Here is an 816,005-nt window from a genome sequence, read left to right as displayed (position 1 = left end):
AACAGCGAGCGGGCTTTTTCTTTTTCAGGCGCGAGATCGGCATGCAGCCGCGCGATCAACGACAGAAGAACGCCGCTTGCTTCGAGTTCTCCCGTCGGAACGCCGTTCGACCATAGGGCGGCGATCCGGCTGAACAGGGCGTCGATTTCCACGGCCGTTTCGCCGGAAAAAGCCGACCGATGAGGCAGTTCCAGCGTCGCGACGGGAGAAGGATCGGGCCAACGACCGTCGCTGCCGGACAGATGCGCGGCGTCGAACAGAATCATGAACATATCGAGTCCGCGGCCGCCGCGCGCGGCCATCGTCATGTTCAGACCGGGCTTTAAATAAAAAAGACTGCTGCTTTCCGCCGTATAGGAGCCTTGGTCCGACACGAATTTTCCCGTTCCCGAGCGCACCCAGTACAGGCTGTGGATCGCCGTCGTATGACGGATATCGTTCCAATCGGGCGGCGTTTTTTTCGGGGAGGCCCACTGGATTTTGACCGCGATTCCGGATAGGCGCTGCATGCGTTTCCCTCCGTTTCCGTTATGCTGTTTCTTTTTCCGCGAACGACCGCGAATAAACCGATTTTGACATGAAACGAACCTGATTGTCTATGGAGAGAATCTTGATGCCGCTCTAAAGTAAAGGAGGAGAAGAGATCGTCAGGGGAAAAGCGCGGTCTCGTCAAAACGAAAAAGACATGGAGGGACGCGAAATGATTCGTTTGTTCGAAACGCACGAGATTCGTCCGTCAAGGGAATTGGAAGGATTATGGGAATTTCATCCGGTCGGGCGCGAAGGAGAGATCCCCGAGCGCATGGACTATCGTCTGCCTGTTCCCGGCTGCTGGGAGACTCATCCCGATCTCGGGACTTACCGCGGCGTGGGGCTCTATCGCACGACGGTAAATCTCGACCGCAAAACGAATCTTCGATTGGAATTCAAAGGAGTCAGCCATACGGCCGACGTCTACGTGGACGGAAGCCGAATTGCGCATCATTATAACGCGTATACGTCTTTCGAGGCTGTGGTGCCGAACGTCGAACCGGGCGAGCACGAGATTCGGCTGTATGCGGACAATTCGTTCAGTGAGCGGTCGGCGCTGCATATCGCGAACGATTACTACACGTACGGAGGTCCTATCCGACCGATCGTGCTGGAAGAAGTCGGGGACGTGCACATCGATCGGGTATCGTTTACCCCCGAATGGCATAACGGGCTGTGGCAAGGGAAATGGCGCGCGATCGTCCGAAATATCGGCAGCGAGGCACGCGAAACGCAGTTGATCCTGGGCTTGGACGGTCTGCATAGCGTACGGGAAAAGCTGTTCGTCGAGCCGGGTGCGAGCGTCTTGTTCGAGCGTACGGAAACTTACGGCGGGGCCCGGGAATGGAGTCCGGAGAGGCCGACGCTGTATAAGCTGCGGGCGGAACTGGCGGAAGGAGAGCGGAAATGCGACGATTGGATCGATCGAGTCGGCTTCCGCAGGGTGGACACGGAGGGTGGCAGACTGCGGATCAACGGGCAGCCCGTGCTGCTCAAAGGCGTAAACCGCCACGAAGACCATGCGATCTGCGGCGCGAGCTTTTCTTTTGCCGACCTGCTTCGGGATATTGAGCTGATTCGCGATCTCGGCTGCAATTCGGTCCGAACCAGCCACTATCCGAGCGACGAGAGATTCCTTGATCTTTGCGACGAGTTCGGGCTGCTGGTCTGGGAAGAAAATCATGCGAGAGGGCTGACGGAAGAAGAAATGCGGAATCCCCGCTTCAAGCCGCAGAGCGAACAGGTCACCCGGGAGATGGTCGAACAGCACGGCAACCGTCCGTCGATCGTCATCTGGGCGGTGCTGAACGAATGTGCCAGCCATACGGCTTACGGGCGGACCGTTTACGAGAGCGAGCTTGCCCTGATTCGCGATCTGGATCCGTCCAGGCCGAGATCGTTCGCTTCCATGCACCGCGACCGGGATCTTTGCTTCGATCTTGTCGACATCGTGTCGTTCAACGTCTATCCGGGTTGGTATACCGACGAAGAGCCTGCCGAGCTGCTCCAGCAGGCCAAGCAATGGGCGGATCGTCTCGGTGGAGCGGGCAAACCCGTCATTTTCAGCGAATTCGGAGCGGACGGGTATTACGGCTTCCGCAGCCGGGACCGGGTCAAAGGCTCCGAAGAACGTCAAAGCGACATTCTGGACGCCAATCTGAAGGCGTACTTGAGCGGCGATTCGCCGCTGGCGGGCGTCTATGTGTGGCAGTTCGGCGACTGCCGAGTCTCCGAAGCGACGAACTGGCTGATGAGCCGGGGCTGCACGCGCAACAGCAAAGGCCTGGTGGACGGGTACCGGAGGCCGAAGCTGGCCTACGATACGGTCAAGGCGCATTTTCGCGGAGAAAAGGGCGGAGCGGCAAGTCCGGCTCCGACGGTTCCCGGAGCCGCCCCTGAACGGACCGGCCGCTGAACCGGGCCGGAACGGATCGAAAGCACCGGCTGACGCGGTAGGCGCATAACAAAGTTTCGGCGTCGAAATCGGCTTCCCGCCCAAAAGAAACGCCGCCCGCCCCGAGGATCGTCTGGGGAGGCGGCGTTTTATTCTGTTTGCGGTGCGGTAGGCGGCGGTCAATCCGTGAAAGTAACCCGGTTTTTGCCCCTTTTTTTCGACAGGTATAGACGTTCGTCGGCTTTCCGAATGACTTCGGTCACGTTTCGGTGATCCTCCGCGTAGAAAGCTGCGCCGATACTGCAGCCGATCGAGAGCTGATCGATGCCGACGACGAAGGGATTTCCGATCGATTTCAGCACTCGGGACGCCAATCTTTCCGCACTTTCCTTTGCGCTTGCGCGCGAAGTGCGGGAGATAAGCAGGAATTCGTCACCGCCGAGACGGACTACGATGCCGTTCGCTTCGAGCATCGCGACCCGAAGGCGCTGGGCGACTTTTTTAAGCAGAATGTCGCCGACCTGGTGTCCCATCGTATCGTTGATCTTTTTAAATCCGTCCAGATCCAGATATAAAAAGGCAAGTTTTTCGGAAGCCGGATCGAAGTTTTCGATCGTTTCTTCCAGGTAACGCTCCAGAGCCAGCCGGTTCGGCAGTTCCGTCAACTGGTCGTGCAGCGCCACGTTTTGCATATGTCCGAGCTCGTTTTCCGTGCGCAGCAGGGAATCAAGCAGCGTCTGCAGCGAATGCGATAAGCTGCGAATATCTTTGAAGCCTTTCGTATCCGGAATTTCCGCGGCGCCGCCATGCCGGATGCGATCGGCTGCCAGGGTCAGTCTGCGAATGGGTCGGGAAATGAATTCCGCCGTCGCCAGTCCGAAGCCCGCGAACAGGACGGCGGCGATCGCGACGATCCACACGAAATCGCGCTGGATTTCGGCGGCGGACGCGTACGCGACGGATTCGGGCTGCCGGACCAGCACGGTCCAACCCAATCCCGGATAGTCGAGATATCCGTCGCCGTAAGCGGATCCGGTCAAGTAATTTTTGCCGTCGGGCCAGCGCTCCAGCATCCAGGACCGCTGAGGCGCCTGCTCGCCGCCGAGGCCGGACAGAGCGAGCGTATCGCCTCTCCAGTCGCCGGGACCGAGCAGCACGGCGTTGTCTTTTTTGCTGACGATGAACAACTCGAATTTCTGGATTTGATCGCCCTGCGCTTCGAGCAGGCTTCGCTCCACTTCTTTGGCCCATTCCCAGCTCAAGTGCGCGCCCAGCACGCCGACGGTCTCGCCCCCGTCGTTTTTGACGGCAAAGCTGATATCGACGAACTCCAGCGGTTCTTCGCTCGGATTCGGCAGCAGTTTGGCGAGAAGCACGGCCTCGTGAACGTCGCCGAGAAACGATCCTTTGATCCCTTCCGCGAATACCGGGCGCTCGGCGATATTTTTCCCTACCAGGATTCCGCCCGTACCCGCCAGCACGTCGCCTTCCGTATTCATGAAGCCGATCCACGAGAAAGCGGGGAAATTCGCCTGCAGCTGATCGATCAGATTTTGGATAGCCTGCGGATCTTTCGCCTGCTTCAGCGGTTGAAGTTCCGTCAGCAGCTTGATTTCGCCCGAGCGCGACCACATGAAGTTGTCCAGCTTGTCCGACATTTGATGGGCCGTTTCGGCCAGCGAAGAGCCGATTTCTTTTTTGATCGCCTCGGCGGAACGCACGCTCATCAATGAACCGAGCGTTACGCTCAGCACGAGAACGAACGATACGAATATTAAAGCCAAAAAAGTTCTTATTTTAATCATGCGTGCCCTCCGTACCGAATAGTTCGCTTTCTTTACTTTCCCTTTATCGTTGCAACTCGGAGTGAAATGAATAGGGTGGACAGAATTTGTGATTTTTTTCGACAAAAAGTGCGGTAATTCTCGAAAGCCGTTCGGTGCAGAGCGCGAAGCCGACGAAAGTCCCTCGATTTTTTGTTAACCTATTATCAGAAAATCTGATAAATATCATAAAAGGAATCGAATTGACCGCTTTTTGTGCATATGATAGGGTCAAGAGAGCAAAATAAATTCTGATCGATTAACTAGGATTTTAATGAAATTCCGATTCGATGAATCGTGAAGCGATAACAATCGAAACGAGAACGATGCCGTGCGAGGTGGATATTTTGGAATTGAACGTAACCAACAGCCCATTTAACGAACAGCAGGCGGAACTGCTGAACCGCCTGCTCCCGACCTTGAACGAACACCAGCGAATCTGGCTGACCGGCTTCCTGGCCGCCGGCTCGGCTGCCGCGGCTCTTCAAGCTCCGGTCGCGAGCGCGCCGCAGGCCGCCGCAGCCGCGCCGCAGGCTCCGGCCGTTCCGGCGGCGCCGCGCGAAGCGACCATCCTGTTCGGTTCGCAGACCGGCAACGGCAGCGGACTCGCCAAGAAGCTGGCCAAGCGGCTCGAAGAGCAGCAGGTCAAAGCGGAAGCGCTATCCATGGCGGACTTTAAGCCCGCCAACCTGAAGAAGATCGACAATCTGCTGATCGTCGTCAGCACTCACGGCGAAGGCGAACCGCCGGACAACGCGCTTGCCTTCCACGAATTTTTGCACAGCAAGCGTGCGCCCAAGCTCGAACAGCTTCGCTACTCCGTGCTCGCGCTCGGCGACACGTCGTACGAATTCTTCTGCCAGACCGGCAAAGACTTCGATGCGCGCCTCGCCGAATTGGGAGCGACCCGCCTGGCGGAGCGGGTCGACTGCGACGTCGATTTCGACGAATCGGCCGGCGAATGGATGAAAGCCGTGGCGGAAGCACTCAGCGCTTCGCCGTCCGCTGCCGCTTCGGCGGCGGATTCCGCCGCGCCGCTCAGCGCCGATCCGGAGTCCGAATATTCGCGCAGCAATCCTTTCCGCGCCGAAGTTCTGGAGAATTTGAACTTGAACGGCCGCGGCTCCGCCCGCGAGACGCGGCATCTGGAGCTTTCGCTCGAAGGCTCGGGCCTGACTTACGAACCGGGCGACAGCTTGGGCGTCTATCCGGAAAATCATCCGCGCTTGGTCGACGAGATCATCGAAGAAATGGGCTGGAATCCGGACGAGATCGTTCCGACCGGCAAGAACGCTTCGGCGGCGCTGCGCGAAGCGCTGCATCGCTATTACGAGATTACCGTGCTGACCAAGCCTCTGCTGGAGCAGGCGGCGAAGCTGAGCGGCAGCGAAGCGTTGGCTAAGCTGACGGCGCCGGAAGCGGCGGCCGAGCTGCGCGCTTACATCGGCGAACGCGACCTGCTCGACCTGATCCGAGATTTCGGCCTCAAAGGCCGGACGGCCGCCGAAGTGACGGGCATTCTGCGAAAGTTGCCGGCCCGCCTGTATTCGATCGCCAGCAGCGCGAAAGCGACGCCGGACGAGGTGCATCTGACCGTTCGCACCGTCCGCTACGCCTGCGGCGGCCGCGACCGCTACGGCGTCTGCTCCGTGCAGATGGCCGAACGCTTGGAACCCGGCGATCAGCTTCCGGTCTTCATTCAGCACAATCCGAACTTCAAGCTTCCGGCGAACCCCGATACGCCGATCATCATGATCGGTCCGGGCACCGGCGTCGCTCCGTTCCGCTCGTTCCTGGCGGAACGCGAAGAGACGGACGCGCGCGGCAGGACATGGCTGTTTTTCGGCGATCAGCACTTTTCGACCGACTTCCTGTATCAGACGGAATGGCAGCGCTGGATCAAGGACGGGGTGCTGACGAAAATGGACGTTGCTTTTTCCCGCGACACGGACGAGAAAGTGTACGTGCAGCACCGGATGCTGGAGAAAAGCAAGGAATTGTACGAATGGATCGACGGCGGCGCCGCGGTATACGTCTGCGGCGACGAGAAAAATATGGCCCACGACGTGCATACGACGCTGGAAACGATTATCGCGCAGGGCGGCGGCTTCAGCCCCGAACAGGCATCCGAGTATCTGCTGCGGATGCAGCAGGAAAAGCGCTACCAAAGGGACGTATATTGATGCCGGAATCCGTACCGGACTATCGACAGTGGCCGTTTGAACGGAAAGGAGAAGCTTGATCATGACGCAGCAAACCGAATGGAAAAAGTATCCGCCCCACGACCGGCCGCACAGTGACGTGGAAGATATCAAGCGCAACAGCGATTATCTGCGGGGCAGCCTGGTAGAGACGCTCAGAGACCCGCTGACGGGCTCTATCCCGGAGGACGACAACCGGCTGATGAAGCACCACGGCAGCTATATGCAGGACGACCGCGATCTTCGCAACGAACGCAGCAAGTCGAAACTCGAGCCGGCTTATCAGTTCATGCTCCGGGTGCGCGCCTCCGGCGGCGTGGTGACGCCCGAGCAGTGGCTGATGATGGACCGGATTTCGCATAAATACGGGAACGATACGATCCGCTTGACGACGCGCCAATCGTTCCAACTGCACGGCGTGCTCAAATGGAACCTGAAAAATACGATCCGGGAAGTCAACGAGGCGCTGCTCAGCACGCTGGCGGCCTGCGGCGACGTGAACCGGAACGTGATGTGCAACCCCAATCCGTACCAGTCCGACGTGCATGCCGAAGTATACGAATGGGCGGACAAGATCAGCCGGCATCTCGACCCGCGTACGCGGGCTTATCACGAGATCTGGCTGGACGAAGAGAAAGTGATCGACAGCCGCGATTTCGAAGCGGAGCAGGAACCGATCTACGGACCGGTGTACCTGCCGCGCAAGTTCAAGATCGGCATCGCCGTTCCGCCTTCCAACGATGTCGACGTTTACTCCCAGGACCTGGGATTGATCGCGATCGTGGAGAACGGCAAACTGGCGGGCTTCAATGTCACGGTGGGCGGCGGCATGGGCATGTCGCACGGCGACGCGAAGACGTATCCGCAGCTGGGCAAGCCGATCGGCTTCGTTACGCCGGAGCAGTCGATCGATTTGGCGGAAAAAATCGTGACCATTCAGCGCGACTACGGCGATCGAGCCGTACGCAAGCACGCCCGCTTCAAGTACACGATCGACGACCGCGGGCTCGATTGGCTCGTGAACGAGCTGCACGGCCGTCTCGGCTGGGAGCTTCAGCCGGCGCGCGAGTTCCGTTTCGATCATAACGGCGACCGCTACGGCTGGATCAAAGGCAGCAGCGGCAAATGGCATCTTACGCTGTTTATCCAAAACGGCCGCATTGCCGATTTCGACGGTTACCCGCTGATGACGGGCCTGCGCGAGATCGCCAAAGAACACGACGGCGATTTTCGTCTTACCGCGAATCAAAATCTGATCATCGGCAATGTCAGTCCGCAGAAGAAGCGTAAAATCGACCGTCTGATTCAGCAGTACAATTTGACGGACGGCGCCCACTACTCGGCGCTGCGCCGCAGTTCGATGGCCTGCGTGGCGCTGCCGACCTGCGGTCTGGCGATGGCCGAATCGGAACGCTATCTGCCGGGCCTGATCGACAAGATCGAGCCGATGCTGGAAGAGGCGGGACTGCGCGACAAAGAAATCGTGATTCGCATGACGGGCTGCCCGAACGGCTGCGCGCGTCCGATGCTGGCCGAGCTGGCCTTTATCGGCAAGGGGCCGGGCAAATACAATATGTATCTCGGAGGCGCCCACGACGGAACACGGCTCAATAAACTGTATAAAGAAAATATCGGAGAAGAAGAGATTCTGTCTTCGCTCAAGCCGATGATTCAACGCTATGCGAAGGAACGCCTGGAAGGCGAACACTTCGGCGATTTCGCGGTACGTTCGGGTTACGTGGAAGCCGTTCACGACGGTCGGCAGTTCCACGCTTAAGCCGATTCAAGGCATACTCGAGGCAAAGAAAGGATCGGTCAGCCCATGCTGACCGATCCTTTCTTTTTTGTTTTTAATTGAACTTAACAGGTAAATATGGGTAATGGAAATTAATAAAGGGGTAGATCGACTTTGCTGCCTGCCGCAAAAAGATGTTTGCTCGCTTTTTATCCGGGTTATATATACTCAGGTTGACTTCTTGTATATACAGGGATACAATCAATTCGTAGGCATACTTGTATATACAGGAAGGGTATGGGCTGCGGATATTCGTCATCTGCGTACGGGATTCCGAAAAGTCTGCGGCTTCTGAAATACCCGAAGGAGGTACGCAGCAGTGACAACGATGAACTCGAACAGCAAGACGGAATGGTGGCGCCGATCGGTCGTTTACCAAGTCTATCCGCGCAGCTTTAACGATACGACCGGCAACGGCGTGGGCGACATTCGCGGATTGACGGAAAAGCTCGATTATCTCCACGATCTCGGCGTCGATATCGTCTGGCTGCAGCCGGTGTACGTGTCGCCGCAGAACGACAACGGGTACGATGTCGCCGATTACCGTTCGATCGATCCGATGTACGGAACGATGGACGACTTCGACGAGCTGATGTCCGAGCTGCGCAAGCGGAACATGCACTTGATGCTGGACATTGTGGTCAACCATTCGTCGACGGATCATTTCTGGTTCCGCGAATCGCGCAAGTCGAAGGACAATCCGTATCGCGATTATTACATTTGGCGCGACCCGGCTCCGGAAGGCGGAGTGCCGAACAACTGGCAGTCCAAGTTCGGAGGCTCGGCCTGGCAGTACGACGAGGCAACGGGACAGTATTATTTGGCGCTGTACGACAAGACGCAGGCCGATTTGAACTGGGAGAACGAGAAGGTACGGCAGGAAGCGGCGGATCTGATGCGGTTTTGGGCCGATAAGGGCGTGGACGGCTTCCGAATGGACGTCATCAATCTGATCTCGAAAGATCAGAGCTTCCCCGACGACGACGGCAGCATTATGACGGGCGACGGCCGGAGATATTACACGGACGGACCGCGGGTGCATGAGTATATCAAGGAACTGTACGAGCGAGTATACGGTCCGTACAACTTGGTCACGGTCGGGGAGATGTCGTCCACGACGCTGCAGCACTGCATCCGCTACTCGAATCCGCAGGAGCGAGAGTTTTCGATGACGTTCAATTTCCACCATCTCAAGGTCGATTATCCGCAGGGCAAGAAGTGGGAACTGATGCCCTACGACTTCGAGGCTTTGAAAGGACTGCTGTCCTCCTGGCAGATCGGCATGCACGACGGCGGAGGCTGGAACGCGCTGTTCTGGAACAACCACGATCAGCCTCGCGCGCTGTCCCGCTTTGCCGACGACGGACGGTGCCGCGCCGCGAGCGCGAAAATGCTGGCGACGACGCTGCACGGGCTTCAGGGCACGCCTTACGTATTCCAGGGCGAAGAGATCGGGATGCCGAATCCGAACTGGTACGACATTTCCGAGTTTCGGGATATCGAGTCCAAGAATATGTACCGCATCATGGTCGAAATGGGCAAAAGTCCCGACGAAGCGTTCGACGTTATCGCCAAGAGATCGCGGGACAACGCCCGCACGCCGATGCAGTGGAACTACGGTCCTCAGGCCGGATTCACGGACGGCACGCCGTGGATCAAAGTGGACGAACGTTATCCCGAGATCAACGTCAAGATGCAGCGCGAAGATCCGAATTCCGTGTTCAGTCATTACAAGCGGCTGATCGCCCTGCGCAAAACGGAGGATGTGCTGACGGACGGGCGTTACGTTCGCCTGGACGAGACTCATCCGCAGGTGTACGCCTATATGCGCACGAATGACCGCGACACGTTGATCGTGATCTCGAACTTTACAGGCGAAGAAGCGGAGTTCGCGCTGCCGGAGGTTCACCGGGGGCTCTGCGATTCGAAAGCAGAACTTCTGATCGGCAACATGAAGGACGAGCCGGCGTGGGGCGCCGTTCTCAAGCTCGAGCCTTACGCTTCGTTCATGTGGGTTATCCGGGGGTAACTCCCCCGGCATTTTATAAGAAAGAATGGAGATGAGCAGATGTCGGTAAGAAGAGAGGATGTCGAGAAGATTGTCGAAGCCATCGGCGGCAAAGACAATATCGAAGTCGCGACGCACTGTGTTACGCGGCTCCGCTTCTCGCTCGTGGACGAAAGCAAGGTCGATAAGAAAGCGCTTGACGACAACGAATTGGCGAAGGGCTACTTCTCCACCCAAGGTCAGTTCCAGGTCATTATCGGACCGGGTATCGTCGACAAAGCTTACGAGGAAATGATAGCGATTACCGGAGGCCAGCGGGCCAGCAAAGAGGACGTCAAAGCGGCGGCCATCAAGCACAAGAGCCCCGTTCAGCAGGTCATCAAGACGCTGTCCGATATCTTTATCCCGCTGCTTCCGGCGCTCGTTACGGCCGGTCTGCTGCTGGGCATCAACAACCTGCTGACCGGTAGAGACATCTTCTTCGCGGGACAGTCGCTTGTTCAGGTCTATCCGCAGTGGGCGGATTTCGCGGCGATCGTCAACACAATTGCGAGCACGGCGTTCACCTTCCTGCCGGCGCTCGTCGGATGGTCGGCGGCGACGAGATTCGGCGGCAGTCCGCTGCTCGGGGTTATCCTCGGTCTGATCCTCGTCAATCCGGCGCTGCTGAGCGCCTACGATTATGCCAGCGCGGTTAACGAAGGCACGGTACCGACATGGAACCTGTTCGGCCTGCAGATCAATGCGGTCGGTTATCAGGGACAAGTCCTTCCGATGCTCGCCGCGGCTTATGTGCTGGTCGTGATCGAGAAATGGCTGAACCGAAAAGTTCCGGATTCGTTCAAGCTGCTGGTTGTGGCGCCGGTGGCGCTGCTCGTTACCGGCTTCCTGGCCTTCGTGGTCATCGGACCTGTGACGTTCACGCTGGGCAACTGGCTGACGGACGGAGTCGTCTGGCTGTTCGATACCGTGCCTTGGCTCGGCGGCCTGCTGTACGGCGGCCTGTATGCGCCTCTGGTCATCACGGGGATGCACCATACGTTCCTCGCGGTCGATCTGCAGCTGATCAACTCGACCGGCGGGACGTTCCTGTGGCCGATGCTGGCGCTGTCGAATATCGCGCAGGGCGCCGCGGCGCTGGCCATGATGTTCGTCATCCGCACGCAGAAAATGAAGAGTCTGTCGGCCACCACTTCCGTGACGGCGTTCCTGGGCGTTACCGAGCCGGCCGTATTCGGGGTCAACGTTCGCTATAAATACCCGCTGTTCATGGGTATGCTCGGTTCCGCGATCGGCGGCGTGCTGCTGACGATGAACAACGTGCGCGCCTTTGCCGTCGGCGTCGGCGGTCTGCCGGGATTCCTGGCCATTAACGTCGGCGATTGGAGCATCTTCTTTATCGGCATGGCGATCTGTCTGATCCTGCCGTTTGTCGGAACGATCGTATACGGCAAAGTCGTGACCCGCAAACAGGGCGAAAACGGCGAAGCGCTTGAAGAAGATCTGGCGGACCGCGACGTGAAAACGGTCGAAAACGCGAAAAGCCCGATTCCGGATGCCGGAAACGCGGTGGTCTCGCATGCTTCGACGGCAGGTTCCGACCGGACCGCGGGCGCGCTTGCGGCGGACAAAGACGCGCTTAACGTCTTGGAGCTGCTCGCTCCGATTCAGGGCAGAGCCGTTTCGCTCGATAACGTGCCCGACCCGGCTTTCGCAGAGAAACAAATGGGCGACGGGATCGCGATCGAACCGTCCGAAGGGCGGGTCGTGGCACCGTTCGACGGAACCGTGGCGCATGTGATCGACAAGAGCAAGCACGCGGTCATTCTGGAACATGCGACCGGCGTTCAGGTGCTGATCCACGTCGGAATCGATACGGTCGGCCTCAAAGGCAGCGGCTTCAAAGCCCATGTCGCGACCGGAGACGCCGTGAAAGCCGGTCAGCTGCTGCTCGAATTCGATCGCGAAGTGATCACGGCGGGCGGGTATGCGACCATCTCCCCGGTCATCATTCCGGTCGGACAAGATATCGTCGCCGGCATCGAAGAATTGACGGGCGAGACGGAAGCGGGCAAAACGCCGGTTCTGCGCCTCCGTCTGACGGGTGCCGAAGATTGATTTTTGTTTCGCGGCGTACGGTTTTGCACGAATGAGATTGACGGTTCGCCGCCCGGCTTTTTTCCGGGAAGCGGACCGTTTTTTTATCGCAGCTTCCGATCGGACGGACGTGACGGACTTCTTTGCTTTTTGACAAAATACTCCGTAAAATGGGTCACGGTGATTATGATGAATAAAAACATATTTTCGCAAATCTACAGCGATTACACGCAGCGTATCGAGTCGGGCCTGCTCAAGACGGGAATCAAGCTGCCTTCCGAAAACGAGATTTCGGAGGAATACGGCACGTCGCGGGAGACGGTGCGCAAAGCGCTGCATTTGCTGTCGCAGAACGGCTATATTCACAAGATCAGAGGGAAAGGCTCGTTCGTGCTCGACATGAACCGGATGGAGTTCCCGATCTCGGGCCTCGTCAGCTTCAAAGAAGTGTCGGAACGCCTCGGACGTACGGTTCGGACTCTCGTGCACGAAGTGTCCAGGATTCCTTGTCCGAGCGGCGTGGCGCGGCAGCTGCAGGTCGCGGAGAAAGAGCCCGTTTGGAAAGTCGTCCGCGCGCGGGAGATCGAAGGGGAGAAAGTGATTCTGGACAAGGATTATTTTTTGGCTTCCCTCATCCCTTCGCTGACGGAAGAGATCGCGAACGATTCGATTTACGCTTACCTCGAAGGAGAGCTGTCGCTCAAAATCGCGTACGCCAAAAAAGAGATCTCCGTGGAAAACGTATCCGAAGAGGATAAGCGTCTGCTCGATCTGGCGAAAGATACGCATATCGTCGTCGTGCGCAATTACGTGCATCTCGAAGATACGACGCTGTTCCAGTACACGGAATCCCGGCACCGGCTGGACAAGTTTCAGTTCGTGGACTTTGCGCGCCGGGGACCGGGAGAAGATTAGACGGATCGTCGCGAAGCAGTCGCGCGGGTCGAAGAAGCCGAGTGTCGGCGAAAGAGACAGAGGAGCGGAAGACATGAGGCAGCGAACTACGGGATGGATTTTTGCGGCGCTTGCGCGGCTGTCCGTTTACCGCAAAATCTACGACGACGAGGAGAGGATACATCGTTACATCGCGTACAGAGGCAGGCAAAACGCCAGGCCGTACAAACCGAGAGGCAGGTTGAAGACGGCGTCGGACGTGGACTTTATCCGCAGAGGCGGCATGGACGGATTGCTGCTGCGGCGTCCGGACCGCATTCCGGGCCGGCATATTCTGTATCTGCACGGAAGCGCCTATGTGATGCAGCCTAACGTGTTTCAGCGAAGATTCTTTCTGAAGCTCGGTCGCATCTTTAAAGCGGAAGTTCTGATGCCGATCTATCCGAAAGCGCCCGGCACCTTGTTCGAAGAAGCGACGGAAAAGTTTGTTCGAATCTATGAGGAACTGCTGGCCGAGATCGAGCCGGAACAAATCGTGATCGCGGGCGACTCGTCGGGCGGAGCTTCGGCGTTGGTGCTGGCGCAGGCGCTATACGAACGGGGGCTGCCGCAGCCCGGCCGCCTGCTGATGGTTTCGCCGGTGCTGGATTCGACGATGACGAATCCCGGTATCGCGGCGCTCGAGCCGGACGATCCGCTCCAGACGGTGCTGGCCCTGCGCGAACTGGGCCGGGCCTGGGCGGGGAAAGAGAACCTCGACCATCCGGGAGTCAGCCCGATCTACGGACCGCTGGGCGGATTGGCGGACATGATTCTGGTCGTCGGAACGTCCGACATTCTGATGCCCGACGCGCGCCGGCTGAAGGAAGCCGCGGAAGCCGCGGGCAACGGGATTCGCTATTTCGAATATGAAGGCATGATGCACGACTTTCCGCTGCTGCCCATTCCGGAAGCCCGGCGCGTGCTGGAGGAGATCGAGGCGCTCTTATACCGCTGAGACGGAAACGGAAATTTCTTGATAACCGATGCGATGCAAAAAAGCCGGCCCGGTTTGCGGGTCGGCTTTTTTGCATCTTTTTTATGCCGAAATGCGTCTTTCATAAGCCTGCGAACGAAACCGACGCTCTCACAGCTGCGAACAAAAGGTTGACAGCCGAGGATTACAAATGTAGTATTCAATTCAAGGATTACTTTTGTAGTCAAAATTTGCAGAAGGACGGAGGCTTGCGATGAAACGATCGATTCCCCGCATCTCGGATGCGGAGTGGGAAGTGATGAAAGTGCTGTGGAACGGCTCGCCCAAGACGGCCAGCGAGATTATCGGAGAACTGGAGGGAAGCCGGGACTGGAATCCGAAAACGGTGCGAACTTTGATCAAGCGTCTGACGGAGAAAGAAGCCGTCGGTTATACGCAGGAAGGTCGCGTTTATTCGTATTATCCCAAGGTGCAGGAAGAAGAATGCGTCAAGTCGGAGACGACTTCGTTCATGCAGCGCGTATACGGCGGAACGCTGCGCCCGATGCTGGCCCATTTCCTGAAAGACGAACAGCTGACAAAAGAAGACATCGAGGAACTGCGCAAAATACTGGACGAGCGAAAGGACTGAGCGTCTTGCTGAACGCTTTGCTGAACGCGTCGGGAAGCCTGCTGGGACAGGTGCTTGCGCTTTCCGCGGCGGCCAGCGCGGCGGCGCTGATCATCCTGCTGCTGCGGATTCCGCTCAAAAACCGTCTGCACCCCCGTTGGATGTACGTGCTGTGGGGTTTGCTGCTTCTGAGGTTAATGCTGCCTTGGACTCCGGAAAGTTCATTCAGCGTGTATAACTGGCTTCCGGGCGGCGCGGCATTAAGCGGCCAGTCTGCGAAAGAGGCGGATATGAGCCGCTTAACGGCCGAAGAAGCGGGCGAAGTGCCGAATTTCTCGCCGACGGCCGGCGGCACCTTCCTGCAAAAGGCCGGCACGGAGGAAGCTTACGGCGGCGCCGCTGCTGCCTCGCAGGCCGGCGGAGGGCCGGCCGGATTCGCCGAAAGCCCGGAAAGCGCCGCGGAAGATCGGAAGCCGTCCGTTTCGGCGTCGGAAAGCCCGGTCGGCGAAAGGATGCCCGATACGAAGGCGGCCAACAAAGACTTGATTGTCGATCGGCTGAACGGCGAAGGCGCGGCCGTGCCGGAAATCCAAGTCTCTCCGCTCCTGAAAGGGCTGTCCGTGCTCTGGCTGTTCGGCATCGCAGCGGTGCTTGCCGCCGGAATCGGCGCCCATATGCGCTTCACTCGGCGTCTGCGGCGGGATTCCGCCGCTCCGCCGCTGCGGGCGGAACTTCTGCTGCGCTCATGCCTGCGCGAAATGCGCTTGCGCCGGCCGGTTGCGCTCGTCGTGACCCGGCAGGTCGGCATGCCGACGCTGTTGGGCGCCGTGCGCCCCCGGCTGCTCCTGCCGCCGGAAGTGCTGACGGAACTGGACGAATCCGGGCTGCGCCATGTACTGCTGCACGAATTGGCCCACGTCAAGCGCTTTGACATAGCGGTCAACATGTTGGCCGCTGTATTGACCGCGCTGCATTGGTTCAATCCGCTGTTGATTTACGCGTTTCGCCGAATGCGAGAAGATCAGGAAGTGGCCTGCGACGCCATGGCGATCGGCAGGCTCGAGCCCGAAGAACGTACGGCATACGGCCATACGATCCTCAAATTGCTGGAATCGTCGGCGCGGCAGGTTCGCCTGCCCGGCGCCGCAGGTTTGTCGGGCGGAAGATCCGAAATCAGAAGGAGATTAACGATGATCAAAAAAACGCAAGCCCGATCTTTTCGAAATACCGTGCTTGGCGCGGCTGCGCTGCTTTTGCTAGGCGGATGTACGCTTACCGGAGCGAAAAGTCCTACGGAACCGGCGGAAACGGCGCAGCAGGCCGAACGGACAAGCGTGTCGGCCGGAGTCCAGACGACGCGTCAGGGCGAAGCTTCGCGAACGGCCGACGGCGGCGGGGCGGAAACGCTCCTGACCGAAGAGAACAGTCTGCGCGTCACTTCGCGCGAAACGTCGGAAGGCGCGCCGTTGTACTTGATTTATGTGGAAATCGTAAACGGCGATAACGGTCCCGGCCGTTCCTATTTGTGGCGCGCGGCTGTCGATTCTGACCGCCCGGCACGGGCCGACTGGGCCGACGTGAACGGCGACGGCGTCAAGGAGATCGTGATCCGACTGGACGCGGGTTCGGAAGCCAGCATGCGTTTGAGCGAGATCCACGTCCTCGATCCGTATACGATGGAAGAACTGCAAGTTGCCGATTATTTGGATTTCGAACATAACCGATATCCGGCCGATCCGATCCGGGCTTACGGCGGAAAGGTTTACGTGAACGCGGGCTTGAACGACCGTTATATCGCGCGCGTTTACGACGATAAGGGCGAAGACTGGGACGATATTCTTCATTATTGGGGAGTTGCCCGCTACGAGTTGGTAAACGATCGGATCGTCGCGCATGCTTACGGAAGGGGATCGGCATCCGAGACTCCCGTCGAACTCACGGTGACTTACGGCACCGATCTGAAACCGGCCGCGTCTTCGCTGTATCCGTCCGGCGAATATGCGCCGCCGTTCTCGCAAAAGGAAGTGCGTCAATTCATGGACGATTGGAAGAAAACGGCGGGTTGGAACATGACGGAATCCAAAGGCTTATACCGTTTCGCGCCGGCCGAAGATTCTTCGCCGCGGAGCGGAGAGGCTGCGGGTTATGCGGTCAATCCCGATACCGGCACGGTTTTCGATCCGGTATCCGGCGCCCCTCTGCATACCATGGTCCGAATCGGCGGCGCCGAGCAGAACACGAATCTGTCGGGTCTTCAGGGCCGCGAGTATGAAAAAAGGGCGGAGCAGCTGCTTCAGCCGATTCTGACCGCCGCCAGACTGAAGAAAAACGGAGAAAATTGGATCGCGGGCTTCGAAGGAGACGGCTATGTACGCGCGAACGTGCTTCGGGCAGGCGAGCCGATGACGCTCAAAGCCGATTTGTTCACGGGCATGTGGGAGTGGATCGTCCCGCAAGAAAAACAATAAACGACGAAAGGATCGAAAGGAGGAAACAAACATGAATGGCATGTTCCACGTTCTGCCGGAACTGCTGAAGACGGGATTCCGGGAAGTTCTGCTGCTGTCGGCGATGGGCAGCGTGCTGGCCGTGCTGATTCTGGGTCTTCGTCGGCTGCTGGGGAAAAGGTTAAGGCCGGGCTGGCTGTACCTGCTCTGGATTCCGCTGCTGCTGAGGCTGATCATCCCGTGGTCGCCTGAAAGCCCGGTCAATCTGTACGGCTGGATGCCGCAGGCATGGACCGGAATCTGGACCGGCACGCAAACGGAAGCGCGGCAGGAAGCGGGAGGAGCCGTTTCGGCGGCGCTGCCTGTCGAAGGAAATCCGTTCACGGCCGGCGCGGACGGGTTTTCGCCGCTTTACGGGGCGGAACAAGCCGCACCGCCGGCGGACGGGCCTCAGGAAAAGGCCGCTCCGGCCGCCTCGGCTTCGGAAAGAAACGGCTCTACCGCCGGATTCGATGGGTGGAGCTGGGCCGCGCTGGTCTGGTTGACGGGCATGCTGGCGCTGCTGCTCGCGGGCACCGTCTCGGGAATCCGGTTCGGCCGCCGCGTACGCCTGGCCGTCGAAGACGGAGCGCAGGCCGCGCAGGCGACTGAGGCGGCTCAGGCCGAAGCGCTGCTCGAGAGCTGCCGCCGCGAACTCGGCCTTCGCCGCGCGCCGCGCCTGATCGTTACGGATCTGGTATCCGTCCCGACCGTAGTCGGGCCAATGTCTCCGCGGCTGCTGCTTCCGACTTCGCTGCTGTCTTCCCTGGAAGACAAGCGGCTGCGCCACGTGCTGCTGCATGAGCTGGCGCATATCAAACGGCGCGACATCGCGGTCAACGTGCTCGCCTTCCTGCTGACGGCCGTCCATTGGTTCAATCCGCTGCTGGCCTACGCTTTCCGCAAACTGCGGGAAGATCAGGAGACGGCCTGCGACGAACTGGCGCTCGGACGGCTGCCCGGCTCGGAAAGGCTGGAGTACGGTCTGACCTTGATCGCCCTGCTGGAGCGGAATGCGGTTCCGGTCAAGCTGCCGGCCGCATCCGGATTGTGGAGCGGCCGAAAAGAGCGCAAAAGGAGAATGTCCATGATCGCTTCTTATCGAAAAAACACCTGGAAAAGCATAATGGCCGGCACCGCCGCGGTGCTGCTGCTCGGCGGCTGCGCGCTGACGGGACCGGCTTCGCGGGCGGAAGAGCCGCCGAGCGCCGAAACGGCGGAAAATCCGGCGGCCGATGCCGCGAACAATCAGGCGAAAGCGCCGGGAAATACAGAGCCGGCGGGTTCGGAAAATTCGGCCGCCGGGACGATTCCGTCGACGAAGGCGAAAACGCCGCCGGCAGGCGAAGAAGGCACCAAGATCGCGGCCTTCGGCGGCGTATCGGTGTACGTGTCGGACCGAGTCGAAGACCCGCGGAAGCCGCTTCTTCGCCGGTTCACGATCCGCAGCGGAGACGGCAAAGCCGCGTCGTATTTATGGAACTACGATGCGGGAGGCGGCAATCGTTCCGTCTTGATCTCCGAGAGCGATCTGAACGGGGACGGGCAGAACGAGATCGTGCTGATCGTTCCGACCGGAAACGGGACGGAACTCAGCCTTCAGGAAGCGCATGTTCTCAAGGCAAGCGGCTTGGAAGAGATTCCCGCCGAAGATCCCGTCGCGAAGTTGAACGGGATGATGCGTTCGTCCATCGTGCGGAAGGACGGGAACGCCGTCTTGAACGCGGAACTGAACGGAGTGCACGTCACGAAGCGTTACGAAGATATCGGGCAGGCCGGATTCATTTTCGATAAGGCGGAGTTCGGCGCGATCGTCGGTTATACGCTCGCCGGGAATACGCTGAACGCGACCTTGGCCGGCCGCGCTTCCGCTGCCGAGTTTCCGATTCAGGTCGTCGCCAAATACGACCGCGATCTGTCGGTCTCGGACGTCAAACTGTACCCGGATACCGGTCTGTCCTACGATCAGGGCATGCTGCCCGAGGCGGTCGGCAAAAAGCTCGGGCTCGGGAACGCCGCCGCGACCCGGGACTGGAAAGTACGCGCGGAGAACGAACTTTATTGGATCGACGTTCCCGGCGGAGACGACAATCCGGGACAGGACTCGGCGTACGGAGTCAATGCGGTAACGGGCACGATATTCGACGGCACGTCGGGCAGCCCGCTCGCTTCGTTGAACCGACAGCTCCCGAACGAAGCGGATTTCGAAGATTTGCGCTCTTCCGACGGTTCGGTCTATCAGGCCGCGCTGGATAAGCGGGTTCGCGAACTGGCGGATGACGCCGGATGGAAGCTGGCGGCGGGAGACGGCTGGTTCGAAGGCTTCGAAGGCGACGGAAGCGTCCTGTGCAGCGTGGAATGGGACGGCCGGAAAACGACGGTCAAAGCCGATCTCTTTACCGGCTTTTGGTCGGAGACGAAGTAACCGTCAGGAAGCGATCGCCGGATCGTCGGCCGGAAGCGATGCGGGCGGCCGCGCAAAGCAGGCCAAGCCCGCGGCGTCCGAACGGACGCGATGCGGCTGCCCGAAGTCGGGACCGCACCGAAAGCCGGCGTACGCCGCCTATCGCTCTTAAAAGCAAAAGCCCGCCATTCCGCGTTCAAGCGGAAAGACGGGCTTTTTGGACTTTTTGGCGGTTTACGGGGCATCCTGCCCTTGCGCGAGGTTTGCGGCTGCTGCAAATTTCGCGGCGGCTTCTATTCCTTGATCGCGTCTTTGAGTTTCGGGAATACGTCCAGCGCGTTTTGGTAAAACACGTGATGCCAGTAGTTTTCCGGCACGATATGCTTCACGAAACGAATATACGAGTCGATCGGGATCAGCGGCCAATCGGTGCCGAAGACAAGCCGGTCGTAGCGCTCGGCGAACACCATCGCGCGTTTGAAATGGTCGACGTACGTCTGTTCTTTCAGCACGCGGGCGACTTTATCGTCGTCGCCGACGAACCAGCCTGAGAGGTCCGCGTACAGATTCGGATTTTTTTCCAGCATGGCCGCCGTATCCATGACCCACGGATCGCCGAGATGGCAGATCATGAAGGTCAGGTCCCGGTGCGCGAGCAGCGCTTCTTCCATGGACAGCGGATGCGAATACTTCAGCAGCCCGCGATCGGAATAGGTCAGGCCGCCGTGAATAACGATCGGCAGCTTGTATTTCGATGCCAGCTCATACACCGGGTCGTAGACGGGATCGCTCACGTTGAAATGGTAATAGCCCGCATAGAGCTTGATGCCGACCGTCTTCGGATGCTGCAGCGATTTCTCCAGCGCTTCCAGCTGCCCGGGCATCCGCAGCGTATGGGGATTAATGCCGGCGCATTCGAACACGCTGCCCGGCAGCGTGTCCAGACTGCCTCCGCCGAGATCCAAGCCCATCGGATTGGAGGCCGCGTTGTCGGGAAATCCTCCCGGAACGGTCTCGGTCACGCCCATGCCGACGGCGGCCACCACGCCCGCGCGGCGGAACTCGTCCGCCAATCCTTCGGGCGTGTAGCTTAAGCGCGAAACTTCGCTGGCCGTCTGATGGAAGCTTTCGATCTCGGAATAGTGAATATGGGCGTCGATGATTTTCATGGCTGCTGTTCCTCCCGTTCGAAGCGAATGCGGCGCAGGTCGGTCAATTCGTCGTCCTGCGGATCGAGATCGGTCAATACGTAGAAGTAAGGACGGGTGAAGCCGACCGCGCCGTCCCGTCCGTCGAATCGGTCGTTGTACAGCATGCCGGCCAATTCGTTGACCAGAACGGCATACTGCTGAAGAGCGTCTTCTTCGCCCGGCACGACCAGCAGCCGTTCGTCCCGCTCATCCGAATGCAGACGCAGCACGCCGCCGAATTCCAGGTCGGTATCGTAGCGTCCCGTTTTGTAGACGATGCTGTCGCCGCGCGAATCGCGAACTTCGAACCGGCCGTCGCGCAGATCGGCGGAGCTTTTGAAAAAAGCGTTTTTCTGCAAGGCCGCGTTCGCGATCGGCAGGCCGGTGCGCTGTTCGATCATCGTGACGCAGGCCATGACCGGCGATCCCGGACGAAGCAGGAAATACTGATGATAGCGCAGTCCTTTGAAAGATTCGTGCCGGACGACGTCGACCGTCACGCGGATGCCGCTCCAGAGATTGCCCGCGCTGTCGGTCAGCTCGGCGAATCCGGCGGAGACTTCTTCTTCCTGCACGGAGCGAAGGGTCAAGCCGGCCGGATTGGAGGAAATCCCGCCGAACCAGGGGTTCCAAAACGACTTCGGCCCGGCCTGCGGGAACGAAGCGTCCAGCCATTCGCGGCCTTGATACTGCAGCGAATAGAGGGCGGGGCCGAATGCCGGGGCGGCGCGCAGCGTCAAAAGGCCGTTGCCGGCTTCGAAAATGTCCAAGCCGTTTTCCGCGAAAGTTTCGGTACGAACGGCATTTTGCTCCGCTCCGGCGGCCGGGAAGACGAGACGCCGGCGGCACAAGGAGAACGCGTCCATATCGAAATCGAACGTGACGATATCGCATTCCGGGCGGGCATCCAGCGTCAATTTTTCCGCCACCCGGCGAAGCTCGAGCGACGGATCGGCATGCAGCTCCGCAGGAAGAATCGCTCCCCGTTCGGAGGAGAGGCGAAGCGTTCCGTTCAGCGCGACGTCCTTGCGTTCGAGCAGCAGAGCTTCGAACGCTTCCGGCAGGAACGGATTGCCGCCGTTCAGCGTGCCCGCGAGATGTTCGTCTGTTCGCGCTTCGCCGTGCGCCGCGCGTTCGGCAGGAGACAGGGGCCATGACGGGTGCGGCGCCAGCCTGCCGTTCTCCAGCGCATGGGCGCGAAGTTCCCGCCAATCGGCAAACGTGCCGACGAACACGCTCAGCGGAGCGGTCGAGACCGATTCGCCGGCTTGCAGCGCGCCGATCGGCTGGACAAAAGCGTAGCGCCAGTGATTTCGCTCCGGCTGCAGTTCTTTCGGCCATACGACGCCGCAGGCCGCGGACGGCCAGCGGAAGAACATCCAGTTTTCGGTCAGCTTATCCGGCTTCCAATAATCCATGTGGATGGAATCCGCGCCCGTTCCCAAGTCGAGGAAAGTGCCGTCGTAAGGCAGCACCGCGTTCAGGAACGAGACGGGCATCGGCTGCTTGAGCTCCGTGTTTTCCGGCAGCGGGGCGCCTTCGGTGCGCAGCAGACGGTGCGACAGCTGCATGGCACCGTTAGGAAGCAGGCGGGCGACCAGCGTCAGCCGGATGCCTTCCGGCTCCAGCCAGTCGTAGTCCGCTTCGAGCCGAATCGCTTCGCCGTCCCGCTCGAAGCGCACGTCCGAAGGCTTGCGCTCGGCGAAACGGTCGCTGTAAGAAGGACCGAGCTTCGGCAGATCGAACCAGAACGGCGGATGGGACTGCCCGGCGATCCGCAGGCTGAGCTGATTGTCGGACTTTCTGAGGCGGAGCGAGGCAGAGCCGCTGCCGGCGATCCATTCCCGGGGCGTCTCGCCCCAGAAAGTGCCGGAAGCCGACGGGAAGCAGATCTCCAGCTCGCCGCGTACGGCGAACTTTTCCCCGCCCGACGTGACTTCGATTGAGGCGCCGCTCGCCGCGACGCCCGGACGGCGAACCAGGGCACGGACCGAAGCCGAAGCTTTTCCTTCCGCGGGAAGGCGCAGCTTAAGCTTTGCGGGACGGAACGAGGCGGCTTCCGTCTCCGGCAGCGTCACTTCGATCTCCGTTTCTTCCGCGAAGCGGCTTTCGAACCCGATCTGAATCTCGCTCTCCTGCCTCGGGACGAAGGTGGAAGCGGCGGCGGCCGTCGTCATTTTGATCGGGAATACGGGCGCCAGGCCGGTCTTGAACGAGGCCCCGCGCCCGTTGATCGTCAGCTGCGCTTCAACGCCGGGATGCGTCCGCCGGTCGTTCGGCTCCTCGGGCATTTCGGCCAATTCGAAAAAGCCTTCGATCTCGCGGACGCCGCCGGCTTCGTTCAGCTGCGCGGAAGCGTCCAGCGCGAACTTGACGCCTTTGCCGTCCCGCCCCTGAATCCGCACGTCCAGCGGCGAGCCGCTTTTGTTGACGATCCGGTACGTGACCGGATAGCGCCGGCCGAACGGCAGGCGATGACGGGCGACGACGGCTTCCACCGAGTAGTCGTCCGTCTCGATTTTGCGCAGTCCCCGTCCCGTACGTTCGAACTGCATGAGCAGCGATCGGCCGTCTTTTTCCCATAAATAAGTGAAAAAGTCGAAGCCGTTTTCCTGCTCGCCGTCCGGACGGATCGACAGATCGCGTTTGCCGTCCACGTACCAGTCCGCCTGTTCGAAAAAGGGCGCGGCGGCTTCGGTGGCGAGCACGGTCGGGATAAAGTTCATCAGATGCGTCGTGTCGTCGCGTTTTTCCCAGAAAAATCCGCATTTTTTGTAAGCCGGAACGGCTTTGGTGTTGCCGGGCCACGTATAGAGGTCCAGCCGGGGCCAGCCCATCTCGATCGTGCGGCGCACGGCATGGAGCACCAGCGCTTTGCCGACTTTGCGTCCGTGGTAATCCGGGCGGACGTTGAGCAGCGGAATGTACATGGCGCCTTCGTCTTCCTGGTAATAGGAAAAGCTGCAAAAACCGACGGCCGTCTCGCCGTCCAGGGCGAGAAACGTCTGCAGGTCCGTGCTGCGTCCGCGTTTTTCCCGCATGCTGTCTTCGGTATGTACGTAAGCGTCGCCGCCCCAGCTGTCGCTGCTGCGATTCCACATTTCCGCGAGCGAAGCCGCATACTTGGGCTCGTACTCGACGATGGAGATTTCTGCCGTATCAAGGATACTCATGTTTGGCCTCCCTTGCCTGACATCGGGCGAAGTATAAGATGAAACAAAACAAGTATAAACTTAAACAGGACGAGATTCCAGAAAAGACCATGTCGGCGTTCGGCTGTATCCGGTCTGTCTGACTTCCGGTCGCAACCCGAGCGGATACGCTTTTGCGGCGGCTCCCGAAAGAGTGCCTGCCCGATCGCCGTTTTTCCTGTTGTTCCGCTTTGTTCGGGCGGTTCGCATCGTTTACCTGAAGGAGGGTCCGGGTATGTGAAGGTAAGGACGAAACCTGAAATTTATCAAATATCTCCACGGGAAAGGGTGAGGCGAATGGAATATCGGAACGACAATCCGGGCGGCGGAGGCCGGCGGCCGAAAAGAAGCAGCAGTTTGGGTTATTTTCTGTCGAGCCTGATCGGACTTGTGGTCGGTGCGCTGCTGGTGGCGCTGATTCTGCCGAGAATCGGGCTCATGGATAACGGGAACGACGCGGCCGATCCGAACGCCGGAACGCAAGCGCAGGAACAGACGGCGGCTCAGCCGGTCTCCGACAAGACGGATGATCCGGGAGGGACCCAGGCGCAGACGGCTTCCCTGGCCAATGGGGGAGCTATGGACGTATCGGCTGTCGTGGACGAGATCGGAAGCGCGGTGGTCGGCATTACCAACATTCAGACCCAGCAGGGTGGCGGCATGTTCGGCGTCCCGCGAAATACGGACGGCGTTCCGGTCGGAACGGGTTCGGGCGTCATCTATAAAAAAGAAGGCGATCTCGCCTATATCGTCACGAACAATCATGTGGTAGCGGGCGCCAATCAGCTTGAGATTACGCTGGCGGACGGAACCGACGTGGAAGGCGATCTGGTGGGAACCGACATTTGGACGGACCTTGCGGTCGTGACGATGGATGCGGCCGCCGCCGATACGGTCGTCGAATTCGGCGATTCTTCGTCGCTGAAGACGGGCCAGCCGGTAATCGCGATCGGCAACCCGCTGGGATTGGAATTTGCCGGCTCGGTTACGACAGGAGTCGTGTCCGGGCTTGAGCGTATCGTTCCGGTAGACGTAAACGAAGACGGAACGCCGGACTTTCAGTCCGAAGCGATTCAGACCGATGCCGCGATCAACCCCGGCAACAGCGGCGGAGCGCTGCTGGACATGCAAGGCAAACTGATCGGCATCAACTCGATGAAGATCAGCACCGAGACGGTCGAAGGTATCGGCCTGGCGATTCCGATCAACGTCGCCGTCCCCATTATCGAGCAGATCGAAGCGAACGGCGAAGTGCACCGGCCGACGCTGGGAGTGACGCTGATGGATCTGGCCGCGATTCCTTCGGCTTATTACCAATCGAGGCTGCGTCTTCCGGACGACGTGAAAGCCGGCGCGATCGTGGAGCGGGTCATGGAGAATTCGGCCGCCGCGAAAGCCGGACTTCGGTCGCTTGACGTCATTACGGCGGCCGACGACCAAAAAATCGAATCCACCGGCGACCTGCGGCAGTATCTGTTTACGGACAAGCAGGTCGGCGACGAGATTCGGCTGACTTTTTACCGCAACGGACAGCAGCAGGAAGTTACGCTGTCGCTGACGGACAATTTGCAAATTTGAAGCGGGCCGGGAGGGTTAACGCCTTCCCGGCTTTTTTGCGCTGCTTGTCTAAGAAAGCGTTTACTCATCCGCCGAGTAAGAGTAAAATGAACGTATAACCCGAAAGGGCTGTATTTCATCTTAGAAGACAGAAAGAGGGAGAAGAAGATGAAGGTACGGGATTTCATGATCAGGGACGTGCACACGGTAAATCAAAACGCGCCGGTGTCCGACGTGCTTCAGCTGTTCGTCTCGAAACGGGTTAACGGCGCTCCCGTCGTCGACGGGGACGGCAGACTTGTGGGAATGGTGAGCGACGGCGATATTTTGCGTTATATCAATCCGCAGCGCCAGACCGTTTACGACATGTTCAGCTACGTGTTTGTCAGTCAGCCGGAAGAACTGGCCGAAGCCCTATCGTACAAAGTGGGCACGCCGGCCAAAAAAATCATGAAAAAAAACGTGCAGTCGGTCCTGCCGGATCAAGATCTCGAGGAAGCGCTGTCGCTGCTCGCCAAGCATCATTTCAAAAAACTTCCGGTCGTGAACGATAAAAAAGAAGTCGTCGGCGTCATCAGCCGCGGCGACCTGCTGAAGCAGATTGCCGAACGCCTGAACGAGCTGAACGCGAATTCGGTCGGAGGCTGAACGCAAACTGTGCCGGGCCGTATATGACCGCAGACCGATTTGAAGCCGAGAAGACGGAAAATAAAAGCCCGGCCCGCTTCGCGCGCACGGAACGCGGAGGCGAGCCGGGCTTTTAAGCTTGCGACAAAACTCGACTGAATCCGGCGACATATGACGAAAGAACCGGCATTTACGCGAATTTTACACTCTGTTGACGCTTGCTTGGTTCCCGGGTGGTACGATAGACGCATAGAGACGCTCGAATCCAACTTCCAGCCTCGATTCCAAAGACACAAGGTGAACGAATATGAAATCCCCGCTTTTTATGCCCGGAATCATTGCCGCTTGGAGCGACCTGCTCGAGAGCGTTCAATCTTCGGCGCGGGCATACGGAAAGTCCAGAGAGCTGCACCGGATCGTTCAGGGACGCAAGCTTTCTACGTTTTTTCAGCCGATTCTGAATCTGCAGAACGAGAGCTGCCTCGGTTACGAAGTGCTGAACCGCCCGCCGGTTTCCCGCCACTTTCCGAATACCGAACTCTTTTACGATTACATCGGGCGTACCAATCGGGTGTTCGCATTCGAGCGTTACTGCCGGGAGACTTCCCTCGAAAGATTCGAGGAGGCGCGCAGCCGCATTCGCGTTCCGGAACGGGATCCGGGCAGCGTCGTCTTTATCAACGTGCATCCGCTGGTGCTTACCGATTCGGCTTACCGAAGCGGAGAAACGGCTCGCCTGCTGAAGCGGTACGGCCTTCCGCCGGAGCAGGTCGTGTTCGAGCTGACCGAGAAGCAGGCCGTGACCGATTACGGAGAATTCGAACGGGTGCTGTCCCATTATCGGGATCAAGGATTCCGGATTGCCGTGGACGACGCCGGATCGGGTTACAGCAGCCTGAAGACGATCGTCAGCCTGAAGCCGGAATTCATCAAGCTGGACAAGTCGTTGATTCGCGACCTGCACCTGCACGAAGACAGGCGGCGAATGGTCAAGCTGCTGCAGGAATTCGCGGAAGGCTCCGGCACGGCTATTATAGCGGAGGGGATCGAAACTTCCGAGGAAGCGGAATTTCTTAGGCGCGAAGGAATCGAATACGGGCAGGGCTATGCGCTCGGCCGTCCGGATCCCGAACTTAAGCCGGCTTGTTTTCCCGAAGAAGAGCGGCCCGTTCAGGCCGAGTCGTACCCGGTGCCCGCGGCGGCGGCGGAAATCAAGCCCAGAGGCCGCTTTGCTTGAAGGAGCCTTGAGCCGTTTCGTTAAACGAAGAACAGAAGGGGGACGCAGCGGTTGCTAACAAAAATCGGAGAGATTATGGAGGCGATTCCGGTCGTCGATGCGCGCACGAAATGCGAAGCGGTGGACGAGCTGTTTAAACGGAACCCGAAGCTCGAAGGTCTGGCGATCGCCTGCGAAGACGGCAGCGTCGCACTGATGATGCGGGTGCAGTTCTATCAGCAGATCGGCACGCGATACGGATTCACGCTGTTTATGAACCGGCCTGTCGGCGTCATGTCGAATTCGCGCACGCTGCTTGTGGACGAGGGAGAGTCGATTACCGACGTCAGCATCAGAGCGATGAACCGGCCCGAAGAAGAACTGTACGATCTGGTACTGGTCAGCGGCGGGGACGGACTTCGCGGCGCGGTCAGCGTACGCAATCTGCTTCTGTCCGTGGCCGACATTCGGACGCAGGTGGCGACGTTCATGAACCCGTTGACCGGGCTGCCCGGCAACCGGATCATCGAGGACCGGCTGCAGCAGACACTGGGATTGGAGAAGTTCAGCGTGCTTTACCTCGACTTGGATCAGTTCAAATCTTACAACGACGGATACGGATTCAAGCAGGGCGATCTGCTGCTTCAGGCGACGGCGAATTTGCTGAGCGGAATCTTCGGTCAACCGGACAGCTTTTTCGGGCATATCGGGGGCGACGATTATATTGCCATTTTGCATCACCACGATTACGAAGAGTGCTGCAGCCGGGCGATCGAAGAGTTCGAACGGCTCAAGCGGGATTTTTATCGGAACGAAGATCTGGTCAAGGGCGCCGTATCGGGAGAGAATCGTTTCGGCAGCCGCGGATTGATTCCGCTCGTCTCGCTGTCAATCGCCGTCGTGACGAACCGGAGCCGTCATTACGAAACGATCGACGAGATTGTGGAAGAGTCGGCGCGAATCAAGAAACGCTGCAAAGCCGTGCAGGGCAGCATCGTAGTCGCGGACGGTCAGCCGGCGGCACGCCTGGGCTGCTGAACGCAGTAGACCGGTACGCGGAAAAACGGACGGATGTTTTAAGGGCAAAAAGGTCGGGCGCTTTCGGGTCCGGCCTTTTTGACGTATGCCGATAAGCGGCGGAAATTCGGGCCTTCTTTCGAATTTCTTTCGTTTTTCCCCGGGAGTCCGTTTAGAACCGTTACGTACAATGAAGGCGTAACGTCGATAAAGAAAGGAGTCCGAAAACAGGATGCCGCGGTGCTGCGTTCGCAGGCCGCGAATGCCGAACCGTACATAGGAAAAAGCGGATATTCGCCGATCGGGGGAAGGGGCAATCATGACGTATCGCATATTGGTCGTGGAAGACGACAAAGAAATTTTGGAAGGCGTGAGCATTTATTTGCGCAATCAGGGTTACGACGTCCTTCAGGCCGAAGACGGCTTGGAAGGATTGGAGAAGCTCGAACAAGAAGAGGTGCATCTGGCGGTGGTCGACGTCATGATGCCGCGGATGGACGGAATCGCCATGACGATGCGGCTGCGGGAAAAGCATGATTTTCCGGTCATTTTTCTCAGCGCCAAATCGGAAGAGATCGACAAGATCGCGGGCTTGAACATCGGCGGGGACGATTACGTCGCCAAGCCGTTCGCCCCGATGGAACTGCTGGCCCGGGTCAATTCGCAGCTGCGGCGGTATGCCCGCTATTTGTCCGTGCTGTCGACCCGCGAAGAAAGGTGGGGACGCTATGCGGTAGGGGGATTGGAGCTGGACGAAGAAGCGGTGGAAGTGTACGTGGACGAAGTCCCCGTACGGTTGACGCCGCTGGAATTCAAAATTTTGAACCTGCTGATCCGGCATCCGGGCCGCGTATTTTCGGCGGACGAGATCTACGAGCGGGTATGGAACGACCGCGCCGTCTCCACGGAGACGATCATGGTGCATATCCGCAATATCCGCGAGAAGATCGAAATCAATCCGAAAAATCCGAAGTATTTGAAAGTGGTATGGGGGGTCGGGTACAAAATTGAAAAACAATGAAGAGAGTTTATCGGAACAATTGACGGAAAAGGAGCCGCCGAAGGCGAAGAAATCCTCCAAAGAAGGGTCGGGAAAATTCAAGCTGGGCCTTCCGGTCGTTCCTCTGATCGCGATACGCGTCGCGCTGCTTCTCGTCGTCGCATTGCTGGCGACCGTATCCGTACAGGGAGCGGCAGGCAAGGCGGCAAGGTGGATCAAGCAGGAAACGACGGACATTTCGTTAGCCGGCGTATCGCCGAAATCTTGGTTGAGCGTGATGGAGAAAGGGAATTATGTGCTGCCGCTTACGCTCGCGCAGCAAAACAACAAGCAGGACGAAAAAAACTTCGCTCCGTCCGAGATCTTTTTTCCCGGCAATCAAAACACGTATAATTCGTCCATGCAGAACCGTGCCCTGCCGCAAGACTTTGAAAGCCCGTTCAACGAGCTGATCGAAAAGTGGCAGGACGGCTTCGCAAGCGGAAGCGAAAATCCGTTTCCGATGGATTATTATGCGGAGTATAAGCCGGTAGAAGGGGGGGCTTGGATCGGCAATTCCGAATTGCTTGGGGTGCTGAACCAGTATCGTTCGTTATCGGGTTTCGACGAAGCGGAACTGCTGCGGAAGTATGCTTTTTATGCGCGGATCGAATTCGATGCGGAAGGCAACCTGTCGATTCCCGATTGGTACGGTCTCGAAACGCAGTGGAGAGACAGACTGCTGTTCGATCAGCTGCATCACCGGGCGCTGTCGCAGTCGGCGGACGGAATCTTGACGAAAGCCTCGGGCCTTTTCCGATCGAGCCCTTACACCGAGCAAATCCGGCAGCCGAAAAATTTCACGCTCGTTTACGCCCTTCCGCGTTCTTATTCATTTGCGCTCCCGAGCATCGATCATTATCGGACTGCCGCCATGAAAGAAGCCGGCTTCGGCTGGATCTGCCTGTTCGCCGTGATCGGCGCCCTGCTGATCGGTCTGCTGCCTTTGAACCGAAAGCCGCGCCTGCCGCTCGAGTTCTGGCTTCTGGGCTGCGCGATTCCGCCGATATTCTACGTCGAATTCGCGACCTGGTCCTACGACAGCGGATTGTTGGGATACGACTTCAGCGAATGGATGAAAGCCGCATCGGCTTTGGGCATATGGTTGGCGATTCTTTCCTTCTGGTGCGGGCTTTCTTGGTTCCTGTCCGAGGCCGTCCGCGAAGGGTTCGGAAGCGCGATGAGCCGGGGCAGCCTGACCGTCCGCTTTGTCCGCTGGCTGCATGCGTTCGATCTCGCGGATCGCGGAGACCGGTCGCTGATCCGGGCGGCATTCGCTCACTTCGCGGTGCTGGCTGCCCTTGTAGCGTCGGCCGTGTTTATTCGGTATTACGCGCTGATTCCGCTTGCCGTTTATCTGCTTGCGCTGGTCTACGTCGCCAAAAAGCGCAAAGACCGGTTTCGCTACGCGTACGATCGCTTCTACGGTTCCGTGCAAGAGATTGCGGGAGGAAACTTCGAGATCGGACTCGACGATCGTCTAGGCCCTTTCGATCCGCTCAAAAACGAACTCCGGCGCATCCGCGAAGGATTCAAACGCGCGGTCGACGAAGAAACGAAAAGCCAGAAGATGAAAAGCGAACTGGTGACCAACGTTTCGCACGATCTGAAAACGCCGGTAACGGCGATTCTGACCTACGTCAATCTGCTGCAGCAGGCCGATCTGACGGAGGAGGAACGCCGTGCGTACATCGACGTGCTGAGCGGGAAATCGCAGCGGTTGAGCCGCCTGATCGAGGATCTGTTCGAATATACGCGGGCGTCGAGCGGCAGCGCGGAGGTGGCGCCGGTCAGCGTCGATCTGGTGGAGCTGCTGAAGCAGGCGCATATCGAATTGGAAGACAGAATGGCGGAGTCGAACGTGCAGCTGCGATTCGTGCTGCCCGAGCACAAAGTTATCCTGCCGCTCGACAGCGAGAAAACGTTCCGCATTTTCGAAAATCTCTACTTGAACATCGCCAAATATTCGATGCCGGGCTCCCGGGCGTACGTCGAGCTGACGGAGGACGCGAGCGGAGCGACGGTTTCGTTCAAAAACGTCTCCGCCGCGGAACTCGATTTCAAGCCGGAAGAAATTACCGAACGCTTCGTGCGCGGCGACCGTTCCCGTCATACGGAAGGCTCCGGACTGGGACTGGCGATCGTCAAAAGCTTGGTCGAGCTGCAGGGCGGCGCGTTTGCCGTCGAACTCGACGGCGATCTGTTCAAAGCCGTGATTCGCTGGCCTAAGCCTGCCGGGGCGGAAGGAGCGGGAGATCTCGCCGCTGCCTCCGGCAGCGAAAGCTGAGCTCGGGAACCAAGCTTCGTATTCTTCGAATAACTGCGAAGCGACACTTATTATTTTGCCTCCATCGCGTTCAGCCGTTCCTGCACCCGTTCGGCGTCTTCGCCGGTCAGCAGGCCGATCAGCGTCAGCATCATCTGCGACATCCACTTTTTCGGATGCAGCAGCAGCTGCAGGTGGAAGCGCAGATCGGGATGGACGAAAGGAACGCTCGCCAGGCTGCCCCGCTGAAGTTCCTCTTCGACGGCGATTCGCGGCAGCAGAGCGATGCCCAGGCCGTTCATGACGCAGTGCTTGATCGCTTCCAGGCTGCCCAGTTCGAAGCCGATCCGATAGGACACGCCGTGTTCGCGGAGCACTTTCTCGAACGTGCTGCGGTACAGGCAGCTGCCTTCGGAAACGATCAGTTCGCAGCCGCCCAAGTCGTTCAGGCGAACCTGTTCGCCGACGGTCAGCGGATGACCGGGAGGCGCCACAAGCACCAGCGGCTCTTCTCGCACCGTGATGCAGCGCAGCGACGGATCGGCGGGCTTTCGGTCGAGCAGCAGCGCCAGATCGTATTCGCCTTCTTTGAGTTTATGCACCAGATTGCTTTCGCTGTCGGGCAGCATTTGGATGCCGATGCCGGGATGCTTGAGGCGAAGCTGCTGGAGATGGGGAGGCAGATAATAGGCGGCCAGCGAATCGATCGTGCCGATCGTGACGGATCCGTCCAGCTGCTTGCCGATCGCTTCTTTCGACTCGTCGTACAGCTCCAGCATCTGTACCGCCAGTTTGAGCAGCGCTTCGCCGGGCGGCGTCAGCCGAAGCTGACGGCCGTAGCGCTCGAATAAGGCTACGCCGTATTCGCGCTCCAATTTTTGCATCTGCATCGTAACGCTGGATTGGGCATAGCCGAGTTCCTCGGCTGCTTTCGTAAAACTCTGGCGCCGTGCCACTTCCCGAAATGTCCGAAGATATGTCAATTCCACCGTATCCGCTCCCGTATTTTTCGATTCATCAAAAACTTTGATGCGATGTATCATTTATTATAGCTAACGCTGATGGGATTTTCCATGATAAAGTAGAGCTAACAAAAGTCTGCTGGGAGGAAACCCAATGTTAACCGAACAACAGCTGCATGGTATTTATATGCCCGTCATCACGCCGTTTTTGCCGAGCGGAGAGCTCGACTTGGCATCTTTCCATAAGCTGTCGGCTTCGCTTGTCGAGCAGGGCATCCACGGTCTGGTCGTCAACGGAACGACCGGCGAATCGCCGACCGTAAGCCATGAAGAGCTGAGCCTGCTGTCCGCCGCCGCCAAGTCCGCGATCGGAGCCGCCGAGATCCCCCTTGTGCTCGGAACGGGAACGAACGACACGCGCGCTTCGGTCAAAAAGACCGAACTTGCCGGGAAGCTGGGCGCCGATGCCGTGCTGGCTGTTGTTCCTTATTATAATAAGCCTTCGCAGCGGGGGATCATCGAACATTTTCGCAAAATCGCCGAAGTGGGTCTTCCGGTCATCGTCTATGAAATTCCGGGCCGGACGGGTGTCCGCATGGAAGTCGACACGGCGCGCGCCATCATGGAAATGGACGGCATCGCCGGCATGAAAGACTGCTCGGGCAGCACGGAGCTTCTGCGGGCGCTGCAGGCTTCCGGTCACGCCAAGCCGGTGCTGAGCGGAGACGACGCGCGGCTGCTGGAGTTCCTGGATGCCGGAGCGGCGGGCGGCATGCTGGCGTCGGCGCATGTGCGCACGGAAGACTTCCTGAGCATTTACCGGAACTTCCGGGCGGGCCGCCGGGAAGAAGCGCTGGCCGTTTTCGAGCAGCTGATGCCGCTTATGCGGCTGCTGTTCGAAGAACCGAATCCGGCTCCGATCAAGTGGCTGCTTGCGGAGCTCGGACACATCTCGCACGGCACGCTGCGCCTTCCGATGGTGGAGATCGGCGCGGAACTGAAGGGCAAGCTGCTTCAGACGGGCGTGCTTCCGGGAGACGCGCTGGCTCTGTAAGCGGCGGGCTTGAACACCTAATGGCAGTACGAAAAAACCTTCGGTATCCCGCACTTTCGCGGGATACCGAAGGTTTTTTGCCGTGCGCGGCCGTCTGCCGTTCATGTTCAAAGATCGGGCATGCGTGCCGGCGCGGAACGGGAATTTCTCCTGCCGCTCCTCGCATTGCGTCCGGCGCCTCCCGTCAGCCATTTTCCGCCCGGCAGTCGGGAAAGGCCCGCGCACAGCAGCAGCGCGCACGGCGCGACGATCAGAGCCGTCAATAAGGCGGCCGTCACATGCCAGCCGGGGAAAAGCCAGTGCCGGGTCAAGATGGAGATCCAGGTCAGAATCATGGCGTGGCTCAAGTAAGCGCCGAACGAATACTTGCCGCACAGCGTGAGCAGCCTGCCGAGCCGGCCGCCGTGTTTTTGCAGCAGAAGCGCCCAGCCGTACAGCATGAAAATTTGAGCGGTCACGAAGAGGAAGCTGCTCGGCTTCAAGTAAGTGGAATAGTTCAAGTTGATCTGCTCGCCGGAACTGCGCAGCAGATCGTGCGTCATCCACACATACATAGCCACGGAAGCGAGCGTGCTCCACGGCAGCAGCTTCAGCACCAGCGTGCGCCACTGCCGAAGATGAGCGCCGCAGATGCCGCCCAGCACGAAGTAAAAAGCGTAATACGGAAACTCGAAAGTCCGGTAGTCGAGCAGCGTTTTCCACCATCCCGAAGTTTGCCATTCCGGCATCCGGTAGTAGGAAAGGTACATCAGCCAGCCGTAGGCGGCGGCGAGCAGCAGCGTCAGCAAGCCGATTCGCGTAAAGCGCGCTTTTTCGGTGTCTCCGGCTCCGGTCCAGCGGCCGAGACGGGAAGCGGACGAGCGGAACAGCGGGAAAAACAAATAAAACTGAAAGATCATCACGACGAACCACAGATGGTAGCCCACCGTCGGCGCGATGAACTGCCGGAGCAGGATCGGCAGGTCGCCGTCCTGCAGCAGAGGCTGCTTGGAAGCGATTTTGGTGCTGATCCAGTAAAGCAGCGTCCAGACGGCGAACGGAACGTAGATGTCCCCGATCCTTTTGCGGAGTACGGGCGCATAGCGCTTTTCGCTCTGCCCGTATCGGTAAAACAAGATCGCTCCGGCCAGAAACACGAACGTCAGCGTCCCGTATCGGACCAGATGATACAGCAGGGCGAGCGCGGCCGCGTCGGGATACAGAATATCGGCGCGGTAGACGTATTCGCCCAGGCTGTGCTGAATCACGATCGCGAAAAAAGACAGTCCGCGCAGCAGTCCCCATTCGTCGACCCGTTCAAGGGCGGCGCGCGGAGCGCCTGCGGCTGCCGGTATAGGCGTGTCCGGCATGAAAAGCTTCCTCCTTCGAATCGATTCCTTTTTTTGCTTGGTGTGTATCTCCTCATCTATAATAAGCGAAACGGATCGTTTAAGAATCAATTTGGCGGCAAATTTTAACGGAACGCGCTTTCAGGCCGAGAGAAAGGCGAGAGAGCGAATAGGAGGCGGAATGATGGAAAGAGCCGATTTTGCGGAAAAACCGCTTTTGTTGGGGCAAAAAACGATATTGAGGCCGTTCGGGCCCGGAGACGCCGAACGGATGATGCGCATCCTGGCGGAAAGCGAGGTCCGGCGCTTGACCGGCTCGGCCGCGAACGACGAAGAAGCTTCGGCGCCGATGTCTGCGGATGAGGAAGAACGCATCAAATCCTGGTATGCCGGCCGCAACGATCAATCCGATCGGCTGGATCTGGCTGTCGCGGACCGGGAAAGCGGGGAGCTGGTCGGCGAAGTCGTCTTTAACGAATACGACGAGAACGCGGGCAGCGTCAACTTCCGCATTCTCATCGGATCCGCGGGGCGCGGCAAAGGACTGGGCACGGAAGCCGTGCCGCTGTTTCTGAAATACGGATTCGAGAAGCTGGGACTGCACCGGATAACGCTTGAGGTGTTCAGTTTCAATCCGAGAGCGGAACGGGTGTACGTCAAAAGCGGCTTCGTGCTCGAAGGCGTCAAGCGGGAAGATTTCCGTTACAACGGCGAGTATGTCGATACGAAGATATACGGCATGCTGCGGTCGGACTACGAGCGGATCGCGGGTTCGGAGTAGAAGTTCCGCTTCCTGTTGAGCCGTTCATCGAAAAAAAGCCGCCGCTTCATCCGGAGATGAAACGGCGGCTTTCTATGCGTTTTTTTGTTGTCGGCCTTAAGCCGTTTTTAAGCGCCGGTTCCGCTGCCCGCATCGACGGTCCGCACGCGTTCCGAAGATCGCCGCGAGCGTCCCGGCAGTCTCGGCGGCCGCGGCAGAGCGCGGGAAGGGGACGGCTTGAGCCCCGATACCAGCACGCCGCCGAGAATCAGCAGAGCGCCCAGATAGCCCTGTATGCCCAGCATCTCGCCGAGAAACAAAAAGCCGAACAGCGCGGCGAAGACCGGTTCGAGCGAGAACAGCACGCCGATCCGTTCGGGCGTCGTATACTTCTGCGCTACGGTCTGCATAATGAAGCCGAAAGCGCTGCAGATCACGGCGAGTCCGACGACGGCGGTCCATCCGGAAGCGCCGCGGGGCATCGACGGCGTCTCGAGGAGGAAGCCGAAGATCAATCCGAACAATCCGATGAAGCCGATCTGCAGCACGCCGAGCGTGAGGCCGTCGGAACGACGGGCGAACCGGTTGGTAAGCAGAATATGCACCGCGTATACAAAAGCGCCGAGCAGGCACAGCACCGATCCGAATTCGAACGTCAGCGAATGCCGAAGCGTAAGCAGGGCGATCCCGCCCATCGTCAGCACGATGCCGCAGACGGTCGCCAGGTTCGGCTTGCGGCGCGTGATCGCGAACTGCAGCAGCGGCACGAAAACGACCATCGCGCTGGTCAAGAAGCCGGCAGAGGATGCGGTCGTCGTTTGAAGTCCCGTAATAAGCAGCGACAGCATGACGAACATGACGAAGCCGAGAAGCGCGCTCTGCCCGATCGTTTTGAGGTCGGCCGATCGCGCTCGGCGCCAGAAGAGCGGAGCCGTCAGGGCGAAGGCCAGCAGGAATCGCCAGGCGAGCAGCGTGAACGGCCCCATGCCGTCCAGTCCCATTTTCATCAGCAAATAGGAAGATCCCCAGCCGACCGACACCAGGGCAATCGCCAGGTCGGCCGTTTTTTTTGTCATACGAAGTTTCATTTTGTTCTCGTCATCCTCTTTCGGTCGTAAGGTAAAGGGAGCTGCATAAAAATCCGTTGATTTTTCGCCTCACCCAGTATAAGTTGAAGAAAAGCATGAGAAAAGCGAATGTTTTTCATGGTTATCATGAACAATTTTAATGATGGAATGAGGCGCAAGATGACCACCCATAAGTACGAAGCTTTCCTCAAAACGCTTGAAGCCGGCAGCTTGACCAAGGCCGCCGCCGCGCTCGGTTACACGCAGTCGAGCATCAGCCATATGCTGAACGCGCTGGAAAAGGAATGGAGGCTGACACTGCTGATCCGCGACCGTTCCGGTATCCGCCTCACCTCCGACGGCCAGCGCCTGCTGCCCTATATTCGAAACGTGGTCCAGGCCCATCGGGAGCTGATCGACGAGACGGCCAATTTGCGTGGGCTCCGTTCGGGCCTGATCCGGCTGGCGACTTTCACCAGCGCGGCCGTCAACTGGCTGCCGGGGTTGATTCAGACTTTTCAGCAGGAGCATCCCGGCGTCGATTTCGAGCTGCTGCACGGCCATTACACGGATATCGAGAACTGGCTGGATACCGGCCAGGCGGACTGCGGATTTCAGCGACTGCCGGTCCGATCCGATTTCGAGAGCCGATTTCTGGCCCAGGACCGGCTGCTGGTCATTTTGCCCGAGCATCATCCGCTGGCGGGAGAAGATCGCTTTCCGATCGAGGCGCTGGGCGAAGAGCCTTTTTTGCTGCTGGAAGAAGGAACGGTCAACGAAATCACGGAAATCTTCGAGCTGCACGGCATCCACCCGAAAGTGCGGTTTACCGCCAGAGACGATTATGCGATCATCTCCATGGTGGAAAGCGGATTAGGGATCAGCATTTTGCCGGAACTGGTGCTGAACCGGACTCCTTATCGGGTCGTGCAGAAGGAATTGAGCGTGCCCGCCTACCGTCGGCTCGGGATCTGTCTGCGCGGCGGCGAACACGCTTCGCCCGCGCTGCGGAAGTTTTTGGAACATGTGGAGAGCTACCCGGCCTTTCGGGAGACGCGGATGTCGGCGGCAAGGTAGACTCTTTTTGCAAAAAGCAGGAAGAGGCAGCCGGAAGCGCGAAGTTTTTTTCATATGGGAGACAAGAATCAGGGGTTCTCGAAAAATACAGTCCGCGCAGGCGGGGAGGTAGCATATGCCGATTTTCGAAGCAAAAGGCAGCCGCTTTTACTATGGGAACGAATCGATTCAGCTGCGCTCCGGCGCGATCCATTATTTCCGGGTGGTGCCCGAGTATTGGGAACATCGGCTGCGCAGCCTGATCGCCTGCGGCTTCAATACGGTGGAGACGTATATCGCCTGGAACGTGCACGAACCGAAGGAAGGCGAATTCGTCTTCGACGGAATCGCCGATGTGGAGGCTTTCGTCCGGTTGGCCGGATTGCTCGGTCTGCATGTGATCGTGCGTCCGAGTCCTTATATCTGCGCGGAGTGGGAGTTCGGCGGCCTGCCGGCCTGGCTGCTGCAAGACGGCGATATCCGGCTGCGCTGCTCGGATCCCGCTTACCTCGCCAAAGTCGACGCTTATTTCGACGAGCTGCTGCCGAGGCTGGAGCCGCTGCTGTGCACGAACGGCGGTCCGATTATCGCGCTGCAGATCGAGAACGAATACGGCAGCTTCGGTTCGGATAAGGCGTATTTGCGGCATCTGCGCGACGGCATGATCCGCCGCGGCATGAACGTGCTGCTGTTCACTTCGGACGGGCCGGAAGATTTCATGCTGCGCGCCGGTTCCGTCGAAGGCGCGCTGGCGACGGTAAACTTCGGTTCCGGCACGCAAAAAGCGTTCGAGACGCTGCGGGGGCATCAGCCGCAAGGTCCGCTCATGGTCATGGAGTTCTGGGACGGTTGGTTCGACCGCTGGCAGGGGCCGCACCATACCCGTCCTTCGTCCGAGATCATCGCGGAACTGGGGCGGATGCTGGACTTGGAAGCTTCGTTCAACTTCTACATGTTCCACGGCGGAACCAACTTCGGTTTCATGAACGGCGCCAATCACGTCAACTTTTACGAGCCCACGGTGACGAGTTACGATTACGGCGCGCCGTTGACCGAGAACGGCGCGCCGACCGAGACTTACTTCGCGGTGCGCGAGCTGCTGTCGAAGCGGCTTGGTCTGACTCCGCCGGAACCGCCGCCGCTTCCGCCGACAAAAGCTTACGGACGCGTGGAACTGCGCGAACGCGCGGAGCTGTTCGGGCATGCGGATCTTCTGTCCGGCGGGGCGATCCGCTCCGCTTCGACCGAACCGATGGAACGGCTCGGCCAGGCATACGGCTTCATTCTCTATTCGACCCGCGTCGGAGCGGAGCATGACGGAGGCAGGCTGTTCCTGCAGGAGCCGCGCGACCGGGCGCTCGTATTCGCGGGCGGCGAGCAGATCGGCCTGGTCAGCCGTTGGGAGGAGCAGCCCGGTCTCGAATTGAGCGTGCCGGAAGAGGGCATCCGGCTGGACATTCTGGTCGAGAACATGGGCCGGATCAATTACGGGCCGCTGATGCGCGACCGCAAAGGCATTACCGAAGGGGTGCGCATCGGCAATCAATTTCTGCACGGCTGGGATATCCGAGCGCTGCCGCTGGACGATCTGACGGAGCTGGAATTCGCGTCTTCGGAAGCCGCGAACGCGCCGCGCACCGGCGAAGAAACGGATTTGCCGAGCGCTTCGAAGGAGCCGGCGGATCATCGCGGAGCGCGTCCGGCCTTCTACCGGGGGACGTTCGTCGCGAAAGAAGCGGCCGATACGTTCGTCCGCACGGACGGCTGGCACAAAGGCGCCGTGTGGGTCAACGGTTTCCTTCTCGGCCGCTACTGGAAGACGGGCCCGACGAAGACGCTTTACGTGCCGGCGCCGCTGCTGAGAAGCGGCGACAACGAGATCGTTCTGTTCGAGCTGCACGGATTCGGCTGCGGGCTTTCCGGCGAAGCGTCCGGACAAACGCGGCCGTTCGTGGAATTGACGGACCGGGCGGAGCTCGGCTGAGGAACCGAAGCCGATCATTCAAAAAGGAGGCAGAGCCATGTCCTGGACTTCCGAAGCCGGAGGAGGAAGAGAATTCAATATCGGACAGAACGCGCTGCCCGATCTGCGCTTCTCGTTCCAGATGTGCGGCGCGCACTGGCGCCAGGTCACGACCGGCTGGTCTTATCCCGAACACGGTCACGAGCTGTTCGAATTGAATTACGTGATGGAAGGCGAGCAGATCACCCGGATCGAAGAAGAGCGGCATGTCCAGCGGGCGGGCGAGCTGCTGCTGCTGTCTCCCGGCCGTAGGCACGGGAGCCGAATCGGAAATTCGCCGTCGATGACGTATTTCTGCATCCATTTCGATATCGACGACGACGTCATGTACCGGCGGATCGCTTCGCTAGGCAGCGTTCTGTTCGCTGCCGACGCGGAACCGACGCTTACGCTGAAGCCCGAGCTGGAAAGGCTGGCCAGGCTGTGCGGCGAAGAGGCCGACGGCGCTTCGGAGGCTATCGCGCTTCGGGCTTCGCTGCTTCGCCTGCTGCTGGGGCTCTGCATGCACGCCCCTGAGCTGCCGCATCCGGAGGGCGCGGCGGACGCCGCGCTCGGAGGACAGCCGGAAGCGGCACGCCTGCTGCGCGAGCGATACGCGCTGGAGAAGAAAATTCAAGACTTTCTCGGCGACCCGAACGCGGGGGAAATATGGAGCGACCGCTCGCTGTTTCCTCCGTTTAATTGGGTCTGCTTGTTTACCGTCATGGTTCCGGATCGCGAATTTTGGGGAAAACCGGACCGTTTTCTGGCGAAAATGCTGCTTGACGACGCTTTGTCCGGATTCGGCATCGCCGTCGTAGCCGCCGGCGAACAGCTTCTGACCGCCGTCCTGTTCACGGACGGGTACAGCGTGCCGCCGCTGGAAGAATATGCGGCGGACTGCAAGAGGCTGCTGGAGCGGCGGTTGAACGAACCGGTCCGTCTGGGCCTGGGCGGCGTCGCCGCTTCGCCGGGCGAGCTGAAGTTTTTGTATCGGCAGAGCTTAGGCAGGCTCGGTCTGCACGAAACTTACGGCTCGATGCCGAATTTCGATTTTGTGAACCGTACGGTTCGGCTGGCGCTCATGGCCGCCGAGTCCGGATATGCCGACCCCGACTTGACGCTCGGAAGGCTTGCGGCCAAGCTCAAGCTGACGCCCAATTACTTGAGCGGGCTGTTTACCGCGGAGACCGGGCATCCTTTTACGTGGCATTTGATGCGAATTCGGATCGACCGGGCCCGGCGGCTTCTCAAAGAAACGTCTTTGAAGGTGCATCAGATCGCGCGCCAGGTCGGTTACGCGGATCAGGCATACTTCAGCCGCTGCTTCAAATCGGTCGTCGGCGTCAGTCCGGCCTCTTATCGTGCCAACCGGAGCAAAGAATAAAGAATGCGCTTACAATTTATCGTAGAATCGTCCAAAAAAGCGTAGATGCGTACATTGTCTGACCCTGCCGCCGATGACATACTGGAATCAAAGCGAACGGCGGGAGGGAAGGATATGTACAAAGTGATCGTGGCGGACGACGAGCCGCTGATGCTGGAAGGCTGGAAGACCATGGTCGATTGGGCAGGATGCGGTTATGAATTGTGCGGGTCCGCTTCCGACGGGGAAGAAGCGTTGGAGCTGTTCGGCGCAGTCGAACCGGATCTCGTCATGACGGATATTCGCATGCCGGGATTGGACGGGCTGGGGCTGATTCGGGCGATCAAGAACAGGCCCGGTTCCCATGCCAGAAGCGTGATCGTCAGCGGTTATGCCGAATTCGGTTACGCCCAGCAGGCGCTGCGCTGCGGCGTGGATCGCTACGTGCTGAAGCCTATCGTGACGGAAGAGATCCATTCCGTGCTCTGCGGCCTGCTGCCGCTGCTGGACAGCGGACGCAGGGAGCGGGAATCGGCTGCGGCTCTTCGCGAAGCGGAAGAGAGCGCTTCGGTCCTTCGTCTGCTGCAGGGCGGCTGTTCGGCCGAGCAGGCGTCGCTGCTGCTCGGAGGCTCCGCGGGCTCCCGCCTCTGCATGCTGCTTGCCGAAGCGTGCGGACAATCGGCTTCGCTTTGTGCCGGGCGGACTGCCGCTCTTGACGCGATGCGCCGGCTCGCGGATGAACTCGTCGCGGCAGGAACGCGGGCCTGGGCGTTCGAGGAGGGCGCAGAAAGAGCCGGACTGCTGTGTGCCTGCGATGCGCGGACCCTGGAACGCCGACTGGAACGGCTGCGGGAATCGGCCGCGGGCCTTGCCCTGTATGCCGGCGGCGAAGGGCAGGGATACGAGGCTCTTCCGGCGCTTTACGGACAAGCGCTGTCCGTCCGCGGGCGGGTGCTTCCGTTCGGCCGTCCCGGTCTGTACCGCCATGCCGATTTCGAGCGAATCGGCAGCGCCGGCTTCTCGGAAGCGCTGGTCTCGGCCGAGCGCGTGCTGAAGCACGCGGAAGCCGGCGATCCGGAGTCGGCAGCGCGGGCCGTGTCGGAATTGTTCCGGCTGTTCGATCGGCTTCGCGCGCCGGCGGGATGGATGGAAGGGGTCGTTCGCCACATCGCCGGCGAACTGCTGCGCCGCCGTTCAGATTCGGAGCCGGGAGATAATCGCGCGCCCGAAGAGGAGTCCGGCCTGAAAGATGCCTTTTGCATGCCCTGCACCGAAGCCGAGCTGCTGCGGCGCTGCACCGAAGAAGCGGAACGCCTCCGTCGGAGCCGCTCGGGACCGGAAGCTTCGGAAGGCGCGAGGCTGGCGGAAGCCGTCGAGCATGTACGCCGGCATTACCGGGACACGCTGCAGCTGAGGGAGCTTGCCGCCCGATTCGATCTGAATCCGGTCTGCTTCGGCCAGCAATTCAAACGCGCGACGGGGTACGGCTTCAACGACTACATACACCGCCTTCGCGCCGAAGAGGCGCGAAGGCTGCTGCGCCGTACCGACATGAAAGTGTCCGAGATCGGCTGCGAGCTCGGCTACCACGATACGGAATACTTTACGGCCAAGTTCAAGGCGGCGACGGGCGAGCTTCCTTCGCTTTATCGGGCCAGGGAACGGGTGAAAGGGCGATGAAGCGCCGGCGGACTTTCCGACTGCGGCTCGACGACCTGTCGCTTAAACGCAAATTTCTGCTGATCTATCTGCTGTGCGTGCTGCTGCCGATCATGTCGATCAATCTTTTTTTCTACTACCGGACTTCGGCGGACATTCAGGCGCGGGAGCAGGAAAATCTGCGCCGTTCCGTCGAACGGGCGGGCGGAGAACTGCTCGGCATGATCGACGAGAGCATCGCGCTGGGACGCTCGATCGCGGCCGACGACGCGCTGTACGCGGCGCTCGACCGGACGTACGCTTCGCCGTCCGATTATTATGCCGTATATGACGGGTTTTTAAGGGACAAACTCACCCGCTACATGTCCGCCAATATTTTGGACGTCCGCGTGTATACCGATAATCCTACCGTTCAGAACGGCTCCAATTACCGGGCGCTGAAGGCGTACGACCGACAGCCGGCATGGGTTCGGGCTCTGGAAGGGACGTCGTCCACCATCGCCGTGACCGCGTATCTGGACGAAGATTCGTATAAGCCGGGCCGGCGCATCAGCATCGCGGGAAAAATGGACGTCTTTCCTTCCTATTCGACTTATGCCAAATACTCGCGCATCGACCTGGATCTCGGGCGGGTGTCCGCGATTTTGAACCGGGAGCGGGGAAGCGTAAAGTTCAGGCTGGTGGACGATCGCAATCGCGTGGTGGCGGACGGGCTGGGCGGACGCGACGGGGAAGGTTCTTTTTACGCGAATCCTTCTCTTACTTCCGAACAAAAGAACTCCGGTTTCGTGCTGGAACGCCCCCTGGGCAGCCTCAATTACATAAAAGGCTGGAAGGTGGTCGGCGTCGCGGATACCCGATATATCGACGGGCTCATGCACGATTCCCTGCGCTCCATCCTGACTTTGGCCGTCATCAGCATCATCGTGCCTTCGCTGCTCATCCTGCTGATCTTCCGTTCCTATCACGTGCGAATCAAGCGGCTGTCAAGGCACATGGAGCAGGTTCGGAGCGAACGCTTCGAGCTGATCGACATTCGGGAAGGCAAAGACGAAGTCGGCGGGTTGATTCGCGCCTTCAATTTGATGACCGGGCGGATTCGTTCATTGATCAATGACGTGTATAAGTTGGAAATCCGTCAAAAAAATCTGGAATTGGACCGGGTGAGAACCGAGCTCGCCATGCTGCAAAGCCAGGTCAATCCGCATTTCTTGTTCAATACGCTGAATGCGGTGCTGGTCGTCTGTACCAAAAACGGCTACCGGGAAGTCACGGAGATCGTCAAAAATCTGTCTCTGTTGATGCGTCAGCTGCTCAGCAGGCCGGACGATCGGGTCCCTCTAGGCGAAGAGCTGCAGTTCACTCGCATGTACCTCGAGATCGAAAAATTCCGCTTCGGCGACCGGTTCGATTATCGGTTCGACATCGAGAACGGGACGGAGGAACACCGCATTCCCCGCATGAGCATCCAGCCCCTCGTCGAAAATGCGTGCAAGCACGGCCTTCAAGGGCGCAAGGAAGGGCGCTTGATCGTCGTCTCGGCTCGAATGGCCGGCGAAGGGCTGCAGCTCTCGGTCCGCGACAACGGAGTCGGCATGGGAGAAGAGCGGCTGCGGGAAGTCGAGGAGCGGATGCGCTCGGAATGCCCTTCCGGCGAAGGCAGCGTCGGGCTGCGCAACGTGCACCGCAGATTGGAACTGTTTTACCGGGGAGACGTCAGACTGCAGCTCCGCAGCCGGGACGGAGAAGGAACGGAAGCCGGGTTTTTGATTCCCGCATTCCGGTTGAGCCGCGGAGAAATCGGAAATTATCGATGGAACAAGGAGGCATGACGATGTACAACGTGCTGCTTGTCGACGACGAGCCGTTGGCGATCGAAGGGCTGAAGCTGATGGTCGACTGGGAAAAATACGGATTTCGTATCGGCGGAACTTGCGAAAACGGGGAGGAGGCGATCCGCCAGATCCGCCGCGACTCGCCGGATCTGGTCGTCACCGATATCCGCATGCCTGTCATGGACGGTCTGCAGCTGATTGAGCATGCGCGGGAAGCCTGCGAAACTTCGGCCCTGTTCGTCATCACGAGCGGTTATGACGATTTCGATTACGCGCGCCGGGCCATGCAGCTGGGCGTGTCGAACTATCTGACCAAGCCGGTCATGGGTGACGAAGCGGAAGAGATGCTGCGGACTTTGAGCAGGCGGCTCGAAGCGCGAGCGAGAGAATCCGCGTCAAACCGAAGCCGCGCGGCCCAGATCGAGCGCAGGGCGCTTGCTTTCGCTTTATTCGGAAGCGAAGAACAGCGGCGCGAAGCCCGGCCCGAATTGGAGCGGCTGTCCTCCGCGGCGAACAGCTGGATTTACGTTCGGCTGCAGGCGGAAGCGGAATGGATGCCCGAGGTGCGGACGGCTGTCGCGGCGGCCGGGGAAGGCATGGTTCGCTGCCGGTCGATCGAAGCCGGGAACTTTGCGCTGGGCATCGTGATCGGCGCGGAGGAGGCGGACGCGACCGAAGCGGCGCGGCTGTTCGCGGGACGGCTGATCGGAGCGCTTCCGCCCGAATCGGGAGGCAAAGTGCGGCTGTCCGCCGGACGGAGCGTGAAACGTCTAGATGCGCTGAGGACGTCGTTTCAAAGCGCGGAGGAAGCTTCGCGGTTCTGGTATTTCGGCGGCGAACCCGTCGTCGCTTTCGCCGACGTTCGGTCGAAGGAGCTCTGCTGCAACGCGTCCGTGCTGGGCGACGCCGATCGGATCGCCGCGCTTACGGAAACGGGAGACGACGGCGAGATTAAGGAAGCCGTCGCGGAAGCTTTTGCGCGTTTCGAAGCGCGGCCGACCCTGCCCGAACTCGTCGAAACGTTCGCGACTCGCGTCATCGTGCGCTGCGCCTCGATCTGCGGGGAGCTGGGCGGCGATTCCGAGGAGACGCTCCGCCGCTCGCCGCTCGGCGGTGCGGGCGCGCGCGGCCTGAAAGAAACAAAGCGGCTGCTTGAACGGTTCTGCCTGGACTTTCGTTCGGAAGCGGCGCGCTTGAGGGAACGAAGCAGCGGCGGCGTTCAGGCTCAGGTGGCGGACTTTCTGCGGGAGCGCTATACGGAGACGTTCACGATCCGTGAGCTGGCGGAAAAATTTTACGTGCATCCCGTTTACCTGGGCCAATCGTTCAGCCGCAGATATGGAACGGGCATCGCGGAATTCGTGCATGAACTGCGCATCGAGGAAGCATGCAGGCTTTTGCGGGAAAGCTCCCTGTCTTCCTGCGCGATCTCGGAAAAGCTCGGTTATAAGACGTATCAGCACTTTTTGAAGCAGTTCGAGAAGAACACAGGCGAGAAGCCGGCAGAGTACAGAGCGCGCGCCTCGCGGTGATCGCTCTTTTTTTATGCTCGGGCAGCAAGCCGTGAAATCCGGGGGGGAAGGACCTTAAATCCGGCTATGATGTAAGCGTATACATTCATTCATAATAAAGGAGCAAGAACAATTCGCATTCATTGAGGAGGCCAACCTATGGGGGGATACAAGATGAAAAAGCTGTGGGGCGGAGCATCGTTGGTACTGGCGGCGGCCCTGACGCTGTCAGGCTGCGGAGGCGAAGATTCGAACGCGGCCGACGACGGTTCCGGCACGACGACGATTTCCGCGTTTATCAGCACGCCGAACCAGGCGCCGACGGAAGATAATCGAATTTACAAAAAAATCCAGGACGAGCTCGGCGTCAAGCTGAACATGGAATTCCTGGTCGGCGACCTGCAGCAGAAGCTGGGCGTCATGATCGCCGGCGGCGATTATCCGGACCTTATCACAGCGGACACCAAGCTGGTCGCGGCCGGAGCGGTCATTCCGCTCGAAGACCTGATCGAGGAGCACGCGCCGAATTTGAAAAAGCACTATGAAAAATACTGGAACCGGATGAAGGATTCCAGCGACGGCCACATTTATTGGCTGCCGAACTACGGCGCTTATTCCGGCGAGTTCCACAGCAACGCGTATAACGGCCCGGCGTTCTGGATCCAGAAAGCGGTGCTGGAAGACGCGGGTTATCCGACCCCGAAAACGCTGGACGATTTCACGAAGCTGATTCGCGATTACGCCGCGAAAAATCCGACGATCGACGGACAGCCGACCATCGGCTTCACGTCGCTCGCGTCCGACTGGCGGACGTTCCCGCTGCTCAATCCGCCGGAGCATCTCACCGGTCATCCGAATGACGGCGGCGTCGTGGTCGACAACGACGTAGCCACCGTATTCGCGGACAAAGACATCTCCAAGCAGTATTACAAGGAACTGAACGACCTTTACAACGAAGGATTGTTCGACAAGGAAGCGTTCGTGCAGAATTACGACCAGTATCTGGCCAAGCTGTCGTCCGGACGCGTGCTCGGCATGTTCGATCAGCACTGGAACTTCCAGCAGGCCGAAGACACGCTGATTTCGCAGGGCAAGATCGACCGGACTTACGTCGGCTTCCCGCTCGTTTACGACGAGTCCATTCAGGATCATTATCTCGATCGCCCGGTCATCAATCTCAACAACGGCTTCGGCATCAGCAAAAACGCCAAAGATCCGGTCAAGATCATCAAGTTCCTCGACGCCCTGATGGACGAAAAATACCAGAAGCTGCTTAGCTGGGGCGAAGAAGGCGTCGATTACATGGTCGACGACAAAGGCCGCTTCTATCGTACGCCGGAACAGCGCAAGGAGCAGGAAGACCCGTCCTGGAAGCTCGCGAACCGGGCCGACGGATTCTACGGGGCCGCTCCCAAAACGCAGGGTACGTTCAGCGACGGCAACGCGACGGGGCCGGGAGATCAGCCGGAAGAGTTCTACGCGAGTTTGAAAGACGAAGACAAAAAGCTTCTCGATACTTACGGATTCAAGACGTGGAGCGATTTCTTCTCGCCGGCTCCGGAAAACGAAGTCTATTATCCGGCTTGGCAGATCGATCTGATCGAAGGCTCGGATGCTTCCGTCGCCAATAAGCAGATGACCGATACTTCGCTGAAATTCCTGCCTCAGGCGGTCATGGCGGGGGACGGCAAGTTCGATTCGGTATGGAACGATTACGTGCAGGCGTTCAGCAAAATCAATGTCAAAGCTTACGAGGACCGTATCAACGAACAAATCCAGTGGCGGATCGAAAACTGGGCCACGGAGAAGTGACCGAGGCGTAACGATTCGGGGAAAGCGGCTGCCGTTTTCCCCGATCTTAATCAGCCGACGCAGGCCGCAGGGCCGGTTAGGGGGAGAGCACCATGGCAAAAGCGATTTCGCGCAAGTCCGCGTCCGCGGATATACCCAAGTCTTCGTTAATGAAAAAGCTGCGCAGTCAAAAGCAGCTGATGTTCATGTCGCTTCCGATCGTCGTTTACATCCTGGTGTTTTCGTATTATCCGATCTGGGGTTGGACGATGGCTTTTCAGAATTACAGTCCCGCCAAAGCCCTTTCGGAGCAACAATGGGTCGGATTCAAGCATTTTGCGTTTTTATTTACCGATGAAGCGTTTCTGCGGGTGCTGCGCAACACGGTCGCGATGAGTTTGATCAACATGATTCTCGGCTTTGTGACCGCGATTTTGTTCGCCCTGCTGCTCAACGAGATCAAAGGACGTTTTTTCAAACGAACGATTCAAACCGTCTCCTATCTGCCGCACTTCCTGTCCTGGATCATCGTGACGGGCATTGTGGCCAGCTCGCTGTCCGTGGACGGCGGGATCATAAACGTGGCGCTGTTGAAGCTCGGGCTGATCAGCGAACCGATTATGTGGCTCAGCATTCCCGAATACTTCTGGGGCATCGTCGGCGGCGCCCACGTCTGGAAAGAACTCGGCTGGAACGCCATCATCTACTTGGCCGCCATCACGTCGATCGATCCTTCGCAGTACGAAGCGGCCGAGATCGACGGAGCCAACCGCTATCAGAAAATGCTGTTCATCACGCTGCCGGGCATCAAATCGATCGTCGTCATCCTGCTGATCATGAATATGGGCTGGATGCTGGAAGCCGGTTTCGAAGTCCAATACCTGCTGGGCAACGGCGTCGTCGTGGATTGGTCGCAGACCATCGATATTTTCGTGCTGAAATACGGCCTGCAGATCGGCAACTACTCGCTCGCCACAGCGGCCGGCATTTTCAAAACGATCGTCAGCATCACGTTAATCTTCGCCGCCAACTCGATCGCCAAGCGCTTGGGCGAAGACCGGCTGATCTAGTGACTTGCCTCGCTTAAATAATCGGATGCCGTTCATCCGATCGAGACAAGACATAAGCATGAGGGAGGACACTGAACGATGAATACGAAAAAGGTGCGGCTGGAGCCGCTTGTATTCCATACGCTGAACGGCCTGCTGATGATCGCCATAGCCGTGATCACGCTGTATCCGTTCCTCAATACCTTCGCCGTATCGCTGAACGCGGGCAACGACACGATTCGCGGCGGAATTTATCTTTTGCCCCGCGTCTGGACCGATCAAAACTATCGCGCCGTATTCGCGAACGGGCATATCCTGCACGCGTTTTGGATCTCGGTGGCCCGGACCGTCATCGCGACGGTGCTCAGCCTGTTCCTGACTGCGATGCTGGCGTATACGCTCAGCCGCAAAGATTATGTGCTGCGCAAACCGATCACCATCCTGGTCGTGCTGACCATGTATTTCAGCGCCGGCCTGATCCCGACCTACTTCCTGATGAAAGACCTGCATCTGCTCAACAGTTTCCTCGTATACGTTGTGCCGGGACTGGTCAGCGCGTTCAACATGATCGTCATTCGGACGTATATTCAGACGCTGCCGGAAGGATTGATCGAATCGGCCAAGATCGACGGCGCGGGCGACTTCCGCACGTTCATTTCGATCATTCTGCCTCTCTGCCAGCCCGTGCTTGCCACGGTCGCGCTGTTCGTGGCCGTCGGCCAATGGAATTCCTGGTTCGACACGTTCCTGTACGCTTCTTCCAAGCAGAATCTCAGCACGCTGCAGTTCGAGCTGATGAAGCTTCTGTCTTCTTCCATGAACCTGAACAGCAGCGCCGCCGTATCGAGCGGGGCCGATCCGGCCGCCGCCGCGCAAAATATGGTCACGCCGGTGTCGATCCGCGCCGCCATCACGATCGTGGCTTCGCTGCCGATCCTGGTCGTGTATCCGTTTTTGCAGAAGTACTTCGTGCACGGTCTGCAGCTCGGCAGCGTCAAGGAATAGCCGGCGGGCCCGGCGCGATCCGCAGGATCGACATCATCAACATCATTGCCATCATCGAAGGGGGAATCTTGCATGGACACGAAAACGCCGTCCCTGCACGGGGCGTACGCGGGTATATTTAACATAGGCGCCGCGGTAAGCACGCGCACGATCCGGCGAGAAGGGGGTTTTATCGCCGCACATTACAACAGCCTGACCGCCGAGAATCAGATGAAATTCGAAGAGATCCATCCCGAGGAGAACCGATACGATTTCGCGGCGGCCGACGAAATCGCGGAATTCGCCGAGAAACACGGGATGGCACTTCGCGGCCACACGCTCGTCTGGCACAACCAGACGCCCGATTGGGTATTCGAAGAAAAAGACGGGAGCCCGGCTTCGCGCGAAAAAGTGCTGGAACGTCTTCGCGATCACGCCGGCACGGTGATGGGACGCTATAAAGGCCGCATTTCCGCCTGGGACGTCGTCAACGAAGCGATCGAAGACAAGAGCGGCGCTTATCTGCGCGAAACGAAATGGCTGGAGACCGTAGGCGAGGACTATCTGGAGCAGGCTTTCCGGATCGCCCACGAGATCGATCCGTCCGCGCAGCTCTTTTACAACGATTATAACGAGACCGATCCGGCGAAGCGCGACAAGATCCACCGCCTGGTCCGTTCGCTGCTGGACGCGGGGACGCCCGTCCACGGCATCGGCATGCAGGGTCACTGGAACCTCTACGGCCCGCCGATCGAAGAAATACGCGAAGCGATCGAGCTGTACGCTTCGCTCGGCGTTCGGCTGCATATCACGGAACTGGATATTTCCGCATTCCGCTTCGACGATCGGCGTACCGATCTGCTCGCGCCGACGAATGAAATGGAGGAGCTGCTGACCCGGCGTTATGAAGAGATTTTCCGGCTGTTCCGCGAATACCGCTCGGCGATCGACTCGGTCACGTTCTGGGGAGCGGCCGACAGCGGCACCTGGTTGGACGGCTTCCCGGTTCGCGGACGCCTTAACTGGCCGCTGCCGTTCGACCGCGAATTGAAGCCGAAGCCGGCGTTCTGGAGCATTCTCGATCAGGCGCGCGTCTAACGCCGCACGCGGCCCATCAAATTTGTCCATAAAGGAGCATAACGATGACTACCGAATTCAATCAGCCGATCGTCACTCATATCTATACGGCCGATCCGTCCGCGCACGTCTTCGAAGGAAAATTGTACGTCTACCCTTCCCATGATCTCGACCATGACGGTCCCAGCAACGACAACGGCGACCAGTATAAAATGGAAGACTACCATGTTCTGTCGCTGGACGGTATCGGCGCCGAAGCGGTCGACCACGGCGAAGCGCTGCATCTGCGAGACGTGCCGTGGGCTTCGTCCCAAATGTGGGCGCCTGACGCCGCATACAAGAACGGCAAGTATTATTTGTTCTTCCCCGCCCGCGATCGCGAAGGCGTCTTCCGGATCGGCGCCGCCACGTCGGAGTCGCCGGCCGGACCGTTCAAAGCGGAGCCGGATTACATTCCGGGCAGCTTCAGTATCGATCCCGCCGTGCTGGTCGACGAAGACGGCGAGGCCTATATGTATTTCGGCGGGTTATGGGGAGGGCAGCTCGAGAAGTGGCAGAGCGGCGAATACGAGCCGGAACGGACGGAAGGGCCGGCGGCCGGCGAGCCGGCGCTGGGACCTCGGGTGGCGAAGCTGAGCGAAGATATGCTGTCGCTGGCCGAAGAAGCGAGCGAAATCTCCGTCGTCGATGAGGAGGGAAGCCCGATTCTCGCCGGAGACGAAGACCGCCGTTATTTCGAAGGACCCTGGGTGCATAAGTACCGCGGTCTCTATTATTTGTCGTATTCGACGGGCACGACCCATAAGTTGGTCTATGCGACGAGCCCCGATCCGAAAGGGCCGTTCGTGTACAGAGGGGTTATTCTGACTCCGGTCGTCGGCTGGACCACGCACCATTCCATCGTGGAGTTCGAAGGGAAATGGTATCTGTTCTACCACGACAGTTCCTTGTCGGGCGGCGTCAATCATAAGCGGTGTGTCAAATACGCCGAACTGCATTACCGCGAGGACGGGACGATCGAGACGATTCATCCTTATGAGGCAATCGAAGCGGAAGCTTGAAGCCGTAAATTTCGATGACGCGAACGAAGGGTCCGCCGCACACCTCGCGGCGGACTATTTATGATCTTGGTCAATCCTTACGAAAGCAGGAGGTTCCGATGACCGAACGTTACGGGGCTCCCGATTCTCGGGGCGCCGCTTATGCCAATCCGATCCTTGCCGGCTGTTATCCCGATCCGAGCATTACGCGGGCGGGCGATCATTATTACTTGGTGACCAGCTCGTTCGAATATTTTCCCGGCGTGCCGACCTTCCGAAGCCGCGACTTATTTCGCTGGGAACAGATCGGTCATGTGTTGACGCGCCGCTCGCAGGTCGATCTGCGCGAACGGGCGAGCTCGAGCGGCATTTACGCGTCCACGATCCGCCACCATGCGGGCCGGTTCTATATGATCACGACCGATGTTCGGGGAATCGGCAATTTTTACGTCACGGCGGAACGCGCGGAAGGCCCGTGGTCCGATCCCATCCTGCTTCCTTACGGAAATATCGATCCGTCGTTGTTCTTCGACGACGACGGGCGGACTTACGTAACGGCGCAGAACGGAGCCGATGACGAATCGCATATCATCCAATACGAGATCGACCCGTCCGACGGGAGGGTCCTGTCGGAGCCGGCCGTCATTTGGCGGGGCGACGGAGGACCGTGGCTGGAAGGACCGCATCTGTATAAGATTCGCGGCCGCTATTATTTGATGGCCGCTTCGGGCGGCACTTCTGCCGAACATCGGGAAATTATCGCCAGAAGCGACAGTCCGTACGGTCCGTTCGAAGACAAGCCGGAGCCGATCCTTACGCATCGCGAATTGAAAAAGCATCCGGTGCAATGCCTCGGTCACGCGGACTTGATCCAAGACGACAGCGGCGATTGGTGGGCGGTATTTCTCGGCATGCGCCCGATCGGCGGCCGTTATTCGCCGCTCGGACGGGAGACGTTTCTTGCGCCCGTGCGCTGGACGGAGGACGGGTGGCCGGATATCGACAATAACGAAGGGAGCGTCGAGGCGTGCGCCTTCGACGCTGCCGGAACCTTACTGCCGTCCGGCGTCAGGCCGGCAGACCCGGCCGGGGAGGAAGTCGTTTCGCTCGACGCCGGGGAGGGCTTCGGACCCCGCTGGGCTTTCCTGCGCGATTACGAGGCCGAGCGGTATGTCTGGGGCGAAAACGCCGAAGGCGTTACGATCGTCGGCAGCGCCTATTCGCTGGATGACGAAGCCCCCGCCACGTTTGCCTGTCTTCGACAGCGGCATGTGGACATGGAGCTGTCGGCCGATCTGGATTATGTGCCCAAAGCCGAAGGGGAACGGGCGGGTCTGGCCGCCCGACTGAACAATCGCGGACATTTCTTCGCGGGCATCGCCCGGTCGGATAACCGCCGGGTACTGCTGACCGAGCTGCGAAACGGCGAGCGGTTTGAACGCCGGATCGGCGGGGACCTCCCGGCCGAAGGGAAGATACGGCTGAAACTCCGTGCCGACGAATCGGGATACTTCGCTTCCTATTCGGAAGACGGCATTCATTGGACCGATGCGGGGCTGTTCGCTCCGGTCGCCGCCTTATCGCCCGAAGCGAACGGAGGCTTTACCGGAGTATGCGTGGGGCTTCATGCCTGCGGCGCCGGCCAAGAAACGCAGCCGGCTTCTTACAGCCGGGTCGTCTACTCGCCCCGAAGTTAGAAGGTTCGACAGAAGCGAATGGATCATACGGAACGCCCGCGGCCGCGCCGGGCGTTTTTGTTTTGTCCGATTTAAGTCGGCGGTTTTAGCGAACGGACAAGCAAACAAGCAGCTTTTCGGATTTGCCCCCGATATTTTACACTCTTTTTACAAAACAAAGGTTTTGCGTTAATTTTCGAATCCTACAATGGGTACTGTAAAGCGGCACGGACAACTCGGACAGAGAGAAGACGGCCGCAATCGTATGAATCCACTAGGAGGGTCTAACCAGACATGAAATCGAAAAAAACGTTATTCGGTACTTTAACACTTTCCGCAATGCTCGCACTTACCGCTTGCGGCGGCAACTCGGGCAGCACGGCGGCACCGGCGACTGAACCGACGACGGGCAGCACAGCGACTCCGGCAGCTAACGAACAGCCGGCGGACGCGACGGTATCGGGCGAAATCCTGGCAGTCGGATCGACGGCACTGCAGCCGCTGGTCGACCAAGTGGGACAGAAGTTCATGACCGAAAATGCTGAAGTTACGGTTCAAGTACAAGGCGGGGGCAGCGGTACTGGCCTGACGCAGGTATCCGAAGGCGCTGCGAACATCGGTAACTCCGACGTGTTCGCCGAAGAGAAACTGGAAGCCGACAAAGCGGCTGAACTGGTCGACCATCAAGTAGCGGTTGTCGCAATGGCAACTGTAGTTAACAAAGATACGGGCGTAACCAACCTGACGAAACAACAGCTTCTGGACGTGTTCAGCGGCAAAGTAACGAACTGGAAAGACGTAGGCGGCGCGGATCAGAAGATCACGATCGTTAACCGTCCGAGCAGCTCCGGTACTCGCGCGACGTTCGAGAAGTACGCGCTGGGCGAAAAAGTGGAAAACGTTGCGGGTTCGATCGAACAGGATTCCTCGGGTACGGTTAAACAAATCGTTGCCGACACGAAGGGCGCTGTAGGCTACCTGGCCTTCTCGTACCTGGACGACACCGTTACCGCTCTGAGCTACGACGGCGTAGAGCCGACGGAAGAAAACGTGCAAAGCGGCGACTACCCAATCTGGGCTTACGAGCACATGTACACGAAGGGCGAGCCTGACGGCGCAACGAAAGCTTTCCTGGATTACTTCATGACTGAAGAAGTTCAGAACGCCGACGTTACCGAGCTGGGTTACATCCCGGTATCCAGCATGAAAGTAACTCGCGATGCCGAAGGCAAAGTAAGCAAGTAATCGATTCGGCGCACCGGCAAAAAAAGAGGCGGTCTCTCCGCCTCTATTTGCGCGTTTATCAACCAATGGAGAGGGTAACCACTTATGGAAAATACTAAGGCTGCCGCGGGCAAAAAAAAGCGCGGCTTTGCCAGGCATCATCGTGAAGATCTGATCGGCAAAATCTATACGTACGTGTGCGTATTGATGCTGATCGTCGTCATCGTGGCAATCGTTTACTTCGTCGCGTCAAAGGGATTGACCACCTTTTTCAGAGACGGAGTCAGCCCGATCGAATTCCTGTTCGGCACGCATTGGAGCCCCGACGCCGACACGGCTGCGTTCGGCGCTCTTCCGTTCATCGCGGGTTCCTTCGTCGTATCGCTGCTGGCGGCTCTCGTAGCGGGGCCGCTGAGCATCTGCGCGGCTTTGTTCATGACGGAGATCGTGCCGGGCAAGGGCAAGCGCATTCTGCAGCCGGTTATCGAACTGCTGTCGGGTATTCCTTCCGTCGTATACGGCTTTATCGGTCTGACGGTTCTCGTGCCGTTCATTTCCGCGCTTACGGGCGGCAATTCGCTCGGTTACGGCGTAGGCGCCGGCGCTCTCGTGCTGTCGGTCATGATCCTGCCGACCATCACGAGCATCGCCGCGGACGCGCTGGCTTCGCTGCCCCGCGGTCTGCGTGAGGCTTCCTATGCGCTCGGAGCGACGCGCTGGCAGACCATTTACCGGGTCATTCTGCCGACGCTGGCTCCTTCGCTCTGGACGGGCGTCATCCTCGGCATCGCGCGCGCCTTCGGCGAAGCGCTGGCCGTTCAGATGGTTATCGGCAACGCGCCGTTCCTGCCGAATTCGCTGCTGACGTCGGCTTCCACGCTGACCAGCGTCATTACGCTCAACATGACCAACACGTCGACCGGTTCTGTACAGAACAACGTCCTTTGGAGCATGGCGCTCATGCTGCTCTTCATGACCTTCGTGTTTATCATCATCGTACGGTTGCTCCAAAGGAGGAATAAGCTGTGAACGCAAAAACCGCGGACAAACTCGCCACCGGCGTCATTATATTTTTTGCCGTTCTGATCGTGGCCATTCTGGGCGGACTGCTTGGCTTTATCTTGATTCGCGGCATCTCCCATATCGACTGGCATTTCCTGACTTCGCCGTCGCAAAACTTCAAAGCGGGTGGCGGGATCGGACCTCAGCTGTTCAACTCGTTGTTCCTGCTCGTGCTGACGATGATCATTACGGTTCCGCTCGGACTGGGCGGCGGCATTTACATGGCCGAGTACGCCAAGGAAAACAAATTGACCGGTTTCATTCGACTCGTCGTCGAAGTGCTGTCGTCGTTCCCGTCGATCGTGGTCGGTTTGTTCGGCCTCCTGCTCTTCGTCAACACGTTCGGATTCGGCTACTCGCTGCTGTCCGGCGCGATCGCGCTGGCGATCTTCAACCTGCCTCTGATGGTTCGGATCACGGAGCAGGCGTTCCGCGCCGTACCGAGAGAACAGAAGGAAGCGGGCCTGGCGCTCGGTCTGTCCAAATGGAAGATTATCACGTCGATTCTTCTGCCGGTCGCGCTGCCGAGCTTGATCACGGGCACGATCCTTGCTGCGGGCCGCGTCTTCGGCGAAGCGGCAGCGCTGCTGTTCACGTCGGGCATGACGACGCCTCCGCTGGACTTCACGGACTGGAACCCGCTTCACGCGCGTTCTCCGATCAACCCGATGCGCTCGGCAGAGACGCTCGCCGTGCACATTTGGAAAGTCAACAGTGAAGCGCGCATCCCGGATGCCAGAGACGTATCGGCAGGAGCTTCGGCCGTGCTCGTCATCATGGTATTGGTGTTCAACCTGGCGGCCCGTTGGTTCGGCCGCTTCGTCTATCGCAAAATTACCGCTTCCAAGCAAATCAACTAGGAGGGCTTCCGTTATGCAGACCAGTACGCAACCCCGCTTCGGTACGGAAGAGCTGAGCGTATTTTACGGCACGAACGAGGCCGTCAAAAAAATCAATATGGAATTTCCCGATAAGAGCGTCACGGCTCTGATCGGACCGTCGGGGTGCGGGAAATCGACTTTCCTGCGCTCCTTGAATCGGATGAACGACGAGATTGCTTCGGCACGCGTAACCGGTCGCATCTGGATGGACGGTCAGGACTTGAACGACAAAGAGACGGATGCGGTCACGCTTCGCCAGAAGATCGGAATGGTCTGGCAGCGTCCGAATCCTTTCTATAAGTCGATTTACGAAAATATTGCCTTCGGTCCGAGATACCACGGCACCCGAAGCAAAAAGGAGCTTGACGACATCGTCGAGCAGAGCCTTCGCCGCGCCGCGCTGTGGGACGAAGTCAAGGATCGTCTGAAGGAGTCCGCCCTGGCGCTCTCCGGCGGCCAACAGCAGCGCTTGTGCATCGCTCGCGCTTTGTCGGTCAGCCCGCAGATCCTGCTGCTCGACGAGCCGGCCTCGGCGCTCGACCCGGTATCGACGGGCAAAGTCGAAGAGCTGATTATCGAATTGAAAAAAGAACTTCGCATCGTAATCGTGACGCACAACATGCAGCAGGCCGCCCGAGTGTCCGATTATACCGCCTACTTCTATCTGGGCAATCTGATCGAACATGACGACACGACCAAGCTGTTCTCCAATCCTTCCAACCAGATGACCCAGGAATATATCATGGGCCGCTTCGGTTGATCAGGCGATCCGGAGCAGCCTGCGGGCTATACTCCGGCCGCCGCTTCGACAGCATTCATACGATACGGACTTGGGCCGCTTCCTTCGATTTGAAGGAGGCGGCCTTTTTTCTTCGGCTCGATGATTGAAAGGTTAACAATAAGCGTTGAAGTGCGGCGTGCAATCCAGTACGATAGACCAATGAGAAACATTCCCGATACGGAAAGGATGAAGCGACCATGTCCGAAGTTCCCAACTTCCAAGCCGACGAAAACGGAAAATCCGAAACGAAAACGCGGGATTCCGTTCTCGATACCGAACTGCTGCCCCAGTTTTACATGAGCGGCGAACCGAGCCCCGGAGCCGAAGCCGAGGGGACTCTGGCCGAACTGTCGACGCCGGAAGGAGCGGAAGCGTTTCTGCGGGTGTTCGCGGATATTTTGCAGGCACCGGATCTGCAGGCAGCGGTCACCTACTTTTGCAGCTGGTTCAGCGGAACCGTATCGGCTTCGGTGTACTTCCCGGCCGCGGCGGCCGTTCGCCCGGATTTTTCCGCCGACAATCTCGTCGCCCAGCTTTTCCGCCTCGACAACGGCGGGCATGCGATGCGGATCGTGCTCGGCAGCCGGTCGGCCGAACCCGCGCCTCAAGCGGAAGAAGCGTTTGACGAGTGGACCCTGGACGGCTTCCGTTCCTTCTACGGGCGGACATGCCGTGAACTGTTCGAAAATTTCTCGCGTCTGGCCGGTCTGCCGGTCGGCATGATCTGGGCGCAGCTGCCCGGACGGCTGTACTACTTCGCCGGGACCTGGCGCAGCCCAACGGAGAACGGATCGACGCTGGAACCGCATCGGGAGCGGTTGGAACGGGCTTACGGGCTGTTAAAGACTTTGGAGCCGGAGACGTTCGGACGCAAAAAAAATCCGTTCGATCTGCGCTTTCGCTGTGTCGAGCATCCGACCGACCCGTCGCAGACGATGCAGCTGCGTCCGAGCTGCTGCTTGTATCATACTCTTCCGGGTGCGGACTTCTGCTATAACTGCCCGAAGCTGAATGAACGGGATCGGGCGGAGCGGCGAGAAAGGATGAGAGCGCAATGAACCGAAACGAAGGGCGGACGGAACCCGTTTTGAGAAAAACGGGAAGTTCCGCGGACGGACAAAGCCTTGAAGCCGCCGAAGCTGCAGACGCGATCAAGATCGTCGCGGTGTCCGATACCCATATGCCCCGCATGGCCAAAGCGCTTCCGCCGGATCTTGTGCAGGAACTGCAGGATGCCGATCTGATTCTGCACGCCGGCGATTGGACTTCGCCGGACGTGTACGACATGCTGGCGGCCTATGCGCCGGTTCAAGGCGTAGCCGGCAACAATGACGGTCCGGCAATCGTCGAACGCTGGGGGTATCGCCGTATTGTCGAAGTCGGCAGCCGGCGAATCGGGCTGACTCACGGACATTTGGGACGAGGGAATGCCGCCGCCAATGCCTTGGCGGCATTCGAAGGCGAAGAGCTGCCCGGCATTATCGTGTTCGGACATTCCCACGTTCCGCTTCTTTCCCAAGAGGCCGGCCTCCCCGATTCGCCGAATGTCAGTCTGTTCAATCCCGGTTCTCCGACCGACAAGCGGCGCTTGAAGCGTTATTCGTTCGGCATCATTACGCTGATTGGAGAATCCGCCTCATTTCGGCACTGCTATTCCGATTCCAAGATTTGATTCGCTTCCCCAAAAAGCGCTCCGGGACTTTCGAGTCCCGGGGCGCTTTCTTTTTTGCGTAATTCGGCTCGAAGCAGCCTGACTTTTGGGGTTTTGTAAAGCCAATGTTTTGACCATGTAAAGAGAGTGTTTTATAATGAGTTGTTGAATCCACTTTTTAGTCAAAGAAGGTATATCATTCATGAAACTGATTTCGAAGCAAATTCAAACAAGCCGCAAGCCCGATCGTTTTTTTCTGACCTCGGCCTGCCTCTTGTTCGTCAAGCTGCTTCTGCTGCGTTGGTTTTTCTTCTCCGAGTTTGAACTCGGCGGTATCTTTATCGATCTGCTGACGGCGCTCGGATTGACCTGCCTGCTGGAGCTGTTGATTCCCCGCCGCTGGAAGAAGCGGGTCGCCTGGCCCGTCAATCTACTTCTGTCTGTCATGTTTTTTTCGGCGGCCGTCTATCATTCTTATTTCGGCTCCGTTCCGACTTATATCGTCCTGGGATCGCTGGGGCAGGTTCCCGAAGTGGGCAACGTGCTCGGAGGGTTGATTAAGCCTGTATATTTCCTGTTCTTCGCCGATCTGGCCGTCATGCTTGTCCGGGCCGCTTTTGTCCGAATCGGCCGGCGCAGATCGCGAAAAACTTTGTCCTTCGGCGGAGGAGCGAATCCGCGCGTTTGGAACGAAGCCGCTACCCGGATGAGCCGGGTCGTCGTGTCCGCGCTGCTGATCGTCTGCCTGCTGCTGTCGGGCGTATGGATCAACCGCGGCTCGGCGATCAGCAACGAAATCGTACGTGCGGAAAACATCGGCTTTTTGAACTACCAGGTCAGTACGGCGATCGAAAATCGCAAAGAGCGCGACTTTATCGCCTCGACTTCGCCTGAAGAGATCGCGACGCAGGTCAAAAAGCTGCAGCAGACCTTCCCTTACGTCGACCACAAAGCCGACACTTCCGCCGCGGCGGGGACGTCCGGCCAATCGCCCGCCCATTTCGGCGCAGCCAAAGGGAAAAACGTTATTGTCGTTCAAATGGAGTCGTTTCAGACTTTCCCGATCGGCTATAAGCTGGACGGAACCGAAGTAACGCCCAATTTGAACAAGCTGGTAGAAGAAAGCTTTTACTTCCCGCATATTTACCAGCAGATCGGACAGGGGAACACGTCGGACGCCGAATTCATCTCGAACACGTCCATTTATCCGACGGCGCAGATCGCGATGTCGACCGGCTACGGCGACCGCGTGATTCCGAGTTCGCCCCGCCTGCTGGAAGAGAAGGGTTACAAAACGGCGACTTTCCAGGTTAACAGCGCGACGTTCTGGCATCGGAACCAGCTGTACCCGGCGCTCGGTTTCCAGCATTATTATGACAAACCGAGCTATAACAACGATCATTTCAACAATTTCGGAGCTTCCGATGAAGAAATGTACCGGGTAGGATTGGAGAAAATCGACGAAATGACGGCGGACGGCTCTCCGTTTTATGTCCAATTCGTCACGACGGCCAGCCATGCGCCGTTCGACGTGCCCGAAGAGTTCCCGCAGATCGATATTCCCGACCGGCTTCAGGGCACCCAGCTCGGCAGATATATGAATGCCCAGCATTATACGGACTACGCGCTCGGGAAGCTGATCGACAGCTTGAAGGCCAAGGGACTGTGGGAAGATACGCTGCTGTTCGTCTACGGCGATCACGGCGGGTTGTCCACGGCGGAGAACGACCCGGAATGGGTATCTTCGATGCTCGGCATTTCTTACGAGGCCAATGCCAGCCGCTTCAATATTCCGCTGCTTATTCATGTTCCCGGAGCGGAGAAGGGGCAGAAGATCGAACTGGCGGGAGGCCAGATGGATTTCGTGCCGACGATGATGAATTTGCTGGGCATTTCCTTGGATAAGGAACGGTACACGGCATTCGGCCGGGATCTGCTCAATACGGACCGCAACGTGATCGGAATCCGGTATTACCTGCCGACCGGCTCTTTTGTGGGAGACGGCGTGCTCTTTGTGCCGGGAGAAGGGTTCGACGACGGAAAAGCCGTTTATCTGGACACGCACGAGCCGGTCAAGGATCTCGAGCCTTACCGCGAAGATTACGAATATGTTCTGAAGCTGATGAAGCTGTCCGACGATTATGTCAAAGTTCTGCCCAAACGCGGGCTAGGCGAATCGAAATGATCGAATTTCTTTACGGAAAAAGGAGCGGGTCGGGATGTCGGAGCTTCCGGTAAGATGCCGCTGGGTCAACGAAGACCCGCTGTATATCCGTTATCATGACGAAGAATGGGGAGTCCCCGTGCACGACGACCGAAAATGGTTCGAACTGCTGATCCTCGAAGGCGCGCAGGCGGGGCTGAGCTGGTACACCGTGTTGAAAAAGAGGGAGAGGTACCGCGAAGTCATGAACGGCTTCGATCCCGAAGCGGTGGCGGGGTTCGACCAGCGGAAAATCGACGAATGGATGGCGGATCCGGGTATTATTCGCAACCGTTTGAAGCTTGAAGCAGCCGTCAAAAACGCCAAAGCTTTTTTGCGGGTGCAGGAAGAATTCGGTACGTTCGACGCTTATATGTGGAAGTTCGTGGACGGAGTTCCGATTCCGGGACGGCGAATCCGTCCAGAGGACGTTCCCGCTCGAACGGAAATTTCGGACCGGCTGAGCAAGGATTTGAAAAAGCGCGGGTTCGGTTTCGTGGGGAGCACGATCTGCTATGCGCTGATGCAGGCCTCGGGCATGGTCGACGACCATCTGGCAGACTGTTTTCGGTTCGGAGAGAGCTGCGGCATGCCGGCTTCGGCGCAGCCGCGTCACGCAGGCGAGTCGGGACCGCACCGCATCGGGTAATGGCACGGTAGAGGACGGCCTCGGCCGTGCCGAAGCGAAAGGAGCGGAAATCGATGAAAATCATGATTACCCAGCAGGAAGCGATGCAGCGGAAGATCTGGGATCAAATTATCGACATGTTCGGCTTGGACAAGGACAAGGATTACTGGGAAAGCGAACAGTTTATTTTGACCGAAGAGCAGGCCCGCAAAGTAGGATTGATTCGTTAAGCCGGACGGGATCGCCCGGAAATGGAGAACGATACGGCGGATCGAAAAAAAGCTGTTCCGGCATCGCGTTTTGCGGTGTCCGGAGCAGCTTTTTTTGTCGTGCAGCCTCCAAGGCGCCGATCCCGGATTCGCCTGCTCACGGCCTGACCGGCAAATTTGCGGTAACGGGCTTTACACGACATGGCTTTGGAGATCGGGGAATCCGACGTCGGGCAGATCCTCGATGCCCATCGGACGGCAGATCAGATAGCCTTGAATGCTCGGACAACCCATATCGACGAGCCGAAGCAGTTGATCGCGGTCTTCGACGCCTTCGGCGACGACATCCAGATCCATCGCGCGCGCCATGACGAGCAGGGCGGAGATGACCGCGGGATTCATCTGCACAATGAACGAGCGGTCGATCTTGAACTTGTCGATCGGGATTTGCGCCAGAATGCCGAGCGACGAATAACCGGTGCCGAAGTCGTCGAGCGAGATCATGTAACCCTGTTCTCTGAGCCGTTTCAACGTCGCGCAGATTTCCTCGAGATTGCGCATGACGAGCGTTTCCGTCACTTCCAGGTCGAACTGGGCGGGGGTCAATCCTTCCTCCGCGATGATCGCGTTCAACCGTTCGACAAAATGCTCTTCCTCGAATTGGGCGCGGGAAATATTGACGGCGATACGCACGTCCGGGCCGAACTTTTCGCTGATCTTCGGAAAGTCTCTGCAAACCTGACGAATGACCCATTCGCCGATCGGAACGATCAAGCCGGTTTCTTCCGCGACCGGAATGAAGTCGGCGGGAGACACGAGACCGGCATGACCGAGGTTCCAGCGCAGCAGCGCCTCTACCTCGACCACTTTGCTGCGGGAAGCATTGAAGATCGGTTGATAATGCAGCAGCAGCTCTTCGCGTTCGATGCACTGGTTGAGGGCGATCTCGTAATCGAATTTGACCACTTGATCGTAGCGGAACGCTTCGTTGTACAAATGGTAGCGGCTTCGTCCTCTGCTTTTGGCATAGTACAGGGCGATATCCGCCTGGCGGAGCAGCGTGGACAGGTCGGTCCGTTCGGGAGACGAAGAGATACCGACGCTCGCGCTGACGCGAATCATGCGATCGTTGAGCAGGAACGGCCTGTCGAGCGCTTCGAGGATAAGTTTTGCTTTTTCTTCGGGATACGGAGTCGGCTTGTCGCAGGCAATGATAAATTCGTCCGCGCCCTGTCTCGCGATCACGTAAGGGGCGCCGAACGACTGCCTGAAACGCTCGGCTACTTCGATCAACAGCGTATCGCCCGTTTCGTGTCCCAGCGCATCGTTGATGTTCTTGAAGTTATCCAGATCGATCAAGAACAGGCTGAACGGCTTGTTCGTGAATTCGTATAAGAAGCGCCTGTTAAACAATTGGGTCAGTTCGTCGTGATAGGCGTAATGATGCGGATTCCGCGCGCGCTCCGGGCCGGCGGCCATATCCCGCGTCATACAAACGACCGCCTCGATCTCCTCGCGGGGACCGAATATCGGGGAGAGGATGCTTTCGCCGCTCAGCGCGCCGCTCGGCAGCAGCGTTCCGTCCGCAAAGCGAATGCTTCGGCGTTCGTCGATAACTTTCATATATTTGTGATGCAGATACCTGCCCATTTCCGGTTCGTGTCCGAATACTTCGAAAAAAGTTTGTCCCATATGTTCGGATCCGATTCCGCTGAGCTCCGCCGCCGCTCGGTTGACGTAACGGTAGCGAAAATGCTCGCCGTCCCAGTCCATGACGTAAATGCAGTCTTCAAGCGCATGAAGGAACCGGGCCAAGTCATGTTCCTGTTGATTCCTGTCTTCCATCGTGCAGATGCCCTCCCTTATTCGCGCAAATCCGTGATACCAAAATCTCATAGTCCTATAATACTATCTCGAAGTCCGGACGCCAAGAGAAGAAAGGGGGATAAGGCCTAGAAAAGAGGGTGAGTCATTTCCCATTTTTAAGCAAAGTTTGACGGCAACCTGGATCGGGTAAAATGGGATAAGCAGAAAATACGGGGAGGAACAGACCATGATCAAAAAAATTTCGGCGACTTTTGAACATGAAGAGCAGGCGGTACAAGCGATCCGAGATCTCCAACAATCCGGATACAGCCGCGACGACATTTCCGTCGTAGCCAAGGATACGAAAGAATCCGAAGAAATTCGCAATGAAACAGGGACTAAAGCCCCGGAAGGGATGACAACCGGAGCTTTGACTGGCGGAGCGCTCGGCGGAGCGGCAGGGGTAATCGCAAGCCTCGGCGCGCTTGCGATTCCCGGAATCGGACCGCTGTTGGCTGCGGGACCGATAGCGGCAGGTTTGGCGGGCGCGACGTTGGGCGCCGGAATCGGCGGACTGGCCGGCGGATTAATCGGATTGGGCATTCCGGAGAAGGAGGCCAAGTATTACGATGAGCGCGTCCACCAAGGCGACGTGCTGGTGATGGTCGATGCGGACGAAGCGATGCGCAGCCAGATTTACGAAATTTTCGAGCGCAGCGGAGCGAACAACACGTCGTATTTCGATCCGGACGGTACGGAGCGCACATCGAACATGGCGCCGGTGGACGAGAGAGTGCCGCCTGCCGGGGTGAACGAAGCCGGACTTCGCGACGCGCCGGAACATTCCGGACATCGCGTCCGGGACCGCGAGGACGACATCGATTTGCGGGATACGACCGATCCGACGCGGCAGTCGTCGAATCTGATTATCGGACGCGACGACCGGCCTTACACGGACGGGAAGTAAGCCGTCCGCGTCGTAAGAAGCGGGATTCGCCGGAACGAACAAATCCGGCAAGAGCCGGAGTGTTATCGACAAAAAGCGAATTGAGAAAGGACCGGAGCTTAAGCTCCGGTCCTTTCCGCATGCGACTTAAATTGAAGCTTTGCGCGCCTGCACCTCGGTCTGTACGCGACCGGGCGCTTTGCGCCGCTGCGAACGGTGATGCAGACCGTAATAAGCGGCCAGAGCCAGCAGAGCGGCGATGCCGCCCGTCAAGTACATCACCGAATAACCGGCCGAAGAAGCGACAAGGCCAAGCGCGTAAGAGCCCAGTCCGTAACCGAGATCGAACAAGACGAAATACGTACCGGTCGCGAGTCCGCTTCGGTGCGCGGGCGAAGACTGGATGGCCAGCGTTTGGAAGCTTGGAATGATAGCCCCGTAGCCGAGACCGATCACCGCGGCCGTCAACAGGAAGAAAAATGCGGAGCCGGCTTGACTCAGCGCGATCATGCCGAGCGCAAACAGCGCAATGCCGGGATAAACGAGCACGTTCGCTCCGCGCCTGTCGAACAACCGGCCCGTGAAGGGGCGCGACAGCAGCACGACGGCGGCAAAAACGACGAAGAAATAGCTGGCCGTGCTTTTCAAGCCGAGCGAAACGGCATATACGGAAATGAAAGTCGAGATGGCCCCGTAAGCAAAAGCGATCAGAAATCCCGCCGCTGCGATCGGAACGGCGCGGAATTCCAGAAACCGGTTGACGTTCCAGGCGCCAAGCTCGCTCGGACGGCGTTCATGCTGCGGGCTCGGCGTTACGATGCCGCAAACGCAGGCAAGCACCGCGAACAGAGCGATCAATACGAACAGCGCCGGGTAGCCGGCGTTTGCGGAGACGGATAATCCGACGAACGGACCGAATACCATGGCCAGGCTCATGAAAAGAGTGAAATAACCGATGCCTTCGCCTTTGCGTTCCTTCGGAATGACATCCAAAACGACGGTCGAAGTCGTGGTCGCCGCAATCCCGAAAGAGATTCCGTGAATGAAACGCAGCACGAGCAGCAGCGAGTAGCTCGGTACCCACAAATAGAAAAAGCTGCAGCCCGCGAACATGACGACCGAGAACACGAGCAATTTTTTTCGATCGATCTCATCCAGCCATTTGCCCGTCAGCGGACGGAACAAAACGGCGGCGATCACAAAGACCGTCGTGACCAAGCCGATGCCGTCCGGACTGCCGCCCAGATGCGTCAGCGCATACTCAGGCAGCGTCACGGCCAAAATATAAAAATTGATAAAAATAAAAAAACTGCTGAAACTTATCGTGAGAAAATCGCGGCTCCATAAACGCTCTTGTTGCAAAAAAATCGTCCTCCTACAATGATGGGTTCGCTCAAAGCGGCAAAAATAACGCGCATAATTAGTTGTCTTAACAACTATATAAGCATTCCCAACTCCTTGTCAATGGATTGGGAAGCGGTTCGATCGATTTTCTTCAAATTTGATAGAAAAAGAGCAAAACCTAACGCCGAGAAGCCGAAAGGGGCTTCTTTTTTCTCGTTTTCGCACGGATTATGATATGCTTGAGACATGCGGTCAAGTAACCGATGAACGAACGGAGGAGAATCCTATGTCGGACGAAGTCAGCCGGGTACACCGCATTCCATTCAGCCGAATTTGCGGGGTGCTGGGAATCAGGCAGAAGATCATCAACGTCTATCCGGACCATGTCAGCAAAGAGGTCGTGGTCGAAACGGACAAAAATGTACGCAATCCCAGCACGATCATCGAGGTGAAAAATACGTATCTGGACGTGCGGACGATCAGCGCCGAGGAATACAACCGGATGCCGTACACGCCGAACGTGACGGACAAGCTGAAAGGGCTGCTGGACGAAGCCGAGCGCGAGGCGCTCAGGGAGAGCCTGCATCTTGCGATCGCCGAAGCGGAGCATGTTTTGCGGGGCGAACTTTCGGAGGAAGACCGGAAGCGTCGGCAGGTCTTTTTGCAAAATGCGCGCCGGGCGTTCAACAAGCTGAGCGGCGATACGTAAGGTAGGCAGCCGAAGACGTATCCGGTAGGGTTAAAACAGGTAGAGACTTGTTCCTCTCCTTATTTCACGCTACAATAAACGGGTGTGAAAATTAGGACATAACCAATCAATGGAAAGCGAGCGGGATAGATATGGGTCGTAAATGGAATAATATCAAGGAAAAGAAAGCTTCCAAAGACGCCAATACCAGCCGAGTATATGCCAAGTTCGGCGTTGAAATTTATGTGGCGGCCAAAAAGGGCGAGCCGGATCCGGAATCGAACCGTGCGCTGAAAGTCGTACTGGAACGCGCCAAAACGTATAACGTGCCGAAAGCGATCATTGACCGCGCGCTCGACAAAGCGAAGGGCAGCGGCGACGAGACGTATACGGAGCTGCGCTACGAAGGCTTTGGACCGAACGGGGCCATGGTGATCGTTGACGCTCTGACGAACAATGTAAACCGTACGGCTTCCGACGTGCGCGCCGCATTCAGCAAAAACGGCGGCAATCTCGGCGTCAGCGGTTCGGTCGCTTACATGTTCGACGAAACGGCGGTCATCGGGCTTGAGGGCAAAAACGAAGAAGAAGTGCTGGAACTGCTCATGGAAGCGGACGTAGACGCCCGCGACATCGTGACCGAAGACGAATCGGTCATCATTTACGCCGAACCGGATCAGTTCCATGCCGTGCAGGAGGCGCTTCGCGCCGCGGGGATCGAAGACTTCACGGTGGCCGAAATCACGATGCTGCCGCAGACGTTCGTATCGCTGTCCGGAGATTCGGAAAAACAGTTCGACAAAATGATCGACGCGCTCGAAGACCTGGAAGACGTCCAGCAGGTCTACCATAACGTCGATTCGGAAGAAGAATAAGCGGCAGACCTTCGCTTTTCGGTCAACCAAGCGGCTTCGCAGCCGAACGGAAGAGTTCCGTTCAAGGCTGCGAGGCTTTTTGCCGTCCGCGGTTAGAGTTCACCGGCTCCGGGTAAAGGTGGATAGACTAAACTTGCAGACAGGGAGGAATCGAACATGAATAACGAAAAGCAAACGACGCCGAACGATCCCGATATGAATGTCGTGAACCCGGACGAAAATTCTTCGGAAGTGAATGTCAATCAGGAACAGGCCGCCTCCGAATCGAAGTCCGAATCGGACTCCGACTCGGAAGATGCCGACGGGAAAGCGAAACCTGCGGAAATCGTCAACGATTCTGTGCTTTCTTCCCCAGAGCAGACAGGTTCCGGGGCCGAACCGGAAGAACCCAAGAAGTTCAAGTTGAAGTTAAAGCCGCTTTCCGAGCAGGTCATCGTCATTACCGGAGCTTCCAGCGGCATCGGCCTGGTCACGGCCCGTATGGCTGCGGCAGCGGGCGCGAAAGTCGTCGCCGCTGCTCGTAACGAAGAAGCGCTCAAAGAGTTGATCGTCGAGCTGGAAGGGAAAGGACAAACCGCGGTTTACGTCGTCGCCGATGTGGGGCGCGAAGAAGAGATCGAGCGGGTGGCCGAAACGGCGATCCGGGAATTCGGAACGTTCGATACCTGGGTCAACAACGCCGGCGTCTCGATCTTCGGCAAAGCGACGGAAGTGACGACGGAAGACATGAAGCGGATGTTCGATACGGTGTATTGGAGCGTCGTATACGGTTCGAGAGCGGCGGTACGCCACTTCAAGGAGCGCGGCGTACCGGGAGCGCTGATCAACGTCGGCAGCATCTTCGGCGATCGGGGCGTCGTGATTCAATCCACGTATTCGTCCGCCAAATTCGCCGTCCACGGCTGGACGGAGAATCTGCGCATGGAGCTGGAAAAAGAAAAAGCGCCGGTATCCGTGACGCTGATCCACCCCGGCCGGATCGATACGCCTTACAACGAGCATGCCCAGAGCTATCTGGACAAGCAGCCGGTGCACCGCGGCATGATCTATCCGCCGGAAGCGGTAGCCGAAGCGATTCTCTTCACGGCGCAGCATCCGAAGCGGGATATGTTCGTCGGTTCCCAGGCCAGGCTCGGAGCGCTGTTCGGCAATATCGTGCCCCGCTTGACGGACAAAGCTTTCGAATTGATCATGTTCCGCGGTCAGCAGTCGCACGATCGTCCGTCGCATCCGCGGCAGGCCGGCGCGCTGTACGAGCCCGGCTACGGCATGCACGAGCGCGGCACGAACGAAGGGTTCGTGCGAGGCGGGAGCCTATACGTCAAAGCGACCAAGCATCCCGTTGCTTCTACGGCGGCGGTAGCGGGCTTGGGCGCGTTGGTGTGGGCGCTCGCCAAGCGCAGACGATAACACGCAGCAAAAAGCAGATTCCTTCCGGAATCTGCTTTTTGTTTACCTAAAAACAGAATAAACAAAGAAAAACAACATTAAATATGTACATATATGTTGACTTGGAAGAAAGAGGCGGTTACGATAAGCGTGCAGGGAAGTTTGGTTTCAGCGGAGGAATGCACATGGGACATGCGATCGCGGTCGATATCGGCGCTTCCAGCGGCCGTTTGGTAGAGGGAACGCTGATCGAAGGCAGGCTGGAAATGACGGAGATTTATCGTTTTGATAACGCTTTTACGGAGAAGGACGGGCACGATTATTGGGATATTGATCGGCTGACCGAAGAAATCCTGGTCGGACTTCGAAAAGCGAAAGCCGCGGGTATCGATTCCTGTACGCTGGGCATCGACACGTGGGGCGTTGATTATGTGCTGTTGGACCGATTCGGGCAGCGACTGCATGAGGTATATGCTTATCGCGACGTCCGTACGGCGGGGGCGGCCGATCGTTTTCATCGAAACTCGCTTGACCGGAGTGCCCTATACGCGAAGACGGGCATTCAAGAACTGAGCTTCAATACGCTGTATCAGCTGCATGTTCACGATCGGCGGCAGTTGGAACAGGCGGACCGAATTTTACTTGTGCCGGATTACTTCTATTATCGTTTGACCGGCAAATTCATTAATGAAGAAACCAATGCTTCGACGACCCAACTGCTGAATCTGCGGACACGCGATTTCGATGCCGAACTGCTCGGAGCGCTGGGATTGAAAAGAGATCAATTCGCGGCCTTGACTGCGCCCGGAACGCGGCTCGGCGGACTGAGGCCCGAGTTTGCGGATACGGGGGATTACCCGAACTGCTCGGTTATCGCGGTACCGACTCACGATACCGCGTCCGCAGTCGCCGGCGTACCGGCCGCGGCGGAACGCAGCTGGGCGTACCTCAGCAGCGGAACCTGGTCGCTGCTCGGCGCCGAACTGGACAAGCCGCTGACCGGAGAGGCAGCGCGCAGAGCGAATTACACGAACGAATGGGGCGCTTACGGAACCTTCCGTTTTCTCAAAAATATTATGGGACTGTGGATGATCCAAGAAGTCCGCCGCGAGGACGGCGCTCGGCACAGCTTCGCCGAACTCGCGGAGGCGGCCGGACGGGAAGAAGCGTTTCGCAGCCTCGTGCCGTGCAACGCCGAACGTTTTTTGAATCCAAAGAGCATGACGGAAGAAATTCGCGCGTTTTGCCGGGAAAGCGGACAGGCGCTGCCTGATACGTCGGGCCGGTTGGCCCGATGCGTGTTCGACAGCCTGGCGCTGACTTATCTCGATGCGATGCGGGAGTTGGAACGATTAACCGAAAGCGCTTACGAGGTGCTGCATATCGTCGGCGGAGGCGCGAACAATCGATTGCTGTCGCAGCTGACTTCGGATCTGCTCGGCATCGAAGTCCGAACGGGACCGTCCGAAGCGACGGCAATCGGCAATATCGCGGTACAGATGATCTCGTCGGGCGAGCTTGCGGACTTGAACGCGGCGCGCCGCATGATCGCCGAGTCGTTCCCGCCCCAAACGTACCGGCCGAATCCGGCTGCGGCGAGACCCGAGATATTGGATCGCTGGCGTCATATCCATTCCATTCCCTTAAAGGAGACTTTACGATGAGCGAAGCAAACGAACAGGCGTATCGGGAAGCGAAAAAACTGTATGCCAAACACGGCGTCGACGTCGATGCGGCGCTCGAAAAGCTGGCCGGCATCAAAATCTCCCTGCACTGCTGGCAGGGAGACGACGTGAAGGGCTTCCTGTTCCGCGACAAGACGCTGAGCGGCGGAATCGCCGTTACGGGCAGCTATCCGGGCCGGGCCTCGACGCCCGGCGAGCTGCGGGCCGATCTCGACAAAGCATTGTCCCTTATTCCCGGCAAGCACAAAGTCAATCTGCATGCCATCTATGCGGATACCGACGAGAATGTGGATCTGGATCGGCTGGAGCCGCGCCACTTCCGGGGCTGGATCGATTGGGCGAAAGAACGCGGACTCGGGCTTGATTTCAATCCGACGCTGTTCTCGCATCCGAAAGCCGAAGACGGGTTTACGCTGAGCCATACGGATCCCGAAATTCGCAAGTTTTGGATCGATCATTGCAAAGCCTCCCGCCGTATCGCGGAGACGTTCGGCCGCGAATTGGGCCAGCCGTGCGTGACCAATCACTGGATGCCGGACGGCTTCAAAGATACGCCGGTCGATCGCTGGTCGCCGCGCGCCCGGCTGCGCGACTCCCTCGACGAGATTTTCGCCGAGCCGATCGACGAAGCCTGCAATATCGACGCGGTCGAAAGCAAGCTGTTCGGCATCGGCTCGGAGAGCTACGTCGTCGGATCGCATGAATTTTATATGGGTTACGCGATGAGCCGGGGAAAAGCGATCTGTCTGGACGCGGGACATTTCCATCCGACGGAAGTGATCTCAAATAAGTTGTCGTCCATCCTGATGTTCACGGATCAGCTCCTTCTCCACGTCAGCCGCCCGGTACGTTGGGACAGCGATCACGTCGTCACGATGGACGACGAACTGCTGGAGATCGCCCGCGAACTCGTCCGCGGCGACCTGCTGCCGCGCACCCATATCGGGCTCGATTTTTTCGACGGCAGCATCAACCATATCGCCGCTTGGGTCATCGGCGTACGCAACACCCAGAAAGCGCTGCTGCGCGCGCTCCTGGAGCCGATCGAACAGCTCAAGCAGATCGAGGCGGAGAAGGATTACACGTCCCGGCTTGCCCTCGTGGAAGAATTCAAATCGTATCCTTTCGGCGCCGTCTGGGACTACTTCTGCGAACAGTCCGGCGTCCCGGTCCGCGAAGACTGGCTGAACGAAGTGAAGACGTACGAAAAAGAAGTGCTGCAAAAACGCGGTCAGGAAAGCGGCGTTTTGCAGTAAGCCGAGCGCCTGGGCACCTTGCTTTGGATTGTTCGCTTTGCTGTCTATAGGTTGCACCGGCGAAAAGTATTTTTCGCCAGCTTTATTTACCCAATAAAATTCCGGCACGCACCAAGCGGAGGAGAGAAGGAACCGGAGAAGCGGAGCGGTCGCATTTGGAATTTCGATTTCACCTTTACCCCTTCCATCAAAAAAATCGAAATCCAGCGGCGATCGAAGGTCCTTCTCTCCGGAGCGCCGCACCCGCAAGCATGCCGCAAAAGGAGCCCGACATGAGCACAATCGAAAAATCCGCCAAAGCGCTCGAAATCCCGTTCGTTCGCGAAATGTCCGAAATCACCCAGCATATGTGGCGCAACGGCTGGGACGAGCGCAACGGAGGCAACGTCAGTTACATGCTGAACGAGGCCGAAGTTGCCGAGTACCTCGATATCAACCAGGTCGTTCGCGAGATCGAGCCGGCGTTTCCGGTACACGAGCTGGCCGGCAAATACTTTATTGTCACCGGCTCCGGCAAATACTTCAAAAACGTTATTCACGACCCGGCCGGCAATTTGGGCGTGCTTCGCGTCTCAAAAGACGGAACGAAGCTTGAACTGCTCTGGGGGCTGGAGAACGAGGCTAAACCGACCAGCGAGCTGGCTTCGCACTTTATGAGCCATATCGAGCGTCTGAAAGCCGATCCGAATCATCGCGTCGTCATCCACAACCATGCAACGAACGTGCTGGCCATGACGTTTATCCATGATCTGGATGAAGCGAAATTTACCAAGACGCTGTGGGAAATGTGTACCGAATGCATCGTCGTTTTCCCGGACGGCATCGGCATCATTCCTTGGATGGTTCCGGGCTCGAGCGAAATCGGCCGCGCCACGGCGGAGAAAATGAAGGAGTATCACTCCGTCATTTGGCCGCAGCACGGCATCTTCGGGACGGGCACGTCGATCGACGAAGCGTTCGGGCTGATCGAGACGATCGAGAAGGCGGCCCAGATTTACATGCTGATCTCGCATCACGAGATCAAGCAGCGGATTACGGAGCAAGAGCTGTCCGACTTGGCTGCCGCTTTCGGCGTAACGCCGAGGCCCGGCATTCTGAGCGTATAACTGCCGATTAACTGAAATCTTTTTTCCAAAGGCCGCCTTGGGGCGGTCTTTGCGTTTTATGCGGAACCGCGCAATAAAGTTTGCGTCCTTCCCCGCTCTTTTTTCGTTTCTGCAACCAGTCGGCCTACCTATAATGAAAGCAAAGCAGGAAACAAACAGGGGGAATAAAAATGACAACGGTAATGATCGTGGACGATGCGGCTTTTATGCGAATGGTATTAAAAGAAATGTTGGGCAAAATGGGGTACGAGGTAGTGGGGGAAGCGGGCAACGGCTTGGAAGCCGTTCGCGAATATGAACGATTGAAGCCGGATATCGTTACGATGGATATTACGATGCCCGAAATGGACGGCATTACGGCGGTCAAAAAGATTAAGGAAATCGACCCGGATGTCCGAATCGTCATGTGTTCGGCTATGGGGCAGCAGGGCATGATCGTCGAAGCCATTCAAGCCGGGGCACGCGACTTTATCGTAAAACCTTTTCAACCGGATCGGGTGGAGCAGGCGTTTCGAAAATTGGCAGGCGCCTGACTTCGTGCTCGTTTGGCGCTAGTAAGTTTTTCTTATTCTCGGACCGATATCTAAAAAGATATTATTCGGTTCCGATATCAAAACTAGGGGGACAACATGATCATTCAAGATATCGCATCGCGCGAGCCTTTCAAAGCCGCTTCTCACAATGTCATCGAAGTTCTTCGCCGTTCCGTCGATGTAGACTCTCTTTTCATTGCGGTAAACGACAAAGTGGAAAACTTTATTTTGACCGCCGTCAACAAACGCGAGCAGCTGATCGAGGCGGGAACATCTCTTCCTTTCGAAGAAACCTACTGCAAGCTCGTATGCGGAGGCGGAAAGATGGCGACCGTCATTCCGGATACCAAGCGCGACCGGTTGACCGCCGCTCTGGACGTTACGGGCAAGCTGGGCCGTAGTTCTTTTGTGGGCGTGCCTCTCCTGCTCGGGAACGGAGAAGCGTTCGGTACGATTTGCGCGCTCGACAAACGGGCGCGAATTTTCACGACACAGGAGTTGGAGCTGTTTCAGTCCATGGCAGAGCTGCTCTCGCATGTCTTGACTATAGAATACGATCGGTACAAGGATACGATCACGGATGCCTTCAATCGTAAATTTCTCGAAGCGATTCAACGTTCGCACGACATGACCCGCCATCGATTGAGCGCTTTGTACGTCGATCTGAACGGATTCAAAGACATCAATCTCAATTACGGTCATGCTTACGGGGACGGACTGCTCGCCAAAAGCGCCCGCATCCTCATCAAGCTGTGCGGAGAAAATGCGGCGCTTATAAGGCTTCAGGCAGATCAGTTTGTCGCGCTTATTCCCGAGACCCACCCGATCCGGGTGACCGAGCAGGCACAAGCAGCTTTGACGGCTTTGGGGAAAATTCAGCTGCCCTGCGGCGGTTACTTAACGGCCAGCATCGGAGCGGCGCTTTCCGATCCCTGGACAGCCAGCATCAACGACTTGATTCATTGCGCCGACACCAAAATGCTTTCCGTAAAGTCAAGGTCGGGTCACGGCATCGCTTATTGAGCGGTAACCTGCTTTGCGGAGAGCCGGGAGTGAATATCGACCTTGTACATTCAGACTCAATTGGAAATCATGTTGATCATCGTTCTTGCCTTTTCGCTGCTGTCCGTATTTCTGCTGCAGTACGCAAAAAAAACAAAGAGCCGGCTGATCGAAAGCGAAAATCGGTACACCTATTACCGTTCCTTGTTCGAGCAGCATCGCAACGCCATTATAGAAGTCGGACTCGACGGCATCATTACGGGGCTCAATCCCTATGCGGAACGTCTGGTAAGAGACGCGAACGTTCCTTGCATCGGAGAACCGCTGGTTAAATTCGCTTTTCCTGAATATAGGGAGCAGGTGGAATGCGCGTTCCGTCGTGCAGCCCAAGGGGAGACGAACGTCATCGATCCGCTTTCCATATTTTTGTCTCCCGATCATACCCATTGGCATGTCACGTACAGTCCGGCTTATCGAAAAGGGAAGATCAGCGGGGTGTTCGTTACCGCGGTCAATCGCACCGACAAACATAATCTGCAGCTGGAACTCGAGCGCAGACAGCACAACTACGAACAGGTCGCGGAAAGCATTATGGATGTTATTTTTATACTTGACAGCCGTATGGTTCCGCTATACGTATCCCCCTCTTTTGAAAAAAGGCTTGGCTACGAAAGAGGCCCTTATTTGTTCACCCATCCTGTTACCGATTACGTTTCGGAGGAGGAAGCCGCGAGAATTCGACAAAAGCGCGATCAACTGGCAAGCGGCGAGCCCGTTGCCAACTTTGATCTGAAATTTCCGCGCAGCGACGGACGGATCGCCGACTTGGAATGCAACACGACTCCTCTCCTGAACGAGGAGGGTCAGCTCGATAAGCTTATCGTCGTGCTGCGGGACGTGACGCTGCGCAAGAGCGCCGAGCAGGCGCTGCTGGAAGGCGAATCCTTGTATTTGAAACTTCAGCATAGTCTGGACTGCTTCTCGGAAGACGCCGCCAGGATGATGAAGGCAGCCGAATTGGAGCGTCGCTTGAGCGGCGAATTGAAAAAAAATTTGCGTACGGACCGGATTTCGATTCTGGAAACGGCCGGTTTTCGGCACTTTGCCTGTCGACAAGGCGATACGCCGGGAGAAGAACAGCTGAGCATGCTGCGTAACTATCGGGAAATTCGTCTTCCCGTCGGCCAAGTGTTCAAACTGGATGCTTCCGCTTTCTTCGTGATCGGAAATCGCCGCGGTATGGCGCAGTTAGTCTGGCTGGACAAGTACCCTGCCGAGCTGGAGAAGGCTCCTGTGCGAATCTGGCTGCAAACGTTATCCCGCTATGTCGATTCTTTTTATGAAAATCTGCTCAAAATCAAGGACCTTACCGACGAACTTGAATCCTTGGCCCAGAGGCAGCGTACGCCGGCTTGGCTGCTTCGCCTTATGTACGCCGTCTCGGAGAAGGAACGAAGGGGCGTTTCCCAAGATCTGCACGACGCGGCGCTGCAGGAACAAATTATTTGGTACCGCAAGCTGGAAAATCTGCAATATGCGGACGACGTCGGCGAGAAAGCGAAAGAAGAAATCTATCGGGTATGCGAGGGACTGCTGGACGTGATTCATCAGATCCGGACGACTTGCCACGAGCTGAGGCCACCTTTTTTGAAAGAATGGGGGATCGGACAAGCGCTGGAAGCCTTGTATGATCAGGTACAGCTGCGCGCCGACTACCGGATCCGATTCGAGTCAAGCGGCTTTACCGTCAAGCTTGAAGACGAGCAGATGATCGCTTTGTACCGCATCAATCAAGAACTGCTGAACAATGCGATCAAGCATTCGGAAGCGACGGAAGTCTGCCTCTCGTTGACCGATTACGCGGGCGGCGTGCTCATGAGCTATCAGGATAACGGCATAGGCATTCCGGAGAGCAAGCTGCAGAATTTGCTTTCCACCATGGGACTGTACGGCATGAAAGAAAGAATAAGAAGCCTGGAGGGAGACATGCAGATCGATTCCGCTCCGGGACGGGGTCTTACCGTTCATGTGCATCTGCCCCGCATTCAGGCTCCCGCGATGTCGACTGCCGGATAAAAATCGAATCTCGTTTACTTTAATGCCGAATACGGAGGATTATATGCTGAATATACTTTTACTGGACGATCATCCCGCCGTTACGGAAGGAACCAAGCTGATCTTGGAAAAGGAGCAGGAATTCCGGGTGACCGCGCTCAATACGTTCGAAGGCCTGATCGAGCTTGTTCGCGGGCAGCATTTCGACGTGATGCTGTTCGATCTGTTCATGCCGCCTTTCAACGGGATCGATCTGGCTGCGGAAGTCATCAAGTACGTCCCCGAGGCCTGCATTCTTATCTATACGGGATTCGATATCGCGCCGCATTTGAATCGCTTGATCGACTGCGGGCTGGCCGGCTTCGTGCCGAAAACGGCGACGCGCGAGCAGTTGGTCGGAGCGCTTCGCTGCGCGGTCCGCAAAGAAGTCGTGCTGCCGCTCGACGTATTTCGCGCCATGCGGAAAAACCTGCAGGAAACTCCCGAAGAGCGGCCGGTTTCGGCCAGACCGGCGCTGCTCGAGCGGGATATCGAGATTCTCCAGCAGATCGCGCAGGGCAAAGGCAACCGGCTGATCGCGGAACAAATGTGCATGAGCCAGCGTTCTTTGGAATACCAGCTGACCCATCTGTTTCAGAAACTCGGCGTAAAATCGAGAATCGAAGCGGTCGGCTAAGCCAAGGATATCGGAATTCTCGATCATATGGTTGTATAACGAACCGCTTTTGCTGCGGAAGCAAGCCCGGAATCCTTACGGATTCCGGGTTTTTGGCGTTTAGGTGCAGATCGGCGCATTTCCGGTTGCGCAAGCGCGCAAAAAGGTTTGCGTGCTTACGAATGCTTTTTTTCGGTTACCAAATCGCATTGCGGGGATATGATAGAAGCATAGGAACTAGGAAAGAAAAATAATTATGGGTTTTAATCCCAAACGAAAGGCGAGATCCGCATGGAAGAATCCGGTCAACAATTCATTGCGATCGAACTGGGCAGCGAGCGGTATGCGCTCCCTATTGCTCATATTTACGAAATCATCAAGATGCAAAAAATCACGGTCGTGCCGAACAGCCGCTTCTTTATGGAAGGCGTAACGAATCTGAGAGGCAAAATCGTGCCCATTATAAATTTGCGCAAACGTTTCGGAATGGAGGAAATTGCGGCGTCCCGCACGACGCGGATCGTCGTAGTCAATCATGAGGAAGAAATCGTGGGAATGGTCGTCGATCGGGTGCGGCAGGTGATCCAATTCTCTTCCATCGAAGATTCGGGGGAAAGCACCTCGGGCATTGACAGCCACTATTTTTCGGGAATCGGTTACTTGGACGACGATTTTATCACCATTTTGAATATCGGAAGTACGCTGCGATGAAGGGAGGAAGCAGAACGTGAACCGCAACGAATTGATGAAGTTTTTTCTTGAAGAAGCCGACGAACAGCTCCAGCTGCTCGAACAGGAAGTTTTGAAGCTGGAGCAGGACGGCGGATCGGAAGCGACGATTCAGTGCATTTTTCGGGCCGCTCATACTTTGAAAGGTTCTTCGGCCGCAATGGGTTTCGAAACGATGAAGAGTCTTACGCACGAAATGGAAAATGTGCTGGATCAAATCCGCGGCGGCAAACTGGCGGTGAGCGAAGCGATCATCAATGTGCTCTTCCTCTGTCTCGATCGGCTGAACGATTTCAAAAAGCAGATTGAAGAGCATGGGGTTTGCGAAGGCGAGACGGGGCCGCTGGTGGAAGAGCTGCGCAAGCTGATCAACGGAGAAAACCAAGCGAAAGCCTCGCCTGCGAAGGAGTCAATCGAAGATCCTTTCGGCACGGAAGCAAGAGAGCTGCTGGGAGAAGCGAAATCGGAAGGATTCAGGGGCTGGACGATTCGGCTCCGAATTTCCGAAGGCTGCGAAATGAAGATGGCGAGAGCTTTCATCTTAAGAAACCGGATCGAAGAATGCTCGAAAGTAATCGCGATGCGCCCCGGTCTGGAGCAGATCGACGAGGACGCCAAGGGAGCGCTGGAAGTCACTTATTTGATCGCCTGCCTCAAGGAAAAGGAAGACATCGAGGCCTATCTCGCTTCGGTCATGAACGGCGAGCCGGTAGAAGGCTTCGAGCTGCTGGACGAGCATTTGAATCCGCCCGGAACAACGGAGGATTTCGAACGGAACGCGGATAGCCGCTCGGAAGAGAGCGAAGCGCTGTCCGGGAAAGAAAACGAATCTCCCGCCGTGCCGGCCGCTCCTGTTCATTCCGCAGCTCCTTCCGTCAGGACGGAAGGGGAGGAACCGCGCAGAGTAACCGGTCAAAGCGTCAGGGTCGATGTCGACCGGCTGGAAAATTTGATGAATCTGGTCGGAGAACTGGTGATCGACCAGACGCGAATCGCTCAAGTAGGAGGACTGCTGAGGGGTCTGGTCAGCGCAGATGCCGACGATACGATGGACGAGTTCGACAGCATCGCCAACCATATTTCGAGAGTCGTGGGCGAGCTTCAGGAGAGCGTCATGAAAACGCGGATGCTCCCGATCGAGCAGCTCTTCAACCGCTTCCCGCGCATGATTCGGGATCTGGCGCAAAAAATCGGCAAGCCGATCAATCTGCTGCTCGAGGGCAAGGAAACGGAGCTGGACCGCACGGTCATCGAGGAGATCGGCGATCCGCTGATCCATCTGCTGCGCAACAGCGCGGATCACGGCATCGAAGATCCGGAGAAACGTCTGGCGTCCGGCAAGCCGGAGGTCGGCACTATCCGGTTAAAGGCGCTCCATCAGGAAAATCAGGTCGTATTGACGATCGAAGACGACGGGGCAGGAATCGACGCGGAAAAAATCAAGCGCTCGGCGCTGAACAAAAAGCTGATTACCGAAGCCCAGGCGGATCAAATGTCCGAGCAGGAGCTGATCTACCTCATTTTCGCGCCGGGATTTTCGACCGCGAAGGAGATCAGCGACATTTCGGGACGCGGTGTCGGAATGGACATCGTCCGCAGCCATATCGAGAAGCTTAACGGCATCATCGACGTGGAGACGAAGCCGGGCGAAGGGACGAAGTTCACGATCAAGCTTCCGCTGACCTTGGCAATCATGCGGGGACTGCTGATCCGGATTCATCATTCGACTTATGCGCTGCCGATCAGCAGCATTATCGAAATTATGCGGCTTCCGCGCCGGGAAATCCACACGATCAAAGGTCAGATGGCTGTCCGAATAAGGGAGCAGGTGCTTCCGTTGGTATGGATCCACGATCATTTCAATGTACCGCGGCCTGCGGTACGCAGTGACGACAATGTTTTCATTGTCATTGTCGGCGCGGCGGAAAAGAGAATTGCGCTCGTGGTCGATGAATTGGTGGGCAACCAGGAAATCGTTGTCAAGTCGATGGGAGCTTATGTAGGAAAAGTAGACGGAATTTCCGGAGCGACCATACTGGGAGACGGCGGAGTGGCGCTGATTCTCGACATCACCGGCATTTTTAACCTGTCAGGCAGGGAAAAGGGACTTCCGCCGGACACGCTGGCCGTATAAAACGCCCGATAAATCGGGAAAACCGCGACAAAATATTCGCATTTACTATATTCAGGGGGAATTAACATGGGATTCACATCGAAAATTGCGGCAAAACGGATCAATGAACTGGGAATCGAGCGTCACGTCGTTCAAGCGGTGCAGGAAGCGCAAACGCTGGATCGCAGTCTGAGCGATGCAGCGGGCAGAGCGGCGCAGCTGGCGGAGGGTACGCATGTCCAAGCGAATACGGCGGAAATCCATGCACGCAGCGCGAAAGAACTGGCCGAGTCGCTTGAAGAGCTGTCGGGACAGTCGGACAAAGCGAAGCGCACTCTTCAAGAGGCTTCGGAAACTTCGGGCAAGCTCCAGCGCTCGCTCGAGCAGCAGGCGGAGACGGACCGCAAGTCGGACCGTCTGATCGACGAAGCGGCCGAAAGCCTCCGGTTTGTCGGCATCGGCGCTTCCGATTTGGCCAAACAGGCGGATGAAGCGGCCGAGTTCGCTTCGGAAACAGTCGAGTCCGTTCGCGATCTGGACCAGTCAAGCGAAACGGACGAACATGCGGCAGGGCAGGCTTCCCGCGCCGCAAACGAGGCATCTCAAGCTTCCGGCGAGTTAAAAAGAAAGGCGGAAGCGCTGCGGGAAGAAATTTCCCTCGCCGGGGAATCGGCTTCGGCAGCACTTGCCAAGTTCCGCGAAGTCGGCAGCGAAAGAGCATCGCTGCAGCATCATGCGGAGAGCACGGCGGACTCCGTCGAGGACATCTCCGTCCAAGTCGAGAGTATGGATGCCTCCATCAAAGAAACCGCCGACAGTGCAGGAAGTTTGACCGCTTCGGCAGAAGAAACGGCCGCGGCTATCCAGGAAATGGCGGCGTCCATTCAACAGGTCGCCGGCAATGCCGAGAGTACGGCGGGATCGGTCGAACAGATTTCCGCTTCTATCGAGGAAATGGCCGGTTCGATCAAGGGAGTGGCAGCCAATGCGGAAAGCCTGACCGCATCCTCTCAGGAAACGACGGCGGCCGTTCAGGAGATGATCGTCTCCATCGAACAGGTAGCGGGCAATGCGGAAAATACGGTTGGTTCGGTGGAACAGATCTCGGCTTCGATCGAAGAAATGAGCGCGTCGATCAAAGGAGTAGCGGTCAACGCGGAGAGCCTGACGGGATCCGCCGAAGAGACGTCGGCTGCCATTCAAGAAATGGCGGCTTCGATTCAACAGGTTGCCGGCAATGCCGAGAGCACGGCCGGTTCGGTGGAGCAGATCTCGGCTTCGATCGAAGAAATGAGCGGCTCGGTCAAGGGCGTGACCGCCAATGCCGAAAGCCTGACCGCTTCCGCATCTGAAATGACGGACGCCGTCCAGGAAATGGTCGTTTCGATCGAGCAGGTTGCCGGCAATGCGCGGAGCACGGCCGAATCGGTCGAAGAAATTTCCGCTTCGATCGAAGAAATGGGCAGTTCGATTCAAGGAGTGGCCGGCAACGCCGAAAGCCTGACGGCTTCCGCGGAGGAGACGGCGGCGGCTATTCAAGAAATGGCGGCTTCCGTGCAGCAGGTTGCGGGCAACAGCCAGAGTACCGCCAGCTCGGTAGAGCAGATTTCGGCTTCGATCGAACAGATGAGCCGCTCCATTCAGGGCGTGGCCGATAATGCGGAAAGTTTGAGCTCTTCCGCGCAGGAGACGACAGATGCGGTTCAGGAGATGGTCGCCTCGATTCAGCAGGTCGCGGGCAATGCCGAGAGCACGGCCAGTTCCGTGGAGCAAATCTCGGCTTCGATCGAACAAATGAGCAGCTCGGTCAAGGGAGTCGCCCGCAATGCGGAAGAACTGCAGCGGTATACCGGAGACACTTCGGCTTCCGTAGAGCAGATGGCGGCTTCGGTCGAACAGGTCGCCCGGAACGCGCAAACGGTCAACGGACTGGCCGAAGAAGTGCGTACGGATGCCAGAGACGGAGAGACATCGGTCGTACAGTCCGTAAAAGGCATGAAGGAAATCGCGGACGTCGTGACCCAGGCTTCCCGCGTCATGCTTAATCTGGGCAAAAGCTCCGAGGAGATCGGCAGCATCATCGAAGTGATCGACGATATCGCGGAACAGACGAACCTGCTGGCTCTTAACGCGGCAATCGAAGCGGCTCGGGCCGGAGAACACGGCAAAGGCTTTGCGGTCGTCGCGGAAGAAGTGCGAAAACTCGCCGAGCGCAGCGCCAAGGCGACCAAGGAGATCGCGCAGCTGATCAAGGGAATTCAATCCGAGACGTCGGATGCGATCAAAGCGATCGACCTGGGCACGGAGAAAGTTCAGGAAGGGACAGTGTTGGCCGACGAAGCCGGAGTCGCGATCCGCAAGATCGTGGACGGAATCGACCGGATTACGGGCGAAGTTTCCCAGATTACGACAGCTACCGTCGAGCAGGCCAAAGGAGCCGAGAATGTCGTCGAATCCATTGCGCGGCTGGTCGAGCAGTCGGAGATGGTAACGCTGGCAACGAAGGAGCAGGCATCCGGCGTAGAAGAAATCGTGAAGGGCATTTCCAATGCCCGCGAACAGGTGCGTCAGGTGACCGGCGCTACCCGCGAGCAGGCCAAGCAGGGGCAGAACATTGCCCGCGCCGTCGAAAATGTAACGAAGCAGGCCGAAATGGTATCGAGCGCGGTCAAAGAGCAGGCGATGGGCGTCAGCGAAATCATTACGGGAATCGTGAATGCCCGCGAACAGGTCGGACAAATCAGCAGCGCGACGTTGGAACAGGCCAAACAGAGCCGAGAACTGGTCGGCGCGGTCGAAAATGTGACCAGACAAGCGGAAATGGTAACCACGGCCGTGACCGAACAGGCAGCCGGCGTAAAAGACATTATTCGCGGCATCACCAATGCCCGCGAGCAGGTGCGTCAAGTGTCGGCGGCAATGGTCGAGCAGGCCGCGCAGGGCAAAATGCTGTCCGACGCCGCGATCAGCGTGACCAAGCAGGCCGATATGGTGACGTCGGCGGTCAAAGAACAAGCCCAGTCGGTCGAAGAGGTTGTGGCAGGCATCGTCAATGCACGCGAGCAGGTCGGTCAGGTCACTTATGCAGTGGTAGAAATGGCGAAGCAAAGCCGCGAAATCGTATCCGCCGTCGAGAATGTCACGAAGCAGGCGGAAATGGTCACAAGCGCTACATTGGAGCAGGCGGGTTCCGCGGAAGAAGTAGCGAAAGGCATTGTCGATGCCCGCGAACAGGTCAGACAGATCACTTCCGCGACGATCGAACAGGCCAAGCAGGGGCGCGATATCGCGTCGGCTGTAGCCAATGTGGCCGATCAGGCGGAGATGGTGACGACAGCCGTCAAGGAGCAGGCTGCCGGTGTACAGGAAATCGTGCAGGGAATCGTCAACGCCCGCGAGCAGGTCGGCCAGATTACTTCGGCGGCCGTCGAGCAGGCCCAACAAAGCCGTGAAATCGTAAGGGCCGTAGAGAATGTCACGAAACAGGCGGAAATCGTCGCGACGTCCGCGCGCGAACAAGCCGCAGTTTCGGAAGCGGTCGTCTCCGGCATCCGGAACGCGCGGGAGAAACTCGTGCTGATTCGGACGACGCTCTCGGATCAAGTCGGCAGCGGAGCGGGAGTCATCGAACAGTTTGAAGAAGCGGCTTCCCGTGCCAAGCAGGCTTCCGATACTGCAGGACATCTGACCCGAGAGGCCGCTGCGGCTTCGGAGCGGTCTGCGGAAGCGGGCAAGGCGGCGCAAGAGCTGGAAAGATCGATCGCGGATCGACGGAAATCCCTTCGCAAGCTCGAGGAGCAGAGCCGTAAAGCTTCCGACACGGCGTTTGAAATCCGGAACGGCATCCATGAACGGTCCAAACAGATTCGGACGCTGGAGCAAGCTTTCGCGGACGTTCGAGCAGCGCGCAAACAATCGGGATTCGAAGCGCAGATTCAATGGAGCAAAACGCTCGGAGAACGTGCCGAAGATGCTTTCCGTTCCGTCAACGGTTCTTCCGATATGCTGCGGCTTGCCGGAGATCAAGGAAGAAAACTGGCTCGCGAAGCGAAAGAAGCGGGAGAATTCACGATGCGTTTCGCGGATGAGCTGCGCCGCATGAGCCAAAGCTTTGCGGAAGCGACGGAACGCGCCCAGACGGTCCGACACTCCTTGAACAGCGTAAGATTCAACTGAACAGCTTAGAATGTCCGCAGTCTGCGCAGAGAGTCTCGTTGAGACTTTCTGCGCCCTCATTTTAAAAGAAAGGAATGCGAATCTTTATGTCCGAACTGCCGAAGAGCATTAACGCCTTAGATGTTCAAGACCCTATGCCGCTGGAACGGCTTGCCGACAAGATTTATCGCCACAGCGGTTTGAATTATCAAAACAATTTGTTTACGCTGGAACCCAAGGCGGCCAAACGTTTCAAGGAACTTGGACTCGACTGTGCTTCATACCTTGACTTCCTGGAGCGGAATCCGCTGGAGTGGGAAGTGCTGATGCAATACGTAACCATCAACGAAACGTACTTTTTCCGGGAGGAAGCCCAGCTGAACGAGCTGGTCAAGATTGCGCAGCGTACTTCGCCGGGAAGCGAGATCCGTATTTGGAGCTCGGCCTGCTCGACGGGAGAAGAACCTTACAGCATCGGCATGGTGCTGGAGAAGAACGGAATCACGAAACGCAACACGGTCAGCATTATCGGCTCCGACATTAACTTGCGGGTCATTAAAACGGCTTCCGAGGCCTTTTATCCTTCGTCGTCGCTTTGTTTTCGCCGAACGGACGACGAGCAGAAAAAAAACTTTTTTACGGAAGAGAACGGAGGATATCGCGTCAATTCTTCCATTCGCGAGCGGGTCGAATTTCGCCGAATCAATCTGCTCAATGCCGGCCAAGTGGATTCGATCGGTGCGGTGGACGCCATTTTCTGCCGCAACGTCATGATTTACTTCGATATGCAGACCATTCGCGCGATCATCGATCGTTTTTACCGTTTGCTCAAGCCTGGAGGTTATCTGTTTTTGGGACATGCGGAGACGCTGCGGGGGCTGGACTGCGGTTTTGAAACAATCAAAGAGAATGACACGTTCTTTTACAGAAAGGGGTGAATCGGCATGGGCAAGTACGGTGTGCTGATCGTCGACGATTCCGCTTTTATGCGGCGGGCGATTTCGCTGCTGTTCGAGTCGGATTCCGATTTCTTTATCGCGGGTATCGCGCGAAACGGCCTGGAAGCGCTCGAGAAGATTCAAAGGCTTAAGCCGGACCTTGTCACGATGGACGTGGAAATGCCGGAAATGGACGGCATTACCGCGCTGGCCCAAATTATGGAGCGCCATCCCGTTCCGGTCGTCATGCTCAGCGTTCAGACCGACGAGGGGACGGAAGCCACCATTCGCGCGCTTCAATTGGGAGCCGTGGACTTCTTTTTGAAAGATCGGCTGGTCCATGAGCCTGACCGATCCGAAGTGGTGCTCGACTTTTTGGAGCGGGTTAAAGCGGCGGCCGGCGCCAAAGTTCCCCGTCCGGGCACAGGCGAAGAAGCGGCCGCTTCAAAAGAGGAAAAAAAACCTGAAACCGACCGTCCCCGTACCGCGGATCTTCTTGTGATCGGCTGTTCGACCGGCGGCCCCTCCGCGCTGCAGTCGATTCTGCCGCGTTTTCCGGAGAACTTTCCGATTCCGGTCGTTGTCGTCCAGCATATGCCTCCCGGATTTACGAAGCCGCTGGCGGATCGCTTTGATAACCTCTGTGCGCTTAACGTTCGGGAAGCCGAAGACGGAGACGTTTTGACGCCGGGAACCGCTTATGTCGCGCGTGCCGGATTTCAAACGATTTTGGAGCGAAAGTCGGACGGAAGCACGCAGCTGCGAATTCGCTCCGACCTTGCGCCGAACGCCCTCTATAAACCTTCGATCGACGTTTTGCTGACTTCGGCCGCTCCCTTGTTCGGTTCGAGGCTGTTAACGGCTATTTTGACCGGAATGGGAGTGGACGGAACGGCCGGCTGCCGCGACGTGAAGAATTTAAAAGGGCGGGTTGTTGCGGAGGCTGAGGAAAGCTGCGTCGTGTATGGCATGCCGAAATCGGTATATGAAGCGGGCCTCGCCGACCGGCAGGTTCCTTTATCTCAAATTTACGCCAATCTGGTCGATCTGGCTTTCGATTAAGCGGAAGCTTCCTTATAATGAACACATAAGTCAATACAAAGAGGAGGCTGCGCCATATGTTCCGGGACTATGCCGAGCAGTATGTCGTTTTTAAGATCGAAGGGGAAGAGTACGGGCTGCCGATCGAACATGTGGTGCAAATCGTAAATGTGCCGGAAGATGTCCCGGCGTCGGAATATTATTCGGCCGTTCGGGGAATGATGAAAATTCGGGGAAAGATCATGCCGGTATTCGATGTCCGCTTCGCGTTCGGATTTGACGAGGAGCTGTCTGATCCCAGGCAGCGGCTGCTGATTATCGAAATCGGCCGACTGACGGCGGGATTGATCGTCGACGAGGTGACCGAAGTCCTTAAAGTCGGGGAAGAGGCGCCGCAGATTGCGGACGGACGGAGCCGCGGCAAGCGCAAAGGTTCTTTCTTTACGGGAATGTACAAGACGCCGGAGAGAATCGTGATGCTGTTCGACCTGCAGGAGATGTTGGAAGAGGAAGGGCTTTACGTCGAATAATCAACAATAGCGATCGGCGCACACAAATACCCCCGCATCCTTGAATTAACAAGACTGCGGGGGATTATTCGTTGAGTTTGCTATTCAATTTTGTTAGTTCCTCCTGATGATCCAATCCACATGCTTGACATGGTGAACAAGTTGCCTGTGTTTCCAGTCTTGCCGATTGGCGTATGCTTCGCAGCTTTCGTCAACCGTTTAGCGGTTTGATTCTTGATTCTTGATTTTTGTCCTGCTTTGGATATTGCGTTCTTGCATCCGTACTCCGTCTTATCGGAGCTATCCGCATCTTCGCGGAAGTACCATGTCTTATTGCATATGGGGGTGAGTTCCCGCATACATCGATTTCGCGAAAAGTGTTTTCACGGACACTTTCCCTCTGCGTAAATCGGGCTAGTATGCTTCGCTATCGCTATTGCATTGGAATCCTGCTCCTTTCTACGCAAGGCCTAATCCTGCTCGAAACGGCTTCTTCCTCTGAACAATAGTTTCCCTTTGGTTTGACACCCGAATGTTCCGCATGAGGCGTCTTCTGGACTTACGGGTCCAGTATGCGTAAACAACGGCCTGCCTGCCTAACCTATTGCATTGGAATCATGCTCCTCTCTTGCAAGGCTCGTTTCCCCGCTCGAAATCGCTTCTTCCTGCTACAATGGTCGTGTTCAATTTCGCACCTTAACCTTCTTTTCAATTTCGACTGATCCGTCTTGGGGCTCTGAGTTTCCCACATACCTGATTTCACAGAAAGTGCTGTCACGAACGCTTTCTGAACGTGAAACCACTCAGTATGCTTCGCTGACCTGTTTCATCGGAATCTTCTCCCTTCGCAGAAATCGAATTCTGCTATCGGCCTGCTTCCAAATCCTGCAAGTAAAAGCTTCTGAGTTCCCCGCGTATCCTCGATCTCACGAAAAACGTTGTCACGGCCGTTTTTCATGCGTGAAAATCGGTCATTGATACGCTTCGCTAACCTGTTTCATCGGAATCCTGCTCCCTTCGCACAAGATGAACATCTCGTTCGACCGGTCTTCATTCTTCCGTCCCTGTCAATGGTCTACGGTGAGTACTCTGAAGTTCCCGCATACCTCGTCTCTCGAAAGATGTTTTCACGGGCATCTTTCTTTCAATCTAAGAGCCGTTCGATATGCTTCGCTTACCCTAGTCCATTGGACTTGTCCCTCCTTCGTAAGAATGATGGAAAGTCTTGGGTAACACCTGCGGCTGCTTGGGTGTGAAGCTTTGAAGCATCGCTGGTGTTGTTCATATCTTACCCCCGGAGCGCCAAAAGTAAAACGTTTGTAAAAACATCGAGATGTTTGTAAAAGAGGGTCTGGAGAAACCAGCTCATTCGCGCTTCTTCGGACGTTAAATTCCGCTTTATTTTTCGTTTTTGCTCATTTTCGGGACCCGGCAAGCTCATAAAAGGCTTCGATCTGGGTAATAAGCGACAAAGGAGGCGGAAACAGATGGCTATGCTGAAAACGATCAAAACAAGTATTAACGATACGAAGGAAGCTCTGGACGGGATCAAGCAGTCCATGAACGGAGTAAAGGAAGAGCTGGATACGTTGAAAGGCAACCTGGCAAAAGTGCAGGAGCAGGCGAAAGACAAGCCGGCCAAGTTGAAATCTTCGCTGTCCTATCTGAAGCTGGGCATCGCCGATGCGAAAGCGACCGTATCCGAGACGAAGCAGGGAGTTGCGGAAGTGAAGGACGCGGGCAAGGACAGGGAGCCGGCCGGTTCCTTAATCGCGGGTGCCGAGTTCATCCGGGAAAAGTCGGGATTCAAATTGAAAAGAGCGGGCGAAGTCATCGGCGAAATCACGTACGCGGAAGGGCCGGAAGCGGACATGTGGATGGCGAACCATACGTACGTGAAACCCGAGCATCGCGGCGGAAGCGTCGCCAAGCTGCTGCTCGACCGGCTCGTGGAAGAAGCGCGAATGGAAGGGAAAATGATTTTCCCCGTATGTTCGTACGTGCGCGCCCAGTTCAAACGCCATGACGAATACCGGGATGTGTGGCACGAATATTGATCGGAATCGAGTGCGGGCCTTGCGGCGATTTTCGTCAAGGTTCGTACTTTTTTTTAGGGGCAAAATCGGGTATTCTTAAAGCAGAAACGCTTGTGGTAAAGAAAGTTGTTTGTAAGTTGTTTGTAGAACGTATCAATTTTTCAATATTTATTAACCGACAAAGTTCGTGCGGAAAGCGGCGGCTGGAAAGGCTGCCGCTTCGTTTTTCGGCGCGGCGGCAAGGAGAGAACAAAGATGACCGCAAATATTTTGGAACGCCTGAGAAACGAAAGCGCGCCTTATCACGATCGGGTGGAAGCCAATCCCTACGCTACCGCGATCATGGACGGAACGATCGGATTGGAAGAGTACAAGCATTATCTGGAACGGTTTTACGGCTTTCTTTTCCCGCTGGAAAGGTTGGCCGAATCTTCGGAAGCGCTGTCCGCTTCCGGCTACGATCTTGAAGCGCGCCGCAAAACGCCGATGCTCGAAAAAGATCTGGATAAGTTGGGGGTATCGGCTCATGATCGCGGCAGCCTTCCGCTTTGCGAAGAACTGCCCGATTTGTCCACGCCCGCGAAGCTGCTGGGCTGTTTCTACGTGATCGAAGGTTCGACCATGGGCGGACAAATGATTACCAAAAAGCTCTCGCAAACGCTGCCGGTCACGCCCGAAGCGGGGCTGTCCTATTTCAATGCGTACGGCGGCGAGACCCGGTCCCGCTGGACGGCTTTCCGCGAACGTCTGCTTGAAGCCGATCGCAGCGAAGAACTTCGCGAGGAAATGACGTCTTCGGCTATCGAAACGTTCAGTCTGCTGGAACGCTGGCTTGGCGGTTCCCCTCGACCATAGCATCTATTCCCTACAACAAAGAGAGTAACAGGAGGTTAATGTCCATTCATGTCCCACATCAATCCCAATTCCGAAAACGAGCCGCTGAACCGTTCCCTGCTGACCGGAGGCGACTTTGTCACGAACGAACCGATCGACCTGACCAACTGCGACAAAGAACCGATCCACATTCCGGGCATGATCCAGCCGAACGGCGTACTGCTTGCGGCACGCCGCACCCCTACGGGGAAAATCGTTCAGTGCAGCCGCAATTCCGGCGACCTGCTCGGGCGGACGCCGGACGAACTGCTCGGCACGCCGCTGGTCGATTTGATCGGCCAGGAAGTCATGATGGATCTCGTCAAGCGCGATCTGAACGCCGTCGCTTCGTCGGATCTGCAGTATTTGAAACTGCTTATCGAAGTGGACGGGCTGCCCGTTCGCTTTACGGCCGTCGCGCACGAGAGCGAAGGGCTGCTGATTCTCGAACTGGAACTGGAAACCGACGATAACGCGGAAGGCAGCGAAGATTTCCACTGGATCCGGAACTTTTTCGTCAAGCTCAAGCAGACTTCCAACCGCTACGCGGCCAGCCAGGTGGCGGCGGAGCAGGTCAAAGAAATTCTCGGCTACGACCGCGTCATGATCTACGAATTCGACAAGGAATGGAACGGCAAAGTTGTGGCCGAAGCGAAAAAGCCTGAGCTGGAGCCGTTTCTGGGCCATCACTATCCGGCCTCGGACATTCCGAAGCAGGCGCGGGCGCTGTATCTTCGCAACTGGTTGAGAACGATCGTCGACGTCGATTATACGCCGGTCGAGATCGTGCCGACGGTGCAGCCGCTTACCGGCAGACCGCTCAACTTGAGTCTTTCCGTGCTGCGAAGCGTCTCGCCGATGCATATCGAGTATTTGAAAAACATGGGCGTATACGCGACCGTCACCATTTCGCTGATCCACGACGGCCGGCTGTGGGGCATGATCACCTGCCACCACTATTCGCCGAAGTACGTCACGCACCGGATCCGCAATTTGTGCAACTTCCTCGGGGCCTTTTTCTCGAACGAATTGTATCAGCGGCAGCAGCTGGACGAATATCAGGCCGAGCTGCGGCTGCGGACCGAAGCTTCGCGGATCGCGAAAATCTTCACGGCAAACTCCAGCCCGTTCCACGTCGTGGAAGATCTGTACGCATCCGAAAACCGGCTGCTGCAGATGATGAGCGCTTCGGGCGCCGCGGTCAGCTACAACGATAAACTGCTGCTGTTCGGCGATACGCCGGCGCCCGGACAGGTGCGCGAACTTGCCGGTTGGATGGGCGGCAAAGCGAAAAATTACGCGCATCAGACTTCCCGGCTGAGCCTGGAATTTTCGCCGGCGGCCGCCTATAAGGCTAAAGCTTCGGGCGCGCTCTATGTGGCGCTGTCTCCGGGTCAGCAGAACTATATCATCTGGTTCCGGCCGGAAGTGCTGCAGGTCGTGGACTGGGCCGGCGATCCAGCCAAGGCGGTAATCCAGGAAGACGACGGTATTCGCCTGTCGCCGCGCAAATCGTTCGAAAAATGGCGCCAAGTCGTGCAGGGAACCGCGCTGGAGTGGAAGACGGAAGAGCTGAACGCTTTGATCGAACTGCGCGCAGTCGTCGATAACCAGACCAAAAGCGATCTGCAGCGCGCGGAAGAGCAGGCGCTGCAAAATTCCCGCATGCTGCGGCAGAACGAACAGCGCTATTTGCAGCTGATGGAATATTCGCCGGTCGCTTTCTTCACGATTACCGACCGCCATATCGTCTACTGCAACGAACAGGCGGCGAAGCTGCTCGGCGAAGCGGACAAGGAAGAACTGATCGGTCTCGATTTTCTTCCGTTTGTGCTGGAAGAATCGCGCGAGCCGATGCGCCGGCTGCTGCTTCAGCTGGAAAAAGACGCTTCGGCGCTCGTATCGGGAAGCCAGGCTTTCGTGAACGTCAACTGCGAGCAGCTGCAGCTCGATATTACGCTGGCTGCCGTTTCGCACAGCGGAAGGCCTTCAATCATGCTGATCGCGCGGCAGGCGGCAGGGACGGAAGAACAGCAGACCGAATATATCAGCATTACCGATCAGCTGAGCAGCTACATGACGACCGATCCTCTGACGGACCTGCCGAACCGCCGGGCTTTCGAAGAGCGGATCGAACAGGACTGGCTGGCGGCTCCGGAGAACGGAGCATCGCCGATCGCGCTGCTTGAAATCGATATCGACGATTTCCGCGCTTACAACGCGGTTCACGGCCTGCAGGGCGGCGACCTGTGCATCCAGAGCGTGGCCCAGGTGTTGGATCTGTTCGGAAGACAGTACGAAGCCAGTGTTTCGCGCTTCGGCGGCGGTACCTTTATGCTACGGCTGGACGGCGAGCACGCCGAACGCGCGGAGGACCTGGCCGAACAACTGCGCGAAGGCGTGCTGGGTCTGCAGATGAGCCGGGACGAAGGAAGAGGCGGGGACTATGTCACGGTCAGCATCGGGGGAACGGTCATGCGTCCGACGCCGGAACATCGCTTTACGCATTTCATTGCCCAAGCCGACCGGGCCATGATGAAAGCCAAGCGCGAAGGCAAGAACCGGGTCGTTTTCCTGAAAGAATAAGAGAAATCGCACATGAGAAAAGCCGCCTTCCCGAACGGGAAAAGCGGCTTTTCAACGTTTCTAGGTTTCGTTACAGCGATAACGGAATCTCCTTGACGCCGCGGACGATCATGCCCGGCCGCCATTCCAGTTCGCCCGCGTCTTCGCGCAGGCGGATATTCGGGAATCTGCGCAGCAGCGTATTGACCGCGATCTCGCCTTCGAGCCGCGCCAAAGGGGCACCGAGGCACATATGGATGCCATGGCCGAACGCCAGATGGCGGCTGCGTTCGCGGGTGATGTCGAACAGATCCGGATCGGCGAACTGCTCGCCGTCGCGGTCCGCGGAATCGAGCGCCACGACGACGAGGTCGCCGCGCTTCATCTGGTGGCCGCGGAATTCCAGGTCTTCGCCCGCCCATCTGGACGTGCTGAACTCGACCGGACCGTTATAGCGCAGCATTTCTTCGATCGCGCCCTTGACGAGAGAGGGGTCTTCCTGCAGCTTGCGCAGCTGGTCGGGATGCTGCAGCAGCGAGATCATGCCGTTGCCGATCAGATTGACCGTCGTCTCGTGTCCGGCGATGATCAGCAGCGCCACGACCCCGTAGATCTCCTGCTCGGACAGCTTCTCGCCGGCTTCTTCGGCCATGATCAGCTGGCTGATCAGATCGTCGCCGGGCTCCTGCCGAACTTTCTCGAACCATTGGCCGAGATAGGCGGTGAATTCCTGCATATGCTGATAGACCTGAGGGCCTTCTTCGGAGTTCGAAGCCCCGATGATCGAATTCGACCAGACGCGGAATTTGTCCTGGTCCTCGATCGGCACGCCGAGGATCTCGCTGATGACGATAATCGGCAGCGGGAAAGCGAAATCGTCGATCAGCGACATTTCGCTGCGCCCTTCGACGGCATCCAGCAGGCCGTCCGCGATCTGTTGGATATGCTCGCGCATGCTTTCGACCAGCTTCGGCGTGAAACCCTGTTGGACGAGTCCGCGCAGCCGGCGGTGGTCCGGCGGATCGGAGAACAGCATGTTGCTCGTGAAAATGCTTTGATAGCCGTTTCCGAATATTTTGGTCATATCTTTGATGAAGCGGTTGTCTTTGAGCACGTCGACGGCATCTTCGTAGCGGGTGATCATCCAACCGAACTGTCCGTCGGGGAACATGAGTTTCGCGATCGGTTCTTCTTCTCTCATCCGGGCGTATACCGGATAAGGGTCTTGAGCAAATCCCGGCGTGAACAAAGCGTTTTTCGCGGATTCGTTTGAAGAATTCAAGCGGCAGGCTCCTTTCGGATTGCAATCAGGTTCTACTCCCCATAAAGGCATCCGCCGGCAAAGTGAAACAACCGATTTTACAATCGGCGCATTGCTCCGGGAAAAAGCCGCGTTGTATACTTAAAAAGCGAGTTTGAAAAAGAATGGACCAAAAATCCGCCGCCGCAGCGTGTTAAGATGCTGCGCCGCGTTGCATGGAGGGACAAAATGACTGACGTTTACGTATTCAAACTGATGGACAGGGTGCAGGGAGTAATTTTGAAATATGCGGAGAACGTCTCCGAAGAAGCGCGCACGGTCGTGCCCGAAGGATTCAACAACAATCTGCACTGGCAGCTGGGGCATATTATTACGGTCAGCGACCGGGTGGTCAACGGGCTGTCCGGGCGGCAGCCGCTGCTGCCCGCGGCCTATACGACCTTTTTCGCGCCCGGCACGAAGCCGGCCGACTGGCAGGGCGAGCCGCCGGCCTGGGAGGAACTGATCGAAGCGATCCGCGAACTGCCTCAGCGCTTCCGCGACGCTTATGCCGACAAACTGGACGAGCCGCTCGCGAATACCGACAATTTCGCCAAAGCCGAAACCCTCGGCGATCTGGTGATGCTGAACGTGGGCCACATGAACCAGCATGCAGGCATGATCAATGCGATGACGCGCGTCGTCCGAGTCTGAGTTTGCGGCCGGGACGAAGCCCGGCTTCGCCAAAAAAAGGAGAGAACCCGCATGAAAAAATCCAAAGCGCTGCTGACCGCGCTGGGCATCGCCGCCGTTCCGGCGGCGGCCGTCGTCGCAGGCAGCTTCTATTTCTATAAACTGGCCGTTGCCCGCGCGCCGAAAACGTTTCTCGATGCCGACCCGGGCCTTCAGCCGAATCCCGACGTGCAGACGGAGACGACCGCCAGCCGCAATTGGTGGGCGCTCCAGTCATTCGAAGAACGCACGCTGCTGTCCGGCGACGGGCTGAAACTGCACGCGTATTACTTGCCTGCGCAGCAGCCGACGACACGCACGGCCATCTTGGCGCACGGCTATTCCGGCGATGCTTCGATCATGAGCGGAGTGGCAAAATTCTATTACGAGGATATGGGCATGAACGTACTTGTACCCGACGCGCGGGGACACGGGCGCAGCGAAGGCGATTATATCGGCTACGGCTGGCCGGAGCGCGTCGATTATCTGGGATGGATCCGCCAGATCATCGCGCAGGACGGCCCGGGAGCGGAGATCGTGCTGCACGGCATTTCCATGGGCGGCGCGACCGTCATGATGACGAGCGGAGAAGATCTGCCGCCGCATGTCAAAGCGATCGTCGAAGACTGCGGCTATACCTCGGTGCGCGACGAGCTGGCGTATCAGATGAAGCGCATGTACAAAATTCCGGCGTTTCCGATGCTGCCGGCGACCGAGGCGCTGACCCGCTTCAAGGCCGGCTACTCCTTCACGGAAGCTTCCGCGCTGGAACAGGTACGCCGATGCCGGACTCCGATGCTGTTCATTCACGGATCGAACGACGAATTCGTGCCGACTTCGATGGTGCACGAATTGTATGCCGCTTGTCCGTCGGACAAAGAGCTGCTTATCGTCGAAGGCGCGGGACACGGCGATTCGTTCCTGGTCAACAAGCCGCTGTACACCGGAAAAGTGACCGAATTTTTGCGCGGCCGACTGAGCGAGCCGGCAGCTGCGGATTGAATGCAATAACGACGATCCTTTCGAGCTTTTCTCCGTCCCAGGGCGGGGAAAAGCTTTTTCTGATGCGAATTTCGAAATTTGGGACATATGTCCTTCCCTGTTCCCGCCGCTCTATCCGTATAATGGGGAAGGAAATCGGCAGGGCTTTTCGAGAAGGAAGCGCCGAAGAAGGAAACGGAGGCAAAAAAGGTGTTCAGAGGCATACTATTCGCTTTTGCGGGCGGCGCCTGCATTACGCTGCAGGGCGTCGCCAATTCCCGGATCAGCGACGATATCGGGACTTGGCAGGCGGCGACCATCACGCAGCTGACCGGATTTATCATGGCGCTGGCGATCTATCTGTTTGTCAGGGACGGCGATCTGGGCGGATTCCGGCGGGTCAAGCCGCTGTATCTGGCCGGGGGCGCGTTCGGTTCGGTCATCATTTTCAGCGAAGTGACGGCCATTCAGACCATCGGAGTCACGTTCACGATCTCCGCGCTGCTTATCGCCCAGCTGTGCGTCACGTTCCTGATCGATACGTTCGGCTGGTTCGGCACGTCGAAGAGCAAAATGGGCGTTCCGCAGTTTATCGGATTGGCGATGATGATCGGCGGCGTACTTATTATGAAAATGTGACCGATTACGAACAAGTGACGGATTACGAGGCTGTAAGTTAAGGAGTTTTGGCATGAGAGAGATCAGGGAACCCGGACGGTTGGACGCTTATTTGGCGCAGCATCATTTGGAAGAAGCGTTTCACGAACCGCTCCGTCCGCATCTCAGGCTGTACGCGTTCGATCCGGGCGAGGAGCTGTGCAGCCAGGGAGCGCCGGCGGAGACGGTATACATGCTCGTAAAAGGCAAAATCAAAATCCATACGACGTCGCCGGAAGGGCGCACGCTCGTCATTTCGTTCAAGAATCCGCCCGAAGTCATCGGAGACATCGAATACGTCCGGGGATTAGATATCATCAATACGGTCGAAGCGGTCTCGCCGGCCGAGGTGATCGGCATATCGGGAAAAATGCTGAAGAAATACGGGGACGATCATGCGCCGCTGCTGCGGTTCATGCTGGATATCATCACGAAAAAATTTTACATCAAATCGGACTTCCTCAGCTTCAACCTGATGGTTCCGGTGGAGGTGCGCCTGGCGAGCTATCTGCTGTCGGTCTGTTACGACGAGAGCGACGCGGGCTTCGAAGGCCGGTTGGCCATTTCTCGGCTGACCGACACGGCCAATCTGATCGGTACGAGCTACCGCCACCTTAACCGCGTCATCCGCAAACTGTCGGAAGAGGGACTGGTCGAGCGAAGCGGCGGCTATCTGCATGTGCGGAACCGGCCTGGGCTGGAACGGCTGGCGGGACGGAATTTGTACGAACATTGAAGGAGGCAATCAGTTATGGCATTCGGACTGCTCCTGGCGGCATTCGCCGGAGCGATGGTCGCGCTGCAGACGATCTTTAACAACCGGACGGACATTCATATGGGCTCTTGGGCGACGACGACCTGGGTACTGGGAATGGGCTTTCTCGCTTCGCTGGCGTGCAGCCTGATTTTCGAAGGAGGACGAACGTTCCAGCTTCAGCATATGCAGCCGTGGTACTGGTTCAGCGGCATGATCGGCGTGGGCGTCGTCATCTGCCTGGTGCTCGGCGTCAAGATTCTCGGCCCGACGTTTTCCGTATCGGTGACGCTGACCGCCCAGCTCGGCTTTGCGCTGCTGTTCGATTCGATGGGCTGGCTGGGACTCGAGAAGGTGGACTTCGATTGGAAACAAATCGCCGGCGTCGCGGTTCTGATCGGCGGCATCTATGTATTCAAATTCGGCGGGAAAAAGAAAACGGAAGCGTCGGAGCGTTCGGCTTCCCCGCTGGGCGATACGCCGTAAAGGCTCGGTCCGCGGAAGGAACGCCTGCAGAGGAGAAATCAGGAAACAAAACCAAGGAAAACGCATAAAAACGAAACGAACGGATCGGAGAGGACAGAGATATGGAACAGCGCGAAAACGGACAAGCGGCGGAGAACAAAAAGCCGACGACGATCGATAAAATCGCCTGGATTCGGGTGGAGCGGGGCCGAGTGCTGAGCGCCCGCTCCAAAGGCAAAGAGATCTATTACTTTCCCGGCGGCAAACGCGAACCCGGAGAAAGCGACGTCGAGACGCTGGCGCGCGAGATCGAAGAAGAGCTGAGCGTGCGGATCAAACCGGAAACGGCCAAGCTCTTCGGCGTCTTCGAAGCTCCGGCGGACGGCAAAGCGGACGGCATCACGGTGCGCATGACATGCTATTGCGCCGATTACGAAGGAGAGCTGACGCCCGCGGCGGAGATCGAAGAGCTGGCCTGGCTGGAGAACGGCGATCGCGGGCGCATTTCGGCGGCGAGCCGGCTCGTGTTCGACGCCATATACGGCAGCAATGAAGGCTGAACCGAAGCGGTACGCCGAACGGACCTGCGCAAATAAGCGGCGTTCGTCCGAGGCGGGCAAGTTCGGCGCGGATCGAAAAAAGAAGCGGCACGCCGGACGGCGGCGCCGCTTTTTGCCATGCCGGGCGACGGAAAACGGGAGGCGGGGACTTGCCTTGCCCGGACGTTCCTGTGTATGCTCGATAGAGCGAACCAAGCAAAGGCTTAAGGGCATCAGAGATCGAGGAGGCAGCGAAGAGTGGAAATCAGAGAGATACGTACGGAAGACAACGCGGCCATCGAACGGGTCATCCGGGAGTGCCTGATCGAATTCGGCGGCAACCGGGAAGGACTGGCTTGGGCGGATCCCGGCTTGAGCGATTTGTACCATGAGTACAATGCCCGGGAAGGCGAGGAACCTTACGCGAACCGGGCTTATTGGGTCGTGGAGGAAGCGGGGCGGATCATCGGCGGCTGCGGCATCGCGCCTTATGCCGGCTCGGACGACGTATGCGAGCTGCAGAAAATGTATCTGTACGAAGAAGCCCGCGGCACGGGAATCGCGGGGAAGCTGCTGCGCATCGCGCTGGGCTTTGCGGGGAAGCATTACGGCCGCTGCTATCTGGAGACGCTGAGCAATATGCACGCCGCCAACCGCTTTTACCGCAAGCACGGCTTCCGCGAACTGGACGCCCCGCTGGAAGGTTCGGAGCATTTCGCGTGCGATGCCTGGTACATCATGGAGCTGGACAGCATACGAGGCGGCGGCGCGGGCAGGAAAAAGCGTTCGTGGAAAGCCGACAAACTCGGCTCCATGGGCTCGTCGATCTTCTCCGAAGCGGCGGGGTGGAGAGAAGAAGCGGAGCAGGCCGGCAAAGAGATCATTAATCTGGGGATCGGAGCGCCGGACGAGCCGCCTTCGGAAGAGATCCGGCGCAGGCTGAGCGAGGCGGTTCTGCGGAAGGATGCCTACACCTATCCGGGGACGAGGGGAACGGCCGCTTTTCGCGAACGGTGCGCGGATTGGATGAAGTTCCGTTTCGGAGCGGAATTGGACCCGGGAACGGAAATTTTGCCGCTGCTCGGTTCCCAGGACGGCCTGGCGCATCTGGCCCAGGCGGTCTGCAATCCCGGAGACCTGGCGATCCTGCCGGACCCCGGCTATCCGATTTATGCCGGATCGCTGGCGATTGCCGGCGTAACGCCGTGGCTGCTGCCGCTTCGGGAGGAGAACGATTTCCTGCCCGATCTGGACGCAATCCCGGCGGAAGTCTGGGAACGGGCGACGTTCATTCTGCTGAATTTCCCGGGCAACCCGGTCGCGGCTTTGGCCGATTACGCGTTCTTCGAGAAGCTGGTCTCGCTGGCGAAAAAGCGGAACGTGCTGATCGTGCACGATCTGGCCTATTCGGAGATGGGCTTCGACGGCCATCATCCCATCAGCGTGCTGGAAGTTCCGGGAGCGAAGGAGACGGCGGTGGAACTGCATTCCTTCTCGAAAAGCTTCAATATGGCCGGCTGCCGGATCGGATTTGCGGCGGGTAATGCGGAAGCCGTCGGCGCGCTGCGCGAGCTCAAAGGCCATATCGACTTCGGCGCGTTCGAGCCGATTCAGGAAACGGCCGTCTTCGCGCTGGAGCAGGCCATGGCGGCGCCGGAGGGCGACCGGGGCGTGGCTCCGCTGTACGAGAGCAGGCGCGATGCGTTCGTCGATGCGCTGGCCGGCGAGGGTTGGAGCGTGCGCAGTCCCGGCGCGACCATGTTCGTCTGGACGAAGCTGCCGCGGAAGCTGACGGAAGGCGAAGCCCGCTGGACGTCCAAAGAGTTCTCTCGGGAGCTGATGCTGCGGGAGGGCGTCGGCTCGATTCCGGGCAGCGCGTTCGGGGCCGAAGGAGAAGGCTATGTCCGCTTCTCGCTCGTGCGCGAAGAAGCGGCGCTGCTCGAAGCCGCCCGGAGGATCGGACGGTTCGTGCGAAGCATCGAGCGCTGAAGATCCCTACGGGATTGACCTTCACGCAGATTACGATGGCGAATACGGTCACGCGGACGCTGAGCGGCCCGCAAACGGGCGTCGGCATGGTCGTCTACATGATGGCCAGCTTTATCGCCGGAGCCGTGGGCACGTCCGTGCTCGGAGCGGTTCTGGACGGCAGAGCGGGCGATTCCGGCACGTTCGGCTCCGTCTTCGGATGGTTCGCGGTCTGGATCTTCGCGGCCGCCCTGCTGTATTTCGCGGTGTTTGCGAGGAAGTCCGGCTCCCGTTCCGCCGTCTGAAGCGGAAGCGCAATGCCGGTCGAAAAAGCAAATAAGCCAAAAAGACGCGATCCCGGCCTCGGTCGGGATCGCGTCTTTGGATTTTTTCGGTTTATTGCTGCCGATCAAGCGGCGGCCGCCTGAGACTCGGAAGCATGCGGCGGGAATATTTTCAAGAAAACGGCACGCGTCAGCGGACCAACGACCGCCAGCTGAAGCGGAAGCGCACAGATGAAGTTGAGCCACAGATTGCGGACGTAAGCCTCTCCGAGTTCCGGCCCGAAGCCGACGTGCGTTACGGCGCCGTAGAAGGACATCAGCAGCACCATGCCGATGACCATGAAGCAGGAGATCGTCAGCACTTTTTGAATCATCGGGCTGCCCGGTTTGAGAAGTCGTCCGGCGATTCCTTTTGCCACCGCGCCGACGATGAAAATATCGAGAATCAGCGCGACCAGGAACGCCGGCACGTAGCCGATGGCCATCGTTTTAAACGCTTCTCCCGTAAATCCTTCCAGCAGCAGTACATTATACACCGTCATGCCCAGCACCATCAGCGCGCACATCATCGTCGTGAAAATCAGATTTTCCTTTTTCGTCTTGCCCATGACTCCGACTCCTTATCCCCGTTCGGGGTTTATTTTTATTGTCCACCTGGTTTACAATATCATTAAGAAAACTTGAATGTCAACCTGGTTTACGATTATAGCGCATAGAAGACGAATCCGAAGGAGCACTGAACCGATGACGAATGCGGCCAACTTGATTGACTTAATGAGCGAAAAGCACCTTGAACTGCGCAGAAAGGTGGCGGAGATGGACGGCGAGGTGCTGAACCGGACGGAAACGCATATTTTGGTGGTCGTCGAGGCGGCGGGACGGATCTCGATCTCGGAGATCGGCCGAGCGGTCAGCCTGACCCGGCAGGGCACCCACAAAAGCGTTCAGGGGCTGCTCGAAGGCGGATATTTGGAGGAGTCGGAAGATTCGCCCAGTCGGCGCGAGCGCTGCATGAGATTGACGGAGCGGGGACAGAAAGCCTGCGACAAGCAGCTGGCGATCAAGGGAAAACTGGAGAAGCGTATCGAACTGAAGCTGGGGGCGGAACAGGTCCGACTGCTCAAAAGGCTGCTGGAAGAAGAGTGGACGGACTAAAGCGAAGCGGGAGGCGCTAAGTCTTTTTCCGGCAAAATGAAGAGGCGTTTCAGCGGTTTTGGCGGAACGCCTCTTTTGGTTTGTCCGCTCGGTTGTCCGCTTTTTGACATCATGCGCCGGCGGGTTCATAATTTTACCGATGAAGGTGAATTTGGTTGCGATGGAATCTGCAGGAATAGAAGATTAGGATTCATAAACGCGCCGGAAGCGGATCGGAAACAGGGAGGGCTCTCAATGATCGATGCGGCCGTCAAAACGCTGCGAAAATTCAAGGACCATGACGCTCGCGTTCGACTGAACGCTTATCGGAGCCGAGCGGAGCTTATCCGAACACGGGATCTGAAAGACTGGAGCGACGGACAGCTTCGAGCGGAATCTTCAAGGCTGCAAGCCGCGGCGGGATCGGGCGCGTCTTTGGACGAGCTGCTTGTCGACGCGTACGCGCTGGTCGGCGAGGCGGCGAAGAGAACGATCGGATTGCGGCCTTACGAGGTGCAGATCATGGCGGCGATCGCGCTGCACGAAGGATTTCTGATCGAGCAGCATACCGGAGAAGGGAAGACGCTTTCCGCCGTCATGCCCGCTTACCTGAACGCGCTGACCGGCGAAAGCGTCCATGTGCTGACCTTCAACGATTATTTGGCGAAACGGGATGCGGAGTGGATGGGACCGGTTTATCGCTTTCTCGGGTTGACGGCGGGATCGGTTCAAGCGGGCATGAGTCTGACGGATAAAAAGGAAGCTTATGCGCAGGACATTACTTACGTAACGGCAAAAGAAGCGGGTTTCGACTATCTGCGCGACACGATCGCGCTGAACGAGGCCGATACCGTGCACCGTCCTTTCCGTTACGTCATCGTCGACGAAGCGGATTCGCTGCTGCTCGACGAAGCCCGCGTTCCGCTGGTCGTCACCGGCGAGTCGGAAAATAGGGCAGACGACATCGTCCGTTTCGCGGAAGCGGCCCGGCTGCTGGATGATGCGGAGAACTGCGACTTCGACGAATTCCGCCGAAATGTGTATTTGAACGACGCAGGTTCCGCGAAAGCGGAAGCGCTGCTGGGGTGCGGCAGCTTGTACGACAGCGCCAACAGCGATCTGCTGACGGCGCTGAACTGCGCGCTGCACGCGGAACTGCTGCTGAAAAAAGACGTCGATTACATCGTGCGCGGCGACGGCATCGAACTGATCGAAGCCCATACCGGCCGCGTGGCGGAGAACCGCTATCTCCCGGACGGGCTGCAGGCGGCGCTTGCGGCCAAAGAAGGGCTTCGGCAGCAGGCCGGCGGGAAAATCCTCGGAACGATCACGCTTCAGCATTTCATCAGCTTGTATCCGAAAATCTGCGGCATGACGGCTACCGCTCACGTATCCGCGCTGGAGTTCGAAGATATTTATTGCCTTCAGATCGTGCGGATTCCGCCGAACCGTCCAAACGTCCGGATCGACCGTCCGCATCGAATGTATACGCATAGCGAAGCCAAATTCAAAGCCGTCGTTCAAGAAATTTCGTCCGTGCATCGGACCGGACGTCCGATTCTGATCGGCACGCCCAGCGTGGAGGCGTCCGACCGGCTGGCGCGGGCTTTGTCGGACGCCGGCGTGCCCTGCCGGGTTCTGAACGCGAAAAACGACAGGGAGGAAGCCGCCGTGATCGCCAAAGCCGGAGAGATCGGCGCCGTGACGGTGTCTACGAACATGGCGGGACGCGGCGTCGATATTCGGCTGGGCGGCGGCAGCCCCGAGCAGGCGGAAGCTGCCGCCCGATTGGGCGGATTGTACGTGGTGGGCACGCACGTGAACGAGAGCATGCGGATCGACGATCAGCTGCGGGGGCGCGCCGGCCGCCAAGGCGACCCCGGAGCCTCTATGTTTTTTGTAAGCCTGGAAGACGAGCTGATGGTCCGATTCGGTCTGCACAAAGCGGTTCGCGCCCCCCGGCAGGACGCTCCGCTGGAGGATCCGGCGCTGCTCCGCCATATCGAGCACGTCCAGCGGGCGATCGTGGGCCAGCATTTCGAAATCCACCGGGAACTGAATGCCTATTCGGACATGGTGGAGGATCAGCGGCGGCTCTTATACGGGAAGCGGCTCCGCATTTTGCGGGGCGAGGAGCCGATGAGTCCGGCGGAACGGCGGGTGCGGCTTTTTTACATCGACGAGTTTTGGGCCGAGCATCTGCTCTATGTTTCGTATCTGCGGGAGGGCATCCATTTGGAAGGGCTGGTCAACCGCAGTCCCATCGACGAGTTCCATCAGGAGATCACCCGGGCTTACGATCAGATTCCGGACAAAATCGAGCGGGAGACGGCAGGCATGCTGGCCAAGCTGGACGGCTCGAACGACCCGGCGAAGTGGGAAGAGTTCGGGTTGAAGAGTCCCGCCTCCACCCGGACGTATATCATCGACGATCAATTTGTTCAAAATAAACGCAGTTCGTGGACGGGAACGACCGTGTTCGCCTACTGGCTGCGCAAGTTTTTTAATCCGGTTATCAAGGTTATCAAGCGTTGAAAATCAGCGGAAGCCGCAAGCGTGCGCGAAACATAAGCCTAAATGGGGGATACGGAAATGACGGTAAAAGTCGGCGTGATTCGGGAAATCAACCGGTATCCGGTGAAGTCGTTCGGGGGAGAACAGTTGGAGGCATGCCGGATCGAGCCTTACGGTCTGGAAGGCGACCGTTTCTGCTCTTTTTACGACGAAAGCAAGGAAGGCTGGGCGCGTTACGTGACCGCCCGCAAGATTCCCGAAATGTTGACGTATCGGGCCCGCTACCGGGACGGAGAGATCGAAGTGACGGCGGAAGACGGCCGGAAGTTCGGCTGGGACGAATCGCTGCTGGCGGAGATTCAGGCGTTAAGCCGGGTACCGGTGGCGATGTCGAAGCCGAAGGACCCTCATCCGGAGCATCCGGGTCTGCTGTCGGTGGACGGAGCCGCCATCCTGCTGGTGACGGACGCCGGCTTGAAGCGATTGGCGGAGCTGCGGGGACACGAGCTGGATCAGCGGCGGTTCCGCGGGAACTTCGTCGTCGCGCTGTCCGACCCGGCGTCGTTCGAAGGCGATTGGATCGGGCGCAGGCTGCGGCTCGGGGATGTCGAACTGCAGGTGGACGAATTTTGCGAACGCTGCGTCATGACGACGATGGACCCCGATACGGCGGCCAAAGATCCTGCCGTGCTCAAGATCGTCCATCGGGAGATGAATCTCAAATTCGGCGTTTACGCTTCGGTCGTGCGCACGGGGGAGGTTTCGCTCGGAGACGAAGTCGTGCTCGCCGATTAAGGGACCGATTCGATGGTGGGTAAAAAGGAAAGCAGGCGCTGGCCGGGGATCGTTTACCGGTCGGCGCTTTTTCGCGTTTAGAGCGAAGGCTCTTCGCCCCGGAAACATTCGATGAACTTCCGCGCCAGCGCGGACAAGTATTTGTCTTTCATCCAAACGGCGGCGACGCGGGTTCGCAGCGCTTCCGAACGGATCTCTTTGCAGACGAGGTTGTCGCTGCGCAGCAGGCCGAACGCCGACTCCGGCACGATCCCGATGCCCAGACCCGCGTTGGCCCAGAGCAAAGTGGTGCGGGCGTCGTCGTTCATGCAGAAGAAGTCCGGTTCGAAGCCGTGTTCCAGGCAGGTCTCGCGGATCAGCGGCTCGAAGCGGCGGTACAGGATCAGCGGCCTGCCCCGCAGTTCTTCGAGAGCGATGGAATCGGCGCCGCCCGTCCAGTCATGCTGCGCGCTCATGACGGCGACCATCGGCTCGTCGGACGTGTATACGCATTCCAACCCGGCGCCGTTGAACGGCATGCGGATGATGCCGATCTCGACGATGCCTTTGGCCAGCAGGTCGAGGACGCGGAACGTATTGCCTTCATGCAGTTCGAAGCGGGCTCCGGCATGCAGCCGGTGGAACAGCATCAAGCGTTCTTCCAGCAGCGCGGCGGCCGACGAAGAGACGGTCCCGATGCTCAGCGTGCCCTGCACGCCGCGGGCGTAATCGCCGAGCTCGCGGGCGGTCGAGTCGGCCAGCTCGACGATCTGCTCCGCTCGGTCGCGAAGCAGCATGCCGGCTTCGGTCAGCCGGATGCTTCGCGGGCCGCGCTCGACGAGCTTCAAGCCCAATTCGTCCTCCAGCAGCTTCAACTGCTGACTGAGCGGCGGCTGCGCCATGTTCAGCCTGCGCGCCGCTGACGTGATTTGTCCTTCCTCGGCAATCGCCAAAAAATACTTGAGCCTGCGAATATCCATGAATCATTCCTCCTGAACTGACATATCTATTTCGTATGGAAAGAAGATGAAACCAATATTATTAATATAATAACAGATATGTCATAATCGAAAAGGGTCCGGCTCCGGGAAGCCGGAACATTCTATACAGAACTCGGGGGAAATCAAGGTGTTGAAACTTGCCGTTTACTTAAAGCCTTACCGAAAAGAGGTCATTCTCGGGCCGCTTTTCAAACTGCTCGAGGCGGTTCTGGAACTGCTGCTGCCGACGATCGTCGCCTTGATCGTCAATCACGGCATCGGCGAACGCGACAGCGGATACGTCTACCGCATGGGCGGATTGATGGTTCTGATGGCGCTGCTCGGCTTCGGCGCGTCGATGATCTGCCAGTATTACGCCGCCCGCGCGTCGCAGGGGTTCGGCACGCTGCTGCGCAACAAGCTGTTCCGGCATATCGGGAAGCTGTCGTACGCCGAAGTCGACAGCTTCGGCACGCCGTCCTTGATCAACCGGCTGACCAATGACGTCAATCAGCTGCAGCTCGCCGTGGCGATGCTGATTCGCCTGGTGATCCGTGCGCCCTTCATCTGCATCGGCGCGATCATCATGTCGCTGTTCCTCGATTGGCGCCTGGCGCTGATCCTGCTGGCGGCCACGCCGGTATTCGGCGTAACCCTGTATTTCATCATCGCCAAAAGCTCGCCGCTTTACCGAAGCTATCAGCGGAAATTGGACCGCCTCGGCAAAGTGCTGAGCGAGAACCTGACCGGGCTGCGCGTCATTCGCGCCTTCGCCGAAAGCCGCCGGGAGCAGCGCCGATTCCGCGAAGCTTCGGAAGACTTGACCGAGACCGCCGTTCGCGTCGGCCGGATTTCCGCGCTGCTCAGTCCGGTCACGACGTTGGTCGTCAACGCGGCGATCATCGCCGTACTGTGGGCCGGCGGCATCCGGATCGACTACGGGAACTTGTCGCAGGGCGAGATCATCGCGTTCATCAATTACGTGACGCAGATTCTGCTCGCGCTGGTCGTCGTCTCCAATCTGGTGATCATTTTCACCAAAGCTTCTTCGTCGGCCGCGCGGGTCAGCGAACTGCTGGCGGCGGAGCCGTCGATCCGAAGCGCCGGCGAAGCGGCCGCTCCGGCGCCGGCAAGCCCCGGCACAGCGGCCGAAGCGGCAAAATCGGACGATCCGGCGATCGTGTTCGACGGGGTCTCTTTCGCTTACAGCGCAACCGGCGAACCGGCTTTGCAGAATATTTCGGTCGCCGTCCGCCGCGGGGAAACCGTCGGCGTCATCGGCAGCACCGGATCGGGCAAAACGACGTTCGCCAATCTGATCCCGCGGTTTTACGAGGTGTCCGAAGGAAGCGTCCGGGTCGACGGCAGGGACGTGAAGGATTACGCGCTGGAAGAACTGCGGCGCAAGATCGGGATCGTGCCGCAAAAAGCGCTGCTGTTCAGCGGCACGATCGCCGAAAACATCGCGTTCGGACGGCCTGACGCGACGACCGAAGAAATCGCCGCCGCCGCGGAAGCGGCGCAGGCCTCGGAATTCATCGCCAAGCTGCCGGAAGGCCTGGATACCCGGGTGGCGCGGGGCGGCCAGAACTTGTCCGGCGGTCAGAAGCAGCGCTTGACGATCGCCCGCGCGCTGGCGCTTCATCCGGAAATCCTGATCCTGGACGATTCTTCGAGCGCGCTCGATTTCGCGACGGATGCCGCGCTGCGCAGGGCGCTGCGCGCTTACAGCCGCGATCTGACCGTGCTCATGATTTCGCAGCGGGTCAGCACGGTCCGGCAGTCGGACCGGATTATCGTCATGGACGACGGCCGGATCGTCGGCACGGGCAGCCACGAAGAGCTGCTGCGCGATTGCGCGGTATACCGCGACATCTGCGATTCCCAATTATCCGGCGAGGAGGCACGGCGATGAATACAAGACAAACATGGAGCCGAATTCTCGGATTTGCCCATCGGTACCGGAGATTGGTTTGGATCGCGGCGGCGGCCGCGCTGATCAGCGTATCCGCCAGCCTTGCGGGACCGCTTCTGATCGGGCAGGGCATCGACACGATGACGGGCGCGGGGCGCGTGGACTTCGATCGCCTGCGGCTGCTGCTGCTGGCGCTGGGCGGCGTGTACGCCGTCGGCGGCTTGTTCGGTTGGCTGCTGAGTTATACCACGAACCAAGTCGCGTACCGCACCGTTTTTTCGCTGCGGGAGACGCTGTTCGGCAAGTTTGACCGCCTGCCGCTCAAATATCACGACAACCAGCCGCAGGGCGACAGCATCAGCCGGTTCGTCAACGATATGGATGCCGTGTCGGACGGGCTGCTGCAGGGCTTCAACACGCTGCTGACCGGGATCGTCACGATCGTCGGCTCGATCGCTTTGATGCTCTACATCAGCCCGGCGATGACCTTGGTCGTGCTGCTGTCCGCGCCGGCGGCTTACTACGTGGCGCGCTTCATCACGATGCGTTCCCAGCAGACTTTCCGCGAACAGGCGAAGGTGCTGGGAAGCTTGAATGGCTATGCCGAAGAAATGATCGGCGGGCAGCGCGTCGTGCAGGCGTTCGGGTACGAAGATCGCGCTTTCGCCGAATTCAAAGGGCATAACGAGCAGCTCTACCGCACGGGCATGAGATCACAGTTCTACGGCTCGCTCGCGAATCCGACGACCCGCTTGGTCAATAACGTCACGTTTTCCGTCATTGCGGTCATCGGCAGCGTGCTGGTCATCGCGGGCAGATTGACCGTCGGCGATCTGTCGAGTTTCCTCATCTTCTCGAACCTGTTCGCCAAGCCGTTCAACGAGATTACCGGCGTGCTTACGCAGCTGCAGTCGGCCACGGCATCGGGCCAGCGGATCTTCGCAGTTCTCGATTTGCCCGAAGAAACGCCGGACGCGCCGGATGCGCGGAAGCTCGGCGGAGGGCAGGGCACCATCACGTTCGATCGGATCGGATTCGCGTACTCGCCCGAGCGTCCGTTGATCCGGAACTTCAGCCTGGAAGTGAAGCCGGGAACGCGCGTGGCGATCGTAGGCCAGACCGGCGCGGGCAAGACGACGCTGGTGAATCTGCTGATGCGGTTCTACGACGTGGACAGCGGAGAGATCCGCATAGACGGCACGAATATTCGGAATATCGCCCGGGACAGCCTGCGCCGCAGCTTCGGGATGGTGCTGCAGGAGACTTGGCTGTTCGGAGGCAGTATCCGCGACAATATCGCTTACGGCAAGCCGGACGCGACCGATGCGGAAGTGATCGCCGCCGCCAAGGCGGCCAACGCGCACGCATTTATCAAACGGCTGCCGGAAGGATACGACACGATCGTCGCGGGCGCGGGCGACAATCTGTCCCAGGGTCAGCGGCAGCTGCTCACGATCGCCCGCGTGATGCTGGTCGATCCGCCGATGCTGATTCTGGACGAAGCGACCAGCAGCATCGACACGCTGACCGAAATCCGCATCCAGCAGGCATTTCTGAAGATGATCGAAGGACGAACCAGCTTCGTCATCGCCCACCGCCTGTCGACGATTCAGGGATCGGATCTCATCTTGTTCATGAAAGACGGGGATATCGTGGAGCACGGCACGCACGAAGCGCTGCTGGAGCAGGACGGCTATTACGCCCGGCTGTACAACAGCCAATTCGACGTCGTCTCTTAACGAGATCGGCAGAACCAACGCCTATCACCCGAGCAGTTCCGAAAGCCTCGATCCGATCCGGATCGAGGCTTTTCGGCGTTCTTCCGTTTTCCCGTTGACAAAAACGGTCGGAACGGGCAAACTGTACGGGAATGCTTTTTAAAGGATATTTAGAAAGTGGGAAGGAGGACGAAAATGAAACGCGCCGATACGACGCTGATGAAAGAACTCAATCTGAACGCGGTCCGCCGGGCGCTGCGAAAAACAGGATCGGCGACCAAGACGCGGCTTGCCGCCGATACGGGATTGAGCGTGGTCACGGTGGCGGCGTTAGTACGCGAGCTGGAAGAGCGCGGCGAATTGACCGAAGAAGCGGACGTTACGCCGACGGGAGGACGCCCGGCCAGCGTGTACCGATTCGATTACGGACATCGTTTGGCGTTGGTCATGCATCTGCACGAACGCCGGAGCGCCGATACCGTATTCGCCGCGGTCGTCGATCTGAGCGGCAGGGCGCTGACGCAGGAGACGCGTCCGTTCGAATCGCTGGATCGGGAAGCGTTCCTCGATTGGATCGAGAGCCTGCTGCTGGCTTTTCCGCGCATTCGGGTCGTCGGCTTGGGCATTCCGGGGCAGGCGGTCGGAGGGCGGATCGAAGTCAGCAGCCATGAACGGCTCCGGGGGCAGAATCCGGCGGAACTGATCGGCGAACGCTTCGGGCTGCCGGTACTGCTGGAGAACGACGTCAACGCGGCGCTGCGCGGGTATTTGGCGGCAGCCGGCGCGGACCGTGAAGCCCGCGCGGAAGAAGACGACACGGGCACGGTGCTCGGGTTGTATCTTCCGGACAAGTACCCGCCCGGCATGGCGATCTCGATAAACGGCGAATTGATCGCGGGCAAACGGGGCATGGCGGGGGAAATCAAATATTTGCCGCTGGGCATCGATTGGGAGCGTTCGCCTGAAGGCGCTTTGTGGAGCGAAGCCGTCTGCAAGATCGTTCATACCGCTTCCGCCTTGCTGGCGCCGCATCGGATCGTGCTGTACGGGGATCGAAAAGACGGGGGCTCGTGGAGCGAGGATTGGCGGCGATACGTGCGTCGGCATCCGCTGCCGTCCGAACCGGACATCGAATGGTGCGATCGGTTCGCGGAGCATTTCGCTTCGGGCATTCGGGAATGGGCTTTGCAGGCGTTGGAACCCAGCCTCATATCAATCGGCAAAAGAGGGGAAGAATAGGATGGCAACTTGGTTTCTGATCGTGATTTATTTGGCTTTTATCAGTCTCGGCCTGCCCGATTCGCTGCTGGGATCGGCTTGGCCGGTCATGCGTCCGGATCTCGGCGCGCCGCTGGAAGCGGCGGGCATGCTGGCGATGATCGTCGCGGGCGGCACCATCGTCTCGAGTCTGGCCAGCGGACGCCTGATCGCGAAGCTCGGCACGGGGATGATCACGATGGTCAGCTGTCTGATGACTGCCGCGGCGCTGCTGGGCTTCTCGTTCGCGCCGTCGGTCCTGTGGCTCGCGCTGCTCGCGATTCCGCTCGGTCTCGGCGCGGGAGCGGTCGACGCGGCGTTGAACCATTACGTCGCGACCCACTACGAAGCGCATCATATGAGCTGGCTGCACTGCTTCTGGGGCGTCGGCGCGACCGGCGGACCGCTGCTGATGTCTTATTTCATCAAGGAGCATGATTCCTGGAGAGCCGGATACACGGCCGTGGCGGTCGTGCAGTTCAGTCTGGTCATCATCCTGCTGGCGACTCTGCCGATGTGGAAAAAGGTCGCGGCGCTGCGAACGGCTTCCCGCTCACTGCAGAGCGCTGCCGATCCTGCGGGGCCGGCGGCGGAGACGCTTGCCGCGCCGGCCGGGGAATCCGCCGAGGAGAAGCCGGCCAAGCAGCCGCTGCGCATTCCCGGCGTCAAAATGTCGATGCTGGCGTTCCTGTTCTACTGCGGCGTCGAAACGACGGTCGGGCTGTGGGGCGCCAGCTATCTCGTAGGAGCGCGCGGAGTCGTGGCGGAAACGGCGGCCTGGTGGATCTCGCTCTATTACGGCGGCATCACGATCGGACGCCTGATTACCGGCTTTATCACGCTGAAAGTCAGCAATCGCGTCCTGATTCTGGCCGGCCAGTTCATCTCGGCCGCTGGAGCGCTTCTGCTGATGCTTCCGCTGCCCGACGTTACCGTGCTGGTCGGTTTCGTCCTGATCGGCCTGGGCTTCGCGCCGGTCTACCCGGGACTGATCCACGAGACGCCGCTCCGCTTCGGCCGGGCCAACTCGGCGAAGCTGATCGGCTACCAGATGGCCGTAGCCTATACCGGGACGACTTTCCTGCCGCCGCTGTTCGGCGTGCTCGCGTCATGGGCCGGCATCGGGCTGTTCCCGATCGTCACGCTGCTGCTCGTCGTGTTCATGCTGCTCAGTTCGGAGCAGGTGAACCGGGCGCTGAAGCGTTCGCGGACGGCTTGAGAAGCGTCAAGGCAATCTTCGGTCACTCAGCAAGCCCGATCCGGGAGACGGAAAGTTCGTCTGTCGGATCGGGCTTTTTAGATTACCGCGACAAATGCAGCACCTCGTACACCGTAACCCCATACCCATTCCCGTCTAACCGCCGATCCCGCTCAGCCTTATCTCCCCAACCCTCCGGCAGCGTCTCGTAAAAAGCGAATCGGCGGAACCCCCATTTATCCGGGTTGTACACCAGCGCTTCGCCCGCCGCGTTTCCGGCATCCGGCAGCTGCGCCGACAACCGTGCTCCGAACCCGGCGAGCGACCGTTCGCGCGGAATGCTGCCCGACACCTCGACGGTCCAGCGCGCGCGCGGGAAATCTTCGCCGGTCCGCACGGACAGCGGCACGCCGATGTTTACCTGCTGCCAGCCGAACGAGTCCAGAATGGCGTCGTAAGGACCGCCGAACAGAAATCGATTCATCCCTTCATGCTCGTTCCATAGATAGAAAGGCGCGTAGCGGTTGGCTTCGTTTCCGAATTTTCCTTTTTCCGAAATCAGATACGCTTTGAACGCCAAGCCGCGGAAGCCGTCGGTCTTGTATCCGTTCTGCTCCGCTCTCGTTCGAATGATCCGCATGTTATAATCGTCGGGAAGCGAAATGATGTACTGCATGGCAATCATGATGGATCTTCCTTTCCGCTGTCGATTTCTTCCGTTCTCAGCTTACAAGAGAAACGGCGGCGGCGGGTAACGATCGGAAATGAGAAGGGCATCATCGAAAGTGAGGGGAACACAATGGAATTGAACGATCTTCGCATCTTCCGCAGCGTGGCGAAGCACGGCTCGATGTCGAAAGCGGCGGCGGAGCTCGGCTACGTCCAATCGAACGTCACTTCGCGCATCCGGGCGCTGGAAGAAGAATTCGGCGTTCGGCTGCTGGATCGTTCGCCGCGCGGCGTGAGCTTGAGGCCCGAAGGAAAGCGTCTGCTGGATTACGCCCGCCGCATCGATGAATTGTTCGAACAGGCGAAGGCCGACCTGTCTTCCTCGGGACGGCGTCCGCTGCGGATCGGCGCTTCGCAGACGCTGACGGCCGCTTACCTGCAGCCTTTCCTGCGCGATCCGGACAGCGGAGCGGAGGTGTTCACCCGGCCGTTGGAACAGCTGTCGGTCATGCTGGACGGCGGCGAACTGGATCTGATTCTGGTCAACCGGGAACCGGAAGGAACGGGGCGGCGGGTAAAAATATTCGAGGCTGCCGAGCCGATCGGTTGGGCGGCCGCGGCGGCTGTCGGCAGAGCGGAAAACGGGAACGCGGCGCTTCCGCCAGGCCTTCCGGTGCTGGCGGCCCGCGATCCCCTCTGCCCGTACCGGCGGCAGACGCTGAACTGGCTCGCGGCAGAGGGTTCGCGGCGCCGGTTGATCGAAGCGGATACGCTGGACAGCCTGGCCGGCCTCGTCGAGAGCGGGCACGGCATCGCGCTGCTGCCGCGGAAACTGCATACGGCGCGCATGCGCGAAGCGGACATGCCGGGCTTCCGCGAAGAGCCGGTGTTCGTCGGCTGCTTCGCCGCGGCAGGGCTGCCGGCGTTCTGTCGGTCCGATATCGAAGAAGTCGCCCGAACGCTGAAGCGGCTGATTGAATCCGGCGCGAACGGTCCAATAACAACGGGGGGGAACCGCGTAAACAACGGCCAACGGCTTGCCCTCTTTTTGCTTGCTTCGTTTCGGCGAAGCGGCTAATCTATAAGAGTTTATTTCGATGCGAGAAGGCGGCCTTGCAGGCCGTCTTTATTACTGGAGGTTGACGTGTGTACGCTGCGCTGTGGGCTGTATTTATTTTTGTTCTGACGCTGTTTCTGGTCATTCGCCGTCCTTACGGCCTGCCGATCGGCTGGTCCGCCTGCGGGGGCGCGGCGCTCGCGCTGCTGACGGGCGTCGTCGGCCTGCAGGACGTTCGCGACGTGACCGACGTCGTCTGGAACGCGACGCTGGCCTTCGTGGCGATCATCCTGATCTCGCTCGTGCTCGACCGGGTCGGATTGTTCGAATGGGCGGCGCTGCACGTCGCGGGCGCGGCGAGAGGCAGCGGAATCCGGATGTTCGTTTATCTGATTCTGCTCGGAGCGGTCGTCGCGGCGCTGTTCGCCAACGACGGAGCCGCGCTGATCCTGACCCCGATCGTGCTGGCGATGGTGCGGGCGCTGAAGCTGGACGAGAAGCAGGTGTTTCCGTTCATCATCGCGGGCGGCTTCATCGCCGACACGACCTCGCTGCCGCTCCTGATCAGCAATTTGGTCAATATCGTGTCGGCGGATTATTTCGGCATCGGCTTCATGCGGTACGCGGCGGTCATGCTCGTGCCGAATCTGTTCGCGCTGGCGGCGAGCCTGGGCGTGCTGTATTTCTTTTTCCGCAAAAGCATTCCCCGAACCTTCGACGCCGCCGGGATCAAAGCGCCGTCCACGGCGATCCATGATCCCAAGCTGTTTCGCGTCTCGTGGGTCGTCGTCGTGCTGCTGCTGATCGGATATTTCGCGGGCGAGCTGGCGGGAATTCCGCTGTCGCTGACCGCAGGGGTCATCGCGATTCTGTTTCTGATCATGGCCCGGCGCAGTCCCGCGATCTCGGTTGCGGCGGTGATCAAGGAATCGCCGTGGTCGATCGTCTTTTTCTCCGTCGGCATGTACGTGGTAGTCTACGGCCTGCGCAACGCGGGACTGACCGACCTGCTGGCGGAAGGCATCCGGAGCTTCTCGCAGCACGGCTTGTTCGCGGCGACGATGGGAATGGGCTTCCTGAGCGCCGTGCTGTCGTCGGTCATGAACAACCTGCCGACGGTGCTGATCGGGGCGCTGGCGATCGATACGGCGGACGTCGGCGGCAGAATCCACGAAGCGCTGGTCTACGCGAACGTCATCGGCGCGGATCTCGGACCGAAGCTGACGCCGATCGGCTCGCTGGCGACGCTGCTGTGGCTGCACGTGCTGAACAACAAAGGCATTCGCGTCACGTGGGGCACGTATTTCAAGATCGGGGTCGTGCTGACGATTCCGACGCTGTTCATCACGCTGTTCGGACTTTATTTATGGCTGCTGATTCTCTGATCGATATAGGCAGAAACGGAAGGAAAGCGGCCGGAAGATCCTCGATTCCATAAGAATCGGGGATTTTTTCATATAAGAATATGGAATTGTACAGCGCTTCCGAAAGCGTTATAGTATTACAGGGAGACCGGAACGGACCGGCGAAGAAATTCAGGCGCGCTCCGTTTCCGGATATTAACGAAAACGCATTCAATAATCGGGAGTGATGACCATGTTGAACAAAATAGATCTGTCCGGAGTCTGGAAGCTGAGTCTGGACGAGGAGCAAAAAGGGCGTCCGAGCGCGTTCGAGGATACGATGGAACTGCCGGGTACCACGTCGCACGCACGCAAAGGCAAGCGCAGCGAAGAGAAGCTGACCGGCTCGCTGACGGACGAATACAAGTTCGAAGGTTCCGCCTGGTTCGCCAGAGAGATCGAGGTGACGAACGAACTTGCGGAGCGCGCCGTATTCCTGCATCTGGAACGTACGCGGATGACGACGGTCTGGCTGAACGGCGAAGAGATCGGCAGCCGCGACAGCCTGAACGCGCCGCATGTCTACGACCTGACGGGCAGGCTGCGTCCGGGCACGGCAGAGCTGACGATTCGCGTCGATAACGTCGGCTATCCGACGAAGGGCGGGCATATGACGTCGCCGGATACGCAGACCAACTGGAACGGCATCACGGGAGCCGTCGAGCTGCGGGTGTACGGAGAGTCCCGCCTTGAAGAGCTGCGCACGTATCCGAACGTCGGGGAGAAAAGCGTCCGGATTACCGCCGGCGTGGAAGGCGCCGCGGCCGCGAAACTGCGCGTCTCCGCGGAGAGCTTCAACGGCGAAGGATTCCATGCGCCGGAGCCGGCCGAGTTCGCGCTGAACGGATCGAACGTCGACGTGACGTATCCGCTCGGCGAAGAAGCCCGTCCGTGGAGCGAATGGTCGCCGGAACTGTACCGGTTGAAGCTGGAACTGCTGGACGCGGACGGCGAAGCGGTCGATACGACCGAGAGCGTATTCGGTCTGCGCGAGTTCCGGCCGGCCGGCGACAAGTTCGAGATCAACGGGCAGCGGACGTTCCTGCGCGGCAAGCACGACGGACTCATTTTCCCGCTGACCGGCTATGCGCCGACAAGCGTCGACGAATGGGTGAGAGTGCTGAACATCTCCAAATCGTACGGCATGAACCATTACCGTTTCCATACCGCCTGCCCGCCGGAAGCGGCGTTCGCCGCGGCGGACATGCTGGGGATCTACATGGAGCCGGAGCTGCCGTTCTGGGGCACCGTGACGGTACCGGGCGACGAGAACCATGATCAGGCGGAGCAGGATTATCTGATCTCGGAAGGTTATGAGATTCTGAAGGCTTTCGGCAATCATCCGTCGTTCGTCATGTTCTCGCTCGGCAACGAGCTGTGGGGCAGCCGGGAGAAGATCGACTCCATCCTGAAAGGATACAAAGAGTTCGACGATCGTCCGCTGTACACGCAGGGTTCGAACAATCACCAATGGGTGCCGGAACTGCTGGAGCACGACGACTTCTTCTGCGGCGTGCGCTTTACGCGCGAACGCCGGTTCCGCGGCTCGTACGCGATGTGCGACGCGCCGCAGGGCCATATCCAGGTCGATCCGCCGAGCACGCTGACCGATTACGACGAAGCGATCTACCCTTCGCAGGTTCAAGCGGGAGACGGGGAAGAAGGCGGCACGAAGCAGATCCAGATCCAGTACGGCACGGAGATGAAAACGGTGGAAGGAGACGGCGGGGGAGATTGGGTATCGCCGCTTCCGGTTCTGTCGCACGAGATCGGACAATACGCGACATACCCGGATTTCCGCGAGATCGACAAATACACCGGTTCGCTGAAAGCGGAGAATTTCAAGATTTTCAAGCAGCGTCTGGAGGAAAAAGGACTCGGCCATCTGGCGCGGGCCTACTTCGAAAATTCGGGCAAGCTGGCGATGGAGAACTATAAAGAAGAACTGGAAGCGGCGCTGCGTTCGCGCAAATTGGCGGGCTTTCAACTCCTCGATCTGCAGGACTTCAGCGGGCAGGGTACGGCTCTTGTCGGCGCGCTCGACGCGTTCATGGATTCCAAAGGCTTGATTACGGAGGAAGACTGGCGTTCGTTCTGCGACAATGCGGTGCTGCTGGCGAGATTCCCGTCGTATAACCTCGTCGGCGGGGATACGTTCCGGGCGGCCGTCGAGCTAAGCTGGTTCCGGCAGGAAGCGCCGGGCGCGCTGGAAGTAAGCTGGTCGCTGCGTTCCGGCAGCGAAAAAATGGGCGAAGGCGTCATTGCGGCCGAAGTGACGGCGAACGGCGATCTGTTCGAACTGGGCGGCATCGAGCTGGCGCTGCCGAACGTCGACGCGATGCAAAAAGTCGAACTGACGCTTCGTTTGAACGGCACGGACGTGTACAAGAATTACGATCTGTGGATCTATCCGGCGAACGCGGCCGCCGACTTCGGCGGCGTGCAGGTGTTCGAGAGCCTGACGGACGAAGCGAAAGCGCTGCTGGCACAAGGGGGCAAAGTGCTGCTGATGCCGAACGTCTCCGCGCTGGAAAATTCGATCGAAGGCACTTACGCGGCGGACTTCTGGTGCTTCCCGATGTTCCGTTCGATCTCGGAAAGCATGGACCGCAAAATTCCGGTCGGCACGCACGGCCTGCTGATCCGCCCCGAGCATCCGGCGCTGAGCGAATTCCCGAGCGAAACGCATTCGACGTACGCCTGGTGGAACGTCGTCATGAATTCGCGTTCGATCATTCTCGACGGCACGCCGTCCGAATGGGAGCCGATCGTGCAGACGATCGACAACTTCGAGCGCAACCACAAGCTGGGCCTGCTGTTCGAATGCAGGACGGGCGGCGGCAGCCTGCTTGTCTGCGCCGTCGACGCGGACGCGGCCGGAGAGTCGCCGGACGGCCGCCAGTTCCTGAGCAGCGTGCTGAACTATGCGCGGTCGGAGAAATTCGCGCCGACGTTCGAGATCGCGCTGGAGCAGCTGGAGCGGATGATCCGCTAATTATTTATTGAAAATCTCTAAAAATCTCTAAAAAGCGTTAAGAAGCGCGGGAAGCGGAAGGTTAAATGCGCGGACGCGGCCTGACGCCGGGAAGATTCCTAAAGGAACTTCCCGGCGTCTTTTTTGCGCATCCGCAAAAAAAGGCTGCGAATCGGGACAGGGGCTGTCACAAAACGACGGGGCGGTTTGTCTCATGGACAGCGGCGCTCGACGCGCCCATCTGCTCCTGAGGAGGAATTAAAATGAATGCCGTACATGCTCAGCCTCATCTTCGTTTGAATCATCGCAAGGCGAATCCCGAAGCGTTCCGCACTATGCTGGCGCTGGAGAAGTTTATCGGCGGAAGCGGCCTGGACAAGTCCTTGGTCGAACTGCTCAAGACGCGCGTCTCGCAGCTCAACGGCTGCGCCTACTGCGTCGCCGCCCATGCGGCGGACCTGCGCGCTCTCGGCGATTACGAGGAACAGCTGCTGCTGCTCGCCGTCTGGCGCGATTCGCCGGTGTTCACGAAACGCGAACGCGCGGCGCTGGAGCTTGCGGAGTGTCTGGTCGACATCGGCGAGCGCGGCGTGCCGGACCCTGTATACGAAGGGGCGCGCCAATACTTCGGCGAAGCGGAGTATGTCGATCTGGTTATGGTCGTCAACACGATCAATGCCTGGAACCGGATCTCGATCTCGACAGGGATGTATCCCGGCGTTAAGCTGGAGTAAAAAAAGGAGGACTGCCTATGCGAACGGAGACAGGCCGGGAAGAAACGCGGGCACCGGATATACCGGGCACGGAAGATTCCGACGACATCGGCAGGCTTTACCGCCGTTATCGCAAATATGCGTTCGCGATCGCTTACCGGATGCTGGGATCGGCGGCGGACGCGGAAGATATCGTGCAGGACGTGTTCGCCGAGCTGTCGCGCAGAATGCCGGCGATGCCGGATCATCCCAAGTCTGACATCGCCCGCTCCGCCGTCAATCGCAGCCTCAATCTGCTGAACTCCGCGCGCGGCCGGCGCGAACGGTATGTCGGGGATTGGCTGCCGGAGCCGGTCGGAGAGGCGGCCCTCGGCCCCGAAGAGTCGGCGGTACGCGGCGACGCGCTTTCGTTCGCTTACATGGTCATGCTGGAACGGTTGACTCCCGCCGAACGCGCGGTTTTCGTTTTGCGGGAAGCGTTCGGCTTCGGATACGATGAGATCGCCGGCATGGTCGGCAGGTCGGAGAGCGCCTTAAGGCAGAACTTAAGCCGCGCGAAACGCAAGCTTAAGCCTGCGGAAGGGGAGACGCGGCTTGCGCCGATTCAAGCGGAGGAAGAAACGGCGAAGGAGCGGACGGAGCTGCTGCGCCGCTTCGAACGGGCATTCGCCGCGTACGATATCGACGGCGTGCTGAATCTGCTCGGCGACCGTCCGGTGCTGACCGCCGACGGCGGGGGAGCGCGCATTCGCACGATCGTTCGGCCGATGGAAGGCAGAAAAGGCGTATGCGCGCTGCTGACTTCCCGCCGGATTTTCAAGGAAGCGCGAAGCTGGGCCGCCTCCGTCGAATCCGTGAACGGCGAACCGCAGCTGGTGTACCGTGAGGGCGGAGAAGCCCGGATGGCGATCATGCCGTATACGGAGCCGGATTCGGCATTGATCGACCGGATTTATGTGGTGATCGGGCCGGAGAAGCTGGGCCGAATTTAACGGCAGGCGGCTATGCGAGGCGGAAAACGAGCAGCAGTGACGACAAAACCGAAGCAAAAGCCAAATCCGAAGCAAAAGCCAAATCCGAAGCAAAAGCCAAATCCAAAGCTGGATCCAAAGCCAAAAGCCCGCGACCTTTCGAGAAAGGTCGCGGGCTTTTTGTGCGGCGTCATTCGGGCGGCGCGAAGGCTTGTTCCTCCCCCGCCGCCTCCTTGAGAACGGTCGATCTTAGGGCTTATTGTTCGTCTTTCTCCTCGATCGGCGTCTTTTTGAAATCCGTTCGCTGCGGCGTATACGGTTGGATCGGCGCGTTCATGACCGAGATCGGCACTTCGAGCTGCTGCCCGATCTGGATGCCGTAAGGGGTCTCCATACGGTTGACTTTCAACAGGTCGTCCACGCTCATGCTGTACTGCTCGGCGATATAGCCGAGCGTTTCGCCGCTGGCGACGAGATGCTGGCGGCGCAGCTTCTCGATCCGGCAGGCCGACTGCTTGAACGTCGGCTGCTTGGACAGCGGATCGACGAAGTCCGCCGTCAGGTCGTTGGCGGCCTGGTTGCTCTCCCAGCTGCCGAAGTGGAACGGCACGAAGATCAGTCCGCGCTGCACGGCGTCGCCGATCTTCGCCGGCACTTCGATCCAGCCGCGCGGCGACGTGATGCGGATAACTTCGCCTTCGACGATCCCGTGTTCGCGGGCGTCGTCTTCGTGCAGCTCCGCGTAGCCGTGCGGAGCGGCGGCCTGCAGATAGGGCGAGCGCCCCGTCTTGGTGCGCGTATGCCAGTGCCAGACGAGCCGGCCGGTCGTCAGCCACATCGGGAAGTCGCCGCCGGGCTGCTCGGACGGCGGGTTGTAGCGGGTCGCGTGCAGAATCGCGCGTCCGTCGGCTTTTTTGTCCGCGTATTCGTCGTGCGTCAGGGCGCGGCCCGTGAATTGGTCTTTCGAATAGCTCTGGGCGTAGTCCGCGGAGGTATGGAACTTCAGATCCTCGTAGAGGCGGACCGTGCCTTCCGGCCGCTCGGCCGTAACCGGCCAGCGAAGGCCGTTATGGGCTTCCAGCTTGTCGTAGGTGATGCCGGTCATGTCGCACGGACGGCCGCGCGACACTTCTTTCCATTCTTCGAACGCTTCCTCGGGCGCAGAGTAGCGAATCAGCGGATTCCCGTCCTTGTCCCGGAAGTCCATCCGCTTGGCGAAGTCGAGCAGAATGTCCAGGTCCGTGCGCACGCCCTCCGGCGGCTCGACCGCTTTGCGCAGCAGATTGATCGTCCGGTCGGCATTTTCCATCGTGCCCGTTTTTTCTCCCCACATGGCGGCGGGGAGGACCACGTCGGCGACTTTGGACGTCTCCGTCAGGAAATGGTCCTGCATGATGAAAAATACTTTTTTGAGAGCCGATTCGGCCCGCTTGCGGTTCGGAAGGGAAACGAGCGGATTGGTGCCGATATTCCAGAACACGTCGATTTGATCCTGCTCGATCATTTCCAGCTGCTCCTCGATGCCTTTCTCGGGACCGGCGGGCAGCATTGAGACGTCGACGTTCCACAGCTTCGCCATTTCTTCGAGATGCTGCGGATTCATCGGGTTGCGGTGCGCGGGATAGGTGCCGACGCCGCCTGCCGTCCGGTTGGCCGAGGAGCTCGGCTGGCCCGCCATATGCAGCGGTCCGGAACCGGGCTTGCCGATCAATCCGCGCACGAGGTGGATGTTGTTGATCGCTACGCAGGCGGTCGTCGCGTCCGCGCTCTGGAAAGCGCCCTGCAGCGTCGTCGAAACGAGCGAAGGGGTCTCAGACAAGATGCGCGCGGCCTCCTTCAACGTCTCGTCAGGGATGCCGGTGACTTCCGAAGTGCGTTCCGCCGTCCATTCCTCCAGAGCGCCGGACATTTCTTCGAAGCCGATCGTATGCTGACGGATGAAATCCTCGTCCGCGGCGCCGTTTTGCAAAATCATGTTCAAAAGGCCGTTCAGCAGCGGCACGTTGGTGCCCGGGCGCAGCTGCAGATGCAGATCGGCGCCGCGCACGGTCAGCGTTTTGCGCGGGTCGACGGCGATGATGTAAGGTTTGCCCGTACGCGCTTTGCGGTCCATGATGCGCTCGTGCAGCACCGTGCCCGTTTCCGCGACGTTATGTCCGAACAGCATGAGCGTCTCGGTCTCGTCGACGTCGTCATAGGAAGCCGGCGTGCCGTCCGCTCCGAACGACTGCAGCAGGCAGAATTCGGTCGTGGCGGTGCAGAGCCGGGTATTGGCGTCGAGCAGATGCGTGCCGAGTCCGGCTCTGCCGATCTTAGCGATCGTATAATAGTCTTCAAGGAAGGCCTGCCCGGTCGAATAAACGGAGATGCTGTTCGGGCCTTTGTCGTTCAGCGCTTCTTTCATTTTGGACACGATCAGATTCATCGCTTCGTCCCAGGAAGCCGGGACCAGTTCGCCGAGCTCGTTGCGGATCAGAGGGGAGAGAAGGCGGTCGGGGCTGTTGTTCGCCTGCCACTGGTTTTCGCCTTTCGGGCCGAGCCGTCCGCGGTTGATCGGATGCTTGCCGTTGCCGCGGATGCCGACGATTTTTTCGTCCTTGACGGCAATCTCGCAGCCGCATCCGATCGAGCAGAGGTTGCAGGTGCTGTAGACCCAGCGGTCGACTTCGCCCTGGCTGTAGACGTTCATGTCGATGCGTTCGTTTTGCCAGCTCATCGTACGCCTCCTTTTTGCGGCCGGTACAGCGCGGGTACGACGTATTTGCTCGATTCCTCGCCGTACGTTTCTTCGATTTCGACCGCCGCTTTTTTCAGCGTTTCTTTGATTCCCGGGAAACGGTTCTCCAGCTTGGCCGCTTCCTCCGAATCCTGGTGGTCCATCCAGTCGACCGCGCGCATCCAGGCCCGGAACGTCGATTCGACGATTTCGTCGTTCAAATAAACGATCGAACAGTCTTTTTTGAAATCGGCCAGGTCCGGATTGTCCTGTTTCAATACCGGGAGCAGCCGGTTCAGCGCTTCCTTCTCATCCTGCAGCGACGTACGGAACAGAACGACGAGCGGATGACTCATGTTTTCCGTTTCATCCAGAGTTGCTTCGACTTCGCCGAGCACATCGGCAAATAAGTCATGCAGCCTGCTCATAGAATGCCTCCTCTTTATGGGTCTGCGGTTATGCTCAAGGTTACATACCCGTTGAGGGCTTTTCGTTAACACGCGAAAAGATCGGGAAAACAATCGACCGCTCCCCATTGCTTTCGGCATACGTATGCGATATATTGCATGTAAACAATTTGCATGTGGGCCAAGAAGGAGGTCAGCCGTTGCCGATTCCCCAAAATTTCGTGAAACCTGCAAGAATTTCGGCCAAAGAGAGGGCATTCGATCAAATTCAGCGCTGGATTATCGACGGGACGCTGCAGCCGGGCGAAAAGCTGCTCGAAGCGGAACTGAGCGAATCGCTCGGAGTCAGCCGGACGCCGATCCGCGAAGCTTTTCAACTGCTGGAGGTGAGAGGGCTTGTGGCCGCTTACCCGGGACGCGAGACGAGGGTGACGATGATCGGGAAAGAAGATATTTTCAAGCTGTATTCGACCCTGGCGGCGCTGCATGCGCTGGCGGCGGAAGTGGCGGCTCCGATCGTCAGCGCGGAACAGATCGAACGCTTGAAAGATTTGAACGCCGAATTCGAGCGGGCGGTCGGAAGCGGCCAACCTTACCGGGCGATGGAGGCGGACGAGCAGTTTCACAATTTGATCGTCGAGCTGTCGGACAACCCGTATACGGCAAGCTTCAGCGATTCGCTCCAAGTGCATATCCGGCGCTTCAAATACGTATTTTTGAAGCAGCCGATCGAGTCGACGCAGGCCTCGGTCGACGAACATCTGCAAATTATCGAAGCCTTCCAAGATCGAAACGCCGAACGTGCGCGCGAAGCGATGAAGAGCAATCTGATACGCCCGATGCGCGAGCTGGAACATCTGCTTTAACACTCCAACATGATGGGAGCAATCGGAAATGGACCAGACCAACGGAAACCGGAAAGACTTGAGAATTCGCAGCAAGGTGATCAGCGAGGGAGCCAACCGGGTACCGAACCGGGCGATGCTTCGGGCGGTGGGGTTCACCGACGAAGATTTCAAAAAGCCGATGATCGGCGTGGCCAGCACGTGGAGCGAGGTGACGCCCTGCAACATGCACATCAACGACCTGGCGTTCCGCGCGAAAAAAGGCGTGAAAGACAGCGGCGGCGCGCCGCTCGTATTCAATACGATCACCGTATCGGACGGTATTTCGATGGGGCACGAAGGCATGCTGTTCTCGCTGCCGAGCCGCGAAGCGATCGCCGATTCCATCGAGATCGTCACCGGAGCGGAACGCTTCGACGCCTTGGTGGCGGTCGGCGGCTGCGACAAGAACACGCCCGCCTGCCTGATGGCGATGGGGCGCTTGAACGTTCCGTCCGTGTACGTCTACGGGGGTACGATCCAACCGGGGATTTTGGACGGCAAAAAAATCGATATCGTATCCGCGTTCGAGGCGGTCGGCCAGTATCAGGACGGTCGGATGAGCGACGAAGAACTGCACAAAGTCGAGTGCAGCGCTTGTCCGGGTCCCGGCGCGTGCGGAGGCATGTACACGGCCAATACGATGGCCGCTTCCGCCGAAGCGATGGGCATGAGCCTGCCGGGTTCGTCGTCGACGCCGGCGATTTCGCCGGGCAAAGCGGAAGAGTGCGAAAGAGCCGGCGCGGCGGTTCTCAACCTGCTGGAAAAAGGCATTTATCCGCGCGACATCATGACCAAAGAGGCGTTCGAGAACGCGATTACGGTCGTCATGGCGCTCGGCGGTTCGACGAACGCTTTCCTGCATCTGCTGGCGATGGCCCATTCGGTCGACGTCGATCTGACGCTGGACGATTTCGAACGCATCCGCCTGAAGGTGCCGCATCTGGCCGACCTGAAGCCGAGCGGCGCGCATGTCATGCAGGACTTGAACGATATCGGCGGCGTGCCGGGCGTGATGAAAATGCTGCTGGAGCAGGGACTGCTGCACGGCGATTGCATGACCGTCACCGGACGGACGCTGGCGGAAAATCTGGCCGACATGCCTTCCCTGCAGGAAGGTCAGGACGTTATCCGTCCGTTCGACAAGCCTCTTAAGCCCAACGGGCCGCTGGTTGTGCTGAAAGGCAATTTGGCGCCCGACGGCGCGGTAGCCAAAATGTCCGGCATGAAAAAGATGCGCTTCACGGGCCCGGCCAAAGTGTACGACAGCGAGGACGAGGCCACCGCGGCCATCGAAAGGGACGAAATCCAAAAAGGCGACGTGCTGGTCATCCGCTACTGCGGACCGAAGGGCGGACCGGGCATGCCGGAAATGCTGTCGGTGACCGCGATGATCGTCGGCAGAGGACTGGGCGGCGAAGTTGCGCTGATGACGGACGGACGCTTTTCCGGCGGCTCGCACGGTTTCGTCGTGGGACACGTTTCGCCGGAAGCCCAGGTGGGAGGACCGATCGCGCTGCTGCAAACGGGCGATCTGGTGACTTTCGACAGCGAAAGCCGGGAAGTGACGATGGAGGTAAGCGAAGAGGAACTGGCAGCCCGTGCGCAAGCCTGGGTACAGCCTCCGCTCAAAGTGTCTTCGGGCGTGCTCGCCAAGTATGCCCGCCTCGTTTCTTCCGCTTCGAAAGGCGCGGTTACGGATTTATTTGAAGACTGAGGAGGAAAGTCGATGACCGAGCAGCGAACCATGACGGAAAAAGAAAAAGCGGCCGCGGGGCTGCTGTACGACAGCAACAACGATCCCCAGATCGTGCGGGAGCGTACGTACTGCAAATCGCTGTGCTTCGAGCACAATCAACTCAATCCGCTGAAGCTGAGCGAGCGGGAAGAGATGATCCGCAAGATCGTGGCGAAGGCGGAAGGACCGTTCCTGATCGAACAGCCTTTTTACTGCGACCTGGGATACAACATCGAATTGGGCCGGAATTTTTACGCCAATCATAACTTGATCATCTTGGACGAAGCCCGAGTGAAATTCGGGGACAACGTGTTTATCGCGCCGAACTGCGGCTTTTATACGGCCGGTCATCCGCTCGACGCCGAGCAGCGCAATCAGGGCCTGGAATTCGCCTACCCGATCACGGTCGAAGACAACGTCTGGATCGGCGGCGGCGTATCCGTGCTTCCGGGAGTCACGATCGGAGCCGGCAGCGTGATCGGCGCGGGCAGCGTCGTGAACCGCGACATTCCGCCGGGCGTGATCGCGGCGGGCAATCCGTGCCGGGTCATTCGCGAGATCACGGAAGAAGACCGGAACAAATATCCGCGGGCCTGACCGCAGCACATGAAGGGCGTGCGCCGACTCCTGTCGGACGCGCGCTTTTTGTGCTGCGGCCGAACCGAAGCCGGTTTATGACGGAACGCTTGTTTGCTATACTGGGGACGGAGATTGTTCAAGCGGAAAGGGAGGAACGGACATGGACAAACAGCAGCTGATCGAGCACTGCCTGACGTATCCGGGAGCGTACGAGGATTATCCGTTCGACGAGAGCTGGACGGTCATGCGGCACGGCGCCAACAAGAAGTCGTTTGCTTTTATTTACGTTCGCGACGGCCATGCATGCGCCAATCTCAAATGCGATCCGATTAGAGCCGCCATGCTGCGCGACCTGCACGAGGAGATTAAGCCGGGCTATCACATGAACAAAGAACATTGGAACACGGTGATTCTGGACGGCGCCTTGGATAACGAAGATATTTTCGACCTGGTCCGGCACAGCTTCGAGCTGACCCGGCCGAAGATCAAAAAGAAGCGGGCGGAAGCCGACTTTTGAAGCAGTTTCGGCTGCGCAGCGGAGCGGCATCGACGATGCCGCTCCTTTTGGCGCGCCCGCAGCATTCAGAATCGCTGTACGCGGGTTATTCTATAGTAGCGAAACGAAGCGAAGGCAGGGAAGGAGGAATCAAAATGAAAAAAGCATGGGGCGTTCTGCTCGGCATCGGCCTGCTGTCGATGGTCGTAGGCTGCGGTTCGGGCGACGACGATCACGACGGCATGGACATGGACGATGCGGAGCATCAACAGATGGAAAACGATGATAATGACGGAGATTGAGCAGCGCATCGGCCGGACCGATATGCGAAAGGGGGGAGCGCCTGTTTAAGCGGACGCTCTCTTTTTGCTGCTGCGCCGATCCGACAGTCTCTCTAACGGAACGCATGTCCGTTAGAGAGGATTTTTTGGCTGCTTCGGGATTTTAACGGAACGCAGCGACCCTTAGGCATCTCGATTCGGCTTAAAGCGCTGGAAAAAGCGGTTTTTTTGTCGTTAAGCGCCGCCTCGTTCCGTTAAAAATTCGGAATGCCTCGATTCCGCTTCTAAGCGTCATGTCGTTCCGTTAGCACGGAAGGCGGCCCGGAGGTCGGCCGGCTCAGCGTAGGGCATGAAGAGGGAGCAGACAACGACATGAAAAAACCCGCTCATTGGAGAGCGGGCTGAACCTAGCCTAAAAACTCTATAGCAAGCTGCCGCTTAAACCTCGGCCGTCTTGCCCTTTTCCGCGTGCACGATAATCGTTTCGTCCGAACCGCGTTTGACGTTGCGGATGAAAAGCGACAGCAGCAGGCCGACGATGCCGATCCCGACGATAACCAAGTACGCGTCGTTGATGCCCGCAATCTGCGCTTGGGTCGCGATCTGCGCCGGGTTCGTGCCGTTTTGCATCAGGTCGGCCGCGTGCGTCTTGGCCCGGTCGGACATGATCGTAATGAGCAGCGAGGTGCCGATCGCGCCGGCCACCTGGCGGGTCGTGTTGCTGATCGCCGTGCCGTGGGCGTTCAGGCGAGGCGGCAGCTGATTCAAGCCGGCCGTCTGAAGCGGCATCATCATGAACGCCATGCCGATCCGGCGGGCGGTCGACATGAATACCAGATACGTGTAGCTGGTGGAATCGGTCAAGTTGATAAAGCCCAGCGTCGTGCCGATCACGATCACCATGCCGATGATCGTCAGCCATTTGGCTCCGAATTTGTCGAACAGACGTCCGGTCACCGGCATGAGCAGACCCATGATCAATGCGCCCGGCAGCAGCAGCAGGCCGGATTCGATCGCGGTATAGCCGCGGGCGTTTTGTAGATACAGCGGCAGCAGCATCATATCCGCGTACATGATCATCGTGACCGCGACGCTGATCACGATCGTCAGGGAGAACATGTTGAATTTGAAGGCGCGAAGGTCGAGCAGCGGCGCCTTCATTTTGAGCTGTCTCAAAGAGAAGACGACCAGGCCCACCAGGCCGATCGCGATCATGATCAATACTTCGCTGCTGGACCAGCCCAAGCTGCCCGCGCGGCTGAAGCCGTACAGCAGCGCGCCGAATCCGATCGTGGACAAGAGCACGCTCAGCGCATCGAACTTGACGTTCACGCGTTCGCCGACGTTGCGCAGGTAAACGAAACCGAGCACGATGACCAGTACGGCCAGCGGGATCATGACATAGAACATCGTTTCCCACGAGTAGTGTTCCAGCGTGTAACCGGCCAGCGTCGGTCCGATCGCCGGCGCCACGATGATCGCCAGCCCGACGAGCCCCATGGCGGAACCGCGTTTTTCCGGCGGGAACAGGGCCAGAATCACGTTCATCAGCAGCGGCATGATGATGCCCGCGCCGGCTGCCTGAATCAAGCGTCCGGTCAGCAGAACCGGAAATCCGCTCGCCATCGCCGATACGACCGTACCGGCCAGGAAGATCGTCATGGCGGCCTGGAACAGCTGGCGCGTCGAAAATTTCTGCATCAGATAGGCGGTGATCGGGATCAGCACGCCGTTAACCAGCAGGTAGCCGGTCGTCAGCCACTGGGCCGTCGCGGCCGTAATGCTGAAATCTTTCATCAATTCGGGAGTGGCTACGCTCATTATGGTTTGGTTCAGGGTGGCCAGGAAGGCGCCGAGAATCATGATGAACATGATCGGACCTTTTTTCGCGGATCCCAATTCCGTCTTAGGGGTACTGCTCAATTTCTCTTCATCCTCTCATCACGGGTCTAGACTTTTTTTACAAAGTGTCGGATAATCGACAATGCATAAATCAGATTATAGCGGCGAAAATAGATTGCGCACAAGCGACATTTTTTCTGAAAATGTAAACTAATTTTCACTATCCGGCAAAACGTTGTTTAAAATTTGAATAATCGACAGAAAAGACGGAAATGTAAATCAAACGCCAACAGGAGGAGCCGAATGAGCGAACACGAAAAAAGCAAAACCGATCCGAGAGTGCTGCGAACGCGTCAGCTGCTGAAAGGCGCTTTGATCGAGCTGCTGAAAGAGACGGATATCGACAAGATCACGGTTAACCGAATCGCTGCGTATGCCACGATCAATCGGGTCACGTTCTATTTGCATTACCGCGATATTCCCGACATGTTGGAGAAAATGGCCGAAGAGATGGCGGAAGATATCGAGCGCGCGATGAGCCGGACGATGCAGGAAAAGCAGGGCAAGACCGGAGACGTCGTGCTGCTCGGTCTGCTGGAACATATCGCGGCCAATGCCGACTTTTATAAGACTATTATCGGCTCGCGCCGGATTCCCGTTTTTCACGAGCGGCTGCGAAACGTGTTCATCCAAAAGATCGGGGACGGGATGACCGACGATATGCTGGTCAAGCGCGGCATCCAAAAAGACGTGGCCGTGTGGTTCAGTTCCGCGGCGCTGCTCGGGACGATCGCTTCCTGGCTTCGCAGCGACATGCCGTATTCGCCGCAGTTTCTGGCCCGGCAGTTCGCGCTGCTGCTTCGGACGGAGGAACTGCAAACGGAAGACTGAAGGGAAGAGGAAGACCGGATTTTTCGGGGAATAAAGTGCTTGGAATCACAAGGCGCTTTCTTCCTCCCGCCTATACTGAAGAAGAACTCGGCGACGGATAACAGACCGACATTACTTTTTCATATGCGGGAGGAAATCATCATGACGACGATCGACAAAACCTTTACGGAAGACACCTGGGTATCGCAAATTGTCAGCGAGCAGCCGCGTACCGGCGACCTGTTCCGCGAACTGCGGATCGACTTCTGCTGCGGCGGCAAAATGCCGATCAAGCAGGCCGCCGAAGAACGGGGACTCGACACGGCCGAAGTGCTGAGCCGAATCGAAGCGATCACGCGGGAAGAAGCGCAGCGCAAAGAAATGAAGCCTTCTTCGCTGGAACCGAAGGAACTGATCGCGCACATTCAGCAGCTGTATCATGCCCGTCTCCGCGAAGAACTGCCGGCGCTCACGCCTTACGTGACCAAGCTGGCTCGCGTGCACGGAGGAAACCGTCCGTATCTGCTGCGCGTCCAGGAAATCTTCTCGCTGCTCAAAAAAGAACTGCTGGAGCATACCGAAGACGAGGACGCCAACGTGTTCCCGCTGCTGGAGGCTTACTTTGACGCTCCTTCCGCCGACACGGCCGAAGCGCTCAAGCCTCATCTGACCGAACTGGAAAACGAGCACGAACAGGCCGGAGAGCTGCTGAAAGAACTGCGCGAGATCACAAGCGATTTCGTGCCGCCGATGGATGCCTGCGGGACGCACCGCCTCGTGCTGAACCGTCTCGAAGCGCTGGAAAAAGACACGTTCGAGCATATTCACTTGGAAAACAACGTGCTGTTCGACCGGGCTCGCAAAGCGGTATAAAAAGAAAGCGGCGCAAGGGAAAGCCGCATGCCGCCTCCCTTCGTGCCGCTGTTTCGTTTCAAACCGAAGAAAGGCCCTGCGCAGATGCGCGGGGCCTTTTTCGCAAGAACGGAAGCGGAATGCGGAAGAACGGAAACCGTCGATCCGATTTTTATCGCTTGCCGCTCTGCAGGTCGATTCGGATGTCCAGATCTTCCAAATATGTTTTGGAGTCGCGGAACCCTTCGCTTTTTTGGATATACGGTTTGACGACAATGTACTTCGCTTCGCTCAGATCGGCGCCGAAGTTGGAAACGTACGTCAGACTTCCGCCGTCCAGCATGCCTTCGCCGCCCACGACGTCCAGCGCGCGCCCTTGATCGTCGACAATCTCGAAAGCGGTATCCAGCAGCGCCGCTTCGCGCTTTTCGGCGGAGGCTTGACGATCTTTCAGCGCAAGCGTGGTGCCCAGCCGAACGGTCGAAGCCGTCACGTCGAGCGTATCGATGCTCAGCGCATACGTATCGTCGTCGGCGGAAGGTCCCGGTTTCAAATGAAGCTCTTGAACCGCCTTGATCCGCTCGAACGGTACCGTCACGGTCAGCGGTCGGTCTGCGTTCGCCATTTTGAGCGAGATAATGCCGTCGAAACGATCGCCCAATCCTTTCGCGTCGGAAGCTTGAAGAGGAAGGTTCATCAAGAGAGTGTACGTGCCGCCGCCCTGATCTTCCGGTTCGGTATAGTAGAAGCCGTTCAGTTCGGTCCTGCCGTCGACGCTCAAGCTGACGTTTTGCAGCTTTTCCTCCAACTTGGAAGCGTTCGGAATGCTCGGCACGGTCAGATCGACGGCGAAAGCGACTCGGGTGCCGTCGAAGATCGTTTCCCGCACTTTCATGCTCGCGTCGCCCGATTCGGCCGCTGCTTCGACAAGCGAACCCTGGTTCCGCTCGCCGGCTGTTTGAAGTCCCGCGTCGCCTTTGATTTTGCTGAAGAGGCTGCCGAGAACCGGAATGTCGCGGATCGTGTCGGCCATCGCCGGGGAAGCGAAGCCCGAAGCGAGCAGTCCGGTCGACAGTACGAACGCGGCCGCGGCGGCGGCGGCCGTGCGGCGCATCGCCCGGGAGCGCTTGCGCGCTCTGGGCGCTTCCTGCTGCGGAACCTGCATCGCTGCGGGCGATTCCGGGAGAGAAGCGTAAGCGTCGTCAAGGCGGGAACGGACCAGCGGGGAGATCGGCCTGCGGGAATGTCCCGCGTTTTTGAGGTTTAGATCCAGCTGCTGCTCGGCGTTAGATCGATTCATAATTCATACTCCCTTTCGCGTTCGATTGAAATTTTTTCATCAAGGCCGTGCGGGCTCTCATCAGTCTCGTCTTGACCGCGCTCTCCGTTACTTGCAAAGTCTGTGCCATCTGCGCGACGCTCAGATCTTCGAAGTAATGCAGAATAATCACGGTTCGCTGCTTGGATTCCAGCCGGTCGACGGCGTCTCTCATGTCCACTTCGTCGTAAGCGGCGCTTTGCGCAGCCGCGACCGGGAAGTCCGCGACCGCTACCGTGCGGCTTCGTCCGCGCAGCAGCGAGTTGCATTCGTTGATGAGAATTCGGAAGATCCAGGTTCGGAAAAACTGCGCTTCCCGCAGCGAGGCGACGGAGCGGTAAGCTTTGAACACCGTCTCCTGCATCGCGTCCGCCACGTCCTCCTCTTTTCTCAGCATCGACCAGGCCATATTGTGCAAAGCCTCTTCATGGCGCCGCATCAATTCCACGAACGCGTCGCGATCCCCGTCCCTTGCCCGCAGGACCAGCTCTTCGTCTGTCAAAGCGCATCTTCCTTTCTTCTTTTTAAGATGAACATTAGACCGGCATCCGGCCGTTTCGGTTACATCGAATAATAAAATGGACGAAAAAATTTTCGGAGCCCCTTCGAATCCGCGAAAAGGCGCAAAAAAGCGGCCTTTCGCAGGGAGCGAAAGACCGCAGGGAGAGAAAAGGCGAGGAGGATTAGGGGATAAGCGCGGGAAAGCGCTTAGGAACTCGGAGCGAAGCGGAAAATCAGACCGTGCGCACCAGCATCGATTTGTGATGGGAGAACGTCTCGAAGCTTTGACGGCCGTGGTACGAGCCCATGCCGCTCTCGCCGACGCCGCCGAACGGCAGCTCGTGCGAGCTCATATGCAGCAGCGTCTCGTTGACGCAGCCTCCGCCGAAGGAGACGGTGTTCAGCACCGTATGTTGCACTTTTTCGTCCCGGGTGAACAGGTACAGCGCCAGCGGCTTCGGCCGGTCGACGACCTTTTCCAGCACCGGATCAAGATCGCTGTAAGCCATGACCGGCAGAATCGGTCCGAAGATCTCTTCCTGCATCACCGGCGATTCCCAGTCGATGCCCTGCAGCAGCGTCGGTTCGATCAGCAGCTGTTCGCGGATCGCGCGGCCTCCCAGCAGCGCTTCGCCGTCGTTCAGGAAGCGGCTCAGCCGGTCGAAGTTGCGTTCGTTGACGATATGCGGGAAGTCGGGATTCTGCGTGACGTCCTCGCCGTATTTGTCCGCGACCTCAAGCTCGATCTCCCGCAGCAGTTCTTCGCGCACGTCTTCATGGACCAACAGATAGTCCGGCGCCACGCACGTCTGGCCGGCGTTCAGGAACTTGCCGCGCACGAGGCTCTGGGCCGCGCGCTTCAAGTCGGCATCCCGATGCACGATCGCCGGGCTTTTGCCGCCGAGTTCGAGCGTCGTCGGAGTCAGATGCTCGGCCGCGGCCCGCATGACGACTTTGCCGACCGGCGTGCTGCCGGTGAAGAAGATGTAATCGAACTTCTCGCGCAGCAGTTCCGTGCTCGTCTGCACTTCGCCTTCCATAACGGCCACGAATTGTTCGGGGAAGCAGTCGCGGATCAGGTCGGCGGTCAGCTTGGACACGGACGGCGTCAGCTCGGACGGCTTAAGCACCGCGGTGTTGCCGGCGGAAATCGCTCCGATCAGCGGGGAGAAGGCGAGCTGGAACGGATAGTTCCACGGCGCGATGATCAGCGTGACGCCGTACGGTTCGGGATGGATGGTGCTCGTTCCGCCCGGAATCTGCTCGGACGTCGGCACGACGCGCGGCGCGGCCCATTCTTCCAAATGCTCCAGCGTATAATCGAGCTCGCCGAGCACCAGCCGGATCTCCGAGCTGTACGCTTCGGCTTCGGATTTATTGAGGTCGGCCCGCAGCGCGTCCAGAATCCGCTGATGATAGTCTTCGATGCCCTGCCGCAGGCGTTTGAGAGCTGCGGTCCGGTAAGCCAAGCTTTTCGTCTGCCCCGTGCGGAAAAAGCGGCGCTGCAGCGAGACGAGTTCATGGGCGTTCATAGTCGATGTCGTCATAAGAAATCCTCCCGTACATTTATATTTCGAAACATTAAATTGTAATCAATTCATGATAAAAGTATAGACGATAACCAATTGTGCTACAATAGCCATCAGTTGCACGATTGAGGTTTATGCCTCTTTTTTAATAAAAGTGGGGTATAAATAAGGAGATTTGGAATATCAAACGGACAAAGAGGGGAACAGGGATGCCGACAAATGCCGGAAAAGAAAGCGAGCGTCTCGATCCGAGAGTCGTGCGCACGAGAAAGCTGCTGCGGGAAGCGTTCATGGCTCTGCTGAAAGAAAAGCCGTACGACCGGATCACGATCGCCGATATCACGCAGCGGGCGACGGTGAACCGCAAAACGTTCTATCTGCATCACGAGACGAAGGACCATCTGCTGCAAAGCGTGACGGACGATATTCTGGACGATTTGTTCGGCGAAGCGAAGGAAGCGCAGCCGGGCGATCTGTCGATCGACGAGCAGCAGGCGTACATTGCCGGCCGAATATTCGCGTATGTGAAAAAGCATCGGGCGTTCTTCGAAATCATGTTCGAACGCAAAGCGATGACGGACTTCGTGCAGTATATGAAGCGGTACTTCGCGCGGTTTTACGAGGAGAAGTTCGCGAACCTCGACGAAAGCCGCCTGCCGGTACAAAAAGACGTGATCGCCAGCTACATCGGCTCGGCATACGTCGGCGTCATCCACGGCTGGCTGAACGACGGCATGCGCCAAACGCCGGAAGAGATGACGCGGCAGATGATCCTGCTGAATCTTCAAGGCCCGATTCAAACGGTGAAAAATTCACAATAGAAAGCAAAGATCAAGAAAAAAAGCTGATAATGCGGAAGCGGATTCATGAGGGAGAGCATAAACTTGTTTCTCTATATTCCCTCCTCGTCTTTTGTACAAAAAATTCAACAAACTAAATGCTTAAAAGCGCGTTTTAATATAAAGGGGGAAATCGTTTTTACGCTTAATGATTGAATACTATAATCAATTACTGCTTTATCAAAAAAACATTAGCGGATAAAGAAATTTATAGGCGGTTTTTTAGGTGAGTTAAATGATATCTGCGTAATAGCCAACGATTGGAACTGAGATTACTAAGAAGGAGCGATCCTGATGAAAAAAAGTATTTAATCGGTTTTTTCGGTGCAGCGCTTATAACCCTGCTGCTTATTTTAATTTTTTCTCCTGGAAACAAATCGAAGACAGAAGATCTAAGCGCAGAGCTGCAAAAGAATTTGAATGAATACGAAGTGGCGCAGGGAATTACTATTTTACAAAGAACGGTAGTTACTGAAAATGAACCTTATATCTTAGTCGTTTACAAAAATTCGGACTCTTCGAAATTCGGCGTTATGGAATGGAGAAAAAATGGGTTATCGAAAGAAACAGCCTTTTTAGGAGACCCTGCTGAGTTGATTCGTCTTGACGGTCAATACGGAACCTATATAGGCGCTCTCTTAACGAAACAACCTAACGCGAAAAGTATATCGATATTAGATGTAAACGATCAATTGATAGAGAAATATGATCTGCTGGACGATAGAATATTCTTTTATTCTGTACCGGAAGATTTAAAGAGTGATGTTGGTTTCATTCAAATGCAAAACAAAAACGGTAATGTAATCCGAGAATTTAAGTACGATGATATTTAATAGAATGGAGGGAGCTGATCAAATAGGGAAAATTGACGTTTTGAGCGAAGTCGTGATGGAACTTTGTTACTTTACGTTCATGATGAGAAGAATAGGACTGTTAGCTGTTTCGGAAGATGAAGCAGAAGAACATCTGCAAAAAACCACTTCTTCGGAAGTCGCCCGCTTTATTAAGGATGGCATTAAAATCCTGAAAGAGAGTTATGTATTTTCTCCAACGCTGAAGATGTTTTTTGAAGCGAGGATGCTTGAATGTATTCGCAATCCAAATATCAGTGCGGAAGAATTAAAAGCAATCCATTATAGCGTTTATCTTTTTGAATATTGTCAACAAGGAGATTTGAAAGAGGTGATCCGTTATTCCGAAGTCATATTGGACTTCGAATATTCCGAAGAAGAACCCTTTTGCTGTTCTTCTGAAGACGCAGTGAAGAGGGTGCGTGGAACGCTGGTTTTCCTTAAAAATAGGGATTACGATAATATAGCCGTCGATCGAAAGGAATTCGAACATTATAAAAGTGAAGGTTGGGAGTATGATACTCGCAATTGGAATATTTTAAGCAAAGAAGATATCGATAAGCTTTTAGACGGGAATCGTCAAAGTTAAGTCCAATCCAAGGAGGACCCTTATGCGGCTAAAAGAGCTGAAGGACATGATGCTGATTCCCGACCGTGAAATCCTGCTCAACCGTCTGGTCAAGATCAACAATACCGATATCCTTCTTATTTCTGTCACCTCGGAGAACGGGAGCCATAAATTGTGGACGCTGCGCAGATTTCCGGATTACTTGTATGAAAAACAACCGGTTCCTGAACCTCAAGAACCCTTGTCGAACCGTGAGCGCATACAGCAGCATTTGCAAGGGGATACGATTTTCGACGATCAGGAAGATTATATCTCCAAAATGATCATTCAAGGCCGGCTCATGACATTCAATGGCATGGAGGCACGTTTTTTCACGGAGCAGAACCACGACAGTTATATGTGGCTTCAGCATTTTATCGAAAAAGGGTTGGACATCTCCGGTTTTGCGGAAGCCGAGTTGAACCGTTTACTTCTGACTTTTTACATTCAAGATACCTCCGAACCTTTTCCGGATCTTGATTTGGACAAAGAGCTGGATATCACCTTGAAGTTCAATCGTACTTTTCGCAGAATTCCTACACAAATTGAACCGATGATGCTGGAATTCGGCAGTTCGCAAAAAGAAATCCGACGGTCTTTTTACGATCCTATTCACGAAGAAAATCGGTTCTTTTATATTCGCGGATGGACTCATTACGATATCTGGGAAGAATCCAAAGAACTCTTAGCCAGGCCTTCCTCGCCGGGATTTACGGATGAAGAATGGCAGCAGGTCAAAGATCAACATCTCAAGAGCATTCAGGCGCTTTGTCCCAAAGGAATGAATCTGGCTCTTATCGAGTATGAAGCGGAAGGCGATATCCGTTTGGATTTTTATGCGAAACCTTATTTGGATGCAAAATATTTGTCGTCCTCATACGAATCGGGTATGTCCATGTCTTTCGGAACCGATCATGAAGGATCTCACGGATTAAGGAGTCGAAAAGACGTGATCGCTGCGGTAGAAAAAACGTTTACCGGAAGTCTCGTTGTCGAACTGCTGTCGTATAACGCGGAGTTCCCTGAAATAACGCTCCCGCTTTAAACGAAAAACGCAGAAAACAAGCCGCCTCCCCGGTATCGCGGCTTCATTTTGTTTATCCAAGGAGAAACTTTATGCGATTAAAAGAACTGAAAGACACGATGCTGCTTCCCGACCGCGAAATTCTGCTCAACCGTCTGGTCAACGTTGAAGATATCAAGCTGCTGCTGATGTCCAGCACATCGGAGAACGGGACTCATAAATTGTGGACGCTTAGCCCACTGCCGGAACGGTCGTCGGAAGAAAAAGTTATTCGCGAATCCGAGGAATCCCTTTCCAATCGGGAGCTCATGCAGCGGGATCTGAAAAGAGAGACGATTATCGGCGATCAGGAACGATTTATCTCTCAAATGATCATTCAAGGTCGGTCCATGACTTTTAGTTCGTCGCAGTCGACTTACTTCATGGAACCGGACTACCGGACCTATATGGAGTTACAGCATTTTATCGAAAAAGGACTGGATCTCGCCGGCTTTGAGGACATGGAATTGGAGCGTTTGGTTCTGACCTGTTACGAGCAGGATTCTTCCGAAGCTTTCCCGGATCTCGATTTGGATCAAGAGCTGGATATCACGTTGAAATTCGCTGGTACGGTTCGCACAATCCCTGTACATACCGAGCCGATTATGCTGAACTTCGGAGATTCGTCTAACGAAATCAAACATTACTATTACGATCCTGTTCACGAGAAAAACCGCTTTTTTTACGTTCATGCATGGACACGCTACGATATTTGGGGAGAAACCCAAAAGAGGTTCGAAAATCCTGCCGAGGAAGGTTTTACGGAAGAAGAATGGCAGCGGTTCAAGGAGCAGAGTATGAAGAGTAACGAGTCGGTTTGTTCGAAAGATCAGGTGATAGCGCTTGTCGAATACGAATCCGAAGATAATCTTCAGCTGAATTTTTATGCCCAAGATTATTTGGACGCCAAGCCTATACGTTCATCCGGCATGAGCAGCACGGTTTTGTTTTTTGCGTCGGATCACGAATTAGGCCCCCATGGATTGAAGAGTCGAGTAGACTCGATAGGTCCGATCGATAAAACGGTTGAAGGAGATATTATTGTCGAACTAATGTCTTATTACAAGGAACTTCCGGAGAAAACCGTCAAACTTTAATACAAGGCGTGTTTTAAAAAAATATTTAAAACAATGAAAAATTCACAATAGAAAACAAAAGGAGTACACCAAAAACAATGGAAAAAACGAAAACGATAGGCATACTCGGCGTCGTGCACAATAACGAACTGCGAATGCAAACCGGCTTGACGATTGAGCTGATCCGCGAGCTGATTACGGAGTTCGATCCGGACGTAATCTGCGGCGAGGTGCTGCCCGTGAGTTGGGATAGGTACAAGCGGGAACCGGCGGAGCGCGGATACTGGGGCGAGCCGCCGAGCGAATATTACGATCTGATCTTCCCGCTGTGCGAAGAGAAAGGAATAGACTTCGTGCCGATCGACTGGATCGAGCTCGACGTCTGGAACGACTTCGATCCTTTGCGAAAATACGAAGGAGAAGCACGCGCGCGGCTGGAGCAGGAAGACGAAAAGTGGTGGCAGCGCCAGCTGGAAGGAGCGGGGCAGGGGAACATTCCGTTTAACACGGCGGCATTCGACGAGGCGACCCGGCTCAAATACAAGCGGATGGCCGAACTCGATCCGGAAGCCTATGCTTTGCGCTGGACGCATCGTCATCTGATCATGGTACAGCGAATCCGAAACGCGATCAAGCGGAATCCGGATAAGCGAATTCTGTGCATCGTCGGAGCCGACCATAACCATTTGCTGAACGAAGAGCTAAGGAGGGCAGAGGGGAGCAAGGTCATCTATCCGCTGCGCTAAAAGGGCAACTATTGAAATTAAAATAAATATTTAAGGCAATGAAAAATTCACAATAATAAAACCAAAATCAAAAGCAGAAAAAATTCAACCGCCCAACCCGCGAATTCCAGCCCCTTAACCCATATCCATATCATCATCCCCCGCATCAAAAAGCGCCGGCTCGCAGCAGCGAGAACCGGCGCTTGATCTATCTTTCGGATTCGACGGCGCTTACGCGCCCAAGAACATCTTCATATCGTCTTCGACGTTGGTGATTCCGCCGATGCCGAAGTTTTCGACCAGCACGTTCACCACGTTGGGCGACAGGAAAGCCGGCAGCGTTGGGCCGAGATGGATATTTTTCACCCCCAGATGCAGCAGAGCGAGCAGTACGATCACGGCTTTCTGTTCGTACCAGGCGATATTGTAGGAAATCGGCAGGTCGTTGATATCGTCGAGGCCGAATACTTCTTTCAGCTTCATCGCGATCACGACGAGCGAATAGGAGTCGTTGCACTGGCCGGCGTCGAGCACGCGCGGAATGCCTCCGATATCGCCCAGGTCGAGCTTGTTGTATTTGTATTTGGCGCAGCCGGCGGTCATGATGACCGTATCCTGCGGCAGCTCGCGGGCGAAATCCGTGTAATAGTTCCGGGACTTCATTCGGCCGTCGCAGCCCGCCATCACGAAGAAGCGGCGGATGGCGCCCGTCTTCACGGCATCGACGACCTGATCGGCGACGCTCAGCACGGCGTTGTGCGCGAATCCGCCCACGATCTCGCCGCTTTCGATCTCCGTCGGCGGCGCACAGGTCAGCGCCTGCTCGATCAGCGCGGAGAAGTCTTTCGTTGCTCCGTCTTTGCCGTCCGGAATATGCGCGACGCCCGGATATCCGGTATTGCCTGTCGTATAGAGGCGGCCGATATAGCTGTCCTTCGGCGGAACGATGCAGTTGGTCGTCATCAGAATCGGGCCGTTGAACGATTCGAATTCTTTATTTTGCTTCCACCACGCATTGCCGTAATTGCCGTAGAAGTGTTCGTACTTCTTGAACGCCGGATAGTAGTGGGCGGGCAGCATCTCGCTGTGCGTGTAGACGTCGATGCCTTTGCCTTCGGTCTGCTCCAGCAGCTCTTCGAGGTCTTTCAAGTCGTGGCCGCTGATCAGGATGCCCGGACGGCTGCCCGCCCCGATCTTGACCTTCGTCACTTCCGGATTGCCGTATGTTCCGGTATTCGCGCGGTCCAGCATCGCCATGGCATCGACGCCGTATTTGCCGGCTTCGAGATTCAGCGCGACCAGGTCCCCGGCTTCCAGCGTATCGTCGAGCGTGGCGGCCAGCGCGCGGCGCACGAAGGCGTCGAGCGCCGGGTCGATTTCGTTCAGCTGACCGGCGTGGTAGCTGTAAGCAGCCATGCCTTTAAGGCCGTACGTGAGCAGTTCGCGCAGAGAACGAATATCTTCGTTCTCCGTGCGCAGCACGCCGACGGTCCACGCTTTGCCGTCGAATTCGCTCTCGTCGCCCGTCCAGACGGCGGCGTCCGGAAGGCTGTCTGCCGCGCCGGGGAATTGTACGTCGCGCAGCGAGCGCACTTCGGCGCGCAGTTCGAGCGCTTCGCGGTTTTTGTTCAGGAAATAATCCCGATCGAAGTTCGCGTTGGTAATCGTGGCGAACAGCGAGTCCATGATGAACAGCGATACGCGGCGCTCCATTTCAGTCGGCATATCGAGGTCCAGGCTGAGGAAAGAAATCCCTTTCAGCGTGTAAATGAGCAGGTCCATCAGATTGGCTACATCGTGAGGCTTGCCGCAGACGCCGACGATCGTGCAGCCGGTTCCTTTCGACGCTTCCTGGCATTGAAAACAGAACATCGAGGGCTGATTAGCGGATTGGGTCATGATTTCGGTCTCCTTCGGCACATAAATTTTTCCCGCTCGGCGGCTTAACCAAACAGGCTCTGATCGAATAAAGGGTAAAAATCGGAAGAGCGATCATCAAGCAGTCGCGCTGTCGCATATGTTTTCATTGTAAAACGTTCAAATTTAAAACTTGTGATTTCGCACACACCAAACGAGACAGCTTTGCGAACGGTTTGGATAACCGCAGCTGCTAATCGCCCTTTTTTTCTACAAATCGAATGCAAAGGAGCTGCAGATCATGAGCGAACGTTCAACATTGACCCGGTTCCAGGCACCCGATTACGCCGACATGCCGTATCATCACGAATCTGCGGCGCAGAAGCTGGATATCTACCTGCCCCGGCAAAGGAGAAGCGAAGGGGCCGCGCCCGTCATCGTATCCATCCACGGAGGAGCCTTCAAAGAAGGCGATAAAGCCGATTCCCAGGTGTATCCTGTGCTGAAGAGCTTGGAACGCGGGTATGCCGTCGTATCAATCAACTACAGATTAAGCGGCGAAGCGAAATTCCCGGCGCAGATCCACGATGTGAAGACCGCGATCCGCTGGGTAAAATCGAACGCGGACAAGTACGGCTTCGATAAAAAGAAAATCGCCGTATGGGGCGCTTCCGCCGGCGGCCATCTGGCGGCGCTGGCCGGAACGTCGGGCCGAAACCGGGTGCTCGAAGACACCTCGACGGGGGAAGAAAACGTAGATCCGTGCGTCCAAGCTGTCGTGGACTGGTTCGGTCCGACGGATTTCTTGTCTATGGACCAGCTGTTCATGGAGAGCGAAGTCCGTTCTCTGCAGAACCATGCGGCTCCGGATTCGCCCGAGTCGCTGCTGCTGGGCAGGCCGATCGGGGAAGCGCCGCATCTTGCCCGGGCCGCGAATCCGGAAATGCATATTACGCCCGGCGCGCCGCCCTTCTATATCCAGCACGGAACGCTCGATCCGCTCATTCCGGTGCGGCAGTCCGTCCTGCTGGCCGACAAGCTCGAGGTGGCGATCGGCGGCGGAAACGTGCGGCTGGAACTGCTGGAAGGAGCCGGACACGGCGGACCCGAGTTCGAGTCTTCCGAGAACGTGGAGAAGATTCTGGATTTCCTCGACGAAGTGCTGCACAATTAGAGAACGGTCAGACCCGGCAAACGACGTGAAAAAGCGGCGGGAAGAATAACGACTTTCTCTCCCGCCGCGTTCTTTTTATGCGTGCATTTTAACGTTATGCGAAAAGGCGGTGGCCCATGGGCGGCAGGTACGAAGCGGTAAAGGAACTTGAGCCGGTGATCCGGCGTCTCATTGCGATACGAGCGGGGAGCGGAGCGATGAACTTATATGCGGAGCTGCTGAGCATAAGGACGGAATTGAACGAATTGGCCGAACGCTCGAGGAAGCTGCACGAAGATTACAACCGGGATGCGGCGCGCGCATTCGCGGAAGAGCTGGAAGTATTCAGCCGCCCGCAGCTTATCCTGATCCGCTCATGCGGAATCATCGGAGACACGGGGCTGGGCAAACAATTCGACGCGCGGGAACAGGAAAGTTTCGTTTCCCTCTCCTATCACCTGATCATTCGCGAATCCGGCAACCGGCTGCTTGAGCGTTACGCAGCGTTCTCGGCGTTCTGGAGCCGCGACTCTTTGATCCGTTTCATCGTGCGGAACATCGGGTTCGGGGACGAACTGCAGGCGGGATTGTACGTACTGGCCCTGGCAGAGCGTCTGAACGGGAAGAGGGCCGCGGGGCATCATGCCGAAATCGGAAACGAAGCCGCGGCCGATTCCGATTCTGCCGAATATTCCGTGCTTGCAGAAAAACCGCCTTCCTTCACCGATCAAAACACGCTTCTTGTCGGCATGGACAACAGCGACGGCGTTTATTTCTTTTTCGAGTTTCGCGAAGACGCGGCCGGCTGCATCGAATGGCTGCGTGATCGGTTTTACGATTGGATGTACGGCCAGAAAGGCATCCATCCGTTCCGCTGGCATCATCGTCCGTCGGACGCGCTGAAAAAAAGCATGTTCGAAGGATGGCTGTACATACAGAATCATCAAGATTTTGTGGATTGGGTCAATACGAGAGTGTACGGCTGTCCGGTAGGAAGAGAAGTTTCTTATTGTCCGCTTCAAGAGCCGGCAGCCAAGCTTTCTTTCTGAGCAGCTTCGCGTGCGCGCAATCACAAGCCTCCGCCTTCAAGTCTCCTATACTGAAAAAAGAATGCAGACGAGGAGGAGTAGCAAGTGGCGCATCATTATACAAGAGTGGATAAAGACACCTGCATCGCCTGCGGCGCATGCGGGGCGACGGCACCGGATATTTTCGACTATGACGACGAAGGGTTGGCCGAGAACATCATCGAGGGAGACGGCAACCGAGGCATCGTTCCCGTTCCGGCGGAATGGGAGGGGGACCTCGAAGATGCGGCGGACGGCTGCCCGACGGACTCGATCCGGGTGTCGGACGTTCCTTTCGGAGAGGGCGATGCGTGAGGCGGCGAACGAAAGGATGCGCGACTTCCGGCAGTCGGACGCTCGGGACGCGGCGTTTTCGAGCGAGCGGGGACTTCGAATCAAAAGAGTGTACGAATCCCCTTCCGAAGACGACGGCTATCGCGTATTGATCGACCGTCTCTGGCCGCGCGGGTTGTCCCGGGAGCGCGTCCGAATGGACGATTGGATGCGCGAACTGTCGCCGTCCCCGTCGCTTCGCCGCTGGTTCAGCCACGCCCCCGAACGTTTCGATTATTTTCGCGAACGTTACCTGGCCCAACTGGACGACGGAGAAGGGAATTGCCAACGGGCCGCCGAACTGCTTCGCCGCGCGGAACAGGGACGGGTCACGCTGCTGTATGCCGCCAAAGACCCCGTGCATAACCATGCGGTCGTGCTGGAGGAGTGGCTGAAGCGGCAGAAGGAGAAGGACTCCGCGGAATAACCTTTTTTTGAACGCCTCGCAAAGTCGGCCTATCCGACTCCAATTATAAAAAGCCTGACTCATGCGCGGCGCGCACGGTCAGGCTTTTTTGATAACGGAACAGCGGTCAACCGGGCTCAGCCGATTCGGCTGGGGCGCGCTGCTCGCCTTTAACCTTTTTCAAGGTCGCCACGATGAGGAAGCTGACGATGACCAGCAGCAGCCAGGAGCTGACTTTGCCCAAGTGGACGAGGCTCCATGCCTGCGTCTGATTGGGATAGGTCCAGGCGCCGAAGAAGGTCGCGATATTTTCCGCGATCCAGATAAAGAAGCCGATCAGCACGAACGACAAAACGAGCGGCATGCGGTATCGGGATTCGCCGACCCGGTAATTGACTCGGGCGCGCCGGAACACGATCACGACCAGCAGACACAGCCACCAGCGAACGTCGATCCAGTAATGATGGGTAAAAAAGTTCAGGTAGATCGCCGCGGCAAGAAGTGTCACGACGGGGAAAGGCGGCCATGCGACCAGCCGTACGTCCAGCCTCCGCCAGGCCTGACACAGATAGCTGGCCACGCTGGCATACATGAATCCGCTGTACAGCGGCACGCCGAAAATTTTCGAATATCCTTCTCCCGGATACGACCAGGAGCCCATATGTACTTTGAACAGTTCCAGCGCCAGACCGATCAAGTGAAACAGCGTAATGACCTTCAGCTCGTCCCGCGTCTCCAGACCCGAACGGACCATGATCACCTGCATCAGCAGACAGAGGATCAGCAGCCAGTCGTAGCGGGGAAGGAGCGGCAGCTCGATCATCCGGGTCAAAGCCAGCGCGGCGAAAATAACGACAGGAAACAGGCAGGACAGCGCCTGCTCCCGCCCGAAGCGAAGAAGTTGGCCGAATGCGCGAAGCATAGCGGTCGGGCGGGGAGAAGCGGAATTCGATCCGGTATTCATAAAAAGGCCTCCGATTCAAGGAATTCGCCCTCAGTGTATCATTTTATTTATCGTAAAACAATATATTTTTATTGATAAATACTTCGATATCTTTCTGACAGGAAGAATAGCTGCTCCGTACCATGTGAAAACGCCAAAAACCCTGGTAAAAGCCGATCGGCGTTTACTAGGGTTTTCGTTATTGCGGAGAAAGGCTCGCGGGCTACACTTCTTTGGCGTACGCTTCGCTGGGCGTATTGATCAGCAGAACCGACAGGCTGGAACGGGAATCGTCCGCGCTGCGGTAGGCAAAAGCTTCGCGGCCTTCGACCTGCACCAGGTCGCCGGCTTCGACGAACGTCTCCGCACCGTCGGCAATCATGAAGCCCCGGCCTTCCAGCACGGTCAGATAGACGGTCGCGCCCGGATGGTTATGCGTAGGCAGCTGCTGGCCCGGCCCGAAGTTCAGCACGAAAGCCACATGACCTTCTTTTTTGAATACGATCTTTTTGGTGAATTTATCTTCCCGATATTCTTGAAAAGAGCTTAAAGTTTGTTTGTCCATTTCGCTTCACTCCTCGGTTGTATGAACTTGCCGGAAGGATGGCTTCCCGCTTCTCCTTCATTATAAATCGCTGACCGACGCGTCTCGTGATTTCGATCACAAAGTTCTCGCGACTTCGGCGTCCTGTCCTTCACGCGAACGAAAAAACGACCTGCCGGGCGCTCGGCGGGTCGTTCTTCGTTCAAACTTTTTGCAGATCCACGAATCCTTTGCCGAACACGTCCTGCAAATGGTGAATCGTGATGAACGCTTCGGGGTCGGCTGCTTTCACGATGCTTTTCAGCAGCGAAAGCTCTTTCTTGCTTACGACGATGTAGAGAATGTCCACCGAATTCTGCGTGTAATAGCCCTGGCCGCTCATGACGGTCACGCCGCGATTCATCAAGGCATTGACCTGGCGGGCGATTTCGTCTTTTTGCTTGGAGATGATCATGACGGACTTTTGCGGATTGAGCCCCGTCGTGACCAGATCGATGATTTTGGTCGCCACGACAAGCATAATGACGGTAAACATCAACTTTTCCGCGCCGATAATAAAGTACGAAGACGCCGCCACCAGCACGTCGCAGACCAGCAGCGCGGAGCTGATCTTCCAGCCCCAGAACTTGTTCATCAGTCGGGCGATAATGACCGTTCCGGCCGTCGTGCCTTCCGCGCGGATAATCAGCCCGATGCCGAATCCGATCATCGCTCCGCCGAAAATGGCGTTGACCATGAGATCGTGGGACGCCACCTGCCAGCCTTCCGTGACATGAAGGAACAGGGAGTGCAGCGCCACCGCGACAATCGTATACGCCACGGTCTTCTTCGGCAGCAGCCGATACCCGATCGCCAGCAGCGCCAAATTGATAACGAGGCTGCTCCAGCCCGGCGGCCACTGCAGCAAATAATACAAAATGATGGTAATTCCGACCACGCCGCCTTCTCCCAGCTCGTGCGGAATGACGAACACATTGATGCCCAGCGCAAAGGCGAAGGCGCCGATCGCGATGACCAGCAGATCCGATCCTATCTTTTTCACTCCGGCCTTCTTCCTCCCCGTCGCTTAATCGCGTTAAACCGTATGGATTCATTTAAGCACGGGACTTCGGCTTTTCTCAAGAACTTGGACTACCAAGATAACAAACTGCCAAGATGCCATGCTAATTCATTAGCGGGGTAAAGACGGCCGGGGATACATTCGGTTTATAAAAATGTTTTAAATTCTCGTTTCCCATATTCAATATAATAATATTTTTTCCGATATACTTAGTTAGCAAAAATGCTTAACCGGTAACTGAGTATATCGGATTGCATCACGATCTGCAGAGGAGAGAGAGACAGATGACAAAAAAGAAATTCACAACATGGTTGGTCGCAACCGGCATGGCAGCGGCGACGATCGTACCTTCAGGTTCCGCGTTCGGAGCTTCGAACCCTTTGGCAGGGTCTGCATCTTCTTTCAGCGACTCTGGACAAACGGCCGCGAATTTTCAGAAAGCCGTTCAGCAGGCGGCAGAGTTGGGATTGATCAGCGGGGACCCTTCCGGTCGTTTCCGTCCCTTGGATACGCTTACAAGACAGGAACTCGCGGTGCTGTTGACCAGAGCTTTGCGCATCGAGCCGGTTCGAACAGACTCATCTTCTTTTCAGGATGTCCCGACCGATACTTGGTCATATCCATATATTGAAGCCGTAAAAAAAGCGGGCGTCATGCTCGGCGACGGCAAAAAATTCAGACCGGGCGCGCGCGTTACCCGCGAGGAATTGGCGGCGGCGCTGATGCAGACCGTTCGCGAAGCGTCGGTACCGAACAATCCGGCAGAATACGCGGACCAATCGCAGGTCAGCGGCTGGGCTAAACCGGCGGTAAGGAGCGCCTTGGCGCTGGGCATGATGGAGCTGAAAGGCAATCGCTTCGCGCCGCGGCAGGATGTGCAGCGCCAGGAAGCCGCAGAAGCGCTGGTGCGGATTGTCCGCAGCAGCGAATACGCAGCGGCAATCGATTGGACGGACGGTCGGACCGTCTCCGTCGACGGCCGAACTTATGTCATCGGAGATTCGCTAAAAGGGCTCCTGAATGCCGAAAACAATCTGATTTTGAAAGGAGCGAAAATCCGATTCGGCGCGGCGGGCGGCACGATAAACGAAATCCGCTCGTTGGAAATCGTGCAAAGCGGGGAAAACGCGGCTGCGGGAGAAGCGGAGTTTTCGCGCAACGTGGTTCTTGACGCACGCGGCGACCGAATCGAAGGGGACGTCACGATTTCCGGAGATTACGTATCCGTGAAAAACGTAACGGTGTCCGGTTCTTTCGAGGTATCGCAAGCCTTATACCATGACTTCTACGGTTACGACATCACGGTTCAAGGCAGCACGTTTATCAACGGCGGCGATACCAACACTGTCGTTTTTGAAAATTCCAGACTGCAGACCGTCGACATCAACAAAAAGGACGTGCGGGTCGACGCGGCCGGCAGCACGACGGTCAAAGACTTTTTGATCTATTCCAACACGACGCTGATCGGGGAGGCCGGTACGACGATCGATCGAGTCACGCTGAAAGACGGCGCGGAGCAGGTCGACATTTCGGCTTCGGTCGGTTACCTGGTCGTGAGTTCGGGCGCGAAAGTGAATTTGTCGGCAGGCAGCAGCATTCGCCAGCTCGAAGTTGCCGACCCGGCGGCTGTACTCAACATTCGGGCCGGAGCTAAAATAACCGACCTCAAGCTGCCGGCCAACGCCGACGCTTCCAAAATCATCGCGAATTACGAGCAGGTCCAAGACCGGATCGGCAGCGTTAACGGAACGAAGCCGGCGCCGACCGTTCAACCTGTGCCGACACTCCCAACTTTGCCGGTCACGCCGCCGGACACTGCGCCGACTCCGAATGCGCCGGTCACGCCGCCGAATACTGCGCCGACTCCGAATGCGCCGGTCACGCCGCCGGACACTGCGCCGACTCCGGATGCACCGGTGACGCCGCCGGACGCCGCGCCGACTCCGGATGCGCCGGTCACCCCGCCGGACGCCGCACCGATCCCGGATGCGCCGGTCACGCCGCCGGACACTGCGCCGACTCCGGATGCGCCGGTGACGCCGCCGGACACCGCGCCGACTCCGGATGCGCCGACTACTCCGCCTGCCGAGAATCACGCGCCGACGGTCGCGAATCCTATCGGCGATCAGACGGTACAAGAAGGGCAGCCGGGACAAGAGATCGATCTGAACGGCGTCTTCGCGGACGAGGACGGAGATATGCTGACCCTTTCGGCCGAATCTTCGAACACGAGCGCAGCGACGGTCAGCGTCTCGCCGGACCATAAGCTTCAGATCACGCCGGTCGGCGGCGGATCGACGGTAATCGCCGTAACCGCGAATGACGGCAGAGGCGCTTCGCAGACTGCGACCTTTACGCTTACGGTAAACCGCGCGCCGTATACGGCCAACGCTATTGCCGATCAGCAGGCAAGAGTGGGCGAAGCCGACGTTACGGTCGATTTGTCCGGCGTCTTTGCGGATGCGGACGCGGAGGAACTGACCGTCTCCGCCGTATCGGAAGATCCGAGCGTGGCGGCAGTCAAAAAATCCGAGGACGGCAGCCGCTTGATCGTTACGCCGATGTCCGCAGGCTCCGTTAAGATTACGGTTACCGCAGCGGATAAGAGCGGAGCGAAAGCGACGAACGAATTCCAGGTCGTCGTGGCTCCGGCTTATCACAAAACGCCGTTCTTCTCCGAAGTCGACTGGGGCAGCGATGCCAACCAATATTTCGAAATTTACAATCCGACGAACAGCCCGATCGCTTTGGAGCGGGTCAAAATCGCTTGGGGAGAAGGGAAAGAGATGTCGCTTGCCGATGCGGAATCGGGCAACAGCGGAGTGACCAGCCTGCCGGCCGGAAGCGCGATCTCGATTTCGGATTTCCTTTCCGAAGATTTAATCGATCCTCAGCTTCAATATTTCTTTGAAATCGGTTTTGATTATGACCGTCCGATCGAGGTCAAGCTGCTGGTGGACAACGTTGTCACCGACAGCCTAATCTTTACGCCGAATGTATCCGCTATTCGCAAAGGCGGCATTTGGTCGGGCAGCGGCGCTTACGATGCTTCCGAATGGAACGCGCTGCCATACGATAGCTCCCTGCCGGATCTCGGCATGTATGCCAGCGATCAGGCGCCGGTCGTCGCGCAGCCGATCATGGATGTTCGGTGGGAAGGCGGAGCGGACTCTTACGAGTTTTACCTTGACTCTGTCTTCTCAAGCGGAAACAAAGGAGCCGAACTGACCTACACGGCAGATTCTTCGGACCCCGGCGTCGCCCGTGTATCGATAGCCGGCAACAGCTTGACCGTGGTCCCGTTAAACGATGGAGAAACGACCGTTACCGTCACCGCCGTGCAGAGCGGAGGCAAGCAGGTGCGGACGACCTTCAAAGTAATCGTGAGTGCGAACGGCGGAATGTCGGGCTGAACAGGAATGCGATAGCCCGAATGTACTCTTTGCATAAAACAACCAAGAAGATAGACACGAGGAGAGATGCAAGTGAAGAGCCGTTTATCCAAATTGGCAGTGGCAACGAGCGTTTTTGCCGCCGCGCTCGGACCGAACACCGGACATGTTTTTGCGGAAAAAGAGGATGCGGCCGTACGGTCGGGATCGCCCTTTATCGATCTCGCTCAGCTATCTGCCGAACAGCGGCAGACCATTCTGGAAGCCGCTGAGCTCGGTCTGATGACCGGAGGGAAGGACGGTCGGTTTCGTCCGCAGTCCACGCTGACCCGTCAAGAGCTGGCGGTTCTGCTGACGAGAATTCTCGATCTCAAAGTCGAGGAGAAAGGCGTTTATTCTTTCAAAGACGTTACGGATAAGACGTGGGGCCGCGGTTATATCGAAGCAGCGGCCAAAGCGGGTTTGATGAAAGGCGACAAACAGAAGCGTTTCCGTGCCGACGCTCCCGTCACCCGTCAAGAGCTGGCCGCCGTCCTGGTTCAAGCCGCCAAAAATGCTCAAACGGAAGCGGCCGTGCCGACCGAAGTCGCCGATGAGAAGACGGTCGGGACATGGGCGAAAAAGGCCGTACAGACCGTGCTTGCCCATGGATGGATGGAGACCGACAACGGCTCTTTCCTTCCCAAACAGACGCTGAAAAGGCAGGAGATCGCCGGCATTTTGATGGAAACTTTTTACCCGGATAAACGAACAGGCGTGACCCGGACCATCCAGAACGTCTCCGACCGCGGCGTGACGATCAACGGGTACACGTATGCCGTTTCGGAACGGACGAAGGGGATCCTGAGCGGATCGAACAAAGCGATTTTGCAGGGGGCGAAAATCCGGTTTACGGCGTCTGGGCGCAGTCTGGAGAAAATTACGTATCTGGAACTGCGAAACGGCGGAACGGCGGCGAAAAAAGGAGCCAAAGAATTCAGCGCGAACCTGCTGCTCGACGGAAAGCTGGGCGTCGTGGACGGAAACGTCAAAGTCGCGGACGACTACGTCTCCCTGGCCAACGTGACGGTTACGGGCGATCTGGAGATCGGCAAAGAGCTGGAGAACGACTTTTACGGCAGCAGCATCGAAGTGCGGGGCAAAACGATTGTGAACGGCGGAGATTCGAACACCGTCGTGTTCGAAGGGTCCAACCTGGCGGCGGTCGATGTGAACAAGAGCGAGGTACGGGTCGAGGCGCTCGGGCAAACTTTCGTACAGTCGATGAACGTCACGGCCGATGCTTCCATCGTAGGCGCTCCCACGGCAGCGATCGACCGGATCCATATAACGGGAGCGGCCCGTCAGGTCGATCTGCAGGGATCGCTTTCTTCCGTAAACGTCAGCACGGGCTCGACGATTACCGGAACGGCGAATATCGGGCAGTTGACGGTGCAGACGTCTTCGCCCGTCACGCTTAATACGACGGGGACCATATCCAATCTGAACGTCGCTTCGTCTTCCGCGGCAGTCACTTTAGGCGCCAAACTGGCTGTGGGCAGCCTTTCGACGCCGGCAGGGGTGGCGGCCGGCTCGGTCATCAGCAATTACCCGACGGCCCAGACGCAGATCGGCAGCGGCGGAGCTGCGACTCCTACCGTTTCGGGGCCTGCTAACAGCACGCCGGTCGTCCGAAATCCGATCAAAGACTTTACGATGACGATCGGCGAAAAATCGACAATCGATCTTTCCAAAGTCTTTTACGATGTCGACGGAAACCTATCGTATTACAAAGCGCTGTTGGTAAAGGCCGCTTCCGCCCCCGAGTTGGTCACCGTTGCGATAGACGGCAATCAGCTGACGATCGAAGCGAAGCAGGCGGGCAAAATCACGGTTCGTACCCAGGCCTACGATTCCAACAATGCGAGAGTCAACCATGACTTTGCGATAACGGTGAACCGGAATCCCGAGGTATCGGACATTCCTGAACAGTTCGTAACGCTGAATGCGGCTGCAAACACCTTGGACTTGAACACCTACTTTACGGACCCGGACGGCGACGCGCTGACTTACGAGAGCGTATCCGGCGATCCGGCGATCGTGAAGGACGCCTTGTCGGGCAGTCAGCTGCAGATGCAGGCGCTTGATCTGGGGAAAACTTCCATAACCGTCACGGCCAAGGACGGCAGAGGCGGAAAGGCCGTCAAAGAAATCATCGTCCGCGTCAACCGCTCGCCGGAGAAGCTGGACGGCTTGACGGATCGTAAAGCTTCCGTCGGAACGGACGTTCAGGTCGATCTGTCGAACGCTTTCCGCGATCCGGACGGCGATGAGCTGGCATTCGAAGCCGCCGCGCAGAATGCGTCTTCGGCATCGGCGAGTGTCAACGGCAGCGTTCTGACCCTTGTGCCTCTGGCGGAAGGTCCGGTGTCCGTGACCGTGACCGCCAAAGACGGCAAGGGCGGAACGGCAAGCCAGACCTTTACGCTGAACGTCAACCGGAGTCCGAAGGCCGATCAGCCTGTCGACGCTCAGGAAGCGATGGTCGGAAAAGGAGACATTTTCGTGGAATTGGCGGGAATGTTCAGCGACGAGGACGGAGATCCCCTGACGTATGACGTACGATCCGCGGCCCCCGCTATCGCGAGCGCCGGCCTGACCGCAGACGATCGGATTCGCGTGTCCCCGCTGGCCGGAGGAGAAACGACCGTAACGGTCACCGCCGACGACGGGCGGGGCGGCAAAAAGAGCGCCGATTTCAAGGTACGCGTCAACGAAGCTCCTACCGTTTTAAAACCGGTCGGGGCACGTTTTATCCAACTGACGGGCGGAGCGGTCACCGTCGACTTGTCGGGCATTTTCCACGATATGAACGACGATAAGTTGACCCTGACCGCAAAATCCGCCGATCCGGCACTCGCCAAGGCGGAAGCGAGCGGAACGCAGCTGACGCTGACGCCGATCGCCGCAGGCAGCACGAGCGTCGAATTAACGGCCGACGACGGCCGGGGCGGACAGGTAAGCGATACGTTTAACGTGCGGATCAATCAGGCTCCGAAGTCGCTGACTTCGTTTGCCGACCAGCTGCTTACGCTCGGAACCGGAGAGAAGACAATCAGCCTGAACGGCGCGTTTTCCGACCTGGACGGCGACGCGCTGACGTACAAAGCGGTATCCGCCGATCCTTCCGTCGCCGCGGTATCTCTTTCGGGCAGCGAAATCAAAGTCGATCCTCTGGCCGCAGGAACGACGACCGTCACGGTAACGGCCAGCGACGGCTACGAAGGCGAAACGAGCAAAACGTTCGAGGTTACCGTCAACCGGCCGCCGATTGTCGCAGAGGGCGTGCAGGATCGTTTGGTTACGCTCGGCACGGGCGACGACGTGGTCGATTTGAGCCGGACGTTCCGCGACGAGGACGGCGATTCGTTGACGCTGACCGCTTCTTCGCTCTCCGAGAGTCTGGCATCCGTCGCCTTGAATAACGCAACCGGCGAACTTACGATCCGTCCGCTCGCCGGAGGTACGGCTTCGATCCGTATTCAAGCGGATGACGGCCGCGGCGGGGTGACGGCCCGGACATTTAACGTCGAGATCAACCGGGCGCCTCAAGCGGGCATCTTGGCCGATCAGACGCTGTCCCTGGGCAGCTTGGACAAGACGATCGATCTGAGCGGCGTATTTACGGACGCCGACGGGGATAATCTGATCTTGAGTGTCGTATCGGCCGATCCGTCCGTCGCGGACGCGGTAGTAAACGGCAGTCAGCTGACGCTGACGGCGTCGGCGCTCGGAAACACGAACGTGACCGTTACCGCGTCCGATTCGCGCGGCGGCAAGGCCTCGAAGACGATCGCGGTCGGCGTGCAGCCGAACCGGGCGCCGGTCGTCGATCGAAATATCGCCCGGCAAATGCTCCAACCGGGCAAAGCAATCGAGCTTGACCTCGCCGGCGTGTTCAGCGATCCCGACGGAGACGCTTTGAGTTATCAAGCCGTATCCGCCGACGGCACCTACGCGTCGGCATCGGTAACGGGTCATCGCTTGACCGTAAACGGAATCGCGGACGGAGCGTCCGTGATCACGGTGACGGCCGAGGACCGGGCGGGCAACCGGACCGATACTTCGTTCCAAGTCGACGTATCGTCGAACCAAGCGCCGGAAGTCGTCGGTTCCGCGCCGGAACAGATCGTCGTGCCGGGATTCCCGACTCAAATCGCGGTCGATTCGCTCTTCCGGGATAGCGACGGCGATTCGCTGACGTACAGCGCGGAAGCGGCTGCCGGCGGAGTGGTAGCTTCGGGCGTCAGCGGAAATATGCTGAAGCTGGCTGCGGGAACGGGCAGCGGCAAAACGCAGGTGACCGTAACGGCCGACGACGGCCGGGGCGGTAAGGCAAGCACGACGATCCAGGTGACATCGGTCGAGATAGTGCATCAGAAGACGATTGCCACCAAGATCGGCGTCGCGAACGTTGCTTACGATCTGACGCCTTACTTCCCGGGGCAGCAGACGCTGACCCTCTATCGCGCGGATAGCGGGGCTCTGATCAAAGAAAACGCGCCGGTACTGAGCGGCAGCGTATTGAATATGAGCCCGGGCGCTTCGGCCGGCACGATTCCTTACTTCGTGGTCTCGGCCGACGGCAAAGCCGCTTCCGTTCAGCTGAACGTGCAGCAGCAGTTGGGCGCCGCGGCGTTCTTCTCGGAATATTCGCGGGAGAACGCCACGAATATCGTGCTCGAAACGTACAACTTCAATGAAGAAACCATTAACTATCAGATTATCGGATACCGTTACAACCTGAAGACCGGGCAGATGGAGAAAATGCTCGATCGGGACTACAAACCGGATTCGTACGCAAGGGTCAATCAGATTTACAAAAAAAATATCGGCCTCGTCATCAATAACGTGTTCTATGAATTCATGGATCGTACTCAGGTTCCGCATTATCACGACGAACTTGTCATGAATCTGGACTGGAATTACAAATTCGACGGCTATGTCGTCAGCGCATTCGAACTGATCAAAGACGGCCAGGTCATCGACGTGATCGGCGACAAGAACTGGACGCCGGCTTCGGGTTCGGAACCGCTGCCGACGAACGGCACGATGATCCGGAAAAAAGGCGTCACTACCGGATCGAACGCGTTCAGCCTGCACGGCGAATGGGATCTCCTCCCGTTCACGCTCGACAGCGTCAACAAGCACACGCCTTAATTCAACGCAAAACAAACGAAAAAACCTGCCCCGGCGCACGCGCAGAGCGATGTGCCGGGGCAGGTTTTTTTATTCGTAGACGGTCCGCAATAGCTCGATCACTTCTTCCAGGCGCAGTCCGAACGATCGATAGTAGGCGATATCGCTCTCCATCTGCTTCAGAACCGTTTCGTGGCGTTTTTGGATCATTTCTTCCGCGGAAAGTTCCGTGATAAAGCAGCCTTTGCCCGTTACGGTATAGATCAGGCCGGAGCGTTCGAGTTCTTCCCAGGCTTTTTTTACCGTAATGATGCTCACCTGCAGTTCGACGGCGGCCTGTCGGATCGGAGGGAGGGAATAACCGCCCTGCAGCTCGCCCTTGAGGATTTGAGCGCTGATTTGTTCGAAGATTTGCTGATAGATGGGCTTCTCTGAGGTGTTGGAGATCAGAATGTTCATTGCGTTAAATTTCCACTTTCTTGAATCGTTTGCAGGCTGCCCGATACGCGATAATCGTCAGAGCGGCAAAGACGAGCGCTCCGGCAAGCAGGACCGAAAGTTGAATGCCCCAGTCGTCGGCGCCGCTGCCTTTGAACAAATCGCGCACGAACGCGTTCGAAATACCCAGCCATTCGGCCCCGGCGGCGAACAGGAAAGCGGCCGCGATGGACACGATGGAGGCGGAGCCGTATTTGTACGCCGTTTTATAATGCATCGGGATGAAGCAAACGTTGAAGATGCCAAGCATAATCAGTGTCAGTCCCCAAAATCCCGCCGTAGGTTTGAAAAAAATATATTCGATATTCGGATAAAGGGCAAGGCTGACCGCTCCGAATACGACCGCCACGATCACATGCAGCAGCTCCAGGAAAACGATGATTCCGACCTTGGATTTGACGATGTCTTTTTTGCTGACGGGCAGCATGTTGGTGAACATCAGGTCGTTCTGGCTTTTGTAACCCGCGAATATGTTCGGGATCGTAATCATGCAGACGTACAGCGTGACGACGAAGTATACCCAGCCGGGAATGAGCATCAAGGCGCCGGTTACGAAGGGCAGAGCATAAAACCAGGGGCTGACGCCGAGTCTCAATTCTTTCATCAGCAGATTATACATGGGCGGCCTCCTTCTTGGAATAATAGACCATGATTTCTTCGAGATTCGGAATCGCGACGTTGACGGCCGCAGACGGAGGAAGTTCATCGGCGCGAATCAATCCGGTAAAGCCGAACGAGTTGACCCGATGCGAAATCAAACGCTCTTTGATTCCTTCCAGCTCTTCGACCTTCCCGTTGACCAATCGGTAGGTATCGATAAATTCGTCCTTTTCCGCGCTGCCGACGATTCGGCCTTCGTGTATGTACGTAATATAGTCGGCGCATTTCTCCAAATCGGACGTAATATGCGTCGAGAACAGGATGCTGATCTCTCCGTCTTGAACCAATTCCCGGAAAATGTCCAGCAGATCGTCGCGCGCCGCCGGATCGAGGCCGCTTGTCGGCTCGTCCAGGATCAGCAGCTTGGCGCCGTGCGACAAAGCGATGGCCAGGCTGTATTTGACTTTCATGCCCGTGGACAGCTCGGCGATTCTTTTGTCCTCGATCAGTTTGAACTTTCGGACGTACCGCCGATAAGCTTCGTCGTCCCAGTTGTCGTAGAACGTTTTGACGACCTTGGTCAAAGTCCTGATCCTGCTGCGCGTATAAAAATCGACATTGCCGAAAGCGTATCCGATGGACTGCTTCAGCTCGGCCTCGTGAATCGCGACGTTTTTGCCCATGATCTGGATTTCTCCGCTGTCGACGGTGATTAAGTTCAGAATCGATTTGATCGTCGTCGTCTTGCCCGCCCCGTTGATCCCGATAAATCCCATAATATAGCCCTGAGGCACTTGAAAAGATACGTTATCCAGTTGAAAATGTTCGAACTTTTTGCTCACGTTTTTGACGTCCAGCATGATCATGCGCTCATCCCCTTCACCGCGTGTATATCGTGCATGCACAATGTATCATCGCTCCGCATCGCTGTCAATCCCGAGTTTTTCGCTTTACCGGATAGGCCTCGGCACGCAGCAAAAAAAGCAGGGCGCGAAATCGCGTCCTGCCCGGGTTTGCCGCACGGCTCCGCGTAAAGAGACGATACACGGCTACTCGTAATAAATGGCGTCGTACGGGTATTCCAGCTTGTTCAGGCGATATTCCGTCGGTGACATGGACATATACTGCCGGAATACTTTGCCGAAGTAGCTGGGACTTTCGAAGCCGCATTTTTGACCGATCCGGGAAACGGGCAGCTCGGTCGTGCGCAGCATCGTCAGCGCGGCTTCGATCCGTCTGTCTTTGAGATAAGCGAGCGGGGTGGTCTGTTCGGATCGCTGAAACAAGCGGCATAGATAGTGCTTGTTGATCCCGCAGTGCTCGGCGAGCAGATCCAGCGTGAGCGGCGAGGCGTAATGCTCCCGGATGAATCGTTTGCATTTCTCGATCGTCGTGACCGACAAGGCGCCGATGTCCTTTTCCGCATCCCGGCTGCTCTGCATCAACGTCAGCAGCCACCGATACGCCTGCACGGACAGCCGATACCGATCCGTCACCTTCTCTTGATCGATCAGGCGGATAATGTCCCACAGTTCCTGGATCAAGGGCGAGTCCGGGGCGCGCCGGATCACATGCCCTTCTTTTTCGAGAATCAGGTCCCAGATCCGATTGGCTTCGTCCCCCCGAATGTTGATCCATACGAATTCCCACGGTTCCGCGCTGCCTTCCCGGTAGTAATAGCAGTGTTCTTCGGAGACTTTCACCATGAGCGCATGACCCTTCGGCAGCGCAAAGGTCCGCCCGCCGATATCCAGATAACCCCGGCCGCTGAGCGTGTATTGAAAGACGACATGCCCGCAGTCCGGCCTGGCGCTGCTCAAACAGCGGTACTTGGGATGAGACACGTTCTGCCATCCGACGGAGTCGACCGTCATGATCGACACGTCATCGCTGCGAAACGCATAAGAGACCGTATGATACATCGCTTCAGCTCCCCGAAAAGTCAATTTTGTTATAGTATAAGTCACGTTTTTTAGATTGTGTGGCTTTTTTTAGGCTTGTAAAATAATTGTAAACGTTACCAAGAAAGGGGGATTCGTGACTGAACCGCAGAATTTTCTGTCCGAAATCCAAAAAACGATATTCACAAACAGGAGGGATTCATTCGATGAACCGCAAACCGGGTTCCGCTCGGAAGTCCGTATTCGCTGCGTTTTTAGCGTTCCTTATGGTCATTACGTTGGTCATTCCCCCCGCGCCGGCGCATGCGGAGAACACAGATGCGCTTCCGGCCCGCCAAGCCGAATACCTGGATCGCGGATTGGTCGCGGTACTCGTGGACGACGGCGTGTTTTTGAGTTGGAAATACTTAAGTACGGACTCGGATGATACCGCTTTCAATATCTATAAAAACGGCGTAAAAGTCAATGCCGCGCCGATCGAAGACGGAACCAACTATGTCGACAAGACGGGCTTCGACAGCTCGCAGTATCAGATTTCGACCGTCGTAGCGGGCAAAGAACAGATGCAGCCCGACGTCGCTTCGGTCTGGCATCGACAATATCTGCCGATTCCGCTGGATAAGCCGGCCGACGGGCGAACCAAAGACGGCGGGACGTATTCGTATTATGCGGGCGACGCCTCCGTCGCGGATCTGGACGGCGACGGCGAATACGAAATCGTCTTCTTATGGAGCCCGAGCAATTCCCGCGACAATTCGCAGGCCGGCTATACCGGCAATGTTTATATCGACGCGGTCAAGATGGACGGCACGAAGCTGTGGCGGATCGATCTGGGCGTCAATATCCGGGCCGGCACCCATTACACCCAATTGATGGTGTACGACCTGGACGGAAACGGCAAAGCTGAAGTCGTGGTCAAAACCGCGGACGGCACGAAAGACGGTCAAGGCAAGATCATCGGCGACGGGACCAAAGACTACCGCAACGAAAGCGGATATATTTTGTCGGGACCGGAATATTTGACGCTGTTCGACGGCGAGACCGGAGCGGCCGTCTCGACGGTGAATTACGATCCGCCCAGAGGCAATGTCGGCGATTGGGGCGACGGCTACGGCAACCGCGTGGACCGCTTCCTCGGCGGCATCGCTTACTTGGACGGCTCGAAGCCGAGCGTCGTCATGACCCGAGGCTATTACACGCGCTCGGTTATCGCCGCCTATGATTATGTCGGCGGACAGCTCGCCAAGCGCTGGATATTCGACACGAACGAAGCCGGCAGGAAGTACGAGTCGCAGGGCAATCATAACTTGAGCGTGCTCGACGTCGACGGGGACGGCCGGGACGAGATCATGTTCGGCGCGCTCGCGATCGACGACGACGGCTCGCTGCTCTACAGCACCGGTCTGGGACACGGGGACGCGATCCATGCGGGCAAACTGGATCCGAACCGGGCGGGTTATCAGGTCGTAAGCGTGCATGAACATGCCGATGCCGCATACGGGCTGGAGATGCGGGACGCGGGTACGGGCGAGATTCTCTGGGGAGAGTATACCGGAAAAGATACCGGCCGGGGCATGTCGGCGGACATCGATCCGAATTATCCGGGCTACGAATCCTGGGCCACGACCATCGCGGACGGAAAAAGCGTTCCGGTCACCCGCACCTACTCGGCCGACGGAAAAGCCGTGTATGCGCCGGAACAGTCGCCGAAAAGCGCGAACTTCGCGATCTGGTGGGACGGAGACCTGCAGCGCGAGCTGTTCGACCACCAGTGGGACGCGAGCACGGCCAAAGGCACCCCGGTCGTGTACAAATGGGATTACGAGAATAAAAAGCTGAACGAAATTTTCCGGGCGACCGGCGCCCTGACCAACAACCATACAAAAGGGAATCCGGCGCTTCAAGCGGACATCCTGGGCGATTGGCGCGAAGAAATTCTCGTGCGGAGCGAAGACAGTTCGGAATATCGGCTGTATACGACGACCGTTCCGACCGAATACCGGATCCCGACGCTGATGCACGACCCGGTCTACCGGATGGGCGTTGCATGGCAGAACGTTTCGTACAACCAGCCGCCGCACACGGGGTTTTATCTCGGAGCGGAAGCGACCGAGTTTCCGAAAGCGAAACTGAAGCTGACCGGCGGAGCGAGGCAGACGGAAGCGGTCTATCGGTTCGACTTCGGAACGGAGACGACGGCGGGAAATACGGGCGTGCAGGATACGCGCTATACCGAGCAAAGAGGCTACGGGTTTACCGATACGGGCGGCGTGACGGTCGGGAAAAACGAAGTATCCGCCGCGCCCGGCACGACGTTCGCGGTAGACCTGCCGAACGCCGATTACAAAGTGACGCTTAAGCTGGGCAGCGATTCGCGCGACTCCGACGTGGGCGTCAAGTCGGAATACGTGCAAAAAATGGCGGTTCGTTCGGTAACGAAAGGAACGCCGCTGGAATATGCGTATGACGTCGCTTTGGTGGACGGGCAGCTCGATTTCCTGTTTACGGGCGCGGCGAACGACATTCAAGAGATCCTGATCGAGAAGAAGCCGGAAAAAGAAGCCGGCGGCGCCGCCGCGATCTACATGGCCGGCGATTCGACCATGCAGTCGTACAGCGAAGCGCAGGCGCCGCAGCAGGGCTGGGGCCAACAGCTGGGACGCTACTTCGCGAACGGCGCCGTAGTCGTCAACGAAGCGATCGGCGGGCGGAGCAGCAAGTCGTTTATGGTCGACGGCCGCTTGGACAGCATTCTGCAGCGCATCAAGCCGGGCGATTACTTCTTCGTCTCTTTCGGGCATAACGACACCAGCGCGGGCATCCCGGACCGGTATGCTTCCCCGGCGGATTATAAGAAGTATCTGGCGCGTTACGTGAACGGCGCCAAGCAGCGCGGCGCGACGCCGGTTCTGCTGACTCCGGTGGGACGCCGGGACTTCAATACGGTCACTCAACAGTTCAACGTCAGCTTCCCGGAATATGTCCAGGCGGCCAAGGAAGCCGCGGCGGAGCTTGACGTGCCGCTGATCGACCTCAGCCGATTGAGCGTGGCGTATTACGACTCGATCGGGAACGCGGCGGCGGAGAAGCTGTTCCTGTACGCGAACCCGGGCGAATATCCGAAGTATCCGAACGGGGTCGGCGACAATACCCATTTCAGCAGCTACGGAGCGGGCAAGATTGCCGGGCTGGTCGCGAACGCGGTCAAAAGCATGGGTCTCGGCATCTCGCCGCTGGTCATCGATCCGGATATGGAAGAACCGGAGCCCGAACCGGAAGCCCAGCTCTATGAAGAGGACTTCGAAGGCGATCCGGCCGCTTACCGCCATGCCTTGATCAATGCGACCGGGATCGGAGGAACGATGTCGGGAACCGTGATCGAGCAGGACGGAAGCAAGGTGCTGTCCTTCGCCGGCAGCGGTTCCGGCCATCGGGCGAAGACGTTCCGCCTGTTCGACGCCGTGAACGGGGACAAGGTCCACGTGAATTTCGATTGGCAGTCCGGCAGCGTGGGCGCTTATCCGTCGGAAGGCCATCTGACCGTTCAGGACGCCAATGAAAACGCGCTGTTCACGTTAGCCGCCAAAAACAGCGACGCGAACCTTCATTACTTCGTCGGGCCGTACGCACCCGATTACGGCACGGGCAGCACCGCGCTCCCCGAAGGCGGCATCGCGACGACGATTCCGAAAAATCAGTGGATCCACGTCGACGCCGCGATCAACTTCGCGAACAAGACGATGGATCTGACGTTGACGAGCCGGAGCAATCCGGCGGTTAAGCAGACCTTCGAAGGCTTGAAGCTGAGTCCGGGCGCTTATGCCGACAATGTCCGATCCATCCGTTTCCTGGGGACGAGAAAAGGCGGTTCGGGCACGTTGAACTGGACGACGGCGCTCGACAACGTCCGCATCGAAGGCACGGAGCTTCCTCCTGAATCCGGCGATCAGGCGGCGCTGATCGCGCTGTACGAAGAGATTCAAAAGCTGGATCTGTCGCCGTACACGGCAGCTTCGCGCGAAGTGATGAACCGGGCTTTGACCGCTGCCGAAGCGATTATCGATAAAGAGGCGACTCCGGCTCAAGTGAAGCATGCGCTGAATATGCTGAAGGTCGCCAAAGACTCGCTGACAAGCGAAGCCGCCGAACCGGTGACCGCCTACAAGTTCGATTTCGGTTCCGGCCGCGCCGCCGAGGGATATATCCCGGTGACGGCCGATCACGCCTATATCGAAGGCGGCGGCTACGGATTCGCGGATACGTCGCTGACCGAAGACGAGAACCGGGAGACAGGTGACGCCTTGACGGGAGACTTCACCCGGGTCAACGCGACCTCCTTCCTGGCGGAGATGGAACCGGGGAACTACCGGGTCACGATGACCGTCGGCGACGCCGAGGAATCGACGAGCACCGGCGTGGTCGCCGAACAGATGACCAAGCTTCCGCTGTCGTCGATCGCCAAAGGCGAGTTCAAGGAAGCGACCTACGACGTGGCGCTGATCGACGGCGTCTTCAATTTCGAATTCTCCGGCAATTCGCCGAAGATCAACGCTCTGACGATCGAACGCCTGCCGGATAACGGAACGGGCGAACGACCGGTCATCTATCTGGCGAGCGATTCGACCGTGGCCAATTACACGGAGAGCTACCGTCCGCAGGCGGGCTGGGGCGAAACGCTGGGGCAGTATTTCGATCTTGAAAAAGTGAGCGTCGACAATCGCGCCGTCGGCGGCCTGAGCAGCAAGACGTTCCTCACCGGCGGGTATCTGAACGATCTTCTGCTCGATGTGCATGAAGGCGATTATCTGTTCATGCAGTGGTCGCATAACGATTCCACGCCTTCCCGTCCGGAACGCTATCTGACGCCGGAGCAGTTCAAGGTCTATCTGAAGACGTATATCGACGGCGCGCGTCAGCGCGGGGCCGTTCCGGTTCTGGTGACGCCGGTGAACCGGCGCGACTACACGGGAGACGTCCTGAACAAGAGCTTCCCGGAATACGTCCGGGCGATGAAAGAAACGGCCGAAGAAACCGGCACTTCGCTGGTCGACCTGAATCAGGCGAGCTGGGAATATTTCAACGAGCTCGGTCCGGAAGGCACCAAATCGATCTTCATGTGGGTCGACGGCAAGGAAGACAATACGCATCTGCAGATGAACGGCGCGATCGAAGTGTCCAAACTCGTGGCGGGTCTGGTCAAAGAACTGAATATCCCGCTGTCGGCCTTCGTGAAGTCGGGCGACGAACCGGGCGAGGAGCCCGGAGAAGAAGCGACCGACGTGCCGGGAATGCCGGTGCTGTCCGACAATAACGGGCACGATACCGGCTTAAGAGACGGCGATTACACGATCACGATGAATATGTGGTGGGGAGTCAACGGCCGTTCGTTCAAGCTGTACGAGAACGGCGAGCTGATCAAGGAAGTGCCGCTCACCGCCCAGTCGCCTTCCGCGCAGTCGGTGCAGATCGACATCGCGGGCAAGCCTAACGGCACTTACGTCTATACGGGCGAGCTGATCAATTCGCTCGGCGCGACGGCAAGCGCTCCGCTGAGCGTGACGGTCGCCGACGCTTCCCCGGGGCAGGCCGTCTTGTCGCACGACAACTGGGACGAAGACGGAAGCTATAAGATCGACATGAATATGTGGTGGGGCACCAATGCCACCGAGTACCGGTTGTACGAGAACGGCGAGCTTATCGATACCCAGAGCCTGCAGGCCCGGACGCCGGGCGCGCAGTCGGCAGTCACGCGCGTCTCCGATCGGGCGCCGGGAACGTATGAATACGAAGGCGTGCTGAGCAGCGCGGCCGGCGAGACCCGGACGTCCAAGATCGCGGTCACGGTGCGAGCCGAATCGGCCGTCCCGACCCCGTAGTCCCTTTAGATTTCACGCTTGAATCAAACAACCGGCTTCCGCGCGCATCGGGAACAAGCGCGGAAGCCGGTTGTTTCTGCGCGGCTCTTGCCCGATCGTCAAAGTTTCCGTCGGCATCGCGGCGGGATTCGTCCAGACTCTTTTTCTCTTTTTGTACATTCACTTCCAGCCGAAAAAAGAGTACTATTTAGGGAGGATATGGTCATTTTGACCTAAGGGAGGAACCAGCATGGGAGCCAGCAGCTATCGCAGTTCGTATCAATCGTACTTAACCCGGCAGGGCGTGGACACGGATAAGATGAACGTCATGTTGATCGTCAACACGGCCGAAGGGCTGCAAAAATACATGAAGCGGGCCAACATGCAGACGGTGTTCAACAAGCTGTCTCCGCTGACGCTCGGAGGACCGGTCAAGACGGTGGCTCAAGCCAACGGTTCTTTTTACCGGCTGCCGCCGTTTGTGTCCGACAATACCCATACGTACATGAAAGACGAGATCTACGGCAAAGACCCCGGGCGCGGCGAGAAGATCGATCTGTTTTCCCGGCTGTTCACGACGAGCGAGCTGACCCATATTATCTGGTTTACGGACGAGGAGATTACGCCTTATCTGAATCCGATCGCTTCGATGAACGCCCCGCATCTGTTTTGGAATTTCATTTCGATCAAGGGCTACCCGCTGCGCTGCACGGAGAAGACGCCCAAGAACGTCACGCTGACCCATGCGCCGAAGATCTCGAGCCTGGCGACGTCGGTGCTGTACCGCAAAATCTTCAATAAGTTCACCCAATACGTCAACAAGACGGATCTGCCGATGAGCGGCCGCGTGCGCGCGATGCGTACCGAAGACCGTTCGGAATCGCAGCAAGTGGTGAAGGGCTCCAAGACGCCGGTCGGGCAGAATAACCTGAAGATCGGCATCGGCTGGAAAACGGGGGAAGGCGAATGCCTGACGGCGGCCATGCTGCTGAAGGAAGGACGGCTGCCGGACGCGGAGAGCATCGCCTTTTTCGGGAATAAATCGACGATCGGCATGACGCACGTGGACGGAAGAGAGCTGCCGACGGAAGATATGGAGCAGTATACGGTCAATCTGCCGGCGATCGGGGAAGCCGGGCTCGACAAGATCCTGTTTACCCTTGTCATGCCCGGCGGCTCGCCGGAAGAGCTGTATATCCGCGTCATGACTTACGACAACCGGGAGCTGCTGCGCTATGAGGTCGACATGAACGAATGCGCCGGCAACACCGCTCTCGAACTCGGCACGCTGTACGCGTATAAGGAAGAATGGCGCTTCAACGCGATCGGCAACGGCTATAACGCGGGCATGGAGAAGATCGGGGCGAATTACGGCATTCCGGATCTGACGACGACCTATTCGTTTACCCCGGCGGTGCTGGAAGAGATCGTGCTGGACGGCAGAACGTTCGAATACCATATGCAGGATCTGTTTACGAAGCTCGGCTATGAGGTCGAAGTGCCGACGAGCGATCCTTATGCGCCGGACTACGGTGTCGATCTGATCGCGATCAAAGGCGGAGTCCGGCGGGCGGTGCAGCTCAAGTGCTTCAGCAACGTCGTGCCGGTAAGGGCGGTGCAGGAAGTATACGCGGGGGCGAAAATGTACGACTGCGACAGTTATATGGTCGTGGCGACCAGCTATTTCAGCCGCGCGGCGCTTCAGATGGCGGAGCAGCTCGGCGTGGAGGTGTGGGATAAGACGCAGCTGGACAAGACGGAAGAACGGCTGCGCTCGCGCATCGGCGTTTCGCCGGACAGCGAATTGAAATTGAAGCTGACCAAGCTCGATTCGGAAGACGAAGTGGATATCGATCTGTCGGCTTTCCTGGTGAACGAATACGACGTCTGCGCGGGCGAAGAAGACTTTATTTTTTATAATCAACCGGATCATCCGAGCGAATGCGTGCGATTGATCAACGACAACGTCTGGGAAAAGCTGCTGATCCTCGATCTGGCGAAGCTGCCGGCGCACTGCACGCGAATCGTGATCGTAGGCTCGCTGGATACGTATAAGCAGAGGGTGGAGCTGACGATCGACAACGAGCGGGATCTGTACCATACGTTCGAATATATGCCGAGCGCGGTGTGCGATACGCTGGTACTCGGACAGTTTCGGAAAATCGACGGGGAATGGGCGTTCACGACGTCGGAGACGTTTTTCGCGGGCGGGTTGGAAGAGGCTTGTCGGGCTTACGGGTTGGAAGTCGGTTAGGCGGTTCAATATAAAATTTACATTTTACTGGAAAACTCCGATATATTCTGTAAATGCGTTTGCAGCATGAACAGAATAGGGAGGAACACATATTGAATCGGTACAAAAACATGAAAGTGAACATGAAGTTCATTATGCTCGCGTCTTTGATCATGATTGCGGCTTTTTCGATCCTGATCGCTTGGAATTTGCATGATCTAAAAAGGGAAAGCCAAACGGCGGGAACTTTACTTGCTCAACAAGCAGGCAATGAGTATGTCAATGAAAACGCGAAAATCCTGCATAGCGCGGTCACTTCATTCGGGAACCTTGCCACCGAACTGCCGGGTCAGCTGGCCCTGGGAGACGCGGACCGCGCCCGGTTGCAGCTGTCCTTGGACAACCTTCTTCAAAACAATCCTGCCTTGTCCGCCGCTTTTACGGTATGGGAACCGAATGCGTACGATAACGACGCCGGTTACAGGTCGGATCCCGTCTATGGATCGAACGGCGGGCGTCTTGCGTCGCTTACCGTCAGGGACGAAACCGGCAAGCCCATGACGATTCCTTTCGCCAATTTCGAACAGGACGCCGCTTACAATAAAGCCAAAGAAACTCGAAAAGCCGTTGTGGTAGATCCTTACGACATTTCGAAAGACCCGGCAAAACCTTCGTTGATCTCGACCATCGCGATGCCGGTTTTGAACGAGCAGGGAGACTTCCTCGGCGTTGTCGGCGCGACCTTCATGCTGGATGTCCTGCAGCAGAACGCCGAAGCCTATCAGCCGCTCGGCGGTTACGTCACGCTGCTCAGCGGAAGCGGTACCTACATCGTCAATCCCGAGCAGCCCGAAGAAGTCGGCAAGCCTTCCGGTTTCGCGAATGAATATCCGGATCTTTTTGCAGGCATGCAGCAGGGCAAGCGGGTACAGGAAATCGGCGAAGAAATTCGGGCGTTCGTTCCGCTCCCTATTACGGAGAACGATTCGTGGTATATTCAGACCGTTATGCCGAAATCCGCGATCATGAAAAGCTATACGGAAAGCCGGAACACATCGCTGTGGGTCAGCGTGTCCGCGCTGCTGCTTTTGGGTCTTGCCGTCTGGGCTCTGACGCGCTGGATTATCGGAAGACCGATCAAGCGTATGACGGCGGGAATTCGGGCGCTGGCAAACGGAGACTTTACCCAGACGATTCCGATCTCGTCAAAGGACGAGTTCGGATTGATGGCGGCGGATCTGAACGAAGCCACGGCAACGCTTCGGGGAATGCTGAAACAGACGGCCGATATCGGCCAGACGGTCAATCTGACTTCCGAAGATCTGAAGTCCAGCGCGGAGCAGACGTCGCTGGCCGCTCAATTGATCTCGGAGTCGATCGAACACGTGGCGGAAGGAATGAGCGGTCAGAGCCGAGAGGCGGTCGAAGCCGCTCGCATGATGGAAGAAATGACGGTCGGAGTACGCCGTATCGCCGCATCGTCGAGCGCGATGTCGCAGTCGGCCGAAAGCGTGATCAAGCAGACCGAACAGGGGGACCAGCTGGTGCAAAATACCGCCGGTCAAATGAATGCGGTCTACGGCTCCATGCGGCAGTCGGGAGACGCGATGAGACGGCTCGGCGAGCGATCGCTTGAGATCGAAGGGTTTACGGGACTTATTGCAAGCATTTCGGGACAAACGAATATTTTGGCGCTGAATGCTTCGATCGAAGCGGCACGCGCAGGCGAGCAGGGCAAAGGCTTTGCCGTAGTCGCGACCGAAATTCGCCATCTGGCGGAGCAAACCCGCAAAGCGACCGAGCAGGTGCAGGCCGGCATCGAAGAGATCGCTTCCGAAGCCCGGCAGGCCGTTCAGCTTATGGGAACGACGGCGAACGAAGTGGAAAAGGGCGTGAACAGCGTGACCGAAAGCGGCGTGCTGTTCGAGACCATCATGCAGGAAATGCGGCAGGTCGGCTTACAGGCCCAGGAAGTATCAAGCGCCGTCAAGCAGCTGGCAGCCGGTGCCGAACAAGTATCTGATACGGTGGCGCTCGTATCGGACATCGCGCGCAAGTCGACCGACGAAACGGTGCATGTCGCGGCGGCTTCCGAACAGCAGCAGGCGACGATGCAAGAAATTTCCGCATCAACCCTGCATTTGAGCGCACAAATCCAAGATCTTATGGAACGCATGGTGAAATTCAAACTTTAACGGTCAAAAAAGCCCTTATCCCGGCGATAGGGGCTTTTTCACGCGCCGACGGCTTAAGCTTAATCGATCAGGTCGATACCGGCGCCTATGTACATGAACGGAAAAATTAGTTAAAATCTTTTATACGTATGAGCAGCCGAGGCCGTTCATGATTTTGCTTCGTCAAGGAGGATAAGACATGGTAATTCCAAGCTTGGAAAGAATCAACGAGTTATCGAAGAAAGAAAAAGAACACGGTTTGACCGCTGAGGAAAAACAAGAACAAGCGCAGCTTCGCAAAGAGTATCTTCGAGCATTTCGCGGATCCGTTAACGATATCCTGCTGAATTCGACGATTATCGATCCTTTGGGCGACGATGTGACGCCGGAAAAACTGAAGGCCAAACAGAATGAAATCGCAAAAAACAAACCATCGGAACAGTAATTTTGAACTCGTCGATTCGGCAGCAACGGATTGACGAGTTTTTTGTAAAGAAATGATAAGAGATGTGTGATTTTATCCATGCGAAATGAAATGAAATGCGGGTTAGTAAAATTGCTAAGTCATAATTGTCCATGTATTAAGAGGATTTGCTTTTCTATATACATATGTACAAAATACGGATTTTGTGAAGAAGTATATAAGGAAATAAGCAGAATGTCCGGTCCGGCCGCCAAATCAGCCGATTACGCTTGATTCGCTTTGACTCGGCTCAATCGATGCGCGTCTGCACAATTCACGAACTCGGCGCTTAATCGCAAAGTTCGTCGCTTGGACCGATTGATTCCAAGCGACCCTGTCGCGCGTCGATCGCTTTGTCAGACTTGCAGATCGATCGACGCACGACTTGAGCGGTTTACGGCTGCCCGAGCCGGCAATCCGGTCGATCCGTGCCTGTGTCGGAGTTTTCGCGACTATGCGACCGGCTGCTTGCCGCGGCTGCTGCTGGTTCATTCGTTTACGCTGCCGCTGTTTTACTTCTTTTCCCACACGCCGCCCGATCCTACCCGAAATCCGCATCTCTCGTAAAAAGAAGCATGCCGCTCCGCAAACGTCAGCGTCACGATCTCCAAGCCGTAAGCCTGCGCTTCTTCCAACAGCCGCTTCACCAACCGCTCTCCGATGCCGCGTCCCCGGTAATCGGGATGCACCATGATGTCTTCCATGTAGCCGTGCTGCAGTCCCATGCCGGCCACATAACCGAAAGCGACCAGATTGCCCTGCTCGTCCTTCGCGCCCGCCCAGAAATTGCAGCGTTCGAACAGCGCGGGATAATCGCTTTCGCGTCCGTCCCATCCGATTGCTTTTCGCAGATTGGGCACTTCCTCATTGCTTAACGCCGGATTGATACATATTTGCATCATAATCGTCTCCTTAATTGTTTTTAAGCGGCATAAGAATCCGAAGAAACCATAACGGTCAGCCCTTGCGGAATCACGTTAATTTCAAATTGCGAGCTGCTATGAATTTCACCGTCTATTCCTACGTTGGCGATATCTTCTCCATACTGCTTGATGATTAGACGCCGCGTTTTAAAATACAACACGTCCGGATGATTAAGATGCGTTCTGTTTCGGATCTCCAACAACAGCTGAAGCGTACTCAGCAGCGAGTTTTTCTTAATGACCAGAACATGCAGATGTCCGTCATCCATCTTCGCATTCGGAACCATTCCTTTAATCCCGCCTACAATCGGAGAATTCGTAATCAAATACAGCAGCGCTTCATGATCTTCTTGCAGTCCGTCGCATTCAATCTGAATACGCGTTCCCGATAAGAGCTTGGCAAGCCTAGGTACAGCCGATAAATAATAAGCCTTATCCCCCATGACGTTTTTTAAGGTCTGATTGGTCGTATAGCTAAGCGAATTCATGGCTCCGCCCGCTACCAGATAATGAAAGTACTCTTCGCCTGCCAAGCCGATATCGATCTTTTGGGTCAGCCCGTTTTCCAGCATACTGCAAAAAGCGTCGCAGGTTCGAGGCAATTTTAAGCTGTTCCCGAAATCGTTCACTGTGCCCGTCGGCAGATAAGCCAAAGGAATGTCTATGCCGAGACGTTTGACCGTGTTGACGGCGTAATGAAGCGTTCCGTCCCCTCCCGCAACGACGAGCGAATCGCAATTTTCGAAAAACGAAGTCTCTAAGCCCCTATTCTCTTTGTTTGTATAGAAAATATCCGCGTCATTTAAACCGTATCTTTGTTTTAAACGTTGGATGACCGAATCCTTGATGGTATGAGCGCTATGCTGTCCCGAAACCGGGTTAATGATCATTTTTAATTTCATGACGGAAGGCTCCTTTTTTAAATGGATCTGTGTTTCTAGAATGTGTCCGTGCTTCTATATTCCAATCTTATCGTCTGATCGAAACGACAGCATCGTACGAACGGGCCGCTGTTTTTTTCCCTTTCGGGAAGAGTGAAATTATTCACAAAAAATGATCTTTAGTTCCCGAAAAGGCAGTACGTGATGCCCTTTTGTACGATGCCGCAGAGTTTATGGACCGGTACGCTAAGTCATATCTTAAATTTTGAAATTTGAAAGGAGAATGATCATGAAAAAAAACGGCATTAAGACGCTCGCGGTGAGTATGACAACTATGGCTCTTCTCCTATCCGGCGTGGGATGCGAAGCGAAAACGGATACGGATACGGCCACACACATTACGAAAGAAGAAACCGCTACCGACTCCGTTGAAACCGCGGCCGCCGAACCTGCAGGGACTGAACCTGCGGTAAATATCTCCGATTCCTACGATAACACGGAAGAACTGGCGGCCCGTTTCCCCGTCGTCAACCCGACTCCGATCGACACTCAAATGGAGAAAAATATTCAGAATAGGCTGCTGAACGGATTCGAAAATTGGAACAGAGGCTATGAGACGTGGGAAGCTTGGGGCGACATTCTGTATACGCCGGATTCCCTTTATAACGTTCATGGCGTGAAGCTCACGCTGAAGGAATATCAGTCTTCGATGAACGCGCAGCTGAAGTCCAGCGACATACAGATGGGGAATTTCCATAATATGATCATTTCCGGCGACTGGGCCGCCATTCGGTATGACATCTCGACGACCGACAGACAGAGCGAAAAGTCATCGGACGGAAGCGTAATGGAATTCGTGCACTTCAAAGACTATGGGGATGAGCGGGGTACTCGAGTCGTGGAAGGCTGGGCCGGAACGAAAGGCGAAGATTTTGAACAGGTGTCGAGCTTCCAAAATGACAACGAGAAAGCCGCGCAGCAGGAGTCGCTCGATGCCATCGTCCATAAAGAGATTCCTGATACGACGGATCTCGAAGCCAAGTATCCCGTCACCTCCCCTACGCCGATCGACAGCGATATGGGCAAGAAGATAAAAGACGTGATCTTGAACGATTTCGAAAAATGGAACCAGGGGTTCGATTCTTGGGAAAAATGGGCAGATACCTATTACGACAGCAGCCTGCAGTATCATACGAGCAAAGATACTTTGAACCTCTCCGAATACAAAGCTGCTATGAAGGAATCTGCCGATTCGACCGACACCAAGCGTATTCAATTCGACAATATGCTGATCAGCGGAGATTGGGCGGCCATTCATTACAGAATCACCAATGAAGACAAAACGACCGGAGAAAAGACGGCCGGCGATGTCATGCAGTTCCTGCATTTCGCGCAGGACGGCGATCAATTAAAAGTAATCGAGAGTTGGACAAAATAAGCCGAGTATGTGAAATTCCAAAATAACGACCCACTTGACGAGCATAGAAACGGATTAGGGGAAGTATCCAATGATGGATACTTCCCCTAACTCTGCTCATTCTTCGGCTGAATCATAATCCCCGACCCACAAACAACCCGGATGCTGCTTTTCGAATGCAGTATCCCATGCAATCTCCAACCGCTCCCAGCGATCCTGCCCCGAAGGCAATCTGTACAGGCCGAAGTTGTTGAGCGCATAAAACACGCCCTTCTCGACAGGATCTGCAGCCAAAACGGCAATAAAAGCCCCTTCGCGCGGCAGGCCTTCTCCGATCTCCTGCCAAGGGTATTCGCCGGTTTTTCTGTAAAGGGTCGAATACAGCGAAGAATGATGAGCCGCGGAAGCACTCTCGGCGGCGGAAACCAAACGAATTTCCGGATCGGCCGGGTGAAGCGTCATTCCGTACAGGTAAGGATGACGTTCCAACCCTTCGCTTTTAAACGTCCAAGTCCTCCCTTCATCATGGCTCTCCGCATAAGCATGCTCTTTGGCAAACAGTCCGTCTCCGCAGGCCGCATACAGCCGTCCCGGCGCTTTGGGATGAGCCAGCAGCGTATGCGTATCCAGCGGGCTTGCAGAAGAACGATCGTTCCAATGCTCTCCGTCGTCTGACGTATTCAAAAAAGCCCCGGCTTCGATCGACACGCCGATCCGCTCTTCTTTTGCATAGCTCGGCGTAATCCAGCGTACATGGCTTGTATACGGACGCGGCGGAAACTGCCAATGAGGCTTCGACGGCAGCTCCTGGATTCCCCGGAATTCCGACCAATGCTCTCCATAGTCTCGGGAAACGTATAGGGCGCTGGGCTCCGTTCCCGCATACACCCAGCCTTTACGAGTCGGATGAACGGCCAGGGCCGTGATCTGCGCGGAGCGCATTCCCTTTTCCGTATTTCGCTCGTGATAAAGCCCGGGCTTACCGATCGCGCTCCAGCTGTCTCCGCCGTCTTCGCTTTTCCAAAGTCCGCTGCCGTACGTCGCGCAGTACAGCCGATCGGATGCATACGGATCCGCGGCCAGGGCCAGCGGCTGCGTCCCGTGCAGACGATAGGAGACGATACGGCCTTCCGAAGAAGGACGGACGATCATAAGCCGGTCCTGCATGCCGAGCAGAAACTGTTTCATTTTCCCTGCCTCCTGCTTCATGATTGGGGTTCGTTATATTCCGGGCGGCCGCTGGACCACGATGCCCGGCGGATCGGCTTCAAAATATCCAGCACTTCGCGCAGCAGCTCCTCATCGATCGGTTCGTCGGTCCAGGAAGCGTTTTTGACGATAGTGGCAGGCGCGGCGGTGCTGACAAGCGTTGTAGGGATGTCCTCGCGGCGGGTCGAATACTGGATCGCCAGCTTGGCAATATCGCTCCCTCTCGCTTCGCAGTGCCGCGCGGCCTTCCGGCAGAGCGCTTTGATTTCTTCGCTTGCGGGATGCCAGTCTGCCGTTTTCCGCGTACTGAGCAGTCCCATCGACAGCGGCGAAGCGTTGACGACACCGATTCCTTTTTCGTGCAGCATCGGCAGCAGGTCCAGCAGCGAGTCGTCGTTCAGCGAATAATGGCAGTAGGACAAGACGGCGTCGATCTCAATCTGCGGAACGAGTTTCTCGAACAGACGAATCGGGAGTCCGCTGATGCCGCAGAATCGGATTTTTCCCTGTCTTTTCAATTCGTGCATGGCCGGAACGGCTTCCTGTACGATCATGCCCGCCGGGGCGAATTCGACATCGTGCAAAAAGAGAAGATCGAGGTAGTCCGTTTGCAGCCGTTCCAGACTTTCTTCGACGCTGCGGAAAATGCGATCCGCCGAAAAATCGAAGTCCGACTCTCCGTAGCGCCCCGCTTTCGAGGAAAGCAGGAATTTATCGCGCGGGATTTCCCGGATCGCCTGTCCCAGTACACGCTCGGCTTTGGTCAGACCGTAATAGGGCGACACGTCGATATAGTTGATGCCGGAATCGATCGCGGTATGCACGGTGCGGATACTTTCTTGGTCGTCCGTCTCGCGGAATACCGATCCCAGCGAAGAAGCGCCGAAGCTTAATGCCGATACTTCGAGCCCCGTACGGCCCAATACGCGGGTTTTCATCTGTTTTGTCCTCCGTTCCGCCATCGCGGGTCATTCTGCAGAAATCCCTTCCCCGATTTACCCCGAGCCGCCGAGAGCCAAACCGTCTGATTCCACAGGACTGCGCCAGTAGCGTTAACACCGGTCCGAATCGCCGCGCTCCGGCCGCGATTTTAAGTCCGGACGACCTGGCCCTTTTCTTTTAACCTGAACTGACCCTGTATTACCTGTCCGCCGGCTGTTTATAATAAACGGGACAGAAAGCTGACCGAAAAGGAGCGTATCGCTTATGTTTACCGGTTTGTCCGCCTTTCCCCTGACTCCGTTCCGAGGCGAGAAGATCGACGAAAAAGCGTTCGGCGGAATCATCCGCCGCCTCGCGCAAGCCCAAGTCGATTCGATCGGCGTGCTCGGGTCCACGGGCAGCTATATGTATCTGGATCGCGAGGAACGCCGGCGCGCGGTCGAACTGGCTTCGGCGCATGCCGGAAGCACCCCGGTCATCGCGGGAATCGGCGCGCTGCGTACCCGGGACGTGCTGGCTTTGGCCGAAGACGCCCAGGCGGCAGGGGCATCGGGCGTGCTGCTCGCTCCCGTGTCGTATCAGCCGCTGACGGAAGACGAAACATTCTCCCTGTACGAGCAGGTCTCGCGCGAGCTGTCCGTACCGCTGTGCGTCTACGACAATCCCCGCACGACCAAGTTTACGTTTACCGACGAACTGCACGGACGGATCGCCGCCCTGCCGAATGTGGGCTCCATTAAGATCCCGGGCGTTCCGGACGATCCGGCAAAAGCGAGGCAGCGAATCCAGCGGCTGCGCTCGCAAATTCCCGGTCATGTGACGATCGGGGTCAGCGGCGACCGGTTTGCCGCGGCAGGGATAAACGCGGGCTGCGACGGCTGGTATTCGGTGCTGGGCGGGCTGTTCCCGCGGACATGCCGCGAAATCGTGCAGGCCGCCTCTTCGGGACGCTATCCGGAAGCCGCAGCGCTGTCGGACAGGTTGGAACCTCTCTGGTCGCTGTTCGACCGCTTCGGGAGTCTGCGTCCGGCGGCTGCCATCGCGATCCAACTGGGACTTATGGAAGGGCCGGGACTTCCGCTGCCGCTCGCGCCGCTTCCGCCTTCCGAGCTGAAGGAAATCGCCGATCTGCTGGATAGTCTGGAGTGACCGTCGTCGCCCAAGAGGAGGCGCTTTATGAGAAGGACGCTCTTTATCCGCCGTGCAGGAATCGCCGCCCTTGAAGGCGAATGAGGCATAAGACATCTGCAGCAGATGAACTTTCACGCTTCCTTGAGGATTCAAAGGAAGTTCCGATCAAGGAGGTTGGGCAAGTCCCATGTGGTTTCTATTCGCCGCCTGCGCCGCACTTTGCTTCGGCATACGGGGCATTTTGTATCAATGGACGTCTCAGCGGCCCGTCGACCGCAATCTGCTGTTCGTGGGCGTCTATCTGTCCGGCGCCCTGATCTCGGTCCTGCTCAATGTTCGGGCGGGACAGCCCTGGAACGGCGGCATCGTCTTCGGCGTGCTGATGGGACTGTTCTCGTTCGCCGCCAACGCTTCGCTGTACAAGGGATACGAAGTGGGCCGCGCTTCCGTCGTCGCGTTCTTTTCGGGACTGACTCCGATTGTCGTCGTCTTGGCCGCTTATCTGCTCTGGCGCGAGACGCTCGGTTCCGTGCAGCTGCTCGGCTTTTGCATCGTCGTGCTCGCGCTGATCGTCGTCCGCTACCGCAGCGATCTGCAGAGCGGACAGCTGTCGGGCTGGCAGTGGGGGCTTCTGGCCATGCTGCTGTACGGCTTCACGGACCTCAGCTCCAAGCAGTCCGTCCTCTCGGGCGGCTCCATGTTTCCCGTGCTGACGATGATGTTCGCGACGGGGACGCTGCTGTTTTTCCTGATGTATGCCGCAGGGCGAATGCGGACCCGAAGCGCCGCGGCCGGGCCCTCGTATTCGCAGGATATCCCGATTGCCGCTTCGCCGGAACGAGAGACGCCCGGCACGAATGTCCCGAACGGCGAAAACGCAAGTTCCGCGCGTCCCGCCGTCTGGTCGGGCAAACGAACGCTGCTCTGGGGCATGACCGTCGGTCTGACGAACATCGTCGGCATGGTGCTCATGCTCAGCGCCTACGAGGACGGCATTACCGGCATCGTGTCCGCGATCGCGGCGCTGAACGTCGTGATCGTGCTGCTGTACGCGCGCTTTTACCTGAAAGACGCGATGAGCCGGCAGGAAACGATAGGGATCGTACTGGCTATGGCGGGCATTCTGGTGCTGCGGCTCGCTTCCTGACCGCCATAACCCGCCTCGTCGGCAGCCGCTTAAGCGAAAAAAAGCATCCGGGTTCTCCGGATGCTTTTTTTCGTATGCCGTCCGTCCGTTAAGGAAGTTAAGGCCGGCCGCTCCGCCTTACGCTTAACGGACTTCAATCGCGAATACCGACGAAGTGCTCCCTTTCGAATACTCGCCGTCTTCCGTTTTCCACCAGGCCGAGGCGTAATAATAAAATATGCCGGGTTCTTCGGGAGCATTAAAGCGGCCTTCGTCAAGCGGAACGGACCTCATTTCGCCGGGCTTATCGCCGATCTGCTGCACGTACAGCTCGGACGGCGCGGGATCGACCAAGTAGCGCACTTCGATCTCCGCTCCCGCGGAAACCGGAGCCGGATCGCGTCCTTCCATCATTTCGCGGCCGCCGATATAATCGGCGCAGCCGAGCCGGCCCCAGCAGTAGCTGCTCTGCACGGTCGGGATTGCCCCGTCGGGCGAAGACACGGACAGCTCCGGCAGATAATCGTCGTTCATCGGGGGAAGCTCCTGCGCGGCGGGCGGAGGCGGCTCGGCCGCTTCTTTTGTCGGCGGCGAACATGCGGACAGGGCGCACAGCCAAACAGAACAAAGGACGATATGCACAAACCGGCGGATTCTCGTCATTCGGGTCACGTCTCCTTTTGAGTACGGCGCATTCCAGATTCTGCTTATTAAACGTTTTCTTCCGCGTTAAAGTTGCCGACTTCAAAAGAAAAGGTCAGCCGCCGATCAAGCCGCAAACGGCGGATATCCCAGCCGTTCCGCGACAAAGATCGCCAGCAGCATCGCCAGCAAAGCCGCCGCGGACTGCCAATCCCGGCGCCGCAGCTTCAGCGGCCGATAAGCCGTCCGCCCCCGGCCGTCTCCGTAAGCCCGGGCCTCGATCGCCATCGTCAGGTTTTCCGCGCGGCGCACGGTCGTGGCGAGCAGCGGCACGAGCACGGGCACGAACGCCGCCAGCCGTCCGAGCGGACCGCGCTTGGACGGCTCGAAGCCTCTGGCCCGACGCGCCTGCTGAATGCGGTCCAGCTCCTCGAGAATCGTCGGGATGAAGCGGATCGCGATGACGATCATCAGGGCGAACTGCTCCACCGGCACGCGCAGTTTCGACAGCGGCTTCAGCAGGGTTTCCAACCCCTGCGCCAGCGTCAGCGGCCGCGTGGTTCCGGTCAGCAGCGAGGCCAGCAGAATCATCAGCAGGATGCGCCATACGATCCGGACGCCTTCCGCCGTACCTTCTTCGGTAACGGATAGAAGACCGTACGAGAAGATCGCCCGATCGCCTTTTCCGAACGCCATATGATACAGCAGCGTAAACAGCAGAATAGGCAGAATGGGCAGCACGCCGCGCGCATAGAAACGAACAGGAATGCGCGATAAAGCCAGCAGCATTCCTACGGCGATCGAGGCCGCCGCGTATCCGCTCCACTCCCCGACCGTCAGCAGGGCGATCATGAGCGCCAGCATGCCCAGCAGCTTCGTGCGGGGATCAAGGCGGTGCAGAATCGAATCCCGTTCGAGAAATTGGCCGACCGTCAGTTTATTTTCCATGCCCGCCTTCTCCTCCCCGCGTCCGCCAGGCTTCCCGCACGGCCTGCAAAATATCCGCTTCGCGGCAGCTGCGGGGAGTCAGCGGGTGCCCCGACAGCTCTTCGGTAAGCTTCAGCAGCTCCGCCGTTTCCGGCAGATCAAGTCCGGCGAGCTCGAGCTTTTCGTGTCCGCGCAAAAAAAGCTCGTCCGCCGCTTCGTGCGCCAGCAGTTCGCCTTCGCGAAGCAGCAGCACGCGGTCCGAATACTCGGCGACGTCTTCCATCCGGTGCGAAATGAACAGCATGGCGCGCCCTTCTTCCCGCTGCCAGTCCCGGAGCCGGTCCAGCAGCCTGCGCCGGCTCAGCGGATCGAGCGCGGCCGTCGGCTCGTCGAGAATGAGCAGCTTCGGTTCCGCGATGAGGACGGAAGCGATCGCCAGTCGCCGTTTCTGCCCGCCGCTGAGCAGCAGCGGCGATTGCCCCAGCAAATCTTCCTCCAGGCCGAACATCTCCAGCATGCGGCGGACCGCCCGGTCGATCTCGCGGGCCGAAGCCCCTCCCGTCCGCAGCGCAAAGCTCAGTTCGCGCTCGACCGTCGTCTCGAAGATCTGATGCTCGGGGTATTGGAACACGAAGCCGATCTCCGGCACGATCTTCGCCCGGCCTCTGCGGTCCCGCGGAGCCGGACTTCCTCCGATGAGGCAGCCGCCCGCATAATCGGGCACCAGCCCTTTGACCAGCCGGGCAAGCGTCGACTTGCCCGCTCCGGTGCGGCCGATCAGCGAAGTCCAGCTGCCCGGCTCCAGCTTGAACGAAATGTTTTTCAGCACGGCGCGTCCGCCCAGATTCACCGATACGCCGCTCAGTTCATATTCGGCTGCATTTGCCGGATTCACGATCGTTTCCATTGCGCGGCCGCACGCTCCTTCCAGTCGGCACCGGGAATTCCCGTCCAGCCGAGTTCTTCGTGCACGCGGACGGCAAACGGTTTTTCCAATCCGTAACGCTCAAGCGGAACGCCTCGGAAAAAGGCTTCCGGTCGGCCGTCGAAGGCGACCGTGCCGCGATCCAGCAGCAGCACCCGCTCCGAGTCCAGCACTTCGTCCATATGATGGGTAATCTGCACGATTCCGATGCCTCCTTCATGAAGTTTCCGCATCAGCGTTTTCATGTCCGCCCGCGCGCCGGGGTCCAGCATCGAAGTCGCTTCGTCGAATACAAGGATCCGCGGCCGCATGGCCAGCACGGCGGCGACGGCCGCCCGCTGCTTCTGTCCGCCGGACAGCTCGTGCGGCGCGGATTCCGCGTAAGCTTCCAGCCCTACCGCCGCCAATGCCAGGCGAATCCGCTTCCCGATCTCCCCGGCGGGCACCCGGACGTTTTCCAGGCCGAAGACGATCTCGTCCGTTACATTCGTCGTGATAAACTGATCGTCGGGATTCTGGAAGATCAGGCCGATGCTCTCGCGAATGAAGCGAAGGTGCCGCGGATCGGACGTAGTCCGTCCCTGTACGGCAACGGTTCCGCTTTTGGGAAGCAGCAGCCCGTTCATCAGCTTGGCCAGCGTCGATTTGCCGCTGCCGTTGCCGCCGACGATCGAGACATATTCCCCTTCCCCGATCGAGAAGCTGACGCCCCGCAGCACTTCCTGTCCCCGTCGATAATAGAACCCGACATTTTCGAAGACCGGCATCTCAGGCGCCCAGCACTTTCTCTTCCACGGGGCTGATTGCCCGCGCCTGCATAATGACGACGGCGGCCAGCACCGCTTTGATCAGGTCGCCCGGCAGGAATACGAGCGATCCGGTCAGTCCCGCCCAGATCGGCGTATTCGTAATCAGCGACATGACCGGCGCGCCGATCAGATTGACCAGGATCACGCCGAAGACGACGTTGACGGCGATCAGCTTCCATGTTTTCAGCGACGGCCATACTTTCTCCGCACCCCAGCCGATCAGGAAAGCGGCGATCGGCCAGCTGAAAATATATCCGGCCGTCGGTCCGACCAGCGGCGCGAGTCCGCCGTAACCGCCCGACAGGATCGGCAGACCGAGCGCTACCAGCACGATAAACAAAATCAGGCTGATCGCGCCCGTTTTTTTGCCCAGAAACCCGCCGGCCAGCATGACGCCGAGCGTCTGCAGCGTGATCGGCACGGGGATAAAGCCGATCGGGATCGGCGGAATCATGCCCAGCACCGCGATCAGCGCGGCGAACAGGGCGGCATAGACCATTTCTTTCGTTTTCATTGCCTGTTAACCTCCGATTTTTCTTCGTCGATAAGAGGACCGGCAGCCAAGAGGCTGTATCCGGCGCATTTGCATTATAGCCTGCCCTCTCGCTATTGTAAACCTTATCGAAAAATTGGGGTTGACGATAAAACATTCAGTCTTCGGCGCGCAGATGTTCGGCGGTTACGCTTTGTCCGGAAATGATCATTTCCGCCGGCGATCCGCAGAATAAGATTTCTCCTCCGCGGACGCCGCCTTCCGGCCCCAGATCGATGATCCAATCCGCTTCCGCGATCCCCGCAGCGGCTATCGGCTTTTCGGTCCGCGCGAGCTGCGCCGCACCGTCTACTTTATCGAAAATATGAAGCGGCTGTTGGAGGATCTGGACACGCAAAATGCCGCCTCGGCGGAAAAGTCGTTTCGAATCGCGCTGGACAAGCTGGATCGTCAGCTGACGCTGCAGTACCATGCGATCGCCGAGCTGATGAAGTATATCGAGGAACTGGGTTAGCCGGACCGGTTGGATGCGCGAAGAATCAGTCTTTTGCCACAAAAAAAGCCTTCGCCGAAGCGAAGGCTTTTCCCGATTTAACATATTGGTTCGGATGATGTTGGCTTGGTTCGCGCCGCCGTCTATCTTGGTGCCGTCGTCTGCAGGAAGCTCTGCGTTTGAGGCTCCCGAGGGTTTGCAAAAAACTCTTCGGCAGGCGCTTTTTCGATGATGTTTCCGTCGTGCAGGAAGATCACCGTGTCGGCCACATCGCGCGCAAAATTCATTTCATGCGTCACGACGACCATCGTCATGCCTTCTTCCGCCAGCTCCCGCATCGTTCTCAGCACTTCCTCGACGAGTTCGGGATCGAGCGCGGAGGTCGCTTCGTCGAACAGCATGATGTCCGGCTTCATGGCCAGGGCGCGGGCGATCGCGACGCGCTGCTTCTGGCCGCCCGACAATTTGCCGGGATACACATCCGCTTTCTCTTCCAGCCCCACCTTCGCCAGCAGTTCTTTCGCTTCCCGGATCGCCTGCTGCTTCGGTACCTTTTTGACCATGACGGGCGCCTCGATCACGTTCTCCAGCACGGTCATATGCGGAAACAGATTGAACTGCTGGAACACCATGCCGACCTTTTCGCGAATTTTGTTCAGATCGTCGTTTTTCGGATCGACGGCCTGCCCTTCGATATAAATCTTCCCGCCGTTGTTCTCCTCCAAAAAGTTAAGGCAGCGCAGCAGCGTGCTTTTGCCCGAACCGCTGGCGCCGACCAGGCAGACCACTTCGCTTTCTTCCACGACCAGATCGATGCCCTTCAGTACTTGAAGATCGCCGAACGATTTGGTCAGCCCTTCCAGGCGAATCATTTCTTTCATCGCTGTTTCCCCGCTTTCTTCCGATCTGAAAGTTCCTGCCGATCAGCGTTCGCTGACGGCCATCCGGCGCTCTATCGCGCGTACGACGAGCGTCAGCACGCCGACCAGGATGAGATAGTAGATCGCTACGATCAATAAGTACGTCATCTCGTCGAAGTTGTTCGAACCGAGCGTCGTCGCCACGTTGAACAGCTCGTTCATGGAGATGAAAGCCGCGAGCGACGAGTCTTTCAGCCCGATAATGAACTGGTTGCCCAGCGGCGGAAGCGCTCTGCGGAACGCCTGCGGCAGAATGATGCGGCGCATGGCCAGCGAACGTTTCATGCCGAGCGAAGTCGCGCCCTCCATCTGGCCCTTGTCGATCGATTGGATCGAGCCGCGGAAGATTTCCGCGATATAAGCGCCGTTATGCAGAGCCAGCGCCAGCGAAGCCGCCCAGAAGTCCGGGATCAGGAACAGTCCGCTGAGACCGAAGTACAGAATGAAGATCTGCACAATCAGCGGCGTTCCTCGGATTAAATAAATATAAGCGTCGGAGATCCAGGCCAAGCCTTTGAGCCGCGACAATTTCAGCAGCGCGAAGAACAGACCGACCACGATCCCGAGCAGGATCGATACGGCGGTCAGTTCCAGCGTCAGCAGCATGGCGCGGGTCAGAAGTCCGCTGCTGCTGGCAAACGTTTCGAAAAACTGGGCAATTCCGTTCATGCAGGCACGTCCCTTCTGTCAGATATGGGGGCTACTCCGTTTCGGCAGCCTCGGGCTTGGTCGTAATGTCTTCCCCGAAGTATTCTTCGCTGATTTTTTTCAACGTGCCGTCCTGCCGCAGATTTTCCAGCGCTTCGTTGATCCGTTTCAGCAGAACCGGGTTGTCCATCGGGACTACGACGGCCTGTTCGCTTCGTTCGATCAGCTGGCGTTCTTCCACGGCAAAGCCTTCTTGAATGGTGGTCCGGCCGGTGACGAAGTCCGTGATGACCGCGTCGTGCCGTCCGTCGGCCAAAGCCTGCAGCGCCGTGATATCGCTGTCGTACGTCTTGACGTTGCCGGTGTATCGTTTGGCGATGTCCAGGTAACTCGTTCCTTTAGCGACCGCCACTTCTTTGCCCTTCAGATCGTCCGTCGTCTGGATCGGGCTGTCGGGACGGGTGAAAATCTGAGGTCCCGAGTAATAGTACGGCGTGGAAAACAGGACATGTTGAGCGCGGAGATCGTTGATCGTCAAGCTGGCGACCGCGGCGTCCGCCCGTCCGTTCTTGACGCCTTCCACCAAGCCGACCATTTTCATCCGTTTGGCTACCGGTTCGACGCCGAGCTCCGCGGCAATCGCGTTGCCGACCTCGACATCGAAGCCCGACATGGTCAAATCATCGTTCAGGTAGCTAAACGGGCGAAATTCGCCGGACGCCGTAAACACGAACTCGTCGTTGTGCAGCAGTCCGGTGCCTCCTTCGGCCCGCTCGCTTCTGCCGCAGCCCGACAATGCCGAAGCGATCAGCAGGGCCGCGAGCAGAAGGCTTCCGATTCTTCTTCCCCGGATGAACATGTGCGTATCTCCTTTCTTCGCTGAGTCAAAACTTACTTACCCAAACTTTGGAAACAAACTCACTTTGCATGCGAACACCGATCGGCGAATCGTTTTAAGCGGTCTAAACAAACCCAAAAAGCCGCATCGACGACGATGCGGCTCTTTCGTGTTGCACTATCGATTGTCTTCCTTCCCATCGGTCGGAAAGATGAAGTCAAAAAATCAGGCGCTGCTCCAACAGCGAAGAAAGCGGCGGAGACTCTTCATTTTCGAGCCATTCTTCGATCGTCACCCGAAGAGCGGTCATATGCAGGGCGACGAGAAACCGCAGCTCGCTGCGGTCGGGTTCCGGTTCCAGCCTCGCGGCAAGCGCTGCGCAGAGTTCCGGTTCCGTCTCCAGCATGGCGTACAGAAACAACGACGCCAGGGCGGACGACTGTTTGGCGATTCGGTAGCGCGCGAGCAGGCCGTCACGCTGCTGCTGATAAAGCTCGGCAAGATGCAAAAAGACCCGGCGCAGCGCAATCTTCAAAGGCTCGTTCGATTCGCATTCCGCAGCCAAGCGCAGACCTTCCCGTTGAACGGCGCGGATCGCTCCCGAAAGAATATCCTCCTTGGAATCGAAATATCGGAAAAAGGTGCGCGAAGACATCATGACGGCATCCGCAATCTCTTGAATCGAAGTCTCGTAATATCCTTTTTCCGCGAAAAGCCGCAGAGCGGCATCCGTAATCGCCTGTTCCGCCAGCCTTTTTTTGCGCTCGCGGAGCCCTTCTCTTCCCGCCTTGGGCGCTATTGTGTCGTTCATGATCCGCTCCCCTTCCTCTTTCGCTCGTCTATCGTCATTTTATGTCCTAAATTGACTTTTGTCATTCAATGACAATATAATTTTTTTAATCGCTTCATTCACAGTCTCGCTCAAGAGAAGAAGCGTTTCGTTTCACGGGATGATGCCGGTTTTCTGAAGCCTCGAGTTTTGTAAAAAATGGTGCTTGGAGAAAGGATGATCCGAATGAACGAAGATCGCGCAGTGACGGCAGAGCAGGCGGCTTCCGGGATTTTTAACGGAGAGAACGGACTCGATCCGTTCGCCGTATTCGCGCAGATGCGCCAGGCGGGGCCGATTCTGTCGGTGCCGGTCGAAATGGGCGGAGTCAAATTCAAGGCCTGGATGGTGACCCGCTTCGACGAAGCGATGCAGGTACTCAAAGATCACGGACGCTTTACGGTCGACCGCAGCGCGCTTGAAAGCGGCAGTTCGGGCGGCGAAAGCTTTATGCGGCAGGACGAATCGTCTCCGGCCACCTTTTTCACTGGAAAGTCCATGCTGACGGTCGACGAGCCGGATCACCGGCGCTTGAGAGGGCTGGTGTCCAAAGCGTTCACGCCGAAGTATATGGAAAGCCTGCGTCCGCGCGTGCAGGGACTCGCCGACAGCCTGCTGGACCGGGTGCAAAGCGGCGGAGAGATGGATCTGGTGCGGGATTACGCTTATCCGCTGCCGATCAACGTGATCTGCGATATGCTCGGCATTCCGGAAGAGGACCATGCGGACATTCGTCTCTGGTCCGGCGCGATCGCCCACGGGCTAGGTCTGGGACGTCAGGAACCGGAAGTCGCGGAACATCTGCGCGCCTTCGGCGAATACACGGCGAGATTGGTGCATAATAAGCGCAGCCGCCCCGGCGACGATCTGATCAGCCAACTGATCGCCCTCGAAGAAGAAGGCGACCGTTTGAGCGAACAGGAGCTGTACTCGATGATCACGCTGCTTGTTTTTGCCGGGCACGAGACGACGTCGAACCTGATCGCGACCGGATGCCTTATGCTGCTCGACCATCCGGACGAGCTCGCGAAACTGAAAGCGGATCTCTCGCTCGTCCCTTCCGCCGTCGAAGAGCTGCTTCGTTTCAACGGACCGTCCACTATCGCGGGACCGCGCTACGCGCTGGAAGACACGGAGATCGCCGGACAGCCGATCCGCCGGGGCGAGATGATCTTCCCCGTGCTGAAGTCGGCGAATCGCGACGAGTTGAAATTCGATGCGTCGGAAGAGCTGGACCTGACGCGCAGTATCAGCCGGCATCTGGCTTTCGGGAACGGCATTCACATGTGCCTCGGCGCTCCGCTGGCGCGAATCGAAGCCGACGTCGCGTTTTCCACGCTGCTGCGCCGCATGCCCGAGCTTCGCCTGGCGATTCCGCGCGAAGACGTGGCCTGGAGCTTTGCGCTCAGTTCCCAGGGACTGGCCGCGCTGCCGGTCAAGTTCTGACAGCGGGTTCAATTCCCGAACGGTTCGGGTAATGCGTAGAAAGACCGATATCGAACCGAGGAGGAATGCGACATGGCAAACGAAGGCAGACCGGAAGATACGGAATTCATGACGAAAGAAGAACGGGAAGAAGCCGGACGCCGCACCAATGCGGATTTTGCGCGGCATGAACGGACGGAATCGGAGAAGAGCGGGGCGAACGACGTGTCGAAAGGGCCGATTCTCAAGCGGCTGGCGGAAGACGACATTCGCCGCCGGGTAGGCGACGGAAACTTCGATGCGTCGAAGGGCGACGATCAGACGCCTTCGATCAACAGCTGACCGTTCGGAGCATTCGTGCCCCAAACGGGAATCTCTCGCATAAGCAAGAGCGCCGATCTATGATCGGCGCTCTTTTTCGTTTCGTCAACCGCCGATATACGACATGTTGATCTTTTTTCGGTTTTTGGCCGTTTGTTCGGTGCGTTCGTCGGAGTATCGGTCGCTTCTGCTTTCCCACACGTCGACGATCGCGCCGAGAATCTCTTCGTCGCCCGCTCCGCCTCGCAGCATGGCCCGCAGATCGAAGCCGCTCGAGGCGAACAGGCAGGTATAAAAAATGCCGTTGGAGGAGAGCCGGGCTCTCGTGCAGGAGGAGCAAAACGACTCCGATACCGACGTAATGAAGCCGACTTCCGTATCCGTTCCCTTGTACCGATAGCGCGAAGCGACTTCGCCGAAATAATCGGGATCGACGGGCTCCAGTTCGTGAACGGCCTGCAGCCGATCGAAAATTTCTTTTTTCGTGACGACGCGCTTGAAGCTCCAGCCGTTGTCGTTGCCGACGTCCATGAATTCGATAAAACGAAGAGTGATGCCGCGTTCCTTGAAGTAAGCCGCCATCGGCAGAATTTCGCCGTCGTTGGCGCCTTTTTGCACGACCATATTGACCTTGACTTCGAAGCCGACCTGCCGGGCCTGGTCGATCTGACGCAGAATCTGCGCCGAATCGATGCCGCGTCCGTTCAACCGTCCGAACAATTCGGGGTCGAGCGCGTCCAGACTGACGTTCAGCCGCCGCAGCCCCGCATCGTGCAGCGGCTGCGCATTGGCGCCCAGCAGCAGACCGTTGGTCGTCAAGCCGACGTCTTCCACGCCGTCCACCTTCATTATGCGGGACACGAGATCGGGCATTCCCCGGCGCAGCAGCGGTTCGCCTCCCGTAAGCCGAATCTTCTTGACGCCGATCGAAGCGAACAGCCGGGTGAGCCGCTCGATTTCTTCGAAGGTCAGCAGCTCGCTCTTGGGCATGAAGGCGTAATCGTCGCCGAAAATTTCTTTGGGCATGCAGTAGGTGCAGCGGAAATTGCAGCGGTCGGTGACCGAAATGCGCAGATCGCGGATCGGCCGGCGAAGCCGGTCTGTCGGCGCGGGATGATTCGTATTCATGGCTTTCGCTCCTCTCCTGTCGCCTCCGCTTCAGTCCGCGTCCGGCGTGTTAAAATTGTGAAAAATGCGGGGGTCTTCATGCAGCTGCGAAGCGTCCAGCCAGACGGTATCCAGCTCCGCCAGCAGTTTCATGACGGCAAGCCGCCCTTCGCGAATCCGAGTCTCCAGCAGACCGTCCAGGCCGCCCTTCCAGACGCTCAGCAGCGGCAGATGCGCGCTCGCCGTTCGAACGGCGACGACGTCCGCTTGCGCATGCGTTCGGGCAAGACTCTCCAGCCTCCGGATTTCTTCCGGCCCGATGCGGGGCATATCGCAGGGAAGCGTAATATAACGGCCTGCTGGCACGCTCCTCATGACGGTGCAAATGCCGGCGAGCGGTCCCTGTCCGGCAAGTTCCGGCAGATCGGTTCGGACATCGCAGGACGGCGAAAACCGCTCCGAGAGCGCTATGCTGGCCGAGACGACGACCGGGTCGCAGACGACAGACAGCGCTTCGCGAGCCCGTTCATGGAAAAGCCGGCCGCCGTATTCGGCGAAAGCTTTCGGTGAGCCGTAGCGTCTGGACAAGCCGCCCGCGAGCAGAATGCCGACCGGCCGTTCGGACGGATAAGCCTGCCGGACAGCCTCGCTCTTCTCAGCAGGCTTCACCCTCCGCTTACCGGCGGGATCAGCGCCGCGGTATCGCCTTCCTGCAGCACGTCTTCCTGCAGCGCGTATTCTTCGTTGACGGCCACCCGAACGCCGTCCAGCGGCAGATGCGGATATTTGCCGCTTACCCAGGCGGTCAGTTCAGCTACCGTCCGGCCCGCAAGGTCGGCGTCTTCCTGCGCTTTCCCCGCCGCTTCTCGCAGCCCGGCAAAATAATACAGCGTAATCATGGCTTCTCTCCTTCTCCGTTCGGACGTTTATTCCGGTGCGGGCTCGGTCTCCGGCTTTTTGCGCTGGTCGCCGATCCATTCCGTGCCGTCTTCCCAAATTTCTTTTTTCCAGACCGGCACCGATTCCTTGATCCGTTCGATCGCGTATTCGTTCGCTTCGTAGGCATCACGGCGGTGCGGCGACGATACCGCGATCACGACCGCGATTTCTCCGATCTGCAGTTCGCCGATCCGGTGGGCGATCGCCGTCTTCGTGCCCGGCCATTTCTCTTCGATCTCTCCGCCGATCCGCGCAAGCATTTTTTCGGCCATCGGCACGTAAGCCTCGTAAGCGAGAAACAGCGTGCGGATGCCGCGCGTCCATTCGCGCACATGCCCGGTGAACAGCGTGACCGCTCCCGCTTCCGGACGAAGCACGTAATCGGCGTATCGCTGCGGATCGATCGGTTCCGTTACGATTTCATAAGGTTTCATTGGCGTCTCCTTTCAGCCATTCGTCGAACCAGGCTTCGATCTGTTCGTTCTCTTCCCGAAGCAGCAGGGGCGGATACCGCCTTCTTCCGTCCTCTGCCGCTCCTCTCGCGAAGCGGCCGTCCAGCGCGGTCTTCAGCTTGTCGTCCGGCGCAAGGATCAGCCTGACGTTCCGCAGCCCGCTCAGCGCCTCCGCGTCCGCTTCCGAGCGCAGCAGCGCGATTTTGTCGTATTCGGCTCCCTTGAATCCTTCGATCAGGATCAAATCCGGGTGCGCGCTCGCTTCGGTCAGCCGGATCAGCGAATCCAGTCCGGCGCCCGGGTCCGCTTCCGGCTGCCGGCTCTGCAGAACGATCACGCCGCCGCCCGCGACGATCGAGCTGGCCGCCCCCGCTTCGAAAAAGCGCGAAGCGTCCGTGCCCGCCGGCGGCGGTTCCGGCGGTCCGCCGTGCCCGTGGTGCTTGATCGCCGACGCTCGCAGCCCGCGTCCTGCGGCAAGCCGCAGCAGCCTCTCCGTCAGCGTCGTTTTGCCGCTGTTTTTGAAGCCCACGATCTGAAGCCGCTTCACAGCTCCCATACCGCGGAACCTTCCTCCATGCCGGGCAGCAGCACGTCGACGATATCGCCCGCGGCGAATCCCCGGGTACCGCCCGGCAGCACGATTAAGGCGTTGCCCCGTCCGATCGAGGAGACCGCGTTCGACTTGTTGAAGCCCGCCGGGCGAACCGACCGTCCGTCGTAGACGGCGCGAATGAAGCGGGCGAACGGATTCGCTTTCGCGAAGTCTTCTTCCAGACGCGCCTTCGTGCGCAGCGGATAGAGGCGTTCGGCCCCCATCATCTTCAGCAGGGCGGGACGGGCGAACAGTTCGAATCCGGTGTAACAGGCCGAAGGATTGCCGGACAGACCGAACAAGAAACGCCCTTCCAGCACGGCCACGGTCGTGACACTGCCCGGTCTCATGGCGACCTTGTTGAACAGAACGTCCGCTCCGAGCCGCTCGTACACAGCCGGCAGCAGATCGTAATCCCCGACGGACACGCCTCCTGTCGTAATCAGGCAGTCGCATTCCGACAGAGCGCGCCGCACCGTATCCAGCATGTCTTCCAGCCGGTCGACCGCCGCGTCGTACATGCGGCTCGGCACGCCCATGCGCCGCAGCTGGGCGGCGATCATGGGGCCGTTGCTGTTGCGGATCTTGCCCGGCTCCAGCGCCGCTCCGGCTTCCAGCAGCTCCGTTCCCGTCGACAGGATGCCGACGATCGGCCGCTTCGCGGCCTGCACCTCCGTATGTCCGAAGGTGGCCAAGAGCGCGACCGTGCCGGGGTGGATCAAGCTGCCGGCCGGCAGAATTTCTTCGCCCTCTCTCATATCTTCGCCGCGAAACGAAATGTTTTCGCCGGGCGAGAACGCCTTGCGGATGGTGAAGGCATTCGGCACGGCGCTTTCTCCGGCCTTCGATCCGCGCTCGCCCGCGGAGACGGTCTCCGCCTCCTGCGTCTGTTCCAGCATGACGACCGCGTCCGCGCCCGCCGGCAGCTGCGCGCCGGTCATGATGCGAACCGCTTCGCCCTGTCCCAGCGTCTTCGACGAGACGGCGCCGGCGCCGATATGATCGACGACGCGAAAAACGGCACGCTCGCCGCCGGATGCGCCGGCCGAGTCTTCGGCGCGAATCGCGTAGCCGTCGTACGGCGAGCGGTCGAACGACGGAACGTCGTGCGCGGCGATCAGCGGCCGAGCCAGAATGCGGCCGTACGCTGCTTCGAGCGGAACCGTCTCTTCGTCCAATCTACGGGCTTCGTTCGTGACCCGGGCGACCGCTTCGCCGACCGGAATCGGCTTTCTCATTTCCATCATCAGCGCTTCCGCTCCTTTCTCCATGTTATACTATACCCAACTTGATCTTAACGAAGGGATGATTGCAGTGTCCGAACTTACCCATTTTAACGAACAGGGACGCGCCCGCATGGTCGACGTTTCGGAGAAAAACGAGACGGTCCGCACGGCGCGCGCCGCGACTTCCGTTCGGCTGAACGAAACGATTTACCGCCAGATCCGCGAGGGAAGCAGCAAAAAAGGCGACGTGCTCGCCGTAGCCCAGGTCGCGGGAATCATGGCCGCCAAAAATACGGCGCAGATCATTCCGATGTGCCATCCGCTCATGCTGAGCGGCGTCGATATCGAATTCGAATGGAAGGTGGACGAAGCGGCTTCTTCGTACGAAGTTCTGCTGTACGCCACCGTCCGCACCAAGGGGCCGACCGGCGTCGAGATGGAAGCTCTGACGGCGGCCAGCGCCGCGGCGCTGACCATCTACGACATGTGCAAAGCCGCGGGCAAGGATATGGTCATCGGTCCGACGATGCTGCTGGAGAAGACCGGCGGCAAATCGGGCGATTATTCGAGGGAGAGCTGAGGCTCTCTCTTTTTTGTCTTTATTCGGACCGATGCTTGGTCAGCTCGTGCAGAATATGCCGAATTTCCGGCAGAATGATCCGGCGCATGGCGAGCGTGACCGCGCCGGTGGAACCGGGCAGGAGAAAGATCGCTTTCTCCTTCGCCGTGCCGGCCGCGGCCCGGCTGAGCACCGCTCTCGTGCCGATGTCCTCGGCGAAGCTCAAATAGCGGAACAGCTCGCCGAAGCCGTCGATTTCTTTTTCGAACAGCGGACGTACCGCTTCGATCGTGACGTCGCGAAGCGCGATGCCCGTACCGCCGGTCACGACGACGGCATCGATGTCCGGCGGCAGCAGCCAGCCGGCGACGATCGAATGAATGGCTTCCGCATCGTCCGTGCACAGCGTATATTCCGCGATTTCGATGCCGGCTTCCCGGGCCAGTTCGATAATGCGCCGTCCGCTCTTATCGGTATCCTTCGTGCGCGTATCGCTGACGGTCAGCACCGCCAATCGGATATCCGGTGCGCTCTTCCCTTCTTTGACGGGTGGAGCTTCGCTCATTTGTCTCTCTCCTCTCGTGTTCTGCGTTCCGGCTGCCGAATTCCCTTAAGGCTGTTCCCTAACCGAACAATTTGCGGTGCAGCGTCCGTCCTTCTTCCACGCTGCCGGTTCCGTGAATCAGCAGCCTTCCGTTGCCGAACAAGATAAACCGCGCCCCGAAAGCATGAAACTGTACAAAATGCGGGGTACGGCGAAGACTTTCGCCCACCCGCCGGCCGATCCGTTCGGCGTCGTCCAGCGTCATCGGGCGATTCGGATCGGGGAGCACCTGCACGGTGTCCCTTCCGCACAGCGCCGCGTAAGCCGGCCTTGCCGTCCGAACAAGCGCGGGGAATGCGGGATCCGGTCCGCATGAAGGACAGTCCTCGCGGCGAATGCGGGAAATCCCCGTATTCATCTGTTCGCCGGACCACAGATCGAAATGATGCACCTTCGTCCGCATCGCTTCGCTGTTTCCGCTCAGCCATTTCATCGCTTCCGCGCATTGGAGCGCGGCTGTCGTCTGCACGGCGGGCGCGATGATGCCGGCGGTATCGCAGGTGTCGTTGGCGGAAGGCAGCGCGGGAAGCAGGCAGCGGAAGCAGGCCGAACGCCCGGGGACGAACGGGAACACCGTGCCCGAAGAACCGACGCAGGCGCCGTAGATCCAGGGAATTCCCGCTTCCAGCGCCGCGTCGTTGATCAGAAGGCGGGTTTCGAAATTATCCGTCGCGTCCATGATCAGCGAGCATTCCGAGGCCAAGCTGCGAATCAGCGCGACGTCCAGGTCGTCCAGATACGTATGCAGCTTCAGATCGGAGCGGATTTCGAGCAGCCTGCGCTCCGCTGCCGCCACCTTGGGACTCATATGTTCCGCGTCGCTCTCGCCGAACAGCTGCTGGCGCTGCAGATTGGACCATTCCACATAGTCGCGGTCGACCAGATGCAGTTCTCGCACGCCCGCCCGGGTCAGCGTTTCGGCGATGGCCGAGCCCAGCGCTCCGCAGCCGATCACGGCGACCGAAGCCTGCTCCAGTCCCGTTTGCCCTTCCCTGCCGATCGGCCCGAACAAGATTTGACGGGAATAACGGTCTTCTCGCGGCGTGCTCATTCTCTTTTGTCCTCCTTTGCATAGGAAGCCGCCCGGATATCCGGACGGCTCTTCGTTCGCTTCAGCCGGTCATTTATCCGCCGGCGAATTTCGGTTATTTGCGCATCGTGTTCGATTGGGCTTTGGAGGCCGTTTCTCCTCCCACCGCGGAAGTCATCATCTTATCCTGATAATGCAGCCAGAACACCAGCACCATGCTCGCCAGCGCGACCTGCGACAGCAGCATGAATCCGATCGAATACTGCCCGGTCGCGCCGTGGATGGCAGCGAGCATGATCGGCGGGAAGAAGCCTCCCAGACCGCCCATCATGGACACGATGCCGTTCGCGATGCCCGCCTGCTGTTGGAAATAAAACGGAACCAGCTTGAAAATGATGCCGTTGCCGAGGCCTGCGCTGAACGCGATGGCCAGGCAGCCTACCGTGTAAGGGCCGAGCGAAGGCGAGAACGCCAGCAGAATCGCGGCGATCGTGTAGACGGCGAAGGTGCCGGCCAGCAGCAGCAGCGGCTTGAAGCGGTCGGCGAGCCAGCCGCCCACGGGACGGAAGAACGTCGCGATCGCGATGAAGCCGGCCGTACGCATCCCCGCATCCACTTTATCCAAGCCGAAGTTCGAAACGAGGAAGTTCGGCAGGTAAACGGTGAACGCGACGAACGAACCGAACGTGATGAAGTAGAACAGCGAGATCATCCACAGTTTTTCGTTTTTGTAAATGCCTTTGATTTGCTCGACGATCGGCGTCTTCACCTTGACTTCCCGGCGGTCGCCCAACAGGAAATTCAGCACGATGAAGACGGCCAGCAGGACCAGATACCACTTGACCGCGGACTGCCATCCCAGCTGCGTCGCCAGCACCGGGGCCGCGAAGGTCGTAAGCGCCGTCCCGATATTGCCCATGCCGTAAATGCCGTTGACGAAGCCGTGCTTGGACGCCGGGTAATACTTCGGCAGCGAGGTAACGCCGACGGAGAATACGGCTCCCCCGATCCCCAGGAACAACCCGCCGATGATGAGCGCCGTCATCGATTGGGCTACGCTGATATAATACACGGGAAACAGCAGAAGCACAAAGCTGAGCAGAAAAACGAGACGCGCGCCAATGATATTGGCATAATACCCGAGCGGAATACGCAGAACCGAACCCAATACGACCGGAATGGCCGTTACGATCGCCAGACGGTCCGCCGGAATGGCGATATCTTCCTTGATGAAAGGCATCAGCGAAGAGATGATGACCCATACCATGAAGCCGACCGTCAGATTCAGCGTTTGGAGCGGAAGCTGTACTTTTTTGATCATGTTACACGCACCTTTTCGACAGTTATTCGTCCGGCCGCGATCCGATTTTCACAAGCGGCGGCGCGCCGCAGATCAGGGTTCGAGCCGGTCTACTGTCCCCATTTTAGCGGGAGCTTTCCGTAAGGCATATAGGGGAGCACCCTGTCCCCTGCAGGGGAAACCCTATAAAACCCTTCACAGTGGGAAAACGTTCCGGAAGTGGAATCTCGGAATACAAGTCAACAGCAAAAAGGCCTTGCCTTTCGCGGTTGCGAAGAGTAAGGCCTTTTTGCTGGTAATGTTTCGGCAGGCTCCCTTATGAACGCTGCCCCTTGGCGTAAGCACTCAAACGATCATCGTATTCATTCTCTCGTACAGCTTCAGCATTTGCTTGGGCAGAATCCGGGCTTCGGCCATCGGAAACAGCACCGATTCTTCTTTGACCCTATTGACGGTCAGCGCCTCGAACGCTTCGCAGGCATCCCGCGCTGCGGCCGCTATTTGTTCCGCGTTCAGCGTTTCGGGATCTTCTTGTGTCCGGTGCAGGAAATGTTCCAGATAGGCCTCGATTTCCCTATGTTCCTCCTGAATCCCTACCAGAGGTCCCTGCTCGAATCCGATATAACCTCCGAGAACCGGAAAAAAATGCTCTTCTTCCTTATCCGTATGTCTTTTGAGAGGTTCACGGAACCGTTCTAGCTTCTCCCGCAGCGTGCCCAGCAGAACTCTCGCGGTATGAAGGTCCCTTTCTTCCTCCAGCCTCAGCGCGATCGGATGCCATTCCTCCGCCAGATAGGTCAGATAGCGATGCTCGTTTTCCAACAAACGCATCGCCGGTTTTTCGAACGTCAGCTCCACGGCGGCGCTCCTTTCTTATTCTTCCCTTGATATTCACGCCCTGCGCGCCGGCTTTTAAAAATCCAGCAGCTTTTTGCGCAGCGCGTATTCCACCAGCTCCGGACGGCTTTTTAATTGGAGCTTTTCCATGATTTTCGCTTTATGCGCTTCGACCGTTTTGACGGAAATGAACAGCTTCTCCGCCACTTCCTTGTTGCCGTAACCTTTGGCGATCAGCGGCAGAATTTCCAGCTCCCGCTTCGACAGCAGCTCGAACGGATCTTCCGTATTCGGCGACGACTTGTCGTTTTTGATGAATTCCCGCACGAGCGAAGTCGCCATTTTCGGATGGATGTATGTACCGCCGGCATGAATCGTCCGGATCGCGAGCAGCAGTTCTTCGTCGGGAGCGTTTTTGAGCACGTAGCCCGAAGCGCCGCTTTTCAAAATGTGAAACAGATATTCTTCGTCGTCGTGCATAGTCAGAATGAGAATCTTCGTGTCCGGATAATCCTCCTTGATCTTGCCCGTGGCGATCAGCCCGCTCTCGCCCGGCGGCATGCTGAGGTCCATCACGAGGATGTCCGGACGGCTTTTGGCGACCGCCGCATACGCTTCGATGCCGTCGGCCGCCGTTCCGATCACTTCCATATCCGGCTGAAAATTCAGGATCATCGAGAAGCCGCTGCGTACAATGGCATGGTCGTCCGCTATCACAATTTTCATCCGTCGTTACTCCTTTTCCTGAAATTCCGGCATCGGGATCTGCACGAGCACTTTCGTGCCGATGCCCGGCTCGGATCTCACGCTCAGCGTGCCTCCGGCCAGTTCGGCACGCTCACGCATGCCGTACAATCCGAGCCCCGTGCCGATCGGATCCGAGCCGGCTTCGAAGCCTTCGCCTTCGTCTTCCACTTCGAGCCTGATCATGCCGCCGCGCTCGAACAGATGCACGCTGACCGTGTCGACCTGCGCATACTTCAACGCGTTCAGCACCGCTTCCTGGCAGATCCGGTAAATGACCGTCTCGATATCGCTCGGATAGCGTTTGCGGGCCAAACCCGAAGAGAATTCGACCACGAGGCCGTAGCTTTCTTCGACCCTTTTGAAATGCGAGCGAAAAGCCGCTTCAAGCCCGAAATCGTCGAGCGCGGCCGGTCTCAGTTCCACGGACAGGTTGCGGATATCGTCCAGCAGCCGCGTCATCGACGCTTCCGTCTGCTTGACCTTTTTCAGCACCGTTTCGTCGTCCGTCATGTACTTGAGCACCCGCAGATCGATAACGGCGCTCATCAGTTCCTGGGCGACGCTGTCGTGCAGCTCCCGGGATAGACGCTTGCGCTCGTTCTCCTGCGCTTCGATCACGTGCCGCATCATTTTATTTTGATACAGCCGTTCCTGTACGCGCAGCTGCGGGGTCAGATCGCGCAGCATAAAGACGCGCGTCCCGTCTTCCGGATCGACGACGTGAAAAGATCCGGCATACGGAACGACGCCTTTGTTTCTCGTTTCCAAGTACACTTGGAATGACGTATGCCCTTCCGAATCCGGCATTTTCATGTAGCAGTCCAGGCAGGTCCGCTGCTCCGTGTCGCTCGTGTATCCGCGGCAGGTGCCGCACAGCGCGTTTTCGCTGCCCTGATACAGCTTCATCATCACGTCTTCGGAGACGATCTCTTCCGCCGCGGGATTCATCGCCAGCGCGCGCCCGGTCCGGTCGAAAAAGAAGATGGCTTCCCGGCTGTTCTCGAACAGCTTCATCATGAGCGGGCTCATGCGGCTAAATTCGGCAGGCGTGCTCAAGACGAAGCCACCTCCCTGCCGTCAAGGTCGCCGATGCCCGCGCGCGCCGAGCGTTCAAGGTCTCGCATCAACTCGGGCGTCATCCGGTTTTCCTCGCGGAATCCTCCCAGCAGCACGCCGACGACCCTGGCTTCGTTCCAGAGCGGAACCGCGCCGAGGCTCTCGAGCTTTTCGGATTGAACGATCGGATAATTGAACAGGCTGTCGGCGCCCACATATTCGCGAACGGACGGAATGAAGACCGATTTGCCGGTCTTGAATACGATGCCCGCGATCCCTTTGCCGGATTTGAGCACGATGCGGCGAAAGCGCTCGTTGCGGTTGCCCGCCGCATGCTTCCAGCGGATCACGTACTGCTCTTCGGCCGGCTCGACGAGAGCCAGCGCCAGAAAATCGTAGCCGCGCGAATGGCGGATAGCGTCGAGTTCCCTTTGATAATCTGCGTGAGTTCCCATCATCATGCATCTCCCAGCGAAAGCGGAAAAGCGGGCGTCGCCCGCTTCCTTAATTGGATTTGTGTCTTCTGTACAGGATATAACTTCTGCCTACATAATTCAACGGAACGCTCCATACGTGGACGAGCCGGGTGAACGGCCAGAACGCGAAAATCGCGAATCCCGTCAGCGCGTGGATCTTGAACGACATCGGCACGCCGTGCATCAGGGAAGCGTCCGGACGCAGCGTGAACAGTCCGCGGAACCAGATCGAGATCGATTCGCGGTAATCGAATTCCGGCTGCACGGCGTTGGTGAACAGCGTCGCGTACATGCCCATGAATACGATGAACAGCAGCAGCACGTTGACGATCAGATCGGACGCGGAGCTGAGACGCCGCACGTTGCGGATCGTGAAGCGGCGCGCGGTCAAGAGCAGCATGCCGATCAGCGTCATCGCGCCGAAAATGCCTCCGATATAAACGGCGCCGATATGGTAGACATGCTCGCTGACGCCCATGGCGCTCATCCAACTTTTCGGAATCAGCAGACCCGAGACATGGCCGAAGAATACCGGAATAACGCCCAGGTGGAACAGCAGGCTGCCGAACATCAGCTGTTTTTTTTCGATGAATTCGCTCGACTTCGCGGTCCAGTTGAATTGGTCGTGCCGATAGCGAAAAATGTGCCCGACGACGAAGATCATCATGCAGGCATACGGGAAAATGACCCAAAGAAATTGATCGAACATGTTCATGGATTCACGGTCTCCTGTTCTATGCAGGCTTTGAGCGTCAGACGAAGTCCCTGCACCAGATGACGGTAAGGACTGTCCAGCTTCTCGAGGGCCTGCAGCAAATGATACGTTCCGTCCTCGAAAATGGCGAAGAGCAGCCGGAAGTTTTCCGGCGCTTTGCGTTCCTTCATCCATTCGGCGGCATACAGGAATTCGCACATCAAGGGCAGGTAATCGGGAAGTTCGCCTTCCGGCATTTCCAGTCCGAACATCTCGTACAGCACTTTCAGCCGCAGCAGCATTTGACCGCGTTCTTTGGCGTCTTCGAACTTGAAATACGTCATGTACAGCGCGCAGTCTTTTTGAAAATCGAACGTTTCCGTGTACTGCTCGCGAATCTCGTCCAGACTCAGCTCGTGCATGCGCGCCCAGTACGTCTGAGCGGCTTCCCGCGCCGGATGATCCGGGGCGAACGATTCTTCCAGAAAAGCCGGATGGAAATCCAGCTTTTCCGGATACATGAGCTGACGGGAGAAAAATCCGAAGGAGGCTTTGTAGTCGTACAGCTTCGCGATATCAATCACGCCAGATCCCCCCGTAGAAGTTCTCTTCGTACATTTCCCTGCCCGTCTTGGACGGCGCTTCCGCATTGGGGTCGATCGACGAAGTGGCCGGACCGCAGCCGTCGCAGCCCGTGTTTGCGCCCATCGCGCCCAGCATATCGCCGAAGCCGGCAGCGCCTTGAGCCCGGTACGGATTCACGTAGCCTTCGCGGTGCGAAGTCGGAACGACGAAGCGGTCTTCGTATTTGGCGATCGCCAGCAGCCGGTACATGCTCTCCGTCTGGCGGGCGGTCAGGCCCACGCGCGCCAGGCGGCTTTCGTCGAAATCCTGCCCCGTCGTCTTGGCCCGCATATACGAACGCATCATGGCCATTCTTTGCAGCGATTCCTTGACCGTCGCCGTATCGCCGGCCGTCAGCATGTTCGCCAGGTATTGGATCGGCGTGCGCATCTCCTCGATCGCCGGGAAGATCATGTCCGGATTCTCGATGGAGTCCCGGCCTTCGAAATAGTTCATGATCGGGCTGAGCGGCGGCACGTACCAGACCATCGGCAGCGTGCGGTATTCCGGGTGGAGCGGGAACGCCAGTTTATGCTCGATCGCGAGCTTGTATACCGGCGAATTCTGCGCAGCTTCGATCCAGTCTTCCGAGATGCCGTCTTTGCGGGCCTGCTTGATGATTTCCGGGTCGTTCGGATTCAGGAACAAATCGCACTGCGCTTTGTACAAATCCTGTTCGTCCGTCACGGACGCCGCTTCCTGCACCCGGTCCGCGTCGTAGAGCAGCACGCCGAGATAGCGGATGCGTCCCGTGCATGTCTCGGAGCATACCGTCGGCAGGCCGGCTTCGATCCGAGGGAAGCAGAACGTGCACTTTTCCGCTTTGTTCGTCTGCCAGTTGAAGTAGACTTTTTTGTACGGGCAGCCCGTCATGCAGTAACGCCAGCCGCGGCAGGCTTCCTGGTCGACCAGCACGATGCCGTCTTCCTCCCGCTTGTACATCGCGCCCGACGGGCACGACGCGACGCAGCTCGGATTGAGGCAGTGTTCGCACAGCCGGGGCAGATACACCATGAACGACTGCTCGAAATTGAACTTGATCTCTTCTTCGATTTTTTGGATATTGGGATCGATCGGTCCGGTAATATGCGCGCCGGCCAGATCGTCTTCCCAGTTCGGACCCCATTCAAGGTCCATTTTTTCGCCGGTTACGGCCGAATGGGCGCGGGCGACCGGGGAGTGTTTTTGATCCTTGGCATTGGTCAGATCTTCGTAGTTGTACGTCCACGGTTCGTAGTAGTCTTTCATCTCCGGCATATCCGGGTTGTAAAAAATTTTGCCCAGCGCGATCTTGGACAGCTTGGTGCCGGATTTCAGCTCCAGCTTGCCTTTGCGCAGCTGCCAGCCGCCTTTGTACAGTTCCTGGTCTTCCCAGCGCTTCGGATAACCGATGCCCGGTTTGGTTTCGACGTTGTTGAACCACATGTATTCCGCGCCTTTGCGGTTGGTCCAGGTCGTCTTGCATGTCACGCTGCACGTATGGCAGCCGATGCATTTGTCGAGGTTCATGACCATTGCGATTTGCGCTTTAATTTTCAAGCCAATTAACCTCCTTCATTTTACGAACGGCGACGTAGACGTCGCGCTGGTTGCCGATCGGACCGTAGTAATTGAAGCCGTAGCTGAGCTGCGCGTAGCCGCCTACCATCTGGGTAGGCTTCAAGTGGATGCGCGTCGGCGCGTTGTGGCTGCCGCCCCGCGTGTCGGTGATCTCCGAGCCCGGCACCTGAATGTGCTTGTCCTGCGCATGGTACATGAACATCGTGCCCCGAGGCATCCGGTGGCTGACGACGGCGCGGGCCGTCACGACGCCGTTGCGGTTGTACACTTCGAGCCAATCGTTATCGTCGATGTCGTGAGCCAGCGCGTCTTCGTTGTTGATCCAGACCGTAGGACCGCCGCGGAACAGGGTCAGCATGTGCTGGTTGTCCTGATAAGTCGAGTGGATATTCCATTTGCCGTGCGGCGTCAGATAGCGCAGCACCAGCGTGTCCACGCCGCCTTTCACTTCGCGGTCGCGCGGTCCGAACACCATCGGCGGCAGCGTCGGTTTGTATACGGGCAGCGCCTCTCCGTACTGCAGGAACACTTCATGGTCGAGATAGAAATGCTGGCGGCCCGTCAACGTTCGGAACGGAACCAGTCTCTCGATATTTGTCGTAAACGGCGAGTAGCGGCGGCCTTTCTTGTTCGAGCCGCTGAATACCGGCGTCGGAATGACTTCGCGCGGCTGAGACGTAATGCTCTGGAACGTGATCCGCTCCGCGGCGCGGTCGGCGGAAATGTCTTTCAATTCGACGCCGTGATCTTCTTCGGCCTGAGCGTACGCTTTTTGCGAGACGCGTCCGTTGGTCGCCGACGACAAATGCAAAATGACGTCCGCCGCCTGTCGGGCCGTATGCAGTTTCGGAAGTCCGTTCTTGATCGATTCTTCGTCGTACACGCCGTTCAGCAGCTTCAGTTCTTCGTACTCTTCGGCGACGGAGAACGTCACGCCGTGCGCGCCGGTCTTGCCGATCGCCAGATTCGGACCGAGCGAGACGTATTTATCGTAAATTTTGGTATAGTCGCGTTCCACGATGCTGAAATTCGGCATCGTCTTGCCCGGCACGGCTTCGATCTCCCCTTTGGACCAGTCTTTGATCAGGCCCATCGGCTGCGAGATTTCTCCCTTGGAATCGTGGCCGAGCGGCGCGGTAACCAGGTCTTTGTATACGCCGGGCAGATGATTTTTGGCCATACCGGAGAACACCTCCGCCAAGCGGCGGTAAATGTCCCAGTCCGAACGCGATTCCCACAGCGGATTGACCGCCGGATTGAACGGATGCACGAACGGGTGCATGTCGGTCGAACTCAAGTCGGTCTTCTCGTACCACGTCGCCGCCGGCAGCACGATGTCCGCGTACAGCGGCGTCGTCGTCATGCGGAAATCCAGCGCGACCAGCAGATCCAGCTTGCCTTCGACGTCTTCCCGCCACACGATCTCTTCCGGCTTCTGCTCTTCGTTCGGCGTGGCGAGCAGCGCGTCGGACGCGCCGAGCAGATGCTTCATGAAGTATTCCTGCCCCTTCGCGGAACTGGAGATCAGGTTGGAGCGCCAGACGAACAGCGACCGCGGGTAGTTCTCCGGCGCGCCGGGATCTTCGACGGCGAAGCGGGCCTCTCCGCTGCGCACTTGATCTGCGGCATGCTTCACGATCTCCTCGTTGCTCTTCTTGCCTTCGCGGCCCGCTTCTTCGGCGAACAGCAGACTGTTTTTATTGAACTGCGGATATGAAGGCAGCCAGCCCAGACGGGCGGCCAGTACGTTGTAATCGGCCGGGTGACGGTACGTGACGTCGCCGCCGGTCGGCGATTTCAGCGAGTCCGTGCCGCTTTCTTCGTATCGCCACTGTTCCGTCGCGAAGTAGAAGAACGACGTCGCGTTCTGCAGCCGGGCCGCTCCCTGCCAGTCTTTGGCGAAAGCTACCGTCGACCACCCTTCGATCGGACGGCATTTCTCCTGACCGACGTAATGCGCCCATCCGCCGCCGTTGACGCCCTGCGACGCCGTCAGCACGACAAGATTCAGGATCGAGCGGTAGATCGTATCGCTGTTGAACCAGTGGTTGATGCCCGCTCCCATGATAATCATGGACCGACCTCCCGTATCGAGCGAATTCTGTGCGAATTCGCGGGCGATCTGGGTCACGACCGACGCTTTGACGCTCGTGATCTTCTCCTGCCAGGCCGGCGTATAGAACGATTCCGCATCGTCGTAGCCCGAAGCGTTGTACGGGCTATCGGTGCGGGCGACGCCGTACTGGCTCATCATCAGATCGTAGACCGTGGCGGCGTAGCGTTCGCTGCCGTCGGCCAGCGTGATCTTTTTGGCCGGAATGACGCGCTTGAACGTGCCGTTGCCGCCGTTGTCGAAGAACGGGAACGCGATCTCCAACCATTCGCCGCCGTGGCTCTCCACGGACAGCGCCGGCTCCACTCTCGCGCCGTCTTCGCGTTCCAGAATCAGGTTCCATTTCTTGCCCTGCTCCCAGCGCTGGCCCAGCGTGCCGTTCGGCACGAGCATTTCGCCCGCCGCTTCGTCGTAGATGACCGGCTTCCAGTCCGCGTTCTCCTCCGCCGCGCCGAGATCGCTCGAACGCAGGAACCGCCCGCCTTTCCAGACGTCTTCATGGGGATCGAGCAGGATCAGGAACGGCATATCCGTGTACTGCTTGGCATAGTTCAGGAACATCGGCTCCTGCCGCTTTCGGTAAAATTCGTCCAGGATGACGTGCGTCATCGCCTGCGCCACCGCGGCGTCCGTGCCGGGATGCGGCGCAAGCCAGTTGTCGGCGAACTTGACGTTTTCGGCCAGGTCCGGCGCGACGGACACGACTTTGGTGCCTTTGTAGCGCACTTCGGTCATGAAATGCGCGTCCGGCGTCCGGGTCAGCGGCACGTTGGAACCCCACATCATCAAATAACCGGCATTGTACCAGTCGGACGATTCCGGCACGTCGGTCTGCTCGCCCCAGATTTGCGGCGAAGCCGGCGGCAGATCGGCGTACCAGTCGTAGAAGCTCAGCATCTCTCCGCCGAGCAGGGAGATGAAGCGCGCGCCGGCGGCGTAGCTGACCATCGACATGGCGGGGATCGGCGTAAAGCCGGCGATGCGGTCGGGACCGTATTTGCGGATCGTATAGATGAGTTGGGCCGAGATCAGTCTCAGCGCGTCGTCCCAGGCGACGCGGATATGGCCGCCTTTGCCGCGGGCTTTCTTGTATTCCATCGCTTTGGACGGATTCTCCACGATGCTCGCCCAGGCTTCGATCGGATCGGCATGCTCCTGAAGGGCCGCTTCCCATAACCGCCAGAGTTTGCCGCGCATATACGGGTATTTCACGCGCAGCGGACTGTATTCGTACCAGGAAAACGTCGCGCCCCGAGGACAGCCGCGCGGTTCGAATTCCGGCATGTCGGCGCCGCAGGACGGATAGTCGATCTGCTGGTTCTCCCAGGTGATAATGCCGTTTTTAACGAATACTTTCCAACTGCAGGAGCCGGTGCAGTTGACGCCGTGCGTGGTGCGGACGACTTTGTCGTGGGACCAGCGCTGGCGGTACACGTTTTCCCACTCTCTATTTTTCTCTTCGAGGACCGACCAATTGTCGGAATAGCTCTCGACGGGTTTAAAAAAGTTCAGGCTGAATTTTCTTTGCAGCGTACTTTTTTTCATCGGATGATCCACACTCCTTTTCGGTTACTTTTCATTATGAAAGACCGGGAGCCGGCAGCCCATTAGGGAATGTCCTATAGCGGGAGGGGAAAACCCTAAACGGGAAAAAGCCCTTCTCGGGAGAGAAGGGCTTTTGTAGCGGCTTGTTCAAAAACCTTTATTTGCTTATGTAATCCGCTCCAACAGTTCGAACGTCAGGCGTTCGTTCACCGCATCGGCCAAGTTCGGCACTTTGGCGGCCAACCAACGGTGCAGCGGTCCGTCGATAAAGCCTTTCAACTCGGCCGCGGCCTGTTCGACGCCTCGCAGCAGTTCGTCGTAAGGATAGACGATCGGCGGCTCCGGCGGTTGCTGCCCGTTTGGTTCCGGCGCCCCGCCCTCTTTCGCAAACTGAGCTTGAGCGTTATCCGGCCACACGTAAGCTCGATCGTCTTCGTAAGTGACCGTCGGCCACGGATCATGCCCCATCCAGGGGCTGCGTTTGCCGCGAACGTCGAGCACGATCTCGGGGATTTGTTCGATGCCGCCGCAGCAGCCGGGAACCGCGCGCCGAACGTCGTTTTCGTAAAAAGCGATTCCGCCTCCGACCGCGATTCCGTCGTCGGGGTCCAGCTCCAACAGCGCTTCGAAAGCCTTTTGCGGCGTCGATCGGTCCTCGATCCCGTCGTTGTTCAGCAGCGCGGCCGCGAACAGTTCGACTTCGCGCTCGCCGGACTGCGGGCCCAACGCGACAAAATCCGTTTCCTCGATCCGGTGTGCGATCCATTCCGGGCGTTCAAGATGCGATTCCGCGAGCAAAACAGCACGTATATGCCGCATGGCAAAACCTCCTATTCCTCGTAAGATCAAATCCGTCCGTGCGATTCCGCGTTTTCGTCTCGCGTGCCTATTCGTTCAACACGCCGCTCAGCCAAAAAGCTCCCTGAATAATGCCGTTGACCGCAGGTTCGGTGTCCAACAGCTCCGGGTCGGCCGCGAGCCGCGCCCGCAGCAGCGAACCCGAACGCTATCGCGTCCGGGCGCTTTCGCGTTCCGCTTCTTCCATCCGCCGAAAAAATTCGATCTTGTCGTCGATCTTGTTCAGGGAGTCCTGCAGCTCCTTCATCTGCTCCACGACTCGCTCGCGGTACGTCTCCATGAACTCACGACGAGCGGCCGCGCTCGAACCGCTTCCGTCTCTCGGGACATTGAAGCGTTTGATCTCTTGAACCGATAAGCCGATCCGCCGGAAATACGTGATGACATGAAACCAGACGACGTCGGAAGCCGAATACATCCGGTATCCGTTCGCGTCCCGCTGTATGCCGTCGATCAATCCTTCCTGCTCGTAATAGCGCAGCGTGTGCACGCTGAGCCCCGTCTCTTCGGCCACTTGCTTGCTCGTGAATGTCGTTGTCATGACGGCATCATACCACGAAAAAACGGGGCTTGCTATAGAGCGCGCTCTATAGTTTATGCTTCGATCGTGAAGGCGAATCAACCGAATTTTCGGACATGGAGGAATGAAAAATGAAAGTATTCGTAACGGGAGCAACGGGATTCATCGGAACGGCGGTCGTACGCGAGCTGCTGGACGCAAGACACGAAGTCGTCGGGCTGGCGCGGTCCGATAAAGGCGCGGAAGCTTTGAAGACGGCCGGTGCACGGCCCCGCCGGGGTTCGCTAGAAGACCTGGACGGCCTGCGCGAAGGGGCGCGGGAAGCCGACGGCGTTATTCACCTGGCCTATGTCCATGATTTTTCGGATATGGAAGGTGCAGGGCGCGCCGACCGGCTGGCGACGGACGCGATGGGCGAAGCCCTCGAAGGCACGGGCAAGCCGTTCGTGCTGACGTCCGGCGCCCTGGTGCTGGAGCCGGGACGCCTGAACACGGAGGAAGACCCGACGGTCGGTACCGGCCGCTACGCCGAAGCGGCGGTGAGCGAACTTGCCGCGCGCGGCATTCGCTCTTCGGTCGTTCGTCTCTCGCCGACGGTGCACGGCGAACACGATCAGGGCTTTGTCCGCGCGCTTGTCCAGATCGCGCGAAGCCGGGGCTTCTCCGCCTATATCGGCGAAGGCGCCAACCGTTGGCCGGCTGTCCATCGGCTGGACGCGGCCCGTTTGTTCCGCCTGGCGCTGGAATCCGCGCCTGCGGGCTCCAGACTGCACGGCGTCGCCGAAGAAGGCGTGCCTTTCCGCAAGATCGCCGAGTCGATCGGCCGCGGACTTAACCTTCCGGTCCGAGCGATCCCGCCCGAAGAAGCGCACGCGCACTTCGGCTGGATGAATTTCGCCGTCTCCGGCGACAGCCGCGCATCGAGCGCGCTCACGCGCCGAACGCTGGGTTGGGAGCCTGTCCATCCCGATCTGGCCGAAGACCTGAATGCGGGATACTATTTCCAAAACTGACGCTTTCGCGCGATCCTGCCGCGGAGAGAAGTCGGAAGAGAGGCGCGCTTGCCGCGCTGATTGTCGCATCCTAACGAAAAGGCTGGCAGAGCTGTCCGAAGACGGCTCTGCCAGCCTTTTCGCGAAATCCGGGAATCAGAAGCGGCTATCCCGCCGTCCCGTCAGCAGCAGGAGCACGAACGAGATCGCCACGATGGCGATCGTCCAGGCCCAGGCCGACGGAAGATGGCCGGAGTCTACGGCGACGTAGATCGCCGTCGGCACGGTCTGCGTCCGGCCCGGAATATTTCCGGCAATCATCAGGGTCGCCCCGAATTCGCCGAGGCTGCGGGCGAAGCCGAGCACGTAAGCCGTCTTGAGCGACGGCGCGATCAGCGGCAGCGTGATATGCCGGAACACCTGCCATTCCCCGGCGCCGATCGAGCGTCCGGCGTCTTCGAGATCCCGGTCGACGGCCTCAAATCCGACGACCGCCGTCCGGTAAACGAGCGGAAAAGCGACGACGACGGCCGCGATGACCGCCGCCCACCAGGAGAAGATGACCGGCGAGTGAAAGACGCGCTCGATCAGCTGCCCCAACCAACTGCGCCGCCCGAGCAGCATAAGCAGCAGGAAGCCGACGACGGTCGGCGGCAGCACGAGAGGCAGCATGAATACCGTCTCCAGCACCGTCTTGCCGCGAAAACGTTCCCGCCTGGACATGCACCAGGCGACGGCTGTTCCGAGCACGGTGGCGATGACGCTCGCCAGCAGCGCGACTTGGAGCGACAGGCGGATCGGCGACCAGTAATCGCTCCAGCCGAGTTCAGCCGGGAGCATCATTGCGGAGCGGAGAAGCCGTATTTCGTCAGGACGTCCAACGCTTCCCTCGTTTGCAGATAATCGTAGAAAGCCTGAGCTGCTTCCGGATGCTTGGTCGCCTTGACGATACCGATCGGGTAGCGGATCGGCGAGTAGGTGCCGGGTTCGACCTCGAACGCCGTCTTGACACGGTCGGAGGTCAACGCGTCGGTCTTGTATACGAAGCCTGCTTCCGCGTTGCCCGTCTCCACATATTGCAGTACCTGCCGAACGTCTTTGCCCTGCACCAGCTTGTTCCCAAGAGCATCCCATACGCCGGCGTTCGTCAGCGCCTCCTGCGCATACTTGCCGGCGGGCACGCTGTCCGGAATGCCGATCGCCACGTGCGTCGCCGCTTCTCCCGACAGATCTTCGATCTTCGCCGCGGCCCGCTCCGAATCCGCGGGAACGACGACGACCAGCGTGTTGCTCAGCCAGTCCTTTTCCTGATCCGCTTCGATGAATCCTCCGTCCACAAGCGCCTGCATATTTTTGCTCGAAGCCGACAAGAACAGATCGGCCGGAGCGCCCTGCTCGATCTGCTGCTGAAGCGCGCCCGAAGCGCCGAAATTGAATTCGAGCTTCACGTTCGGATGGGCTTCTTCGTATGCGGCTTGAATGTCCGCCAGCGCGTCGGTCAAGCTGGCCGCCGCCGATACGGTCAGCGTCACGGCAGCAGCGGAACCGGCTTCGCTCTCGCCAGGTCCTGCCCCCGTGCGGTTTGACGCAGAATCGGCGGGCTTCGCTCCGCAGGCGGACAAGATCAACAGCAAAGCCAGAAGCAGCGAAAACAAACCGAAGGTTTCCCGCCGCATTCTTGCCGTCTGCCGGCCGATTTTTTGCTCGTTGGATTTGTTCATGATTCGTCTCCTTTGCCCTCGCTCCGCCGCTTTGATCGGCGAATTGACGAGTCTTTCAAAGCAGCGGGCGCGAAGTAGTTCAAATTTACAATACACAATCTTCCCTAGTCAGTCTACGCTTGTCCGTTTTCAAATGAGATTAGGGAAAACCCGTTTATCGGTTCGGGGGATGCCGAGCTGGATCGACGGCTTCCGGAATTTCAGCGACGGACCTCTCCGTAAGCTTTGCAAGCAGCTTCTCCGATGCTTCGAGCCCGCCCGCGATGCAGTCGGGAATGCCGACGCCGCCGTATCCGGCTCCGCACAGCAGAACGCCCGGCAGCCTGTCCGCCAATTCCGAACGAACTTCGGCCATCGTCCCGGCGTGCCCGACCGGGTACTGCGGCATGGCCGACAGGCACCGGCTGACTTCCGCCCATTCCGGTTCCGCGTCGAGTCCGGTCAGTTCCCGCAGATCTCGCCGGGCGGCTTCGATCAGCGCTTCGTCGCTCATGGACGTCCATTCCTGCGAACCCGAGCGACCGATATAGGTGCGCAGCAGCGTTCGGTCTTCGGGCGCGACATGCTTCCACTTGGTCGACGACCAGGTGCAGGCGGTGATCAGCCTTCCCTCTTTGCGCGGCACGAGAAAGCCCGAACGTTCAAAGACGATATTGAGATCCGAGGTCCGGTAAGCCAGCGCGATGTTGGCGACCGACACGTAGTCGATCCCGCGCAGGCGGGCGGCCGCCGGACTCTCTCCTTCCAGCAGACGCGCGGCTTCGAACGCCGGAACGGCGCAAAGGACGCCGTCGGCGATCAATCGTTCGCCGCTGCCCAGCGCGACGTCGTACTTTCCGTCCGTGCGCCGCGACAGCGCCGATGCGCCGCTTCCTGTTATTATCCGAACGCCCGTACCTTGCAGACGAGTTTCCAAACGTTCGATCAGCGCGGACAAGCCTCCTTTGTACGATAAAAACATACTCCGTTGAACGGCAGCCGGAAGTTTGCGAGGCACGGCCGCTCCCGGCGCGTTTGTCTTCGTTCGTCCGCTTCCGCGCGCCATGCCTTTGATCAAGCTGCCTTCGCGCCGCTCCATCTCCTTGAACTGCGGGAAAGTCGCTTCCAGACTGAGCGAACGCGTATCTCCGGCATAAATGCCGGCCAGCAGAGGCTCGGTGATCCGCTCCAGCACTTCGCGGCCGAGCCGTCGTTCGATAAATTGCCCGAGCGCTTCGTCTCCTTCGTCCTGACGTTTGGGCAGAACCAGATCGAGCGCCGCGCGCAGCTTCCCCAGCGGGGAAATCAACCCTGTGCGGATAAACGGCGACAGCTTGGTCGGAATGCCTAAAATAAAGCCCATCGGCATCGGATGCATGCGGCCTTTGTGCAGGATGTAGCTGGTCTTGGCATCCGGATTGGTCGGAACGAGCTCCGCCGTCAGGCCGAGCTCTTCCGTCAACCGAAGAATCGCGGGCTTGCGGGCGATAAAGGAATCGGGACCTTTTTCGATCAAAAATGCGCCGCGACGCTCCGTGTGCAGCCGCCCGCCGAGCCTGTCTTGCGCTTCGACGACCGTAATTTCGAGCGGAAGTCCCCGCTCCGCCGCCTGCCGTTTCAAATAAAAAGCCGCCGCCAGTCCGCTGATGCCTCCGCCGAGCACGACGGCGCGGGCAGCAGGCGAATCCGCCGCTTTGTTCGAACCGTTTTGTCCGTTCGCGGCAGCCGGCTGCTCAACGGGCTTCGTCTGTTTTGTTTTTGCAGGTCTCACGGTCGAATCCCCTCTCTTAACGCAGCAGGAATGTAGGCGCAGCAGGGATCGCTCTCCAGCATGTCGCCGGTCACGGCGAACGCTCGGGCTCTCGACCCGCCGCATAGGCGTTTAAACTCGCAGGCGCCGCATTTGCCTTTGAGCCGCGACTTGTCCCGCAGGCTCCGCATGATCGGCGAGCCGCGGTAAATGTCCTCGAGCGCCTCTTCGCGGACGCTGCCGCATTTTACGGGGAGAAAGCCGCTCGGATAGACGTCGCCGGTATGGCCGATAAACAAAAAGCCGTCTCCGTCGTTCACGCCTTTAGGGGCGCGTCCGAGCACGTCGGCGCGTTTGAATCCAGGCGCCGAACCGGGGTCTCCCGAAGATCCGTCCGCCGCATCGACCGCAGGCGCCGTCCCGGGACGCTGCGCCGACAGCTGCACCGCCACTCTCCGGTAATGCGGCGCTTCCGTCGCTTTGACGCCGTACGGCATCCGCTGTCCCGCCTCGTACAACCAACGCATCACCGCCTCGTGTTCTTCCGCGTCGATCATATCTTTTTGCGCGGCGCGGCCGGTCGGAACGAGGAAAAAAAGGCTCCACAGCACGGCACCCATTTCCCGCACCCTCTCCGCTATGTTCGCGAGATCGTGCAGATTGTATCGCGATACCGTCGTATTGACCTGAATCGGAATGCCCAATTCACGCAGATAGCCGATGCCGCGCATCGTCGTATCGAACGAACCGACGGTGCCGCGGAAACGATCGTGAATTTCGGCACAAGATCCGTCAAGACTGAACGCCCAGCGCGACAATCCGACTTCTTTGGCCTTTTCGACGGCGGAGCGGGTCACTCTGGGCGTAGCGCTGGGCGTCATGGAGACGGACAGCCCTTTTTCCTCGATCGCGTAGCGCGCAAGTTCGAACAGATCGGGTCTCATCAGCGGGTCGCCGCCGGTAAACACCAGCAGGGGACGATTCATGGAGGCGATGCGATCGATCAGCGCAAGGCCTTCTTCGTGCGTCAGCTGATTCGGATCGGCGCGGTACTGGGCTTCGGCCCGGCAGTGCAGGCATTTCAGCGCGCAGGCGCGGGTCACCTCCCAGATCACGATAAAAGGGTCGGTCGCATAATCGCGCGCGGCCGGTGCAGGTCGGGTCATGAGCAGAACTCCTTTGTTTTCACGAATAAAAGAACAGAACGCATACATAGAGCATCACGGCAAACAGGATCTCGGCGATTCCCGTCTGCTTGATCGCCATTTTCCGCTTGGGCAGCGCGATGGCGCGCAGCAGCAAAACGGCGAACGGAATGCTCAGCGGCAGGCTCAAGGCAGCGGCGAACGGAATCAGCAGCGCATGATAAGCGACCGAAGCCCGGTAATAACGCGGATTCTTTTTCTCGCGGATAACGGTCTTGACGTACAGCGCGGTTCCGACGAAATAAAGGCCGAGCAGAACGAACAGCAGCGTGGTCCGCGCCCAGTCCGCTTCGCTGCCCGCGCCGACGTACACGACGGGATAAATGAACGAGCAGAACAGCAAAATGGCGACGACGTCGTTGAGCAGCGCCCGTTCGTTTTTGTTCTTCGCATAATGGACGGGCACGAGGAACGCCGCGAGCAGGAGCGCTCCGTAGCCGATCAGTTTCGGCTGGGAAGCGGCGACGATGACGGCCAGCGGGATCAGGACGATCCCGTAAATCACGGACGGCTTGAAATAACGGTCCGTTTTCCGGGTCTTGATCCACTGCAGAACGGGGAAGCTGAACAAATACATGAACAGCCAGCACAGGAAGAGCGGAACATGCGCGGGCGCCGCCCCGGAGACGGACAAACCGAGCAGGAACGGAAGAATCAGCATGGCCCAGGCACCGTGCTGATTGGGGATATAACGGTTCATGACGATGTCCTCCTTTTCGGATTTCATTTTATAGAAGAGGCGCGCATGCCACCAATCAGGGACTTCCCTGTTTCGCTCCGGGAAATGCCTAACCGGCCCGCCGCGCCTCCGTTCGCATGCTATACTGGACGCGCCTGAACAAGAACGATTAGGAAAGGTGGATGACTTATGGGAGGCCCTTCTCTGCGCCAGGCTCATGCCCATCATGCGATTCATGAAGGAGCTTTGAGCGGCGCCATCGCCAAAACGGAAGAACTGGAAGAACTTATTCGGACAAACGATCCGGAGGCGGCCCGTCTGGCGGCGGACCAGCTGCTCGGTTATTGGGTGACGCGGGTGCTCAGCCATGCGGACGCCGAGGAAGAAGGATTTTACGAGGAAATGGCGGGAAACGACGACGAACGCCGGCTTGACGTGCTCCGGCTGACGCGCGATCACGATCTGATGCGCATGCTTGCGGCGGATATTGCTTCCGCGCTTCCGTCGGAGGGGCCGACGCCCGAGATCATGCGCAAATTTCAAGCGTTGATCGAGCTCAATGCCCTTCACAGCCGAGAGGAAGAACGTCTGCTGTTCGGGGAGCGTCCGGAATGAACCGGATCGCTCCTTTTTTTTGCGCCGAAACGGAATCGCGCGCTTCCCTTCCCGGCCGCAGCGACCGAATTTCTTTTCCGGAAAAATGCAGGTTGTTTTTTGGGCACTGCTGTTGATATACTTACACTTGATATTGAGAATCATTATCTTTTGAAGTTTGCCTAATATGAGGGAGGCCATCAAGCATGGGGAACCACGAAGTATGGGACGTCACGATTATCGGCGGAGGACCGGCAGGATTGTTTTCCGCTTTTTATAGCGGTTTGCGCGAGATGAAGACGAAAATTATCGAATTCCAGCCGTTTCTGGGCGGCAAGGTTCACGTTTACCCCGAGAAAATGATCTGGGACGTCGGAGGCTTGACCCCGGTTCCGGGCGCCAAGCTGATCGAACAGATGGTGGCGCAGGGCCAGACTTTCAAACCCGACGTCGTGCTGAACGAAAAAGTCACTTCCCTTTCCCGTTCGGAGGACGACGACCATTTTGTTCTACATACGCTGTCGGGCGAACTCCATCGGAGCAAAACGATCATTCTCGCGGTCGGCGGAGGCATCCTCAAGCCCATCAAGCTGGAAATCGAAGGGGCCGAACGTTTCGAGGTAACAAACCTGCATTATACCGTCAAGTCGATCTCCCGCTTCAAGGACAAGACGGTTCTGATCTCCGGCGGCGGTCATTCCGCGGTCGACTGGGCGAACGAACTCGCTCCTTTCGCGAAAAAGGTATATCTCACTTACCGCAAAGAAGAGCTTAAAGGCCATGAAGCGGACGTGACCAAGATGCGCGCCCACGGCGTAGAGCTGCTGCTGAGCGCTTCCATCAAGACGCTTGTCGCCGGCGACGACCATTCGCAGATCCGGACCGTGCTGCTCGAGAAGAATGGCGGCAGGGAACAATTCAAGCTGGAAGTCGACGACGTAATCATCAGCCACGGATACGAACGGGACACGGAGCTGCTGAAGCAGAGCGACATCAAGATGGAAATGAACGAATACCAGATCCTCGGTTCTTCGGCGAGCGAGACGTCCGTTCCGGGCATCTTCGCGGCGGGAGATATCCTGCACCACGAAGGCAAGCTGCATCTGATCGCGGGCGCGTTCCAGGATGCGGCCAACGCGGTCAACAAAGCGAAGCAGTTCCTCAAGCCGGACGCGCCGGGATACGGCATGGTGTCCTCCCACAACGAGCTGTTCAAGGAAAAAAATCGCGAGATCATCAAAGAATTGTACAACCCATAATTCCGCGGACGCCCGATAAAGCGGAGCATCGAAAAGCCGAGTGCGCGCAAGGCGCCTCGGCTTTTTTTCGTCCATGCGCCAGCGGATTTCGATCGGCTCCGTCCCGCAGGCCTTTCGGGATCAATCCGCGCCTGTCCGATCTTTTTTCTGTGCGCTTCCCTTGCCGCCCGTCGATTTGCGCGTTCCGGAGGAAGGCCCTTCTCCGCCGCGGTCGGTCTGCAGCGACGGCTTGAACAGCTCCAGGCTGCCCCGCAGCGCTTCCAACAGGTCTTCGGGCGCCTGCTGCTGCGACTGGGCCTTCGGAGCTTCCGGCTGCCCGCCGTCGATCTTCTTGCGAATGGCGTCCGTCAGCCGAATATACGACTGATCTTCGAATTGCCCCGGATCGAAATCGGCGGTCAGCTGCCCGATCAGCAGCTTGGCCGTTTCGACTTCCGCTCGCCCGGCTTCCGGAACGGCGCTTAATCCCGGAATCTCCGCCGGAGGCACGATCTCTTCTTCGTAGCTCATCGTCGTAAGCGACAGAGCTCCGTTCAGCGAACGGATCAGCGCGGGTCTCGTCTTGGTGCGGATGGTCACGACGGCCAATCCCGCCTTGTCCGTCTCCTCAAGCGCCCGCGCGAGCAGCGCATACGCCCGCTCTCCTCCTTCTTCCGGCGACAAATAGTAAGTTTTGCGCAAATAGAGCGGGTCGATCTCTTCCATGCGGACGAACTCCGTGATGCGAAAATCCCGGGTCAGGTCGGCGGTGAGGCTCTCCAGCTCTTCTTTTTCGAACGTAACGTACTGCCCTTCCTCATATTCGTAACCGCGCACGATCTCGTCCCAGCCCAGTTCGTCCGGACATCCTTCGCAGGTACGGATATAGCGGATCGGCCGGAGCGTGTCCCGATGCAGCAATCTCAGCGGAACCTCGTGTTCATGCGAAGCGCTGTACATTTTCACCGGAACGCTGACCAGGCCGAAGCCGACGACCCCTTTCCATACGGCGTTCATGACAACTACCTCCTCTTCACGGTTCGGAATATTCGCGGCTCTTCTCGCCGAGTTAACGCTTATTTAACCGAAAAGCCGTTTATTAATCGAAATCCGCCTTTTCCGCCGCTTTTTCCCGCCTTCTCGCCTTCTAATTAACCGATGTTAGATTTTCTTTCTCGCGGCGATCTTGTACAATAAAAGCCAGAGCTTTTATTCCAATGAAGCAAGTATCGAAACGGAGGCCTATCATGTCAGATTTTCAAGCCAACCTTAACAAATATGCCGAACTCGCGGTAAAAGTCGGTGTAAACGTGCAGCCCGGACAAATTCTGATGATCGACGCGGGCGTCGAATCGCTCGAATACGTGCGTCTCGTCGTCAAGCATGCTTACGCGGCCGGAGCGAAACTGGTCAAAGTCAATCTGTCGGACGAAGCGATCACGCGCATGCGCTACGATCTTGCGCCGGACGACTCGTTCGAGATCGCGCCGAAATGGACCGCGGCGGAACGCGAAGAACTGGCCGAAAACGGCGGCGCCATGCTGGCCGTCGTGTCGAATAATCCGGATTTGCTGAAAGGCGTCGATTCTTCCCGCATTTCCGCCATGCAAAAAGTATCCGGCGAAGCGTTCAGCAAGTACCGCGAGTATGCCCAGTCCAACAAGCTGGCCTGGTCGATCGTGGCCGTGCCTTCGGCCGCATGGGCCGCGAAGGTCTTCCCCGACCTGCCGGAAAACGAACAGGTGCCGGCGATGTGGGAGGCGATCTTCAAAGCGGTTCGCGTCGATCTGCCTGATCCGGTCGCCGCTTGGCAGCAGCATATCGATACGCTGAACGCCAAAGCCGCATACCTGAACGAGAAAAAATACAAAGCCCTCCATTATACGGCTCCGGGAACCGATCTGACGATCGAACTGCCGAAGACGCATCTGTGGGTCGCGGCAGACAGCGAAAGCGAACGCGGCACGGCGTTCGTCGCCAATATGCCGACGGAAGAAGTGTTCACCGCGGCGCTCAAGACCGGCGTCAGCGGCACCGTATCCAGCACGAAGCCTTTGAGCTACGGCGGTACCATCATCGACAACTTTACGCTGACGTTCGAAAAAGGACGCATCGTGGACGTGAAGGCCGAGCAGGGCGAAGATACCTTGAAACGCCTCGTCGAAATGGACGAAGGTTCGCATTACATCGGCGAAGTGGCGCTTGTGCCGCATAAATCCCCGATCTCCGAATCCGGCATCCTGTATTACAATACGCTGTTCGACGAGAACGCTTCGAACCACCTCGCGATCGGCAGCGCGTACGCGTTCAACATCGAAGGCGGCACGACGATGTCCCGCGAAGAACTGGCCGAAGCCGGCATTAACCAGAGCCTCGCGCACGTCGACTTCATGATCGGATCCGCCGACATGAATATCGACGGCATCGCGGAAGACGGCACGGCCGAGCCGGTATTCCGCGGCGGAAGCTGGGCGTTCTAAGCGGCGCTTCCCAGCTTGCGCAAGCCGTGTATCGCCAAAATTAAAAAAAGAAAAGGACCTCCCTTCCGGCGAAGGCGAGGTCCTTTTTTCGTCGATCGGAAAATCTTTTTGCCTGCTCTGCAGGCTTTAAGGCTTCAGGATAACCTTGATGCAGTCTTCCTTCTTGCTGTCGAAAATATCGTACGCATGCTCCGCTTCGTCCAGCGGCAGACTGTGCGTAATGATGTCGGTCGGATCGAGCTGCCCGGTCTTGATCTGGTTGAACAGCTCCGGCATGTAATGAATCACCGGCGCCTGCCCCGTCTTGATCGTCACGTTGCGCTCGAAAATATGGCCGAACGGGAAGTTGTTATAACGCAGCCCGTACACGCCCGTCACCTGGATCGTGCCGAACTTGCGCACGACGTTGGACGCCATGTGGAAAGCGCCGAGCCCCCCGCCCTGCAGCTTGAGCTTCGTTTCTACCTTTTCCATGAACGTCTTCTCCGAGTCCAGGCCTACGCAGTCGATGACCACGTCCGCTCCGCCGCCCGTAATCTCCAGCAGGTGGTTGTCGAGATCGTCGTTTTCCATAAAGTTGAACGTCTCGACCTTGTTCGTGCGGCGCGCGTGCTCCAGACGATACTCCACATGGTCGACGGCGATGACGCGCGAAGCGCCTTTCTGCCAGGCGAATTTCTGCACCATAAGGCCGATCGGGCCGCAGCCGAGCACGATGACGGTATCGCCCTTTTTGACGCCGGCGTTATCCACGCTCCAGTAAGCGGTCGGAATAACGTCGGACAGGAACAGGACCTGTTCGTCGGTCACTTCCGCGTCGGGGGGAATGACGAGAGGTCCGAAGTTGCCGTAAGGCACTCTCAGCAGCTCGGCTTGTCCGCCTGCGAAACCGCCGTACGTATGCGAATAACCCAGCATCGCGCCCGTATCCTTCAGCGGATTTTCATTGGCGTTGTCGCACTGGCTTTCCATCTGGTTTTGACAAAAGAAGCATTGACCGCACGAGACGTTGAACGGGATGATGACCCGGTCGCCTTTTTTGACATGCGTCACGTCGGGCCCGATCTCTTCGACGATCCCCATCGGTTCGTGGCCGATGATATAGTCGTCGTTTATGCCCGGAATTTCTCCGTTGAACAAATGCAGATCGGATCCGCAGATCGAAGTCGAAGTGACCCGGATCAAGATATCGTCGCGTTTTTCGAGCTTCGGCGTCGCCACGTCCTTGACCTTTACCTTGCGCTTGCCCTGATAAGTGAGTGCTTTCATATCGAGAATCGCTCCTTTATGGGGGAATGGATGCGGGTCTTTCGCTTGGCTTTCTTTTCTTCATTAACCCGGTTTGCGATCCGTGCTAACATTTTTATGGTTCTGCAGTCCCTGTCCCGCTTCCTTCTCTCCACCGATTGGTTTGCCTGGCGTTCGGGTATAGAAAAGAAAGAAGCGCGGCTTCCGGTACAGCCGGATACGCCTGCGACACAGAGAATACGAATGGAGGACTACATGATGAAACATCTTAACGATTCCCAAATAGATACACTGAAAAACCTGCTGTTGGAGCAAAAAAGCGAACTGGAGCAGCATTTCGACAATTCGGAATACACGCCCGAAGGATTCGAGACTTCGCTGCGCGTATCGACGGGCGAATTGACGGCGGTGGACAACCACCCCGCCGACCTGGCGACCGAAACGTTCGAACGCGGCCGGGACATGGCGATCGACGCCGACCTCTCCGAGCGTCTGGATGCCGTGAACGCGGCTTTGAAGCGCATCGAGGAAGGCACTTACGGAGTCGACGTCGAGACCGGAAAAGACATTCCGTTCGAGCGTTTGGAAGCCGTTCCGTATACGGCGCATAACGTCGATACGACGCCGGAAAACAATCCGCTGCTCGACTATCGTCCGGTTGAGGAAGACGTCATGACGACTCCGCCGACCGGCGCCGGCGAGAACCGGCAGGAATATTCCGGCAAGTTCGACGATGCCAATGCCTGGCAGGCCGTCGAAAGCTACGGCAACGCCGATTCGCCGGCCATGTCGACCAAACGCGACGTCGAGAGCTACGACGAGATGTCGAGCGAGAACGACCTGAACGAGAACACGGTCGAAGGTTATGAGAAATTCACGGGCAACGATATGACCGGGGGCAACCGCAGCGTGGAGATGACCCGGGAAGAACGGAAATACGTCGAAGCCGGCGAAGGCGACCCGATCGCGGAAGTCGACGAATCGGCCGACGACGAGGAACAGCTGGCCCGGGCCGCCGAACAGGACGGCACGCAGACCGGCAAAAGAAGCAGCGACGAGTAAGGAATAAGGACTGTTCCGCCCACTTTCAACAAAACATTTCGAAGCTCGGCCGTTTATGCGGCCGGGCTTTTTTGCGCAGAGAAGACCGCCCTTCCGGCTGAGCGGATAGCGGTTACCGAACGATAGCAAGTATATAATAAAAAAAGCCCACCTTCTTCCTTATTTCGTGTAGAATATGGAGAATGACAGAGTATTTTCTTACATTAGACGAAACGGCGGATCGCGCCTAAGAACCGGTTCGCACGGAGAGGAACAAACCGAGGAAGGAGCGCATATGGCTCAGCATCTGCAGATGCTCCTCACCCATGATTTCGACGAACTGGACGAAGTCATGCAGGAGCTGATTTATAACGAATATTACGATCTGGCCTACGGAGCGGTATTTTATATCGTCAGAGATCATGCGGCCGCCGAGGACGTGATTCAGGAAGCGTTTTTGAAGCTGATCGGCAAACGGCCGGAATTCGAGAACGAGTCGAAGTTTTTCGCTTGGCTTAAGGTCGTGACCCGTAACAGCGCGATCAATGATTTAAGAAAAAATAAAAGACACCGTAACCATGTGGAAGCGGACAGCGTTCTTAATCATATAGAAGCCAGACAGGACACCGGCGCCTCGCTCGAGAAGACGGTCGAGGTACGGATGATGGAAGAAGCGATCCTGCGGCATCTGGAAGGGATGAAGCCGGAATACCGGTCCATTATCATCTATCGCTGGAAATACGGCATGTCGTACAAAGAAATCGCCGATTCGCTGGGCACGAGCGAGGACATTATCAGGCAGAGACTGTTCCGGGCGAGGGAGAATATGCGCAAAGTGCTGCGCAAGGAATGGGAGGGCAGCGATGAAAGACGAAAAATTTGACGAACTATTCGAGGAAGCTTTCGAGCGCGCGGTGAGCTCTGCGTCCCCGGTGGATCCGGAATCCCGGCGGGCGTCCTGGCAGCGCGTGCAAAAACATCGCCAGCAAGCGACGAACCGAAGACGGCGCAAACGGACCATTCGGCTGACCGGCGCGGCCGCCGGGTTGATTCTGTTCGGTTCCGTCGCTTTCTCGGAACCGATTCGAACCGGTGCGCTGACCCCGCTTTATCAAAGGCTCCACACATGGAGCAGCGGGGAGACCGTTCTGCTGACCGGAGACGACAAGCCGCTCGAGACGGAAGGCGCGCTGACGCCTCCTCCTCCGGAGGACATCGAAAAACCGAGCGGTTCTGTATCGGAATTCCCGGAAGACTCCGAAGAACCGATCGTCGTACGCTACGAGAATATCCTTTCCAGCATGGAAGAAGCCAAAGAGCGCCTGCCCTTCCCCATGCCGGAATTCCCGAGGGTACCCTCCAGATTCGTAATGAAGGATGTGTACCTGAGCACGCCTGACGACGGGGCGGCACCGAACGGCTTTATCCTGGAATATCATTCGAAGGAGAACCGGATCTTCCAGATTATCGTCACGCACATTCCTTACGGACCGGGAACCCACGCTTTCGGCGGCCCGGTAACGGAAATGCAGCTCGATAACGGATTGACCGGCTACTTCATCGATATGGACGGCGACGACGATTATTTCAAGGTCTTCCGCGGAGACCTCGATATCTCGCTTTCCGGCCCGCTTACGCAGGACGAAATGGCCGAAGTGGCCGGCCATATCGTGGACGGCAAGCTCGGGGACAAGCAGTAGCAAGCATCCGATCGACAAAAAGAAAAAGGCTTCTCTTCTTTCGAAGAGAAGCCTTTTATTTGGGAAAGGGCCCCCCGTTCTTATCGACTTTCGGCGTGCCGTAAATGTCCGTCAGGTCGGCGGCGCGCTTGAAGCCGAAATCGATATTGCGAAGCCTTTTAATTGGCGAGCGCCGTGCCGCTGAACAGGGTGCTGATCTCGCGGCTTCCCCCGCCGGTTGCCCAATGCTCGGATTTGACCCGATAGTAATAACCTTTCGTGACGCTCTTCGTAAAACCGACGCTGCTGGTGGACGTAACCGAACTGTTCGGCACCGGAGAAGGGATATCGACCCATGCGTTGCCCGTCCAGCGTTGGACGGTCGCCGTTACGCCGACCTGCGTGGCAGCAGGTGAACCGGAAGAAGTCGCCGTGACATAGACGGAAGAATTCCCGACCGCCGTAATCGCGCTGGATACGTCTTTTAAGTATTTATTGTTGGCCAGCGTCTGCGAGAAGTTCTGCGCAGGCGGCAGAGGCGGCGGCGAAGTAAGCGCGCCCGGCGCCTTCGGCAGACCGATAAGCGCCGGATCCGAGATTTGAAGAGGCGGGAGCACGGTCACGTTGTCCGCGTCGGAAGCCAGTCCGTTTCCCGGAGCCGCGACGGAAGCCACGACGAGCGCCGCGGCGACCGTGCCGAAAAACTTGATCAACGAATTTTTCTTGTTCATTTCAATTCCCCTTTTCCTATGTAAATGAAAGATACAGTTATATAACGAAACAGGAACCGAAACGGTTCCTGTTTTCTCCATTTTTTATGAATTTATTTTTAAAGATACGGTCTTCCCGCTTTTTCGCTCCCTGCTGTACCATTCGTAAATCCGCTCGGCATCGTCTCTTTCCAATCTCGATACGCTAAACGAAGCTCCTCCGGAACCGCCCAGCAGATGGGCCCGGAGCGTCAACATGTCCCTCCGGCGTTGGAATCGACTGCCTACGGTTCCGAAAGCGACGATATGGCGCCTCAGCGTGCAGTGCGTCTGCTTGGCGATCCCGCGGTTCACGAACGTCAGCCGATCCCCGTGCAGCGAAGCTCCGCTGGTACGGAAGCTCCAATAATCCAGGCCTGCGCTGACCGGAATCAGCAGCAGCGCCCATAACCCGCCGCTGTGAGGGAAGAAATAAATCAGCACGGCCGCTATGGCCGTCGCCACGATCAAGCCGGTCCGCATGTATCCAAGCAGCGCGCGCTTTGGCGGCTTGAATTCCGCGCCGGCCAACTCGAACTGCGGAACCGTCCGCTCGAGCAGCGCGGGGATTTCCGAACGACGGATAAACGGATGCAGAGCCGGCGTTTCTTTTTCATCCGATGACGATACGACGTTCACTTCGACATGAGCGTAACCGAGCAGTTGGCGCAGCCAGCCTTCTTTCACGGTCACCGCCTGAACGCGCATGGGATCGAACAGGAATTGTTTGCGCTCCAGCAGGCCGTAGCGGATCGACAATCTCTCGCCTTCCCTGTACAGGGAAAATCCCGAAAACTTCACGATAAACAGAACAAGCGACAGCAGCCACGCGGCGATGAGCGCGGCCGAGCCGAGAATCAGAACGGCTTTGAGCCCGGTCATGTAGGATTGGGCGTTCGTGACCAGACGGTTCATCCATTCGTCCGGCATCAGATCGTCGGCGAAAGAGAACAAACCGGCCACAAATGCGATAGCCAGACCGAGATTCATCTCGGTCAGCGCCGCCTGAAGCAGGCGGCCGGGACCGAGCCGGTAAAGCAGCACCGGCTCTTGGTTTCGCGGCCGACCGGAAGCGGCGGCCCGGCGATCCGGCCCTGCCGTCTCGCCGCCGGCAGGATGCGCGAGAGACGCGGCCGCTTCCTCGCCGGAAGCGACCTGCAAAGCGGCGTGCGCTCCGCCTTCCTCTTCCGATCCTGCGCTGCCGGACCGCGGCTCGTCCGCGGTCTGTCCGGCAAGGCCGGCTTCGCTCGTCCCTGCCGCGCAGGAAGGGTCGTCTCCGGCACGCTCGTTCAGTGCGCGCTGCAGGCGCTCCGCCTCCCGGCGCCGCAGAACGGGCAGAACGCCATCGCCTTCCTTAATGCCGCCGGGCGTCTCGATCTTGAGCTGTACGACGCCGAGCAGCCGCTGAAGCAGAGGCTGTTCCATGCTGACGGAGTGAATGCGGGAATAATAAATGATTTTCTCCTTGCGCTGAATCAGTCCTCGGCGAATCGTAATGCGGTCGCTTTGCTCCTCGTATGTAAAACGTCTCCAACCTATCATCTCTGTCAGGCCGGCCAACAAAATCAAGAACAGCGCGGCGCCCAAGATCCAGGAAACCGCCGGCGGGAACTCCCCTTCCGACAAAGCCCGAACGCCGAACAAAATAAAGATCGGCAGCAGCGCGCGTACCATCTTCAGCATCGAGAACGCGATGTACAGCGGGGACATCCGCTTCGGCCCGCTCATTCTTCTGTCCTCCTGGCCAGCTCTCCGATCGTTCGTTTCAAGCTTTCGGCTTCCGAAGACTTGAGTCCCGCAATGGAATGCGTGGTTGCCGCCGTGACGATTTTCAGTTCCGCCAGATCGTACTTGCGCAGGATCGGCCCGCTCTCGAGTTCCACATGCTGCACCTTGGTCATCGGCACCAACGTCTCGGTGATAAAAAAGAGACCTTTCCGAATCTCCACTTCTTCTTCGTACACGACGAACCCGAAGCGGTTATAAATGAGGATCGGCACCCGAAACACCGCGAACGCGAACAGCAGCGCGAAGCCCAGCGTAACGGCTCCTCCTGCCCATATAGGAAGCCAATTCCAGTTTAGCAGTGCCCCCAATACCGTCAATGCGGCGGCCGCGAGCAGAGGAATCGCGTAGAAATACGCGCTGCCAAGTCTCGAAGCGGCGATCCAGTCGGGATGCAGCCGTCTGAACCGTTCTTCTTTTCTTGTTTCGACCGTTTCTGTCGTTTCCATACATCACCCTCCATCGTTCAAGCGTATCGGGATTTTTTAATGAAGTCAACAGCGGTCCTTCCGCTGCCTTACTGAGTTTATTCTCTCCGGCGCGCCGTCGGACGGCCCCATCTTGAAGGTGTTCTCTTCGCCAACCAAAAAGCCCTCGGGATAAATCCCGAGGGCCGAGTGCGGAGGTCAGGCTCCGGCTTCCGCCCGCTTCGCAGGCATCGCCGTTACCGTCTCCGATTCGTAATCAGACTCCTCCGGCATCACAGCGGCATCTTCCGGATACGGTTCCGTCAGCCGCTCTTCTTCGGGAAGAGGTTTTAAAATGCGAACGCGCGAAATACGCTTTTGTTCGGTCTCGTCGACAATGAACGTACATCCTTCGTGATCGACCGACTGACCCTTCTGGGGAGGCAGCGCGTCGATTCTGGCGTACAACCAGCCGCCGATCGTATCGTAATCGTCGAAATCCAGCTCGAAGCCGAATTGATCGTTCACGTCTTCGATCAGCATCATGCCGTCGACCGAATAACTGAACTCGCCGGCCTGTTCGAATTCGGGACGTTCTTCTTCGTCGAATTCGTCTTGAATCTCGCCGACGATCTCTTCCATGATATCCTCGAGCGTCACCAGCCCCGCGGTGCCGCCGTATTCGTCGACGAGCATCGCGATCTGCGTCCGGCTGCGCTGCATCAGCTTCATCAATTCGCTGATGCGGATCGATTCCGGTACCGCGATAATCGGGCGAATCAGCTGATCATAGTCGGTATCCGGCGAGCGCATGAGGTCTTTGATATGAATAAATCCGATAATATGGTCCTTGTCCTGCTCGCAGACCGGATAACGGGTCCGCATGCCTTCGTAGGCGATCTCGAGATTTTCTTCGCGCGACAGATTCGTGTACAGACAGATCATCTCCGTCCGGGGAATCATGACTTCTCGCCCCGTCGTATCGGCAAATTCGAAAATATTGTCGACGAGCGCCATCTCGGTATTGTCGATCAGCCCGTTCTTGTTGCTTTCCTTCACCAGAATCCGGATTTCTTCCTCGGTGTGCGCGGAGTCGAGCTCAGATGCCGGTTCGATTCGAAGCAGCTTGAGCAGTCCGTTCGCCATTCCGTTCAACGCCCAGATAAACGGATACATCGTTTTGTAGAAAAAGACCATCGGAGCGGCTGCTACCATGACTACGGATTCGGGTTTGCGAATCGCCATCGATTTCGGCGCGAGTTCCCCGATCACGATGTGCAGGACGGTAATCAGGACGAAAGCGATCACGACCGCCGTCCCGTGGATGGCAACTTCGTTGGTCCAGCCGAGCCCGTGGAACAGGGGCCGCAGGAACGACGCCACCGCCGGTTCTCCGATCCAGCCGAGTCCGAGCGAGGCCAGCGTAATCCCGAGCTGGCATGCGGAGAGATAAGCATCCAGATTATTCACCATGCTCTTGGCGAAGCGGGCGCGCTTGCTCCCGGCGTCGGCCAACGTCGCGATCCGGCTCTCGCGGATACGCACCATCGCAAATTCAGCCGCTACAAAAAATCCATTCAATCCGACGAGCAGCACAACCAATAAAATACTTAACCAACCTGGCAAGGGGTCACTAGTCAATATAAATCCCGTGTTCCGTGCCGCTTAAACGAAGCGTGACGCTTCCGGAAAACGGGTCCACCTCCTTCGTTTTCCTAAATAATTTGGACTTTCCGCCTTGGACGACTTTCTTCCTGTAGGTCTCTTGACCGAAGCTAGCAACTTCCCAATTTCGTTCACTCCGTTTCTTTTTCAGCTCTAACTATTATTATAATTCTTACTTACCCTCAGCAAAATAGGAATGGACGGCCAAAAAAGCCCTAAAACCACCGAAAAGGCGGTTTTAGGGGCACCTCTTAATCCATTATCGCAGCTGTCGTTCCCGGACGGCGCCGCACACGCTTTTACGCCGATTTCTCTTAATATTTATGCGAAATTAAGGTAAAAGTTTTGGGAATTCCCTTATCGAAGCTGTCTCCGGACAGATTCGGTTCCTCGGCGAGGCTGGAAATCGTCAGTCCAGCCTGCGCGGCTGCCGTTACGATTTCGCCCAGATTCCACCGGCGCAGCAGCACTTTCGGCGGCTCTCCTTCCGCATACTTGGCAAACGAGGCTTCCTGCTCCTCCAGAGAAGTATCAAAGTAATCGCCGTCGACCTTATGCTTGCGGATCTTGGCCGTCGTGCCGCGCGAAGAGATCAGCTTCGTGGAGACCGGATGGAAGTCGCGCAGCACAAAACGTCCGCCCTGCACGAGAAGTCCGCGCGCCAAGTTCATAAACGGCGCCAGATCCGTAAAATAGTGCAGAATGCCCATCTCGGCAACCACCACGTCGAAGCTGTTGTCCAGCGTCCGCGTATCTAACGTCAGCACGTCGGACACGATATATTCGAGCGGCACCCCCGCCGCTTCCGCCAGGTCCAGCGCATAGCGGCGGTTGCCCGGCGAGAAATCGACAACCGTGACGGAAGCGCCCAGCAGAGCCAGGGCGACCGCCTTGCTTCCGTTCGAACCCATCAGGTTCATGATGCGTTTGCCTTCCGGGCTTCCGATCGCCTCGCCCAGCACCGACAGCGGCTTCCAAGGTTGTTTGGCGACTTTTTCCGCTGCGGTTTCGGGCGCGCCGAAGCGCTGTACCCAGGCCTCGTAAGTCTCGCGGTTCCAAGCTTCCTCATTAAAAGGATGTGCGACGTTCGCGCTGACGGCCGCCTTCGGCTCGCGTTCTTCGCTCGACTCGCTTTCTTTATTCATGATGCATGTCCTTTCCCGCACGTTGATCGTCATTAGCGTGTTAGTCCTGAACCAAAATAATGCTGCGGTCGATCGCCGGCGCCGGATCGGCCTTAAGCAGGCGAATCGCCTGAAGAACGCGCAAATTCGGCAGATGCTTCAAATCCTCCAGCGAGTGCACGTCAAAATAGCCGTCTTCGCCGTTCCAGAACGGAATGATCTGCAGCTGTACCTGCTGACCGCCGCCGATCACAAGCTTCGTGACCTGCGACAAATCTTTCTTCGTCAGGACGAGGCGTTCGAAGTATTCCCGCACTTCCGGAATGGGACGATCCCCTTCTTCCGCAATCGAGATTTCGCGAAGCGCGTATTCCTGAACGAATACGCCGATATCGAACCGGGGCTTCAGCACCTGCTGCTTATACATCAGCTCTTCGATGACAGCCAATTTAAAATTGAAATCGGCGAACTTTACGCCGCCTTTGCCGCTCGGCATGCTCTCGGCTTCAATCTGCGCGATGATCGTTTTGGCTTCGCGAAGCATTTCCGAAGCTTTCTTCGTTTGCGGAGTTTTCCGTTTCTGGGAAACGACCAGCTCGAGCACTTCGCGCCGGTCTTTCGACCGTGCGATCTGCAGCAGAGGTTGGCGCTGCAGCGGGTAGTAGATGAACGTTTCGATGAATTCGTCGATCTGCGCGTTCGTCCAAGTTTCCATATACGGCGCCAGCTTGTCCAGTACAGGCTGAATGCCGCGTTCCAATACGGGCGCATCTTCGCCGATAAACGAAGACGCGAGACTGTAATAAGCTTTTCCTTTTATTTCCTTCGGCAGATCGAGCTTCAAATAAAAATCAATCAGTCCGGCCATTTGGGCGGCATAATCCTCATGGTAACCGAGCATATAGATATGAACGTGATTGCAATCCGGGTAAAAAGTCCGGATCAGATTCGGGAGCAGCTCCGCCGCTTCCGAGCGAAGATCGTCGTCGTCCATGTAATGAGGATGATTGAAATAAATTTCGAACAGCGATGCGGCGGTGCGCGAAAGCCCGCGGTAAACCGGGTTTTCCAGATCTTTTCCCGTCCCCTCGGAAATCCACCCACCAAGCAAATGCAATACCCGTTCGTGTTTGAAGCGAAGCTCTTCCCTAAGCGCGTAGGAGCTTTCGAGAGAAGCTTTGCGCATCGCGAACAGTTCCGCCAGTTTGGCGGTTTTTCGAGTCGAAGCCGCGTCGGTAAACGGTTCTTTTTCCAAAGTCCCCAGCAGCGTATCATAAAACCAGGCGCGTTCCTCGTCGGTTAGCAGGGCGAACTCCGACCAAGCTTCGTTGATCCGTTCGCCCACGCGCTTCTGTGTTTCTTCCTCAAGCTCGAAGTCGTCCACCCATTCCAGAGAAGCTTCAATCAACGCACGGCCTTCCGATTGGGGAATAAATCCCTGCAGCCGGTTCAATAGTTGGTGCGAGATTTCCGCGGGCTCCTCGTCGGGGTTCGCCCGAAGCAGGGCATGGAGCTTGGTCATCATATTTCCTCCCAGTACATATGTCCATTACTTGCGGCGCGTGCGTAAAATGCAAGTCGTCAATTCGATCTGTCGATGACTTTTCGCACACTCCGTAACCATTTTCCTTCCTACTATAGTAGCATTTTGTTCACTCCCTGCACCAGTCCAGCTTTTTGGAATCCTTGCAAAATCCAAATCAATCTCTCGTAGGAATTTCCAGTATGTACGGCAGAAACGTGTCAGGCTTTGAAGCCTCTATCTATCATACGGACTTTACACCCATTTTTCAAAGCGGCCCGTAATCGACAAATTCGGCAGAGTTCATACGTATGAACGCATGAATACCGCTTTTTGTTTTTCCCTCTGTAAAAATAACCGTCAGCCGCCCGACAACTTGTTAAGCCTCAAGTAAGACAGGGTCGGAAACTCGCGGTAACCGGTAAACGTAATCCGAATCCTGGTCGTCGCAACCGGAGCGAAACTCAAAATCTTCCCGTATCCCACGGCGCCGCCTGCCGCAACCGGTTCCCATTCCCCCCCTTTCGCCCGTTCGCTCCAGACTTCAACTTCAAACGATTCGATCCGCTGGCCGTACGGCAAATATTCGCCCAGCGAGAGCGTATCGATTCGTTCCGCCTGCGCAAAAACGGCTTCCACCCAAGGAATGCGATCGTCCGGCCTCGGCCGCCAAAAACTTGCAGGCTCTTCGTCCGTTCCCCCTTCGCTGCAGGCAAGATGCTGCGGTTCTGCGGTCCCGTGCGCCCGACTGGATGCCGTCATCGTAATTTTTCGCGTCAGCCGGCGATCCTTCAGCCTGGCGATCCGTTCTCCCAGGTCTTTCAGCGCTTGGCGGTCCGGCTCGGCAATTCGTCCTTCCGCATTCGGAGGAACATTGAGCAGGAAGGTTGCATTGCCGCCCACCGCATTCAGATAAATGCCGAACAGCTCTTCGCCGCTCCGCACCTGCCCGTCTTCCTCCGGATGATAGAACCAGCCCGGACGGATCGACGTGTTCACTTCGGCCGGGTACCAGATCCATTCGCCGTCATACGCTTCTATCGCTTTCCGGCTGCCCAGATCTTCTTCCATGGAATTGAAGGAGCGCGAAAAAGCGGCGTCTTCGCTCCGCTGCGACTTTGCCGCGGTCTTCTCCGCATCGCGCAGCGGCGCGGGCACCACACTCCATTCCTCGGCCCGGGTATGCCCCGCTTCGTTGCCGACCCAGCGAATATCGGGGCCGCAGACGCTGATCACGCAGTTCGGCTGTAAACGGCGGACGACCTCGTAATAGCGATCCCAGTCGTACGACTGCTTTTTTCCGCCGCCTCCTTCCCCGTTTGCCCCATCCAGCCAGACACAACCGATCTCGCCGTACTGCGTAAGCAGCTCGGAAAGCTGGTTTACGTAAAAATCGTCGTACGCCGCGCCTTCTCCGTAACTGGATTCCGTTCGGTCCCAGGGAGACAGATAGACGCCGAATTTCAATCCGTGTCTGCGGCAGGCGTCCGAGACTTCGCGCACCAGGTCGCCTTTTCCGTCCCGCCATGGCGCTCGCGCTACCGTATGCGCGGAATAGCGGCTCGGCCATAGGCAGAAGCCGTCATGATGCTTGCAGGTCAGAATGACCGCGCGCATGCCGGAGCTCTTGAGCGTATCGATCCAATCGTCCGCGTCCAACGACTTCGGAGCGAATAGCGCGGGATCTTCATGTCCTTCTCCCCATTCCCGTCCGGTCATGGTATTCATGCCGAAGTGAATGAATCCGTAGAACTCCAACCGCTGCCAGGACAGCTGCCGCGGCGACGGAGCGATTCCGGCGATTTCTTGCAGATTCATGAAAGCACGTCCTTCCTTTTCGGGTTGTCGCGACAAGACGGCCGACCGGACTTGCGCAAACTCAAAAGACCTTTTCGCGCGCTCAAGCGCAGGAAAAGGTCCTCATGTCTTACCGTTCATAAAGGTTCAAACCTCGATTCTTGGATTCGTGGATTTGTCCTTCCGATTCTCCTTGTACAGCAGGTTATTGTCCGGCCAACAGCGCTTCGTTGCCGGAATAAAAGTATCCGGTCGTATCGTTGAAGACGACGTAGTCGATGCAGCTCAGAGGGAGCACCATGTGCTCGCCGTAACCGCCGCTCAGCACGACGTGGTCGCTGCCGGCTGCGTCAAGACGTCCCTCGATCGAACCGCCTGCCGGTCCCTTACCCGTGTTCATGCCCGGAATAAGGTAAAAGATTCCGGTGCGTCCCAGATTGTTCTGCAGCATGGAAATTACGTTAGGCTGCTCGTAATTGGTCTGCGGAATCGAAGCTTCCAACATCGGCGCTCCCGATCTGGCCATCGGATTCCGGAACCCCGAACCGCCTCTGCCCGCAATCCCGTTCAACCCGCTGCTGATCCGGTATGTTACAGGCGAATATGAATATTCCATAGTGAATCCCTCCTCGTATTTTTGCGCGGATGTCCGCGAATGGATGATGCCGCGTTCACGTCCGACCGTCCGTGTGTGCAACTTAGGAGAAGGAAAACTGCGATTTGAGCACAGCTGCTGCTTCATGTCCTTTTTATTACCCGCATAATAACCCTTCAAACCCTATTTTTATATTGTATATGACAAAAATTTGAACAAAATACGCCGTATGTAAATAAAAAGGAAGACGCGCAGCGCGTCTTCCTTCCAATCGCTCCGCTCATTCCGCGTAAATCATCTTTCGGGTCATGCCTCCGTCGAGTACCAGCTCCGCGCCGGTCAGGAATGTGTTATCCGGATGGGTTACGTACAGGCACGCCCGGGCTACGTCATCCGTCGTCCCTACCCGGCCGATCGGATGCTGCTTATGATCTTCTTCCCGCAGCTGATCGTAATCTTTCGTTTCGATCCAGCCCGGGCTGATGCAGTTGACGCGAATTCCGTCGTCTCCAAGTGAAATGGCGAGCGAATGCGTCAGCGACAAGATCGCGCCTTTGGAAGCCGCGTAAGCTTCGAAATTGGGTTCCGACATATGGGCTCGCGTCGAGCAGAGATTCACGACGGAGCCTTTGCCGTTTTTGCGCATATGCAGGGCCGCTTCCCGCGTCGCGAGGAAAGTGCCCCGAACGTTCGTGTTCAATACGTCGTCCCATTCCTTGACGCTCAATTCGTAAGGCGATTTCCAAATGCCGAATCCCGCGTTGTTGACGAGAATGTCGATCCGGCCGTACGCCTCGATCGTCTCGCGCATCAAATGCGTAATGTCCGCCTCCTGGGACACGTCGCAAGGCACGAAGATGGCTTCGCCCCCCGCGTTCCGGATTTCGGCAGCCGCCGCTGCGCCTTCGGCTTCCTGCGTGTCGGCAAGCACCAGCCGCGCACCTTGTTCCGCATAGCGTTTGGCCACGGTGCGTCCGATTCCTTGAGCGGCGCCGGTGACGATGACGGTCATCGATTCAAAGTCCATGTGGCTGTCAGCTCCCTTCCTATTCCACGTTTTAATATTTACCACAGGCCGCGCTTCGGTAAACCGCCGCTCTGCGGTTCGCCGATTCGAAACGGCAAAAAGTCCTTCGCGGGGTATTGGCGAAAGACTTCAAGGCCGAAAGAGGGATAGTTTTGTGATTTTTTTCACTTAGTAAGGCGTAATATGCGGCTGTGCGGATGAGAGTTTTGAAAGAACGATCGTTAAGCGTAATACATGTTGAGCAGTCTGCCCGTTTCGACGGCTTCCGCTTCTTCTTCGTTCAGCAGACCTTGATCCGCCCAGCAGGCCAAGCATTGTTCTTCGGTATCGCAGAGATGAGCGTCCTGGCAGTTATAGCAAAGGGTCAGGTAGTTGCGAGTCAGTTGGTTGGTTGCGGTGGTCATATGGATCACTCCTCGGTTAGGGTTAAATGTCGTTTTGTTTTGTTGCATTCTTTATATTTAAAAAATAACAGATTTTTCGGCTGCGGTATGTGATATTTTTCACATTTAAAAAAGAAATTAAAAGACGCTCCCTTTGCAGAGAACGTCTTAGAACGGCTTACCGAGTCAAATCAAATGACATGCCAGGTGACGCCGCCGTCGAGCGTTTGAAGCAGCAGAGAACGCCTCAGTTCCGTTTTGCCGATCAGAATCCACCCGACCTTCTCGGAAACGAACTGTACCCGGAAAATTTCGGGATACTTTTCCATGTTCTCACCCAATTTGGCGCTCTCCGGCAGAGGTTTCCAATTTTTCCCGCCGTCTGTCGTCCGGTAAAATTTCGCTCCGCGAACCATCCACCCGTTCAACCGGTCGAAGAACACGGGAGCGATCGGCAGATTAAGCGATTCTTGAGCGGGCAGATCGAAGGCGGCATGCTTCCAGCCGGCTCCTCCGGCCTGCATGAAGTAGCCGCCGTATTTTACCGTATCGCGCTGTTTGCAGCCGACCGGAATCCAGAACCCTTTGCCCTTCTCGAAGGGCTGAGGTCTGCCGCTCACATAAGCGTCGCATGTTCCGATAGGATTCTCGCCGGCGAAGAAGGACGTCTCCTTGCTCCAATTTCGGCCGCCGTCTTCCGTACGGTACAGCGAAGGACGGCCGAGTTCCAGCAGCGTGGCATAACCGCGGCCGTTGGAATCGAAATACATCCCCGACAAATAGCCGATCTCCGGAAGCGGATCGTAAGAACCGTTCGGCTGCGTTCCGCCCAGCGTACGCATGACCGGCGTCCAGCTTTCTCCGCCGTCGAACGTCCGGTAAAGGGTTTTGTTTTCGCGCCCGGCACCGTCCGCCGATCGGGTCGTCATCAACCAACCTCTTTCATTGTCGGTAAAGTAGAACGACGCGGGTAATTCGTCCGTTCTCCCCAACGTGGCGAGGGCCCAACTTCCCCCTCCGTCCGCGGTGCGAAGAACCAGCGTCTCTTCGGCAATTCCGGCGCTGCGAACGATCCAGCCGTGCTTCGAATCCGTAAAGTAAATGTCTCTTCCGTATTCGGGCACGTCCGAGAACGTGATCTGCTCCGAAGGAGACAGCGGCGTCCAATTCTTGCCGTTGTTCCCCGTCAGATATATGCGCAGCGCGCTTCGGGTCAATCCCCACGCCATCCCCGTCGATTCATCGAACAAATGAAGTTCGGTCAGCCGGGTCTGAACCACGTATTCATCATATTTTTTGGTACTGCCGTCCTCTTCCGGTTTGACCAGCGTAATAGCCTGGCCTCCGTCGTCATCGGCCTTATGGGTCTGCGCGACCGGTTCCGGGGCCTCCTTCTCTTGGGAGGAATCTCCGTTGCATCCGGTCAGAACGATCAGCAGGGCCAGCAGGGGCAGCAGCGCCCTTCGCCCGATTCGCATTGCAGCCGCCCCCTTTGCTTCGAAATCATATTGCGCGGAGCGCAAGTCCTTCGTCATTATAGCACAAAAGATCCGAAGCGTCCCAAGCAGGCGAGCCGTCTCTTAACCGAGCCAGAAATAAATCGGCACGAAGAGCAGCGAAGTCACGATGCCCGTGAGTCCCATAGCCAATGCGCTGAAGCTGCCGGCCGTTTCGGATTCCTGCAAACTTCGGGCCGTACCGAAACCGTGAGCCGCTCCGCCCATCGCCAGACCGAGCGAAACGGGATCGCGGAGACCGGCTTTATAGAGGAACGCCGGTCCCAGCACCCCGCCGAGCACGCCCGTAACGACGCTGAACATGACCGACAATTCGGGATTGCCGCCGAGCTGCCTGGAAATTTCGATGCCGATCGGCGAGCTGACCGATTTCGGCAGAATGCTCAGCAGCACTTCGTGCGATCCCCGCGCAGCGTAGACAAGCAGTCCTGCGCTGACGATGCCGGTGACCGATCCTGCCAGCACGGAGAGCAGCACCGCAGCCAGCCGCTCGCGGATCAAGCGCCTGTGCTTATAAATCGGTACGCCCAGGGCGACAGTCGCCGGCCCGAGCAGCGCCGTCAGCAGCTCGACCTCGCCCTGGAATTCCTTGATCGGAAAGCGCAGAAGCGCCAGCAGAACCAAAATGATGGCGCTGCTGCTCAAGATCGGATGCAGCCAGGGCAGGCGCGAATGAATGCCGCGGGCGACGGCGTAGGCGCCGACCGTGATCGCAAGGCCGAACAGAGGATCATGCAGAAAGACGTTCATCCTGCGTCTCCTCCTCTCCGCGCGGCGCCGTTTTCTTGGCGACCGTTCCCGTTACCCATAGGACGGCGAACGTGCTGCCGACGATGCCGACCGCGATCGATACGGCATTGCTGCCGAGAAACGGAATCAGGGCGGCCGCCCCGATCACGTAAGGAATAAAAAAGAGGAGCAGATGGCTCGTCAGCAGGTTGGCCGACTGCTCCACCCACTCCAACTTGACGATTTTGCCGAACAGGGCGGCCAAAAATAGCAGCAGGCCCGTCACGTTGCCCGGCAGCGGAAGATGCAGCGCGTCGTGCAGCAGCACGCCGGCCAAGCTGAATCCCAGCAGAATCGCAAAACCGCGCATGATCGTTTACCTCTTTTCCGCCGGAATAGCCCGGATACTTGTCGAAACATTTTTTCATTATACCAAAAGTCGCCCTCATCCGCGCAAAGACATTTCATACATTTTCGTGACAGGCTGCTTGTTACCGTGTAAACTGGTTACAAAGTTGAGAGGGACTTTTTCCCTCTCATCCCATAAGCCGAAGAAATGGAGTGAACTGGACATGACTACCCCATCCTCGCGTTCCCGCCGTGTCGTCGTAATTGGCACGGGCGACGTAGGAGCAACCACCGCTTATACCCTGCTGCTGAGGCAGCGCATGACCGAACTCGTTTTGATCGACGTCAACAAAGAGCTCGCGCTCGGACAGGCCCTCGACATGAACCACGGGCTTCCGTTCGTGGGCGGCGTGAAAGTCTGGGCCGGCGATTACTCGGACTGCAAAGACGCGGCCGTTATCATCATCGCCGCAGGCGCGGCGCAGCGTCCGGGAGAGACCCGCATCGACCTGCTGAACCGCAACGCGGGCATTTTCGACCAGATCATCGGCAATATCGTCAAGTACAACGACAATGGGATTATCCTTGTCGCGACGAATCCGGTCGACATCCTCTCGTACGTCTCGTACAAGAAGAGCGGATGGCCGGCTCATCGCGTCATCGGTTCCGGCACGCTGCTCGACAGCGCGCGCTTCCGTTACCTGATCGGCAAGCACAAGCATCTCGATCCGCGCAGTATCCACGCCCATATCATCGGCGAGCACGGCGATTCCGAACTGCCGGTATGGAGTATGGCGAATGTCGCGGGCGCCGCGCTGAATCTGCCGGAAAGCGATCAGGAGCAAATCTTCGACAATACGAAAAACGCCGCTTACGAAATCATCAACGCCAAGGGATCGACGTATTACGCGATCGCGCTGGCGCTGGACCGGATCGTGACGGCCATTCTGCAGAACGAAAGCTCCGTGCTGAACGTTTCGACGCTGCTCGACAACTACCACGGCATCTCCGACGTTTATCTCGGCCTGCCTTGCGTCGTGGACAGCACGGGCGTGCGCGAACACCTGGAAATTCCGATGAACGACAAAGAGCTGGAGCTGCTCAACGCTTCGGCGAACAAGTTGAAGTCGGAAATCTCCAAAGTGAATCTGTAAGTTCGTTCGCTGCCGAGTTTGCCTGCGCATAGCGGAAGCCCCCGTTCTCTTACGAGAGAGACCGGGGGCTTCTTTTCGTTTATTCGGTTTTTGCCGCCGAAGCCGGGACGATTGCTGCGCGCTCGGATGCGGCAGCGTCCGGCGTCAGGGCCGCACGATCTCCTCGCGCAGCAGCCGGCCCGTGGAAGCGTCGCATACGAATTCGCTCTCTTCGATCCAGACCAGCGAAGCCTGCGGATTCCCCTGCGCATTGCTGCCGTTCAGCGCGTAATAAGGAAGCGTGCGAATCTGCCCGCTCAACTTCTGCCAGGCTTCCGCTTCGGAGCAGGCAGGCTTGACCAGCGCTTCGGCGAAGCGGTCGCGGCGTACCCGCCGAAAATGCAGCTCGTCGGAGACGGCCGCCAGGCGGCCGCTTCTGCGCTCGACGTACAGATCGAGGCAGGCGCCGAGCACGGGAAGGCCGTTCGCCAGCCGGTAGACGCGGATATGGATGAACCCGCCGCTGGCCGCGCGGAACGACGAATATTCTTTTCCGGCCAGAAAAGCCCAACGGTAGGCGTGCGGACGGGCGCAGCGAAGCAGGTAATCGAGAGCGGCGGAACGGGCACGCCGCAGTTCTTCGCGCTCCAGCGGATCAGGTCGGCGCGAATCGGAGACCGGCAGGCGTCCCTGCAGCGGCCGAATAGGACCCGGGTGGCTACGCTTGGCGGGTCCGCCTCCCCCTCGCAGGTCGATCCATTCCCACGGGCCCAGCTTTTCGCCCCGGGAAATTTCTACGCCCGCCCGATCGTACATCCGCGGCGGAAACACATAAAACGGACGAGCCGCCGATACGTCCAGCGCATAGACGCAGCGCAGGCGGGAAAAATCGCCTTCCGGTCCGATCCGCCCGGGAGGGCCGCCTTCCGGCCCCGGTTCGAACCGGCAGGGCTTCCAGTCCGTCCGCAGGGCTAGCAGCTCGCCGGAAGCATCCATTCGGATAAAAAGACGCGGTCCCCGGTACAGCGGAATGCCTTGGCGATGCCGGGCGTATTCCAGCAGCATCTCGTCGCCGTCCAGCTCTACCGCCCGGACCGGCAGCAGTTCGGCCTGCTCGATGTCCGGACGGGTGTCGGCGATATGCCGCCGCGCGATTGCCGCATAACGGGCGCTTTCCTCGTCGGACAGAAAGCGCAGACCGCCGGACCATTCGGTTCGAATGCCCGACAGCGATTCTCGATTGCCGCGTTTCGTCAAAGGCGTCTCCCCCTCCGCGTTCGAATAGAACGAATGTTGGTACGTATGAACCCGTCAGTAAGGCAGTCCGTCGTCTCCCGGCTCATCCCGACGTTCCAGCAGCCGCTTCGCCACCGTCTCGAAGTCTTCGGGCTGCAGCAGTTCGATCGGCGAATGTCCTTTGTCGAACACGAACGATTCGCCTTCCAAGATAACCGCGTAGCGCCCGTTAAGTCGGGTAATGTGCACGCCGTAACCGAAATCGGCCAGCAGCCCTTTGACCTGCGCATTGCCCAGTTTGAAGCGTACTTCGATCTCCGGCTGGAATTCCGTGATGCGCTCGGCCGCTTCCATCACCTGCTCGGGCTCCCATTTTTGCTGAAGGTCTCTTTTATCGCTCGCCGTCCAAAGTTCCAGATCGTGTTCTTCGCGCTGGCGTTCTTCGCTGGTCTCGTCCGGCCACTTTTCTTCCACATAGCTGTGCACGAATTCCATCACCCGCTCCGTCACGATCTCCGGCACGGACTGTTCGTAGACGACGAACTTCAGAAAGTCTTCGAAGTATCGCGCATGCGACGGCTGATGGATCTTCAGTTCCCATTCCTCGGTCATGCCCGCTTCCGGCATATGCGGATACATGATCGATTTGATGCTTTTCGTGCTGATCGCCATCTCGACTTCGTCGATCAGGCTGCTCTCGTCGGAAATGCGCGCGATCTTGTTCTCGAAGTCGCATTTCATGACGAAGATGAACGGATCGTCCGAGTGCGTCGTCATTTTCGCCCGGGAGAGAATCAAAGCGCCTCCGCGAACGGAACCCGTGTCGAGGTAATTGCGCACGAGATCGTCGCAGGCGTTTTTGAAGTCCTCTTTGCCGTCGGCGGTGCGCATCCGGTTGAACATATTGAAATTCGGGTTGCTGTCCAGCTCGTAACCGGGCTCGACGATGAACGTCCCGATCTTGGTCGGCGCCTGCTCGGTCAGCGGATTTTTCTCGACTTTGCGCTTGGCGATCCGCGAAAATTCCCCGTCCAGAAACTTCTTCACCGGACTGTCTTCGTAATCGTAGTCGTCCATGGTCTGGTAATGCTTGTATCCTCTCGCCCCTTGGCCTTCGCGACCTTCGACCTGGATGACGAAAAACGATAAGTATTCGATATCGAAACGCATTCTTCATTAAACTCCTTCTGCCTCCGATACGCGCTCGCGTGTCGGAAAGCGGTGATGGCTGCCGTTCATGCCCGGCAAACGCGCGAAAAACTGCCCGTCTGCCTACGATAGCACGAGAGACGGGGAATGGACAATGCGGCAGGCCGAAAAATCGTTTTCCCGGGAACCGCTAATTCGGAAACATAAAAAAACGCGGCCGCCGCTAAGGGCATGACCGCGATCCTCACTTCCGTTATTTGCCCTGGCGCTGCTGCATGAACTCCAGTCCTTTTTGCAGCATTTCCTGCATCGAGCCAAACTGCGTGTGCGTATTGACCTTCTCGTCGAGCTCCTGCGGCGGCACGTTCTGCAGCTGGTTGGGATCGTTTCCCCCGATGCCGAATTTTTGCAGCATTTCCGCGGCAGACTTGAACGGGGTATACTTCTGCAGAAACTCCGAGTTAAGCAGCTGTTCGAGCGGAAGCTTTTGCAGCAGCTCGCCCATCGGCAGCTTGTTCAGCAGATCGGACAGGCCGCCTCCGGCTCCCCCGCTTCCGCCTCCCTGCAGTTTGCCCAGCATATCGCCCAGTCCTCCGAGATTGAATCCCATGATGTACAGCCTCCCTTGTCAGTATAAGTTAGGAGTCTTTACCCGCAATCGGGGGCAGCTTAACATCGAGGCGGCTCATCGCTTCTTCCTTCTCCCGGTTCGAGACGTGCGTGTAGACGGTCGTCGTCTGAATCGAGGAGTGCCCCAGCATCTCCTGCACCGTGCGCAGATCCGCGCCGCGGCGCAGCAGCATGGTCGCGAACGAATGGCGCAGTTTGTGGCTCGAATACGGGATGCGCTGGTGCGGTTCCAAGTCCTGTTGAAAACGATCGAACGTGTCCGCGGCCAACTGCTGAATGGCGCGGATGGACATCCGGCGCCCCTTTTGCGAGACGAACAAGGCTTCTTCCCGTTCCGTCCACGGCGTCAGGCGCTGCGCGATCGCTTCTTCCAGCACGCCGGCCACCGCTTCCGGTACGGGCAGGGTGCGCCATTTGCGCCCTTTGCCGAATACCTGGAGCGAGCGCCGCTCGGCATTATAGTGGGAGACGTTGAGCGCATGGACTTCCCCGACCCGCAGTCCCATATACGCCATCAGCAGGAAAATCGCCAGATTGCGTCCCCGGTATTTGCCGTCCACGGACTTCAGGAATTCGCCGATCTCCCGTTCGTCCATGTAGACGGGCGCGCGGTTTTTTTCGGTTTTGGCTTTTTTGATGCCGACGGCCGGGTTCTGCTCCAGCAGCTCCAGTTCGATCAGCGCTTTGAAAAAGCAGTGTACGGCGGCATGTTTGCGGTTCCGCGTCGCGTCGCCCGAGCCTTCGCGCCTTGCGCTTGAAAGAAACGACATGACGTGGATTTTCTTCACGGACTCCAGCTCGCGCCCGCTCAGTCCGATCAAAAACTGCCTTACGTCGCTCAAGTAATTTTTTTGCGTGTAATCGGTATATCCGGCGTCCTGCATCCACATGAGAAAAGCTTCCAAGTATTCGATATAATTCTCGCATGCTTCGTCGCCGGGGATTCGAATGGTAGCCATTGTGCGTATCGCTCCGTTCTGCTGTCGAAAGTTTCCATCTTCATATTGTGACCTAAAGGAGGGGCTCGGCGCAAGGTTTCTTCAAGCGGGACGGCTCTTCATTCCGGTCTCTTCCCTGTCGATAAATAAACATAAAGTCTGCTATCTTGCTTGAGATCGTCAACCTGAAGGAAAATCGACTGGGGGTACTTATGAAAACGATACGAATCACGGCCGCCGCCGCGGCACTGCTGCTGACTGCGGGAATCGCGGTAGACGCGCACGCGGCGCTGGCGAAGAACGATAACAAAAGCGAGGTTCAAACTCAATTTAAGCCGAATAAACAGAAGGAGAACGAGCAGCCGAAAAACGGAAACAAGCCGTTCAAAAAAGCCGCTGCGCGCGCCGCGGCTTCATTGAAAGCTTCTTGGGAGATTCCGGATATTTCGTTCCCGGATCATCCGTCGGCGCTGCCGGCTGCGGCAGGTCTCGTTTTCTACGAAGCGGACGGCTGGCTGCGGGCCGCGGACGCTTCGACGGGTCTCCTGAAATGGACGTACAAAGCGAGCGCCGTGCCGGCGGCCGAATCGGCGAACGCCGTTTTCCTGATCGGCGAAGACGGACGCCTCGTCCGTATCGACGCCCAAAAAGGCAAAGCGGCATGGACGGTCAAAAAAGCCGCGGCTAGCCCGGAGAACGCATCGGCGAAGCTCGTGCAGGGAACGCTGTACGTCTCGGACCCTTCGATGGGAATCAAAGCTTTCAACGCGGCCAACGGGAAACGGAAATGGACGTCCCCGGAGGCGGAACTTCAATCTCTGAAAACGATCGAACGTTATGACGGCGTGCTTGTCGCGACGGGGGTAACCGAGCAGGACACGCAGACCGTGTTGGGCATCGACGCGGAAAACGGAGACCTGCTGTGGCAGCTTGACGGCGCGTACGACGTTCTGACTCAAAAAGACGGCAAACTGCTGCTCCGCGACAAATCCGGCTTCGAACCGGTCCTCGGCGAAGCGGACGAACCGAAAGAAAACGCCGATATCGAGAACTCGGACGACGGCGCCGAAAAAGACACGGACGAAATCGAAGTGGAGCCGCAGGACGACAGCGCCGAAGAAGCGTCCGCGTACCTGGTCGAGCTGGTGTACGCCGACCTGGAAAGCGGCAGGCTTTCGTCGGCCGGCCGCTACGTGCCGCTGGACGGCGAAGCGCCGGATCTTGCAAACAGCTCGACCTTCCTCTCGGGCGGATACGCGTATACGGCTGACGAAACGGAGAACGGATTCGCTCTGACCGCTTTCCGCATGAACGAAGGCTCTTCGAAACATTCCCTGAAAAGCTACGCGGACGAGGGCGGCTGGCTCGGAGGACCGTCCGGAGGTCTGCTGTTCTTCCAAAAAGGAACGGTATTGAACGCCGTCAAAATGGCCGGCGGAACTTCGCTTTCTTTCGGCGACCTCGGCGCCAAAGCCTCTTACGGCCCGATCGCCGCCGGGCGGAACGTCTATGTCGGGCTCGAGAACGGCGAGGTGCTCGTATTCGACGCCAAAACTTCCGCCGCTCTCGGAAAATGGTCCGTCGGCAGCAAAAACGCCTCGTTCGTTTCCGGTCCGAAAAATTCGGTCATCATTCGTACGGAAGACAAGTTGATCGGATTGTCTGCCCGGTAGAATGCGTAAGCATCCGCATATGGCTTTGTTAAAGGCGGAAGTCCCTATTGAAAACGAAGAAAAGCCGTTCCCTGTTTCGGGGAGCGGCTTTTTGCTTTCTGCAGCGGGCGCGCGGCTCGGAAGAACTTTCTTCCTCCCCGCCGCGTCTATTTGAGTTGAAGCTTCGTTCGAACCAAGAAAGGGGAATTTTTGTGAAAATCGTTAAAGTCCCGTTCGCCGCCCTGCTGGCCGGAAGCCTTGCCGTTTCGGCGGTGCCTGCGGCATATGCCGCTCCGGTTACTTCTTATACGGGGGATTTCATGCCGACGTCTTCCGATACTTCGCCCGTACTGAAGCCTCTCTGGACCGCCGACGCCAAAGTCGGTCTTGCGCGGAATATCGACGCGTTCCAAGCCAAAACGTTAGGCGGATTCGTGTTCTATCCGGGCAAAGACAAGCTGTCGGCCGTCGACGCCGCGTCCGGACGTCAAAAATGGAGCATTCGCGCCAAGCTGAATTCGGATCTCGTCGCGGACGGAAACGCGCTTTATTACGTCGACCGGACGGGCAGCCTAATCAAGACGGACGCGAAAACCGGCCGTACCGTCTGGAAGAACAAAGCCGGACTCAAAAGCCAGTTCGGCGGCTTCAGCGCCGCCATGGCCGGAGGCCGTCTGTACGTCAGCGGCTCGGAAAGCCTGCAGGCGTTCGATCCGGCAACGGGCAAGCGAATCTGGAAACAGAGCAGCGAAAGCGATCTGGCCGGCACGGTTCACGGCGTATACGACGGCGTGCTGATCGCTTCCTTCGTCGTCAGCGGAGCGATCACGATCGACCAGTACGTCGGCTTCGATCCGAAGACGGGAAAGAAGCTGTGGCAGCTCGGCGACAGCCACGGTCCGATCCTGGACGTTCAAGGCGGCAGCCTGTATCTGCAGAACACGTCCCAATGGGGAAACGAAGAAAATTATGCCGCGGTGCTCGACAAAATATCGCTTAAGACCGGCAAGAAAGTCTCATCCTTCGGCTACATCCCGGTCGAGGATGCCCTGTTCCAACAGGCAAGCCGCTTGATCGTCGACGGCAAGTTCGTCTACGTCTCCGTGCGCAAGTATACGCCCGGCACGCTCGGTGGCGGGCCGGAAACGGTGTATCGCTTCAATGCGAATCAGGAACCTTCAGCCCAGAAGCCCGTCATGTATGAGGGATACGGCGATCTGCTGGCCGGCCCCTACATGGATCGGTTGTTTTTCCAAAACGGTCTCCAGCTGACTTACATGAAATTCGCGGGGCAGGCTTCTTCTTCCTATCCCGATATTTACAACCCGATTTCGCGGCTGGATCTGCACGGATCGGGGGCCTACGTCGGTCTCAGCGACGGCAATTTCTATACGGTGGACCTCCCTTCGGCCAAAACGGTCGGACGGATCGATACCGGAGCGCGAGTCTACGGCGAGACGCTGTTCTCAGACAGCATCGTCATCGTTCAGGCGGAAAACAAATTGATCGCGTTCAAGCGTCCGTCAGCCTTGAAAGATTGACGGCGAAAGTATGAGTCGAGTATATCGGGTATTTATGTTTCACAAAATTAAATTTTGTGGTATATAAGCGGAGGCGGCCATTGCCCATAACCTTTTACATACTGCCCGCCGAGCCGGAACGAGCTTTTCCAATTTGACGAGGTGCCTCAAGGCGCCCGAAAGGAGCCGCAATTCCATGACAGATGCCAAGAAACCCGTACTCGAGCCCGCAGCGCAGCAATTCGCCGACGACAACGCCAAGCCGCCGTTCCTGCCCGATCTCGGACCGGAAAAAGGCCGCGAAACGGTCGATCAGGTGCAGTCCGGAGACGTATACAAGCCGGAAGTCGACGTAGAGGACAAGACGATCTCCGGCGGCCCGTCCGGCGAAGTATCGATCCGCGTCATGCGGCCGACAGGCGCGACAGGCCCGCTGCCGGTCCTCCTCTATGTCCACGGAGCAGGCTGGGTATTCGGCAACGCGCATACGCATGACCGGCTGATTCGCGAACTGACGGTCGGCGCGGAAGTCGCGGTCGTGTTCCCGAATTACAGCCTCTCTCCGGAAAACAAATATCCGACCGCAATCGAGGAAATCTACGCGGTGCTGGAATGGATCTCGTCCCGGGGCGAAGCGGAAGGCTTCGACACGTCGAAACTGTTCGTCGGCGGAGACAGCGTCGGGGGCAACATGACCGCAGCGATCACGCTGATGGCCAAAGAGCGCGGCGGCCCGAAAATCGCGAAACAGCTCCTGTTCTATCCCGTCACGGACGCTTCGTTCGAAACGGAATCGTACAACCGGTTCGCGGAAGGCTACTTCCTGATGAAGGAAGGCATGAAGTGGTTCTGGGATCAATATACGACCGACCCGGAGGAACGCGCGCAGATCACCGCTTCCCCGCTAAGAGCGACGACGGAGCAGCTGCGGGGACTTCCCGAAGCGCTTGTCATCACCGGGGAAGCGGACGTGCTGCGCGACGAAGGCGAAGCGTATGCCAACAAGCTGCGCGAAGCCGGCGTGCCGGTCACCGCGGCCCGCTTCCAGGGCATCATCCACGACTTCGTGATGCTGAACGTGATGGCGGAAACGAATGCGAAAAAAGGCGCGATGCTGCTGGCCAACGCCTGGCTGAAAGCTTAAGCCGCCTGTCCGAAGCGTTAAAAATCCGTTCCCGAAACCGGGAACGGACTTTTTTGCCGAATTCGGCGGCTGCCGCCTCTTTTTGCCCCGTGCCGGGTTCGCTTTTTTCGCTTCGCCGGCGGCGCTCGAATCCCAACTGTTTTTCGAGGCTTGCAACTTTCCGTTTGATGCAGGGGTCATTTAATAGGTACGATATCGAAGATCAAAAGGAGAGTGTGATTTATGCCCGTTATATCCCGTTTTCGCTTTATGGCCGGAATCTGCTTGAGCGCCGCGCTGCTGGCCCCTTCTTTCGGCGCGCCTGGCGCAGAAGCTTCCGCAGCCAAGCCTGCCGGCGCCGCGTCCGAAAAAACGCCGGCCTTTCAAACGCTTCGATCGACATGGAAAGCCGATAACAACGGGGAGAGTTTGTATGCACGGCAGCTCCCGGTTTCGAACGGCCTCGTCTTCTACACGGATTCCCGCCGCACGCTGCATGCCGCCGACGTTTCCGGGGGAAAGACCGAATGGTCGATTCCGCATGCCGGTTCGCCGCAGGCGATTGCCGCAAACGGCGTCGTTTTTCTGGATGCGTCGGGACGGCTGGTCAAAGCGGACTCCTCGTCCGGAAAAGTGCTGTGGCGGACGCCGGCCGTTAAGCTTCCGGACGTAATGGGCGCCCGTGTGAACGAGGTCGGCGGCCTGCTTCTGGTCATCGACGAAAATTCGGGCGGCGGCCTGTCGGCCTTCGATCCGGCCAGCGGCAAACGCAAATGGAAAAATGCCGACCTCTCTATGTATGCCGGGAATGTGGTCGGGCAATTCGGAAAAACGCTTGTCGTATCAAGTACGGTGGACAACATGCGTACGCAGTTCTTCGGCATCGACCTTTCCACGGGCAAAAAGCTTTGGCGCAAGGCCGGCCTATATGATGCCGTCGGCCAAGAGCAGGGAAAGCTCGTGCTACGCGAAGTCACGGAACAGGCAAATCGCCTGACGCAAAGCGAAAAACCTTTCCGCGGCTATATGCTGCGTTTGGCCCTGCTTGATCCGGCCACCGGCAAAATCGTCAAAACCGAAAAGTACGGATTGTCGCAGGATGCTCGCTTGTCGACCGATTCGCGGTCTTACATCGTCGGCAGCCGCGTGTTCGGCGTGGAAACGTCGTGGTCGCCGGATCTTTCGACATTGGTCCGGTACGAACGCGGCCGATCCGCTCCCGTCAAAAGCTATGCCGAATACGGGGATCTCGTGTCCGACCTGCAGGAAGGCTATTTCTTTTTCCAAAAAAACGGAGAGCTGACCGCGCTGCGCGCCGAAAACGACAAAACGATTTCCTTCGGAAAACTTCCGGCGCACGTCGCGGTTACGGGAGTTCGCGTATCGAACGGTTTCGCTTTCGCGGGACTCGATAACGGCGATTATTACATCCTGGATATGAAGAGCGGCAAAACGGCGGGCGTGCTTCCGACGAAATCCGATATGTTCGGAGATCCGTTCGTCCAAGACGGCCGTCTGCTGATTCAGACGCAGCCCGATTTGCTTTCCGTCAAGCTGCCTTGAGAATTTGTTTACCGTATTATAATTATGTAAACTTAATTTTAAAGCTTTTGATCCGCAAGCAAAAAAAAGCCGGGACCCCGGCCTGTTTCCGGTCATCGGAACCCAGGCGGTTTCCCGGCTTTTTATTTGCAGCCGTTCAGTCGAAAGTCACGAATCCCATCGCTTTTTTGGCCGCGAGCAGCGTTTTGCCCGCTTCTTCGTTCGCCTTCCGCGCGCCGCGCTTCAGAATCTCGTCCAGCTCGGACGAATTCACGATTTCGTGGAAGCGCTGCTGGATCGGTTCGAGCTTCGCGATCACGACTTCCGCGAGCTCTTTTTTGAACGCGCCGTAGCCCTGTCCTTCGAACCGCTTCTCTACCGCTTCGGTCGTCTCGCCCGCGAATACGGAATAGATTTCGATTAGGTTGCTGACGGCCGGCTTCTCTTCCCAGTCGTAGCGCACCTGTCCGTCGGAGTCCGTTACGGCGCGGGAGAACTTTTTGCGGATCACGGCCGGCTCGTCCAGCATCAGAATGTAGCTGCCTTTGTTCGGATTGCTCTTGCTCATCTTTTTCTGCGGATCGTCGAGACCCATGACGCGGGCGCCGATATCCTGGACGACCGCTTCCGGCACCGTAAAGGTACGGCCGAAGCGCGTATTGAAACGGTTGGCCAGGTCGCGGGTCAGCTCCAGGTGCTGCGTCTGATCTTCGCCCACCGGCACGTGCGTCGCCTGATACAGCAAAATGTCCGAGGCCATGAGCGCCGGGTACGTAAAGAGCGCCGAGCTGACGCCTTCTTTGCCGTCGGATTTTTCCTTGAACTGCGTCATCCGGTTGAGTTCGCCGAAATGCGCCTGCGTCTCCATGATCCATCCGAGTTCCGCATGCGCCGAAACCTGGGACTGCAGGAAAATAGTCGATTGTTCGGGATCGATCCCGGCCGCCACGTAAAAGGCCGCGATCTCTCTCGAACGCTGATGCAGCTCCTTCGGGTCTTGAGCGACCGTGATCGCGTGCAGATCGGGTACGAAGAAGAAGCTTTCATACTCGTGCTGGTACTTGACGAACTGGCTGAGCGCGCCCAGATAACCTCCGATGTTCAAGTCTCCGCTCGGCTTGATGCCGGACAAGATGCGTTTTTTGCCGTTTGTTTCTGTCATGTTTGTCTCTCCTTTTCGAAATGAATGTCGCCGCATGAATCAAACAAGCATCCGCCGCCGAAGAACGCAAAAAAGCACTTCATCCCTGTCTGTCTAGGGACGAAGTGCTGTTCTCCGCGGTACCACCCGAATTCGGCCGTAAGGCCGCCTCTTAGACCCGTCAATACGACTAACGGGGTTCCCCGAGATAACGGAGGGATGCCGTCGGCGCCTACCGGCTGCCGGGCAGCGTTCGGACCGAAGCGAATGGACCCATTCGCCGAACGTCGTCGTACCGGACCTCTCACCAATCGCCGGCTCGCTTGAACGACTCCCGTTTCGGTTACTCTTTCCATTCCTTGCTTTTTCGTATGGGCAGATGTTTGTAGTTAGTCTAAAACAATGCCGGCTAAAAAGCAAGTTTCGTTCACCGACTATTTTGTTAACATAATATAAGTGATGTAAACCGCGCTGCGGATGTTTGAATTTTCGTTTTAATGCAGAGTGATTTTTTTGCTCCATGTCTTCTGTTCCCCGGCTTCGTTCGAGAACAAGAAGGATACTTCACCTTCCTCCCCTTTCATGGAGTCCGGGTAGAAGAAGCCCGAAAACTGACCGTTTCCGCTGATATAGAAGCCGTCACCGCCCGTTCGGCCTTTTTCGATCGCTTCCTCCAGGGTGCTGACCGTTCGATTTTCGCCCGATTCCCAGCGCATTTCCCGAAGGCTGTAGCCTTCGGGCAGCTGCTTGATCGAAAAGTCAAAGCTGTTGCCCTCGATCGGCTTCTCCGTCTGATCGATGATCACGAGAATCTGCGCCTCTTCTTGAGCGCCTTCGGGTGGCTTCGTTTCCTCGTTTTCCGATTGTTCGGAAGCCGGAACTTTTTGTTCGGAGCCAGTCGGCACGACTTCCGAATCCGCCGCCGAAGCTCCGGACTCCTTCGCCTCCGAATTTCCTTCCGCGTTGTTTCCGCCGCATGCCGCGAGCAGCAGCGATAACAGCAGCAGCGTTCCGACCGCAAAGCGGTTTTTATTCCTCTTCATTCGATTCTCTCTCCTCTTCCTGCAGTGCCGCCTTTTGCAACGTAAAGCGAAAAACGACGCCTTTCTCCGTATTTTCCGCACCGTATTCGCTCCCGTGCAGTTCCAAAATATGCCGGACGATCGCCAGGCCGAGTCCGGTTCTGCCCGATTTACGATCTCTCGAGCGCTCTGCCCGGTAGAACTGCTCCCAGATCCGGTCCAGTTCGGGTTCGGGAATCGGAGCGCCGTCATTCTCGATCCGGATTTCCGCCCGGTCGTCTCCGCGGCCGCGGAGGCCGATCCGGATTGTCCCGTTTTCCCGGGCATGACGTACCGCATTGCTGATCAGATTCAACAATACCTGCTCGATGCGCCGGGGATCGGCGTTTACCGCCAATGCGTCGTCTCCCTCGAATACGATATGCAGCCCGCGGCTTTCCAGCCGTTCGGCAAACGATTCCGTCAGCCGGCGCGCCTGCCGGACGATGTCGTAAGCCTGCGGCTTCAGCTTGATCGCCTTGGCTTCGAACCGCGATAGCTGCAGCATATCCAAAATCAGCGCATTCATCCGGTCCGTCTCGCCGACGATAAGCTGCAGATAACGCTCCCGTTTGTCTGCGGCCACATCATCCTGCAGCCCTTCGGCAAACCCTTTGACGATTCCCAGCGGAGTCTTAAGCTCGTGGGAAATGTTGGCGATCAGCTCTTTGCGCAGCGCTTCCGACCGATCTTTCTCTTCCACCTCCCGGCTTAGTCCGGCGTTCGCTGCGGACAGCTGCCGCAGCGCGCCGGCAAGATTGCGGCCGAGCGTATCCAGATTGCGCGCCAGCTCCCCAAGCTCGTCTCGCGAACGGATCTCCGGCTCTCTGCCGGGGGAAAAATCCAGTTTCGCCATCCGCGCGGAAGTCCGGCTGAGCCGCACGAGCGGACGGGACAGAAGGCGCGAATACAGCAGCGAGAGCAGCAGCAGTACGGCAGCGGCGGCAGGCGCCAGGTAAATAAGGTAACGGCGCAGCATCTCGACCGCTTCGCCGACGGGCTGCAGCGAAGCCAGCGCCAGAACGTAGCGGCCTTCCGCACCCGGGACGGGCGCGACGATCACCGCATACGTCAGACCGCTCCATTTGTCGGTCCACTCCGTCCGAAGCGTCTCGCCCCGAGACAGCTCATCCGTCCGTCCCGCACGGTTTCGCACGGCTTCGGCCAACGCTTCGTCCACCAGGGAACTGCTGTAGAACGGGTCGAGCGACTGGTCGGCCGGCAGCAGCAGCTCCGTCACCGTCCCTCGCACGCGCGTCAATCCGCTTTCCGGTTCGGCCGAATTCGGCTGCATGACCGAGGGCTGCATCAATGTCTCTTTTTCGTCCATATAAATGCCGTCAACGGTCAGCGGTTCGCCTGTTTGCAGTCCTTCCGGAATGTCCCGCATCGCGGTCCCGGCGGAAGCGAGCAGCAGCGAAACGCTCTTCCCTTCCGCGGTTCGCAGCGTGATCAGATACGGGTCGAGAGTGCGACGGTTCAAATCGGCGTCCAGCAGAGCCAATGCGGCCCTGTTGTCGTTCATGAACCGCCCCGACAGGCGGGCCGAAGATACCGGATCGTTCGCCGTCTGCGCATAATTCGAAGCGACGTTATGCAGGCTGCGTCCGACGTCTTCGGTTCGCGCCTTTTCATAGAAACGTTCGAAAAAAAGCGACTGCGCGAACAAAATGGCGGACAGCGTACCGAGCATGACGACGGAAGTCGCAAAGAACAGCTTAACCGCGATCCGCCCTCTCATGCTTCGGCCTCGAATTTATAACCGGCTCCGATCACCGTGCGAATATGCCGCCCCTCTTCCTGCAGCTTCGCCCGAAGCTTCTTGATGTGCGTGTCCACCGCGCGGGGATCGCCGAAATAATCGATGCCCCATACGGCATTCAGAATCTCGTCCCGCTCCAGCACGATCCCCTCGTTTTTGATCAGCAGAATCAGGAGATCGTACTCTTTCGGCGACAGGGCGATCGTCCGGCCGTCTACCTGAACTTTGTGCCCCTGCTTGTCGATCTCCAACTTCCCGTAAACGACAAGATGACCTTTGCGTCCCATCAGTCCTTCCGCCCTCTTGAGCAAAGACGCGGCGCGCGCCACAAGCACTTTCGGGCTGAACGGCTTCGTTACGTATTCGTCCGCCCCCAGCTCGAAACCCATAATTTGATCGTCGTCTTCCGCCCTGGCGGTAATGATAATGATCGGCACGCCGGAATTTTTGCGTACGCGCCGGCAGACCGACCATCCGTCGATCTCCGGCATCATAATATCGAGAACGATAAGGTCCACTGCATGCAGCTCGAACAGTTCCAAAGCTTCGCGTCCGTTGTCGGCTTCCAGGACGGTCCAGCCGTCTTTTTTGAAATAATCGGTCATGAATTCGCGCATCAGCACGTCGTCCTCGACCAACAGAATCGTTTTCTTCATTATATACACTCCGTCTGTTCCCGATTTGCCGCCTTTATCATGCTAACCGGAGACCGATGTGCTGTCAAAAGACGGTTACTTATTTATTCACCGCATACACGCCGAGCTTTCCGCCGAACAGACCGATCCAGAGCGTTCCGCTGCCGACCGACACGCCTCTCCAGTTGACGAACAGATCGTCTTCGACCGCATAACCGAGCGTTTTGCGGACTTGAGGCGTCATGATCGAATCGTATTTGGCGATAAAACGGGCGGAAGATTGAAACCTCAGCGTCTTGCCTTTGTAGTTGACGTTCAGCGGATAATGCATCATGGAAGCGACGGCTTTCTTATCGTTATTTTTTACCGCTTTTTGCAGTTTCGCAAAGAAAGCATGAAACGCCTTCGGATCGTCGATTCCCGCCGCCTCGTAAGGATTGCCGGACTCGGCCGCCTTCGGGGCCGCAACCGGGCTCGAAGCGGCTGCGGCATCGACGGACGCGGGCGCCCAGGAAGAACCGGTTACGGCTGCGGCTGCTAGAGTGAGACTTAGAATAAGTTTGGATGTTTTCATGCGGAATTCCTCCTATTTGGTTGGGATGCCTTCAGTATAAAAAAGCAATGTGCAGTCTATGTGTACACGAGATGAATTTTTCGTCGAACCCATTTTTTTGAGCGGATTTTGGAACTTTTTGACGATTCGGAGAGTCTAGGGAAGAAGAAGTCGTTCTTATCATTCTGTCAGGAGGTCTTTCCATGAACCGAAACATCTTGCGTTCTTCCCGAACCAACCGCCGCTTGGCCGCCTTGACGGCCGCTCTGCTGCTGACCGCCCCTTTCGGAGCTTATGCCGGAACTTCGCCCGCCGCAGCCGCTTCCTCTGCACCGGTTGCCGAATCTACAGCAGCCACGCGTTTATCCCAACCTGCCTGGAGTAAAACGGCGGAACGAATCCAAGCCGTCGCACACGGAAACACGATCTATTATCAATCAGGCTCTATGCTGACTGCCGCGGACGCGAAGACGGGCAAGACCAAATGGACCTACTCCGCCCGATTGGCCGCTCCCGTACAGACGCTGAATAATTCGCTCTACGCGGTCACGAAAAAGGGAGTCATCGTCAAACTGGATGCACGCAGCGGAAAAGCGCTGTGGACAAAAAAAGCTCCCGGGAAGCCGTCCAAATCTTCCGACGAATACAGCCCGGAAAGCTTTCGTTTATCCGGCACCACGCTGTATCTCGCGGACAGCAAAGGATTGACCCAGATCAGCGCCGCGACCGGCAAGCAGACCCGCAGTTTCCCGAAGTTCACGGGCTTTATTCGCGATATTCGCGGCGGCATGGTCTTCTCCTTGTCGGTCGAGTCGGGCGCCTACTTGCGAGAAATCCTTCAAGCCTACGACGGGAAAGGCGGCAAAAAGATTTGGGAAGCGCAAGGCGATCACAACGGCATTCTCGGTTACCGAGGAAAGTATTTGTATTCGCGCAATATTCCGTTAAGCCTCGATCAAGGGCACGCGGCGGTCATTGACAAGATCGACGCGAAAACGGGGAAAATCGCCGAAAGCTTCGAATACGTTCCCGTCGACTTCATGGGCGGCATGTCGGCGCAGTTCCTCGTCATGTCGGACGGTTTCTTCTATTTTGTTCAACAAGGCGCAAACAGCGATAAGCTTCAGCGAATTCCGGTCGACGCCCCTTCGGAAACAAAACCCGAGACGCTGATCGAAGCGGGTAAGCCGATCGTCAATCTCGCCGTTCAAGGGAACCGGATCGCGCTGCTCACGAACGACGGCATACTGTCCGTGTTCGACAAAGACACCGGGAATCTGAGAGTGTCTGTCAAAACGAAAGCGACCGGCGATTCTTCGCTGCTTCTTCAGGACGATAAAGCGTTCATTCAATCGGCGGCAGGGCTTTCTTGCATTCCCATTCCGCTGGGCGGAAATAATTAATGTTATGTTAACAAAAGTCAAGACAAACGAAAATATTCCTTTATTTGGATGTGGATTAAGGCGGATAAGCGGCTGTCTTCAGTGCTTTTAATCGATTTAAACGAAAACAGCGTATAATTTATATTATACGCTGTTTTTTTGCGAGTACTTTCTCCTCCTTTTGCAACCTTTTTGCTGTAAACTCGTCTAACGAGATATAGAAACGACTTGGATTACCCATAAGATATACAGGAGGACACGCGAATGTTCAAAAAAGCCGGCACGGCGCTTATCGCCGCCGTTATGCTTGCCGCAGCCTTACAGACCGACCTCGTTTCCGCTGCGCGTCCGGCATGGATTTCGGGCGCGATTTTCGAGAATAAGCGAACCTTAGTCCCCCTGCGTCCGGTCGCCGAATTTTTCGAAGCCGAAGTTGCCTGGAGCGCGCGGACCCAGGATATTACGATCGAACATGGAGAGACCCGTATCCTTCTAAAAAGCGGAAGCAATCAAGCTGTCATTAACGGAAAACCTATCGCCTTGGACGTGCCGGTTACCGTCGCGCACGGGACGACCTACGTTCCGCTTCGCTTCGTCGCCGAATCGCTGGGCGCGCAGATCGACAACTGGAATTCTTATGCGCAGATCGTCACTTTATCGCTAGGAGACAAAAAGTTGGAGGTCGGCCCGCGTAAGCTCGAGGTGCCCAACGAGCGCCGAGCCACGTTAGCTTATCAGCGTATTTTATCTTCTAAACTCAACGAAGCGGCCGACCTATCCCGAATAAAACAAGTTCGAACGCATTTCCGTCCGTATTTCACCGATCGCTTCATCAACAAGCTTATTCAGGAAAAAGGCCTGGACTTTGATTATCCTTATAAAGACATCGGTTCGTGGTCGCTGTCGTACCGCACGCTCTCGACCGCGCGACTTTCCGAGTATTACAGCCTGCCCGCCGATTTGAAGCGCAACGTGGACCCGACCTCTTACCGAGATGCTTCGCTCGTATTTACGGACGGCCGTTGGAAGGTCGATGACGTAAGTTTCGAGATTGTGGAACATATCCTTTTCCCTTAGAAAGAGCCGGCACTCCCTTCTGTTCTTCGTTTCCGCTGGGCTTAATCGTTCCCGATACGCAAAAAAAGAGCAGACGGAACCCATCGTTCCGTCTGCTCTTTTTCAATTGATGCGTTAAAGCTTCCCGCCATTATTCGCTCCGGCCGATTTACTTCTGACTCGAAATCCACTCCTCGGCATCTTTCTGAGCCTTGTCCAGCGCATCCTGCGAGGACGCCGAATCCAGCAGCGCTTTCTCTACGTTCTCGGACAGGATGTAGCGAGGCTGTCCGGAACGGTAAGGATAACGCGGCGCCCAAAGGCGGCCCATCGCATCCAGCACCACGCTCATCTGCGGAATCTCTTTCACGCTGGCCCATTCCGTGGAAGCTTTCACGACCGGCGTGCTTTCGATTTTGTAATTGTCCCACATGAACTGCTGGTAGAAGTCGCTGGCGCTGAATTTCAACCATTCCCAAGCCAGATCTTTTTGTTCGCTCGACTTTCCGATCGAGAACGGGCTGCCGGCGAACATGCCGCCCATTTTTTCTTCCGGATTGACGAACAGAAGCGCGGCGTCATAACGATCTTCGGTGCCGTTCGTCTTGATGTCGGTCACAAACCCGGGAGCCGAGCGAAGATTGATGGCGACATTGTTTTTATCGGTCAGGAAGTTTTCCGCCCCCTGCCCGGCCATCACGCCTTCCGGCGCGTATTCTTTCGCTTTTTTCATCAGATCCAGCGCTTCGACCATCGTCGGAGAATTGAATTCCAGCTTCATGTCTTTCCACAGGAAGCCTGTCCCCCACTTGCCGCCTTTGGACTCGTTGATATTCATGACCGTATCCGCGGCATCCGACTTGTTGAAAGTCAAACCGTAGTTCTGCTCGCCGGTTTTCGGGTTTTTCCCCGTCATTTTCGCGGCCTTTTCCAAAATTTCTTCGATTGTCGGCTCCTTGGACAGATAAGGGACGCCCCACTCGTCGAAAATCTTTTTGTCGTACACGATTACGCGAGTATCCCCGATAAAAGGCAGACCGTAAATTTGCAGATCCTTGTCTTCGGGGCCCATTGCTTTCCAACCGTCCACCTGGCCGTCGAAATACTGATTCAGATCAAAATCGTCCCGGTCGATGTAAGGCTGCAGCGGTTCCAAAAGCCCCTGTTCCGCGAAAGTCGCGATACCGGGAAGCTGGTAGACGTCCGCGGCACTAGATTGCAGCATCGTTTGGGTCTTCTCGTTGTAGCTGTCCCAGCCCATCAGGACGAAGTTTACTTCCGCGCCCGGATAGCGTTTTTCGAACTCTTCTTTCAGGGCGCCGACCCCTTTCGTTTTCAAGCCCGTTTTCGGATCGGTCTTGTCTTCTTCCGTGAAGCCGCCGATCAACTGGACCTTCAGCGTTCCGGTAAGCCCCGTCGTCTCTGCCGAAGCGGCTTCTGCGGTCGAGCCTCCCTTTTCCTCGGAAGGTTGACTCGCGTTCGCCGCGTTCGATGACGGATTTCCGCCGCCGCATGCGCTCAGCAGCATGCCGAGCAGCATAAGAAGAGTCAATGCCAATGTGCCGTTTTTCTTTTTCATGATCAGAGCCTCCATGTATGGTTTTATTCCCACTCCTGCACGATCGTCTCTCACGCTGTAGAATGAATCGGCTTCCGGCTCGGCTGCAAAACGGTCAGTTCGGTATTGGGTGCGATCAACCCGCGATCCCTATGTACGCCCCCTTCACTCTCCTTTCAGTCCGCTTAGCGCGATACTTTGGATGATGTATTTTTGCATAATCAGAAAAACGACCATGACCGGGATAATGCTGACCGCGGCTGTCGCCATGGTTACCCCCATCAGAGGAGTGCCGCTTTCCTGGGAAAACTGGGACAACAGGAGCGGAACGGTCTTCAAATCCTGACTGTTGATCACGACCAGCGGCCAGACGAAAGAGTTCCAGCTCCCCTGAAAAGAAAGAATCGCAAGGGTCGCCGTGATCGGCCCTGCCAAAGGCAGAAAAATGTGAAAGAAAATTTTGAATTCTCCCGCTCCGTCGATCTTGGCGGATTCCCGCAGCCCTTCCGGAAGCTGATCGAAAAACTGCTTGCACAGCAGAATTCCCATGGCATTAATGATGCTCGGCAGAATGATCGGATAACGGGTATCGATCAAATGGAATTCGTTGAACATGATGAACATCGGAATCAAGGTCGTTTCGAAAGGGATCATCATCGTCGCGAGGACGAGGATAAAGAGCAGCTTCTTTCCTTTAAAACGACCTCGCGAGAAAGCATATCCGCCCAAAAGCGCCGAGGAAACGCTGAGAATCACGCTGAAGAAAGCATTCACCCCGGAGTTCCAGTAAGCCGTTAAGAGATGGCCGTTTTCGAATACGAGCTCGAAGTTGAACAGGCTGAAGTCGTACGGAATAAGTCGCGGCGGAAAAGGCGCGTTCACATTGGCCGTCCGTTCGAATCCGACGCTGACCATCCACAGAAAAGGATAGATCAGAATCGTTCCGAGCAGCAGAAGCAAAATCGCGACCAGGCCGTCCGCCCATCTTCTCCGCGCATTGGCGCTCATGGTCTTCATTCTCAGGTACCTCCCCGTCTATATTTTCATTCGGAAGAACTTGATATTGATAAAGGTGAACGCAAGAATCAGGATAAGCAGCAGATAGGAAGCCGCCGAAGCGACGCCGTACTCCAATCCGCCGAAGCCCCGTTCATAAATGAATCCGACCAGCGTATACAGGGAACGCGCCGGACTGCCGGTATGACCTCCGAGCATAAAAGCTTCCGTAAACCTTTGCAGCCCGTCGATCCACCCCAAAATGATCAAAATGGTGAGGCTGCCGAGCATATTCGGAATCGTGATATACAGCCACTGCTTGAAGCGGGAAGCTCCGTCTATGGAAGCCGCTTCGTAATAGTCCGGCGAGATCGCCTGCAGATTGGCCAGGTTGATAATGATGCCGAAGCCCAGCGCATGCCAGCTCGCCAACAGAATTACGCTCCAGCGGGCGGAGTTAGGATTCGCCAGCCAGATGGTCTCCGGAATGCCGAATGCGCTTAATGCGTAGTTCAGCAGCCCATGAGGATGGAGAACGACCAGGAAGACGGTAGCGGCTGCGACCATGGAAGTAATGTTGGGAATGTAAAAAAGAACTTTGAAAAAATTTCGGCCTCTGCGAAGGGAGTTGATGAGGCAGGCGATGACGAACCCCAGAGGAATGACAATCAGCAGCTGGAAAAAGGCGATGTAGAAGGTGTTGAACAGCGCTTGATGAAACGAACCCGATCCCAGCACATGCCGATAATTCTCGAATCCGACATACTGCTCCTGGGCTCCTTTGGTAAAGCTCAGGCGAAAAGATTCGATCATCGGGTATACCGTAAACAGAGCAATTCCCAGCAAGGTCGGCAGCAGGAAGATGAACCAAACCCAGGTGCCCGAAACGGCTTTTTTGGTTCGTCTTTTCTTTCTTCCGATGGTTTCGCGGATCACCAGTTCACTCATTTTGATCGGACAAAGCTGTCCCTCGGCCTCCTTTTGCAACAGTTGGTATCGATACCAATTCGGTCAATACCTCCTATCGATAATAAAAACCTTCCGCCTATTACTCTATCCGCCTTTTGTGAAGGGAAGCGATAACTTGTATAAATGGAGCATTAAATATTTTCTTGTTTTAACAGTCTTTACAACTCTCCTTTTCCACCAAACGGTGAGGAATATACAGGATCGAGCCGGACTGATCGTCCTGGCGGCTGTCCTTGCCCTGCCCGATTCGTTCAAACAGCAGATCGGTAATCGCGCGGGTAATTCGGTCGACAGGCTGATGAATGGCGGTCAGTCTCGGTCTTACGATGTCCGACAGCGGACCTCCGTCGATGCCGATCACGGAAATGTCATCCGGAACGCGCAGTCCCCGGTCATGGAAGCAGTTGATCGCGCCGACCGCCATGTCGTCGCTTGCCGCGAACAGCGCGGTAAACGCGCCCCCGCGATCCGCAAGCAGCTCCTCCGCCAGCCTGTAGCCCGTGTCCAACTTATAGTCGCCGCAGCGAACAAGCGATTCGTCCGCAGTCAGGCCGTATCGCTCGCAGGCCGCCGCATACCCGTCGTAACGCCGCTGTCCTTCGCTGATATCCCTCATGTCTCCGGCCAGCATGGCGATCCGCCGATGCCCTCTGCGGATCAAATATTCGACGGCATCGTACGCGGCCTGGAAGTTGTCGATAATCACCGCGGGGAGATCGAATCCCACGTCCGCATGGGCGACGATCGGAATATTGGTTCGCTTGATAAAATTCCGGATTTCTTCCGTCATTTTTCCGTGCATCAATACGATTCCGTCGACCCGCATTTCCTGGAACACGTACAAATAATCCAACACTTTTCGCGTGTTTTCTTTGATATTCGAAACGAGCAGATGATACCCGTTCGACGCGCATTCTTCTTCGATCCCGCTCAGAACGGAAGCCTGATAGCCGGAAGTGACGTCCGCGATAATGACGCCGATTAAATTGGTTTTGTTCCGCTTCAGATTTTTGGCGATCATGCTGGGGGTATAATTCAATTGTTCGATCGCCTGCCGGACTTTCTTTTCCAGCTTCTCGCTGACATGCGGGCTGTTGTTCAGAACCCGGGATACGCTCGTAGGAGATACGCCGGCGGCACGGGCCACGTCTTTTATTTTGGAGTCCATTCTTATTCATCCTTATCTGTCCGTCTGATTTGGTATCGATACCAATGGCTTATGCTTTTCCAGAATAACGTGGATATATCAAGGGGAAGGAAGGATTTCGTCAAATCAAAATAAAATGCACCCCCTAAAATGAACATTTCAGGAGGTGCATACCGTCAAAGGTTCCCGGCGCGAACGGCAAAGGGCTTCCGTAATCTGCCGCTTGCTCGCCGGACCTTGTTCTTATTCGAAGAAGCGGCCGATCTCCACAATCATAGCGCCCATTCGTTCCACTTCGGGAACCGCCATACGCTCGACCCCTCTGCCGCGGAGGGCGTCCGCCGTCACTTTTCCGACAGCCGCAGCCAAAACATGATGTTCGAACGCTTCTTTCAATTCCGCTTCGCGGCCGGTCTCCTGGGCATAATCGAACAAATAGTTCACCTGAAGCTGCGTCGTGAAGCAGACGGCATCCACCTGCCTTTGAAACAGTTCTTCGGTCAATTGGGCCAGCGTTTCTCTCTCCGGCGCTTGATAACGGTAGGGGAGCATCGCCTGCGTCTTCATGCCCGGCTGGCTTTCGATGAATTGGTGGATTTGCGCGGTCAATTCGCCGTGCAGCTGCAGCCAGACGCGGCAGCCGTCGAAATCGAACAGCTGAAGCTTATCGATCATGTTGGCGATGGTGCCGTCGTCGGCGCTGACCGCGGGATGAATGCCGGATTTTTTCAATAAAGCGTTGGTCCGGTAGCCGCGGCAGGCCACTTTGGCCCCCTTCAGCTTCTCCACGAACTCCCCGGCCAATCCCAGCCGCTCCGCCGCCGCATAGACGGCTTCGTAACCGATACCCGTGGTAAAGATCACCCAATCGAACTCCTGCTCCGCAAACTGCCGGACATCGCGCTCGATCTCCGACGGATCCGCCGGCGTCAGGCCCTGCAGCGAGCGCACCAATGCGGTACCGCCCCGCCGTTCGATCACCTCCGCCATATCCTGCGGGATTTTGGAGCCGGCGATCACGATTGTTTTTCCTTCCAGTCCTTTAGCCATTGTCTTTGCCTCCTCCGTCTTTCGGGATACCGATGCGCACGTCGTTTCCTTCGATTTGTACCGGATACGTGCGAACCTGCCCCGTATCCGGGTCCAGGACCTGTCCGTCAGACAGGCGGATACGCCAGTCGCAGATAGGATCGTAAAGGACCGTTCCGGAAACAATGCCTTCGGCCAGCGTGCCGCCTTTCGGGCCGGGGCTTTTATTTTCGAGCGCATACCATTCGCCTTCCGACGTTTTGAACACGGCAACGTTCGACTGCTCGATCATGACTTTTCTGCCGATCCGCTCCATAAAGTCGTCGACCGTGCCGACCCGATAATACGTATAATCCTGCTCCGGTTTCGGTAATGACATCATCCGGCCCTCCTATTCTTTGACGGTCGAAACGCTAAGATCGTCGAACATCTTTTCGCGCAAATTCGAATTTTCCAGAATTTCGTTCCACGGCTCTTGGACCTGACCGAGCGCCTGCTCGATCCGTTCGACCAATGCCCGGCGATTATCCAGATCATTGACGACCGTATCGGCAATCGACTGCAGGCCGACACGCTCCACCCAGTCCGAAGTTCGTTCGAGATACTTGCCGGTCTCCCGGTAATGCTGAATGAACGCCGCAATAATTTCCAACAGTTCTTCGTCCGTTCTTACTTTGCACAGCAGTTCGGCCAGCCGAGCCTTAATCCCGCCGTTGCCGCCCACGTAGATTTCCCAGGCGCCTTCGTTGCCCACGATTCCGATGTCTTTCGTAGCCGATTCGGCGCAGTTGCGCGGGCAGCCGTTAACCGCCATTTTAAACTTAGCCGGCATATCCAACCGTTCGAATTTTTTCTCGATCAGAATGCCCATCCCCATCGAATCTTTGGTGCCGAAGCGGCAGAACTGGGACCCGACGCACGTTTTTACGGTACGCAGCGCTTTGGCGTAAGCGTAGCCGGACGGCATGCCGAGGTCTTTCCAGATGTTCGGCAGATCTTCCTTTTTGATTCCGAGCAGATCCAGGCGCTGTCCGCCTGTTACCTTGACCATTTTGACATTGTATTTCACGGCAATATCGGCGATCAGGCGCAGGTCTTCCGGTGTCGTGACGCCTCCGTACATCCGCGGCACGACGCCGAAGGTGCCATCCTTCTGGATGTTGGCATGCATCCGCTCGTTGACGAGGCGAGAATCCCGCTCGTCGACATGCTCCTGCGGCCAGATCATGCCCAGGTAATAGTTCAAAGCAGGGCGACATTTGGAACAGCCCTCCTTGTTGTTCCACTCCAACGCATACCGGACTTCTTTCGAGGTGATCAGACCTTTCTCTTTGATCTCCCGGACGACTTCGTCGCGGCTGAGCGTCGTGCAGGCGCAGATCGCTTCTTTTTTGGCAGCCGCCGAGTCGTATTGGTCGCCGAGCACATGCTGCAAAATCTGCTCGACGACAGGGCGGCAGCCGCCGCAGGAACGGCAGGCGCTTGTGGTCGCTTTAATTTCCTCCACTGTGGTTAGGCCGTTCTCGGAGATGGCATCCACTATGTTTTTCTTGCTTACGCCGTTACAGCCGCATACGATCTCGTCGTCGGCCAATTCCGCTACCGTGTTCGCGGTATCCGGCGCTCCTTGTCCGACGATTGCCGTATGGATCGCTTCCGTCATGACCGTACCGGTCCGAATCCACTGCTGCAGCCGGGACATCTCGCGTCCGTCGCCGATCAGAATACCGCCGACGATTCGGCCGCCCCGCATCAGCACTTTTTTGTAAATGCGCCGCCAGTCGTCATGCATGCGAACGATCGACAAATCTTCCGCATCCATGAATTCTCCGGCCGAGAACACGTCGACCCCGGAAATTTTAAGCTGGGTCGATACGGTCGATCCTTCGTACGGCTCCGTGTCCACGCCGCAAAGATGCTTGGCCAGCACGGCGCCCTGCTCGAACAAAGGCGCGACCAATCCGTACGACACGCCGCGGTGTTCGTTGCATTCCCCGATCGCATAGACGTCCGGTGCCGACGTCCGCATATAATCGTCGACCATAATCCCTCGATTGACTTCGATACCGCTCGCTTTGGCGAGCTCGATATTCGGCTTGATGCCCGCCGCCATCACGACGAACTCGGTCTCCAGCTCCGTACCGTCCGCAAAACGGATGCCGCTGACCCGCTCGCTGCCGAGAAACTCGGCCGTCTGCTTGCCGGTGGCGAACTTCAGTCCTTGGCTCTCGAGTTCGGTCTGCAGCATGCGGGCCGCCGTGGCATCCAGCTGCCGCTCCATCAGTTCTTTGAACAGATGAACGACCGTGACGTCCATGCCGAGCTTCGACAGCCCTTTGGCGGCTTCGAGTCCCAGCAGGCCTCCGCCGATTACCGCCGCTTTTTTATACACGTCCGCGGTTCGGAGCATTTGCTCGCAATCCGCGATATCCCGAAAGCCGATAATTCCCTGCTTGTCCGCTCCGGGAACGGGCAGCATAAAGGGCCTGGAACCTGTGGCGATAATAAGTTGGTCGTAGGTAACCTTCACTCCGTTATTCGCTTCCACCGTTTTTTGCTCCGTATCGATTGCCGTGACTTCGGTTCCCGTGTATAAGTCGATCCCGTTTTCTTCGTACCAGGCGTAGTCGTTCAGAATGATTTCTTCAATGGCCTTGCTCTTCTCCAGCACGTACGATAACTGAATGCGGTTATAGTTCGGATAAGGTTCGCCGCCGAAAATCGTAATATGATAGCTGTTCGGTGCCAGCTTTAAAATGTGTTCTACCGTGTTGATGCCCGCCATGCCGTTGCCCACCACAACCAATCGCCTGCGCTGTTGAATTTCTTCCATATTGGACCTCCTTTTTCTGACAGCAGACTGCCTTCACCCCTTCGCTTCCTACTATTTACTAACCAATGTCTTGGATAAAAAACCTTATTTTACAATAAGCCTGGTTTTTTTTTCCCCGGAAAACATAAAAAAGCGAAGAGCCGCAGCTCTCCGCTTTCCGTTTAGAGGTTTTGTAGACCGATCAGCCTTTCAAAAATCCGGGCTCCGTGTAGCTCGGATTCGGATATTTGTAAAATCCTTCGCCGGTCGCTTTGCCCAGTTTGCCTTGATCGACGTAGTCTCTTTTCAGTACGTCCGCTACCGCCTGATAAGCCGCGTCTCCGGTATGTTCCGCTCTTGTGCGGGCGATATGATAAGCGGTATTGATGCCGACGATATCGAGCATGCCGAACGGCCCGACGGGAGCGCCGGTCGCTACCATCCACGTCTTGTCGATCGTTTCGACATCCGCGATGCCGGTCACGAGCAGTTTCTGAGCCGAGCTCAGCAGCGGAACGAGCAGCGAATTCACGATGTAACCGGCCTGCTCTTTTTGCAAAGGAAGAGCGACCATGCCGATGGCTTTGGCGAACTCGACAACGTCGGCAAATACCTGTTCGTCCGTCGTGGCATGCTTCATGATCTCCGCCGTATTGTTTTTCCAGATTTCGTTGGCGAAGTGCAGCGCCAAAAACTTCTCCGGACGTCCTGTCGCTTCCGCGAACTGACTCGGCAGCAGCGTCGAAGAGTTCGTGGCGAAAATGGTTTTTTCGGGGGCGACCGCGGCCAGCTTTTGATAAAACTCGATCTTGATCGGAAGGGATTCCGGTACCGATTCGATCACCAGATCGGCATCGGCGGCTGCTTGAGCAAGGTCGCTTTGGAAGGTCATGCGCGCCAAAGCCGCTTCCGCCTGCTCCTCCGTCGTGCCCAGGTCGGCCCGGTAACGCGGTTTAAGATCCTGAATTCTGGCTTTGGCCCGGTTCAGGGCTTCGTCGTTGATATCGTAAACGGTAACCGCAAAGCCGTGAAGAGCGGTTTGAAAAGCGATCTGGCTGCCCAGCACGCCGCTTCCGGCGATCAAAATAGTCTTGTAACCCATTTTTAAAGCATCCCCTTTATTTTAAGTTAGTAAATATAAAATTGTTCGTAATTATATTGTATCCTAAATTTAAATTAAAGCAACTTAAATTGTTCATATTCGATCATTTTTTTGATTTCGCGTTCAGGGCCGATAACCGCGATCCGTTACCCTTGAGCCGTAGGCCGGATCACGATTTCGCCCACATCGACTTCGTCCGGCTGTTCGATCGCGAACGCGATCGCCCGGGCTACCGCGGCGGGCGGCATCGCGATCCGGTCTCGCATCCCTTCGAGCTCCGCTCTCGTCTCCGTATTGGATATGCTCTCGGCGAAATTCGTCTGCGTGATGCCGGGAGAGATGATCGTAACCCTAAGCTTGTCGCCCGCTTCCTGCCGCAGTCCTTCCGAAATGGCCCGGACGGCAAATTTGGTTCCCGAGTAAACGGCCTGCCGAGGGACCGTTTTATGTCCCGCCGTCGAAGCGACGTTGACGAAATGGCCGAAGCCCTGCTTTTGAAAGATCGGAAGCGCTTCGGCGATCCCGTACAGCAGCCCTTTGATATTGACGTCGATCATCGCTTCCCATTCCTCGACCCGAAGCTCGTCGAGACGCGAGATCGGCATCACGCCGGCGTTGCCGACGAAGGCATCCAATTTTCCGTAACGTTCCGAAGCCAAGCGGACCAATGCGGCTACGTCTTCGCGTTTTCTCACGTCCGTCGCCGCATATACGGCTTCCCCGCCCGCTTCGGCAATCCGAAGCGCGAGGCTTTCCAGCCGTTCCGGCCTTCTTGCCCCGAGCACCAGCTTGGCCCCGCGTTCCGCCAGCAGAAGCGACGCCGCTTCCCCGATACCGCTGCTCGCGCCTGTCACGATCACGACTTTGTTTTCGATATTCATCCGAAAATCCCTGCTTTCCGTCAGATGGATTCGGTCGTTTGCTTAACGGTTCGACAGCAAACGGCCTGCTTTCAGCATAGACGGGAAAGGAGGAACGGCGGTATCATATTCGAAAACGATTCTTGCCCATTTCTCTTCGCGCCGGTTATAATGATCGGATAATCTTACGAAAGAGGAGACTAGGCGATGAATACAGACGTCCGCCGCATTAACGGAAACGCTCGATTATCCCGGTCGGAAGAGCTGATGCAAATGATCTGTCGGCATGCCCCGTCGGACGGCACCTATGATTCGGCCGTGCCTTCGCTTCGATTCCGCCATGCGGTCCGGCCCATGAAGCCCGAGCTTTCTTTTGCCCATTCCTCTCTGTACATTATTGCGCAGGGCTCCAAGACGGTCACGTTAAGCGGACAAGATTATCGCTACAACCCGCTTTACTGCTTGGTGAACCCGATTCATCTGCCGGTGACGGGAAGCATTGACGAAGCGTCCCCGGAACTTCCTTATCTCAGCGTGCAGCTGGAATTTTCCGTGGACGATATCCAAAACCTGCTCCAAGATTTCGTTCTAATCCCGGCTGCCGAATCGCAATCCGCTCTATTCGTGAACGCGGTCACGTCCGAACTTCTCGACGCGATGCTGAGGTTGATTCGCCTGCTGGATTGTCCTGAGGATATCCCGGTACTGGCGCCGCTTGCGATTCGCGAAATCCTTTATCGGGTGCTTCAAAGCGAACAGGGACCGCTAATTGCGCGCTTCGCCCTGGATTCGAGCCGACCGAACCGAATTGCTCAGGCTGCGGATCGGATCAAACGCGATTATGCGCTTTCCTTAAACGTACGGCAGTTGGCGGATGAAGCGCATATGAGCCCGGCCTCGCTGCACAAGCATTTCAAACGGCTGACCGGCATGAGTCCCATTCAATACCAGAAGACGCTTCGCCTTCAAGCGGCGCGGCATCTTATGTTCGTCTCGGACCTGGAGGCGGCGGAGGCGGCTTTTCGAGTGGGCTACGAGAGCCCTTCCCAATTCAGTCGCGAATATGCCCGCATGTTCGGCCTGCCGCCAAAAAAGGAAATCAAACGGCGGTTAGACGGAAATGTCGATTGATGCGAAATACAGATTCGAAGCTCAAACTCAGTTTTATCGCATTTTGGTTACATAATTTTTATTATGTAACCAAAATGATTTTCGCTTAAATCGCGTCCGAAACTTACGTTTTTTAACGGAACCGCATCATGCAAATCACCCGATCGAAAAATCGAATTTTCGAATCTTCTTGCTGAGTTTGTAAAATAAATTTTTTAATCTTTTTAGTTTACATAATATAAATTAAGTTAATATACAGTTTCTCCAAAAAATTTTCTCTCTTTAAACGCAATCGGTAAAAAGAATACTACTCAAAGGGCGAAGAATAATCCTCCCCCTTGTTCCGCGTCCCCCGTTTTCGCTGCTCAGCGTCGCTGCTCGGTCTCTTCGATCAACTGCGCCCGCTCGTTGAAAAACAGCTTATATCCCAACTGCACGAACAAAATGACCGACAGCGACACGCTCCCCACCATGCTCAGCATAATGGCAATCTGGTATTCGATCGCCTGCAGCGGCGAAGCGCCGCCGAGAATCTGACCGGTCATCATTCCCGGCAGGAACACGATGCCCATCCCGATCATGGAATTCAGCGTCGGCAGCATGGCCGCGTCGAACGCGTCGTTGACGACGGAGCGGCAGGCCGTTTTCGGCGTCGCGCCGAACATCAGCGCCGCTTCGATCAGCGGCCTGCGGCTCTTCATGCCGCCCGTCAGCGTATTGACCCCGAGCGCGATCCCCGTCATGGAGTTGCCCACGATCATGCCTGCGATGGGAATGACGTAGCGAGGCTCGTACCACGGCCGCAGACCGAGCACGATAAACAGGAATACGCACAGGCTGACGGCAAAACCGCTGCACATGGACAGCGCGATCAGACGCTTCATTCGGTTCGAAAGCGGATTTTTGGATCGTTTGATGATCGTATGTACGGCAAAAACAAGCATGATTCCGACCAACAGCAGCGTATAGTACGGGTTCGCATGACCGAATACGTATTCCAAAATATAACCTACCGCGATCAACTGCACCGTCATGCGAATCGAGGCGATTACGATTTCCCGCTCCCGTCGAATGCCCTTGATCCTTACGATAACCATCAGAACCAGCACGAACACATAAGCGGCGCCCAGCTGCCACCAGACGATATCGATGATTCCGTTCATCGTCTCACCTCTTCGTATCCCGCAACGCGGCCGCCGGCGACCGTAATCACGCGATCGCCGTAGAGGCGGATCAATTCCGGCGAGTGGCTGATCAGGATAATCGTCCTCCCGGTTCGTCCCGCTTCGCGGACAATCGTTCCCAGGACCCTCTCGGCCGTCCCTTCGTCCAGCGAAGAGGTCGGCTCGTCGAGCAGCAGAACCGGGGGTTCCAGCAGCAAAATCCGGGCGATCGCCAGCCGCTGCTTCTCCCCTCCGGACAGCGAGGATGCATCCTGATCCAGCGACACGCTCAGCTCCGCGGATTCGAGCGCCGTTTTTAACCGGGATTCCGCCGCGTCGGGCCGCTCCGTATATCGCAGGCCCAACTGCAGGTTCTCCCGCACGTCGCCTTCGAAAACGGCCGGCGTCTGCGTCGCCGTAACGACTTCGCGCCGATGCCGGACGGGGTCGATTTGAGACAGCGGCGTCCCCCGATAAAAGATTTCGCCGCTGTCCGGGCTGATCATGCCGCTGAGCAGACGCAGCAGCGTGCTTTTCCCGCTCCCGCTGTCACCCGAGATACAGGTCGTTCCTCCTTGAGGAATCGTCAGACGCTCTATGTCCAGAATATGTTTCCACCTGACGCTGTTCAGCTCAAACACGCTATCGTTCCTCTCCCTCCATGCCCCGGCTTGAGGCGGTTCTTCCCAATTATATAAGACCCGGGCGCTTTCGCCTACGGATTGGAGAATGCTGTACGCAAAAAAGCCGCAGGCTTAAGCCCGCAGCTTCTCATGATGCGTATTCAATAAATAATAGCGCTTACATACGTGATTTTGCTAAACGGCGCTTGCGTTGAATCCCTCGATCGCCGCAGACACTTCGCCCGGATACAGAGCGGTAAAGTCCGGCGAGAAACGCTTCATCAGCTCGAACGAATCGTAGCCCCAGCCTGCCGCGATCATCTTGATGCCCGAGCGCCGCCCGGCCTGTATGTCGCGCAGCTCGTCGCCGATGTACAGCGCTTCGTGCGGATTCAGATTATTGTCCCGCAAAAACGAATGGATCGCGCGATGCTTGCCGAACAGGCTGAAACACGAGCGCACCTGCACGAATTGGTTGATCTCGTTATGCCGCAGAAAAGAGCGGATATTGCTCTCCAGGTTGGACGAGATAATGCTGAGCTGATAGCCCTGCGCGTTCAAATCCCGGATCAGGTCCCCTACGCCGTCTTTGAGTTCCAGCGTTTTGACTTTGCGCCGGTACGTGGAGAACAGCTGGAACCCGAGAAACGGAAGACGGTACAGAGGAATGCCCAATTCTTTGGAGCGTTCGCGTATGGACCGGCCGGCAAAAGGTTCCGTTTCGTCTTCGCCGATCGTTTGATATCCGTGCTTGGCTGCCAAATCGTTATACAGCTCGACAATAAGCGGGCGGGAGTTGACAATCGTTCCGTCGAAATCGAAGATCACATGCCGAATCATGGTCCATACCTCCTCGAAATAAGTTCTTGTTCTTTTTATTAACCGGTTTGCATGCTGCCCGTACCTTAAATTTTACTAAATTTTGGTGGGGAACAGTCTTCTTCTATCTATTATAACGGATTTGAGGGGCAAAAAATGAAGAAGATTTTAATTTTGAACAATTTATTCGTTCGGCGTTCGAATCTGCTTCGTCAAGTGATCGGTAAATCGCCCCAGCAGCGCCGATCGGTAGCGCTGTCGGTTGGTCACCATATAGATATGACGGTTCAGCCTCCCGCCCGGAATCGGGCGCATCTGCAGCAGTCCGCGCTCGATCTCTTCCCGGACGGCCAGCCGCGAGACGAACGAAACATGCTCGCCGAGCATGACCGTCTGCTTGATCGCCTCCAACGAATCGAACTCCAAGTAGGAAGGCAGCCGGCGGGAATGGGCATCCAGCCAATTTTCGGTCAATCTTCGCGTGCTCGATTCCATGCCGTGCATGACGAAATAAGACGAAACGATCTGGTCGGCCGTCGGTTCGGCGATCGAAGCCAGACGGTGCGAAGGCGCGAAAATGAGTACAAGCTCGTCCTTCCCGATCGGCTCGGCGAGCAGTTCCGGCGATTCGAAAGAATCCGTCGAAGCGAAGCCCAGGTCGATCTCGTGCTTCTCCAGCATTTCTTTGACGGCGGGAGCGGTCTTGACCGACAGCGAAAGCTGCACCCCCGGATAGAGAGCGGAAAAACGATGCAAAACGCCCGGAAGCAGATACGTGGCCGGCACGTAGCTGGCGCCGATGCGCAGCCTGCCTTTGCGCAGCGTATCGAACTCGCTTACGGCGCGTTCCGCTTCCGCGGCCAACGCCCCGATCTTGACGGCATAATGCTGCAGAGCGCGCCCGGCATCCGTCAGCACGATTTTCCCCATTTTCGTCTCGAATAATTTGACCCCGAAATCCTTCTCCATATTTTTCATGTGAAAAGTGACCGTCGGCTGCTTCAGATCCAGCATCTCCGCCACGGTCGTAATCTTGTTATGCTGCTCGAGCAGCTCTACGATCTTCAGCTTGGTCAAGTTCAAATTCATCATGACTTGATCTTCCTTCCTGTTTTGCCCGCCGTGCAGGCTCTACTATCAGTAAAATCTATGAATGTTAACAGGATTCATTGGAAAAATTAATTTTGTTTTGACATTCCACTGACATGGGCTTTGAACTGGACCGTTAGACTGAAGTTGTGAGCGGCAGACCGCTGACCAGTTAACTGAAGCAGGGAAGGATATTACATGGACTTACATATTCAAAAGCTTAGCAAAACGTTCGGGCAAACGGTCGCTCTTCATCCTACCGATCTCCTCGTCCGTTCGGGAACGTTCACGACGCTGCTGGGACCGTCGGGCTGCGGCAAGACGACGCTGCTGCGCATGATTGCCGGATTGGAAACGCCGGATACGGGGGCGATCTCCATCGGCGGCGATACGCTGTACGATGCCGGGCGCAAACGGGATACGCCGGCGCATAAGCGCGGCTTCGGCATGGTGTTTCAGGACTTTGCGCTGTGGCCCCATATGACGGTGTTCGAAAACGTCGCTTTCGGTCTGCGCACCGCCTGCCGGACCCGCGATCTGCGGGAAAACGTGATGAAAGCGCTGGATAAGGTGCGGCTGGCTCCGATGGCCGACCGTTATCCCCACCAGCTGTCCGGAGGCCAGCAGCAGCGGGTTGCTTTTGCTCGGGCCGTCGCCGTTCAGCCGCGTCTCGTGCTGTTCGACGAACCGCTCAGCGCGCTGGACGCCTCGCTGCGCGAAGAAATGCGGGTCGAGATGCTCTCGCTTGTCCGGGATCTCGGTCTGACCGCCCTGTATGTCACGCACGACCAGACCGAGGCCATGTCCATGTCCGACGAAATCGTCGTCATGCAGACGGGACGGGTGCTTCAAGCGGGAACGCCGGAAGAGATTTACGACCGGCCCGCCGATCCTTTCGTCGCCCGCTTTATCGGCCGTTCCAACTGGCTGGCGCCTCGGGGAGCTTCGGACGGGCAGGGGGAAACGGCCATGTTTCGCCCCGAGCATCTGCGCTGGGAGCCGGTCAACGGCGCAAAATGCGCCTCCTACGAAGCCGAGGTGCTGCAGTCCAGTTATATGGGAGACCGCTACGAAGTGCATCTGCAGGCGGACGGACAGCCGGATCGCTGGACGGCGTATTCCGCCAGCCGCATTCCTCCGGGAAACCGAATAACCGTGTATTTGCCGGAGAATCGAATTCGCGTCGTCAAGCTTCATCATTCCAATTAAACTTTTATCCAATGGGGGACTTTTACAATGTGGAATCCAAAATTCGTTCATTCATCCAAACTCGCCAAGGGAGCTCCGCTCGCGCTGGCACTCGCTTTCGGCATGGCCCTTTCGGGCTGCGGCAGTACGGGCGGTTCGAGCACCGCGGCCGCCGATCCGTCGGCTTCCGATACCTCGAAGACGGAACAATCGCAGCCTGCGGACAATAAGCTTGTCGTCTATACGGCCGGTCCGGAAGGCTTGGCGAACAAGCTGATCGAAGGGTATGAAGCGCAGTCCGGCGTAGAGGTGGACGTATTCCAGGGAACGACCGGCAAGATCCTCGCCCGCATGGAAGCGGAAAAATCGAACCCGGCCGCCGACGTGGTCATTCTGGCTTCCCTGCCCGCGGCGCAGGGGTTGAAGAAGGACGGCTTGACCCTGCCTTACCCGGAAGCGAAAAACGCCGATAAGCTGAATCCCGACTGGTCGGACGCCGAAGGCAACTACTTCAGCTCCAGCGCCTCCGCGCTCGGCATCGCGTATAATACGAACCTCGTTTCCGCCCCGCCGACCTCTTGGGCCGATCTGAGCAAACCGGAATACAAAGATCAGGTCAACATCCCCGATCCTTCGCTGTCCGGTTCGGCGCTCGACTTCATGACCGGATACCTGAACGCGAACGGCGAAGGCGGTTGGGATCTGTTCCAGAGCTACAAAGATAACGGAGCCGTTCTGGCCGGCGCCAACAAAGAAGCGCTCGATCCGGTCATCACGGGCGCCAAAGGCATCGTTGCCTCCGCGGTCGACTACATGACGTACAGCGCCAAAGCCAAAGGAGAGCCGATCGATATCGTGTATCCGAGCGAAGGCACGATCATCAGTCCGAGACCGGCCGCCATCCTGAAGTCGACGCAGCATGAGACAAACGCCAAAGCGTTTATCGATTACCTGCTCTCCGACGAGGCGCAGAAGATGGTCACCGACGCGTACCTGATGCCGGGACGCACGGACATCAAAGCCGATAACCGCGCCAATCTGGACGAAATTCCGCAGCTCAAAGCCGACTGGACCTGGATGAGCGACAACGGCGCCGAAGTTACGGAACGTTTCCTGAAGCTGTTCAAGTAAGCACATGATCAAATCGTTGACCCTCAAACCGATTCGCGGACTGTCGATCCTGCTGGCGCTGCTTGTGCTGGCCGGCCTGATCGTGGTCCCGCTTGCCGAAATTTTCATTCAAAGCGTGTACCGGGACGGGGAGCTGCAGTGGGCAGCTCCCTTCCGCACGATTGCGGACTCCGACTCCGCCAAAGTTATGCTCAATACCGTATGGCTCGGACTCTGCGTCATCGCGGGCACGACGCTGCTTGCTCTGCCGCTGGCTTGGATCATGGCCAATACCGCGATCGGACGCAGCCGCTGGCTCGATATCGTCCTGCTGATCCCTTTTATGACGCCGCCTTATATCGGCTCGATGGGCTGGATTCTGTTCATGCAGAAAAACGGTTATCTGGCGCAGCTTCTTCCGGGGCTCTCGGGTCTGACTCCCGCTTTTTTCAGCTTCGCCGGGATGGTCGCCATCATGAGCCTGCATTTGTTTCCGTTCTTGTATCTGCTGCTGCGCGGCGCGCTGGAGCGGATCGGCGGCAGTCTGGAAGAAGCGGGCGCGGTCATGGGCGCGACCCCGCTTTACCGTTTCCGCCGCATTATCGTCCCTCTGCTGCTCTCTTCCTTCGGCATGGGCGCCATGCTCGTCTTCGTCAAGACGATCGCGGAATTCGGAACGCCGGCGACTTTCGGCAGACAGATCGGCTACGACGTCATGACTTCGGAGATTCACCGGTACATTTCGAGCTGGCCGATCAGCTTCGGCAGCGCCACTTCGCTGTCCTCCCTGCTGCTGACCGCCTGCCTGCTGATGTGGTATATGCAGTCCGTATTGAGCCGCCGGTTCACGTACAGCTTGGTCGGCGGCAAAGGCTCCAGACGCGCTTCTCTGCGCAGCGGCGGACCGGTGCTCGGAATCAGCCTGGTATTCGTGGCGCTGCTGCTGCTCTTCTCGATCGGCATTCCTTATTTCTCCATTATTGCCGCATCGACGATGAAGCTGCGCGGAGCCGGGCTGTCCTGGGACAATTTGACGCTGGATGCTTACCGCGAACTGCTGCGCTGGGGGAATCCCGGCATGAAGGCGCTGATGAGCAGCATCTGGCTGTCGCTCGCCGCTTCCACGGTCGCGGTCGTGCTCGGGACTTGGTGCGCCCTGCTGATCCGTCGTTCGAATACCGCAGGGCAGCGCGCCGTCGATCTGATCAGCCTGATGCCCAATACGGTGCCCGGCATCGTCATGGTCGTGGGCTTGATCCTGCTCTGGAATTCGCCCTGGATGCCGATTCCGCTGTATAACACGTACGGGATGGTCATATTGACTTACGTCATATTGTTCCTGCCCTACACGGTGCAGTACGTCAAAAGCGCAGCCGGACAAATCGACGGTTCCCTCATGCAGGCCGGTCAAGTATTCGGCGGCCGACCGCTGTATCTGCTGCGTCGAATCACCCTGCCGTTGATCCTCCCGGGCATGCTCGCCGGGTGGATGATGACCTTCACGATCTCGGCGCGGGAATTGGTCGCTTCCCTGCTGATTCTGCCGCCTTCGGTACAGACTTCCGCGACCTTCATTTTCGCGCAGTTCGAGCAGGGCGAAGTGTCGCTTGGCATGGCGATGGCGGTCGTATCCGTCGGCTTCACGACTTTGATTCTGATTATTATGGAGAGCCTGGGCTCGAGAAGAAAGTGGAATGGATGATGATGAATTTGCAGGTATGGGGAGGTTCCGGCGAGCATGGACGTTCCTGCTACCGGATCGCCGGCGCTTCCCGCCGCATCCTGCTGGACTGCGGCATCAAAAAAGAAGAGCACGGGCAGTATCCGCTGCTGGATATCCGGGAAATCCCCCGGTTGACGACGGTATTTCTCTCCCATGCGCATGAGGACCATGCCATGGCGCTGCCTTTGCTGTACAAGCACGGCTACAAAGGCGAAATTTGGACGACTCGGGCAACGGCGCGGCAGCTGGAGGCGGGGTTTCGCAGCTGGCGGAAATTCGTGGAGTCGCGCGGCGATCGCCTTCCTTATGAACGGGCCCATATCGACGCGATGCGGTTTCGTTATTTGGAAGACCACGCGCCTCCGCTGGGCCGGTTCGAACTGCCCGGAGAGCCGATAAGCGTCCAATGGGGCCGCAGCGGACATTTGGCCGGTTCCGTCTGGCTCAGGCTCGAAATGGAGGGGAAGCGTATTTTCTTTTCCGGCGATTACAGCCGGGAATCCGAGCTTCTGGCCTCCGATCCGCCGGGCGGGATCGCGCTCGAAGAACAGACGCTCGAGAATGCGGCGGCAGCCACAGCGGCAGCCGGAAGCGGCGGACGGCTCCCCGTTTTTCCTGACCGGACAGCAAAAGCGCAGTCCGACGCGCGGTCCGACGATCTCGCGATCGTCGACAACGCCTACGGTCCCGACGACGAACCCCAAAGCGAGAAGATCGAAGCTCTGTTCCGTGAAATTTCGGACTCTCTGTCCGCCGGCGGGCAGGTGCTTCTGCCGCTGCCGGCCTTCGGACGAAGTCAGGATCTGCTGGTCTGGGCGTGCGAACGATTCCCGGATTATCCGGTTATCGCGGAGAACGGCATCCGGAAAGGGCTCGAGAACCTGCTTCGCGATCCGGTCTGGCTGCGTCCGGGCGCGGCGGAACGAATCCGCAGGACGCTTGCGCATCAAGCGGATCGCCTCGCGACGGTCGAGACCGATGCGCAGCGGCACGCGGCTTTGCCGCAAAGCGGTCCCTGCCTGATCCTCTCCAACGACGGCATGTTGGAGTCGCCGGCTTCCCGCTGGTACGCCGAGCAATTGGCCGGGAACCCGGACAATCTGATCCTGCTGACCGGCCACGTCTACCGGGGAACGTACGCCAGCCGTCTGCTGACCGGGCGGCGCGAAGAGATCCGCTGCCGGGTTATGAACCTTTGTTACAAGGTTCATCAGGGCGCAGGCGACGTGCGCCGGATGCTGAGCGAATCTCCTGCCGCCAAGGCCGCGTTGGTGCATGCGCCGGAGCGTTCCGCGCTTGCGTCTCTCCGCCGGTTGGAGAAACAAGGCTTGTCGGGGCTGCACGTGCTTCGGCCCGGCACGGAGATTCCGATCTGAACGCGCATTCCGATCGTTCGGAGTACATCTCCGATTGTCCGACAAAAAACAGCGCGCGAACCGATTCCGATCGGTTCGCGCGCTGTTTGGTTTTTGATCCGATTATTTCTTTTAAGGCCAGAGCAGTCCGTGTTCCCACTGCCCGCTTCCGCTTAATCGGTATTGGACGCGCGTATGCTTCCGTCCGGCGTCCGCCTGCCAGAATTCCGCCTCCTCGATCTCAAGCGCGTACAGCCTCCATAGAGGCGCCGCCGCTTCGGGGTCCCGCTCCAACTCTGCCCGATGCGCAGCCAGCGTCTCTTCCAGCCGCGCTTCGCTGTCCAGCCGTTCGCTCTGCCGCCCGGTCATGGCGACCGCCCTCGCTTCAAGCGGCCGGCGCCGGAAATCCGCCGCGCCTTCTTCCGCTCCCGTATCCGTGACCGCGCCCCGGAGCCGAATCTGCCGGCCGAGCGGCGGCCAGTAGAAGGTCAGCGCCGCATGCGGATTATGCTGCAGCTGCCGCCCCTTTCGGCTCTCCATCCCGGAAGCGAAATAGAATGTTTCGCCTTGCACGTCCTTTAAGATCAGCACCCGGGCATCGGGGCGCCCGTCCCGGTCCGCCGTGGACAGCACAGCCGCATGCGGCTCCGAGATTTTTTCCCGAAGCGCGCCCGCAAACCATTCGAGAAACAATTCGCCCGGCCGATCTGGCAGGCCGGAAACGTCGAACCGTCCGAACGGACCGCTCAGCGACTTCAAGCCGCGAAACAGCGGATGGCGGCTGTCCGCACGCTCTTTGTTCATGCCGTTTTCGTTCATACGATCAGGCCAGCTTGCTCAGCGTTTCGAAATCTTCCGCGCTCAGTTCGAGGCCGGCTGCCGCAATGTTTTCCTCCAGATGGGAGAGCGTCGACGTGCCCGGAATCGGGAGCATGACCGGAGAACGGCTCAGCAGCCAGGCGAGCGCGATCTGGGCCGGCTTGGCGTCCAGCCGTTTGGCGATGTCGTCCAGCGGACCGCCTTCTTTGGCCAGTTCCCCCGTCGCGAGCGGGAACCACGGAATGAAGGCGATGCCGCCCGATTCCGCTTCCTCCAGCACGTCTTCCGCTTTGCGGTTGGACAGATTGTACAAGTTCTGCACCGAGACGATCTCCGTGATCTCGCGCGCTTCGCGCAGCTCCTCCACGCTGACCTCGCTCAGCCCGATATGCCGGATCTTTCCTTCTTTGCGCAGCAGCTCCAGTTCGCCCAACTGTTCCGCCAGCGGAACTTTGGGATCGATCCGGTGCAGTTGGAACAAATCGATCCGCTCCAGGCCCAGCAGCCGCAGGCTCATTTCCGCCTGCTGACGCAAATATTCCGGCCGTCCGACCGGCCGCCAATCGTTGGGACCCGAACGGGTCAAACCCGCTTTGGTCGCGATAATCAGGTCGTCGCGGTACGGATGCAGCGCTTTGCGGATCAGCGGCTCCGCTACGGCGGGACCGTACGAATCGGCCGTGTCGATAAAGTTCACGCCGAGCTCTACCGAGCGGCGAAGCACCCGAACGGCCTCCTCGGGATCTTTCGGATCCCCCCATACGCCGGGTCCGGTCAGCTGCATCGTGCCGTAACCGAGCCGGTTGACCGTCATGTCGCCTCCGATCGTGAACGTGCCGGAATCGGCGGCGGTTGTGTGCCCTGCAGTCATGTCAATCGCTCCTTTCGCGAAGAAAGCTCGTATTTAAACACTCCTTCACTCATTACCCGAAGCCCGCTTCCCGCAATCCGGCATCCGCCTGCGCATCTGCGCGGAACGGCTTATCTTTTTGGGAACCCTTTTACGCCCGCACTTCCCTTTCCGCGCACCGTTCGAACACGTCAGGCGGACGGTTCCCCGAAATAAGGCCGTACTTGACGAAAGCGTCATGCAGCCCGTCTTCTTCCAGCGTGCCGGTCACGTGATCCGCCTCCGCTTTCAACTCGTCCCGTGCATCCCCCATAGCAATGCCGACGGCGCAGTACCGCAGCATCTCCAGGTCGTTCAATCCGTCGCCGATCGCCACCGTGTCGCATACCGACCTGCCCAGGTGCACCAGCAAGTCGGCAATGGCGACCGCTTTGTGCACGCCGGGCACGGTCAGTTCTCCGCTGCCTCGGCCGAACATCGGCACGGTGCACGGAATCGCTTCGAATTTCCCCGCGAATTCGGCCCGAATGCTCTCGAACGGCATATCGCTCTCCAGGAAGCACACTTTGTTGACGTCGCTTTTGTACAGATTGCTTTCCCCGTAAGTGAGCGCCTCCAAAAAAGGATGCGGCGCATGTTCCAGCCGTTCGCGCGCCGCCGGATCGTTGTCCACGTCTCCGTATATAAGACCGATCAGACGCTCGCGCAGATTGCGGCTGGCATACAGCCCTGCATTGGACTCCAGATAGAAGTCGATACCGTTCTTTTCGAAAAAATCCACCAGATGCACGACGTCTTCCGGAGAGACCTGCTTATGGTACAGGATGTCGCTGCCGCATTCGACATAGCCTCCGCCGGCTCCGATCAGGCCGTCGAAGCCGATCTCCCAGATGGAGTCGTAAATTTCGGGTTTGGAACGTCCCGTGCACAGATACAGCAGATGCCCGTTCGCTCGGGCTTCGCGGCAAGCGCGCGCGGCGGATTCCGGCACCCCGCCGTCGTCGGCGACCAGCGTCCCGTCGATGTCGATGAAGACGATTTTGGAAGATTCCGTGGAAGATGGATACATAAGCGCAAAACCTCCGGTTCTGAAATCGGATCGTTCGACTGCTCGATTCCGTATTTCCACCGTACAGGCTGAAACGCGTTTCACGTCAAGCGTTCTTTGCGCTTTTTGCCGAAGTTCGGTCAGTCCGCTTTCTCTCCCCGCAGCGTGCTGAAGAACTCCACGATATCTCCCGCCAGCAGCTTGGGCTGCTCCATCGCCGCAAAATGCCCGCCGCGGTCGAATTCCGTCCAATGCGCGATATTGTACTTTTCTTCGGCCAGCGCGCGGATCGGGGCGGACACGTCTTTCGGGAAAACGGCGACGCCGATCGGGGGCCCTTGCTCCGCCGCGTTCTCGTCGGGAAGCGGCGAGCCGTCCATATGCATCGTTTCGTAATACAGACGGGCCGAAGAACCGGCCGTGGCGGTGAGCCAATAAATCGAAATGTTGGTCAGCAGCCAATCGCGGTCGATCGCTTCTTCCGGCAGGTTCTTTTTGTCCGTCCACTCGTAAAATTTCTCGATGATCCATGCCAGCTGCCCGGACGGCGAATCCGTCAGCGCGTACGAGAGCGTCTGCGGGCGGGTGCCCTGCTGCACGGAGTAACCCGACTGCTCCTTCGCGTAATAGTTCATCTTCTCCAGTTCTTCCCGGTCTTTCGGCTTCAGCTTGGCCAGCTGTTTCGGATTTTCCGGCGGCGGAGTGACCAACATGTTCACGTGGACGCCGACGACGGATTCCGGATGCTTATGGCCGATCTCCAGCGAGATAAAAGAACCCCAATCGCCGCCCTGCGCCGCATACCGCTCGTACCCCAGCCGCTGCATCAGCACCGCGAACATGCCGGCGATCCGTTTGTAATCCATGCCCGGCTGCTTCGTCGGTCCCGAGAAACCGTAACCCGGCAGCGACGGAATGACGAGATGGAAAGCTTCCGACGGCGCCCGCCCGTATTCGCGCGGACGGGTCAGCGGACCGATCATCTCGAGAAATTCCACGAAAGAGCCGGGCCAACCGTGGATCAGCAGCAGCGGCAGCGCATCCGGCTCGGGAGAGCGGACATGCAGGAAATGCACGTTCTCTCCGCCGATTTCCGTCGTGAACTGCGGATATTCGTTCAGCCTCGCTTCATGCTTGCGCCAATCGTACCGGGTGCCCCAGTACTCGGCCAATTCTTTCTGATAGGACAGCGGGACGCCGTAGCTCCAGCCGCCTCTCGGCTCTTCGTCCGGCCATCTTGTACGGGCCAAGCGTTCGCGCAGATCGTCGAGATCGGATTGGGGAATGTCGATTCGAAAAGGCTGCACGATGGCGTTTTCGGTATTCATGGTGAAAAGCCTCCTTCTGAGTTCGGGATTGGGACATTCTTTCTTTTTTACCCGTTTATTCGTCGCCCGGCCGAACAAAAAGCAAAAGCGGCCGGAAAATTTCCGCGCCGCCCGCTTTATCCCTTCTCCGCTCTTTACAGCCACGCCCCGAAAAAGCGCAGCAGCGCTTCCCGGGAATATCCGTCGTCGCCCTGCCAGCCTTCCACCGCCATGAAGTCGGTATCTCCGCGTCTTCCGAGGCGAGGCGTATCTTTTTCGGCCAAAATGCCCGCGTAAGCCCAGATCTCCATGATCGTATCCCGTTCCGCCCGGTTCGAAGGCAGCCGGTCTTTCCACCTTGTTTCCAGCTTTCGGGCATGCTCGTGCGGTTCGCAGTCGTCGACGGCCTGAAGCATGGCGCGCAGGATGTCCACGTCCTCTTTCGCCGGCTCCCCGATCTCCGACTTGGCCAGCAAATCGAGATCCATCCAGCAGTAAGGCAGCCAATTATGGCGTACGCCGCCCCATTTGACCCGCTCGAAATTCAGGACGTTAAGGTCGAAGTTCGCGTAATCCCGGCTGGACTGCAGCCCGGCGCCGTCGCATTCGGGACAAGCGCTTGTGCGGCGCGCAGCCTGGGGAAGATGTTCCGTATAGCCGTGCACGGGCAGGTCGGCGGTCAGCGCATAGCTGGACAGGGCGCTTCGCAGCTCGACGCGGCGGGTCGACAGACTGTGCAAAAAAGCCGCGGCCGCCTTTTCCTTCGTGACTTCGCCGCTCTCGTGAAGGCCGCGAATCCGCGCGACCAGCTCGTCATGCGTCACGGTCAGCGGATCGAACATGACGCCCCGGGCTTTGGCGTATTCGAAGTCTTCTCCCGAGTAGGCCGCAGGCGCGTTTTTCCATCCTTTGGACGACCAGAAGGTGGCATTCAAAATCTTTTTCGCTTTTTTATCCATGGGAATCGATGCTCCTTTTCTCTCTTCTCTTCCCTATTGTATTACAAAGAGAGCGCGACTCCGATCCCCAAAAAGACGACGCCCAGTACGATCGGCGCGGCTTCGCGGCGCGCGGCGTCGCTTCCGCTGAGCAGTTCGAACGCGGAAGGATCTTCCGGGTCGTAGTGGACGTCCACTTTGGCGCCGGACGGTTGGGGACGAGCGGAGCTTCCGCTGCGCGACACATGCTCCACGGTGCCGTTTTTCGTCTCGAAGCGGACGACCGGATAATATTTCACTCCGGCCCCGCTTCTTTCCAAAGGCGTCTCCGCCAGTTCTTCGTACCGAACGATTTCGCCGGGTACGGTATGCTCGCTCTGCGACAGCTTACGCCGCCGCATGACCGAGTACAGACCGAAGACGATAAACGCGGCTCCGAGTATCCAAAAAATCGTTTCGCTGCCTGCTCCGTTCATGTGCGAACCTCCCTGTTTTCGTCGTTTACCGATTGCCTACCGTATCTTTTTACCTCGCTGACCGATTATCCAACCAAACGACTATTTTTTCAAATTTACTTAAAACGTTTTCGGTCCGTGCCGATATAAACTTCCGAAGAACCGCCTATGCGCGCAAAAGGGAGAGAATGCATTGAAACTGCTAAAAAATTTGTCCGTGTCCCGGAAGTTGACCTTGTTGATCGTGGTCAGCGCGCTGGCGCTCGGATCGGTCGGCTTTATCGGATTGAATTATATTCGGTTGATGGCCAAAGATTCGGAAATCATGTACAACGAGAACTTGATTCCGCTCAGCAAAGTGATGCAGGTTCGCATCAACGCGCGGGCAAGCGACGCTTATACGCTGGAGTTGATGAACACCGCCGATAAGGACAGAAACCAGAAGCTGCGCGGGGAGATCGATTCCGCTTGGGAGGAGATCGATTCGACGATCGACGAGCTTGATGCTTCGAAGCTGACCGAGAACCAACAGCAAATCCTGGACAAATATCGCACGGAGGCTCAGGAACTGCAGGACGCGCGCAATCAGGTGCTCGATCTCATCGGGACCGATCGCCGAGAGCAGGCCTATCGGGCTTACTCGCTGCAGGTCGAACCCGCCCGCCAAGCGGTGAACGACGCCTTAAAAGCCCTGCAAACGTCCAATGTGGAATACGCAGGCGCGATCGACGCGAAAAACCAGGCCAATCTCGACGATATCATGATTCTCGTGTGTTCCCTGATCGGTGCGGCTCTACTGCTGCTGATCGGGCTCGGTATCCTGATCGCCCGATCGATCGTGCGTCCGGTGAAAGAAGTAGCCTCGCTGCTTGCCCAGGCGGAAAACGGGGACTTTACGGTTAAAGGTACATATGTCTCGAAAGACGAGATCGGCGAGCTCTCCTCTTCCTTTAATCGGATGACCGGCAAGCTGCAAACGGTGTTCGGCACGGTGCGTGACTCGGCTCATCTCGTAGCTTCTTCTTCCGAAGAACTGAGCGCCGGCGCCGAGCAGAACAGCAAGGCAAGCGAACATATCACGATCATCGCGCAGGATCTTGCGGCAGGCGCGGATACGCAGTCGGCAAAAGTCGATCACAGCTCGCGAATCGTCTCCGAGATCACCGGCCATACTCGGGAAATTACCGAGTACACGGAAGAAATGCGCCGCGACGTACTGAACGCTTCCGAAGCATCCGCGGAAGGCGGCAGGGCGATCGGGGAAGTCGGCCGCCAGATGGGCACCATTTCGTCGAACGTCGACAGTTTGGCCGAAGCCGTGCAGAGCCTCGGCCGGCGTTCCGAAGAGATCGAACAGATCACTCAGGTTATCTCCGGCATTTCGGGCCAGACGAATCTGCTTGCGCTGAATGCCGCCATCGAAGCGGCCCGCGCCGCCGAACACGGCCGAGGCTTTGCCGTCGTTGCCGACGAGGTCCGCAAGCTGGCCGAAGAATCGAACAATTCCACCAAGCGGATCTCCGATTTGATCGAAATGATTCGCCGGGATACCGAGATCACGCTGCGCACGATGGAAAACACGTCCGAAGAAGTGAGCTCCGGCTTGGCCGTCGTCGACGGCGCGGGACGTTCGTTCGGCAGAATCGAGCAGACGGTCGGCGAAGTCGTCGGGCATATCGAAAAAGTCACCTTCATCTTGCAGCGTTTAAGCGCGGGAACGGAGCAGGTCAACGCTGCGATAACCGACGTGCACGGCGTGGCGCGCGAATCGGCGCTCAATACGCAGAACATTTCCGCCGCGACCCAGCAGCAGCTGGCTTCGATGGAAGAAATCTCTTCTTCCTCCCAGTCGCTCGCAAGCTTGGCGGACGATCTGCAGGACGTGATCAGACAGTTCAAAATTTAACCGCGGCTTTTCGCAAGCGGCGGCAGTCCAAAAAGAAGAGGCCCGAACCTGGGGCCTCTTCTTTTTGGACGCTGCCGGACGAAAACCGGAACAATCAGCCGAATCTTCTTGCTTCCGGCCATACGCCTTGAAGCTTGCTCAGCAGCACAATCTGTCCGATATGATACGCATCGTGCATCGCCAGACTGCGAATCGATTCCGCCAGCGTGCCTTCCTGCGGAATGGGCCGGTCCAGCTCATGCGAATCGGCTTCCGCCAAGAGGGCGGAGAGCTGTCGGTGCACGTCGAACAGTTCCCGCTTGTCCGCTTCCCAGCTTTCGCGCGAGCCGTCCCGTTCCTTGAACGTGGCATCGTTGTTTTCCGCTTCCGGAACGCCTTCCGTCTCGCCCTTTGCGCGAAGCAGCAGACGCTTTTTGTAAAAGGTCAGATGCCGCACAAGTTCGCGAATCGAATTCGAAGCGCCTTCGGCAGGCTTCCAGGCCGCTTGTTCGGCCGTTAAGTCCCGCAGCGCGTCTTCAAGCGGCGGAAACCAGCCCTCGCGGTCCAGGCAGCTGTCCCACAAATGTACGAGCAGTGCTTTGCTTTCCATCGACGATCCCTCCGTTTTGGTCTATTCTTCCCTAGCATTCACCAAAAAAAGAGGAACTCAAGCACGGAAAGCGGTTCGAAATCCGTCATACATATTCGGCAAGAATAACGTCCGTCCGATACGGGGTGAGACCTTCCTCCAACCCGAATACCGTATCGGCCTCGTCCGGGCTGCCGACTATCGTCCCGCGCGCTTTCGCATGCAGGGTATACAGTTCGGAGAGCGTCGTTTTGCGCAGGTCGGCGAAAGCATGACCGAGCAGCTGCAGCCCGCTCATATTGTCATGGGCGGTAATGCGGAAGCTGCGGTTTTTGAGCGCCGCGTCCATCCAGATCAGCTCGCGTTCTCTCAAGTCCACCGCAAACGGCACCGCCTGCTGCGCCTCGATCGTGAGATCGAATTTGGTTTCGACGGTGCGCGGATCGTAAATCGCCCCGCTTCGGCCGTCCGTCCGCATCATGAATCCCGCAAAGCATTCCGGCAGCTGGGAGAACGGTTGGCCGGTAAAGCAGGCGACCTGTACCATGGCATAGCGGATTTTTCGGTTTTTCAATACGGCGCTCAGATTAAGGTCGATGAACTCCGAAGCGCCCTTGGGTGCATCCGTGATGTCGCCGCTGTGGACGCCGTACGCTTTTTTGAGATTATAAAAAGAGAGCGTGTCGACATGCTTCCAATTCGCGTCCAGCAGAACCAGCGAGAGATCGACGTCGACTCTCCGCGTCTCGGGGTCTCCTGTGCGTATGTTGGTCCACCAGCAGAACAAGCGCAGCACCTCGCCTTCCGGTATGGAGACCCGGCTGCTCCGCGGAAGAGGCCGAAGCGCCCGGCTGGCGGAACGCTGCGTGAACGGAACCGGTATCCCGCTCAGACGATGATCGATGTAAACTCGTCCCAAAGGCTTCCGATCGGCGAAGCGGGAGACGAGCTCCGCTTCGATCATCCGTACCAGACGTTCGCATAGTTCCGCTTCAAGCGGGGGCAGCTCGTTATACACGGCTACGACTTTACCGATATTGCCTTTCGGGAAAAAGACCCGGTACGTTCTGCGTTCGTTCCGATGCTTAAAATGCGCCAGCAGTTGGAGCAGCAGCGGAACGGCCATACGGCCGGATACGCGCCCGAACGCTTCAAACGCGGCTTCGGCGCTCTCGGGCTGCGAACGCAGCAGAAGGTCCATTCGCCGCGCCAGTTCCCCGGGACGCTCCGACAGCTTTTCGATGACGCGCGGATCGCGGGCTTTCAGCCCTTCTTCGACGTCGCGGCGGAAGTTGGGAATCGACTTCTCCCGGCGCAGCCGGGTAAAAGAATCGAACGCTTTCGGATAGCGCGAACGCAGTTCGCCCGGATGCAAAATTTCGCCAAGGCGCTTCCACAGCTCCCGGTAAAGCAGCATGTCTTCGAGGGAAGCCCCCGACTTTTCGAGCAGCCCCAGCAGCAGGCGGCGCTCGGCGCGCTTGAATTTGCGGAAGCGGTACGAACCGCCTCGCGCAGACTCGGCGGCAAGAACGGCCGAGTGGTCGTCGGCAAGCCGCATGCCCTGCAGCAGGTTGTAAGGATTGGCGAAAGGCTGCGTTTGCCGTTTGATTTTTCTGGCCCAAGCAAGGCTTGTATCGAGACCGGACAAGCCGGCAGCCAGGCGAAGCACGTCCGTAGCCGTACGGAAATGCGGAGCCAGTCTCGCCGGGTCGGCCATTCCCCGTTCAAGCAGCACGGCAGCCGCGAAGGCCGCGTTTTCCTTATAAGGGATTTCGTCCGGCAGCAAAAAGAGCGGTTCGTCCGCGATATTCAGCGCGGTCTTCAAATCCTGTTTGTCCTCCTCGGAAAGCGCTCCATTGGAAGCGGCAAGGTTCCGGATCATTTGGACAAATTCCTCTTCGCTGCCGAGATCGATCGGCCGCAGGTTCGGGCGGATCTTAATGGCCGGTCGTTCCTGCTTTTCCGACTCCGGCAGAATCCCCGTCAAGTAATGCAGCAGAGCGTTCAGGTAGAGCTCCGCTTCGTCCATCGCCATCACCTGATCGGGAAAATTCGGATACATCGGCTTGTAGGGCACATGGTCTCCCCGCATTTTCCGCAGTGTCGCTATCGTGGTCTTATGGAGTTCAACCAGCTGTTTGCGTCCGAGAACCGATGCCGCCTTCAGCAGCCCCGGCGAGAACGTACAGCCGAGCCGCTCCGTATTTTTAAGCAGCGCAGCCAGAAGGCCGGGTTCCGCGGACGAATCGTCCGGAATCGGAAGCGTCAGCTTGCCGATGCGCCGCAGCATAATTTCGTTCAAAGTTCGGCGCGCCTGCTGCGCGTCGGTATATTGAAATGTCATCGGAGAATGCCTCCTTATCGTAAAAAAAGGCCGCAGGAGAGCCGGAACGCTGATTGGCTTTTGATCGAGAGAAGGAAGCGTTCCTATAGCCTGCGGCTTCGTTATGGCATAAGTTTAGCGAATTCCGTTCGGCGCCAACAGGGCGAAAGTATGGCGATTGCAAAATCCTACGTTTTCGAGCATAAAAAAAGAGCAAGCGTATCCTACGCCTGCTCATTCAACAGTTCGATTCCGCGAACCAGCCGACTGCGCCGTCCCAGAGTAAGCTCGACCGGCCGTCCTTCGGCAAAGCTTTCCGGTTTTTGCTCGGCGGCGATCACGCAGCTTTTGAGCTTGCCGCTGTCGAGCTTCACCCAGACCTGATTGCGATTACGGCTCAACACCGCTCCGCGAACCTTGGTGAAGTCTTTGCGGGTTAAGTCCATGACAAGCATGAAGAAGACGGCAAAAGACGCGATTCCCACAACCAGAAACAAGATTCGCAGGATTGAATAATGGTCCCCGTTCCAATTGGAGAATACTTGTCCCGCCGCCAAGGCGAACAGCAGCGCCGTAATGACCAGCGTCGATTTCATTTGCACAGCGGATCTTTCCCTTCTTTTGCAATATGTTTCCAAGCCTTTCGGCCGAGTGCCCGATCGAACCTCCGCTCAAGCTGTTCCTTTTGCCGGGCATCCATGTCCAGCCTTATCGCTTTCGCCGTGATCTTGGCTGCGGAAATATGCCGACCCCCGCTGCCGCCCGATTTGCTTTTTAGCGGAATCCGAGCCCTCATCCATTCATCGAAGCTCGCCCAATCTCCCCAGCTCATTCGCACGCCTCGAAGGAAATCGATCGCGTACAGCGTAATCGTTCGGGAATCTCCCTCTCGGCTTGAAACGAGCAGCCAGCTCGAGGGCACACGATCTTGGAGCGCTGACGACGGTTCATGCTTCATTCGCTCCTTTCGGTTCGCTTGATGGAACAGACAAAACCGCAGGAGAGCCGGAACGCTGATACATACCGGTCCGTGGGGCTTGCGCCCCCGGTTTCCGGTTCCCAAGTAGAAGGAAGCATTCCGATAGCCTGCGGTTTTGTTGTTGGTTCTATTTTACATCCTGACGATTCGGCGAGCAAGGCTAAAGTATGGCGGCTTCCTCAGCTTTCCGTTCCCAATCGAGATCGAGCAGTTCGAAATTGATGCCGGCGCCCGCTGCCGAGCCGGCGGCGACAGCCGCGGCGACCTGGTATTTCTGCGACGCTCCGTCGCCGGCTCCGAAGACTCCGGGCACGTTGGAACGTCCCGTTTCGTCGACGATCATGGCTCCCGACTCCATGACCGCGCAGCCGAATTGTGCGGGCAGTTCGGAACCCGGAGCAAGACGGGGCGCGAAAAAGACAGCCGTTCGGGCAATCTTCGTTCCGTCGCTCAGCACGATGGCGCTGGTCTCCCCTTTTTCCGACTCGATTCGGGCAATCGGTTTTTCGTAAATCGGGATGCCCCGGCTTTGAATCTGGGCTCTGTCCTCTTCCGGCAAATCCGTTCCGTTCATGAATACGGCGACGTCGTCCGTCCACCCTGCGACGGTACGCGTCAAATGCAGCGTATGCTTTCCCGCGATTACGGCGATCGGACGATCCTGCATTTCCCATCCGTCGCAGTACGGGCAGACATAAGCGCTTTTGCCGTAGACGTCTTCCAGTCCTTCGAGATCCATCGGGAGATCTTTCATTCCCGCGGCGAACAGGAGCTTGCGGCTTCGGTAAATCGTTCCTCCGGCCGTCGTCACCCGAAAGTCTCCGTCGACTCCTTCCGCTTCTACGGCCGAATCTTCGATAAACGCCACGCCCGGATACGCCGCGATTTGTTCGCGTGCCGCTTTGCGCAGTTCGGCCGGCGCGACCCCGTCACGGGTAAGGAAGCCGTGCGATTCGCGCGTAACCCGGTGCCTGGGCAGCGCTTCGTCGATAACGAGCACGCTTCGGCGCGCCCTTCCCAATACGAGAGCCGCGCTCATTCCTGCCGGCCCTCCCCCGATAATGATCACGTCCGTCACTGAGGCGAAAACAGCGGAATCGGTTGACATGATAATTCCCTCCTTTTATGACTATAAAAGATTCTTTATATCCCTAATTGAAGTAAAAGGAAAGCTGTTTTCTTTGTCGTCTGTACTCGATCCAAGGCTTGCAGACCAGAAAACTGCCGCTTTAATTAAGGATTATATGTATCTATAATATTCGTAATGATTCCAATTTGTCAACTTGCGCAAATTAAAAAGTTAAAAAAAGACCGTCGCAAAAAATTTTATATCATAATATGCTTTTCTTAGACATCGATGGACTTATATTTAAAGGGAGAAAAAGCATGAATAAAAGAATGGCGGATTTCGAAAGTCTTATCAAAAGCGATTATAAGAATACTGCCGGTATTGTTGTGATGCAGGATGGAGAGCAGGTATACGAAAGCTATTTTGACGGTTACACCTTCGATGATTCCCTTCATGTTGCATCGGTAACAAAGAGCGTTGTTTCTGCGCTGATCGGCATTGCCCTGGATAAAGGCCATATTAAAAGCAGGGATCAGAAAGTATTGGAATTTTTCCCCGGCTACACGATCAAACGCGGCGAAAAAACGATACAGAACGTCACAATAAAAAATATGCTGACAATGACTGCGCCTTATAAGTACAAGTCGGAGCCGTATACGAAGGTTTATGCAAGCGAGGATTGGACGAAAGCCGCGCTGGACTTGATGGGCGGTAAGAACGGTGTTGGAGAGTTCAAATATTCCACCGTCGGCGCACAAATTTTATCTGGAGTTCTCGCAAATGCAACAGGTCGATCCGTGCTTGATTTTGCCGCGGAAAACTTGTTTAAACCGCTTGGGATCAAAGCTCCGCGTAATGCGGCTATACATTCCAAAGAGGAGTATTCGGCCTTCCTAAAGGATAAGTATGTTCATGGTTGGGTAACGGATCCCAAAGGCACGAACACCGCCGGTTGGGGACTGGCCTTAACGCCGCGGGATATGGCGAAAATCGGTCAGTTGTACTTAAATGGAGGGGCGTGGAACGGAAGGCAGCTTCTATCGTCAAAATGGATCGAGGACAGCACCCAAGAAAACAGCCGGTGGGGGGAGCTGTCGTATGGATATTTATGGTGGATTGTCGGCGATAAGGAACATGGTTGCTATGCAGCTTTGGGCGACGGCGGAAACGCGATTTTCGTAAATCCGGAACGAAAAATGGTAGTTGCCATCGCTTCCCGTTTTATGCCGCGCGCGAAGAACAGAATTGAATTGATTGAAAAGCATATTGTACCGTTATTTGAAGGCAAACCATGAGACGAAGTCCCATTTATCGATGAGATTTTGAAGGTTTGACGCAATGAAAAGCAGAGTCGGCCGTACTCGTTCGCCAATGTGAAATGAACGCTGCTGCGCCACACATAAGACAAGTCTGTCCGGTTCTGTTTTTATAGTACGTAAAGGGAACGAAAGAGTTCTTCTGCTCTCGCTCCCTTTACATGGTAAGCAGCCGCGACTTAAAGGCACAAAACCTTTTGCCGTATATATTTTTAGCGTAAAAGTTTTGCGAGCTGCAATAAGATTGGTTTTGGTTGGCGAGGGTCCTTTTTTCCTGATTTTTTGGTTTTTCTATTGTGAATTTTTCATGTATTGATTTTTTTATTTATAATTCCATTAAATCCAAATCGAAACGGCTCGTTTCGTGCACTCTCGAAAACTTACTGACCACATAAGCTTTATCCGAGCCGGTATAATGCGCGAATACGGACACCGGATGCAGCTGAGGCACCTTGCTTTCGATCATCCCTTTAAGCTGATCTCCGCTTTCCAGATATACCTGCAGATACGAATCGACCATACGGAAGCCCACGTTCGCGTACCAATTCCTCACCCACTGATCATCCCGCGTCCACGCTTCCAGGTACTGCATACCGGAGGTTCTGGCCCGTCCCAACGCTTCAAGCAGCAGCAGACGGCCGATCCCCTGCCGACGCTTGTCCGGATGTACGGCCAGATGCCGGATCAAGCCGCCGCGGCGTTCGGAATCGGAACAGACTTCGCCGGGACGGGTATCCAGCTCGATATCGATCAAGCCGACGATCTCTTCGCCCTCCGTCGCAACCAGCTCGATCGCAGGATTGCCGTAGCGCTCTTTTTCCTTCAACACGTTATCGTAATAAGCGGTATCGAGCATCGCCAGCACCCGGCATCTCAACCAGCTTTTCTCGTCGTATTCTTCATAAGGCCTGATAATCATGAGCAGGTCTCCTTTGCGTTTCATCGTTTTGATTACTGTAACATAATCGTCCGCCGAGCCGCTAAGTCATTTCTCATAATATTCAATGCGAAAAGAGCACGCCCCCTTCGCTGGAGCGTGCTCTTTTCGGGCATCGGATCAAGTTTCGTGCGGCTGCAGCCAAGCCTTTTATTTTGCGGACAGCAGGCTGTCCGTAATAAACTCGAGCTGTCCTTCCAACGACACCGGATCGTTATACGTATCCGACGTCGCATCCAACCGGAATACATGTCCGGCTTTGACGGCAGGAAGGTTTTTCCAAAGGCTGTTGCCGTATACCGTCTCGGGATCGCTGTCGTCGCCCGACCAAGGGCTTGTAAAGACGATATCTCCCGCATATTCCGGGAGCAGCTCCAGCGAGATCGAAGCCCAGCCTGTCCCGCTGTCGATCGCTTCGGCCTGCGCCTTGGCCGGAGCCTTCAAACCGAACTCGCCGTAGATGATCTCTCCTCCGCGGCCGTAATTATTCCCGAATACGTAAAGTCCTTTGGCGTACGGATTGAGAATAGATACTTTGCGATCGCCTACCGCTGCCTCAACTTGAGGTTTCAATTCGGCAATCCGGGCTTCCCACTTTTCGACCCATGCTTTCGCCGCTTCCTCGCGGTTGGTCAGCTTGCCCATTTCCAGCATCAGGTCCTTGTAGCTGCGCTTCCCGTACTCCAGCTGTACCACGGGAGCAATCGCGGAAAGCTTATCGATGCCCTCCGCGCCTTTGTACGCAATGATCAAATCCGGCTTAAGTCCGAGAATCGGTTCCGCCGTAGGCGTATCGCCCAAATTCGTCGTGCCTTGGGCCGCTAACTGCTCTTTGATGTATTTGTTATTCATCGCTCCCTGCATCGCGCCGACCACCGGAGCGTCGAGCGCGACGAAATAGCCGGTCGTGAAAGCCGTCAAATCGACGATCCGCTGCGGATTTTTCGGAACCTGCACCTCGCCGACATCCGATTGGTAAGCGACCGTTTCCGCGTCCGTCCCGGAAGCCGGCTCGGCAGCGCTGCCCGTTTTCGTCTCGGCTGCCGTTTTCGGCACTGTCTCCGTCCCGGCTTTCGCATCCGCCGTTTGATTCGTCGCAGCTTGCCCGCAGGCGCTCAGAACCAGCAAAAGCGCAAGCGCAAATACCCAAAAAATCAAATTGGACCGTCTGATCAAAGTAAACCCACCCTTTTATTTTTGATATTGATAATCATTATCAAAAATAACATGCCCTTTGCCCTTTTACAAGCCATTCTCGAAAAATCGGCTGCCAAGCGGGCCTATTCTGCTTTAGCAGTTAACCAAACGCGTAAACCGCCTTAAGATTCAACAATCCGAATAGACAGCGCATAACTTGCATAATCGTCGTTTTTCCATACGCCCTTCACCTGCAGCGCATAATATCCCGGTTCTTTCGGCAGCGTCAGCGTTGTTCCGTCTACCCCTACGGGAATCGCGGCTCCCTGAGGGTTTTCCATATCGATCAGGCCCGCCGAGATTTGAAAAGGCTCCTCGCCTTCAAATTCAAGCCGCAGGCCGCCCTTCGGCACGAAATCATGCACCTTTTCGCTGCGAATCAGCTCGGGCGGGGCCTCGGAATCGGCTTCGACTCCTCCCCACGAATAAGTGCCGGTTACCGTCGACATCCGTTCTCCGTCCAGGCTTTCCGCTTCCGCCCGCGGAGGTTCTCCGGCTTCGCCGCAGGCGGACAGAACGGCCGCGGTCAGCAGAAGGGCTGCAAAGCCTGTCTGCCGTAAGAACGCAAATAGCGCGAATTTCGATTTGAGCACGGTACGTCCCCTCCTTTTTGTCAGAAAATCAGAATATAAAAGCCGACCAGCAGAGAAAAAATGCCCGTTCCGATTAAGATCGGCCAATAAGCGTTCCGCTGCTTTTCCCGCTCGTCGAACGCCATCGCAATCACCATGAGTCCCAGCGCGATTGTCATATAAGGCGATCCTGAATAATCTCCCGTGATAAGTGCATACCCGGCCAAGATCACCACGACTATCGCCAATCCCATTTTGAGCAAGCTCCAGGTTCCGTTTTTGATCAACGATCTCCCGCCTCCTCTCCATCGCAAATTGAGCTTTCATATATTAAACGTGCTCCGGCACCGTTTAGTCTTCTTCAAAAAGATCCGGGCCTCCGGCGTAGAGATCCAAATCCAGTTCCAGCCCCAGCGCGGCCAGCCTGGACATAAGGGCTGTCGACAGATGGACGCCTCCCATTTGCTCCTTATAGCCGTAATACGCAATCTGCACATGGGCGGTCGAATCCCCGGACAGCGGGAAAGCGGATGCGCGGGTCTCCAGAACTTCGAGCAGCCGTTCCAGCTTGCGCTCGGCCTCGATGTAAAGCCTCCGGTCCGGTTCGATCGCCATCCCGCTGAAGCTCCGCAGCGCCTCGCTCCGTTCCGATACGCGAGTGCCTTTTTGCCACGTCTTGTTCGGTTCCAGCGGAATCAGTCTGAGCAGTTCGGGGAGATCGAGCGTCTCGGACACGATTCGGCAGTATACCCGGGACCCCGAATCCATACCCGCGAAGCGCAGGGAAACCTCGGGTTCCGTATCCACGTACACGACGAAAAAGTAACGCTCCTCTTTGACGGGAAAATAGACGGCGGCGACCCGCTCTCCCGGTTCTTCCAAAATGCCGGCAATGACCGGCACGCCGTTCTCCCGCTCCAACTCCTGATGGCCGAGCAGCTGACGGCTGACCGCCAGGCTTTGCTCGGATGCTTCGCGAAGCGCCGCTTTCCTGATCGCTTCCATTCGTTTTTCGTTTTCCAAGCTCATCGATCTCTCCGCTCCCTTCTCCTCTTCATCGTCATCATCGCCAGGCTGCGCCCCGTCTGTCGGAATGTTCGCATTCGGTTTTGCGTTCAGTATATCAACCGGCCGCCTCCTTGAAAAACAAGAACGTTCTCAACCGTGCGGGCAGTCCGCGCGTACGACAAAGAACGGTCTTTTCGCTGTTAGCGAAAAGACCGTTCTTCGTTCGCCGAAACGGACATTCGGACGGTTGTTTATGCTTGTGCCTTGCCTCGGATATCTTTCGGGCGAGCCGGCAGATGCGGCTCAGCCGAACGCTCCGGCGTTAGGAGTCCGGCGTGTTAGCGGGCTTCTTCCCGCTCGGCGCCCTCGCCGGACTCGCGGCTGCGGCGCATTCTTCGTTCCGCAGCCGATTCTTCGGAGCCGCGCAGACCGTCTCGGGCGAAGATCAGTTCCAGCTCCAGCAGGCGATCCGCCAGGCGAAGCGGAATCGCTTCGCGCAGCTCTCTCCAAGGCAGAAACTGTTCGGACAGCAGACGGCACTCCGTATATTCCAGCGCCGGCTTAAAGGCAAAAGATCGCAGGTAACGCCGCACCCGGGCGTGAATCTCTTCGACTTCGTCGCCGGTCGGCACCAGGCAGGCAAGTTCCCCTCCGGCATACAGACCGTCGGAGCCCGCTCTCGGTCCGGCGGCCAAATACAAGTCCGGCAGCAGCTCGAACATTTCCGGCATCGGCGACAGCGCATGCTTGCCCGGCTGCACGAACAAGCGGACATGCGTGCCGTCGCTGAGATTACTGCGGTTTCTGAGCAGCCCTTTCAATATTTTTCCGTGAAATGTCGCTTCGCAGTCGAGCACTTCTCCGTTGGGTCCCACATAAACCCACACCTGTTCGAGCTGGTACAGATGCCCGATTTCGTAATCCCACCAAATCGCGTATTCCAAAATAAAATCGGTACGCGGATCGGCGTTCTCGAACGACCGGGGATACGACGGCGATTCATCATTCGTCTCCAGACGCGTAAAACCGACCAGGTTGGGCAGGAAAGGCTCGCGCAGGTCGAACATAAGATAAGGAGCATACCGCTCGCACAGCATGCTTTCCTCTTCACCGGCATTTGTTGTCCGATCGTTCAGCCCTTCCCATCCGTGCGCCGTCGACTCGCTCATCTTCTCAACTCCTTAACATTTTGCTGCATCCGCGCCGTTAATTTTCGTCGGAATGCGGATTCATTTTCCCATATCTCTATTTTGAGGGAAAAATGTTCGGTGAATGTTAAGGCGGGTTGAAGGATGCGTTAAGTTTGCCGCGAATGCAGGACGGCCCCGCCGGAACCGAGAATCGCCAGATGCCTGCCCGAAGGAGAAAAGCCGCAGAGCAGGGGACCGTCCAGTCGATCATTCTCGAGCAGGCATGCCTGTTCAAGATAAGTATGTCCCGGAGCAAAGACTTGATCCAGGACGACGGAAGCTCGCGGCCACCACGGGTAGATGACTTCGAGGCTCCAGCCGTCGCTCGTCAACCGGATGCCTCCTCCCGCTTCGAAGCCGAACAAGCCGCACGGCGATCCGCCCTGCGGTGGCGTAAAGGTCAGCCCATCCCGCGATAGACCGGCTTCCATGCGGCGAACGTCGCGTTCCCTCATCAGGACTTCTCCCGTTTCGGGCAGGATAAGACTGAAGCCCGAGCCGCCGAGCAGCAGCAGGCGTTCTTGTTCGTCCCAGCCGCAGGCGTAAGCGCCGGCGGCTGGAACCGTAACCGCCGGATTCCAGGGCGGAGGGGGAGGACCGGGGCGCAGATTTTGCGCCTTGCGCAGCAGCTCCAGCTCGAATGCCGTGCGAATTTCAGTTTGAGGCTTCTTCATCGGCCGCCCTCCCCCGCATAAGCTTCCAATCCGTAAGCCGTCCCTTCTTCGTCGCCTTCATCCGATCCGTACAGCGCTTCTCGCAGCGGAAGCAGCTTCGCGTAGAGTCGGGCGCGTTCTTCGAGCGGACCGTTTGCGCCGTACCGGTTCAAACATTTCGCAAAAAAGGACGGACCGTAAGCGGCCAGCAGTCCGGCCAAATCGACCGCCGGATCGTCCGCACGCGACGAGCCGAATCCGATCACGCCCGAAACCTCCCTTGCCTGCGAATCCCACAGCAGATGCGCGGGGCCGAATGCTCCATGAACGAGCGAACGCTCCGCCGTCTCCGTCTTATCGATCAGCGTCTCAAAATCGCTTTCGGCGCGACGCCGCAGATCGGCACCCATTCGGGGGAACACGCTTTCGCGCACGCGAGCGTACAGCCGCCGCGGAGACAGCCGCAGCACATCGTCCCGTTCCGGAAGGCGAGGCGGCTCGCCGGAGAACCCTGGAGGAATTTCCGCCGCATGCAGATCGCGCAGAAATCCCGCGACCGCGGCGGCGGCGCGATCTTCGACGGCTCCCTCCAATGCTTCAAGCGTTCCGGGCCATAAAGGTTCCCCGTCGATCCGTTCGTAGCCTGCGAAAGCGAAGCCCGGCTCAGGATGACCGAACGAGTGCCAGCGCGGGACGGGCACGGCCAACTTCACGGCACGCGACACGGCAGGAAGAAGCCGCTCCGTTTCGCGGCGCAGTTCTTCGGTTCCCTTTTCGTCGCGGGCAAAGCGAAAAACATAATGATGATTGACGGTAAATACGATATAATGCTGCGCAGCATGCTCGGTCTGCACATCGATGATCGGCATCTCCGGATAAACCTCCTGAAGACGCCGAGCAAACGGATTACTCATTGCGTCGAACTCCTTTTTCGCGGCTCTTTTCCGGCCTACTCCGTTGAGCTACAGCTTATTCAGCATGCCGAACAGCAGGCTGTAGTAGTCTGCCGTATTGTCGGTAAAGTCGTCCAAGCCGACGATCCGGCGTTCCTGCACCGGCCGCAGCTTCTCGTCGTAGGTAACGCCTTCGGCGGCTGTTTCTTCGCGTTCCCCGCGTACCAACTCGTCGAATTCGTTCGCCCGCACCCAAAACAGGCCCGAGACTTCGCTGTGCTGCACCCCGTAATCCTCCAAAGCCTGATCCGACCGGTACAGATGGACATGCGTAAATTCCCGGTCCATGTAATGCTCGGAAATCCGGTACTCCTCGCGATGCAGCCCGCAGTAAACCAAATCCTCGCGGCGAACCGACAATCCCAACTCTTCTTCCAGTTCGCGCAGCCCGTCTTCGGGCGTCTCGCCGGCAAGCAGATGTCCCGCGCTCGACGTGTCGAGTTTGTCCGGAAACGTTTCCTTATCGGGGTGGCGAAGTTGGAACAGCAGATCCCAGCCTTCCTCCCGGGAACCGCGAACGACCCAGCAGTGGAAAACTTGATGCCATAACCCCCGTTCATGCACTTCGCCGCGCGAGGCGGTTCCGGTATGCTCGCGGCGCTCGTTGAATACGTCCAATATTTCGGTTGCGGCCATAAACTCGGTACGGCTCCTTTCATTGCGGCCGAATCGGTTCGAGCTCATTCGGCCGCCTTCTCTAATCATGTTCTTTTTACAGCGTGCAGCGATCGTCGCCGTGCATCACGAGTCCGGTTCCCCGCTCGTCGACGAGCAGATCCAGCGTCACCGTGTCCACGAAGCTTACCGCGTGCGGTTCGTAAAAGACTTCGAGTCCGTTCACGCTGAGGCTGCGATCGTTCATTTCCGCCCGTCCCAGCTTCACGAGAAAGCCGGGACCGCAGCAGCTGCAGCTCCGGCCGCTGGACAGCACGCGCAGCGACGGAATGCCTGTTTTTTTCATTTCCTGTTCGATAAAAGCTTTGGCTCCGTCGGTAATGATCATGAATTCCCGTCCTCCCCGGCCTGTCCGTATTCCCCTTCTTCAGCCGTGTCTTTCGGATTCAAAATCGCCAGCAGCACATGATCGCGCCAACGTCCGTCGATCTTTACGCTGCTTCGCGTCAGCCCTTCGCGCTGAAAACCCGCCTTCTCCAACACACGCAGCGAGCCTTCGTTATGGGGCATGACGCCGGCCTCGATCCGGTGCAGCGCCAGCACTTCGAACGCATGGCGCACGACGAATCGGATCGCCTCCGTCATATAACCTTTGCCGTTATGTTCTTTGTCCATGAAATAACCGATCCAGGCGCTCTGCAGGCTGCCTCGGCTGACGTCCATCAGGTCGACGGAGCCGATCAACTTGCCGGTTGCCCGCTCGCGCACCAGGAACAGATAACGCTGGTCGACAGCCGACGCCTCGATTGCCCGGCGAACCCGTTCCGTCTGTCCGGACCGCGTGTAAAATAATTCTTCCCGCGTCGCCGCGAATCCGCGGAAGAACTCTTTGTTTTTCGCTTCGAGTTCAAATAGATCGTCGATGTCTTCTTCTCCGACCGGCTCTATATTCAGACGCTGCGTTCCGTCGTGATAAAGGCCGAGAGCGGACGTCCCGTCTTCCCACTGGGGCCGTTCGGACAGCCGGTCTCCGAACGCGTCAGCCGGATTTTCGGACGGATATTCGTTTCTTTCCCCGACCATCGCCGCCTCCCCCGCTGCCTCTTCCGGAATGTCTGCCGTGCGGCCGAACGTCCGACTTTCGGCATCGGATCGCTTCGCGCCGCTTTGATCCGTCTCCGCATCCGTTTCTTCTCCGGCTTCTTCCCTCTTCCGGGCATGTCGGCCCGAAGCCGTATGTTCCAAAAACCACCGATACAGCGCCTCGTTCGAATAAACTTTTTTCCAACAATCGTGGCCGCTTCCGGGATACAGCGTCAATTCCACTTCGGCTCCCGCTTCCCGCATCGCCTCGGCGATTTTCTCCGATTCCGACGCATGGATAATTTCGTCGTCCGTCCCGTGAAAGATCCAGGCCGGCATGGTCCGCAGCTCTTTCGCATAAGCCGGATCTCCGCCTCCGGAGACCGGCGCGATCGCGGCGAAACGCTTCGGATGATGGACGGCCAGATGCCATACGCCGTATGCGCCCATGCTGTATCCGGTCAAATAGACGCGTTCGGGGTCGATATTCCAACGTTCTTCCACTTCGTCAAGAATCGCCAACACTTCGTCTTCCTGCGTATTCCAGAAGACGCCGATCGGGCATTGGGGCGCAGCGATCACGAAAGGAAGAGACGCGCCCGATTCCGCTCTCGCCGGCAGCCCTTCCCTGCGCACGAGTTCCGGTTCCGCGCCGCTTCCTCCCGCTCCGTGCAGGTATACGATCAGCGGGGCTTTCGGAGAAACTCCTTTTTCATAACCGGAAGGAAGATAGAGCTGATAGTCCATGCGGACCGTTTTTACGATTTCTTTTTCGAGCCGAAGATCCTGCCGCTTCATTGCCATTCGCCTCCTTGCCCGCTGCGCTTGCCGCGGCGGATTTACAAATTTCGGTTATCGCCCGCGACGCGATATACTTCGTATCGGCGAAAGCGCGGAGGTTTCGGCAAAATGCCGAAGCTTTTCTCCAGCGCTCCGCTCACGGCGCCTTTGGCGAAGGCGGCCAGCACCTCCGGCCGACCGAGGGCGGACTCCAAAGAAGCACTGTCGGTAAACTGCCCTACGTTCGCGGCATAGACGCCGTCGAGGCTGAAATGAACGTTCGCGGAAACGTATCCGTCCTTCTTGGACACATGCGGCATAATCGACGCAAACTGCTCCAGCATTCGCTTTCTCTCGCCGGGCGCCACTTCGAACACGTTGACGAAATGCGCCATCGGCGATCCTTCTTCGAGATCGGAAAAATTTTGCTCCGGGATATGACCCACCATTTCGACGGCGAACAAATCGGTATCCATGTTGGAGTCCGCGGGAAGACGGAGGCGTTCCACCTTCCGTCGTTCTCCGGGAACGCCGCTCAGATGCGCAAGCACCGCGGCGTCCCTGCCGTCCGTTCCGCGCAGAACCGCGCCGGCATGAACGATCCCCGTTCGCAGCGCCTGCTCCAGCTCGACAACCGTTTCGTCCAACACGTGCTGCAGTTCGTCCGGGTTCACCGTCATGACGGCAAGCTGAAACATCCGACCGGCGCCGTCTCCCGCCTGCAGACGAAGAACTCCTCGTTTTTCCGGCATCGTTTCGTTCACTGTTCTCATCCTCTCGGGCTGTAATCGATTCTTACCCTATTCATTAATCGATTATGCCTTGTCGGAATCTATCGAACGGCGCCCAGCACTTCGAGCAGCAGGCTTTTGAACCTCGGACGGTCGATACCTTCGCACACGCGGACGTTCGGCCGTCGGCCCAGACGCCCATTGACGTCGACCACGCTGTATCCTCTCGTCCATTCGCCTTTCGTTTCCACGTCCACGAAATAGTCGTTCGACTTCGTCATGATCGATTCGTCGGCGGCGACGGCCATCAGCAGCGTATCGGGATGGGTCGTTCCGTTTAAGCGGTGAACCGTCTTGTTGAAGCGCATGACTACCTTGTTCACGTCCGCGAAGAAGCGGGCGCCGGACGTGCCGAGCGCCGCGATCTCCGCATGATCGTCGTCGTCCATCAGCGAATAGGCCGTACACATTTCCCAGCCGACCATAGTGGTCGGGATGCCCGAATTCAATACGAGGCTGGCCGCTTCCGGATCGGTATAGAAGTTGTATTCCGCCGCCGGCGTAATGTTGCCGAGCGCGTTGTTGGTGCCGCCCATGACGTACAGATGCGCGATTTCGGGCACGATCGTCGGGTCCTTCTGAACGGCCATCGCGATGTTGGTCAGCGGAGCGATGGCGAGCAGCGTCACCTCGCCCGGATATTTATGTACCGTTTCGATCAAAAAATCGACCGCATGTCCTTCCGCGGGACGCTGCGCGGCCTTCGGAAAATTCGCTCCGCCCATGCCGTCGCTGCCGTGCACGTCCTCGACCGTCAGATGCTGCGCCGAGTTCCACGGGGACAGCAGCGGACGTTCGCAGCCTTTATAGACCGGGATTTTGCCGTCCTCTCCGCCTTTGCCCGCAACCTGGATCGTGTACAGCGCGTTTTCGACCTCCTGGTCGAACCGCACGTTGCCTCCCGTCATCATAATGCCCAATACGTCAAAATGATGCAGGGCGGTCAGAATAGCGATCGTGTCGTCCCCTGCCGTATCCGTATCGATAATAACTTTGCGCCGTCCGTTGGCGGTTTCTTCATAGCTCTTCACTCGTCTCAGCCTCTCTTTCGCATGCGCGGCATCAGGCCGCTTTCCTCTACAAGTATAAAATCGAACGCATCCCGGTTCAATGCTTGCCCGGCGCGTCGCAGCCGCAGTCTTCGCCTCTGACCCAGAGCCGGGACAGATTCGGAAAACCGAGCGATCCCATGCGAAGCCCGTACAAGCTTCGGTTGAAATACGCGCGGTGGCTCGTATGCGCGCCGTACAGCAGCCAATTGTTCGCCGCGAGCAGCCGCTGCGCGCGCGCGAAAATTTCCGCACGGCCGGCCTCGTTCTCGGTCATGAATCCTTCGAACAGCGCAAGCAGCTCGCCGCGCTGTTCGTCCAGCAGCATCCGGCCCAAATAATTGATGCCGTTCAGGAAAAAGTTCAGCAGGTCGAGTTCCCAGTCGTCTTCCAGCACTTCCGAAGCGATCGCCAGGTCGCCTTCTTCGGCCTGCGGATAACCGAGCGCGGGCTTCTGAGGACACGGTTCGAGGCGCAGCCCGATATCTTCCGCGCGGCGGCGCAGCCAGTTGGCTTCGATCCATTCTTCCTTTTTGTCGGTGAACACGAGCCGCACCGTTTCCCCGGCGTAACCGCTCGAAAGCAGCAGGTCCCGGGCTTCGTCCAGCGTGCCCGGCGCGATATCGGCCGAGGAACTGAAGCGGGGCAGGAAACCGGAAGCCGGCGCCAGCCGGTCTCCGCCCAATTCCCGCACCAGAAGCTCGCGGTCGTACAGAATGCGCATCGCTTTGCGGAAATCGTCGTGGTGATGCGGACCTGGACGGCGGAAATTGAAAATGAGATAACGGCAGCCCTGTGCGGGCGAATCGACCTGCCGGCTGCCTTCCACCTCGTCGTCCTCCGACAAATGATAAGTATGGCCGCTTACGTCGCCGCTCGGCATGAACCAGACGTCTACCCGATCCAGCAGCGGCCGATAGCCGTAATAGCCGTCGAACGCGCTCAGCGACAGCCGGTGTTCGCTCAACTCGGATATCCGGAACGGCCCGCTCCCGACCGGCAGCTCCCCGTCGTCGGACTCCGCCGGAACGACGGCCATGTACAGACTTCCCGCCAGATGCAGAAAAAAAGCGTTGGGACGCGAAAGGCGGAACGTCACCGTATATTCGCCCGGCGTTTCCGCTTCTTCGATGTCCCGCAGCAGACTGAGCGCCGGCGAGTCTTTGCGGCGCAGCCGAAGCAGCGTCTCGCGCACGTCCGCGGACGTCATCAGGCGCCCGTTGTGGAACCGCACGCCCTTGCGCAAATAAAAGGTCCAGCGGTCCCCGCGCTCATTGCTTTCCCATCGGTGCGCCAACCTCGGTTGAAATTTGTCCGCAGAAGCGTCGTACTTGATCAGCGTATCGTGGATTTGCCCCAAAATGTAGACTTCGAATGCCGTATAAACGGCGGAAGTGTCAAGCTTCTCCATTTTCCGGTAGCGGATCATGCGCAGCACGTCGCAGTCCGAGCTGTCGGCGGGTTCGCTGTGCAGGCCGAGATACAGACTGAACTGCGACCACAGCCTTGCTTTCAGCACTTCGTCGACGCCCGACTGGGCAACCAGATCGAGCGCGTCGCTCGCCCGTCCCTGTTCCAACAGGCTGCGCACCCGAAGCTCCAGCACTTCCTCCGCGGAGCGCAAAAAGCGCAGCTTCGATCCGTTGCCCCGTCCGCGTCCCGGAATCCAGTGAATCCAGCCCGATTCTTCCAATTTGCGCAGCACGAACTTTACGTTGCGCGGCGTGCAGTACAGCAGCTCCGCCAGCTGCGCGACCGTCACCGAGGCTTCTTCTTCGCCGCCGGAACGTCCGTCCTTCAAATGATCGTAAATCCGCAGGTACTGCATCATTCCGTTATCCATCTTCCCGCTCCTTTCCGCGTGCGGCCCCCGTTGAACCTTCCCGTTTATTGCATCATATAAAAGGGGAAAAAAGCAAACGAATTCTTGCCCTTTTTCTTCCCCTTTTACCGGGCGTACAATGACGGAAGCTGTTAACAAGGAGTGAAAGGCCATGATTCCGCAAGCGCTTAAACAGATTCACCCTCTTGCCTGGACGATCATCGTCGGCACCATGTTCGGCCGCCTCGTCACGTCGATGAGCATCCCTTTTCTCGCCATCTATTTGACCGGAACGATGGGGGTTCCGGCGACGCTGACCGGATTGATCGTCGCCGCCAGCTCGCTGGCCGGCGTCTCGGTCAGCTTCTACGGCGGCTATATCTCCGACCGGATCGGACGCAAAAAGGTCATGCTCGTCTCCGTGTTCTGCTGGGCGGCCGTCTTCTTCGGCTTTGCCGCGGCGAGCGAAATCTGGATGTTTTTCGTCGTGAACGTCCTGAACGGGCTGTGCCGCTCGGTGTTCGAACCGGCCTCCCGCGCCCTGCTGTCCGATACGACGCCGCCGGAGCATAAGCTGCTCGCGTTCAATCTTCGTTACGCCGCGATCAATATCGGGGTCGTGTTCGGCCCGATTCTCGGCCTGCGTCTCGGTTCGGCGGAATCGACCTTTCCGTTTCTCGTCGCGGGCGTCGTCTACGTCCTTTACGGACTCGTGCTGATCGCGCAGTTCTCCGCGCACCGTAGCGCGCTGCCGGCGAGGAGCGAAGCCGCCGCGCCGAAGATCCGGGAAGCGTTCGCGGTGACGAGGCGCGACCGGATCTTCCTGCCGGTGCTGATCGGCACAACCTTCTGCGTGCTCGGCTACGGACATTTCAGCTCCACGCTGGCGCAGTATCTGTCGCTTGCCCCGGGGCTTGCGAACGGCAGGGAGCTGTTCTCCTACATGCTGGCGATGAACGCCGCGGTCGTGCTGATCGTTCAGTATCCGATCGTCAAGACGGTCAGCCGGTTCCGTCCGGTCGTCCCGCTGATCCTCGGCAACGCGCTCGTTTCGCTGTCGCTGCTGATGTTCGGAATGGGACACGGCCTGGTCCTGCTGCTGGCCGGCGTATTCGTCTTCACCGTCGGCGAAGTGCTGCTGTTCACGATGATGGACATGCTGATCGACCGGATTGCCAAGCCCGAATGGAAAGGGACCTACTTCGGCACCATCGGCTTCAACAACGTCGGGAACGTCGCCGCCCCGATCGTCGGCGGGCTGCTGCTCGACCGCTTCGCCCTGCAGAGCGGATTGGCCGTGTTCGCGCCGCTGGCGCTGCTGACCGCCTGCGGCCTGCCTTTCCTGCTTGCGGCGCACAAGCGCCTGACGGCAAGGGACGCGGCGGAAGCGGTTCGAGCGAAGGCGGCGGAACCTTCCGGTTGATTCGCGGGTCGGCGGCTAGGGAGTTCGATTTTCGCGAAATTTTTGCACGCCGAAAAAGCTGCGCGATGCCCCGGGGCATACGCGCAGCTTTTTCTTGTTAGGGTTGGGATCGTCCGCGTCGGAGGGGTGCGGCAGCGTTCAGTCTGCGCTCAGCAAAGCGCCGTTCGCGGCGATGACTTCCTTGAGGCAAGAAAAAGTTTTGTCCGATGCCGAAAAGTTTACAGTTAAAGAGTGAGCAATCGAGAATTTACGGATTCACAAGGAGGTACGTATGCCGCCCAAAATTCATCAAACCCCGGAAGAACGGTATGTCGAACAGTTGGCCGAAGAAGTTCGCCGCCTGCTCGAACGGCAGGACTTCTCGGAGTTTCAGCCTTTCACCCGCGATCTGCACCCTTACGATCTGTCGCAAATTTATCGGGAGCTCGCTCCGGAAGAGCGGAGCCATTTCCTGATTCGGCTGCACACGCAGCAGCTTGCCGACATGGCCGAAACGATGACCAACCGCGAACAGGCCGGAATTTTCGAGAACCTGGGACCCGACCGCTCCATTGACGTCATGCGGCATATGGAAGATTCAGATCTGGCTCGATTCCTGCACGATCTGCCGCCCGGAAAGCGCGAAGAGCTGCTGTCGTACATGCATCTGAGCGATTCGTCCGCGCTGCGCACGCTGCTCGGTTATCCGCCGGAAAGCGCGGGCCGCCTCATGACGGACCGCTTTATTTCGCTCTCGGCCGACGATACGGCGCGGGAGGCGGTCGAGCACATTCGCCGTTCGGCTTCCATGTCCGATACGATCGGTTATCTGTACGTCGTCGACGGAAACCGCAAATTGGCGGGCGTCGTCTCTTACCATGATTTGTTTTTTGCCGAGGACGATCAAAAAATCGAAACGCTGATGAAAAAACGCGTCGTCTTCGCCACGGTCGCGATGGATCAAGAAGAAGCCGCCCGCTTGATTCAGCGTTATGAACTTCTCGCCCTTCCCGTCATTGACGAAGAATCGAGATTATGCGGCATCATTACGGTCGACGACATTCTTGACATTGTCGTGTCCGAAGCCGACGAGGACGTCGCCAAGATGGGCGGCGGCGGCAAAGATATCGACTTCGATACGCCGCCGCTGATCGCGGTAAGGCGGCGGCTTCCCTGGTTGATTCTGCTGCTGTTCATCGGTCTGGTCTCGGGCAGTATCGTCGATTACTTCGAAGACACGTTGAAGCAGATCGTCGCGCTGGCCTTCTTCATGCCGATGATCGCCGGCATGACGGGCAACACCGGCACCCAATCGCTGGCCGTCGTCGTCCGCGGCTTGAACGGACGCAAGCTGACCGCCTCCACGGTCTGGAAGCTGCTGCGCCGCGAGCTGCTTGTCGGCCTTATGATCGGCGTCTCCTGCGGCCTGCTCATTACCGTGATCGCGTATTTTTGGCAGGGCAGCCTGCTGCTCGGCGGAATTATCGGCGTATCGCTGCTGGCCACGCTCATTATCGGCACGCTGACGGGTACCTGCATTCCGCTCGTTTTGAGCCGATTCAAGGTCGACCCGGCCGTCGCTTCCGGTCCCCTGATCACGACGCTCAACGACATTCTCTCGCTGTTCATTTATTTCGGCATCGCCAGCCGCTTTCTCGGCATGCTGTAAGCTTTGACGCAGGGTTCCCCGCGACGAAACGTCGAACCGCCGAAAAAGCCGGCTCGCTAACGAGCCGGCTTTTTCGTGCATTCCGCGCGGGACGGAAGCGCAGCGGTCGATCCGCCCTCCGTTCTCCCGAAGCGCTCCTCCCGGACGCGCGCCGGACTCAGCGGCAGCCCGGCGCGGTATCCCAAGCCGTCGCGATTTCCGCTTTTCTCTCCTCCAGCAGCTTCTCCTTATCGTCCCGGTAAAACATGTTGTACGTGTCGAAAGGAATGATCCGGCCGTCGGGATGCGCGATATGCACGCACGATTTCTTCACCGAACGCACGTCGAAATTGTACGCGTCGAGGAACTGCATGATAATGATCCGGAACACGTTATCGTACACGATCTCTTCCGGCACCGCCGCGAGCGGCAGGCAGCAGAGCAGGCTTTTGAGCGACAGCGCCGAGGAGACCGGGGAGTGGCCCGTCGACAGCAGCTCGAACAGCTTGCCTTTCACGACGGGATCATGTTCGAACACGATCGTGTTGCTGTCCCCTTCCAGCAGCGTTTCTTTGTCGATCATCCGGGTCAGCGGCAGCACTTCTCCCCCGAGCTTGAGCGCGTAGCCCATCGCCAGACAGTCGGGATGGCAGGGAACGGGCAGAATGTCGTCCGGCTCGAATACGCCCGATTGGTCGATGATCATCTGCCGTACCTCGCTTACCGTCAGCCGGTCGGTCGCCGGGTCGTATCCCTGCAGGCGGCCCGCCGCCTGAATCGGCTGAATCGTCACGCCTCGCACCGCGCGCTGCTGCAGCCCGTATTGAATGATTTTTCCGACCTCCGAGTCGTTCAAGCCCTTTTTCAGCGTCACGACCAGCGTCGTGGACAGATTGAATTCGTTCAGATGCCGAATGGCGTCTTCGCGGATGCGGCGCACGTCGGCGCCGCGCAGTTCCTTCAGCACGTGAGGCTCGAAGCTGTCGAACTGCAGATAGATTTCGAAGCCCGGCATGTACGAAGCAAGCCGCTCCGTAAAGGCCCGGTCTTGCGCGATGCGCACGCCGTTCGTATTGACCATGATATGCTTGATCGGCCGTTCGCGGCACAGATCGAGAATTTCGAAAAACTGCGGATGGGTCGTCGGCTCCCCGCCGCTGATCTGCACGATGTCGGCTTCGCCTTCGTTTTCGATGATCCGATCCAGCATGAATTCGATCTGTTCGAGCGAGCGGTGCGTCGTCCGCTGCGGCGAAGATTCCGCGAAGCAGATCGGGCACTTCATGTTGCAGTGGTCCGTCACTTCCAGCAGCGTCAGGCAGCTGTGCTGTTCGTGGTCCGGACAGAGGCCGCAGTCGTAGGGACAGCCGTATTTGATCGGCGTGTTCCACTTCAGCGGCATCTCGGACGCTTTGACGAACTCGCGCGTTTTTTTGTAATAATCGACGTCGGTCGAGATCAGCACCTTTTCGGGCCCGTGCACCAGGCAGCGTTTGACCATGTACATCCGGCCGTTTTCCTCGATGATCTTGGCTTCGACTTTGCGGTAGCACGTCGAGCAGATGCTGTTGGTCAATTCATGGTACAAGTAAGGGCGATTGGGCATGCGAATGACGCTCCTTTTCACAAAAGTAGGCAAACGGGCTCCGAGGAAAACGCGCGTTCAGCCGGCATGCGCCGCTTCCGCGGCAGGCTCGGCCTCGCGCTTTCCGCGCCGGGTCATCAGCCATGCGTAGTAAATCAATCCGGCGATGCAGGCGAGCTGAATATTGTTCAGTCCCAGGTACGGATGGGGAGTCGGTTTGATAAACTCGATAACAAAACGGAAAGCCAGATATCCGGCCATGAACCATTGAAACATCCGTCCCTGCACGTACCCCGTTTCGGCGGAGGCGGGATCCCGGCTTTTTCGGTAGAGCGGAAACAGCAGCAGGCCGAGTCCCAGCAAAAAGGCGATCTCGTACAGCTGGGCCGGATGGCGCGAAACGCCGTCGCCGAAATCGACGCCGGTGATCCAGTTCGTCGCGACGCCGTATGTATGATCTTCCAGACCGGTCAGGAAGCAGCCGATTCGGCCGAGCACCATTCCGACAATGAGCGGATAGACGAAATCATCGCCGGTCGACGGCTTCCATCCCGCCAATTTTTTGGACAATTCGACCCCGATCAGGCCGCCGAGCAGTCCGCCCACGATCGTTTTGCCTCCCCAGAGAAAGTGTCCCCGGCTCAGCTGCTCCCAAGTGGCGGCGGGGTCTTCCAGCCAGTACAGCAGCTTGGCTCCGAGCGCCGCGCCCAGAATGGTGCCCGCCAAAATCTGCAGACTGGTCAGCTTCGGCATTCCGCTCGATCTTCGCGTCCACAGATAGACCCTGAACCCGATAAAATAAGAAAGCGTCTCGAACAGTACGTGCGGATGAATCCTCCACGGTCCGAGCGGGATATAGACGGGAAATTCCACGCTTGGCCTCCTTTCGCGCATTCAGGTCAGTAATTCAAAAAGATCATCCCGCCGCAGATGGCAAGCAGCAGCAGAAACAATCCGCCGATGATCGCGAAAATGGCGACGACGATCCGGCAGCCGGTGTTCGCGGACCAATCGCCTTGATTCGGCCTGTTCCGGTGCTGCGTTCCTCTCTCTTCCGCCCTCCCCCCGGCTCCGGCCGAGTCTTTGATATGACAGTCGGCAAATCTGCAGGTCTTCGATTCCGGGTCGTAACATTCGTCGCAAATCATTCTTCCGCAGCGGGTACACTGATGGCGGGCTTCCCGCTCGGGATGGTAAGCGCAGTACGGTTGTAGCATCTTTTTCACCCCCATGACGGATTAAAGCGGTTCCAGGAAAGGCTTTATGCCTATAAACGCGGTACGACGGGAGAAAGTATCGCTACCGCGGAAAATATCGCGGAAGAGAATCCAAGCTTTCCCTCTTCGAGCACGTTATGGATAGTTTAACGGTATGCTCGCTCGAAATCCAGCCGCTGACCTGCGAACGCAAAAAAGAACCGCCTTTCGGCGGTTCGATGCGGCTGCGATTCTGTTTTTTCGGCATCGGTGCGACTTCGCCGCTTACCGCGCTTCGGCCGATCGGACCGTGCCGACCTCTTCTGCCGCGGAAGCTCCGCTTCCCGTTCGAAGCACCCGCATGGCGTTCAACACCGCGATCAGGGTGACGCCGACGTCCGAGAACACCGCTTCCCACATGGTCGCGATGCCGAAAGCGCCGAGGATCAGGAACACCGCTTTGACTCCGAGCGCGAAAACGATGTTCTGCCATACGATCCGTCTCGTCCGTCTGGCGATGCCAATCGCCGTGACCAGCTTCGACGGCTCGTCGGTCATGATGACGACGTCGGCGGCTTCGATGGCGGCATCGGAACCCAGTCCGCCCATCGCTGCGCCGATATCGGCCCTTGCCAGCACCGGCGTATCGTTAATGCCGTCGCCCACGAACAATATTTTCTCTTTCGGCCTTTTCGCGCGATCCAGCTTCTCGATCTCTTCCACCTTATTCTCCGGCAGCAGCTCGGCATGGACTTCGTCGATGCCCAGCCGTCTTCCGACTTCCTCGCCCACGCTTTTCGCGTCGCCGGTCAGCATGACCGTTTTGCGGATGCCGAGGTTCTTCAGGCCGCGAATCGCTTCGCCGGAGTCTTCCTTGATCTCGTCGGCGATCACGATGCGGCCGGCCCAGCGTCCGTCCACGGCGACATGCACGACGGTGCCGGCATCCGCCGCTTCGGCGAAAGCGATTCCCTCGGCACGCATCAGCTTGGCGTTTCCGGCCAGTACGGCGCGGCCGTCCAATTCGGCGCGAATGCCGTGCCCGGACACTTCTTCATAATCGCCGATTCTCGCCCCGTCGAGCCTGCGGCCGAACGCTTCGCGGATCGAATCCGCGATCGGATGGCCCGAATGCAGCTCGGCATAAGCGGCCGTTTCCAGCAGCTCCTGGCGCTCGAAGCCGTCCGCCGCGTGCACTTCGGTCACCTGGAAGCTGCCCCGGGTGAGCGTGCCGGTCTTGTCGAATACGACGACCCCTACCTGATTCAGCGCTTCGAGATAGTTCCCGCCTTTTACAAGAATTCCCTGCTTGGACGCCGCGCCGATTCCTCCGAAAAAGCCGAGCGGAATGGAGACGACGAGCGCGCACGGACAGGAGATGACGAGGAAGATCAGCGCCCGGTAAATCCAGTCGGAGAATTCCGCGCCGGGCACGATCAGCGGAGGCAGCACGGCCAGCAGCAGCGCCGTGACGACGACGATCGGCGTATAGCGGCGCGCAAACTTGTTGATGAACGTCTCTGTAGGCGCTTTGCGTCCCGAGGCGTTTTCGACCAGTTCCAGTATTTTGGCGACCGACGATTCGCCGAACGTCCGCGTGACTTCCACGGTCAGCACGCCGTTTTTGTTAATGAATCCGCCGAGCACGTCATCCCCCGTCTTCACGCCGCGCGGCACGGATTCGCCCGTCAACGCGGAAGTGTCGACGAGCGAGGAACCTTCGACGATCCGTCCGTCAAGCGGCACTTTCTCTCCGGGACGGACCACGATATGCGCGCCGACCGCGACCGCTTCGGGTCTGACCCGTTTCACGCCGCCGTCCGCTTTCAAGTTGGCGTAATCGGGGCGAATGTTAAGGAGCGAAGTGATCGATTTGCGCGACCGGTTGACCGCCAGGCTTTGAAACAGCTCGCCGACCTGGTAGAACAGCATGACCGCGACTCCCTCCGGATACTGTCCGACCGCAAAAGCGCCGACCGTCGCCACGGACATCAGAAAATACTCGTCGAACACCTGCCCGCGGAATAGGTTCCGGACCGCCTGCAGAAGAACGTCGCCGCCGACGATCAGATAGGCCGTCAGGAACAATCCGAGCTCCCATCCTCCGCCAAGCGGAAGCAGCAGCGCGCCCGCCATCAATGCGGCGCCAGCCGCCAGTCTGCCGATGAGCGTCTTCTGGCCGCCTTCGTGCTCGTGCGAATGTCCGTGTCCCGAATGCTCATGCGTATGCTCCCCTGGAGAGTCCGCCTGAAGGACGGCTATGTCCGTTACCGTCGGCGAACCGGGAGACGGCTGCGGCGCAAGGCGACCCGAAGCGTCGATCTGCTGCCGCGTGCCCTTGACCGTAATTCGCACATGGGGTTCCAACTTTTTGATCGTGCCCGCGGCCTTGGAGGCCACTTCTTCCTCGCGATCCGGGTCGCTTATGAAAGTCAGCGTTTTGTTGACGAAGTTCAGCGAACAGTCCGATACGCCTTCCATCTTCTGCACGCTGTTTTCGATCTTCATCGCGCAGTTGGCGCAGTCCAATCCTTCCAGTACCCATTCGCGCTTTACCGTGCCTGCAGCCGTTCCCATGATGATCCCTCCCGGTCGATCTGCGTTCTCTTTCTTTGTTCACCTTGTCCGAAAAGCTATTCAAAAAGATTACGAATTATATATGAGCATATGTTCATGTGTTATTTCGATTATAGCTCCGCCGATGAGCCAAGTCAAAATTTCCGGCGAAAAAAAAGCCTATTCGTAATCCCAACGATTTTTGTTATAATGGAAACACGACGCATACGGGAAGGTGATGAAGCGTGACACAGGAAGCGCTACGCGAGGACATGACGGACGAATGCGGCCACGACGGCGCGGACAGCGCGGCTCCCCGAGACACGCTGGTCCGGATCAAGGAAAATTTCGTGGACGATTCCACCGCTATCGATATGGCCGAACTGTTCAAGGCGCTCGGCGATCCTACGCGTGTAAGGCTCATTTATGCCCTGCTGCAAAAAGAACTCTGCGTGCACGATCTGTGCATCGTACTCGATATGACGCAGTCCGCCGTTTCCCATCAGCTGCGTTATCTGCGCAATACCCGCATCGTAAAGCGGCGCAAAGTGGGCAAAACCGTCTTCTACTCTCTTGACGACCGGCATGTCGAAGAGATTTTCTCCCAGACGCTTCAGCACTTGAAGCACGGCTAGACGGCTGCTTCGCGGGGACTCGATCCACCTAAAAATCGCTGCGTGTTTGTCTCTATGAAAAAAGGAAGCCCGATCCGGGCTTCCTTTTTTGCTGTCCGCTTGTTCTTCCGGAGATCCGCTCAGCTCAAGCGAATGTTCCGACCGGCCACACTTGCTTCAATGCTCTCCATGTCCCGCTTCGTCGCGCACGCCGCAGACGGCGCCGGGCGGATCGAGCTGGATCGTGATATGCCCGATGCCGAACCGCTCCGTCAGCAGACGCCGGGCCTGGTCCATCGCCGCTTCGCCGTCTTCCGGGCGGTCCAGCACCAAATGCGCGCTGAGCAGCGGAAGATCGGACGACAGCGACCAGAGATGCAGATCGTGCACGCCCCGGACGCCCGGAATGCCGGCGAGCGCCCGGCGAATTCCGTCCGTGTCATAGCCTGCCGGCGCGCCCTCCATCAAAATATGCGCCGAATCCCGCGTTATCCGGTAAGCGCTGATCAGCACCAAGACGGCTACGACGACGCTTGCGATCGGATCGGCAATGTTCCATCCGAACGCCATCATCGCAATCGCCGCGGCGATCGCTCCCACGGACCCGAGCAGATCGCCGATCACGTGCAGAAAGGCGCTCCGAATATTCAAATTTTCCGACGTATCGCCTTTCATCAAAATAAATGCGGCGGCCACGTTGACGAGCAGGCCGATCACCGCAATCGTCAGCATGCCCGAACTCATGACGCCCGGAGGATCGGAGAAACGGCGGGACGCTTCGTAGAAAATATACAGCGAGATGCCGAGCAGCGCCAATCCGTTCACAAAAGCGGCCAACACTTCGAGACGCTTGTAGCCGTAGGTTTTGGATGAGCTGGCGCGGCGTTCTCCCCAGATCATGGCCAGCAGGCTGAATCCGAGCGCGGCCGCGTCGCTGAGCATGTGACCGGCATCCGACAGCAGGGCCAAGCTGTTCGTCGCCAGTCCGCCGATGACCTCGACGATCATATAGGAAGCGATCAGGAAAAAGGAAAGCTTCAGCGCTTTCTTGTTCGCGCCGTGGGCGTGGGAATGACCGCCGTGACCGTGTTGATGACCTTGGGCGCCATGGTTATGGGCGTGATGATCGAAGCCGCGTTCTTCTTTCCGTCGACTCATACTCTCAACTCCTTTATCTAAACATATGAGCAACTGTTCATATGTTTATTGTAGACTTCTTTTTTCCAGAACGCAAGCGTTTCGCTTCTTGTCCGGGCAAAAAAGAACACTGCGCGCTTACCCGCCATTGACAACCGCCCCGGCGACCCGGTATCATTTGCCATAAGTCCGGAGAGCCGGACACCCGCGGAGGAGTCCGCATGCAAGACCGAGCTTATTTTCAAGAGAAGCAGAGCCTGAGCAGAGACAAGAGCAGAGACAAGTTGAGCGGAGCCGAGTCCCCTTTTCAATCGCATATCCATCACTTTCTTTCTCTTTTCTCTCCAACCCTTGCTACAACCGAAGGAGGAGAAAAAGTGAAATTTGAAGCCACCCTTTCCCCGCAGCGGGCAGTTTACGCCACACGGGGCCGTCTTGAAGTCACCCGCACCCTAACCCCTCTCGATGCGTCGGAGGCGGTAACTCCCATTCTTGCCGATATCGACAGCCGTCGCGGCGCCCTTTTTACGAGCGGTTACGAATTCCCGGGCCGTTATTCGAGATGGGATGTCGGATTTTTGAATCCGCCCATCGAGCTGCGCTCTTCGCGCGGCCGTTTTGAGATTCAGGCCCTTAATGAACGCGGCGACCTGCTGCTCGATTTTCTGCACCTGACCCTGTCCGCCGACCCGGCGTTCGAACTTGGCCGCGAAGGCCGTTTGATCACCGGCTCCGTGCTGCAGCGCGAGGACGAAGACGAGCTGATGTCCGAAGAAGACCGCACGCGCCGTCCTTCCATCTTCACGCTGATCCGCCGCATCAAAGAGGCGCTGGAAGCGCCCGAAGACTCGCAGCTCGGCCTGTACGGCGCGTTCGGTTACGATCTGGTGTTTCAGTTCGAACCGATGCCCCTGAAGCACGAGCGCACGCTGGAACGGCCCGACGTCGTGCTGTATCTGCCGGACGAGATCGTCATGGTCGACCGTCAGCTGGGCCAGGCCTACAAGCTGAGCTACGACTTCGCGCTTGCGGACGGACGTTCGACGGCCGGACTGCCGCGCGTCACGCCCCCGACCGCCAATGCGGCGGGCGCGCAGGGCGTTCTTCCGAAGCTGCCCGACTATGTGCCGGGACGCTACGCAAGCCTCGTCGATACGGCGATCGAGGAATTCAAAGTCGGCAACCTGTTCGAAGTGGTGCCGACGCAGACGCTGTACGAGCCGTGCCCGGAAGCGCCGTCCGCCGTATTCCGCCGCTTGAGCGAGATCAATCCGAGCCCTTACGGCTTTATCGTCAACCTGGGCACGGAGCATCTGGTCGGTTCGTCGCCGGAAATGTACGTCCGCGTCGAAGGCAAGCGCATGGAGACCTGCCCGATCTCGGGCACGATCAAGCGCGGCGCCTCGCCGATCGAGGACGCGGAGCAGATCCGCAAACTGCTGAATTCGCGCAAAGACGAAGCGGAATTGAACATGTGCACGGACGTCGACCGCAACGACAAGTCGCGCGTGTGCGAACCGGGTTCCGTCAACGTGATCGGCCATCGGCAGATCGAAACGTATTCGCATTTGTTCCATACCGTCGACCATGTGGAAGGCACGCTGCGCGAAGGCTGCGACGCGCTCGACGCGTTTATGACGCATATGTGGGCCGTAACGGTAACGGGCGCGCCGAAAAAAGCGGCGATCCGCTGGATCGAGGATCACGAGGATTCTCCCCGCGACTGGTACGGCGGCGCGGTCGGCTTCTACAGCTTCGACGGCGGGCTGAATACGGGACTGACGCTGCGCACGATCCGTATTCGCGGAGGCGTGGCGGAAATCCGCGTCGGCGCTACCCTGCTCTACGATTCGATCCCGGCCGAAGAGGAAGAAGAAACGCTGACCAAAGGAGCCGCGCTGGTCAAAGCGGTACGCGGCAGCCGCGCGCCGGCAAACGCCGCGCCGGCCGGAACCGACGCCGATCGGCTGCCGGGGCTCGGCAAACGCCTCCTGTTCGTCGACCACGAGGATTCGTTCGTGCATACGCTGGCCGGCTATTTCAAGGAAACCGGCGCCGAAGTACGGGTGCTGCGCACCCCGGCCGCTCTTCGCGTTCTGCGCGGCGGCGAAACGTTCGACGGCATCGTGCTCTCGCCCGGACCCGGTCGCCCGGACGACTTCCGCATGCGGGAAGTTCTGGATCTCGCCGCGGGCCGCGAAGTGCCGATGTTCGGCGTCTGCCTCGGCCTGCAGGGCATCGTCGAATATTACGGCGGCCGTCTCGGCGTGCTGGACGTTCCGCAGCACGGCAAACCGGCGCTCGTCAGCGCTTCGGCGGAATGTCCGCTGTTCGACGGCATCGACGGTCCGTTCAAGGTCGGCCGTTATCACTCGCTGCATGCCGAAAATATGCCCGACTGCCTGGAAGTGACGGCCCGTTCCGAAGACGGCGTCGTGATGGGAATTCGCCACCGCGAGCTTCCGGTGTACGCGGTGCAGTTCCATCCCGAATCGCTGCTGACCGCCGGAGGCCGAATCGGGCATCGGATTATCGGCAACTTCATGCGCGCCGCGAACTTGAGCCGATCTTCGGCGCGGTAACTCTCCTGCATTCCCATAGCCCTGACAGGGCCCCACTGAACGCCCCTCCTCTTCATCAAGAAGCGGAAGGGGCGTTTTTTAGGTGTGGTCGATCGGCTTCGCCTCCGCAGAAAAAAAGCCCCGCCGCGGCAAGTTTGGCTTGCGCGGCGAGGCTTCATCCATATACCCGAGTTTCTCTCAGGCCTTCGCGGGCTTCTTGACGGATTTTCCCGACTTACTGCCGGACGTCTTCGGCCTTCCGCCCTGTTTGGCGGATGCCGCCGAAGCCTTGACCGGCTTGCTGGCATCTGCCGCCTTGGAGGTCTTCATGGTACCGCCCTGCGGTGTGCCCGATTTTCCGCCGCCGGGTTGATCCGGTTTGTCGGACTTTGCTTCGAGCGCCGCGATCGCTTCCGGATTCGTCGGATACATTTTGCGGAACAGCAGCGTCTGCAGCAGAAGGAACGTACCGCTCGCCATCCAGTAGAGCGGCATGGCCGCCGGCGCGCTGAACGAGAAGAACAGCATCATCAGCGGAGAAATATAGCTCATGACGGCCATCTGCTTGCGCTGTTCCGGGGTCATGTTAAACTGCGACACTTTTGCCTGCGCCAGATACAAGACCGCGACCAGAACCGCCATGATCCAGTCGGGCTGTCCCAATTTGAACCACCAGAACGAATGCGTGGACAGTTCGGGGGTCAGACGGATCGCCGTGTACAGCCCCGACAGAATCGGAAGCTGAATCAGAATCGGCAGACAGCCGATGTTCAGCGGGTTGAAGCTGTGCTTTTGGTAGATGGCCATCATCTCCTGCTGCATCAGCTTCTGCTGCTCGGCATCCTTCTTGTTCTCGTACTTTTTCTTCAACGCGTCCAGTTCCGGCTGCATGACGCTCATTTTGGCTTTCATCTGCTGCTGCGAGCGCGCTTGACGCATCATCAGCGGGAACAATGCCGTCCGGACGATCAAAGTAATAAGAATAATGCCGATCCCGTAACTGCCGCCGAACCATCCCGCCAAATGCTGAATCAAATAAGAAATCGGAAATACGATGTAATGATTGAAAAATCCCGGCGTCGAACTCGTGATTTCCCCGCTCTGCGGACCGCATCCGGACAGCAGCGCCACCATGCCGAGCAGCATCGCTAAAACGAAAAACTTACCCCTTTTTGTGCTGAAAATGAATCCTTTTGCTTCTTCCATCTTCCTGTTCCTCCTCGTTCGCTCGAATAAACGTCATCGAACGAGGAGCGGCAGTCGCCGCCGTCTTCATCGGGAGCCTCTCGGCGCCGGACCATCCGGCTGAGCCTTGAACAAGAGTCGCATCCGCGAGAGGCCGGAATCGGATTGAAATAATTGCGGTAATCGTAATTCTCGGCTTCGATCCACGTGATTCGCAATCCGCCATACAGGAACAGCAGATAGAAGTAACGCAGAACAAGCAGCAGGCTGACCGAAAACAAATAAGGGAGCAAATCCTGCAGATCGAGCAAAGGATTCACCTCCTTTCGCCGTTCAAATTAATAATTCTTTAATTGTGAATATTATAACATACACATTTCTCCTTGTATATCTCCCCGTTCTTTCGCCGAGGACCCGACCATCCGCCTGCTTTTTACCGCTGCTTCAACGCTGCTGCTTTAAGGTAAAACAACCTTAGAGAGTCCACTCACGTCGGATCAGAAAGCAGGAAGGCTTATGATAAGTTATCGAAAAAAACAGCTGCTCGGCTTCGGCACCATTTTGTTCGCTCTGATGATTTTGTTGGTCATTTTGGCCGCCATGCTTGATGGAGTTCGCCAAAATTTATCGGAAATCATGGACGAACGTTACGACAAAGTCAGCCGCTCTGCGGCGTTTCGCAACAACTTCTCCTATCTCGACAGCGAGGTGGGTTATTTGGTCAACGAGACCGATTCGCAGCAGTCCATCATGCATATGTCTCAAATCGAAAGACGCAGCCAGTCCGCTTACACCCACCTCACTTATCTTCAGCTTCACATCGGACATGACGCCAACGGCAATCTGCTTTCTTCCATCCAACAGGGATTGGACCGTTATATGAACGTTGTGGGCCGCATCAACAACGCGTTGGACCGGGGCGACTCGGATCGGGCGGCGATCTTATACGTGGAAGAAGCACAGGGCATTCGAACCAACCTTCTCCGCAATCTCGGCGAATACACCCGTATGCAGGAAGAAAAAATGCAGAAAGCTCAGCAGGAAGCCGACAAACGATTCAACTCGATTCTGGTCGTGAGCGCCGTCTCCGCGCTGGCGATTATTCTGATCGGAGTGGCGTCCGCCCTGTGGGTTATTCGGGGAACGGGCCGCAGCCTCAGACGCATTACCGATATGATGGACCGATTCGATCCCGGCGCCGTCGAACAGATGTCACGCCTCGAAGTCGGAACCGACGACGAGATCGGCAATATCGCGAAAGGTTACAATCATATGCTCGACGCGCTGGAAGATCACAATCGGCGGGTACGCGAATTCAATCAACGAATCGAAGACAACAACTGGCTGCAGACCCGGCTGAACGAGCTGGTTATGCTGTATCACCAGGTTTCGGGACAGGATGTGCTGGCTCGCATGTTCCTGTCCGTCGTGGCTCCCGCCGTGAACGCAGCTTCGGGTTTTTTCTACATCCGGGAAACAAAAGACGGACGCGTTCGTTTCGTGCGCATCGCTTCCTATGCCGGCGACTCCAAAAATACGTCCGAATCTTTTTTGTCCGGTGAAGGATGGGTCGGGCAAGCGGGACTCGACGGACAGGAGATTCTGATCGACGTGCCGGACGACTATGCCGGACGGGTTCCGACAGGCTCCGGCGGCTTCCGTCCCAAACAGATCTGGGTGGTGCCGATCGAAGCGGAAGAGCGAATCGAGGCAGTGGTCGAACTCACTTCGCTCCAGCCTTTCACCCTGCTGCACCGTCAGTTGATCGAACAGCTTCGTTTCACGCTGGGCATCGCGCTGCAGAACGTTTCCGGCCGCGCCGAGGTTGAGCGTCTGCTTCAGGAATCCCGGTCGCTGACCGAGGAACTGCAAAATCAGCAGGAAGAACTTCGCTCGGTCAACGCCCGTCTTCAACAGCAGTATGCCCAGGCCGAAGAAAGCCGGCGCGAACTGCTGGCAGCCCAGCTCGAATTGGAATCGACGGCAGAAGAACTGCGGCGCTCTTCCCAATATAAATCCCAATTTTTAGCTAACATGTCGCATGAATTGAGAACGCCGCTGAACAGTATTTTGATTTTGTCGCAGCTCATCGCCGAGAATCCGGAAGATGACGAGGCGGAAAACAAAAGCTATGCGGAAATTATTCACCGATCGGGTCAGGAACTGCTCGATATCGTTAACGACGTGCTCGATTTGTCGAAAGTCGAAGCCGGCATGCTCGATATCAATAGGGAAGCCGTATCGCTGCGCGACTTTCCCGAAATGCTTCACTACGGATTCGAAATGGTCGCCTCCCAGAAAAATCTCGAGTTCGAAGTTGTCGTGGCCGACGACGTGCCCGACTTTTTTTATACCGACGGCAAAAGGCTGCAGCAAATCGTCAAAAATTTGCTTTCCAACGCTTTCAAGTTCACTTCGTCGGGCAAAGTCTCCCTTAGATTGAAGACGCACGATTCCGGCGCTCTGCCGTGCGAAGCCGCCGGTGCTTTTCCGGGCGTTCCCGCTATCGCGGTCACGGTATCCGACACGGGAATCGGAATCGCGGAAGACAAACGAGAGATCATCTTCGAAGCTTTTCACCAGGCGGACGGCAGCACGGAGCGGATGTACGGCGGCACCGGACTCGGCCTGTCGATTTGCCGGGAGTTCACCCGCCTTCTCGGCGGCTGCATGACGCTCGACAGCGTCGAAGGCCGGGGCAGCACGTTCACGCTGTATTTGCCGGAAATGAAGGAAGAAAACCGCGAAGCTTCTTAAGCGCAACCGGGCGGGATGCGTCGGGCAGCATAATGCCCCGCTTCATGCAGAGCTTGAGAGAACGAACAAAAGAGCCTGTCCCCCAAGGAGGACAGGCTCTTTCTCTAGCTCTGCGAATTATTGGCGAATCTTCCGCTCGCCGTCGTAGGTCGCGAGGACGCCGTAAAGCTCCGGTCTGCGGTCGCGGAACACGCCCCATTCGATCCGGTCGATCTCGAGCTGGTCGAGGTCGAATTCGGCCGTCAGCACTTCTTCGCGATCGCGGCTCGCTTCGACGATCTTGCTGCCGCGGGGACCCGCGATGAACGAAGAGCCGTAGAAGTTGATCGACGAATCTTCGTCGCTTTCCGCGCCGATGCGGTTGGACGCGATGACCGGAATCAGGTTCGAACCGGCATGCCCCAGCATGCAGGCCTGCCAGTGGTCTTTGGAATCGATGGAGCTGTCCTGCGGCTCCGAGCCGATCGCGGTCGGATACAGCAAAATTTCCGCGCCCATCAGCGCCATCGCGCGCGCGGCTTCCGGGTACCACTGGTCCCAGCAGATGCCGACGCCGATTTTGCCGTAGCGGGTGTTCCACACTTTGAAGCCGGTATCGCCCGGGTTGAAGTAGAACTTCTCTTCGTAGCCCGGACCGTCCGGGATATGGCTTTTGCGGTACGTGCCGAGCACTTCGCCGTCCGCGTCGATCATCGCGAGCGCGTTGTAGCGGGCATAGTTTTTCTTTTCGTAGAAGCTGATCGGCAGGACCACTTCCAGTTCCTTCGCGACCTGCTTGAAGTGATGGATCGCTTTGTTGCTCTCCAGCTCCGTCGCGTACTGGTAATACTCCGCTTTTTCTTTCTGGCAGAAGTAAGGGGTCTCGAACAGCTCCTGCAGCAGGATCACCTGCGCGCCTTCCGCCGCCGCTTTGCGCACGAGCGCTTCGGCTTTGCGGATGTTATCGTCGATGTCCCAGGTGCAGCTCATCTGCGTCGCGGCTACTTTTACTTTTCTCATGGGATCTTTCCAGCTCCTCTCGAATTTGTCTGCACGGTATTTGTTTATCGGTTCTTTCCTTGTTGTTTTACCCGTTCGGCGGAAATGTTCCTCCGCCCGACGAACGTCGTTCAGCGTCCGGCAGGAATCTGCTGCGTCGTGCAGTGGACGTTGCCGCCTTCGCGGATCACGGCCATGCCGTCGATCGTGCGGATGCGATAATCCGGGAACGTGCGCTGCAGCACTTCTACCGCCAGACGGTCGGTCTCCGCCGCCGCTCCGCCGAATACCGGCAGGATGATGCCTCCGTTGACGAAGTAGAAGTTCAGGTAGCTGAGCGTCAGACGGCTGCCTTCGTATTCCGCATGCGGCGGCTGCTGGATCTTGACGATCTCGAGCTTGCGTCCCTTGGCGTCGGTCGCTTCTTCCAGAATGCGCAGATTCTCCTGCGTAATGGCGTAATTGTCGTCCGACGGATCTTCGCATACCTGGATAATGACTTTGCCCGGCGCGGCGAAGCAGGCGGCGTTATCGACGTGGCCGTCCGTTTCGTCGCCGGCCAAGCCTCGATTCAGCCAGATGATCTTGTCGACGTTAGTGAAATTCTTGACGTGCTCCTCGATCTCCTCGCGGCTGAGCGAAGGATTCCGATTCTCGTTCAGCAGGCATTCTTCGGTCGTCAGCAGCGTGCCTTCGCCGTCGACATGGATCGAGCCGCCTTCGAGCACGAGCGGCGCGTCGAATTGACGCAGACCCAGATGCTTCAGCACCGCCGGAGCGACCGCGTCGTCCAGATCCCACGGGGAGTATTTGCCGCCCCACGCATTGAAGCCCCAATTGATTCCGGCGCGCTCGCCTTCTTCGTTCACGACGATCGTCGGGCCGTTGTCGCGCAGCCAGGCATCGTTGTGCGGAATCTCCAGCAGTTCGACCGGATGGCCGGCAAAAATCGGCCGCAGGCGGTCGGCGTCTTCCGGATTCACGACCAGCGTGACCGGTTCGAATTCCGCGATGGCTTTGACCAGTTCGGCATAGCCGCCGCAGACTTCTTCGTAATTGTCCGGATAGACCATCGAGGACTGTACCGGCCAGGAGAGCATCGTGCGTTCGTGCGGCGCCCATTCGGCGGGCATTTTATATTGAAGAGTTTTCGGATTCATCGGCAGTCGTCCCCTTGCTTGAAAAATGAAGTTCGCTACTGAAAGATTATCGCGCAAAAAAGGCGGCTTAAAAAACCCGTCACCTGTTCGCGAACACCATCATACAATAAGTTCAGCCTTTATTCAAAGGTTGTTTGCGCGCAGGCAGCACAAGCAGCAGATAAGATGCCAAAGCCAGCGTTTCGGCGCAGCCGATGACGAGTCCCATCGGGAACGCGGTCCCGCCGCCGCCGAGCCCCACCAGCGAACCCGCGGCCGCTCCGAGCAGCAGCGGCATCAGGCCGATCAGCGCCGAAGCGCTGCCCGCGGTTCTCGGTTCCTGACTCTGCATCGCCAATGCGGTAGTTGTCGAAGCAACCATGCCGACGCTCGACACGATCAGGAACATCAGCGGAGCCAAGACGACGAGTCCGCCTCCGAACCAAGCCGCGGCGGTCAGCGAAAGGCCCGCGCAGAAAGCGATCAGCAGCCCCGTCACCAGCAGCCTGGTCTCTCCGGTCCGCTGTACCAGACGTCCCGTGATCTGCGAGAACAGCACGATGCCCAGCCCGTTTACGGCAAAGAACAAGCTGAATCCTTGCGGAGACACTCCGAACAGATCCTGGATAACGAACGGCGAGCCGGAAATGTAAGCGAACATGCCCGCCGTGACGAAAGCCTGCGAAAAAGCATAACCGACGAACGAACGGTTGCGAAGCAGCTGTCCGAACGTGCCGATCGTCTGTCCGAGTCCGCCCGACGAACGCCGCTTTTTCTCCAGCGTTTCCGGCAGGGCGAGCGCGACGGCGATCAGCATCAGTCCGCCGATCGCGCATAATACGGAGAAGATGCCGCGCCAGGATACGTACTTCAGGATAAAACCGCCCAATACGGGAGCCAGAATCGGCGCAAGGCCGTTAACCAGCATCAGCAGGGTGAAAAACCGGGTCAGCTCCGTGCCGGAAAACAAATCGCGAACCACGGCGCGCGAAATCACGATTCCGGCGGCACCGGCCGCTCCTTGAATAAATCGGAACAAGATCAAAAACCAGGCCGACGGAGCGAAAACGCAGGCGAGCGAAGCCAGCGTATACAAGACCAACGCGGCGATCAGCGGACCGCGGCGGCCGCGAACGTCGCTGAGCGGGCCGGCGACCAATTGACCGAGCGCCAACCCGAACAGGCAGGCCGTAAGGCTGAGCTGGGCGAGCGATTGGGTCGTACCGAGATTCTGCGCAAGCGTGGGCAGCGCGGGCAGGTACATATCGATCGACAGCGGTCCGAACGCCGACAAAGCGCCCAAAATCAGAACGAACTTCAGGCGCTGAGCGGGTCCGAGAGACATTTTTGCGGAAACGGGATTAGACATGGCAGAAGCAGCTTCCTTTCTTCGATACGGATTGTCGAAATCGACGCTAATCTTCGATTATCGTTCCTTGCTGCTTTTCCGTCAATGCCCGTCGGCCGGTTTCGGCCGCCTTTTTCGATTTTCGGTTTATGTTTTTCTGTTATGAATTTTTCATATGATGATTTAAGTTTATCGCTAAATGGTCGGCAATCGCCGATTCCGCCGCCTCTGACGCCGGTTCGACGCGCGTGCGGAAATTATTCGAAAAAGGGAAGAAACCGATGGACCGGCATGTACGTAAAACAAGAGGGAATTGGTTGGGATGGCGGATCGCGCGAGAGCGCCTTGATGTTCCGGCCGAAACGAAGAAGCACCGGATGATTTTGCCCGAGGCTTACGACCTTTCGGGTCCCTCCCGCCAACGCGCAGGGGCAAAACGTTTCTTAGCCGTCTGTGCATGGACTTGCTTCCGATTTGCCCGTTTTGTATGCTTGAACACAGAAAGACACCAGAAAAGATTAAGCCAAGAATGGAGAAGTGCAGAATGATGAATCAACCGAGGGCTTGGTCAGGACGATTCCGAAGATTGTTCCTGAACAACAAATTTGTGCTGTTTTTGTTTATCGCGCTGCTGGTCGGCGTCAACGTTCTTGTCTTTTCCAAAATATCGTTCATCTTCAATCCCCTCTGGGTGCTGATCAAAACGATCGTCCTGCCGATTATTTTGACCGGGGTCGTCTACTATCTGCTTAATCCGATCGTCGATTTCATGGAGAAGAAAAAGGTGAAGCGCGTACATACCATTTTGTTTCTCTACGTTTTGATCATCGGCATCCTGGTCACGGTCATTACGTTGATTGTACCGGTCATTCGCGAGCAGCTGCTCGGCTTCTTCGAGAACTTTCCGGCTTACAGCCAGACGATTCAGACGGAATTCGAACGATGGATCGGCAGCGATCTCGTCGCCCAGTTCCAGACCGCGACCAATCTGAACACGCAGGAGATCGTCAGCACGGTCTCGGAACGCGCCACGACCATCCTGAACCATACCTGGTCGGGCATCGGCGGATTCATCGGCGTGCTCAAAGATCTGGTGCTCGCCGTCGTGACGCTTCCGTTCATCCTGTTCTACCTGCTCAAAGACGGACACAAGCTGCCGGACTACATTCTGAGCTTTATCCCGACCAAGCTGCGTCCGGGCACGCTGACCGTCCTGCAGGAGACGAATCATCAGATCAGCTCGTACATCCGCGGACAGATCATCGTCAGCATGTGCATCGGCGTGCTGCTCTACATCGGCTACCGGATCATCGGCCTCGAGTACTCGCTCGTGCTGGCGATCGTCGCCGCATGCACGGCTATCGTGCCTTATCTCGGCCCGGCGATCGCCATCACGCCCGCGATCATCGTCGCCGCCGTCACTTCGCCGATCATGCTGCTGAAAATGGTCGTCGTCTGGACGGTCGTGCAGCTGGTGGAAGGCAAGTTCATCTCGCCGCAGATTATGGGCAAGTCGCTCAAGATCCATCCGATTACGATCATCTTCGTCATTCTGACGGCCGGCAACCTGTTCGGCGTCGTGGGCATCCTGCTCGCCGTGCCGGGTTACGCCGTACTTAAAGTATTGGCGACGCATATGTTCGACTGGTTCAAAATGCGCTCGCAGCTGTATCTGTAACTCCGGCGAACGCTTCGCCGGTCTATGGCGCTTCGCCGCATGCCGAAAGCCCCCTGCTCCCGCGTTTGCGGAGCCAGGGGGCTTCTTGTGCGAATGCCGCTGTTATGCGAGATGCGGCTGTCAGGTTCTTCCCGTCCAGTCGGCCGGCGCAATCTCCTTCCAGCGGCGGCGAATTTCTTCGTACCGTTCCGCCTCGAGCGGCCCCGCTTTCAGCAGTTCCGCATTCTGGTGCCAGCGATCCGGTTTTTGCGTGCCGACGATGGCCGTATGCACGCCCGGCGTCGACAGCGTAAACCGCAGCGCCGTACCGATCGAATCGTCTTCCGATTGGAAGCCGTAATTCAAGTCGCGCAGCCGGTTCCAATAGACGTAGGCATAATCGTTCGGCTCGACCGTATCGAACAACCAGGCGGCGTTGGCGATCGGACGCTTGACCGTGACGCCCATATCCCGTTTGATCGCCTCCGGCAGCGTCAATTCGATCGCTTCCTGATCGGCCACATTGAGCGAGGTCTCCAGGCTGTCGAAGACGTCCGTGCGGACGGCGTACAGCGCGTCCGTCGTATCGCCGCTGTAGCCGATAAAGCGGGTTTTGCCTTCCTGCTTCGCCCGCTGCAGCACTTCGATTACGGCGCCCTGGCGGAGCACCTCCTCCGAACAGCTGTGCAGGTGGATCATGTCCACGTGATCGACCTTAAGCCGCTTCAGACTGCGGTCGATCGTTTCGGCCAGCGTGCGAGGATCCCAATCCGGGCCGTCGACGCCGGCGGCGTGTCCGCATTTTGTAAACAGGTAAAAGTCGTCGCGTCGGTGCGAAATCGCCCGGCCGATCAGCTCTTCGCTGTCTCCGTAGCATTCGGCCGTATCGATGATATTCAATCCTTCGTCGATCGCGCTTCCCAGCAGCTTGTCCACATCGGACTGCGAGACTCCGCTTCCGATCTCCGAGCCCCCGAAGCCGAGCACGCTCACTTCCATTCCCGTCTTCCCGTACGTTCTTTTTTCCATGCTGCATCCTCCTCTTCGCGGTTGTCCTGGTCCTGGTGCCCACTGACCATTTACCCAACGACAGCCGTTAAGAAAGCGCATTCTTTAACTCTTTTCGGCAAAACCTTATGCGGGAGTCCGTTAACTTTCTTTCAGCTCTCGAAATATTGGCTGGGATGTCCTTGAAAAGGGTGACTGCGTTCTTTGTAGCTGCCGACCGTGTAGGTTCCGATGACCTGCCTCCAAAAACGCTGCGCGGGCTCGTTATTTTTAAGCTGCGTCACTTTCCAGCGTCCCTTGAAGCGATCGAACAGCATGACCGCCGCGCGGGCACCGACGCCGCGCCGACGAAATTTATGCAGCACGAAAAACTCGACCATGTAGTACGAAGGTTTTCTGCCGTTTTCGTCGTTGCGTTCGACCAGCGCCAGTCCGGCCGGTTCCCCGTTCGCGCGGATCAAAAAGGGAAACTTGCAGTCCGGCCGGCTCCAAAACTCGTCCAGATCCGGGTAGTCCGGAAATTTCCCGTTTTCGTCCGCGGCAATGTCGAGATACAGCGTGAAATCGTACAGATAAAACTGAAGCAAATTTTCGATCACCGCCCGGCGCTGCTCCGGCACAAGTTCCAACTCCACATTCGGTTCCATTCTTTTCGGCTCCTTTTCCCGGCGTGGTCCTTACTCTCCTGTTCATCGTAACCGACCCGCCCTATTCCCGGCAACTGCGTCACGCCGAATCGGCGAACGACCGTTTGTCTCCCCGCCCCTGTCCTATGGTACACTGAACACAGCAGCCGGCTTTCGCCGGCAACACCGTTCATTTTCACGAAAAGAGGTTCCGCCATGAGCATTCAAAAAACGATCGACCGCGCGCGCCTCGGCGAAAAATTGCCCGAGATGCCCTGGTACGTCCAGCAATTTATCGATTACAAGCTGCCCGACCTGTCTCCTTCCACGCTGCTCGAATATGTTCGGGATTACGAATCGTTCTTCAACTGGCTGCGCGCCGAAGGTCTGTCCGCCGCTCCGGCCTTGAAAGACGTCACGCTCGAAGAGCTGGAGTCGCTGCGCATGGAGAACGTCACCGGCTACCGACTGCATCTGACGACGCGCACGGAAGGCACCAACTCGCGGATTACCGTAACCCGCAAGCTGTCGGCGCTGCGTTCGTTGTTTCATTACTTGAGCCAAATCGCGGAAGACGAGCATTTTTACCCGCTGCTCAAACGCAACGTCATGGCGAAGATCGAGATCAAGCGGACCAACAAACCGAAAGATACCGCCGCCAAGCTGAAAGGCAAAATTTTGGAGGAAGACGAGCTGACCGACTTTATCGATTATATCCGCGAAGGCTACGCCGCCGACGTCGCGGACAATAAGCAGGCGCTGTACGCCCATGCGAAAAACAAAGAACGGGACGCTTCCGTCGCCAGCCTGATTCTCAACTCGGGGCTGCGCGTGTCGGAAGTCGTCAACCTGAACGTGTCGGACCTCGATCTGGGCAACAAAATGCTGCATGTCATGCGCAAAGGCAACAACGACGAAACGTTCAAGACGCCCGTCTATTTCCGCGATCAGGCCCGTCTCGATCTCGAACGGTACTTGTCGCTCCGGGATACGGAATACGCCGCGCCCAAGCGGGAAAAGGCGCTTTTTCTCGCCGTTCCGAACGGGCAAAAAGAGGGCAAACGGATGACCAAACGCGCCATCCAGGCGATGATCATCAAATATGCCAAGCGATTCGGCAAGCCTTCCCTGACCGTGCATAAGCTGCGCCATTCGTTCGCGACGGATTATTATTTGCAGAACGACATCTACAAAACGAAAGAGCAGCTCGGCCATGCTTCTACCGAAACGACGGAGATTTACGCCCATCTGACGGATAAAACGATGTCCGAAGCGATCGAGCGGCGAAGCGACGAGTAAGCCGGGCGCGAGCCGCGTCCCTATCATCCGCCATACCGCGCCGCACAAAAAAAGGGAGAATCGGCCCGCTGCCGACTCTCCCTTTTTCGCGCCGCCTCTGCCGGGCGCGCGTTCGCTTATATCGACAGCGCCGCCGTAATGATCAGCGCTCCCACCACATGCAGCGTGCCGGCGAACAGCCCGTGCGCCACATTGCCCCGTTCCGTGCCTTCGTTGAGGTTGAGTCCGCCCCATTTTCTCAACATGAATTCCACCGCGCTTTCGAGCGCAAGCAGAATGACAAACGAAATGAACGAGACGACCCAGGCATTCACGATGCTCAACGAGCCTTCCAATACGTAGGTCAGGATAAAGCCCTGCGCAAAAATCTTCATCACCAGGCGAATGGTGACGGCCAGGTTCCCTCTCTTCAATTCCTGAAAATCTTTATACTTCGTAAAAAAAGAATCGATGACCATCAACAAAGTCAGCAGCACCGCTCCGGAAAGCGTCCATACCGCAAGTCTTGCCAAATCCGAAAATTCCACTTCCCGTCCTCCTCACGCGCCGATTATGTATCGCATCCCGCCGCTTTCAAAGTCGGCAGCCGCCAAACCATGAAAAAGCGAAGGGAGCCGCCGCGTACACGCGTTCCCCTTCGCCGGGCTCCGTTTGCCTTGCGGCGCTCGCAGCCTGTTATTCTTTTTTGTCGTACTGCTGCATCAGCGCGGCAAGTTCGCTCTCGACGGCGCTGTTCTTGCCGAGTTCGGCGAACTCGTCGTCGAGCGATTTGCCTTTGGAAGACATTTCGTTGCTCGCTTCGGCGCGCGCTTCCATGTTGAGCATTTTTTCTTCCATGCGCTTCAAGCCGGATGTCGCGCTGTCGGAGTTGAAGCCGGACATCGTTTTGTTGATTTCCGTCTGCGCTTTGGCCGCGCTGTAGCGGGCGACCAGCGTATCGCGCTTGTTTTTCATCTCGTTCAGCTGCTTGCGCATTTCTTCCAGCTTGCCGCGCAGGTTGTCGGCAGCCGCTTTGTTCTGGTCGAAGCTGTTTTTGTACTCGTTCATCTTCTGCTCGGCCGCGTTTTTCTCTTCGAGCGCGCGGCGGGCCAGATCGACGTTCTGCGCTTTGGCCGCCATATGCGCCTGCTCGGTGCGACGGTTTACCAGTTCCTGCTGCTCTTCGTACAGCTGCTTGAATTTCTTCTCGATCGCGATCTGCGCGGCTACGGCCTTCTCGGCGTCCGCCAGGTCTTCCTGCATGTCGCGAATGTATTGATCCGTCAGCTTCACCGGATCTTCGGCTTTCTCGATCAGTGCGTAAACGTTGGACAGGGTAAGATCTCGCAGTCTTTTAAAAACGGACATCCTATTGGCCTCCTTGGAATTGTGCTGTCTGTAGAGTGATTTGAACCATTACCCTTTCTTTTACGAAGAAGAACGCCAACGGTTTCATGAGTAGATACAAATTTTTAAATATTTTTTTACGTCTCGCGGATCGCTTCCTCGATCTTTCGGTTGACGATCTCCGACAGTTCTTCGATCTGCGCGCGCGAAAGACCGTCGTAATGGATGCCCATCACGACGGTAACGGTGCGCTTGAGCACCCGGGCGGCATGCAGGGCGGCCGGTTCGCTCAGCAGATGCTCCTTATGTCCCGGAACGGCGGACGTGCCGGCCCGCAGCCCGCCGTCTTCCGCATAAGCCGTCGAGGACGCTCCGATATGCGCGGCGCCGCCCGTGACGATCAGAAGCGTGTCGCGGCCGACGTCGCGGCGCTCTACCCGAATATCCGACGGGTTATATACGTATTTCACGCCGCTCCTCCTTTGCGCGTATTCTATAAAATTCCCCGAATCTCGTCGAGGCTGCGAATGCCTTCTTCGGCCATGAAGCGTTCCACGCCCGCGGCAAGCTCCGCCCCCGCCTGCCAATTGACGAAATTGTAAGTGCCGACCTGCACCGCTTCGGCGCCGGCCATAATGAACTCGATGATATCTTCCGCGCAGGAAATTCCGCCCATGCCGACGACGGGGATGCCGACCCGCTTGCAGACCTGATGCACCATGCGCAGCGCCACGGGCTTGACCGCGGGGCCGGATAGACCGGCATACAGATTGTCGAAGACGCTGCGGCGCCTGCGAACGTCGATCTTCATGCCCGAGAGCGTGTTGATCAGCGAGACGGCTTCCGCTCCTTCCTCCTCGCACATCTGGGCCATGTCGGCAATATCTTCGGCGTTCGGAGACAGCTTGACCATAAGCGGGAGAGACGTCGCGGCGCGCACCTCGCGAACGACTTCGCGCGCGACGCTCGTCTTGATGCCGTAAGCCATTCCCCCGGCTTTGACGTTCGGGCAGGAAATATTCAGCTCGATCATATCGACCGCCTGCCGTCCTTCGCGCTCGCGAACAGTCGAATCTTCGTCGATCAGGCGCGCGCCTTCCACGTAATCCTGCACCGTGCCTCCGCCCAGATTGACGATTCGGACGGTATCGAGCCGCTCCCAGAAGGCGCATTCTTCGTCCAAAAAAGCGCGGATCCCCGGGTTTTCCAGTCCTACGCTGTTCAGCATGCCCGACGGAGTCTCATAAACCCGGATACCCGGATTGCCCGGACGCGGATGCAGGGTAACGCCTTTGCCCGAGATGCCGCCGAGCTTCGACAGATCGTAGAGCTTGCCGTATTCTTTGCCGAATCCGAAGGTGCCCGAAGCCATCACGACCGGATTTTTGAACGCGACTTTTCCGATGCGGCAGACCGTGTCCAACGTCGTTTCGATCATGCCAGCACCACCTCCTCGGCGCGGAATACGGGGCCGTCGCTGCATGCCTTTTTCCGCCCGTTCTCGCACCCCACGCTGCACACGAGGCACGCTCCGATTCCGCACGCCATGCGGTTTTCCAGCGATACGTATACGTTGGCCCGTCCGGACGACATGGCGCTTTTCATCTGGGCCGCGCGCAGCATCGGTTCGGGCCCGCAGACGAAAATCGTATCGTACGCGTCGAAGTCGACCCGATCGAGCACGATTCCGCCCAAGTCGATCTCGACAGGATGGCGGAGCGAACGGAATTCGTGTTCTTCATAGACTTCCGCGCTGAAGCCCAGATACAGATCCGCCTGTTCCAGCTGCCTCGCCGTATAGTAAAGAGGCGCGATGCCGATCCCTCCCCCGACAAGCGCCGTACGCCCATGAACCGCAGGGAAGCCGTTGCCGAGCGGACCGAGCAGCGTCACTTCGTCGCCCGCTTTCATGCGCGCCAGCCGTTCCGTCCCTTCTCCCGCCACTTTATACAGAAACTTCACGCCCTGTTCGTCCTGGTCGTAGACGCTGAGCGGGCGGGACAGCAGCGGGTAATTCTCCCAGCCGCGCACCATGAAAAACTGTCCCGCTTTCGCCTCGAAACGCCCTTTCGCATGCATCACGTAAATACCTTCCGCCACGCGCCGGTTGGAAATGATTGTCGCCATGTGACCCTCCCCAGATTGCTGATTTGCGCATATCTTGTCTATGATGCCCCGGGGAGCGAGCAAACGCTATGATATGAATCACGCGAAAGCCCGGACCTAAAAGGTCCGGGCTTTTTTCGTTTTTATAAAACCTTGCTCAAAAAGTCCTGGGTCCGCGCGTTTTTCGGGGCGCCGAACACTTCTTCCGGCGTGCCTTCCTCGACGATCACGCCGCCGTCCATAAAGACGATGCGGTCGCCGACTTCGCGGGCGAAGCCCATTTCGTGCGTGACGATGACCATCGTCATGCCGTCTTCGGCCAGCTTTTTCATGACGTCGAGCACTTCGCCGACCATCTCCGGATCAAGCGCCGACGTCGGTTCGTCGAACAGCATGACGTGCGGCTGCATCGCCAGCGCCCGCACGATGGCGATGCGCTGCTTCTGACCGCCCGACAGCTGCGCCGGGTAGGCGTTTTTCTTGTCCGCGAGTCCCACGGACTGCAGCAGCGTCTCGGCGCGCTTGTCCGCGTCGGACTTGGACAGGCCGAGCAGCTTGGTCGGCGCCAGCGTGATGTTGTCCAGCACCGTCTTATGCGGGAACAGATTGAACTGCTGGAACACCATGCCCATTTTCTCTCGGGTCTTGTCGATATTGTGCTTCTTGTCCGTGATCGGCTGGCCTTCGAACAGAATTTCCCCGCCCGTCACGTCTTCCAGCCGGTTCAGGCAGCGCAGGAACGTGCTTTTGCCCGAGCCGCTCGGCCCGATGACGACCACGACTTCGCCCTGTTTGATTTCGGCGTCGATCCCGCGCAGGACCTGATTTTTGCCGAACGACTTTTGTAAATTTTTAACGGTTATCACCGGCGCTCAACCTCCGTTCGAATACATTCAGCAGCTTGGACAGAATCAGCGTCATCACCAGATAGATCGCGGCCGCGATCACGAGCGGATACAGACCGGAATAGGTCAGCGTGCGCACCGCGTTGGCCTGGAACATCAGATCGGCGACCCCGATGAACGATACGATCGACGATTCCTTGATGATCACGACGAATTCGTTGCCGATCGCCGGCAGGACGCTTTTGATCGCCTGCGGAATCACGATGGTGCGCATCGCCATGCCGCGCGGCATGCCGAGCGAGCGGGCCGCTTCCATCTGGCCTTTGTCGACGCCCTGGATGCCCGCGCGGAAGATTTCCGCCAGATACGCCGAGCTGTTGATCGACAAGGTGATGATGCCGGACTGCAGCACCGTGAACCGGATATCGAATGCGCTGGCCAAGCCGAAGTGGATGATCAGGAGCTGCACCAGCATCGGCGTTCCCCGCAGCACTTCGGTGTAGGCGACCGCGATCCACTTCAGGATTTTGACGCCGGACAATCTCAGCAGCGCGACGATCAGCCCGATCAAGAAGCCGAACAGGACGCCGAGCGCGGACAGCAGAAGCGTGTACTTCACGCCGTCCGCGTAGAATCCGCGGTATTTCCAGAAGAACGAAAAGATATTGGTCGGCGCTTTTTCGCCCGAATTCAGCTCGTTGGCCTGTTGGATAAATCCGTCGACCGCGTTGGTCGCGCGCAGACGCTCGAGCGTTCCGTTAATTTGGTTCACCAATTCGGTGTTGCCTTTTTGAACGGCGATCGCCATCGGCGTGTCGCTGTCTTCCGGCACGGCGTCGGCGATCGCGATTCCCGGCCGGTTCTTGACCTGGGCTTCCGCCACCGGTCCTTCGAACACCGCGGCGTTGACGCGGTCGGACGTCAGCAGGCTGATCACGTCGGAAATGCTTTTGACCGCCGTGACTTTCGCGTTCGGAATGCCGTTCGCGATTTCTTCCTGGATGGACCCCGTCTGAACGCCGATCTCTTCGCCTTCGAGGGCATCCATCGTTTTGTATTTGTCGACGTCGTCGGCGCGGGTCAGAATGACCTGACGCGACGTATAGTACAGGTCCGAAAAATCGACATTCTGGCGTCTTTCGTCGGTCGGGGTCATGCCCGAAATGATCATATCGATCCGGCCGCTCTGCAGCGCCGGAATCAGGCTGTCGAACGACATATCCGAAATGACCAGCTCCGCGCCCATGTCTTTGGCGATTTCTTCCGCGATCATGACGTCGGAACCGACGATTTTGCTCTTCCCGTCGACCGTCATCAGGAACTCGTAAGGCGCGAAGTCCGGGCTCAGCCCGACAACAATGGTCTTCTTCTCGCTGTTACCCGCCGCGGCCTGCTCCTGCGCCTGTCCGTGTCCGGGATACACGGCCAGCGTCAGCATCAACAGAGCCAGCAGCATAGGAATTATTCTCTTAAGTCTCAACATGCCCTCTCTCCACTCTAATTAAAATAGACAAGTCATTATAAAATAATATTTATATTTATACAACACTTCGGCATAAAAGTCGCGTACTTTTTTTACGTTCGCAAACTTGCCCGAATCGCTATAAAGCCGCGTCCGCATTGAAAACGCTTCGTTCCCGTGCTAGACTTGGTCTCTAAGTCCATCTGAACAAGGAGCGTTTTAACGATGAATAATAAACAACGGATAACGGCTTCGGTCGATGCCTGCGCCGACGAGCTCAAAGAAATCGCCGCCTATATCGCCCGGAACCCGGAATTGGGCAACGAAGAATTCAAAGCGTCCGCGAGGCTGAGACAAGCACTGACCGGACACGGTTTCGACGTGGAAGCGCCCGTACTGGGCATCGAGACGGCTTTTATCGGCACGTTCGCCTCGGACAAGCCGGGACCGACGGTCGCGCTGCTGTGCGAATACGACGCCTTGCCGGAGATCGGGCACGCCTGCGGTCATCATCTGATCTGCACCATGAGCCTCGGAGCGGCGATCGGTCTGAAAGACGTCATCGCGGAGCTCGGCGGAACGCTGCGGGTATACGGCACGCCTGCCGAAGAAACTCGCGGCGCCAAGGTCACTATGGCCGACGCCGGATTGTTCGACGACTGCGACTTCGCGCTGATGGCGCATCCCTATTACGCGTTCCAAAAATCGGGCAGCTCGCTGGCGATGGACGCGATCCAGTACGAGTTTTACGGCAAGTCGTCGCATGCGGCGGCAAGTCCCGAAGCCGGCATCAATGCGCTGGACGCGGTGCTGCAGCTGTTCAACGGCATCAACGCGCTGCGGCAGCAGACCCGTTCCGACGCGCGCATTCACGGCATCATCAATCACGGAGGCGTGGCGGCGAACGTGATTCCCGATTATGCGTCGGCTCAGTTCTACGTCCGCTCGGCGGACCGTCCGTATACCGACGAGCTCGTCGGCAAAGTCCGCCGGATTGCCGAAGGAGCGGCGATGCAGACGGGCTGCGAAGTGAAAATCTCGAACTACGAATATTCGTACGACGAGCTGATCACCAACGAGGCGCTGTCGGAGACGTTCACCCGCAATCTGGTCGAAGCCGGCGTGGAACCGGGCGTCATCCTGGAGCCGGAAAACGGAGGTTCCGCCGATGTCGGCAACGTCTCGACCCGCTGTCCGGCGATCCATCCGTACGTTCAAGTCGTATACGAGCGCCACGAGCTGCACAGCATCGGCTTCCGGGATCTCGCCCAGAAGGACGAAGCTTACGACGCGATGATCTTCGGCGCCAAAATGCTGGCGGGCACCGCCTACGATGTCCTGACCGTACCGGGTCTGCTGGAGCGGGTACGCGCAGAGTTCGCCCGCTCGGCCGGCGCTTCCGCGGCGGCCGAGCGGCCTTAAGCTTTTCTTCGGCAACGCCGACGAACAGGGGCCTGCTCCCGCGAATCCGCAAGCAAAAAAGCCGTCTGCTTCTGCCGACCTTCCATATCCGAAAAAAGGACGACGGCCCCGCGCCGTCGTCCTTTTTTCGGCTGCGCCGCATCCGGTCAAGACCTCGTTTCATCGTTTGTTTTTTCGGGGTAATAAAATCCATTCTTCAAAGCTGTCGATGTCGGTTCCCCTCTTTGCGAGCGGCGCTGCGGAACCTTTCCTTTCTTCCTCCTCCGTTCCGCATGGCCGCGTAATTTCCGCTATCCGCCAATATCCACTCGATTCGTGAAAAAGGAGCGATTACTCGATGTTTCGGGAAGCCATGTATCACGTGCCGCGCGACAAGTGGGCCTATTCTTACGACCTGCACACCATCCATCTTCGCTTTCGCACCAAGAAGAACGACGTTGACCGCGTGACCGCGCTGACCGGCGATAAATACGATTGGAGCCGCACTTATTTCGAAGTCGAACTGGAAAAGGCGGCTACCGACGAGTATTTCGACTACTGGGAAGGTCCCGTAAGGCCGAAATTCAAGCGGGTCGCTTATATTTTCCGACTGATTTCCGGCAGCGAGACGCTGTTCAAGTCCGACAATGAATTCCACGACGGCTTTCCGAATCCGACGGGAGGATTTTACGAATTCCCCTATATCCATGCCGTCGATCTGTTCGCCGCGCCGGATTGGGCCAAGAAGGCGATCTTTTATCAGATTATGCCCGACCGATTCGCCAAAGGCGACCCTTCGATCGATTCGCCCGGCACCCTGCCCTGGGGCAGCCAGCCGAATTTGACCGATCGTTTCGGCGGCGACCTTCAAGGCGTGCTTGATCATGTCGATTATTTGGTGGAACTGGGAATCAACGCGATTTATTTCACGCCCGTGTTCACCGCCCATTCTTACCACAAATACGATACTGTCGATTACAAAACGGTCGATCCGCATCTCGGCGACAGCGCGGTGCTCAAAAAGCTCGTCGACACTTGTCACGGCAAGGGCATACGCGTCATTCTCGATGCCGTATTCAATCACTGCAGCGACCAATTCCCTCCTTTCCGAGACGTGATGGCCAAAGGACCCTACTCGCCTTACGCGGATTGGTTCCACGTTAACGAATTTCCGCTCGGGGTCAAAGACGGCATTCCGACTTACGATACGTTCGGCTTCTATTCCAATATGCCCAAGTTCAATACCGCCAATGAAGAAGTGCGCAAATACCTGCTCGGCGTAGCCAAATACTGGATCAAGGAAATCGGCGTCGACGGTTGGAGGCTGGATGTCGCGGACGAGGTGGACCATCATTTTTGGCGCGAATTCCGGGACGTGGTCAAGGCGGCCAAACCGGATGCTTATCTGGTCGGCGAAGTATGGAGCGATTCGCTGTCCTGGCTGATGGGCGACCAGTTCGACTCCGTCATGAATTATCCGTTCTCCGACAAGGTGTTGGCGTTTTTCGGCGGCGGCATGGACGGTTACCAGTTTTCGAGCCATATGAGCAGCCTGCTGATGCGCTATCCGCAGCAGACGAACGAAGTCGTGTTCAATATGCTGTGCAGCCACGACACGCCGCGCCTGCTTACCCGTTTGGGCGGAGACAAACGCAAATTGAAGCTGGCGATCGTCTTTTTGTTCACGTATATGGGCACGCCCTGCATCTTTTACGGCGACGAGATCGGCCTGCAGGGCGGAGCGGATCCGGACTGCCGGAAATGCATGGAGTGGACTCCGTCCCGGCAGGACCGCGAGCTGTACGAATTTTATCGGCTGATGATCGTGCTGCGAAAAAACAATCCTGCGCTGCGCGGCGGCCGCTTCCGCTTCCTGATGGCGGCTTCCGGCAATCCGTGCATCATTTACGAACGGATCGACGATCTCATTCATTTCACTGTCTGGATGAACAATACCGATCAGCCGGCTACGCTGTCGCATCCGATGGAAACGGACGACTGGCGCGATGCCTTTACTGGCGAAAGCGTCCCGACGGCCGACAAAAAACTGTCCATTCCGCTCGACCCTTACGGTTATCGGATCATGTACCGAAATTTGGATAATTAAAGCGTTTTAAATCCTTCTTTTTGGTTATTTTCCCTTAAGTGGTTCGTGGAAACAACCGGAATAAGTAAGGAGGAGAAGCCGCTATGTTCTTTGTCGTATCGATGACCGCGATTGTAATCTCGGTGCTGGCGGTATTGAGAAAACTGGACGGCGCGTCGGGCGGAACCGGGTTAAAGACGGCGCTGTTTATGTTGTTTTACTATTTCAGTCCGTTTTGAGGGGGATGGGCGGGGACGCTCCGGGGCGGAAGGGAGCTGCGATCGCTGTTGAAATCCGATTTCTTCGTTTGGAACCCTGGTCGGGGTGGAAATCGGATTTCAAAGGCGAACACTCTGTTTCTCCGCTTCCCTTCCGCCCCTCCGCTCGGCCCATCGGCGTTCCCCGCACTGCAATAGTGCGGGGAAGGGGGATGAAGAAGACCCGCAGCTCTCTGAGAGAGCTGCGGGTCTTCTTCTTGAGGGAATGACTCAGTGCGGCTTCGCCGGGCACTGGAAGGGCGTTGAGTGCGGCTTCGCCGGCACCGGAAGGCATTGAGCGCGGCTTCGCCGGCACTAAGAGCCGAGAGGCGAAAATACTTGCTTTGCGTTACTTTCGCCAGAACGTTTGGCAATCGGTTTTATCTTCGATATTGAATGCGACGATATCCCGCAGCAGCTCGTAATCTACGGACGCCTTCCAAGGAATGCGAAACAGTTGATTGGTATGCGAGTAGCCCGCCTGCACGATTCTTGCGGCGAAGCGTTCGATCGCCGCTGTCTCCGGCGCGACGGACATATGGGCTTTGGCGGTGCTGAACGCGATGATGAACGTCTCATGGTCGGTGAACATCGGCTGATTCCATGCGACTTTTCTGCCCAAGCCAGGAAAGGTTTCGTGCACCCAGTTCAACACCGTTTCGGTACGTTCCTTTTGCAGCGGGTCATCGATTTTGTCCAAATACTCCGCAAAGTTTTCCATTTCGTCGCCTCCTTATTTTTGCAGCCGTCCGTATCGAACGTTTGTACCCCTCATTTTGAAGGCTTTCGGGAAGAATCGCAAGCCGTTTTTTCATAAAAAAAAGGATCGAGCGGCCGCTCGATCCTTTCCTGATTCCATGCGAGGATTCTGCGTTTAACGAGCGTTCGCCTCGGAAACTTGCAACTAAGCTCTCAACTGCTCGTAAATGCCCAAGTATTCTTTCGCCGAAGCCAGCCAGCTGAAGTCCGCGCCCATGCCGTTTTGGACAATCTTCTTCCAGGTCGGCTCGTCGCGGTAGAAAGCCAGCGCCCGGCGTATCGTATGCAGCATGTCGTGCGCGTTATAGGATGCGAAGCTGAATCCGTTGCCTTCCCCCGTATATTCGTTGTAGGCATGAACCGTATCGTTCAAGCCGCCGGTCTCGCGCACGATCGGCACGCTGCCGTAGCGCATGGCGAGCAGTTGGCTGATACCGCACGGCTCGAACATCGACGGCATCAGGAACATGTCGCTGGCCGCGTAAATGTTGCGCGACAGCGCTTCGCTGAAACGGATCTGAGCCGAGAGCTGATCGGGATGGCGGTATGCCGCCTGGCGGAACCAGTCCTCGTAACCCGCTTCTCCCGTGCCGAGCACGACAACCTGCACGTCGTCGCCATAGAGCAGCTCGTCAAGCACGCGAACGACCAGATCCAGACCTTTCGGCTCGACGAGACGGGATACAATGCCGATCATCGGCGTTTTGACGCTGACCGGCAGTCCCAATTCCGTCTGCAGCGCCGTTTTGTTTTCGCGCTTTTTCGCGAGACTGCTCTTGTAGCGGGTATGCAGCGTTTTATCGGTGTTCGGATTGTAGCTTTTCGTGTCGATGCCGTTAACGATACCCGTCAGTTTGTCGCCGATCGAGGAGAGCAGGCCGTCCAGGCCGTAACCGTAGTAGGCCGTACGGATTTCCTGGGCATACGTCGGGCTGACCGTCGTCACTTTGCCGGCATAGACGATTCCCGCCTTCATGAAGTTGACGTTGCCGTAATACTCCGCGCCGTCCGCCGTAAAATGCCGATTGTCCAGCCCCAGCAGCTCGCCGTACACCGCATACGGGAACACGCCTTGATACAGCAGGTTGTGAATCGTGTACACCGTCTGAATATTGTCGTAAAAAGGGTCGTGCGCATAAGTGTCCTGCAGCAGCAGGGGCACCATGCCCGTATGCCAGTCGTGGCAGTGGATCACATCCGGCTTGAATCCGACTTCCGGCAAAATGTCGAGAACCGCTTTGTTGAAGAAGGCAAAACGCTCGCCGTCGTCGCCGTATCCGTACACCCCTTCGCGTCCGAAATAAAATTCGTTGTCGATAAAATAAATCGGGATGCCGTTATCTTCGTATTCTTCGATCCCGCAGTACTGGCTGCGCCAGCCCATTTTGACGTGGGTCACGCCTTTGTGCGTCATCCGCTCTTTGTAGGAATCCGGAATGCCTTTGTATTTGGGCAGGACAACCCGGATATCCGCTCCCGCTTCTTTCAACGCTCTCGGAAGGGCGCCGATCACGTCGGCCAAGCCGCCCGTTTTGATAAAAGGCGCCGCTTCCGCGGCTGCAAACAGCAATTTCATTTCCCGTTCCCCTTTCTAATTCGCTTCCGCTTCGTCCGACTTCGGCTGCAGGGCCGATTCGGACGCGGTTTTCTTTTTGACGGACGATTTCTTCGTCGCTGCGGCGGTTTCGTCGGTCTTCGCTTTTTTCGCAGTCGTTTTTTTCTTCGGAGTTTCTTCTTTCTTAGCGGCAGCCGTTTTTTTCGCGGCGGCTTTTCGCTTCGGCGCCGGCTCTGCCGGTTCGATCTCGATCGCGCTGTTCGGCGTGTCGCCGGAACGGCCGCCTTTTTTCAACACTACCATGCCGAGCGCCGGAAGCTTTACGGGAATATTGTATTCGCGGCCGTGCCATTCCGCTTTTTCCGCACGGATCGTCCCGCTGTTCAGCATGCCTCCGCCGCCGAAACGCGGATCGTCGCTGTTGAACACCTCTTTGTAAGTGCCTGGTTTATCCACTCCGATTCGGTAATCTTCATAGGCGATCGGCCGGAAGTTGATCAGCACATACAGAGTATCGCCGGACTTTTTGCCTTTTCGCATGAAAGTAATGACGCTCTGGCCCGCATCCGACGCGCTGATCCAATCGTAGCCTTCCCACTCGTGGTCGATTTCCCAAAGCGCTTTTTCTTCCAGATAGAAATGGTTCAATGCTGCCGTGTACGTCCGCATCTGGCGATGCGCTTCGTAATCGAGCAGAAGCCAGTCGAGCTGTTCCTCGTCCTTCCATTCGATAAACTGGCCGAACTCTCCTCCCATGAACAGCAGCTTTTTGCCCGGATGCGTGATCTGGTAGCCGAGCAGAAGACGAAGTCCCGCGAATTTTTCTTCGTATAATCCCGGCATCTTGTCGAGCAGCGACTTCTTCCCGTGCACCACTTCGTCGTGGGATAGCGGCAGCATAAAGTTTTCGGAATGGGCGTAGACAAGCGGGAACGTGAGCAGGTTATGCAGCGACGGCCGCTCGTCGAACCAAGTCTCCATGTATTTGAGCGTGTCGTTCATCCAGCCCATGTTCCATTTGTAATTGAAGCCCAGTCCGCCTTCGTGCGCCGGCGCCGTCACATTCGGCCAAGCGCTCGACTCTTCCGCCGCCATAATCGCGTTCGGATAATAAGCGAAAATCGTACGGTTCAGCTTGCGCAAAAATTCGATCGCATCGACATTCTCGACTCCGCCGTGCTCGTTCGGTCTCCATTGATGGGGCTTCTTTTCGAAGTCGAGCCGCAGCATGCTCGTCACCGCATCGATGCGCAGACCGTCGAAGTGGAAGACATCCATCCAGTACAGCGCGCTCGAGATCAGGAACGATTGAACTTCCGGCTTGCCGAAGTCGAACGACAGCGTGCCCCAGCCCGGCTTCTCGGCCAGCATCGGATCGGCGTACTCGTACTGCGGCGTTCCGTCGAATTGGCGCAGTCCGTGCGCGTCCTTGGCAAAGTGTCCGGGAACCCAATCCAGCAGGACGCCGATGTCAGCTTGGTGACAGCGATCGATCAGGTACATGAGATCTTTGGCTTCGCCGTATCGGCTGGTCGGAGCAAAATATCCCGTTGCCTGGTAACCCCATGACAGATCGTAAGGGTACTCGGTAAGCGGCATAAATTCCAAATGCGTATAACCCATTTCCTTTACGTAGGGAATCAGCACGTCCGCGAGTTCCCGGTATGTATAAAAGGTGCCGTCGTCCTTCTGCCGCCAGGTGCCCAACTGCATCTCGTAAATGTTCATCGGCTTTGCGTAAGGCGCGCGCCGTTTCCGCCGCCAGGCTTGGTCGCCCCACTCGTAACCGTCGACCGATCCGACGCGGGAAGCCGTGTTCGGCCGAATTTCCGCATATGCGCCGTACGGGTCCGCTTTAAGCAGGCGCTCTCCGGTTATCGATTCGATAGCATACTTATAAAGGTCTCCGTAACCGATCCCTTCTATAAATGCGCTCCAAATCCCGCCCGAATCCGGTACCGCTTCGAGCGGATCGGCACTTCCGTCCCAACCGTTGCGATCCGTCGCGACTCCGACCGATACGGCATTGGGCGCCCACACGGTAAATCTTACGCCTTCCCTGCCGTTTTCCGCGGTCAGATGGGCCCCGAACATCCGGTAGCTGTGAAAAAAGTTACCTTCATGAAATAAATAAATGTCTTCCCGCGATAAAGACTGCGATTCAGCCGCCGGCTGCTTGGCCATCTTCTTCACTCTCCCTTATTCCAGGCTCATACAAATAACTGAATCAAATTTTAAACACATCAATATCTTTATTACCCTCCCCGGCCATCGCTGAATAAGCCGATACTAAAAAAATATTTTACCGAAAACTGCAACATATTTCCTTTTTTCATGGTTTCAAAGCTTGCTGCTTCCGTTTAATCATATAGCACGTTGAATTACACCAGGGGAGGAAAATTAACATGATTAAGAAAGATTGCATCGCTATGCTGCTTGCCGGAGGAGAGGGTCGAAGACTTGCACCGCTGACGTCTACGCTCGCTAAACCCGCCGTGCCGTTTGGCGGTCATTATCGCATCGTCGATTTTCCTCTTAGCAACTGCCTCAATTCGGGCATCGACACGGTCGGCGTATTGACGCAGTATGCCGCGGAGTCGCTGCATGATCATATCGGAGAGGGTGCGCCGTGGAAAAACGCTTCTGCCGACGGCGACATCGTCCTGCTGCCTCCGGGCGAACAGGGAGAATATCGCGGAACGGCGGATGCCATCACCAAAAACATCGAGTTTATCGACCAATATGACCCGGAAAACGTGCTGATTCTGTCCGGCGATCATATTTACCATATGGATTACGCCGACATGCTCGAAGCGCATAACCGGTCGGGCGCGAACGCGACGCTTTCCGTCATGGAAGTTCCGCTCAACGAAGCGCACCGCTTCGGCATCGTCACAACCGACGCCAATCTGCGGGTCGTCGACTTTACGGAAAAGCCGGCCAAGCCGATGAGCAGCCTCGCTTCCATGGGCATCTACGTATTCAAGTGGTCGTATTTGCGTAGCTACCTGCTGAACGACCTCGACAACGAAGCTTCCGGCCACGACTTCGGCAAAGATCTGCTTCCTCTGATGCTGAACGACGGATCGCAGCTGAACGCTTATCCGTTTGCCGGATACTGGAGAGACGTCGGCACGGCAAACAGCCTGTGGGAAGCGCATATGGATCTGCTGGGCGATAACTCCGAGTTCCAACTGAACAAGTCGGAATGGCCGATGTATACGAACCGCCAAGTCAGCCGCCCCTCCCTGTTCCGTCGTACCCTGGCTCCTTCCCCGATTTCTTCGATGGTCCACGAGACCTGCACCATCGAAGGGACGGTCAAGCATTCCGTGCTGTTCCGCGGCGTTCAAGTAGGCAAAGGTTCGATGATCGCGGACAGCGTCATCATGCCGGAGGCCCACATCGGTCGCAACGTCAAGATCGAATACGCGATTATCGGCGAAAATGCCGTTATTCGTGACGGAGCGGAGATCAAGGGTACGCCTGGCGAAATCCTGATTATCGGCCCGAGCGAAACGGTGTATGCAAAACCGGTCATTCGTTCCCAGTCGGTACGTTCGATGCAGGAACCTTTCGAGCCGGCTTCCATGCGCCGCACAGGCGGATTGTCTTCCTGAGCGGACCGCTGAACGCTGAACCGATAGAAACGCATTCCGCTCCTTCTCCTCCTGCCGCAAGCGGCGGGAGGTTCACCAAAAAAGCCGCTTCCGAAATTGCAGAACAATTTCGGAAGCGGCTTTTTGTCGGCGGCGGACCGGCATCAAACGGACGAAAGCTTTTCATACAAGTTCACGTAACGGCCGCCTACTTCGCGTTTCATATCGCGTTCGGCGACAAAGCGGAAACCGTTGCGCAGGTAATAAGCATTCAATTTGGGCAGATGCGCCACGCAATCGAGCCTTAGCCCCTGTTTGCCTTGACGCACGGCTTCTTCCTCCGCATAACGCAGCATGATTCCTCCGTAATCGAGCCCCCGGTAGAGGGGCCGGACCGTCAAACGGTGCAAATACAAATAACTGTCGTCATTCAATTCCTGCCAGTACGCCGGGTCGCCGGCTTGGAGCGTAAACAGACCGGCCGGACGCTCGTCCGAACTCAGCATAAATACCCGCCGGCTTTCGAAATAGCTGAGCACCGTTTCGGCCGTGAACATTTCCGGTTTCCACTGCTCGACGCCCGCTTGCACCATGACTTCGGCGGCTTCTTTCATCATCCCCGCCAGCATTTCCGATTGTTCCGGTGCCGCTTCGCGGATCGTCAAGTTCCGTTCGAGCTCCCGGCTCGGATCGCGCTCCGGCTGTTTTTCGGATAAGCTCATTGTTCTCCCCCCGCTTCCGTTTGAGATTCCCGGACAGCCGGCCCTTCTTCGAAGAAAGGCAGCTTGACGCTCACCGTCGTACCGACGCCGAGCTCGCTCGTCATGTCCAGTTCGCCCTCGTGCAGTTCGACCAGCTGCTGGGTGATGGCCAGACCGAGCCCGGTTCCGCCTCCCTGCGTGTTCACCTGGAAGAACCGGTCTTTGACCCGCTTCAGGTTTTGTTCGTCGATGCCGATGCCGTGATCCTGCACCGAAGTCCGAACCCAACCGTCTTCTTGCACAAGATGAAGCACGATGACCGAGCTCTCATGCGAAAATTTGATCGCGTTATCGACGATATTCAGAAACACCTGTTTCAAGCGGTTGGCATCGCCGTATACCGCGAACGATTCTCCTTCCGCTTCGAGACGAAGCTGAACTTTTTTCAGCTCGGCTTTGGCCCAAACGTTCAAGACGATCTCTTTAAGCAGTTCTTTCAGTTCGACGCGTCCCATCGTCAGCTTCATTTCGTTCTGCTGAAGCTTGGAGAAATCCAGCAGTTCTTCGACCAGCCCGATCAGACGCTCCGTTTCTTTCGAAATAATGCCCATGCCGATCCGGGTTTCGTCGGGATCGTAACCGCCCGAGTCCAGCGTCTCGCTCCAACCTTTGATCGAGGTCAGCGGCGTGCGCAGTTCGTGCGAGATCGACGAGATGAAATCATCCTTGATCTGATTGCTCCGCACGATTTCTTCCGCCATATAATTGAGCGTCGATCCCATCTCTCCGAGTTCGTAACGGTAATCCCCTTCGACCCTCACATCGAATCTTCCTTTGGCCATTTGGGCCGACACGGCGATAATATTGTTGATCGGCCTCACGATGGAATTGGCTAATCCGATGCTGACGATCAGCACGATGAACAGAATCACGGCTATGATCGCCAGCGAAACAAGCGTGATTTCCGTCAGCCGCTGGTTAACCTTTTCGATCGAAGTGACGAATCGGGCGAGATAGACTTGACCGCCGCTCTGCTGCAGCGTTGTCGTCACCGCCATAACCGGTTCTCCGGTCGTCGCCTGGCGTCCGATCCACTTGGCCGTGCCGCCGGAAGCCAGCGCCTGCGGGATATCGCTGGTCTGCACCGGCTTATCCGACTCGAAGCCCGAAGAGCTGATCAGCACTTCTCCCTTGCCGTCCAGGATCTGCAGTTCCGCTTCGGGAAGTTTGAGCAGACCTAAGATTTGGTTCAGATACTCCGTCTCGGTATAATCGCCGGCACTGGTCGAAATCAGCGCGCTCCTTGCGGTGGCGCCGATATGGTTCGAAACCATGTTATAAATCGTATCGTAATAATAGGCCCGGATCGCAAACAGGAACACCACTTCCACGAGCATCAGCGCCAGGAAGATGACGATGAAATAGTGCAGGACGATCTGTCTGCCGATCCCTTTCTTGATCATTGACCCTGGCCTTTCCATTTGTAACCGTGTCCCCATACCGTCTGCAGATATTCGGGTTCGGACGGGTTATCCTCGATTTTCTGGCGCAGACGGCGGATGTTGACGTCCACAATCTTCGGATCGCCCATGTATTCTTTGCCCCAGACATGATCGAGCAGCACGTCGCGGCTGAGCGGCGTATTTTCTTTTTCCAGGAAAAACTGGATCAGCGAAAACTCCGTCGGCGTCAGCTCGATCGCCTGTCCGTTCTTCTTGAACTGCTTGGAGATCAGATCGAGCTTGAACGGTCCCGAATCGAACGTGACTTTGGCCGCCGTCTCCCGATGCACGTTGACCCGGCGCAGCAGCGAATGAATGCGCGCGATCAGTTCCGTCGGACTGAAGGGTTTGCTGACATGATCGTCGGCACCCACGGACAGCGCGTACACTTTATCCTGTTCCTGAACTTTCGCCGTCAGGAATATAATTCCCATCCGTTCGTTCGTCTCGCGAATTCTCCGGCACACTTCGAAACCGTCTATTCCCGGAACCATTACGTCGAGCAGCGCGATATCGATTCCCGGCTCCGTTTGCAAAATATGCAGCGCTTCGTTTCCTTCCCCCGCCTCGAGCACTTCAAAGCCGTTTCGCTTCAAATTGATCACGATAAAGCTGCGAATCGATTCCTCGTCCTCCAAAATCAATACTTTACTCATGAGACTCCCCTTCCCGGACTGCTCCGTCGTTTAATCGTATGGCTGCAATCAGCTCGACGGAATGCCCGTCTTTTTCTCGCGCATCTCCCCGTCGGGATTGACCCGATAGGCGATGACCTGGCTGCTTGTGCTGTATAATTTGATCCAATCTTTGCCGGAGGCTTCATTCTGCCATTGCGCCGGAGTGAAAAACCGCACTTCTTCGATCCACTCTCGATTATCGATGCGAACGAACTTCAAATACTTATCGACCATCGATACCGTGCTCAGCGTCACGTTGCCCAGCAGCTCTTTCGGGAAAGGCTGCAGCACGAAGCGCCCGTTCGGATCGCGGTACTGTTCCCTGACCGGCGTAAGTCCTTTTGCCCCGTCCCACTGCCTGTACATGGTCAGACTCGGGATGTCTTCTTTGTTTTCGAAGTAGCTCCATCCTTCCGGAACCGTAGTCAAGGTGCCCACCTCGATAATGCCGTCGCCGTTCACGTCTTCGCTTTTGACCATTCCGTCTTTAAAAGTCGAATCTTCGCTAAGCACCGGCTCAAGCACCCCGTTTTTCATGACCACAATCTGCGTATATACGCTCGTACCCATCAGGATATCGAGAACCAGGCCGTTCTGGTTCTCGAAGACTTTGCCCGACGTCACGTTGTAATAACCGGTAACCGTCTTGTTCGGCAGCACGAGCGAAGACAACTCCTGGAAAGCTTTATCCTTGTACTCATAAAGCCGGATGTCCGTTCCGATGTCCGGCTTCATGTTGATCATCGCCAGCTCCTTACGGTTGTCCCCGTCCATGTCGACCAACTCGAAATTCGCGTAAGGCAGTTTGCTTTGGAGCGCCTCGAGGGTGTGATTGTCAATATAGGAATAGACCATCAGAATGTTGCTCGAGACGCTCGCGGGATCTTCGCCGTTCACTCCGTAACCGGCCAGTATGTCGACAAAGCCGTCTCCGGTAATATCGGCGAATTCGAGTTTGTCCAAAACCGGGCCTTCGCCCGCGATATCCAGCACTTTCACCCAGTTCTCGCCCTGTTCCTGCAGGATCATCATATGCAAATTCCCGTCGCTGTCGGCAGGCTTATAGAACACGACCGCCGTTTCGCGCCTGCCGTCGCCGTCCAGATCCGCATAATGGACAGTCGTCGTATCTTTGGCGTCGCGCGCGCGCACCTGGGTCGCTCCCGTCGGAAGCTGCCGGACGATCGCGCTTTTCAGCATTTCTTTGTCCGCCGGAAGACGCGGCGGCCGGATCAGGGACGTAGGGTCCGGCAGCGACAGCGTATCGCTGCACCCCGACAGAAGCAGCAGGCACGCCGCGCCTACCAGGCTTAACCACAGTTTTCTCATTCCTTTGCTCACTCTCTTCCGCGTATGCCTGCCCGGCATCATCGCCGGATCTTAAATCTGTATTTTTCCGCACGGATCGCCGAAACCCGGATCCGAGCGTTATAAGCGGCTTTTTTCCGCAGTCGTCAACCGCCTTCCGCGGATGTCCAATACGATCTTCCCGTCTTCCATGCCCCAAATCCGGTGGGCATGCTTCTCGGCAAGCTCGATCGGAAGCACGGCGACGACGGTCGTCTCCTGCGTTTCGCACAAATTTTTCAGCATGCCGAGCACATTGTCCGCGGTTTGCGGGTCCAACCCGATGACCGGCTCGTCGGCGAGCAGAACGTTGGCGCCGTGCGCCAGCGCCCTCGCGGTGGCGATACGCTGCTTTTCGCCGCCGCTCAGGCTGCCCGCTTTGAGCTTCGCTTTGTCCAGCAAACCGAACGATTCGATCATGTCCATCGCGCCCATATAATCGTCCGTCCGTACCATCCCGGTTACCCTGCGCCAGGCGGGCGTTTGGCCGACCTGGCCGATCAGCACGTTTTTCAGCGCGGTCCGGTTCGGATCGAGATCGGGGTTCTGCTGCAAATACGCCCATTCCCTGCGAATCCGCCGCTTGCCCGGCCATCCGGCCTTGAACACGTCCAGGTCGTCCACGACGAACGACCCGCCGTCCCAATTTTCGCGCAGCGCCAAACATTTCAACAGCATGCTTTTTCCGCTGCCGCTCGGTCCGACGATCGCCACGAATTCGCCGCGTACAAGATCGAAGTCTATGCCTTTAAGTACGGGTATTTTGTCGCTGCTTACGGTCTTTCTCAAGCTTCTCACCTTGATCATTCGCCATCCGACTCCCCTGACTTGGTAAACTCCACTTCTCTAGTGTACCCCGAAACGATTGCCGATTGCCACGTCACGCGGATTTTTTCTCGAACTTTTTCGCCGCCTCGCCCCGGAAAAAGAAGCCCATCACGCCGAACAGCATATAGGCCCCGCCCATGATCCAGAACAGCAGGAACGGAGAGCCGTGCTGCATGCCGTAGCCTCCGATACCCGGTCCCGCCATGCTGCCGATGCTGAAATGGAACGAAGCGACCACGTTGGCCGACGGGATCAATCCTTTCGGAAGCAGGTCCGCCGCATAGGCCATGCCGAGGGAGTAGAACGAACCGACGAAACCGCCGGCCGCCAGGAACAGCGCGATGTTGATCCACAGATTCGTTCCGGCCATCGGGACGAGCGCGAACAGCAGTCCGCCGCAGATGCCGGCCGAGATCAGGATCGGGCGCCGGCCGAATCGGTCGCTGAGCATGCCGAGCGGCAGCTGCAGGATCAGACCGCCGATGCCGATGCACAGAAGCAGCAGCGCGATGTCTTCCTTCGTCAGCCCGATGCGCAGCCCGTAGACCGGGAAGTTGCCGTTGAGCGAAGCTTCCATATAGCCGTACAGGAAAGCCGGAATCAGCGCGAACCAGGCGTAGCGATAAATTTTCGGAAAGCGCGCGAAGCCGGTCGCATGGTGGCTTTCGCGTTCCGGCCGGTATTCCGGAAGAAAGCGCATGACCAGAATCAGCACAAGCAAAAAGAGAAACGCCAGGAGCGCGAACGGCACATAATCGCCGTAATCGACCAGTCCGATTCCGAGCGGGCCTACGCTGAAGCCGATCCCGTAGGACATGCCGTACAAGGACAGGTTCCGTCCCCGGTTTTCCGAAGGCGTCACGAGCAGCACCCACAGCTGCGCCACATAGTTCAGCGCGCTGTCGCCGGCCCCGACGATCAGCCGCAGCACGAACCATATCCCGATGCCCGGAATCAGCGGGAACAGCGGCAGCGCGATCATGACCATCAAGAGGCCGCCGATCAGCAGCTTTTTGAACCCGACGACGCCGACCAGCCGTTCCGCCGCCAGCGTCATCGCGAACGAGCCGATGTACAGAGCCGCCGAGTTTAATCCGTTAACCGATGCCGAAATCCCCTGCTGCTCGAGCAGGATGGACAGCAGCGGCAGCAGCAGTCCCTGGCTCAGACCCGCCATGACGACGACGCCAAGAAGAATGTAATAGGAATACTTGGAACTTGCAGACAACGGTAATTCCCTTCCTCTCCCGGGCGGACGCTCCGAACGGAGCGCCGCGCCCTCACATAATAGTGGACAAGCTCATGCGCTAACCTACATAATAAGTTCAAACGGCAGGACGATGTTTGGCATAGGAGGTCATGGTTTGAACAATTACGAAATAAAAATCGACGTGTCCGAAATTTACGAGCTTCTCGGCAGCTTCATGGTGCATATTACGAAAAAGTGGCTCCCGAACCTTGATATCGGAACAGAATGGTCTTCCGAAGCGGAAGCCGGAATGCCGCCCGAAATGCGTATGCGCTTCGTCGAAGCGGCCCAGTGGCCTTTTCTCGATTTCGACGCGCTTTATGCGCTGGTCATCGAACGCGAAGCGGACGAAGACATCCCCGCTTTTTTGGACCGGCTTCTCTCCGAACCGGCGGAGCGCCTGCTGGAACGGATCTCGCCGCAGCTTCCGCTGCTGACGCGGGAAGATATGTACCGCATTCAGCGCGATTATACGCCGCTGCTGAAATCGTGGTATACTTATTACTTCAAAAATATCCGGGATTCCGTCCTGCCGCTGATCGAAGAAGACGCCGCCGAAAAGCGGGAACTGCTGCTTAAAATGGACGCCAGCGCCCTCGTCGAATACGCGTCGGGCGGCCTGGTCATCGAAACGCCTCTGGATTTGAAGACGGTAATCCTGTTCCCGACGGTACACAACCGGCCGATGAACACGTACTGCTTCTACCAGAACGTCCTGCTGATCCAATACCCGGTCGATGTGCCGGAGCCGGAAGAAGACGAACCGCCGACCGTGCTGCTGCGCATGACGCGGGCGCTCGCGGTTCCCGACCGGCTTAAGCTGCTGCGTTACGTCGCCGATCAGCCGCGCTCCCTGCTTGAAATGGAACGGGATCTCGGGCAGCCCGCCGAGGCGCTCAAACATCATATGGTGCTGCTGCGCACCGCCGGACTGCTGCGTACGCATATCGGCGAACAATCGAACGAAAAATTCAGCATACGTCCCGACGGGGCATCGGAACTGCAAATGTTTCTGGAATCGTATTTGCGTCTTTGACCGAATTCTCCGAACCGCCGTACCGAGCTCCGCGGGCATATTCGAAGGAGTGAACATCCCGTGACGGGCACCTGCAAACAACATCTGATTTTCGATCTGGACGATACGCTTGTGTACTGCAACAAATATTTCGATTTGATTCTGGACCAATTTGTCGGGCGGATGACGGAATGGTTTTCGGATTACGGCCTTACGGCCGAGGAAATCCGAAAAAAACAGCTGGAGATCGATATTGCCGGCGTGCATGTCGTAGGCTTCGCCAGCCATCATTTCCCCGAATCGCTGATCGCGACTTATCGCCACTTCTCTGCCGTTTACGAACGAATCGTCAGCAGCGCGGAAGAAGCTCTGCTGATGAAGCTGGGAATGAGCGTATACGATCAGGAGACCGAAGCTTATCCCGGCATGGTCGAAACGCTGGAGCGTCTTCGAAGCGACGGGCACGGCCTATATCTGTATACGGGCGGCGAAGATAAGATTCAACAGCGCAAAATCGATCAAATGAAGCTCACCACCTACTTCGGCTCCGATATCTTTATCCGCCAGCACAAAAACGTAACGGCGCTTGAAGGCATTCTTCGGGCCAAATCGCTTCCGCGCGAATCGACCTGGATGATCGGCAATTCGCTGCGAACCGATATCGCGCCGGCGCTTAGCGCCGATATTCACGCCGTTTATCTGCGGCAGGAACGCGAATGGGCTTATAACATGGTCGAGCTGAACCCTTCTTCCAAGGGAACTCTTCATACGATTTCGAAGCTGCCCGAAGTCACCGATATTATCGGTCGTTTCACCGAAGACTGTTTTCAAAAACGGACCCTTTAAACGGGGTCCGTTTTTTTACGAAAACGTCTCGGCAGAAACCATTCACGAACGCTGTTTGTCCCGCTGCGGCTTTTCCGTCCGGTCCGCGAACAGGAAATCGAGCTTTTTCTGTTCCCCGTTCCAGGCCAGCGCCGCGTCGAACGTCTTTTCTCCCTTTTTGAAGCCTTTCAGCGTCAGCGTCTGTCCCTTGTCGAGCAGCCGCTTCACCTGAGTATCGGAGATCGCTTTGCCGAGAATTTTTTTGGACAAAGTGAAGGTGCAGGCCGGATATCCGGTGCATCCGTACATTTTTTTCTTGTCGACGACCGGCCTGCCGCAGATCGGACACGCACCGAGTTCGGGAGATCCGCCTCCGCCTTCGCGCGCTCCCGGTCCGCCTTTTTGACCGCCTGCTCCTCCGTACGCCGGACGATCTTCCCCGCTCGGCATCTCGACGGTAAACGACCAACTTTTCTCCGCGGCTATGGCGTCGGACACGATCTTTTGCGCCAGACGCTGGGCCTGCTCCATAAATGCTTTCGGCGACTCCTGTCCTTGTCCGATCTCGCCGAGCCGCTGCTCCCATTTGGCGGTCATTTCGGCCGAAGCGAGCACGCTTTCGCCCAGCGCTTCGATCAGCACGGTGCCTTTGTTCGTCGCGTAAACCATGTTTTTCCGAACTTCGATATATTTGCGGTCTTTCAACCCGCCGATGATGCCGGCCCGCGTCGCCTCGGTACCTAGCCCTTCCGTCCGCTGCAGCACTTTTTCCAGCTCCGCATTGTCCAGATGCTTGCCGGCCGTCTTCATAAGGGTGATCAGCTGGCCTTCCGTGTACCGTTTGGGCGGCTGGGTCTTGCCTTCCTTGACCTGCACGTCCGCGACCTGTCCGGCATCGCCTTCCTTGACGGGCGGCAGCACCGACAGATCGTCCTCTTCTTCCTCTTTGTCGCCTTTGTCTTCTTCCCGGCCGCCGCTTTTCGCCTTTTTTTTCGGCGTGCTGTCGTACAGCACTTTGCGCCAGCCTTCCTGCACGATCACTTTGCCCTTGGTCATAAAAGGATCGCGGCCGTCGACGAGCGTTACCAAATTCGTATAATCGATAATCGCCTTCTCCTCGTGCGCCGCAATCAAGCGTTTGGCGATGAGCAGATACAGATTGAGATGCATTCCCTGAAGCCGGCCCGGCGCAGGCACCTGCTCCGTCGGGATGATAGCGTAGTGGTCTCCGACTTTGGAAGCGTTGACGTAGCGTTTGTTGCCGATCAGCGTCGACTTGGGAGCGGGAAGAAAAGGCTTCAGTTCGTTGAATCCCTCAAGCTTTTTCAAAATGTCCGGAAACTGCTTCGCTTCCTCGTCGGTCACGTACGACGAGTCGGAACGCGGATACGAAATATAGCCGTCCAGATACAGCTGCTGCAGCGCACTGAGCGTATCCTGCGGGGAGTATTTGAAAATCTGGTTGGCCGCCGCCTGAAGCGACGAGAGCGAAAACAGCTGCGGCGGCTGGAACTCTTTCCGCTCCGTCTCGATCGAATCGACCACGGCGTCTTTCCCTTCGCAGCGGGCACGAATTTCTTCCGCTACTTCGGACGTTTTGAGCCGCGTCTCCTCTCCCTTGAACCAGGTCCCTTCGTATTCCGCTCCGCCGATCGCAAATTTCGCCTTCACTTCCCAGAACGGTTCGGGCTTAAAATTGGCGATCTCTTTTTCCCGGTTGACGATCAGCGCAAGCGTCGGGCTTTGCACTCGGCCGGTCGAAAAAACGCCCTGTACGCCTCTTCGCTGGAAGAGCAGCGAATATACGCGCGAACCGTTCATGCCGACCAGCCAGTCCGCGCAGGAGCGGCTTACCGCCTCGTAATACAGGTTCCGCGTTTCGCTCTCTTCCTTCAAATTGGCAAATCCCTGCTCGACCGCGCGCGGCGTAAGCGACGAAATCCACAACCGCTTCATCGGCTTCTTCACGCCGCTGAGCTGAATAATGATGCGTACGATATACTCCCCTTCCCGCCCGGCGTCGCTCGCGATAATGATTTCGTTCACTTCGGGACGTTTGAGCAGATCTTTTAACAGATTGAACTGCTTGGCCTTCGAGGGGGTGATGCGGTGCTTGAACTTGCCCGGCAAGATCGGCAGGCTGTCCAGACTCCAGCGCTTATAGGCCGGATCGTACTCCTCCGGCGGCACAAGTTCGCAAATATGTCCGACGGCCCAACTGACGTAAGCGCCGTCCGGAAAAGCGGGGCACTTGGCGATTTCGATATAGCCCTGCGTCTTTTTGTGTTTGAACGGCGCGGCCAGCTTCGCTCCCTGATCGGGTTTCTCCGCAATAATAAGCTGCAAGTTGATCTCCTCCTGTGGAATAAGCAAGCAAAAGGCCGAGAGTTCCCCTCCCGGCCTGCCTGGCCACGTTTCTTTCTTCGAACCGATATCCGAATATTCATTTTAGCACGAGGCCGCTTTTTTCGCCACAGGGCGAAGAGTACGCATAATCGAAACATCAAAAAAGGCCGTACGCGAAGTACGGCCTCCGATCATTTCCTGCTTGGCTTTGCCATGGTTAAGCGGTTGACGATCAGGCGAGAACGGTAGCTCCCATCAAAAACTTGTCGACCTCGCGCGCCGCTTCGCGGCCTTCGTTGATCGCCCAGACGACCAAACTTTGTCCGCGGCGCATATCGCCGGCAGCGAATACTTTGTCGACGTTCGTTTTGTAATCGCCGTATTTCGCTTTGACGTTCGTCCAGCGGTCCGTCTGCAGCCCGAGCTGCTGGGCAAGCGTCTGTTCCGGTCCGTCGAAGCCGATCGCGATCAACGCCATTTGAGCCGGGAACACGCGCTCCGTTCCTTCGATCGGCGCATAAATCTTTCGGCCGGTCTCGTCGACGATCCGCTGAATCTGCACGGTGTGCAGTTCTTTCAGGTTGCCCTCTTCGTCGCCGACGAATTTGGTCGTCATGATCGAGAACTCGCGGGGATCGTCGCCGAAGATCGCTTTCGCTTCTTCCTGCGCATAATCCAGCGTGTAGACGTTCGGGAACTGCGGCCAAGGGTTCGCGATCGGATCGCGCTCGAGCGGCGCCTTTTTATGCGTGCCGAACTGGGTGACGCTGCTGCAGCCGTGACGCAGGGAAGTCGCCACGCAGTCGGAGCCCGTATCGCCGCCTCCGATGACGATGACGTCTTTGCCGGCCGCGGAAATGTAGCTTCCGTCTTCCAGCCCGGAATCGAGATAGCTCTTGATCGTGCCGTTCAGGAAGTCCATCGCATACGTCACGCCCTTGAGATCGCTTCCTTCGATGTTGAATTCACGCGGTTTCGTTGCACCGCCGCAAAGTACGACTGCGTCGAATTCGTCGACCAGCTGCTGAGCCGGAATGTCCTTGCCGATCTCCGTCGAAGTTACAAAGGTGATGCCTTCCGCCGCGAGCAGATCGACCCGGCGCTGCACGATGCTTTTTTCGAGCTTCATGGAAGGAATACCGTAAGTCAGCAGGCCGCCGATACGGTCGGAACGTTCGTATACGGTCACATAGTGGCCGGCTTTGTTCAGCTGAGCCGCGCAGGCGAGTCCCGCTGGACCCGAACCGATAACGGCTACCTTTTTGCCTGTACGGTTTTTCGGAGGCTCCGGCTGCACCCAACCTTCCGCAAAGCCTTTTTCGATAATCGCTTCTTCGATCGTTTTGATCGTTACCGGCTGTCCGATCAGGCCGACGGTACACGAACCCTCGCACGGAGCCGGACAGATTCTGCCGGTAAACTCCGGAAAGTTGTTCGTCTTATGCAGACGGTCGAGCGCTTCTCTCCACAACCCCCGGTAAACGAGGTTGTTCCACTCCGGAATCAGGTTATGCACCGGGCAACCCGAAGTGCCGCCGGTCATGTTAATGCCCACATGGCAGTATGGCGTTCCGCAGTCCATGCATCTCGCGCCCTGCGTACGCAGCTCTTCTTCCGACATATGTTTATGGAATTCTTCCCAATCTTTCACGCGCTCCAGCGGACTGCGGTCCGCTGGCAGCTGGCGTTTGTATTCCATAAATCCAGTAGGTGTAGACATCGAACGTTTCCCCCATCCGCATAAGTTCTCATTTTTTTTATTCTCTATTCTATCACAAGCAAGATATTTCAACCATAATATCATTTTTCGTTCGCAATTTGAAATAGATTATGCGGAATTTTATTTGCATTTTCTGAATGGCACTTGCAAGATTCATCAGGAACGTTCGTAAATTTCAAAGACGTAGCGATAAACGTTCTTCTCGTCACGTATGCCTTCTTCGGATCCGACAAGCTTCCATGGAGACCAATCCAATGCCGGGAAATGCGCGTCTCCTTCGAAAGCGTCATGCACGCGGGTCACGCGCAAACGGTCGGCCAGCGGAAGAAACAATTCGTAAATCTGCGTCCCTCCGATGATCATGACTTCTTCGCCCTCGGCGGCTTTTAACGCTTCATCGACCGAATGCACGGTCTGCGCGCCTTCCGCCGCGAAAGAAGCGTCCCGCGTCAGCACGAGGTTCTGCCGATCTTTTAGCGGCTTGGAGCCGAACGATTCCCACGTCTTGCGTCCCATCACGACCGGCTTGCCCAACGTTTCGCGCTTGAAGTAGGCCATATCGGCGGGAATGCGCCAAGGCAGCGCATTGTCCCGACCGATCAGCCCGTTTTGGTCCTGTGCCCAGATCAGCGTAATGGTTGGCATAAGTCCTCCTCCTTATACGGCAATCGGCGCTTTGATGCCCGGCTGCGGATCGTAACCGACGAATTCGAAGTCTTCATAGCGATAATCGAAAATAGAATCGGGCTTGCGCAGAATTCGCAGCTGCGGAAGCTCTCCCGGTTCGCGCTTCAACTGCGTTTTGACCTGTTCGATATGGTTCGAATAAATATGGACGTCCCCGCCCGACCAGATGAATTCGCCGACTTCAAGCCCGCACTGCTGCGCGATCATATGGGTCAGCAGCGAATAGCTCGCGATATTGAAAGGCAGGCCGAGGAAGGTATCGACCGAACGCATCGTCAGCATGCAAGACAGCTTGCCGTCCGCTACGTAAAACTGGAACAGCAGATGGCAAGGCGGCAGCTTCATGTTGTCGATCTCGGCCACGTTCCAGGCGCTGACGATATGCCGGCGGGAATCCGGATTGTTCCGGATCGAATCGATTACCTGCGCGATCTGATCGATCCGACGGCCGTCCGGCGTTTCCCAGGCGCGCCACTGCGAGCCGTAGACCGGGCCCAGTTCTCCGTTTTCGTCCGCCCATTCGTTCCAGATGCGCACGCCGTTTTCCTGCAGATAACGCACGTTCGTGTCGCCTTTCAGAAACCAGAGCAGCTCGTGCACGATCGATTTCAAGTGCAGCTTTTTCGTCGTCAGCAGAGGAAAGCCCTCCGAGAGATCGAAGCGAAGCTGACGGCCGAATACCGAGACGGTGCCGGTACCCGTGCGATCGCCTCTTTCGGTGCCGTTATCCAAAATATCCTGCAGCAAATCCAAATATTTACGCAAAAAAGTCACCTCGTTAAATGTCTGCTGATAGTCGTTTTAATTCATTATTGTAGCATAGGGAAGCCTGTCACGAACAGTCGAAACACGGTGTTTTATGTACAAAAAAAGGACAGGCGTTTGACCGCCTGCCCTTTTTCTATCATTAGATTACAGTTTAACGCTTTTTCGGAGCCAATGCGTGGATCGGGTTGCCCAGAACCAGCTCGGCGGCTTCCATCACGATCTCGCCCAGTGTCGGGTGAGCGTGAATGGTCAGCGCCAGATCTTCGAGAGTCGCGCCCATTTCGACGGCCAGACCCATTTCGGCGATCATGTTCGTCGCTTCCAGACCGACGATTTGGCTGCCCAGCACGGTGCCGGTGCCTTCTTCGGCTACGATCTTGACGAAGCCTTCCGGATGGTTCAGCGATACCGCGCGGCCGTTGCCGCCGTAGCTGAATTTGCCCGCCACGACGTTGAAGCCTTTTTCTTTGGCTTCTTTTTCGGTCAAGCCGACGCTTGCGCATTCCGGATCCGTGAAGACCACGGCAGGCATGCACTTGTAGTCGACGACGGACGGATGTCCGGCGATTGCTTCCGCAGCGACTTTGCCTTCGTACGAAGCTTTGTGCGCCAGCGCCAGGCCGGGCACGATGTCGCCGATCGCGAAGATGTGCGGAATGTTCGTACGGCCCTGGTGATCGACTTTGATCAGGCCGCGCTCGTCGAGCTCGATGCCGATCAGGTCAAGACCCAGTTCGCCGTCGGTATTCGGACGACGTCCTACCGTTACGAGCAGGTAATCCGCCGTGATTTCTTTGCTTTCTCCGCCGACGGAGAATTTCACCGTAACGTCTTTGTCCGTTTGCGTAGCGCTCTCGGCTTTGGCGTTCGCGTGAATTTCGATGCCGTCTTTTTTCATCGTCTTGGACACGAGGTTCGTCATGTCTTTGTCGAAACCAGGCAGAACGGTATCCAGACCTTCGATGATCGTCACTTTCGTGCCGAATTTCGCGTACATCTGGCCCAGCTCGGCGCCGATGTAGCCGCCGCCGATTACGACGAGGCTTTTCGGAATCTCAGGCAGGTTCAGCGCTTCGGTCGACGACAGGATACGTCCGCCGAACGGGAAAGGCTTCAGTTCGATCGGGCGGGAACCCGTCGCGATGATGCAGTTCTTGAAGCGGTAGCGCGGCGATTCGTGATCGTTGAACACGCGCGCTTCGTTTTCGTTGATGAACATGCACTCGCCGTTGAATACTTCAACGTTGTTGCCTTTGAGCAGTCCCGTTACGCCGCTCGTCATTTTTTTGACGACGCCGTTTTTGAACTCTTGAGTCTTGGCGAAGTCGACTTTGACGTCGCTCGCCGTGATGCCGAAAGCATCGCCGTGTTTCGCGTTCTCGTAGCTGTGCGCAGCCGAGATCAGCGCTTTGGAAGGGATACAGCCGCGGTTCAGGCAGACGCCGCCGAGCTCGGCTTTGTCTACGATCAGAACTTGTTGTCCCAGCTGAGCGGCGCGGATGGCGGCTACATAGCCGCCGGGTCCCGCACCGATTACCAATGTGTCAATATCCAGGGAAGCGTCTCCTACTACCATATGTTTATACCTCCATTACCATCAGCTCGGGATTAGCGAGCAGGGATTTAAGATAGTTCATGCAGTTTTGTGCAGTAGCGCCGTCGATGAGACGGTGGTCGAAGCTCAGGGACAGAGCCATCATCGGAGCAGCCACGATTTCGCCGTTTCTTACGATGGCTTTTTCGCTGATGCGGCCCGTTCCGAGGATTGCCACTTCCGGATAGTTAATGATCGGCGTGAAGAACATGCCGCCTGCGGAACCGATGTTCGTGATGGAGATCGTGCTGCCTCTCATCTCGTTCGGAGCAAGCTTGCCGTCGCGGCCGCGTTTTGCCAGATCGCTGATCGATTCCGCGATCTTGAACACGCTCTTGCGGTCGGCGTCTTTGATGACCGGAACGATCAGGCCGTTTTCCGTGTCCGTCGCGATACCGATGTCATAGTGTTTCTTGTAGACGATTTCGTTGGCTTCTTCGTCGATCGAAGCGTTCAGGGCCGGGAACTCGCGTACCGCGGCAACCAGAGCCTTGACGATGAACGGCAGGTAAGTAACCTTGATGCCTTTCTTCTCGGCCAGCGGTTTCATGCGGGTACGGAAAGCGACCAACTCGGTTACGTCGACTTCGTCCATAATCGTAACGTGCGGAGCCGTGTAAGCCGATTTGACCATCGCGTTCGAGATCGCTTTGCGGATGCCCTTGAACGGCACGCGCTCTTCGTCTGCGGCTGCGGCCGATGCGGCAGGAGCCGAGGCTGCGGCTTTTGCCGGAGCTTCCGATTTCGCGGCTGCAGGAGCGGCCGATGCGGCTGCGGCAGGAGCCGGTGCAGCGGCAGCCGGAGCTTGTCCGCCGTTTTTCTTGAAGTTCTCGACATCTTCGCGAGTGATTTTGCCGTTCTTGCCCGAACCTTGAACCTGTCCGATTTCCACGCCTTCTTCGCGGGCGAATTTACGCACGCTAGGAGTCGCGAGAACTTCGCGGTTCGGAGCAGCGGAAGTCGAAGCCGCCGCAGGAGCGGACACCGGAGCCTTCGCTTCGGCTGCAGGAGCGGATTCTTCGATCGCTTCCGAACCTTCCGGCAGTTCGCCTTCCACTTCGATAATCGCCACGATGTCGCCTACATGGCGAGTTTCGCCGTCGGCAACGCGAACTTCGAGCACCGTGCCGTTAACCGGACAAGGCACTTCGACGACCGCTTTGTCGTTTTGCACTTCCATGATGATATCGTCGTCGGTAACTTTGTCTCCGGCTTTGATATGCATTTTGACGATTTCGCCTTCATGCAGGCCTTCGCCCAGTTCCGGGAACTTGTAGGCAAACTTGTTGCTGCCCGAAGCCTGCGAAGATCCTTGCGAAGCCGAAGGGTCGGCCGTTGCCGGCGAAGACGAGGCGCTTGTGTCCGCTCCGCCGACTGCAGCGTTCGACTCTTGAGCCGCGTCCGCTTCCGGACCCGGAGCCGTTTCCGTTCCTTCCGGCAGTTCGCCTTCGGCTTCGATGATTGCGACGATATCGCCTACATGGCGGGTTTCGCCGTCGGCAACGCGAACTTCGAGTACCGTGCCGTTGACCGGGCAAGGAACTTCGACGACCGCTTTGTCGTTTTGAACCTCCATGATGATATCGTCGTCGGTGACTTTGTCTCCGGCTTTAATGTGCATTTTGACGATTTCGCCTTCGTGCAGGCCTTCGCCGAGTTCAGGGAATTTATATTCAAACTTTGCCACGTTGCACTACCTCCTTCTGGATATCTGCTAATTAGAATTCAAGGACTTTCTTCACGCTTGTTGCGATGCGCTCAGGAGTCGGCAGCCATGCGTCTTCGATTTGCGCGAATGCGTAAACCGTATCCGGAGGAGTCACGCGCAGTACCGGAGCTTCGAGGTGCAGGATCGCTTTTTCGTTGATCTGCGCGATAACCTCTGCCGCTACGCCGGCTGTTTTTTGAGCTTCTTGTACGACGATGGCGCGGTTCGTTTTCTTGATCGAAGCCACGATCGTGTCGATATCGAGCGGGTTGAGCGTACGCAGGTCGATAACTTCGGCTTTGATGCCTTCTTTTTCGAGCTGATCGGCCGCTTTTACGGAAGTGTGCACGCACATGCCGTAAGTGATGATCGTAACGTCCGAACCTTCGCGCACGACGTTCGCTTTGCCAAGTTCGACCGTGTATTCGCCTTCCGGCACTTCGGCGCGGAACGCATGGTACAGGTTCAGGTGCTCCATGAAGAAGACCGGATCGTTGTCGCGGATCGCGGAGATCAGCAGGCCTTTGGCGTCGTAAGGGTTCGAAGGAACGACCACTTTGATGCCCGGGCTCTGTACGAGCAGACCTTCCAATGCGTCGGTGTGCAGCTCGGCCGCTTTAACGCCGCCGCCGAAAGGCGTGCGGAATACGATCGGCGAGTTGTAACGGCCGCCCGAACGGTAGCGCATGCGCGCCGCTTGAACGATCATTTGGTCGAGCGCTTCGAAGATGAAGCCGACGAACTGGATTTCGGCGATCGGGCGGAAGCCCTGTACGCCCAGACCGACAGCCATGCCGCCGATCGCGGATTCCGCCAGCGGCGTATCGAATACGCGATCCTCGCCGAATTCTTTTTGCAGACCTTCCGTTACCCGGAATACGCCGCCGACGTTACCTACGTCTTCGCCGAAGATCAGCACGTTAGGGTCACGCTTGAGTTCCACGCGCATCGCGTCGCGGATTGCTTCTTTCATATTCATTTGTGCCATTGCTACATTTCCTCCTTAACGTTACGTTCAATGGAATACTGCTCTATATGCGTTCGTTCATTATGCGCAGATCAAAGAGTTCGGAGGAGCGGCCTGCAGCAGGCGCTCCGCCGAATCGTTTATTATTGGAAATCGGCCTTTTGCTCTTCCAGATGCTTAGGCGTCGTTTCGAACATCGAGTCGATCAGTCCGGAAACGGTCATTTTCTCCGTTTTCTCGGCTTTTTTGATCTGCTCGGCTACGGTTTCTTTGGCTTCCGCTCTTACGCGTTCCGTATCTTCGGCCGTCCAAAGCCCTTTTTTCTCCAGGTACTTCTGCAGACGATGGATCGGATCTTTTTCGCTCCATTGTCCTTCCTCTTCTTTCGTCCGGTACTTGGAAGTATCGTCGGACAGGGAGTGCGGCTTGAAGCGGTAAGTCAAAGCTTCGATCAGCGTCGCGCCTTCGCCGTTGCGGCCGCGCTCTGCAGCGTCCTGAACCGCTTTGATAACGGCCAGAACGTCCATGCCGTCGATTTTCACGCCTTTGATGCCTGCGGCAACCGCTTTGTGGGCGATCGACAGGGCAGCCGTCTGTTTCGCGAACGGAGTCGTGATGGCGTAGCCGTTGTTTTGTACGAAGAAGATAACCGGGAGTTTGAATACGCCCGCGTAGTTCAGACCTTCGTAGAAGTCGCCTTCGGACGAACCGCCGTCACCCGTGTAAGTGATCGCGACTTGTTTTTGTTTTTTCAGTTTGAAGCCCATGGCGATCCCCATCGCGTGCAGGATCTGCGCGCCGATGATGATCTGAGGCATCAGAACGTTAACGCCTTCCGGAATCTGTCCGCCGTGCTGATGACCGCGGGAGTACAGGAAAGCTTGGTACAGCGGAAGGCCGTGCCATACGAGCTGCGGCATGTCGCGATAGCCCGGGCATACGAAGTCTTCTTTTTGCAGGGCGAATTCGCTGCCGACCATCGTCGCTTCTTGGCCGGATACCGGCGCGTAGAAACCGAGACGGCCCTGACGGCCCAGATTGATCGCTCTTTCGTCCCATGTACGGGTAAATACCATACGACGCATAACTTCTTTCAGTTGGTCGTCGGTCAATGTTGGCATCAACGCTTCGTTAACAATTTCGCCATCCGGCGAAAGAACGGAAAGAGCCTCGACTTCTTCCGTATATACTTCATAAGGAACCTTGCTCATTAGTTTCACCTCTATAAAAAATTTGAATATCATGTCCCTCTGTTATATCATTATTATACACCTGTTCTATACATTCGTCAAAGAAAATAAGCACTTTTATTATAACGCTTCTTTCTTTGTATGTATAACAGATTTATAATATTTGTGTAACAACAGAAAGAATCCCGAACGTTTTAGGTCTTTTCGTCCGCACCATCCCAATCTTACCCCATTCCCGGCCGCCCTGTAAAGCGCATGCAAAACGGGCGTCCGCTTAAAAAAAGGAGAGAAGTCGCATGACCGATTCCCGCTATTTGAAACGCACAATTGTGAAAGAAGTCATTGCAAGCCGCTTTTTAAATGAAGAAAGAGCGCTTCGCATCTATCTGCCGCCGGGCTACAACGAGGTGCTGAGCTATCCCGTCGTCTATTGCCAGGACGGCGAAGAATTTTTCAATTTCGGACGCATTGCGACCTACGCCAATCAGCTCATTCTCGACGAAGGAGTCGAGCCGTTCATCGTGGTCGGAATCGAGGTCGACGTAAAAAAAAGAACCTCCGAGTACGCTCCTTTCGGAGAACGGCATCAAAACTATGTCCGCTGCATAATGGAAGAGATTATTCCGTTCGTCGAGCAGAAGTACCGCGCGCGCGACGACGACCGCGTTTTGGCCGGCGATTCGCTCGGCGGTTCGATGTCGCTGCATCTCTCCCTTCTCTACCCGCGCGAATTCCCGCGCGTGATCAGCCTTTCCGGCGCCTATTACGGGGAGTCGCAGGAGATCGTGGCCCGCGAAACCGATTTGGAATGGCTCGACATTTACATGATCGTAGGCCTTCAGGAGAATGAATATCAGACGGATCACGGCACGTTCGATTTCGTCGATCTCAACCGCCGTACCCGCGACCTGCTGCTGGATCGGGGAGCGACGGTACGTTATGCCGAAAAAGAAGGCAAACACCTTTGGGGATTTTGGCAAAAGGAACTTCCGGACGCACTCACGTATTTTTTAACCCATTAACCCTTCCCTAACGCGCGTTTTTTTGTCGATCCTGCAAACTGTACGCAGCAAACGCGCCAAATGCCGCCAATTCGGACGAATATGCAAAATACTTGCCGGAAATCATATTGTAAGCACGGCTTCGCGTCCGTTATACTTAAGAGACAGCAGCAAGCTCAACTTGTCTCGAACCGGTCCGTGATCAGGGCCCGCCGCAGGATCGCGTATCCGATCGCCGGGGCCTTCGGACCCTTCCTGATCAATCCCAAAACAGAAAGGAGATGCTTATGAACGCCAAACGCGTCATTATTGTCTCGGGCGGATTGTGGAGCGACGAGTACTTGGATTACATCCGTCCGGGCGACCTGTTGATCGGAGCCGACCGCGGCGCCCTTATGCTGATCGATCGCGGTCTCCGCCCGGATATCGCCGTAGGCGATTTCGATTCGGTCTCTCCGGGCGATATCGAGCGCATCCGTTCCGGCAGCGGCCGAATCGATTCATGCGACCCCGTGGATAAAAACTATACGGACACCGAGCTCGCTTTCGAACTGGCTCTCAATGAGCGGCCCGCGGAAATCGTCATGCTCGGCGTTACGGGCGGCCGCATGGACCATACGCTCGCCAACGTTCAATTGTTGATGCGAGCCCTTCGCCATCAGGTCGTCTGCAGCATTCGGGACTACAATAACTACATTCAGCTGACGGGAAGCCAATTGACCGTCGAAGATCAAGGATTTACATACGTTTCTTTGATTCCGGCTACGATGGAAGTCAGCGGCGTCACATTGGAAGGGTTCGAATATCCGCTGCAAAACGCCACGCTGCGACAGGGCCAGTCGCTGGCGGTCAGCAACAAACTGACCGGCCTCACGGGCACCGTCTCCATCGAAAGCGGGCTCCTGTTCGTCATTCAAAGCCGCGATTGAATCAAGTCCGAACTTACATAAACGACCGTAAATCCAAGCAGGTTCTTTGAATCTGACGGGAATCCGGACATTTTCAAAAAGCGCAGAGTTTTCGCCGCCATGCCGCGGCCGAAACTCTGCGCTTTTTGGGTTCGCTTTTTTACCGGACTTTGGTTTTTGCTAAAAAATACGTAGATTTTGCCCTCTTATTCGGTATATAGTCTAGTTGCGGGCAATCTTTTTTAGCGAAACGCAAATGCCCGTCCGAAAGCCTCGACATTTATCTCTTCTTAGAGAAAGGCGGTTTTTTATGGACATCGGAAGCAAACTTCGCTACTTGCGTAAGGCGCGCCATCTGTCTTCAGTCGAACTCGCCCAACGGGCCAACGTTTCTCAATCCTCGATCAGCGATATCGAATGCAATCGGCGTTCGCCGAGACTCAATACACTCAGCAGTCTCAGCCGCGCGCTGGGAATTCCGCTTTCGGAGCTGCTTCCGGTCGACGACCTGCTGGAGCATCCTTTGAAAAAAGAAGAACGCGAGCTCCTCGAACTGTTTGACCGGATGGACGGAAATCAGCAGCAGCATCTGTTGGAATTTTTAAAAAGCTTAGCCGCGGTCAAAGGGTGAACCCCGTTTTTTCACGCTGCGCCGTTCCCCCGCCCGCATTCGTTCGACCCATGACGACCGCCCGCATACGCGGAAACGCAAGCTCCTTCGGCTTCGCTCCGGCGGCAAATCCGGCTTAAACTCTAGCTTTCGGATCGCCGAATCGGAAAGTATCCCGAGCTCGCCGCTTCTTTTTCGCTCTCGAACGTCTCTTCGATTCCAGCCGGCAGTTCGGCAGGTTCCCGTGAATAATAACGGATGCCGCTGACCGGATCGACCGCCCCGTATACCGTTTTGGACCTGACCAGCCTGCCGCTCCCGAAAGCATAATTGTTATAAGACCGGTCCCCTACCGGAATTCCCTGCAAAAACACCGCGATCCCGATATCGTCGATACCGTTGTCCCAATCCTCTTTCGACACTTGGGGAAGCGTAAATACGTAATCGATGCCGTAACGGGTCGCATATTGATTGTGCCGGTTAATGGCATAAGCCAAGTCGTCTTGAACGGCATTCACGATCGCGCGTCTCCGCACGTTTTCGAACGTTTCCGCGTTCTGCAGCAGCTTAATCGTCGTACGGCTCGCGATTTCCTCGCGAAAACCTTGAATCCAGGTCGCTGTCTCTTTGTCGTAACTTTTGACGAAGCTGTCCAGCGTAAACTGAATCGTATTCCCCTCCGCGTCCGAATAGGCATACGGTTTCTTCGGCGACCATACGGCTTTCAACCGGGTCTGCCCCGAAGAATCGACGAACGATTCCGTGGCGTAAATGAAGTACCCGTCATAGTCGATCACCGCGATTGCGGGAATATAACCGGCCAGCGCGCCCAGCGCGACCGGATCGTCCTCCGCTCCGAAATTCAAAGCCAGCGAACGATAAAAGGTATCGACGGCGCGTTCTTTGTTGGCGCGAAAAAACTTTTTTGATCCGTAGCCCGGCTGGTAATCCTGCTCTGCCGTGTCGTTCAGCACATATCCGGCGTCCCGGACCGCTTCTTTCAGAATCGCATTGTAACGACCGCTTAGACGCAGAGCTTCATCCTGATCGTCCAAGTGCATGGAAGCGATTCGAAAGATCGGAAAGAAAATCATCACGAAAATGATCGAGAAGCTAGTAATCTTCATTAAGAACCATTCCTTCGTAATTCATCAAAATCGCCGCATTTTCTTCCGTATTGTCGTTCATCAGGAAATCCCAAAGCTGTACCGCCGCGGTACGGTTCACATTTTTCAACCGGATGCCGATATAATCGCCGACCTGCATCGTATAGCGCCGCGACGGATCGTCCGAAGACCTGCCGTTATCCGGAAACAGAACGGGCAGAATCTGCTCATTATAAAATCCGTCGTAAAAAGTAGTGAAGCTCCCCCGGAAAGTCGCGGGATCGGCAGGATCGCTGTAATCCGGACTGTATCTCTTATGCAAATGCTCCAGTTCCACGTCATACTGATTGCCTGTCGCGGCAAGCTGCGCATTGAACTCTTCGTAAATTCGCGGCGTGATGTATCCCTTTGTCCGCACATTGTCGACAAAGCGGACTGCAGCCCCCTGGACCACCGCATTGGCCAATTTGTCCTGGCTTCTGGCCTGCTCGTAGAGCGGATACATGAACAGCAGCAGAACGGCCAGCAGAGCGGCGAAAATGCCGGTTACGTATTTCATGTCTTAGCCCCTAAACACGATTTTGTTCAAGTTTCCGTAAGCGTCCCTTTGATAGCTGGCCCGGTACTTATGCTGCAGGCCGATCTGCGCCGGATCCAACGTTTCGTAATCCATTGTGCATACATACAATCTACCTTCGACTTCGATATCGGCTCCGCCTTCGGCGATGTTTCGAATCATATGCACGACCTGCGCGCCGGAATACACTTCTTCTCCGGGCGCGTCAAGCACGGTTTTGACCTTTCGCACTTCTTCCGCGTTCAAGCCGTAAACGAGAGAAGTCCCTTCGTCGATCGTACGCGCGACTTCTGCCGCATAGGTGCATGCTCCGATAAACAGCAAAAAGACGGCCGCCAGCATCATAAAGCTTTTTGCGTTGTCCATGTCGGCCTCCCGAACGGTCAGCCGCCTCCCCCGGACATGCCGGGAGAGCGAACTGCCGCGCATAATAGAACTACTTGGCCTGCGTAAATACGATGCCTCGAACCATATTGTTGGCGTCCCGGACAATCGAAGATTTGAATTTGCCCGAAGGGTTGATAAAGTTGTTGTCCGCTTCGTTCAAAGCCGGGCTCAAGTTCGTGTTCTTGCCCTCTCCGGTAATGACGCCGGTCGTCTGATTGAATTGGCTGCCGTAATAAGTCGCGCCGCCTTTGCCGGTCTGCACATATACGCCGAACTGTTCGTCGTTATTGTACTGGCGAACGGCGTTCATGACCTGGCTGCCCGACAGCGTCGTGTTTTCATAAATATTGAACCTTGTCTGCGACAGCTGCGTCTGAATGGTGGAAAACTGCGTTTGCCCTTCCTTTGCCGCGTCCTGCGAGGAAATGAAAATGACGACGACCGTCGTAATCAAAGCAAGCGTAAGGAAAATCCCCGCCGCCAGTTTCAGACCCGAAGTTGCATTGCTTCCCATAATAAACAGTCTCCTTTAAATTGAATTTGCGTTGAATTCAAATTTGGCCCAGCTGCGAAATCAGATCTTTCATCTGCATAAACGACACGTAGAGGAACGGAACGATAATGTAGGCGCCGAGCATGAACATGACGGGCGCGAAGCCGATATCCCGCCCCCAGTTCGATTTGCTTTCGATCAGCCGATCCATCGTTTCCTTTTTTTGTTCCCGGTAATATTCTTGTTCCATTTCCAGATCGTCGAACGCTTCCTGAATCGAAATGCGTTCCAGCGCGTTTTCGAGGCGCTCGACCATCCGCACGAACGGCGGGAACGGCGCTTCGTTTTTCAGTACGGCCATGGCGCCGGCGGCTCCGCCGTCGTAATCGAGCAGACAGCGCTGCAGCGCAGGCTTGAAGATGATCGCAAAGCGTTCCATCCACTCCAAGATCACCTGCACGCTCATCCGGTCGAATTGACTGAGGATGGAAATCAGCATGCGGAACTGGTCCACTTCGTTTTGCATATCCATACCGCGAATCCGGCGCTGGAACATCATGACTCCGAGCGGAACGAAGTAAGCACCGAAACCGGCGGCGAAAGCGATCAACAGTTCCCACCATCTTAAATACTCGCTATCCGCGCGGCCGAGTTTCTCCACGATCCGGGCGGCGGTTTCGTTCTGCCGGATCTCGTTGACCGCCGTCCCGGACGATTCCCGAACAAGATTTCGCACCGTGTCTTCCCAGCCTTTCCGGTCGGTATCGATCTCCCTCATGATGCGTCCGTCAAGCTCCGTCCGCAGTTCCGCCTCCTTTCTCTCGGCTCCGTCGATCCGGCCGATCATCAGTCCTCCTTTGACGTAGGTCGGCGCGTTCCAGATCCGGTTCACCTGATTGATGTGGGCGGAGACGAACATGCCGGTTACGAATACGGCCGTCAGCAGCGCGTACAGCAGGCGTCTCAGGGTCAACCATTCGATCATCAGCGGAGAATTCGATTCTTTGATGAGCCTGGACAAACGATAATGCGTCTTCGTATGTTTTTGCGGCACGAAACGATCCACGACAAAACGGACGAAGCGGAAGTGATACAGCTTCTTTTCCCAGCGGATGCCTCCGGACTTCGGGGTATACCGCGATTCCTCCGTTTCCGCCAACTTGCGAATCAGGACGTAAGCCCCGACGGCCACCGCGTACAGCATCAGCTTGAACGCCGAACCGATTCTCCCCTCATAAAATTCGCCCATGACCGGAAAGTATTTCTCCGCCCAGCGCTGCAGCGGAAACGACAGCAAAATCGGCGCCAGCGCGATAAGAGTCAAGCTGTTCAGCTGATAGCTCAAACGGCTTCTGCGGAGCAGATCGAAGTTGATGTCCTGGACGAATTTTCCGATCGCGTGAAGATAAAGCGAACCCTTGGCCGTCGTCTTGTCTCCGTATTCCATAATCATGCGCGCGATCCCGGTAAAGACTTTCAGATAACGGTTCGGCGCGACTTCATAGTAGGCTGCAAGGCTTCGATCCGGGTCTTTGGAGGTAAGCACTTCGTGAATCCGTTCGCCGTGCAGCTTCATATCGTGATCGGCAAGCTGCGCGGCTTCGTAAATGGCTTCATCCGTCATCCTCGTCGCTTGAAATTGATGCCGATTATCTTCAAGGAAGTCGCGAAAATCTCTGAGGAGACGGTTCTCCACGCGATGAACGAACACGTCGATCAGCATGCCGTTCAGGACGAGGCAGCCGATCATTCCCAGCAGCACGACCGGAAGGCTCCGGCCGAGGAGAGCCAGCGCCAGAATCAATCCGACGACGATCAGCAGAACGGCATACGTAATTTTCATCGTTTCCTTGCGCAGAGTCAGTTCGTCGTAAGGGCTGACGACAGCCAGCCGCTGGCGAATTCGCTTTACCTGACCCCGAAAAAGGGGCACTTGGGCAGAACGGACGTATGAGCGCTGATAGAAGCGGTTGAGCGCGGGATTTTCCTTTCTTGAACCCGGCTGCCGGCTCATCCAGTTCATCACCGACTCTTCTTCGGCTGCCGTCTGCTTTTTCCGCAGCTTCAACACGATCCAAAGTACCAGGGGCACGGCATACAGCAGCAGCGCCAGAACGATCAACAGCTTTACGTTCATGCCGTTTCACTCCCCCAATACCGGTCCAGAAAGGCGCGGAAAGCCGCTTCGTCTTCCTTCGACATATTGCCCGCCATCAATTCCACTTTTCTCGGCGTCGGCCGGTTTACCGGAACATAAGCGCCGTCGCGGAATTCGATAATGCTGCGAGCTTCGAAAGTCCGTCCGGTCAAACGCCGATAATAATCGAGGTTGGCGCGGGCCAACACCTTGAGAGCCGCATTCTCGTCGGCGCCGTTCTCCAGCAGCCGGGCAAGCTCGGCAAAAGATTCCTCGTCCGGATCGATCACCACGCACTCCGTCAGCCGCTGGATATAACGCGTACCGTCCCGTTCTTTTTCCAGATGCACGTCGAAAGCGATTACGCTCGCCACCTGCTCCTCCGCGATCCGTTCGTTTTGGAACGTTCCCGTCTTGAGCAGCGAGTTGCGCAGCGACCAGATCAAATCTTTCATCGTTTTGGCATGGTGGCTGAATACGGTGAACTTACTGGCGACCTGGGACATCTGTACCGCCCAGGCCGCTACCGGATCGGTGGCCACTTCGCCGAGAATATTGACCGTCCCGTCCGTTTTTTTCTGCAAATCGAGCCCTTCCTGCCCGCTGATCTTGTCCGTTTCGCGAAAAGCCAGCGTATTGCGCTCCGGGTAAAGCCTGCGCAGATGGAGTTCGAAGGCAAGTTCCTGGATCCGTAAATTGAACGTTCCGTAAATGCTTTTGACCATCGCCATCAGCAGGGTCGTTTTGCCCGACCCCTGCTCGCCCGTCACTGCCGTGACCTGTGCTCCTTTCATCAAGTAATCAAGCATTTGCATGGGCAGCTCGGCGCCGGTCACCCGATCGGAAGCCAGCAGGCGTTCCAAGCTCAGGTTGGGCAGATCGAATTTGCGGACGAAAAAAGCCCAACTTTCGGAAAAGGGAGGTCTTACGACTACGACCCGCGAGCCGTCCTGCATCTCGTTGACCATATACGCTTTCGCTTCCGACAGCTGTCCGGGACTGCCGAACTTATATATGTTCTGGCACACCCGTTTGAGCTCCAGGTCGCTGCCGAAGCCGAGGAAGGCCAGCCGGATGGACTTCCCCCGATAGAAGATCCAAACGCTGTCGCATCCTCTGGGCCCCGGCTCGCGCATCGAACGCATCAACTCGACTTCATCTTCCATCTCCCGCATCTCCCCCGGAAGTCCCGAGACACCGCCCGACACCCCGTCGATCGTCTGATCGCGCAGCTCGTCGATCGCTCCGAAGCCTTTGTACTGCTGATAGATGCGCTGTACGACGATCTGCAGTTTGTCCTCGAACGACAGTCTCGGCGCTTCCCGCTCGTAAATCTCCCGAATTTCCTCGGCCGTGATGATGTACGATTCGGTACTGCCGTTTTCGATCACCGATTTGAGCTCGGCCAAGGAATACCTTTCGATCAACGCGCTCAGTGCCTGCATGCCGTGTTCGAGCTTATAAACGTGCAGAAGAATATCGAATTTATCCTGGTCGCTCAGCAGCCGCGCGTCGCCGAAAGGCAGGATGCGATCGATCGTCGTTTCGCTGACGGCCGCTCCCCGCAGAAGCAGGTCCGCGATGAAGGATTTAACGTAGGTCTTGTCCGCCAGGCTGCCGGAATTGCAAGTTTTGAGCGAACTTTTCAATTCGGCCACAACGTTCCTTCGGCGTTCGAACTCTTCCGCCGACAGACCGAGATCAAGCAGGTTCGCATTGGTAAATTCGTTGATGGCAGCCGTTGCGTAAGATTGAAGCGCCTCGATCGTAAGCAGCTCCGCTTCCGCTTCGCGCGCATCCCGCAGCGAAGGATTTTTGCGCAGCATGAGCAGCAGCCACAGCAAAACCCCGGCCAGAATGACGAAGATCAGCAGCAGATTTATCCAGTCCATGCCTTACGAGGCTCCCTTCGCCGCATCCGCATGCTTCAGATTGATGTCAACGCCGATCTCTTCCAGCAGTTTCTCCGCAGCCCTGCGTACCTCGGCGATAAACGGATAGTTGTCGTGCCCGCGATCAAGCATGCGGCTGCGGGCGATAAAGCTTTTGATCTCTCCGTCGTTGACGGCGTCCCGGAAATCGGAGTTGTACGGCACGGTCAGCGTCGGCTCGCGTCTGCCGTATTTACGCAAAATATTGACAGCTTTATACTTGGAACGCCGATCGTATCCCGAGAACAGCAGCATCTGCTTTTTGCCGTGAAGCTCTTCCGGCCATCCGCTCCGGTCGAAATAACGCTGCAGCATCCCCGCGTTCTGATTGAGGCAGACGACGACCAGATCCGCGTTCGCCAGCATTTCGCGGGCTGCCGGGCTGCCGGTACCCGACTGCACGTCAAGCAGAATGCAGTCGTAATAACTCCGCGCCCGGGCATAAATACCGCTGATCAGCCCGCCGGCATTTTCGAACTGCAAACGATTCATCCGCTCCGACCCGCTGAGCAGGTCGAGACGGCCGCGCTCGATCATCAGCGCGTTGTTCTTCACCGTCTCCCGTTCCAGCTTGCCGCTTCGCGCCAGGCGAACCAAAGCGTCGAGCCCGGTTCCGGCATCCGTTCCCAGGTCCCGGCTGTATGTATTGATCGAACGGGAGAATCCCCGTTCCAGCGTATCCTCCTCTCCCTGAGGCTGCGAGACCAGCGTTCGAATGCGATATTCGCTGCCGATCAGCGAGGCAATGGCCGCGACGGAGGAAGTCACGCCCGTTCCGTGCCCCACGCTCCAAAATGCGATTTGTCCCATTCTATTTGCTCCTTTCGGCTTTTTTCCACAGCTTGCGCGTTTCGCGTCCTTCGCTTTCGAGCAGCACGGCGGCAATCCCTTGAATCGCCTTTTTCATTTCCGAGGAAATCCCCTTCATTTTTAGCCGGCCCGCATATTGGTTTCCGATTTTGACGGCCAGATCGCGTTCGTCCGGATAGTAAACGAACGTCTCTTTCCAATCGATGGGAAAGACTTCGAATTGTTCGTTGATGTAAGCTTCGCCCGGCTCCCTCGCTCCCTCGATCAACAGCTTGCGGAACGGGCAGAGCTCGGAAAGAGGCCGTTCCGCGAAAAAGCTTTCCATCAGCCTAACGCTCCGGCGCACCGAAGTGTGCTCGCAGCCGAGCGCCAGGAACCGAAAATCGGCTTCCGGAAGCCGGGGCAGCAGACGAGGATCGTCGGTGTCGTACAAGACGAAGTCGTATTCGGCGTATTCGCCCGGCACTATGCCCTCCGAGGGAATCCACACTTCAAATCCGTCGTATTCCTGCGGAACGCCGGGAACTTCCAACGCCGGATAAGCGAACTCATAACTTTTTCCGGCCGTCGCGTCCACGATCAGCACTTTTCGCTCCGCACCCGCCAGCGTCTTCGCCAGATAGAACAGCAGGTCCGTTTTGTCGCGATCTCCGATGAAGATAGCTTTTTTCACTTTGATTCCTCCTCAATCGCCAGCATACGAACCGTCGGTAAAGCCCTGTTCTTCTTCCTTGACGGCGGAAGACTGTTCGGCCGCGTTACCGTTACCGTCGTTCCCCGTATTCGATTGCGAGAGAAGCGAGTTGTCCTGCGTCCCCGGATTGATTACGGTCATATTCGCCTTATTGTTCAAATACTTCTGAATCTCTTCCGGCGTCAGCAGATCCAGCCCGCTTTCCAGCTTCTCGCGCATGCGGCGTTCCAGTTCGGTCTTCGCCCGTTCGACGATGTTCGGATCGGTCTCGATCAGATCGAGCACGCTCTCGTTGGCCGGGTAGGTAACCGCCGCAGCCTGTTGAAGCCCCGGTTCGACGTATGTCACCGCATAGATCGAAGCGTCGTTCAGATAAGCGTCGACGATCGCCGAAGACATCGTCAAAATTTCGCGCTCGTTCATCCGCACCCAGACCGTGCCGGAAGCCAGGTCCTCGGCCCGTTTTTTCGAAAGCACGATGAAGTCTTCACCTGTCGGGAACTTGACGCGAACATCCATATATTCGCCGGTCTGCAGACGGGTCGGCAGCTCGATCAGCCGGAATTCCTGATTCCGCAGGTCTCCCGGCGTCGCCTCGCCTTCGTAAAGCACGGATTCGCTGACCGGCGTATTTTTCGCGAGGGCGACTTTTGCGTAACGTCCGACCGCTTCTTCCCTCGTCGGCATATTTTCGGGGACCGCCGCCTTGACGGCTTCGACCTCCGTCAGGTCCTTTTCTCCGATCTCCTCGCCGGCGCGGATATCCCGCGTCAGGGTAAAGACCCGGACTCTCTCGGCATCCATTTCCGCGATCCGCCGCTCGTAACCGCTTCGGTCCGCCTCGTATTTATGTTCGATATGGCGGACATAGACGATTCCCGCCGCCGTGCAGAGCAGCAGCACTGCCGCCGCTCCGGCCGCCGCAGCCAGAAGACGCTGCCTCTGACGAAATTTGATTCTTGCCATGATTGTTCTCCCTTCGTTTCCTGCCGGGCCTGCCGTATCCGATCGATCCTTCCGATTCGGCTCCGCCCGAAATCTCGACTAACGAAAACCGAGCTTCATAAACGATCGTCTTGCCTGCCGCCCGTATAAAGCGCCGAGAATCGGCTCGAAAGCTTCGCGCGCATTTCCGCCGAACGGATCCGGCAGCGCCGGCAGCGCATAAACTTTCTTATGCCCGAGCCTTCTCCGCATGTCTTTGACGGCATTGTCGGCCGCGAACGGCAGCGCATAAATCCATTTCGGACGCGCCCTCAAGCTCTCGCGGTGGGCGAACGCGATCAAATCGCCGCTTCTCCACTCGCTTGCCGAGCCCACGATCAGCGGAATGTCCGCCCGAAGAAACTCTTCGAAGTCGCGGGCATTGCCGCAAGTCCCCAGATCCAGCACGATATGCCGATATCCCCGTCCGAAAATATCTCCGAGCCGCTCCCGGTCCGCCGCCGGCCAATAATCGACGTCACGGATGCTGAACGTCCGCTTTCCCTTGAGCGGCTCTCCTTCCCACTCCATCGCGATCCGTTCGAACGTTCCGCTCGCTCGGCCGAGTTCGACCAAGGCCGTTCGCCCTCCCTCCCTCGCCAGCGTATGCGCTGCCGCAATCGCGGTATGCGTCGAACCGCAGCCGGGATAATTTCCGAGTACGGCCACGGTGGTAGTCCCTCCCCCTGAGCTTCCGGCGGATGCGGCGTGCTCTTCATCGGTCCCATCCGGCCGAATCAGTCTTTTGACCTCCGCGACGCTTTCGAATCTTTCTTCCCGGCGATAGCTCAGCATCCTGCGGATCGCGGGAACCAGCGTCGGCGGCATGTCCGGCCGAAGCGCGCGCTGCGCATCGGGCGTCCATTCGCTGAACGCTCCGCCCGTACACAGATAAAGCAGGAGCGCTCCCAATGCATACTGGTCGCTTGACGGATCGCTGCGCCCTTCGTACTGCTCGGGAGCCGCAAAGCCGATCGTACCCAGCTTGACCGTATCGGCGTTCTTCTCGGGTGCCGCGCTCCTCGCGATCCCGAAATCGATCAGGCGGACCGTACCGTCCCCGCCGATCATGACGTTCCCCGGCTTGAGATCCCGGAAAACGATCGGAGGACTCTGACCGTGCAAATATTCGAGCACCTCGCAGATCCGCAGCGCCAATTCCAGCACGAACGGAATGCTCGGCCTCCCCTCCGTATGCGCCATGTATTCGCCCAGGTTCGATCCTTCGATGTACTCCATCACAAGGAACACCCGGCCTTCGGCGTCCGGCGCGAAAAAGTCCGCCACCTGCGGCAGGGAGCGGTGACGCAGCCGCGTCAGCATCCTCGCCTCATTTTCGATGCGCTCGTAATCCGCCGTATCGGCCATCGTTTCCTTGACGGCCCACCATTTGCCCGGAAGCTTGGCGTCGGAGGCCAGATAGACCCGGCCCATTCCGCCGCTCCCGAGTACGCGCTCCACCCGGTATCGCTCTCCTATGACGGCTCCTCGCTCCAACTGCGGCGGGTACGGCATGAACTTCACCCCTCTCCGGACAAAAAAAGAAAGCACCCCTCGCGACCGGCCGTAATGCCGGATCGTGAGGGATGCTTTCCCTTTATTGTCGTTCGTATGATTTTGAGGTCATTATAAACCTATTGCTTGCCTGCTGTAAAGACCTATTCTTAATATTTGATCATATAAAGCGTAATTTCTTCGCGATTGTGGAACAGCTGCTTGGCCCTTTGCACCTGAAGGCGCGAATCTTCGAACGAGGCGATGACCTCTTTGATCAGCGCCATCGGCTTTTTGTGCATCAGCTTGATCGTAACAATCGCCGTGCCTCCGGGAGCCAACGCATGCAGCAGTCCCGTTACGAGCTGTACCATCAATTTCGGGCTCCAGCTCATATCGCAAACGAGCAGATCGAACTCGTTGTCCCGGAACTTGACTTCGCCCGCGTTTTTTCGGATGTAGGTCAAGTTCGGCAGCTTCAGCAGCGAAGGATGCAGCTTGGCCGGATCGACCGCGGTAACTTTGAGGCCGCGTTCGAGCAGCAGGGACGTCCAACCTCCGGGAGCCGCCCCGATATCGACCGCGGCGCGGTAAGCGGACAGATCCAGGCCGAACTCGCGTTCCGCCTCCAGCAGCTTGAACTTGGCTCTGGACAGCTGGCCTTCCTCGCGCCGGAAGCGGACCGCTCCGCCGCTCCAGTCGGACAAGTTGTCTTCGGGACGCGAAATGCCGGCATAGATACCCGAAGCGGTCAGGTAGACGGAGACGATCCAATCGGCTCCCGCCGACACGAATTCCGCTTCCGACGCGCGAAGCAGCTCCTCCAGCCATTCCTTCAGCTGCGGAGCGCTCTCTCCGCCGGCATCGGCGCTTTTACGCACCTGGAGCGCCGCCTTGACGCCCGCGCCGATGCGGCCTGCGCCGAGCACGAACGCGGCCGCTTCTCCCAGCAGCTCTCCGGCATTTTCGCCTTCGCGTTCGAATTGGACGGGCTGGATATGGCGCAAAAAAATCGGACGGCTGTCCGCGATTTTACGCGCCGCGGCCTCTTCCGTCTCGTTCAACTTGACCAGCAGCACCTCGCGGTCGCTCAGCACGCTGCTTTTGACCGATCCGAACAGCCGGCGCAGCTCTTCCTGCGCATAAGCGGCGAAATCGCGGTTGGCCGTGCAGATAAAGACGCTTTCTGCCTGTTCCCGATCCTGTTTCTCTTGTTCGTGTTCCGTTTCATACTCGTTCAAAATACGTTAACCTCCACGGGCAGAGGCGCGCCGGCCGAAGCACCGGCGCGCCTTCTCCCTCTCTTGTTCGCTGCCTTTTGTAGCGGGCGCAGCTTGTTTATCCCCTGCCGCTTCCGATAAACTCGAGCAGATGCGGCACCGACTGCATGGCGTAAATCGTGCGCGGGCTTTTCCGTGTCCCGGGTTCGAAAATGCTGAGCGAAGGCGTGCTGCTGATCCGGTAGGCTTGAATAAAAGCGGGAGCAAAATTCAGATCCAGCGCGTAAATGTCGACTTCCGCGTCCATCTGCTCCACCACTTCCAACATGCGCCTGGCCGCCTTGCACGTTCCGCAAAAAGGCGTGTGCCCGAATACGACGACCCGCCGCTCTCCCGACTCGATCCAGCCCGCCAGCTCTTTCTCCGTCGTTTCCCTCATCGTTCCGCTTCGCTTGCGACGCGTTTTCGCACATCTTCCGGCATCGGCCCGCGATGCAGGACCACATGGTCCGGCTTGCCGGCATAGAGCGTCTGATACATGCTTCTGCGCCCGTATTCGCTCGACGTGTGCAGATAAATTTCCCGCGGAAACGTTCCGTTCGCCACGATCAACGCCGCCACTTCGCTTCCGCTGAGTTCTCCGGGACCCATCTCGTGATCGAGCGACAAAATATCGACTTCGCATTCCTTGAGCATCACCAGACATTCTTCGCCCGTCCGGGCCAGCGCAAAACCTTCCGGACAAGGGCGCCAGTCGTCCATATACAGATGGATTTTCGGTTTGCTTTCCGTAGTTGTCACGTCCTCACCCTTTCATCGAAAAACCGTTTCTCTTCAGGAGAAAACGGGCGTCTGTTCGTATTGGCACTGCGGGCAGTAATACGCCTTTTTGCCGGATACGTCCATCTTTTCCACGAGCGCGCCGCTGTCCGTGCACGGCTGGCCTTCGCGTTCGTAAACGCGGCATTGCTCCAAATATCCGCCCGTCACGGTGTCCTCCGCGCTGAGCGGAATCGAAAGGCATCCGCCCGAGTCGATCGCCGCGTTCAAGACGCTCTCAAGCGCTTCGTACAGCCGCGCCGCGCTCTCTCCGTTCAAATCCTGCACTTTGACCGAAGGCAGCAGTCCGGCCGCAAACGCGATCTCGTCGGCGTAACGCGGCCCGATTCCGGCGACCAATTTTTGCCCGGTCAACGTGCTGCGCAGCGCTCCCCGGCGTTTTTTGAGCTGATTGACAAAGTATTCCGGCGTCGCCTGACGGGAAAACGGGTCCGGACCGAGCGTTTTCAGCACATCGTCAAGCCCTCGCACCGTCATCAACCGCAGTACGCTGCCTTTCCCCGCAATGTACAGCGTCCGTTCTCCGAAGCCGATTTCCGCTTGGGCGGCGAACGGCGGCTCTTCTTCCCCTTCTCCGCAGTACAGTGCTCCGTCTTTTGCCAGAGCGATCAGAAGGCGATGTCCGTTGTCCAGGTGAAAAATGAGAAAAGTCCCCCGCCGTTCCAAAAAGAGCAAACTTCTGCCCTCCAGCGCTCCGGCGAATTCTTCGGGCGACACGTCGGTGCTTCTTTCGTTGGACAAGCGTACCCGTTCGATCGGGCGATCGAGTATCCATTGGCCCAATTGTCTGCGATAATGTTCGATTTCCGGCAGTTCCGGCATGGCTCATCGTTCCTTTCCGTATCGTAATCTATAAGTGTAGTACCCATTCCCGCAGTTCATGCAGATTCGCTTTGACCAGATCCGGTTCGGTGCCGGCCAATTTTTTGTGCCGTTCCAGGTTAGAGGGCGTGGTGACTCCTTCTTCCGTCAGCACCAGCAGGGAACGGCAGCCCGATTCCGCGCCGGCCTTGATGTCGGTCATCATATTGTCGCCGATCACAGTGACCTGGGCGGCTCCGACCCCAAGCAGATTGAAAGCAAAATTCATCAATACGGGCGACGGCTTTCCGATCACCGCGGGCTTGACCCCGGTCATCGACTCCAAGGCCGCTCCCAACGTGCCCGCTCCCGGCATCAATCCGCTTTCGGAAGGCAGCAGCAGATCCGGATTGGTAAGCACAAACTCCGCGCCGGCCAATATCAAGCGCCCTGCCCGGGCCAGTTTTTCGTAGGTGAACTGCCGGTCGATTCCCTGCAGCACGTAGTCCGGCGTTCCGTCCGCTTCGTCAAACAGGGTCAACCCGGCAGCCTCCACCGCGTTTTTTAACCCCGCTTCTCCGAATACGGCCGCGGAAGCGCCTGGCTTGCGTCCTGCCATGTAAGCCGCGGCCGCCATCGAAGACGTGCAGACCTGTTCGGCACGGGCAGGAATTCCCATCTTATTCAATCGCAAAGCTACCGCTTCCGGGGCGGCGGAAGAATTGTTCGTCAAGAACAAAAACGGGATTCCGCGTTCGTTCAGCGTTTCGATCAGCTTGTCCGCGCCGGGAACCATGCGCTCGCCGTGGTACAGCGTGCCGTCCAGGTCGATCAAAAAGGCGTCGTCACTTGGCATTTGTCTTCATTCCTTTTCTCGTTCTTGCGCAGAAGGGCGAATCGGAAACGTCTGATGTTCGATCGCCAACTGCGTATTCGGAAACACGGACCGGGCTTCCTGCAGCAGCGGTCGAAGCTGATCCTGATCTTTGTAACGCGAGCTGAAGTGCGTCAGGATCAGTTCTCCGACTCCCGCCTTTTTGGCCGCTTCCGCAGCCTGAACGGCGGTGCTGTGATAATATTTATGCGCCAGATCCGCAAATTCGTCGGTGAAAGTCGCTTCGTGGACGAGCACATCCGCCCCGTCCGCCAACGGATGAATGCCCGGCGTCGGACGCGTATCGCCGAGGATCGTCACGATCCGGCCCCGCTTCGGCGCGCCCAGCACCTGGTCGGACGTAATGAGACGTCCGTTCACCGTAATGCTCTCTCCATTCTTAAGCTTACCGTATTCCGGACCGGGACGCACGCCCCATTCCTGAAGAAGCTCCATATTAAGACTGCCCGGCCGGTCTTTTTCCGTCATCCGGTAGCCGTAGCTTTCGATCCGGTGCTCCAGCGCTCTTGCTTCCACCTTGATCTGCGAGTCTTCAAAAATCACTCCGCCCGAATGTTCGACGATCTCCAGTCCGAAATCGATTCGGCTTTGGGTCGCGTTCAGCGTCGCTTCGAGGAAAGCTTTTAGCCCGGCCGGACCGTAAACGGTGAGCGGCGGCGATCCCTCCTGCGAAGCCCGGCTGGATAACAATCCCGGCAGGCCGAAGACGTGATCGCCGTGCATATGCGTAATAAAAATCTTTTCCAAGCGGCTCAGCTTGAGCGGCGAATGCAAAATTTGATGCTGCGTCGCTTCGCCGCAGTCGAACAGCCAGGAACTGCGCCGTTCTTCCAGCATGCGGAGCGCGACGGACGTAACATTGCGCTGCGTGGTCGGCAGTCCCGCGTTGGTGCCGAGAAAATAAAGTTCCACAGCCGCACTCCTCCTTCTTTGGCTGACCGTGCCCGCCAGTTTGCCGAGCACGAAAAGCCCCTAAATGGTAGTTCAATACCCGAATTCGTATCGGAATAACCTTGCCGTCCTTAGGCATAAGCGCCTCGGAAGCGAAAAAAAGTCCGCCCGCCGCAGCGGGCGGACGGAAAACCGTATCGCCGATTTCTCAGGAAATGCGGATTCCCGCCAATTCGGGCAGGTCGCGCAGGGAATCGATCTCATACACGGGAACGATGCCGGAATGCGGAGGACGTCCCCCGCGGTTGATCCAAACGGAAGGAATTCCCGTATCGAGAGCTCCGCGAATGTCCGTGCTTTGTTTGTCGCCGACCATCAGCGCTTCCTCCGGCGAAACGCCGAGCAGGCCGAGCGCATGACGGAAGATCGACGTATCCGGCTTGCCTTTGCCGAACGTTCCCGAAATGACGATATGATCGAAATAGGAGACCAGCTGCGGCACGGCGTCAAGCTTCTCCTGCTGGAGCGAAGGACAGCCGTTCGTCAGCAGCAGCAGCTTTACGCGCCCTTGAAGCTCGCCCAGTACCTCGTAGGTCTCATCGTATACGTAAGGACGCTTGCGGCGTTCGGCGGCAAAAAGGTCGGACAGCTCCAGCGCGAGCTCCGGGTCTTCGATACCCGTGTCTTCCAGGCCGAGGCGCCAGGCTTCTTTGCGGTAGAGCGGCGCGATCTCCTGCAGTTTCCGGAATTCGGGCTGTTCGCCTTTATCGAATCGCGCCCAGAGCCCTTCGAACGGGTTAATGCCGATCATCTGGGTGAACGGAAACGTCTCGTAAGTCGCATACAGTTCGCGCGCGCGTTTGCGCACCGCGGATTCCAGCTCTTCCGCGTCTACGCCCTTACGGCGAGCCGCTTCTTCGGAAGCCGCTCCAAACGCTTCTTTGACGCTGCGCTCATCCCAGAGCAGCGTATCGTCCAGATCAAAAATTACCGCTTTAACGTTCGTCTCCACCGTCATTCGCGTCCCCTCGCTCTTCCGTTATAATCGTTTCGCCTGCTGTACCTTTGCCCAAATACGCTTTATTTTCTTTCGATCGGAATTTGATGCTGCGCCGCGAATTCCGTTACTCGCTGCGCGATCTCTTCCGTTTTGAACATCTTCAGGAAACGCGAGAAAATCCAGTTGGCTCCTTTGCCTTTCGTTTCTACCGTCACGAATCCCTTCTCGATGCGGAACTTGGCGATATCGCCGGCCATCAGCGTCCGCTCCCGATTGAACCGGATGGTCGTCAGACGATCTTTGCCTACGCGAAGAAACGGCCGGCGCAAGAACATAATCACCGCCAAAATGAGATACATCACGATGATGAACCAGTACGACGTGCCGGACGCCTCTTCGACGCCTGACGTCTGCGCGGCAATCGTGATAATCGTCAGGAAAATCGCGATAATAAGCAGAAACGTCGGAAACATGTAATTTCTGCCCTTGAACGTATCGTAAGCCTGAGCGCCGGCGGCGCCGACCCGATCCTGACCCGTTTTCTGCCGAAGATTATTCACCTTCTGCTGATTTTTGCGCACCTGTCTCTCCCAAGAACGGGACATTCCTTTTCCCCCTTAACGAATGGTTGGATCTTGAATCAAGAAAGACCCGCCAGAACGCGGCACTCCCTTTCCGCGAACCGGCGAGCCGTTTCCGTTCAGGTAAAGCGCTTGCCCGAATGCGTTCCGCGTTTCCCCTGCAGGAAATGTCGGAGCACGAAATCCATACGATCAATGAGGCTTGGAGCCGCTGCCGGGCTCTTCGTCGACCCACTTGATCATATCGAGTTCCTGGCGGAAATTGCGCCGCACATTGCCGAGGTAAATTTCGCGAAGCTTCGCACGTTCTTTATGCTCTTCCTCGGTCAAGCCTTCGGCTTTATGTTTACGGGCAAGCTCGTTAATCCGGCTTACCAAAGTATCGATATCCATTGCACCCTCCTTGTGACCATACTTCCCTATACTTTCACATGAAAAAAAGAGCTTGTCAAGGCGATTGCCCTGCAAGCTCTTCTCCTCATCCATGCCGCTTCCCCTGCGAGTTCGTACCCGTCACAAACCGTTCCGCGCGGCATTTAAAAATTCGGAAGAATCAATTCATCCCCCGCATAAATCTCGCTGCCGCTCAACCCGTTCTTCTGCTTGATGCCGGCAATAAAAATGCGGGTGTCCGCGTCTTCGGGCTTGTTGCGTTCCGCGATGGACCAGAGCGTGTCGCCCGGAGAAACGACAACGCTGCGTACTTCGGGAGCGGGTTCGCTGCTCTGGAACGCATGAACGACTCCGGTTCCCGCGAATAAACCGATGACCACGAACAGCAGCAGGCGCGCTCTGGTCGCGCCCGACCGGGTCCACCGGTACTTCGGCATCCCTAACATATGTAAAAACGATGCAAAAGAAAAAGTCCGGCTCTCACGCGAATTTTCGTTTATGTCAGCCGCTTCGTAAATGCTCTTATAAGTCGTATACTTTGGCATGTTCAACACTCTCCCAAACGTTTGTTCTGCCTTCTGCGAATAATATAGCACGAACATACGTTCAGATCAATAGGTTTTGGAACGTTTGTTCGGGAAAATTTGTTCCCCTTTTTTTGTCCTCTGCGCTTCTCACTTGCTTCGGAGGGGATTCGGCCTTCATGCCTTGTTCGGCAACGTTCGCGTTTTTGCCGTTTTCTCAGAACTTACGTTTGTACGAACGGAAGTTCTGTGATATACTCTTTCCATATAGCATTCATTTTTTTGTTGATCTCTTCCGAATGCTCTCAAGCTCAATAACCAAATGATTAATGGATGGGGTTGATACGATATGTCGAAGATTTCCGTACGCCAACAGGCCATTCTGGAATTTATCCGCACCGAAGTCAAATCCAAAGGGTACCCGCCGTCCGTTCGCGAGATCGGCGAAGCCGTGGGACTGGCGTCCAGCTCCACCGTTCACGGACATCTGGACCGTCTGGAGAAGAAAGGCTTGATCCGCCGCGATCCGACGAAGCCGCGCGCGATCGAACTTCTCGGTATGGAAGAATCGGAGAGCAGCAACCTGTTCGCCTCCACGATCCGTCGTGTGCCGGTTGTCGGCAAAGTTACCGCGGGCGTTCCGATCACGGCCACCGAGAACATCGAAGATTATTTCCCGCTTCCGCAGACCATGGTCGGCGAAGATCAGGTATTCATGCTTTCCGTCGTAGGCGACAGCATGATCGAAGCCGGCATCAACAGCGGCGATTATGTCGTCGTTCGTCAGCAGCAGACCGCCAATAACGGCGATATCGTCGTGGCGATGACCGAAGAAGACGAAGCGACGGTCAAAACGTTCTACAAGGAGAAGGATCATATCCGCCTCCAGCCGGAAAACCCGACGTACGAGCCTCTTCGTCTGACTCACGTCACGATTCTCGGCAAGGTTGTAGGCTTGTTCCGCAACTTCCATTGAGGAAAACAGCCGAGATTGTTCACGAGAGTCCCCATTAAAAAAACTCCCCCGATCAAACGGAGGAGTTTTTTTAATGGGGACGGCGATTCGGCGTTTTCCGATCGGAGAACGCCCTGCGTTCGCCCGTCCTGATTTTTTGGTACACTGAACATCGGGCGTCGAACGGATTCGCGATCGCCGTCCATTTTCTTGTTCAAGGAGGATCGTAATGGCCGATTTGATGATTGTTTCGTTTATCGTATGCGCAGTTACGGGAATGCTGGGCTCTGCGGCCCTGTTCCGACGCAACAAAAAACAGACCCGTCTTTACTTCGGGATCGCGCTGCTCAGCCTGCTGCTCGTCGCTGTCGCTATGATTGCTTTGGCACGGTCCGGCGCCGCTTAATCCGAAGATTTCTTCGTCCGGTAACCGTTTCTTCCTTCGGCGAATCGCCTTGCGGCATATCCTCTGAAGCCGGGCGCCCCATAACCGGCAGCATCGCTCTCCGGCTGTAAGCGCGGCGGAGCAGCACGATATGCCTCAACGACGATTTGTCCGGCCAGCGAATACAGCCGTATTGTTCCAGATTAATCAGCGCGATCGCCACTTCGCGAAAAGCGCCTCCCGTACGGTCCAGCAGTCTGGCCATCGTCAGAAAACGATACGCGCTCCATCGATGACGGCGCAGCATAACCAGTATTTTTCGCTCCAACCTGCTCATCTCCACAAGCACACCCTCCCGAACGGAACGTATGTTTGTATTATAAGCGAACGGGCGTTCTTTTTCCAGCTTATTTTCGGATCTTCGGATAAACCTTTAACGCATCCAAAATGTGATACGGTTTGCTCCACGGATTCCCGTCCGCATCCGCCGTCACGAGAATATATTCCCGGCCGTCCTTAACCGCAAGCGACGCCAAACATAGTCCTGCGGCCCGCGTATATCCCGTCTTCCCTCCCAGGATTCGCCCTCCCTTGAAGTTCAACGTCGGCGCGCTCTCGGACAGCGTGCTGCGTACGGTCATTCCTTTCGGGTGACTGTTGGTCGGCGACATCGTATATCGATGAGTCGTAATCAGTTTGCGGAACGTCGGATTTTTGAGCGCGGACCGCATCAGAATCGACATATCTTTGACCGTCGTATAATGCGCCGCATCGGGCAATCCCGTTACATTCGCGAAATTCGTATGCTTCATACCAAGCTTTTTCGCTTTCTGATTCATTTTTTTCACGAATGCCGCTTCCGAGCCCGATACCGCGTAAGCAAGCCCCATCGAAGCATCCGCGCCGGAAGGCAGCATGGAACCGTAGAGCAGGTCGATCGCCTTTACTTTCTCTCCCGCCAGAAAGCCGGCCATGGATGCCCCTTCCTTATTCAACGGAGCGAACATGGATGCCGGCAGCGTCGTTTTCTTCTGCAGATCGGGAATGTTCTCCAATGCCACCAACACGGTCATCATCTTGGTCATCGACGCCGGATACACCTTCTGGTTGATATTTTTCTTCATCAGCACTTTCCCGTCGTTCACGGAAATCAGGATGCCGTTGGCGCTGTACATCCCCGAGGAGAGGTTCGCCGAAGAGGCGGAAAGCGCCGTCGTTTCGTAAGCGTAAGCCGCCTTCTGCGGCAAAGCCGACGCTTGGCCGGGCAGGCCCAGTACGCCCGCCGTGCCGAGCATCAGAGCGAGCGCCAATGGCACCGTCCTCGCCGTGCTCCGCCGGGCGGCCGGCGTTCTTCCGAGATTAAACCGTTGTCGCTTCATGCTGCTGCACTCCTTTTTCTTATAAAATTCAAATTTCCCGCAGATAGACTTGATGAATCTGATGATCGCGCCCTTTTCTCAGGATCAGGTCCGCCCGCCGGCGGGTCGGCAAAATGTTTTCGTTCAAATTCAGCAGGTTGATCGTCTCCCAAATGTCGGAAGCGCGTTCGACGGCCTCGGTTTCGGTCAGATCCGCGTAGCGATGGAAATAAGACAACGGCTCGCGGAACGCGGTTTGCTGCAGAAGCAGGAACCGGTCGACGTACCAACTGCGGATATCTTCGGCATCGGCATCGATATAGAGCGAAAAGTCGAAGTAGTCGCTGACGAATACGGGCTGTCTTTTGCTCACCTGCAGCACGTTGATGCCTTCCACGATCAGGATGTCGGGGCAGTCGATCGTTTCGAACTTATCCGGCAGCACGTCGTAAGTAACATGCGAATAAAGGGGGGCCTGCACGTTTCGTTCGCCGGCTCTCACCTTTGCCAAAAAGTCGATCAGTCTTTTCGTATCGTAGCTCTCCGGAAAACCCTTTCTCCCCATAAGTCCTTTTTCTTCCAGCACGCGCGTCGGGTAGAGAAAACCGTCGGTCGTCACCAGGTCGACCTTGGGATGATGCTCCCAGCGCGACAGCAGCGTTTTCAGCAAACGGGCGACCGTACTCTTCCCTACCGCCACGCTGCCCGCGATCCCGATGATAAAAGGTTTGTTAACCGGCTCGCAGCCCAAAAAAGCACCGGTTACTTCCCCTAAATACTGCGCCGCTCTCACCTTAAGATTAATCAATCGCGTCAGCGGAATATAAATATCTTCAACTTCGCGAAGCGAAATTTTATCGTTCAGCCCCTTGATTCGTTCCAGTTCTTCTTCCGACAGCAGCAGCGGCGTCCGACTTCTCAGTCCCGCCCATCTTGCCCGGTCGAACTCGTTGAAATTCCCATACGCATTCATCTGTAGACGATCCCTCACTCCGGCATAGTATCTCCAGTCTAGCAAATTACGTCAGGTTTGAACACGCAGCCGCAAAAAATGACAAACAAACAGCCCCCGATTCGGGTGACGAACCGGAGGCTGTACGACAATCGTAACTATAAAAAAACAAAAAGAGTCCGGGCTAGGGCGTGTACGCAAACTTCGAAGGCGGCTAAAGATGCGCGGCGCCCAAGTTTGCGTACAGGCCCCAGCGCAGGGTGTCCCCTAATTTGTTACCCCGATACTTTGAAAGTATGCGTATGCCGCGGATAACAAGCACCGCCGATCCATACGCTGAAGTCCGTGTATTTCTGCACCGGCCCGCCTTCGCCGATCGGCGACTCGTCCAACGCGTCATTCACGAACACTTGAACCTGCATGAGAGCGGCGGCAAAAAATTCTTCGTTGCTGATCAGTTCTCTATATGTGTTCACGGTAATTCTCCTCGATTACAAAGTCGGCTCCGTATTAGCGCGAAAGCCGAGTCCGGATTGTCCCTATTCTACTTGCTGACAGGATCGGTGTAAACCCTTGGGGCATTCCGGCATAAAAAACCCAGTAAAAACTTTGTGGGCATTTTGTGGGCATGCAGGTAATCGAGAGTGTTTTATAAGGGATGCCCATAAAAAGAAAAACCCTCGACGCTTGGAGCGCCAAGGGTTTGAAGTCCTAGTAGAGCGTCATGTACTGGTCGCGTTCCCACTGGTGGACCTGCGTGCGGTACATGTCCCACTCGATTTCTTTCAGTTCGTAGAAGTGCGTCAGGGCGTGTTCGCCCATCGCCTGTACCACGACTTCGTCGCGGATCAGTTCGTTCAGCGCTTCCTTCAGATCGGCCGGCAGGCTCGGGATGCCTTCTTCGATCCGCTCTTCTTCGGACATGACGTAAATGTTGCGGTCGATCGGAGCCGGCAGCGTCAGCTGTCTGCGGATGCCGTCGAGACCGGATTTGAGCATTACGGCCAGAGCCAGGTAAGGGTTGGCCGCCGGGTCCGGGTTGCGGACTTCGATCCGCGTGCTCAGACCGCGCGACGCCGGAATCCGGATCATCGGGCTGCGGTTGCTGGCGGACCAGGCCACGTAGCAAGGCGCTTCATAACCCGGTACGAGACGCTTGTACGAATTGACGGTCGGATTCGTAATCGCGGCGAACGCGCGGGCGTGCTTCAGGATGCCGGCCATGTAATAACGCGCCGTATCGCTGAGGCCGAGCGTGTCGCTCTCGTCGTAGAACGCGTTCTCTCCGCCGCGGAACAGCGACTGGTGGCAGTGCATGCCGGAACCGTTCATGCCGAACAGAGGTTTCGGCATGAACGTGGCATGCAGACCGTGCTGACGCGCAATGGTTTTGACGACCAGCTTGAACGTCTGGATCTGGTCGGCCGCCTTCAACGCATTCTCGTATTTGAAGTCGATTTCGTGCTGTCCCGGCGCCACTTCGTGGTGGGAAGCTTCGATCTCGAAGCCCATTTCCTCAAGCGTGATCACGATTTCGCGGCGGCAGTTCTCGCCGAGATCCGTCGGAGCCAGGTCGAAGTAACCGCCCTGATCGTTCAGCTCGTCCGTCGGGTTGCCCTTCTCGTCCGTGCGGAACAGGAAAAATTCCGGCTCCGGTCCCACGTTCATTGCGGTGAAGCCCATTTCTTCGGCTTCTTCCAGCGCGCGTCGCAGTACGGCGCGAGGATCGCCCGGGAAAGGCGTGCCGTCCGGCATATAGATGTCGCAGATCAGACGGGCAACGCGGTTTTCTGTAACCCAAGGAAAAACGACCCAGGTATCCAGATCCGGATAAAGGTACATATCGGATTCTTCGATGCGCACGTAACCTTCGATGGAAGAGCCGTCAAACATCATTTTGTTGTCGAGCGCCTTTTCCAACTGGCTGACCGGAATTTCGACGTTTTTGATCGCGCCGAGCAGGTCGGTAAACTGAAGACGGATGAAACGAACGTTCTCTTCTTTGGCGACGCGCAAAATATCTTCTTTAGTGTAACTCAAGATACCCTCTCCTCTTCGTCTCTTTTCTTCGATCAAACGTAAGTATTTCTCCCCGGCGCGCAGGACGCGTTCAATGAAAGCGGCTGCTCATCGGGTTGAGCCAAGCTTATTTTATTTTCTATTAAAGAATCGGGACAGCTCGCCTTGAATCAGCGAGACTTGTCCCGGCTTCTTGCCGGAAACCAGCTGCTGCTTGAGCATGCGGTGAAGCTGCGAATCGGAAAGCTCCTTGCGCTTTTCTTCGGTCGCCGCGTTCAGAACCGTCGCTTCTTCGGATTCTTTGGTGACCGGGTTCATGACCTGCTTGATCCCCGCGATGTTGACGCCTTTTTCGATCAGCGCCTTGATCTCGAGCAGCCGCTCCACGTCGTTGAACGAGAACAAGCGCTGGTTGCCGGACGTGCGCGCCGGAACGATCAGGCTGTGCTGTTCATAGTAACGGATCTGCCGCGCGGACAGGTCGGTCAGTTTCATTACGATCCCTATCGGGAACAAGGCCATATTTCTGCGAATATCGTCGCCCATTATTCATCAACCTTCCAAATGTACTATTCTCGGTTCTCTCCCGTCACGAATCTTGACCCGGATGCTCCGGGCGCGGAGCACCCTGTCATCCATTGTCGCCGTTGTGGAGCGAAACCTTATTCTCTCTCTTATTGTACATATCCTGATAGGAAGCGTCAATGATGTGTTAGATTAACTCACAGTAAATTACGATCAAAAAGAGTTTGCAGCGCATTCAGCACTCCGTACTTGACGTGCGAATACGTCAAGCCGCCCTGCAAATAACCGATATAGGGTTCCCTAATCGGAGCGTCGGCCGACAATTCGAGGCTTCCGCCCTGAATGAACGTTCCCGCCGCCATGATGACCGGATGTTCGTAGCCCGGCATGTCCCAGGGTTCCGGTACTACATGGCTGTCTACCGCCGCCGCAAGCTGAACGCCCTGCACAAAAGCAATCAGCTGCTCCGCCCGCTCGAAGACGACCGCTTGAATAAGATCGGTTCGGGGCGCATCCCAGGCCGGACTGCTGGAAAAGCCCGCAACCTCGAACATCGCCGCCGCAAAAATGCTGCCTTTGACCGCCTGTCCGACGATGGTCGGAGCCATGTATAAGCCTTGATAAATGCCCCGCGTCGTGCCGAGCATCGCGCCTACTTCCGCTCCGATTCCCGGAGCCGTCAGACGGTAAGCGGCGAGATCCACCAATTCTTTGCGTCCGCAAATGTATCCGCCCGTTTCGGCCAGGCCGCCGCCCGGGTTTTTGATCAGCGAGCCGGCCATCAGGTCCACTCCGACTTCCGTCGGCTCGATTTTTTCCGTAAACTCGCCGTAGCAGTTATCAACGAATACGATCGCGCTCGGGCACATTTCTTTGACTTTTTGCGTCATGGCGCCGATCTCTTCCACGGTAAAAGGCATGCGCCAAGCGTAACCGCGGGAACGCTGTATGCCGATAACGCGAGTATTCGGCGTCATCTGACGGGCTACCTCGTCCCAGTCGATGTCTCCGTTTTCCAGCAGCGCCGCTTCGCGGTAACCGATGCCGAAGTCGGCGAGCGATCCGGTACCGTCGCCTTTTTTGCCGATGACTTTATGCAGCGTATCGTAAGGCGATCCCGTGATATAGAGCAGTTCGTCGCCCGGTCTCAATACGCCGAACAGCGCCGTCGAGATCGTGTGCGTGCCGGAAGCGAAATGCGGGCGAACGAGCGCCGCTTCCGCTCCGAAGACTTTGGCGTACAATTCATCCAGGACTTCGCGCCCCCGGTCGTTATAAGCGTATCCCGTCGAAGGGTTAAAATGATAATCGCTGACTTTGCAGGCCCGAAAAGCTTCGATGACCTTCCACTGGTTATGTTCGACGATGTCGTCCACGCTGTCGAAACGAGGCCGCACGAGGCGTTCCGCTTGTTCTTTCCACTGCTCGATGCGAGCGTCAAATGTTTTCATTGCTTTTCATTCCGTCCTTCTGTTTACGATTCGTCCATACATCCTGTTCCCCTACATCTGCATAACTTGCCGTGTAAGGAGAAAGGCTGACACTGTACTTCATTAACGCGTTATTCCTGTGTGAGGTCGTCGTTGGATCGCGCCGCTGTAAAAACATGACGCGCGAGGGCAGCCAGGATGCTTTTTCTGACGCGTCCCGGCCGCCTCTTTCCAACGCTGCTGCTCCTGAACTTTTAAGGCTGCACCTTGTAATCTTCCAGCATGTACGCATACTTTTCGGATTCGCCTTTGTGCAGGCGCACTTCGTACAGCGCGTCTTCTTCCTCGAACTCTTGGGATACCACTTCGCCGATCTTGTACAGCTGCGATACGAGATCGCCGCGCGCTGCAGGAATCCGGTAGGTTACCGTCCCGCCGGTCAGCTCTTCCTGCAGCCGGTTCATGAGCTTTTCGAGGTCTTTTTCGTCATAAGCGCTGATGCGCAGATTCCCTTCGTCCTCTGGCAGCAGCTCCAACTGCTCCGGCGTGCAGAGGTCCTTTTTGTTATACAGCCGGATCTGAGGCTTGCCGCCCGCTCCGAGTTCTTCCATAATCTGCTCCACAACCTTCATCTGATCGTCGAGCATTTCCGAGGAAGCGTCTACAACATGCAGCACCAAGTCCGCTTCGTTCACTTCTTCGAGCGTCGCGCGGAAAGCGGCGATCAGGTTGTGCGGCAGGTTCTGGATAAAGCCGACCGTATCCGTCAATACGATCTCGCGGCCGCCCGGCAGTTCCAGCGTTCTCGAAGTCGGATCGAGTGTCGCAAACAGCTGGTTCTGCACGTAGACGTCGGCATTCGTCAGCTGCCGCAGCAGCGTCGATTTGCCGGCATTCGTATAACCGACCAGCGCCACCTGCACCGCCCCGCTTTTTTTGCGGCGCTGACGCTGCAGCGTGCGGTGCTTCTCTACCTCGCCGATCTGACGCTTAAGCTCGTCGATCCGTCCGCGAATGTGCCGGCGGTCCGTTTCCAGCTTGCTTTCGCCGGGGCCTCGGGAACCGATGCCTCCGCCCAGTCTGGACAGATTGCGCCCCTGTCCCGAGAGCCGCGGGAGCAGGTAGCTGAGCTGAGCCAGTTCGACTTGAATGATGCCTTCTCTCGTCTTGGCGCGCTGGGCGAAAATATCGAGAATCAACTGGGTACGGTCGATAATCTTCAAATCCAGTTCCTCTTCCAGGTTGCGCACCTGCGCGCCGGACAGTTCCTGGTCGAAAATCGCCGTATTGGCCCCCAATTCGTCCGCCACGACTTTTAACTCCTGCACTTTGCCCTTGCCGATAAACCATTTCGTATCTTTCGTTTCCCGATTTTGCGCCAGAGTGGTCAACACTTCCACGCCCGCCGTCTCGGCAAGCGCAACCAACTCTTCGAGCGAGTAGACCGGATCGATGCCCGAACGTTTGACTTCGTCGGTGACGAGGCTGACCAGAACCGCCCGAGGGCGTTCTTCGGCCGCCGTATCGTAAGTTGTAGTTCGCATATTTTGTTCTCCTTCTGTGCGTATGGGATTTTTCGCGCCCTTCAAGCAAAGTTCCGGCAAATCCGAAAAACCCGGCATTCCATTATCCCCAATTACTTGCCGTTTGGCAATGAGGCTTTATCGAGCAGCCACTTGGTGAAAGCCAGCGTCTCTCGGCCGCGAGTCTGCCAAATATTCAATTCCTTGGTGGGAGCGAGTACGAACTGCGGATCTTCATAGCCCAAAAATTCCGCAATATCCCGCGCACGGGCGCCGTGGAATTCATGGGTTACGATCGCTGCCGTACGCATGCCCTTCTCTTCCATGATCCGCCGACTGAACAGCAGATTTTCGTAGGTACTCGTCGCTTCGTTTTCGAGCACGATATGCGATTTCGGCACGCCGCGCTCTTCCAAGTACTCGGCCATGCCTTCCGCTTCGGTCAATTGCATCTGCGGGTTGTCGAGCCCTCCGCTTACGATCAACATCGGATAATCGCCGCGCTCGTACCCGGCGTAGGCCGCGTCCAATCGTTCCTTCAGCGCCGGACTCGGTCTGTTGTCCCATAATCTGGCGCCCAGCACGATTGCGACGTCGGCGTCATGCTCTCGGGTCAGCGAAGCGCCCTGCCCGATTCGGACTTGAATATAAGCGGTCCAAAGGATGAACAAGATTACGCCGGCCAGCAGAGCCAGCAGCATTCGCTTTTTCCAACGTCCGCCGCGCTGCCGGCCGTTACCCGGTATATGCACGGGCCCCCTGCCGAGAAACGCATCCGACCGTTCTTTAATGGCCACTTTCGAAATTCCCCTTTCCGATCAGACCGCATGCAAGCGCTCTATACCTTCAGCGCCGACGCCGGGAACAATCTTCTTCGATGCTCGATCGAAAGCCGGAAATAGGGGAACGCATGCGCGTCGATCATCCGCAGCAAACCGTGCGCCGTTCTCGTGGCAAGCGCATAGTCCGCTTCCGTAATGACTCCCCGCCGCAGCGCGTCATCCAGTTCGTCTTCGTCGAGCAAAAAGACCGTTCCGTCGCCCAATACCACGATATCCAAATACAAGTCGTCGAACCAAGGCACGCCTTGGTCCGTAACGCCCTGCGATTTGCAGATATCGATATACCACTCCACCACTTCCCTTTTTTCGTTGAACATGGTCGTGACGATAAAATGGGCATCCTTGGGAAAATACTGCAGCCAAGAATAACCTTTGTCGGCCACACAAAACGTGAGTCCCCCGTACGTCTTCATCAGCGGTTCCTTTAGTTTGAGCATGTTGTACAAGGTTACGTAGCCCGTAAAGCGGCGGCTGTCGATATACCGGCACAAGAATCTCCGGTCGGTTACGCGCCGCCAGTTGGCTCTGTCAGCAAATTTACGTTTCATAGGGAACCGACCCTTTCCATTCTCCATTTGAATCAAGCTTATCACATTCTCAGGCCACTTCACAAAGGAACTGGCTTGCTCATGCCATTCATTACCCGTTTTGCGCGGAAATATGGCAAAAAAAGCTCCGGAAAGCCGTTTGGGGCTTCCGGAGCTTGCTTCATTTGCTTAAATACGGTCTACCTATAGTCAAAAAAGCTGCATCATTCGGGACCGGTCACGGCTGAGAAACCGTCCCGTCCTGCGTACCCGCGTTCGGATCGCCCGCGGCCGGATCGGTCTGGACGTTCGGATCGGCCGCCGGATCGGTCGACGGATCAGGCTGTCCCTGATCGACAGGCGCCTCCGGCACGACGGTGCCGGGCACCGTGTTATCGCCCTCGGCGGAGTTACCGGTTCCCGAAGGATCGGAATTCCCCGGATTGGCACCTCCCCCGCCGTTACCGTTCCCGTTGCCGTTCCCGTTGCCGTTTCCGTTATTCCCGTTATTTCCGTTTCCGTTCCCGTTGTTGCCTTGATTTCCGTTACCGTTGCCGTTATTGCCTTGATTTCCGTTTCCTTGACCGTTATCTTCGGCAGGAGGCGTAACAGGCTGTTCTTCCTCGTCAATTTCGGGTTCTTCCTGATCCGGCGGAATCGTCTCGTCCGGCAGATCTTCTTCCGGATTATCCGCAGCCGGTACGGTCAGGCTGACCGTATTGGAAGCCGCCGATTCGACGATCGGATCTTCGCCGGCCCGGTACGCGGTAACCGCGTAACTGTAGGTCAGCCCCGGCATCGCGCTCGGATCATCCGCCGAAGCGCTCATCAAATCCCCGTTGATCAGCGACGGCTGCGCTTCGGAAGATTCCTGGCGATACAGGCGGTAACGGACGTTTTCTCCCGCCACCGGCTGCCACGACAGCATCACTTTCTGCGCGTTTACGTCGTAGGAAGCGACAAGCCCCGTCGGAGCGCCGACCGGTTCTTTTTGAACGGGCTCGGCGGGTTCCGCCGGTTCCGCAGGCTGCGGTGCCGGCGCATCCGGAGCTTTGAAGTCGGTAACCGGCGTGCCTTCGAGCGCCTGCTTCATAATGCGCGAGAACATCGAAGCGGCCAGGCCGCTGCTGTTCTTGAGCATATGCTCGCCGTCCGGCTTGTCGTAGCCCATCCATACGGCTCCCGTCCATTCCGGCGTATAACCGACGAACCAGACGTCGCGGTTGCCGCTGTTGCCGGAAATATTACTTTGCGTCGTACCCGTCTTGCCCGCGAGCGGACGGCCGATATCGGCTTTGCGCCCCGTACCGTCCGTCACGACGCTCTTCATCATCTGGGTCATGTCATAAGCCGTTTTCGGGCTCATGACCGATTTGGAGCTGTCGATCCGGCTGTAAATTTCGACCTCGTTCGAGTCCCGGATCGATTTGATCGCGTACGCCTCGATAAATTTGCCGCCGTTGGCGAACGAATTGTAAGCCTGGGCCATTTCGAGCGTGTTCGTCCCTTTGTCCAAACCGCCCAGCGCAATCGCCAAGTTATGATCATTCTCGGTCATCGTAATGCCGAGCGACTGTGCGAACCGGTAGCCCGTATCGATGCCGATCTGGTTCAGCAGCCAGACTGCCGGAATATTGATCGATTCCGCCAGCGCTTCTCTCATCGAAACGCTTTTGCTGTATCCGTGCAGGTTCTTCGGATTATAACTGCCGAAGCTCTGCTGCTCGTTGTTCAGCTGCGAATCGGCCGTAAACTGTCCGGATTCCAGCGCGGGCGCGTAGGACGCGATCGGCTTGAACGCCGAACCGGGCTGTCTGTAGCTGTTGACCGCGCGGTTGAAATCGCCTTTGTGATAATTGCGAGCGCCCAGGATGGCGACGATGCTGCCGTTCTGGTTGTTCGTAATCGTCATGGAAGCTTGAACCGGCTGGTCATCCGGACTTTGTTCGAAGAGCGAATCGTCCTTGAACGCGTCTTCCAGGCTCTGCTGCGCCTTGGCGTCCATCGTCGTATAAATCTTGTAGCCGCCGCGGTTCAGATCGTCTTCCGTCAGTGCGGTAGCGTCTTCGGCTTCCTGAAGCACGTAATCGACGAATGCCTGATAGTGCGTTTCTTTCGTTTCCGGCGGCGTATAGTTGTAATCGACTTTCGCCGCTTCGTCTTTTTCCGCTTTCGTGATGTAGCCCTGCTCGTACATGAGCTGAAGCACCACGGCACGGCGGTCTTTCGACTTGTCGGGATTGGCGATGGGATTGTAGCGCGTCGGCGCTTTAGGCATCGCCGCCAGCGTCGCGATTTCCCACAGCTTCAGATCGTTCAGGTTGCTTTTGCCGAAATAACGCTCGGAAGCGGCTTTGATGCCGTAATACTGTCCGCCGAACGAAATCCGGTTAAGATACATCGCCAAAATCTCGTCTTTTTGATAGTTGCGTTCCAGCGCCAGCGCGATCGACACCTCCGTCGCTTTGCGGAAAAACGTCTTGTCCGCGGACAGGAAAATGTTTTTCGCCAGCTGCTGGGTAATGGTACTGCCGCCCTCGACCGCCGAACGGGCAACGATATCTTTGACCGCCGCGCGCCCGATCGATCTCAGGTCGACCCCCGAGTGTTCGAAGAAACGTTTGTCCTCCGTCGCCACGAAGGCGTCTTTGAGCAGCTCCGGAATATCCTGCGCTTCGACCTCTTCGCCGCGCTGGATCTTGATTTCGCCGATCTGCACGCCTGTCCGGTCGTAGATGACCGTCGGCGCCTTGATCTCGATCTTGTCTTTGTTTGCCGCGAGGATCTTCTCCCCGTTCACCGTAATAAACAAATAGCCGCAGAGCGCGCATAACACCGCAAATGCCGCCGTAAAAAACAAAGTCCAAAATACGCGTTTCCCCGTAATTTTTTTCTTTTTGGGGGAACTCTTTTTCTTCGCGGTCGTCGGAGGCTTCTTGCCTCCGCCGTTCCCTCCGCCGCTTCCTCCGGTCGTTCGGTTGGAGCGGCTCAGTTGTGGGTTAGGCATGATGGTTTCTGACACCCCTTTTGCTTTCTTTGCAGCGATGAGTTTTGTGAACATGCTGACTGTGCTGCTTTGGTCGCTAACGAAAAGAACAACCCGCGAAGGTTGCTCTCGTTCGTAGCTATCGGTTTAGACGTTACTATACACGAAAAGTTTCAGAAATTGCCGTTACAGGTTTGTCATCCCTTCGTCACCTTCCGCCATAACGCCGGCGGACAAAAATATCGGGAGGCAAGCCGTGCACGAAATTCGGTTCCGATTACTCTCCGGACGTGCTTTCCTGCTGGGTCAGGGATACGTTGCGCTGCGGCATGAACGTGGAGATGGCATGCTTGTACACCATCTGCTGACGTCCGTCGCTGTCGATGACGATCGTGAAGTTGTCGAATGCTTTGATCGTGCCCCGAATTTGAAATCCGTTGGTCAAGTAGACCGTGGCAGGGATATTCTCTTTACGCAGTTGGTTCAGGAACGTGTCTTGAATATTAATGGATTTGTTCATAACCGGTACCCCCAATTGTCATTTTACTGTCATTTTCGTTCAAAAATCGGAGCCGAACCTTCCCGTAATTATACCATGAATCTTCTCGTAATTTGCAGAAAAGTTTTCCGGCTCGGAAACGTCCACCCATTGGATATCGCGCATATGCCGGAACCAGGAGAGCTGACGTTTGGCGAAATGCCGGGTATCCCTTTTCAGCCGGTACACCGCTTCTTCCAGCGTTGCCGAACCGTCGAGATAGGGCCAAATTTCCTTGTAGCCGAGTCCCTGCATGGATACCATGTCCGGCGTGTAGCCGCGTTCGCGGAGACGCCGCACCTCTTCGATCAGCCCAAGTTCCATCATTTGGTCGATTCGCTCTTCAATACGGTTATATAGCATTTGGCGGTCCATTGTCAAACCGATCAGGCATAGGTCGTAAGGCGTGGTCTTTTTTTGCCTGGCCAGCTGCTGCGACAGCGTCTCGCCCGTCAGCTTATGGATCTCCAACGCCCGGATGACGCGGCGGGTATCGTTGGGATGCAGACGCTGAGCGGACTCGGGGTCGATCTCGCGCAGTTTGGCATGAAGCGCCTCGACGCCGTGAGTTTCCGCAAAAAGGGCCTGGGCCTGCCGAAACGCTTCGTCCGCTCCGCTCTCCGCGAATTCGAACCGGTAGCACAGCGACTCCACATAGAGCCCGGTGCCTCCCACGATAAACGGAAGGCGTCCCCGGCCCGCGATCTCCGGAATGAGCGCATCGCAGCGTTCCTGGAATTCGGACACGGAAAAAGGTTCGTCGGGCTCATGAATATCGATCAGATGATGCGGGATTCCTTCCATCTCCGCTTCCGAAATTTTGGCCGTCCCGATATCCATGCCCCGGTATACCTGCATGGAATCGCCCGAAATAATTTCGCAGGAAAAAGCTTTGGCCAGCTCGATGCTGAGTTTGGTCTTGCCGACGGCCGTCGGGCCGATCAGGACAAGCAGCTTCGGCTTGCCGGGAGATCCCGCTTGACTGTTGTCGTCAGGGCTTTTCATAAGATTGTCAGTCAACTCGAATCACTCCGTACGTAATTTTGGCATGGTTCCGTCCGTCCGGCACAAAGCCGAGACGTTCCATTTCCCCGCTGCCTTTTTTTTCTTTCAGCACGACCGTCCGGCGAGCCACCCGAACCGCTTCGCGGATCGATTCTTCGCTGAGCGGGCGGGCGTCCGCGAAAGCCCGAAGAGGCGAGATCGCCGACGAGTCGTAGACCGGCTTCCGAAACATCGGATCGAAATACACGATATCGAAGCTGTCGTCCGGCAGCGACCTCAAATACTCGAGATGGTCCGCGTTGACGACCTCGATCCGGCGCATCGCCTCCGTCACGGAAGGCTTCTCCACTTCGTAGCTGGACAAGCCTTCGCGCAGCAGCACGGACAGCTCGGGCGACGCTTCCAGCGAACGCACAAGGCCCGACGGCCCCACGCGGACGGCAAAAACGAGCGAGTCGGTGCCCAGTCCGGCCGTGCAATCGAGCACCGCGTCCCCTTCCCGTACCCGCGCCGCGTCGATCATCGGATCGGGTTCGCCTTTGAGCAGCCGTTTGGCCCGAACGTAACCCATGCTCGGATGGTATTCCAGCACGGGCTGGTCTTCGCGGAACAGGCGGACTTTGCCCTGGGTCACGATCAGAACGGCATCCGCGCCATATTTCGGAAACAGTTGAGGAATCGAGGTGCGTCCCCTCGGCACAAGCCGGCTGCCCGCCTGCTCGGCAAGCTTCCGCGCGCGCGCAAGCTCGGCCTCGGCCGGCGAAATGCCGGTAGTTACGATTATCATTGGGGTCGTTCTCCTTTGGTCTTGCCCGTGCCGCCGGCCTCTAAAGGCGCGGCAAGGGCTCTTTTGCATCCGGCTTGAGCCGGTCTTGTTTGGGTAAGCGTTGATTAGATCGCTCCCGGGTCATTTTCGAAACGGGTTGAACCGTCCCGTTTCGAAAATTCGGATTGAAGTCGCTGAGGGATTGGGGGAAGGTGTTACATCACCCGTTTAAAAAGTTTCTCCAGATCGTAAGACGAGAAAGAAACGACGATCGGTCTGCCGTGAGGGCAGGTGTACGGCTGTTTGCACTGGGCCAGCCGTTCGATCAGGGTCTGGGCCTGGATATCGCTCAATCTCTGGTTCGCTTTGATCGAAGCTTTGCACGAGCAGAGCGTGGAAGCTTTCTCCCGCAGCTTCGCCAGGTCGATCGCGCGTTCGCTCAGCACCCACTCCGCCATTTCTTCGATGATGGACTGCTCCTCGCCCGCCGGGAACCAATGCGGATAAGCCGTCACCCGGAACGTTTGGCCGCCGAAAGGTTCCATATAAACGCCGGCCTGCTCGAACCAGCCGATCCGGTCGCGGATCTTGGCGCTCTCCGCGGACGTGAATTCCAGCGTGATCGGCAGCAGCAGCTCCTGGGAAGCGGCTTCGGGCTGGCCGAATTTCTCGTAGTAATATTCGTAATTGATCCGCTCGTGAGCGGCGTGCTGGTCGATCAGGTACAACCCCTGATCGTTCTGCGCGATCAGGTAAGTCCCGTGATGCTGCCCGATCAGCGTCATCTCCGGGAAAGCGGGCCGCTTGGGGGCCTCGCCCCGGCTGTACAGTTCCGCCGCGCGGGCCAGCGCGGCGGCGTTTTGCGCCGGCGGCGCCGGCTGCCGCGCGCCGGCGCTGCCGGCAGAGGCCGACCGGCCGGCGCCGCCGGACGCTTCGCGTCCAGCGGCGTAGCCCATGCCGTGGCCCGGCTCCCGCACCTGCTGCGGGAGCGGGTCGCGCACGCCGCCGGCGGACGGATAGGGAGCGGACGCCTTCAGGGCGTCCGGCACGTCCGAACCGCCGGCGGCGGAGCCGCGGGTCCCGGCGGCCTGCCCGGAGGCCGCCGAAGCCTCTGCCGCCGCGGAATCGGCGGCGGCCGCTTCGGGGCGCGCTCCGCCGTGCGCGCCCGCCTGTCCGGCCGCGCCGGAGGCCGCGCGGCCCTGTTCTTGGCCGGCCGGCGCGGCGGGCCGGCCGGCGTCTTCGCCGCGCCGCTCCGAAGGCGCGGCGGCTTCATGGCCCGGCTGCGAAGCGCCGGGCCGAACTTCGCCGGCGCCTGCGGAAGCGCCGGTTCCGGCTCCGCCGCCCGGCAGCTCGGCCGGGACGTCCTTATCCTGCGGCAGACCGGCCGCAAGCTCCCCGAGCAGCCCTTCCCGCTTCGGGAAGTGGAACTGCTCCTGCACGATCGTATTGCTTTTGCCGACGCGCTGGTTGACGGCTTTGGGGATCAGCACTTCATGCGACAGCGCCGCGCGAATCGTCTCTTCGACGAAAGCGGTCAGCTCCGCCTCCTTGCTGAAGCGCACTTCCAGCTTCGCCGGATGCACGTTGACGTCGACGAGCGACGGATGCATGGCCAGACGCAGCACGACCAACGGGTGACGGCCGACCGGCAAAAGCGTGTGGTACGCCTTCATGATCGCCTGATTCAGCACGTGGCTGCGGATGTACCGGCCGTTTACGACCGTCGTGATCGCGCTGCGGTTCGAACGGGTAAAGTCCGGCAGGCTGACGAAGCCCGAGACGGCAAAGTCCAGGCTCTCACCCTCCAGCGGAATCATCGCCTTGGCGCTCGTCGTGCCGTATACGGCCGCGATGACCTGCAGCAGGTCACCTCCGCCGAGCGTCTGCAGCAGCGAGTTGCCGTTATGCTTCAGCGTAAACGCGATCTCCGGATGCGAGAGCGCCATCCGGTACATGTAATCCGAGATATGCCCCAGCTCCGTCTGGATCGTCTTCATGTATTTGAGCCGGGCCGGCGTATTGTAGAACAGTTCCCGCACGCGGAAGTCCGTTCCGCGCGAAGCCGGCGCTTCTTCGTTGACTTTGAGCGTTCCGCCTTCGATCACGAGCCGCTGCCCCGCGCCGTCTTCGCCGCAGGCCGTCACCAGCTCTACCTTCGATACCGAAGCGATACTCGGCAGCGCTTCGCCCCGGAAGCCCAGGCTCGTAATTTGAAACAAATCCCGGCCGCCGGAAATCTTGCTTGTGGCATGGCGATAAAAGGCCGTTTCGCAGTCTTCCGGATCGATGCCCGATCCGTTGTCCGTCACGCGGATCGAAGACAATCCGCCTTCTTCCGTCCATACGTCGATCTTGGTCGCTCCCGCGTCGATGGCGTTCTCGACCAGTTCTTTGACAACCGATGCGGGCCGTTCCACGACTTCGCCGGCCGCAATCTGGTTCGCGACATGTTCGTCCAGCACTTTAATTTTGGCCATCCCGGTTCTCCTTTCTTTCCCTCTATTTTGCTTTGCGGATATGTTTCCGTTCGGGTCGAGCGTTTCGCTTACAGACGCTGCGCCTCCAGCTTCAATTCGTTAAGCATCTGCATGGCCTGAAGCGGAGTCATGTTCATCACGTCGATTTCTTTGACGCGCTGAAGCATTTTTTTGACCTTCGGATCTTCCTTCGCCGGAGCCTGAGCGACTTGGGCGGACCTGGAGGGCCGCTCCTCGTCGCCGAAGATCGACAGCTGCACGACTTCGCCGGAAACGTTCCGCTCCCCGCTCTCCTGCGCCGATTCCGGCTCTACCGGTGCGTGTTCCGCCCACGGGGAGGCTTCGGATTCGCGAACTTCGTCCGTTCCGCGCGCGGCATCTTCGACAAACCCCGGATTCGGCCGAACGGGCTGTGCCTGCTCATAAGCGGACGACGCGCGAACGGTTCCTCCGCCCTGCCCTGCCGAAGCCGCAGCCGAACCGATTCCGCCGACGGCCACTTCCGTCGCCGCCTGCTCGAAGCCCTGCAGCAGCCCGTAAGCCCGGTCGATGATGCTGCCCGGCAGTCCCGCCAAACGGGCGCAGTAGATTCCGTAGCTGGTGCTGGCCGCGCCGGCCACCAGTTTGCGCAGAAACGCGACTTTGTCGCCGCTTTCGCGCACCGCCATGCAGTAATTGCGCAGGCGAGGCAGGCTTTCTTCGAGATGCGCCAGCTCATGGAAGTGGGTCGACACGAGCGCTTTGCAGCCGATCGACTCGTGCACGTGCTCGATCACCGCCTGGGCGATCGCCATGCCTTCGCTCGTCGAAGTTCCCCGTCCGAGCTCGTCGATGATGATCAGGCTGTCTTTCGTCGCCTGCTGGGTCATGACCTGAATATCGGCCATTTCCACCATGAACGTGCTTTGCCCGCCGACCAGGTCGTCCGCCGCGCCGATCCGGGTGAAGATCCGGTCCAGCAGCGGCACGCTCGCCCGGTCCGCCGGCACGAAGCAGCCGATCTGCGCCATGATCGAGATCAGCGCCACCTGGCGCATGTACGTGCTTTTTCCGGCCATGTTCGGTCCCGTAATCAGCATGATATTCGCGCCGTCCTGAGCCAAATCCGTCGCGTTGGCGACGAACGATCCGCCTTCCATCACCGCTTCGACGACGGGATGGCGGCCGTTCTCCACGATCAGATCGTAGCCGTCGTGCAGCTGCGGACGCACGAACGCTTTCTCCGCGCTCGCCTCCGCGAATGCCTGATACACGTCGATTTCCGCGACTCTTTCCGCCAGCGCTTTAAGCCGCGGAATCCGCTCCGCCACCTTTTCCCGCAGTTCGAGAAACAGCCCGTATTCCAGGTCGGCCATTTTCTCTTCCGCTTCGAGGATCAGCGATTCCTTCTCCTTGAGTTCGGGCGTAATGTAGCGCTCCGCGTTGGCCAGCGTCTGCTTCCGCTCGTAGCGGCCTTCCGGCAGCTGGGCGAGATTGGCGCGGGTGACTTCAATGTAGTAGCCGAATACTTTGTTGTAGCCGACTTTCAGCGAGCGGATGCCCGTCACCCGGCGTTCCTCCGCTTCGAGTTCCGCGATCCACCGCTTACCGTTGACGCTCGCTTCGCGCAGCTGATCGAGATGTTCGTGATAGCCTTTCCGGATCAAGCCTCCGTCGCGGACCGACACCGGAGGTTCGTCGGTGACGGCGGCCGCGATCGCTTCCGCAAGATCGGCGCATTCGTCCATACGGCCTGCCGTGGAAGCCAGCGTCTGCGATCCGGAGTTCAGGCAGATGTCTTTCAGCCCGGGAATTTGCACGAGCGAATCGCGCAGCGCCACCATGTCTCGCCCGTTCGCGCTGCCGAACGCCACGCGGCCGACCAGCCGCTCCAGATCGTAAATTTCTTTCAGCGCTTCCTGCACGTCTCCTCGCAAAATGAGATCGCGATGCAGGCTTTCGACCGCCTCCAGCCGCTCTTCGATCGCGCTCCGCTGCAGCAGCGGCTTATCGATCCAGCGGCGGAGCGTACGGGCGCCCATCGATGTCTTCGTACGGTCCAGCAGCCACAGCAGCGAACCTTTCTTGGAGCGCTCGCGCACCGTTTCGGTCAGCTCCAGGTTCCGGCGGGTAAACGGATCGAGAATCATATAATGATTCGGCTCGTAGACCGAGATTTTCGTAAGTTGGCCGAGCGCTCTCTTCTGCGTTTCCGCCAGGTAAGCGAACAGCCGCGCGATGCAGCCGCGGCGTTCCTCGTCCAGCCGCGCCCAGGCCGCTTCGCCGAACTGTTCGCGCGCGCCGTCTTCCTTCGATTTGTCCCACGGCGTGCAGACGAGGCGTCGTTCCATCGGAGCGACCTGGCTCTCCAGCAGCTTCAGCAGGGGAGCGTCTCCGATCGCTTCCGAAGGCTGATACACGCCCACTTCGCCTTTCAGCCACTCCTCGTTGTCCGGCGCCGAAGTCACGTGCAGATCGCCCGTCGACAGATCGCAGGCCGCGACTGCCGTCATGCCGCCCGAACTCGTCACGCAGACCAGATAGTTGTTCGATTTTTCGCCGAGCGCCCGGCTTTCCATCAAGGTCCCCGGCGTCACGACCCGAATGATCTCGCGGCGCACGACGCCTTTGGCTGTCGCGGGGTCTTCCACCTGCTCGCAGATGGCGACTTTATAGCCTTTCTCGATCAAGCGCTGCACGTAGCCTTCCGCGGAATGGTACGGCACGCCGCACATCGGCGCGCGTTCTTCCATGCCGGCGTTGCGTCCGGTCAGCGTAATTTCCAATTCCCGCGACGCCGTCAGGGCATCGTCGAAAAAAATTTCATAAAAGTCCCCGAGACGGAAAAAGAGGATGGCATCCTTCGCTTCTTCCTTGATCTTGAGGTATTGTTCCATCATCGGCGTTAACTTGGCCATGATTCCCCTCCATCTTGCTGCTTCGTTTCTTAATCCGATTATAACAGACTTCCGGCAAAAAACGCTCGGGCGCGAACATATGTTCATCTTTATTTTAAAATCGTTTTCTCGGGCGCCTCTTTCGTTCCCCGCCCATAAAAAAGAGACCGGCTCATTCGTCCGGCCTCTTCCGCCTTACTCGACGACGTGCGGCGCCTTGTCCTTTTTCGACATTTCCAGATACCGGTTCAACTCCCGGCACAGCTGCAGAATCGCCGAACGGACTTCGAACTCTTCGCGCGTTTCGGGCAGCTTCATTTCCTTGAAACGCTCTTCCAGCTCCTGAAGCATTTCCGCCGCCCTGCCCGTATAATGTTCGCTCTTGACGTCCTGCTCCAGCCGGTCGAACAGCTCCGCCGTCAGCTCCGCCTGCGAGATCTGCCGGTACACCTGCGATACGAGCAGCGCCATCGTCTGAATCGATTCCAGCTGCTGCTTCCGCATGACGAAGTACACGCCCCAGAATTCGTCGGCTTTCAGCACCTGATTCTCCCGAGTGCGGCGGGCCAGTTCGAGTCCTTCCGCTACCTTTTTGTCCGCTTCGATCAGCTCTTTTCCGTCCCAGATATAATCCGGATTTCGCAGCGTGCGGGCAAATTGGGCAAAGATGCGGGAAAAGCACTCGTCGGCCTCGCTGCGGATGTTCGACAGTTTCTCTTCCGGATTGGGCATGTAAACGAGATTGACCAGCATCGCCGAACCCAGGCCGATGACCAGAAGCTGCAGCTCCGTCCACAGTACCGGCCACGAAATTTCTCCCGCGTTGAACACGTGGAACACGACGACCGCATTTGTCACGATGCCGCCTTTGAACGTCGCTTTGACGATCGCCGGGAAGGCAATCAGGATGTAAATCGGAATCACCCAGTAATGGAACCCCAGCGTCCCGAACAGCGCGCAGGCGACGATCAGCCCCAGAATCGAGGCGAAAAACCGGTCCACGACCGTTTTGACGCTTCTCTTGATCGTCGTATCGAGACCCAGAATAGCCAGCAGCCCAGCCGACGTGGCCGACGGAATGCCGACGAAATGCGCGATCATGATCGAGGCGAAAGCCGCTACCGCCGTTTTGATGACGCGAAAACCGAACATGCGTGCCACCGAATCCTTCCCGTTTTTCTGCAACATTCACTTCATTTTCAATATTGCCATGAGTTTTACATTTGCCCCGGGAGACAAAAATCCTGCCGCTCCGCTGGGGAATCGGCAGGATGATAACCCTGTCTCGGATGATCGCGTTCCGGTCGGAACAAAGAACTACAGCTTCAGATTATACAGGCTCGAGTACTTCTGTTCCAGATAATCCGCGAGATAATCGGGATTCAATTCTTCGCCGGTTACGTCGAAAATGATTTCGGACGGCTTTTTCGATTTGCCGAAGCGGTAGATTTTTTCCGTCAGCCACTCTTTGATCGGCAGCAAATCGCCCTGTTCGATCATCTCGTCGAAATTCGTCATTTCTTTGCGCAGCGTATGCATGATCTGCGCCGCGTACATGTTGCCGAGCGAGTAGGAAGCGAAGTAGCCGAACGAACCGCCCGACCAGTGAACGTCCTGCAGCACGCCCTGCGAATTGTTCGGCGGCGTGATGCCCAGGTAGCTTTCGTATTTGGCGTTCCAGACTTCCGGCAGCTTTTTCACGTCGAGATTTTCGTTGAACAGCATTTTCTCGATCTCGTAGCGGATGATAATGTGCAGATTGTACGTCAGCTCGTCCGCTTCGATACGGATCAGCGAATTTTCCACGCGGTTCGCCGCAAAGTGGAATTTCTCCGGCGTCACGCCCGTCAGCTGGTCGGGGAACTGGCGCTGCAGCTCGTCGAAATATTTCTGCCAGAACGGCAGGCTTCGTCCGATCATGTTTTCCCAGAAACGCGACTGCGATTCGTGGATGCCCATCGACGTGCCCTGCGCCAGCGGGGTGCCGGTCAGTTTCGGATCGATGTTTTGCTCGTACAGCGCGTGCCCGCCTTCGTGCAGCGAGCTGAACGCCGCGCTCAGCACGTCGTTTTCGTAATAATGGGTCGTGATGCGCACGTCGCCCGGGTTAAGTCCCGTCGCGAACGGATGCACCGCTTCGTCGAGGCGTCCGGCGTCGAAATCGTAGCCCATTTCCTTCAGGATGAAATGGCTGAACGCCTGCTGGCCTTCTTTCGGGTAGTTCTCGCTCAGGAACGGCAGCTCCGGCTTGATCTCCGATGCCGCGATCGCTTCGGCCAGCGGCACGAGACGCTTTTTGAGACGATCGAATACGGCGTCCAGCCGCTCGACCGTCATGTCCGGTTCGTACATGTCGAGCAGCGTGTCGTAAGGCGTGGCCTTCGCTCCCCAGTATCCGATAAATTTCCGCAGCGTCGCCACGATTTCCGTCAAGAGCGGCTCGAAAGAATCGAAATCTCCGCTTTCTTTGGCGTCTTCCCATTTCGTTTCCGATTTGGACGTCAGAATCGTGTACGCCTTGAACTCGCTCTCCGGAATTTTTTTGTTTTGATCGTATTCTTTTTTGACCGTTTCCACGAGCCGGCGATCCGTATCGTCCAGCTGCGACGCAATCGCTTCCTGCGTGAACAGATCGAGATATGTACCCATTTCGTCCGACGTCTGCAGCTTGAACGCTTCCGTCGACAGCAGACCGATCGTCTCCGCCCGCGTCTCCGCCCCCTTGCGCGGCGCTCCGGTGCGCAGATCCCAATACATCAGGCCGACCGCTTCGTTATAACTTCCGATCTTGGCCACCAATTCGCGAAACCCGTTCCATTTCTCCTGCAGCTGCTGTTCCATCCGGAAAGTTCACCTCGTTTGTTTGGTATTTTCATAATAATGGGAAAACAATGACTCACCTCTTGATCATACTTTTTGAAGAGCGTATAATCAATAACGATAAAAGATTTTGCAAAATCAAATCTTACAAAAGGAGTCCTGATCCATGTCTATTGCCCTGACCATGAGAGTCTCCCCCGAAGCGCAAATCCTGCTCGAGCAAAAATTCGAAGGCCGTCCCGGCTATCTTCGCGTCGCTTACGACAATGAAGGCTGCGGCTGCTCGCTGAGCGGCGCGATCGCCCTGTGGCTCGTCGATGAAGCGAAAGCGTCCGATCTGGCCTTTTCCACGGCGAGCGGTCTTCCGTTCATCGTGGACAAAAACGACGCCGTCTATTTCGATCAAGACTTATCCATTACCGTCAGCGGATTCGACAAGTCCTCGGTGCGCCTGGCCAGCGACGGGCAATCTTACGGCTCCAGCATCGCGATCGAAGATCGCCGCGCAGGCGCGGAAAGCTTGGTTTGAAGCGCTCTCGTTCGAATTCGACAAAATTCGCTCTTGAATTTTCCTCGCCTGTTTATGTAAAATTCCTGATAACCCCTACGGGCGAAAAAGGAGGCGCGGAAGTTGACTCAAATTCATGATATTTTAAACCATAACAAGGCTTTCGTCGAAAACAAGGATTACGAAGCGTTCATCAGCGGCAAGTTCCCGGAGAAAAAAGTCGTGGTGCTGACCTGCATGGATACCCGTCTGACGGAGCTGCTCCCGCGGGCGATGAACATGCGCAACGGCGACGCCAAAATTCTCAAAACGGCCGGCGCCGTCATTTCGTCGCCGTTCGGCAGTATCATGCGCAGCATCCTGGTCGCCCTTTACGAACTGCAGGCGGAAGAAGTCATTGTCGTCGGTCACCACGAATGCGGCATGGCCTCTCTTAACGCCGATCGCATCATGGGCAAGATGATCGACCGCGGCGTGTCGGAGGAAGTCCTTTCGACGCTCGACCATGCCGGCGTCAAGCTGGGGCAGTGGTTCAAAGGTGTGGAGAACGAAACCGAAGGCGTCATGCACAGCGTGGACATGATCGCCAACCACCCCCTCATGCCGGCGGGCGTACTGGTGCACGGGATGCTGATCGATCCGAAAACGGGTCTGCTCGAGCTGATTGCCGACGGGTACGAACGTCTCAAAGAACAATCCGAAAACGAGCCTACGGCTCCTTAACGGAGGCGAATCCCGGCTCCGTTATTCAAGACCCGGAGCCCGGGCTGCGAAGAAGCGCGTTCCTAGCGGAACCGCGCTTTTTTCCTTTTTTCACGTCGATTCGGACAAGTTTCGTTCCCGACATCGGTTGCCGCGGCGTCTTTTTATGGTGTACACTTGTTCCGAGGAGTCTGCATGTCCCAGGCGGGACGCCTTGAATATGGAGAACGGGTGATTTGATGAATATACTTTCCTACGGCCTGCTCGCTCTGGTCTCGCGCACAGAAGCATCGGGCTACGATTTGATGCTCAAGATCCAGCCTTTCTGGCAGGCGAAGCACAGCCAGATTTATCCGCTGCTCGGCAGCATGGAAGAACAAGGACTGCTCAGCGCCGAGTGGATTCAACAGGCCGACAAGCCGGACAAGAAGCTGTATTCGATCACGCCGGAAGGCACCCGCAAGCTGCACGAATGGCTGTCGGAACCGACCGCGGCTCCGGTCATGCGCGACGAGTTCAATCTCAAGTGCTTCTGCATCCATTTGGCCGAGCCTTCGGAAGTACGCCGGATGTTCGCGGAACGCCGGGAATACCATCTGGAACGCATGAAATATTACAAAGACATTCAAGATGCCATTCCGACCGAGCATCGCCATCCCGGCCATATCGGCTTCGAGGATTACATCCTGCTGCAAAAAGCCTACCTGCGCACCAAAGCCAGCGTGGATTGGATCGATTGGGTCGAGCAGGAATACGGGCAGTGGACCGCTCAACCATAAAAACCGATTTCCCGAAAAATAATTATTAAAAATTGAAACGTTTGCGAAATTCCTCCGTATATAGTCGGAGAAGGCATAAAAGCTTATGCTTTCGCGCCTTCACTATCGACTTTATAGGAGGAATTTCTTTTTTATGAACAGGAGCAAAAAGTTCTTTTCTATCATTCTTTCTTTCCTGATCCTTTTCGCGGCTTCGGCCGTAGCGCCGGATCAAGCGGACGCGCGCCGCGGCGGCGGAGGCTTCAGTTCGGGTCCTAGAACGTACCAGAGCACTCCGAACAAAGCGCCGAACAATGACAGCATCAATTCGGGCACGCGCTCGAATTCCAATACGCAGACCAACAGAAACGGATACAACCGTTCGAACACGAATAACCGAAGCGGCTTCGGCGGCGCTCTGTTCCGCGGCATGCTCTTCGGCGGCATCGCCGGCCTGCTGTTCGGCAGCCTTTTCGCCAACATGGGCGCGTTCGGCGGACTGCTCGGACTGCTCGTGAACGTTCTGGTGCTGTACATGCTGTTCGTCGTCGTTCGCGCCGTCTACCGCACCGTCAAAGAAAACCGCCGCCGCTCGCGCGAACGGGAAGGACGTTACTGATCCATGCAGCTGACGATGGACGAAATCATTAACGCCGTCTGCATCAGCATCGCGGAACGCCGTCAGATCCGGCCGACCGAGGTGACGGTCGAGATGCTGTGGGACGAAGATCTCGGCTACAGCGCACAGATTACCGTACAGGGACGAAGCTGGTACATCAATCAGGGGGCACTGATCGAAGCGATCATCCGCTACCTCGACGTGGAATACCGAATGCGCGTGTTTGCCGACCAGGTCACGTTGGACCTGACGGACGAAATTATCGCGCATGTGGCGCAGTGACCGAAACAAGCGCAGCGACAAAAAAGAGATCTCGAAAGCATCGGCAGCAGCCGGTGCTTTTTTGTTTTTCTTGGCACAAGCCTTGATTAACGCAAATAGATGAAACCTTATACGCCCGGTTTTCGTTTTTAATTGGGTAAGCAATGGATACAGAAAGGACTGATCAGATGCTGGGCATCGACGTAAAAAGAACCGACGATACCGTCACCATCAAATGGCAGCTGTCCAAAATCGAAATCCCCGCGGCCGATATTGTGGCGGTCAGCCTGGACGACACCTATGCAGGCAGCGACGCGGAGGCGATCCGAATCGGGACGCCTTACGGAACGACCGACCGCGTCGTCTTGAAGACCAAGAATCAGACCTACATCCTGTACACGACCAACTACGAAGCCGTGCGGAGAAAGCTGCTGCCTTAGTAAAGAAACCCGAACGCCGAAGCCCGCTCTCCCGAGAGCGGGCTTCTTTACGGCTGTCCGACATGTCGATCGAAAGAGCTGGGCGCGAACAGTCGGCCTCACCGCTCATTCGCCGTTTCCCGCCCGCCGGCAAAATCGGCCGCTTTCGCCCGGATGCCCGGAATGCCGATCGTCCGCAGTCCGTCCGCGACCAGTTCCGCCGCCGCTTCCGCTCCCCGTTCGTTCAGATGCGTATCGTCTTCGATGCCTTCCGGGTAATTGGGATGCTCGCCCGGCGCGAGCTGCGTGAACCAATCCCTGGAGCGCCGGTCGCCCATTTCCTTGTAAGCGGCCGCGCTGCGGCTCGTCAGATCGATCAACGGTACGCCCTCCCGGACCGCCAGCGCTTCCATCGCCCGGGGATAGTCTCCGTGCGTGGGCTTCAGCAGCCCGTCCGCGTCGAAATGCCGGCGGCACAGCGGGGTGATCAGGATCGGCCGCGCGCCTCTTGTCCTCGCCCCGTCGATATAGCGCAGCAGGCATTCCGCGTAGCTGCTCCAGGGACTCGTATGCCGGTCGGGATCGTCTTTTTCGTCGTTATGCCCGAACTGGATCAGCAGGTAATCGCCTTCGCCGATCGTCCGCAAAATGCGATCCAGCCGCCCCTCTTCCATAAAGCTTCTGCTGCTCCGCCCGCACATCGCCTCGTTGACAACTTTGAAGCCGGCCGGCAAAAAGCGGATCAAGGCGCGACCCCAGCCCTGCATCGGGGCGCGATCCGCCGGATAATCCGCCATCGTGGAATCGCCCGCCAGATAGAACGTGTTCATGCAAACGCCTCCTTTTTCCTTTTTCTTCTCGGTACGATCTCCCATCAGACTAGCGGCATACGGCGGCGTTTTCTCCGCAAATAAGCGCTTTCTTGACGGTAACCCCGCTTTTTTTGTTAAAATGGAAGAAATAAGCGATCGCCTATAAGGAGGAACGTGATGACGCTGCGGCACATTCCCGACACGCTGCATTACGGCGCGCCGAAAGACCCGCTTCGAACCGAATTCGATCGGCGAAGCGGACACTTTTCGATGGCGGAAAACCATTATCACCGCGATTACGAGCTGTATTACTTATTCAGCGGCGAACGCCGTTATTTCATCAAGGACAGCGTCTACCGCGTCCAGGCCGGCGACCTGGTGCTGATCGATTCGAACGAGCTGCACAAAAGCGGCGATTCCGGCGTTCCCGATCATGAACGGATCGTGCTGTACTTTTCGCCGGAATATTTCGCCGAACTCCCTTCGGAGGAACGCGATCTGCTGCTGGCGCCGTTCACGCAGGGCAGTCCGCTGATCCGTCCCAATCTGCAGGAACGGCTGCGCGCGGAAGAACTGCTGACCTCCCTGCTCGCCGAGCTGCACGAACGTCCGCCGGGCTATCGGCTGCGCATGCGTCATATGGCCGGCGAACTGCTGCTGCTTACGGCCCGCTGCTTCCTTCGCCGCGGTCCCGTTTCCCTGCCCGAACCGACGCCCGTTCAGCGCAAAGTATCCGACGCGGTCCGATACATCAACGCCCATTACGCCGAGCCGCTGGAGCTGGACGAACTGTCCAAGCGCTTTTATATCAGCCGCAGCCATCTCAGCCGCACGTTCAAGGACGTCACCGGCTTCGGCTTTGCCGAATATGTCAATATCACGCGCGTCCGGGAAGCCCAGCGGCTGCTGCGGGAAACCGATCTCAGCGTCACGAGCGTATCGGAGCTGGCGGGCTTCGACAACTTTTCCCACTTCGGCAAAATGTTCAAACGGCTGTCCGGCATGTCTCCGAGAACTTACCGCAAGCTGGGCGGAACGCTCAGCGAGTCTGCTTTCGATCGGCCAGCCGCACCCTCAGAGTAAGAATCTCGTAAGGCTTGAAGTCGCAGTCCGCGAAGGCGTCTTCGCGCTCTTCTTCCAGAGGGCGTTCCATCAGATCGCACAGCTGCCACGAACGGACGCCGTAATCGCTGGCGAGGCGGGCGCGAACGCGGCGTCCCGTATATTCGTGCAGCCGCACGATGAACCCGTCGCCGTCCTCCGCCCCTTTGACCGCGTCGACGGCCAGAGCATCCGAATCCGTCCGGATTAACGATCGGCCCTCTCCTCCGGCATGCAAGCCCGGAACCGCGCGCAGCGGATTGTTGAGCATCCAGGCTTCCTCCGCCGTCCGCCCTTCCGCCCAGTCCCCGACGTGCGGGAGAAGCGAATACGTAAACCGGTGTTCGCCTTGATCGGCGTCCCAATCGGGATCGGTCGCGGACTTGATCAGCGTCAGCCGCATAACGTTTTCTTTGATGTCGTATCCGTATTTGCAGTCGTTCAGCAGGCTGACGCCGTATCCCCGCTCGGACAGATCCGCCCATTGATGGCCGACCGTCTCGAAGCGGGCGTAATCCCAGCTCGTATTCCAATGGGTGGGGCGCTTCACGTTGCCGAACTGAATATCGTACGTCGCTTCGACAGCGCGAACGGCGACCGGGAAAGCGACCTTCAGCAGCTGATGCCGTTCGTGCCAATCGACGGCGGTCTCGAAGTCGATCCGGCGGCTGCCCGCGTATACGCGAACGTCCTGCACGACGGCAGAGTCCATATACCGCCAGGTCAGCCGCAGGGCGGCGAACAGCGGACCGTCCGCCGTCAGCTCCATCGAGGTCAATTCCGTGATCTCTCGCATTTTCTCCCCGTAGTACAAGTCGATATTCCAGGCGTCGTATTCCAGCGGCTTGTCTTCGAACACCTGCAGCCGACTGCCGCATTCGCCTTCCGCCAGCACTTCGCGTTCCGCTTCCCGATCGTAGATCCGGCTCAGCTGGCCGCAGCCGTTCCATTCCAGCTCGTAAAAAGGCGTCGTCAGCCGGGTGCCGTCCCAGGCAAACGGTTCGTTCGGCGTCTTGGGGAGACTCTGCCCCGAATCCGCCGGATAAGCGCGAAGCGAAGCCGAACCGAGCATCGGCAGGTCGGCCGTCTCCACCAGCCAGCTTCGCGCGCCGATGCGCTGGGCGATCAGAGAGCGGCCCTGCGCGTCCCGCCAATCTTTCGCCTCCCCGTCGGCGCTTTCCGCCTCGACCAGCCTGCTTCCGCCGAAAAAGGCTCCGTTGAATACGCTGAAGCTTTCCTCCGTTTCTCGCGAGGTCCTCTCCTCGGAGCCTGCCGGGGTTGCGCCGTCCGCGGCTTGCCCGCCGCCAAGCAAACCGACCAGTTCCGAAGCCGCTTGTTCCGCGATCGTTCGTCCGATCTTTTCCGCCTGCTCGTATTCGAGTCCGGCATCTTCGTATACCTCGCGGATCGCCGAACCCGGAATGATATCGTGAAACTGGTTGCGGAGCAGGATTTTCCAGCCTTCGCGCAGCTCGTCGGCCGGGTAAGCGCCGAAATCGCCTTTTTCCGCGGCCGACAGCACCTGCAGCCATTCCGCTTCGCGGTACAGCAGCTCCAGCTTCCGGTTCATTCGCTTGGTATGCGCCTGGCTTGTATACGTTCCCCGGTGCGTCTCCAGATACAGCTCGCCGTCCCATTTGTGCACGTATTCGTCCGCGTTTCGGATCGTTTCGCTTAAGCGCTTGAAATAATCGTCGGCCCGTCCCGGCTTGACGTTCGGCACGCCGGGCAGATCGTCCAGACGCCGCCGCATCTCCAGCATGTCGCGCGTAACGCCCCCTCCCCCGTCGCCGTAGCCGTAAGCCAGCAGCAGTTCGCGGTTCAGCCGTTTATCGCGGTATCCGTCCCAGATTCCCTGCACGGAAAACGCTTCGATCACGCCGTTGTACGTATAGCCCGGCGAATTCGCCCGCGCCGGCGTCGTGATGAAGTGCGTCAGCACCTCGCTGCCGTCGATCCCTTTCCAGTAAAACGTGTCGTGCGGCATCCGGTTATACTTGTTCCAGCCGATCTTGGTCGTCATGAACGTCTCGATCCCGGACTTGCGCAAAATCTGCGGCAGCGCCCAGCTGTATCCGAACACGTCGGGCAGCCACAGATGCGTGCACTCCGTTCCGAACGCTTCCCGGAAAAAGCGGGTGCCGTGCAGAATCTGCCGCACCAGAGATTCCCCGCTCGGCAGATTGCAGTCCGCTTCCAGCCACATGGCGCCGCCGGCCTCCCAGCGTCCTTCTTGTACCCGTTCGGCGATGCGTTCGTACAGCTCGGGATAGTCGCGCCGAATATATTCGTACAGCTGCGGCTGGGTCTGCAAAAAGACGTACTCCGGAAACTGTTCCATCAACCGGAGCACGGTCGAAAAGGATCGGGCCGCCTTTTCCCGGGTATGGGTCAGCCGCCACAGCCAGGCTACGTCGATATGCGTATGTCCCACGGCCGTCACCGTTACGGGATGCTCGCGCCGCATGCCGCTCAGCCGTTCCCGCAGCCGTACCCTTGCTTCGCGCACGCTTGCGTAAAAAGCTTCGCTGCCCGGCTTCGACCAATCGAGCAGCCTGAACGTTCCGTTCAGCAGCGCCAGCAGCTCGGGCTTCAGCGCTTCGCTCGCCGGCAGCTGATCGAAGACGCCTAGCACGGCTCGCGCCGTATAATAGAGGTCGTCGGCATCGGGATCGAGCCAAGCCAGCTCGGCCAGCCTAAGCCGATGTTCCTGCGGAAGCGGCCGGCCGCCGCCTTCCAGCCCGGACCACAGCCTGAAAGCCAGCTCCAGCGTTCCGCCCGCTGTGCCTTCTGCCAGAAAGACTTCCTGATGATTGGAGTCCACGCCTTGATAAGGACGGCCGTCCACGAATAGCAGCGCTTCGAATCCGCTGTTGTAGAAATCGCCCGTACGTCCGAAGTCGAATCGGCCGACGATGTTTCGGCCCGCCCATCCGGAAGGCACTTCCGCCTGCCGATACAGCCAGAGGTAACGGTCGCGTCCGGTCCAGCTGTCGCCGATTCGGTAAGTCTTCGCCGCCTCGGCCTCCTCACCTGTCAGGTCCGCGAACGCGGGCGGATAAGCGCCGTTCTCCCCGGCTTCGTCCTCCAATCCCAGCCATTCATCCAATCGTACGGCGTCGCGGTACCGGTAAGGCTCCAGTTCGGCAATGCGCGCGGCAAGCTTTTCTTCCGTTTGGAACATGATTCTTCCTCCTTTTATAACACGTGTTATATCCGAAAAGAAAAAGCGGATTTCGAACTCTTCCGCTTACTTCCTTTTCGCTTGTTTCCTTTTCGTTTGTTTGCTTTCGCTTTTTTTCGGCTCCTGCCTTTACGCGCTTTCTCCGGGCTTCAAGATCGCGGGCAGACGGGTCTTCGCGGGCTCGCCGGCGCCTCCTTCGATCTGCCGCAGCAGCCGCTCTACCGCCGCCCTGCCCATCTCGGCGTACGGAATCTCCATGCAGCTCAGCGTCGGCACGCTCAGGCGGTCTCCGCCGATCGTATTGTCCGCCGACATGACTCGCAGTTCTTCGCCGATCTCCAGACCGAATCGGCGTGCCGCGCGGTAAAGGTCGGGGACGGCGCTCGACCAATTGACCAGCAGAGGCAGCGGGGACGAACCAGATCGGTTCCCCAACCATCCGTCCCAATCGACGCTCCCTTCGTGCTGGAGCAAATTCGTGACACGCGGCTCAAGTGCGCGCTCTTCGCACCATTCGAGATAGCCGCGCTTCCGTTGAAGTTCCGCCCAGTTGGTCTCTTCGTCCCAGGAGGTGCTTCGCACCTCGGCATATTCGGGAGCCCCGGCACCCTCGGGCATCTTCTTCGTCAAGTAATCCAGCGCGGTCTTCATGCTTCCCGCATAATCGGCCTGCACCGAGACCACGCCTTCGGCTTCGGCATAGCCCTCCACCGACACGTACGGAACGCCGGCCTTTCGCACTTCCCCCGCCCAGTCCTCGTCCGCATAGTTCGTATCGTCGAGCGTAACGATGCCGTCGATTCGCCGCTGCCGGTACAGATCCAGCAGCTTCCTCCGCGACTGCGCTTCTTCCCTTTCTCCCGGCGAGCAGAGCAGCAGATGGTAGCCGGCCGCCTCTCCCGCCCGCTGCATGCCTTCGAGCAAACGCATGAACAGCGGATGCGCGGTATCGCCGAAAGCGGCCAGCGTCATGCTGCGGCCGGTCTTCATGCTGCGCGCCTGCGCGTCCACCTGGTAATGCAGCGCCTCGATCGACGCCAGCACGGCTTCGCGGGTCTGCGCGCTGACTCCGATGCCCGGAGTCCCGTTCAATACCGCGGACACTACGCTTCGGGATACGCCCGCGTGCTTGGCCACGTCCTGGCTCGTGACTCTTTTTTTATTCATAGGCAGCACCTCGGGACGACTATAACACGTGTTATAAGCCTTGTACAGATTCTTTTCTCTTCCGGGCCGACGATTGACAAAGACTTCCATGTCCATTATGATGAAAACGTTAACATTTATGCCGGGGAGCGAAGCCATGATCACGATCAAAGACATCGCCAAGGCGGCGGGCGTTTCCCACACCACCGTTTCGCGGGCGCTGAACGGCAGTGCGCTGATCAAGCCCGGAACCCGGGAAAAGATCGCGAAGATCGCCGCCGACATGAATTACGTGCCCAATTACAGCGCCAAAAATCTCGTTACGAAGAAGTCCAATACGATCGGACTGTTCTTCTCCAGCCTCGAACAGGGCACGTCGTCCAGCTTCCTGGTCGACGCGCTGAAGGGAATCCGTCAGTCGCTGAACGAGAATTACATGCTGACGGTCAGCGGAATCGACGAAGTCGACAGCTACGAAAGCGTTCATCCGCGCCGGTTCGACGGCCTGCTGATCATGAGCCAGAGCGAGCGGGACAACCGCTTCATTTACCACGCCAAGGCGGCAGGCATTCCTCTGGTTGTGCTCAACCGGCAGCTGGACGATCCTTCGATTCCGAACGTCGCTTCCGAAGACCGCCGGGGCGGCCGGGCGGCCGCCGAACACGCTTGCGAGATGGGGCATCGGCGAATTGCCATCATCGAAGGCAGGCAGGGATTCAAATCCGCCGACGAGCGCAGGCAGGGATTCATCGACGGCCTGCTGGCTCGCGGCCGGGCGCCGGACCCGCTTTATTTCGCGCAGGGCGACTACAGCATCGAAAGCGGCCGCGCCGCCATGGAAGGACTGCTTGCGCTGAACGATCGGCCGACGGCCGTCTTCTGCTGCAACGACGACATGGCGATCGGCGCGATGAACGCCTGCTACGAACGCGGAGTCCGCATACCCGACGAGCTGTCGCTGATCGGGTTCGACGACATGATGTTCGCCGCCTACACCAATCCGCCCCTGACAACGGTCCGCAAATCGGTCGCCGGGATCGGCCGGGAAGGAACCGAGCTGCTGCTGCGCCTGATGGAGCGCTCCGACGCCCCGATCGAGCAGCGGTTTATCGGCTGCGAGCTCGTTCGCCGGGAGTCCGTCGCCGATCTTAGAGGGCAGAGCCGCCGAAGCTGAAGCGGGAGGCATCGCCTCCTTTCGTTCGGGGAAGCGGCGCTTCGCCTCAAAATGTTCACGTGTGCAAAAAATAGGAAAGCAGCGCAAAAAAAATCGTAAAGGAGCGAACAATCATGGTCATCCCCCGATTGTCGCGCGGAACGCTTGACGATCTCGCAAGACCCGCCCTTCCCGTGTTTCCCGAAAAGGTCATTCAGTTCGGAGGCGGCAACTTTATGCGGGCCTTCGTCGACTGGCAGCTGCAGCAGATGAACGAACGCGGATTGTTCGAAGGCAGCGCCGTGATCGTGCAGGCGATCTCCGAAGAAACCAACCCGGCTTTTGCCGAGCAGGATCGGCTGTTCACGGTGCTGCTGAACGGCATCGAAGACGGAAAAGCGATCGATTCGGCCGAAGTCGTGTCCAGCGTCAGCCGGCTGGTCAATCCGTACGACGATTACGAAGCGTACCTGGCGCTGGCGAACGACGATCGCTTGAGCTTTATCGTCTCCAACACGACGGAAGCCGGCATCGCCCATGCTCCCGAGGATCGCCCGGACGATAAGCCGCCGGGAGGCTTTCCGTCGAAGCTGACCGCCCTCCTGCACCGACGCTACGCGTTGGGCAAGCCGGGCTTCACCGTCATTCCCTGCGAACTGATCGACCGCAACGGAGAAAAACTGCTTGAAATCGTTAAGCGGTATGCCGTCGACTGGAAGCTGGGCGAAGATTTCATGCGTTGGCTGGACGAGGAGAATACGTTCTGCTGCAGTCTGGTCGACCGGATCGTCCCGGGTTTTCCGAAAGGACGGGAGCAGGAAATGCAGCGGCGGTTCGGTTACCTTGACGAACTTACGGTCACGGCCGAGCCTTACCTGCTCTGGGTCATCGAAGGACCGGAGCGGTTGAAGGACGAGCTGCCGCTGGCCCGGGCGGGACTCAACGTCATCGTCACCTCCGACATGACGCCGTACCGTCAGCGCAAAGTGCATCTGCTCAACGGCCCGCACACCGCGATGGTGCCGCTCGGTCTGCTGGCGGGACTCGAAACGGTCGAAGACGTCATGAACGACGAAGCCTTCTCCTCCTTCATTCGCTCGTTGATCGAGCAGGAGCTGATTCCGTCGCTCGATCAGCCGGAAGAGGAGCTGCGGCAGTACGCGCAGACGGTGCTCGACCGCTTCCGCAACCCTTCGATCCGGCACGAACTTCGCTCCATCGCGCTCAACAGCGTATCGAAGTTCAGAGCCAGGCTTCTTCCCGTGCTGCTTCGCCACGCGAGGCGGCGCGGCGAGCTGCCGCCGCGCCTGACGCTGGCTTTCGCCGCCCTGCTCCACAGCTACCGCGGCGGCCTTGCTTTCAGGCGGGACGAAGCGGCGGTCATGGACGCTTTCGACCGGGCCGGGTCGGAGCCGGAGACGTTCACGGCAAATATCCTGAGCGAACGAACGCTGTGGGGAACCGATTTGAACGAGGTGCCCGGACTCGCCGCGCGGCTGGACGCGCATATCCGGGAACTGGAAAAGTCCGGCGCCCGTTCTCTGCTGCATCAGCTCATATAGAGGAGGAACAGCGGCATGCGTACTTTAATGAAAATGAATTCCAGAGACAATGTAGCGGTCGCCCTTCGGCCGCTGGCCGCCGGGGAACGCGCGGAAGCGGAAAGCGACGGTTTCACGGTCCTGCAGGACACGCCGCAGGGACACAAAATCGCCGCGGTTTCCATTCCCGAGGGAAGCGTCGTCATGAAATACGGCGCTCCTATCGGCTATGCTTCCGCGGACATCGCTTCCGGCGAATGGGTGCATACCCATAATGTGCGGACGACGCTGGACGGCGAAGCGGAATACCGATACGAGCCCGAACTGCATCCCGTTCTTTATCCCGACCGCGGCCTGACGTTCGACGGCTATCGGCGCCGCGGCGGCAAAGTCGGCATTCGCAACGATCTGTTTCTCGTGCCGACGGTAGGCTGCGTCAACGGAATCGCCGAGCAGATCGTCGCCGAGTTCAAGGCGATCCACCCCGATCTGGGCGCTTTCGATAACGTCACCGTGCTCAAGCATCCTTACGGCTGCTCGCAGCTCGGCGACGATCACCGCATGACGCGCGATATTTTGATGGATGCGGTCAATCATCCCAACGCCGGCGGGGTATTGGTATTTGGGCTCGGCTGCGAGAACAATGTCGTCGCCGAGTTCAGGGAGAAGCTGGGCGACTTCGACGAGTCCCGCGTCAAATTCTTGATCGCGCAGGACGTCGGCGACGAGGTGGAAGCGGGTCTGGAACTGCTGGAAGAGCTGCACGAAGCGGCGCTCGGCGACCGGCGCGTTCCCGTTCCGCTGAGCGAGCTGAACGTGGGGCTGAAATGCGGAGGCTCCGACGGCTTCTCGGGCATTACCGCCAATCCGCTGCTCGGCGCCTTCTCCGACTTTCTGATCGGTCAGGGCGGCAGCACGGTCCTGACCGAAGTTCCCGAAATGTTCGGGGCGGAGAAAATGCTGATGGCCCGCGCCGAAAACGAAGAGGTATTCGAGCGGATCGTCTGGCTGATCAACGACTTCAAGCAGTATTTCCTTTCGCACGGCGAAGTCGTGTACGAGAATCCGTCGCCGGGCAACAAAGCCGGAGGCATCAGCACGCTGGAGGACAAGTCGCTCGGCTGCACGCAGAAGGCCGGCACGTCGGCCGTCGTCGACGTGCTGAAGTACGGCGAGAAGCTGCGCCGCAAAGGACTCAGCCTGCTGCAGGCGCCGGGCAACGATCTCGTCGCCTCTTCCGCGCTCGCCGCGGCGGACTGTCAGCTCGTCCTGTTCACGACGGGACGCGGCACGCCGTTCGGCAGCTTCGTGCCGACGGTCAAGGTGGCGACCAACAACGAATTGTTCGCCAAAAAGGGACACTGGATGGACTTCAACGCCGGACCGCTGCTGGAGCGGCCGATGGAGGAAGTGTTGGAATCGTTTATCGCTTATCTGATCGAAGTCGCCAGCGGACGCAGGACGCGCAACGAGGAAAACCAGGTGCGCGAGCTGGCCATTTTTAAAACGGGGGTAACGTTATGAACACGAAATCGACGAATACCGGAAATACGGAACGCGCGGAATCGACAGGGACGGCCGCAGGCTCGGCGCGCAATGCTCAAAGCGGCTTCCTGAACGACGATTTTCTGCTCTCGACCGAAACGGCCAAAATTCTGTTCCATGAGCATGCCCGGCAGATGCCGATCATCGACTATCACTGCCATCTCGATCCGAAAGAAATTTACGAAGACCGTCCATTCGCCAATCTGACGGAAGCATGGCTGTACGGCGACCATTACAAATGGCGGCTTATGCGGGCCAACGGGATCGCCGAGGAACGGATTACCGGTTCCGCGCACGATTACGACCGCTTCCTGGCCTGGGCCGAGACCGTGCCGAGAACGGTCGGCAATCCGCTTTACAGCTGGACCCATCTGGAACTGCGCCGTTTCTTCGGCATCGACGCGCCGTTGAACGAACGGACGGCGCCGGAGATCTGGGAACGCGCGAACGAGCGGCTGAAAGAACCGGAATTCACCCGCAGAGCCTTGATCGCCAATTCCAACGTCAAGATCGTCTGCACGACCGACGATCCCGCGGACGACCTGGAGTATCACCGTCTGCTGGCGGAAGAAGAGCAGCGCTTTGCGGTGCTGCCGACGTTCCGGCCGGATAAAGCGCTCAATATCGACGCGCCGGGCTTCCCCGAATGGATCGCCAAGCTCGAGCAGGCCTGCGGACGTTCCGCCGCCTCGTTCGAAGAGCTGGCCGGCATGCTGGAAGAGCGGGTACTCTTCTTCCATGAGCGCGGCGGCCGGCTGTCCGACCACGCCCTCGACACGCTCAAATACGAGCAGGCCGACATGGAGGAAATCGAACGCGTTTACGCCAAGCGCCGTGCCGGCGAAGCGCTGGACGAGACCGAAGTCGTCCGCTACCGCACGGAGCTGCTGACCCGGCTGATCGCCATGTACGCACGGCAGGGCTGGACGATGCAGCTGCATCTGCACGCTTACCGCAACAACAACACGCCGATGTTCCGCAAGCTCGGTCCAGACACCGGCTTCGACGCGCTGAACGACCTGCCGCTCACGCAGCCGCTGTCGCGTCTGCTGGACCGCGCCGAGAGCGAATCCGGACTGCCGAAAACGATCCTCTACTCGCTCAATCCGGGCGACTATCCGGCGCTGCTGGCGCTGATGGGCTGCTATCAGCGGGAGATTCCGGGCAAAATGCAGCTCGGTTCCGGCTGGTGGTACAACGACACGCGCGACGGCATGCGCCGTCAGCTTACGCTGCTGGCCGACAACGGCCTGCTCTCCCGCTTCGTCGGCATGCTGACGGATTCGCGCAGCTTCCTCTCCTACACCCGGCACGAATATTTCCGCCGCGTGCTGTGCGAGTGGATCGGCGAACTCGCCGCGCGCGGCGAGGCGCCGGACGATACGGAGCTGCTCGGCCGGATGACCGAGGACATCGCGTACGGAAACGCGGCCGCCTACTTCGGCTTCGGAAAGGCTTAACCGCGTTTCGGCCGCCTGCCGACCCTCTCCGTTTTCCGGCTTCGCCGGCTATCGGACTTTCAAAATAAGCCGCCGCGCGCAAGCGCGGCTTTTTTGTCCGAGTTCCGCCCGGATTCCGTCAGCGTTCCGTCAGGGTCAGGTGAGGAAAACGCGGTATTTTTTCCGATACGCTCCCGGCGTCATCGCCGTCTCCCGCTTGAACAGTCTTGCAAAATAGTTGGCGCCCTGAAAGCCGCATTGTTCGCCGATCTCGGCCAGCGTATCGTCGGAGTGGATCAACAGCCGCTTGGCGCGCTCGATTTGAAGATGATGCCGGTAGGCGAGCGGGCTCATGCCGGTATGCTGCTTCAGGCAGCGGGACAGATAGTCGAAGTGGTAATGAAGATCGCGTTCCATCCGCGCGGAATCGAAAGGCAGCTGCAGACCTCGCTCGAGATAGGCGGCGGCCTCTTCGCCCAGACGGTCGGCGCGCGAGCGGGCGGGCGAGACCGCCAGACCTTTTTGCAGCTCGAGCAGCAGCCGGCCGAAAGCCACGTTCAGCTCGTAGGAACGCGCCAGAGTCAGCTTTTCGTACAGCCGCAGCATATCGTGCAGCAGGGGGCGCAGCGCCGGCAGGTCGACGGGGCCGAATTTCGGAATGGCGACCGTTCCGGGACTCGGTTCGGTCTCCTGGCTCGTGCGGGGACTCAGCGGCTGACCCGGAGACAAAGCTTCGCTCTCCCTCTGCCCGGCTCCCTCATGACGGAAATGAATCCAGTACACTTCCGTATCGTTTTCCGACGGCCGATAACCGGCGTGACGGCGATTCGCTTCCAGCACGAGCATTTCTCCTTCTCCGATCTCGTACCGTTCCCCTTCTTCCTCGATATACAGCGCGCCCGAAGCGCAGAAGATCAGATCATGCGCTTCGAACACCCGGCTCGCATGCTTCATCCCCCGTTTCCAGACCCCGTGTCCGATCGCGGCGATCTGCGGAAACGGCGGAATGTCCAGCTCCAGCACCTGCATGCTCTCCCCTCCTTCCGGGCGGTTTTCCCATCGTTCGCTTTTCATCGTGCGCGGCTCCTTCCATTCCCGTTTTCGAACGTCCAAGGATGTAGAGATTGTACGATACGGAGTCGATATTGTCAGCTTTTTTCGGTTTTCGCATCCGTTAGAGTAGTAGATATCGTACGCTTTTCATTCCAAAGTTCGGGAGGCTTACCTTATGAGACTTCGTCAGGTTCATCTGGATTTCCATACGTCCGAGGCGATCGAGGAGATCGGCCGGGATTTCTCGAAACGGCAGTTCCAGGAGATGCTGAAGCTCGGCCGCGTCGATTCGATCACCGTCTTCTCCAAATGCCATCACGGCTGGGCTTATCATCCGTCCGAAGCCAACGAAATACATCCCGGCTTGACCTTCGATCTGCTCGGCGCGCAGATCGAAGCGGCGCACGAGATCGGGGTCAATACGCCGGTCTATCTGTCCGCGGGCCTGGACGAGAAATTGGCGCGCCGCCATCCCGAATGGCTGATCCGCGACCGGCAGGAACGCACCAACTGGGCGGCCGATTTCATGGAACCGGGCTATCACCAGTTTTGCATGAACACGCCGTATTTGGACATCTTGGCCGCGCAGGTACGCGAAGTCGTGGAGCGCTATGACGCCGACGGCATTTTCCTCGACATCGTCGGCGTGCGCGAATGCTACTGTCAGCACTGCGTCGCCGAGATCCGCCGCCGCGGCTCGGATCCTCGCAATCCGGACGATATGCGGGCTTTGTGGGAAGAAACGTACGCCCGTTACGCGGCGGCGATGGACCAAGCGGTCCACTCCCCGAAACCCGGCCTGCCGCTGTTCCACAACAACGGTCACATTCGGCGCGGTCGTCGGGACCTTGCGGCGTTCAATACCCACCTGGAACTGGAATCGCTGCCGACGGGCGGCTGGGGTTACGATCATTTTCCGCTGTCGGCCCGCTATGCGCAGGGACTCGGCATGGACGTTCTGGGCATGACCGGCAAGTTCCATCAGTCGTGGGGCGAATTCGGCGGTTTCAAGCACCCCAACGCGCTGCGTTACGAAGCGGCGCTCAGCCTGGCGAACGGAGCCGGCTGCTCCGTCGGCGACCAGCTGCATCCGCTCGGCATGATGGACCCCGCCACCTATGCGCTGATCGGCGAAGCGTATGCGGAAGTCGAAGCCAAGGAAGAATGGTGCCGGGGCGCGGTCTCCGTCGCGGATATCGCGCTGCTGTCGGCCGAAGCGGCAGATTCGCGCTTCGGCGGCGAGCAGCCGGACCGCAAGGCGATCGGCCTGGCCGACACGGGAGCGGTCCGAATCCTGCTCGAAGGGCAGTACCTGTTCGATATCGTCGACAACGAAAGCGACCTGAACGGCTACAAAGTCGTCGTGCTGCCCGACTGCATCGGAATCACGCCGGAGCTGCGGAAGCGTCTGAACGATTTCGCCGCGGAAGGCGGCCGGATTCTGGCGACGGGACGATCCGGCCTGACGCCCGACGGAGAAGCCTTCGGCCTGGAACTCGGCGCCGAATGGCGGGGAGCGTCGCCGTTCAATCCGACCTACGTCCGCCCGGATTTCGAACTGCCGTCGCTGCGCCCGTCGTCTTTCCTCGTTAACGCGGAAGGGTACGAGATCGGAGCGGCGCCGGGAGGCGCGGTACTGGGCAGCCGGCAGAATCCGTATTTTAACCGCGACCTGTTCACGTTCACTTCGCACCGTCATGCTCCGTCCGACCTGAACGACGCGGGCCCGGGCATCACCGAAGGTCCGCACGGCATATATGCCGGATGGAACCTGTTCGCGGATTATGCGCTGCAGGGCAGCCTTCCGATCAAGCAGATTCTGCACCGCATGCTGGACCGGCTGCTGGCCGCGTCCGAGAGCGGACGGACGCTGAGCGTCGACCTGCCGGCGCAGGCCGTGGCGACGCTGCAGGAGCAGCACGCCGAAGCGCGCCGGGTGCTGCATCTGCTGTACGCTCCTCCGGTACGGCGCGGGAAGGATACCGAAATTATCGAGGACCTTCCTCCGGTCAAGCCGACCGACGTGACGCTGGCCGAGAGCCGCCCGGTGCGCGAAGTCTATCTGGCTCCGCAGCGGACGCCCCTTCCTTTTATGCAGGAAAACGGGAAGCTGCGCTGTACGGTGCCGGAGTGGTCCTGCCATCAGATGGTAGTCGTGGAAGCGTAGAATCCAAGCGATAAAAAAAGCCGAAAAGCTGCCGGCGGAGGCGCTTTTCGGCTTTTTATGCAACTTTGCGGCGTTTCGGTTCGTCTTGGCGGTTAAACGGGAAATCACGATAAGAGAGGGAGAACCGCCATGCGCAGAAAAGGAAAATGGATGATTGCCGTAGGGATCGCGCTGTTCGCGGCCGTGCTGGCCTGGGCGGGAAGCAGTGACGTTTTTGTTCGGCCGAAGCCGATTCATCACGTCGAACGCGTCGGCGACCTGCTGTATACGATCGATCTGGAGCAGGATATTTACGAACGGGGAGACATGATTCGCGTTCGCGCCGCCGTTCAAAATCTCGGAGAGCGGACGTTCAACTACATCTCCGGCAGCTCGACTTGCCCCACCGACGTGAAGATCGATATCGCGCACGCCAAGCAGGGCGAAAAGGTTCGTCTCGGTTTCCAAAAACACGCCTGCACGACCGATCTGGGGTTCGGCTCGCTGGCACCGGGCCAATCGACGGGAAACGAAGAAGTGTTCAGCACCGAATACATTCAGGGCAACGACTCGCCGCCGGCGCCAGCCGGCCTATACGAGGTGAAGTTCGATCTGCATCCGTTCGAAGGAGAAATCCCTTCGCTCGACGAGCCGTCTTCCGCCCCTGACGGACCGCCCACCGGCTCGTCGTTCAAGATCCGCGTACGCCGATAAAACAGGTGCGGAGCTTTCGCTCATGACAGCTCTCAGGTATTCCCGCCTGCTGCAGCGCCGGCCGGACCGGACATCCCCCATTAAGGCGACCCGGTCGAACATCTGCGCTTTCCTGTCATCCTTTCGGCTGCAGCGCAGACAGCTCGCGGTCGGAAGCCGGAACTCCTTTCGGCTTCTGCCAGCTTCCCGCCGGACCGGCAGCCGCGATCCCGCCGCCTCGGACGACGACGTTCCCGCGAACGATCGTGCCGGCCACGCTGCACGGAAACGTGTGCCCGATATACAGACTCTGCTTGTGTTTGGCCTGGTAGTTCCCTTCGGTCACGGTGAACGCCTCGTTCAGGTCAACGATCGCCAGATCCGCGTCCATGCCGACTTCGATCATGCCTTTGCGGTCCGACAGGCCGAAGCGCGCAGCCGGGTTGGAAGCCGTCCAGGCGGCGACGTTCTCCAGCGGAATATCGTGCGCCAGCGCCAACTCCAGCGCCGACAGCAGGGTGAACTGTCCGCCGCTGATGCCTCCCCATGCCTGGAACAGGTTATGATCTTTCGGATCTTTCATGTCGTACGGGCACGGCGAGTGGTCCGAAGACAGCATGTCGAACTTCCCTGCCGCCAGCAGGGCGATCAGCTTCCGCTGCTCTTCTTGTTCCCGCAGCGGAGGCGCGCACTTGGCGACGGCGCCTTTTTCCCGCAGATCGTCATGGTTGAACAGCAGGTAATGCGGACACGTCTCGACCGTCACGTTCATGCCTCGGGCCTTCGCTTCTTCGATTCTGGATACCGCCGCCGCCGAGCTGATATGCACGAAGTGCAGAGCGCAGCCCGTAATTTCCGAATAATGCAGCGCGCGTTCCACCGCTTCGACTTCGGCGATGATCGGACGCGTCTCCAGGTAATCGTCGGCGCCGAACAGGCCCGCTTTTTCCTTTTCCTCCTTCAGCCAGTTGGTGATCGCCGCGCTTTCCGAATGCAGGGCCAGCACCTTGCCGAGCGCAGCGATCTTTTTCATGCCGGAGAGCAGCGTCATATCGTCCACCGCTTCGAATTCCTTGTTGCCCGTCGTGGACAGAAAAGCTTTGAATCCGATCACGCCCGATGCCGCCAGCGGCGCAAGATCCTCTTCGTTCCCCGGCACGAGACCGCCCCAGAGACCGAAATCGACCAGAGACTTCTCGCCGCCCAAGCGCGCCTTGTCGAATAAAGCTTCCGCGTTGACCGTCGAAGGAATGCCGTTCAGCGGCATATCGAAGAACGTGGTGCAGCCGCCGGCGGCCATCATGGCCGAGCCCGTCGCAAAGCCTTCCCAGTGCTCGCGTCCCGGTTCGCTGAAGTGGACGTGCACGTCCACCATGCCCGGCAGCACATGATGTCCGTCCGCATTCCATTCCCGTTCGGCTTCGCCTCTCAGATCGGCGGCGATCGCCGCGATTTTCCCGTCTTTGATGCCGATATCCGCCTTGGTCGCGCCGTCCGGCAGCACCACGCTGCCGCCGCGTACGATGAGATCGAAACGTTCCATGTACATCTCTCCTTTTCGGTCGTTTTCGCCTGCTTGATTCAGGGATCGGTTAAGCCGTTTCTTCGTAAATGGTGCCTTTTTTGAAGGATGAGCCTTTGAAGGCGAACTTGCTCAGCAGCAGGTAAGACAGACCCGCCGCGGCAAAGCCGATGATCCAACCGATGTCCACCAGCAGGAAGGCCGCGCCGGCCCCGATCAGCATGGCCAGGATAGCGCTCGGATTATAGCCTTTGAAATCGCCGTTTTCCCGGTACAGCTCCGCCGCGTCGACCTTCTGCCTGCGCAGGACGTAGTATTCGACCAGCAGAATGGCGACGATCGGGCCGAGGAAAGCGGAGTAGATCAGAATGAACGTGTTCAGGCCCTGGGCCGACGAATCCTGAACGAGCACCCACGGGAAAGAGCAGAGCGCGAGCAGGCCGGTCACGACGACGGAGGCTTTGTATTTTAGCTTGGTCACGAGCGAGATGACGTACGCCGGCGGCACGATGTTGGCGACCATATTGACCGCGACGGCTCCGATCACGATAAAGGCGGACACGGCGACCGTGATGTACGGATTGTCGACGATGACGGCGAATGCTTTGACCGGATTGGAAATGCCGGTGGCCGCGGCCATCATGGCCCCGATCGTCAGAACGAAGCCGTAAGCGATGAAGATCGGCGAGAAGTAGAGCAGGCTGCGCTTTTTGTCGCTGATGCCGGTCTTCAGTTCGCGTGAGTAGTCCGCCGCGCTCAGGAAGATGGCCGCATAATTGCCGAGGAACACCATGATGAAAGCGAAGAACGGAAGACCCCATGTTCCTTCGGCATTGACCCAGACGTCGGCGATCGCCGCGCTGTGCGAATTCAGCAAAACGCCGAACACATAGACGAGGGCGGCCATGATGACGACGGAAGCGAGCGTCTCCACCCACTTGATCGCATGAAAGCCGTAAAGCGAGAGTACGATCTGAATCCCCTGCAGCACGACGAAGCAGATCGGAATGCTGTCGAAGCCGCCGCCGCTCAGCACCTTGACGATCTCGTTCAGCGCCGTCGCGCCGACCCAGCTCTGGAAGCCGTACCAGACGATGGCGGGCACGCCTCGCAGGAACGAGGAGATGACCGAACCTTTGATGCCGAACGACATTCGCAGCTGCACGACGTAGGGAATGCCTGTCCGGTAGCCGAAGCGATCGTTGAGGGCGAAAATGACGGAGATGATGCCGATCGCGACCACCGCGGCCACGAACGTCTGCAGCAGGTTCAGCGTCGCGGCGCCGGCGGCGATCAGACTGGCTCCCAGCGTCATGTTGCCGAGATTGACGCCGTCCCCGATCCACATGAACATGTAAGGGACCGAACCCACCGTTCTGCCGCTCTCCCGTTTCGGTTTAAGGGAGTCGTCCATGCTGATTTCTTCTTGTACCTGCGTTTCCTCCAACACTCGACCCGCCAAATTCGTAGACATACGCAGCTCCACTCCCTCTTTTTGATGGTATGCGCACAGCCGGCCGCCTAGAGAAGTTCTGTACCGTTTCTGTCCGGCTCTGCGCATCCTGCAGACGATTGAATCCGGTAAGATAACATCACTCTATTATGTAATGTATTCTTACTTTTGCTTTGTGTTTCTTATTTTATCATCTTATCATCACATTTCATTGACAAAAACGTAGATTATCCGTCGCTTCGCTGTTGAAACTGAACAAAAAAACATCACACAATGTGTGATATTAGAATGAGAACGTTTTATTTACGAACATTAAGGAGAATTTTCCGATCAAAAAGGGGATAAGCCGACGGGGTTTTTCAACGTTTCCAGTCCTTCGATTCGGCATTCCGCTTCGTCGCCCGCTTCAACCGTCACCGATCCCGGCGTTCCGGTCAAGATCACGTCTCCCGGATGCAGGGTCATGATATGCGAGAGGAACGAAACCAGATAAGCAGGGGAAAAAATCATTCGTCCGACCGTGTCCCGGTGCACAGCGCTGCCGCTGCGTACCGTGGCGACCTCCAAACCCGCCAGATCCGGATATTCGTCAAGGGTGGAAAAGGAAGCGCCGAGGCTCAAAAACGTATCGAAGCTTTTCGCCCGCTGCATGAAACGGGGATTGCGGGCATGGATGTCTTTGGCGGTCATGTCGAGCGAAGCCGTAACGCCGGCCACCGCCCGCATCGCTTCCTCTTCGGCCAAGCCGCGGCACGTCTTTCCGATCACGATCGCAAGTTCGGCCTCCGCCGTTACCCGTCCGGCTGCCGGCGGCAGAAGAATCGTCTCTCCCGGACCGATCAGCGACGTATTCGGTTTCAGGAAAATGACCGGTTCGTCCTCGGGAGGACGCCCGGACAGTTCGATCGCTTTCGCCAGGTAATTCATGCCGACGCCGATGATCTTGCCGGGTGTGCGATAGAGCGCCCGGTAACGGACGCGGCCGGCGGGAAGAACGGGCATCGGGATCAACCGTTCCTTCCCTCCCTCGGCGTACCATCGGCGCAGATGCTCCATCCTGCCGCTCCGAAGCAGCTCGAAAATTTCCGTGTCCCAATCCGAGCCTTCCCGCTCGTTCAGCCCGGCAAGCGGGATCAGCCCTCGCTCCGTCAGAAAAGCGGCCTGCTCGCATCCTTCGTATTCGATCGTCGAAAGTTTCATCTCCGCACCTCTTTTTCGAATTGTTCCGCCGTCCAGCGCAGCAGCTTCAAGTCCGCGTTCGGTCCGGCGATAAAGGACAATCCGAGCGGCAGGCCGTCCGCCCGCAGGACCGGCACGGTAATCTGCGGCAGACCCGACAATCCCGCCATGCAGGAAAGCTGCATGACTTTGGCCCGATAAGTCTCGGCCTCCGCGCCGCGCAGCCCGAGCAGCGGAGCGGGGCCGGGCGCGGTCGGAATCGCCAGAAGCCCGTCGTTCCCCAGCAGCGCCGTCAGCTTGCTCCGAACCGCTGCGCGCAGCTGCGTCTCCGACGCGCCCGCGGACGGGTCCAGCGCGCGCGCCCACTCGAAACGCTCCGCGATGCCCGGGCCGAACACGGGCCGCTCGCGCTCGATCCATTCGCCGTGTTCGCGCGCGATCTCCAGCCCCTGCAGGATGCGGAAAGCCGCCGACCAGTCGACCAGCGTATCCCCCTGTTCCGTTACGCGGATCGGGGATCCGCCGTCCTGCCAACCGCCGAATCGGCGCAGCCGATCGAGCAGCGTCTTCCGATCGGATTCCTCGGGCAGCGCCCAGGCCTCTTCGGCTGCGAAAAAGCGCGCAAACGGCCGGTCGGTCTCCGGAGCGATCGCGCCTGCCGCAGCGAGTTTCGGCCCGTCGGCACTCCGTCCCCTGCCCGCTTCAGCCGATAATTCGGCATCTCGTCCCAGCAGCACGCGGCCCGCCCGCAGCAGAACGCCGGGATCCCGGCTCATCCAGCCGACCGTATCGAAACTTCGCGCCAGCGGAACGACTCCGTCCGCGCATACCGCTCCGTGCGTCGGACGAAAACCGTATATTCCGCAGTAAGACGAAGGGATGCGCACCGATCCGCCCGTATCCGTTCCGACGGCAAAATCGACCAGGCCGGCAGCGGCCGCGACGGCCGAGCCGCTCGACGAACCGCCCGGAATCCGATCCGGCGCGGCGGGATTGACCGGCGTGCCGTAATGGGCGTTTTCGCCGTTCAGGCTGTACATCATCTCGTCGGTCTGCGTCGTGCCCTCCAAACGGGCGCCGTTCGCCAGCAGCCGAAGCAGCGCCAGAGCGGTAGAAACGGCAGGGCCGTGCGTGCGAAGCCAGTCCGGACTGCCGGCTCCGCTGACGACGCCTTGGATATCGAAGACGTCTTTGACCGCAAAAGTCAGTCCGTCCAACAAGCCCGATCCCGAAGCCTCCAGCCCGACAGCGGAGTCGACGAACGCTCTCCAGAGGTCCGCCTCCCTGCCGGGATCCGTTCCGGGCGGAACCCGGTCCTTCCGTATTTCCCGATCGCTTGCGTTCATATTCGGTTCCTCCTTCGTTTCATTCTATTGAATCGGACGTGCCGCTGTGTTCCCGCTTCGCTTTCCCCGTCCGCAAAGAGCCGACGCGAAGCCGGTCCAGCAGCAGCGCCAGCAGGATGCCGACCAGAAGTCCGCTGCCCAGCAGCGGACGCCATAACGGAGGCAGCGAAGCGAAATAGGCCGAAGGCATGCCCATGACGACGATGCCGACGAACAGCGGCGCCGCGGTCCGGTACAGATTCGCCGCGTCCATGCGAATCTGTCCGAAATACTGCAGCGAAGAGCCGAGCAGCCTCAAATAAGTGACCAGCAGCACCGCGCTGCCGATGCTGAGCGGCAGCGCGGTCAGCAGGCCGCTGACCGCCGGAATCAGACCGATCCCGGCAAACAGCAGCCCCCCGATCACGAAGGGCAGCCGCTCGCGAATGCGCGTCTGCTGAAGAAAGCCGACGGACGAGACGTAAGGCGCATAAGGCACCAAGCCGAGCAGGCCCGAGAGGACCGCCAGCACGCCGCTGATCGTGAAGGAACGCGCGTACTGCCTGCCGGACGCTTCCTGCTCGTAGATGTCGTCCGTCCCTTTCAACGCTCCGAACGTATTCGAAGCGTTAACCAGGCCGGCGATCACGGCGATGGCCACGACCCCGGCATTCAGGCCGCCGCCGGTCGGCTCGCCGAGCGGAAACAGCCCGATCTCCAGCATCCCCGACGCGGACGCTTCGCCGCCGGAACCGAAGATCGCGGCATGCAGCCCCCAGCCGCCCAGAATCCCGATCAGCAGCGCATACTGCGCGATCGCGGGCCTGGCCGCGACTGCCAATACGGCGACAAATGCCGCCACGCCGGCGGCCAGCAGGAAGATTCCGGGTTGGATGACCGCGTCTCCCGCCGATGTCCCCGACGAAATCCCGAGCATCCCTTCCAGAAAGATCATATTCAACCGGCAGCCCAGCAGGAACATGAACACCGCCATCACGCCGGGCGTAAACAGCTTCGACAGCGGACCGGCCAAGCCGCATATCCCGATCAGAACCGTGACCGCGCCGGAAATCGCGATGCCTACCGCCAGACTGCCGCCCAATTCGGTCAGCGGGATGCCCAGCGACGGAGCCGCCGCGCAGAGACTGAGAATCACTCCCCACCACAGCCCCGACTGCCCTTCCATCACCGCGCGTTTATGTCCCAGTCCCGCCTGCGCGACGCAGGCCAAGCCCGTCAGCACGAACGAACACTGGATCAGAAATTGAATCTTTGCCTGCGGGAGCCCGAACGCCGCCCCGACCGTAATCGGAATGACGACCGTATTCGTAAACAAGAAAAAAAGCCACTGCAGCCCCGCCAGTCCGGAGCGCAGCGTAACAATCCGTTTCATAATTCACCTTCCGTATCCGCTTTAATCCGCGCCTTCCTATGCAAAAGGATTCCGGAAATCCGGAATCCTTAATCTCTTATACCCCCACCAAGCAGGGACGATGACAGGCCGAGACATAAATTCGGCGGAGAGCGGAGCGCTCTCTTTCGGATTTCCCGAATGCGGCGCGCGGCCGCCGCATCCTTTCTCCGGAACTCCGCCCTTCGCCCCTCGCCCGGCTTTATACGCTCGCCGTTTCCAGTCGGACTTCCTCGTACACATCGAGCGCTTCCTGCACCCCGCGTCCGATAACAATCGGCGCACGGTGCCGGATCAATACGGCTTCCAGGGCGGCCAGCGCGAACAGCACGTTTTCTTTGCGGCAGCTGTATCCCATCGTTCCGATCCGCCAGATCCGGCCGTGCAGCGGCCCGAACGAGCTGGCGATCTCGATGCCGAACTGATCCAGCAGCATGCTGCGCACCGATTCGCCGTCCACGCCCGCCGGAATCTTCACGCAGGTGACGACCGGCAGCTTCCACGGCACGTCGTTGAACAGTTCAAGCCCCATGCCGCGCAGGCCGGCCATCAGCGCTTGTTCATGCAGCCGATGGCGCTCAAAGCGCTCCTCGAGCCCTTCTTCGAGCAGAACGCGAAGCCCTTCGCGCAGCGCGTACAGCATGGACGTCGCTTCCGTATGATGGTTCAATCGGCGCGGCCCCCAATAATCCTGAAGCTGACTCAGGTCGAAGTAATTGCTGCGGATCGGCCGAGCCACTTCGCTTCGGTCGCCGTCTCCTGCGACTCCCCGTTCGACTTTTTTGCGGGAAGCCAGAATGCGTTCCACCCGTTCGTTGTAAGTGACGGGCGCCATGCCGGACGGAACGGAAATGCATTTCTGCGTTCCTCCGATGACGGCGTCGAGCTGCCATTCGTCCACTTTGACGGGAGCCCCTCCGATCGAAGCGACCGCGTCGACCACGGTCAGCACGCCGAGTTCGCGGCACGCCGGCCCGATCCGGTCCAGCGGCTGCATGCAGCCCGTCGACGTCTCGCCGTGCACGATCGCCAAAATTTTCGGCCGCACCCGCTTCACTTCTTCGATGACCGCCTGCTGGTCGAACACTCGCCCCCATGCGCATTCCATCAGATGAACCTCCGCGCCGCTGCGCTCCGCGATCTCCGTCAGCAGATGGCCGAAGCGCCCGAATATGGGCACAAGCACTTTATCCCCCGGCTCGATGAGACTGCACAGCACCGCCTCGATGCCGGAGCGGGAAGTGCCGTCCACCGGGAACGCCCATTGATTTTCCGTCTGGAACGTCTGCCGAAGCATCTCCATCGTTTCGTTCATAATATGCGTGAACGCCGGATCGAACTGCCCCAGAATCGGCGTCGCCATCGCGCGCAGCACCCTCGGGTCCGCTTCGACCGGCCCCGGCGTCATAATGGTTCGCAAAGGGGCTTGAATTTCCCGGTATTTTGTCATCTTCTGTCCGCCTCCTCGATTTTTCGATCAATACGCCAGCCGATGCAGCAGGTCGATCAGCAGCCGCACGCCGCGCTCCAAATCTTCGGTCTCCGTGAACTCCGCCGGCGAATGGCTGACGCCTCCCCGGCTCGGCACGAACAGCAGCGCCGTCGGGCAGAACGTTCCGAAGATCTGGGAATCGTGCCCCGCTCCGCTCGTCATCGTCAGATGCGAGATTCCTTCGCGTTCCAGCACTTCCTCCGCCGCGCGGCGCAGCCGCTCGTCCATCGCGACCGGCGGCTCGTCCATCCATTTCAGGTACTCGAGCGTCGTCCCGTGTTCCGCGGCGATCGCTTCGCATTCCCCGAACGATTCTTCGCAGAACGCGCGAATCGTCTCGGCGTCGCTGTGGCGCACATCCAGGCTGAACGTCACTTCCCGCGCGATCACGTTGCCCACGTTCGGCTTGGCTTCCATCCGGCCGACCGTGGCGACGAGTCCCGTCTTGTCCGCTCGCGCCCGCCGCATCAGCAGCCCGATCAGCTCGGCGGCGGTATGCATCGCGTCGCGCCGCCAGCGCATCGGCGTCGTGCCGGCATGATTGCTCTCGCCGCGGACCGTGATCTCGTAGCGGCGCTGTCCGACGATGTGGCTGACGACGCCTACCGCCCGGCCTTCGCGTTCCAGCACTTCTCCCTGCTCGATATGCAGCTCGATAAAGCATTCCAGGTCGCCGCGCTTCGGCCGGGGATGCCGTCCCAATCCGAAGCCCGCGCCCCGCATCGCCTGCTCGAACGGTATGCCCGCGGCGTCCGCGGCGCGCTCGATCGATTCCCGGTTTCTGACGCCGGTAATATTCCCCGATCCCCAATAGGTCAGCGGGAACCGGCTGCCTTCCTCTTCGCACAGCGAAACGACCTCGATCGGTTTGCGGGGAGCGCCGTAACGGTTTTTCAAATATTCGGCCGCGGCCAGCGCCGCGACGATTCCGTAAGCGCCGTCGTATTTCCCGCCGTCCGCGACGGTATCGACATGCGAACCGGTCAGGATGACTTTTGCTGCGGCTTCGCGGCCTTCCAGACGTCCGAACAGATTGCCCGCGTCATCGTAACGAGCCGCCAATCCGATCTCTTTCATCTTCGCTTCGATCGCCCGCTGGGCGGACCGCCACGCGTCGTCATACAGCAGCCGCGTCACGCCGCCCGTGTCCTTCCCTCCGTAAGAAGCCAACCATTCGATCAGGCTTTTGATCTGCTCGGACAAGGCGGACGACTTCGGTTGTTCGATCATCAGTGCAATCTCCCCCTACTTCCGGCAGCGCAAGCTTTTCAACCGGTGTTAGTTTAATTAACTTGGCAAAGGCTTTGAAACCATTGTAGAATAAAACATCACGGAAAGCATTCACGGAAGTGTAGAAGAATTAGGGGATTCATTGTACATGTTAACCAAAGGGGCATGAGAATGATGAAATTGAATGATCTGCTGAAGCTGCCCGTGTTTGACGGAACTGCCATCGTCGCGGGAGGAAAGAGTTTGAACCGAGAAGTACATACCGTCAATATGATGGACGCGCCCGACATTATTCCGTATTTGAAAAAGAACGAACTGCTGATTACGACCGCTTTCCATTTCAAAGACGACGTACCGGCACTTCTTCACCTGATCCGCGAAATGAGCCGGCAGGAGTGCGCGGCGCTGGGGATCAAGAGCAAGCGGTTCCTCGGCAGCATTCCCGAGTCGGCAGCCGCGTCGGCGGAAGAACTGGGGCTGCCCCTTCTGGAGCTGCCCGTCGAACCTTCGCTGGGCGATATCGTCAACAAGTCGCTGAGCCATATTCTCGACGTGCGCACGACGGAGCTGCACAACGCCATGCAGACGCATCGGCAGTTCACTCAGCAGATCTTGAGCGGGCAGGGCATCCCGAAGCTGCTCGACCAGCTCTCTTCGCTGCTTCGGCTGCCCGTGCTGCTGCTCGGCCCCTATTTGCAGCCCGTCGCCGGACGCTTCACCCGCGCCGCCACCGCCGGACGCCTGGAGGCGCTGCTAGCGGGCGGCAGCCGCTTTCCTACGCAGCCTTCCCTGTTCTCCGCCTTTTCGCTGACGGACGGCGACCGCGAGACGCTGACCCTGTTTCCCGTCCATACCCACCGGCAGCCGCATTATCTCTGCATCGAAGGACTGCTGCCCTCTGCGGAACGCTCAAGCATCCTCACCGTCGAGCAGGCGACCAACGTGATCGCGTTCGAGCTGATGAAGGAAAACGCCCTCAAGCAGAACCGCAGACGCATTCAAAACGAATTTTTCGCCAACTTTATCGGAGGAGCATTTTCGAGCGCCGACGAAATCGCCAGCCGGGGCCGGGAATTCGGCCTGACCGGCGATCAGCGTTATGTCTGCGCGGTAGGCAGGCTGGACGGCGCGGACAAGACGACCTCGTTCATGCAGTACAAAGCGGAGCAGGACCGGATCGTCGAACACCTCGAGGCGGAGCTGGAACCTTTTCCGCGCCCTGTCCACCTGTTCACCCAGGATCGGGCTTATGTGCTGCTGATGCCGCTGGCCGAAGAATGGAAAACGGTCGAAGCTTCCTTCCTGGCCCTGCTCGAGCACCTTCAGAACAAAGTCTCCGCGCATTACGCCTCGGAGCTGTCCTTCGGTCTGAGCAGCTACGCCCAGCCTCTGGTTCATATTCCCGTCTCCTACAAAGAAGCGAACGAGGCGCTTTACTTCGGCGGCATGGCGGGCAAAACGCGCTTCATCGAACTGTATCAGCCCAAGGAAGTGCCGGAAGTTTTGCGCATGATCCCTTACGATCATCTCCGCAAATTTTACGCCGATACGATGCAGGGCTTTACGGACGAAACGATCAAAGATCACCCTACGCTGCTTCAGACGCTGTCCGTGTACCTGGAGACCCACTGTCAGCTCGCCGAAACGGCGAAGCGGCTGTATATCCATCGCAACACGGTCATCTACCGCCTGGAAAAATGCGAGGAGATTATCGGGCGCAGTTTGAAGGATCCGGAGGAAACGCTTCGGCTGCGCATGGCTTTTCGAATCAAGGCGCTGCTGCCGGAAGGCGGGACGGCGGAAGCGTAGGACAACCGTTAAGGCCGACCCGGGGCAGCAGAGAAGATAAAAACCAAAAGACCGCCTCGCGCGTCGGCGCGACAGCGGTCTTTTGGCGCGGTAACGATCTCTGCCCGCGCTACTTCAACACTTCCCCTTCCATCTCCCGTTCCATCAATCCGTTCGCGATCTCCAGCGCCTGCTCCCGATTTTTCGCGGGCGCCGTGATCATGAGACCCGAACCGCTGTCCCAGCCCCGGCCCCCGTCTTCGTCTTGTTCGAAAAGATTCAGCGACACGCTGTCGAAGGAAGCGTCCGCGAACAGCTTGCCGTACGTGTACATGTGCAGACCGTCGTCGTCGAAATAATCGTAAATGATCAAGCCGTCTGCCGGTTTGCCGCTCAAATCGACTTTCACCGTGCGGCGGTCTTCAGGTACGGGCAGCGCTTCGCCCTCCGCATCGATCGTCCCGCTGAACGTCGGCTTTCCTTTCCAATCGCGCCGCACTTCTCCGTCGATGCGCACCCGCACAAGCTGTTCTCCGCCCGAGTCCTTTTCGCCCAAGCGATACTTCACGCCTTGTGCGTCCAAGTGAACCGGCTTCGGCCAATACACGAAAAACGCCGCGCCCGCGGCGCATAAAACGATCAATCCGATCAACAGTTTGTTTCTGCTCTTCATCCGTTCGAATAAACCTCCGTTTTTTCGATTTCGATTCCTTTGCCTGGATGGGGCTCTCTTTATTGAACGTTCCCGGTACGGAACCGATCGACCTGAAGCCGCGAAAAATCCAGATGATGCTCGGGCTTCGCATATTCGATCCGCGCATCATAACGCTTCGTCAGCTGTCCGGATTCGCCGCTTGTCCTGCCGCTTCCTCGGGGATTTCGATCGGTTCGACATTATCGTAGTCCGAGTAGGTCGCCCGCATGCCGAATTTCTTCGTGATCCCCGGATAAAGCTTGGCGGACTCCGGTCTCTTCCATTCAAACTCTACCGTGCTGGCGGCGGGCAGCCGGCTGTTTCGGTCAAATTCGTAGACGATTTCCAGCCGGACCATTGTCCACTCGGAATTATTCGACTGCATATTCGGGAGAGAATCGTCGGACTGCCGCATATACTGTTCCGCGATGTTCCGGTACTCCTCTCCTTCCAGAACCACCTTCAGCACCGGATGCCCGGCCTGCTCGGTCACCGTTCGTTCGCCTCCCGCTTCCCGAAGGTTTTGCAGTTGAGCGGATAAATCCGTCGATCGGCGCAGATGCTCAAGCGTCGCGGACAGATCTTCCCGAGGCTCCCTCATCCAATCGCCTCCCCGGTAAGAGCTGTATACCGCTTCTTCGTTCATATAACGCTTAAGCGGCTCCTGATCCGGACCTCCCTCTTCCTGAATGTCCAATTCGCGATAGGCCGCGAGCGGATTTGTCGTCAGCCTCGTCTCGATCACGTAATGGGCGTCGGGCTCGCGGTCCGGCGCGGCCGCTACATGTTCCTCCCGATCCGTTTGAAGCGCATAGCCCGTCACTTTGCCGCTCGCCGCAATGGCCTGCTCCAGCAGTTCTTCCGCGGACGGCAGCGAGGCTTTCGCTTCCTCTGCCGCCGGAGCCGCGGTTTTCTTTTCCGATGCGGGCAGCACGATGCCTGCGGCGGATTCGCCGGTTGCGCATGCCGTCAGCGCAGCCGCCAAGCCCGATGCGATAACGGCCGCGGCCCACCCTCTTCTGCGTATGACCATCGTCGATTCCTCCTTGGCTCGGATAACCTTTCGACCGAAAGGCCGGGAAGCTTCTCCCTTCGTTCATTGTATCCGAGCCGAAGCTGAAGAAGGCCTTTTCTTTCATTGTTTAACCTGCTTTTTACACGGCGTTAATCTTCGCGCTCTCCCGATTCGCCCGGCGTTTCCCGCTCCGCTTGATTCGGCCAGTGAAAACCGCCCAGCCCGTAAGCGGAGCGGATCGTCTTCATATAAGCGTCCTCTTCGAAATAAAACGGGCCGATCCCGGGCAGCGGCGTCGGCGCGGCCTGCGAACCGTCGGCGCTTTCCTCGGCGAACGCGCTCCAGACAAACCTTCCGTCGGCACGCTCGATCCGGATCGAGACCGCTCCGCAGCCGAGATCTCCGCAGGCGGGACAAAGGTAAAGGGAACGCCGATCGTCCGGAAAGTCCGCATCCCCCGTCAGCAGCAGCCGATCGATACGCGTTTGCTGCAGCGTCTCCGGTCCCCAGCCCAGGCAGCCGATCTCGTCGAGATTCGGATACAGCTGCCGGATCTTGGGATAAAGCGGCTCTCCGTCGATCAAAAATTCGGCATGATCGAACGTGCAGGGAAAGCCGATTCGGGTCTGCCGGCGCAAACCCAGCACGGATACAACGGTCATGACATCAAGCCGCCCTTCTTTTCCGCCGAATGCGCGGCGTCGAAGCGCCCGCGTGGTTCATCGGTTCGGAATATGGTTTTATAACAAAAGAACGCTCAGCCGATCGAAATAGTTACGCTTTTGTCGTATAAGCCGCCAACCGTTCAAAAAAAGCCGCATCTATGTTTTAATAGAGATAAGGGTTTGGGAAATTCGACGGTTAAGGAGTGTATACATACATGGAAGTCTCGCGTTTTCTGCTGCCCAAGGATCAGGTGAAGCACATCCCCTCTTCCGCCACCATGCAAGAAGCCATGGACCTTCTGGAAAAGCACCAGTATTCGGCGGTGCCGATCATCGACGAAGAAGGCCGCTACGTCGGCACGCTGTCGGAAGGCGATCTGCTCTGGAAACTCAAGAACACGTTCAATTTCGATCTCGCCCTCATGTCCGAAGTGTCGCTGAGCAGCATCAAGCGCTATCGGCACAACGAATCGGTCGTGATCGACGCGGACATGGAGGACATGCTGACGCTTGCGGCGGATCAGAATTTCGTTCCGGTCACGGATCATGAAGGCGTATTCCTCGGCATTATCCGCCGCAGGGACATCATCAATTATTATAACGACGGAATCATGGATTGACGGCGGCCCTTCAAAAAGAGAACCGCTGCAGCAAGAACCGCTAAAAAAGGAGCTTCCCGCGTTTGCCTCGGCAAATGCGGGAAGCTCCTTTTCGGTTCGGTCAAATTCCCGGGGACGGCGGATAAAGGCCGGAATTTCGCACGCCGGGCTTGCTACTGAACCAGCCGTTCCCGGCCACGGCCGCTCTTGCCCCGTTTGGCCGCCGCTTCGTGCACGTATCTCGTCAGCTCCGCCGACTGCTCGTAGCGCAGGAACGGAGTCATGATATAGACGCCGCCGAAATATTCGAGAATGACGTCGATCAACGAGCGGGAGATGGCCATGCCTTCTCGCATCGCCGCGTCCTTGTCGTGCTCGTGGCGCTGCATCCGCTCGAGAATGCCGTCGGTCAGGCGAATGCCCGGCACTTCGTTATGCAAAAAAGAAGCATTTTGCGCGCTGACGAGCGGCATGACGCCGATAAAGATCTGCTGTTTCAGATGCTTCGTCGCGTGATAGAGTTCTTCGATCCGACGCTCGTCGTACATCGGCTGGGTCATGAAATAGTCGGCGCCCGCCGCGATCTTTTTCTCCAGGCGCTGCACTCCCTTGTCGAGATAGCGCACGTTCGGATCGAACGCCGCGCCGACCGAGAAGTTGGCGCGCAGGCCGAGCGACCGGCCCGACGGCAGCTTCCCTTCATTGAACTGCTTGCACAGCTTGATGAGATCGAATGAATTGTAATCGTAAACGGAAGTGGCGCCGGGCACGTCGCCGACCTTGGACGGATCTCCGGTGATGGCGATCATCTGGTTAATGCCCGAAGCGGCCAGCCCCATCAGATGCGACTGCAGGCCGATCATGTTGCGGTCCCGGCAGGCGACGTGCACGAGCGGCTTCACGCCGTACTTCTCTTTCACGACGGTCGCCAGCGATTCATTCGCAATTCGCGGGCTGGCCAGCGAATTGTCGGCCATCGTCAGCGCGTCGATGCCGGCCTGCTTGAGCGCCTGGACTCCTTTGAAAAAGCTTTCCGTCCGCAGCGTGCGCGGCGGGTCCAGCTCGACGATGACCGAATGGTCTTTGGCCGCGGTCGCTTCGTGGAACGGAGTTTCCGCCGGCGGCCCGCCGCCGGATTCCGCAAGTTCCGCGATCGTCTCGCGGACTTCGATCCGCCCGAAAGGAACGGGGCCCGAGTCCGGAAGCGCGGCTTTTTCGGTTACCGGAGACGCGCCCTTCACCGCTTCCACCATGGCGGCTACGTGTTCCGGCGTCGTGCCGCAGCAGCCTCCGATCAGGCGCACGCCTTCGCCGCGCAGATCGAGCGCGCTCCGGCCGAAATAATCCGCGCCCGAACGATACCGCAGCCGGCCCTCATTATATTCCGGGAGCCCGGCGTTCGGATAAGCCGACAGGAACGCGTGCTTCGGCAGCGGAACCTGCTTGAGATACTGGGTCATATGAAACGGGCCGAGCCGGCAGTTGAGGCCGACGACGTCCGCGCCGAGCCCTTCCAAAATGGCGAACATTTCCGTCAGCGTGCTTCCGTCCTGCAGATAGCCCGAATCTTGGGTCGAGACCTGGGCCACGATGGGCAGATCCGTCTTCCCCCGGGCCAGCTTCAGCGTGGTGCGCAGTTCTTCGGGATCGTAAAACGTTTCCAGCAGCAGGCCGTCCACGCCTTCCGACAGCAGCGCGTCGATCTGGCGTTCGCTGCTCCGCTGAATTTCCCCGAGCGTGACTTCGCCCGGTTTCGTGCTGCGGATGCCGCCGATCGTGCCGAGCACGTAGGCTCCCGTGCCTTCCGCCGCCGAACGGGCCAACCGCGCTCCCGCCCGGTTGATCGCTTCCAGCTCGTATTCCAGATTGTAGCGCTTCAGCTTGTGGTCGTTCGCCGCGTACGTGTTGGTCTGGATCACTTCGGCTCCCGCGCCGAGGTACGCCCGGTGAATCTGGCGTACCTGCTCGGGACGAGTCAGGTTCAGCTCTTCGAAGCAGCGATCGATGCCGTTCAAGTACAGCAGCGTGCCCATCGCGCCGTCGGCGACGATCACTCTTTTACGCAGTTCGTCGAGCAGTCCCATTAGCCTTGACCGCCGGCCACCCCGGCGCCCTCCGCAGCCGCTCGGGCAAACTGCTCGCGCAGCGCGGCCGCAGCCGCAACCATCGTTTTCAGCGAAGGAACGACCTCTTCTTCGCGGCGCGTCTTCAGACCGCAGTCGGGATTGATCCAGAACTGGGCCGGATCAAGCACTTCCAGGGCGCGCTTGGCGATCGATTCGATCTCGGACAGGTCCGGCAGGCGCGGGCTGTGAATATCGAATACGCCGAGGCCGATGCCTTTGTCGTACGTGCCGTCCTCGAACGCGGTGACGAGATCGCCGTGGCTGCGCGCCGCTTCGATCGAGATGACGTCGGCGTCAAGGTCGGAAATCGCCTGAATGATATCGCCGAATTCGGCATAGCACATATGGGTATGGATCTGCGTCTCGTCCCGCACGCTCGTCGTCGAAGCCCGAAACGCATAGACCGCGTCATCCAGATACGCCTGCCAATCTTCGCGCTTCAGCGGCAGCCCTTCGCGCAGCGCCGGCTCGTCCACTTGGATCATCCCGATGCCCGCTTCCTCGAGCGCGCTCACTTCGGCGCGCAGCGCCAAGGCGATCTGGTTCTGTACTTCGGCGCGCGGCAGATCGTCGCGGACGAACGACCAGTTGTAGATCGTGATCGGGCCCGTCAGCATGCCTTTGACCGGCTTGTCGGTCAGCGACTGCGCGTACGCGCTCTCCGTTACGGTCATCGGGCTGAGCAGTTTGACGTCTCCGAACAGGATCGGCGGCTTCACGCAGCGGGAACCGTACGACTGCACCCACGCGAACGCCGATGTCGCGAATCCGGCCAGCTGCTCGCCGAAGTATTCGACCATGTCGTTGCGTTCGAACTCGCCGTGTACGAGCACGTCGATGCCGATCTCTTCCTGAATGCGAATCCAGCGTTCCGTTTCGGCATGCAGGAACTCCGTGTACCGTTCCTCGCTCCACTCGCCTTTTTTCCACTTGCTGCGCGCCTGGCGCACTTCGGTCGTCTGCGGCAGACTTCCGATCGTCGTCGTCGGCAGCAGCGGCAGCGGGCGATGCTTCGCCTGCACGTCGCGGCGCACGGCGTAAGCAGACAAGCGCTTTGGACGGCGGGCATCCAGCTTGTTCAGCGCTTCGCGTACCGACTCGTCGTTGCGTTCCGGCGAAGCGTTCAGCGCGGCTACCGCGTCCACGCTTTCGCGGATCTCGGCGGCGGCGGCATCAACGCCTTCGTTCAGCGCCTTGACCAGCACCGCGATCTCCGTCAGCTTCTCGTCGGCGAAGCTCAGACCGTTCTTGATTTTCGCTTCCAGCGCTTCTTCGCTGCGGGTCGTCACCGGCACGTGCAGCAGGCTCGACGACGGTTGAACGAACAGCTCTTTCGCGTTCGCGGCCTTCTCGATGCGGCGCAGCAGGTCAAGCTTCACCTGCAGGTCGGAACGCCAGATGTTGCGGCCGTCGATCACGCCGGCGGCGAGAATTTTGTCCTGCGGGAATCCGTGCCGCTCCAGCGCGGCCAGGTTGCGGCCCCGGTCATGGACAAAGTCGAGCCCGATCGCCTGTACCGGCAGCCGCACGACTTCTTCGTAACGCGATACCGATTCGAAGTACGTTTGCAGCAGGATGTTCAGCTCCGGGACGGCGGCCGCGAAAGCTTCGTAAATCCTGCGCAGACGGGCCGCGTCTTCGTCGCTCGTTTCCAATACGAGGATCGGCTCGTCGATCTGCACCCACTTGGCGCCCGCTTCGCTAAGTTCTTTCAGAACCTGCGCATAAAGCGGAATCAATTCGTCCAGCAGACTGTCGAAACGATCGGCTTCGATGCCTCGCGCCAGCTTCAGCAGGGTCAGAGGACCTACGATCACAGGTTTGCCGTCGATGCCCAGCTCTTCCTTCGCTTCCAGATAGAAAGCCAGCGGGCGGTTAAACGTAAGCTTCGGCGTCAAGCCCTGCAGCTCCGGCACGATGTAATGGTAGTTCGTGTCGAACCATTTCGTCATCGGGGATGCCGCGAACGCTTTGGTGCCGCGGGCAACCGCGAAATAGGCGTCAAGGCCGTATACGCCTTTTTCGTCGGGGGCGAACGCTTGGACGCCTCCGTCCGCCGACGCCGCGGGCTCTTCGTCATGCGAACCGCGTGCGCAGCCGCAGTCTCCGCCGTGAGCGGCGCTGTTCGCTCCGCCGGTGAAGCGCTGCGGGACAAGGCCGAACGTGAATGCCGTATCCAGCACGTGATCGTATAACGAGAAGTCGCCGACCGGGATCAGTTCCGTTTGCAGGTCGCGCTGTTTTTTCAGGTAACCCAGACGCAGCTTCTTCGTTTCGCTCTCCAGCTCGGCCGCGTCGATCTTGCCCGACCAATGCGCCTCCAGCAGCTTTTTCCATTCCCGTTTCTCGCCGATTCTCGGATACCCCAAATTCGAACTTTTCGCTTGACCCATATCGATCTTCCTCTCTGTCGGTTATTCGGAAGATGCCTGCCTTCCGGCGGCTCGTCCTGGACTTTGAGTATGATCATAGGCACGGCGGAGGACAGTGTCAATCGGTTCGGAAAGCCGCCGGAACGGCGTTATAGGCAAATTCCATGCCCGGTACTCGGATTTCCTGATAGCCGGTTATCGGGCTATTCCGTCCGTCCCCGCCGTTATCCCTTACCCCGCAAGGCCTCCCGCTTTTTCGGCGCTTTCCGATGTCTGTCCCGGCGCAATTCGTTTATATCTTCAAGCTATGGCTTACTATAGCAAAGAGGCATAGGGCCGGCCATACCTGTTCGAGCCGTTAACGGCGATCCGATCTTTTTCCCCGTCCAACGCGTACACGATTTGGCCTTCGCTCCGGCTGCCTTTATAACGACAAAAAAGCCGACCGCAGAATCCGCAGCCGGCTTAAGAGGATAAAGGATGTTTACTTCACGCTGTCGACGACATCCTTAGGAACTTCGATCTCTTTAATTTCGTTATGCTTGGAGATGGTGCTGTTCATGATCATGTGCATCGACATGTTCACGGCTTCCGCTCCTTCGCCGCCTTCCATCGACATCGTCATATCCACGATCGATTTGGTCGGGTAGGACGTTTCTTTGTTCACGGCATAAGTCATCTTCATTTCCTTGATGTTCATCTGTTCCAGAGCGGCGGCAGATTGCTCGTCTCCGCCGGTTTGCCCCAGTACTTCAGCGGCCATCGACTTGATCTTATCGCCCGACAGCGTAGCGTTCAGTACGTAGTCGTCGCCTTCTTCGGTCACTTTCATTTCCTGGGCGACCGATTTGAACTGGTCGAACGAATTTTCCAGATTCGTCGTGCTTTCCAGGCTGGACATAACGTTCGAACGCTGTTCTTCCGGAAGCTTCGTCCACTGGTCGTTCATGCCTGTATAGATGGCGTCCTTGGTAATGTACTGCTTGATTTCGGTTTTGTTGCCGTCGGCTTCCGTAGTGATTTCCTGGTAAGCGCTGACCGGATCGAGGATCATATCCGTATTCATCGTCGTTTTCGACGTCTGCTCTTGGCCATTCAGTTCTATATGCTGTTCGACGTCTGCGACCATGTTATAACTTTTCAGCTCTTTGCTCGCTTCCTGAGCTTTGTTCAGCAGTTCTTCCGCCGTAGGCACGCCCGCCGTTTCCGCTGCTGGCTCCTCGGCCGGTGCCGTCGTTTCCGCGGCCGGCGTTTCGGCAGGCGCGGTCGTTTCCGCAGGCGCGGTCGTTTCTGCAGGCGCCGCCGTGTCGGCAGCTTTTTCACCGTTGTTCCCGCAGGCCGTGATGCTGGCTACGAGCATGACCGAAAATACGGCCGTCCAAAGTTTTTTCATTATGTACCCCTCCTGAATGTGGATATGTCTCTTTGGGTTATTACACCAAATGACTATACTTTCTAACGCTTTTGCTGGAATTCTTGCTCTCTAAGCGCCGAAGAACAAAGCCTCTCCATATTACCAAATCAAAAACAGAGGGAACAACTTACATTCGAACGAATTATTTACTGGTTCTTTTTACGTATAGTAACAGGACCTTAGGACGAGGAAGAAAGGGGAAGTCCCGTTCCGCTCCGGCCCCCGCCGGTTCCGTCCTCTCCTGCAAAACGGCGTACCGCCGTGTCGAGAAACAGCCGAACCGCCGGCGAAACCTCTTCCATCGAAGCGGCCGCGATCCCGATTCCCCGAACGATCGGCGGTACGATTTCTTTTACTTCGAGCGAATGCGGATGCATCGACAGCGCCATTTCCGATACGACGCCGATGCCGAGCCCCTGCGCCACCATCCCTACCATCGTGCTTACGTTATGCGTGGTAAACGTGATGCGCGCGTCGATCCGTTCCCGCTCGAACGCATTTATGACCGCCACTTCGTGTCCGCCGCGGCAGAGAATAAGATCTTCGCCCGCCAAGTCGGCAATCGCGACTTTTGGTTCGGCGTGCAGCGGATGGGCCGGGGGCAGCAGCAGGAGCATCCGGCTTTCGGCCAGCTGCACCGTATCCAAGCCCGGCGCCGGAAGCAGAACCAGTCCGACATCGTATTTGCGTTCATGCACGCCTTCCCGAATGTCGTCGGCGGTGCCTTCATGCAGATCAAAATGCAGATTGGGATAGTTTTCCCGGATTTCGCGAATCAGGCCCGGCAGAAAATAGGCGGAAGCCGACGGAAAAGCGCCGATCGATACGCTTCCCACTTCGATGCCTTTTTCGGCGGCGACCTGCTGACGAACCTGATCCATCCGCTGCAGGACGGCACGGAACTGCGGAAGCACGTTCTCTCCGATTTCCGTCAAAGCGACGCCGCGCTTCCGGTCCCGCAGCAGCAGCTTGGTTTCCAGCTCCGATTCGATCGCGGCCACCGCATGACTGACGGCCGGTTGGGTCATATGCAGCTCTTCCGCCGTTCGGGTGAAGCTAAGCGTCTCGGCGACGCGAACCAAAATTTCGATCTGTGTAATCGTCATAACTTAATCGTTATCTCCTTCATGCAAAACATTCATTTTATTTATGCCAACTTCCAGTATACGCTTAATAAGCCGAAAAAAAACGCGGAGCCGCTCCTCATTGCTCCTCCGTCTATTGAACGTCAGAAAGGTGATGATCGTTTTGTCTGCTGCATTTTCGCCCAAAAAAACGCTGGGTATGGTGCTTTTCCTCGTCGTGGTCTGGGGAATCAACTGGCCGCTGACCAAAATGGCGCTGCCGCATACCCCTCCTTTATTATTCTCGGGCATGCGGACGCTGTTCGGCGGCCTGATGCTGCTGCCGATCGCCATGCGCCGCCCGCATACTCTGCGCTGGAAGCAGAACGGCTGGGTCTATCTGCTGCTCGGCCTGCTCAACGTCGGCGCTTACTACGGCCTCCAGACGATCGGGATCGGCTATCTTCCGGCGGGATTATTCTCGACGCTCATCTTCCTGCAGCCGATTTTGCTGGGCATTTTCTCCTGGCTGTGGCTCGGCGAGACGCTGAACCGGTTCAAAATCATCGGGCTTACGCTCGGTTTCGCCGGCGTCGCGGTAATCAGCCTGGGCAGCCTGCAGGGCCATTTGTCGCCGCTCGGCATCGTGCTTGCCCTGCTGTCTTCCCTTTGTTGGGCGCTCGGAACGATCTATATGAAGAAACAAGGACCTCGTCTGGATTCGACCTGGGCGGTCACGGTGCAGCTGCTGATCGGGGGCGCGGCGCTGCTTCTGTTCGGCTCGGGCACGGAAAGCTGGAGCGCCATCGACTGGAACGCCGAATTCGTCGCCATTCTGCTGTTCATCTCGGTCTTTGTCATCGCAGGCGGCTGGTGGATTTACTTCCTTCTGATCGAGGCCGGGGAAGTCAGCACCGTCGGCGCGTATACTTTCCTCATTCCGGTGCTGTCGAACGTTTTCAGCATTGCGCTGATCGGCGAAAAAGCGACCGCTACGCTGCTGATCGGCCTGCTCATGATCGCCGGAAGCATTGTGCTTGTCAACCGGCGAATGCCTCGCGCAGCCCCGGCGCCCCTCTCTGCGAAGAGTATGGAAGATTAAACGGCACCCGGCCGGAGAACACTTCGGAAACCCGGAATTTCCCACAAAAAAACAGACCCGTCTTCCGCCTTCAAGCCGGCGGTTCGGGTCTGTTTTTGTCTGCATGGGCAGAATAGGGAGCTTGTTCGAAAACGGCGGGCCGCGTCCGATTACCGGGTCGGCGCCGCCGGCAGCCGATTCAGCCGCTCCGCCAACTCGGACGGCAGCGGTTGTTCCCGCAGACGGGACAGCGCGGACGGATCGGCTCCTCTCTCCTGCAAGTAGCTTTCCAGCAAATCCGCTTTCTCCGTCCGCCCCATGAGCGTATACGCGGCAAGCCAGACTTCGGGACTCGCGATGCGCAGCCCGTTTCGCAGGCCTCCGCTCAGTGCGGGCAGCCGGCAGATCCCCGCTCGCGCGCGAACCGCGAAGCCTATGATCACTTCCACCTCCGGCTCCGTCCCTTGGACCGTCAGCTTGCACCCGCTCCCGTAAAGCTCGCTCGGGCCGCTCTCTTCGGAAAGCTCCAGATCGCCGAGCGCCCTGCGGATCTCGGATTCCGGCGCTTCGGTCATGATGTCCCAGTCGCGCACCCGGTCCGTCAATCCGAGGCCGAACAGCATGCCGCTGCCGCCGACGACGTAGTCGACGCCGGAACGTTCCAGCCGGTCCGTCACGCCGCGCAGCGTCGTCAGCTTTTCCTCCATATTCGCGCTGTCCGCATTTTCGTTTTCCGTAAGCTTCTGTATGGATTCGTTCGTCATTGCTCCACCTCTCCGGCCTCAACGCCTCTTTCCCGCGGGACAACCCGCTCGGCTTTTTTGCATTGTACCACGAAGAAGCGCCGAGCATGACAAAAAAGCGGGACAAAGACGTCTCGTCTTCTTCCCGCCGCGTTGTTTTTTTAAATTTCGTGGTTGGTTTCTTCCGCATGCCCTTCCTGAACGACCTGGAAATCCGTCAGAAGCGACACGACTTCGTCGTTCTCGTCGATGCCCCAATAGGAAGCGTAAAATCCGTCTCCGTGTCCGGAACTGAACATGATGACGTTCAACCCGTTCTCTTCGTCCGCCGCCAGGTTGCCCCATACGCCGTCGTGCTCTTCCAGCACGTCCGCGACCAGGTCGTCGTACAGGCTGACGTATTCGTCCCCGAGTTCTTCCTGCAGCCGCTGGTCGAGCGCCTGCATCGCGCGAATCGCGTCTTCGTCCGCAAAGCTGCCCAGTCCCGCATCGACCGGGTAACCGAAGATTTCGCCTTCTTTCAGCGTGCTCTTGTCCTGTCCCGGACGGACGGCGAGCTCCCAGCGCACGGGCCGGTTATCCGAAAAACGCATCTCAGCCCCCGCGATGGTGCCTTCCTGCTCGCTGTGCCAGGCGTAGACCGGATACGTTCCCGGAGCCACTTCGTATTCGAACGCCTCCATCGGCGAAGTCAGCGGGTCGCAGGCGACGATCCGCCCCGACACGATCTTAAGCGGCTCCAGCGGCTGCGGACGCAGCGCTCCGTTGGCGAGCTCCAGCAGATCTTGCAGCAATTTCGACATCGTATCTCTTCCTCTCTCGTTCGGAATGGACGGCGGAACGGGCTTCATTCTCGCCCGGCCGCCGGGTAAGTAAACGCTTCAACTATGTATACCCCTTTTTGCCGACTTTCGAACTGACGCCGTTCGTTCTTTCTTCGGCAGGTCGGAACCGGAAGCCGGTATTTCCCGTCCCGCCGACCGATACCAGCGGCGGCAGAACAAAATGATCAGCAGCAGATCGACGGCGTCTCCGCCGTAATACATCAGCTGCGCGCCGCTGCGGGCATCTTCGGGCAGCGTTCCGGCAGGCGGGTTGGCATAGAGGAACTTGCCCAGAATGCCGTGCGCCGCAAAAGCCGCGATCATCACGGCCGCTCTGAACCTCATGCCCGTCCGATGCGGAGCGGGATCGACCGGAAAGACCGAAGCGGTGAACAGCCATCCCGCGGCAAAAACATGAACGTGCACCAACGCGTTCAGCGCTGCAAAATGATGCATGGCCGCGTACAAGTCCGTCGCATACAGCAGCCACAATCCTCCCACGTTCAGCAGCGCGGCGGTAACCGGATGCGACAGCCAGGCGGCAAGGCGGCTTCGCAGCAGGCCCGTCAGCAGACGCGCCGATTCGCGCGGCAGCGAACGCAGCAGCAGCGTCACCGGAGCAGACAGCACGATCAGCAGCGGCCCCAGCATGCCGAGCAGCAGATGGCCGAGCATATGGGCGGTAAAGCTGCCGTGCGCGGCCGCCGCCAACGGTCCCAAGACGGCGGCCGAAGACAGCAGAACGCCCATGCACCACAGGGACGATCTCAGAGGCGGCCAGCGTCTGTATCGCCGGCCGGTCAGCGCGGCCGCCAGCAGATAAGCCGCCATCAGCGGAACGGCCAGCAGAAGAGGAGCCGTCCATTCCGCTATTCCGCCGAATGACCCCTGCACGTTTTCCATCGAACCGTGAGCGTGCGCCAGTCGGACATAGCTCTCTATCCGCAAACTATTCACGGGAAGAACCATCGCCTTTCAAACGGGACTGCTCCCTCCCGGAGCGAATCGTCAGAACGATTCCCGCCAGCAGCAGGACGGCTCCCGCGATATTCCAGCTCCAGTCGTAAGCGGTCAGATCGACGCCGTACCGGATTTGATGGATTTGCATCAGCTTATGGTGCACGATGCCGTCGTATAATTGAAAGAAGCCGGCTCCCGTCAAAAGTCCGCCGATCCAGCGGGGAACAAGCAGCGAGCGTTTCCGCCGCAGATCCGCCAGCATGAACAGAGAAGCGACCGAAGCGAACCAGCTGAACGCGTGCAGCAGTCCGTCCGAGACCAATCCCGCTCCGCTGGTCGAAAGGTCGTAAAAATGATGCCAGTGCAGCAGCTGATGAAAGACGACTTCGTCGACGAAAGCCATGCAGCCGATCCCGAACAGCACGCCCGACCATAGGCTTCTCGATCCGCTTTTTCCGCTGCCTCTCCGATCTTCCGCTGCGGCAGGATTTGAATGTTCGTTCACGATTTCCCCTCCTTCCGCGGGGTTGTGCCTGCTCCCCCGCTGCAGAGCTTGGAAAAACGCCCCAATCCTGTTTACCCGCTTCAGCGCGTTTCGAATTCCAATCGGCTGCTCTTGACGCCGAATCCCAGCGCGGCGTAGAACGCGGCAGCCTGCTCGTTGAATCCCGCCACGTTCAGCTCGACGGCATCCGCCTCAACGGTTCGGGCGTGTTTCCGCACGAATTCGACCAGTTCCGTGCCGATGCCCGTTCCGCGCCGTTCATCGTCGACGACAAGATCGTCCACGAACAGCACCCGCCGGGACATCAAAGCCCGTCCTGCCGGTACGGATTCCATGCGGCAGGCCACATACGCGGCGAGCCGCGGAGCTTGGCCCGATGTCTCTTCCGCCGCCGCGTCTTCGACCACATAAGTGAAGCGGTCTTCCTGCCGGAGCCAGTCGGCATAAACGTCCCGCTGCAGCGGCTCTTCGGGCATTCGGTACAAATCCGGACGCGCTCGTGCATGCAGCGTTTGAAGCTGGCCGATCAACCGGGCGGCCTCCTCGTAATCTTCTTCTCGCGCTTGGCGAATCGTACAGCCGTCGTCCATCGTGTTTCCTCCCGTCTTTTCAGGTCTTTATCATGCCTTCTCTCTAACTGTACCCGATCGGATGCCTCCTTTGAAGTCTCCGGTCAAGGCATTTGAATGACGAATTTCCATGCTATAAAAAGACCGCCGCGCCGGAACGTTTCCGTTCCGCGCGGCGGTCTCGGTATTCCGGCCCGCACTGCATTTTCAAACTTCATCGGACGCAGCTGCGGCTGCTCTCGTCTGCCGAAGCCGGCCCGCTCAGCGCGCATGCTCCAGCGTCGGCTGCTGACGTTCGAACTCCGCGCCGGCATGACGCAGAAACTCGCCGACAAAAGCAAGCTGCTCGCCGCTGTAACTTCCCAAAAACGCGCGAAACCGTTCCTCTTCATGTTCATGCAGCTGACAATGCGTCTCGAATACTTCGCGGCCCGCCGGCGTCAGACGATAATAAATCTCCTTGCGGTTGTGCCGCATCCGTTCCCTCTTGACGAGTCCCTCGCGCACCAGCCGGGCGCCGATCTTGGTCACGCCGGCGCGGGAGAGGCCGATCTTCTCGGCGATTGTCGTACCGTTGATCGGCTCGTGCCGCCCGATACACTGAATCGCGTTGACGACGGTCAAGTTGCCGACCCGGCTTCCCGTTTCCTCGTTCCCGATCATGGCGCGAAGCCGCGAAGGCTCCGTTTGTCTATGGTTTTCGTACCGGTGCAGGAAGTCGAGGATCTGGCCGTACAGCTCCGCCGGTGCCGGTTGATGACGGTAAACGCTTGTTTCCATAGCATTCACTCCTTGCCGATAGATAGGATGGAAAAGCTTAAAAGATTGCTTCCGTGTCCTCAATATATCCCAATTGAGAATGATAATCAACAAAAATTTTTCAAAAAAATTTTGCTGGTCATGAAGAAAAATGCTTGTTAACAAAGGGAAACCGGCAGTCTCACTGACCGAGACGCCGGTTCTCTCATTCTCAATTAGCCTGAAATTTCGGCGAGAAGACCTTGCAGCGCATCTTCGCCGCCGCGCATGCGGCACAGATCTTCGGACAGCAGGCGAGCTTGTTCTTCCAGTACGCCCGCTCCATCCGTTCCTTCCCAGTACCGGGTAAGAAAATGCAGGAATACGTCCACCTTGCGCAGGCGCATCAGCAGCGGAACGGCTTCGATCTCTTCCGGTTCAAGCCTCGTTCTCCCGAAGAACCCCGCGCCGAAACGCCTTACGGCTTCCTCTCCGTCGGGAAGACCGGAGAGGATCACGGCCGCTTCCATGGCCCGCACGTCGTGCGTGCAAAATTCGAAATCGAGCAGCGCCTCGATACGATCGGGCGCGTCCGTTCCGACAAGCAAATTCGACGCGTTGAGATCGCCGTGCACGAGCTGATGCGGCAGACGCCGCAGATATTCCAAGCCGCTCAAGATTTCGGCGTACTCTTCCGCCAGCAGTCGCAGCGCTTCCGCAGCTCCGGTCAATTCGGCAGGCGGGCGGAGCGCAAAATCCGCTACCCGTTCCGGCCTGCACAGCGGATACGCTTCGGCCAGTTCGTAATACGGGCGGTAGGCCGGGCTGAGCTCCGTGCGGATACCGGCCAGCGCGGCAGACAGCTCGGCAGCCGCTTCTCCGAAAGACGGCAGCGGGCGCTGATCTTCATCGGCGGGGCGTACGCCTTCGATATACGGAAAGAGGCAGGCATAGCGGCCGCTGCCGTCCTCCAGTCCGACAATCGTTTCGCCGCCTGCCGTCCGCAGCGGCACGGGCGTCCGGAACGGCAGCCCGGCATCGGCCAGCCGCAGCAGCACCTCGTGTTCGAAACGGATTTTTTCCGGGTCCCGGTGCGTCTCGTAGATTCTCAGCACGAAACGTTTGCCATCGTATTCGGCATACCTCGTCGTATTGTTCCAACCTTTCGCCCCTGCTTCGGGCGTTCCTTCGTAATCCGGCCAGTACCGCCGTACCGCGTCTGTCCATGACTGCCCTGCCGATTCTTCCGCTTGCTCCGTCATCTTCGTCTCTCCTGTCGCTTTTTATGTTCATTATAGCGGCGTCCGCAGACAGAAAGGAAGCAGACGGGAAAAGGAAACCGTTCAGCGTCCGAACCGTTCGGCCTCGGCCGCCTTCGTTCCTTCCGCGCTTTCGACGGGCGAGCGGTCTGTCGGTCCTCTCTCCGCCGGCCTTCCTTGACTTACCGAGGAAGCGATATCGTCCGTCTTCCAGCGTCCCGCTATTCCCGGCGGACGGATCTCCAGACAGGCCTCGGCCATCTCTTCCACGTCGCCCTTGATCCGGCTCCACATGAGCAGCATCCGGTCATGGTGGCCCCGGCAGACATAGTCCGCGCAGAGCTTGTCCTCGAGCCGGGTCTGCTTCACGATCTTGATGCCGCGCACGCGGAGATGATGGCGCACCTCGCGCATCTCGTGTCGGGCTTCCTCGCGCAGACGATCCAACTGCCGAAGCAGCGCCGTACGCGTGCGCAGCGAAGAGGCGTCGATCCGTTTGATGTCCGCATCGAGCACCTTGATCAGATAGGGAAGTTCCAGCATGGCCCGAATCAGGGCAAAATCCTCTTCCGTCGTTCTCATGATCCGAACTCCTTTTTTGTCCGCCGTTCGCCGACAGCGTCAGCCGTTCACGATTCCGACAGTTCGGCGCCGACGATATCCGAATAGGCGATCCGGCGCACGCCGAACTCGCCTTCGAGCTTGAGCGATCCCCGGATGGGGCTCGCATCGATGATCACGCCTTCCGCCCATTCGCTGCCGCGATCGCCCTGCACTTCAAGCCGGACGGCGATTCCCAGCGCCAGCGAACGTTTCACCGCCTCGAATACCGCTTCCCGCTCGTCTTCGTGCAGGACGATTTTTCTTTGGCGGGTCCGTTCCGCCGAAGCGCGCGCGATCCGTTCCCGGTATTCCGGCAGAATCATCCGGCTCGATTCCCAAAGCCCGTTGCCCTCCAATTTTTTCGTCATTTGTAATGTCCTCCGATCTTCTCCGCCCGGTCTTTGGCCCGGCCGGCTTCCGTGAACGAACGTCCGCGCACGATCGCCGTCTCGCCGAAGCGGTCCTTGATTTCGTCCATCGCCCGATCGATCGCCCGCTGCTGCTCGCGGTTGCCGAACAGCGAAGGCTGATACACTTCCGCCCGGCCGAGCCCCGACAGCGACACACTCAGCCGCTTGATCGGCATGCCGTCCCAACTTCCGCGGAACAGATTCAATGCCGCCTCGTACAATTCCGCCGTAATGTCGGTCGGATCGGCCAGCTTGATGCGCCGGCGAACCCCTTCGCTTCTCCGGTAACCGCCTTCCCCTCCGGCTCCGAAAGACAGCGTGTCGCCCATGCATTTCATCCGCCTCGCCCGGCGTCCGATTTCCGTGCACAGATCGAGCAGCACCGTTTCGATCTCCGCCGCACTCCGATAAGAACGGGGCAGCGTGATCGTCGTGCCGATTTCTTTGTGCTCCGTGCGCGTCCAGGGCGAGACCGGCGAATCGTCGATTCCGTTGGCGATCCGCCACAGCACTTCTCCGTTCACTCCCCAGCGCGCCCTCAGCTTGGATAGCGGCGTCCGCGCCAACTCTCCGATCGTCAGGATCCGCAGCGCATGAAGATGCCGCTCCATTCGTCCGCCTACGCCCCACATACGTCTTACCGGCTCCGGCCAGATTCGATTTGTCCAGTCTTCTTCGTTATGTAAATGGAAAATGCCGGTTTCCGTACGTTTGGCCACCAGGTCGCAGGCCAGCTTCGCCCGGACTTTATTGGCGCCGATGCCGAATCTCGACCGCACCCCCGTCTCTACGGTAATACGCGACTGGATCAGCCGGGCCAGTTCTTCCGGAACGCCGCCGTATAAATGCATCGAGCCGGTGAAATCGGCGAACATCTCGTCGATCGAATACGGCTCGACCAGATCGGTGTAAGCTTCGAGAATGCTTGCGATCTGCGCGGAAATTTCGATATAGTCGCCCATTCGCGGACGAACCGGGACAAGCGCCGGACACTTGGCCAGCGCCGAACTCAGACGTTCCCCGGTACGGATTCCGAACCTTTTGGCAACAGGACAGGCGGCCAGTACCGCGCTCGACGGCACGGAAGGGTCTCCGACTACCGCCAGAGGCAGCCCCCGAAGTTCCGGCCGCCCGGCCTTCTCCACTCCCGCGTAGAAACTTTCCATATCGACCAGCATGATGATTCGGTTGTTAACCGGCATGGGTCTTCCCTCCCGATCTGCCCATAATCGACGATGCTCCGCAGGAATCGCGGCATCGCGTCTTACTGTTCATTATACACCGAACATACGTTCTGTAAACGGGTTTTTCTCACCTTTCGAGCCCTTCTTTTTCGAACAGGCTTGATTCTTAGCCCGCGAACCGGGTAAAACGACTACGACGCAATCGGATTCGCTTTTTGTTTCATCAATAGACGAGGAGGGCACGAACATGGCTATTTTTTCGAACAAAAAAACGATTTTCATCACCGGCGCGGGCAGCGGACTCGGCAAGGGAACCGCGATCGGCTTGGCACGCGCCGGCCATCGGGTGATCGCTACCGTCGAGACGATCTCGCAGGTGCCGGAATTCCGCGACTATGCCAAATCCGAAGGACTCGATATCGAAGTGTTCAAGCTGGACGTGAATAATCCGCTTGATCGGGCGCAGGTCGAAGAGCACGATTTCGACATTTTCGTCAGCAACGCCGCCATCGGCCATACGGGACCGTTCGCGGAAGTTCCGGTGGAAAATGTCCGCCAGGTATTCGAAACGAATTTCTTCAGCGCGATCGAACTGACCCAGCTTGTCGCGCGCAAATTCGTTGCCAAAAAGAAAGGCAAGATCGTGTTCACCAGTTCGATCGCCGGTCTCAGCGTCACTCCGTTCCTTGGGCCTTACTGCGCGTCCAAGCACGCGCTCGAGGCGTTCGCGCAGGCGCTCCAGCAGGAACTCGAAGACTACGGCGTCCAGGTCGCGACCATCAATCCGGGGCCGTACAAGACAGGCTTCAACGACATGATGTTCGAAGAGAAAGAAAAATGGTACGACGAGAAAACGAATTTCACCAAACGTTCGGACCTGCTGAAAGGCGAGCAGATGCTGGCGCAGCAGTTCGATCCGCAGGACATGATCGACAAAATGGTCGAGGTTATTCCGCAGGACAAGCACAATTTCCGCACCGTTTGGCCCGAAGCGTCCGAGCAGCAGGTTAAGGAGTACCAGGCCAAGCTGTGGGAGCAGAAGATCTAAGCGAAAGAGATAAGGGAACACGATCCGAAAGACATCGCAAAAAGGGAAGAAGCGGGAGCGAAACTCCCCGCTTCTTCCCTTTTCTTTTACATTCTTGGCCCTATGCCGCCTTAATTCGCAAGCCTCTGCTGCTGCGTCTCGCCGGACAGCCGCTTCAATTCCTGCAGCTCGCCGTTCATCTCGAGGCTGGCTTCGACCTGATCGCGCGTCGTGCGGCCGAAAGAACGCAGCGCGTCCGTCGTGCGGCCCGCCACCGCCGAGACTTCGTGCATGTCTTCCGAGATTCGGCGGGAGCGTTCGGCTAACTTGTCCACGCGTCCTCCGATCAATCCCACCGCGCCGATCAGCTCCGACGCGCTGTGTCCCGCTTCGTCCAACAGCCGGATCGCCCCCGCCGTTTGTTCCAGGCTGACTTCCGCCATTTCGCGGCTGTCGTTCATCCGCTGGGCCGAACGCCGGGTCTCTTCGCGAATGCCGCCCACGATCCGGTTTACCTCTTCCGCGCTGCTGCGGCTTTGCTCCGCCAGTGCGCGGATTTCGCTGGCCACAACGGCGAATCCGCGTCCCTGCTCGCCCGCTCTGGCCGCTTCGATCGAAGCGTTCAGCGACAGCAGATTGGTCCGGTCGGCCACTTCTCGAATAGCAAGCAGGATACGGTCCGCTTCGCGCGCCGATTCGTCCAGATCCCGGATCGTCTCCGCCGTCTCGCCGACCGTACGGGACAATTCGCCCATGCCGCCGTGCAGACGCTGCATCTCTTCGACGGCTTCGGGCAGCGCGGTGCGCGTTCGTTCGGCGTGAGCGCTCGCTTCGTGCGACGCTTCGCGCGTTTCTTCCACGATCGCGTAAATATCTTCCAGGCTGTTCCCCGCGCGTTCCACGGACTTCAACTGAAGATCCAGCTCCGATGCCAATTCCTCGAAAGAAGACGACAGCCCTCTTCCCGATTCGCTGATCGTTTCGGACTTTTCCGCAACGGATTCGAACGTGGCGCTTAAGCGGGCCGACATATCGCTGAGCGTGCCGAATGCCTGTTCCAGCTCCAGCCGCTTTGCCTCGCGTTCTACCTCGACCTTTTCGGCGAAGCGTCTTTTTACGATAATCTGCCAGATGATCGAGCCGCTTGTCAGCAGGAGGAACACGGCGTGGAGCAGAAGCATGGAAAACGTATAAGTTTCGCTGCCCAGATACAGTTCCGTCATCCAGAAGATCGCCACGACGTGGACGACCGCGAAAATCGACGTCATCAGGGCGACAAGCGCAACGCTCTCATAGAAGACGAGAAACGCCACGACCATGAAGATCGAAAAGTGGAACTCCACGTAACCGCCGCCGCCTGCCGTAATCGAAATGCTGGCGAACGTGAGTCCCAGCGTATTCATTACGGGAATCGCGACATGCTCGGTGCTTCGCGCATAAAAGAACCAGGCCGCTCCCAGGAAAAGAGCCGGCAAAACCAGCAGGACATTCAAGACCAGCGAATAATCGCCGCCGGAGGCCGCCTGATGCATCGCTCCCATGCCCGATTCGTGCATCAGCTGCTCGAATAAGCCGAGCGACCGGTTAAAAAAGTGAAAAATAAAGGACAATAGAAGCGTGCCTGCCGTAAGAGAAAGCATCAGTCGATTTCGTTTTGCTCGCATAGCGGCCTCCGTTATAAATAAAATTTTAAGGCATTGAATTGCCGTTAACTCATTTTTCGACATTTAACGACATTTAATGAAGAGGCTTTCTCGGGAAATTCTTTATTTTTCCGAACAACAAAGTCGGAAATAAAAAAAAGCGCAGAGGACGATCGTCCTCTGCGCAGGCAGCGCTTTGCCTTTCTTATTATTCTTTTTTCGACCGCCGGGCGGCCGGTACCGAATCTTACGGCCGCCACTCCGGCTTCAATACCCTCACCAAAGCCTCGAAATAATAGTAATCGCCCCAGATCGTGCATTCGTCGACGCCGATTCCGCGGGGCTTGTTATACACCCCGTGCTTCAACACGCCGTTCGAACCCGGCAGATCGCGAGTCGTGTACCCGGCGTCCAGCGCGGTCAAGATGGCAAAGGCTTGGCGTTCCGCTTCCTGCCGCTGCGCGCTGCCGGCAGGAAGCTGCCGCGCCATCTCCAGCAGGCCGCAGGCCGCCACCGCCGAAGCGGACGAATCCCGCTCCTGCGCGTTTCCGGCAAGGAATACGAGATCCCAATACACGACGCCGTCCGCCGGCGTCCGCTCCGCGAAATAATCCGCGAGCGTCTTCGACAGCCGCAACAATTCGGAATCCTGCGTATGCAGATAACTGAGCATGAATCCGTAAATGCCCCACGCCTGTCCCCGCGCCCAGCAAGAATCGTCGGCGTGGCCCTGATGGGTGGTGCCGTATTTCGGCTCTCCCGTCTCCGCGTCCATATAATACGTGTGATAGGTCGTCCGGTCGGGACGGACCAGATAGCGGGCCGACTGCCGGACATGGCTTCGGGCATATTCCGCAAAGCGGGGATCTCCGGATTCTTCGCTTGCCCAGTAGAGCAGAGGCAGATTCATCAGACAGTCGATGATCATCCGCCCGCGCTCCTCGGGATCGTTCAGATTCCCCCAGGCCTGAATGATGCCGGCCTCCGGCAAGTAGCGGGCCGCCAGCAGCTCCGCCGCCATCAATCCCGCTTCGCGCGCCTTCGGGTTGCCGGTGATCCGATATTCGTTGACTGCAGACAAGCTGTACAGGAAGCCCAGGTCGTGCGTATCCGTACCGATTTTCCCGTCGAGGCGCGCCCGGTAATCCGGCAGCTGGCTCTCGGCGGCGCGCCGATATTTGGCCTCGCCAGTCAGCTCGTAGGCAAGCCAGAGCATCCCGGTCCAAAAGCCCGACGTCCATTCGAAATTCGGAATGGCCGGATAAATGCCGCCCGTGCTCGAAGGCGCGGGATAGGCGCATGGTCCGAACGTGTCGAGTCCGGCGTCGATCTGGCGCAGCACATAGGCCGCGGCCCGCTCGAAGACCGGCGGACGGTTCGCTTCAAGGTCCGGACCCGGCTTATCCCTATCCTCCGCGGCCCCGTTTCCGATCCGAGCTTTCCCTGTACCGAAAGGAGCTCCTTCCGTGCTTTTTTTACTCATCGCCGCCCACTCCTTTTCCCGCGATTCCGCTTCCGTCTTCTTCGCCTGGCGCTTCGGCGGCGCCGGGCTCCTGCTCGCCGAAACGAATCCGGTAGGTCCGGATCTCGTAAGGCTTGATGTGAAAACGCCACGCGCCCGACCGTTCTTCCCCGAGCGCCCGTTCCAGCAGATCCGTCTCCTGCCAGCGGATCGGACCCGCGAAAGAAGTCAGCTCCGTTTCTCCGCTTCGCCCTTCGCATTCATGCACGCGCACGACGATGCCGTCCCCGTCCTCCGCGATTTTGACCGCGTCGATCGCCACGTGCTCCGCCGACGAACGGAGCAGCGAACGGCCGTCAAGCCCCGACGCGCCTTCCCAGACGCCCGGAGGACTGTTCAGGTTCCAGGCTTCCCGCGCCGTGCCTCCTTCCGCCCAATCCCCGGCATGCGGGAAGAGCGAATACGTGAAGGCGTGTTCGCCCAGATCCGCCTGGGGATCGGGATATTCCGCCGACTTGATAAGGCTCAGCCTGAGCGTGTTTCCCTTGACGTCGTAGCCGTACTTGCAGTCGTTCAGCAGACTGACGCCGTAGCCGCGCTCCGACAGGTCCGCCCATTGATGGCCCACCGTCTCGAACCGCGCGTAATCCCAGCTCGTATTCCAGTGCGTCGGACGCTTGACGCTGCCGAATTGGATATCGTAAGAAGCTTCGGTCGCCCGGATATCGACGGGAAAAGCGACCTTCAGCAGCTGGCGCCGTTCTTTCCAGTCGATGTTCGTGCAGAAATCGATTCTCCGGCTGCCGCTGTACAGGCGAACTTCCTGGCGAATCCGCGAATCGCCGTAAGCCCATTCGAATTCGACGGAAGCGCGCAGCGGCCCGTTCTCCTTCAAGCGCATGAACCGAAGCCGATCCACGGTGCGCATGTTTTCCGTATAAAAGAGATCGATATTCCATGCATCGAACTGCAGCGGCTTGTCTTCGAAGACTTGAAGCACGTTGCCCGCTTCTCCCGCCGCCAGCACTTCGCGCCGATGCTCGCGGTCGTAGAGGCGGCTTAGCCGTCCGGCTTCGTCCCATTCGACGAGGTAAAAAGGAGTCTCGAGCCTGCCGTCCTTCCAGACGAAGCGCCCGTCGTCCGAAGCGTCCGCGCTGCCGGAACGTCCCGCGCCCGCCGGGTCCGGCTCGAACGCGATCTCCGCGAAGCCGAGCGCGGCGATGCCTCCCGTCTCTACGAGCCAGCCCGAAGACGTGCGCTGCGCCGTCAGCTCCCGGCCGTCAGCCGTCCGCCAAGTCCCGCCTGCAGACGCGGAGGCTGCGGAAGAACCCGAAACGTGCGGCGGATTCGCCTCCGATTCCCGCTCTCCCGGAATTTCCGCCGCGCCTTCGCAGGCCCAGGACGAGTCGTTGAACATCGTATACGCGCGCGCGGCGGTTTGCCCGCCTGCCTCCTCTTCCGCCTTGCCGCCCGTCAGCGCGGCAAGGGACGCCGCATCCGCCGTCAGCGTCAGCAGTCCGGCTTCCGCGTATTCCCCGCGCGCGTCGTCGTACACTTCCCCGATGGAAGAGCCCGGAATGATATCGTGGAACTGGTTGCGCAGCGCGATTTTCCAGGCTTCGTTCAGACGCCGCTGACCGGCTTCCGACTCGTGATCCCCGAGCAGGCCGGCCGCGACGTTCAGCATCTCCGAACGCCGCAGCGCAAGTTCCAGGCGCCGGTTCGCTTTTTTGATCCACGCCTGGCTCGTATACGTCCCCCGGTGATTTTCGAGGTAGAGCTCGCCGTCCCACGTATGCACGTACGACTCGGTCTCCGCCGCCGTCCGCTCGAGCCGTTCGAAGTAGTCGTCCGCGCGGCCCGTTATCGTTTTCGGCAGTCCCGGCATATGTTCGAGCCTGCGCCGCATTTCCAGCATATCGCGGTTGACGCCCCCGCCTCCGTCGCCGTAACCGTAACAGAGCAGCAGCTCGCGGTTGAACGACCGATCCTTGTACTGCTCCCAGATGCCCTGAACCGTCTCCGGCACGACATAGCCGTTGTACGTGTAATAGGTCTCCTGCGGGAATTCGATCTCCGGCGTCGTAATAAAGTGCGTGAGCACTTCCGAACCGTCGATCCCTTTCCAAACGAACGTATCGTGCGGCATCCGGTTGTACTGGCTCCAGCTGATCTTGGTCGTCATGAACGAGGTGATGCCGGACTTGCGCAATATTTGCGGCAGCGCCCAGCTGTAACCGAAGACGTCCGGAAGCCACAGATAGCGGTTCTCCGTCCCGAACTCCTCCCGGAAAAACTGCGTGCCGCGCAGGATCTGACGGACCAGCGACTCGCCGGACGTCAAGTTGCAGTCGGCTTCCAGCCACATCGCCCCGCCGGCTTCCCAGCGTCCTTCGGCAACCCTTTCCCGGATGCGGGCATACAGTTCCGGATAGTCGTGCTTGATGTAGGCGTACAGCTGCGGCTGCGTCTGCAGGAACATATAGTCGGGATAATGCTCCATCAGCTCCAGCACGGTGGAAAAGGATCGCGCCGCCTTCTCCCGCGTATGGCGCAGCCGCCACAGCCAGGCCACGTCGATATGCGTATGCCCGACGCAGCGGACGGTCACGGGGTCGGCCGGCTGCGGATAATCGGCGCGCAGCCCGTCCAGGCGGCGCTTCAGCTCGGACAGCGCCGTCTGGGCCGAAGCGTAAAAATCGTCCGAGCCCGGCCGGGACCAGTCGAGCAGCAGCAGCGAGCGGTTCAACGCAAGCAGCAGTTCATCGCGCTCGGCCCGGCTGTCTTGGAGAATCAGCGCCGTATCCAGCATCGCGCGGCCGGTATAATACAGATCGTCCGCCGCCTCGTGAAGCAGCGAGATTTCCGCCCGCGCCAGCACATGCTCCTGCGCCGTCGGGGGGCCGCCGCCTTCCAGTCCGGACCACAGCCGAAAATGCAGCTTCGCTGTCCCGCCGGCGAGGTCGTCCAGAAACACTTCCTTGTGATTGGAATCGACGCCCTGGCGCGGGCTTCCGTTGACGAAGAGCAGCGATTCGAAGCCGCGGCTGTTGCCGTGCGGCGTCGTGCCGAAATCGAACAGCCCGACGAGCCGGTGCCCCTTCGGCACTTCCGGCAGCTCGGCCGACAGGCGCAGCCACAGATAACGATCCCGTCCCGCCCATCGTTCGCCGATCGGCACGCTTTTCCAATCCGCCGCGTCCGCCGGCGGCGCGGCCGAGATGGCGCCGTCTTCGTCCGGCAGCGTATCCAATTCGCCGAACGCGTGCAGCGTACGGTGGCGAAGCGTTTCCAGCTCCGTCAGGCGCGCACGCAGTTTTTCTTCCGTTTTGAACATCCGAAGAACCTCCGTCCGATTATATGAATGATGATGCCGCTTGCCTACTTTCCGTCCGCCGTGCCCCGGACAAGCCGGAACTCCGAACGCCCGGCTTCCATCTTCCGCTTCCACAGCCCCGAATCGGGGTCATGCCTTAAGCCCGCCCGCCGCGCTTCTTCGGCGGCATGAATATCCGCCGTCTCTTCTTCGGGCGCGCCGAGCGCGAAATGGCACCAGGCGTCGGCCGACAGCGACGATGCCGCGTGCAGCCCCCCGCCGCGATAATCCAATACCGCGCTTGCCTTAAGCAGCGAGCTGAACAAGCAGCGGCCGCCATACTTGATATAGCTGCCGTTATGCAGCGAGATCCGATACAAGCGCCCCTCCGCGTCGCGCGACAGCGCCGCAAGGAAAGCGTCCGTCTCCAGGGCGCCGAACGCGGCGTGCGAATTGTCGTGCATGACGCGGCCGTCGGCCCTGCGGTTGACGAAGATCTCGGTATGCCCGCCGTCCGGATGACTGACGCGAATCGCTTGAATATCCGGATCGCACGGGGAAGAGTCCCCGGCCGCAGGGCCGATCTCCGTCCCGGCAGGCTCTGCAAGCCGCTTCGCTGCCGCCCTGTTTCCGTCTGTCTCGGGAAGCAGGAATACGCTGACGAACTTGATGCGTCCGTCGTCCGAACCCGATCGGACCCGGGCATAATCGGCTTCGGGGAAGACGTCTTCAAGTCCCGTCTCCCGGCTGAAAGAATTCAAATATCCTTTATCCTTTACGTATTCTTTGCGTTCGGGATAAGGATGCAGCACCTTCATTTCCCGCCCCGCGCTGTCGATCGACAACTCCGGTTCGGCGGTCCCTCCCGATATTTTCATACCCTCCGGCATATGAAGCAGCCATTCGAACGTTCCGCCGCTCTCCGCCTGCAGATCGTCGATCAGCACCATCGCGCCGTCCAGGCACAGAAAATGGCGGTAGAAGCGCCGGTATAAGCCCGAATACGGTCCCGTGCAGTCCGCCAGCAAATACTTATAGCCCGGCATGTCCAGCCACTCCGGAATGGAGCCCGGGAACTTCGTTCCTTCCTCGATCAGCGCCGGCGGCTGGCCGCGTCCGTCGAACAGAACGACGTTATGCGCCGCGGACTGCCGGTAATACGCGTTATACAGCGGCTTGGAGTACGCGCAGTGGCCGGAATCGTCGGCAAAGGTACGGCCGCCTACCGTCAGCATGAACGTGCCGGCGTCCAGATGGTTGTGATTCCAGCTTTCCCCCGTTTTGACCGCGAGCACGACCTGCTCCCCGCCGCTGTGCCAGCGGACGAAGCCGTAGCCGGAATGTTCCAGCACGGCGACGCCTTCCCGATCGGGCGATACCGGGACTTTGGCGGTCAGCCCCTCGGGGTAAAAAGCAAACTCCGCCGCTTCGCCGGGATCGCCCTTAATGTCGGCGAACAAGCCGACCAGTTCGCCCCGGCGCCGGAGATCCGCCAGACGCAGCCAGACGTAAGCATGCTTTTTCCGGTCGCCGTCGTCGCCGAAATGGAACGTGCCGACTTTTCCGTCCTTCCAATAGATCGTTTCCAGATAGAGGTCCGGGATCTTGGACAGCACCGGCAGCTCGCCGAGCGCCGCGTCGCCCGACGCCTTGCGATAAGCGGCCTCGAACACCAAAAAGTTGCCCAGCGCATAATCCAGATAGCCCATCGTCTCCACATAATCGCCGTCAAGGCCGAAATTGGCCTGCTTGTTCTGAAGCACGTTGCCGGGATAGGCGAACCATTCCCGAAGGCTCTCGGTGATCGTATGCAGCGCCTCCGCGGCATGCGGGACGCGGTCCCGCAGCGCAAGCAGCAGCAGGCCGGCCGCGGACACGCAGACGATCCACCAGTTATGTCCCATCGTATCGAGCGCATGGATCTTTTTGAGCGGATGCAGCCAGTCTTCATAGAGCGGCACGTAGGCTCTGCCGTACAGCATGTCCTCGATCATGCGGCGTTCCTCTTCCCCGCACGATTCCCGCACGGCATCGTAAGCGGAAGATAAATACACGCCGATATCGGCCGTCCACAGATCGGAGCTTCGTCCGCCGCCGCTCTGATACACCCAACGTTCTTCTTCGCCGAGCAGCGCCAGCAGTCCGCGCACGAGATGCACGGCTTCTTCGCTGCCGGTCACCCGAGCGTAGAAAGCCAAGTTCTGCGCTTCTTTCGCCAGCTCCCGCACTTCGTTGCCGAGCGTGAACAGCTTGCTGCCGCCGTACGTCAGCCAACGCTGCCGCAGCAGGGCTACCCTCTCCCGTGCCGACTCCAGCCAGGCTTCGTCGCGCGCGGCCATATCGGCGGCGAACGAGTTCCAGCCCCGGCGCACGGACGGATCCGATTCGATCAGCCTTCGGGTCCGCTTCAGCGTCTCCTCATCGTAGATAAGCATCATATCCCCTCCCAACAAGCGGCTTCGGAAGGCAAGCCGTCCGAAGCCGTGTATTTGCGTTATGCGGTTGTGGTCGGTGCCGCGAGCGCGGCCCTTATTCGAAATTCATCGTGTACAGCTCGTCCATGAAGATCCACGAGTCTTTGTTTTCCTGATACCAGTTTTTGTACCAGTCTTCGAGCGCCTGGCCGCCGGACGCGTACCACGATTTCTTGACGTCTTCGACGCCCTGATCGACGGTGTAGCCGCTGCCGCTGACGATCGTTTTGGCCATCGTGTCGTTCATGTTATTCCAACCGTCGTTGAACGTCGTCGTCATCGCCTTGTCGAGCGAAGGCCGGAACTTGGCGTGCGTGAAGCCCGGATGCGGATGCTCAGGATCCAGATACAGCTTGTCCATTTCCGCCGAGACCGCCAGCCATTCCTGGTCGATCGGATCGGTCGAATCGAGCAGACGGCCGTCCACGTTGTTGCTTTCCACCATGTATTTCGGCATGAACATCCGGTAGTCGTTCAGATAGCCCATTTCCGTTTCGTTCTTCTTCTCGTCGATCGGCTTGATCTTGTCGCCTTCCTTCGTGTAATGCTCGCCTTCGATACCGTTGGTCAGCGTTTCGACCGTCGACGGCTTCACCATGAAGTCGATATATTTCATGACGGCTTCCGGATTTTTCGCGTTCGCGTTAACGGCTCCCGTCATCTGAAGCGCCGGGTTGAAGTCGGGGCCGAAGCGGCCGAATTCGCTTTCCGGGAAAGCCATCGCCGTTACTTTCGCGTTCGGATCGGTATTTTTCAGCGTATCGAAGTTTTTGCTGATTACCCCGCGATAAGCCAGATAGATGCCCAGCTTGCCGCTGGCAAAGTCCTGCTCGGCTTTTTGGCCGTTTTTGTCCGAGAGGAAGTCCTTATCGACGATGCCGTTCTCGAACAGCTTTTTCTTGAACTCGTACGCCGGCTTGATGCGGTCGAACTGGCGGATCAGCTGGCCGTCTTCGATGATGAACATCTCGTTTTGGAACATGGCGTCCACGTAGAAAGAAGCGAACTGGCTCAGGTTCATGCCGAACGTATCTTTCACGCCGTTGCCGTCCGGGTCCTGATTCGCGAACGCGTCGGCCACCGCGTACAGCTCGTCGACCGTCTGCGGCACTTCAAGCCCCAATTTGTCGAGCCAGTCCTGCCGGATGACCATGGCGCCGAGCACTTCCGGTTTGGTGACCATGCCGATCTCGTACAGTTTGCCGTCGGGCTTCGTCCCCAGCGTCTTGAGCGCCGGCACCTTTTCCAGCAGCGCCTTGTACTCGGTACTGTGCTGCTCGACCAGATCGTCCAGCGGCAGCAGCTGTTTTTGCGACCAGAGCGAGTTCAGGAAGTCCGTATCGTATTCCAGAATCAGATCGGGCGCGTCGCCGGAGGCGAACAGCATGCTGTATTTCTGCTGCGACTCGTTGCGGGGAATCGGCACGAATTCGGCGTTCACCGGCCCGTTTTCGTTGATCCATTTCGTCCAGCGGTTGTCCGCGTAGGTGCCTTCCTCCTTCGGAATCTGGCCGCGGTCGTAAATGGAGACGGTCACCTTTTCCTTGCTTTCGCCTTCCGCGCTCTGCTTGCCGTTATCCTTCGCCGTCTCGTTCGTCCCGCAGCCCGCCAGCACCATCGACAGAGCCGTGACCGCCGCGAACCCGCCCATCATCTTTTTGCTCCAGTTCTTTTTGCTCATTCGTTAACCCCTCCGTTTTGGTTTTTTAGCCTTTGACCGACCCGATCAGCATGCCTTTGACGAAATATTTTTGTAAAAACGGATACACGATCAGCATGGGCAGAATCATGACGATAATGCCCGCGGAACGGATGGACTCGGGCGTCAGCTTGCGGAACGCGTCCGGGTCGAGCATCGCGAGTTCCGACATCAGCGATTGGCTCTGAATCATGTTCTGAATCAGCACCGACAGATTGAAGCGTTCGGGATCGTTGATGTAGATCAGCACGTTGAAGAAGGAATTCCAGTGCGCCACTCCGTAAAAGAGAGCGATAGTCGCGATGACCGGCACCGACAGCGGAAGCACGATCTGCAAAATGATGCGCCATTCGCCGCTGCCGTCGATTCTCGCCGCGTCCTCAAGCTCTTCCGGAATATTTTCGAAAAAGGACTTCAGCACCAGCAGATTGTATACGCTTACGAGCCCCGGCAGCCACAGCGCCCCGTAATTGCCGACCAGTCCCAGCGATTTCGCCAGCAGGTAGTTCGGAATAAGGCCCGCCGTGAACAGCATCGTGAACACGATCGCCAGCGTCAGGAAACGCCTTGCGTAGAAGTGCTTGCGGGACAGCGGATACGCGGCCAGTATGGTGAAGACCATGTTCAGCGCCGTGCCGACCAGCGTAATGACCAGACTGTTGCGGAAAGCGCCCAAGATGTTCGTGTCCTCAATCAGCTTGCTGTAGGCGGTCCACGTGATGTCCACCGGCCACAGCCCCACCTTGCCCAGCGTGATCGCCTCGTTGCCGCTGAGCGACAGCGCCACGATGTGAATGATCGGCAGCAGGCAGCTCAGAGCGGCCAGCGCCAAAATAAAGTAATTGACTCCGTAAAACACTTTCTCGCCGTTTGTCGGCTTCATTGCCTTTCTCCCCTCTCTTTCATGACTGCGCGGGCGCCCGGCCGGGCCGGAACGCCCCTCCGCTTACCACAGGCCGCGTCCCGACCGGCGGGCGATGCCGTTGACGATCAGCACCAGCGTGAGCCCGATCAGCGATTCGAACAAGCCCATCGCGGTCGCGTAGCTGAACTGTCCCGAACCGAGGCCGACCTTGAAGTTCCAGGTGCTGATAACCTCCGCCACGTTGACGACGACCGGATTCTGCAGCACGTAGACCTGGTCGAAGCCGACATCCATCACGTTGCCGATATTAAGGATGAACATCAGGATGATCGTCGGCATCAGGCCGGGGATGGTGATATGGCGGATCTGCTTCCACTTGCCCGCCCCGTCCATCCCGGCCGCTTCGTAGAGGCTCGGATCGATCGAAGTCAGCGCGGCCAGGTAGATGATCGCCGACCAGCCGGCCGTTTTCCAGATGCCCGAAGCGACGAAGATCGTGATCCAGGAGCCTTCTTTGAAAAGGAACGGATAAGCGCTGCCGGTCACGCGTTCCACGATGTTGTTGACGAAGCCCGTCTCGATCGAGAACATCATCAGGACCAGGCCGCCCACGATCACCCAGTTGAGGAAGTGCGGGAGATACAGCAGCGTCTGCGCCCAGCGTTTGAACCAGGAGCGCCGCACTTCGTTGAGCAGAATCGCCAGAATGACGGGGAAAGGAAATCCGACGAATACGGTCAGCATGCTCAGCACCAGCGTATTTCGGATGATGCCCAGCGTATCGGGATTCTGGAACAGATACTTATAGTTGTCGAAGCCGACCCACGGGCTGCCGAACATGCCGTCCGCAAAATTGTAGTCTTTAAAGGCGGTAATAAAGCCGAACATCGGCACGTACTTGAACAGGATGAAAAAAACGGCGATCGGCAGGAACATGATGATCAGGGGCTTGTTCATATTCCATCTTCTGCGTCTGCCCAGAGCGCTCTGCTCCTTCAGACGGCTCTTGCTGTCTTTGCGCGCCCCAATATTCAGGCTGCCCATTTGTTCACCTCCGGGTGGATTGGGTTGATACGTCCCGTGACGGAGCGCGAAACGATCAAGATTAAATGGCGGATAAGGAAGAACTGCCGACACGTTCATGCGGCCGCATGACGGTCGTATGGGAGAGGGGCGCTTTCCGTCTGGGATGCGAATAAGCCGGATTCAAGAAAGCGCTTCCTCGTTGGTGCACCGTTAATGTACCGAAAGCGAAGAAATTCGGCAATTGTCAGGTTTCGAGGGAGTAACGTTTTTTGCGATCCGGGGCGTGAAAGGGCAAAAAGGGAGCGAGAAAGCCGTGCGGCGCAAGGGATTCACGTTTTTTGACGGGGTTTCGATTTTTGCGTGCGAAGGAACGGATGAAATACGGGGGCTGCCTAACAAAAAAAAGAAACCGTCTCGGGGACGGCTTCTTTGGTCATGCTGCTTTTTGTTAATCAAGCAAATAGTATTGCCCGCTGATCAAGAACGGAAGCCCTGAACTTCGCTTTTGATATCCGAAGCCGCCGATTTCGCTTCGTCTTTGAACTCGCGCGCCACTTCCGCCGACTCCTGGAGCAGGCCTTTGATTTCCTGGCCTTTCTCCTGAAGTTCGCCGCTGCGCTCTTTGAGCGTCTGCCCTTGATCCTTGAGCAGGTTCACCGTGTTCATGAATTTCTCTTTCAGCGAAGCGCCCTCCTGGGCGGCGACCAGTACAGCCAGGCCGGCCCCGATCAGCGCGCCCGCGACCGCTCCGACGACGATTGCATTCTTTTCCGAATCTGCCATTTTATATTCTCCTCTCGTTTTCCGTATAAGTATGCTGCTTGGCTTCTCCTTTACGTATTACCCACTCTTCGGCCTTTTGCTTTCACTTCCCGCCATCTCTAAATTATTCCGTGCGGCTGCGGCTGCGATAATTCCCCGGCGTCGTCGAGGCCACCTTCTTAAAAGCGCGGCTGAACGACATATAATTCGCGTAGCCGACGCGGATCGCGATTCCCTGAATGGGCTCGTCCGTTTCTTTGAGCAGCTTGCGGGCCGCTTCGACCCGCACGCCGGCCAGATAATCGACGAAGTTCTCGCCGAACGCGTCTTTGAACAGCCGGCTCAGATAGCTGGAGCTGAGGCCGAAGCGGTCGGCGATCGAGGACAGCGACAGATTCGGATCGCTGAAATTGGCATCGATATAGGCCCTTACTTCCTGCAGCGTCACATGGCTGCTTCGGCTCTCGCGCAGCAGCTTGAGCCGCACCGCGTACTCCTCCAGCAGGCTCCGCACGGCCGATTCCAATTCGTCCAGCGTATCGAAGCTTTCCAGCGCCGCGCTCAGCTTCGGCGCGGCTTCGCTGCGCCACAGTTCCTTCGCTTCGCCCGGCAGCTCCATCATTTCGCGCAGCAGCTGATAACCCAGCACGTTCATCAGGCCGGACAGGTCGTCCTTGGGCAGCAGCGCGGCGCGCAGTTCCCCGAGCAGCTCGTCCAGACGGTCTTTCCATTCGGGCTCTCCGAGCCGGTAGGCCAGCGCCAGTTCGCGGATGGTGCGCAGCACGCCGTACAATTCGGAAGCTCCGCCCCGGCGCAGGTCGCGGCGCGCGATGACCCGCGCGCCGCCGAGCGACAGCTTGTATCCCATCGCCTCGCCGGCTTCGCGGAAGCCGCGGGATATCTCCTCCGGCGAGTTCAGCTCGCCTCCGAGCGCCACGGTCACCGTGCATTTCAGATGCGCGGCGACCCAGGCGACGAGCTCTTCCGCGATCGCCGCGGCGGACGATACCGCGTCGCCGCCCGGATACGGCGCGGCCTCCTGCCCGGGCCGCATGCCCGGCCCTTCGGGCGCTCCCTCGGCGGATGCCTCCGCAGCAGCTTCGCTCCCGCTCGTCCCGCCGCTCTCTTCGGCGGCCGTCCGCGGACCGCGCGCCGCCGCGGCGACGCTCTGCCGCTCAAGCGCTTCCGCCGCTTCGGGCGGCGCGGGCCGCTCCTCTTCGCCGGCCGCGAAGCGCAGCAGCAGACCGAGCCGGCCGCCGGGCAGCCATTCCGCCCAGAGGCGCGCGCCCCGCGCGGCGGCCAGCTCGCCGGCGGCGCTGGCGAGCGCATAGCGCAGCAGATCCCGGCTGCGCTCCGAATACGCCCGGTTGAATTCCTCCGGCCGGTCGATCTCCAGCAGGCCGACGACGGCGCTGCCGAACGCCGGGGATCCATTTTCCCGTCCCGACTCCGCCGCCGGCAGCTTTGTCTCTTTGCGGACCGTCCCGTCCTTGTCCCCCATTTTGGACGGATCGCGTCCGGGGGCGTCAGCTCCGCCGAAGCCCGACGTCTGCTCCGCTTCCAGCCGCTCGGTCTCGATCGCCCATTCTTCCGCGCCTACCACTCTCGACCCTTCCAGCAGCTCGCGGAAAAATTCCCGGCGCCGATAGACGATGTCTTCGCGCTGCCTCTGCCGGTCCGATTCGGCGCGCGCGATCATGGCGCTGAGCGTCGACTCGATCCGCGCAAACTCGTCGGGCTGCTGTCCCCGGCGGTTTCTGCGCTCCTGACGCTCGCTTTCCGCCGCTCCCGCTTCTTCCGGCATTCCCGCTTCGCTTTCCGGGCCCGCACCGTCAAACCGAGCCGCTTCCGTCAGCGCGGCGGCGGCCTGCGCCGTTCCCCGAGGCAGCGCGTCGAGCCGTTCCAGCAGCTGCATGACCGGCTCGTAATTGCGTCTCGATACAAGAACCGCCCAGCCGATCCCGAGCGCCACGATCAGGGCCGCAGCGCCGATCCAGACGTACCAGATGCTCGTCAGAATGCGCGACAGCGAGTCGCCGACCACGCCGCTTCGCACCTCCCAGCCCGTATACGAAGAAGTAACGGCGGACAATTCGCGGCTGCTTTCGGCAGTTTCGCGATCTTCCCCGCCGCGCAGCTTCTCTGCGTCCGCCGCCGGCAGATCCGCTTCGGTACCGAGCATCAGCGCGCCGTTCGCCGTGTACAAATGAATAAAGCTCGTCTCTTCCCCGATCATCTCCCGCAGCAGTTCGCGCACGGAATCGAGCGAGACGTTGACGACCATCAGGCCGCGTTCTCCCGTCAGCAGCGGAATGCCGCGAGTCAGCGTGACCACCGTTCTCGGCTGCGCGCCGAAGCCCGACAATTCCCTGGGCTCGGACCAGCGCGTGGGCAGCGGCCCTGCCAGCACCTTTTCGATATAGTCCCGATCCGAAAAAGTTTCCAGCCGCCCGATCGATTGATTGCTGAGCACCGTTCCGTCCGACAGCCGGTAAATGTAGATCGAGTCGATCAGCGGATTGGTGAGTTTGAGCCGTGCCAGCCGCGTCGAAGCATCGTTGGCGGCCAGGTACGGATTTTCCGAAGCGGAGAAAAACGCATGGAATTCGCCCGAAGAAATCTCCCGATTCATCATCTCGCCGATCGAACGGAACGAATAGTCGAGCGACTGCACCGCCTGACGCGAAAACACGGCGTTTGCCCGGGCCGTTTCCCGTTTCGACAGCTCCGCGGATCCCAGAAAGAACAGGATCATCAAAATGGCGGGCACAATGATGAGAATGGGCAGGTATGAAAAAGTCAGCCGGTTGAACCAGCTTCTGGACACGGGCATCCCTCCTAATCTCCTTCTAAAATTACATATTTTATCACAAGGCGCAATCCTTTTCGCCTCTCCGCTATAAAAAAGCCTCTCCCTCCCCTTGCTCCCTTTCTTTTTCGCGGCAGCGCTTCATAAACTGCTAATATTTACATAAAAAAATTTGAAAAAACTAATCCAAAAGTCATCCTTTTGCGTACAATAAGATATAGAAACAATTTGAACAAGTCGATCACTTGGAGGTGACGCTTCTTTGCCTGCTGAATCCCTATATGCCGGAAGCGTGCTCGCGGCGGGCGTGCTGTCCTTTTTCTCGCCCTGCATCTTCCCTATGCTGCCCGTTTATTTCGCGTTTCTCGGCGGTTCCGAAGCGGAACGCGCAGCCGCGATCGACGCGAAAAAGTCCGATTCGACGCGCTTCCGGGTAGACACGCGATTGATCGGACGCACGCTGCTGTTTATTCTCGGACTGTCCACCGTCTTTCTGCTGCTCGGCTTCGGCGCCGGCGCGCTGGGCGGAGTCATCAACAGCTCCTGGTTCATGATCGCCTGCGGCGCGGTCGTCATCCTGTTCGGCATTCACCAGACCGGCCTGCTGAACCTGATGTTCATGCAAAAGGAGAAGCGCCTGACGTTCGATGCGGGCAAACAAAAGGGCTGGTTGGGCGCCTTTCTGCTCGGCTTCACGTTCAGCTTCGGCTGGACGCCTTGCATCGGGCCCGTGCTGGCCGCCGTGCTCGGCGTCGCCGCTGGCGGCGGGTCGGCCGGTTACGGCGTGTGGATGATGTTCGTCTATACCGTGGGGATGGCCGTGCCGTTCCTTGTGCTCGCCGTATTTTCCGACTTCCTGCTGCGCCGCCTGAAAAATCTGTACAAACATATGGGCAAGATCAAAGTATTTTCCGGACTTGTCCTGATCGCGATGGGCCTTCTGCTCATGACCAACAACCTGGCGGTTCTTACCGCGGCGTTCCAATTTTGATTTTTGAAGGAGATGACCGATTTGCCGAAAACGAAAAAGAAATGGCTTCCTCTTCTGATGCTTCTGTCGGCGGCGCTGCTGCTGTCCGCGTGCGGGCAGGGCCCTGCCGGTTCCGCTTCGGGCAGCCCGGCGGCTTCCGCGAAGCCCGCTCCGCAGTTCGATCTGAAGGATCTGAACGGGAGCGAAGTCAAGCTCGCGGACTACAAGGGAGAAAAAGTCTACATTAAATACTGGGCGTCCTGGTGCTCGATCTGCCTTGCGGGCATGGACGAATTGAATACGCTGGCCGGTCAGGACAACGACTTTAAAGTGATCAGCATCGTCGCGCCGGATTTCAAAGGCGAAAAGTCGGAAGCCGATTTCAAAAAATGGTTCTCCGGCCTTGATGAAGAAAATACGACCGTGCTGCTGGATCAAGACGGCAAATACGCGCAGCAGCTTGGGGTACGCGCGTATCCGACTTCTTTTTACATCGATTCCGAGGGCGGGCTGGCCAAGACGGTTCCCGGCCACAATACCAACGACGTGATCGCTTCGAATTTTGACGCGATTCCTTAAACAACGACGGTTCGTATTCTTATCACAATAAGGAGGCTGCGTACATGAACAAACGAACCCGGCCGACGGCCTGGCTCTCTCTCGCAGCGCTTGCGCTGCTGAGTCTGCTCGTATCGGCCTGTTCCACGTCCGGCTTCGCCGGAATGAACGTGCCCGGCGCTTCGATGCCGTCGAGCGTGACGGCCGCCAGCATTCCCAACCCGAACGCCGACGTCGACTATTCCGAGTCCGATTTGAAAAAAATCTATCTGGCCGGCGGCTGTTTCTGGGGCGTCGAAGCTTATATGGCGCGCATCTACGGGGTACAGGACGCCGTGTCCGGCTATGCCAACGGCACCGGCGAGAACCCGTCGTACGAAGACGTGATCAAGGGCGACCGCGGTTTCGCGGAGACGGTCGAAGTCACTTACGATCCCGAACGGGTGCCGCTGGACAAGCTGCTGACGGAGTTTTTCAAAGTCATCGACCCGACCAGCGTCAATCGGCAGGGCAACGACCGCGGCATTCAGTACCGTTCCGGCGTCTACTATACGGATAAAAGCGAGAAAGCGGTCGCCGAAGCCGTCATCGCCAAAGAACAGGACAAGTACAATAAAGACATCGTGACCGAAGTGCTCCCGCTCGAAAACTTTTACATGGCGGAAGACTATCATCAGGATTATTTGGAAAAGAACCCGAACGGTTACTGCCATATCGACATGGGCATTCTGAACGAGCAGGAAATTCCGGCGGACGGGGAGAACGGCACTTCGGCGGCAGGCGTGACTTCGACCGGCGAAAAATCCGCAGCCGCGACGAAATCCGCCGGGCATATCGTCGTCGATCAGGCGGACTACCCGAAACGAACGCCGGAGCAGCTGAAGTCCATGCTGACCGACATCCAGTATAAAGTCGCCGTCGAGCAGGATACCGAACACCCTTACTCCAACGAATATTGGGACACGTACGAGCCGGGCATCTACGTCGACGTCTCCACCGGCGAGCCGCTGTTCGCGAGCGAAGACAAATACGATTCCCAATGCGGCTGGCCGAGCTTCGTCAAGCCGATCGCGCCGGAAGTCGTCACGTATCGCGAAGATACCGCCTACAACATGATCCGCACCGAAGTGCGCAGCCGCTCCGGCGATATCCATCTGGGCCACGTATTCGACGACGGTCCGACGGATCGCGGCGGCAAGCGCTACTGCATCAACAGCGCCTCCATCCGCTTCGTTCCGCTGGCCGACATGGACGCGCAGGGTTACGGGTATTTGACGAGCGTCGCCAAATAAGCTTTTCCCGGCATAAAAAAGCCGTACCGGATGAAATTCATCGAGGTACGGCCTTTTTTTGCGATCGATCCGCATGCGCTGGACGGGCGGCAAGACGCTCCCACGCGACGAGAGGCGAGCCGGCGTCCGCATCGCAATCCCGTTACGATCGCTCCCCGATTCTCTTCTCCAGCTTCTTGACCAGCTTCTTCGGCGTTTCCGCTCTGACGATCTCGCCTTTCACGATCGCGAACGGTTCGGTCCGGCACAGTCTGCATTCTTTCAAGCAGGAATCTTTTTTGACTTTGACGTCTTCGTATTTGCCCTTCAATTCCTTGTAGGCCGGCTTCGAGAAGCGGTCCAAGTTTTTCTCGCAAAATTTGATTTTCATCTGCGTTCCTCCCTTTTCTTTCCCATGAAAACATTTGACGGTTTTTCACCTTTCCATTGAGTTGTGCGCCGTTACCTTTTATAATGAAACGGAAAAAGTTTAATCGAAATCTAACAGAAAAAGGTGTCTTTCATTCATGAGTATACTAAACGTAGAACGACTCAGCCACGGTTTCGGCGACCGGGCTATTTTTAAAGACGTATCCTTCCGGCTGCTGAAAGGCGAGCACATCGGCCTGATCGGCGCCAACGGCGAAGGCAAATCCACGTTCATGAACATCGTGACGGGCAAGCTTCAGCCGGACGAAGGCAAAGTGGAATGGTCCAAACGCGTCCGCGTCGGCTATCTCGACCAGCACGCGGTGCTTGAAAAAGGCCAGAGCATCCGCGACGTCCTCAAAGGCGCTTTCCAGTACCTGTTCGACATGGAGCAGGAAATGAACGATATGTACGGACGCATGGGCGAAGTGTCTCCGGAAGAATTGGAAGAGCTGCTGGAGCAGGTCGGCACGATTCAGGATACGCTGACCGCGCAGGATTTCTATCTGATCGACGCCAAGATCGACGAGACGGCGCGCGGCCTCGGCCTCACCGACGTCGGCTTGGACAAGGACGTCAACGATCTGTCCGGCGGACAGCGCACCAAGGTGCTGCTGACCAAGCTGCTGCTCGAGAAGCCGGATATCCTGCTCCTCGACGAGCCGACCAACTACCTGGACGAAGTGCACATCAACTGGCTGACTCGCTATCTGCAGGAATACGAGAACGCGTTCATCCTGATCTCGCACGACATTCCGTTCCTGAACAGCGTCGTCAACATCATCTACCATATGGAAAATCAGGAGCTGAACCGCTACGTCGGCGACTATCATTATTTCCAGGAAGTCTACGAGATGAAAAAGCAGCAGCTGGAATCCGCGTTCAAGCGCCAGCAGCAGGAGATCGCGCAGCTCAAAGACTTCGTCGCCCGCAACAAGGCGAGCGTCGCGACTCGCAACATGGCGATGTCCCGCCAGAAGAAGCTCGACAAGATGGACGTCATCGAACTGGCGCAGGAGCGTCCGAAGCCGCAGTTCAACTTCAAAGTCGGCCGCACGGCCGGCAAGCTGATCTTCGAAACGAAAAATCTCGTCATCGGCTATAACGAACCGTTGTCCCGTCCGCTCGACCTGAAGATGGAACGCGGCCAGAAGATCGCTCTCGTCGGCGCCAACGGCATCGGCAAAACGACGCTGCTGCGCAGCATCCTCGGCGAGATCCCGGCCATTTCCGGTACCGTCGAACGCGGCGAGCATCAGCAGATCGGCTACTTCGAGCAGGAAATGAAGGGCGACGGTTCCAACACCTGCATCGAAGAGATCTGGAACGAATTCCCTTCGCTCAGCCAGTTCGAAGTACGCGCGGCGCTGGCCAAATGCGGCCTGACGACCAAGCATATCGAGAGCAAAGTGACGGTGCTGAGCGGCGGCGAGAAAGCCAAAGTCCGTCTCTGCAAACTGATCAACCGCGAGACGAACATCCTCGTGCTCGACGAACCGACGAACCACCTGGACGTGGACGCGAAGGACGAACTGAAGCGCGCGCTGCAGGCTTACAAAGGCACGATCCTCATGATTTCCCACGAACCGGATTTCTACCGCGATATCGTGACCGAGACGTGGAACTGCGAATCGTGGACGACGAAAGTATTCTAAAAGCCGGTTTCGGCAGGAAGCTCGGGACGGCTGCGGGAGAATGCGTTCAAGACGCGGTCTCGCTCGGAAAACTTGATCGCATTTAAGACAAAAAGGGCTCCTTTGGCGGAGCCCTTTTTGTATGGGAGTCTTTCTCTATTCCTAATTCGTTTATCCGCCGATCGTGTTCGTCAGCTCGCCCAGCCCTTCGACGAAGATCGTCACTTCGTCGCCCGGCTTCAGCCAGACCCGTTCTTCCTTAGGACGGCCGAGGATGACGCCCTCCGGCGTGCCGGTCAGGATCACGTCGCCCGTCCGCAGCGTCATATGCCGCGACAGAAAAGCGATCAGCTCGCGGCAGGAGAAGATCATGTCCGACGTGTTCGAATCCTGCACCGTCACGCCGTTCACGCGCGTTCCGATCTTCAGCGCGTTCGGATTCGGGATCTCGTCGGCCGTCACGATAAACGGCCCCAGCGGCGCGAAGCCTTCTCCCGTCTTGCCGAGCAGCCATTGGCTCGACTGGCCCTGAAGGTCGCGGGCCGACAGGTCGTTGGCGCAGCAGTAGCCGAACACATAGTCGAGCGATTCTTCTTCCGTCACGTTCGCGGCCGTCCTCCCGATCACGATCGCGAGCTCCGCTTCGTAGTCGAGCCTGCGGGTCGCGGCCGGATACGGAATTGCGCTGCCGTGCGCCGCGACCGAATCCGAAAATTTGCCGAATACGACCGGCTTCTCGGGCAGCGGCATATTCGTCTCCTCCGCATGGCGCTTGTAATTCAGCCCGATGCAGATCAGCTTGCCCGGATTCAGCACGGCCGGCAGAAACCGGATCTTCTCCGCCTCGATGATCAGCTTGTCCCGCTGCGGTTCGCTGCGTTCCCAGGCGGAGCGAATCTCTTCGACCTTGGCAGGCGACCGAAGCAGCTCGTCGGTCGTAGCCGGCGGGAAGTTCCATCCTTCCAGCCACGGCCCGAGGGCCGCGAGCGGAACCGCGCCGATCTCCGATACAAGGGCAATTTCGGCAATGCCGTTTCGTTCGATATTCGCGAATCTCATTCTTGTCTGCCTCCTGTCGCGCTTGAAATTCGGCGCGGCGCTTTGCGGCGCACGCCTTTCTTCCATCATACCCCAAGCCGGAAGGGATTAAAACGGCGCCCGGCCTCGGCCCATTCGGCGGCAAGGCCTTCTGCGTCGGCGTACGCCCTCCCAAGCTTTGTCCGCAAAAAAATAAGCGCCCGCTCTGCCTGGGCAGACACGGGCGCTCCGTATGATTGGCGCTGCGTCTATTCGGTTCTCGTCTCGTACCGGCCTTCCCGGTAACCGTTCTCGCGGAAATCCTCCGCGCGTTCCGTATTCGTCTTCGCGACCTGCTCCCTCGGTGCCTGATCCTTCGGCGCCGAATGCCACGCTTCGACCTTCTTCTTGCGTCTGCTCTTCAGCCAGCGTTCGAACCGACCTGCGGATTGACGCTCGGCCAGCGTCTTCTTGATCCCCTTCATCAGCAGTTTGGAGCGATCCTCGTCGCTGCGATCCAACTCGTGGAGGTCCTTCAGAAATTCATTGTTCATATTATGCATCTCCATGTACAAGGTCTCCTCTCATTATATCGAACGTATGTTCCTTTGTCGAGTTCCGCTCCGTTCCGCAGTCGGTCAATCCGGGGCGCCTTCGGGAAGCCGCCCGCCTTCTTCGCGGATTTTCACCCGAATCCTCGGAATTAACTCCCGATACGGCCCGATTTCGCTGATATCGGAAATGTCGCCGATCTCCAAAATATGATCCTCTTCCGCCTGCTCCAGATCGAGCAGCAGCCGATATTCGGATTGATATTCATATTCCTTCGGCTTGCGGAAGTAACCCCAACGGCCGGCGAAGTTTTCGACATCGTGGTACTCGACCATGCCCTCCCGCAGTCCGAATCCGCATTTGCGGCAGGCCGTGTCGATCCGGTTCTTGAACTCTTTCGGGTTCGTAACCACCACCGCGTAGTCGCCGAATTTTTCGTTCCACGGATGAATGAGATGTTCCTCTTCTCCACGGGCATGACGCTGTACCGATTCGCTCGTAATGCCGTACAGGCTGAGCGAATACTGACGGTCCGCTTCGTTTTCCTGCAGCACGATCGGCCCTTCCAGATCCTCCAGCGGCTTGCCGCCGACATAAACTTTATAATTTCCCGGATTGTAAATGGCGGATGCCGCCTCGAACTGGTCGTTGCGTCCCGCTTCGTCGGGCTCGGGACTTTTGAAAGCGCTCAGACATTGAAAATGCAGCTGACCGCGCTGAAATTTTTCCATGAACCGCCGTTCTCCGAATTTGAGCAGCACATAAATCTTCACCGATTCTTGCATAAGCCGTCCCTCCCTTTTTCTATATTTCAAGACTGTCGTTGGTGTCAGGGATGTACTTATATATAACCTGATTTGGAATTTATTTTCTTTCGACTCGCTTAACCATTTATACCGCCGTTTAAGTATGCTTCGTAAGCGGAACTCTGTCGGCGGGAGAAGAAAAGGAGGAAAGCCATGAGAATAGGCATTATCGGGGGCGGGATCGGCGGGCTTACGCTTGCGCAGGCATTAAAGCGCGCGGGCGCGGCATGCATCGTTTTCGACAGGGATCCTTCTCCCGAAAAAACGGGCGGATACCGGCTTCATTTGAGCGGCGAAGCGCTCGCCTGTATGCGCAGAGCTCTTCCCGAAGAGATCGTTCGGTCGCTCTCGGAGGTCGGCACGGGATCCGAGGCTTTCAAACAGTTTTCCGTATTGGATCATCGGAGAAACACCAGGCTGGCTCTTCCCGTCAACGGCAAAGAAGACATCCTGATGATCGGAAGGATGCCTTTGCGGAACATATTGACCTGGGGACTGGAACAATCGATCCGTTGGGATGCCGCTTTTTCCGCCTACGAAGAAAAAGAATCGGGAATCGTTCTGCATTTTTCGAACAAGACAAGCGAGGAGGTCGATCTGCTGATCGGCGCCGACGGCGTGAACTCCGCGGTGGCCCGTCAACTGCTGGGTCGGCGCACGGCTCGAAGCGCAGGCGTGACCGCGATTGCGGGCAGGACTCCGCTTACGTCCGGCATGCGGAGAGCGCTGTACGCCGATCTGCAAAAGGGCCCCGGGTTCGCCGTAGGACCCGGCGGCATCGGCATGTTCCTGAGCGTGCACGATCCTGCCGAACGGGCTCTGTCGACCGCAGCGGCCGAAATATCGGGAGTTCGGGAAGAGCCTTATTTGATCTGGTCGACGGCGGCGGAAAACGGCATGTTCCCGTCCGATCTTCGAACCGCCGGTCCCGAACGACTTGCCGCCGAAGCGCTCAAGCTGATCGAACAATAGGATTCCGGCTTTTTGACCATGGTAACGGAAACTCTTCCGGGGACGGCAGCCGCGTTTCCGTTCTGGTTTCCCGATCGGTTGACGGCATGGAAGCACGATCGGGTAACGCTTCTCGGAGACGCGGTTCATCCGATGCCTCCTACCGCGGGGTTGGGTGCCAGCACCGCGATCGTGGATGCGGTCAACCTGGCGGAAGGGCTGACCCGGGCCGCCGAAGACGTTCCCGACATTCTGAGTAGGTATCAGGCGGACATGCTTCGCTATGCGCCCCGAGCCGTCGCGGAAGCCCGTCCCCCTTTGTTTTGGCAGCGGCGGTTCAAAAACGGGCTTATCCGCAGATTGGGACTGTCGCTTGCGCTGCCGGCCGCCGGACGCGCGATCGCGCTGAGGCACCGCCTGAAAAATCGCTGACCGAATGCCGCCGTCCGAGCATGCCCGCGCCGGCTCATACCGCCAACCGGCCCCGCCGCTCCGCTACCGTGATCGACGCTTCGACGCCCGAACCGAATTCCAAGTAGTCGCTCTCGACGCCGTCGCTGAAAATGACGCCGCTCTCCGGCATTTGCGAGACGATCTTCAGCGGGTTCCGTTCGTCGATCCGTCCGAATACGAGATCCGCAGATGTCGAACGGCTGGGGTAGGGCTCGCGTACCGTAAAATACAGATAGGGCGAATCCCAGCCGAACGACGCGTCCGGCGACAGACGCGGCCCCCGTTCTCCCGCAGCTCCGTAAGCGATGCCGGACGCTCCGGCCAGCACGCTGCGCAGCCAACCGGTGGAACCCAGCCCCGTAGAGACGATGATCCCGCTCGACGACTGCTGCTCCGCGGAATCGTTCGTTCGCAGCTCGTACCTCGCCGATACATGCGTGCGCCTTCCGATGAACAGATCGTTGACCGCGACCAGCACCTGTCCGTCGTTCAGCTCCGCCTGTGCCAGCCGTACCTCTTTCGTCGGCCGCTTGTCCCTGAGCAGATCGCGCACGACGGCAGGGAGGTCGTCGACCGTAAACGGCAGCAGAGCGCCGTCCCAGCGCCGAGGATCGGGATTGACGCCGATCAACGGCTGACGGTCCGCGTATTTCAGCGTATTGGCGACCAGTCCGTCCTGCCCCAGCACCACGACGACGTCGCGTTCTCCGAAAATGAAATTCGGTACATGCTCCCGCTCCACCTGCTGCACACGGCCGATCCGTCCCAGCGTCTCCGCCGCTTCGTGCAGCGCCGCGCGGTAGACGCGGTCTTCGCGGATATAGTCGCTGAAGTCCGCTCCCAGCCTCTCCACGTAGAACTGCGCCTGCTGGATCGTGTTGTAGCGGACGACCAGCTCTTCCAACCGCGTTCGGCGCTTGACCAGAACGATCTTCGTTTCCGTCTCGGGACCGCCCGCGCCCGAAGCGCCGGGCTGCGCTCGGACTGCCGACTGCGAGCCGGATTCCGTACCGGATGCCGATGCACGCGCGCCCCGCCGCATCCCGCTGCTTGTTCCGAAAATGTTCATCGCTGCCCCGCTCCTTTTGCCGGCTGCCCGTGCTGCCCGCCCATCAAGCCCTGCAGCAGGTCCGGCGTAATGTTCAGCTGGCCGATCTTCTCGGCATTGCCCGCCATCTCCTGGAACGCGATCGCGATCAGCTTGTCGGGCTTCATATCCATGTTCGCCATCGCCTGCAGCACGTTCGGATTGACGTTTTCAAGCGACTTCATGACGGCGGTCAATTCGTAGGCTTTGGCATCCGCCGCCGTTTTCTGATTTGCCGTTTCCAGACCGATGAGCTCCTGTCTTCGTTCCTCCATGCCGATATCGAAGCTCAGCTGTTCCTCCTCCATTTCGTGTCTCTTCCGCTTGACCGCACGCTCCGCGTTCAGCTGGGTTTCGCGGATTTCCCGCTTTTTCGTTTCGACGGCGATCTCGGTGTTGAGCTCGTTCTCTTTGACCGAGCGTTCCTGTTCGATCGAAGCGTTACGACGGCGGTACAGCGCTTCGTCGGCGTCCTGCAGGATCGCTTCGCGGGCCTGCGCTTCGAGCGCCCTCATCGTATCTTTGTTCGGTAAGATCGCCAGAATCGACAACCCCATCAATTCGACGCCCAGCGCCGCCAGCTCCTCGTCCTGCGTCAGCTCGCGCCGCATGCTCTGGGCGAGCGCCTCGCTCGCCTGAATCGCTTCCCGCAGCGGCATCCGGGCAAGCCCGCGCTTGATTCGCACTTTGACGATATTGACGACGCGCTGGCTCAGCAGAGCCGGATCATCCGACAAATAACGGTTTTTTTTCAGATCATACGTATAGTTCAGCACCTCGGTCATCCGTCTGTACTCCGCAATCCGGTAAATCAGCTGTCCCTGCACCGTGATTTTCTGGTAATCGCTCGTCATTTCGTCGAACATGAACGGCACGTCGATCGAAGAGACCGGCACCACGACGACCGAAGTGGTCGGCACGTAATAATGAAAAGCAAGTCCGACTCCCTCTTTGACGACTCTGCCGTTCTTGATCTTCATGACGTACTCGCTGGGTTGAAATTTGGCGAACCGGAATCCGAACATAAGAACTCCCCGCTTTCTTTTGATAATGTCATTTCGACTTTAACGAAAGAATAACATGACCTTTTGATATTTTCAATATGATAATAACAAAATGTTACGAACAATTTCTCCCATAAAAAAACTCCGTTCCGCAAAACGAAGTTTTTTGAATGGCAGTCCGGGCGGGAGCGTTTTCGATCCGACCGGCCCAAAATGCCGTTTCGGCTTCCGATCAACTTGTGACGAACTTCGCTTCTTCGGGACGCGGTCCGGTCGATGCCTGAGTTCCCCGCCCGGCCGAGGCGCCGCGAAGATGCTTCAGTACCGCATCGAACAATTCCGTCCGGTCCTCCGAATGACAGACCAGATGCCCGCTGCGGGGCAGCATCAGCACCGTCTTGTCGGTCGAACCGAGGTGATTGCCGAGATAATCCGCGCTGCGCGGCTTCACGAGATGGTCTTTGGTTCCCTGCACGATCAGTGCCGGCGCCTCCGCTTCTTCGTACCATTCCAGCGACTCGTCGACGATCCGGTAAAATTCGCGGGCCGCCTGCGGCGGGACGGCGAACAGATTGCGAAGGTAAAGTCCGATCATCTTCGGCTGCATCAACGTTCTGGCGATCGCCGGCGGGTGCAGCGGAAACACCGGGGCCGACAGCATCGTTATCGACGCGATACGCGCCTTGTGCAGAGCCGCAAGACGCGCCGCGATCAGCGCTCCCGTGGAGAAGCCGATCAGGTGCACCGCCGCCTGCCCGTCCAGCAGCGCCAGAAGTTCTTTTTCCGCGCTTGCGATCCATTCCCGCCTGCCGGCGCGCCGCATGTCGCCGCGGCTGCCGCCGTGACCGCTGAGCGTGAACGTAACGGTTCCAAATCCTTCGACTTTCAAATAATCGGCAAGCGGCTCGATTTCGTGCACGCCTCCCGTAAAACCGTGAATCAGCAGACAGGTCTCCATATGTACCCTCTCCCGTTCTTTCGATTCCGCCTTGCCGCTTTATGCTTTCGGCTCCCGTACGTTTCCGAACCTTATTTCATTATAACGCGGATTTTTCGGAAGAAACAAAGCGGGCCCTTCTTTCACGGTTTGTTCACTTTCGCTTTGAACCGGCCGAGCAGGCGCCGCGCTTCCTCGCGAATTTCCGGATCGGCGTCGCGGGCCGCGAGTTCGAACGAATCGAAGGCCTCGGATCCGTACTCGGCCAGACGCCGCAGCGCCGCCCGCCGCAGACGGACGCCGGATGAAGCCGCAGTCAGCAGCCGCCTGTACTCGGACAGCAGTCCGGGCAGCGGCAGGCCTTCCAGCGCGCGGACTGCCGTCTCCCGCACCTGTTCGTCCCCGTCGTTCAAAGCCCGGGCGAAGGCTTCGGCATGCGCCTCCCTGCCGGGAAGCCTTCCCGCATGAAAAATCGATTCGCGCCGCATATTCCGGTCGGCATGCGAGAAGAACGGCACCAGCAGCGCGAGCGGATTGATCGTTCCCCGTTCGAGCGTTCGAGTCATCTGGCAGAGCACGCGGTGATCGTCTTCAAGCGGCAGCCTTCGTTCCAGCAGAAAGGCCAGCTCGCCGCCTCCCGGCTCTCCGTAAGTCTCGACCTGGCGGGCGGCGCTCAGCCGTTCTTCGGCAGACGGACTTCCCAGCGCCCGTTCGAGAAAAGGAAGAGCGCTTCGATAATCTTTTTGCGCCAAAATCTCCAGCGCCGCGATCCGAACCGCCGGCGAGCTGTCCACGCACTGTTCCAGCAGAAACTTGACCGTCTCCGGCTTGAGGACCGGAAGCTTATGCATGCCTTGAATGGCGCTGACTTTGACTTTTTCCTCGAGACTGGATAAATACAGATCGATCAGCACTCCGTCGTCTCCGGCACGCTCCATTCCGAACCATCCGGTGTCGCAGCCTCCGATGATCTCGTCCAGCCAACGCTCGTACCATTCGAGAAAATTCGCTTCGTATGTAAAAAAAGGAATCTGAGCGCTGCGGTCGACGTAAACGATCCGTCCCCGGTAAGGTCCCGTCAGCACCAGCATCATATCGAACGTCCAGCCCATCGTCCCGATTTGCAGCAGGCCGCCGTACAGTTCGCTCTGCATCACGCTTTTCTCGGCCGCTTCCAGCGAAGGATCGTGCAGAAAAGCCGTCATCGCTTCCCATTGTTCCTGCGTCATGTCCGGCGACAGCCGGCACGGCCGGTTCAAGAATGCTCCCTCCGGATTCGGATCGAGCGGCGCGATGCCGTAATACGGCCCCGCTCCCCCGTTGCCGACCGTCTGCAAAAATTCGGAAAATTCCGTCGGCAGCTTCACCTTGGCCGCCGCTTCGAAAGCTTCGAGCGCCTTCGGCTCTAGCGGATCGTTCATCCGGTAGCCGTGCCGGTTGGCCCCGAATTCCTTCAGCGCATCGTCGCGCCGGGTCGCCATCTTCAATTTCCAGACGATGCGCTCCAACTGTGCCTGTTTTTTCACATTGTTCCCCTCCCCAAGATCGGCGGCCGCCTCGCACTCCCTACGCAGCCGCCTTTCGCGCTTCTTCCGAAATTCGCCCGCCTGCCGCCTGCATGCCCGGAAGCCGTTCGCTTTGCATGCCCGCTTGTATGTTATAATTTTAATTTAGTGTTTGATTTTTTGCCGCTGTGCTAGATTGTAACTCGTTGGAGTGTTTTGTGCAAAATTCCAAATTACCTATTTTCCCTTCTTTGCGAACCGGAAAAACCCATTCGAGGAGGAAACGACATGAACGAACTCTCCGCTCGGCTGCTTCGGGAGGTCTGGGAACGGCTGAGCGACATTTATGCGAAAGAAAAACGGCAGCTCGACGACGTGAAAGACTGGAGCGTGCTGCATCCCGGAGCGTTCGGCTGCCTCAGGATCGTCCGACGGATTCCAAAATGGGGGGCGCCTCCCGTGGATCTGGCGATCGACGTGCACGAGCCTTTGTCCTGGAGCGACGATGCCTACACGTTCGAGCTGGGGCCCTACATAGAAGAGCTGACCGACGACATGCTGGTCGACGAATTTTGGCCCGCCCTGCGGCAGCAGTTGAGGACGCTGCTGCAATCCGGAGAAATGGGGCCGCACTTTTTCGATTACCGCTTCAAGCTTCGGTTCGAATTCCGGCGCCCGGACGGCGGTCCGGCGTTGGAGCTGGAAGAAACGCTGATCGACGAAGAGCGGCGGGAGAAGCTGCGGCAGGCTTTGGACGGCTTTATCCGCGACAAAGTGCTTTCTCCTCCGCCGGCTCGTCCCAAACCCAAGGATGAATTTTTCTTCGCCCGCCTGCTGGTCAATCCGGACTTCCTTCCCGAAGGAAGCGTCGCTCCCGATCCGAACGTTATCGAACCTCTGCTTCAAGCCGTGAGCGCCAAGCATCAGGGGCACCCGGAGCGGCTGAACGAATGGCGGCGCCAGTATGCATGGGCTTTCAAGGAATGGGCCGAAGAGCAGTTCTTGCCGCTTTATTTCCTGCCGCTCGATTCGTACGCTTATCGTTTCGAACTCAAGCCGGAGGCCGAGCGTCCACCTGTCGACGACGGACGGCTCGACTTTTTCCTGTACGCGGCGATTCGGATCGGAGACACGGAAAGCGACCGCCGGCTCGACTATCTCCGTTACGCGGCGCAGCTCGGTTCCGAAACCGCGCAACGCTATCTGAAGGCCGGCAGCGGCAGCTTCGAAAGCGAGCGCCGGAGCGATCTGTTCCAAGGCAAAGCCAACGACGTGCTGCAGACGATCGAGCTGAAGATCGCGTCGGAAGAAGAGCGGGCTTACCGCGAAGCGCTGGAATACGTATGCGATCTGCTGCGGCAAGATTTCCCGAAGGAATATTCGCTTAAGCTCAAGAGCTCGGAGAAACGTCTGCTTCCGATGAAAAAATTGGCCAAGTCGCCGCTGCACCGTTTTTTCGCCAATGCTCTGCAGTATCCGGGCCTATTCCCGCTGATCGCCGAGTACGCCGAACTGGCGATGGAGGAATTCGCCTGGTACGGCGACGTCGAACCCGGCGAAAAGTCGGTGATGCCCGGCACATACGCCGTTTTGGGCCTCGGATTGGCCAGCACGGATTACGATCCGCTGCTGATCCGCTATATGCGTCTGGTCGACACCGAACATCAGTCGGCGCACGACGACTACGCCGCCGCGTTCGTGCAGGCGCGCGGGCTGGACGAACGGACGATGCCCGTTTTTGTCGCCATCCTGCTTGCCGGCGGCCAAAACGCGCGTCCGCTGAAGGACAACCCCGTCGCGACGCCCGAGCTTGCGAAAGCGCTGATTCCGCTGCTGACGCCTTTGGAAGATTACGAACGCGAGACCGTCATCCATCGGCTGTTCGGCGGAGAAGAAAAGCTGGCCCGCGCGGCCAAAAAAGCGGAACCCGAAATGAAAACGGCGCTCGAAGCATTGGCGGCGAAAAACAAAGGAGGAACATATTTAACATGAACAAGTACGCCGTTTCTCTTTTGCTTGCGGCAGCGATGACAGCGGTGACCATGCTGCCCGGCGCACCGGGCGAAATTCCGAACGTCCATGCGGCGGAGCGGCTGCCGGAGCTTCCGCCCGCGAGCGAACTGCAGCGGCTGGAAGACGTTTACGGCCTCAGCAAGCCGCACGAACCCGCGCAGATTCCGATCGGCGATTTCGCCTTCAGCTTCGGCGGAATCTCGGGCGGCTTTAGCGGCAGCGATCTTCGCCTTTCGGAAACGGACGGCGCCGTGCGCTTCCTGAGCATGTTCGCGAACGCGGCGGCCCCTCTTCCGGCATCCGCCCGTCTCGTCGTTCTCCTGCTGAACGGCGGTACGGAGTCCCGGTGACCCGTTCAAAGGCTCCGCGCCGAAAAAGAAATCCCAAAAAGGCTGCACGCATGTCGAACAATGCGGTGCAGCCTTTTGATTTGATGCGAAGAAAGTAGCGCCCGTTCTTCTTCCGGCGTTTACGAACCCGCTTTATCCTTGCCCATGAACGCTACAGCTACCGCCGCAAGCGCGATCGGAATCAGCGCGTACAGGAACATGGACGTAATGGAATCGGACATCGCGTCGACGATTTTGTCCAGCACTTCCGTCGGAATCCGGGAGCGTACCTCGGACTGGAACACCTGCCGCAGATCTCCTCCTCCGAAAGCCGATGCTCCGCCTTCTTCTCCGGCAAACGCCTCCTTCAGACGGCTCGCCAACACGCTGCTTTGGATCGCGCCGAAGATCGTGATGCCGAGCGTCATGCCGAACGAACGCAGGAACGAGTTCGTCGAATTTGCCGTTCCGCGGTATCTCGGCTCCAAATTATGCATCGAGGCGGTCGGAAGCATCGAGAACGAGAAGCCGACGCCGAAGCCCGCCAGCACCATGTAGACGGTCAGCAGCACGCGGGACGTGTCCGGCGACATGAACGCGAGCAGCGCCATCCCCGCAAAAAACGAAATGACGGAGACGGTCATCAGGCGCCGGAACGGGATTTTCGTCTGGAAAATGCCGCCCAGCGCGCTGCCCGCGACCGAACCGAGCATCATCGGCGTCAAGATCAGTCCCGCGTTGGTCGCGGAACCGCCGTATACCGCCTGCACGAACAGCGGAATGTAGACGGTCAAAATAATGAAAGTGGCGCCGTACAGGAATGCCAGAACCTGCGACGAAGCGAACAAACGGCGTTTGAACAGCCAGAACGGGAGAATCGGGTCGGCCGCCCTGCGTTCGGCCCAGACGAATGCCGCAAAAAACAGCGCAAAGATCGCAAACAGCGCCAAGATGTTCGGCGAAGCCCAGCCGTAGCCGTCTTCGCCGCCCAGTTCCAGCGCGAACATCAACGCCACGATCGAAACGACGAGCGTGACGGCGCCCGTCCAGTCGATCTGCTGCTTCTGGTGAACCGCGGACTCCTTGTAGAAGACGACAATGAAGATCAGCGCCAAAACGCCGATCGGCACGTTGACGTAGAATACCCAATGCCAACCGACCGTGTCGGTAATGTAGGCGCCCAGCAGAGGACCCAGGACGCTGGAAAGACCGAATACCGCGCCCAGCATGCCTGTCATCTTGCCCCGCTTCTCGGGCGGGAACATGTCGAAAATAATCGTGAAGGCGATAGGCATCAGCGCTCCTCCCCCGATCCCCTGAACCGCGCGGAAAAGACTGAGCTGCGTCATCGTCTGCGCCAGTCCGCACAGCGCCGAGCCGAGCAGGAAGACGATCAAGCCGAAGACGAAGAAGCGTTTGCGTCCGTACATATCGGACAACTTGCCGAAGATCGGCATACCCGCCATCGTGGCGACCATATAAGCGGACGTGACCCAAACGAATTGGCTCAGCCCTCCGAGATCGGCAACGATCGTCCCCATGGCGGTGGCGACGATCGTGTTGTCCATCGCGGCCATCAAGATGCTGAGCAGCAGGCCTGCCACGACCCACTTCGTATTGATTGTTTTCATTTCGTCCCCGCCTTTTTCATATAAGGTTCTTAACCGCCATTCCCCTGCGGCAGCAGGGAAAGGCGGCTTATGCAAATCATTTAAAGGTTAGATGACCAATGGGTCAGTGTCAAGAAAAATATTATGTAAAAGTAAGCATAATTGCCGAATCCCGCATTTTGATCGTCATAAACGCCTATTTTCTTGTATAATAGTTCGGAAAGCCATTCGGCTACCCTATTGCAGGAGGTCTATCTTGAGTCAATTCGATTTGGAAACAGAAGGTCCGTTCGCCGTCAAAAATCCGCCCGATTTCTATCGCGAGCAGGACGGCTACGGACCGGACCGCTACGCCCCTTATCCGCAGGACGGAGGCCGCCGTTCGCGTCCTTATCGCTACGGCATGGCGCTGACGGGATTCATTCTCGGCTTATTCAGCGTATTGTCGACGGGCACGGTGCTGCTGCTTATCTTATTCGCCACGCAGCACGACTTTTTGGCGTTTTGGGTCGGTCTGTCGGTATTGTCGCTTCCGCTGATCGCGATTGCCGGCATTACGGGACTCGTGCTGTCGATCATCGCGGTCCGCAGCTCGCGGGGCGCCAAATTCGCTATCGCCGGCATCTGTCTGAACGCGCTGGGCATGCTCGCTTTCGGCTTTCTTTCCCTGGCCGTGCTGATCGGCATCATGGCGGCCTGATCGATTGCGGCCCGCTTTTTGCCGGGCCGTCCGTCGGCCCGCTTCATCTTGACTGGAGGTACATATCCTTTGAATCCGAACTCTTTGGAAAAACAAAACCGAACCCCCTATTCGGATAGGGGTTATCCGACCGGGTATCCCGGTTCCGCCGAACGCTACCGGGCTCCCCGGCCGTACCGATACGGAATGGCTCTGGCGGGATTCATTCTCGGCCTGGCCGGCATGCTGTCGATCGCGACGACTTTCATTCTGCTTTTGAACGCTTCGGACAGCGATCCGGCGGCGGTCGCGATAATAGGCATTTTGTCGGTCCCGCTCTCGCTCGTTTTTTCCGTCGTCGGTCTGATCCTGTCCATTATCGCCGTCCGCAGTTCAAGAGGCGCGGGCTACGCGATCGCGGGCATCTCGCTGACTTCCTTGTCGCTGCTGGGAGGCGCGCTGTTCATGCTTCTTCTTTTGATCGGCGCCCTCGCCAGCCTCTAGCAAGACGCGAGTCCAAAGCTTTCTCCTTCAAGGGGGAAGCTTTTTTCGCGTACGGACGTCAAAAAGGAGCCTCCCGGGAGGCTCCTTTCCTGCATGCCGGATTTTGCCGCGGGCTCTCCCGTTCGGCTATCGTTTTCCGTCCGTACGAACGATTCGGAGGTCATCGATGAAGGCGGTATTGTCGCCGCTTGTCGACGTCGCCGCGAAACGGATCGTGTGACTTCCGGCGGAAACCGTAAACGCTTCGCTTCGAAGCGGTTCGAACTTGCTCGAAGACGGCTTGAACGAGCCGATTTTCTTCTCGTCCAAGTAGACGTCAAACGTCTGGATGCCGCTGTATCCCGGCCGCTGCGAAGCCTCGAAAGCAATAGCATACGTGCCCGCCTCGAAATCGAGCGTCTGGGCGAATCGGCCGCTTCCGCTCGAATCCGTCTTCAAGTAAGCGGTCTGCGAACCTTCCGGCGCGTTCTCGGCGTAGAAAGGCTTGCCGCTGCGCTGAATGCCCGAATGGCTGTCGAATGTCCATCCGCCCGCTTCGAAGTTGTACCGCGCCCCGTTGACCGCAGGCTCTTCGAAACCGGCGTTGGCCAGAGCGGCACCGCCCGGCTGGCCTTCTTCGCGAATCAGCTTGATATCGTCGATAAAGGCCGTATTGTCTCCGTCCGTCGTCGAAGCCGCGAACCGGATCCGGTGGCTGCCCGAAGAAGCGGCGAAGACATCCGTTTCCAACGCTTCGAAAGTTCCGGAGGAAGGTTTGAACGAACCGATCTTCGCGTCGTCGAAGAAGACGTCGAACGTTTGAATGCCGCCGAATCGGGCTCGCTGCGCCGCCTGGAAGACCAGCTTGTAGCGTCCGGCCGGCAGATCGACCGTCCGGCTGAATTCGCCCCGCGTCCCGTTCGTCTGCAGATAGGCGGTCTGCGCGCCGTCCGGAGCCGGCTCCGCCGAAAAATCGCTGCCGTTGCGCTGAATGCCCGACGTCGCATTGAACGTCCATCCTCCGCCGGTGAAGTTCCAGCGTACCTTCGCCGTTACCGGATCTTCGAAGCTGCCGTTAGCCAGCACCGCCGTATCCGGTTCCCCGCCCGGCGCTTCGGGCAGCGGCTTGTCGCTCGGCGCGACGGATACCGTATCGATAAACGCCGTATTGTCCCCTTCTTTGTTCGTCGCCGCAAACCGGACGGTATGACGTCCGTCTGTCGCTTCGAAAGCCTCCGTTTCGTAACTGCGGAAGGTGCTGTCCGATACCCGGTACGATCCGATCTTCGTATCGTCGAACCAGACGTCGAAGGTCTGATCGCCGTATTCCGCCCGCTTGGCGGCTTGGAAGTTCAGGACATAGCGGCCCGCCGGGAAATTGATCGACTGGCTGAATTCGCCGGCGACTCCGTCGGTCGTCTTCAGGTAGCCGGTCTGTTTGCCCTCCGGCGCCGCCGGCGGCTTGAATCCGCTCGTATTCGCCTGGACGCCCGATTCCGGCTTGAACGACCAACCGTTGTTCATCGGTCCTCCTGCGGCATCGTTCGTCCCCGGCCGCTCGAAACCGGCATTCAATACCGTGACGACAGGCGTCTGCTTCGGAATGTTGAAGTTGATATACCCCCGCTTGTCGAAGCCGGGAGCCGGATCTCCTTCGAACGTCTCGTCGCTAAGCTTCGCTCCGCCCGTCAGCGTCTTGTACACGAAGCGGCCGTCCGCGCCGTAAGCGACGCTTGCCGTGCCGTCGAACTTGATCGTGTCGCCTTCGTAGCCGGCAAACTCGTAGCCTTCGGGTCCGAACGCAACGCTCTGCGTCCGGTAGAGCGACGAACTGACGGCGGAATTTTTCAATCCCGGCTTGACGGCGATCGCCTTCAGCGTCCGAGTCGAACCTTCCGGCAGAATAATCGGCCCGCCGTACAGCGAAGAAGAAGCCGTCGGGTCGCTGCCGTTCAGCGTGTAGCGAATTTCCGCGCCCGGCGTCGCGCTGGAGATGCGCACCGCTTCGGAGGACGGATAAATGCCGTGCTTCAAGCTGAACGATGGAGCCGCGGCGCGCCCGTTTTCGTTCATCGGCGTCACTTTGATCAGCGCGATTCCGTAAGCTTTCGGATTCGATGCGCTCTGCGCCTTGACCGCGACCCAGTCCTCCCGGGCGATTTTGGGCGCCGTATAAACGCCTTCGGCAGTGACGGATCCTTTGCCGGTGCCGAGCACGCTCCAGGCGACTCCGCCGCTTCCGTCGATGACCTTGGCATTTAATTGAATCGTTTCACCGCCTGCGACATAAGGATCGACCGGCGTGACCTGCACCTGGGTTTGCGGCTTTTCCGTCGTATAAACCGCGAACGAATAATCGGTCTCGCCGCCCGTGTCGCGGAACGAACGCCCCGCTTTGAACGTCCCCGATACGGGCGGCACGATCGCATTGCCCTCCAGGGCGATATCGTCGGTATATTCGTGCTTGTAGAACGTTTTGTTCACGTTCGTGCCGCCGAAATCAAACGTGATTTCTTTCGCTTCGCCGCCCTTGCTCTCGACCAGTACGGCGTAATCGCCGGACTCGGTCTTGAACGCCGCCGCCCGGATATCGGCCGCGCTCGTCTTCGTCCCGATTACCGTGCTGTGCTCGGGGACGTAACGGTTGAGCAGCGAAGCGGCGTAAAAGGCCCGGTTCGGCCGAAGCCCCATCACGTTGGAATCCCACATCGTGAATCCGCCGTTCACGTCCCCTTCCGGGTCGGCGGCCCATACGCCGGTCATTTGCCAGACGAGCGCCGAGCTTGCGCCGGAATTGGCGGCCTGGATCACGTTGTTGGCAAAGCCCGAATCCCAGCCGCTGACGTCGTCATATCTCCAGCCGAACTCCGTGAGATTGACCGGCTTGCCGGCCGCCGCGTCCTTTCTGAGCTTGATCGCGTCGTCCAAATTATCGTAACCCGCGCCGTAGACGTGGAAGCTGTATGCATCGAAATGTTCGCCCGCGTTCTGCTGCATGTAAGCCGTCCAGTCCGGCGCGTTCACTTCCTCCGGCCCCCAGATGTCGATGCGCTCGCGCAGTCCGTCCTTTTTCAGCTGCTCGCTGACTTTGGCGGCCATTTTCGCATAATACGCTTTTTGGTCCCCCGGCGCTTCGAAGTCCCAGTTTCCGTTGGGTTCGTTATAGAAGGTTAAGTACTTCACATTATCGTACCCGCGCTTGTTCAGCAGCTCGTTGAGCAGCGCGGAAGCGGAGCGGCCGTAAGCGTCGAGGTCGGCCGGAGCGCTCTTCGTCGCGTCCTGTCCTTCGATTCCGAACCAGCCGTGCGCTTTGCTGCCGATCTTCCAGCCGAAATTGAGTTCCACTTCCGTGCCGGCTTCCTTGAATGCGTCAAGATACGTATAGAAAGCTTTCATTTCGGCACTGTCCCACGTATATTTGCCTTTCTGGGGCTCCATCCAGTCGATCTGGAACCACACCCGCGCCACCTTGGGCTGCGTCGTCAGAATCCGTTTCCGGTCGACTTCCCAGTGCGCGTCCGAATACCCGTAACTTTGCGTTTTGGCCATCAGCGACTGAGGCATCAGATTGACGCCGACGCCGAGAAAATCCTGTTGAACCGTTCGGTTCGGATCGATGGTAATCGTCCTCGCCGCGGCCGCCGAAGCGGTACGGGGCTGGGCCGAAGCCGGAAGGACAAGGGATAAGCCGAGTACCGCCGCCAACGCCGCACGGCCGAGCCGGCCCGGCCGAAGCTTTCTTTTATTCTGCATATTCTCTCTCCTTTTCGCTCGATTCCATCCGCCATGATAACATATTTCCTCCTTTCGTTTTTATGGTATCCCATTGTAAGCGATATCAACTTGAAATATATTTCAATTCTCTTGAAAAAAATGGATTTTTTACGCAGCGTCTCCCTTCAAAGCGCCTTGATCGCTCCGCCGTCGACGAGAATTGCCTGTCCCGTCGCGTACGTGTTGGCGAACGATCCGTAAAAGACGACGGCCCGTCCGAATTCGTCGGGCTGTCCGAGGCGTCCGAGCGGAATCGAGCGCTCGTTCTCCGCTTGGATTTCTTGCAGGGGGCGGCCGCTTTTTTTCGCGTTCGCTTCGTCCAGCTCCCGAATCCGGCCGGTCGCGATCCGTCCCGGCGCCACCGTATTGACCAAGATGCCGTCCGGCGCCAATTCGGCCGCCAGCGTTTTCGTCAGGGCGTTGACGCCCGCGCGGAACACATTAGACAGAATCAAGCCGTCGATCGGCTGCTTGATCGAAGTCGACGTGAGAGTTACGATCCGACCGCCGCCCGATCTGCGCATATGCGGCAGCGCTTCTCGGATCATTCGGATCGTGCCGAGCAGATTCAGTTCGTACGCCGCCTGCCAATCGCGATCCGAAAAGTCGTCGAAGCGCCCTCCCGGAGGACCGCCCGCATTACAGACCAGCACGTCGAGTCCGCCGAGCGCTTCCGCCGCTTCTCCGATCGCCCGGCGCACGTCCTCCTCTTTGCCCGCGTCCATGACGACCGTGTTCACGGCCGTTCCCGTCGCTTCCCCGATCGCCCGCTTCGCCTCCGACAGATGCTCCGCGCTCCGGCTCGCAATCGTCACGTTCGCCCCTTCGCGGGCAAACTCGAGCGCGGCTGCGCGGCCGAGTCCTTTGCTCGCCGCGGCGACGAATACCGACTTTCCTTTCAATCCCGTATCCATGTTTCCGATGCCTCCCTTTTTTTCGTTCCTGCTCTAACTATACCCCCCGCGTTCTTTTTTGCTTCTGCCCGCGCGGCCTCCTCTCCCGGGCAGCGAAGCTGGCGAACCGGGACGAAACTTGTTAGGATAAGGAACGAACAAGCAGAAAGGAGCGATGAAGATGGATCTCGGTTCCAACATTCGTAAAATTCGCAAACGCAAAGGCATTACCATCGCTTCGATTTGCGCGGCGACCGGTCTGTCGCAGGGGTTTATGAGCCAGGTGGAAAACGACAAAACGTCCCCGTCCATCTCGACGCTCGAGCAGATCGCTTCGGCGCTCGACGTGCCGCTGGCCTACCTGCTGCTCAAAAAAGAAGAACGGATGCAGGTCGTTCGCAAAACCGAACGGCGCCAGACGTCGGGCGGTACCGAACAGGTTCGCGTTTCTCATATCGGCCGCACGCCGCATATGCGGATGACGATCGTGGAACTGGCTCCCGGAGCGGCCTCCGGCGACGTGCCGCACGCGCATGAAGGAGAAGAAGTCCACATGGTCGTCCGAGGATCGGTGACCGCCCAACAGGGCGAAGACGTGTACCGCCTGAGCGAAGGCGACGCGTTCAGCTGGAACGCCTGCGTCCCGCACCGCGTCTGGAACGAAGACGCCGAGCCGGCCGTCATTCTGATCGCGGTATACACGGACAGCCGGCGCGATCCGGAACCGATATGATGAAAGCCGGCTTCGAAGCCGACGTGAACGCCGAACGCCAAAAACGCCGCTTCTCCGCCGAATCGATTCGGCGGGAGCGGCGTTTTTGCCGTAACCGTTTGCCTCGGACGAGCACAAAAAGCGGTATGGACCGAAAGGGCCGGTCATCGGCGCCCGATAAGCAGCTTTGCTTGTTGAAAAACGACGTGATAGCCGAGTATGTACAGCTCCGCATACGCACGAAGCGGATCGCCGGCCGACTGCAGTCCCCGGTATCTCGGCCACTGCAAATAATAGGAGAGCCAGTAATCGCAGCCGATCGAATAATAAGCCTCGCTCAAAATGGCCGGCGCTTCTTCGTAATCGGTATGTTCGGCGATCAGGTCGCTCAGCGTTTCGTAAATCAGGCTTCCTTCGTCATCTTCCGCTTCGAAATCGCCCAGGATCGGCGCGACGGCGCCCGGCTTCAGCACTTCGACCTCCGCAATATCCGCCAGAACCCGGTCGGCTTCTTCCGCCAGCTCCGGCGCCATCGCGAATATCCGGCGCAGCCCTCCGATCAGCTCGCGGCCCAGCTCTTCCAACCGTTCTTTCGCCGCGTCCTGTCGGCCGCCGTTGAAGTAGCCGGGCACGGCTTCGCCTTCGAAATCGGCGGGATCCAGCATGTCATAAACCGGGCGGATGCGTTTCAGCAGTTCCTTGCCGTTTTCCAAAGGTTCGAACACTTTTTCCACGCCTGTCCCTCCCGGCATGAACGATTGGAAATAACCGAACAGATCGTCTTCCGTCACTCCGTTTTCCCCGTAGGGCTCTTCTTCGATCAAACCGAGCAAATATAGGCCGTATTCCTCCTGATTCATACAGGTTTCCTCCTTTTCGCGACAAGGCGTCCGCAGGAAAGCGGCAGCCCGGCGCTCAGGCCGACTGCCGGCTCTCCGCATCTTTCCCCGAAAGCGCACGTTTTTTGAACGGCGGCAGCTCCAGATTCGTTCCGGCTCTCCACAGCCATTCGAACGGACCGTAGCGGAAGCTGCGGAGCCAATAATGGCTGAACGTCATCTGCAGCGCGAAAAAGACGATGCCGATCGGCACGACGGCGGTCAGCGGCAGGCTGCCGATCACGCCGAACGAGGCGAAGATGCCTTCGCCCGAAGCCTTGAACAGCGTAACGAATACCAACGACTGCATCAAATAGTTAGTGAACGCCATTCGGCCCACGGCTCGGAACGGCTCCAGCAGACGCGATCCCGGGGAGCCTTCGACGCCGGCCAGTCCGACGACGAGCAGCACGGCGCCGATCGTTACCGCGAAGCAGGCGGCAGGGTGCAGCGTCGTGATCCATGCGTTCTCGGCCCCGCCGCTGTACGCATATTTTCCGCTCCAGCCTATCAGAAGCAGCGCCGCCCCCAGCGCCGCAGCCAGCCTCGGATGCTTGGGCAGACGGACGAACAGCCCGCTGCGATAAGCATACATACCGAACAGGAAAAAGGTCAAATGCTCGGTCGCCAGCACCAGTTCGCCGAAGCTTGTAGTCACGTAAGAATTCGAGAAGAAAACGTCGGGGTTCGGAAGCCGCGTGACGCCCTCGTACAGCCAGGTCGCCGGCGTCATCGCCTGTATCCGGGAAGCGAGCCACGAAGGCATGGCCGCCTGAATCTCGTAAGACGACACGAAAAACAGCAGAATCCCCGACAGCAGAAGCAGCGGCTTCGGCATCCACAGGAACAGCAGCAGCATGAAGCCGTCCAGCGCGTACATGAACAGGATGTCGCCGTCCCATACGGCGAAGACGTGCAGCGCGCCGAACAGCAGCAGCAAGACCATTCGCCGCAGCAGCATCGGGTAAGGCCGGCGCCCGCGGCGGACGGCGGCGTCGAAGATCAGCATCATGCTGATCCCGAACATGAACGAAAAGAGCGGACGGGCGCTGTTGCCGAACACGATGTCGATCGCTTTTTGCAGAAAATTGCCGGCCGCGTCCGCTTCGTCCAGCGACGCTCCGGTCAGATGCATGAGATTGCACAGGAAAATGGCGAACAGCGCCACGCCGCGCAGCTGGTCGAGCACGTCGATCCGTCCGGCGGGCGTGCCTGCGCCGGCTTTCAAACGCGGAGTTTTGCGAGAAGATTCCGCGCGAGCGGAAGCTTCGCTGCCGGAGCCTTCTTTGCCGGAAGATTCTTCAGCGGCGGTATCGTAAGTCATGCGAGGATCAAACCTTTCTCTGCCGCCGTCGCTCGGCCGTTTTCCGATCCGGCAATCGGCGGGGATATGTAGAATCACTTTATCCATTGTAGAGAAACCCGGCGGATCGCTCCGCCTTCCCAAGAAACAATCGAATGACAAGTTTGTCACCGCTGCGGCGCACGTAAGCGTGCAAGCATTGCTTTTCTGTTACTTGCCGACCAGGGCGGACAGCTCTCCGCTGAATACCTTTTGCCCTTTATGATTGAAAGTGTTCAGCAGAACGGTCACGATGCCGCTTCTTTTCCGCTCGTCGAGGCCCACGACTTCCGCTTCCACTCTCAGCTCGTCGTTCGGATAGACCGGCTTGATGAAACGAATATCGTTCATGGCCGTGCCCGCGACTACCTCTTCGCCGTAAACGCCCGTCTCCACCCACAGTTTGAACGACAGCGCCATCGTTTGAATGCCCGACGCGATAATGCCGCCGAAGCGTCCGGCCGCCGCTTTCTCCGCGTCCAGATGCATGTACTGCGGATCGTAGACCGAAGCGAATTCCGTAATGCTTTCCAGAGTCACCGCGGCAGACTTCGTACGGAAAACCTGTCCGAGCGCAAATTCGTTGAATTTCATGAAGCACCTCCGTTAATGATTCAGTACCGGACCGGGACCGAATATGCACGGCCGTCCGGCCTTCCCCGCAAAAAAGCGGTCTTCCCGTTCGCCGGGAAGCCGCTTTTCCTTTCTGTTCTGCCATGATCCTGCGCTCGACGTGCCCTTCCGGCATACGCCGCGGGGAAAGCTGATGCAAGCCCGCTCCCCTACCGGCCCGATTACAGGCCCAGCGAAATATATTTGACCTCCAGGTACTCTTCGATGCCGTAACGGCCGCCTTCCCGGCCGACGCCGCTTTCTTTGAAACCGCCGAACGGCGCCTGCGCGGTGGACGGCAGCGGGTCGTTCAGGCCGACGATGCCGAATTCCAACTGTTCGGCGATCTTCACCGCTTCGCCGATCTTTTCGGTGAACACGTAAGCGGCCAACCCGTACGGACTGCGATTGGCGCGTTCGATGACTTCGTCGATCGTGCGGAACGTCGATATCGGCGCCAGCGGACCGAACGTTTCTTCGTTCATGCACAGCATGTCGTCGGTGGCATCCGCGATCAGCGTCGGCCGGACGAAATGTCCGCTGCCCGCTTCGCGGTCGCGTTCCCCGCCGGTCAGCACCCGCGCCCCTTTGGTCCGGGCATCGTCGATCTGGGCCAGCACCTTGTCCACGGCCGCTTCGTTGATCAGCGGGCCGATGTCGGTGCCTTCGTCCAGGCCGCTGCCGACCTTGAGCGAAGCCGCCTTGGCTGCGGCAAGCTCCGCGAACCGGCCGGCGACGCTCTCGTGCACGTAGACCCGGTTCGTGCAGACGCAGGTCTGGCCGCCGTTGCGAAACTTGGACGCGATCATGCCGTCCGCGGCGCGTTCCAAATCGGCATGTTCCGTCACGATGAACGGCGCGTGGCCGCCCAGCTCCAGAGACAATTTTTTCATTGTGTCCGCCGCGCCTTTCATCAGCTCTTTGCCTACCCGGGTGGATCCGGTAAAAGACAGCTTGCGCACCCTCGCGTCGCGCTGCCAGACGCCCCCGATCTCGCCCGGCTTCCCGGTCACCACGTTGATGACGCCGGCCGGGAAGCCCGCTTCCTGCGCCAATTCGGCCAGACGAAGCGCCGTGAACGGCGTCTCTTCGGACGGCTTGATCACGACGGTGCAGCCCGCGGCCAGCGCGGGCGCGGCTTTGCGCGTGATCATCGACGCCGGGAAATTCCACGGCGTGATCATCGCGGCCACGCCGACCGGCTGCTTGATGACGAACAGACGCTTGTTCGCCGACGAAGCCGGAATCGTCTCGCCGTAGACCCGCTTGCCTTCCTCGGCATACCACTGCACGAAGCTGTTGGCGTAATCGATCTCGCCCGCCGCTTCGCGCAAAGGCTTGCCTTGCTCCAGCGTCATGATGCGCGCCAGCTCTTCCCGATGCTCCGCGATCAGCGCGTTCCAGTTGAGCAGCAGCTCGCCGCGCCGCTGCGCGGTCAGCGCCGCCCATGCGGGAAAAGCGGCGTAAGCCGCGTCCGCCGCGGCCCGTGCATCGGCTTCCGTCGCGTGCGCCGCGTAACCGACCGTTTCTCCGTTCGCCGGATTTCTGACTTCGATTTGTTCGGCGGTCGTGATCCATTGTCCGCCGATAAGCAGTTTGCCCTGCATGCATATCCGCCACCTTTCTGTCTCCATGGGTATTATTATACACCCACGCGAGAAGCGGGCAATCGATCGACCGAGCTTCAGACGCCGCCGCGGGAAACCGGCGGGGCGGCCGCCGCGCCGCCGAAGGGTTCGGCGCGCTGTCCGAATTCCAGCTCGGACGAGGTTTCCGTCCGGACCGCGGACCAGAGAGAGTCCGCGTCCAGCAGTTCTTCCAGATGCAGGACGCCGCGCAGGTGCGGACGCGAGAGCAGCGCTTCGGCCGCATGGGCGGCGACTCGGGCGGTCATATCCGATTGACGGACGCCGCGGACCGTACAGTGCGCCTGAGCCGGACGGCCGCACTGCAGGCCGTAGGCGGTCGCGCGGACGGCGAAGCGCTCGCTGCCGACGTGCAGCCTGCCGGCCAGGTCCGCGGCAGCGCTGCGCAGCGGCTTGCAGCGCAGCAGCGCGAACACGCCGAGACGGCGCAGCACGGAGGCGGCGCGGGCGGCGCCGTTCACGTCGAAGCCCAGCCGTGTCGACACGTCCGCCGCGCCGAGGGTGCCGGGCAGGGTGAGCTGGTCGGAGAAGGGAAAGCGATAGACGCGCTTGCGGCCCGTTTCGCCGCCGAAATCGACGGTCCGTCCATCGGTCATGGAACGGACGCCGCGCAGGGTTCCTTCGACCGGCGCTTCGAAGCTGGCGCCCATCCGGTCGATCGTCCATTCGATCGCCGCGCGGCCGTGACGCTCGCCGAGACCCAGCATCAGCGAGATTTCGATTCGCTCCGTCCGTTCCAGCGCCTTGGAGGCCTTGGCGGCGAGCAGATTGGTCAGACCCGGCGCCAGGCCGACGCTCAACAGCGCGGCCGAACGCGGCTCGCGCACGTTCAGGCGGCCGGCCTCCAGCAGAAAATCGGCTTTGGCCGTAATATCGAGATACTGCGTGCCTTCTTCCAGGCATCGGCGAACCAGAGCGGGGTGATCCTGATCGAGGCACATCACGATCAGCCTAACGGCGGACAGATCGTATTCGACCGCCTGCGGACCGATCTCCCAGCGCAGCGGCTTTACCGCGCCGCCCGTTTCTTCGGCGAACCGCGCGGCCGCGTCGAAGCTGCGCCCCGCCGCGTAGACGCGGCCGGGAAAACGCTCCGCCAGCAGCCTGCTGACTGTCCGTCCGACGCTGCCGTAACCGCCGATCACCACGATATCGGTCTTGAACGGCACCGCTTCTTGCCGCCGATGTTCGTGCGCCGCCGCGGAAAGGCCGATGCCTGCGGCGCTTTTCGAACCGCCCGGACCGCCGCCTTCTTTTTCGCCTTTTTCCCGCATCGTTTGCCGTTTGTTCATCTTGCTTCCTCCCCGTTTCTGCAAGTCAGCCATCCGTCGATCAGGAAAGACCCGAAATAGCGCACCGCCGGGCCGAAGCCGCATTCTTCGAGCAGCCGCTCGACGACCGGAACCGGAATCGGATCGGACTTCGGTCCGAGCGAAGCCGCGAAGCGCAGCCATTCTTCTTCCGGCACGCCTCCGTCCAGCATATGCGTACGCCAAGCTTCCATGACCGCCGGGTAAACGGGACAATCGAAGTCCGCGTTCAGCGAAGCCAGCAGCAGCGGCGCGCCCGGCTTCAGCCGGTCGGCGATCTCGCGCAGCAGCCGTACTCCCATTCCGTACAGATCGGCATGGCCGGGAATTTTGGCCGAGATCGCGGCCGAATAACGCGCCGCGTCAGGATGTTCCCAGCTCATGGCTTGGTCGGGGGCCGGGGCCGCCGACAACGCTCGGGAACGCGCGGGGTTGCGGATACGGAAGCTTTCCGTCTTTTCGTTTTTCATAAGCAGGCACTCCTTCGCATTTATGATCGACGCCGCTTCGCCGGCGCGCGGCCCGGCAGCCGACAGATCCGAAGGCTGCGAGGCGGCGCGCCGCCGCTTTCCTCCCCGGCATTGAAAAAGCAGGACAGGATAACGGATAATGAAGTCGGCAGGCTGGAACAGGTACGTTGACCGTTTTAAATCTGCGAGACGTTCATATCGAAGCGGTCAACGTACCGGCTTTCATTATTTCGAAAAAACGGCGGAATGCCCATCCCAGAAATCCGGGAACTGCAAGGAGGAAGGTTATGGATCATACGATAAGCCGCCTGTCCGGCAAGCTGCATCGGGTAGCGGACAATTTTCCGTCCCCGCGCGCTTACCGCAGCGCCTGCCTGTCCCTGCTTGCCGGCGCGGTGCCGTTCGACGGCGCCTGCTTCACCGGCGTGGACGGCGACACCGGACTCAGTACCGGTTCGGTAACCGACTCGGCCGTCGAAGCGATTCATCCCCGCCTGTTCGATTACGAATACCGCGGCGACGATTATAACCGCTACAACGAGCTCGCGTCCGCGAAGATTCCGGCCGCGGGACTGACCCTCGCTTCCGGCGGGCAGCCGGAGCGGAGCAGCCGCTTCCGCGACATCTTGGCACCGGCAGGCTTCGGCGACGAGCTGCGCGCCGTGCTGACGGCGCGCGGCCGGCGCTGCGGCCATCTGTCCCTGCTGCGCCGGCAGGACCGTCCTCCGTTCACGGAGGACGAGGTGCGCCTCGTGGCGGCGCTGCTGCCGCAGATGGCCGCCTATCTGCGGCAGGCGGGGTTCTCCGACGAAGAAGGGTCGGAGAACCCCGCCGGGCAGCCGCTTCCGCTGCCGCGCGAATCCGGCGTATTCGTGCTGTCGGACCGCCTGCGGCTGCTGGCCGCGAACGGCTCGGCCGACAGCTGGCTCGCCGTGCTGCGCGGCGCCGAGCGCATCGAACCGGACGTTATGCCGCGTCCGGTCCGCGCGGTCTGCGCCCGCGCCCTGTCGCCGTCTCCGCAGGACGGCTCCCCCGCCGACCAGGCCGCATGGGTCTGCGTCCCCGTGCCCGGCGGCGGCTACGTCTCCATCCGCGCCAGCCGGATGGAGACCCCGTCCGTCGAAACCCAGCTCGCCGTCACCGTCGAGCGCGCCCGCCCGGCGGAAATCCTGCCGATACTGTCCGAGAGCTTCGGTCTGACCGAACGGGAACGCGAAGTCGTGGAGCGGATCGTTCAGGGACTTTCGGGCAAGGAAGCCGCGCTGTCGCTTCACATGTCCGAATATACGCTGCAGGACCATCTGAAGTCCGTTTTCCGCAAGACCGGCACCAAAAGCCGGCGCGAGCTGGTTTGGCGGCTGTATTCGAGGTTCAGCTGAAAGGGCGGGCCTTTATACGCTTGCGCCGCTTTTCGTGCCGGCGGCCGACCGAGCGTCAGAAGACAGGCTCGCAAATTCGCCGAAACGAAACGGCTCCTTCCCGCCAGTCCCGCTCCTGCCCGATCGACGCGCAAAAAGCCCCCGCTTCACATTCGTGAAACGGGGGCTGCTTTTTATCCGCCGTCTGCCTTTTAGGCAGCCGCTTTTATCGCAAAGACTTTTAACGCAAACTTTTTAACGCAAATACATGGCCGCCAGCTCCGCCGCGCGGCGGTTCTTCTCCTCGATCTCCGCCCGTCTCGGCATCGGCGCCCACTGCGACGTGTCGTCGAGCCACGTCTCTGGCAGCGGTTCGGGACTTTCCGGTCCCCACCGTTCCAGCCACTCGCGCGGCAGCCGCAGCGCCGGGTCGGCGTCGATCTTCCCGAGCAGCGGATGCCCGCTCATCTCCATCCACAGCAGCGCCCATGCTCTCGGCACGACACGCCAAATGTCGTAGCCTCCTCCTCCGAGCGCCACCCAGCGTCCGCCGCAGTAAGCGTGCGCCGCTTCGTGCAGCATTTTCGGCATCTCGCGGTAGATCTTCATCGAGCAGTGGACGTGCGCCATCGGATCGAGAGCATGGGCGTCGCAGCCGTGCTGGCTGACGATGATGTCCGGCTTCGCCTTGCGCAGCACGTCGTCCAGCACGCTGCCGAAACATTCCAGCCACGAATCGTCTTCCGTGTACGGCTCCATCGGCAGATTGACCGTGCAGCCGAACCCTTCGCCTTCTCCCCGCTGCTCCACCAGACCCGTGCCGGGAAACAGGTATTTGCCCGTCTCGTGAATGGAATAGGTGTAGACGCCGGGATCGCTGTAAAACGACATTTCCACCCCGTCCCCGTGATGCACGTCGGTATCCACGTACAGCACCCGCGCACCGTACTGTTTGCGGATAAAAGAAATGGCGATCGACGCGTCGTTATACACGCAAAATCCGGAACCGCGCTGCGGCATCGCATGGTGCAGCCCGCCGGCGAGATTGACCGCGTGCCGCGCGTCGCCGTCCATGACCAGCTTCGCCGCCGCCACCGAAGCCGCCGCGACAATCTCGGCGCTTCGGTGCATTCCCGGAAAAAACGGCGTGTCTTCGGAATCGAGACCGTATTTTTGCGCTTCGGTAATCAAACGACCGTCCGGCTCCGCTTCGCTGAGCGCCTTGACCCGCTCGACGTATTCGGGCACATGCACCGCATGCAGCAGTTCCTCATCGAGCCGGTCGACCGGCAGTATTTCCGCTTCCGAAGGAAAAGCTCCCGCCGTCCGCAGCAGATCGCGCGTCAGCGTAATTCGGCGCTGATCGAACGGATGATCCTGGCCGAAGCGGTAATTCAAAAAATTCGGATGAAACAAATATACGGCATCCTGCATGCTGCGGCCTCCATCCTTCGGTTTTCGATGTTTTCGAGTCCCCTCGAGGGGCACTCAGTACATGAAGCGCTGCCGGAAACGGAGACGGTCGAAAGCTTCCACCGACTCCTGCGGCACCTTTTTGCCCACCCTCACCATCAGGCAGTTGGCGGGATGGCTGCAAATCTCCGGATCGTCCGTCGCGAACCAGACCATATCGACGTTTTTCATCAAGTTCTCCATCATCTTGCGGTAGTCCCAGACGCTGAGGCCCGTGCTTTCGAGGTCCCAATGCCAGTAATATTCGGTTGTAAAAACGATCGTATTGTCGAGCTGCCCGCCGAGAAAAGACACTTCAAGCAGCTTTTTGCTCAACCCCATCCCTCTGTAATCGTTTGCAACTTCGATCGCTCCGAGTTCCACCAGATCGTCCATCTTCCCTTCCGACCAGCGCTCGTACTCGTCGGGATAATGAAAAGTGACGTAGCCGACGACCGTTTCGCCTTCCACGGCCGCCACGATTCGTCCTTCGGGCAGCTCCGCGATCTCCACCAGCGCCTCGTGCTGCTCTTCGGGACGGCGGAACGCGTCGAGCTGCGGATGCAGACTCAGTTCCTTCAAGCGCTCCGGCGGTACGGGCCCTTCGACGAGCAGCGTTTTTCCTTTGCCCTCGACCGTTTCTTCATGAAAAATTTTGGTATGCTCCATGCGGCCTCCTTTCGCTCGGGACGACATGTATCCTGCTTCCATCATAGCTTGTTCGGCGATCGAAAACCATACGGCCCTGCGGCAGCGCTTCGGAATCCATGGCATGACAAACAAGCGGGAACAAGCTATACTGTCGATGGACTCCAACCGAGCCGAGCATAGACGAGCAGAGAAAGGTGAGCTGAGCATATGGGACAAGTTAAAATTTACGGACTCGAAACAAGGCTGAATCCGCTCAAAGTCACACTGTCGGAGGCCGTCCATTCGTGCATGGTCGAGGCTTTCCGCCTTCCGCCGGACAAGAAGTTCCATCGTTTTTTCCCTATGGAAAAAGAGAACTTCATGTTTCCGGAAGGACGTTCCGACCGGTACACGATTATCGAAATCAGCATGTTCGAAGGCAGATCTCCCCAGGCCAAAAAGCGATTGATCGAGCTGCTGTTCCGGCGGGTCTTCGAAGCGGCCGGCATCGAACCGAACGATCTCGAGATTACGATCTTCGAAACGCCCAAGACCGACTGGGGCATTCGCGGGCTGCCTGCGGACGAACTGCGGCTGAACTACGAAGTGGACGTTTGAACGAGCGGGGCGGCCTTCGGGCCGCCCCTTTCCCGCGCGAAAAATCGACAAAGCCTTCAAGTATGTTATACTACAGAAAATTCGACGTTTCGCCGCCGGGCGGTCGGAATGCTTCCTCCGCCCGTACGGCTTGCGCGGCGGCGCTTCGCCGAAGCTTATTGTTTTGCCGTTTTATTTGTAAGCGCTGCATCTGTAAGAAATGTAAGGTCTGTTGCTTGATCATGCATCCCATTCTCTTACGCGACTGGAGGCTCTTATGGAAAAAGACACGGTGGAAATCATTGGCGCGGAAGCGCGGCAGTCCAATCTGGGCGATTACGAAGAGGCCCGGCGCTCTTTCGACTGGCTGGAGGAAGAAAAACGCTTCAGCTGGCACGGGACGGGACGCGTCAATCTCGCGCACGAAGCGATCGACCGGCATGCGCAGTCGGGACTGGGCGACAAAATCGCGCTGCATTACAGCGATCCTCAGCGCGACGAATCGTACACGTTCGAGCAGCTGCGGCAGGAATCGAACCGGGCGGCGAACATGCTGCGGAGCCTCGGCATCGGCAGGGGCGACCGCGTGTTCATCTTCATGCCGCGCACGCCGGAGCTGTATTTTACGCTGCTCGGCATTATCAAGATCGGCGCGATCGCAGGTCCCCTGTTCGAAGCGTTCATGGAAACGGCCGTGCGCGACCGTCTGCAGGACAGCGGCGCGGTCGCGATCGTGACGACGCCGAAGCTCGCGGAGCGCGTTCCCGCGCACGAGCTGCCTGAGCTGAAGCACGTCATCCTGGTCGATTCGTCGACGAACGGCGCGACGCAGGCGGACGAGAGCATGCTGCCGGAAAACTCCCCGTTTGCCGACTTCAACAAGCTGATGCGCGAAGCGTCGACCGAAACGGAGATACAATGGGTCGACCGCGAAGACGGTCTGATTCTGCACTATACGTCGGGTTCGACGGGCAAACCGAAAGGCGTCTATCACGTGCACGGAGCCATGGTGCAGCACGGGTATACCGGACGGATCGTGCTCGACCTGCGCGAGGACGACGTGTACTGGTGCACGGCGGACCCCGGCTGGGTCACGGGCACGTCGTACGGCATTTTCGCTCCGTGGCTGAACGGCGCGACGAACGTGATCCGGGGAGGACGCTTCAGTCCGCAGGACTGGTACGAGACGATCCAGCGGTATAAGGTCACGGTCTGGTACAGCGCGCCGACGGCGTTCCGCATGCTGATGGGCGCGGGCGACGAGGCGGTCAAGCAGTACGACCTGTCCTCGCTGCGGCATGTATTGAGCGTCGGCGAGCCGCTGAATCCGGAAGTCATTCGCTGGGGACACCGGGTTTACGGCCAGCGCATTCACGATACGTGGTGGATGACCGAGACGGGCGCCCAGCTGATCTGCAACTATCCGTCGATGGACCTCCGTCCCGGCTCTATGGGCAAACCGATTCCAGGCGTCGAAGCCGCGATTATCGACGACCAGGGCCGCGAGCTGCCGCCGCTGCGGATGGGCAATCTGGCGATCCGCACGCCGTGGCCGTCGATGATGCGCAAAATTTGGAACAATCCCGCGAAATTCGAAGAGTACACGCGCATTCCGGGCTGGTATATTTCCGGAGATTCCGCGTATATGGACGAAGACGGCTACTTCTGGTTCCAGGGCCGGATCGACGACGTCATCAACACGTCCGGCGAGCGCGTCGGCCCGTTCGAGGTGGAGAGCAAGCTGGTCGAGCATCCGGCCGTCGCCGAAGCGGGCGTCATCGGCAAGCCCGATCCGGTACGCGGCGAAGTCATCAAAGCGTTCATCTCGCTGCGCGAAGGCTACGAAGCGACGGACGAACTGAAAGCGGAGATCACCAAATTCGTGAAGGAAGGGCTGTCCGCCCATGCCGCCCCGCGGGAGATCGAGTTTAAGGACAAGCTGCCGAAAACGCGAAGCGGCAAGATCATGCGGCGCGTGCTCAAAGCTTGGGAGCTGAAGCTGCCGGCCGGCGATTTGTCGACGATCGAGGATTGAGGAGCCAAGGCGAAAACGGAAGCAAAACGGAAGAGCCTGTCCCGCCGGCGGCGGACGACAGGCTTTTTTTGCGCGTGTTCGTTCGGGTTCCGCGGGAACAGACGATTTTCAATTTGTAAAACCCGTCCTTCTCGCTCGCGATAAATGTAAAATTATTATATTTTTAGTTTTTTATGTTTCTATAAAAAGCCCCCGGTTTATGGTTTGGATAGAATACATACTTAGGAAGAATGTCCAATCGAATAGCCTTGGGAAAAAGACTCTGCTGAGCCTCGCCTCGGCGTCGTTGGCTGTGCCGCTGCTTTTTGCGCCGCTTCCGTCCGCCCTTTTCGGCAGTGCCGTTTATGCCGCCAGCGAAGCCCCCGCTCCGCCGGACGATCCGGTTCGCGCGCAGCTGCTGTACGAGATCCGGGTTTTCAAAGAATCTTCCTCGATGATGACGTCGTCCGCCCTGCACGGAAGCCTGATCGACGAATACGCGGGACCTTTCACCGACCGGATCGTCGCCGAGACGACATCCATCGCCCAGGACGCGAACTCTACCCCTTCCCGATTGGCAAGAGCGCTGAAATATATCAGACTTTCCCAGAAAGACTTTTTTGATAAAGGCATGCCGAATACCTCGTACATTTTGATTAAAATGTCCAGCTACTTCATTTTGCATTTTCCCGTCAGCGACCAACCCGGCGGCTATTCGCAGGAAAAAGTAGACGCATTCGTCGACAAGATGAGCTCTTTGCGGGAACGCCTGCATGCGGGCGAAGACGGGTATGCCATCTATCGGGAATTCATCGAAGCCGATTTGTATTTCCATGATCATCCGAATCCTTGAGGCCGGTTTCGCGCTCCTTCCGTTTCCGTCCGTTTCGCAGGGCAGCTTCTTATCGAAAAAAGGAGGTTTCTCCCTTGAACGTGTTCAAGCGTAAAAAAGGATTCAAACCGACGCTGCTTTTCTTCGCCGTCCTGTTCTTCCTGGGTTCCCTTCCCGCGTTAGCCCACAGCGAAGGCGCCTTTTCCGCAGCGGATTCGTCCGACAGCCGAACTCCTTCGGGCATCGGTCTCGAGGACGCCGAGCGCGCCCGTATATTCAACCAATCCAGAGCCATGTACCAGTTCAATGAAATCCACAAATCCGCCTATGATTATGAAGAATACTATCCGGTGTTCAAGCAGGCGAGCCTTAACCTGTTTTCCACCGCTTTCGACCCTGCTTCGACGAGAGAAGAACTTGCGGACGCCTTAAAGCAGTTGGACGCCTTTCCTTCCTATACGCTGTACTGGGGCGAGAGCGGCTACGAGATCGACCGGCTGCTGTTGGAAACGGAAATGCAGCTTCATCTCCATACCGAGTTCGGCAACGAACCCGGACAATGGACCGAAACCGAAGCCGAGCGGGCCATGGACGAAATCGCTTCGATACGGGACCGGATGTATGACCTTGTGTTCCAATCTTACTGGGATGCCGGCATCCGGCCTTTATTCTGGGAATACCAAAACTTCATGGTCGATTTCGAAGACCGCCGAAACGGAAGAAAAGCGATGCTCGAACAAGCGTTCCAATACCGCGCCGATGTGCTGAAGAGAACGGCGGCCGGACAATGGACCGAAGCGCAGACAGGCGAATTCGGCACGGCGGTTCGCGCACTGGAAACGCAGCTTGCCGTCATGGCCTCACCCGAAGCGGTCCAGACAGCGTTCGACCGGCTTCAAGCGGCCTATGAGGCACTGCCTCGAGAGGACGGCGCCTCTTCCGCCCTCGCCGCCGATCTCGAAACGGCACGGCCGCTGCTCGGCCTGCCGAAAGGCATCCGTTCCGGCCAATATCCGGCTTCCGCCTTCGGCGCGCTGCGCCGGGCAATCCGCGACGCCGAACGCGCTTTGGAAAAAGGCGGCACGGAGGAGCAGCTTACGCAGGCTCGGAACAAACTGGCCGCGGCCGTCGCGGAGTTCCACAGCCGGAAGAAAGCCTAATCCCCACTCAAGCTCCGGCTTACGACTTCAGCTTGCGAAAAAAGCCCGGAATCGCAGCAGGCGATCCCGGGCTTTTGGACAATGATTCGGTTATGCGGATTTATTCCGCGGCCTGCCGCCGCGATCAGTCCCTTTTCGCGAACTTCGACAGCAGCTTCAATACTTCCAGATACAGCCACACGAGCGTGACCATCAATCCGAACGCGCCGTACCATTCCATATGCTTCGGAGCGCCGGAACCGGTACCCTGTTCGATAAAGTCGAAATCCAGCAGCAGATTCAGCGCCGCGATGACGACTACGAACAGGCTGATGCCGATGCCGATCAGGCCGGATTCGTGAATGAACGGAACGTTGACCCCGAAGAAGCCCAGCACGAAGTCGAACAGGTACACCAGCATGATGGCAAACGTCGCCATGATAATCCCCGTCCGGAAGCTCGGCGTCACTTTGATGATTCTCGTCACGTAGAGCAGCAGCATCGCGAACAACGTGCCGACGGTGATCAACACCGCGTTCAGCACGATGCCCGGGTACTGCATCTCGAACGCGGCCGATAGAGCCCCGAGTGCCAGACCTTCGAAGATCGCGTACAGCGGAGCGGTAATAAAGGCGGCTTTCGGCACGAAGGTCGTCACCAACGCCGCGATCAGCCCCAGCACGACTCCCGCGATCATGATGCCGTAGACGTCCTGTCCTTGATTGAATCGGTACCAGGTGTAAGCCGCGCCGCCGATCAGCAGAAGCAGCATGACGAACGTCTTATGCACCGTGCCGCCGACCGTCATCGTTCCCGAGCCGATCAGGTCTTCCCTGGCGCGGTCGAACATTTTTTTGTTGAATACGGGGTTTCTCGATTCCATTTTCATCATCCTTTTTGCAAAAATGCGCAGATGACTCCTTATACGTTAAAAGACGATCCGGGTTCCATCAGTCTGACGATCCGTCTCGCATGCACGTCGAAGTCGAAGCCGTCTTCGTCGGACAGTTCGAAAATGACCGGATCGCGGTATTGCGGCGACAGCGGCAGCACGGCCAGCGCCCGGTAGCCGCCGTGGGCCGCCCCGCCTCCGTCTCCTCCTTTAACCAGGCAAGGCGCATCGACCAGCTCGTACAGATAAGGATCGTAGGCGATATACAGCCCGTAAACGTTGGGAGTTTCCAGGTCGTAGGCATACCAGTATCCTTGATCTTCGGCTGCGGCTTCCAGCATGTCCCTGTTCAGATGCTCCGCAAAAAAACGCCGAGTTCCCTGCCCGCACAGCGCTTCCCACTCGTCTTCGGTCGGCAGCGCGAATCCCTGCGACGCCAGCCGCTTCCGCACCTCCTCCAAATGAACAAGTTCCCCGTCTTCCGCTTCTACCCGCGACGGCCGGCGTTCGACCAGCATCGGCGGCACGCACGCTTCGCGCAGCGGCGAAAAAACGTCGCGAAAATAAGCCGTCAGCTCTTCGGGCGAAACGGAAGCGTTCATCGCGGTTTCCAGCTCCTTGCGCAGCGCTTCCGCCAGCTTCGCGTCTTCCGGCCGCACGCCGTCCCAGCCCAGTGTGAGACTCCTTCCGGGCACGAATACGAACTCCGAATTTTCGAGTTCGTAAATTCCGGTCGGGAACGCCTCTTCTCCAGATCCGAAGCTCGTGATTTTCTTCAGCTTGAAAGGGTGTCCCCCGAATCCTTCCAGCGACCGCAGCAGACGCAGCCGGGCCTCCGGATCGGCCGAGTTCCACTCTTCGAACCGTATGGGCCTGTCATTCATCGTTTCCAGCCTCCTTTTTACGCGTTTATTATAGCGCAAAAAAGCCGCTCTCCCGAATAATCTCCTCCGTGCCCAGGATCGAAGCCTCGGCGATGCCGACGCCCGTCCGTTTCAAAAAGGAACGCACGGCCGCATAGCCTACGGCGTACCCGGCGAACGGAGGCAGACCGACGGGCGCATATCCTTGTTCGCGCGCGATTTCGTCCCCGAACATATAGCCCGCCACTTCGGCAAACCCTTTGACGCCGAGCGCCTCGCCGAAAACGGACACGCTGCGCTCGAAATCGCCCCCTCCTTTTCGCGCCTCTTCCACCCACGGGCCGAGCCGCTCGCTGCCGTACAATTCTTCAGCAAAACATTCCGCCAGCCCTTCGATAACCAGATAATCGCCGACCGTCACGTTCCCGTGATTCCAGGCAGCATGCGAGAATCGCAGATTATGGTTGAACTCGTGCGCGACAATGGCCGGAAGCCTCGGTTTGTTATACTCGTTCGGAAAGATGGACACCTGAACAAATCCCGGAATGCCGCCGAAGCCGCAGTATCCTTTTTGCAGCTTCAATTTGTCGGGATTCGCGAGGTACAGACCGAACTTCAAGGCGACCGCTTCGATTTGCAGACCTGCTTTTTCCACCAAAAGCATGCAGTCGTTCAGCGTCCGGCGCACCGTGTCCAAGGCTCGCATCCGCTTGATCTCTTCCAGCGCCCGCAGCCCGCGTTCCGAGTCGGACAGCGGCAGGTAGCCCAGCATGTCCGCCGCCATTACGACGTCGTAGCCTCCGGGAGCCGGCGAGCGAAGAGGAACTCCTATCGCGTTCCACATCCGCTCGAATGGTCCCATCATTTCAAAACGAAAATTGTCGGCGCGTTTCTCTTCGGCCAGCGCGAAGCACCTTTCGTACTGCCCGATCGTGTCTTCAATTTCGATCTTCATCCCGTACCCCCTTGTTCCGGGCATAGACGCCCATCGCTTCGCTCATGAAAGCCGCGAGACCTTCGCCGTATCGGTCGAGGTTTCGCGCAAAACGCTCATCCTGCACGTACATCTGACCGAGTCCGGCGAACGCTTCGTACGAATACGTGCCGAAATTGCCCAGAAAAGCGTACCATTCCTCCATCAGCTGCTGCGCTTTCGGCGAAGACGGATCTTCATGCCGCGCATCCGCCATCGCGCGCATCCTTTCGTCCCATTCCTGCTGCAATTCGGCGTGCAGTTCGGGCGTTCGGGTGCGGTCTGCCAGCCTGCGCTTCGACTCGTCGATCGCGGCATCGCCCCAGCGCTCACGCGCTTCCTGTTCGTACGGATCGTTCGTGAAGTCGATCCCTTCGAATCGCTGTTCGTTCGTCATCTCCATCTCTCCTTTGGCATGTAAAATACTTCGGTCGATATTGGCAATCATACGGCGCGTATGCTTCAGCTTCTCTTGCAGCATCCGTCGCTGCAGCTCTAGGGCTTCAAGCCGATCGAACGCGGGATTGTCCAGCATCCGGCCGATCTCCCTCAACGGGAACCCCAGCTCGCGGAAAAACAAAATCTGCTGCAGCCGCTCCAGATCGCCGTCGGAATAGAGCCGGTAGCCCGATTCCGATACGGCTTCCGGTCTCAACAGTCCCAACTCGTCGTAATGATGCAGCGTGCGGACGCTGACTCCGGCAAGGTTCGATACTTCTTTGACTTTCAGCGCGACTTTGATCACCTTCTTTCTGCATTCAGCATAGACTATCACGCAGCGTGAGGGTCAACGACTTTTTGGGAATGTCCGGCAAAAAGAAAAAGCTTCCCGTCTGCGCGAAAAGCCGCGCGAACGGGAAGCGGTCGAACATTATGATGGAAAAGTTAAAACAGCCGAATCGATTCGGTTTCCGGCGCATTCCGTTTCGTTGCTCGAAATCCGATGCTTCGGAATACGACCCGTCCGCATCCGGCAGGTTCGGACCTGCCGCGAGCGGACTTTAATCCAGTTCCAGCTCGGCGATCAGCGGATAGTGGTCGGACGGGTATTGGCCGCCGAAGTCGCGCCGGTCGATCCCGCTGCGCAGCACTCGAAGCGGAGCCGCAGCGAAAATGTAATCGATCGGCTCGCCTTCGAGTCCGCCTTCGAAATCGTGGAACGTGCGGCCCGATTCCCCTTGAAGCTTGTCGTACGCATCCTGCAGGGCAGGTACCGGCCCTTCTTCCGCCAGCTCTCCGCGCAGAAAACGCAGGGGAGCATCCGACGGCCCGCCGTTCATGTCGCCCATCAGCACGGCGGCGCTGTCCGGGTGCTCGGCGTCATGCTTCAGCATGACCGCAGCGGCCAGCTTGACGCCTTCGATTCGCGCGCGCTCGCCGATATGATCCAGATGGGTATTGTAGACGCGCAGTTCTTCTCCCGATTCCAAGCTGCGGAATCGCCCCCAGGTGCAGATTCGCGGATAATCGCTGTCCCAGCCGAGCGAAGCTGCGGCGTCCGGCGTTTCCGACAGCCAGAACTGCCCCTGCCCGACGACCTCGAATTCGTTTTTACGATAAAAAATAGCGCAGTGCTCGTCTTCGCTCCCTCCGCGGCGTCCCTGACCGATCCAAGCATAATCCGGCAGTTCGCGCTGCAGGTCCTCCAACATAAGCAGATAAGCTTCCTGCACGCCTGCGATCGACGGCGCGTGCGCCGCGATCGTTTCCGCCGCCCAAGGGGCGCGCTGGGTCCATTCGTTGCCGGCATCGTACGCGGTGTAAGTCCGCAGATTGAAGGTCATGACCTTCAAAGGCGCCCGGTTCCTCGACGAACCTGTTCCTGCTGCTTGACTCATATTCCAGTCCCTCCGATTTTTCGAAACGTTTCTACGGTGTTATGATACCCTTTTCACACCGTTTTGGCGAGCTTCTTTTTACGTTTTTCCAAACCGATCCAGACGTAATAGATCACCCAGAACAGAGCGAGAAATACCGGGACTATCCAGGTTCTATGAGGACTCGGAAGAAAGATAAGACCGAGCGCGCCGAGCGGCAGGAAGATCGCGATCAGTATGCCCCATTTCTTTTTATCGACTTCTCCCAACACGATAAGCACCTCCTTATATTCCCAGATTAACTCATTTTGTGAGCGTATGCAAAATAACAAAACAGCTACGGCTTAGCAGCTTCTCTTAAGTCATTAGATGCTCCGGGACCATTTTTTGCGTCTCCGAACGCCTGAACGATACAAAAAACCGGTTCTCCGCAGAGAACCGGTGCCGTCTTCCGGCATTTCCGCGCGCCGAGCGTTCTGCCGCCGTTACCCTTCCCGCAGCCGCCCGCCTTCCAGGCGCAGCACGCGGTCGCAGTACGGCAGAATCCGCTCGTCGTGCGTGACGATCACGCCCGCTTTGCCTTCCGCTTTGACCCGCTCCGCGAGCAGGCGGGTCACGTCCCGGCCGCGATCCGCGTCCAAACTCGCCGTCGGCTCGTCGGCCAAAATGACCGACGGATCGTTCATCAGCGCCCGCGCCACCGCAACGCGCTGACGCTCGCCGCCGGACAGCTTGTCCGGATAATGCCGGCGGCGGCTTGTCAATCCCAGCCGCTCCAGCAGTTCCTCCGCTCGGCGGACGGCCTGCCGCTTATCGGCATGCCCCAATTTCGCCACGAAACGCAGCTGTTCTTCCACTCTCAGATAGGGCAGAAGATTCGCGCCCTGGAAAATGAAGCCGATCTCGTGCAGCCGCAGATCGGCCAGTTTTTGCGGATTCAGTCCCGCCAAATTTCGGCCGCCCACTTCCGCTTCGCCGCGGCTCGGCGTCAGCAGCGCGCCCGCAATGGACAAAAAAGTGCTCTTGCCCGAACCGGAAGGACCGACCACGGCTACCAGTTCGCCGGCACGGACCGTGCAGGACAGGCCGTCCAGCACGGTCAGCTCGGACTCCCCGTCCCCGTAAGCATGCGAGACTTCGTTCAACCGCAGCTTGATATCCGCCGGCCGGGCGAGCCCCGTAGAGACGGAAGAGCCGCTCTGCGAAGCACCCGAGGAACGTCGAGACGTATGTTTCGATTCCGTCGTTAAGCTTGTATTCATGCCCCTGCCCTCCCTATCGCGTCGAGCGCGTCCGTTCTGGCTACCTTGACGACGGAGGCCAGTCCGCCGATCAGCGCTACGGCGAGGAATAATCCGCAGCTCGATAAGACGGTTCCCGCGCTTAAGGCAAACGGCATCGAAGCCGGCAGCATGGCCTTCATGGCCAGTACCAACGCCACGCCGATCGCCAGGCTCCCGAAGGAGAGCACCAGCACCTGAGCGATCACGCTGCCCGCCAGATAACGGGTCCTGGCTCCGATCGCCTTCAAAATGCCGAATTGGCTCGTCTTCTGAATCGTAATGACGTAGAAGAAGACGGCCAGCACGAAAGCCGAGATCACGTACAGAAACGCGATCATCATCAGGAGCGAAGACTGCTCCGCTTTGTGACCCGGAATAGCCGAGATAGCCTGCGACTTCGTGATGACTTCGGCGTCCGGCAGCGTCGAATTCAACCGCTCCGCCTGCGCGTCCGATACCCGAAGCGCAATGGCATTGTACGCCGGATCGGCTTCTCCGCCGCGCGCGGCCATCAGCTCGGAACGATAAGCGGCCCAATCCGCCTCGTTCATCCATACCGCCGGCATGTGGCTGTACGATTGATTTTCCGTAAAGCCGACGACGGTCCACTCGAGCCCTGTCGCGCCGTCGACGATCGTATCGCCGACGGCGACGCCCGATTCGGCCAGATCGCGATCCGCAAGCACTTGACCGGTTTCCGAAGCAGTCAATCGGCTGCCTTCCGCCGTCTCCGGCATCAGCCAACCGCCGGCGGGAACGCCGAACAGCGCGATATCGATCTTGCTCTCCGAATCCCGTTTCGTCACCGTCGTCATCTGCACGCCGAGCGGTTCGGCGCCTTCCGCTCCCGCGACCGCCCGCGCCTGATCGATCTGCTCCGCATGCAGCGCGGAGCGGGCGAAGCGGTCGTCCGAATCCTTTTGCACGATAAAACGGTCCGCCGACATATTCCGTACCGCCGAAGACGTCGCATTCCCCAAACCGTTGGCAAGTCCCGTCACGAACAGCACCAGAAACGACACGAGCAGCATAATGGTCACGATCAGCACATACCGGGTCTTGGAAAAACGGATTTCCCGCAAAGCCAAAAACATCATTCGTTCCTCCTCCGTCATCCGGCCCGCCTTGATCCGAGCCGCGGTTTTTCAACCTGTGCCCTCAGTCTAGTCGCGCAAAATGAACGGAGTATGAACGGCAAATTACAATTTCGGCAGCTTCACGGCAAAGACGGAACCCCGCCCTCGTTCGCTCTCGGCGGAGATGGTTCCGCCGTGCAGATTCACGATTTTTTTGGCGATTGCAAGCCCCAGCCCCGTGCTTCCGCCGTCCGAACGCGACGGATCGCCCCGGTAGAACCGATCGAACAGCAGGGGAAGCTTCGCCGGATCGATGCCGTCCCCCGTATCCGCGAAGCGCAGTACGTTCTCTTCCCCTTCGGTTGCCGCCGTTACCGTAATCGACCGTCCTTCGGGAATATGCTTGACCGCGTTCGACAGCAAATTGATCCATACTTGATCCAGCAGCGTCGCGTCTCCCATCACCAGCAAATGGTCGGGCACGGACAGACGCAGCGCGATGCCTTTTTCGCTCAGCTGCCACTCCAGCACTTCGACGGCTCGGCGGATCTCGGTTTTCAGATTCAGAGGGCTGCGCACCAAGCCGTCTTCCATGCGGTCGAGCGAGGACAGCAGCAGCAGCTGGCGGCTCAGCGCGGACAGTCTGCGGCTCTCCTCCCCGATGATCGAAGCGAAGCGCAGCCGCTGCGCATCAGGCAGCTCCGGCACGGACAATTCCGCCGCGAACCCTTGAATGGAAGTCAGCGGCGACTGAATTTCGTGCGAAACGTTGGCGACGAATTCCCTGCGCGACTCTTCCAAACGCGATAGGTCCCGGCTCATCGTCATAAAATGTCCCGCCAGCTGTCCGATCTCGTCGCGCCTTCCCGTCGGCAGTTCGATCTCGTACCGCCCGTCCGCGATTTCCTTCGTGGCCGCCGTCATGCGCGTGATCGGCTTGACCAGATAGCGGGTGGCAATCAGCAGAATCGCGATGCTGAACGCTACCGTAAGCAGTCCGATCATCGCAAAAAAACTGCGCAGTTCGCCGAACTGCAGAATAACGTCCGGACGCAAAAAGAGCGCCGTTCGGCGTCCGTCCAGCTCCAGCGGAACGCCGACCGTGTTGCTGAGCCGATTGTCGAAAAATCCGGTGATAAACGGTCGGTTCGGGAAGTCGGCTACGCCGTGGTATTCGCCGCCGCCGAGCACCTCCCGTACCGATTCGGACTTCAGATCGCGTTCGCGAAACGGGCGTCCGTAAAACTTTTCGAACCCGTCTCCGTCGGTCACGTACAGCTCGTATCCGAGTCCCGCCGCGCTTTCCAGATATTCGTCGGCCGCATCGGGACGCAGCTCGGCCATCCGTTTCACCTCATAGGCAATTCCCGACAGCTTGGCATCGTTGAACGGTTTGAGGCTCGTATGATAATGCACGTTGGAAACGAGAAAGCCGAGCAGCGCGCCTACCCCGACGGCCAGCAGCGTCGTCAGGCAGACGCGCACGTACAGGCTTTCGGTCGCACGTCCGGGCGCAAGTCGAAGTCTCATTTCCGGGCCACCTCCAGCTTGTATCCGATTCCCCGCACCGTTCGGATGGCGAATTCGTCTCCGTAATCGGCAAACCGCTGCCGCAGCCGTTTGATATGTACGTCGACGGTCCGTTCGTCCCCTTCGTAGTCCGCTCCCCAAACGAGCCTGATCAATTCGCCGCGTTCGAACAGCCTGCCGGGATATTCCGCCAGCTGCGCCAAAAGTTCGAATTCCTTCAGCGGCAGCAGCAGGACGGCGTCCCCGTCGGTCACCTCGTGATTTTTGCGGTCGACGGTCAGACGATTCAGCCGGATTTTTTCGCTCGAAGCGAGCGAGTAGCGTCGGAACAAGGCGTTCATGCGGAACAGCAGCTCCCTCGGTTCGAATGGCTTGGTGATATAATCGTCCGTTCCGTGCGCATAGCCGGCTTCTTTGTCCGTCAGCTGTTCGCGCGCCGTCAGCAGAATGACCGGAATATCGTACGAGGCGCGAATGTCCGTGCACAGATCCAGACCGCTTCGTCCGGGCATCATCACGTCCAGTATGGCCAGATCTACCGGCGATTCCGCCAACCTCGCCGCGGCTTCGTCTCCGTCCCTCGCTTCGACGACCCGGTAACCCTCCTGCGTCAGCACCGTGCGCAGCAGCGTTCGGATATGGGCGTCGTCGTCGGCGATCAGCACTTTTTTCATTCTCCGTCCTCCTTCTCCCCGCTCAGGATCCGATCGTCGCAAAAAAAGCCGCACTGTCCACCATCGGCGAACAGTCGGTGTGGTCTCCGGTCAAATTGATTTCGAAAATGAAGTCTTTGGCTTCCACGTACGGCTTGACGCGGACCCAATCGATCCGGCCTTCGCCGAGCGGAAGCGAGTCATGCCGCTCTCCCATACTGTCGACAAGATGATAGTAACGCGCGTACGGAGCAGTCCTCTCCAGCACTTCGCAGAGCTTGTCGTTGTCGCCCCGGAACCCGATAAACGTATGGCTGACGTCCACGTTCAGCGGCAGATTCAGAGGAACGATCAGGTCGTCGATCAAATACGGGTTGCTGTAGCAAAAAAGCCCTTCGGTCGAGTCTTCCCAGAGCAGCAGCCCGCTGTCGAATCCGGGGATCGAGCGGATCTCCTCCCGCAGCGCGATCGTCGCTTCCCGGTCGGCCGACGCGCATCCCATCCCGACGTAATGGGCATGAATGACGCATCTCGCTCCTTCTTCTTCGCAAATCTTCAGCAGCTCCGCCGTCGATTCGCGGTAAAAAGTTCTCATTCGAGGATCTTCGCTTCCGATATCCAGGTAAGCTCCGCGGTACCTCGACGGATGGTGCATATAGGCTCCGATCCCCCTGCGATTCATTGCCCGGATCCGCTCGCGGATTAAAGGGGTTCGTTCCATATCCTGTTCGGTCAAATACAGTTCCACAATCTCCGGATCGTATTTCAACCGGTTTTCGAAGCTTTTATCGTCGATGCCGCCTTTCAGTCGTATACCCTTGCGCATGTATGCTTCCTCCCAAGCTCCAAAATTCTCTTTATTCTTTCTCCATCTTAACGAAAACAGCGCCGACGCACAAAGCCTATGCGTCAGGATGGACAAATCGAGTTAGGCCGGCTTCATGCAAAAAAGCTCCTGTCGGCTTCGGGAAAAATCCCCTAAGCAGGCAGGAGCCTTCGTTCGTCCGAATAGGCGGCGCTTCAGCGCGTCTGGTTCGGACTTTTTCTTTATCGGCAAGATGCGGTCTTAAGACTGTACCGCTTTTTCAGCCGTCGAGTCCGGTCTCGGCGTGCCGAAGTTCGGCGTGCCGTCTTCGTTCCACTCGATGACCTGTACGCGAGTATGGCGGTTCGGATCGTACAGCGGATCGCCGACGATCTCTTTGTAACTTCTGCCGTGATAGACGAGCAGATCCAGCTTGCCGTCTTCCGATACGGTAAAGCTGTTGTGACCCGGTCCGTACTGTCCGTTTTCTTCGGAAGTGCGGAATACCGGAACCGGCGTCTTGACCCAGGATTTCGGATCCAACAGGTCGCTGTCCTCGTCCGCCGTCAGCAGGCCCATGCAGTAGTTGGAATCGGTCGCGCTGCCGGAGAACGTCATGAAGATTCGGCCGTTTCTTTTCAGAATCGCCGCGCCTTCGTTGACGAGGAACCCGATTTTTTCCCATTCGTACTCGGGCGTCGAAATGCAGACCTGCTCGCCGCGCAGCGTCCAGGCGTTTTCCATTTCCGAGATGTACAGGTTGGAGTTGCCGGCGATGTCCGGATCTTTTTGCGCCCAAACATAATAACGGACGCCGCGATGCTCGAACGAGGTCGCATCCAGAGCAAACGACTCCCATTTCGTTTTGATCTGTCCTTTTTCGACCCATTGTCCTTCAAGCGGATTAACGGAATCGTTTTCGATCGCGAACATACGGTGGTCGAATAAGCCTTCCTGCGTCTCCGACGTGTGGGCGGCCGCAAAGTAGACGTACCATTTGCCGTCGATATAATGGATTTCCGGAGCCCAGATATTGGCGCTCATCGGGCCTTTGTCGTATTTGAACCAAATGCTCTTGGCTTCCGCGTCGCGAAGGCCTTCCAACGTAGCAGAGCGTCTCAGCTCGATGCGGTCATATTCCGGCACGGAAGCCGTAAAGTAGTAATAACCGTCGGCGTGCTTGTAGATGAAGGGGTCGGCCCTTTGTTCGATCAGAGGATTGGGCAGGTCGTAATGAGTCATGGTCTCGGCTCCTTATGACTTGAAGCCGACTTTACATCAACGTCCGCACGTGCGCAGACGCTCCGGAGATAGAGTTCTTACGATCGCTGTCGAAGCCGGATTTCTTTATTTGCTAACCCTTTGACAAGGTGGAAATCCGGCTTCAAAGGCGAACGCTGCGCTTCTGCAGAATCTCTGTCTCCTCCGCTTGGCCCGTGCAAAGCCGATGGAAGTCGGCTGCAAGCTTTTCTGTTTGGTTGGGTTGATAAGAAATTCGAATGCATGAAGCCTCCCGGCTTCTTTAAAACTTGCGTTATACAATCCGGGGAGAAAAGGCAATCAGCCTTTGATCCCGGAGTTCAGGTTGATCGACTGCACGAAATACTTTTGAGCGAACAGGAACAGGGCAAGCGTCGGGATAATCGCCAGAATCGCCGAACCCATCAGCTGTCCGATCATGCGGTAGTTGCCGTAGATGTCCTGCAGCAGCAGCAGGCCCGCGGTAACCGGCATTTTGTCGACGTCGGTATAGACGATAACCGGCCACAGGAAGTCGTTCCAAGAACCGGTGAACGAGAACAGCGCGCAGACGATCAGAACCGGCTTGATCAGCGGAAGCATGATCGAGAAGTAAATGCGGAAGTCGCTCGCTCCGTCCACTTTTGCGGATTCGTCGAGGTCTTTCGGAATGCCGAGCATAAACTGACGTACCAGGAAGATGTTCCCCATGCCGGCGAGGCCCGGAATGATCATGGCCCACGACGTGTTGACCCAGCCGAGCGCATCGATGATTTTGTAAGAAGGAATCAGGTTGACGACGGCCGGGAAGAACGAAATGCCCAGCAGCGAGAAGAACAGGACGTTGCGTCCGCGGAAATTCATCCGCGCGTAGCCGTAGCCCGTCAACGAAATGACGACGACCACCAGAAGCGTATGCGATGTCGCGATGATGATGGAGTTCATCAGCCAGCGCAAAATCGGCGCGGTCGACGTATTTTCCAAGATTGCGGTATAATTGTCCGTAATCCAGTTGACCGGCAGCAGCCGGAAGCCGGTGCTGACGACTTCGGTCTGGGAACGGAACGATGTCGTGATTCCGAATACGACCGGAATGATCCAAACGAGACAGAGCAGGCCCAGGAATACATAAGCCACGATCTGCGAGACACTGACTTTCGCGCGTTTGCGGCCGACCGCTACCGCGCCTTTATCCAAATCCATTACCTGGTTTGACATAATGCACCACCCTTTTTCGTATCTTGCGACGGACGCCCTGCCGAATGCTCCGGCGCGGGCGCCGCTCCCTGCTCAATTCCCGCGCGTGGGACCGATCAGTTGGCGTTGCGGTTCATGACGTAGTACTGCAGGGCCGAAACGACCAGGATTACGAGTCCAAGCAGAACGGCCATCGCGGAAGCCATCCCCGCGATCGATTCGCCGGTGCCGAATGCCAGCTGGCGAATATACATCATGAGAACCGACGTGCTCTGCTGCGGTCCGCCTTCGGTCATCATAAGCGGCTGTCCGAAGACGTTGAATGCGCCTGCCGTCGTCATAACGAACGTATAGATCAACGGGAAGTTGATCGAAGGCAGCGTGATGCTGAAAAATTTACGAATCGGGCCCGCGCCGTCCAGCTCGGCCGATTCATAAAGCTCTTCCGCCACCCCGCTGATGGAAGCGCGATAGATGATCATGTTGCCGCCGATGCCGCCCCAGATCGTCAGCACGACGATCGTGAGCCAAGCGTAAGGCTGGTGCGTCGCCCAGGCGATGGTCGAACCGAATACATTGCTGGTCACGCCGAGCTGTTTGTTGAAAATGAGCGTGAAGATCAGTGCCGCGGCCGAAATGGAGATGAGTCCCGGCACGTAGAGAACGGACTGAATGAACGTTTTGCCTTTGACCTTTTTGTGCGACAGCGCCACCGCGATCATCAGCGGAAGAACGATAAGCGGCGGTACGGTGAACAGAACGAACAGAAGCGTGTTTTTAAGACCGTTAAAGAACTGCATGTGGAACGTCGAATCCGTATCGAACAGAATCGTTTTATAGTTGGCAAACCCTACCCAGTTCGGGGAGCCCGCCAGGTTCCACTGCGTAAACGAAGCGTAAATTCCGTAAATCGTCGGGATGACGACGAATACGAGGAACAAGATCAAATGCGGTCCCACGAATAAGGCGGGAGCCAGATTCAGCTTCTTTTTCATAGGCTTTCAGTTCTCCTCTCAAGACTCTGTCGGATCGGCGGTCCGGAAAAAAACAATATGCCCTTCGCCGTTCCCCTCTGCTGCCGTCCCCGGCGCGACCTCCCTTGGAAGGAGGCCGGAACACCGGATTGCGAACGAACTGCCGTATGGGGAGATGACGTAAGCGGGCATATCGGTTTGATTCCTTCAACCCGCTTGATCAGCCGGGTTATTTGCCGGAGTCGGCCGCGGCTCCGCCGTTCGATTCCCCGATCTTGTCTTCGACTTCCTTCTGCATCGCCTGCAGCCCTTCGTCGATCGGCGTGTTGCCGCGAATGAGATCGCCCACGTATTTGTCGACCGCTTCGGCGATGTACGGATAGTACTCGTACGTATAGATGTAAAGCGATTTGGTCTCTTCTTCGTTCGAAGTGAAGAAGGACTGCATGTAGTTCTTGAATTCTGGACTTTCCACGACTTCTTTACTTGCCGGGATTTGTCCCGCTTTCGCCCACTCGACGGAATGGCTGCGAATGAACTCGAGGAACGCCGCGATGCCCTGCTCTTTTTCGTCCGTGCGCTGCTCGCTGTTGAACATCGCGAACATGTGGGACGAAGCGCGGTTCGTGAATTTGTCCGGGCTTGCCGAGTAGACGTTCGTCACGCCGAAGTTCAGGTTTTCGACGGATGCGTGAGCCGTGGAGCTCCATGTGCCGTCTGTCGAGAACAGAACGTTGCCCGACTGGAACATCAGGTATCCGTCTTCGCCGAACGGCGTCATCAGGCCGGCATCGTTGATCTTTTTGACGTCTTCGATCGCCTGTCTCATGACGTCCGTGTTGACCGCAGGTTTTCCGTCTTTTTGGATGTCGCCGCCCAGGTTCTGAATTTGCGCCAGCATGACCCAGCCGATCAGCGCGTCGTTCACGACATAATCGCCTTCGTCAAGCTTGCCTTTCAGGCTCAGGATTTCGTCGATCGTTACGTTGTTGTCGTCGAGGAAGCTTTCGGCCCCGTATTTTTTCAACAGGTCTTTGTTGTAATACATAACGTTGCTGTGGATATCGAGCGGAACGGTATACTGAGTTCCATCGATGTTGCCGGCGCCCCAGGCTTGAGGCAGGAAGTTAGCTTCTTTCAGCTCTGGTTGCGCTTGCATGACTGCCGTCATCGGTTCCAGCTGCTTCTGCTTCACGTAACCCGGTACGCGGTCGGCGTGGATGATCGTCAGATCCGGTACGCCTTTGCCCGAGCTCAATACCGTCGAAATTTTCGTGTACATGTCAGAGGTTACAACGTGTTTGACCTTGATCTCGGGATTAGTCGCATTATACTCCTTGACCAGGTTATCCATATACGCGCCGTCTTCGCCAGTCAGCGGCGTCCAAAACGTAATGGTCTTCGGATCGTTGGCGTTGCTGCTTCCGCACCCCGCCAGCACTGTAGCCGCTACTGCGAAACTTGTTACTAATGCCCCCAATTTTCTCTTCAATCTATTCTCCTCCTGTCTTTAACAAGCCCTTAACTTGGGTTTAGTATATCGTTAATCTGAAAACGGTGTCAATAACTTTTTTATAAACTTAAAACAACTTCTTCTCATTAAATTAACTATTTAGTTTACTTAATTTCGCCATGTAATCGCTTTTTTGCTTCGAAAGTACCTATTACATTAATTTATATACAGGTTAATAACCTTTATGGTATCATTAACGTTACCAAGACCGCCTGCGGTCGTATTAATGAAACCAAGTGAAAGAAGTGGGATAAGATGCAGTTGGAAATCGATCAGTCCTCCCTCGTCGTCTACGAAGCGCTGGCCAGCGAAGTTCGCATTAAGATCATTCAGCTGCTGTCCAAAAACAAAATGAATATCAAGGAGCTCGCCGAGGAGCTGAAGATCAGCAGCCCGATCGTGATCAAGCATATCAAGAAGCTGGAAGACGCCGGCATCATCAAAACGGAGAAGGTTCCGGGCAAATCCGGTCTCCAGAAGCTGTCCATTCTCAAAGTCGATCATATCGAAATCAATTTCCCTAAAAAGATCTTCCATTCTTTCGATTCGTACGAAACGTCGGTTCCGGTCGGCCATTATACCGATTTCGATCTCAAGCCGACTTGCGGACTCGCGTCGGACAAAGATTTCATCGGGCCGGTCGACGAACCGAAGTATTTTATGGATCCCAAGCGCATGGATGCGGAAATTTTGTGGTTCACGCAGGGATTCGTGCAGTACAATGTGGCGAACTTTCTCAAAAAAGAGGAAAAGCTGCAGCAGTTCGAAATCAGCATGGAACTTTCGTCGGAATTCCCTTTTTCCAACGACGTCTGGCCTTCCGATATCACCTTTACGCTGAACGGCATCGAACTCGGTACCTGGACGAGCCCGGGCGACTTCGCGGATACGCGAGGCAAGCTCACGCCGGATTGGTGGCCGCATAATCTCAACCAATACGGCCTGCTCAAAACGATCCGCATTACCGGCCACGGCACATATGTCGACGGCGATCCGATGTCCGACGTCTCGATCGCGGATCTCGATACGAGCTGCGACCGCTGGACTTTGCGCATCGAAGTGAAAGAAGACGCGAAGAACGTCGGAGGAGCGACCATCTTCGGCAAAAAGTTCGGGAATCACAACCAGGATATTTTGTTCAAGATGTATTATTTGTGAATCCGGCGGTTTCGGCAGCAGTCCTCTATTCCGGAGGGCTGCTTTTTTATGTTTGCGCAAAAAAAGTTTGCCTCCGGGCGCAACCCGTTTTGCGCGGCCCGCATCTTAACGCTTGAAGGGGGGAGCTCGGCCTGGACCTTATAGAGAGAATCAAAAACAAGGACGAATCCGCCCTGCGCGAACTGATGGACGACTACGGCGATCTGCTCCTGCGCACGGCCTGCCTGCTGGTCAAGGATAAGCAGGCCGCCGAAGAAGCGGTACAGGACACTTTCGTCCTGGCCTATGCCAAAATCGCGCAGCTGCAGGATCCGGCCAAGCTGAAATCATGGCTGGTGCGCATCGTCATCAATCGCTGCCGCATGAAGCAGCGGACCTGGAGTTGGCGGAACATTTTTCCGGGCGGCGAAGCCGGCGAACTGCCGGTCGACGCGAACTTGAGAAGCGCGGGAGCGGAAGAATCGTTCATGACCGAATGGCGGAACGGAAAGTTGGCCGAAGCGGTGCGTCGAATCGATTACCGCAACCGCGAATGCATGGTGCTGTACTATTTTCAAGAATTGACGATACGGGAAATCGCGGAGCAGCTGGACACCCCGGAAAGCACCGTCAAATCGAGACTGATGCGGGGAAGAAACGCGCTGAAGAAGATTTGGGAAGAGGAGGAACGGCGATGAACGAATCCAATCAAGAAGCCGAACGGCGGGCGGTCAAACATAGGTTGGACGAGGATTTAAACGAAATTTCTTTTCGGGGACACGACGAAGTATTGAAGCGGGCCTTCCGGCCTTCCCGCCGCCAGCGCTTGTCGGCATGGTGGAACAAGGACGTGGAATTCTCGCTCGGGCCCGTCTCGGCCGCATTCGCCCTGCTCCTCCTGATCACGGCGGTCGGCCTGCCGATCTACGAAGCCTCCACGCGCTTTTCGCCCGAGGAACGCTACGACCGTTCCATTCAGCTGATCGAAACGCGGAGCGGCATTTACGACAAAGCCTTTTACGAACGGATGGTGAACAAACATGAAAATTAAACTGAAAGTCAAACATCTCGTGCTTGGACTGCTGGTTCCGGCCGTCGTCGTCGGATCGGCGGCTTATGCGGCCCCTTCGTTGATCTCCGCGGTTTCGAACGTTCAAGCGGATGCGCGCGGCGACCTGCTCAACAAGCTGAACCGGGCGAAGGGCGACGAACAGCTGAAGCTGATCCGCGAAAACGTGCTCGGTTACGCTCAAGGCTACTCGCCTTATTTGTTCGACGCTTACTTCGACAGCGGTTACGTCTTTAACCACATCTCCCAGCGGCGTCTTGCCGAGGACCCGGCTCGCCTGCTGACGCGGGCAGATCGGATCCCGCTGCTTCGGGCTTACGTCGAACGGGCGGAATCGGATATCTGGCTCGTTCAAGCCGCCGACCAGTTGGCCTACGTTTACGATGCCGACGGACGTACGGAAGACGGAGACCGGGCGATCGAGCTCGCTTTGGCACGCGCGAATCAAAGTCCGGCCGTACGGGGGCAGCTTCTGCTGCTGCAAGCCGGCCGCCTGCTGAAGCAGGGGCAATTCGCGGCTGCCGACAGCCTGCTGGAGGCGGACGAAGATTCGTCGATCGTCGCAGATCCGCAGCTTCGCATCCGGTTCGATCTGCTGCGGGCCAGAGCCCAGTACGCGGACGGGCATCCCCAAGAAGCGCTGGATACCGCGCATCGCGGACTGAAAGCTTACAACGAAGCAACCGGCACCGAAGGCGGAGAAACGCAGGGAACCTGGGCAAGAGGCAGCGGCGATAACGGAATCGACAAAAGGCTCGCCCGACTGGAACGCGCGATCCGGCATTCGATCCAATTGGGAGATACCGCTTCTTCGACCTTGACCGGTGTGCTGAAGCGCAGCGACGGCACGCCGATCGCGGGCGCGGGCGTGTTCCTGCTGCACGAAAGCGAGATGTATATCGGTTTCGGCGTTCGTGACGAACGGCCTTTCGATCAACGTTTTATGGATGAGCCGCCTTACCGCGTGCTGACGGACGATCAAGGCCGTTTCGAAATCAAAGGCGTGATGCCCGGCATTTATCAGATCAATCTAGGGGTCAGTCTCGCGCAAGCGGACGGCTGGACCTATCCGATCAATTTCTACGAATGGTTCGAAATCAAAGGCGGCCAGACGGTACAAAAAAACTTGACGATGCGGCCGCTGATCGGTCAAGAAGCGCCGATCGACGGAAAAACGATCGATACGGATACGGTCGAGCTGCGTTGGAAAGAAGTGCCGGGCGCTTCTTATTACCGCGTGATGAGCAGTTTTTCGAACAAAAAAGGCACCGGAACGACCGGAGGTTACATGTCGGAGCGCTTCCAGCGCTATACGAAGCCCCAGGCTTCCGTCCCGGTCGATCGCTTTTACCGTATGCCCTCCATCTATTGGAGCTTCGACCGGCGCAGCGGGACGAACGTGTCCTGGGACCAATTCGATCCGAAAGATTTGCTCGGTTTCTCCGATCCCGACGCCCTCGTCTCCTGGACCGTCAACGCTTACGACGCGCAGGACCGGCTGATCGCCAGCAGTTACGGATACCGGCTGAACGAGATAAACGCTTCTTCCCTGCCTACCTTTTACTTGAAGCGGAAAAACCTATCGGACGCGGACCGGCTGCTGCTTGAACGAAAATGGACGCAGGCGATCGAAACTTATCGGAGCGAATACGAAGCCGACGGCACCGACACGCATGCCGTGCGGATGCTCGCCGACCTTCTCTATATCCGCAGTTATGCGGACAATCAGCCCCGACTGGAACGCGAAGCCGTTTCTCTGCTCGAAGAAGCGAACGAGCGGCAGCCGAACATGGAAGACACTTATAAACTGATGAGTTATTTTTATGAACGGGCAGACTGGGCGCGTTACGAGCATTACTATACCCTTTACGTCAAACTGCTCGGCAGACAGCCCGATTATTTCGAGCTCGGCAATCATGCGATGTCGCTGCTGAAAAGAGGCCGAGCCGAAGAGGCCCAAGCGGAATTTTCCGCTTCGCTCGCGACCGATCCGAGCCATCACTACGCGGGTCCGCTCCTGGCGCTGAAGCTGCAAGGCGGCCTGCCGCTTGACGAAGCCCGCAAGCTCGCCGAGTCTTATCCGGAGTTCGATTACGCGGAGAGCGGTTACGACTGGCAGCTGATGCTGATCGACCTGGAAACCGAGCGCGCGAACGATCCTGCCGGTTTCGACGCCAAGCTGCGCGAAGGATTGAAAGCCTATGCGGCCGGCGAGCACGAAGCGCTGGCAAAGCGGATCAAGAAGCAAAACGAGCTGCCCGCGCTGAACACGTTCCTGAAGAGAGTGCTTCAAGTGCAGTAAACATGCGAGGCAGAAGAAGAACATCCGGCATTCACGAAACGGCGCGGCACGTATTTCTTTGCAAAGCCGCTCGCAAAAAAAGGAAAAGAATCGAATAAAATCCGAAAAAAGACGCAGGCTTGTCGCCGGCGTCTTTTTCGAATGGACAAGAACTTCGCTCTTCCGCAAAATTTATCCATAAATCTCCTCTTTTCCGTAACGAATTCCTTCTTTCGCGCATTTTATATATATCAGACATCGTCAGAAAGGAAGTGAAACATGATGAAGATTTCCCGTAAAACCGCACGCCGAGCCCTCTACGCGCTCCTTACGCTTCTTGTTCTCGCGGCAGCGGCGATCTGGATTCCTCGCGCCGTCGAAAACCATCGGGCCGCGCAGTCCCCGGAAGCGCTCCGCGCCCGCTTTATCCAGGAGATCGGCGAAGCGAAAGGTCAGGACAAGCTGGACCTGATCGCGCGTCTGGCGGTCCAGTCTCCCGAATACGATCCTTATGCGTTCGACCTCCGGATAGGCCCCAGAGGCTCCATGCATACCTCCGGCAGCGACGAGACCGGTCTGCTGAAGCCGGAGGACCGCCTGCCTATGCTTGAACAATACGTGGGCGGCGGCAGACGAGACGAAACGCTGGTCCGCGCGGCCGAACAGCTGGCGTACGAATACGATGCGCTCGGACGCAGCGGCGACGGCGACCGGGCATTGGAAGAAGCGCTGGCACGCTTCGAAAAAGGTTCCCTGGAATACGCGACGCTGATGCTTGATCGCGCGGAGCGGGAACTGGCGCACGGCAGCCTTGAAACGGCGGGCAAGCTGCTGGAAGAAAGCGATGTTCGGGTTCAGCGGAATGCCGTCGATTTGAAAAGGCGCGCCGCCTGGATCGACAGCTTTTCGCTCTTCGCCCGGGGCCGGACGCAGGAAGCGATTGCCGAAGCCGATCGCGGCTTGTCCGGCAGCCCTTCGGCGCAGCCGCTTCGCTCGCTGCGGGAATCCTTGACGATGCTGGCGGAGGAGCCGAGCGCTTCTTCCGCCGTGTTCAAAGGCCGGCTGACGTACAGCGACGGCAAGCCCGCGGCGCGGGCCGGCGTGTTCCTGCTCGGCGAAAACGAAGACGGTTCGCCGAACCAAGCCGAGCCTTACCGCGCGGTGACCGATCCCGAAGGACGGTTCGAAATCCGAAACGTCGTGCCGGGCTATTACGGGCTCGAGCTCGGATTGGACGAGAAGCAGGCCGACGGCTGGAGCTGGCCGATTCGATGGGACGATTGGATCCGGTTCGAGAACGGGGAAACGCTGTCTCGCGAACTCGTCATCAAGCCTCGGATCGAACTCCGATCGCCGGTCAACGAACAGAAATTGACCGGCGAGACGGTCGAGTTCAGTTGGTCCGCGGTCGAGGACGCCGCCTATTACGACCTGATCGGTTCTATCCCCGACCGGGATGACACGATCAGCACCGGCACGCTGATTCGCGAGCGGATTGCCGGCAACCGGATTGTTCTTCCGATCGAGGATCTGTATGCCGTACCGGGGTCGATCGACTATCCGGAGTCCGGCGATTGGAAAGCGTCCGACCCTTATCGGATGCTCGCCTATATGAATCCCGATGCCCGCTTCTCCTGGTCGGTTCGAGCTTACGATGCCGACGGACGGGTAATCAGCGAGAGCACGGGCTACGGTAAAAATGCCGATCAAGCGGATCTCCTTCCGTTCTTTTACCTGAAGCAGCGAACGCTGACCGATACGGACAAGCTGCTGTTAAAGGGCAAATTGAGCGAAGCGGCGGCAGCTTACCGGCAGGAGACGGAGAGCGATCCGAACGATGTGCACGCGCTGCGCATGCTGTCCCGGCTGTCGCTCGCTCGGGCCGAAATCTCGGGCGATGCCCAGGCCAAAAAAGAAACCGCCCTGCTGCTTCGGCGTCTTGCGGAATTCGGACTTTCCCCGCAGGAAGCGCAGCGTTTGTCGGAGTTATCTTACGCCGAAGCCGCATGGGAAGACTATGACGACGATTTCCGCCTGTACAAGGAGTTGAACGGCGGCTACGCCGAACCTTCCGCCCGGGCCCGGCATGCTTCATCGCTGCTGTACCGCGGACAGACGGACGAAGCGCGCCGAGCTTTCGAGGCGATCGTTCGGGAAGACCCGCTGCATCGCTTCCTCGGCCTCTACCTCGCGGCGGAGCTGCGGGCGGGCTTAAGCCTCCGCGAAGCGTCGGCACTGGCCGAACGTTACCCCGAGCTGGGCGATCAACGGGGCAGCTCGTACTGGGCGGCCCTGTTGGATCGGATGAGTTCCGAACGCTCGCGAGACCTTGAAGCTTTCGATACGAAGCTGCAGCTTGCGCTGGACGAATTTCTGCGCAGCCGAAAAATAGATCCGAACGCCTCCCCGTCCGAAGCGGGCAGCGGATTCGCTTCGATCGACGCCTTCGTTCGAGCGGTCGCGGATATTCGCTGAGTACGGAACCTATTCAAAAACATGAAAAAGCCGGACCTCAGTCCGGCTTTTTCATGTTCGTTCAAAATTTTTTTCTCTCGGCCGTTTATGCGGGTTCGCGCATTCTCGTTCTCACATGGAGTCGATCCAGGCCGCGAACGCCTCCGCTTCTCCGCCCGGGTTCAGCTTCCGGTTCAACTTCGCCGTCTCGTCCGAATATTCCAGGCCGTGTACCAACAAAGGCAGAGAGCGGCCGAAGGTTCCCGTCACGACGCCTTCGCTTCGCAGCCGGGTCACGACGTTCTGTACGACGCTGCCGAAAGCCTCCACGATCTTCTCGCCCGACTCCAGCGTCCGCTCGAAATCTTCGCGCTCTTCTTCGTCGGTATAGAACCATGGCAGCGACCGGACCCATTCGTCCCGCCGAAGCTGCTCTTCGCGCCCTTCGCGAACATAATCGTCGCCGATTACGACCTGTTCGTTCTGCAGCCAATACGCATAGTTCCAACGGGCTTCTCCGGCATCCGAAGCTTCGAACCTGCTTTCTTCGTATTGGCTGTCCGTATTGCTTCCGAACGTCAGCTTCGGTCTGCGCAGATCGTCCTCCTCGCATTCGACGTAAAAGGACAAGACGTAAATGGCATTCCGTTCCTCTTCGTTCCAAGCTTCGATCCCGCTTTTGATCCGCTCGAAAACGTAACTTTCAAAATCGCTCATGCTTATACTCCTTTCATCGTTCGCTCAGCGCAAGGTCCTTTCCGGACCGCGTGACAGTTTGATCCAAAAATGTTACGGTTAAGCCGACTTGGTTGCGTAAATCTTTTATAAATAAGGAAAGGAAGGCTGTATATGAACGAGTCGGCTACCCGACCTCCCCTTTCAAACCGAAAAGACTCCAAAATCGCGGCTTTTTTCCGTTACCCGCTCGTCTGGATGCCGCTCGGTTTCGTCCTGCTGGTACTGTGCAGCGGCCTGCTGTCCCCGCCGTTCGGATCGACCGACATTCCCGCCGTCGTCCTGCTGTCGCTGCTGAGCGGAATCGTCTGCAGCGCCGCGTACTTCTTCATCATGAAAGTTCCGGCTCGCCGCCGCGTGCCCGAACTGGCCCTGAGCGGCGCGGGAAAAGAAACGCTGCTGGGAATCGGTGCCGGGCTGCTGTTCATCGGCGTATCGGTGCTGATCATTTCGGCGCTGGGCGGCTATTCGTTCCGGTGGGCGCCATCCCTTCCGACGGGAGCGCTGCTGGCCGGTCTGCTGTTTTTCGCCAGCGCCGCGCTGTTCGAAGAATTGGTATTCCGCGGCCTGCTCGTGCAGGGGATCGAACGGCTGGGCGGAAGTTGGATCGCGCTGGCGCTGACGTCGCTGTTTTTCGGCGCCGTCCATCTCGCCAACCCCAACGCGACCCTGCTCAGCGCTCTGGCAATCGCCGTCGAAGCGGGTCTGCTGCTCGGCGCGGCCTTCCTTTGGCGGAGAAACCTGTGGTTTGTGACGGGGCTGCATTTCGCTTGGAATTCCTGCGTCAGCCTGCTCGGCATTCCCGTCTCCGGGCTGGAATCGTCGGGACTGTTCGAGGTTAAGGTTCAAGGACCCGACCTGCTGACGGGAGGCGCGTTCGGGATCGAAGGCTCGATCGTGCCGGTTGTGATAGGGCTGACGCTAACGCTGTGGGTTTTGTTCGAAGCGAAAAAATCCGGCAGGCTCATCCCCTTCCGCAGGCGCCGGGAAGAACGGATTTAGAACCGTTTTTCGGTCGAAACACTCGGCGCAGGCCAGGTTCGTTCAAAGGCCCGGAAATCGGAACATCGGCGCGGCATACCTAAAAAGCCCGGATATCCGGGCTTTTTTGCGTTCTTGCGCAGAAAATCGGCTTTGCGCGAATGATCGCTGCCTCTCCGTGACCTTACTATTCCAGCACGATCTCCGGACCCAACGGTTTTTGCTTGCCGTAATCTTCATAAGCGCGGACCCGGAAAGAGATGCCCGTCAGGTCGTCGGGAAGCGGCGGGCTGATCACGTAGTTGAGCGACATTTTTCCGGTCGTGCCCGCCCCGCGATGCATCCGGCAGTCATAATCGGTTTCTCCCGAAACGCTCAGCTCGAACTCCTTATGGGAACGTTCCCGGGGATACTCGTCGTATTCGGGCTCGACTTCTTCCCAATCCGCGCTCAGCACCGCCACGCTCGCATTTTCGTACTGGCGAACCGTAACGATCGAGTAAAAAATATCCGACTGTTCCGCCGTACGCAGTACCGGAATCCGGCAGCGGAAACCGATCGGCCTGACTTCGGGCTTGTAATGCTCTTCCGAAGCCAGGCTCCCGAATATCGAATCCAACAAGTTCTCGTATATCCCGTACTTTTCCGACCATTCGGCTATCCTTGCTTTTGACGGGTGGCCCGGATTCCCTTCCGATATCTCTTTGCGCCGCTGCAGCAGTTCGCAAATCCGTTCGTCGATCGGCATCAGCCGTTCGTCATAATAACCGTCGGGACGTTCCGCTCTCATCGATTGCATCGCTGTTCCGCTTCCCTTCGCTTCCGGCCGCTGTACGCGCCGTTTATAGAATTTCTTGTCGACCTCCGGTACCGTCGTTCCTTCCGGCAGCCCGCCCAGGCAAAGGCCTCATTCAATAAACGCCGCCAGAGGGCAAAAGCTTCGCCCCGGAGCCCCTTTTTCACGAACATTTGCGCAGGGCCGCCCGGTTCGGCTTACGACTTCGCTTCCATAATACTCATTTCCTTTGATTGGGAGCGAATTTATGGATGCTCTGAAGCCCAGGGCAGCTCCGGGGGTTCCGGCAGGTCGATCTCCCACTCCAGTTCGCGCCACGGCGACGACTCGCCGATCAGAGGAACGCGCAGCGTCTCGGCATCGATCTTCGAACCTTCTTCCGACAGGTCGCGTGCCGCAAATTGGCGCCCCGCCATATAAGCGATCGCGTAATCCGGCCAGCTGCGGTAAGAAAAACGGGCCCGGACCGCCGTATGCAGCAGGCATATTTCTTCTTCCTCCTCGCCGATATACTCTTCCAAACGCGCGCACCGGAGATAAAAAGCAAGCTGTCCCAGATCCCAGGCGGCGATGCCGGCCGGCGGCAGCCGGTCCATATACAGATGAACCGCATACCATTCCCCGTATCTCTCGTGTTCCCGCACGCCGTCCACGTAATGCCGGCGTTGGTCGAGGGTCATTCCGCTGAACAGCAGACGGGTATGCTGAAAACCGGGGTTGTGCACACCCGACCACATCCGCTCGGCCAAATGCCGCACGCCCTCGATATCCGTAACGCCCCATGTTTCTTCCAAAAGTTTGCCCGGATCGAATTCGGCCGCCCGGCAGGCCGCGGGCGTATAGGGCGGGTTTACGCCGTACCGCGTGAGAAGCGGCGCGCCGAGCGCGACCGCCCAATCCAGCGCGCGCCGATAATCGTAAGCGTCCATCACTTGCGCATCCCCTCCGTTTCGTATGGCGGTTCGTCCCTCGGAGCGATCCGGACGGGACGCAGTTTGACGCTGAACGGCCAGCTTTCCTGCCGGGCCGGACTGCGCAGCAGCTGCCGCAGAGCCGACGGAATCGCGCTTTTTCCTTCCATTCGCCGAAGCCTCGCCCGGTAATCGGAATGATCGGGATGTTCCGCAGCGGCTTCCCGAGCCAGCGTCAGCGCCTCGTCCGTCATTCCGCTCTCGAAAAGCGCGATGGACAGCAGACTGACGGCATCGCCGCGCAGGCCCGATGCGCAGGCGCGCCGCAGATGCTCGGCCGCCGCCGCGTAGTCTTTCCGTTCCAACAGCAGCATTCCCGAATAATACCAGAGCTCCGGATGCACGCTGCGGTCGGGCAGCCGAACCAGCAGTCCGGCAATTTCGGCTTCGGCTTCCTCGACGCGGCCGTATTCGAACAGGATGCCGGTCCGGCGCGCGCGCGTCTCGTCGTCGCCCGGGTCCAACGCCAGGATACGCTCCGCGTAGGCGAGCGCTTCCTCTTCTCCGCCGGCCGCCAGCTCGTCCAGCGCAAAGCGGAGCACCCGCGGATCGTCCGGCGCGAGTTTCGCCGCCGCGAGAAAAGCCTCTTTCGCTTCGCCCGATCGGCCCAGCTTGCGGCAGGCCCATCCCCGAAGCAGCAGCAGCTCGGGATCTCCTTCCGACTCCCGCGCTTCCGCCAGCGCTTCGCCATACTTGCCCCGGCGAAGATAAAGCTCGCACAGCGCTTTTCGTACAAGGTCGGCTTCCCCGGAATTCTTCGCGTTTTCCAAACTGCGGAGCGCGTCATCATAACGTCTGCCGCGCATTTCGCACAGGCCTTTCATCCGCAGCCACGCCGGATTCCCCGAACGGTAAGCGCAGGCGCGATCGAAATCTTCGAGCGCCTCCTCATACCGCCGAAGCCGATAGAGCGCGACCGCGCGGGTACCGTAAGGTTCGCTTGACGGGCCTAATCGCAGCGCCCGGCCCGCAAGGTCCAGCGCCTCTTCCGGACGCCCCTGTCCGATCGCGCATCGGGCCAGCGACGTCCAGAGACGGGCATCGCCTCCCGCGGTCAGCGCGGCAGCTTTCCCGAGATCTTTTTCCGCTTCGCTCCACCGTTCGCGATCCGTCAAATACAGTCCGCGATGCAGCCGCGCGTAATAGCCGTTCTGTCCGGAGGTTTCCGCGGCTTCTACCGCTTCGTCAAAACAGCGGGCCCCCTCCTGTTCACGTCCCAAACGAATCAGCGTCCGTCCGAGCAGCGCCTTCATCTCGCCGGTCGTCCCGTAGAGCGGCGCCTCCGTCAGCACGCGCAGGCATTCTTCCCAGCGTTCCAGGCCGAACAGCAGCTCCCCCGCGGCAAAACGCGCGTCCCGGTCGCCGGGATAACGCTTGATCGTCTCGAGCAGCAGATCCGTCCTCAGCGCCTGCAGATCCAACAGCCGAATGCGCAGCTCGATGTCCGAAGGTTCCAGCAGCAGCGCCAGGTCGCAGATCTGCTCGGCTTCGGCGCTGCGCCCGAGCTCGCGGAAAGCGCGCGCCAGTCCCAGCAGCGCCTGGGGATCGTTCGGCCTCAGATCGAGCGCGCGCTGCAGAAGAGTCAGCGCCTCGGAAGCGCGCTCCGTTTCCAACAGCCTGTCCGCCAGACGCAGCAGGGCATCGCGCTCGTTCGGAAAAGAAGACACCAGCGTTTTCCAGTCCTCTTCCGCCCGCAGATCCTCGCCGAGCAGATGCAGAGCGGTCGCCCGCAGCCGAAGCAGGTCCGGGTCCTGTCCCAATCCGCCTTCCAGCATCGCATAAGCGGCATCGAACTGTTCCACGGCTTCCCAAAGACGGCCGCTTCTGAGCAGGGCGGCTCCGCGGCCTCGCAGCGATAAAAACGCATCGTGTTCAAAATCCCGCCGCCGCGGCAGATGATCGAACCGCAGCTCCGCGGGCTGACGGATCGAATCCAGAATAAAGCCCGCGAAATCCGGCGGAACGAGCCGGGACAATCCCAATTCGTCGTCGGTCCAGCGAAAAACGCGGTTCAGCAGCTGCCACACCGGCAGAGGAAGATGCGGATGCTCCGCAAGAAAACGCAGCATTTTAGGCTGAACTTCCTGCCTAAAAGCCAAGTTCCGCAGCCGATCGTTCTCCAGCAGCTCGCTCCAGATTTCCGCCGCGATGCGCTTCGGGTAATCGGCGTATACCTGTTCGAGCTGCCGAATCAGCTCATCCGTCTCCGACGCCGCCTTGCGTTCCTTACGCGGAACCGCGGCCGACTCGGAAGGGGAAGCGGCGCCGGCCGTCCCCGCATCCTGAACGGTATCCCGTCCTTCGCTTCCGGATATGTGCGAGCCGCTCGCTCCCTGTGCCCGCTCCGCCCGGCGTCTGCGCTGCGCCTGGCGGTTGGCTTCGCCCCAGACAGGCGGTCGTTCCCCACTTCCGTCCCGACTGCCGCTTCCGCTTGGCTTGGATATCGGGGACCCGCCGGACAGCGGTTCGCCGCCGGCTTCTTCGGGCCGAAGTCTCTTTGCCAGTTCCAGCGCTTCGCCGTAGGCTTCGCGCAGCCTCTGGAAGCCTTCCGGATCGTCTTCGGGATGCACTTTCTTGAGCAGCGCCGCATAGGCGCGTTTGATCGCCCGGGCGTCGGCGGTCGGCGCTATGCCGAGAATTTCCCAGACGCTCATCTCAGCGCCGGCTCCCTTCGATCCCATTCAGAAACTGCTCCAGCCGTTCCGCTTCCTCGCGGATTTCCCGTTCGTCCTGCCGGTTCAGCGCCGCCTCGAAGCGCTGCATGGCCAGGGCGATCCATTCCCTTTCGTCGCCGAGCCTTTCCTCGTACAGCCGATCGCCGCGCGCAAGCAGCAGACGGTTCTTTTCCTGGTCTCTCGGGTGCATTTTCAGCGCGGACAGCTGCGCCAAGCGCCGCTCGATCTCCTCGCGGCTCATCACGCCGGGATTTTCCTCGATCACGATTCGATGCACGTCGTCCAGGCCGACCGTTTTTACCTCGACTTCCAGAATGCCGTTGATATCGTAAGTATAACGGATGTCGATATCCCGGATACCGGTGGTTCCGGGCGGAAACTCGACTTCGAGTTCGCCCAACAGCAGATTGTTCGCCGCCAGCCGATTTTCGCCTTGATAAATTTTGACGACGATTCTCCGCTGCTCCTCGTTCACGGTCGAAAATCGTTTGACCCGGCTGACGGGCACAAACGTGTTGCGGTCGATAATCGGACTGAAATGTCCGCTCTCGTATTCTCCGCCCGTGTGAGTCACCGCGACTTCCGTGCCGAGCGTATACGGGCAGACGTCGGTCATCACAATGTCCTGCAGCTCTTCGCTCCGCTCCTTCATGCCCGCCTGAACGCCCGCGCCGACGGCTACCGTCTCGTCCGGATCGATATTCGCGGCCGGCAGACGTCCGAACATCCGGCTGAGCATGGAGTACACGATCGGCATACGCGAAGCTCCTCCGACCATGACAATCTCGTCGATCGCATCCGCGTCGATCGAAGCATCGAGCAGCGCGCGTTCGATCGGCTTGCGCAGACGCTCGACCAGCGGCTGAACGAGCATTTCGAAGCGATCCCGATCGATCCGCAGCTCCTTCGTTTCGCCGCCGATCCCCGCCCGCATGACGATCGGCTGATTTCGGGACAGCGTCCGCTTGCCGGACTCCGCCTGATCCCGCAAAAAAGCCAACGTTTTCCGCTCCAGCGAAGAAGCCTGGGTCCCGAACGACGACAAAAAATGCTCGACCAGCAGATTCGTGAAGTCTTCGCCGCCCAGATAATTGTCCCCGGCCACCGCTTTTACTTCCATTACGCCGTCGAACAACTCCAGAATCGAGACGTCGAACGTGCCTCCGCCGAGGTCGAATACGAGAAACTGCGTCTCGGGCTCCTGCTGATGCAGACCGTAAGCGATCGCGGCCGCCGTCGGTTCGTTCAGCAGGCGCTCGACCTTCAAGCCGGCAAGCTCGCCTGCCATCCGCGTCGCTTTGCGCTGCGTATCGTTGAAGTAGGCCGGCACGCTGATGACGGCCTCCGTCACCGGCTCGCCGAGGAAGCTTTCCGCGTCGGCTTTGAGCGCCCGAAGCACGAGCGCCGACAGTTCTTCCGCGCGAAAACGTCGATCGCCCAGCCGAATCTCGCGCGGCGTCCCCATATGGCGCTTGAACGCGGACGCCGTCAACAGCGGGTGGGTCAGCAGACGTTCGCGTGCAATGCGTCCGACCAGGATGTCGCCGTTGTCGTCGAGTCCGACGACCGAAGGCGTCAGCAGATCGCCGAGGGCGTTGGGAATAAGCCGCGAACGGCCGTCTTTCCAGACGGATACGGCGCTGTTGGTCGTTCCGAGATCGATTCCGATAATGGTCATAAGGTTCTCCACCGTTTCTTTATGAATATGCATGTATTGCTGTGTCCAGTTTAACAGGCCACCCGTAAATCGAACAAATGAAAGAATGCTGCGGAAGACGCCTTAGTTATCTTTATGCAAAAGAAAAACTCCGGTCCGTCCGGAGTTTTTTCGTGAAGTCCGATATTCTGTTTACTGCACGGTTCTGTAAATCGTATCGAGCGTATCTTCGATTTCATCATCCGTCATTGCGTATTTTTCGCCTAAGGCATCGCCTTCCCGATCTACCCAGATCCCGTACAGTTCGAAAGTCAGATCTTTATAAAGCACAAATTGGACCGTCGTGTGCCCTTGTTCCGCCCCGTACATGGCGTCGCCTGTAAATTCAACGACGTCTTCTTTGGTGTCGGATTTGTAGTATTCCCATTTCGGATTGCTTCCTCCCATGCTTGTGCAGGCATGAAAAAAAGGACAGCCGCTGAGCGGCTGTCCCGATTGAAACGCTTCGTATCCGGTATTCGGTTATGAATAAAGGCCCGGTCAAAAAAACTTTTAAGGCATCTGGCGTCCCTTTCCCACGATTCCCTCGCTCTCCCGCAGCTGTTTCCGCAGCAGCGGATAGAACACGATTCCGCTCGCCAGCAGCATCACGCCGAACAGGAACGTTTTCCAATCGCCCATGCCGGCGTAAACGACCCAGGCGGAATAAACGGTCGCCAGTACCGCGATTGCGCCGTCCATTCGCCGCTCGCGAACCTCCGTATACCCTTCGCCCGTCAGCGTCAGCTTCAGCTGATACACCGAGGCGATCAGGTACGGCACGAGATACGCCAGCGTCGCGACGACGATAATGAAATCGAACGCCTGGGCGATCGAACCGGAAATCGTCGAGAAAATCAGCAGCTGCCCCAGGCCGTTCGAAATCCACAGCGACAGCTTCGGCATGCCGCGTTCGTTCTCCCGGCGGAACGGCTGCAGAAATACGCGCTGCTTGGCCACTTCGTACGGAACTTCGGCGCTCAGCAGCACCCAGCCGATCGTCGAACCGATCAAGCTGATCAAGCCCAGCGCAGCCAGCAGATAGCCGCCGTACGGACCGAGCACTTCCGTCATGGCGTCGACGAGCGGATTCTGCGACTGCGTCAGCCGCTCTTTGGACAGCAGTCCCATGGTCAGGATGCTGATTCCGACATACAGCACGATCGCGATCAGCAGACCCGCTACGGTGGCACGGCTGACGTCCTTTTTCCGTTTGGCCCGCGCCGCGAACACCGTTGCCGACTCTACGCCGATAAACGCCCACAGCGTTACGACCGCCGCTCCGTTGACCTGAGACAGCAGCGATACGGTCCGTCCGCTTCCATCCAGATGCGCCGCGGCGAACTGCCCCATCGTCGACGATTGAAACGCGAAGAGCGCAATCAGAATGAACAGCGCGAAACCGATCACCTTGGTCGCCGTCGCGATCAGGTTCAGCCGCCCGGCCCCCTCGATTCCGCGCAGCGCAAGCGCGTGCGTCCCCCACAGCAGCAGCGAGCATACGACGAAGTTCAGCGAGTGTCCGACCGTCAATTCGAAGCTTCCCAGGCTCAGCAGTACCTGCGCGCTGTTCATGACCGGGAAGAAGGTGGACAGATAGCTGGCGAACGTCGTGATGACGGCCACGAAGCCCGCGATATTGCCGATCCAGTAGCCCCAGCTCGACATGAATCCCGACAGCAGCGACAGCGCCGGACTGTTCGGGAACAATTCTTTCGCATAAATTTGCGGGCCGCCGTTCAGTTCCGGTTTGCGCAGCGCCAGATTGCCGAACACGAGCGCCAGCATCAGCACGCCGAATCCGGTAACTCCCCACGCCAATACCGTACCCGCCGGGCTGGCCGCTTCCGCGAGCGAACGCGGCAGCATGAAAATGCCCGAGCCGACCATATTGCCGACGACCAGCGCCGTTAAGATCCAAAATCCCAATGTCTTTCCCTTACCCAACCGAATTACCCCTTTTCATGCATGATTCGCTCTGTTTCTCTACCAAGGAGTCGTAAAAAAGTACCCCGGCCTTTTACTATACTCTTTTCTCTGGTAAAGCGAAAGAGCGAATGTTACTTTTTGCATAGAATTGTGCCGAGGCCCTACGTTCCTGTAGAATAAAAGCAAGATCATTTATTTCGGAGGCCTGCATGAATCGATACAAAAGCGAAAAAGACGTCTTTTTCTTCACCTTGAACTGGGCTATTATCATAGCTCTGCTGATTATGGTCTGGATGGGACTGTCGGCCGGCGGTTCCCTGCTGTTCATCCCGGTCTGGCTGCTTATTTTGATGTTCGTCGTATCGACCTGGTACATGACGAACTACGAAATCGAAAACGGCCATCTGCGCGTGCGCTCCGGTCCGCTGAACTGGAACATCCCGATCGATCGCATCGAGAAGATTCGCCGCAAGCGCAGCCTGAGTTCGGGGCCGGCCCATTCACGCGACCGTTTGGAGATCGTGTACGCCGGCGGCAGCCTGCTGGTTTCACCCGTGCGGGAAGACGAATTTTTGAAGCAGCTTACGTCGCTCAACCGTAAAATCGCGGTCGAGGTGCCGGACGCGAAAAAGACGCCCGCCAAATAAAAAGCCTTCCCCGTTATGGGGAAGGCTTTTTTGCGCATGGATTTTCGCCATTCGCCAAATTTCCGAACCGCGGCGACGGAATCGGCCGGAAGGCTCCCGAGGCGTCTTACTCCTCGAACTCGCGCAGGCTCACCCAGCGCTTCTCCGCCGCCGAACGCTCGACCGCTTCGAGCACCGCCTGGCATTTGACGCCGTCGACGAAATTCGGCACCGGCTGGCGGTCTTCGGCGATCGCTTTCATCAGCTCGTGCACTTCGTGCGTCACCGTATGCTCGTAGCCGATCGTATGTCCCGCCGGCCACCAGGCATGCATATAGTCGTGCGCCGCGTCGGTCGCGAGCACCCTGCGGAAGCCCTGCACGTCTTCCGCGTCGTCCGAAAAATAGACTTCCAGCTCGTTCATCCGCTCGAAGTCGAAACGCACGCTGCCCCGGCTGCCGTTGATTTCGAACGAATTCGTGCTGCGGTGTCCGTTCGCGAAGCGCGTCGCTTCGAAAGTTCCGAGCGCGCCGTTTTGAAATCTGGCCATGAACATTGCGGCGTCGTCCACCGTCACTTCGCCGCGCGGACCGTCCTTGCTTCCTTTTGCCGTCAGCCCGGTCATCTCCGTCGGCATCGGCCGTTCCTTGATGAACGTCTCGCTCATGCCGACGACCTCGTCGAATTCGCCGACCAGATAGCGGGCCATGTCGATCGTATGCGCGCCCAGGTCGCCGAGCGATCCCGATCCGGCCACTTCCCTCCGCAGCCGCCAGACGAGCGGGAAATCGGGGTCCATGATCCAATCCTGCAAAAAAAGGCCGCGAAAATGATAAATTTTGCCCAGGCGTCCTTCCTCGATCAGCTTTTTCGTCAGACGCACGGCCGGCGCGAAACGGTAGTTGAAGCCGACCATATGCTTGATTCCCGCCCGCTCCGCCGCCTCCAGCATCTCCCGCGCGTCGGCCAGGCTCAGCGCCAGCGGCTTCTCGCAGAAAATATGTTTGCCGGCGGCAGCCGCGGCCAACGCGATTTCCTTATGCGCGTCGCTCGGCGCGTTGATGTCGACAAGGTCGATGTCCTCCCTCTCGACCAGACTGCGCCAGTCGGTCTCGGTGTCCGACCAGCCGAACTGCTCGCCCGCCGTCTTCACCGCCTGTTCGTCGCGTCCGCAGATCGCCGTCATCCGCGGCTTTGGCACGTCCGGCAGAAACATCGGCAGCGCGCGGTACGCGTTGCTGTGCGCCTTGCCCATAAATTTGTAACCGATCATTCCCACATTGACGAAATCGTTCAAGAAAGTTCTCCACCCTTCCGGCATCCGCCCGACTTTGATATCGCTTACACGGCTATTGTAACCGAAGGGCTTTTGGATTGGAAGTTTGGTGAACAGCAGGCTCCGACAGATAGGGAATAAACTGTTCCCGCCAAAAAACGGCCTTCCGTTTAATTCAAGGAAGACCGCTTTCCATATTCGAATGATTCGGCCGCTCCGCTGCACCTGCTGTCCGACCATGTCTTCGTTCTCCATAATTGAATCATTGAAGCTCACGACAGTACCTTACGTTCATCTTTGCGCAGCTTTCCTTAAGGGCGATGCACTTTCTTCTCCGCCCGTTCATCCAGCACCCGGTACGAGGCGCGTCCCATGTACAGCGGAATCGACAGCTTCGACAGATCGGGCAGTCCGTCTTCCCCGAAGAGTGCCTCGTCTTGATAGACCTGCACGATCTCGCCCACGATCCAGTAATGATCTCCGTACAAATTCATATCCGCCACTCGGCATTCGTACGCCATGTAGGCGTCGTTTAAGATCGGCACTCCTGTCTTCAGTCCGTCCTCGAATCCGATGCCGAGAGCCTCCAGCTTATCGGCATCGCTTCCCGTCAGCGTGCCCGCTCCTTGAATCGCCTGCGTCCGCTCGGCCGGCAGGAAGTTGACGCCGAATACGCCGGCTTTCTTGATCAATCCGTACGAAAACGTCTCTTCGCGCAGCGCGATCCCGTACATGCCCGGTCCCGAGCCGATATAGGCATGCCACCCCGCCGCCATGACGTTGCGCTTTTCTCCCGCCCGGGAAGTGACCATCGCCACCATACCCGGATACGCGTGCATTTTTTCGCCTTCGATCGCCTTTCTCATCTCGGCCTCCCTTTCCGCTTTTCGCATAAAATCGCCGCTTGTCTGTACACGAATCCTTTTCCATTGTACAGGCAAGCGCGATTTATACCAAAATCCGGCGGCTCAGAATATTCGCGCCGCTTCGAGCAGCACCCTTTTATGCGCGCTCGGCGAACATTCGCGCCAGGGATCGGACGGCAGCAGATGCAGTCGTCCCGATCGCACGGCCGGCAGTTCGGCCCACTCGGGAGACCGGCGCACCGCTTCCCAGCCCGGCAGCGTCTCTCCTTCCTGGCAGACAAGCAGCAGAATGCGGTCCGCCCGATCCGCTTCGAGCGCCGCAAGGCTGAGCGCTTGTTCTTCCCCGTCCTTCGCCGGCGGACCGATCAACCGAATGCCCAGATCGTCCCGCAGCACGCCGGCTGCCGAAGAAGCGGCGGCCGAATAAAAATCGCCGCTCCGGAAGCGGAGCAGCAGCGTCCGCTCGTCCGGATGCCGGCTGCCGATCGACGCCCCTATGGTCGCTGCGGCCTCCGCGTAAGATTCGAGCCAGCGTTCGGCTTCCTCCCGTTCGCCGAGCGCCGCGGCCGTTTCGCGCAGCGCCGTTCGCCAATCCGCTTCCGGGCGGATATAGAAGACATCGGCAATCCGCTCGAGGCGTTCTTTTTCTTCGGCGGACACGTCGGCGCCGCAGACGATGCGCTCGGGCCGACTCTGTTCCAACCGGTCCAGATTGCCTTGGCGATCCGCATCCAGCTTGTAACCGTTCAGATGCACCGGAATATCGGCGGCATACCGGTTGTAATAGTAAGAAGTCCATTTGAGATGCAGCGGAGCCGCATAGGGAACGATGCCCAGCGCCAGCAGATAACCGGCGGACGACGCGCAGTAGGCCGCGATACGGCGCGAACGGCTTTTGATATAGGCGCTCGGAGCAACGCCGGTCTCCTGCTTGAACCGGCGGCTGAAGTAAAACTCGTCGCCGTACCCGACCTGCTGCGCCACTTCTCGCAGCTTCAGCCCCGAATTCGCCATCAGCCGCTTCGCGCGGCGAATCCGCAGGTCCGTCATATATTCGACGACGCTTTTGCCGTAACGCTTCTTGAACTGGTCCGCGTAATAGCTGCGGCTCAGTCCGGCCATTCCCGCAAGCCGGTCTATCTTCAAAGGCTCGCGATAATGTTCGTCGATAAACGACTTCGTTCTCTGCATGAGCCGATGCGAATCGTAAACGGGCGAAGCGGAAACGGCCGCCCACTCGCCGACCAACTCAAGGAACTCCGCTCTTGCCTTCAAGCGCTCCGCGCTCGCCGAGTTTTTCCATCGACGCCAAATCGATTCGCAAAGCGCCTCCAGCCTTCCGCCCGGCAAATAGATTTCGTCGGCTTCTCCGCCGCTCATCGCCGTTTCCTCGGACACCGCGCGCAGGCGTCCCGGCTCGTCCTGCTCTTCGCGAAAAATATCGAACGAGATCAGAAAAGCGCCGAATCCCCGCTCTCCGCCCGCTTCGATTCCGAATGTCCGCTTCGGCGCAACCAAGCGCAGTCCTCCGGAACGGAGAACGGCTTCTCCCGATTCGTCAGAGATCGTCCCTTCTCCCTCGACCGCCGCGATCCAAATATAAGAAGAGGCATGACGATGCGGCATCCCTTTATGCATGCCGCATTCGACCCGCTCGATTCCGTTCAGCCGAAAAATCAGGTCTTCCTGCGGCATCCGGCTGTGGGGTCGCTTCTGAGGACTTTCGAGTTCCCGCACCATCCTTGTCGCTCCTTCCTTCTACTGCTGTCGCTTTCCCGCTAAATGATAATCATTCTCACTGTACGTTATTCTTACTTTACCTTCTGCCGACTCGGGAGTCAATGCCCGAAGCGTACCCGCCGATAAATCGTCCATGTTCCTTGCGAATATCGTCCATGTTATCCGAAGGACCGGAACGCTATACTCGGGTAGACGGACGACCTGCCGGATATGCGGATCGCGGAGCGAACCGCATGCCTGCGCGCCGCCCCATCATCGCCGAAGGAGGCCGATCCATGCATTCCGAAGTTGTTTTGCCGTACGCCGGTTCCGAAGCCGCCGACGAAAAGACTGCCGTTATCGAACTGCGCGGCGCCCGGCAGTTTGCCATGCATTCCGCGGAAGGCCGGGAATACCGAATTTTGATGTCCGTTCCCGAATGCGAAGCGCCTGCCCGCGGCTATCCGGTTATCTATATGCTTGACGGGCATGCCGTGTTCAACACCGTTCTGGATGCCGAACGCGCCCAATCGCGGCGTTCCGACAAAACGGGTGTCTGCCCGAGCGTCATCGTGGGCATCGGATATCCGAGCCGACTCCCGTTTTCTCCGGAACGCCAGTACGACTACACCCTGCCCGTTCCCGCCGGGAACCTGCCGGCTTCCCCCGATGGCCGGCCGCGGCCGGAACACGGAGGCGCGGACGCCTTCCTGCGTTTTATCGAAGAAGCGCTGAAACCCCGAATCGAACGCGAACTGCCGATCGATCGCGGCCGACAGACGCTGTTCGGGCATTCTTTGGGAGGCTTGTTTGCGCTGCATGTCCTGTTTACCCGGCCGGATGCTTTCCGCTGTTATATCGCGGGCAGCCCTTCGCTGCATTGGGCCCAGCCTTTAATTCGGGAAGAAGAAGCCTTGTTCGCCCGCCGCCTTCGCGAGGAGAAGCTCGAACTGAATCTGCTTATCGCCCTGGGGGAGCTGGAAGGCGGCGCACCTTTTCATTCTGCGCAAAACGCGCGCGCTCTGCATGAGCGGCTCGAAGAACTGAGGGAATTCGGCTTGAACGCAAAGTTCCGCGTGTTCGAAGAAGAAAACCACGGCTCGACGCTGCCCGCTCTCGTCAGCCCGATGCTGCGAACGGCGGCGCTTTGAACGAGGGCCCGCGAATCCGAACGGAGACCAAGACCGAGTCTTCGCTTCGCGCCGAAAAACCTCCCGCCGATCAGGCGGGAGGTTTTTCGGCGCCGTTGGCCGCAAGTCTTCAAGGGAGGCAGGCGAAAACGGCCAATTGGGCTCGCTATGCCCGAGAAGGACCATCCCTCCTCGTATTCGTTCTCTCTTCTACGGCTGCACCTCGATACTCCCTCCGCTCAAGATCTTCACCCCGTCTTCGCGATAAGCGTGCAGGTCGCGCATCAGCTGAAACAGCGCCTTGTCCTTATGCTTCGCCTCCAGCATAACGTCGAGATGCGAAGACGTTTTGGCCGCTTCGCGCAGGAAATCGAGCAGCGGACCGGCCTCTACGCCGTCCGCGTGGCTGCGCCGGTCGGTTTCGCTTTTCGGGCTTGACGCATGCACCTTGGGCGGCAGATGCTTCCCTTCCGGCACGTCGGTCCGGGCCAGCGGCGATTCCCAGGTGCGCGCCACTTCGGGCCACCAATCCGATGCGGGCTCTCCGCCGCTGTTGACCCAGTGATGGTGAATATCGAGCACCATCGGCAGCCCCGTTCGCCGCGCCACCTCCAACGTTTCTCCGGTCGTAAACGTTTTGTCGTCGTTTTCCAGCGTAATCCGGCGTTGAATATCCGGATCGAGCTGCGCGAAATGCTCCACGAAACGATCGGCGGCCGCAGGCTTGTCTCCGTAAGCGCCGCCGATATGAATATTGTTTTTCGCCCGCGCGTCGAGACCCATCGCTTCCAGCATGCGCACATGGTACCGCAGGTCGCGAACGGAGCCGATCAGCACTTCGGGCCGCGGCGTGCTGAGCACGGTGAAGTGATCGGGATGGAACGACACCCGGAGCTTATGCTTGCGCACGTAGTCCCCGATCTCCGCGAAAGGCTCGGCCAGCGCGGCGAACGGGTCCCAATCCCCCAGGTCGGCATGGGTGGCCAGCGGAATCAGTTTGGAGGAAAACCGGTACATTTCGATGCCTTCCGCGACGTTGTGACGCAGCAGCCGCAGCGTATTGTGCAGATTGACCGCGGCGATGCGCTCCAACTCCCGCAGTCCGGCCTCGCGGTCGGGCAGCTTGGCGAAGCGGGCCATCGTCATCGTTTTCGAAGGCGAAGAATCTTTGATCTCAAGCGACATGGCGACATATCCGAAACGAACGATCATCAGCAGCTTCCTTTCCGGCGATTCGATTCGCGATCCCCGTCCGGGACCGCCATCTCCATTCAGACGCATACTAACAACATACCGCAAAGCGCCCGCAGGTAATCATTCCCCTGCCGCTTCACCGCCCGTGCCGAGATTGTCACCTAAAAAAGCCTCGCCGGGAACGGGTCCGTTCCTCGGCAAGGCTTCATTCGTTTTCGACGCATGCTCTTCTTCCCTTACTTCTCGAGCGTAAGCTCCAACTGCACGTTGATTTCGTTTTCGGTGCTGATCACGACCGAATGCGGATTCTCGAGACCGAAGTCTTCGAACGTGACGGTCGTCGTTCCCGACTGCAGCAGCTTGCCGTCCCGGTAAGAAACTTTGGCGTCGAACGTGACCGGCTTTTCGATTCCTTTGACCGTCAGCGTGCCGTCCATCTTAAAGTCGTAGACCTCTCCTTCCTTCCACTCCTTCGGCAGACCCTCGAACGACTTCGCCGTAAACGTCGCCTGCGGATGCTGTCCCATCTGGAAGTAATCGTCGCTCTTGATATGCTCGTCGCGCTGCGCGTTGCCGGAATCGATCGCGTCGATCTCGATTGCGCCGCTGCCGCTCATCTGCGCCGCGTCGTCCACGTTGACCTCCCACTTTCCGCTGACCTGATCGTCCACGAAGTTGACCGTCTCCTGCGAAGTCGTGACGGAGAAATACACTTTGGAGCCGGAAGCGATATTCCAAGTTCCGTTGAGCTCGTCCGCAGCCGCGACCGCTCCCGATTCCGCCGCTTCCGCCGTGCCGCCCGAGGCGGAGTTCGTATTTGCCGCCGCCTGCGTCGGCAGCACGCTTTCGATCTCCACTTTGTTGCCCATATAATCGCTCATCCACGCATAAGCTCCCGCTCCGCCGACCACCACGACCGCAGCCGCGGCGATGATCCAATTCCTCGCTTTTTTGTTCATGATTTTCTCCTCCTGCAATCTGTTTTTCGGTATCATAACAGCTCAATGTGTCGGGAACATGTCAAAGGGGCCTTTTTGAAAATTTGCCGCACGATCCGCAAAATAAGCCGCGAAAAGCCTTGCCCTGCGCGTTTTTGTTTGTAAAATAAGAGCCATGGAACGAAGAAGCAGAGAAAAAACGTACGGGATCGAAACGGTACGGATCGAAAGGAAGAAACGGGCATGACGACCATTTTGATTGTCGAAGACGAAGAAGCCATTGCACGGGTGCTCGCCGCCTATTTGAAAAAAGCGGGTTTCGAAGTCGAAAGGGCCGCCGACGGACTCCGGGCCATGGAACGGTTCGAAGAAACGCAGCCGGCGCTTGTTCTGCTGGACATCATGCTGCCGGGCATCGACGGCTGGGAGCTGCTGGCGGAAATCCGCAGGCGCGGTTCGTGTCCGGTCATCATGCTCACGGCGCTGGGCGATATCGATTACCGGTTGAACGGATTGAACGGCGGCGCGGACGATTATATGACCAAGCCTTTCGTGCCCGAGGAAGTGGTGGCAAGGGTCAACGCGGTGCTGCGCAGGCAGCCCGCCTACGGCGCCGGGGATACCCGCAGACGCTTCGGCGCGCTGGTGATCGACAGCAGCGCGCAGCGGGTATCGCTCAACGGCGCCGAAGTTCCGCTGACGCCGCGGGATTTGTCGCTGCTCATGTTCCTTTCGGATCATCCCAACCAAATGTTCTCGCGCGAGCAGCTGATCGAGCATGTCTGGGGGATGGATTACGAAGGCAGCGACCGGGCGGTCGACCTATCGATCAAGAGACTGCGGCAGGCTCTCTCGCATTGGCCGCCGCAAAACGGCGAGATTCGCACTTTACGGAGAACGGGGTATCAATTTTGGATCGCGGAAAAAACCTATTGAAAAAGACGCCTGAACGGCGCCCGGACGGAAGAACGCGCAAGCGCAGGGCGACTTCCATCCTGACCTACTGGACGCTGCGCTATTTCCTGATTTTGCTCGCGGCGCTTGCCGTTATCGTCGCTGTCGCGCTGTACGGCATCCGCGAGACGGCTATGGAGAACCGTTCGCGGACGGCGGCCATGCTCGGGCAGGAAGTCGCGGACCGCGTCAAGACGGCCGACGGCTCCCTCGCGATTCCGGCGGACCTGGACCGGATCCTGGACGAGCGCATGGGCTTGTTCAACATGAATCTCGACGTCTGTCTCCTGGTCGCCGATCCGCAGGGCAATGCTTTGTTCACCCGTCCCCGGATGACCGACGAACAGGTCCGTCAGAAGCTGGACCCCCGCCCTCGCTCGGGCGAACCCGAATACCAGCTGATCAAGACCCCCGTCATGGGCGAAGGAAAAGAAATCGGCGGCGTGTATATCAGCCAATTCCGCAAAACGCCGGCTTACGGCTCGGGCGAGCTGTTGATGTTCGTCTCCGTCTTCGGAGTGCTCGCCCTGGCCGGCTGGTTAACCATTTATCTGCTGTCGCGCAAGCTCTCCCGCCCGATCCGCCGGGTAGCGGAGAGCGCCAGACAGATCCGCAACGGCCGATACGATGTCGATCTGGATATCCGGACGGGCGAGCGCGAGCTGGGCGAATTGGTCGACTCGTTCCGCGGCATGGCCGGGCGCCTGCATCAGCTCGAAGAATGGCGCGAACTTTCGCTGGCCGGCGTTACCCACGAATTGAAGACGCCCGTCACCTCCATCAAAGGACTGGTTATGGCCGTACGGGACGACGTCGTAACGGGAGAAGAAGCCAAAGAATTTCTCGACATCGCCCTGCAGGAGTCGAACCGGATGGAACGAATGGTCGCCGATCTGCTCGACTATAACGCGTTTTCTTCGGGCAACGTTGCCGTACGCCGGGATCGGCTGGATCTCAAACTGCTCGTGTCGGAGATCGTCTATCAATGGAAGCTGCCGCACGAATGCGATTCCATCGAGATCGACTATGCTTTTCCGGACGAGATGATCTATACGACGGGCGACGCGCTGCGCATTCAGCAAATCGTCGTCAACCTGCTTAACAACGGACTGCAGGCCGCGCATCCGGATCGTCCGCTGCGTCTGCATATCGCTATCCGCGAAGCGGAAGGCCGAATCGGGGTCGAAATTACCGATAACGGCGCCGGCATCCGGGAGCAGGACCGCGACTATATTTTCGACCGTTTTTTTCGCAGCGAAGAGAAAAAGCGCCGGGCTCGCGGATTGGGACTCGGCCTCACCTACAGTCGGCTGCTGGCCCGCGCCCAGGGCGGCGAACTCCGGCTCCGCTCCAGCGGTCCTTCGGGAACGACGTTTTCGCTCGAACTGCCGCGTTGATCGCGATGCAGCGGATGAGCAAGCACCGCGAACTTCCGTTCAGCGTTCCCCGTCAATACGAAAAGCGCAAAAGCCGCTGTCTGCCGAAGAGGCAGACAGCGGCTTTTCTGGTCTTAAAGTCCCTAACTCCACACACTTCCGAAAAACCAGTCGTTCTTTTCGATAAAAAAGAGGCCTTTCTACGTCTTTTTCTTGAAAGCAGAAAGTTAGTAGGTCTTGCGAACCTGATGTTCCCGTAGTATTATAGGACCACAAACCTCCAACGAATTCGACAGGAAGCGGTGATCCTTATGAGTCTTTTGGTCGACTACTGCCCGAAATGCGGGACGATTTTCCAGAAAAACCTTCGAAATCTGTGCGCTTCCTGCAGCAGTCAAACGGATCGCAGCCTTAACCTGTGCTTGGATCGCTTATGGACGCGTCCGAAGAGCACGACCCAAGAACTTTCCGACGCTACCGGCGTATCGATATCCGAGCTGCATGCGTTCATCAAATCGGGGCGTCTGCCTTCCTCTTATCCGAATCTGACTTATCCCTGCGAATCCTGCGGCCACGAAACGCGAAGCGGCCGTCTCTGCTCTTCCTGCATCGGCGTATTCCGCGAAGCGGGCAAAGCGCAGCCCGACTCCAAAGCTCCGGTACGCCAGATCATCGTCAAGTCGACGACCAAAGTAATGTATACGTCGCGCCAGCGTTAAAAGCCCTTCGGGGCTTTTTTTTATGCCGTCCTTTCCGATCGGATTCGAACGAGCTGTCCCTATAAAAAAAAGGATCGTTCCGCCGAAAAGGCAAAACGATCCCTCCGTCCGAACCTCGCCCGGCGATCAGCGCTTCGCGCGCAAAATCCCCAGACTGCCGCCGGGCGCAAACAGCCGCTCGATCCGCTTCGTCACGTCGGGATCCTGCACGAGCGGCGGCGCTTGATGAGGCTTGACGCGCGCATCGATGATCACGTTGTCGCAGCCCCAATGCTTGTGCTCATACGAAGCGTTGATCCCGTGAATATCGTGCGACGGATTGCTCCGCGTAAAGGCCGCCCACAAGAAGTTGTCGAACGAAGCGCCCATAAAGTCCGTATCGTCGCACAGAACGATGACCGGGCAGTCTTCCAGCGGCCCTCGGGCGGCGATGCTCTCGGCCAGCCGGCGAATTTCGGCTTCGGCCGATTCGTAACCCCGGAAAGCCGGCCCCTGAAGCAGCGCGACGCCCGGCATCGACATCGCCGCGCGGCCGAAACCGCCCGGCAGTTCCGACAAAGCCGTCGGCACGCCGGGAGACAGCTTCCGAACCGCTTTGCCGACGGCGGCGAAGATTACTTTGCTTCCGCTGTTCAGCCCCGTACCGGAGTAATCGAGCGTATCGATCGTCGTGTTGGTCTGAAAATGCAGATCGCGGCGCAGATCGATCCGCTCCAATATATGCGCGAATAACCCTTGAATATCGTGCGCGTCGACGGGTCCGTCGTCTTCGGCCGTAATGAACAGATATTTCGCCAAGCTGAGCTGCCCCGTTCCGAGAATTCGATTGGCGATGGTCAGTATTTCGGCCGGACGCTTTACCGCCTGATAAGGCGTGTAGCGTTCGCTGCCTACGGCCAGGAGCAGCGGATGGACGCCCGCAGCATCGACGGCGTGCACTTCTTTGACGCCCGGTATCTCCTGCTTGACCGCGCCTCCGGTCAGTTCGTGAATCAACGCTCCGAACGCGGTATCTTCCTGCGGAGGGCGACCGACGACCGTAAACGGGAAGACGGCGTCTTTTTTCGCGTAGACTTTATGCACCCGCATCACCGGGAACTCGTGGACAAGGCTGTAATAGCCGAGGTGGTCGCCGAACGGACCTTCCGGCTTCGTCTCTTCCGGATAAATTTCGCCCGTAATGACAAAGTCGGCATCATGGCTGACGCAGAAGCCGTCCACGTAGCTGTAACGAAAATGGCGTCCCGAGAGCAGGCCCGCGAAAGTAAGCTCGCTCAATCCTTCCGGCAGCGGCATGACCGCCGACAGCGTATGTGCCGGCGGCCCTCCGATAAAGCAGCTGACTTTCAACGGCTGTCCTCGCTTGGCGGCTTTCGCTTGATGGACGCCGATCCCGCGATGGATCTGATAGTGCACGCCGATCTCCCGGTCCTTTTCGTATTCGTTGCCGCTCAACTGAATCCGGTACATCCCCAGATTCGCGTTCATGATGCCCGGCTTGTCGGGGTCTTCGCTGTACACCTGGGGGAGCGTGACGAAGGCGCCGCCGTCGTCGGGCCAGCTCTTGATCATCGGCAGGTCGGAAATGCGGATTTCTTCGAAGTCCGCGGGCAGTCCTTTTTTCTTGATCGGCAGCGCCTTGCGCGCGGAGAGCCCCGTCCCCGCGTAACGCAAAGGCTGCTTTAACGCCTTCATCGGCTCGTTGCGCAGGCCGATGACTTCCTGTGTCGATTCCCACGTCTCCCGGAACATATATTTGCTGCGTTCGATCGTGCCGAACAGATTCGATACGGCGCCGTATTTCGATCCTTTTACCTTTTCAAAATACAAAGCGGGCCCGCCCGCCCGGAACGTTCTCAGATGAACGGCCGCCATCTCCAGATCCGGATCGACTTCCTCCGTGATCCGGATCAGGTGTCCGGCATTTTCCAAATCGGCGATGCATTCCTTCATGCTGCGGTATGTCATGGATATAGGCTCCTATTCCGATTGTGATTATTCTCTCATTTTACCTTACGTCGGCGCGCCGCGCCAATATGAATACCGTTCGAGCGCGGTCTTCTTCCCGGCGACGCCGAGCAGCCCGACGCGTTTCGGACAGCCTTTTATAAAGCCTCCCTGCCCGAAGCACCATTTTTTTCGAAGCTGCTTATTTTGGTATCAAGAATTCGAAAAAAAATGTAGAATAATGTTATACATCTTCAATAATAGGGCTTTGTGCCGATAAGAAAAGATGTACAGAACTATTTGGAGAGGCAGGAGAGAAAAAAACATGACTCAGCCGTACAGCATTCAAACGAATCAGGCAGCAAAAAAAGTCGATATGAAAGTCAGCGGCACATTCACTCCCCAAGATTATCAAAATTTCGTGCGCGATTACGCCAAAATGGCATCTTCGATCGACGCCAAGACGTTTACCCTTGAAGTGGACTGCCGCGATATGGATCTGCTCGGAACCGATGAAGTCGAAAAATTGAAGGGTTCGTTTACGAGCTATAAAGAAACCGGCTTTCAAAAAGTCGTTTTCATCATCAGCCCCGCTCAAACGATCATCAAAATGCAGCTTGGACGCGTAGCTCGCGAGTCCGGACTGAGCAATCACGAAATCATGACGAAGTAAATCCGAACGATGCCCGCCGCGAGACTCCCGTCTTTCCAATTCGGGGCAAAGTCTCGCGGCGTTTAAATTGCGGCAGTACCGAGCCCTGAGATCTTCTCGCGATTATTTAGAGATAAAAGGAGAAAAATGTATGAGCCGTGTTCGCATTGAAGCTGTTGATATTTATCATCCCCGAAACGCTGTCGATAACGCCTTTTATTTTGACCATTTCGACCGCAGAGACAACGATATCCGCCGTTTTATGGAGCATATGGGCCGTAAATCCCGTTACGTGATCGACAGCGATGAGGAAAACGGGCTTACGATGGGGATCGAGGCGGCTAAAAAGGTGCTGAACAAAGCGGGCCTGCAGGGATCGGACATCGATATGGTCGTTTTTTCGACGCAGATCCCCGAAACGACTTTCCCGGTCAATGCGCTTTACGTTCATGCAGCCATCGGCGCGAAGTCCGATGCGATGGTGCTGGACTCCAACGCCAACTGCGCGGGGATGGTGGTCGCCGTCGACCATGCCAGCCGGTATATGCTGTCCAGCCCGCGCATCCGCCGCGCCCTTATTGTCGGATCCGACTATAATACGCTGGTCAGCGATCCGGAGAGCGCCGTCACTTATGCCAATTACGGCGACGCCGCGGCAGCCGTTATTTTGGAACGCACCGAGGAAGACGGCGGCTTTATCGACTCCGTCTACCATACCGATCCCGTCAACCGGGACTTCATCCGTTATCCGGCGGAAGGGCTCGCCAAAACGGTCAAGCACGGGTCCGATGCCAAAGGCATCCTCTGGCTGCCGTTCGAAGCGCATGCGGCCATGCCTCCGACGTTCGCGATGTTCGAAGAACTGCTCGAGCGTCACGGCTTGAAACCGCAGGATGTGAACAGCTACTGCCTGTCGCAGTTCTCGCTCGAAAACGTGCTGAAAATTCAGCGGCAGTTCGGCTTGAACGACGAGCAGATGGTGTACGTCGGCGACCGTTTCGGTTATACGGGCACGAGCAGCCCCTTTATCGCGCTGCATGAAGCCGTCGAAAGCGGGCGAGTTAACCGGGGCGATTACGTGCTGTTCTGGTCGATCGGGTCGGGGTTCCAGCTTGTGGCGATGCTGTTCAAGTATTAAGGGAATTTCGGGCGAATCCGTTCCGGTCGCGGCTTCGACGGGAAAGCCTGATTGGATGACGGCCGGAAGCCGCATCGAAGAGCCGGAACATAAAAAAACCGGGCTTTGCATTTGCATGCGAAGCCCGGTTTTTTGCCATGCCGTCTATTTGAACGTTTCTTTGCGGGAAACGGGACGAGAATCAGCGTCCGCCCATGAACGAAGAGATATCCACGTTCAGGCCCTGAGCCAGGCGCATGCCGTATTCGCGGTCGGCGCGAACAAAGTTGCAGATGGCGCGAAGCTTGATATCTTCGCTCACGCCGCTCAGATCGTTCACGATATTGGCGATCAGGCTGTCGCGCTGCTCCGCCGTATACGAACGGTATTGAGCGCCCGCCTGAGCGAAATCGTCGGTTTTTTCGATCTTTTGACGCGTGACGCGGCCTTCGAGCGGCGCCTCGGAATCGCGGTAAGCAGGATCTTCGGCCGGGCTTTCTTCATAGCCGTTCGGCTCGTAGTTTACTTTGGGCAGGTCGGTGCGCATGTTCATCGCGCCGTCCTGTTGATGATTGCGAACCGGAGCGTACGGGCAGTTGACCGGCAGCTGCAGATAGTTCGCGCCGAGGCGGTAGCGCTGCGTATCCGGGTACGAGAACAGCCGACCCTGCAGCAGCTTGTCTTCCGACGGTTCGATGCCGGGAACCAGCGCGCTCGGCGAGAAAGCGGACTGCTCGACTTCGGCAAAGAAGTTCTGCGGATTGCGGTTAAGCGTCATCGTGCCGACCGTATGGAACGGGAAACGCTCCTCCGGCCATACCTTGGTCGGGTCGAGCGGGTCGAATTCGTAATCGTCGATATTTTCCGGGTGAATGAACTGAACTTTAAGCGTCCATTCCGGGAAATTCCCTTCCTCGATCCGATCGAACAAATCACGCGTCGCATGGCTGAAATCTTCCCCTTGAACTTGGCGTGCTTCATCGGGAGTCAGCGTGCGTACGCCCTGCTTCGACTCCCATTTATATTTGACGTATACGACTTTTCCTTCCGCGTTTACCCACTTGAAGGCGTGTACGCTGAATCCGTCCATTTCGCGGTAATTCGCCGGCGTGCCGTGGTCCGAGAACAGCCAGGTCATCATATGCGTCGATTCCGTCATTCGCGTCATGAAATCCCAATAGCGGCTCGGCTCTTGACGGTTGGACTGCGGATCGGGCTTGAGCGAATGAACCATATCGGGGAACTTGATCGCGTCGCGGATAAAGAACACCGGAAGGTGGTTGCCCACGATATCGTAGTTCCCTTCCTGCGTATAGAATTTCACCGCAAAGCCGCGCGGATCGCGCGCCGTTTCCGGCGATCCCGTGCCGTGAATGACGGTCGAGAAGCGGACGAATACCGGCGTTTCGAGTCCGGCTTCCTGCAGGAACGCGGCACGGGTGTAGTCCGACATGCTGTGCTCGGTTTTGAATACGCCGTGCGCCCCGGCTCCGCGCGCATGCACGACGCGTTCCGGAATGCGCTCGCGGTCGAAGCGGGCAAGCTTTTCGAGCAAATGGTAATCTTCCAACAGCACGGGGCCTCTGCGGCCGGCCGTTCTGGAATTTTGATTGTCGCCTACAGGCGCTCCCTGGTTCGTGGTCAGTCTCGAATCGTTCATATAAGGATCTTCCTTTCCCGGTTGAAGGTGAATTCATTTTAGAATTGGTTTTAGACCATTTCTAAATTTATAATTGAATTCTACCATCCGCCGAGCAGTCGATCATGAGCGGCGCATAAGCGTTTGATGAAGATAAAATGAAGGAGCGAATCAAAAAAAAATGCGGCTTCGCTCTATTGTCAATCCGCCAGCCGATAGCCGACGCCGCGCACCGTGGCGACATACATGGGCTGTCCCGGGCTGTCGCCCAACTTTTTTCGCAAGCTTTTGACATGAACGTCCACCACGTTGCTGCCTCCGAAATACTGCGTGCCCCAGATCCGGTTCAGCATCTCTTCGCGCGTGCGTACCGCTCCTTGCCCTTCGACGAGCTGCTGCAGCAGTTCATACTCCGTCTTGGTCAGGTCGATGCGGAAGCCTCCGCGGTAGACCGTCATCCGGCGAAGATCGATACGCAGGTCTTTGAAGATCAACTGGTCCCTTGCGGCATCCTCCGCCGCCGAGGAGTCGGCATTCAGCCTGCGTGCCGCTCCGCCGCGCAGAATCCGGCGGACATGATGCAGGCCTTCCTGCGGGCGCGCCGGCCAAACGAGCAGCTCTTCATGCCCGCCGATCGAGCTCCCGCCGTTCAGCATGCGCTCGTCTACGAGGAAAAGAGTCGGTACCGCCGCATGCACCGGATGCAGATTTTCCCGGAAGGCGCCGACCGGGTCCGCATCCTGCGAGCCGCTCACGTCGAAGATCAGCAGGTCCGCCTGCAGCGCGCCGGCCTCCGAATGCTCCCAGCGGTGAAACACCAGCACGTCGAAGCAGGCTTCCATCAGCGTTCGCATCAACTCGTGCATGCGGCCCGGAAACGGGCTGACCATCACGATTCTCTTCGTCATTTCGCATACTTCCGGCATGGGAGCCCGAAATTCCATCATGGTCATCTCTTCCGCTTGCTTCTGCATTCCGCGCACACTCCTTCCAATACGACATGGGCCTCGTGCACCTCGTATTCGGTCTCTTCGGCCACCCGAGTCATCCATTCTTCCGGTACCGGCGTCATGACTTCGTCCACGCGGCCGCACACTTCGCATACGATATGCTGATGGTCGTCCGTGCGCGCGTCGTATCGGCTGGCCGTTTCTCCAAGTTTCAGCTCGCGAATCAGTTCTTTGTCCGCCAGGTAGCGAAGCGAATTATATACGGTGCCGTAAGCAAAACTGTGGCCCCGTTCGACCAGACGGTTCATCACTTCCGCGGCCGTCGGATGATCCTCGGATTGTCGTACCACATCGTATACCGCCTGACGCTGGGTCGTTAAATTGATCGTTTTCATTGGGCATTCCTCTTTTATGGTTGATTTTCATTCTCATAGATTTCAATTTAGAATAAGTATAAATCTATTTCGCAAAGGAATCAAGATGGCTGTCCAAAATTGTTCAACTTCCTCCTATGATGCCGACCGGTCTGCTTGCATGCAAAAACGGCCGTCCCGAAGGACGGCCGTCAACAGCGGACTTAACGGACGTAATGCTGTACGCCCCGCCGCTTTTCACTTGAATAACGTGGAAACCTCTTACCGTTCGCCGGCTTGTGATGCTTAACCGGCACTCTTGCCAAACCGAACGATCCCGCTTTAAGGAAACGACTCTCATGGATGAATCGTCTCTTCACTTCTTGCTTGTATGATATGCCGCACGACCGCCAGATCGTATCGGCTCTATGGCGAAACCGTCTCGTCAAAATTCATGAGCTGTCACTCTACGGTGAAAGGCTTCGTTACCTGAAATCTAAAACAACGAAAGCCCTGCCTCTCTTCCATCCTTGCGGCTCCGATGACCGCGCCAGTGTGATTCGGATCTTCAAAGCATATATGCTGCATCTGCATAATAGTAGTTATTCAAGTGTCCACATAACGTATATTATAGCTCGATTTCCTGATAAAGTCAAACAAGGCGAAAGCCCTATTCGATTTCCCCTTTTGTTCGCCGATAACAGGGGTAGGCTTATGTCCCGACAGACGCCGGGTCGGGCAGCCGGAAAGGAGGAATCCGATATGGATATTGCGGCACTTTCCATGGTAATGAGCCAGACGGCCGTTGCCCAGCAGGCTTCGATGCAGGTGATGAATATCTCGATGGATCAAGCCAAGCAGCAGGGGGATCAGATGGCGAAAATGCTTGAAACCAGCGTTGCGCCTCACCTCGGAGGCTCGATCGACCTTCGCGCGTAATCGGCGCGGCCCGAAGACCCGAACGCGGCAGTGACGCGTTCGGGTCTTTTTCGTGATGCCTGCTTTCATGCTATACTTGTCGTATTCGAATTTACCGGGGGGAGTTTTATTGCGGAACTTACATATGAACCATTCAAGCCGTCGCGTCGTCTTTTTGGCTCCGCCTTTTTTTCCTGTCATTTAATAATGAAGTGGAGGTTTTTGGACTGAACGAAAAACAAATCCAAGACATCGAACTCCTGCAGCGCGTATGCGAGCAGGCGGACGGACTTTTTCTCAAACTGAATTTCGATATGCTCAAAATGGACAGCCGCAAAGAAAATATGGACTTCTTCCGTTACGAGAACGGACAATTGGTCGGCTTCCTTGCGCTTTACGGCTTCGGCGGACAGTTCGAGGTCTGCGGAATGGTCCACCCGGCTTTTCGCAGACGAGGCATCTTTACCGGCTTGTGGCAGGAAGCTCTTGATTCCGGGCAGTTGGACGGGGCGGATTCCGTTCTGCTGAACGCGCCGCACTCTTCGGCCTCCGCCGCCGGCTGGCTGAAGACAATCCCCTGCCGGTTCGGCCATGCCGAACATGAGATGAAGTGGACGAACGATCCGGATTCCGCAGCGACGAAGCAAGCAGACGAATCGAATTCCGCTCCGAACGTTTCCGTATCCTATCGCCCTTACGAGCCCAAAGACCGCGACCTTGTCGTTCGTCTGTACGCCGACGGATTCGACATGAGCGAAACGGATACCGAGTCGATGCTCGAAGAAGAAAGCGGCAGCGGCAATCGGCGGCGAAGCATGGTCGTGCACCTCGGGCAGACCGTCGGCACGTTCGTCATGGACTACGACACGCCGGAACAAAGCTGGGTATTCGCCTTCGTTATCGACCGGAGTCATCGGGGCCAAGGAATCGGCCGCAATCTGCTGTCGCAGATCATACGCAGGGAGAACGGGCTTGGCCGTACCCCTTATATCAGCGTGGAAACGCGAAACGAGCATGCGCTGGGCCTCTATGAAAGCTGCGGCTTTCGTTCTTACGCGGTACAGGATTACTACGAGTTTCTGCGATAGTCCGGCTCCGCGCGGTATTCCTCTATGCATGCCCAAGAAATCCTGCCTTGTGCCAAGAAAGCCCCGAGGGATCGCGAACACGATCCTCGGGGCTTTTTTTGTTTCTTGCGGGCTGCGATTGAGGGCTTGCGCGGCTCAAGCTTCAGCACAGCAAAAATCCAGCCGCGGCTTCCGTCTCCGGCCGACACTGTCCGCATGTGCAGGAGCGTTCCTGGGATTCTTCCTCCATACCGGCGTACGCCAACCTTAAGTAATCGATCGACTGCTCGTAAGACACTCCGTTCAGCGAAAGCTCGATGCGCTCTCCGCGCAGAACCTGATAGACTTCGATTTTGGCGGGATCGGCTCCGAATGCCTGCCGGCAGAACACCCGCGCCGCATGCCGATACCCTTCCAGCACCCGGGAATCGCGTTCGACGACGAATTTTTGCAGATGCAGTCCCGCTTCTCCCTTTCCCTGCCACGCTACCTGAAAGATCATCGACATATCGATTTCCAGCTCCGGAACCCGGGTTTCGAATCGTTCGTACAGCATAACGGGCCGCTCCCCTTCGTAACCGTTGGAAACGAAGAAAGACTGCAAATGGCGAGCGCTCGAATCTTTCAGCTCCCAGTAGCTTTTTTCCGACTCGAAATCGGCCATGCGGCGCGGCCAGCGGTAATCGACCAGTTCTCCGGCATCCGCGTGTCCGCGCAGTTCCGGTTCCGCCGAATAGTACCGATTCACCGCATGCCCGACCGCGTACTGCACCCGCTGCGCCCAGTCATATTGTCCGCCCGCGGAAAGGCTGGGCGCGCGGCGGACCGGTTGGGGCCGGCGGGACGAAGACAACCAGCGCTCGAGCTTGTAATCGTGCAGCAGCCCGGTTTCTTCGCTTCCTCCCGCCGATGCCGCCTCCTTCTCCGCTCTCACCGCGCTCATACGGCAACCGTGCCGCCGACGAAATTCCTGCCGAACGAAAGGCAGGCCTCGCGCTCGTCGCCGGACGGATTGAGTTCCAGCTTCAGCGGCTCCAGCACCATCTCCGCGCCGCGCTCCGCCAATTTCTCCTGCAGCAGATCGACCGCCTTGGCAAACTGCTCGTATACCGTGTCTCCGCTGCCGAATACCGCCGCCTTTTTCCCTGTCAAATCCAATTCGTCCAGTTCGTCGTAAAAGTCCAGGAACTCGTCCGGCAGTTCGCCGTCTCCCCACGTATAAGCTCCCAGAATGATTCCGTCGTAATCGAGCAGAATGTCCGCGTTGCAGTCTTCGGCCATTTTGACGGTCACTTCTCCTCCCGCGTCCGCGATCCCGCTGGCGATCAGCTCCGACATTTCTTCCGTATTGCCGGTCATGCTCGCATATATCATGATGAGTTTGCTCATGAGTCTTCCCTCCGAAATTTGTTGTCAAGTATGTACCGTTTAATCTTGTCGGCATCCCGATATGCAACATCATAAATGATAATGATTATCAATGTCAAATGATTTTGAATTTCTGGATTTTTAGCCCCTGCTCGGGTACAATAATACTCTGGGAATGATGCGTTTCCAGGCGGAACGGGAACGATTCGGACAGGGAAGATGCATCCGCAGACAAGCTTCGCAAGTTCAGATGCAACAATGACAAAATAAGGGTGGTTTAAACGCAATGTACATGGCTCAAAATTGGAAAGACTACGAATTGATCGATACGGGCGCCGGCGACAAGCTCGAACGCTGGGGCGACGTCGTGCTGCGGCGTCCGGACCCGCAAATTATTTGGCCGATCGCGGACGAGAGCGGACCGTGGCGCGAAACCGCCGGTCATTATCACCGCAGCTCGTCGGGCGGAGGAAGCTGGACGTGGAAGAAGCAGCTGCCGGAACGCTGGACGATCTCTTATGAAGACAAACTGAAATTTTACATCAAACCGACGAGCTTCAAGCATACGGGACTCTTCCCCGAGCAGGCGGCCAACTGGAGCTGGATGATGGACAAAATTCAAAATGCCGGGCGCCCGATCCAGGTGCTGAACCTCTTCGCTTACACGGGCGGCGCGACGGTCGCTTCGGCGTATGCAGGCGCCAGCGTCGTGCACGTCGACGCGGCAAAAGGCATGGTGCAGTGGGCCAAGGAAAATATTCAGCTCTCCGGCCTGAGCGATCGCCCCGTGCGTTTCATCACGGACGACGTCTTCAAATTCGTGCAGCGCGAACAGCGCCGGGGCAATAAATACGACGCGATCATCATGGACCCTCCTTCCTACGGGCGCGGTCCGAACGGCGAGACGTGGAAGTTGGAATCGAGCCTGTATCCGTTCCTGGAGTCATGCATGCAGATTCTGTCGGATAACCCGCTGTTCCTGCTGATCAATTCGTATACGACCGGCATTTCCCCGACCGTGCTCTCCAATATGCTGGAGATGACGATGAAGCCGCGCTACGGAGGCAAAATCAGCGCCGGCGAGATCGGCCTGCCGATCACGCGCTCGGAACTTACGCTGCCGTGCGGCATCCTCGGCCGCTGGGAGTCGAACTGATGAACGGCTTGTCCGGCATCCCGGTGCTCCTGGAGGATAACCATCTGCTGGGCGTCGTCAAGCCGGTCAACGTGCCGGTGCAGGAAGACGCCAGCGGAGATCCCGACATGCTGACGCTGCTGAAAAACGATCTGAAAATCCGGCATGACAAGCCCGGCAACGTGTTTTTGGGGCTGGTTCACCGCTTGGATCGTCCCGTCGGCGGGGCCATGATCTTCGCCAAGACGTCGAAGGCGGCTTCCCGCTTGTCCGATGCGGTACGTACGCATTCGATCCGCAAAACGTACGTCGCGGTGACCAACGGCGTTCCGCGGGAACGCGAAGGACGTCTGATCCACTTTTTGCTGAAAAACGAACGAACCAATACGGTGACCGCTGTGCGCAAGGGCACGCCGGGCGCGAAGGAAGCGATCTTGGATTACCAGGTGCTTGCCGACGACGGCAAACGCGCGCTTGTGCGCGTCGAGCTGCATACGGGACGCTCGCATCAGATCCGCGTGCAGATGAGCAGTATCGGCTGTCCGCTGTATGGCGACCAGAAATACGGCGCGTCGCAGACCAAGCCGGGCGAGCAGATCGCGCTGTGGTCGGTGCGTCTGCGCTTTCCGCATCCGGTGAGCAAGGAATCGACGCTGCTGGTATCGCTGCCGCCGGATACGGCTCCGTGGAGCCAGTGGCCGGACAATGTGTACCGCTTGCTTCGCGATGAGCTGGAGCACGGCGAATAAGCAAAGTCTCCTCCAACTCAAACACCAGAAAGACGATGAGCCGGCTGCGCCTGCAGCCGAATCATCGTCTTTTTTGTGCCTATGCCCGAAATCCCGCCTCTGAACTGCCGGTAAACGTAAAAAAGGACATGCTTTTCGGCAGCCGCATCTCGGCGCGAAAAAGCACGTCCCTTTTAGATTAAGACTGTGGAGGGCTCGATCGTCATATCGCGTTCATCGAGCCGTCCATTCAAACAGCGGAATCCCGTTCGAACGACGGCAGCAGATCGACGATCGTGTCCGGTTTTTCGACCGCAATCAGCGCTTTGCCGATATGCTTGCGCTCGGTCAACGGAGCCTTGCCGGCCGGGAATTCGAAGCGCTCCCCGCTGGACAGCATCGCAATCGCAGGCATTGTCCCGCTTGTGTTGTATGCGCCGATCAAGCGGCTTCCGTTAGGCTTGACGCGCTTGCCTTCTTTGAATTCGAACGTCGCGATCCCTTTGCCGCCGCGGCTTTGGGACGGATACTCCAGCAGCATCGACCGCTTGCCGTAACCGAGGTCGCTGACGACCAGCACCTCGCCGTCGTCGCCCTTGACGAACAGCGCCGCGGCAACGAAGTCCCCTTCTTTAAGCTGAATGCCGCGCACGCCGGCCGAGACCCGGCCCATCGCCGACACTTCCTGTTCGCTGAAGCGAATGCTCATGCCTTCCGCCGTAACGAGCAGCATGTCCTTGTCTCCGTCGCTTAAGTTGACCTGCAGCACTTCGTCTCCCTCGCCCAGTTTGCAGGCGGCGACCCCGCCGCTCCGTTTGGTGGCATAATCGCGCAGAAGCGTTCGCTTCACCTGTCCTTTCCGCGTCGTAAAGACCAGGGACTGCTCCGACTCCTCGAGCTCCTTGACCGGAATGATCGAGACGATCCGCTCTTCCTTATCGAGCGGAATGACGTTGACGATGGCCGTACCGTTATCTTTCCATTTGAATTCCGGAATTTGATGCACAGGCAGCAGGTAGAATTGGCCGCGCTGGGTAAATACGAGCAGCCGATCAAGCGTGCTGACGTCGAGCAGCTGACGGATATAATCGCCTTCGCGCGCGCCGGAAGCATTGCGGTCGCTTCCCGAGCGGGTGAACGACGGCATGCCGGTACGCTTGATGTAGCCTTCCTGCGACAGCGAGACGATCACCTCTTCCTGGGGAATCATGACCTCCAGGTTGAGCTTGATCTCTTCGACTTCGCTCTGCAGCTCCGAACGGCGGGCGATGCCGTATTTGTCGCGGATCTCCGCCAGCTCTTTCCGGATAACGCCCGTCAGCTTGCGGTCGCTGGACAGAATGCCCTCCAACGTCGCAATGCGTTTTTCCAGATCCGAATGTTCCTTTTCAAGCTGGGTAATTTCGAGATTGGTCAGACGGTACAGCTGCAGGGTAAGGATCGAATCCGCTTGGCGTTCGGTAAACCCGAACATCCACTGCAGGTTGTTCTGCGCGTCCTGTCGGTTCTTGGAAGCTCGGATCGCCGCCACCACGTCGTCCAGAATGTTCAGCGCCTTGACGAGACCTTCGAGCACATGGGAACGGTCCTTCGCTTTTTCCAGCTCGTGCGTCGTGCGCTTGGTGATGACTTCGCGCTGGTGCCCGATGTACGCTTCCAGAATCGCTTTGACGCCGAGCTGCTGCGGCGCCTTGTTCACGATCGCGACCATGTTGAAATTGTAGCTGACCTGAAGGTCGGTCTTCTTGAGCAGGTAAGCCAAAATGCCGTTCGCGTCTGCGTCTTTTTTCAGTTCGACGACGATGCGCATCCCTTCGCGTCCGCTCTCGTCGCGCACTTCGGCGATGCCTTCGACTTTTTTCTCCAGCCGGATGTTCTCCATCGCCGTGACGAGACGCGCTTTGACGACTTGATAAGGAATTTCCGTAATGACGATCTGCTGCTTGCCGCCGCGCAGATTTTCGATTTCCGTCCGGGAACGGATCTGGATCTTGCCGCGGCCGGTCGAATACGCTTCGCGGATCCCCGCTTCGCCCATGACGATGCCGCCCGTCGGGAAGTCGGGTCCCTTGATGTGCTGCATGATGCCGTCCAGGTCGATCTCCGGATTCTCCATGACCGCGATGCAAGCATCGATGACTTCCTGCAAATTATGCGTCGGAATCTCCGTCGCAAAGCCTGCCGAAATGCCGCTGACGCCGTTTACGAGCAGGTTCGGATAGCGCGCCGGCAGCACGACCGGTTCTTTGGCCGTATTATCGAAGTTGTCTTTGAACTGGACGGTACGCTTGTCGATATCGCGCAGCATTTCCATCGCGATCGGCGACAGGCGCGCTTCCGTATAACGCATCGCCGCCGCAGGGTCGTCATCGATGGAACCCCAGTTGCCGTGTCCGTCCACAAGCGTATGCGCCATTTTCCACGGCTGCGCCATCCGCACCATGCCCTCGTAGATCGAGGAGTCGCCGTGCGGATGGTAGTTGCCCATCACGTCGCCGACCGTTTTGGCCGACTTGCGGTAGCCTTTTTCCGGCGTGTTGCCCGACTCGTACATCGCGTACAAAATCCGGCGCTGGACGGGCTTGAGCCCGTCGCGCACGTCGGGGATCGCCCGATCCTGAATAATATATTTGGAATACCGGCCGAAGCGGTCGCCGACCACTTCTTCGAGAAATGCCGGTTTGAATTGTTCTTCCGGTACGCTCATAGGTTAAAAATCTCCTTCTGCCCTTTATTCTTCAACCTCGGTAAAGTCCACGTGCTCCACGATCCAGCGCTTGCGCGGGTCGACCTTGTCGCCCATCAGCGTGGACACGCGCCGCTCGGCCTTCGCCGCGTCTTCCACCTGCACCTGCAGCAGCGTGCGGCTTGTCGGATCCATCGTCGTCTCCCAGAGCTGATCGGGGTTCATCTCGCCCAGACCTTTGTAACGCTGCAGTTCGAAGTTTTTGGTACCTTTGGTGACCTTATCAAGCTCTTCGTCGCTCCAAGCGTAGACGACTTCGTTCTTGCGCGATCCTTTGCGGGTGATCTTGAACAGCGGCGGCTGGGCGATATAGACCCGGCCCTGGTCGATCATCGGCTTCATGTAGCGGTAGAAGAAGGTCAGCAGCAGCACTTGAATATGCGCTCCGTCGGTATCGGCGTCCGTCATGATGACGATCTTGGAAAAGTTGCTGTCCTCGATCGCGAATTCCGGTCCGATGCCCGCTCCGATCGCCGAAACGATCGCCCGGTACTCTTCGTTTTTGAGAATTTCGGCCAGTTTGGCTTTCTCCGGATTCAGCGGTTTGCCTTTCAGCGGAAGGATCGCCTGGATTTTCGAATCGCGGCCCTGCTTGGCCGAACCGCCCGCGGAGTCCCCTTCGACGATGAACAGTTCGGTTTTGGTAAAATCCTTCGATTGGGCCGGCGTCAGCTTGCCGTTCAGGTTCGAGCTTTCGCTGCGCTTTTTGCCCGTTCTCATCTCGTCGCGCGCTTTGCGCGCCGCTTCCCGCGCCCGCGCCGCCTGTACGGCTTTGCGGATCAGCACCTGCGCGACCTGCGGGTTCTCCTCCAGGAACTGTGCCGTTTTGTCGGAGACGACGGAGTCGACCGCGCTGCGCGCCGAAGCGCTGCCCAGCTGGTCCTTCGTCTGGCCGACGAATTCCACGTCGCCCATCTTGACGCTGATGACGGCCATCATGCCTTCGCGCAGGTCGCCGCCCTCGAGGTTCTTGTCCTTCTCCTTCAGCACGCCCGTCTTACGGGCGTATTCGTTCAATACGCGCGTATAGGCCGTCTTGAAACCCGTTTCGTGCGTACCTCCGCCGCGCGTCGGAATGGAGTTGACGAACGAAGCGATCGTTTCGGTATAGCCCGCGTTGTATTGGAACGCGACTTCGACTTCGATATCGTCCTTTTCCGCATAGAAACGGATGACTTCGTGCAGCACTTCCTTGCCCTCGTTCAGGAACTCGACGAATTGTTTCGCTCCGCCTTCGTAGTAGAATTCTTCGGTCGTATCCGTCCGATGATCCGTCAGCACGATGCGAAGCCCCGAGTTCAGGAACGCGATTTCCTGCAAACGTTCGGCCAGCGTATTGTAGTTCAACGAGATTCCGGCCTTGAACACGCGAATATCCGGCTTGAACGTAACCTTCGTGCCGGTCTGTCTCGTATTGCCGAGCACTTCGAGTCCGGTTACCGGCTCTCCGACATGCTCCGCTCCCTTCTTGTCTACCCGGTATTCGAACCGCTGACGGTGAATTTTCCCGTCGCGGTAAATTTCGACTTCCAGCCATTCCGACAGGGCGTTGGTCACCGATGCGCCGACGCCGTGCAGACCGCCCGATTTCTTGTATCCGCCGCCGCCGAATTTGCCGCCGGCGTGCAGAACCGTATAGACGACCTGCGGCGTCGGCACGCCGCTCTTATGCATGCCCGTCGGAATGCCCCGTCCGTTGTCCCGTACCGTAACGGACCCGTCCTTGTTCAGCGCGACTTCGATGCGGTCGCAATATTTCGCCAAATGCTCGTCGACCGCGTTGTCGACGATTTCCCATACCAGATGGTGCAGGCCCGAAGAGCTGGTGCTCCCGATGTACATGCCGGGCCGCTTGCGAACGGCGACGAGGCCTTCAAGAACCTGAATGTCGTCCGCGTCATACCCCTGGACGGCCTGCGGGGCCGCCGTCTGCTGTGCCGTGTCGATCTGTTCGGCCATGATTTCTCCCTCTTTCTCTCTTGCTCGCTTTTTGCCTCCGGATCGTCAAAGCGCCGAAATGCAAACAAGTGTTTTCATTTTTGCTCTTTTTATTCTAAGTCAAAACGTCCCTTTTCGTAAAGACGGCAAACGAAATAAACACGGATACTGCCGCCCAAGCGGCCAATACGGCGAGAGAAAAGCCCAGCGTCATGCCTTCGATCGGCGCCGGATTCCCCGCCAAATATTCCGTCAGCCCGAGATTGACCATAAACAAATATTTGGCGCTTGTCCAGGCCGAAGCCATGTTGGCCAGAATCGAACCCGAGATCAGCGCGGCCATCATGACGACGATGCTGGCCGCCGTGCTGCGCACGAGCACGGACACCATGAAGGCCAACAGACCGACGACGACGCCCACGAACCAGACGAGCCCCGCCTGCATCAGCAGGTATTTCCACTGCGGCGTCGCCTGCACGTAAGTCAGATCGACGTCGGAACCGTTCAAGACGAAACCGGTAAATATCGGAATTTTCCAGCCGGCGTAGCCGAAAAAGAGACCCGATACGAGATAACAGATCAGATAGGCGCTGGCGACGATCAGCGAGACGAACATCAGCAGAGCCGTCAATTTGCTTAAAAGCACTTTCCATCTTCGCACGGGACGCGCCAGAAGCATTTTAATGGTGCCTGCGGTTCTCTCGGAAGACACGAGATCGGAGGCGATGGTCAGGATCATAAGCGGAATAAACAGCGTAGCCGAGTTATTGATAAACTCCCGCGTAAAGGTCACGCCGCCCGGTTCGTTCGGATTCACATCGTTATCGAGGTAATACTGCATCTGCTGGATGTAAATCTGCCGGTAGACTTTCCATTCCTGCGGCACCCGGTCGCTGCTCAGCGAATTCTGGTTGTCGATAATCGCCTGCTGCACTTCGAGCCTCCAGTCGCTTCCGTAGCTGTCCCGGCGCTCGAGCGCCTGCTTCATCTGCGCGTAGCTGAAGACCGGAACCATAACGGCGAGAATGAGCAGCACAATGTAAAAGCGTTTCTTTTTTACGATCTTGACGACTTCGTTCTGCACCATGGACCAAAAACGTTTCACTCGATGCCCTCCCCCTCCGTCATTTGCAGGAAGAGCCGCTCCAGCGTCGGCGCGACGCGGTGCACGCCCCTTACGGCAATTCCTTCGCGCACCATCCGGTCCAACACTTCGGCCACGCGGTCTTCCGGGGTTTCCGTTACGACGCTGCGATCGTTGAGCAGGGCAGCCGCCGCATCTTCGAGGAGCGCCGCGCCCGAAGAGTCGATTACGGCGATGTCCGCGTATTCCTGAAGCAGCGCGGCCGCCTTTTCCTTCGGCTCCACGTCCCAGATAACCATGCCGAGCCCCGCTCCCATCAGTTCGTCGACGGAACCTACGGCCAGCTCCCGTCCTCCGCCGATGATGGCGACCCGATCGCACAGCAGCTGAATTTCGCTGAGCAGATGGCTGGACACGAATACCGCCAACCCGCCGGCGGCCAGTTCGCGGATAAACGCGCGCATTTCCTTGATCCCCTTCGGGTCGAGGCCGTTCGTCGGTTCGTCCAGAATCAGCAGCTTCGGGCGGGCGAGCAGCGCCTGCGCGATACCGAGCCGCTGGCGCATGCCGAGCGAATACGTACGCACTTTTTCATGGATTCTTCCGCCCAGATGAACGAGTTCCGTCACTTCGCGGATGCGTTCTTCGTCGATGCCTTCCTGCATACGGGCGAAATGCGTCAAGTTCTCCCAGCCCGTCAGAAACGGGTACATCTCGGGGTTTTCGACGATGGACCCCACGTACTTCAGCGCTTCCTCCGGCTGCTTTTGCACGTCGAATCCGCAAATTTCCACGCTTCCGGAAGTCGGCTTGATCAGTCCGACCAGCATCCGGATCGTCGTCGTCTTGCCTGCGCCGTTCGGACCGAGAAAGCCGAAAATTTCGCCTTCGCGCACGTCGAAGCTGATGCTATGAATGATCGTCTTGCGCCCGATGCGTTTGTTCAAATCGCGGACGCTCAGTACGGAACCGCCGCCTGACTGTTGCATATCGCACTCGTCCCTTCTTTAAATATCGGCTTTCTTTCGTTTATCGTTACGCCTGCTTGGTCGCTTATTCCAATCCCTGCACGATACGCTCCGCAATGCGCTCGTACCCCGCCGAGTTCGGATGAAAATGATCGAATGACAAATAGGCCGCGGGATTGCGCTGGAACAGGTCGAACGTCGGGACAAGCGTCATGTTATCGCCTTCCGAAATTCGGGCGGAGGCCTGCGCGTTCCACTCGGTGATGCCCCGGTCGCCTTGTTCCCGCAGCGTGTCGATGTCGCCGAACGGGTTATACAGCCCGACGTATACGATACGGGCGGAAGGATTAATGGAACGCAGTTCGTCCAGCACTTCTCCAAGACGCTTCGCCGCTTCGGGCAGTACCCGATCCAGGGCGGCGGTATCGGGAGCGGCCGCGCCGATCTGGAGCGCCGCTCCTCCCTGAAACAGATCGTTCGCTCCGATCGAAAGCAGAATAAGGTTCGCTTCTTTCAGTACGTAGCGTAAGCCGGGCTCATCCAGCTCGCCGAGCAGCTGCCGCGTCGTCATCCCGTTGATTCCCAGATTGTTCAGGAAGCGCACTTCGCGTTCGGTTCCGTTGTCGAGCAGAGCCGCCGTTCTTCGGGCAAAGCCCTGCCCGGTCGTATCGCCGGTTCCCTTGGCGAGCGAATCGCCGATCGCGACGATCCGGTAACCGTCTTCTTCGACCGAAGGCGACCGCCGGGTCAGCGGCGCATCTGCCGAAGCGTCCGTATTCACGCCGTTAGGCTGCGGAAACATCAGCTCTTTCGCTCCGTAACCGAAGCCGACGGCCAGAAGCAGCGTAGCCGCCGCCGACAGCGCGGCGGTCGTCCGCCATATCCATTTCCACGAATTCATGCTTCTCCTCCTTAGCCGGCAGGGACGCCCCTTCCGCACAAGTCTTCTCTAATTTAACATAAGTGTTTGTGAAGCGATTTGCAAACGCGCCAAAACGTTTTTTAATCTTTTTTCAAAAAAAAGCTTGCCAACTCTTCGCTTTCTATGATAAGATATTTCTTGTCGCCGGAACAACATCTTCTGTGAAGCCGAGCGGCCGCTAGACGGAATATGGGACATTAGCTCAATTGGCAGAGCATTCGACTCTTAATCGACAGGTTGTAGGTTCGATTCCTACATGTCCCATTCTTTTATATATGAAGAAACCCAACCTCCCGGGAGGTTGGGTTTCTTTTGTTGTTCGGCCTTGAACTTCGGAAGGTCGGCTCGGCCTCTTACGAACTCAGCCGATAAACATCTGCACCCAGTACCCGTTGTGATAGCTGACCCCGATCGACTTGAAATTCGGATTCAAAATGTTGCGGCGATGCCCTTCGCTCTTCATCCAGCTCTGCATCACGCTTTCCGGCGAACGCTGCCCCATCGCGATGTTCTCCCCTGCCGTCCGGTAGGAAATCTTTTGCAGTTTCAGCAGATTGAACGGCGACCCGTATGTGGGGGAAGTATGGTCGAAGTAATTTTTTTTCGACATGTCCATGGCTTTCAAGCTCGAAGCCCGGGATGCCTTGGCGTCGACCGCAAGCGGCCGGAGCCCTGCTTTGCGCCGCTCCAGGTTCACGAGGTAAACGACCTTGGCCTTAAACTGCGCCGCATCGGTCGTCGTTTTCGAATAGGCGGTCTGATAAGCCGTTTGGGCATTCGCGGATTCCGCCGGAGCGGCGATATACAGACCTCCGACCGCCAGCGAAGCCGCCACCGCAAAGGCAGCCGCCCGCTTCGTCAAACGGTTTGTTTTTTCGGACCCCCGACGCTTTTTCCCGAACATGATTTTCACTCGTTATGCTCCTCCTCTTTCACGCAAAAGCATGGTTTAATTTTCTATAATTGGACACGAAGATCCATTTTATCACATTACGCAGCTTATGCAAACCCTTTGTTCCGAATAGGCCTATTCGCCGGCCCGCTTCTCCCCGGGCGGGGCCGAAAACAAAAAGGCTCCGCTCGCAGGAGACGGAACCGAGGGAATGGCTTCTATTTTATCTGGTCCGGCCGCTGCCGTCCGCAATTCACGGAGGCAGTCGGCGCGCCGTTTACAGCGATTTGATGAACTTGCAGCCGAACTTCTCGAAGCCCGAACGCCGGTAAAAGTCGTGCGCGCCGAGGCGGTCTTCGCGATTAATGCCGGTCAAGAAAAGAAATTTGCTCCCGGATTCGGCAGCCCAGGCTTCCGCCTGTTCGACAAGCTGGCGCCCGACTCCGCAGCAGCGGCAGTCTTCATTGACGATAAGCCCCGCGATTTGGGTCATCTGCGCTTCCGTTCCCCGTGCAGGAATCAGCCGAAGCGAGATCATGCCGATCGCTTTTCCGCCGCGTTCTGCCAAATAAGTACGATAATTCGGATTGTTTTCGCGAGTCTCCAGCTGTTCTCTCATCACGCTGGGTGTCGTGGGATACGACAATTGACGCATCAGTTCCGTCAGAACCGCGGCATCCTCGCACGTTGCCGTGCGAAAATCGGCTGTCTTTTCCAGTACATTAGTTGTCATCCGAATACTCCTCTTTTAGCAGACCTGCCGCCTCGCGGGCGCGGCTGCGCGCAGTTTCCACATCTTCCGCCGCGCTCAGCGCGACGGCCATTCTGCGTCCCGGCTTCGAGTCCGGCTTGCCGAATACCCGTACCTGGGTACGCGGGACGCTTAAGGCTTCCGTCAAACCTCCAACCGCAAAACGATCGCTGCTTCGGCTCGCTTTGAGCGTGGCCGAAGCGCCCGGAGTCAGCAGCAGAACTTCCGTAAGCGGAAGTCCGAGAATCGCCCTGACATGCAGCGCGAATTCCGACAGATCCTGCGTCGCCATCGTCACCATGCCGGTGTCGTGGGGACGCGGCGAGACTTCGCTGAACACGACGCCGTCCTTCGTCAGGAACAGCTCGACGCCGAACAGGCCGTAGCCGCCCAGTTCGTCGGTAATCGCTTTGGCGATCCTTTTCGCTTCCTCCAGCTTCTTTTCGTCCATCGGATGCGGCTGCCACGATTCCACGTAATCGCCGTCCTTCTGAATATGCCCGATCGGCGGACAAAATAGCGTCCCCGACACGCTTCTGACCGTGAGCAGCGTAATTTCGCTCTCGAACGGCACGAACGCTTCCACGATGACGCGGGTGCTGTTCTTCGCGCGAGCGCCTTCCAGCGCGTACTCCCAGCACCGCTGCGCGTCTTCCGGCGTGCGCAGCACGCTCTGTCCCTTGCCCGAAGAGCTCATCAGCGGCTTGATCACGCACGGCGCGCCAAGTTCGGCCACCGCCGCCTTCAATTCGTCCAGCGTATTCGCGAAACGGTAGGCCGCCGTCGGCAGTCCCAGAGTCGAAGCCGCCAAATTCCGAATTCCCTCGCGGTCCATCGTCAGCCTTGCCGCCGTCGCCGTCGGAATCACGCGGAATCCTTCGTTCTCCAGCTTCTCCAGCACAGGCGTCGCGATCGCTTCGATCTCCGGCACGATCAGGTCCGGCCGCTCGCGCAGAATCAGTTCGCGCAGCGCATCCGCATCCAGCATGTCGACGACATGGCTGCGATGGGCCACCTGCATGGCCGGAGCGCCTTCGTAACGATCGACCGCAATGCACTCGACGCCGAGGCGCTGCGCTTCGATTACGACTTCTTTGCCCAGTTCACCGCTGCCGAGAAGCATGATCTTCTTCGCGTCCGCGGATAATGGAGCCCCCCACATCGTTAACCAACTCCTACGCCTTTTTGGTTTGTCCTTTTCTATTTTGTGTGCTCGCCCGCCGAATTGCAACCCTGATCGCTCAAATTTTTATGAAAAAATGACGAAAACCTGCGAAAAAAGTCGCAGGTTTTCCGGTAGCCATGACTTATATATTCATCAACTTTCAGAGAGAGGACGCTTTTACAAAAAACGGAATTGAGCTTCGACCAGACCGTTGTAAATTCCGCCGTGCCGAACAAGCTCCGCGTGCGTTCCCTGCTCTTTGATCTCTCCGTGGTCGAGCACGATAATCTTGTCGGCATGACGGATCGTCGAGAGACGATGCGCGACGATAAACGAAGTCCGTCCCTGCAGCAGCACCTTGAGCGCTTCCTGGATTTTCAGCTCGGTCTCCGTATCGATGCTGGCCGTCGCTTCGTCCAGGATCAGAATGCGCGGATCGGCCAGCAGCGCGCGGGCGAACGACAGCAGCTGACGCTGTCCCATCGAGAGCGCGCTGCCGCGCTCTTCGACTTCCGTGTCGTACCCGGCAGGCAGCGACGCAATGAAGTCGTGCGCTTTGACCGCCCGCGCCACTTCTTCGATCTCCTCATCCGTCGCATCGAGACGGCCGAATCGGATGTTGTCGCGGATCGTGCCCGAAAAAATGAACGTATCCTGCAGCACGATGCCGATCTGCGTGCGCAAACTTTCCAATTTGACGTCGCGAACATCGACGCCGTCGATCTTCACGGAGCCCTGCGTCACGTCGTAGAAGCGGCTGAGCAGGTTGATGATCGTCGACTTGCCGGAGCCCGTGTGGCCGACGAGCGCGATCGACTGCCCCGCTTTGGCTTCGATGTCGATTCCTTTGAGCGCCTGGCGTCCCGGTTCGTATTCGAATACCACTTTCTCCAATTTGACGTCGCCCTTGATTTTCGGCAGCGGCTTGGCGCCGGGTTTGTCGTCGATCGCGGGCTTCTCGTCCAGAAATTCGAAGATCCGTTCCGAGGAAGCCATCGCCACGAGCAGTTGGTTATACATTTGCCCCAACCGGTTGATCGGATCCCAGAAATTGCCGACGTAGTTCGCGAAGGTGACGAGCAGACCGATGGTCACTTCGCCCTGCTGAATCAGGTAAGTCCCGTACCAGAACAGGATCATCGATCCGACGCCGCCCGTAATTTCGATCAGCGGACCGAACGACTGGTTCATCGTCGAAGCGCGATTCCACGACTTGCGGCTGTCCTGGTTCATGCCGTCGAAAAACTTCATGTTTTCTTTTTCCTGCGTGTAAGCCTGGGTTACGCGGATCCCCTGGATCGCTTCGTTCAAGTGCGAGTTGATGCGCGAATTTTTCATCCGTACGTCCTGCCAGGCCATCCGGATTTTTTGCCGCAGCTTGGTCGAGATGAAGAACATGACCGGAACGGTCAGCATGACCGCCAGGCCGAGCTTCCAGTTGATCAACAGCAGGATGACCACGATGCCCGTCAGCTGCACGCAGTCGATCAGCAGGTTGACGGCGCCGTTCGTGAACAAATCCTGCAGCGAGTTGACGTCGTTCGTTACCCGGACGAGTACGGAACCCGCCGGCCTTTTATCGAAAAAGTTGAACGACAGCTTTTGAATGTGCGTGAACAGCGAAGAGCGAATGTCGTAAATGACCCGCTGTCCGATGATATTGGTGTACTTGATGCGGAAGATGTTGGCGGCCCACTGTACAATATACAGCCCAAGAATCGAAGCCGTCACGACGTACAGCAGGGTCAGGTTGCCCGGCTTGATCGCCTTGTCGATCGCCAGCACCCCGGTCAAATACGGAACGGCCAACTTGGTAACCGTACCCAGAATCGTCATCAGAATGATCAGAGGAAGCATCTGCTTGGCGTAAGGCCTCATGTAGCCGAACAGCCGGACGAACTGCTTCCAGTTGAACGCTTTGTCGATCTCGTCGTCGTCTTTGTAAACGAAACGCTGCTGGTCCGGATTCTCCTGCGGCTGCTTGTTCAGCTCCGGATTCAACTTTTCGGTATGCGTGCTCACAGAATCGCCTCCCCTTCGCCGCCGCTGTTCTCCGTCCGGGCGATGTGGTCGGCATACTGAATGCTGTACACGTCGTGGTAAGGTCCGGGCTGGGCGATCAACTGCTCATGCTTCCCGCGCTGCACGATCCGTCCTTCTTCGAGCACGAGGATTTCGTCCGCATGGCGCAGCGAGGAGATCCGGTGCGCGATGATGAACGTGGTTCGTCCCTTCATGACTTCCTGGAAGCCGGCCTGAATCTCGTGCTCGGTCTCCATGTCGACGGCGCTGGTCGCGTCGTCGAGAATCAGAATTTTCGGATTTTTGAGCAGCGCCCGCGCGATGGCGATCCGCTGTTTCTGGCCGCCCGACAGTCCCATGCCGCGCTCGCCCACGATCGTATCGTAGCCTTCGTTCATTTCCATAATAAAGTCGTGCGCTTTCGCCAGCTTGGCGGCCCGAACGATCTCCTCCTGCGAAACGTTGTTCATGCCGTAGGCGATATTGCCTTTGATCGTCGAGGAAAACAGGAACGTCTCCTGAAATACCGTGGCGATCTGACCGCGCAGATCTTCGACCCGAATATCTCGGATATCCGTGCCGTCGAGCCGGACCGAGCCTTCCGTCACGTCGTAAGCCCGCATCAGCAGCTGAATGATCGTCGATTTGCCGGAACCCGTTCCGCCCAGCAGACCGATGACTTTGCCGGGAGGCGCATCGATATTAATGTCGTGCACGGCCCGCAGCTTATTGCCGTAGGCGAAGCCGACTTTCTCGAACGTCACGTGTCCGCGCACCTTTTCTTCGTCCAGCGCCGCGGCGCCTTCTTTGTCGCGCACGTCGATCGGCTGGTTCAGAATTTCCAATACCCGCTCGCCGGACGCTTCCGACTGGGTGTAGTTGTTGATATGGAAGCCCGCGCCCCACATCGGTCCGATAATGTACCAGATCAAACTGAAAAAGGCGACCAGTTCGCCGATCGTCAGACTGCCCCGAACGACCATCGTGCCTCCGACGCCGAGCAGCAGCACCGCGCAGGCCGAAGCGAGCAGCTCCATCGCCGGGAAGTAACGGCTCCACAAGCCGGAAGCGTGCAGCTGGTTGTTTTTGTAGCGGTCGTTGCGCAGCGAGAACTTGCTGACTTCGTACGGTTCGCGCGCAAACGCTTTGACGGTCCGTACGCCGGTCACGTTCTCCTGCACGGCCGTCGTCAGGGAACTCTGCGCGAGACGCATTTCCTGGAACGCCGGATGAATCCGCGACTCGAAGCGCAGCGCCACGTAGACCAGCGCGGGGATCGTGATCAGCGTGAACAGCGTCAGCTGCCAGTTGATCGAAAGCATCATCGCCGCTCCGAACCCGACCATCAGGAACAAATTGAGAATCTGGGCGAAGCCGAACCCGATGAACAACCGAATCGCTTCGAGGTCTCCGGTCAGACGGGACATCAAGTCGCCCGTCTTGGCGGTATCGTAGTAGCGGAACGATAAAAACTGCAGCTTCTCGTAGCAGGCGTTGCGCAGACGGTAAGCGAGATGATTACCAAGCATTGCGCCGAAGAAGCCGTGCAGGAACTGCATCAGCGCTTTAAGCGCCACCACGCCGACCACGGCGAGCGCGAGCTTCGGCACTCCTTCGAAATTGCGGGGCGTAATCACGTCGTCGATCAGCACTTGAAGCAGTTTGGGGTACACCAACCCCAGGGCAGTGGCGATTGCCAGGAAAAGAATCGAGGCGAACATATACGCCTTCTTCTCCCAGTAATAGTCCTGCAGTCGCCTGAGAACGTTCATGTCTTTCCTCCTCGTTTGTCGGGACCCGTTTTTTCCGTTCGCGGTCCCATTCCGTATAAAGATGCATTTGCTTTAGCATAATGCAGTTTATCACCCCGCTTTTATCCCGGCAAAGCGAGGAAAAAAGCGTATTTTGGCAAGGAGGGTTCTATGCATGCGGCTGACGTTGTCAGCGCATTCATTTATATAAAATGGTCACGCATTCTCGTTCATTCGGCGACTTTGGCGAATTTGACGAAATATGACGCAAAAAATTCGAAAACGCTTTAATTTTTTCGGATTCGTTGTTTACGGATAATGAAAAAAACGCTGCCAAGCGGCTCGGGCGAAATTCCCGATTCTTTTCTTCATTATAAGAATACGGAACACAACCGGCGGAAACGCAAAAAACGCTCCGTTGAAACGGAGCGTTTTTTCGTCCTCTTCTAACTCCGCCCCAAATACCGGAAAAAGCCGAAGTCCGCGAAGCTCCCATGAAGTCTCTCCAGGTCGTGAACGCAGATTCCGACGAAGCAGCCCGTAAAGCCGCCTGAAAGAAAGCCGATTCGATAGCTTGCGCCCAGCTCCCTCCAATCCTTATCCGCAGCGCCGCGATAACAGAAGCGTGCTTCCGCGCCGTCGACTTCGACCGCAAGGCCTATTTCTCCGGCACCGTCGACGGAAACCGGCTGCGGCAGAAACTCGAAGGCCTCTCCGTCGCCTCGCATGACCGACAGCACGCGGCCCGCTTCTTCGTCCGCGGTGACGCAGGCGTACAAATACTTCGATTCGCTGAGATACAGCATCAGACCCGCCATTTGCATAAAGGAATCCGGCCGGTACTCCACCGACGTCTCCGCGCGGAACGCGAAGTCCGTCTGCCGGACGGCCAACAGATGATGACGGAACAAGCTTTGCGGCGATTCGCCCGACGTTATCCGAAGATAGCCCGGGCGGGCTGTCAGCGAACACCAGCCGCCGCCGGGCAGAATGCGGGGGCTGTTCCAGCCTCTTCCCAGGTCGGATCCGGCAAAATCGTCCTCGAATCGGCCTGCGGCTGCCGCCGGCTGCCGGAATCCTTCCGGCCGATTCGCATATTCCGCCGGCACTTCGAACGCAGGCTGCGGCGTATGTCCGCCGGCGGCAAGCCTCAGCCAGCCCTCTTCGTCCCATTCCACCCGCTGCAGCGCCGTTTCCCGGCCCAGAATCGCGTATTTGCCTTCGACCGGGCGGGTACACAGGTGGGCGATCACCCAATCGCCGCCGGGCGTTTGGACCAAGCTCGCATGGCCCGCGCACTGCAGCGGCCAGTCGGGCCGATCGCTCGAAGTCAGCATGGGATTGCGCGGATCGACTTCGTACGGTCCGAGCAGATTCCGGGATCTGGCGACGGTCACCGCGTGTCCCGCTCCCGTGCCTCCTTCTGCCGTCACCAGATAATACAGGCCGTTATGCCGATACAGATGCGGCGCTTCCGTCTTGCGCAGCTCCGTCCCGCCGAAAATTTTGACCGGTCGGCCCGTAAGGCGGCGCCGCTCGGGATCATATTGTTGAATCGCGATGCCGGCCGACTTGTTGCCTTCCGGAATCCGATGGTCCCAGAGCACGTTCAGCAGCCATTTGCGGCCGTCCTCGTCATGGAACAGCGAAGGATCGAACCCGACGCCGTTCAAATAGATCGGTTCCGACCACGGACCGTCGATCGAAGGCGCCGTGATCAAATAATTCCGGACATCCTTGAACGGTCTTCGCGTGCTTTTCACATCGGTATAAATCAGATAAAAAAGATCGTCGGCAAAGCTCAGCTGCGGTGCCCAAATGCTGCAGTCGCGAGGATTCCCGGCCAATTCGGCCTGTCCCGCCAGCACGTCGGTCCGATGGCTCCATTCGGTCAAATCGCGCGACTCGTAAATCCGGATGCCCGGCAGCCATTCGAAAGACGAAACCGCGATGTAATACGTCTCCTTCACCCGGATCATGCAGGGATCGGGGTTAAACCCCCGCAGCACCGGGTTTTCGATCCGAACCGCCGGCGATTCAAGTTCCGCCCGCGAGGCATTTCGGTTCATGTTCGTCCTCCCCTTTCCGGCCAAGCGAGTTCTTCCCAGAATCGATCGTTTCCGAACATCCGCTCTTTGCTCCAGTCTTCCTCCCCGAACGGACGACGGATCGCCCATGAAGCGCGTACGGACGACAGCCGGGAGGCTTCTTCGACATATTCCCGGTAATCCGCCGTCCGTTCGTTCGCCGGGTCTCCCCAGTCATGCCAGCCGGCCGGATGGATATGATCTCCCGTCCGGCAGCCCGCGAACACCGTTTTGGCATGCGCCCGCCAAGGCCGACCCAGATAGACGGAAGCGGGAGCCACGCCGCTTCCGGCCGTCAGCAGGCAATCCCGGAAGACGAAGCCGTATTCCTGGTTTTCCGGCGTGGAAGCCGCGGTCACGTAACCGGCGGCTTCGGGTCCGGTCCGGGCAACGCTGTGCAGCTCGCAGTGTTCGAAAAAAGCGGAAGCCCCGCCGAATATGTAATCGACCGTCCCTTCGATTCGGCAGTTTTGATACAGTTGACGATGCTGCGCGCGGCTTTGGCGAACTTGGATTCCTCCGAACGAAACGCGCTTTTTCGGAGAAGGCGGAAGGGGACCGGTGAACAGCGTGTCCTGATGCCCTTTGAACGTGCAGGAGCGGAAGACCGCCCGGTCGCAGTAGGCGCTCAGCGCGACCGCCTGCCCGACCTCCTCCCCCTGCCCGGCCGAGTTCGCCACCGTCACGTTTTCGACCAGCAGGCCGCTCCCGCCGAGAAACAGCGTCGGCGTGGCGAACGTGCCGATTTCTTCGCCGTCCGCGCCTTTTTCCCGGGCATGGCGGTCCATAACGATCTCCACCCGGCCGATCCCGACGATCGACAGGTTCGAGCGGTGAATTTCCACCTGCTCGCGGTAAGTGCCGGGCAGAAGAACAAGCGTGTCGTGCACGCCGCCGGGACGGCGTTCCAGCCGCTCGACGGCTTCCCGGATCGTCGCGTAATCGCAGCCTTTTTCCCTGCCTACCCATACGGCCATCGTTTCCCCTCCTTTCCGCGTTTTACAGATGCTCCCGCAAAAATCCCTTCCAGCATTCCCGCATCTCCAGCGTCTCCGCATGCCCGCCGCCCGTCACGACCGAACTCCAGCGTTCCGGGCAGCCGGCTTCCGCATAAGCGGCCCGCAGCTCCCCGTCCAACCGGCGCACGCCTTCCGGCGGACAGAGCCGGTCATGCCCGCCGTTCAGGCTGATCCGCGGGCGGGGAACGATGCGTTTCTGGATATCGATCGTCTCCGCATGCTTGAGCAGCCCGGGCACGTACGAGTAAAAACCGTGATGATCGAGCCCCCGCCGCTCGATAAGCGCTCTCGCTTCCACCTGCCCGCAGATGTCGACGGTGACGCCGATCCGCTCGTCCAGCGCCGCCGACCACCAGGCCATCATGGCGCCCATCGACATGCCGACCGTCGCGATCCGGGAAGAGTCCGTATCTTCCCGTCCGCATAAATAATCCAAAAACTTCAAATTGTCGTGCAGCATCATGCCCCACATGACCTGCCCGTTCCAAAGCATTTCTTTGAACGTTTCGCTCTCCGCTCTGCCGCCGCGCTCGCCGAAGCACCACATATCGATGCAGCAGGCCGCGTATCCCATGGCGGTCAGCTCTCGGGCAAACGAATCCTGCTGCAGATACGGACTGCTGCGTATCAGTTCACGCTTTCCCTGTTCGTAATTCCCGCCGTGCGAATGATTGAACAGCACGACGGGATAAGGTCCTTCGCCTTCCTCCGGAAGAGCGACATAAGCCGGCACCTCCTCGATGCCGTTCAGTTCGAGCAGCAGCGACTCCAGGCGGTAACCGTCGAACGCTTCCCGGCGGACGAGCTTGGCGGATGCCGGCCGGTCTTCCGGCAGGTCGCCGAGAAGCTTCCACAGCGGATCTTCGCGCATGAGTTTCCCCTCCGTTCTTCTGTTACGTCGGCGCCGCTCCGCCCGCGCCTGCGCCCGCTCCCGCTGCGACGCGTTCGACAAGCGGCTCGTTCCGTGCCGTATCGACGGACCGACAGCCCTCGATTTCTACTTCTTCCCCGTTCTCGATCGTAAAAGCAGGCCCCTCGTGCCGACCGATTCGCACGCGGTGGAAGCCGACGTCCCGCACGTTCCCCAGGTAGAAGCCTCGCGCCCGCATGGGCTCGAGCCCGGCCATCATGGCCGGAAGGCCGGGAACGGCGTCTTCCGCCATCGAAATCTCGATGTCGTCGAACGTGATTTCCGACACCGGCATCTCGGCCAATCCGTACAGGAACCCGGCCGCGGCATGCACGCGCCGAGCGGTAATATGGGCAAAATGAATGCGCCGGAACCGCGGCGTCTCTTCCGTGATCGGATAAGGATTTTTGTCCCAGACATAACGGTCCTTTCCGCGAGGTCCGCAGAAATAATACAGATTCAAAATGAACGGACAGACGACGTCTTCCATCACGATATGGCCGATCCGGACGTCTTCGACGATCCCTCCCCGGCCCCGCCGAGACTTGAAGCGAATTCCGCGGTCGGTCTGCTTGAACACGCAGTTCTGGATGACGACGTTGCGGATATCCCCGCTCATTTCGCTGCCGAGCACCACGGCTCCGTGTCCGTGCAGCATGGTGCAGCCCGAAACGGAAATGTTCTCGCAGGGAACCCGCTCCGCCGTATCCTCCGTGCCGGATTTGATAGCGATGCAGTCGTCGCCGACGTCGATCTGGCAGTTGACGATTCGCACGCCGGAGCACGATTCGGGATTGATGCCGTCCGTATTCGGCGAGTCCGCCGGATTCAGAATCGACAGATTGTCGATCGTCACGTCGCGGCACAGCACCGGATTGACCGTCCAGCTCGGCGAATTGACCAGATTCAGATCGCGCAGCGTGACGCGGCGGCAGCGGTCCAAGCCGATCAGCTTCGGCCGCGGGTAGGGAAGGTCCTCCGGCGAACCGCGATGCCGCTCCCACCACGGCTGTCCGCAGCCGTCGAGCGTGCCGCCCCCGGTCACGGAGACGTTCTCCAGATCGGCCCCGTAAATGCACGAGGCATGTACCTGCCGACTGACTCCTTCCCAGCGGGAATCCACGAGGGGATAGTCATCCGGCTCCGCGCTGAATTTCAGCACGGCTCCCGGGCTCAGCCGCAGCTCGATATGGCTGCGCAGGCGGAGCGAACCGGTCCGGTACACGCCGGCCGGCACGAATACCGTGCCGCCCCCGGCAAGCGCCGCGGCGTCGATCGCCGCCTGGATGCCGGCGGTCGCAGGCCGATCGGCGTTCGGCGCCGCCCCGTAATCGGCGGCATTATACAGACCCAAGCGTGCCGCCTCCTTCCGTCCCGGTCATGCCGGAAGCGACTGAGCGAACCTTATCCGCCGAAGCCGAAACGGCAGTCCGGTCGGGCATTTCTGCCCGGGAAGCTTCGCCGCGTCCCGCATCGGGCAGCGCCAGCTCGTATTCGACGCAGGCCTGCAGGAAGGCGCCTAGCCCTTTCTGATCGTTGGTCACGATCGGCTCGCTGATGTAATAAGCAAAGGTGCCGTCCCGCCGATCGGCTCCGCCGAGGCCGGCGACCTGGCAGTTTTTGTTCAGGTTGATCCAGCCTTCCTTCGTTTCGAGCACGAATTCGTCGACGATGCCGCGGAAAGCCCGATCCAGCATCTGCCTCCAGCTCTCGTCCAGCGCGCCGAGCCGGATGCCTTTGGCCGTCGCGTAAGCGATCATGCTGGAAGCGGACGCTTCCAGATAGTTGCCTTTGCGGTCCCCGCAGTCGACGATCTGGTACCAGACGCCGGAAGCTTCGTCTTGATAGCGGCGCAGCGCCGTGAGCGTATCGGTCAATATGCGGCGAAGTTCAGGCCCGTCGGCCTGTCCGCCGGGCAGCAGCTCCAGCACGTCGACGAGCGCCATCGCGAACCAGCCCAGCGAACGGCCCCAGAAATGCGGCGAAAGGCCTGTCTCCGGATCGCACCACGGCTGGACTTTCTTCTCGTCCCAAGCGTGATACAGCAGCCCCGTTTTCGCGTCCCGGGTATGCCGTTCGCACAGCAGGAACTGCCGGGTGACGTCTTCCAGACCTGCCCCGCCCGCAAAAGCAAGCTGATACTGCAGGTAGAACGGGGCGCCCATGTACAATCCGTCCAGCCAGATCTGATACGGATAAATCTGTTTGTGCCAAAACGCGCCTTCCGATGTGCGGGGATGATGTTCCAACTGACCCCGCAGCCGGTCCGCGGCCAATCGGTATTTTTCCTCGCCCGTCTCCTCATGCAGCGCGAACAGCAGCTTGCCGTTGTTGATATGATCGATATTGTACTCTTCCGGCGAATACCCCAGTATGCTTCCGTCTTCTCCGACAAAGTGATCCATCTGCTTGCGGATATAGCGGAAATACCGCTCCTCTCCGGTTCGGCGCCACAGCGCTTCGAACCCGCGCAGCACGACGCCGTAGTCGTACGACCATTTGCCGTTATGCCCGTTGCACAGATGCAGCAGCGGACTGCGTTCCATGATCGATTCCGCCGTGCGGATGCTCAAACTTTGCGTTTCCGGCATTCGATTGTTTTTCATAGGTTCCTCCTTTTCGACGAAACGAATCAAGACTGCACAGCCTTATACGCCGCTTCGTATTCCGAAATGATCGCCGCGCCGCCGGCGTTTTTCCAGCTTTCGACCGCCGCGTCGAAGCCGGCCCGGTCGATCTCGCCCAAGATGTACTTGTACGTCGCGTCGGTGATCGTCTTTTGCAGCTCGGAACCCTGCGTATTATACGTTTCCGACTCCAGCGAGTAGGCGGGGTTCAGCACGGCATAGTCGGCATTTTCGGCGATCAGCTTGTCGGATTCCTTTTTCAGCGGATCGGCGTCGTGAATTTCGTATCCGCTCTCTTTCGGCCGGCTGGCGGCGAACGGCTGCACTTCCTGCTGCCAGAGATCCGTATCGGTAATGGTCGCCGCGCCCTCGCCGTCCACCGTGTAATGCGTGCCTTCGATTCCGTAAGTCATCAGCGCGTAGCTGTCTTCGTCCATCAGATCGTTCACGAACTTCAGCACCCGTTCGAGTTCGGCTTCGTCTTTGACTTCGGATCTCGGGAACGCCAGCAGACCGCCGATGCCGTTATTGGCCGCCCAGATGGCGCGATCGGCTTCGCTGCCCGTCGACGTAATGTCGTTGACCAGCACCAGCTCCATATCGTCCTGGATGCCTTTCGCCATGTTGAGCAGGTTTTTGCTGTCGAAGATCGCGCCTACATAGATGCCGGCGCGTCCCTGAGCGAATTTCTGCTGCTGATCCGTTTTGGCGGTGACGGCAAAGTCTTGATTGATATATCCTTTTTCGTACAGCGTTTTCATGTAGTCCATCGTCTTCACGTAAGATTCCGTCATGAATTCCGGCGTCATTTTCCCGTCTTCGCTCACCTGCCAGTTGTTCGGCGTGCCGAAATAAGAGCTCAGCGTTTTGAACGCGCCGTAGATCAGGTCGCTGCGGTCCACGAAGCCCGTCGTGTCGTTTTTGCCGTTGCCGTCGGGGTCGTCTTCCGTAAACGCTCTTGCCACCTCCAGCAGTTCGTCCGTCGTATGCGGCGTCTCCAGTCCCAGCTTGTCCAGCCAGTCTTTGCGAATCGTCACGCCGTTGCGCGCCAGATCTTTCTGGAACGGAACGCCGTACAATTTGCCGCCGATCGAAGCGGACTTCCGCGTATCTTCGGAGATCTTCGCCAAATTCGGATAATCGTCCAGGTACGGTTCCACTTCCCAGAACAGGCCCGACTTGAGCGAATTTCGGACCGAAGAATTGTCCAGCAGCGTCAGCGTGACGATGTCGGCGAGCGAGTCCGAGGCCAGCGCGGTGTTGATCCGCTCCTCCTTCGACGCGTCCGGAATCCAGGAAAATTGGATGTCCGCATTCGTCTTTTCCTCGATCTTGTTCAGCACGGTATCGGTCGGCGGAGAGGCGGTATGCAAAATATTGAGCCAGCTGATCGTCGCTTTCGAATTCTCGTCGTACGGCTCGCCGGACGCGGCCTGGCTGCCGCCGCCTCCGCAGGCGCTCAGCAGCAGAAAGGTCGTGCACAGCGCCGCAGCAGCGGCTTTACGGGCTTTTTTTGCATTCTTCATGTGATTACCCCTTTTCTGTGGAATGAAGGATCGAAACGATGAAGGATCGCCGTGCGGTCAGTAAACGCCGTCTTCCCCGAATTTTTTGGCAAGCCTGTTGGAGAGCATGACCAGAACGAGTCCGACGACTCCCTTGAACAAGCCTACCGTCGTGCTGTAGCTGAGCTGGCCGTTTTTAAGCCCCGCCGTGTAGATGTACGTATCGAAAATTTCCGCCACTTCGCGGTTCAGGGAATTCAGCAGCAAATACATGTGCTCGAAGCCGAGGTCCAGCGTGCTGCCGATTTTCAAAATAAGCAGCGTGATGATGACCGGGCGAATCGCGGGGAGCGTCACATGCCACGTCTTGCGCAGCCGGCTCGCTCCGTCCATCTCCGCCGCTTCGTACAATTGGGTGTCGACGACGGTGATCGCGGCCAGATAGATGATGGTCGACCAGCCGAGTTCTTTCCAGATGATCTGTCCGATGTAGACGGTTCTCAGCCATTCCGGCGAGGTCAGGAAGCTGATCTTCGGCAGCCCTACGGCAGCCAGCAGCTCGTTCAATACTCCGCCGTCCACCGTCAGGAACACGTAGGTAATGGACACGATGATGACCCACGACATGAAGTGAGGAATATAGATGATCGTTTGGATCGCGTTTTTGAAAAAGCGGTGCCGTACTTCGTTGAGCATCAGCGCGAGAAGGATCGGCAGCGGAAAAAAGAAGACGATGTTCATCGCGAACAGGACCAGCGTGTTGCGCAGCAGCATGAAAAAGGTAGGTTCCGTAAACAGCCGTTCGAAATGCTTGAGACCGACCCACGGACTTTTCAGGATGCCCTGGAACGGCTGATAATCCTGGAAGGCGATCACCAGGCCCCCCATCGGAAAATACTTGAAGACGACGAAATACAGAAAACCGGGCAGGATCATCAGATACAGCAGCATGTGCTTGCGCAGACCGAATCTGCTCTTGCGCACGGCCCGACGATCAATCTCCAGCAGGGAAGCGCTTTGCGCGTTCACCGGCTTTGCCATCGCTTATCGACCTCACTCTCGCTTGAATTCCGATTGCCTCCCAAGCGTAAAGCCCGAAGAGCGTTCCGTATATAATCATCAAATGATAACGCTTTCAAATCCGCTCCGCTGCAGGGTTTCCGGCTCCCGGAACTCAGCTGATGATTACCTTCCGAGCAGATGATTATCCGAAAAAGCGTCCGTTTCGCCTTCAGCATCTCGCCCCCGGATTATATACGGAACGCCGCGCCGCTGTTATCGTGGAGATAGGCATTCAAGTCCATAAGGAGGTCCGCAACCATGGAGCATTTACCCGCAACCCGCAAACAAACGCTCGGCAGCCGGATGTTCAACATCGCCAACTACACGCTGCTGATCGCGATCGCCCTGATCTGTCTGGTTCCTTTTATCAACGTCATCGCCAGCTCGTTCGCCTCTACCCAGGAAGTCGTCTCCAAACGGTTCATTTTGTTCCCTACGACGTTTTCCCTGGATGCCTACCGTTATATTCTGTCTACTCCGACCATCTTCAAAGGTCTCGGCGTCTCGATCGGCGTCACGCTGGTCGGCACGTTCGTCAGCATGGCGCTCACCGCGCTGATGGCTTACGGGCTGTCGCGAAAATATTTGAGGGGACGCAATTTCATCAACTTCATCGTCGTCTTCTCCATGCTGTTCAGCGGCGGCATGATCCCGACGTTCCTGGTCGTGAAAGGCACCGGCCTGATCGATTCCTACTGGTCGCTGATTCTGCCCGTCGCCGTCAACGCGTTCAACCTGATCATCATGCGCAACTTTTTCCAGGCGCTGCCCGACGAGCTCGAAGAATCCGCGAAAATCGACGGCAGCAACGATCTGGGCATCTTTTTCAAAATCATGCTTCCGCTCGCCCTGCCGTCCATCGCCACCATCTCGCTGTTCTATGCCGTGACTTATTGGAACACGTACATGACCGCCATTTTGTACCTGAACGATTCCGGCAAATGGCCGATCCAGGTGCTGCTGCGCCAGATCGTCATCGTGTCGAGCGGCATGCAGGCGGAAGGCACCTCGGTCGACGTCATTCCTCCCGCGCAGACGATCAAGATGGCGGTCATCGTCGTCGCCACCGTGCCGATGCTGATCGCTTATCCGTTCGTGCAGAAGCATTTTACGAAGGGAGCGCTGCTGGGCGCGGTCAAAGGCTGATCTCCCGCGCTTCGCTCCTGTCATGCGCAGGCCCCGTCCTTCTGTGAAAACACAGGAGCACGGGGCCTTTTTCTCTCGGATTTCCCGCAGCGCCGTCATCGCCGCCTCACATGTTCTGTCTCAGTTTGCGGTATACGCCCGGCGTCACCTGTTCCTTTTTCCGGAAGGAGCGGATGAAGTTCTGCGGATTGTGGTACTGCAGCCTTTCGGCGATCTCTTTGACGGTCTGGTCCGTCTCGGTCAGCCATTTCTTCGCCATGTCGAGCCGGTAGCCCATCAAGTAATCGCTGAACGTAACGCCGAATTCCTTCTTGAAAATGCTGCTTAAGTAATTGGGATTGTAGTGCAGCCGTTCTCCGATCATTTCCAGCGAAAGCTCGCGATCGTATTCTTCGCGCACGATGTCCGCGATTTTTTGCGACAGGCAGCGGAACTGCTCGTTCGTCTTCTTCTCCATGCTGCGCACCATCGGGAAAATGACCTGTTCCACCAGAACGCGCTCCACTTCCTCCGGGTTGCGGATGCTGAGCAGACGGTGATACAGCTCGTGATTGTCCGCGGTCATCAGCACCTCGATGCCGAGCAGCTGCTCCAGCTGAATCAAATTATTGACCAGCCGGATCAGCATAACCTCCAGATTCATCGAATTGCGGCTCTTCTTCATGAATTCGGCCAGCAGCGGGTAAAGGGCCGCCGCTACCCGCTGCTCGTCCCCGAGGCGGATCGCGTCGAACAGCTTCGATTCCAGCTCCGCGGGATAATGCAGCAGGACGGGCCCGGAGACAAGCCCCGTAATATCCTCGTAAAAAATAATCGATTCCTTGCCGAGATTCAGCCGCTGATGCAGCGCCTGCTTGCTCATCTCGCATGCTTCCCGGCTCTTGAGCAGCTGCGGATACGCCCGGCTGATTCCGACGCTGACGGACAGCTTGAGATATTCCTTGACGGCGCGCACGATTTCTTTGGCATATTTGAGCATTTTGCGCCGAATTTCCGGATCGTCCGCTTCGTCGAACATTAAAAGGGTGGCCTGCGTGCTGTCGTTCAAAATGACCGGAAGCATGCGTTCGCGCGCAGGGACGATTTCTTCGGCGATCTTGTTCACGGCCAGCAGCAGCACGTCGCGGTCCGGCGTATCGCGCTTGCCCACGTTATCGAGCTGCACGAGCATCGTCACGTACCGGCGCGATTCGCCTCCGTCGTAACCGAGCCGGTGCAGCTGATGCTTCAGTTCCCCGGCGGCGATCCGGCTGCGGAACAAATTGAGCACGAACTGGGTTTCCAGCTGCGGCTTCTCCGCTTCCATCAGACTTTCCAGGCTCTGCTTCTCGCTCAGCAGCCGGTTAATCGAAGACAAGATCCAATCGATCTCATTCTTGACCGGCAGCGAGGACTGGGCGGGCAGACTCCGGGTAATCTGACGGATCGGCTTCGTGAAATGTCCCGCGATCCAGTAAGCCACGACGGCGATCAGCAGAATCAGGGCCAATTCCATCGCGATCAAGCCCAAACGTGTTCCCTTCAGCGCGCCGGCGATCTCCCCTTGATCCAGTACGGTAAAATAAGTCCAGTTGTTGTATGCGGAGCGGGAGTAAATCAGCCGGCCCTGCGATTGCCCCTCCGCCTCCCAATCGAGCATCCCGCCCGCTTCGCCGTCCCCTGCCGCCCGCGCCAAGCCGGTCCTCCGGGTCTCGTCCAGCGCCGGAGCATGAGGGCCGGAGCCGGTATCGTACATGAGATCCCCTTGTTTGTTCAAAATAAAAACACGTGCGCCGTCCTCGGTCCGAAGCGTACGGTTAAGCGTAGCGAGCGAGATATCCGACAGCGCGATCGCTTCCTTCTGTCTGGAAAAAGCCGGCAGCGTATTGACGAAGCGAATGCCCGACTCCGTTCGGATCCAGAACAGGCCTTTTTCCCGGTTTTCGATATACTGTCCGTACAGCCGTTCTTTTTCTTCGGCATCGATATGGGACAGCGTTCCGTTGGAGATCCGCCAATCCCGGTTCAGGCTGATCAAGGTGTATTCCGCGCCCTCCAGTCCCATCGTGGCGATATAATTCAGCTGCGAGTTCACTTCGCGGTACGCCTGAAAATCCCGCTCGGTGATCGGACGATCGACCGCTTCGCGGAACGAACTGGTCGTACTATATGTATTGAAAGCGTATTCAATAGTTCTGATTTTTTGTTCCAAGTTATTTTTGATCTGGGTAATGGAATTCTGTTTCTCCTCGGCCACGCTGTCGATCACGGAACGAACCGTCTGGATGTACGTGTAAATGCCGAAGCTGACGGCCAGGCCGACGCCCAGCAGAAGAATCGGAATAAACGTTTTGTAAAACATTCTTCCTTTTTTCATGGAATTCCTCCAGCGTTTATAAGATTCTTCCATATTATAACGCTTTCATCGGCTGTTTCGTAACCCCTATCTTTTTTCGCGCGGAAATCTGTCGGTCTGCCGACCGCTCCGCCTGCGACCGCTTTCCGACCTACTCTTCGCTCGGTACGAAACGCAGGGCGGCGGAATTCACCCGGTAATGCAGTCGGCTTTCGCCGGGACCGTCATACAGCAGGTAACCGAGTTTCAGGCCGGTCAGCCGGCTGACGAGCGCGGTTCGCACTTCTCCTCCGCTCAAATTCGCTTCGCGCCGGACGAGGTGGCTGTCCGCCGTCCGCGAAAAAGCCGGCCATCCGTCGCCGGCGTCGTACTTATGCGCCGAGTCGAACAGCGGATCTCCGCTCAGCCGGTCGACATAAAGACCTGACCGCGTCTCGTTCCAGTACGCATTGTCATAAGGCGGCTCCATATCACCCCGCACCATGACTCCGTATTCCGTTGCGGTCAGACGTTCGCGCAGCCGCTCGCGGTCGCTGTCCGTGTTCCAGTGCCCGCTTATGAACGCATCCCGGCCCGAATGCTGGCGGTATAGACGGTAATGGCCGAACCGATGCTTGTAATAATCCTGATGTTCTTCCTCCGCGGGATAAAAAGGACCGGCGTCGGCAATTTCGGTCACGATCTTCCCCTTGAAGCGACCGCTCTTCTGCAGCGCTTTCTTCGAGGCTTCCGCTTCCCGGCGCTGCTCTTCGTTATGAACGAAGATCGCGGTTCGGTACGAAGCTCCGCGATCCTGAAACTGTCCGTCGGCGTCGGTCGGATCGATCTGCTGCCAGAACAGCCGCAGCAGACGCGAATAAGGGAAGACGGCCGGATCGAACGTAATCTCCACCGCTTCCGCATGACCGGTCGTCTCGCTGCCGACTTCTTCGTACGTCGGATTCTCGGTATGGCCGCCGGTATAGCCGGAGACGATCTGTACAATCCCCGGCAGTTCGTCGAACGGCGCCACCATGCACCAGAAGCATCCTCCCGCGAAGGTCGCCCGTTCGAACGAAGGAGGACGGAGCGAATCGGACGGACGCTTATCCGAAGCGTTCCCTGCCCAATCGAATACGCTGCCGCCGAGCACGTCGGCATCCGGCTTCGATATGGATACGGGCGGCTTATCGGACGAACCCCGTTTTCCTCCGAAACGGCCGAGCAGGCGTCTGCCGATCTTCATGCCATCTCTCCTTATCCGAGTACGACGCATTTTGCGTCCTCGCCATGTCCGATCCGTCCCGATTTGACGACCGGAATGCCGCGTTCCCCGGTCAACTCCAATACGTAATCGCGAACGGCAGCGAACTCCCCGCGGTTTTCGAGTTCCGTGAACGTTCCCAGCAGCAGGCCCGAGCAGCGCTCGAAAGCGCCGGTCTGCGACAGCTGGGACAGCAGCGAAGCGATCCGGTTCGCGCCTCCGCCGAGCGATTCCAGCAGCAGCACCTTCCCTGCGAAATCCGGCCAATACGGCGTGCCGGCCAGCTTAAGCAGGCAGCGCAGATTGCCGCCGATCACGTCTCCGTTCAAATCTTCTCCCCGCAAAAATTCAAAATCGAAATTGTACAGATCCGGCAGCCCTTCGAAGAAGGTCCGATAAAATTCCTCCCGCTGCCGTTCCCCGTAGCCGCCGATCAAATTCATGGTGCGGTAATGGTAGGTGCGGACGCCGCTGCGCGCCGACACGGCGTTCAGCACGCTCGTCAGGTCGCTCAGCCCGAACATCGGCGTATCCGACTTCCGTATCGCGCCGTAATCGAGCAGCGGCAAAATTTGATTCGCCGAGTCGCCGCCCGAAATATCGAAAATGGCGGCAATCCGGGGATCGGCGAACAGCCGGTTCAGTTCGCCCGCCCGTTCGCCCGGAGTTCCGCTGAACGGACCGTGCGCGCGCATCAACGTGCGCGATTCTTCGACCTGCAGACCGAAATGGCGCAAATGGCCGGCGAGCGCGTCGATCCGGACGCGGTCTTCCGGCGCCATGCCGTCCGAACAAGCGATCAGAGCGACGGTGTCGCCGGATTTCAATCGGAATGGGGACATGTTTATCTCTCCTTTGGCTAAACAAGACGCGAGCGGGCGCGAGGCGGGTCGCTTGTGAATGCTTTCCGCTTCGGCCGTTTCGCCCGTCCTTTTCTTTAATTTTACACGATTTTCGCATCGCTTTCCGCTTGTCTTCCCCGCGCCCGTTTTTCGCAGTGCCGACCTGTGCGTTCCATGTGCTCCGTTTGCGCGTCGTTTTCGGCTCTTGCGCGGAGTGATTCCGGCGTTGATCGGGTTTTCGTTTTTGATGTTTTCTATTGTGAATTTTTCATTATTTTATTTATGTTGTGGTCTTCGGATGCGACAAAAGCCCCGTTTGTCAGAAACGGGGCTTTCGCATGTTGAGTCCTGTCCGTCCATTCAAGAAACTTGTTCGCGTTCCAACTGCTCGGGCGGCAGCGGCCGGCTGTAATAAAACCCTTGCACGTTATAACACTGCAGCTCCTGAAGCAGCGCCACCTGCTCGCTTGTCTCGACGCCTTCGGCGATAATTTTGAGGTCCAACTGCCTGGCCATCGAAATAATCATTTCGGCAATGGCTTTGCTGTCCTTGTCGGTGGTGATTTTGCGAATAAAAGAACGGTCGATCTTGAGACAGCTGATCGGAAGGCTGTGCAGATAGCTGAGCGAGCTGTATCCCGTTCCGAAATCGTCCATCGAGACCGAAATGCCGGCGCCTTTAAGTTGGTCGAGAATTTCGATCACATGCTCTTCGTTATGCATCATCGCGCTTTCGGTGATTTCCAGCTCCAGCAAGCGCGGATCGAGTCCCGTTTCTTCCAGCGTGTCCAGAATCGACTCGTAAATATCCGGCTTCATGAGATGAACCTGCGAGACGTTGACGGCAATCGGCAGAGGGTCACGCCCTCCGGCCTGCCAGCGTTTCGCTTGAAGACAGGCCGTACGCAGCACCCATTGTTCGATCGGAACGATCATGCCGCTCTTCTCCGCCAGCGGAATGAAACGAAGAGGCGATATTTCGCCGTGCTCGGGATGATCCCAGCGAATAAGCGCTTCGTAACCGATCGGCAGGCCGCTGCGAATATCGAATTTCGGTTGGTACAGCAGCCGCAGCTGGTTCCGTTCGATGGCGTATTCCAATTCCTGTTCCAGCCGAATCTCTTCCAGGCTGGTACGATCTTGGGCGGCATCGTAAAAACGGTACTGCGAGCTGCCGTTCTGCTTGGCTTCATACATGGCGGAATCCGCGTATTTGGTCAATAGTTCGCTCGACACCCCGTCTTCCGGGTATCGGGAGATGCCGACCGAGGCGGACAGTTTGACCGTATGCTTGCCGACTTCAAAAGGAGCGGTAAAGCGCTCGACGATACTGCCCGCCCATTTCTCCGCTTCGGCACGACTGCAAACGCCGGGCAATATCACGGTAAATTCGTCGCCTCCCATTCGGGCAAGGAAAGCGTTCGAAGGAATGCTTTCCTTGATCAGCCGTCCGGCGTGCTGAATGACGAGGTCTCCGAACGCATGGCCGAAAAAGTCGTTCACCCGCTTGAACCGGTCCAGATCGACGAACAGCAGCGTAAACGGTTCAGGCTTGCGCTCGCCGTAATTGGCGTAACGCTCGAGCGTGATTTCGAAAGATCGGCGGTTGGCCAATCCGGTCAGTTCATCGTGATAAGCCAGATGACGGATCGTTTCCTGATCCCGCTTGCGCTTGGTAATATTTTTGGCGATGCTGTAGGCGCCCACCACTCGGCGATCCACGACGATGGGCAGCGAGGTGAGCGAGTAAGATTGAACGTTTCCGTCGGCTCCCTTCAGATCGATATCCACCGTTCCGGGGCGGCCTCCGAGCACAAGCTTCATATGTTCGGCCACGATCCGCCTCTGCTCGCCGACAAACAGGTCGCTGAAGCGGACGCCCAGCACTTTTTTGCCCAGCTTTTTTCCGAGAGAATCGGCCTGCGCGTTCATTCCGACCACCGTTCCCTGATAATCGAATTCCAGCACGCCGTCGGGATTATGTTCGTAGAGGGAAATGTAATGCTGTTCGCGCTCGCGAATTTTGCGGCTCTGCAGCTTTTCGCGAATGCGAACGAACTCGTCCGGAACGGCTACCAGGCAGCAAACGACGGCCAGCATGACGAGATACGGGAACAAGAATGCCCGGTTTTCGCCGATTTCTCCCGACCGGTTATACGTATCCAGCGGCAGCACGGACAGCACGCATAAAAGGGGAACGCCGAACAGCGCAACGCCTGCCAGCACGATGCCGGGCATGCTCCAGCGCGAGTGCAGCCCGTGCTCGCGATTGCGGTTGGACAGCGTAATGAGACGGATGACCGCAAAACCCGTGCAAAAAGTCAGCAGCGAAGTCATGGCGACAAGATCGGGGTTCCATACGGCCAGGTCGCGAAACAGAAACAAAACGTTGGCGTAATCGAACAGCAGGATCGTCAGCGATACGACCAGTCCCGTCAAAAAGAAACGGCCCGCCCCGTTCGACGAAACCACCGAATAACGAATGGCCAGCGACGTCGCCGCCAAGCATCCCAGCACGGTAAACGCCAGATGAACGGCATAATAATCCCCGCTGACCGGAAGCTCCAAAGACAGCGGGGCCACGATATGACCGATACTGAAAGCGGCCGTGCCCAATAAAATTACGATTCCCTGCCTCCGTCTGACCCGACCGGTTCGCAGTTCCGATTGTTTCCATGCGGCACCGTACGTAATAAGCATGCAAGCCGCAATCGATCCGAGCAGCGCAATCGTCAAATATACCCCATTCAGTGATAGGATTTCCAGGATGTCGTTCATGATCTTCTCTCCCGCCTCTGTGGCTTTAGGGGCCCGATTGTGCAATATCCACCGCTGTATCCAACGATGATGAGCCTTTTATCATATAAGTTACCCAGCAATTTGAGTCTTGAAACCCGGTTTAGACATAAAAAAGGCATGCAAATGACAGAAAGTTCCTGTATTTGCATGCCGAACGGTATTTTCAAGAAAAACGATAGGATAAAAGACCCCTACGCACCGAAGCTCTGTTAGGTTTGCGACTCCGCCAACCCTTCAAGCACGCTTCCGAGGCGGGCTTCGATCCGCTGCCAGAGCTCCGTATCGGGCTTGCCGCTGAGCGAAATGCGCATGCCTTCCGCCGCTTCTTCGGCTTGACCGAGCAGCGATTCCGCTTCCGCTTCGAGCTTCCGCGCAAGCTGTACGCCGTAAAAAGCTTCGAATTCCGGCAGCCTGGAATCGGTAATATGCTGCAGAGCTTCCCGGAACGTCGACAAAGCCGCTTCGCGAACCACGTCGCGGCCCCGCTGTTCGAAAAAGGTTTTGGGGTTTTTGAACAGCGGCCACAGCGAAGCCCAATTCAAGGCTCCGCCGAGCTGCACTTCGGAAATCTCCGGCGTTTCCCATTCTCCGCCGCTTCCGCTCTCCAAGCGATCGAAAGGGGCTCCCAGAGCGGCCAGCCTTTCCCGGGCGTCGTCCAATTCCGCCTTCAGCATCCGCTGACCGGCGCGTTCGATCCGCAGCCCCGTCGCAAGCAGCTCGTTCTCGGCTTCGCGGGCGATCATTCGGGACAATTCCCGTCCGCAGGCCAGGAAAGACGCTTTCAGATCGCCCATTCCCGCATGCAGCTGCGCGGGATTGAAGCTTTCGGCGAACCAGGCGCCGAAGCGGAATTCGATCCGCTGACGAACGTGGAACAGCAGCTCCCGGATTTCGCGCACCAGCTCGGGCGTTTTGTCCGCCTTTCCGGCGGAGCGAACGACGTTCCGCGCTTCGGACAAAGAAAGGTCGAGCTTTTCGCGGCGGACCTTCCGCGCTTCTTCGCCCTGCGCCGCCTCCTGAATCCACTTGGACAGCCGATCGCGGGCCGACTCGATCTCCCGGTCCGCCGCCGCTGCCGCAAGCCCGGCCAGTTCTTCCGCAGCAAAATGCATCAATTCGCGTTCAAAGTCCGCAAAGCGGTCGAACGCAGCGCCGTACGGCGAATTCTCTTCGTTCGGAACGGCATCGGCTCTCCGCGCGCGGCTCTTGTTCTCCAGCGCGTTCAGACTGGAAACGGGATAGATGCGAGGCTGCATAATGCCTTCGCCGCGCAGCCGTTCCTCCAGATGCGCCGTCACTCCGGCGCACTCTTCCTCCGAATCGGCCAAGTCCGCGGCATTGACGATAAAGAAAGTCTTGTCGACCGTGTCGCTGCCTTTGACCCGGCCGAGCTGTGCCAGAAACTGTCGGTCGGCCCGGGAGAAAGCGTGATTGTAATAGGTGACGAACACGAGCGCGTCGGCATTTTTCATATAATCGAACGTAACGCCCGTGTGCCGCGCATGAACCGAGTCGGCTCCCGGCGTATCGACGAGAACGATGCCCTGACGCGTCCATTCGGAATCGACGTACAGGTCGATTCGCTTGACGAAGCAGGCGCGGCTTTCGTCCGCCGCATACTGCCTGAACTCTTCGGGGCCCGCCAGGTTTTCGGTGCCCAGCAGCGGCGCCGCCCGGTCGAAGCCTGCATCGGCGGCGCGCAGGAAGCTGTAATGCGCGCGGCCCGACGGATGGATACGGTCCGGGGTCAGCGCGCGGACTTCGGAGCGCCAACGCCCGAGTGCCGGGTCTTTTAGTCCGAGCAGTTCGCAGGCATCGGCCAGATCGCCCATCAGCTCGTCGTTCGTCTTCATGACGACAAGCGCTTTGCCGTGGTCTTCGGCGCGCTCCGGCGCCATGATCCGATTGATCGCCGCGGTCGTCGGATGCGGCGATACCGGCAGATACGCCTCGCCGAGCAGCGCGTTGGCGAACGAAGATTTGCCGGCGCTGAACGCTCCGAACAGGGCCAGCGTGAAGCGCCCTCCGCGCAGCGAAGCCTCGCGCTCGCGCATTGCCCGCAGGGACGAACCGAATGCCGGCAGCGGTTCGAGAAGAGCGGAAGCTTCGCGCAGACGGTCCGCCGCGGCATGCAGAATGCCGAGGCGGCCGGAAGCCGCGGCGCCGGCGCGGTGTTCGCCGAAATTCGGCATCCCCAAGAGAGCGTCTTCGCCGGACACGCCGGGCGAGCCGGGCGGCGGAGAAACCGCGTTCCCGCGTTCCGTCCCGGCCTGCGGCTCCCCGTTTTCGAACGATGTGCGAGCATGGGACTGTCCGCCTGCGCGCACCGCGCCGGAGGTGCCGGCGCTCTCTGCCGCTTCATCGGATCCGGCCGCGCCTTCGGCGGCTTCGGCGGCCGCTTCGGCTTCGCTCCGCAGCGCATCCAGCGCCGGCAGCGCGGCCGCCGGCAGAGCCCCGGCTTCGCCGAGCAGCCGCGACAGCTCCGCTTCGCGCCGGTCCAGCGCTTCGCGCACTTCGCGGCGGCGCCGCGCTTTGTCCGCGAGCGCTTCTGCCTCCGCAAGCTGGCCCCCGAGTCCGGCCAGCTGCTCCGCGTCCTGCGGCGCCCGGCTCTCCAGCAGCCGGTCGGCGAATTCCAGGGCCGCCCTGCGGAAGCGGCCGAGCGCGTCCGCGCGCAGATCGCCGGAGAAGTTCATGACATATTCCGGCGATACCCGGGCGCCTTCCTTCAGGCGCCCGGAGATCCAGCCGCTTTCGACACGCGGCAGCGCCCCTTCAAGCTGCGCTTCGCGCTCGGCGTTCCATACGCCGAGTTCCCGACCGAACGCGCGCAGCCGTTCGCGCACATGCACGTCAAGGCCCGCCTCGACGCGCTCCGCGAAATCCGCCGTCACGGCGGCCAGCCGCTGCCCGCGTTCCTGTTCGGTCTTTTTCTTCGAACCGAACAGCCCGCCCGCGCGGAAGCCCGGCGCCGACGCTTCCAAATACGATTGAATCAGGTCGCGCAGCGACGCCGGCATGATCGGCGCATTGTCCAGCGTCCGCCCCAGATCGTCCATCATTCGCTCACGGGCCTTCAAGCCCCGATTCGCCAGCTCGTCGCGCCTGGACTGAAGCGCTTGCAAGGCTGCTTCCGCTTCACCCTCGAGTTCCTGCTCGCGATCGTCAAGCGCCGCCGCTTCGTCGGGGCGAATGTCCCGCTCCCGGCTCAAATGGCGATCGATCAGATCCTGAACGGCCAGACGCACTCCCCGTTCCAAAATGCCTTCCCGATCTTGCAGCAGCCGTTCGATCAAAGAAACCAGTCCGTTCCAGCCGCTCAGCGGATGCTGAGGACGCTTGACGGACAAATACATGACGCCTGCCGATTCGATTTGCCAGTCGGCAAACGTGCGCTCGACCGTTTCGCGGTACAGCGCGAACGGCAGCTCCGATTCGCGGTGCTTGTCGACCTGATTGACGATCAGGACAAGCGGCTTGCCCAGATCGGACAGGCTTTTGGCAAACGCCAGATTCGTTTCCGACTGAACATGGTTGTAATCCATGACATAGAACACGACATCCGCCAAATGAAGCGCGGCATCGGTCGCGGAAGCGTGCGCCGCGTCGGTGGAATCGACGCCGGGCGTGTCGAGAAAAGCTCCCCCGCCCTGAAGCAGCGGAATATCGCCCCAGATCTCGACCGTCGCGTACGCTTCGCCGTCCTTGCAGTAACGCGCCAACGCTTCTTCCATCTCTTCGGGGGCCAACACAAGCTTTTTCGGCTCTCCGTTCCGCTCTCCTTCGGATAACGGAATACCGGCCGCTTCGTCCGACGGATGCAGCGTAATTTCCGCCCGGCGCTCTCCGCTGCGGATAATCGCGGCGTTCGCCGTCGTCGGCAGAGGCCCGGAAGGCAGCAGCGGTCCCCCGCACAGCGCGTTGATCAGGCTGGATTTGCCGGCCGAAAAATGGCCGAGAAAAGCGAGCGTCAGCTCCCTTCGGTCCCACTTGCGTTCCAATTGGCCGATCTTGGCCGCCGTCTCGGGATCTTCATATGAAATTAGAGCGGCACGCAGCCGCTCCAATGTCTTGTGCAGATCCCCGGATTTCATTGTCGTCTCCGCCATATGCTCCTCCAGGTTCAGCGCCGTTTAAACTTCGCTTAAGAAGCTTAAACGGACGGGATGAAAATTTCGAAAATTTTGCCGTGCTGCAAAATCGTGATATTGCGTTTTTTGTCGCGCATAACGACCACTTCCGGTTTTACCCGCATCTGTTCGATGTACTCTTCCGGAATGTCGGTGACCACGCCTACCGTCACGCCTTCGACTTCCGTATCTTCGTTTTCCGGAATGTCGCTTGCCAGTACCTGCTCGAAAATGTCCGAAAATTTTTCGAACTCATTGGTATAAACCGTTACGCATTTCATGTTTTCCATCGTGCCCATCCTCTTTTTGTGTAATTTTCAATCCGTTTTGCGCGGCATTCAGCCCGATTTGCGCGTTCTTCGCACCGTCGACGTCTTCATGCGTTTTTTGCCTTCCTTGCACACGTCGAGCAGCGGACAGACCTGGCAGTTCGGCGACTGCGCCTTGCAGTGATAGCGGCCGAAGAAAATCAAACGGTGATGCGTCATCGTCCATTCGTCCTTCGGCACCTTTTTCATCAGCTTTTTTTCGACCTCGAGCACTGAATCGCCTTCCGCCGCCAAACCGAGACGCTTCGATACGCGTTCGACATGGGTGTCCACCGCGATCGCCGGAACGTCGAATGCGTTCGAGACCACGACGTTGGCCGTTTTGCGTCCGACTCCGGGCAGCTTGACCAGCTCGTCGTGCGCGCTCGGAATCTCCCCTCCGTACTGCTCGATCAGCAGATGGCACAGACTTTGAATATGCTTCGCTTTGTTTCGGTAAAGACCGATTCTGCGAATATCCTGCTCCAATTCCTCGCGCGAGACCGAAACGTAATCGGCCGGGGTGTGATACTTCTCGAACAGATCCTTGGTCACTTTATTGACCGTCGCATCCGTGCACTGCGCCGACAGCAGAACCGCGATCGTCAATTCGAACGCGTTGCCGTGATCCAGTTCGCAGCGGGCGTCCGGATACATGCCGGCGATCGTATCCAGAATATGTCTGACCTTCGCGTTTGTCATGGCTCAATCCTTTTCCCGCGTCGTCATCACGAAGCTTCGCCGAATCCGGATCCCAAAGACAAACCGGCCGGCGCGAACGCTTGCGTTCGCACCGAGCCGGCCTGGCCGTACCCGACAGGCGCCGGGCGGAAATCTATTGTTTCGCAAGCTCGTACACGACGTTGTTATTCAGATACAATACGATTTTATCATCTCCGGCGAGCGATTGCACGCTGATATTCGTCGCGCCCTGATGAACCCAGGCTTCCGGTGCCAATTTGAACGAATTGGCTTCGGACGATCCCGGCGTCACTTTGACGTAAACGGTCTGCGTGACCGCATCGTATCTCCAGAAACTCTTGCTCAAAGCCTGGAAGGCGGTGAACAACGTGCTGCCGTCCGGCTGGACGACCGCCTGCACATGCTGTCCGGCCGTAAGCGTCGCGACTCCCGATACAATCGAACCGTTTTGGTTAACGTTCAGCGGCGTGACCGCTCCCGAATACGTACGGGTCGCGCCCGTCGACGTCAGCAGCGTAACGGAGCGGGAAGCCGCGTCGACGCTCTGGACCGTTCCGATCACGCTGTCCGACAGCCGGACTTTGGAAACGTCGGGACCGCTGAACGTGACGTCGACCAAGCTGCCGACCGTAAGGCCCGCATAGCCGATTTGTCCGCCCTGCGCATTGAGGATCAGCTTGTTGTCGACATACAGATTGGAAGTGACTCCGCCCTGCTCCACGCTCAGCCGGCTGCTTCCCGGCGTCGTGCCGGTTACCCGGAACTGTTTTGTCGTCTGCACCGCCACGGACTGCAGCGCCACCCGATCCGCATACAACGAAGCAACGACGCGATCGCCCGTTTTCACGTTCGACATCGTGGCATTGCTTACGCCATAGGCTTGGACGACGGTGCCCGTCGTGCCGTAAGGCAGCTTGACGCTGGTGCCGTCGTCGAGCTTCAAAGTGAGCGACAGCGCCGCCGCGTTCACCTGCTCGACGGTTCCTTCGTACTTATAAACGACTTCCAGTGACAGCAGGCGGCTGCTTACGGCCGTAAGATTCACTCCTCTGCCTTTGACCAGCAGCGGCTCGATGCCTTTAAGCGAGGGCGATAGCGACGCATTATTATAAGTCAATTTGGTATTCGCGTCGAGACTGAAAGCATGAGGCTTGCCCGCCGAATCGATCACGGCCAACACGCCCGTCGCCGGATCGTAAGAACTTACGGTCGCGAACGACAGTTGGGTCGCTTCCCGGTCTTTTACGACGATACGCGTGACTTCTCCGTTTCCGTTCAGCGTCAGCGTAACCCGGTCCCCCTGCTTCTTGTCCGCGATCAAATCCTGGAACAAGGCGGCTTTGTCGCCGATAACGACCGCCGCCTTGTCCGCGATCAGCTTGACTTCAAGCGCGCCGGAATCCGTTTGATACGTAAGCGTAGAACCGTCGACAGACGTTTGGTACAGCGAAGCCGTGATGGTGCGCTCGACGCTTTCCGTCACTTCGATCGTGCGGATCACATTATTCTCGACCGTATAACGAATTTTGCTGCCCGGCTTCAAGTCGGCCGCGTTCAGAATTTCGTTTTGGTAGCGGACGATCGAGGACGAATCGAGCTTGTATTGTTCGGATAAACCGGCGGAAGCGGTCAGCGTCACGGTACCCGCTGCGGTATCGACGGAGGCGACCGTTCCCGTGTCCGTCTTGCTGACGTTGCCCGATGTTACCTGTACGGTCAAAATCTTATTCTGCCCGGAATACGTTTCGCGCAGCAGCGTTACCCGGCTTCCCGCGCTGACACTTTTCGGATCGACTTTATTTCCGTTCTGATCGAGGAAAACGGTCGAAGCGTCGTACTCGTATTTCGGATAATCGTTCTCCGCTTTCATCCACAGCGTATTCGATCCGGTGACGCGGTCGAATTCGCCCGTAATCGTCTCGACCTGCGGCTTGGCGTCGACGATCTCGACGTAAGCGGCCTGCTGTCCCGTCCCCGCCGCCATGACGCGCGTATACAGCTGCACGGCCGACGGTTGGACTTTCGCCTCGGAGTCGGCCGCAAAATAAACGGTGCCGGAGCCGAGCGCATAGGTCGTGCTTTTTCCGTCCGCGTAAAGCGTCAGGGAATTGGGGGTCAACCCCGTCACGATGCCCGTGGTCATTCCCGCGTATGTAGGGGTAATGTAGCTTTCGGCGCGGCTCAAGAACGTGGCCATCTGCGCGCGAGTGACCGATCCCGCCGGATTGAACTTGTTGTTTTCCACGCCCTGGGCGATGCCCAGCTTGACGGCCGTGCTGACGTATCCCACGCTTCCTTTCGCGATGGAGGCGTTGTCGGCGAACGACGTCGCGGCGGACGAAGCCAAAGCTTCCGACTCTTTGCCGATGGCGCGAACCAAAATTTTGGTCACCCATTCGCGGCTGGCCGGCTGGGTTCCCCAGGACTTGCCTTCGGCGTCGCTCTCCTCCGCGGATTTGATCAGGCCTTTATCGAGCGCCAGATCCACGTAAGGCTTGAAGTAGTTGCTCACGGTAAGTCCGTTCGGAAGTACCGCCGTCTCGGCCGAGCCGAGCTCGCTCTCCGCTCCGATGAAACGGATCGCCATCGTGATCGCTTCCTGGCGCGTAATGTTGTCTCCGGGCTTGAACTGCCCGTTTTGCCCGAGCACGATTCCCTGCGCCGCGAGTTTATAAATATGTTTTTCCGCCCAGTAGCCGGATTTGACGTCGCTGAAACCTGCCGGAACGGTCGCCGAAGCTGCCGCGGCGGGCGCTGCCGCTGTCGGAGCCGTCTCCGCGGCCAGCGCGAACGAGCCTCCGCTTGCCCCCATCATCACGGCGAGCACCGCCGGTACCATTTTGCTTGCTTTCACCGATTTCCCGCCGGATTGGCGCCGGTTGTATTTGAACTGCTGCATGTTTTCCATGTCCCCTTTCCTCTTGTCACAAGCGATTGAGCGTTGAACATAAAGAATTCGCCGCCGGCATCTTTCTTTCCTGCCGACGGCGAATTATGAAAGAATCGTAACTATTTCACGGGCTTCGGTTTTCGTCGATTACACGCCCAAGTATTCCAGCAGACCCTTGGCGATCGCTTCGGCCACGCGCTGCTGGAAATCTTCTTTTCTCAGCTGCGCCGCATCGTTCGCGCTGCTTACGAAACCGACTTCCAACAGCGCGGCAGGCATCGTCGTCTCGCGGATGACGTGGAAATTGCCGTACTGCACCTTGCGGTCCTTGAATCCGGTCGCCTGCAAAATGTACTTGTGCAGCGTAGTCGCCAGCGCCTTGCTGTTATCCCGCTGATAGTACGTTTCGGTACCGGTAGCCGCTGCCGAACCGCTGTTGTTATGAATGGAGATGAAGACGTCGGCGTTGACGTTCTTCGCGACGCGCACGCGTTCTTTAAGTTCCAGGAACGTATCGTCGCTGCGGGTCATGACGACATCCACCTTCGAATTTTTTTTCAAAATGGCTTCCACTTTGAGCGCGATGCCCAGGTTGATATCCTTCTCGCGGATGCCGTTGCCTACGGCGCCGGGATCCTGATTGCCGTGACCGGCATCGATCACGATGACCTTTTTGCCGCTGCCGCCCACGTTGGTGTTCGGCGCCGTTACCTTATCCAGAGCAACGAATACGGAAGTGCCCTCGGTGGACAGTTTGTACGTATTTGCGCTCTTCAGGTCGATGACGACCTGCACCGTGTTCGGATTCGACTTCGGAATGAAGTAGCGCACCTGGGACACGTTGGCCGCGTTCGGAACCGCGATCGTGCCGACTTCGCCTACGGCCAGGTTGCCGCCGATGGCGGGACCGAAACCGGTATTCGACAGTTCGAGCAGAATCCGGTTAGGACCGGCAAGGACGGAATCTTTTACGCTTACCGAGCGGTCCGTCGTTACCATCAGACGGTTGTCGCTGAAGCTGATGGCCTGTACTCGAGCCAGAACCGCGTTCGGAACGTTTGCGCCGCCGTTGGACGACGCCGGCGGCGTCGAGCCGATCTGGCTCCCCGCCGGATTGCCGGAAGTGAACAGATAAACGGTTTTGGCCGTATTCTCCCACTTGACTTGAAGACCCATCTGCGAGCTGACGAAACGCAGCGGCACATAAGTCGTTTGATTTTCAGCCATTGCCGCTTGAGTCAGAGAAACAATCGCTCCGTTTGCCGTGGCCGTTTTCTGGTTAATGGTGAGTACAACGGTATCCGCGCCGCTGCCGATCGTAACCTGCTGCGCCGCTTGATTCCAACCCACTTTGTAACCCAGTTCCTCGGACACGACCCGGATCGGCACCATCGTGGTCTGATTGACGGTTAATACGTCCGCATTGGCCAATTCCCGATTGTCCAATACGATTTTGGTTCCCGAAGATGCCGCTTGTCCCATATGCGGGAGCAAGAACATCAGCATCAGGACCGCCATCACTGTCGTTAACACGTACTTTTTCATTCATCCACCTCTAAATTCTTCGCTTTTTTCGTCGGACTTTTGACCTAGGACGCTTGCTCCCAAACGCCTTCGGGCAATTCCGAACTATTGACATCCCAACAGCTGCTCACGTTAGCTTAGACGCGGACTTTTCTCAAAAGTTGCGACATTTATTGCATTTTTGTCACCAATTTCGCTTTAACTTCTGTCTTCCCGCACGCCGCAGGGAATCGACGGTTTTTTTTGCGCGGATTTTCGCCCGTTGTTTGCGCGATTTGGAATCCCGGTTTTTGCGTCGCCCGGGACTGCAGACCGGGATATTTTCGCGCGTCCCGAAGCAGTCGCCGACCTTCCTTCATCGGGCCCGGTCGTCCGCCTAACGCAGGTTGTTTCATTTATACTATCGGCAGAACGGGCGGCCAAAACTTAGAGTTCGGACAAAAAACCTCGCCCTTTTTTTAAAATATCGTCATCCGTCCGTTCGTCTGCCGGGTCGTTCGAGAAACAAAAGCTCAATCGGCGTTCGGTTTTCAACAATTTGTGCAGCCTCGGACGAAGAAGACGCGCCTTGTTGTCGTTGAAAAGGCTTCGCTCGGCAGGAATGCCGTTTTGCCCTCCGGGCGTCTTTCTGACCCCGCAGCAGTAAACCCGGTCCGCTTCTTCCCCGTCTTGACGGCTTAACCAGGCGACCATCGCTTCTCTCTCCTCCGCAGACTTTTTCGCGGCGGCCCGAAGCGGGACGAACCCGCCGAAGTAGTCGTAAAAGCGCCGAAACGCCTCGCCGAGATTTTCCTCGTAATCGATGCCGAAGTAAGTTCGAAGTTCGCGCGCGTCGATGATGAACTGCCAACGGCTTGCCGGTACCGACAACCGGTCCCGCGCATTTGCGGTATTCAGAAATTCCAGCTCCGCCAGCGCCTGCTCCGGCCGACTCCCGCTTTCGCCGTACAGCTTCACCAGGACGACATACGTCCGCTTTCGATGTTCGAACAAAAAGGAATCGACGCACCGGCCTTTTTTTTCCATGTCTCTTTTTAACTTCTCCAGATTGCCCAGCAGCGGCGAACGCATCTTCTTCTCCTCTTTCCGATAAATGATGAACCTGACAATCCATTATAGACCGAAGCCGCGCATCCTTCCAGGCATGCGTCTTCGGTCTCGCCCGGGCCGAACAGAAAAAGCCGCCTGCCCGAAAAAGGGCGGCGGCGAAACGGATCGGACACGAGCGGTTACACGTAAGCGCGCTCGGCGCGCTTGGCTTCGTAGGCCGAAATCTCGTCTTCGTGCTGCAGCGTCAGACCGATATCGTCGAGTCCCTGCAGCAGGAACTGGCGGCGGTGTTCGTCCAGATCGAAGTCGATCCGCAAACCGTATTCGTCGGTGAGCGTTTTTTGTTCCAAGTTGACGTTCAGCCGGTAGCCTTCATGCTGCGCCGTACGGGAGAACAGCTCCTGTACCTGCTCCTCCGACAGCTTGATCGGCAGAATGCCGTTTTTGAAGCAGTTATTGTAGAAAATGTCGGCGAACGACGGCGCGATTACGCAGCGGAATCCGTAATCCATAATCGCCCACGGAGCATGCTCGCGGGAAGATCCGCAGCCGAAGTTGGCTCGGGAGATCAGCACTTCGGCGCCTTGATAGCGCGGCTTGTTCATCTCGAACGAAGGATTGACTTCGCCCGCTTCGTCGAAGCGCCACTCGAAGAACAGGAACTGGCCGAAACCGGTCCGTTCGATGCGTTTCAAAAACTGCTTGGGAATGATGGCGTCCGTATCGACGTTGACCCGATCCACCGGGGCGACGAGTCCGTTTAACTGTTTGAATGCTTCCATATGAGTCCCTTCTTTCCGGAGATTGGTCAGATCACGGCTTCCGTCTTGAATTTCCAGTCGCGCACGTCGGTGAAACGGCCTTCGATCGCCGCGGCGGCGGCCATGGCCGGCGATACGAGATGCGTCCGTCCTCCGCGGCCCTGCCGTCCTTCGAAGTTGCGGTTCGACGTCGACGCGCAGCGCTGTCCCGGCTGAAGCACGTCCGGGTTCATCGCCAGACACATGCTGCAGCCCGCCTCGCGCCATTCGAAGCCCGCTTCGCGGAAAATGACGTCCAATCCTTCTTCTTCGGCTTGAAGCTTGACGCGGCCCGAACCCGGAACGACGATCGCCGTTACCCGGTCCGCGACCTTGTACCCTTTGGCGATTTCGGCCGCGGCGCGCAGATCTTCGATACGCCCGTTGGTACAGGAGCCGATAAAGACATAATCGATCGGAATGTCCGACATCCGGGTTCCCGGAACCAGATCCATGTATTCCAGCGCTTTTTCGGCGGCCCGGCGTTCGTTCTCCGTCGCGAAGTCGGCCGGATTCGGCACGACCGAATCGATGTTCGAGCCCATGCCCGGGCTGGTTCCCCAGGTCACCTGCGGAATGAGGGAATCGACATCGAATTCGACGACGCGGTCATACTGGGCGCCTTCGTCCGTTACGAGTTTTTTCCAATCCGCCACCGCCGCTTCGAACGCTTCGCCCTGCGGCGCATACTGGCGTCCCCGGATATGCTCGAACGTCGTTTCGTCCGGCGCGATCAGTCCGGCTCTAGCTCCGCCTTCGATCGACATGTTGCAGACCGTCATCCGCTCTTCCATCGTCAGACTGCGGATCGCTTCGCCCGTATATTCCAGCACGTAACCGGTCGCGAAGTCGGTACCGTATTGGGCGATAACGCCCAGGATCATGTCTTTTGCGGTCACGCCCGGTTTGCGCTTGCCGTTAAAACGGACTTCCATCGTCTTCGACTTGCCCTGCTGCAGACACTGGGTCGCCAGAACATGTTCCACTTCGCTGGTTCCGATGCCGAACGAGAGAGCGCCGAACGCGCCGTGCGTGGAAGTGTGGCTGTCGCCGCAGACGATCGTTTTGCCCGGATGGGTCAGCCCCAGTTCCGGTCCCATGACGTGCACGACGCCTTGATCGAGCGTGTCGAGATCGAACAGCTTGACGCCGAAGTCTTTGCAGTTCTGCGTCAGCGTATCGATCTGCTGTTTGGAAATCGGGTCCTTGATGTTGAAACGGTCGGTCGTCGGCACGTTATGGTCCATCGTCGCGAACGTGCGGTCCGGACGGCGAACCTGGCGGCCGCTCAGGCGCAGTCCTTCGAAAGCCTGCGGCGACGTGACTTCGTGCACCAGATGCAGATCGATATAAATGATGGACGGTTTGCCCTCTTCCTGATGAATGACGTGATTGTCCCAAATTTTCTCGTACATGGTCTTTTTGCTCATCTTATTCACCCCGCTGCTGGATTCGAACCGACTGTGCTGCCCGTAAAGCGCCGGTTTTGTTATTGCGTTAAATATAACATGGCGATGTCTCATTGTTCCAAGATATAATAACTATAATCGCGATAGGTTTTGCCTATAGACGTATCCGGTGCATAAACGTTAAAATAAATCTCGGATAACGAAAAAACGGAGGAGCATGCCCGAATGGAATTAAGACAGCTTCAATATGCGCTGATGATTGCGGCCGAACGCAATTTTTCGAGGGCCGCCGAGAAGCTGCACATCGCCCAGCCTTCTCTCAGCCAGCAGCTTTCCAAGCTGGAAAAAGAACTCGGCGTGCTGCTGTTCCAGCGCAACACGAGCAATGTCGAGCTGACGCATGCGGGGCGCGAATTCATGAAGCGGGCTCAGCGGATCATCGACGAAATGGATCTTCTTCGGGTTGAAATGGAAGACATTTCGCAGCTGCGCAAAGGACGCATCACGGTCGGCAGCATGCCGATCACCGGCTCCCATCTGCTGCCCCACGTTCTGCCGGCATTCCGCGCCGACTACCCGGGCATCGACGTGACGCTGCTGGAAGATACGTCGCATAACCTCGAACGTTTGACGGCGAACGGAAAAACGGACATCAGTCTGCTCTCCCTTCCCCTCAACGAGCCGACGCTGGATTACGAACCGATCGCGGACGAGCCGATCGATCTGGCCGTGCCGCCGAACCATCGACTGGCGCTTCGCTCCGATCCGAATGCGCCGGGAGGCGTCGACATGCAGGAGCTGGAAAATGAACCGTTCATTATTCTGAAACAAGGCCAGGGTCTGCGGAAAACGCTGATCGACCTCTGCCGTCAAGCCGGCTACGAACCCCAGATCGTATTCGAAAGCAGCAATATGGAGACGCTTCAGTCGCTGGTGGCGGCCGGCATGGGCATCACGCTCGTTCCGAGGTTCGTCGCCCGCTCCAAACGGAGCGAACTGCTGCCGGTCTATCTCCCGCTTGCCGATCCCGTACCGTACCGCAAGCTCGTCATCGCTTACCGGAAAGGCCGGTCGCGGTCCAAGGCGGCGGAAGCTTTTATCGAGACGCTTCGCGGCACGATGAACAGACTGACGCATGCTTGAACAGTCTGCCGGCAGGCGTTTCGGTTCTTAGGAAATTACGCCTTTTACAAACTTCGCCCCGCGTGCTATTCTAGGAAAAACCAAACGTTACTCCGCAATGACGGGACCAGTAAGAAAGCGACCGCCTTCCAGAGAGTGAATTCCTTTGCGGTTCGCGTCGGCACTCCGGTGTCTTCCGCGCAACCCGATGGCTGCAAGAATTCACGGCCCGGCCTTTCCGAAACCTATCCCCGAGCGAGCCGGACCCCAAGTCCGGACGGTTCCCCTCCGTTAGCGGGGTTCGAGTCGGACGGCCTTCGCCGTCAATCAAGGTGGTACCGCGGAAGCGCCTCTCAAGCTTTCGTCCTTCGCGCAGCTCATGCTGCGCCTGGACGAAAGCTTTTATTTTTTGCGCGGACAGAAAGAAGGAGAATTTCATGCTAAAACGCATCGTAGTCAAAATAGGCAGCAGTTCGCTGACCGGCAGCCGGGGCGGATTGAACCGGGAAGCGGTAGCGTATTTCGCCGGAGAGCTGGCTCGGTTGTACGAACGCGGCTATCAGCCGCTGCTGGTCACCTCGGGCGCCGTGGCCGCCGGCTTCCGGGCGATCGGCTATTCCGAACGTCCGAAGAAGCTGCACGAGAAGCAGGCGTCCGCAGCCGTCGGACAGGCGCTGCTTATGCGCGCCTACCAAGAGGAGCTGGCCAAATACGGTCATGTCGCCGCGCAAATTTTGCTGACGCGGACGGACTTCCACAGCCGCAAGCGGATCGGCAGCGCGGTCATGACGATCGAAGAGCTGCTGGAGCGCGGCATCCTGCCGATCTTCAACGAAAACGACACGGTGTCCGTCGACGAGTTGAAGTTCGGAGACAACGATACGCTCTCCGCTCTCGTCGCCAACCTGGTCAAAGCGGACAGGCTCGTTATTCTGACCGATACGGACGGGCTGTACAGCGCCGATCCCCGGCACGATCCGGACGCTTTCAAGTACGAGACGGTGGACGAGATCGACGACGATATCTATCGGATGGCGGGCGGAGCCGGAACCGGCGTCGGCACGGGCGGCATGCGCTCCAAGCTGGATGCGGCCCGCATCGCGACCCGCGGCGGCGTCCCCGTATTCGTCGGCCGCGCGGACGAAAGCGGCGATCTGGCCGCCGCCGCCGAAGGAGCCGGCAAAGGCACGCATTTCACGACGAAGCTCTCGTCGATGCCGGTCAAAAAGCAGTGGCTCGGCTATCTGTCGCGGCCGCTCGGCGCGCTGATCGTCGATGCCGGCGCGCGGCGCGCGCTGGCCGAAGAAGGCCGCAGCCTGCTGCCCGTCGGCATCACCGGCGTGGAGGGGCAGTTCCATGCGGGCGACGTCGTCGAAGTGCGAGGACCGGCCGGCGAGATTGTCGGCCGTGGCGTCGTCAACTATGACATGGAAGACCTGCAGAGCGTTTGCGGCCTGCCGGGGCCTCAAGTATTGGAAAAATTGAACGGGCTTCATCGCCTTGAAGCCATTCATCGGGACGAATGGATTTCGCTGGGCTGAATTTCCCGGCCGCAGGCTTGTTCCCCGCCGCTTCCCGAAGCTCGCGGAAAACTCGGGGACGACGGTTTGTCTGCCTATCGGACTATTTATAACGAGACACAGGAGGAATCGAACATGAGTGAATTGCGGATGAACGATCAAGCCGCCCGCAACGACGGCGAAACCCGAAGCGAGGTTCGCGCCAAAGCGATGCTTGCCGGCACGGCGGCTCGCCGGATGGCTTCGCTCGCCACGGAAGAAAAAAATGCCGCCCTGCTGACAATGGCGGAAGCCTTAAAGGCGGAAGCCGTCTCGCTGATCGAAGCGAACCGCGACGATCTGGAACGCGGACGCGCGAACGGCACGAGCGAGTCGCTGCTCGACCGGCTGATGCTCAACGAGGAGCGGATCGCTTCGATCGCGGACGCGCTGCGCCTGGTGGCGGAACTGCCCGATCCGACCGGGAAGGTGCTCGAGACGATCGAGCGGCCGAACGGCCTGCGCATCGAAAAAGTCAGCGTGCCGCTCGGCGTTATCGGCATCGTCTACGAAGCAAGGCCGAACGTGACGGTCGACGCGGCCGCGCTCTGCCTCAAGACGGGCAACGCCGTCGTGCTGCGCGGCGGCTCCGCCGCCCTGTCGACCAACAAGCGTATCGCCGAAGTGCTGCGCGGCGCCCTTGAACGTACGGCCCTGCCGCCGGACGCGCTGCAGGTCATCGAAGACGCTTCGCGTTCTTCCGTCGACGAAATGCTCAAACTGAACGGCCTGCTCGACGTCATCATTCCGCGCGGCGGCCGTTCGCTGATCGATAACGTTGTCCGCAATGCAACGGTTCCCGTGATCGAGACGGGTGCCGGCGTATGCCATACGTATATCGATGCTTCCGCCGACGCCGTGATGGCGGAAGAAATCGCCCTGAACGCCAAAGTCCAGCGTCCTTCCGTCTGCAATTCCATGGAAACGCTGATCCTGCACGAAGACTTCGCGCGGCAGCGTCTGCGCGCTCTGGCGGACCGCCTGCTTGAACGCGGCGTCGAACTGCGCGGCGACGAACGCGCCCTGGCATTGGTGCCGGAAGCCAAGTCGGCTTCCGAGGAAGATTACGGCACCGAATATAACGACTACATTCTCAATATCAAAGTTGTAAACGGGCTGGGCGAAGCGGCCGCCCATATCGCCAAATTCGGCACGAAGCATTCCGAATGCATCGTAACCGAAGACGACGAAAATGCCGTCCGTTTCCTAAACGAAATCGACGCGGCGGCCGTTTACCATAACGCTTCGACCCGCTTCACCGACGGCTGCGAGTTCGGATTCGGTGCGGAGATCGGCATCAGCACGCAGAAGCTGCACGCCCGCGGTCCGATGGGGCTGCCTGCGCTGACTTCGTCCAAATACCGCATTTACGGTAACGGTCAGGTCCGCCCTTAAGTTCCGCTGTGTACTGTCCCCGCTTCGCCGTGCTCCGGTTTCCGGCGAACGCAGCGAAAAATTCAGGAGTTTTTATATAAGGAAGGATGAATAATCATGACGCAAACCCGGATGTTGATCGAGGAAAGAATCTGCTTCTTCGGCGCCGGCTCGATGGCCGAAGCCGTGGCCAGAGGTCTGATCGCCCGCGCGGTGATCTCTCCCGCCAACATTACGTTTTTGAACCGCAGCGACAGCGACAAGCTCGAAAATCTCAAGCAGCGCTACGGTACAGCCGGCACGAACGATCCCGCCGAGAAGGAAAACGTGCTGCGCACCTCTCCGATCGTCATTTTGGCGATGAAGCCTAAAGACGCGGCCGAAGCGCTCGGACAGCTGGGCGAGTGGATCGGCCCCCGTACCCTGATCGTTTCGATGATCGCCGGATTATCGATCCGCACGATGCGCAGCCTGCTGGGACGCCCGGAACAGCCGATCGTCCGCACGATGCCGAATACGTCCAGTTCGATCGGACTGGGCGTTACCGGGCTCAGCTATTCCGACGGGCTCTCCGAGGAGAGCCGCCGCACCGCCCGGCTGCTGTTCGAAGCGGTCGGAACGGTCGTGGAGACCGAAGAAGACAAGATCGATGCTTTGACCGGCATATCGGGCAGCGGTCCCGCTTACGTCTATTACATGATGGAAGCGCTGATGGAAGCCGCGACGCTCGGCGGACTCACTCGGGAGCAGGCGCGCGAAATGACCGTTCAGACCGTGCTCGGCGCGGCCCAGATGGTTCGCCAGACAGGCGAAGAACCGGCAGAACTGCGCCGCAAAGTGACTTCGCCGAACGGGGCTACCCAGGCCGCCATCGCCAAGCTCGACGAAAGCGACTTTTACGGCGCCGTGATCCGCGCGGCCCGGCGCTGCAGCGAACGCTCCGCGGAAATGGGACGGGATTTGGAAGATCAGCTGCCCGCCAAAGACCGGGACTAGTTCGCATGCCAAGCTCCGTTCGCCCTTTTTCCGGAACGGGACACGGCGAGCTTGAATTTTCTCCGACAAAAAACCGCCCGTGCAGGAAGCCCAAACGCTTCTTGCACGGACGGTTTTTCTTTATGCGACTCTTCCAGCGCGATTCTTCGGGAGCTTGCGGACGCTTACGCCTTTTCCCGGCCGCCGGAACGGAGCAGCTTGAAGCCCCCTCCGATCAGCAGAAGCGCCACGACCGCGTTCCGAATATAAGGTTCGAACTCGTGCATCCGCCAAGACCATGTCGGCAGATGCAGATCCATGAACGGCATCACGATCGTTTTCAGAACGTAATACAGTCCGAGGGCCACCATCAGCACGCCCATCCAGCCGCGGTTTTCCGCGAAGTTTTCCAGCAGAGGCTTGTCTTCCAACGGTTCCCGCCCGTATGCGCCGACCTTTTGCAGCCCGTCGAAAAACGCGTAGCACCAAATTAACGGAACAAGGAACAGGAACAGCGACAATCCGAGCACATCGAGAACGTAAATGCTGCCGAAGAACAGGATCATCAGCTGCGCGCCGCGCTTCATCAATCCCAAATACATATGACCGGCTCCGGGCACGGTCGACAGCAGCAGCCCCAGCGTCCGGCTTTTGCCGTCGCTGTCCCGGGCCATGTCCCAGCGCTCGATCAACGAGAAATCGCGCAGGCGTTCGCCGCGGCTCTTGCGCTCGGCCAACTGCACGGCATCGAACATGCAGTAGATCCAGATAATCGGCAGTACGCCGAAGAACAGCAGGAACGTCTCTTCTCCCGTAAAGCCGGTCAGGAACACAAGCGCCGTCGCCAGTCCGAAAAAGGCTGCCAGGAAGGACACTCCCCGCTGAAGCAGTCCCATATACAGATGGCCGAGTCCCGGCATAAAACTGAGGATGACGGTATAAAAGCGCTGGGAATCCGAGAAATATACCGGGTCGCGCATCATGCGCCCTTCCCCGATCGGCGGATACGGCGGGTACGGCGGATAATCCGGGATGTCGTCCGTCCCGAAGTTCATGCGCGCATCCTCCCTTTCGCCCTCATGACGGGCTGTTCCGGTCGGCGGAGCGTGTTCCGGGCCGGGATACTCGCCGTACCTCCGGCCGTGCCCGCCGCCCGGTTCCTGACCGTAATAAGCGGCTCTCATTCGCATTTCCTGCCTCGAAGGGCTGCCGAGCAGTACGCCGATCAGGTCGAACATGCTTACGCACCAAATCAGAAACACGGCGATAATCGCCAGAATCACCGGGCCTTCGTCATTCGCGACAGCCGTGATAAACCAGCCGCCGCCAAGCATGAAGATCGGCAGGAAGAAATACATGAAGCTTCGGATTTTTTTGCCCCAGTACAGATGGCCGAGACCGGGGATCAGATTGAGCAGCAGCGCCGCAAATTTACTTCGATGTTGATTCATGTTTGCTTTCTCCTTTCGCTTTGAGGCCGCCCAGCCAGCTCGAAGCCCCGTCCGCCAGCATCTGGCTGTAAGAAACTTTTCCGGCACCGTCCGCGGCACGCGACGCTTGCTCGCCCAGTCGGTCAAATGCGCCCGTGAAGGTCAGCAGCAGCGCGGCGGCCGCCGCAACCGTATAGAGCACGATGGGCTCTCTCCATCTTCGCCCGAAACGTCCCGCTCCCGCGGCGGAAGTATCTTCCGGAATCGCGGCCATGACCCGTTCGCTGAAGGCTTCCTCGTTCTTCAGCCCCGGCAGATCGCCCGCATTTTCGAGCGCCGCCATATAATGATCGAACGCCCGCTCGTCGCCGCTTTGCAGCAGCCTTTCCAGCCGGCTCTGGTTCGGCTCGTTCAACGTTCCCCGGACGTACTCCGTCCATTCTTTCAGCCCGAAGCTTTCGATCTCGTTCATCGCCATTCCTCCTCCCGCCAGTGCTGCCGAATCCACATTCGCGCCCGGTACAATTTCGACTCAACGGTCTTGACCGTAACGTGCATTTCCGCCGAGATTTCTTCGTAATTTTTGCCTTGAAAATAAAACGCCTCGATCACGTCGCGATGTCCCTGCGGCATATCTTCCATCCGCCTTTTGATTTCTTCCGATCGTTCCTCGCGCAGAATGCGGGCCAGCGGCGCTTCGTCGCCGGAAGCCAGCTTCAGCAGCGCCGGTTCCGAATCGTACAGGTCCTCGTGTCTTCGGTTCTGTTTGCGCTTGAAGTCGATCGCCTTGTTCATCGCGATTCGCGAGATCCACGTCTTGAACCCTTGGGAACGGTAATCGGGGAGCGATTTATGAATTTGGATAAATACTTCCTGCGCGGCGTCTTCGGCATCCTTCTCACTGCGCAGTACCGAGAAGGCTATGCGAAACACATGCTGCCTGTAAGCGTCGACGAGCTCGCGAAACGCGTCGCGCTCGCCGCGCAGTATACGTCGAATCAGTTCCTGTTCGTCAATCTGGCTCCCCCCCTTTCCCGACGATATAGACGCGGTTCCGGCGACCGACCCCTGCATGTTCCGCAAAATCTTTTTTTGCCGCTCCGCCGTCCCGTCCGGTTTTGCTTTCCGTATCCCATCATACCGCGCTTCGGCTAAAAATACAGCAGCGCCGAAGCCGCGTTCCGTTTTGGAACGCAAGAAAAAAAGCCCTGCGGCAGGCTGCCGCAGGGCTTTAGGGTAAACGCGAAAAATCACTTTTTGGGCCGGTGTTTTTTCTGATTCTCGCTTGCTGGCTCAAATGCGAAAAATCACCTTTGACCTCTAAATTTCTGGGAATAGGCGCGGACGTCTTCGGGGGTACGCACCCGGTTTCGGCTCCATTCGAGCAGAATTCGGTCGATGTAGCGGAAATGCAGCTTGCCCGCGAACACCGCTTCTTTCAGCGCCAACAGAATCAGCTCTTCCGGGTAGCGATCCTGATCGATCCAGACGGAGATCGTTTCGCATTCCATCGGAGAGAGCGGACGGGCAAATTCCTGTTCGAAAATGCGGAACAGGTTATCGACCGTCTCGGCTTCCTCCTCGGGAACCGCCGGACGTTCGGCGCGGCGCTGATTGCGCCGTTCCTCGGCCAAGCAGCCGGCCAGCCGCTCGTACAAACCGGCCAGGTTGTAACGCTCGTATCGGATGCCGGACGGCGTATCCTCGTCTTCGTGAATCGCGAGGAAGCCGTCCTTGATCAAACGCTGCAGCTTGGCGGCGAGTTCCGCCGGCGCAAGCCCCGTGCGTTCCTGCAGTTCTTCGAGCGTCGGAAAATCGTTCAGTTCCGCCTGGCGGAAGCCGATAAGCTGGATCAGCAGCATCGTTTCCTCCAGACTGAGTTCCATTTTGCGGTAAAAACGCAGCAGGGCGTGAGGAATGTGAACCTGCGGCGATTCCATCGCATAGGAGACTCCCATGGACCAAGTCTTCCAGGCTTCGTCGTTCACCCGCTTGTTCCTCCTTCCGCCTGCAACATCGGCTCTTCGCAGCATGCGTAAAGCGCCTTACGGATACAAACGATACAGCATGCGCGGGAACGGAATCGTCTCGCGAACATGGTCGAGGCCACAGATCCAGGCAACCGTACGCTCCAGGCCGAGGCCGAAGCCCGAGTGCGGCACGGAACCGTATTTGCGCAGGTCCATGTACCATTGGTACGCTTCCGGCGTCAAATTATGCTGCGCGAATCGTTCTTCCATCAGCTTCGGATCGTCGATCCGCTGGGAACCGCCGATGATTTCGCCGTAGCCTTCCGGCGCGATCATGTCGGCGCACAGCACGACTTCCGGACGGTTCGGATCAGGCTTCATGTAGAAAGCTTTGATCTCGGCCGGGTAATGCGTGATGAAGACCGGCTTGTCGTAGTGGTTGGCGATCGCTGTCTCGTGCGGAGCGCCGAAGTCTTCGCCCCACGGCACTTCGAAGCCGTTCTCGTTCAGGAACTTGATCGCTTCGTCGTACGTGATGCGAGGGAACGGGCCGACGACCTGCTCCAGCTTCGTCACGTCGCGTTCCAGCGTCTCCAGCTCGGCGCGGCAGTTCGTCAGGACGGACTGCACGACGTGGCTGACGAATTGTTCCTGGATCTCCAGGCTTTCCTGCAGTTCCACGAACGCCATTTCCGGCTCGATCATCCAGAATTCGATCAGGTGACGGCGGGTTTTGGACTTTTCGGCGCGGAACGTCGGACCGAACGAGTAAACTTTGCCGAGCGCCATCGCCGCGGCTTCCATGTACAGCTGCCCGCTCTGGGTCAGATAAGCGTCTTCGTCGAAGTATTTGATATGGAACAGCTCCGTCGTGCCTTCGGCCGAGGACGGCGTCAGAATCGGAGGATCCATCAGCGTAAAGCCGCGGGTATCGAAAAATTCCCGGATCGCGCGGACGATTTGCGCGCGCACGACCATAACGGCGCGCTGCTTCGTCGAACGCAGCCACAGATGGCGGTGGTCCATCAGGAAGTCCACCCCGTGCTCCTTCGGCGTAATCGGATAGTCTTCGGTAATATGCAGCACTTCGATGCCGGTTACGGTCATTTCGTAGCCGGATTTGCTGCGAGGTTCTTCGCGAATAATTCCGGTGACGTAGAGCGAGCTTTCCTGCGTCAAGCTTTTCGCGTCGTTCCAAATTTCTTCCGAAACTTCGTTTTTGACGACGACGCCTTGAATGTAACCCGTGCCGTCGCGAAGCTGCAGAAATTGAATTTTGCCGCTCGAGCGTTTGTTGTTTACCCAGCAGCCGATCCGGACGGTCTCGCCGACATGGCCGCTGACGCCGCGAATGTCTGTTTTGGTGGACATGACAGTCATTCCTCTCCTGTATGTTAAGCTTTATTTCCTTCTACGATGCGGTAGGTATCCCGTGCGATGACGAGCTCTTCGTTCGTCGGCACGACCAGCACTTCCACTTTGGAATTCGTCGTGGAGATGCGGCGCGGATCGCCGGAACGGATCTTGTTCAGCTCGTCGTCGATTTCGATGCCGAGGTACGACAGGTTGTCGCATACCGCTTTGCGGACGATCGCCGAGTTTTCGCCGACGCCGGCCGTGAATACGAGCACGTCCACGCCGTTCATCGCGGCCGCGTACGAACCGATGTACTTGCGCAGACGGTATTCGTACATTTCGAACGCCATCGTTGCGTTCGGCTCGCCTTTTTCCCAGCCGTCCGTGATGTCGCGCATGTCGCTGCTGAATCCCGAAATCGCCAGCAGTCCGCTGTGCTTGTTCAGCATGGAGTTCACTTCGCTGACGCTCAGTTCTTCCTTGTTCATGACGTAAGGCACGATGGCCGGATCCAGGTCGCCGGAGCGCGTCCCCATCATCAGTCCTTCGAGCGGGGTCATGCCCATCGACGTGTCGACGGATACGCCGCCTTCGATCGCCGTGAGACTTCCGCCGTTGCCGATATGCGCCGTGATGATCTTGAGATCTTCGATCGGCTTGCCGAGGAATTCGGCAGCCGCCAGGCTGACGTAATAGTGCGAAGTGCCGTGGAAACCGTAGCGGCGCACTTTGTATTTGTTGTACAGGACGCGCGGAATAGCGTACAGGTACGATTTTTCCGGCATCGTCTGGTGGAACGCGGTGTCGAAGACGACGACCTGCGGAACGCCCGGCATGTTGATTTCCGACGCTTCGATACCCATGATGGCAGCCGGATTGTGCAGCGGCGCCAGGTCGATCAGCGCGCGGATATTTTTCTTCGCCTGCGAGTCGACCAAAGCCGATTCGCTGAAGAATTCGCCGCCGTGCACGACGCGGTGTCCGACCGCGTTGATCTCGTCGACGCTCGCAAGCACGCCGTGCGTTTTGTCGGTCAGCTTCTCGATGACTTTGCGGATCGCCGTATTGTGTTCGAGAATCTCGCTGACTTCCGTCACTTCTTCCTTGCCGGTCGGCTTGTGGGTCAGAATGGACGAGTCCATGCCGATCCGCTCGACCAGGCCTTTGGCCAGAACCGATTCGTCGGTCATGTCGTACAGCTGGTATTTGAGGGAAGAGCTTCCCGAGTTGATTACGAGTACTTTCACAGCTTGTCACCATCCTTGTCGTACTTGAAGAAGCCTTCGCCGGTTTTCGTGCCGAGCTGTCCCGCGCGCACCATCTTTTTCAGGATGAATGCCGGACGGTACTTGATGTCCCCGTATTCGCGGAACATGCCTTCGAGCGCCGCCAGTACGGAATCCAGACCGAAGCGGTCGCACATTTCGAGCGGTCCGCGGTTGAACTGGTATCCGATTCTCATCGCGTCGTCGATGTCTTCGGCCGAAGCCACGCCTTCTTCAAGCACGTGCAGCGCCTCGTTGATCAGCGTGCAGATCAGACGGGTGCTGACGAAGCCCGGAGACTCGTAAACCATGATGCCTTTTTTGTCGAGCGTCTCTTCCACGAAGTACTTCGCCGCTTCCACGACGGCGTCCGACGTTTTCAGGCCGCGAATCAATTCCACCAGGTTGATCGAAGCGACCGGGTAGATAAAGTGCATGCCGATGACGCGCTCCGGGTGCATCGTGGAGCTGCCGATTTCGGTCAGGCTGAGCGCGGACGTGTTGCTCGCCAGCGTAATGTGGCTCGGGCACACTTGGTCGAGCTGGGCGAAGACCGCCTTTTTCGCTTCCAGATCTTCCGAGATCGTTTCGATGACCAGGTCGCACGAGCCGAGCTCCGCGAAGTGGGTCACTTTCGTGATTCTGGACAGGGTCAGCTTTTTCTCTGCCGGGGTAATGCCCCATTTTTCCAGCTTCTTGTCCAGACTCGTTTCGATCATGCTGTACGCATGGTCGAGCTTTTCGTTATTTTTTTCAACCAGCAGGACATCAAGGCCGCGGGCGGCCAGCATCTCCGCGATGCCTTGTCCCATGACCCCGCCGCCGACGACGCCTATTTTTTTGAAATTCATCTCTAGTCTTCATCCTTTCTGGTCTCTCCTGCAAGATTGTCCACTCCTACAGCCGACATGAGCGTCTTGCATTCCCAACATCTAATCATATCTTAGCATATCCGAAATGTAAAAAAGAATTTGCGTGCTAAAAATATTCGGTCTGCCGAAGAAGGACATGTACTTCTATCATACCCTCTTAAGGAGATCATGCGGCCGGTCACTTGCGGATATTTTGTGAGCGCTGCGAATCCGTTCCGCCAGAATGTCCGCGCCGGGGCTTCGGTATCTCCCGTTTCCGCTTTGCAGCAGGCCTACCGCAATCTTCGGATCTTCCAAGGCGTACGGAATATGCGCCATGCCGTCCGGCAGAGGCGTCGAAGCCAGGACGGCGGCAATCCCGCGCAGGGCGCGCGCCGCGCCCGGCACCGACGACAGGCGGCTGATCGTATAAGCGAACGGCTTGGCGGGATAAGCGGAAAATTCCTGTTCGAGCCGCAGATGGTACAGGCAGTTTTCGCCGCCGGCCACAAGCGGATACCGGTAAAAGTCTTCGAGCGTCAACCGTTCGCCTCCGGCCAGCGGATGGGCGCGGTCGACGGCAAAAACGATCTCCTCCGTATACAGCGGTTCGAAATAAGCGCCGCCCAGCGTACGCGGCTGTCCGCAAATCGCCAGCTCGATTTCTCCGGCGTTCAGCGACCGGGCCAGCCCTTCGCTGGAATCTACCGTCACCCGGCATTCGATGCCCGGCTTCTGCCGCCGAAACTCCGCGAGCAGCTCGGTCAGTCCGCGGTCCGCGACCGGCTCGATCACTCCGAAGGCCAACAATCCGCTTTCTTCGCCGCCGAGCGCGAGCCCTCTATTGCGCACATGCGTCCAGTGACGGATCAGTCCGTCCACCTCCGCCGCGTATAATCGTCCGGCTTCCGTCAGTTTGGCTTCCCATCCCCGTTCGAACAACCGGAATCCCAGCTCTTTTTCCAAGCGTTGAATCTGAGCGGTAACGGTCGACTGCGCGTAGTGCAGCTTCTCCGCGGCTTTGGCGAACGTTCCCTGCTCGATCACTTCCCGGAAAGCAAGCAGCTCTTTAAGATCCATCCAATCATCTCCATCTGCGTTTTCGAATCTTTTATCGCCTATTTTCAATTATATAAATATTTCGCTTTGATCTACAATGGAGGCATTCGATCGAAAAGGAGACCTGACCATGCCCTTTATTCGCACCAGCTACCGACGCGGCCGCCACGACGACCAGCAGCTGCGAGCCTGCGCCGACAGCCTCATGGAATCGTTGATTCGGCATTTCCGCGTTCCGTCGGACGATTTTTTTCAAGTGTTTCATGCCGTCGAAGCGGGCGAATTCTTTTTCAGCCCCGATTATTTGGATATCGCGCGCAGCGAAGACTTGCTGCTGATCGAGATCGCTCTCGGCCCGGGACGCAGTCCCGAACGAAAACGGCGCTTCTATCGAGACGCGGCGTCCCGGATCGCCGAGCAGCGCGGCCTGCGGCCCGAGGACGTGTTCATCGTGCTTATCGAGACGGGACCCGAAAATTGGTCGTTCGGCCTCGGACAAGCGCAGATGATCGACTCGCCGCCCGTCTGGCTGCAGGAACCGGTCCAATCCGCGGCCGAAACCGCAAAGCCGGCCGCCGCGGATGCCCCTGTGCCGTTCAGGCTTGCCGAGCCTAAGGCGGAACATTCTCTTAAAAACTCGGCCGGGCATGCGTATGCCGACATTTCCCCGGCCTTCGCCGATTATACGCAGCGCGTGCTGTTCGGCGAAGTCTGGCCCGATCCGGCGCTATCGCTCCGCGACCGCAGCTTGATTACGCTGGCCGCGCTGGTGACGGCCGGGAATGACAAGCAGCTTCCCTACCACCTGGAGCTGGCTCAAGAACACGGACTGTCTCGAAGCGAGCTGTCCGCGGTTTGCACGCATCTCGCCTTTTACGCCGGCTGGCCGCGCGCCGCTTCCGCGCTGGCGGTATTGGAACGGGAATGGCCGGCCACCTGAATTTCGCGATTGTCCTCGAGACGACGTCTCTTCCGGAGCCCTCGAATCGGAACAAATCCGCGCAAAAAAACCTCCGAAATCCTCGCCGGCGGGCGAAGTCTTTCGGAGGTTTTTCGTTGAAGCGGAGCACGCTGTCGTCCCGTCTTACGCCGGGAGCTGCGCCAATTCGCGGAACTGCGCCCGGAACTGATCGCCGGACAGCACTTCTTCGCGCATCAGAATATCGAGCGAGCCGTCGAACACTTTGCGGTACCGGTCCAGCTCGCGGCGCGTCTGTTCGGTCAGCGCGCGCAAAATCTTGTCGTTGTGCTTCATCAGCTCTTCCTGGGTCAGCATCTTCAAGCTGACGATCCCCAAATCCGTCAGACCCGACACGATCATGTTCTCCACCAGGTCGAGCGCCTGTTCGAAGTCGCCGCGCGAACCGGTGCTGCGGCCGCCGTAGTACAGCTCTTCCGCGGCGGAGCCCGCCAGCGCGATCATGATCTGCTCTTCCAGAAATTCCTTCGTATACAGGTACTGTTCCTTCTGCGGGTTATGACGCACGTAGCCGAGGGCTTGTCCGCGAGGGCTGAGCGCCACTTGGCTGACGCTGCCCGGTCGCAGCACTTCGGCCATGATGGCATGTCCCAACTCGTGGATCGCGACGCGGCGTTTCTCTTCGGCGCTCGATTCGCGGTCCGTCTTCTCGCCGAGCATAACCTTGTCGATCGCGCGGGAGAGATGCTGCTGATCGATGACGGCTTTTTGGTCGCGCATCGCGTAAATCGCCGCTTCGTTCATGACGCTCTCGAGCTGAGCGCCCGAGAAGTTGTACGCTTCTTCGGCGATCCGGTCGAGGTCCGCATCCGGCGATACGGGACGGCTTTTGGCATGCAGTTCGAGAATATGCTTGCGGCCTTTTTTGTCCGGCAGGTCCACTTGAATATGACGGTCGAAGCGGCCGGGACGCAGCAGCGCGCTGTCCAGCATTTCTTTGCGGTTGGTCGCCGCGATCACCAGAATGCGAGGCTCGTCGTTATTATAAATGCCGTCCATCTCGGTCAGCAGTTGGTTCAAAGTCTGGTCGTATTCGCGCTGCTGCCCGCCTTCGCGTTTGCCGCCGATGACGTCGATTTCGTCGATGAAAATAATGGCGCTCTGCTTCTTCTCTTGCGCGGCGCGGGTGCGCGCGTCCTTGAACAGGTCGCGGATGCGCCCGGCGCCTACGCCTACGTACATCTCGACGAAGTCGCTGCCCGAAGCGGCGACGAACACGGAATCCGTGTAATGGGCGGCGGCTTTGGCCATCAGCGTTTTGCCGGTTCCGGGAGGGCCCGTCAGCAGGATGCCCTTAAGCGGACGGATGCCGAGCTTTTTGATCTCTTCATGCTTGATCAGGAAGTCGAGCGCCTCGCGCAGTTCCTGCTTGGAGTTATCCTGCCCGCCGATCTGCTCGAACGTGAACTTCTCCGGCTTCTGCTTTTTGCGGTTGCGGTTCTGGGCCGCTCCGACGGCCAGCCCGCCCTTCATTTGCATGACGGCGAACACGCCGACGCCGATCAGCGCCAGTACGGCGATCGGCATGACGTTGACCCCGATCAGGGCGAGGAAAAAGACGAATGCGATTGCGAAACCGATCAGTATCTCCGTAGTCCATCTAGGCATTGGATTGTCCTCCCGTTCCCGGCGCCGCGGCCAGCGGCAGAATGATATATTTGTTGGCCTTTTTGTCCGACGCGGAACTTAAGGCAACGTAGACGTAATGGTCGTCCATATCGCTCGAGATCGTATAATTGCCGTTCTCGCTTTCGATTTTGGACAGCGTGCTCGGAATCATGGTGTAGCGTTTATTGGCCATCGCTTCGGCGACGGAAAAGGAAGCCTGCTTCCAGAGCTCGTCGATCTCCGGCGTGGAGTGATCGGCGATGTCCAGCTTGATCGAACGGGTTTTGAGCAGCGCCCCTTCTTCCTTGCGAAGCTGAGCGATCATGCCGCGCAAATCGACGTCCGACTGCAGATCGAGTTTCAACACGGCCTGCTTTTGGGTAATGTCCACTTGGGCGCTGGTAACGCCCGGATATTGACTGAGCATTTTTTCGATGGGGCGCTCGATCGCGGTTTGTCGATACAGGAACCAACCGCCGAGCAGCAGAATCAGCGACAGCGCGGCTGTCAGGGCAACGGGCAGCATGCGGATTTTCAATGGGCATTTCTCCTCTTCTTGCTGTGTGTGAGCGCGATGTGGGTCGAGACATCCATCAAGGAACGGCGACTTTTCGGCATTTTTCCGCAAAATGCTTTTTTGGCATTTCCGGACACTTTCGATCAAAGCTGTCGATTTCCTTCGTTTATCCAAATTTAACGCTTTATTAAGCATAAGTATATCACACCGTTTTCTCATTTTCTAATTCGCGCCGAAGCCCTTACGGGCTTGCTTGGCACGGTTTCGACCGGGAAGAGACTCCCGGCACGAATCGGCGCGCTTCCTAGAAGCGGACTGAAAAGCGTGCAAAAACGGTCATGCGGTCGAAGAATGCCGAACGGAACGGAATTTTCGAGCGCAAAAAAAACCAGCCTTTCCACGCGATGTGGAAAGGCTGGTTTTTTTGGCTGCTTCTTCCGGCGTCGGGCCGCTCGGGCTCCTACCATTCCGCCAGTTCATAAGCGCTGCCGATGGCGCTTCCGTCCTTCAGATTGTAAAAGCGGTAAAAGTGCTTTCCGCCTTGTTCATAAAAAACTTGCCAGACATACTGGTTGTTGTAGATCCCCGGCAGCATTCGTACCAGATCGGCGTCGGGGGATTCGGCTTCGAAACGGCTTTTCATGTCGTCGCGAGACACCGTGCCGGCCAGCGGCAGCGTACGAAAAGCATTTTTGCCTTCGACCGGCGTTCCTTCGCTCGTATACTTCAGCCACACGTACTCTTCTTCGCCCGAAACCGTCGTCCCCTGAACGACCCAGAAAATCGAATTGTCGCCCCAAACCCATTTATCGGCGCGCTCGACCTCGGTCAGCTGCGCCTGGGCACGGGCCGACGAGATCGCCGCGCTTCGCTCAGCCGTGCGATTCTGCATGGAGAGCGTATAGTACAAATAGGCCCCCGACAGCAGGATCAGCACGATGAGCACGGCCAGCAAAATAATTTTTGTGCGCTTGCTCACGTTGACTTTCCTCCCGGTATCCGGTTTAGCGGGCCAACAGCCCTTCGAACGCCGATTGGGCTTCGAACCGGATTTTCTCTTCGTCCAGCGTCAGACATTCGCGATTTTTCACGACCTGACGACCGTCGACCCAGACATGGCGAACGTCCTGTCCGGCAGCCGAGTAGACGATATGCGACACGTAATCGGTACGCGGCAGGAAGTGCGCCTGCTCGATATCGAGCGCGACGAAATCGGCCTTCATGCCGGCCGCCAGCGTACCCAGATTGTCGAGATAGAGCGACTTCGCGCCGTACAGGGTGCCCATGCGCAGCGCTTCGAGCGCGGGAACGGCCGTCGGGTCGCCGGATACGCCTTTATGGATCAGAGCGGCCAGACGCATTTCTTCGAACATGTCGAGGTTGTTGTTGCTCGCCGGACCGTCGGTGCCGAGCGAGACGACGACGCCCGCCTTCAGCAGCTGCGGCACGCGCGCCACGCCGCTGGCCAGCTTGAGGTTGCTGCCCGGGTTGTGCGAGACGGCCACTTTGTTCGCGGCGAGCGTTTCGATTTCTTCATCCGTCAAGTGCACGGCATGCGCCACCATCGACGGACGGGAAAAGAAACCCAGTTTCTCGAGATGCGCGACCGGACGCAGTCCGTAATCGCGCACGTTCTGCTCCACTTCCGCCGCCGTTTCCGACATATGCGTGTGCAGAGGCAGATCCAGATCATGCGCCGCCTGCACGAAGCGTTCGATGTAAGCCGGCGGGCAGGTATACGGCGCGTGCGGCGACATCATCACCGTAATGCGGCCGTCCGCGCCCCCGTGCCAGTTTTTCGCGAATTCGATCGCTTCGGCCAGTTTGCGCTCCTGCTCTTCTTCGGAACACAGACCGATGACGCCGCGGGTCAGCGACGCGCGGATACCCGATTTGCCGACGGCTTCCGCGACCCGGTCCATATGGTCGTACATGTCGAGGAAAGTCGTCGTTCCGCCCTTAAGCATCTCGACGATGGACAGGGAAGTGCCCCAATAGACGTCGTCCGACGTGAATTTGGCTTCCATCGGCCACATTTTGTCCTGCAGCCATTCCTGAAGCACCATGTCATCGCCGTAGCCGCGCAGCAGCGACATCGCCGTATGGCCGTGACTGTTGACGAGGCCCGGCATGAACAGCAGTCCTTTTCCGTCGACCGAAGGCAGATCGCGCGCCTCTTCCGGTTCTTCCGTTCCGATATAAGCGATGATGCCGCCGTCGACGATCATGCATCCGCGTACGACGCCTCCCTGTTCGCCGGTGGCGAACACGCCGTTTTTAACGATCCACCTGCTCGGGCTGTTTCCCGTCGTCATGAATTTCCGTCTCCTTTCCGTTGTCGAGGTAGTAAGCCAGGCTGAGCAGGTCCGTCGTGAAATCGGCCGCATGAATGCGAACCTCGGCCGGAGCCTTCAGCACCGTCGGCGCAAAGTTCAAAATGGCTTCGACGCCCGCTTCGATCAGCTGATCCGCGACCCGCTGCGCTTCCGAATCCGGCACGGTAATGATACCGACCCGAATGTTTTTCTCCGCCACGGTATTTTTGAGTTCTTCGATCGGCTGCACGGTCAGCATATTGATCTTGGTGCCGATCTTCGGCGCGTAAGAATCGAACACGGCGACGATCTTCATGCTTTCTTTCAAGTACATATTGTAGTTGGACAGCGCATGGCCCAAATTACCGGCACCGATCAGGGCGACGTTGATCTGGCGGTCCAACTTGAGGATATGCCGAATTTTCTCGATCAGATAAGACACGTCGTAGCCGATGCCCTTCCGGCCGAAGTCGCCGAAATACGCAAGATCTTTGCGGATCTGGGCCGGGTTGAGATCCAGCTTTTGTCCCAGTTCCTGCGACGACACCGTCATCACTTCCCGTTTATGCAGTTCGGTCAGGTGACGCAAGTAAACGGGAAGTCTGCGAACGACGGCTTCCGAAATTTTTTCCGCTTTCATCCAAGGTCCCTCCCAGGGGAAAAGTTAATCCTCTTTTGCTTCCGGCTCCAGCCATTCGGCGACTCTCGGCACGATCTGCTCGAGCGACATATGCTCCATTTTCGGGCCGGGAAGCGAGTATAAAAAATATTTGCCGTAATACGATTCGATTACGCGCGTATCGTACACGATCACGATGCCGCGGTCGCGGCGCGTCCGAACCAGCCGGCCGAATCCCTGCTTGAAGCGGATGACGGCCTGCGGCACGGACAATTTCATGAACGGATTGAGGTTTTGGCGTTTAAGCAGCTCGCTCTTGGCCTCAAGCAGCGGATGGCTCGGCGGTTGAAAAGGCAGCCGGACGATCGCCAGACACGTCAGCGCGTCGCCGGGGATGTCCACGCCTTCCCAGAAGCTGCTCGTTCCGAGCAGCACCGACCGCGAATTTTCCTGAAAACGCCGGGTCAGCCGGCTGCGGCTTCCGCTGTCGACGCCCTGGCCGATCAGCGAAATGCCCGAGGCCGACAGCAGCTCCTTCAGCGGGTCGTACACCTGCCGCAGCATCCGGTACGACGTGAACAGCACGAGCATCCGGCCTTGCGTCGCCTCCGCCGTCCGCGCCAGCGAGTCCGTCAGCGCCGCCAGGAAGCCCGCATCCGCCGTCTGTCCTCTGACGCTGGGGAAATCTCTCGGAACAATGAGCAGGGCCTGCTCCCGGTAATTGAACGGGGAAGGCAGCACTTCCGTTAACAGCCGTTTTTGCGAAGCCGCTTCCCGCAGCCCCAACTGGTCGATCATATAGTCGAACTTCTTGTCCACGGCCAGCGTGGCCGAAGTAAGGACGACGCTTTTCTTTTTATCGAAAAAGTGCTGCTGAAGCTGCGCGCTGACATCGATCGGCACCGCGTACATCTGCAGCGACTTGCTTTTGAACTGCGAGCTTCCCTCCAGCCAGTAAACCGTGCCGCCGTCGTCGAGACGCATGAAGAACCGCAGCGACTCGCGCGCTTCGGACAGGTCTTTGATCAGGCCGGCGATGTCGGTCGCGAGACCTTCCGCCGTATAATCGCCGCTGTCCTCCTTGACGGAGGACGCCATGCGCTCGCCCCTGCGGATCGCTTCGCCGAGTCCCACGTAAATCTGGTCTTCGAGCGCTTCCAGCTTATCCCAGCCTTTCGGGTATTCGCCCGCCGCCAGGCGCAGCGTGTGCTGCCCGGCTTCCGGAGCCGAAGGATCGACCCGGTCGGGCAGCAGCGTATAGAGCAGTTCCGTCAGCTTGTCCCAGCTTTCCTTGGCGTCGATCAGTTCCGGAATGACGTCGTCGATCGCCCGGGTCCACTCGTTCGTTTTCTCGTGGTCGATCCGGCCCAACAGTTGGCGCAGCGCCGGAAGCTGGCCGTTTTTCGAGTCTTTGTACAAACGGGCCATCGCATGCACGAACGAGAAATACTTCAGATGCAGCCCGAGATGCTTGCCGGCGACGTCTTCCAGATGATGCGCTTCGTCGATGACGAGACGTTCGTAGGCGGGCAGCAGCTGATCGTCGGCTTTGACGTCGGAGAACAGCTTGGAGTGGTTCGTCACGACGACGTCGGCCATCGAAGCTTCATGCTTCGCCCGGTAGTAATAACAGCTGCGGAACCACGGACAGGCGCGGCCGAGGCAGGAATCCGTCTCGCTCGCGACCGTGTCCCAGAAATCCTGGCCGCGGCCGATTCCGAGATTCAGTTCCTCGTCGTCGCCGCTCTGCGTCCGGGTAAGCCAGACGAGAAGCTGCGCGGCCGTCATGGCGTCGTCCGCGGGATGCACGAATTCCCTGCGGTCGATTTTTTGTTCGAGCTTTCGCATGCATAAGTAATGCTGGCGTCCTTTGAACACCGAGGCGCGGAACTCGAACGGCACGACTCGTGTGAGAAGCGGAACGTCGCGTTCGCGAAGCTGCTCCTGCAAGTTGATCGTATGCGTGCTGACCATGACTTTGCGATCGTTTTTTACGCTCTCGTAAATGGCCGGAATCAGGTATCCGAGCGACTTGCCCGTTCCCGTCCCCGCCTCGATCAGCAGATGCTTGTCGCTTCCGAACGCTTCCTGCACTTTGCCGAACATGATGTTTTGCGACTCCCGCTCCTCGTAACCGGGCAGCTCCGTACGCAAATTGTCCTGCACCTGTTCCAAAAACGCTTCGAAAGACACGCCTTCGAGCGGATCGCCGTCCCGTATTTCCCGGGCCGGCGGCACTTCCCCCCACTCGCCGGCTTTCAGGGCGAATTGGCGGTAAAATTTGTATTCCCCGCTTTCCTGAAGCGGCTCGAGCTCTTTCTCTTCCACAAGCGTTCCGAAAAACCAGCCGAGGTCGCTGTCGCCCTCCAGCAGTTCGGCGATGCGCTGCAAAGTGACCAGAGGGAGCGAGCGCGCTTCTTCCAGGCACTGCAAAAAAACGTGCGCCGTCGCCAGCGCATCGCTGTCCGCCTGATGCGGACGCTCGTGCGGAACGCCGAACTGCGACGCTACCGCGCCAAGCTGATAACTCGTAATGGAAGGATACAAAATGCGCAGCAGATCGATCGTATCCAGAATCCGGCCGGTAAACGGCAGGTAGCCGGTCTGATCGAGCGCGCGCTGCAAAAATCCGAAATCGAACGCCACATTGTGTCCGACCAGAACGGCGTCGTCCAGAAGCGGAATCATTCCGATAATCGCTTCGTCCAGACCCGGAGCTTCGCCGAGCTGTTCCTCGCGGATTCCCGTAAGCTCGGTAATGAACCCGGGAAGCGGGACGCCGGGATTAACCAGGGATTGGTACGTATCCACGATTTGCAGATCGTGGTCGATGACGCTCAGCCCGATCTGGATGATGGCATCCGATGCCTGAGTGCCCGTCGTTTCAAAATCCAGAACGGCAAATTTCATGGAGTCGATAAATCCTTTCACTCGTATTCTTTACCAGCATAACAGAGAAACGGCAGTTTGGGAAACTCTTCACCACTCTTCGGGGCCTAAAAAAAGCGAGGCCTTCGCGCCGCGTTCCGCGGCTGAAGGCACATCGCTGCGTGGAAAAAGGGACCCCGAAAAAGGCGCAAAACGACGCGTCCGCCCGGTGCCCGCAATTTTTCGTGCAAGGGACTTCGGGCAGGCGCCGAATTCTTTAACGTACCGTCGCGTGAACTTCTTTCGCCGCCGTCTCGACGGCGCGGTTGTCCGCATCGACGAACACGACCGTCGGCTGATGGATCAGCGCCTCTTCGTTCGACATCGAGGCGTAAGAGATGATAATGACGGTGTCGCCCGGCTGCACGCGCCGTGCCGCCGCGCCGTTGAGGCAGATGACGCCGCTGCCGCGCTTGCCGGGAATGACGTAAGTTTCGAGCCGTTCGCCGTTGTTGTTGTCGACGATCTGGACTTTCTCGTTCTCGAGCAGGTCCGCCGCATCCATCAGATCTTCGTCGATCGTGATGCTGCCGACGTAATTCAGGTTCGCTTCCGTGACGGTCGCGCGGTGGATTTTCGATTTCATCATTGTTCTATACATGCAGAGGAGCCTCCTTGAGCTTCATAATCGCATTGTCGATCAGACGGGTCGATCCGAACTTTACGGCCAGCGCCAGAATGACCGAACCTCCGGCCTTCCTGAGATTCGTCAGGCCGAGCTCTTCGTCCAGCGGCTCCAGGTCCGGGAACGAGAGCATTTCCACATAATCGATCTCGGCGATCGGCGAAGCCTGGATCGCCCGGGTGACATCCTCCACGATCCGGCGCGGAGTCGCGTTCGGATCGTTCTCGATACGGACCGAAGCTTCCCGCAGCGAACGCGACAGCACCAGCGCTTCGCGGCGCTGCTCTTCGCTCAGATAGACGTTGCGCGAGCTCAAAGCCAGGCCGTCTTCCTCCCGCACGATCGGGCAGGGCACGATCTCGACGTCCATATCGAGGTCGTTTACCATCTTCTGCAGCACGGCTACCTGCTGAGCGTCCTTGGCGCCGAAGAAAGCTTTATCCGGCTTCACGATGTTGAACAGCTTGGATACGACCGTCGCGACGCCGTCGAAATGCCCCGGGCGCGAGGCGCCGCAGAGCCGTTCGGTGACGCCCGTTACGGTCACCGTCGTTTTGCGTTCTTCCGGATACATCTCCTGCACCGAAGGGAGAAAAACGACGTCGACGCCTTCGCGTTCGGCCAGCTTCAGATCGGCTTCCTCGCTGCGGGGATAACGCTCCAAATCTTCGCCGGGCCCGAACTGGATCGGATTGACGAAGATGCTCAGCACCGAGATGCCGCTCTCCTGCCGCGAACGTCGCAGCAGGCTGGCATGGCCTTCATGCAGATAGCCCATCGTCGGCACGAAGCCGACGAGGTTCCCCGCGTCCTTGCCGCGCCGCTGTTCGCGCAGCTCGGCGATGAAGGCGCGCGCTTCGGCGATCGTTCTGGCGATCTTCATCGCTGCGCCCCCACTTTCTCTTTATCGGACGCGGATGCTTCCGCGTTCACGGGAAGATCTTCCGTTTTCCCGCCGCCGTACAGCGAATCGAGCGATTCGCTTACTCCTTCGTCGGCTTTGAACACATGATTTTCGGCCGGGAAAGCACCGTTTTTGACTTCGTTCACGTAAGCTTCGATGCCTTCGCGTATCTGCGAGCCCACGTCAGCGAACGTCTTGACGAAGCGTTTTTCCATATAAGGAGAAGCGTATTTGACCACGTCGTGGAACACCAGCACCTGGCCGTCGCACTGACGTCCGGCGCCGATGCCGATCGTCGGAATCGACAGTTCGCGGGTGATCGCCGCGGCGGTCTCTTCCGCCACCAGCTCCAGCACGACCGCAAACGCGCCGGCCTGCTCCAGCGCCTTCGCTTCGTTCATCAGGCGCTTGGCGTCTTCGGCGTCCTTGCCCTGCACGCGGTAACCGCCGATCGTGTTGACCGACTGCGGCGTCAGGCCGATATGGCCCAGCACCGGCACGCCGGATTGCACGATCGCCTTGACCGCCGGCACGATCTCCAGTCCACCCTCCATTTTCACGGCATGCGCATGGCCTTCCTGCATCAGGCGGCGCACGCCTTTAAGCGTCTCATCGATACTTCCGTGATAGGTCATAAAAGGCATATCGGCGACGATGAACGTATTTTGCGCTCCGCGCGCCGTCGCTCTCGAATGATAGACCATGTCGTCCAGCGTAACGGGAATCGTCGAGTCGTAACCGAGCACGACGTTGCCCAGGGAATCTCCGACCAGAATCAGATCGACGCCGGCTTCTTCCGCCAGCTTCGCGGACGGATAGTCGTACGCCGTAATCATCGTCAGGCGATCCTGCTGCTGTTTCATTTTGCTGATTTTCACTACGTTCAACGGTTTTTTTGCTGCCATGTTATCAGGCTCCTTTGGGGTTAAGCCCGTTCCGCGATCGCTCGGAGCGATTCGGGACGGCCTCTTAGTCAAGGCGTTTGCAGGAATTTACAATTTCGTCCAACGCAAACAACCTTTCAGCTTTCACCAAAAGGGCCGAAAATCGAAGAAGAAACGGGTGCGACGATTCGCTTCTCCCTTCTGTCTCGGTCCTCTTACGGCTCAGAGCAGAACTGCAGGGCATTTCCAATTTCCTGTGTTCCAAACTATGGTCATGCTTGTCTAACGCCGCGGCAGTGCAGTTCGTCCCAATGTCCGATACCGCCTCCGCAACGTCAGTATAACAAATGCGCAAAAAGAAATCATCTTGCTTTTTCTCCGTAACTGTCCGTCCCGCCGGGATAGAGCTCGATATCGCCCGAATAGACGGGTACGACGGCTCCGTTCTCGGTCTGCATCATCAGCTCGCCCTGTGTCCCGAGACTATGGGCGATTCCCCGGCGTTCGCCCCGCGCGTCGCGTACGGAAATCTCCCGTCCGAGGGTGACGCTGAGCGATTCCCACAGCGAACGGATCGGATCGAAGCCGCTTTCCGCATACAGCGCGTACAGCGCTTCGAATTCGTTCATGACCGCGGCGATCAGCGCCGAACGGTCGACTTCCGCGCCCGATTCGCGCCGCAGCGAAGTCACTTTATCGCGCAGCTCCTCGGGATAATCGGATTCTTCCAGATTGGCGTCGATGCCGATGCCCATGATGCAGTGGCGGACGCGGCCGTCTTCGATGACCGCCTCCAGCAGGATGCCGCACAGTTTGCGGCCGTCCGCCAGCAGGTCGTTCGGCCATTTGATGCCGGCTTCCACGCCGCTTACCGTTCGGATCGCCCGGCAGACGGCGACCGCCGCCAGCAGCGTCAGCTGCGGAACGGCCGTCAGCGGCCCTTCCGGGCGCAGCACGGCGCTCATCCAGACGCCCCGTCCCGGCGGGGAATGCCAGACCCGGCCCTGACGGCCGCGGCCGGACATCTGTTCTTCCGCGACGACGAGCGTGCCTTCCGGCGCGCCTTCTCTCGCGCGCTTCTCCGCCTCGGTCTGCGTCGAATCGGTCTTCGCCAGCACGGTCAAATGCCGGCCGAAGCGCTCGGTCGACAGCCCCGATTCGATGCGCCGGGCGTCGAGCGCCGAAGCGGAGGCGGACAGACGATACCCCAGCTTGGGCGAAGCGTCGAATACGTAACCGGCATCCTTCAGCCTGCGAATTTGCTTCCATACGGCCGTGCGGCTGACACCGAGCCGGCGGCTGATCTCTTCGCCCGACAAATACCGTCCGGCGGCCGCTTCGAACATGTCCAGCAGCCGATCCCGGCTTCCGTTCGGGCGGTCCGTTCCGACCGGCGCCGCCTCGTCCCTCGCCGCCGGCATTCTCTCCTGCCCGAGACCGCGCTGCTTTTCGTCTTCGTTCATTCGGTCGGCGCCTCCTCGATCATGCCCTTTTCTTCTTCGAGCCGCGCGATCTCCGCGAGCAGCGCTTCGCGTTCATTGGCGAAACGGCCCATGGCGGCCCCTTCCAGCAGCTGCCGGATCAGCGCGCCCAGCCAAGGTCCTGGCTTTCGGCTCAACCGTCCGACGATTTCGTTCCCGCCCAGCGCCAGTTCCCGCGGCGACTCCGCCGGAATCTCCGCCAGCCAAGCCGAAGCGCTCTCTCTTCTTGCGGCGGCGGCTTCGTCCTCTCCGTTCAATGCGGATCGGTAAAGCAGCCAGTTTTCGGCCGCAGCCCGGCCGAAATCGAGCACGCAACGGACGAAGGAAAGCTTCCGCCTTTCTCCCCCCGCTGCATGTTCCTCGCCCGCTTCGCCGGCTCGGACGGCGGCCTTTTCGGCTTCGTTCGCCTTTCCGGCCCCGGCTTCCAAATCCCCCGCGCCCATCCGCGCGTCGATGCGCAGCAGCGCCGCGGCGGATTTGGCGAATCCGCCGGAGAACGTCCAGCTCTTCAGCAGCGTTTCCGCTTCGTCGCCGGACACGCCGAGCCCTTGGAGCAGCGCCGCCCAGCGCAGCTCCGCCGGCTTCGGCGGCAGCGCGCCCAGCCGTTCCGGACGCGCCGAGGCAAGCGCCTGCGGCGTCAGGCGGATCTTCGCTTCCGCCAGAAGGCCGCTTCGCTCCAGCAGACGGAGCCCCTCGGCCGGTCTCGTTCCGCCGAGCATCTTCTCCAGCTCGGCGCGAATGCGCTCCGCGGCAATGTGGCGCATATTATCGCGCAGCTCGAGCATCGCTTCCCACGTCCGCGGCTCCAGCTCGAAGCCGAACACGGAAGCGAAGCGCACGCCGCGCAGCATGCGCAGCGCGTCTTCCCGGAACCGTTCGCGGGCGTCCCCCACGCAGCGGATGACGCCTTTCGCTAGATCCGTTCTTCCGCCATAAGGGTCGACGTATTCGCCGTCCGGCCGACGGGCGATCGCGTTCATCGTGAAATCGCGCCGCCGCAGGTCTTCGTCCAGCGAACGAACGAAGGTCACTTCCTCCGGACGGCGGAAGTCCTTGTAGTCCGATTCCGTCCGAAAAGTCGTGACTTCGAACGGAATTTTTTCCATGACTACCGTTACCGTGCCGTGCTCGATTCCCGTCGGCACCGTCCGTTCGAACAGGCCGGTCACCTCTTCGGGACGCGCCGACGTGGCGATGTCCATATCGTTGACCGGACGGCCGATCAGCTCGTCGCGCACGCAGCCGCCCACCCAGCAGGCCGTGTGCCCCGCCGCCTCCAGCGAACGCAAAATTTCCGCGCTCAACCGCACCTGCTGCGGATCGGCATGCTTCCACTGCGTCAAATGCATTCATCTCCGTTTCCGTTCTTTTTCCGCCGGACGAAGCCGCTCAACAGCCTTGAGCGATCGCGCCCGGCAGCTTGCGTCCCAGGACGCGGTAATAAATCTCTTCGTATTCGCGCGTAATCTTCTGATCGCAGAACTGCGTATAGGCCCGTTCCAGGCAGGCGGACCGCAGCTGCGCGGCTCTCGCCGGATCGCGAAGCAAAGAGACGGCATAACCGGCCATGGCGGCCGTATCGCCGATGGGAGCCAGGTAACCGGTCACGCCGTGCTCCACAAGCTCCGGAATGCCGCCCGCTTCCGAGCCGACCGTCGGCACGCCGCAGGCCATCGCCTCCAGCGCGACCAGACCGAAGCTTTCCTTTTCCGAAGGCAGCAGCAAAATATCGGCCAAAGAAATCACCTGCGCGATCTCGTCCTGTTTGCCGAGGAAATGAACCCGGTCTTCGAGTCCCAGTTCGCGGATCCTGCTCTGCACTTTCGGCATGTCCGGCCCTTCTCCGACCAGCAGCAGCTTCGACGGCATCTCCCGATTGACCCGGTGGAATACGTCGATCACGTCGGGCACCCGTTTGACGGGGCGGAAGTTCGAAATATGCATCAGGATTTTCTCGTCCGGAGAGGCGAACTCGTTTCGCAGCTTCGACACTTCCCGCGGATAGTATACCCTTTTATCGATAAAGTTGTAGGTAAGGTCGATGTCCCGCGTAATGTCGAGCGCGGCCCGCGTCTGGCCGATCAGGTCGGCCGACACGGCCGTCACCGCATCGCTGCGGTTAATCGCCAAAGCGATCAAGTCTTTGAGCGTAACGTCCTGTCCCAGCACCGTAATGTCGGTCCCGTGCAGCGTAGTCACGATTTTCAGCTCTTCGCCGACCATCTGCTTGGCCAAATACGCGCAGACCGCATGCGGCACCGCGTAATGGACATGCAGAATATCGAGCTTTTCCCGTTTGACCACTTCGGCCATCTTGGACGCGAGCGAGAGATCGTACGGCGGATAGCGGAATACGTAATAGTCGCTGACCTGCACTTCATGGTAATGAATATTTTTATGAAAGGCTCCGAGCCGGAAAGGAATGCTGTGCGTAATGAAATGAACTTCGTGCCCCTTCTCCGCCAGCAGCTTGCCCAGTTCCGTCGCCACCACTCCCGATCCGCCGAGCGAGGGGTAGCAGGTGATGCCGATTTTGAGTGTGTCGTTCATTGAGGCCGGAACTCCTTTCTCGCCGCTTTAAAAAAGATTGACCGGATACGGCAGGCGGGAAGCAAACCCTTCCGCATAACCGGTTCCGCGTTTTTGGCCGAGCAGGAAATCTCTCGCCTTCACCCGCTCCACGTACTGGGCGGTCAGCGGGGTATCGACGGCGTCCGAGCCCTGTCCGGGCCCGGTAAACTGCGATGCGTAACAGCGCAGCGCCGCCTCCTTTTCCGCGTAAACTTCCGTGACGTCGACCATTAGGTCCGCACGTCCGGGATCGTTGATGAAATAAAAGTACAGCTGCCCGACCGTTACCGGCGGAATATCCGGCAGATAACGACGCAGCTTGGCATTGAATACGGCTTCCTCCACCAGCCCGCTGCAGGCGATATGGTCAGGATGCCGATCCTGCCAGTACGGGGCGAACACGACGCGCGGGGCCCAATTTCGGATTTCGGCCGTGATCAGGCGAATATGTTCCTCGCTACGCAGCAGGCCGCGATCCGGCAGGCCGAGATTGAGGCGCACGGAGAGGCCGAGTACGGCGGACGCCGACTCGGCTTCTTGTTTGCGCAGCTCAACCGTACCGTTGGACGACATTTCCGCGAACGTCAAGTCGCAGATGCCGACACGGAAGCCCGCGCGCGTATGCTTGACGATCGTGCCCGCCATGCCGATCTCGGCATCGTCGGCATGGGCGCCGAAGATCAAAATGTCGAGCGGCTCACTCATTGCTCTCGATTCCCGGCTTGTATTTATGTACCAGCTCCCGCCAACCGAAGTCTCCGCGCATCAGCGCCTTGACGAGAATCTCGGCCGTCGCGACGTTGGTCGCCACCGGAATGCCCTGTACGTCGCAGATCCGCAGCAGCGCCGTAATATCCGGCTCGTGCGGCTGGGCCATCAGCGGATCGCGCAGGAAAATGATCAGATCCAGTTCGTTCTCCGCGACCAGCGCCCCGATCTGCTGATCGCCGCCGAGCGGGCCGGACATGAAGCGGTGGATCTTCAGGTTTGTCGCTTCCATGATCCGCTGTCCCGTCGTTCCCGTCGAATACAGCTCGCTGCCCGCGAAAGCCTGTTCGTAAGCCGTCACAAAATTAACCATCTCGTCTTTTTTGCGGTCGTGCGCGATAAATGCGATTTTCATCAAAGGTCCCTCTTTCCGAACGTTGTCGATAAATAATGGACTTACATCAAATGCTCGAAGCCGTACACCATCCCGGTGTATTCCGTCACTTTCTTGATTCCGATATTGACGCCCGGCATGTAGCCCGCCCGCTCGTAGGAATCGTGGCGGATCTTGAGGCTCTGCCCGTACCCGCCGAAGATGACTTCCTGCTGCGCGAAGACGCCCGGAAGGCGCACGCTGTGGATGCGGAATCCTTCGTATTCCCCTCCGCGCGCGCCCGGCAAAATTTCTTCCTCGTTCGGGTTGCCCTGCTTCAGCTTCTCGCGGCCCTGCGCGATCAGCTCCGCCGTCTTGATCGAAGTGCCCGACGGCGCGTCAAGTTTCTGGTCGCCGTGATATTCGATGATCTCGACATGCGGCAGGTATTCGGCGGCTTTCGCCGCGAACTGCATCATGAGAATGGCGCCGACCGAGAAGTTCGGAGCGATAAGCCCTCCGATTTCCGCTTCGCGGCACATGCCGTCCAATTCTTCGATCTGCTGCGGCGTAAAGCCCGTCGCTCCCACGACCGGGCGCACGCCGTGCTTGATCGCCGTCACCGTATTGGCGTATACGACGGACGGCACCGTGAAGTCCACCAGGACGTCCGGCTTGGCCGACGACAGCGCCGCGTCCAGGTCGGCGACCGTCTCGATGCCGCACGGTTTCAATCCGGCGAGCTCGCCCGCATCGCTTCCTGCGCCCGAACGGTCCACGGCCGCGACGAGCTCCAACGCTTCGTCCGCAAGCACCATTTTGACGACCTCTCGTCCCATTCGCCCGCCGGCTCCGGCTACGGCCACTTTGATTTTTTTGCTCACTGCGGTTCCTCCCCCTGCTGCGCATCGGCATCGATCCGCGTCCAGCGGTCCTTGTCGCGCGTATTGAATTTATGCATGACTTTGTCATGGGCTTCGGTCAGGTCGATATTCAGCGAATTGGCAAAGCACAGAGTGATAAACAAAATATCGCCCAGCTCCAATTCGATCGAATTGTCTTCTTCCCCGCTCTTCTTCGGCTTCTCGCCGAAGCTGTGGTTAACCTCCCGCGCCAGCTCGCCGACCTCTTCGGTCATTCGGGCGAGCATCGACAGCGGGCTGAAATATCCTTCCTTAAACTGCGAGATATAGCGATCGACTTCCCGCTGCATCTCCGCCAGGCTTTTCTCCATTTCGGCGTCCGCCTCCTTCTGCGATGTTAGGTCCGCTGCACTCTTTCCTATGTTATCGCAAAGAAATTTTATTTGCTACCCCCGGGACCGCGGCCGATGATCGGGGAGGCCTCTTCAACGTCCCCGGCCCAAAGGTTCCGCCGAACGCCTTCCCCGGCCGGCGCCGCGAATCGCCAGCCATCCGGCCAGAACGCTGGCTGCCGTCAGCGCGAAGGTGAAGTTCCTCACCTGGTCGAGCCGGGCCAGATGTTCCGCCGACAGATAAGGGAAAACGCCGTACGTATAATCTACCGTATCGTTGGCGAACGTCCAGATCGCGGCCGGAATGAGCCATAAAGTACCCAGGCTGAAAAAACGGACATACAGCAGCGCTTCCGCCGCCATAATGCCGTGCGAAGCGATCAGCATCCAGCTCAGAGGTTCGATCGCCTGGCCGAGAGCCGCATCCCAAAAAATGATCGAAACGGCCCATACGCCGTACTTGACCGAGGTCACCACGGCCAGCGCTTCGATCAGACGCACCGCTCCGCGCATGAAACGCGAAGACGGCGGAAAAAGCAGGCCCAATACGGCCAGCGTAAAGAACAGGCTCGCCGTCGGACTGTCCGGCACGAACACGATCTGCCAAGCCGGACGGGTGTTCCAGACGTCTGCCAGCTGCACGCCGTACCAGACATACCCGTATAGCGTTCCGACCAGATTGCTGATCAACAGCAGCCACAGAATGCGCCGGTCCGTCAGCAGGCCCCTGCTCCATAACCATGAAAACGACATGTTGTTCCTCCCGCATGAATTTAAAACGGCCCATGCTGCCCTGCCCGGCCGCTCCTTCATAAAAAGCCTGACCGCAAATGCGGTCAGGCTTTTTATGAACCCGTTTTTATTTTAACTTTCAGATCTTCAAGTTGGCAAGCTTGACGACTCGGCTTCGATTCCGCCTCGTTCCAATGTTTTCAATTCGCTGGTCAAGGCCAGGAACGCCAGTTCGTCCCCGCTCGCGAGAGCCGCGTCTATTTCCTGCTGCAGCGTTTCGCAGCGCCGTTTGCGCAGCGCTTCATCCCATACCATCTCGGCGGCCAGACCCAACATCACTTCGTAAGCGGCTTTCATCTTGTCCAAAGGACGCACCTCCCGAGTTTTCGTATCTTCGCCGGCAATTGTGACGGCTTCCGCGACTTCTGGCTGGAGTCGGGTTTTCCCCCGCGAACCCCTGTAACGTTTGAATGGGAGCGTCCTCATTTTTTCGCGCTTTCAAGAAGCAAGAGAAAAGAAGTCGGCTCCTTTCTTTGTTTATAACCATAATTGCAAGCCATGCACCATAGAACGGAAAAAATCGCTCTTTCGATTGGGCAGCCGCCGTGTCGCAGCATAGACGAAAAAAAGCCTTCCGCCGGCATGCCGCCGTCGGAAGGCTTTCGTTTCGAACTTCGATATTCGGTCAGCCGCGCTCGTCGACTGCGGGCTCGACGAGCAGATGTCTCGTGCAGTTGAATACGAGAGGTTCCCACAGGTCGCCCCGTTTCTCCAGCACCGTAAGCGCCAGATTGCCGATGCGTTCGCTCTGGCGGTCTTTGTACATGGCCCGGTACAGCTGGGCGAGCAGGCCGCCGTGCGTGACGACGAGCACGCTGCCGTCCGGATACTTGATCTCCAGATCGGCGATGAAGGCCAGCGCCCGCTCTTCCAGCGCTTCCAGCTTCTCCTGTCCCACATCGGCCGCGTTCCAATCCGCCCCGAAGCGCTCTTCCCGTTCGGCAAGCGTCATGCCCTCGACCTGTCCGAATCCGCGCTCGGTCAAACGGGGATCCGCCTCGAGCAGCGGCAGATCGAGCTTGGCGGCAATAATTTCGGCCGTTTCCTGCGCGCGGAGCAGGCCGCTGGAAACGACGAAGTCCCACTCGTAGTCTTCTTCCGCCAGACGTTCGGCCAATTTGGCGGCCTGGCGCCGACCTTCGTCGTTAAGCGGAATGTCGCTGCGGCCCTGAATCCGCCCGGCCGCGTTCCAGTCGGTCAATCCGTGTCTGATCAATCCGATTCGCATGCGCCTCTCCCCTATCTTTTTCTGTGAATGCAGCCCCGTTCGGGCAGCGGTTATTTGCGCATCGTCGCAATGCGCGTAAGCGACAGCAGCGCCAATCCCATGCCGGTCAACGACAGAAACATCCAGTACTGCGGATGCGTCGGCCCGATCTGGGCGACCAGCGGCTCGACGATGCCCCGATCCGACGGCTGCGCCGAATCCGCCGCCGAGCCGGAAACGGATTCGCCGGCCTGCACGGTCAGCGGCTGGACGATCACGCCGGCCGGCACTTCCTGAGCCGCGCTTTTCCGATCATCGGGAACGCCCCAGCCCACGAGATAGACGAAGCTGACGAGAAAGACGGCGAGCAGCGCGGCAATCCATACGGCTGCCCGGCTGCGGAACCGATGCTGGGATGCGTAAGTCTTCGCCTCGCCGGGAAGCAGCCAGGGCGATTCTTCGTATATCCGGTCCATGACGCCGCGATTCATGCGTTCCGCGTCGATATCCGGCACGTCCGCGCCCGCTTCCTGCAGCAAGTCGTCCAGTTCCGGAAAATCGTCGAGATCAAAAGCCTCGCTCCGCCGGTCTTCAGGCCGAAACGGCGCCTCCTTGAAGCCGCCTGGGCGCTGCTGGCCGTTCGGATTCCAGCGCATGCCCGCCCGGTGTCCGCCATCTTCTCTACCCTTCATTCGGTCTCATCCCCTTGTAAATCTCCTCTTCGTAGACCGGTCCGTAGTAATAGGGTTCCAATTGATTTTTGATGCTGAGCCTTGCACGGAACAACAGAGATTTCACCGAGCTGATGCTTTGCCCCAAAATGCGCGCGATCTCCTGGTAATCCATCTGGTCGTATTCGCGCAGAATCAGCGCCGCGCGCTGCTTCTCCGGCAAATTGTCGATCGCCGTCCGTACCATGCCGACCTGTTCGCTGCGCAGCAGAGCCTGTTCCGGCGCCGCTTCGGTCGAAGAGTCCGTGACCAGCTCCCCGTCTTCGAGCGGCACGTTCGTCGCCCGGTGCCTGCGCAGTTCGCTCAGCGCCGTGTTTCTTGCAATCGTATAGAGCCACGTCGAGAAGGAAGCTTCGACTTCCCGGAACGACTGAAGGCTTTTGAACGCTTTATAAAAAGTTTCGGAACTGACGTCTTCGGCAAGATGGCCGAGGCCCGCGCCCTTCAACATATAATAGGTGAACGCTAAAATTTTGCGCTGGTAGCGCCGCATAAGAACGGAGTAAAGTTCGACATTCCCCGCTTTAATTTCCCGAATCAACTGGGAATCTTCCATCGAAAACGCGCCCTCCCTCGCTCGCCGCAAAAAAAATCTACAGCCCATTTTATCATAAAGCCCGTCTTTTGCAAAAAAAGCCGGGCGGTCGACTCATAGACGCGCGGGGCCCCGAAAAGGTTGCAGCAGTCGGTAAAATTTTCTGTTTGCTATATTTTTACCCGTTTTTCCGCCGTATTCGGCTGCTCGCTTCTTCTTTTTTCGCAAGAACGAACGGCTCGGCGGATCTTATCCGCCGAGCCGTTCGAACCGCTTATCCCGGAATTTCGCGATTTTTCGCGACTTGCTTCAATACGTCGATGGCGTGCGAATCGCCCAGCGAGAAAAAGACGTCGTCCCGTTCTTCATCTTCATCTTCATCTTCATCATCTGATTCTTCTTCCCGCTCTATCGTCACATGGGGAGCCTGCTCGGCCAGCATCTTCAGCAGCCCCGCCAAATCTTCCGCCAGCACGACTTTTTCATCTTCGTCCCGGCCGAAATTGATGATCTGACCCACTTTGCCGGCAGGACCCGGGTCAAGATCGATGCCGATAAAGCAGCCCGCTCCGTCGAACAGCACCGGAATCCAGCCTTTGCTCGCATACACCGTTCGGATCGCGCCTTCGGGCACGGAAGCAGCATCTCCGGCCAACTCGCGCAGACTTTCTTCGTCTTCGCCGTCGATCAGGTCGCGCCACTGTTCCCAGCGTCCGGCCGCTTCTTCCAACGGAAGGAATTCCAGCCCGAACACCGTGCCGTAGCTGTGGTCTTCCCCGTCGTGAATCCGGTACAGCCGCTTCATCTGCTCGGGCAGCGGGCGGCCTATGCGGCGCTCCGTCTCGGCGATCGCTTCTTCGGAAGCGGGACCGTTCAAGTAACCCGGGAATTCGGGAGCCGCCTCCGTCATGGCCCGTTCAAAAGACATCCAATGCTCTGTCACTCCGTATGTATCGTTCATCGCTTGATCCGCTCTCCTTATTCGCTGTCTCCGCGCCAGACGCCCCGGTCCGACGGGTCCAGTACGGCTTCGATATCTTCTCCGTTCAATACGGCCACATATCCTTTGGGCAGCGCCAGCACCTTCAGCACGCCCGGACGAAGGTTGAACAGCTGGAACGCGTAATAAAGTCTCAGTTCATCCTGCGCCACTTCCCCCTCGACAGGTCCCAAGTACCAACCGGATCTGCCTTCTTCGCGATGTTCGGTCCGTTCCAGATAGACGCGATCCGCCGCCAAAGCCCGTTCGGAAGAAATCAGCGTGTCTTGAAACAGCGTGGTTTCCCCGCCTGCGCCCGTCAGCTTCAGCACATGATTTTGCGCCAGCTGAACGGTCAGAGTCGCGGACAAATCGTCGGTCGTGCGGGCGAACGGATTGGTCGCGTAATCGGGCGCGAGAATTTCGGCATTTTCGCTGTCCAGTTCATGCACGAACAGAATGCTCCACCCCACCTGAATCTTCATTCCGTCTTCCAGAAATCCCGTTTCTTCTTCCGTGTCCCGGAACAGGTTCAGCAAAAATTCGCCCTGCGTCTCCAACGAGTCGTCGCATTTGAGCGAAAAAGTCCGCGAGCCGATCGCTTTGGTTTTCGTAATTAGCATCGTGCCGCCCCCCCTTTTTCAGGATTGATTCTTTTTCCGAATACGCTCCTGCTCGTTCAGGTATTCCTTGTATCCCCAAAACGCTTCTTCCCGGCCGCCGCCTTCCAGCAGCGTCGCCACCGCATAAGACAGCATATCGATCCATTCCGCCATTTTCCCGAGTTCTTCGTCGGAAATGAGTTCGTTTCTTCGCAGCATGCCGTTCGGCTCGATCGCCCAAGCTCTTGCGTACTGGCAGATGCTCCACAATCGCGACACGATCTCCCGGTCCAGCGGATCCTTTTCGAGCTCTTCCGCCAAAACGTCGAGAATTTCCATCAGCTCATGAAAGTTCTCGTCGATCAGTCTGCCTTGGTAGGGGCGCAGCATGCCGAGAAATCCGTCCCGGACCTTTTCGTGCTCGAGATCCTCGTGTACGAACGCGTGCATGTTCAGCCGCTCGACCGCTTGTTCTTTGTTCAATGCAAGCCCTCCGTTTATCGGTTTCCGTTTGTCCGTATGCCTCTTTTCGGGAAGGCTCCGTTAAGCCCGCGTCAGCACGAAGGCGCGGCCGTCCGCGTTCAGAACCTGCGCCGTTCCCAATTCGGCCAGCGGCCGTTCCCAGTGCACATGTCCGCAGCAGAGCAGCAGCGGCGGCCCGTTCTCGATTCTCTCCCGCACGCCTTCGTGCCCGCGCAGCGCTTGCGCCGGGATGTCGGGTCCCTGATGCATAAGCAAAATATCCGGTCCGCGCGCCAGCAGCCGCCGAAGCTCCCGCAGAAACCGCTCTTCCGGCATGCGGTTCGGACGCCCGGAACGTCCCGTGATGCCTCCGATCCCTCCGATTCGCGCGCCTGCCGCTTCACGGACGCCGGGGCTGCCGAAAAAGACGATCCCCTCCGCGCCATCCAGCTCTTCTTCCCCGCCGGGCGGCAGCAGATCGTGATTGCCCGCCACGCCGGCTACCGCTCCGAACGATCGGGCGAACGCACGCCAGACCGGCAGCGGATCGCCGCTCGATCCCCGCACGGCAGGATCGGCGTACAGGTCGCCGCACAGCAGCGCGAGCGACTTTTGAAGATCGACTTCCGGGAACTCCACCCTCAGCAGCAGCTCGAGCCTCTCCGCCAGCTCTTCGCCCAGCAGCCGGGACAGGCCTTCCGTATCAGGCGAGCCCGGCAGGCCCGCCGCGCAGGCTCCCTGCAGATCCGAAGCGACGATCAACGCGTCCAATCCGGCGGGAAGGCCGTCGATCGTACCCGTGTGGACGGGAAGAACGGCGCTCACGATCCCTCCTCCGGAAGCCGCGGACAGATAAGGAACGACATCTGCCGGTTCATGGTCAAGCCGCACGATCCGCATCGCATTCCCTCCTTTTCGTCAAAACGGCCGCTGGCCTTTGAAAGGCCCGAACCGTTCGGGATCCGCCCCGCGCGAGCAAAGATGATCCAGCGCCGCCTTCAGATCGCCGAACTCCAGCAGTTCTTCTTCGGCGCAGTCTTCGGCGATCCCCATCTTCGACAGATCGACGGCGAAAAAGTAAGTCTGATACCGCCCGTCCGTTTTGCGAATCGCATACTGAACAAGCTCTTCCCGCGCGGAATCGGCCGGCGGCGAACGCAGACACTCGTACCCTCTCGTTCGCCCCCGCTCTACGGCCTCTTTCCAACTGCCTTTGTGCCGGCTGCCGCTCAACGCCCCGAATCCGGCATCGACGCTTCAAGCCTTGCGCGCAGACGTTCGGCCAGCTCCCGGAAACGTCTTTTCTCCTCGTCGTCGGCGTATTCTTCCTCGCGCAGCTCCAGCAAGTAATCGCCGTCCGCGAGATCATACATATCCAGCATCGTGATTTCGGCGCAGGCCGGATTCTCCAGGACGGCAAACATCGGCTCCGGTCCTCCGTCCCAGTTGTATCCGTTCGCGAAGGCATGCAGCAGCACGGAAGAATCGAGCGACCGTACTTTTCGGATTACCGTATTCCCGTCGTCCTGATACAACAGCTCGTCCAGAACCTTCTGCTCGTCCGGCGTCAGCGTCAGCCTGACCGCCCCCCGCGTATCCGCCAGCAGATCGGCCAACGCCCGGTCGCCGCGCGAGGCCGCCGCGTTCCAAGGCGTCGCCCGGATGCCGCGGGGCGAATCGATCTGCGCGCCGTATTTGAGCAGCAGCTTGACCGCGCCCTCCTGGTGGAACTTGATCGCTTTCAGCAGCGCCGTTTCTCCGAGTTTATCCGTCACTTCGATCTCGGCGCCTTTTTCCAGCAAAATTTCCACGGCTTCCGTCGGCAGCTTGTATGTCATGAACAGCATGAGCGGCGTACGTCCCCGTTCATCCCTTTCGTTGACATCCAGCTCCCCGGCCGCCGTGCGTACGGCATGCACGTTTTTCGTTCTGGCTATTTCCGACCAATTCGTCATCGTTCTTCTCCTTTACAGCTTCGTTCTCGGTAAGTGCTTATCCTACAGTATCCTATGAGCCCGCGCTCAGTTCAAGTCGCAAACATGGATTCGGGCGGCCTCGGTTCAGCTCTCCCGCTCTTTTTTCGAAAAAACGCTTCTTTTCAGTATACTCCGTCTTCGCGGCAAAACAAAAAGCGGCCGTTCGGCTTGCGCCGAACTCTGCCGCTCTTGCCTGATACGCCGCTGCTTCAAGTCCATTTCGACATCAGCATGTAGGCTTCCAAGCGTTCCGCCAGTTCTTGGCGCCCGGGAATCCTCTGCTCGTCGACCACATATCCTTCCAGAACGGCATCGCTTTTTTTCTCGAACTTGAGCAGGTAACGCTGCAGCAGAAAGCTTCCCGACGGATCGCCTTCCGGCTCCCATCTCACGTACAGCTCGTGCCCCAAATGCCGATGAATAGCGCTAAAAAGAATCGAACCGTAAAACCAGTCGAGCGTTTCCGGCGACGGATCCAATTCGTACAAAGCATTGACATCGATTTTCCATCCGCTCGGAACTCGCAGCGGCTGCAGTCTCGGCTTTGTTTCGGCCATGTTTCCCCCTCCTTGCTCCCCGTAACGCAGAAGCGCTTCTCTCATTCTCCGTGCCTAACTTGATTTTACCCCTTTCGGCATTCTCTGCCACGATCTGTCGGCAAAATTCGCCATAAAGCGCTGCGCCGCGCGAAAAGCATAAGCTTATTAACTTTTTCAACAAAAAAGGAAAAGAAAGCGTTGACAATTTGGAAGCGTATACATATAATAAAAGTACAGTATGGTTTCTCTCCACTCCTATAACTCTAAGTGTACTCTTGTAGTGCACGGCCGCTCACAGTGAGCGGCCTTTTTTTGCGCTTTTGCGCCTGGATTCGAACCGATGCCCGAACTCTTCAAAAGAAGCGCATCAAAAAAAGCCGTCGGCGTCCGCCGCGGCTCTTTTCTTTTTCGTCTTAGGTTCCGGGATCCGTTCGTTCAGGCGTACACGTCGAATTCCAGGCTTTCCAACGCTTCCCTTGCCCGTCCCATATGAATCTCGTCCCGGAACGACAGCCGCATCAAGCCCGGCACGTCTTCCCGGCTCTCGATGATCTGCAGGTTGCTCAAGTTGATGCCTCTCGAGCCGAGTTCGGTCGTGATCCGGCCGATGATGCCCGGATGGTCGGGAACGTCAAGATACAGGTCGTACGTCTTGGCGATCGCGCCTTTTCGGCGTTCCGGCAGCTCGTTGCGAAAGTCGCCGGCATTCCGGAAACGCGCGGAAATGCCTTCTCCGTCTTCCTGCTCCAACTGCTCGATAAAGCCTTCCACCTGCTGATTCCAATCGCGTAGAAGCTGTAAAAGGTTAAAGCGATTGTTCAGCAAAATGTCGCGCCAGACGACGGGATCGCTGGACGCGATCCGGGTGATGTCCCGGAAGCCCCCCGCGGCAAGAGTCCGGTAAAGAGGGTTGCTTTCGTGATAGCCGCTGATCTGGTTAACGAGCGCCACCGCGATAATATGCGGCAGATGGCTGATCGCGCCCACGATCTCGTCGTGCTGCCCCGGTTCCATGCAAATGACTTTGGCCCGGGTCAGCGCCAGCAGGCGCGTCAGCGCTTCGGTCGCTTCGGGATCGGTATCGGGCTCCGGCGTCAGCACGTAATAAGCGTTCTCGAACAGCAGCGACGTCGCCGCCTGCACGCCCGAACGTTCCGAGCCCGCCATGGGATGGCCGCCGATAAAGCAGGCTTCTCCCCAATCCAGTTCTCTCGCTCTCGCGGCGATCGAAGCTTTCGTACTGCCCACATCCGTCACGATGCAGCCTTTTTTCAAGGGCAGGGCATGGACTTGTTCCAGATACGTCTCCAGCAGCCCGACGGGCGTGGAGAGAAAAATAAAGTCGGCGTCTTGCGCCGCTTCTTCCAGCGACAGGGTCGCGGAGTCGACGACTCCGCGCTCCACGCACAGATCGGCCAGATCCTGCCGGTGGGAAAATCCGACGAGCTCGATGTCCGGCTTTCCTCGAAAGCACAGCGCCAGCGAGCCGCCGATCAGTCCTACGCCGATCACGGCAATTTTCATAACAGTCAGCCTCGCTTTGTGGGGGATAACAGAAAAAGCGGGCCGATCAGACGGCCGCTCCCTGTTCGTTCAACGCTTCTTCGAACGTGCGGATGAAGATCTCGTTCTCCCGCGGAGAACCGACCGTCACGCGCAGATAAGTCGGATAGCGCTTGAACCCCGCACGGGCAATGACGCCTTTTTGCAGCATCCGCTGAAACACGTCCGACGCGGACTGCTTCGTGTCGACCATGATGAAGTTGCCGTTCGCCGCGAAATGGGACAGCCCCAGCCGCTCGAACTCGGCTTTCAGGAACTCGAGGCCTTCGGCGTTTTTCGCTCTGCACGACTGCACGAATTCTTGATCCGCCAGCGCGGCCTTGGCCGCGGCCTGGGCGATTCGGGTCGTATTGAACGGTTCGCGCACCTGGTTGATCGAGCGGATGACGGCCGAACTGCCGACGCCGTAACCGATCCGCAGCGCGGCGAGACCGTAAATTTTGGAAAACGTCCGCAGGACGACCACATTCCCGTAATCGGCCAGCAGCTTCGTGCCGTCCGGATATTCCTCATCGGTCACGTATTCGAAATAAGCTTCGTCCAGCACGACCATCACGGAAGACGGAAGGCGGTCCAAAAAGCTTTTCAACTCGCTTTCGTTTACGATGGTGCCCGTCGGATTGTTCGGATTGCAGATCCAGACGATCTTCGTCCGATCCGTCACGGCCGCCAGCATCGCTTCGAGATCGTGCTTGCCGTCCTGCAGAGGCACCTCGATGCTCGTCGCTTTCTCGATATCGGCGTTGCTCTTATAGACGGAAAAAGTAGCGTCCGCCATAATCGTCTCGTCGCCTTCCGAGAGGAACGCGCGGGCAAGCAGGGCGATGACTTCGTCCGAGCCGCAGCCGAAAATGATCTGGTCCGGGTTCACCGACAAATGCTCGGCGACCGCCGCGGTCAATTCGACCGCTCCGCCGTCCGGATACAGGTTGAACCGGGTCAGCTCTTCTTCGATCGCGGCTTTGACGCGAGGGGAAAATCCGTACGGATTTTCGTTCGAAGCCAGCTTGACGACTTCGCTGAGGCCGTATTCTTTTTGAACTTCTTCGATCGGTTTACCGGGCTGGTAGACCGGAAGATCGACAATATGCGCTTTAGGCTGCATGGATCATTCCCCTACTTTCCTGATTTGGCGTGTTGCAGTGCGAAAGCAGCGGGCTGCGCACACGCTCAAAAAGTTAGTTTTTGCCCCGATCCGCATCTTTCGCGCCGGGCCGGGAAGCCCCGGGGGCTTCCTCCGCCTCGCTTTTTGTCTCGGGACAATCACTTATACCTTTAATTCTGCCACAAATTCGCGAATTTGCAAGAGCGCATCTTCGCGTTTGTCGGCATTCATCAGTTCGGGAATCAAGGTCTCGATGGTCCGCACGATCGCGCTGCCCACTACGACGCCGTCGCACAGCCCGGAAAAGCGCAGCACCTGCTCGCGGCCGCTGATACCGAAGCCGACCGCCACGGGCAGCTGCGTACGGGACTTCACCTCGCGGATGAAATCGTCCACTCCTTCGTGGAAGGAAGCGCGCTCGCCGGTAACGCCGAGCGACGAAACGCAGTAGACGAAGCCTCTGCCGTTGCGCAGAATTTTGTCGATCCGTTCGCTGGAAGTCGGCGCGACGAGCGGAATGAGCGCGATGTTCGCCCGGTCGGCGCGTTCAAGCATCTCTTCCGCCTCTTCGTGCGGCAGGTCGGGAATGATCAAGCCGCTGATTCCGTGCCCGGAAGCTTCCTCGAAAAAGGCGTCCAATTCCATCTGCAGCACGGGATTATAGTAGGTGAACAGCACGAACGGCATTTTGACGCCACGTTCTCTCGCCTGCCGCGCGACGTCCAGACAGGTACGCACGGTAATCAGCTGCTGCAGCGCCCGGGCGGAAGCCCGCTGGATAACGGGACCGTCCGCGAGCGGATCGGAGTACGGAACGCCCAGTTCCAGCACGTCCGCTCCGGCTTCTTCCAGCCGTTCGATAATCTCGAGCGTCGTCTCGATATCCGGGTCGCCTACCGTGAGGAAGGGAATAAGCGCCGTGCCGCGGCGTTCTCCGAGACGCCGGAACGTCTCTTCGATCGCGTTGGGGCGCGGGAACGCGGCGGCTGTATCCGCAAAAACGGCTTCTTCCGCCGCTCCGGAAGACAAGCCGCTTTCCGAGGCAGGATTCAGCGCCGTCCGTCTTGTCGGGTTGGGCTGCATGTTCATTGCGCGTCTCCTCCTTTATTTTCGTAGGCCATGATCGATTCGACGTCTTTGTCGCCGCGTCCCGACAGGCAGACGACCAGCAGCTTGTCCTCGCCGAGTTCCGGCGCGATCTTTCCCGCCTGCGCCAGCGCATGAGCCGATTCCAGTGCGGGAATGATGCCTTCGGTGCGGCAGAGCAGCTTCAGCGCGTCAAGCGCTTCCTCGTCGGTGATCGGAACGTACTCGGCCCGGCCGGTGTCTTTGAGATAAGAGTGCTCCGGTCCCACGCCCGGATAATCGAGTCCGGCGGAGATCGAATGCGCCGGCTGCACCTGGCCGTATTCGTCCTGCAGCAGGTAGCTCATCGAGCCCTGGAACACGCCTTTCGTGCCGAGCGTCATCGTGGCCGCGTGCAGCGGCGTGTCGATCCCTTTGCCCGCCGCTTCGACGCCGACGAATCGAACGTTCCCGTCGCGCACGAACGGGTAAAACATGCCGATCGCGTTGCTGCCGCCGCCGACCGCCGCCACGATCGTATCCGGCAGCCGCCCTTCCGTCTCCAAAATCTGGCGCCGGGTCTCGTCGCCGATCACCCGCTGGAAGTTGCGGACCATCAGCGGATACGGATGCGGACCGACCGCCGAACCGAGAATGTAAAACGTGTCCTGCACATTGCTGACCCAGTAGCGCAGCGCCTCGTTGCCCGCGTCCTTCAGCGTTTTCGTTCCCGACAGAACCGGCACCACTTCCGCGCCGAGCAGCTTCATCCGGAACACGTTCAGCTGCTGGCGCTGCATGTCCTCTTCGCCCATGAACACTTTGCACTCCAAGCCGAGCAGCGCCGCTACCGTGGCGGTCGCCACGCCGTGCTGTCCCGCTCCCGTTTCCGCGATTACCTTCTTCTTCCCCATGCGCACGGCGAGCAGTCCCTGTCCCAGCGCGTTATTGATTTTGTGCGCTCCCGTGTGGTTCAAGTCTTCGCGCTTCAGATAGATCTTCGCGCCGCCGAAGTGTTCGGTCAGACGCTTTGCGTAATAAAGGGGCGTTTCGCGTCCCGAATACTGCTTCAGCAGATCGTTCAGTTCGGCGTTGAACGCCTCATCCGCCGAATATTTCAAGTAGGATTGTTCGAGCTCGATCAATGCGTTCATCAGCGTTTCGGGAACGAATCGTCCTCCGAAATCGCCGTAGCGTCCTTTTGCGTCCGGTACCTGTCCGATCATGAGAAAACCGCCCTTTCCACGAATAGAGTCATTTTTTCGATATCTTTATGCCCGTCCGTTTCGACTCCGCTCGAGACGTCGATTCCGTCGGGTCCGTAATTTCTCACCAGTTCGCCCGCGTTGTCCGGCGTCAAGCCGCCGGCGACGAACAGCTTCAACCCGCGCGCCCCCGCCGCTTCCAGATACAGCGGAACGATGTCCCAATTGAACGTTTTTCCCGACCCGCCGCCGTACAGCGGATCGTACGTATCGATCAGCAGCGCGTCGGCCGCTCCCGCGTAAGCGGAAGCGATCTTTTCCGCGCGCTCCGCATGATTCTCCTCGCCGCCCTGCCCGCCGATCGATATCGCTTTGAACACTTCCACGCCGAAAGCGCCGCGTACCTCGCGGCACCTCTCCGGGCTTTCCTGTCCGTGCAGCTGCACGATGTCCAGCGGAACGACAGCGAGAACGCGTTTCAATTCGTCTATCTCCGGATTGACGAATACGCCGACGATCTTCGTTCCGGCAGGCTTTGCCCCGTGGTCCGGGTCGCCGGGCGTCTCCGTCCTTTTCAGCTCGCGAATCAATTCCGCGGCCTGCTCCGGCTCCACCCTGCGCTTGCTCGGCGCGAACACCAGTCCGATGTAATCGACGCTCAGTTCCGCCGCTCTGCGCAGCGCTTCAACGGTCCGAATACCGCAAATTTTGACGTAAGGACGGCTTGCGGAAGCCTTCTGTTCGGGCGTCCGCTGCGGCGGAATATGCTCGCGGTCGGTCATCGCGATCCCTCCGCCTTCGCGGTTTGGGCTATGGTGGGAAGAGGTCCCATGACTTCCGCCACCGCTTGCCCGATATTCGGTCGGCGCATGAACGTTTCGCCGATCAGCACGCCGCGCGCGCCGCCTGCGCTCACATACGCGATATCTTCCGCCGTGCGGATCGCGCTCTCGCTGATCAACAGCGCTTCGGGCGGCACGAGCTCGGCAAGCTCCGCGGTCACGCCCAGATCGGTCTCGAACGTATGCAGATTCCGGTTATTGACGCCGATCAGTCCGCGGTCCGTCACTTCCAGCACCCGGTGCAGCTCTTCGGCGTTATGCACTTCGATCAGCGCGTCGAGACCGAGCGCCTCGGCCGCGGCTTTCAATTCCCGGATCCGAGCGGTCGGCAGAATCGCCGCGATCAGCAGGACCGCATCGGCGCCGATCAGGCGAGCTTCGTAAATCTGCGATTCGTCGATCACGAAGTCTTTGCGAAGCAGCGGCAGGTTCACCGCCTCCCGGATCGCCGTCAAATATTCCGGGCTGCCCTGGAAATAATCGCGGTCGGTCAGGACGGAGAGGCAGTCGGCTCCGGATTTTTCGTAAGCCCGCGCCAGCTGCACGGGATGAAAGTCCTCCCGGATCAGCCCTTTGGAAGGCGAAGCCTTCTTCACTTCGGCAATCAATGCCATGCCGGGCCGCTTGGGACGGCGCAGCGCGGCTTCGAAGCTGCGCGCGGAAGGCATGTCCGCAATGCGTCGTTCCGCTTCCGCGACGTTCAACGTTTCTCTCAGGCTTTCGACTTCCCGGCGTTTCGTTTCCACGATTCGATCAAGATACATAACCGCACTCCTCCGTTATCCGTACAAGCTGTTCGAGTTTGTTCAAGGCCAAGCCAGAGTCCACGATATCGGCCGCCATTCGCACGCCTTCCGTCAAGTTTTCGGCTCTTCCCGCCGTGTACATGCAAGCACCCGCGTTCGCCAGCACGATGTCGCGCCGCGCGCCGCGTTCGCCCGACAGTACGCCGCGCACGATACGCGCGTTTTCCGCGGCATCGCCGCCGAGAATGTCTTCGAGCGGATAACGCGACAAGCCTAATTCCTCGGGCGTAATTTCGTAAGTGCGAACGACGCCGGCCTTCAATTCCGACACCCTCGTCGGCCCCGATACGCTGATCTCGTCCAGGCCGTCGAGTCCCGCGACGACCATCGCGCGCTTCGCGCCCAGATTGCCGAGCACCGAGGCGATCTGCTCCGTGCGGCCGGCATCGTACAGGCCGAGCAGCTGACGGTCGGCGCCGGCCGGGTTGGTCAGCGGGCCCAGCAGGTTGAATACCGTGCGGACGCCCAATTCGCGGCGCGGAGCGGCCGCATGCTTCATCGACGGGTGGTACGTTTGCGCGAACAGGAAGCAGATGCCGATCCGGTCCAGGCACTCCGCCGCCTGGCTGCCGCTCAGCCCGATGTTGACGCCGAGCGCTTCCAGCACGTCTGCGCTTCCGGCGCGGCCGCTGGCGGAACGGTTGCCGTGCTTGGCCACGCGCACCGAAGCGGAAGCAGCGATCAATGCGGACGCGGTCGAAATATTGAATTTATGAATGCCGGAGCCTCCCGTGCCGCAGGTGTCGAGCAGCCGCTCCCGGGCGGTGCCGACCGGACTGGAGAAACTTCTCATCGCTTCGGCGAATCCCGTGATCTCTTCGGTCGTTTCGCCCTTCATGCGCAGCGCCAGCAGAAATCCTCCGATCTGGGCCGGCGTCGCGTCGCCTGTCATGATCGCTTCCATTGCGTTTCTGGCCTGCTCGCGCGTCAGCGAAACGCCTTCAGAAGCCAGTGCCAGCGCGTCCCGCACGCTCAAAGTCGGCTGCGGTGTCTCGGTCGTGTACGGATGTGGGGTTGTCTGCATGATGATCTCTCCTTCAAGGTCGAATAAGTTCGAGCGCCTTGAGGCTTTCTCCGGACCGGAATTCCTGCGTCTGCCAAGCCGAAGGTGATAAAAAAAGACCTCCGCTTCGCAGCAGAGGTCTTCGGTCCGAACGATCGTCCGCGTAGCGGCGGGACAACCGTCCGGCTTCCGGAGGTTCGCATTCGTCGATGTATAGCTTAAAAAATTCGCGGCGCTTCGCCTGCGAATCTTCCTCTATACGCTAACTCTGCTCAGCCTGACTCTGCTCTGTCTTGCGGCTTCTGCCGCATCGGTCCCTTCGGACCTCACGATTCTTCGCCGCCGCCCGGGAACACTCCTGTTCCCGGCGCGGATGCGCGAATCCTTAACGTTGTTCATTACTATACCCGATCGGCGAACGGATAGCAAGCGCGCCCGTCTTTCCCTTTTCAAAAAAGCGCAAACCGGCTATTTCCGTCCGGCCAAATCGGGACGAAGCACCGTCGCCCCGCGTTGGTACACATGCTTGATCTCGCGCTGGCTTTTCTCCGTATTCACCTGGATCATCAGCCGGATACAGCGCGGGAGGCTGCCTTCCACGGGAATTTCCAGGGCGCACATGAGCGGAACGAAGTCCCACCCGGCCTGTCGGCGCACGGCTACCGCCGGAAAAGCGGCATCCAGATCGTGCGTGACCGTGATCCAGACGTTGCTGACCGTTTCCGGACGTATGCCGTTGCGTTCGATCATTTCCGCAACCAATTCTTCGGTCGCGGCATAAATTGCTTCCCGTTCGTTATGCTCGACGGTCGTCGCTCCGCGAATGCCTCGGTTGTAGATCATGAGGATTCCTCCTTCTCTTTCAGCCGTTCGATGACGTCGCGAACGGCGTCCGCGTCCACGTCGCTTGCTATTTCCACCCGGCCGATCTCGCTCGGCACGATATAGACCATCCTGCCTTCCCGGAACTTCTTATCGCGCTGCATGGCGGCCATGAGCGCTTCGGTATCCATGTCTTCCGGAAGCGTGACGGGCAGTTCGAGCGCCCGCAGCATAAGCATGGTCTCGGCATACAGGCCGGTCTCCCCGCCGCGTTCTTCGCCGAGCAGCGCGGCGGCGGCCATCCCGACGGCGATCGCTTCGCCGTGCAGGTAACGTCCGTATCCCGCCACGGCTTCGATCGCGTGTCCCAAAGTATGGCCCAGATTCAGAATCGCCCGCAGGTCATTTTCGCGTTCGTCGCGCGAGACGATCTGCGCTTTGATCGCGCAGCCCCGCTCCAACCCGTAGATCAATGCTTCCGGCTCGAGATCCAGCAGGCGCGGCGCGTTGTTCCAGCACCATTCGGCGAACTCGCGGTCCCAGATCAAGCCGTGCTTGACCATTTCCGCCAGCCCGGCGCGCACTTCGCGAGGCGGCAGCGTATTCAGCGTATCCACGTCGTAGAGCACCAGCTCCGGCTGATGGAACACGCCGATCATGTTTTTGGCGAGCGGATGGTTAACGGCTACCTTGCCGCCTACGCTGCTGTCGTGCGCGAGAATCGTCGTAGGAACCTGAACAAAACGGATACCGCGCATGTATGTACCGGCCACGAAGCCGGCCAGGTCGCCGACCACGCCGCCTCCCAGCGCCAGAATGGCCGAGGAACGGTCCAGACCGGCTTCGATGGCGCGGGTAACGAGATCGTTATACACGGTCAGCGACTTGGATTGTTCGCCGGCCGGCACGACCGCGCTGACGACGCGGTAACCGCCGCCGCTCAAAGCGGACTCCAGCCGCTCCAGATACAGGGGAGCCACATTGTCGTCGCTGACGATCATCAGCGGACTCTTGTCCGGCACGCCCGCTTGTCTAAGGTAATCGGCGGCCCTATCCAGCAGCCCGCCGCCGATTACGATCGGATAGGAACGTTCGCCCAGCTCGACCGTCAGCGTCTTTGCCGTCGCGTTCCTCATATCAGTAGTTCTCCAGCTGACGCTTATAGTTGTCGTAGTTCGCCCGGATTTCCTCCATGGAATCCCCTCCGAATTTCTCGAGGAACGCTTTCGCCACTTCCCAGGCGACGACGCTCTCCATCACGACGCTCGCTGCCGGAACGGCGCAGGCGTCGGAACGCTCGACCTGCGCGTTGAACGGCTCTTTCGTGTCGATGTCCACGCTCCGAAGCGGCTTATACAGCGTAGGGATCGGCTTCATGACGCCGCGGACGACGACCGGCATGCCGTTCGTGATGCCGCCTTCGAAGCCGCCGAGACGGTTCGACGCGCGGGTATAGCCCGTCTCTTCGCTGTACAGGATCTCGTCGTGCACCTGGGAACCTCGCAGGATGCCGGCTTCGAACCCGATGCCGATTTCGACGCCTTTGAACGCGTTGATCGACATGACCGCCTGCGCGATGCGCGCATCGAGCTTGCGGTCGTACTGCACGTAGCTGCCCAGCCCGACCGGCAGCCCTTCGACGATGCATTCCACGATGCCGCCGACCGAGTCTCCGTCCTTTTTGATCTGATCGATGTAAGCTTCCATCTTCTTCTCGGTTTCTTCGTCCACGACGCGGACCGAAGAAGCTTCCGTGCGGGCGATCAGCTCGTCGAGCGGCAGATGGTTGGCCGGAGCCGCAATCTCGCCGATGCGCAGCACCTGTCCGCCGATGCGGATGCCGAACGCTTCGAGCAGCTGGCGGGCCAGCGCGCCTACGGCGACGCGGACGGCCGTTTCCCGGGCGCTCGAACGTTCCAACACGTTGCGCAGATCCTTCAAATCGTATTTGAGTCCGCCGTTAAGATCGGCATGGCCCGGACGGGGACGGTGTACGCGGCGCTTCTCCTCGTCCGTGCCTTCCATCGGTTCGACGTTCATGATCTTGGTCCAATGCTTCCAGTCGTTGTTGGCGACGACAAGCGCGATCGGCGCTCCGGTCGTCTGTCCGTGGCGAACGCCGCCGACGATATCCGCGGTATCCTGCTCGATCTGCATGCGGCGGCCGCGGCCGTAGCCTTTCTGCCGGCGCAGAAGCTGGAAATTCAAGGCCTCGAAATCGATGCGCAGATTGCTCGGCATCCCCTCGACGATCGCGGTCAGCTGCGGACCGTGGGTCTCCCCGGCAGTCAAGTAACGTAAACTCATGATGCGTTCCCCCTTTAAACTTTTAAACTGTAAACGGCTAAAATCCGTAAATGTCTTCGCCTATTATACCATCTGCCTGCTTCTTCTCCAAGCGCCTTTGCATTTTGCGCAGGGATCGCGTTTTGCACGCAAAAAAAATCCGCCGCATCCGCATGAGAGCGTGACGCGACGGCTTTCGGGCATGCCCGGGATACGGGCTGCGCTTAAAGCTTTTTGTAGAAGAAGGTATCGCACGGCTCGAGTCCGTACTGTCCCGGAGAAAAAATTTGTTCCGTGCTGCCCACGAACAGGACGCCGCCTTTGCGCAGGCTGGCCGCAAATTTGTGATACAGCGCGGACTTTGCTTCTTCGGTAAAGTAGATCATGACGTTGCGGCAGACGATCAGGTCATAGCCGTCGTCGAATTTGTCGGTCAGCAGGTTCAGCTTCTGGAAGTTGACGGCCCGCTTCAGCTTGTCGTCGACTTTGTACATGAGTCCGTCGGCTTTGAAGTATTTTTCCGCCACCTTCGGCGGCACGTCCTTCAGGGAACGTTCCAGGTATTGGCCCTGTTTGGCTTTCGCCAGCGCGCCTTCGTCCAAATCCGCCGCAATCAGCTTCGAGTCGCCGAGAATGCCGTGACCGTCGAGAATCATCGCGATCGTATAAGGCTCCTCGCCCGTCGAGCAGGCCGCGCTCCAGACTTTCAAGCCTTTTTTGCCGCCGCGCAGTTCGGGAATAATCGTGTCGCGCAGCACTTCCCAGCGGTTCGGGTTGCGCCAAAACTCGGAAACGTTGATCGTCATCCGATCCAGGAATTCGTAAAACAGATTTTTGTCTTTCTTCATGGCTTCGAAAAACTGAGCGAACGTGTTATAGCCGTGCTTGCTGCGCAGCGTCGTCAAACGACGTTTCATCTGCGCTTCCTTATATTGGGACAGGTCGATTCCCGTACTGGCATTTACGTTTTTAATAAACCCGCTGTAGTCCGGGTCGCTGCCCGGGGCCGATACCTCTTCGCGCCCCGCGCCGCTTCTGATCAGATCCATCGCGCCACCGCCTTATCGTAATCAAGCTGTTCCGCTTCGGTAAAGAAATTGTCGATTTCCCGTTTGGCGCTGTCCGGACCGTCCGACCCGTGAATGAGGTTGAACGGCGTATGGGCCGCAAAATCCCCGCGAATCGTTCCCGGCAGCGCTTCGGTGACTTTGGTTTTGCCCATGGCGATCCGGGACAGCGCGATGACGTCGTCGCCTTCCCAAACCATCGCGAATACCGGGCCGGACGTGATGAAATCCACCAGCTCTCCGAAGAAAGGCTTGCCTTCATGCTCCGCATAATGACGTTTGGCCTGTTCCTCGGAGATCTGCATAAATTTTCCCGCCACCATCTTGAAGCCCTTATCTTCGAACCGGCTGATAATCCGTCCGATCAATCCGCGCTGCACTCCATCGGGTTTAACCATCAAAAAAGTACGTTCCATCGTCAATCTCCCACTTTCGGCATATGATTTTTATCGGCTAGGTCGTCCGCTTTTTATAGTGTTAAACGTCGAATGGTCATAATCCTGCCTGTAAACGCGAAAAAAGAGAGATTCCGAAGAATCTCCCTCTCTCTGCCATAGTTTCAGTAAGTGCGTCTCGACACGAAATGGGCGATATCGCGCAGATGGCGGCGGGCCCGAATGTCGGGCAGCCGGTCCAGCGCATCCAGCGCTTTTTGCGTATACCGGTCGGCCAGCTCTTCCGCTCTCGCCACGCCCGAACTCCCGGTAATCATGACGACTGCCGCCGACACGTCCGTGCGTCCGTTCGCTTCGTGAATGCGTCCGATTTCTTCCAGCAGCGGACCGCGCAGACGTTCTTCCTGCAGCGCGTACAGCACCGGAATCGTAATATTGCCCTGACGAATGTCGCTGCCCGGCGGCTTGCCGATCTGTTTCTCGGTTCCGCACAGGTCCAGCAGATCGTCCCGAATCTGGAACGCCATCCCTACGTTGTAGCCGTAGTTGTACAATTCGCGGGCATCTTCGGCCGAAGCGCCCGAAGACAGAGCGCCGAGCTGGCAGCTTACCGCGATGAGCAGCGCCGTCTTGCGGCGGATTCGCAGCAGATAGCGCCGGATGCTCTGGCCCGAGTTGAAAAAGTCCCGGATTTGTTCCATTTCCCCGATCGACATTTCCACCATCGCTTTGGCGAGAATGCGGTGAATCCGCGGGTCGTCCAAGCCTGCCACAATCTCCAGCGCCTTGGCGTAAATGTAATCTCCCGTATACATCGCGATCCGGTTGTCCCATTTGGCTTTGACTGTCAGCTGTCCCCGGCGCGTCTGCGCGTTGTCAATCACGTCGTCGTGCACGAGCGAAGCCATATGGATAAGCTCGAGCGGCACGGCCACGCGCTGCAGACGATCCAGGTCATATGTACCGAATTTGCCTCCCAGCAGCACGAAGGCGGGACGAAGGCGTTTTCCGCCGGCTTTGAGCAGGTGCATGGCGGCTTCGCCAAGCGCCTCGCTTTCGACTTCGATACTGGCATAAAGCGAGCGTTCGACGGCGTCCATGTCCTTTTTTAACGTTCCGAAGATCTCCATTCGTTTCATTCGTTCACCCGTATCTCCGTATTGTCGGTCCAAATTTCAATTCCCGCTTCTTGCGGCAGCAGTCCCATTTCCCTCGCGTAACGGAAGTACAGCTCCAGGCCGTCCAGCCGCTCCGCCGTCAAGTCGTAATTCAAATTTTCGAAATAGCCCAGCCAGTACGCCAGTTCGCCGCCCAGCTCGGCCTGCGCCTGCCGCGCTACCGGCGTTAAGTCTTCCAAACCGCGCCGTTTGCTGGCCGCCAAAGCCGCAGCCAGTTCGCCGATCCGATCCGGATGACGGGCCGCCGCTTGCTTCGAAACGGTCCAGACGGCGAACGTCATGCTCTTGCCCGTCCAGTTTTTCCATTCCGCGCCGAGATCCGTTACCGTATAGGCGGCATTCGACCAATCCGCGCGAATGGCATGGTCGCCGATCAGCAGCGCGGCGTCGGCATGCTCGAGCATTTGTTCCAGGTCGGGCTCGCAGGTCACGTACTCCGGCTTGGCCCCGTAAGCTTTCTCCGCGATGATCTTAAGCAGATTGATCGAGGTGGCGGACGTGTTGGTCAGCGCGATGCGTCCCTGTATCGCTTCCGCAAAAGGCTTTTTGGAAAAGCAGAGAATCGACTTCACCGGACCGTCCGCGCTTACCGACAAATTCGGCAGCAGCATAAATTGATCGGCCGCGGTGCCGTAAGCGAAGGAGGAAACCGGACTCATGTCCAGCTCTCCTTCCAGCAGCAGTCGGTTCAACACGGCCGGCAGTTCAACCCGCGTCGTCGCCGGAAAGCTCAGCGAAGACGGATCGAAGTAATGGTAGACCGGCCAAACGTTGGTATAGAGGATACGGCCCAAACGCAGCGGCTCCTTCACGTTTCCTCCCCCCATCTTTTAAACAAATTATGCCCGATTCCAACACTGTCCAGCACTTTGCCGACCAAGAAATCGACCGCTTCCGCAAGCGTGCCGGGGCGGTGATAAAAGGCCGGCATCGCCGGAACCATTTTGACGCCGAGCCGCGACAGCTTCAGCATGTTCTCCAAATGGATCGCATGCAGCGGCGTTTCCCTCGGCACAAGCACCAGCGGCCGGCCTTCTTTCAGCATCACGTCGGCCGCCCGGGTCATCAAGTTGTCCGACGAACCGTGGGCGATCGACGACAGCGTGCCCATCGAGCAAGGAGCGACGATCATGCCTTCGGCCCGAAACGAGCCGCTGGCGATCGACGCCCCGATATCCGCCACCGGATGATAGATCAGGCGGCCGGCTCTCCCGCCGAAGCGGCGTTCCAGCTCCGCCTCCCGGCCCGATGCGTCGAAATCCATTTCTTCCTTCAATACGCGCCAGCCGGCGTTCGAGACGACCAAATGCACGCTAAATCCTTCATTCAGCAGTTCTTCCGCCAGCCGGATGCCGTAAATGCTGCCGCTGGCACCGGTAATGCCCAAGACCCAGTGCCTGCCGGTACCTGCGAGTTCATTCACCAGTATTTCACCACCAAATCGATCAGAGTGAAAATAAAAACAATGCCGCTGAGCCAGCTGTTCATCGTGAAGAACGCTGTCTGCACGCGGCTGAGGTCGCTCGGTTTAACGATACGATGCTGGTAGAACAGGATCGAGCAGGCGATCACGACGCCCGCCGCGTACCACCAGCCGAGAGGCGTGATGAAGACCAGCGCAATCAAGCCGACCGCCGTTACGGCGTGGAAGCCCTGAGCGATTTTCAGCGCTTTTTCCAAGCCGAATCGGCTCGGAATGGAATAGATCCCTTCCCGCCGGTCGAAGTCGATGTCGTCGCAGGCGTAAATCACGTCAAAGCCCGCCGTCCAGAACGCGACCGCGATATAGAACACGAGCGACGACCAACTGAAGCTGTCCGTCACGGCCGCCCAGCCGCCGAGCGGGGCGAGCGCGATCGTCGCGCCGAGGACGAGATGGCACAGCCAGGTGAAACGCTTCGTATACGAATACGCGATAATCAGGAAAGCGGCGATCGGGAACAGCTGCAGGGCAAAGCGGGACAGTTCCAGCGTCGCCCACAGGAACAGAGCGAAGAAGACGATGACAAACGCCGCCACTTCGCCCGTTTTCAACATCCCCGCCGGAATGGCGCGTTTTGCCGTACGCGGATTTTTGGCGTCGATGTAGCGGTCGATCAGGCGATTCATGCCCATGGCGGCGCTTCGCGCCCCGATCATCGCCAGCAGAATCCAGCCGACCTGCGCCCAGGAAGGCAGATGCCCGTTAATGACCACGGAGCCGAGCAGCATTCCCATAAAAGCGAAGGGAAGCGCAAATAAAGTGTGTTCGATCTTGATCATTTCTAAGAAGACGCCGATTTTCCTGAACATTCTATTTCTCCTTAATTCCGATGTGCAGCGCGGCGATGCCGCCGGTAAGCGCGTAATCCTGAACGTCTTTCAAGCCCACGTCGCGGAAAATGTCCGCCAGTTCTTTGCGGCCCGGAAAGAGCTTCAACGAATCGGGCAGCCACTTGTACTGCTCGTAACTTTTCGCGAACAGCTTGCCGAGTTTCGGCAGCATGCGTTCGAAGTAAAAATAATAGAGCCCCTTAAAAGGCTGGCTCGTCGGCTTGGACAGCTCCAAACATACGACCATGCCTCCGGGCTTCACGACGCGCCGCATTTCTTTCAATACCTGGACCGGGTCCGGCACGTTGCGCAGGCCGAAGCCGATCGTCGCATAGTCGAACGAGTTGTCGGCAAAAGGCAGTTCCATGGCATTTCCCTGGAACAGTTCGATTTGTCCGCCGTGCGAATTTCGCGCGATTTTGGTCCGTCCGACATCGAGCATCGCCGGACTGAAGTCCAACCCTTTCACCGGTCCGGTTCCGCTCGCTTCGGCCAGGCTGATCGTCCAGTCGCAGGTGCCGCAGCACAGATCGACGGCGCTGTCGCCTTGCGATACCGCCATTTTCCGCATGGCGAATTTGCGCCAAGCTTTATGACGGTTGAAGCTCAAAATATCGTTCATCCGGTCGTACTTCGGCGCAATTTGCTGAAAGACGTCGTGGACGAACTCTTCTTTAGGTTTCGACGAATCCGCCATTACCCCATCACCCTGCCTTTCGTATCGGCTGCGGATTTGAAGCCGGCAGCCAGCGGACGCAGCAAGTCCCGATTGACGCCTTCCGGAAGCGACTCGATTCCGCTTTCCAAGCGCTCCGCAAAACCTCTCAGCAGCTCCGAAAGTTCGGCGGCCGAAAAGAATCCGTCTCCTTCGATCCGATCGGCCCGCGGACGGAAGATCGGCTCTTCGCCGTTCGAGTCCGCGGCCAGCTCTTCCGCCGCGGCTTCGCACAGCCCCGCCAACAGCAGCAGCTCCTGCCAATGCGGCAGCAGCGGGCCGTCCAGCAGAACGTCAAAGCTCTCGAACAGGCGAATTTTGATGGCCGCCACGCATTCGAGATATTCTCGCAGTTCCAAAGCGGCATCGCCCTGCATCCGCAGATAAAGTTCCATCTTGCTGCGGTTGACGTCGGCAATCGCCCGGCTCAATTCCGCGACCATTCCGATCTCGCCCGAAGCGGCCAGCAGTTCGTAAAAGCGGCTGCTGTAGTAATCGCCCGCCAGCACTTTCAACTGGCGGGAACGCATGGCCTGCTCCTCTTCGCTGTCGTCGCCCGGCGCGACCCGGTCATGAATATCGAGGCCGGTCTGCAGCAGCGCGGTAACGGTACCGTATACCTCGCTCCGCACCGCCGACTCGGATGCTTCGAGGAAAGCATGAAGCAGCCGCAAACGTGCATCCGGCAGAGCCGGAATATCCGTATGCTTTCGGATCATATCATAGCCGGTATATTTTCCGGTTTTCTCCGGTACGCAGTAGGGTTTCATCAGTAGGCCTCCGACTTTGTCCAACGTTGAACGCTATTTTTGTCACAATCTTTTCTATTATAGCATATGCTTTTTGAAACAACTAACGCAAACGCTCAGGATTCGGTCTCGATACTGCCGTGTTTGGTGAACACCGTCGCCTTGCCGCGCACTTTGATCGCGGAGGTATGATCGGTAAACTGCGCGATCAGCACCTCTCCCTTGTCCAGCTTTTCCGTATGATGAAAGCGCGTATCCTGCCCGCGCGTCAGTCCGATGACATGAACGCCGTTCTCATGTGCCTTAATCACGATATAATCGGCTTTTTCCGAATTTTCCACAACCGCTCCTCCTCAATCTGTGCGTCGGACGAATCTGCCTTCCGGCATTCCTTCATCCGCCGTGATGCAGTCTATTAATGATGGCAAATCCAGCCTTGTATTGTCAACCATGCAGAGCCTCCCGTAAAAAAGAAAAAGACCGTGAATGTATATTCACGGCTTCTCTCCCATCCCCGGACGAACGGCGCCCGCGATGTTCAAAATCTTCAATCCCTAAGGATTATGTAGATTTTATTTAATTCCGTCTTTCAGGGCTTTGCCCGGTTTGAAAGCAGGAATCTTGCTTGCCGGGATTTCGATTTCTTCGCCGGTTTGCGGGTTGCGTCCTTTACGGGCGGAACGTTCGCGAACCTCAAAGTTTCCGAATCCGACGAGCTGTACTTTCTCGCCGTTTTGCAGAGCGCCGGCAATGGCTTCGAAAACAGCGTCAACTGCTTTTGTCGCTTCTTTCTTGCCGATCTCCGATGCTTCCGCAACTTGGCTGATCAGGTCAGATTTGTTCATGCGTTTCACCTCCTGTTACCATCATGCCCGGCACTTCTCCAAGTGCCTCGCCGAAAAGGCGTATTTGGTCTTTCCGATTTGCCTGAAAACAAACCGCAGCGCGGCGCAGGGCCGGAAGCTTTGAACTATCCGGAACTTGCGTTATTGCGGCGCACGTTCAAATCGATAACGCTCCTCCTGCGCGGAGAAGAAGGAATTTGAAAATGCCGCCTAAAGGCAACAAACATATAGTAATACACCGGCCTTATAATTTCAAGCGTTTCCTCGCTTGCTCGGTAGATTTAACCGAATGCGGCAGAGGGCTCAGTCCCAAAAGTCCTCTTTCGCTCCCTTGGCTTTTTCCAGCTGCAGACGAACCGCTCGCTTCAGCGGGTCTTCCGGCGTTTCCGCCGTCACCTCGCCGCAGACTTTGGCCTGGCAGGCGAGACGGATTCCCCGATCGAGCGCGGGTCCGAGCTTTCGGCGTTCGCCTTCTTCGGGCGGCAGAACTCCGGCTTCGGAAGAGTTCAGCGTCACTTTGCACATCAGGCAGCCCATCTTCCCCTCGCAGCGCACCGGAATGCGCACGCCCGCGCTGCGGGCGGCGGCCAGCAGCGTCGTGCCCGGCCGGACGCGAACCTCTTTCCCGTCCGGCAAAAAGAGTACCCTGCAGCGTTCCGTCGGCATTCCGCTCCCCCTTCCGTCTTGGCGTTCTGGTCTTCCCGCATTACGGCGGGTTTTCCGCTAAGGATCAGGTATGCCACTGCTCCCAGGTTTCCTGCGACATCATTTCCATCTCCGTCTTCGGACCGCGTCCCATAAGGGCTTCGACCGCCGTGCGCGGGTCGAGCCCTTCGAACAGCACGTGATACAGCTGCTCCGCGATCGGCATCTGCACTTTGTACTTTTGCGAGATCGTATGAGCCGCTTCCGTCGTCCGAATGCCTTCGACCACCATTCCCATGGAATCGAGCACTTCCGGAAGCGGTTTGCCCTGACCGAGCATATAGCCTGCACGCCAGTTGCGGCTGTGCCGGCTTGTCGCGGTGACGACAAGGTCGCCTACTCCGGCCAAGCCGGAAAACGTAAGCGGATTCGCTCCCATTTCGGCACCGACGCGCGTAATCTCGGCCAGCCCTCGCGTCAGAAGAGCCGCCTTGGCATTATCGCCGTATTCCAGTCCGTCCGACATGCCCGCGCCGAGCGCAATGATGTTTTTGAAAGCTCCCGCCAGCTCGGCGCCCAGCACGTCCCGGTTCGTGTATACCCGGAAATAAGCGTTCATCAGCAAATTTTGCGCATGCTGCGCTTCCTCTTCGTTCGCGGAAGCGACCACGATCGTCGTGGGACGACGCCGAGCCACTTCTTCCGCGTGACTCGGCCCGCAGATGACGCCGATCTTCTGCTCGTCGCAGTCCAGCTCTTCGGCTATGATCGTCGACATGCGTTTCAGCGTTTCCAGCTCCATCCCCTTGGTCGCATGCACGCACAGCATATCTTCCCGCCAAAAAGGCTTCAGTGCTCGAGCCACTTCCCGCATCGCTTTCGACGGCGAAACGATAATGACGGCTTCGGCACCTTTGACGGCTTCTTCCATGCTGCTCGTGGCATGCAGGCCCTCCGGCAGCTTGATACCCGGCAGAAAACGCGAGTTTTCGCGCTGCTCGTTGATCTCGCGAACCTGTTCTTCGCCGCGCGCCCAGAGTCGGACTTCGTGGCCGTTGTCGGCCAGCACCATGGCCAAAGCCGTTCCCCAGCTGCCGGCTACCAATACGCACACTTTTTTAGCCAAGGCTGCTCTCCTTCCCGCCGGACTTCGAACCCAGCTTGTTTTCCGTTCCGTTCTTCAGCTTGACCAGATTGCTTCGGTGCCTCCAGACCGCAAGAGCCCAGATCAGGATGCTGACCGTCAGCACGGCGATGCCGAAATCGCGCCAGCCCGCCAGATCGTAGACGACGAGGAAAATCGGCGTCAGCGTTACGAACAGCAGCGATCCGAGCGAGACATAGCGGGTGAGCACAATCGATAAAATACCGATGATTCCGGCCCACAGAGCAGGGAAGAAACAAAGCGTGGCCAACATGCCGATCGTCGTCGCGATCCCTTTTCCGCCTTTGAAATGGAAATAAAGCGGCCAATTGTGGCCGATTACCGCCGCAAGACCGGCCAGAGCCGGCGTCCAGTCGTAGTCCGGCGCGAGCCAGCGGCCCAGCCAAACGGCGAGAATGCCTTTGCAAATATCGAGCGCCAGCACAAGAATGGCCGGTCCTTTGCCCAGAACCCGAAGTGTATTGGTCGCTCCGGCGTTGCCGCTTCCATGGTTCCGGATATCGATTCCTTTAAACAATCTGGCGAATAATACGCTGAAGCTGACCGAGCCGAGCAGATAAGCGGCCGCGATCGCGATTACCGATAGTATCATTGTTCGCTCCCCTTCGCGCAACTGAACTTCTGTATTCTCTTAAGGCGTGATCGGGAACCTGCTTCATTCGTTCCCCGAACACGCTTTATCCTGCCTTATTCTTTGTTATCGTCGGATTTGCGTCTGGTAAAGATCCGGATCGGCGTTCCTTCAAAATCGAAAGCCGCCCGGATCTTGTTCTCCAGATAGCGTTCGTAAGAGAAATGCATCAGTTCCGGCGCGTTCACGAACACGACGATGGTCGGAGGCTTGACCGCCACCTGAGTCGCATAATTGATGCGCATGCGGCGGCCTTTGTCCGTGGGAGGCGGATTGATCGCGACGGCGTCGGAGATGACGTCGTTCAACAGACCGGTCGGAATGCGGCGCGCATGCTGTTCGGCGGCCTGGTTGACGACCGGCAGCAGTTTTTGCACGCGCTGCCCCGTCAAAGCGGACAGGAATACGACCGGCGCGTATGTCATGAACAAGAAATGGTCCCGAATGCTTTTTTCGAAATGCTGCATCGTTTTGTCGTCTTTTTCGACGGCATCCCACTTGTTGACGACGAACACCGAAGCCTTGCCGGCTTCAAGCGCATAACCCGCGATATGTTTGTCCTGTTCGATAATGCCTTCTTCGCCGTTGATGACGACGGCGACCACGTCCGCACGCTCGATGGCGCGCATGGCGCGCATCACGCTGTACTTTTCAAGGTTTTCGTATACTTTGCCGCGTTTGCGCATGCCGGCCGTGTCGATCAGAACATAGCGCTGACCGTCCCGCTCGAACTCCGTGTCGATCGCGTCGCGCGTCGTACCGGCCACGTCGCTGACGATTACGCGCTGTTCGCCGAGCAGCGCGTTGACGAGCGAGGATTTGCCGACGTTCGGACGTCCGATGAGCGCGACCCGAATAACGTCTTCGTCGTACTGCTCGTCTTCTTTTTCAGGCAAATGATCCACGATCGCGTCCAGCAGGTCGCCGACGCCGCTTCCGTGAGCGCCCGATACGCCGATCGGATCGCCGAGTCCCAAGTTATAGAACTCGTACGTATCGTCCATCCGGCTCATATTGTCGACCTTGTTGACTGCCAGCACGATCGGCTTTTTGGAACGGTACAGCATTTCCGCAACCTCGTAGTCCGACTGGGTCAGTCCCGCTTTCGCATCGCACATAAACACGATGACGTCCGCTTCTTCGATCGCCAATTCAGCCTGAGCTTTGATCGACTTGAGAATTTGTTCGTCGTTCAGTTCGATACCGCCGGTATCGATAATGCTGAAAGATCTGCCGTTCCATTCGCCGACGCCGTAGATCCGGTCGCGCGTGACGCCCGGCTTGTCTTCGACGATCGACATCCGATCGCCGATAATCCGATTGAAGATCGTGGATTTGCCGACGTTCGGCCTGCCTACGATCGCCACTACCGCTCTTGCCATTTTTTTATTCCTCCCTGTAACCGCAGCTGAAAATTCCCGTTACACGACAAGAAACGGACGAACCTTTCCGTATGGATCGGCACCCGTTTCCCCTCGGCATCTTAAGATGCTCATGCAGCCGATTTCCCGCCGCTCCGCTGTATATGCCACAAACGGCGAACCCGCAGCGGGTCCGCCGTTTGCTCGTTGCTATGCTGATGCTGTAATTATTCTTCGGATTGACCCAGCTTTTCTTTGAGCGCGGCCAGATCGAAACGCTCGCCCAGCGAAACGTTCATGCTTTGATTGCTCAGCGAAACGTTCGGGTTGTCGATTTTTTCGACGCGAGGTCCTTTGTCGCGGCCTTTGGAAGGACGGTCGGATCTTTCGGATCTTTCCGGTCTTTCGGCGCGAGCTTCGCCGGCAGGAGCTTCTTCGGTTTCTTTGATGCTCAGGCTGATGCGTTTTTCCGAAGGGTTAACGTCCAGAACTTTGACCTGAACCGTTTGTCCTTCTTGCAGCACTTCCTGAGGCGTACCGATGTGCTTGTGCGAAATTTGCGAGATGTGAACCAGACCTTCTACGCCAGGAGCGATTTCGACGAATGCGCCGAAAGGCACGAGACGTTTGACTTCGCCGCTGATCACGTCGCCTTGGCTGAACTTCTCGGAAGCCGTTTCCCAAGGACCCGGAGTCGCCGCTTTGATGCTCAGGCTGATTTTGCCTTTTTCCGGATCGACTTTCAGGACTTTAACCTTGACGGTTTCGCCTTCGGATACCGCGTCGGACGGTTTGTCCACATGGTGCCAAGCCATCTCGGAAACGTGAACCAGGCCGTCTACGCCGCCGACGTCAACGAATGCGCCGAATTGCGTCAGACGCTGTACTTTGCCTTCGATGACTTGTCCTTCTTGAAGTTCTGCCATCACTTTTACCTTGTTGGCTTCGAACTCTTCTTCCAGGACGTCCTTGGCGGACAGAATCACCTTGTTGTTTTCGCGGTCCAGTTCTTTGACGCGAACACGGATCGTGCGGCCTTTGTAGTCGCTGAAATCTTCGACGAAGTGACGCTCTACCATCGAAGCCGGGATGAAGGCGCGTACGCCTACGTCCGTCACGATGCCGCCTTTAACGACGTCCGTAATCGTAACTTCGAAGATTTCTTTGCTTGCGAGCTTTTCTTCGAGCTGATCCCAAGCTTTCGCGCCGTCGATTGCGCGCTTCGACAGAACCATTTGCTCTTTGTTGTCGTTCAGGCTGACAACCTTGGCAACGACTTCCTGACCCACTTCCGCGCCTTCTTCAAGCTCGCGAGTCGCGATAACGCCGTCGTATTTATAACCGATGCTGACGTACGCTTGGTCATCGTCCAATTTCACGATCGTACCGGTAACCGTATCGCCTTTTTTAACGCTGACGACTTGTTCCAGCTGATCCTGCGTAGCCGTTTCTTCGTTTACTTCCTGATTTACTGTTTCTTCATTTTGATTTCTTGTCTCTTCCGACATGTTAAATACCCTCCTCGATTCAAAACCCTCATATTTAAACCCGCTGTGCGCAGGGTTCAAAACTCTGCTGCATCGGCCGCCTTCACTGTCCCGTTCGGGAAAGCTTAAGATCGGCCTGGCGCACGATCGCCTCCGCCACCTCGTCGATGGTCATGTTCGTCGTATCGAGCACCGTCGCATCGGCCGCGCATACGAGCGGCGACACTTCGCGATTGCGGTCGAGCTCGTCCCGCTGCGCAATCTCGCTCTCAAGCTGTTCGAGCGTTATCGCTTCGTCCGATTCCGGAAGTTCCCGGAATCTGCGGCGCGCCCGTTCTTCGACGGTCGCGGTCATGAAAATCTTGACCTCCGCGTCGGGAAGTACGGTGGTTCCGATATCGCGTCCGTCCATCACGACGCCTTTGCGTAAAGCCATTTGCCGCTGTGCGGCGGACAATTCCGCACGCAGCCCCTCGATTTGCGCATATCGGGAAACCGTCCGGTTGACGGCCAACGAACGAATCTCGTCCGTCACATCCGTTCCGGAAAGCCATACCCGCTGTCCCTCGTCTCCCGGAACCAGCTCGATGTCGATAGCTCCCATGCGTTCGAGAACCGCGGTCTCATCCTCCGCGTCGATGCCCCTGTTCAGCATATCCCAGGTAACCGCCCGGTACATGGCTCCGGTATCGACGTAGACATAGGACAATTCCTTGGCTACCTTGCGCGCAACCGTGCTCTTCCCCGCTCCCGCGGGTCCGTCGATCGCGATGTTGATTTTGAACTCCCGTTCTCCGTTAGAGCTGGACAAGGGGGCATTCCTCCTCGAATCCGTCTGCCCTACGGCTCCTATGCAAGCTGACAGCCGGCTTGGCTTCCGCAATACGCCTTCACCATTCCGGCGCCGCCCAACGGCTGTGCGGCAGACCGATTTCCCGGCAAGACCGACGAACTTGCATACATACCAAACAGGCAGGCTTCTCAATCAATAAAAAAGCAGGCTGTGCCTGCGACAATAAAATTATAGCATAAGGATCGCCAATTTGCAAAACGTCCGCAAAGGAAAGAAAAAAACCTCCCTTCCTTTGCGGAATGCGTTCCGGGCGGATGATTTGTCAACCCTTAACGGTTTCGGAAATCAAGCTGACGTTCGAAGCAGTAGCGAATCACTTTTTGCCTCTCGGTATCGGCGATCTCATTAAATTGCACGCTGACCGTATTTCGGCCGGTCCCGGGCTCTTTGACCCGCATCACTTCGCCTCCGAACGGCACGTGATCGACGCTGCCGCTCTTGTAAGCGAGCAGAATCCACCCGTCCACCTGCTCGTTCATCCGCAGGGGATGATTGTCGGACGCCGTAAAAGAAAGTCCTCCCCCGCTCAAATCGGAAGTAACGGCCGTAAAATGGAAGTCCGGCGATTGGACCGCGATTTCGACCTGGGCGGGCACTCGCAAATAGTGCCGGCGCTGCACTTTCGAAATGTCCTCCGGCAGCGGCTTGCTGATCCGCATAAGCGGAATCGCATCGTCGTGATAACCCAGCACGTGCGAAGTAAAATAGTATTTAACCCCGTCTTCCGTCATATGGTAGACCGAAAGTTCTTCGCCCAGGCGAAGCCGGCTCATGCGGCCCGCCCGAAGCGGCAGCTCCACCAACAGCGAGTTGTCCTCGATTTCCGAAATTCGGGAACGGTGTTCGTTTTCGGGTTTGGCTTCCATGGATACGGGCTGCATAAACAGCATATCATTGGTTTTCGGATACATTTCGATCGCCCGCCTTTATTTTGCATTATGCTTGTTTTTCGCGGCCGCAGGCTTTTTGAATCCCCAGCCGGGCCGTCGGTTTCACCAGTATAACATGGAAGAATATGCTTGTAAGCCTAACTGCCCAAAAAACAAAAAGAAAGACCCGTTCTTCCCGCTCGAATCAAGGGAAAACCGGGTCTTTCTTCCTTCTTCGGCACCGGATCGCCGCCGAGTCAAGCTTCTTTCTTTTTGGATATGGGGGCAGGCTGCGGCGCTGTCCTTATCGGCGTTTCTTCTTTTCTTAAAAAACGGAACGGCGAGCGGTTGTTCGCTTTGACGACTTTATCCATCCCTCCGTACCACATCAATGCCATGAACGGCACGATCCACCAGATCCAGTTGCGGCCGGGCATGTTGAGGATAAAGTCGTAGATGCCGTGCCAGACGAGAGGCAGCGTTACCGACAGGACGAGAAATTTTTTCCGTTTTCCGGCGCTCGCGAACTTCGCCATGCCCAAGTAGTAGCCCATCACGACCCCGAACATCGCATGACCGGATACGGGCAGCAGCCCGCGAATCAGCAGCGAACCGAACGAGGCGTGCAGCGTAAACGCGTACATGATGTTTTCCAAGGTCGCGAAGCCGAGCGATACGGCTACCGCGTACAGAATACCGTCGTAAGGTTCGTCGAACTCCGTATGATTATAGATGAAGTTAAACAAAACGAACCACTTGAACAGCTCTTCCACTCCGGCGGAAATACCGAAAGCGAACAGGAACGTGTTGTCGCCGAACGCCCGCAGCAGCCCCTGCTGCACGATCATGATCGGCAGCACGACAAGAAAGCCGAGCAAAAACATCCGCACGACCATGTGCAGCGGCTCCGCATCGTATTTGTCTTTCAAGTAAAAGTAAAACAGCAGTGCGACCCCGGGCGTAATCGCCGCGACCAAGACCGTTAAGACAAGCAAAATGTCCCCCTTCCCCGCCCGCTTGCGGCGAAATTGTCGGCGCCTTTCGCGGCGCATAAACGGAAACGGCCGCCCCGAGCGATCGGGACGGCGGCGTTTCTTAAGGGCATCAGCCCCGGCGGTCGAAATGCGTGCAGATCTGGGCAACCGCCCGTTCTGCCATGACCGTTTTGCCGTACTCTTGGAGCATGGCCGCAGTGACCGACGACGAGCTGCCGAATTCGGCAAGCACCGCGATCAGGGAGTCGTGCAGCGAATCTTCGAGATCCCCCGCCGAAAAATGCAAATACCAGGCGTTTTTATAATGGTACAGCGAACCGCCCTCGGTCACCCGTTCGCGCAGAACGTGAGCCGCTTCAATGAGGGGTTCGATATCGTGGAAGGAGTAAACGATCGTATCGTTAGCCTCCATGGTCACTTCCATTTCGTAGACTTCATCCGGCATTTCCTCGTCTCCCGTGTCCGAATGGAGCGGATCGTACTTCCCTTTCGTCACGACGACCACCATTCCTTGTGCCGGAAGCGCAAACACTTCCACGGCAAGAGGTCCGGTCGCGTCGAAACCGAGCTCGGTATAGGCTTGATCCATCATTTCGGTAAAAAGGTCATGGACTCTAGGAATTTCCTGCCACATATCTTCTCTCTGAATACCGCGTTCATTCAGATCATCGGATGAAAGGAAGATACGGATCTTATCCTGGCTTAAACGTTCAATTTTCATGACAGGACCCTCCTTTTGGAGTCGTTTTTTTGGAAAGGTCATCCCAAGTGGCGCGTTTTATATTATATAACCACATATTTATGTTATCACTTCTTTTCTTCAAATGCACGTCCGGATATTAAAACGATGAAAGGTTTCAGGCCGGTATGAAAAGGTTACAATCCCGTTATGTGCCGCAACTGCGCGGTGTATTGTGTTAAACTTGGCAAGGATACATAGGTTGTACCCGATCGACCGACACCGAGACGAATTCTTCGGGAATTCGAAGCGCAAGGCACAAATCGTATGGCAGAAAGCGAGATGGATGAACGATGTGGAAAAAGACGGCCCTGTTCTGGCTGGCCGCCGGACTCGTGCTCGGCGCCTGCGGGAACGCCGCCGACGAGCCGAAAACGGCGGACTCCAAACAGACGACCGCGGAAACGCAGCCGGCGGATGCCGGACAAGCTTCCGGCAGCGAGCAGGACGGCGCCGCCGCTGAAGACACGAAACCGGCCGGCACGGACGAAGCCGCGACGGACGAAGCGGCGGCTCAGGACGCGACCGACGCGGCCGCGGCGGAAGGCACCGAAGCATCCGGCACGCCGGCGACCGGAGACGAGACGGCCAAAGCGGATGCGGGCGACGCAAAAACCGACGCCGCCGCGGAAGTCCCGATCGAGTATCACATGAACGGCAATTACGATATCGTGCCGAACGAAGGCAGCAAGGCGCCGAAAAAAGTCGTGCTGCTGACTTTCGACGACGGTCCGAAAGAAGCCGAAATGATCAACGGACTGTTCGATACGCTCGACAAGCATAACGCCAAGGCGATTTTCTTCGTCAACGGCTATCGCGTCAAAGAGCATCCCGAACTGCTGAAGCTGATTCAGGAGCGCGGAGGCATTATCGGCAATCACAGCTACGATCACATTTACCTGAACCAGCAGACGAACGACGAGATCAAAAAGCAGATCGAAGACGTGCAGACCATCGTGAAAGAAACGATCGGCGAGACGCCGATGTTCTTCCGTCCGCCGAATGCGGCCGGCAACGATTACGCCCATCAAGTGGCGAAGGAAAACGGCCTGCTCTACATGACCTGGTCCGTCGGCTCGCTCGACTGGGTCAACAAAGACGATCCGAAAGCCGTCGTCGACAACGTGTTCGATCAGCTCCACTCCGGCAGCAACATCCTGATGCACGAACTGCCGTGGACGGTCGAAGCGCTCGACGATCTGCTGACCAAGCTTGAAGCCAAAGGTTACGGCTTCGTCGATCCACGCAGCATCGATACGACCAAGCAGCCTTAAGCGCCGAACGCCCCTGATCAACCGATCAAAAAAGCCGACCCCTCCGGGTCGGCTTTTTTCATGCAGCTACTTTTTACAGTCTCGGCGCGCTGCGCAGCGTCAGCAGATGCGTCTCGGCGGGAGAGCCGAGCCGGAGCGGAAAGTGGCTTGTACCGATGCCGCGCGTAATGCGCAGTCCCGTCGTTCCCCCGTCTTCCGAATCGATGAAATGCGTGCCGTCGAGATACGTTTTGTAAAAAGGCTTGGATGCCGCGGGACCGACCAGCGGCAGGCTGATCTGCCCGCCGTGCGTATGCCCCGCGAACGCGTAATTGGCGGACGTCCGCCGCAGCGCCACGACCCACTTGGGATCGTGCATCAGCACAAGCACGCAGTCTTCCCTGCGGATGCGGGGGTCGCCCCTCCACATGCCGGCAGGCCCGAGATCGTCGATGCCGGCCAGCCAGATCGTCCCGCCGTTTCGGTGCAGCGGCACGTTGCGGCTGCCGAGCGGCTTCACGCCGCAGTCTTCCAGCAGCCGGTCCAGCTTCTCCATGTTCGGCATATACGCTTCGTAATCGTGATTGCCGTAAACGGCATAAGCCGGTCCCAATTTGCGCAGCATGCGCATGTTGGCGCGCGTCCGTTCTTCCGGAACGCCGCGGTCCGTCAAATCGCCCGCGATCCAGACGATATCCGCTTTCCCTTGAAGCGCGGCGATCTCCGCTTCGGGCAGCGCCCTGCGGTGAATGTCCGCGATAAAATAGACGCGGTATCCGTCGAAGGCTTCCGGCAGCCCGGGAATATGCACGTCTTCATGCACGACCCGAAAAGCCATCGCCTCTTTTACCATATGCACGCCGAGGCCTGCCGCGGCTCCGGCCGCGGCTGCCAGAGCCTGCTTCCAACCCCATTTTATTGCCATGGCCATTTCACTCCCGTCGTCTGGGTCCCCCACCACAGCAGCGTCCCGAGCAGTATCAAAAACAGCAGGATCAGCGTTTCGTAAAACCATTTGGTCAGCCGGATCCGGCTTGACGGGTAGAGCACGCTGCGCGGCGGAAGTTCGGATTCTTTTTCGTCCTCCGCCTGCTCCCGCGGCGCGGCGGATTCTTCGAGCGCTCGATATTTTTCCGCTGTCGGTTCTGACGCGGCCGGAATGAAAGGCTGTTCCCGCTCCAAAGAACGATTTTCCGGGACCGACAGTCTCATCACCGTCGTATCCGTGAGCCTCATCTGGTTTTCCTGCCATTCCTGCTTGAACGTCGGGCGCTTGCGGCGCTTCTTCCTGGTGCTCGGATGCCGATCCATGCGGCTTAAACGTTCGCTCATTGTTCCTTCTGTTCCCTCCGTTTGATCATGATGCCTGAAATGAAATCAATCAAAAAATGGCAGACGATCGGCGCCCAAAGCGTGCCGGACTGGATATAAATCCAGCCGAGCCCGTAGCTGCTGGCGAATACCCAAGCCGTCGGCAGCCAGTGCCGCAAGTAACGGATATGAATGACCGCGAACAGAATACTCGTCCAATAAGGCCCGAGATGATACTGCAGCGCTCCGCGGAACAACAGTTCCTCGCACACCGACACGATCGCCGCTATAACGAAAATGTGCCACAGCGGACGCTTTCGAAAGAGCATGGCGTTGATTCCGCCGTCGTCCATATCCTCTTCGCGGCCCCAGAGCGTCATCAAGAAATCGACAAAAAACATGACGACCGCCAATCCGGCGCCCCAATAGAGAAATTGCCGATCGTCCGGCAGAGCCAGCAGGTGCAGCGGATTGCGGCCTTGAAGCAGAATCCAGACCGTGCCGACCAGCAGAGTCAGTCCCTGGGTCAGATACAAATTGAGCAGCAGCAGTCCGTCCGTGAGCTGCACGGCGTTGCGCCGGCTTTTTTTCTCTTTTTTATTCGTCATGGTCTCGTTCCTTCGGGCATATGCCCAACCAACCTCCTGTTCGGACACACCCCATAGTACCTGCAATTTAGAAAGCGGAAATATAATCAAATGATAACGAAAATGCCGGGCGTAATCAAGTTCCGCCGCCTGCGAGCGGGCCGTTCGGCCCTTCTGGCCCTTGTTCCCCGGTTCGGCCCTGTTCGCCCCGAAAATACGTACGCACTGAAGCGGAATTTTAATCAACGATCGGAAATAAACCTCATTTTCGAATTCCTTTCGAATAAATCGCAAAAAGTTTTAATAAAAACCGAATTTCTTCTACCCGTTGACACTCTGTGTAACCTTGTGTTAAAGTATGAAAAAATTCAACCTGAGCGAAACGCTATGAAAGAGAACGGGCGATGCGCGCATATTTCAGAGAGCCGATGGTTGGTGCGAATCGGCAGTGCGGCACGTTCCCGAGCGCTCCCGAGCGTCTGTCCGACCCCGCAATTTCGCGGTGTAGGCGCAGCCGGTGTCACGCCGTTACCGTGAAGGGTCGGTTTTTCCGACCCGCTAAGGCCGAAGCCCGCAAGGGCCCGGCGAATTAGGGTGGCACCGCGAGACTCTCGTCCCTTTACTGCGCAAGCGGTATGAGGACGGGAGTCTTTTTTACGGACAGATTCGAACGCCGCCCCTTTTGCTCAGGCCCGCCCTTTGCTACGACAACGCGTCTTTCCGTCATTGCAACATTGCAGTTGAGAGGGTCGATCCGTATTCCGCACTACCGGTTTTTCGGACGCTCCGCAGCCGCGGAGCCGCTCCTGGAACATATTGACTTGAAGCGTACAGCGTACCGAATAAGGGAGGAAAAGAGACGATGTTTAAAGTATTGGTATCCGATCCGATCAGCGATCTGGGAATTCAGCAGCTGGTGGAAGCGGCGGATGTGCAGGTGGACAAAAAGACAGGGCTGTCCGAAGCCGAATTGATCGAAATTATCGGCGAGTATGACGCGCTCCTCGTTCGCAGCCAAACGAAAGTGACCGAAAACATCATGAACGCGGGCACGCGCCTCAAAGTCGTGGGCCGCGCGGGAGTCGGGGTCGACAATATCGACCTTCCGGCGGCGACGGGACGCGGCATCATCGTCATCAACGCTCCCGACGGCAATACGATCACCACGTGCGAGCATGCTTTCGCGATGATGATGGCGCTTGCCCGCCATATTCCGCAGGCTTATGCCAAAACGGTCGGCGGAGAGTGGGACCGCAAATTCCTCGGCGTCGAGCTGCGCAACAAAAAGCTGGGCGTACTCGGAATGGGCCGGATCGGCAGCGAAGTCGCCAAGCGCGCCAAAGCGTTCGGCATGGACATTCTCGGTTACGATCCGTTCCTGACCGAAGAGCGCGCGGAAAAGCTCGGGGTCAAGCTGTCCAGCGTCGACGACATCGTGAAAAACGCCGACTTTATTACGGTGCATACCCCTCTGACTCCCGAAACCAAACATATGATTTCTTCCGCCCAGTTCGCCGTGATGAAAAAAGGCATGCGGATCGTCAACTGCGCACGCGGCGGCGTCGTGGACGAAGCCGCGCTGGTCGAAGCGATCGATCAGGGCATCGTGGCGGGCGCGGCGTTCGACGTCTTCGAGCAGGAGCCTCCGGCTCCGGATCACCCGTTCCTGAACAATCCGAAAATCATCGTGACGCCCCACCTGGGCGCTTCGACGGTCGAGGCGCAGGAAAACGTCGCGATCGACGTATCCGAGCAGGTGCTGCATATTTTGCGCGACGAGCCGTTCAAAAACGCGGTCAACATGCCTCCTGTCGCCAGCAGCGTCATGAACAAGCTCCAGCCGTACTTCTCGATCGGCGAAAAACTCGGCAGCTTCGCTTCGCAGACCGCTTCGGCGGCCATCAAGTCGATCCGTATCGACTACGCCGGCGAGCTGTCCGAAGTCGATACGCAGCCGCTGACCCGCTATATCGTCAAAGGCATCCTTTCCCGCCACCTGGGCGGCGACGTCAACATCGTCAACTCCCTGCATCTGGCCAAAATCCGCGACTTGAACATTCAGGTCAGCAGTTCGTCCGCGACCAAGGGCTTCACCAACCTTATCACGGTGACGCTTGTCGAGCAGGGCGATAGACAGCGTTCGGTATCCGGCACTTTGCTGTACGGTTACGGCGAACGGATCGTGCAGGTCAACGAGTTCCCGATCGACTCCGCGCCGGACAGCCATCTGCTGCTCATTTCGCACAACGACCAGCCGGGCATCATCGGCAGCATGGGCACGCTGCTCGGCCGCAACGAGGTCAACATCGCGACGATGCAGGTCGGCCGAAAAGTCGTCGGCGGCGAAGCGGTCATGCTGCTGAGCGTCGACAAAGAAGTGCCGAAAAACGTACTGACCGAGCTTGTCGGTCTCCCGGCCATCAACTCGGCGCAGGAAATTTCGCTGTAAGAACTGCCCTGCCTGCCGTCCTGGCCCCAAAGTCGGCAAGGCCGTGCCGGCAACCAACAAAAAGCTGTACGCCAAGTTTGATCGGCGTACAGCTTTTCGCGTTTCCGCGGCCTCCGGCACAGATCCGGCGCTTTACTCCTCCGGTTCTTCCCAGCCGCGCGTCCGTTCGACCGCATTCTGCCAGCGGCGATACTTCTTCTCCCGCCGCTCTTTGTCCATCTCCGGCTTGAAACGGGCGGCCGGAGGATTGAACGAACGGAACTGCTCCAGCTCCCATAATCCGCACTGCAGCCCCGCCAGCATCGCTGCGCCGAGAGCCGTCGTTTCGGTCTGCTCCGTACGCACGACTTCCAGCCCGAGAATGTCCGCCTGGAACTGCATCAAAACGCTGTTCCGGACCGCTCCTCCGTCCACCCGCAGTTCGCGCAGCGGAATGCCGGAATCTTTTTCCATCGCATTCGTGACGTCTCGCGTCTGCATCGCCAGCGATTCCAGCGTCGCCCGCGCGATATGTCCCGGCTGCGTTCCGCGCGTAAGCCCGAATATCGCGCCGCGCGCATACATGTCCCAGTACGGCGCTCCAAGCCCCGTGAAAGCCGGGACGATCACGACGCCGCCCGAGTCTTCGACGCTTGCCGCCAGAGCTTCCGACTCGGCCGGATTTTCGATCAGATTCAATCCGTCCTTCAACCATTCCACCGCCGCTCCGGCAACGAACACGCTGCCTTCGAGCGCATAATGCAGCTCGTTCTTCCACCCCCAGGCAATCGTGGACAGAAGTCCGTGCGTCGAACTTACTCGCTCGCTGCCGGTATTCAGCAGAATGAAGCAGCCGGTGCCGTAAGTGTTTTTGGCATGTCCGGCTTCCACGCAGGCATGGCCGAACAAGGCGGCCTGCTGGTCCCCCAGCACCGATGCGATCGGAATTTCCGCTCCGCCGAACCATTCCGGCAGCGTCCGCCCGAAGTCGGCTCCGGACATCAGCACCTCCGGCAGCATCGAAGAGGGAATACGGAGCTCGCGCAGCAGCCGCTCGTCCCAATCCAGCCGGTTGATATCGAACAGCATGGTACGCGAAGCGTTCGTTACGTCGGTCACATGCGACTTTCCGCCGGTGAGCTTCCAGATCAGCCAGGTATCGACCGTGCCGGCCAGCAGTTCCCCCGCCTCCGCGCGCTCGCGGGCCCCGGGAATATGCTCCAGCATCCAGGCGATCTTGGTCGCCGAGAAGTAAGCGTCGACGACCAGCCCCGTCGTTTCGCGGATATAAGGCTCCAGTCCGCGCTTCTTCAACTCTTCGCATAACGGGGCCGTCCGGCGATCCTGCCAGACGATGGCCGGGCCGATCGGACGGCCGCTGTCCCGTTCCCAGACCAGCGTCGTTTCGCGCTGGTTCGTAATGCCGATCGCCGTAATCCGTTCGGGCGCTATGCCGGAGACGGATATCGCTTCCCGCGCCGCTTCAAGCTGGCTGTTCCAGATTTCTTCCGGATCGTGTTCCACTTTGCCCGGAGCCGGAAAGCGCTGGGGAAATATCCGCTGACCTACCGCCACCGGACGCGCCTCCCCGTCAAAGACGATGGCTCGGGAACTCGTCGTTCCCTGATCCAACGCCAAAATATAGGTGCCGCTCATAATGGCTCCTCCCTTTCCACCGCTTTGCTTTCTTTAACCGAGGTTGCAAAAGGCTGAAACAAGCCGCATGCCCGCAGCGCCGCGCGGCCGATGCCCGAATAAAACAAAACATGCCGGAAATGCTCCGGCATGTTCGTCGTCAAGCAGTCCTTTTCGCGCGGCGCCCGTTCTGCCTATCCGGCGTTTTTTCCGTTCTTCAGCAGAATGACGCGGAATTTGGTTCCTTCTCCAACCACGCTTTCCACCTGAATGCGGCCTCCGTGCGCGTCGATGATGTTTTTGACGATCGCCAGGCCCAGACCGGTACCGCTGGAAGCGGCTCTCGTCCGGGCCTTATCCGCTTTGTAGAAACGTTCGAAAATATAAGGCACGTCCTCGGCCGGAATGCCGTGCCCTTCGTCCGCCACGTAAATGGTCAGCGCTTCGCCGTCTTCAATCGTCGGCTTGACCGCGATCGTGACCTTCCTCCCCGGCGGCGTGTGGCGGAAAGCGTTATCCAGCAAATTGGTCACGACCTGTTCCAGACGATCTTCGTCGGCCTGTTCCAGCACCAATTCGCCTTCCGCCCGTTCCAGCGAGAAGTCCAGCTCCCCTTCCTTCGCCCGGACCGCAAACTTGCGGTACACCCGTTCGACCAGTTCGCCGATCTCGACGCGGTTTCGCGAAATATCCGTGTGGCCGGCTTCCATGCGCGCCAGATCCAGCAGGTCCTTCACCAGGCGTCCCATGCGCAGCGACTCGTCGTGAATGACATGCAGCAGTTCGTCCCGCTCCGCCGGCGAATCGGCGAATCCGTCGAGCAGCGCTTCGCTGTAACCCTGCATCATCGACAGCGGAGTCCGGATCTCGTGAGAGACGTTCGCCACGAAGTCCTTGCGCATTTTCTCCAAGTTGACCGCTTCGGTCACGTCGCGCAGCACGGCGACCGCGCCGCGCACTTCGTTGTCCTGAAGCAGCGGAGCCATATTGACGGCCCATACGCTTTGACGGACGAGGACGTTCGCGCTTCGGTCCTCCAGCGTGCTCGTCACCTGCCGAAACAGCGGATACAGCGGCTCGGGAATCGTCGCGGAGGAAGCTTCGGCAGGCGACGGTTCTTCGCTGTCCCAGCTGATCGCCGCCCAGTCCTTCAGCAGCCGCTCTCCTCCGGGATTCGTCAGCTGCACCGTTCCGTCGCGTCCGAACGTGATCATGGCGTCGCTCATGCTGCGCAGCACGCCGGCCAGCTGTTCCTTTTCGATATTCAGATCGCGAATATTTTCTTCGAGACGGGCGGCCATGAGATTGAACGTGCTCGCCAATTCGCCGATCTCGTCATGCGCTTCCACATGCACGCGCGTCGCGTAATCGCCTCGCCGCACGGAATCCGCCGCATCGATCAGCTGACGCATGGGTTGGGTAATCTTCTTAAGCAGGAACAGCGCAAAGACGGTCGTCATGGAAAAGCCGATGACTCCCACGTAAATGAGCATTCGTTTGACCGCCGCGGAATTGGCGAACGTGATATCGACATACGGCAGCAAAAAAAAGCCCAGGGTCAGCAGCACGCAGGCCACGAGCCCGATAATCGTCAACCACAGCTTGCCGACCAGCGTCCGCCATAGGGTGCCGACCCTTTCAGCCCACCCCGTCATTTACTTCGGAACCTCGAGTTTATAGCCTACGCCCCACACCGTCGTAATCATGGACGCGGAATCGGGCGAAACCTTGTTCAACTTTTCGCGCAATCTCTTGACATGCGTATCGACGGTCCGGAGATCGCCGAAAAACTCGTAGTTCCATACATCCTTAAGCAGCTCCTCGCGGGAAAACACTTTGTCCGGAGAGACGGCCAGATAGTGCAGAAGCTCGTATTCTTTCGGCGTCAGGCTCACTTCGTGTCCGCCGGCAAGCACGCGATGCGCGTCGTGTTCGATTGTCAGATGCGGGAACACGATGTTGTTGCTCGTGCCGTTCTCTTTGGTCAAATAAGCGGTCGCCGAAGAACGGCGCAGAATCGCCTTCACCCGATATATGACTTCCCGCGGGCTGAACGGCTTGACGACGTAATCGTCGGCGCCCACTTCGAAGCCCTGTACGCGGTTGACCTCTTCGCCTTTGGCGGTCAGCATCAGCACCGGCGTCGCCTTGACCTGCCGCAGACGCGCGCAGACCTCCACGCCGTCGATCCCCGGCAGCATGACGTCGAGAATGACCAGCGTATAGTCGCCTTCGGTCGCCTTCTGCAGAGCGGTCTCCCCGTCCTCGGCTTCTTCGATTTCATAGCCTTCTTTTTCCAGATACATCCGAAGCAGACGCCGGATTCTCTCTTCGTCGTCCACTACGAGAATTCGCTCTTTTTGATCAGCCACGCTGCCACAATCCTTTCATCTGCGATATGCCGCGGAACACGGGCCTTTCCCGCTTCGGTACCCGCGGCGCGGGCACGGCATCGGAATCGGTCCTGTCCGAAATCAAGCTTTTTATTTGTCGTTCTTTTTGTCCGCAAGCTGCTTGAGCTCGTTGACTTCGCTCGCGGTCAGGTGACGGAACAGACCCCGCTTCAGGTTTTGCAAATACAAATTCCCCATGGAAATCCGCTTAAGCCGCTTGACCGGATGCGAAATCGCGTCGAACATGCGCCGAACCTGACGGTTTTTTCCTTCATAAATCGTAATCCGGATCGTCGCCTGCTTCTTCTCCTGATCCACGTCGTAATAATCGAGTTCGGCCGGCGCGGTCATCCCGTCTTCCAGCTGAATTCCCCGTCTTAATTTATCGAGGGAGTCTCCGTGAGGGATTCCTTCTACCGTTGCCAGATACGTTTTCGGCACATGGTGGCTCGGGTGCGTCAACTTTTGGGCGAGTTCGCCGTCGTTGGTCAACAGCAGCAGCCCTTCCGAATCGTAGTCCAGGCGGCCTACCGGGTAGACGCGCTCTTTGATTCCTTTGATGTAATCGGTTACGACCTTTCGGCCTTCCGGATCGGTTGCGCTCGTAATGACGCCTTTCGGCTTGTTCAACATCAAGTACAGCTTTTTCTGCGCCTTGATGGCCCGGCCGCTGACCGTAATCTCGTCGGTATCCGGATCGGCTTTGGTTCCCAGCGCCGTTACGACCTCGCCGTTAACCTCCACCTTGCCCGCCAGAATGAGCTCCTCGCATTTCCGTCTCGAAGCTACACCCGCCTGGGCCAAAATCTTCTGTAATCGTTCCATAGTCATCCAGTCACCTCATCTTCCATCATACCCATAGACACGTAAAATCACAAGCGCAACTGCGCCTCGCCTTCACCTTTTCGCCATCGTTTTCCGTCTGCAGAAACGCCGATCGGCTGCTGCCCAGCGAGACGCATCGACCGCGGGCAAGCGGCAGCGGCCACTTCAAAATCCGACTCTACCCTCATTACCCGAAAAAGACTTCGAGGCCCTTCCCTGATGCAGAGAAGAGCCTCGAACGGATATGAGACCGGCCCCGAGGGGCTGCTTTTACTAAGAGTTCGGCGCAAAAGCGCGAAGGTTCCCGATAACCGGAAGCCCCGAGCGGCCCCTTAGGCTAACGACTTTCGTCGCCGGGCCCGGCTTCCGGACTCTCCTCGCTCCAGCTTTCGTCCGGCAAGCCTTCGCTTTCTTCATCGGCAGAAGATTCCGAGGCGCCGAACAGCAGCCTGTCTTCTTCTTCCGAGGCGATCATCGCTTCGAACGCCGAAGCGTCAGGCAGTTCTTCGAGGCCGCCGAGCCCGAAATAGTCGAGGAAAGCTTTGGTCGTGCCGTACAGAATGGGTCGCCCGATCGCGTCGGCCCGTCCGGTCTCGACGATCAGGTTTTTGTTCGTCAGCGTATGAATCGCCCGCTCCGACTTGACCCCGCGAATCTCTTCGATCTCGATTCGCGTGATCGGCTGGCGGTACGCCACGATCGCCAGCGTTTCCAGCGCCGCCTGCGACAGCGTCGCCCGCGACGGCGAATACGCCAGCCGTTCGTAATATTCCGAATGCTCCGGCAGCGTGGCCAGATGGTAAGCGCCGGCCAGCTTGGTCACCCGCACGCCGCGGCCCGACTTGCGCAGGTCCCGCTGCAGGCTTTCGACCGCTTTTTGCGCTTCGCCCGGCTTGCATTCCGTGATCTCGGCAACCTGCCGCACGGTCAAACCTTCGTCTCCCGCCAAAAACAGAAGACCTTCAATAATTGATTTCAACGTCTGCAAATCCATTTGACGCCGTTTCCCCTCTCCACTCCATTACGATGTCGTCGAACAGCCGATCCTGATAGCAGCTCACCTGCTTCATCTTCATCAGTTCGAGTACGGCGAGGAACGTCACGACGATCTCCTGTCTGTACATCCGTTCGTTCAACACACTCGAGAACAATATTCTGCCGCCGGGGCCCGCGCCGCGCAGCGCTCCTTCGAGTTCGCGCATCCGGTCCCTGACGGAAATCTCGTCGCGCCGAATGCGGGCGACGACCGGCTTGCGGTCGGCCCGCATCAGCGCGCGCTGCAGGGCCGACACCAAGTCGGCCACATGCAGTCCCTCGACGGGATTCGAAGATTCCTCCGGAAGGAACGGCGCAAGGTCGTCCGGTTCCCGGATATAGATACGGCCGCGCTCGTGTTCCTTCTCGTGCAGCAGGCCCGCGATGCTCTTATACTTCCGATACTCGGTCAGCCTGCGAATCAGGTCCTCCCGCGGATCGGGCTCTTCCTCTTCGTAGAAATCGTACTCGTCCATATCCATGACCGGAGGTTTGGGCAGCAGCAGTTTGCTCTTGATCGCGAGCAGCGTCGCCGCCATCACGAGGAATTCGCTCGTTACTTCCAGCTCGAGTTCCTGCATGGTGCGCAGGTAGTCCATGTACTGCTCCGTAATCATGCTGATGGAAATCTGTTGAATATCGATCTCCGCCTTGTCGATCAGGTGCAGCAGCAGGTCGAGCGGACCTTCGAACGTTTCCAGTTTGTAAAGTACAGTCAAGCCGTTTCCCCTCCGCCCGTATTGCGAACGGTCAGCCCTTGAATTGACGGCTCAGGCTGGCCATCTCGATCGCCGCCATCGCCGAATCCCAGCCTTTGTTGCCGGCTTTGGTTCCCGCGCGTTCGATCGCCTGTTCGATATTTTCGGTGGTGACGAGGCCGAAGATCGTCGGAACGCCCGTTTTCAAATTGATCGCGGATACGCCTTTCGCCACTTCGTTGCAGACATAATCGTAATGCGTCGTGGAGCCGCGAATAACTGTTCCGAGCGTGATCACCGCGTCGTATTTGCCGCTTTCGGCCATCTTTTGCGCGATGAGCGGCATCTCGAACGCTCCCGGCACCCAGGCCACGTCGACGTCATTGTCTTCGACGCCGTGCCGCTTCAGCGCGTCAAGCGCTCCGGACAGCAGTTTCGACGTGATGAACTCGTTGAATCTGCCTACGACGATCCCGAACTTATATCCCTGCGATACCAAGTGTCCTTCGAATACGTTTGCCATTTGTCATCAACCATCCTTTGTCTATTGTATACCAGATTGACCGGTTTGTAGCCTTCGTTTTACAAATTTCTTGATTAGCGTCCGTTAGAACTTCTTTCCGTTCTCGGGCAAGCTCGGCGCTTCGTTCTGTTCCAGAGGCTGGAGCTCTTCCGGCGGCGTCTTCGCTTGTCCGCTCGGACCGAAGTTCAGCAGATGTCCCAGCTTCGACTGCTTCGTATGCAGGTAGCCGGTATTGTCCGCATTTTCCGGCATTTGGATCGGCACCCGTTCGACGACTTCCAGACCGTGTCCCTGCAGCCCTTTGATCTTGCGGGGATTGTTGGTCAGAAGCCGGATCTGCCGAACGCCCAGATCGCTCAGGATCTGCGCCCCGATGCCGTATTCCCGCAAATCGGCGGCGAAGCCGAGCGCCAAGTTGGCGTCGACCGTGTCCATGCCTTCTTCCTGCAGCTTGTACGCCTTCAGTTTGTTGACCAACCCGATGCCGCGTCCTTCCTGCCGCATATACAGCAGAATGCCAGAGCCTTCCGCTTCGATCTGCCGCATCGCCGCTTCGAACTGCGGACCGCAGTCGCAGCGGTGCGAATGGAACACGTCGCCCGTCAAGCATTCCGAATGCACCCGCAGCAGCACCGGACGCTCGGGATCGATCTCTCCCTTGACCAAGGCAACATGCTCTTTGTCGTCGATTTTGTTGCTGTACGCGACGGCCCGGAATTCGCCGTAGTCCGTCGGCATCCGCACTTCGACTTCGCGACGGATCAGCTGTTCGCGCTCGCTGCGGTATTGAATCAGGTCTTTGATGCTGATCAGCTTCATGTTCCACTTCTTCGCCATTTCGATCAGATCCGGCAGCCGCGCCATCGATCCGTCTTCCTTAATGACTTCGCAGATCACGCCCGCAGGCTCCGCGCCGCTCAGCCGCGCCAGATCGACGGCCGCTTCCGTGTGGCCGGCCCGCCGCAGCACGCCGCCGTCTTTGGCGATCAGCGGAAACATATGCCCCGGCCGGCGGAAATCGTCGGCCGTCATTTCGAGCTGCGTAATCGCGCGCGCCGTAACCGCCCGTTCGTGCGCCGAAATGCCGGTCGTCGTCTTCACATGGTCGACCGACACCGTAAAGGCCGTCCCGTGAAAGTCCGTGTTGCGGGTCGTCATTGGCTCAAGTTCCAGCAGCGCCGCACGTTCGCGGGTAATCGGCAGACAGACGAGCCCGCGTCCTTCCGTAATCATGAAGTTGATGACTTCCGGCGTAACCCGGTCGGCCAGCGCGATAAAATCGCCTTCGTTCTCCCGGTCTTCGTCGTCGACGACCAGCACGATTTTGCCGGCTTTCAGATCCGCCAGCGCGTCGTCGATGGCGTCGAACGCGAATCGTTCATCCATGCTTTCTCCTCCTTCATTCTTCGCCCCGACCTTATGCTTTCGGTCAGGCGTACCCATGGCGCGACAAGAAACTTTCGTCGATGGCAGAGAACGTCTTCGCCTCCGTCTTGTCCGCTGTTCCGAAGCCGAGCAGGTGCTCGACGTACTTGCCCAAAATGTCGCATTCGACGTTGACGGAACTTCCCGCCTTTTTATGCTGCAGCGCCGTTTCCCCCAGCGTGTGCGGAATGATCGATACGCCGAAATAGCCGTTTTCCGCATGAGTCACCGTCAAGCTGACACCGTCGATCGCGATCGATCCTTTGCCGATCACGTAGCGCATCATATGCGGGTCGTCCGCCTTGAACGTGAAGACGACGGCGTTCTGATCCCGCTCGACCGATACGACCGAGGCCGTGCCGTCGACGTGTCCCTGCACGATATGGCCGCCGAAGCGCCCGTTCGCCGCCAGCGCCCGCTCCAGATTGACCGGGCTGCCGCTGCCCAGCATGCTGAGATTGCTGCTCCGGTACGTCTGCGGCATCACGTCGACCGTGAACGAGTCGCGTTCGTAGCTCGTCACCGTCAGACAGACGCCGTTGACGGCGATACTGTCTCCGATCGCGACGTTTTCCAGCACTTTTTTGGCGCCGAGGGTCAGTACCATCGCTTCGCCGCGCCGGTCGGCGCGCCGCAGGCTGCCCACTTCTTCGATCAGGCCGGTAAACATGGGCTCCACCTCCTTCTGTCTTTGCGTTTGGATAAGGTGCACGAAATACCGCTCCGGCAGCCTCTGTTCGGTGCATGCAAAAAGCCCCGCTATCGGACGGATGTCCGAGTGCGGGGCTTGGGATTGAAAAGCGAGCTAACGCGTATTTGCCGAATTTTCGGTGCGCAAACAAGCACGAAAGCCCGAAAAGCGGACTCCTGCCGTTGGCATCTATCAAACTCGAACGGCCGAGCCGAACATGTGAAAAAGGAAGAGATATCCCGGATGAACGTCCGCGAAATTCACTGTTCTCACCTGCACATACGGCTCCGCCCGATATCCTGCATACGCTCGAAAGCGAGCCGTTCAGCAACGGTTCCTGGGCGCGAATGCACGGCAAATACGACGGTTCCTTTTCTCTTTCTCCCATCCAGACTATTACTGTCGGTCCCGGAATCGCACCGGGTCAACCGAAACGCTCTTGAAAGAGCGATCCGGGTCACGGACTTCGGCCGCCGATCCCGAGGATCATGCGCCGTCACCGCCGGTGGGGAATTGCGCCCCGCCCCGAAAGAGTGGTATGCGTATCCGGAAATTGCCCGGAATACGGTATTGGTTATGATGGTAGCACGGTTGATCGTGAAATGCAATGACGGACGATACGGTGATCGAACAGAGCTACCTGAAAATGATCAGCAGCGTGCTCACCATGGTTCTGCCTTTGTAAGATTGAAAATACATCGTGTTGTCGTTATACGTATACAGCATTTGGTAAGCGAATTCCCCCATCTCGTCCAGCCCTTCCGTATCAGGCTTCCCCAGCGTTTTTTTCACGCTTGCGAAAGTCTTTGTACTCAGGTCGTCCGACTCGATCAGGACGGAAGAAAATTTGCCGCCGGCTCCCTCAAAACAAAAGGCGGTGTTAGGAAGACGTTCAAAAATAAAAAACTCGCCGCCGAAGTAATAAAAAGAGTCCGTCTGCTTGCCGTAAATTTTTTGCACTTGGCTCTTGGTCATCCCGGTATGGACGCCCAAGCCCGGAACCTTGCCGGCAGCGACGAATCGGGCCGTCTGCTTATTCAAAACGATTTTGTTTTTGGACATCGGTACCGCGGCTTTGCTTGAAACCGAGATCGGCGAAATCGCTTCTCTCTGGACGGAATTCCCCTGCGCTCCCGCCCCGGTCCCGCAAGCAAGGCTTCCCAGCAGCAGGACCGATACGGCAAAACCGGATGTTAAAATGCTTTTCATGGTTCCCCTCTTTTCATCAATTTCCCGAAAAGTCAACGTATGCCCCAATCGGTCAAAAACGTCGAATGATCACTTTCGCGGCTTCCGCTTGTTTTTTTGTCCCGAATACCAAAATCCCCAAGCGCAGATGGCCATGACCAGAAAAGGATACATCGCCGTTCCGTTCGGCCAGGGCAGCACCAGAAGCATTAAAAGCCCAATAAGGAAAAAGACGGCATACCCGATTTGCAAAAAACGCTGCATGTTGATAACCCCTTTTGCCGAAAATAGTCGTCTCGACTTCTCGATGATTCGATAACTTCAATATACACCATATGTTTCGAAAACGGTTAACTTCATTCGTCCGCACGGCGGTTCCCTTCCATCGGCAGACGCAAAAGCCCCCGCCGGATCTTCTCCGTCGGGGGCTTCCGAGATGCAAATCCGTTCGGAATCACTCCGTAACGACCTTCACTTCTTTCATTTTGTCGCCCTGCTTCATGCCGTCGATGAATTCCATGCCGCTGATCACTTTGCCGAATACGGTGTGAACGCCGTCCAAATGCGGCTGAGGGCCGTAGCAGATGAAGAACTGGCTTCCGCCCGTGTTCTTGCCCGCGTGAGCCATCGACAGAACGCCTTTGGCATGCTTCGTCACGTTGGTATCCGTCTCGCAGTCGATCTGCCAGCCCGGGCCGCCGGTGCCGGTGCCGTTCGGGCATCCGCCCTGGGCGACGAATCCCGGAATGACGCGGTGGAAAGACAGGCCGTTATAGAAACCGGAGTTGGCCAGCTTCTCGAAGTTCGCTACCGTGTTCGGCGCTTCTTCCGGCAAAAATTCGATTTCGACGCTGCCGCCGTTTTCGAGCTCGATATATCCTTTTTTCATCATGGTCATCTCCCTTGAATGTTCGTATGGATGCATTATCGATCTGGCCGATCCCGTCCCAACGGGACGATTCGGCAACCTTAACCAGTGTACCCGAAATAAAAAAATAACGCAAAGCAGAGATCGAATCGGAAAGCTGTTCAAAATCGATTTTTCGATCGAGTTTCGGCAGCTCCGACTCTTCTCTGTTTCTTAACTCATCTCTAAGCTTCTCCATATCGCTAAAACGGAAATCCGTGTCAGACCAACATCGGAATCACTGCGGTAAGCGCGGTAGCCAAAGCATTGTTGACGATATGCACGATGACGCCCGGCCAAATGGACTGGGTTCGATAAAACAAGTAAGAAGTCGCAAGACCGGTTACGAAAGCAACAATAAAAAGCAGCACTAATACTTTTGCAAGTACAAACACCCCGACTCCGAAAACCGCTCCTTGAAAAAGCCACTTGCGCGATACACGCTTAAGGCCGAAAGATAACGGGTTTCGAATTCTAATCGCATAGGCCGCCAAAAATGCGCCTAATCCCGCCAAAGCAGAAAGAGCTGAAAGGCTTAGGCCGTAAAAAACGGTAACGTTCGGCATCATCCAATTGATCGTATACGCTCCGAAAAAAACAATGAGCGTGTGGGCAAGCAGACATACGAGAATTTCGGGCCAGCCTGGACGGCGAAGCCCGTCGATGGGTTGTTGCATCTACTTTATCTATCCTCTCTTTTGCCATAGTAACGTTTAGATCCTGTCCGCTTACATCACCTTAATCAAAATAGAAAAGTTCCTCAAATTTTTTATCCAACGCGATGCAGCAAATGAGAGCCAGCTTAGCGGTCGGATTAAATTGTCCGGTTTCGATCGAACTGATCGTATTTCGAGACACGCCGACCAAGCGAGCGAGTTCGACTTGGGATAACTTCTTTTCCGTTCTTGCTTCTTTCAGCCGATTGCGGAGAATTAATTTTTCTTCCATTCCCTTATCCTCCGTAGATTCCGATCAGGTTCACAAAATGAAAAACCGACAGAATGATTGCCGACAACGTGTAAATAATCGAGAGCACAATATCCCGTTTGCGCTTCATTCGAATGGCTTTGACGATAAAGCCGGCAGCCGGAACGGAAAAGATTACTGCGTAGAGAGCAAAATCAAAACCATCGCCCAACAAGGTCTGTGTTACGAAAAATATGGTAGCCAGCAAGATCGCCGTAATAGAACCGGCAAAGCCCGCCGTAATTTCGGCTTCTCGTTTAAACAGATCCCGATTTTTATTTTCCTGTCTGCTTTTTAACAAAACCTCTTCTTTATTGATAAAATCCTCTCCTTTCCCTGCCAAGTTTACTTGTCAACAAGTTATTAAAAACATATTTGCTCAGCGTCAGGATGCGTATACCGTCGTACAGCACGATTAAGGTCACGGAAATCTTTATCTTTTAACAAAAAAACTCTAGATTCCATTGAATAGTCAATAGAATCTAGAGTTTACGTCTAATTGAAAATCTTTATAAATCTCTTACTTCGCTTCGACGCCCTGCTTCGCCAGGCGGGCCGGAACCACGTCGTTGCCCGTGATGTCTTCCAGGCTCTCGCGGCGGACGACCAGATCGCTCTGCCCGTCCTTGACGAAGACCACGGCCGGACGGCGGATGCGGTTGTAGTTGCTCGCCATCGCGTAGTTGTAAGCGCCGGTGCAGGCCACGGCCAGCAGATCGCCGGTATTCGGCTTCGGCAGCTCGAGGTCCCAGATCAGCATGTCGCCGCTCTCGCAGCATTTGCCGGCGATCGAGACCGTCTCTTCGTTGGCGTCGCCGGCGCGGTTCGCCAGCATCGCTTCGTATTTGGATTCGTACAGCGCCGGACGCGGGTTGTCGGTCATGCCGCCGTCCACCGCCACGTATTTGCGCACGCCCGGAATGTCTTTGCTCGTGCCGACCGTGTACAGCGTCGTGCCGGCGTCGCCGACGATGCTGCGCCCCGGTTCGACCCAGATCTGCGGAAGCTGCGCGCCGATGCCGGCGAAGTGCTTTTTCACGCCGTCCGTGATCGCTTTGACGTAGTCGGCCACTTCCAGCGGCGTGTCGCCTTCCGTGTAACGAATGCCGAAGCCGCCGCCCAGGTTGACGACTTTGAACTCGACGCCGAGCTGTTCCTTCACGCCGCGCGCGAATCCGGCGACGCGTTCCACCGCCATCTCGAAGCCGTCCGTCTCGAAGATCTGCGAGCCGATGTGGGAGTGCAGGCCCAGCAGCTCGAGATTCGGCAGCTCCGAAGCCGTCTTGACCGCTTCGATCGCCGTGCCGTTCTGGATGTCGAAGCCGAACTTCGAATCCGTCTGACCGGTGGAAATGTACTCGTGCGTATGCGCTTCGACGCCCGGCGTCACTCTCAGCAGAATGCTGACCTGTACGCCGCGGTCCGCCCCGATCGCCTGAAGCATCTGCAGTTCCGTGAAGTTGTCCGCCACGAAGCAGCCGATCTTCGCGTCCAGCGCCATCTCGATCTCGTCCGGCGTCTTGTTGTTGCCGTGGAAATGGATGCGTTCCGCCGGGAAGCCCGCCTGCAGCGCCGTGTGCAGTTCGCCGTCGGATACGACGTCCAGCGACAGCCCTTCTTCGTCCGCGAGACGGCACATGGCCAGCGTGCTGAACGCTTTGCTCGCATACGCGACCTGGAATGTCAGACCCGAAGCTTCGAACGCCTGACGGTATTCGCGGGCGCGCCGGCGGATCAGCGTCTCGTCCATAATATACAGCGGAGTGCCGTACGTCTGCTTCAGTTCGACGACGTCGCAGCCTCCGATTTCCAAATGCCCCGCGGCATTGATTTTGCTGGTTCCGTGCAGATACATGTGAATTCCTCCGATGTGTTCCGGGACTTCGGCCTATCCGCCATAAGCAAAGAGGGCCTGCGCCGGGATTTGTTCCCAGTATAGCAGACCCTCGAATCCGCGCTGAATGGACTAATGCGCAGTTGATTTGTGTTTTTGTCCGAAGCTTCGGAACCTTACATTTTCGGGATGATGCTCAGCACGAGGCTGAGGAATTTCTCTTTGACCATTTCCGCCGTCTCCATGACTTCTTCGTGCGACAGCGGCTGGTCGAGAATGCCGGCCGCCATATTGGTGATGCAGGAAATGCCCAGCACTTCGATGCCGGCGTGGCGCGCCACGATCGTCTCGGAAACGGTCGACATGCCGACGGCATCCGCGCCGAGCGCGCGCAGCATCCGGATCTCGGCCGGCGTCTCGTACGACGGACCGAGCAGGCCGGCATACACGCCTTCCCGGAAAGTGAAGTCATGCTCCGACGCCGCTTCCGACGCCGCCGCACGCAGTCTGCGGCTGTAAGCTTCGGACATGTCCGGGAAACGCACGCCCAGCGACGCGTCGTTCGGCCCGATCAGCGGACTTTTGCCGGTCAGGTTGAGATGGTCCGTCAGCAGCATGAGATCGCCCGGTTTAAAGGAAGTATTGACGCCGCCGGCCGCGTTCGTGACGAGCAGGCCGGATACGCCCAGGTTTTTCATGACGCGTACCGGGAAAGCCGTCACTTCCGGACCGTAACCTTCATACATGTGGAACCGGCCTTTCATCATGACGACGGGACGTCCTTGAATGGTACCGAGCAGCAGCTCGCCTTCGTGCCCTTCAACGGTCGATACCGGGAAATGAGGAATATCTTCGTAAGGAATCGAGACGGCGTCTTCGATGAGGTTCGCCAGAATACCCAGGCCGGAACCGAGAATAAGGCCGATCTCAGGGACGATATCCGTCTTGGAGCGGATGTAGTCCGCCGCCTCCCGGATGCTGTTTGCGTTCGTGTTCGTTGTCGTCATAGGTTGCACACTCCGTTTGCGTAATTTTTGAACCTGCACGTCTACCGGCCTTTAGGCGCGGGGATGGTGCAGCTCGTAGACTTCTTTCATATTGCGTTTCATCACGTGCGTATAGATCTGCGTGGTCGAAATGTCCGAGTGGCCCAGCATTTCTTGGACCGAGCGCAGGTCGGCGCCGTTTTCGAGCAGATGGGCCGCGAAGGAATGGCGCAGCGTGTGCGGCGTAATGTCCGTCTCGATCCCGGCTTCCTTGGCGTGCTTTTTGATAATCTTCCAAAACCCCTGCCGGGTCAGCCGCGTGCCCAGCTGATTCAGGAACAGCGCCTCTTCGCCCCCGTGCTTGACGAGCTGATCCCGCATCGGCCCGAGATAAGCGGCCACGGATTCCGCCGTCATCCGGCCGATCGGCACGATCCGTTCCTTGCCGGCCGCGCCGCAGCGCAGAAACTTCAGCTGCAAATCGATGTCGCCGAGATTCAGCGCGATCAGCTCGGACACCCGGATGCCCGTCGCATAGAGCACTTCCAGCATCGCCTTGTCGCGCGCGCCCTGAGCGCCCGACGGATCGGGCGCGCCCAGCAGCCGTTCGACTTCTTCCACCGTCAGCACGACGGGCAGTCTTTTTTCCGGCTTGGGCGTTTCCAGATCCATCGAAGGGTCCTGAACGACGAGAGACTGCCGAATCAGATAATGAAAAAACGAACGGATGGAAACGGAAGCGCGAATGACCGTGGACGGCGCCTTGCCCAAACGTTTCATTTCGTTCAAATAAGCGGCGATATGCGATTTGCGCACTTCGTCTACGGCCGCGAGCCCGCGTCCTTCCGCAAACTCGATAAACTGTGCCAGATCGCGCCTGTACGATTCGAGCGTGCTTGCGGAGCGTCCTTTTTCTTCCGACATGTATGTGATAAACGCATCCAAGTGCGTATTCATTGGTGGACCCCCTCCAAACTTTCCTCAGGAAAGCCGCATGCTGCCCGTTCGGGCGGACCGCCGAATCCCGTTTGACATAAAGATTTCCACAGTTCCGGCCTAACTCCTTCTTTGAAAAAGAGAAAATCCGCTTTTAACCGCCGCAAAAAACCCCGAACGGATCGCTTCCGATCCGCCGGGGCCGGGCTGCGGCGTTTACGCCGTAAAAAGAACGGGATTCGCCGAATTCCCGCTGCTTATCTTATCCGTTATCTTCTTCCTTTGCTCTGCAGCGGTGACAGATCCCCTGAAAATCGAGCCTGTGATCCAGAACGGTAAACCGGTATTCTTTCTCCAACCGCTCTTCGAGCGGCAGCAGCCAATCCTCCCGAATCTCGTCCATGCTGCCGCACTGCACGCAAATCAGATGGTGGTGGTGATGTTTGTTCGACTCGCCTCTCAGATCGTAGCGAGAGACGCCGTCGCCGAAATTGAGCTTCTCCACCACATGCATCTCGCTGAGCAGCTCCAGCGTCCGGTACACGGTGGCCAGACCGATCTCCGGCGCCTTTTCCTTGACCAGCATGAACACGTCTTCCGCGCTCAGATGGTCCTCTTCGTTTTCCAGCAAAACGCGAACGGTGGCTTCCCGCTGGGGCGTCAATTTGTATCCCTTGGACTGCAGCTGCTGTTTGATTTTATCGATCCGCGCTTCCATAGCTTCTCCTCCCCCTCGGAGCATGCCCGTTCTTGCCGGCCGTTCTCCAGTCAAACTCACGTTCCCTATTATAGAAGTTAGCCGGGTTTAAAGTCAAACCCTTCCGGCACGTTCAGACGGGCCATTTTCCGGTCAACGTGCGAAGCTGCCAGGCGTACACGGCCATAAGCGTCTTCGCGTCGCTGATCCGTCCGGCGCGGATATGTTCGAATGCCTCGTCCAGCGTAATTTCCGTCAATTCGAGAAACTCGTCTTCGTCGGGATTCAGCTTTCCCTCGGTCAGCTCTTCCGCCGCGTAGAAGTGAATGATTTCGTCCGCGAAGCCCGGCGACGTGTAAAAAGACGACAGATGGATCAACTCCGGCGCCTGATAGCCCGTCTCCTCTTCCAGCTCGCGGGCCGCCGCTTCGCGCGGATCTTCGCCCGGTTCCAGCTTGCCTGCCGGGATCTCGATTTCCGTGCGGCCGAGCGGCTGCCGGAACTGCTCGACGACGAGCAGTTTGTCGCCTTTGAGCGCTACGACGGCCACCGCGCCCGGATGCTTAACGATTTCCCGCTTCGCCTTCGTGCCGTCGTACAGCTCGACCGTATCGACCTGGACTTTGATGATTTTCCCGTCGAAAATCGGCTCGGTCTCCAGCGTTTTTTCCCACAATTTTTCTTTGCCTGGTTCCATGTTCCGGTTCCGCCCTTTCGCGTTTATGAAATGGAATGCCCGATATGCCTTAAGCTTAAGCCCGTACCGACTGCCGCACGATCTCGACGATGAATTCCGCCAGTTTGCTCAGGTCGTCGACTTTGATTTTCTCTGCGGTCGTATGAATGTCTTCGTAGCCGACCGACAGGTTGACCGTCGGTACGCCGAAGCCGTTGAACACGTTGGCGTCGCTGCCGCCGCCCGATTGGAAAGTGCGCCCGCCGAGGCCCAGTTTCGCCGCGGCTTTTTTGGCCAGCTGCACGACTTCCGAATCGTCCGTATGGCTGAACGACGGATACACGATGCGGCTCTCGAACGTCGGCACCGCGCCGAATTCCGTGCAGGCGGATTCCAGCGCTTCCTTCATCGAAGCGATCTGCGCCTCCACCTTCTCCTGCACGACGCTGCGCGCTTCGGCTTCCAGTTTGGCATAGTCGGTGACCACGTTCGTCGCGCCGCCGCCGGAGAAGCTGCCGATGTTCGCCGTCGTATCCTTGTCGATGCGGCCCAGCTTCATGCGGGAGATGGCTTTGCCGGCCACTTGAATGGCGCTGATGCCGTCTTCCGGATTGACGCCGGCATGCGCCGACTTCCCGCGGATTTCCATCGTGATCTTGGCCTGCGTCGGCGCCAATACGGCGATCGCCCCCACTTCCCCGTTCGAATCGACGGCAAAGCCGAGATCGGCGTCGAGCAGCGAGGCGTCCATCGCCCGTGCGCCCATCAAACCCGACTCCTCCCCGGCCGTGATGACGAATTGGATCTGGCCGTGCGGGATCGCCTGTTCGCGCAGCACGCGGATCAGTTCCAGCAGCGCGGCGACGCCCGCTTTGTCGTCGGCGCCGAGGATGGTATCCCCCGAGCTGCGAATCCATCCGTCTTCCCCGATCACCGGCTTGATGCCGCGTCCCGGCATTACCGTATCCATATGGCAGGTAAAGAACAGCTTCGGCGCGTCCGTCCCTTCCGTCGCAGGCAGCAGCGCGATCAGGTTGCCCGATCCGTGGCCGGAACGCGACGCCGAGTCGTCCTCGGTCACTTCCAATCCGTGCAGCTTGAATTTGCTGGTCAGCACGTCCGCGATCAGCCGTTCGTTTTTGGTCTCGCTGTCGATCTGCACCAATTCCAGGAATTCGTGCACCAGTCTTTGTGTATCGATCATCAAAACTTCCCTCCGCTTTCCCGATAAGCTAAAATAGATTCCATGACGGGGCCCTCGTCGGCATCCCTGGCGGGCAGCCCCGTTTATCTCTTCTATCTTACTAGGAAACGCGGGAAAAACCAAAAAAGCCGCTTTCCGAAAGAGCGGCTTGATCTGACAATTCACGAAAAGAGGTTTGACGGCTGTATGCAGAACAAAAAATGGTTCAAAATTTTTATCTGGCTTATGCTCATCGCCATGGTCGGTTCGGTGTTCCTCGGACTGCTGGAGATTTTTGTGTAACCGAGAGTTCCCGAGCCTTTACGGGCAGCAAAAAGAGCTTCGGCTTCGCGCGGACGTCCGCGCGGGCCGAGGCTCTTTTTCGGTCGTGTTTCGGTACAGATGTTTCAGTACAGCTTCGTATCGTCGGAGTATCCTTCCAGATTCTCTTTCACCCGCTGCAGGAAGCGTCCGCAGATCAGGCCGTCGAGAATCCGGTGGTCCAGCGACAGGCAGAAGTTCGCCATCGAACGGACGCCGACCATGTCATTGATCACGACCGGACGTTTGACGATCGACTCGAACGTGAGCTGCGCCGCCTGCGGATAATTGATGATCGGCTGCGACAGGATCGAACCGAACGAGCCCGTATTGTTGACGGTGAACGTTCCGCCCTGCATGTCGTCGAGCTTCAGCGTGCGCTCGCGCGTGCGGCGGGCCAGATCTTCGATCTCCATCGCCAGGCCCGCGATATTTTTCTGATCCGCCTTCTGAATGACCGGCGTCATGACGGAATCTTCCGTGCCGACGGCGAGCGAGATGTTGATATCGCGCTTGACGATAATCTTGTCGACCGCCCAGACGGAGTTCATGATCGGATAATCTTTGATCGCGTTCACGACCGCCTTGATGACGAACGCCGGATACGTCAGGTTGACGCCTTCTTTGCGCTTGAACTCGTCCTTGTGCTTGTTGCGCAGTTTGACCAGATTGGTCATGTCGACTTCGATCATCATCCAGCCGTGCGGAATTTCCAGCACGCTCTGGCGCATCCGGCTCGCGATCGTGTTGCGAATCGGCGTGACGTCGATATACGTCTCGTTGCGGCCCCGGCCGGAGTCTTCGACTTCGATCTTCGGCAGCGGAGGATTCTCGCTGAGATGCAGGCCGGAATGCCGGACTTCGTTGTAGCCCGCAGGGCCAGACGCCGCGAACTGCGGCGGCTGCGGAGCGCCGAACGATGCCGCCTGGCCGAAAGCCGGCGCGGCGGGCTGCGGCGACGGCTGCGCCGCCGGAGCGGCCGGCTCGGCCGCCCGGGACGCGCCTCCGCGCTCCAGGTACTGGAGCACGTCTTTGCGCGTCACCCGGCCGCCCATGCCGCTGCCGGGAATGACGGCCGGATCGAGGCCGTGCTGCGCCGCCAGCGCCTGCACCGCCGGCGAGTAGCGGGCGCGCATGCCGCCCGTGCCGCCGGCCGGCGCGCCCTGCGGCGCGGCGGAAGCGCCCGAAGGCGAAGCCGGGCGCGGGGCCGCCGAAGCGGAGCCGGAGGCCGCCTGCGGCGCCGCGGCCGGAGCTTCCGGCGCGGCTTCCGCGCCGCCGGTCACGATGCGGCAGATGATCTCGCCGACGGCGATCTCCTGGCCTTCGGCGGCCAGCAGTTCGCCCATGACGCCTTCTTCCGTGGAAGGGATCTCGGCGTTGACTTTATCGGTGATGACTTCGCAGATCGGCTCGTACAGATCGACGGAATCGCCGGGACGCTTCAGCCATTTGGCGATCGTCGCGGATACGAGCGACTCGGCGAGCTGAGGCATCGCGATATCTTTTTGCGTGGAATTCGGTGTGCTCATGGCTTTCACTCCTCTATATGTGCAGTGCCGGTCAGTAAAGGGCCAGTTCTCGCATGGCGTGCAGCAGCTTGTCCTTGCTGAGCATGAAGAACTTCTCCTGCGGCGGGTTGATCGGCATCGCCGGGGCATCCGGACCGCACAGACGGCGGATCGGCGCATCCAGGTCGTACAGGCATTCCTCGGCGATGATCGCGGCCACTTCCGCGCCCACGCCGCCGGTCTTGTTGTCCTCGTGCACGATCAGCACTTTGCCGGTGCGGCGTACCGCTTCCACGATCGCTTCTCGGTCGAGCGGCTGGATGGTGCGCAGATCAAGGATATGGCTCGTGATGCCTTCCTTCTCCAGCTCTTCGGCGGCCTGCATGGCGAAATGCAGCGGCAGGCTGTAGCTGATGACGGTAATGTCGTCGCCTTCTCGCAGCAGGTTCGCTTTGCCGATCGGAACGACGTAGTCATCCTCCGGCACGTCTTCCTTGATCAGCTTATAGCACTTTTTGTTTTCGAAAAAGAGCACCGGATCGGGATCCCGCACGGCCGCTTTCAGCAGTCCCTTCGCGTCGTACGCGGAGTAAGGCGCCACGATCTTAAGCCCCGGCGTGCCGAAGAAAATCGATTCCGGACACTGCGAATGATACAGGCCGCCGAAAATGCCGCCGCCGATCGGCGCGCGCACGACGATCGGGCAGTCCCAGTCGTTATTGGAGCGGTAGCGGATCTTGGCCGCTTCGCTGATAATCTGGTTGGTAGCCGGCAGCATAAAGTCCGAATACTGCATCTCGGCGATCGGCTTCATGCCGACCATCGCAGCGCCGATCGCCACGCCGGCGATCGCGGATTCCGCCAGCGGCGTATCGATGACGCGGTCTTCGCCGAACTGCTCCTGCAGCCCCTTCGTCGTCGTGAAGACGCCGCCCTTGACGCCTACGTCCTCGCCCAGCACGAAGACGGACGGATCCTGCTCCATCTCTTCCTTCATCGCCAGACGAATGGCGTCGATATATTCCATCATCGGCATATCAGTTCAGTCCTCCCTGTCCGTCTCCGTCGCCCGCATACACATGCAGCAGCGTGTCTTCCGCGCGCGGATACGGCGCTTTGTCCGCATACTCCGTCGCTTCCTTCAATTCTTGGGCGACTTCTTTCAGGTATGCTTCTTCCTGCTCCTCGCTCCACAGTCCCGCTTCGATCAGGTACTGCTTATAGCGCGGAATGCCGTCCTTTTTCCAATTGGCGTCGACTTCTTCCTTCGTCCGGTACGCCAGGTCGTTGTCCGACGTGGAATGCGGCGACAGGCGGTACATCATCGCTTCGATCAGCGTCGGTCCCTCTCCGTTCACGCCGCGCTCCCGCGCTTCGCTTACGGTGCGGAACATGGCCAGCGCGTCGTTGCCGTCCACGCGCACGCCCGGGAAGCCGTAACCCAGCGCCCGGTCGCTCACCTTGCCTGCCAGCTGTTTGGCGATCGGCACGGAAATGGCGTATTGGTTGTTCTCGCACATCATGATGACCGGAAGCTTCTGCACGCCCGCAAAGTTCGCGCCTTCGTGGAAATCGCCCTGGTTGCTGGAGCCTTCGCCGAACGTCACGAACGATACCGCTCCTTCGCCGCGCATTTTCGAGGCCAATGCCGCTCCGACGGCATGCGGAACCTGCGTCGTGACCGGACTCGATCCGGTCAGCACGCGCAGCCTTTTGCTGCCGAAGTGCCCCGGCATCTGGCGTCCGCCGCTGTTCGGGTCTTCCGCTTTCGCGAAAGCCGACAGCATCAGTTCGCGGGTCGTCATGCCTACGGCCAGCATAAATCCGTAATCGCGGTAGTAAGGCAGGAAATAATCTTTGTCCGTATCGAGCGCGAACGCCGCGGCGACCTGCGCCGTTTCCTGCCCGATGCCCGATACGTGAAAGTTGATTTTGCCCGCCCGCTGCAGCAGGTGGCAGCGCTCGTCGAACTTGCGCGCAAGCAGCATGCATTTGTACATCTCGACGGCGCGGCGGTCGTCCAGTCCGGCCGCTTCGTGCTGGGACTGCGGGGCAGCCGTTCCATTTTGGTTCATCACGGGAACCTCCTTAAATGTCGTAAACGATTATGAAGTGACGCTCTTGTTGCTTTCTTCGGGATCTTCCCCGGTCTATACTTACCCGTCCCGCGGCCTTTTTCGCCTTCGAACGCTGTTTTCATCCGCTGTCTAACACAACGTCTTAAAACCAGGTACTAATTCCGAACCCGAACTCATTATAAGCCTTTTTACGTGAAAAAGAAAAGCGCCGCTTTACCGCGAGTGGGCAAGGGGCGGATCGATTCGTTTCGACGGATAGGCGAAATCCCGTTCCGCTGTCCGCGCGGAACGGGATTTCGCAAACGATCGGCGCTTCTGAGACGGAAGAGGCCGCTCTGGCGCCGCAGCCTTCCGTCTCAGAAGCGCTGCCGCCTCGGATTTAGACGTTGATGGCGCTGCCGTCGATCGCCAGCATCGCTTCGCCGAGCGCTTCGGCCAGCGTCGGATGCGCATGAACGGCGTTTCCGACTTCCCAAGGCGTGGCGTCCAGCACCGCCGCGAGCGAAGCTTCGGCGATCAGTTCGGTCGCGCGCGGACCGATGATCTGCACGCCGACCAGGTCGTGGGTCTCCGTATCGACCACCACTTTGGCGAAGCCGTCGGAATGGCCTTCGACCAGCGCTTTCGCGATCGCGGAGAACGGCACCTTCGCCGATTTGACGCTGCGGCCCAGTTCGCGCGCCCGCTTTTCCGTCATGCCGACGCTTCCGACTTCCGGATGGGTATACACGCAGCGGGGGACCAGGTTCGGGTCGTATCCGTGCCTCTTCTCCCCCGCCAAATGCAGGACGGCTTCGATGCCTTCATGGCTTGCCGCGTGCGCCAGCTGCAGCCCGCCGATACAGTCGCCGATCGCGTAGATATGCGATTCGCCGGTCTGAAAATTTTCGTTCACCGAAATTTTCCCGTCGGCGACGCGGATATCGGTATTTTCCAGCCCGATCCCTTCGACGTTCGCCGCGCGGCCGATCGATACGAACATCTGCGACGCTTCCAGGCGGACCTCTTCTCCTTTATGTACGGCCGATATCGAGATGCCGTCTTCTCCAGCCGCATACGTGTCGGGCTGCAGTTCGGCTCCGGTCATGATGACGATGCCGCGCTTCTGCAGCAGCTTGGCCAGTTCGCGCGCCGTCTCTTCGTCTTCGCCCGGCAAAATTTGATCCGCCATTTCGAGCAGCGTAATGTTAACGCCAAAGTCGCACAGCATGGACGCCCACTCGACGCCGATCACGCCTCCGCCCACGATCAGCATCGATTCCGGCAGCTTCTCCAGATCCACCGCTTCGTCGCTGCTCAAAATGTGGACGCCGTCCGGCTCGAGTCCCGGAATGACGCGGGGACGCGATCCTGTGGCAATGATGAGATTGTTCGGCACGATCGTCTCCATCTCGCCGTCCGGCAGTTCGACCGCCACGGCGCCGCTGCGCGGCGAGAAGATCGAAGGTCCGATAATCCGTCCGCTGCCTTCGATCACGCGGATTTTGTTTTTGCGCATCAAATACTGCACGCCCTGGTGCAGCTTGTCGACGACCGCCCGTTTTCGCTCCTGCACTTTCGGGAACACCAATCGGCCGCCGTCCGATTCGATCCCGTACATTTCCGTATTTTGCAGCAGCGCATAGACTTCGGCGCTGCGCAGCAGCGTCTTGGTCGGAATGCATCCCCTGTGCAGGCAGGTGCCGCCCAGTTTCGATCTTTCAATAATGATTACTTCTTTGCCGAGCTGCGCCGCCTTGATCGCGGCGACATACCCGCCCGTCCCTCCGCCCAGTACGGCAACATCGCATGTAATCGTCATCCGTTTATTCCTCCTTATGATTGAAAAATCGGTCGCCCGAACGCCTATCCGTGATTCGCGCGATTTATTCGTACAGCGCGTCGCGCAGTTTGGTCGACATCGTCGGTTTGCGGCCGTTCGCTTTCAGCAGCGCTTCCCGCAGCCGCTTGTTCTGCGCCTCGGTCTCTGCCAGACGAAGCAGCATCGCTTGAATCCACTCCGTTTCTTCGTCGTTCAGTACGCCGCGTTCCCGAAGGCGCTTCAGACGTTCCTCATCGTCTGTCCGATACTCGCTCATCGCTTGCTCATCCTTCCGTTTGTCGCGTCGATCCGGGCCTCTGCCGCATCCGTTCTGGGCCTGCTCGGCTTTTTTGCCGTTCGGCGGGCCCGGCCCGCCTTTTCTAGCATACCACGAGCGGAATCATTTTTCGCCGTCCGCCTTCTTGACGATTTCCGATTTATGTTGACGACATGATCTATCTGTTATACTATAAATATAACAAACAACCAAAGGAGGCAGCCCATGTTCGTCGAACTCGATCTGCAATCGGACGTCCCGATCTACAAACAGCTGGCCGACCAACTGATCGAAGGTATCGCTTCCGGCGCTCTGACTCCCGGACAGCCGCTGCCGTCGGTCCGTATGCTCGCCGCCGACCTGGATATCAATTTGCATACGGTCAACAAGGCGTATCAAATGCTTAAGCAGGACGGCTTTCTCGAGATTCACCGTAAGAAGGGCGTTATCGTCCAGCCCGGAACGCTTCCCCGGGCCGACGAAGCGTTCCGGGAACGACTGCGCCGCGACCTTCGCCCATTGGCGGCCGAGACCGTCGCCCGGGGCATGGGAGAAGACGAGCTGCTCGAGCTGCTCCGATCCCTCTACCGCAGCATTCAAAATCCGCCAACCGATAAAGGAGGAACTTCACCGTGAACCCGACAACCGCTTTTCTGCTCGTCGCCGCATTTTTGGATCTGCTCTGGCTGCTCTCGCTGATCGGATTGCCCCTGCTGGCTTCCGGCATGCTTATAGGCGTCTACGTCCCGCAGGAAGAACGCCGGCTGGCGCAGGTGTCCGCCATCCGCCGCCGCTATGTCGGACTTTCTCTGGGCGGCGCTTTGCTCGGTACCCTGCTGGCCTTCGCCGGCTGGCGTCTGTCCGGCGGCTCCCAAGGATGGACGCTGGCCCTACTGTTGGTCCCGCAGGCCCTGTGCGCCGCTGCAGCCTGGAAAATCTGCCGGAGCCGCGCACTGGCGCTTAAAAGCGAGCGAGGCTGGAAAGCCCCGTCCTCGTCCAAACGGGCCGCCTATATCGGCTCGCCGCGCCCCTCTGCGCGTTCGGGGATTCCGGCTTGGGCCTATCTGCTGCATGCTGCCGCGATCGCGCTCTGCGCCGTCCTGCTGGCCGTCAATTGGGATCGGATTCCCGATCCCGTACCGATGCATTTCGACGCCTCAGGCACTCCCGATCGATATGCCCCGAAAACCGTGGGCAGCGTCTACATGCTGACCATCGTTCAAACCTTGCTGACCGCCCTCTTCGTCGGAATTCATCTCTCGCTCGGCCGCACGCGCCAAAATCTCGATCCGACCGACCCGGAAGGTTCTCTGCGCAAACGCAATAAACTGCTTCGGTCGAACGCATGGCTGATGTACCTGCTCTCGCTGGTTGTCGTTATTATGCTGGGCTGGGGACAGGCTCGCAGCACGTACGGATTCGAAGGAAGGCTTCCCGCCGCTTACGGGATCGTTTTCTTGACGTTCATCGTGCTTGCCCTTCTGTTCTTTATCGTCTACCTGAGACGCGCGGGCCTGGAGGAGACGGGAGCAAACCGCCACCGCGGCGAAGACCGCTACTGGCGCGGAGGGCTGTTCTATTACAATCCCGAAGATCCTTCCTTTATGTCGGAAAAACGCTTCGGCATGGGCTGGACGCTCAATTTTGCCCGTCCGCTCAGTTGGGCGGCGCTGGCCGCGGGCCTGCTGATCCCGATCGCAGCGATCGCGGCAGCCGTCATCTTCGGAAGCTGAACCTTTTTCGTTCAAGCGACGGAACGCAAAAAACCGGACACCTTGGTGTCCGGTTTTTCATGCTATCTTACAAGGAAGATATGCCGATCACTCGCCGCGTTCCCTGCGGCCCAAGGAGGATAACCCGATGGCCGAACCGCTGAAGTCCATCTATACCAAAGCTTTCCTGCGAGATTTTTCGACTTTGATCCAAAGCGTGTATCCTTCTTTCGAAGCTGACGCTTTTATGTCCGGCGTACTTGGCGACGGCTGGGAGCAGCTCGAGCTGAAAGCCCGCATACGCCGCATTTCGACGACGCTCGGACACGGCCTGCCTCGATCGTTCGGGGAAGCGCTCGAGATTTTGTACCGGGTCGACGAACGATGCGTCGGCTTCCCTTATCTTTTTTTTCCCGATTTCGTCGAAATCCACGGGAGCGCGGAAGACGATTTCGAGACGGCGCTGGACGCGCTCGAACGCTTCACCGCGAAATCTTCGTCCGAATTTGCGATTCGTCCGTTCCTGCTGCGGCATCCCGAAAGGACAATGGCCCGCATGCGCCGGTGGGCGCTCAGCGAGAACGAGCATGTCCGCCGGCTGGCCAGCGAGGGCAGCCGTCCTCGTCTGCCGTGGGGGCAGTCCCTGCCGATGTTCAAAGCCGATCCGGCTCCGGTGCTGGACCTTCTCGAAGCGCTTCGGTCCGATCCGTCGCTGTACGTGCGCAAAAGCGTCGCCAACAATCTCAACGACATTTCCAAAGACCATCCCGAAGCCGTCAAACGAACGGCGCTCCGCTGGTACGGCACCGATCCGCTTGCCGATTGGATCGTCCGCCGCGGCTGCCGCGGCCTGCTGCGGGCCGCGGACCCGGATGTGCTGACGCTGTTCGGCTACGCATCGCCTGGAGCAGACGGCGCCGAACCACTGCTGGAAGACGCCGCGCTTCGGGCTTGGCCCCGAGCGGTTCCGATCGGCGGCGAAGCCCGGCTCGATTTCGAAGTGTCGGCGCGCCCCGGCGTCCAGGTACGCTTACGGCTTGAATACGCGATCGATTTCGTCAAAGCGTCGGGCCGCGTTTCGCGCAAACTGTTTCTGCTCGCCGACCGCATGCTTGAAGGCGGAGAACGTCTTACGGGCTCCCGGAGGCACCGCTTTGCGCAGCTGACTACCCGCCGCCATTATCCCGGCGTCCACCGGATCGCGCTTCTCGTGAACGGCGCGGAATATGCGGAAGATGCGCTGCTTATCGAAGAGCCGGAGACGGGCGGGAACGCCGACGGATCGGAAGACGCCCGCGCATCGCTTTATTAATCCGCCGTACGCCTTGGACGATTCTCCTCGACAACGACAAATAGAGGCCGCCTTTGCGTCGTTGTTGGACGACGAAAGGCGGCCTGCCGATGCTGCGCATATATTAGATAAAATTAGGAACGACGCTCGTTACCGGACGGACGCTTCGGTCTGTTCTTGGCGATCGGCTTCGCCTTGTTCTTCCGGCTTGCCGCTCTTCGAGCCGTACAGGATAAAGTTGACTTCTTCCAGCACGTCCGAAAACTGCGGGAGCGTCTGATTGCTTTGCGTTTGCATAATTCTTCCTCACCTTAATTCAGTCTGTTATGACATGTCCGCATGTTATAATTAACCGTTGGCCGAAATTTGAAACTCGTTTCGCTTCGGGCGCAGCGGTTCCGGACACGTTTTTTTAGACTCGGGAGAAACCGCCTTTATATGTATCGGCACGAAAGACCGATTCCATAATATCCAGTTATTTCTTTTTGCGTTTCGAGGCGGATTTTTTTTCTTTCCGCTTCGCTTCGTTTCGCAGCTGCCTTCTTTTCTCCAGCTCCATTTCCCGCTTGAGATACAGCTCCATCGTATTGTTCGGATGCTCCGAAGCGAACAGCATGAATTTTTTCAAATGCTCGTTATATTTGTCCTTGCCGAACACCCGCCCGTTTTCGCTGAGAAACAATTCCAGCATCCGATGCGGATCGCCCGTGCTCTTGAGCGTTTCGAACTCTTTCAGCACGCCGAGAATCCGCGAGGCGATCCGCTCCGACCGCTCCTTAAGCCGTTCTTCGCCCAGACGGACGTCCTCGGGATAGGCGTGAGCCAAGATGAGGAACAGACCTCCGATTCCGTATAACGCCAGCATGTCCGCCATATCGACCGAATCCGCGTTGACGCGGTTCGTCCACTCCAGCGAAGCGCGATCGGGATGCGTAAAAATGTTAAGAAAGCCGTATACGTCGGTCAGTTCGAAAGAGATATGCTCATAAGCGTATTTCATCACGCCCAGATTGCTGCCCATCACTTCCTGCGCCGCCTCGGAGTCGATCGTCTCGGGCGCGGCTCGGTACTGGAACAGGCGCGCACAGTGTTCGAACGCCACCCGAATCTGCACGGGAGCTTCCACGACGAGTCCTCCCTCGCGCAGCAGCACGGCCGCCGACAGCGAGTTCGCGATCCTTTGCAGCAGCGCCCCCGCATAGAAATCGTCTTCCCGTTCCGCAAAATCGCGCGCGATTTCGATGAGTTCGTGCATGTAGCCCAGCATCTCGTCGCGAACGGAGCCCGAATGCTCCGGCGCTTCCGTCAGCGACGAAGGCCGCCAGTCGGGAACCCCGGCTTCGAACGAACCGTTCGGCCCGTCGTTTCGCTTGGAGCGTTCCTCCTTCTGCGTCATCGAACTCCTCCTTCTTCGGCCGTTAGCTCAGCCCGTAATCAATTGTTTAACCCAACGTTCTTCGTGCAACACGCGCCCTGACAGGAACGAAGAGCGGCTTTCGGCGAGCTCGAAGCCGAACGAGGCATACAGCCTCCGCGCGGACTCCAACTCGGCGTTTGTCCAGAGGACAATGCGCTCGTAGCCATTCGCTTCGCAGTGAGCCGTCGCCAGCTCCATCATTTCGCGCCCGAACCCTTCCCCGCGCAGCCGCGGGTCGAGCAGAAACCACCGCAGTTGGGCCGTTTTCGCGTCCATCTCGGTAATGCCGATCGAACCGCCGTGTCTGCCGCCGCGGTCGACAACCCACAGCTGCTCGCGCCCGCGGCTTTTTCGGCTGCCGAATTCCCGGATTCCTTCCTCCACGAAACGCGCGAACGAATCGTCGTAACCCCGCTCGCGGCGGTAGAGCTCGGCATGGAGAGCGATCACGTCGTTCAAATCTTCCAGCCTGTAAGTCCTGATCATTTTTCTTTCAGCCTCCTGTCGCACTCTTTCCATTGTACCGGCTTCTTCACGGGCGTTTCAACTTATCCGTCTTTTTTCCATGCAGAATTTCGCTCAGCTTTTCATGGATAAAAAAGGGTTTGGCGCAAGCTTGGTCGAATGCTTACAACCAGAACGCCGCCGGGCTGACCGTTTCCTCTTTTCCGGGTAAACAGGGGGTCGCTTGCCGCGCGAAGCGTTACTTGAGAAAGAGATAGGGGTCTTGTTAAACGATGAACGGAAAGCTGATCGTCAAAACCGCACTGGCTGCGGGCATCTTGCTTGGAGCCGCCGCTCCGGCACCGCGGCTGTGGGGGAACAGCGTCTATGCGCAGACGGAAGCGTCGACCATCCGGATTGGATTGGACAACAGAAATTACGTGCTCGGCGACGGTTCCCTGCGGGCAGAAGGCAGGACGCTGGGGCCCGCGCAGGAGACGTCGCCGTTTGTCGGACTGACGCGGGATACGCATACGGGCGATCAGTACGCCTGGACGGAAAACGGCAGCGTCTATCGATGGGGCACTCTGGGGCTGACGGGGCAGCCGAAACGGCTGACCGATCTGCCGCCGATTGCCCAGGTCTCCGAAGACGTCATGCTGGCGAAATCGGGCGAGGTGGTCGGCTATAAAGGCGCCGGTCTGCCGGGTGCCGTCAAAATCTCCGCCCATGCGTCGGGCTTCGTGCTGCTGACGGCGAACGGCGAAATCTGGCGCTATCGCTCCGATTATCAAACGAACCAAACGAAAAAAGTCGCCGATCTTCCGGGAACGGCCGACATTCAGGCTGCAAGCAGCTATATTATGGCTTTGAGCGCCGACGGAACGGTGACTAAGCTCGACGCGGAAACGGGTTCGGATCCCGAGACGCTGACAACAGGCGCGCTCTCTCTTGCTTGGGTTCGCGAAGAATCGCGCAGCGACCTGTACGTCGTCAAATCGGACGGAAGCTTATGGCGGTTCGAATACGGCAGCAAGAGCGCGGGCACGCAAATCGCCGCCGTCAAAGGCGCAGCTTATGTGCACGCGGCCGAGGAAGGAGTCTTCGTTCGTCTGAACGACGGAACATCGGGCCTGTACGCGAACGGCAGATGGACCGCGCTGGCACCGGCCCGCCTGCAATCGGCCGTCCTTACCCTATCCCGTCCGTCGGCGGCCAAGGGCGAGACGATCCGCCCGACCGTCGAAGAGAAATATTCGGACGGCACCAAAAGCAAGCGTTCGCCGGAGCGCAGCGAACTGAGCACGGCCGATCCGAAAATCGCGGCTTTGCAGGCGGACGGCACGATCAAAGCAGCCGGTCTCGGCAGCACCGTCGTAACCTTCTCGTCGGGTGCCCTCGAAGCGAAAGCGACGCTGACCGTCAAGCAGGAAGGAGCCTTGTCGGGAGCCGGACTGATCGGCGGCAGCGCTTATCTGCCGGTGGGTCCGGTATTCGGGGCGCTTGGCGCCTCCGTGACCCATTCGGGCGGCAGTTGGACGATCCGGTATGGCGATACGAAGATCGGGATGCAAAAGGGCAGCGCCAAAGCCAGCATCAACGGAAAACCCGTCACGATGAAAGGCAAGGTGCAGACGCTGGACGGACAGGCCGTGTTCCCCGCCAGCTTCCTGTCCTCCGCCATTGCCGGAGCATCCGTGAAGTGGGACGGCAAACTGCAGCAGGCCGTCGTATCGCTCGGCTCCGCTTCGCTGGAAGTCGAATCGAAGGAAACCGCCCTGCTTAAGAAGAAGCAGCAGCTGGGCAGCCTGGCTTCCTACCTGGGCAAATCGTACTGGATCAACCACTACGCCGGAGCCGGCGTCCGATTCGGCAAATTGAACGTTGCCGATATCAAGATTCAGGATAACGGCTACGGCCATTCCTACACGGTCGTCTTCGCGAACGCTTCGGGCAGCCGCTTCGCCGCTCCGTCGACGGACGCTTCCGGCGTCGTATCGATGCTGACCGATACCGCCAACTTCTTCCCCTTCGATCCGCGCGCCCGCTACGGCGGCAGCGACGAAATATGGAATTACATCCGCAGAGAAGTCGTGGCCGTCGGCATGAACAAACAGCATGTGCTGCTCTCCTGGGGCGAACCTTCCAGCGTCAGCAAGGAGAACAGCCCCAACGGCCCGATCGAAGCCTGGGTGTATATGAGAGGCGGACTGCAGTGGCAGGCGGTCGGTTTCCTGAACGGCGTCGTCGTAGGCATTTACTGAGCAGCCGTCCGATTGCAAAAAAAAGAAAAAAGCGGTCCGCAGGCGGCGGTCCGCTTTTTTTCTTTTTCTTTTTTCCGCAGCCTATTCGCAGTGCCGCTCCGCTCGATCGCGTCGGTCCGACGCCCCTTCCCGGTCTTCGGCCGTAATGCCGAACAGCACGTGATCTTCCCAGACGCCGTTGATTTTCAAATACCGCTCGGCAAGACCTTCCCGGCGAAAGCCCGCTTTCTCCAGCACTCTCTGCGAAGGGATATTCCGCGGCATCACTCCCGCCTGCACACGGTGCAGCCCGTGTTTGCCGAAAGCCAGCTCCAGCACGCCGATTACCGCTTCCGTCATATAGCCCTGTCCGTTATGCGCTTGATCGAGAAAATAACCCAAGCTCGCGTTCTGGAACGGTCCCCGCGCGATGCCCGTCAGCGCCGCGCGTCCGATCAGGCGTCCGTTTCCGCGCTGCCGGATCGCGTAGATATACGCTTGATCGCGGATTCGCCCCTGCTCGCTCTGCATGATTTCGGTCTTTTGCCCGGCCAGCGTCAAATAACCGGCGGAACGGATCGGCTCCAACGGCTCCAGAAATTCCCGGTTCTCCAGCCTGAGCGCCAGCAGTTCCTCCGCTTCTTCGATCGCGAAAGGTCTCAATTCCAGCCGTTCGGTCAGCATTCCGTCTCCTCCTTCGGCGCGCGGCTTCGAATTCGGCCGCCCGCTTTTTTTCGCGCTTTTCATTATACCCGAAAGCGGTTCTCCGCGCCCGAACGCCGCCGTATGCCGAAAAAAAGCTCCGCCTAAGCGGAGCTTTCAACTTCCCGTATTCGTTTGCTTTTCCAGACTCAATCGTCTTCGCCGGGCAGCTTCTCGCCTTTGTTTTTCCGGTCGCGGAACGTTTTGTACAGTTTCGTTACCGATTCCGGCGTGACGTCGATTCCCCGTTCATAGGCATATTTGACGGAATAGCCGAGCGCGAGCGTCACCGTACTCGCTACGCCCGCCGCCGCGACGCTTCCGGCTCCGGGGAAGATTTTGACGATTTGCGAAAACAAAGTCCGCCCCAGGTTGCCGACGATTGCCGTAATGACGATCTCTTTGGCGGCTTCTCGGCTGATCGGACGTTCGTACAGCGTCGCCAACCGGGTCAGCAGCCCGATCTGCAGCGCGGTCAGCGGCACGATATCCGCGCCCGGCAGGGGAACCGCCCCGATCGCGCCCGCCGACGTCGCCGCTCCGATGATCCACTTATTGGCGATCGACGATTTCTCCTTGATCGTGCGGGCGAACAAAATGTCCTTGTTCTTTTTTTTTAACAGCTCGAGAATGGCATCCCGCAGCTCGTCGACATTTTCGCCGGTGCGCGAAGAAATCGGAATCACGTCGTATTTCTGCCCCGTTTCCTGCCGTACCCGCGCGACCAGCCGATCCACCTCGTCCGCCGCGTCGATTTTGTTCAAGACGACGAGGATGTTCGGATTCGCTTTTTCCACGATCCGGAACGAACGCTGCTCGCTCTCCGAAAACACCGTGCCCGCCGCGTTAAGGAAAAACAGCACGACGTCGGTCTTGCGGAAGTACTCCAGCGTCGCCGCCGAATTGGCCGTGTTCACGTCGTTCAGTCCCGGCGTATCGATGAAAAAGATTTTGTCTTTGTAAGGATGCGGACGGATAGCCGTCGTCTCGCCGGGTTCCGCGCCCACGCCGGCGACTTCTTCGCCTACGATACGGTTGATCGTCGAAGACTTGCCCGCATTGACGTCGCCGATCAGCGCAATCAGAATCTCTTCGCGCAGCTGCGCGTTGATCTCCGCCATTTCCTTATCGAACGCTTCGTCCGCAGCCTGCCGAATCTGCCGCTTCATTTCGTTTTTTTGCGTTTCGGTGTACCTTTCCATGCCGCTCGATTCCATCTGGCTCCCGTCCTTCCGTTTGCGTATCGGATTCCTGCTGCACATACGATATCGTTAACCGGAAAGTTTCGCCGATGAAACGAATCCGGGGGCAGGCCGCCTAGGCTTCGCGGCCCGTTCCCCTGCGATTCGGCGAACTTACGCTCCGAAAGCTTCGCCGATCGGCGTATCGCCGGAAGTCAGATCGAACGCCCGTCGATACGTATTCCGGTCTTCCAGCAGCGCGGCGATCACCGCGGCCACATCGTCGCGCGAAACGGATCCGGGCTCCAAGTTCTCGGCAGCCGAGATGCGCCCTGTGCCCGGTTCGTTTTTCAAGCCGCCGGGCCGCACGATCGTGTAATCCAGTCCGGTGGATTCCAGCATGCGGTCCGCGTAATGTTTGGCCGCGTAGTAGGGCTTGATCGCTTCGGCCCAATTGTCGCGGTTATGCGCCTGCATGGCGCTGACCATCACATAACGCTTGACTCCCGCTCTTTCGGCCGCTTCCATCGTTTTCACCGCGCCGTCCAGATCGATCAACAGCGTCTTGTCCGCTCCGGTCGATCCGCCCGAACCCGCCGCGAATACGATCGCTTCGCTGCCCTTCATCGCTTCCGCCAGCGCTTCGACGCGATCTTCGAGGTTGGCGAGCACCGTTTCGATGCCGGCCGCGCGCAGTTCTTCCTCTTGTTCCGATTTGCGCACCATCGCTTTTACTTCATGCTGCCCTTCCTGCTTGAGAAGGCGAACCAGCCGATGTCCGATCTGTCCGTTCGCTCCGATAACCAATACGTTCATGCCTTGTCCTCCTCCATTTAGAAAAAACGTTCGTCCGCCGATTTCGGCCCGGTCCCGATGCTCAACGGATGCTGAATCCGATTTCCGATACTTTGGCCAGGTTGATGCTGATGTCGCGCCCTTCGCTTTCGAAAGTCATACAGCCTCCCTCTTCGGGACGTTCTCCCCGGAAGGCCGGAATGATATAAGCGTCTTTGAACGCCCTGACCGCGATTTCCATCTCGGCAGGCGTCAGTTCCTCGCTCGAGTCGAAAGCATATTCTTTCTCGATTCCGTTATCGTACAAAATATGAATGTAAATCGTCCTCATGTTCGTTTCTCTCCCTTTCGGCTCTGCGGGATCGCTATTCAGCCGGCCCGCCTTATTTATTATCCCAAACCGCAGGCCGGAAACCAAATTCTCCATCTTTGCTTGCACGACTTTACGGAATGCGTTTGTTTCTTTTCGACGGCAAAAAGACCCGAAGCTCATGAAGAGCTGCGGGTTCTTTGCCTTTTTCCTGTTATTACGCCGGACTGCTTGTTCACTCCGCGGACAGTTCGTCTTCCGTCACCCACATATGATTCTTCACGGGCTCTCCGCCGGTCGTCGGCGTATAGTCGAGCATATACGCGACTCCTTGATCAGCCGTCTCGATCGTCGCCTCCGCCCCTTTCATCCCCGCCATATGATCCGCTTCGATCGTCACCGTATCGCCTTGAGCCGGCTCCCGGCTGTCCGACGGCTTCACTTCTTCGCGAATGACCCATTTATGGCCCTTCACCGGCTCCCCGCCATCCGTCGGCGTATACGAAACCGAATAAATCGTCGTATCGTAAGCACCGCTCACCACAGCCCGCGCTCCTTCCATTCCGGGCATATGATCCGCATGAATCGTCACTTCCGCGCCTACGGGATAAGCGGCATCCGCCGCATCTTTGAGTCCTGCCGGCATTTCGCCCGACGAGCCGTGATGCATGTCCGCCATTGAACTTTGTTCGCTTTCGCTTTCCGTTACGGCCGGCGCCTTGCCCGTTTCCGGCGTTTTTCCGGAACACCCCGCAAGCAGCATCGATGAGGCCGCGGCCGCGGCGAATAACCAATTCAAACTTCTCTTCATTACGCAATCCCCATTTCCGATCAAAGATACAGTTATTATACCCCATAGGGGTATAACGAAGCGTCCAAAATAAGTCCAAATCGTGAAGAGAAGAACTTTGCAGACCGCGCGGCAAAAAAACCGTCTTCCGTAAATACGGAAGACGGTTTTTCGATTCGTGATCAGCAGGTTCAGGAAGTGCCGAGTACCGGACTGCCTTTTCGTTCGCTCTTCTCTTTTGGCATCAAGCCGCCCTTCGGTTTGTCGTTCGAAAGACCGAAGAAACAAATAATGGTAATTGCCAAGACAATTGCGCTAAGTACATAATACGTCGGCTGGAAGCCGATGCTCGTATAGAGATTGCCGGCGACGCTCGAAAATACAACGACCGCAGCCTGCTTGGCGAAGTTGAAAGCGAGCAGGTAAATGGTCGCCGACAGCCTTACATCGAATACGCCCGTGATGTATTTAAAGATCGAAATCAGCAGCAAAGGCATTTCGACCGCGGCAATCAAACGAATGACCGACAGCAGATAGACATTGTCCGCTACAGCGCTTCCACCGATCCGAATAAAGGTCAAAACGCCGAACAGAATCAATCCGTTTTTGGCTCCGATCTTGTTGATCAGCGCCGGCATGAAAATCATCACCACGGCTTCGATTGCCGTCTGCAGCGATACCAGCTCGCTGAAGCGCTCGGTTCCCAGTTCGGTCGTCGCGAAAAATTGATTGTAGTAGTTCGGAAACTGCTGATCGAATACGTCGTATACGCTTGCCGTTCCGACCATCAGCAGCGCCAGGAACCAGAAATTTTTAAGCTTGAAGATCGAGAAGATCCGCTCTTTCGTAATCGCGTCGTCTTTTTGCTCGACTTCGGCCTCGGCCTGCTGGGCTTCAAGCGCTTCGGCCGTTTTCGGTACGGTGTCCACCTTAACGATTTTCAGCAGGATGGCCAGAAATACGGCGGAGCAGGAAGCGAACCAGAAAATGCTGTTCGGATTCATTACGTACAGTCGTCCGCCGACCAGCGTTGCAACCGCCCCGGCGATGGAACCGAACAGCCGAACCCGGCCGTATTCGATCGAGCTGGCCCGGCTGGCGCGTTCGATATAGGCTTCGACGACTCCGACGCCGCCTTGGAATACGGCGCTGAGATAGATCCCGCCGATGATCGCGCCGACCCAAATATTGAAATGCAGAAGCGGAATGAAGAGCCATGTGAAGAACGGCCCCATTAAGAGCGCCATGACAACGACGAACCAGAACAAGTTCTTCCGGAATCCGAGCTTATCGGAAATGACTCCGAAGAACGGTTGATAGCACAGCGCAATGAGCGAGATGGCCGAGAATACCAATCCCGTGTGACCGGCATCGAGCCCGGCTTCTTCTTTCAACCAGATCGATAAAAAGGCGAGCACGACAGCCCACATCAAGAAGTAGAAAAAGAACAAACCACCAAAATTCCAAAATTTCCATTTGGGCAGCTTCATGGTGAATGAACCTCCTATCGGGTAAGAACGCCGGCGGCGGATATCCGCCGTCCGGCGAACGGATCATAAATCGGACAACCGGAAATCAGGAGCGTACAAAACCTTTGTCGGGAAGCGGAATGCCGAATGCGGGCGTTCCGTCTTCGTTCCAACCGAAGATCTGTGCCCGGGTATGGCGGTTCGGATCATACAGCGGATCTCCGACAATTTCCGTATAGTTGCGGCAGTGATAGATCAGCACGTCCTGCGTATCGTCTTCGCTGCGGGTAAAGCTGTTATGCCCCGGACCGTACTGTCCGTTTTCCGGCGCGCTCCGGAATACCGGACGCTCGGACTTATGCCAGGAAGAAGCGTTCAGCAGATCGCTGTTTTCGTCGGCGCTGAGCAGCCCCATGCAGTAGTTGATGTCGGTAGCGCTGGCGGAATACGTAATGAATATTTTTCCGTTCCGTTTCAGCACGGCAGGTCCTTCATTGACTTTGAATCCGATGATTTCCCAGTCCAGCTCCGGCTTGCTCAGCATGATTTGTTCGCCTTTTAACGTCCAAGGATTTTGCATTTCGGAAATATAGAGATTGGAATTTCCGGGGATGTCGTAATCCCGCTGCGCCCAAACGTAATAAAGTTTGCCGTTGTGCTCGAACGTAGTCGCGTCCAGAGCGAAAGATTCCCATGCGGTCACGATTTGCCCTTTTTCCGTCCATTCCCCTTCGAGAGGATTGGCGGAATCGTTTTCAATCGCGTACATGCGATGGGTAAACGTTCCGTCTACCGGATGATCCAAAGGAGCGGCGGCGAAGTAAATGTACCATTTGCCGTGATTGAAATGAATTTCGGGTGCCCAAATCAGCTGGCTCAGAGGTCCTTCCGCGTGCTTGCGCCAAACGACGACCGCTTCCGCTTCCGCCAATCCTTGAATCGTTTTCGAACGCCGGATCTCGAGACGATCGTATTCGGGAACCGAGGCGGTGAAGTAATAATAGCCGTCGGTATGCTTATACACCCAAGGATCGGCCCTTTGTTCGATAACGGGATTTTGATAAGGCTGCGTATGATTCATGTGTTCCACTCCTTTAAGCTTTCTCTTTATAGGTGACGCTTACATTTAAGATTGTACGTACATATTCCGAAAATGCCTTGATTAATCTTTAATGTACATACATCTACAAAAGATATAGTAGCATTAACTTTTCTGATATGCAAATGCAAACGTATAAATTCACACTTATGTAAAGAAACAAGTTAGCTTGTACGTACTTTTGAATTTGTCTTTTGCAGATTTTCATAAATTCCCCCGCTTGCCAGGACATAAAAATGCCGCTCTATAACGGGTTATCGGTCCCCGGTAAAGAACGGCATTCCTCGGCAAATCTGAAAATTCGTGCGCTGAGCCGCGGCGGGCTTCAGCTCACCTTATGCTCGATCCGCAGCTTGTCCGCGATCATCGCGATGAATTCGCTGTTGGTCGGCTTGGATTTGTTGATGCTGACGGTATACCCGAACAAATCGCTGATGTTCTGTACCGAGCCGCGGGACCAGGCCAGTTCGATGGCATGGCGAATGGCGCGCTCGACGCGTGACGAAGTGGTTCCGTATTTCTCGGCGATCGACGGGTAAAGCGTTTTTGTGATCGAACCGAGAATTTCGATGTTATGATACACCATCGTGATCGCTTCGCGCAGATACTTATAACCGCGTACATGCACGGGAATGCCGATCTCGTTGATGATGGACGTAATGCTCGCATCCAGCGTCTTTCCTTTGGCCAACGACCCGATGCTCGGCTTCGGCGCGGGCGCGGGCTGAGAGGGAGCGATCGGCGAAGACGAAATGTTAAGCATCTGTCTTACGCGGCTCACCAGCACCTCGATATCGAACGGCTTCAGGATGTAATAAGCCGCTCCCAGTTCCACCGCGCGCTGCGTAATGTTCTCCTGCCCGAATGCCGTCAGCATAATGACCTTGGGACGCGGGTTCAATTCCATGCTTTGCAGCTTCTCCAGCACGCCGAGTCCGTCCAGGTGCGGCATGATGATATCCAGAATCAGAATGTCCGGTGCCCGTTCGGCGTCCCGGAGCAGCCCCAGAACTTCTTCGCCGTTAAAGGCGACTCCCGTCACCGTCATGTCTTCCTGATTGGAAATGTGTTCCTGGAGCATGTGAACGAAATCCCGGTTATCGTCCGCAAGCATAACTTCGATGTTTGGCAAAGCCTGTTCCTCCTCCTCATCCGGCCGCAAAGCCGAATCCTCTGTAGTTCAGAGAACCGTTCTTTCTCTCTTTAAACAGTGCGCGTAAGCAAACTCGTCGGTCAGACCGAGATTGGAGCGCACTTCGCGTCTCCCCGTAAAAATTCGACATCGTTCGAAGTAATCCTTCCCCGCTGTCAAATTTCCGTTCTTCATTAGTATATCGGGTTATTCGCCGATTTCAAACAAAAAATCCCAAAACCGTAAATTAGCACGGAGAGCAAATCCGATTTCGGATTTCGCCCGTCCGCCGCGCTGATGCAGACTGCCGGAGCGAAGCCGGAGGCTCCGCAATCTCGGGTCTGCGTACGGTTTAGGGATCATGGACAGAGCGGTCAGGAAGCGCGCTCGCTTTTGCTTTCTTCCGCAAGTTTCAGCATTTCCTGCGCGTGATGGAGCGTTTTCTCCGTAATTTCGACACCGCCGAGCATTCGGGCCAGTTCCGTTACGCGGCCTTCTTCGTTCAGCGATTCGACCCGCGTCATCGTGCGCTCGCCCTCCACCCTTTTCTCGATCAAGTACTGGTGATCCGCCATGCAGGCAACCTGGGGCAGGTGGGTAATGGAAAAGACCTGACAATCGCGGGACAGCTTCACCAGCTTCTCCGCGATCGACTGGGCGGCACGGCCGCTGACCCCGGTATCGACTTCGTCGAAGATCAGCACCGGCACTTTGTCGTGACGGGCGAAAATGCTTTTGAGGGCGAGCATGATCCGCGACAGCTCGCCGCCCGAAGCGATTTTCCCGAGCGGCCGAAGCGGTTCGCCGGGGTTCGGCGAAATCAGGAATTCCGCGCTGTCGACGCCTTGACGGGTCAGGCGCACGCGGCGGCCTTCGAATTCGAATCCCCGCGCATCTTGGATCGGCTCCAGGCGAACCTCGATGGAAGTTCTCTGCATCTGAAGATCTTTCAGCTCGCTTTCGATCTGGCGGGCCAGATCGCGCGAACAATCGCGGCGCAGCGCGCTGAGCTCGCGGGCAAGACGCAGCGTCTTCTCCAACTGCTTATCCCGCTTCGCCGTCAGCATCTCCAGACGCTCATCTTTATTTTCGAGCATGTCCGTTTCCCGGCTGATCCGGTTATAGTAATCGAGAATTTGTTCGACGCTTTCGCCGTACTTGCGCCGCAGGCCGGAGAGCAGGTTAAGCCGCTCTTCCACTTCCTCCAGGCGTCCCGGGTTGAATTCGATGTTCTCCCGATAATCCCGAAGCTGGAACGCCGCGTCTTCGAGCTGGTAAAAGGCGTTCCGAAGCTGTTCCAGAATCGGCTGCATCGCCTTCGGATCGTAATTCTCCACGTCTTCGAGACTGGAGATCGCCGATCCGATCGCCTCGATGCCGCGGTCTCCGTACAGCAGATTGTAGCCTTCGGATACCGATTCCATCAGCCGCTCGCTGTGGGCCAGCTTCGAACGTTCGTCCGCAAGCTCCACGTCTTCGCCCGCCTTCAGTTTGGCCGCTTGGATTTCTTCAAGCTGGAATCGGTACATATCGAGCATCTGCAGCGATTTCTGACTCGTCTCGCGCAGTTCCCGCAGTTCCCGTTCCAGTTTGGCAAGCGCCGAATATTCCTGCTGATAGGCCGCCTTGGCCGGAGCGATCGTATCGCCGCCGTAGGCATCCAGCAGACCGAGATGGCTTTCGGGACGCAGCAGCGATTGGTGCTCGTGCTGGCCGTGAATGTTGATCAATTGTTCGCCCACTTCGCGCAGCATCGTAAGATTGACGAGCTGGCCGTTGATGCGGGACGTGCTTTTTCCCTGCGTGTTGACTTCCCGGCGGATCACAAGATGCTCTTCGGCCGAAGCGGAAATACCGAGCTGCTCCAGCGTTTTCCAGACCGGATGTTCGTCCGCCAGTTCGAACAGCGCTTCCATCTCCGCTTTGTCGGCTCCGTAACGGATCAGATCCGAAGAACTGCGGCCGCCCGAGATCAAGCCCAGCGCGTCGATAATGATCGACTTGCCTGCGCCCGTTTCTCCGGACAGCACATGAAACCCATGATAAAAATGAACGTCGACGGCTTCGACGACGGCGAGATTGCGAATGGACAATGCGACTAGCATGCACTCACCTCGATAAAGTTTAGGAAATAAACCCCATAATTTGGCCGATCACGGTCTGACTGTGTTCAGGTTCCCGGCAGATCAACAGAATCGTGTCGTCTCCCGAAATCGTTCCCATGATTTCCGGCCATTCCATATTGTCGAGCAGCGCCGCAATGGAGTTTGCCGTCCCCGGCAGACACTTCATGACGACAAGATTGCCCGAATGGTCGATATGAACGAAATTGTCCACCAGCGCACGCTTGAACTTCTGTACTGGATTGTAGCGCTGATCGGTCGGCATCGAATATTTGTAACGGCCGTCGTCAAGCGGCACCTTGATCAGCAGCAGTTCCTTGATATCTCGCGACACCGTGGCCTGAGTAACCTGGAAGCCGGCCGTACGCAGCGCGGCGACCAGTTCGTCCTGCGTCTCGATGTCCCGGTTCGAAATGATTTCCCGAATCTTGATATGTCGTTGTCCCTTCATACGACTCCCCCTCGCCAGCATATATAAATAAACGCATTCAACACAAAGAAACTCACCGTTCGGCGGATGAGTTTCTGTGGAAATTTCGAGCGGCTTCCGCCGCGGTATTCGACGCCAACTCCCGGATGACTTCTTCGCCAAGCGGAAGCGTTTCTCCTTCCGGAAGCTTCAGATACGCGAGAAATTCGACGTTCCCTTCCCCGCCGGTAATCGGCGAAAACGTGAGTCCCCCGATTTCGAACCCCAGCGCGTTCGCGAAGCTCAGCACTTCGTTCAGCACTTCCTCGTGGACCTTGCGATCGCGCACGACCCCCGACTTGCCTACCTTCTCGCGGCCGGCTTCGAACTGCGGCTTGATCAGCGCCGCGACCTCGGCCGGTCGGCGCAGCAGCTGCACGAGAGGGGGCAGAATCAGGCGCAGCGAAATAAACGAGACGTCGATGCTCGCAAAATCCGGCTGCGGTCCTTTGAGTTCCTCCGGCGTCATATAGCGAAAATTGGTACGCTCCATGACGCAGACGCGCTCGTCGTTTCGCAGCGACCAATCGAGCTGGTTGTACCCGACATCGATGGCGTACACATACGAAGCCCCGTTTTGCAGCGCGCAGTCGGTAAAACCGCCGGTCGAAGAACCGATATCCAGCATAACCCGCCGTTCCATGTCGATGCCGAACGTTTTCAGCGCTTTTTCCAGCTTAAGCCCGCCTCGGCTGACATACGGATGAACGGCGCCCTTGACGTGCAGCGCCGCTTCGCGGGACACCTTCATGCCCGGCTTCTCGATCCGCTCGTTATCGGCGAAAACGAGGCCTGCCATAATGGCGGCCTTCGCTTTCTCCCGACTTTCGTAATACGCCTGCTCTACGAGCAGCACGTCGATTCTTTCTTTTTGCACGGCCATGATCGGCCTCTCTTTCTGTGTAAAATACGAATGGCGTCCGTACGGACTTAAGACGGCATTCCCGCCCTAAGCGCCAGTCGGCTTCCCGTCACGATCTCCCGAATCAGATCGGCAGCGTGCTCGGCCGTTAAGCCCGCCTCCTGCTGCTGCTCCTTGATGCTGCCGTGCTCGATGAAGCAGTCCGGCACGCCCAGAATCCGCACTTCGGCATGTTCGATGCCCCGCGATGCATAAAACTCGAGCACCGCGCTGCCGAGACCGCCGGCCTGCGAAGCTTCTTCCATCACCAGCAGCTTGACGCCGCCGGAAGCGAGGTCGGTCAACATTTTTTCGTCGAGCGGCTTCAGGAAGCGCGCGTTGACGACGCTCGCCTGGATGCCGGACGACTTCAACTGCTCGGCCGCCGCAAGGGCGGTCTGTACCATCGGTCCGACAGCCAAAATCGCGCAGTGTTCGCCTTCGCGCACCGTCTCCCAGCTGCCGATCGGAATGCTTTTCAGCACAGGATCCAGCGCGACGCCGAGTCCGTTCACCCGCGGATAACGGAAGCCGATCGGTCCCTGATCGTAATCGAGCGCGGTCTTCATCATGTGACGCAGCTCGTTCTCGTCCTTCGGCATCATCAGCACCATGTTCGGGATATGGCGCAGGAACGCAATATCGTACACGCCCTGATGCGTCTCCCCGTCCGCGCCGACAAAACCCGCCCGGTCGATCGCGAACATGACGTTGGCGTTGTGACGGCAGATATCGTGCACGATCTGATCGTAAGCGCGCTGCATGAAGGTCGAATATACGGCGAATACCGGCTTCATCCCTTCCATGGCCATCGCGGCGCACAGCGTGGCGGCATGCTGCTCGGCGATGCCGACGTCGATCATCCGTTTCGGGAATTTCGCCGCGAACTCCATCAGTCCCGAACCGCCCGGCATGGCCGGCGTAACGGCGACGATGCGCTCGTCCTGCTCCGCCAATTCGATCAGCGTTTTGCCGAATACTTCGGTGTACATCGGGTTGCCGGCCGACTTCAGCGTCTTGCCCGACTCGATCTTGTACGGCGAAATGCCGTGCCATTTATGCGAGTCGGCTTCCGCCGGCTTGTAGCCTTTGCCTTTCGTCGTCACGACATGCACGAGCACCGGTCCGTCGATATTGTCGGACTGGCGGAACGTTTCGAGCAGCTTCGGCAGATCGTGCCCGTCGATCGGACCGATGTATTTGAAGCCCAGTTCTTCGAACAGCACGCCCGGCACCATCATGTACTTCAGGCTGTCTTTGACTTTTTCCGCCGTGCGCGCCAGCTTGCCGCCGATCGCCGGAATTTTTTTGATCAGCGATTCGACGTCGTCTTTGGCGCGCAGATAATGTTTGTCCGAACGGACGCGGCTCAAATAATTGTGCATGGCGCCCACGTTCGGCGCGATGGACATTTCGTTGTCGTTCAACACGACCAGCAGGTTCTTTTTCTCGTGCCCGATATGGTTGAGCGCTTCGAAAGCCATGCCGCCGGTCAACGCGCCGTCGCCGATTACCGCAACGACCTTGTTGTCCTCGCCTTTCAGATCGCGCGCCAAGGCCATGCCCATCGCCGCGGACAGCGAAGTGCTGCTGTGGCCCGCTTCCCAGACGTCGTGCTCGCTCTCCGCGCGCTTGACGAAGCCGCACAGCCCTTTGTACTTGCGCAGGCTGTCGAATTTCTCTTGTCTTCCGGTCAAAATTTTATGCACGTAGGCTTGATGGCCCACGTCGAAAATAAATTTGTCCTTCGGACTTTCGTAACAGTAATGCAGCGCCAGCGTCAGCTCGACCACTCCCAGATTGGAAGCCAGATGGCCGCCGGTCACCGACAGCTTTTCGATCAAAAATTGACGAATTTCCTGGGCGAGCGGCGCCAACTGTTCGGCCGGCAGCTTCTTCAGATCGCCGGGTTGATTGATTTGTGGAAGGAGCATATGTCATTCCCCGCTTTCCTTCATTTTCCTGAATTCGGTCGCGAACGATGTTTTTGAATGCGGCCCCGATCGTACGGAGGCAACGCAGTAGTACCGGTATTATATCGTTTTTCGGGAAACAAAGCCAATTTGAGGCCCTGGCCTTCCGTCCTATACGCTGCCGTTTCTCTGATGTTCAATACCCAAGCAAGCGAGCGGCGAAACCGGAATCTCCCGATCCGCTTCGTTCTACCGGTCCCGTTCCACCAAATAATCGGCGATCGCAAGCAGCGTTTCCGCGGAGTTCAAGCCCGCGTTCGCAACGGCCGATTTGGCCTCTTCGCTCAAACGGCGCACTTCCTCGCGCGACTTGTCGATGCCCAGGAAATACGGGTAGGTCACCTTTTCCATCTTCACGTCGCTCTGCGTCTTCTTGCCGAGCTTGCTTTCGTCGCCGACCAGGTCGAGAATATCGTCTTGAATTTGAAACGCCAGTCCGATGCCGCGTCCGAACGTCCGCAGCGCTTCAAGCTGCTCCGGCGTCGCTCCGGCGGCGCGACCGCCCGCAAGCACGGAAAACATAATCAGGTCGCTCGTCTTATGCAGGTGAATGTATTCCAGCCGCTCCAGATCCGTCGTTCCCTGCTCGCCTTCCATATCGGCGACCTGTCCGCCGACCATTCCGCGCGGCCCGGCGTATTCCGCCAGGTCGGACACGATTGCGACAGCCGCTTCGGCTGGCAGCAATCCGTCTTTCGACAGCGTCGCCACCACGTAAAAAGCATGCGTCAGCAGACCGTCTCCGGCCAGAATCGCCATCGCCTCGCCGAACACTTTATGGTTGGTCGGCTTGCCGCGGCGCAGGTCGTCGTCGTCCATGGCGGGCAGGTCGTCATGAATCAACGAATACGTATGCACCATCTCCACGGAAGCGGCAACGCGAATCGCCGCTTTTCGGCTGCCTCCGAGACTTTCGCAGGCCGCTACGACCAGCAGCGGGCGCAGGCGTTTTCCGCCGGCGTCCAGCGAATATTTCATCGATTCCAGCAGCGCGGGCGGCATGTCCCATTCCGCCGGAAAAGCTTCGGCGAAATAAGCTTCCAACTCGCCCGCCACTTCTTTCATATATGCTTCGAGCGCAAACGCCCTGCTCAAAAGGAATCCCCGCCTTCCGCTTCGCCCGCGAAGTTCCGGCGCCGAAGCTGTCCGTCCTCTTCGACGATCGTTTCGATTTTTCGCTCTACCTGCTCAAGCTTCTGACCGCACAGCTGCGACAGCTGCATCCCGCGCTGGAACAGGTCGATCGATTTCTCCAGCGGCACGTCGCCCCGTTCCAACTCCGTCACGATCGCTTCCAGTTGATCCATCGCCTGCTCGAAATTCAGTTCGGCGCCTGCCGCCGCTTGCCGGGATGGATCTCCATTGGATTGCATTTCCGCGTTATTGTCCACTTCGATTGCCCTCCTCCGTCGTTTGGACGACCCGGCAGTCCAGACTTCCGTCGTTCACTCGGACGATCACCCGGTCGCCTTCGCGCACTTCTCGCGCGGATTTGATCAGTTTCTCTTCGTTTTCATCGTATACGAGGCTGTAGCCCCGAGCCATTACTTTGAGCGGGCTCAGCGCGTCCAACTGGCGCACGCTGCCCAGAAGCCGCTGTCGCCGATCCTTGACCGACGCGTTCACGGCGGCGGCCAGGCGTCCGTCCAGCGCGCCGAGCTGGCGCGAAGCCAGCTGCAGCTGCGCGCCCGGATAGAAGCGCGCCAGTCTGCCGTGCAGGCGCGCGTGCTTGTCGCGCCCTGCGGCGAGACGGACCTGCGTCCGCGCCGTCAGGCGGCGCGTCAGCCCGTCGAGCCGCTGCGCGTGCGGCTGCAGCGCGCGCTCCGGCTGCCGCAGCACGGCGGAGCGCTGCAGGCGCGCGAGACGGTCGCGCTCCTGCGCGGCGCGGCGCAGCAGGGCGCCGCGCAGGCGCTGCTGCAGCTGCAAGACGCGCTGCTGCAGTTCGCGCCGGTCCGGCACCGCCAGCTCGGCGGCGGCGGTAGGCGTTGCCGCCCGCAGATCGGCGGCGAAATCGGCGATCGTAAAGTCCGTCTCGTGCCCCACGGCCGAGATGACGGGGATCGCCGAATCGTAGATCGCCCGGGCCACGATCTCCTCGTTGAAGGCCCAAAGCTCTTCCAGCGACCCTCCGCCGCGGCCGACGATCAGCACGTCGGCTTCGCCCAGCCGGTTCAGGATGCGGATGCCGCGCACGATCGACGCGGCGGCTTCCTTGCCCTGCACCAGCGCCGGATACAGCATGACCGGAATGCCCGGAAAGCGCCGGCCCAGCGTCGTCAGGATATCCCGGACGGCCGCGCCCGTCGGCGACGTAATGACGCCGATCGCCCTCGGCATCGTCGGAATTTTTCTCTTGCCGCCCTCGTCGAACAGCCCTTCCGATTCCAGCTTCTTCTTAAGCTGTTCGTAAGCCAAGTACAGGCTGCCGACGCCGTCGGGCTGCATCTGCGTCAGATACAGCTGGTATTGGCCGTCCCGCTCGAACACCGAGACGCTGCCCTGCGCGATAACCCTCGTGCCTTCGCGCGGAATAAACGGCAGCCGCTTGTTATGCGAAGCGAACATGATCGCCCGCACCCGGCTGCCGGCGTCCTTAAGCGTGAAATACATATGACCGCTCGAATGATGCGTAAAGTTCGAAATTTCGCCGCGCACCCACACTTCCGGCAGCAGCGGATCCGCTTCGAACTTCTGGCGGATATACCGGTTCAGCTCCTGAATCGACAGTATGCGCTGCTCCATATTAACCGCTCCCGCTTACGAAAGGCCGTGCGCGCGTTTGGCGGCAAGCAGCGTATTTTTCATCAGCATCGTGATGGTCATCGGCCCCACCCCGCCCGGCACCGGCGTAATCGGGCCGGATACCGTGCTTGCCGATTCGAAGTCCACGTCGCCGGCCAGCTTGCCCGTCTCCAGCCGGTTAATCCCGACATCGATGACGACGGCGCCGGGCTTGATGTACGAAGCATCCACGAAGTTGGCGCGGCCCACCGCCACGACAAGAATGTCGGCCTGACGGGTCAGCTCCTTCATGTTCGCCGTGCGCGAGTGGCACATCGTGACGGTCGCATTCTCGCGCTGCAGCAGCAGCGAGACCGGCTTGCCGACGATATTGCTGCGCCCGATGACGACGGCGTGCTTGCCGGACATTTCGATACCCGTATGCTTGATCAGCTCGATCACGCCGGCCGGCGTGCACGGCAGCAGGCTGTCGTCGCCGATGACGAGATTGCCGACGTTGACCGGATGGAAGCCGTCGACGTCTTTTTCCGGCGAGATCGCATTGATGACCGCTTTCTCTTCGATATGTTCCGGCAGCGGAAGCTGCACGAGAATGCCGTTGATGTCCGTCTGTCCGTTCAGCTTATGCACGAGCGCCAGCAGGTCTTCCTGCGACGTGTCGGCATCCAGGCGATGGACTTCGGAATAGAAGCCGAGATCCTCGCAGGCTTTCGCCTTGTTGCGCACGTAGACCTGGGAGGCCGGGTCTTCCCCGACGAGCACGACGGCAAGTCCGGGCACGCAGCCTTGGGCCGCGAGACCTTCGACTTCGGTTTTCAGGTTCTGGCGAATTTCGTCCGATACTTGTTTTCCGCTGATGATTTGGGCTGTCGTCATGATTTTCTCTCTCCTTCGATCTGCTGTAATGAAAGGCTTCGGGGAAAGTTCGCTCCTGCACCGAACCTCTCCCTCCGCCGGTTACGTCGTGCGGGGTCGAACCAGCGTTGTTATCCGCTTGCTTTACTTCAATTTCTTCTTCAGTTCGTCCGCATCCTGAATCATTTTGCCGAGCACGCCGTTGACGAATTTCCCGGACTCTTCGGTACCGAAATGCTTCGACAATTCGATCGCTTCGTTGACGGCAACCTTGGCGGGCACGTCTTCGGCGAAAATCATTTCGTAGGCGGCCAGACGCAGAATTTGACGGTCCACGCGCGACAGACGGCTGATCTGCCAGCCTTTGAGGTAAACCCCGAGCAGATCGTCGATTGCCGCTTTATGCGTCCATACGCCGTTGACGAGCGCCAGCACGTATTCGGCCAGCCGATCCGCATCTTCGAGTTTGACTTCGCCTTCGTTTTCGTCGCCGGCTTCGGAGATCAGCATCGACACCGCATCGAATGCCGCCACCTCGTTCATTTCCATCTGATACAAACTTTGTACGGCCAATTCTCTTCCCAATCTTCTTTTCATGGGTCCCTCCCGCAATCTAGTGTTCTTTCGGTTCATGTTGTTTCGTTCTTGAACATGCAAAAACCTGTGAAACGCTTCTCCCGGCTTCAGAAAGCTGCGGTTTCCGCAAAAACGGACCGGATGGCAAAGGGCCGTTTCGCCCTCGCATTCCGGCAGGAAACGCCGCCTGTCTTGTACAGAAGACGGACGCAAGCAGTTCTTCATGTCCGGCGTAAAAACGTCTCACAGGCTTTCGCTTACTTGCTTCGCGAGAAAAAAGAACAAAAGCCCGTCTTCTCGCGTTTTTCCGTATTCGCTCAGCGAAACGGTCTCCAGCGCTCGGCCAGCCTCGCGCGAATTTCGCCCCAGGGAAGCAGCGGACCGGAACGCAGGTCTTTGCGGCGTCCGATCCAATAACCGAGGAGCGTAAGCAGGGCCACCACGATCATGTGCCAGAATCCCACGAACAGGTACAGGAGGCCGAAGAACAACCCCCATGCCGTCCAGGCCAGGCGTCCGCCGTACACGGTCCAGATCTCATCCCATTTCATTGCCGCTCACCCCTATTCCACGCGGCTTTTGAAGGCCTGATTCTGCACCACCCCGGCAATGTAGACCGAGACCGCCGCCACCGGAATGCCCGTAATATCCTGGACGAATTCCTTGACGCCGCGCTGCACTTCTTCCGTCAACAGGGGGATCGCATGCTCCCCGTCGATGATTGCCCGAATCTGGACTTCAAGCCCGGGTTCGGTCATGCGGATGCGCGTGCGGGGCTCCTTGACGCCTTTTACGCGCGAAGCCGCCTTCAGGCACAGATTTTCGATCGTTTCCACGGAAATCTGAATGTCGCCGAGGCTTGTACGCTGATCGACGGAGTTCAGATGTCCCCGGCTGCGCCGCAGCGACACGTAAAGCATGCGCAGGCTGATCAGAATCAGCACCGCCGCGGCGGCGATCAGGACGGACAGCGTAGGCAGATCGAACCGGAAGTCGACCGGCATCCGCACCGAACGGCTCAGCAGAAGGATAGCGAAGATGCTCAAGATCAGAATCGTTATGCTGTATACGAACAGCAGCAGACGGTCTACAATTTTTGCCACGTACAGCCAAGCCCCCTCAAAACGGTAGTAAACCCCGACTTTGCGGGTCGGGGGTTGGAAAAAAACGTTATTTCACCCGGGGTGTGCCGAGATCGAGTTCTTCGGGCCGTCCTTCGACCGCCTTGGCTCTGAACTGCACGTCGTGCACATGCACGTTCACTTCGATAACGGACAATCCCGTCATCATCTCGATCGAACGCTTGACGTTCCGCTGTACGGCACCGGCTACTTCGGGCAGACGGGAACCGTACTCCACGATCACGGACACGTCGACCGCGGCCTCGCGCTGGCCCACTTCCACTTTCACGCCTTTGGACAGGTTTTTGCGTCCGAGCAGCTCGGCGATCCCGCCGGCAAACCCGCCGCTCATGCCCGCAATGCCTTCCACTTCGATCGTGGCCAGGCCCGCGATCACCTCGATTACTTCAGGGGCGATCTGGATCTCGCCGATCTCCGTGCGTTCGAATTCTGTAGGTAAGCTGCTCATAATCGATACCATCCACCTTATGGATTATTTATTCCTTAATATATCATCTGCCGTCCGATGTGACAAACGGCGTTTGTCACGTTCAGACTTCGTTTTCCTCAAGGAATTTGATGTCGAAATCGCCGCGTACGAACGTCTCGTGATTCAGCAGGCGCTGGTGGAACGGAATCGTGGTCGGAATGCCTTCGACGGCAAACTCGGCCAGCGCTCTCTTCATTTTGGCGATTGCCTCCTGCCGCGTCGGCGCCCAGACGATCAGTTTGGCGATCATCGAATCGTAAAACGGCGGAATATTGTAGCCCTGATAAGCGGCGCTGTCCACCCGTACGCCCGGTCCGCCCGGCGGAAGGTAGAAGCCGATTCTGCCCGGAGCCGGCATGAAATTGCGTTCCGGATCTTCCGCGTTGATGCGGCATTCGATCGACCAGCCGTTGATCTTGACGTCTTCCTGGGCGAACGACAGCGGATTGCCTTCGGCGACCGAAATCATCTCCTGGATCAAATCGACGCCCGTAACCATTTCCGTCACCGGATGTTCGACCTGGATGCGGGTGTTCATCTCCATGAAATAGAAGTTCCCGTCGGGTCCGAGCAGGAATTCGAGCGTGCCGGCGCCGGAGTAGTTGACGGCATGAGCGGCGCGCACCGCGGCCTGGCCCATCGCCTCGCGAACTTCTTCGGAGATGACCGAGCACGGCGCTTCCTCGACCAGCTTCTGACGCCGGCGCTGCACGGAGCAGTCGCGCTCGCCCAGATGAACCGCGCTGCCGTGCTTGTCGGCGATGATCTGAATTTCGACGTGCTTCATGCCCGTCAGGAATTTCTCCAGATAGACGCCGGCGTTGCCGAACGCTTTTTCGGCTTCCTGCTGCGCGGCCACGATCTGCTGACGCAGCGTTTCTTCGTCTTCGGCCAGACGAATCCCTTTGCCGCCGCCTCCGGCTGTCGCTTTGATAATGACCGGATAGCCGATTCCGCGGGCGATTTCGATCGCCTGCTCCAGATCTTCGACGAGACCGTCGGAACCCGGAATGACCGGCACGCCGGCTTCCTGCATCGTCGACTTGGCGACGGCTTTATCGCCCATTTTCGTGATGGCATCCGGCGAAGGGCCGATAAAAGTAATATTGCAGGATTCGCAAATTTCCGCAAAATCCGCGTTTTCGGCGAGGAAGCCGTAGCCGGGATGTACGGCGTCGCATTCGGTCAGCGTCGCTACGCTCATCAGGTTCGTGAAGTTCAGGTAGCTGTCCTTCGAAGCCGTAGGCCCGATGCAGTACGCTTCGTCGGCCAGACGGACATGCAGGGAATCGCGGTCCGCTTCGGAATAAACCGCCACCGTCGAGATCCCCAACTCGCGGCATGCGCGAATAATCCGCACAGCGATCTCGCCGCGGTTGGCGACCAAAATTTTATTGAATTTCGTCTTCTCCAAATCGATATATCCTCCTTCCGCTGCCGCTTCGCTCATTCCGCTCTGACCAGGAACAGCGGCTGTCCGTATTCGACCAGCTGACCGTTCTCGGCCAATACTTCGACGATTTCGCCTTTCACTTCGGCCAGAAGTTCGTTCATGAGTTTCATCGCTTCGATGATGCAGACGACCGATTTTTCGTTGACGCGGCTGCCCGCGCTTACATAGGCATCGGCATCCGGCGACGGGGAGGCATAGAACGTGCCGACCATCGGGGAGACGATTTTATGTAAAGAAGCGTCGGGTGCCGAAGGCTGAACGGCGGGTTCGGCCGCGGCGTTCGGCGCGGAGACCGCCGGGGTCTGCGGCTGCTGTACCCATACAGGCGCCTGCAGGGCGGAAGCGTCGACGCGTCCTCCTTTGCGAATGACGACGCGCGCGCCTTCTTCTTCCAATTCCAATTCTTGAACCGACGTCCGGTCAAGCAGTTCGATAAGTTCTTTGATTTCGCTTATTTTAAACATTCGGGCACGCTCCTTAACATTTTCAGGCTTGTGCGGGTTACCTTTATGCAGCATTTTGTAAAATGCACGGCAAGCCGTTTAACTAACGTTATGTATTATATCACAACCTTGCAAAATAAAAAGGGCGGCCTCCCGCAGGAAACGACCGCCCTCTTTCCGGTTATCGGCAGCTCTGCCGCTTACTTTCTCCTGCCGACGCTCAGCGGCGATCCTGCGGACCGCCGACGAACGCCTGCTCCTGGGTATCCAGGTTGTAGGCCGTATGCAGCGAAGCGATAATGTCTTTGACTTTTTCCCCTTCGATCACGCAAGAGACTTTGATCTCCGACGTGCTGACCATCTTGATGCTGACGCCCTGGTCGGAGATGACGCGGAACATTTCCGCGGCCACGCCCGGGTGGCTGACCATGCCCGCGCCCACGATGGATACTTTGACGAGATCGGATTCGGAAGTCAGTTCGCGGTAAGGCACGGTGTCGCGGTTGCTTTCGATCACTTTCAGCGCCCGCTCGGCTTCGGAACCGTTCACCGTAAACGAGAAATCGGCTTTGCCGTCCTGCGCCCCGCTCTGCACGATGATATCGACGTCGACCCGTTCCGCCGCCAATGCGCCGAAGACGCCCGCCAGCACGCCCGGCACGTCGGATACGCCCAAAATGCTGATGCGCGCCACGTTTTTATCGTAAGCGATCCCGCTCACTACAACTCCCTGTTCCATGCTCGACTCCTCCTCCACTACGGTTCCTTCATTATAATTAAAGCTTGAACGGACAACCAGGCGAACGCTGTTATGCTTGGCGTATTCCACCGCCCGGGGATGCAGCACGGCCGCGCCCAAATGAGCCAGCTCCAGCATCTCGTCGTACGAGATCGACAGCAGTTTGCGCGCGCATTTGACAATCCGAGGGTCGGTCGAGTAAATGCCGTCCACGTCGGTGTAGATCTCGCAGGCGTCGGCCTTGATCGCCGCCGCGAGCGCGACGGCCGTCGTATCCGAGCCGCCCCGGCCGAGCGTCGTGATCTCTCCGTCTTCGCTCATTCCCTGGAAGCCGGCGACGATGACGATTTTGCCCGCGTCCAGCGCTTTCAATACCCGGTCCGGACGAATCTGCGTGATACGGGCGCTCCCGTGGCTCGCTTCCGTTTCGAATCCGGCCTGCCAGCCGGTGAACGAGACCGCTTCGTGGCCGATCGCCTGGATCGCGATCGACAGCAGCGAGATCGAGATTTGCTCGCCGGTCGTCATCAGCATATCCATTTCGCGGGCCGGCAGCTTGTCGCTCAGCCGCTTGGCCGTATCGATCAAATCGTCCGTCGTATCCCCCATTGCCGATACGACGACGACGCATTGGTGACCTTCTTCCTTTTTCTCGGCGATGCGCTTGGCAACCCGCTGCATCCGCTCGGTGTCGCCTACGGAACTGCCTCCGAATTTCATGACGAATAATGACAAAACGTGTTCACTCCCCCGCGTGTTGCCGGAGCTTCTTTAGGTCCGTGCGAGGACGGCTCCGGTCTATTTTATCGCTTTAAAAGAGTATAATACGAAAACGCTGCCTGCTTCCATTGTTTTTTCAGTCATTTTTTTATACTTTCCGACGGTCGTTTGCATAAAAAAGCTCCCTGCGCCGCAGTGCGGGCAGAGAGCTTGGAAGACCGGCAGCGAAATTCGCCGGCAAATCGGGAAAAACTAGGCGCGGGACACGTACTTGCCTTCGCGCGTATCGATCAGCAGCACGTCGCCTTCATTGATGAACAACGGCACCTGAACGTTGTGGCCCGTTTCGAGCTTCGCGTTCTTGGTCGCGCCCGTCGCCGTGTTGCCTTTGATGCCCGGCTCCGTTTCGACGACTTTCAGCTCGACGCTCGTCGGCAGGTTGATGCCGAGGATTTCGCCCTGGTAGCTGATGATGTTCACGTTCATGTTTTCGCGCAGGAATTTCAGTTCCCACTCGAGCTGTTCGCTCGCAAGCGTGAACTGGTCATACGTTTCGTTGTCCATGAACGTGTGGTCCTGGCCGCTTGCGTACAGATACTGCACGCCGCGGTTTTCGATCTGCGCGCGGCCGATCGTTTCGCCGGCGCGGAACGTGCGCTCCACGGTGTTGCCGTTGCGCAGGTTTTTGAGCTTGGAACGGACGAACGCCGCGCCTTTACCCGGTTTTACGTGCTGGAACTCGATAACGGTGAAGATGTCGCCGTCCACTTCGACGGTCAGGCCTGTTTTAAAATCGTTTACGGAAATCACAGAGGATCCCTCCTTGGAATGGTTGCTTGCTGATATGCTTCTGAGATTGCCTTATGCCATCGGCAGAAGGGTAAGCTCTTTGACCGAAGACGTGATGATCTCGATTCCCGTTTCGGTAATCACGATGTCGTCTTCGATCCGGACGCCGCCGAAGCCCGGAATATATATACCCGGTTCTACGGTGACGACCATGCCCGGCTTCAGAATGTCGTCGCTGAGCTTGGACAAACGCGGGTTCTCGTGCACTTCCATGCCGAGGCCGTGTCCCGTGCTGTGCCCGTAGTTCTCGCCGTAGCCGTACGACGAGATGATGTCCCGGGTCAGCGCGTCCGCTTCGCGCCCGGTCATGCCCGGACGGATCTTGTCCAGCGCGTTGAGCTGCGCTTCAAGCACGATACCGTACACTTCGCGGTGACGATCGCTCGCCTCGCCCAGCACGACGGTGCGGGTTAGATCCGAACAGTATCCGTTCAGCAGGGCGCCGAAGTCGAACGTAATGAACTCGTTGCCCTGAAGGACGCGCGAACTCGCCACGCCGTGCGGAAGCGCCGAACGTTCGCCGGAAGCGACGATCGTGTCGAAGGACGACGACGTCGCGCCGTTTTCGCGCATGAACATTTCCATCTGCAGATCGAGCTCGCGCTCGGTCACGCCCGGACGGATCTTCGTCAAAATATGGCTGAAGGTCCGGTCCGCCAGCGCCGCCGCTTCGCGCATGACCGCCAGTTCTCCCTCGTCCTTGAAGATGCGCAGGCCTTCCACGAGGCCCGACACCGGCACGAGTTCGATTCCGGCAAGCGCTTCCCGGTAGTTCTGATACGTCGCAAATGTGACATGTTCCTGCTCGAAACCGAGCTTCGCCGAAGAACCGAGCAGCCCTTTGACCGTATCCATTACTTTCGGCGCATGCTCGACCACCTTGAAGTCCTTGGCCTGCTGCGGCGCCTGCGTCATGTAACGGAAATCGGTCAGCAGGTAGCTCTCGCTCTCGGTGATGAGCACATATCCGGCGGAACCCGTGAATCCGGTCAGGTAACGACGATTAATGTCACTGGCCACAAACATTGCGCTGACGCCGTGAGCCGCCATGGCTTCGCGCAATTTGTTTACACGCTGCTGCATATTTTCTCCTCTTTCCCGGTGAACCTATTCAGTTCGTATTTTCCAGAACCTCAAGCGAAATTACCACATTACATTCTATCACACGCCCGCCCCCTCTGAGAAGCCTTTTTACGCGCGGGCTGTTCCGTCTTATTCCGTCTTAACGGCTGCCCGTTCGCTGGTATTTGCCTGTAAAATCCGATACAATGAAAAGAAATGTCTCTAGCGCGCCGTTTGCGGCAAATACCGTCTCCCTGCCGTTTCGGACTTTGTCGTTTGCGGGAAAACGCGTTTTCGGACGGCGGCCCGTGTCGCGCAGCGTACCGGCCGGTGCCGATCGTCGATCAAGCCGCAGAGGGTTATTTTAAAACGTTTAGGAAGGTGAAGGTGTTGTCTGAAAAATCCGCTCCCGTCGCTTACGGCGGACAAGCCGTGATCGAAGGAGTCATGTTCGGCGGCAAGCACGTCAACGTTACCGCGGTACGCCGCAAGAGCGGGGAGATCACTTTTCTCGAAGTGCCCCGCGAAGAAAAAGGTTGGGTCCGCTCGCTGCGAAAGATTCCGCTGCTGCGCGGCCTGGTCAGCCTGATCGACTCCAGCGTCAAAGGTTCCAAACATCTCAACTACTCGTTCGACGCTTACGCCGACGACGAAATGACGCCGGAAGAACGCGAAGAATTGAAAGCGAGCAACAAGAAAGGCGAAGCCAAACTGAGCCTCGGCGCTATCGTCGGCGTGACCGCCGCGGCCATTATTTCGTTTATCGTCGGCAAAGTCGTCTTTACGCTCGTTCCGGTTTTCGTCGAAGACTTTTTGTTTAAAGGTTCGTTCGCCCATCAGATCTATCACAATCTGGCTGAAGGCGGAATCAAACTTGTGCTGCTGCTGCTGTACTTGTATTTGATCTCTTTGACTCCGCTCGTCAAACGCCTTTTCCAATACCACGGAGCCGAGCACAAAGTCATCAGCGCGTTCGAAGCTGGCGAAGAACTGACGCCGAAGAACGTGCAGAAATACACGCGGCTGCATTATCGCTGCGGAAGCAGTTTTATCATGCTCACTGTCATTATCGGCATTCTGATTTACTCGTTGTTCAGTTGGGATTCGCTGCTCGAACGCGTGGTGCAGCGCCTGCTGCTGCTGCCGGTCGTCATGGGCGTATCGTTCGAATTCCTGAAGTTCACCAACGCCCTGCGCGATGTGCCGGTGCTGCGCTATCTGGGTTACCCGGGGCTGTGGCTGCAGCTACTGACGACCAAGGAACCGACGGACGAACAGGTCGAAGTCTCGATCGCGTCGTTCAACCGGATGCGCCAGCTCGATGCCGTATACGAAAAGCAAGGCGTTCCCGCTTCGGCGCCGAATGCCATACTCGATCCTCTGGAGGGTTGATGTCTTATGAGAAAACCGGGAACCGCGGGTTGGATTATTCTTGCGCTTGCCGCGATCGGCTTGTTTAAACTGATTACGGAACCGTCCATTACCTGGCTCATTCCGCTCGCTCTTGTGGCGGTAGTCGCCCTGCTTTATTTCCTGCTTCCGAATGCCCGGCGGCCCGGCGGCTTCCGTTCTCCCGGTGCGCCCAAACGGCCCAAGGTCAAACCTTCGGCCCGCACTCAGGAAAAGCTGGCCCGAATGTCTTCTTCCGGTTCCTCCAAGCCGCCCGCCCCGCGGAGCGGAAAGGCTCCGGCCGCACCGGCCAAGAAACGGAAAAACTATCCGTTCCAAGTGATCGAAGGACGCAAAGGAAAAGACGAAGACGACATACCGAAATTTCATTAAAAGAAGGGACGGATCCTGCCGTCCCTTCTTTTATTTTGTCGTGCCCATATAAAAACGTCCGCTCCCTACCGGGGCGGACGTTTTTTTTCATCGACCGAAGCTCGAATTTTCTTCAATTCGCCCAATAACTCTCCAGCACATTTCGCACTTTGCCCGCCAAAATATGCTGCGCGCGGAAGAAAATGTTGCCGTCGACATTTTTGCGGCCGATCGTGTACGCCAGATGGTCGGCCAGTTCGTTCGCGCTGCTCCAGCCGGCTTCGGAAGTGCCGACTTTGTAGGCGGCTTCGCCGATATAAAGATCGACGTCGGTGCCTTCTACCGTATTCGCCCACCAATCGACGAGAGTCTTATAATTGGCCGCCGTACTGGCATTGCTCCAGTACACCTGCGGAGCGACGTAATCGACCCACTCGTTTTTGATCCAGGCGCGGGCGTCCGCGTAGGTCGTATCGTAAGCGGTGACGCCGGCTTTGGTGTTCGAGCCGAGCGGGTCGCTCGAAGCGTTGCGCCAGACGCCGAAAGGACTGACCCCATAGCTGACGGCCGGCTTTACGCCATGAATCGATGTGCCCAATGTCTGAACGAAGCTGTTGATGTTGGCACGGCGCCAATCGCCCTTATTGCTGTAATTGCCGGTGTTGTACTGCTTATACGTCGCATCATCGCCGAATTTCTTCGAGGACGATTCGCCGTACGGGTAGAAATAATCGTCCAGGTGAACGCCGTCGATGTCGTAATTGTTCACGACTTCCATTACGTCGTCGATCACCGACTGGCGAGCGGCGGGAACGCCGGGATTGATGTACAGCTTGCCGTCGAAGTTGACGATCCAATCCGGATGGGCTTTCGCGACATGATTCGAAGCCAAGCCCGAAGTCGACGACCCGGTGCTGGCGCGGAACGGGTTGAACCAGGCATGGAATTCCATTCCCCGCTTATGCGCTTCGTCGATCATGAACGCCAGCGGATCGTATCCCGGATTTTTGCCCTGGGTACCGGTCAATACGCTCGACCACGGCACGAGCGACGACGGGTAAAGCGCATCCGCGCTTGGACGCACCTGCACGAAGACGGCGTTGATGCCGGTTTCCTGGAGCTGGTCCAGCATGGACGAGAACTGCGCTTTTTGCTTGGACGCATCTTTGGAAGACGGCCAGTCGAGACTGGATACCGTGGCGACCCATGCGCCGCGCAGTGCGGTCAGCCTGCCCTGACTGTCGGGAACTCCCGGAGTCGGCACGCCGATCGAACCGTCCGGCGTCGTCAGCGTAATCGTCTGCGAAGCCTGATCCCAATTCACGCCAAGCCCGAGTCCCTGTCCGACGAAACGCAGCGGCACCATGATCCGGCCGTTCAAGCTGGCGACGGAAGCTTCCAATTCGACGGAATTTCCGTTGACGAACGCCGTTTTCGAACCGAGCGGGATCGACAGCAGCGTTCCCCCTTGATTGATCGTGACTACCTTCTCGCTTTGAGACCATTTGATCTGCGCTCCGAGGTTTTCGCTGACGAGGCGCATCGGCACCAACGTCGTGTTCGAAACGATATAAGGATCGACATCCCCCTGGATGCGCTGTCCGTCCAGCATGATTCGAATGACGGACGCCGCCTGCGCCTTGCTCCCCCCGAGCCCGCTCCATGCCGGCAGCAGCAGCACAACGGCCAGCAGCACCATAATTCCTTGACGCCATTTCATTTTTCCAAACTCCCTCATTTCCAAATTGTGTGATCGGGCCCCGGCTTGCACCTCCCCGGCCTTCTAACCGTTATACGCAGATAACCTGCCAATTGTAGCGCTGTCCGGCGCAAATAAAATTCCGAAATTTGATTTGCGTTTGTCCAAAATAAAAAGACATCTGTGCCCGATGGCCACAGACGTCCTCCCTACCCTTCGCTCGTTCCTTCGATCTGCAGAGCTTTGAGCTCCTCCAGACGCTTCGGATCGCCGTTGAAAAATTCCACCAGCGACTCGATCCGCGTAATCGAATCCCAACTCAGATGATGTTCGATGCCTTCCACATCTTTGTAGATATGGCTCTCCTCCACCCCGATCAGACGCAAAAACTCTTCCAGCAGCTGATGGCGGTCCACCAGTCTCTTGCCGATCTTTTTGCCTTTGCTCGTGAGGATCAGCCCGCGGTATTTTTCGTATACCAGGTACTCGTCCTTATCGAGCTTCTGAATCATCTTGGTGACCGATGAAGGATGGACTTCCAGCCCTTCGGCAATATCCGATACCCGGGCGTAGCCCTTTTCCTCAATCAGCAGGTAGATACGCTCCAAATAATCTTCCATACTGGGCGTTGGCATCCGCTTCCCTCTTTTCCTTGACTTAAAACCGCATTTGCGCAGCTTTTCGTTAATGACGCCGGTGAACGGACATCCCGTCGGACGGCCGCTTATGCACAGGGCATTTTTTTGTTCAAACCGCAGGTCCGTCAAAAAACGGCTCTTACTATGATACCTTTATTCGCGGTCCATTGGCAAGTTTGCGGCATAAAAAAGAGGATATCCGTCAGACGGTATATCCTCGGCGCGCCACCAGCGTCAGCAGCAGCATCACGATGAGCAGCAGCACGATCGTAGCGCCGGGCGCGAAGTTCCAAATGCCCGCCACGATCAAGCCCACGATGACCGCGATTTCCGCCACGACGACCGCAAGCACGATCGACATGCGGAAGCTTTTGGCCAAAAACAGGCTGCAGGCGACCGGAATGGTCAGCAGCGCCGATACGAGCAGCGCGCCTACGATCTTGATCGCCGTGCTGATGACGAGCGCCGCCAGCACCGTAATCAGCATGTTGAGCAGCTTGACCGGCAGTCCGCTGACCGCCGCGGCGTCTTCCTCGAACGTCAGCAGGAACAGCTCTTTATAGAAAAAGACGACGACCGCCACGACCACTACCGTCACGCCTCCCACCAAATACAGATCGGTGCTGCCGAGCGTGTAAATGCTGCCGAACAGATAGCTGGTCACGTCGGTGTTGTACCCCTGTCCCAACGTAAAAAGGAACGAAGCCATCGCCACGCCGCCGGACATGATCACCGCGATCGACAGCTCGGCATAGCCTTTATACGCGCGCCGCAGCTTCTCGATCGCGAACGACGAGATGACCGCGAATACGAGACCCACGACGAGCGGATACACATTGATGAGAAAGCCGAGCGCCACGCCCGCGATCGTGACGTGCGCCAGCGTATCGCCGATCATCGACAGCCGCCGCAGCACAAGGAACATGCCGATCAGCGGCGCCGTGAGACCGATGAGCAGGCCGCCGAGCAGAGCGCGCTGAAAAAAATCGCTGAACAAAATTTCCAAGTTACCGTCTCCTTACCCTTGCTCCGCCGACCCGACGAGCGGCATCGAATGTGTCAGATCCGTTTCCACGCAGTCCAGGTCGTCGTGCGAATGACGCACGAAAAACTTGATTTTCCCGTTCTGCTGCCGCGGTTCCTTGCCCAGATAATCTTCCAGGCGGTCGATATCGTGCGACACCATCAGGAATGTAATATTGTGATGCTGATGCATATGCCGGATCAGTTCGAAGAATCCGTCCTGCGTTTCCGCGTCGATGCCTACAGTCGGCTCGTCCAGCACAAGCAGATCCGGCCGGTTGATCATCGCTCTCGCCAGAAACACGCGCTGCTGCTGGCCGCCGGACAATCTTCCGATCCGCTTGTCCGCGATGTCCTCGATCCGCATCACCTGCAGCGCGTCATCCAGCTTCGCTTTGGCTTCTTTCGTCAGACGGCGGAACAAGCTTTTGTTCGTGTACAGGCCCGAAGTGACCACCTCGCGCACCGTGGCGGGAAAAAGCATATTAAGCGCGTTTTTTTGCGGCACGTAGCCGATCCGTTCCCAATCGCGGAAGCTTCGGATCGATTCGCCGAACAGGCGGATTTCCCCGCTTGTCGGCGGCATCAAACCGACCAACATTTTGAGCAGCGTCGTTTTGCCGGCGCCGTTGGAACCGACGATGCCGACGAAATCGCGCTCTTTGACGCTGAAGCTGAGGTCCTTCATGACGTGCTGATCTTTATAAGAAAAGGACACGTCGCGTAATTCGATCATCGGCTGATGGCAGTCGACCGTCGGAATGGCGGACATGGCAATCCCTCCTTTTCGTTTCGCTGCGTTAAACTCTTCTTCTTATTGTAAGGCGAGCAGCAGATTTTGCAAATTATTTCGCATCAGGCTGAAATAATCGTCGCCGTCCTTCGCCTGCTGCTGCGTCAATCCTTCGACCGGATTCAGTACCAGCGTTTCCACGCCCGCTTCTCCGGCCAGCGTCTTCGCCAGCTTATCGGATACCAGTTCCTCGAAGAAAATATAGCGGATGCCTTCTTCCTTGACCAGCTTCGCCAGATTCAGCATATCCTGCGCGCGCGGCTCGGCATCCGGCGACAAGCCCATGATCGCATGCTGTTTCAAGCCGTAATCGCGTGCCAGATAGCCGAACGCCTGGTGGGATACGACGATCTCCTTGTTCGGAACGGCAGACAGCTTTTCCGTAAATTCGGTATCCAGCTCCTTCAGCTTGCCGGACAGCGCCGCGTAGCGTTCTTCGTAGCCCGCTTTGTGTTCCGGGTCCGCTTCGATCAAGCTGTCGCGAATGTTTTGAGCCATGATCAGCGCCGACTTGGGACTCACCCAGGTGTGGGGATCGGTATGCTTGGCATCGACGGATTCTTCGGCATGTCCTTCTTCCGAATGTTCTTCGCCTTCATGGTGATGACCTTCTTCGGCCGCCCCATGGTTATGCCCGTCGTCTTCCGTCGTCAGGATCAGGTCGACGCCTTTGCTGACTTCCACGGCTTTGACTTTCGATCCGGCATCCAGCCCTTTGAGAAAGTCGGGAACCCAGCCTTCGAGGCCCGCTCCGTTATAGAAAAAGAGCTGCGCCTTCGATGTGTTCACGATGTCTTGGCCGCGCGGCGTCCAGTCGTGCGGCTCCACCCCGGTCGGGAGCAAATTGATCACATTGGCGTCTTCGCCGCCGATCGCGGAAGCGAATTCGTAAATCGGATAAAAAGTCGTGACGACATTCACTTTGCCTTCGACAATCGTTCCGGCCGAATTTCGTCCGCAGGCGGACAGCACGAGCAGCATCGCCAGTGCCAGCACCGCGATAAAGCGTCCCGCGTATTTTTTGTTGCGCTGCATGTTTGTACACACTCCGTTTCTTCCATAAAAATTTCAAAAAAAAGCATTCGCCTTATTTAATCGTAACCTTACCGATTATAGAAGTCTGCCCGGTCATTGTCAACCTTTTCGAGCGATTTGCCTAGGGCGTGTACGCAAACTTCGAAGGAGGCAGATTTAGGCGAATTTTCGTCCTCGGCAAGGAAGGGTTCCGAAGGCGTGCCGGGGCACGTCAAGGGGCACTGACGCAGCCATTGGTGGATGACTACACGCTTCAAGTAGACATCCGCAGGGGGCGAAAAGGCGGCCAAAGATGCACGTCGTCCAAGTTGGCGTACAGGCCTTAAGAAAACGAATTGCAAAAAACCGGGTTCCTCCCTAAGGAGGAACCCGGTTCGATCAGGCTTTTGGAGCCGGCATTACTTAGGCCTTACTTAACGATCGCGCCGTTCGGCATCGAATCCGGCACGGTCGCCAGCGTCAGCTGGTCGCCGTGCGAAGCCGCAAGAATCATGCCGCGCGACTCCTCGCCGCGCAGCTTGACCGGCTTGAGATTCGTCACGCAGATGACTTTGCGTCCGATCAATTCTTCCGGCGTATAGAACTTGGCGATACCGGATACAACCTGACGCTGTTCGAAACCGAGGTCCAACTGGAGCTTGAGCAGCTTGTCGGCTTTTTTGACCGGTTCGCAGGCGATGACCTGAGCCACGCGCAGTTCGACTTTGCCGAAATCGTCGATCCCGATCTCTTCTTTGAGCTCCGGCGCTTCGACCGGCGTCGACGCTTCGGCCTTCGGCGCTTCCTCCGCCTTGACCGGCGTGCCGCCGCTCATCGACTCGACGATGTTCGCGACTTCGGCTTCGACGTCGAGACGCGGGAAGATCGGGTCGCCTTTTTGCAGCTTCGTGCCGGCCGCGATCGTGCCGAACGCACGGAGCGAATCCCACGCTCTCCACGCCGCCGCTTCGTCGCCGGCGATGCCGAGCTGGGACCAGATCAGCTTCGGCGCCCGGGTCAGGAACGGCTGCAGCAGAATCGAAGCGATGCGCAGGCTTTCGATCAGGTGCAGCATCACGGATTCCAACTCGCCTTTGCGGCTGTCGTCCTTAGCGATGACCCAAGGCTGCGTCTCGTCGATGTATTTGTTCGTCCGGCTGACGAATTGGCTGATCGCCGTCAGCGCGACGGAGAATTCCATGCCGTCCATCGCCTTTTCGACCTTTTCCACGGCCGACGAGGCCGCTTCTTCGATCGCCGCGTCGAACGGCGTCACTTGGCCCCGGTAAGCCGGCACTTCGCCGCCGACATACTTGTCGACCATGGCTACCGTCCGGTTCAGCAGATTGCCGAGATCGTTCGCCAGATCGGAGTTGATGCGCTCCACGAAGCTTTCCGGCGTGAATTGTCCGTCGGAACCGAACGGGACTTCGCGCAGCACGTAGTAGCGCAGCGCGTCAAGGCCGTAACGGTCGATCAATTTCACGGGATCGATAACGTTGCCTTTGGACTTCGACATTTTGCCTTCGCGCGTCAGGAACCAGCCGTGTCCGAATACTTTTTTCGGCAGCGGCAGATCCAGCGCCATCAGCATGATCGGCCAGTAAATGGTATGGAAGCGCAGGATGTCCTTGCCGACCAGGTGCACGTCCGCCGGCCAATATTTTTCGAACAGCGACGGATCGTCCGAACCGTAACCGAGCGCCGTAATGTAGTTCGACAGCGCGTCGATCCAGACGTAGACGACGTGTTTCGGATCGCTTTTGACCGGCACGCCCCATTTGAAAGTCGTCCGGGATACGGCCAAATCTTCGAGACCCGGCTTGATGAAGTTGTTGACCATCTCGTTTTTGCGGGATTCCGGCTGGATGAATTCCGGATTGTCTTCGTAATATTTCAACAGACGGTCGGCGTACTTGCTCATTCTGAAGAAGTAGCATTCTTCCTTGACCAGCTCGACGGGATGTCCGCTTTCCGGGCTTTTGCCGCCGATGACTTTGTTGTTTTCGTCGCGGACGACGTCCGCCAGCTGCGATTCCGTGTAATACGTCTCGTCCGGAATGCTGTACCAGCCTTCGTACTCGCCCTTGTAGATGTCGCCCTGTTTCAGCAGCCGCTCGAAAATATTTTGCACGACTTTGATATGACGTTCTTCCGTCGTGCGAATAAAGTCGTCGTAAGAAATGTCGAGCTTGTCCCACAGGCTGCGAATCCCTTCGACGATGCCGTCGATAAACTGGATCGGCGTCTGACCGGCTTCCGCCGCCTTCTGCTCGATCTTCTGGCCGTGCTCGTCCGTTCCCGTCAGGAAGCGCACGTCGTAACCGCGCAGCCGCTTATAGCGCGACATCGCGTCGGCCGCCACCGTCGTGTACGTGTGTCCGATGTGCAGCTTGCCGCTCGGATAATAGATCGGGGTCGTGATGTAAAAACTTTTTTTCTCCGTCATGGATTCTTCTCTCCTCTTGAAAAAAGTGGCCTGCCGGGGCTTTGCCGCGTGCAGCGGAGCGGAAAACGCCAAAAAGGCTCCCGCCCCGTTATGGGACGAGAGCCGTAAGCTCGCGCGGTACCACCCACATTCCCTTCGTTCTCGCGAATCGAAGGCTCTGCCGGTCGCATTCGACCGTCCATTAACGCTGGAACACGCCCTGTGCTTACCCGATCCGAATCGAATTCGTTCGAAAGCTTCCCGTATGGCGGGTCCGCATTCGACTGTTCCGACCGTGTCGCGGCTTGCGCAAAGTTCCTCCCGGACCATCTTCAAAGGGGTTCCCAGACCGGTTCGCAGCGTGTTACCCGGCTCTCTGCTGCTGGTTGTTCCTTCTACTCATCCGTTCCTCGGATTTGTTATACCAAGAAATATACCGAAAAAAAGCCCGCAGTGTCAACCCTGCCTCCCTCGATCGATTTCGACGGGAACATCGTCCGGCCTCAAGCCTTACGCGGACCGGACTTGCGCAAAGACGAGCATTCGACAAAAAAGCCCGCGCCGCAGCCCTTCAGGCCTGCGTACCGCGGACTTCCGCCTGTTCTTCGCCTTGATCCCGCTGCCGACCCCGGTCGACGCGCGGCGGAACCGGATCGTATCCTCCGGCATGCAGAGGATGGCATTTCGCGATTCGCTTGGCCGCCAGCCATGATCCCTTCGCCGCTCCGTGCACTTCGATCGCTTCCAGCGCATAAGCCGAACAGGTCGGCATGAACCGGCAGCTCGGCGGCTTAAGCGGAGAGATGAATTTTCGGTAAAAGCGGATCGGTCCCTGAACCGTTCGGCGCGCAATCTTCATCGCGCTTCACGCTTCCCGGCAGACGCTTTGACCGGCTCCTGCGCCGCTTCCTCCCGGCAGTCCTTGCAGTAGCCGAACACTTCGAATTTGTGCTTGACGACCTGGAAGTCGTCCGGCGACTCCGTCAGCTGCATCGGGCAGAACGTGATCGGATACGTCTTCTCGCACTGCAGGCAGATCATATGATGATGGTGATGGTCTTCGCTGCAGTGCAGCTTGAACTTCACGCCTTCTTCGAATACGATCTGTTCCAGCACGCCCAGCTCCTGCATGACGCGCAGATTGCGGTACACCGTATCGAAGCTGAGCCCCTTATATTTTTGTCCCATATAGTCGTAAACGTCCTTGGCGGACAGATAGCCCGGCGCTTCGGCGAACAACTTCGCCAGCGTCTTGCGCTGATCGGTGATGCGAAGCCCCTGCTCCGCCATAATCTCGATAATGCGTTCCATCGAAAGCATCGGTCAAACCTCGCCTCCTGCCACGTATGGCGTATTCCTTGCGGCATGCCTTATTCGTAATGCTCTTCATTAATAATGCCCCAAAACAGGCATGGAGTCAATCGGGGGCATTGCTGCGTTAACGAAAGAAGCCCGGATCCGCGGCAGGCGGAACCGGACTTCGATTCGTTATTTCGTCAAGCTTCGAGAAAAGATGCGCTCGGCCCGAACGCTCCCGAAACTATTCTTTGCGTGCCGGCATCTGCGAGAAGATCAGGTTGACCGACAGGTTGCTGCCCGGCGCCGGCGTGAATTCCAGATCGACGGTTTCGGTCGTGCCGCCCGTACGGTACACGACGCCAGCTTCACTGGACGTGTTCAGCGCGGAGCCGACCAATCCCATGCTTGCCGCGGACAATTCGACCAGCTGACCGTTCACCGTGATCCAGCCGGCATATTTGCCGCCGCGTCCGTTGAAGGTGATCAGCGTGTTCGGCGCTACTTTGTCCAAATGGATTTTGTACAGAACACCGAAGTTGCCGGCGTTCGATTCCGGGGTGTTATTCGGTGCGTCGACTCCCGTCAGGTTCAGGTCGTCTTTGTTGTCGCCGATGACGAGCTTGGTCGGCGTCGAACCGCCGACCGGCTCGAACACGTCGATGATCTTGGTCGCCAGCGGATACGTGCCGCGGTTGTGCACGCCGTCGCGCTTAAGCGTCGTCAGCGTTTTCGTCGCTTCGAACGGATCGAGGCTCGGATCGATCATCAAAGTGCTGTAAGTGATCGGCTGGGACGATTCCACGTCCGCGATCAGCGAGATGACCGTTTTGTTCGCCATCGGGATAGCGTTCAGATCGGTCAGAATGATTTTGCTTTCGCCCGGCTGCAGCGTAACCGTCGATTTTTTGTTGCCGTTGATCATCGACTGGTGATAACGCTGGACGGAGACTTTGCCTGCCGCCGTAGCGAAAGGACTCGGTCCGCCGAAGCCGCTGTCGAGCGTCCGGATCGTCGTAGGCGTAGCATTGTTGTTGGTCGCCACGACGTACATCATTACTTTTTGGCCCGTATAGTTCGCGTGGTGAACCATGAAGCGTACTTTGCCGGACAGCGTGTCTTCGTACAGTTTGCCCGTGCCGTATACCGATTCCGGGCTGTTGCTGCGGTAGAGCGTAACGTCTCCCAGCGTGTCGTTGCGAGCAACTTTTTGCATGGACGGCACGCTTCCTCCGTCAAACAAGAATTTGCTTCCGATCGGTACGAACAGGGCGTTGTACTCGTCCTGCGTGTACAGAACTTCATCCGTGATCGTGATCGTTTTCGACACGGTGTCCGTCGCGCCGTCTTCGTCCGTAACGGTCAGCGTAATGGTCTGAGGTCCCGGCGTGAAATAAGCGCCTTTTTGATTTTCCCATACGCGGCTGTTGGCTTCCGGCAGCGTGCCGTCGGGATCGTAACTCTGATCCGTATAGGTTACCGGCTCACCCAAGCGGTACGTATCTTTGTCCGTCACGAACTGCGCGACCGGCGGCTGATTCGGCGCTTCTACCGTAACGGTCTGCGTGTACGGGTCGCTCCACTGCCCTTTGGCATCCTGCACGGAGTATGTGATAACGTACGTGCCCGGATCCGTGAAAACGTCCTGGCGTCCTTCCCAGCGCTCGTTTACGATCGCGTAGCCGCTTGGCGACTCGGATTTTGTCGTGTAGGTGACCTGAGTCTCGCCCGCCACGATTTCCTTCGGCTCAACCGTGAAAGAAGCCGTCGGCTTTATGGAAAGACTCAGCGTGATCGTTTTGGCTTTGTAATCGATTTTATACGGAATGCCGAGCGCCTGGGTAATCGAAGTCAACGGCACCATAAACGTATTTTTCTGCTGATAAGAAGCGCCTTTCATCTTCGTCGGCACTCCGTTTACCGTATACGTATCGGTCCCCAGCTTGAATCGCAGCTCGTCGGCACCTTTCGTAATGACCGTTTCTTTCGTCTTTGCGTCATATGTAAGTTTGAGACCTACACGGTTGACGAACGAACGAACCGCAATGTAAGACACGCCGTTTTTGGCGGTCATCGGCTGTGCGGCGGTATACGTTTGACCGTTCTGGTACATTTTGTTGCCGTTGATCATCAGCACGAGTTTGTCGGTTCCCAGCGTGGTCGACGGGTCAAACGCGGGCGAGGACGCCGGAGTCTGAGTCGGGGTTTGAACCGGGGTTACGGAACCCTGCGCATTTGTATTTCCGTTCGTTCCTTCTTCGGCCGGAGTTCCCGCCGTACCGTCCGCCGGTACGCTTCCGTCCGCCGGAGCCTGCGGGCCTGCCGGCACGCTGCCGTCTTCGGACGAAGCCTCTTCTGCCGGAGTCTGTTCGTCCTGCGAAGGCTGCTCCTCAGCGGGCGCCGCCTGATCGACAGCGGAATTCGCAGCTTCGGAATTCGCAGCTTTGGAATTTGTATCGGCGGCCGCGCCTTCTGCCGGGGAAGCAAGCTTCTCCGAATATTCTTTGGACGCGCCGTCCTGCTGCACCACTTCTCCCCGCACAACGGCCTGTTTGCCGTCTTGCGATGCCGATGCCGTTTGCGCCGATGCCGAAGGCAGTACGGCTGCTGCTTGAACGACAACAAGCAGAGCGATGATCGTGATTTTCTTCAGATTCATTCTACGACTCCCTTTATACCGAAATTTGGTCCTTCTCTCGCTAAACACATAGTATTAGACGCAGTCCTTCGTTAAAAGTTTCTGCAAAAAACATAAAAAAAGCGTATTCCTCCTTTTAGAAAGAAACGCTCTTTTTACACTATGATAACATTTACATGATGATAGTTAAAAACAAAACTACTTGAATTTTAAGTACATAATCTGTGAAAACGTTAGTTCAGCTGCATATTCCGTCCTTCTTCGATCAACTTATATGCCCGTTGTACCTGCTCTTCCGTAGGCGAAGGTACGCCTTCAAGCGGGTATTCGCGGCCGAGTTCTTTCCATTTATAAATGCCCATCTGGTGATACGGGAGTATCTCGAATTTTTCCACGCCGTTCAGCGTACCGATGAAGCGTCCCAGATCGCGCAGGTTGTTTTCGTCGTCATGGATGCCGGGTACGAACACATGGCGAATCCACATTTTTTTGCCGTGATCGGATAACCATTGAGCGGTGCGAAGCGTCTGTTCGTTGCTGACTCCGGTCAGCACTTTATGTTTGTCGTTATCGATATGCTTGATATCCAGCAGAACCAGATCCGTCACGTCCATCAGGTATTGAAGTTTTTCCGCATTGTTAAAACCGTTGCTGTCGAGTGTCGTATGCAAATTCCAACGTTCCTTGACTTCGCGGAAGATTTCGGCCACGAATGGCGCCTGCAGCGTCGGTTCGCCGCCCGAGATCGTCAAGCCGCCGCCCGAAGTGCGGTAATAATTCAGATAAGGCTTGATTTCGTCCAATACTTCTTCCACGGTCATTTCTTTGCCGCCGTCAAAATTCCAGGTATCGGGATTGTGGCAGTACTGACATTTCATCAGGCATCCTTGCAAAAACAGCACGAAGCGAATTCCCGGGCCGTCTACCGTCCCGAATGTTTCCAGTGAATGTACGCGTCCTTTGTGACTCATTCGTCGTCACCCTTTCAATAATAACGGCGCTCACGTTCCGCGAGCGCCGCACATTTGATTGTGAATGAACAGGCAGCCGGTCCGAAGAATGATTTACGCTTCGGTTCAGGCGGTTTCCGTCTTACATGCTTGCATGGAACGTACGGTTGATAACATCCAGCTGCTGTTCGCGAGTCAGCTTGATGAAGTTAACGGCATAGCCGGATACCCGAATCGTCAGCTGCGGATAGTTTTCCGGATGATCCATGGCGTCGATCAGCTGTTCGCGATCGAACACGTTGACGTTCAAGTGATGCGCGCTGCTGCCGAAGTATCCGTCCAGCATGGCAACCAGATTCGATTTGCGTGTTTCTTCTTCTTTGCCCAGTGCTTTAGGCACGATCGAGAAGGTGTTCGAGATGCCGTCGAGGCTTTCTTCGTACGGCAGTTTGGCAACGGAGCTCAGGGAAGCCAGCGCGCCTTTTTTGTCGCGTCCGTGCATCGGGTTCGCACCCGGAGCGAACGGTTCGCCCGCTTTGCGTCCGTCCGGCGTCGTGCCTGTTTTCTTGCCGTATACGACGTTCGAAGTGATCGTCAGTACGGATTGAGTAGGCAGAGCGTCGCGGTACGTTTTGTGTTTGCGGATCATGCCCATGAACTTTTCGACCAGTTCAACGGCAATTTGGTCGACGCGATCGTCGTTGTTGCCGTAGCAAGGGAATTCGCCTTCGATTTCGAAATCGACCGCGATTCCTTTTTCGTTGCGGATCGGTTTGACTTTGGCGTATTTGATCGCGCTCAGGGAGTCGGCCGCTACCGACAGACCGGCGATGCCGCATGCCATCGTACGCAGGATGTCGCGGTCGTGCAGCGCCATCTCGATGCGTTCATAGCTGTATTTATCGTGCATGTAGTGAATGATGTTCAGAGCGTTCAGGTACACTTTGGACAGCCATTCCATCATCGGGATATACCGTTTCATCACTTCGTCGTATTCGAGGTATTCGGAAGTGATCGCCGGGAATTCCGGTCCGACTTGGGCGCCGGATTTTTCGTCTTTGCCGCCGTTGATGGCGTACAGCAGCGTTTTGGCCAGGTTGGCGCGGGCGCCGAAGAACTGCATTTGCTTACCGATGCGCATTGCGGATACGCAGCAGGCGATACCGTAGTCGTCGCCGTAGATCGGACGCATCAGATCGTCGTTTTCGTACTGGATCGAGCTCGTTTCGATGGATACTTTCGCGCAGTATTTTTTGAAGCCTTCAGGAAGCTGTTCCGACCACAGAACGGTCAGGTTAGGCTCCGGTGCAGGTCCCAGGTTGTACAGCGTGTGCAGGAAGCGGAAGCTGCTCTTCGTGACGCGCGTCGTTCCGTCTACCGCCATACCGCCGATCGATTCCGTTACCCATGTAGGGTCGCCGCTGAACAATTCGTTGTAATCCGGCGTACGCAGGAATTTGACGATCCGCAGTTTCATGACGAAGTGGTCGACCAATTCTTGAGCCGTTTCTTCGGTCAGCGTACCTTCGGCCAGATCGCGCTGCACGTAGATATCGAGGAACGAGGATACGCGTCCGAGCGACATTGCCGCACCGTTTTGTTCTTTTACAGCTGCCAGATAGCCGAAGTATACCCACTGGAAAGCTTCTTTCGCGTTTTGAGCAGGCTTGGAAATGTCCATGCCGTGCATGGCGGCCATTTCTTTCAGTTCGCCGAGGGCGCGGTACTGTTCGGAAATTTCCTCGCGCAGACGGATCGTGGCTTCGTCCATGCCGTCGCCGACCGTTTCGTTGTGTTCCCGCTGTTTTTGTTTCATCAGGAAGTCTACGCCGTACAGCGCTACGCGGCGGTAGTCGCCGATGATGCGGCCGCGGCCGTAAGCGTCCGGCAGGCCGGTTACGACGCCCGATTTGCGCGCTGCGCGAATCTCCGGCGTATAAGCGTCGAATACGCCCTGGTTGTGCGTTTTACGAATGTTGGTAAACGTGTCGACAATGGATTGCGGAACTTCGAAGCCGTAAGCTTTGCAGGCGTCGATGACCATCCGGATGCCGCCGTAAGGCTGGATCGCGCGTTTGAAAGGCTCGTCCGTTTGCACGCCTACGATTTGTTCTTTTTCTTTATCCAGATAACCCGCGCCGTGGGAAGTGATCGATCCTGGCGTATTGACGTCGACGTCCCATACTCCGCCTCTTTCTCTTTCTTCCTTGGACAGCTGGGATACGATTTTCCAAAGGTCGTTCGTGTTCTGAGTAGGACCGGCCAGGAATTCTTCATTACCCGTGTATGGCGTGATGTTTTCGTCGATGAAGTTTTTGGTGTCCACATGGTTCGTCCATTTGCCCGGCTTGAAACCTCTCCAAGCTTCCGAGTTTGCGCCTGTAATTTCTCTTTCGATAACCGACATGTGATTACCTCCATTTTATATGTTTGGATGAGAGGCGGTTAGAAGAGGCACTCCGCATCTCACTGCAGATCCCGCTCTGCCGGCGAAAACCAACAAAGTGAAAAATATCACATTCACCGAAAAACTTTGGGTTAATGATTGAGCCTGTCTCTCGATGTCTTGGGGACCTTTCATGCCTTTATTATGCTCTTATCTCCTCCCGGATGATGTGACATTTCTCACAATTCGTTGTTTTTTTATGATTTTTATCACTTTAAAGGCCGCTTTCTGAATAACACCTCATATTTTGACTGTTTTTCATAGTTTGCAAGCGAGCAGTCGCAGAGAAAAGTTCTTTCCCCTGCGTAAAGGCAAAAAAGCGGCGCGTCCACCGAAGTGTGCGCGCCGCAGTCCAAGTATAGGAGTTCAATCAATCGGAGGGCCCCCGGAATGCCCGGGTAATCGGCCGGATCGTCGAGCTTACTCTTCGAATCTGCCGTAGAAAGCGTCGCGGTAAACGTCGGCCAGTTCGGTTACGAGCGGCAGTTTAGGGTTAGCCGTCGTGCACTGGTCTTCGAATGCGCGGTCCGCGAGGTAGTCGACGCGCGATTCGAACTGCTTGGCGTCGAAGCCGAGTTCTTGGAACGAAGCCGGGATGCCCAGTTTTTCGTTCATTTCGCGGATGGCTTTGATCAGGCTCTTCACGCCTTCTTCCGTCGTTCTGGCCGGCAGACCCAGAATGCGGGCGATTTCGGCGTACCGCTCGTCGGCCACGAAGTGCGTGTATTTCGGGAACGAAGCGAACTTCGACGGTTTTTTCGCGTTGTAGCGAATAACGTGCGGCATCAGAATCGCGTTGGTACGACCGTGAGCCGTGTGATATTCCCCGCCCCATTTGTGCGCAAGGCTGTGGTTGATGCCCAGGAAGGCGTTCGCGAATGCCATACCGGCCAGCGTCGAAGCGTTGTGCATTTTTTCGCGGGCCACTTTGTCGCCGGTCAGAGCCGATTTTTCCAGGTTGGCGAATACGAGCTGGATCGCTTTGATCGCAAGGCCGTCCGTGTAGTCGCTCGCCATAACCGATACGTAAGCTTCGATCGCGTGCGTCAGCACGTCCATGCCCGTGTCGGCTACCGCCACTTTAGGCAGCGAGTAAACGAACTCCGGATCGATGATCGCCACGTCCGGCGTCAATTCGTAGTCGGCCAGCGGATATTTGGTGTTGCCGTTTTCCTTGTCGGTAATTACCGCGAACGACGTCACTTCCGAACCTGTACCCGAAGTCGTCGGAATCGCGACGAATTTCGCTTTTCTGCCCAGGCGAGGGTATTTGTAGATCCGTTTGCGGATATCCATGAATTTTTGTTTCAGGTTGTTGAAGTCCGTGTCCGGATATTCGTAGAACAACCACATGCCTTTCGCTGCGTCCATCGGCGAACCGCCGCCCAGAGCGATGATGCAGTCCGGTTGGAAGCGTTCCATCATGGCGCGGCCGCGTTCTACGGTCGTTGTCGACGGATCCGGTTCGACTTCCGAGAACACTTCGATCGCGACCGGAGTCTGACGTTGACGCAGGTAGTGCTGCACTCTGTCCACGTAGCCGAGCTGTACCATCATCGGGTCGGTAACGATTGCCACACGCGTGATATCCTGCATTTTAGCGAGATACTGAGTCGAGTTTTTCTCGAAATAGATCTTATCCGGAACTTTGAACCATTGCATATTCACGGTACGACGCGCCACCCTTTTCACGTTAATCAGGTTCACTGCGGTTACGTTCGACGATGTCGAGTTGCGGCCGTAAGATCCGCAGCCCAGAGTCAGCGAAGGCAGGTTCGTGTTGTAGATGTCGCCGATTGCGCCGTGCGTCGAAGGCGAGTTGACGATGATGCGGCCTGTTTGCAGGCGGTTGGCGAAACGTTGGATGACCGCATCGTCGTTCGAGTGAATGGCCGACGAGTGTCCCATGCCGCCGAATTCGACGACTTCCGCGGCGCGGGCAATGCCTTCGTCCGCGTTTTTCACTTTATAGCAGGCCAGAACCGGGCTCAGCTTTTCGGCCGACAGCGGGAATTTCGTGCCTACGCCTTCGATTTCCGCTACCAGAATTTTGGTCGTTGCCGGTACGGTGATGCCGGCCATTTCCGCGATTTTGACCGCCGATTGACCGACGATGGCCGGGTTGACTGCGCATTTTTCCACGTTCATGGCGCTTGGCGTCAGTTTGGCGATTTCTTCTTTATTCAGGAAGTAACAGCCGTTTGCAATCATTTTCTTTTTAACTTGATCGAAAATCGGCTCTTCGATGATAACGGCCTGCTCGGATGCGCAGATCATGCCGTTGTCGAACGACTTGGACAGGATCAGGTCGGTAACCGCTTGGTCGATGTCGGCCGTTTTTTCGATGAAGGCCGGTACGTTACCGGGGCCTACGCCCAGTGCCGGTTTGCCGCAGCTGTAAGCCGCGCGGACCATTGCGCCGCCGCCGGTAGCCAGAATGAGCGCCACGTCATTGTGGTTCATCAAGGCGTTCGTTTTGTCCATCGAAGGCTTGTCGATCCACTGGATGCAGCCTTCCGGAGCGCCGGCTTTGACAGCCGCTTCGTGCAGGATTCTTGCGGCTTCCGAGCTGCAGTATTGCGCCGAAGGGTGGAAACCGAATATAATAGGGTTACGTGTCTTGATCGAGATGAGCGATTTGAACATCGTGGTGGACGTCGGGTTCGTTACCGGCGTAATGCCCATTACGATGCCGACCGGTTCCGCGATTTTTTGGAAGCTGTCGAAGTCGTTATCTTCGATGACGCCTACTGTCTTATCGTTCTTGATGCTGTGGTAGATATATTCCGTTGCGAAGATGTTCTTGGTGATCTTGTCTTCGTACACGCCGCGTTTCGTTTCTTCAATGGCGATCTTGGCGAGATACATGTGCTTGTCGAGGCCGGCCAGGGCCATCGCTTGCACGATCGTATCGATCTGCTGCTGATCCATTTGCATGAATGCGTCTTGTGCTTTTTTTGCTTTGTCGATCAGCGCTTGAATCTCTTGCTCAGCGGTAAGTTCAACAGTACGGGCGGCCTCGTTTTTAACTGCCATTTCCCTCATCCTCCTCAAGATGTTTGCGTTGTTTTCTCTACGCCACAAATCATAGCACACCATTTTTGGTTTGGGAAGTGAAAATTTTCACAAAATATTTTTTGGCCGATTCCTTTCCTTTTTCGCTATTTTCCCTTCATTAGTGGCGCGGTGCGGACGATGAAAAAAAAAGAGGATCCGAAACATTCCGCACAGCGGCTTCCCCATATTCGAGCGGCTGGAGAAGTTTTTTCCGAGGCTGCGCGGTTTCGATTCTCCTTATCCCCCCTCCTTTCCCGGCGCGGTGCAGCCGCCTGAACGGCTTTCAAAAAACCTAAAAATTTATACAAAAAATTGCGTAATAAGAATTGACAAAACGAATGTCATCCTGCATGATAAGGGTGTAAAGTGAAAAAAGTCACAATGTTTGAATTTTCGCCACTTTTTATCTCTTTTCACCGTCCATAAACTTGAAATTTTGAGTTATAATTAATTTAAAATTTGATTATCAAAAATGAGTCAGAAATTTGAAGTGTGCGTTTGCGCAAAGGAGAGGTTAATGATGAGCCACTATCACCAAGCCACCGATCATAGAGGAAATACCGGATGCTTCTCGGAGCCGAACATGAAACGTCTCGAAGTCGTTATGAAGGACCGCCATATTCCGGAAGGATCGCATTTGTTTTGGGAAGGAGACCTCGCCGACAAGCTTTATTACATCAAACGCGGGCGAGTCAAGCTGACCAAGTCGACTGATGAAGGCAAAGAGCTCATCCTGTACATGTACCAATCCGACGACATGGTTGGACAGGCAGACCCCTTTTTCAGCAGCAAACACAGCTTCACCGCCGAAGTGATCGAAGATACGGAAGTCGGGGTTATCGAACACAAGGATCTTGAAGTGCTGATCTGTCAGCATTGCGATTTCGCGATCGATTTCATGAAATGGATGGGCATCCATCACCGTCTGACGCAGACCAAGTTCCGCGATCTGATGATGTACGGCAAGCCGGGGGCGCTTTGTTCGACGCTGATTCGCCTGGGCAATACTTACGGCGAGAAGCACGGCGATTCGACGCTGATCAACAAAAAAATCACGCATACGGATTTGTCGAACATGATCGGCGCTACCCGGGAAAGCGTGAACCGGATGCTCAGCGACCTGCGCAAAAAGGGAGCCGTCGAATACGAAAACGGCATGATCCTTATTACCGACCTGAGCATGCTGCAGGACATCTGCCACTGCGAACTTTGTCCAAACGAAATATGCCGGATCTGACGATCCGGCATATTTGCGTTTGTCTTTCATTCGATTGGGGCTTTCCGCATTCGTTTCGCCCTACACTCTCTCCAGCGTCAATTCCACGTAATCTCCCGGCTGCAAAGGCATGTCGAGGCCGCGGCCCGAAATAAGCTCTTTTCCGTTCACCTTGAGCACCCAGTTCTCGCTGGGCTTGGTCATGTACCCGGCCTGCGCGTCCGGGCTCGCTTTGACCAAGCGGATCGCACGGTCGTTCTCCGTCATCGTGACAAGCCCGCTGGCTTTGAGCACGTCCCGAACGACCGTCCCTTCGGTGTAGGGATGGGCGTAGGAACCGCTCAACGAAGGGCTCAATTCTCCTCCGCTGATCAGCAGCGTATTGACGGGTTCGCCGGCGGTTCCCGGCGCTTCGATATACAGCAAAATTTCGTCGCCCGGATCGAGCCGGGTACTGAAGCCGCTCTCCGGCAGCGCTTTTCCGTTTTGCTTCACCGTCCAGACCAGCTCCGAATGCAGTTCCGTATTGTCGACGGAAGCGATTCGGCCTTCGTTGTCGAATTTGACGATTCCGCTGCGTTCCAACGCGTCGCGTACGGTGTCCTCCGGCCGATAATTGCTGATGAGCGAGCGGTTTTCGTCAGGCATGTAAATGCCTCCGTCAACGACCAGCCTGAAATTTTCGCCTCCGTCCGCATCGGCTTCGGCTGCGGAATCGGCCGGCTGCTGGCGCAGCATAACGGCCATCGTGGCTACCGCACCGACCAGCAGGACGGCAAGCACAAACAACAAAATGCGCTGATCGGGCAGCTTGATTTTTGTCCGCATTGGCTCTGTTCCCTTTCTCCCACGGTTAAACCGAACTTCCGGTCTCGGGCAGGTCCCTTTTTTGAACCCGATTTCTTTTATTGTATCAAAATCCATCGGCCTTGCTCAAATTTCGTATTCATAAAAAAGAACCCCTCTGCCGGCAAAGGGGTTCCTGCGTCTGCCGGTTCTAGTCGACCCAGCTTTCCGCCCACATCTGAATTTGTTCCATGACCGGCTTCAATGCGCGGCCTTTCTCGGTCAGCTCGTATTCGATGCGTACCGGAGTCTCCGGATAAACGTGACGCACCAAAATGCCTTCGCTTTCGAGATCCTTCATGCGCTCGGACAGCATTTTGTCGCTCATCATCGGAATCTGGTTGGAAATGTCTTTGAAGCGTTTGGGTCCGCTCATCAGCGTCTGAATGATCAGACCGTTCCAACGCTTGCCCAAAAACGAAAACGCGCTTTCGAAACGCGGACAAAGCTGCATGGAAATTTCATTTTTTTGCTCTATCATAGATGATCACCTCTTAGAAGATTCCCTCTGAAGAGAAGCTTACGATTTGTTAGTTTATTTCATATTAACACATTTCCAAGAAAAAGAAAATGCTTTTAAAAATTATTTTTTACCGCTAAAAAATCTTTGAGCGCCGTCAGGTCGCGGTCGATCACCTGTTCCAGCGAACGGTTGTAAATGACGGCAGCCGGATGATACAGCGGAAAAATCGAGTACGACCGTTCCCCGAATACGTAGCCCGAACGAGGGTCGTTCGGGTCTTCGAGACGCAAAATCGGTCCTTCGATCACTTTGCCGTGCAGCGAAGAAATCGTCTCGTGACTGCCGATCAACCGATGCAGCCCGATGTTGCCCATCGGCACGATTACCCGAGGCTGAACGTATTCGATCTCCGCGTCCAAGATGGCCGCGTGCGCCAGCACCTCGTTTTTGGTGGGCGTTCGGTTCGAACGGCTGAGCCTCGGCACGGTGCCGGCAGCCGTTCCCGCGACAACCTTGTCTTTGAACGGCCGGCTCCTGACTGCGCTCGTAATGTAGATATCGCGGCGCGTCAAGCCCAATTTATTCAGATACTCTTCCAGCACCTTGCCCGCCTGGCCGGTAAAAGGCCTTCCTTCCACGATCTCCGTCGCCCCGGGTGCCTCGCCGACAAGCATAATCTTCGCCGGGATGGCTCCCTGCCCGAGCAAAAATCCTTCCAGGTCATATCCTTCGGATCTCTGAAGACATTCCTTGATGAGGTCTTCCGCTACCGGCGCGCTGCCGAATTCTACCTCCACGGCCATCCCTCCTTCCTCGATTCCTAGGTCATGGTTTACCGGTATTGCACTTATTTTACCCTAAATTCGATATCTCGCCAACCGAAAGAGCAGCCAGCGAACGAATTTTGCAAACGTTTTCTTCATTAATATAGAAAAGCCGTCTTTCGCCGGAGGCGAAAAACGGCTTCTTGCATACCTGCTGCCGAACGAATCATCCGCGAACCATCCGATCGCAAATCATTCGCACGCTTGATTGAAGCAGAGCTTCTGTTATACCAGTTCCCGGGCTTCCAGCGAACGGACGGGCTGCGTGTTGCCGTATACCGGCTTCGCGGCCGTCGCCGGGTATGCCCAGCGGATCGAGTTCGCGATCACTCGGATCACGTCCTGGTTATAGTACGTCGGATAAGTCTCGTGTCCCGGACGGAAGTAGAAGATTTTGCCGGAACCGCGGCGGAACGTGCAGCCGCTGCGGAACACTTCGCCGCCGGAGAAGTTGCTGATGAACACAATTTCATCGGGAGTCGGAATGTCGAAGAACTCGCCGTACATTTCCTCATGCTCCAGGATGATGTTTTCGCCGATGCCTTCCGCGATCGGGTGGGACGGATTGACGGCCCACAGAATCTCCTGTTCGCCGGCTTCGCGCCATTTCAGGTCACAGCCTGTACCCATCAGCTTCTTGAAAGGCTTGGAGAAATGACCGGAGTGCAGAACGATCAAGCCCATGCCTTCGCGTACTCTCTGCGCAACCGCTTCGGCGATGGAATCGTCGACCAGTTCGTGCGCCATATGGCCCCACCAGATCATGACGTCCGTCGAGTCGAGCACTTCTCTCGTCAGGCCGTGATCGTCTTCTTCCAGCGTGCAGGTGCGGATGGCGAAGCCTTCCGGCGTCAGCGCGCGCTCCAGCTGCTTATGAATGCCGTCCGGATAGACGGCCTTGACTTCTTCATCTCTGCGTTCGTGTACGAATTCGTTCCAGATGGTTACGTTGATCATCGTCGGTATCCCCTTATGTTAGGACTATATAGTCGTTTTCTTTGCTGCTGCGCGGCACGGCTTATCTTACACCCACCACATTTCTCCCGCAGGCTCTTCGATGATGATCTGCTGGAGATTGCGGACGGCTTTGCCGAACCCTTCGTCGACGGACATGAGCCCGTCTTCATGTTCGATACTGACGACGTAGTCGTAATCCTGCAGCCGCAGTTCGCTGATGATGTCGGACCAGATCTTCATGTCGTGTCCGTAGCCCACGCTGCGGAAGTTCCAGGCCCGGTCCTGCATGAGCGTGTACGACTGCATGTCGGTCAGGCCGTGCATATTGACGTTATTTTGGTCGATCGTGATGTCTTTGGCATGAAAATGGTGAATGGCTCCGGCGCGTCCCAGAATGCGGACCGCCTGTACCGGATCGATGCCCTGCCACCACATGTGGCTCGGGTCGAGGTTGGCGCCGACGGCTTCGCAGGTTGCTTCCCGCAGCCGCAGCAGCGTGGCCGGCGTGTGCGCCGAAAATCCGCCGTGCAGTTCGATGCCGACCTTCACGCCGCGATCCTGCGCGAATTTGCCCGCTTCTTTCCAATAAGGAATAACTTTCTCTTCCCACTGCCATTTCAAAATGTCTTGATAGTCGTTCGGCCAAGGCGCGACCGGCCAGTTCGGATACTTGGCGTCTTCGTGGTCGCCCGGGCAGCCGGAAAAGGTATTGACGACCGGCACTTCCAGTCGCTGCGCCAGCTCGACGGATTTCAGGAACACGTCGTGATCGGCCTGCGCAAGCGCTTTTTGCGGATGGAGAGGATTGCCGTGACAGCTCAGCGCGCTGATGATCAGCCCGCGCGATTCCACCGCTTTTTTGAATGCGTCAAGCTTCGACCGGTCGGCCAGCAGTTCTTCGGGCTTGCAGTGCACGTTGCCCGGATGGCCGCCCGTAGGAATTTCTATCGCTTTCAATCCTTTTTCGGCCACGTAATCGAGCGCTTCTTCGAATCCGCGTTCATTGAACAGTACCATGAATACTCCAAGCTTCACTATCCGAACCTCCTTGATTATTATATCCGTATTTTATATCCGTTCTGAATAGGAAAGAGGTGCGAAAAAGCCCCTTTTCCGCCTGCCGGCGGCGACTAGCGAATGGTACCATTTCAGCTGAAGTATACCGCTTTGCCGGTCTTCGCGGATTCGTAGATCGCTTCGAGGATCTGGGTGACGACAAGCGCCTGCTCCGGTTTCACGACCGGTTCTTTGTCCTCGAGGATCGCTTCGAGCCACATTCTGGCTTCGCGGTCCTCCGCTCTCTCCGAACCGCCGTCGTAGAAGGCGACGCCTCCGGAGCCGAAATCGACTTTCGTTTCGGTCAGTCGGCTGCGGTTCTCGCCGTTGAGGCGCAGGCCGTCCTCCATATCGGCGCCGCCTTCCGTGCCGCACAGCAGCGTTTGGGCTTCGCCGAATTTGCGCACGTTCAGCGCCCAACTGGATTCCAGCACGATCGTCGCGCCGTTCTCCATTTTAATGAACCCGAACGCGGAATCTTCCACCTTGAACTGTTCGGGATCCCATGGGCCGAAAGCGTTGGCGGCGTTCTCGCGGCTGCCGAGCTTATGGAACGTCGAGCCCATTACGCTCTGCGGTTTATAGTTGTCCATCAGCCACAGCGTCAGATCGAGCGCGTGGGTGCCGATATCGATCAACGGGCCTCCGCCCTGCTTCTCTTCGTCCAGGAATACGCCCCAGGTCGGCACGGCGCGGCGGCGCAGCGCGATGGCTTTGCCGAAGTAAAGGTCGCCGAGCTCGCCTTTTTCGCACATGTCTTTGAGGTGCAGGCTGTCGTCGCGGAAGCGGTTCTGGTAGGCGATCGACAGTTTTTTGCCCGTGCGGTTCGCCGCTTCGATCATGCTGCGCGCCTCTTCCGTCGTTTTGGCCATCGGCTTTTCGCACAGCACGTGCTTGCCGGCTTCCAGCGCGGCGATCGTAATCTCCGCGTGGGAATCGTTCGGCGTGCAGACGTGCACGACTTCGATGCTCTCGTCCTTCAGCAGCTCTTTGTAATCCGTGTAGACTTTGGCGCCTTCCGCCCCGTACTGCTCGGCCGCTTCCTGCGCCCGGCTTTCCACGAGATCGCAAAAAGCGACGATTACGGCTTTGTCCTGCCTGGACAGGGCCGGCAGGTGTTTGCCGTTGGCAATCCCTCCGCATCCGATTACGGCGACGTTTAACGTTTTAGACATTCAATTCGGCTCCTTCTGCTGCGTATTTTTTGATCCATTCCATGCTTGTCGCGATGCTTTCCAGCGGCTTGCCGCCCGCGCAGTAATCCTGCTCGACGACGATCCATTCCACGCCCGCTCCGATCGCGGCGTCCGCGATCGCGGTCAGGTTCACTTCCCCTACGCCAAGCTCGGCCGTAATAGCCTTGCCGTCCGCGTCGCGCGTCATGTCCTTCAAGTGGATGATCGGCAGGCGCCCCCGGTAGCGATTGATGTATTCCACCGGATCGTAACCGCCGTAATGCACCCAGCACGTATCCATTTCGACCTGGAGGTCATCGGCGGATACCGCTTCGTACATGGCGTCGAACACCGGTTTCCCGTTCACTTCCTCCGTCATTTCGAAGTCGTGGTTATGGTAACAGAGCACCGCTCCTTGTTCCCGCGTCCGTCTGCCCAGCTCTTTCAGATTGGCGAACACTTCGTCCCAGACCCGCTCTTCTTCCGTCAGGTAGGGCACGATCAGCGTGTCGTTTCCGATCCGTTTGTTATAAGCGATCTCTTCGTCGAGATGATCCAGCAGCTGCCGGTACGCCGTATGCGTGCCCAGCGCTTCGAGACCGAGTTCGTCCAGGATCGATTTGACTTCGTCCGCGCCGCGTCCGAAAAACGTATGGAACTCGACTCCCTTGTAGCCCAGCTCGGCCACTTTTTCCAGCGTCCCGCGGAAATCCTGCTCCATTTCTTCGCGTACGGTATACAGCTGCAGTCCTACTTTGGCCATTTTGCGCTCCACCTTTTCTGCAAATTATAATTTGAGCGAATCGTGTCTAGCCGCCGGAACCTTGTAAGAGCTCTCCAACGTGACGTGCCGGCTTTCGGCCGACGAATGCATGAACGCATGCATCGCTTCGAGCACATGGTAGGCCAGTTCGCCGTTCGATCGGTGCCTGCGGTTTTCCCGAAGGGACTTCACCATGTCTTCGACGCCGAGCCCGCGCTCGTTGCGGGCGCTGTCGAATACCGGCGGCAGCGTCTCCCAATTGTCCGAGCCGGCCCGGCGCAGACGCACGTCCCCTCCGAAAAAGTTCGGATCGGGCAGCGACAGCGTGCCGGCCGTGCCGTAGATTTCCATCCGCGGAAGTTCGGTGGCGCCGCGCACGTCGAAGCTCATAATCATCGTGACGATCGGTCCGCCGGCAAAATCCAGCGTGCCGGCGAGATGCGTCGGCGTCTGGACGGCAATCGGCCTGCCGGCCTTGGGGCCGGAACCGATGACCCGGTCGGGAATTTGGATGCCCGTCGACGAGCTGACGCGCTGAATCGGTCCCAGCAGATTGACCAGCGCCGTCAAATAGTAAGGTCCCATATCGAACATCGGACCGCCGCCGTAAGCGTAGAAAAACTCCGGATCGGTATGCCAGCCTTCGGGACCGCCGCCCAGCATGAACGCGGTTCCGGCGACCGGGCGGCCGATCAAGCCCTCTTCGATCGCGCGCCGCGCCGTGCTGACGCCGGCTCCCAGAAACGTATCCGGGGCACAGCCCACCCTGAGGTTATGCTTGGCCGCTTCTTCGAGAATCAGCCTTCCGTCCTCCAGCGACACGGCGAGCGGCTTTTCTCCGTAGACGTGCTTGCCCGCTTCGAGGGCGGCCAGATGAACGGCCGCATGGCTGGCGGGAATGGTCAGGTTGATCACAAGCTCGATCGATGCGTCCGCAATCAGTTCATCCACGGTGCAAGCGGTTTCAATGCCGAATTCGGCGGCCCGCTCCTGTGCTTTCTCCGGCACCCGGTCGGCAAGCGCGACCACTTCGATCCATGGGCTGGCTGCCAGGTTTTGCAGGTAGATGGCACTGATATTGCCGCATCCGACAATTCCGGTCTTCATGCGTGTCAAGAGAACACCACTCCTTCGTGTCGATTACCAGATCGCTTTGCTCCGAAGCGTTCGCCGCTTCGGATGTTCGTGGTTCGTTCGAATTCATGGTATTGCAAATCGATTTGTATTAAAATGAAGAATATAATCGAAACATGAACAATCTGGTCATTATTTTATTTTTCTAGATCAAGGAGCAGCCGACATGCAGACGACCGACCTTTCCTGCCAGGTCTTTACCGCGGGATTTTCCTTCCATCGAACACCTTTTCACGTCCACCGGACCGAAGGTCTCGGCAGTTACCTGCTTCGCCTGCAGACGGACGGCACTTCCGAGGCGCTCGTCGACGGCAAAATGGAACGCGTCGAAGCCGGGGACCTGCTGCTTTACGGACCCCACGATACGTATGAACTGAAAATTTTTCCGCCTTCTCTTACGGGCAGCGAAGAGCGGCCGATGGAGAGCGGCGATTACCATATTTTCTTCGGCGGCGAATGGATCGATCAGTGGTGGAATCAGCGCAAGCGCCCGACCAAGATCAGCATCCCGCTCAGCGAAGGGCTGCTGGGACTGTTCCGCCAGATCGTGATCGAACAGCGCCGCATCTCCAATCCCGACCCGCGCATCTCCGATTACTATCTGCGCATCCTCTGCCTGGAAACCGACCGACTGCTGAGCGAACAGCCGATCTCGTCGGGCAAAACGTTCCTCGCCCACCGGATCAAGCAGTACATCGAAGAAAACGCCTCTTCGCTCTTCAAGCTGGAGGACGTCGCCGCTTACGTGGACACCAGCGTCTCGCGCTGCGTGCATCTGTTCAAGGAGACGTTCGGCATCAGCATCATGCAGTACGCGCTGGAAGTCCGGCTCGACATGGCCAAGGAGCGAATCGTATTCAGTCCGATGCCGCTCGAGCAGGTGGCGGAGACGTCGGGATTTGCCAACTACACGTATTTCCACCGCGTCTTCCGCAGCAAATTCGGCATGTCGCCGAAAGAATTCCGGCATACCCGGCAGGAGAAGATGTAGCAAAATCTCTTGGAAGATCAAAAAACCCGCAAAACGCAGACGTTCGTTCGCTGCATTTGCGGGTTTTTGCCTGTCCGGATTCGAACGGCCGCGGCTTTCGCCGGAGCGCCGGACTCAACGGCGTTTGTTCCGTTCACGGATCTCGATCGCTTCGGACACGACCATGCCCAGATCGTCGTTGCCGAACATCGTCAGCACGCCGAGCAGCGTGTCGTCCGTGATGTCTCCGGCTTCTTCTTTCGGCACCGTCAGCTCCAGCCCCCGCGCAAGGCGGTCGTTCGCGACCTGCTCCGGGTAAGCTTTGGCGTACAGTTCGACCGGGTCGAGATCGTTGTTGACGCACCACTGCGCGTAGACGAGAATCATCATGTCCTCTTCCTGCCGGTAGACTTCCACGATTTTCTCCTGCGTCTTCTTCTCGAGTTCCCGGCGTCCTTCGGCGCTGTCGTAGCGCTCGTAATCGACGTCGCGGTTAGGATCGTAATCGCTCATGTCGATGCTCCTTTCCTTGTTCGGTTTATTGTCAAAAAGACTTCGCGACTCGCTCCGCCAACTCGTGCGAACCCAGCACCAGATCGGCACGAACCGTGCAAAAATCCGGTGCGGCCAGCGTATCGAGAAAATGCCGCACGACGCCTTCGAACCCCCGCCGCTTCAACACCGTCTCCCAGCTTCCGAAACCGACTTCTTGAGGCAAACCGCCGCGTTCCGCAAAAATAGCGCGTTCCAGGTCTTCCACGACGGCGGTGCGCCCGCCGCCGTGCAGCTCCAGCCGTTCGAAGTCGCGTCCGGCGGAACGGACCATGCCGTAACTCCCGATTCCTCCGCCCAAACGCAGCGTGCCGAAGACCTGAAGCATCCGCCCTTCGGCGTCGGCGTCGAGCGCGTTCGACAGCAGCCGGCCGTCTCCGCCTCCCAGCCACAGCAGCAGATCCAGCATATGGATCAGATCGTCGTAGATCGTTTCGCGCGCCGGCCGATCATGGACGCCCGTACGGTGCTTGGCCGCGTGCGCTTGTACGGAACCGCCGGTTTCGTCGATCCAGGCGCGGGCCTGCGCGTAGAGCGGCGCAAAGCGGCGGTTAAAGCCCACGGCAAGCAGCAGCCCTTTCGCTTCCGCTTTCGCCGCCATCGCCCGGCTTTCGGTCATGTCCGTCGAAAGCGGCTTGTCGACGTAGACCGGCAGTCCCGCCTCGAGACATTTCATGACGATGCCGTAGTGGGATTCCGTCGCGCTGTGCACGAATACGGCATCCAAATCCCAGCGCGCCAGATCGTCGATATTCGTCGAAGCGTTCGGAATCCGGTACATCTCCGCCGCCGCGCGGATTCGCGCTTCGTTTCGGCTGACGATGCCCGCGACTTCGGCGCCCGCGTGTCCGGCCAGAAGCGGAAGATAAGCTTTTTCCGCGATTCCTCCGATTCCGACCAGCCCCACCCGGATTCGCCGGGCTTTCTCTCCGTCCGCCGAGCTTTTCCTTATGCTTTCCATCCAGGCTTCCCCGCTTTCCTTCATCGTTCGCGGCACCCGGATTCACCGCGCGCCGCCTCCTTTTCGAGTATACCCGCACAGCAGGCGGTTGGCAAAACATCTCCTCCCGCAGCCCGCTAACTGATTCGCCGGACGACGGTACGTTTATCTAGCAGTGAAGAGCCGCTCGGGAAAGCCCGAATGGCGGGACACTTGCGAAACCCGCAAAATCGTTTATAATTTAAAGTATAACTTTCATTTAATTGTGCATCAAACAATTGATTCAAATAAAAAACGGAGGGATCAACCATGGCTGATTATCCATCTTCTATGATCGAAAAAGCGACATTCGCGGGAGGCTGCTTCTGGTGCATGGTCACGCCGTTCGAAGACCTGCCGGGCATCGTCAAAGTCGTCTCCGGTTATACCGGCGGACATACCGAAAATCCGACTTACAAAGAAGTATGCTCCGAAACGACCGGCCATCTCGAAGCGGTCCAAATCACGTTCAATCCGGACATCTTCCCTTACGAAAAGCTGCTCGAACTGTTCTGGCAGCAGATCGATCCGACCGACGCCGGCGGACAGTTCCACGACCGCGGCTCTTCGTACGAAACGGCCATTTTCTATCACACGGAAGAACAGCGCATCAAGGCGGAGGCTTCGAAAAAAGCGTTGGGCGAAAGCGGCCGTTTCGACAAACCGATCGTGACGCCGATCCGTCCGGCCGAGACGTTCTACGAAGCCGAAGAGTATCACCAGGATTACCACAAAAAGAACCCGGCCCATTACAAGCGCTACAAAAAAGCTTCCGGCCGCGAAGCGTTTATCGAAAACCATTGGAAAAAAGCGGTCGACAAATCCGAACTGAAGCAGCGCTTGTCGGACATGCAGTATAACGTCACGCAGAACAACGGTACGGAGCCCGCATTCCACAACGAGTTCTGGGATCATCACGGCGAAGGCATCTACGTCGACATCGTCTCCGGCGAGCCGCTGTTCAGCTCTCTCGACAAATACGATTCCGGCTGCGGCTGGCCGAGCTTCACCCGTCCGATTCGCGACTATCATGTCAAAGAAAAGGTCGATCTCAGCCACTTCATGATCCGCACGGAAGTCCGCAGCAAAGAAGCCGATTCGCATCTGGGCCATGTATTCGACGACGGTCCCGGTCCGGACGGCCTGCGCTACTGCATCAACTCCGCGGCGCTGCGCTTCGTTCCGGCGGAAAAACTCGAAGAAGAAGGCTACGGCGAGTATCGCGCGATGTTCGAGCAGCGCTGAGCGCCGCGGCGTCACGCAAAGCCCTACGCCAAAAAACGGATTCCGCTTTAAAGCGGAATCCGTTTTTTTATGCTTGACGCGGCTATTCGGGCTCGGACGGGAATCAAGCGTGGACCCGGCGGATCAGATGCACGAATGTATCGACCGCTTTGCGGATGCGCAGCTCGGTCGCCTGGTCGATCGGCTCACCGTTTTCGCCGAATTTGCGCTGATCGCCGCCGACCGAGATCCATTCCGGACAGTTCAGACCGTGCAGGTTGCGCACGATGGTCTGCAGCGCGCCGAGCGAGGAGACGCCGACCGCGCCGCCCGCCGAACTTGCGGACAGCACAGGCTTGCCTTCGAAATATTCGCTGTTCAGGAAATCGAGCGCATTTTTCAGCACGCCGGAGATCGAAGAATGATACTCCGGCGTCGCCAGCACGACGGCCTGCGCCGACTTGACGGCCTGGGACAGCAGAAGCACTTCCGCATGTCCGTATGCGTCGCCCGGCCCGTAGAGCGGCAGTTGGTGTTCGTATAAGCTGAATACTTCCGCTTCGAATCCCTGCTCTTCCAACAATTTTGCAATATAACGGGTCAACTGCGTGCTGCTGGCCTGCTCGCGGTTGCTTCCGGCAATCAAAGTCACTTTCATGGTCAAACTCCTTCCGTTCTTCCGTTTGTCGGGTTCGTCCGCAGACGCGCGGAGCGCGTTTTACGTGCGGCTATGCTGTTTATCATAGCAGGAAGTTTCAAATTTGAACAACCCTTGCCTGCTGCTTAGACCTGCGCCTATCCGGGTAGTTAATAACCATATCGAACACATCGCGGCCCCGAAAGCCGGTCATATCGGAAGCTTCGGCGGCCGCGCCACCTACTCGAACAGGAGGAAACGCCATGCCTTGGAACAAAAACGATTACCCGCAGTCGATGAAAAACCTGGATGAACGCGTACGCGACAAAGCGATCGAAATCGCCAACGCTCTGCTGGACGAAGGTTATGAAGAAGGCCGCGCGATCGCGATCGCCACTTCCAAAGCCGAAGAATGGGACGAAAATCATCCCGATCGCGGCGGGAAATCGAAAAAAGACGACGACGGTTCCCGCGGCCGCAGCGGAAGCGAGTCGAAATCTTCCGCTCGCCATCCGCTGCATGTCGTATCGCACGAAGACGGCTGGGCGGTCAAAGAAGAAGGAACAGATAAGCCCCTGTCCACGCACAGCCGCAAAGACGAAGCCGTCAAGGCCGCAAACGACAGCGCGAGCGACGACGGGGTGCACGTCTATGTGCATGACAAGGACGGCAAAATCCAGTCTTGAATGCCCAAGGTTCGCGCATGAAGCGCAGATGGAAGCCTACAAAAAAACCGTTTCGGCTTTCTCCATCGCGGGAGAAAATCGGAACGGTTTTTTCAAAAAAACAACAGGGAAATTGCGGCTGCGGGCCTCCCTTCGGACCCTCTGTCTTACACTCTATTCAAACCTTTCACTTCCGGTGCGGCATGCTGAGGTTGACGTTTCGACGGCATAAAGAAATGACCGATCGAAGTCACGCTGCGGCGCAAAATTTGCGGTTCCACGGTCCAGGTAATGACTTTGCCCCCGATGCAGACGGCGGCTACCGTGTACAGCGTCTCGACAAACGGCAGATACAGCAGCGACAGCAGCAGTACCGACGCGTCCATCAAAATGAACACCGTGCCGATCTTCAAGCCCGTTTTCTCGTGAAGCCAAATCGCGGCGCAGTCGTCTCCGCCCGTCGCTCCGCCGCAGCGCAGCACCAGACCTCCGCCGATCCCGGTCAATATGCCCGAGAGCAGAGCGGCCAGCCAAAGCTGCCCGTGCAGATCGAAGTTCAACGTGGAGAATTGTTCGATCGCGGCATAGAATACCGTGAACGAACCCGCGGCCAGCACGGCCGGTCCCATGTTCCTCCACCCTTTTCGCAGAGCGAACAGCAGCATGAACGGGATGTCTAGCAGCAGAATCGTCAGCGCGGGCGAAAGCCCGAACGCGTACTGGCCGAGCAGCGAGATTCCGACAAAGCCGCCTTCCGAAAGATGGTTCTGAAAATTAATGTGGTAATACGCGAATGCCATTACGAACGTGCCAGTTAAGATCGCGGCCGCCTGCGCGGACCGCTTCATCCTTTTTCCTTTTGACCTCATACGATATTCTCCTCGTTTTCGCAGTTTTTGTCATGTCGACAAAATGCTGCGAGCAAGAGGGGAAAACCGAGAGGCGTTCATCCTTCGCATGGATGTTCCCTTCCTTTCGCAGCGTTTGTCATCAACGGTCGTCCGACAAACTATCTACGAAAGGCGCTAAGTATAGGAGAGATCGTAACGTTTCCAGATTGTCCTTTGGGGAATACTCCTTCGGGGACTCATGGTATCCTGATCCTTTCTGTGATTGGATGGTGAAATCTGAGATTTACTTACCCAGGAGCGTCACCTTTTTAAACTATTTTACCACATAATCGGTTCGGAAGCGATAAACGTTCCTTCTATTTTGTAATTTTCATGTAAAAAATATGGTTTTCTTTGTAAAAAAATCGAATGACTCACTTCCCTGCACGCAGCAGACGGTTCACCGTCTCCCGGCGCAGCCCGATCAATTGTCCGATCTCTTCCTGCGTGAGCAGGTCCGTCAGCTGCTGGCCGTAAGCGTACGTCGCCATCCAATGCTGCAGCAGCTGCAGCCGCTCGGCGGGCGTGCCCGCCGTCAGGTGGTCGATCCGCTGCTGCATGAACCGAAGCTTGTCCTGCAGCAGCAGAGCGACTTCCAGCGCCTTCTTCGGGTCCTCTTCCAGACTTTTGTACCAATCGGCGGCCAGAATCGTTTCCACTTCGCTGCGAACGAGAGCGGTGGCGGTTCCGTGGGTTTCTTTCGGGCTGATCAACGAATGGTGGGGAACCGTTTCTCCGGCATAAAAAACGTTGAACAAAATGATGTTTCCGTTTTCGTGCAGGCGCGTCACCTTGAATATGCCGCTCTTCACCCGATACAAATACTTGCTTTCGTCCCCTTGGCGAAACAATACTTCTCCCTTATGCAAAATCATGCTTTTCCCCTCTTCTCTTCATTGATCGAAATATCCCGTCCGTACATTCGCGCCACTCTGCCCGCTTCGGCGGAAACGGCTTCGGCCAAATCTTCCGGCCCCGTTATCCGCACCGCCGTGCCGAAGCCGAGCACGAAACGCAGCGCGAATTCCGGCGTCGCCAGATCCGCGGACACGTCGTAGTCGCCGTTCTGAAGCCGCTCCGCACGCAGCACCCGGATGTAGCGCTCCGCGCGAAACGCTTCCAGCGCCGCTTCGCCCATCGTAAGCTCCGCTTCGTAACGCGGCAGCGCTTTCGGGAAAAGGCGGAGAAATTCTTCCCAGTAAGCGGACAGATCGAACGCCTCCGGATACCCGAAAAGGTCGTCCAGCCGACGGGCCCGCGTCATTTTGGAAATCCGGAACGTCTTGACGGCCTTCCGCTCCCGCGCCGCCAGATACCAGACGCCGCGTTTGACCACAAGCCCCAGCGGCTCCACGATCCGTTCGGAAGCTTCGCCGCCCCGCTCCTTCGCGTATTCGAAGCGCAGCTTTCGCTCTTCCCAGACGGCCTCCTGGCAGACGGCGAGCGCCTCCGGCACTTCGCTTCCCCCGCCGTGCCAGCCCGATTCGTCGATCAGCAGCTTCCGGCGCAAAAATTCGGCACCCTGCCGTCCCGGTCCCGGATAAGCGGCCTTCAGCTTGCGCAGCGCCGCCTCATAATGTTCTTCGAGCCCGATATCCCGCAGCGGACCGGAAGAAGCCCGAAGCAGCAGCGTCGACGTCTCGTCCGGCGTCATGCCGGTCAGGCCGCTGCGGTATCCTTCCATCAGGCTCCAGCCTCCGAACCGGCCGCGATGCGCCACGATCGGAATACCCGACTGCCCCAGCGCTTCCAGATCGCGGCTTACCGTGCGCGGCGTCACTTCAAGCTCCTCCGCCAGCTCGCGCGTCGACATCCGCCCCCGGCCCTGGAGCAGCAGCATGATTTTCAGCAGCCGGTCTCCTCTCATGCGGGTCCCTCCTTTTTTTATATAAGACATAGGTTGTCATCTATTATCGCCTATATTGAGAGTGCGGGCAATGCGCAAGCAAAAAAAACGAGAGAAGAGGTGGCGTTATGCTGAAAAACGATAGGCCGCTGGCCGGCAAGGTTGCGCTGGTGGCGGGAGGAACGAGAGGCGCGGGACGCGGAATCGCCGTGGAGCTGGGGGCGCTGGGCGCCCATGTCTACGTGACCGGACGAACGACAAGGCTGGAGGCGTCGGACATGAAGCGATCGGAGACGATCGAAGATACGGCCGAAATGATCGAAGCGCGCGGCGGGACGGCTTCGGCGGTCCGCACGGATCATTCCGATTCCGAGCAGGTCCGCCTGCTGGCGGAAAAAATTGCCGCCGAGCGCGGCGGACTGGATATTTTGGTCAACGACATCTGGGGCGGCGACGACTTGACGAAATGGGGCCAGACGCTGTGGGAGCACTCGCTGGAGGACGGCCTGTCGATCCAGCGGCGCTCGGTGCACACGCATCTAATCACCTCCCGCCACATGCTGCCGCTCATGTTGGACCGTCCGGGCGGGCTCGTGCTGGAGATCACCGACGGCACGGATTACCGTTTTCGCGGGAACGTTTACTACAGCCTGGCCAAAGTGTCCGGCATTCACCTCGCGGCGGCGATGGCCGAGGAACTGCGTCCGTACGGCATTGCCGCGGTCGCGCTGACCCCCGGTTTTCTGCGCTCCGAGGCCATGCTCGACCACTTCGGCGTCACCGAAAAGAACTGGCGGGACGCGGTGAAGATCGAGCCCCATTTCATCGCGTCCGAGACTCCGGCCTTCGTCGGGCAGGCCGCCGCGCGCCTCGCCGCCGACCCGGATCTCATGACGTTTACCGGCAGGGCCCTCAGTTCTTGGGAGCTGTCCGACCGGTACGGCTTCGCGGACGCGGACGGAAACCGGCCTCATTGGGGCAGGTACGCGGCGGAGAACGGATTGTAGTCGGCCTTGCAGGTAGGCTTAAGATCGCGAACGATGGCGCTTCGGCGCAGAAGCGCCATCGGAATACCGAAAAGCCGCCGGGTTTCCCCGGCGGCTTCTCCGCGTTCGCGCGCTTTTACTGCCCGAAAGCCAGCTCCCGAATTTTGGCGGTCATGGCATTGGTGTCGAGGCCGCCGTGGTTGCTCAGCAGAATGATGACCGTGCCGTCATTCAGTCCGCGCCGGATCCCCGTCGTATAACCGTCTCCGCCGCCGCTGTGGAACGCCACCCGATCCGAACCTTGACCGTCGACATGCCAGCCGTAACCGTAGTTTTTGTAAGGGCTCGTCGTATACATGCGCTCCATCGTCTCTTCCGACAGAACCTTGCCGGCGCTCAGCGCCTGCGACCAGATCAGCATGTCGTCGAGCGTGGAATAGAGGCTGCCGGTGCCGGAAGGCGAGAAGTAATAACCTACCGGGTTCCATGCCGCCGTCTGCCAATCGTATTCGTAGCCGGTCGGCGTCTTCGTCTGCCGGGTGGCCGTGCCGCTGTGTTTCATGCCGAGCGGGTCCAGGATTCGCGTCTGCACAAAGTCCGCATAGCTCATTCCCGAAGTCTGCTCGATGATGTAGGCCAGCAGCACATAGCCGCTGTTGCTGTACATGTAATCGGTGCCGGGAGCGAACTTAAGCGGGCTTTTTTTGATTTCTTCCACCGTCTCCGAGAGCGGCGTCCCTTCCTTGCGGACAAAGTTCAGCGCGATGCCCGACGTGTGCGACAGCAGCATCGACAGCTTGATTTCGTCGCCCCGCGGGTAGTCGGGGATATGCCGGGCAAGCGTATCGTCGGTGCTCAGCTTGCCCTCTTCCTCAAGCTTCAGAATGGAAGCGGCGGTAAAGGCTTTGGTGAGCGAACCGAGCCGCATCTGATCCGTCGGCCGAACGGTCGTCGTGTCCGTGGACAAGCCGTACGCCTTGCGCATCAACACTTTGCCGTCTTGAGCGATCAGCACGCTGCCCGAATACTCTTTTTCTTTCAGATAGGCGTTGACGGCTTCCAGCTTCGCGTCGAAGACGGTCGCGGCGTCCGTCTTCAGCGACAAATTCAGCACGCCGCCGCTCGAGACCGGATTGACGCTTGCTCGGAGAGGCTCCGTCAACCCGCGCAGCGGAACGGTCAAGATCCCTCCGACGTAGCGGGTCGTGCCCGGCATCTTCAATTCGTATCCGTTGACCGAGACCGTCTCCGAATCCGGCCGGTACAGCAGCTCGTCGCCGTTCAGCGTCACGATCGCGGCCCGCTGCGCTTTGTCCCACTTCACCCGGGCTCCCAGCGAAACGGCGCCTTCCCGCACCGGCACGTAAGTCAGCGAACGGTAAGTATAGACGCTGTCTCCCCACTGCGCGGGCCGTCCGTCGATCTCGGCTTGAATCGAAGCTGCGCCTGTCGGCACGGCCGCCTGCAAGCTTTCTTTCCCCGCGGCCTCCGCCGCCTGCACAGGCATGACGCCCGCCGCCACGATCAGCGCCATCCCGGCACTTAACGCGATTCGGGTCCATCCCGAGCCTTTTTTCCGCTTTGTGATCATCTTTTTGAATCCCCCTGTCGTCATTCCGGCGCATCGGCGCGCCAATTCGGTCTTCGATGCCGTCACGTATATATACAGACTCAAGGCCGAATAGTTGTGCGAATCGTCAACGTTCGTCATCCGGAAGAAATCCGAACGAACTATATTTTATATAGTTAGTATTATTTTGACGATCGTTTACGAATTTGATATAATAGTTGAGGTATCAAATGATTAGGTACAGCCGTCTGCCCCGCCTGCCGAGGCACGAAGCGGCTGACGCTTCAGCAAAATTTATGATCGGCCTCATCGCTTGCGATGAAGCTTCGAGAGGGGAACCCATACATGCTTAAGCTCGGCATTCTCGATCAATCGACCATTACGGAAGGCTCCGGTCCCAAGGAAGCGCTGCAGGCGACGACTCGCCTCGCCGTGGAAGCGGACAAGCTCGGCTACAGCCGCTTCTGGGTATCGGAGCATCACAGTTCGAAGGCGCTCGCCCATTCCAGCCCGGAAGTGCTGATCGCCCATCTGGCCGCCAACACGTCGCGCATCCGGCTCGGTTCCGGAGGCATCATGCTCCCGCATTACAGCGCTTATAAGGTAGCGGAGAATTTCCGGCTGCTCGAGGCTCTGTACCCGGGGAGGATCGACCTCGGCGTAGGCCGCGCTCCCGGAGGACGGCCGCTGTCCACGCGGGCGCTTCAGGAAGGCCATTATCACAGCGCCGACCCGTATCCGCAGCAGATCATCGATCTGATCGCTTATCTGAACGACGCCGTACCCGCCGACCATCGCTTCGCGGGCCTGAGCGTTTCGCCTTCGGTCGATACCTCGCCCCAACTGTGGCTGCTCGGTTCCAGCGGCGGCACCGCCCGTCTGGCCGCTCAGACCGGCGCCTCCTACGCGTTCGCCCAGTTCTTCGGCACGCCGGGCGGAGCGGAAGCGACGGAATTTTACCATGACAACTTCGAGCCTTCCCTGATGTCGCAGGTACCGAAATCGCTTGCCGCGATTACCGTCGTCTGCGCCGATACCGAAGAAGAAGCCGAGCAGCTCGCTTCGAGCTCCGATCTGTTCTTCCTCGCCATGTACAAAGGCATGGAACTGCCTTATCTGCCGTCCGTGCAGACGGCCATGGACTATCCGTATACCCCGTACGACCGCGAGCAGATCGCCGCGACCCGCGCTTACCGCGTCGTCGGCACGCCCGAACAGGTCAAAGCGCGGCTGCTTCAGCTTTCCGAAGAATACCGGACCGACGAGCTGATGATCGTCTCGTCGATCCACGATTTCGACGCCCGCCTGAAGTCGGTGCGCCTCGTGGCCGAAGCGTTCGGCCTGAACGCGGAGCCGGAAGTCCAGACGCAGTCCCGCTCTTAAGCGGGCGGCGCCGCGCGGTATACGGCTGCGCGCCGAAACCGCAAAGCAGGAACGCAAAAAAAAGCCGCACGGCACCGCCGCGCGGCTTTTGTCGTCCGCTAACTTCCCCATCCCTGCCGGTAATTTCCCGTTCCGCGGGAAACGGAGCCTTCGCGGAGCGTCGGCCGTTCTATTCGCGGCATCGCGCTCCCCGTCCCTTCTCCCGCTGAGGCATGCAAGCCGCCCGGGTCATTTTTTCAGTCCGGACTCCCGCAAAAACTGCTCGAACTGCTTCGTCACTTCTTCCGCGTAGCGGTCTTCGCCCGCTTCTTTGAGCTTCGTATGCAGTCCCGGCCACGTCTCGTCGAAGTTCAGCGTGCCGGTGATGATGCCGCGCTTGTACTCGTCCCAGACGGCGTTCAGGTTGGCGATCTCGGTGCTGACCGGCTCGGAATTGAATTTGAATGCGCCTACGGGATTCAAGTCCGCGCTTTCGTTGATTTTCTTCGTTTCTTCCCAGACGTCTTCCGGCTGTCCTTCCTTCAGATACGAGTTGAACACGCTTCCGAATACCCAATCCGCGTTCGGTCTGTACCGGGAATCGGGCAGCGCTTCGATATACTCGCCCTCCAGCTTTTTGTAATGCTCGCCTTCGATGCCGTTGCAGAGCAGATTGTACAGTTCTTTGTCCGTATTCACCAGATTGAGCAGCATCATCGCCCGTTCCGGATTCTCCGACGTGCGGCTGAGCGATTGGTTAGTCGTCGCGGAATAACCGTTGGAATACCAGCCGCTGAGCGGCGCGATAACGACGTCGTTGCCGCCGTTTTTCGCTTTGACTTCGGCCTCGATTCCGGGCTTCATGACGAGATTGAACTCGGTTCCGATCTTACCTTTGGCCATGAAGTCCGTGTTTTTCGCCGTCGCCGCATCCTTGTAAATATAGCCCGCGTCATACCATTTGTTCGCCAGTCGGTAGATGTCCAGCTCCTCCTCCGGATAGCGGTGCAGCTGATAGGTCGGATCGTCTTTTTTGATGTAAAAATGTCCGTCCAGCCCCGGCACCGACCAGAAGCCTTTGCCGTACATCTGCGCGTTGAAGTCGAAGTTGCCGCCGAAATTGCCGAACGGGATAATATCCGGCTCGTTTTCTTTGATCTGGGCGAGGAAAGGCTCGATATCTTCGACCTCTTTCAGCGAAGCCGCGTCCAGCTTGTACTTGTCGGCCAGTTCCTTTTTGATAATGTAGCCGTAGCGTCCGCCGTTGATCTGCTGATTGGGGATCGCGTAGATATCGCCGTCGACCGTAAGCCCGTCCCACATCGTCTGCGGCACGTCCTTTTTCAGCTCCGGCGCGTATTCGTCCAGCAGCTCGGTCATCGGCCGGATCGCGCCTTTGCGCACCAGCTCTTCCGGCTTCAGCATGTAACCCGTCCAGAGAATATCGAATTTTTCGCCCGACGCCAGCACCGTATTCATCTTCTGCACGTAGTCTCCCACCGGCACCGGCATCAATTTGACGGTCGCGTTGATCTTCTTCCGCGTGATGGCGTTCACGGCGTCTTCCACTTTATTCTGATCCGCCTGCAGCTGCGACAGCGGGTAATACCAGGTCAGGGTAACCGGCTTCAACCCGTTTTCGTCCGCTTCTCCCGCCGCCGTACTGCCGCCGCTTCCGCTCCCGCAGCCCGACAGCAGAGCGACCGCCAATCCCGCAAGAGCCAACAGCTTGACCATTCTTTTTCCCATTCGTACGACCTCCCATGTCTGCTTGAATTTCGCCTGCCTTGCTATTTCTCCAAGTCAGCCCTTAAGCGAACCGACCGTAAGCCCTTTCACGAAAAAGCGCTGGAAGAACGGGAAGATGACCAGCATCGGCCCGCCCGCAAGCACCGCGATGGCCATCCGGGCCGAATTGTTCGGAAACGCGGACAGGTCGATGCCGAGCTGCTGCGTGAATTCCGAGTTCGACGTGAGAAATTCGATGCTGTTCAGCGTCCGCACCAGCAGCAATTGCAGCGGCACCTTGTTCGGATCGTCGATGTAGAGCATGGCGTTGAACCATTCGTTCCAGTAAGTAAAGGAGATCAGCAGTCCGAGCGTGGCCAGCGCCGGCAGCGACAGGGGCAGCACGATCCGGAAAAAGATTCGAAACTCGCGCGCGCCGTCGATCTTCGCCGACTCGATGATTTCCAGCGGAATCTTGGACATGAAGCCTTTCATGACCATAATATTGAACGGCGACAGCAGGATAGGCAGGATCAGCGCCAGCAGGCTGTCTTTGAGATGCAGATACTGGGTGATCAAGATGTAGGTCGGGACCAGCCCTCCGCTGAACAGCATGGTGAAAAAGACGTAAAACGTGGTGATCCGGTTATAGCGGTAGTCGGTTCTCGAAATGACGTAGGCGGTCATCGCCGTCAGCAGCAGCCCGAGCGCCGCGCCGACCACGGTGATCGTCAAAGTGACGCCGTACGCCCGCAGCAGCACTTCCGGCGAATCCAGCATATAGCGATACGCTTCGAGGCTGAACGTTTCCGGAATAAAGCGGTAGCCGAACTCGGTCAGCGATTTCTCGTCGGTCAGCGACACGGAAATGACGAGCACGAACGGCAGCACGACGGCCAGCGACAGCAGCGTGAACAACAGATTGATCGCGACTTTGGACAACTCGATTTTTTGGCGCGCCATAAGCTTCCTCCTTTCGTTTTACCAGAGCGAATGATCGGGATTGATCTTTTTGACGATCGCGTTGGCGGACAGCACCAGAATCAGCCCGACGACCGATTGATACAGCCCGGTAGCCGCCGACATGCCGACGTTGCCGACTTCGCGCAGGGCGCGGTACACGTACGTGTCGATAATATCCGTCGACCCGTACAGGAAGCCCGAGTTGTTCGGGATAAAATAATGCAGACCGAAGTCGCCGCGGAACATGCTGCCGATCGACAGAATGAGCAGGATGACGATCAGCGGGCTCAGCAGCGGAACGGTGATCTTGAGCGCCATCTGCCGCTTGGTCGCGCCGTCGATTCTCGCCGCTTCGTAATATTCGCTGTTGATGCCCATGATGCCGGCGAAATAAATGAGGGTATTGAACCCGATCACTTTCCATAAATGCACGGTGACCAGAATGAACGGCCAGGCGCCGGCGTTCTGGTACCAGCTGACCGGATCGAACCCCATCGCCATCAGCGTACGGTTGACGAAGCCGTCGGCGTGGTTCAAAAACGCGTACGCGATGTAGCCGACCAGCACCCAAGACAGAAAATGCGGCAGAAACAGCGCGGTCTGGTAAAAGCGGCTCCATTTGGCTTTGACTTCGTTCAGCAGCACGGCCAGCAGAAGCGCGGCGACCAGCGTAATCAGGATGTACGCCGCATTGTACAGCACCGTGTTGCGGGTGATTCTCCAAGCGGTGTCCGTCGAGAACAGATAGCGGAAATTGTCCAGCCCCACCCATTTGCTGCCGAAGATGCCCAGATCGTAGCGATAGTTCTTAAAGGCGATGATGATGCCGATCATGGGAATGTAGGCAAAAATCAATTTGTACAAGATGCCCGGCAGCGACAGCAGAAACAGTTCCCGGTTGTTGCGGAAATGGCGAAGCTCCCTGGCAAGCCACGATTTGCGCGGCTTGGCTTCGGCGGGCGCTTGGGAGGTCTTCGCCGCGAGCGATACTTTGTCCGACATGTCTCCAGCTCCTTTCCCTTTTGTCCAGCGTTCCTTCGGGTTTCTTCTTCGTTGGCTTTCTTTGGGCGAATCTTCTCCGGCGCATATCCGGCGAAGGCTGCGGCTTTCGCATCTCCAACGATAGAGGAAAGCGCTATCATTCGTTACTGTACAATGCCATAATTGCTGTACTATCCCGCTGTACAGTTCCCGAAAAGCTGTAACGGCGCGGATTCCCGGGCAGCGCGGCGAACAAAGTCCGGCTGCGGCAGAGCGAGCGGTCCGGGAGGCGGGACATGACAAAAGCCCGCATCCGGTAAGGGCTGCGGGCCTGCTGCACGGGCCTGCTGCGCGGCCGAAACCGCCGGGCATAAACGAAAAGTTCAAGACTATGTGCTGCGCTCGATCGCCGATTTCAGCCGGTATTCTTTCGGGGTCGCGCCGTAGCGTTTTTTGAACAGCCGGTAAAAGTAGCTTTCGTTGCCGAATCCGACTTTTTGCATGATCTCGGTCACGGTCAGGCTCTGCTGCTCCAGGTAATCTTTGGCCCGCGCCAATCGGGTAGCGTTGATGCGGTCGACGACCGTCTGCCCTTCTTCCGTCTTGAACGTCTGGCCGAGATAAATGGTGCTGACCTTCAGCATGTCGGCGATCCGCTGCACGTTGAGGTCCGGATCGGCGTAATGCTTGTCGATGATCTCTTTGACCGTCTCGGCGAGCAGGCGGCTTTTGTCTTCTCTCCCGCTGCGGCCTCGCCCGCATACTTCCCGCACGATCTCCAGCAGCGCCTCTTCGATCTCGTCCAGCGTTTCCTTTTCCAAAATGCGCCGGTTGACGGTCTGCAGATTGACCGGCAGCGGATGCAGATTGTTGCGGTTCAATTCGCCCAGCGTGCCGCTGAGCGTCACCGTCAAATGCAGCACCGCGGAAAACGTGTTTTCGGCGCTGAAGCCCGACAGCGTCGTCCGCCAGCTCCGCACGGCCTGCTCCGCGTCTTCGAGCCGGCCGCTTTTGAGCCCCTCGCTCAGCCGGCGTTCCAGTTCCTGCGGAATTTCCAGCGCTTCGCGCTCCTCGTTATTTCGGATTTGCTCGGGCTCGATCACCGAGCCGCGGCCCAAAATCATCCGGTAGCCGGAATGGCGCACGGCCTGCTGATACATCGGCGTGATCGCGCGGTAATCGGAGAAGGGTTCGGTCAGCGTCACGGTAAACGACGTCCGGTAATACTGCCGGATCGTCTCCTGCAGTTCGCGGAACCGCTCGCCGAGGCGGTCCAGTTCCCGAGGCTCCGCGCCGACGATAAAGAGGAGATGCCCGCTTTTCAGTTCCGCGGCTTCGCAGGAACCGAACTCCCGCAGCAGCTCCTGGCCCACGTTCGCCACCGCGAACGCCAGCAGCGATTCCATCCGGGAACCCGGCCGGCCGGCGAGCCCCTGCAGATCGTCGATCTGCGCCAGCGCCAGTCTCATCGGCGCGCCGACGGACACGTCGAGTCCGTACTGTTCGCGAAGGCGCGCAAACGCCGCTTCGTCCAAGCTTTCGCTTGCGCCAATCAGGCTGCGCAGATGATAGCTTTTGGCAATATTGGACTGCGAAGCCCTCTCCTGCTCCAGCCCTTTGAGCCGCCCGGCCATTTCGGTCACGTTCGCCGCGATCAGCGTCAGCTCGTCGCCGGCGCGCGCGGCGGGACGCCCGCTCTCCGGAACCAGCGACAGCAGCTGCCCGACCGGCTTGTACAGCCGCAGCGCGAACAGCACGGACAGCAGCACCGCGAACGTCACCGCGGACAGCAGCACGACCGCTTCCGTCCACTTCATCTGCCGAACGCTGCCCAGCACTTCGTCCGCATTCTGCAGGCTGACGATCTGCCAATTGTTCGTCGCCCGGTTCAGATAAGTGACTTTGTACCTCTGGCCTCCGCTGTCGTAAGGAAACGAGCCCAGCGTCGGATTCGAAGACGCGATCTTCGGCAGCAGCTCGCTTCGCGCGTCCAGTCCTTCCGGCAGATCTCCGGCGGTCGACAGCAAAATACGGCCGCTTCCGTCCGCCAGAAACAGCAGATCGTTTTTGCGTTCCGACACAAGGTTAAGCGCTTTCATGTTGTCGAGCATCCAGCCCGGCTTTACGGTAAGAATGAGCAGATTGTCGTTGACGGAGCCGACGGACGGACCGTCGTATATGAACATGGCGAACACGTCGATGCCCGTGCCGCTTCCATCGAGATCGAGCGGCACGAGCTGCAGCTTCGGCACGACGGAGCTGCTCTTCATATAATTCTGCAGCGCGCCGTACAGCATCTCGTTGCTGGCCAGATCGTGATTGATCGACGAGAAGAAGCGCCGCTGCGCGCCGTTGTAAAAGACGGCGGCATGCAGGTAAGGCGAAGCCGCGACCGTGCGGTTGAGCCGGCCGATCTTCAGGATGCTCTGCCTGTAATCCCCGCCCGACTTGAGCGCGATCAGTTCTTCGTCGTTGTACATCGATACCGCCTGGTTCGTGACGATACCGTTCATGTTCTCGATATTGTAGTTGATCTGCGTCAGCAGCTTCCGGTCGGCGTCTTCCTGCATGCCGATCACCCGGCTTCGCGCGCTGGAATTGAGCAGCAGCGAGACGGCGGCCAGCACGGCGACGACCAGCATGAAGCTGAGCAGAATACGCTGCAAATATTTGCGCGAACGAAAATCGTGCAGGATGTTCATGCGCCTTCCCTCCCCGAAGTATCGATGCCCTGCCGCTTTTTCACTATAACCCCTCGTTTTTGATTTGTAAATCCTTTCCATTCATAGCTTCACGTGTTCCTTTTCAGTCTCCGGCATGACGGCGTCCCTCTCCTGGCAGCCTATTCCTTGTATTCCATGGTAGCCTCGAAGAGCGTTCTTGGGGTTCCACGATTCCGACGTTCTTTAGCACGATTTCGACTTGAAACGGCCGCGGCCCGCGCTTTTTTCGGAAGCGATTTCCGCACGGCAAAAAGCCGCTTCCGCAACTTCTTCCGAAGTTGCGAAAGCGGCCGTTTCTCTTCGCCGGGAGCCGGGCCGCGTTCTTGCCGAAAAGGCGGTCAGTCCCGCGTCAGCTTCGACGAACCGGCGATGCCGGGCTTGGTCATCTCGAACGGATTCAAGATGATGTCGAGCTCCTCCTCGCTCAGCACGTTGTGCATCAGGCACAGATCGCGCACGGAACGCCCCGTCGTCATCGCCTCTCGGGCGATGCGGGCGCAGATCTCGTAGCCCAGATACGGACTGAGCGCCGTGATGACGCCGACGCTGCGCTCGACGTATTCGGCGCAGTTCGCTTCGTTGGCTTCGATGCCGTCGATGCAGTGCGTGCGGAACACGGTCAGCGCCTGGTTCATGATGCTGATCGACTGCAGCAGATTGAACACCAGCACCGGCTCCATCACGTTCAGTTCCAGCTGTCCGGCTTCGGACGCCAGCGAGATCGTATGATCGTTGCCGATAACCTGGAACGCCGTCTGATTGACCACTTCGCACATGACCGGATTGACTTTGCCCGGCATGATCGACGAGCCCGGCTGGCGTTCCGGCAGCTTCAGCTCGGCCAATCCCGCGCGCGGGCCCGAAGCCAGCAGGCGGATGTCGTTGGCCACCTTCGACAGGTTGATCATGCAGATCTTCAGCGCGCCCGACAGCTCGGTATAGGCGTCCGTGTTCTGCGTCGCGTCGACCAGGTCTTCGGCGTGGCGCAGCGGCATGCCGCTGATCTCTGCCAGCTTGACCACGACCGCGCTCATATAGTTAACGTCCGCGTTCAGGCCGGTACCGATCGCCGTCGCGCCCATATTGACCTCGTGCAGCAGCTCTTTGGAGCGGCGCACCCGATGCAGGTCGCGGCCCAGTACCCGCGCGTAGGCGGCGAATTCCTGCCCGAGACGGATCGGAACGGCGTCCTGAAGGTGGGTACGCCCCATTTTGATGATGTGGTCGAACTCGCGGGCTTTGTTTTCGAACGAACGCTGCAGACGCTCCATGGTGTCTTCCAGCTTCTCGACGAGCGACAGCGCCGCGATATGGATCGCCGTCGGGAACACGTCGTTGGTCGACTGCGCCATATTGACGTGCACGTTCGGATTCAGATGGAAATAATCGCCCTTGGCCTTGCCCATCAACTCCAGCGCGCGGTTCGCGATCACTTCGTTGGCGTTCATATTGATCGACGTTCCGGCGCCGCCCTGGATCGGGTCGACGATGAACTGCGCGTCCCATACGCCGTCCATCACTTCGCCCGCCGCTTCCACGATCGGAGCGCCCAGATGAGCCTGCAGGCGTCCCACCTCCATGTTCGCGAGCGCCGCCGCTTTTTTCACGATGCCCAGCGCGCGAATCATCGACTCGTGAATCCGGTAGCCGGTAATCGGAAAATTCTCGATCGCCCTCATCGTCTGCACGCCGTAATAGGCGTCCGTAGGAACCTGCTTGGCTCCCAGAAAATCCTTTTCTATCCGAAACTGCGGTTGCATCCGTTTTCCGTCCTCTCAGAACCGTATTCGCTTTCAGGCCTTCTTGCTGCCTATATATCCTTATATCGGGTATTTAAAACTTAAGATTTAGCCGCCGGGCGCGCAGCCGAAAACAAGGAAGGGGCGCCTGCGCTCCGTTCCCTGTTCCCGCCGCCTTCCGGGCTTCTTACAGCGTCTTCTCGGCGACCGTGATCGTCGGTTCCGCCGAGACGTCGACGTTGCCCTGAAGCGCCCGCGTGATCATGCAGGAGCTTTCCGCCTGGTGCGCCAGCCGTTCCGCTTTGGTCCGCGCTTCCTCGCCCTGGCCGCCGGCCAGAACGAGCAGCGGACGATGCGTGATCGACTTGTACGTGAAGATATTGTTCGTGACGTCCACGACGCCTTCGGAATCGAGCGTCAGGCTCTCCACTTCGATGGACGAACGCTCCAGCATCGCCGCAAGCGTGATAATGTAGCAGATCGCCGCCGCTCCGAGCAGCATTTCGTCCGGGTTGGTGCCGACACCAGGCCCGCCCATCGGTTCCGGAATCGAAATTTCGGTCTTCAGCTCTCCGCTTTCGATCGTGCCCGTGCTGTTGCGCCCTCCGTTCCAGTCCGCTTTGAGCCGGAATACGTGATTCATGCGATACTCTCTCCCTTTGCGTTCAAAATGGCTTCCACTTCAGTATACGCCAAACCGTGGGCCTCCGCGACCGCCCGGTACGTCACGCGCCCTTCGCACGTGTTGATGCCTTTCGCCAGCGCGGGATTGTCCAGCGCCGCCTGCCGAAAGCCTTTGCGCGCGATCTGCAGGCCGTACGGCGTCGTCACCATCGTCAGCGCCAGCGTCGACGTGCGCGCGACCGCGCCCGGCATGTTCGCCACCGCATAATGCAGCACGCCGTGCTTCTCGTATACGGGATCGTCGTGCGTCGTGATCCGGTCGATGGTCGCGATGGAGCCTCCCTGGTCGATCGCCACGTCGACGATGACCGAACCGGCGCCCATCGTCTTCACCATTTCTTCGGTTACGAGCTTCGGCGCGCGGGCGCCGGGAATCAGCACGGCTCCCACGAGCAGGTCGGCGCGCTCCGCCGCCGTCTCCAGATTGTGCTTATCGGACATGAGCGTCTTGATCCGTCCGCCGAATTGATCGTCGATCTGCCGCAGCCGGTCCGCGTTGATGTCGAGGATCGTCACGTCCGCGCCGAGTCCGACCGCCATTTTGGCCGCGTTCACGCCGACGATGCCGCCGCCCACGATCGTGACGCGGCCCGGCTCCACGCCCGGCACGCCGCCGAGCAGCACGCCTTTGCCGCCGAACGGCTTTTCCAGGAAATGCGCGCCGATCTGGATCGACATGCGGCCGGCGACCTCGCTCATCGGCGTCAGCAGCGGCAGGCTGCCGTTGCTCAGCTGGATCGTCTCGTAGGCGATGCCCGTCACGCCCCTGTCCAGCAGCGCGCGGGTGAGAGCCGGCTCGGGCGCGAGATGCAGATACGTGTACAAAATGAGTCCCTCGCGGAAGAAGCCGTATTCGCTCTCCAGCGGTTCCTTGATCTTGACCACCATCTCGGCCGCCCAGGCTTCCGCCGCATCGTCCACGACGACCGCGCCCGCATCCCGGTAATCTTCGTCCGAAAATCCGATGCCCAGCCCCGCGCCCGTCTCGATCCGCACTTCGTGTCCTTCGGCGGCGTACGCCCGGACCGAAGCCGGCGTCAAGCCTACCCGGTTCTCGTTGTTTTTGATTTCTTTCGGCACTCCGATAATCATGCTCGTTCCCCCCGTCAATAGGCTGATCTAACCTTTAGCAGAGTCGACTCCAACCGGCGCAATCAAGCTGGTTAAAGTTCCCAATTTCCATTTTAACATACGGCGCATAAAAAGAAATCCGCCTTTTTTTCGCCTTTTTTGACCAAAAAACCTATCGCGTCTTGCTATGTATGCGCTGCCCGGATTAGAATGTGAGAAATACGCTTTTCACTCCTGCTCCGAAACAACGCGGTAAAGCGAAGCGAGTATTGACGCTCTTTCGCGTTTACGTCGGCGAAGAGGCGGGATGACAGCTCAAAGGAGACTATGCACACATGAACGAAACATTGGAACAGCTGCGGGCCGGCGTCGACGAAATCGACTCCCAGCTTCTGGAACTGCTCAGCAAACGCGCCGAACTGGTGCACCAAATCGGACAGGTCAAAGAATCGCAGGGCGTGCCGAAGTTCGAGCCCGAGCGCGAGAAGGAAATTCTCGACCGGATCACCGCCCTCAACAAAGGACCTTTCTCCGACAGCACGCTGAAGCATCTGTTCAAGGAAATCTTCAAAGCGTCGCTGAACATCCAGCAGGAAGACCATAAGCGCCAGCTGCTGGTCAGCCGCAAAAAGCGCCCGGAAGACACGATCGTTACGTTCAAAGGCGTGGAAGTCGGCGGACCGAGTCCGATTCTCGTGGCGGGCCCGTGCTCGATCGAATCGCGCGAACAGCTTCGGACGGTCGCCAAGGCGCTCAAAGATTCCGGCGTGACGGTCATGCGCGGCGGCGCGTTCAAGCCGAGAACGTCTCCTTACGATTTCCAGGGCATGGGTCTCGACGGCCTCAAGCTGCTGAAGGAAGTGGCGGACGAGTTCGGACTGGCGACGATCAGCGAGATCGTGCACCCCTCGCATATCGACATCGCGGCCGATTACATCGACGTGATCCAGATCGGCGCGCGCAACATGCACAACTTCGAGCTGCTTAAGGAAGTAGGCGGAGCGAAGATTCCGGTCCTGCTCAAGCGCGGCCTGTCCGCGACGCTGGACGAGTTCATCCACGCGGCCGAATACATCATGGTCAGCGGCAACGAACAGATCATGCTGATCGAGCGCGGCATCCGCACCTACGAAAAAGCGACCCGCAACACGCTCGACATCTCGGCGGTTCCGCTGCTCAAGCAGGAAACCCACCTGCCGGTCATGGTCGACGTGACGCACTCCACGGGCCGCAAAGACATCATGCTCCCGTGCGCCAAAGCCGCTCTGGCCGCAGGCGCGGACGGCATCATGATCGAAGTTCACCCGGACCCGCAGACCGCTCTGTCCGACGCCGGACAGCAGCTGGACATTCCCCAGTTCGGCGCGTTCTGGGACGGGCTCAAAAATTCCGGTTTGTTCGGTCCCCGTTCTTAATCAAGAAGCCCTGCGAGTTCACTCGCAGGGCTTCTTTTTTGAACTTTTCGTTTCAGCTCTCCGCCGGATTGCCGACTTCGCCCATAAACACGATCAATCCCGTCGTCCGGTCGGTAATCGCGAAGAAGAACGGGCGGTTCAGCTTCAGTTCGAACGGCTCCGATACGGGCTCGGACGAGCCGCTGACGCCGAGCGCCGTCACGGCCGCGGCTTCGCTTCCTTCTTCGCCGACGTCGATGAATGTCTTTTGATCGACGAAGCTGAGATGAAGATTTTCCGCGGGCGCTCCGTCCGGAGCGAAGAGTCCGCCAAGTTCCTCCTTTTGGGCGTCGAAAGCCGAAGGCATTCCGAGCGCGATCAAGGCCTCTTTGAGTTTCAGCTTGTCTTCCAGCTTGAAGCGCGGCAGCTCCACCGATCCCGGTCTCCGCTCGAGCTGCCCGCTCCACTCTCCGAACTTCGGCAGCTGATCGTGCAGGAATTCCCGCAGCGAGCTGCCTTTGTCGGGCAGCGCCAGAATCATGCCGAAATTTTCGGATTCCCCGTAAGGCAGGCGAATCGCTTCGAAGCCGTCGCCGTCCAGATAAGCGTAGCTGCCGCTCTGCCGCATCGTCGGCACTTCGATCCGCTGTCCGTCGTTCGTCCGAAACGGCAGATTCGCGGTCAGGCTTTTCTCGAAAGGCTCGCTCCAATCGCCTTTGAAATACATCGCGTTCATGAGAAGCAGCAGCATGTCGCCGCTGATCGGCCCCTCCGCTACTTTCGTGATTTTGCCGTGCGTGCGAGCGGAAGCCCAATCGTTCAGCGTCCGGACCGCCTTATCCGCGGAAAAATCCAATTCGCGAATTTCCGCTCCGTACCTTTTTTTCATCCGCTGCGCGTAATCCGGATTCAGCGCAAAGCCTTTGCGGCTCCACAGCGAATTGGCGATCTCCATCCGCACCGACGGATCGGAACCTCGCAGCAGGTCGCTCAAAATCATCTGCCCCTCGTCGAGCGCATCGCCGGAAATTCCGTTCAGCCGCAGCGCTTTTTCCATTTCCGCGGCTGTCGCGCCTTCCGCTCCGCCTTTAAGCATCGATAACGCCATCGTCAGCCCGGCCGGCGACACCATGCGGTTCGGCCCGGGCTCTTCTTCGCCGGGATGCTGTTCCAGCACGGCGTAGAAATCCAGCGCAAAATCGTTCATCGACGCGGCAAGCTTCGGATCGGCGTCTTCCGCCGCGTAAGCCGAGCTGTGCCTCGATCCTTCCGCGCCGGCCGAACAGCCGGCCGTCACGGCCAGCAGAGACGCGAGCGCCAGATATCGGATCGCTTTTCCTTTTGCTCGATTTCCCCGCTTTTCTTTTTTAGCCGCTGCACGCATTCTTCAAAGACCCCCTTTAACTCTTCAACCTGTTCTTTTTACGATTCCGCCGGATTGCCGACTTCGCCCATGAACACGATCAATCCCGTGGTACGGTCGGTAACGGCGAAGAAAAAAGGACGGTTCAGCTTCAGTTCGAACGGAAGAGCGGATTCGGGCGAAGCCCCCTCTTCGACCGCGATGACCGTTACGGCCGCCGCTTCGGTCCCCTCCTCGTTCACTTCGACGAAAGTATCCTGCGATACCCGGCTGACGAATAAGTTCTCGCCGTCATCCGACAGCCCGCCCAATTCGGCCGTTCCCGGAATGAAAGCCGAAGGCATCCCGAGCGCGGCCAGCGCGTCGTTCAGCATCATCGAGTCTTGGAGCTTGAACTTCGGCAGCTCGACGCTTCCTCCCGTTTGGGCAAAGCGCGCGCTCCATAAGCCGAACTTCGGCAGATTCGTCTGCGCGAACTCGCGCAGCGTTACGCCTTCGTCGGGCAGGGCGAGGATCATGCCGAAATCGCCCTTCTCTCCGTAGGGCAGACGGACCGCGCGGAAACCGTCGCCGTCCAGATAGTCGTAACGCCCCGACTGCCGCATGGTCGGCACTTCGACCTTTTCGCCCTTTTCCGTGACAAACGGCCGATCCTGCGTCGCTTCGGGTTCGAACGGAACCGTCCATCCCCCTTTGAAATACATCGCGTTCATCAAAACCATCACGATCGTCGGATCGATCGGCGCCTCGATCACCCGCCGAATCTTTCCGTCCGTACTCTCCGACGCCCAGCGGTTCATCGTATCGGCCGCTTTGTCCGAAGAAAAGTCCAGAGCCTCCGTCTTTGCGCCGTAACTGCGTTCCATCTCTTGGGCAAAGTCTTCTTTCAAGCCAAAATCTTCTCGGGTCCAGATCGAATTCGCCACGGTCATCCGCACCGAAGGATCGGCCTGCTCCAGCAGGCTTCGGAGCACCCGCTGCTCTTCGGCAAGACGCTGCGGCCCGATTTCCTTCAAGCCGAGCACCTTGTCCATCTCTTGCGCCGTCTGCCCTTCGGCGCCCGCTCTCAGCATGGACAGCGCCATGCTCAAGCCCGCCGGCGACAGCATCCGATTCGCTCCGCCGTCGGTCTGCGCTTCGGCGGCCAGCCGCCCGTACAGATTCAACCCGAAACGGTTCGCCGCGCGGACCAGCTTCCGATCCGCATCTTCCGCCGCGTAAGACGAGACGGGAGCGGAGGATATCTGCGCTTCCCGGTCGACGCCGGCTTCCGCCGCGCAGCCCGCGAGACTTAACGTCAGCAGAGGCAGCAGGAGCCCCGGGTTGGCCCGCAGGCCCAAGCGCTTGCCCGCCTCCTTCATTGCCGCACCTCCTTGATCCGCCCCGGAATTGCCCCGAACGGCCGATCGGCGGCTCGGAGCAGGCGGCCTCTTACGTTTACGAACGCGGAAAGGGAACGAAATGTTGCTTGAAATGGAAAAAGAAAGACTTTCCGCACGCAAAAAAACCTTTTCCGCTCATATCGCGGAAAAGGTTTTTGCCGAACGTTCGGGTAGGGCGGAAAGCTCCCGTCCTGTAACGGACCGGCGTCGAAATCCGCGGGCGCGTGCCGCCAAGCGTTTTTTCAGACGCTTTCCGATTCCGAATTCTCCCGTCCCCGGACGCAGAGGCGCAGACGGGCGTCGCTCAGCACACGTTCGACCTCGGCCGCCGCGACCGGCTTGCCGATAAAGTCGTCCATGCCGCCCGCCAGGCACTGTTCGATATCTTCGGGTCGAACGAAAGCGCTGACGCCGACAATGAGCGGCGTTTGACCCGGCGGCAGATGAGTGCGAATCTTCGCAGCCACCTCGATTCCGTTCATATCCGGCATTTGAACGTCCATAAAAATCAGATCGTAGCCGCCGATCAGCGCCTGGCGAACGGCTTCGGCTCCGTTTTCGGCCGCGTCCGCCCTGCAGTCGAAACGGGCGAGCATCGCTTCCAGAACTTTGCGGTTCACCGGATGGTCTTCGACGATCAGAATACGCAGATTTTTGGGGTTCTCGGGCTGCGGCAAAGGCAAAGAGTTGTCCGCAGCCTCGGATCTCTCCTCCCGCATCGCGCCGTTCGCAAGCTTCGAAAAGCTCCGTCCTTCCTCATCCGGCAGCTGAAAGCGCAGCAGGAAAGAGAAAGTCGTCCCGTTCCCTTCCTCGCTCTCGACCGAAATGGTACCGCCCATCAGTTCGACCAGCTTCCGACTGATCGACAGTCCCAGCCCGGTACCGCCGTACTTGCGGTTCAAGATCGGATGCAGTTGGGAGAACGGTTGGAACAGCCGATGCCGCTTGTCTTCGGGGATGCCGATTCCGGTGTCGCTTACCGCGAATTCCAACCAAATTTCGTTCGGCTCGCGGAAGGCCTTGACCGCCACAGCCAGCTTCACGCTTCCCTGCTCGGTAAACTTGATCGCGTTGCCGACCAAATTGATCAAGACTTGACGCAGCCGCTCGCTGTCGGCAATTACCGTCGCCGGAAGCCGATGAAGGTTCTCTTCGGCGAGAAACTTAAGCGCCAGCCCTTTCTCCGCCGCGCGCGGCATGAACAGCTGGATTACGCCTTCCAGCATTTCGCGAAGCCCCATCGGCTGAGGCTCGATTTCCATGCGCCCCGCCTCGATCTTGCTGATATCCAGAATCTCGTTCAAGATTTTGAGAAGCGCATGGCTGCTTTCGTGAATGATTTCCACATACTGCCGCTGTTCCTCTTCCATGACGCTGTCGCGCAGCAGATCCGTCATGCCGATAATGCCGTTCATCGGCGTGCGCAGCTCGTGGCTGACGATCGACAGGAACTCCGATTTGGCGCGGTCCGCCCGCTCGGCCGACTCTTTGGCCCGAATAATCTCCTTCTCGCCGGTCACGTCGCGGAACACGAGCACCGCGCCCCGCCGTTCTCCGCGGTCGAGAATCGGCGTCACCTGGTAAGAAGCCAGGAAGCTTCCTCCGTCCTTGCGCCAAAATACGGCTTCCGACTGGGCATGCGCGTTTCCGGAATTCAGGGCGTCCAGCAGCTCCATGCCCCCTGTCTGGTACGACGTCTCCTGCGTCTGGGCCTGCCGCATCATTTCCGCGTAAGAACGGCCGACCGTCTCCCCGCCTTCGTAACCGAGCATGGCCGCCGCCGCCGGATTCGTGAACATGACCCGGCCGGCCGTGTCGAATCCGATAATGCCTTCGGACACCGTATTGAGCAGCAGCGAATGCTGATAGCTTAACGCTTCGATCTGGGAAACGTATTGTTTGCGTTCCGTGATATCCGTGATGATGGCGTATACGCCGGCTTGGTCCTTTTTGGAACCTACGGGCACATAAGCGATGCTGACATGTCTCAGGCGGCCGTCACGCCGGTAGAACGACGTCTCGAACACGCGAGATTCGCCGCTCCGCGCGGCACGGAAGTGCCCCCGGGAGATTACCGCATATTCCTTCGGCTGCAGCATCCCGACACGAAGCCGGAGCAGCTGCTCTTTCGTGTAACCGCTCATCGATTCCATGGCCGGATTCACGTCGACCAGCCGTCCCTTCATATCCAGGGAAAGGATGCCGGCGTTGTGGTTCATGAACAACGAACGGTAACGGCTTTCGCTGCTTCGCAGCTTCTCCTCGGTGCGCACGCGTTCGGTCACGTCCTGCATAATGCCGATGACCTGCAGAGGTTCGCCCGTCATGCTGTCCTTCGACACTTCCCAGATGCCGTAAATGGTCTTTTCCCTTCCTCCGCCCAACCGTATCCGGTAGGTCAGCTCCCCGGCGCGCCCGTACTTCACCGCTTCCGCGATCCGCGCGGTAACGGTCTCCCGGTCTTCCGGGTGGATCAAGTTGACGAAGGCCTCCGTTCCCTTCTCCCGAGGCTGCAGCGCATAATCGAAAATCTCCCGCATCTCTTTGGAAAAAGACAGATACTGCTGCGAAATATCCCAGTACCAGGAGCCGATGTTCGCCATTTTTTGCGCCTTGGTCAAAATCAAATCGTTCATTTTGCGTTCCGTCACGTCGCGCGCGATCACCAGCACACGGCTCACTTGCCCTTCGGAGTCGCGAATCAGGCGGAAGGACGTGTCGACCCAGCGCACGCTTCCGTTTTTGTGCATGACGCGCCGCTCGAATGTCCGGTCTTCCGCATACAACGTCCCTTCGATCCGCATCTTGGTAGCATCCCCGGAATGGTAAAAAGCGGTCCGGTTGCGCCCCAGCATCTCCTCCGGCTTGTAGCCCAGCGTTCGCTCCACGGAAGGCGAGACGTACAGCAGCGTGCCGTCCGGTTTGCTGAACGAAATCATGTCGGGAGTGTTCTGCGTAATCAGTTTGTAAATTTCCCGGGTCTGTTCATGCGGATCGTCCGCCTCGCTCCGGCGGTTCGACACGTCTTCCAGATAAATAACAATATGCGGTTCTTCCTCTTCGCCGGCCAGCTCGCCTTCCGCCGACACCCATACGGATTTCCCATCGCGTCCGGCAAGCCGGATTTCTATAGGCCCGAACGAACGCGGAGCCTGAATCCATTGGGAAAACGACTCGAAGAAATCAGGAATTCCGTCCCCCTCCGTACGAAGCAGGTCTCGGTACCCTCTGCCCAAAAATCTGTCATGCTCCCAGCCGAAAATTCGGCTCATGGCCGGATTGGCTCCGATGCATAAGCCGTCCATTCCAAGAATAAGGACACCGGTCGGTATTTTATTGTATATGCGCGCGTATACGGACGCATCCGGGATATAAGGCGAAGTCAAGTTCAGTTCTCCTTTAAAAAACGCTTCTTTCGTGCTCGTTCATACGCTTTTTACGTTTTTTTGACATGCTGGTGCAGAATTTCCGCTTCCTTGCTTGCCGCAAGCCTATTTCTGTCATTTACCCAAAGCCGCGCCTTTTCTATCGCATCGAAACGCGCAAACGTCAAATTTCGCCGCCTGGCGGCCTTTTTGTCGTATCGTCTCGATTATAGTATAGCATGGCAGCACGGCATGGAAGCCGCCGCTTGTTCGGCTCGATCATAACGGATCCGAACCTGCTTAATCATCGAAAATTGTCGAAATTATAGTTTTGTAATGTAAACTCTATGCAAATTCGGTATATTGAATAAAGAGAAACGAGGATGAGCGTTTATCGACTTTCGGTCAGGCCGAAAAGTTGTCCATCCAGAAGGAGGAGCCCGTGAAACGAATAAAACCTTCCGTTCCCGCCAAGCCGCCGGCAGCATCCGCTCCGAGCGGAACGCCGAGCGAAGAGCGAATTTCGAATCTGCCGCTCCAGTTCGTTCCGCCGCTGCTGCTCGAAATGAACGAATCCGCCAAACGAAGGATGGCGCAAAAATTGAAATTCCCGTTTGCCCGCCGCGGATCGCACAAATGGCCCGAAGCGCTGTTTGCCAAGTCGATGCGGGATTTGTGCGCCCATGCCAAAAGCAGCCGGGAACTGCGCCGCAGCCTCGCCTCCGCCCTATCGACGGAAGTCCGGCCGCTGCTTGAGTCTTCGGATCCCGTCTTCGCCCCCGACCTTTTCGACGGCGATCCCGAGCCATGGATCGTCCGCTTCGGCAAATGGCACGTTTATTGGGCGTTTTACTTCCGCGATCCTTCCCCGGACGAAGAGCGCGACGCGGAAGCCGACGCGCGCCGGCTGGCCCGGCTGGCCGACAGCGAAACGCCCGGACGCGCGGACGCTTCTTCGGACGCCGATTCGGGCCGCCAAGCGCAGAAGCCGACGATATCGGAAGCCCGGAACGAAGCGGCCGAACAGCGCCGCATCGAGAAGCTGAACCGGAGGATCGAAGCGCTGGAAGAGCGCTGCCGGCGTGAGGAAGACCGGGCGCGCCGTCTGGAGAAAGAAGCGGCGGACGCCCGCCGCGAAACGCTGCGGCTCGAAGAACGCGCCCTGCGCGCAGAAGGCGAATTGGAAACCGAACGCAGGACGAACGTCCTGCTCGCCGAAGAACGCGAAGCGGCCGCGGGAAGACTGGCGGAAGCGAAGCGGCAGCACAAGCTGGAGCGAAGCCGCTTCGAAAGCGAGCTTAACGAAGCGAGGCTGCGCCTGGAAGAAGCGCAAGCGCGCTTCCTTTCGGAACGGCGGCATGAATCGGCCGAAGCGCCGGACGGGAACGCGCATCATCCCGGGCCGCCGGATTCCGCTCCGCAGACCGCCTCGCAGATCCTGGCTGCCGAAGCGCCGGAAGACCTTATCCGCCGCTTCGAGGCGCTGCTGCGGCGCGAGCTCCGCGAGACGGGCTCGGCTCTGCCCGGCGGACAGGAGCCGGGCGATTTGGAGGCGAGAACGCATCTGCGCCGCGCGCTCGATCTGCTGGACGCGATCGACGCCTATGCGGCGGGACGCCGCCTGCTGGGCGGACCGGCAGTCCCGACGGGCGAGGAGCAGGCCGCCGAAACGCCCCCGGGCGGCGGAGCCGGAACGTTTCCTTCCGAAAGCGCGACGCTTCAGGACGCCGAGAAGCGCCCGGAGACGCTTAAGCGTCTCCCGCACGGCATGGAAGCGGCGCCGGAAGAGGCCGAGGACGGAAACCTCGCTGACGAAGAACCCGGACAGGGCGGAACGTTCTACCGCCGCGATCACGGCGGATATATCGTGCTGGACAGCGGAGAAACGTTCAATATTACCGAGTCGATGGTATACAAGCTGCAGCTGCAGCACGAAGCCGAAGTTCGCTGCCTGCCGCGCGAGGACGGACAGAACGGCGTACAGTACGAGATCGAGCTGCTGCTTCAGGGAGACGACACGTTTTCCCCGGTCCGGCAGTACAACGGTTACGTCGAACAAGACGAACAAGGAATATGGCACGCGGTCGATATGAACGACGCGGAGCGCCGCTATCCGATCCATGTCAAAGATCTGGATATTCAGCGCCCCGCCGACGGAGCGCCCTGCATCTTCAACGTCGGCGAAGAAGACGCGGTCGCCAGGCTTGCACGGGTTTACCGCGACTTCTCGGATCCGGGTTCGCCTCCCCGCCGCGACCCGGCGGTCGCTCGGACGTCTTCTTCCCCGTCGTCCAAGCCGAAGCGCGAGACGCGCAAGAGCAAGCCGGAACCTTTCCTGAAAGGATGCACGGTCGTCGTGCTCGGCGGACAGCGCAAGTGGTTTGAAGACGTGGTCGTCGAAAGCGGGGCCGTCTACGTGCACGAAAACGGCGAAAGACCCGATCTTGTCGCCGCCGAGCTGCGGCGCGCGCAAGCGCTGTTCCTGCTGATTACTTCCACGTCGCACCGGGCTTCGTGGGAAGGCGTGGAGCTTGCCAAGGCCGCCGACATCCCCTATTTCATCATCCAGGGTTCCAAATCCAACCTGCGCAGCATGCTCTGGGAAAACCGCGACGCAATCGCTGCCGCCAACCGCGGCGGAAACGATTGATCCTCGCCTTTTCTCCCGTTCGAAAAAGCCCCGATCTTTACGGAGTAACCGTAGAGATCGGGGCTTTTCGTCAGGGTTCGCGTTCCGTTCAGCGCCGGAGCATTCCCACCACCGCGTCGAGGCCGCCGTCTTCGCCGCCGTCCGGAGGCAGCACTTCGACGCGGACGCGGGTCGGCACGCAGACGATCTGCTGATGCGGCCGAGAGATAAACCCCATATCGAGAGCAATCCGCTTGGGCGCGTCGGAATACGTCATCCGAATTCCGCGGTCGTAAGCTTTGAGCGTATTGTGGCCGAATTCCGTCCGAATGTCGATCACCCGTTCTTCGCCGTCCAGCGGCACTCTCTCATATTCTTGGCCGTTCACGGTAATGACCGCGATCAGCATATCCGCGTCGGCGGCGATTTGCGCCTCTCGCCATTTCTGCCAGCCCAGTACCGTACAGGCCAGTATCAAGGCAGCGGCGATCAGCAGCAGGTCGCCGCGCTTGATCAGCCGCTTCCGTCCTTGCTTTCCCGGCTGCTCGTGGTTCATGCCCGCTCCTTGGACACGGCGGGAGCCGGCGCGTACTCTTCGTACGACAGCCCGATATGCGCGCGGCCGAGCGGCTTGCGGTCGATGATCGCTTTGCGCTTCGCCTTCAGCACGATCTGTTCGATATCGGCGAAGCTGCATCCGCCGAGCAGCCGGCACGCTTCGGCTTGCGCCTCTTCCTCGCAGCCGAAGTCCCCGATCAGCAGCCGGATATAGTCGCGCCGCTCCTTCTCGTCCGGCAGGCGATACGTCATTCGCGTATCGAAACGACGCCAGATCGCCGGATCGAGTTCCGTTTCCAGATTCGTGGCCGCCATGAAAATGCTTCCGTCGCCGAATTCGTCCAAGCACTGGAGCAGCGTATTGACCGCGCGCGCCATCTCCTTCACTTCGTCGCCGCTTTCGCGGGTCCGGGCCACGGCATCGAATTCGTCCAAAAACAGCACGCAGGGCACGGCCTTGGCGTAATCGAAAATTTTGCGGATGTTGCTGCCCGTCTCGCCGAGATGACTGTGAATAAGAGAGTCGAGCCGAACGACGATCAGCGGAATTCCCAGCGAGGCGGCGACGTGAAACGCGGTCAGCGTCTTGCCCGTCCCCGGCGGTCCGTACATCACTACCTTGTTCGGAATCGGAACGCCGTGCCGGTCGAATTCCTCCTTCATGTCCAAAATGGTCATAAACTCTTCCACGATCCTCCGGTTGCGCTCCGGCAGCACCAGATACTTCACTTTGCGCATGCAGTCTTTTGCCTCATATACCGTCGCCATGTCGGTTCCTTTGGAACGGGGCAGACGCGCGGCCGTTGCCGATTTTCCCATTGTTGCCGTAAACTCCTCTCGCCGTATCGCTATCAGCAGCCTTCGCAGGCTTTGTTTAATAGTAATTATTACTATTAAACGACGGATCATCGGATCTGTCAAACCTTTGCGCGAAAATGCGAGGGCCCGGCGGATTCTCGGCGCGCCGAAAAGAACCGTCCGCGCCGCGGCGCGCGTCGGTTCTTTTTGCAGGCGAATCAGGCCCGGTAAGCGACCTCTCCGTTTACGACCGTCATCAGCGCCCTTGCCCCGAGCATGTTTTCCGGATCGCCGGAAAGGTCGCGGTCCAGGACGGTAAAATCGGCTGCGCGCCCTTCGGCGATGCTCCCCCGCTCATGGCTTTCGGCCGCGGCCAGCGCGCTGCCCTCCGTGAACAGCCGGACCGCTTCCTCCGTGCTCAGCCGCTCGTCCGGCAGATAGCCGTCGCGCGGATTCGGGGAATCCGGTCTGCGCCGGGTAACCGCCGCGTGCAGGCCCAGCAGCGGATTCAGCGGCTCGATCGGCGCGTCGCTGCCGCCGGCGCAGACGATGCCGGCTGAGATCAGTTTCTTCCAGGCATACAGATATTCCGTGCGCGACGGTCCGACCCGCTCCATCACCCACGGAAAATCGCTCGGCACGAAGCGCGGCTGGATGTCCGCAATCATCTGCAGACGCCCCATCCGCCGCACCAGCTTCTCGTCCAGCACCTGCGCATGAATGAAGCGATCCGGCAGCTCGCTCACTCCCTGCAGCGGATACGCCTCCATGGCGGACAGCGTCATATCGGCCGCCCCGTCGCCGATCGCGTGGACCGCGATCGGAAAGCCGAGGGAGCGCGCCCGCGACGTGATGGCTTTCAGCCGATCAAGCGGATGAATGGCCATGCCTTTCGTCTCCGGCGCGTCGCTGTAAGGCGCGTTCAACAGAGCGGTCCGGCCGCCTATCGCGCCGTCGGAGAAGATCTTCGCCGCGCCGATGCGCAGCCACTCGTCGCCGTCGCCGGCTTTGAGCCCCAACCGCTCGGCTTCGTCCAGAAACGTATGGAAAACCAATTGATGCGAACGGAAACGCAGACCCTCTTCTCGCAGCTCGCGATGAATGCGCAGCATCGTCTCCAGACTGCCGAGGTAACGTAAATCCTCCGTATGGGCCGCCGTCAGCCCGAGCGAAAGCGCATGGCGGCACGCGCGGCGGATTGCCTCTTTTTTCGTCTCGTAATCCGGTTCCGGCTGCACGATTTCCAGCATCTTCGACGCTTCTTCGTAGACCCAGCCGTTCAGCCCGCCCGACGCGTCCCGTCCGAAAGCTCCCGATTCGGGGTCCGGCGTATTGGCCGTGACGCCCGCGCGGCGGAACGCTTCGCTGTTGGCGAGAAACGCATGGAAGCAGGTTCTCGTCAGGTAGGCCGGACGATCTCCCGCCGCTTCGTCCAATTCGTCGATCAGCGGAGGAAGGGCCGGACTGAATGCATTTTCGTTCCAGTTCAGTCCCAAGATCCATTCTCCCGCAGGCGTCCGCTCCGCCCGTTCGCGGATCAGGCGCAGCATGTCTTCTTTCGACGTCACGTCCGAGAAATCGAGCGCGGCCAGCTTGACTCCCTGCATGCCCAGATGCATATGCGAATCGACCAATCCGGGCAGCACATATGCGCCGTCCCAATCGGCCGTTTCGTAGTCCCGGCCTGTCAGTTGAAGCTCCAACTCGCGCGAAGCGCCGATCGCCGCAATCTTTCCGTCTTCCGCATATACGGCATCCGGACCGCGGTCCGAAGCCCCGAGGCCGATCCGGCCGTTTTTGAATAAAATTCCCCTGCCTGCCGCCATTCGCTTCATTCTCCTTTGTCTCTCTCGATTCGTCGGGTCCGGATTCGACGTCGGTCCCTTCGCACATTTTACCATACTAAAGCGGCGGAAACAGCTTGCGGATCGGCGAATCCGGAAGGGCAGACGTTTTCCCCGGCATTTACAAATTCCGGCGTTCCTGTTAATACCGGCGTCACATTGAATCTTTACAATGGCAAGAGTTTGCCCGGAATTTTCCGGTGCCGAAATTCTGTCTTTTACATAAAATTCACGACAAAGGAGTGTTCCCCATGAGTATGAAACAACGCAAGCGATCAGGCAAGAAAAGGCTCCTCCGGCTTCTGTTGACCGCCTCCGCCGTTTCCCTGGCTTCCGGAATGCTCACGCTGCAGCCCGGCGAACTTCGCGCCGCCGCAGCCGACTCGCCGCTGCAGCTGCGAAGCGCCGCCGAGAACATGCAGAGCGAAATCAAATGGAATCCGGATACGGGGAGCGTCACCGTCCGGGGAGACGGGCTAAGCGCGGCATTTACGCTCGGTTCGACTTCAATGACGGTGAACGGCCGGAGCGTCGCGCTGGACCAAGCCCCCTATGCGCGTAACGGACGCGTGTACGTTCCGCAGGCTGCGCTGAACGCGCTGCACGAGGCTTCCGCCGCCGCTCAAAACCGAACCGGGTTCGGGCTCGCCTCCTCTTTCCGTATGCCTTCCGGCAAAGCGGAAATCATTTCGTCCACGCCTGACGGACAACGCCTGATCGTCACCGAAGCGGATGCGGGTAGCGTAAGCGTGCTTGACATTTCCGACACAAGCCGGCCTTCGCTGCTGAAGACGATCTCTTTCCGTGCGCTCTCCGACAAAGCCGAAGTGACCAGCGTCGCCGCCATGCCGGACGGCAAATACGCGCTGGCCGTCATCCGCACCGGAGATACGATGCGCCTTCCGAATCCGGGCATCCTCGCCGTCGTCGATCTGGACAATTACAAGATCGCCAAGACGTATCCGCTCGGCATCGGGCCCGATTCCGTCGCGGTGTCGAAAGACGGTCGCTTCGCCGTCATCGCGATCGAAGACGAAGAACTCGATCCGGATACGGACGAATTCGACTACCCGAACGCCAAACGTCCCGGAAGCATCGCCGTGGTCGAATTCGAAGGCGGCGACGCGCTGAAGGGGACGCTGACCGACCTTTCGGTCAACTTGAGCGGCGTGGAAGGCGCGATCTATCCGCACGAACCGCAGCCCGAATATGTCGCCATCAACGACGAAGGCACGACCGCGGCCGTCACCCTTCAAGAAAACAACGCGATCGCGCTGGTCGACCTGGCCGCGAAAAAAGTTTCCCGCGTCTTCGCGCTCGGCACGACCGAGCACGCCGCCGATCTGAAGGAAGACGGAATCGTCTCGTTTACGGATACGATGAAGGGAAGGTTCGAACCGGACGGCATCGCTTTCTCCCCGGACGGACGTTACTTGATTACGGCCAACGAAGGCGACCTCGGCAAAAACGAATTCGACGACGGCGTCAAGGCGGGCGGACGCAGTATCGCCGTATGGGATCTGGAAGGCCGCCTCGTCTACGACAGCCTGAACTTGATCGACACTGCCGCGGCCAAAGCCGGCATCTACCCGGACGGCCGCAGCCCCAATAAAGGCAGCGAAGTGGAAAACCTGACCGTGTCCACTGTACGAGGACAGACCTTGTTGGTCGCAGCGGCCGAGCGAGCGAACGCCATCCTGTTCTTCGATCTGAACGATGCGGCCAACCCGGCTTATCTGGGCCTGATCCGAACGGCCGGCGAATCGCCGGAAGGAATTCACCGCGTAAGCGGGCGCGATCTTTTCGTCAGCGCGGACGAAGGGACGGGCACGATCAGCTTCTACACGCCGCGGAGCTAAAGCGGCCGGCCGAAGTGTCCGAAGCGCCGGGCCCCGCCTCGAATCGATCGCGGATTCCGGCGCAGCCTCGGATGCCGGCCGCGCGCAAAAAGCCGCCGGGAAAGTCCCGGCAGCCGTTCCCGCGTTCCGATCGCTTTCGGAACGCGGGATTTTCGTGTCTGGGGCGCGACCCCCGAATTCGGACTCGCGCCGCGCTTTAAAGATCGGCGAGTCCGTAGACCTGCTTCTCCAGCTTCTTCTTTTCCTGTTCCAGCGTCTTGCGTGCCTGCTCCGCGCGGCGAAGCTCTTCGCGATAATCGGCCTGCAGCTTCTCCAGCCTTCCGATCTCGGCATCGAGATGGCCGATCCGCTCCCGTTCGGCCGCAACGACGTAGCGTTCGCCCTGTCCCCACTCGCCGTCGGTATGCAGCGCTTCATCGGCCATCCGCTCCAGCAGCCGATCCTGCTTGCGGCGCAGGTCCAGCAGGGTAACGCTCGACGCGGCGTAATTTATCGTATACTTGACGAGGCCCGCGAGTCCCTGCCTCCGCTCCTGACGGGAAGCTTCGGCGTCGGCGATCCGGTTCCGATTATCGGCGTATTCCTCCAGCAGCCGGTCGAACGAGTCGGAAATCGGCGGAAGCTGCATGCTGCTCACCCGCAGTTTGTTCACGAGCGACTCGCGGATTTCGGCAATGCGCTCTTCCGATCCGACTCTCTCGGATCTGGCGGATTCAAGCTGCTGCGCGCAGCTGGCCGATTCGCGCTTATAATAATCGATCCTCGAATCTTCTTCCCCGATATCCGCCTTCACCGCCCCGTGCGCCTCCGCGCGCGAACGCCACAGCGACAGCAGCGGCTCGTAGTCCGCCTGGGTCTCGTCTTCGGAGACGAGCTCCGGCAGCAGCAGCTGCGTCAGCAGCAGCGGCAGCCGGCGGCGCTGCGGATTCAAGCCGCGCAGCGACAGCTGCGCCGCCTTCGCGCCGCCGGGCAGCACCGACAGGAATACGGGGCTGCCCGAGACGGCCAGAAAAGCGATACGCCGACCGTACAATTCGCCCGTTGTGCCCGTGCCGAGCAGCCCTTCCGCCGATGCCAGCAGCGTCATCGCCGTCTCGTAATAGGCGAAGCCCTGCTGCCGCTCCAATGCCGCGAGCAGCAGACGCTCGCCGCTCGGCCGCGCCGGCGCGGCAGGCTCGCCGGCAGGTTCGCTTCCTTCCGCCGCTTCCCCCGCGGCATCTTCGGCTTCGAGAGGGACGAACGTTCCGTCCTCTCCTTCCCGAGCTTCGGGTCCGGCTTTATCCAGACGGATCCCCCCGGAGGATGCGCCTTCGCTTGCATTCGGAAGAACGTCCGCGGCGGAATCCCACGTCTCCGGCATATCGGGCAGCAGCGCGCCGACCCTGAGCATATATTCGTCCCATTCCGGCTGCGGAGCCGCATCGAGCAGCCGACCCAAAGCCTGCACCAGCGAGGCGATCTGATAGTCGATCAGCGTTTCCAGCTCGCTCGCGTCCGTTCGTCCTTCCCGGTACGCGTAATAAGCGCGGTCTTCCTCGGCCGCTCCCAGCTCGATCTGTTCGACGATCCCTCCCGCGTATTCTTCCAGTTCGGCGGCCGTGGTCAGCGGAGCGCCGACCAGGCGGGCCCGCTTGGCGAGTTCCAGCAGAATGGCAAGCCTTAATTCGTTGTCGTTCCAATCGCGATAGGCAGCCGCCTTTTCCTCCAGCTGTCTGGCGAACCGTTCCGGTTCGCGTCTGATCCAATCCCGAATTTTGGATACGAGCAGCTCCTGAACGGCCGTATCGCAGCACAGCACGTAAACCAATCTCAACTCATCGCCGCCCAGCTTGCAGAGAGCCTGGGAAAAAGTATGTCCGTACATGGCCAACACCCCTTTTTTGCCGAATATCTTCGTAAAGTTATCATAACCTCCCGCACGGCCTTCGTTCAAATCCGGCCTATCCGTTTCCGTTTTCGGCTTGACCTTTTCCGTTTTGCCCTCTATAATCCAGAAACAACGAAACATTCGGCTTTGACCGGAGACAATATTCCCCGCGCGCACCGTCCAGAGAGAGAAGCGACTGCTGAGAGCTTCTTCGGAAAGCGGCCCGGAATTACCCCTTCGCAGCCGCGGATGCGAACGCCGCGCCCGATGCTTCCCCTGAGTGGGGGAGCACGGCGGCCGGTAGCCTCCGCCGCCTGATCCCCGTTAACGGATTCCAAGTAAGGGTCACGGCGTTTGCCGGAGCGATTTCGCTGCGGAGCCGGGACCGAATGAGGGTGGAACCACGAGCCGAGCGCACTCGTCCCTTTCCGGGAGAGTGCGCTTTTTGCGTTTCCCGGAAGATCGTCTGCGCTCGCCATCCCATTATACTTGGAGGAATGAAGCATGTACCCATTGTCCGATTCCCGATTCCAACCCGACTCCCGTCCGAACGATCACGGACTTCCGGAGATCACGCTCTCGGACGGAAGCGTGCGACGCGTCCGTCCGGGCACGTCCGTGCTCGAGATCGCCCGCTCCGTCGGCACTTCGCTCGGCAAAAACGCCGTCGCCGCACGCTTGAACGGCCGGCTGGTCGATCTGAGCGAGACCGTGCACGAGAACGCTTCGCTCGATGTCCTGCTGCCTGGCGACGAAGACAGCCTGCCCATCTACCGGCTGAGCGCCGCCCATCTGCTGGCCCAGGCCGTCAAAAGACTGTACGGCGCGGAGGCGGTCAAACTCGGCATCGGTCTTTCGACGAAAGACGGATTCTATTACGATTTCGAGCTGCCGCGCGCGCTGTCGGCCGACGACCTGCCCGCGATCGAACGCGAAATGCGGCGGATCGCCGAAGAAAACCTGCCGATCCGCCGCAGGATCGCCCTACGCGAAGAAGCCCTCTCCTTTTTCCGGGAACGCGGCGAACGCTACAAGATCGAAATGATCGAAGACGCGCCGGAAGGAGAATCTTTTTCCTTCTACGAGCAGGGCGAGTTCACGGATCTCGACCGAGGGCCGCATCTGCCGTCGACGGGCCGGCTCAAAGCCTTCAAGCTGCTGAGCGTCGCAGGCGCGTACTGGCGGGGCGATTCGGACCGGGCCGTGCTTCAGCGGATCTACGGCGCCGCTTTTCCTCGGAAGGAACAGCTGGACGAACACCTGCTTCTGCTGGAAGAGGCGAAGAAGCGCGATCACCGCAAGCTGGGACGCGAGCTGAAGCTGTTCATGTTTTCCGACGAAGCGCCGGGCATGCCTTTTTATCTGCCCGGCGGCATGACGCTGCGCACGGAGCTCGAGAACTTCTCGCGGGGCATGCAGCTGGCGCACGGCTACGACGAGGTGCGTTCGCCGTTCATGATGAACCGCCGCCTGTGGGAAGAATCCGGCCACTGGGACCATTACAAAGATAACATGTACTTTTCCGAGGTGGACGACGAAGCTTTCGCGCTCAAGCCGATGAACTGCCCGGGCCATATGCTGATGTACAAAAACGAGCTGCGCTCCTACCGCGATCTGCCGATCCGGATGATGGAATTCGGCCAGGTGCACCGCCACGAATATTCCGGCGCGCTGAGCGGTCTCATGCGGGTGCGGACGTTCTGCCAGGACGACGCCCATCTGTTCGTGCTGCCGCGCCAGATCGAGGACGAAATCGGCAAAGTCATGGATCTGATCGACCGGATGTACCGGGTGTTCGGCTTCGAATACCGGATCGAGCTGTCCACGCGGCCCGAAGATTCCATGGGTTCGGAAGAGCTGTGGGACGAAGCCGAACGTTCGCTGCGCAGCGTGCTGGAAAAACGCGGCGTCAAGTACCGGCTGAACGAAGGCGACGGCGCCTTCTACGGCCCGAAGATCGACTATCACGTGCTGGACGCGCTGGGACGGAGCTGGCAGTGCGGCACGATCCAACTGGACTTCCAGATGCCGGAGAAGTTCGATCTGACGTACATCGGCGAAGACGGAGCCAAACACCGTCCGGTCGTCATTCACCGCGCGATTTACGGATCGATCGACCGCTTTATCGGCATTCTGATCGAGCATTACGCGGGCGCGTTTCCGCTGTGGCTGTCCCCGACGCAGGTGCGGGTGCTGCCCGTGAGCGCGCATTACGACGATTACGCGTTCGAGGTCCGTAAAAAGCTGCGCGACGCCGGCCTTCGGGCCGAAGCGGACGTCAGCGGCAATAAGCTCGGCTACAAGATGCGCGCGGCCCAGCAGGACAAAATTCCGTATATTTTCGTCGTCGGGGAAAAAGAACGGGAATCCGGCAGCGTGAACGTGCGTCGTTACGACGACGAAGCTCAGACGATGACGGCGGCGGACGACGCGATCGCTGCGCTGCTGAAGGAAATCGAAGCGCGTCGCTGACCCCCTCCTTTCGCCTTTGCGGCGCGAAAAGGGATGCAAACTTCGCGACTTAGGCCAAGCAAAAAGCTCTCTGCGGCATGCAGAGAGCTTTTTGTCGTATCGCCGCTTGACGGATACGGGCTTTGCCGTTACTGCGCGTACGGCTTGCGTCGATCCAAGAAATAGCCTACCGCGGTCGAGAATTCGATCTCGGCTGCTCTCAGTTCATCCAACGTCGCGGCCGTTTCGAGCACTCTTTCGGCTTTGCGGATCGCGCGGCGAAGATCGCCGAACGCGGACTGCGGATACTGGCCGGGGCCGATTCCTTTCGGCAGGTCCATTCTTTTCCAGCCGAGATCGATGCTTGCTTGTAGCCTCCGGTATTCCGCGCTGTTCTCGATCGGGCTGTCCAGCGTCAATTCGTCGACCAGCTTCCCGTACTTGACTTCAAGGTTTCCTTCGGCCATCTTTACTTGATTGAGCGTATACCCGCCCGGCGCCATCTGTTCCAGGAGGGAGGCCGCTTGTTCGAAAGCGTTCACCGAAGCCGTATAACGGTCGGCGCTGCCGCTCAAGGCGTTCAATCTCGTTTGAATGTCCGCGCGGTATTCGGAAGCGAGCTGTTGATACCGCGACGGTTCATAGGTTGCAAGATCGGTCGCTTTGGCGGAATTCGGCAGATAAGATTCTTTGTAAGCCCGGACATACCGGCCTTCGACCTGCGAACCGAGCTGACCGGCGTACTCCTGCGCGTCCCAGACCGCATGCAGTTCGGCTCGTTCCGACGGGGTCAGCTTGCTTTCGTCCCGACCGATCCGGTCATGGTGATAAAGCACGTACGCTAACGTCGAGAACGAACGTTCGACGTCCCGATCTTTAATGAAATGATCGATATAAGCATGCAGCTTCCGCTCGTACTCCTGTTTGAGCGCGGACAGTTCCGCGCTGCCGGCGGCCGGGTCCATCGTCATCGTATACGCCTTCTTTTGAACGGCGATCAGATCGTAATACTTGTAAGCATTCGGATTGTAATCATAGTTATAAGAACCGGTCAAGTCCAGCACATTATCTTTCATGTCGTTCAAGTAAATCAATTCGCTCCGGATCGGATCGGTCAGATCGACCGGCGCGGCGGCCGCGGAAGAAGCCGCCGGCTCCGCCGCGCGGACGGAAGGCGCGTAACCGAAGCCGCTTACGCCGATTACGGCGGCCAGCGCGGCTGTCGAAAGGCGGGTAATTGCTTTGCGGTTGGAACGATTCAAGATATATCCTCCTTTGCGATCGTCGAATTTAACGGCGAATCAACGCTTGATGCTGTTTCTGAATGCGTAATCGGCCAAGAACAGCTTGTCCAAAGCAGCGGCGAAATCGGCGCGGGAATCGCCTTTTTCCAGCGCGAGCTCGGCTTCCTTGATCGCTCGGCTCAATGCGCCGAAAGCCGAAGCCGGATACTGCCCGGGCTGTATGCCTCTCGGCAGATCGAGTCTGGCTTTGGCACTTTCGATCATGGACCGCAGCTCTTTTTCTTCGCCGTACGGCCGCACCGGCACGTAAGGGTCGAACGATTCGATCGCCTCTTGAGCTTTAAACTGCGCATAGCCCGTCACCATTTCGACCAACTTGACGCTGGCGGAAGCGTTCAGCAGCTGCTCCACGTCGGAAGCGGCCTGCTCGAACGCCTGCAGCTGAGCGGAATAGTCTTCCGTGCTGCCGGCTGCCCGCGCTGCTTGAAGATTCCTCTCCAGCTTTTCTCGGGCATAAGAGACCATGGCCCGGTATTGTCCGGGCGTACTCGGCGCCTCGACCGTATAGTCCTTCAGTACATCTTGGGCATAGATTTCTACGTAAGCGTCCCGATAATTCTTATCCGTCGGATTTTTCGCGGACCGGGCCTGCGCGAAAGTCCGATCGATGACATCCAGCGTATGCCGGTCTTCCGCGGAAAGCTCGCTATCGTCGCCGATTCCCGCCCGAATGGAAAGCTGCACCGTATACAGATAGTCTTCGACCCAGAAACGGTCCAAATAGCGATCCATATAATCGTCCAGACGAAGCTTGTACGTTCTCGCGATCGCTTGCAAATGCGCCTGCGAAGTCGACGGATCCATGACGGCCGCATAAGCCTCTTGTTCCAACTCCAGCATCTTGTAATACTCGCTCGTCATAAAGGCGGATGATTGCGCCGGGTACGTCGAGATCACCCGGAGGGCGTTAAGGTCGATCAGTTTGCTTCTGGCCGGATCGCCCAGATAAGCGAACGAAGCAGGGACGGCCTGTTGGACGTTTTGCGTTTCTTCCGCATGGGCGGCCGGAAGCACGCCGAATCCTCCGAAAGCGACGGCGACGGCAAGAGAAGCGGCAGACAGACGTGTGCCGTATTTCCGAACGGTTCTATTCAATGGGTTTCCTCCTATGTATGAGATAAAAAGGACAGTTTTTAAAGCATTTTGATCCGGAAAATGTGCGTTCCGCTTGCTCTTTAACCTCCTTGTTCATTTTTTGGAACTTCCTCACATATATAAACAAAGTTTTAAAGCTTCGAAGCACAAAAAAACCCTCCCCGAAAATTTATCGGGGAAGGCGCGCTGCGTGTTTGGACTTTCGTTATGCGTTTCGGCTGTTTTTGAAGTCGGATACCGCTCGGGCCAAAGCCGTGCGGGCATTCGTCAGCTGTTCCGCCGTTTTCGACGTTTCCAGCGCGCGGTCCGCTTTTCCGATCTCCCGTCTCAGCGTGCCGATCTTGGAAGCGCCGTACTGCCCTTTTTCTTTGCCTGCCGGCGAATCGAGCAGCGGCTCCGCGGCTTGAATCGCTTCCGCCAAAGCCAGACCTTCCGTCAGCGCGGCGTAAGTCGTTTCCACGCTCGACTTCGCGGCATCCAGCACGTTTTTGCCGGACGCTCCGGCAATGGCCGTTTCGAGCGCTTTTGCCGACGTATCGTACGCTTTGCGCAGATCGCCGACTTTGCCCGCGCCGACGCCTTGAGATCGCGCTTCGATATTCGCTTCGTACTGCTTGAGCGCGTTCGTATAATCGGATGCCCGGAACGGCGCGATATCGTTCGATTCCGACGCGCGCATCAAGAACTGTTTGTACGCGGACAAAGCGCCGTCTTTGGTCGAATTCGCCGAAAGTTTGCTCTGCGCTTCTTTGATGCCTTGAAGCATCAGAAGCTCCGCAGCGTTCAGCGCGTTTTCGGCGCGGCCGTTCATCGTCTCGTTCAGCTGTCCGGCCAGCGTCTTTTTCACCGCATCGGCGCTGCCTACCGCCGCGTCGTTATAACGGTCCAATGCTTCTTCGAGCTTGCGCGAAGTCGAAAAGACGCGATCGGCCGGCGCATTCGAATCGGAAGAGACTTCTACCGCCCGGTTACGCGCATCGATCAACTTCACGTACTGCTTCTCCGACGGATCGAGCGGGAACTGCGCCTCGGCTTTGAGACTCATGATCTCGAGCTTGATAAGAGCGGAGCGCGAAGCGGCAGCCGAAGATTTTTTCGGATCCGCTGACAAAACGGGCTGCACGACGACCGCGTCCCCTTTTTTCGAAGCCGAAGCCGTGCTTACCGGAATGACCGCCGAAGCGGCTTGCGAATTCGAAGGCGCGACGGCCGAAGAAGCAGAGACGTGCGGCGACGGCGAAGTCTTGGCGACGGCCGACGCATTGCCTGCAGCGGATGCGGATTTCGCCTGCTGATCGGACGATTCGCCGGCAAACACGTGAGGAAGGGCGTAAACGCCGCCTGCCGCGATCGCGGTCGCCAAAACGGCAATCGGCCACCTGCTGCGTTTGTTGGGCTGTTGCTTTTCCATTCGAGTGCCTCCTTGTATGTACGGTATTGTGGTTCTACCTCCTTTAAACCACTGAAGCGTCGACGAACCGAAAAAAAGCCCCTCTTTTCAGAAAAGGCCAAGAAAACCGGTTAGATTCTATTGAATATTTCAGGGAATTTTTCAAAAATGGGGGCAAGGCGGGTGAACACGTATTTGCCGCTGCCTATTCCGATCGGAGCCTCGATTCCTCGCTTCGCGTGTCCGATCGCTTTTTCATAGTTTCCGCGGTTGAAATAATATAAAGCGATGTCGATGCAAATGTCTACGTAACGGTTCAATAAGAGCGCCGGATTTTTGTCGGAACCGAACTGTCGGTAAGCATAGTCCTCCATTTTTCGGTCAAAGCGCTCCAGCAGTTCATCAATATCTTGATTATGGGTAAGTGCGAATTGCAAGATGAAAGAAAAAACGACTAAAATTTCGTCCGGGTTTTCCTCGATTAATTTTACGCATTCGAACAGCATGTTTTCGTTTCCCAATCCCAACTCCCTATAAACGGCGTTCAGATTGGCATAAAATTTAAATTTTTCGACTTCCTTCATTGCCCGGTCATCCAAATGGGGAAATTCGCTCAAGTCTGCATATTTTTCGTTGTAAGGCTTGGATTCGGCATATCGTTTGGATATAAACAGTAGACTTTCCCGGGCAAGATAACTGTAGCCATAATACACGACAAAAGGATACTCCATTCCTTCGGGCGATTCTTCCCAATTCGCGCTTTCCGCTTGATCGTATAAAAAATGAGCCAACGAAGACAAGCGTTCTGTCCAATTCTCGGCTTCTTTAACATCATTCAAAGCAAAGTACACGTTGATCAGCTTCATCGCCGCGTCTAATTGATGATGGTGAGGCAGCTTGTCATAAAAAGGAACAAATTTTGTCGCAGCGATCAGATTCGATTCGTTCTGCTCGTTCACGCCGATTCGAAATAAACGGTAATGGCTGACAGCCAAGCGCTCGGATTGAATATGCTTTTCGTGTTCCGTGCAATATTCATAAAATAAAATCGAAGGTTGGACAAATTTCTCGGCGTAAAGCTTTTCGGCCGCCGAAAATGCAATCTCGCAAAGGTCGATATCCGCATCCTTGCAGCGAGACCATGTTTCTTCTATGTATTCGGTAAATCCCAGCTCCCCGCATCGAACCAAAAAAGGCTCCAGTCTGCTGCGACTCGGCTTGCCGTAATAAAAACACTCTTCTATATAATACTTAAACGCAGCTCTTTCCTCGCATTGGAGAACTTGAATAATTTTACGGAACAACGAAAAAGAAAGCGGCTTGGAAGCCTGTTCCCGCAAAACATTGCTCAATACCCCGCGGTTCAAGCCCGCCTCCTGCGCAAAAGCGGACAAATGTTCATGCCGCTGCCGAATTTCCTGACGCAAAAAGGCACGTAAATCTTCGATTGCCATGGTTATCCTTATCCTCCCGGGTCCAGCTTATAGCAAAAACGCCTGTGTTTCTAAAAAGGACGCATCCTTTTAGACCCAAGGCGTTTGTGAATTCCATCCTTTTAGACCCCTGCTATCCCATTTGCCGATCAAACTTTGCTATGTAAAGCAATAAAAATTTACAGCAACGTGCTTACCATTCGCCTTGACCGGGAATCGTGCTTGCCGAATACACTTTGACGGTCGACTGCTGGGCGCTTGAACTTGCATGGGTTACGCCGTAATTCACACTTCCGATCAGAGCGAACGCGACAAGAGCGAGAGAGAGCTTAGCCATCATTTTCTTCATGTTCTGAAATACCTCCCAAAATTTTTTTGTATTGCTGCTGTTGTTCTGCCGAAGCGAAGTCTCTGTATCTTTCAAACAGAGCCGCCAGTTTAATGAACATGCTCTTATTGTTTATTCTAACAACTGTTTCCATTCCCTTCAATACAAAACCAAACATTTTGGCATATTCTTTTCTTTCCAAGAAATAAAGAGAAGATTGATAACAAATGTCACAGTAGCAGTTGAACGAAATGATCGCCTTGTCTTTTGTAAACGTTCTGGACAAATACTTTTCGATCTCGCCCGCAAACCTTTCGAAAACAAAATCCGCCGAATATTTGTATTTATTTGCACTTTTTAAAACGGAAGAAGCAAATTGAAGCAGTTCGTTGGGATATTGTTCAACAAAAGCAGCGCATTCCTCCAATATTTCTTGGTTCCCGAGAAGGAGTTCCAGATTCAAGCGGTTGGCACGTGCGTAAAACGCGAACTTTTCCACTTCTCTTCTCCCTGCTTCGTCCAGGCCAACAAACCAGCTTAAATCTTCGTAAGCTTCGATATAGGTCTTGGCCGCCGCAAATTCGTTTCGATGAACATTCACTTCCTGCATGGCCATCAGTCCGTAACCGTAATAGACGACTAAAGGGTATCTGGTTTTGAGAGGGATGTAACCTGCCGAAGACTTGCTCCTTTGTTCTTCGTTACGGTACACAATTTGGGAGAACGAATACAGCTCGCGGGAATAACGTTCGATCTCTTCGCGCTTATCGAGCGAAACGTAAATATTCACCAACCTCATCAATCCATCCAACCGCTTATCGTCAGGGAGCTTATCGCAAAAGGGTTCGAACTCAATTGCCGCGCGGAGATTCTGTTCGCTGTTGTCGCCCAGCGCGGCCCAAAACAACCGGTAATGGCTGATCGCCAGACGCTCGGACTGATGGTATTTCTCGTTCTGCACGATGCATTGATAAAAGACGACCGATTGTGCGATTTTCCCGTCCGCGTACAGCGCTTCCGCGATCTCGAATATCGTCTCCAAATGCCGCAGATCTTCCAACAGCCGGGACAGCACGGTCTCGATGCAGCCGACTCGGCCCAGCTCGGCACAGCGAATCAGAAACGGCTCGACCCGGCGGCGGTTCGGCCTTCCGTCGTAGAAGCATTCGTCGATATACCGCTCGAACATCCAGCCTTCTTCATGCCCGAGCGCCTTGGCGATCCGTTCCAGCTGGTTGAGCGAAATGGGCTTGGGCGGGTTGCTGTTCAAAATCGCGCTGAAAATGCCCCGATTGATGCCCGACCATTCGCCAAACTCCGAAAAGTTCATTCCCATCTCCGCGATTCCCTTCTCAATTTCGGAACGCAGCGTCATCGTCATTTCCATCTCCGCACCTCTTTCGCTTCAAAACCGCTTCTGAGCACGCCGCTTATCAGTTAATCCTTCCCTTACAATTAATTTACAATATACAGAATAAATAAACGTCGGTCAATTTGTTTTTCGTCCCGGATTTCGGTCGTACGAAAAGGCAAAAAAACAAGCAATCGCAACGTTTTTAAAATGGAAATCGCCTTGCCGCAATGACTGAGTGGTCATGCATTAAAATTCATTTTCTTGTTAGACGAATTCAGCTAGTAATAATGCGGAAATATCGGTTTTGCTAATTATTCTCCTTCCCGCGATTACGGCGGGCTGCGATAAAACGCGCAGTTCATACGGCGCGGTAGATCCGCATACGGCGAAGCAAAGCGAACTATCGGCCGTTCTCGGCATGCTGATCGGGCGGTGACGACTGTCTGCGGTTTTTGACGTAAAGGCCGACGTTGATCGACAGCCCGACGACGAACCAACCGATATAGGTCAAATAAGCGCCGTCCTCCGGACTGAAATCTTCGATCGCCGCAACGTTTAACGTGCGTAGCGAAAAAACGTATGGGCGGCATACAAAAAAATCGGCAGTCGTTCTTCTTATAAGCAAAAACGCATCCGCGCGGAGATTCCTCTCGGCCGGACGCGTTTTGGTATAGAATGTTTTTCTTCCGTTTTATTTCGACTTTTCGTCGGAATCTTCCCCGTCCCGATGGATCTCGGACTGAGACAATACCGAGCCTGCCAGCGATTTTTCCTTTTTGTCCGCTTCCTTGTCCTGAAGAACCTTGGAAGCTATCGTCGACAATTTCGACGAGGAGTGCTTGCCGTCGTGGTTGTTGGACATTCCTCTCACCTCCGATAGGGTATAAGAAAGCAGTAACCGGAATGAAAGGCCGGGAAACAGGAAACTGCAGGCCGCTTCGTTATATGCCGAAGAAGACCAATTCCCAATCGACGCCGGCATGCAGAACAACAGGCGCCCAGATTGTGCCCGTCCGCATGCGCATATACCCGAGCAACAGACTGATCGGCAGCAGTTCGAGCGATGACAGCAGCGCATCGTTCATCGGCATGCCTCCGATAAGAATACGCTGCGGGACATGAATAAACGCCATGACCAGCGAAGCCAGCAGCCAGCCGGGAATCCGTCCGAGCCAGAACTCGAAGCGCGGCTGGACATAACCGCGAAAGATCCACTCTTCGGAAAAGCCGACAGCCGCATATAGAGGCAGCGCCCAAACGAAGTTCATATCGAACATGTCCCATGCTTGGCGGAACGAAAATCCGTTTCTCCACAGATCGACAACGATATACGCAAGCGCGGCCGCAAAACCGAGCAGCAGTGCTTTTCCCGACCCTTCTCTTGAGACGCCGGTGCTGGACCAGCTTTCGCGCAGTTTCCATTTTATCGTCAAAAAAGGAACCATGATCAGGACGCTCATCGAAAACTGAAGCAGCAGCTTTCCCGGCGTGTATAGGACGGGTCCCTCGGAAGACTTCAGCCCGCTATGACGAAGTGCGTAAAGCGCCGCAATCGCGATAAAGACTTGCACCAATAGGGCGATCCAAATTAACAACAGCTTGTGCCGGTCGAACCCCGATAATCTCGTGCTTTGCGCTTCATGCAATCCGAATACTTTACCGAGTATGTACACCAAGCCGGCCAATCCGAGCGGTATCACAACAACGCCGATCCAATCCAAATCTGCTCACTTCCTTTTTGGGGTTGCTTGCTTTTATTGTAGCAGATTCGGTTGAAGGGAAATGAGGCGATTGTGGAGCGGGTGTGGCGTTTTTTGTTATTCAAGATTTCTTTAAAACAGCTCTAGCTGTCTCGGTTCACCTAAATAAGCGATTGCTTCCGGCTCCAGATCCCGAAAGTATGCCTGATTCATGTTCTGTCGCAGATCTACAATCTGTTTGCCTGAATCCCCCGCCACGCTTCTCAGCCGGCAGCTGTATAGGACTGGGAAATAATCTCGTAAGAATTTACCTTCCGCATGCGCCGTCAGAGCAATCATCTGAAACCCTAATTGCTCGGCGATATAGAAAACAGGACTCAGTACGTGCTCGCTTGAAGCTTTGCCAAACGGATTGTCGAGAATTACCGATCGATGTCTTGTCATCTTGCTCTGAATCGGCTGCCGCTTCTCGGCTACATAATTGAGAAGACCCAGAAAAAGCGCCATATTCTTGCTCCAACGCTCACCGCCGGACCAAGAGTTCGACGTTTCCCAGCTGTATGCGGCAGACGTGACCCGATTGTCGTTGCTCACTTTTCGGCATTGAATACGAATCGCGTTGTCGCCCAGTACTTTGAGCAGCAGCTGCCGGGAGTCGAGCCATTTTTCAAGATCTTTGCGTACGGCAGCGCCCTGAGGTTCCCCCTGATCGTCTATATATTTCGATCCGTCCAATTGGCGGCCGATCCAATCGATATGATCCTGGATTTTCTCGCGAGCGACCTTCTCCTCCCACTGCGGAATTCGGAACGAATAAATTTCTTTGGTTCCTTCGCTCGTTTTAACTCTCGTCTTTTTCGGAATTTCGCCAAGTTCTTGAGCCAACTGCTTCAAATGATCGTGAATGCGCGTGATATAATGCTGCAGCTTTTTATCCTCGGCTTGCATATGCGTTTCGGCCACCTGGTTGGCACGCAGTAAATTTTGCTTGAGCAGCCGTTCGAATTCCTGCAGCTCGGCATATTCTTGAGTATCGGCGACTCCGTTTTTGGCCATCTGACTTTGCTTGAGATCCGCAACCTGTTTGTCGCAAAAATCGATAAACCGCTTTTTGACGATGTTGACTTTGCGCCTCTCTTCATCGACATTATGCTTTTGTTCTTCGAGTCCGCGTACAGCAGCTTTGCTGCGCTCAAGCATATCGTATAGCCAGTCGTTTTGCTCAGAAAAAGTTAGTTCACCGGATTCCGCTTTTAGCATCGGATCTTCGACGTCGTGTACCAGAATGTGCTTCAGCCACACTTCCCGTGCTTTAGAAATACCGGCATACTGCTTTCGGGCTGCTGCCATAAGCTCGTTCAGACGATTTTCCTCTCGCTCCAAACGCAGCTCTTCTTCAACTGTCTGTTCTTCCACACGGCTTAATGGTTCAAGGAAAACCATCGAAACTTTGCCGTTGAACTGCTCTTTATATCGTTGCTGCTCCGATTTCAAAATTCCGGACTGCTGTTGATAATCCTCGTTTCTTCTTTCTTTTTCTGATAAGAGTAAGGCTCGTTTTTCTGTGCTGATTTGAAGCTTGTTCGACAATTCTTCAAGATACTCCTCCGCGTGCAAAGGAAGTTCAAGCGTCCGATCCAGAGAAGGATATTTCTGAAGATTGCGTTTCATCGCCTTGTTCGCTTGCTCCTCAGCCGTACGATAGCGCTCAATCTCCCGTTCTTGGTTAACGCGATCTGTCGCAATCTTGTCGCGCCGCCGCTCTAACCTCCGCCGGACTTCTTGCAGCACAGGCAAGGTCAATTCACTTTCTAACGGCATTTCGGCTACGACCGATATATAAAGCTCTTGCTGCCGCCAATATTTAAGATCCACAGACAAACTATCCAGTTGACGCTCTATCTTTCTGCGCTCTTCCGTCCGTTCTGATACTTGATGCTGTGCTTCCTGAAAAGTCTGCTCCTGCTGCTTGAGCTTGACGAACAAATCTCGACGGTTCCGCTCAAGTTCAGTGGTTTTTCGTTCAAGCGCCAGATAGCGATTTCCTTGATCCATCTTCCTTTCAAGAGCGATAACCTGCTGTCTGGCGATCTCCTGTTTTTGCTGAAGCTCTTTCTGCTCTTGTTCAGTGCGAATTTCGTCGGCAGCTTGAGCATCAAGACGTTTTTGCAGAGCATTTTCCCGAGCTGCAAATTCGTTTCGACGCAGTTCCGAGGCATGGCGCTCTTCGTTCGGGTACCGTTTCAGCAGCTCGGAAAGCCGGCGATCCCCTTCGTGCCACTCCTGAAGTTCGTGTTCTTTGGCGATTCGCGCACGTTCTGCGTGTCCTGCACGTTCTGCCGCCCCGCTTTTCCAAACTTCGAATGCAGCCGTATCTTCAATCGAACGCCACAGCAAGGGTTCAATCCAGTTTCCGTCATCCGAATCAGAAGCTCCGCTTCGAATATCTCGGGCTTCGTCCACGCTGAGCACTCGAACCGGAAACTGAAGACGATCCGCGATCTCAAGAATTTTATTCTTCAGCTTCTCCGTTTCATGAGTCGTCGTAATCAGGGTTAGCGCCCAAAGTCCGCCAACATCGGGTTCTTCGTGCTGCCGGGCATATTCGATGCCGGACTGCAGCAGTGAGAACTGACCGCTCCATTTGCGCAGCAGCTCGGCGGCATAAGGATCGGCGAAAAAAGATTCCTGCTCGCCGTAATCGTCCACATGACGCCGAGCCAGCCGTTCCTGACGATACAAGTCTGCTTTTTGCGCTGTTTTGGTTTCAATCTCTCTCATCATCCGCTGGCGAATCGATTCCTCTTTTTCCGGAATAGAGATCAATCTGGCCCATTCGGGGCGAAGCGAAGTCAATACGTTCCTTACTTCTTCATGATCTTCGGTGTAGCGACGATAATCGGCTCTCAGGCGGCTCAATTCCTGCTGAACTTCGCTCAACTCGGCCCGACCATCAGCCAGCATTACGCGAAGCCGTTCCCTCTTTTGTTCAAGTTCGCCCTGCTTGGCATGACCGGCCAATAACTCCTGTTCCAAACGATTGTATGCTTCATTCCAAATCGGCAGTTGATGTTCGACCGATTCGGTCAGCGGATTATCCAGGATGTCTTGGGCCAACTCTTGAAGTTTCTGACGATCCTTTTTGATCTCTGCTTCGGTTTGCGTATTTTCGCTTCTCAATCGGTTCAAAACCCGGCTCTTTTCAGCGGCGTCTTTATTGAGTTCAAGAAGCTGCCGATTCATCTGTTCCAATCGAATTTGTTCTTGCCGCTCCTGCTCCAACAACTTTTGTTCATGCTCTGCGAATACCGCTTTCAACTGACGGGCGTTTTCCCGCCAGGCGTTTTCGAGTTCCGCTTCGTCATCCGAAATCTCCATCTGGGCCAAGAGAAACTCGGCATGGCGCAGATTCTGCTCCGCTTCTCGCCTTTTTTCTCTTTCCTGCGCATATTCGATCGAAGCACACTCGCGTTCCAAGTCTGCCAAACGTTCGTTTTGCTGTTCCAACTCTTCTGCGGATTCATACAACAGGGTTTGAAGACTTTCTTCCTTTTCTTGCGCTTTGGCAATTCGAAGAGACATCCGTTTTTGTTCCAAGACTTCCCTGTCTTCCGCAAGCTTTACCATATGACGCTCCAGTTCGTTCATGCGCTCCAACTGCCGGGCTTCCGACTGCTTCACATAATTCCAAGCGGAGAAAGCAGACCGGCGCAGTTTGAGATACTCTTTTTGCTGCTCATCATACAATGCGAAACCCTGCACATATCTTTCCAACTGTTCGATAATCCGCTGATTGGTCTCAATCTTCAGCTTCAGCTCCCGATACTGCTTGAAGCCGTCCCGCTGTGCCTGGAATAAATTCGCAAAGCTTTTCTGATCGTAACCCTGCATCGAATTTTCGATAGTCGGAATAAGCAGCCGATCGACCAGATTGGACGTCGTTTTACACTCTTCGAAGAAAGCTTCTACGCCGCCTTCGTTCGAATTGATCTTGACGACCGCTTCCCATTCCGTCGCCACGATCTGCAGTTCGTTTTCCAGATGATTTCGGTATTCTTTGATCTTGTCGAACTGCTGTGCCTGGGTCTTAAACCGCTGAACCATCGACTGGTAATAGTCCTGCATTTCTCCTTTGTCGCTCGCCCGAGTTCCGCTGTCGCTTTTTCGGGTAAAAGGCAGATTCGTAATCCCATGCTCGTCCTGATCGCCGTATTCATAGACATAACGGTAAGAGTCCAGACTTCCCGAATTCATAAAAAGAGTCACGCAGGTGACGGCATAACGACGGCGGGGCTTATCGGCCAGCAGCCATTCGACCGCGATATGCGCCGGCCCGTTTTCGAGCTGCAGCGTCTCGCGCATTTTGCGTCCGGCCAGATCGGTATGCGGAATCACCGCCTGCAGCGCCGCCTGAATAAAGACCGTTTTGCCGCCTCCGTTCTCCAACACGATCGCGCTGTTATGTCCGTCGAAAAAAAAGGTGGAGTCGTTATAGCGCTTGGCTCCTGCCTCATAAACGACATTGGTAAAACGAATTTTAGAAATCGCCGGCATGACTCTGCTCCTCCTTTTCAGCCCGATCAGCATATCCGTACAAAAATTCAAGGATGCCCCGGTTGTATTCCGTCTCCATGAAGTAACGCTGGACCACGATTTTCGTTTTTTCGGTCAGCCCCAGCTCGTTCACTCCGACTTCAAGCGCCAGCTCCTGATGCAGCAAAAAACGGCGAACGCTGTCCAGAAAGCTTAACCGGCTGTTCGTCTGTCCGCTCTGCCTCTTGGCGCCTTCCTTGATGTCGTCGATGGCATCCCAGCGCTTGACGATCTCGCTCCACCGGTAACCGTGATCGATACTGTCCTGCTCCAACTGCTCTTCGCCGCGCTCCTTGATTCCTTCCATTTTATCGCGCATCAGGTTCAGCCATTCGTCCACGCTAAGAAAACTTCGTATCGGCTCGGCCGTCTGGTAGCTGTCGTAAAACGCTCCGATCCAGACGATCACCGCCACGTACAGCAAATAAAGGTCGGCATTCAGCGCTCCGGCTTTCAGATAATTTTTCTTCAATGCGTCATTGCTCATATGAAAAGGCGAAAGTCTGGCCAAAGGGATCAGCATCAGCTGTTCGCCTGCCGCAATGACCGCGCAGTCCGATTCGGCTGCGAAACGGTCCACTAATCCTCGAATCCGGTCGTCATTTTCATACAGTTTCGTTTGCTCGGCTTCCGCACGCCCGGACTTGGCCAGTTCCACATAAATGCGGAACGCTTTCATAACCTCCTGCTCGTCAAATTGCATGATTCCCCTCCGTTCGCTCGATGATCATATCCTGAATCTCGTACCGCTGCGTCACGCGCAGTACTTCGCCACTTTCCGTGACATTTAATATCCTTCCCTGCAGTTCTTCGCCGATATCTTCCTGCAGTCCGCTGCTCCCTCTGGCCTCGCCGCCGGAGTCCGTCCATCCTCTGTCCGAAATCGGGCTGCGCTGATGCAGGATCAACCAGCAGTCGTAGAATCCACGGCTGCTTAGCAACTCTTCTTCCCCTTGTTCGCGCAGCCATTCGATAAATTGATTCAAGTAAACCATCTCGCGATTCTTTTCGTCGAAAAAGGACATTAATAATCGGACGATTCGAACGATGCCAATCCTGCGCTGCTCCGCAAAAGCATCTTCTTCCGCCTCGTCCATCTCCATAAAAGCGGCCTGTCCGCCGGATTCTTCGCCGCGTCCGGCCAACTGCTGCTGGGCGAACACGGTCAGCGGCGACCATAGTTCTGCCCGCTCCAACCCGATGAAAGGCGCAATTACTCCCTGCATGCTTTCGGGCGGAAGCAGCTTGCCGAAAATAAACGCGCCGACCTCCTGCTCAAAGCTGAACGCGTTCATTCCGGTATAATACATCGACTCTTTGGCTGCCCGCAGCGCCTGATTGCTCAGTTCGTAACTCTGCTGCAGCAGGCGGGTATGCTCGTTATGTACGCCTTCCAGCTCGGTCCCGATCCGCAGAATCAGCTCGTAAGCTTTCTGGTTGCGCGGCAATTCGCGGTCGGCGTAGATCCGCTCCCGCGTTTCCCGCACGAATTCCAGCAGCTCCTTGAACTCCTCGCTTTCCCGGTTCAGACGGATGTCGATATCTTCCAGTAAATTTTTGTAGCGTTGAAACGTATCTTCGGACACGATGCTTCGCTTGATCTCGCTCTCGATACGGGAAATGCGCTCACGCAGCGTCTCCACATCGATATGCATCTCGTCGATCTGACGCAGCGCTCCCTGGAATTCGCCTTTCTCCAGCTGCTTGCGCAGCAGAAGCTGGTGGATCGAAAGCTGAAACTCCAGATAGAATTCCTTGGTCGCAAACACAAGCTCCAGCCCGTCTTCGTCCAGCGTGTAATACTGCGTAACCGTCTGGGAGTCGTGGCCGTCCGCTTTGAGGATCGAAGTTCTCGCCGTGCGTTCTTTCCCGGTGTTCAGATCGAAAAAAGTGAATTGGTGCCCCAAACCGTCTGCCGGGCGAAATACGCGGATGATGCGGCTGACGATGTCTTTGATATCGGAGGCCTCCAGCCGGTACAGCCCTTGAGTGGCTTCCGTCAGAAACTCTTCGTGTTCTCTGGCACTCGTCTTGCGGCTGCGAAGCAGCTTTTTCTCGAAAAAGAACAGCAGGGTCAGCATGCCGAGTTCCATCATGGCGATCGGCTTGCCGTCGAGATCATTTTTTCGCTGACGGCCCAACTCGAACAACGGATCAAATAACGCCAGCTTGTCCATACGCGAAGGGAAGTCCGCAAGGACCGCGTTCACGTCGACGTCTGCCGCTATTCGTTCGCGCCGCGAATTCTGTTCCTGTCCTAGGTCTCGTTCCATACCGACATCCTTCCTATACGGT

General features: G+C 58.0%; 716 protein-coding genes, 1 tRNA gene, 1 pseudogene, 1 riboswitch and 1 other annotated feature (1 of these 720 cut by a window edge). Of the genes and pseudogenes, 225 read left to right on the top strand and 493 right to left on the bottom strand.

What is annotated here, in order from left to right:
• On the bottom strand, positions 1-509 hold a 509-nt coding region (locus tag GYN08_RS05710; protein ID WP_166273040.1), incomplete at its 3' end, for an AraC family ligand binding domain-containing protein.
• A gap of 191 nt (positions 510-700) precedes the next feature.
• Here GYN08_RS05710 and GYN08_RS05705 point away from each other — a divergent pair.
• Positions 701-2,446, top strand: a complete 1,746-nt coding sequence (locus GYN08_RS05705; protein ID WP_166273039.1) for a glycoside hydrolase family 2 protein — start codon at positions 701-703, stop codon at positions 2,444-2,446.
• A 158-nt stretch (positions 2,447-2,604) separates the two neighbouring features.
• Here GYN08_RS05705 and GYN08_RS05700 read toward each other — a convergent pair whose 3' ends face one another.
• Positions 2,605-4,230, bottom strand: a complete 1,626-nt coding sequence (locus GYN08_RS05700) for a diguanylate cyclase domain-containing protein (protein WP_166273038.1) — start codon at positions 4,228-4,230, stop codon at positions 2,605-2,607.
• A 365-nt stretch (positions 4,231-4,595) separates the two neighbouring features.
• Here GYN08_RS05700 and GYN08_RS05695 point away from each other — a divergent pair, with 365 nt between their 5' ends.
• The 9 genes from GYN08_RS05695 to GYN08_RS05655 all read left to right on the top strand — a co-directional run bounded on the left by GYN08_RS05695 (position 4,596) and on the right by GYN08_RS05655 (position 19,740).
• Positions 4,596-6,431 (top strand): assimilatory sulfite reductase (NADPH) flavoprotein subunit, encoded by a 1,836-nt coding sequence (locus GYN08_RS05695; RefSeq protein WP_166273037.1) that lies wholly within the window; start codon positions 4,596-4,598, stop codon positions 6,429-6,431.
• A gap of 61 nt (positions 6,432-6,492) precedes the next feature.
• Positions 6,493-8,226, top strand: coding sequence for an assimilatory sulfite reductase (NADPH) hemoprotein subunit (gene cysI / locus GYN08_RS05690; protein ID WP_166273036.1), 1,734 nt, complete (start codon positions 6,493-6,495; stop codon positions 8,224-8,226).
• A 346-nt stretch (positions 8,227-8,572) separates the two neighbouring features.
• The gene (gene treC, locus GYN08_RS05685; protein ID WP_166273145.1) at positions 8,573-10,273 is read left to right on the top strand and encodes an alpha,alpha-phosphotrehalase; all 1,701 of its coding nucleotides are present in this window, start codon (positions 8,573-8,575) and stop codon (positions 10,271-10,273) included.
• 39 nt (positions 10,274-10,312) lie between these two features.
• The gene (gene treP, locus GYN08_RS05680) at positions 10,313-12,370 is read left to right on the top strand and encodes a PTS system trehalose-specific EIIBC component (RefSeq protein WP_166273035.1); all 2,058 of its coding nucleotides are present in this window, start codon (positions 10,313-10,315) and stop codon (positions 12,368-12,370) included.
• A 168-nt stretch (positions 12,371-12,538) separates the two neighbouring features.
• The gene (treR, locus tag GYN08_RS05675; protein WP_166273144.1) at positions 12,539-13,264 is read left to right on the top strand and encodes a trehalose operon repressor; all 726 of its coding nucleotides are present in this window, start codon (positions 12,539-12,541) and stop codon (positions 13,262-13,264) included.
• A gap of 73 nt (positions 13,265-13,337) precedes the next feature.
• On the top strand, positions 13,338-14,240 hold the full coding sequence (locus tag GYN08_RS05670; RefSeq protein ID WP_166273034.1) for an alpha/beta hydrolase fold domain-containing protein: 903 nt from the start codon (positions 13,338-13,340) through the stop codon (positions 14,238-14,240).
• 232 nt (positions 14,241-14,472) lie between these two features.
• Complete coding sequence (locus GYN08_RS05665) at positions 14,473-14,850, top strand: BlaI/MecI/CopY family transcriptional regulator (RefSeq protein WP_166273033.1); 378 nt, start codon at positions 14,473-14,475, stop codon at positions 14,848-14,850.
• A 5-nt stretch (positions 14,851-14,855) separates the two neighbouring features.
• Entirely contained in the window at positions 14,856-17,297 is a 2,442-nt protein-coding gene (locus GYN08_RS05660) for a M56 family metallopeptidase (protein WP_166273032.1), read from the top strand.
• A 31-nt stretch (positions 17,298-17,328) separates the two neighbouring features.
• Entirely contained in the window at positions 17,329-19,740 is a 2,412-nt protein-coding gene (locus GYN08_RS05655; protein WP_166273031.1) for a M56 family metallopeptidase, read from the top strand.
• A 272-nt stretch (positions 19,741-20,012) separates the two neighbouring features.
• Here the strand turns inward: GYN08_RS05655 and GYN08_RS05650 are convergent, their stop codons facing one another.
• Both GYN08_RS05650 and GYN08_RS05645 read right to left on the bottom strand, forming a co-directional pair.
• Positions 20,013-20,888, bottom strand: a complete 876-nt coding sequence (locus GYN08_RS05650; protein ID WP_166273030.1) for an amidohydrolase family protein — start codon at positions 20,886-20,888, stop codon at positions 20,013-20,015.
• The gene (locus GYN08_RS05645; protein ID WP_166273029.1) at positions 20,885-24,082 is read right to left on the bottom strand and encodes a GNAT family N-acetyltransferase; all 3,198 of its coding nucleotides are present in this window, start codon (positions 24,080-24,082) and stop codon (positions 20,885-20,887) included. The genes GYN08_RS05650 and GYN08_RS05645 overlap by 4 nt, the downstream gene beginning before the upstream one ends.
• Positions 24,083-24,397: 315 nt before the next feature.
• On the opposite strand from GYN08_RS05645, the gene GYN08_RS05640 reads away from it, so the two are divergent.
• The 6 genes from GYN08_RS05640 (at position 24,398) to GYN08_RS05615 (ending at position 31,843) form a co-directional block, all read left to right on the top strand.
• A complete protein-coding gene (locus GYN08_RS05640; RefSeq protein ID WP_166273028.1) occupies positions 24,398-25,678 on the top strand; it encodes a S1C family serine protease in 1,281 nt (426 codons plus the stop codon).
• Positions 25,679-25,825: 147 nt separating this feature from the next.
• Positions 25,826-26,305 carry a CBS domain-containing protein gene (locus tag GYN08_RS05635; RefSeq protein WP_166273027.1) on the top strand — a complete coding sequence of 160 codons (480 nt, stop codon included), beginning with the start codon at positions 25,826-25,828 and terminating at the stop codon, positions 26,303-26,305.
• Positions 26,306-26,591: 286 nt separating this feature from the next.
• The gene (locus GYN08_RS05630; RefSeq protein WP_166273026.1) at positions 26,592-27,521 is read left to right on the top strand and encodes an EAL domain-containing protein; all 930 of its coding nucleotides are present in this window, start codon (positions 26,592-26,594) and stop codon (positions 27,519-27,521) included.
• A gap of 51 nt (positions 27,522-27,572) precedes the next feature.
• Entirely contained in the window at positions 27,573-28,538 is a 966-nt protein-coding gene (locus tag GYN08_RS05625) for a GGDEF domain-containing protein (RefSeq protein WP_166273025.1), read from the top strand.
• 295 nt (positions 28,539-28,833) lie between these two features.
• Complete coding sequence (locus GYN08_RS05620; protein ID WP_456238892.1) at positions 28,834-29,538, top strand: response regulator transcription factor; 705 nt, start codon at positions 28,834-28,836, stop codon at positions 29,536-29,538.
• Positions 29,525-31,843, top strand: coding sequence for a sensor histidine kinase (locus GYN08_RS05615; protein ID WP_166273023.1), 2,319 nt, complete (start codon positions 29,525-29,527; stop codon positions 31,841-31,843). Before GYN08_RS05620 ends, GYN08_RS05615 begins: the two co-directional genes overlap by 14 nt.
• 50 nt (positions 31,844-31,893) lie before the next feature.
• On the opposite strand, the gene GYN08_RS05610 is transcribed toward GYN08_RS05615, so the two are convergent.
• Positions 31,894-32,811, bottom strand: coding sequence for a LysR family transcriptional regulator (locus GYN08_RS05610; protein WP_166273022.1), 918 nt, complete (start codon positions 32,809-32,811; stop codon positions 31,894-31,896).
• Between the two features lie 127 nt (positions 32,812-32,938).
• On the opposite strand from GYN08_RS05610, the gene dapA reads away from it, so the two are divergent.
• Positions 32,939-33,838, top strand: a complete 900-nt coding sequence (gene dapA, locus GYN08_RS05605) for a 4-hydroxy-tetrahydrodipicolinate synthase (RefSeq protein ID WP_166273021.1) — start codon at positions 32,939-32,941, stop codon at positions 33,836-33,838.
• 107 nt (positions 33,839-33,945) lie between these two features.
• Here dapA and GYN08_RS05600 read toward each other — a convergent pair whose 3' ends face one another.
• The gene (locus tag GYN08_RS05600; RefSeq protein ID WP_166273020.1) at positions 33,946-35,187 is read right to left on the bottom strand and encodes an acyltransferase; all 1,242 of its coding nucleotides are present in this window, start codon (positions 35,185-35,187) and stop codon (positions 33,946-33,948) included.
• A 160-nt stretch (positions 35,188-35,347) separates the two neighbouring features.
• Here GYN08_RS05600 and GYN08_RS05595 point away from each other — a divergent pair, with 160 nt between their 5' ends.
• A complete protein-coding gene (locus GYN08_RS05595; protein ID WP_166273019.1) occupies positions 35,348-35,947 on the top strand; it encodes a GNAT family N-acetyltransferase in 600 nt (199 codons plus the stop codon).
• Positions 35,948-36,054: 107 nt separating this feature from the next.
• Here GYN08_RS05595 and GYN08_RS05590 read toward each other — a convergent pair whose 3' ends face one another.
• Positions 36,055-37,002 (bottom strand): DMT family transporter, encoded by a 948-nt coding sequence (locus GYN08_RS05590; protein ID WP_235945788.1) that lies wholly within the window; start codon positions 37,000-37,002, stop codon positions 36,055-36,057.
• 171 nt (positions 37,003-37,173) lie between these two features.
• On the opposite strand from GYN08_RS05590, the gene GYN08_RS05585 reads away from it, so the two are divergent.
• The 21 genes from GYN08_RS05585 (at position 37,174) to GYN08_RS05485 (ending at position 62,699) form a co-directional block, all read left to right on the top strand.
• Complete coding sequence (locus GYN08_RS05585; protein WP_166273017.1) at positions 37,174-38,070, top strand: LysR family transcriptional regulator; 897 nt, start codon at positions 37,174-37,176, stop codon at positions 38,068-38,070.
• A 115-nt stretch (positions 38,071-38,185) separates the two neighbouring features.
• On the top strand, positions 38,186-40,033 hold the full coding sequence (locus GYN08_RS05580) for a glycoside hydrolase family 35 protein (RefSeq protein ID WP_166273016.1): 1,848 nt from the start codon (positions 38,186-38,188) through the stop codon (positions 40,031-40,033).
• Between the two features lie 37 nt (positions 40,034-40,070).
• Positions 40,071-41,438 carry an AraC family transcriptional regulator gene (locus tag GYN08_RS05575; RefSeq protein WP_166273015.1) on the top strand — a complete coding sequence of 456 codons (1,368 nt, stop codon included), beginning with the start codon at positions 40,071-40,073 and terminating at the stop codon, positions 41,436-41,438.
• 114 nt (positions 41,439-41,552) lie between these two features.
• On the top strand, positions 41,553-43,097 hold the full coding sequence (locus GYN08_RS24055; RefSeq protein WP_166273014.1) for a response regulator: 1,545 nt from the start codon (positions 41,553-41,555) through the stop codon (positions 43,095-43,097).
• On the top strand, positions 43,094-44,908 hold the full coding sequence (locus GYN08_RS05565) for a sensor histidine kinase (protein ID WP_166273013.1): 1,815 nt from the start codon (positions 43,094-43,096) through the stop codon (positions 44,906-44,908). Before GYN08_RS24055 ends, GYN08_RS05565 begins: the two co-directional genes overlap by 4 nt.
• 2 nt (positions 44,909-44,910) lie before the next feature.
• Positions 44,911-46,443 carry a response regulator transcription factor gene (locus GYN08_RS05560; RefSeq protein WP_166273012.1) on the top strand — a complete coding sequence of 511 codons (1,533 nt, stop codon included), beginning with the start codon at positions 44,911-44,913 and terminating at the stop codon, positions 46,441-46,443.
• Between the two features lie 138 nt (positions 46,444-46,581).
• A complete protein-coding gene (locus tag GYN08_RS05555; RefSeq protein ID WP_166273011.1) occupies positions 46,582-48,234 on the top strand; it encodes an ABC transporter substrate-binding protein in 1,653 nt (550 codons plus the stop codon).
• Positions 48,235-48,383: 149 nt separating this feature from the next.
• On the top strand, positions 48,384-49,283 hold the full coding sequence (locus GYN08_RS05550) for an ABC transporter permease (RefSeq protein ID WP_235945921.1): 900 nt from the start codon (positions 48,384-48,386) through the stop codon (positions 49,281-49,283).
• Between the two features lie 78 nt (positions 49,284-49,361).
• Positions 49,362-50,267, top strand: a complete 906-nt coding sequence (locus GYN08_RS05545) for a carbohydrate ABC transporter permease (RefSeq protein ID WP_166273009.1) — start codon at positions 49,362-49,364, stop codon at positions 50,265-50,267.
• 72 nt (positions 50,268-50,339) lie between these two features.
• On the top strand, positions 50,340-51,344 hold the full coding sequence (locus GYN08_RS05540) for an endo-1,4-beta-xylanase (protein ID WP_166273008.1): 1,005 nt from the start codon (positions 50,340-50,342) through the stop codon (positions 51,342-51,344).
• Positions 51,345-51,388: 44 nt separating this feature from the next.
• Positions 51,389-52,384, top strand: a complete 996-nt coding sequence (locus tag GYN08_RS05535; protein WP_166273007.1) for a glycoside hydrolase family 43 protein — start codon at positions 51,389-51,391, stop codon at positions 52,382-52,384.
• 98 nt (positions 52,385-52,482) lie between these two features.
• Positions 52,483-54,060, top strand: a complete 1,578-nt coding sequence (locus tag GYN08_RS05530; protein ID WP_166273006.1) for a glycoside hydrolase family 43 protein — start codon at positions 52,483-52,485, stop codon at positions 54,058-54,060.
• A gap of 273 nt (positions 54,061-54,333) precedes the next feature.
• On the top strand, positions 54,334-55,284 hold the full coding sequence (locus GYN08_RS05525; RefSeq protein ID WP_166273005.1) for a phosphate ABC transporter substrate-binding protein: 951 nt from the start codon (positions 54,334-54,336) through the stop codon (positions 55,282-55,284).
• Positions 55,285-55,368: 84 nt separating this feature from the next.
• The gene (gene pstC, locus GYN08_RS05520; RefSeq protein WP_166273004.1) at positions 55,369-56,292 is read left to right on the top strand and encodes a phosphate ABC transporter permease subunit PstC; all 924 of its coding nucleotides are present in this window, start codon (positions 55,369-55,371) and stop codon (positions 56,290-56,292) included.
• Positions 56,289-57,185 (top strand): phosphate ABC transporter permease PstA, encoded by an 897-nt coding sequence (pstA, locus tag GYN08_RS05515; protein ID WP_166273003.1) that lies wholly within the window; start codon positions 56,289-56,291, stop codon positions 57,183-57,185. Before pstC ends, pstA begins: the two co-directional genes overlap by 4 nt.
• Before the next feature lie 13 nt (positions 57,186-57,198).
• Positions 57,199-57,966 (top strand): phosphate ABC transporter ATP-binding protein PstB, encoded by a 768-nt coding sequence (gene pstB / locus GYN08_RS05510; protein WP_166273002.1) that lies wholly within the window; start codon positions 57,199-57,201, stop codon positions 57,964-57,966.
• A gap of 218 nt (positions 57,967-58,184) precedes the next feature.
• Positions 58,185-59,045, top strand: coding sequence for a (2Fe-2S)-binding protein (locus tag GYN08_RS05505; RefSeq protein ID WP_166273001.1), 861 nt, complete (start codon positions 58,185-58,187; stop codon positions 59,043-59,045).
• 92 nt (positions 59,046-59,137) lie between these two features.
• Positions 59,138-59,659 carry a metallophosphoesterase family protein gene (locus GYN08_RS05500; protein ID WP_166273143.1) on the top strand — a complete coding sequence of 174 codons (522 nt, stop codon included), beginning with the start codon at positions 59,138-59,140 and terminating at the stop codon, positions 59,657-59,659.
• A 181-nt stretch (positions 59,660-59,840) separates the two neighbouring features.
• Positions 59,841-61,823, top strand: a complete 1,983-nt coding sequence (locus tag GYN08_RS05495; RefSeq protein ID WP_166273000.1) for an LTA synthase family protein — start codon at positions 59,841-59,843, stop codon at positions 61,821-61,823.
• Between the two features lie 34 nt (positions 61,824-61,857).
• A complete protein-coding gene (locus tag GYN08_RS05490; RefSeq protein ID WP_166272999.1) occupies positions 61,858-62,490 on the top strand; it encodes a DNA-3-methyladenine glycosylase I in 633 nt (210 codons plus the stop codon).
• Between the two features lie 53 nt (positions 62,491-62,543).
• Positions 62,544-62,699 carry a hypothetical protein gene (locus tag GYN08_RS05485; RefSeq protein WP_166272998.1) on the top strand — a complete coding sequence of 52 codons (156 nt, stop codon included), beginning with the start codon at positions 62,544-62,546 and terminating at the stop codon, positions 62,697-62,699.
• Positions 62,700-62,870: 171 nt separating this feature from the next.
• Here GYN08_RS05485 and GYN08_RS05480 read toward each other — a convergent pair whose 3' ends face one another.
• The gene (locus tag GYN08_RS05480; protein WP_166272997.1) at positions 62,871-64,523 is read right to left on the bottom strand and encodes a putative bifunctional diguanylate cyclase/phosphodiesterase; all 1,653 of its coding nucleotides are present in this window, start codon (positions 64,521-64,523) and stop codon (positions 62,871-62,873) included.
• Positions 64,524-64,731: 208 nt separating this feature from the next.
• On the opposite strand from GYN08_RS05480, the gene GYN08_RS05475 reads away from it, so the two are divergent.
• Positions 64,732-65,451 (top strand): general stress protein, encoded by a 720-nt coding sequence (locus tag GYN08_RS05475; protein ID WP_166272996.1) that lies wholly within the window; start codon positions 64,732-64,734, stop codon positions 65,449-65,451.
• A gap of 126 nt (positions 65,452-65,577) precedes the next feature.
• On the opposite strand, the gene GYN08_RS05470 is transcribed toward GYN08_RS05475, so the two are convergent.
• A complete protein-coding gene (locus GYN08_RS05470) occupies positions 65,578-66,792 on the bottom strand; it encodes an MFS transporter (RefSeq protein ID WP_166272995.1) in 1,215 nt (404 codons plus the stop codon).
• 268 nt (positions 66,793-67,060) lie between these two features.
• Here GYN08_RS05470 and GYN08_RS05465 point away from each other — a divergent pair, with 268 nt between their 5' ends.
• The 19 genes from GYN08_RS05465 to GYN08_RS05375 all read left to right on the top strand — a co-directional run bounded on the left by GYN08_RS05465 (position 67,061) and on the right by GYN08_RS05375 (position 92,998).
• On the top strand, positions 67,061-67,483 hold the full coding sequence (locus tag GYN08_RS05465) for a hypothetical protein (RefSeq protein WP_166272994.1): 423 nt from the start codon (positions 67,061-67,063) through the stop codon (positions 67,481-67,483).
• Positions 67,484-67,614: 131 nt separating this feature from the next.
• Positions 67,615-68,337, top strand: coding sequence for a YebC/PmpR family DNA-binding transcriptional regulator (locus GYN08_RS05460; protein WP_166272993.1), 723 nt, complete (start codon positions 67,615-67,617; stop codon positions 68,335-68,337).
• A 324-nt stretch (positions 68,338-68,661) separates the two neighbouring features.
• Complete coding sequence (locus GYN08_RS05455; protein ID WP_408015049.1) at positions 68,662-69,747, top strand: SDR family oxidoreductase; 1,086 nt, start codon at positions 68,662-68,664, stop codon at positions 69,745-69,747.
• Positions 69,748-69,911: 164 nt separating this feature from the next.
• Positions 69,912-71,390, top strand: a complete 1,479-nt coding sequence (rhaB, locus tag GYN08_RS05450) for a rhamnulokinase (RefSeq protein WP_166272992.1) — start codon at positions 69,912-69,914, stop codon at positions 71,388-71,390.
• Complete coding sequence (rhaA, locus tag GYN08_RS05445) at positions 71,387-72,667, top strand: L-rhamnose isomerase (protein WP_166272991.1); 1,281 nt, start codon at positions 71,387-71,389, stop codon at positions 72,665-72,667. The genes rhaB and rhaA overlap by 4 nt, the downstream gene beginning before the upstream one ends.
• Positions 72,668-72,939: 272 nt before the next feature.
• Positions 72,940-73,773, top strand: coding sequence for a rhamnulose-1-phosphate aldolase (rhaD, locus tag GYN08_RS05440; protein WP_166272990.1), 834 nt, complete (start codon positions 72,940-72,942; stop codon positions 73,771-73,773).
• A gap of 170 nt (positions 73,774-73,943) precedes the next feature.
• Complete coding sequence (locus GYN08_RS05435) at positions 73,944-74,306, top strand: response regulator (RefSeq protein WP_166272989.1); 363 nt, start codon at positions 73,944-73,946, stop codon at positions 74,304-74,306.
• A gap of 96 nt (positions 74,307-74,402) precedes the next feature.
• Positions 74,403-75,329, top strand: a complete 927-nt coding sequence (locus tag GYN08_RS05430; RefSeq protein WP_166272988.1) for a sensor domain-containing diguanylate cyclase — start codon at positions 74,403-74,405, stop codon at positions 75,327-75,329.
• Between the two features lie 42 nt (positions 75,330-75,371).
• Positions 75,372-77,384 carry a PAS domain-containing sensor histidine kinase gene (locus GYN08_RS05425; RefSeq protein ID WP_166272987.1) on the top strand — a complete coding sequence of 671 codons (2,013 nt, stop codon included), beginning with the start codon at positions 75,372-75,374 and terminating at the stop codon, positions 77,382-77,384.
• A gap of 43 nt (positions 77,385-77,427) precedes the next feature.
• Positions 77,428-78,039 (top strand): response regulator transcription factor, encoded by a 612-nt coding sequence (locus tag GYN08_RS05420; protein WP_166272986.1) that lies wholly within the window; start codon positions 77,428-77,430, stop codon positions 78,037-78,039.
• A gap of 270 nt (positions 78,040-78,309) precedes the next feature.
• Positions 78,310-78,729, top strand: a complete 420-nt coding sequence (locus tag GYN08_RS05415; RefSeq protein WP_166272985.1) for a chemotaxis protein CheW — start codon at positions 78,310-78,312, stop codon at positions 78,727-78,729.
• A gap of 16 nt (positions 78,730-78,745) precedes the next feature.
• On the top strand, positions 78,746-80,881 hold the full coding sequence (locus GYN08_RS05410) for a chemotaxis protein CheA (RefSeq protein WP_328802892.1): 2,136 nt from the start codon (positions 78,746-78,748) through the stop codon (positions 80,879-80,881).
• A 66-nt stretch (positions 80,882-80,947) separates the two neighbouring features.
• The gene (locus GYN08_RS05405; RefSeq protein WP_166272984.1) at positions 80,948-85,036 is read left to right on the top strand and encodes a methyl-accepting chemotaxis protein; all 4,089 of its coding nucleotides are present in this window, start codon (positions 80,948-80,950) and stop codon (positions 85,034-85,036) included.
• 86 nt (positions 85,037-85,122) lie between these two features.
• Positions 85,123-85,953 (top strand): CheR family methyltransferase, encoded by an 831-nt coding sequence (locus tag GYN08_RS05400; protein WP_235945782.1) that lies wholly within the window; start codon positions 85,123-85,125, stop codon positions 85,951-85,953.
• Between the two features lie 6 nt (positions 85,954-85,959).
• Entirely contained in the window at positions 85,960-87,015 is a 1,056-nt protein-coding gene (locus tag GYN08_RS05395; RefSeq protein ID WP_166272983.1) for a protein-glutamate methylesterase/protein-glutamine glutaminase, read from the top strand.
• A gap of 56 nt (positions 87,016-87,071) precedes the next feature.
• On the top strand, positions 87,072-87,524 hold the full coding sequence (locus tag GYN08_RS05390) for a chemotaxis protein CheW (protein ID WP_166272982.1): 453 nt from the start codon (positions 87,072-87,074) through the stop codon (positions 87,522-87,524).
• Positions 87,525-88,990: 1,466 nt separating this feature from the next.
• On the top strand, positions 88,991-89,560 hold the full coding sequence (locus GYN08_RS05385) for a GNAT family N-acetyltransferase (protein WP_235945772.1): 570 nt from the start codon (positions 88,991-88,993) through the stop codon (positions 89,558-89,560).
• Between the two features lie 234 nt (positions 89,561-89,794).
• On the top strand, positions 89,795-90,394 hold the full coding sequence (locus GYN08_RS05380; protein WP_166272981.1) for a biliverdin-producing heme oxygenase: 600 nt from the start codon (positions 89,795-89,797) through the stop codon (positions 90,392-90,394).
• Positions 90,395-90,442: 48 nt separating this feature from the next.
• Complete coding sequence (locus GYN08_RS05375) at positions 90,443-92,998, top strand: sensor domain-containing diguanylate cyclase (protein WP_166272980.1); 2,556 nt, start codon at positions 90,443-90,445, stop codon at positions 92,996-92,998.
• A gap of 70 nt (positions 92,999-93,068) precedes the next feature.
• Here GYN08_RS05375 and GYN08_RS05370 read toward each other — a convergent pair whose 3' ends face one another.
• On the bottom strand, positions 93,069-94,310 hold the full coding sequence (locus GYN08_RS05370) for a cytochrome P450 family protein (protein WP_166272979.1): 1,242 nt from the start codon (positions 94,308-94,310) through the stop codon (positions 93,069-93,071).
• A 156-nt stretch (positions 94,311-94,466) separates the two neighbouring features.
• Between GYN08_RS05370 and GYN08_RS05365 the strand changes: the two genes are divergently transcribed.
• From GYN08_RS05365 to GYN08_RS05330, 9 genes and pseudogenes are all read left to right on the top strand, one after another.
• Positions 94,467-94,931 (top strand): DinB family protein, encoded by a 465-nt coding sequence (locus GYN08_RS05365; protein ID WP_166272978.1) that lies wholly within the window; start codon positions 94,467-94,469, stop codon positions 94,929-94,931.
• A gap of 51 nt (positions 94,932-94,982) precedes the next feature.
• Positions 94,983-95,951, top strand: a complete 969-nt coding sequence (locus tag GYN08_RS05360) for an alpha/beta hydrolase (RefSeq protein WP_166272977.1) — start codon at positions 94,983-94,985, stop codon at positions 95,949-95,951.
• Between the two features lie 189 nt (positions 95,952-96,140).
• Positions 96,141-96,569 (top strand): DMT family transporter, encoded by a 429-nt coding sequence (locus GYN08_RS05355; protein WP_166272976.1) that lies wholly within the window; start codon positions 96,141-96,143, stop codon positions 96,567-96,569.
• Positions 96,570-96,621: 52 nt separating this feature from the next.
• Positions 96,622-97,323, top strand: a complete 702-nt coding sequence (locus GYN08_RS05350; protein ID WP_166272975.1) for a Crp/Fnr family transcriptional regulator — start codon at positions 96,622-96,624, stop codon at positions 97,321-97,323.
• A 15-nt stretch (positions 97,324-97,338) separates the two neighbouring features.
• Complete coding sequence (locus GYN08_RS05345; protein WP_166272974.1) at positions 97,339-97,827, top strand: DMT family transporter; 489 nt, start codon at positions 97,339-97,341, stop codon at positions 97,825-97,827.
• A gap of 101 nt (positions 97,828-97,928) precedes the next feature.
• A complete protein-coding gene (locus GYN08_RS05340) occupies positions 97,929-98,366 on the top strand; it encodes an NUDIX hydrolase (RefSeq protein ID WP_166272973.1) in 438 nt (145 codons plus the stop codon).
• Positions 98,367-98,603: 237 nt separating this feature from the next.
• Positions 98,604-99,032 (top strand): annotated as a pseudogene (locus tag GYN08_RS23630) (GNAT family N-acetyltransferase); the annotation flags it as partial.
• 51 nt (positions 99,033-99,083) lie between these two features.
• Complete coding sequence (locus GYN08_RS05335) at positions 99,084-100,334, top strand: aminotransferase class I/II-fold pyridoxal phosphate-dependent enzyme (RefSeq protein ID WP_235945916.1); 1,251 nt, start codon at positions 99,084-99,086, stop codon at positions 100,332-100,334.
• 14 nt (positions 100,335-100,348) lie between these two features.
• Positions 100,349-100,618 carry a hypothetical protein gene (locus tag GYN08_RS05330; RefSeq protein ID WP_328802891.1) on the top strand — a complete coding sequence of 90 codons (270 nt, stop codon included), beginning with the start codon at positions 100,349-100,351 and terminating at the stop codon, positions 100,616-100,618.
• Between the two features lie 104 nt (positions 100,619-100,722).
• On the opposite strand, the gene GYN08_RS05325 is transcribed toward GYN08_RS05330, so the two are convergent.
• Positions 100,723-101,205 (bottom strand): DUF2798 domain-containing protein, encoded by a 483-nt coding sequence (locus tag GYN08_RS05325; RefSeq protein ID WP_166272971.1) that lies wholly within the window; start codon positions 101,203-101,205, stop codon positions 100,723-100,725.
• 136 nt (positions 101,206-101,341) lie between these two features.
• Between GYN08_RS05325 and GYN08_RS05320 the strand changes: the two genes are divergently transcribed.
• The 3 genes from GYN08_RS05320 (at position 101,342) to GYN08_RS05310 (ending at position 105,040) form a co-directional block, all read left to right on the top strand.
• Entirely contained in the window at positions 101,342-101,752 is a 411-nt protein-coding gene (locus tag GYN08_RS05320) for a MarR family winged helix-turn-helix transcriptional regulator (RefSeq protein WP_166272970.1), read from the top strand.
• A 237-nt stretch (positions 101,753-101,989) separates the two neighbouring features.
• Positions 101,990-104,266 (top strand): preprotein translocase subunit SecA, encoded by a 2,277-nt coding sequence (locus tag GYN08_RS05315; protein ID WP_166273138.1) that lies wholly within the window; start codon positions 101,990-101,992, stop codon positions 104,264-104,266.
• 57 nt (positions 104,267-104,323) lie between these two features.
• Positions 104,324-105,040: an MOSC domain-containing protein gene (locus GYN08_RS05310; RefSeq protein ID WP_166272969.1), complete on the top strand. Its 717-nt coding sequence runs from the start codon at positions 104,324-104,326 to the stop codon at positions 105,038-105,040.
• A 77-nt stretch (positions 105,041-105,117) separates the two neighbouring features.
• On the opposite strand, the gene GYN08_RS05305 is transcribed toward GYN08_RS05310, so the two are convergent.
• The gene (locus GYN08_RS05305; protein WP_166272968.1) at positions 105,118-105,999 is read right to left on the bottom strand and encodes a LysR family transcriptional regulator; all 882 of its coding nucleotides are present in this window, start codon (positions 105,997-105,999) and stop codon (positions 105,118-105,120) included.
• Positions 106,000-106,147: 148 nt separating this feature from the next.
• On the opposite strand from GYN08_RS05305, the gene GYN08_RS05300 reads away from it, so the two are divergent.
• From GYN08_RS05300 to GYN08_RS05285, 4 genes are all read left to right on the top strand, one after another.
• Positions 106,148-107,914, top strand: coding sequence for an ABC transporter ATP-binding protein (locus GYN08_RS05300; RefSeq protein WP_166272967.1), 1,767 nt, complete (start codon positions 106,148-106,150; stop codon positions 107,912-107,914).
• Positions 107,911-109,653 (top strand): ABC transporter ATP-binding protein, encoded by a 1,743-nt coding sequence (locus GYN08_RS05295; protein WP_166272966.1) that lies wholly within the window; start codon positions 107,911-107,913, stop codon positions 109,651-109,653. Before GYN08_RS05300 ends, GYN08_RS05295 begins: the two co-directional genes overlap by 4 nt.
• A gap of 174 nt (positions 109,654-109,827) precedes the next feature.
• Positions 109,828-110,871, top strand: coding sequence for an ROK family protein (locus tag GYN08_RS05290; protein WP_166272965.1), 1,044 nt, complete (start codon positions 109,828-109,830; stop codon positions 110,869-110,871).
• Between the two features lies 1 nt (position 110,872).
• A complete protein-coding gene (locus GYN08_RS05285) occupies positions 110,873-112,108 on the top strand; it encodes an MFS transporter (RefSeq protein WP_166272964.1) in 1,236 nt (411 codons plus the stop codon).
• 82 nt (positions 112,109-112,190) lie between these two features.
• Here the strand turns inward: GYN08_RS05285 and GYN08_RS05280 are convergent, their stop codons facing one another.
• Positions 112,191-112,772, bottom strand: coding sequence for a DUF4865 family protein (locus GYN08_RS05280; RefSeq protein WP_166272963.1), 582 nt, complete (start codon positions 112,770-112,772; stop codon positions 112,191-112,193).
• 114 nt (positions 112,773-112,886) lie between these two features.
• On the opposite strand from GYN08_RS05280, the gene GYN08_RS05275 reads away from it, so the two are divergent.
• From GYN08_RS05275 to GYN08_RS05255, 5 genes are all read left to right on the top strand, one after another.
• Positions 112,887-113,834 carry a LysR family transcriptional regulator gene (locus tag GYN08_RS05275; RefSeq protein ID WP_166272962.1) on the top strand — a complete coding sequence of 316 codons (948 nt, stop codon included), beginning with the start codon at positions 112,887-112,889 and terminating at the stop codon, positions 113,832-113,834.
• 68 nt (positions 113,835-113,902) lie between these two features.
• Complete coding sequence (locus GYN08_RS05270) at positions 113,903-115,198, top strand: arsenic transporter (RefSeq protein WP_166272961.1); 1,296 nt, start codon at positions 113,903-113,905, stop codon at positions 115,196-115,198.
• Between the two features lie 211 nt (positions 115,199-115,409).
• Positions 115,410-118,211, top strand: a complete 2,802-nt coding sequence (locus GYN08_RS05265; protein ID WP_166272960.1) for a sugar-binding domain-containing protein — start codon at positions 115,410-115,412, stop codon at positions 118,209-118,211.
• Positions 118,212-118,453: 242 nt separating this feature from the next.
• Entirely contained in the window at positions 118,454-118,924 is a 471-nt protein-coding gene (locus GYN08_RS05260) for a carboxymuconolactone decarboxylase family protein (protein ID WP_166272959.1), read from the top strand.
• A 17-nt stretch (positions 118,925-118,941) separates the two neighbouring features.
• Positions 118,942-119,895, top strand: a complete 954-nt coding sequence (locus GYN08_RS05255; RefSeq protein ID WP_166272958.1) for a sigma-70 family RNA polymerase sigma factor — start codon at positions 118,942-118,944, stop codon at positions 119,893-119,895.
• Positions 119,896-120,130: 235 nt separating this feature from the next.
• Here the strand turns inward: GYN08_RS05255 and GYN08_RS05250 are convergent, their stop codons facing one another.
• Together GYN08_RS05250 and GYN08_RS05245 are read right to left on the bottom strand one after the other, a co-directional pair.
• Positions 120,131-122,590, bottom strand: coding sequence for a molybdopterin-dependent oxidoreductase (locus GYN08_RS05250; protein ID WP_166272957.1), 2,460 nt, complete (start codon positions 122,588-122,590; stop codon positions 120,131-120,133).
• A complete protein-coding gene (locus GYN08_RS05245) occupies positions 122,587-123,018 on the bottom strand; it encodes a hypothetical protein (RefSeq protein ID WP_166272956.1) in 432 nt (143 codons plus the stop codon). The genes GYN08_RS05250 and GYN08_RS05245 overlap by 4 nt, the downstream gene beginning before the upstream one ends.
• 179 nt (positions 123,019-123,197) lie before the next feature.
• Between GYN08_RS05245 and GYN08_RS05240 the strand changes: the two genes are divergently transcribed.
• From GYN08_RS05240 to GYN08_RS05220, 5 genes are all read left to right on the top strand, one after another.
• Positions 123,198-123,863, top strand: coding sequence for a GntR family transcriptional regulator (locus GYN08_RS05240; RefSeq protein ID WP_166272955.1), 666 nt, complete (start codon positions 123,198-123,200; stop codon positions 123,861-123,863).
• A gap of 28 nt (positions 123,864-123,891) precedes the next feature.
• Entirely contained in the window at positions 123,892-125,598 is a 1,707-nt protein-coding gene (ilvD, locus tag GYN08_RS05235; protein WP_166272954.1) for a dihydroxy-acid dehydratase, read from the top strand.
• A gap of 30 nt (positions 125,599-125,628) precedes the next feature.
• Entirely contained in the window at positions 125,629-126,216 is a 588-nt protein-coding gene (locus GYN08_RS05230; protein ID WP_166273137.1) for a sugar O-acetyltransferase, read from the top strand.
• Between the two features lie 142 nt (positions 126,217-126,358).
• A complete protein-coding gene (locus GYN08_RS05225; RefSeq protein ID WP_166272953.1) occupies positions 126,359-126,715 on the top strand; it encodes an MmcQ/YjbR family DNA-binding protein in 357 nt (118 codons plus the stop codon).
• A 134-nt stretch (positions 126,716-126,849) separates the two neighbouring features.
• Positions 126,850-126,996 (top strand): hypothetical protein, encoded by a 147-nt coding sequence (locus GYN08_RS05220; protein ID WP_166272952.1) that lies wholly within the window; start codon positions 126,850-126,852, stop codon positions 126,994-126,996.
• A gap of 417 nt (positions 126,997-127,413) precedes the next feature.
• On the opposite strand, the gene GYN08_RS05215 is transcribed toward GYN08_RS05220, so the two are convergent.
• Positions 127,414-128,847, bottom strand: coding sequence for a DHA2 family efflux MFS transporter permease subunit (locus GYN08_RS05215; protein WP_166273136.1), 1,434 nt, complete (start codon positions 128,845-128,847; stop codon positions 127,414-127,416).
• A gap of 273 nt (positions 128,848-129,120) precedes the next feature.
• Here GYN08_RS05215 and GYN08_RS05210 point away from each other — a divergent pair, with 273 nt between their 5' ends.
• Together GYN08_RS05210 and ric are read left to right on the top strand one after the other, a co-directional pair.
• The gene (locus GYN08_RS05210; RefSeq protein ID WP_166272951.1) at positions 129,121-129,708 is read left to right on the top strand and encodes a TetR/AcrR family transcriptional regulator; all 588 of its coding nucleotides are present in this window, start codon (positions 129,121-129,123) and stop codon (positions 129,706-129,708) included.
• 141 nt (positions 129,709-129,849) lie between these two features.
• On the top strand, positions 129,850-130,560 hold the full coding sequence (ric, locus tag GYN08_RS05205; RefSeq protein ID WP_166272950.1) for an iron-sulfur cluster repair di-iron protein: 711 nt from the start codon (positions 129,850-129,852) through the stop codon (positions 130,558-130,560).
• A gap of 151 nt (positions 130,561-130,711) precedes the next feature.
• Here the strand turns inward: ric and GYN08_RS05200 are convergent, their stop codons facing one another.
• The 3 genes from GYN08_RS05200 to GYN08_RS05190 all read right to left on the bottom strand — a co-directional run bounded on the left by GYN08_RS05200 (position 130,712) and on the right by GYN08_RS05190 (position 133,905).
• Positions 130,712-131,839, bottom strand: coding sequence for a DUF4179 domain-containing protein (locus tag GYN08_RS05200; protein ID WP_166272949.1), 1,128 nt, complete (start codon positions 131,837-131,839; stop codon positions 130,712-130,714).
• A complete protein-coding gene (locus tag GYN08_RS05195) occupies positions 131,826-132,359 on the bottom strand; it encodes a sigma-70 family RNA polymerase sigma factor (RefSeq protein WP_166272948.1) in 534 nt (177 codons plus the stop codon). Before GYN08_RS05195 ends, GYN08_RS05200 begins: the two co-directional genes overlap by 14 nt.
• A gap of 232 nt (positions 132,360-132,591) precedes the next feature.
• A complete protein-coding gene (locus GYN08_RS05190) occupies positions 132,592-133,905 on the bottom strand; it encodes an aldehyde dehydrogenase (RefSeq protein WP_235945766.1) in 1,314 nt (437 codons plus the stop codon).
• Positions 133,906-134,096: 191 nt separating this feature from the next.
• Here GYN08_RS05190 and GYN08_RS05185 point away from each other — a divergent pair, with 191 nt between their 5' ends.
• The 6 genes from GYN08_RS05185 to GYN08_RS05160 all read left to right on the top strand — a co-directional run bounded on the left by GYN08_RS05185 (position 134,097) and on the right by GYN08_RS05160 (position 139,069).
• Positions 134,097-134,708, top strand: a complete 612-nt coding sequence (locus tag GYN08_RS05185) for a TetR/AcrR family transcriptional regulator (protein ID WP_166272947.1) — start codon at positions 134,097-134,099, stop codon at positions 134,706-134,708.
• A gap of 278 nt (positions 134,709-134,986) precedes the next feature.
• A complete protein-coding gene (locus tag GYN08_RS05180; RefSeq protein WP_166272946.1) occupies positions 134,987-135,559 on the top strand; it encodes a hypothetical protein in 573 nt (190 codons plus the stop codon).
• A 40-nt stretch (positions 135,560-135,599) separates the two neighbouring features.
• Positions 135,600-136,166 (top strand): protein kinase family protein, encoded by a 567-nt coding sequence (locus tag GYN08_RS05175; RefSeq protein ID WP_166272945.1) that lies wholly within the window; start codon positions 135,600-135,602, stop codon positions 136,164-136,166.
• A gap of 22 nt (positions 136,167-136,188) precedes the next feature.
• Complete coding sequence (locus GYN08_RS05170; protein ID WP_166272944.1) at positions 136,189-137,229, top strand: hypothetical protein; 1,041 nt, start codon at positions 136,189-136,191, stop codon at positions 137,227-137,229.
• Positions 137,230-137,300: 71 nt separating this feature from the next.
• On the top strand, positions 137,301-138,344 hold the full coding sequence (locus tag GYN08_RS05165; protein WP_166272943.1) for a hypothetical protein: 1,044 nt from the start codon (positions 137,301-137,303) through the stop codon (positions 138,342-138,344).
• A 77-nt stretch (positions 138,345-138,421) separates the two neighbouring features.
• Positions 138,422-139,069, top strand: coding sequence for a DUF5694 domain-containing protein (locus GYN08_RS05160; RefSeq protein ID WP_166272942.1), 648 nt, complete (start codon positions 138,422-138,424; stop codon positions 139,067-139,069).
• A gap of 210 nt (positions 139,070-139,279) precedes the next feature.
• Here the strand turns inward: GYN08_RS05160 and hcp are convergent, their stop codons facing one another.
• The gene (gene hcp / locus GYN08_RS05155; protein WP_235945764.1) at positions 139,280-140,947 is read right to left on the bottom strand and encodes a hydroxylamine reductase; all 1,668 of its coding nucleotides are present in this window, start codon (positions 140,945-140,947) and stop codon (positions 139,280-139,282) included.
• A gap of 259 nt (positions 140,948-141,206) precedes the next feature.
• Here hcp and GYN08_RS05150 point away from each other — a divergent pair, with 259 nt between their 5' ends.
• The 4 genes from GYN08_RS05150 (at position 141,207) to GYN08_RS05135 (ending at position 143,885) form a co-directional block, all read left to right on the top strand.
• Complete coding sequence (locus GYN08_RS05150) at positions 141,207-142,079, top strand: alpha/beta hydrolase (RefSeq protein WP_166272941.1); 873 nt, start codon at positions 141,207-141,209, stop codon at positions 142,077-142,079.
• 116 nt (positions 142,080-142,195) lie between these two features.
• Positions 142,196-143,107: a hypothetical protein gene (locus tag GYN08_RS05145; RefSeq protein WP_166272940.1), complete on the top strand. Its 912-nt coding sequence runs from the start codon at positions 142,196-142,198 to the stop codon at positions 143,105-143,107.
• Positions 143,108-143,191: 84 nt separating this feature from the next.
• Positions 143,192-143,440 (top strand): ferredoxin, encoded by a 249-nt coding sequence (locus GYN08_RS05140; RefSeq protein WP_166272939.1) that lies wholly within the window; start codon positions 143,192-143,194, stop codon positions 143,438-143,440.
• Entirely contained in the window at positions 143,433-143,885 is a 453-nt protein-coding gene (locus GYN08_RS05135) for a DUF488 domain-containing protein (protein ID WP_235945761.1), read from the top strand. The genes GYN08_RS05140 and GYN08_RS05135 overlap by 8 nt, the downstream gene beginning before the upstream one ends.
• 106 nt (positions 143,886-143,991) lie before the next feature.
• Here the strand turns inward: GYN08_RS05135 and GYN08_RS05130 are convergent, their stop codons facing one another.
• From GYN08_RS05130 to GYN08_RS05120, 3 genes are all read right to left on the bottom strand, one after another.
• Positions 143,992-144,828 carry a DUF817 domain-containing protein gene (locus tag GYN08_RS05130; RefSeq protein ID WP_235945759.1) on the bottom strand — a complete coding sequence of 279 codons (837 nt, stop codon included), beginning with the start codon at positions 144,826-144,828 and terminating at the stop codon, positions 143,992-143,994.
• A gap of 202 nt (positions 144,829-145,030) precedes the next feature.
• Complete coding sequence (locus GYN08_RS05125; RefSeq protein ID WP_166272938.1) at positions 145,031-145,372, bottom strand: cupin domain-containing protein; 342 nt, start codon at positions 145,370-145,372, stop codon at positions 145,031-145,033.
• A gap of 181 nt (positions 145,373-145,553) precedes the next feature.
• Positions 145,554-146,393: a YitT family protein gene (locus tag GYN08_RS05120; RefSeq protein WP_166272937.1), complete on the bottom strand. Its 840-nt coding sequence runs from the start codon at positions 146,391-146,393 to the stop codon at positions 145,554-145,556.
• A gap of 302 nt (positions 146,394-146,695) precedes the next feature.
• Between GYN08_RS05120 and GYN08_RS05115 the strand changes: the two genes are divergently transcribed.
• On the top strand, positions 146,696-149,824 hold the full coding sequence (locus tag GYN08_RS05115) for an S-layer homology domain-containing protein (protein WP_166272936.1): 3,129 nt from the start codon (positions 146,696-146,698) through the stop codon (positions 149,822-149,824).
• 72 nt (positions 149,825-149,896) lie between these two features.
• Positions 149,897-155,002: an Ig-like domain-containing protein gene (locus tag GYN08_RS05110; protein WP_166272935.1), complete on the top strand. Its 5,106-nt coding sequence runs from the start codon at positions 149,897-149,899 to the stop codon at positions 155,000-155,002.
• A gap of 69 nt (positions 155,003-155,071) precedes the next feature.
• Here GYN08_RS05110 and GYN08_RS05105 read toward each other — a convergent pair whose 3' ends face one another.
• From GYN08_RS05105 to GYN08_RS05090, 4 genes are all read right to left on the bottom strand, one after another.
• Complete coding sequence (locus tag GYN08_RS05105) at positions 155,072-155,440, bottom strand: GntR family transcriptional regulator (RefSeq protein ID WP_166272934.1); 369 nt, start codon at positions 155,438-155,440, stop codon at positions 155,072-155,074.
• A gap of 4 nt (positions 155,441-155,444) precedes the next feature.
• Positions 155,445-156,098: an ABC-2 transporter permease gene (locus tag GYN08_RS05100; protein WP_166272933.1), complete on the bottom strand. Its 654-nt coding sequence runs from the start codon at positions 156,096-156,098 to the stop codon at positions 155,445-155,447.
• On the bottom strand, positions 156,091-156,945 hold the full coding sequence (locus tag GYN08_RS05095) for an ABC transporter ATP-binding protein (RefSeq protein WP_166272932.1): 855 nt from the start codon (positions 156,943-156,945) through the stop codon (positions 156,091-156,093). The genes GYN08_RS05100 and GYN08_RS05095 overlap by 8 nt, the downstream gene beginning before the upstream one ends.
• Before the next feature lie 183 nt (positions 156,946-157,128).
• Positions 157,129-158,001 carry an AraC family transcriptional regulator gene (locus GYN08_RS05090; RefSeq protein ID WP_166272931.1) on the bottom strand — a complete coding sequence of 291 codons (873 nt, stop codon included), beginning with the start codon at positions 157,999-158,001 and terminating at the stop codon, positions 157,129-157,131.
• Between the two features lie 185 nt (positions 158,002-158,186).
• Here GYN08_RS05090 and GYN08_RS24050 point away from each other — a divergent pair, with 185 nt between their 5' ends.
• The 4 genes from GYN08_RS24050 (at position 158,187) to GYN08_RS05070 (ending at position 168,687) form a co-directional block, all read left to right on the top strand.
• A complete protein-coding gene (locus tag GYN08_RS24050; protein WP_166272930.1) occupies positions 158,187-163,856 on the top strand; it encodes a rhamnogalacturonan lyase family protein in 5,670 nt (1,889 codons plus the stop codon).
• A 229-nt stretch (positions 163,857-164,085) separates the two neighbouring features.
• Positions 164,086-166,089, top strand: coding sequence for a TerD family protein (locus GYN08_RS05080; RefSeq protein ID WP_166272929.1), 2,004 nt, complete (start codon positions 164,086-164,088; stop codon positions 166,087-166,089).
• Positions 166,090-166,181: 92 nt separating this feature from the next.
• The gene (locus GYN08_RS05075; protein WP_166272928.1) at positions 166,182-168,263 is read left to right on the top strand and encodes a methyl-accepting chemotaxis protein; all 2,082 of its coding nucleotides are present in this window, start codon (positions 166,182-166,184) and stop codon (positions 168,261-168,263) included.
• 178 nt (positions 168,264-168,441) lie between these two features.
• On the top strand, positions 168,442-168,687 hold the full coding sequence (locus tag GYN08_RS05070) for a DUF896 domain-containing protein (RefSeq protein WP_166272927.1): 246 nt from the start codon (positions 168,442-168,444) through the stop codon (positions 168,685-168,687).
• 530 nt (positions 168,688-169,217) lie between these two features.
• Here GYN08_RS05070 and GYN08_RS05065 read toward each other — a convergent pair.
• Positions 169,218-169,607: a GNAT family N-acetyltransferase gene (locus GYN08_RS05065; protein ID WP_206023585.1), complete on the bottom strand. Its 390-nt coding sequence runs from the start codon at positions 169,605-169,607 to the stop codon at positions 169,218-169,220.
• A 20-nt stretch (positions 169,608-169,627) separates the two neighbouring features.
• Positions 169,628-170,530: a diacylglycerol/lipid kinase family protein gene (locus GYN08_RS05060; RefSeq protein ID WP_166272926.1), complete on the bottom strand. Its 903-nt coding sequence runs from the start codon at positions 170,528-170,530 to the stop codon at positions 169,628-169,630.
• A gap of 268 nt (positions 170,531-170,798) precedes the next feature.
• Here GYN08_RS05060 and GYN08_RS05055 point away from each other — a divergent pair, with 268 nt between their 5' ends.
• Positions 170,799-171,947 carry a nuclear transport factor 2 family protein gene (locus GYN08_RS05055; protein WP_166272925.1) on the top strand — a complete coding sequence of 383 codons (1,149 nt, stop codon included), beginning with the start codon at positions 170,799-170,801 and terminating at the stop codon, positions 171,945-171,947.
• A 96-nt stretch (positions 171,948-172,043) separates the two neighbouring features.
• Here GYN08_RS05055 and GYN08_RS05050 read toward each other — a convergent pair whose 3' ends face one another.
• Both GYN08_RS05050 and GYN08_RS05045 read right to left on the bottom strand, forming a co-directional pair.
• Complete coding sequence (locus GYN08_RS05050) at positions 172,044-173,114, bottom strand: WD40/YVTN/BNR-like repeat-containing protein (RefSeq protein ID WP_166272924.1); 1,071 nt, start codon at positions 173,112-173,114, stop codon at positions 172,044-172,046.
• Between the two features lie 17 nt (positions 173,115-173,131).
• Positions 173,132-174,073, bottom strand: coding sequence for an aldo/keto reductase (locus tag GYN08_RS05045; protein ID WP_166272923.1), 942 nt, complete (start codon positions 174,071-174,073; stop codon positions 173,132-173,134).
• A gap of 268 nt (positions 174,074-174,341) precedes the next feature.
• Between GYN08_RS05045 and GYN08_RS05040 the strand changes: the two genes are divergently transcribed.
• Both GYN08_RS05040 and GYN08_RS05035 read left to right on the top strand, forming a co-directional pair.
• Positions 174,342-175,226, top strand: coding sequence for a dihydrodipicolinate synthase family protein (locus GYN08_RS05040; protein WP_166272922.1), 885 nt, complete (start codon positions 174,342-174,344; stop codon positions 175,224-175,226).
• 169 nt (positions 175,227-175,395) lie between these two features.
• Positions 175,396-176,355, top strand: a complete 960-nt coding sequence (locus GYN08_RS05035; RefSeq protein ID WP_166272921.1) for a DMT family transporter — start codon at positions 175,396-175,398, stop codon at positions 176,353-176,355.
• A gap of 123 nt (positions 176,356-176,478) precedes the next feature.
• On the opposite strand, the gene GYN08_RS05030 is transcribed toward GYN08_RS05035, so the two are convergent.
• The 6 genes from GYN08_RS05030 to GYN08_RS05005 form a co-directional block, all read right to left on the bottom strand.
• Positions 176,479-176,868 carry a hypothetical protein gene (locus GYN08_RS05030; RefSeq protein WP_166272920.1) on the bottom strand — a complete coding sequence of 130 codons (390 nt, stop codon included), beginning with the start codon at positions 176,866-176,868 and terminating at the stop codon, positions 176,479-176,481.
• A gap of 234 nt (positions 176,869-177,102) precedes the next feature.
• Entirely contained in the window at positions 177,103-177,924 is an 822-nt protein-coding gene (locus tag GYN08_RS05025; protein WP_166272919.1) for an energy-coupling factor transporter transmembrane component T family protein, read from the bottom strand.
• On the bottom strand, positions 177,914-178,810 hold the full coding sequence (locus GYN08_RS05020) for an ATP-binding cassette domain-containing protein (protein ID WP_166272918.1): 897 nt from the start codon (positions 178,808-178,810) through the stop codon (positions 177,914-177,916). Before GYN08_RS05020 ends, GYN08_RS05025 begins: the two co-directional genes overlap by 11 nt.
• The gene (locus GYN08_RS05015) at positions 178,795-179,595 is read right to left on the bottom strand and encodes an ATP-binding cassette domain-containing protein (protein ID WP_166272917.1); all 801 of its coding nucleotides are present in this window, start codon (positions 179,593-179,595) and stop codon (positions 178,795-178,797) included. Before GYN08_RS05015 ends, GYN08_RS05020 begins: the two co-directional genes overlap by 16 nt.
• A gap of 1 nt (position 179,596) precedes the next feature.
• Positions 179,597-180,151, bottom strand: coding sequence for a biotin transporter BioY (locus GYN08_RS05010; protein WP_166272916.1), 555 nt, complete (start codon positions 180,149-180,151; stop codon positions 179,597-179,599).
• A 136-nt stretch (positions 180,152-180,287) separates the two neighbouring features.
• Positions 180,288-180,527 (bottom strand): hypothetical protein, encoded by a 240-nt coding sequence (locus GYN08_RS05005; protein WP_166272915.1) that lies wholly within the window; start codon positions 180,525-180,527, stop codon positions 180,288-180,290.
• Here GYN08_RS05005 and GYN08_RS05000 point away from each other — a divergent pair.
• Positions 180,507-180,644 (top strand): hypothetical protein, encoded by a 138-nt coding sequence (locus GYN08_RS05000; protein WP_166272914.1) that lies wholly within the window; start codon positions 180,507-180,509, stop codon positions 180,642-180,644. The two genes, GYN08_RS05005 and GYN08_RS05000, sit on opposite strands and share 21 nt — an antisense overlap.
• Before the next feature lie 122 nt (positions 180,645-180,766).
• Here the strand turns inward: GYN08_RS05000 and GYN08_RS04995 are convergent, their stop codons facing one another.
• From GYN08_RS04995 to GYN08_RS04980, 4 genes are all read right to left on the bottom strand, one after another.
• Positions 180,767-181,504 (bottom strand): amino acid ABC transporter ATP-binding protein, encoded by a 738-nt coding sequence (locus GYN08_RS04995; RefSeq protein WP_328802888.1) that lies wholly within the window; start codon positions 181,502-181,504, stop codon positions 180,767-180,769.
• 42 nt (positions 181,505-181,546) lie between these two features.
• Positions 181,547-182,212 (bottom strand): amino acid ABC transporter permease, encoded by a 666-nt coding sequence (locus GYN08_RS04990; RefSeq protein WP_166272913.1) that lies wholly within the window; start codon positions 182,210-182,212, stop codon positions 181,547-181,549.
• A gap of 31 nt (positions 182,213-182,243) precedes the next feature.
• On the bottom strand, positions 182,244-183,050 hold the full coding sequence (locus GYN08_RS04985; protein ID WP_166272912.1) for a transporter substrate-binding domain-containing protein: 807 nt from the start codon (positions 183,048-183,050) through the stop codon (positions 182,244-182,246).
• Between the two features lie 196 nt (positions 183,051-183,246).
• Positions 183,247-183,840, bottom strand: a complete 594-nt coding sequence (locus GYN08_RS04980; RefSeq protein WP_166272911.1) for a TetR/AcrR family transcriptional regulator — start codon at positions 183,838-183,840, stop codon at positions 183,247-183,249.
• Positions 183,841-184,044: 204 nt separating this feature from the next.
• Between GYN08_RS04980 and GYN08_RS04975 the strand changes: the two genes are divergently transcribed.
• Together GYN08_RS04975 and GYN08_RS04970 are read left to right on the top strand one after the other, a co-directional pair.
• Complete coding sequence (locus tag GYN08_RS04975; RefSeq protein ID WP_166272910.1) at positions 184,045-185,304, top strand: cytochrome P450 family protein; 1,260 nt, start codon at positions 184,045-184,047, stop codon at positions 185,302-185,304.
• Between the two features lie 72 nt (positions 185,305-185,376).
• The gene (locus GYN08_RS04970; RefSeq protein WP_166272909.1) at positions 185,377-185,625 is read left to right on the top strand and encodes a hypothetical protein; all 249 of its coding nucleotides are present in this window, start codon (positions 185,377-185,379) and stop codon (positions 185,623-185,625) included.
• An 84-nt stretch (positions 185,626-185,709) separates the two neighbouring features.
• On the opposite strand, the gene moaA is transcribed toward GYN08_RS04970, so the two are convergent.
• From moaA to GYN08_RS04940, 6 genes are read right to left on the bottom strand one after another with little or no spacing between them, the layout of a single operon-like run.
• Positions 185,710-186,732: a GTP 3',8-cyclase MoaA gene (moaA, locus tag GYN08_RS04965; protein WP_166272908.1), complete on the bottom strand. Its 1,023-nt coding sequence runs from the start codon at positions 186,730-186,732 to the stop codon at positions 185,710-185,712.
• 30 nt (positions 186,733-186,762) lie between these two features.
• The gene (locus tag GYN08_RS04960) at positions 186,763-187,380 is read right to left on the bottom strand and encodes a molybdenum cofactor guanylyltransferase (RefSeq protein WP_328802882.1); all 618 of its coding nucleotides are present in this window, start codon (positions 187,378-187,380) and stop codon (positions 186,763-186,765) included.
• A complete protein-coding gene (gene moaD / locus GYN08_RS04955; protein ID WP_166272907.1) occupies positions 187,377-187,610 on the bottom strand; it encodes a molybdopterin converting factor subunit 1 in 234 nt (77 codons plus the stop codon). Before moaD ends, GYN08_RS04960 begins: the two co-directional genes overlap by 4 nt.
• 27 nt (positions 187,611-187,637) lie before the next feature.
• Positions 187,638-188,084: a molybdenum cofactor biosynthesis protein MoaE gene (locus GYN08_RS04950; protein ID WP_166272906.1), complete on the bottom strand. Its 447-nt coding sequence runs from the start codon at positions 188,082-188,084 to the stop codon at positions 187,638-187,640.
• Positions 188,071-188,658 carry a molybdopterin-guanine dinucleotide biosynthesis protein B gene (gene mobB / locus GYN08_RS04945; protein WP_166272905.1) on the bottom strand — a complete coding sequence of 196 codons (588 nt, stop codon included), beginning with the start codon at positions 188,656-188,658 and terminating at the stop codon, positions 188,071-188,073. The genes GYN08_RS04950 and mobB overlap by 14 nt, the downstream gene beginning before the upstream one ends.
• The gene (locus GYN08_RS04940) at positions 188,646-189,941 is read right to left on the bottom strand and encodes a molybdopterin molybdotransferase MoeA (protein WP_166272904.1); all 1,296 of its coding nucleotides are present in this window, start codon (positions 189,939-189,941) and stop codon (positions 188,646-188,648) included. Before GYN08_RS04940 ends, mobB begins: the two co-directional genes overlap by 13 nt.
• 67 nt (positions 189,942-190,008) lie before the next feature.
• On the opposite strand from GYN08_RS04940, the gene moaC reads away from it, so the two are divergent.
• Positions 190,009-190,500 carry a cyclic pyranopterin monophosphate synthase MoaC gene (moaC, locus tag GYN08_RS04935; RefSeq protein ID WP_166272903.1) on the top strand — a complete coding sequence of 164 codons (492 nt, stop codon included), beginning with the start codon at positions 190,009-190,011 and terminating at the stop codon, positions 190,498-190,500.
• Between the two features lie 19 nt (positions 190,501-190,519).
• Here the strand turns inward: moaC and GYN08_RS04930 are convergent, their stop codons facing one another.
• From GYN08_RS04930 to GYN08_RS04870, 13 genes are all read right to left on the bottom strand, one after another.
• On the bottom strand, positions 190,520-191,044 hold the full coding sequence (locus GYN08_RS04930; RefSeq protein WP_166272902.1) for a MogA/MoaB family molybdenum cofactor biosynthesis protein: 525 nt from the start codon (positions 191,042-191,044) through the stop codon (positions 190,520-190,522).
• Between the two features lie 58 nt (positions 191,045-191,102).
• Positions 191,103-192,134 (bottom strand): ThiF family adenylyltransferase, encoded by a 1,032-nt coding sequence (locus tag GYN08_RS04925; RefSeq protein ID WP_166272901.1) that lies wholly within the window; start codon positions 192,132-192,134, stop codon positions 191,103-191,105.
• 94 nt (positions 192,135-192,228) lie between these two features.
• Positions 192,229-193,434 carry a nitrate/nitrite transporter gene (locus tag GYN08_RS04920; protein ID WP_166272900.1) on the bottom strand — a complete coding sequence of 402 codons (1,206 nt, stop codon included), beginning with the start codon at positions 193,432-193,434 and terminating at the stop codon, positions 192,229-192,231.
• Between the two features lie 324 nt (positions 193,435-193,758).
• Positions 193,759-194,271: a hemerythrin domain-containing protein gene (locus tag GYN08_RS04915; protein ID WP_328802877.1), complete on the bottom strand. Its 513-nt coding sequence runs from the start codon at positions 194,269-194,271 to the stop codon at positions 193,759-193,761.
• 54 nt (positions 194,272-194,325) lie between these two features.
• Positions 194,326-194,976: a response regulator gene (locus GYN08_RS04910; RefSeq protein WP_166272899.1), complete on the bottom strand. Its 651-nt coding sequence runs from the start codon at positions 194,974-194,976 to the stop codon at positions 194,326-194,328.
• Positions 194,977-194,982: 6 nt separating this feature from the next.
• A complete protein-coding gene (locus GYN08_RS04905; protein ID WP_166273127.1) occupies positions 194,983-196,026 on the bottom strand; it encodes a PAS domain-containing sensor histidine kinase in 1,044 nt (347 codons plus the stop codon).
• A 23-nt stretch (positions 196,027-196,049) separates the two neighbouring features.
• Positions 196,050-196,508 carry a GAF domain-containing protein gene (locus GYN08_RS04900; RefSeq protein WP_166272898.1) on the bottom strand — a complete coding sequence of 153 codons (459 nt, stop codon included), beginning with the start codon at positions 196,506-196,508 and terminating at the stop codon, positions 196,050-196,052.
• 49 nt (positions 196,509-196,557) lie between these two features.
• A complete protein-coding gene (gene narI / locus GYN08_RS04895; RefSeq protein WP_166272897.1) occupies positions 196,558-197,244 on the bottom strand; it encodes a respiratory nitrate reductase subunit gamma in 687 nt (228 codons plus the stop codon).
• Entirely contained in the window at positions 197,241-197,807 is a 567-nt protein-coding gene (gene narJ, locus GYN08_RS04890) for a nitrate reductase molybdenum cofactor assembly chaperone (RefSeq protein WP_166272896.1), read from the bottom strand. The genes narI and narJ overlap by 4 nt, the downstream gene beginning before the upstream one ends.
• Entirely contained in the window at positions 197,800-199,386 is a 1,587-nt protein-coding gene (gene narH / locus GYN08_RS04885; protein WP_166272895.1) for a nitrate reductase subunit beta, read from the bottom strand. The genes narJ and narH overlap by 8 nt, the downstream gene beginning before the upstream one ends.
• Positions 199,376-203,050: a nitrate reductase subunit alpha gene (locus tag GYN08_RS04880; protein WP_166273126.1), complete on the bottom strand. Its 3,675-nt coding sequence runs from the start codon at positions 203,048-203,050 to the stop codon at positions 199,376-199,378. The genes narH and GYN08_RS04880 overlap by 11 nt, the downstream gene beginning before the upstream one ends.
• Positions 203,051-203,230: 180 nt before the next feature.
• On the bottom strand, positions 203,231-203,884 hold the full coding sequence (locus GYN08_RS04875; protein ID WP_166272894.1) for a hypothetical protein: 654 nt from the start codon (positions 203,882-203,884) through the stop codon (positions 203,231-203,233).
• 187 nt (positions 203,885-204,071) lie between these two features.
• Positions 204,072-204,464: a MerR family transcriptional regulator gene (locus GYN08_RS04870; protein WP_166272893.1), complete on the bottom strand. Its 393-nt coding sequence runs from the start codon at positions 204,462-204,464 to the stop codon at positions 204,072-204,074.
• Positions 204,465-204,574: 110 nt separating this feature from the next.
• Between GYN08_RS04870 and GYN08_RS04865 the strand changes: the two genes are divergently transcribed.
• On the top strand, positions 204,575-205,456 hold the full coding sequence (locus GYN08_RS04865) for an SDR family oxidoreductase (protein WP_166272892.1): 882 nt from the start codon (positions 204,575-204,577) through the stop codon (positions 205,454-205,456).
• A gap of 135 nt (positions 205,457-205,591) precedes the next feature.
• On the opposite strand, the gene modB is transcribed toward GYN08_RS04865, so the two are convergent.
• The 5 genes from modB to GYN08_RS04840 form a co-directional block, all read right to left on the bottom strand.
• Positions 205,592-206,278: a molybdate ABC transporter permease subunit gene (gene modB, locus GYN08_RS04860; RefSeq protein WP_408015046.1), complete on the bottom strand. Its 687-nt coding sequence runs from the start codon at positions 206,276-206,278 to the stop codon at positions 205,592-205,594.
• Complete coding sequence (modA, locus tag GYN08_RS04855; RefSeq protein ID WP_166273124.1) at positions 206,275-207,111, bottom strand: molybdate ABC transporter substrate-binding protein; 837 nt, start codon at positions 207,109-207,111, stop codon at positions 206,275-206,277. The genes modB and modA overlap by 4 nt, the downstream gene beginning before the upstream one ends.
• A 199-nt stretch (positions 207,112-207,310) precedes the next feature.
• On the bottom strand, positions 207,311-208,798 hold the full coding sequence (gene hemG, locus GYN08_RS04850) for a protoporphyrinogen oxidase (protein WP_328802896.1): 1,488 nt from the start codon (positions 208,796-208,798) through the stop codon (positions 207,311-207,313).
• 104 nt (positions 208,799-208,902) lie between these two features.
• Entirely contained in the window at positions 208,903-210,051 is a 1,149-nt protein-coding gene (locus GYN08_RS04845; RefSeq protein WP_166272890.1) for a TIGR04053 family radical SAM/SPASM domain-containing protein, read from the bottom strand.
• A 19-nt stretch (positions 210,052-210,070) separates the two neighbouring features.
• The gene (locus GYN08_RS04840) at positions 210,071-210,790 is read right to left on the bottom strand and encodes a YwiC-like family protein (protein ID WP_166272889.1); all 720 of its coding nucleotides are present in this window, start codon (positions 210,788-210,790) and stop codon (positions 210,071-210,073) included.
• Between the two features lie 168 nt (positions 210,791-210,958).
• On the opposite strand from GYN08_RS04840, the gene GYN08_RS04835 reads away from it, so the two are divergent.
• Positions 210,959-211,384, top strand: a complete 426-nt coding sequence (locus GYN08_RS04835; protein ID WP_166272888.1) for a hemerythrin domain-containing protein — start codon at positions 210,959-210,961, stop codon at positions 211,382-211,384.
• A gap of 185 nt (positions 211,385-211,569) precedes the next feature.
• Entirely contained in the window at positions 211,570-212,622 is a 1,053-nt protein-coding gene (locus GYN08_RS04830; RefSeq protein WP_166272887.1) for an NAD(P)/FAD-dependent oxidoreductase, read from the top strand.
• 120 nt (positions 212,623-212,742) lie between these two features.
• Here GYN08_RS04830 and ku read toward each other — a convergent pair whose 3' ends face one another.
• Positions 212,743-213,618: a non-homologous end joining protein Ku gene (gene ku / locus GYN08_RS04825; RefSeq protein ID WP_166272886.1), complete on the bottom strand. Its 876-nt coding sequence runs from the start codon at positions 213,616-213,618 to the stop codon at positions 212,743-212,745.
• Positions 213,619-213,848: 230 nt separating this feature from the next.
• Here ku and GYN08_RS04820 point away from each other — a divergent pair, with 230 nt between their 5' ends.
• Positions 213,849-215,081 carry an aminopeptidase gene (locus tag GYN08_RS04820; RefSeq protein WP_166272885.1) on the top strand — a complete coding sequence of 411 codons (1,233 nt, stop codon included), beginning with the start codon at positions 213,849-213,851 and terminating at the stop codon, positions 215,079-215,081.
• 126 nt (positions 215,082-215,207) lie between these two features.
• On the opposite strand, the gene GYN08_RS04815 is transcribed toward GYN08_RS04820, so the two are convergent.
• Positions 215,208-216,350 (bottom strand): zinc-dependent alcohol dehydrogenase, encoded by a 1,143-nt coding sequence (locus GYN08_RS04815; RefSeq protein ID WP_166272884.1) that lies wholly within the window; start codon positions 216,348-216,350, stop codon positions 215,208-215,210.
• Positions 216,351-216,584: 234 nt separating this feature from the next.
• On the opposite strand from GYN08_RS04815, the gene GYN08_RS04810 reads away from it, so the two are divergent.
• From GYN08_RS04810 to GYN08_RS04800, 3 genes are all read left to right on the top strand, one after another.
• Positions 216,585-217,391: a TraR/DksA C4-type zinc finger protein gene (locus GYN08_RS04810; protein WP_235945754.1), complete on the top strand. Its 807-nt coding sequence runs from the start codon at positions 216,585-216,587 to the stop codon at positions 217,389-217,391.
• 274 nt (positions 217,392-217,665) lie between these two features.
• Positions 217,666-218,253, top strand: coding sequence for an RNA polymerase sigma factor (locus GYN08_RS04805; RefSeq protein WP_166272883.1), 588 nt, complete (start codon positions 217,666-217,668; stop codon positions 218,251-218,253).
• Entirely contained in the window at positions 218,234-219,070 is an 837-nt protein-coding gene (locus GYN08_RS04800) for a hypothetical protein (RefSeq protein ID WP_166272882.1), read from the top strand. Before GYN08_RS04805 ends, GYN08_RS04800 begins: the two co-directional genes overlap by 20 nt.
• Before the next feature lie 158 nt (positions 219,071-219,228).
• Here the strand turns inward: GYN08_RS04800 and GYN08_RS04795 are convergent, their stop codons facing one another.
• The 13 genes from GYN08_RS04795 to GYN08_RS04735 form a co-directional block, all read right to left on the bottom strand.
• On the bottom strand, positions 219,229-219,780 hold the full coding sequence (locus tag GYN08_RS04795; protein WP_166272881.1) for a hypothetical protein: 552 nt from the start codon (positions 219,778-219,780) through the stop codon (positions 219,229-219,231).
• A gap of 84 nt (positions 219,781-219,864) precedes the next feature.
• Complete coding sequence (locus GYN08_RS04790; protein WP_166272880.1) at positions 219,865-221,526, bottom strand: PH domain-containing protein; 1,662 nt, start codon at positions 221,524-221,526, stop codon at positions 219,865-219,867.
• Positions 221,523-222,032 carry a PH domain-containing protein gene (locus GYN08_RS04785; protein WP_166272879.1) on the bottom strand — a complete coding sequence of 170 codons (510 nt, stop codon included), beginning with the start codon at positions 222,030-222,032 and terminating at the stop codon, positions 221,523-221,525. Before GYN08_RS04785 ends, GYN08_RS04790 begins: the two co-directional genes overlap by 4 nt.
• 177 nt (positions 222,033-222,209) lie before the next feature.
• Positions 222,210-223,631 carry a hemolysin family protein gene (locus GYN08_RS04780; RefSeq protein WP_166272878.1) on the bottom strand — a complete coding sequence of 474 codons (1,422 nt, stop codon included), beginning with the start codon at positions 223,629-223,631 and terminating at the stop codon, positions 222,210-222,212.
• Between the two features lie 338 nt (positions 223,632-223,969).
• Positions 223,970-224,800, bottom strand: coding sequence for a class I SAM-dependent methyltransferase (locus GYN08_RS04775; protein WP_166272877.1), 831 nt, complete (start codon positions 224,798-224,800; stop codon positions 223,970-223,972).
• A 40-nt stretch (positions 224,801-224,840) separates the two neighbouring features.
• A complete protein-coding gene (locus tag GYN08_RS04770) occupies positions 224,841-226,304 on the bottom strand; it encodes a DUF6892 domain-containing protein (RefSeq protein WP_166272876.1) in 1,464 nt (487 codons plus the stop codon).
• Between the two features lie 357 nt (positions 226,305-226,661).
• Positions 226,662-228,119 carry an alpha-L-fucosidase gene (locus tag GYN08_RS04765; protein ID WP_166272875.1) on the bottom strand — a complete coding sequence of 486 codons (1,458 nt, stop codon included), beginning with the start codon at positions 228,117-228,119 and terminating at the stop codon, positions 226,662-226,664.
• A 184-nt stretch (positions 228,120-228,303) separates the two neighbouring features.
• A complete protein-coding gene (locus tag GYN08_RS04760) occupies positions 228,304-228,714 on the bottom strand; it encodes a spore coat protein GerQ (RefSeq protein ID WP_166272874.1) in 411 nt (136 codons plus the stop codon).
• 259 nt (positions 228,715-228,973) lie between these two features.
• Positions 228,974-229,720 (bottom strand): SDR family NAD(P)-dependent oxidoreductase, encoded by a 747-nt coding sequence (locus GYN08_RS04755; RefSeq protein WP_166272873.1) that lies wholly within the window; start codon positions 229,718-229,720, stop codon positions 228,974-228,976.
• A gap of 221 nt (positions 229,721-229,941) precedes the next feature.
• On the bottom strand, positions 229,942-230,124 hold the full coding sequence (locus GYN08_RS04750) for a hypothetical protein (RefSeq protein WP_166272872.1): 183 nt from the start codon (positions 230,122-230,124) through the stop codon (positions 229,942-229,944).
• Positions 230,125-230,294: 170 nt separating this feature from the next.
• Positions 230,295-231,581, bottom strand: coding sequence for a WD40/YVTN/BNR-like repeat-containing protein (locus GYN08_RS04745; RefSeq protein WP_166272871.1), 1,287 nt, complete (start codon positions 231,579-231,581; stop codon positions 230,295-230,297).
• A 102-nt stretch (positions 231,582-231,683) separates the two neighbouring features.
• Positions 231,684-232,370, bottom strand: coding sequence for an LrgB family protein (locus GYN08_RS04740; protein ID WP_166272870.1), 687 nt, complete (start codon positions 232,368-232,370; stop codon positions 231,684-231,686).
• Positions 232,351-232,719, bottom strand: coding sequence for a CidA/LrgA family protein (locus GYN08_RS04735; protein ID WP_166272869.1), 369 nt, complete (start codon positions 232,717-232,719; stop codon positions 232,351-232,353). The genes GYN08_RS04740 and GYN08_RS04735 overlap by 20 nt, the downstream gene beginning before the upstream one ends.
• Positions 232,720-232,921: 202 nt before the next feature.
• Here GYN08_RS04735 and GYN08_RS04730 point away from each other — a divergent pair, with 202 nt between their 5' ends.
• A complete protein-coding gene (locus GYN08_RS04730) occupies positions 232,922-233,851 on the top strand; it encodes an L-lactate dehydrogenase (protein WP_166272868.1) in 930 nt (309 codons plus the stop codon).
• 144 nt (positions 233,852-233,995) lie between these two features.
• On the opposite strand, the gene GYN08_RS04725 is transcribed toward GYN08_RS04730, so the two are convergent.
• From GYN08_RS04725 to GYN08_RS04710, 4 genes are all read right to left on the bottom strand, one after another.
• Positions 233,996-235,087: a hypothetical protein gene (locus GYN08_RS04725; protein ID WP_166272867.1), complete on the bottom strand. Its 1,092-nt coding sequence runs from the start codon at positions 235,085-235,087 to the stop codon at positions 233,996-233,998.
• Positions 235,088-235,141: 54 nt separating this feature from the next.
• On the bottom strand, positions 235,142-236,236 hold the full coding sequence (locus tag GYN08_RS04720) for a DUF3900 domain-containing protein (protein WP_166272866.1): 1,095 nt from the start codon (positions 236,234-236,236) through the stop codon (positions 235,142-235,144).
• A 232-nt stretch (positions 236,237-236,468) separates the two neighbouring features.
• On the bottom strand, positions 236,469-236,825 hold the full coding sequence (locus GYN08_RS04715) for a hypothetical protein (protein ID WP_166272865.1): 357 nt from the start codon (positions 236,823-236,825) through the stop codon (positions 236,469-236,471).
• Positions 236,826-236,853: 28 nt separating this feature from the next.
• Positions 236,854-237,804, bottom strand: a complete 951-nt coding sequence (locus GYN08_RS04710; protein ID WP_166272864.1) for a tyrosine-type recombinase/integrase — start codon at positions 237,802-237,804, stop codon at positions 236,854-236,856.
• Between the two features lie 191 nt (positions 237,805-237,995).
• Between GYN08_RS04710 and GYN08_RS04705 the strand changes: the two genes are divergently transcribed.
• From GYN08_RS04705 to GYN08_RS04690, 4 genes are all read left to right on the top strand, one after another.
• Positions 237,996-239,456, top strand: a complete 1,461-nt coding sequence (locus GYN08_RS04705; protein ID WP_166272863.1) for an outer membrane protein assembly factor BamB family protein — start codon at positions 237,996-237,998, stop codon at positions 239,454-239,456.
• Positions 239,457-239,647: 191 nt separating this feature from the next.
• Positions 239,648-240,976: an outer membrane protein assembly factor BamB family protein gene (locus GYN08_RS04700; protein WP_166272862.1), complete on the top strand. Its 1,329-nt coding sequence runs from the start codon at positions 239,648-239,650 to the stop codon at positions 240,974-240,976.
• Positions 240,977-241,151: 175 nt separating this feature from the next.
• A complete protein-coding gene (locus GYN08_RS04695; protein WP_166272861.1) occupies positions 241,152-242,099 on the top strand; it encodes an alpha/beta hydrolase in 948 nt (315 codons plus the stop codon).
• Positions 242,100-242,321: 222 nt separating this feature from the next.
• Positions 242,322-243,641, top strand: a complete 1,320-nt coding sequence (locus GYN08_RS04690; protein WP_166272860.1) for an outer membrane protein assembly factor BamB family protein — start codon at positions 242,322-242,324, stop codon at positions 243,639-243,641.
• A 136-nt stretch (positions 243,642-243,777) separates the two neighbouring features.
• Here GYN08_RS04690 and trpS read toward each other — a convergent pair whose 3' ends face one another.
• From trpS to GYN08_RS04665, 5 genes are all read right to left on the bottom strand, one after another.
• Positions 243,778-244,782: a tryptophan--tRNA ligase gene (gene trpS, locus GYN08_RS04685; protein WP_166272859.1), complete on the bottom strand. Its 1,005-nt coding sequence runs from the start codon at positions 244,780-244,782 to the stop codon at positions 243,778-243,780.
• A gap of 92 nt (positions 244,783-244,874) precedes the next feature.
• Positions 244,875-245,130, bottom strand: a binding site (T-box leader).
• A gap of 125 nt (positions 245,131-245,255) precedes the next feature.
• Positions 245,256-245,804 carry a hypothetical protein gene (locus GYN08_RS04680; RefSeq protein ID WP_166272858.1) on the bottom strand — a complete coding sequence of 183 codons (549 nt, stop codon included), beginning with the start codon at positions 245,802-245,804 and terminating at the stop codon, positions 245,256-245,258.
• Positions 245,791-247,563, bottom strand: coding sequence for a sensor histidine kinase (locus GYN08_RS04675; RefSeq protein WP_166272857.1), 1,773 nt, complete (start codon positions 247,561-247,563; stop codon positions 245,791-245,793). The genes GYN08_RS04680 and GYN08_RS04675 overlap by 14 nt, the downstream gene beginning before the upstream one ends.
• A complete protein-coding gene (locus GYN08_RS04670) occupies positions 247,560-248,240 on the bottom strand; it encodes a response regulator transcription factor (RefSeq protein WP_166272856.1) in 681 nt (226 codons plus the stop codon). The genes GYN08_RS04675 and GYN08_RS04670 overlap by 4 nt, the downstream gene beginning before the upstream one ends.
• A 79-nt stretch (positions 248,241-248,319) precedes the next feature.
• Positions 248,320-248,793 (bottom strand): hypothetical protein, encoded by a 474-nt coding sequence (locus tag GYN08_RS04665; RefSeq protein WP_166272855.1) that lies wholly within the window; start codon positions 248,791-248,793, stop codon positions 248,320-248,322.
• A 182-nt stretch (positions 248,794-248,975) separates the two neighbouring features.
• Here GYN08_RS04665 and GYN08_RS04660 point away from each other — a divergent pair, with 182 nt between their 5' ends.
• Complete coding sequence (locus tag GYN08_RS04660; protein ID WP_166272854.1) at positions 248,976-250,175, top strand: outer membrane protein assembly factor BamB family protein; 1,200 nt, start codon at positions 248,976-248,978, stop codon at positions 250,173-250,175.
• Between the two features lie 243 nt (positions 250,176-250,418).
• Positions 250,419-251,231, top strand: coding sequence for a copper amine oxidase N-terminal domain-containing protein (locus GYN08_RS04655; protein WP_166272853.1), 813 nt, complete (start codon positions 250,419-250,421; stop codon positions 251,229-251,231).
• A gap of 148 nt (positions 251,232-251,379) precedes the next feature.
• Here GYN08_RS04655 and GYN08_RS04650 read toward each other — a convergent pair whose 3' ends face one another.
• The 9 genes from GYN08_RS04650 to GYN08_RS04610 form a co-directional block, all read right to left on the bottom strand.
• A complete protein-coding gene (locus GYN08_RS04650) occupies positions 251,380-252,789 on the bottom strand; it encodes an extracellular solute-binding protein (RefSeq protein WP_166272852.1) in 1,410 nt (469 codons plus the stop codon).
• 144 nt (positions 252,790-252,933) lie between these two features.
• Entirely contained in the window at positions 252,934-253,785 is an 852-nt protein-coding gene (locus GYN08_RS04645) for a carbohydrate ABC transporter permease (protein ID WP_166272851.1), read from the bottom strand.
• Positions 253,786-253,803: 18 nt separating this feature from the next.
• Positions 253,804-254,700 (bottom strand): carbohydrate ABC transporter permease, encoded by an 897-nt coding sequence (locus GYN08_RS04640; RefSeq protein ID WP_328802851.1) that lies wholly within the window; start codon positions 254,698-254,700, stop codon positions 253,804-253,806.
• A gap of 181 nt (positions 254,701-254,881) precedes the next feature.
• Complete coding sequence (locus GYN08_RS04635; RefSeq protein ID WP_166272849.1) at positions 254,882-255,901, bottom strand: LacI family DNA-binding transcriptional regulator; 1,020 nt, start codon at positions 255,899-255,901, stop codon at positions 254,882-254,884.
• Positions 255,902-256,123: 222 nt separating this feature from the next.
• The gene (locus tag GYN08_RS04630) at positions 256,124-256,930 is read right to left on the bottom strand and encodes a uroporphyrinogen-III synthase (protein WP_166272848.1); all 807 of its coding nucleotides are present in this window, start codon (positions 256,928-256,930) and stop codon (positions 256,124-256,126) included.
• The gene (locus tag GYN08_RS04625) at positions 256,923-257,288 is read right to left on the bottom strand and encodes a nitrite reductase (NAD(P)H) small subunit (protein WP_166272847.1); all 366 of its coding nucleotides are present in this window, start codon (positions 257,286-257,288) and stop codon (positions 256,923-256,925) included. Before GYN08_RS04625 ends, GYN08_RS04630 begins: the two co-directional genes overlap by 8 nt.
• 12 nt (positions 257,289-257,300) lie before the next feature.
• Complete coding sequence (gene nirB / locus GYN08_RS04620; protein ID WP_166272846.1) at positions 257,301-259,742, bottom strand: nitrite reductase large subunit NirB; 2,442 nt, start codon at positions 259,740-259,742, stop codon at positions 257,301-257,303.
• Positions 259,743-259,923: 181 nt separating this feature from the next.
• Positions 259,924-260,823, bottom strand: a complete 900-nt coding sequence (locus GYN08_RS04615) for a 3-hydroxyacyl-CoA dehydrogenase (RefSeq protein ID WP_166272845.1) — start codon at positions 260,821-260,823, stop codon at positions 259,924-259,926.
• Positions 260,824-260,969: 146 nt separating this feature from the next.
• Positions 260,970-261,704, bottom strand: a complete 735-nt coding sequence (locus GYN08_RS04610; RefSeq protein ID WP_166272844.1) for an SDR family oxidoreductase — start codon at positions 261,702-261,704, stop codon at positions 260,970-260,972.
• A gap of 186 nt (positions 261,705-261,890) precedes the next feature.
• Between GYN08_RS04610 and GYN08_RS04605 the strand changes: the two genes are divergently transcribed.
• The gene (locus GYN08_RS04605; RefSeq protein WP_166272843.1) at positions 261,891-262,814 is read left to right on the top strand and encodes an AraC family transcriptional regulator; all 924 of its coding nucleotides are present in this window, start codon (positions 261,891-261,893) and stop codon (positions 262,812-262,814) included.
• 344 nt (positions 262,815-263,158) lie between these two features.
• Here GYN08_RS04605 and GYN08_RS04600 read toward each other — a convergent pair whose 3' ends face one another.
• The 4 genes from GYN08_RS04600 to GYN08_RS04585 form a co-directional block, all read right to left on the bottom strand.
• Positions 263,159-263,956 (bottom strand): ABC transporter permease, encoded by a 798-nt coding sequence (locus GYN08_RS04600; RefSeq protein WP_166272842.1) that lies wholly within the window; start codon positions 263,954-263,956, stop codon positions 263,159-263,161.
• Positions 263,953-264,597 (bottom strand): ABC transporter ATP-binding protein, encoded by a 645-nt coding sequence (locus GYN08_RS04595; protein ID WP_166272841.1) that lies wholly within the window; start codon positions 264,595-264,597, stop codon positions 263,953-263,955. The genes GYN08_RS04600 and GYN08_RS04595 overlap by 4 nt, the downstream gene beginning before the upstream one ends.
• Positions 264,598-264,774: 177 nt before the next feature.
• A complete protein-coding gene (locus GYN08_RS04590; protein ID WP_166272840.1) occupies positions 264,775-265,419 on the bottom strand; it encodes an HAD-IA family hydrolase in 645 nt (214 codons plus the stop codon).
• Positions 265,420-265,581: 162 nt separating this feature from the next.
• Positions 265,582-266,487, bottom strand: coding sequence for a LysR substrate-binding domain-containing protein (locus GYN08_RS04585; RefSeq protein ID WP_166273122.1), 906 nt, complete (start codon positions 266,485-266,487; stop codon positions 265,582-265,584).
• Positions 266,488-266,685: 198 nt separating this feature from the next.
• Between GYN08_RS04585 and GYN08_RS04580 the strand changes: the two genes are divergently transcribed.
• The 4 genes from GYN08_RS04580 to GYN08_RS04565 are packed head-to-tail and all read left to right on the top strand — an operon-like array spanning position 266,686 to position 271,884.
• The gene (locus GYN08_RS04580) at positions 266,686-267,696 is read left to right on the top strand and encodes an ABC transporter ATP-binding protein (RefSeq protein ID WP_166272839.1); all 1,011 of its coding nucleotides are present in this window, start codon (positions 266,686-266,688) and stop codon (positions 267,694-267,696) included.
• 27 nt (positions 267,697-267,723) lie between these two features.
• Positions 267,724-268,806 carry an ABC transporter substrate-binding protein gene (locus GYN08_RS04575; protein ID WP_166272838.1) on the top strand — a complete coding sequence of 361 codons (1,083 nt, stop codon included), beginning with the start codon at positions 267,724-267,726 and terminating at the stop codon, positions 268,804-268,806.
• Between the two features lie 4 nt (positions 268,807-268,810).
• Positions 268,811-270,487, top strand: coding sequence for an ABC transporter permease (locus tag GYN08_RS04570; RefSeq protein ID WP_206023582.1), 1,677 nt, complete (start codon positions 268,811-268,813; stop codon positions 270,485-270,487).
• Complete coding sequence (locus GYN08_RS04565) at positions 270,484-271,884, top strand: MBL fold metallo-hydrolase (protein WP_166272837.1); 1,401 nt, start codon at positions 270,484-270,486, stop codon at positions 271,882-271,884. The genes GYN08_RS04570 and GYN08_RS04565 overlap by 4 nt, the downstream gene beginning before the upstream one ends.
• Before the next feature lie 111 nt (positions 271,885-271,995).
• Here the strand turns inward: GYN08_RS04565 and GYN08_RS04560 are convergent, their stop codons facing one another.
• The 6 genes from GYN08_RS04560 to GYN08_RS04535 form a co-directional block, all read right to left on the bottom strand.
• A complete protein-coding gene (locus tag GYN08_RS04560) occupies positions 271,996-272,682 on the bottom strand; it encodes a pyridoxine/pyridoxamine 5'-phosphate oxidase (protein WP_235945750.1) in 687 nt (228 codons plus the stop codon).
• Between the two features lie 4 nt (positions 272,683-272,686).
• Complete coding sequence (locus tag GYN08_RS04555) at positions 272,687-273,553, bottom strand: aldo/keto reductase (protein ID WP_166272836.1); 867 nt, start codon at positions 273,551-273,553, stop codon at positions 272,687-272,689.
• A 130-nt stretch (positions 273,554-273,683) separates the two neighbouring features.
• Entirely contained in the window at positions 273,684-274,601 is a 918-nt protein-coding gene (locus tag GYN08_RS04550) for a Cof-type HAD-IIB family hydrolase (protein WP_166272835.1), read from the bottom strand.
• Positions 274,602-274,720: 119 nt separating this feature from the next.
• Entirely contained in the window at positions 274,721-275,908 is a 1,188-nt protein-coding gene (locus tag GYN08_RS04545) for an epoxide hydrolase family protein (protein ID WP_206023581.1), read from the bottom strand.
• A gap of 134 nt (positions 275,909-276,042) precedes the next feature.
• On the bottom strand, positions 276,043-276,846 hold the full coding sequence (locus GYN08_RS04540) for a hypothetical protein (RefSeq protein WP_166272834.1): 804 nt from the start codon (positions 276,844-276,846) through the stop codon (positions 276,043-276,045).
• Positions 276,847-276,887: 41 nt separating this feature from the next.
• Entirely contained in the window at positions 276,888-277,301 is a 414-nt protein-coding gene (locus tag GYN08_RS04535; protein ID WP_166272833.1) for a DUF3592 domain-containing protein, read from the bottom strand.
• 172 nt (positions 277,302-277,473) lie between these two features.
• On the opposite strand from GYN08_RS04535, the gene GYN08_RS04530 reads away from it, so the two are divergent.
• Entirely contained in the window at positions 277,474-279,186 is a 1,713-nt protein-coding gene (locus GYN08_RS04530; protein ID WP_166272832.1) for a methyl-accepting chemotaxis protein, read from the top strand.
• Positions 279,187-279,280: 94 nt separating this feature from the next.
• Here the strand turns inward: GYN08_RS04530 and GYN08_RS04525 are convergent, their stop codons facing one another.
• The 4 genes from GYN08_RS04525 to GYN08_RS04510 form a co-directional block, all read right to left on the bottom strand.
• The gene (locus tag GYN08_RS04525; RefSeq protein WP_166272831.1) at positions 279,281-279,775 is read right to left on the bottom strand and encodes a DinB family protein; all 495 of its coding nucleotides are present in this window, start codon (positions 279,773-279,775) and stop codon (positions 279,281-279,283) included.
• A gap of 85 nt (positions 279,776-279,860) precedes the next feature.
• Complete coding sequence (locus GYN08_RS04520; RefSeq protein ID WP_166272830.1) at positions 279,861-282,098, bottom strand: TerD family protein; 2,238 nt, start codon at positions 282,096-282,098, stop codon at positions 279,861-279,863.
• A gap of 203 nt (positions 282,099-282,301) precedes the next feature.
• Positions 282,302-282,679: a hypothetical protein gene (locus GYN08_RS04515; RefSeq protein ID WP_166272829.1), complete on the bottom strand. Its 378-nt coding sequence runs from the start codon at positions 282,677-282,679 to the stop codon at positions 282,302-282,304.
• 537 nt (positions 282,680-283,216) lie between these two features.
• Positions 283,217-284,164, bottom strand: a complete 948-nt coding sequence (locus GYN08_RS04510) for an NAD(P)/FAD-dependent oxidoreductase (protein ID WP_166272828.1) — start codon at positions 284,162-284,164, stop codon at positions 283,217-283,219.
• 278 nt (positions 284,165-284,442) lie between these two features.
• Here GYN08_RS04510 and GYN08_RS04505 point away from each other — a divergent pair, with 278 nt between their 5' ends.
• Positions 284,443-285,420: a serine hydrolase domain-containing protein gene (locus GYN08_RS04505; protein ID WP_166272827.1), complete on the top strand. Its 978-nt coding sequence runs from the start codon at positions 284,443-284,445 to the stop codon at positions 285,418-285,420.
• Between the two features lie 346 nt (positions 285,421-285,766).
• On the opposite strand, the gene GYN08_RS04500 is transcribed toward GYN08_RS04505, so the two are convergent.
• The 14 genes from GYN08_RS04500 to GYN08_RS04435 all read right to left on the bottom strand — a co-directional run bounded on the left by GYN08_RS04500 (position 285,767) and on the right by GYN08_RS04435 (position 298,112).
• On the bottom strand, positions 285,767-286,360 hold the full coding sequence (locus tag GYN08_RS04500; RefSeq protein WP_408015045.1) for a GNAT family N-acetyltransferase: 594 nt from the start codon (positions 286,358-286,360) through the stop codon (positions 285,767-285,769).
• Positions 286,361-286,528: 168 nt separating this feature from the next.
• Complete coding sequence (locus GYN08_RS04495; RefSeq protein ID WP_328802829.1) at positions 286,529-287,434, bottom strand: ABC transporter substrate-binding protein; 906 nt, start codon at positions 287,432-287,434, stop codon at positions 286,529-286,531.
• Positions 287,435-287,697: 263 nt separating this feature from the next.
• Entirely contained in the window at positions 287,698-288,168 is a 471-nt protein-coding gene (locus tag GYN08_RS04490; RefSeq protein WP_166272826.1) for a hypothetical protein, read from the bottom strand.
• Positions 288,169-288,188: 20 nt separating this feature from the next.
• On the bottom strand, positions 288,189-288,434 hold the full coding sequence (locus GYN08_RS04485) for a DUF3953 domain-containing protein (protein WP_166272825.1): 246 nt from the start codon (positions 288,432-288,434) through the stop codon (positions 288,189-288,191).
• Between the two features lie 64 nt (positions 288,435-288,498).
• Positions 288,499-289,176 (bottom strand): DUF4279 domain-containing protein, encoded by a 678-nt coding sequence (locus GYN08_RS04480; protein ID WP_166272824.1) that lies wholly within the window; start codon positions 289,174-289,176, stop codon positions 288,499-288,501.
• 317 nt (positions 289,177-289,493) lie between these two features.
• On the bottom strand, positions 289,494-290,324 hold the full coding sequence (locus GYN08_RS04475; protein WP_166272823.1) for a hypothetical protein: 831 nt from the start codon (positions 290,322-290,324) through the stop codon (positions 289,494-289,496).
• A gap of 128 nt (positions 290,325-290,452) precedes the next feature.
• Complete coding sequence (locus GYN08_RS04470) at positions 290,453-291,019, bottom strand: hypothetical protein (RefSeq protein ID WP_166272822.1); 567 nt, start codon at positions 291,017-291,019, stop codon at positions 290,453-290,455.
• Positions 291,016-291,867, bottom strand: a complete 852-nt coding sequence (locus GYN08_RS04465; RefSeq protein WP_166272821.1) for a phosphotransferase family protein — start codon at positions 291,865-291,867, stop codon at positions 291,016-291,018. Before GYN08_RS04465 ends, GYN08_RS04470 begins: the two co-directional genes overlap by 4 nt.
• Before the next feature lie 93 nt (positions 291,868-291,960).
• Positions 291,961-292,587: an NUDIX hydrolase gene (locus GYN08_RS04460; protein ID WP_166272820.1), complete on the bottom strand. Its 627-nt coding sequence runs from the start codon at positions 292,585-292,587 to the stop codon at positions 291,961-291,963.
• 76 nt (positions 292,588-292,663) lie between these two features.
• Positions 292,664-292,954 (bottom strand): adhesin, encoded by a 291-nt coding sequence (locus tag GYN08_RS04455; RefSeq protein WP_166272819.1) that lies wholly within the window; start codon positions 292,952-292,954, stop codon positions 292,664-292,666.
• Entirely contained in the window at positions 292,951-294,447 is a 1,497-nt protein-coding gene (locus GYN08_RS04450) for a GNAT family N-acetyltransferase (protein ID WP_166272818.1), read from the bottom strand. Before GYN08_RS04450 ends, GYN08_RS04455 begins: the two co-directional genes overlap by 4 nt.
• A gap of 41 nt (positions 294,448-294,488) precedes the next feature.
• Positions 294,489-295,193, bottom strand: coding sequence for an antibiotic biosynthesis monooxygenase family protein (locus tag GYN08_RS24045; protein ID WP_166272817.1), 705 nt, complete (start codon positions 295,191-295,193; stop codon positions 294,489-294,491).
• A gap of 68 nt (positions 295,194-295,261) precedes the next feature.
• Positions 295,262-296,251: a nucleoside hydrolase gene (locus GYN08_RS04440; RefSeq protein ID WP_166272816.1), complete on the bottom strand. Its 990-nt coding sequence runs from the start codon at positions 296,249-296,251 to the stop codon at positions 295,262-295,264.
• A 76-nt stretch (positions 296,252-296,327) separates the two neighbouring features.
• A complete protein-coding gene (locus GYN08_RS04435; RefSeq protein WP_166272815.1) occupies positions 296,328-298,112 on the bottom strand; it encodes an ABC transporter substrate-binding protein in 1,785 nt (594 codons plus the stop codon).
• Between the two features lie 151 nt (positions 298,113-298,263).
• On the opposite strand from GYN08_RS04435, the gene GYN08_RS04430 reads away from it, so the two are divergent.
• Together GYN08_RS04430 and mgtE are read left to right on the top strand one after the other, a co-directional pair.
• Positions 298,264-299,514, top strand: coding sequence for an MDR family MFS transporter (locus GYN08_RS04430; RefSeq protein WP_206023579.1), 1,251 nt, complete (start codon positions 298,264-298,266; stop codon positions 299,512-299,514).
• Between the two features lie 271 nt (positions 299,515-299,785).
• Positions 299,786-301,162, top strand: coding sequence for a magnesium transporter (gene mgtE / locus GYN08_RS04425; protein WP_166272814.1), 1,377 nt, complete (start codon positions 299,786-299,788; stop codon positions 301,160-301,162).
• A 157-nt stretch (positions 301,163-301,319) separates the two neighbouring features.
• Here mgtE and GYN08_RS04420 read toward each other — a convergent pair whose 3' ends face one another.
• From GYN08_RS04420 to GYN08_RS04405, 4 genes are all read right to left on the bottom strand, one after another.
• Entirely contained in the window at positions 301,320-302,747 is a 1,428-nt protein-coding gene (locus GYN08_RS04420) for a radical SAM protein (protein WP_166272813.1), read from the bottom strand.
• Positions 302,748-302,804: 57 nt separating this feature from the next.
• Complete coding sequence (locus tag GYN08_RS04415; RefSeq protein WP_166272812.1) at positions 302,805-303,599, bottom strand: prolipoprotein diacylglyceryl transferase; 795 nt, start codon at positions 303,597-303,599, stop codon at positions 302,805-302,807.
• A gap of 26 nt (positions 303,600-303,625) precedes the next feature.
• On the bottom strand, positions 303,626-303,943 hold the full coding sequence (locus GYN08_RS04410; protein ID WP_166272811.1) for a hypothetical protein: 318 nt from the start codon (positions 303,941-303,943) through the stop codon (positions 303,626-303,628).
• 264 nt (positions 303,944-304,207) lie between these two features.
• Positions 304,208-306,499, bottom strand: a complete 2,292-nt coding sequence (locus GYN08_RS04405; RefSeq protein ID WP_166272810.1) for a heavy metal translocating P-type ATPase — start codon at positions 306,497-306,499, stop codon at positions 304,208-304,210.
• A gap of 224 nt (positions 306,500-306,723) precedes the next feature.
• On the opposite strand from GYN08_RS04405, the gene GYN08_RS04400 reads away from it, so the two are divergent.
• Complete coding sequence (locus GYN08_RS04400) at positions 306,724-307,113, top strand: ArsR/SmtB family transcription factor (RefSeq protein ID WP_408015043.1); 390 nt, start codon at positions 306,724-306,726, stop codon at positions 307,111-307,113.
• A 156-nt stretch (positions 307,114-307,269) separates the two neighbouring features.
• Here the strand turns inward: GYN08_RS04400 and GYN08_RS04395 are convergent, their stop codons facing one another.
• Positions 307,270-308,250 carry a cation diffusion facilitator family transporter gene (locus tag GYN08_RS04395; RefSeq protein ID WP_166272809.1) on the bottom strand — a complete coding sequence of 327 codons (981 nt, stop codon included), beginning with the start codon at positions 308,248-308,250 and terminating at the stop codon, positions 307,270-307,272.
• A gap of 356 nt (positions 308,251-308,606) precedes the next feature.
• Here GYN08_RS04395 and GYN08_RS04390 point away from each other — a divergent pair, with 356 nt between their 5' ends.
• Positions 308,607-310,811, top strand: coding sequence for an anthranilate synthase component I (locus tag GYN08_RS04390; RefSeq protein WP_166272808.1), 2,205 nt, complete (start codon positions 308,607-308,609; stop codon positions 310,809-310,811).
• A 177-nt stretch (positions 310,812-310,988) separates the two neighbouring features.
• On the opposite strand, the gene yidC is transcribed toward GYN08_RS04390, so the two are convergent.
• Both yidC and GYN08_RS04380 read right to left on the bottom strand, forming a co-directional pair.
• Positions 310,989-311,996: a membrane protein insertase YidC gene (gene yidC, locus GYN08_RS04385; RefSeq protein ID WP_166272807.1), complete on the bottom strand. Its 1,008-nt coding sequence runs from the start codon at positions 311,994-311,996 to the stop codon at positions 310,989-310,991.
• Complete coding sequence (locus GYN08_RS04380; RefSeq protein ID WP_166272806.1) at positions 311,939-312,286, bottom strand: hypothetical protein; 348 nt, start codon at positions 312,284-312,286, stop codon at positions 311,939-311,941. Before GYN08_RS04380 ends, yidC begins: the two co-directional genes overlap by 58 nt.
• A 205-nt stretch (positions 312,287-312,491) precedes the next feature.
• Between GYN08_RS04380 and GYN08_RS04375 the strand changes: the two genes are divergently transcribed.
• Positions 312,492-314,732, top strand: coding sequence for an ATP-binding protein (locus GYN08_RS04375; RefSeq protein WP_166272805.1), 2,241 nt, complete (start codon positions 312,492-312,494; stop codon positions 314,730-314,732).
• A 117-nt stretch (positions 314,733-314,849) separates the two neighbouring features.
• On the opposite strand, the gene aguB is transcribed toward GYN08_RS04375, so the two are convergent.
• From aguB to GYN08_RS04360, 3 genes are all read right to left on the bottom strand, one after another.
• Positions 314,850-315,731 carry an N-carbamoylputrescine amidase gene (aguB, locus tag GYN08_RS04370; protein WP_166272804.1) on the bottom strand — a complete coding sequence of 294 codons (882 nt, stop codon included), beginning with the start codon at positions 315,729-315,731 and terminating at the stop codon, positions 314,850-314,852.
• Positions 315,732-315,841: 110 nt separating this feature from the next.
• Complete coding sequence (locus GYN08_RS04365) at positions 315,842-316,870, bottom strand: agmatine deiminase family protein (RefSeq protein ID WP_166272803.1); 1,029 nt, start codon at positions 316,868-316,870, stop codon at positions 315,842-315,844.
• 112 nt (positions 316,871-316,982) lie between these two features.
• Entirely contained in the window at positions 316,983-318,218 is a 1,236-nt protein-coding gene (locus tag GYN08_RS04360; RefSeq protein WP_166272802.1) for a multidrug effflux MFS transporter, read from the bottom strand.
• Between the two features lie 526 nt (positions 318,219-318,744).
• Here GYN08_RS04360 and GYN08_RS04355 point away from each other — a divergent pair.
• The gene (locus GYN08_RS04355; RefSeq protein ID WP_166273114.1) at positions 318,745-319,875 is read left to right on the top strand and encodes an AI-2E family transporter; all 1,131 of its coding nucleotides are present in this window, start codon (positions 318,745-318,747) and stop codon (positions 319,873-319,875) included.
• A 120-nt stretch (positions 319,876-319,995) separates the two neighbouring features.
• Here GYN08_RS04355 and GYN08_RS04350 read toward each other — a convergent pair whose 3' ends face one another.
• Entirely contained in the window at positions 319,996-320,883 is an 888-nt protein-coding gene (locus GYN08_RS04350; RefSeq protein ID WP_166272801.1) for an aldo/keto reductase, read from the bottom strand.
• Positions 320,884-321,014: 131 nt separating this feature from the next.
• Positions 321,015-321,509: a GNAT family N-acetyltransferase gene (locus GYN08_RS04345; RefSeq protein WP_166272800.1), complete on the bottom strand. Its 495-nt coding sequence runs from the start codon at positions 321,507-321,509 to the stop codon at positions 321,015-321,017.
• 195 nt (positions 321,510-321,704) lie between these two features.
• Between GYN08_RS04345 and xerS the strand changes: the two genes are divergently transcribed.
• Positions 321,705-322,787, top strand: coding sequence for a tyrosine recombinase XerS (gene xerS / locus GYN08_RS04340; RefSeq protein ID WP_166272799.1), 1,083 nt, complete (start codon positions 321,705-321,707; stop codon positions 322,785-322,787).
• A 116-nt stretch (positions 322,788-322,903) separates the two neighbouring features.
• Here the strand turns inward: xerS and GYN08_RS04335 are convergent, their stop codons facing one another.
• From GYN08_RS04335 to GYN08_RS04305, 7 genes are all read right to left on the bottom strand, one after another.
• Positions 322,904-323,314: a DUF350 domain-containing protein gene (locus GYN08_RS04335; protein WP_166272798.1), complete on the bottom strand. Its 411-nt coding sequence runs from the start codon at positions 323,312-323,314 to the stop codon at positions 322,904-322,906.
• Between the two features lie 148 nt (positions 323,315-323,462).
• Positions 323,463-324,134, bottom strand: coding sequence for a PspA/IM30 family protein (locus GYN08_RS04330; protein WP_166272797.1), 672 nt, complete (start codon positions 324,132-324,134; stop codon positions 323,463-323,465).
• Positions 324,135-324,250: 116 nt separating this feature from the next.
• Entirely contained in the window at positions 324,251-324,583 is a 333-nt protein-coding gene (gene lpdD, locus GYN08_RS04325; RefSeq protein WP_166272796.1) for a prenylated flavin chaperone LpdD, read from the bottom strand.
• 23 nt (positions 324,584-324,606) lie between these two features.
• Positions 324,607-325,551, bottom strand: coding sequence for a dihydroorotate dehydrogenase (locus tag GYN08_RS04320; RefSeq protein ID WP_166272795.1), 945 nt, complete (start codon positions 325,549-325,551; stop codon positions 324,607-324,609).
• The gene (locus tag GYN08_RS04315) at positions 325,548-326,240 is read right to left on the bottom strand and encodes a dihydroorotate dehydrogenase electron transfer subunit (protein WP_166272794.1); all 693 of its coding nucleotides are present in this window, start codon (positions 326,238-326,240) and stop codon (positions 325,548-325,550) included. Before GYN08_RS04315 ends, GYN08_RS04320 begins: the two co-directional genes overlap by 4 nt.
• 122 nt (positions 326,241-326,362) lie before the next feature.
• On the bottom strand, positions 326,363-327,085 hold the full coding sequence (locus GYN08_RS04310) for an amino acid ABC transporter ATP-binding protein (RefSeq protein ID WP_166272793.1): 723 nt from the start codon (positions 327,083-327,085) through the stop codon (positions 326,363-326,365).
• The gene (locus GYN08_RS04305) at positions 327,072-328,547 is read right to left on the bottom strand and encodes an ABC transporter substrate-binding protein/permease (protein ID WP_166272792.1); all 1,476 of its coding nucleotides are present in this window, start codon (positions 328,545-328,547) and stop codon (positions 327,072-327,074) included. The genes GYN08_RS04310 and GYN08_RS04305 overlap by 14 nt, the downstream gene beginning before the upstream one ends.
• A gap of 204 nt (positions 328,548-328,751) precedes the next feature.
• On the opposite strand from GYN08_RS04305, the gene GYN08_RS04300 reads away from it, so the two are divergent.
• From GYN08_RS04300 to GYN08_RS23925, 3 genes are all read left to right on the top strand, one after another.
• Positions 328,752-329,948: a M20 family metallopeptidase gene (locus GYN08_RS04300; RefSeq protein ID WP_166272791.1), complete on the top strand. Its 1,197-nt coding sequence runs from the start codon at positions 328,752-328,754 to the stop codon at positions 329,946-329,948.
• 337 nt (positions 329,949-330,285) lie between these two features.
• Entirely contained in the window at positions 330,286-332,034 is a 1,749-nt protein-coding gene (locus GYN08_RS04295; RefSeq protein WP_166272790.1) for an alpha-glycosidase, read from the top strand.
• 83 nt (positions 332,035-332,117) lie between these two features.
• On the top strand, positions 332,118-332,252 hold the full coding sequence (locus GYN08_RS23925; RefSeq protein WP_268952834.1) for a hypothetical protein: 135 nt from the start codon (positions 332,118-332,120) through the stop codon (positions 332,250-332,252).
• A 367-nt stretch (positions 332,253-332,619) separates the two neighbouring features.
• On the opposite strand, the gene GYN08_RS04290 is transcribed toward GYN08_RS23925, so the two are convergent.
• The 3 genes from GYN08_RS04290 to glgB form a co-directional block, all read right to left on the bottom strand.
• Complete coding sequence (locus GYN08_RS04290; RefSeq protein ID WP_166272789.1) at positions 332,620-332,991, bottom strand: iron chaperone; 372 nt, start codon at positions 332,989-332,991, stop codon at positions 332,620-332,622.
• Positions 332,992-333,174: 183 nt separating this feature from the next.
• Positions 333,175-334,605, bottom strand: a complete 1,431-nt coding sequence (gene glgA / locus GYN08_RS04285) for a glycogen synthase GlgA (RefSeq protein ID WP_166272788.1) — start codon at positions 334,603-334,605, stop codon at positions 333,175-333,177.
• A 15-nt stretch (positions 334,606-334,620) separates the two neighbouring features.
• Positions 334,621-336,768 carry a 1,4-alpha-glucan branching protein GlgB gene (gene glgB / locus GYN08_RS04280; protein ID WP_166272787.1) on the bottom strand — a complete coding sequence of 716 codons (2,148 nt, stop codon included), beginning with the start codon at positions 336,766-336,768 and terminating at the stop codon, positions 334,621-334,623.
• Positions 336,769-336,989: 221 nt separating this feature from the next.
• Between glgB and GYN08_RS04275 the strand changes: the two genes are divergently transcribed.
• Positions 336,990-338,204 carry a glucose-1-phosphate adenylyltransferase gene (locus GYN08_RS04275; RefSeq protein ID WP_166272786.1) on the top strand — a complete coding sequence of 405 codons (1,215 nt, stop codon included), beginning with the start codon at positions 336,990-336,992 and terminating at the stop codon, positions 338,202-338,204.
• Between the two features lie 143 nt (positions 338,205-338,347).
• Here the strand turns inward: GYN08_RS04275 and GYN08_RS04270 are convergent, their stop codons facing one another.
• The 6 genes from GYN08_RS04270 to GYN08_RS04245 form a co-directional block, all read right to left on the bottom strand.
• Positions 338,348-338,905: a GNAT family N-acetyltransferase gene (locus tag GYN08_RS04270; RefSeq protein ID WP_166272785.1), complete on the bottom strand. Its 558-nt coding sequence runs from the start codon at positions 338,903-338,905 to the stop codon at positions 338,348-338,350.
• The gene (locus GYN08_RS04265) at positions 338,902-340,347 is read right to left on the bottom strand and encodes a sensor histidine kinase (protein WP_166272784.1); all 1,446 of its coding nucleotides are present in this window, start codon (positions 340,345-340,347) and stop codon (positions 338,902-338,904) included. Before GYN08_RS04265 ends, GYN08_RS04270 begins: the two co-directional genes overlap by 4 nt.
• Complete coding sequence (locus GYN08_RS04260) at positions 340,344-341,042, bottom strand: response regulator transcription factor (protein ID WP_037288719.1); 699 nt, start codon at positions 341,040-341,042, stop codon at positions 340,344-340,346. Before GYN08_RS04260 ends, GYN08_RS04265 begins: the two co-directional genes overlap by 4 nt.
• A 48-nt stretch (positions 341,043-341,090) precedes the next feature.
• Positions 341,091-342,392: an FG-GAP repeat domain-containing protein gene (locus GYN08_RS04255; protein WP_166272783.1), complete on the bottom strand. Its 1,302-nt coding sequence runs from the start codon at positions 342,390-342,392 to the stop codon at positions 341,091-341,093.
• A 99-nt stretch (positions 342,393-342,491) separates the two neighbouring features.
• Positions 342,492-343,217, bottom strand: coding sequence for a phosphonate ABC transporter ATP-binding protein (locus GYN08_RS04250; RefSeq protein ID WP_166272782.1), 726 nt, complete (start codon positions 343,215-343,217; stop codon positions 342,492-342,494).
• A gap of 73 nt (positions 343,218-343,290) precedes the next feature.
• Positions 343,291-344,466: an MFS transporter gene (locus GYN08_RS04245; protein WP_166272781.1), complete on the bottom strand. Its 1,176-nt coding sequence runs from the start codon at positions 344,464-344,466 to the stop codon at positions 343,291-343,293.
• A gap of 196 nt (positions 344,467-344,662) precedes the next feature.
• Here GYN08_RS04245 and GYN08_RS04240 point away from each other — a divergent pair, with 196 nt between their 5' ends.
• Positions 344,663-345,523, top strand: coding sequence for an ArsR family transcriptional regulator (locus GYN08_RS04240; protein WP_235945881.1), 861 nt, complete (start codon positions 344,663-344,665; stop codon positions 345,521-345,523).
• 60 nt (positions 345,524-345,583) lie between these two features.
• Entirely contained in the window at positions 345,584-346,348 is a 765-nt protein-coding gene (locus GYN08_RS04235) for an HAD family hydrolase (RefSeq protein ID WP_166272779.1), read from the top strand.
• Positions 346,349-346,390: 42 nt separating this feature from the next.
• Here the strand turns inward: GYN08_RS04235 and GYN08_RS04230 are convergent, their stop codons facing one another.
• The 8 genes from GYN08_RS04230 to pdhA all read right to left on the bottom strand — a co-directional run bounded on the left by GYN08_RS04230 (position 346,391) and on the right by pdhA (position 357,328).
• Complete coding sequence (locus tag GYN08_RS04230) at positions 346,391-348,673, bottom strand: DNA topoisomerase III (protein ID WP_166272778.1); 2,283 nt, start codon at positions 348,671-348,673, stop codon at positions 346,391-346,393.
• A 232-nt stretch (positions 348,674-348,905) separates the two neighbouring features.
• Complete coding sequence (locus GYN08_RS04225; RefSeq protein ID WP_166272776.1) at positions 348,906-350,393, bottom strand: glutamate synthase subunit beta; 1,488 nt, start codon at positions 350,391-350,393, stop codon at positions 348,906-348,908.
• A 156-nt stretch (positions 350,394-350,549) separates the two neighbouring features.
• Positions 350,550-351,038 (bottom strand): dihydrofolate reductase, encoded by a 489-nt coding sequence (locus tag GYN08_RS04220; RefSeq protein WP_166272774.1) that lies wholly within the window; start codon positions 351,036-351,038, stop codon positions 350,550-350,552.
• Positions 351,039-351,050: 12 nt separating this feature from the next.
• Entirely contained in the window at positions 351,051-351,845 is a 795-nt protein-coding gene (locus tag GYN08_RS04215) for a thymidylate synthase (RefSeq protein WP_166272772.1), read from the bottom strand.
• A 154-nt stretch (positions 351,846-351,999) separates the two neighbouring features.
• Positions 352,000-353,424 (bottom strand): dihydrolipoyl dehydrogenase, encoded by a 1,425-nt coding sequence (gene lpdA, locus GYN08_RS04210; protein WP_166272770.1) that lies wholly within the window; start codon positions 353,422-353,424, stop codon positions 352,000-352,002.
• Positions 353,425-353,428: 4 nt separating this feature from the next.
• A complete protein-coding gene (locus GYN08_RS04205; RefSeq protein WP_166272768.1) occupies positions 353,429-355,129 on the bottom strand; it encodes a 2-oxo acid dehydrogenase subunit E2 in 1,701 nt (566 codons plus the stop codon).
• A 31-nt stretch (positions 355,130-355,160) separates the two neighbouring features.
• Complete coding sequence (locus tag GYN08_RS04200; protein ID WP_166272766.1) at positions 355,161-356,138, bottom strand: alpha-ketoacid dehydrogenase subunit beta; 978 nt, start codon at positions 356,136-356,138, stop codon at positions 355,161-355,163.
• Positions 356,139-356,260: 122 nt separating this feature from the next.
• Positions 356,261-357,328, bottom strand: coding sequence for a pyruvate dehydrogenase (acetyl-transferring) E1 component subunit alpha (gene pdhA, locus GYN08_RS04195; RefSeq protein WP_166272764.1), 1,068 nt, complete (start codon positions 357,326-357,328; stop codon positions 356,261-356,263).
• Positions 357,329-357,603: 275 nt separating this feature from the next.
• Between pdhA and GYN08_RS04190 the strand changes: the two genes are divergently transcribed.
• The 3 genes from GYN08_RS04190 (at position 357,604) to GYN08_RS04180 (ending at position 359,847) form a co-directional block, all read left to right on the top strand.
• Positions 357,604-358,329 (top strand): alpha/beta hydrolase, encoded by a 726-nt coding sequence (locus tag GYN08_RS04190; RefSeq protein WP_166272762.1) that lies wholly within the window; start codon positions 357,604-357,606, stop codon positions 358,327-358,329.
• Between the two features lie 266 nt (positions 358,330-358,595).
• Complete coding sequence (locus GYN08_RS04185; protein WP_166272760.1) at positions 358,596-359,237, top strand: thiamine diphosphokinase; 642 nt, start codon at positions 358,596-358,598, stop codon at positions 359,235-359,237.
• A gap of 289 nt (positions 359,238-359,526) precedes the next feature.
• A complete protein-coding gene (locus GYN08_RS04180; RefSeq protein WP_166272758.1) occupies positions 359,527-359,847 on the top strand; it encodes a helix-turn-helix domain-containing protein in 321 nt (106 codons plus the stop codon).
• A gap of 122 nt (positions 359,848-359,969) precedes the next feature.
• On the opposite strand, the gene GYN08_RS04175 is transcribed toward GYN08_RS04180, so the two are convergent.
• From GYN08_RS04175 to GYN08_RS04080, 20 genes are all read right to left on the bottom strand, one after another.
• Positions 359,970-360,953: a hypothetical protein gene (locus tag GYN08_RS04175; protein WP_166272756.1), complete on the bottom strand. Its 984-nt coding sequence runs from the start codon at positions 360,951-360,953 to the stop codon at positions 359,970-359,972.
• Complete coding sequence (locus tag GYN08_RS04170) at positions 360,940-361,491, bottom strand: hypothetical protein (protein ID WP_166272754.1); 552 nt, start codon at positions 361,489-361,491, stop codon at positions 360,940-360,942. The genes GYN08_RS04175 and GYN08_RS04170 overlap by 14 nt, the downstream gene beginning before the upstream one ends.
• A 3-nt stretch (positions 361,492-361,494) precedes the next feature.
• Positions 361,495-361,875: a hypothetical protein gene (locus GYN08_RS04165; RefSeq protein ID WP_166272752.1), complete on the bottom strand. Its 381-nt coding sequence runs from the start codon at positions 361,873-361,875 to the stop codon at positions 361,495-361,497.
• Positions 361,876-361,945: 70 nt separating this feature from the next.
• Positions 361,946-362,410 carry an ABC transporter permease gene (locus tag GYN08_RS04160; RefSeq protein ID WP_166272750.1) on the bottom strand — a complete coding sequence of 155 codons (465 nt, stop codon included), beginning with the start codon at positions 362,408-362,410 and terminating at the stop codon, positions 361,946-361,948.
• 37 nt (positions 362,411-362,447) lie between these two features.
• Positions 362,448-364,526, bottom strand: a complete 2,079-nt coding sequence (locus GYN08_RS04155) for a hypothetical protein (RefSeq protein WP_166272748.1) — start codon at positions 364,524-364,526, stop codon at positions 362,448-362,450.
• Complete coding sequence (locus GYN08_RS04150; protein WP_166272746.1) at positions 364,523-366,418, bottom strand: ATPase, T2SS/T4P/T4SS family; 1,896 nt, start codon at positions 366,416-366,418, stop codon at positions 364,523-364,525. The genes GYN08_RS04155 and GYN08_RS04150 overlap by 4 nt, the downstream gene beginning before the upstream one ends.
• A gap of 3 nt (positions 366,419-366,421) precedes the next feature.
• Positions 366,422-367,267 carry a hypothetical protein gene (locus tag GYN08_RS04145; RefSeq protein ID WP_166272744.1) on the bottom strand — a complete coding sequence of 282 codons (846 nt, stop codon included), beginning with the start codon at positions 367,265-367,267 and terminating at the stop codon, positions 366,422-366,424.
• A gap of 1 nt (position 367,268) precedes the next feature.
• Positions 367,269-367,940 (bottom strand): hypothetical protein, encoded by a 672-nt coding sequence (locus GYN08_RS04140; RefSeq protein ID WP_166272742.1) that lies wholly within the window; start codon positions 367,938-367,940, stop codon positions 367,269-367,271.
• A gap of 12 nt (positions 367,941-367,952) precedes the next feature.
• Complete coding sequence (locus GYN08_RS04135) at positions 367,953-368,927, bottom strand: SAF domain-containing protein (RefSeq protein ID WP_166272740.1); 975 nt, start codon at positions 368,925-368,927, stop codon at positions 367,953-367,955.
• A 78-nt stretch (positions 368,928-369,005) separates the two neighbouring features.
• Positions 369,006-370,460, bottom strand: a complete 1,455-nt coding sequence (locus GYN08_RS04130; RefSeq protein ID WP_166272738.1) for a serine/threonine protein kinase — start codon at positions 370,458-370,460, stop codon at positions 369,006-369,008.
• A gap of 149 nt (positions 370,461-370,609) precedes the next feature.
• On the bottom strand, positions 370,610-371,680 hold the full coding sequence (locus GYN08_RS04125) for an SAM-dependent methyltransferase (protein ID WP_166272736.1): 1,071 nt from the start codon (positions 371,678-371,680) through the stop codon (positions 370,610-370,612).
• 97 nt (positions 371,681-371,777) lie between these two features.
• Positions 371,778-372,098 (bottom strand): thioredoxin family protein, encoded by a 321-nt coding sequence (locus tag GYN08_RS04120; RefSeq protein ID WP_166272734.1) that lies wholly within the window; start codon positions 372,096-372,098, stop codon positions 371,778-371,780.
• Complete coding sequence (locus GYN08_RS04115) at positions 372,095-372,460, bottom strand: cyclic-phosphate processing receiver domain-containing protein (RefSeq protein ID WP_328802793.1); 366 nt, start codon at positions 372,458-372,460, stop codon at positions 372,095-372,097. Before GYN08_RS04115 ends, GYN08_RS04120 begins: the two co-directional genes overlap by 4 nt.
• Positions 372,461-372,493: 33 nt before the next feature.
• Entirely contained in the window at positions 372,494-373,321 is an 828-nt protein-coding gene (locus GYN08_RS04110; protein WP_166272732.1) for an Fpg/Nei family DNA glycosylase, read from the bottom strand.
• A gap of 28 nt (positions 373,322-373,349) precedes the next feature.
• Positions 373,350-374,156, bottom strand: coding sequence for a TIGR01457 family HAD-type hydrolase (locus tag GYN08_RS04105; RefSeq protein ID WP_166272730.1), 807 nt, complete (start codon positions 374,154-374,156; stop codon positions 373,350-373,352).
• Between the two features lie 6 nt (positions 374,157-374,162).
• Complete coding sequence (rnz, locus tag GYN08_RS04100; RefSeq protein WP_166272728.1) at positions 374,163-375,107, bottom strand: ribonuclease Z; 945 nt, start codon at positions 375,105-375,107, stop codon at positions 374,163-374,165.
• 187 nt (positions 375,108-375,294) lie between these two features.
• A complete protein-coding gene (locus GYN08_RS04095; RefSeq protein WP_166272726.1) occupies positions 375,295-376,104 on the bottom strand; it encodes an HAD family hydrolase in 810 nt (269 codons plus the stop codon).
• Between the two features lie 62 nt (positions 376,105-376,166).
• Positions 376,167-376,691, bottom strand: a complete 525-nt coding sequence (locus GYN08_RS04090; protein WP_166272724.1) for a hypothetical protein — start codon at positions 376,689-376,691, stop codon at positions 376,167-376,169.
• A 168-nt stretch (positions 376,692-376,859) separates the two neighbouring features.
• Positions 376,860-377,060, bottom strand: coding sequence for a DUF896 domain-containing protein (locus tag GYN08_RS04085; protein WP_166272722.1), 201 nt, complete (start codon positions 377,058-377,060; stop codon positions 376,860-376,862).
• A gap of 143 nt (positions 377,061-377,203) precedes the next feature.
• Positions 377,204-377,605: a LysM peptidoglycan-binding domain-containing protein gene (locus GYN08_RS04080; RefSeq protein ID WP_166272720.1), complete on the bottom strand. Its 402-nt coding sequence runs from the start codon at positions 377,603-377,605 to the stop codon at positions 377,204-377,206.
• Positions 377,606-377,933: 328 nt separating this feature from the next.
• Between GYN08_RS04080 and lexA the strand changes: the two genes are divergently transcribed.
• Both lexA and GYN08_RS04070 read left to right on the top strand, forming a co-directional pair.
• Entirely contained in the window at positions 377,934-378,560 is a 627-nt protein-coding gene (gene lexA, locus GYN08_RS04075; RefSeq protein ID WP_166272718.1) for a transcriptional repressor LexA, read from the top strand.
• 208 nt (positions 378,561-378,768) lie between these two features.
• Positions 378,769-378,945 (top strand): hypothetical protein, encoded by a 177-nt coding sequence (locus GYN08_RS04070; RefSeq protein ID WP_166272716.1) that lies wholly within the window; start codon positions 378,769-378,771, stop codon positions 378,943-378,945.
• Here the strand turns inward: GYN08_RS04070 and GYN08_RS04065 are convergent.
• From GYN08_RS04065 to GYN08_RS03980, 18 genes are all read right to left on the bottom strand, one after another.
• Positions 378,911-379,267, bottom strand: a complete 357-nt coding sequence (locus GYN08_RS04065; RefSeq protein ID WP_166272714.1) for a hypothetical protein — start codon at positions 379,265-379,267, stop codon at positions 378,911-378,913. The two genes, GYN08_RS04070 and GYN08_RS04065, sit on opposite strands and share 35 nt — an antisense overlap.
• A 64-nt stretch (positions 379,268-379,331) precedes the next feature.
• Positions 379,332-380,303 carry a D-alanyl-D-alanine carboxypeptidase family protein gene (locus GYN08_RS04060; protein WP_235945748.1) on the bottom strand — a complete coding sequence of 324 codons (972 nt, stop codon included), beginning with the start codon at positions 380,301-380,303 and terminating at the stop codon, positions 379,332-379,334.
• Positions 380,304-380,331: 28 nt separating this feature from the next.
• On the bottom strand, positions 380,332-381,255 hold the full coding sequence (gene coaA, locus GYN08_RS04055; RefSeq protein WP_166272712.1) for a type I pantothenate kinase: 924 nt from the start codon (positions 381,253-381,255) through the stop codon (positions 380,332-380,334).
• A gap of 254 nt (positions 381,256-381,509) precedes the next feature.
• Positions 381,510-381,710: a hypothetical protein gene (locus tag GYN08_RS04050; protein WP_166272710.1), complete on the bottom strand. Its 201-nt coding sequence runs from the start codon at positions 381,708-381,710 to the stop codon at positions 381,510-381,512.
• A 235-nt stretch (positions 381,711-381,945) separates the two neighbouring features.
• Positions 381,946-383,274 (bottom strand): type I glutamate--ammonia ligase, encoded by a 1,329-nt coding sequence (gene glnA / locus GYN08_RS04045; protein WP_166272708.1) that lies wholly within the window; start codon positions 383,272-383,274, stop codon positions 381,946-381,948.
• Positions 383,275-383,385: 111 nt separating this feature from the next.
• Positions 383,386-383,799, bottom strand: a complete 414-nt coding sequence (locus GYN08_RS04040) for a MerR family transcriptional regulator (RefSeq protein ID WP_018977629.1) — start codon at positions 383,797-383,799, stop codon at positions 383,386-383,388.
• A gap of 176 nt (positions 383,800-383,975) precedes the next feature.
• Positions 383,976-385,229 (bottom strand): methionine gamma-lyase family protein, encoded by a 1,254-nt coding sequence (locus GYN08_RS04035; RefSeq protein ID WP_166272706.1) that lies wholly within the window; start codon positions 385,227-385,229, stop codon positions 383,976-383,978.
• 233 nt (positions 385,230-385,462) lie between these two features.
• Entirely contained in the window at positions 385,463-386,752 is a 1,290-nt protein-coding gene (gene hflX, locus GYN08_RS04030; protein WP_166272704.1) for a GTPase HflX, read from the bottom strand.
• Positions 386,753-386,844: 92 nt separating this feature from the next.
• Positions 386,845-387,528 carry a YdcF family protein gene (locus GYN08_RS04025; RefSeq protein ID WP_166272702.1) on the bottom strand — a complete coding sequence of 228 codons (684 nt, stop codon included), beginning with the start codon at positions 387,526-387,528 and terminating at the stop codon, positions 386,845-386,847.
• A 41-nt stretch (positions 387,529-387,569) separates the two neighbouring features.
• The gene (locus GYN08_RS04020) at positions 387,570-388,121 is read right to left on the bottom strand and encodes a DUF402 domain-containing protein (RefSeq protein WP_018977625.1); all 552 of its coding nucleotides are present in this window, start codon (positions 388,119-388,121) and stop codon (positions 387,570-387,572) included.
• A 217-nt stretch (positions 388,122-388,338) separates the two neighbouring features.
• Entirely contained in the window at positions 388,339-391,107 is a 2,769-nt protein-coding gene (locus tag GYN08_RS04015) for a PBP1A family penicillin-binding protein (RefSeq protein ID WP_166272700.1), read from the bottom strand.
• Between the two features lie 256 nt (positions 391,108-391,363).
• Positions 391,364-391,606, bottom strand: a complete 243-nt coding sequence (gene hfq, locus GYN08_RS04010; RefSeq protein ID WP_166272698.1) for an RNA chaperone Hfq — start codon at positions 391,604-391,606, stop codon at positions 391,364-391,366.
• A gap of 39 nt (positions 391,607-391,645) precedes the next feature.
• On the bottom strand, positions 391,646-392,629 hold the full coding sequence (gene miaA / locus GYN08_RS04005; protein ID WP_166273111.1) for a tRNA (adenosine(37)-N6)-dimethylallyltransferase MiaA: 984 nt from the start codon (positions 392,627-392,629) through the stop codon (positions 391,646-391,648).
• Between the two features lie 7 nt (positions 392,630-392,636).
• A complete protein-coding gene (locus GYN08_RS04000) occupies positions 392,637-393,416 on the bottom strand; it encodes a class I SAM-dependent methyltransferase (RefSeq protein WP_206023576.1) in 780 nt (259 codons plus the stop codon).
• A gap of 194 nt (positions 393,417-393,610) precedes the next feature.
• The gene (gene mutL, locus GYN08_RS03995) at positions 393,611-395,872 is read right to left on the bottom strand and encodes a DNA mismatch repair endonuclease MutL (RefSeq protein WP_166272696.1); all 2,262 of its coding nucleotides are present in this window, start codon (positions 395,870-395,872) and stop codon (positions 393,611-393,613) included.
• 68 nt (positions 395,873-395,940) lie between these two features.
• On the bottom strand, positions 395,941-398,769 hold the full coding sequence (mutS, locus tag GYN08_RS03990) for a DNA mismatch repair protein MutS (protein WP_166272694.1): 2,829 nt from the start codon (positions 398,767-398,769) through the stop codon (positions 395,941-395,943).
• 174 nt (positions 398,770-398,943) lie between these two features.
• A complete protein-coding gene (locus GYN08_RS03985) occupies positions 398,944-399,900 on the bottom strand; it encodes an aromatic acid exporter family protein (protein WP_166273109.1) in 957 nt (318 codons plus the stop codon).
• A 165-nt stretch (positions 399,901-400,065) separates the two neighbouring features.
• Complete coding sequence (locus GYN08_RS03980; RefSeq protein ID WP_166272692.1) at positions 400,066-401,589, bottom strand: carboxypeptidase M32; 1,524 nt, start codon at positions 401,587-401,589, stop codon at positions 400,066-400,068.
• Positions 401,590-401,734: 145 nt separating this feature from the next.
• Here GYN08_RS03980 and GYN08_RS03975 point away from each other — a divergent pair, with 145 nt between their 5' ends.
• The 6 genes from GYN08_RS03975 (at position 401,735) to GYN08_RS03950 (ending at position 404,856) form a co-directional block, all read left to right on the top strand.
• The gene (locus GYN08_RS03975; RefSeq protein ID WP_166272690.1) at positions 401,735-402,097 is read left to right on the top strand and encodes an iron-sulfur cluster biosynthesis family protein; all 363 of its coding nucleotides are present in this window, start codon (positions 401,735-401,737) and stop codon (positions 402,095-402,097) included.
• A 102-nt stretch (positions 402,098-402,199) separates the two neighbouring features.
• Positions 402,200-402,799 carry a beta-class carbonic anhydrase gene (locus GYN08_RS03970; protein WP_166272688.1) on the top strand — a complete coding sequence of 200 codons (600 nt, stop codon included), beginning with the start codon at positions 402,200-402,202 and terminating at the stop codon, positions 402,797-402,799.
• Between the two features lie 218 nt (positions 402,800-403,017).
• On the top strand, positions 403,018-403,557 hold the full coding sequence (locus GYN08_RS03965; protein WP_166272686.1) for a PadR family transcriptional regulator: 540 nt from the start codon (positions 403,018-403,020) through the stop codon (positions 403,555-403,557).
• A gap of 133 nt (positions 403,558-403,690) precedes the next feature.
• Entirely contained in the window at positions 403,691-404,155 is a 465-nt protein-coding gene (locus tag GYN08_RS03960) for a hypothetical protein (protein ID WP_166272684.1), read from the top strand.
• A 3-nt stretch (positions 404,156-404,158) separates the two neighbouring features.
• Entirely contained in the window at positions 404,159-404,437 is a 279-nt protein-coding gene (locus tag GYN08_RS03955; protein ID WP_166272682.1) for a DUF2653 family protein, read from the top strand.
• Between the two features lie 167 nt (positions 404,438-404,604).
• The gene (locus GYN08_RS03950) at positions 404,605-404,856 is read left to right on the top strand and encodes a SunI/YnzG family protein (RefSeq protein ID WP_166272680.1); all 252 of its coding nucleotides are present in this window, start codon (positions 404,605-404,607) and stop codon (positions 404,854-404,856) included.
• A 98-nt stretch (positions 404,857-404,954) separates the two neighbouring features.
• Here GYN08_RS03950 and GYN08_RS03945 read toward each other — a convergent pair whose 3' ends face one another.
• The gene (locus GYN08_RS03945) at positions 404,955-405,665 is read right to left on the bottom strand and encodes a rhamnogalacturonan acetylesterase (RefSeq protein ID WP_166272678.1); all 711 of its coding nucleotides are present in this window, start codon (positions 405,663-405,665) and stop codon (positions 404,955-404,957) included.
• A 159-nt stretch (positions 405,666-405,824) separates the two neighbouring features.
• Here GYN08_RS03945 and GYN08_RS03940 point away from each other — a divergent pair, with 159 nt between their 5' ends.
• Positions 405,825-406,730, top strand: a complete 906-nt coding sequence (locus GYN08_RS03940; RefSeq protein ID WP_166272676.1) for a helix-turn-helix domain-containing protein — start codon at positions 405,825-405,827, stop codon at positions 406,728-406,730.
• Here the strand turns inward: GYN08_RS03940 and GYN08_RS03935 are convergent.
• On the bottom strand, positions 406,687-409,932 hold the full coding sequence (locus tag GYN08_RS03935; protein WP_166272674.1) for an alpha-mannosidase: 3,246 nt from the start codon (positions 409,930-409,932) through the stop codon (positions 406,687-406,689). The genes GYN08_RS03940 and GYN08_RS03935 overlap by 44 nt on opposite strands.
• Positions 409,933-410,061: 129 nt before the next feature.
• Positions 410,062-411,099 (bottom strand): LacI family DNA-binding transcriptional regulator, encoded by a 1,038-nt coding sequence (locus tag GYN08_RS03930; protein ID WP_166272672.1) that lies wholly within the window; start codon positions 411,097-411,099, stop codon positions 410,062-410,064.
• A 136-nt stretch (positions 411,100-411,235) separates the two neighbouring features.
• On the opposite strand from GYN08_RS03930, the gene GYN08_RS03925 reads away from it, so the two are divergent.
• The 4 genes from GYN08_RS03925 (at position 411,236) to uxaC (ending at position 416,777) form a co-directional block, all read left to right on the top strand.
• Positions 411,236-412,252, top strand: coding sequence for a LacI family DNA-binding transcriptional regulator (locus tag GYN08_RS03925; RefSeq protein ID WP_166272670.1), 1,017 nt, complete (start codon positions 411,236-411,238; stop codon positions 412,250-412,252).
• Positions 412,253-412,365: 113 nt separating this feature from the next.
• Entirely contained in the window at positions 412,366-413,793 is a 1,428-nt protein-coding gene (locus tag GYN08_RS23605) for a tagaturonate reductase (protein ID WP_235945747.1), read from the top strand.
• Between the two features lie 15 nt (positions 413,794-413,808).
• On the top strand, positions 413,809-415,296 hold the full coding sequence (locus GYN08_RS23600; protein WP_235945746.1) for a UxaA family hydrolase: 1,488 nt from the start codon (positions 413,809-413,811) through the stop codon (positions 415,294-415,296).
• A complete protein-coding gene (uxaC, locus tag GYN08_RS03915) occupies positions 415,293-416,777 on the top strand; it encodes a glucuronate isomerase (RefSeq protein WP_166272668.1) in 1,485 nt (494 codons plus the stop codon). The genes GYN08_RS23600 and uxaC overlap by 4 nt, the downstream gene beginning before the upstream one ends.
• Before the next feature lie 135 nt (positions 416,778-416,912).
• Here uxaC and GYN08_RS03910 read toward each other — a convergent pair whose 3' ends face one another.
• On the bottom strand, positions 416,913-417,830 hold the full coding sequence (locus GYN08_RS03910; protein ID WP_166272666.1) for an AraC family transcriptional regulator: 918 nt from the start codon (positions 417,828-417,830) through the stop codon (positions 416,913-416,915).
• Between the two features lie 154 nt (positions 417,831-417,984).
• On the opposite strand from GYN08_RS03910, the gene GYN08_RS03905 reads away from it, so the two are divergent.
• Together GYN08_RS03905 and GYN08_RS03900 are read left to right on the top strand one after the other, a co-directional pair.
• The gene (locus tag GYN08_RS03905) at positions 417,985-419,976 is read left to right on the top strand and encodes a beta-galactosidase trimerization domain-containing protein (RefSeq protein WP_166272664.1); all 1,992 of its coding nucleotides are present in this window, start codon (positions 417,985-417,987) and stop codon (positions 419,974-419,976) included.
• Positions 419,977-420,105: 129 nt separating this feature from the next.
• Positions 420,106-420,669, top strand: coding sequence for a hypothetical protein (locus GYN08_RS03900; protein WP_166272662.1), 564 nt, complete (start codon positions 420,106-420,108; stop codon positions 420,667-420,669).
• Positions 420,670-420,784: 115 nt separating this feature from the next.
• On the opposite strand, the gene GYN08_RS03895 is transcribed toward GYN08_RS03900, so the two are convergent.
• The 7 genes from GYN08_RS03895 to allC all read right to left on the bottom strand — a co-directional run bounded on the left by GYN08_RS03895 (position 420,785) and on the right by allC (position 430,260).
• Positions 420,785-422,191, bottom strand: a complete 1,407-nt coding sequence (locus GYN08_RS03895) for an allantoinase (protein ID WP_166272660.1) — start codon at positions 422,189-422,191, stop codon at positions 420,785-420,787.
• A 49-nt stretch (positions 422,192-422,240) separates the two neighbouring features.
• Entirely contained in the window at positions 422,241-423,644 is a 1,404-nt protein-coding gene (locus GYN08_RS03890; RefSeq protein WP_166272658.1) for an NCS1 family transporter, read from the bottom strand.
• A gap of 309 nt (positions 423,645-423,953) precedes the next feature.
• Positions 423,954-424,823 (bottom strand): fumarylacetoacetate hydrolase family protein, encoded by an 870-nt coding sequence (locus GYN08_RS03885; RefSeq protein ID WP_166272656.1) that lies wholly within the window; start codon positions 424,821-424,823, stop codon positions 423,954-423,956.
• Positions 424,820-426,148 (bottom strand): amidase family protein, encoded by a 1,329-nt coding sequence (locus tag GYN08_RS03880; RefSeq protein WP_166272654.1) that lies wholly within the window; start codon positions 426,146-426,148, stop codon positions 424,820-424,822. The genes GYN08_RS03885 and GYN08_RS03880 overlap by 4 nt, the downstream gene beginning before the upstream one ends.
• A gap of 19 nt (positions 426,149-426,167) precedes the next feature.
• Entirely contained in the window at positions 426,168-427,520 is a 1,353-nt protein-coding gene (locus GYN08_RS03875; RefSeq protein ID WP_166272652.1) for a uracil/xanthine transporter, read from the bottom strand.
• 220 nt (positions 427,521-427,740) lie between these two features.
• Positions 427,741-428,988: a pyridoxal-phosphate-dependent aminotransferase family protein gene (locus GYN08_RS03870; protein ID WP_166272650.1), complete on the bottom strand. Its 1,248-nt coding sequence runs from the start codon at positions 428,986-428,988 to the stop codon at positions 427,741-427,743.
• Positions 428,989-429,015: 27 nt separating this feature from the next.
• Positions 429,016-430,260 (bottom strand): allantoate deiminase, encoded by a 1,245-nt coding sequence (gene allC / locus GYN08_RS03865; protein ID WP_166272648.1) that lies wholly within the window; start codon positions 430,258-430,260, stop codon positions 429,016-429,018.
• 171 nt (positions 430,261-430,431) lie between these two features.
• On the opposite strand from allC, the gene GYN08_RS03860 reads away from it, so the two are divergent.
• Positions 430,432-432,069: a PucR family transcriptional regulator gene (locus GYN08_RS03860; RefSeq protein WP_235945745.1), complete on the top strand. Its 1,638-nt coding sequence runs from the start codon at positions 430,432-430,434 to the stop codon at positions 432,067-432,069.
• A gap of 109 nt (positions 432,070-432,178) precedes the next feature.
• On the opposite strand, the gene GYN08_RS03855 is transcribed toward GYN08_RS03860, so the two are convergent.
• From GYN08_RS03855 to GYN08_RS03845, 3 genes are all read right to left on the bottom strand, one after another.
• Complete coding sequence (locus GYN08_RS03855) at positions 432,179-432,721, bottom strand: hypothetical protein (RefSeq protein ID WP_166272646.1); 543 nt, start codon at positions 432,719-432,721, stop codon at positions 432,179-432,181.
• Between the two features lie 160 nt (positions 432,722-432,881).
• The gene (locus GYN08_RS03850) at positions 432,882-433,775 is read right to left on the bottom strand and encodes a DUF6612 family protein (RefSeq protein ID WP_166272644.1); all 894 of its coding nucleotides are present in this window, start codon (positions 433,773-433,775) and stop codon (positions 432,882-432,884) included.
• A 131-nt stretch (positions 433,776-433,906) separates the two neighbouring features.
• Positions 433,907-434,419, bottom strand: coding sequence for a hypothetical protein (locus tag GYN08_RS03845; RefSeq protein ID WP_166272642.1), 513 nt, complete (start codon positions 434,417-434,419; stop codon positions 433,907-433,909).
• Between the two features lie 218 nt (positions 434,420-434,637).
• On the opposite strand from GYN08_RS03845, the gene GYN08_RS03840 reads away from it, so the two are divergent.
• Entirely contained in the window at positions 434,638-435,042 is a 405-nt protein-coding gene (locus tag GYN08_RS03840) for a CBS domain-containing protein (RefSeq protein WP_166272640.1), read from the top strand.
• Positions 435,043-435,194: 152 nt separating this feature from the next.
• Here GYN08_RS03840 and GYN08_RS03835 read toward each other — a convergent pair whose 3' ends face one another.
• The 4 genes from GYN08_RS03835 to GYN08_RS03820 form a co-directional block, all read right to left on the bottom strand.
• Positions 435,195-437,105 carry a bifunctional homocysteine S-methyltransferase/methylenetetrahydrofolate reductase gene (locus GYN08_RS03835; protein WP_166272638.1) on the bottom strand — a complete coding sequence of 637 codons (1,911 nt, stop codon included), beginning with the start codon at positions 437,103-437,105 and terminating at the stop codon, positions 435,195-435,197.
• Complete coding sequence (metE, locus tag GYN08_RS03830) at positions 437,105-439,540, bottom strand: 5-methyltetrahydropteroyltriglutamate--homocysteine S-methyltransferase (RefSeq protein ID WP_166272636.1); 2,436 nt, start codon at positions 439,538-439,540, stop codon at positions 437,105-437,107. Before metE ends, GYN08_RS03835 begins: the two co-directional genes overlap by 1 nt.
• 463 nt (positions 439,541-440,003) lie before the next feature.
• Complete coding sequence (locus tag GYN08_RS03825; protein WP_166272634.1) at positions 440,004-440,912, bottom strand: DUF6612 family protein; 909 nt, start codon at positions 440,910-440,912, stop codon at positions 440,004-440,006.
• A 200-nt stretch (positions 440,913-441,112) separates the two neighbouring features.
• Positions 441,113-442,039: a LysR family transcriptional regulator gene (locus GYN08_RS03820; protein WP_166272632.1), complete on the bottom strand. Its 927-nt coding sequence runs from the start codon at positions 442,037-442,039 to the stop codon at positions 441,113-441,115.
• Between the two features lie 178 nt (positions 442,040-442,217).
• On the opposite strand from GYN08_RS03820, the gene GYN08_RS03815 reads away from it, so the two are divergent.
• Complete coding sequence (locus GYN08_RS03815; protein WP_235945877.1) at positions 442,218-443,099, top strand: DMT family transporter; 882 nt, start codon at positions 442,218-442,220, stop codon at positions 443,097-443,099.
• Positions 443,100-443,248: 149 nt separating this feature from the next.
• On the opposite strand, the gene GYN08_RS03810 is transcribed toward GYN08_RS03815, so the two are convergent.
• The 10 genes from GYN08_RS03810 to GYN08_RS03765 all read right to left on the bottom strand — a co-directional run bounded on the left by GYN08_RS03810 (position 443,249) and on the right by GYN08_RS03765 (position 450,891).
• Positions 443,249-443,842: a hypothetical protein gene (locus GYN08_RS03810; protein ID WP_166272630.1), complete on the bottom strand. Its 594-nt coding sequence runs from the start codon at positions 443,840-443,842 to the stop codon at positions 443,249-443,251.
• Positions 443,843-443,982: 140 nt separating this feature from the next.
• Positions 443,983-444,624, bottom strand: a complete 642-nt coding sequence (locus tag GYN08_RS03805; protein WP_166272628.1) for a DUF4241 domain-containing protein — start codon at positions 444,622-444,624, stop codon at positions 443,983-443,985.
• 78 nt (positions 444,625-444,702) lie between these two features.
• Positions 444,703-445,602, bottom strand: a complete 900-nt coding sequence (locus GYN08_RS03800) for a cytochrome c oxidase assembly protein (protein ID WP_328802759.1) — start codon at positions 445,600-445,602, stop codon at positions 444,703-444,705.
• On the bottom strand, positions 445,595-446,110 hold the full coding sequence (locus tag GYN08_RS03795; RefSeq protein ID WP_166272626.1) for a DUF2243 domain-containing protein: 516 nt from the start codon (positions 446,108-446,110) through the stop codon (positions 445,595-445,597). Before GYN08_RS03795 ends, GYN08_RS03800 begins: the two co-directional genes overlap by 8 nt.
• 80 nt (positions 446,111-446,190) lie before the next feature.
• On the bottom strand, positions 446,191-446,700 hold the full coding sequence (locus tag GYN08_RS03790) for a GNAT family N-acetyltransferase (protein ID WP_166272624.1): 510 nt from the start codon (positions 446,698-446,700) through the stop codon (positions 446,191-446,193).
• Between the two features lie 240 nt (positions 446,701-446,940).
• On the bottom strand, positions 446,941-447,459 hold the full coding sequence (locus GYN08_RS03785) for a MarR family transcriptional regulator (RefSeq protein ID WP_166272622.1): 519 nt from the start codon (positions 447,457-447,459) through the stop codon (positions 446,941-446,943).
• A gap of 194 nt (positions 447,460-447,653) precedes the next feature.
• Complete coding sequence (locus tag GYN08_RS03780; RefSeq protein ID WP_166272620.1) at positions 447,654-448,679, bottom strand: phosphotransferase; 1,026 nt, start codon at positions 448,677-448,679, stop codon at positions 447,654-447,656.
• A gap of 81 nt (positions 448,680-448,760) precedes the next feature.
• A complete protein-coding gene (locus GYN08_RS03775) occupies positions 448,761-449,258 on the bottom strand; it encodes a hypothetical protein (RefSeq protein ID WP_166272618.1) in 498 nt (165 codons plus the stop codon).
• Positions 449,259-449,305: 47 nt separating this feature from the next.
• A complete protein-coding gene (locus GYN08_RS23595; RefSeq protein ID WP_235945744.1) occupies positions 449,306-449,647 on the bottom strand; it encodes a YolD-like family protein in 342 nt (113 codons plus the stop codon).
• A complete protein-coding gene (locus GYN08_RS03765; protein ID WP_166272616.1) occupies positions 449,644-450,891 on the bottom strand; it encodes a DNA polymerase IV in 1,248 nt (415 codons plus the stop codon). The genes GYN08_RS23595 and GYN08_RS03765 overlap by 4 nt, the downstream gene beginning before the upstream one ends.
• Positions 450,892-451,120: 229 nt before the next feature.
• On the opposite strand from GYN08_RS03765, the gene GYN08_RS03760 reads away from it, so the two are divergent.
• Positions 451,121-451,921, top strand: a complete 801-nt coding sequence (locus GYN08_RS03760) for an SDR family oxidoreductase (protein ID WP_166272614.1) — start codon at positions 451,121-451,123, stop codon at positions 451,919-451,921.
• A gap of 110 nt (positions 451,922-452,031) precedes the next feature.
• Here the strand turns inward: GYN08_RS03760 and GYN08_RS03755 are convergent, their stop codons facing one another.
• The 9 genes from GYN08_RS03755 to GYN08_RS24040 form a co-directional block, all read right to left on the bottom strand.
• Positions 452,032-453,564: a methyl-accepting chemotaxis protein gene (locus GYN08_RS03755; RefSeq protein ID WP_166272612.1), complete on the bottom strand. Its 1,533-nt coding sequence runs from the start codon at positions 453,562-453,564 to the stop codon at positions 452,032-452,034.
• A 226-nt stretch (positions 453,565-453,790) separates the two neighbouring features.
• Positions 453,791-455,026: a glycoside hydrolase family 88 protein gene (locus GYN08_RS03750; RefSeq protein ID WP_166272610.1), complete on the bottom strand. Its 1,236-nt coding sequence runs from the start codon at positions 455,024-455,026 to the stop codon at positions 453,791-453,793.
• Positions 455,019-458,342, bottom strand: coding sequence for an alpha-mannosidase (locus tag GYN08_RS03745; RefSeq protein ID WP_166272608.1), 3,324 nt, complete (start codon positions 458,340-458,342; stop codon positions 455,019-455,021). Before GYN08_RS03745 ends, GYN08_RS03750 begins: the two co-directional genes overlap by 8 nt.
• 44 nt (positions 458,343-458,386) lie before the next feature.
• Positions 458,387-460,759 carry a heparinase II/III domain-containing protein gene (locus GYN08_RS03740; RefSeq protein WP_206023575.1) on the bottom strand — a complete coding sequence of 791 codons (2,373 nt, stop codon included), beginning with the start codon at positions 460,757-460,759 and terminating at the stop codon, positions 458,387-458,389.
• A 91-nt stretch (positions 460,760-460,850) separates the two neighbouring features.
• The gene (locus GYN08_RS03735; RefSeq protein ID WP_166272604.1) at positions 460,851-462,476 is read right to left on the bottom strand and encodes an extracellular solute-binding protein; all 1,626 of its coding nucleotides are present in this window, start codon (positions 462,474-462,476) and stop codon (positions 460,851-460,853) included.
• Positions 462,477-462,501: 25 nt separating this feature from the next.
• A complete protein-coding gene (locus GYN08_RS03730) occupies positions 462,502-463,377 on the bottom strand; it encodes a carbohydrate ABC transporter permease (RefSeq protein ID WP_166272602.1) in 876 nt (291 codons plus the stop codon).
• A 63-nt stretch (positions 463,378-463,440) separates the two neighbouring features.
• On the bottom strand, positions 463,441-464,403 hold the full coding sequence (locus tag GYN08_RS03725; protein ID WP_166272600.1) for an ABC transporter permease: 963 nt from the start codon (positions 464,401-464,403) through the stop codon (positions 463,441-463,443).
• A gap of 459 nt (positions 464,404-464,862) precedes the next feature.
• A complete protein-coding gene (locus tag GYN08_RS03720) occupies positions 464,863-465,168 on the bottom strand; it encodes a YtxH domain-containing protein (protein WP_166272598.1) in 306 nt (101 codons plus the stop codon).
• Positions 465,169-465,271: 103 nt separating this feature from the next.
• On the bottom strand, positions 465,272-467,974 hold the full coding sequence (locus GYN08_RS24040; RefSeq protein ID WP_166272596.1) for an AraC family transcriptional regulator: 2,703 nt from the start codon (positions 467,972-467,974) through the stop codon (positions 465,272-465,274).
• A gap of 244 nt (positions 467,975-468,218) precedes the next feature.
• Here GYN08_RS24040 and GYN08_RS03710 point away from each other — a divergent pair, with 244 nt between their 5' ends.
• Genes GYN08_RS03710 through msrB form a run of 3 tightly spaced genes read left to right on the top strand, consistent with a single transcriptional unit; the run spans position 468,219 to position 470,776 of the window.
• On the top strand, positions 468,219-468,947 hold the full coding sequence (locus GYN08_RS03710; protein WP_166272594.1) for a cytochrome c biogenesis CcdA family protein: 729 nt from the start codon (positions 468,219-468,221) through the stop codon (positions 468,945-468,947).
• Between the two features lie 21 nt (positions 468,948-468,968).
• Positions 468,969-469,505 carry a TlpA family protein disulfide reductase gene (locus tag GYN08_RS03705; RefSeq protein WP_166272592.1) on the top strand — a complete coding sequence of 179 codons (537 nt, stop codon included), beginning with the start codon at positions 468,969-468,971 and terminating at the stop codon, positions 469,503-469,505.
• Positions 469,506-469,549: 44 nt separating this feature from the next.
• Positions 469,550-470,776, top strand: a complete 1,227-nt coding sequence (gene msrB, locus GYN08_RS03700; protein WP_166272590.1) for a peptide-methionine (R)-S-oxide reductase MsrB — start codon at positions 469,550-469,552, stop codon at positions 470,774-470,776.
• A 142-nt stretch (positions 470,777-470,918) separates the two neighbouring features.
• Here msrB and GYN08_RS03695 read toward each other — a convergent pair whose 3' ends face one another.
• Positions 470,919-471,146: a DUF1450 domain-containing protein gene (locus GYN08_RS03695; RefSeq protein ID WP_166272588.1), complete on the bottom strand. Its 228-nt coding sequence runs from the start codon at positions 471,144-471,146 to the stop codon at positions 470,919-470,921.
• Between the two features lie 136 nt (positions 471,147-471,282).
• Here GYN08_RS03695 and GYN08_RS03690 point away from each other — a divergent pair, with 136 nt between their 5' ends.
• A complete protein-coding gene (locus GYN08_RS03690) occupies positions 471,283-472,839 on the top strand; it encodes an ABC-F family ATP-binding cassette domain-containing protein (RefSeq protein WP_166272586.1) in 1,557 nt (518 codons plus the stop codon).
• A gap of 150 nt (positions 472,840-472,989) precedes the next feature.
• On the opposite strand, the gene GYN08_RS03685 is transcribed toward GYN08_RS03690, so the two are convergent.
• The 3 genes from GYN08_RS03685 to GYN08_RS03675 all read right to left on the bottom strand — a co-directional run bounded on the left by GYN08_RS03685 (position 472,990) and on the right by GYN08_RS03675 (position 475,172).
• A complete protein-coding gene (locus tag GYN08_RS03685) occupies positions 472,990-473,877 on the bottom strand; it encodes a fumarylacetoacetate hydrolase family protein (protein ID WP_166272584.1) in 888 nt (295 codons plus the stop codon).
• Positions 473,878-474,104: 227 nt separating this feature from the next.
• Positions 474,105-474,404, bottom strand: coding sequence for a hypothetical protein (locus tag GYN08_RS03680; protein ID WP_166272582.1), 300 nt, complete (start codon positions 474,402-474,404; stop codon positions 474,105-474,107).
• Positions 474,405-474,473: 69 nt separating this feature from the next.
• Positions 474,474-475,172, bottom strand: coding sequence for a hypothetical protein (locus GYN08_RS03675; protein WP_166272580.1), 699 nt, complete (start codon positions 475,170-475,172; stop codon positions 474,474-474,476).
• A gap of 174 nt (positions 475,173-475,346) precedes the next feature.
• On the opposite strand from GYN08_RS03675, the gene GYN08_RS03670 reads away from it, so the two are divergent.
• Together GYN08_RS03670 and GYN08_RS03665 are read left to right on the top strand one after the other, a co-directional pair.
• Positions 475,347-476,165 (top strand): FAD-dependent oxidoreductase, encoded by an 819-nt coding sequence (locus GYN08_RS03670; protein ID WP_166272578.1) that lies wholly within the window; start codon positions 475,347-475,349, stop codon positions 476,163-476,165.
• An 18-nt stretch (positions 476,166-476,183) separates the two neighbouring features.
• Entirely contained in the window at positions 476,184-476,576 is a 393-nt protein-coding gene (locus GYN08_RS03665; protein ID WP_166273105.1) for an FAD-dependent oxidoreductase, read from the top strand.
• Positions 476,577-476,610: 34 nt separating this feature from the next.
• On the opposite strand, the gene GYN08_RS03660 is transcribed toward GYN08_RS03665, so the two are convergent.
• The 4 genes from GYN08_RS03660 to GYN08_RS24035 all read right to left on the bottom strand — a co-directional run bounded on the left by GYN08_RS03660 (position 476,611) and on the right by GYN08_RS24035 (position 481,151).
• On the bottom strand, positions 476,611-477,666 hold the full coding sequence (locus GYN08_RS03660; protein WP_235945741.1) for a diacylglycerol kinase catalytic domain-containing protein: 1,056 nt from the start codon (positions 477,664-477,666) through the stop codon (positions 476,611-476,613).
• A complete protein-coding gene (locus tag GYN08_RS03655; RefSeq protein WP_166272576.1) occupies positions 477,663-478,709 on the bottom strand; it encodes an SPFH domain-containing protein in 1,047 nt (348 codons plus the stop codon). The genes GYN08_RS03660 and GYN08_RS03655 overlap by 4 nt, the downstream gene beginning before the upstream one ends.
• 211 nt (positions 478,710-478,920) lie before the next feature.
• Entirely contained in the window at positions 478,921-479,646 is a 726-nt protein-coding gene (locus GYN08_RS03650; RefSeq protein ID WP_166272574.1) for an alpha/beta hydrolase, read from the bottom strand.
• A 122-nt stretch (positions 479,647-479,768) separates the two neighbouring features.
• Entirely contained in the window at positions 479,769-481,151 is a 1,383-nt protein-coding gene (locus GYN08_RS24035) for a HEAT repeat domain-containing protein (protein ID WP_166272572.1), read from the bottom strand.
• Positions 481,152-481,418: 267 nt separating this feature from the next.
• Between GYN08_RS24035 and GYN08_RS03640 the strand changes: the two genes are divergently transcribed.
• Both GYN08_RS03640 and GYN08_RS03635 read left to right on the top strand, forming a co-directional pair.
• Positions 481,419-483,122, top strand: coding sequence for a DUF6138 family protein (locus GYN08_RS03640; protein ID WP_166272570.1), 1,704 nt, complete (start codon positions 481,419-481,421; stop codon positions 483,120-483,122).
• Positions 483,119-483,493 carry a hypothetical protein gene (locus GYN08_RS03635; RefSeq protein WP_166272568.1) on the top strand — a complete coding sequence of 125 codons (375 nt, stop codon included), beginning with the start codon at positions 483,119-483,121 and terminating at the stop codon, positions 483,491-483,493. Before GYN08_RS03640 ends, GYN08_RS03635 begins: the two co-directional genes overlap by 4 nt.
• Positions 483,494-483,612: 119 nt before the next feature.
• Here the strand turns inward: GYN08_RS03635 and GYN08_RS03630 are convergent, their stop codons facing one another.
• Positions 483,613-485,103, bottom strand: a complete 1,491-nt coding sequence (locus GYN08_RS03630; RefSeq protein ID WP_166272566.1) for an MDR family MFS transporter — start codon at positions 485,101-485,103, stop codon at positions 483,613-483,615.
• Positions 485,104-485,338: 235 nt separating this feature from the next.
• Here GYN08_RS03630 and GYN08_RS03625 point away from each other — a divergent pair, with 235 nt between their 5' ends.
• Both GYN08_RS03625 and GYN08_RS03620 read left to right on the top strand, forming a co-directional pair.
• Entirely contained in the window at positions 485,339-485,782 is a 444-nt protein-coding gene (locus GYN08_RS03625) for a hypothetical protein (protein ID WP_166272564.1), read from the top strand.
• 69 nt (positions 485,783-485,851) lie between these two features.
• The gene (locus GYN08_RS03620; RefSeq protein ID WP_166272562.1) at positions 485,852-486,265 is read left to right on the top strand and encodes a hypothetical protein; all 414 of its coding nucleotides are present in this window, start codon (positions 485,852-485,854) and stop codon (positions 486,263-486,265) included.
• Positions 486,266-486,391: 126 nt separating this feature from the next.
• On the opposite strand, the gene GYN08_RS03615 is transcribed toward GYN08_RS03620, so the two are convergent.
• Both GYN08_RS03615 and GYN08_RS03610 read right to left on the bottom strand, forming a co-directional pair.
• The gene (locus tag GYN08_RS03615) at positions 486,392-489,997 is read right to left on the bottom strand and encodes a chitobiase/beta-hexosaminidase C-terminal domain-containing protein (RefSeq protein WP_166272560.1); all 3,606 of its coding nucleotides are present in this window, start codon (positions 489,995-489,997) and stop codon (positions 486,392-486,394) included.
• A 146-nt stretch (positions 489,998-490,143) separates the two neighbouring features.
• Positions 490,144-490,932, bottom strand: coding sequence for an SDR family oxidoreductase (locus GYN08_RS03610; protein WP_166272558.1), 789 nt, complete (start codon positions 490,930-490,932; stop codon positions 490,144-490,146).
• 160 nt (positions 490,933-491,092) lie between these two features.
• Between GYN08_RS03610 and GYN08_RS03605 the strand changes: the two genes are divergently transcribed.
• Positions 491,093-491,644, top strand: coding sequence for a helix-turn-helix domain-containing protein (locus tag GYN08_RS03605; protein WP_166272556.1), 552 nt, complete (start codon positions 491,093-491,095; stop codon positions 491,642-491,644).
• Positions 491,645-491,787: 143 nt separating this feature from the next.
• On the opposite strand, the gene GYN08_RS03600 is transcribed toward GYN08_RS03605, so the two are convergent.
• From GYN08_RS03600 to GYN08_RS03575, 6 genes are all read right to left on the bottom strand, one after another.
• A complete protein-coding gene (locus GYN08_RS03600; RefSeq protein ID WP_166272554.1) occupies positions 491,788-492,483 on the bottom strand; it encodes a hypothetical protein in 696 nt (231 codons plus the stop codon).
• Between the two features lie 55 nt (positions 492,484-492,538).
• Positions 492,539-493,825 carry a DUF418 domain-containing protein gene (locus GYN08_RS03595; RefSeq protein WP_166272552.1) on the bottom strand — a complete coding sequence of 429 codons (1,287 nt, stop codon included), beginning with the start codon at positions 493,823-493,825 and terminating at the stop codon, positions 492,539-492,541.
• Between the two features lie 189 nt (positions 493,826-494,014).
• On the bottom strand, positions 494,015-494,437 hold the full coding sequence (locus GYN08_RS03590; RefSeq protein WP_166272550.1) for a MaoC family dehydratase: 423 nt from the start codon (positions 494,435-494,437) through the stop codon (positions 494,015-494,017).
• A gap of 200 nt (positions 494,438-494,637) precedes the next feature.
• Entirely contained in the window at positions 494,638-496,062 is a 1,425-nt protein-coding gene (locus tag GYN08_RS03585) for an NAD-dependent succinate-semialdehyde dehydrogenase (RefSeq protein ID WP_328802733.1), read from the bottom strand.
• Between the two features lie 77 nt (positions 496,063-496,139).
• On the bottom strand, positions 496,140-497,393 hold the full coding sequence (locus GYN08_RS03580; RefSeq protein ID WP_166272546.1) for a saccharopine dehydrogenase NADP-binding domain-containing protein: 1,254 nt from the start codon (positions 497,391-497,393) through the stop codon (positions 496,140-496,142).
• Positions 497,390-497,881 carry a hypothetical protein gene (locus GYN08_RS03575; protein WP_166272544.1) on the bottom strand — a complete coding sequence of 164 codons (492 nt, stop codon included), beginning with the start codon at positions 497,879-497,881 and terminating at the stop codon, positions 497,390-497,392. The genes GYN08_RS03580 and GYN08_RS03575 overlap by 4 nt, the downstream gene beginning before the upstream one ends.
• Before the next feature lie 287 nt (positions 497,882-498,168).
• On the opposite strand from GYN08_RS03575, the gene GYN08_RS03570 reads away from it, so the two are divergent.
• Positions 498,169-499,260 carry a helix-turn-helix transcriptional regulator gene (locus tag GYN08_RS03570; RefSeq protein WP_166272542.1) on the top strand — a complete coding sequence of 364 codons (1,092 nt, stop codon included), beginning with the start codon at positions 498,169-498,171 and terminating at the stop codon, positions 499,258-499,260.
• 234 nt (positions 499,261-499,494) lie between these two features.
• On the opposite strand, the gene GYN08_RS03565 is transcribed toward GYN08_RS03570, so the two are convergent.
• Positions 499,495-500,673, bottom strand: coding sequence for an acetoin utilization protein AcuC (locus tag GYN08_RS03565; protein ID WP_166272540.1), 1,179 nt, complete (start codon positions 500,671-500,673; stop codon positions 499,495-499,497).
• A 54-nt stretch (positions 500,674-500,727) separates the two neighbouring features.
• Positions 500,728-501,360 carry a GNAT family N-acetyltransferase gene (locus GYN08_RS03560; RefSeq protein WP_166272538.1) on the bottom strand — a complete coding sequence of 211 codons (633 nt, stop codon included), beginning with the start codon at positions 501,358-501,360 and terminating at the stop codon, positions 500,728-500,730.
• Between the two features lie 189 nt (positions 501,361-501,549).
• Here GYN08_RS03560 and GYN08_RS03555 point away from each other — a divergent pair, with 189 nt between their 5' ends.
• The 4 genes from GYN08_RS03555 to GYN08_RS03540 all read left to right on the top strand — a co-directional run bounded on the left by GYN08_RS03555 (position 501,550) and on the right by GYN08_RS03540 (position 505,924).
• A complete protein-coding gene (locus GYN08_RS03555) occupies positions 501,550-501,939 on the top strand; it encodes a tautomerase family protein (protein WP_166272536.1) in 390 nt (129 codons plus the stop codon).
• A 256-nt stretch (positions 501,940-502,195) separates the two neighbouring features.
• Positions 502,196-503,953: an acetate--CoA ligase gene (acsA, locus tag GYN08_RS03550; RefSeq protein WP_166272534.1), complete on the top strand. Its 1,758-nt coding sequence runs from the start codon at positions 502,196-502,198 to the stop codon at positions 503,951-503,953.
• Positions 503,954-504,245: 292 nt separating this feature from the next.
• Positions 504,246-504,785 carry a hypothetical protein gene (locus GYN08_RS03545; protein WP_166272532.1) on the top strand — a complete coding sequence of 180 codons (540 nt, stop codon included), beginning with the start codon at positions 504,246-504,248 and terminating at the stop codon, positions 504,783-504,785.
• A gap of 74 nt (positions 504,786-504,859) precedes the next feature.
• Positions 504,860-505,924 (top strand): hypothetical protein, encoded by a 1,065-nt coding sequence (locus tag GYN08_RS03540; protein WP_166272530.1) that lies wholly within the window; start codon positions 504,860-504,862, stop codon positions 505,922-505,924.
• A 124-nt stretch (positions 505,925-506,048) separates the two neighbouring features.
• Here the strand turns inward: GYN08_RS03540 and GYN08_RS03535 are convergent, their stop codons facing one another.
• The 15 genes from GYN08_RS03535 to GYN08_RS03465 all read right to left on the bottom strand — a co-directional run bounded on the left by GYN08_RS03535 (position 506,049) and on the right by GYN08_RS03465 (position 520,697).
• Positions 506,049-506,786, bottom strand: a complete 738-nt coding sequence (locus tag GYN08_RS03535; RefSeq protein WP_235945738.1) for a Bax inhibitor-1/YccA family protein — start codon at positions 506,784-506,786, stop codon at positions 506,049-506,051.
• Positions 506,787-506,824: 38 nt separating this feature from the next.
• Positions 506,825-507,679 (bottom strand): hypothetical protein, encoded by an 855-nt coding sequence (locus tag GYN08_RS03530; RefSeq protein ID WP_166272528.1) that lies wholly within the window; start codon positions 507,677-507,679, stop codon positions 506,825-506,827.
• A 28-nt stretch (positions 507,680-507,707) separates the two neighbouring features.
• The gene (locus GYN08_RS03525) at positions 507,708-508,613 is read right to left on the bottom strand and encodes a DUF2268 domain-containing protein (protein WP_166272526.1); all 906 of its coding nucleotides are present in this window, start codon (positions 508,611-508,613) and stop codon (positions 507,708-507,710) included.
• The gene (locus tag GYN08_RS03520; RefSeq protein ID WP_328802723.1) at positions 508,597-509,376 is read right to left on the bottom strand and encodes a MerR family transcriptional regulator; all 780 of its coding nucleotides are present in this window, start codon (positions 509,374-509,376) and stop codon (positions 508,597-508,599) included. The genes GYN08_RS03525 and GYN08_RS03520 overlap by 17 nt, the downstream gene beginning before the upstream one ends.
• 256 nt (positions 509,377-509,632) lie before the next feature.
• Positions 509,633-510,469, bottom strand: a complete 837-nt coding sequence (locus GYN08_RS03515) for an endonuclease/exonuclease/phosphatase family protein (protein ID WP_166272524.1) — start codon at positions 510,467-510,469, stop codon at positions 509,633-509,635.
• Positions 510,470-510,522: 53 nt separating this feature from the next.
• Positions 510,523-510,720, bottom strand: a complete 198-nt coding sequence (locus GYN08_RS03510; protein WP_166272522.1) for a hypothetical protein — start codon at positions 510,718-510,720, stop codon at positions 510,523-510,525.
• A gap of 213 nt (positions 510,721-510,933) precedes the next feature.
• Positions 510,934-511,710: an ABC transporter ATP-binding protein gene (locus GYN08_RS03505; protein ID WP_166272520.1), complete on the bottom strand. Its 777-nt coding sequence runs from the start codon at positions 511,708-511,710 to the stop codon at positions 510,934-510,936.
• A complete protein-coding gene (locus GYN08_RS03500) occupies positions 511,707-512,828 on the bottom strand; it encodes an ABC transporter permease (protein ID WP_235945736.1) in 1,122 nt (373 codons plus the stop codon). Before GYN08_RS03500 ends, GYN08_RS03505 begins: the two co-directional genes overlap by 4 nt.
• Before the next feature lie 102 nt (positions 512,829-512,930).
• Complete coding sequence (locus GYN08_RS03495) at positions 512,931-514,337, bottom strand: sensor histidine kinase (RefSeq protein ID WP_166272518.1); 1,407 nt, start codon at positions 514,335-514,337, stop codon at positions 512,931-512,933.
• Entirely contained in the window at positions 514,334-515,011 is a 678-nt protein-coding gene (locus GYN08_RS03490; RefSeq protein WP_166272516.1) for a response regulator, read from the bottom strand. The genes GYN08_RS03495 and GYN08_RS03490 overlap by 4 nt, the downstream gene beginning before the upstream one ends.
• Before the next feature lie 22 nt (positions 515,012-515,033).
• On the bottom strand, positions 515,034-515,816 hold the full coding sequence (locus tag GYN08_RS03485) for a TIM barrel protein (protein ID WP_166272514.1): 783 nt from the start codon (positions 515,814-515,816) through the stop codon (positions 515,034-515,036).
• 240 nt (positions 515,817-516,056) lie between these two features.
• Positions 516,057-517,037 carry a glycoside hydrolase family 43 protein gene (locus tag GYN08_RS03480; RefSeq protein ID WP_166272512.1) on the bottom strand — a complete coding sequence of 327 codons (981 nt, stop codon included), beginning with the start codon at positions 517,035-517,037 and terminating at the stop codon, positions 516,057-516,059.
• Between the two features lie 318 nt (positions 517,038-517,355).
• A complete protein-coding gene (locus GYN08_RS03475; protein ID WP_166272510.1) occupies positions 517,356-518,252 on the bottom strand; it encodes a carbohydrate ABC transporter permease in 897 nt (298 codons plus the stop codon).
• Positions 518,253-518,347: 95 nt separating this feature from the next.
• The gene (locus tag GYN08_RS03470; RefSeq protein ID WP_166272508.1) at positions 518,348-519,226 is read right to left on the bottom strand and encodes a carbohydrate ABC transporter permease; all 879 of its coding nucleotides are present in this window, start codon (positions 519,224-519,226) and stop codon (positions 518,348-518,350) included.
• Between the two features lie 208 nt (positions 519,227-519,434).
• A complete protein-coding gene (locus GYN08_RS03465; RefSeq protein WP_166272506.1) occupies positions 519,435-520,697 on the bottom strand; it encodes an extracellular solute-binding protein in 1,263 nt (420 codons plus the stop codon).
• A gap of 276 nt (positions 520,698-520,973) precedes the next feature.
• Between GYN08_RS03465 and GYN08_RS03460 the strand changes: the two genes are divergently transcribed.
• From GYN08_RS03460 to GYN08_RS03440, 5 genes are all read left to right on the top strand, one after another.
• Entirely contained in the window at positions 520,974-521,876 is a 903-nt protein-coding gene (locus GYN08_RS03460; protein WP_166272504.1) for an ArsR/SmtB family transcription factor, read from the top strand.
• A 131-nt stretch (positions 521,877-522,007) separates the two neighbouring features.
• Positions 522,008-522,553, top strand: coding sequence for an RNA polymerase sigma factor (locus tag GYN08_RS03455; RefSeq protein WP_268952848.1), 546 nt, complete (start codon positions 522,008-522,010; stop codon positions 522,551-522,553).
• Positions 522,550-522,906 carry a hypothetical protein gene (locus tag GYN08_RS03450; protein WP_166272500.1) on the top strand — a complete coding sequence of 119 codons (357 nt, stop codon included), beginning with the start codon at positions 522,550-522,552 and terminating at the stop codon, positions 522,904-522,906. Before GYN08_RS03455 ends, GYN08_RS03450 begins: the two co-directional genes overlap by 4 nt.
• A complete protein-coding gene (locus GYN08_RS03445; RefSeq protein ID WP_166272498.1) occupies positions 522,896-525,226 on the top strand; it encodes a carboxypeptidase-like regulatory domain-containing protein in 2,331 nt (776 codons plus the stop codon). Before GYN08_RS03450 ends, GYN08_RS03445 begins: the two co-directional genes overlap by 11 nt.
• A gap of 258 nt (positions 525,227-525,484) precedes the next feature.
• Positions 525,485-527,680, top strand: a complete 2,196-nt coding sequence (locus GYN08_RS03440; protein WP_166272496.1) for a hypothetical protein — start codon at positions 525,485-525,487, stop codon at positions 527,678-527,680.
• Between the two features lie 111 nt (positions 527,681-527,791).
• On the opposite strand, the gene GYN08_RS03435 is transcribed toward GYN08_RS03440, so the two are convergent.
• On the bottom strand, positions 527,792-528,376 hold the full coding sequence (locus GYN08_RS03435; RefSeq protein WP_166272494.1) for a hypothetical protein: 585 nt from the start codon (positions 528,374-528,376) through the stop codon (positions 527,792-527,794).
• Positions 528,377-528,508: 132 nt separating this feature from the next.
• Between GYN08_RS03435 and GYN08_RS03430 the strand changes: the two genes are divergently transcribed.
• Complete coding sequence (locus GYN08_RS03430; RefSeq protein ID WP_166272492.1) at positions 528,509-529,396, top strand: CPBP family intramembrane glutamic endopeptidase; 888 nt, start codon at positions 528,509-528,511, stop codon at positions 529,394-529,396.
• A 166-nt stretch (positions 529,397-529,562) separates the two neighbouring features.
• On the opposite strand, the gene GYN08_RS03425 is transcribed toward GYN08_RS03430, so the two are convergent.
• The 6 genes from GYN08_RS03425 to GYN08_RS03400 form a co-directional block, all read right to left on the bottom strand.
• Positions 529,563-530,174: a hypothetical protein gene (locus tag GYN08_RS03425; protein ID WP_166272490.1), complete on the bottom strand. Its 612-nt coding sequence runs from the start codon at positions 530,172-530,174 to the stop codon at positions 529,563-529,565.
• A gap of 242 nt (positions 530,175-530,416) precedes the next feature.
• Positions 530,417-531,100, bottom strand: a complete 684-nt coding sequence (locus tag GYN08_RS03420) for a DUF1266 domain-containing protein (RefSeq protein ID WP_235945868.1) — start codon at positions 531,098-531,100, stop codon at positions 530,417-530,419.
• Positions 531,100-533,796, bottom strand: a complete 2,697-nt coding sequence (locus GYN08_RS03415; protein WP_166272486.1) for a tetratricopeptide repeat protein — start codon at positions 533,794-533,796, stop codon at positions 531,100-531,102. Before GYN08_RS03415 ends, GYN08_RS03420 begins: the two co-directional genes overlap by 1 nt.
• 1 nt (position 533,797) lies before the next feature.
• Positions 533,798-535,495: a molecular chaperone HscC gene (locus GYN08_RS03410; protein WP_166272484.1), complete on the bottom strand. Its 1,698-nt coding sequence runs from the start codon at positions 535,493-535,495 to the stop codon at positions 533,798-533,800.
• 171 nt (positions 535,496-535,666) lie between these two features.
• Entirely contained in the window at positions 535,667-535,921 is a 255-nt protein-coding gene (locus tag GYN08_RS03405; protein ID WP_166272482.1) for a hypothetical protein, read from the bottom strand.
• 105 nt (positions 535,922-536,026) lie between these two features.
• Positions 536,027-537,460: an amino acid permease gene (locus tag GYN08_RS03400; RefSeq protein ID WP_166272480.1), complete on the bottom strand. Its 1,434-nt coding sequence runs from the start codon at positions 537,458-537,460 to the stop codon at positions 536,027-536,029.
• 191 nt (positions 537,461-537,651) lie between these two features.
• On the opposite strand from GYN08_RS03400, the gene GYN08_RS03395 reads away from it, so the two are divergent.
• Entirely contained in the window at positions 537,652-538,089 is a 438-nt protein-coding gene (locus GYN08_RS03395; RefSeq protein ID WP_166272478.1) for a PH domain-containing protein, read from the top strand.
• A 106-nt stretch (positions 538,090-538,195) separates the two neighbouring features.
• Here GYN08_RS03395 and GYN08_RS03390 read toward each other — a convergent pair whose 3' ends face one another.
• The 3 genes from GYN08_RS03390 to GYN08_RS03380 all read right to left on the bottom strand — a co-directional run bounded on the left by GYN08_RS03390 (position 538,196) and on the right by GYN08_RS03380 (position 541,950).
• Positions 538,196-539,389 carry a Gfo/Idh/MocA family protein gene (locus GYN08_RS03390; protein WP_166272476.1) on the bottom strand — a complete coding sequence of 398 codons (1,194 nt, stop codon included), beginning with the start codon at positions 539,387-539,389 and terminating at the stop codon, positions 538,196-538,198.
• Between the two features lie 266 nt (positions 539,390-539,655).
• Positions 539,656-540,210 (bottom strand): flavin reductase family protein, encoded by a 555-nt coding sequence (locus GYN08_RS03385; RefSeq protein ID WP_166272474.1) that lies wholly within the window; start codon positions 540,208-540,210, stop codon positions 539,656-539,658.
• 102 nt (positions 540,211-540,312) lie between these two features.
• Positions 540,313-541,950 (bottom strand): AraC family transcriptional regulator, encoded by a 1,638-nt coding sequence (locus GYN08_RS03380; RefSeq protein ID WP_166272472.1) that lies wholly within the window; start codon positions 541,948-541,950, stop codon positions 540,313-540,315.
• A 275-nt stretch (positions 541,951-542,225) separates the two neighbouring features.
• On the opposite strand from GYN08_RS03380, the gene GYN08_RS03375 reads away from it, so the two are divergent.
• Positions 542,226-543,080 (top strand): alpha/beta hydrolase, encoded by an 855-nt coding sequence (locus tag GYN08_RS03375; protein WP_166272470.1) that lies wholly within the window; start codon positions 542,226-542,228, stop codon positions 543,078-543,080.
• Between the two features lie 189 nt (positions 543,081-543,269).
• On the opposite strand, the gene uvsE is transcribed toward GYN08_RS03375, so the two are convergent.
• On the bottom strand, positions 543,270-544,271 hold the full coding sequence (gene uvsE, locus GYN08_RS03370; protein ID WP_166272468.1) for a UV DNA damage repair endonuclease UvsE: 1,002 nt from the start codon (positions 544,269-544,271) through the stop codon (positions 543,270-543,272).
• Between the two features lie 218 nt (positions 544,272-544,489).
• Positions 544,490-545,212 carry a YceI family protein gene (locus tag GYN08_RS03365; RefSeq protein ID WP_166272466.1) on the bottom strand — a complete coding sequence of 241 codons (723 nt, stop codon included), beginning with the start codon at positions 545,210-545,212 and terminating at the stop codon, positions 544,490-544,492.
• A 222-nt stretch (positions 545,213-545,434) separates the two neighbouring features.
• Between GYN08_RS03365 and GYN08_RS03360 the strand changes: the two genes are divergently transcribed.
• The 3 genes from GYN08_RS03360 (at position 545,435) to GYN08_RS03350 (ending at position 548,240) form a co-directional block, all read left to right on the top strand.
• The gene (locus GYN08_RS03360) at positions 545,435-546,127 is read left to right on the top strand and encodes a response regulator transcription factor (RefSeq protein WP_166272464.1); all 693 of its coding nucleotides are present in this window, start codon (positions 545,435-545,437) and stop codon (positions 546,125-546,127) included.
• Complete coding sequence (locus tag GYN08_RS03355; RefSeq protein WP_235945730.1) at positions 546,124-547,542, top strand: sensor histidine kinase; 1,419 nt, start codon at positions 546,124-546,126, stop codon at positions 547,540-547,542. Before GYN08_RS03360 ends, GYN08_RS03355 begins: the two co-directional genes overlap by 4 nt.
• A gap of 290 nt (positions 547,543-547,832) precedes the next feature.
• Positions 547,833-548,240 (top strand): hypothetical protein, encoded by a 408-nt coding sequence (locus GYN08_RS03350; protein ID WP_166272460.1) that lies wholly within the window; start codon positions 547,833-547,835, stop codon positions 548,238-548,240.
• Between the two features lie 126 nt (positions 548,241-548,366).
• Here the strand turns inward: GYN08_RS03350 and GYN08_RS03345 are convergent, their stop codons facing one another.
• Complete coding sequence (locus GYN08_RS03345) at positions 548,367-550,208, bottom strand: UbiD family decarboxylase (protein WP_166272458.1); 1,842 nt, start codon at positions 550,206-550,208, stop codon at positions 548,367-548,369.
• Between the two features lie 304 nt (positions 550,209-550,512).
• On the opposite strand from GYN08_RS03345, the gene GYN08_RS03340 reads away from it, so the two are divergent.
• Positions 550,513-550,860: a hypothetical protein gene (locus GYN08_RS03340; protein ID WP_166272456.1), complete on the top strand. Its 348-nt coding sequence runs from the start codon at positions 550,513-550,515 to the stop codon at positions 550,858-550,860.
• A 130-nt stretch (positions 550,861-550,990) separates the two neighbouring features.
• Positions 550,991-551,977, top strand: coding sequence for a ketoacyl-ACP synthase III (locus GYN08_RS03335; RefSeq protein ID WP_166272454.1), 987 nt, complete (start codon positions 550,991-550,993; stop codon positions 551,975-551,977).
• A 181-nt stretch (positions 551,978-552,158) separates the two neighbouring features.
• Here GYN08_RS03335 and GYN08_RS03330 read toward each other — a convergent pair whose 3' ends face one another.
• The 3 genes from GYN08_RS03330 to GYN08_RS03320 form a co-directional block, all read right to left on the bottom strand.
• Positions 552,159-553,616 carry a catalase gene (locus GYN08_RS03330; protein ID WP_166272452.1) on the bottom strand — a complete coding sequence of 486 codons (1,458 nt, stop codon included), beginning with the start codon at positions 553,614-553,616 and terminating at the stop codon, positions 552,159-552,161.
• 179 nt (positions 553,617-553,795) lie between these two features.
• Positions 553,796-554,569, bottom strand: a complete 774-nt coding sequence (locus GYN08_RS03325) for a winged helix family transcriptional regulator (RefSeq protein WP_166272450.1) — start codon at positions 554,567-554,569, stop codon at positions 553,796-553,798.
• Positions 554,545-554,940 carry a Fur family transcriptional regulator gene (locus GYN08_RS03320; RefSeq protein WP_166272448.1) on the bottom strand — a complete coding sequence of 132 codons (396 nt, stop codon included), beginning with the start codon at positions 554,938-554,940 and terminating at the stop codon, positions 554,545-554,547. The genes GYN08_RS03325 and GYN08_RS03320 overlap by 25 nt, the downstream gene beginning before the upstream one ends.
• A 720-nt stretch (positions 554,941-555,660) precedes the next feature.
• On the opposite strand from GYN08_RS03320, the gene GYN08_RS03315 reads away from it, so the two are divergent.
• On the top strand, positions 555,661-555,837 hold the full coding sequence (locus GYN08_RS03315; RefSeq protein ID WP_166272446.1) for a YjfB family protein: 177 nt from the start codon (positions 555,661-555,663) through the stop codon (positions 555,835-555,837).
• Positions 555,838-556,028: 191 nt separating this feature from the next.
• Positions 556,029-556,904: a GNAT family N-acetyltransferase gene (locus tag GYN08_RS24030; RefSeq protein ID WP_166272444.1), complete on the top strand. Its 876-nt coding sequence runs from the start codon at positions 556,029-556,031 to the stop codon at positions 556,902-556,904.
• Between the two features lie 142 nt (positions 556,905-557,046).
• Here the strand turns inward: GYN08_RS24030 and GYN08_RS03305 are convergent, their stop codons facing one another.
• Together GYN08_RS03305 and GYN08_RS03300 are read right to left on the bottom strand one after the other, a co-directional pair.
• Positions 557,047-557,826: a hypothetical protein gene (locus tag GYN08_RS03305; protein ID WP_166272442.1), complete on the bottom strand. Its 780-nt coding sequence runs from the start codon at positions 557,824-557,826 to the stop codon at positions 557,047-557,049.
• Positions 557,823-558,272: a flavodoxin gene (locus tag GYN08_RS03300; protein WP_166272440.1), complete on the bottom strand. Its 450-nt coding sequence runs from the start codon at positions 558,270-558,272 to the stop codon at positions 557,823-557,825. The genes GYN08_RS03305 and GYN08_RS03300 overlap by 4 nt, the downstream gene beginning before the upstream one ends.
• Positions 558,273-558,537: 265 nt before the next feature.
• Here GYN08_RS03300 and GYN08_RS03295 point away from each other — a divergent pair, with 265 nt between their 5' ends.
• Both GYN08_RS03295 and GYN08_RS03290 read left to right on the top strand, forming a co-directional pair.
• Complete coding sequence (locus tag GYN08_RS03295) at positions 558,538-559,407, top strand: class I SAM-dependent methyltransferase (RefSeq protein WP_166272438.1); 870 nt, start codon at positions 558,538-558,540, stop codon at positions 559,405-559,407.
• Positions 559,407-560,135, top strand: a complete 729-nt coding sequence (locus GYN08_RS03290; protein WP_166272436.1) for an RluA family pseudouridine synthase — start codon at positions 559,407-559,409, stop codon at positions 560,133-560,135. The genes GYN08_RS03295 and GYN08_RS03290 overlap by 1 nt, the downstream gene beginning before the upstream one ends.
• A gap of 229 nt (positions 560,136-560,364) precedes the next feature.
• Here the strand turns inward: GYN08_RS03290 and gyrA are convergent, their stop codons facing one another.
• From gyrA to GYN08_RS03265, 5 genes are all read right to left on the bottom strand, one after another.
• Positions 560,365-562,821, bottom strand: a complete 2,457-nt coding sequence (gene gyrA, locus GYN08_RS03285) for a DNA gyrase subunit A (protein WP_166272434.1) — start codon at positions 562,819-562,821, stop codon at positions 560,365-560,367.
• A 24-nt stretch (positions 562,822-562,845) separates the two neighbouring features.
• Complete coding sequence (gene parE, locus GYN08_RS03280) at positions 562,846-564,819, bottom strand: DNA topoisomerase IV subunit B (protein WP_166272432.1); 1,974 nt, start codon at positions 564,817-564,819, stop codon at positions 562,846-562,848.
• Positions 564,820-564,913: 94 nt separating this feature from the next.
• Complete coding sequence (locus GYN08_RS03275) at positions 564,914-565,903, bottom strand: ABC transporter permease (protein WP_408015042.1); 990 nt, start codon at positions 565,901-565,903, stop codon at positions 564,914-564,916.
• Positions 565,900-566,871 (bottom strand): ABC transporter ATP-binding protein, encoded by a 972-nt coding sequence (locus GYN08_RS03270; RefSeq protein ID WP_166272429.1) that lies wholly within the window; start codon positions 566,869-566,871, stop codon positions 565,900-565,902. Before GYN08_RS03270 ends, GYN08_RS03275 begins: the two co-directional genes overlap by 4 nt.
• 64 nt (positions 566,872-566,935) lie before the next feature.
• On the bottom strand, positions 566,936-567,751 hold the full coding sequence (locus GYN08_RS03265) for a GDSL-type esterase/lipase family protein (protein WP_166272427.1): 816 nt from the start codon (positions 567,749-567,751) through the stop codon (positions 566,936-566,938).
• 212 nt (positions 567,752-567,963) lie between these two features.
• Between GYN08_RS03265 and GYN08_RS03260 the strand changes: the two genes are divergently transcribed.
• Positions 567,964-568,036, top strand: a tRNA-Lys gene (locus GYN08_RS03260).
• A gap of 97 nt (positions 568,037-568,133) precedes the next feature.
• Here the strand turns inward: GYN08_RS03260 and GYN08_RS03255 are convergent.
• The 12 genes from GYN08_RS03255 to GYN08_RS03200 form a co-directional block, all read right to left on the bottom strand.
• Positions 568,134-568,676: a CAP domain-containing protein gene (locus GYN08_RS03255; protein ID WP_166273099.1), complete on the bottom strand. Its 543-nt coding sequence runs from the start codon at positions 568,674-568,676 to the stop codon at positions 568,134-568,136.
• Positions 568,677-568,941: 265 nt separating this feature from the next.
• Complete coding sequence (locus tag GYN08_RS03250; protein WP_166272425.1) at positions 568,942-569,397, bottom strand: GNAT family N-acetyltransferase; 456 nt, start codon at positions 569,395-569,397, stop codon at positions 568,942-568,944.
• On the bottom strand, positions 569,387-570,577 hold the full coding sequence (purT, locus tag GYN08_RS03245; protein ID WP_166272423.1) for a formate-dependent phosphoribosylglycinamide formyltransferase: 1,191 nt from the start codon (positions 570,575-570,577) through the stop codon (positions 569,387-569,389). Before purT ends, GYN08_RS03250 begins: the two co-directional genes overlap by 11 nt.
• 180 nt (positions 570,578-570,757) lie before the next feature.
• Positions 570,758-572,581, bottom strand: coding sequence for an ABC transporter ATP-binding protein (locus GYN08_RS03240; protein ID WP_166273098.1), 1,824 nt, complete (start codon positions 572,579-572,581; stop codon positions 570,758-570,760).
• 17 nt (positions 572,582-572,598) lie between these two features.
• On the bottom strand, positions 572,599-574,374 hold the full coding sequence (locus GYN08_RS03235; RefSeq protein WP_166272421.1) for an ABC transporter ATP-binding protein: 1,776 nt from the start codon (positions 574,372-574,374) through the stop codon (positions 572,599-572,601).
• A 425-nt stretch (positions 574,375-574,799) separates the two neighbouring features.
• Positions 574,800-576,422 carry a glycoside hydrolase family 43 protein gene (locus GYN08_RS03230; protein WP_166272419.1) on the bottom strand — a complete coding sequence of 541 codons (1,623 nt, stop codon included), beginning with the start codon at positions 576,420-576,422 and terminating at the stop codon, positions 574,800-574,802.
• Complete coding sequence (locus GYN08_RS03225) at positions 576,419-577,417, bottom strand: pectinesterase family protein (RefSeq protein WP_166272417.1); 999 nt, start codon at positions 577,415-577,417, stop codon at positions 576,419-576,421. Before GYN08_RS03225 ends, GYN08_RS03230 begins: the two co-directional genes overlap by 4 nt.
• A 22-nt stretch (positions 577,418-577,439) precedes the next feature.
• On the bottom strand, positions 577,440-578,330 hold the full coding sequence (locus tag GYN08_RS03220) for a dienelactone hydrolase family protein (protein WP_166272415.1): 891 nt from the start codon (positions 578,328-578,330) through the stop codon (positions 577,440-577,442).
• A gap of 22 nt (positions 578,331-578,352) precedes the next feature.
• Positions 578,353-579,723, bottom strand: coding sequence for a glycoside hydrolase family 28 protein (locus tag GYN08_RS03215; protein WP_166272413.1), 1,371 nt, complete (start codon positions 579,721-579,723; stop codon positions 578,353-578,355).
• On the bottom strand, positions 579,710-580,975 hold the full coding sequence (locus GYN08_RS03210) for a glycoside hydrolase family 88/105 protein (RefSeq protein ID WP_235945727.1): 1,266 nt from the start codon (positions 580,973-580,975) through the stop codon (positions 579,710-579,712). Before GYN08_RS03210 ends, GYN08_RS03215 begins: the two co-directional genes overlap by 14 nt.
• A gap of 26 nt (positions 580,976-581,001) precedes the next feature.
• The gene (locus GYN08_RS03205; protein WP_166272411.1) at positions 581,002-582,522 is read right to left on the bottom strand and encodes an extracellular solute-binding protein; all 1,521 of its coding nucleotides are present in this window, start codon (positions 582,520-582,522) and stop codon (positions 581,002-581,004) included.
• 57 nt (positions 582,523-582,579) lie between these two features.
• On the bottom strand, positions 582,580-583,452 hold the full coding sequence (locus tag GYN08_RS03200) for an ABC transporter permease (RefSeq protein ID WP_166273096.1): 873 nt from the start codon (positions 583,450-583,452) through the stop codon (positions 582,580-582,582).
• Positions 583,453-583,821: 369 nt separating this feature from the next.
• Between GYN08_RS03200 and GYN08_RS03195 the strand changes: the two genes are divergently transcribed.
• Positions 583,822-584,709: a carbohydrate ABC transporter permease gene (locus GYN08_RS03195; RefSeq protein WP_166272409.1), complete on the top strand. Its 888-nt coding sequence runs from the start codon at positions 583,822-583,824 to the stop codon at positions 584,707-584,709.
• Positions 584,710-584,815: 106 nt separating this feature from the next.
• Here GYN08_RS03195 and GYN08_RS03190 read toward each other — a convergent pair whose 3' ends face one another.
• From GYN08_RS03190 to leuC, 12 genes are all read right to left on the bottom strand, one after another.
• A complete protein-coding gene (locus GYN08_RS03190) occupies positions 584,816-587,065 on the bottom strand; it encodes a helix-turn-helix domain-containing protein (RefSeq protein WP_166272407.1) in 2,250 nt (749 codons plus the stop codon).
• Positions 587,066-587,195: 130 nt separating this feature from the next.
• Entirely contained in the window at positions 587,196-588,059 is an 864-nt protein-coding gene (gene msrA / locus GYN08_RS03185; RefSeq protein WP_235945853.1) for a peptide-methionine (S)-S-oxide reductase MsrA, read from the bottom strand.
• Between the two features lie 221 nt (positions 588,060-588,280).
• Complete coding sequence (locus GYN08_RS03180) at positions 588,281-589,129, bottom strand: S66 peptidase family protein (RefSeq protein ID WP_166272403.1); 849 nt, start codon at positions 589,127-589,129, stop codon at positions 588,281-588,283.
• Between the two features lie 360 nt (positions 589,130-589,489).
• A complete protein-coding gene (locus GYN08_RS03175; RefSeq protein ID WP_166272401.1) occupies positions 589,490-591,907 on the bottom strand; it encodes a putative bifunctional diguanylate cyclase/phosphodiesterase in 2,418 nt (805 codons plus the stop codon).
• Between the two features lie 230 nt (positions 591,908-592,137).
• Positions 592,138-596,034 (bottom strand): dynamin family protein, encoded by a 3,897-nt coding sequence (locus GYN08_RS03170; RefSeq protein WP_166272399.1) that lies wholly within the window; start codon positions 596,032-596,034, stop codon positions 592,138-592,140.
• Positions 596,035-596,078: 44 nt separating this feature from the next.
• Positions 596,079-596,336, bottom strand: coding sequence for an NAD/NADP transhydrogenase alpha subunit (locus GYN08_RS03165; protein WP_166273095.1), 258 nt, complete (start codon positions 596,334-596,336; stop codon positions 596,079-596,081).
• A gap of 57 nt (positions 596,337-596,393) precedes the next feature.
• Positions 596,394-597,065 (bottom strand): endonuclease III, encoded by a 672-nt coding sequence (gene nth / locus GYN08_RS03160; protein WP_166272397.1) that lies wholly within the window; start codon positions 597,063-597,065, stop codon positions 596,394-596,396.
• 133 nt (positions 597,066-597,198) lie between these two features.
• Positions 597,199-599,973 carry an S-layer homology domain-containing protein gene (locus tag GYN08_RS03155; RefSeq protein WP_166272395.1) on the bottom strand — a complete coding sequence of 925 codons (2,775 nt, stop codon included), beginning with the start codon at positions 599,971-599,973 and terminating at the stop codon, positions 597,199-597,201.
• A 129-nt stretch (positions 599,974-600,102) separates the two neighbouring features.
• On the bottom strand, positions 600,103-601,500 hold the full coding sequence (locus tag GYN08_RS03150; protein ID WP_166272393.1) for an N-acetylmuramoyl-L-alanine amidase: 1,398 nt from the start codon (positions 601,498-601,500) through the stop codon (positions 600,103-600,105).
• Between the two features lie 405 nt (positions 601,501-601,905).
• Positions 601,906-602,550: a DUF6037 family protein gene (locus GYN08_RS03145; RefSeq protein ID WP_166272391.1), complete on the bottom strand. Its 645-nt coding sequence runs from the start codon at positions 602,548-602,550 to the stop codon at positions 601,906-601,908.
• Positions 602,551-602,708: 158 nt separating this feature from the next.
• Positions 602,709-603,311, bottom strand: a complete 603-nt coding sequence (leuD, locus tag GYN08_RS03140) for a 3-isopropylmalate dehydratase small subunit (RefSeq protein ID WP_166272389.1) — start codon at positions 603,309-603,311, stop codon at positions 602,709-602,711.
• Between the two features lie 26 nt (positions 603,312-603,337).
• Positions 603,338-604,759: a 3-isopropylmalate dehydratase large subunit gene (gene leuC, locus GYN08_RS03135; protein ID WP_166272387.1), complete on the bottom strand. Its 1,422-nt coding sequence runs from the start codon at positions 604,757-604,759 to the stop codon at positions 603,338-603,340.
• A 204-nt stretch (positions 604,760-604,963) separates the two neighbouring features.
• Here leuC and GYN08_RS03130 point away from each other — a divergent pair, with 204 nt between their 5' ends.
• The 4 genes from GYN08_RS03130 (at position 604,964) to proC (ending at position 609,789) form a co-directional block, all read left to right on the top strand.
• Entirely contained in the window at positions 604,964-605,881 is a 918-nt protein-coding gene (locus tag GYN08_RS03130; RefSeq protein ID WP_166272385.1) for a LysR family transcriptional regulator, read from the top strand.
• Positions 605,882-606,297: 416 nt separating this feature from the next.
• Positions 606,298-607,401 (top strand): glutamate 5-kinase, encoded by a 1,104-nt coding sequence (gene proB / locus GYN08_RS03125; protein WP_166272383.1) that lies wholly within the window; start codon positions 606,298-606,300, stop codon positions 607,399-607,401.
• A 114-nt stretch (positions 607,402-607,515) separates the two neighbouring features.
• Complete coding sequence (locus GYN08_RS03120) at positions 607,516-608,814, top strand: glutamate-5-semialdehyde dehydrogenase (protein ID WP_206023573.1); 1,299 nt, start codon at positions 607,516-607,518, stop codon at positions 608,812-608,814.
• Positions 608,815-608,910: 96 nt separating this feature from the next.
• Positions 608,911-609,789: a pyrroline-5-carboxylate reductase gene (proC, locus tag GYN08_RS03115; RefSeq protein WP_166272381.1), complete on the top strand. Its 879-nt coding sequence runs from the start codon at positions 608,911-608,913 to the stop codon at positions 609,787-609,789.
• A 164-nt stretch (positions 609,790-609,953) separates the two neighbouring features.
• Here the strand turns inward: proC and GYN08_RS03110 are convergent, their stop codons facing one another.
• The 8 genes from GYN08_RS03110 to GYN08_RS03075 all read right to left on the bottom strand — a co-directional run bounded on the left by GYN08_RS03110 (position 609,954) and on the right by GYN08_RS03075 (position 617,720).
• The gene (locus tag GYN08_RS03110; RefSeq protein WP_166272379.1) at positions 609,954-611,219 is read right to left on the bottom strand and encodes a multi-tm2 domain protein; all 1,266 of its coding nucleotides are present in this window, start codon (positions 611,217-611,219) and stop codon (positions 609,954-609,956) included.
• Positions 611,200-611,670: a hypothetical protein gene (locus GYN08_RS03105; protein ID WP_166272377.1), complete on the bottom strand. Its 471-nt coding sequence runs from the start codon at positions 611,668-611,670 to the stop codon at positions 611,200-611,202. Before GYN08_RS03105 ends, GYN08_RS03110 begins: the two co-directional genes overlap by 20 nt.
• The gene (locus GYN08_RS03100) at positions 611,667-612,272 is read right to left on the bottom strand and encodes an RNA polymerase sigma factor (protein WP_235945723.1); all 606 of its coding nucleotides are present in this window, start codon (positions 612,270-612,272) and stop codon (positions 611,667-611,669) included. Before GYN08_RS03100 ends, GYN08_RS03105 begins: the two co-directional genes overlap by 4 nt.
• Before the next feature lie 233 nt (positions 612,273-612,505).
• Positions 612,506-613,186 (bottom strand): DnaD domain-containing protein, encoded by a 681-nt coding sequence (locus tag GYN08_RS03095; RefSeq protein WP_328802685.1) that lies wholly within the window; start codon positions 613,184-613,186, stop codon positions 612,506-612,508.
• Between the two features lie 57 nt (positions 613,187-613,243).
• Positions 613,244-614,539 carry an asparagine--tRNA ligase gene (asnS, locus tag GYN08_RS03090; protein WP_166272375.1) on the bottom strand — a complete coding sequence of 432 codons (1,296 nt, stop codon included), beginning with the start codon at positions 614,537-614,539 and terminating at the stop codon, positions 613,244-613,246.
• A 23-nt stretch (positions 614,540-614,562) separates the two neighbouring features.
• A complete protein-coding gene (locus GYN08_RS03085; protein WP_166272373.1) occupies positions 614,563-615,771 on the bottom strand; it encodes an acetate/propionate family kinase in 1,209 nt (402 codons plus the stop codon).
• Positions 615,768-616,640, bottom strand: a complete 873-nt coding sequence (locus GYN08_RS03080; protein ID WP_166272371.1) for a 3-hydroxyacyl-CoA dehydrogenase family protein — start codon at positions 616,638-616,640, stop codon at positions 615,768-615,770. Before GYN08_RS03080 ends, GYN08_RS03085 begins: the two co-directional genes overlap by 4 nt.
• 168 nt (positions 616,641-616,808) lie before the next feature.
• Positions 616,809-617,720 (bottom strand): LysR family transcriptional regulator, encoded by a 912-nt coding sequence (locus GYN08_RS03075; RefSeq protein WP_166272369.1) that lies wholly within the window; start codon positions 617,718-617,720, stop codon positions 616,809-616,811.
• A gap of 109 nt (positions 617,721-617,829) precedes the next feature.
• Here GYN08_RS03075 and GYN08_RS24025 point away from each other — a divergent pair, with 109 nt between their 5' ends.
• Positions 617,830-618,639, top strand: coding sequence for a tautomerase family protein (locus GYN08_RS24025; RefSeq protein WP_328802680.1), 810 nt, complete (start codon positions 617,830-617,832; stop codon positions 618,637-618,639).
• 144 nt (positions 618,640-618,783) lie between these two features.
• On the opposite strand, the gene GYN08_RS03065 is transcribed toward GYN08_RS24025, so the two are convergent.
• The 57 genes from GYN08_RS03065 to GYN08_RS02785 form a co-directional block, all read right to left on the bottom strand.
• Entirely contained in the window at positions 618,784-620,286 is a 1,503-nt protein-coding gene (locus GYN08_RS03065; RefSeq protein WP_166272367.1) for an AAA family ATPase, read from the bottom strand.
• On the bottom strand, positions 620,279-620,824 hold the full coding sequence (locus tag GYN08_RS03060; protein WP_166272365.1) for a heavy-metal-associated domain-containing protein: 546 nt from the start codon (positions 620,822-620,824) through the stop codon (positions 620,279-620,281). The genes GYN08_RS03065 and GYN08_RS03060 overlap by 8 nt, the downstream gene beginning before the upstream one ends.
• A 439-nt stretch (positions 620,825-621,263) precedes the next feature.
• Positions 621,264-621,782 (bottom strand): DUF5590 domain-containing protein, encoded by a 519-nt coding sequence (locus GYN08_RS03055; RefSeq protein WP_166272363.1) that lies wholly within the window; start codon positions 621,780-621,782, stop codon positions 621,264-621,266.
• Positions 621,783-621,807: 25 nt separating this feature from the next.
• On the bottom strand, positions 621,808-623,118 hold the full coding sequence (locus GYN08_RS03050; protein WP_166272361.1) for an amidohydrolase: 1,311 nt from the start codon (positions 623,116-623,118) through the stop codon (positions 621,808-621,810).
• Positions 623,081-623,758 carry a redox-sensing transcriptional repressor Rex gene (locus tag GYN08_RS03045; RefSeq protein ID WP_166272359.1) on the bottom strand — a complete coding sequence of 226 codons (678 nt, stop codon included), beginning with the start codon at positions 623,756-623,758 and terminating at the stop codon, positions 623,081-623,083. Before GYN08_RS03045 ends, GYN08_RS03050 begins: the two co-directional genes overlap by 38 nt.
• 24 nt (positions 623,759-623,782) lie before the next feature.
• Positions 623,783-626,647, bottom strand: coding sequence for an ATP-dependent DNA helicase DinG (gene dinG, locus GYN08_RS03040; protein WP_166272357.1), 2,865 nt, complete (start codon positions 626,645-626,647; stop codon positions 623,783-623,785).
• 235 nt (positions 626,648-626,882) lie between these two features.
• On the bottom strand, positions 626,883-627,266 hold the full coding sequence (panD, locus tag GYN08_RS03035; RefSeq protein WP_166272355.1) for an aspartate 1-decarboxylase: 384 nt from the start codon (positions 627,264-627,266) through the stop codon (positions 626,883-626,885).
• Positions 627,259-628,173, bottom strand: a complete 915-nt coding sequence (gene panC, locus GYN08_RS03030; protein ID WP_166272353.1) for a pantoate--beta-alanine ligase — start codon at positions 628,171-628,173, stop codon at positions 627,259-627,261. Before panC ends, panD begins: the two co-directional genes overlap by 8 nt.
• A complete protein-coding gene (gene panB / locus GYN08_RS03025; RefSeq protein WP_166272351.1) occupies positions 628,170-629,099 on the bottom strand; it encodes a 3-methyl-2-oxobutanoate hydroxymethyltransferase in 930 nt (309 codons plus the stop codon). Before panB ends, panC begins: the two co-directional genes overlap by 4 nt.
• A gap of 341 nt (positions 629,100-629,440) precedes the next feature.
• On the bottom strand, positions 629,441-630,499 hold the full coding sequence (locus tag GYN08_RS03020; protein WP_166273090.1) for a biotin--[acetyl-CoA-carboxylase] ligase: 1,059 nt from the start codon (positions 630,497-630,499) through the stop codon (positions 629,441-629,443).
• A gap of 38 nt (positions 630,500-630,537) precedes the next feature.
• On the bottom strand, positions 630,538-631,902 hold the full coding sequence (locus GYN08_RS03015; RefSeq protein ID WP_235945719.1) for a CCA tRNA nucleotidyltransferase: 1,365 nt from the start codon (positions 631,900-631,902) through the stop codon (positions 630,538-630,540).
• Between the two features lie 46 nt (positions 631,903-631,948).
• Complete coding sequence (gene bshA, locus GYN08_RS03010) at positions 631,949-633,109, bottom strand: N-acetyl-alpha-D-glucosaminyl L-malate synthase BshA (protein WP_166272347.1); 1,161 nt, start codon at positions 633,107-633,109, stop codon at positions 631,949-631,951.
• A 27-nt stretch (positions 633,110-633,136) separates the two neighbouring features.
• The gene (gene bshB1, locus GYN08_RS03005) at positions 633,137-633,835 is read right to left on the bottom strand and encodes a bacillithiol biosynthesis deacetylase BshB1 (RefSeq protein ID WP_166272345.1); all 699 of its coding nucleotides are present in this window, start codon (positions 633,833-633,835) and stop codon (positions 633,137-633,139) included.
• Entirely contained in the window at positions 633,828-634,256 is a 429-nt protein-coding gene (mgsA, locus tag GYN08_RS03000; RefSeq protein ID WP_166272343.1) for a methylglyoxal synthase, read from the bottom strand. Before mgsA ends, bshB1 begins: the two co-directional genes overlap by 8 nt.
• 38 nt (positions 634,257-634,294) lie before the next feature.
• Positions 634,295-635,095 (bottom strand): 4-hydroxy-tetrahydrodipicolinate reductase, encoded by an 801-nt coding sequence (gene dapB, locus GYN08_RS02995; RefSeq protein ID WP_166272341.1) that lies wholly within the window; start codon positions 635,093-635,095, stop codon positions 634,295-634,297.
• Complete coding sequence (locus GYN08_RS02990) at positions 635,092-635,445, bottom strand: nucleotide pyrophosphohydrolase (RefSeq protein WP_166272339.1); 354 nt, start codon at positions 635,443-635,445, stop codon at positions 635,092-635,094. Before GYN08_RS02990 ends, dapB begins: the two co-directional genes overlap by 4 nt.
• Positions 635,446-635,559: 114 nt before the next feature.
• A complete protein-coding gene (locus tag GYN08_RS02985; RefSeq protein WP_166272337.1) occupies positions 635,560-636,219 on the bottom strand; it encodes a DUF1405 domain-containing protein in 660 nt (219 codons plus the stop codon).
• A 126-nt stretch (positions 636,220-636,345) separates the two neighbouring features.
• On the bottom strand, positions 636,346-636,564 hold the full coding sequence (locus tag GYN08_RS02980) for an IDEAL domain-containing protein (RefSeq protein WP_166272335.1): 219 nt from the start codon (positions 636,562-636,564) through the stop codon (positions 636,346-636,348).
• Positions 636,565-636,883: 319 nt separating this feature from the next.
• Complete coding sequence (locus GYN08_RS02975; protein ID WP_166272333.1) at positions 636,884-637,486, bottom strand: histidine phosphatase family protein; 603 nt, start codon at positions 637,484-637,486, stop codon at positions 636,884-636,886.
• A 50-nt stretch (positions 637,487-637,536) separates the two neighbouring features.
• Positions 637,537-638,157: a hypothetical protein gene (locus tag GYN08_RS02970; protein ID WP_166272331.1), complete on the bottom strand. Its 621-nt coding sequence runs from the start codon at positions 638,155-638,157 to the stop codon at positions 637,537-637,539.
• Positions 638,147-638,752, bottom strand: a complete 606-nt coding sequence (locus GYN08_RS02965; RefSeq protein ID WP_166272329.1) for an RNA polymerase sigma factor — start codon at positions 638,750-638,752, stop codon at positions 638,147-638,149. Before GYN08_RS02965 ends, GYN08_RS02970 begins: the two co-directional genes overlap by 11 nt.
• A gap of 253 nt (positions 638,753-639,005) precedes the next feature.
• Entirely contained in the window at positions 639,006-639,692 is a 687-nt protein-coding gene (locus GYN08_RS02960; protein ID WP_166272327.1) for an SMI1/KNR4 family protein, read from the bottom strand.
• A 17-nt stretch (positions 639,693-639,709) separates the two neighbouring features.
• On the bottom strand, positions 639,710-640,333 hold the full coding sequence (locus GYN08_RS02955) for an immunity protein Imm33 domain-containing protein (protein ID WP_166272325.1): 624 nt from the start codon (positions 640,331-640,333) through the stop codon (positions 639,710-639,712).
• An 18-nt stretch (positions 640,334-640,351) separates the two neighbouring features.
• Positions 640,352-640,795: a hypothetical protein gene (locus GYN08_RS02950; protein ID WP_166272323.1), complete on the bottom strand. Its 444-nt coding sequence runs from the start codon at positions 640,793-640,795 to the stop codon at positions 640,352-640,354.
• Between the two features lie 60 nt (positions 640,796-640,855).
• A complete protein-coding gene (locus GYN08_RS02945) occupies positions 640,856-641,674 on the bottom strand; it encodes a metallophosphoesterase family protein (protein ID WP_166272321.1) in 819 nt (272 codons plus the stop codon).
• A gap of 18 nt (positions 641,675-641,692) precedes the next feature.
• Entirely contained in the window at positions 641,693-642,007 is a 315-nt protein-coding gene (locus GYN08_RS02940) for a hypothetical protein (RefSeq protein ID WP_166272319.1), read from the bottom strand.
• Positions 642,004-642,729, bottom strand: a complete 726-nt coding sequence (locus tag GYN08_RS02935) for a DUF4274 domain-containing protein (RefSeq protein ID WP_166272317.1) — start codon at positions 642,727-642,729, stop codon at positions 642,004-642,006. Before GYN08_RS02935 ends, GYN08_RS02940 begins: the two co-directional genes overlap by 4 nt.
• Positions 642,730-642,959: 230 nt before the next feature.
• Complete coding sequence (locus GYN08_RS02930) at positions 642,960-643,307, bottom strand: hypothetical protein (RefSeq protein ID WP_166272316.1); 348 nt, start codon at positions 643,305-643,307, stop codon at positions 642,960-642,962.
• A 417-nt stretch (positions 643,308-643,724) separates the two neighbouring features.
• The gene (locus GYN08_RS02925; RefSeq protein ID WP_166272315.1) at positions 643,725-644,813 is read right to left on the bottom strand and encodes a prephenate dehydrogenase; all 1,089 of its coding nucleotides are present in this window, start codon (positions 644,811-644,813) and stop codon (positions 643,725-643,727) included.
• Positions 644,814-644,859: 46 nt separating this feature from the next.
• A complete protein-coding gene (gene hisC / locus GYN08_RS02920) occupies positions 644,860-645,957 on the bottom strand; it encodes a histidinol-phosphate transaminase (protein WP_166272314.1) in 1,098 nt (365 codons plus the stop codon).
• A gap of 162 nt (positions 645,958-646,119) precedes the next feature.
• A complete protein-coding gene (gene trpA / locus GYN08_RS02915; protein WP_235945716.1) occupies positions 646,120-647,046 on the bottom strand; it encodes a tryptophan synthase subunit alpha in 927 nt (308 codons plus the stop codon).
• The gene (gene trpB / locus GYN08_RS02910; protein ID WP_166273088.1) at positions 647,043-648,245 is read right to left on the bottom strand and encodes a tryptophan synthase subunit beta; all 1,203 of its coding nucleotides are present in this window, start codon (positions 648,243-648,245) and stop codon (positions 647,043-647,045) included. Before trpB ends, trpA begins: the two co-directional genes overlap by 4 nt.
• A complete protein-coding gene (locus tag GYN08_RS02905; protein WP_166272313.1) occupies positions 648,245-649,009 on the bottom strand; it encodes a phosphoribosylanthranilate isomerase in 765 nt (254 codons plus the stop codon). The genes trpB and GYN08_RS02905 overlap by 1 nt, the downstream gene beginning before the upstream one ends.
• A complete protein-coding gene (trpC, locus tag GYN08_RS02900; protein ID WP_166272312.1) occupies positions 649,006-649,833 on the bottom strand; it encodes an indole-3-glycerol phosphate synthase TrpC in 828 nt (275 codons plus the stop codon). Before trpC ends, GYN08_RS02905 begins: the two co-directional genes overlap by 4 nt.
• Positions 649,823-650,899, bottom strand: a complete 1,077-nt coding sequence (gene trpD, locus GYN08_RS02895; protein ID WP_166272311.1) for an anthranilate phosphoribosyltransferase — start codon at positions 650,897-650,899, stop codon at positions 649,823-649,825. The genes trpC and trpD overlap by 11 nt, the downstream gene beginning before the upstream one ends.
• Positions 650,900-651,346: 447 nt before the next feature.
• The gene (aroH, locus tag GYN08_RS02890) at positions 651,347-651,718 is read right to left on the bottom strand and encodes a chorismate mutase (RefSeq protein ID WP_166273087.1); all 372 of its coding nucleotides are present in this window, start codon (positions 651,716-651,718) and stop codon (positions 651,347-651,349) included.
• A complete protein-coding gene (gene aroB / locus GYN08_RS02885) occupies positions 651,718-652,836 on the bottom strand; it encodes a 3-dehydroquinate synthase (RefSeq protein ID WP_166272310.1) in 1,119 nt (372 codons plus the stop codon). The genes aroH and aroB overlap by 1 nt, the downstream gene beginning before the upstream one ends.
• 1 nt (position 652,837) lies before the next feature.
• On the bottom strand, positions 652,838-654,007 hold the full coding sequence (aroC, locus tag GYN08_RS02880) for a chorismate synthase (RefSeq protein WP_166272309.1): 1,170 nt from the start codon (positions 654,005-654,007) through the stop codon (positions 652,838-652,840).
• 203 nt (positions 654,008-654,210) lie between these two features.
• A complete protein-coding gene (locus GYN08_RS02875) occupies positions 654,211-655,035 on the bottom strand; it encodes a CheR family methyltransferase (RefSeq protein WP_166272308.1) in 825 nt (274 codons plus the stop codon).
• The gene (gene ndk, locus GYN08_RS02870; protein WP_166272307.1) at positions 655,026-655,469 is read right to left on the bottom strand and encodes a nucleoside-diphosphate kinase; all 444 of its coding nucleotides are present in this window, start codon (positions 655,467-655,469) and stop codon (positions 655,026-655,028) included. The genes GYN08_RS02875 and ndk overlap by 10 nt, the downstream gene beginning before the upstream one ends.
• 143 nt (positions 655,470-655,612) lie before the next feature.
• Positions 655,613-656,587: a polyprenyl synthetase family protein gene (locus tag GYN08_RS02865; protein WP_166272306.1), complete on the bottom strand. Its 975-nt coding sequence runs from the start codon at positions 656,585-656,587 to the stop codon at positions 655,613-655,615.
• Positions 656,584-657,438 carry a menaquinone biosynthetic enzyme MqnA/MqnD family protein gene (locus tag GYN08_RS02860; RefSeq protein ID WP_408015041.1) on the bottom strand — a complete coding sequence of 285 codons (855 nt, stop codon included), beginning with the start codon at positions 657,436-657,438 and terminating at the stop codon, positions 656,584-656,586. The genes GYN08_RS02865 and GYN08_RS02860 overlap by 4 nt, the downstream gene beginning before the upstream one ends.
• Positions 657,435-658,052, bottom strand: a complete 618-nt coding sequence (locus GYN08_RS02855; protein WP_166273086.1) for a UbiX family flavin prenyltransferase — start codon at positions 658,050-658,052, stop codon at positions 657,435-657,437. The genes GYN08_RS02860 and GYN08_RS02855 overlap by 4 nt, the downstream gene beginning before the upstream one ends.
• Positions 658,046-658,918, bottom strand: coding sequence for a UbiA-like polyprenyltransferase (locus tag GYN08_RS02850; protein WP_166272304.1), 873 nt, complete (start codon positions 658,916-658,918; stop codon positions 658,046-658,048). Before GYN08_RS02850 ends, GYN08_RS02855 begins: the two co-directional genes overlap by 7 nt.
• A gap of 1 nt (position 658,919) precedes the next feature.
• Complete coding sequence (locus tag GYN08_RS02845) at positions 658,920-659,636, bottom strand: demethylmenaquinone methyltransferase (RefSeq protein ID WP_166272303.1); 717 nt, start codon at positions 659,634-659,636, stop codon at positions 658,920-658,922.
• Positions 659,636-660,424: a heptaprenyl diphosphate synthase component 1 gene (locus tag GYN08_RS02840; RefSeq protein WP_166272302.1), complete on the bottom strand. Its 789-nt coding sequence runs from the start codon at positions 660,422-660,424 to the stop codon at positions 659,636-659,638. The genes GYN08_RS02845 and GYN08_RS02840 overlap by 1 nt, the downstream gene beginning before the upstream one ends.
• Positions 660,425-660,519: 95 nt before the next feature.
• Entirely contained in the window at positions 660,520-660,744 is a 225-nt protein-coding gene (gene mtrB / locus GYN08_RS02835) for a trp RNA-binding attenuation protein MtrB (RefSeq protein ID WP_166272301.1), read from the bottom strand.
• 231 nt (positions 660,745-660,975) lie between these two features.
• Entirely contained in the window at positions 660,976-661,248 is a 273-nt protein-coding gene (locus GYN08_RS02830) for an HU family DNA-binding protein (RefSeq protein WP_166273085.1), read from the bottom strand.
• A 303-nt stretch (positions 661,249-661,551) separates the two neighbouring features.
• Positions 661,552-661,914 carry a 2Fe-2S iron-sulfur cluster-binding protein gene (locus GYN08_RS02825; protein WP_166272300.1) on the bottom strand — a complete coding sequence of 121 codons (363 nt, stop codon included), beginning with the start codon at positions 661,912-661,914 and terminating at the stop codon, positions 661,552-661,554.
• A gap of 64 nt (positions 661,915-661,978) precedes the next feature.
• The gene (locus tag GYN08_RS02820) at positions 661,979-663,019 is read right to left on the bottom strand and encodes an NAD(P)H-dependent glycerol-3-phosphate dehydrogenase (RefSeq protein WP_166272299.1); all 1,041 of its coding nucleotides are present in this window, start codon (positions 663,017-663,019) and stop codon (positions 661,979-661,981) included.
• Positions 663,012-663,650 carry a glycerol-3-phosphate 1-O-acyltransferase PlsY gene (gene plsY, locus GYN08_RS02815; RefSeq protein ID WP_166272298.1) on the bottom strand — a complete coding sequence of 213 codons (639 nt, stop codon included), beginning with the start codon at positions 663,648-663,650 and terminating at the stop codon, positions 663,012-663,014. The genes GYN08_RS02820 and plsY overlap by 8 nt, the downstream gene beginning before the upstream one ends.
• A 95-nt stretch (positions 663,651-663,745) precedes the next feature.
• Positions 663,746-665,071, bottom strand: a complete 1,326-nt coding sequence (gene der / locus GYN08_RS02810) for a ribosome biogenesis GTPase Der (RefSeq protein ID WP_166272297.1) — start codon at positions 665,069-665,071, stop codon at positions 663,746-663,748.
• Between the two features lie 206 nt (positions 665,072-665,277).
• Positions 665,278-666,558, bottom strand: coding sequence for a 30S ribosomal protein S1 (gene rpsA, locus GYN08_RS02805; protein ID WP_166272296.1), 1,281 nt, complete (start codon positions 666,556-666,558; stop codon positions 665,278-665,280).
• A gap of 82 nt (positions 666,559-666,640) precedes the next feature.
• Positions 666,641-667,348: a (d)CMP kinase gene (cmk, locus tag GYN08_RS02800; RefSeq protein ID WP_166272295.1), complete on the bottom strand. Its 708-nt coding sequence runs from the start codon at positions 667,346-667,348 to the stop codon at positions 666,641-666,643.
• A gap of 311 nt (positions 667,349-667,659) precedes the next feature.
• Positions 667,660-668,301, bottom strand: a complete 642-nt coding sequence (locus tag GYN08_RS02795) for a flagellar brake protein (protein WP_166272294.1) — start codon at positions 668,299-668,301, stop codon at positions 667,660-667,662.
• 215 nt (positions 668,302-668,516) lie between these two features.
• The gene (gene prsW / locus GYN08_RS02790) at positions 668,517-669,254 is read right to left on the bottom strand and encodes a glutamic-type intramembrane protease PrsW (RefSeq protein WP_166272293.1); all 738 of its coding nucleotides are present in this window, start codon (positions 669,252-669,254) and stop codon (positions 668,517-668,519) included.
• Between the two features lie 109 nt (positions 669,255-669,363).
• Complete coding sequence (locus tag GYN08_RS02785; protein WP_166272292.1) at positions 669,364-669,975, bottom strand: genetic competence negative regulator; 612 nt, start codon at positions 669,973-669,975, stop codon at positions 669,364-669,366.
• A gap of 311 nt (positions 669,976-670,286) precedes the next feature.
• Here GYN08_RS02785 and GYN08_RS02780 point away from each other — a divergent pair, with 311 nt between their 5' ends.
• Complete coding sequence (locus GYN08_RS02780) at positions 670,287-671,267, top strand: polysaccharide deacetylase family protein (RefSeq protein ID WP_166272291.1); 981 nt, start codon at positions 670,287-670,289, stop codon at positions 671,265-671,267.
• A gap of 73 nt (positions 671,268-671,340) precedes the next feature.
• Here the strand turns inward: GYN08_RS02780 and GYN08_RS02775 are convergent, their stop codons facing one another.
• The 3 genes from GYN08_RS02775 to GYN08_RS02765 are packed head-to-tail and all read right to left on the bottom strand — an operon-like array spanning position 671,341 to position 673,165.
• Entirely contained in the window at positions 671,341-672,171 is an 831-nt protein-coding gene (locus tag GYN08_RS02775) for a metallophosphoesterase (RefSeq protein ID WP_166272289.1), read from the bottom strand.
• Entirely contained in the window at positions 672,162-672,578 is a 417-nt protein-coding gene (locus GYN08_RS02770; protein WP_166272287.1) for a hypothetical protein, read from the bottom strand. The genes GYN08_RS02775 and GYN08_RS02770 overlap by 10 nt, the downstream gene beginning before the upstream one ends.
• Complete coding sequence (locus GYN08_RS02765; protein WP_166272285.1) at positions 672,575-673,165, bottom strand: CPBP family intramembrane glutamic endopeptidase; 591 nt, start codon at positions 673,163-673,165, stop codon at positions 672,575-672,577. Before GYN08_RS02765 ends, GYN08_RS02770 begins: the two co-directional genes overlap by 4 nt.
• Positions 673,166-674,006: 841 nt before the next feature.
• On the opposite strand from GYN08_RS02765, the gene serA reads away from it, so the two are divergent.
• On the top strand, positions 674,007-675,593 hold the full coding sequence (serA, locus tag GYN08_RS02760; protein ID WP_166272283.1) for a phosphoglycerate dehydrogenase: 1,587 nt from the start codon (positions 674,007-674,009) through the stop codon (positions 675,591-675,593).
• 132 nt (positions 675,594-675,725) lie between these two features.
• On the opposite strand, the gene glpK is transcribed toward serA, so the two are convergent.
• The 21 genes from glpK to GYN08_RS02655 all read right to left on the bottom strand — a co-directional run bounded on the left by glpK (position 675,726) and on the right by GYN08_RS02655 (position 694,191).
• On the bottom strand, positions 675,726-677,228 hold the full coding sequence (gene glpK / locus GYN08_RS02755; RefSeq protein WP_166272281.1) for a glycerol kinase GlpK: 1,503 nt from the start codon (positions 677,226-677,228) through the stop codon (positions 675,726-675,728).
• A 173-nt stretch (positions 677,229-677,401) separates the two neighbouring features.
• Positions 677,402-678,862, bottom strand: a complete 1,461-nt coding sequence (locus GYN08_RS02750) for a HAMP domain-containing sensor histidine kinase (RefSeq protein ID WP_166272279.1) — start codon at positions 678,860-678,862, stop codon at positions 677,402-677,404.
• The gene (locus GYN08_RS02745; RefSeq protein ID WP_166272277.1) at positions 678,863-679,579 is read right to left on the bottom strand and encodes a response regulator transcription factor; all 717 of its coding nucleotides are present in this window, start codon (positions 679,577-679,579) and stop codon (positions 678,863-678,865) included.
• 111 nt (positions 679,580-679,690) lie between these two features.
• A complete protein-coding gene (locus GYN08_RS02740; RefSeq protein WP_166273084.1) occupies positions 679,691-680,425 on the bottom strand; it encodes a pseudouridine synthase in 735 nt (244 codons plus the stop codon).
• 337 nt (positions 680,426-680,762) lie between these two features.
• The gene (gene scpB, locus GYN08_RS02735; protein ID WP_166272275.1) at positions 680,763-681,419 is read right to left on the bottom strand and encodes an SMC-Scp complex subunit ScpB; all 657 of its coding nucleotides are present in this window, start codon (positions 681,417-681,419) and stop codon (positions 680,763-680,765) included.
• Positions 681,388-682,179: a segregation and condensation protein A gene (locus GYN08_RS02730; protein WP_166272273.1), complete on the bottom strand. Its 792-nt coding sequence runs from the start codon at positions 682,177-682,179 to the stop codon at positions 681,388-681,390. The genes scpB and GYN08_RS02730 overlap by 32 nt, the downstream gene beginning before the upstream one ends.
• 31 nt (positions 682,180-682,210) lie before the next feature.
• Positions 682,211-682,681 (bottom strand): 6,7-dimethyl-8-ribityllumazine synthase, encoded by a 471-nt coding sequence (ribH, locus tag GYN08_RS02725; protein WP_166272271.1) that lies wholly within the window; start codon positions 682,679-682,681, stop codon positions 682,211-682,213.
• Positions 682,682-682,765: 84 nt separating this feature from the next.
• Complete coding sequence (locus GYN08_RS02720; RefSeq protein WP_166272269.1) at positions 682,766-684,067, bottom strand: bifunctional 3,4-dihydroxy-2-butanone-4-phosphate synthase/GTP cyclohydrolase II; 1,302 nt, start codon at positions 684,065-684,067, stop codon at positions 682,766-682,768.
• Positions 684,068-684,110: 43 nt separating this feature from the next.
• On the bottom strand, positions 684,111-684,776 hold the full coding sequence (gene ribE, locus GYN08_RS02715) for a riboflavin synthase (RefSeq protein WP_166272267.1): 666 nt from the start codon (positions 684,774-684,776) through the stop codon (positions 684,111-684,113).
• 393 nt (positions 684,777-685,169) lie between these two features.
• A riboswitch (FMN riboswitch) is annotated at positions 685,170-685,334 on the bottom strand.
• Between the two features lie 99 nt (positions 685,335-685,433).
• Entirely contained in the window at positions 685,434-686,006 is a 573-nt protein-coding gene (locus GYN08_RS02710; protein WP_166272265.1) for a hypothetical protein, read from the bottom strand.
• Between the two features lie 52 nt (positions 686,007-686,058).
• Positions 686,059-686,355, bottom strand: coding sequence for a hypothetical protein (locus GYN08_RS02705; RefSeq protein WP_166272263.1), 297 nt, complete (start codon positions 686,353-686,355; stop codon positions 686,059-686,061).
• Between the two features lie 84 nt (positions 686,356-686,439).
• Entirely contained in the window at positions 686,440-686,874 is a 435-nt protein-coding gene (locus GYN08_RS02700; RefSeq protein WP_166273083.1) for a peptidylprolyl isomerase, read from the bottom strand.
• Positions 686,875-687,113: 239 nt separating this feature from the next.
• Complete coding sequence (locus GYN08_RS02695) at positions 687,114-687,569, bottom strand: CPBP family intramembrane glutamic endopeptidase (RefSeq protein WP_166272261.1); 456 nt, start codon at positions 687,567-687,569, stop codon at positions 687,114-687,116.
• A 61-nt stretch (positions 687,570-687,630) separates the two neighbouring features.
• Positions 687,631-687,840, bottom strand: a complete 210-nt coding sequence (locus tag GYN08_RS02690) for a helix-turn-helix transcriptional regulator (protein ID WP_166272259.1) — start codon at positions 687,838-687,840, stop codon at positions 687,631-687,633.
• Between the two features lie 4 nt (positions 687,841-687,844).
• Positions 687,845-688,201 (bottom strand): DUF6442 family protein, encoded by a 357-nt coding sequence (locus tag GYN08_RS02685; RefSeq protein WP_166272257.1) that lies wholly within the window; start codon positions 688,199-688,201, stop codon positions 687,845-687,847.
• Between the two features lie 177 nt (positions 688,202-688,378).
• Positions 688,379-689,713: a diaminopimelate decarboxylase gene (gene lysA, locus GYN08_RS02680; RefSeq protein ID WP_166272255.1), complete on the bottom strand. Its 1,335-nt coding sequence runs from the start codon at positions 689,711-689,713 to the stop codon at positions 688,379-688,381.
• A gap of 155 nt (positions 689,714-689,868) precedes the next feature.
• The gene (locus GYN08_RS02675; protein ID WP_166272253.1) at positions 689,869-690,699 is read right to left on the bottom strand and encodes a purine-nucleoside phosphorylase; all 831 of its coding nucleotides are present in this window, start codon (positions 690,697-690,699) and stop codon (positions 689,869-689,871) included.
• Positions 690,700-690,750: 51 nt separating this feature from the next.
• Entirely contained in the window at positions 690,751-691,635 is an 885-nt protein-coding gene (gene xerD, locus GYN08_RS02670) for a site-specific tyrosine recombinase XerD (RefSeq protein ID WP_166272251.1), read from the bottom strand.
• A gap of 241 nt (positions 691,636-691,876) precedes the next feature.
• Positions 691,877-692,332 (bottom strand): ferric iron uptake transcriptional regulator, encoded by a 456-nt coding sequence (fur, locus tag GYN08_RS02665; RefSeq protein ID WP_166272249.1) that lies wholly within the window; start codon positions 692,330-692,332, stop codon positions 691,877-691,879.
• Positions 692,333-692,444: 112 nt separating this feature from the next.
• Positions 692,445-693,008, bottom strand: coding sequence for an NUDIX domain-containing protein (locus tag GYN08_RS02660; protein WP_166272247.1), 564 nt, complete (start codon positions 693,006-693,008; stop codon positions 692,445-692,447).
• 55 nt (positions 693,009-693,063) lie between these two features.
• Positions 693,064-694,191 (bottom strand): M20/M25/M40 family metallo-hydrolase, encoded by a 1,128-nt coding sequence (locus GYN08_RS02655; protein WP_166272245.1) that lies wholly within the window; start codon positions 694,189-694,191, stop codon positions 693,064-693,066.
• A gap of 186 nt (positions 694,192-694,377) precedes the next feature.
• On the opposite strand from GYN08_RS02655, the gene prli42 reads away from it, so the two are divergent.
• Entirely contained in the window at positions 694,378-694,473 is a 96-nt protein-coding gene (gene prli42, locus GYN08_RS02650; RefSeq protein ID WP_166272243.1) for a stressosome-associated protein Prli42, read from the top strand.
• A 104-nt stretch (positions 694,474-694,577) separates the two neighbouring features.
• Here the strand turns inward: prli42 and GYN08_RS02645 are convergent, their stop codons facing one another.
• From GYN08_RS02645 to GYN08_RS02625, 5 genes are all read right to left on the bottom strand, one after another.
• A complete protein-coding gene (locus GYN08_RS02645; RefSeq protein ID WP_166272241.1) occupies positions 694,578-696,020 on the bottom strand; it encodes a dihydrolipoamide acetyltransferase family protein in 1,443 nt (480 codons plus the stop codon).
• Positions 696,021-696,051: 31 nt separating this feature from the next.
• The gene (locus tag GYN08_RS02640) at positions 696,052-697,035 is read right to left on the bottom strand and encodes an alpha-ketoacid dehydrogenase subunit beta (protein WP_166272239.1); all 984 of its coding nucleotides are present in this window, start codon (positions 697,033-697,035) and stop codon (positions 696,052-696,054) included.
• Between the two features lies 1 nt (position 697,036).
• The gene (locus tag GYN08_RS02635) at positions 697,037-698,074 is read right to left on the bottom strand and encodes a thiamine pyrophosphate-dependent dehydrogenase E1 component subunit alpha (protein ID WP_166272237.1); all 1,038 of its coding nucleotides are present in this window, start codon (positions 698,072-698,074) and stop codon (positions 697,037-697,039) included.
• Between the two features lie 382 nt (positions 698,075-698,456).
• Positions 698,457-699,878, bottom strand: a complete 1,422-nt coding sequence (gene lpdA, locus GYN08_RS02630; RefSeq protein WP_166272235.1) for a dihydrolipoyl dehydrogenase — start codon at positions 699,876-699,878, stop codon at positions 698,457-698,459.
• A gap of 64 nt (positions 699,879-699,942) precedes the next feature.
• On the bottom strand, positions 699,943-700,155 hold the full coding sequence (locus GYN08_RS02625) for a Ni2+-binding GTPase (RefSeq protein WP_166272233.1): 213 nt from the start codon (positions 700,153-700,155) through the stop codon (positions 699,943-699,945).
• Positions 700,156-700,380: 225 nt separating this feature from the next.
• Between GYN08_RS02625 and GYN08_RS02620 the strand changes: the two genes are divergently transcribed.
• From GYN08_RS02620 to GYN08_RS02610, 3 genes are all read left to right on the top strand, one after another.
• The gene (locus tag GYN08_RS02620; RefSeq protein ID WP_166272231.1) at positions 700,381-700,791 is read left to right on the top strand and encodes a GntR family transcriptional regulator; all 411 of its coding nucleotides are present in this window, start codon (positions 700,381-700,383) and stop codon (positions 700,789-700,791) included.
• On the top strand, positions 700,788-701,888 hold the full coding sequence (locus tag GYN08_RS23915; protein WP_166272229.1) for a DUF1648 domain-containing protein: 1,101 nt from the start codon (positions 700,788-700,790) through the stop codon (positions 701,886-701,888). Before GYN08_RS02620 ends, GYN08_RS23915 begins: the two co-directional genes overlap by 4 nt.
• Positions 701,889-702,015: 127 nt before the next feature.
• The gene (locus tag GYN08_RS02610; RefSeq protein ID WP_166272227.1) at positions 702,016-703,179 is read left to right on the top strand and encodes a DNA alkylation repair protein; all 1,164 of its coding nucleotides are present in this window, start codon (positions 702,016-702,018) and stop codon (positions 703,177-703,179) included.
• 129 nt (positions 703,180-703,308) lie between these two features.
• Here the strand turns inward: GYN08_RS02610 and GYN08_RS02605 are convergent, their stop codons facing one another.
• The 3 genes from GYN08_RS02605 to GYN08_RS02595 form a co-directional block, all read right to left on the bottom strand.
• Entirely contained in the window at positions 703,309-703,455 is a 147-nt protein-coding gene (locus GYN08_RS02605; RefSeq protein ID WP_166272225.1) for a hypothetical protein, read from the bottom strand.
• Positions 703,456-703,633: 178 nt separating this feature from the next.
• Complete coding sequence (locus GYN08_RS02600; RefSeq protein WP_166272223.1) at positions 703,634-704,554, bottom strand: hypothetical protein; 921 nt, start codon at positions 704,552-704,554, stop codon at positions 703,634-703,636.
• Positions 704,555-704,581: 27 nt separating this feature from the next.
• Positions 704,582-705,061, bottom strand: coding sequence for a GNAT family N-acetyltransferase (locus GYN08_RS02595; RefSeq protein WP_166272221.1), 480 nt, complete (start codon positions 705,059-705,061; stop codon positions 704,582-704,584).
• Positions 705,062-705,312: 251 nt separating this feature from the next.
• Between GYN08_RS02595 and GYN08_RS02590 the strand changes: the two genes are divergently transcribed.
• Positions 705,313-707,283: a stalk domain-containing protein gene (locus GYN08_RS02590; RefSeq protein ID WP_166272219.1), complete on the top strand. Its 1,971-nt coding sequence runs from the start codon at positions 705,313-705,315 to the stop codon at positions 707,281-707,283.
• 81 nt (positions 707,284-707,364) lie between these two features.
• On the opposite strand, the gene GYN08_RS02585 is transcribed toward GYN08_RS02590, so the two are convergent.
• From GYN08_RS02585 to GYN08_RS02465, 25 genes are all read right to left on the bottom strand, one after another.
• Positions 707,365-707,946 carry a GNAT family N-acetyltransferase gene (locus GYN08_RS02585; RefSeq protein ID WP_166272217.1) on the bottom strand — a complete coding sequence of 194 codons (582 nt, stop codon included), beginning with the start codon at positions 707,944-707,946 and terminating at the stop codon, positions 707,365-707,367.
• Between the two features lie 167 nt (positions 707,947-708,113).
• Positions 708,114-709,166: a GTP-binding protein gene (locus GYN08_RS02580; protein ID WP_166273082.1), complete on the bottom strand. Its 1,053-nt coding sequence runs from the start codon at positions 709,164-709,166 to the stop codon at positions 708,114-708,116.
• Between the two features lie 153 nt (positions 709,167-709,319).
• Positions 709,320-709,961 carry an SDR family oxidoreductase gene (locus tag GYN08_RS02575; RefSeq protein ID WP_166272215.1) on the bottom strand — a complete coding sequence of 214 codons (642 nt, stop codon included), beginning with the start codon at positions 709,959-709,961 and terminating at the stop codon, positions 709,320-709,322.
• A gap of 61 nt (positions 709,962-710,022) precedes the next feature.
• On the bottom strand, positions 710,023-710,271 hold the full coding sequence (locus GYN08_RS02570; RefSeq protein ID WP_166272213.1) for a hypothetical protein: 249 nt from the start codon (positions 710,269-710,271) through the stop codon (positions 710,023-710,025).
• 214 nt (positions 710,272-710,485) lie between these two features.
• On the bottom strand, positions 710,486-711,061 hold the full coding sequence (locus GYN08_RS02565; RefSeq protein ID WP_166272211.1) for a YdhK family protein: 576 nt from the start codon (positions 711,059-711,061) through the stop codon (positions 710,486-710,488).
• 170 nt (positions 711,062-711,231) lie between these two features.
• Positions 711,232-712,530 (bottom strand): MFS transporter, encoded by a 1,299-nt coding sequence (locus GYN08_RS02560; RefSeq protein ID WP_166272209.1) that lies wholly within the window; start codon positions 712,528-712,530, stop codon positions 711,232-711,234.
• An 85-nt stretch (positions 712,531-712,615) separates the two neighbouring features.
• The gene (locus tag GYN08_RS02555) at positions 712,616-713,590 is read right to left on the bottom strand and encodes a glycoside hydrolase family 43 protein (protein WP_166272207.1); all 975 of its coding nucleotides are present in this window, start codon (positions 713,588-713,590) and stop codon (positions 712,616-712,618) included.
• A 343-nt stretch (positions 713,591-713,933) separates the two neighbouring features.
• Entirely contained in the window at positions 713,934-714,740 is an 807-nt protein-coding gene (spo0A, locus tag GYN08_RS02550; protein ID WP_166272205.1) for a sporulation transcription factor Spo0A, read from the bottom strand.
• 374 nt (positions 714,741-715,114) lie between these two features.
• Positions 715,115-716,845 carry a DNA repair protein RecN gene (gene recN, locus GYN08_RS02545; RefSeq protein WP_166272203.1) on the bottom strand — a complete coding sequence of 577 codons (1,731 nt, stop codon included), beginning with the start codon at positions 716,843-716,845 and terminating at the stop codon, positions 715,115-715,117.
• Between the two features lie 19 nt (positions 716,846-716,864).
• Positions 716,865-717,314 carry a transcriptional regulator AhrC/ArgR gene (gene ahrC / locus GYN08_RS02540; protein ID WP_166272201.1) on the bottom strand — a complete coding sequence of 150 codons (450 nt, stop codon included), beginning with the start codon at positions 717,312-717,314 and terminating at the stop codon, positions 716,865-716,867.
• A 52-nt stretch (positions 717,315-717,366) separates the two neighbouring features.
• Positions 717,367-718,215, bottom strand: coding sequence for a TlyA family RNA methyltransferase (locus tag GYN08_RS02535; protein ID WP_166272199.1), 849 nt, complete (start codon positions 718,213-718,215; stop codon positions 717,367-717,369).
• A 47-nt stretch (positions 718,216-718,262) separates the two neighbouring features.
• Positions 718,263-720,167: a 1-deoxy-D-xylulose-5-phosphate synthase gene (dxs, locus tag GYN08_RS02530; RefSeq protein ID WP_166272197.1), complete on the bottom strand. Its 1,905-nt coding sequence runs from the start codon at positions 720,165-720,167 to the stop codon at positions 718,263-718,265.
• A 228-nt stretch (positions 720,168-720,395) separates the two neighbouring features.
• Positions 720,396-721,271, bottom strand: a complete 876-nt coding sequence (locus GYN08_RS02525) for a polyprenyl synthetase family protein (protein ID WP_166273081.1) — start codon at positions 721,269-721,271, stop codon at positions 720,396-720,398.
• Between the two features lie 26 nt (positions 721,272-721,297).
• Positions 721,298-721,579: an exodeoxyribonuclease VII small subunit gene (gene xseB / locus GYN08_RS02520; protein ID WP_166273080.1), complete on the bottom strand. Its 282-nt coding sequence runs from the start codon at positions 721,577-721,579 to the stop codon at positions 721,298-721,300.
• A gap of 7 nt (positions 721,580-721,586) precedes the next feature.
• Positions 721,587-722,948: an exodeoxyribonuclease VII large subunit gene (gene xseA / locus GYN08_RS02515; protein WP_166272195.1), complete on the bottom strand. Its 1,362-nt coding sequence runs from the start codon at positions 722,946-722,948 to the stop codon at positions 721,587-721,589.
• Positions 722,949-722,963: 15 nt separating this feature from the next.
• Positions 722,964-723,824 (bottom strand): bifunctional methylenetetrahydrofolate dehydrogenase/methenyltetrahydrofolate cyclohydrolase FolD, encoded by an 861-nt coding sequence (gene folD, locus GYN08_RS02510; RefSeq protein WP_166272193.1) that lies wholly within the window; start codon positions 723,822-723,824, stop codon positions 722,964-722,966.
• Positions 723,825-723,947: 123 nt separating this feature from the next.
• Positions 723,948-724,400: a transcription antitermination factor NusB gene (gene nusB, locus GYN08_RS02505; RefSeq protein ID WP_166272191.1), complete on the bottom strand. Its 453-nt coding sequence runs from the start codon at positions 724,398-724,400 to the stop codon at positions 723,948-723,950.
• Positions 724,401-724,696: 296 nt separating this feature from the next.
• Positions 724,697-724,930, bottom strand: a complete 234-nt coding sequence (locus GYN08_RS02500) for a DUF2273 domain-containing protein (RefSeq protein ID WP_166272189.1) — start codon at positions 724,928-724,930, stop codon at positions 724,697-724,699.
• 12 nt (positions 724,931-724,942) lie between these two features.
• Positions 724,943-725,482: an alkaline shock response membrane anchor protein AmaP gene (gene amaP / locus GYN08_RS02495; RefSeq protein WP_166272187.1), complete on the bottom strand. Its 540-nt coding sequence runs from the start codon at positions 725,480-725,482 to the stop codon at positions 724,943-724,945.
• Positions 725,483-725,549: 67 nt separating this feature from the next.
• Positions 725,550-725,969 carry an Asp23/Gls24 family envelope stress response protein gene (locus tag GYN08_RS02490; RefSeq protein ID WP_166272185.1) on the bottom strand — a complete coding sequence of 140 codons (420 nt, stop codon included), beginning with the start codon at positions 725,967-725,969 and terminating at the stop codon, positions 725,550-725,552.
• 82 nt (positions 725,970-726,051) lie between these two features.
• Complete coding sequence (gene accC / locus GYN08_RS02485) at positions 726,052-727,440, bottom strand: acetyl-CoA carboxylase biotin carboxylase subunit (RefSeq protein ID WP_166272182.1); 1,389 nt, start codon at positions 727,438-727,440, stop codon at positions 726,052-726,054.
• Positions 727,437-727,907 carry an acetyl-CoA carboxylase biotin carboxyl carrier protein gene (gene accB / locus GYN08_RS02480; RefSeq protein ID WP_166272180.1) on the bottom strand — a complete coding sequence of 157 codons (471 nt, stop codon included), beginning with the start codon at positions 727,905-727,907 and terminating at the stop codon, positions 727,437-727,439. The genes accC and accB overlap by 4 nt, the downstream gene beginning before the upstream one ends.
• Positions 727,908-728,106: 199 nt before the next feature.
• Complete coding sequence (locus GYN08_RS02475; RefSeq protein WP_166272178.1) at positions 728,107-729,360, bottom strand: aspartate kinase; 1,254 nt, start codon at positions 729,358-729,360, stop codon at positions 728,107-728,109.
• A gap of 237 nt (positions 729,361-729,597) precedes the next feature.
• Positions 729,598-730,155 carry an elongation factor P gene (gene efp / locus GYN08_RS02470; RefSeq protein ID WP_166272176.1) on the bottom strand — a complete coding sequence of 186 codons (558 nt, stop codon included), beginning with the start codon at positions 730,153-730,155 and terminating at the stop codon, positions 729,598-729,600.
• Between the two features lie 51 nt (positions 730,156-730,206).
• Positions 730,207-731,277: a M24 family metallopeptidase gene (locus GYN08_RS02465; RefSeq protein ID WP_166272174.1), complete on the bottom strand. Its 1,071-nt coding sequence runs from the start codon at positions 731,275-731,277 to the stop codon at positions 730,207-730,209.
• Between the two features lie 369 nt (positions 731,278-731,646).
• On the opposite strand from GYN08_RS02465, the gene GYN08_RS02460 reads away from it, so the two are divergent.
• A complete protein-coding gene (locus GYN08_RS02460) occupies positions 731,647-732,648 on the top strand; it encodes a DUF1385 domain-containing protein (protein WP_166272172.1) in 1,002 nt (333 codons plus the stop codon).
• Between the two features lie 6 nt (positions 732,649-732,654).
• The gene (locus GYN08_RS02455; RefSeq protein ID WP_166272170.1) at positions 732,655-733,038 is read left to right on the top strand and encodes a hypothetical protein; all 384 of its coding nucleotides are present in this window, start codon (positions 732,655-732,657) and stop codon (positions 733,036-733,038) included.
• Between the two features lie 112 nt (positions 733,039-733,150).
• Here the strand turns inward: GYN08_RS02455 and GYN08_RS02450 are convergent, their stop codons facing one another.
• The 12 genes from GYN08_RS02450 to adhE form a co-directional block, all read right to left on the bottom strand.
• Complete coding sequence (locus tag GYN08_RS02450) at positions 733,151-734,737, bottom strand: family 10 glycosylhydrolase (protein ID WP_166272168.1); 1,587 nt, start codon at positions 734,735-734,737, stop codon at positions 733,151-733,153.
• A 188-nt stretch (positions 734,738-734,925) separates the two neighbouring features.
• Positions 734,926-735,351 carry a transcriptional regulator MntR gene (gene mntR, locus GYN08_RS02445; RefSeq protein WP_166272166.1) on the bottom strand — a complete coding sequence of 142 codons (426 nt, stop codon included), beginning with the start codon at positions 735,349-735,351 and terminating at the stop codon, positions 734,926-734,928.
• 205 nt (positions 735,352-735,556) lie between these two features.
• The gene (locus GYN08_RS02440; protein ID WP_166272164.1) at positions 735,557-736,360 is read right to left on the bottom strand and encodes a metal ABC transporter permease; all 804 of its coding nucleotides are present in this window, start codon (positions 736,358-736,360) and stop codon (positions 735,557-735,559) included.
• A gap of 12 nt (positions 736,361-736,372) precedes the next feature.
• Positions 736,373-737,149 (bottom strand): metal ABC transporter ATP-binding protein, encoded by a 777-nt coding sequence (locus tag GYN08_RS02435; RefSeq protein ID WP_166272162.1) that lies wholly within the window; start codon positions 737,147-737,149, stop codon positions 736,373-736,375.
• 42 nt (positions 737,150-737,191) lie between these two features.
• Positions 737,192-738,205, bottom strand: a complete 1,014-nt coding sequence (locus GYN08_RS02430; RefSeq protein WP_166272160.1) for a metal ABC transporter solute-binding protein, Zn/Mn family — start codon at positions 738,203-738,205, stop codon at positions 737,192-737,194.
• Between the two features lie 409 nt (positions 738,206-738,614).
• Positions 738,615-740,942, bottom strand: a complete 2,328-nt coding sequence (gene metG / locus GYN08_RS02425) for a methionine--tRNA ligase (RefSeq protein WP_268952832.1) — start codon at positions 740,940-740,942, stop codon at positions 738,615-738,617.
• 241 nt (positions 740,943-741,183) lie between these two features.
• Positions 741,184-741,471, bottom strand: a complete 288-nt coding sequence (yidD, locus tag GYN08_RS02420; RefSeq protein ID WP_166272156.1) for a membrane protein insertion efficiency factor YidD — start codon at positions 741,469-741,471, stop codon at positions 741,184-741,186.
• Positions 741,468-741,932, bottom strand: a complete 465-nt coding sequence (locus tag GYN08_RS02415; protein WP_166272154.1) for a Fur family transcriptional regulator — start codon at positions 741,930-741,932, stop codon at positions 741,468-741,470. Before GYN08_RS02415 ends, yidD begins: the two co-directional genes overlap by 4 nt.
• Positions 741,933-742,152: 220 nt before the next feature.
• Entirely contained in the window at positions 742,153-744,567 is a 2,415-nt protein-coding gene (locus GYN08_RS02410; protein WP_166272152.1) for a copper amine oxidase N-terminal domain-containing protein, read from the bottom strand.
• A gap of 212 nt (positions 744,568-744,779) precedes the next feature.
• On the bottom strand, positions 744,780-745,517 hold the full coding sequence (pflA, locus tag GYN08_RS02405; RefSeq protein ID WP_166272150.1) for a pyruvate formate-lyase-activating protein: 738 nt from the start codon (positions 745,515-745,517) through the stop codon (positions 744,780-744,782).
• Positions 745,518-745,638: 121 nt separating this feature from the next.
• Positions 745,639-747,903 (bottom strand): formate C-acetyltransferase, encoded by a 2,265-nt coding sequence (pflB, locus tag GYN08_RS02400; RefSeq protein WP_166272148.1) that lies wholly within the window; start codon positions 747,901-747,903, stop codon positions 745,639-745,641.
• 459 nt (positions 747,904-748,362) lie between these two features.
• A complete protein-coding gene (gene adhE, locus GYN08_RS02395; protein WP_166272146.1) occupies positions 748,363-750,978 on the bottom strand; it encodes a bifunctional acetaldehyde-CoA/alcohol dehydrogenase in 2,616 nt (871 codons plus the stop codon).
• Between the two features lie 541 nt (positions 750,979-751,519).
• On the opposite strand from adhE, the gene GYN08_RS02390 reads away from it, so the two are divergent.
• Positions 751,520-752,236 (top strand): Crp/Fnr family transcriptional regulator, encoded by a 717-nt coding sequence (locus tag GYN08_RS02390; protein ID WP_166273079.1) that lies wholly within the window; start codon positions 751,520-751,522, stop codon positions 752,234-752,236.
• Positions 752,237-752,296: 60 nt separating this feature from the next.
• On the opposite strand, the gene GYN08_RS02385 is transcribed toward GYN08_RS02390, so the two are convergent.
• The 8 genes from GYN08_RS02385 to GYN08_RS02350 form a co-directional block, all read right to left on the bottom strand.
• A complete protein-coding gene (locus GYN08_RS02385) occupies positions 752,297-753,043 on the bottom strand; it encodes a hypothetical protein (RefSeq protein ID WP_166272144.1) in 747 nt (248 codons plus the stop codon).
• Between the two features lie 169 nt (positions 753,044-753,212).
• Positions 753,213-753,542 carry a winged helix-turn-helix transcriptional regulator gene (locus GYN08_RS02380; RefSeq protein WP_206023570.1) on the bottom strand — a complete coding sequence of 110 codons (330 nt, stop codon included), beginning with the start codon at positions 753,540-753,542 and terminating at the stop codon, positions 753,213-753,215.
• A gap of 95 nt (positions 753,543-753,637) precedes the next feature.
• Positions 753,638-754,321: a uracil-DNA glycosylase gene (locus GYN08_RS02375; RefSeq protein ID WP_328802609.1), complete on the bottom strand. Its 684-nt coding sequence runs from the start codon at positions 754,319-754,321 to the stop codon at positions 753,638-753,640.
• Positions 754,322-754,573: 252 nt separating this feature from the next.
• Entirely contained in the window at positions 754,574-755,305 is a 732-nt protein-coding gene (locus GYN08_RS02370; RefSeq protein WP_166272140.1) for a ThuA domain-containing protein, read from the bottom strand.
• 66 nt (positions 755,306-755,371) lie between these two features.
• Positions 755,372-756,340 (bottom strand): sugar phosphate isomerase/epimerase family protein, encoded by a 969-nt coding sequence (locus GYN08_RS02365; protein ID WP_166272138.1) that lies wholly within the window; start codon positions 756,338-756,340, stop codon positions 755,372-755,374.
• 113 nt (positions 756,341-756,453) lie between these two features.
• Positions 756,454-757,536, bottom strand: a complete 1,083-nt coding sequence (locus tag GYN08_RS02360; protein WP_166272136.1) for a Gfo/Idh/MocA family protein — start codon at positions 757,534-757,536, stop codon at positions 756,454-756,456.
• The gene (locus tag GYN08_RS02355) at positions 757,529-758,299 is read right to left on the bottom strand and encodes a sugar phosphate isomerase/epimerase family protein (RefSeq protein WP_166272134.1); all 771 of its coding nucleotides are present in this window, start codon (positions 758,297-758,299) and stop codon (positions 757,529-757,531) included. Before GYN08_RS02355 ends, GYN08_RS02360 begins: the two co-directional genes overlap by 8 nt.
• Before the next feature lie 24 nt (positions 758,300-758,323).
• Positions 758,324-759,415, bottom strand: coding sequence for a Gfo/Idh/MocA family protein (locus tag GYN08_RS02350; protein WP_166272132.1), 1,092 nt, complete (start codon positions 759,413-759,415; stop codon positions 758,324-758,326).
• 184 nt (positions 759,416-759,599) lie between these two features.
• On the opposite strand from GYN08_RS02350, the gene GYN08_RS02345 reads away from it, so the two are divergent.
• Positions 759,600-760,424 (top strand): helix-turn-helix domain-containing protein, encoded by an 825-nt coding sequence (locus tag GYN08_RS02345; protein WP_166272129.1) that lies wholly within the window; start codon positions 759,600-759,602, stop codon positions 760,422-760,424.
• 114 nt (positions 760,425-760,538) lie between these two features.
• Here the strand turns inward: GYN08_RS02345 and GYN08_RS02340 are convergent, their stop codons facing one another.
• Both GYN08_RS02340 and GYN08_RS02335 read right to left on the bottom strand, forming a co-directional pair.
• The gene (locus GYN08_RS02340; RefSeq protein ID WP_206023569.1) at positions 760,539-760,916 is read right to left on the bottom strand and encodes a hypothetical protein; all 378 of its coding nucleotides are present in this window, start codon (positions 760,914-760,916) and stop codon (positions 760,539-760,541) included.
• Between the two features lie 31 nt (positions 760,917-760,947).
• Positions 760,948-761,916 (bottom strand): Gfo/Idh/MocA family protein, encoded by a 969-nt coding sequence (locus GYN08_RS02335; protein ID WP_166272127.1) that lies wholly within the window; start codon positions 761,914-761,916, stop codon positions 760,948-760,950.
• Between the two features lie 288 nt (positions 761,917-762,204).
• Between GYN08_RS02335 and msrA (GYN08_RS02330) the strand changes: the two genes are divergently transcribed.
• Positions 762,205-763,179 (top strand): peptide-methionine (S)-S-oxide reductase MsrA, encoded by a 975-nt coding sequence (msrA, locus tag GYN08_RS02330; RefSeq protein ID WP_166272125.1) that lies wholly within the window; start codon positions 762,205-762,207, stop codon positions 763,177-763,179.
• A gap of 103 nt (positions 763,180-763,282) precedes the next feature.
• Here msrA (GYN08_RS02330) and GYN08_RS02325 read toward each other — a convergent pair whose 3' ends face one another.
• Positions 763,283-763,816, bottom strand: a complete 534-nt coding sequence (locus tag GYN08_RS02325) for an NADPH-dependent FMN reductase (protein ID WP_166272123.1) — start codon at positions 763,814-763,816, stop codon at positions 763,283-763,285.
• A gap of 242 nt (positions 763,817-764,058) precedes the next feature.
• On the opposite strand from GYN08_RS02325, the gene GYN08_RS02320 reads away from it, so the two are divergent.
• Positions 764,059-764,481: a DUF2188 domain-containing protein gene (locus GYN08_RS02320; protein ID WP_166272121.1), complete on the top strand. Its 423-nt coding sequence runs from the start codon at positions 764,059-764,061 to the stop codon at positions 764,479-764,481.
• A 146-nt stretch (positions 764,482-764,627) separates the two neighbouring features.
• Here the strand turns inward: GYN08_RS02320 and GYN08_RS02315 are convergent, their stop codons facing one another.
• From GYN08_RS02315 to GYN08_RS02305, 3 genes are all read right to left on the bottom strand, one after another.
• Positions 764,628-765,329 carry a YitT family protein gene (locus GYN08_RS02315; RefSeq protein WP_166272119.1) on the bottom strand — a complete coding sequence of 234 codons (702 nt, stop codon included), beginning with the start codon at positions 765,327-765,329 and terminating at the stop codon, positions 764,628-764,630.
• Positions 765,330-765,724: 395 nt separating this feature from the next.
• Positions 765,725-766,225, bottom strand: a complete 501-nt coding sequence (locus GYN08_RS02310; RefSeq protein WP_166272117.1) for a Crp/Fnr family transcriptional regulator — start codon at positions 766,223-766,225, stop codon at positions 765,725-765,727.
• Positions 766,222-767,217: a helix-turn-helix transcriptional regulator gene (locus GYN08_RS02305; RefSeq protein WP_166272115.1), complete on the bottom strand. Its 996-nt coding sequence runs from the start codon at positions 767,215-767,217 to the stop codon at positions 766,222-766,224. Before GYN08_RS02305 ends, GYN08_RS02310 begins: the two co-directional genes overlap by 4 nt.
• Before the next feature lie 107 nt (positions 767,218-767,324).
• On the opposite strand from GYN08_RS02305, the gene GYN08_RS02300 reads away from it, so the two are divergent.
• Entirely contained in the window at positions 767,325-768,203 is an 879-nt protein-coding gene (locus GYN08_RS02300; protein ID WP_166272113.1) for an SDR family oxidoreductase, read from the top strand.
• Between the two features lie 115 nt (positions 768,204-768,318).
• Here the strand turns inward: GYN08_RS02300 and GYN08_RS02295 are convergent, their stop codons facing one another.
• Entirely contained in the window at positions 768,319-769,773 is a 1,455-nt protein-coding gene (locus GYN08_RS02295) for a serine hydrolase (RefSeq protein WP_166272111.1), read from the bottom strand.
• A 324-nt stretch (positions 769,774-770,097) separates the two neighbouring features.
• Here GYN08_RS02295 and GYN08_RS02290 point away from each other — a divergent pair, with 324 nt between their 5' ends.
• Positions 770,098-771,135: an LLM class flavin-dependent oxidoreductase gene (locus tag GYN08_RS02290; protein ID WP_166272109.1), complete on the top strand. Its 1,038-nt coding sequence runs from the start codon at positions 770,098-770,100 to the stop codon at positions 771,133-771,135.
• Positions 771,136-771,363: 228 nt separating this feature from the next.
• Here the strand turns inward: GYN08_RS02290 and GYN08_RS02285 are convergent, their stop codons facing one another.
• The 7 genes from GYN08_RS02285 to ald all read right to left on the bottom strand — a co-directional run bounded on the left by GYN08_RS02285 (position 771,364) and on the right by ald (position 781,024).
• Complete coding sequence (locus tag GYN08_RS02285; protein WP_166272107.1) at positions 771,364-772,863, bottom strand: ABC transporter substrate-binding protein; 1,500 nt, start codon at positions 772,861-772,863, stop codon at positions 771,364-771,366.
• Positions 772,864-772,917: 54 nt separating this feature from the next.
• Entirely contained in the window at positions 772,918-773,805 is an 888-nt protein-coding gene (locus GYN08_RS02280; RefSeq protein ID WP_166272105.1) for a carbohydrate ABC transporter permease, read from the bottom strand.
• An 18-nt stretch (positions 773,806-773,823) separates the two neighbouring features.
• Positions 773,824-774,807 carry an ABC transporter permease gene (locus GYN08_RS02275; RefSeq protein ID WP_166272103.1) on the bottom strand — a complete coding sequence of 328 codons (984 nt, stop codon included), beginning with the start codon at positions 774,805-774,807 and terminating at the stop codon, positions 773,824-773,826.
• 368 nt (positions 774,808-775,175) lie between these two features.
• Positions 775,176-777,488: a helix-turn-helix domain-containing protein gene (locus GYN08_RS02270; protein ID WP_166272101.1), complete on the bottom strand. Its 2,313-nt coding sequence runs from the start codon at positions 777,486-777,488 to the stop codon at positions 775,176-775,178.
• Positions 777,489-777,847: 359 nt separating this feature from the next.
• Entirely contained in the window at positions 777,848-779,269 is a 1,422-nt protein-coding gene (aspA, locus tag GYN08_RS02265; protein ID WP_166272099.1) for an aspartate ammonia-lyase, read from the bottom strand.
• Between the two features lie 166 nt (positions 779,270-779,435).
• Positions 779,436-779,891 (bottom strand): OsmC family protein, encoded by a 456-nt coding sequence (locus GYN08_RS02260; RefSeq protein WP_166272097.1) that lies wholly within the window; start codon positions 779,889-779,891, stop codon positions 779,436-779,438.
• Complete coding sequence (ald, locus tag GYN08_RS02255; protein ID WP_166272095.1) at positions 779,888-781,024, bottom strand: alanine dehydrogenase; 1,137 nt, start codon at positions 781,022-781,024, stop codon at positions 779,888-779,890. The genes GYN08_RS02260 and ald overlap by 4 nt, the downstream gene beginning before the upstream one ends.
• Before the next feature lie 314 nt (positions 781,025-781,338).
• Between ald and GYN08_RS02250 the strand changes: the two genes are divergently transcribed.
• Positions 781,339-782,418 carry a bifunctional 3-deoxy-7-phosphoheptulonate synthase/chorismate mutase gene (locus GYN08_RS02250; RefSeq protein WP_166272093.1) on the top strand — a complete coding sequence of 360 codons (1,080 nt, stop codon included), beginning with the start codon at positions 781,339-781,341 and terminating at the stop codon, positions 782,416-782,418.
• Between the two features lie 52 nt (positions 782,419-782,470).
• Here GYN08_RS02250 and GYN08_RS02245 read toward each other — a convergent pair whose 3' ends face one another.
• The 3 genes from GYN08_RS02245 to GYN08_RS02235 form a co-directional block, all read right to left on the bottom strand.
• Positions 782,471-783,781 carry a serpin family protein gene (locus GYN08_RS02245; RefSeq protein ID WP_166272091.1) on the bottom strand — a complete coding sequence of 437 codons (1,311 nt, stop codon included), beginning with the start codon at positions 783,779-783,781 and terminating at the stop codon, positions 782,471-782,473.
• A 38-nt stretch (positions 783,782-783,819) separates the two neighbouring features.
• A complete protein-coding gene (locus GYN08_RS02240) occupies positions 783,820-785,121 on the bottom strand; it encodes a serpin family protein (protein ID WP_166272089.1) in 1,302 nt (433 codons plus the stop codon).
• A 263-nt stretch (positions 785,122-785,384) separates the two neighbouring features.
• On the bottom strand, positions 785,385-788,528 hold the full coding sequence (locus GYN08_RS02235) for a PAS domain S-box protein (protein WP_166272087.1): 3,144 nt from the start codon (positions 788,526-788,528) through the stop codon (positions 785,385-785,387).
• A 421-nt stretch (positions 788,529-788,949) separates the two neighbouring features.
• On the opposite strand from GYN08_RS02235, the gene GYN08_RS02230 reads away from it, so the two are divergent.
• Complete coding sequence (locus GYN08_RS02230; protein WP_166272085.1) at positions 788,950-791,157, top strand: hypothetical protein; 2,208 nt, start codon at positions 788,950-788,952, stop codon at positions 791,155-791,157.
• 88 nt (positions 791,158-791,245) lie between these two features.
• On the opposite strand, the gene GYN08_RS02225 is transcribed toward GYN08_RS02230, so the two are convergent.
• The 3 genes from GYN08_RS02225 to GYN08_RS02215 all read right to left on the bottom strand — a co-directional run bounded on the left by GYN08_RS02225 (position 791,246) and on the right by GYN08_RS02215 (position 794,318).
• On the bottom strand, positions 791,246-791,692 hold the full coding sequence (locus tag GYN08_RS02225; protein ID WP_166272083.1) for a NusG domain II-containing protein: 447 nt from the start codon (positions 791,690-791,692) through the stop codon (positions 791,246-791,248).
• Positions 791,689-792,513 (bottom strand): AAA family ATPase, encoded by an 825-nt coding sequence (locus GYN08_RS02220; protein WP_166272081.1) that lies wholly within the window; start codon positions 792,511-792,513, stop codon positions 791,689-791,691. Before GYN08_RS02220 ends, GYN08_RS02225 begins: the two co-directional genes overlap by 4 nt.
• 197 nt (positions 792,514-792,710) lie before the next feature.
• Positions 792,711-794,318: an amidohydrolase gene (locus GYN08_RS02215; protein ID WP_166272079.1), complete on the bottom strand. Its 1,608-nt coding sequence runs from the start codon at positions 794,316-794,318 to the stop codon at positions 792,711-792,713.
• A 269-nt stretch (positions 794,319-794,587) separates the two neighbouring features.
• Between GYN08_RS02215 and GYN08_RS02210 the strand changes: the two genes are divergently transcribed.
• A complete protein-coding gene (locus GYN08_RS02210) occupies positions 794,588-796,195 on the top strand; it encodes a choice-of-anchor I domain-containing protein (RefSeq protein WP_166272077.1) in 1,608 nt (535 codons plus the stop codon).
• Between the two features lie 196 nt (positions 796,196-796,391).
• On the opposite strand, the gene GYN08_RS02205 is transcribed toward GYN08_RS02210, so the two are convergent.
• Positions 796,392-798,059 (bottom strand): hypothetical protein, encoded by a 1,668-nt coding sequence (locus GYN08_RS02205; RefSeq protein WP_166272075.1) that lies wholly within the window; start codon positions 798,057-798,059, stop codon positions 796,392-796,394.
• Positions 798,060-798,566: 507 nt separating this feature from the next.
• On the opposite strand from GYN08_RS02205, the gene thrS reads away from it, so the two are divergent.
• Positions 798,567-800,534: a threonine--tRNA ligase gene (gene thrS / locus GYN08_RS02200; protein WP_166272073.1), complete on the top strand. Its 1,968-nt coding sequence runs from the start codon at positions 798,567-798,569 to the stop codon at positions 800,532-800,534.
• 128 nt (positions 800,535-800,662) lie between these two features.
• On the opposite strand, the gene GYN08_RS02195 is transcribed toward thrS, so the two are convergent.
• The 12 genes from GYN08_RS02195 to GYN08_RS02140 all read right to left on the bottom strand — a co-directional run.
• On the bottom strand, positions 800,663-801,775 hold the full coding sequence (locus GYN08_RS02195) for a hypothetical protein (protein ID WP_166272071.1): 1,113 nt from the start codon (positions 801,773-801,775) through the stop codon (positions 800,663-800,665).
• A 39-nt stretch (positions 801,776-801,814) separates the two neighbouring features.
• The gene (locus GYN08_RS02190) at positions 801,815-802,912 is read right to left on the bottom strand and encodes a hypothetical protein (protein WP_166272069.1); all 1,098 of its coding nucleotides are present in this window, start codon (positions 802,910-802,912) and stop codon (positions 801,815-801,817) included.
• Between the two features lie 205 nt (positions 802,913-803,117).
• Positions 803,118-804,323 carry a hypothetical protein gene (locus GYN08_RS02185; protein ID WP_166272067.1) on the bottom strand — a complete coding sequence of 402 codons (1,206 nt, stop codon included), beginning with the start codon at positions 804,321-804,323 and terminating at the stop codon, positions 803,118-803,120.
• Positions 804,324-804,433: 110 nt separating this feature from the next.
• Positions 804,434-805,756 carry a hypothetical protein gene (locus tag GYN08_RS02180; protein WP_166272065.1) on the bottom strand — a complete coding sequence of 441 codons (1,323 nt, stop codon included), beginning with the start codon at positions 805,754-805,756 and terminating at the stop codon, positions 804,434-804,436.
• Positions 805,757-805,928: 172 nt separating this feature from the next.
• Positions 805,929-806,084, bottom strand: coding sequence for a hypothetical protein (locus GYN08_RS02175; protein WP_166272063.1), 156 nt, complete (start codon positions 806,082-806,084; stop codon positions 805,929-805,931).
• The gene (locus GYN08_RS02170; protein WP_166272061.1) at positions 806,065-807,450 is read right to left on the bottom strand and encodes a helix-turn-helix domain-containing protein; all 1,386 of its coding nucleotides are present in this window, start codon (positions 807,448-807,450) and stop codon (positions 806,065-806,067) included. Before GYN08_RS02170 ends, GYN08_RS02175 begins: the two co-directional genes overlap by 20 nt.
• A 658-nt stretch (positions 807,451-808,108) precedes the next feature.
• Positions 808,109-808,279 (bottom strand): hypothetical protein, encoded by a 171-nt coding sequence (locus tag GYN08_RS02165; protein WP_166272059.1) that lies wholly within the window; start codon positions 808,277-808,279, stop codon positions 808,109-808,111.
• A gap of 79 nt (positions 808,280-808,358) precedes the next feature.
• Positions 808,359-809,138: a CPBP family intramembrane glutamic endopeptidase gene (locus GYN08_RS02160; RefSeq protein ID WP_166272057.1), complete on the bottom strand. Its 780-nt coding sequence runs from the start codon at positions 809,136-809,138 to the stop codon at positions 808,359-808,361.
• A 111-nt stretch (positions 809,139-809,249) separates the two neighbouring features.
• A complete protein-coding gene (locus tag GYN08_RS02155) occupies positions 809,250-813,671 on the bottom strand; it encodes a hypothetical protein (protein ID WP_166272055.1) in 4,422 nt (1,473 codons plus the stop codon).
• Complete coding sequence (locus GYN08_RS02150) at positions 813,655-814,413, bottom strand: DUF6063 family protein (protein WP_235945709.1); 759 nt, start codon at positions 814,411-814,413, stop codon at positions 813,655-813,657. The genes GYN08_RS02155 and GYN08_RS02150 overlap by 17 nt, the downstream gene beginning before the upstream one ends.
• Complete coding sequence (locus GYN08_RS02145; protein WP_235945706.1) at positions 814,403-815,983, bottom strand: replicative DNA helicase; 1,581 nt, start codon at positions 815,981-815,983, stop codon at positions 814,403-814,405. The genes GYN08_RS02150 and GYN08_RS02145 overlap by 11 nt, the downstream gene beginning before the upstream one ends.
• On the bottom strand, positions 815,968-816,005 hold the 3' end of the coding sequence (locus GYN08_RS02140; protein ID WP_166272053.1) for a Wadjet anti-phage system protein JetD domain-containing protein. Its footprint extends 1,021 nt past the window's final position; only the last 38 of its 1,059 coding nucleotides appear in the window; the start codon falls outside the window, past its right edge; the stop codon is at positions 815,968-815,970. The genes GYN08_RS02145 and GYN08_RS02140 overlap by 16 nt, the downstream gene beginning before the upstream one ends.

Source organism: Saccharibacillus alkalitolerans, assembly GCF_011090185.1.
Taxonomy (GTDB): Bacteria; Bacillota; Bacilli; order Paenibacillales; family Paenibacillaceae; genus Saccharibacillus; species Saccharibacillus alkalitolerans.
The sequence above is the reverse complement of the archived record's forward strand: the minus strand, read 5'-3'. Positions and strand labels throughout refer to the sequence as shown.

Bases quoted from the DNA above. Each gene is read 5' to 3' on its own strand.
- GYN08_RS05705 (WP_166273039.1), top strand. From the start codon at position 701: ATGATTCGTTTGTTCGAAACGCACGAGATTCGTCCGTCAAGGGAATTG.
- GYN08_RS05700 (WP_166273038.1), bottom strand. From the start codon at position 4,230: ATGATTAAAATAAGAACTTTTTTGGCTTTAATATTCGTATCGTTCGTT.
- cysI (WP_166273036.1), top strand. From the start codon at position 6,493: ATGACGCAGCAAACCGAATGGAAAAAGTATCCGCCCCACGACCGGCCG.
- treC (WP_166273145.1), top strand. From the start codon at position 8,573: ATGAACTCGAACAGCAAGACGGAATGGTGGCGCCGATCGGTCGTTTAC.
- treP (WP_166273035.1), top strand. From the start codon at position 10,313: ATGTCGGTAAGAAGAGAGGATGTCGAGAAGATTGTCGAAGCCATCGGC.
- treR (WP_166273144.1), top strand. From the start codon at position 12,539: ATGAATAAAAACATATTTTCGCAAATCTACAGCGATTACACGCAGCGT.
- GYN08_RS05670 (WP_166273034.1), top strand. From the start codon at position 13,338: ATGAGGCAGCGAACTACGGGATGGATTTTTGCGGCGCTTGCGCGGCTG.
- GYN08_RS05665 (WP_166273033.1), top strand. From the start codon at position 14,473: ATGAAACGATCGATTCCCCGCATCTCGGATGCGGAGTGGGAAGTGATG.
- GYN08_RS05655 (WP_166273031.1), top strand. From the start codon at position 17,329: ATGAATGGCATGTTCCACGTTCTGCCGGAACTGCTGAAGACGGGATTC.
- GYN08_RS05650 (WP_166273030.1), bottom strand. From the start codon at position 20,888: ATGAAAATCATCGACGCCCATATTCACTATTCCGAGATCGAAAGCTTC.
- GYN08_RS05645 (WP_166273029.1), bottom strand. From the start codon at position 24,082: ATGAGTATCCTTGATACGGCAGAAATCTCCATCGTCGAGTACGAGCCC.
- GYN08_RS05640 (WP_166273028.1), top strand. From the start codon at position 24,398: ATGGAATATCGGAACGACAATCCGGGCGGCGGAGGCCGGCGGCCGAAA.
- GYN08_RS05635 (WP_166273027.1), top strand. From the start codon at position 25,826: ATGAAGGTACGGGATTTCATGATCAGGGACGTGCACACGGTAAATCAA.
- GYN08_RS05630 (WP_166273026.1), top strand. From the start codon at position 26,592: ATGAAATCCCCGCTTTTTATGCCCGGAATCATTGCCGCTTGGAGCGAC.
- dapA (WP_166273021.1), top strand. From the start codon at position 32,939: ATGTTAACCGAACAACAGCTGCATGGTATTTATATGCCCGTCATCACG.
- GYN08_RS05600 (WP_166273020.1), bottom strand. From the start codon at position 35,187: ATGCCGGACACGCCTATACCGGCAGCCGCAGGCGCTCCGCGCGCCGCC.
- GYN08_RS05595 (WP_166273019.1), top strand. From the start codon at position 35,348: ATGATGGAAAGAGCCGATTTTGCGGAAAAACCGCTTTTGTTGGGGCAA.
- GYN08_RS05590 (WP_235945788.1), bottom strand. From the start codon at position 37,002: ATGACAAAAAAAACGGCCGACCTGGCGATTGCCCTGGTGTCGGTCGGC.
- GYN08_RS05585 (WP_166273017.1), top strand. From the start codon at position 37,174: ATGACCACCCATAAGTACGAAGCTTTCCTCAAAACGCTTGAAGCCGGC.
- GYN08_RS05580 (WP_166273016.1), top strand. From the start codon at position 38,186: ATGCCGATTTTCGAAGCAAAAGGCAGCCGCTTTTACTATGGGAACGAA.
- GYN08_RS05575 (WP_166273015.1), top strand. From the start codon at position 40,071: ATGTCCTGGACTTCCGAAGCCGGAGGAGGAAGAGAATTCAATATCGGA.
- GYN08_RS24055 (WP_166273014.1), top strand. From the start codon at position 41,553: ATGTACAAAGTGATCGTGGCGGACGACGAGCCGCTGATGCTGGAAGGC.
- GYN08_RS05565 (WP_166273013.1), top strand. From the start codon at position 43,094: ATGAAGCGCCGGCGGACTTTCCGACTGCGGCTCGACGACCTGTCGCTT.
- GYN08_RS05560 (WP_166273012.1), top strand. From the start codon at position 44,911: ATGTACAACGTGCTGCTTGTCGACGACGAGCCGTTGGCGATCGAAGGG.
- GYN08_RS05555 (WP_166273011.1), top strand. From the start codon at position 46,582: ATGGGGGGATACAAGATGAAAAAGCTGTGGGGCGGAGCATCGTTGGTA.
- GYN08_RS05550 (WP_235945921.1), top strand. From the start codon at position 48,384: ATGAAAAAGCTGCGCAGTCAAAAGCAGCTGATGTTCATGTCGCTTCCG.
- GYN08_RS05545 (WP_166273009.1), top strand. From the start codon at position 49,362: ATGAATACGAAAAAGGTGCGGCTGGAGCCGCTTGTATTCCATACGCTG.
- GYN08_RS05540 (WP_166273008.1), top strand. From the start codon at position 50,340: ATGGACACGAAAACGCCGTCCCTGCACGGGGCGTACGCGGGTATATTT.
- GYN08_RS05535 (WP_166273007.1), top strand. From the start codon at position 51,389: ATGACTACCGAATTCAATCAGCCGATCGTCACTCATATCTATACGGCC.
- GYN08_RS05530 (WP_166273006.1), top strand. From the start codon at position 52,483: ATGACCGAACGTTACGGGGCTCCCGATTCTCGGGGCGCCGCTTATGCC.
- GYN08_RS05525 (WP_166273005.1), top strand. From the start codon at position 54,334: ATGAAATCGAAAAAAACGTTATTCGGTACTTTAACACTTTCCGCAATG.
- pstC (WP_166273004.1), top strand. From the start codon at position 55,369: ATGGAAAATACTAAGGCTGCCGCGGGCAAAAAAAAGCGCGGCTTTGCC.
- pstB (WP_166273002.1), top strand. From the start codon at position 57,199: ATGCAGACCAGTACGCAACCCCGCTTCGGTACGGAAGAGCTGAGCGTA.
- GYN08_RS05505 (WP_166273001.1), top strand. From the start codon at position 58,185: ATGTCCGAAGTTCCCAACTTCCAAGCCGACGAAAACGGAAAATCCGAA.
- GYN08_RS05495 (WP_166273000.1), top strand. From the start codon at position 59,841: ATGAAACTGATTTCGAAGCAAATTCAAACAAGCCGCAAGCCCGATCGT.
- GYN08_RS05490 (WP_166272999.1), top strand. From the start codon at position 61,858: ATGTCGGAGCTTCCGGTAAGATGCCGCTGGGTCAACGAAGACCCGCTG.
- GYN08_RS05485 (WP_166272998.1), top strand. From the start codon at position 62,544: ATGAAAATCATGATTACCCAGCAGGAAGCGATGCAGCGGAAGATCTGG.
- GYN08_RS05480 (WP_166272997.1), bottom strand. From the start codon at position 64,523: ATGGAAGACAGGAATCAACAGGAACATGACTTGGCCCGGTTCCTTCAT.
- GYN08_RS05475 (WP_166272996.1), top strand. From the start codon at position 64,732: ATGATCAAAAAAATTTCGGCGACTTTTGAACATGAAGAGCAGGCGGTA.
- GYN08_RS05465 (WP_166272994.1), top strand. From the start codon at position 67,061: ATGTCGGACGAAGTCAGCCGGGTACACCGCATTCCATTCAGCCGAATT.
- GYN08_RS05460 (WP_166272993.1), top strand. From the start codon at position 67,615: ATGGGTCGTAAATGGAATAATATCAAGGAAAAGAAAGCTTCCAAAGAC.
- rhaB (WP_166272992.1), top strand. From the start codon at position 69,912: ATGGGACATGCGATCGCGGTCGATATCGGCGCTTCCAGCGGCCGTTTG.
- rhaA (WP_166272991.1), top strand. From the start codon at position 71,387: ATGAGCGAAGCAAACGAACAGGCGTATCGGGAAGCGAAAAAACTGTAT.
- rhaD (WP_166272990.1), top strand. From the start codon at position 72,940: ATGAGCACAATCGAAAAATCCGCCAAAGCGCTCGAAATCCCGTTCGTT.
- GYN08_RS05435 (WP_166272989.1), top strand. From the start codon at position 73,944: ATGACAACGGTAATGATCGTGGACGATGCGGCTTTTATGCGAATGGTA.
- GYN08_RS05430 (WP_166272988.1), top strand. From the start codon at position 74,403: ATGATCATTCAAGATATCGCATCGCGCGAGCCTTTCAAAGCCGCTTCT.
- GYN08_RS05420 (WP_166272986.1), top strand. From the start codon at position 77,428: ATGCTGAATATACTTTTACTGGACGATCATCCCGCCGTTACGGAAGGA.
- GYN08_RS05415 (WP_166272985.1), top strand. From the start codon at position 78,310: ATGGAAGAATCCGGTCAACAATTCATTGCGATCGAACTGGGCAGCGAG.
- GYN08_RS05405 (WP_166272984.1), top strand. From the start codon at position 80,948: ATGGGATTCACATCGAAAATTGCGGCAAAACGGATCAATGAACTGGGA.
- GYN08_RS05400 (WP_235945782.1), top strand. From the start codon at position 85,123: ATGTCCGAACTGCCGAAGAGCATTAACGCCTTAGATGTTCAAGACCCT.
- GYN08_RS05395 (WP_166272983.1), top strand. From the start codon at position 85,960: ATGGGCAAGTACGGTGTGCTGATCGTCGACGATTCCGCTTTTATGCGG.
- GYN08_RS05390 (WP_166272982.1), top strand. From the start codon at position 87,072: ATGTTCCGGGACTATGCCGAGCAGTATGTCGTTTTTAAGATCGAAGGG.
- GYN08_RS05385 (WP_235945772.1), top strand. From the start codon at position 88,991: ATGGCTATGCTGAAAACGATCAAAACAAGTATTAACGATACGAAGGAA.
- GYN08_RS05380 (WP_166272981.1), top strand. From the start codon at position 89,795: ATGACCGCAAATATTTTGGAACGCCTGAGAAACGAAAGCGCGCCTTAT.
- GYN08_RS05375 (WP_166272980.1), top strand. From the start codon at position 90,443: ATGTCCCACATCAATCCCAATTCCGAAAACGAGCCGCTGAACCGTTCC.
- GYN08_RS05370 (WP_166272979.1), bottom strand. From the start codon at position 94,310: ATGCCTTTATGGGGAGTAGAACCTGATTGCAATCCGAAAGGAGCCTGC.
- GYN08_RS05365 (WP_166272978.1), top strand. From the start codon at position 94,467: ATGACTGACGTTTACGTATTCAAACTGATGGACAGGGTGCAGGGAGTA.
- GYN08_RS05360 (WP_166272977.1), top strand. From the start codon at position 94,983: ATGAAAAAATCCAAAGCGCTGCTGACCGCGCTGGGCATCGCCGCCGTT.
- GYN08_RS05350 (WP_166272975.1), top strand. From the start codon at position 96,622: ATGAGAGAGATCAGGGAACCCGGACGGTTGGACGCTTATTTGGCGCAG.
- GYN08_RS05345 (WP_166272974.1), top strand. From the start codon at position 97,339: ATGGCATTCGGACTGCTCCTGGCGGCATTCGCCGGAGCGATGGTCGCG.
- GYN08_RS05340 (WP_166272973.1), top strand. From the start codon at position 97,929: ATGGAACAGCGCGAAAACGGACAAGCGGCGGAGAACAAAAAGCCGACG.
- GYN08_RS05335 (WP_235945916.1), top strand. From the start codon at position 99,084: ATGGAGCTGGACAGCATACGAGGCGGCGGCGCGGGCAGGAAAAAGCGT.
- GYN08_RS05325 (WP_166272971.1), bottom strand. From the start codon at position 101,205: ATGGGCAAGACGAAAAAGGAAAATCTGATTTTCACGACGATGATGTGC.
- GYN08_RS05320 (WP_166272970.1), top strand. From the start codon at position 101,342: ATGACGAATGCGGCCAACTTGATTGACTTAATGAGCGAAAAGCACCTT.
- GYN08_RS05310 (WP_166272969.1), top strand. From the start codon at position 104,324: ATGACGGTAAAAGTCGGCGTGATTCGGGAAATCAACCGGTATCCGGTG.
- GYN08_RS05305 (WP_166272968.1), bottom strand. From the start codon at position 105,999: ATGGATATTCGCAGGCTCAAGTATTTTTTGGCGATTGCCGAGGAAGGA.
- GYN08_RS05295 (WP_166272966.1), top strand. From the start codon at position 107,911: ATGAATACAAGACAAACATGGAGCCGAATTCTCGGATTTGCCCATCGG.
- GYN08_RS05290 (WP_166272965.1), top strand. From the start codon at position 109,828: ATGAAACGCGCCGATACGACGCTGATGAAAGAACTCAATCTGAACGCG.
- GYN08_RS05285 (WP_166272964.1), top strand. From the start codon at position 110,873: ATGGCAACTTGGTTTCTGATCGTGATTTATTTGGCTTTTATCAGTCTC.
- GYN08_RS05280 (WP_166272963.1), bottom strand. From the start codon at position 112,772: ATGATTGCCATGCAGTACATCATTTCGCTTCCCGACGATTATAACATG.
- GYN08_RS05275 (WP_166272962.1), top strand. From the start codon at position 112,887: ATGGAATTGAACGATCTTCGCATCTTCCGCAGCGTGGCGAAGCACGGC.
- GYN08_RS05265 (WP_166272960.1), top strand. From the start codon at position 115,410: ATGTTGAACAAAATAGATCTGTCCGGAGTCTGGAAGCTGAGTCTGGAC.
- GYN08_RS05260 (WP_166272959.1), top strand. From the start codon at position 118,454: ATGAATGCCGTACATGCTCAGCCTCATCTTCGTTTGAATCATCGCAAG.
- GYN08_RS05255 (WP_166272958.1), top strand. From the start codon at position 118,942: ATGCGAACGGAGACAGGCCGGGAAGAAACGCGGGCACCGGATATACCG.
- GYN08_RS05250 (WP_166272957.1), bottom strand. From the start codon at position 122,590: ATGAGCTGGCAAAACGAACGCATCGACATGAACGTCTACAGCCAGGGC.
- GYN08_RS05245 (WP_166272956.1), bottom strand. From the start codon at position 123,018: ATGAGCAGGCTGCATGACTTATTTGCCGATGTGCTCGGCGAAGTCGAA.
- ilvD (WP_166272954.1), top strand. From the start codon at position 123,892: ATGGACCAGACCAACGGAAACCGGAAAGACTTGAGAATTCGCAGCAAG.
- GYN08_RS05230 (WP_166273137.1), top strand. From the start codon at position 125,629: ATGACGGAAAAAGAAAAAGCGGCCGCGGGGCTGCTGTACGACAGCAAC.
- GYN08_RS05225 (WP_166272953.1), top strand. From the start codon at position 126,359: ATGGACAAACAGCAGCTGATCGAGCACTGCCTGACGTATCCGGGAGCG.
- GYN08_RS05220 (WP_166272952.1), top strand. From the start codon at position 126,850: ATGAAAAAAGCATGGGGCGTTCTGCTCGGCATCGGCCTGCTGTCGATG.
- GYN08_RS05215 (WP_166273136.1), bottom strand. From the start codon at position 128,847: ATGTTCATCATGATTCTCGGCGCCTTCCTGGCCACCCTGAACCAAACC.
- GYN08_RS05210 (WP_166272951.1), top strand. From the start codon at position 129,121: ATGAGCGAACACGAAAAAAGCAAAACCGATCCGAGAGTGCTGCGAACG.
- ric (WP_166272950.1), top strand. From the start codon at position 129,850: ATGACGACGATCGACAAAACCTTTACGGAAGACACCTGGGTATCGCAA.
- GYN08_RS05200 (WP_166272949.1), bottom strand. From the start codon at position 131,839: ATGAATCGATCTAACGCCGAGCAGCAGCTGGATCTAAACCTCAAAAAC.
- GYN08_RS05190 (WP_235945766.1), bottom strand. From the start codon at position 133,905: ATGACGACATCGACTATGAACGCCCATGAACTCGTCTCGCTGCAGCGC.
- GYN08_RS05185 (WP_166272947.1), top strand. From the start codon at position 134,097: ATGCCGACAAATGCCGGAAAAGAAAGCGAGCGTCTCGATCCGAGAGTC.
- GYN08_RS05170 (WP_166272944.1), top strand. From the start codon at position 136,189: ATGCGGCTAAAAGAGCTGAAGGACATGATGCTGATTCCCGACCGTGAA.
- GYN08_RS05165 (WP_166272943.1), top strand. From the start codon at position 137,301: ATGCGATTAAAAGAACTGAAAGACACGATGCTGCTTCCCGACCGCGAA.
- GYN08_RS05160 (WP_166272942.1), top strand. From the start codon at position 138,422: ATGGAAAAAACGAAAACGATAGGCATACTCGGCGTCGTGCACAATAAC.
- hcp (WP_235945764.1), bottom strand. From the start codon at position 140,947: ATGACCCAATCCGCTAATCAGCCCTCGATGTTCTGTTTTCAATGCCAG.
- GYN08_RS05150 (WP_166272941.1), top strand. From the start codon at position 141,207: ATGAGCGAACGTTCAACATTGACCCGGTTCCAGGCACCCGATTACGCC.
- GYN08_RS05145 (WP_166272940.1), top strand. From the start codon at position 142,196: ATGGGCGGCAGGTACGAAGCGGTAAAGGAACTTGAGCCGGTGATCCGG.
- GYN08_RS05135 (WP_235945761.1), top strand. From the start codon at position 143,433: ATGCGTGAGGCGGCGAACGAAAGGATGCGCGACTTCCGGCAGTCGGAC.
- GYN08_RS05130 (WP_235945759.1), bottom strand. From the start codon at position 144,828: ATGAATACCGGATCGAATTCCGCTTCTCCCCGCCCGACCGCTATGCTT.
- GYN08_RS05125 (WP_166272938.1), bottom strand. From the start codon at position 145,372: ATGGACAAACAAACTTTAAGCTCTTTTCAAGAATATCGGGAAGATAAA.
- GYN08_RS05115 (WP_166272936.1), top strand. From the start codon at position 146,696: ATGACAAAAAAGAAATTCACAACATGGTTGGTCGCAACCGGCATGGCA.
- GYN08_RS05105 (WP_166272934.1), bottom strand. From the start codon at position 155,440: ATGAACATTCTGATCTCCAACACCTCAGAGAAGCCCATCTATCAGCAA.
- GYN08_RS05100 (WP_166272933.1), bottom strand. From the start codon at position 156,098: ATGTATAATCTGCTGATGAAAGAATTGAGACTCGGCGTCAGCCCCTGG.
- GYN08_RS05095 (WP_166272932.1), bottom strand. From the start codon at position 156,945: ATGATCATGCTGGACGTCAAAAACGTGAGCAAAAAGTTCGAACATTTT.
- GYN08_RS05090 (WP_166272931.1), bottom strand. From the start codon at position 158,001: ATGTATCATACGGTCTCTTATGCGTTTCGCAGCGATGACGTGTCGATC.
- GYN08_RS24050 (WP_166272930.1), top strand. From the start codon at position 158,187: ATGAACCGCAAACCGGGTTCCGCTCGGAAGTCCGTATTCGCTGCGTTT.
- GYN08_RS05080 (WP_166272929.1), top strand. From the start codon at position 164,086: ATGGGAGCCAGCAGCTATCGCAGTTCGTATCAATCGTACTTAACCCGG.
- GYN08_RS05070 (WP_166272927.1), top strand. From the start codon at position 168,442: ATGGTAATTCCAAGCTTGGAAAGAATCAACGAGTTATCGAAGAAAGAA.
- GYN08_RS05065 (WP_206023585.1), bottom strand. From the start codon at position 169,607: ATGATGCAAATATGTATCAATCCGGCGTTAAGCAATGAGGAAGTGCCC.
- GYN08_RS05060 (WP_166272926.1), bottom strand. From the start codon at position 170,530: ATGAAATTAAAAATGATCATTAACCCGGTTTCGGGACAGCATAGCGCT.
- GYN08_RS05055 (WP_166272925.1), top strand. From the start codon at position 170,799: ATGAAAAAAAACGGCATTAAGACGCTCGCGGTGAGTATGACAACTATG.
- GYN08_RS05050 (WP_166272924.1), bottom strand. From the start codon at position 173,114: ATGAAACAGTTTCTGCTCGGCATGCAGGACCGGCTTATGATCGTCCGT.
- GYN08_RS05045 (WP_166272923.1), bottom strand. From the start codon at position 174,073: ATGAAAACCCGCGTATTGGGCCGTACGGGGCTCGAAGTATCGGCATTA.
- GYN08_RS05040 (WP_166272922.1), top strand. From the start codon at position 174,342: ATGTTTACCGGTTTGTCCGCCTTTCCCCTGACTCCGTTCCGAGGCGAG.
- GYN08_RS05035 (WP_166272921.1), top strand. From the start codon at position 175,396: ATGTGGTTTCTATTCGCCGCCTGCGCCGCACTTTGCTTCGGCATACGG.
- GYN08_RS05030 (WP_166272920.1), bottom strand. From the start codon at position 176,868: ATGAACGACGATTATCTGCCGGAGCTGTCCGTGTCTTCGCCCGACGGG.
- GYN08_RS05025 (WP_166272919.1), bottom strand. From the start codon at position 177,924: ATGGAAAATAAACTGACGGTCGGCCAATTTCTCGAACGGGATTCGATT.
- GYN08_RS05020 (WP_166272918.1), bottom strand. From the start codon at position 178,810: ATGGAAACGATCGTGAATCCGGCAAATGCAGCCGAATATGAACTGAGC.
- GYN08_RS05015 (WP_166272917.1), bottom strand. From the start codon at position 179,595: ATGCCGGTCTTCGAAAATGTCGGGTTCTATTATCGACGGGGACAGGAA.
- GYN08_RS05010 (WP_166272916.1), bottom strand. From the start codon at position 180,151: ATGAAAACGAAAGAAATGGTCTATGCCGCCCTGTTCGCCGCGCTGATC.
- GYN08_RS04995 (WP_328802888.1), bottom strand. From the start codon at position 181,504: ATGAAAGAAATGATTCGCCTGGAAGGGCTGACCAAATCGTTCGGCGAT.
- GYN08_RS04990 (WP_166272913.1), bottom strand. From the start codon at position 182,212: ATGAACGGAATTGCCCAGTTTTTCGAAACGTTTGCCAGCAGCAGCGGA.
- GYN08_RS04985 (WP_166272912.1), bottom strand. From the start codon at position 183,050: ATGTTCATCCGGGGAAGAAGAATCGGAAGCCTTCTGCTCGCGGCCCTG.
- GYN08_RS04980 (WP_166272911.1), bottom strand. From the start codon at position 183,840: ATGAACGACACAATAGCGCCCAAGGCGGGAAGAGAAGGGCTCCGCGAG.
- GYN08_RS04975 (WP_166272910.1), top strand. From the start codon at position 184,045: ATGAACGAAGATCGCGCAGTGACGGCAGAGCAGGCGGCTTCCGGGATT.
- GYN08_RS04970 (WP_166272909.1), top strand. From the start codon at position 185,377: ATGGCAAACGAAGGCAGACCGGAAGATACGGAATTCATGACGAAAGAA.
- moaA (WP_166272908.1), bottom strand. From the start codon at position 186,732: ATGAATACGAATCATCCCGCGCCGACAGACCGGCTTCGCCGGCCGATC.
- moaD (WP_166272907.1), bottom strand. From the start codon at position 187,610: ATGATTACGCTGTATTATTTTGCCGGGCTGCGAGAAGCGGCGGGGAAA.
- GYN08_RS04950 (WP_166272906.1), bottom strand. From the start codon at position 188,084: ATGAAACCTTATGAAATCGTAACGGAACCGATCGATCCGCAGCGATAC.
- mobB (WP_166272905.1), bottom strand. From the start codon at position 188,658: ATGGGAGCTGTGAAGCGGCTTCAGATCGTGGGCTTCAAAAACAGCGGC.
- GYN08_RS04940 (WP_166272904.1), bottom strand. From the start codon at position 189,941: ATGATGGAAATGAGAAAGCCGATTCCGGTCGGCGAAGCGGTCGCCCGG.
- GYN08_RS04930 (WP_166272902.1), bottom strand. From the start codon at position 191,044: ATGAGCGAAGCTCCACCCGTCAAAGAAGGGAAGAGCGCACCGGATATC.
- GYN08_RS04925 (WP_166272901.1), bottom strand. From the start codon at position 192,134: ATGAGCACGCCGCGAGAAGACCGTTATTCCCGTCAAATCTTGTTCGGG.
- GYN08_RS04920 (WP_166272900.1), bottom strand. From the start codon at position 193,434: ATGATCAAAAAAGTACAGCTTCCGCTCCAAACGCTGAATCTGACGGTC.
- GYN08_RS04910 (WP_166272899.1), bottom strand. From the start codon at position 194,976: ATGAAAATTGTGATAGCGGACGACCATGCCATTGTACGCAGCGGCTTC.
- GYN08_RS04905 (WP_166273127.1), bottom strand. From the start codon at position 196,026: ATGAGCCCGCTCATGATGAAGCTGTTCGAGAACAGCCGGGAAGCCATC.
- GYN08_RS04900 (WP_166272898.1), bottom strand. From the start codon at position 196,508: ATGGGAACTCACGCAGATTATCAAAGGGAACTCGACGCTATCCGCCAT.
- narI (WP_166272897.1), bottom strand. From the start codon at position 197,244: ATGAACATGTTCGATCAATTTCTTTGGGTCATTTTCCCGTATGCCTGC.
- GYN08_RS04875 (WP_166272894.1), bottom strand. From the start codon at position 203,884: ATGCGGCATATACGTGCTGTTTTGCTCGCGGAATCGCATCTTGAACGC.
- GYN08_RS04870 (WP_166272893.1), bottom strand. From the start codon at position 204,464: ATGACAACGACATTCACGAGCAAGCAAGTGGCCGAAGAGACGGGGCTC.
- GYN08_RS04865 (WP_166272892.1), top strand. From the start codon at position 204,575: ATGAAAGTATTCGTAACGGGAGCAACGGGATTCATCGGAACGGCGGTC.
- modB (WP_408015046.1), bottom strand. From the start codon at position 206,278: ATGATGCTCCCGGCTGAACTCGGCTGGAGCGATTACTGGTCGCCGATC.
- modA (WP_166273124.1), bottom strand. From the start codon at position 207,111: ATGCGGCGGGAAACCTTCGGTTTGTTTTCGCTGCTTCTGGCTTTGCTG.
- GYN08_RS04845 (WP_166272890.1), bottom strand. From the start codon at position 210,051: ATGACCCGACCTGCACCGGCCGCGCGCGATTATGCGACCGACCCTTTT.
- GYN08_RS04840 (WP_166272889.1), bottom strand. From the start codon at position 210,790: ATGAACCGTTATATCCCCAATCAGCACGGTGCCTGGGCCATGCTGATT.
- GYN08_RS04835 (WP_166272888.1), top strand. From the start codon at position 210,959: ATGGGAGGCCCTTCTCTGCGCCAGGCTCATGCCCATCATGCGATTCAT.
- GYN08_RS04830 (WP_166272887.1), top strand. From the start codon at position 211,570: ATGGGGAACCACGAAGTATGGGACGTCACGATTATCGGCGGAGGACCG.
- ku (WP_166272886.1), bottom strand. From the start codon at position 213,618: ATGAACGCCGTATGGAAAGGGGTCGTCGGCTTCGGCCTGGTCAGCGTT.
- GYN08_RS04820 (WP_166272885.1), top strand. From the start codon at position 213,849: ATGTCAGATTTTCAAGCCAACCTTAACAAATATGCCGAACTCGCGGTA.
- GYN08_RS04815 (WP_166272884.1), bottom strand. From the start codon at position 216,350: ATGAAAGCACTCACTTATCAGGGCAAGCGCAAGGTAAAGGTCAAGGAC.
- GYN08_RS04810 (WP_235945754.1), top strand. From the start codon at position 216,585: ATGATGAAACATCTTAACGATTCCCAAATAGATACACTGAAAAACCTG.
- GYN08_RS04805 (WP_166272883.1), top strand. From the start codon at position 217,666: ATGGCTCAGCATCTGCAGATGCTCCTCACCCATGATTTCGACGAACTG.
- GYN08_RS04800 (WP_166272882.1), top strand. From the start codon at position 218,234: ATGAAAGACGAAAAATTTGACGAACTATTCGAGGAAGCTTTCGAGCGC.
- GYN08_RS04795 (WP_166272881.1), bottom strand. From the start codon at position 219,780: ATGAACAAGAAAAATTCGTTGATCAAGTTTTTCGGCACGGTCGCCGCG.
- GYN08_RS04790 (WP_166272880.1), bottom strand. From the start codon at position 221,526: ATGAGCGGGCCGAAGCGGATGTCCCCGCTGTACATCGCGTTCTCGATG.
- GYN08_RS04785 (WP_166272879.1), bottom strand. From the start codon at position 222,032: ATGGAAACGACAGAAACGGTCGAAACAAGAAAAGAAGAACGGTTCAGA.
- GYN08_RS04775 (WP_166272877.1), bottom strand. From the start codon at position 224,800: ATGAATAAAGAAAGCGAGTCGAGCGAAGAACGCGAGCCGAAGGCGGCC.
- GYN08_RS04770 (WP_166272876.1), bottom strand. From the start codon at position 226,304: ATGATGACCAAGCTCCATGCCCTGCTTCGGGCGAACCCCGACGAGGAG.
- GYN08_RS04765 (WP_166272875.1), bottom strand. From the start codon at position 228,119: ATGAATCTGCAAGAAATCGCCGGAATCGCTCCGTCGCCGCGGCAGCTG.
- GYN08_RS04760 (WP_166272874.1), bottom strand. From the start codon at position 228,714: ATGGAATATTCATATTCGCCTGTAACATACCGGATCAGCAGCGGGTTG.
- GYN08_RS04755 (WP_166272873.1), bottom strand. From the start codon at position 229,720: ATGGACTTTGAATCGATGACCGTCATCGTCACCGGCGCCGCTCAAGGA.
- GYN08_RS04750 (WP_166272872.1), bottom strand. From the start codon at position 230,124: ATGACCACCGCAACCAACCAACTGACTCGCAACTACCTGACCCTTTGC.
- GYN08_RS04745 (WP_166272871.1), bottom strand. From the start codon at position 231,581: ATGCGAATCGGGCGAAGGGCGCTGCTGCCCCTGCTGGCCCTGCTGATC.
- GYN08_RS04740 (WP_166272870.1), bottom strand. From the start codon at position 232,370: ATGAACGTCTTTCTGCATGATCCTCTGTTCGGCCTTGCGATCACGGTC.
- GYN08_RS04735 (WP_166272869.1), bottom strand. From the start codon at position 232,719: ATGCGCGGTTTTGCGATTCTGCTGGGATTCAGCTTGGCCGGCGTGCTG.
- GYN08_RS04730 (WP_166272868.1), top strand. From the start codon at position 232,922: ATGACTACCCCATCCTCGCGTTCCCGCCGTGTCGTCGTAATTGGCACG.
- GYN08_RS04720 (WP_166272866.1), bottom strand. From the start codon at position 236,236: ATGCGTTTCGATATCGAATACTTATCGTTTTTCGTCATCCAGGTCGAA.
- GYN08_RS04715 (WP_166272865.1), bottom strand. From the start codon at position 236,825: ATGGGATTCAATCTCGGAGGACTGGGCGATATGCTGGGCAAACTGCAG.
- GYN08_RS04710 (WP_166272864.1), bottom strand. From the start codon at position 237,804: ATGGCTACCATTCGAATCCCCGGCGACGAAGCATGCGAGAATTATATC.
- GYN08_RS04705 (WP_166272863.1), top strand. From the start codon at position 237,996: ATGAAAACGATACGAATCACGGCCGCCGCCGCGGCACTGCTGCTGACT.
- GYN08_RS04695 (WP_166272861.1), top strand. From the start codon at position 241,152: ATGACAGATGCCAAGAAACCCGTACTCGAGCCCGCAGCGCAGCAATTC.
- GYN08_RS04690 (WP_166272860.1), top strand. From the start codon at position 242,322: ATGCCCGTTATATCCCGTTTTCGCTTTATGGCCGGAATCTGCTTGAGC.
- trpS (WP_166272859.1), bottom strand. From the start codon at position 244,782: ATGACAGAAACAAACGGCAAAAAACGCATCTTGTCCGGCATCAAGCCG.
- GYN08_RS04680 (WP_166272858.1), bottom strand. From the start codon at position 245,804: ATGAAGAGGAATAAAAACCGCTTTGCGGTCGGAACGCTGCTGCTGTTA.
- GYN08_RS04675 (WP_166272857.1), bottom strand. From the start codon at position 247,563: ATGAGAGGGCGGATCGCGGTTAAGCTGTTCTTTGCGACTTCCGTCGTC.
- GYN08_RS04670 (WP_166272856.1), bottom strand. From the start codon at position 248,240: ATGAAGAAAACGATTCTGTTGGTCGAGGACGACGTGCTGATGCGCGAA.
- GYN08_RS04665 (WP_166272855.1), bottom strand. From the start codon at position 248,793: ATGAAAACATCCAAACTTATTCTAAGTCTCACTCTAGCAGCCGCAGCC.
- GYN08_RS04660 (WP_166272854.1), top strand. From the start codon at position 248,976: ATGAACCGAAACATCTTGCGTTCTTCCCGAACCAACCGCCGCTTGGCC.
- GYN08_RS04655 (WP_166272853.1), top strand. From the start codon at position 250,419: ATGTTCAAAAAAGCCGGCACGGCGCTTATCGCCGCCGTTATGCTTGCC.
- GYN08_RS04650 (WP_166272852.1), bottom strand. From the start codon at position 252,789: ATGAAAAAGAAAAACGGCACATTGGCATTGACTCTTCTTATGCTGCTC.
- GYN08_RS04645 (WP_166272851.1), bottom strand. From the start codon at position 253,785: ATGAAGACCATGAGCGCCAATGCGCGGAGAAGATGGGCGGACGGCCTG.
- GYN08_RS04635 (WP_166272849.1), bottom strand. From the start codon at position 255,901: ATGGACTCCAAAATAAAAGACGTGGCCCGTGCCGCCGGCGTATCTCCT.
- GYN08_RS04630 (WP_166272848.1), bottom strand. From the start codon at position 256,930: ATGGCTAAAGGACTGGAAGGAAAAACAATCGTGATCGCCGGCTCCAAA.
- GYN08_RS04625 (WP_166272847.1), bottom strand. From the start codon at position 257,288: ATGTCATTACCGAAACCGGAGCAGGATTATACGTATTATCGGGTCGGC.
- nirB (WP_166272846.1), bottom strand. From the start codon at position 259,742: ATGGAAGAAATTCAACAGCGCAGGCGATTGGTTGTGGTGGGCAACGGC.
- GYN08_RS04615 (WP_166272845.1), bottom strand. From the start codon at position 260,823: ATGGGTTACAAGACTATTTTGATCGCCGGAAGCGGCGTGCTGGGCAGC.
- GYN08_RS04610 (WP_166272844.1), bottom strand. From the start codon at position 261,704: ATGAATATCGAAAACAAAGTCGTGATCGTGACAGGCGCGAGCAGCGGT.
- GYN08_RS04605 (WP_166272843.1), top strand. From the start codon at position 261,891: ATGAATACAGACGTCCGCCGCATTAACGGAAACGCTCGATTATCCCGG.
- GYN08_RS04600 (WP_166272842.1), bottom strand. From the start codon at position 263,956: ATGAACGGAATCATCGATATCGTCTGGTGGCAGCTGGGCGCCGCTTAT.
- GYN08_RS04590 (WP_166272840.1), bottom strand. From the start codon at position 265,419: ATGATTCGGCATGTGATCTTCGATTTCGACGGAACGATTGTCAACTCC.
- GYN08_RS04585 (WP_166273122.1), bottom strand. From the start codon at position 266,487: ATGAATTTGAACTTGACCAAGCTGAAGATCGTAGAGCTGCTCGAGCAG.
- GYN08_RS04580 (WP_166272839.1), top strand. From the start codon at position 266,686: ATGGACTTACATATTCAAAAGCTTAGCAAAACGTTCGGGCAAACGGTC.
- GYN08_RS04575 (WP_166272838.1), top strand. From the start codon at position 267,724: ATGTGGAATCCAAAATTCGTTCATTCATCCAAACTCGCCAAGGGAGCT.
- GYN08_RS04570 (WP_206023582.1), top strand. From the start codon at position 268,811: ATGATCAAATCGTTGACCCTCAAACCGATTCGCGGACTGTCGATCCTG.
- GYN08_RS04565 (WP_166272837.1), top strand. From the start codon at position 270,484: ATGATGATGAATTTGCAGGTATGGGGAGGTTCCGGCGAGCATGGACGT.
- GYN08_RS04560 (WP_235945750.1), bottom strand. From the start codon at position 272,682: ATGAACGAAAACGGCATGAACAAAGAGCGTGCGGACAGCCGCCATCCG.
- GYN08_RS04555 (WP_166272836.1), bottom strand. From the start codon at position 273,553: ATGACTGCAGGGCACACAACCGCCGCCGATTCCGGCACGTTCACGATC.
- GYN08_RS04550 (WP_166272835.1), bottom strand. From the start codon at position 274,601: ATGTATCCATCTTCCACGGAATCTTCCAAAATCGTCTTCATCGACATC.
- GYN08_RS04545 (WP_206023581.1), bottom strand. From the start codon at position 275,908: ATGAATACCGAAAACGCCATCGTGCAGCCTTTTCGAATCGACATTCCC.
- GYN08_RS04540 (WP_166272834.1), bottom strand. From the start codon at position 276,846: ATGGATAAAAAAGCGAAAAAGATTTTGAATGCCACCTTCTGGTCGTCC.
- GYN08_RS04535 (WP_166272833.1), bottom strand. From the start codon at position 277,301: ATGAACGGAGCAGGCAGCGAAACGATTTTTTGGATACTCGGAGCCGCG.
- GYN08_RS04525 (WP_166272831.1), bottom strand. From the start codon at position 279,775: ATGGAAAGCAAAGCACTGCTCGTACATTTGTGGGACAGCTGCCTGGAC.
- GYN08_RS04520 (WP_166272830.1), bottom strand. From the start codon at position 282,098: ATGACATTTCAATATACCGACGCGCAGCAGGCGCGCCGAACTTTGAAC.
- GYN08_RS04510 (WP_166272828.1), bottom strand. From the start codon at position 284,164: ATGTCAACCGATTCCGCTGTTTTCGCCTCAGTGACGGACGTGATCATT.
- GYN08_RS04505 (WP_166272827.1), top strand. From the start codon at position 284,443: ATGAATAAAAGAATGGCGGATTTCGAAAGTCTTATCAAAAGCGATTAT.
- GYN08_RS04500 (WP_408015045.1), bottom strand. From the start codon at position 286,360: ATGATTATCAGGCCTTATGAAGAATACGACGAGAAAAGCTGGTTGAGA.
- GYN08_RS04480 (WP_166272824.1), bottom strand. From the start codon at position 289,176: ATGAGCTTGGAAAACGAAAAACGAATGGAAGCGATCAGGAAAGCGGCG.
- GYN08_RS04475 (WP_166272823.1), bottom strand. From the start codon at position 290,324: ATGAGCGAGTCGACGGCGCACGGATGGGAAGGGCTGAACGATCGGACA.
- GYN08_RS04470 (WP_166272822.1), bottom strand. From the start codon at position 291,019: ATGAAGAAGCCTCAAACTGAAATTCGCACGGCATTCGAGCTGGAGCTG.
- GYN08_RS04465 (WP_166272821.1), bottom strand. From the start codon at position 291,867: ATGCCGATCATCGATGTGCAGACCGAGCATGCTGCGCAGCATTATATC.
- GYN08_RS04460 (WP_166272820.1), bottom strand. From the start codon at position 292,587: ATGGCCGCAACCGAAATATTGGACGTATTCAACGAGCGCCGCGAGCAT.
- GYN08_RS04455 (WP_166272819.1), bottom strand. From the start codon at position 292,954: ATGATCATTACCGACGGAGCCAAAGCTTTTATCGAACAGGAAATGAAA.
- GYN08_RS04450 (WP_166272818.1), bottom strand. From the start codon at position 294,447: ATGAAGCGGCAGGATCTTCGGCTCGAAAAAGAAATCGTAAAAACGGTC.
- GYN08_RS04435 (WP_166272815.1), bottom strand. From the start codon at position 298,112: ATGGATAACGGAATGATGCAGTACCTGCGGATTTACGATCATTTGAAG.
- GYN08_RS04430 (WP_206023579.1), top strand. From the start codon at position 298,264: ATGATTCCGCAAGCGCTTAAACAGATTCACCCTCTTGCCTGGACGATC.
- mgtE (WP_166272814.1), top strand. From the start codon at position 299,786: ATGCCGCCCAAAATTCATCAAACCCCGGAAGAACGGTATGTCGAACAG.
- GYN08_RS04420 (WP_166272813.1), bottom strand. From the start codon at position 302,747: ATGCCCAATCGCCCTTACTTGTACCATGAATTGACCAACAGCATCTGC.
- GYN08_RS04410 (WP_166272811.1), bottom strand. From the start codon at position 303,943: ATGCTACAACCGTACTGCGCTTACCATCCCGAGCGGGAAGCCCGCCAT.
- GYN08_RS04405 (WP_166272810.1), bottom strand. From the start codon at position 306,499: ATGGGAACGGCTGCAGGCACGGTAAAGCGCGAATGGGTACTGGAAGGA.
- GYN08_RS04395 (WP_166272809.1), bottom strand. From the start codon at position 308,250: ATGAGTCGACGGAAAGAAGAACGCGGCTTCGATCATCACGCCCATAAC.
- yidC (WP_166272807.1), bottom strand. From the start codon at position 311,996: ATGGAAGAAGCAAAAGGATTCATTTTCAGCACAAAAAGGGGTAAGTTT.
- GYN08_RS04375 (WP_166272805.1), top strand. From the start codon at position 312,492: ATGATAAGTTATCGAAAAAAACAGCTGCTCGGCTTCGGCACCATTTTG.
- aguB (WP_166272804.1), bottom strand. From the start codon at position 315,731: ATGAGAAAAGTAAAAGTAGCCGCGACGCAGATGAGCTGCACCTGGGAC.
- GYN08_RS04365 (WP_166272803.1), bottom strand. From the start codon at position 316,870: ATGAATCCGAAAACTCTTCAATATAAAATGCCCGCCGAATGGGCGCCG.
- GYN08_RS04360 (WP_166272802.1), bottom strand. From the start codon at position 318,218: ATGTCTAATCCCGTTTCCGCAAAAATGTCTCTCGGACCCGCTCAGCGC.
- GYN08_RS04355 (WP_166273114.1), top strand. From the start codon at position 318,745: ATGAATCAACCGAGGGCTTGGTCAGGACGATTCCGAAGATTGTTCCTG.
- GYN08_RS04350 (WP_166272801.1), bottom strand. From the start codon at position 320,883: ATGGAAAAAAGAACGTACGGGAAGACGGGAATGGAAGTGAGCGTGCTC.
- GYN08_RS04345 (WP_166272800.1), bottom strand. From the start codon at position 321,509: ATGGAACCGAATGTGGAGTTGGAACTTGTGCCGGAGCAGCGCCGGGCG.
- xerS (WP_166272799.1), top strand. From the start codon at position 321,705: ATGAGCATTCAAAAAACGATCGACCGCGCGCGCCTCGGCGAAAAATTG.
- GYN08_RS04330 (WP_166272797.1), bottom strand. From the start codon at position 324,134: ATGTCCGTTTTTAAAAGACTGCGAGATCTTACCCTGTCCAACGTTTAC.
- GYN08_RS04320 (WP_166272795.1), bottom strand. From the start codon at position 325,551: ATGATCGAAACGACGTTGGACACGGTCTGCCGCATCGGAAAAGTCGCG.
- GYN08_RS04315 (WP_166272794.1), bottom strand. From the start codon at position 326,240: ATGGCGACAATCATTTCCAACCGGCGCGTGGCGGAAGGTATTTACGTG.
- GYN08_RS04305 (WP_166272792.1), bottom strand. From the start codon at position 328,547: ATGTTGAGACTTAAGAGAATAATTCCTATGCTGCTGGCTCTGTTGATG.
- GYN08_RS04300 (WP_166272791.1), top strand. From the start codon at position 328,752: ATGAATAATAAACAACGGATAACGGCTTCGGTCGATGCCTGCGCCGAC.
- GYN08_RS04295 (WP_166272790.1), top strand. From the start codon at position 330,286: ATGTTTCGGGAAGCCATGTATCACGTGCCGCGCGACAAGTGGGCCTAT.
- GYN08_RS23925 (WP_268952834.1), top strand. From the start codon at position 332,118: ATGTTCTTTGTCGTATCGATGACCGCGATTGTAATCTCGGTGCTGGCG.
- GYN08_RS04290 (WP_166272789.1), bottom strand. From the start codon at position 332,991: ATGGAAAACTTTGCGGAGTATTTGGACAAAATCGATGACCCGCTGCAA.
- glgA (WP_166272788.1), bottom strand. From the start codon at position 334,605: ATGAAATTGCTGTTTGCAGCCGCGGAAGCGGCGCCTTTTATCAAAACG.
- glgB (WP_166272787.1), bottom strand. From the start codon at position 336,768: ATGGCCAAGCAGCCGGCGGCTGAATCGCAGTCTTTATCGCGGGAAGAC.
- GYN08_RS04275 (WP_166272786.1), top strand. From the start codon at position 336,990: ATGATTAAGAAAGATTGCATCGCTATGCTGCTTGCCGGAGGAGAGGGT.
- GYN08_RS04270 (WP_166272785.1), bottom strand. From the start codon at position 338,905: ATGAGCTTATCCGAAAAACAGCCGGAGCGCGATCCGAGCCGGGAGCTC.
- GYN08_RS04265 (WP_166272784.1), bottom strand. From the start codon at position 340,347: ATGATCAAGAAAGGGATCGGCAGACAGATCGTCCTGCACTATTTCATC.
- GYN08_RS04260 (WP_037288719.1), bottom strand. From the start codon at position 341,042: ATGAGTAAAGTATTGATTTTGGAGGACGAGGAATCGATTCGCAGCTTT.
- GYN08_RS04255 (WP_166272783.1), bottom strand. From the start codon at position 342,392: ATGAGAAAACTGTGGTTAAGCCTGGTAGGCGCGGCGTGCCTGCTGCTT.
- GYN08_RS04250 (WP_166272782.1), bottom strand. From the start codon at position 343,217: ATGATCAAGGTGAGAAGCTTGAGAAAGACCGTAAGCAGCGACAAAATA.
- GYN08_RS04240 (WP_235945881.1), top strand. From the start codon at position 344,663: ATGGTGCATATTACGAAAAAGTGGCTCCCGAACCTTGATATCGGAACA.
- GYN08_RS04225 (WP_166272776.1), bottom strand. From the start codon at position 350,393: ATGTCTACACCTACTGGATTTATGGAATACAAACGCCAGCTGCCAGCG.
- GYN08_RS04220 (WP_166272774.1), bottom strand. From the start codon at position 351,038: ATGCCAACCATTACGCTGATCTGGGCACAGGACCAAAACGGGCTGATC.
- lpdA (WP_166272770.1), bottom strand. From the start codon at position 353,424: ATGGTAGTAGGAGACGCTTCCCTGGATATTGACACATTGGTAATCGGT.
- GYN08_RS04200 (WP_166272766.1), bottom strand. From the start codon at position 356,138: ATGGCACAAATGAATATGAAAGAAGCAATCCGCGACGCGATGCGCGTG.
- pdhA (WP_166272764.1), bottom strand. From the start codon at position 357,328: ATGAGCAAGGTTCCTTATGAAGTATATACGGAAGAAGTCGAGGCTCTT.
- GYN08_RS04190 (WP_166272762.1), top strand. From the start codon at position 357,604: ATGACCGATTCCCGCTATTTGAAACGCACAATTGTGAAAGAAGTCATT.
- GYN08_RS04185 (WP_166272760.1), top strand. From the start codon at position 358,596: ATGAACGCCAAACGCGTCATTATTGTCTCGGGCGGATTGTGGAGCGAC.
- GYN08_RS04180 (WP_166272758.1), top strand. From the start codon at position 359,527: ATGGACATCGGAAGCAAACTTCGCTACTTGCGTAAGGCGCGCCATCTG.
- GYN08_RS04175 (WP_166272756.1), bottom strand. From the start codon at position 360,953: ATGAAGATTACTAGCTTCTCGATCATTTTCGTGATGATTTTCTTTCCG.
- GYN08_RS04170 (WP_166272754.1), bottom strand. From the start codon at position 361,491: ATGAAATACGTAACCGGCATTTTCGCCGCTCTGCTGGCCGTTCTGCTG.
- GYN08_RS04165 (WP_166272752.1), bottom strand. From the start codon at position 361,875: ATGGACAACGCAAAAAGCTTTATGATGCTGGCGGCCGTCTTTTTGCTG.
- GYN08_RS04160 (WP_166272750.1), bottom strand. From the start codon at position 362,410: ATGGGAAGCAATGCAACTTCGGGTCTGAAACTGGCGGCGGGGATTTTC.
- GYN08_RS04155 (WP_166272748.1), bottom strand. From the start codon at position 364,526: ATGAACGTAAAGCTGTTGATCGTTCTGGCGCTGCTGCTGTATGCCGTG.
- GYN08_RS04150 (WP_166272746.1), bottom strand. From the start codon at position 366,418: ATGGACTGGATAAATCTGCTGCTGATCTTCGTCATTCTGGCCGGGGTT.
- GYN08_RS04145 (WP_166272744.1), bottom strand. From the start codon at position 367,267: ATGGGACAAATCGCATTTTGGAGCGTGGGGCACGGAACGGGCGTGACT.
- GYN08_RS04135 (WP_166272740.1), bottom strand. From the start codon at position 368,927: ATGGCAAGAATCAAATTTCGTCAGAGGCAGCGTCTTCTGGCTGCGGCG.
- GYN08_RS04130 (WP_166272738.1), bottom strand. From the start codon at position 370,460: ATGCCGTACCCGCCGCAGTTGGAGCGAGGAGCCGTCATAGGAGAGCGA.
- GYN08_RS04120 (WP_166272734.1), bottom strand. From the start codon at position 372,098: ATGAGGGAAACGACGGAGAAAGAGCTGGCGGGCTGGATCGAGTCGGGA.
- GYN08_RS04110 (WP_166272732.1), bottom strand. From the start codon at position 373,321: ATGCCGGAACTGCCGGAAATCGAACATTATCGCAGACAATTGGGCCAA.
- GYN08_RS04105 (WP_166272730.1), bottom strand. From the start codon at position 374,156: ATGCCAAGTGACGACGCCTTTTTGATCGACCTGGACGGCACGCTGTAC.
- GYN08_RS04095 (WP_166272726.1), bottom strand. From the start codon at position 376,104: ATGACGGTGGAGACGAACGTTAAAGCGGTAATTTTTGATCTGGACGAT.
- GYN08_RS04090 (WP_166272724.1), bottom strand. From the start codon at position 376,691: ATGTCCCGTTCTTGGGAGAGACAGGTGCGCAAAAATCAGCAGAAGGTG.
- GYN08_RS04085 (WP_166272722.1), bottom strand. From the start codon at position 377,060: ATGGATATCGATACTTTGGTAAGCCGGATTAACGAGCTTGCCCGTAAA.
- GYN08_RS04080 (WP_166272720.1), bottom strand. From the start codon at position 377,605: ATGCCAAAGTATACGACTTATAAGAGCATTTACGAAGCGGCTGACATA.
- lexA (WP_166272718.1), top strand. From the start codon at position 377,934: ATGTCGAAGATTTCCGTACGCCAACAGGCCATTCTGGAATTTATCCGC.
- GYN08_RS04070 (WP_166272716.1), top strand. From the start codon at position 378,769: ATGGCCGATTTGATGATTGTTTCGTTTATCGTATGCGCAGTTACGGGA.
- GYN08_RS04060 (WP_235945748.1), bottom strand. From the start codon at position 380,303: ATGAAGCGACAACGGTTTAATCTCGGAAGAACGCCGGCCGCCCGGCGG.
- coaA (WP_166272712.1), bottom strand. From the start codon at position 381,255: ATGAATGCGTATGGGAATTTCAACGAGTTCGACCGGGCAAGATGGGCG.
- GYN08_RS04040 (WP_018977629.1), bottom strand. From the start codon at position 383,799: ATGGGCGACGATATTCGCAGAAATATGGCCTTGTTCCCGATAGGGATC.
- GYN08_RS04035 (WP_166272706.1), bottom strand. From the start codon at position 385,229: ATGAAAACATTTGACGCTCGCATCGAGCAGTGGAAAGAACAAGCGGAA.
- hflX (WP_166272704.1), bottom strand. From the start codon at position 386,752: ATGCGAACTACAACTTACGATACGGCGGCCGAAGAACGCCCTCGGGCG.
- GYN08_RS04020 (WP_018977625.1), bottom strand. From the start codon at position 388,121: ATGAAACGTAAATTTGCTGACAGAGCCAACTGGCGGCGCGTAACCGAC.
- GYN08_RS04015 (WP_166272700.1), bottom strand. From the start codon at position 391,107: ATGCCTAACCCACAACTGAGCCGCTCCAACCGAACGACCGGAGGAAGC.
- hfq (WP_166272698.1), bottom strand. From the start codon at position 391,606: ATGAACAAATCCATTAATATTCAAGACACGTTCCTGAACCAACTGCGT.
- miaA (WP_166273111.1), bottom strand. From the start codon at position 392,629: ATGAAAAGCCCTGACGACAACAGTCAAGCGGGATCTCCCGGCAAGCCG.
- GYN08_RS04000 (WP_206023576.1), bottom strand. From the start codon at position 393,416: ATGATAATCGTAACTACCGGCATTTCGCCGGCCGAGGCCGAGCTTGCG.
- mutL (WP_166272696.1), bottom strand. From the start codon at position 395,872: ATGGCCAAAATTAAAGTGCTGGACGAACATGTCGCGAACCAGATTGCG.
- mutS (WP_166272694.1), bottom strand. From the start codon at position 398,769: ATGGCCAAGTTAACGCCGATGATGGAACAATACCTCAAGATCAAGGAA.
- GYN08_RS03985 (WP_166273109.1), bottom strand. From the start codon at position 399,900: ATGTTCGGTTTTCGCGTCATCAAAACGGCGGTAGCGGCTTTCGCCTCG.
- GYN08_RS03980 (WP_166272692.1), bottom strand. From the start codon at position 401,589: ATGGAACAGCAGCTGCAGGAGAAATGGAACGGGTTTCGCGAATTGGTG.
- GYN08_RS03975 (WP_166272690.1), top strand. From the start codon at position 401,735: ATGTCTATTGCCCTGACCATGAGAGTCTCCCCCGAAGCGCAAATCCTG.
- GYN08_RS03965 (WP_166272686.1), top strand. From the start codon at position 403,018: ATGAATATACTTTCCTACGGCCTGCTCGCTCTGGTCTCGCGCACAGAA.
- GYN08_RS03960 (WP_166272684.1), top strand. From the start codon at position 403,691: ATGAACAGGAGCAAAAAGTTCTTTTCTATCATTCTTTCTTTCCTGATC.
- GYN08_RS03955 (WP_166272682.1), top strand. From the start codon at position 404,159: ATGCAGCTGACGATGGACGAAATCATTAACGCCGTCTGCATCAGCATC.
- GYN08_RS03950 (WP_166272680.1), top strand. From the start codon at position 404,605: ATGCTGGGCATCGACGTAAAAAGAACCGACGATACCGTCACCATCAAA.
- GYN08_RS03945 (WP_166272678.1), bottom strand. From the start codon at position 405,665: ATGAACACGTTCTATCTGGCGGGCGATTCCACGATGGCGGATTATCCG.
- GYN08_RS03940 (WP_166272676.1), top strand. From the start codon at position 405,825: ATGACGCTGCGGCACATTCCCGACACGCTGCATTACGGCGCGCCGAAA.
- GYN08_RS03935 (WP_166272674.1), bottom strand. From the start codon at position 409,932: ATGTTCCAAACGGAAGAAAAGCTTGCCGCGCGCATTGCCGAACTGGAG.
- GYN08_RS03930 (WP_166272672.1), bottom strand. From the start codon at position 411,099: ATGAATAAAAAAAGAGTCACGAGCCAGGACGTGGCCAAGCACGCGGGC.
- GYN08_RS03925 (WP_166272670.1), top strand. From the start codon at position 411,236: ATGATCACGATCAAAGACATCGCCAAGGCGGCGGGCGTTTCCCACACC.
- GYN08_RS23605 (WP_235945747.1), top strand. From the start codon at position 412,366: ATGGTCATCCCCCGATTGTCGCGCGGAACGCTTGACGATCTCGCAAGA.
- GYN08_RS23600 (WP_235945746.1), top strand. From the start codon at position 413,809: ATGCGTACTTTAATGAAAATGAATTCCAGAGACAATGTAGCGGTCGCC.
- uxaC (WP_166272668.1), top strand. From the start codon at position 415,293: ATGAACACGAAATCGACGAATACCGGAAATACGGAACGCGCGGAATCG.
- GYN08_RS03910 (WP_166272666.1), bottom strand. From the start codon at position 417,830: ATGAAAAGCGAACGATGGGAAAACCGCCCGGAAGGAGGGGAGAGCATG.
- GYN08_RS03905 (WP_166272664.1), top strand. From the start codon at position 417,985: ATGAGACTTCGTCAGGTTCATCTGGATTTCCATACGTCCGAGGCGATC.
- GYN08_RS03900 (WP_166272662.1), top strand. From the start codon at position 420,106: ATGCGCAGAAAAGGAAAATGGATGATTGCCGTAGGGATCGCGCTGTTC.
- GYN08_RS03895 (WP_166272660.1), bottom strand. From the start codon at position 422,191: ATGGAACGTTTCGATCTCATCGTACGCGGCGGCAGCGTGGTGCTGCCG.
- GYN08_RS03890 (WP_166272658.1), bottom strand. From the start codon at position 423,644: ATGTCTACGAATTTGGCGGGTCGAGTGTTGGAGGAAACGCAGGTACAA.
- GYN08_RS03885 (WP_166272656.1), bottom strand. From the start codon at position 424,823: ATGAAACTTTCGACGATCGAATACGAAGGATGCGAGCAGGCCGCTTTT.
- GYN08_RS03880 (WP_166272654.1), bottom strand. From the start codon at position 426,148: ATGAACGCAAGCGATCGGGAAATACGGAAGGACCGGGTTCCGCCCGGA.
- GYN08_RS03875 (WP_166272652.1), bottom strand. From the start codon at position 427,520: ATGAAACGGATTGTTACGCTGCGCTCCGGACTGGCGGGGCTGCAGTGG.
- GYN08_RS03870 (WP_166272650.1), bottom strand. From the start codon at position 428,988: ATGACAAAATACCGGGAAATTCAAGCCCCTTTGCGAACCATTATGACG.
- allC (WP_166272648.1), bottom strand. From the start codon at position 430,260: ATGATCGAACAACCGAAGTCGTCCGCCTTGTCCGAGCAGATCAAAAGC.
- GYN08_RS03860 (WP_235945745.1), top strand. From the start codon at position 430,432: ATGATGAAATTGAATGATCTGCTGAAGCTGCCCGTGTTTGACGGAACT.
- GYN08_RS03855 (WP_166272646.1), bottom strand. From the start codon at position 432,721: ATGAAGAGCAGAAACAAACTGTTGATCGGATTGATCGTTTTATGCGCC.
- GYN08_RS03850 (WP_166272644.1), bottom strand. From the start codon at position 433,775: ATGGTCATACGCAGAAGAGGGTGGGCCGCGGCCGTTATCGCATCGGGC.
- GYN08_RS03845 (WP_166272642.1), bottom strand. From the start codon at position 434,419: ATGACCGTTGTATCCGTGCTGGGTTTGCGCCGGCAGACCCGAATCGGC.
- GYN08_RS03840 (WP_166272640.1), top strand. From the start codon at position 434,638: ATGGAAGTCTCGCGTTTTCTGCTGCCCAAGGATCAGGTGAAGCACATC.
- GYN08_RS03835 (WP_166272638.1), bottom strand. From the start codon at position 437,105: ATGGGACTGCTCGACGAACTGCGTAAAAGAGTGATCGTCGCCGACGGC.
- metE (WP_166272636.1), bottom strand. From the start codon at position 439,540: ATGGGTCAAGCGAAAAGTTCGAATTTGGGGTATCCGAGAATCGGCGAG.
- GYN08_RS03825 (WP_166272634.1), bottom strand. From the start codon at position 440,912: ATGAAAAAACTTTGGACGGCCGTATTTTCGGTCATGCTCGTAGCCAGC.
- GYN08_RS03820 (WP_166272632.1), bottom strand. From the start codon at position 442,039: ATGACGATTACACAGATCGAAATTTTGGTTCGCGTCGCCGAGACGCTT.
- GYN08_RS03815 (WP_235945877.1), top strand. From the start codon at position 442,218: ATGGTGCTTTTCCTCGTCGTGGTCTGGGGAATCAACTGGCCGCTGACC.
- GYN08_RS03810 (WP_166272630.1), bottom strand. From the start codon at position 443,842: ATGACGAACGAATCCATACAGAAGCTTACGGAAAACGAAAATGCGGAC.
- GYN08_RS03805 (WP_166272628.1), bottom strand. From the start codon at position 444,624: ATGTCGAAATTGCTGCAAGATCTGCTGGAGCTCGCCAACGGAGCGCTG.
- GYN08_RS03790 (WP_166272624.1), bottom strand. From the start codon at position 446,700: ATGGACGACGGCTGTACGATTCGCCAAGCGCGAGAAGAAGATTACGAG.
- GYN08_RS03785 (WP_166272622.1), bottom strand. From the start codon at position 447,459: ATGGAAACAAGCGTTTACCGTCATCAACCGGCACCGGCGGAGCTGTAC.
- GYN08_RS03780 (WP_166272620.1), bottom strand. From the start codon at position 448,679: ATGACGGAGCAAGCGGAAGAATCGGCAGGGCAGTCATGGACAGACGCG.
- GYN08_RS03775 (WP_166272618.1), bottom strand. From the start codon at position 449,258: ATGAGAACGACGGAAGAGGATTTTGCCCTGATTCGGGCCATGCTGGAA.
- GYN08_RS23595 (WP_235945744.1), bottom strand. From the start codon at position 449,647: ATGACGAAAAAATTGGAGGGCAACGGGCTTTGGGAATCGAGCCGGATG.
- GYN08_RS03765 (WP_166272616.1), bottom strand. From the start codon at position 450,891: ATGCCGGTTAACAACCGAATCATCATGCTGGTCGATATGGAAAGTTTC.
- GYN08_RS03760 (WP_166272614.1), top strand. From the start codon at position 451,121: ATGGCTATTTTTTCGAACAAAAAAACGATTTTCATCACCGGCGCGGGC.
- GYN08_RS03755 (WP_166272612.1), bottom strand. From the start codon at position 453,564: ATGCGAGCAAAACGAAATCGACTGATGCTTTCTCTTACGGCAGGCACG.
- GYN08_RS03750 (WP_166272610.1), bottom strand. From the start codon at position 455,026: ATGAGTAAAAAAAGCACGGAAGGAGCTCCTTTCGGTACAGGGAAAGCT.
- GYN08_RS03745 (WP_166272608.1), bottom strand. From the start codon at position 458,342: ATGTTCAAAACGGAAGAAAAACTGCGTGCGCGCCTGACGGAGCTGGAA.
- GYN08_RS03740 (WP_206023575.1), bottom strand. From the start codon at position 460,759: ATGATGCTTATCTACGATGAGGAGACGCTGAAGCGGACCCGAAGGCTG.
- GYN08_RS03735 (WP_166272604.1), bottom strand. From the start codon at position 462,476: ATGAGCAAAAAGAACTGGAGCAAAAAGATGATGGGCGGGTTCGCGGCG.
- GYN08_RS03730 (WP_166272602.1), bottom strand. From the start codon at position 463,377: ATGAAGCCGACAAACGGCGAGAAAGTGTTTTACGGAGTCAATTACTTT.
- GYN08_RS03725 (WP_166272600.1), bottom strand. From the start codon at position 464,403: ATGGGCAGCCTGAATATTGGGGCGCGCAAAGACAGCAAGAGCCGTCTG.
- GYN08_RS03720 (WP_166272598.1), bottom strand. From the start codon at position 465,168: ATGGCAGATTCGGAAAAGAATGCAATCGTCGTCGGAGCGGTCGCGGGC.
- msrB (WP_166272590.1), top strand. From the start codon at position 469,550: ATGAACAAACGAACCCGGCCGACGGCCTGGCTCTCTCTCGCAGCGCTT.
- GYN08_RS03695 (WP_166272588.1), bottom strand. From the start codon at position 471,146: ATGAAAATCAAATTTTGCGAGAAAAACTTGGACCGCTTCTCGAAGCCG.
- GYN08_RS03690 (WP_166272586.1), top strand. From the start codon at position 471,283: ATGAGTATACTAAACGTAGAACGACTCAGCCACGGTTTCGGCGACCGG.
- GYN08_RS03685 (WP_166272584.1), bottom strand. From the start codon at position 473,877: ATGAGATTCGCGAATATCGAACGAAACGGCATTGCCGAAATTGCCCTT.
- GYN08_RS03680 (WP_166272582.1), bottom strand. From the start codon at position 474,404: ATGGAGATGCATAATATGAACAATGAATTTCTGAAGGACCTCCACGAG.
- GYN08_RS03675 (WP_166272580.1), bottom strand. From the start codon at position 475,172: ATGCAAGAATCGGTGAAGATTTATGTGCTGCTCAAATTCGGAGAACGG.
- GYN08_RS03670 (WP_166272578.1), top strand. From the start codon at position 475,347: ATGAGAATAGGCATTATCGGGGGCGGGATCGGCGGGCTTACGCTTGCG.
- GYN08_RS03665 (WP_166273105.1), top strand. From the start codon at position 476,184: ATGGTAACGGAAACTCTTCCGGGGACGGCAGCCGCGTTTCCGTTCTGG.
- GYN08_RS03660 (WP_235945741.1), bottom strand. From the start codon at position 477,666: ATGAACATTTTCGGAACAAGCAGCGGGATGCGGCGGGGCGCGCGTGCA.
- GYN08_RS03655 (WP_166272576.1), bottom strand. From the start codon at position 478,709: ATGTTCGGATTCCGGTTCGCCAAATTTCAACCCAGCGAGTACGTCATG.
- GYN08_RS03650 (WP_166272574.1), bottom strand. From the start codon at position 479,646: ATGGAGACCTGTCTGCTGATTCACGGTTTTACGGGAGGCGTGCACGAA.
- GYN08_RS03640 (WP_166272570.1), top strand. From the start codon at position 481,419: ATGAACGAACTCTCCGCTCGGCTGCTTCGGGAGGTCTGGGAACGGCTG.
- GYN08_RS03635 (WP_166272568.1), top strand. From the start codon at position 483,119: ATGAACAAGTACGCCGTTTCTCTTTTGCTTGCGGCAGCGATGACAGCG.
- GYN08_RS03630 (WP_166272566.1), bottom strand. From the start codon at position 485,103: ATGAAAACAATCAATACGAAGTGGGTCGTGGCAGGCCTGCTGCTCAGC.
- GYN08_RS03615 (WP_166272560.1), bottom strand. From the start codon at position 489,997: ATGCAGAATAAAAGAAAGCTTCGGCCGGGCCGGCTCGGCCGTGCGGCG.
- GYN08_RS03610 (WP_166272558.1), bottom strand. From the start codon at position 490,932: ATGGATACGGGATTGAAAGGAAAGTCGGTATTCGTCGCCGCGGCGAGC.
- GYN08_RS03605 (WP_166272556.1), top strand. From the start codon at position 491,093: ATGGATCTCGGTTCCAACATTCGTAAAATTCGCAAACGCAAAGGCATT.
- GYN08_RS03600 (WP_166272554.1), bottom strand. From the start codon at position 492,483: ATGAATCAGGAGGAATACGGCCTATATTTGCTCGGTTTGATCGAAGAA.
- GYN08_RS03595 (WP_166272552.1), bottom strand. From the start codon at position 493,825: ATGACTTACGATACCGCCGCTGAAGAATCTTCCGGCAAAGAAGGCTCC.
- GYN08_RS03590 (WP_166272550.1), bottom strand. From the start codon at position 494,437: ATGAAATTCAACGAATTTGCGCTCGGACAGGTTTTCCGTACGAAGTCT.
- GYN08_RS03585 (WP_328802733.1), bottom strand. From the start codon at position 496,062: ATGCAGGGCAAACTGCTTATCGGCGGACAATGGATCACGACCGCCGAA.
- GYN08_RS03580 (WP_166272546.1), bottom strand. From the start codon at position 497,393: ATGAACAAACGGCAAACGATGCGGGAAAAAGGCGAAAAAGAAGGCGGC.
- GYN08_RS03575 (WP_166272544.1), bottom strand. From the start codon at position 497,881: ATGAAAAACGAAAAGACGGAAAGCTTCCGTATCCGCAACCCCGCGCGT.
- GYN08_RS03570 (WP_166272542.1), top strand. From the start codon at position 498,169: ATGGATCATACGATAAGCCGCCTGTCCGGCAAGCTGCATCGGGTAGCG.
- GYN08_RS03565 (WP_166272540.1), bottom strand. From the start codon at position 500,673: ATGCAGGATGCCGTATATTTGTTTCATCCGAATTTTTTGAATTACCGC.
- GYN08_RS03560 (WP_166272538.1), bottom strand. From the start codon at position 501,360: ATGGAGCATACCAAAATTTTTCATGAAGAAACGGTCGAGGGCAAAGGA.
- GYN08_RS03555 (WP_166272536.1), top strand. From the start codon at position 501,550: ATGGGACAAGTTAAAATTTACGGACTCGAAACAAGGCTGAATCCGCTC.
- acsA (WP_166272534.1), top strand. From the start codon at position 502,196: ATGGAAAAAGACACGGTGGAAATCATTGGCGCGGAAGCGCGGCAGTCC.
- GYN08_RS03535 (WP_235945738.1), bottom strand. From the start codon at position 506,786: ATGGAATCGAGAAACCCCGTATTCAACAAAAAAATGTTCGACCGCGCC.
- GYN08_RS03530 (WP_166272528.1), bottom strand. From the start codon at position 507,679: ATGAATGACAGGCCCATACGGTTCGAAGAGTGGAACTCGGCCGATCCG.
- GYN08_RS03525 (WP_166272526.1), bottom strand. From the start codon at position 508,613: ATGAAGATCGAAATTGAAGACACGATCGGGCAGTACGAAAGGTGCTTC.
- GYN08_RS03515 (WP_166272524.1), bottom strand. From the start codon at position 510,469: ATGAGTCAAGCAGCAGGAACAGGTTCGTCGAGGAACCGGGCGCCTTTG.
- GYN08_RS03505 (WP_166272520.1), bottom strand. From the start codon at position 511,710: ATGAATACAAGCTTAACGACGGAATCGAAACATACGTCTCGACGTTCC.
- GYN08_RS03500 (WP_235945736.1), bottom strand. From the start codon at position 512,828: ATGATGTTTTTGGCTTTGCGGGAAATCCGTTTTTCCAAGACCCGGTAT.
- GYN08_RS03495 (WP_166272518.1), bottom strand. From the start codon at position 514,337: ATGAGACTTCGACTTGCGCCCGGACGTGCGACCGAAAGCCTGTACGTG.
- GYN08_RS03490 (WP_166272516.1), bottom strand. From the start codon at position 515,011: ATGAAAAAAGTGCTGATCGCCGACGACGACGCCCATATCCGAACGCTG.
- GYN08_RS03485 (WP_166272514.1), bottom strand. From the start codon at position 515,816: ATGCGCAAGGGTATACGACTGAAAGGCGGCATCGACGATAAAAGCTTC.
- GYN08_RS03480 (WP_166272512.1), bottom strand. From the start codon at position 517,037: ATGACTCATTACGACCTGCCCAATCCTCTGATCGAACAAAGGGCCGAC.
- GYN08_RS03475 (WP_166272510.1), bottom strand. From the start codon at position 518,252: ATGTCAAACCAGGTAATGGATTTGGATAAAGGCGCGGTAGCGGTCGGC.
- GYN08_RS03470 (WP_166272508.1), bottom strand. From the start codon at position 519,226: ATGAAAAAGAAGCTGAATCTGGCTCCCGCCTTATTCGTGGGACCGCAT.
- GYN08_RS03460 (WP_166272504.1), top strand. From the start codon at position 520,974: ATGCAGTTGGAAATCGATCAGTCCTCCCTCGTCGTCTACGAAGCGCTG.
- GYN08_RS03450 (WP_166272500.1), top strand. From the start codon at position 522,550: ATGAACGAATCCAATCAAGAAGCCGAACGGCGGGCGGTCAAACATAGG.
- GYN08_RS03445 (WP_166272498.1), top strand. From the start codon at position 522,896: ATGAAAATTAAACTGAAAGTCAAACATCTCGTGCTTGGACTGCTGGTT.
- GYN08_RS03440 (WP_166272496.1), top strand. From the start codon at position 525,485: ATGATGAAGATTTCCCGTAAAACCGCACGCCGAGCCCTCTACGCGCTC.
- GYN08_RS03435 (WP_166272494.1), bottom strand. From the start codon at position 528,376: ATGAGCGATTTTGAAAGTTACGTTTTCGAGCGGATCAAAAGCGGGATC.
- GYN08_RS03430 (WP_166272492.1), top strand. From the start codon at position 528,509: ATGAACGAGTCGGCTACCCGACCTCCCCTTTCAAACCGAAAAGACTCC.
- GYN08_RS03425 (WP_166272490.1), bottom strand. From the start codon at position 530,174: ATGCAATCGATGAGAGCGGAACGTCCCGACGGTTATTATGACGAACGG.
- GYN08_RS03420 (WP_235945868.1), bottom strand. From the start codon at position 531,100: ATGGACGCTTACGATTATCGGCGCGCGCTGGATTGGGCGGTCGCGCTC.
- GYN08_RS03415 (WP_166272486.1), bottom strand. From the start codon at position 533,796: ATGAGCGTCTGGGAAATTCTCGGCATAGCGCCGACCGCCGACGCCCGG.
- GYN08_RS03410 (WP_166272484.1), bottom strand. From the start codon at position 535,495: ATGACCATTATCGGAATCGATCTCGGAACGACCAACAGCGCCGTATCC.
- GYN08_RS03405 (WP_166272482.1), bottom strand. From the start codon at position 535,921: ATGGGAGGAAGCAATCCGAAATGGGAATACTACAAATCCGACACCAAA.
- GYN08_RS03395 (WP_166272478.1), top strand. From the start codon at position 537,652: ATGAATCGATACAAAAGCGAAAAAGACGTCTTTTTCTTCACCTTGAAC.
- GYN08_RS03390 (WP_166272476.1), bottom strand. From the start codon at position 539,389: ATGCCGGAAGGGTGGAGAACTTTCTTGAACGATTTCGTCAATGTGGGA.
- GYN08_RS03385 (WP_166272474.1), bottom strand. From the start codon at position 540,210: ATGAGAAAGGCGATCGAAGGCGAAAAAATGCACGCGTATCCGGGTATG.
- GYN08_RS03380 (WP_166272472.1), bottom strand. From the start codon at position 541,950: ATGGTGCGGGAACTCGAAAGTCCTCAGAAGCGACCCCACAGCCGGATG.
- GYN08_RS03375 (WP_166272470.1), top strand. From the start codon at position 542,226: ATGCATTCCGAAGTTGTTTTGCCGTACGCCGGTTCCGAAGCCGCCGAC.
- uvsE (WP_166272468.1), bottom strand. From the start codon at position 544,271: ATGATCGTTCGTTTCGGATATGTCGCCATGTCGCTTGAGATCAAAGAT.
- GYN08_RS03365 (WP_166272466.1), bottom strand. From the start codon at position 545,212: ATGAACAAAAAAGCGAGGAATTGGATCATCGCCGCGGCTGCGGTCGTG.
- GYN08_RS03360 (WP_166272464.1), top strand. From the start codon at position 545,435: ATGACGACCATTTTGATTGTCGAAGACGAAGAAGCCATTGCACGGGTG.
- GYN08_RS03350 (WP_166272460.1), top strand. From the start codon at position 547,833: ATGAGTCTTTTGGTCGACTACTGCCCGAAATGCGGGACGATTTTCCAG.
- GYN08_RS03345 (WP_166272458.1), bottom strand. From the start codon at position 550,208: ATGACATACCGCAGCATGAAGGAATGCATCGCCGATTTGGAAAATGCC.
- GYN08_RS03340 (WP_166272456.1), top strand. From the start codon at position 550,513: ATGACTCAGCCGTACAGCATTCAAACGAATCAGGCAGCAAAAAAAGTC.
- GYN08_RS03335 (WP_166272454.1), top strand. From the start codon at position 550,991: ATGAGCCGTGTTCGCATTGAAGCTGTTGATATTTATCATCCCCGAAAC.
- GYN08_RS03330 (WP_166272452.1), bottom strand. From the start codon at position 553,616: ATGAACGATTCGAGACTGACCACGAACCAGGGAGCGCCTGTAGGCGAC.
- GYN08_RS03325 (WP_166272450.1), bottom strand. From the start codon at position 554,569: ATGCAGAAGCAAGCGGAAGAGATGACCATGATGGAATTTCGGGCTCCC.
- GYN08_RS03320 (WP_166272448.1), bottom strand. From the start codon at position 554,940: ATGAAAACGATCAATTTAACGACCCAGCGTCAGGCGGTATACGATGTG.
- GYN08_RS03315 (WP_166272446.1), top strand. From the start codon at position 555,661: ATGGATATTGCGGCACTTTCCATGGTAATGAGCCAGACGGCCGTTGCC.
- GYN08_RS03305 (WP_166272442.1), bottom strand. From the start codon at position 557,826: ATGAGCGCGGTGAGAGCGGAGAAGGAGGCGGCATCGGCGGGAGGAAGC.
- GYN08_RS03300 (WP_166272440.1), bottom strand. From the start codon at position 558,272: ATGAGCAAACTCATCATGATATATGCGAGCATGACCGGCAATACGGAA.
- GYN08_RS03295 (WP_166272438.1), top strand. From the start codon at position 558,538: ATGTACATGGCTCAAAATTGGAAAGACTACGAATTGATCGATACGGGC.
- GYN08_RS03290 (WP_166272436.1), top strand. From the start codon at position 559,407: ATGAACGGCTTGTCCGGCATCCCGGTGCTCCTGGAGGATAACCATCTG.
- gyrA (WP_166272434.1), bottom strand. From the start codon at position 562,821: ATGAGCGTACCGGAAGAACAATTCAAACCGGCATTTCTCGAAGAAGTG.
- parE (WP_166272432.1), bottom strand. From the start codon at position 564,819: ATGGCCGAACAGATCGACACGGCACAGCAGACGGCGGCCCCGCAGGCC.
- GYN08_RS03270 (WP_166272429.1), bottom strand. From the start codon at position 566,871: ATGCAACAGTCAGGCGGCGGTTCCGTACTGAGCGTCCGCGATTTGAAC.
- GYN08_RS03265 (WP_166272427.1), bottom strand. From the start codon at position 567,751: ATGAATTCGTGGAAATGGATATGGCGGACGACCGCCGCGCTGTCGGCG.
- GYN08_RS03255 (WP_166273099.1), bottom strand. From the start codon at position 568,676: ATGTTCGGGAAAAAGCGTCGGGGGTCCGAAAAAACAAACCGTTTGACG.
- GYN08_RS03250 (WP_166272425.1), bottom strand. From the start codon at position 569,397: ATGACAACTAATGTACTGGAAAAGACAGCCGATTTTCGCACGGCAACG.
- purT (WP_166272423.1), bottom strand. From the start codon at position 570,577: ATGTGGGGGGCTCCATTATCCGCGGACGCGAAGAAGATCATGCTTCTC.
- GYN08_RS03235 (WP_166272421.1), bottom strand. From the start codon at position 574,374: ATGAACGTTCTCAGGCGACTGCAGGACTATTACTGGGAGAAGAAGGCG.
- GYN08_RS03230 (WP_166272419.1), bottom strand. From the start codon at position 576,422: ATGAACCGAAATGCCTCGCGGGCGGAACTTGAATCGCCGGCGGTTCGG.
- GYN08_RS03225 (WP_166272417.1), bottom strand. From the start codon at position 577,417: ATGGCCGTATGGGTAGGCAGGGAAAAAGGCTGCGATTACGCGACGATC.
- GYN08_RS03220 (WP_166272415.1), bottom strand. From the start codon at position 578,330: ATGCGCGAAGATCCGCTGTGGAAGCTTCTCGGCGACCTGCCGGAAGAC.
- GYN08_RS03210 (WP_235945727.1), bottom strand. From the start codon at position 580,975: ATGAAAAACAATCGAATGCCGGAAACGCAAAGTTTGAGCATCCGCACG.
- GYN08_RS03205 (WP_166272411.1), bottom strand. From the start codon at position 582,522: ATGAAGAATGCAAAAAAAGCCCGTAAAGCCGCTGCTGCGGCGCTGTGC.
- GYN08_RS03200 (WP_166273096.1), bottom strand. From the start codon at position 583,452: ATGCTGCTGTATCTGATGATCCTGCCCGGTTTTCTGTATTTCGTCGTC.
- GYN08_RS03195 (WP_166272409.1), top strand. From the start codon at position 583,822: ATGGAGCATTTACCCGCAACCCGCAAACAAACGCTCGGCAGCCGGATG.
- GYN08_RS03190 (WP_166272407.1), bottom strand. From the start codon at position 587,065: ATGAAAAAAGGAAGAATGTTTTACAAAACGTTTATTCCGATTCTTCTG.
- msrA (WP_235945853.1), bottom strand. From the start codon at position 588,059: ATGGTGGCGCCGTTCGACGAACTGCCGGGGATTGTACAGATCGTCTCC.
- GYN08_RS03180 (WP_166272403.1), bottom strand. From the start codon at position 589,129: ATGTCCCCATTCCGATTGAAATCCGGCGACACCGTCGCTCTGATCGCT.
- GYN08_RS03175 (WP_166272401.1), bottom strand. From the start codon at position 591,907: ATGAACGACATCCTGGAAATCCTATCACTGAATGGGGTATATTTGACG.
- GYN08_RS03170 (WP_166272399.1), bottom strand. From the start codon at position 596,034: ATGGCGGAGACGACAATGAAATCCGGGGATCTGCACAAGACATTGGAG.
- GYN08_RS03165 (WP_166273095.1), bottom strand. From the start codon at position 596,336: ATGAAATGCGTAACGGTTTATACCAATGAGTTCGAAAAATTTTCGGAC.
- nth (WP_166272397.1), bottom strand. From the start codon at position 597,065: ATGACAAACGCGAAGGTCAGACATATTCTGGATACGATCGCCGGCATG.
- GYN08_RS03155 (WP_166272395.1), bottom strand. From the start codon at position 599,973: ATGGAAAACATGCAGCAGTTCAAATACAACCGGCGCCAATCCGGCGGG.
- GYN08_RS03150 (WP_166272393.1), bottom strand. From the start codon at position 601,500: ATGAAAAAGTACGTGTTAACGACAGTGATGGCGGTCCTGATGCTGATG.
- GYN08_RS03145 (WP_166272391.1), bottom strand. From the start codon at position 602,550: ATGCGTTCGCCGCTGCTGGGCAATCTGGAGAAGTTAAAAAGAGACATG.
- leuD (WP_166272389.1), bottom strand. From the start codon at position 603,311: ATGGAAGCATTCAAACAGTTAAACGGACTCGTCGCCCCGGTGGATCGG.
- leuC (WP_166272387.1), bottom strand. From the start codon at position 604,759: ATGAGCAAAAAGACCATGTACGAGAAAATTTGGGACAATCACGTCATT.
- GYN08_RS03130 (WP_166272385.1), top strand. From the start codon at position 604,964: ATGGAATTAAGACAGCTTCAATATGCGCTGATGATTGCGGCCGAACGC.
- proB (WP_166272383.1), top strand. From the start codon at position 606,298: ATGCTAAAACGCATCGTAGTCAAAATAGGCAGCAGTTCGCTGACCGGC.
- GYN08_RS03120 (WP_206023573.1), top strand. From the start codon at position 607,516: ATGAGTGAATTGCGGATGAACGATCAAGCCGCCCGCAACGACGGCGAA.
- proC (WP_166272381.1), top strand. From the start codon at position 608,911: ATGACGCAAACCCGGATGTTGATCGAGGAAAGAATCTGCTTCTTCGGC.
- GYN08_RS03110 (WP_166272379.1), bottom strand. From the start codon at position 611,219: ATGAATCAACATCGAAGTAAATTTGCGGCGCTGCTGCTCAATCTGATC.
- GYN08_RS03105 (WP_166272377.1), bottom strand. From the start codon at position 611,670: ATGAACGAGATCGAAAGCTTCGGGCTGAAAGAATGGACGGAGTACGTC.
- GYN08_RS03100 (WP_235945723.1), bottom strand. From the start codon at position 612,272: ATGCAGGGGTCGGTCGCCGGAACCGCGTCTATATCGTCGGGAAAGGGG.
- asnS (WP_166272375.1), bottom strand. From the start codon at position 614,539: ATGTCCACCAAAACAGACATTCGCGGCGTCAGCGGCCATGTCGGCGAG.
- GYN08_RS03080 (WP_166272371.1), bottom strand. From the start codon at position 616,640: ATGAATTTCAAAAAAATAGGCGTCGTCGGCGGCGGGGTCATGGGACAA.
- GYN08_RS03075 (WP_166272369.1), bottom strand. From the start codon at position 617,720: ATGGATCTTAAAGAGCTGCTTGCTTTCCGGGAAGTGATCGAGCAGGGA.
- GYN08_RS24025 (WP_328802680.1), top strand. From the start codon at position 617,830: ATGCCCTTTATTCGCACCAGCTACCGACGCGGCCGCCACGACGACCAG.
- GYN08_RS03065 (WP_166272367.1), bottom strand. From the start codon at position 620,286: ATGCCTAGATGGACTACGGAGATACTGATCGGTTTCGCAATCGCATTC.
- GYN08_RS03050 (WP_166272361.1), bottom strand. From the start codon at position 623,118: ATGACGACGGGAAACAGCCCGAGCAGGTGGATCGTTAAAAACGGCGTG.
- GYN08_RS03045 (WP_166272359.1), bottom strand. From the start codon at position 623,758: ATGAAAGCGGAAAAAATTTCGGAAGCCGTCGTTCGCAGACTTCCCGTT.
- dinG (WP_166272357.1), bottom strand. From the start codon at position 626,647: ATGAAATTTGCCGTTCTGGATTTTGAAACGACGGGCACTCAGGCATCG.
- panD (WP_166272355.1), bottom strand. From the start codon at position 627,266: ATGTATAGAACAATGATGAAATCGAAAATCCACCGCGCGACCGTCACG.
- panC (WP_166272353.1), bottom strand. From the start codon at position 628,173: ATGAAGATCGCCAGAACGATCGCCGAAGCGCGCGCCTTCATCGCCGAG.
- panB (WP_166272351.1), bottom strand. From the start codon at position 629,099: ATGGCAGCAAAAAAACCGTTGAACGTAGTGAAAATCAGCAAAATGAAA.
- GYN08_RS03020 (WP_166273090.1), bottom strand. From the start codon at position 630,499: ATGCCGGCGGCGAGGGACGAGGCGGCGCCGGTCGGAACGGACCGCCCG.
- bshA (WP_166272347.1), bottom strand. From the start codon at position 633,109: ATGAACGACACACTCAAAATCGGCATCACCTGCTACCCCTCGCTCGGC.
- bshB1 (WP_166272345.1), bottom strand. From the start codon at position 633,835: ATGAGTGAGCCGCTCGACATTTTGATCTTCGGCGCCCATGCCGACGAT.
- GYN08_RS02990 (WP_166272339.1), bottom strand. From the start codon at position 635,445: ATGGAGAAAAGCCTGGCGGAGATGCAGCGGGAAGTCGATCGCTATATC.
- GYN08_RS02985 (WP_166272337.1), bottom strand. From the start codon at position 636,219: ATGTCGTTTTCATGGTTATGGAGCAGGGGCCTGCTGACGGACCGGCGC.
- GYN08_RS02975 (WP_166272333.1), bottom strand. From the start codon at position 637,486: ATGCGAATCGGATTGATCAGACACGGATTGACCGACTGGAACGCGGCC.
- GYN08_RS02970 (WP_166272331.1), bottom strand. From the start codon at position 638,157: ATGAAGGGTAGAGAAGATGGCGGACACCGGGCGGGCATGCGCTGGAAT.
- GYN08_RS02965 (WP_166272329.1), bottom strand. From the start codon at position 638,752: ATGGAAGATTCCCAGTTGATTCGGGAAATTAAAGCGGGGAATGTCGAA.
- GYN08_RS02960 (WP_166272327.1), bottom strand. From the start codon at position 639,692: ATGAACGATACATACGGAGTGACAGAGCATTGGATGTCTTTTGAACGG.
- GYN08_RS02955 (WP_166272325.1), bottom strand. From the start codon at position 640,333: ATGCTAATTACGAAAACCAAAGCGATCGGCTCGCGGACTTTTTCGCTC.
- GYN08_RS02945 (WP_166272321.1), bottom strand. From the start codon at position 641,674: ATGCGGATCGTGCGGCTTGACCATGAACCGGCAGATGTCGTTCCTTAT.
- GYN08_RS02935 (WP_166272317.1), bottom strand. From the start codon at position 642,729: ATGACGAATTGGTCGGAAATAGCCAGAACGAAAAACGTGCATGCCGTA.
- GYN08_RS02930 (WP_166272316.1), bottom strand. From the start codon at position 643,307: ATGGCCGAAACAAAGCCGAGACTGCAGCCGCTGCGAGTTCCGAGCGGA.
- GYN08_RS02925 (WP_166272315.1), bottom strand. From the start codon at position 644,813: ATGAAAATTGCCGTGATCGGCGTAGGACTGATCGGCGGCTCGCTGGCG.
- hisC (WP_166272314.1), bottom strand. From the start codon at position 645,957: ATGCAGCCTAAAGCGCATATTGTCGATCTTCCGGTCTACCAGCCCGGT.
- trpA (WP_235945716.1), bottom strand. From the start codon at position 647,046: ATGAACATGCAGCCCAACCCGACAAGACGGACGGCGCTGAATCCTGCC.
- GYN08_RS02905 (WP_166272313.1), bottom strand. From the start codon at position 649,009: ATGACCGACCGCGAGCATATTCCGCCGCAGCGGACGCCCGAACAGAAG.
- trpC (WP_166272312.1), bottom strand. From the start codon at position 649,833: ATGTATCTTGATCGAATCGTGGAAACGAAACGCCGGGAAGTCGAAAGC.
- trpD (WP_166272311.1), bottom strand. From the start codon at position 650,899: ATGCAGACAACCCCACATCCGTACACGACCGAGACACCGCAGCCGACT.
- aroB (WP_166272310.1), bottom strand. From the start codon at position 652,836: ATGAGGAACGCGACGGCAAAGACGCTGACGGTCGAGCTGGGCGAACGT.
- aroC (WP_166272309.1), bottom strand. From the start codon at position 654,007: ATGAGTTTACGTTACTTGACTGCCGGGGAGACCCACGGTCCGCAGCTG.
- GYN08_RS02875 (WP_166272308.1), bottom strand. From the start codon at position 655,035: ATGGATCTGATCAGAAGCGGCGCGGGGCGCGAAGAGGTATCGGCCCCG.
- ndk (WP_166272307.1), bottom strand. From the start codon at position 655,469: ATGGAACGTACTTTTTTGATGGTTAAACCCGATGGAGTGCAGCGCGGA.
- GYN08_RS02865 (WP_166272306.1), bottom strand. From the start codon at position 656,587: ATGAAACGAATGGAGATCTTCGGAACGTTAAAAAAGGACATGGACGCC.
- GYN08_RS02850 (WP_166272304.1), bottom strand. From the start codon at position 658,918: ATGTTCAGGAAAATCGGCGTCTTCTTAGAAATGATCAAGATCGAACAC.
- GYN08_RS02845 (WP_166272303.1), bottom strand. From the start codon at position 659,636: ATGGCGGATTCGTCGAAACCTAAAGAAGAGTTCGTCCACGACGTCTTT.
- GYN08_RS02840 (WP_166272302.1), bottom strand. From the start codon at position 660,424: ATGAAACCCTACTGCGTACCGGAGAAAACCGGAAAATATACCGGCTAT.
- GYN08_RS02830 (WP_166273085.1), bottom strand. From the start codon at position 661,248: ATGAACAAATCTGACCTGATCAGCCAAGTTGCGGAAGCATCGGAGATC.
- GYN08_RS02825 (WP_166272300.1), bottom strand. From the start codon at position 661,914: ATGCCGACGGAACGCTGCAGGGTACTCTTTTTGCCGGACGGGAAAGAG.
- plsY (WP_166272298.1), bottom strand. From the start codon at position 663,650: ATGATACTATCGGTAATCGCGATCGCGGCCGCTTATCTGCTCGGCTCG.
- der (WP_166272297.1), bottom strand. From the start codon at position 665,071: ATGGCAAGAGCGGTAGTGGCGATCGTAGGCAGGCCGAACGTCGGCAAA.
- rpsA (WP_166272296.1), bottom strand. From the start codon at position 666,558: ATGTCGGAAGAGACAAGAAATCAAAATGAAGAAACAGTAAATCAGGAA.
- GYN08_RS02795 (WP_166272294.1), bottom strand. From the start codon at position 668,301: ATGTATCCGAAAACCAATGATATGCTGTTTATGCAGCCCGTATCCATG.
- GYN08_RS02785 (WP_166272292.1), bottom strand. From the start codon at position 669,975: ATGAAAATTGAACGTTTAAGCCAGGATAAGATCCGTATCTTCCTTTCA.
- GYN08_RS02780 (WP_166272291.1), top strand. From the start codon at position 670,287: ATGTGGAAAAAGACGGCCCTGTTCTGGCTGGCCGCCGGACTCGTGCTC.
- GYN08_RS02775 (WP_166272289.1), bottom strand. From the start codon at position 672,171: ATGGCAATAAAATGGGGTTGGAAGCAGGCTCTGGCAGCCGCGGCCGGA.
- GYN08_RS02770 (WP_166272287.1), bottom strand. From the start codon at position 672,578: ATGAGCGAACGTTTAAGCCGCATGGATCGGCATCCGAGCACCAGGAAG.
- GYN08_RS02765 (WP_166272285.1), bottom strand. From the start codon at position 673,165: ATGACGAATAAAAAAGAGAAAAAAAGCCGGCGCAACGCCGTGCAGCTC.
- serA (WP_166272283.1), top strand. From the start codon at position 674,007: ATGTTTAAAGTATTGGTATCCGATCCGATCAGCGATCTGGGAATTCAG.
- glpK (WP_166272281.1), bottom strand. From the start codon at position 677,228: ATGAGCGGCACCTATATTTTGGCGTTGGATCAGGGAACGACGAGTTCC.
- GYN08_RS02750 (WP_166272279.1), bottom strand. From the start codon at position 678,862: ATGACGGGGTGGGCTGAAAGGGTCGGCACCCTATGGCGGACGCTGGTC.
- GYN08_RS02740 (WP_166273084.1), bottom strand. From the start codon at position 680,425: ATGGAACGATTACAGAAGATTTTGGCCCAGGCGGGTGTAGCTTCGAGA.
- scpB (WP_166272275.1), bottom strand. From the start codon at position 681,419: ATGGATTTGCAGACGTTGAAATCAATTATTGAAGGTCTTCTGTTTTTG.
- ribH (WP_166272271.1), bottom strand. From the start codon at position 682,681: ATGGCAAACGTATTCGAAGGACACTTGGTATCGCAGGGATATAAGTTC.
- GYN08_RS02720 (WP_166272269.1), bottom strand. From the start codon at position 684,067: ATGGATGAACGATTCGCGTTCGACGCCATCGACGACGCGCTGGCGGAT.
- ribE (WP_166272267.1), bottom strand. From the start codon at position 684,776: ATGTTTACCGGCCTGATCGAAGAAGTGGGCAGCCTGCGGCGCGCCGAC.
- GYN08_RS02710 (WP_166272265.1), bottom strand. From the start codon at position 686,006: ATGAAAAGCATTTTAACATCCGGTTTTGCCGTATCGGTCCTGCTGCTG.
- GYN08_RS02700 (WP_166273083.1), bottom strand. From the start codon at position 686,874: ATGAAAAAAGGATATATCGAGCTCGAAAACGGCGGCAGCGTCGAAATC.
- GYN08_RS02695 (WP_166272261.1), bottom strand. From the start codon at position 687,569: ATGCAACAACCCATCGACGGGCTTCGCCGTCCAGGCTGGCCCGAAATT.
- GYN08_RS02690 (WP_166272259.1), bottom strand. From the start codon at position 687,840: ATGGAAGAAAAATTAATTCTCCGCAATCGGCTGAAAGAAGCAAGAACG.
- lysA (WP_166272255.1), bottom strand. From the start codon at position 689,713: ATGTATCTGCACGGAACCAGCAAAATCAATGCCGCGGGGCATTTGGAA.
- GYN08_RS02675 (WP_166272253.1), bottom strand. From the start codon at position 690,699: ATGACGACAACGAACACGAACGCAAACAGCATCCGGGAGGCGGCGGAC.
- xerD (WP_166272251.1), bottom strand. From the start codon at position 691,635: ATGAATACGCACTTGGATGCGTTTATCACATACATGTCGGAAGAAAAA.
- fur (WP_166272249.1), bottom strand. From the start codon at position 692,332: ATGGAAGCGCGGATCGATAAAATCAAACAGCAGCTGCAGTCCAAGGGA.
- GYN08_RS02660 (WP_166272247.1), bottom strand. From the start codon at position 693,008: ATGGAACCAGGCAAAGAAAAATTGTGGGAAAAAACGCTGGAGACCGAG.
- GYN08_RS02655 (WP_166272245.1), bottom strand. From the start codon at position 694,191: ATGATCGATACACAAAGACTGGTGCACGAATTCCTGGAATTGGTGCAG.
- prli42 (WP_166272243.1), top strand. From the start codon at position 694,378: ATGCAGAACAAAAAATGGTTCAAAATTTTTATCTGGCTTATGCTCATC.
- GYN08_RS02645 (WP_166272241.1), bottom strand. From the start codon at position 696,020: ATGAGCACACCGAATTCCACGCAAAAAGATATCGCGATGCCTCAGCTC.
- GYN08_RS02640 (WP_166272239.1), bottom strand. From the start codon at position 697,035: ATGCCGATGATGGAATATATCGACGCCATTCGTCTGGCGATGAAGGAA.
- GYN08_RS02635 (WP_166272237.1), bottom strand. From the start codon at position 698,074: ATGAACCAAAATGGAACGGCTGCCCCGCAGTCCCAGCACGAAGCGGCC.
- lpdA (WP_166272235.1), bottom strand. From the start codon at position 699,878: ATGACGATTACATGCGATGTTGCCGTACTGGGCGGAGGGACGGGCGGG.
- GYN08_RS02625 (WP_166272233.1), bottom strand. From the start codon at position 700,155: ATGAGCGAGTATCGGACAGACGATGAGGAACGTCTGAAGCGCCTTCGG.
- GYN08_RS02620 (WP_166272231.1), top strand. From the start codon at position 700,381: ATGTTCGTCGAACTCGATCTGCAATCGGACGTCCCGATCTACAAACAG.
- GYN08_RS02610 (WP_166272227.1), top strand. From the start codon at position 702,016: ATGGCCGAACCGCTGAAGTCCATCTATACCAAAGCTTTCCTGCGAGAT.
- GYN08_RS02605 (WP_166272225.1), bottom strand. From the start codon at position 703,455: ATGCAAACGCAAAGCAATCAGACGCTCCCGCAGTTTTCGGACGTGCTG.
- GYN08_RS02600 (WP_166272223.1), bottom strand. From the start codon at position 704,554: ATGACGCAGAAGGAGGAACGCTCCAAGCGAAACGACGGGCCGAACGGT.
- GYN08_RS02595 (WP_166272221.1), bottom strand. From the start codon at position 705,061: ATGATCAGGACTTACAGGCTGGAAGATTTGAACGACGTGATCGCTCTC.
- GYN08_RS02590 (WP_166272219.1), top strand. From the start codon at position 705,313: ATGAACGGAAAGCTGATCGTCAAAACCGCACTGGCTGCGGGCATCTTG.
- GYN08_RS02585 (WP_166272217.1), bottom strand. From the start codon at position 707,946: ATGCTGACCGAACGGCTGGAATTGAGACCTTTCGCGATCGAAGAAGCG.
- GYN08_RS02580 (WP_166273082.1), bottom strand. From the start codon at position 709,166: ATGGAAAGGTACACCGAAACGCAAAAAAACGAAATGAAGCGGCAGATT.
- GYN08_RS02575 (WP_166272215.1), bottom strand. From the start codon at position 709,961: ATGAACGTATTGGTTATCGGAGCGAACGGACAGATCGGACATCGGCTG.
- GYN08_RS02570 (WP_166272213.1), bottom strand. From the start codon at position 710,271: ATGAGGACGATTTACATTCATATTTTGTACGATAACGGAATCGAGAAA.
- GYN08_RS02565 (WP_166272211.1), bottom strand. From the start codon at position 711,061: ATGAAGAGAAGTTTGAATTGGTTATTCGCCGCGGCCGCGGCCTCATCG.
- GYN08_RS02560 (WP_166272209.1), bottom strand. From the start codon at position 712,530: ATGAAGCTGCCCAAATGGAAATTTTGGAATTTTGGTGGTTTGTTCTTT.
- GYN08_RS02555 (WP_166272207.1), bottom strand. From the start codon at position 713,590: ATGAATCATACGCAGCCTTATCAAAATCCCGTTATCGAACAAAGGGCC.
- recN (WP_166272203.1), bottom strand. From the start codon at position 716,845: ATGCTAGTCGCATTGTCCATTCGCAATCTCGCCGTCGTCGAAGCCGTC.
- ahrC (WP_166272201.1), bottom strand. From the start codon at position 717,314: ATGAAGGGACAACGACATATCAAGATTCGGGAAATCATTTCGAACCGG.
- GYN08_RS02535 (WP_166272199.1), bottom strand. From the start codon at position 718,215: ATGGCCGTGCAAAAAGAAAGAATCGACGTGCTGCTCGTAGAGCAGGCG.
- dxs (WP_166272197.1), bottom strand. From the start codon at position 720,167: ATGCTCCTTCCACAAATCAATCAACCCGGCGATCTGAAGAAGCTGCCG.
- GYN08_RS02525 (WP_166273081.1), bottom strand. From the start codon at position 721,271: ATGAAAGAAGTGGCGGGCGAGTTGGAAGCTTATTTCGCCGAAGCTTTT.
- xseB (WP_166273080.1), bottom strand. From the start codon at position 721,579: ATGCAATCCAATGGAGATCCATCCCGGCAAGCGGCGGCAGGCGCCGAA.
- xseA (WP_166272195.1), bottom strand. From the start codon at position 722,948: ATGGAGCAGCGCATACTGTCGATTCAGGAGCTGAACCGGTATATCCGC.
- folD (WP_166272193.1), bottom strand. From the start codon at position 723,824: ATGACGACAGCCCAAATCATCAGCGGAAAACAAGTATCGGACGAAATT.
- nusB (WP_166272191.1), bottom strand. From the start codon at position 724,400: ATGAAAAGAAGATTGGGAAGAGAATTGGCCGTACAAAGTTTGTATCAG.
- GYN08_RS02500 (WP_166272189.1), bottom strand. From the start codon at position 724,930: ATGAAATGGGATGAGATCTGGACCGTGTACGGCGGACGCCTGGCCTGG.
- GYN08_RS02490 (WP_166272185.1), bottom strand. From the start codon at position 725,969: ATGAGCAGCTTACCTACAGAATTCGAACGCACGGAGATCGGCGAGATC.
- accC (WP_166272182.1), bottom strand. From the start codon at position 727,440: ATGAGCGAAGCGGCAGCGGAAGGAGGATATATCGATTTGGAGAAGACG.
- accB (WP_166272180.1), bottom strand. From the start codon at position 727,907: ATGTTTAAAATAAGCGAAATCAAAGAACTTATCGAACTGCTTGACCGG.
- GYN08_RS02465 (WP_166272174.1), bottom strand. From the start codon at position 731,277: ATGCAGCAGCGTGTAAACAAATTGCGCGAAGCCATGGCGGCTCACGGC.
- GYN08_RS02455 (WP_166272170.1), top strand. From the start codon at position 732,655: ATGAGAAAACCGGGAACCGCGGGTTGGATTATTCTTGCGCTTGCCGCG.
- GYN08_RS02450 (WP_166272168.1), bottom strand. From the start codon at position 734,737: ATGAAATGGCGTCAAGGAATTATGGTGCTGCTGGCCGTTGTGCTGCTG.
- mntR (WP_166272166.1), bottom strand. From the start codon at position 735,351: ATGCCAACGCCCAGTATGGAAGATTATTTGGAGCGTATCTACCTGCTG.
- GYN08_RS02435 (WP_166272162.1), bottom strand. From the start codon at position 737,149: ATGTCCGCCATTCCGACGGTCGACTGCCATCAGCCGATGATCGAATTA.
- GYN08_RS02430 (WP_166272160.1), bottom strand. From the start codon at position 738,205: ATGCAGCGCAACAAAAAATACGCGGGACGCTTTATCGCGGTGCTGGCA.
- metG (WP_268952832.1), bottom strand. From the start codon at position 740,942: ATGGTCCGGGAGGAACTTTGCGCAAGCCGCGACACGGTCGGAACAGTC.
- yidD (WP_166272156.1), bottom strand. From the start codon at position 741,471: ATGAAGATTGCGCGCCGAACGGTTCAGGGACCGATCCGCTTTTACCGA.
- GYN08_RS02415 (WP_166272154.1), bottom strand. From the start codon at position 741,932: ATGCTTTCGATGGAACGCATTATCGAGATTATGGCGGAGCAGGGGCTT.
- GYN08_RS02410 (WP_166272152.1), bottom strand. From the start codon at position 744,567: ATGAATCTGAAGAAAATCACGATCATCGCTCTGCTTGTTGTCGTTCAA.
- pflA (WP_166272150.1), bottom strand. From the start codon at position 745,517: ATGAGTCACAAAGGACGCGTACATTCACTGGAAACATTCGGGACGGTA.
- pflB (WP_166272148.1), bottom strand. From the start codon at position 747,903: ATGTCGGTTATCGAAAGAGAAATTACAGGCGCAAACTCGGAAGCTTGG.
- adhE (WP_166272146.1), bottom strand. From the start codon at position 750,978: ATGGCAGTTAAAAACGAGGCCGCCCGTACTGTTGAACTTACCGCTGAG.
- GYN08_RS02390 (WP_166273079.1), top strand. From the start codon at position 751,520: ATGAGCCACTATCACCAAGCCACCGATCATAGAGGAAATACCGGATGC.
- GYN08_RS02385 (WP_166272144.1), bottom strand. From the start codon at position 753,043: ATGCGGACAAAAATCAAGCTGCCCGATCAGCGCATTTTGTTGTTTGTG.
- GYN08_RS02380 (WP_206023570.1), bottom strand. From the start codon at position 753,542: ATGATAGAGCAAAAAAATGAAATTTCCATGCAGCTTTGTCCGCGTTTC.
- GYN08_RS02370 (WP_166272140.1), bottom strand. From the start codon at position 755,305: ATGATCAACGTAACCATCTGGAACGAATTCGTACACGAACGCAGAGAT.
- GYN08_RS02360 (WP_166272136.1), bottom strand. From the start codon at position 757,536: ATGTCTAAAACGTTAAACGTCGCCGTAATCGGATGCGGAGGGATTGCC.
- GYN08_RS02355 (WP_166272134.1), bottom strand. From the start codon at position 758,299: ATGGCCAAAGTAGGACTGCAGCTGTATACCGTACGCGAAGAAATGGAG.
- GYN08_RS02345 (WP_166272129.1), top strand. From the start codon at position 759,600: ATGCAGACGACCGACCTTTCCTGCCAGGTCTTTACCGCGGGATTTTCC.
- GYN08_RS02340 (WP_206023569.1), bottom strand. From the start codon at position 760,916: ATGAGCGATTACGATCCTAACCGCGACGTCGATTACGAGCGCTACGAC.
- GYN08_RS02335 (WP_166272127.1), bottom strand. From the start codon at position 761,916: ATGGAAAGCATAAGGAAAAGCTCGGCGGACGGAGAGAAAGCCCGGCGA.
- msrA (WP_166272125.1), top strand. From the start codon at position 762,205: ATGGCTGATTATCCATCTTCTATGATCGAAAAAGCGACATTCGCGGGA.
- GYN08_RS02325 (WP_166272123.1), bottom strand. From the start codon at position 763,816: ATGAAAGTGACTTTGATTGCCGGAAGCAACCGCGAGCAGGCCAGCAGC.
- GYN08_RS02320 (WP_166272121.1), top strand. From the start codon at position 764,059: ATGCCTTGGAACAAAAACGATTACCCGCAGTCGATGAAAAACCTGGAT.
- GYN08_RS02315 (WP_166272119.1), bottom strand. From the start codon at position 765,329: ATGAGGTCAAAAGGAAAAAGGATGAAGCGGTCCGCGCAGGCGGCCGCG.
- GYN08_RS02310 (WP_166272117.1), bottom strand. From the start codon at position 766,225: ATGATTTTGCATAAGGGAGAAGTATTGTTTCGCCAAGGGGACGAAAGC.
- GYN08_RS02305 (WP_166272115.1), bottom strand. From the start codon at position 767,217: ATGAGAGGAGACCGGCTGCTGAAAATCATGCTGCTGCTCCAGGGCCGG.
- GYN08_RS02300 (WP_166272113.1), top strand. From the start codon at position 767,325: ATGCTGAAAAACGATAGGCCGCTGGCCGGCAAGGTTGCGCTGGTGGCG.
- GYN08_RS02295 (WP_166272111.1), bottom strand. From the start codon at position 769,773: ATGATCACAAAGCGGAAAAAAGGCTCGGGATGGACCCGAATCGCGTTA.
- GYN08_RS02290 (WP_166272109.1), top strand. From the start codon at position 770,098: ATGCTTAAGCTCGGCATTCTCGATCAATCGACCATTACGGAAGGCTCC.
- GYN08_RS02285 (WP_166272107.1), bottom strand. From the start codon at position 772,863: ATGGGAAAAAGAATGGTCAAGCTGTTGGCTCTTGCGGGATTGGCGGTC.
- GYN08_RS02280 (WP_166272105.1), bottom strand. From the start codon at position 773,805: ATGGCGCGCCAAAAAATCGAGTTGTCCAAAGTCGCGATCAATCTGTTG.
- GYN08_RS02275 (WP_166272103.1), bottom strand. From the start codon at position 774,807: ATGTCGGACAAAGTATCGCTCGCGGCGAAGACCTCCCAAGCGCCCGCC.
- GYN08_RS02270 (WP_166272101.1), bottom strand. From the start codon at position 777,488: ATGAACATCCTGCACGATTTTCGTTCGCGCAAATATTTGCAGCGTATT.
- aspA (WP_166272099.1), bottom strand. From the start codon at position 779,269: ATGCAACCGCAGTTTCGGATAGAAAAGGATTTTCTGGGAGCCAAGCAG.
- GYN08_RS02260 (WP_166272097.1), bottom strand. From the start codon at position 779,891: ATGAATCACGTATTCCGGCTCAAAGCGGACTGGAACGGAGGGCGCAAC.
- ald (WP_166272095.1), bottom strand. From the start codon at position 781,024: ATGATTATCGGAGTGCCGAAAGAAATCAAAAACAACGAGAACCGGGTA.
- GYN08_RS02250 (WP_166272093.1), top strand. From the start codon at position 781,339: ATGAACGAAACATTGGAACAGCTGCGGGCCGGCGTCGACGAAATCGAC.
- GYN08_RS02245 (WP_166272091.1), bottom strand. From the start codon at position 783,781: ATGCGTGCAGCGGCTAAAAAAGAAAAGCGGGGAAATCGAGCAAAAGGA.
- GYN08_RS02240 (WP_166272089.1), bottom strand. From the start codon at position 785,121: ATGAAGGAGGCGGGCAAGCGCTTGGGCCTGCGGGCCAACCCGGGGCTC.
- GYN08_RS02225 (WP_166272083.1), bottom strand. From the start codon at position 791,692: ATGAACCACGAGCAGCCGGGAAAGCAAGGACGGAAGCGGCTGATCAAG.
- GYN08_RS02220 (WP_166272081.1), bottom strand. From the start codon at position 792,513: ATGGGAAAATCGGCAACGGCCGCGCGTCTGCCCCGTTCCAAAGGAACC.
- GYN08_RS02215 (WP_166272079.1), bottom strand. From the start codon at position 794,318: ATGGCGGCAGGCAGGGGAATTTTATTCAAAAACGGCCGGATCGGCCTC.
- GYN08_RS02210 (WP_166272077.1), top strand. From the start codon at position 794,588: ATGAGTATGAAACAACGCAAGCGATCAGGCAAGAAAAGGCTCCTCCGG.
- GYN08_RS02205 (WP_166272075.1), bottom strand. From the start codon at position 798,059: ATGTACGGACATACTTTTTCCCAGGCTCTCTGCAAGCTGGGCGGCGAT.
- thrS (WP_166272073.1), top strand. From the start codon at position 798,567: ATGTACCCATTGTCCGATTCCCGATTCCAACCCGACTCCCGTCCGAAC.
- GYN08_RS02185 (WP_166272067.1), bottom strand. From the start codon at position 804,323: ATGGAAAAGCAACAGCCCAACAAACGCAGCAGGTGGCCGATTGCCGTT.
- GYN08_RS02180 (WP_166272065.1), bottom strand. From the start codon at position 805,756: ATGGCAATCGAAGATTTACGTGCCTTTTTGCGTCAGGAAATTCGGCAG.
- GYN08_RS02175 (WP_166272063.1), bottom strand. From the start codon at position 806,084: ATGAAGAAAATGATGGCTAAGCTCTCTCTCGCTCTTGTCGCGTTCGCT.
- GYN08_RS02170 (WP_166272061.1), bottom strand. From the start codon at position 807,450: ATGGAAATGACGATGACGCTGCGTTCCGAAATTGAGAAGGGAATCGCG.
- GYN08_RS02165 (WP_166272059.1), bottom strand. From the start codon at position 808,279: ATGTCCAACAACCACGACGGCAAGCACTCCTCGTCGAAATTGTCGACG.
- GYN08_RS02155 (WP_166272055.1), bottom strand. From the start codon at position 813,671: ATGCCGGCGATTTCTAAAATTCGTTTTACCAATGTCGTTTATGAGGCA.
- GYN08_RS02150 (WP_235945709.1), bottom strand. From the start codon at position 814,413: ATGCAATTTGACGAGCAGGAGGTTATGAAAGCGTTCCGCATTTATGTG.
- GYN08_RS02145 (WP_235945706.1), bottom strand. From the start codon at position 815,983: ATGGAACGAGACCTAGGACAGGAACAGAATTCGCGGCGCGAACGAATA.